This window comes from Sphingobacterium sp. G1-14 (genome assembly GCF_002196555.1).
GTDB lineage: Bacteria > Bacteroidota > Bacteroidia > Sphingobacteriales > Sphingobacteriaceae > Sphingobacterium > Sphingobacterium siyangense.
The window spans coordinates 3,688,246-4,610,991 of sequence record NZ_CP021381.1 but is presented as its reverse complement, the minus strand read 5'-3'; the positions used below and the strand labels follow the sequence as shown (position 1 = coordinate 4,610,991).

Sequence of the window (922,746 nt, the reverse complement as noted above, 5' to 3'; positions counted from 1 at the left end):
AAAGATAAATTTGATTTTCCATATCATTACCATGAGGAGTACGAATTAAATATGATTTTGAATGCTTCCGGTGCTCAGCGAGTTGTCGGAGACAGGATTGAAGAAATTGGAGATTATGAGCTCGTTTTGACAGGCCCTAATTTGCCACATGGCTGGTTCAATAATAATTGTAGATCAAAGAATATTGTTGAAGTGACAGTGCAATGGAATAAAGATCTATTTAGCGATCAATTTTTAAATAAAAATCAACTGAATTTTATTAAAAGAATGTTGCAAGTAAGCAGCTTTGGTATAAAATTCTCGAAAAGCACTATTAAGTCAATCGCACCCGAAATATTGAATTTGCATAAAACGGTGGGGTTTGATTCAGTGATAAAATTAATGCTAATTTTGCGGGATTTATCGGTAAGCAAAGACACTGAACTACTGGTTGAGGGAGATATGCTTTTGGACAAATCACTGAATTTTCGAAGCCGTCGTTTAGATGTAGCATTTGATTATATGAATAAAAACTTCAGCAAATTGATCTCCCTTAATGACGTCGCCGAACTGGTCAATATGTCCGAAGTTTCTTTCTCCCGGTTTATAAAGAAACGTACAGGAAAAACATTTATTGACAATCTCAATGAAATAAGACTTGGCCACGCTACCAGAATGTTAATAGAGACGAGCAATACAGTCGCTGAGATTTGTTACCTATGTGGTTTTAATAATATTTCCAACTTTAACCGGGCATTCAAACGTAAAAAAAATTGTACCCCATCTGCCTATAGACTCAACTTCAGTGGCAGCCGTGTTTTCATTTAAGAGTTAAAATAATATATATAGTATTTTGTGGTTTTGATTGTAAGATGGGGTATATTTTAATTTGAGTATAACATTTGGTTAAAATAGTATTGATCTTTAAGTGGGGTATTGGAATATATTTGTCTAATACTTGAGGCTAACCAATTAAGAAAGGGATATACAGTACGTATGCTTAATAGAAGTTACCCATAGTAAGCAATTTATAAATCTAAATGTTATATATTATGAGAAGAAGTTTATTGACGACTTATACTCTTTTTTGCAGTGCGCTATTTGCCGTTCAATTAAGTGTTGCTCAGAGTCGATTAGTTTCCGGAACCGTTCGGGACAATCAGGGTCAGCCTTTAGCTGGAGTAACAGTAAAATATGGAAATCAGGCAGTCACCACAAATGAAAAAGGGAATTATCAGATTTCTGTGCCAGGCGGAACAGGAGTTTTGACCTTCACTTCGCTCGGACTCAAGACCGAAAACGTCCAATTAAATAATCAAACAGTTGTAAATGCAGTTTTGGCAACCGCCACAGTCGATCTCGAGGATGTGGTTGTTATCGGTTACGGCGGAGTTAAAAAGAGTGATCTTACAGGCGCTGTGGCCACACTCAAAGGTGGGGACCTAAACAAGACTCCGGCTTCATCAGTGGATCAATTATTGCAAGGAAAGATCCCTGGAGTCCAAGTGGCAATTTCAAGCGGTAAGCCTGGAGCTGGCGCTACAGTACGTATCCGTGGTAATAGCTCTCTCAATGGATCCAATGCGCCACTTGTTGTTGTTGATGGATTTCCCTGGGGTGATGCAGGAGATCTAAAACAGATAAATCCTGAAGATATTGAGTCCATCGAAGTACTTAAGGACGCCTCATCAGCAGCAATATATGGTTCGCGTGGGGCCAATGGAGTTATTATGGTTACCACCAAAAAGGCAAGAGCCGGTAAACCAAGAATATCTTTAAACACTTTAAATTCTATTTCGACACTAGCTGTCAAACCTGATCTTTGGCGTGATGGCATCGAAGAAGCTGTTTATGCAAATGAGGCGGCATTAAATGGGGGGACTCCTTTAAGTCAATTACCTTATCTAGGCGAAGTTAGGAGTGGGGTTTACTTTCCGTCTATAGCTGAATTGCGCGGGTTGGACCCCAATAAACCACAGTGGACCACCAATACCGACTGGGCAGATTTAGTCTATCGAAACCCTTTTTCCCAAAACTATACGCTTGGTGTAGATGGAGGTTCAGATAATACAAAATACTCCATGTCCGGTAATTATTATAAGGAAGAGGGACTCGCGATAAAAAATGCGTATGACAAATATACCGGCAGATTGAATTTAGACCAAAAATTAACTGAGGCTATCTCCGCTGGTACAAATGTGATATTGACACATACGAACAATCAAGGGCAAAATTTGAGTGCCGGCCGTACGCGTATATTCCCTGTTTATGACAAAAATGGAAACTATTTTCGTACATCGGCTACGGATTTTGGTAATCCGATAGCGATTGCTAATGAAGTGCTCAACAAGTCAAAGACTATAGACGTCTTGGCTACAGTATTTGCTAATATAAAATTTACTGATTGGCTTCAGTTTAGGACACAGTTAAGTACTAAGTTTGGTAATTCTGTTGGTGATATCTACGAGCCAGCCACTGTGACATTTCGAGGTTATGAAAATACAGGTTATGGCTCTATTAGCAACTATAACAATAATGAGCTAGTCAATGAAAACTATCTCACCATCAACAAGACATTTAACGATATACATCGCTTTAATATTGTAGGAGGTTTCTCTTTACAGACATCAACAACCAGAACGAGTAATTTGATAGGGATGAATTTTGTCAACGATAACCTTCAAAATGAAAATCTCAACAGTGCAAAGACAAAGACACTCAGTAATGGACTCTCTTCATCTACATTGAATTCTTGGTTTGGACGGGTAAATTATGCTTTAGCAGATAAGTATCTTTTTACCCTGACCGGTCGCGCAGATGGCTCTACTAAATTTGGGGACAATAATAAGTGGGCCTTTTTCCCGTCAGCAGCATTCGCCTGGAAAATAAGTGAAGAAGAATTCATTAAACACCTGGGCGCATTTTCCGAGCTGAAATTTAGAGCAAGTTATGGATTGACAGGTAATCAGGGGATATCTCCTTATCAGACCATGGACCGCTATGGCTCTGAGCGCTATTTTGTAGGATCACAAAATGGTTTTATGACGGGCTTTGGTCCGGGCTTGGCCGGAGCCAATAATGAGCAGGGGCTTACTGTCGTTGGTGGCTTAGGGAACAAAAGCCTAAAGTGGGAGACGACAACATCTTTCGATATTGGTTTGGATATCGGGTTTATGAACCAGCGCTTTACCCTGACGGCAGATTATTACGACAAGCAGACGAAAGATTTACTCCGTACGCGTACAATTTCACCATCCTCAGGCTTTGATCAACAATGGGTAAACGATGGTGAAATAAGTAACCGTGGTTTCGAATTGGGACTCAATGCTAAAGTAATTCAAACCGACGGTTTACAGTGGTCTGTTGGTGGCAATTTCGCTCTCAACCGTAACAAAGTGGTTAGAATGGGCGAGAGTGACCGTGTTGTCACAGGATCATTGATTGAAATGGTACGTCAGAATGTCAACCATTTTATCGTTGGCCAACCAATGTATACGTTCTATGGTTATCGTGCAAATGGAATAATTCAAACATTGGAGGAAGGGATAGGTGCCGGACTTACTGGGCGGGAGGCATTACCAGGTGAGATTAAATACGTCGATATCAGCGGCCCTAAGGGCGAGTCTGATGGGACCATAGATCCTACATATGACCGTACAGTAATTGGCGACCCTACACCTAAATTCATTTATAGCTTTAATACCAGTGCTTCGTACAAGCGTTTTGACCTAAGTGCCCAGTTTTACGGCGTATATGGGAATGATGTTTTCGATCTTCAAAAGATGACACCGAGCAGGCAAGTGCAGCGCTGGACGCCCGATAACCCAAGTCAGTTATATCCTAGAGCCAATAATACGCGAGGCTATAAAGCTTCGGATTTTTTCGTTGAAGACGGTTCCTTTCTTAGACTGCAAAATGTTACCATTGGCTATAATTTTAAGCCGGGCCTGATTGCTGGCATCAGCACATTAAGGTTGTTTGCCGCCGGCAATAACTTACTGACTTTTACCAAATTTAACAAGGGTTTTGATCCCGAGATGGGATTGGATGGAATCAACTGGGGTAATTACCCACGACCTCGAACTTATTCCCTTGGATTATCCGTTGGATTTTAAATTAAACAGCCATGAAAATCAATAAACTTTTTATACCTATTTGTCTTTTAGGACTAATCAGCAGTACTTTTATATCCTGTTCTAAACTAACAGAAGAGCCTTATGGAATAGTTAATTCAAAGTCTTTTTACAAGACGGGGCAAGATGCGCTTTCAGGCTTGATCTATGCTTACGCCATTTTGCCTGAAGTCGGATATTATTCTAGGGGTTATTACATTATTACTGAATTGCCGACTGAGAATCTGACAGCGAAAGCAGATGCAGGGCAGTCAAATTTTGAACTGGATCAATTACGGACTACCTCGACAAATTCAGATCTTGATAATCTATGGACATATCTTTATCGTGGTATTTCACGTGCTAACGCCGTAATAGCCAATGTTCCTAACGTTCCTAATATGGCGGAAGCTGACCGCAATCAAATTATCGGCGAGGCTTATTTTTTGCGTGCACTTCACAATTTTAATCTAGTGCGTCTATTCGGTGAAGTTCCGCTTCGTTTAGAACCCCTTGTTGAGGCCGAGCAGATCCCTGTAGCCAAGTCAAGTATCCAGCAGGTTTACGATGTTATCATTGCTGATCTAAAGCAAGGGGAACAATTGATGTCAATTTCTAAAAATTTTGAGGGAAGGGCAAATCGGTGTGCTGCCCAGTCATTACTCGCAAAGGTATACCTCCATATGGCGTCTTCAAAAGCTTCAACTTCGCCAGGCTACGAATTTGTAACTGATGCGACAAAGCTCTATCTTGAAGCGAATACATATGCCGCAAAAGTGATCAACGATCAGCAAATTTTTAATTTTACAAGTGTGTTACCTGATATCTGGAATACTGAAATTTATAAAAAAGCTGCCGTTTCCGAACACATATTTGACGCTGCTGTAGATCGCTCAGGTGAGCGCGAGGGGAATTATTCCAAATTACCGAACATGTTTTTGCCTGATCCCGGTTTTGCAATGCGTATTCCATACAATCCAAGCGATCCTGAGACTACAATAATCAATATTGGTAAAGGGTGGAACCATTTTCAGATGGAGGCCGCGCACTACAACAGCTACAACTCAAGTGATAAGAGGAAAACAGACCTTATTGTTTCAGAAGTTGTCAATCCCGATGGCAAAACCATTAAACTTGGTATTGCGGATTTCTCGCGACCTTTTACCCGAAAGTACATTGATCCACTTCGGGATGCAGATAAAATGAGTACCAATTCGCCGGTGATACGTTATTCGGATATTCTTCTGGTTTATGCAGAGTCTGCTGGTCCTACAGCTGAGGGATATGCTGCGGTGAATAAAATCCGTAGCCGGGCAGGCCTAGGCCCGCTTACAGCAAATCTATCGGTCGCTGCATTTCGTGAGGCAGTAGTTGAAGAACGTGCACTAGAGCTTGCATTTGAAGGGAATAGGCTGTTTGATTTACGACGCAATCATCTGATGGAAAAAGTTTTGGTAGAAAAGTATGGTAAATCCATCACTTCAGGAGCATACTTTTTTCCAATTCCACAGCGTGAAATTGATACAAACCCATTATTGAAACCATAACTATTTTATTATGAATCTGAAAACATATAAAGCTGGTTTTGCAGCATATTTGATATTGGTTTTTACAGTCTTTGGTTGTAAAAAGGATCCCTATAAGGGAGTCGAGAGCAATGAGAAATCCATTGAAAACTTTTCCATGGGGACAGGCTTTACGCAGATAGGAGCAGCAGTTGTAGACAGGGCCGCTGGGACAGTGAAAGTAAAAGTATTGGTGGAGGACAATACTGACTTTTCCAAAGTGAAACCTGTGATCCAACAATCTTATCGCGCTACTGTTTCGCCTGCCTCTGGTTCTGAAGTCAATTTTCTTGCCGGCAACTATAAGTATAATTATACCGTGACAGCAGAGACAGGTGAATCTCGAGAATGGGAGGTCATCGTCGAGCCTTTTACCGAAACGATCCTCGGTACCTACGATATTACCGGACTTGTACTTTATGGTGGTACAGGGCCTGAATATGGTGGTGGCGCGGTTTTATCCTTAACGAGTAAACCATGGATATGGCCTGTATCTGATGGTCCTCAAGTGGAATTGGATAATAGCATAACCTTTAAACTGACAGGAGTAACACCGACAGGTAAAACTACGGGTACATTTGTAAATGATGCCGGCGCTGACCGAAAATATGCCAATTTCATTTATACACCAGACCCCAAAACAGATGTCAATAAATTTTATCGTAAAATACCGAAGGGTGAAGGGAAATGGGAGCGGGACTACACAACCGATATCTTGACGCTAATTGCCGCAGATGGAAGCAGCGTAAATTGTAGTTTTCTTGGTCCTGGTACCGAGGATCTTGGCAATAAACAGGCTAAAACAATTGTTAACAATGCTTTTGCTTTTTCATTGAACGGTAATGACGACTGGTCTGCAATCTATACAGACTATGATAAGTTTGTGAAAAAGCCCAGAAGATATTGGGTGGAAGTGAAAAAGCGTAATTGATCCAAATCATGAAGAAGTTATTTATGTATGCCGTGTCCATCTTAATAGGTGGAACGGCATGTACCAAGGCTGATCCGGCCACAGATCAAAAGCCCGGAGAAAAACCCTCACAAATCGAACTCCGATTATTTGACAAGCAGGCGACGGCAGAAACTAAAGCGCTCTACTCCCAATTATGGAAGATAAAAGACAAAGGCTTTATGTTTGGCCATCATGATGATCTGATCTACGGCAGAGAATGGAAGGAAGTTGCCGGTAGATCTGACGTTTACGAAATTGTAGGCGACTACCCCGCAGTTTTTAGTGTTGATTTTGCTGAATTGATGGATGACCGCCGTACCAGAGCGACTTTAAACGAGGCCCGTAAAAAGGCTATCCTTGAAGCGCGTTCCCGTGGTGAAGTTATTACCGCTATGTGCCACCTAAACAATCCCTTGACGGGCGGGGATTCATGGGACAATTCATCAAAAACAGTTGTTAAAGAAATTTTGACCGATGGAAGTGCAACAAATTTAAAATTTAAAAGTTGGTTGGATAATCTCGCCACGTTTGCACTTTCATTGAAGGATGGCAATGGCAAATTGATTCCTGTTATCTTTAGACCTTTTCATGAACATACCCAAAGCTGGTCCTGGTGGGGAAGTTCTTGTACGACTAGTGAAGAGTTTATAGCGCTTTGGAAGTTTACGTTATCTTATTTGACAGTAGCGAAAGGGGTACATAATTTTATTTTTGCGATATCGCCACAACGGGACAATAACGGACGGAAAGAAGATCTGCTATTCCGCTGGCCGGGGGATGAATTAGTCGATTTTATCGGTATGGACTGTTATCATGGTACAAATACCCAAGCGTTTCTTTCCAATTTAAACGCGTTGCAAGAGCTTTCTTTAGAAAAGAAAAAGCCTGCTGGTGTTACCGAAACAGGAATTGAAGGGATCAGAAATGGTAATGTACCCTATGTCAGTTATTGGACCGAGCAGATCCTCACTCCACTCGTTGGTAAAAAAATCAGTATGGTCGTTATGTGGCGAAATGAATACGATCCATTAAAGCAAGGGATACATTTCTATGGACCATGGAAAGGGCATCCCTCAGCCGATGATTTCAAAACGCTATTTAGGAGCAGTATAAGTTTATTTTCAAAGGACCTCCCCAATATGTATGTATTGGCCGATGGTGTAACCGTCAATTAATCAGGTATGCGCTTTTTAATTGGAATAATCTTTTTTTTCATATTTCCAGTAACTACATTTTCCCAGATTATTTCTGTCGATTTTAAGGAGTCAGCAGCACTTCAAGGAAGACGGATGGATTTCGTTATAAAACTTAAATCGACCTGGACAAACCCTTATTTGCAGGAAGACATTAAGCTTGACATGGAGATATATACAGCATCAGGTGAGGTACTGCTTCAGCCGTGCTTTTATGTAAAGGGGCAATCTGGGGATATTTCAGAATGGAATGCCCGGTTCTCACCCAGACAGCATGGCGATTATCATTTTAAGTTCGTATTGAGCAAAAATGGAAAAATAGTCGCCACATCTAGGAAATTCGATGCGCGGGTGCGGGAAACGGCAGAAAAAGGATTTCTAAGTGTTAAAAATAACTGGTCCTTACAATTTGATAACGGTACATCCTTTCGTGGGATAGCCGAAAACATCTGTTGGGAATCAAGGCGTAAAGACGATTCAAAATATTATGCAGCACTGCACCAAAATGCTTCCGTTTATAATTATGACCGTATGCTTGCCGAATTTGCTGAAAATGGCGGCAATTTCTTTAGGACCTGGATCTGTCCCTGGAATTTGCCCATAGATTTTCAGGACGGATTCAACAATGATCGCTACCAGTCAGATCCAGCTCATTTTAACCCCAGCGCAGTACGCCGGCTCGATCATCTCGTCGATCTTGCCGATTCACTCGATTTATATGTTATGCTTACTTTGGGAATGGGTAATTTCAGATCCGATAATATCGGAGGGGTAAAGACGACGGACGAGTTTTTTGCAGCCGAAGAGGCTAAAACGCTTTATAAAAATCGTTTGCGCTACATTGTGTCACGCTGGGGGTATTCACCGCATATTGCTATGTGGGAGTTTCTGAATGAAGTAGATAATATACAGTTTAATGGTCGGGAAAAGCCGATTTCTTCTAAAGCTATTGTAGAATGGCATACTGAAATGGCTACCTATTTAAAAAAGATAGATCCATATAAACACATTGTTACTACCAGCATATCCCATAGAGATATCCCGGGGCTCAATGATATCGAGGCAATAGATATCAATCAAAAACACATTTACAAACATACTGATCTGATACCCTCAGAAATCAATGCATACTCCACAAAACATAAAAAGCCTTATGTCATTGGCGAGTTTGGCTATGAATGGGATTGGCAGCAAAATTTTGATGATTTTGCATATGAGATGGAATTAGATTTCAAACGGGGTCTCTGGTATGGGCTTTTCTCATCAACACCGATCCTACCGATGAGCTGGTGGTGGGAATACTTTCAGAATAGGGATATGCTACCTTATTATCGTGGGGTACGGCAATTGAGCGACCGTATGTTGCTGAATGGAAAAGGAGAATTCAAGCCATTGGCATTAAAAGCCGGTAGGCTTGAAGCCTATGGCGTAAAATGTGGCGAGGAACTCTATATCTATCTTTACAATCCCACGAATGAGGTTTTTAGTAGTAGCGTAGAGATTTTGGACATCATCGGAAACAAAAAGGAGATCCAATCATTTGACCCGCTTACATTAAAATATCAGGCAGAAGAGCTGAAAGATCATCAGGATGGAAAAATATTATTGAAAGATCTTTTTGTGGGATCTAAAAAAGAGAAGCTTTATATTATTAAGTAATGACAGTAACAAATCACCTATTATGGAAAAAAATATATTCAAGTCACTAGCGCTACTATGTAGTTCATTAATCGTGATCACCGGGATCGGCTGTAAAACATTGACTAGCCAATCGCTGGCGGCAAATACGCAGGTCAATGATTCTGTTTCGTGGTCGGCTAAAAAAGAAAAGCAAAAGATAATGGATTACCTATCCCGGATTAAGGGAAAGCGTGTTATTGGTGGTATACACAATCGCGAACCCAATAGTGAGCCTGCCCGCTGGACCAATGCCATAAACAAACTAGTAGGTAGATATCCGAAGCTGTGGAGCGGTGATTTTTTATTTCAGCAGGAAAATATTGATCACAGGAGCACTATGATTGATGAGGCTATCAGCCAATTCCATCAGGGTGCAATTGTTAATATCATGTGGCACGCCTGCAACCCTGTCAATGGACAACCTTGTAGCTGGGATGACGGACGTGGCGTTTTAAGTCATTTGACAGACAGCCAGTGGGAAAACCTTTTTATAGAAGGGACCTTAGAGCATGGTAAATTAGTCTCGATGATGGAAGAAATTGCAGTTTATCTAAAGCGATTGAAAGACAACAAGGTCATCGCTCTGTTCAGGCCCTTTCATGAGATGAATCAGGGGAAATTTTGGTGGGGGGGACGCCCGGGAGAAAAAGGCACCGCTAGACTCTACCGGTATGTACATGACTTTATGGTTAAGAAAAAAGAGCTCGATAATCTAATTTGGGTTTGGAATGTTCAAGATTTTCAAAGCCTGGATACTGACGTCGAGCTGTATAATCCCGGAAGATCCTATTGGGATATTGTTTCGCTTGATGTATACGATGATCACACGGGGTTTAGTAATGAAAAGTATGATGCGATCGTTCGTGTAGCAGCAGGAAGGCCAATGGCGATCGGAGAGTGCCAGGTATTACCGTCACTTGAGGTACTTAAAGACCAGCCCAATTGGGTGTTTTTTATGGGCTGGTCAGAATTGGTCTTTGAAAAGAACAGTGAGGCTAAGATCAAAGCATTATACGGTTCCGATCAGGTAATTATGCTGGGTGAGTAGAATAATTACACCCTTGTACAACTATTTGTTAATAAAGTATTAGCCAGCAATATCGTTAGCTCACTATCTTAGAATAACCAAAATAAACAATTATGAGATCTTTATGTAAATTATGGTGTATCTGCTTGATCATATTGTCATACAGCTGCCAAAAAAAAGCTTTTGATCAGGCTGCAGAATCTCTGCCCAAGCAGAAAAAGATGGCTTTGAACAATGGTGTTGCTCCGGCTTCAATCACTGATGCCGTGACTATTTCGGGCAATAAATTTTATGTTGCCTCAAAGCAGATTTTTTTCAATGGTATCAACACAGCCTGGCAAAAGCAAAGCGATTATACTTTAGATTTTTTAGGTAGAAATTTTGATTACACCTGGTGGAGCAATGAGTTTCAGCGTTATAAGGATAATAAAATTAACCTTGCTAGAATCTGGGTGCATGGGTCGGGGAGCCATAGTCCGTCTTTAAACGGTGACGGTCTTGTCACAGGTGCCAGTAGTCAGTTCTGGACAGATATGGACCAACTCGTTCAGATCGCTAAATCAAAGGGAGTGTATCTGCTGGTTACATTTTGGTCATTTGATATGGTAAAGAATACCAGCAGCAAGTACAATCAATTTAGGCAGATCATCAATGACGTCAACAAAACCCAGTGGTATACCGAATATTTTCTTGTCCCCTTTCTGCAGCGTTATGAAAATGAACCCACCATTATGGGCTATGATATCTGCAATGAGCCAGAGCATATGTGGCGTGATGCAAACTGTGGCAATTTAAATAAGAACAATGTCGTGCGTTTCATTGCATGGTGTGCGGCCAAGACAAACCAATTTTCTACCAAGCCGGTGACGGTAGGTTCAATGTGGATTATTTTTAACAGCGATAGGTACACATCATGGGATACCTATGGGGGCAATAATTATAGCAATGCAAAATTGCAGGCGCAGTACAACAATTCCAACGCCTATTTAGATTTTTATTCACCCCATTGGTACCAGTGGCAATCCTCCGGGGCGCCATTTACCACGACCATCGGCTATTGGTTAGATAATGGTGATAAACCTGTCTTGATCGGAGAAACACCGGGGTATGATGTCAACAGCTCATCCTATAATAATTCCGGCAATTGGAATATTACTCTGGCCAATTATTACAAACAAAGCTATTGGAACGGGTACGCAGGCGTATGTGCATGGAAAAATCCATGGGAAAATGATAACTACGGTAATTTCAATGCCATTAAAGTGGCTACAAATGATTTTTATGTCAATTATCCGAGTCTAGTTTATCCCTAACAGTGTTGTATTCTAGTGATTGGTAATTGGTGTTAGAGGAGCAGTTTACTGCTTTTTTTACTAGTTTGGCCAATTTGGAGATAAAATAGTATACGCCGTAAGTGATGTTTACGTGTTGTTTTGATGATTTTTAGTTCGAATTGAATTACCTACTGCTAAAATAGTATTAGTCGAGGTAAGCTTTACCAAGTAAATTTGCTGTAGAGATGTTAAAAGATAACCAATTGTAATATTCAGACTAGGCTCACAAATTATGATTATTCGACGACCAAATCCAAAATTATTATATGCCTTATTATTTGCGATCCTATCTGTTTTTCAATTGAAGGCGCAAGAACACAAATTAAACCAGTGGGTGACCCACGATCAGCCTCTTTCGCAGCTTTCCGCAGGGCCGCCGGCAGTATTCGAGCCGACATCACGGGGGCGTCAACTACCTATCGTTATTGACGAAAGACAGGCATTCCAGACTATTGATGGATTTGGGTTTGCGCTGACGGGTGGTAGTGCCCAACTGATACATCAGATGGTACCCGATAAAAGGTCTAAGCTTCTACACGAACTTTTCAGTGCCGGAGATGGAATCGCCATTAGTGCTATCCGTTTAAGTATTGGTGCATCCGATCTAAATAGCTTTGTTTATACCTATAATGATCTCAGTGGTGGCCAGGCAGATCCGGATCTTTTGAATTTCAGCCTGGGGCATGATTACGAACATGTCATTGTACTCAAAGAAATTTTGGCCATCAACCCCAAAATTCAGATTATGGCTTCACCCTGGACTGCTCCTGTGTGGATGAAAGTGGGACAGCTGTTTCAAGGCGGTTCATTAAGGACGGACTGTTATCCTGTATATGCCCGTTATCTTTTACGTTATGTACAGGAAATGGAAAAAAATGGGATCCCTATTCATATGATCACCGTGCAAAATGAACCACTCAATTCGAGGAATACTCCCAGTATGCCATTTTCTGTATCGCAGATGCGCAATTTTCTAAGAGACCACTTACTGCCCGTCTTTAACAAATTGAAGCCGGATACAAAAATTATTCTTTTTGATCATAATTGTGATCGGCCAGATTATCCATTGACCCTGTTGAATGACCCTGCTATTGGTCCATATGTAGATGGATCCGGTTTCCACCACTATGGAGGTGACATTGGTACGATGTCATTGGTGCATCAAGCTAGACCTGACAAAAATATCTATTTTACAGAACAGATGGTCATTCAATCTAGCCAAAGTAAAATCAGCAACCTTGCCTACCAGACCGAACGCCTTGTTATCGGAACCATGCGCAATTGGAGCCGGAATATGATATTGTGGAATTTGGCCGCAGATCCCAATAATGATCCCCATACAGATAATGGTGGATGTGCCATATGTCAGGGCGCACTTACCATTGATGGAGATCAGGTATCAAGAAATGTGGCCTATTACGTTGTTGCACATATTTCAAAATTCGTTCCGCCGGGATCGGTACGTGTTTCCTCCAATGCTCCTTATGATCAAGGTATTGACATTACCACGGACGAGGAAAACGCGGATATCAAACGCGTTACTACAGTACAGAATAGTGGAGTATTGCCCAATGTTGCGTTTCTTACTCCCAAAAAAGAGATTGTCCTGATTGTTGCAAACAGTTCATTCTATGATCGGGAGGTAAAAGTTCAGTATAAGGGTAAATTCAGCATGATCAAGTTAGCTGCTGGAGCAGTAGGCACCTATTGCTGGAAATCAGAATAAAAAATTATGAAACCACCATGAATATTCAAACCACACAGTGGGAAGAATAGATCTGGCGGCCTCATTACCATTGAAAACAAATGATATACAGATGAAAAAACTAATTTTATTGGGCACAGCGTTGTTAGGTCTCTATTTGCCTGTTAAAGCACAGCAGGACGGATCCTCATTTAGCACAGCCGGATGGTGGCAGGCATCGACAGGCAAATTTTCACCTGCGATTGATTCCAGTGGACGGGTTACCTTCCGTGTGAAGGCTCCCCAAGCCAGCAAAGTGCAGGTCGAGATTGGCGACTGGGACATTATGAGATTGGCGATGGAACAGGATACAAGCGGTGTTTGGACGGCATCTACGAGCTCCCTATTGCCAGGTATTTATCAGTATGTATTTGTGGTAGATGGAAAACGTTCTATAGATTTAGCCAATCCTAAAGTCAAATACGGCACAGAAGTGTATGGCAGTGTATTGGAAATTATAGCACGTCAGCCTGCCGTTGATCAGTTAAGAGCCGTCAACCACGGAGAACTCCGCATCTTAACCTATACCGCTAGCAAATTAAATAAGCAGCGCAACCTTTATGTCTATGTGCCACCCCAAGCTGTCCAGTCAACTAAACCGCTGCCAGTTTTATATCTCAGGCACGGTGGGGGAGATGATGAGGGGAGTTGGTTTCGTGATGGGCGTGTTGCGTATATCATGGATAATTTGATTGCCGAAAAAAAAATAAAACCCATGTTGGTGGTTATGACCAATGGTCTAACGGATGGATCATGGGCCGGGGGTAGTTCAGTTGAAGGGATGGATCTTCTTGAAGATGAGTTGCTAAACGACGTGAAGCCGCTTGTCGAGCAACGATTTAATGTGGGTAAGGATAAGTCATCTCGGGCCATAGCTGGTTTATCTATGGGAGGAGGGCAGGCTTTCGTGATCGGTATGCGAAATAAAGATACTTTCCAATATATAGGTCAATTTAGCTCGGGACTTTTGAGTGATCCAGCATTTGATTTTGATCGCTATATCCCCAATATGTCAGCTTTAAAATCTTCTTCCAATAGTCAAGCTGTCTATATCTGGTCCAGCTGTGGTACCAAAGATCCTCGGTACAACGGACATTTAGCTTTTCTCCAGAAGTTGAAAAGCTATGGGGTTGATTATGTCTATGACCAGGCAGATGCTGGCCATGAATGGTCATTCTGGAGGGGACAATTGGAAAAATTTGTCCAACAGATCTTTAAAGAGCACAAGAAATAGAAAATATACAAGAGAAACAAAACTATACTTATAGAAGATGAATTTAATATTTGAAAATCGTAGACAAGCTATCGAACAAGCACATCAGGAACTAATTTCTCGAAAAAATACGCCATTATTGCCAGGAAATGGGATATACGAGCGGTATACCTATCCAGTTCTGACTGCTGATCATACACCACTTCATTGGCGTTATGATTTTGATGAGGAGAGAAATCCCTTTCTGATGGAGCGTTTCGGCATCAATGGGACATTCAATGCTGGGGCAATCAAGTGGCAGGACAAATATATTATGGTTGTGCGTGTAGAGGGTAATGATCGCAAGTCATTTTTTGCTATTGCTGAAAGTGAAAATGGCATAGATGGTTTCCATTTTTGGGATTATCCGATAGATATTCCCGAGACCGAAATTCCAGATACCAATATCTATGATATGCGTCTCACGCTACACGCGGACGGATGGATCTATGGTATTTTCTGTACCGAACGCAAAGATCCCGCAGCTCCTGCTGGTGATCTATCTTCGGCAGTTGCAGCTGCCGGCATTGTACGTACTCGCGACTTGGTCACATGGGAACGCTTGCCAGATTTACAATCCAGCAGTCAGCAGCGCAATGTGGTCCTCCACCCCGAGTTTGTCGATGGTAAGTATGCACTTTACACACGTCCACAGGATAGTTTTATTGATGCAGGCAAAGGTGGTGGAATAGGTTGGGGGCTGGTAGACAGTATGGAAAATGCGGTTGTTTCCGAAGAGAAAATTATAAATCACCGACACTATCATACCATTAAAGAGCTTAAGAATGGGCAAGGGCCAGCGCCCCTTAAAACCGAGCGTGGCTGGCTACACCTGGCACATGGCGTACGGATGTGTGCTGCAGGCCTTAGGTATGTACTCTATCTTTTTGTAACAGATCTGGCACATCCCGACCAAATAATTGCTGAACCCGCGGGACATTTTATGGCACCCAAGGGTATAGAAAGAGTAGGAGATGTCTCCAACGTACTCTTTTCAAATGGCTGGATCGCAGACCCCGATGGTACCGTTTATATCTATTATGCTTCGAGCGATACACGGATGCATGTCGCCTTATCATCGATAGACAGATTGCTTGATTATTGTTTTAATACAGCCCAGGATGGATTTCGGTCAGCAGCATCAGTCAAGGTCGTACATACGATCGCTTCAAAAAATCTGAATAGTTAGATTTGTATCCAGAATACCTACTTATGAGAATTGAAAATGAAAAAATCTCGTTGAGAGAGAAAATCGGATATGGCCTGGGAGATGCAGCGTCGTCCATGTTCTGGAAGCTGTTTGGTATGTACCTGATGTTTTTTTATACCGATATTTTTGGTATGGAGGCGAAAGCTGTTGGTACCATGTTTTTGATCACCAGAGTTTGGGACTCGTTGTTCGATCCCATTATAGGTGCACTTGCAGACCGTACACGGAGCCGTTGGGGCAAGTTCAGACCATTCATCCTTTATGTTGCCATACCCTTTGGTTTGATCGGTGCAGCAACATTTTATACGCCTGATTTTTCGCATACCGGAAAAATTATCTATGCCTACCTGACTTATTCCTTGATGATGATGGTGTATTCGGCGATCAACGTACCATATGCATCATTATTGGGTGTAATGAGTCCCTTTCCCAAAGTGCGTAATGTACTGGCTACCTTTCGGATGACATTCGCCTATATCGGGAGTTTTGTTACCCTGCTTTTATTCAACCCATTAATAGATTTTTTCAGTAAGGCGGGAGCAGATCTTACGTCACTTCAGCATGGTTGGTTTATGGCTGCACTAGTTATTGCTGCATTTTCAACGATACTTTTTTTGCTATGTTTTTATTGGACAAAGGAAAGGGTTGTAGAGGTGACGGCGCATCACTCGACATTAAAGCAAGATATCGGAGACTTGCTAAAAAATGGTCCTTGGTGGATACTGCTGGGAGCCGGGGTGGCGGCTCTTGTTTTTAATTCCATTCGGGATGGAGCAACGCTATACTACTTCAAGTATTATGTTGAGGAGCATCAAATCGACCGAATCATGATTTTTGAGGTACCATTTGTATTAAGTGGACTTTATTTGGCCCTTGGGCAAGCTGCTAATATATTAGGTGTTGTATTAGCAGCTCCTGTCAGTAATCGTATCGGAAAAAAAAGCACCTATATGATTGCCATGCTTATTGCTACGGTGGGAAGTATTGCCTTTTACTGGTTGGGCAAAGAAGATCTAATTCTTATATTTTCTCTTCAGGTACTCATCAGTATTTGCGCCGGGAGCGTATTTCCCTTGCTTTGGTCGATGTATGCCGACTGTGCAGATTATTCCGAACTACGCACAGGCAATAGGGCAACAGGTTTGATCTTTAGTTCTTCATCGATGAGTCAGAAGCTCGGCTGGGCATTTGGGACGGCTCTGACAGGTTGGCTATTGGCCTATTATGGTTTTCAGGCCAATCAGCAGCAGAGTGACGAAGCACTTCATGGTATTCGGATGTTCTTGAGTTTTTTCCCTGCAATCGGTACTGTATTATCCGTGTTGTTCATAAGTTTTTACCCTTTGAGCGAAAAACGGATGGATCTGATCCTTAATGATCTAAAGAATAAAAGAGAGGCTGATCTTGAAAAAAAATAGATGAATCAATACATTTAGCTTGAATTAAATGAATCGTTTTAGAGAAATACTTGAAAACAACATACTTCCATTTTGGAGTGAAAAAATGGTCGATCTGGAATTTGGCGGTTTTTACGGAAAGATGGATGGGCATAATCATTTGGTGCCCTATGCTAGCAAAGGAGCTGTTATGCACGCGAGGATCCTCTGGACGTTCTCAGCTGCCTATCGCCAATTTAACGATATATCCTATTTACGAATGGCTGAACGGGCTTACCACTACCTACGCGATAATTTTATCGATAAAGAATATGGGGGAGTTTATTGGGAGCTTGATTATCAGGGCAAGCCCCTCAATACAAAAAAACAGACCTATGCACAGGGCTTTGCACTGTATGGTTTCTCGGAGTTTTACAGAGCTACGGGAATATCCGAAGCTTTGGAGTTATCAATAGATCTTTTTAAGTTGATTGAGCATACTTTTGATGATGAGTCTGGCGGATATTTGGAAGCATTTTCGCGCGACTGGTCACCGATAGCCGATATGCGGCTGAGTGAAAAAGACGAGAATCAGGTCAAGACCATGAATACTCATTTACATATTCTTGAGCCCTATACCAATCTGCTACAGGTGTGGCCAGATGATCAATTAATTTCAGCCCAAAAGGATCTGGTCGATCTTTTCGTTAGCAAAATCTATGATTCGCGTACAGGGCATCTCAATCTTTTTTTTGATCGGGAGTGGAACTCAACAACTGATACCATATCATATGGTCATGATATTGAAGCAGCATGGCTTTTTTGGGAAGCTACTACCGTATTGAATATTCCCGCACTCTCCCAATCCATCAAAGATATTGTGACCAGCATTGGCCTCGCCGCCGTGGAGGGGATCCTTCCTGACGGAAGTATGGCTTACGAATTTAGAGATGGTCATTTAGATGACGAAAGACATTGGTGGGTACAGGCCGAGGCAGTAGTTGGTTATAGCTATCTGTCCAAAATTGTACCTGATTCCAAGTTTTTAGATTTAGCAGAAAATGTCTGGAAATTTATTCAGACAAAACTTATTGATGTTCAATTTGGAGAATGGTACTGGAGTGTATTGCCCGATGGACAAATGAATCGTAACGATGATAAGGCGGGTTTCTGGAAATGTCCTTATCATAACGGCCGGATGTGTTTAGAAATGCTTCGGTTTAATGACCACGTCTGCTAATAATTGATAACCTAAGACTAAACATTTTGTTGAAATTTTCTAACTCTATGTGTAGGTGTTTTAACATTTTGACTCATAGTTCTTTATGGGTATAAAGAAAGGGGGTGCTTTCTATTAAGTGTCCCCTTAAGTGGAGCTGGAGAGATTCGAACAGGTTAGGGGCACTATACCAAAAAGGACCATATTGATGAGACAATATATAAATCATTTTTGCTCTGATTGCGACTTCTATCTTTTCGAGTTCAGCGGTTACCAGCTTACGCAGTCCTCTATCAAAACAATACATGTTAAATGTGGATACGCGAAACGGTCTTGCGGCACATCCCAAGTTCCCTTGAGATCTCCCGCAAAGATTTGCCGTGTTCCAAAAGTGTTTTTATCGTATTGTACATAGCCACTTTATACATAACGCTGAGATTTTATTATACTCTCAACAAGTAAAACCTTAATTGTTTAAGGTGGTGGCATTTTAATGCGAATTGCTGGGGGTATCTATATGCGAATTAACAATTGAGACCTCGGACTGTCTTTTTTGTCTTGCCATTTCGACGATTGCTATTGCCCGAAGCTTTCTCTTCGTTCAAGTGGTTTTCCAGTTCTCCATCCATCATTGATTCCAACAGATGCTTCATTAACGGCGCTAGGACGCCATCATTGGGAGACAAACTTTTACCTTCGTAAAGACCTTGCATGGCTTCTGCCTTGAAGCGTTCAAAGTCGAATGGGTCTTTTTCTTTCATGACCGTGTCGTTTGAATAATTGAATATACATAATCTTATTGAATTATTCCTCTGACACAGTTCATGTTACAGTCTCCATTTCTATAATTAATACACTTTGTGGTACGATGCTGTTACCTCTTTTGTTTTTTCATTTCTTCTATCTCTCGCTTTAGCTGGTCTCGATCTTCTTTCTTGTAAAATTCTAACTCCGTTGCAGAATAATCGTACTTGAATAATCTCGCTTTTATTCTGGTATTATTGACAAAAATACCAAAGTCTATGTTTGCTATAGTGAGAAAACCAGCACTATTTCCATCAATTTCGATACTTCCAAATTTTGTGAGTTTTGCCAGTCTTGTACTGAATGATCCATCTGTGTCTGAAGATACTTTTTTGAGCGTATTTCCTTCCGAGTCTAAAAATCGTATCTCTGCATTGGGTACCTTCCTTTTTTTCTTAGCTTCAGTGATAATGCCTGAAATCGTCACAGAATCTTCCGAATCGTTCTCGTCTAAATAGCTTGAAGATTCGTACCCGCCCAATACTTTATTGTTTATTGTTTTAGGTCTGATGACAGAACATGATGAGAAACAAAAGATCAAAAAAAAGACTAAAATTTTAATAGCCCAGATCAACTTATAACACCTATCTATGTTTTCTATTTGCTTTTTCAACTTCTTTCCTCAACTTTTTCTGGTCCTTTTTTGAACCTATTTCATTAATATACATGGGCTGCCTTGGTAATTTTATGTCTAAGGCGTAGGTTTTAAAATTTGGCGCAATGTAAACATGTTCGATAGTCATCCCCGTTCCAAATGTATCTACAATAATTTTTCCATGGAGCAATCCCTCGGATGGGATCGTTAGCGAAAATTCTCCATTTTTATCGGTGATGGTTGTACCAATTGTATCACTCTCTGAACTAAGAAAGAAAACTCTAGCAGAAGGAACATTTTCATTATTATGGCACATGCTCACTTTGCCTTTTATTAAAGGCGATATCTCATCATCTGTATAACCTTTACCTCGTTGGCTATAGCTGCTGCAGTTGTTTTGGTCTATATCAACCCAGTCGTTATAATTCTTCTTTGTGGAACAGCTAAAGAGTGTTAGCAAAAGAAGAAGTTTAAAACCACAAAGGTTTAACTTTATGCGTAATGCCATTATAAATTTGGACCTTTTTTATATTTCAAATAATAAACAAAAATTCTTTATATGAATAGATTCCGTTGTAAACAAGATGAAATTTTTAGCACCATCAAAAGCTTTTTTTTAACTTGCTTGTACCTACCTCTAAAATCTAACTCATTTCAATATTAATAATTTTTCTGAGTTGATTCTCATTTATATCTATTTATTATTTTGATTCTTGATTTCTTTAATCTCTTTTTTCGAAAGGGGTACTGTGCTTTTCATAACTCCATTTATAATAAACAGTTTCACAGCTATTTCTATTTGTGAATAAAATCGACCCATATCAACTTTTGCGATTTCAAGTTCACCTAATGAATTTCCATCGGATCCATTTACATTAATATTCCCGACAGTAGGTTCAGCTTTTATGGTAAACTTAAATCTTCCCTGACTATCAGCTGTTTTTATAGCAATTAATTTATTATTTGTATCCCGAACTTCAATTTCTGCATTTGGTACTATTTTATTACTTCCTCCCATGCGTACCTCTCCCTGAAGTGATATTATTCCTTCCAGATCTTTATCATCTTTTAAATATTTTATATTATAGCCCCCACTGTTTTTTCCTTTAAAATAATTGGCATCTCGTTTCCTAATCGATATACAGGAAAACAATGTTACGGATAAAAATAAAAACAAGAATTTAATAGCCAAGTTTTGTACCTTTTCTGGATGTACCCTCTTTAATAATTCCATATTGTTCTGCTTTAATAGTATTAGTTATCCTATTTTTTGTCTCATCGTCCAATTTGTATCCCATCAATTCACCATAACTTTTAAGACTTGTCGATATATCAGTAATAAAGTTTTTAGTTATTATACCATGCTGTAAGCTGTTTTGATCTACGTTCAAAGATAGTTGTATATAAATAATTGTGAATACGCTAATTTACTGTTTACAGGATCATCTTTTGCCCATGCAACAATAAAAGCGCGTATAGATTCATGCTGGATCGACTATTGACCTGTTGTTAGCTACTAGTGTCCATAATGGATGCCGCCAGAGTTGCCTTGGCTCATCATGGCGACGTACTATTTCAATTTTTTAGCGGCTTTATTTTCTACGAGCGACTTCATTTGTGTTACCGCTACTTTATTCAGTTGCATAAGCCGTTCATTTTGTGGTACTCCTTGTTGAATTAATAACGCGTTTATACTTTCCATGTTGCTTAGCACGACCAACTGTTCTATAATCGCGTAGTCTCGAATATTGCCCTTTTTATCAGGATTAGTATCTCGCCATTGTTTGGCAGTTATTCCAAATAGTGCGATATTAAGTATATCGGCTTCGTTGGCATAAACGGAATTTGACTGTTGTTTGGTGATTTCTGGCGGAATAAGATTTTCTTTGATAGCATCTGTATGGATTTGATAATTCACCTTAGCTAGCGTTCTATTTAAATCCCAATTTAATTTCAAACGATTGTTTTCATCGTCTTTTAAACGTTGAAACTCCTTTATTATATAAAGTTTAAACTCGATTGAAATCCAGGAAGCGAATTCTAGTGCTATGTCCTTATGAGCAAAAGTTCCCCCCGTACCTTCCAGCTTTAGAAATTATACCAATTGCGTTGGTATTTTCTATTCAGCGTTTGGGAGTCATCACAAAACTATTGAGACCAGCTTGTTTTCTAAACCCGTCGAATTCGACGGGTTTAAAATTGGGATTATATATACTTTCCCAAAAACCTAAGAGTTCAATTGTATTGCGATTTCTCATCCAGTTTTTAATTAAATCGTCAGTATGTGCCGAATCTTTGTGTCTTGCAATATCCGTAAGTCATATGTAATCATTTTGATTTTCTTGATATAGGAGAATATCTACTCCTTGTACATTAATTTTTTTATTCTTAGTCATGCTTTTAGATTTGATAAGTTCTTCCCGTCAGCTCGAGAAAACTAGATGGCATATTGGCTATTACAATTTTATTTTACTTTTTATGAAGATAAATATACTAAAAAAAATAGCAATACATAAATAGATATATATAAAGATTTAGAATAAAACCTTAAGCCCTTCTTCCTTTTACTTCGAATCCCCAGGTTTGATTGCTTGAATTGTTCCTATATAAAAAATGTTTTTATCTAAATTTTTGTCCGATACCAGACGGATGATTTTGAATAATGTATCCTATTGGTCTGGGACAACTGGTTTGAAGGAGAGATGAAAGCCAGCAAAAAAAGGTTAGAAGAATTATCTGGTCATTTTAGTTTTGAAATTTTTGATAACGGAACAGAGTCCCTTCATCAACCTGACTTAATTCAGAGCATGAGCAAGCTAATTAAATTCTATAAATAAGTATTGTCATTGGAAATTTATAAAATCTGATTAACGAAGCTTTTTATAGCGGCACCCCTTCGTCGAGAGGTGCGCATTACATGTGAACGTGAATACTATTTGAACCAAAGGTTTTCTATATTTCCTGATTTGTGCCTATTAGTTCGGCATAACGACAATAGCTTGGGAAAAGTCAATGACTTTGTACTTCTTTTTTATTTTTTGGTCGAGTATGACCTTATCATTCGTGAATGAAACAGGAGGGGTTTTAAAATGCCAGGTTCCCAGATAGTTTAATGAGTTTTCTGTGATCTTAAAAGTAAAGCGTTCTAATTCATCTATGTTTATCAGGCCAGCGTTTACTTTATCTTCAAAATCATCCGTTGTATCTATATTCTTAAAAATATATTCTGTATACATTTTACCTCCATACCACTTACTATTGGTCCACCAATAATTTAGAATAGCGTAGTTTCCTGGCTCAATAGTGTATATGAAGGTATTTTCCTTTGATGATTTGAATGTCGGCTTCACTCTAAATGCAAAAACCTCCTTTGTTTCTGTATTGATCAAACGTATGTCCTGCGGAAAACCTCCACTGCTGAATCCTAATCGTTGGATAAAGTTACCATAGATAATTGCTTTCCCCTTCGGTATACCGTCGTCACTTGCGATATCAGTAAGGTGTTTTAGATTTTGAGCATTAATATGTATTGATAAAAAAACTAAGATTACTGTTATTATACGTTTCATTTCTAAAGCAGATATTGGCTGACAAATATTCTTTGCGAACATTATTTAGATTAACTAGCTAGGGATAAAGCTAAAATAAATACCTCATATTTTATGTGTCAATTATGAATTTAACGATTATATAACACATCAATTTCCCAATGAGTTCTTTGCATTTATTTTTGTCTTCCATTTAATTTGATCTAAAAATCGAAGCCCAATTCGGATAGCATTCGTTCGTGATTATTCATAAAATACTTCATCAATTTATATTGTTCGGTATCCTGATATGCAATCAGCTTTATTCCATTTTCAGATACCTGATAGATATCAGCTTCGGGATAGCCCATTAGGATTGGGGAGTGTGTTGCGATAATGAATTGGGATCTCAGTTCTACAAGCTCTCTTATTCGGCTCAACATATTTAGCTGGCTTATGATAGACAGTGCCGATTCTGGCTCATCAAAAATATAGAGTCCATTACCGTTGAGGCGATGATGTAATAATAAGAGAAAGCTTTCACCATGAGATCATTCGTGGAGCGATCCACCATAGGATTGCTGAGCTTCATATTGATCTACTGCGGTGGCTACATTATAAAAACTTTCAGCCCTGAGAAAATAACCATCTCTGTTGCGATATGCGGTTCGTATCACTTGGATATCTTCGAATAAAGCAGAATGGGAATCCATGGTGCTAAAATTAAAATTGCAGCTTCCACCTTCAGGATTAAAGTCTGCATTGATGGCTATCGCTTCTACTAGTGTCGATTTCCCGATACCATTTTCTCCTACGATGAAAGTCACAGGACTCCGAAATTTTAGTTCCACCAGCGCTGATAATGACAGAATATTATACGGATAATGGTCGCGGTCTTCCTGCGGTTTTTTATTTCGGATTTGGCTAATATAAATCATCTTACTAAGCAATTGTGGAGTACCCTCTTGTTTTTTCGCGACTTCAGACTGATTTTTTCTAAGAACATTTTATATTCTTCTATTTTAGGATTAAATTCTATCAAAGATTCGTTATAATATGGCAATAACCAGCTCAACGAAAATAGTTTAGTCGGTCAAAAAGGGTATGAAGACATTCTTTTGTTATGAAAAATTTGCATAGCTCTACCAGGTACATTTAGTAGAGACTATACAAATTTTTTTCCTGTTGAAACTATAAATACGCTAATGTTTCATTTTTCCTTTTCCAGTCTGTTCTAATGCTAGCTTCAGAGCCCGAGCGAGGTTTTCTGCGTTTCCAATTGCCCAGTAGTGCAAAAAGAATACATGGGGTTTTTCATGAACCATATGATTGTGTACTGCAACGACTTCAATACCATTTTCTATTAAAGTTTTTATAACAGGTGCTACTTCATCCTCTAGCATAGCGAAATCTCCAGCTATTGCTGCTTTTTCATTTGTACCCTGAAAAGCTATCCAAGTGTTATAACCAAAAAAAGTTGATATAGGAATGCCATGCTCGGTAATAGGAGCGTCGGGACGTCCTATGGTATATTTATACACTCCACTGGACATTTCTCCTTGGATACCTAGTATTGCATCAATTCTTTTGATATCAATACTGTTGTCCACAGTTCTTCCTGTAAATTGTCCTTTCGCTGGATCTGTGCCCCGAGTTTCCTTTACCTTATCCAAAATAGCTTTGGCTTTCGCAGCCATTTGCTCGACACTTCCACTTCCGCCAATATGCATATACATCACATTGGGGTGATTTCTTACAAAGTGGTTGTGAATAGCAGTTATCGTTAGTCCTTGTTTTATTACCTCAAACTGAACGGGTTTTAGATCATTTTCAGTAATAACAATATCTCCCATAATCATTGCGCCATCATGAGCCGGAGTAAAGGCTATCCAGGTTCCGAGTCCCATTGGCGGTATGATTTTAAAGCCATCCACATTGATGTCTAGATCATTTTGAGGAACAGTAATCTTATATTCTCCATTATTTTCCTTGCCCTTTACCTGTACAATCTTTTCAATGACGGAAATATCAAGCGGCTTCAATTTTATACGATTATTGCTTGAATGGTCTGCCTTGATCATGCTGCCATGGGTAGCTTCTTGTTGAGCATGTAGTTCTGCTGATACTAATAATAGCGCGGAAATGGATAACGGAATAGTTAACAGTTTTGTTAGATTTTTCATAATGAAATATTTATTGGATTCTTCGGGAATATCCCTAAATAAAATACACTGATTTTATTTTATTGTTTTGTTATTACTTTTTTATCTGGTTTCAGCTCTTCATTTGGTTTTAGTACGATCAGATCACCAATCTTTAAATTTCCGAATATTTCCTGTTTTTCCCCAACAGCGAGCCCATTTCTGACATCAATCCATTTTGTAATACCATTGGATATAACGATGACAAATCTTCTTTCAAGTGTTGTAAGTACAGCTGAGTTGGGTACAATAAAAGAGGGCTGTGTTCTGGCAAATTTAAGGTTGACGTTGGCAAAACTTCCGGGTTTAAGCTTAAGATCTGGATTTTGAACTTCAAATTCCCACAGTTCGCTTCGCGTTTCGGAATTAATACTTCCTGATTTTCGTGAAAGGACCGCCGTGAATAGTTTATCCGGAAATGAACTAGTTGTTAATTCTCCTTTATTTTCCATTAGCTGTGCCCCAGAATAAATCTCAGGTACAGGTATTTGAAGTCTTAATATCCTATTATCTTCTATTTCAAATAAAGGAGGTTCATTTAAATTTCCGACAAAAGACCCAATATTGATATTGCGTTTTGTAATAATTCCTGTATAAGGAGCTACGATGGCAAGATAATTTCCTACCTGTCTATAAGATTTAGCGGCAAACTTGGAAGCATTGTAGTTGGCCTCATCAGCCAGCATCTGTGATTTTGCTTTTTCCAGTTCTGATGCAGCTACTACGCCGTCGGACTTAGATGCCTTATTGATGCGGTCGTAATAATCCAAGCTAGATTGATAATTAGAATAAGACATTTTTTCCTTTGCAATCAGCTCCTGAAGACGTGAGTTTATTTCTGGAGCATCCACTAACGCAAGTATTTGGCCCTTTGTCACCTTTGAACCGAGATCAACATTTAGGCTTTTGATATAACCAGGAACTTTTGCTCTTATTTCAACTTTTTCATAAGGTAGAAGATTACCCGGAAGGGATATACTCTTTTGTAGTGTAGATGAATCTAATGTCGTCACCTGAACTGAATCTGGCTTTATCTCTTCTGCAGCAGTGTTTTTTTTATCACTTTTTTTGCCCATACAGGAAATAGTTAGCGATAAGGCTATTAGAGCGAGAAATTTTCTTGAATTTATTAATTTAGTTTTCATGATCTGGATTTCTTAGTTATTTTTCTTCGGGAAATAGTGATACTCCTGCTTGCTCCTTGCTACCTATGAGTAGGTCATGTACCAATGGTACGATGAGCAAACTGCTAATCGTACTAAATACTAATCCACCTATAACAGCAATTGCCAATGGTGCTGTCTGTTTACCTCCTTCACTCAATCCGATGGCCATCGGTACCATTCCCACGATCATTGCGAGACTAGTCATCAATATAGGTCGAAGTCTATTGGAAGCAGCCGTTACTGCTGGCATATCGTATTTAAATTTTTCTCGCCTTATCGTTTCGGCATTTGATACAAGAAGGATCGCGTTGGCAATAGCAACACCCAAGGCCATAATGCATCCCATAAAGGATTGAATATTAATCGTGTTTCCTGTAAAATATAGTATTAATATAGAACCTGCCAACGCTCCGGGTAACACAGTAAGAACAGTAAAAGCAAGTTTAAAGGATTGGAAAAAAGCTGCCAACATGAGTAGGACAACAAAGATCGCCAAAGCCAAGCCTATAGTGAGCTCTTCAATAGTCTGTATGAGCATTTCTGATTGACCACGTGTATAGACTTTTACTCCAGCAGGGAGAGATCCCAATAGTTTGATGTTTTTATTTACATCTTTTACTGCGGTTCCAAGGTCTTTATTATAAATATTTGCTGTTAGTGAAATATAGCGCTGTTGGTTTATTCGATCATATTCTCCTATGGAGTTGATCTTTTTTATACTTGCAATATCCCGTAAGTATACTGTTTTCCCATCCTTATTTGAAATCGGTAGTTCCTCAATTTTTTCTACGGCATTCATGTGCATCTGGGGATACTCTACTTGAACTTGATAAGCATTTCCTGAGCTATTGTCGAGCCAATAGATGGGTTGGATAAATCTACTCGACGAAGTTGCATCAAGTACGGATCGGCCTGCTTTTTCAACCGAGATATCCATCTGGCCCATTTTTATTCTATCATAATTGATTTGAAGAGTTGGATATTCTAAGGGTTGTCCGATCTGCACATCACGTAAATAATCTATTTTATCTAATATGTTTTTTAATTTTTTGGCGATTTCTTGGCTCTGACTTAGATTTTTTCCCTGGATTATTATTTCTATTGGATTATTGGCGCCTAAACTCATTACCTGATCAACAAGATCCGCAGGTTCAAAAGACAATGATAATTCGGGCATGTTTTTCGCTACTCCATGCCTTATACTTTCTTTGAGTTGTTCAAGGGGGAGATTTGATTCCTTTGTTAAATTTACTTTCAAAACAGCTTCTTGAGGACCGCTGGTGTAGAGGTAAATCGGATTAATAGCATAGGTGGGAGGCTGTAGTCCCACAAAAGCAGAAGTGATTGCAATATTTTCCTTCCCAGCGATACTGTCTATCATTGAAAGAACTTTCTTTGTTGCATCCTCTGTTCTTTCGATTCGGGTTCCCGGCCGCATCTTTAATCTGACCTGCATCTGACCTGCATCAACCTTTGGGAAAATTTCCGTCCCAGATCCCAAGTAGCTCAGATAGGCAATAGTAGTCAAACCAATGAGCGACACGGGAACAATAATGGATTTTCTTTTCCGACATTTTAAAACGAAAGCTACGAGACGATCTTTAAGATTTTGAAGCGGGTCTAATGTTAGTTTCTCTTTCTTTTCAGCCATAAACCAATTGCAGAGTATCGGTACCAGTGTTTGCGATAACAGAAATGAAGCAATCATTGCAAAACCAACGGCTAATGACAAAGGTTTAAACATTGACCTTGGCACGCCGGTCATAAAGAAAGAGGGAACAAATACGGCAAGGATGCTTAAAAGAATAAGCAATTTGGGGATCGCCATCTCTTTACATGCTGTCCATACAGCCTTTCGGATGGGCATCTCATTTTCAAGATGATGATGTATGTTTTCAATAGTCACCGTGGATTCATCAACAAGTATACCTACCGCCAATGCCAACCCCCCTAAGGTCATAATATTAATGGTTTGTCCTGTTAAATATAGTCCCGTTAATGCCGCTAGTAAAGCCAAAGGAATATTTACAACCACAATGATCGCACTCCTGATATCTCTTAAAAATAGTAGAACCATCAAGCCGGTCAAGAATGCGCCAAGTATACCTTCAAATAATACACTTTGGAGAGAATTGCTAACATAGCCCGATTGATCAAATTCATAAGATACTTTAATGTCAGGTGGTATGGCCGACTGCATATCTGGTAAAGCATGTTTAATAGCCTGAACGACATCCCAAGTAGAAGCATCAGCTCGTTTAGTGACAGGAATATAAACCGTTCTTTTACCATTAATCAATGCGTAGCCAGTCGTTACATCCGCTCCATTATTAATTGATGCAACGTCCCTGACATATACAGTTGCACCTTCTTTATTCTTGACAGCGATATTTTCGAGTTCTTTGAAATCCGACACAATACTATTAGAAGGTGTAATTATAGTTTGATCAGCCGAACGTATATTACCTGCCGGAAGGATTGAATTATTCTTAGCGATGGCAGTAACGAGTTCATCAGCAGTTAGATTATAACCTCTTAGCCTTTCAGGGTCTGCTTTTATGACAATGGTTTTTTGGTTTCCCCCGAAAGGAGGTGGAGCTGATACACCCGGAAGAGAAGCAAACATAGGACGTACCTTGAATAAAGCGAGGTCTTGGATCTCATTTGAGCTTCTTGTCTCGCTACGGAATACCAATTGACCAATTGGTACCGAGCCAGCATCATAGCGCATGATAAATGGTGGGAGTGTGCCTGGGGGCATGAATGATTTTGAACGATTTACATAAGAAACTACTTCTGCCATTGCAGCTGCCATATCGGTCCCTTCATGAAACTGTAACTTTATTAATCCCAATCCCTGTATAGACTTGCTTTCAACAGTTTTTATTCCGGTGATGTATAGAAAATGATATTCATAATAAGATGTTACAAAGCCTTCCATTTGCTGTGGGGAAAGTCCTCCATAGGTTTGGGCAACATAGATCGTAGGTGCATTTATATTCGGAAAAATATCTATCGGTGATTTCTTAATTGCTAGGATGGAGGATGCAAGTATACCGAGCACCAAAACAAGGATAGTTATGGGTTTCTGGAGCGCAAACTTAATTAATTTTATCATCGTGATTTATTTTTGAATTGCGTTAGTGAAAATTGTGACATCGCCGTCAATTACAGTTAGGAGAAGATATGCTTTCCAGGCATCCAGATATGCTTTTTTATTATCCAGCTCAGCTTTTAGCAAACTATACTGCACCTGGATAAGATCCGATAGATTGATCAGTCCGGCACTATATCTTGCCTGTATGGCAAAAAAAGCATATTGCGCCGCATTTAACTGCTTTGTAGTTTCGGCAGCCACCAGAATACAATTGGAAAGCGTTTCACTAGCTATCTGTTGTTGAATTGATAGCAGGTCTTTACTTTGATCTATTTTCTCTTTAGCAGCTAAAGTTAGCATTTGTTGTTCCTGAAGCTTTTTTCTGGTTTCGCCATATTTCATTATAGGTAGGCTCAATTGAAATCCAATTGCATAATTTATTCTGTTTAACGAAAGTCCTTTTATGTCTCTATTCGTTCCGTTTTCTTGAAACCCTGAGCCTCTACCAAATGCTGTACTCCACAAAGTAACCTTAGGTAGATAGTCTTTGTTAATCGTGTTCTCTTTTAATAAATTTAGAGACAAACTGCTCTCGGCGGTTTTCAACATAGGGTTTTGACTAAAATTTGAACCACCTTGAGTTATTGGAGGCAGCACACTTATGAATGCTGTATCCGTTGGCAAGGGGAGGTCTTTGGAGGAAATAAGATGTGCAAGTAAAAGCTGATAAACTTTTTGTTGTTTTGTTGAATTGAGCACCTCAACTGTCGCTTTCGATAATTCGGATGAGAAAAATGTGCTGTCTGCTCCCGGTCTTATACCATTTTTGGAAAGAACGGCACTCTGTTTTAGATTGATTTTTGTCCTTTGTGTATTAGCAGAATAGATCTTGGTATGTTCGAGTGACAGTATTAAATCCAAATAGGTATTTATGATCTTAGTCCGGTGCTCAAGAGTAGATTCTTTAAATACCGCTTCTTTCACCCTATATTCCGCTGAAGCTTCGCCAATTTTGGCATCTTTTTGACCAAAAGTGAGTATATCCCAATTCAGTAATACACCAGCTGCACTTCCTACTGTGGGGGTAAATGAATTGCTGACCGAAGGTGGACCGCTGATGGGCAGTATCCCATTTGGATAAAAAAGTCCGGTGGTGTTATTTGCAGTCGCTAAACCAACTTGATAATTAGCATCAATATTTGGTAATTTGCTATATTGAACGACATTGATATGCTTTGCCGCTGCTTCAGCTTCATAACGGATACTTTGTAATTGGTGATAATTTTCACCTTGAGAAATAGCGTCTTTCAGGCTGATCCGCTTTTCCTCAGAATGTTGAGCTAATAATTTTGGTGGGCCAAAAAAGAAAAAGACGCCAATACAATAAAACCATTTAACCATTTTATTTAAGTTTGTCCCCTTAGGGTGTTTATAGGGACAAACCTAAAAAGTGATTTTGGAGAAATTTTGTCAATTTGGTTCTATACCAGAAAGAAAGTTAATTTTAATACTGTGCCGTCCATCAGTGTAACTATAATTTATACCAAACTGGTACAGTTTACATATCTGTTCTACCAATGAAAGCCCAAGTCCCATTGTTTTTTGTTTGTAGTTGCCCTTTTTGAAGCGTTGAAACATTTCTGAGGCTGGACGATCCAATGGATGCCCGGTATTTTCTACAGTAAGTACTCCATTGGAAAGCTCTATGGTCAGTTCCATACGGTTGTCATTATGTACGATTGCATTCTTAATAATATTAGAAATAAGAATTTCGACCAAGGTCCGGTTTGCATTTATCATAATATCCTTCTCCCAATATGTTTCCATTACTTTGACCGTATGTTCAAATTCCAGATATTCAGCAAGGATTCTTTGTACAACTACAGCGATATCAATCTTTTCATTTTCAGGGAATTGATTGTTTTCTATTTTGGAAAGCAGTAAAAGTGTCCTATTTAAATCGCTCATTCTTGAAGTTGCCAAAGATATATCGGCGATGAAAGACGCCATTTTTTCTGAGACATCACTCTGGTTAATAAGCAATTCGAGCTTGGCTTGTATAATAGCTAATGGAGTCTGCATTTCATGTGAGGCATTTTCTACAAATTGCTTCTGATTAATGTATGCCAAACGTGCTCTGGTAACTAATTGCGTCAATATTTGATTAAGTTGATCAAATTCCAATGTGCCGGTATCAGGTTTCAGTTCTATATTTTGCTTTTGAGCAATATCATAATGTTCCATTTCCCGCATTGTTGTGAAAAATGGAGCCCAAAGTTTTCCTGAACTTATTTTATTCAAAATGATTATTGCTATGAGCAATAATATAAGAATTAGCGCTTCCGTGGCGAATACCTTTATGATAAGATGAGATATTTCAGTAGCAGAAATAAAGGTCGTTACCGTGTATTCCTTTCCTTTCCAATCATAATTCTTAGAGAACATCTGAAAGGGGGGGGTAACGTCGTTATTTAGGAGAGAGAGAGTGGTGTCGCGGACTATATTCGGGGATTGTATTGGAGATCCTTCTATAATTTCATACTCACCTATAATTTTAGGAGTAATCTTACCATCTGTGGATATAAAAGACTGCCATACATTTTGTTGCTTTAAGTTAAGCAATTTCTCCTGCGCATGGCGCGCGTGATGAGTAAGCATCAGGAAAAATATTAGGGAACATAGGATTAAAATGATCGGTAATACGATAAGCAAAATCCTCGTGTTGCGGATTAAAAGTGGTTTATTCATATAGAAATCTTGTATCCGAGCCCATAGATTGTTTCAACTTTTACAATGCTGTTCGCCTCTTTGAGTTTGCGTTTAATATTCTTGATCTGTGAATAAACAAAGTCGAAAGAGGGCATAAGATCGGTTCGATTACCATAAATGTGCTCGGCGATAGCTTGTCTACTCACGACACGGTTTTTATTGTTCAGCAGATAGGCAATCAGGTCAAATTCATTTTTTGTAAATTGAAGAGGTTGCCCATTGCACTGCGCAGATCGGCCTATGGGGTCAATAATGAGATTTCCGATTTCCATCATTTCAATACCCTCATTGAATTGTCTTCTCATACATGCCTTTATCCTTGCGTTCAGTTCAGAGAGATGAAAGGGTTTTACCAAGTAATCATCAGCTCCGAGATTCAGTCCGATAATTTTGTCTTCCAATGAGTTTCTTGCAGAAATAATAATGACACCGTCTTTTTTCTTCTCTTCGCGCAATAACTTTAATAAAGCTAGACCATTTCCATCAGGAAGATTTATGTCAAGTATAATACAGTCGTAGTTAAAACCAGAAATAAGGTAGCTTGCATCTTTGAAATTTGTTGCCGTTTCGCATCTAAAATCTTCTTGGAGAAGATATTCTGTTATAGATTTCAGAAGTTCGAGTTCATCTTCAATGATAAGTATTTTCATATTGTCGCTTTCTTATACAAAGATAAATCAAGATTCTGTAGAAATTTTGTAGTTTGAGCTTTAATATCGATATTTCGCGGTTCAATTTTCCATTTGAGATCGAGATGTTAACAATATAATTCTATTTTTTTGCTATATTCCGTTTTGAAATGCTAAATAGGATAATCACTATAACTGCTAAGGCCAAAGTCAATATCCCACCATACAGAAACTCACGCTCAGGGTATTTTGTTCCCAGATAACCTGCAATCGGATAGGCAATTGCCCACCATAAATGCGAAAAAGCAAAGTGTGTACCATATACTTTTCCTTGATCTTCAGGCGCAATATTTTCGCCGATCAATGTTTCCGAAGGCATGTCGGCCAATGTCTGTCCTATACCTGCCAAGATCCATAGGAATATCAGGCCATTGAACGGAACAAAATTTGCAAAACTGATCGCAAAACCGATAAGCAGTGCTCCGCCGATCAACGACGAACGTCTTGTTTTAGATTTATCCAGACTACCCAATAGGAAAGCAGATATCGCAGCACCGATCCCGAAGACGGCCATAATCCATCCATAATGTTTGTCATCAAGATCGAGAGATGTCTTGATAAGACCAACCGTGTTTACAAGGACCAAGGCTCCCGCTACCGCAGATATAAATTCGATGCTCAGTGAAAAACGCAATATTCTATTTCCAAACAACAAATGGACACTTTTAAAAATTTCAGCCCATGTGCTCTTCACCTTTTTATTTAAGATATCAACACCCTGTTGCAAGGAAGCTTGGGGAATCGTCACGATAAGTATGATGGCCAGCACAAGCATGACAGCATCTACAAAGAAGATCTGTTTCGCTCCCAGCCAAGCGGAAAAAATGCCCGCTAGTGCTGGACCAAATACACTCAAAAGTTGAAACGTAGCCATGGATAGCCCATTCGCTTCACGATAAAGATCCTTTTGGATAACCTGTGGAATAATTGCTCTGTAGGTTGGAGTGAAGAATGCCGCAAATATATTGAGTACAAAAATCAACACATATATCTGCCATTCGCTGTTTACAAAAGGCAACAGACAAACAACAACTATTCGCCCCAACTGCGTAATCAATAAAATATTCTTCCGTCTAAACCTATCCGATACAATACCAGCAAATGGAGAAAATAAAATATACGCAGTGACTCGCAGTGTCAGAGCAGACGCCAGTATTTTGGCAGAACCATTCGGATTTAAGCTATAGGTTAATAAAGCTATTCCCAGCCAGGTAAAAGCGTCACCAAAAAGACTGGCTATCTGCGCAAAATACAATTTTGCGAATATCCTGTTTCTTAGAGCCGAAAATGGTTTGATCATATTTTGTGTGAAGGTTTCCATATTTTAATCGTTTTTATCAGCATACATTGTGTCTCATTTCAATCCTTTAGTATAGTGAACCAATTTTATCGCTTATAGATCAAGGTGTATGACTTCGATTTGTGTGAATGTCAGCCAATAAAAATGAAATAATAAGTAGTACAATAAAAGCAATCACTGCTACGGCGATCCAGGCCAAACCTGTCATCTTGGGCGTATGTTTTTTCTTGATGCCTCCTCTTTTTTTTGATTGAGGAGGCATTGCAATTTTTCTTTTTTTCTTTTTCCTTACAGATTTCATAACAACTGGATAAGGTCAAGCTTACTATTCTTCCTCTTCGGCATTTCTGATTGCGGAGAGTATAGTATAAGCATTTTTAGTTACTATAGTAATTTGATCTGGGTTAACTGACGAAGATAGGGTTATAGCAGTAAAGCCGCTTTGTTCCACTCCCTTAGCTACCTGAAGTAGCTCAAATGTATAATTACCTTTAGACTGTTCCTGTTGTACGACAATATAATTTTCTCCTTCCAGTTGTACAAGAGCATCCGTCGGTACTGCATCCCGCAGTTCAGCTCCTGTTTCCAAAAATGCTTTTACATACATCCCTGGCAGTAGTCCGGATTGTTTTGTAAAACGACAATGCACGGCAATCATCTTGTTGTCATCGGCAGCCTGACCTACCAGATATACATTTGCCGTTCTGTCATAGGAGGTTTCATTGGAAAGCGAGAATTTCACTGTCTGACCTTTTTTGATCTTTGCCATATCCTTCTCAAAAGCATTGAGTCTGAGGTGAAGGTCACTCGTACCCATAATTTCAAAGAGCACGTCCGTGGGTGCAACATATTTTCCACGATTGATATTGCTCGTTTTGATAAAGCCCGAAATGGGTGCATATACGTTTGCGGTCCGTGTTATGTTGTTTGTTTTTTTCAGTGCCACACTGTTGATACCGACCAACGCCATCTGTTGTTGCAGACCTGATATTTTGGCTTTAATGACCCTTAGATCGGAGCTGACCTGTTGAAAGGTCTTTGCCGAATTTACATCTTCCTGTCTCAGGTCTCGTTGTCTTTTGTATTCCTCCTCCAGAAACTCCAGACGCCCAAGGCTCTCCAGGTATTCCTGCTGCATGCTAATAAACTCTGGGTTTTCCAATGTTGCCAACAGTTGGCCTTTTCTGATTTCCTGACCTTGCAGCAGACCCGCAGTTGTTATGTACCCACCTAGAGGGGCAGATACTGAAGCAATATCGCCAGGTTCAGCATCCACTGTTCCTGTCATTTTAATGATGCCGCTGAGACTGCGTTTTTCTACCTTGCCGGTTTGGATATCTGACAGTTTGTATTGATCGGCTGTAAAAGTGATCGTCCGAGCCTTATTTTCAGTACTGTCTTTTGCACTGGATTCGGCAGTTGTCGCTTCTTTGTTGTCGCTATTTTTTTGTTCACCACAGGAAGAAAGCAATGAAGCAGATAAGAACAGAAGTGGAATATATGTTGTTAACGATGTTTTCATTGTTAAAAGTTTTAATTTATTTATTTCCTAAAACAGCCTCGATCGCTATTATAGTGCGGTTGTATTTATACAGGTTGTCCAGATATTCAGCCTGAATGGTATTTGAAAGAGTCAGGTTTTGAAGATATTGTGTGTACGATATATCTCCACTTTTGAAACTTTTATCCGAATTGGCAATAATAAGCTGGGCTTGGGGCAATGCCTGCTGTTGATAATAAATGAGCGATTTTTTGAACTTGAGGTATTCTTGAACAAGTTCCTTCAATTGTCCGTTCAGATTTGTTTGCGCCAGATCAACTTGTGCCTGTGCACGTTGTTCATTGATGCGTGATGCGTTGATCTTTGCCCTATATCCTCCCGGGAATATTGGAATACCTAAGCCAACCTGAAAGAAATTAAAGCGGTCCATACCTGTATAGGTTCTGTCAATACCATTGATCGTCTGCATGCCTTTGTAGGTCTGACTGCTAAATCCAAGAATAATATCAGGGAGTGCTCTGCTTTTTTCAAGTTCTGTTGTCTTGCGACTTACCTCGATCTCCTGTTTGAGATAGGAAAGCAAAGGGTTATCTTGTGAATTAAGGCTTTGCTGATCCAAAGAGAGATCTTTTGCCAGCAATTCCTTCTCACTGATGACAACATCTACATTGATATTCAGCAAGGTTTGTAGCATTTGTTGCGCAATGGTGATATCCGATGCGTTCTTCTCCAGCTCATTCTGTATTTGCTTGGACTGTACTTCTGACGTGACATTCTCCAGACTGGTCGCTTCCCCCGCACGATACCGTGCATTGCTGGCCTTGCTCAACTTAATATAGATGCTATCTTGTTGCAGCAGCAATTTTTTCTTTTCAAGTGCGTATTGATACTGTGTATAAGCCAGTTTTACTTCGCGCCTGAGGTCATTTTCCGTCAGTGCTTTATAGGCCATGCTGCTCTTTACCTTTTCTTCGGCTACTTTGGACTGTCTGCCATATACGGTGGGGAAGTCCAGTCGCTGGGTGAGGTTGATGAGATTGTCCGTTACCGTTGGATTACTTACAACCCCCTGTGTGTAGGAAACCTCTGTCTTTGGCATGGTTATGCTCCCTTTCTTGAGTTCCTGCTGTAGACCGATATCGTAGTTGGCAATCCTGATCTGATGATTGTTCTTCAGGGCAATATCGATCGCCTGTTGTAGCGATAGCGATTTTAGTCCGTTATTGTCCGCTTGCTGGGCTTTGCTTATTGCTGGGAGTGCCAACAAGGGGACAATAAGCCATGCGATTGCTGTGTTCATCTTATTTTTTTTAGAAGATTTGGAAAAATAGATGTAAAGGACGGGTAATACCAGTATTGTAAGTGCTGTTGCTGTGATCAGACCACCAATGACTACGGTAGCCAGCGGCCGTTGCACTTCTGCTCCCGATGAAGCCGAAATTGCCATCGGTAGAAATCCTAGTGACGCTACTGTTGCGGTCATCAGTACCGGCCTTAGACGCATTTTGGTTCCGATACGTACCCTTTCCTCAATATCGGTTATACCTTCGGCTTCGAGTCTATTGAATTCGGCAATCAGTACGATACCATTCAATACAGCTACACCAAATAAGGCAATAAAACCCACACCGGCCGATATACTGAAAGGCATATCGCGGATCAACAGCGCGAATACTCCGCCGATTGCCGAAAGTGGGATGGCTGTGAAGATCAGTAAGCCCTGTTTGACTGAGTGGAATGTAAAGTAAAGTAAGATCAAAATAAGGAGTAGTGCTACTGGTAATGCTACAGCAAGTCGACCGTTTGCTTCTTCCAGATTCTTAAACTGGCCACCATAGGTTACATAATAACCTGCAGGCAATTTTACCTTGGCAGCGATAACGTCCTGAATATCATTTACGATGCTTTTGACATCACGGTTTCTCACGTTAAAGCCCACCGTTATCCGTCTTTTGGCGTTGTCGCGTTGTATCTGTACGGGCCCGGGTTTATAGCTTATTTCTGCAAGTTCATTGAGCGGAACCTGTTGTCCATCAGGAGTACTCACAAATAGATTCTGTACATCGGTGATATCTACCCGAGAGGCACTATCCAATCTGACCACAAGGTCAAATCTCCGTTCGCCCTCATAGACCAGGCCCGAAATCTTTCCTGCAAATCCTGCCGATACGACGCTGTTGATATCTTCCACGTTCATTCCATACTGACCGATCTTATCCCGGTTGAAGCTGATATTGATCTGCGGTAGTCCTGTTATTTCTTCGATGTAAAGATCTTCGACACCAGCAATGGATTTGATCTTCTTGCCGATATCAGATCCAATGTCGGAGAGGATATCGAGGTCTTCGCCGTATATCTTGATGACGACATCCTGTTTAGCACCGGTGAGGAGCTCATTAAAACGCATTTGGATTGGCTGCTGGAAGCTGAATGTCGCATTAGGAATCACAGCAAGAGATTCCTGCATTTTTTCGATCAATTCCTCACGGTTTTTTGCACTTGACCATTCCTTTTTCGGCTTTAATACCACTATCATGTCGCCAGCTTCGATCGGCATAGGATCTGTAGGGATCTCCCCAGAACCGATTTTGTTGACGACCTGTTTTACCTCTGGGTAATTCTTGAGCAATATATCCTGGGCCTTTTTCGATACGGCGATCATCTGGTTGATTGAGCTTCCAACGGGGACACGGGTTTCGACTGCAAAATCGCCCTCATCCAGCTGCGGGATAAATTCTGCACCCATGCGGTGAAATGTCCAAACAGTAATAGCAAATAGAGCTACGGCAACCACCACCACCAAAAGCTTCTTTTTCATTGCCCCCTCAATGATAGGGCTGTACACTTTTTGTATCGCATTCATCATGCGGTCCGAGAAGTTTTCCTTGTGCGAAGTCTTTTTGCTCAGTACCAAAGCCGACATCATAGGCACATAAGTAAATGATAGCAAGAAAGCACCAAGGATGGCAAAAGAAACCGTCTGCGCCATCGGCGTAAACATTTTACCTTCTACACCGACCAAAGCGAGTAAAGGAAGATAGACTATCAGAATAATAATTTCGCCAAAAGCTGCCGCGGAACGTATTTTTCGCGAAGATTCGTATACTTCCTCATCCATTTGCTCCTGTGTTAGTTTTTCGATTCCGCCATACCTCATCTTGCTCCCAGCGATGCGGTGCATGACCGCTTCGACGATGATGACGGTACCGTCGACAATGATTCCGAAATCAATTGCCCCCAAACTCATGAGATTGCCCGACACACCAAATAGGTTCATCATGCAGATCGCAAAGAGCATGGTCAGTGGAATGACGGAGGCTACTACAAGTCCGCCACGTAGATTTCCCAAAAATAAGATCAGTACAAAAACCACAATCAGGGCTCCCTCGATCAGGTTTGTCGATACGGTTGATATAGCTCCGTCAACAAGCTTTTTGCGATCCAGAAAAGGTTCTATTTCTACACCTTTAGGTAGGCCCTTCTGTATTTCCGCTATTTTTTCCTTTACATTGGAAATCACTTCCGAAGAATTGGCGCCTTTCAGCATCATCACAATTCCGGTCACAGTTTCACCCTGCCCATTACGGGTAGCAGCACCATAGCGGGGACCATTTCCAAAACCCACGTCGGCCACATCTCTGATATATACGGGCGTACCGTTTTCCTTTTTAATAACGATATTTCCAATTTCTTCGGTATTTTTTACCAGACCCTCAGTGCGGATAAAATATGCATTGGGCCCCTTGTCGATATAAGCACCGCCTGTATTCTGGTTATTTTTTTCGAGGGCATTAAATATATCCGAAATGGTTATATTCTGGCTCGCCAGTTTATCCGGATTGACTGCAATCTGATATTGTTTGACAAAACCTCCGAAGCCGCTCACCTCTGCCACACCCGGTGTTCCGAGTAGTTGTCTTTTGATGATCCAGTCCTGAATGGTACGTAGTTCGGTAGCGTCAAATTTATCTTCATATCCTTTTTGTGGATGTACGACATACTGAAATATCTCGCCCAATCCAGTTGTAACAGGCGCCATTTCAGGTGTACCGACACCTGGAGGAATATTTTTTGAAGCAATGCTAAGCCGTTCCTGCACCTGCTGGCGGCCCCAGTAGATGTCCACCTTTTCTTCGAAAACGATTGTGACAATAGATAGTCCGAAGCGGGAGAAAGAACGCATATCCTTTATTCCCGGTATACTGACCATCGTTTGCTCCACCGGAAAGGTGACCAGCTGTTCCACCTCCTGGGCGGCGAGCGTTGGTGATACCGTGATCACCATGACCTGATTGTCCGTAATATCAGGTGTCGCATCAATAGGAAGTCTGGTTATAGAATATGTACCCCAGCATATCAATGCCAGGGTAAATAAACCGATCACCAACTTATTTTTGATAGAAAAATGAATGATCTTATTTAACATATTATCATGTTGTTATTAGTTATTGTTTAAGGAGATACTGGCCTTTCAGTTTTATATTGACCGTAATATCTTCAGTTGTATAATTTTTGAAATACCAGCCTTGAGGTCCCTCATAAGGTGCCAAAAATGAACCTGCAACATTATTTGAGTAAGCGATAGTATAGCTTTCAAAGTAATTGTTGTAGCCTTTCACCTCGCCATGAAAATCAAAATAGAGTTCGCCTTTGTCTGTGCTCCACTCATAGCGCAATGCGCCGTATTTGAGCATATTGACTTTATATTCGAGCCCTTTACCTGCAGGCACCAACACATTCACCTCATCAGCTCGATCCGCAAGTTGTGTTGCAGGTGGCGGATTGTCTGCAGCGCTAGGTCTGGCTACGTCAGGACCAGAACCTACATTGGCCAGTGTGATAACTTTATGAGCTTCCGCCGACGATGCCGATTTTTCCTCGCCTTTAGGTACATAGAGTTTTATAAAACCAGTTGCTTTTCCGATACCTAAAGGATCTATCCCATATTCCGCGGGTAGCACAGCACTTACCAGTAGCACTGTTCCGACGATAAATGCGATGATCACTTGCTTGACGATCGATTTTTTGTCCAATATTTGATGTGTTATTTCTGACATTTTTTTTTGATTTTAGGAGTTTAGATAACCGACTATCTGGTAGCCGAACAAGAGAAAACCTGCTGCCATGAGCAGTGTATTTGTTAATGTAGAGAATTTAAGAAAGCTTGGGTATCGCCGCCAGTTTGTAATGACGAAGAGGACCAGTGCCAAAGCGATGAATTGACCGATTTCAACACCGATATTAAACCCAATGAGGTTGGTCAGCAATCCTTCTCTGCTGAAACTCAGTTCCTGCAGTTTACTGGCTAGGCCAAATCCGTGAAATAGTCCAAATATCAGTACGGCGGCTTTGGTGTTCGGCTGAAAACCCAAGAAACGCTGGAATCCTCCTAAATTATCAAAACCCTTGTATACAATAGAAAGCGCGATTATGGCATCAATCAGGTAAGAGTTGATGGCCATGTTAGCCAGCACACCTAGTAATAGTGTTACACTGTGTCCGATGGTAAAGAAACTGACATAGAGAAGTACTTCCTTTGTTCGATAAAGAAAGAATATGACACCGACAAGGAACAATAGATGGTCATAGCCGGTCAACATATGTTTGGCGCCTATATACAGAAAGGGCACAAAAGCTACTCCCGAGTTTCCGCTTAGAAATGTCTGTGTGTCTTCATCGACACCGTGGGCAAATAGAGTTGCCGATAATATCAACAATAACACTGTTGATAAAACTACTTTTATATAATGCATCTGAATTTAAATCTTATGCCTATGCCTGCACTTGTCTATACCGAAAAGCTGACAAGTACCGACAAAGTGCGTGGTATGTTTAAATAGAAAATAAATTAGTGCTTATGTCCGTGAGCTTTATCAATGCTATCCTGGTTTACCACCTTTGTTGTACTACTATCTTGAGCAGGCGTTGCGGAAGTATGGCCACCCGATGGATCATGCGAATGTCCATGAGCTTTGTCTATACTGTCCTGATTGACGGATTCAGTTGTTGAAGGATTATCAGAAGTTGATTTGCTGTTATTGGCGCAAGAAGTAAAGATAAGGGCAGTACATACTGCAATGTAAAATGAATTTTTCATCGTTTTTTTATTAAAATATGATTGATTTAAGATTGCCTAGGATATAGGCAAGAGTAGAATCTTAGCTTTCAAAAAGGATTTGAAAGTTAAGCAACGATGAAAATAGGAGGGCCTCGGAGAGAGTAACCACAATGTAAGGGAGCCTGATAGGTGATATGCCTATCTGGTGGAAAAGTGTTCTGCTGGAAAGTGATGATAAATTTCCAGCTCATGCTGAATTCGGGTAAAGTTGCCAAAAAAGGCTTTACAGTATCTTTGACAGCATGATCTTTTTTGTCTTCGGAGTTTGTATAAGTAATCTGGTCCCCAGTATGTTGAATAGAAGAGAATAGGTGGCCTATATCGGTTTTTCCATTATTGGATTCAACAGTATTTAGGTGCGTATGTTCTTCAAATTCATCATGGTGATGGTGTGCAAATAGACCGTGCCCAAAAATAATTACTTGGGCCACTAATAAGAATAATGTTGTTAGTCTTTTTTGCATACTCGGAGTAAAAGTACAAATTAATCATAAGAATATCTCTATTAAGTTCTATATTGTTTTGCTGTTTTTCCAAAACTCTTTTTAAAAATCTTGTTTAAATGGCTTTCGTCGGTGAAATTTAGTTCATTGGCAATTTCTGATATTGTTAAATCACTAAATTTTAATCTTGTCTGAACTAGATGAAGCTTATATTGTATAATATAAGCTTTTATTGTGCTCCCGGTTTCTTTTTTAAAATATCTATTAAGGTGATCTGGAGATTTACCAAAATCAGAGGCTATCATTTTAATTTTCAGTAGCTCATTGTCATAGATATGTTGTTGTATATATGTTGTTATTTCGTGAACTTTACTTTTTGGATTGTCTATTTTAGAGAAAAGAGAAATGCTTTCTTGAATTTTTCTGGCGATCAAATGAAGCAATAGATAGATAATGTCTTGGACAATAATATCATCAAAGAATTGTGACCTATTTTTCTCTTTTAACAATTGATGGACAAGAGCTTTAAAAATGGCACTTTCATCTTTGGATATTAGATTTCCTTTTATGGCGTGATGGTTATGAAATATATATTCAAGTTGTTTATAGATTTCTGTTATATGTATCTGGCTTTCGTCAATTCTTATATTCTTAAGGAAAAATCCTTTTGTGAAGTCAATTATACAAACTTTTGTCGGAATTGGGATTTCGAATGTATGGGAGTCTTCCGGCGTCAAAAGGAATACGTCGCTGGAAAATAGTATAGGGATGGAAAAGTATGTTTCCTTTTGTGCCGATGCTAAAGGCATTTTGTTTCAAACACTTTTCGACAGCGTGAACACCGAGTTGCAAGAATACGGACAAATGGAAGAACCTACCATTGTGAAAAGGTTTGATGGTAGTGATATTACTGCCAATACCCTTGAATTTGAAAACCGTGTTTTTGCCTTAATTGAGGAATTGATATACATACTGAATAACTTTTAGATACTCTAACATGAAAGATATAACACAAAACTTCGGAACACTTTACCACCCTTTATCGGCTTTGGTTTTTTACCAAACCAAAGGGAATAATAAATACACCTATGTAGAACATTTTGATATGGACAAGAACGGTAATCCTATCAATGCTCATCCTTTGACAGAAAGAGAAGCTAAAGAATTGGCAAAAGCACTCAATACCAAAAAGGAAAAGAGCAAGGCATTTTTAAAATCTAACGGCATTCTGCCTACCAACGTCCTGCACATTAATCCGAGTGAAAACGGTACGGTGCTTTGGTACACCAAGCCACGAAAAGTAAAAATGTTCTTTACTGAAAGTCTTGAAATACCAAACGGTACGGCGAAAGTACCTGCAATGCTTTGGTATGCAAGCAAGCAGAGCCTTATTGTTTTCGCCCTTGAAAAAGACCACAGACCTACCGAGAATACCGTATTATTTCACGCACCATTTTTCAATATTTACGAGGACGGACACGTATGTATGGGAACTGTAGATATCAATATCAAAAATTCTGCTTCGGTGGAAGAATTTATGCAAGCGTGGGAAAGCTACTTTTTTAACAGCTATTTCAGTCACTTGGTAAACGAACACAACCCCATAAAAGGAAATTGTGTAAGCCTTTGGAAAGACCTCATCGGCACAGACAAAGCCTTTCCTAAAGATGTATTGAAAAAGACAAACAAGACCATAAAAACGATATTGTAATGAGCAAAGAAATTTTAAAAGTCCATTTTACGGACAGCGATTTGATAAATCCTACCAACCCGATAATTGTAAACGTAATCGGTGTAGGTGGTACAGGCTCAAAAGTAATGACTGCCTTGCTTGAAATGAACCACAGCCTAAACGAGTTAGGACACGCAGGGTTGTTTATTCGTCTTTGGGATTATGATGTAATTACCCAAGCCAATTTAGGAAGACAGCGTTTTGCAGAAAGTGAGGTCGGTTTGTACAAATCCGTTGCTATCATTAACCGTATAAATCGCTTCTCAGGTACGAACTGGAAAGCAGTAGCAAGGAAATTTGAAAAAGACAATAACGGCAAATTTCCCGATAACGTCGGAGCAAGTATTTATATTTCCTGTGTAGATAGCGTAAAAGCAAGATTTGAAATTGCGGATATATTAAGTGAATTGGGCAACGGAAGAGCCTATTCCAACCGCCCACGCTATTGGTTAGACTTTGGCAACAGCAAACATACAGGGCAGGTTTTACTATCTACCATAGGAAAAATTCGCCAACCCAATTCAGAGAAATACGAAACGGTGGCAAGCCTGCCAATGGTTACGGATGAATTTGGCGAACTGCTTAAACAGTCCGAAGTGGATGACGATACACCGAGTTGTTCCCTTACCGAAGCCTTGGAAAAGCAGGACTTGTTTATCAATTCCTCATTGGTGCAGATGGGTTGTTCGTTGTTATGGGGCTTGTTCCGTAACGGTTTGACACCATACAGAGTTTTTTTTCACAACCTGAAAGATTTCCGCACCCACCCTATAAAAGTCGCCTGATTGGAAAATCGGGCGGCAAAATGGGATACCTACCCACCATCCATTCCGGCACATTTTACCAAACAGGTTGCGACATTATTTGAGGGATATTCATTATCCCTTTCGTTGTTTTAAGGAACTTCTTTTCTTGCCACATTGGCGACCAAAGAAAAGAAGCAAAAGAACGCCGCAGGTTATATCTGGAGAGCAGTCTAAATTGATTAAATTTGGAACTCCTAAATAATACCAATATATCAATGATAAAAACCGAAATCAGCATAATAGTCAATCGAAAAACAGATATTGATTTAATACAACAAAAAATTATCGAGAATAATTTTAGATTTCCTGTTTATGTCTTGGAATTTGAAGAAGGTTTTCAAATAAAAACTACAAGTGATTATGAGGAATGGGAGTTGGATACTTTAATATTAAACAGTTTTCCAGAGTATGAATTTACCACTGACCTTGAGAAAGGCAGGAAGGAAATAAGGTTACAAATTTCAAGATATCAATCTGAACTATCTACTGATGGCTGGGGAAGAAGAATTGAAAATCCTTTAGATGAGACAAAATATCTGATAAAAAAATCGGTTCAGAAAACCCCGAATTTTAACCCCAAGGTAAAAGTTTTATTTGGAGACAAAGAACAGTTTTATCAAGTAAACATTATAGATGGTATTAATGAAGCAACGAATGAAAAAGGCTTCCTATTACTGAATGAGTTTAAAAATAATGTGAATGATGATACTGATTTTTTCAAAGATCGACTTTATAAATCTAAGATAGAGGCATTTCATTTTGGATGCGATAAGATGCGTAAGTTGGTAGATAATGATTTTGCTTTTTACCTTGAAAATGAAAAGAAAAAAATCAGAGAAATTCAAAAGATACCGCGAAAAATCATCAGGGATTTTATAAAGGCTTGCAACAGTTCCGACGAAAGTAGTATCCTGAAAAATCTTGACGAGAATATCACTTTTGAAGAACGCAAAAACTGGAAAACTATATTTGAAACCGAAGGTCTTTCGAAATTCAGAGAATATTTGAAATCATCCGAACAACAATTGTGTGGCAAGGATTTTAAAATTCGATCATCCTGGAATTTCAACTTACCAAACGTAACTATTGGTGTTAAGTATTTCCCCAAATCATTAAACTCAGAAGATCGACCATTTCAAAAATATGAACAGATCCAATTTGTAATAGAAAATGATAAGATAATTAAGGTTTATTATCAAATTTAAAGAAATAATGTAACCCTATTTTTCAATAAGACGAGTTACCAAACTATCTCTACAGAGAGACCTTCTTGTCTTATCAATGCATTTCAACAATATTTTTTATAAAGCTATTGCAGTTTTTGATATATTATCGTAATATTGCGATATAAATAAAAAAACAAATGGGTGTCACGAAGACTGAAATATTTACAGAAGAGCAAAATCATTTAGCTATTACTTTGAAAGCACTGGCGCATCCTGCAAGAATTGCCATTTTACAATATATCATCAAGCAGAATGCCTGTATCTGTAATGATTTGGTTGAAGAATTGGGATTGGCACAGGCCACCATTTCACAGCATTTGAAAGAATTAAAGAACATTGGCATCATTAAAGGAAATATTGAAGGGACAAGTGTATGCTACTGCATCAATGAGACAGTTTGGCAACAAGTTAAAAATGAACTCAATACTTTCTTTGTGGATGATATAATCATTGAAAAATGCTGTTAAGGCATTTTTTTAAAGCCTTCATATATCGCTACATTGCAATATATCATTTACTAAAATAATATCAACAATATGAAACTATCAGAAATCAAAGAAATCCTTCCGACATTGGAAAATGTTGAATTCCAATTAGAAAATGGAACTTTTGTACCCGAACATTTCCACGTTACCGAAGTGGGGCAAATAACTAAAAATTTTATCGACTGCGGTGGCGTAATTCGTGCCGAAAAAGTGGTAAGCTTTCAACTATGGAATGCCAATGACCTTGAACATCGTTTAAAACCCACCAAACTTTTAAACATCATTAAGCTTTCGGAAAAAAAGTTAGGTATGGAAGATGCCGAAATTGAAGTAGAATACCAAAGCAATACCATTGGAAAATATGATTTAGAGTTCATCGGAAAAACATTTGTCCTGAAAAACAAAACTACAGCTTGTTTGGCAGAAGATGCTTGCGGTATTCCGTCAGAAAAGCAAAATTTAATAGAATTGAACGTAAATCAAACCAATACTTGCACACCAGGTGGCGGATGTTGTTAATCATAAAATAAATATGGAACATTTCAATCGAAAATCCCATTGGGAAAATATTTACGAGAGTAAACCTTTAGAAACAGTGAGTTGGTATCAGCCCAATCCAGAAACTTCATTAAATTTTTTTCATCAATTCAACTTACCGAAGAGTGCAAAAATTATTGATATTGGCGGAGGAGACAGCTTTTTGGTTGACTACCTACTTGATTTAGGTTATGTCGATATTACCGTATTGGATATTTCCAATGCCGCTATCCAACGGGCAAAGGAAAGATTAGGCAGTAAAGCCAACAAGGTACACTGGATTATTTCAGATATTTCAGATTTTGTACCCACTCAGCAATACGACTTTTGGCACGACAGGGCAGCGTTTCATTTCCTGACGGAGAACCACGAAATAGAAAATTATATACAGACTACGACCAAAGCAATTGCCCCGGATGGCATTTTAGTGATGGGAACCTTTTCTGAACAAGGTCCCACAAAATGTAGTGGCATAGATATCAAGCAATATTCGGATAGTAGCTTGTCGAAATTATTTGAAAACTCCTTTGAGAAAATCAATTGTATAACCGTTAATCATACGACACCATTTGATACCGATCAGAATTTCGTGTTCTGTAGTTTCCATAAAAATTAAATCCCCCATTATGTATTCAGTATTATCAAAAACAATCGAACAAGTACAAAAGCAAAACATTAGCGAAGAACGTAAAACTATATTACAGCCACTGATCGATTTTGTACAGCAAAAAACAGCTCATAAGCGGGAAATAAATATCAACTTCATTTGCACCCATAATTCCCGCAGAAGCCATTTGTCTCAGGTTTGGGCACAAGTAGCCAGTGCGTACTTCAATATTGCAAATGTACATTGCTTTTCCGGCGGAACGGAAGAAACAGCACTATTTCCGAAAGTGGCAGAAACATTGGCTAATCAAGGTTTTAGCATCTTCAAAATTGCAGACACACATAATCCTGTATATGCTATAAAGTACAGTGAAAATGCTTTACCAATAATCGGTTTTTCCAAAAAATACGATAGCCCTTTTAATCCGGTTTCAGCGTTCGCAGCTATTATGACCTGTTCGCAGGCAGACGGTGGTTGCCCTTTTATAGCAGGAGCAGAAAAAAGAATTCCCATCACTTTTGAAGACCCTAAAATTTCAGATAATACACCGGAGCAATTAATGGTATATGCAGAAAGGAGTTTACAGATAGCAGGCGAAATGTTTTATGTCTTTTCAAAAATCAGCCGATAACCTATGCAACCAAAACTAAAATTTCTTGACCGTTACCTGACCTTATGGATATTCCTTGCCATGGCATTAGGTGTAGGATTGGGTCATTTCTTTCCCACAATTTCCAATGTTACAAACAGCTTGTCAGTAGGTACTACCAATATTCCCTTAGCAATAGGATTAATACTGATGATGTACCCACCATTGGCAAAAGTGGATTATTCCTTGCTACCTAACGCGTTTAAGGATAAAAAAGTAATCGGCATATCCTTATTGTTGAATTGGGTAATCGGTACAGTATTAATGTTCGGATTAGCTGTTTTGTTTTTACGCAACGAGCCCGATTATATGACAGGCTTAATACTGATAGGCTTAGCAAGGTGTATCGCCATGGTTATTGTATGGAGTGATTTGGCAAAAGCCAACAGAGAATATACAGCTATGTTGGTTGCTTTAAATAGTATCTTTCAGATATTGAGTTACAGTTTTTTGGTTTGGCTGTTCATCAATGTATTACCAGCAAAATTAGGTTTAGCCAATTTCAACGTAAGTGTATCTATGAAAGACGTAAAAGAAAGCGTATTGATATACTTAGGAATTCCGTTTTTGACAGGTTTTTTAAGTCGTTATTTTTTAGTCAAAACCCAAGGAATTGAATGGTATAACAGAACATTCATACCCAAAATATCGCCTATTACTTTGTATGCTTTACTCTTTACTATCGTATTGATGTTTAGCTTGAAAGGCGACAAAATAGTAGAGTTACCAATGGATGTGATAAAAGTAGCCATACCCTTAATCATCTATTTTGTATTGATGTTTTTCGTGAGCTTCTTTATCAATAAATTGTTGAAACTTCCTTACGACAAGAACGCATCAATCGCTTTTACTGCTACAGGTAATAATTTTGAATTGGCAATCGCCGTATCTATAGCGGTTTTCGGTATTCATTCGCCACAGGCATTTGTTGGCGTTATCGGCCCACTGGTTGAGGTCCCTGTTCTTATACTTTTGGTTAGGGCAAGTTTGTGGTTAAAAAAGAGGTATTATAGTTAATTTTATAAAGACAATATTGAAGTTCCAGCAAATTGAAAAATTCTATTTATATAAAAACCAAAATTGAAGCGGCAGCATTATTAAAAGCTGCACCGTTCCGGAAAGAAATTCGCAAGACCGAACCGCACAAACACAACAGCTATTTTGAAATTATTTATTTAAGAGAAGGAAGCGGTTTCCACACCATCGACCATACTTCATTTTCAATTAAGCCACCCACCGTATTTTTTGTTCGTAAAGAACAGGTACATCATTGGGATATGACAGATACACCTGACGGCTTTGTTCTGCTTTTAAAGAAGGGATTTCTCGACCAATCGATGGACAGTGAGCTGAAAAGTCTTTTATCCAAACTCAGCGAATTAAGTTGCATCTATCTGAAAGAAACAGAAAGTGTAGATACTATATTTCAACTGCTCACTACAGAGAAAGACTTTACCGTTACCGAAGGATTATTGAAGGCACTATTTGCTAAAATATTGATTTCAGCAAAACCTTTGACTAATAAAACGAGTAAAACCGATGATGTAATTACAGTTTTCAGGGAATTGCTCAACCAACCAAACGACCTTCGAAACAATGTTGCTCACTATGCAGAAAAGCTCCATACGACACCACAAAATCTCAATGCTATTTGTCGTAAAACACTAGACCAATCAGCTACAGAGGTAATTGCTGAACATATCATCAGTGAGGCAAAGAGGCAATTAATGTATACAGAAAGTCGTGTTTCTGAAATTGCCTATAGTTTAAATTTTAATGACACTTCCCATTTTGTAAAATATTTCAAACGGTACACAGGTCTTACGCCACAAACCTTCCGGAATACCTAAATCATACCGTTTTATTTTCAAATATACCGTATGTGATAGTTTGTATTGTACGAGATTTGTATGGCGTAAAATACAGGTTATGAAATATTTGACATTTTTATTTATACTTTCTTTTTTTTCAGCTTGTAATCAAAAACAAGAAGCTGTTGAAGGACAGTGGATAAAAGGAAACGAGCAGGAGAAACTTGAAACGATAGAAAATCAATTTCGTGGATTTGACATGGCAAAGGTTGAAACCGGATATCGTTATCAGGAATTATATTGGGCAGGACAAGACGAAAACTGGGAGTATGCTGATTATCAATTGGAAAAAATCCAAAAGGCGATAGAAAATGGATTGGAAAGAAGGCCTAAACGGGCACAATCCGCACAGCATTTTCTAACCGTTACACTCCCCCAAATGAAAGAGGCACTAAAAAAAAAAGGATACAGTTGTTTTTAATAAGAACTTCCAAGTACTTACCAATAGCTGAGTTAGCTGTCATGCAATGGAAAAAGTACCTTTTTTTACTGTAAAAACTCCGACAGAAAGACAATCACCCATCAGAAAATAATGCTTGAGGATATCAAACAGATAGATACAAATATTCTATTATGGCTAAATGGAAGCCACAACGAATTTTGGGACGAAGTAATGTGGTTTGCCAGCGGCAAATACACTTGGCTTCTTTTTTATGTTGCACTGATAATTTTGCTTATCTGGAAGTATAAAAAGGATGCCATCCTAATGATTTTATTAATCGTATTGCTCATCACAATGAGTGATCAGTTGGCTTCCGGCATATTTAAACCACTATTTGAAAGGCTGCGTCCAAGTCATAATCCAGCATTGGAAGGTGAGCTACATATAGTAAACAATTATCGTGGCGGCAAGTTCGGTTTTATTTCTTCTCATGCTGCCAATGTCTTTGCTTTGGCATTTTATTTAACCATATTAACTAAACAAAATCTGAAATGGCTCCCAATTATTCTCATCCCATGGGCAATTTTTGTCAGTTTGAGCAGGATTTATTTAGGCGTACACTATCCCGCTGATATTTTAGTTCCAGCTATTTTAAGTATGCTTATTGCAGGGATGGTAGCCCATTTATATAAAATATACAATCCAAAATTCATAAAACTATTTAATCATGATGTTTCAAAAAATAACTAAGACAAACCTATCAAAAACTACCATACTTATTCGACTGATGGTAGGTGCCGTATTTCTTTCGGAAGGAATACAGAAGTTTTTATTTGCAGACACCTTAGGTGCAGGACGTTTTGCAAAAATAGGTCTGCCTAATCCTGAGTTTTTGGGTCCGTTCGTTGGCAGCTTTGAAATTGTTTGTGGATTTTTAATTCTTATTGGACTTCTGACAAGATTGGTGAGCATTCCTCTTATCATTATTATGTTCGTTGCTATTGCAACAACTAAATCAGAAGTTTTAGCAGAAAAAGGATTTTGGGAAATGATGCATGGAAGTCGTACAGACTGGGCGATGCTTTTGGGTAGTATCTTTCTATTGATAAAAGGTGGAGGTCGTTGGTCGATAGATAGCTTGACAAATATTCCTAAATAAATAGGACAATTTCAATCACTTAAATATAACATATCATTTTAGACAATTTATATGAATAAGATACTATTTTCTGCTATTGCGTTAATGTTTGCTACAACAGCAATGGCACAACTTCCTAAAATTCCTGCTACATACAGTAACCTGGGCTATGATACTAATGGAAGATTATATTTTGAAAATAAGGGTGAAAAATACTTTGCTGAAGAATTTAAAAATCCACTAACGATCGAACAACTTCTTGGTAAACCGGAAGCTACTGAAAATGGGGTTCAGATGGATTTTGGGACTTTAAAAGGCACGGTAACCTATGGCTTGATCCCTTACGGAAAAGTTCCGCATCCCCTTCCCGTATATCGAAAAACCGTCAAAATTGAAGACGGTAAAATAGAGCTCAATATAAAAGAGGATTTCAAGTATCCGTATGATTTTGTAGACTGGAAGAAAAATGGGTACCTGAACCTTGGCTACCGAATTGCTGATGAGCAGGGTATGCTTTTGTTTGATGGCATAATTGCTTTAAAAGGTGAAGGACCATTTGAAGTCATACCGGCAATTTATGAAGGACCTTTTGTAAATATGCTTACTGATAACTCTGCTGTAATCTGGTGCAAAACCACACATCCCGTAAAGGCCGAAATTGAAATCAATGGCAAAGTTTATAAAGATGAGCACGAAACAACGCTGCATCGCTGGAATATAGCAGGACTTACCCCAAATACAAAGCACAACTATAAGGTAAAATATGGGATACAATCGCAATCGTATCATCTTAAAACTGCACCATCTAAAGGCAGCAGAGAAGCGTTCGTATTTGGTTATGCAAGCGACAGCCGCCATGCTACAGGTGGAGGTGAACGGAAAATCCTTGGAGCCAACGCCTACATAATGAAAAAAATGGCTGCACTTGCTCACATGAAGGACGTGCGCTTTATGCAATTCACCGGTGATATGATTAACGGCTATTTGAGCAGTAAAGAACAGCAGAGACTGGAATATTCTAACTGGAAAAAATCCATTGAACCATTTTGGCACTACATGCCCTTTTATATAGGTATGGGTAATCATGAAGCATTAGGTCTTATTTTTAAAGATGAAAACGGCAAGCAACAGGCATTTATTGATGCTTTTCCTTATGAGACCCAATCAGCAGAAGCACTTTTTGCAGAGGAATTTGTAAATCCTGAAAATGGTCCAGATAACGAGGATGATAACAAGTATGACCCTGACCCTAAAAATATAGACTTCCCTTCCTATAAGGAAAATGTGTTTTATTATACCTACGGAAACGTGGCGATGATTGTCCTTAATAGCAATTACTGGTATGCACCTTCCATTGCTAATCAAACGGCTTCCAGCGGAGGGTTGCATGGGTATTTAATGGATAACCAACTTCAATGGCTTCGTGAAACGATCTCAAAATTGGAAAGAGACAAGAATATTGACCATATTTTTCTTACACAACATACTCCTGCATTTCCTAATGGAGGACACAGTAAAGATGTGATGTGGTACAGCGGTAACAACGAAAAAAGACCCTACATTGGAGGAAAGCCCGTTGATAAAGGAATTATAGAACGCAGAGATGAATATTTAGATATTTTGATTAATCAAAGTAAGAAAGTGGTGGGGATGCTTACAGGCGATGAACATAACTATAACTGGTTAAAACTGACGGCTGATATGCCAATTTACCCCGAGAATTATCCGCATAAAAAACTTAATGTATCGCGCCCAATCTATCAAATCAATAATGGTGCAGCAGGAGCTCCTTATTATGGTCAGGAAGTATTGCCATGGAGTAAGCATACCCAGTCATTTAGCGTGGAAAATGCACTTTGCCTGTTTTATGTGGAGGGAAAAAAAATAACAATGAAAGTATTCAATCCGGACACTTTAAATCAAATAGATGAAGTCGAATTAAGATAATTAAAATGCAAGAGAATGTAAACGTAAAAGAAATCGCAAAAGTTTTCGGTAAGTTAGGTATTATAGGGTTTGGAGGTCCGGCAGCACATATTGCCATGATGCGTGACGAAGTGGTGGTTAAACGAAAATGGATGAGTGAACAGCATTTTTTGGATCTACTGGGTGCTACCAACCTTATTCCAGGACCTAACAGCACGGAAATGGCTATTCATATTGGCTATGATAAAGACGGTTGGAAAGGATTGTTAACAGCAGGTTTATGCTTTATTCTGCCTGCCGTATTTATCACTGGAATTTTCGCATATTTATATAATCTTTACGGACAGCTACCCGAAGTACAACCTTTTATCTATGGTATCAAACCTGCTATAATAGCCATTATTCTGGCAGCAATTTATCCATTGGCAAAACAATCTGTCAAATCCATAAATTTAGCTCTTATTGGTATTGCTGTTTTGTTCGCAGCGGTGTTTGGAGTTAATGAAATTTATTTAATGTTTGGTGCAGGTTTGTTAGCATTTGGATTGCACACGGTTCAGAACAGGCAAAATGATACTTTGCAAAGTATTGTTCCGTTTACCTTTCTTCAAATTACACAGACAACTTTTTGGACAGCGACAAATGCCAAACTGTTTTGGACATTTCTTAAAATTGGCTCCATACTTTATGGGAGCGGATATGTGCTGTTTGCCTTTTTAGATACAGAATTGGTTGCAACAGGTCTGCTCACAAGACAGCAACTAATGGATGCCATTGCGGTAGGACAGTTCACACCCGGTCCTGTTTTTTCATCGGTAACGTTTATTGGCTTTCAAATCAATGGGCTTTCAGGAGCCATTATCTCAACTATTGCCATTTTCCTGCCATCATTTGTTTTTGTGGCACTGCTTAATCCGTTAATGAAAAAGCTACGAAATTCTAAAGGATTATCTTCCTTTTTAGATGCCGTGAATGTAGCATCGGTAGCCATAATCATAGCGGTGTGTTACGAAATGGGTAAAGAAACTATTACTGATTGGCGGACGATGTTAATTGCAGTTTTGAGCATTGCAATAACTTTTGGATACAAAAAATTAAATAGTGCTGTTATAGTTTTGGGCGGTTCCTTATTAGGATATGTATTATTTCAAATTTGATAAAAATTTAGATTATTATCTTCATAAGGAGAAACTGTACAAATTCGTAACTTTCTCAGATTAACTGTCCATACCGATAACGGTTTCTATTACTCTTTCAAAATCATCAACATCGCTTCCAAGTAGTAGATAACTTGAAAACCCAATCTCTAAAAGAGATTTCCCAACTTTCTCATCATCAATATCGCTATGGGCAACCAGTTTGATTGCAGGGTACTCTTTCCTTAATTCTTGAAGCTGTTTAAGCACATTTTGGTCGTAAAAATCCAAGTCAATAATACAGACTTTGGGGATTTTGTTCAATGAAGACAACTGTGATAACCCGTTTTCTATGCTTTCTGACCTAGATAGGATTTCCATTCCAGATGCAGCGAGATCTTTGCAGATGTTATCGGTTACAGGGCTTTTGTCATTGATAAAAGACAGGGAGATTGTTTCTTGTACAGTACCAGTTTTCATACGTTACCTTTTTTTGAGTTAGATGAAGTTCCTGCACAAAAAGAAAGCGCAGGCAACTACACTTACCGCACATTGAGGTACTGGTATACCCGACAACGAATAAGCGAGCGCCCACGCCTATGGCATGAGCGTTCTTCCTTATCGTCCCGTTGTCTAAAAATTACCAGTTTTCAATGTGGGACTTAAAGCAAAAACACTTTAAGTATTTCTATATTTTACATAGCAAAGATACTAAACTCGTTTCGATATAGAAATATGATTGCTTGAAATCCGTTATTTGTTCTTTTGTCCATTGCAGACATAGTTTTGTTCAAGTATCCGTAAAAGGTCGGTTTGCTTAAAAATGATTTTGCCGCCTATCTGGATGTATGGGAGTATTTGGTCATCACGATATTGCTGTAAAGTCCGTCTGCTGATGTGTAACAGTTTACACACGTCTTCGCCTGAAAGATATATTTCACCGTTCATTACAGGACGGTAGTTTTTCAATATGCTTTCAATACGGGTGCGTAGCTGTGTAATCATTTCCCTGTGGGCAATGATTTCGTCACTATCATTCGTGAATAAATCCATTTTCAGTAGTATTGTCCGGCTGTCTGGCTTCGAGCAAAGTCTGTACATCCGAGCGTTTATAATAATTTTTGCGGTTCAGTTTTGAATACGGTAAAAGTCCTTTGCTTTTGTAGGTCTGTAAAGTCCGTTTGGTAATGTTCATCATCAGGCACACTTCTTGGTTATCAAGCCACTGTTCCTCTTTAAAAATGGGCGTATATTTCTGTGTGGCATTTTCGGTCAGTTCCAAAAGTGCTTTTAGCTCATTTTTCATTCCGTCTAGTGCGGACTTTTGTATTGCTAAGACTTCCATATCCAACTTGTTTTTTATTTCAAAATCTAATTTATAAAGTCTTTTTTCGTATTTTTCTATATTGTACTCATTGGCACTGGAAGGCAGCATTTGGCTGGACAAGAGCAGTTATTTGATGGTTTTAATAAATCAATAATTAGCTATCACAGTTGATTTTTTACCAAATGGTAAATATGCCAAATGATATTATTTTTAACTTGCACATATGGAAGAACTGATTGAATATATTCTGCAATTTGGAAATCTTAACAAGCAGCAAATTGAACTTGTAATAAGCAAGGGACAAATCCTGCAATTAAAAAAAGAGGATTATTTTTCTGAGGCGGGGAAAATTCCAAAGCAGGTTGGGTTTATAGTAGAAGGAGTTATTCGTGGCTGTTATTACAATAATAAAGGTGAAGAAATTACCCGTTGCTTCATCAGCGAAAACAGCCTGGTATGTGATTATGTCAACTTCGAGGCGAATGCTACGTCATCTGAGTACTTGCAAGCTATTACAGATTGTAGTCTTATCGTATTTTCAAAGAAGAATTGGGAAGAACTATCCCATATTATCGTTGGTTGGGAGAATATTAAAAATAAAATGGTGCAGCTGTGCATGTACCAAAAATCAAGGAAAGGCCCGGTAATTTCGCAGGACGCTACAACAAGATACCTTGAATTTTTGGAAAATTATCCTTCATTGACCAACCGTGTTCCATTATCATACATAGCTTCCTATTTAGGGGTTACACAACAATCTCTTAGCAGAATACGGAAAAACATCCGCTGATACACTTTTTACCATTTGGTAAATGATGCCGCTGTCTAATACCTCAATTTTGTATTGAAATTTAAAAATTACAAAAAATGAAAACAGTATTAATTACAGGAGCAAACAAAGGCATCGGTTTTGAAACTGCCAGACAGCTTTTAGAAAAGGGATTTTTCGTATTTATTGGAAGCCGTAATATCGAGAACGGTTTGCAGGCAGTTCAGAAACTGAATGCAGAAGGCTTTTCAAATGTAGAAGCCGTAGAACTAGATGTTACTGACCCTGCATCGGTACGGCTGGCACGGGAAGAAATAGGCAACAAGGTTTCGGTTTTGGATGTACTTATCAATAACGCAGGCATCAACGGAGGAAGTGAGCTGGCTTATTGGCTCTTTCCTAAAATCAATGGCTTGCTAACTGGCAAGGAAAAGAAAAAGGCAACTTTGGTTATGCCTTACTATCAGAACAAAGGCTTCGGTATCGGGTTAGTACAGAATTTTTAAATCAGTTTATTATGTGGTTAGTTTATGCTTTATTATCCGCTTTGTTTGCTGCACTTACCGCCATATTCGGTAAGCTGGGCGTAGCAAACGTCAATTCCAATCTTGCAACCGGGATACGTACGGTGGTCATATTGATAATGATATGGAGCATCGTAATGGCAAGAGGCGAAGCAAAAGGAATTAGCACTTTGTCAAAACAGAATATCACTTTTCTTATTATTTCAGGAATAGCCACAGGTTTGTCGTGGCTATTCTATTTCAAAGCCCTGCAATTAGGAAAAGTATCGCAGGTGGCAGCCGTTGATAAGCTAAGCGTAGCCCTTACAATCATCATCGCCGTCCTGTTTTTAGGCGAGCAGCAAAGATGCTCATTGCGACGGACTATGCCCGTAAGATGTCGCTCGATATGCGTATGGTAAGTGACCATCCCGACAACAAGGCTTCGCATTGTGCGGTAAATATCGCCAAGTATTACAACCAGTTCAACTCACAGAAAGGAACGCAGTTCGTTTTCTCCGATTTGGGAACCTACAAGCCCGGCGAATGGAACGTGTACTCCGAAATAAAACGCAAACTCGTGGAAGACCACGGCATACCTGCGCACGAAGTAAGGTTTATTCAGGAAGCGAAAAATGATAAGCAACGTAAGGAACTTATCAACGGAATGAACGAGGGCAAAATCCGTGTACTGTTCGGTTCTACAAGTATGCTCGGAACTGGCGTAAACGCACAGAAAAGAGCTGTTGCCGTTCATCATTTAGATACACCGTGGCGACCGTCTGACCTTGCCCAAAGGGACGGGCGGGCAATCAGAAAAGGCAATGAGATTGCCAAATTCTTTGCCGATAATAAAGTTGCTGTGATTATCTATGCAGTTGAAAAATCGTTGGACAGTTACAAATTCAACCTGCTGTATAATAAGCAGCTTTTCATCGACCAGTTAAAGACTAACAACCTGACCAAAAGAACGATTGACGAGGGAAGTATGGACGAAAAATCGGGAATGAACTTTTCGGAATATGTGGCAATCCTGTCAGGAAATACAGACCTGTTGGATAAAGCCAAACTGGAAAAACAGATTGCAGGACTGGAAAGCGAAAAGCAGGCGTTCAACCGCTCTAAATCCAGTGCCAAATTTAAGGTACAGGATTATATGGAAATGTTGCAAAGCACTCAATCCCGTTTGAGCCGGATGAGTACCGACTGGGAAAACTTACAGCAACGCCTGCAAAAGCGTTCGGACGGTACAATCGAAAACCCTGTGCTGTTAGATGGCTTGCCGCCCAATGCAAATCCGAAACAAATAGGCGCAAAACTGAACGAGATTGCGAACAAAGCCCGCACGGCAGGCGACTATCGTGAAATAGGCAACCTCTACGGGTTTCAATTATTGGTTAAAACAGAACTTCCAAAGGATAATTCAACACTCGAAAGGGTCAATAGATTTTTTATAACTGGCGAGGGCAATATCAAGTACACCTACAATAACGGTCTGATGGCAAAAGACCCCGAAACCGCCGCAATGAATTTTTTAAGGGCTTTGGAAAAACTGCCGGGCTTTGTGAAGCAGGAGCAGGAGAAAATCGCTGAAATACCAAAAGACCTACCGATACTTCAGGAAGTGGTTAACGGTACTTGGGCTAAGGAAAGTCGATTGAGTGATCTTAAAACGGAACTGGCTGCCGTAGAAAGAAAGATACAGCTATCTATTACGCCGGAAACCAAACAAGATGCTTCGGAGCAGGCAGAAAAGCAGAATGAAGCCCCAAAGGTGCAGGAAAGCATTATACGGACAAAAGGCGTTCATTCACCTCGTGGCGTATTATAATAGTCGTTACTTTTCGTCCTTTTCGTCCATTTTTTTTTATTAGGGCTTCACACAGGCTGTCAAGGAATTTGGTTCGGTTTATCTTACGGGCTTTCAGTTCCATAAACGTATGGTAAAAATCGCCCAATTCAATATTAAAGGCATCTTCAAATGCTTTAGCAATCAATTTTATATCTGTATTCCCATTGTTAAATACACCGTGGGAGTACAGTGCATATATGAGTTCAGTCAGTGCCGTTTTGCTTGCCGTCCATTTCAATGAATTGTCCGAACCCCTTTTCACATTGATGTTATTGAGCCTGTCTTCCAAATAAACTTGTATCAGGTCATTGGCAATAATCTTGGCAACCTTATAATCGTGTGAAGTAGAAAAACGATGGTCTGCTTCAAAATAAAATGTGTCTAACCACAGCCTTATATCGTGCTTGCCACGCACAAAGAATTTTTCGTCAACGAAAGAATTATTGCTGCGGTAATACTTGTAAAAATCAAGGTTGTTTTCAAAGAACCTTTTTAGCTTTTTCAGTTCTTTGGTAAAATATTTCTTGGTACGCTTGTTCCCGTAGGGTCTTCTTGTTTCGATTTTATAGATGGCATTGTAGTAGATGAGCTTTGAAACAATAACAGGTTTCTGATACTTGAAAAAATGGATTTCTTCTTCCATATTCTTAAAGTCATTTTTCAGTACAAAGTCCTTTAAGTCGGCAAGGCTTTGTATGATATGGTGTATAACGGCTTCAATTCTTTTTATGGGGCAGTCGGTTTCAATCTCCAGTTCCTGGATTGCAGTTTCCAATTTAAGATATGTTTCATTGTAAAATTTATCCATTCGCTTCATTTTGATGTAATATATTATTGGTTAATACAGAAAAGCTAACACTGTTCGTATTAGCTTATGATGCAATTACTGCTTAAAAAAATTCAACCTCTACCGTATTGATGATGGAACGATAGATAGATTTTTGTTGCATACTTTAATGAGTTGTAGCATGATGCAGGTCAATTTTTAGGAATTTTCCCGCATCACGAACTGCTTATTTACCGATTTTTCTACGGTTTTTGCAGTTTCCAACCATTTGGTATTTTATTTTAATATGTCAAGGCAAGCCCTACGCCCCAACCCATATCACTATCATAGTGGGTACGTATACCTATATTTTTATTGATAATATACCTAAGTTCTCCCATATATTCAAAGTCCGTATTGACCATAAAGCCGCCTCTTAATCTTTTTGTGATAGGAATATCCTCTCTCATTAATTGTAAACGGACTATTCCATCGTGATATACCTCTGCCTGGAAATTAACCAGCATCGGGAGCGTATAGACAAATCCCAAACTAAACTGTCTTCGGGTATTTTTTTCATTCCTTTGTCCGAACAAATTCTTCTCATGCTCGTCAATCCCCATTTTTCGGTAACGCCAGTCAAAACCTATAAACGGCATAAACCATTGCATTCTGCCCAAATACCTACCTAAATGTGTTTCTACCTCGTAGCCGTGCATATCATTGTAACCTAAACGCCATTCTGTTCCTAATTGGTAGCGTGCATTCATTAGCATAGCTTCTCCATCATTACCATTGGTTGCAAAATCGTTTTGTGCCATAAAATGAGGCATATTACTTTCTCTTTGCAATTCTTTATAGGCTTTTGCCTTATCGGGTAGATAGGGGTTATTGTAGTCTCCAACTTCAAAGACCCTGTTCATTCCCGCCATCATGTGATATAATATATGGCAATGAAAGAACCAATCACCTTCCTCATTTGCTAAAAACTCAATGGTATCTGTTTCCATAGGCATGATATCCAACACATTTTTAAGCGGCGATTTTTCGCCTTTTCCGTTTATCACCCTGAAATCAAATCCGTGAAGATGCATTGGATGCCGCATCATTGAATTATTATAAATGGTAATCCGTAGAATTTCTCCTTTTTTTACAGGTATTTTGTCAGTTTCCGAAAGTATTTTATTATCCATGCTCCATACATAGCGGTTCATGTTGCCAGTAAGTGTGAATTTCAACTCTTTTACAGGCGCATCATTTGGAAGAGAGGTGTTATAAGGTGATTGCAACATAGCATAATTTAATGTTTTGATGTCTCCCAAGGCATTAGCGTTGTAACGGTTAGCGTCGTTATCCATATCCATACCCTCATGCTTACTGTGGTCTGCTTTTTTTGTTGCATCTCCGGTAATTTCGGGATACATCACTACATTCATGTCCATTTGGTTAAGGCTCATCTTCATGCCCATATCGTTCAAATCGCCATTCATTTTCATCATATCGTTCATCATCTTCATCCCCTCGAAATACTTCAATCGTGGGAGTGGAGAAATAAGCTGTTTGACCCCATCACCTATAAAGTAACTCGCAGATTGTGTCCTGTCTTCGGTTGTTGCTAAGAACTCGTAAGCCAAACCATCTTGAGGGATAGTCACTACAATATCGTAAGTTTCAGAAACGGCAATGATTAACCTGTCCACCTCGACAGGCTCAACATCATTCCCATCATTAGCTACTACTGTAATTTTTCCTCCAGCATACCGTAGCCAGAAATATGAAGACGCCCCTCCATTGGAAACACGCAATCTGACTTTGTCGCCTGCTTTTAGCTTTTTACCATCAATTGTTTTCAAATCGGTGCTATGGCTACCATTTATTAGGATTTTATCATAGTAAACGTCACTGACATCCATCGCCAGCATCCGCTTCCACTCGTTTTTTACCTTTACCCCTAATTTTCCCTCCTTAATAGCTTCAACATATGATTGTGTTGCGCCTTTCTTAATGGCCGCCCAATCATTTGCATTGTGTAGCATACGGTTGATATTATCGGGGTTAAGATTTGTCCACTCACTTAATATAATTGGAACGGTCGGCAAATCGTCAATTCCTTTTCTGAATGTCTTATCATCGCTTCTTTTCTTCATGATAAAACTTCCGTACATGCCAATCTGCTCCTGCAATCCTGAGTGGGAATGGTACCAGTGCGTACCATGCTGGATAATCGGAAAACGGTAGGTGTAGGTTGTGCCCGGTGCGATGGGTTTTTGTGTAAGCCAGGGCACACCGTCTTCTTTATTGGGCAGGAACACACCATGCCAGTGAAGTGATGTGCTTTCTTTCAATTGGTTGTGCACCACTATTTCGGCAGTGTCGCCCTCGGTAAAGGTAAGGGTGGGCATGGGGATTTGCCCGTTTACGGCAATTGCCCTTTTTTGCTTACCTGCATAGTTGACAAGCGTATCTTTTACATACAGCTCGTAATGCACCACTCTCTGTGCAAACAGCGTTTGCGTGCAAAGCAGTATCAGCACTGTTTGCAAAATTCTTATAGGTATTTTATTATATCTATTCATGATTTGAAAAATTTTATTTAATGCTGTCTTCCATTGTGCTAAACCACGCTATCAAAACCTGCTTATCCTCCGGTGACAATACTGCATTGCGATGAATTAGTGTGTATGATGACAACGGCATTTCCCCGTCCTTAACCTGCCCGGCCATAGCCCTGAACTTGTTTCGCTGCCTGCGGACAGAATAGTCACCAAATTCGCTAAAGTTGAGTTCCTCTTTCCCCTTTTTTATATGCTCTGCCATGTACCATGCGCCGGGCTGGATACGGCTGTACCACGGATAATGGGTATTGTTGCTATGGCAGTCATAACAGGACTGAACAAGGATAGCCTTTACATTTTGGGGTACGGCGTACACCCTTTCGATATGGGTGGCTGGCACTTCATCCGACTGGTTCCGTAACGGCTGAAAGAACTGTATGCCGATGAGGATAACAGCCAGTCCCAATATGATTTTCTTTTTTAAGGACATATCAGTTCTTTGTGATAGTTTCCGTTACGGAGCCACAGCCCGGCATCTTAGCACCGTAGTACGGGTTTTTGATTTCCTTTGTTTCGCTTAACCAAAATGCCCCTTTTCCATCGTTAAATTTGGGACAGGCTATCTTATATACGGGTTTGCCCAAATCGAACGATTTGGCCAAATCGTAAAAGTCTTCGCCCAACATGACAAGGTGTTCCCTTTGGTGTTGGATGCTGCCCAAGTTGGCGGCTATATGCACGCCATTTTCCTCTATGCTGGCGGAGATGTCCTTATAAGCCTTTAGCTGCTCTGCATTAAAACGGGTCGTATCCAAGCTGTAAAGTGTCTTTACCAAGCCCTGCGCCGCAAATACCGCCTCCTTGTCATCATCTGAAGAAAGAGCGGACACCAACTTCCCGTACTGCCCGAACAGACCCGGTATGGTCGGCTCTGCGCTTGCAGTATGATTGGCATGTGCCGTAGTGTCCGTATGGGCTTCGGCAGAGCTGTTCTTCTTTTCTGAATTGCCGTTACATGCCGATAATATAAATACGGCGATACCAAGAACGGTTGAGATTACATATTTCATCGTTAGTTAATTTTAAAAGTTAATTACTGTTTTTGCTTTTTTAAATAATTGGTGTAGTTATCCCTGCTTTCAAAGTAGGATACTTCACCGTTGTTTCCCGTAACGGCAATCACCGCAAGAGCTTTGTCTACCTGCTTATGGGAATAGGGGTCTGTTGCTACCCGCACGCTGGCATCCTTTGGAATGCGCTCCTTGCACATTTCGCAGCATCCGTAGTAGGTTTTACCGCCAAATTTTACGTCAAACTGCTTTTTGCCCATATAGGCATCGTTGACCATACAGACTTCATCCGATGGAACCAATTCACCTATTTGGGTACTATGCCCGTGGCTTTCCGGAGTTGCCTGCGAATGATGCTGTTCCGCTTCATTCTTATTTGACCCTGCCTGCCCGCAAGCGGTGAATAGCAGGGCTGATAAGGAAATAAAGCCAATTATTATTTTGCTCATGTCGAAACTGTTTTTTGAAATTTTATTATTTACTTTCTTGAAACTCTTTTAGCTTGCGCTTCATCAGTTCAATTTCTTCCGCTTGGGTTTTAAGTATGTTTTTTTGCAGCTCTATCAGTTCCGGGTCGGTCAGGTTTGCCTTTTTGGACATCAAGATGGCTGCTGCGTGATGGGGTATCATACCCTTTGCAAACTGCTTGTCCCCGACATTGATTTGTTCCCTGATACCAAACCATGAAAAGATGCCAACGGCAACCGAGATGATGGCTATCGACCAATTCATCTTTCCGTTGGGGTACATCACTTTCATTATCGCTAATTCGATAAGCAGCATTGCCGAGGTCATCAGCAGGGTCATGTACAGGTTATTGATATTGGGTATCAGGTTCTGCCACCCGTCAATCATGGCGTACATGATAAAATACATCACTGCGAACATGGCGACAGCCATCACCGCAAAGCGTTTGTACATGCCCGAAGCATGTTTTGGATTGTGCGTGCCATGCTCCGAGGCATGACCCGCATGGTGACTGTTTTGCATATTTTCCATAACCCCGAAATTTATTTGCTGTTAATTGTTTTTTCCACCTTACCGCAGGTCAGCATTTTAGAACCGTAGTAAGGGTTTTTGATTTCCTTGTTTTCGCTGAACCAAACAGCACCCTTGCCGTCATTGAACATCGGGCAATGGTCTTGATACAATGTTTGCGATGTACCGAACAAATCAATCAGGTCTTTCAAATCTTCGCCAAGCGAAGCCAAATGTTCCCGCTGGTGGTGGATGTTGCCAACATTTTCCCCGATATGTTCTGCGTGTTCTTTAGCATCGTCCGCTATGTCCATGTATTTTTTGTGCTTATCGGCAGGAACGGCTTTCATGTCCACCTTATTCAGGGTAGCTAACAGCTTTTTCCCTGAACTGGCGGCAGCTTTGTCATCGTCCGAAACAAGGGCGTTCTTTAAGGACAGATAATCGGTAACTATGGGCGCAATAGAAAAGTTTTTTGTTTCTTCTTTTCCTGTTGCTTTTGCTTCCTGACCGCTCGGTGTTTCGCTCACAGCGGGCGCAGCTACCGTTTCATCCTCTTTTGGTTGGGAAGCTGGCTGTTCTTGTGATACCACAGCAGTATCATTGGAAGACTGCTCGTTTTTGTTGGATACCTGATTGCATGATACTGTTACAAATGCCATGATAACAGCAATGATTGATAATGTTAGATTTTTCATTTTTATTTATTTAAATTAGTTTTACATACTGCTCATGTCGTGTCCTGCCATCGGGTCTGCTCCATTCCTAAAAATGTATTCGCTGTTTAAAAGATAAGCACCTGAAACAACTACAATATCTCCATCTACTAATCCTGAAACGATTTCTATTCTGTTATCTATTTCCGTTCCCGTTTTTACCATTCTACTTTTAAATGTCTTTTCTCCTGTTTGTACCCATACGGTTTCACTTTTACCATTTCTTATTACAGCATCTACCGGCATGGTTATGCCTTTAGTCTTCGGCGTTTCAAGAAAAACATATACAGGCATTCCGGGCTTCAACTCTTTATTTGGATTAGGTACTGTAATTCGTATCAAATTAATTCTTGAAGCCGGATTAAGTTCGGGGTTGCTAAAGTCTATTTTGCCAGTAATAACTTTGTTATTCAGGTCAGGAATTTGTACTGTTGCTGTTTTTGTCTGGTTGATAAGTGACATTTGGGAGGAATAAGCCTGTGCTTCTGCCCAAATTGTAGATTGGTCAGCCAAGTCCACTATCGTGCCGCCTTCTGCCACATAACCGCCCTCTAAAACTTGCAAACTTGTGATGTATCCCGAAGCCGTACTGTAAAATGTAGTTGTTGCCGATATTTTGCCAGCACTTTGTAAAGCTCTAACCTGATTATCCGTCATGCCCCACAATAACAATTTGTTCTTTGAACTTTGTATAAGCTGGTCAAAATCTATTGAATTAATATTTCCGAAAGTTTTCTTCTTTTCCAATGCCAGTAAAAATTCCTGCTTTGCATTGTTCAGTTCTTCACTATATATTTCCATTAACGGGGAACCTTTGATTACAAAGTCGCCAACGTTTTTATAATGCAGTTTTTCAACCCGTCCCATAACTCTGGAGCTTACGGATTGCATATTGTACTGATTGAAATTTAATACACCTGTAAGTATTACTCTATCCCCAAAAATACCATCTTTTAAGGTGTCTGTTTTTATGTTGCCCAACTTAATCTGTTCGCTATTCAGTTGAATGGTATTGGGGTCTGCTTGTTTGCTTTTCTCAACCCGAACAAGCTCCATGTGGCATATAGGGCAGTGACCGGGTTTGTCTGATACAACCTGTGGGTGCATGGAACAGGTATAGTAACTACCATCATTATTGCCTGCATGGTCATGTTTATTGTCTTTACAAGACAGCAAAACCGACATGAGGAGGGCAATTGTTATGACTAAATAATATTTCATATTCTAATTATTTTTTGTTCTTACAAAACTTTCACTATCCATAAGGTACTGTGCATTTCCGGCAATCTCATCCGAGGGTAACAGCCCCTGCAATACTTCTATATATCCGTTCGCTTCATTACCTGTTTCAATTTTATTCACGATAAACCCTCTATCTACTTTTTTCAAAATGACTTTCGTTAATCCAAGGGAAATGACGGCTTCTTTAGGTATCCAATTACCGGAAATTCCATCTGTTGCTATTTCAGATTTAACCTGACTTCCAATTGGTAAGTGCATACGGCTATTATCAAAATAGACACGCACTGATAACGTTTTACTTCCGGGTCTGAAAAATGGTTCTATAAACCCAATAGTTCCGGTAAATTTCTTCTCCGGTGCTACTTCCGGTATAATACTTACTGTTTGCCCTGTCTTTACAAGTGGTACATCCTCGGGAAAAATATTTAACAACACCCACGATTTTCCCGGGTTAAATACATTAAAAATAGTTTGTCCTTTTTGAACATACATACCTTCTTTCAGGCTAAGTTCAGAAGATGTTTCGGATATTTCGCCCATCGAATTTGAGGGTAATGTACCACTTCCCATTGACCCGGCTGTGCCGGTTTCGTGAATATGTCCGGCATAGTTGCTGTAAACAGATACGGATAAATCAGGCTTTCCTTTTTGGATGATACTCTTCAATTGGTTTTCGCTCATTCCAAGTAATAGCAATTTTTGTTTAGCTGCATTTATCATCATATTGTTCGTAGCATCATTTTTTAATAGAAACAATAAATTTGCTTGTGCTTCCATCAGTTCTGGGCTATAAATATCCATCACTTTCTGCCCCTTTGCTATTTTTTGGAATTTATAACGTATATAAAGATTTTCAATCCTGCCGGATATTCTGGCGGATATATTTCCAGTTTGTCGGGTATCATAAGCAATATTCCCAAGAGCTTGTACGGTTATGTCTTTTTGCTCTGACTGCATCCTAATAGTAGGAATGTCTGATATGACAAATTCATTAGTTGGTTTAAGCAGTGTATTCAACTCAATACTTTCCGCTCCATTTGTATTTACTGTTTTTTGCTCCAATTCCATTCCGCACTTGGGGCATTTACCGGGCTTGTTGCTGGTAACTTCGGGGTGCATGGGGCAGGTATATGTCGGGCTATTTTTAGCAGTATGACTGTTGTCGGGATGACTGGTCTTCTCTGTATTGTTATTGCAACTATACAATGCAAGAATAATCATCAAAAAACAAATTATATATTTCATTTTCTTTCAATTAAACGGTCTATTGTTATTTGCATCTCAAATGCTTTTGATAAAATATCAAGGTATTCCAGTTGTGTCATGTTCAGTTTTTCCCATGCATCATACAGCATAAATAATTCCTCGGTATTTTGCTCGTAACCGAGCTGCATTGTTTTGAAATTATTTTTCAAAGCCGGTATAATGTCCTCCCTATAAAGACTAAGCTGATTTTTTTTGAGGTCGAACTCGTTTCTCATGCCATATGCCATACCGCTGTATTCATTTATCATCATGTTTTTTTGAGAACTAAGGGCATCTGCTTTCCACTTCAAACTTGCAATATTAGCTTTGCTCATCTTTGAAGCCCAATTGACAAAAGGCAGTTTTATCATTGCCATTGCTGTGTATTGCATGGGCTGTCCGCCAAAGCCATACATATTTTCAAATCGAACACCAAATTCAGGTTTCAGGTTTTGTCGCTCTGTTTCCTGTTTCAGAGTTGTCAACCGTATCTGCTGGTCTAATGATTTCAGGTCACTCCGGTTTTTGTTGAACAGTGCAGTATCAAATACCATATCCGAATAATCGTTGAATGAAAATATTGTATCAATTTCAAAAGGAGCCATAGGGTTTCGCCCCATAAGGGCATTTAACCTGATGCGTTTTTCCTTGATGTCATTTTCATACATAATCTGCATATTACGGGTGCTTCCGAGCGCTGCTTTAGCTTTATAATATGCACCTATTTTACCTACTCCGTTCTTATATCGGATTTCTGCATTCTTAATCATGAAGTTTAGCATCTTTTCGTTTTCGGCAACTACATCCAGCCGTTTCAGTAATACAATCCATTCGGAGTATAAGAGTTTGGCATCCTGTATCAGTTCATTTATGCCTGCTCCTTTATTTTCTTTTTCTACGGATGACATTGCGTTCATATATGCTTCTTCAGCATCCAACTTTTTCTTATTGGGTATCATCTGTTCTATCGACAGCATAGCAGAACCCATTCCTTTCATGTCACCATCTCTTTTCCAAAGGTTCACGTTGTAAGGTGTCATAAACTGTCCAACACCAATTGTTGGCGGCATCCAGCTTCTTGCACCTTTTGCGGCTTCATCCATAGAGCGAATTTCATTGTCGTACATCTTCACAATGGGATGATTGGTTTGTATGCTATCTATAACATTTTGGAGGCTTATCACCTGTGCATTTATATTGGTAAAAAGACATACTATAAATGCTGTAAAAATTACCTTTTTCATTTCTGATTTTTTGATTTTAATGTCCTGCATCTAATACGTCAATCTTTCCGAATTTTTTCAGCTCATATTCTTTTTGCATCAGGAAGATAATTGGTGTAACCAGCAGAATATGGATTGCTGAAGTAAATACGCCTCCAACCATCGGCAATACGATTGGTTTCATCATATCACTGCCAACGCCGGTACTCCATAATATGGGAACCAGCCCGAACAGGGTTACACACACGGTCATTATTTTTGGACGTAAGCGTTTTGCCGCACCGTGTATAACGTATTCTCTAAGGTCTTCGTTTGTAATGGTTTCACGACTGTTTCCTTTTAATAGCACCAATTGTTGCATGGCATCATTGAGGTAGATGACCATAACAATTCCTGTTTCGACAGCAAGACCAAACAGGGCAATAAATCCAACAGCAACAGCTACAGAAAGGTTTACACCCCATAGACTAATCATAAATACTCCTCCAATCAGAGCGAATGGAATACTGATGAGATTGAAGAAAGCCTCTCTCATAGAATGAAAAGCAAAATACATAGACAGAAATATGATAACTAATACAATGGGCATAATCCATTTCAGTGTTTGTTCGCCCCTTATAAGGTTTTCATATTGTCCACTCCACTCTAAAAAATATCCCTGTGGCATTTTAAGCATCATATTATTCAGCTTGGCTTTAGCTTCTTCTACTGTGCTGCCAAGGTCTCTTTCTCTAACGTTGAATAGAACTGTACCTCTTAACATTGCATTTTCAGAGTTAATCATTGGAGCCCCCTCTGATAGCTTAACATCTGCAACACTTCCTAATGGAATAGGGCCAAAATCCATTGTTTGAACGGGCAGGCGTTTAAGTGCTTCAATATTATTTCTGAAATCCTGTCCGTAACGGGCATTTACAGAGAAGCGCTGCCTTCCCTCAATGGTAGTGGTCAATTTCATACCACCCAACGCGCTTTCAACCAAATTGTTTACATCGTCTATGCTTATATTGTATCGGGCAATTTCATCTCGGTTTATAACAATATCAACATATTTACCTCCCGTTATTGGTTCTACATACATATCTTTAATACCTGCCACACCCTCAAGTTCCGTTTTGATTTTTTGCGATAATGAATAGATGCTATCGAGATTTTGACCATAAACTTTTATGCCAACATCGGTACGGATGCCGGTTGACAGCATATTGATGCGGTTTATAATGGGCATTGTCCAACCATTTGTTACTCCGGGCATTTGAAGTTTCGCATTTAGTTCATTAATGATGTCATTCTTCTTTATTCCGTCCCGCCATTCATTTTGTGGTTTTAATAAAATGATAGTTTCAATCATACTGATTGGAGAATTGTCTGTAGCAGTATTCGCCCTGCCAGCTTTACCTAAAACGTGCGCTACTTCCGGTACAGATTTAATAATCTTATCCTGAACCTGCAATATTCGTTTGGCTTCTGAATTAGAAACATCGGGTAATGTAACGGGCATAAATAACAATGAACCCTCATCGAGTGGTGGCATAAATTCCCTGCCAAGATTTAATATCATTGGAATACTTATAATAAGTGCAGCGATGTTGATACCCAATACGGTTTTTCGCCATTTTACACACCATTTTATAACAGGCTCGTACAGCTTTTCCAAGCCCCGGTTTATCGGGTTTGAATGCTCACTTTTAAACTTGCCTTTCATAAAGAAAGAAATCAGCACCGGCGCAAGCGTGAGTATCAATAAAGCATCTACGACCAATATAAACGTTTTGGTATAAGCAAGCGGATGGAAAAGTTTGCCTTCCTGCCCTGTGAGTAGGAATACAGGTAAAAATGAAGTTATAATGATAATTGTTGAAAAGAATACGCCTCTTGAAACCTGCTTGCATGATTTCTCAATGATACTAAGTCGTACTTCCTCTGGAATTTTTTCGTAGCCAACATTTTTATTGGCTTTCTTTTTAAACCATTTTATTTTCATGATGGGTCGGATGTTTTTTGTTTACGCTCATTTTGCCAAACGGAAAGATTTCTGTAAGAGTTCTCTGACATTATAATTCCGTTATCTACAATTACCCCAATTGCCAATGCAATTCCGGTAAGGGACATAATATTGGATGATAACCCAAAAGCGTTCAATATGATAAAACTGATGGCAACGGTAACCGGAATTTGAATAATGATACTTAATGCGCTCCGCCAGTGGAACAGGAAAAGAATTACAATAAAGGCGACTGCAATAATTTCCTCTGCGAGCTTATGTTTGATATTTTCGATAGCTGCTTCGATTAATGTGCTTCTGTCATAAGAAGTTTTTAATGTTACGCCAGCCGGTAAACCTTTTTCAACATCTTTGATTTTTTCTTTAACGGCTTTTATCACTTGGTCTGCATTTTCGCCATAGCGCATTACTACAATTCCTCCAACAACTTCTCCTTCTCCATTTTGGTCAAATATACCCAGCCGCAAATCTCCGCCCATTTGTACGCTTCCGATGTCTTTTACTCTTACCGGAATGCCATTATAGTTGCCTACTGCAATTTTTTCAATATCAGCAGTATTCTTTACATACCCCAAACCTCGTATAATGTAAGCCATATCTGCCATTTCAAATTTGCGACCACCAACGTCATTGTTGTTTGCTTTTACTTTATTCATTACATCCATAAGGGAGATATTGTAATACTGGAGCTTTACGGGGTCAACGACTAACTGATATTGTTTTTCATATCCTCCAAACGAGGCTACTTCTGCAACACCTGGTACCGTTTGCAGTGCCAACTTGATATACCAATCCTGCAATGCACGCTGCTCTCCAAGTTCCATCTGCGGTGCATCCAAATGATACCAGTATATATGACCAACACCTGTCCCATCAGGGCCAAGCGTTGGTGTAACCTCCTGTGGCAATAGTCTTTGAGCATAATTAAGTCTTTCCATAACTCGTGTACGAGCCCAATAAACATCAACATCGTCATCGAAAATGATATACACGAAACTCATTCCGAACATTGATGTGCCTCTTACGTTCTTTACTTTGGGGATTCCCTGTAAGTTGCTTACTAAAGGATAGGTTACTTGGTCTTCGATAGTCTGTGGACTGCGTCCCATCCATTCAGTGAAAACTATTACTTGGTTTTCACTTAGGTCAGGAATTGCATCTATCGGATTTTTCTTAACTGCTGAAATACCCCAAACAAGTAAACCGGCGGCTATAAGCAGCACGATATACCTATTTTTCAAGGACAGTTCTATTATTTTTTGTACCATGATTTATTTTCATTTTAATACTGTTTTTTTACAGAACCGCAGGTCAGCATTTTAGAACCGTAGTAAGGGTTTTTGATTTCCTTGTTTTCGCTGAACCAAACAGCACCCTTGCCGTCATTGAACATCGGGCAATGGTCTTGATACAATGTTTGCGATGTACCGAACAAATCAATCAGGTCTTTCAAATCTTCGCCAAGCGAAGCCAAATGTTCCCGCTGGTGGTGGATGTTGCCAACATTTTCCCCGATATGTTCTGCGTGTTCTTTAGCATCGTCCGCTATGTCCATGTACTTTTTGTGCTTATCGGCAGGAACGGCTTTCATGTCCACTTTATTCAGGGTAGCTAACAGCTTTTTCCCTGAACTGGCGGCAGCTTTGTCATCGTCCGAAACAAGGGCGTTCTTTAAGGACAGATAATCGGTAACTATGGGCGCAATAGAAAAGTTTTTTGTTTCTTCTTTTCCTGTTGCTTTTGCTTCCTGACCGCTCGGTGTTTCGCTCACAACGGGCGCAGCTACCGTATCATCCTCTTTTGGCTGGGAAGCCGGCTGTTCTTGTGATACAACAGCAGTATCATTTGAAGAATGCTCGTTTTTGTTGGATACCTGATTGCATGATACTGTTACAAATGCCATGATAACAACAATGATTGATAATGTTAGATTTTTCATTTTTATTTATTTTTTGATTTTTAAAAAACTTGCGTTAATAGCCACTACAATGGTGCTTACACTCATCAGCACAGCACCCATAGCGGGACTTAAAACAAAATTCGGATAGAGTACGCCTGCCGCAAGCGGTATTGCCACCACGTTGTAGCCAACCGCCCATATCAGGTTCTGTACCATCTTTTTGTAGGTAAGTTTGCCGAAGTCAATCAGTTTGACCACATCCCTCGGGTCGCTGTCTACCAATATGATATCCGCTGTTTCGGCAGCCACGTCCGTACCGGAACCCACGGCAATGCCCACATCTGCCTGTGCCAGTGCAGGTGCATCATTTACACCATCACCAGTCATTGCTACGATTTCGCCTTTTGCCTGAAACTCCTTTACTTTCTCCTGCTTGTTGTGCGGAAGCACATTAGCCAAATACCCGTCCATACCCAATTTTCCGGCTACGGCAGCAGCAATCCTGTCGTTGTCCCCGGTGAGCAGAAAGGACTTGATGCCCATTTTTTTGAGTTCCTCAATCGCCTGTGCCGAACCCTCACGGATGCTGTCTGCCAAAGTAATGATGCCGATTACCCGGTCATCAATGAGGACAAAGTTGACCGTTTCGGCCTCTTGATTGATTTCGTTTGGAATTTCAGGCAGGGAAAGGTGGTTTTCGGTGAAATAATTCGGGCCGCCAGCTACGACATTTTTCCCGTTCACAACACCTTTAACACCTATGCCCTGCATATAGCTGAAGTTTTCAGACTTCCATAAGGCAAGGCTCTTTTCTTTCAATGTAGCCATAATGCCTTTGGCGATATGGTGTTCCGAATTTTGCTGTACTGCGGCAGCATACTGGATAACCTCATCGGCATTATATTCGTCTGTTAACGGTATAACCTTTTCTACGGCATGGGAACCTTTGGTGAGCGTTCCGGTCTTATCAAAAATGACAGTGGAAAGTTTTCGGGTGGTTTCAAATGCTGTGCGGTTGCGGATGAGCAGACCATTGGTCGCCGATAGCGTTGTGGAAATGGCGACCACCAACGGGATAGCCACGCCCAATGCGTGCGGGCAGGCCGTTACCATTACCGTCACCATTCTTTCAAGCGCAAAGGCAATATCTCCACTGCTTGCATACCAATAGGCAAATGTGCCTATGCCAACGGCAATGGCAATAAAGGTGAGCCATTTGGCAACTTTGTCCGCAAGGTTTTGCGTATTGGACTTAGTAGCTTGTGCCTCCTGCACAAGATTGATAACCCTGTTCAGGTAGCTGTCTTTTCCAACGGCTGTTACCTTAACTTTCAGCGCACCATCGCCATTGATAGAGCCTGCGATGACCTTTCCGTCCTTTTCCTTTTTCACGGGAATACTTTCTCCGGTAAGCATGCTCTCGTTGATATACGAAAGCCCCTCCAGTACCAATCCATCGGCTGGAATTTTTTCACCCGGTTTTATGATAGCCGTTTCACCGCTTTGCAGGTCTTCAAGCTTTATTTTTACCACTTCTCCGTTTCGCTCCACCGTGACATCGTTAGGCAGCAAAGCAACCAATGATTGCAAAGCCCGTGAAGCAGCCATTTGGGAACGCATTTCCAGCCAATGCCCTAACAGCATGATGTCGATAAGCGTAGCCAGTTCCCAAAAGAAGTCCATGCCCTGCAAGCCAAATACAACGGCTACGGAATAGACATAGGCTACGGATATAGCGATAGCAACAAGTGTCATCATCCCTATGGCTTTGGCGTTCACCTCGCCAATCATTCCCTTTAGGAACGGCAAGCCTCCATAGCTATAAATCACTGTACCCAATGCCAGCAGCACATATTTATCTCCATTGAAAGCAAGGCTGAAACCCAACCATTGCTGTATCATGTGTGACAGGAGCAGGATAGGGATTGTAATGACGAGGCTTATCCAAAAACGAGCGAGAAAATCGCCTGTATGATGCCCCTCATGTTTGTTAAAGCTATCTCTGGCTTGGTTATGATGAGAATGCCCGGAATGCCCATGTCCTGATTTTTGTACATGAGAAACTGAGCTACCGCCAACGGGAACCAGTGCCATGCCACAAAGCGGGCATTTGCCTGGTTCGTCTTTTAGCACCTGCGGGTGCATGGGACACGTGTATTTTTTCATAATAAGGGGTTTTAAAAGTTATGTTGCACTTAATTTTTTTGCCATCTCATGGGTCATTTCTTCGGCATAAGCACCATAGGCATCCACAAGTACGCCTTTATTTTTACCATCATTGGACGATATGGCATAAATCACGGCATTGTTATCAGGACTGCTGTCGAGGCTTTCAAACCTATGGGTTTCCGTAACCGTAAAATCCTCCGGTTTTAGTTTCAGGCTCCTTGACGCACAGTACAGGCAGTCCGGCAACAGACTAAAGTCCATACTGTATCCACGCTGTCTTAGGTCTTTAAGCGCCTGCACCATGTCATTGTACTGTACCATAGCTTTCAGACCTGTTATTTAATGGTTTCGACCGTACTGCCGCAGGTAAGCATCTGTGAGCCGTAATATGGGTTTTTAACAGCATTCTCTTTACTTAGCCAATTGGCTCCCTTACCTCCATTGTACATAGGGCAGTGCTGGTAATAAACGGGAGTATCCTGTTTAGACACTTTGGCCAGTGTGTAGATGCTTCCCGAAAGTGCCGCAAAAGCACTTCTTTGTTTTGCAACATCTTTTGATTTTGAAATGCTTTCCGCATTGGCGGTCAAGTCCTGCATCACTTTCATCCAAGCCGTATGTTCCTCTGCCGATAGCTTATTCATATCGACTGCTTTAAGGGATGCAGCCAATTCAGCGGCTTTGGCAGATGCGGTCGCCGCATCGGTTTTTATCAAAGCATCTTTCACTGAAAAGTAGTTGTCAAATACAGCCTTTAGCTGTGATTGGTTTTGGGCTGCATCTTTGTTAGCTGCCATTTGACTATGGTCGTGATTGCCATGTCCGGCATTCATGTCCATTCCCGCCTCCTTGTTTTTGGCAACCGTCTTCACTGGTCTATCATACTGGCAGCAACCAGCCAGTTTAGCATATACGTCATCCGGCGCACGGAACTTCTCACTGTCATAACCAGCCAAAGCGATACGTTTCAGGATTTCATCCTGATTTGTTTTGTCGCCGTCATAGGTGAGCGTAGCCATCTTGGTATCTTTGTTCCAGTCCACACTGGCTACCTTTTTTACGTTACCTGCCTTTTCGATGGTGGTTTTGCATATACCACAATTGCCGTAAATCTTTACGGTTTCTGTTTTCGCATTCTTGATTTGTGCGAAGCCGTTTATTGATGATAGTAATACGGCGATTACCATCACTATTTTTGATAATGATTTCATAATAATTACATTTTGAGAAACGGGGGATTGATAAACCCATTTCTGTTTTAAATTTTAAATAAATGATACAAATAGGGGATTTGCAAAAGCCGGAACAGCTTCTGACAGGACATACCTATGGCTATCAGGCCATAGTTTTAGCTTATTTTAGGCGGTAGCCAAATGGAGAAAAAGCCCGAAGAATAGTAGGCTTCTTTGAAACCGAATTTTTGCTTTTTAGCTGCTGCTAAGTGATTTTTTGCCTTTAATTCGATTACGGTTGGGACATTTAGGGAAGTGGTTGAAGCACCGCACCTGCAAGAGCTGTGGGAACAACCGCCCCCGCATTTGTCACTTTTGCATTTTTTACAGGATTTGCTCTTGCAACCTTTTTTATGTTCTGATTTTTTGGATTTCTCCTTTGAGCAGAAAGACTGCTCGGTCTTTGTTGAATTTTTGGAACAGGCATAGCTCTGACTTGGCATCATAAAGAAAACCAAACAGAACAATGTCAAAATGCCTATATGTATTCTATAATTTTTCAACGCAACAAAGTTACAAATTAGATTGGTTTTTTTTATATCGTTTTACGTTTTTTTTGCTATATGGAAAAATAATGCCATATACGCAATAACCTATCGCCTTTTTTCAGAATTGATAAAATGCCCTTTTTCATCAACCCAACCTCATGGAAATTCGGTCGGAAAAAGGGCATTTCAAAAAGTTGCTGGCTTAGGCATCCAAAGGTTCTATTTTGAAGCCTGCCTTTTGCACAGTCGATATTACTTCCTGCTCGGTAATGCCCTCGGACTTCACGGTAAGCACCTTGTCCTTATTGTTGGTGTCCACGTCCCAATGGCAGATGCCCTTGGTATTGTCCAGGTGTGGTTTCACAGATGCTATACAACCGCCGCAATTAATATTTGTCTTAAATTGAAATTCTTTATTTTCCATTTCGTTAAATTTTAAATGTTGTTTATTGGTACAAATTTCGCCACAATTCCGTTTGGCTTTATTGTGTTATTTTGGGTTTGATTTGTGACTTTTACTGATTTCTATTTCAACTAATAAAGCCACTTTTACCCTTTCTAACCTCAATGGTTTAAAAAGATAAAAGTGGCTCTGATAGCTAATTTTTCCCGAAGGATTTTTTTGCTATGCGGTGGCAAGCATTTCTTTACAAGCCTTTGCACATTCACGACAGGCATCAGCACATTGCTTACAATGCTCCATACCCATCGCAACGTGTTTCTCGCACTCGTCCGCACAAGCATTGCAGATGTCAATACATAACCTGCAGAGTTCTTTGCTAAATTTTCCGTCAAGACTTAATACATTTACTGCCGCAGAACAAATGGCAGCACATTCCAGATTGAGCTGAATACATTTCTTTAAATGTTCAACATCTTTTTCGTTCAAACAGGCTACTGTACATTGATTACACATTACCACGCATTGTTGGCAAGCCTCAATACAATTTTGAAATTTTGTCTGTATCATAATACTTAAATTTTTGATTTATGTAAAGTTCGTTATTTCTATTTAGAGCGTATTGTAATATTTCTTGTTTGATTTGTAACTTTTACTGATAATCCGACAGGCTCACTACAGGTTTACTTTTTCCATTTCAACCGCAAGCTGTTACTTACCACGCTCACGCTGCTCAATGCCATTGCCGCACCCGCAATCATCGGGTTGAGCAGGAAGCCGTTAACAGGGTAAAGGATGCCTGCCGCTACCGGAATGCCGATTACGTTGTAGATAAACGCCCAGAACAGGTTTTGCTTGATGGTGGCTACGGTCTGTTTGGACAAGCGTATTGCCTGCGGTATCTTGGTCAGGTCGGACGAAATGATGGTCATCTTGGCTACGTCCATTGCGATGTCGCTGCCTTTGCCCATTGCGATACTTACATCGGCTGTTGCCAATGCGGTGCTGTCGTTGATACCATCGCCCACCATTGCCACTACCTTTCCTTTACTTTGCAGTTCTTTCACAAAGTCGGCTTTATGCTGTGGCAAAACTTCGGCTTTGTAATGCTTGATGCCTGTCTGCTCCGCAATGGCTTTAGCGGTAGCTTCATTATCTCCGGTCAGCATATACAGGTCAATGCCCATTTCCTGCATTTCCCGGATAGCCTGCACCGATGTTTCCTTAATCTTATCGGCGATAGCGATTACAGCAAGAGCCTTTTTGCTGTTTGCAAACCAGATAACGGTTTTAGACTGTTTGCCCCATTCTTCGGCCTGGTCTTGTAATTCTCCGGCAATGGCAATGTTGTTTTCTGCCAATAGCTTTTTGTTGCCTACATAATAGGTTTCGTTATCATGGTCTGCTTTTGCGCCTTTGCCCGTAATGCTGTCGAACATGGATAAAGAGGTGGTCGCTACATCGCCAAGATGCTTCACTAAGGCTTCTGCCAATGGATGCTCGGATTGCTTTTCGATGCTCAAAAGGATTTCTTTTGCAGTGTCCTCATTGTTCAGCCATTTAATGCCCGTTACCTGTGGTCTTCCCTCGGTGATGGTTCCGGTTTTGTCCAAAACGATGGCATTTACTTTTTTGGCCAGTTCCAAACTTTCGGCATCCTTTATCAAAATGCCATTTTCAGCACCTTTACCAACGCCTACCATAATAGCGGTGGGTGTCGCTAAGCCTAAAGCACAGGGGCAGGCAATGACCAATACCGTAACGGCTGCCAACAGACCTTGAACAACCCCGTTTTCGCCTCCCAAAATCAACCATAGCGTAAATGTCAGGATGGCAATACCTATCACTGTGGGAACAAAGATGCCCGCAATCCTATCGACCAGTTTCTGTACGGGTGCTTTGCTTCCCTGTGCATCCTGCACCATTTTGATGATGTGGGCAAGCATGGTTTCTTTGCCCACTTTTACCGCCCTGAACCGGAAGCTGCCTTTTTGGTTAATCGTTCCTGCAAATACTTTTTCTTTTTCTTTTTTCAATACAGGTACAGGCTCACCGCTTAACATGCTTTCGTCCACATACGAATTGCCCGATATGACCATGCCGTCTACCGCAATCTTTTCACCGGGCTTTACGAGTATCACATCGCCTGCGCTTACGTCTTCGATAGCGGTCTGCTTTTCCGTTCCGTCCGCCTGTACCACGATGACCGTTTTTGGCTGCAAGCCCATCAGCTTCTTAATGGCTGAAGAGGTGTTGCCTTTGGCTCTTTCTTCCAGCAGTTTTCCCAAGAGGATGAATGCGATAATAACGGCAGCCGCTTCAAAATATACGTGAGCATGCAGTCCCCGTTGATGCCAAAAGTCGGCAAACAGCATATTGAAAACACTGAACAGGTAGGCAATACCTGTACTCAATGCCACCAGCGTATCCATATTGGCGGAACGGTGCTTTGCCTGCTTCCAAGCGTTTACAAAAAAATCCCTGCCCAACCATATTACAACGGGCGTGGAAAAGAGCCACATTATCGGGTCTGCATAGGGCATATCCATAAAGAACATTCCTATGATTACCACGGGCAGGGAAAGGATAATTGCCCAAATGGTCTTGTTTTTCAAGGTTCGGAATTTGTTTTCGTGGATGGCTTCGAGCGTTTCCTGCTGCTTGGTTTCGTCTTCAATCAATAGGTCGTAACCTACTCCCTGAACCGCTTTTTGCAGGGTGGAGGCATCGGTCATATTGGGCAGATATTCCACGGTAAGATTGCCCGTTGCAAAGTTCACGGAAGCATTAACTACTCCCGGTTGGTATTTCACAATGCTTTCGGCACTGCCCGCACAGGATGCACAGGTCATGCCCAATACCGGAAAAGCACTTTTAACCGTAGGAACTCCGTAACCTAAATCTTTAATTGCCTTAACAGCCTCGCCTACGGTTTCATTGCTATCTACTGTAATCGCTGCCCTTCGGTTGTTCAGCTCTACTTTATGGGTTTCTACGCCTTTTACCTGTGCCAATCCCTTTTCAACGATTAATGCACAGTGTTCGCTTTCTACATCCTCCAATGGAATGTATATATTTTCTCTGTTTGTCGCCATATTTGCCTGCTTTAATTTACAATATCAATCACTTCGAAGGATTTGATTGGATAACTGTCTATATTATTTGATTCTTTCAGCAGATCTGCAGCACCATTTCTTACTAATTTAATGATAATTTTCCCATCAATTTTATCTGTTTCATTTCTCTCAAAAATAGCGTGAATACTATTGCTGATTACTTCAAATAAAGGGATTAATGGCTTAGTTTTAGGAATGTAAAGTTTATTAACTCTATTTCTTAAATTTGTTATGTTTGAAATCGTAGGAATTGAAAGAGATGAATTCATAATGGCTAATTACAAAATATTTGATTACATATCCAAATATAAATAATATTAGATTAGAAGTAAAATAAATAGCTAGATCTACTAGAATTCCTCTTACCATGATTTATAAGAAATATTTAAAAGCTGTAATAATAATTTCTTGTCCCAACCTTTACACTTTTCAAAGTGTTTAACTTGGCAATAGGTCGAAGTACATCAGTTAAATCCTTATTAGTGAGATCTAGTTTTAAATATGAATCCTGTTGATTAAGTTCTACTATGATTTCTTTAATTGATTTTTTTGAATCGAAGAAATTAGAGTTAATCAAATTGTCTACGCCTAATTTGATTAGGTTGGTTCTTTCTAATTTCGCTTGAGCATCTCTTTTTGGTAATGGCTGATCGATGGCTATATCAGGATAAAATAATCGTGGTGATATTCCAAGATCAATAGCAATTGCATTAATTTGATCATGGGTGTACATTTCCGGCCGATTTGGATTCTCAATGTTTCCAATATATCCATCTGTCACATCTAATAACATCGCAAAATATGATTGTGATTTATTGTAACTATTTCGGATCTGTATGCTGTTTTTTACAATTTCAAGCTCATATTGGGATTTCTTGGTCATGGCAAAATATTTTTTGCAATGTCTATAGTTATTACTATATTTGTCTATAGTTGCAACTATAGAAATAAAACTATATATGATTAAGACGTAAATAAGCTGTATTTTCACTTTTCTATTCCGTTGAGGAAGTTAGAAGGTGTTTACTTGTAAGATCTCGTTCGAGCAATGTGGTAATTGATTAGGACACGAGTGGTAAGTAGACACCTCGGTGCAATGATATATATTGTTGGGCCGAGGTCTTACTGATTGTGTCTGGTAGGCAACTACCCCCGATTACCACCGGGAGCTCGAACTTTCAGTAGCCTCGGCCTAATTAATAATTAGACATTGAGGCTCTATTAAATTAGAGCTATGAAACAAAAGAAACAAATCACAAAAAACATCTTCAAATCTCCCGAGTAGCTCGGTTTGATTTCGCCAGCAATGATCTGGTAACATCAGCTATGGAATTCGAGATGCCCAACTATATACCGAGTCATATCCATTCACTAGAATTCTAGCTATCCCAATTAACCAATTTTATTACGGGCGGTTTACGGCCTAAAAAGTAACCGATTCAGTCGAACTGGAATAGGTATGCTCTAAACTCGCCATTAAAAATCTAAAGAATGAGATCTAATTACGCTCACCTAATTCTACTGGATTTGGTAATTTATGAAACTCATAGATCAGGATATGATCCTGTGAAAAATGTTCAAGACTTTTGGGATAAGTATCCTCTAAGTACAATCAAAGACTATATCGTTGTTTTGCATCCCGATACGGTTGATAACGAAAAAACGAAAGATAATCCGCAATTGTCTGAATTTTCCGTCGAACTTCTCCGCGTCCTGATAGCTTATTTAATGATCCATACGACTCAATTGGATCTTGGTAAGGTATCTATTTCTATCGAGCTACACAAAGAATCGATAGATACTTCCAAAGCGATTTCCGATTTCTTTCGGCGCGTATCCTCATCCAATATCAATTCCTGAAATGATGAAAAAATTAAAACTACAATCCAATAGCAGCGCATTGCTGCATATGCAAATACTAAAGATCACGGTACTTGTGATCTTATATTTTCTAGTTTCTATGTTTAGTTTATCAGCTCAGACGCCCCGCAAGGATAGCGGGGCCGATGGGCTACTAATCAAATATCTCAAAATAGGGGATACTATCCCGCAGGCTCTTTGGGATATACAGCTTGATGTCGTAGGGCATCAGACAGGGGCCAAACAATTGACGCTCCGCGACTATAAGGATAAGAAACTGATTATTCTAGATTTCTGGGCTACCTGGTGCTCCTCGTGCATAGCCTCATTCCCTGGTCTCTATAAATTGCAGGACGATATGGACGGCCTAGTCAAAGTACTTTCAGTTACTTACCAAGATCGTGCTGCTGTCGAGAAATTTATTAGCAAAAGTGAGTTTATACAAACCCATGGATTGGCTAATAGGTTTTCCTCCATTGTCAACGACAAGCTGCTGACCAAGTTTTTTGATAAAGACGCAATCCCATTTACAGTCTGTATTGACAACAATGGTGTGGTACGTGCACAAGCAATGCCGAGTGAACTAAATGCGCTTGCTTTGAAGCAGATGATCAAAGACCGAAATGCAGTGCCCGTAGCGGCCAAAGTACTCGCATTTGACCAGCCATTATTGCAGCCTTATTATGATGCTAAGATCATCAATTATTATTACAGCTCCTTACTGCCCTATGGTCAGGGGATATCGCAGGCAAGCAGTTTTACGGTGGACTCCACGCATCAGTATAAGCACCTCGTTGTACCCAATCTCAATGTATTTATGCAATATGGTATCGCATTGCAAAATGCTCAAAATTATATTGCCGGTCTTTCCAAGATTCGCGCTAGACGTATACTCGAAATAAATGCTCCCGATAGTATAATCCACAGATTGGAGCAGGATCGGAATTTCTGGAAATATACCTACGAATCGGTAAGCCCAATGCTATGGAATGATAATACCGTTTACAAAAAAATGGAAAGCGACCTCAATTTCTATCTCGGAATGAAAGCATCTTATCAATTACGTGATGTTGAATGCTTGGTGATGCGCCGTGCTGATGGTAAAAAGCCCCGCCAAAGTAAGGAATTGGCTAAGGTGCCAACAGTCATATTGAACGGTCTCGTGGAGAATGATGGGAGTTCGGACGGCAAGTTTTTGCAAAAGGCACAGCTTGGAAACGATAAGCCAAAGAATGCATTTATTGGCGTAGAAATAAAAAATATCCCCAATCTGTTTAACCTGAGGTCTTTCTCGGTATTGCCCTTTATGGTCGACGAAACGGGGCTTGATGAAAGGATAGACTTATCGCTTCCCGATAATCTCAGCGATATAGACCAATTAAAACAGGCTTTTGCGGTACAGGGTCTAAATTTATCGCTTGAACGACGCAAGATGATCATGTTCGTCTTAACACAGGATGGATTTAAAGACAGCGGTAGTGTTATGAAATTGACGCGCTACGGTTATGTAGCCGAGCATGGAAAGGAGCTGATACGATGAAAAACTGTCTTTTAATTATTTTTATCTGTGTTGTACTATGTTTGAAAACATTTGCACAGGGACAATCAATCCGAGTTCAGGATAGTGATACAAAACTGCCTATTGCTACTGTATCTATTAAAGATTGTGATGGAAAAGTCCTCGGCGCGACCGATGCACAAGGAGAGTTGTTACTGAAAGGAAAGATCAGCTGTCTTGTTTTTAGACGTATTGGCTATCACCCCGATACGTTATCGCTAGAATCTATAACTCGACACAATTGGATAGTATACCTCATACCTCAAGTAAATGAATTGGAAGAGGTACAGGTATCGACAGGTTATCAGGCCCTACCCAAGGAAAGAGCAACCGGAGCTTTTGATGTGATCGGAAAAAAGGAACTGGATAGACAGATAGGTCCTAATATCCTCAATAGATTGGATGGACTGAGTAGTGCCATACTTTTTGATAAACGTGGTGGCAATCAGAGCAATTTTATGGTCAGAGGCCTGAGTACGATTACCGAAACCATCAAAGGTCCATTGATTGTGGTGGATAACTTTCCTTATGAGGGCGATATCAACGATATTAATCCCAATGATGTGGAAAATATTAGCGTATTGAAAGACGCTGCTGCCACGTCTATTTGGGGTGCTAAGGCTGGCAATGGTGTGGTCGTCATTACGCTAAAGAAAGGGAAATTTGATATGCCGGTCCGTCTTTCGGTAACGAGTAATATCTCTGTTATTGATCGGGAGGATCCCTACTACCGGTCGCAGGTGGACAATTCAACCCATATCGAGGTGGAGCGACTTCTCTTTAATCAGGGCTATTACGACAATACGCTCAATAATAAGGTGTATAATCCTGTGGTCAGTCCTGTGGTTGAGCTCTTAAACGATCATCGTAATAAGTTGATCGACGACTCGGCCTTGGAATCCCAATTGAATGCAATTGCTCAGGGAAACTTGCGTGCTGATATAGCGCGGTACCTGCGTCAAAAGGGAATTAATCAACAGTATAATGTGCAGCTGAGTACTGGAAGCGAGAAGCTGGCGTCTATTTGGTCGGCCGGATTTGATAAGGTGCGGAGTAATATTGTCGGCAATGAAAATAGTCGGTTTACACTTCGTACAGAGCAGACCTGGCGACCGATTTCTAAATTGGTACTTACGGGGGGAATGCAGTTCAATGCAAATAAAGTGACCAACAATGGTATTTCATCCTTAGCAATCGGAAGTGCTGGGCTAGCTTATCCTTATTCGCGGCTATTGGATAGCGATGGCAATCCGAGTCGATTGGAGCAGAACTACAGAAGTCGTTTTCTGGATACGCTGGGCGGAGGCAAATTGTTGGATTGGTCGTATTATCCCTTGGCAGATCAGAAACTATTGGATAAGACGGATAATACGAATGTGCTGAAATTTGACCTTGCAGCAGCGTATGAATGGATAAAAGGGTTGCGGTCTGAATTGCGGTATCAGTATTTTACATCGAATGGCCTCCTCGTGGATCGGATGGATCATAACTCATTTTATGTGCGTGACCTCATCAATAAATATAGTCAGTTAAAAGGTAATGTCATTGAGCGTCCTATTCCAATGGGCGATATTTTGGATAGAACTTCAAACAGACAGTATGGTCACAACATGAGGGCACAGATTTCCTACGATAAGCAATCCAGCCTTGGCGATCTGAATGTGTTGATAGGTGGGGAGATAAGGGACAATCGGGGGCTACTGCACACTTATCGGCAGTACGGATACGACAATGAACTCAACATATCCCAACCTGTTGATTATCGCACAATTTTTACTTACTACGCTGGCCTTGGAAGCAATACGATCTGGTATAACTTTAATGATGAACGTAATGTAGACCGTTTTGTCTCCGTTTTCTTCAACGGATCGTATAATCTGCTCAAAAAGTATACAGTTTCAGCAAGCGCACGTCGTGATGCATCAAATCTGTTCGGTGTAAATACCAACAATAGATGGAAACCGCTGTGGTCAATTGGTGGTATGTGGAATGTCGATCGCGAAAGTTTCTATAACTGGGCTTGGATGCCGCACTTAATCTTACGGGCGACCTACGGAAAAAGTGGAAATGTAAACAATTCAGTTCCTGCACAGACGACCATAACCTATAACTCCAGTCCCGGTGTACTGGGGGGATTCACCAATGCCTATGTCAATAATCCGCCCAATCCAGACCTGCGATGGGAGGATGTAAGCCAGTTAAATTTTGGACTCGACTTTGGCCTAAAGCACAATCGAGTGACTGGATCGGTAGCTTACTTCAATAAAAAAGCAACCGATTTGATCGCCATTGTGAATGTTGATCCAACTGTAGGTGTCGATTATTTAAAAAGAAATGCCGCAAGCCTGCGTACACAGGGCTGGGAAGTACAGCTCAATACGCTCAACATCGATGCCCCGTTGCAATGGCGTACCACCTGGTTATTTTCGTCCAATAAAACCCGGATTATGAACTATAGCTATCGGTCAAACGTGAATGCTGATATGGTAAATTCGGGCCAATCGCTTACACCAATAGAGGGTTATGCTGCTTATAATCTAGTCAGTTACCGGTTTATGGGACTCACAGCTGATGCCGGTAATCCTCAGTTTAGTGTAAACGGACAGCCTTATTCCAATTACGCCGATTTAAGGTCCAAAGTTTCTCTTGAAGATCTGGTATTCCATGGATCTGCACTTCCTGAACAGTTTGGGAGTATCAGAAACAGTTTTACTTTCGGTGCTTGGGAAGCCGGTATCAACATCGCTTATCGTTTCAACTATTTTTTTAGAAGAGAATCCGTCAATTATTCCTCCTTATCCTCTAATATCCCGCTACACAGCGATTATTATAAAAGATGGCAAAAAACGGGTGATGAGGCGACGACTAATGTTCCTGCATTCAATTACCCATTGAATTCCAACAGGGATCAGTTTTATATGAACTCCGACATTTTGGTCGAGAAAGGTGATAACATCACTTTGCAGGACATCAGCTTGAGCTATCACTTGAAACCCAAACGGGGCTATTTCAAAAGCATTTCCCTACAGGCTTATGCCCGCAATCTTGGAGTGATCTGGAAGGCAACCAAGCTAGATTTGGACCCAAATGGAATTACCATGCGGATTCCCGCGCAATTTTCCCTAGGTGTAAACGCTCAATTTTAACATGATGAAGACAAACATAATTTCAACCATACTATACTGCTTGTTGATAACATTGGCAGGATGTAACAAATTCTTGGATGAGAAATCCAAAAGTTCATTGGCAGTTCCCAAAACATTGAAAGATCTACAGGCATTAATGGATTATGAGCTTTATACCGTACGCAGCTTTCCGATCGGGATGGATGTCGCCTCTGACTATTATTTTATGAACGATAAAGATGTGAAGAGTTTGGCGGCAGAATTAAGTGATGTTTATCTTTTGAATAACGAACAGACTAAATTGACAGACTGGACCGAAAGCTACAAAAAGATTATGTATGCAAATATCGTTTTGGATAACGTTGATCAGGCAGATTTAGACGGTATGTCAAATTCGGAAAGGGATTTGGTCAAGGGAACGGCGTTGTTTCACAGGGGATGGAATTTATTCTGGCTGGCTCAGGAGTTTTCGCAGGCTTATGAAGCTGGTACTGCAAAGAACGAGCTTGGCATCCCACTTCGTACGACCTCAGATATCAATGTTAACTTTCAACGTACTAATCTGGAAGATACTTTTTTGCAAATCACCAAAGATCTTCGGGATGCGGCTGGTCTGCTCCCCAATCTGCCGCTCAAAAAGACGAGACCATCCAAAGCTGCCGCTTATGCTGTACTGGCCAGGGTGTTCCTCTACATGGGGAATGTAAGTGAAGCCTTAAACTATGCGAATCTTTCCTTAGCGATCCAAAAGGATCTTATTGATTATAGGATGGTGTCGCCAACAGCGGCAATTCCATTTGAATTAATGAATAAGGAAGTTATCTTTCATAGTGGTATGGCGTCATCAGGTGGCATATTTACGGGAACAAAATCTTTTGTCGACACAGTACTGTTTGAACAGTACAACGGAGGTGATTTGAGGAAGACACTGTATTACAAAAAAAATGCAAATGGATTTTACAATTTCAAAGGAAACTATGCGGGTACAATAGGAAGCTATGCATTTTGCGGTCTTGCAGTAGATGAACTTTATTTGATTAAAGCCGAATGTGAAGCAAGGTCAAATCAGTTGATTGATGCTGGTAATACGATGGTTGAATTGTTGAAAGCACGTTATGAAACAAGCAAGCTACCCATTGTACCCGCTGGAAAGGCTGAACTGATCGACTTTATATTGAGCGAACGTAAAAAGGAACTGGCTTTTCGCTTTGGTACGCGATGGTCGGACATAAAACGGCTGAATAAGCACTATAATGCGGGCATTCGAATCGTACGTAACTTTGATGGAAAGGAATATATTTTAGAACCTAACGATAAGCGATTTGCGCTATTGATCCCATACTCGGTTGTCGTTGCTGGAGGGCTTGTCCAGAATCCACGATAGATAGGAAAGGGCGAACCACCGCCCTTTCCTATTTTTTGCAGATCTTAATTTTCCGCGCGATAGAACACATGACTAGTTGGCGTTCCTGAATTGATTTCAGATTTAAGCTCGTTTGTCATTTGTGGTTTACCAGCACCGTCATTTTCAGCTTTGATACCACATAGAACTTCGTCGCTTGGACATAATGTGGCAATATCACCCGAATAGGGCTGGTAATTGTCTGGGTCGGTCAGATCACCACTTGGATTAATGACTTCCCACGATTGCTCAGTAGTGCTTGTCGCTTTTCTACTGATTTCATTGGCGTGTCCAGCATAGACACCCAATCCCAAAACTGCTCCCAAAATTGGAACAACTAATTTTACTTTTTTCATGTCGATAATTTTTAAAGTTTATAAATGCAGGTCGGTAGTTTCTAATCCTTCAATATCCTGTCTCGGAGACTTGCCTTGTCGTAGGTTTATCGATATATCTGAATTGTCGCAATCCCGAAAGAAGATATCGCTCAACTATTGACTACCTTTCCTGCTGGTCGAATCCCCGTCGGGATTCGCTATGCATAGTTTTTATTGCTTTTTTTAGTTTGTATTCCATCAGCCATGCCGGTGCCGCAAGTAAAGTAACCGCCAGATTGAATTGAAAATGTTGTTTCCAGCTCATTTTCTCAAATACTTTTCCGCAGGCACAGGGCACATAACCATAGATTTCGATATAGGCCAAATAGGCATAGATCGAATAGGCTGTCATTAATAAAATAGCCAGCCCCAAGCCCCATATCCTTACCTGTGGAATACACATCAGGAGGACAGTCCCCAGCTCCAACATCGGAAGCAAATAGCTCAAAATGGCCATCGCCCATTGCGGAAGTGGCTGTTTGTGAAGCTGACTCACAAAAGCTGCATGGTTAAATACTTTTCCAAGTCCAGTGAAGAAAAGTAATAGGATCAGCATGACTAATGCGATCAGAATATACCACTCCATATAGGTTTGCCGCTTTGATTGCTTAGCTTTTTTGGAAACTGTACCTGCCACCCCAGTTCCATCATGTTGTATATAGTTTCCGCTTCGTTCCATAGTCTTTTTTGTTAACCGCTTACCAAGTTTTACAATGCTAAATTACAGCGATAAAAGGGCGAGCGTTAAGCAGAAAACAAGCGATCAATTGGCAGAAAACAGAATTGTTTAGGAAGGCGGTTCTTGAGCACCTTGGGCAGATAAGGGTGCATTGCTAGCATTTTCCTGCTGTTGCTTAAAAGATCCCGGAGTAAGTCCTGTCTGGTTTTTGATAAATTTGTTGAGTTCAATAACACTGCTAAATCCACACTCTTCGGCCGTAGTAGCCAATTTCTCATTGCCCACGATAGTGGAAGCAATATGATGCAATAGCAGCTGATTCCGATAATCATGAAATGTGCACTTATACTTTTTTTTATGTTCTTCGTTGATATAATCTCTGGACTTCCTCAGTACTCCAGCTATATCAGATAACCGAACCTGCGCCCCCTGGTGCAAAATCATTATCTGCAGTAAATTCCGCGCCTGCTCAATCAGTTCTTCCTTGCCATCGTCTTGTATCTTAAAACGGCTCAGCTGGATCAGAAAGATCAGCTGCTTTAAGAGCATATGCTCATTGTCGAGGATATTGGGGTTGATCTTGCTGAAAAGCAATTGTAGCTGCTGCTTGGTGACATCGCCCACACGGAAGGTAACACTCTTGTCCGACTGCGGTGACTGATTCTTCTTGGCCTGTACCAGATGATCCAAAAAACCGAAGTGCCGGTTGGCAGGTGGCCGAAAAAGCCCGGCATCCAAAATAAAGCCCACCAAGATGTGACGACCTTTTGGAATGGTTAATCGGTATTCGCCTTTGGCAAGATAAAGATAAGCACCCCGCCCTTTGGCAAATTCAATAGCAAAATCCTGTGTGTAATGGCTTTGCCTTAAGGGGGAGTCACTTAGCAAAGGGTAGGTAAGATGTAGGTCGCCCATTGAGGTATAGATTGGGATGGTTTCTTCATGTTCCATCCAAAATTCATAATAATAGAGATAGCCATAGCGGCCATCAAAAGTCTGCTCGCAGATGCAGTTATGTACCGATTGCCAATGCTGTACCTGGGCATTGCGAATAGGATAAGTCAGACGCTGTATCGGAGAGGTAACAGGCTCATATTCCTGTGGCAGGACAAAGTCATAACTTCTTTCCATAAAGATCAACTTTAGCTAATAATGGTTGGTTTAACTACTTGATTTACTGATTTTAATCTATCGAAAAATGTATTCTAATAAAACGGAGCGAGATTATCAAAAAAAAGTGTGCATAGGTCTGGGGAGATGGCGAACAGGTCTAGAAGTAGGGTGAATTTTAACGGGCTAAAAAATTAGCGGTTCACCCTGATCCACAACCGATGTACCCAAAAATGAAGCTGATGTCTTGCATTTCTGCCAAATTCGCCACCGTGATCACCTCGCTTTCCTGGCCCGAAAGCAAAGTGACCAAACTGGGCAAGTTTGGTGCTGGACGGATACAAAAAAGATGAAATCAATATGGAACAGCTTTTTATAGAATTGCAGCTTTTGGCTAACCAGGCACTTTGTACCTTTTCCAATGCGGAAACAGCAGAGCTCTTGGGCGATGCTGAGGAGGAAAAATGTGATATCTACTACTTCTAAGCACAAATAGTAAACTGATGGGTGATCCGGACACCCTTTTTTGATAACCAATTAGTCGAACAAGTATGAACAATATACCTCAAAATATGGGGCATAACTCCGATTTAATGACAGATACATTAGCCCTGAATAGCCACAGCTGGTACAGATCGCTCAAAGCTGTAGCCCTCTTATACCATTGGCAATTGATTCGGGATGCAGGGGGGCTTATCCGTTCCCTGCGGATACATCAGGAATGGTCCAATCAGCAGCATTATCAGGTAGATGACAATTTATTAGCGCAGCTGATCAAAGCCTGGCCTGGGAACGATCCGGGGCCTCGCATCTGGGCCTGCTTACATATTGGTCCATATGGCCTGATCGCAAGGGCATTGATGCTGCTGGGACATAAGCTGGCCATATTATTGCGTTCCGATGTCTTTGAAGCGCAGGGACAGATTTACAGGAAGCAGTTCCGGCTCTCCTTTGGCCGGGAAGCGACCGAGAACGAATTAATCTTCATTCGTGCTGATCAGGGTAATCCGCTTTTAAAGCTCAGGGAAGCACTTCGGAAAAACTACCACCTGATTTTCTTTATCGATGGGCAGCTTAGTGCTGGTGAGGCTTCAAAGGGATGGGTACCGGTCAGACTGCATAAATCGGATCTGCTTTTACGTGAGGGGATCGCCGCGTTAAGCTTTTGGACTAAGGTACCAATCAGAGCTGCCATCATGACAATGGTAGACGGGCAAATTACCCTTCGGTTTGGAGAGGAAGGACGATATGTGAACAATAGGTCCGACTACCAACCTGCACTGCAGTATATCCTTGATCTTGTGGAGGAACTTGCTGCGGAAGAACTGGTGCAATGGGAATGCTTGCCGGCAGTCTTTGATCATGAGCTGGTGATAAAGCAGAAGCAGATGCCTTTACAAAACCTTTGGCTACCGTTTGTTGTGCAGGGAAAAAGAATGCTCTTTGATCTGGCGACTGGTCGTTCGGTGGTTATTGGAACCAAGGAATTTGAAATAGCCCGTCAAAAATTTAGAAAGATATGGTTGAATGTTTAAACGTGTTTTTTTTGACTGAGGTTGTATAAATCTTCTTTAATTGATAAATTGTCTCTTAAAATAATTTATTTATTAAAATAAGGATTTGTTTTTTTATTACCTAAACCAATTATGATCAAGGACAGTATTCTTAAACCATTATCAGCGCGATTTCACTTTATTTTTTGGGGTGGCTATTTTGCCTGGATTAGCCTAGTCAATATCTATAAATTCGGCTGGGGGCATGTATGTATTATCATACTAATGATTCCCATTATGTTGGGCATTAGCTATACCAATCGAGCTTGGCTGCGACGTGCGCTATTTAGGCGTTTTACCTTGCAACGGGTGGGCATCATGATCGGTTATTTTTTGCTGACAGCCCTAGCAGTTTTTCTGCTGCTATATCAATTTCCGACAGAGCTTAGCCGGAAAGTACTCAAAAACCCCAAATTGTTCAGAGCGGTAGACTTTGGAATCGACGTATTTACTTTCTATGTGACTTTTGTGCTCAAAGGCATTTTAATTCTGGCTATTGAGATCATTTACAATCTCAGTGCAGGTCTTTTCAGGCATTTGGGATGGAAAAGAATACATTCTCTAGAAAGTCTGAAAGCAAGGCTTTTTCGTAACTGGACCGTTCATTTCATGGGCAATCTGACACAGAGCTTTACCCGTCTGGTACGAAAGCGACCTGCAGTTCTGACCCGAATAGAACTGTTCTTTGGTCTGGAAGCCTATGCTATGCGAACGATGAACTTTAGACAGCATATATCGGGAAAATTGGAAGATGAGCTCTTTTATCTGAAGCAGCTGATGCGCCTGTATGGTGAGCATCACATTCATCTGCAGTCGGATATTCAGGACTGGAACCATCCGATTATTCCCATGATGCTATTGAGCCTGTATAAAAATATGGTCAAACACGGCGATTATAGCGACAGCTCTTTTGAAAGTATTATTTATGTGTTTAGTGATATGGAGAGGGTATCAATAAGTTGTACCAATAAGGTTTCATCACAGTCTGCCTGGATCTTTGAAGAAGGAGGCACTGGTTTAGAACAATTGACAAAATTGCTCCGGCTGGAATACGGCGAAGCATTTTCCTTGATAAAACAAATGGCTGACGGTATATTTTACTTGAACTTGGATATAAATTTTTAACATGGATACAATAAAAAAAATATTAAAGCAGGAGGGACGGCTCCAAAAAATCTGTGTGGGGATTGTGGATGATGATCCTGATGTTGTAGATGATCTTAAAAGATACGTAGACTTGACAGATGGTGTCGAATGTGTGTATGCGACGACCAATCCCAAGGAAGCCTTAGTGGCCTTGCGTCGCTTAAAACTGGATATTCTATTTCTTGATATTGAGATGCCCATCGTTGGGGGACTGGATATTTTGGGGCAGCTGGAAAGTCTCAAGCGGGGCAACACGGGTATTGCAAATCTTCAGGTGATTGTTTGCAGTACGAATAGAGAAGTAGGCGACAAAATGTTTCACTACGAGGTAACCGATTATTTTCTCAAGCCCTTCGAACAGGAACGTTTTTATAAAGCTATGGACAGAGCAAAAAAGAGAATTCAGCATTATGGTTTAAATAACTTGAATGATGATAATAGGTGCTTTTTCTATGGAGAACGAGGGGCTCTAAAAAAGAGGCTAAACTATGATGAGATCTGTTATATTGAAGCAAAAAATAATCAGACCAGAATATGGATGAATGATAAAACTTTCGTTGAAGTCAACGAATCGTTCGGTAATATGCTCGCCCTGTTACCCAAGGCGAGTTTTGCACAGGTACACCGAAGTGTTGCGGTTTCTCTCAAGCACGTGCTGGGGGTGACTGCCCATCATGTATTCCTTCCTGATATAGAAATAAACCGCGGCGAAAAGGGAAAATACCAATATTTTGACCAGTGGATTGAGCAAAATTCCATTAGTGGTAAGTTTCAGATACATGGTATCGTCAGAGAGGGAAAAGAGATGACGAACACGAGTCAAAGGATGTAATGTTAATACTGATTTTATGAAGATAATTTTGAATAAAACACGAAAAAATACACATAAAGGGAATGATGCTACGATATTGTTTGCCCTCCATATGCTGTACAGCAAATTGCAAAAAATGCAAATCAAGAATGAAATCCCTGATGAAGGCGCTGCGGTCTGGTGGGATGCGGCTTACGTACAGGAATTTGTCGGTATCAGCGAGAGAACCTTATACCGATACCAGCATAAGGGGATGCTCGGAACGGTACGTAAGGAAAATGGCAAACGCCTGTTTTTGCAGACCAGCGTAGAACGGTTTAAACGTGCCTACTGGAATCTGTAAATCCAGGATGGATTGAGATTATTTTTGGGGTCTTTCGTTTTCGGAGGACCTTTTTATTTTGTCTTTCGGAGCAATACCTGACCAACACCTTCCCATCTTCAACCTTTCGCCTACCTTTGTTCGACCGTTCCTTGGGTTTTCTTCGGGTGGCCATCGGGATCTGTTCGGGTGTGACTCGAAGCGGACCGCATGAAAACTGCTGGAAAGCCCGAGCAGGGCCGGGACTTGCTTGGGTGTTGGTCGGGTGCAAGTGTATAAAGAGGATGGTATATGGGGGCTGTCCTGCCAGCTCCCTGCCTAATTACCGAACTGCTCCTGCCAATGTTCTGTCAGTCTTTTTGTTGCTGTATGTTTTTGTTTTTTAAGTTTTTACGTTTGTGGTGTCAGGCTTAAATACCGGTATGTCTTAGCCACTGACAAGGGTTTAATTTTTAAAAAACAGAAAAATGGGAACAATAGTAAATGGAATAAACGGAGGTATAAGCGGTAAGACCGGCTCCGTGATAGGCTCCAGCTGGAAGAGTATCAACTACCTCAAAGGGCTTTATAAAAAGAGTAATAAACCGGCTAGTCAGGAGCAGCTGATCACGCAGGCAAAGTTCAAATTGCTGATGCGTTTTTTAATGCCCATCAATTCGTACCTGCAGGTCGGATTCGGACAGAAAAAAGCCGATCGGCAGACACCCCTCAATGCTGCGTTTCAGTTTAATCTGCCTTTGGCTATCCAGGGTACTTATCCGGACTTTACACTGGACTATAGTAAAATCCGAATTGCCGACGGAGCTTTTTTTCTGGGGCCGCCCCAAGGTGCGTCTTTCGCCGATGAAGAGATGACGGTCACCTGGGATTCGAACAACAATGACATCTACGGCTCAGCAGACGATGACGGTGTGTACATCATCGGGTATCATCCCGAACAGGATGAGTTTTTGGCACCCTCTATCGTGCCAACCCGCCAGGTAGGTACCACGACTTTTGTAGTGCCTGCACATTTGCTCGGTGGCTCGGCGCATCTGTGGATCTTTATGGCCGACCGCAAGAAAAAGCGCGTATCCAAAAGTAGTTATTTGGGGCTGATACAGCTCATTTAGTTATTCATAGGGAATATCGTCCGCTATGGATGATATTCCCCTCTATTTTTTTCTATTATGAAGAAAAAATCAAATAAGAAACGGTCTGCTGCCCAACTTGACCAGCAGAAACGTTTTGCGCTGGCAATGAGTTTTTTGTCACCGCTGAAATCGATTCTGGCTGATGGATATAAATTTCTAGCCAAACGAAAAAAAAGACTGGTATATCCCTTTAACCTCGCACTTTCACATGTACTTAACATGGCCATTGCTGAAGAGGAAGAGGGGCCTTTTGTGGATCCCGAAAAAGTATGGCTCAGCGACGGTACGTTGCCTGGGGTGTTGGTCTCAGATATAGTCGAGGAAACTGGGCGGATACTGGTCAGTTACGATAGTTTTTCCTCATTTTGTGCCTGGGATGATCATGTCAAACTGATCGCATATCAGGTGAAAGAAGGTGTGGCGATCCGAAGTCAGCGCCTAGCCTTGCGCAGCGAGAAACAGGTCGCCTTGGATATCCCTCCTTCACTGCTCGGAAAAGAGCTCTTGCTTTATATTGTCTGCTGCGAAAGAGATGGTATAAAGTATGCACGGAGCCAGTATCTAGGGACTTATCTGATTAAATAATTTTTTAAAAAAGTAAAATGGAATATGTACAAAAACAAATGGTCTCCGATATCGAAGATATCTATTGGCCTTTAACGGGAAGGCAGCTGCTTGGCATCGTACTGGCCTGTCTTCTTTTATTTTTTATTTTATCGGGATTCTTGCTACAAGCAATCGATCCGACAGCTGGGGTATTGGATCTTGGTACCCTCTCCGTGCTGCTCTTTGGTATACTTGCTGGTCTAGCGGCTATTTATTGCTGCTTTTGGCTTCAGGAAATGCTTTGGCAGCCTTTTAAGTTTTTCCGTCAGGAATTTAGTCTTCACTTTAATCAATTGACATCATGGCAACAATGCATTATTTATTTTTCGGTATTCTTTCTGTCGCTATTCTCGTTCTTAGCCGTTTTGGCAATACTGTTGTAGGCGGCCATATACTGACAGGCAACAATGCTAAGCCCCTAGGCACCGCTTCCGCAGTGGTGCATGGAAATGACAAATCAGTAAAATGCTGCGCCAGCACGGGTGTACGCGAACGCATTGTCGATATTGCGGTACACGAAATTGGTGTGCAGGAAGCCAGAGGCAATAACTATGGCATACGAGTCGAGGAATACCTAGCGTATACTGGTCTTGGAAAGGGCCATGCCTGGTGTGCGGCTTTTGTCTCCTGGTGTTATGGCCAGGAGGGCCTTGCTGTTCCGCGCAACGCCTGGAGTCCGGCACTTTTTCCAGTGGCCCGGCGTTATACAGACCAGCAGATCGGGCAGGGGAGTGTACGCCAGGCAGATCTTTTCGCGATCTATAGCTCCAGCCACCAACGTATCAACCATGTGGGGATTGTGCGAAAAAAGGAGGGCAATTGGATCGTGACTGTGGAAGGGAATGTGGACAATCGTGTGTTGTGCAAGCGGCGTCCTTTGGCTACCATTTATACTTTTTCAAATTGGCTGGACTGAAAGGAGGAATGATGAAAACAAGGCTATACCAGATGATATCTTACGGGGGACTCTTATCCTTGCTGGTCTCCTGTAAGGTCTACGATAGTAAAAAATATCAGAGACAACAAGAAACGGATACGCGCCGGCAGTATACCGAGCAGCTCCAAAGGCTGTATTCCGACCATCAGGATACGCTTTCCCGCCTTTGGTATTTTTGGACGGACAGCGCTTTCCGTTTCTCCCCAGATAGTGGTCTATCTGCCCGGTCGGGAGGTTTAGTATGGCATGAGTCCGCCAAAAGAGTCAGCAAACAGGTATTGGAGCTGACTGAAAAAAGCGAACAGGAAAAACAAAAGCAGGTCAACCATGAAAAAAGTGGCAACCAAATGCTAGCTGCCCAGCTGGTTTGGATCATCGGCTTGGCCTTGCTTCTTTTTCTCCTTTGGAGATGGTATAGATCTCGTCTATTGCCTTAGTTTGCTTTTGGAAGGAGGGCTAGAGAAAGGCTTCGCGAGGTATCGTTGGGATATGAAGGAGACAGGGATTATTAACCCTAGTCTCCTTTTTTATGCGAAGGAGAATTCCTGTTATATTTGCTTGAAAAAGATCAAAATTTCTTAATCTTTTTAAATTTTTATTTAAAAAAGCAAAACCGTTTTAGTTTTGTTATATTTGTTCGTAACCATTAAGGGAGTAATCCACAAATTACTAGGACACAGTACGTGAAAGACCAACTTATGAAATATTCCTGCAATACTGAAGAGAAGTCTGTCTTGATCTCCCTTCGTTCTGGCTGTCAGCGTGCTTTCCGGCAGGTCTACAGTATGTATAGTGGGCGTATTTATCTCAACATCCGTAAGATGGTCAAGTCCGAAGAAGACGCAGTCGAACTATTACAGGAAGTATTTATTAAAGTATGGGATAAGCGGGAGTTGATTGATCCCGAGCAGCCTTTTCGAGCTTATCTATTCCAGATCGCCAAATATACTGTCTATAATTTTATCCGGCGAAATAACCTCGAAAAACAAGTTCAGGCCTATCTTAGTCTTCACAATACTGCCTTGTACAGTCACGTCGAAGAAGAACTCTATGAAAAGCAGTATGAAGAATGGCTGTCACAGACCATTGACCAGCTGCCGCCGCAACGCAAACTGATCTATAAACTTTGTAAAATTGAGGGCAAAACCTACGCCGAAGTAAGCGACTTGTTGAGTATATCGACTTCTACGATTAACGACCATATCGTAAAAGCCACGAAATATATAAAAGAGAAACATGGAATCCTGGATAAATCCACATTGCTCATTATTTCTTTTATACTTCTCCAACAGCATTAACGCATAAAATTTTCATTCCATAGAAAAAAAGTAAAATAAATTTGCAGGCAGAGCAGATGATCTGTACCGCTGAAGTGTATTAGCTGAAAAGAGGGTAACCAATTGTGGAAAAGAAAACACTTCGATATACGTTAAGGCGATATATACAGGGGAAACTTAGCGAAGAAAATTCCCGTGCGTTTTTGTCCTATGTAAAATCAGGCAAGGATAAAATATTACTTCAAGAACTCATCCAGGAGGTTTTGGACGATCCCATCGATCAACATCTGTTGGATGATCCAACCTTATTGGCAGTACTGGATAATACCTGGGACCAATTGCATCTTCAGATCAATAAACCGAAAACAAGATCACTGTGGGATTGGAAACGTATTGGCGCAATCGCAGCGGCTATTATCGGACTATTATTGATTGGTCGCTGGTTTCTTACCATTGAAAATAAAAGCGTAGTTCCGCAAGCTGCACAAAATGGGATATCACCCGGAAAACAATCCGCAACCTTAACGCTGGCCAACGGCAAGCAGATTCATCTACATGAAACACAAAACGGTCGGATTGCGGAAGAATCGGGCATAAGGATCTCTAAAACAACGGATGGCCAATTGATTTACGAAGTCAGCGGTAAGACACAGGGCGAAATCGAGCAAAATACCTTATCGACAACCAAAGGAGAAACCTATCGGATTAAACTCCCTGATGGTACACAAGTATGGCTCAATGCCGCTTCTTCGCTCAGCTATCCGGTTAGTTTCGCCAATCAGAAAGACAGAACTGTCACACTGACCGGTGAAGCTTATTTTGAAGTAGCGAAGGATGCCAAACAGCCCTTTATTGTGCAGGCAGCTGATCAGCAGGTCAAAGTGCTCGGTACTCATTTCAATGTAAATAGTTATGCCGATGAATCGGCGGTACAGACCACTCTTCTTGAAGGTCGTGTGCAGGTCAGTTCCCATAATCAAAAATTACTATTAGCGCCGGGAGAGCAGTCGAGCCTTACAGCTCATGGGGTGCTAAAATCCCACCCGATAGATACAGCTCCGGTTATTGCCTGGACAAACAACGAATTTATGTTCGATGAAGATGATATCGAAAGCGTCATGCGCAAGGTGGCACGCTGGTATAATGTTGAGGTCATCTATCAGGGTAAAAAAACAACCGAGAAATTTGGTGGCGGAATATCGCGTTTTGATGATGTTCAAAAAGTCTTAAGTCTGCTCGAAAAAACGGGCGCCGTTCATTTCAGAATAGACGGAAAAAAAATACATGTACTTCCGTAATGATCCTGTAAATAATTAATTACACAATAACCTAAATAAACAAACCGATGAACAAAAAACGACAAAACGAATAACCACCAAGGTGGGGTATAAAAAAGCAACCAAGATCCTGAAGGGACTCGGTTGCCGTTAGGGACAATTAAAATTTAACTATCCAATCTGCAGTATGTTTCTGTTTTGGACGACTCGAATACACTGCAAATAAACCTTACAAATGTATCAAAATTATATCAGAAAAAAGGAGATAGCGTATCTGCTATTCCGTAAACTATGGCTTATTATGCGATTGACAACCATAATTATCTTGGTTACTTTTATGCAGGTTAGCGCTACCACCTTTGCACAAAAGGTAACATTAGAATACTCCAACATGAGCCTTAAGAAAATATTTAGGGAACTCAAATCCCAAACGGGATACAATTTTCTATACACGGAACGGCAGATGGTAAACGCGAAGCCTGTTGACATCAAAGTTAGGGACCGTCAATTGTCGGATGTATTGGACCAGATCTTTAAAGATCAGCCCTTGTCTTACCAGTTGGATAATAAGACAGTGGTCATTTACGATAAGCCAAAAGCTTCCATAAAGTCCGCACCGATGGAGTTTATGATGACCCCAAATCAAGTCCCTGTAAAAGGACGCGTGACCAATGAACGTGGCGAACCTCTCGCAAATGTCTCTGTGCGGGTCAAAGGAAATGAATCTATAGGTACTACCACCAATGGTGATGGTATGTTTACGCTCACAAACCTTTCGCCCAAAGCAACGCTGATATTCTCCTCTGTTGGTTATGATGCATTGACCGGAGAACTGTCCTCCCTGCGGACCGATGGATCGGGGCAGCTCAATGTAATCATGAAAAATAGCAACAGTCAGCTCGAAGAAGTTATCGTAATCGGTTATGGGACCACGACACGTCAGCGTGTTGTTGGGGCCGTTGACCAGATCAGTGCGAAGACTTTCGAAAACCGACCTGTAGGCAATGTAACGCAAGCCCTTCAGGGAGCCTCGCCCAGCTTGACCATCCAACAGAAAAGCATGGACCCCAATGATAATTCGATGAATATCAATATTCGTGGAATATCTACCATAAACAGTAATGCGCCGCTGGTGGTGATCGATGGAATTATTACAGAAGGCGGAACACTCAATAAGATCAATCCGGATGACATCGAAACGGTGTCGGTATTGAAAGACGCCGGTTCTACGGCTATATACGGTTCGAGGTCTGCAAATGGCGTTATTTTGGTAACCACCAAAAGAGGACGCCAAAATCAGCGGCCTGCGGTGACTGTCGGCACCCAGTGGGGCGTGCAAGAACCTAAAATTTTATTTTCACCTGTTGCAGGATATGAAAACGCGACCCTTCGTAATCTTGCGCTGACTAATTCAGGAATGGATCCTCAGTTTTCACCAGAGGCTATCGCAGACTTATATGCCCATCAGGATATCGAGCGGTGGAACTTGCCGGAAATCATGAAAAACTCTTTCCAGCAAAAATATAATATCAGTGTGGCCGGGGGCGGCGATAAAAGTTCCTATTTGTTTTCAGGCGGCTTCTACAATCAGCCCAGCAACTTTGTCGGACAGGACTTTGGCATTAAGCGGTACAATTTGCGGAGTAATCTCAGTACAGAGATAGGTCGTTTTAAACTGACCTCAATCTTAGCCTATACCCGCAACAACAACATGAGCAATACGGCCGGAAGTGCCATTATCAATGCTTCCAGACTTCCTCCATATTACTACTACCGCATGCAGGCCGATAATGGAAAATACCTTGTCAACAATGCACTGACAGATCAAAATCCTTTGGCTGAACTGAATGAAGGCGGCTATATTAAAAATGATAACGACTATTTCAATATCAACCTGAATCTCGAAGCAAAACTGTTCGAAGGTTTAAAACTGCGTGGTATCTTCGGAGCGGACATCTATGCAGATCACCGTTCTATCCGTAGAATCCAGGTGCCATTATATTCCAGTCCAGATGCCACGCAAGCACAGGTCTACGTCAATTCAGACCGCAATACCGAAGATTTTAACGAAAAAGCTTCCTTATTGAACTTTCAGCTGCTCCTGGATTATGACCGAACTTTTGGCAGTCATCATGTATCAGGTCTGTTTGGAGCATCCAACGAATCCTATACACGCCGACAAAACGAACTGAAAATGAAATTTACTGATCCGGTCCTCGGTACACCTACGACAGGGACAGTCATTGATCCTGTGAGTGCCCGTGTGACACCAAATGGGACACTGCAAAATAGTATCAATTCGATCTTCGGTCGTGCCGGATACGACTTTGCAAGTAAGTATTTTGCCGAATTTAGCTTTCGCTACGATGGCTCTTCTAAGTTTTCGAAAGCTAATCGCTGGGGCTTCTTTCCTTCGGGATCCCTCGGATGGCGGGCATCCGACGAAGTATTTATGAATTGGTATAAACAACATGTCGGTAGCCTAAAAATCAGATCTACTTATGGTGTTCTGGGCAATCAGGCCGTAGACGACTACGCGTATTATTTTACCTATGAATCCTATCAGAACAGTTATGGATTTAACAACAAACCTGTTTCTGCTGCGGGATTTAACTATGCCAGTCTGGATCTACGCTGGGAGAAAACCTATAATTTCAACGTTGGCTTGGACGCCACCTTCTTTCATGATAAATTAACGGCCAGTTTCGATTATTTTAAAAAGCGTACAGTTGATATCTTGATGTCGCCACAAATACCTTCCACATTCGGAACTTCCTTAAAGAATCAGAATTTAGGTGAAATGAACAATGAGGGCTGGGAAATCAACCTCAGCTACCGGGCTACAACAGGAGGTTTCCAACATACGATCAATGCGAATATGGGCGATAGCCACAATAAGATTATTGCGATGCCCGGCGATGACCGTATTTCGACAGTCGATAACATTACTAAATTAACGCGTGTTGGGCTACCCTATAATTCCTATTATGGGTACAAGATGGCCGGATTCTTTCAAAATATAACGGATATTGAAACTTCGGCCTTGCCGAGCGGTATTACGGCAGCAGATCTGCGCCCCGGAGATGTAAAGTATGTCGACCGCAATAACGATGGAATTATCGATGCACGGGACCGCTTTGTGTTGGGCAATGGTTTCCCCCGCTTTACATTTGGTCTAACCTATAACCTGAATTATAAAGATTTTGATTTTAGTATGTTCTGGCAAGGGGTAGGCAAGCGCGATATGATGATCCGGGGAGAATTGATCGAACCATTTCATCAGAATTATTCATATACCATTTATCAGCATCAACTCGATTACTGGACGCCGACCAATATTGATGGACGCTGGCCCCGACTGACTGCAAATGGATCAACAGCATCGACCAACAACTTTGGGAAAGATTCTGATCTCTATCTTTTCAACGGGAAATACGCTCGATTGAAAAATATACAGGTAGGTTATTCGTTACCCAAAGAAGTCGTGTCGAAATTGGGATTGCAGCGTGTTCGCTTTTTCATCAATGCCCAAAACCTGCTGACTTTGAGCAAAAACTCCTGGATAGATCCCGAATCCTCCGAATTTGATTCTAACATGGGTGGTTCGGCCAATAGTGCCCGCAATTATCCGACGTTGAAATACTATGGCGGTGGATTAAATATTCAATTCTAACCTTTTATGTAATGAAACTATATAAGATACTTATTGGAGGCTTGAGTTTAATGGCAATTCTCCAATTAACATCCTGTAATAAGTTGGATACGCTGCCAACAGATCGCTTTACCGATGAAAATTTTTGGGACTATCCAGACAACGCCGAAAAAATGGTCAATATGGCCTATAATCAGCTGTATTCAGCAGATCGTATGTGGAATGATGAAGCCCTGAGTGATAATATTTTTGAGGGGCGCTCAAACACAGACCAGCGCGCAATTCGTAATGGAACCGCCGATCCAACACTGGGCCGCTTTGGGGCAGAGTGGTCCGATCTTTACGGTGGTATTAAGACTTGCCATGTCTATCTAGAGAATGTAGAGCGTGTACCTGGAATGGATGCGGCACTCAAAAAACGCCGTATCGCCGAGGTACGCTTTATCCGTGCATTTCTCTATTTTAGACTTGTTAATTTCTATGGCGCTGTGCCTTTCTTCACGAAAGATATCTCATTGGAAGAGTCTAAGACTCTTCCTCGGACAGAAAAAGCGACTATCATGGCCTTTATCCATCAAGAGTTGGATCAATGTATGGCCGATCTACCGAACAGAGATGCTTTACCGGTAGACGACCGTGGCCGGATTACCAAGGGGGCCGCTTCAGCCTTTCAAGCCCGGGCCTATCTCTATGAAAGCAACTGGAATAAAGTATTGGAATACTGTGAAAATCTGATGAAAAAACAAACGGAATTTGGTACTTACGCTTTATTCCGCAGTTATCCGGAGTTGTTTACTGCAGCCAATGAATATAATTCAGAGGTTATTCTGGATTATGCCTATGTACCTTTATTAAAAACCTGGAATAAGTTATATGATGCAGCACCAATCTCTGCTCAAGCACGTTTAAATGGTTATGCACCATTACAAAGTCTGGTCGATAATTATTTGACACTGGGCGGAAATACCATTGCTACGGATCCGCAATATAACGACAATAATCCCTATGTCAACCGCGATCCACGCATGGCCGCAACCATCGTTTTTCATGGTGGGCAATGGACTGATTTTGACGGTACAACACGTAAGATCTTTATCAAACCCGGCTCTGGTACAACAAATAAGGAACGGCTCGATGAATATCAGGGTGCAAGTGCCAACGCTTCCGCCACAGGGTATTACGTAAAGAAATACTACGATGTAACAGCAACGGTAAAATACGATGCTGGATTGAACATCATCATGTTTCGGTACGCCGATATCTTATTGATGTATGCAGAAGCAAAAGAAGCACTGGGACAACTCAATGTAGCAGTGTGGGATATGACGATCAGACCTATTCGTCAGCGGGCTGGTTTTGAAGCATCAAAAGCGTTAGACTTTCCGACTACCGGAGATCTGAAAACAATTGTCCGAAATGAGCGGCGAAGTGAGCTTGCTCTTGAGGGATTGCGTTACTATGATATCATGCGCTGGAAAGCTGGTAAAACCTATTTGGACGGCCAGGTATTGGGTGCTAAATATGGTGGTAACAATAGTAATATCAAACTGGATATCCGCCGATTTGATGAAAGTAGAGATTATCTCTGGTCGATACCACGAACTCAGATCGATCTAAATAAAAATTTATTGCCTAACAATCTGGGCTACTCAAACTAAATTTAATTCAAAAACTAGCGCAAACGGCGCATTAAAAAATGTACGTTTCGAACCATAAATTAATGATATAGACATGAAATGGTATTTTAAAGTTATAGCAATGGTCGCATTGGCTGCGAGCATCGTTTCCTGTAAAAAAGACGATATGAAATACGCCGACGCAGAGGTGTCGGCTGTTGAGAACCTATATGCCCCTGCAGATGGAAAAGCTGTCAAATTATTAAGTTCCAGCTCCGCAGCGCTGTATTTTGAGTGGGAGTCGGCCTTGGTGGCCGACGGTGGGGCAGCTCAATATGAAGTTGTTTTTGATAAGCTCGACGGCGATTTTAGCAAGCCTCTTTATACAGTTACGTCGGATAATAATGGAAACTCAAACGGCGCCAATATTAGTCACAAAATATTGAATCAGGTAGCAACGAAAGCTGGGATTAACCCTGGTGAGAGCGGCGATGTGATCTGGTCCGTATATGCTATCCGTGGAATGAAACGGGTATTGAGCAAAGCAAAGAAAGTATTGAATATCAAAACACTGGAAGGCTTTGCAGAGATCCCCGATGAATTATTTATCACTGGAGAGGCGACTGAGGGTGGGACGGATGTTGCCGCATCTTTACCTTTTAAATTGGTAGGTAATGGTGAATATGAGATCTTTACAAAATTGGAAGCCGGAAAAAAATACACCTTTACGGATCGCAAGTCTGCTGAGGGACGTGTTTTCTATTCGGAAGATCAAACCAAAATAAAAGAAGGTGAAACCGGAAGTAACAGCATTGCCAAGACAGCAGTATATCGTATTCGAATTGATTTCAATGTGGCAGCAGTTACTTACACAGAGATCAAAAACATGGGCGTTTATTTTTCTCCATCCGGAGCTGTGGTGTTGGATCTACCTTATCAAGGTAAGGGAATTTGGTCCGCAACAGGTATCATCAATTTTAAACAGGAAAGTTGGGGTCGTGACCAACGTTATAAGTTCCAAATGGAAACCGTCAAGGCTGGAAAGGCTGAAACCTTACAGTTGGGAACTCAAAACGGGACGGACAGTCCGCCCAATAGTTCATCAGCTCCTTCTTATTATTTCGTCCGAATATTGCCCAATCTTTCACAATGGGACGATAAATGGAAATTTGCGGATGCAGTAGACGGCCATCCAACAAAAATATCGATGATTTTACAAGGCGACAAAGACTATACGCATACTGTCGTACCAAATTAAAGGAGGAGACCCGATGAATAAAATGATTATACTGTCATCCCTATTGTTTCTACTCTTAGGATGCACCAAGATTGAGGACAGCTACCCCTATGACGACACTGTACAGGAAAGCTGGACAACTATTGCAACGCAGGTTTCCGATAAGATGATTGCCGGATTCTGGAATGAGGCCGGGTATTTTAACAATGCGATCAATCAATCCGATCTGGGATTTCAATATTGGCCCAATGCACATGCGATGGATGTTGTTATCGATGCCTATCTACGAACGAAGGACAGCAGATATAGTGCCTATTTCAGCAAATGGTTTGAAGGTGTGAAGATCAAAAATGGCAATACCTATTATAACGTATTCTATGATGACATGGAATGGAATGCACTGACCATATTACGCTTATATGAAATTACCAAGGATCAAAAATATCTCGACACGGTATTGCTTTTATGGACAGATATTGCTGGCGCATGGGATGAGCAATATGCAGGCGGTGGATTGGCTTGGAAGAAAGATATGCGCTATAGCAAAAATGCTTGCTCGAATGGGCCAGCTAGTATTCTGGCAGCTAGACTATATCGTTTGACAAAAGATGAAAACTACCTGACCTGGGCCAAGAAGATCTACGAATGGCAAAAAGCAACACTGTACAATCCGTCAACGGGCGCTGTTTATGACAATATTAATGGTCAGACAGGTAATGTGGATATGACAACACTGACTTATAATCAGGGGACGTTCCTTGGTACCGCAGTGGAGCTTTTTAAGATTACTAAAGATCAGCTTTATCTGGTTGATGCGCAAAAAATTAGTTATTACACAATCACACGTTGTATCGATGGCGGGAATAATATTTTGCGCGACGAGGGAAGCGGCGACGGCGCATTGTTTAAAGGGATATTTATACGATATTTTGTAGACTATTTAAATCAGGAAGGAATTGATGCAGCCTACCGCAGTAAGTTTGAGAAATTTTTGGTCAATAATGGTAAAATTGCCTGGACCAAGGGAACAAGTCTACCGACGCTGTTCTTTGGTCCGTCCTGGGCGCAACCACCTATTGGCAATAGTGAAATTACTGCCTATGCAAGTGCTGCGATGCTTTTTGAAGGATTAGCAAGCTATGAAAATAAATTAAAATAATGGAATGAACACAAAGAAGCCTTCGTGACCCAAAAGGTTTCGAAGGCTTCTTAAAATACATATGCTGATGAGACAAATCTATAAGATAACGACAACTGTGCTGCTGTCGGGTTTATGCTATTTAACAGGCTATGGGCAATTCAATAAAGGACAGTCTGCCGAACGTGCCCAAAGAACGTTAGCTATTGTTTACGCTAAGTATGGAAATGCCAAAAATCAACTGTTGACCGAGAAATATCCCTTCGACGAAACCTTTAAAGCGGATTATCTTGATAATTCCGAACAGGCGACCGTGCAAAAGAAATATGCTTACCTATGGCCATTCTCCGGAAGCTTTTCCGCTGTAAACACATTGATGGAACTCCCAAAGAACAAAGCGCTTTACCAAAAGATCCTGGACCAACGCGTGCTGCCAGGATTAATGGAATATAGGGATCATTCCAGAGAGCCTGTTGGTTATGCTTCCTATATCAATTCTGCTCCGCCATCAGACCGGTTTTATGATGATAACGTCTGGTTGGGTATTGACTTTGCCGATAGTTATCTGCAGACAAAAAAGGTCGATTATCTTAAGCATGCGAAAGAGATCTGGGCTTTTGTAAAAAGTGGTGCGGATGACAAGCTCGGTGGTGGAATCTATTGGTGTGAACAGAAAAAAGAATCTAAAAATACCTGTTCCAATGCTCCTGCGGCAGTATTTGCACTAAAGCTGTTTGAAGCTACTAAAGAGGGAGACTATCTGAATGAAGCGCGACAACTCTATGCGTGGACAAAGGCAGGTCTGCAAGACCCAACGGATAAACTCTATTGGGATAATATTCAGCTCAATGGAAATATTGGTAAGGCCAAGTATTCCTATAATTCCGGACAGATATTGCAAGCAGCAGCCTTGCTTTATAAGCTTACCAAGGAAAAAAAATATCTGATTGATGCCCAAGAGCTGGCAAAAGCTTGTTTAGCGTATTTTTTTCAGACCACGGACCAAGATACTTTTCCAATGTTAAAGAATAGTAACTTATGGTTCCATGCTGTAATGATGAGGGGATATATCAGTTTATTTGAACAGGACGGAAATAGAACCTATATTGATATTTTTGCGAAAAACCTAGACCGTGCATGGTATAAGATGAGGGATCAGGACGGACTTTTTGATGTCGACTGGACTTTGGAGAAAAAGCAAAAATCCAAGTGGCTGTTAGATCAATGCGCTTTTGTGGAGATGTATGGACGTTTGGCAAAACTAGGATATTAATTCATGTATCAATTTCCTGACGACGATAGGGGCGACGCTACTGATGCTCAGTCGGAATTTTTGAGAAATTTTTAAAACATTCTTGCGCTGACAGTGGTTTTTTTGGATAACTTAGGCAAGTTAGATTATTGTATTTATATAGGCTAGGTATTGGTTCCCTAGCCTATTTTTTTTCTTACTATTTTTGCATTGACTCATTGATGCAGAAAAATCTAGATCCCGCACAGAATTTTAATGTTTTCATGGGCTTCCCGCTGCTGGCTCAGCTGAATCTGGATCAAGTTTTTGGCCCCGATAGACAGCTTGTTTTCCTCCGCCAGCGCTTTGTCGTAAACCTCTCGGAACGCTGCCTCGCCGCGCTCACAATGCTCCAATAAATCTTGCATATTACCGCCCGATAATTTTGATTTGATCACCATCCACAGCCGAAAAAGCTCGCCACTTAATTTTGTCCGGTCAGTCGCGTATTGGCCAGCAAGCTCAACCAATGGACTGAGTTCGGCAATAAACTTTTCAGACTGCCCGATCATCTTTCTGAACACGGCTTCACGGGCACCTTCGCCCTGCTCGTTGGCCAGATCAATAGCCAGCTCGTATCCTTCGATGCGGTCATTGTTGATTTTAATAAGGTCATTTAAAATATTGGGGTCATTCTGATTACTTTTCATATGCTCTTAATAGTTGTTTTTAGGAGGAACAACTTAGATTAATCAATAGTTTAGCTTTATTTCTTTTATGTAATTATCTGGGGCTTACTTCTTGATTTTTAGGATACTTAGATTTGATTAATTGGGCTAAAGACGCATTTAAGGGGAAGGGCAGGTGAGTACAGTTCAGACCTAATTTTCTTAAAAAACAAACCTTATGTCTATTTAAGTAGTTTCTTTCTTAAAAACGATAACAACTTAAAAAAATAATTCCAAAAAAAAACAAGAACGTAATGGATGTAAAAAAGAAAAATACAAGCAAGCTGCAGCGGTATTGGACGATACTTAAAAATACCGTATCGGGATTTATAAATGAAGACTCCATGAAATATAGTGCTTCACTGTCGTACTATACCGTTTTTTCCATCGGCCCCATCCTAGTTTTAGTGATCGCACTGGCCGGCATATTTTATGGGGCCGATGCTATTCAGGGAAAGGTTTTTACCGAACTGAACGGCTTGGTAGGCAATAGTGCCGCCAAACAGATTGAAGAGGTCATTCAAAACCTCCAGTTATCCGGAAAATCCAATATGGCCTTGGTGATCAGTTTGGTGACCTTGATTCTTGGGGCAACCACGGTTTTTGGCGATATGCAAAACTCCATCAATAAGATCTGGCATGTGCGCCCAAAACCAAAAAAAGGTTGGCTGAAGTTAATCCAGGACCGGTTGCTGTCGTCGTCGCTCGTTATTGGTCTGGGTTTTTTATTGGTGGTTACGTTAATTATAAATGGTGTGATCCTGGCCTTGACAGGTCAGCTGCAGCGCTACTTTCCCGATATCACTGTGGTGCTCATGAATCTTATCAATTTTGTCATTTCCTTTGTGGTCATTGTGATCCTCTTTAGCGTGATCTTCAAGACCTTACCCGATGTCAACATTCAATGGAAGACTGTTCGCGCCGGAGCTCTATTTACAGCCATTCTTTTTGTGATTGGCCGTTACTTGATCGGAATCTATTTAGAACGTTCGGCAACGCAGGATACTTATGGAGCAGCAGGTTCTTTTGTGCTTATTTTGCTTTGGGTATACTATACCGCTGCAATCCTTTATTTTGGTGCTATTTTTACCCGAGAGTACGCAACGGAAATGGCTATTCCGATCGAACCTTCTGAGTTTGCGGTACATGTGGAAACGCAGGAAATAGAGCGGAATGTGGATGAAATTCCACCGGCACCACTGGATTCCGAGGAAACCACCATTGATAAAACGGAGTAAGTCGCCGTGAACATTTTTTAACATTTGATAACAATTTTTTTTAAACGATTCCAGCTGCAGGCTGTTCTATTTATAAAAAACGAAAGGAAAATTATTATGAGCGAATTAACATGGAAAGGTCGTTGGAACGAAATTAAAGGTAAGGTAAAACAGCAATATGCGGATCTTACAGATGATGATTTACTATATGCAGAAGGCAAGGAAGATGAGTTGGTAGGTAAACTTCAAAAGAAAACAGGTAAAACACAAGATGAGGTCAATAGTTGGTTGAACGGTTTGTAGAATAGTGTTTTCGTGTTAAAGGCGGATAGCAGAAATGTTATCCGCCTTTTTTTTAGGTCTTTTTTCTATAAATCAGATAACTGATCAGCAGGCAAAGGTTCACGAGAACAGCAAAGCTATTTGAATAGATAATCGGTACTTCGGTTTTCATTATGCCGTACCATACCCATAGGGAAAGTCCTATGATTAATGTTAGTAGCATAACCGGGGAAAGGTCATCCACATTCTTTTCCTTTAGCACTTTGATGAGCTGCGGCAGCATAGAAATAGATGTGAGGATACCTGCAATAATACCCAGAAAGTTTTCATTGATCATAAGGACTTCGGTTTTATGTGATCATTACGTTGACATGACTAGATCAAAATGGATAGCCGATCGCTAGATTAAACATCAGATTATCTTTTCGCCATCTTGAACTCCCAAAGTCGATATCTTTCAATACCCAACGCTCGCCCTTCGGTAAATAGGGGATACGGAACGGGACGGAAAAGTCGGTACGCAGGATCAGAAACGTAAAATCAAACCGTAATCCCATGCCGCCGCCGACGGCTAGTTCCTGCAGGAAATCCTTGCTGAATTTACCGCCTGGTTTGGTCTCATCATCCCGCTGCAGCCATACATTTCCAGCATCGATAAAGGCGGCCCAATGGACAGGACCAGCAATTTTTGCCCGGTATTCGGTATTCAGCTCCAACTTGATATCGCCTGTCTGATCGGCATAGAAAAGTCCATTGCCCAACCTTTCCGGAGCTACTGTGCCGGGTCCGATCGCACGTGCGCCAAAGGCACGGATACTATTTGGTCCGCCCACATAATATTGCTTAAGATAGGGCAGGGAACGCGAATTGCCATACGAGTAGCTCATCCCTATACTCACCCGTGATGCGATCTGTGAATTTTCGCTGAGCTTGAAATAATGCCTGCCATCCACACTGGCTTTGATATACTGCGAGAAGTAGGCGTCAAAGAGTTTAAACGTTTTTCCCTTGTTAAAATCCGCCCCTTTGATCAATCCCAGAATATTGCCCGACAGGTCCAGATTGCCCTTAAAATAAAAGGTATTCTGCAGGTGTCTCTTCATGGTGTTCTGAAAGGTGAAATTATAATTGGGCCCAATTGTGAATTGGGGATCGATTACATGCCGCAGCGCCGGAATGGTATCCATCTGCATCTTGTAGCTTTCCGAAATACCTCTCGGCTGTACATAGGTGATTTCCATCAGCGCCAGATCATGCTGTTTCTCTTCGTTCTCTTGCCAGGTATAACCGTAGCTGAGTGCCATCGAATTGAGCGTATAGGCTTTGCGCCGGTTCAGAAATTCGTACCTTGCCTTGATATACGTATTGGGAATATATTGACGGGAAGGATTAATGGTGCCAAATGGTGTCAGTATCCTCGGGAAGGTTAGGGTGGCCTCGGTACCGTAACGGAAATAGCTGGAGTTCAGATCGGCATTGCCACCCGTCTGCAATTCGTAACCCCCAAATACGTTGATATTGAGCTTCTCGGCTCCTTTAAAAGCGTTACGTAAGGTCCAGTTAACATTCACTTCCGTACCGTTGTAGACGGAAGCCATTTTTCCCAGCAGTTCTACACGGATAGATTTCTTCGGCAGGGGAGTGAGGTAATAGTATACATCGAGCGCATTGGGTACCTCCTTGCTGTCCACAAAGTTATTTTTGACAAATTTCCAGCTGTTGAGATTCACCAAGTGGCTGATGGTCCTGTTGTGGGCGTCGCGGTTATACAGATCGCCCTCTTTGAAAAAGATGTGATTGGCAATTACTGGTTTGCGGAAGGTATGATTTGGGTCAATAAAATAATAACTGCTGTCAAATAGTTCGGCATGCCGCGGTGACTGCTGGTAGCCAGCTCCGGTTTCGGTATAGTTTGGGAAAATATAGATCTTATTGATTTTGGACGCAGTTCTTGCCTGTTCGGGCGTTTCCTTTTTTACGGTCACATAGAGGTTGACTTTATGATCCCCGATGGTGCTGTCTACCTGTACCAGAATATAGTCTGGACTGAAATAATAATAACCCTTATTTTTAAGGATGTTGTCGATGCGGTCGCGTTCATTGAGCACGACATCAAGACTATAGTTTTTGCCCACCTGCAATAGGCTGCGGTCAGAAGTTGCGCGGATATCGCGTCCCAGCTGCGTGCTGCTGTCGACATCAAAAGTGATGGATCTGATCCGGTAGATCAGATTGGGCTTGGCGGTATAGTCTACCGTAGCTTTTTTATTTTCAACGATTGTATCCGAAGTAACTTCCGCATTGAAAAAACCGATATTCTCAAGCCGGTTGCGCAGTAGATTCTCATTGTACTCCCTGTTCACCTCACTCAGCAGTACGGGTTCTTCACCTATTTTTTTAAGAAAACGTTTCAGAAAATTGCTGTTGGCGGTGTCGCCGGCCATATTGTTAAAATACAGCTTGTAGGGCATCCCCAAAACGCGCTTGTTGGGCTTCGGGCGTAGCGATTCGGCAAGGTAGGCCGCCAGCTTTTCTTTGTTTTTCTTTGAAATGGTATCGGATGCGATGTTGACATTTCCCTTCACGTACAGGCTCTCACCTTCGGGCAGGTTTTTGGTCGACGAACAGGCAGCAATGATGCTGCTTATCGTAAATAGGCCAATCAGCCAGTGTAGTTTAATTTGCATGGTAAGCCCTTTCCTCGTCTTCATTTTTAATTGCTGTGGTTTTGATCGTGTCTAAGTGCTTCGGCGCACTATTTTTCCGTGCGCTGTTTGCTGTGCTGTCCACCTGCTGGCGGTGCTGCTGCTCTTTTTCCTGATCCTCTATCCGTTTACGGTATTCGGGACTATGGAGCATCAGGCTGTCGCGGATCACTGTGCGTACACTGTCTCGATAAGCCGAATCCTGCTCCATACGATCGACATCAAAACGTTTTCTAAACTTCTTGCTGCCGGTATTATAATATTCCTTGAGCTTTTTGGAACGCATAAAGATTTCCTTAAATCGGTTGTAGTCCATCGTGATGATAAAGCCGATTCCGGTTTCAACAAATTGCCCCTGTAAAGTGACCTGATATTGGTTTTTGCGGTAGAAGCGGGCAAAGTACCGTCCGTCTTGTGAAAGCTGATAATCCAGTTGTATATCGCCGGCAATATTATTGGCAGTTTCTCCTGGTCGTGAATTTCCTTCTACTTCAAAGTTAGATCCGATATTGACTTTCAGCCGGTCGTTGAGCAGCATTTTGGAGACGCCGATATTCAGGTCGGTGCGCGTCTGGGCCGTTCCAGTGCTGTAATCGTCTTCTGATGTCAGGTTGAAATCAAGTTCAACGCCTGTAATTAAATCGGAGGCAAGGCGATTGAGCTGCGAACTCAAAAACGAACTGACACTATTTCGTACCAGTGCCTCTGTACCTCCGCCACCGGAAAGGCTTTCAAATGGATTGGCCGACATAAAGCGCCCCAACACAATCAGTGAAAAGACTTGTTTGTTCAGGTCGGAAGGATTATCACGTAAGGTGGTCAGTGCATTGTCTACCTTACTGATGACGTCCTGTGATACGATGGCATTATTAGCATTCAGGTCGATATCAAAATTCAACTGTGGCTGAAACAGTTGGTCTGAAATTTTCAGCAGCACGTCGAAAGGTATCTTTTGCTTATACAAGTTTGCGTTCTGCGTACCAAGCTGTGGCGCAACCAGTTCCAGGGTTGGTGCTTTCAAGGTGTACACTGCCGTAATATTGAGCTGCGCGTCCAATGGATCGCCATTCCAGGTAATTGTACTCCCTTTCTGAAATTTGAAGTCTCTGCTCGCAGGTCCAAAACTGAATGAATAGCTCCCTTGCTCCACAGTAAAAGTTCCTGACATGGTTATTTTACCACTGGCATCTACACCTGCATTTAATTCAGCCTCGCCTTGAATGTTTAGGGCATCTTGTGATCCTGCGTCGAGCAGAATCTTAAATTTGGCGTCCTTATCAGTCTGCAGGTTCAGATCGACGTCTATTCCTGTAAGCTTTGTTACAGTCATAGAATCTAATCTGGCAAGCGCATTTGCGGTAGCCGTATCCCGTTTATCCACAAATTCGACCACGCCCTTCCGATCGGCCATACCGGGATCATTGTTTGGCATCACCATCGTGAAATCGGTACTGTCTAGGACCTTGATTGTACCGTCTACAACGGGTTTGTTAAGATTTCCGCCGATCTGCAGATCGGTGCCAAGAAACATTTTTCCGTAAAATAGATCATTGTCTGCCTGCGTGGAATTCAGTACTTCAAAATTGTCCATGACGATGTTGAGGTCAAAGTCAAAATCGGTATAGGTTTGGGTATTGACAGAACCGCTGACCTGGGCAATATTGCCTTTGCTGTCTTCGAGTTCAAATTTGGGGAACGATATTCCATTTTGATCAAAACGGATCTGTTCGTCCTTTGCTTTGAATAGGGCATTGAGCATGGCCACATTGAACTCGGCTTCCCTGAAATCAAGGTCACCCCTAATCTGTGGTTTTGAAGGCGATCCTGCTATTTTTAGCTGGCCCTCCAGGTTACCCTTGGCATCCTTCAGATTTCCCATGCTGAATGCCTGTACCGTCTTCATCGTCAGTGGCGCGATATCCAGTGTGAAGTCGAGCGTTGCGTCGCCTTGCGGCGGATTGATAAAATCACCGCTCAGGACGAGGTTGTTACCATTTTCGGTAATGCTCACATGGGCATTGTAGGTGTTTTCGCGTTCATTATTAACTTTGATATTGACGTTGCCCACGGTATCTTTTCCGAAGTAAAACTTATCTACGGTCATATCTGCAATAAAAACCGGACTGCTTTCCAGTCGGGATAGCGTCGTTTGTCCGTTTATGCCGCCGCCAAGATCCAGACTATCACTCATAACCATCTTGCTCAGGGTCTCGATGCGGAAGTTTTTAAAAGCCACATCAATTGGTGAGTTCAGGATGCTGTCCTGAGAAGCGATGCGCAGTTCCTGTCCCTTGTTGCTGAGGACAAAATTATTAGCCAATAGGCCGTCGCTACCAAATTTTAAGGTGTTGTTGGGCGCCACATCCCACTTATCGTAGTTGAGCATTAAGCCGTCCTGTAGTAAGCTGAATACAAATACACCATCTTTGGCCTGCATATCGGCTCCCAGATGATATTGTTCTTTATCATGCTTATCCTTGATCCACACCCCCAGATTAACCGTATTTTGCGCGACCTTTCCACTAAAAACGGTGTTGGTGAGTTCAATGCTGCTGACTTTAACTTTGTTGATTAAGGCCGAATAGTAAAGGGCACTGTCCAGACTGTTGATATCTAGGGTAACATTGTTGATCTCGGTACCACCATAGACCACGCGTGGTGCATCTAATTTGGCCGATAGGTTTTTCGATGTACTGTTAAAGAGACCATCCAGGGTAATGGCTTTCATTTCCGTCAGCTCAGGAAGAAAGTCCTGGATGAGTTTATTGCGGGTAAGTTGTGCTGAAAATTCGATGACCTGCGGCGAGTAGGGCGGAATCTTAACCGGCTTTTCGGGTTTATAATACACTTGCAGGAGATCTTGGACGGCACTCTGCAGTTCCAGCATTTTGTACTTGCCGACCAAGTGGGCATTTAAAAAATCGGAACGCAATACCAATTGATTACTGCTTGTATCGGCCTTGGCCAAGAGGGAGACAGTATCCAGTGCATAACGATCAGTGTTATATCGGATCAACGAATTGGTAATATGTGCTTCGCCATTCAAAAAGTCTGGATCTGCAGTGCTGAAATTACCGCTGAGCTTACCGCGGTAGCTGATAGCATCTTGCACCAGCTTTAACTTTTGTAGGTTGATGCTGTCGGCCACTAGTTCGAATGCTATTTTGGGATAGGTAGAATTCATATTGGCCGTGGCATCCAGTTTTAGTGTGATATTGGGATCAGGACTTAGAATATAAGCTTTTATGGCGCCTTTATCGGCAGACAGATTCATGTCGATATCATGATAGCGGTAGCCCATGGCGTCCATGCGGTTTACTTTGCCATCAAAACTGGCTATCATTTTTTTGGGATCTGTGCCTTTACCTTTTATTTTTCCTTCAAAAGAAAGAACCCCCAAGGTACTGTCCATCTTCATGATTTGACCGATGTTGAGGTCACGAATGCTGACTGCTGCATCATAGCTGGTATCTCGCTTGGTCATTTGGACCTTTCCGTCTAATTTGGCTGTGCCTTTTTCGGTCACCAATGCAAGTTTTGTATTGAAGGCAGTCATTCCGCCTTTAAATGTGCCACTAAGTCCAATGGTGTTGGGTAGCGCGATACCCTGAGGCAGCATCGACTTGGAAACCAGTTTCTCGATATCGGAACGGCCTGTGGTAAGTTTTTTCAGGTTGAGGTCTACCGATAATTTATTCATGTCGGGAAGTCCTTTTAAATGAAGACTAGCAATCAGTCGGGTATTGGAAAGTGTCCTAAAATCGATATTCGGTATATGCAGATCATCGACACGGCCAGTTACGCGGGTGTCAATATAAAATTTCTTGTCCAACAGCGGCTTCATTACCTGCATGGTGTCCAGGAAGGGCGCGAGAAATAGGATATCGCGCATATCAATATAGCTCTTTGTGATGTTGGCATTGACCGTGATCAGTTCTGGCTTTTTGCCGATGATATCCAGAGAAGGATAACTTAGCTTAACGTAATCGCGGATAAGGGTACGAGGAGTTTCCGCATATAGATTTTTAATTTCCGCACCGGTATTGCTATAGTTAAAATCAGCCTTCAGCTGCTTGATGACAAAACCGGAATGGTCGGCAGCGATAAGCTCTTTCAATGATCCACTGATGGAATCGGCGCTGTAGTAGAGATCAGTCAGCCTGGTTTTGAGAGCCGGCATTTGGATGTTAAAATAGTCGAATCCCTTGATGCGGGGCTGGTTGTCGTCTTTAAATCGGATATTGGTATTATTGATGTTAATGTCTTTTGCCGAAACGATCCAGTTCATCTTTGCAGCGCTGCTGCTGTCGGCTTCAACTTCGCTGGTTTTTGCTGCTGAGACCGAAGATTTTTGGATTTTTCCCAGCAGGACATTATTATCCGAACCGTCGAGATCGAGCTTTTGGATGTCGACAAATTCTTTGTTGAGATCGATCTTATTGATAGCGGCATAGAAGTTTTTCAGGATAAATTGAGATTTAAGTGCACTCGATTCATCTTCATAACGAACCAGCACATTACTGAGCTCGGCTACCTGTATGCCTACATCAGGAAGGAGGGATGTGGTCTGTGCAGTTTTATCGGTGATACCAAAATCTTCAACCGAAGGGCCAGATCCATCAGTTGTTGGTTTCCATTGTTTTACCGTTGCATTTAGCCCGTCGACTTTAATTTTAGGCAAGTCAAAGGCCATGTTTTTGGTCAAGTCAAATTTTTTAATATTGGTATTTATGCTGCCGAGATAGACATCGGCACTGGTGCCGATAACCTCGTCGGCATAGACCACATGTATTTTTGAAAACTTAACCTTATCCAGGTTAAACAGCAGTGCTGAAGTCGTGTCTGCGGTAGGCTCACTTTCCTTTTCAGAAGCAAAGGCCTTAACAATATAATCAAAGTTAAAGGCACTGTCTGGCAAGGTGCGACGTATTTTGGCGGTAATTCCATCGGCTTCCAGGCTTTGGATTTCCACAGTATTCTTCAAAAGTTTCAGCATATTGATATCGACCGCTATGCTTTTGCCGGCAACTAAAGTATCCTTACTTTGATCTTCGAGATAGATATCTTCCAGAACCAATTTTTTAGGAAAGTCAATATTGATATAACCAATTTTGACAGGGGTGCCGATCTTTCCTTCGACATAATGCGTTACTTTTCCAGCAATATAATTCTGTATTTTGGGTAGGCGTAATAGGAAAACGATAAGAATAAAAAGCGTAATTATTCCTCCGATAATCCACAATATTGTTTTTAAAGCAATTCGTGTAAATCTGTTCAATGTGTTGTTGATTTAAGTTTACAGATAGAACAACACAGAACCGCAAATGGTTTGAATATTATGAATTGATATCTCCTTGGGTATATGTTACCTTACTATAACAACCAGGTAAGAATAGCTGGGAAACGGTGCAGATCAATATTTTCCAAACCCTTGTACTTTAGCTTTTGTTCCTGTAATAACTTAAACAAGTAATTTTTAGTTATAAATAAGGACAATTCCGATATGACACAGATGACAGAAGTAATTATACATGCCGCCCGCCTAGGCAATGTCGAAGTATTACAGGAACTTATTCGACAGCAGGTAGATTTAAATAGCCGTGACACCAAAGGCTACACGCCGTTGATTATCGCCTGCTATAATAATCAGCTCGCCGCGGCTAAGCTATTGCTCGAATCTGGCGCCGATGTTGATGCACAGGATAATGGTGGCAATACCGCATTGATGGGGGTTGCCTTCAAAGGCTATAAGGATATCGCTGAGATTCTCATTCAACATGGTGCAAACTTAAACCTACAACATGGCAACGGCGGTACAGCACTGATGTTTGCGGCCATGTTTGGCCGAAATGATGTGTTAAAACTGTTGCTCGACAAGGGCGCAGATCCAACGCTCCTTGATGTTCGCGGGCTTTCTGTATGCGACCTTGCGGCCCAGCAGGGCAATGAAGGCGCGATTGCGATACTGGCAAACTAAAGAAAAGATCCGATCGGATAAATACCATCTTAAATAGCGAAAGCCCGGCGTATTACCGGGCTTTTTTATTGTTACCGCCACTTTTCTAAGCCGGTACCTGTCTTGGTTTTTCACGCTCCCAAAAGCGGTGCTGCGCAATTGCTTTGACAAATTTCTCCGCTAAGTAACTGGCGTCTTTTTCGACAATGACTCCTTCTTCAAGCACAGTTTCCTCTGAAAATTCGTCGGGAAGCTTATCGAAGAAATAAGTAGCTTCCAATACCTGAATTGCATCCGCATCCGCTGCAATTGCTTTACAATGTTTAAACGCTTCATTCAGAAAATGTACCGCGTTTGCCTCCGCTTCCAGTGTTGCCACACTATTTTTTCCACCAGGCACATATACAGCATCATACAGTACAGATGCCCCTGTCAGGAAGCTCTCTTCAACCGGGATTTTCGAATTATCAGAGGCCGTGATCTCGCCCAGTTTCGGGGCAATAACATGCACTACCGCACCAGCGGCTACAATCGCTTCGCTTACCGTTTGCAGAGATACCGCATCAACTCCATCCGCAGCAAGTATGGCTACTTTTCTGCTTTGGATACTATCTTTTACCGTATCTTTCATACTCAATGCAGGTGAAACTTTAACCTTTCCTTCAACTTGGATAGGCTCAAAATTTTCGGGGTCAGCATCGGCTGGAAAACTGCGATTGATCGGCTTTTTGGGTTCCTGCGGCACCTTTAATCCAAGTGCAAACGCTACTTCAGCAGCAAGGCCTTTATCCACTAAAGACAAGATACCAATCATACGTTGCCTTACAGCGACGGTTTTTACCTTCCCCAATTCGAAACTGAACGCATCAATAATATGATTTTTCTCGGGCTCTGACTGGCTGTGAAAAAACAACCTTGCCTGGCTAAAATGATCGCGGAAACTATCGCTACGTGCTCGCACTTTTCTCGCGTCAATACGTTCCTGATAGCTCGTAAAGCCACCATCTGCCTCCTTCACCTGGGCAGGGTCGTTACCACCGAGCGAATTTGGCCCATAGCTAGTTTTTCCGCGGTCAATCCTCTGGCGCATAAATCCGTCTCGCTGGTTATTGTATGATGGGTTAATTGGCCGATTAATTGGTATTTCGTGAAAATTGGGACCACCTAAGCGAATCAATTGTGTATCCGTATATGAAAAGAGACGTCCCTGTAATAAGGGGTCATTGGTGAAATCTATCCCTGGTACGACATTGCCTATGTGAAAAGCGGCCTGTTCCGTTTCCGCAAAAAAGTTGTCGGGATTACGATTGAGCGTCATTTTTCCAATTCGCTGTACGGGGACAACTTCTTCAGGAATAATTTTGGTAGAGTCTAGCAAGTCAAAATCAAATTTAAACTCATCTGCCTCTGGAACGATCTGCACGCCTAACTCCCATTCCGGGAATGCGCCGTTTTCGATAGCATCCCAAAGATCGCGCCGGTGAAAATCAGGATCCTTACCTGAAATATTTTGCGCCTCATCCCAAGCGACGGAATGTACCCCCAGAAGCGGCTTCCAATGAAATTTAACAAAGGTGGCTTCTCCCTTCTTATTAATAAATCGAAATGTGTGTACGCCAAAGCCTTCCATCATCCGGTAGCTGCGTGGAATGGCTCGATCACTCATTAACCACATGATCATATGGGTAGACTCCGGCATCAAGGAAATAAAATCCCAAAAAGTATCATGTGCGGAAGCTGCCTGCGGGATTTCATTGTCCGGTTCAGGTTTGACGGCATGTACCAGATCCGGGAATTTCATAGCATCCTGAATAAAGAATACCGGCATATTGTTGCCTACCAAATCGAAATTTCCTTCTTGTGTGTAGAATTTGACGGCAAAGCCACGAACATCACGGGCCAGATCTGTGGATCCCCTGGAACCAGCGACCGTAGAAAAACGTACAAATACCGGGGTCTCTATTTCTGTATCGTTCAAAAAACCAGCTTTGGTCAGCTCTCCCAGCGGTTTGTACAACTTAAAAATGCCATGTGCGCCCGATCCCCGGGCATGCACCACGCGTTCGGGGATACGTTCGTGGTCAAAATGGGTAATCTTCTCCCGTAGGATAAAATCTTCCAGCAGCGTAGCTCCGCGGTCACCTGCACGTAATGAATTTTGATCGTCGTTGATCTTCACTCCCTGGTCGGTGGTCATCAATTGGCCGGTCGCATCGGCTATATGCTGACCTAATGATTTTGTTTTTTCGTTTTCAGGCTGTTTGCCCTTTTTTATTTCTGTTTCTCTCTTTTTCATGTTACTTGATGTGTTATAATTCTTGTGCCGCCGTATAGTTAATTTTATTTTCAGCCACCTCAGTGAGCATTGCGTCAGCCGTTTGTTCCTCTCCGAGTGTCAGCTCAAGCAATTCGGCCACTTCTTGCAGTCCCAATGTGGCAGCAAGCTGGAGCAGACCACCATAGCTGGCGATTTCATAATGCTCTACTTTTTGAGAAGCCAAAATAATACCCACGTCCCGGGTTGCGGTCCCCACTGGAGTACTTTCGATGACGCCCTCCGCTTCTTTGGTAAGCCCTTCCATTGCATCACATTTTTTAGCCAGTGCTTCTTTGCCCAATAGCTTGAATATCTGTTCCAGCCGCGAAACGTGCTCTTCTGTTTCCTTGAGATGATTTTCGATAGCAGTGGCCAATGCCGGTGATGATGCCGCTTTTATCATTTTTGGCAACGATTTGACAAGATGGTTTTCGGCCCAGTAGAGGTCCATTATTTCATCCAAAAAGAGCTCCTGCAACGCTGGATCAGCTTTAACAGTAGCCTTAACTTTAAATTTTGGCGTAGTTCCAGTTTCTTGTTTCATAATCCAATGTTTAGAAAAGTAAATAAACTTATGTTTACTTCATGAACGGATGCCCGAAATAAATCGTTTGCTTTTTTACAAAAAAGCAACCAATATGCGGAAGCGTTCAAGCTATTGAAACAAAACTGGATACAATAAAAAAAAGCTAGGTGGAAAGGTGCCTAGCTTTAAAAAAACATTCTTCATGACTGGGACAAGCAGTCTTTCCTGCAAAATTTGATCGGTCCACTGATTTAAACAGCAATCCGCTATGGGCTGATACCGTCATCTATCCAATATGCAAAACCATGCTTACCGGTGATGATTTACTATATGCAAAAGGCAAGGTAGATGAATAAGTCATCACTTAAGAAAGACCAATACGCGTAAATTCAATTGAACAGCGGCTTACCATAGCAGCCAGGTAAAAATTGCTAGAAAACCGCCGCGGATAAGTAATTCCTGTGCCAGCTCCTCCCGGTCAAGTTTATACCAGCTATATTTTTCATAATACCTCCTGATGGTTTGTCTATTCTTTTCGTGGATGTTTTTATATGTTGTTTTCATAACCGGTTTGTATTGATTTTCTACAAATCCTGCAATTTTAATGCAGTTTATAGGACGTTAGAGGGATTTGGGTAGTTATTTTGTGCGATAGGTTATAAAATACTGGTGTTTTGGGTATTTTAACAAGTTAATTCGGTAAATACGGCCCGATAAAATAGCTATAAATAGACATCAGGCTTAAATAAATGCTGTAATTTAAGCCTGATGTAATAGTTCCTGATATAATAGTTATATCTGATTATCCTATAATTCACTGTTATTGTCGAGCGTGCCTGGCTCATGTCCTGTGGTTTGCTCATGTCTGGCAGTCACTCTTCGGGTCCGTTGGGTCTGATCCGGCGGAAGACCTTCGGTCTTTTTCCCGCCGCTATAGAACGTGTCTTCACTAAAGTGATAATGATCATAGAATTCCGTCGGGTGATAGCTGCTTTCGTTCACGATAAAACCCACATCGCCGGTGCCTTCAAATACATGACGGATACTAAGTTCTGTTTCGGGATCGAGCTGATCCTGTTGATAAGCAGGCAGGCGGATTAACTGATCTTCGTTGACGGATATCACCACAACTTCGCCATCATCGGCAGGATTGTACAGATAATCGGTTGCGGGTTCTTCCGTTGGGATTTCGTCTACTGTTAGTATCACGCTATGGTCGATCGGTTCGACAGCTGGAGTCGGGTAAGCTTCCTCATTGCTGGCCTGAATCTGTGTGCCATCGTAAAGCGACGCCAGTCCAATGGGGACCAATACTTTCTTATCTTCGTCAATAACAAATTCGGCGTCATGGAGATCGATAATGATGTAACGGACCTGTTGGCTTTCAGGGTCAAAGAGCAGATCATCTACCTTGCCGAGCAGTTGGCCGGCCTCATTCTTTACTTTCCAGCCCCGGATATCAGGTTCGCCATCGACAATTTCGTAGTCGCTTCCACCGAGTTCAATCAGATGATTATATTTTTTTTCTTCTAATGCCATGTCTTCAATTTTATTGGGTGATCAATTTTTTATATGCAACGGAGTCTAAAGCGTATCTGTTTGCGGCGCTGTTTCGTTAATGCTTGTATCTGGAGTGGGGTTATTTAACCTGGCGTCACTGTTGTAACGGTTTATAAAATACAGGACCAATCCCAGCGCGATAAGTGAAAGCAGCAGCCATAGCCACCAGGGCGCTCCGTTTCTCGGTTTTACTTCTAAATGTGCCATATATACTTTTTTTTAAAAAAGAACAACCGCTATGGGGCTTCGTTTGAAAAAATTTCGTTTAAGCAAGATTGCCAGGTAAAAGTCAGCTTGAAAACGGTAGAAAAGTAAGAGTTGCACATCGGCGTAAAGGACGCTATTTTCGCTTGGCACAATTGATTGGATAAGCAGTATTCCATTTGAAATAATTAAGTTTGTGGTATAGCGCTTATAAAAAATGCAGTCTCTTTATTTCTATTGGTTACTTGTCTGTTCCTTCGTGGGTACGGCTGTTTTCGGGCAATCGCTGGATTATCCCTCTTTTCGCAATATTTCCTTGGGAACGAATGCAAATACAGTCCACTCTTTTGCACAGGATAGCTTGGGGATGCTTTGGCTGGGAAGTAACAATGGGTTATTTAATTATGATGGCTATGCGCTGCAGCCGCTCACGGGGACCAAATCTCCTTTTCAGACTTTCGTTTACTGCATTGCACTGATCGATAATAAACATTTCGCATTGGGGACAGGGCAGGGGGTGCTGCTCTATAACTATCAGTTCGACCGATTTGAATCTTTTCCGGCAGGGGGACCTGGAGATGTCAGGTCTTTGCTCCTTGTTGGCGATACCTTGTGGATCGGTTCAATAAGTGGTTTGTATTGCTATAATACCAAGACACGTAAACTTATCGATTATCAGAATTCATTTCCAAAGAACAAATCAAAAACCGCCGTGTATGCACTGGAAAAGGTGGGCGATAGAATCTTAATCGGTACATATAATGGACTTTTTGAATTAAATTCATCAAAAAAAGATATTGTGCCTCTACCGCTCCCAGATTATAGGCCGGGGAGTAATCAATTTGTGAATTCTATATTTTCTATTCCGGAATCAGCAAGTACCTATGTGGGGACAGAATACGGCCTGTATCGCTATAATACGAAGAACCATACGCTTCAGAAAACTCCGGTACTACAAAATCATCCCATCAAAGCGATGGCTTCCAAAGATTCCAACACCTTGCTTGTCGGTACGGATGATGGTCTTTTTACGTATCAGCTGGATCAGCAGTTGGTCAAACGGATCAAACATGATTCCCGCAATAGAAACTCGCTGGCCAATAACATCGTGTGGAGTATCTTTAAGGATCGGTCGGAAAATATCTGGCTGGGTACAGACCTGGGATTTTCCTTATGGTCCAACCGTAAGGTGGAAAAAATACTGCCGATCTATCAATTGACTGCGAGCAGCGACGGCAACCGTTTTTATAAAATTAACAGGGATCGCAATGGCTGGTATTGGCTGGGCGGCGATAATGGTTTGATCCGTGTACGTGGGCTGGACGACAAAAATACGGAAAGCAGCTGGTACCGTATGGATGCCAAGACCTATCGTCTGGCACACAACCGTATCCGGGATATATTTGAGGATCATACGGGATTGGTGTGGATAGCCTCAGACGGCGGCGTCAATGTGTTTGATGCGCATACGAAACAGTTTAAAACCTTTACAATTGTCGATGCCAGTGGAAGACGAAATGCGAAATGGTCGTACGACATCTTGCAAGATGGACAGGATAATCTCTGGGTGGCCTCCTATATGGGGGGAATATTTGTCGTCAACCGAAGCCGTTTATTGGAAGCCAAGGGCCCGGTCATAGCAAGCCGTAATTTCAGTAAAGCTGACGGTCTTCTGGAAGATTTTGCCAATCAGATCGTTGACAATGGTAGGGGGAAGATCTTGGCGCTGTTCTATAATAAGGGGATCAGTAGCATTGATGTGGCCACAGGGAAAATAACGGAGCTTAAAGACAGCGCTGGGCATGCATTGGATCAGGCGACCTTTATGCTGAAGGATGGACAGCATACGGTGTGGGTAGGGGAACATGGCGAATTGAGGCGTATTGCTCCGGATGGGAAAAATACATTGGTTCGTTTTGATCCTGTTGGTAAAGGTGAAGTAACTGCCATGGCCGAGGTCAAAGAAAACATCTGGCTGGCAACGAGTATTGGAGTGTGGCAGGTTAATAAGCAGAGTTTAAAAACTGAACTATTAAGATACGGGCAAAGGATATCCTCGATGTATTACGATACAGAGCGGGAGGAAGTGGTGCTGGGCGGAATTGATGAGCTGGTCCTGTTGCCCGCGCAAAATGAGCAAGCGGATCTGGATGGTTCCAAAAAGATTGTGCTCACCGCAATGTATGTCAATAATGAACGTTTCGGTAATTACGACTATGGTTTACGGTATAAAAACGAGATCACTTTGGCGCATGATCAGAATAACCTTCGGCTTGAATTTTCCGATTTGGATTATGGAAATCATTTAGGCTATCGCCTAGCTTATGCTTTTAAAGGAAAAAATGAAACCTGGATTCCGATGGAACGGGGTGACAACAAAGTGCTCCTGTCCAACTTAAGTTCGGGTAACTACGACCTTCAGTTGGCTAAAGTGGATGTCGCCGGTCATGTTGTGTCGGAGATTTATACCTACCATATTCAGATCCGTTATCCATGGTATGCAAGCTATTGGGCCAAAGCTGCTTACGTCCTCGTTGTTATTTTCCTGCTATTTTGGGTCGTCAATTTTTTCAGGGTTCGCAGTACACTAAAATGGGAAAGGCGCGAACGGAGAAAGGTACTTGAGCTCACAAAGATGAAAATGGACTTCCTGGCAGCTGTGTCGCATGAGCTGAAAACCCCGTTAAGCCTGATTTTGGCCCCTGTCAGCCAAATGATGCGGCAGACAAAGAACAGTGACAAAAAGAAGCAGTTGGATGGTGTTCATCGAAATGCCTTAAAAATAAGCCATCTCATCCAGGAATTGATGACTTTTGATCAGGTCGAGCAGCAACAGACGCCCTTGCAGGGCCTGCTTACCTCTCAGATGGATCTGGTCGCCTATAGCAGACAAATTATAGCTGACTGGCAGCAGGTACCTGAGTACAGTACCGTCCATATTGACTTTGTTACCGATGTAGAGAGCTTTTTTATACAGACCGATGTAGCCAAACTGGGATCGATTCTCAACAACCTCATCGCTAATGCCTGTAAGTATAATCGTCCGGAGGGTAGCGTGGAACTGCAGCTGAAAGTAATTGGTCCGGATGTCAAGCTTATCGTTCGGGATACGGGAATTGGTATAGCACCTGAAGACCTACCTTATGTCTTCAGCAAATTCTATCGTTCTTCCCTGAAAGAAGTGAGTGCTGTACAGGGCACGGGCGTTGGTCTGTACCTGGTCAAAAGTTATTGTGAGCAGTTGGGCTGGAGCGTTGATATAGCGAGCGATCAAAAGGGCACAGCCGTAACGCTTAGTTGGAAACATGACCATGTAAACGATAAGGATGCGACCGATAGCATACCGGTAGGGGGTAAACGAAAGCTACTGATCGTCGAAGATAATGCCGAACTCGCTGATTTTTTACGAAATGCCATGCAGTCGCATTACGATTGCCGCATTGTGAGTGATGGTAGCGAGGGCTTACGCTTGATCGACGGACATAGTTTTGTGCCCGACATTATTCTCACGGATGCCATGATGCCCAATATGGGGGGAATTGAAATGGTGAAAAAACTACGACAAAATATCGTGACGGCAACTATTCCGATCATTTTGCTGACAGCACAAGACGATGAGCTGATCAGACGCGAGTGGGTTGCCGTCGGCATAGATGCTTATATGGCGAAACCTTTTGATCTGGACTTGCTCCAGATACAGCTATTGCAGCTCTTGGATAGGAAAGATAAGATTGTCGCTCAATTGCGTATCGACGAAATCAGTAAACCCACAGAAGCAATAGCTGTACATTCACCGGATGAAAAATTTCTGACCAATGTGACACAGCTGATCGAAGAAAATTTGGACGATTCGGAATTTTCGGTGCAGCGGCTCAGTGAGCTCACGGATGTCGCCGCCAGACAACTCCATCGTAAAATTAAGCAACTAACAGGCTATACACCGGTGGAGTATATACGCAGCATTCGTATCAAGAAAGCAGCGCTGTTATTACAGCAAAAAAAGTTTACCGTTTCCGAGGTGATGTATATGGTCGGATTCTCCAATGCTTCTTATTTCTCAAAATGTTTTCAATCGGAATTTGGGATGTCACCAAAGGTGTATATGGAAGGTTATTTGTAATTGGTTGATTGTTAGTGTTGTTTATTGTTTTGGGTGGTTGGGAATGTCCAATTTGTGTTGTTCTTTGTCCGATATGTGGCTTTAAAAAATAATCACGTTTGATAGGTTTGTAAGAGTAATAACCAAAAAATTATAAATCGATACAATCCATGCGTGTAATTATTTTATGCTGCTTTGCTCTCTTGGGCTATGTCAATTCTTACGCTCAATCGAAGGCTATTAAAAAGGTCCCTACAGTTTTTGTCGACCGTGAAGGTGTCATGCGCTGGTCCGACTCCAAAGCTGAAGCTTCATTTTATGGCGTCAATTATACCGTTCCTTTTGCCCATGCCTTTCGGGCTTTACACGATAAAGGCATCGATCGAAAGCGGGCTATTGATCGGGACGTTTATCACTTCGCCCGTTTGGGATATAACGCTTATCGTATCCATATTTGGGATGTAGAAATCTCCGATAAAAATGGTAACCTGATCAGCAATGAACACCTTGATCTATTGGATTATCTACTTTTTAAACTTCAGGAAAGGGGAATTAGGATCCTGATTACGGGAATGACCAATTTTGGTAATGGTTATCCTGAAAGAAATATAAATACAGATGCATTTACGTATCATTATGATAAGTGTGAGGTTCATGCTAATCCACAGGCGATAGCTGCTCAAGAAAAATACATTACCCAGTTACTTCATCATGTCAACCCGTATACCGGAAATGCTTATCAGACGGACCCTTACATCATAGGCTTTGAAATAAATAATGAACCTTGCCATACAGGTGCCATTCAGACGACGTCGGACTATATCGGTCGAATGGTGAAGGCCATGAAGAAAAGTGGGAACAAAAAACCGATTTTCTACAATGTAAGTCATAATATGGAACATGTTAAGGCTTATTTTGATGCTGATATCCAAGGCACAACTTATCAATGGTATCCTGTGGGACTGGTTGCTGGACGGGAACGTCAAGGGAATTTTCTTCCTTACATTGATCAGTACGATATCCCTTTTTCAAACTTGAAAGGCTTCGCCAACAAAGCGAAAGCAGTTTACGAATATGATCCTGCTGATAATCTTTACAGCTACATGCATCCCGCAATGAGCCGCACATTTCGTTCGGCGGGATTTCAGTGGATCACTCAGTTTGCTTACGATCCGATGGATATTGCAGCCTATAATACCGAATATCAGACACATTATCTCAATTTGGCTTATACACCGGCAAAAGCACTGAGTACCATGATTGCTGCAGAGGTGGCTTATACGATACCGAGAAATAAAAAGTTTGAACATTACCCTCAAGACACCCTATTTGGCGATTTTAGTGTTAGTTATGAGCAGGATCTCTCCGTGATGAATGCGCAGGATAAGTATTTTTACACCAATAATACGACTGTAAGGCCTTTAAATCCAACGAAATTGCAACATGTTGCCGGTCATGGTTCGTCACCTGTGGTGGAATACGGTGGATCTGGTGCTTATTTTTTAGATCGTCTGGAAGATGGTCTATGGCGCTTGGAGGTTATGCCGGATGCAGAAAAAATCGCTGATCCTTTTGCTAAGCCATCGCTCGATCGTGAGGTGGTACATATTCTGTACCGGTCACAGAGGATCGATATTCGGATTCCTGATCTAGGCGACCTGTTTACCGTCCGTTCACTGTTAGGGAAAAATGACACCGATGAAGCTATTTCAGTCGCTAAAACAAGTTTCAGCGTTAAGCCTGGAGTATATCTGTTAAAGCGTAAGAATATCCAGCTGAAAAATAGCTGGCTAGCTTCCTCGCCCTGGAAAAATGGCTATTTGGGCGAATATTACGCGCCAAAAACTGAAGCGCTGAAGCAGCCTTTATTGATACACCAGCAGCCCGAAATATTGGAAAAAGGGCGCTCTACCAAATTGCAGTTCCGTTATGTTTTTGAAAAACAGCCCGATTCCATTATTCTACAAACGGACCAGGTTTCGTTTTGGAAAGATCATAATCCCTACATCAAGTTGATCTCCAAAGATAACTGTACCTATGAAGCGGATGTCCCGGCATCTTTATTCGTGGGCAATGAATTGAAATATACAGCTACTGTGTTTGTGGATGGTGAAAAAATTACCTATCCTGATAATCAGACTGGAGCACCGCTGGATTGGAATTATCGTGTCAATAGGTATTGGACGGTGGGCTTATATGAGCAGCGTGCGCCTATAGGGCTTTTTGAGTCCTTGTCCAAAGTGTCTTCTTTGGAAACTTTCGCTATTCCAGAAACGGCTTACATGAATGCGAAACGGGAGCATCATGATCTCAGTAAAGTTCCTTTTTGGACCTATACTTTTCATGCCAAGGATTCGGGGGTACAGTATTTTTGGGTAAAAGATATCAAATCGGCAATTGCTGAACGGCCTGTGGGTATCGCTGCTGCCACAAAGCTCTGTATACTCTTGAAACATGAAGGCGGGAATCCGCTGCTGAATGCTGGGTTTGTGACAAAAAAAGGGTATACCTATGTGGATAATATAGCTATTGGGGCATCCGGCGAAACAGTGGTTCGTATGGATCTAGCCAACTTAAAGCTCGTGCCTACGGCTTTGCTACCTGCTCCTTATCCTGTATTTCTTGAACGGTTTTTTAAGCCCACGGTTCTGGTTCAATTTGACAAAAGGGATATCGAAAAACTAATCGTTTCAGGCGAAAAGATGGAGGGGGTGGCACTATCTATAGCTGCGATATGGCTCGAATAGCGATACAGCTGCTTAATGCCACCGATTAGTAGGGCATGGATAATAATCCGTCAGGCCGTAAGGATCAAGGTTTGGAGCAGAACGACGACCTGAAAAAAACGGCTGCGTTTTTTAGGGGAATGCTTAAATAAAGCGATAAGGAATACAAAAAATATAATAAAGGGAAAGAAAACAATTATAAACACATCTAAATTTTAAACAATGAAGGGTTTTGCATTTAAAACAAGTTTATTGGGCTTGTCCTTGCTATCCTGTCTTGGGGAAACGCAGCTTTATGCTGCAACGAAAGGGGAAAGCAAGTGGATCAGGTCGATGCAACAACAGGATGTCCGTGGGGTGGTCCGCAACGAGCATGGGCAGGTGATGGCAGGTGTAACAGTATTGGTGGCCGGAACTACGGTGGGCACTTCAACAGCGAGTGATGGCTCGTACCGTATCTCATTGCCCAAGGGTAAATCCCAGCTTCTATTCTCTGTTGTAGGCTACAGTAGCCAAACCTTGACGGTGGTAGGGGGAACATCCGTGGATGTCAGCATGGTGCCTGCGGGAAATGTGCTGGAAGAGCTCGTCATCGTAGGTTATGGTAGTACAACAAAAAAGGATCTAACCGGTGCCGTAAATACGGTCGGAAGCAAGGATTTTAACAGTGGACTTGTCGGCTCTCCCGAACAGCTGATCAATGGAAAAACAGCTGGTGTGCAGGTGATGTCCAACAGCGGTTCTCCTTCTTCCGGGAGTACGATACGTATCCGTGGGGGAGCCTCCTTGAGTGCCAGCAACGATCCATTGATCGTATTGGACGGTGTACCGCTAGAGACTGGTGGTATTAGCGGCAATAGTGGCAATTTTCTCAGTCTGATCAACCCGAATGATATCGAAAGCATGACAGTGCTCAAAGATGCATCATCGACAGCAATATATGGATCCCGAGCGTCAAACGGGGTATTATTGATAACAACAAAGAAGGGTAAAGGAGATGCTTTACGGCTTTCTTTCTCTTCAATCGTGTCCATGCAGCAGGCTATGGGAGTGGCTGATATGATGTCGCGCGATGAATTTGCCTCGCTCATCAATACCAAAGGGAGCACTGCCCAAAAGGCGTTATTGGGCAATGCCTCAACAGATTGGCTGTCTGAGGTTTTTCAGGATGCCATCGGGACGGATAATAACTTAAGTCTACAGGGAAAGATCGGCAAAACCTTGCCTTTTCGTACATCGGTGGGCTATTATAATCAGCAAGGGACTTTGCGGACCGACAAAACGGAGCGCGTGACGGGCGCTTTGGTGTTAAATCCCACTTTTTTTAATAAACACCTGACCGTAAATTTAAATGTTAAAGGTGCCCATAACAACAACGGTTTTGCCAATACCGATGCGATATGGTCTGCTGTAGCATTTAATCCTACGCAACCGATTTATTCTGGGGCAGATGCTTATGGTGGCTATTACGAGAGTTTGGATAATGCCGGTCTTCCGGCAACAGGTGCAAACCTCAATCCACTTGGATTGCTCAAGCAGGAAAAACACCGTAGTACAGTCAATAGAGCCGTGGGTAACCTTGACCTCGATTATAAATTCCATCTGCTACCTGAATTGAAAGCGCACGTAACACTCGGATATGACTATGCCAAAGGAAATGGATCGAATCTTATTCCGGCAAGTGCAGCCAATAATTTTACGATCGGAGGCGCTTTTGACCGTTATGAACAGACGCTTAAAAATAAATTGTTTACAGGCTATCTAAACTATAATAAGTTCTTCCCGGAAATTAAAAGTACAATTGACGTGACAGCAGGTCACGATTATCAATATTGGAGTGCCCGACGGCCACCTATAGTATACTATAACGAAGCTGGTGATATACGCTCGACTGCTATTGCATCTGACGAACGACATACGCTGATTTCCTGGTACGGACGGATCAACTACAATTACGATAACCGTTATTTATTGACCGCTACGGTCCGTAAGGATGGAACTTCCCGATTCAGCCCCGAAAACCGTTGGGGAACATTTCCCTCAGTCGCCTTGGCCTGGCGTCTTTCGCAGGAGTCTTTCATGAAAGGAATCTCTTTCCTGGACGATCTAAAGCTCCGTGCGAGTTACGGCGTTACAGGTCAGCAGGAAGGGATCGGAAATTACGAATATTTGCCGGTATACAATTTGGGAACAGCCTATGCACAGTATCGTTTCGGCGATCAGTACCATTTGGTGTATAGACCATCGGTTTACAATCGGGACTTACGCTGGGAAACGACCAAAGCATTTAACTACGGCCTGGATTTCGCTTTGTGGAAAAACAGGGTGTCTGGTTCAATAGAATATTACACAAGGAAAACGCATGATTTATTGGCCAATGTGCCTGTAGCCGCGGGAACCAATTTTGACCAGAATGCGACTATTAACGTAGGTAATGTCGAAAGCAGTGGGTTCGAATTTCAACTGAATACCGTACCTATACAAAAGGATGATTTGCGCTGGGAAGTCAATTTCAATGCGACTAATCAGCATACTAAAGTGACCAATATAGCTCTGGTGCAGGATGCCAATGCCGTGGGAACTTATGTGGGACCGAATGTCAGTGGTCGTGGTATACAGATTCTGACAACGGGGTATCAGCCTTACATGTTTTATGTCTACAAACAGTTATACAATGAGGCTGGCAAGCCGCTCGAAGGTGTATATGCGGATCTGAATGGTGATGGAGCGATCAACGAAAAAGACTTGTACCGCTATCAATCGCCGGCAGCAAAATGGCTCTTCGGTTTCAATACGCAGTTAACCTACAAAAAATGGACAGCAGCAACGACACTACGTGCAAATTTGGGTAACTACGTATTCAATAATACCAAAATGAATCTTAGTGCTTGGGAGACAGTTCAATATGTCGATGCGTCGATCAATAACTTACATCGGGATTACTTGAGTACCCAATTCCAGACCAGACAATATTATTCGGATTATTATGTCGAAAATGCATCTTTCCTTCGGATGGAAAACCTGTCGGTGAACTATAATTTTGGTCAGGTGGGTAAGATCTCCAATCTACGTGTGGGTGCAGTAGCTCAGAATGTTTTTATTGTGAGCAAATATAGCGGAATGGACCCTGAGGTTCCGAGTGGATTCGACAGCTCGTTCTACCCACGCTCAAGAACTTTCTCCTTGAGTCTCAATATGGATTTTTAATGGCTCCCTCAAAAAAGAAAACTTATATAGCGATGAAAAATATAAAAAGATATTGTTTTGGATTGTTGAGTATAATCGCATTGCTACAATCCTGTACAAAAGACTTAAACCAGTATCCTACTGTAGAAACTACTTCGGAGTCGGTATACACCTCTGTGGATGGTTACCGGGCTGTACTTGCTAAATTGTATGCCTCATTTGCCGTTGCGGGCAATGGACGTGGTGATGCCGATCCGGATATGGCGGGCAGCACGGCCTCTTGGGGTTACCTTCGGGTTTACTTTAACTTGCAGGAGGTACCGACTGATGAAGTGATCTATACATGGGCAGGAGGCGACAATATGACCGATATCCAGTATATGACCTGGGGAGCTTCTGATACCTGGGTGAATGCCATGTATTATCGGATCTACTATACGGTAGCCATCTGTAATGAATTTCTACGGAATGCAACAACAGAGAAGCTGGCGACTTTTAATTCGGCCGAGCAGGCACAAATTTTGGAGTTCGCAGCCGAAGCGCGTTTTCTGCGTGCATTGGCCTATAGTCATGCCATGGACCTTTATGGGAACGTTCCTTTTGTGACTGAAAAGGACCCGGTTGCTGCATTTTTTCCACCACGGATGACAAGAGCTGATCTCTTTGCATTTATTGAAAAAGAATTGACTGAGATCGAGACGATCTTACCGGAAGCACGTCAAAATGAGTATGGCCGGGTAAGCCGTGCTGCCGCCTGGTCCCTATTGGCCAAAAATTATCTTAATGCACAGGTCTATACGGGTACAGCACGAAATGCGGAATGTCTGAATTATGCTAAAAAAGTGATTGATGCTGGATATTCCTTAAATGCGAACTATAAGCAGGTATTTAATGCTGATAATGATAAACGGACCAATGAAATTATTTTCCCGATAGAGGCCGATGTAGCGCATACAACGACATGGGGTGCGACAACGTATCTTGTCAACGGCCCTATTGTTGGAAGCATGAAATCATCGGATTACGGTGTGCTTTCCGGCTGGAATAGTTTTCGTACACTTCGCGAATTTGTGGCACTCTTTCAGGCGGAAGACAAAAGAGGTGATTTCTGGAAAAACGGCCAGTCCCTGGATGTCGAAGACCCCGCTGCCTCGAGCCAGGGATATGGGCTTGTTAAGTTTACAAATTTGAAAGATGATGGTACCTATACGACAGATGAAGGTTTGGTAAGTACTGATTTCCCGATGATCCGCTTGGCCGACGTGTATCTAATGTATGCTGAGGCTGTACTGCGCGGTGGCGGAGGAAGTGTACAGGAAGCGATCAGGTTGGTAAACAGTATCCGTCAGCGGGGGTATGGTAGTTCGGCCGGAGCCATTGACCAGGCGCAGCTGACACTGGATTTTATCCTCGCAGAACGCGGCCGTGAACTGTTTTGGGAGTGTACGCGTCGTACTGACCTGATTCGATTTGGGAAATTTACCGGTAGCGATTACATCTGGCAATGGAAAGGCGGTGACATGAACGGCCGCTCTGTGGATGCGAAATTCAATCTGTATCCGATTCCAACCACTGATATGAGCGCTAACCCGAATTTGATCCAAAATCCTGGCTACTAGCGGTGGCTGGCATTAATAACTAAATCTATGGAGATATACGGCTATTTGAAAGCACATATGCTGCGAAGAGTATCCAGGTATTCCCATATGGACTTTTAAAGATAATGATACCTATGAAACAATTGACACTCTATATCCTGGTGTTGCTTTTCGTTGCCTGTAAAAAGGAGGGTGGAACACCGGCTGTCAGTGGGATAAAACCTGCAGTGTTGTACAGCAGTACAACAGAACTGGTCTTAAAATCTACTGATCGCAAGGCCGTGGCTCTGCAGCTTGTCTGGGATGAGGCGATTTTGGCCAGCGATGAACCAATGGCGCAGTCGGCTTTAAAAAATAAAATAGAAATTGCTGCTGATCCATCTTTTTCTGCTGTCTCCAAAAGTATCGAACAGGTTGCAAGCTCGCTCAGCTATACGCATGAACAATTGAATAACCTTGTCACGGGAATGGGATTTTTGCCTGATGAAAAGAATGTGTTTTATGTCCGTATTGCTTCACGATTGGGAACCAATACAGATTGGCTCTACAGCAATGTGATCGCCCTGACTGTCACCGCTTACCAGCCCGTTGAGGATGCTGCCTATCTCTATCTATCAAATAAAGAGTTTACGCAATTTCCATGGAAACTGTGTTCGAGAAAGGAAGATGGTTTTTACGATGGTTTTGTGCGTCTCGACCAATGGTACAACTTCTATTTAACCAATGCGGAAAGTGCGAGTGCACCGCTCATCTATGGTTCTTATCCCCTGGATGGTAGCCAATATATCTTGTATAGCGGAGCTGATCGCTGGAATTGCTGGACGAGTAAAGGTGGATACTTATACTTGACAGCCGATGTCAATAAATTGGCCTGGAAAGAAACTTCCGTAGAATCCATGACGGTAACGGGCGATTTTAATGGTTGGAGTGCAACAGCAACACCAATGGTATATGACCAGACGGCGAAGGTTTGGAAAGCAACCATCACGACAACGGTAGCTGAACAATGGGGAATTAAGGTATTGATCAATGGCAGCTGGACTTGGTTTTTTGGCGCAGCAGAGGGCGATGGAAACTGTGCTTTGTATACGGCCGATGGAACTGGCTTCGCTTATGATAAGATCGGTACACATACCTTGATTCTTGATCTAAGCGATCCAAAACAATTCAAATATCATGTGGAATAAAATAGATAGGGACGGGTTCTTAAATGAAATAATCGGATGAAAAAAATAAAAATAATGTTGGCCCTAATAGGCTTGTGTTTGGGCTTGTCTGGCTGCAACGACAAAGATAATCTTAAGGTGGATGTACCTAAAACACATTTGGCAAAAGGTGCGGACGTGAGCTGGATTACTGAAATGGAAGCCTCAGGTGTGCAATTTTTTAATGCAGGAGGCAGCGCAGTGGATGGGCTGAAAATCTTGCGTGGACTGGGCATGGATGCGGTACGATTGCGTGTTTGGGTAGATCCTCAGCAAGGCTGGTGCAACAAGAGTGATGTACTGGTCAAAGCTCGTCGTGCGCATCATCTGGGCATGCGTATTATGGTGGATTTTCATTACAGTGACACCTGGGCGGATCCGGGACAGCAGACAAAGCCTGCAGCTTGGAAGAGTTTATCGTTTGATGGTTTAAAGAAGGCTGTTAGTGATCATACAACGGAGGTTCTTCAATTGCTAAAAGATAGCGGTATCTCACCTGAATGGGTGCAGGTCGGTAATGAAACGGGCAATGGGATGCTTTGGGAAGATGGAAAAGCCTCTGTCAGTATGGCTAATTATGCCACATTGAATAATGCCGGCTATGATGCGGTAAAAGCAGTATTTCCGGCAGCAAAAGTGATCGTACACCTGCACAATGGATTTGACAATAACTTGTTTCGTTGGATGTTCGATGGTCTGAAAAACAACGGTGGGAAATGGGATGTGATTGGCATGTCACTTTATCCGACCCCAGAAAACTGGGAAGAGCGCAATGCGGCCTGCATCAGCAACATCAAAGATATGGTTGCCCGATACAATTCAGAAGTGATGATCTGCGAGGTGGGGATGAGCTGGGATGAAGCAGATAGTGCTGAAATATGGTTAAAGGATCTTTTCAACGCGGTCAATAGTGTGCCCGATCAGAAAGTACTGGGTATATTCTATTGGGAGCCTTTGGCGTATGGTGGCTGGAATGGTTATACCCTAGGCGCATTTGACAATAATGGGCGCCCAACAAAAGCATTGAATGCTTTTAAATAAGGTATATTTAAACCGCTGAATGACAATGAAAAAATTGAACTGTAGACTTTAAACACCTGATTTGATGATGAGATTACTGCGTACGACTTACTTTTTGTTTCTTTTATTCCTACTTGTTCCGGGCAATTCGCACGGACAGTCTGCACGCCAATCCTTCTTGTTGGAGAAAAACTGGCGTTTTTTTCAGGGTGAGGTTGTTCATGGGGAATCAGTAACATTGGATGATATGGCCTGGAAAAAGGTCACTGTACCGCATGATTGGGCTATTTTCGGGCCTTTTGATCGATCACATGATCTGCAGGATGTTGCAGTGACACAAAATGGAGAGAAAAAGGCAACAGTAAAAACGGGCCGTACTGGCGGTTTGCCTTATGTGGGGGTGGGTTGGTATCGTACCAAATTTGATATTCCACAATTCGACCCCGTCAATAAACGCGTGGTACTGAAATTTGATGGTGCAATGAGCGAAGCCCGGGTCTATGTCAATGGAAAGGAAGCCTGCTTTTGGCCCTATGGTTACAATGCTTTTCATTGTGATGTGACCGAATTTCTACATCAGGACGGGATGGATAATACGGTTGCTGTGCGGTTGGAAAATAAAGCACAGTCATCACGCTGGTATCCCGGTGCAGGACTTTATCGCAATGTGCATGTAATCGTGACGGAGAAGATCCATGTACCTGTTTGGGGGACGTATATCACGACGCCTTTTGTGTCGGACAGTCTAGCCTCAGTTAAGCTTGAAACCAGTTTGAAGAATGCTGATGGCAAGTTGGTACGAATGGTAACTGCGATTTTGGATGCGGCGGGACAGGTGGTTGCGCAGAAGGAAAACCAACAAAAACTAAATTATGGCAAGCCTTTCGTGCAAAATCTTGAAGTGATAAACCCTGCTCTCTGGAGCCCCGAACATCCAAATCTGTATCGGGCCTCCACGCAAGTATTTGTAGACGGTAAATTGACAGACAGTTTTGAAACCCGTTTTGGGATTCGGGAGGTACGTATTATTGCCGACCGGGGATTTATGTTAAATGGAAAGATCCGAAAGTTTCAGGGGGTATGTAATCATCACGATCTTGGACCATTGGGGGCTGCAATCAATGTTTCGGCTCTTCGTTATCAATTGGAATTACTCAAAGATATGGGCTGCGATGCCATTCGTACGGCACATAATATGCCAGCTCCGGAATTGGTTGCCCTATGTGACGAATTGGGCTTTATGCTGATGATTGAACCTTTTGACGAATGGGATATTGCGAAATGTAAAAATGGATATCATCGATTTTTTGCGGATTGGGCCGAACGGGATATGGTCAACATGATCCATCATTTTAGAAATAACCCTGCTGTCGTGATGTGGAGCATTGGAAATGAAGTGCCCACACAATGCAGTGCTGAAGGCTATAAAGTAGCTTCGTTTTTACAGGATATATGCCATCGTGAGGATCCGTCCCGACCAGTGACCTGCGGTATGGATCAGGTAAGCTGTGTGCTGGAAAATGGTTTTGCTAGTCTGTTGGATGTTCCGGGATTAAACTATCGTGCGCACCGTTACGAAGAGGCGTATGCCAAATTACCCCAAAATCTAGTGTTGGGTTCGGAAACGGCATCAACAGTGAGCTCGAGGGGCGTTTATAAATTTCCGGTGCTAAAAAAAGGTGATATGTTGTATTCCGATCATCAGTCGTCTTCTTACGATATGGAATATTGCTCTTGGTCCAACCTTCCGGATGAGGATTTTGCCCTGGCGGAAGATCATCATTGGACCATGGGGCAATTTGTCTGGACAGGCTTTGATTATCTTGGCGAACCTTCCCCTTATGATACCGATGCCTGGCCCAACCATAGTTCCATGTTCGGTATTATTGATCTGGCGAGCATTCCCAAAGACCGTTATTATCTGTACCGAAGTTTATGGAATAGAAATGAGCATACCCTGCATATACTTCCACATTGGACATGGCCTGAGCGTGTGGGGCAAGAAACCCCTGTCTTCGTGTATACAGATTATCCAAGTGCCGAACTTTTTATCAATGGGAAAAGTCAGGGAATACAGCGCAAGAGTAAGGCTTCTTTACAGGAGCGTTACCGCCTCATGTGGATGAATACGGTATACGAACCCGGAGAAGTCAAAGTCGTAGCTTACGATGAATCTGGAAAATCAGCGGCCGAAAAAATAATCCGTACGGCGGGAAAACCCTTCAGGATTGAAATGGATGCAGTTCATGATTCCATTTCTGCTGATGGCCGTGCATTAGCCTACATCCGTGTCAAAGCAGTGGACAAAGCGGGGAACCTCTGCCCACGGGCCGCAGAACTGATCCAATTTGACGTAGTTGGCGATGGTACATTTAAAGCCTTGGCTAACGGTGATCCAACAAATCTAGAAGCTTTTCACAAACCGCAGATGCATTTATTCAATGGACAGCTTACCTTGATTGTTCAGGCAGGCGAAAAATCGGGAAAGATTCAGATAAAGGCGAAATGCAAAGGTTTAAAAGAGGGGGTATTAAACGTACAGACTGTAAATTCTAAAACGTTTTGACCGTAGCTTTTGTTTAAATGATACCTTAAATAAGTTAGTGCGTTGATTGTATTTTAACAGAAAGGCTAGATCGATATCGATCTAGCCTTTTTTGCGCATTATTTTCGCCTAATCTGTAGCTTGACACCTAGGGCCAGTCCAATGTAATCATCAAATTTAAGATACTTGTTCTGTACGCCGCTAACGAGGTAAAGATCGCTGGTATGAAGATCATAATAGAATTTTATGCCTTCAAAATAAGAACTGTTGGATTTGATTTTATAACTGAAGTCCTGTCCTACAAAGATATTGATGCGTAGCCTGGTCGAAAACCGATAATAGCTATTTGGGTATTTGTCGGGTTCTTTATACCAAAATTGTTTACCCAAGGTCGTATTGAGATAAGCGCCGGTACGCAAGGGATGATAAGTAAACTGTTCACTGAGTTTAATTTCCCAAGGGGTATACGATTGACGCAGCGTTAAGGTAAGTTTAGCCCGGTCTGTATCGTATTTTGGTACATAGCCAAGCAGGAAATCTGTCGACCACTGCTTGTGTCGGCCATAATCCCAGCCTGTTCCGGCAGAAAGCAGTCCTATGGATCCTGCGTATTGAAGCATATAACTTGATGGAACAAGGCTAAAGGCGGCTTTTTTTAGTTCTTTAGTTCTCATGTTTCCCGTTTTGATGCTGTCCGTTGTGATGCTATTCTCCTGGAGGGTGTCCGTTTTGTTGCCAGCCAAGCTTGTTCGTGGGAGATAGTGGTGTTCGGAAGCCTGAGCCATATTGTGAACTGAAAAGAAAAGGGTAACAAGCACGAAAGATCGTATTTTTGATTTAGTAAGAAACAAGTTCATGGGTATAGTGGTCCTTAGTGATTGTAAAAATTAGAAATTGACGTTTACCGATATTGGGAGTACCGTAATAGATGATACCATCCTTAAAAATATCTTCTTTTTGATAGATATGATCGTGGCCATTGGTACAATAAAGGAGATTGGGGAATTGTTTTATACTGTATTGGAAGACCGAAGCTACATTGTTGTTGAACTGATCGGATGTGGGTCTTGCATGCATGACGACAACTGTTTGTTCAAAACGTGTGATATCTTTTTGGCGCTCTTGCTCAATAAATGAAAAGTCGGGAACGGGATTGGAGTAATCTGATTCCAGCGCATTGGTATTTAAACATAAGAATTTTGTTTTACCTGCAATCATATGTGTCCTAAATAAATTTTAGGATTGGATTTCTATGGTACAAGCATAGCTTTTTTCATCATTTCGATATTGACCCCTATTTTTCAATCTGCGAAGATCTTTAGCTGTCCCTTTTTTCCTTTTATAGGCGGCCTGAGAAAGGGATCATCTATCCATTGCCAGATGTTTATTTTCACGAAGATATTCGTTCTGATGAATGCGACCAGATTGGACAGGTTCCAGTCATATTTGGCCTTTTTTTGCAAGTATTTTAACAATGCTAATGAGTGAAGTCCAGATCTAGATCATCACTGCATTTTCAGAAGTCCCTATGAATGTCGATACTTTTAAGCGCTGCTTTAGATGCTTGAAGAAGACTTCGATATGCCAGCGTTGTTTATAGATGTTTGCCACCAAAGAAGCCTTCCACTTCGTATTATTGGTCAAAAAGTGGTGCTCATTGCCAGTGGTGCTGTCCCAAAAGTGGACTAGGCGTAGCGGCTTGCCGTTGTATTTATTGCAGGCAGCACCGGATAGCTCAATGAGCTCATCCTTAAGGATCCCCCTTTCAAGGAGTGCTTCACTCTGATAGGACTTGATAACCTTGTACATCATATTAACTTTACTCCTGGTAACGAAGTAACACCCCCTGCTGTCCAAATCCCCAAGCCAGCTGTAATCCACGTAGCCACGGTCCACTACCACCACGCTTCCCTTGGAAAAACTGTAACTACCGGCACGCTGGCTCTCATGTACTTTTCCATCGGTAATCTGCATAAAAACAGGTAGGCAGCCATCATAATCCAAGACAGTGTGCAGCTTTACGGCACCTTTGGTGCTGCGAAACTTTGCCCAGTCAAATACAGATAGACATAAGGGGATGATGCTTGCATCCATCAGATATACTTTACGCTTTAGCTGACCAAGATCTTTGCGAAAATGGGTGTCCTTTTGCCAAAGCCTATCCAAAACAGAATAGTAAAGATCTTTGAAAAGTTCATGGGTACGGTGTGTGTTGATATAGGATATATTAGACTTACTTGGAGCTCTTACTACACCTAAGTGGTTCAGATTACCAGTGGTACTGCGTAGGCCGTTACTAATATCACGAACCGAATCTGCCGAGGAAAAATGACAGAAAAGCATACTGACTAGATGCGTCCAGCTGTTGATCCCTTTCTGATGTTTGTCACTTTTGTGCTTTGAAACCAAATCTTTGAATAATTCGCGGTCGATAAGAGATAAAATCTGACTAAAAACATTTAAATTTATCATGGCGGTGTGTTATAATTTTGCAATTTAAATATAGCAACTTTGCTATATCCAAACACCGCCACTTTTTAAACGTTTAGGACGCAAGTGATGTAAAATATTACTTTTTTTAACCGTTTATGTCAATGCTGCTATAATATATGATTTTTCAGATTCCCTTTTTCCGCTTATGGTTACGACAACAATCTCTGTTCGGGAGAAATGGAAGCAATCAGCAAAAGCGGCGCTACATTCTTGGCTAAGATGAGTCGATGATGAAGTCGAGACATAAAAAAAATACCGAAGCAATATACACTTCGGTATTTTTCGTGAAAAAGAAAAATTACTATTTCAATCTTAGAGGGTTTTGCTATCGCGCAGCATTTTAATGATATTATGCGCTTCAAGCTGTTTGCTGAGCTGTGTATTGATTAAGCTATGCACATTTTGCGAAAGTTCTTCCGATCCTTCAGCCAAAGCTGTTTGATAAGTTGATTTGAAGGCATCTTCTCCCTGCTCACAGGTTTCGAGCAGGCTTCTTTCGTCATCTCCCGTAATATTCACTTTTATCCCCATCCAGGCGCGGAAAAGCTTGCCGCTCAGCATGGTGCTATCCGTCGCCTCTTTGCCTTCAAGCTCAACATAAGGTGTCAACTCGGCAATAAATTCTTCCGATTGTCCGATAAATTTTTGAAATGTTGGTATAAGTTTATCTAAACCATGACTTGTCGCCAGATCAATAGCTTTTTTATAACCCTCGATGCGGTCGTTGTTGATCTTAATAATGTCATTGATGATCTCCGGATTGTTGATGTTGTTTTCCATAATATTGTTATTTGTTATCATTTTGTTTATTCGAAAAACAGCAGGTACCTGATGATCGTTTGCAGAATCCGAGATTCAGGTATTTAAATCGTGGCCCGTATTTATCCCGTTTTTTATTGTCCGGGAATAAATGGGCCTAAAACTTTCTGCAATTTACCCTTGTTCTTAGAACCGAATACTGTCCTTTAGGCAGCGCAACGAAAACTATGCAACAAAACATTCATGTAGCCATTATCGGGGGTGGACCCAGTGGCCTGTTTATGTACAAGAGATTGGTCGAAAAGAATATAGCCGGTCTCAAAGTATCTATTTTCGAGTCCCGAAAGCAATTGGGGGCAGGGATGCCTTATAGCTACGAAGGTGCTACACCTGAGCATCTAACTAATGTCTCGGATCATGAAATTCCCGCACTGGTCTCCACGATTGAGGATTATGTTCAATCCTTATCGGAAACCACGCTTCGAAGCTATGGAATCGATGTTGACGATTTTAATCGCTACAAGGTGGTGCCACGATTGCTCCTTGGCCGCTACCTTTCGGAGCAGTTTATGCTATTGAAACGGATGGCGGATGAAAAGGGGATAGAAACACAGATTCATCTCGGCAGCCAGGTCAGTGATATCATTGATCTGGAAAGCCAGACGCAGGTTAAAATCATGGTCGGCAGCATCGATACTTATATCGTAGACAAGGTTATCATCTGTACCGGACATAAATGGCCAACCAGGTATGAGGGCAATGTAGAGCATTATTTTGAATCACCCTATCCGCCGTCAAAGCTCGCCTTAAAAACAGACCATGCAGTAGGGTTACGTGGCGCTTCGCTCACGGCAATCGATGCTATCCGCACAATAGCACGTCATAATGGGTCTTTTGAGGCGCTGGAGACAGGTGAGTTAAGATATCAGATCGACCCGGGAAGTGAAAATTTTAAGTTATTGATGCATACACGCAGTGGTCTACTGCCTGCGATCCGATTCCATCAGGAAGAATCTTTCCTAGCAAACAAGCTCTTGATCTCCGAAGAGGAACTCATGCTTAACAGACTTGAAAATGAAGGTTTCGTGTCGTTGGATTTTCTGTTCGATCGTAATTTTAAAGCGCAGTTTAAAGAAAAGGATCCCGACTTTTATGCGATCGTGGAAAAGCTCAGCCTGGAAGACTTTGTAGAAGCAGTACTCAGTTTAAGGGAACAGAAAGATGCCTTCGAGGGATTTCGCCAGGAGCACGAACAAGCGCTGAAATCTATCAAAAGGCGTCAGTCTATCTATTGGAAAGAAGTGCTTTCTGCCTTGAGCTTTACCCTGAATTACCCTGCCAAATATATGTCTGCCGAAGATATGCTGCGTTTAAAAAAAGTACTGATGCCGTTGATTTCCATTGTCATCGCTTTTGTGCCGCAGAGTTCCAGTCGTGAACTCCTCGCACTACACGATGCTGGTCGGCTGGAAGTGGTCAATGTGGGTACGGACAGTCGGGTTGAACCGGCGAGCGACCGCGGCGCTAACTATTTTTATACCGATGAATCTGGGATAGAAGTAAAAACCCATTATAAGACATTTGTGGATTGTGTAGGACAGCGCCCCTTGAACTTTGAAGAATTTCCTTTCAAGAGTTTAGTCGACAATGGCAATGTCAGTCCAGCTTACCTGCGATTTCGTTCAGTGGAACAGGCCAAAGAACAAATGCTGGCAGGCAACGACCATATGTTTGTAGCTCCGGATGGTGCCATTTTTTTGCAGGTGCCCGGGGTAAAGATAGACGACAGCTTCCGGCTGGTAGATCACAACATTAACGCCAGTCAACGTCTTTTCATGATGGCTGTACCTTACATGGGCGGCTATAATCCGGATTATTCGGGCCTAGATTTTTGCGCCGCTACCTCGGCTATTATTGCCAGCAAGATTGCTGAAGGGGGATAAATACGTAAGTTTTTGTTAAAATACGGTAAGATGGTTGGGGCCGGGCGACACGGGATTTAATTTAAGCTCCCTATTGCTATATTTGGCGGCCATCTAGACCATCAGTTGGCATTGTCTTAACTCAATTGTTGAAAAGCATGCCTAAAACTATTTTAAGAAACCTGCAGATAGGTTTTGGAATTTCACTGTTGATCCTGTTAGCGAGTTCAACGGCTTCTTATGTGAGTATCCGTAAGCAGATCCACAATAGTGCGATGGTCGATCACAGTCGCCGTGTCATGAGCCGTGTCAATAAAATTCTACAGGATTTGCAGAATGCAGAAACGGGCCAGCGTGGGTACTTGCTGACGGGGATGGAAAAGTTTCTCGATCCCTACAAAAATGGTCTTCAGTCTTTGCCTCAATCGCTGAGCCGCGCACACGATCTTACGGCTGATAACCCAGCGCAGCAGCAGGTGATTGATACCCTGTCAACACTTGTTCAGTCTCGACTGGATCGATTAGAGAATTTGGTGAACATCAAAAAACGAGGTGGTATGATCTCTGTTGCCCAGCTTGAAGAAGGAAAAACCTATATGGACAGTTGCCGTTTGTTGATCAGCAAAATCATAGATAAAGAAGAATCGCTGCTCAATCGACGTTCAGATGAACTTACACGCTCTTCGGGATACACCTCCATATTTGTTTTATTGGCTGCGGCAGTTTCGTTGCTGATTACGCTGTTTTTTTACTTCCGCCTCAGGGCAGATTTCTTTAAGCGTGAGGAGTTGCAGAATGACCTGAAACGAAAAGATGAGGAGATCCAGCGCCGACTGAGTATTACTCAGCGTATAGCACGCGAGATTGCTGCCGGCAATTATGAAATGCAGATTCAGGATGCCGAACAGGACGATCTGGGCAGCTTGACAGGATCCCTCAACGAAATGGCTAGGTCGCTCAAAACATCTTTTGATGAACTCAGTGATAACAATTGGCATCAGGCCGGACTAACCCAGCTGAGCAACCTCTTGATGGGTAATAAACAGCAGGAAGAGCTCACAGCCGTTACGCTCGGCCATCTGACAAAATATGGCAACTGTGTCAATGGTGCCATTTACCTGATGGAACAGGATGAACTTGTCTTAAGGGGGTCCTATGGACTCGAAAATCCCGACCATAATCGCTTCGCTCCAGGAGAAGGCATGGTCGGTCAGGTCTTTAAAGACGAGAAAGAAAAGTTATTTGAAAACCTCGAAAATAGCAGCTATGTTATCAGTTTTGCCAACGGAAAGGTGCAGGTGAACAACCTTTTTATCTTGCCTATTTTTGAGGATAACCAATGTATCGGTGTGATGGAGCTGGGGGCATTACAGCCTTTTTCTTCCATACAGTTGACATTTTTTAGAGATGCAGTGCAAAAGGTAGGTACTACACTTGCGGCGGCGCAGGCCAGACTGGTGGTGCAGAATCTATTGGAAGAAACCCAGGCACAGACCGAAGAGCTGCAGGCACAGCATACCGAATTGGAATCCCTTAATTCGAGCCTCGAAATGCATACGCATAAATTGCAGGCATCGGAGGAGGAACTCCGTGTGCAGCAGGAAGAACTGGTGCAGTCTAACCGTGAATTGGAGGAACGCTCCAAACTGTTGGAAGATAAAAATGTTGAAATTGCCGAACGAAATCAGGAAATTCAGAAAAAGGCGGCAGAGCTTGAGCAAAGTACACGCTATAAGTCTGAGTTTTTGGCCAATATGTCGCATGAACTACGTACACCGCTCAATTCAATTCTGTTACTTTCCCGTTTGATGGCCGAAAATTCGGATGGTAACCTGAATGAAGAGCAGATGGAATCGGCAGCTGTGATCCAAAGTTCGGGAAAGAGCCTGCTGACCTTGATAGATGAGATTCTGGATCTTTCCAAAATAGAGTCCGGAAAAATGGATCTGGATGTACAGCCTGTATATTTTGCCGATATACTGAATGGACTGACGGCTATGTTCGGACCAATCGCCGCGGATAAGCAGCTCGGATTAGAAATGAGCGCCGCGGAGGGTTTGCCGATTCAGCTCGAAACAGACAAGCAGCGCCTGGATCAGATTTTACGTAATCTATTGTCGAATGCCATCAAATTCACAGCCTCGGGTAAGGTTACCTTGCATATTGACCGCGAACAGTCGCAGAGACACCGTATCGTATTTGAAGTGCGCGATACGGGAATAGGAATACCAAAAGACAAGCAGCATCTGATTTTTGAAGCTTTTCAACAGGCTGATGGTTCGACGCGCCGCAAATTTGGGGGCACTGGACTGGGGCTCTCGATCAGTCGGGAACTGGCACGTCTGCTCGGAGGCGAAATCTTGTTGGATAGTGAAGAAAACAAAGGCAGTGTATTCCGCCTTATCCTTCCGGAGCAGATTTCGGGCAACATGCCATCCGTATTTGCTGCGGATTTGCAGCGACCAACGATCGGAGAAACAGACGTTGAAACGCTGGAGCCCGCTGTAGTGGAACAAGATTCACAAGTGGCAGTGCAGGCCGTGGAAAGGATGCCTGAGATTCCTATTCCAGCCGATATTCCTGATGATCGCGATAGCATCGTCGCAGGCGACCGCTTTATCCTGATTGTTGAAGATGATATTGAGTTCGCAAAGATCCTGCTGAAATATACGCGTCAGCAAAACTACAAAGGTATCGTGGTCGTCCGTGGTGATATCGCGGCGGAGATGGTGGCACGTTATATGCCGTTGGCGGTCCTATTGGATATTCAGCTTCCACTTAAAGATGGATGGCAGGTAATGGCTGAGATCAAGGAAAACCCCAAGACTCGTCATATACCCGTGCATATTATGTCTTCTTTACAGGTTAAAAGAGAAAGCCTGCTTCAGGGCGCCATAGACTTTATCAATAAACCGATGGCATTGGAACAGATGGGTGATATGTTCCGTAAAATAGAGGCTGCCCTCACGCGGCATCCCAAAAAAGTACTGATCGTTGAAGAAAATCCCAAACATGCGGCGGCGCTGTCGCTCTTCCTTGAAAGTTTTGACATTGCCTCGGAGATTAAGAGCAATGTAGAAGATAGCATTGTGGCGCTGAGCTCAGACACTGCCGACTGTGTGATCCTTGATATGGGGGTTCCAGACCGTGTTGGCTACGAGACATTGGAGGCTGTGAAACGAAACCAAGGCCTTGAAAATTTGCCGATTATTGTATTTACCGGTAAGAACCTCTCGCAGGTAGAGGAAATGAAATTAAAACGGTATGCGGATTCTATCATTGTAAAAACGGCTAATTCCTATCAGCGTATTTTGGACGAAGTGGGTTTATTTCTACATCTCGTAGAGGAAAATAATGGTCCTTCTACCAAATCGCCGGGTGGACTTGGCTTTTTGCAGGATGTTCTGCAGGGAAAAAAAGTACTTGTAGCGGATGACGACATTCGAAATATTTTCTCGCTAACCAAAGCGCTCGAAAAATATCAGATGACCGTGGTGCCGGCAACGGACGGAAAAGATGCGCTGAAACAGCTGGAAGATAATCCGGATGTGGCGGTGATCCTGATGGACATGATGATGCCCGAAATGGATGGTTACGAAACGATTGCTTCGATACGAAAAGATCAGCGATACGAAAACATGCCCATTATTGCTGTTACAGCCAAATCAATGATGGGGGATAGGGAAAAATGTATTGCCGCAGGAGCGTCTGATTATATATCCAAACCGGTGGATATCGATCAGCTATTGTCTCTCTTGCGCGTATGGCTGTATGAATAATAACGCAATAAATAAGGAGCATGGATAAAAACAAAACCATATTGATCATCGACGATGATCAGAACAATATATTTGCGTTGAAATTGGCTTTGAAGTCAAGAGGTTTTCAGGCGATAGGCAGTCTGTCTGCAGAAGAAGGACTTGCTCAGTTACGGGATCATGGCGGCATAGGTGTTGTGCTCATGGATATGATGATGCCCGAGATAGACGGCTATGAAGCTACCAAGCTGATCCGTGATTCATGGAATGCAAGTGAATTGCCTATTATCGCCGTGACGGCACAGGCTATGACTGGCGATCGTGAAAAATGTCTGTCTGCAGGAGCAAATGGCTATATCTCGAAACCGATCGACATTGAACTGCTTGTGCAGATGATAAGAGAAATAGCGGGATGACCACAGGGAAAAAAATTGTCAGCCAAGAGCAGGTCATGATCCTGATGGAGGATGTGGAGCGTCTCTATGGTTACGACTTTACCCACTATACGAAAGCATCCTTGTCGCGGCGGATCAACCAGCTTTGCCTGCTGGATAATTTTACGAGTTTCGCCGAACTGCGTTATCGCGTTGTTCACGATCGGGAATATGTGCAGCGATTTGTTGAAAAGATGACCGTGAATGTGACCGAAATGTTTCGTGATCCAAGCTTTTTCGCAAATCTGCGTCATGAAATTCTTCCCAAATTGCGCACTTCGCCGTTTATCCGCATCTGGATAGCGGGCTGCGCAACAGGTGAGGAAGCGTACTCACTGGCAATTCTATTGCAAGAAGAGAATCTTTTGCACAAATCACTGATCTATGGCACCGATATCAACCCCTCGGTGCTCGAGCAGGCAAAGAAGGCCGTCATCCCGATGGCAAATCTAAAATCCTATGTCGAAAATTATCAGCTTTCGGGCGGTAAAGCTGATTTTTCAGCGTACTACAGCGCGAATTATAATTGGGTAAAACTCAATTCCACCTTGCGGGAACGTATTGTTTTTGCATCTCACAATCTGGTGAGTGATGCTTCTTTTAATGCTTTTCAGCTGATTCTATGCCGCAATGTGCTGATCTATTTTGACACAGAGCTGCAGGCCAGGGTATTGTCCCTTTTTGATGAAAGCCTCGAAACATTCGGCTACCTTGCCTTAGGCAGTCAGGAGACACTGCGCTTTTCTGCGCTGGCACCCCACTATAATCAGGTGGGTAATGAAAAGATATGGCGAAAGGTCAAGTAGAACTGGAGGGGATTTTTACGTGAACTTATTTTAAAAAATAACTTAATTAAAAAAATAGATTATCTTGGTAGGATTGGAGGAAAAATGACTAAAATTCTTTTAGTTGATGACCATCGACTTGTGCGAAATGGGATACGCTTGATCATTGATACCCACGACAAGCTTTCGGTGGTAGGAGAAGTAGACAGTGCAGAGGATGCATTAATCTATCTTGAACAAAATGCATTGCCGGATCTGGTTTTAACGGACCTGAATATGCAGGGCATGGATGGTGTAAGTTTCATCCGAATGGCCAAAAAAATATATCCTGATCTTAGGTTTGCTGTGCTTTCCATGATTGAAGATCCGGTTGATGTAGCCGAAGCTTTTCGGAGTGGTGCAGACGGGTATCTATCTAAAGGGGGGGATTATGATGAAATCTTATTCGGATTGTTACGTTTATCTCATGGGCATAAATATCTGATGACCAATTTCGGTCTACGGTTTATGGAAAATTTTGATGTTGAGAATAGTGCGAATGTTGATGTTACTTCACGGCTGTCGCAGTATGAAATCACAGAAAGGGAATTTGCCGTACTGGAACTCATTGCGCAGGGTTTCACCGCTGTGGAAATTGCGGATAAGATCTTTTTGAGCAAACGGACTGTCGAAGGGCACCGTCAGAACCTGATGGACAAAACCAAAAGCAAAAATACGGCCGATCTGATCCGTTTTGCATTTCAGCAAAAACTGCTGAGCTAAATAGCACTGTGAAAAAATAGCCTTTGTTTTGAATCGGGCTTCCATGTAAATGAAAGCCCGATTTTTTTGCGTCTTATGATCGCTTGTGTTTCTAGCATGGAGGCTGGCGAAGATATAGGCCATGTTTTAGTAGGCTGTTGTCTGGATTCTTTTCTACTTCAGCTTTTTCAATTTTACTGTTTTTGTTGATAGGGGTATTACATAGCGATTCAATGGATCTTGGTTTATTCCTTCCACCTCATAATGGCTTTCGGGATTTACATTGAGCAGAATATTTGTGCTGTTATGTTTTGCTTCATTATTGAAGATCAGGGTGACGCTGCGGTCTTTTTGATCGTAATGTAATTCGGCAATTTCTCCGGCATCTGTGGTCAACCAAAGATTTTCTTTTGCCAGGAAGACACGTCCTTTGGAAGCTGTAGTCAGGGCAACCTTGACCTGTTGTTTTTCGGTTTTTAGATTTCCGCTGAAAGCCAGCCAGCCAAATTCGGGATGTTCAACAATATAGGTTCCCGAATTGACGGCATAACCATAAAAGCCGGTTCCATAATCGCCCGAGATGCCGTCATTGGCCAGTGTGGATGGGTAGGAGTGGAATGCTCCCGGGCCAAAGCCGTCGGCTGTGACATTGGCCAATGCACCCATCATACCTGCATGTCCGATACGGAGCAGGTAGAAATCGTCTGGATGGTCGCGGTAGGCCGTAAGGACGGGAATGGCATTGAGGGCCGAACCATAATGATGCAGCTGCCGCTCGATACGGGAGAGCTTGCCGCCATAGACAAAATCCCAATAACGGCGTGCACTGCCATTGTAACCCCAGTGCGGCACGGTAGGCATGTAAGCAATGATGGCATTGAGCGTCACTTGAGCTTTTTCGTCGAAGCCGAAAAAGCGCGACCAGAGGTATACCTCTTCCTGACCTGTAGAATCCCATGGCATCTCACTCCCGAATGGATAATTGAGGGTTTTCCAATGCTCTGCTCGCTTGCGCATGGCGGCTTCAAGCTTGTCGGCCATCGTTGTTAATCCTTCCTTGCGGAGATCATTGAGGACGATAAGGAAGATACTGCCTTCCATTTGACCGAATTGCGCGTAGTAAGGTGCTTTTTCGACCATGGCGATACTGGTCTGGTAAGCCCGTTCGAGGTACTTGTCCCAGGTTTCCTCAGTGACCAGATTGTTGTAGTTGCGGGCGAGCCTGTACATCACCCAGTGTGCTGCCGCAACATGTGGATAATTGTAGGACCGTCCTATGTCATCGGCTTCCTTTTTGGGCCAGGCAGACCAGGTTTTCCAGTTGATATCCGAACGGTAGGTACCGGCGGGCATTGAATCTGGTTCATAATAAAAAAGGCTTTTGACAACACCATATTTCTTGTCGCCTTCTTTATGCTGGATATGACCGTATAAGGTCTCATTGACAAAACGTTTCAATTTGGCTATTTCCTGTTGATCAGGCTGCAGTACTTGTTTCATCAGGGCGGCAAGCCAGCTTGCTGCTCCGGCTTCATCGCTGAGGCCTGCAAACCAGGCGCTCCTATTTTGGGTGATGGGCTGCTGTTCTTCATAGTCATAGGATATGACAGACGGTGAACGGCCAAAGAGATCCTTGTCATTTTCATACCACTGCTTGGTGGTGAGGAAATGGCCCAGATCCTGTACAACTTCTTTTTCGGATTTGATTACTTTATAGTGGATCGTCTGCGTAATGCCATCCCTGTAGTTGATGGTAAGCCGTGCACGTCCCCAACGGTTGCCCTTCACTTCGTATTCGGTCCATTGCTGAGCTGTGCTTCCTTTTTTTGTCAGGGTCAATGCACCTTTGGGATAGACACTGACACTTTTGACCGCTTTGTTGTGCTTAACAAAAAGTTTGGCGGGATTGTCCATGGGGACAACATATCCGGGAAGTCCAATAGCAACAGGCCTATTGTTTTTCAATAACTCCGATTCAATTTGCCGGATACTTGGCGCGAGGACAAATTTTAAGGCAAAGGTCTTTGAATCATGTGGTTTCAAGAGGGTAGAAGTCGGTGTATTCCATTGTTCTACGCCTTTCCAGTCGGTCTCGGCATAGGCCTTACTGTGGATCATCCATTCATGAAATCCCTCAAAGGTAATACTTCGGGGGGTAGGGTCTGAATTGAGCGGATTGTAGGCTTCAAAACCAGCATTTTTGTAAGGTAATACCAGTAGACTCGGCCCATTGCCATGTAGGCGGTTGACCTGTAGATAACCTGCATCTTGGCCGATATAGGGATCGAAAAAAACATTCTGTGCATGGGCCTGATCGAGGTTTTTCCAATCCATGTTGTTGTTGAAGGGAAGTGGGATACCCAGCGCGCCGATTTCGATGGGATAATCGTTGGGATTTGAAACCTCAAAACTCAGGATCAGATCGCCTCCGTCATCTCGCCAGCTGCGTACAACCTTCAACGGAATATTGTTGAGCGTAGGGCTGATGTCTGCGCTTGCAAGATCGTTTTTTGCCGGATTTATTGGGATGACATGCTTACGGTCTGCCGCCGATGAGTAGGAAGTCCAGGGGGTATCACCCTGACGGCGCAAACTGATATTGATATCACCGATATGAAAAAACTTATTGCGGTCTCTTTTGCTCAGGAGCTCAACAGGCGTATAGTCAAAATCTTTTTCGCCGCCGTTGGGGCGAAAAGAAGATAGCGTCTGCGATGCATTGAGGATAGCTACATGGAGGTTTTTGAGGGTAAAGCTTTTGGCGCCCTCTTCTACACCTAAAGTGGCTTGCTGTGCTTTGACTGCTTTCCATACGGGGTGTTCGTCCTGTTGGCTATATACGCTGCTTGGCAACTGTGTGCATACGAGCGCAAATAGGATCCAATAGCTTTTTTTAAGATTCATTTTTGACATGTTATTGCTCATTTAATACGCCGAAGATCATTGTTCTTACAAAGATGAAGGATTGTACCCTCGATTTATGGGTAGATTTTAACCTTCAATAGCCCATTTTTAACCTATTAGCCCTCAAAATTTGTAATGCGATGATCGAAGTTATAAATTTAATGTTAAATAGACATTTATCGTAGATTTTATTTGTTGTAAAGTTAGTTGAATGGCGATATCGTTTTTTATGTACCAGTAAACTTTGTGTTATCATGAAACATCATTTTTCTTTCGCTATTTTGGTTGCACTGGTTATGTCGCTTACAGGGCTGGTGGCACAGCCGTTGAAACCCTACCAACAGCCTAATGTATTGAATCCACTGTTGCCTGGGTATTTTGCGGACCCGAGCATCAAGAAAATTGCAGATACGTATTATATCTATGCGACCACCGATGGTAATGGTTGGGGAGCAGGGCCATCACAGGTATGGACATCCAGGGATTTTAAGAACTGGACCATTCAACCCATGAACTGGCCCAATACACACTGGTACTGGGCTCCTGATATGACGCAGGGATACGACGGAAGATATTACCTCTATTATAGTCAGCCTGTAGAAATTTTTGGGGCAGTGGCCGACAGCCCCACAGGCCCCTGGGAACCTTTGGTAGCCGGTGGCAAATCGATGATCCCGAACTATATGGTTCCAGGTGTAATTACTCTGGACGGGCAAACCTTTCGGGATGATGATGGTCGCATCTATCTATTTTGGGGAACCTGGGGAATCTACCCCGATCATGGATGTGGGGTGGGGATACTCAACAGGGATATGAAAACGTTCGAAAAAACAGCATTGATTCCTAATACTGTGGCAAAGGACTTTTTTGAGGCGCCCTATATGTTTAAGCGTAAGGGCATCTATTACCTGATGTACTCCTCGGGGCATTGTGAAGATGGTACTTATCGTGTGCAATATGTTAAAAGTAAAATCGGTCCCATGGGACCTTTTGAATATCCATCGGCCAATCCGATATTGATTACAAACGAGGATGGTAGTATTCATGGTCCGGGACATCATAGTATTCTTGAACAGGATAATCGTTATTTCATCGTCTATCACAGGCATAATAACCCACATGCTGGGGGCGGCTTCCACCGTCAGGTTGCCATGGACGAGCTATTCTTTAGGCCTGACGGCGATATTGAGCCGGTGCGGCCCACACATGCTGGTGTGACAGATTTGCTTCCAACAGTTACAGGGCCAGTCGATTTGGCTTTTGGGAAAACGGTGCAGGCCTCTTCTTACTACAATGCAGATTTTAGGCCTGCATTCTTAGTCGACAACAACAATGGAACACTATGGCGGGCCAAAAATAATCAAGGACCGGCCTGGGTAGCTATTGACCTGGGTAAGATATCGGATATACAGACCATATCCATTCAGTTTGAATACCCGACTTATGCCTATCAATACCGACTCGAAACTTCTGTGGATGGTCTTGCCTGGAAAAGCTTTGTAGATCGCTCGAATAATGACCGTTGGGCAAGTCCTATTGTTGAACATGGCAAAGCTATGGCAAGATATGTTAGATTACATGTATTGAACACGCAAGTGAATGGACTTCCTCGTGGCGTTTGGAACATGAAAGTGTATGCACAAAAGCTTGCGCAACAGACGCTGTGGTCTGCAGCACAAACGATGCCCGTCAAGGAAATAACATTGGGTAATTTAATCCATATCGATGCGGCCAATTACCAGGAGGGGCAACAAGTAAAAGGTATTCAGAATAAAGGGCTACTCGGGGGGATGTTCAGTACAGAACATGCCTTGGCCGTTAAAAATTATCAGGGTAAAAAGGCATTTTTCTTTGATGGAGCTACCGCATTGCGCTCGACCTTCGCTGTGCCACAGTCATTGGCTGCAAATAGTTCCTATAGTATTGCGCTATGGGTTAATAATCCGGACATCGCCCGGTTTGAACAGTTGGTTGCCTGGTCGTCGGGGCAGCAGGATCTCAGTAAAGCGATTTTTGGTTATGGTACTGATCCCGGACGTGGGGCCATCACGCATGGCTCCTGGCCTGATTTGGGGTATGCATCGGTTCCAGGCGCAAATGTATGGCATCATATTGTATTTTCTTTTGACGGCTATCAGGAGTCTATTTATGTGGACGGAAAGCTGCAACGCAGGGAAAATAGGATGCTGTTTGTCAGGCCCGGGGATGTTTTTGTCCTGGGAGCTTCGGATGTGCTGGATCAGCATTTTTCGGGCTATGTATCCAGTTTGCAGGTATATAATACGAGCTTGGATGAGGAGGAAGTGGCCAGTTTGGCCAATGAAGTCCCGAAATCGGATTTCTTTGCGCTGCAAACTGACGATTTAAATCTCGGAAAGCTCAACACCTTGCGGAACCAAGGAACAGCAAAGGATACCTTAGTAACGCTTGACGATGCGGAGGTGGTGGTAGCGGGAAATAGATTGGCATTGAAAGGTAAGGCTTTTGAAAGTGCGGCGCTAACGGACATTCTTCGTCAGCAGCAGTATACGCTGGATTTTGACTGGTACGACGGCGCTGCCTGGCAGCATGCTGTGTTTGTGTATGATAAAGGAAAAAAGCGCTTTTATCGCAATGGGAAGGCTGAAAAGCGGGTGTTTTCTGACAAACTGCTGCGGGTAAATAAGACTAGCATTGAACTGGCTTATCCATTTCATTTCTTTCGCGCCTATTCTGGCACCTTAACATCGGATGAGGTAAGCGCGAAGTTCAGTCAGTGGAAGGCGGGCTTGGCCAATGGGCTGGATGGGTATGTTCCGCAGGTGCTTTCTCCGCCGCACCTGATCAATGCGGATCAGGTATTTGTACAGGTCGAAAAGCAAGCGGGAATGTGGTATCTCTTCCGTTCTGAGGGCGAAAGTTCAGGCTGGAAGCAACAGTCTTACCATCTCTTTAAATCATTCGAACCTGGAAAATCCATCGAAGTTCTGGCAAAGGATGCCTTTGGCCATGTCAGTAAGCCGGTAGTGGAAGGGGTTTCGGCGAAAAGGCCGCAATTGGTACAGCCAGCACACGATGAAAGCTATTCCGCCAAGGATCAGAAAATTCCTTTCTGGGATGGTTATCAATACAGTGAAAGAACCGACAGTACACAGACAGCGCTTTCCTACTTGAATGGAACCTGGAAAATCCAGTCCAAAAATACAAAATGGGGTGATGCAGACCTTCTGGCCCCCTTTGTTTATAAAGAGCTGGAGGGAGATTTCACGCTAGAGGTTAAGATAAGCGATGTGGCAGGCTTGGCCCGCAAAGCACGTACATCAAGTGAAGCCGGTATCATGATTCAACGCGTGGATAGTAAGGATGCCTACATCACCAATTGTATTTTGACGGGATGGAACCTGGGCAATCTTTCGCGGAGCATCGGCCCACAGATTTTTCAGGAAGAGAATACAGGAACCGGCCTAAATTTTTCGCCCTACCTTCAGGTTCAGAAGATCGGTAATTATTTCTTTTTGCGTTGCTCGGGAGATGGCATGGACTGGAAGGATCTTCCCGGAACACCGTTTCTACGCCCCGATCTGAACGGCAAAAGACTGCGCGTCGGACTTTATCAGATTGCCGGTAACAACCAGTTAGGTTATGGTGAATTTGAAAGACTTCGTATCTGGAAGTAAAAATGATATGTCCATAAAAAACGGTATTGAACATTGTTCAATACCGTTTTTTATCGAAAGTTTACTGAAGAAGGATCACTTGGAGTCATTTAGCGCTAAAGAGCTGATCAATGAGTCAGCATCTTTTTTTTCGATCTGTTTACTGTATGATGCGGTCAGCACTTTATAGCGGATATCCAACACTTTCTCCTGTAAATCATAATCTGTCGTCACTTCCAATACCTTGGTATATTGTCTTTTTTCGGCATCATATCCGAAAGAAAAAAGATCGAGTTCTTTTTTGATACTGCAGCCTTTAAAATAGATGTTTTTCCAGCGATGCCCTATATTGCCGCTCGGATTATACCAGATGATGCAGGAATCAAGGTTCCTTCTGCCCCAGCTAGCTGGAATGGGATGCAGCCCCAGCTTTTTGCGTTGCTCGTTGTAATTGACTCCATATTTTTCGGTAATACATGTTTTGCTGAAATACGACCGCATAGATGGGTAAATGGGCAAGAGTATCACAACGAATGATAATACAATAAATAGGTTCCGAAAAAGGGTTTTGTTCATAAATGGTCTTTTGATGTTGCTAGGCTCGTATATTTTGCACCCGCATTGTATCTGTATACAATGGGTTCCTGTTTTCATTTTAAATATATTAAAAAAATATGGAGTGATCGACCTGTTGTGCGGATTTTCAAAAAAATATAGGGCCTTCTTTTTGTTTTCCAAAAAAGTAAATAGGTGGGGCAAAAACATTCTGAAAAGGTTATTGTTGTAAAAATTAAGGCATAACCTCAGGTAATGAAAATACTTCTTCTAACGATCAGATCTTTTCTCTTTTTGTCCATATTGCTGTTGACAGCCTGTTCGACCTTGATCAACAATGTTCAGGTACATACGTTGACAACAAACTACTGTGCGCCAAATGTGGCCTATACATCAATTCCAATACAGGAAATCGCTGCCTCGGATAGTATCCAGATAAGGAAAATTTTTTCTTACCATGATTTTGTGCTGATCAAATACCTCAATCTGGCAGAACCCATTATCCAGTATTTGGGGACTGCGAATAATGTTACGCTGAAATTGGCTGCAAGGCAAAAGATGACCGAAAGGTACATGCTGTTTGAGACAGAACTGAATGCCATTGCAGCGGAGTTGGACTGTAACGGTGAGCGTATCGATAAGCTCGCAGGATATATAGACGAACTGAATGCGAAAACGCAGACCCGTTTGACGGTGGCTTCTATACTTCTGGGAGCGGTGACAGCGGTTACTGCAACAACGGTCAAAAATGATGGCCTCAACAATGGGTTGAGCATCGCTGGCGGGGTCGGTACCGCCGTATTGGGATTTATGACACTGAACCCAAAAGGCAAAAAGGTCAAGATGCAGCTGCAACGTAATATGCTTGAAAGTATTTGGTATCAAAATAATAAGGCGCAGATCTACCCAAGCTCAGTTTGGGGAATTTTATCCGAGAAAAAATTTAGCAACGCTGAAAACTCGTCACTGATAGAAACAATGCGGCAGCGCTGGCTGCAATATGGTTTGGACGATGAACCGGATAGTCCCCTGCAGCAGCTTTATTTTAAGAATGGTGGAACTTTTGCAGCCGAGGAACTACATGATCTAGCCAATATGCACAATGAATTGCAGGCGACCATACGTTCTATTCAGCAGGATATGCGAAGTTTAATACTGGCCATTCATACACTGGAATGAGGGTAAGGGTTCAATTGGTTAATATTGTACTATTTTCGGCCGTTAAGCAAATTCTTTTTATCTAGGAATACGATTATTCCGTTATTCGTTTATACGGGAATCTCTTCCTCAATAGTGACAGATTGTGATTTTTTAATATTTTTGATGCCTTTCCTATGGAGCCATTCGGTAAAATGATCCGGGTCGTCCGGTATAAAATGGATCACCTTACCATTTTTGAGGAGTAAGGAAAATATACCGCAATTAGCGATGAATTTGATGATTTCATCGGAATGGTGTTTCAATAGCGAAAAATATTCCATTAAGTTTGGTTTTTCTTTAAAAAATAGGTCGGATAAACTATCCAAAATATGCGTTAAATGGCCAATTCAATCGATTGCATAAGTCAATTCAAAGATGTGAAATATTTTTAATATTTCTTCAAAAGATTATAAATTAATGTTGCTTTTTTTTGTTAAACTGTTTTCGCTTGGCTACTTAATCACCGCATTTCTATAGATCTCTCAAAATGATATCTCCAGTAGGTTTCCTGTTTTGATCTCAAGATAGGTTCTGGATCGATATCCAAAAGTAATGGCAATGGTCTTCGATAACAGCTTTTAAACATTTTTACCCTTCTTTTAAATATTCGTTGCAAAGCGATTTTGTTGAAAGCAATAGCTTTGCTTTGTAACCAATTGGCGAAAAGCCAGTTCATTTTAAATAAATGATCCAGTAAATGCAATAGTGAATTTTTAAGGGATGCCACCTGTTAAAGCGAGCTTATTATGTGACCAGATAGCACATAGCGGTGAGCAGATACAGTTAGCATATAAGTAATAAATAACCAAATTGTATAAATAAATAACCAAGTACTCGCCTCAAGGGGCAAAAAGACATTTATCTCAAATAAAGATTATGAACAGAAATTATGTGTCTTCTTTCTTTTGTTTTCCCAAAGAAAGGAATAGGAAAGTGAAATGGTTGTTAATGGCTTCCATTTTAATGGGCATTGGACGACTGTCTGCTCAGGAAAAAGTGATTCATGGAAAGATCATCAGTGATCAAGGAAAACCAATTATTGGGGCATCGATCAAAGTGAAGGATAAAACCCTCAGTACTTCAACAAACGAGAAAGGCGAATTTGTACTCAAACTCAATCCGGGAGAAGTCCTTATTGTATCCAATGTGGGTTATAATCAGGCAGAATATGTAATCGGTAATTCTTCGGAAATCAGTATTCCACTTGTTGCCGCAGAAATTGCCGTGGATGAAGTTGTGGTGGTAGGCTATGGTAAACAGAAGAAGGTCGATCTGACCTCTTCCATCGCTGTTGTGGATACCAAAGATCTGGTGAAAGTACCTGGTGGTACAATTGCTACGCTTCAGAGCGCCGTGCCTGGAGTGCAGGTAACCAATGGCGCTATCCGTATCCGTGGCGTTGGATCCATTAACGGAACCGATCCGCTCTATGTCGTGGATGGGATGATCGGCGGAGCTATGCCGGATGAAAATAATATTGCCAGCATTCAGGTTTTGAAAGATGCCGCATCAAGTGCCATCTATGGTTCCCGTGGGGCCAATGGCGTTATTTTGGTCACCACAAAACGGGGTAAAGCCGGAGAGGTGAAGCTCGATTATAATGCCTTCGCCGGCATCAAAAATATTTCCCATAATATACCTCTGCTGAACGGACAGCAACTGGCCGAATTGATTAATGAGGAAATGTACAATAAGGATCCTTCGCGCAAAGATTATCTGGCCGCGCTGTCTAAACCCTCCGACATCGGGCACGGGTATAATATGATGGACGAATTGCTGCAGACGGGCAATTATCAACGGCATAATCTCTCGGTTTCCGGCGGATCTCAAAACGCCAATTTTCGGCTTAGCGGTATCTATGCGACAGACAAATCCATTATTATTCAAGATAAAAATAAGTATTATGGCGCCCAATTTATCTCTGATTTTACCAAAGGAAAACTCAAGATAGGCGAAACCCTTTCCTTAGGTTACACCCGCCGCAACTGGAGCGACAAAAATATCATCGATGCGCAAAAGTGGTCCTCGACATTACCGCTCTACGATGCCAACAGCAGCACTGGTTTTGCCGGAGCTGGCAATGGAACGGATGTTCAGAGTGCATTGGCAAATGCATACCTCAATAAAAACGTCAATGACAACTTTTCGGTAAACGGCAATGCCTGGGCTACTTATGAGATTATAAAAGGCCTGGTTTACAAATTTAATATGGGGATCGACCTTAGCCGGGTGCGGAATGAGGGGTATATAGGTAACTACTCTGTCGGACAATATCAGAACCATAATCCGGATGAACTCAATATTTCCAGCAGTCAGAATAACCGCTGGTTATTTGAAAACACGCTGACTTATGAAAATAACTTTGGTAAGCATGCGATTTCGGCTTTGGCGGGAATCACTTCAGAAGAATCCCGGTATAATGCTGTCAATGCTGGGGCCCGTGGTTTGCCGAGTCCGGATGTTTTGATCCTTAATTCGGCATCCCTGGCGAGTTCCCGTCTTGTGGGGTCAGGTGTGGGACAGTCTGCCATGTATTCCATGCTGGGACGTGTCAACTATAATTATGATAACCGCTACTTGTTGACATTTAATATGCGACGGGATGGATCGGCCAACTTTAGCAATCAATACCGCTATGGAAACTTTCCTTCGGTATCAGCGGGATGGCGGATCAGTCAGGAATCTTTCATGAAAGCATTTCCTGCGATCAGCGAATTGAAGCTCCGAGCTAGTTACGGGCTTTTGGGTAATTCGGATATTGCACAATATCAGTATCAACGGACAGTTAGTTTCGACCATGTCTGGTATTACCTGAACAATGTGATGGTCACGGGGGCCCTGCCACAGACTCCCTCGAATCCGAATGTAAAATGGGAAAGTCAGTATTCAACTGATCTTGGTCTCGATCTGGAGCTTTTTGATCATAAATTGGCTTTGACAGTTGATTACTATAATAAAAAGACCGAGGACATGCTGATCAATGTACCCATTTCGTTTACCGCAGGCTATGGTAACAACTTTCCCGTGCTGAATGCCGGTAGCATACGGAATCGGGGCTGGGATATCCTGGCTTCCTACAAAGATCAGGTCGGTAATTTTGGCTATCGTATCGGCGCCAATATTTCTTTTGTGAAAAACCGCGTGCTGAGTCTGGGCAACAATAATGAAATTTTATGGGGAAGTATCTCTCCTGGGGGTGAAAACGTCACAAGAACAGCAGTTGGTCGTTCGGTAGGGGAATTTTGGGGCTACACCACCAACGGTTTATATACCAGTCAGGCACAATTGGATGCCGATAAAGCTTTTGCACCCCACGCAGCATTGGGCGATGTACGCTTCAATGACCGAAATGGCGACAAGGTCTTAAATGATCAGGATAAGGATTTTTTGGGAAGCCCAATACCTGATTTTAGTTACGGCTTCAATGCTGATGTAAACTACAACAGTTCGATTGGCACATTTGATCTGTCGATGATGTGGCAGGGAAGTAAAGGAAACGACATCTACAACAATAGCCGCTACTGGGGCGAGGGAATGTACCATTACTACAATAATTTTGCATCGACTCTGGATCGTTATCGTGCGGAGGAGCTTGTCTTCAAAAATCCGGTATCTGGTGAAACTACGGTCTATCCAAAAAATACAGATACTACTATTCCACGCGCTGTACTCGGCGATCCCAATCAAAATTTAAGGGCATCCAACAGGTTTGTGGAGGATGGCTCTTACCTCCGGCTTAAAGTACTCAACATTGGTTACAGTTTTTCAAGTCCTAGACTTGAACGTTGGAAGATCGACCGACTGCGGTTTTACGTAGGCGCAAAAAACCTACTGACCTTTACCAAGTATTCAGGTTATGATCCTGAAGTGGGGTCGGGCGATACGCGCTCCAATTTAAGCCGTGGAATTGACGGACAGACGCCATGGGGACTAAGCTTCCCGAATTCCAGGGAGTATTTTATGGGTATTCAATTCACATTTTAATTTTCATTTCGATACCATGAACAGACACTATATAAAACTTGCTGTTGCTGCTTTGTTGATACAGTTTTCGGGCTGTAAGCCAAATCTGGATCTCTCCAATCCGCAGGAATTGTCGACAGACACTTATTATAAAACAGCAGATCAATTGGAAAATTCGGTCATACCTGCCTATCAGGCACTGATCGGCCGTACGCAAGGCGGATATGCCCGCAGTTTGTACTTCGAGCTCTTAGCGCCCGGGGACGATTATAACCATACTTTTAAATGGGAACCCATGTATCAGGATACATACAATACACCTGCGAGTGATGGAATGGCCGCACTCACCTGGAAAGATTTTTGGAATGGGGTCTTTGCGGCAAATTTAGCCATCGATCGTATTCAAAAATTTGAGGGCGAAATAGACCAAAATAGAAAGAATCGGTTACTGGGAGAAGCGTATTTTTTGCGAGGTTTGAATTATCTGCACCTCGGCATGCTGTTTGGAGAAACTATTCCGCTGATTAATAAACCTGTTGAAACAAATGAAGATTATTATCCGGGCAATTCGCAAGCGGGTGCAGTATATGCGTTGATCGTGGATGATTTTAAAAAGGCTGCTGAGCTGTTGCCCACACGGGCGGCACTGTATGCCGATAGTAAAATGATCGGTCGGGCAACAAAGGGGGCCGCGCAGGCCTACCTGGCAAAAACATACCTGTATAAACCTATCCTGGCGAAGGGACAGGCTGCGGATTTTGCCAATGCCGAGATCCAATTGAAAAGCGTTATTGATAGTAAAGAGTATCAATTGATGTCTTCCTATAGGGACAATTTTTTGGAGGCGAAAGAAAATAATCAAGAATCTGTGTTCGAGGTACAACTCTACAATGGGCCGGGCTGGCTAGGGGACGATATATCAAGTTCGTGGCGATGGCAGGAAATAGGCATGTTTGATGGTACCGGTGGGGCCTGGTGGAACCTGGCTCCGAATAAAATGGCGCATGATGAATTTGAAGAGGGGGACCCTAGAAAGTTTATGACGCTGTGGTGCGAAAACGGTGCAAAGTTTACACAACTGGACGGTAAGGTGAGCACCTATACAGACTGGATGAAAAACCTGGCAACCAATAAAGATCTCTATGGTACGAGAAAATATTGCCCCGATGTTCAGATTGCGGATTTCGACAATGGCAACAATGACCGGATTTTCCGATATAGCGATGTCCTGCTTCTTTATGCGGAGTGCCTTAACGAACGTGGCGATATTGCTGGAGCAAAGCAGTACATCAATCTTGTGCGTAAACGTGCCAATAATATCGTCCCCGATGAGCAACCACACCTGTGGTATCAAAAATCCAACGGGACAATTCCCGACGTAGATGGACTGATTGCACAGGGTCTGGTAAAAAACGGTGTCGCGTTGAATACGATAAAAAATATTATCGTGCATGAACGATTTGTCGAATTTTTGGGAGAATATCAGCGGTATTTTGACCTGTTGCGCTGGGGCATGGCTGACCCTGCCTGGCTCGAGCCTTTAAAGAAAGCGGGCTGGTCGCCGAAAGCCATGTATTATCCCTTTCCGCAGGCCGAACTGGACAATAACAAAAATTTGAAAGGGAATGACATGAACAATTGATTTGGGAAAATAGATGTTTTTATTTATTCATAGTTAGTGTTAGGTGGGGTGTCCTTTTTAGGGCACCTTTTTTGATTCAACAGAACAAAAAGAACGCTGTGTCGATATTGTACTAATATTGATCGATAATGGAGTTTCTTTCCTAGGGCTATACAGTTACTTTTGATAGTAGAGAAAATAACAAATTATAAACCGAATGATTTTGTCCAGTACTTTGGGCCAAAGCATTCCGATCGAAGTTCAGATTACAATGGATAGAAGAACAGCAATTAAATGTCTCGGTGCAACTATTCCCACCCTTTTCTTGAGTAAATTTAGCCTTGCCCAAGCTCAATTGGGGAAAGCTCCTTTTCATCCCGACTGGCGTTCACTGGAAAACTACCAGGTACCAGAGTGGTTCAGGGATGCCAAATTCGGTATCTGGGCACACTGGGGACCGCAGTGTCAGCCTGAGCGGGGCGATTGGTATGCGCGGGGCATGTATCAGGAGGGATCGGATCAGTATAATTATCACGTCGAAAAATATGGACATCCTTCGGTGTTTGGTTTTAAGGATGTTATTCATCAGTGGAAGGCCGAAAATTGGAATCCTGAAGAATTGATGGAACTGTATCGAAACGCCGGAGCGCAGTATTTTATGGCTTTGGCCAACCACCATGATAATCTGGATCTTTACCGCAGCAGCCACCATAAATGGAATAGTGTAAATGTTGGCCCTAAAAAAGATATTGTGAAGGGCTGGGAAAGTGCTGCAAAAAAAAGAGGACTAAAATTTGGTGTCAGCGTACATGCGGCACATGCCTGGACCTGGTACGAAACGGCACAACGGAGTGATAAAGTCGGTAAGTTTGCCGGTATACCCTATGATGGGAAACTGACGAAAAAGGATGGCGCAGGAAAATGGTGGGCAGCATACGATCCACAGGAACTTTATGCACAGGATCATGCGCTCAGTTTGGATAGTAAGGATGATAACACCGTTCATCGGCAATGGCATTGGGATGTAAATTCGGGGGTAAGTGTGCCAACAAAGGCCTATTGCGAAAACTTTAAGGCCCGGACCCTGGAATTGATCAACAATTACAAACCCGATATCGTTTATTTTGACGATACAGTGTTGCCGCTTTATCCAATAAGCAATGTTGGCCTAGAGATCGCAGCCGATTTTTATAATAAAAGCATGCAGGCAAATAAAGGCAAGGTTGATGTGGTCATCAATGGCAAAATACTGAATGAACAACAACGGAAATGCCTGGTATGGGATATCGAGCGTGGACAGAGCAATACCATTGAACCGCAGCCCTGGCAGACCTGTACCTGTATCGGTTCTTGGCATTATGATCGCCGGATTTATGAAAATAATCACTATAAATCGGCTAAAACCGTAATTCATATGCTGATTGATGTCGTCAGTAAAAACGGCAACTTATTGTTAAGTGTACCATTGCGCGGTGACGGTTCCATCGATGACCGTGCAAAGGATGTCGTAACTGGAATAGGAGGCTGGATGGCAGTTCACAGTGAAGCAATCATAGGGACAAGACCATGGCATATTTTTGGTGAGGGGCCTGCGCAGGAGGAAGCCCCTTCACTGAGTGTGCAAGGCTTTAATGAAGGGAAGGGAAAAGCTTTTACCGGCGATGATGTGCGCTTCACGACAAAAGGAAATAAGTTATATGCGTTTATTTTGGGCACATCGGCTGAAAAGCAGCTCCGAATAAAGTCATTGGGTCGTTTAGCACCCAATTCGAGAAAGGTCAATTCAGTCCGGGTACTTGGATATGCCGATCATATCGCTTATACGCAGCTTGATGCCGCGCTGCAGGTGACTTTACCGGATGATTTTATCCAGAATAACATTGCTACGGTTTTGGAAATCGCTTAGATCAATTCTATCGTCGCAGTGTTGTTGCCAGTTAAATCAAGAATTTAAGTCACCTGTAGTTGGCAATTTAAAGCAATGGAAGTTTATTTTTTTTGAAGAATTTTAAGCATGCTTACCGCATAATTTTTGCCAAGCTGTCGGTATCCGGCGGGACTGAAGTGCAGTCCATCGCCGATACCCTGGCAACCAGCAGAGGAAACGATATGGGCAGTCGGGATAGTAGCTGGCAATGTCTGGATGATACTGTTCATGCTTGCGCATTTGCCCCCGGCTTCTGCCGATAGGAGTTCACCAGCAAGAAGGGGAACATCTTCGGCGTTCAGGTGCAAATCGTGCAAGAGGTTTTCATAGACTTTTTTTACTTTATTGGGCCATTCGCGATCGCCGGTATTGGATTCCCCCTGGTGAAGTAAAATACCTTTGATAATACCTCTCTGCTGTGCCGTCTTGGCCAGGGCGACAAGCCTCTTATAAGGATTATTGTCATAAGCTGCAAGCATGGATTTCATCCATTCGGGTGCCTTTGCGACATAGCCTGCCGTGCTATCTTGATCAAATAATTGAATATGGCAACCGCCTACCGAAACGTTGATGACTCCGATTTCGATATTTTTGGAAAGCTTTTCTACAAGCGTTCTGCCAAAATAATCTGCAGGTGTAAGGCCTGTGTGGCAACGCGTAAGTGGTGCCCGGGCAGGATACCACTTGCCGTATTGCCGTCCCAATTCGGGACAATCTACTGCCGCCAGCACATGGAAACGGCTGTTGGTGATGATGTCCTGCGGTTCGAATTGTCCATGTCCCTCCATATTGGATTGTCCTAAACAGAGGTAGATATGGAAGTTCTTGTCTTGGGCAAAAGCTATTGTTCCGGTAAAACTACAGACCAAGAAGATCAGTAGCAGCATTTTAAATTGTGTTTGTCGCATCGTGAAGCTTTTTATGTTTTAAAATTAACCTATTTCGCGGTAAGTATCGCTTACCGCGAAAAGATAGCGTTTAGTTCATCGCTATAAATTTGAACTTAAATAATTGGCAGGAGGTACCATAGTAATCCCAAAGCTGAAGATTGGAATTGCCGTCCATGGTACAGTTGGGTACATCCCAACCGCGTGTAGCATCTACCTTTGCGGTAATTTTGTAATAGCCATTGGCTACAGCGGTTACCTTCCAGGCCTGCGCATCGTTGCTATAGTTCTGCCAGAGCCGGATGGCAGTTCCGAGGGCATTGCTATTGCTCGCCAGATCAATGCACCGATTGCTCGCGCTTGCTTTTGAAACAAAGCGCCAGTACCCGTTACCGGCATCTATAGCAACCCAGCGCTGTGCATTTGCGCCATTTCTGGTCCACGGTCTGAGCACTGCACCGTTGGCATCCTCACCTGATTTTAAATCAAGTACCTTGTTGGCGTCGGTCTGGAATTCGATTTCGTAAATGCCATTATTGACCAGGCTAGTGACTGTACAGTTAGACATGGGGTAATTGGAGGCAGCATACTGCTGAAACCATTGTTTAGCAGGAGCAGCACAGGCTTCCCAATCATTGTTAAAAGCTGTCCCCGCGTTGGGGTCCCCTTTGTGAAGCAGGTCGTCGGGGGCGAGGAGGTTCCAGCTTACATTGCCGGACTGATCCACAATGTATTTTAAATTGGCTCCAAAACCGTTTCCGCCAGCGGTACCCGTTGATCCCGTACCAAAGGTCCCATATCCCTGTGGAGCCCAGTCAGTCTCTGTAATGGCGATGGGTGCAATGTCAGCAATAGGTTTAACATTGGTATTCCAGGCATTTTGAAAAGCTTGATAGGTATTGACACCACCCCAATACCCAGGGTAGATATGTACTGCATAGCCAATGTTGCCACCCGTAATAGGATTATTGACATAGCCTTGATAATGGGACTGCCAGCCAGTTCCTGGTATCCAGCATACATTGTTGGCACCGTTATTACGGATGATATTGACCAAGGGCTGAAAGAAATTTTTCAACGCAGCAAAATGCTCGTTGCCGGTCGTCCCCCAGTTGCCATTTGTTCCCAGAATCTCAACGGGTTCGTTAGCCAATTCAAACATCACATTGTCAGCATTCTTTAGTGATGGGTGCTGCGATAGGAAAGTCCATACGGTCTTAAGATAAGTATGATAGGCATCATTGACTGCGATACGGTGTGGACATACGCCAGGAGGACGCAAGATCACATACATGCCCCGGTTACGGGCATGGTTGATTAAAGGAATAATGACCTGATCAGTATAGGTAACCAAGCGATTATAGTTAAATCTTGAGATGTCGTCTTCAGGAATAGGAGCGCCCGGATCATTGGTCCAATACGGATCGATGTGCAGACGGATATAATTGAGATACCAACCGTCGGCCGCGCTGCTGAGTTTGTCAATGACTGCTTTATTGTAATTGAGCGCACCCTGAACATTGTAATTATCCCAGGTGCAGTAACCGGAGTTGGCACCATACTGGCAGCCATTGAACCAAGGGCTGGGTGTAATGGCCACTCCATGCAGGACAATATTGTTGTCACAGGGATCTTTGAGGTACTTCCCGCCTACATGTAAGGTTGGTGTCGTTCGTGGCCAACCTGTAACGGCTTGGGCGGAAACATTGGATTTAAGACTTCTTTCGGATTCGCTGGTCAAGGTTTTTTCTTCCAGCCGCGAGCAGCTGGAAAGAAAAACTAAGAAAATGACCAGAAGTAACCACATTTTGTTTGTTCTCATAATTTAAATATAAAAGGGTGATTAATGATCTTATTTTTTAGCTAACAATGCCTCAGCAACCGCCTGATAGGCTGGCTTTCGAACGAATCCTTCGGTCCATAAACCGATGGGTTCCCCACGTCTCCAGAATGAATTCTCTTGGTCCGGACTGTCCAGTGGGCTCCATATGGTAATACCATATTGCTTATCCTTGGGAATGATCTCAAGATATTTTTGAACGACAAATTTGTACATGTCGGCCTGCTGCTGATACATTTCAGTCGTTGCATTGCTAGTCTTTATGCCATTTCCCAAACCAATATCGAGCTCAGACACTTTGATCAGCTTGCCGGTGGCGGCCAATAGGTTAAACATACTGACGATATTGTCTTTGCTTGTGTTGATGTCGATGTGCATCTGGGTACCGATTCCATCCACTTTGGCCCCTTTGCTTTCGACGTAGCTGACATAGGCGATCAGCCCTTTACATTTGTTGTCACTGCCTTCCAAGCCATAGTCATTGATGAATAGGAGATCATTGGCATTACCATATTTGCGGGCAAACTGGAAGGCTTTTACGGCATAATCTTTACCCAAGTAATCCTGCCAGTAGAATTCATCATCCGCCAGATCGGTTTTGCCCACTCCCGTCTTTAGGGCATATTGGTCGGGCCAGTCGGACATCGGTTCGTTGACTACGTCCCAAGCCTTGATGTAGCCTTTGGTTTTCTCAAGCATGCCGGCAATAAATGTCTCCAGTGCTTTCGCGAGAATGGCTTCTTTCTCGGCAGGGGTTTTCTCGATCGTGCTGCCCCCAGGGCTCCCATAACCTTCGCCATTGGCGGACTGCGCTCGGGAGGAATTGTTTCCCCAGCCAAACCAGCCATCAATATTGCTTTCAAAATCACTGTTGGCAATGAGGCTTGCCGAACTGCCTGTTTTTGTCAGCACAACCTTGTCGATGAAGATGGTACCATCGTATTGACCAAAATTGATGATAAAACGGTTACGCGCGGCAGTTGCGGTCACTTTGAGTTCGTATTCTTTGTAGCTTGTTGTTAATGCCAATGAACCCATATTGTCGCCCGTATAATTGGAGGTGCTCTGCAGATCGATACCAATGTTGCCCGCTTTGCTGCCCCGGGCTACAATCTTCAATACATATTCTTTCCCTATTTCCGTGGGGTTAATGTCTGTGGCTGTCTGTGCTTCCCAGGCATTGACAACAGTGGGATTGCTCATTTTTAATGCATGTCCCGCTAGAGCTGGTCCTCCAGAACCTGGTATTACCACAGGAGCGATTAACTTATTCAGGTAGGCGGCATTCTGTCCCGAATGCCAGCACAGCGTGTGGCCATACAGTGCCATGTTGTTTTCCTGCGCAGCTGTGATCAGCTGTTCTACACGAGATAGATTCAGGCTTCCGTCGGCTTGCACAATGGAACCATGCTTCATTTCATAGCCCATCACCATTTCTTCGAAATTGCGGTTAGCCAAGCGGTAGAGTACTCCTTTGTTAAAATAATCGTTCATATTGAGCGCAACACCCAGCTTAAGTCCGGGGTTGCCTTGCTTATCCAGATAACTTTTTAATGGATTGTAAGCATTGATATCTTCCTGCGTCAGTACTTTCTCCGGTTTATCGACGGCGTAATCCAGTGGCTGATATTTGGAACAGGAACTCCAGGCGGTGCCGAGCGAAAGTAGGATGACGATAGTTTTATTGATTTTTTTCATCGTTGTTCGTTATAGAATTGATACTACTTTTTGATGGGTGTAAATGTTTCCATTTTTACAGATCTGTCCCGCATCACGAGGGTATCCTTGCTGGTGACACTCATTTGTGTCATATCGATCGTGTAGGAAAGATAAAGTGCATCTCTGTCTGCATTGCCCCAGCTGTTTTTTTCGCCCCGTTTGACAAACTTACCGGTTCCTGTAGCGGAGATGCCAGCACTTGCCGAGCTAATGCTACAATTGTTGTCGTCGTCAAAAGTTAAGTTCAGATTGACATTGATATTGACATCATCAGCTCCTTTAAAAGAAAGAGGCAAGATCGATTTCTTTAGCGCTGCTGTCGTGACGCTTTTGACTTCGTCTTTTTCTACATAAGCCTGATGTCTGACGATATTTTTTGTCAAGCTGTTATTGGCACCTTTGCCGACAATTTGGTCGGTACCCCGACGCAGGTAATTGCCGTGCCAGGGATTGATATATTTGAGTGCATAAAAGGTAAAATCTTTTGGTGCGACATCCCAATCGGATACAATAGCCCTATTGGCAGCCTGTAGCGAAGTTTTACCGGAGAGGATGGAATCGGCGTTAACCACTTTTGTCATCCTTAGAGGAAGTACGTAATAGGTTTCCAAGGATTTTGGGTCGGCAAAAAATGCGTCAGTCAGCTGTACTTCAACACCACCTGTGAGACTACCATTTGGGATATTGATCTGATTGCTAGCAAGCTGATAGTAATTGTTGGGTAATGCGGTAACTGTCTGCCCGTTTGGATAGCTAAGGCCATTCGTAAGGCTGTTGTCGACAACAAAATCGATACGGATGTCTTTTCCATTGTTGTATACTCCTCCAGTGGTTGCCATGACTTTCACCTTATGCTGGTTGTCGAGACTGTTGTCAAAAATGTCTTCGCCTAGGGTTACCGTTCTGACTGGTGTCTGATAGGCGAAGTATACCGATTGAAATTCGAAATCTGGGAACTCCCAGTCGTTATTTTTGCAAGACGCCAGGCTTACCAAAGCCATGGCGTAAAGAAGATTGATCTTTTTCATTATGCGTGTATTAATGTTAATTCCATCCCGTATTCTGTACAAGATTGCTGTATTTGAGTACTTCACTGTACGGGATCGGACCGTAGTACATAAAGTTTTCATAAAGTCTATTCTCTACCGGAATCTCGGTATAGCTGTTGTTGCTTATACTGATTCCTTTTGCAGCAACGTTGATATCCAACTTCCAGCGACGCAGGTCCCAAAACCGAAACCCTTCAAAACAAAGTTCTAGTCTCCGCTCATTGCGGATCAGCTGCCGCATTTGCTCTTTGTTGTTTTTTACCTGTTCTAGGTAAGGATCGCCATTGTTGGCTCCTACACCCGCCCGTCTGCGAATAGCCTTGATGATGTCGTAGGCCGAGAAGGTAAAAGTACCCATGCCAGTAGGCCCCCAGGCCTCATTTGCGGCTTCGGCATAGGCCAGATACATTTCTGTCATCCGTATACGTGTATTGAAATGCATTTGTTGTGTAGAAGATGAAGGGTTGAGGTTTACATCTTGGCGCAGCAGCTTTTTCAGGTAATAGCCCGTCCGAGTAGATGTCTCGACCTTATTTAACCCATCGTTTGTTGGACTATTGGCAGCGGTATTGATAGCCGTGTTGCTTACGCCTGCCGTGGCACCATTGACAATAATGTAAGTCTTCAATCGGGGATCCCGCTTGTCGTACGGATTGGTTTTATTGTAAGCCGAATTGGCATCGTCAATGGGATAGCCATTTTCCATGGGAAAGGCATCGACCAGATTCTGTGTAGGATTGAGACGTCCTCTGCCAAACAATGTTGGCGGAAAATGGTCCTGTTCCATGCTGTTGCTATTTCCTTTGTCGGTGCGCCAAAGTATTTCGGCCGGATTGGATCCGGAGGTTAAGCCATCGACCACATCTTTATTGTACCAGGTGAATCCTTTCGGATCGATACCACTTGGTCCGCCTTTGGCCTGGATGACCTGCCCCGCATAGGTGGCGGCTTGCTCCCAGGTTGTTTTGCTGCCCTCGCTGTATGCCGGACTTGCCGCCATTAACGCTGCTCGGGCACGAATTGCCTGCGCGATGCGCTTGGTCATGCGGAGTTTGAAATAGGCTCCAAATACACGGTTGTAGTCGTCTTTATTGATTGTGCCTGCGTATTTGACCGGAACTTGACTGTCTGCACTGATGTCTTCATAATCCATAGGCAACAGGTCTTCTGCATTTTTGATGTCATCGTAAAGTTGCTGCATGCAGGCTTCGAACGGTGCACGACTGTGGTTAAAATCCGAATTGACATCTTCGGGAGTCAGCAGGATAGGCACACCAAGTATCTCACCGGTACTCGACTTTCCGGCATGGGATTGCAACAGGTGAAACATAAATAGTGCCCGGAGACCATAAGCTTCACCTTTCATGCGATCGTTAAACATCGTACTGACCTTGGGATCCAAGGCCCATTCTACTTTATCACTTAGGGATAAAAAATTGTTGAGGTACTGTATGGCTGCATAGCTATTGCGCCATTGGTCGAAAGGATTGTTGATGCTTGTCCATTGTCCGGTTGCTGTTTTAAGGTAAGTATTGCTTTTATCGTTGCTCACAGCATTGTCTGTGGCGACATCATCAAAGCTATAGCTATTAGCCGGAACCCGGTTGTATCCATTTAAAAGTAGCCCTTGTGCGTAAAGGGGGCGACTATTGGCTGTTTCAATTTCAAGATTATTTTCAAGAGCCGGCTCAAACATATCTTCACAGGAAGAAAATAGTAAGCTGCTTAGGATGGCTATGGTTAGTATTCTTTTCATCATTCTCGTCTTAGATAGTAAAGATTAAAATAGTGCCTTCAGTCCGATGTTGAAAAAACGCATTTGTGGTGCTTGTCCAATATTCAATTGCATCGTTTCCTTTTCTTTGGCAATGGTCAGTAGGTTGGATCCCGTGGCATAAATCCCCAGTTCGTGTATAAACTTAGCATTGAATAGACGCTTTGGGAAATCGTAAGACAGCTGCACTTTGGATAGGTTGATGCGATCGGTCTTGTAAAGCCAAAAGTCTGAGCTTCGAAAGTTGTTGTCACTGTTAAAGGTGGTAAGGCGCGGATAAGTTGCGGTCTCCTTGGTCGACTCTGTCCAGCGGTCACGTACGACCACTGAATATTTATCTTCCGCATCTACCCAAAAGTAAGAACTGTTTTTCATCGCTTTGGCTCCGAACTGTCCCGTTGCCGCGGCAAATAATGTGAAATTATTCCATTTGACTGTCAGGTTGCAACCTAATGTCAGTGGGGTACCGGCCCATCCGCCTTTGCCTAAGTATACTTCGTCGCGGGTATCGATGGTACCATCACCATTCTGATCTTTATACTTGATATCCCCAGGCTTGACTTCTCCAAATGTTGAAAAGGCAGCTTGGTCAATTTCACTTTGACTGTTATAAAAACCATCATGCTGTAAGCCCCAGATGGCGTCTAGTGGTTTTCCGGCTCTGTTTTGGTAAGCAAATTCATAGAGTTCGTCCCTTTTTACCGCCTTGGTCGTATAGTACATCCCGTTGAAACCCAGTGATACGAAGGTTTTGTTGATCTGTTTGTTCAGGTTGATGCCAAAGTCGACACCCCGGCGTTCGTCGTCGTTAAAATTGACATAGGGAAGGTCTGAATAAACCGGCCAGTAAGTCATAAAATACATTGGGTACTGTGTTGCCGCCTGTACCAACCCGCCGCTCATCCGATTAACAAAGTAGGACGTATTAAAGGTGATCAGGTTGTTGTAGAGCCCACCTTCGAGGTTGATATTAAATTCCTTGCGTTTCGGGAATTTCATGTTGGGGTTGTCACCCCTGCGTCTGTCAAAGGTATGGACGAGGTCACCGTCGCGCCAGCTATACCATGCTGCGTCGTTATAGGTATAATAGCCCTGATAGAGGTAATAGTCGCTAATATCCAGATCCGTGTTTAATATACCGGCCGACGCGGATAATCTTAACTCATTGACGACTTTGCTGTCGACCAAAAAATTTTCTTTAGATAGACGCCAGGCGAGCGCTAAAGTAGGAGATAGGGCTCTTCTATTCCCTTGTGGTAATTTGGCGGAATGACTGTAAGCACTGCTAAAGTCAACATAATATTTGCTTGAATAATTGTAGCCCAACTGCAGCCCTAGGTTGGCATTGCTGGTTTTGTGGTAGCTGCCAGAGGCAGCGATCTGGAACGCATTGGCCAATAGGATTGCCGATACATGGTGGTCATTACCGTAGGTACGGTTAAAGTTTAGGGACCCATTGAGACCGATGGTCTGCCGATAGGTACTGCCACTGATATTTTGGATGCCTGAAATACGGTCGTCACCATATTTTGTGAGGCTACTGATAAGGTCTTTTCCATCATAGTTGTTCCACGATGCCTGATAAACAGCATAATTGTTGTTATAGGATTGGTTATAATTTGACTGATAATCCACAGCCAGGTTGGTTTTGAAAACCAATCCTTCCAGGATATTTTTCAAGTCAAAATTCAAACCCGTATTAAATTGAAACTGCCGATTTAGATAGCGGTTTGTGCCGCCGGCATAAACGTTTGCAAAGGCATTGGTTTGATCCAGCTGACTTCCCCCAAGGAGATATTTGCCATCGATGAGAAAATTGCTGTTGTTGACATACACCATCGAGTTGACGTCACCTTCTTCGATCATATCAATAGGAATGAGTGGAGAGAAGCGATGTGGCCGCACGGTTGCTGCTGCACCCCAGTAGTCCGCATTTACCCCTTTGGAAATATAAAAACTGGCTGCCGCATCGACGTTCAGGGAGATCAGATCATTGACTTTCACATCGATGTTACCGCGCATATTGAATCTATTGGCGCCACCATTTCTTTTCGCCTGTCCAAAATTGAGGAGGGACCCTTCAGACCAAAATCCAAAGTTGGTATAATATTGTGCACGTTGATTTCCGCCTGAGATTTCGGCGGTGGCATCGTAGCGATTATAGTGATCTTTGATATAGTCCGATGAATAGTAATCCACGTTGGGATAACGATATGGATTTGTTCCGGCTGCATGTTGGTAGATTGTTTCGGTACTATAGAGTGGTGATAATCCATCATTTTGTCGAGCTTCGTTATACAATGTCATATATTCTGCGGAGCCAAGATATTGTGGATAGCTCATAGCCGCATTGATACCGCTATTGGCTCTAATTTTTATCTGTTGACCTCCGGATTTTCCGCGTTTTGTCGTGATGCTAATAACGCCTTTGGCTGCTCGGCTACCATAAAGAGCGATGGCATTGGCGCCTTTCAATACACTGACCTGATCGATTTCTGTTGGCATAACGTTATTGGCATCACGCGGAAATCCGTCCACTAATACCAAATAACCACCCATACCCCAAATATTACCGTTGTATCCCGGAATAAAGGCATCTAGATTTTCCAGACTGTAGGTGTTGTAACTCTTGTCGAGCAATTGTGGAACATTGATGGATTGTACATTGCCCATGAGGTCCTTCTTCTGAACTTTTCGGAAAGCGACCTGTACAAGTGTCGTACTATCGGTGCCAATACTGTCCGGACCAACAAATGTCGAGCGCTCCGGAAAAATATTTTTATGTTGTCTAATGGTTGGATTAAGTGATTCTTTCGCCATTCCTTCAGCGGTAGCTATCCAACTTAATCCAAGACATAGTGCTATTCTTAATTTTTTGTACTTCATTTTTTGAATGATTAAATGAAAAACTTGTTACCAGCCTGGGTTCTGATAGAACTCGGGATACATGTTGACATCTCTGACCTTTAGGGGCAACCAGTAATGCTTGCTTGTAAACTTCCGTTCCAAAAGCACATTTTCTTTCATGTTTACGACGCGGTTTTGGGATGGATCTACGGTGTTGAAGGTTCCTGCCCGATCAAAAACAACCGATTTTTTTAAGGTGTAAGGTGATTCGGTCAACAGCAACCAGCGTCGCAGATCATTAAAACGATGACCTTCAAAAGCGAGCTCCACAGCTCGTTCCCGCCGTAATTCAGGCAACAATGCGTTCGCCGAACCTAGAAATTTGGCATCTACATGACCCACGCCAGCCCGATCTCGAACGATATTGATCGCATCAACTGCTGTTTTACCGTAATTGTCGGCTTTGCCTGTAGCTGAGTTGGAAGCCATCATGGCGGATTCGGCGTACATCAGATAGACATCAGATAAACGCATATAGGGCACGTAAATATGAAGATTGGATCCATAATTATAGGCTTGATCATATTTGTTGGCTGTTATAGGGACAAATTTACGTAACACGTAGCCTGTCTGGCTGCCAGACTGGATATCTCGATAGCTTCCATTACTGTAAAGGTTAGCGTATCGATTTTTTTCGTCCTGTGTATTTCCCTGGACGACTTTTGTTCCATCGAAAATGATGTCCTTATAAAAGCGTGGGTCGCGATCTTTCCAAGGGTATTCGGCATTGTAACCTGATTCTGCGTCAGACTGGGTAATGTCTTTGATCGGTAAACCGTTTTTCATGCCATAGTAGTCGACATAATTGGCTGTTGGAATAAACTTCAATGCATCTCCGTCGGAGACGACCAGCGGAATGTACTGTTTACTGGTACCATAATTCGATACCCATGCGTCAATGTAGGGCCCTCTAAATATAGCTTCTGTACTGCCGGGCATGGCCCAATTTTGGCCTGTTGTGTAAAAATTCAAGTGAATATTGGCCATAGGAACAAGGGCGTAATTTGTCTGTCCGCTTTCGACAAGTGAAAGTAGTTCACCAAAGGCCTGAGCTGCTTTTTTACAATAGTCAGTATGATAGGTTTTATTCCCGGTAGACTGAAAATTCATCAAAGGGCTTCCCGCCCAAAGATAATTTTTGCCAAGATAAGCAAGGGCCATGATTTTGTTGATGCGCAATTGATTTTTACCCAGGGTACGTTTTCCGGCAGTGGTATTGTCCCAGTCGATCGGCAATAGATTGGCCGCTTCTCTAAAATCGGCCGCAGCAAGATCCGCACAGGCATGGTAGCTCAATCTTGGCAACCGCAGCTTTTCGTCACTTGGAAGTACATAATTGATGTACGGCATCCCGCCAAAATATTCCATCAATCGGTGGTGAAACCAACCTCGGAAAAATAACAATTGCCCCTTGATCAGGTTCTTTTCTTCGGAGGTGGCTTCGGTTAATTTGTCGATATTCTCTAGTCCGAGACTGACTTTTCGCAGGCCAAACCAGGCCGCGCTCCATAAATCGCGGAAGGCACGGTTGGCAAATACATCCCCATTGATGGTGGTAAAATCACCCTGATCCATCCAGCCGGAGCCCCAGCCGTCGGATTCTCTTTGCCAACCCCAAAAATTACCATTGTCGATTTTGTGAACGAAATGATAATTGCCAGCCGTTGAGGTCATTTCATCTTCACCCCAGTTCCACGAGTTGGTCCAGTAGTTGTTGCTGAAGTTGACAACACAGCTGTATAACTCTTCTGTATAACCTTGAAAGTTAATAAAGTTTTTAAATGCTTCTTTGGAGGACACATTGGACTGTTCTTCTTTATCCAGGTATTTTTTACACGAGAGTAGGGATGTTGAAGACCAGATCACAGTAGATATAAAGATTACCTTGAAATACTTTTTCATAGTGGTAGGATTAAAATGTAATGTTTGCACCTAGATTAAACCGCTTTACCGTAGGGTAGGCGCCCTGTGATGCCCAGCCCGTACCGGCATAATTGGATTCACGGTCGTCTGGCATTTTGGACCAGAAAACTAAGTTGTTGCCATTTAGAAAAATGCGAAGGTTTTGAAGCCCAAGTCGTTTGATTACGCTGGATTCCCGATTAAAATTGTAGGCAATTTCGGCTGTTTTCAATCGAATGTAGGAACCATCAAACATATACCGGCTACCGGGTGTATAAGTACTCGACTGTGATAACCAGCGTGGTAGTGGTACGTCTGCATTGACATTGTCCTTTGACCAATAGGAACCTTCGTCATAAGCGAGGTTAAGTTGGCCCGAGAAGCTGTTGAAAACAACTTGCCGGGTGACATTATTTACGGCATACCACTGGGTCATGACACTGAAATTCTTCCAATCAAATCCAATGGTGTAATTATAAGTGTTCTGTGGTACCGAAGGAAAGGCGTAGGGAATATTATCCTTAGCATCGATAATACCATCCCCGTTATAATCCAGTATATGATAATTGCCGGGTAGTTTCGCTAGGTCATTGCTTTCGTGCGCGGTACTCGAATAAAGTTCGTCCCAAGTATTGTAATATCCGGAGCTAACATAAGAATAGGTTTGACTAACTTGTTTGTTATCCGGTTTCTGATATTCGGGCAGCAACTCGGGGGCATCGGCATTGATGACTTTATCCTTGGCATGGGTAAAATTGATATCAGCCCATATTCTCCAGTCGGTATTGAGCTGTCTGTTAAATTTCAGTTCTACTTCAAACCCTTTATTCTGTACCTTACCTAGGTTGGCTGTAGGTGCCTCCATCCCAAAGTAGGAAGGAATGGCTCGGTTGGCGCCGCTAATCAGAACATCTGTCCGCCGGTCTCTAAAAAAGTCGACTTTACCGGTTATCTGGCTATTGAACAGACCGAAGTCGAGGCCGATATTGAATTTGTTAACTTTTTCCCAGCGGATATTTGGATTGCCAAGCGCACTTTCCTTATACCAGATATAAGGACTGGTATTGCCGTCGGAGTAGGAGTAGCGGCCTTCAACCCCCATGCCAGCGGTGCCCCCATATGCCCATTGGGTTAGGTACAGAAATTGACGGCCGCCACTATCGTCGCCGATGTCACCATAGGACGCACGTAACTTGAGCATATTGAGAAACGAGATAGGCCTCATAAACTCTTCTTCAGTAACTAGCCAGCCTATCCCACCGGAATTGAAAAAGGCAAATCTATTGTCAGGACCGAATTTTTCTGATCCCGTATAGGCTCCATTGTACTCGAGCATATATTTATTTTTGTAGTTGTAGGTGGTGCGGAATACCCAGTCTTCGCGATAGGAGGGAATCATACTCCCTGTTCCGGTCTGATTGCGGTTGAATAACCCCATGGCAGTGATGTTGTGATTCTTAGCGATGGTCGTTGCGTAGTTTAACTGCAATTGATAAAATAATCTTCGATAGGTAGACCAGTCTCTAACCTGTCCGGCACCGGTTGTCCAGTTTATGCCCTCGACGAAGTCAAATCTATTTGTACCATCGAAAGCGATCTGATAGGTTGGCAATCCCGTATTGGGATCGATCCATTTACTTTGTGTACTGTTGTTGGCATCATTGATACCGCGGCCGCCCTCGACAAACGTGTTGTCCAGTGAGATTGTCCCACGAACGTTAAGCCCCTTCGTTAAAAACTTAAGATCTTGTTCGAGCGTAAAATCTGTTGTAATACGACTGGTGGTGATGTATTCGGTTCCGCTGAGTGCCAGCACACGGGCAGAGTTTATCCCGGCTTGTGTGTTTAAGGCATAGTAACCCCAGGTACCGTCTGAATAGCGTGGATAAATAACATCTGGAGCTACCGTATAGGCAGCGATCCAATAGGAATAATCGTTGCCGCCGCCCCATGGACTTTTTTTGACACCGCGAGACCCTGCCAGGTTGGTTGAAAATTTAGTTGTGGGAGTAAGCTGGAAGTCTAAATTGGACCGTACATTTAGACGGTTAAAACCGTAGCCAGCTTTATAACCGCGAGCATTTTCGAACTGGCGGAACATATCGCCTTCGTAAAGAAAGTCCGCATTGGCAAAATATTTGACAAAGGGTGTGCCACCAGCAATATTGACGCTGCTATTTTGTGAAAAAGCGTGGCTTTTAAATAATTCCTTTGCCCAGTCGGTATTCACGTAACGTTCGCGTTCCGTCTGGTCAGCGGGAAAACGGTATTTATTGATGACGTCTTGTGGAAGATAGTTGGCCCAACTGGAAGGAGAAATCCCTAACTCATATTCGATAACCTTGTTGCGTAGCATCAAAGCATCGTACGAATCCATTTTTCCCGGAAGTTGGGAAACCGTTTTTACAATGTTGTTGACGGTACCGCGTATCAGCATTTGCCCTTCTTTACCCCGCTTGGTGGTGATTAAAATAACGCCATTGGCCCCTCTAACACCATAGACAGCAGTTGCCGAGGCATCTTTGAGGACGGAAACAGTTTCGATGGAACTGATATCAACGGCAGATAGTGGCCTCTCTACGCCGTCCACCATGACTAAAGGATCGGTATTGTTCCAGGTGCTACGCCCCCGAATCACAATACGGGGATCTTCCTCGCCGGGCATACCTGTACTTGCAGTAGTAATCACTCCGGGGACGTTACCGGTCAATGCGGCGCCTACACTAGAAACACCACCTGCGCGCTCAAGGATTTTACCCGAAGTTTGCGCAATGGCGCCAACGACAGTTTCTTTTTTCTGACGACCATAACCGACGACAATGGTTTCCTCGATTTCGATAGACTTATCGCTTAGTTGTACTTCTACCGTGTTCTTATTGTGGATATCCACTTCGATTTGGCTATATCCTAGCTTGGAGATAGTCAACAAATTATTATCTGCAGGGACTTGGATCGTGAAAGCTCCATTGTCATCGGTAGCCGTGGCTAGCGAGGTGCCTTTTACCCTGATGGACGCACCGCTCACTTTTTTATGGTTACTATCGACGACAATGCCCCTTATCTGCCTTTTGGCCTGAGCATAGAGTGTTGTCTGTCCAACATAAAGCAGGAACAGCAGTAAAGTGAATGGCTTAGCTATACCCCATAGCTTTTTCCAATGCCTTACTCGTGTGATTGTACATGTAATCATCATCGCATTTGTGGATTGATAAATAGGTTTAAGAATTCTTGGTTAAATTTTCTCTAATTGGCTAGATACGTTTGTATCGGTGTTCCCTTAGTTCATTTTGATAAAAAATCTAAGGGACAGTCATGGATCATCAGGTACTGTCATATGCTGTATAATAATTGGTTAAATTTTTTATAACTATATAGCAACCGGTTGCATTGTTTGCATATAGTTTTCCCTATATTGGAAATGCCTTTCAAAGCAGTTTATAATTGTATACCAAAGCTAGCCATTGGAAAATTTGGTGGATAGCAAGAATGTTTAAATGAAGGATAAGAATGTCAAAAAATACCGCTTACATGGGTCAAATGATTGTAGAGACTAGTTTAGTAGGGATTAATTTGATAATTTAGTTGACAGTTCAATACAGATTTTTTTGTATTGAAGATTACATACCTAAATATATGATACGAACTTTAGTGGTATTCACCTGGATGATGCTGACGTTTTTTTCTTATGGACAAAGCCAGCCTGTAACTTTTCAACGCTATTCTTCAAAGGATGGACTTTCTTCCAATACAATCTATAGTATCTACCGCGATAGTTATGGTTTTCTTTGGCTAGGAACAGAAGATGGGCTTAATCGCTTCGACGGACGTCATTACAATGTCTACCGCTATGATGCCAACAAAGAGAATAGTTTAATGGCAAACCATATTTCGGCTTTATGTGAAGACATGAAGGGAAGAATATGGATCGGTACAAATGGAGGGGGATTAAGTTATTATGATCGGGAAGCTGACCGGATCAGGTCGTACAATCTTACCCCTGATGGTAAATGGCTCAGTACCGCTATTAATGCGATCGATAAGGATGCAAGTGGAAATATCTGGATCGCTTCCTATGGTGCTTTGTATATTTTGGACGTCAATGATCTACAAAAGAGAATGGATCCAACTTATCGACGTATTGTAGAAGCTTTTGCCGGTAAAGTAACGGGCAGTGTTTTTCGTGACCGTAAGAACAACATGTGGGTGTCATCAGAGAATGGCATATTCCGCATATCAGCAGACCTAAAGACCATAAAACGTTTTGAAGTTCTTTCGGAAAAGGAAGGATATGGAAATGGAATTGAAATTAGTTCCATTGTTGAAGATGATCAGGGCCGTATCTGGGTCGGATCTATGCTTGGCCTTAAATATTTGAATCCGGGCGATTCGCAGTTCAATAAATTCAGCGCAGGAGAAGGGAAAGGAGCTTTAAGCAGCCCCCGCATTTACACCTTATGTTACAATCAAAAGCAAGACTTATGGATCGGAACGGACAAGGGTCTTGATGTGCTTAATACCAGGGATTTAACAATTCGGACCTTTAAGCCGGATCCAAGTAATGTTCATAGTCTTTCTCATAAATCGATACGATCTATTTTTGTCGATAATAGCGGAATTTACTGGATAGGTACCTTTCAGGGAGGGCTAAATAAATTCGATACCAATTTAAGCCAATTTAGATTAAAAAGTTTAGATTTTCTGGAGGGTATGACCGGTGACCCAGCTATAGTAACTTCTTTCGCGGCTTATCAAAATAAGATTTTTTTGGGCGTTGATGGTGGTGGTATCTGGAGATATGACCGATCGACAGATAGACTGTCGTCTGTTGAACTTTCGGCCAACTTACCTAAAGATCTAACGGTGTTGACTTTGGAAAGAAAACTCGATCAGCTTTGGATCGGTACCTATCAGCAAGGGGTTATCTGTTATGATCTGCTTAATGGAAACCTAAAAAGATATACTGTTGGTAACAGGGAAGATAATTTGAATAATAACGATATTTTTTGTTTAAAAGTTGACTTTCGGGGAAATACCTGGGTTGGGACAAATGGCGGCGGCGTGAACATCATTCAAAAAGGAAGCGCTATCGTTAAAAAATATAAGCGGGAAGAGCACTCAAACGATGGGATAGAGCTACCTGGAAATTTTATACGTGCGCTAGCGGAGGATCAGGAACATAATATGTGGATAGGAACTTACGGCTCGGGCCTGGTGATGTATGATCCTTTAAAACAACAGACTACACTGTATGATAAAGTAAAAAATCAGCTCCCAAGCAACTATATATTAGCCGTCCATACGGATAAAAATGGAAATTTATGGGTTGGAACAAATGGCAATGGAGTAGGCTTGCTGCGAAAAGGGAAAACACTTTTTGAGACACTTTCTGAGAAAGATGGATTAGTGAATGGTGCTATTCAGAGTATTATCGAGGACGATAAGGGGAGGATCTGGTTTTCAACAAACAAAGGATTGAGTTGTTATTCTCCGTCGCAAAATAAGTTCAAAAACTATTCTAATGCTGTGGGATTGCAAGAAGGTGCTTTTATGCTCGGTGCCGCGTTAAAAACGGACGATGGAGAAATTTACTTTGGTGGTCAGAAAGGTTTTAACCATTTTTATCCGGCCCATTTAAAAACAAATGGTAATCCTGCCAAGGTAGCACTCACGGATCTAAAAATTGACAATGTGATCGTTCAGCCAACGGAAAAAGGGCCAATTCAGCAGTCTCTATTGACTGCCGATCGTATCAATCTGAAATACAAGCAAAATTTTTCAATTTCTTTTGCCGCGCTAAATCTAACTGTTCCTGAGGATAACCAATATGAGTACCGACTCGTTGGTTTTGACAAAAATTGGATTCGAAATGGAAAGGATAATAGTGCTTATTATACAAATTTGGATCCCGGAGATTATGTCTTTGAGGTGCGCGCAAGCAACAACGACGGTATTTGGAACAAGGAAATCAAATCGATTGCCATACATGTTGCTCCACCGTTCTGGCGCACCATTTATGCTTATCTATTTTATGTGTTGGCAGTATTGGGCAGTCTGCTGTTGATCAGACACCGAGGGATTCAAAAGTTAAAACAAAAATTTGCGATTGAACAAGAGCGTATCCAGGCGAGGCAGCTCATTGAACAACAAAAGAGAGATGCCGAGACAAAGCATCAAATAGATGCAATGAAAATCCGATTCTTAACAAATTTAAGTCATGAATTCCGTACCCCGATCTCTTTGATTACGGGACCCGTAGACGCTTTGATTGCCAAGAATAAAGACAGTAAACTGGGCGATCAACTAAATTTGGTAAGCCGCAACGCGCGGCGGCTTCTAAATCTGGTCAACCAATTACTGGATTTTCGTAAAATGGAATACCATGAATTGAAAGTGCAGGATGAAGATGGTGACTTGGTATCTTTTGTACAGGAAGTTTACCGTTCATTTCAGGATATGGCGCTGCAAAAGGGTATAGATTATTCTTTTTTTCCATGCCAGGAAAAATTGTATTGTCGTTTTGACCGAAATAAGGTTGAGCGCATTCTATTTAATTTAATCTATAACGCTTTTAAATTTACCAAAAAGGGTGGGGATATCGCTGTAAGTATATCATCTATAAGCCTTGTCGACAAGAAACTGCAAGTTTCCTTTGAAGTGCGCGATACTGGTATCGGAATTCCCGAGCAATTGCAACAATCGATATTTGAGAGTTTTTTTCAGCATGATACTGAGGGCAAGGTGGCAAGTCAGGGTTCGGGTATTGGACTGTCAATTGCCCAGTCATTTGTTCAGATGTACCATGGTGAGATTTCGGTTAGCAGTCAACCCGACAGCGGAAGTACCTTTAAATTTGATCTATGGCTGGATCAAGCTGAGTCGGTATACGAGGAAGGGGCTGAACCGGAAGTAATCACGGAGACACAACCTGTGGAGCTTAGACAGTGCCCGCTTGTGTTGATTATTGAAGATGATGAAGATTTTAGGTACTACCTTAGCGAGTCTTTAAAGGAGTATTATCAGATTATCGAGGCTACTAACGGAAAGGATGGCTGGCAAAAAGCACTTTTTCATCACCCTGACCTTGTGGTGAGCGATGTTCAGATGCCGTATATGAATGGTATGGAATTTTCACAGAAGCTGGCGCAGGATAAACGGACAAAACATATTCCTGTTGTATTGCTGACGGCTTCACAGGTCGATAATGGTCTTGTTTGCGGACTTGAGTCGGGTGCGGTGGGTTACCTGACCAAACCTTTTGATATGGATGTATTGGTCGCGAAGGTTAACAGTTTGCTCCAGCTGAACCAAGCATTCAAGGAAGTCTATAGTAAACAAGTGTCTATTGTAGCTCCTGAAATGACGATCAGCTCCGAAAAAGATAAATTTTTACAAAAAGTACTCAATTATGTACACGATAATATCGATAATCCGCAGTTATCGGTCGAAGCGCTAAGTGCCCACACCTCCATGAGCCGTGCCTCCCTTTATAATAAGCTGCTGGAACTGACGGGCATGTCTCCCGTAGATTTTATACGCTCGGTAAAACTGGAAAAAGCTGCAGGCCTGCTGGAAAAAAGCGATAAGTCCATTTCTGAAATTGCTTATGAGACGGGATTTGCTAATCCAAACTATTTTACAAAAGTGTTTAAAGCAAAATATCAAATGACGCCAAGTGAATATATCCAATCGCAAAAAAGTGCGTCCGTGCAATAAGCACAAAATTGTTGTTTAAAAAGGTCGTTTTAGATCAGTTTTTTGGAAGGGTAATCTGTTTTAAACATTTTTACCCTTCTTTTTTTTATTTGTTGCAATCCTATCTTGTTGAAAGCTATAGTTTTGTCTTATAACCAATCGCTGGAGATCTAGCGAATACAAAACTAATCAACTAAAAAAAATGAAATTTTTTATCGACACGGCAAGTCTCAGTGAGATTCGTATGGCTCAAAATTTAGGTGTGCTGGATGGTGTAACGACCAATCCTTCGCTGATGGCCAAAGAGGGGATTACAGGAACTGCTCCTGTACATGCGCACTATAAAGCTATCTGTGCTATTGTAGACGGCGATGTAAGTGCTGAAGTGATTTCAACTGATTTTAACGCGATGATTGAGGAAGGTTTGCTCTTGGCGGCCTTAGACAATAAGATTGTTGTTAAAGTTCCGATGACTGAAGACGGCATTAAAGCAATTAAATATTTTAGTGCAAAACAAATTAAAACCAATTGCACGCTGGTCTTTTCTGCCGGGCAGGCACTTTTGGCCGCCAAAGTCGGGGCAACCTATGTATCGCCCTTTGTCGGTAGGCTCGATGATATCTCTGTCGATGGGCTGGCCTTGATCCGCGAAATTCGGACGATCTACGATAATTATGCTTTCCCTACCCAGATTCTTGCGGCTTCGGTACGTCATAGTGCGCATATCCTTGGCTGCGCCAAGATCGGTGCGGATGTGATGACTGGACCTTTACAGGCGATATTTTCCCTCTTAAAACATCCGTTGACGGACAGTGGCCTTGCTCAATTTTTAGCTGATCATAAACGCGTTGCCGCACAAAGTAACAATTGAGATGGTCATGACAAGACATAGTATCCATAATTTAGAAGCGATTGTTAAGCAAGTCCGAAGGGATATACTCCGTATGGTGCATGGTTGCCAGTCGGGGCATCCGGGAGGATCGTTGGGCTGCACCGAATTGTTGGTCTGCTTATACTTTGAATTGATGCAGCGAAACGATCAGTTTGATTTGAATGGCCTCGGGGAAGACCTGTTTTTCCTTTCCAATGGTCATATCTCTCCGGTATTTTATAGTGTGTTGGCGCGAGCAGGTTATTTTCCAATCGATGAACTTGCCACCTTCAGAAAACTCAATTCAAGACTGCAGGGACATCCGACTACGCATGAAGGACTGCCAGGTATCCGTGTCGCTTCGGGATCCTTGGGGCAAGGTCTTTCTGTCGCTATTGGTGCTGCTCAAGCCAAAAAATTAAATCAAGATAACCGCATGGTTTATGTGCTTATGGGCGATGGCGAATTGCAGGAAGGGCAGGTATGGGAAGCGGCCATGTATGCAGCTCACAACGAAATGGACAATTTGATTGCTATTGTAGATTACAATGGTGCGCAGATTGATGGGGCTACCAATGATGTCCTTTCGCTGGGCGACCTACCCCGCAAATGGATGGCATTTGGCTGGAAGGTTATAGAGGTTATGCGCGGTAATGACATTGGTTCTGTGATTTCAGGACTTCGAAAGGCGCAAGCTTCGACCGGAACTAAAATGCCTGTAATGGTGTTGCTACATACCGAAATGGGAAATGGAGTTGATTTTATGATGGGCTCACATAAATGGCATGGCATAGCGCCCAGTGATGAACAACTAGCTGTGGCCTTAAACCAGAATGCAGAAACATTGGGTGATTATATCGCCTAATCGTAGGACGATTTTGAAATAGATTAACATGAAAAAATATACATATACAGAATCAAAAGACACACGTTCTGGATTTGGTGCCGGTTTGCTGGAAGCAGGAAAGGATGATGAAAATGTGGTTGCACTCTGTGCAGACCTGATCGGTTCGCTCAAAATGAACGATTTCATCAAGGCCTTTCCGGAACGTTTTTTTCAGATCGGCATTGCCGAAGCAAATATGATGGGTATTGCAGCTGGACTTACCATCGGTGGGAAAATACCTTTTACAGGTACATTTGCTAATTTTTCCACAGGACGGGTATACGATCAGATTCGTCAATCTATTGCCTATTCGGATAAAAATGTGAAAATAGCGGCTTCGCATGCCGGCCTTACGTTGGGTGAAGATGGGGCGACCCATCAGATATTGGAAGATATTGGATTGATGAAAATGCTTCCAGGGATGACGGTTATCAATCCTTGCGATTATAATCAGACGAAGGCTGCAACGCTAGCTGCTGCCAAACACAAGGGGCCAGTCTACCTGCGGTTTGGACGACCCGTGGTGCCGGTTTTCACCCCAGAAGATCAGGAATTTGTGATCGGCGAAGCCGTGATGCTCAATCCGGGTACAACTGTGACTATTTTGGCAACTGGACATCTCGTCTGGGAAGCCATATGTGCCGGCGAAGAATTGGAAACATTAGGTATTGATGCCGAAATCATTAATATCCATACCATCAAACCTCTAGATGAGAAAGCCGTACTGACTTCTGTCGCTAAAACGGGCTGTGTTGTTACAGCCGAAGAGCATAATCGTATCGGTGGACTAGGAGATAGTGTAGCGCAACTGTTGGCAAAACAATTGCCTACTCCGCAGGAATATGTGGCTGTAAACGACAGCTTCGGTGAATCGGGACCGCCAAGTGCGCTGATGGATAAATATGGCTTAAACGCCGATGCTATTGTAGCTGCGGTATTAAGAGTACTCAAAAGGAAAGTGGTGATTTAGTTGAAATTGGGCTGTTGTCCCGTCATGGGTGATAGCCTCGCTATCTATTTGCTATTAAACCAATTATAATATGAAAAAGATGATCTGCACCATGTTGTGCGTTTTTTCCGCCAGCCTAGTGGCCCAGGCGCAGCAGACTGCCCCACAGGGATTTGATGTTGAACGAAAATTGACATCAACTGGGAAAATAGATTCCCTTGTTTATCCTTCAAAAACTGTAGGAGTTAAGAGGAAAGCGCTGATATATACCCCGCCGGGATACAGTGCAGCAAAAAAATACCCCGTATTATATCTCTTGCACGGAATTGGCGGTGATGAACGGGAATGGTTCAGACATGGAAGTCCTCAGGTTATTTTCGATAACCTGTATGCAGAAGGAAAAATGGAACCTATGTTGGTGATTATGCCCAATGGCCGCGCCATGGAAGATGACCGTGCTGGTGGAAATGTGATGGCACCGGATCGGGTAGCTGCGTTTTCAACTTTTGAAAAAGATCTGCTCGATGACCTGATTCCATTTGTTGAAAAGCAGTTTCCCGTTATCAAGGATCGCGAGCACCGCGCGATTTTTGGATTGTCTATGGGCGGTGGACAGGCCCTGAATTTTGGACTTGGCCATATCGATACTTTTGCCTGGGTGGGGGGCTTTTCCTCCGCGCCCAATACCAAGATGCCACAGGAATTACTGCCTGTTCCGAAAGAAGCTAAAGATAAATTAAAACTGCTGTGGATCTCCTGTGGTGACCAGGATGGTTTGCTCAATATCAGTAGGCGCACACATGAGTACCTTTCGGAACATGGGGTGCCTCATATTTACTATCTGGAGTCGGGCGGGCATGATTTCAATGTATGGAGGAATGATCTCTATAATGTTTCGCAATTGCTATTTAAGGATAAGAAATAAGGGCCTTACTAATTTGATAATAGCAATAAACAATTCGACGGTTTGCCTTGGCCGTTCTTAAAATGAGTTTGTTAGTCCTGATGATTAATTCCGAAACTGCAAAAAATACTATCAAGAAAAATGATTGAAAAATTTATTTGGAAGTACATAAGCCTATTCATTGCGATCTTGTCACTGCATACTACATTGTTGTTTGCCCAAAAGCGATCGGCATTGACCCTATGGTATGATCGGCCTGCAGACGAAAAGGTATGGGAACAAGCTTTACCGCTTGGAAATGGTCGGTTGGGCGCGATGGTTTATGGAATTCCATCTTGTGAGCGTATGCAGCTTAATGAGGAAACAATTTGGGCGGGAGGTCCTTATCGCAACGATAATAAGAAAGGCGGCGCGGCATTAAAAACTATTCAGAATTATATATTCGATGGGAAACCAGCTGAAGCCGATAAGCTTGCAAATGAAACCTTCTTCACTAAGACACATGGCATGCCCTATCAAACGGCAGGAAATATTCTGCTGCGATTCCCTGGGCATGAACGGTACCGGCACTATTATCGCGAACTGGATATTGAACGGGCAGTTGCGTTGTCGCGTTATACAGTAGATGGGGTAACATTTACTAGAGAAGTTTTTACTTCGTTTGCTGATGATGCCATTGTTATGAAAATAAAGTCGAGCAAGAAGGGGAAACTCAATTTCACATTAACTTATGAGAATGAGTCGAAGCATACTATTTACAAAACCGGTGATAAGCTTATTTTAGAAGGACGAGGATCCGATCACGAGGGTATTAAAGGGCAGGTTGTTTATCAGATTCATACGGGAGTAAAGCATACCGATGGACAGCTTGTTGTGAAAGAGGAATCGATTGATATAAAAGATGCAAGTTCCGTTTGTCTTTATATTTCAATTGCGAGTAATTTTCAAAATTATAAACAACTGGGAGCTGATCCCTATAAGCTGGCTGCAGAAAGATTGCAAAAGGCAATGGACAAAGACTATCAGCAGGCTTCACACCAACATACCCTTGCTTACAGCAGACAGTTTAATCGATTCCAGCTGCATTTGGGGGATGCCAATAGCGAACAACAGTTGCCGCTGTCCGCGCGTATTGCAGACTTTGCCCGTACACAGGATCCGGCCTTAGTGACCTTGTTGGCTCAATTTGGGCGCTATTTGCTCATCTGCTCATCACAAGCGGGTGGCCAGCCTGCTAATCTACAAGGAATCTGGAACCGATCCATGCAACCAGCATGGGACAGTAAATATACAATCAATATAAATACCGAAATGAACTATTGGCCTGCAGAGGTCACCAACCTTTCCAGTACGCTTCAGCCGTTATTTTCCATGATCAAAGAACTCAGTGAACGTGGTGAAGAAACCGCGAAGACATTGTACCATGCCCGTGGCTGGGTGGCCCATCACAATACCGATATCTGGCGCGTGACGAGTCCGATTGATTTTGCGGCTGCCGGAATGTGGCCAAGTGGGGGGCTGTGGTTGTCCCAACATCTTTGGGAGCATTATCTTTTTACGGGAGATAAAGAGTTTTTGAGGCAACTTTACCCGGTTATGAAGGGAGCTTGCGACTTTCTTTTGTCTGCGCTTGTCGTGCATCGTGGTTATCCAGCTGAAAAATGGCTCGTCCTGAGTCCCTCAATTTCGCCCGAGCAAGGGCCACTTGCGGCAGGCGTGACCATGGATAATCAACTATGCTACGACATGCTTACCCGTACCGCTTTGGCGGCAGAAGCGCTCGATGTTGATGCAATGTATAGGGATACATTGCTGGCAACGGCACGGCGGATTCCACCAATGCATATCGGTCGATTTAATCAGTTACAAGAATGGCTGGAAGATGTGGATGATCCTCAAAATCAACACCGGCATGTATCCCATTTATACGGATTGTTTCCAGGTAGTCAAATTTCACCGTTCCGCACGCCTAAATTGTTTGAGGCTGCACGTAATTCATTGATATATCGAGGTGATTTTGCGACGGGATGGTCAATTGGATGGAAAATAAATTTATGGGCCCGTTTATTGGATGGAAACCATGCCTACGAAATTATAAAGAAAATGCTGAGCATTTCCGATGAAAACCATCCCGATGGACGTACCTATCCAAATCTTTTTACGGCACATCCTCCATTTCAGATTGACGGTAATTTTGGCTTAACAGCGGGTATTGCGGAGATGCTGGTCCAAAGCCACGATGGCGCTGTGCATCTGCTGCCAGCGATTCCCGATCAATGGAAAGAGGGTTGGGTAAAGGGTATCAAGGCGCGCGGTGGATTTGAAATTGAAATGCAATGGAAAAAAGGGAAGATAAAGGAGGTAATGGTCTTTTCACCTTTAGGCGGTAATTTGCGGCTACGGACAGCTTCGCCATTGAAAGGATCTGAACTTCAAATCGCAAAAGGCGATCAGACTAATACCCTTTTAGCTCCTGTAATAACACCAGTAAGTATTCAATCTGCAGATTCACAGCTGAAAGGAATTGAATTACCAAGCTATTATGAATACGATGTACAAACCTTGCCTGGAAAACATTATACTTTTAAGGCTTACTAAATTAATGCGACTAATGAATCCTGTCAATATGTTAAGAATGAAAATCGGCGCTTTTGTCTTCTCCTTAATGATCCCGTTTTTGGGAGCATTGGCGCAGCAAGCCCATAATCCAATCATCTTTGCTGACGTGCCCGATATGTCCATGATACGCGTCGGTGATACCTATTATATGAGCAGTACGACCATGCACATGAACCCCGGTATCCCGATTATGAAGTCCAAAGACCTGGTCAATTGGACGTTGATTAATTATGCGTACGATCGTCTTGGCGATCAGGATGAACTCAATCTGTCAAACCATAAAAATGCGTATGGGCACGGCTCCTGGGCAAGCAGTTTGCGCTTTCATGATGGGCGGTACTATGTCAGTACATTTTCGGCCAATACAGGAAAAACGCATGTCTACCACACAGCAGATATTGAACATGGCCCCTGGGTTTCGAAAGAATTTCAGCCGATGATGCACGATCATAGCTTATTCTTTGACGGGGGGGAAATATATATGATCTGGGGTGGGGGACGTATCTATATTGCTGAATTATTGCCTGATTTTTCAGGTGTTAAAGCAGGAACACAACGCGTATTGATAGACGATGCCTCTTTACCCGCCAAGCCTAAAGAAGGCAAAGCCGGTTTACCTGCTGAAGGATCCCAAATGTTTAAGATCAATGGTATGTATTATCTTTTTAATATTTCATGGCCAGCGGGAGGAATGCGCACGGTGATTGTACATCGGGCGAGCCAATTGGAAGGTCCGTATGAGGGGAAAGTGGTTTTGCAGGATCAGGGTGTGGCACAGGGAGGTCTGATTGATATGCCGAACGGAAAATGGTATGCTTATCTTTTTCAGGATTATGGTGCTGTAGGCCGAATTCCGTTTTTGGTTCCTGTCAAATGGGAAGATGGATGGCCAGTGCTTGGTATTGACGGAAAAGTCCCGGCCACATTGGATCTTCCCGCAAATAAAAGCTTAAGCCCCGGAATTGTTGACTCGGATGATTTTGACCGGAAAGCCGGACAAGCCGCCCTTCCCCTGGCATGGCAATGGAACCATAACCCAGTTGTTGATCTTTGGTCAGTGACCGAACGCAGTGGCTTTTTAAGACTGCGAACCGGCGACCTTACTGATGACTTTCTTTCAGCTAAGAATACATTGACGCAACGCACCATCGGCCCGAGCTGCAGCGCCGCTATTGCTGTAGAGGTTTCTAACATGAAAGATGGTGATTTTGCAGGAATATCGCTATTGCAAAAAAACTATGGTTTAGTAGGCGTCCGGATGGAAGGAAATACAAAATCGTTGGTAATGATTAATGCGATGACGGGGGCGCCACAAGAACTGGCGAAGATCAATCTCAAACAGCAGCGTATATTTCTTAAAGCAAACTGCGATTTTTCAAACAAAAAAGATACGGCCCAATTTTTTTATAGTACCGATGGACACCATTGGAAGATGATAGGTAACGTGCTAAAAATGAGTTACACCATCCCTCATTTTATGGGGTATCGGTTCGGACTTTTTAACTATGCGAGTAAAGAGGCTGGTGGCTACGTAGATTTTGATTACTTCCATTTAACCATAAATTAAGATGATATGAGAAAACAATTTTTTACGTTATTTCTGTTTGGATTCCAATTCCTGTTTTTGCCTTCAATAAATACGTTAAAAGCACAAAATCCGATCGTACAGACATCCTATACGGCGGATCCGGCACCATTAGTGTATAATAACCGTCTTTATCTTTATACCACGCAGGATGAAGAAGAATCCACCTGGTTTAATATGAACAATTGGCGGGTGTATTCAACCAATGACATGGTGAACTGGACCGACCATGGTGCGATTCTCTCTTATACAGATTTTGAATGGGCAAAAGGGGATGCTTGGGCGGCGCAATGTGTTGAAAAGAATGGTAAATTTTATCTGTATGTGCCTGTTATTTCTAAACTCAACAATCGTGGTGCGATCGGTGTTGCAGTTGCTGATAGTCCGTTGGGACCTTTTCATGATCCCTTGGGAAAACCATTACTACAGAGTGAATGGGGCGATATCGATCCGACTGTGTTTATTGATGACGATGGTGAGGCACATATGTACTGGGGGAATCCTCAGCTGAAATATGTCAGGCTGAATGAAGATATGATCTCTTATGCGGGTGATATCGTTGAGGTTCCGATGACAGCAGCATCATTTGGAAAAAGAGCGGGAGATCCGAAACGACCTACAACCTACGAGGAAGGTCCCTGGTTGTACAAAAGAAACAGCTTGTATTATCTTTTTTGGCCGGGAGGCCCTTTACCTGAATTTATTGGGTATTCGACCAGCAAAAAAGCCGAAGGACCCTGGAAGTATGGTGGTGTAGTTATGTCAGCCGAAGGAAAAGCATTTACAAACCATCCTGGTGTTGTCGATTTTAAAGGGAAGACTTATTTCTTTTATCACAATGGAGCTTTACCCGGTGGGGGAGGTTTCACGCGCTCTGTTGCTGTTCAGGAATTAAACTTTAATCCAGACGGCAGTATCCCGCCGATGAAAATGACTGCAGGAATTACTCAGGGGCTAGCAAACGTAAACCCTTACGAACTTCATCAGGCCGAAATGATTGCTTGGTCCGAGCATGTTAAATCCTATCAGCGTGAAAAAGTAGGTGTTTTTATAAAGGCAAGGAAAGATGGAGCTTATACCTGTGTGAAAAATGTTGACTTTGGTGAGAAAGGTGCCCGCACTTTTTTTGCACGGGTGGGAACAACACATAACGGTGGAGTCAGCATGGAGGTTCGTTCGGGAGCGATCGACGGGGCTTTATTAGCTACCATACAAGTTCCTATGACAGGGGGCGATGACCGGTGGACTACAGTGGAGACCGTACTAGCCGATAAAGTGAAAGGAATACACGATTTATACTTTGTTTTTAAAGGCAAGGCTCCGTCGAATATTCTGTTTTTCGATTGTTGGAAATTTGGAAGGTAATGTGGTAGAATATGTTTTTTAGAATAGAAAATTTCTTTTGGTTTTCATCTTTTTTTAGTCGTCTAACGCTGGTTACTGTTTGGCTTCTCGGACTACTACCATGTGCTGCCAGTGTACGGTTGCCAGCAGTCCTGGGGGACCAGATGGTTCTACAGCGGGATATCGATCTCAATATTTGGGGATGGGCAGCGAAAGGCGAAAAGATTACTCTTCGTTTTAGAGGTGCATACTATTATACAGAAGCAGGGAGGGATGGTAAGTGGTCTGTGCATATCCCGCCACAGCATTACGGTGGTCCTTATCTCATGGAGATCAATGACATTGTTATTCGGGATGTGTTAATTGGCGATGTCTGGCTCTGTTCGGGCCAGTCCAACATGGAGACACCGATTAAGCGGCTTGTCGAACGTTTTCCTGAAATAAATGAATCGAATAATCATATGATCCGTTATTTCAAGGTGCCGACACAAAATAGTATAGTGGGTAGACAGGAAGATATACCTTCTGGTGAACGATGGCATTCGGGAATCGCCTCTGATGTTATGAATTGGACGGCATTGGCCTATTTTTATGCTATGGAGTCCTATCGGCATAATGGTATTCCTGTCGGAATGATCGTATCTAGTCTCGGCGGATCAGGAATAGAGCGCTGGATTGATCAGAAATATCTGAAAAAGTTTCCTGAATTGTTGCTAGATCAACATGCTGTCGATAGCCTTCGGTTGGCCGAAAGAGATCTGGGAGCAGATTATTGGACGGAAGAAGAATATAACGATTCGGATTGGCCAACGGTGCTGGTGCCTGAATACTGGAAAAAAGCGCAGCGAACTACTAAAGGGGTACGTTATTACCGTAAGAATTTCACTGTTCCGGAAGCTAAAGAAGGGCGGCATGCCAAGTTGTATTTGGGGACTCTGATCGATAGCGATTCGGTGTATGTCAATGGTCATTTTGTAGGTTCTACTGCCTACCGTTACCCGCCACGGATTTACGATATTCCTGCAGGGATACTTCATGCAGGAAGAAATAATTTAACCGTGCGCCTGCGATCGGATGGAGGGGATGGCGGATTTACACCCGATAAATCCTATAAGATTAGATTGGACGATGTATGTATTGATCTTGCAGGCGAATGGCGTTGGCAAATTGCGATCGACCAGGAAGAAGTTGAAAAGTATAAAAGTCGCCTGCGGCATTTGGGGCAGGTTGGTTCAGGCCTGTATAACGGAATGATCTATCCATTGCGCGGCTATGGAATAAAAGGTGTTCTCTGGTATCAAGGGGAAGCAAATGCGGGTGATCCATCCTATTATCAAAGCTATCTTACTAGTTTGATCAGTAATTGGCGCGCGCAATTTGGTCAGCCTCAGCTTCCTTTTTTGATGGTGCAGCTGCCCAACTTTATGGCCAAAGATACGGTACCGGCGGAGTCTAACTGGGCAAGGATCAGGGAGGCTCAATTTGAGGTTAGCAAAGAGGTTCCTTTAACAGCGCTCGCCGTGACTTATGATCTTGGTGAGTGGAACGATATACATCCGCTAAATAAGAAGGATATGGCAAAGCGATTATTTCTATGCGCGCTTAAGATGTTGTATGGCGAACAAGTAGTCGCTTCCGGCCCACGGTTTAAACATATGCGGACCGATGGAAATCAAGTTGTCGTTTCATTCAACGAAATTGGAAAGGGACTGGCTATCGGTCATGGTAAAAAATTGCAACATTTTGCGATTGCAGGTTCAGACCGAAAATTTGTATGGGCGAATGCAATTATACGTGGGAATGAGGTTGTATTGAGTCATCCAAAGATCAGCAATCCACAGGCAGTCCGCTATGCATGGAGCAATAATCCCGAAGATGCAAATCTAGTCAACAAGGAAGGAATGCTAGCTGTGCCATTTCGTACCGATAATTGGTAGCATGAGTAGTTCGAAGCAAAAAAATCAATTGAATAGTATAAAATATAATTCAGCAATTTAAGTAATTAATATAATCAATTTATGAAGGGACTAAATATTGTCTTAAAAAAACGGACAATGGTATTGTTATTATCCGTTACGGGAATTTTATCAACAACACGGGCGTTGGGGCAGCAGCAAAATATGGTGAAGGATCTCAGTAAGGGGTTTGTGCACCAGTCTATAGGTAATCCATACCTACCACTTTGGGAGCATCTCCCTGATGGTGAACCCCGTGTTTTTGAAGATCCTGACCAGCCAGGAAAATATCGCGCATATATCATTGGTTCCCATGATTTACGTTTTACGAGTTATTGTGGGCCTGACATTCGGATGTGGTCAGCGCCGATTGAAAACTTAACGAGCTGGCGAGACGAGGGTGCTATTTTTAGCTATCCGATTGATGGAAAATGGGATGTAATGTATGCCCCAGATCTTGTAGAGGTCAAACGTAAAGATGGAAAAAAAGAATACTACTTGTTTCCGCACAGCAGAGGCGATAAACGTGAAGCAATGGTAGTCAAAGGCGATCGACCGAATGGCCCCTTTAAACCTATAAACCTCACGGAAGACGGTAAGCGTACTTTGCCTGGAAGTATCTTAGGGTTTGATCCGGCCATTTACATTGAATATGTGACGGATCCCAAAGATCCTGATTATGAAATTGGATTCCGGGCATACGGTTTTTGGGGTTTTCAACGCTCGATGGCGGCACAGTTAGATCAGAAAACGATGTATTCGCTACGACCGGGTACCGAAATTATTAATTATCTATTGCCAGCAAGTGCACGATATGGTGAATTGCGTGATCCAAAAGGTACCGCCTATCCTAATATTTTTGAGGGCGAGGATTTAGGAACTTTTAATTTTTTTGAAGCTTCATCAATTCGTAAAGTCGGCAACAAATATGTTTCGGTATACAGTGGGTATTCAGGTCCTGAATATGGGGTAGGGAGCTCAAATTCAACCTTGCGGTACGCGGTGGCAGATTCGCCATTGGGGCCTTGGAAGAGTGGTGGTGTTTTGGTCGATTCGCGTGCTCCAGTATTAAATAAAGACGGATCGGCTATCGAAACCAGCAATGCGGGGCATAATACCCATGGCAGTATCGAACTGATCAATGGACAATGGTACGTATTTTACCATAGACCGCCACGCGGATTTGGCTTTGCACGTCAAGCGGTAGTCGAACCTATCAGAGTTTCGTGGGATGAAAAAAGCGTAAAAGATGGTGGGATGGTTGCTATCCGAGCTTTTGACCCATTTCAAGAAAGTTTAACCATCAAAGATAAGCAGGGAAAAGAATATAAAGGTGCAGAGGTGACATCGGAAGGATTCCATTTCTATGGATTAGACCCCTATCGGTATTACTCGGCTGGATATGCCTGTTATCTTTCAGATATCAGTTTACAACAGGATTCATGGGACGTATGGGATAACCATATGCCTGTGACAAATATGAAAAATGGAACTATCGCAGGTTTTAAATATTTTGGTTTTGGTGGCCTGAAACAGGATAAATTTGGATTAAAGGCGTTTGAGGGAACAAAAAAAGGAAATCGTACGACCTTCGATCTGTTTATTACACCAAAAACACAAGCTTCATTTAAGGTAAATGTGTGGCTGGATGGCCCTTGGGATAATGAAACCTGGAAAGGAAAGCGTATTGCTCAAATAACAGTTCCCGCAAATACGGCGACAACAGTAAAGCAATTTACGGTCGATGTTTCTAACTATGTTGATCACTTGGATGGCAAACATGCCTTGTTTCTGGTCGCTGAGGGTGAAGAGGGCAAGCCACTTTTTGATTTTATAGGATTGGGATTTAGTTCGAAAGACAAAAAAATTGAACGTCCGGTACCGCCTTCGGTTACGATTACAGTGAATGGAAAAAAACTAATGTTGCCTTCGATTCCTGTGCGATCTACCGATGAGAACGGCATCGTTGGTTACAACCATTATGAAGTTACTTTTCCAATGGAAACCAACGACAAGAAGATTCCTGTGGTGAAGGCTATGGCAAATAACCCTGAAGTTGAAATCAAAGTTAAACAAGGCAGCTCGGTGACTGGTTACGCACAGGTCGATTGTGTTTACAAAGGACAAACCAAAAGCTATCTTGTAAAGTATGTAAAGAATTGAACCGTTAGCCGGTAAGCGGTTTTACAAACATGTGGAAAAAGGCTGTCCAATGAAAATGGACAGCCTTTTTTAAACATTTTTATTGGAATATAAAACATTTGTATTGGTTCCCGGTAGAAAGCTACTTGTAGTTTTACCCTTGTAATTCAACTAATCGAATAACCAATTATATGGATCAAAGTATAACAGAGGTAAAGCCTATTAAAGGTTTTTACAAACTTTCAATGAAACAACGGGTGGGGTTTGGCGCTGGTGATCTTGCACAGAATCTTATTTACCAGACTGTTTCGATGTACCTCCTGATTTTTTATACCAATGTTTATGGAATTTCTGCTGCTTCGGCAGGAGTCATGTTTCTCATTGTCCGAATTGTGGATGTGCTGTGGGATCCCATTGTAGGTGCATTTGTCGATAAGAGAAATCCCCGGATGGGAAAGTACAGATCCTATTTGGTGCTGGGAGGAATTCCATTGACAGGGTTTGCAATCCTGTGTTTTTGGAATGGCTTTTCGGGTTCTTTGGCCTACGCTTATATTACATATGTTGGCCTTTCAATGCTTTATACTTTAGTGAATGTTCCCTATGGTGCTTTAAATGCTTCCTTGACGAGGGATACGGACGAGGTGACAAAACTAACATCGACGCGCATGTTTATGGCGAACGTGGGCGGGCTGGCTGTTGGATATGGTGTACCGCTGGTTGTACAGTATCTCGCTCCGGATGGAAAGATAAACTCAAAAGATTCGGCCGAAGCCTGGTTTACAACGATGCTGATCTATGCTTTAGTCGGATTGGCGCTTCTGATTTTTTGTTTCTCACAAACAAAAGAACGGGTTATTATGGATGAAAAGGATACTGATAATGTACGCGTATCTGATCTATGGCGAGAATTTAAGCACAATAGGCCTTTGCGTATTTTGGCCTTTTTTTTCATTACAGCATTTGCGATGATGGCCATCGGTAATTCGGCAGGATCCTACTACATGATCTATAATGTACATGCTCCGGATATGCTGCCTTATTTTATGGCTCTGGGCTCCCTGCCTGCTTTTATTTTTATGCCATTGGTGCCGGCTATCAAACGTACAATAGGAAAGAAGCAAATGTTCTATGTTTTTCTGAGTGTCGCTATCCTTGGAATGCTCATGTTGTACATAATTTCATCCAACGAGACACTCAAGAATAATATTGGACTGGTATTGGCTGCTCAGTTTATCAAGTCAACGGGTGTAATCGTCGCTACGGGGTATATGTGGGCTCTTGTGCCTGAGGTCATATCTTATGGTGAATATAAAACCGGTAAGCGTATTTCGGGTATTGTCAATGCATTGACAGGTATTTTTTATAAGGCTGGAATGGCATTGGGAGGTGTCGTCCCTGGATTGGTACTGACTTATGTTGAATTTGATAAAGATAATGCCGTAAGACAATCTGCATTGGCTGAAAAGGGAATTCTATGGTTGGTGGCTGTTATTCCTGCCGTTCTTTTGGTGCTCGCGATGTATGTTATCTCCAAATACGAACTGGATGATATAACGATCGACAAAATCAACCAAGATATAGAATCAAGACATACTTATTAATCAAAAATAAACCATGAAGATGTTAAAAACTATTGTTGTGGCAGTAGCAGCCTTACTATTTGGTCCTGCTGCTTCAGCCACTTTGCAGAACCTGAAGCGGGCTCCTGATTCATTGACCTTGAAAGATGCATTTGAGGGTAAATTTTTTATAGGAACAGCATTAAACCTTGATCAGATATGGGAGCGCGATCAGGCAGCGGTCGCGGTGGTCAAAACGCAGTTCAACTCCATAGTTGCCGAAAATTGTATGAAAAGTATGTTTTTGCAACCAAGGGAAGGTGAGTTCGATTTTAAAGATGCGGACCGCTTTGTCGCATTTGGAGAAAAAAATAAAATGCAAATTATCGGTCATACGCTGATTTGGCATTCGCAGACACCAGCTTGGTTTTTTGTCGATAAAAATGGGAAAGAGGTCACCCGAGAGGTACTTATCGAACGCATGCAGAAGCATATACAAACCGTTGTTTCCCGTTATAAAGGAAGGGTATTTGGTTGGGATGTGGTGAATGAGGCCATATTGGATAATGGAGAATGGCGTAAAAGCAAATTCTACCAGATCATCGGGCCGCAATTCATTGAATTGGCCTTCAAATTTGCGCATGAGGCAGATCCAAATGCAGAATTATATTATAACGATTATTCAACTGCTATCCCCGAAAAAAGAAAGGGTATTATGCGCATGGTGCAACAGGTAAAGGCTGCCGGTGGGCAGGTCACTGGAATTGGTATGCAGGAACATAATGCATTGGACAATCCATCGGTCGATGAAGTCGAAAAAACCATACTCGGATTTGCGGGGCTTGGTGCGAAGGTAATGGTGACGGAAATGGATATTTCGGTCCTACCGCATGTACGTCCCAATATGGGAGCGGAAATAGGGGAGCGTCATGCCTACAGTAAAGCGATGAATCCGTACGAAAAAGGACTTCCTGCAGCGAAAATGAATGAGTTGGGAGCGAGATATGTAGCGTTTTTTAATTTATATCTCAAACATCGGGATAAAATATCACGTGTGACATTGTGGGGTGTTGGCGATGGAGACTCATGGAAGAATGGCTGGCCTATTCCGGGACGTACAGACTATCCGTTGTTATTTGACCGGAATTATCAGCCCAAACCTTTTGTAAAGGATATTATTGCGTTGACTCAAAAAAAAAAGAAATAAGAAAAATGAACAAAAGTAAGTATTTATATCCCGGAGATTACATGGCTGATCCTTCAGCACATGTTTTTGAAAACAAAATTTATATTTATCCCTCTCACGATAGGGAAAGCGGCATCCCCGAAAATGATAACGGCGACCATTTTGATATGCAGGATTACCATGTATTTTCCCTAGAAGATATCAATGCGGAGGTTGTTGATCATGGAAAGGTATTGGATGTAAAAAACATTCCCTGGGCCGGTCGTCAGCTTTGGGATTCCGATGTAGCCGAGAAAGATGGGAAGTACTATATGTATTTCTCCATGAAAGACAAAAACGATATTTTTAGACTGGGTGTCGCTATGGCAGACCAACCCTATGGACCATTTGTGCCGCAGGATAATCCAATTAAGGGAAGCTACAGTATTGATCCATGTGCTTTTAAAGATACAGATGGTTCCTATTATTTATATTTTGGTGGTATATGGGGTGGACAGCTCCAATTTTATCGGAATAATAAGATTGTTTCGCCCAATGAATTGCCAAAATCTGATGAAACTGCATTGTCGCCTAAGGTTGTCAAGATGTCTGCTGGTATGCTGGAGTTTTCGGAACAGCCGCGGGATCTAGTTATTTTAGATAAAGAGGGCAAACCATTAAAGCATGGGGATACGGAAAAGCGATTTTTTGAAGCTTCCTGGATGCATAAATATCAAGGAAAGTATTATTTTTCCTATTCTACAGGCGACAGCCATCTGATTTGTTATGCCATCGGAGACAATCCTTATGGACCATTTACTTATCAAGGGGTGATCTTATCGCCTGTTGTTGGTTGGACCACACACCACAGCATCGTGGAATTCAAGGGCAAGTGGTACCTATTTTATCACGACTCGGTTCCATCTGGAGGAAAGACCTGGCTCAGAAGCATGAAAGTTATTGAGTTGACGTATGATGAGAATGGTCATATTAAGCCAATCGATGGATTGTCTTCTTAAAAGATGTATTTGTTTTTTCACGGATGAGGTATACCATGTATTTCCATTTCTTATTGTTGATATTGCTTTGTAGTATCCCCACTACTTTATGGTCGGAGGATGGCAGTCAATTGTGGCTGCGGTTTTCAAAACAGGAGAAACCTGTAGGCACCATCCAGGTTATAAAAAGAAAATCAACCGATGTAACATTGGCATTGGCAAAACAGGAACTGGAATGTTACTGGGAGGGAGGGGATGTCATCTTAAAATTAGATCCTAGCCGAAAGGATTTAAAAGATGGCTATCAGATAAGCCAACACGAAAATCAGGTTTATGTGATTGCCGGCCAATCTGTGGGTATATTATATGCTGTTTATCATTTATTACGTCTTCAGGAAACGGGAGCAGGGATACCCCGCTCGGGATTGGTTGAAATACCTGCCTATGATATCAGGGTATTAAACCACTGGGATAATCTCGACGGGACAATAGAACGCGGCTATGCCGGGCATTCATTATGGAACTGGGAGGAGTTGCCGAATAAACTTTCACCCCGATATGAACAATATGGACGAGCCAATGCTTCAATAGGAATTAATGCGACGGTATTGAATAACGTGAATGCTTCGTCGGATCTGTTGAAGACGGATTATCTGATAAAGGTTAAAGCATTGGCGGATGTCTTTCGTAAATATGGTATTAAAGTATATGTGTCAATCAATTTTTCCTCACCCCAAAACATAGGCGGTTTAAGCAATTCAGATCCCTTAAATCAGGAGGTTGAGCGCTGGTGGAAATCCAAAGTCAAAGAAATTTATGCATTAATTCCGGATTTCGGTGGATTTTTGGTCAAAGCAAATTCTGAAGGACAACCAGGACCGCAAGATTATGGAAGAACCCATGCGGATGGGGCAAATATGCTTGCTGATGCGCTAAGTCCTTATGGTGGTATAGTGTTTTGGCGGGCTTTTGTCTATCATCCGACCAAAGATGACCGTGCCAAACAGGCTTATCAAGAGTTTGTTCCCCTTGATGGCCAGTTTCGGGACAATGTTATTCTTCAAGTAAAAAATGGGCCTATAGATTTTCAGCCCCGAGAGCCATTCAATCCACTGTTGGGTGCGATGCCAAATACAGCAAAGATGCTCGAATTTCAATTGACACAGGAATATCTAGGCTTTTCTAATCATTTGGTCTATTTGGCTCCTTTGTTTAAGGAAGTATTGGATAGTGATACCTATGCCAATGGGAAAGGGCAAACGGTGTCAAAATTGACCGGCAGTGGGGGGCATTTGGGACGTAAAACTGCAATCGCTGCTGTCGCCAATATTGGTTTGGATACCAATTGGACGGGGCATCATTTTGCCCAAGCCAACTGGTATGCCTTTGGTCGTTTGGCTTGGAACAATAACCTGTCGTCGGTTCAGATAGCGGATGAGTGGATAAGAATGACTTTTACGGGAGTTCAGGAGTTTGTAGAACCTATAAAGAAGCTGATGCTTGAATCACGGGAAGCAGCAGTCGATTATATGATGCCTTTAGGCCTGCATCACCTTTTTGCTTTTGAGCATCATTACGGCCCAGAACCTTGGGGAGATATTCCGGGGGGACGTCCAGACTGGATGCCATGGTATTACCATAATGCGGATAGCGTGGGATTGGGCTTTGACCGAACGGTTAATGGAAGTCGTGCTGTAACACAATATAATCCACCATTGGACAAGATTTATGGGAATATATCCACTTGTCCTGAAAATCTTTTATTGTGGTTTCATCATGTTTCCTGGAATTATCGAATGAATAGCGGCAATACGCTGTGGACCGAATTATGTTTCCGTTATGACCATGGTGTCCAAAAAGTGAGGGAGTTTCAGAAAGTTTGGGATCGTATGGAAAGGTATATTGATCGATCACGTTTTTCGGATATTCAAGCTAAACTGAGAATCCAAGCTAGAGATGCAGTTTGGTGGAAAGATGCTTGTCTGCAGTACTTTCAGTGTTTTTCGCGTCAGCCGATTCCTTACGAGTTGGAGCGACCAATACATAATTTGGAGGAGTTAAAGAAAATTAAGCTGCCGATGGGTCATCATAATTAGCAAAAAAAGCAATGTCTTCAAGATCTTATTCATAATGGGTTGCTTTATCTGCTTATTCGACGTTTATAAATCGTAGGTGTTTCGCCCGTTATTTTTTTAAAGAGTCTGTTGAAATAAGATATATTTTCAAAGCCCAATTTAAAGCACAGCTGTTGGATATTGTCTTCATCGATTAACATCATCAACTGTGCTTTTTCTATTTTTTTTTGATTGATGTAATGTACCGGTGTGGCATTCATGTGTTTTTTGAAAAGTCGGATCAGATGATCTTTGGAGATAAAAATCAGATTGGCAAGTTGTTCGATTGAAATCGTATGATTGATATTTTCGTCTATGTAATCGAGTACACGCAGAAGTCGTTTTTCTACTTGCGGTATTTTGTTGGTCGCTTCTGCTAGAAATCGGCTCATCAACAAATGAATGATCGCTTGGTTTTCGGAGGCTCTGGCGAAAGGCGAAGCCGTCTGAAGTGCCATATTTTTCATTAATTCTGATGAATTATCGTAGCCCTTTGGATCGTAAATTTTTAACTCACGACCTGGATTCGAGGCATAGAGATGCTGGATGACAGTCTCCAATAGCTGATCAGATTTGATCTCCTTTGGAAAAGTGTAACGATCAAAAATACTTGACCTTATTTCGGGATTTTCATAGATATGGATGTAATAGAGCGAGAGTTTAGCTGAACAGGCATAGCTATGATGGATATAGGCTGGTGTAAGATAGAGATGGCCAGGTCGAAGTTTAATGATTTCATCCTTTAAAATAATAGATGCCTCACCTTCACATACATAATGTATTCTTGCAAAGGGACTCTTAATATTTTGAAAGTTCCAATCTGCCAGATGTTCCGCATAGCCAATATTCAATAGTGTAAAATCGAGTTTATTCTTTTCGTTATTTATCATTATGCGAAGCAGAAAAATAGTTAGATACCATAAATCTCAGATACAATAATACTCGTTTTCTCTAAAAAAAATAGCACTTTTTACCTAAAGTTGTCGATAATGTGTTTTTTTTCGCAATCAACGCATCTCTAAGAGATCGTTGTATGTTTTTGTAGAATTATTCCGAGCGTTTTGTTTTTTGTGAAGGCTATGGTTTCATAACAGCTTTACTAGTAGCTGAACTTATCTGAGCAATATTTTTTTAGCATCAAGCAATTTGTCTGATCGTTAATAACCTTCCTTTATTTGGTATTTTTGAAAGAGAGGTTTTGTGATATATATGGGGATGGATCGATATCGTGTTAGTTTTTATCGCTAATGTAGTTCTTTTCTCCATTCTATATAATTATTTTTGACTATACGATAATAGTAAAGATTCCAAAACAGGAAATCTCATCAATTCCGATATGAGCTTTGGTACAATTCATAATCAACGCAATTGTTATTTAAATCTTGATGCCATTTATAAATGAAAGCAATAAAAATAGTGAAAGAGGGACGTGTGGAAATCATGGATATTCCGCAACCGACTGTTAAGGATGGACATGTCCTCGTAAAGGTAGACTATGTTGGATTCTGCGGTTCGGATCTGAATACCTTTCGGGGGTTGAATCCATTGGTCAATTTGCCGGTCATACCAGGGCATGAAATTGGGGCAACGGTCGTGGAATTGGGGACTAATGTGACAACTGATCTTAAGGTTGGTACAAAAGTTACAGTAAATCCGTATTCCAACTGTGGTGTTTGTACCGCATGTAAAAATAATAGGCCCAACGCTTGCCGTTACAACGAGACTATGGGTGTACAGCGTGATGGCGCCATGACCGAATATCTTGTCTTACCTGTTGAAAAGATCATCGCTAGGGGACAACTTTCATCCAAAGAATTGGCTCTTGTGGAACCTATGAGTGTGGGCTTCCACGCCGTTGACCGAGCATCGGTAACAGACAGCGATATTGTATTGGTATTTGGATGTGGTATGATCGGAGTGGGGGCGATCATTCGGTCAGCATTACGGGGAGCTACAGTCATTGCTGTCGATGTGAGTACTGAAAAGCTCGAACTAGCGAAAAAACTAGGTGCAAAGTATACGATTAATAGCGCTACGGAAGATCTGCATGCGAAGTTGGATGTGTTGACTCAGTCCATGGGAGCTGATGTTGTTATCGAAGCCGTTGGCCGAAAGGAAACATACCTGGCGGCCATTGTTGCCGCTGCATATACAGGCAGAGTGCTGTATATAGGGTATGCAAAGGAAGCGATTCCTTTTGATACACAATTTTTTGTCAAAAAGGAACTTGATATCAGAGGGTCGCGCAATGCCACGGCAAAGGATTTTGCTGCGGTAATGAATTACTTGAAAATGAAAACCTGCCCGATCGAAGAACTGATAACGGCTATTTATCGGGTGGAAGATGCACAATTAGCCTTGGAATCATGGTTGAATGATCCCGGACGTGTTTTTAGGCTACTGATCGCGTTTTGACCGAAGCGGCTTTGGCTTTGTGAAAGATCGAATTGAGAGAAGGGAAACTATAAAATATCTTGCTGTTAAATGAAGGATAATGAAACAATATTAAAGCAATATATGTACATTTAGGTGTTCGTAGTACAATTTAAATACCTAAAGGAAAAAAATAAACTTCAATGGCAATGCGTAGGAAATTTTTAGCGTGTTTCTTCATCATACTGTTTTCAAAGGTGTTATTTGGTAATCCGCAAGATTCTGTTCAGCAGGGATTTGTCGCCAAGACGGAACGATTTTTTAAAGAATCGGCTAAAAGGAGTATCCGGGATTTGGAAATGGACCGTGCTGCAATCCGCCAAAATCGGGTATTGGAGGATATTAAGTTATTGGCGAGCCAATCGCGTTCCTTTCTGCACAAAGGTTTCGATTCGTTGAGCGTTGACCAGGGGCTGAAGGAGCTGATCGTCTTACACGATATCGCAAAAGATGGTGTTTTTGAAAACAAGGGGTCTGCCCAATCATCGCGCAATCTTGCAGTGACCTTCAACATTTTGAACGCACTTTCCATAGAGGTAAGGAGTTTAAAACGCGATATGGACCGTTATCAGGATAGGCTCACAAATTATCAGTTGGATCTCGACTCGTTGAGCAATGACCCCGCACTTTTTGTCATCTTTAAGGATTATGAGCTTTAAAAAAGCCTATCAGGCTGGATCACTGGATGATGCCAAAGTTTTGCTTAAGGATGCTGTAGGCAAAGCAAAAGAAGCTTCTGCTTACAGTATAATTCCAGATTGCAATTGTGCGAATGCCAAAAATTACGCACTTAATGCGGTAATCTTTGGAAATAAGGCGTTAAAAACAGCTGATTTGGACAATCTAAAAAAGTGGGCCAAGAAAGCGATGGATATGTCACTGGATGTGATGACAGCCATACCCAATTGCAAATAATTTTGAGCATATTCAATAAACTTTAGGCAGGCTTTGGAAATTTAGGAAATCTTTGCTGAGAGTGCAGCATCGCCGAAATGGATTTAAAAATAGCTAAGTTTATTTGGCGAATAAACAAAAATAAAATACTTAAAACTATTTTACTGAGCTATTGTTCATTAAACCAAAGGTATATAAGGTATACGTCTATTAGAGGATAGTTTTTTGTAAAGGCTAGGTCAATATTGATCTAGCCTTTTTTTTGAATGAGTTAAGAAAGAATCGAGGTAAGTGTAGTTTTTTTTAAGGTAAATTTTTTAATTAGCATGTGATTGTTTAGCTTTGGTATTCCATTAGTCATTATTGTTAATTTATTACCTAAAAATTGTGCAAAGCCAAACTATTATTACTCTACTTATTGTTGGAATAGTCATCAGTAAAACGCTGATAGGCGTACTGATCTACTTTTTAATCCGAAAAAATCGGTTGTTAAAGGTCGAGCAGCTCAAATTGACGACCGCAAACAGTATCCTCAGTGAACAGGCAATTCGTATTCACCATTATAATGAGGAATTAAAAATTGCCGAGAGTTTCAAGACTAAAGTTTTATCGATTGCCTCACATGATCTCAGAGCACCATTTGCATCGGTCGAAATTTTGTTGGCGATTGATGATATTTCTCTAGTTGATAAGGAGGAGCTTAAACTCATCTTTTTAAATCTAAAAGGACAGGTGGCCAGATCGCGTACGATGTTGGAAGAGGTCTTACTATGGACAGAGTCACAACTCCGGGATAAACTTGAAAATACCGAGAACTGTAATATTCGCGATCAAATTGATGCGGTATTGGGGATCTATACGCTAGAAATCCAACGTTTCAATATACAGATCATAAATTCGGTGAATCCGGATTTTTGCGCGGATACACATAAAGGAATTCTCGCTTTTGTGCTAAGAAATGTGATTAGCAACGCCATTAAATATGGACGAGTCGGCGGTAGCATTGTGTTGCAACTGATAGATGATCCGAGCGATCGGTGGGAACTTATCGTCAGCAACGAAGGGGAAGAACTTACGTCGGAAGTCCTCCATAATCTAAATTTTGTCAATAGCTGGGACCGTAAAAAATCTGAGAGCAAAAATGGTGCAGGGTTGGGTATCTCCCTCTGTAAGGATTTGATCAAACGGATTGATGGAAAAATGCAGTTCGAGAATCAGCATGGTACAGGCGTTTCTGTTCGGATCTCGTTTCCGCGGAAGGCTTATCAGGCTGTCTCTTGATAACAATCTATCTACTGTAAAAGCCCGATATAGATCGGGCTTTTTTGATGAAAATTTAAATGACAAACTTAGTTTTTCATGAAAGATCGGTTGGTATGAAAGATCCGTAAACCAATTATTTTGCGGTTTTTCCAGACGAAAAACACATCAAAGGTGTTGAACAAATTTTACTTTTTGATAGCCTCTAGCATAAAAAGTCCTTCAGTTTCGAAAGGGAGTTCAAGAATACGATTTTGTGCATCCATATCGACTTCAATAGAATCAAATCCAACTGCTTCCAATAGTTCGACGTCTTTGGCAGGACGTGGATGTGCACTGATGTCCAATGCCGATTTGATGTCATTGATCTGATCGATGGCGCCCGATGGGCATTCATCGTGCCTGTCGGTACTAAAGACCGTTTTCCCAAAATCGGCATCCAGGTTGATCAGTTTTCCACCCGGTTTAAGTACACGTTCCATCTCGCGGTAGCATTTTTCAAGATCGGGGATGGTCCATGTCATCAACCTGGTGAAGACGAAGTCAAAGGTGTTGGCTTCAAATTGTAGTACTTGTGCATCCATGACCCGATAGTCTACGCGAAGTTCTAGTTCTTCGCTGACGAGTTTTGCATATTCAATCATCTGCGGGGAGAGGTCAACGGCAGTAACTTCAAAACCGGCAAGGGTCATAATGTTGGCAAAATATCCGGTAGCAGTACCAACTTCAAGTACTTTATTGCCCGTAGTCTGGCTACGGACCGACTTGAAAAACGCAAGCCAGCGTTCGGTCTCCGGCCGGGACCAAGCTTCATCCCTTTCCTTGCGCCAGGAGCTACTACGGTCATTCCAATATGCTGTTATTCTTTTAATCATCGTAATAATGTTAACGGGTACAAATTTATCCATTTTATCAGCAACAATTGCTGGAATTTATGTCATATCTCCGATCAGCTTATTTTGGATTTTTATTCTGCTTGCCTCAGCTGCGAACATTAATATCACCCAGCCAATGCACCAACGTAGTAATAAATAATAAGCAATACCTGTTGAATATTACACGATGACGTGGGTGATTTTGCTCAGGAAAACAAATTTTTGCTGTTTTTTGATTGTTTCAGTTCATCAATAGTCCGGTTGTATCGATCATAAATGACTTTTTCAGGTTCAAAATTTGGATTAGGTTTCCAATATTCTTCGATCTGAACCGTATTTTCCCTTAAGGTGGTCTTTGAGCTCAGTAGTGTTCCTTTTCCATGGACTTCGTTTATGTCAACAGGGGTGATGGAGGAAAAATGTTTTTCTAGCATTTTCGGGATTTCGCGAAAATTGATGCAATTTTCGTAAATAACGACCTTTTTACTTGTTTTTATCAAGGGTAAGAGAACTTTCGCTATCCATCCTGGCTTTTCTGAAGCGATTTGCAATGCCGGTTGTGTCAGATAAAAGCTGAACTGCGCCAGGTCGTCGCTGTGGTAGTTGGTGTATATAATGGTCTCGATAATTTCCCAGGAGATAAATTGGGTTGTTTTTAGCAAGGGGATTTGATAGGATAGGCCTTTATGATCGAATGTTACACATTCCTGTTGGGCGATCTGTTGTGTTATGGTTTTCTTGGATACTCGAAATCCAACGGTCATACCGTACAGGATAATACCTGGGAATAGTATGAAAAGTCCAGAAACGACATAAGCTCCCACAACTTTGCTGTTATGAACCATCATCAATATGGTCAAAGCTATTCCGATGCAGATAAACAGCCCAAGTAATAATTTAATGACTAAAAGAGGATTAAACTTCATTTGCTCAAAGCGCGTGATTTTTAGCTAAATGTACTAAAACTTCCTGATGTTTTAGAAAACATTTGGGCGTTTTGAAAAGAGGCAGTTCGTTGCTGGTAAGTCAATAATTAGTATATTTGCTGCACTAGCGATACATGAAAGCGAAACAATTGATATGGATTCTACTGCCGCTGATGCTCCTGCAGAGCTTCTCGTCGGTATGGCTATGGACTGTTTTTGAATTTAACAGAGATTATATCGCTAAGAATGAGTGTATCAATCGATTCAACGAAAAGGCACTTTCCTGTAGAGGACAATGTATTTTGATGAAGAAAATGCGTGAACATGAGGAGAAGGAACAAAAGAACCTGGAATCTCGTATAATCGACGTTGTATTTATCAATAATCAGCAATGTTTTAACCTTGATATCGCTTTTTTTGAAGAAGCAGCTGCGGAGACCTTACTTCCAGCATATCAGGCAAACTATAGTTATAGACCAATCTTTACTATTTTTCATCCACCTTTGGTTTAAGTCATTTTGCTTTTCGTACGGGCTGTCGGCATGTTGACTGATGGCAGGTACTGTCTATTTTCAAAAGATTTAAATCAATACATATGAATTTATATTCCCGTGTCGGGACTGTCGGGGGCGTAATCTTACTGCTACTCGCGTTTTCAGTTGCTTTTTCAACTTCATCCTGTACTGCCGATCATTCAAAAAAGAACGGAAAGAATGCTACGGATTTTATCCTGCCTAAGGAGTCCGATCTGGTCCGTATAGCGGATACTGTTTGGGATGTTACCAATTATACCGTATATGCGGATGCCAAACTCAACAATAAATATCATACCATTTATCTGCGTTTAAGAGATACCTCGGGAATTCCGATCAATGACAAATCCCTTGATTTCTATCCAGAAATGAGTATGGGACGTATGAAGCATGGAGGCCCCTTTGAGCATCCCGTCGCGCTCGGCGAAGGCTGGTATCGAGGCCCAATGGTTTTTATTATGGCAGATATCCCGCAGATGGGAAAGGGCTGGCAATTACATACGATACGTAGTCACAATCGCCTAAAAGATACACTTGCCATCAAGATTCCGGTTACCGCAGCAGTAACCATGCGAACAATGAGCTCAGGAACCAGAGACGATAGCCGCGTATTTATTTCCTGCCTATTGCCTGATAGCGTAAAGCAGGGGAAGCATCCGATCCGATTTTTAATGAATAAAATGGATGGTCATCATTTTCCGGTATTAGATCATTATGTCATTAAACTAAAGACCAATAGGCCTACTACGGAAACGGGGTCTTCGGAAAATTTTGCTGCTGAAAGTACAGGTAATGGTTACTATGAAGGCACTGTTAATTTTTCTATGCCTGGTCGCTGGGAAGTCATTGTCGAACTATGGAAAGCAGGCAAAAAATCAAATCAGGATGATATAAAATATCTAGTGCAGGTCACTTAATACAAACAGAATTTATTTTACCAATATACTTAAACAATAAAAGTGAAAAAGAAAATCAACGTAATTCTAGGCTGTTTCGGTTTTGTAGCTATACTGGCGTGTAGCGGAAATGAGGGTACAAAAGCCAAGAAAGAAGATCGTGCCGAGCAACCTTCCATAGCTGAGCCTGCGGCCATGCTCGATTATAAAACAGCGGGATCCAAAGGTGTAGGAACCATTACCTCCTTTGAACACAAACCCTTTGATGCGCAGCTTGCAAATAGGGGTGTAGAACTATTTGTGTCGAAATGTGCAATGTGCCATAGTTTTGACCGCACATTAGTAGGACCATCATTGGATGCTGTCATCAAACGTCGTACCCCGGAGTGGATTATGAACATGATGCTAGATCCGGCAACCATGCTGGAGAAAGATGCCGACGCAAAAGTACTTAGCAAGGAATATGGTTCGCCAATGATTAGTTTGGGCTTGAAGCCAGAAGAGGCACGTGCCATTTTAGAATATTTGCGCGAACGTAATAGCACAACAAAATAGATCGGATCAATGAAGTTTCAGCGCAGTAGATGGTGGTTTTGTATGTTAATGGCTTGGGCAATATGTGTGCAGGCAACCAATCTATTGTGGGCATTTATCGAATTTGAGTGCAATCGCACGTATATCGAGCAAAATCTCTGCGTCAATCGTTTTGAACCGGCAGTGAGCTGCAAAGGTTTCTGTTTCCTCAGCGAAAAGACGGTTGAACAAAAGGATGTGAACAATGTGCTCGCCAAAATGAAGGGGGTGGAAATATTGGTCTTTGTGCAGTATGTGAAGGAAATCTTGCTGTGCTCTCCAATAGTACCTGCTGTGAAGACTGTCTATCCGAAAGACTTTGTCTCTGATACCTTCGGAGGTATACTACCTAAAATTTTTAGACCGCCAATCATTTGATTATTCCACAAATATTTTTTTACAGAATAATCACAAAGAAATGGTAATACGAAAAGAGAAACTAGATTTTCTAAAATTAGAAGATATTGATTCCACTTCGAAGGGAATCGTTATTATGCCTATAGCAGCTTTTTTACAAGCTAAAGCAAATCAAAATACGCTCCATCTAAGATCTTTTTATACCCTTTTGTTTATCAAGAGTGGTGAACTGTCTATGGTAGCGGATCAGAGCGTACAGATTATAGCTGCCCATGATATAATCAGCATAAATTCAAATTGTGTGTGTAGTTTTCAGGCAGGTTCGTCTGTAGAAGGATACAGTGTCTTATTTACAGAATCTTTTTTCATGGAAAGGCAGAATACTGCTGTAAGAAAATCCTTTCATTTTTTAAGGAGTAGATGTAAGCACGCTTTTGTGCTCTCAAAAGAAGATATGATCAGTTGTCTACATATAGTAAGTTTGATGGAAACTGCTTATAATTCAGTTAAATTAAGTGCTCACGGTGTATTGAGCCGCTATTTAATTATGTTGCTCCAGATTTTGGGACGGCAAATCGTGGTCGATCATGTAGTTGTAAAGCAGGAGGATGATGACGATAAAATCCGAAGTTTCGAATCTTTGGTTGATAGTCATTATGCGCAGCAGCGTTATCCGTCATTTTATGCAGCGCAATTGAATATATCGATCAACTATCTTAATCGGATTTGTCGAAAAAAAAGATCGACGAGCTGCGGTACTATTATCCGTGGACGCATACTATTGGAGGCCGAGCGATTGCTTTATCATACTTTTAAAACGGTAAAAGAAATTGCCTTTGAACTTGGTTTTGAAAATGTACCATATTTCAGTACATTTTTTAAAGCAAATAAAGGAATGAGTCCTGAGGAGTTTAGGAAAAATTGTTAATGTAAATTTCACTAAAAGCCTTTTTCATGTAGTTGAAAAAGGCTTTATGTTTATTTTTTCTTTTCTGATTTTTTCTTACCATCAACAGGTAAATCCAATATAGCCATTAATAATAGATAATAACCTTTTTCCAATCCTATTTTTTGTGCTTTTTGGTGTATAGTGTCCATATCTTTAGTCAATTATTGTTTAAATTCTATTTTGCTATTTGGGTAAACAGAATCAAATGCTGTACCCAAAAGCTTCCCTTGGCCAGTTAACCGTATTTTTTAGGGTGTAAATAACGTAGCGCATTCACTTTGTGACAAAAAAATACGGACTGCTCAAGTATTTAATGCAGTGAACGTATCGGACGTATCCGCAGCGAGATGTAAAAAGTACATGAACGTCATTGCTGTAAAACATTTTCAACGTCAGTATTGTCATACTTCCAATTAATAATTAAAACAGGTATTTATGAAAAAGATAATTCCATTTGCGCTCATGTCGAGTTTATTGATGCTCGTGTCGAGCTGTGCAGCAATAGAGGGTATATTTAAAGCTGGTGTGTGGTCGGGCATCCTATTGGTTGTTGTCGTAGTCGCTATTGTCATTTGGTTGGTGAGCAAGCTGTTTGGCGGATCAAAATAATGAAATGAATAGGATTTTCGTTGATTAGGGACTTATTGTTTTTCGACGAGATATTTCCAGTAACGTTTGGGAACATGTCTTAAATGAAGCTTCAGGTTTTTGCGTGATTCAATAGAGGTACTCTTAAAATAAGTCTTCCAGAGACGCTGATAATCCTTTTCTTGAGGATCGAGATCCACTTCTAGCTGATATGGATCTTGAACCTCGTTATCATTATTATTTGATACCTCTAAGATATTTTTGCCATCATAATGGAAGCCATAATTTCGCCGTATATCATAAATCAACCAGCACTGGTCGGCGAATCGGTTTTTAAAGAAGTCTACAACCAGGGGGATCACATTGAAATCGGGTTCAACGATGGCTGTGTAGAGATTATCGTTGGACTTGACAAATCGGATAAAAGCCTTCATGCGGTGTCGTTCGCGACTGATCTTTTTGATCGTCTGATGGATACGGAGTATAGGTGGGTATCCATAATTGCGTATATCCAATTTTCCCCTTCGAAAAAGTTCGATAATCAGTCGAAATCCATTGAGCCATTCCGATTGATTATCGGACAAAAAGTTATGATAAAAAATTTTTGTTTCTTTTGCTCCAAGTATCTTTTCCATTGCCACTAAAATGCGCATGGCTTTTTTTACATCAGTATGAACCTGTCGCTTCTCCGAAAAAATATTTATTTCCACAGACTTTTCTGTTGTGGGAATGCTATCAAATTCTTTCCGTTCAAAGGCTTCAAATACACAACAAAGATATCCGGAATAACTTCCGTCAAAAATATAGTCCATTAGAAAAGTGTTAGCTGTGTATTGGAAGCCGTGACCAGTGTACGCGGGTTACTTTCAAGAATAGACTTTCTGATTTTTTCGGGATAATGGAAGCCTCCTGCTATGCATGTATCTTGGCAAACCATAAAATATTTGGCGCGATTATAGGCAATTCCTATTTTTCGAAGTTGATATTCCTTTAATTTTCCATATTTGCGCGACTGTACAATTTTGTTTGCGGATTGCCTGCCAATACCGGGGATTCGGATAATCCACTCATACGTAGCGCTGTTGATGTCGATGGGAAAGAATTGTGGGTTGCGTAGCGCCCAAGCAAGCTTAGGGTCTATTTCTAGATCGAGATGTTGATGCGTGCTGTTGAGTATTTCATGAAGCGAAAAACCATAAAACCGAAGTAGCCAATCCGTCTGATAAAGTCTGTTTTCACGTACAAGAGGTGGTGATGTCCCAATTTGGGGAAGGTTGGAATCGGTCGCGTTGATGGGAATATAACCCGAATAATAAACCCGTTTGAGATCGTAATCTTTATAGAATGTATTGGCGGCCTGCATAATCTGTAGGTCGCTCTCTGGAGTTGCTCCAATAACCAGCTGTGTACTTTGGCCTGCTGGTACAAACAAGGGTGTTTTCTTCTCTTTTTTTCGATCCTGCCGAAGGTTGAGGATTTCATTTTTAATAATCGCTAGAGGCTCGCGAACGGATTGATGATCCTTTTCGGGAGCAACTAGCTTGAGTCCCTCCTCAGTGGGAATTTCGAGGTTCACACTCATCCGGTCAACATATAGACCTGCTTCTTTTAATAACGATTCACTCGCACCCGGAATGGCCTTGAGATGGATATAACCATTAAACCGTTCTTCCGTCCGAAGTTTCTTGACGACCAACATTAAGCGTTCCATGGTATAGTCGGCAGATTTGAAAATACCCGAACTTAAAAAAAGACCCTCAATATAATTACGACGGTAGAAGTTCATGGTCAATTCGACAATTTCCTTTACCGAAAATGCTGCCCGTTGTACGTCATTGCTTCGTCGGCTCACACAAAATGAACAGTCGTAGATGCAATAATTGGTCATTAAAATTTTTAGTAGGGAGACGCAGCGACCATCTTCGGTGTAGGTATGACAAATGCCACTAGTCGATGAATCACCTATACCACCACTATTTTTTCGTTTACTTCCGCTTGAGCTGCAACTTACGTCATACTTAGCGGCATCAGCTAATATTTGCAATTTATCATCAAAACCAAACATGATTTATTTTCTACTATTTTGATGTAAAATTACTAATATTATTAGTATTAAGGATGCGTAAAATTACTTGATTTGCCTTTTTTTATTCGTACTTTTCCCCTTTCACTGCCGAAGATAGCCTGAATTTGCTGAAAAAATAAACGATTTTCTACAGGATACTGTTCCTTAATAAACGACATATTATGGCAGAGAATAATTTAAATAACAAAGAAGCTTTAGATAAGCTTAAAGCAATTGTAGATCAAATCGATGTGGGAACAGTGTGTTCATTCCCAGCTGAATCGGAGTATCCACATGGGGTTCCAATGAGTAGACAAGAAGTAGACGAAGATGGAGATATTTGGTTTATTTGTTCTGCTGAAAGCGATACCTTTAAGAATATCGCACAGAACCCAAAAGCTTCCTTATTTTATGCGGACCCAAAACACTACACCTTTCTAAGTATAAATGGTAAAGCGAGTCTTTCGCGAGATCAGGAAAGGATAGATCGTTACTGGAACAAAATGATGGAAGGATGGTTTGAGAAAGGTAAGGAGGATCCCAATATCCGATTGTTGCGTGTTACGCCTAAAGATGCTCATTATTGGGATTCAGACTCCAATATGATTGTCAACCTGTTTAAAATGCTAAAAGTTAGACTAACAGGTGAAACGGAAGATATAGGTAAAGAAGGAGATCTGAATATTTAAGTTCTTTAGCTAAAGAATTTACAGCAAATACAAGCTCCTCATTTTTAACGCTGAGGAGCTGTTTATCGTAATAAACTGCTTACAGTCTTCACGCGTTTCCTTTAATTACACGCAGAAGCACTGCAATTATAGCGATAACCAAAAGAATATGAATTAGCCCTCCGCCAACGAATCCACCAAAAAAACTGATTGCCCATATCAGGACCAAAATAACAGCGATAGTATATAATAGATTTCCCATAGTAATGATTATATGTGTTTATTGAATAACAATATTTATCCAGCGATGGTTTACTATTTTTTCTCTTTTTTCCACTTTCGGATTCTCCCGACTGCATTTTGATAAGGCGAAGCGGTGTTAAATTGAATCATTCTGCCTAAGGTCCATTTTTCATACCAATTTATACCATAAAGCTGCATGTTTGTTTTTTGCTCAAGGAGTTCCATAATTCTTAAAACAGTTTGATCTAGTTTTGCGCACAAAGTCGTAAAATCTAGGTCGGCATAATCCTGATAAAATTTTTGAGCCAGTTTGCCTAGCTCATTCCATTTAAAACCAGTCTCCGGAAAATCAACCTCTTTGTCATCTTCACTTTTCTTATTCCATTTGAGAACCAGCTCACCCCAGCCAATTAAATAGGAAATTAGGTTATTTATACTCATTATGGTTCCTTTAGCATGCCCCTGGAGTATAAGAAGATTAGTTTGATCGATTGGAATATCGGAAAGTTCACAGACAAGTTTGCTGTAATTTGTACGTATAGCTTGAAGGAGTTCGTCTTTTGTGGTTGGTATAGCCATGGCATAAATGTGAATCATGCATAAGATACAGATAATTATGTAAAATTGATGAGCTCGGGATGGAGTTGTAGAGCAGAACGCGTTCAGAAGCTCGCAATAGACAATGTTTGACAATGCCCTTTGTTTTAGTCTGATAGCTTTTTTGAATATATTACTGGAATTGAAAAAACTGAGTCTTTAAAAGTGTAAAAAATATGGTTTAATTAGTTTTTTTTGATAAAATTTATTGTTTTATTGTGATCATGTTGTGTTTTATTCTGTTTATAGCGAATATTGTTGTACGCATTTAAGTGGTGTTTTTTACAGAAAAAATACTGTATCAAATGTGCGGCCGATGAAATAATAAACTGAAAAATTGATACAAACATGAAAAAGATTTTATTGTTAGTGACCGTGGTTATGTTCGCCGTTTCGGGCGCATTCGCTCAGATCCATAAACCTGTAAAATGGACTGTAGCCAGCAAAAAATTGAACAGCAAGGAAGCTATGGTTTACGTGAAGGCTACCATTCAAGATGGTTGGCACATTTACTCTCAAAATGTAAAAGATGGAGGACCAATTCCAACATCTTTCAATTTCAGTAAAACCGCTGATTATGCGTTGGTAGGTAAGACAGCTGAACCAAAACCAAAGATTAAACACGAAGAGGTTTTCAAAATGGATGTGGGATACTTCACAAATGAAGTGATCTTTCAGCAAAAGGTTTCGCTTAACAAAGGAACTGCAACAGTAAAAGGTACAGTGGAATGGCAAGCTTGTGACGCATCACAATGTCTTCCTCCAGATGAATATGCTTTTGCTGTAACGATCAAATAATGTCATAAATAACAGCAATTAACCATCTAAAGCGATTTTGCGCTTAGGATAATTGATAGAAAAAGGAAAAATTAAGGATAAAGGCTAGGTGTGATTATCTGGCCTTTTTGTTTAAAGGGCCTTTTGGTATAAAAAATAGACCCTTTGGTATAATATGTTAAATCTATTTTTTACGAAATTTTAGTTTTGTTTAAATGGATTACACAAACTTACTTCAGCAGGCAGATCTTTTTTTAGTGCAGAGTTACCGCGAGAACCACAATCCACAACTGTGTTTTCACACGATTGATAGGGTTCGTGATATTGTAAATGCGGTAGTTATTCTGAGTGAAAAGTATAGCTTGACGGCCGAAGATAAATTCGTCGTAAATTGTGCCGCTTATTTTCAGGATATAGGTTATCTATTTGAAGGGGTAAAAGGAACCCGTCAGAAGAGCGCATCTGCAGCAAGGTGTTTTTTACAGGAATATTTGGTTGCAGAGTCCGTAATCAAAAAAGTTGAAATGTGCATTTTTGCAACAAGGCCCTCGAAAAAGCCAGAAAATCTGCTGGAGGAAATAGTTGTGGATGCAGTTTCTTTTCATTTAGGAAGTAAAAGTTTTGTTGACCTTAACCAAAGGATGTATCTGGAGGTAAATTATAGAAAGAATCAGGTGATCGATGAACGTATCTGGTGTGCACTGACCCTTGTCTTCTTGCGAACCCACACGTACTTTACGAAGGAAGCGCGAATATTGAAGGACAGTATAGAGAAAAATAATATAGCCTATTTTGTGAAGTTGCAAATTACAGGAAAACAGTTATTGGTCTAATGTAATGGTGTGTTTTATGGTAAAAATGATAAAGATAGATCGATTAAAGTTGAAGCATTGTACACTAGTTTGTTTTTTGATCATGGAATTGTTCGGTTTCAAGACCGCATGTTACGGACAAATGGGTTTTGGACTTCGGCTTGGTGGTAATATTTCGCGTGCAAGTGGGAATGCATTTGGCGCCAATAGAATGGGATATCAATTGGGGGGAGATTTGATATTTGAGCTTAATAGCAAAATGGATATTCAAGTTGAACCTAGTTATAATTTAACCAGAATACGTGTTAATGACAACACAGCTTCCCTTTCCGGAGGTTTGTCCAAAGGGACCCGTTCGCTGAAATATCTCAACACTCCGGTGTACCTTAAAGTTAATTTTACAAGAAAATTTTCCATCCTGGGCGGTCTAGATTTTAATATGTTGCTCAATGACGACGCTTATAAACTCAATGATGGAAAACCAGCGTTCAACAGGCGTACACGGATTGGTTACGCATTAGGGATAGACCTTGGTGCGCTGTATTTTAGATACCGACAGTTCAAAAAGAATAATAAAATCGTAGATAACTGGGATGCACATATTGACCAGTATCAACTGGGATTTAAAGTGCGTTTGTTTTAAGCTAATAGTTCCACTGGTAGGTAACCTTTACAGACTTTCCTGTGCTGTAAGCTGAGCCGCTCTGATTTTGCTACATCAGGCGGCTTTAATTTTATTAATGATTTATATTGTTGTGGAGATATGCATTGCTGGATATCAAGGATATTTGCAGGACAAGCTCTACACACCAATCGATGTACTTGTAACGGGGGATGGAAAATGGTGCTCATAAGGGGCTGAAGGATTTTCCCCGTTTATCAAACTAGACTGCAAATACTGGGATGCTGATCGTGAACGTACGTTACGACAAGGGGATGCTGATCATGTTAAACGAGGTTTATACTTCAGCATTCGCAAGTTTTAAGGAAGTTCACCTGTTAATTGTTTTAGCGTATATCTTTATAATGCAACAATATTGCATTTGTTTTGTTTTGTTTTTACATTTGTTTAAACGAAATTACTATGAGCAGCATTTCCAAAAAAGTTAAATTACCTGTCACCGTTCTAAGTGGATTTTTAGGTGCGGGAAAAACCACACTATTGAATCATATTCTACACAATAAGGAAGGCAAGAAAGTTGCTGTTATTGTTAATGATATGAGTGAAGTGAACATTGATGCACAAGCTGTTGAACGTGAAAATGTGCTTTCGCGAACAGAAGAAAAGTTAGTGGAGATGAGCAACGGATGTATTTGTTGTACCTTAAGGGAGGATTTGATGGTGGAGGTGGAGCGACTAGCGAAAGAAAATCGCTTTGATTATCTTCTTATCGAGAGTACTGGTATTTCGGAGCCTATTCCAGTAGCGCAGACATTCAGTTATAGTAGTGCTGACAATGGGATTGATCTGTCTACGTTCAGTTACATTGATACTATGGTAACTGTGGTGGACTGTTTCAATTTTGCTAAAGATTTTGGAAGCGCCGATACCTTATTAGATCGGAAACTGACGGATGACGACTATGACAATAGGGCAATTGTAAATCTGTTGACTGATCAGATCGAATTTGCCAATGTTATCCTTTTGAATAAGGCCGATCTGGTATCTGAGGAAACTTTGGGCACTCTCGAGTCTGCTATTGGGCGGCTCAATCCCGGAGCCAAGTTAATCCGTACACAATTTGGACGTGTTGATCCAAAGGAAATTATGGGTACGAGCTCGTTTGACTTTGATGAAGCTTCCTCTTCGGCTGGATGGATCAGAGAACTTGAAAATGAACATAGCCCCGAAACAGAGGAGTATGGTATTTCATCTTTTGTCTTTCGATCGCAACGGCCCTTCCATCCACAACGGCTGCACCGTTACCTCAACGAGCGTTACCCGCACAATATCATACGAGCCAAAGGTCTACTGTGGTTGGCCTCCCGCCCGCATTTGGCCATCAGTTTTAGTCAGGCAGGTGGTAGCGTAAGGTTGGAAAGTGCAGGCTCATGGTGGAGTAGCATGCCCGAAGAGCAGCGCTATCAGTATCCCGGTTATGCCGAAATCAGCGCTGAACTTCTTAAACGTTGGCATCCGGAGTGGGAAGATCGAAAAAATGAATTGGTATTTATAGGTCAGGATCTGGATAAAGAAAAATATCTGGCGGAGCTGGAAGAATGCCTGTTGACCGAAGAAGAAGGCGATGACTGGCGTTTTACCTGGTGGAAAGACGAATTTCCTAAAAATATTTAAAACTATTTGCGATCTGCATCGGTTAAAAAAGTAAGTAATGTAGGTTAGATATTGTATTTTTCGAAGGTCAGGGGGTGATTTCCTGGCCTTTTTTATGCTGATTTGTCAGATGTTATTAAGTTACGGTTCTGAACCTTCATCAATCCCCCATAAAAAAAATAGGGATCTCTTCCTAAAACGCTTGATCATGATGGTTGAAAATCATCCTTCTGATTCCAAAAATTTCAAAGTATTATAGCAATTTTGAAATTGTATAGTAAAAGGACAGCATAGTTGTGGGACAATTATCGTCACCATGCACGATAAAATTAACTATGAGCAGAATGTAATTTCTAAAATAATACCTTTAAGGTTTTAACTTGTATTAATGTCGATACTAAAAAAGTATTATAAGAAAGTGGAGGCTTATTTTAATGCTATTGAATACATGTACACGCTGGTAATATCTTTAGGCCTTGATTGGCGAAAGGAATCGATCTGAAAAATGTAATTAACACGCTCTCAAAAAAATAGTATTGATATAACCTAAATATAGACACTCTTTGACCGATCTATTCGGTGAAATATAAGTAACGAGATTGTCAGAATAATCATTAGTTATTTAGAATAGTTTTAAATAGATGACTTTGAATGTATATTTGGAATGCAGAAAAGGTATACCTTTTAACTGCATACTGATTTTATATTGAACGATTATTGTTAGCTAGATGAATAAAGTAGAACTGTTTGAAAATGAGCGCGCAAGTGGCTATGACCAATTTGTTGAGAGCTGGATTCCCAATTACCATTATTTTTTAGATCAGTTGCCAAAGCTCCTCCGAGAAACTGAAAATAAGGATTTATTGGTGGTCGGATGTGGCACAGGAAATGAAATAGAACGTTTTGTTGACACAGCAGAATCTTGGACAATAACCGGGGTAGATCCGTCGCCTGAGTTGATTAGTCAGGCCCTGGAAAAATTTGAAGCGGATGAGAATGTTCATCTTGTCGAAGGTGTGGTAAGTGATTTGGACGAAGAGAAACAATATGGTGCTGCGACGCTTTTGCTTGTATTACACTTTTTAGAAGACAATGGCGAAAAATTGGTTCTGCTCCAAGATATTTCCAAGAGAATGATGTCGCAAGCACCCTTGTTATTATTAGATATTACGGGCAATAAGGAGCAGATTCAACAAAACTTGCAGTTGTTGAGGCTTCTTCTGCCCAAGGGGATAGATGAAATACAGGTCGCTCAAAGATTGCGAAGAATCGAGCATGAATTGTTGCATGTCTCGGAAGAACGATTAGCCGAGCTCTGTGAGGAAGCTGGATTTGAACCTCCTGTTCGATTCTTTCAATCATCGATTTATATGGGGTGGATAACCCGAAAAAAAGATATTATTTCCTTTTCTTAGCAAAGGGATTGAAGGAAAGCCCTGCATTAATATAAAACGAAGGATCAGGACTTGCTTCCCATACATAATCGCGCTGGGTTTTGTTTTTTTCAAATACGCGTGCACGAGGTATGGTTTTTAGTCCTGATTTAAGGGTAGCAATAAAAGATCGGCCCAGGTTATGTTCATAAGTCAGACCCGAATTGATCTCCATCTGACTGAAGGTATATACTTTTTCAGCGCCCTGAAAGTTATAGAGGTAGAAGATCGTACTATTTAAATCGGAACCTATTGAAACGCGGCCATTCCGCAAGACCTCTTTTCGAAGGTAGGCTCCTTTAGGTAAGATGACATCAAGTATCATCCCATTGGCAAATTGTTGCTTGTAGGCAAAGGTTGGGAAAACCGGAATAATTGCTGCCGGATCTATAAAGCCGATGAGGCCCACCGCCATTTGAATCTCCCGCGTAGCTTTTAGTACCACAGTAGCAGATAATATCCCATTAATGCGTTCTATTGCTTTTTCACTCCCATTGGCAGCAACCGTTGCGGTATAAAATGCTACTTTGCCCCATAAACGTGAATAACGGGTAAGATTAAGTGATTCGTAATGATAATGATATTGATGGGTTGACTGTATGGTGGATTGTGCGATGGGGTCTAGACGATTGGAGTTGATAGAAGTGAATTGATAGCCAATATTGGTACCCAAGTTCCAGGTTCTGCTCTTTAAAAAATTAATGTTGATACTACCTCCGGCTTGGTACATCGATTCTACTTTTGTTTTAGGTAAATCCTGACCTTGGAGTTTTGATGAATAACGGTATCCTGTATTGGATTCATAGGTCAAATTGAGAACCCGTGTTATGGGGAATTTGTCGGTAACAACAGCCCTCACTTTTTGCTGTACGCTATCTTTAGTCTGTGCGATTGAAGTGGATATACGAAACAATAGTACAAACACTAAAAGTATTTTTTGCATAAATGTATGATTAAAATCATTGTAAGGATAGCCGAAATTTGTAGGTGGAATTTTTTTTTAGACCAACAGGTGTTGTTTTTATACAAAAGTCCAATTTAGGGGAACAGTGAAAAGGAACGTTAAAAATCATCTCCCAGTTTTGGTATAAAAAAAACAGGTCTTCGTATAAGAGATCGGATTCTTGCCAAGAAAAGCTTTATTTTTGTTATTTAGGTTAAAATCATTCTAATGCATGCAAGACTTCAATAATAGCATTGTTTTAAGGTATTTTACAGAAAATAAATTCAGGCCACTGCGACACGTGGTTTTTCTGATCGGCTTACTGTTGCTCTTTGCAAATGCAAATTCGAGTTCTCATTTTCAAGGGAGTTACCGGTTTTATTTTTCTATTATCCTATGGTTTGTATTCGTCTGCATGTTTTACGCCAATATGTATGTACTGATCCCAAAGTTTTTCTTTAAGGCCAAATATGAGTTATATGTCTTAGCACTGATATTGCTGGTAACAGCCAGTTTGCTGGTAGTCATGTACATTGCAAATTACATCTATTCCATTCATATTCCCGCTATAAAAAAACCGGAGTCGGACTCTATGGGGCTAATCGCCGCATTATTTATCTGTATTCCGATTATTCTAACCACCACGACATTTAAGCTTTTTAAACGTTGGTTGGAAGACAATAAGCGTATTTCTGAACTGAAAAACCTGGCTTTGACCACAGAGCTTGTTTCCTTAAAAAATCAGATTCAGCCACATTTTTTATTCAACATGCTGAACAACGTTAAAGCTTTAATTCGAAAAGATCCGAATATGGCTACCGAGGTCATCATGAAGTTATCAGATTTTCTAAGATATCAGCTGTATGAAAATAACGATGATAAGACACTTCTGAAGTCCGAAATCAATTTTATAAGCAATTTCCTGAAATTGGAGGAAATACGCCGCGATAACCTAAAAACATGTATATCTTGCCCAATAGAATTGGAAAAAAAGGGTGTATTTCTACCGCCGCATCTATTTACGGCCTTTGTTGAAAACGCGATTAAACATAGTCTCAGCGCCGGTGATGCTGATACTTTCATCACAATCCATTTTTCTGAGACGGATCAGCAGCTTTGTTTTGAATGTGAAAATTCGAAAGATCCCGACAACTCATTTGTCCGAAGCAAATATAGCGGACTGGGATTGGCTAATGCCAAAAGACGACTGGATCTGCTGTATAGAAATGATTATGAACTTTCGGTGTCAACAACTGAGACATTATATAGCGTTAAACTTACTATTCCCTTATGAATTGCATTATTGTAGACGATGAACCCCTGGCTAGGGAGGAAATGAAAAATTTAATCGAAGAAATTTCGTCTATTCAGATAGTCGGTACATTTTCCAATGCGATATCGGCATTGGAATGTATTAAGACAAACCCGGTGGACTTGCTTTTTTTGGATATCGAGATGCCGACGGTCAATGGACTCGATTTTGCACAGTCTCTTCCAAATGACAAGCTGGTTATCCTGACGACTGCCTATGCGCAATATGCACTGAAAAGTTACGAATTGGATGCAATAGATTATCTGCTGAAACCGATTAATAAAGACCGCTTAGCCAAAGCGATCGATAAAGCAATGGCCTATAAAAAATTACTAGCGTTAAAAGAAAACCAAAGTACGGTTGAGAAGGCCAGTGAGGATGCACTTTTTATTAAATCGGATAGGAAATACTATAAAATTGCATTTACTGATATTCGCTTTATAGAAGCACTCAAAGATTATGTGGTTATCTATACCCGGAATAATAAACTGATTACTGCAATGAATTTGAAGACAATTCACCAGAAACTTCCGGTGAGCCTGTTTGCGCGTACCAGCAAATCCTATCTGATTAATTTATCGTTTATTGATTCTTTTGATAACCATACTGTTTACATCGATAAGTTTGAAATCCCGATTGGTGAGATTTATCGAGAATCTTTCTTTAAACAATATACCGGAGGGCTACTTTGATCGAATAGTTATCCTAGGCAACCACAAAGCGATCCAGAAAATCAACTTGGATACCATAACTACGTAGGAAATTTGTCAGATAGTCGACACAACACTCTTCTGTTTCGAACCGGAAAATAGCATCCTCATCATCAAGATCAACCGTGGCATCTTGTACTTGTGGAAGATGAGTTTTGACCAATTGCATCAAAAAATTTTTCTTGTCTTTGGTCTTCACAGAACTTTTAAAAATCAACACTTGCCTAACTTTCATCGCTACTAATTTATTTGCGTTCAAAATCATTTGATTCCCCAATCACCTGAGGTATCCTTACAAATTTATGTTCCTGGTGACACCGGGAAATCGATATTATACGAAAGCATTTAATTTTTATACAAAACAAGATTGAGCAGGCAGTGTACGCATGATGTACATCAAAAATAAATACCAGCGGCTATCAATTCTAAATTTCTACAGAAAGGGGAGGCATCTTTGTCAGGTGTTACAGTTAAGTAGCTTTTTAGTTTTTGAAATATGATTACAAATTTAGTTATCCTATTTTTAAGCACGATAGTCGCTTTTTGGATCAGCGCTATCTGTGGAGGAGGGGCAAGTCTTATCCTTATACCTCTCTTGAATTTTATGTTACCTTCATCGGTCATTCCTTTCTCGTTGACTATCGGTACATTTACAAGTTCAGTCTCAAGAATAGTCGTTTTTAAACGGCATATCAACTGGAAAATCTTTTTATGGTTTGTGCCGTTTTCCATTCCAGCTGTACTATTGGGGGGATATCTGATTAAATATATCGAACCCTCTTATTTGCAGTTGATTGTCGCGTTTTTCCTTATTGGAAATATCCCCCAATTATTTGGATCAAAAAATGCGGATTTGCCATCGGAAAATAAGTATTCGAAATCTTTTTTGGCAATTATTGGTTTTCTTTCCGGCTTTATTTCGGGAATAACAGGTGCGATTGGGTTGCTGTTTAATCGGTTCTATCTGAGAATGGGCCTTTCCAAAGAAGAGATTATAGCCACCCGTGCCGCAAATGAAGTGTTTTTACATCTCGTAAAGCTTATTATTTATATTATTTTAGGTCTGTATTCTAAGGCAGCCTTGGGACTGGGTTTGGCTATTGCCATAGCAACAATAGTCTCTTCAGTGACAGTCAAATTTATATTGCCCTATGTCAGTGATAAGCTCTTTAAAAAAATAGGTTATGGCGCTATGGTGGTTTCGGGAGCAGTATTGTTGGTCGGTAGTTCGCGTAAGATTGTCGATCAGGATAGTTTGCTGATTAGCTTGGCTCATTCGCCAAATAAAACCGAGCTTACTTTGAGCTGGAGAGAAACAAATCTTGTCTTGGAATATAGTAAAGCTCATGGTCTGGAATTCGAACGATCTATTCACTGGACTGGTCTGCCGCTTCAGCTCCGGCAAAAATACTTTACCCTCAGCAAAAACCATAGGAGTATCCATATCGAAAAGGTTATGCAGTTTAGAAAAGGAGCCAGCTATGAATTTTACGCCCATAAAGAAGGTGTATTGACACGATTAGATTAGTGTTTTTTACGAGCAACATGTTTATTTTTAACGCTAATCCTCCATTATAATTAATACTAATTCTTGGTTAAAATATATAATCCACCTATTTAGTAGTTTATTGAAAAATATTCCTATATTTGAGCCGTAGAAATATTTAGTAGGAAGGATATGGCATTGGAATATTTAGCACAACAGGCACACGAACAACATTTAGATCAGGCTTTTTCGCGTAAAGAACAAATGATGATGCGTGCGTTATGTAGGCTTAAAATGTCTGATCGTGTTTTATATATCGGTGCTCATCCGGACGACGAGAACAATAAATTGTTGACCTTTTTGGCTCAGCATCAGTTGGTCGATACGGCCTATCTTTCCGTGACGCGTGGTGAGGGTGGACAGAATTTTATAGGCACAGAAAAGGGACTGGATCTAGGTGTACTTCGGGTGCAGGAATCACTTGCAGCCCGTGCAATTGAGGGAACAAAACAGTTTTTTACACGTGCTAAGGATTTTGGATTTGCAAAATCTGTCGATGAAACGCTGGCACGATGGGATGAAAACGGTGTACTTGCCGATATGGTTTGGACCATCCGTTATTTTCGCCCTACTGTAATTGTAACACGTTTTTCACCGGGTGTCCCGGACTCACATGGACATCATCAGGCTTCAGCAATTCTAGCGGCAAAGGCTTTTGATCTGGCCGCTGATCCATCAGCTTATATAGAACAGCTCTCCGAATTGGAGCCTTGGAAGGCTCGGCAGCTGTTGTGGAATGTGTATCAGGACAGTGGTGTGAAGGATATCGGTGGAGAAGTAAGGCCTTTGCCAGCATATTTTTCGCTGGATATTCCAGTGAGACACGGCTCTTTGGACTTTCATTATGGTGAGATTGCTGCAGAAAGCCGTAATAGGCATCGTTCTCAGGCCATGGGAAGTCTTGTTCGGCATCAGCCTAGCACCGAATATTTTGAATTATTAAAAGGTACACCGATCAGTTCGGAGAGACAGCCCGCTATTTTTACGCAATATACTGCTCAAGATTCTTATTCACTCGTATTTAATCGCTTGGTGGACGACCTCATTGCAAAATGTGAGTCAGATACAGCAGAACTTGTCTTGGAGCTTGGAACGATTTTATTTTGGATGAGGATTGTTCCCGATGGTCATGTTATCCATGAAAAGCGAGCTGAGGTAGAGCGTCTTCTGCTCGACTTTGCTGGTGTTTCTTTGGAAGTACAGGCTATTGAGGAACTGTGGGTACCAGGGACCGAGGTTAACATGGTCCTGAATGCGCATATCCCATCGGAATCCAATCTACAGCTGACCACGGTGAAAGTTCCATTTATTCGTAACGGAGAGCAAAAAGACTTTACTTTGTCACCTTCGAAGACGATCCATTTAAATGGTCAGCTTCTGGATACGATTTTACCTACTTTTCCAACTTGGCTTAGTGCTGAGGGCGATGCACATAACTATGCGCCGGCGTCGCCTGCTGATGTTGTATTGACACAATTTGGGACTGAATTGTCTGTTCATTTGGAACTGCAGTTTGCTGGCTTACCGATTGCGGTTAAGCTACCTGTAAAACATGCTGCTGGTCCTGTTGCAGTTGCCCCTCCGGTGACAGCAACTTTTGAGTCGGATATCGTGGTGCTCTCTAATGCAACCAAACGTTCAATTGCTTTAGAGCTGCAATCTAATACCCCCGAAGCCTTAGCCATAAAGGTTAAGCTTACGCTACCGGATGGGCTCGATGTATTTCCGAAAGAAATTGAACTCAATATAGCGGGTAATGCAACCGAGAAGCTTAGCTTTGAGTTGAGTTCGCCTGCGCAGCAAGAATATATTCAAGAGATCGGCTTTGAGATTGAGACGGCTACAGGGCGGTATCCGTTCACATCCAGAAGTATTGTTTATCCACATGTTAATCAAGTAACTTACTTTCCCAAGGGCATATTGCGGGTGCTAAATTTACCCGTGAATATTACGGCCCAGAAAGTTGCTTATATTTCGGGGATGAACGATGAACTTGCAGGGAGCTTACGCCAGCTTGTTGGTCATTTGGAGATTATTCCATTTGAGTCAATTGGGGAAATGGATCTCTCAGGCTTTGATGCAGTGGTTTTGGGAATACGAATATACAATAGCCATCCCCTAATTACGGGATTTCATCAGCTTTTTCGTGACTATGTTGAGCAGGGCGGTGTATTGATAGGGCAGTATAATACGCCGTATGATTTGCATTTGACGGAGGTTGGAGCTTATCCTTTAGTGGTTTCCCCGGAAAGAATTACAGATACGGAAAGCCATATATCATTTTTGAACCCTTCCCATCGCATATTGAAATACCCTAATGTAATCGGACAGTATGATTTTCAAAATTGGGTGCAGGACCGGGCACTTTTTTTACCTCAAAAATGGGCTTCGGATTTTGAACCGATACTGCGTGGGCAAAATGGAGATAATCGTACGGAAGATGGGTTATTGCTACTGCACAAAAAAGGAAAAGGTTATTATATCTATAACAGCCTGTCGCTGTTTAGACAACTGCCAGCAGGAGTAGCAGGGGCATATCGGCTTTTTGCGAATATGTTATCCCTAGCTTCGCGTTAGACCAGAATCTTGTCGGGTAAAAAAAATCCCCAGTGCGTATTGACTGCACTGGGGATGGTATAACTGCTATTTTATGTCGATTTTTTCTAATCCTTTTTATGGAAAAAAGACGCTTTGGGAATATCGATCACTTTTGAATCATTGACATTGTACTGAAGTTTTAAAGTGAAACCTCCTCCAGCTTCAAGGAAATCTACAGCAATTGGGTGGTAGCCTGTTTCTAGCGCAATCTGTCCGCTTTTCATAATCGGTGCATGCTGCCCGTCATTATCAACGACAAGCTGATCATGGATCCGCAGGACACCACCATCATCACAAGTAAAATAGAAATTATAGATTCCTTTTTCTTTGACGTAGAGGTATCCTCTTATTTTTGCACCAAAAGAAGGCATTTTGATGGTATCGCTTAGCGCTACATTGTTAATCACTTCCTGACGCACTTCGGGACCCGAAATGGCAGAAGTATTGGTAAAAGTTCCATTGAAAAATGTTGCCGTAAGACCCGGAACCACCGTGCTTTCATCAACTTTTATACCCTTTTTCCAAGTATCATTTTTAAAATCAACCTGATAGAGCTCACTTTTTGCACCCGAAGGCGAGATTGTCGCAAAACGAATAGGGCCTTCTTTTTTAACGACAAGAGAGCCGTTCAGCACTGCGCTTTGCTTTGTTGGAAGACTACCATCGGTGGTATAATGTATTGGATTTTGGGGAAGTTCATTCGAGACTTTTAGTGTAGATTGTCCGTCGACAATTACCTGTGTTTCGGCGAAACCGTTGAGGTCTGGCATACGATACCGTAAACCCATTTTGTTCCAGAGTCCAAAGTGTGCAATCACTCGATTTCTATAGCTATCATACAGGGATTTGTTGGTCCATACGCGTTCCGATAAAGCACTTAAACGTGGGAGGATCATAAACTCTAACCGCGCGGTTGAGGGGATCATTTCTGTCCAGATATTGGCTTGTGCACCTTGGATCAAATGTGCTTTTTGGCTGGATATATCCGAAGGTACCACGCTCATATTGTACACGGCATCTAGGCTGCTGCTATTTGGAAGGTAATCAAAATAAAGCGGATTTGTAGGTGTCATAACGACCCTGTGACCACGGTTAACAGCTTCCATAGGTGCATTTTTTACCCAACCACGCCAGTACATGACCATCATGCTGGTATCGGAACTGCCGTCCAATATTTCATCCCAGCCGATACTCTGTTTATTTTTTGAACGGATAAAATTGTTCACTCTTTTGACGAAATAACCTTGCAGATCATGTAAGTTAGGTATTTGCTTTTCTTTCATAAAAGCCTGCGCAGCTGCTGATTTTGACCAGGAGTCTTTTTCTACCTCGTCGGCACCAATGTGAATATAATGTGATGGGAATAGCTCAATGATTTCGCTTAGTACATTCTCAACAAAAGTATAACTGCTTTCTTTCCAGGGGCTGATCGGTACAGAAAATTGTTTTCCCCAGCCCGCGGACTGACTGTCCAATAGGAGTTCGGGATAGGCCTTTGTAGCTACCATCATATGCCCTGGCATATCTATTTCCGGAATGATTTCTATTTGTCGGCTGCCCGCATAAGCTACAATGTCCCTGATATCCTGTTGTGTATAATAACCGCCATATTCTTCCTTTCCGTTTGTTGTGCGGATCAATTCCTTAGGCAGATTAAAGTCGGGATTTTCCTTGGCTTTCACAAAGCAGGCAGAATCCTGATTGTTATACGTCCGCCAAGCCCCTTGTTCGGTTAGTTTGGGGTATTTTTTGATTTCTATGCGCCAACCTTGATCGTCTGTCAGGTGCAGGTGAAATTTGTTAAACTTGTAGGTTGCAAGTAGATCGATAAATTTATAAATATAATCTTTTGGAAAAAAATGACGGGCTACATCGAGTTCGACACCTCGCCATTGGAAAGCTGGCTCGTCTTTGACCGTTACATAGGGGAGAGCAAGCTTAGCTGTTGTTCCTGAGAGTAAATATAATTGCTGGATTGTTTGTAATCCATAAAATGCACCCTTTTCAGATGCGGCGATGATCTGGATACCTTTTTGATCTATGATCAATTCATACCCCTCATTTGAGAGGCCTTGATTTTTAATCAATTGCAACGTAGCGCTGGCTTTCTTTACGTTTTTTTTGTTCAGTTTCCCGAATAGGGAATGGTCGATCCATCCCGATAATGATTTAGAAGATAGGGCTGGATCAATATAGTAACCCAATTCTTGACCCTTTAGCTGAAAATGGCCTGGCTTAGCCTCCAATTGCTGCGGAAATGGAATGAGTTGAGGAAGTGCATTTTTTTGTTGCGCAAAATTTAGTGTCGGCAGGTACAGGGCACAGGATAGGAGTAAGGTTGAGAAGATTTTATTCATGAACGTGTTTTTTGTGATTCACAAGTGTTATTAGATTTTGTTGCAATATACCAATATTTCAGGTATTGGTAGGTAATTTTAGTTGATCAATATTCCGTGAGATTATGCACGATATTCCTCTTGGTACTATTATAAATGTTTGTTTGACATTTATATATTTATTCTTATCTTTAACTTGAAAATAACCTTTATTTGAATGGGCCTATGTTGTGTTTATATCCTGAATATTTTCATTGTATAGTTGTTGTGGTGCTCAACAATTTTGCAAAAAGTTGCAAATGGATTGGGGCGAATGATAGTCGGCAAAGGATCCCATTCAAGAGAACAGGTTGGTGTTGTTAACTTATTTGGTGGTGGCGGAGCTATGAAAAATTTTCTCATTATTATTGTTTTTCTTTGGCAGTTGGCCTATGTTTATGGACAGCCCAACAATGCCCATTTTTTTTCCCTTCAAGATGGCTTAAGCAATCAGCAGGTACTGGATATCGTGCATGACGATGAAGGATTTATGTGGGTAGCCACAGAGCTGGGGCTGAACCGTTATGCGGGAAAGTCTTTTAAATCATATTATGCCGCCGATAAGCAGGACGGTCAATCGATCAATAGCAATGAAATTAATACGTTGCTGTATGCAGACAGGAAAGTGTATATCGGAACAAGGTCCAATGGGCTGAATGTGCTTGACCTAGGCACAAATAGATTCAGTTATTATACACATGATGCAGCTAATCCAAAATCCATAGCCACGAATGATATTACGGATATGATTGAAGGCAAGGATGGGAAATTGTGGTTAGCGACCTACCATCAAGGGGTGCAGCATTTTGATCCGGTAACGGGAGAATTTAGTCATTTCAATAAAAAGAATTTTCCGGGTCTTCCCGAAAATAGCATTTGGTCTCTGGCCGAAGATCAAAAAAGAATGCTTTACATCGGGCATGTTAACGAAGGTTTAACAATAATGGATCCCATTAGCCATTCTTTGAAAAGACTAACTAATCACAATACCTCCGGACAATTACCAGATAATGAAATTAAAGTTTTGTTTTGTGATCAAGCCGGCAATATGTGGATAGGGACCCGAAAGGGGCTGGCTGTGTATCATCCAGCTTCCGGTAAACTACAGCAGATTTCTTTGGCAGGATTGGCAAAAAATGGAAATGAACCTTTTGTATATGCGATTAAGGAAATTGGCCATACATTGTGGATAGGCGCCGAATCGTCGCAACTCTTTTTATTGCAGCCGAGCTATGGTTATGATAAGCGTATTGAAGCCGTACAGCATGTAGAGCGTTTTGATCTGGGGAAAGGCAATAATACGATGGTTCAGCATATTACTCCCGATCGGTTTGGAAACGTTTGGCTAGCGTTATATGGTGGTGGCTTGGGAGTTGTGAGTCATATAGCCCCCTTCTTTAGTTTCTTTCCATCAGACAATATGCTGCCGGATCGACTGGCAACAGTGAGCAATGTATTGGTGGGGGAAAATCGGACAATACGTTTGGCGACTGAAGGTTCAGGTCTGGTCGAAATGAATGCGGAAGGGCGTTTATTGAGACAGATTACCAAAAAGAATGGTGGGGCAGACGATTTCCTGCTAACAGCTTTTAAGGACCAGCATCAACATGTTTGGCTCGGATTACGTAAAGGTGGAATTGCCGTTCAATATGCTGGATCGTCCGTTTGGAAAACCATTGATTTAGGTGAGCCTGTGACGGAGGTACGCGCGATTTATGAGGACCATTTGGGACAGATCTGGTTTGCAGCACATCAAGGGGTATTTATATATGATGAAGGAAAGGGGCATGTCCAGAAGCTTTTGATCAACAAACCAATGCTTGGCGATTATGCGCCCCGAACGTTGATGGAAGATGGCCAACACAACATGTGGGTCGGAACTTATGGGCAAGGACTCTATGTTTACGATCCTCAGCATAAACTGCTTCGAAAAATGGACAAGGGTAATGGCTTGCAAAATAACACGATTAATCATTTGTTGCGGGATAGAAATAACAATATCTGGGTGGCTACAAATCAAGGACTGGCTGTACAGGAAGCGGGTAAGAAGATTGGTGATCTGTCTCTATTGATGCCTCCGGGAGGGAATGCATGGCTTTTTGTCAATGGACTCGCAGAAGATCAGACCGGAAATATTTGGTGTTCGACCAAATCGGGGATGTTACGCTATGTCCCGAAAGAAAGACGTTTTCTACAATATGACCAGTCTTTCGGTTTGCCTTTGGGAGGTTTTATCAATGCAAGTGTAGGAAAAGACAGTGAAGGTCGACTGTATTTTGGGATGCAGGAAGGAATGTGTTATTTCAACCCAGCCACAATCCCGTCCAATTTACCAACCTCGCCCCTAAGTATTAGCCGATTTATTGTTTTTCGATCCGGAGAGTCCGGTACGCAGGTCGATAAATATCCCTCGCCGACAAAGGCGATTGAACTCAATTATGATGAAAATAGCTTTCGTATCGAACTTGCTGTCATGGACTTTGCTCTAGACGGTTTGGTCGAGTTTGGCTATAAATTGCAAGGGCTTAATAATGACTGGATCTTTCTGGGAAACGAGACCAATCTCGATTTTCGTAATATACCCTACGGTGAACATGAGCTACTGATTCGTACCCGGATGAAAAATGGGCAATGGTCGCAGGACTACCAGCATCTATTGATCAACATTGCGCCACCTTTTTATCTCAGTTTATCCGCCAAGATCGTGTATCTGCTCCTTGTGCTGCTAATTGGATATATTATCATTTCTTTCTATTTCAAAAAAATGAAAGCTGAATCCGAACTAAAACTGAAAGAGCGGCAACATGTGCAGGACGAACAGTTACATGCAGAGCGCCTAAATTTCTATACGCATATAACACACGAGCTACGGACACCTTTGACGTTGATTCTAGGCCCCCTTGACGACCTGTCCCAAGAGCAGCAGCTTACTGAAAAACATCGCGAACTGGTTCAGACGGTACAGAAAAGCGCTAATAGACTCTTCACATTGGTCAACCAGTTGTTGGAATTTAGGAAGGTAGAATCGCAGTTTAAACCCTTTGTACCTGAAGCTGGGTCTTTGGGAGAAATGCTCGTAGATCTTGCCCATAAATACAAAACATTGAATCACAAACCTGGTCTTCGGGTGTTGTCTGAACTCCCTGTGAAGGATTCACGTACGCTATTTGATGCCGAAATCGTACAATTGATCGTCGATAATTTATTGTCGAATGCCTATAAATATACCGAGTCAGGTTATATTAAACTAAGCTTGCATTACGAAGAATCGGATTTGGACCATTGGGCGGTGTTGTCCGTAGAAGATACAGGAGTAGGTATTGACAAAGAAGATATCGGTAGGATTTTTGAAAAGTATTATCAGGTTGCGGGTACAGGTACTCAGGGTACGGGTATTGGTCTGGCCTTGGTGAAAGAACTTGTGGCGATCCATCATGGAAAGATTGATGTGAATAGTACATTTGGTCTTGGTACCACCTTTACAGTAAAATTGAAAACCGATCGATTACCTGTTGAGAATGGCGAGCTGCCTGTTTCTTCGCAACGTCCGCTAGTGCTATTGGTTGAGGATGATCTGGAACTTCGTGAATATCTGGGAAGTACCTTGCAAAGACAGTATGATGTAGTGCTCGCCGAAAATGGAACTGTAGGCTATCAAATGGCGATGGCTAGAGTGCCCGATTTGGTGATCAGTGATATTATGATGCCCGATATGGATGGTTTTCAGCTTGTACAGCAATTGAAACAGGAACGTAGCACAAGTCATATCCCACTGTTGCTATTGACAGCAAAAAACACCGATGCAGACCGACAACGGGGCTATGATCTGGGGATAGACTCCTACCTGATCAAACCAGTTACAGCAGCTTTACTTTTCAAACGTATTGACAATCTATTGAGCCGACAGAAACAGATCAATGAACTGATTTTGGAAAGTTTAAATACAAAATCATCTTTTTCAACTACCAATATAGAACTAGAACAAAAGCCTACGGAGGAACTCTGGCGTGAAAATGAATTTGTTCAGGATTTTATGCAGATTGTCGAACAGCATATGCAGGATGAGGTATTGGATGCTGCTGCCCTCGCTGATCGCATGAATATGAGTCAGTCTACCCTTTATCGGAAATTGAAAGGCATCACAGGGAAAAATATCAATCAACTGGTACGTAAGATACGTATCCATAAGGCGGCAGATCTACTTCGGACCGGGAAGTATAACGTGACTGAAGTGTCATTTATGGTCGGAATCAATAGTGCGATTTATTTTCGACAATGTTTTAAAGAGGAGTTTGGCCAGCTACCTTCCGAATATCAACGATCCGACAATAAAGCTCGCGTAGTGTATTAAAACAATCCACATCAGATAAGTATGCCCCTACTATTTAAACATAGCTAGGGGCATAGTTTTTTCGTAGATCAGTTTGAGAAAAAAAACATAAAATATGCCTTAAATATATTTAAAAAGCTGTTTTTGACTAAAAAATATATGTTTTTTGACGGATTTGTGTACGATAGAATGCTGCAAAATCGGCTAAGTTTGAGGTATTAATCCAATTATAAATCTAGGTAGGGGTGGCAACGATGCAAAAGAAATAACCAAAGTAGACCGTAGTTTACCATCATATTGTCTTGTCCGGCTAGATTGTATTATTTACTGTTTAATTCGTATTGAAATTTATGAAAAACTTAAAGATTGCTTCTTTTTACACCATGTTGAGCGTGATGCCAACATTGCTGTATGCGCAGGAGAAGGTTACGGGACAAGTTTTCAACAAAGCAAACGAGCCTATCGTTGGTGCGAGTGTACTCCTCCTGGAAGGAGGTAAGGGAACCTCAACAGACAAATCGGGGAAATTTGAGCTGAATGCTAACAAAGGAACGCTCGTCGTGTCATTTGTTGGGTATAAGACTCGTCGAGTTCCATTGGATGGAACAACAAATTTAAAAATCCAGCTCGAGGCCGATGAAAATGTATTGGAGGATGTCGTCGTTGTTGGTTATGGTAAACAGTCCAAACGTAATATTACAGGGGCGGTAAGCAATATTAAATCAGAGGATATTGTACGGTCATCATCGACGACGACTGCTGGGGCTTTGGCAGGAAAGGTGCAGGGGATCTCAGTGCGTGCCAAAGACGCGCGTCCCGGTCGTGGTGCAGCGATCGAAATCCGGAATATGGGCTCGCCTTTATATGTAATTGATGGTGTTGCTTATGGAGGTCAGGAAGGTACTGATTGGGTTGGTACACAGAATGGCTCCGGCGCAGATATCTTTAATTCACTGAATCTAGAAGATATTGAGAGTATCTCTATTTTGAAAGATGCCGCCGCAGCAGTATATGGATTCCGTGCTTCCAGAGGTGTTGTATTGATTACCACCAAAAAAGGCGCAAAAGGAGAAAGTGCAAAAATCAATATTAATGGCTACCAAGGCTGGCAAAATTTGACACGTTTTCCGACCATGGCAAACGCTAAACAATACACACGTGGATTGGTTGAGGCCGCACAGAATGAAAACCGCGACCCGAGGACGGTATATACGCCCGAGGAGTTGGCGAAATGGCAGGCAGGGACAGAGCCCGGCTACCAAGGCTATGATTATTATGACATGGTGATCCGTAAGAATATTCCACAGCGATACATCAATGCCAATGTTACCGGTGGAAATGAAAAATCCAATTACTTCCTGTCATTGGGCCACCTCAATCAGGATGCAATGATCAAGGATTTCAATTATAAGCGAACCAATTTCCAGGCCAATATGGAAGCTGAGGTACTCAAAGGACTTACTGTCGGGACGCAGATTTCAGGAAGACATGAGGGCACACAGGATGTTGGCTTACCAGGTGGGGATGGATACTTCTCGTCTATTTTGGCTATTATGAAAAATAGGCCGACTGTAGGTCCCTACGCAAATGACAATCCGGAATATATCAATCATACCAATGATTTTCCCTATAACCCGGCTCTCTTTAGTCGCGATATTGCCGGCTATAAAGACAATAAATACCTTGCTGGAAATGTGAATCTCTTTGCGGCCTATAAGACAAATTTTGGTTTGTCGGCAAAAGGAACTGTTTCTTACAACTATACCAACAATAAATTTGAAGGCTTCCAATATACCTATGATGTATATCGGTACGAAAATAATGCCTATAAGCGTACTGGTGGAAGTGATGCTGGCTGGCGTTACGATACCACGAGGGAGATTGTTTCCCGCTTTGCACAGTTCCAGATCGATTATAACAAGCAGATCGGCGATCATACTTTCGCGGGAATGTTAGGCTATGAGCGTTCAGATTGGGACCGGACGTATAAGGCATTGGGCGCAAATCCTTCAAACAATTATATTCCGTTGTTAAGACTGTCGGAGCTCAATAGTTTGGCCGATGAATGGGCTTACGAGGCTCGGGCTGGATATATTAGCCGTATCAACTACAACTACAAGGGCAAGTATCTTCTGGAGGTACTGGGCCGTTATGATGGTTCCTTTAAATATTATGAAGGTAAACGCTGGGGATTGTTTCCAGGAGCATCGGTAGGTTGGCGTATTTCGGATGAAGGGTTCTTTAAATCCTTAAAATCTGTGGTGAGTGACCTTAAAATCCGTGGTTCGATCGGACAAACAGGACTTGAAGAGGGCGTGGGAATGCACGATTACCTTGCCGGGTATAATTGGGCGGCTGGAAGTGCTGTCTTAGACGGAGCTTATGTGCCCGGGGTACAGCCTAGAGGTTTACCAGTTCGCAACCTCTCCTGGGTTAAAAACACCAATTATAACATGGGTATCGATGCGACACTGCTGAAAAATAAGCTGACATTGACGGCCGATATCTTTAAAATTATCCGTACTGGATATCCTGGCAAACGGTACGATGTCCTATTACCAGCCGAAATCGGTTATGATCTTCCCAATGAAAACCTCGGTAAGAACGGCTATTATGGAGCCGAAGGTATCATTACCTATACCGATAAGGTCGGTGAGCTTAACTATGTTGTCAGTGGGAATATGACTTTTTCACGTTATCGTGACCTAGAAACCTATAAGCCTCGTTTCAGTAATTCGTGGAATGAATACCGTAACTCGATTGAAGACCGCTGGGGCGGAGTATGGTGGGGATACCAAGTAGTTGGACGATTTCAGTCGGAAGAAGAGATCCGTAACCATCCGATCAATAATGATGGTCAGAACAATAGGACGCAACTTCCTGGTGATCTGATTTATAAAGATGTAAACGGCGATGGGGTTATCAATGATATGGATCAGCGTCCGATCGGTTATCCGACGGGTTGGGCACCGATGATGAGCTTCGGTGGTCGGATAGGACTTGACTGGAAAGGCATCAACTTAAATATTGATCTGGCCGGTGGTGCGGTGCAATCCTGGTTTCAGGATTATGAATTACGTAATGCCTTCCATGGTGGGGGTAATTCTCCAGCTTATCTACTTGAAGATAGATGGCATCGCAAAGACCCTTATGATCCAAACAGCGAATGGATTCCGGGACGCTACCCTGCGATTCGTAACGGCAACTCGGGTCCCAATAGTCGAAATAGTGATTTTTGGTTGACCAATGTACGTTACCTGCGTGTCCGCAACCTGGAGGTTGGATACAATCTGCCAAAAGCATGGATTCAAAAGATAAAGGCCGAAAAAATACGGTTCTATATCAATGCCTCAAACTTGATTTCGTTTGACAATGTCAAAGACTACCAGATTGATCCCGAGATCGAAGCGAGAGCAGCAGTAGTATATCCACAGCAAAGGGTATTTATGGTTGGATTTAATATGACTTTTTAACATGAAACGATTTAAACTTACATATATAGGAGTTGCTTTATTGACCTTGTCCTCGTTGAGCAGCTGCAATCACGACGATTGGTTTGACCGGGATTCAAAATCATTGATTACCGATGCACAGCTTTGGAATGACCCAAAACTGTTGACTTCACTCGTCGCCAATTATTACGATAGAATGCCAACGCTGCATGGTGTTTTCAATACAGGAGGAATGACCGAATTGGATGATGCTATGTGGTCGGGACATCGCGATCAAAACTGGCGTAATGATTATCAGTTTGGTGACGATTACGGTCGCTATTGGGATTATGGATTGATTCGGGATCTGAATCTTTCCCTCGAAAATATCGATCAGTTCAGTACACAATTGTCTGATGCACAACGCAAGCAGTATAAAGCCGAAATACGCTTCATCCGCGCTTTCGTTTATTTTGAGCTCGTCAAACGCATGGGTGGGGTTCCGATCGTTACAACCCAGCTCATCTATGACTTTAGCGGTGATCCAACACCATTGCAGGTGGCACGTGCAAAGGAGTATGAAGTCTACGATTTTATTTACAAAGAATTGGAAGAGATCAAGGAAGATCTTGCCGTCTATAATGCCAGTAAGACCAGAGCTAACAAGTATACAGCATTAGCTTTGGAAAGTCGGGCAATGCTTTATGCGGCGTCCATCGCGAAATATAATAATCTAATGGCCTCACCGATAACGACTGCCGGAGGAGAAGTGGGGATTCCAGCCAATATGGCGACGGGGTATTATACCAAGTCACTGGCTGCTTCCAAGGAAATTATGAATGGCCCCTATGCGCTTTATAATGAGAATGCCGATAAAGGTGCCAATTTTTATGATATGCTCAATAAGAAAACTGGTGCTGAAGTCATCTTTGCCAAGGATTTTGTCACGAGTTTAAAAGTTCACCGCTTTGCTTATGACAATATCGTCAGAAGTCTGACCGAAGACAATGAGTCGTCATCGACGATTTCTCCTTCATTGAGTCTTGTAGAAAGTTTTGATTATCTAGACGGTAGCAAAGGTACACTACATGATAAAAACGGCGCAGGAAATTACGTAGCCTACCAAAATATTAACGATATTTTTGCGAATAAAGATGCTCGTTTGTTTGGGACTGTGATTTATCCGGGAACTTCCTTTCGGGGACGTGCTGTGAGTATTCAAGCTGGAGTGGCAACTTGGGGGACGAATGGAGCTTACCAGTTTACAGCAGCGCCACAACTGGGACAGAATTATGCGAGTGGTGGTTTGTGGACCGGCTTTGATGGACCGCTTTATGACGCACAGGACGTCAGCAACACCGGCTTCTATATCCGTAAATTTGTCAGCGATGCGCCGGCAGCCAGTACACGCGGTACATCAGCTGCTAACTGGTGGCCGTGGTTTCGTCTTGGTGAAATTTATCTCAACGCGTCAGAAGCTGCATTTGAGCTGGGACAGACTGTGGACGCAAGAACTTACGTCAATAAATTACGCGAAAGAGCAGGATTTCCGGCCAATAGCGTTAGTAACCTAACAATGGATATTATCCGGAACGAACGTCGTGTGGAACTTGCTTTCGAAGATCATCGTTACTATGATCTTAAAAGATGGCGTATTGCACATTTGGTGTGGGACGGATCGGAAAATGATCCCAACGCTGTTGTATATGGACTATATGCTTATCGTGTCGTGCGCCCAGGGCATGCCGATGACGGTAAGTATATCTATGAACGGGTAAGACCTGCGCGTTTCAGAAAGGCACGCTTTTTCCGTATGGCCAATTATTATGCGTCCATTAGTCAGGATGTCATTAATAAAAACCCTAAAATAGTTAGAAATCCATTCCATTAATCTAGTTGTACCATGAAAATAAAATTTTTAAGCTTATTGGTAGCTTTTGCAAGCTTACTCGTTGTAGGTTGTAAATATGATAATTTTGAAGCCCCAAAATCAACGCTTTCGGGACGCGTTGTTTATGAAGGAAAGGCGATTGGCGTTCGGAATAATGGGCCTCAATTGGAATTATGGCAGGATGGGTATCCGCTTCGCTCAGCAATACCCGTATATTTTGATCAGGACGGCTCTTTTTCTGTTAGTCTTTTTGATGGCGAATACAAATTGGTGCGGAAAGGAGATTCACCATGGCTACAACAGGCAACCGATACGGTTTTGGTGCAAGTGAAGGGCAATACGACAATTGATGTGCCTGTAACACCCTATTTCACGGTGACAAACGAGTCTTTTCAAAAAAATAATAACAGTATTACTGCTAACTTTACGGTTAATAGAATAGTAGGTACGGCAAATTTGGAGTTTGTGCGACTTTACCTCGGTAAATCTGTTTTAACAGATCAGGTACAACGCGAGCTACGTGTGGATGCCAATTTGGCTAATGTTGCTTTTGGTCAACCGACAAGTATCGTCGGTGAATTGCCGGACAACCTGAAAAACCTCGATTATGTGTTTGCCCGAATAGGGGTGAAAGCTACGGTATCTGGAGAGTACTACTATACGGCAGTTCAAAAAATAGCTTTAAAATAGGTGCTGATGGCAAGTAAAATTGCCGGATTACGAAGCCACGGGATCATATTCCGTGGCTTTTAAAGATGCAAAAAAAATGGTCTAATGCTTATTTATTCTACTAAACCTTCATGAAAAAAAACAAAATTTCAATCTTAGTTACCTTATTTTTAATACATGCTACATGCGGCGTTTTTGCTCAGGCTTATCGCAGCGGACCTACGGACAAAGATTTTGCAGGTTATTTATTTGCCTATTTCAAAGGTAATGCTGTCGCAGATGAAGCGGTTTGTTTTGCGATTAGCACAGATGGCTATACCTACAGAGCCTTAAATGAAAACCAGCCTATCCTGGATTCGAAGGTGATCAGCAAGACTGGTGGTGTACGTGATCCCCATATTCTCCGTGGCGAAGATGGGAAAACATTTTATATGGTGCTCACCGACATGACCTCCTCCAAAGGCTGGGATTCTAATCGGGGTTTGATCCTGCTAAAATCCGAAGACCTTGTGCATTGGTCTCATCAGGCAATCGATATCCAGCAGCGTTTCAAAGGTCAGGAAGCGTTGAAAAGAGTATGGGCACCACAGACTATATATGACCCTTCGGTCGGTAAATACATGGTGTACTGGTCCATGCAGCACGGAAATGGTCCGGATATCATCTACTATGCCTATGCTAATAAGGAGTTTACAGATTTTGAAAGCGAACCTAAAGTGCTGTTTCTTCCAAAAAATGGTAAATCCTGTATCGATGGCGATATTATTGCAAAGAATGGCTTGTTCTACCTTTTTTACAAAACTGAAGGACATGGAAATGGCATTAAGCTGGCGATAACCGATTCACTGACTTCGGGGAAATGGATTGAACAGCCGGGTTATAAACAGCAAACCAATGATGCTGTGGAAGGATCCAGTGTCTTTAAACTCAATCAGTCGGATAAATATATCCTTATGTATGATGTCTATGGTAAAGGGAAATACCAATTCTGCACCTCCGAAGACCTTGATCGTTTTAAAGTAATCGACCATCAAATTGACATGGATTTCCATCCACGTCATGGGACCATTATTCCTATTTCAAGACAAGAACTTTTGGACTTGACCTCCAAATGGGGGAAACCCAAAGATATAGAATTCGCATTCAGAAAGAATCCCGTTTTGGATGGCTTTTACGCCGATCCGGATGTACTCTATTCCAATAAAACAAAAAAATACTATATCTATCCAACGAGTGATGGTTTTGATGGCTGGGGGGGCTATTATTTCAAGACCTTTTCGTCTTCCGATCTCAATCAGTGGAAAGATGAAGGGGTGATTTTGGACCTGAAAAAAGATGTTGCCTGGGGACCTCGCAATGCATGGGCACCTACAATCACGGAAAAGAAAGTCAAGAACGATTATAAGTACTATTATTATTTTACAGCAGCGCAAAAGATCGGTGTTGCGGTGGCTGATTTACCTACCGGGCCTTTTAAGGACGCGGGAAAACCGCTGATCGATTTTAAGCCTGAGGGTGTCAATGGCGGGCAGGAGATTGATCCGGCGGTGTTTAACGATCCGAAATCGGGAAAAAGCTATCTGTATTGGGGAAATGGCTATCTGGCTGTTGCTGAACTCAACAAAGATATGGTTTCCATCAAAAAAAATACAGTAAAGGTACTCACTCCGGATAAGACATTCCGCGAAGGTGCCTATGTTGTCTACCGTAAAGGACGCTATTATTTCTTTTGGTCAGAAGATGATACCCGGAGTGAAAATTATCGGGTACGCTATGGAACTGCAACTTCCCCAGATGGACCGATCACAGTTCCGGCTAATAATTTAGTCTTACAAAAAGATCCTGCGAAAGGGATCTATGGCACTGGGCATAATTCGATTTTGCAGATTCCCGGTAAAGACGAATGGTATATTGTTTACCATCGATTCAATTATCCCAAAGGTATTGATATGGGCGACGCAGCAGGATTTAACCGGGAGGTATGCATGGATCGTTTGTATTTTGATGATCAGGGCAATGTGTTGCCTGTTGTTCCAACGCTTTAATCACTTGAACCTAATGCAAAAAAGTAAAATGAATAATCTCATAAAAAAACTATCCGTCTTAGCTGTTTCTATTGGTATGGGCATCAGTGGCCTATACGCACAGGCTGGATTTGGTGAAGCCGAAGCGATCAATTCAGACTGGCGTTTCCATTTGGGTGATATCGAGGGGCAGGCCAGCGCAGAAACGAAGCGTGGAGCTTGGCAGCAGGTCCGTTTGCCCCATGATTGGGGCGTAAAATACCCCCTCAGTCCAAGTTTAGCCAGCGCGACAGGCTATTTACCGGGTGGTATTGGCTGGTATCAAAAACAGCTCCTGATACCTATGGCAGATCAGGGCAAAAAAATATTTATCTATTTTGAGGGGGTATACAACCGAAGCGAGGTGTTTGTCAATGGCAAATCTGTTGGAAAACGCCCCAACGGCTATATATCCTTTTCTTATGATATCACGTCATATATTGAGTTTGGAAAAGAAAATACCATCGCTGTTAAGGTCGACCACAGTAAAAGTGCCGATTCAAGATGGTACACGGGATCGGGCATTTATCGTGACGTTTGGCTTGTAAAGGCCAATCCCTTGCATATCGATCAATGGGGAGTATATGCCTATCCCGAGCTAAAGCAAGGGAAAGGAATGTTAAATACCGAAGTGACCGTTGTCAATAGTACGTCCAACGGCAGTGCGGTTACCGTTGTGCAGGAGTTGATTGACGCCGCAGGGAAAGTTGTCGCTAATAAATCGGAGAAAGTGAAGGTTGATGCTGCTGCTAAAGCGACGATACAGCAGCAATTGACGGTTGCAAACCCTAAATTGTGGAGCTTGGATCAACCCAATCAATATACCTTGCGGACAAGCGTATTGCAAAATGGAAAGCAAATTGATCAGTCGGCAATCAAAACGGGCTTCCGAACTTTTACATTTGATCCAAACAAGGGCTTTGCTTTAAACGGCGAATGGATGAAAGTCAAAGGCGTGTGCCTACATCACGATGCCGGTGTGCTGGGTGCTGAAATGTATACCGAGGTATGGCGTCGGCGGCTGCAGACATTAAAATCTTTGGGTGTCAATGCCATTCGAACCAGCCATAATCCGCAAGCATCCTCGCTTTACACCTTATGTGACGAGCTGGGGCTGTTGGTTATGGATGAGGCATTTGATGAATGGGAATTTCCAAAACGGAAATGGCTGCAGGGCTGGAATGTCGGAATGCCCGGTTTTGAGGGATCGTATGACTTTTTTGAAAGCTGGGGAGAGCAGGATCTTGCAGATATGGTCAAACGGGATCGTAATCACCTCTCGATTTTCGCCTGGAGTATAGGGAATGAAGTAGATTATCCAAATGACCCTTATTCACATCCTGTCCTTAACGGCGAGAAGAAGGAGGGTGGTTTTACACAGGCTTCGTATGGTGGATACAAAAAGGATGCACCAGATGCGATGCGTCTTGGGGATATTGCCAAAAGACTGGTTGCTACAGTAAAAAGATACGATAAGAGCAGAGCCGTTACTGCAGGCCTCGCAGGTGTGGCTATGTCTAATGAAACAGCCTATCCTGGAGCACTTGATATTGCAGGGTACAATTATACCGAAAGTCGTTATCAACTGGATCATCAGCGTTATCCAGCACGCGTAATTTTCGGAAGTGAAAATCGACATGATCTTCCGGCATGGCTTGCGGTGCGTGACAATAACCATATATTTGGCCAGTTCTTGTGGACAGGTATTGACTACCTCGGAGAGTCGGGGCGTTGGCCTTCACGTGGATTTTATTCGGGACTGCTGGATTTCGCAGGTTTTATTAAACCGAGGGGTTATTATCGTCAATCGCTGTGGTCCGATAAACCAATGGCTTATTTGGGAACCTATCCATTGAAGGGCGGAGCAACGACTACCGATGTTTGGTCTGCGTTGGAATCCGAGCAAGGACAACGGAAAAATGAAGCGCCCTCCGTGGATGCCTGGCCAATTTGGAACTATCAGGAGGGACAGCAAATCAGGGTGGTCTGTTACACCAATAGCCCTCAGGCGCGATTGGAGCTCAATGGTAAGGTTGTTGGCGAAGAGAAAAATTACGATGAGAAGACAGGTATCATCTTTTGGGATATTCCCTATGCAGCTGGTAAACTAGAGGTTGTTGGTCTGGACACGAATAAAAAAGAAGTAGTTCGGCACACTATCGAATCCAGTGAACGTCCGGCGGCGATTCAGGCGACGGTGATAGGAGGGAAAGCGATTGAGAGCGGTGGCATTTTACAGGTTGCCTTGCAAGTGGTGGATAACAAGGGACTTCCTGTGGTCCTTTCGGAAGACGAAATCACCTGTGATATTGCTGGACATGCGCGATTACTGGGTATGGAAGCGGGAAACAATGCAGATATGGGCGACTATACCGATAATAAACAGCGCGTTTATCATGGAAAAATGATCGTGTATGTTCAGGCTTTGGGCAAATCGGGCGATACAATTAATATACGATTTACCTCGCCTTGGTTGACTATGGCAAACGTAACCTATAGCATAAAATAATTAACTCACTTGTCTTTATTGAACTTCTGAACTAAAAAAAGCACCGGAAAACTCCGGTGCTTTTTTTATGCCAAAATCTTATAGGATGTCCATTCCACTATTGGAAAAATTACGGTTTTATATATATTGCTGACAAAAAATATAAACGGCCAAAGCCAGTTTGTACTTTGCTGCTACCAATATAAAAATCAACAAGGTTATTTCCTTTCAAGGAAATAACTTTGTTGATTTTAGCTAATTGTCTATTATACTTTGCTCAATAGAGCAAACAAAGCTTTAGCAGTTTCTTCCGAAGATCCAGGGTTTTGCCCGGTAATGAGATGACCATCTTGGACTACATAACTATGCCAATCTTCCCCTTTGCTGTACTGACCACCCAATTTTACGAGTTCATCTTCCACTAAAAAGGGAACAACACCCGTTAGTTGAACCGCTTCTTCCTCGCTATTTGAAAATCCGGTAACTTTTTTGCCTTTGACCAGTGGCTGACCATTACTATCCTTGACATAGCGAAATACAGCTGGGGCATGGCATACGGCAGCGACAGGTTTGTTGTGGGCCCAAAATGATTCGATCAATGCAATGGATGTCTTGTCGTTGGTTAAATCCCACAAAGGTCCATGGCCCCCAGGATAGAAAACAGCATCATAATCCTGCTCATTGATATGATCCAAAGGAATGCTATTTGCCAATTTTGTTTGAAGCTCCTTATCGGCATCAAAACGTTTGGTTGCTTCGGTTTGAAAATCCGGGAGTGCACTTTTAGGGTCTATCGGTGGCTGACCACCTTTAGGCGATGCAATTGTCACATCGATTCCTGAATCTTGCAGAACGTAGTAAGGTGCAGCAAATTCTTCTATCCAAAAACCTGTTTTTTCTCCTGTATCTCCCAATTGGTCATGTGATGTCAATATAACCAATACTTTTAATTTGTCTTTTTTCATATTAAATAACCAAGTCTGTTAAAAAATTATATGTTTAAAACTGTAGTACAAAGTAGGGGATAAATTGCCAGAGCCCTATGTGATATACATCACAATTTAGCGAATGGTTTTGCTTTTGTGATATAGATCACATTATTTGGCTTGGTATAGCCTGCTCAGTGTTTCGCGGGAAACACCCAGATATGCTGCAATCAAATGTTTGGGAACGAGATTATAGAGTTCGGGATATTGCTGCATGAGTTCCTCGTAGCGGCTTCGAGCATCGTTGTTCAGCAGGGACATTATTCTTTTTTGTAGCCCAATATATCCTTTATTGGAACGCCATCTAAAAAAGGTTTCAACTTCGTGAATTTCCTTACATACTTTTTCACGGTCCTCGTTCGATAAGCAAAGAGTGTCTGCATCGCTGACACAATCTAAATTGACCGTAGCTGGGCCTTGATTATGCAATGCATTATAATCGGAAGCCCACCACGTTTTTGTGGCGAACTGTAAGATATGCATCTTTTGTTCATCATTGGTGAAATAGGTCTTTAGACAGCCATTTAGCACAAAATACTCTTGTTCCACAAGATCCCCTTGACGGATAATCATTTGTTTCTTTTTAAAGGAGATCGGTTTAAAAAAAGAAAAGAAGTAGTCGAATTGTTCGTCGTTTAACTGGACGGTTTTGTCGATATGTTGTCTCAGAATTTCACGTTCGGTCATAGCTAACAGTTACTTGATCGATTTAAAATTAAACAAAATCTCACAATGATAGCGAAGGGCTGCATCAAGTTCTCCTCAGATTCAAAATTAAGAAAGGAATAACACTACTTTTATAGGGGGTTAACAAGGGATTAGTAGGGGATATACCCCTGCTAACCCCCTGTTATACCCCTGCAATATATTAAGATAATATCAATTAGATTTTAACTTGTGCCCAAACAAAAAAGGACCTTGAAATACTTTAGCCGCGCTGCTAAATTTCCCTGTTTAACCGGTTTAGTGATTTAGAAAAAATGATTTTTTTTTGATTTTATTTTGTTTATACAAAGTTATTTTCTATTTTAGTGTTGCCCATTCAAGGGCACTTTTCATAAAATAGGTTAATAATATGGCTAAAACACCCGGAGTACCCCATGCTTTCGGGTGTTTTTTTTGTTTTTTACCCTTGCGTTATTTCCTTGGATATGTTCAACTAAATTTAAATGCTTAAGAACCTATATCTTGCCTGATTGACTCATTAGGTATATATTTCAGTTTTAATATTCTAGAATAATCGCTAGTAATCTCATGATTATGAAAATTTATTTCGCTGTATAACGATTCTGCTACAGTGTTGCTAATTATAATGACTTTGAGTAAGTTTAGGGAAAGAGCCACAGTAAATAAATTATGTCCATCGTTGACAAACAGACTTTAGCAGATTTAAATGTTACCAATAGCAGGTATAAGGATATGATTGATTTTTTCGATTGTACAGTTACCGTAGGTGGGCGGGACATGTTGTATAGTTATTTTCTTAAACCTCTTTCCTCTAAATTGGAAATAGAAAGCAGACAGCATTTAATTCTTTTTATGCAAAAAGTTGAGATTTCGGATCTATTGGATAAGTATATGATGCAGGATCTTGAGCAATATTTGTCTCTGCCACAGGAACCCTATTCACCTTCTCGGACTACTTATTACCTGGAAATGGTGTCAACGAATTTTTTGTCTTTGGATTTTAAAAAACGCGAGATACTTGTAAAGCGATCTATTCACGAAATAGCAAAGATTACGGATGGTCTTGCTATTTTATTAGAATATGTAAAATCAGAAGGTCATACTTTAGCTATTCTCAAAGAGTATAGTAAACACATAGATTATGTTTTGGAAGATATCGATCGGGATGAATTTATACAGTTGCTGAATAACAAATTTTCTAAAGAGCTGATGATCAAATACGATTATCTTTTTAGAAATATAAAACGAAATGCAATACGTGAGATTTTCGATGTTTTGTATCATTTGGATGCCTTGTTCAGTGTAGCAAAAAGTATCAAAGGAAAGAATCTTGTATTTCCTCAGATTGAGGAAAAGACAGGGGGAGAGGATATGATCACCATACGTGGAGCTTATAATTTATTTATCGAAGATGCCATTAAAAATGATGTCGAAATCAATAAAGAAAATAACCTTTGGTATTTGACTGGAGCAAATATGACAGGAAAATCTACCTTGTTGAAGACAATTGGAAGCTGTGTTTATCTGGCACATCTTGGTTTTCCGGTTCCAGCAGATGCGATGAAAACAGTGCTTTTTGATGGAATATCGGCGACCATAAATTTAGGTGATAATATAAATGCAGGTGCAAGTCACTTTTTTAACGAAGTATTACGGGTTAAACATTTGGCGGAGTTACTGGCATCCGGTAAGCAAATGTTTATTCTCATGGATGAGCTATTCAAGGGGACAAACCATAGTGATGCTAGTGAAGCAACCCAGGAATTAGTTAACTGTTTGAAAGGATATAAGAACAGTGTATTCTTATTGTCCTCACATATTACAGAAATTTGCCCCATACTGTATAAAGATGGTATTGCGATGAAATATTTAGAGGTTCAGTTGGATGAACAGGAGGGGATTGTCTTTACGTACCGACTTTTGGATGGTGTTGCCGAAGAAAAGTTAGGCATGTGGTTATTGCGTAAAGAACGGGTATTTGAGATTTTAAGGAAATTTGATTTGGGAAGACAAAAAGAATGAGATTGATTATATTGTTCCAGTTTTATAGTCTTTGGCAAACTTTTGGTCGAACATAACCAATTGTCTGTATCTTATCGGATTCCGTAGACTTGACAAAGTAATCTAAACCATTTTTTATGATATCCCGTATTCAATTTAGTGTTGTTCTATTTTTTATCTATTTTAATTGCTATTCGCAATCTAAATACGTCAATCCGTTTATCGGTGCGGTTACCAGTGGTGAAAAAGCCGAAACCGGTGGGCATGGTTTCGGTAAAACTTTTCCAGGGGCAGCAACTCCATTTGGCTTAACACAGGTTAGCCCCAACACGATCACTGGTGGAGATAATGGTTCTGGATACAACTACGAGCATACCTCCATCGAAGGATTTGCCTTTACACAAATGAGTGGTATAGGCTGGTACGGTGATCTAGGTAATTTTTTAGTCATGCCGACCACAGGAGAGCTGAAAACTTCGGCAGGCAGTGCCGAACATCCGGAAAAAGGCTACCGCTCTCGTTTTTCCAAAAAAGATGAGAAAGCAGGTGCCGGTTACTATGGAGTGGTGCTTTCAGATTATCATATAAAAGCTGAAATGACCGCTACACCGCATAGCGGTATGCTTCGGTTTACCTTTCCCAAACATAAAAAGTCGCGGATTCAGATCGACTTAGCGCGGCGAGTAGGTGGTACATCTACGGAACAATATGTGAAAGTGGTGGACAACCATACCATCCAAGGATGGATGAAGTGCACGCCCGAAGGTGGAGGTTGGGGAAATGGTGATGGGAAGGCAAATTATACGGTCTATTTTTATGCCCAATTTAGTAAGCCTTTTACCGATACAGGAGTATGGAGTTGTGCCCTTCCAGAGGGGCAAAAACGGAAATTGGAAGATGTCACAAGTGCCAGTTATCAAGAGATGGTTTCCAAATCTGTCGTCACAAAAAATATCGGCATTATGGAAGGTAAACATTTGGGGTTTTATACCGAATTCCCTACACAAGCAAATGAGCAGGTCTTAATGAAAGCTGGAATTTCATTTGTCAGTATGGAGGGAGCCAAAAATAACCTTGAAACAGAAATCAAAGATTGGAACTTTAACAATGTATTGGAGCAAATGCAGAAACGATGGGATGATGCATTAGGGAAAATCGAGGTTCACGGCGGGACAGAAGACGAGAAAACTGTTTTTTACACAGCTTTGTATCATTCGATGATCGATCCGCGAGATTTCTCGGATGTAGATGGAAAATACGTTGGCGGTGACGGACATATTCACCAAACGAAAGATTTTACCAAGCGAACAGTATTTAGCGGCTGGGATGTTTTTCGAAGTCAGTTTCCTTTGCAAACGATTATTAATCCGACTATCGTAAATGATATGATCAATTCTTTGGTGACATTGGCCGAAGAAAGTAAACAGGATTATTTAGAACGTTGGGAATTTTTGAATGCGTATAGTGGCTGTATGATCGGAAACCCTGCCGTATCAGTTATTACGGACGCCTATATGAAAGGGATATCCAACTTTGATGTAGAAAAAGCTTATAAATATGCGCGACAGACTGTTGAAAAATTTGGAAATGGAGAAAAGGGAACTACAGGAGAAATTTCAACGACATTGGAATACGCTTATACAGAATGGTGCCTGTCTCAATTAGCAAAACGATTAAATAAAACGGCTGATGTGGATTTATATGCTCATCGTGCGCAAAGTTATAGAAACCTATTTGATCCCACAGTCGGCTGGTTTCGACCGAAAGAACAGGATGGTACATGGAGTAAATGGCCAGAAACGGGCCGCTTAACCCAAAATTATGGCTGTGTTGAGAGCAACCCTTATCAGCAGGGATGGTTTGTCCCTCATGATGTGGATGGACTTGCAGGCCTTTTGGGTGGTAAGCAAAAAACCATCGCGGGTCTCAATAGTTTTTTTGAACTCGCTCCGCAAGATATGATGTGGAATAATTATTATAACCATGCCAATGAACCGGTACACCATGCACCCTTTTTGTTTAATCGTTTAGGAGCGCCATGGCTCACGCAAAAATGGACGCGTGAAATTTGTTCACGTGCCTATCATAATTCAGTTTATGGTCTGATAGGTAATGAAGATGTGGGGCAAATGTCAGCATGGTATGTATTGGCGGCATCTGGATTACACCCTATTTGTCCGGGTGACACACGCTATGAGATTACAAGTCCTGTGTTTGATACGATCACCTTTAAACTTGATCCCAAATATTATCCTCGGACACAGTTTGTAATCAAAACAGAAAATAACTCGCCTGAAAATCGCTACATCCAAAAGGCTGAACTTAATGGCATCTCTTATAATAACTGTTTTATAGATCACAATGAAATTATGCGAGGCGGAACCTTGGTGCTATTTATGGGTAAAGAACAGAATAAAGAATGGGGGGCTCAGTAAAATTGTTGAAAGCAAATAAAATCAAAGTTTTAAGCAAGTATCTGAAAGTCGCATCAGTAAATGTTTTGGCAAAATAAAAAGATGAATTACTTTAAAAAACAACTCTATATCCTGTGTCTATTGGGCTTGTTGGGCCAGGCAAAGCAGAGCTATAGTCAGCAGCTGCCGCTATTTAGCAAAGAAAGCAACAGCCTGTCTGGAGACTGGCTAATAGGAACTCCCCAGGCGAAAGCAGGACTTTTCAAGACGAAAGAAGGTCATTTGGTCTTTTCCAATGGTTTGGTCAGCCGTACATTTACGACTTTTCCAAATGTAGCCAGTATTGGTTTGGATGAATTGACTGGAAATACAGCATTTCTACGGTCGATTCGACCTGAAGCCAGCGTAACAATCGATGGGTTTACCTTTGATGTCGGCGGATTGGAAGGACAGAAAGTACATAATTATTTACTGAAAGAATGTATCCCGAGTTTAAAGGCAAACCCCATGGCTTTTAAATTCCATGACTATAAAATTGAAGATACAAAACCCCGTTTTGGTTGGAAAAAGAGACCAAACTGGATGCCTAAAGATATGCCTTGGCCTGTCCCGGGCAAAGAGCTGACATTTACCTATACATTGGATCAGCAGGTGATCGATGCGCTTGCAGCAAAGAATAAAAGTGACCAAAACAGGGCATTGCTGTTGGAAGATAAATTTCAGCATCTAGATTCCGGATGGAAGTTGATGGTTTCAAAATCACATGAGCGTAATTCCTTTGTCAATGAAGGAAAAGTGGGCGAAATTATGGCACTTGAAAATGCTGCTGTGTTCGCTGAAAGAACAGTTCCTCAAGAGGTAAAGGTACTCGTAGCCAAGATGAATAAAGGTACTGATCAATCCAACGATTGGGGATTGGGTTTTGGACTAAGCCTAACGAATAGTAATCCCAGACTTTATTGGAGAGCAAGCGAAGGCAAGGTTGTTTTTTTTGATGGCAAACGCGATAACGGAACTTTCGAAGTTGGTAAAGTAGATCAGCTATGGTTTAGATATGAAATAGCCGATAAAGAATTATTGGCACAAGCCTCTTTGGACGGACAGCAATGGCGTACTGTTGGTCATCTTCCACTAAAGTCGGGTGACAAGATACAACTGGTTCGTGTCGGAAAAATGGATCCAAACGGCGGGAATAAGGATGGTAAGGCTTCGACATAGGAAGGGCGCTCCAAAATAGAAGGTTTTTGGGCATACGGTGATTTTCCATCCCAATTTGCAGGCGATCTATCCAGTAAACTTGCTTATATGAAAAACATTACGGTACAGGTTCATTATGATCTTTATGATGACATGCCGATCTTTAGTAAGTGGATTACCGTGCAGAATCAGTCGGACCGGGAAATTGTGGTTAATAGCTTTAAGAGTGAGCAATTGGCTGTATTTGAGCCCGAAAGTTCGGTAGATCATAGAAGCCGTTGGTTATACCCTAATATCACGGTGGAAACAGATTATACATTTGGCGGTATGAGCGATGAAATCGTTTATTCCTCGAGTCTGGAGTGGAAAAAAGACCCGCTATATACGACACAGGTCCACTACGACCGGGAGACACCCTGTCTGTTGGAAGTTGCACCTAAAATGGGACCTGAACAACAGGTTGCTGCCGGTGGAGAATTTGCAAGCTATCGGGTTTGGGAGCTGTTGAACGATAGCTGGGAACGCGAACGTAAGAGCCTTGGATATCGAAAAATGCTGCGCTCCATGGCGCCATGGGCAACTGAAAATCCAATATTGATGCATGTACGGAGTTCGGACAACGAGTCGGTAAAAAAGGCAATTGATCAAGCATCGGAAGTTGGTTTTGAAATGGTGATTATGACCTTTTGGTCTGGATTCAATGCCGAAGATGATTCTCCCGAAAATCTCAAGCGTATGAAGGAGCTTGCTGACTATGCGCATAGCAAAGGAATTGAACTTGGAGGCTATTCGCTCCTGGCTAGTCGGCATATTGATGCTAAAAATGACGTTGTGCTACCTGAAGGCATGCATCCTCGCTTTGGAAGTTCACCCTGTATTGAGAGTGAATGGGGCCAGGCTTACTTCAAAAAGCTGTATAACCTGTATGAAAGTTCGGGATTGGGCGTATTTGAGCACGATGGATCTTATCCTGGAGATTGGTGCTATTCCACCGATCACCCCGGGCATCATAATGAAAAAGACTCACAATGGAATCAGTTTAAACGGATCACTGATTTTTACAAATGGTGCCGTGAAAAGGGAATCTACCTGAATATTCCGGATATGTATTTCTTGAATGGCGGAAACAAAGTCGGGATGGGCTACCGTGAGGCGAACTGGTCGCTTCCGAGGGCACAACAGGAGATTGTGGAAAGACAGAATATTTTTGATGGTACCTGGGCAAAGGCGCCGTCTATGGGCTGGATGTTTGTTCCTTTGGTAGAATATCAAGGTGGAGGCAAAGAGGCAACGATCGAGCCTTTGAAGGATCACCTACCGCATTACGAGCAACGCTTGGCCAATCTATTTGGCGCAGGTGTACAGGCCTGTTATCGTGGGCCACAGCTTTATGACTCCCCAGAAACAAAAAATGTAGTGGCCAAATGGGTGAATTTTTACAAGAAACACCGCGAAGTTTTGGACAGTGATATTATCCATGTAAGACGTCCTGACGGGATGGATTATGATGCTATTCTGCACGTGAATCCGGCGGGGAAAGAAAAAGGATTACTAATGATCTATAATCCATTGGACGAAGCGATAAAACGAAAAATTAAGGTCAACTTATACTATACCGGACTGACAGGAAATGCACAAGTGGTTGAGCAAGATCAGAACAGCAGCATAATACCATTAAATGCAGCCTCAGAAGCGATCTTTGAGGTCAATATACCGGCAAAAAGTCAAACTTGGTTCGTCATTAAGTAAGCCGCTCGGCAAACATTTCGGATCAAGACTTCAATTTTTTAAAGAGTCTTCTCATCACAATGATGAGAAGACTCTTTTTTGGACTTGACTTACATGTTATTTTGTGTGCGACTTTATCTGATTGACAAGAGTTCACCACATGTGTCTTTTCCGATCAGGTTTGTCGTCGTTTACGCAATGGGATAAGCCATGCTATACGTTATTCAATATGGAGCAATTTTTTGTGCTGTTGCGAAGAATGGCGCTTCCATTGAAGAGCCTTTTAAGAATAAGTCAGATAGGATCGCAAAAGAAGAAAACTCGTTTATTGTCAGTTTTGGACTTAATTAAAAAGGTTCTTTTTACTTAACGTCTTTTTTCTCCGGCCATTTTACAAACACGCCCGTTTCAAGTGTAAGTTCACCAGTTGCAGCATTATAACTATCCTTGGATAGGATAGGGATTTCACCGGCTACTTTACTTTGTTCGGGATTATGTGTACGGTTATGGTAAGTCGGCACTTTTTCAAGCTTGACCAATTTACCATTGATGCGTAGATTTTTTTGAACAACGGTTACTTTAGGCAATTTATCGTATCGGATGACATTCAACCCTTCGAGGTCCCGCTGTCTTTGGGCGAAATCAATAAAATACTTGTATTGCTCCAAGAACGATGTGATGTGTTTTTTCATCTGGATCTTTTTACCCGGGAAGGCTAGGGACCCTACATTGACCACTCTTTTAGTGCTTAAATCTTCGACATACATCGTGACCCAGGCCAGGAATGTTCATAATCGCCCCAGCTGAAATAGGTTTCTTTATCTTCTTCTTTACCAGTCTTAACACTGATACCGCCACCGGCAGATTGAATACCACAATATAAAGGCATATTGTTTAGGGATATATTAAAGGGTGAAATGTAAAATGAATAGTGGTCTGGGATTTCATCTTGTACAATAATATCAATGGAAATAGAATGGAAATCATTGACGGCTGAGTCCAATACATAATAGGAATTGGTATGCTGTTTTCATATTTTTTTTTAAGCTCCTCTTTGGTTTGGGAAAAGGCTGTGCCACTGAATAAGGTAAGTGGTACGAGCACCGCCAAAATATTTTTTATCAATTTCATAAACAGTTTTAATTGTGTCCACCAATATACTTTTTTTTCTTTTAGCAGTAAAGGGCTGATTAACCGGTCGATTCAAATAGTACAACAGACGAATCGTAAATCATTTTTGGCGAATTGTAAACGGGGGGGAGAATCTCTGACCGAGCACTTTATATTTGGTTCCAAGAAATGCCAAGAACATAGATTGGAGTTTTTTTTGAAGTAGGGAGTGAACAGATCTTAATTCGCTAATTCATTGTGCTGTAGGTTTATGTGTGCCATTTTAATTTTAATTGTCATAGTAGATAGTGCCTTATACTTAAGGTGAATGTTTTTCATAGGTAGTAAGCCGTAAAGGACTCCCCGTTCTTGCGGCTTTTTTGTGTCTATTGCCCAGTTATAAGAATCGCTGGCTAGCGTAGTCCTATAGTCAGTTTGCTAGGAGATCTTATATTTCTTGGCTGTTTTAGGCTAGGATAAAAAAAAAGTCAAAATTTCTTTAGGACGTTTTGTCTTTCCCGTTGTCATCATTGTATAAATGGAGATTTTGGCCGTTAAAAATCCATTTACAATGCAACTACTATGAAATTTTAGCCTATTAATCATTTTTAGCATGGCACTGACTAATAAAATATTCCAACAAAGTGAGATTGAAAGTTTTGAATTCAATCACAAAGTTTTAAAAAACTGTTCATTTATCGATTGTACGATAAAAGGGAAAAGCTTCATGAACTCCATGTTTCGTGATTGTAAGTTCATTCGCTGTACCTTTATAGACTGTAACTTTCAGTCTGTTGTTTTTCAGGAATCTGGGCTTTGGATGGAAAGTACATTCGAAGCGAACGATTTTTCGAAAGCCATTATTGGAAATTTAAAAATTGAAAAGTCCTCCTTTCTTTACAATACATTTGACAAAACAACTTTCGATGGGACAAATTTGGTTCATGTGGTTTTTAAAGGAAAGATCAGTTCTTCATGGTTTTATGGAATTCCTTTTACAGAAGATTTATACTCTACCAATCTTTTTATTCTCAAAAAAGCCAAACCATTAAAAACTCCCTTGATAAATTTCGGTCATGCGGAATTGAAGGACGTTATATTTTCTCGAAGGCTAGATCTCTCCAGTACGGTTTTTCCAAACCAGGAACATCTTAAAATCATCAATAATCCAAGACGTTTTTTTGATAGTTTCCTCAAAAGGTCAAAAGAAGTATTCACGGATAATGAATCGTTAGTTTTCTGTCGGGACTTGGTAGATAATGTCTTGTATAAACCCGAAAATAGGGGTATGCCGATCATATTGGTTGATTTAAATCAATTTTATCCCTCATTGAATGAAAATAGAGATCGTCTTATTGTTGATCTCCTGAAAGCGGGATAATCATATCATTCTATATATAATTGTTAATGCAAAGCCGTTTGGAGTTCCCAGCTCTAGCGGCTTTTTCCCTGTATCCCTGCCGTTGCCATTGTTTGCTCTTGCCAGTGCCTTTGTTCACTCTTGTCCCTCGTAAACGCCTACCTGAGACCTAATGTTTATCTGGTTCACGAGGTAAACACTAGGCGATTCATAGGAATTTGATTGGTTAATTGCAAAAGCAGGGCCGAAGCAGTCCAGTCAAAAGGCAGTGCAAGGGCCATAACTAATGGCGGCGGTTAAAATGCAAGCTGCTGTATCATAGTTTTCTTATATTTTTGTATATATAAGAAAATTAGGTATATTTAATTAATTGTTTAAGATGAAGGAATGAAAGATACGAAGTTATTAAAAGGCACTTTACAAACGATTATTCTAAAGCTATTGTCTAGAACGAAAAGAATGTATGGCTATGAAATGACTCAACAAGTAAAACTCTTAACCGAAGGAGAGTTTATTCTGACTGAGGGAGCGCTCTACCCTGCATTACATAAGCTAGAAGCGGAAGGACTCCTGGATACAGCAATAGAAGTAGTCGATGGAAGAGCAAGAAAATATTACTCCCTGACAGTGAAGGGAAAAAAAGCTCAGGTAAGTAAAATGAAAGATGCGTTGACCTTTGTGGAGAAGTTACAGGTTATCTTGAACACTAAACCAATTGTATCATGACAGAAAAGAAATTGACCAAAGCGGAATTAGGTATTCTGATGGATTTTATTCGTTCTAAAGGATATCGTTATGTTGATGTTCAACTTGAAATTCTGGATCACTTTGCTTGTAAGGTAGAGGAACTCATGTCTTCAGATGCCGGTATATATTTCAATCGAGCCATTGATCTCGCTTATGCCAGTTTTGGAGCGGCAGGTTTTGGAAACATTGCCGCTAGCTATGAATTGAATCTGCAACGTAAACAGATCAATAAATTTCCTGCTGATTTTTTACAATTCGTCAAGCATTGGCATAGTGCAATTTATATCGTCTACTTCACATTGTTCTATTATTTTGTGCCGCTCGATGCAGATGCTTTTTGGACCGGATTAAAATTAGGGATGATCGGTACACTCGTTTTTTATATTCCAGTATACTTATTGCGGCATCGGCCTAGAGGGAGCAAATACTGCGTTTATCGCAATTATCTTGGTTTAACGATACCGATTATGGTTTTGATCATCGGGTTGGTTTCTTCTGAATGGATCGTTAATTATATTCCTTTAGCTTTGTATCGTGTTGTTATTCTTATTTTTATGTATGTTGGATTAGGAATTTTGTATATATTTGAAAAGAATCTAAAGGCCATTGTCCGACGGGTAGATGAGATCGAAGTGCTGCACCAGAGCTGACGATTAATTTTTTAAATTATGAAATATCTTTTCCTGTTGTTACTAAGCATTTGTTTTTTGTCCAGCTGTGACAAAGAAGATATTGACTTTGACTCCACGGAGGTCGGTGGTGGAACAATGGCTAAAAGGTATCAATTTGAAGGGCGTTCCGTCGGGTTTTCGGTTAGCCAGATTTACGTGGATGGTACCACAAATAAAAACTTCTATTTGGGGACAGTTTGGGGATTAAAAGATACCACACCGCAACTAAAACTAACTTCCCTTCGTAACTATTATAAACCTTTCAAAAGCACAATTTCTTCTACACAACCCACTTTATCTCCCATTCATATTATTCCTGGATTTGATGCTGTGCGAGCTTTCGCGAAGAAAAGCAAGGGGGAACCGGCTGTTTTGAAGCAATCATCGGTAGGGGCATTTTTCGATTATAGGGCAATACGTTACCATCTCAATAATAGCCCTGACGTAGATAGTGTACTCAAATTGGTCCGTCACCATGATTCCACCACGATAAAAAGAGCTAATAGCCTGTTGTTGCGTCGAGAACATATTACATTTAGTCTCCAGGCGGATCTGAAAGACTATGAACAGGCTTTTAATAGGGATGCACTTGGGAAGTTAAAAAATACAGGTTATAATCCCTACTATGTTTCCTCAGTCAACTATGGTACACACTCAATCATGATGGGAGAAAGTGATTTTCCACGAGGTGATCTTAAAAATGTATTGGAAAAATTGCTGTACAATCAATTTCTGACGAAAACCGACGAAACGGTATTAAAAGGGTCCGACGTATTGGTTTATCTGCGCGGTGGACGTCAAACAAGTTTTATTAGACGCGCGACAGGTCTGGATGAAATTAAAAAACTTGTCATTGATTATAAAAATGAACTTGAACTGCAACAGAATAGCTTTGATTATCCCATTAGCTATAGTCTAGGAGGCCTTAATTCCCATGGGCACCTGAAATTCTGGTACTCTTATGATTTTCTCGTCCGTGAGGAAAAAGAGTAATTTTTATTTAAACAAATAGATAATTAAAGGATATTTTTTACATTTGGCCAATTGTCGCAAACGGCATTATAGTGTTGTTTTTTGTCTATCTATTTTAAATGTGGCATAACCATTAGCCTTTTTGCTTCAATACCATTATTAGCTATAAACAATTATTAAAGAAGAACTATGGAAGAAACAATTAAGACATCGATCTACGTTCACGCATTTTTTGGTGGGATAGGATTGATTACCGGCCTGATAAGTGTGGCTGTAAAAAAGGGGGGAGCAGGGCACAAGAAAATGGGGATTATATTTTCCTATGCGATGGTGATTAGTTCTTTAATTTCACTCGTTATTGCGAGGATGCCGGGCCACGAAAACACATTTTTATTTTTGATCGGTATCTTTACCATCTATCTCATTCTAGCTGGTAATCGCGCATTGACTTTACGCAGTAAAATTAAACAACAGGCCGATTGGAAAGACAAACTGATTTCCGCCACGATGCTACTTGTATCGGTCGGTATGTTATGTCTTGGTTTAATTGGATTGGTACAACAGGTGGCAAATTCTGTTTTATATGTCTTTTTTGGTGGTTTTGGTGCATTTATGAGTATTCGGGATTTTCAGCTGTTTAAAAGTTTCAAAGAAAAGAAAAATGCCTGGCTGGTCAGTCACTTGGGCCGTATGGTAGGCGCATTGATTGCGTCGGTGACTGCATTTTTAGTTGCTGGGATTCAGCTTGGCTCAACGCTGGTTTGGATTATGCCAACTATCATTGGCACCGTGTATATCATCTATTCCAATCGAGCATTGAACAAAAGTAAAGTACTTCGTACGGATTTGCATTAATCTAGCGAGTTCAAATCAAGCATTAAAAAGGCCTAAGTAAAAAACTTAGGCCTTTTTAATGCTTGATTTTATGCAGATGAATCGTTGTCAGGAGGCATTTTTTATGACTTTTTTTTACGTTGATTTTTGATCCAATTCAATGCAATAGCACTTGGTTCACGCGATGCCGAAAGGCTTGTATTGTGATCTAATAAAGGAAATAAGCAATATTCGAAGGGCTTTCCCTGTGCTTTCAGTGCATTGATATGTTCAATCGATAAGCCTACAGGTATTTGGATATCTTTGGATCCAAAAAGCCAGAGTCCTGGAGTTGTTATCGTTTTAAGTGATGTCATCGGATCGGTATTTGTAAACTGATAGCGATCTGGATCATTCGCTACATGTTGTCGGGCATCGGCTTCCGTATGTTTATCCCAAAAATCTTTTTTTCCATTTGTAAAGAACTGGAAGCGGAGCTGCTCACGGGCAGGGATAACTGCTCCACTGTACAATATAAAAAAGTCGACCAAAGGATTTTGGTTAGTCGCTAAGGGAATGATCCATCCCGCTTGGCTGAATCCCAGTAGCCCTACAGGAATGTTCGTTTTCCCTAGTTGTTGATGGAATACTTTTACTGCCGCTTGTGCATCTTTAGCGAGCAGGTGGAGGTTGGCAGAATCGATATTATTGGTACCGACCTCAGGGCCAGCATAGGTCCCCTCAGATTTTCCTACTCCGCGCTTGTCATAAGTAAATACGGCAATACCGTTTTGGGCTAAATATGAGGCAAAATCCATCATTCTTTTCTCTTGTCCAGAACCATGTATGAGGACAATGGCAGCATGGGCACGCTGAGGCTGAAGTATGGTTCCTGCCAGGTTAATACCCTCACTCTTAAATACAATATCTTTTGTAGACCAGTCTAAAGATTGCGCTTTTGTATGCTGTGCAAAAAGAACGCAATAAATGGCGATGAGAAAAGTTAGCGTACTAAATGTAATCCGCTGTAAGGGAGAATAGTTCGTCAAGGAATAGTCTAATGGATAAGTTTTAGGCATAATTAATTCGGTGTTAAATTTACTTTTGTCTAAAGTAATGGGTTTAATTCTAAAAAGTGTGCGTTTTTCGGTAGACTGTGGATTTGAATCGGTAAATCGTACTATTTTCGTTGTAAATGGCGGACTAAAATTCTCTCGAATCCTCTGCTTGGCATTTCGCAGATACACTATGTCCATTCCTGAAAAAAGTTTACAAAAGGTCTAATACAGCTCTTACTTTACGGTTGGTCTTATACGGCTCTTGCTTCACAGTTGGTTTTATATGGGGGGGCTATATTTTGTGGGTAGAAACTAGCGATCAAATTTACTTTTGATCCGTTTTATAATCGTTATTTCTACGGAACTTATTCGGTCTTTATTTGCTTTCATCCGAATGAAGTCCGAATGAGGTCCCTATAAAGTCCGTATTAGCTCCCTGAAAATTAAGAAAGTTTGTGGGAAATAAAATAGCGATGGAATAAGATTCGTTAACAGTGTTTTAAGTTTTTCTTTCGTGTTGTATAACGTAATATATCCTTTATCAAAAGTTAACATCTGAAAATTATTTTTGAGTTGAATGAAGCGATTGTTCCTTTGGTAGTTTTCCTTAAGGAAAACTCAGCAAGTAAGAAAAACTCAGCAAGGACAACCATAAATCTTATGAAAGAATAATATGCAAATTTTCTGCAACATGATTCCTCTCTTAGGGGAAACCGATCTTAGTACTGGACTTCTTATTGTTTTTGCCCTTTGTTTATTTGCCGTTGTGGCCTTTGAATTTGTCAATGGCTTTCATGATACCGCGAATGCTGTTGCAACGGTAATTTATACCAAAGCACTTAAACCAATTGTAGCCATTCCTTGGTCTGGCTTTTGGAATTTTCTAGGTGTTTTTGCAGGTGGGATCGCAGTGGCTATGGGAATACTTAAATTGGTGCCTCTCGATACCTTAATGGCACTACCGGTTTCGGTAGGCGCTTGTTTGGTCCTTTCTGTATTATTGGCGGCTATTATCTGGAATTTGGGGACTTGGTATTTTGGTATTCCATGTTCGAGTTCACATACTTTGATTGGTGCCCTTATCGGGGCTGGTATAGGCTTCACCTGGTATTATGGTGGCAGTGGTGTCAATTGGCATAAGGCCGAGGAAATTGGTCTTTCTTTGATTCTCTCACCTTTGATTGGTTTTGGTTTAGCAGTGTTATTGATGCTCTTTTTAAAGCATGTCGTCCGTTATAAAGCACTTTTTCACATCCCACAGGGAGAAGATGACAGACCTCCCTTGTTAGTACGCGGTATTCTTATACTGACCTGTACATTGGTCAGTTTTTTTCACGGTAGCAACGATGGACAAAAAGGTGTAGGACTGTTTATGTTGATCTTAATTGCATTTCTGCCTGCTCGTTTTGCAATCAACCATTCCGTACCAGATGCGGCTGTCATTAAAACGCTCGATCAAACGGAAATCGTGTTACAGACAATTGCTTCCAGTAATGTCGCTCAGGGAACGATGTTTGTGCAAGTCAATCAGGAGATTGAGCAAGTCAAGTTGCATTTGATGGATAAAAGTGTAACGGATAAAGCCGGTACTTTTAAATTCAGAAAAGAGGTTGAAGGTTTAGTTAAATCCATTGCTACATTAGAGAGCAGTAAACAGATCGATATCAATCCTGAAAATCGATTGGAGCTTAATCGTAAGTTGGGCGAATTGAAACATCTTACGGACTTTGCACCGATCTGGGTGATCTTAACTATTTCAATCGCCTTAGGTCTTGGGACAATGATCGGTTGGAAACGTATTGTAGTAACGATTGGTGAAAAAATAGGAAATGAACATTTAAGTTATGCTCAAGGAGCCTCAAGCGAGATTGTTGCTGCTTCGACAATTGGTATCAGTACCGTATTGGGTTTGCCGGTTAGTACAACGCATGTGCTTTCAAGTGGTATTGCCGGTTCAATGGTCGCTTCTGGAGGAAAGAGCAATCTGAATAAAGGGACACTCAAAAGTATCGGTCTTGCCTGGGTACTTACTTTACCCGTGTCAATTGGCTTGGCATTATTACTATTTGTATTCTTCCATCTTTTTATTTAGTTGATTGTTATCTGAATGTTTTTGTCATCCATTGCATTTGTACACATGGCTATTGACAGGTAAATATTAAAAACTTAAAAAATGAAACAAATTCTTGTTGCCTCCGATTTTTCAATCAATGCAAGTCATGCTTTGCGTTACGCCTTGTCTTTGGCTTTTCGTTTGAATATGGAAGTTGCTGTTGTACATGCCATACACCCGACAGAAGGGATCAACAACAGTACTTATAACGCGATCTTTATAGAAGATTATTACGCTAGAAAACGTGCTGCTTTGCAAGAATGGACTGATCAGGTGGTCCAGGAAAATAAATACAATGACCTCAAAGTGCGAACCGTTGTTGAAGTAGGTTATCTGCGTAATGTAGTCACAAAGTATGTTGAATATACGGATGTTTCTTTTTTGGTGATGGGAATTACCGGGGCGACAGGCATTAAAGAAATTGTCGGTAGTAATGCGAGTATGGCTGTGACAAAATTGCGTATTCCGACCTTGATTGTACCTCCTGAAAGTAATCTGTCGGTTATTCCAGTCATTACATTGGCAACGGATTATAAAACAACAAAATTGTCTGTTCGTGATGTCAAAGCGCTCAATCGTATTTTAAAACTTTCAGACCCCAAGAAGTTGGAAATTCTACACGTCTCAGAAAGGGATTTGGACGAAAAGCTGGTGCGTAATGGGGAGAAAAAAATGCGTCAGTTGCTTCCTAACGTAGATATCAACTTTAATTATGTGGATGAGGATGATACACGGCCATCACATGCGATCATTGACTTTGTTGAAAACAATCAGACCGATATTCTGTGTTTGGTCAAACGCAACCATAATATGATTTACCGTTTATTTGCAAGTAGTACGGTGAATGAAGTTTTGAACCGATCAGTTAAAGCGATTTTGGTTTTGCATGAATAATCTGAATGGAAACTTTTTTTACGCTATATATCAAGCCGTTTTGGATTTTCCAAGCGGCTTTTTTCTTGACTTTACCAATGCTGCAGAACGCGTTAGCGCGGAAAATTCGAGTTGTCTGATCCATTGTTTAAGTCCCAATTTTCGGAATTGCTAAATTGAACAAACGGTTGCGTTTTGATCAGAGTTGCCAATGCTGATAATTCTCGTTATTATCGTAAGGTTATAGTCTGTTCGTAAGCAGATTGACTATCGTTTGTTCGTTTATAAAATAAGAAAATTGTGAAAAAATATCTATTTCTTGCAGGTATTCAGGTAATGTCAGCGTTAGGGCTATCGGCTCAAACGACAAGTTCAAATGTACCATTACAGCTATTGGGTACCCGGAGTTGGATCCGTGTAGACATGAAGGATAATCAACCGAACATATCCGGAGCGAAAGTCTTTTGGGCAAAAACGAATAAGAAACCGAAGACAGCCAATGCGATATTGGCAGAAGGTGTCAAACGTTATTATATTCAGCAGGTAGAGCCTGAAACGACCTATTATATCTGGGTAGAATCTGCTACAGGAAAATCCATGGCAAATGGAAAAGTGTATACGAGCAAGAGATGGCAGCTGGATAATACTGAACTCGATGAAGAGCGAAAGAATCCAAGTTCAAGAGCAGTTCCTGTTGGTATGGAAGTTTATTGGCAGGATGAATTTAACGATCAATTACTTAATCGGAATAAATGGACGACCAACTATTTTTCATCCTTGAATTATCTGAATGCAAAATCCAAGGATGAAATGTTGCATGATCGTTTGCCACAACCCGCTTATACTTTAAATGGATCAGCGATCAATCTGTATGTCAATGATACTATTCCCAAACGGATTTTTACAGCGGGTGGCAACCAGAAGATTTCATCCATCCAAACCTACGATTGGAAGTCCAATGAAAATTTATTGGACAACAGCAAAGGTGGGTACTTTGAAGTTAAGGTAAGACGTAACCGACAGGGGAATCCCAAGGGAACAAATACAGCTTTTTGGTTTGATTCACCTGGACCAGATATTCGTTATTATCTTCAAGAAGGATCCGAAGTCGACGGAATTAAAGGCATTCGCCCCAAGGGACAGCTTTTTGAAATCGACGTTTTCGAATATATTACGGCTCAGTTTGTGATACATGGACATGTTGATCAAAAAGGGGCATTTCAACGTAACCTTGCTACACATATTGCAGAGGGGTATGAACATGTCGGACAATGGGTAACACATGGGGTATTGTGGACACCCACAAGTATTAAACATTATATCAATGGAGATCTGATCAAAGAATATACGAATAAAAATCAGATTTATTCACCCAACCACTTTTTGAACGTATTTCTTGGAGCCTATGGATCTGAAGGCGGAGTCAATATGGAGGTCGATTATATTCGGGCGTATAACTGGCCTTTAAAAGATGGTAATGAATTGCCTAATCCAGATTTTGAGGGTAAGTCTGGCCTTGCGCCTTGGGAAGGAGCAGCGGTCATCGAAGAAGGGCGCGGCGAAAAGGGGAGTAAAGCGGTGGTACTTGCGCCGGGTCAAAAAATAGAGCAATATGTTTATTTGGATCCCCAACAAGACTTCAAACTTGTCTATTGGAGTAAAGGAGACAAAGTGCAGGTGGAAGTCGATGATGTCACTGTCGTAACAGGAAAGTTGTCGAATTTAAAGACGTTAATACCTGATTTAGGAAAAAAAGGTGGAAAGCAGGAGCTTGATTTTGTTACTGGCAAGGAGATTAATCCGAATAAAAAAATTGTTCGGATCGGATTTACCAATGTAGGAACGGGAAATGCATTTTTGGATAATATCACGTTGAAAAAAAAATAGTTATAATGCAGTTTTCTTAATAAATATTGGCTCCATGTATATCACGTAGGAGCCATTTTTATGTTTTTTTATGCGGTAAATGTTTCTTTTGATATGCTGAAGGTGACATATTTGTCTGTTTTTTGAAGAAATGAGAGAAAGTAGCGGAGTCCTCAAAACCCAATTCAATCAGGGTAGTCTTGATTGGATTGGGTCCCAAACTCAGCAGGTGCATAGCTTCCTTTAATAAACGATTATGAATCAGTTTGAGGGGGCTAGTCTCCATGTATTGCTGTGTTTGCATCCAAAGACTTTTTGCAGTTATATTCAGTAAATTTGCGTAATAAGCGACATGGTGTTCTTGTTTATAATGAAGTTCTATTAATTCAAGAAAGCGATTCAGGATGGCTGGATAAGCGTATGGTGCTAAATTATCGATGTGGTTGATTAAGGAGTGGTTAATCTCTAGTAAGCTAGTTGCCAAACGTGATAAAATGAGTGATAATGGTGGCTGATAGTGATAGAGTTCATTACGGATCTTATCGAATTCATAACGGAGCGTTTCAAATTTATATGGCGTGACCTGAAGTATCGGATAATCTTTAAGGAGTTTTATGTTGATTGAAAGCGCATGACATAATTTTTCAAAATTTTGCCAGGGAATTCTAAAATGATAAACAGCGGTTTCTTTGAAAAAATAGAAAGAACTTGACTGACCGGGGAACATTAGATGAATTTGATAACCCATTATATTATGTTGCCCCTGATCAATCTCACGGCGACCTCCGCTCGAATGTATTAAGATAAGGGTCACCACTTCTTTGCTTTTGAGCATATGGTAGGTGTGTACCCTGATATTCCGCATTCGATATAAAAAACCGAGATGCTCTACCTCGTCGTCGCATGTTGTTATGTTTGCAGCATTAAACATAGTTATTTTGGTCTGAGGATGTATTAAGTGCACGATTTGTTTTATTGAGTTTTTACGATTCTTATTTAACGATTATAGGGATATTCCTGTACCCAATGAAACTTGCGCTGTATTAATTCGAACGCTTGCACGTCTTGTTTAATAAGTTTAATGTGCGCTGTATGGTCATCAAAGGTTTTTGTCAGAAGAATATTTCCGTCAGGGTTGATCTGATAATCAAATTGATAATTGTTTAGGGTAATTTTCTTCCCGGGGGCATCAATAACAACGCTCTCCCTTTGTGGGGTATAGTCTGTGTTACGTATTAAGACCTTGTTGTTATCAATTTCGAAAACAATAAGTCGCCAATCTTCGGGGATTGATTTACCTTGTGTTCCCGCTTGTTCAATACGGTAGATTCCATAGAGTGGTGACTTCGTTAGGTACTCAGCTATCATTTTTTTTGTACTTAATATGCCCATGCCCTGTTGCACCATAAAGAGCAGTAACACCACCAATTTGGCGATAAACAAGCTTTTTCTTTTCCAGCTTTTGTTGAATAGGTGTTGTTGGATAGGGAGTAACTGTACAGGTTTTCCTGAAATAAAAATTGCGAACAATGCTTTTAAGTAGGGAAGCAGTAGAAATATGGAAAGTAGCAGGAGTGCTGTAGAGACCATTTTAACGGGGACGTCATAAAAATAGTTGACGGCCATAATATTGATACTGGTCGCAACCGTAATTAGTGCACCAGCAACCACCGTTTTTCTGAAAAGCAATAAGCCCGATAATATTTCTACTGAACCAATAAGTATATTGTAGCCTTGAGAGTAACCGATATAGGTCCATGCGAGGCCCATGGGGGAATACTCGCCCAATGGCTGCAGAAGTTGTGTTAACCTCGGCGGTTGCATTTGCATATAGAAGACTTTGTACAGTCCATAGTTAATAAGCATAAAAGCAACATAATAGCGAATTGCTGTGGTTAACCAATAGAAAAGGATTGTGTAGCTGGCTCTTCTTCGATCCAATATGGACCATAAAGCCGCCCCAACTAATGCCAGCAGGAATAGGATCAATAAGGATATCCAGGCATAGGAGGTATCTCCACTTCCGTTGATGAAGATGCTGTGGTCGTAAGAATAGCCCAATATATTTTCTGCAAACCAGGGAGTCAACCTTTGCATGAAATGAGTAAGAGGGATGCTGATATATCCATATAACGGATAAGTACCGTTATTAAAAACAAGAATAAAGGACAAAATGAAAATAAAGGAAAATCGAAAACCTAATTTTCTAAAGGCAGGCCACCGTTCTGGGGCGTTTTCGTTAAGAATATGCATAATTAAAGTTTACTGTATTTAAGTTAATATTTTTTGGTAAAATAGATCGTATGTTTATTGAAATAAATAATCGATTAAATAGTAAATAATCATTACGATGTATTTGAACAGAAGTTTTTATCTTGCTCTTAAAAAATAAGAATCATGGACAAGATCAAAGAATATTTTGAATCGCTCGTTGTCATGAATGATACGGACTGGGAAGTATTTTCCGCTAAGCTTGTTAAGATGGAGTTTCCAAAAAAATCACTGATTTTGGAAATCGGAAAAACTGAACAGTATTTATCTTTTATTGAAAAAGGAATTGTACGTTTCAATATCCCAAAACTGGACTATGATTTTACTTTTGGATTTGCTTTCGAAAACTCTTTTGTAAGTGGGTACGATTCCTTCTTGACGCAGCAGCCTTCATCGTATCATCTCGAGGCAATAACAGATTGTATTTTATGGCGGATATCGTTTGAGGATCTCCATGCGGTATATCAAACAACAACGGTTGGGAACCTAATTGGTCGGAAAGCGGTTGAGGACATTTTTCTAAAAAAAATGAAACGGGAACTGACGCTACTTGAAGATTCGGCAAAAACCAGGTATATCAATTTGGTGCGTGAGCAACCCGAACTGATTCGCAACATTCCCTTAAAATATCTGGCTTCTTATATTGGTATTAGACCGCAATCGTTAAGCCGGATCAGGAAAGAAATTTATTAACAAATGTTCATTGATAACAAAAGGAAGGGCACCTATTTTTGTTATAAAAAAGATGAAACCATTTTTTGTTTTAATTGTCGTTTGCATTATTTCCAATCTCATCCTATTGCTGTTGAAGGGGGAGATGGATATTCTTTTAGCGGGTAAAGTTGGATTGGCGGTGATGCTGTTGTTCACTGCATTGGGACACCTACTTTATACCAAAGGAATGATGTTGATGCTGCCCGACTTTGTTCCATGTAAAAAAGAAATGATCTATGGAACCGGTTTAATGGAATTCATGGCTGCAATTGGGCTATTTGTCCCGCAGGTGAGCCGCATAACGGGAATCCTTTTAATTGTCTTCTTTCTACTGGTATTACCTACAAATATTCGGGCAAACTTAAGGCGTATCAATTACGAGACGGCTACTTTTGATGGCGCCGGTCCAAACTATTTGTGGTTTCGTATTCCGTTTCAAATCTTGCTAATCGCCTGGACCTATTATTTTGTGGTTCGTTAAAGTAGTTTTCTTAACCAAAGCATAGCAATAAATTAACATAGTGTTGTTTAGTTTTATTTAACATTTTTTTATTTTTGCTAAACTTTTAGATTGAATAAAATGAAAGAAACCATCAAGATGGTCGTATTTGATATGGCAGGTACGACAGTGAACGAAAATAATATTGTTTATAAGACGCTTAGAAATGCAATAAATACGGTAGGGGGATACGAACTGACATTAACAGAGGTATTGGCCTATGCTGCAGGTAAGGAGAAGCTACAGGCAATCAAGACTGTACTCAAAAATAGTTTGGATGTTGATGATGATGAATTGGCTCAACGGATGTTTACTTTGTTTTTGAAAGACTTGGAACACGCTTATGAAGTCGAGGAAATTTACCCTAATGCGAATGCGGAAGAACTATTTGCAATCTTGAAAGAGCGGGATATCTTGTGTGTGCTCAATACGGGCTATGATCGTAAGACAGCCGAGTCACTTTTGGAGAAGCTTAATTGGAAAGTTGGCAAAGATGTAGATGCGTTAATTACTGCTTCTGATGTACCTCGAAACAGACCTTATCCAGATATGATTGATATGGCCATGCAAAAATTTGAAATTACCGATTCGAGTGTGGTGATGAAAATTGGAGATTCCATCATCGATATACAGGAGGGGCAACAAGCGGGTTGTGCTTTGAGTATTGGTATAACAACAGGTGCACATGATGCGGCTCAACTCAGATCGGCAAATCCAGATTATGTGATTGATGATCTACTGGAGATTGTTGAAATACTTGAAAAGAAGAATATATCCAATACAGTCGTCTAGTCTTTGACGCAGTTTAATAAAAAAGCGGGTATTTCCTACAAGAAATACCCGCTTTTGATTGTGATATGATCCACATGTTATTGCATTTGTATGCCTTCCATTGAATTCTGGTTTTTGTTTTTCTTAAACATATTCATATCCATTTTTCCAAAACGGTAGGAAAGATTCAATTTGATCAACTGTGGATTAGAAAGTCGATAATAGGTTTGAGAGAACCCTTCACCCGATGAAACAATGGTATTGCCACGTGTTCTGAAGATATCGTTGATGGCCAATGTTGCTGAGGCAGCCTGATTTTTCAAGAAGCTTTTCTTGATGGCAAAGTCGATACCATAGAATGGTTTGATATAGCCTTGTGAAGAGCTTTGCGCCTGGTTCATTGGTGGACCGAATGTTTGACCCTGTGTCACTGGCATATTTGTTTTGCCTTGATATTCAAACGCTAGCTGTAGATTCCAGTTTTTCTGTAGGTTGAATGTATTGTTCAATTTTCCAAATACTGTCCACATACCTTCCGAAGGCGTTTTCTCATCCACCTCAATTTTGGAATTATAGAAGTTAAGGTCTGCAGTCAGATCCCACCATTTTTTGAGATTATTGGTATAAGTAAATTCTGCCCCATAATTCTTGCTGGAATTGGCATTGATATAGGTATTAATGAAATCCATTTTGTTCGTTACCGGATTGAGTTCCTGTGTCAGGTAACGTGTAATTAGATTGTTTGTGCGTTTATAGTATACTGTTGCCAAAAATGTACCTTTTCCATGTGTACGGCTGTAGGAAAGTTCGCCGGATGTTGTGAATTCAGGAACAAGGTCAGGGTTACCGCGTGTAATATTCAAGCTATCCGTGTAATCAACAAATGGGATGAGTTGAAAGAAGTTCGGACGGTTGACACGACGGGTTACGCTCATCTGTATTTGGTCTTTTTCGGTTAGCTTTTTGCTCAAGAACAAAGAAGGAAATAAGCTCAGGGGATACTTGTTGTGGAACTTTTCGTTTGTATTCAAAAGTTCACCGTCGTACGTTGAACTTTCTGCGCGCAGCCCAATTTTATAGGATACCCAGTCCTTGAGGTTTCCTCCAAGTGAGGCATAGGCTGCGTAGACGCTGTTTTTATTGTTATAGTTAGCTGATGCTGCGGTTATATTCTCAAAATCATCTTCGCCTACTGCTTTTAAGGAATTATTGTTGAGATTTTTGAGTTTATTGATCTGTGCACGCACACCAGTTTCGAGTTTCATGCCATTTTTGAATGGTTTGACATAATCTGCCTGCACAGTCATGAACTTATTATCACCGGAACCGATGTTTTTTTGAATCTGAGTTCCGCTGATTTCGCTGCTTGCATTGCGGTAATTGGTGGTGTATAAACCATTGGATGTGTTGCTGCCGCCGAAATAATTGAAATCCACAGACAATTCCTCGCCTTCAGTTTTGAATTTTTGAACAAGACCTGCCTGCAACCCCCGTGGTTTAAAGCTTCTTTCAGACTCGGAAATCCGATCGCTGCGTGATTCGCTATTGCCAGAGGTGGTTAAGATCGACGAGTTCTCATTCGGCTTAAATTTACCCTGAACCAATACGCCGGCTACAGATAGCGTTGTTTTGGGACTTAAGTCGTAATCTACGCCGAGCCGGCCAAAAGTAATCATACCTTTTGTTTTGCCTTCAATATCTTGATCTACTGTTGATTCTATGCCATTAATTGTACTTGTACGGTGGCTGTCGCCCTCGGTGTTGGTCCGCATGCGCATATTCATTCCCGTCAGTGAGATATTGAATTTATTTTGACGCAGATTTAAACTACCCATAAAGTTGGTTCCACCAAAGCGGTCTCCACCTAAGGTGACCATACCATTGTATCCAGCTTTCTTATTTTTCTTCAGGATAATGTTGAGGATACCGGCCATACTTCCGGAAGCGTCGTATTTGGCAGATGGATTTGTGATAATTTCGATTTTATCGATCACATCGGCAGGAATCTGGTCGGGGGTGAGCGTTGTAGGTTTTCCATCGACAAAAATTGTAGGGGCTGCATTTCTCAGTTTTACGTTTCCGTCGATATCTACTTGTACAGAAGGCATATTGCGGAGTACATCGATCGCAGTACCGCCAGCTGCAACGATATTCTTCTCTACATTGAAGACTTTTTTGTCGATGTCCATTTCGAGTAGTGCCTTGCGGCCAGTCACGGTAACTTCATCGAGTTTACGGTTGTCATCGTCCAATTTGATCGCACCTAGATCTTTGTTTGTTGTTTTGCTATCGCTATAGTCTACAGCAAGATCTATAGGTGCATAGCCTACAGAACTAATTTTTAGTTTCCATTTTTCTTTTGGTGAAATGGCTGCGAAATTGAACTTTCCATTTTCTGAAGAGCTGGTGCTTTTTACCAGGATTTCCCTTTCTTTCCCTGTAGCTTGATCCTTGATAACCTTCAATAAATTCACGGAAGCTTGTGAGATAGGTTTCCCGTTGTTGTCCACAATTTGGCCCGAGAGCTGACCTTCGGACATGGCGAAAGCAGGACGACCACCTGCAGGGGCTTGAGCGTGTACGGAAGCAACCGCAGTTGCCATTAGCGCTATTGCTATAAATCTTTTCATTTTTTCTTTGCTATTCTACCGGCTACGCGGATTAGGCTGTTCGATAGTACACAAATTTGAAAAGGATTTTTTAGCTATGCAATCATCTGTAGACCGAAGCGGCCAATGTGTAGACGAACGGATAATTGCATCGATTCAATTTGTGGCGGTAGCATTAGATAAATTGTTCAATATTTTTGATATATTTTTTACCGATAGGAAGGGCGGTTTCAGGTAGGGTGAGTTTGCTTTGGGCGACCTGCTCAATACGATTTTTATTGACAATAAAAGAATTATGTATGCGTAGGAAGTCTATTGTAGGTAATATTTTTTCCATTCCACGGAGGTTGCTGCGCGTAAGAAGGGGCGATTCACGGTCCACCAGGTATATTTTTACATAGTCCTTCAAGCCTTCGATGTAGCTGATTTCATGGAGAAAAATTTTCGTCTTTTTATATTCTACATTAACGATAATATGATCCTGTTCGGGGAGCTGTTTTGCACGGAGCAGCATACCCTCTTCCACTTTTCGGACTGCAGCTGCGAGTCGTTCTTTTGAGATCGGCTTAAGCAGATAATCAATAGCATTTAGCTCGAAACCTTCAACAGCATATTGGTGATAGGCCGTGGTGAAGATAACCAAGGGTCGGGGAGCGAGCTCGCGAATAAACTGCGTGCCCAATTGATCGGGCATTTCAATATCCAGAAAAATCAGATCTATAGCGTGATTTTTTAAATATTCTTCCGCTTCGGCCGTCGCATTAAATTTATGGACGACTTCGATTTGCTCAAAATTCAATAAGTCGTCTTCTAAAATATTGAGTGCGAAGGGTTCATCATCTATGAGTATACATTTAATCTTCATCGGTCATCAGTTTGAGGGTGACTTCGAAATCTCCAACATCGGTTTTTCTGATGCTGAGGTCATGTCGATTGGGATACAATAATTGTAATCGTCTGCGTACATTGGTCAGTCCTATACCTTCGTTTGGACGCGGTTCTGTATGTTGTAAGATTCTATTGCGGGATATAAAAATAATGCCACCCTGAGTTTCCTGAAATTGAAACTGTATCTGTGGTGCAGTTTTGCTATCCACACCATACTTGAATGCATTCTCGACAAAATGTATGAAGAGTAATGGGGGGATCATTCTATTTTTGACCTTGTCTTCGATATCTAGTGTTATATTTCCTTGGATAGGAAGACGAAGGGTCTGTAAGGCGATAAAATTGCGCATATGGTCGATCTCTTTAAAAAGTTCGACTTTGGGGCCGTTTACTTCGTAGAGTATATAGCGTAGCATTTCGGATAACTTAACAATAGTGTCTTCGGAATCTGGTGATTGTTTACGAATGAGCCAACGGATATTGTTCAGTGTATTGAATAGGAAATGCGGGCTGATCTGAAGTTTTAACATCGTTAGTTCTGCCGTTGTTTTTTCAAGCGCAATCTGTTTGTTGAGTTCCTTTTGTCGCGCTTGTTCATCGTAGAGGAAGATCATTGAAGACGTGATCATACAAAGGGAATAAATAATGCCCGGGCCAATGACCAAGCGTACGAAAAGAATATTTTCCTTCGTCAGATGAGCAAGCTCTCCAGCTGGATTAAAATAGACTATGCAGTAGTTCAGCGCGACGTAGGTGGAAAACCCAAGTGCGATTAATAGTACAAAGATCTTTCTACGACCAAAAAAATAGGTGGGCGCAACAACGTAGCAATGCAAGTAAAAATGAGTAGCTAGAAATACAATATTTACTAAATGCGATAATGCCGAATAGGCTTTGAAATCAGCGATCTTATCCGGCTGGTAGAGATACGTTATAAAGGGTAACAGCAGTAATATGGTCCAGATGACAATATGTAAATAGAATTTTCTGAAGAATCTGCCAATCATGTTATGTCTAATTAATCCCTTTACTTTTGGATAAGACCAAACTTAGATAAATTGCTTTTTATATGCAATATAAATACGTTTCTATGCAAAAAGAATTATGCATCGAAGCCTGCTTTCCTAAGGTTATCATGACCTGTTGCTAATCGATTTGGTGTTAGAAACATGACCTGCTGTTAAATGATATAGTGTTAAAAAGAGGTTTGCGAAAGAAGACGAAAGCGGGAAATACGCTGGACTGTTGGAAATAGTTTTGTATTTTGCAGGTATAAACTTTGTAACGTGACATTCAATCCAAACCGATATCAGAATATGCCCTACAGACGCTGTGGGAAGAGTGGTATTCTCTTGCCAGCCATATCATTGGGGCTTTGGCAAAATTTTGGCGAAACCGATATTCAAGCTGTATTCCGGAAAACCTTGCTGACCGCTTTTGATCGTGGAATCACCCATTTTGACCTTGCCAATAATTATGGTCCTCCTCCGGGAAGTGCCGAAGAGAACTTTGGACAGCTATTGCGTACCGATTTTGTGGGCTATCGTGATGAACTTTTAATTTCCACTAAAGCGGGTTATACCATGTGGCCGGGGCCGTATGGTGATTGGGGAAGCCGTAAATATTTGATGGCCAGTTTACATCAGAGCTTAAAACGGATGAGTCTCGATTATGTGGATATATTTTACCATCATCGACCTGATCCGAATACACCGTTGGAAGAGACAATGGCAGCATTGCGAGATATTGTTCATCAAGGAAAGGCCTGCTATGTAGGCTTGTCCAATTATCCTCCTGATCTTGCTCAGAAAGCAGCTGCGTTATTGCGTGCTATGGGGACACCATGCCTTATTCATCAGCCTAAGTATTCGATGCTGGTGCGGACACCTGAGGAGGGACTTTTGGATGTGCTGCAGGCAGAAGGAATCGGAGCGATCGCTTTTTCTCCTTTGGCACAGGGACTGCTGACCAACAAATATCTCGGCGGCATTCCGGCGGATTCACGTGCTTCGAAAGAACATTTTTTGAAAAGTGAAATGATCACTCCAGAATTAATGGAGAAGATCGACCGGTTGAATAATCTTGCGGTACAAAGAGGGCAAACATTGGCACAAATGGCAATTGCATGGTTGTTGAAAGATGAACGCGTAAGCTCGGTTTTAGTAGGGGCGAGAAATAGTGAGCAGCTGGTTGATTCCCTCAAGGCCCTGGACAGGTTGGATTTTACGACGGATGAATTGACGCTTATAGATACTATTCTGAAGCATAATTAATCACCTAATTGATCATATCATGTTTGCCTTTGAAGCACAATTGGAAATTATTGGTATCAATCCTTTTGTTTTTGTTCCTACGGATATTCTTGAAAACCTATTTAAGGATGCAGGAATAAACAAGGGATATATTCCTGTGAAAGGAAAAGTGAATGAAAAGGATTATGTTCAGACGTTGCTGCGGTTTAAGGAGGAGTGGAGACTGTACATTAACACGGCTATATTGTCGAATTCGCCGAAACGAATCGGTGAGACCTTAGCCGTAACAATCGCTTTTGATCCGGAAGACCGCACTATTTTGCCTCACCCCGAACTCGAAGCAGCATTTGCACTAAATAAGGAAGCTCTGCAGGTATTCGATGGATTGTCTCCATCAAAGCAAAAGGAAATTATCCGCTATATTTCTTCCTTAAAAACTGCGGATAGTCGAAGAAAAAACATCGAAAGGGCAATCGGTTTTCTTTTGGGTAAAAACCGATTTGTGGGACGTGAAAAGCCCTAAGAAATCAGACCAGTACTTCGATGTATGTACTGTAATGCTGGCCAGATATCGGGATTATTGGTCAGAGTCTTAGCAATAATTTGAATATACTTATGGATAATTCTAAAATTGTATGGGGTATCATCGGCTGTGGTGATGTCACAGAAAAAAAAAGCGGACCAGCGTTTAATCGCATAAATAATAGTCAGCTAATGGCTGTAATGCGAAGAGATGCGACGAAAGCTGCTGATTATGCTAGTCGACATCAAGTACCCTTGTGGTATTCAGACGCGGACGATTTGCTCGATAATATCGATCTCAATGCGATTTATGTAGCAACGCCACCGTCATCTCATCTCGCGTATGCAGTATCTGCCCTGCGTAGAGGGAAATCTGTTTATGTTGAAAAGCCCGTTACGTTAAATGCGATAGAAGCAGAAAAATTATTGCAGGAAGTAAAAGAAAGAGACGGGAAGTTGGTAGTTGCACATTATAGGCGGCAATTGCCTTTGTTTCTGAAGGTTAAGGAGCTTGTTGGAAATGGTGAAATTGGTGAGTTAAGGACGGTACAATTGCGTTTATGGCAGAGTAGAATGCCCGACCTAGTGACAAAAGGTGGCGGAGATTGGCGTACTGATCCTGCTGTTTCGGGAGGAGGTTATTTCTTTGATTTAGCCCCACATCAATTGGATTTGATGCTCTATTTTTTTGGAATGCCGGTTTCATACGATGGTTTTAGCTTGATTCAGGATAAAGAAAGTGCTGTAGCTGATCAGACCACAGGAACCATTTTGTTTGAAAATCAGCTTGTCTTCAATGGAAGTTGGTGTTTTAATGTTGCCAAAGAAAACCAGGTAGATAAGGTTGAAATTGTAGGAAGCCTTGGGCATATTACTTTTTCTATTTTTGGAAATTCAGTTGTTGTCAAAACAAGAGATGGAGAGAAGGAATTTATATTTGATCATCCTGAAAATATTCAATTGCCGATGATTTCGCGTACGGTAGATTATTTCCGCGGTATCGGGCCAAATCCATCTCCGATTGAGGAAGCCTTGGTTCTGATGAAGATTATCGATAACTTTTCGACAATAAGACCATAGTGTTTTCGTCGTTCTTACCATAAGCAGCATGATACCATGTACGATCTGTTGGGTCTACCAGCAGTGTTTTATTTTGCGCATTGCCTTGCAATGCTGTGAGTGACAGTACACCCATAAGGAGTACTGTCAACTGATTGAATTTGTTCATCGCTGAATGTTAAATTTTTGCTAAAGCAAGATTGATAAATGATAGTTCTTCGGCGGTAAGCGTGATATCGATGGCTTGAGCATTTGCTATGGCCTGTTCTGCATTTCGGGCACCTGCCAAAACCACAGTGATCGCAGGCTGTAGACTGGTCCAGCGTAATACCAATTGAGAAAGTGTTACACCTTTGTTAGTGGCAATTGGACTGATGGTATCCAAGAAAGTCTTTACCTTGGCCAGATCAAATTGTTGGAAATAACCATTGCGGTGGTCGTTTTCTTTTAATTTACCTGTATTAAAATATTTACCGGTTAATAAACCTCGTTCCATAGGGCTATATACAATGATACCTAGATCATTTTCCTTTGCATAAGGAACAAGGTCCTGTTCGATACCTCGGTTTAGCATACTGTAACCAACTTGATTACTCGCAATGTTGAGGTTCTTCCGTGCTTCTGAAACTTGATCGACACTATAATTGCTGACGCCGGCGGCACGGATCTTACCTTGTTGTAAAAGAAGATCCAAGGCTTCCATCGTTTCCGAAATCGGGGTCGTGCTATCTGGCCAGTGAATCTGAAGTAGATCGATGTAGTCCGTACGTAAGCGTTTTAGGCTATTCTCTACTTCATGAATTACACTGGTCTTTGACGAATATTTATAAACTGGAATAGTTTTACCAGCTTCTTCTGCATCAAAGAAAAATTCACCTTTTCCTTGGTTACTGCCGTCCCATACCAAACCAAATTTGGTCAATAGCTGTATTTTGGTCCGATCATAACCCTGTATTGCCGCACCGATCATTTCTTCACTTAAACCAAATCCATAAAAAGGGGCTGTATCCAATGTAGTGACACCATTGTCGATCGATGCTTTTACAGAATCAATAGAATCTTTCTTTTCATTTCCGCCCCACATGTTGCCGCCAATGGCGAAAGCTCCATAAGTAATTGCTGATAATTCTAAATCTGTTTTTCCTAATTTTCTGTATTCCATTTTTTTTATTTTTTTATGTTTCCTATTAAAATTATTTATTACGCTAATGCGCCTTTTTTATCAAATAAATCTGTTCGAAATGGCGCTTATTATTATTTGAATGATTGATAGCACAAAGTTATAACCCTGATTTTTATTATTAAAATAATTTAAATTAGGTTATTCTATCATTTTTGTGATATATTATTGGATGTTTTTTTAAGGAAAGGACCGCGGGATTCCTGTTAAGTTTTTCTTGTGCAATCCTGCTCAAACTAGTAAATTTATATAAGGCAGTTGGTCTTGTGAGCAATCACATTTTTATTGGGATAGCTGTTCGGTAAAAGAATAACAATGCAAAAAGTAGAACAATTTAAACCTGATGTGATTATTATTGGATCGGGTTTAGCAGGACTTACGACAGCAATGGAAGTCACCAATGCTGGTAAGAAAGTGCTTCTTGTAGATCAGGAAACGGAAGAAAATCTAGGGGGACAGGCCTATTGGTCCTTCGGGGGACTTTTTCTTATCAATTCGCCACAACAACGTCTAATGGGTATCAAAGATTCTTATGAACTTGCCCGACAGGATTGGACGGGGACAGCCGGGTTTGACCGTGAGGAGGATTATTGGCCACGACAATGGGCTGAGGCCTACTTGAAATTTGCAACAGAAGAAAAGTCTGCCTACATCGCTAAGCTTGGTATAAAGCTGATGTTTATGGTCGGTTGGGCGGAGCGCGGTGATGGTTCGGCCTCGGGGCATGGTAATTCGGTTCCTAGATTTCATGTCAGTTGGGGGACCGGAACCGGAGTTGTGAAACCTTTTGTGGATAAGGCCTATGCTGCGCAGGAAAAAGGTCTTCTGCAGTTTCGTTTTCGACATCGCGTAACAAAATTGCTAACACAAGATGGTGCGGTCATTGGAATTGGAGGTGATATATTGGCAGACGATCACCAGGCAAGGGGTGTTGCAACCAACAGAACTATTCTTGCGGCGTTTGAATATTATGCAGATCAAGTCGTTATAGCTTCGGGAGGAATCGGCGCAAATCATCAATTGGTACGTGAAAATTGGCCTGAACGATTAGGGAAAGCGCCGGCACAAATGATTTCAGGTGTTCCCGCCTATGTCGATGGAAAAATGATTGGAATTGCGGAAGAGGTTGGGGCTCATATGATAAACCGCGATCGCATGTGGCATTATACGGAAGGGATTGAAAATTGGAATCCAATATGGCCTAACCACGGCATCCGTATCCTGCCTGGGCCCTCTTCACTGTGGTTTGATGCCCGCGGTAATAGACTTCCTGCTCCTTATTTGCCTGGATTTGATACCTTAGGTACACTCAAACACCTGCAAGAGACAGGCTTTTCTTATTCCTGGTTTATTCTGACGCAGAAGATAATCAAAAAAGAGTTTGCTCTTTCGGGTTCAGAACAGAATCCAGATATTACCAACAAGGATTATAGGTTATTTTTGAAACGCATTTTTGGGAAAAATGCGCCCGGGCCCGTTGAGGCTTTTAAGGAAAAAGGATCTGATTTTATTGTTTCGGACAATCTAAAGGATCTGGTAGCCGGTATGAATCGTTTGACAGGGGAGGATCTATTGGACTATGAAGCAATTAAATCGCAAATTGAAGCGCGTGACCGGGAAGTAGATAATAAGTTTTCAAAGGACACGCAAGTGAATTATATCCGGAATACACGGAATTACCGTGGTGATAAATTAGGTCGAGTGGCAGCCCTTCATAAAATCCTGACACAGGAAAATGGACCGCTCATTGCGGTACGTCTCCATGTACTGACCCGGAAAACCTTAGGTGGTCTTAAAACGAATCTCCAAGCACAAGTACTAACAAAGGATGACGAGGTGATAAAGGGCTTGTATGCTGTCGGTGAGGTGGCTGGATTTGGTGGTGGCGGGATGCACGGCTATCGGGCACTGGAAGGTACGTTTTTAGGAGGATGTATTTTCTCCGGCATGAAAGCCGGACAACATATTGCGAGTCTACCAAAGGCACCATCTGTCTAAGAAATCTGATGAAAATTAATTCTTTTCTTAATGTTAAAATAGAGGTTCCGTAGGCAATCAATGCGATGTTTGCCTATGGAATAAGGAACTATTAGGCTTTTTTTCTGATAGAGCGCATCGTTTGGAGAAGAACAGAAACGAGTACAAGAGCGAGTCCAACATAGAAGGAAGCATTGACTTGTTTGCCTTCGTTGAAGAATAAAAAAGCAATGATAATCGAATAGATGGGCTCGAGATTGAAACTCAAATTGACCGTAAATGCAGATAACTTCTTGAGTGATTCAGCAAAAAGAACATAAAGGCCAACTGTACAAAATAAAGCCAGCAAGATTAAATAGACCCCATCAGAAAAGCTCGGTATAAAACGTTCGGTAGGAAATAGATAATAGAAAATGGGCAGTCCAAATCCCAATACAATGGTGCCACTAAGCATCTGATAAAAATTGAGCAATTTACTATCATATTGTTTGACTAATTGCTCGTTGTAAATGGTATATAGAGCCGCAAAAATAGTTGAAATTACACCCAAAATAATCCCAAGTTGATAAGAGCTATCAAAATGAAAGATTAAACTGATTCCGATCAATGTCAGCATACTTAACATGAGCTGCACTGCGCTAAATCTTTTCTTGTTGATGATTGGCTCTAATACAGCGGTAAAGAAACTGGTCAGACAATAGCAAACAACGCCAATGGAAATGTTGGAAAACTTGATGCTACCATAAAAAAATATCCAGTGGATAGTGATTAGTACGCCGACTTTCGCAATTTTAAACGCATCTTTAGTGGATTTTAAACGCTCAATTTTGAATAATTTGAGAACGATGAATAAGATGATTGTTGAAAGTAAGACCCGAAACCAGACTAGTGGTATTTGATTGAGCGTAATGAGCTTGCCGAAAACACCGGTGAAGCCTGCGAGCAGTACTGCGGTATGAAGTACTAAATATGATTTTTTCATAAGAGAAATGTCTTTCCCATAAAGGGAAATTTAAAAGCTAAATAAATAGTTAATCCTTATATCATCCGAATTTGCTCCTGATCGGAAGCCATTATTCGTTTGACATTGCGCTATATTATTTTGCTGGAGGAGAAAGACAAGTTCTTCGGTCCATGGTTTTATGCTTGTTTTTAACAAATATAGAAATTATCTACGGTATTCAAAGTCCTTTATTTCAGCCATTTTGTTTGGATTAATATTCTTCATCCTAAAGACTAAATGTTATATTAGTAATCTCACTAGGGGGGATCCCAAGATAATCGTCTTCCTAGTAATGAATACACAATATCAATATAAACCAAACTAAACAATGAAGAGAAAAGAATTTATCCGAAATACGAGCCTATTGGCTGCATCAGCACTTTTTGCACAGACGAAAGTATTCGGTTTTCAAGCTGATACGGTTCGTGTAGGGCTGATCGGTACAAACGGAATGGGTTGGTCCAATCTGAACGCCATCTTGAAGGTATCAGGAGTGCAGTGTACGGCATTATGTGATGTCGATGAAAATGTTTTGGGGAATCGAGCTGAGGAATTAAAGAAACGCAATATCAATGTGAAGACTTACATCGATTATAAAGACCTCCTAAAAGCAAATGACGTTGATGTTGTTATTGTCGCTACCCCCGATCATTGGCATTGTATGCAAATGGTTGATGCTGTTGCGGCCGGAAAAGATGTGTATGTCGAAAAACCGATTGGAAACTCCATTCGGGAATGTGAAATTATGGTTGCAGCTGCTAAAAAGCATAAGCGCGTTGTACAGGTTGGGCAGTGGCAACGAAGCCAACAACATTTCAGAGATGCGATGGATTTTGTTCATAGCGGAAAATTGGGGAAAATACGTCTTGTTAAGGCTTGGGCTTACCAAGGTTGGATGAAGAGCATCCCGGTTCAGGCAGACGCTCCTGTTCCTGCGGGAGTACATTATGATAAATGGTTGGGGCCAGCACCAAAACGTGCATTTAATCCCAATCGTTTTCACTTCAATTTTAGATGGTATTGGGATTATGCGGGTGGCTTGATGACCGATTGGGGGGTACATATGTTGGATTATGCGCTAATTGGAATGAAAGTATCAGATCCTGTTTCTGTTATGGCTGCTGGAGGTAAATTTGCTTATCCTGACGATGCCGCTGAAACACCCGATAGTTTAACAACGGTATACGAGTTTGATGGATTTAATGTTCAATGGGAGCAGGCAACAGGTATAGATTTGGGTCCTTACCAGAAGACTCACGGAGTTGCTTTCATTGGCAATAATGGTACCTTGGTGGTCAATCGTGAGGGTTGGGAGGTTATCCCGGAGAAAGGGCGAATGGATGCTGTCTCTTTTCAACGTTCACAAGATAATGGGTTGGACAAGCATATGGTTAATTTTGTTGAAGCAGTTAGAAAGAAATCCGTGGAGGGTTTACATGCTCCGATAGAAGCCGGGGCACATATTGCGATATTCTCACAAATGGGAAATATTGCTTATCGGGCCAAAAAGAAATTGTTTTGGGACAAACAAAAGCGCAGTTTCAATGATAAGGATGCAGATCAGTACCTGGCGAAAGTTTATCATAATGGTTATAACCTGCCCAAAGTCTAAGATGTTAAAAATAGGTATTAAAAAGATATTGTTTTGTCTAGCACTGGCGGGGTTGGTTGTGAACCAGGTTTCAGCGCAACAGATGGAACACATGTGGAATGGTGAAGGGGGAAATAAACCGATTGCCGAAAATAGAGGGAAACTGTTCCGTGAAGGCAAATATGCGATGTTTATCCATTGGGGAATCTATTCGCAGCTGGCAAATACCTGGAAGGGAAAAACGTTTTATGGCATAGGGGAGTGGCTCATGAACAAGAGCATGGCCAATATCCCTGTTGCGGACTATATGGCTGCTGCGGGTTCTTTCCATCCAGATCATTTTGATGCTAAAGCTATTGTGCAGCTTGCAAAAGATGCTGGAATGCGTTACATCGTGATTACAAGTAAACATCATGATGGATTTTCAATGTTTCATTCTAAGGTGAATTCTTTTAATATTGTTGAGGCGACTGACTTTAAGCGCGATCCAATGATTGAGCTCGCAAAAGCATGTAAGGAAGGTGGGATCGGTTTTGGCTTCTATTATTCGCAAAATCAGGATTGGACTTATCCTGGCGGAAATGGAGGCCCCAAGGTGAATGCAGCTGGTCAACCGAAAACATTTGATGATTATTTTTGGGAAAAATGTTATCCTGAGGTAAATCAGATTACAACTGAGTATGGACCGATAGAATTGGTCTGGTTCGATACTCCAGGTGGGATGGATAAGAAATACGCACAAAAACTTGTCGAATTGGTTCATAAAAATCAACCCGGAGCATTTGTGTCGGGGCGAGTGGGGCACGGGCTTGGTGATTATTCTACTTTAGGAGATATGGAAGTGCCGCGGCAGAATGTTCCGGATCTTTGGGAAGCAGTAGATGTAACCAACGATTCTTGGGGTTATGCTTGGTACGACAATAATTGGAAGAGTGCTCGTGAGATCTTGTCACGTACATTGTCGACTATTGGTCGAGGTGGGACCTATATGTTAAATGTTGGACCTAAACCCGACGGGACTATTCCAGAGCCAGCGAGCTTAGCTTTGCGCGGTGCGGGTGCCTGGATCCGAAAATATCCAGAGACCGTTTATGGCGCACAGGCGTCACCTTGGGGGCATGCCTTACCCTGGGGAGATGCTACTGTACAGGGAGGTAAAATTTCATTGTTGGTCTATCATTGGCCGGCCAATGGAAAGTTATTTGTTCCGGGCCTAACAAAAGGGATAAAGTCGATTAACCTTTTAACTTCCAACGGCAAAAAGTCCTTGAATTACACGTTCGATGGAAAATGGCTAAAAATCAATACGCCAGGTGTAGCTCCCGATTCATTGGTTTCTGTCATTGAGGTAGTTATGCGGGAAATGCCCGTTATTGATAAAATGTTTGGAGTTGATCCGGCCATGGAGACAATTGTGCCTGTTGATTTTGCTGAAGTTGAAGGATGTAATAAAACTGGAAAATCCTGGATGGAAAAATTCGGTGAATGGAAGCATGTGGTTCAAGTAGGGCAGTGGACTGATGAAAGTAAATTAACGTATGCTATAGACATTATTAAGCCAGGCTATTATCAAATTGATCTAAATTATACGGGGCAGGGGAGAGTGGTGTGGAAGATCGAAAACTCGGATGGGGAGATCGTGCAGAATCAGCAAGCGGCCTCTTCTGTGTATAATTGGTACCCTTGGGGATGGATGAAATTTAAGGCTCCGGGGCGCTACAAAATTACTGTTTCTTTAGTGGATGGGGATGCTGATAAACTCAGTCTTACTGCACTTCGATTTAAATCTGTAGAATAGAGCTCAAAAGTCTATTCTACAGATTCTTCAATAATCACCTTTCTGTGCTCTCGGCCCCAGTTAATCATTTCTTGGATGATATTACCAAATGTCCGGCAATAGGCAGTCGGTAGGTATTCAATCAGCACAGGGCTGTCCGGATAGACTTTTCTGTTAACAAGCTTGTTGAGTTCCATATCTTTCAATTCTTTGGACAGCATACGTGTCGTGATACCAGGGATACTTCGTTCAATTTCTCGAAACCGTTTATTACCGTTGCATAGTGAATTGATAATAGGAATACGCCATTTTCCGCGTATAAAATACAGGGTGTCTTGTAATGCTCTTAGTTCTTCTACTTGATTTCTTTCCATGGTAATTTTGGTATACTCTATTATACTGGTATCAAATGTATATCAAATACCTGATATATTTGTCAAAAAAAAGAACAATGGAAAATTTAGAAAACAAAGTCGTCTTAGTTACAGGAGGGAATAGTGGAATTGGTTTCGCAACAGCAAAGGAGTTTAGTGAAAATGGAGCACAAGTTATTATTACAGGAAGAAGAAAGCAAGCTATTGATCAAGCTGCTGAGCGGATAGGAGCAACAGCCTACGTGGCGGATCAGGCTATACTGCAAGATATTGAAAAACTTGCTCAGGAAATAAAAGATCGGTTTGGATATATTGATGTCCTATTTATAAACGCCGGTATTACAGGTGAAGGAGGTTTTATTGATGAAGCATCAGAAGCAAATTTTGATGCAGTAATGGATATCAATTTAAAAGGCTCATATTTTACATTGAGCAGATTTATCCCATTACTTCGCGATGGTGCGTCTGTCGTTATTCTTTCTTCTAATGTAGCGACCTTAAATATGCCAGCGAGTTCGATTTATCAAGCGAGTAAAGCGGCCGTTAATTCCTTCGCCAAAACAGCGGCAATGGAGCTTGCAAACCGTAAAATTCGTGTAAACACGGTGAGTCCTGGTCCGACTAGGACAGATGTGCTTAACAAGAATTATGACCAGCAGACTGTCGAAAATATTTGGAATAAGTTGGCTACTGAATCTCCACTCAAAAAGATAGGTACAGCCGAAGACGTCGCTAAAATGGTTGTTTATCTGAGTGGTGATCATGCATCTTACATTACTGGTGCTGATTTTGTTTTAGACGGTGGAATGGGTATCAATCATTCTTAACCACCTGCATAGCGCACTAAGAGGACTTTAGGTGAAGAACTTATCCTTCGTAGATATTCAATTATTATCATACGAAGGATAATCAATAGTTCAGATTCTTTGTCTGATCTCGCTTATTTATATTGGGGCGGATTGCATGCTAATTTTACAGCATTAAATAGTTTCAGCTATTCTTGCAGCAGCGTCTGTATTTTTTCAATAGAATCCTCATTCTCCAAAAACTCAATATAAGGTAACAATGGTTCAATATCCTTTTTGTCCATTGTTTCTATGTCTTCAAATAAAGCATTTACAAAATCAGTGCAAAAAGATTTGCCAAAGCTGTAAGTGTTTATTCTCGCCAGATCCTCACAATTGATTTCGGTGGCATTCAGATTAAATACAAGCTCAGGAATTTCGTAGTCGCCTTCCGCTGGATAGCCGATGTACCTAAACATGCTTTCTTTCCACACGCGAAATAGGATTTGATGCGAGACATGTTTCCCAAAGTATTCGAACACTTTGGAAAGTATATCGTAAGCGGTTTCTTTCTCAAAAACACCAGTAATGCTTTTGTCGATCAATTCGGCATAGGAAATGAAAATTGAGCTATCAAAATGAACATCAAAATTAGCGGTCAGCATGGCCACAATATGTTCTCTGGGTTGGGTTCTTAAAAGTTGTCTTGCTGTTAATGAGGTTAAGTTATGCTTTTGTTCTCGACCGTGGCTGTCGGGGAGGAGTACGGTGTGTTCTTTGTCGAGGAGCGAGATAACGAATTTCCAATCTTCCGGCCTTTTGAGAATCCTACAATTTTGAGCGAGATAACCGCTCCTTTTTGGGTCAGGTTTCTTGTCACCGACAATAACTTCTCCAGGTTGAATAATATGTTCTGGAGGAACTTTAAACCTGCGTATATGCACAAAGAGTTCTTCTCCGGAAGGTAACGCAAGAGTACCAAATCCTTTGTTATTGTCGAACCATTTGACTGCGCCGATAAACATGGCTGGGGTTGAGTTTTGTTTCAATAGTATAAAGGTAATGAATAAATGCCTTTATTAGGTATTGAAAATGAAATATTTGCAATTATTTGTGCTATATCACTTATTTTTCTCGTATTTATCTACTTATTTGGTTGGGGAAAAGATTTTCGGAAGGCCAAAGGCGACATATTTGTCTTCGCTTTGAATAACTTGTTAAATGATTGGGGATGGCCAAAGCCTAAGTCGTAAGCAACTTCGCTTACAGATAGGTTTGTGATGGATAATTTTTCTTTTGCTTTGTCAATTATTTTATCATGGATGAAATGCTGGGTATTTTCACCAGTCTGCAAACGGAGCATATCGCTTAAATAGCTAGCTGAAATGTGTAGGCGATCAGCAAGATACTGTACCGTTGGGATGCCTTGTTTGGTAGAAATATTGTTAGCGAAATATGCTTCCAATATTTCCTCAAGTTTGGCTATTAAGTTTGTATTAATCGCTTTTCGTGTGATAAACTGTCTTTTATAAAATCGGTTGGCATAATTTAAAAGTAATTCAATGTGGGAAATAATCACATCTTGACTAAAGTCATCGATTCGGCTAGTTAATTCTTCATCGATGTGTCGGAAGATGGAAATAATTCGGTCTTTTTCTTTTTCGGATAAATGTAGGGCTTCATTTGTGGTATAAGAAAAAAAACCGTACTGTTTTATTTTTTTTGCTAGCGGATATCCCCAAAAGAAATCGGGATGTATCAAAAGGGTATATTGTGAGCATACTTCGCCTTCATTTGCGCCATGGTTTCCTATAATTTGATTTGGAGCGGCAAACAGAAGTCCACCTTCGTCAAAGTCATAGTAACCTTGTCCATAGATGAGTTTTCCTTTAATGCTCGGTTTGTAGGATATTTTGTAGAAATTCAATACATGCGGTTGAGGAATATTGTTGAGCATAATCTGATGAGTGCTGCCATTCACCATGCTAACCAAGGGGTGGACCGGTGTTGGAAGGCCAAAAGCACGGTGAATATCCGATAGGGATTCCATCTTTGGAAGAGCTTTTTGTTCTTTTTTCATTTTTGAATTTACATAATTCTCGTTTACAATAGTCGATAATGTAAACGAGAATGAATTATTGACATAGGGATTACTTGGAAGCGCCTTGAGCTTGGGCTGAAACAGTATCCCATTCTTTCCATGTGGCAATCCTTTCGGCATACACACTACTTACCCAAGATAGGTTCCCATTTCCTAGATTAAACCGCAAGGGAGGATTTTCTGTGTCAACAATACTGAAGATTGCAGCTGGGGTCGCATTCGGATCACCTTTCTCCATTTTTCCTAAATCAGTAAAAAATTGGGCTTTAAAATCCTGGTAGGGATCTAATGTTTCAGCAAATTGTAGAGATTCCTGACTTCCAAATTCGGTGGCATAGGCTCCGGGTTCTATGATGGTTACTCTGATGCCAAACGCTTTGACCTCAAGTGCTAAGCTTTCGTGTATTGCTTCAAATGCCCATTTTGAGGAACAATAGTATCCGATTACAGGCAGTGTAACGTGGCCTAGGCTACTTGATGTACCTAAGATGTGGCCATATCCTTGCTGACGTAATAATGGTAAAACAGCTTGAATGACAGCGACCGGTCCAAGGATATTTGTTTCGTATTGTTTTCGAATATCGTTCATGCTAGCTTCCTCAATAGTTCCAACCAGAGAGTAACCTGCATTGTTAAGGACAATGTCTAACTGGCCAAAGTGATCATATGCCTGTTGTACAACAGTTTTTACTTTTTTGGTATCGGTAACGTCCAATTCCAGTGTCAATACGTTGTCTCCATATTTCTCATTGAGATAGGCGATGGAAGAGAGTCGTCGTGCGGTAGCAATTACTTTGTCGCCTCGCTGGAGCGCTGCCTCTGTCCAGATTTTCCCGAATCCGCGCGAACTGCCCGTGATAAACCATATTTTACTTTGCGTATTTTGTGTCATATTTCTTTGTATTTGTAATACAAACTTCCATAAAGAGCGTCTAATAAAAATCGCCAAATTGAGGGAATATGTAGCCGAAAGGAGTTTTGTGAAATTTATTTAAACGAATAATTTTATGGAATTATTTTTTGTCTCTTAGTCGTAATTTTGAATTAACTTAGTATGTTAAAATCTGTTTTATAAGATAGATTTTCATTAAACGTAAAGTTCCGTATGCAGCGTGTAATTGCTAAATCCATTCTTAACAAAACAAAACAGAGAGATCCTTGGTTTCTTGATGACTATACTGTAAATCCCTATAGCGGATGCTCTTTTAACTGTCTATATTGTTATATCAGGGGTAGTAAATATGGGGTAAATATGGCTGAAAAGCTAAGTGTCAAACAGAACGCGATTGATTTGTTGGATCGTGCTTTAGCGCTCCGTGCCCGTAAAAAACAATATGGAATAATTGTACTGTCGTCTGCAACGGATCCTTATCTGCAATTTGAACAGACGGAGTTACTGACGCGGCAATTGTTGGAAATTATATTACATTATCGTTTCCCAGTGCATATTATCACCAAATCGGATCTCGTCAGTAGAGATTTTGATTTGGTGAAGCAGATTGATGCTGAAGCAATACTTCCATTTGATCTGCAAGGTAAATTAACACTTCGTGCTTTTATTACCTTTTCATTTTCGACAATCGATACCGAAATTGCCAGAATATTTGAACCGGGTGCACCATCGCCTGAGCTTCGTTTGAGTACATTGAGTCAGGCGCGAATGATGGGATTGTGTAGTGGCGTAAGTTTAATGCCTTTGTTACCATTTATTTCAGATACAGGAGCTCATCTTGATCAGATGTTTTCGACTTTTCGATCCGTTGATGCAAATTATATTTTTCCAGCAACCTTGGCGTTATATGGTTCTGACCCTGGTGATAATCGGACTTTGGTTATGCGCGCGGTTGAAAAACACTATCCACAGTTCGTGGAAAAATACCAACGATTGTTTGGTCCGGACGGTAAGCTTCCCAACTATTATCGACAGGCATTTGCGGAAAAGGTAAAGGGATTATGTGTACAATATGGGCTGCGAGACCGGCTGCCGGCTGGCGATTCCTTATAATTTCTTGAGTATTTCAGTCAATTGATCAACACCAAAGTTGGATTTAAGAACCTTTGTTTCGAAATACCGTAGTTGTAGAAATAGAAGCAAGAATTTTCTATTAGAGTTAGAGGCCTGATATTTATGGAATCTATTGGGTGGATAGCTAGGGATACCGACTATACTTTTCTTGTTCTAGCTCTTAACAAATACAGATATTTTCGGTATTCCGGCAGTCTGAATTTTAACCTTTAATTGTATGTTTTGGTCCTAGCTGAAACCGATGGAAAACGAATTTTTTGTATAAATGACTTTTATGACGAAGTTTTAAATTAAAACTAAGGAAATAATTAGCCTAATTGTTCGTGTGTTCTATGGATTAAATATAGGTGTGTCTTGTTTTGTTTTTATGTTGTTTTGTTTCAAATATGTTACATTTTATTTCGTATTGTATTTTTTAAAATATTATTTGTCTGTTTTTGTGTAATTGTTTGGTTTTAAGCTATTTAATTAGTTTAATGAAATTAATTGGCGCTTTGTTTTGCTAAAAAATTAAAAAAGACATTCTGTTTCGTGTTAAAATTATATTATATTAATACTTATTTAACCAATTGTCGTTTAATTGTTTAGTAATGCTTTATTAATAATTTACAAATATTAAATAACCTTTCTTTGTAACCGAAGAAAAACAAAACCAAATTCATGAAAACGAAACACGTATTACTTCCTGTAATGATTGGGATGTCTTTCGGCGCGTGGGCCAAGAGCAAACCTGTCTTTCTGACATCTATTCCAGATGTTGAAATTTCTGCCAAATTTCAGGGGCCTATCCGAGGCATTGTAAAAACAGCAACCGGTGAACCTATCTTAGGTGCATCAATTTTTAATTTAACTACTGGTAAAACTACACAGACTGACCAGCATGGCGATTTTGTCATTGAAGGGAAAATCGGTCATACACTGCGCTTGTCGATGATCGGTTTTGAAACACAGCAAGTAAAAGTAGAGGCAACAACTTTAACGATTCAGCTGGTTTCTACAGATCAATCGCTTGATGAAGTAATTGTTGTCGGGTATGGTAAGCAAAAAAAGGTAAACTTAACGGGTGCTGTTACACAGATTGATGCGAAGATACTTGAAAACCGTCCAGTTGCCAATGCTACTCAGGCTTTGCAGGGAGCAATACCAAATTTGAATATTACATTTACCAATGGTAGGCCAGGAGGGGAAGGGAATGTTAATATCCGGGGCTTTGCTTCGATAAACTCAGCTAATGCACAACCTCTTATTCTCATTGATGGTGTCCCAGGTAATATCAATACTATCAATCCGCGTGATATTGAATCGATATCCGTTTTAAAAGATGCTTCTGCTGCAGCGATTTATGGAGCTCGAGGGGCATTCGGTGTTATGCTAGTAACAACCAAAAAAGGAAAGGCCGGAAAAATGAACATTAATTATAGTAATAATTTTGGTTGGTCTGGACTGACTGTGCGGACAGATTTTATGACGAGCGGATATGATGCCGCGAAACTAAATGATGAAGCTTTTATTCGTGCCACTGGTAATAGTTATACGGGATATACAGAAGATGACTATGCTGAACTATTGAAACGAAAAACAGATCCGAGCCTGCCTTCCGTAGTGATTCAGAATAGAAATGGAAAAGATCAATATGTATATTATGGCAATACAGATTGGTGGAATGAGATGTATCGAAAAACACAGGCATCGATGGAACATTCGTTGAATTTCTCTGGTGGTAGTGAAAAAATTGATTATTATGTGTCGGGGCGTCTTTATGAAAAAGGTGGGCTAATGAAAATTAACCAAGATAAATTCGATGCATATAATGTTCGATCGCGCATAAATGCGCAGGTCACCCCTTGGTTGAAAGTAAGTGCAAATACCCAGCTCAATTATCAGAATTATACCTATCCGGGATGGGCGACAAATCCAGATAATAACAATAATTTTATTTCGACAACGGTACATGCTTTACCATCTTATGTGCCAATGAATCCAGATGGTACAGCAACATATAGGACCGAGTTGAACAATTATAATATTGGTGATGGTATTTACGCAGATTTGTTGCATGGAAAGTCAAAAGGAGGCGAGGATAAATATGAGTTTATCAATATGTTTGAGACGGTATTTCAGTTGGCGCCAAACTTGACCTTAACGGGTAATTACACCTTTACCTATAACCCTATACACAATTGGAATAGGAGAACTGTAGCGCCTTGGTCTGTTTTCCCGGGAGTGATCAATTACCTAGGGAATGATACGTTTACCGAAACGATTATCAATCGACCTAAACACTCACTCAACCTTTTTGCAAATTATAACAAGCAGTTAGGGGACCATCAGTTGGCGGCTACGGTGGGTTTTAACCAGGAGACTACCGGATACAAACGAATTGGTGGAACACATAATAACCTATTGTCAGAGGATCTGAATGACTTTGCTCTTGGGACTGGTCAGATGCAACTACTCGGAAATGCAAATACATGGGCACTACGAGGATACTTTGGAAGGTTGAATTACAACTATAAAGGGAAATATCTTTTGGAAGTTAATGGTCGCTATGATGGAACTTCTAAATTTCCGTCCAATCAGCGGTATGGATTTTTCCCGTCTTTTTCGGGTGGATGGCGGATCTCTGAGGAGTCTTTTATGGCAAATCTGAAACCTGTTTTGAATGAAGCTAAATTTAGAGTTTCTTATGGGGCATTGGGTAATGCGCAAGAGGCTGCTGAGTATGGTTATATCCAATTGTTGAATGCAGGGTTGTCCAATTACATAACCAATGGTACAAAAACACAATACCTGAGTGCTCCGACACCAATTTCAGCTGATTTAACCTGGGAGAGGACGAATACGTTAAATTTTGGAACAGATCTTGAATTTTTTAGAAATCGATTGAGTGTTTCTGCTGACTATTTTATTCGAAATACGTTGGATATGTTGATCCCAGGTAAGACATTGCCAGCGGTTTTTGGTTCCGGTTCACCTCGGACCAATGCAGGCGACTTACAGAATAAGGGCTGGGAGCTTTCTGTGGCCTGGCGGGATCAACTGGAGCTGGATGGAAAACCTTTTGGCTATAATGTTGGATTGGGACTATCGGATTCCAAAGCGAAGATTACGCGTTTTGACAATAAGGAAATGTTGCTGAGTAACTATTACGTTGGCCAGACTTTGGGCGAAATTTGGGGTTATAGGACCGATGGATTTTTTCAGTCTCAGGCGGAAATTGACAATTGGAAAGTTAATCAGGATTATGTGGACAAACAACGGTTGGCTGCACCGGGAGACTGGTCTAAGCTTCATCCTGGAGATTTGAAATTTGTTGACATTGGTGGAAAGGATGGAGTTCCAGATGGAAAGGTTGATGCTGGAGACAATACATTGATGAACCCTGGGGATCAAGTTATCATCGGGAATAACAGACCCCGTTATACATTTGGTTTTAATTTGGGGGCAAATTGGCAAGGATTCGATATCTCGGCTTTCTTTCAGGGGATAGGTCGACAACATTGGTGGCCTGGAGCAAATGCAGATAAGTTTTGGGGGCCATACTCAAGACCCTATTATTCTTTTGTACCGAAGGATTTTGAACAAGATATTTGGACGCCTGAAAATGCAAATGCCTATTATCCACTGCTACGAGGTTATATTGCCTTAAATGATCGTGGATCTTTGAACGTCAAATCGGATCGTTACTTACAGGATTTAGCTTATATAAGACTAAAAAATCTAACCGTAGGATATACGGTTCCTCAGGCCTGGCTGAAGCGCGTGAAATTGGCCAATGCACGGGTTTACGTGTCAGGTGAAAATATTTGGACGGCGACTAAGCTCCGTTCCAAATATATCGATCCCGAACAGTCGGCTCAAGAGGTCAACGGAAGATCATATCCAATCTCTAAAACATTTTCATTTGGTCTAGATTTAACATTTTAATAGTATGAAAAAGATAGTATATATATATGCATTGTTGAGCTGCGGCATGATGGCTTGTAGCAAAGATTATTTGGAGCGTTTGCCTGAGTCGTCGGTTACTCCTGAGGCTTCCTTTAAAACTGAAAAGGATTTGGCACTATTTACAAAGTCATTTTACGATGCCGCACTGCCTTCGGCCGAAGGTATTTATAACGAATCGGTCGATAATATCGTTAAGACAACATTGGATGATGAATTGACCGGAAAAAGACAGGTTCCGATAAGTGGCGGTGGATGGACTTGGGCAAATCTTCGTAATATCAATTACTTTTTGGCAAATTGCTTTAATACAGTTTCAGAAACAACTGCTGCGCCTTATGCTGCCGAAGCGCGTTTTTTTAGGGCATATTTTTATTTCGATAAACTGAAACGTTTTGGAGATGTGCCTTGGTATGACAAGGTCATTGACCAAAATGACGAAGAACAACTTAAGAAGGCAAGGGATCCTAGAACTTTGGTTGTATCAAATATTCTCGCTGATCTGGACTATGCGATTGCTAATCTATCAGCTACCAAAAGTGATGAAAAAGTGACTAAATGGACTGCATTGGCCTTAAAATCCCGAGTCGCACTTTTTGAAGGAACATTTCGTAAATATCACACAGAATTTAATCTAACTGATGCAAACGGTTTGTTAGAGAAGGCAGCCGATGCAGCCAGTAAGCTTATGGAGGGAGCGCAATACAGTGTATACAATGCCGCGGGAACAGACTCTTATGGTGCGTTGTTTTATAGTGTTAATAGTTTGCCGCAAGAGGTTATTTTAGCGCGGAAATTCTCGGATGCTTTGCAAATTTGGCACAATGTAAATTATTATACGATCACGGCTTCCTATGGGAAACCTGGATTGGATAAAAATTTGGTGGATTCTTATCTGATGAAAGATGGAACGAGGTTTACCGATAAATCGAATTACCAAACAATGATGTTTAAAGAAGAGGTTCTAAATCGTGATCCACGCCTAAGCCAGACGATACGTACACCAGGCTATAAGCGTATAGGAGGTGCTGCTGTTGTTGCACCGAACTTTGGGAATTCGGTAACGGGATATCAATTGATCAAATTTGTAGGTGATGTAAAGTATGATAATTACAATCGTTCTGAAAATGATATGCCTATTTTTAGGTATGCCGAGGTTTTATTGAATTATGCTGAAGCGAAAGCAGAGTTAGGTACATTGAGCCAGGCTGATTTGGACAAATCAATTAAGTTGTTACGCGATCGTGTAGGTATGCCAAATCTAAATCTGCAAGCGGCTAAATCAAACCCAGATGCATTTTTAGCTAACGATTATCCGAATGTAGTTGGTGATATGAAGGGGGTACTATTGGAAATAAGAAGAGAACGACGTGTGGAATTGGTTATGGAGTCTTTCCGTTGGGATGATATCTTAAGATGGAAAAGCGGGCAGTTGGTCACAAGGCAATTTAAAGGGATGTATTTTCCAGGTACAGGTAAGTTTGATCTAGATAATGATGGTAAAGATGACGTTTGGATTTATGAAGGTGACAAGCCTAGTGCTTCAGGCATTCAGTTATTGAAATTAGGGTCGGAAATCTTATTGGAAAATGGAAATAAAGGAAATGTGATTATTAACGCACATATCAAAAAAGTTTTCGATGAAAAGAAAGACTATTTATATCCAATACCTGTTCAAGAACGACAGTTAAATCCTAACCTCATCCAAAATCCAAACTGGGGAGAATAATACCCCTTAGAAAATACGATCAGTGGTCGAGCCCTTCGCCTGCTGATCGTATTTTTTTAATATAACGACGTTTTTTTTAACTATCTGTATTTTAGTTGTATATGGTGGGGGAAAGACGTTTAATTTATTTTTCGTACCTTTGTACTGTCAAAAGACAGAATGGCGTGAGTTTATTCCGCTATGGCTTTGTGCCTTTGGCACAGCCTAGGTTGTTCGTTATACTTGTTGAAGTATATTTTGGAGATGCTTTTTGAATGGAGCATTTCGTCTTTAAAAGATTAGTTTCTTTTTCATCATTGCTCTTACCGAACCGAGAGTAAAGTATGTTAGTTAATAAGTTGATTGAACTGTAAGAGTAAGATTTCGATCAAACGAACTCAACTGTAGGGATATTTTTATTTGTAAGAAAATAGCGTAGGCGTATGGCCTTAGTGGATCACTCATGCCCTTATGGTTTATTTATGTTTAAAAAAATTAAAAAATGGATAAAACTAGTAAGGTAAAAGTAAAAGTTGAAGACTTGGTACTTGTTTTCGGAAAACAGAAGAAGCAAGCTTTGAAATTACTAAATGAGGGTTTCTCCAAAAAAGAAATCTTGGCAAAGACAGATTGCACGATCGGAATCAACAAAGCTAATTTTGAAATCTTCGAGGGTGAATTCTTTGTTATAATGGGACTATCAGGGAGTGGGAAATCTACGCTGCTCCGTTGTCTTAATCGATTGAACGAACCTACATCGGGAAAGGTATTTGTCAATGGAGAGGATATTACAGGGAAAAATAATAAAGATCTTCTTGAAGTCCGTAGGACAGAAATGAGTATGGTCTTTCAAAAGTTTGGTCTGTTGCCACATCACACCGTATTAAGCAATGCCGCTTTTGGTTTAGAACTAAGAGGGGAAGAACGGGAAAAACGGGAATCTAAAGCTCAGAAAGCGCTGGATGTAGTAGGACTGAGTGGATTTGAGCAACAGTTACCGTCTCAGTTATCTGGTGGTATGCAACAGCGGGTTGGACTGGCTCGGGCACTTGCCAATGATCCCGAAGTATTGCTGATGGATGAGGCATTTTCAGCACTAGATCCCCTGATTAAAACCGAAATGCAAGATCAGCTATTGGAGTTGCAGGATAATTTACAAAAGACGATCGTTTTTATTACCCATGATCTCGATGAAGCAATCAAATTGGGCGATCGTATTGCTATTATGAAGGATGGTGTCATCGAACAGATCGGTACCGCGGAAGATATCTTGACAAATCCAGCAAGTGACTATGTTAAAGCCTTCGTTGAAAAAGTGGATCGCAAGTCTATCATTTCGGCAGGTTCCCTGATGTTTGAGAAACCTACTGTTGTACGTTTCAAAAAAGATGGCCCTGAGGGGGCTCTACGGAAAATGCGGTCGACAGGAATTGAAATTCTCCCTGTAGTTGATGCTCATGAGACTTTTCTTGGTTTTGTTCACATGAATGAAGTCATTCAATCTGCAAAGCGTAGGGAACCTACCGTAGAATCCATTATACATACTACCGTTCCAACAGTATCAAAAGAGGTGACCGTTGAAGAAATGTTGCCCCTGATATCGGAGATCCGGTCGCCAATCGCTGTGGTGAATGAACATAATCGTTTGTTGGGGATCGTAACACAGACATCGTTGATTATCGAAGCGACAAAGTATAATGAAGAAGAAATTATTGAATTAAAAGAGAAAGCAAATAATCAGTAGAAATGAATAAAGTAATCGATATAGGACAATACATCGCTGTAGCTGTAAATTGGCTGACAGATCATTTAGAACCATTTTTTAACTTGATAAAAAATACGGGGAATGCATCCATTATTGGACTGGAATGGGTGCTAACAACGATACCTTTTTTTATTATCATCGCATTATTTACAGGTTTAGCCTGGTGGAAATCTGGGAAAGGGGTTGCATTGACAACGTTGGTGGGATTAACATTGATCTATCTGATGGGATTTTGGATTGCAACGATGGAGACTTTGGCCCTGGTGTTGGTCGCTACACTAACAGCATTGGTTATATCAGTTCCTTTGGGTGTGTGGGCCGCGAAGAATAAACTAGCAGCGAAAATCATTCGGCCCTTACTTGATTTAATGCAGACGATGCCTGCCTTTGTTTACTTGATTCCAGCGGTGTTATTTTTTAGTATCGGTAAAGTCCCGGGAGCTTTTGCTACCATTATTTTCGCTATGCCACCTGCCGTCCGTTTGACGACTTTAGGGATTGATGCGGTTCCAAAAGATATCGTTGAAGCTGCACGTTCATTTGGCGCGACCAATAGTCAGATCTTATTTAAAGTAGAACTGCCCTTGGCTACAAAAACAATCTTAGCAGGGATCAATCAGACCATATTACTGTCTTTATCTATGGTTGTTATTGCCGGAATGATTGCTGCTGGTGGCTTGGGAGAAAAAGTGCTTGAGGGTATTAATAACTTGGATATTGGTCTTGGTTTTGAAAGTGGTTTGTCCGTTGTGATTCTCGCTATTATTTTGGATCGAATCACGCAGGGCTTTGTAAAAAAGAAAGCATAGTATGAGGAAAATAAAAAGTATGGTATTGTGTCTGATGGTGTTGTTGCTTGCGTCATGCAGCACAGGTCGGAATAAAAATATTATTCATATCGGTATGGTCGATGGCTGGGCCGAAGGGGTCGCAATGACAGAGGTCGCAAAAGTTATTATGGAAGAAAAGGGATATCATGTTGTTGTCCAGCGGGCTACGCCAGATATGATCTTAGCCTCCATGAACAATGGCGATACAGATCTATATATGGATGTCTGGCTGCCATTGACCCATGGAAGTAAAGTGGCTAAATTCCCCAATATTGAAGAGCTTGGAACGAGTTATAACCATGCGCGAAATGGACTTGTTGTACCGGATTACGTAACAATTGATGGAATTGAAGAGTTGAAAAAACATGAAAAAGAGTTTGATAAACGGATCATTGGAATAGAAAAAGGGGCTGGAATAACACGTGCCGTGGATCAGGTGATCAAAGATTATAGCCTCGATTATAAGCATGTGAACTCATCTACCGTAGCTATGATCACGGAATTGCAAAATGCAATCAAAGCAAAACGTTGGATTGTGGTAGCTGGCTGGCAGCCGCATTGGATGTTTGCTAAAATGAAATTGAAGTTTTTGGATGACCCCAAAAAGACATTGGGGGATGCCGAGCAAATTAAAATTTTTGCACGGGGAAACTTTAACATTGAGCAGCCTGAGCTAGCCCGATTTTTCTCCAAAGTCTACTTCGATGAATCAACAATGGCTGATTTGTTGTCAAAAATGCAGGGAAGCCAGGACAAAGCATTTACGGCAAAAGAATGGGTCAAGAAACATAACGATCTCGTAAAGGGCTGGTTATTGTAAACTGAGGTGATTAAATAGTTGTGCCACCCCAGTACGCTACCCGGCATAGCATAAGGAGGGCATTGTCATTACGACAATGCCCTTAAAAATTTACGGGCCAGTTGAATTTGTTGTTGTTGTATGCTGGATAAAGGATATCTGCTATCATCAATCCATGTGTCGAGCCCCTTTGGAAATTCCCAGGCGAAATCTAAGACTTTCGCTTTTTCTGCGGCTAAAATAATGTCATGTTTCGTTGCATTTGGATTGGCAATCTTGATGTTATTATAAATGCTATCCTGGATGAGTGGAAAGTTGCCTGCCATATCCTGATTTCTATTTGTATCCATAGTGAATTATTTTTTAAATAATTAAGAATGATTCTAGATAATTTTATACTTTAGTCAAAGATAGCAGGCATTCTATTGTTATGGGGTCTGCATAAAGGAGTAAAATGTCCGTCGAAGGGAATATTTCTGTTAAGGTATATTGCCTAATGTGCGTAAGACTATTTGAATCCTAAAAGGAATTAAAAATGGCACTAAGATTATATGATATTGATTCACCCAATTTATTATTGGAGCGGACTTACCCAAGTACCTACTTTTCTGTCGACACTGGAATTTATGAATCTGTAACACATTTAGATACTACATTTGGAAAAGGCTTTTATAAGGAGGTTTTCTTCGATGGTATTCATATTGGTTACGGTCATGCACAGTTATTTAAACGGATGCGGTTTCGTTTTGAAAGTGATTTTGAAACAGTTGAAATGCACTTTGCCTTAAAAGGCAATAGTCAGGCGAGTGGCGAAATGATGCCCTTAGGTGTAAATTTTGAGACATACCAGCATAATATTATTTACGGAAATTCAATGTGTGGTCAAATGGAGTGGGGGAATCAGGAGTTTCAGTTATGTGAAATAAACTTATCGCCCGAATTTTTTAAAAGATTCCTGCCCGAAGATTCTAAATTCTTTGCAGATTTTCGGAATGCTATTGACCGTGGTAAATCGGGATTGCTGACCAATATGCATAGACGGATTACCCACGATATGCATGAAATTATCGACGATGTAATCAATTGTCAACGAAAGGGAATTTTTAAGAAAATTTTCCTGGAAGCAAAGATTATGGAGCTCTTGCTTCTTCAATTGGAACAGTTTCAGGAAGAGGATTTTGTAGCAGTTTCGTTAAAAAAAGCCGATATCGATAAGATATATGCCGTTCGTGAGTTTCTACTAAAAAATATGGATACCAATAGTACACTAGTCAATCTCGCGCATCTGGTGGGTACCAATGAATTCACATTGAAAAAAGGTTTTAAGGAGCTATTTGGTACGACTGTTTATGGTTTTTGGCATGACGCAAAAATGGAACATGCCAAGAAACTGATCTTAGATGAAGATCGAACAATCGGTGAAGTTTCTGATTTGGTCGGTTACAAAAATCAACGCCATTTTTCGGACGCCTTTAAACGTAAATTTGGAATCCCACCGAGTAAGCTAAAAAATACCTTGTAATGTGGAATAGTTTTTTTTACACTTTACGGACCTTTTATTCCTTCTTACGGAAGTTTTAATAGCGCATGAATCGGGTTTGATAAAAGTCGAATAATTACCTTTGTTTAGAAAGATTCTTAATAATGGTCTTTTGATCAAATATGTACGTAATTAGAAAATCATGGGAAAAACTGAAATGAAAGTAATACAGCTCGCCCTGACTGTAAGTAGAAAAGAATACCTGACGCCACATTATATCCGTGTTTATTTGACTGGTGATGGTGTAGATCAAATCGCTAATACGACCGTCGGAGTCAATAACAAGATCTTGATTCCGCCAAAGTATGTAGATCGCATTTATTTTCCAGAATTTGATTATGAACGAGGGCAGTGGAAGCCGATGGATGAGGCGATTAGGCCAACAGTTCGAACTTATACACATCGCGGTATCAACCTTGATAGAAATGAAGTATGGATTGATTTCGTTGCCCATGGTGATGAGGGGCCAGCTTCAGCTTGGGCTATGGCTGCAAAACCTGGCGACGTGCTTGGGATTCTGATGAAAGCAGGTAAGACGTCTCTATATGAAGTTGCAGCTAACTATCTCCTTGTTGGGGATGCAACTGCAATTCCTGTTCTGGGGGCAATCTTAGAAGACTTGCCACCTTCGGCAAAGGGAATCTGTATGATTGAAGTACATGGTAGCGAAGATATACAGCAATTGAAGACTAAGGCTGCTATTGATTTTATTTGGTTACATAATGATACGCCACAGGAAGGTAGCCTTTTGGCGGATTTGGTGAAGATCAGATCCTTGCCTGTAGCGGATAAATTTGCTTATGTAGCTGCTGAATTTTCGATAGTTAAGGAGATTCGCAATTATTTGCGTAAGGATCTCGGTTGGGGAAGAGAGGAGCTTTATGCTTATTCGTATTGGAAAGCTGGAGTTGCTGAAGATAAATCTGCTACAGATCGCCGTAGTGAGAGTGAAGAAATCCAGGCCTAACGTTTACGATAGGTTATGGAGAAACAGAAACAACTGATCTTAAACGGTAAGTTAAGTAGGGTGATGTGGCAGATGTCGTGGCCTGCCGTGATTGCAATGGTCCTGTATGGTCTGAACAATTTTCTGGATGGTATTTTTGTTGGTCATCTGATTAACAATACAGCGTTGGCAGCTGTCGGTGTAACCTATCCTTTAGCCCAATTTGCACAAGGTTTTGGTACCCTGATCGGAACAGGTATGGGGGCAGCAATTAGTATTTGGATAGGTGGGGATCAACAGGAGAAATTACATAGGTCATTTGGTACGGTGCATTTTTTGACTATTATTTTCTCTCTTATAATTACCCTCCCTTGCTATGCATTTGCCGACAAATTGGTCTACATGATGGGTGGTAGAGGTGATATATTGGCTCTTGGGGTGGATTACTTTCGAACAACCATATTGGGTAGTTTTTTCTGGATTTATGGTTTGGCCCTCAACATGATTATTCGTGCAGAGGGTCGTATGAAAACTGCGGCCTGGATGATTGCAATAGGATTGCTTGTTGATGTCTTACTTAAACCGGTTTTTATAGAACACTTTGGTTGGGGTGTATCAGGGGCAGCTTGGGCAACCAATATATCGATGATCATCTACACATTTTTAGGTGTATGGTATTACGCCGGGGGAAAGGCTTCGTTCAAAACAAAGTTTTGGTCTTTATCTTGGGATTTATCGATTTTAAAAGAAACGCTTTCATTAGGAATGCCCGGCTTTGTCATGATGGTCATGATTGTAATCCAGAATATTGTTGTCTTCAACGCATTGGCCAATTACGGAAATAATATGGATATTACGTTTTTTACGGCGATCAATCGGCTTTATATTTTATTAAATACCCCACTATGGGGGCTTATGCGGGCTTTGCAGCCTGTAACGGGGATGAATTATGGTGCTGGGCAGTATACGAGAAGTATCAATTCGTACCGTTTATTTGCCATTACTGGGCTGCTGATTCTGCTTCCGTTCTGGTTGCTGGTGATGCTTCATCCCGTTGCTGTGATATCGATACTGATACCAGAAGCGATTTTTTCAATACAGCAGCTAATGGATTTCAGAATTTACATGAGTGTTTTATTGGTTCTTCCATTTATTTTTATGGCGATGGTGTGGTTTCCTTCCATTGATCATGCCAAGCCTGCGACTTTTATCAGTGTATTGCGGCAGGTTGTATTTTATATTCCTATCTTAATTATTGCACCAAAATATTTTGGTGTACACAGCATTTACGTAGCGAGCGCGGCGATAGATTGGATTATTTTCATTATAGTCATCTATGCGGTTCGACGAAGCACGCGGAAGCTCAATATGCAAGTTGATGTATAAGACGTTGCAGCGCGAACGATGTTAATGTTAAGTTAAGCAATCTTTAAGATTGCATTGTTAATATACTACTCATCTTCTAGTAATATAGGTTTCATTTTTTTGGGCAAAATTCAAAATAATGAAACCTATTAAACTACCTCAATTTAGGAAAACAGCTCAGGTGACCTTAGCTATTGCATTGCTGAATGCGGCACATGTCGATAGCGTATGGGCAAACTTTGCGAATGAAACTACCAAGCTCGAAATTGCCGATCAAGCTATTATTAAAGGGATTGTTAAGGATCAGGACGGCAAACCTATTGACGGCGGCACGATCATCAATGAAACCAGCAAACAGAGTACGCGTACAGAGTTTAATGGTAAATTCAATCTGAAAGGTCAGGTTGGCGACCAAATCCGTGTTTCTTCTTTAGGATATAAAACAGCTACAATAACTGCTACAGATGGGGATCTTGTGGTGGTTTTGGAAAAGGATGATTCAAAGTTGGATGAGGTTGTTGTCACGGCAATTGGTATCAAGCAACAAAAGAAGCAAATTGGTTACGCTACTCAAGAAGTTAAATTAGACGTACTTAAAGAGTCTAAAACAATGAATATTGGTACAGCGCTAACGGGACAAGTATCTGGTCTGATCGTTAATAATCCAACGGGGATTTTTCAGGCACCATCTTTTCAATTGCGTGGTAAGACCCCACTTATTGTCGTAGATGGCATTCCTGTAGAATCTGATTTTTACGACATGTCCAGTCAAAACATAGAGAATATCAATGTACTAAAAGGAACAGCCGCTTCATCTTTATATGGATCACGCGGTAAAAATGGCGCGATCTTAATTACAACCAAAAGTGCAAAAAGCGATAGGCTGGAGTTTTCGGTTGGAACCAGTAATATGTTTTCTGCTGGATTTACAGTTTTTCCTGAATCGCAGAAGGAGTTCGGAAGTGGATCCAACGGTAAATATGAGTTTTGGGATGGTGCTGATGGGGGGATTTCAGATGGAGATATGACATGGGGACCCAAATTGAACTCCGGAATAAAGGTTGCTCAATGGAACAGTCCGATTCGTGATAAGCAAACTGGTGAAGTGATTCCTTGGTGGGGTGATGTGAGTGGAACCAAGTATAATGATAAGTCACGTTACGAAAGAGTGCCGATTGATTGGGTCGCACATAACAATTTAGAGGATTTCCTTGGAACTGGACTGATTACCGAGAATAATGCGACATTATCGTATCGTTCGGAAAAGGTAAGCATATTTGGAACAGGAAAATATGCCTATCAAAAAGGTCAGGTGCCCAATACAAAGCTTTCTACAGGTGGATTAAATTTGAATACCTCTTACCGTTTTACTCCTGAGGTACAATTAGATCTTAACTTATCCTATAACAAAGTGAAATCTCCAAATTATCCAAGGTATGGATATGGACCTAAAAATCATATGTATACGATTCTGTTGTGGATGGGAAATGATGTAAATGGACAGGAATTAAAGGATCACCTCTATATTCCGGGACAGGAAGGCTATCGTCAAGCAAACTATAACTATGCTTGGTACAACAACCCTTATTTTGCAGCTAATGAGCTGAACCAAGTATACGATCAGGATATTTTGGCCGGGCAGACTGCTTTAACTTGGCGTATTTCACCTGAATTTACCATCAAAGGTCGCGCTGCAGCAAGGCAAAAAAATCTATTCCAGGACATGCAGAGTCCTAAGTCTTACATGAATTATGGCGATTCACGGAATGGGGATTATAAAAACTGGGATAGCAAACAGCTCAATTTTGATGCGGACGTCTTAGCAACCTATATTAAGCAGTTGTCTGATAATTTCGGTGTAACCGTTAATGCGGGTTCTTCTACTTTCAAAAGAGATTATCGTGAGCTTTATCAAACTACAGATGGTTTAGTTGTACCATTTGTCTACAACTTAGGCAATACCCAAGGCCCAGTTAAGGCAACAAATACAACAACTGAAAAAATAATCCGAAGTGCTTATGCGTCGGTAAACTTAAACGTGTTTAAGTCCACCTATCTGAATTTTTCGGGAAGAAATGACTGGTCATCAACATTATCAAAAGCAAATCAGTCATTCTTTTATCCATCGGTTTCACTAAGTAGTGTTATCTCCGATTATTTTAAACTGCCAGCACAAATTGACTTTGTTAAATTGTACAGTTCCTGGGCATCGGTATCTTCTGATCTGGATCCTTATAGCATTGCTGCGACTTATAAAAAAGATGTTACCTATGGTTCGACGCCATCAGTAACCTACCCTGCAGGTATTATTAATCCTGATATCCTCCCACAGCAGTCCATTTCTTTAGAAATTGGTGCTTCTATGGCTTTCTTTAAAAATAGGCTTTCGGCTGATGTAACGTACTATAATGTTGTTGATAAAAATCAGATCATCGATTTGAGTATTTCCCAAGCATCCGCTTTTACTTCGCGTAAAGTAAATGGAAATAAATACCGTACAAAAGGATTGGAGATTTCTTTGACAGGGAATATAATTAAAAATGAACAATTTTCGTGGACGTCTACTGTTAACTGGTCTCGTGCAATTCAGCGTTTGGAAGAAATTTACAATAACCAAGCGAAATACGGTAATCTTAAAAAAGGCGATCGTGCAGACAGCTATTATGGTACTGTCTGGGAAAAATCGGCTGATGGTAAGGTTATCTTGAATCCGAATACGGGTATGCCGACCAAAAATCCATTTCCACAGTATTTAGGTTACTTTCAACCGGACTGGCAATTTGGTTTTGCAAACCAGTTTAAATTTAAGGGATTTCAGGTAAATCTTGATTTCGACGGATCTATTGGCGGCGTGATGAATTCGACAACCATAGAAAAAATGTGGTGGGGTGGAAAGCATCCTTCTTCGGTCTTATATCGTCAGGAACAATATGATGCAGGGAAACCAGTTTTTGTGCCAGATGGGGTGATCGTAACAGGAGGTGAGCTTACCCGCGACGTGAACGGTAATATTACTTCAGATACCCGAACGTATACAAATAATACAAAAGCTGTTGATTGGCAGGCTTGGAGTCAAAATTATCCTTATCAGGCCAGAGTTACAGAGTCTGAAAGTAAACTGTTTGCCAATGTATTTGATCGATCATTTGTAAAACTACGTAGACTATCGGTAGGTTATGATGTCAATAAGGTGTTTAAATTAAAACAGCTTACGGCCTTAAATGCATCACTATTTGGCTATAATTTGGCTATGTGGAAGAAAGTACCTTATATCGATCCTGATTTTGGTGTTGGAAACGATGGAAACTTACAAGACCCTTCCACGCGATATATTGGTTTTTCTCTAGATTTTAAGTTTTAATAACGTAGTACGATGAAATTATTTAATAAACATATATTTCTTGGATTCTTTTCTCTTTCAATCATGACTTCTTGTCAGAAATTGACGGAAGTAAATGTTAATCCAAATGAAGCGACAACAACCCACCCGCAAGCTTTATTGACGAAGGTAGAATGGGATGCTTTTCGGACCTGGCACGGTACCTCACCACTATATGCCTTGAAAATGATTGTGCAAACAGATGGTGAAAATGCGAATCAAATTTATAATTGGCAAAGGGGAAGCTTTGAGCAATATGGTAATCTTCGCAATATTACCAAGATGACCGAAGAAGCTGAACGTATTGGCGCTGACAGTTATTTGGCATTAGCAAAATTTTTCCGTGCGTATTATTTTTATAATCTTACCTTAACGTTTGGTGATGTCCCTTATTCAGAAGCAGCAAAGGGTGAAAATTCAGCAATTTTTGCGCCGAAATACGATACACAGAAAGACGTTTTGGTGGGTGTATTGAAGGAGCTCGAGGAAGCAAGTATTATTCTGAAGAAGAACAATAACACCATAAATGGGGATATTATTTATGGTGGAAATAGTGGCAATTGGAACAAGTTAGTCAATTCATTTCGCCTAAAAGTACTATTGACGCTTTCGAAGAAAACGACTGATCTTCCATTTAATGCAGCAACAGAATTTTCAAAAATATTTACCAATGAGTCCAGAATCACTGATGTTAGTGGTGCTGAAGATGGGCAACTCGTCTTTTTGAATCAAGAGGGTAATCGTTATCCGGAGTTTAACTCTAGCGGTTATGGATCGGGAATGTATATGGATTCAACATTTATCCAACGATTGCAGGACCTGAAAGATCCGCGATTATTTGCCGTCGCTACACAAACAAGACTGGGTAAAGAAGCGGGTAAAGCGATTAATGACTTTACGGCTTATGAAGGCGGTGATCCGATTGTTCCTTATGCACAGGTGAATGCAAAAGCTGTATTAGGTAAATTATCGAAAGTCCACGAACGATTTTATCAAGATCCCACAGCTGAGCCATTGGTCTTATTGGGCTGTTCGGAGATGCAGTTTATTTTGGCTGAAGCCATTTTGAAAGGTTGGATAACGGGCGATCTCAATGCAACGTATACCAAAGGAGTACAGGCATCGTTCAAATTTTATGAAAAGTATGCGAAAAATTTAGGAACTTATACAAATGAAGCACAAGCGGCCAAATATCTTGAACAAAATTCGGTAAGTCTTGACGGAGCTAGCTCCAATGAGCAAAAGCTCGAACGTATCTTGATGCAGAAATACCTGCGCTCATTTCATCAGGGGGGATACTCGGCTTATTTTGATCATTTGCGCACGGGGTATCCGAGTTTCCGTAAATCTGCGAATGTGAAAACAGCCTATCGCTGGATGTATCCTCAAGATGAGTACAATAATAATACGGCGAATGTATCTGATGCGATCAAATCACAATTTGGAGGAAATGATAATATTAATTTACAGACTTGGTGGTTAAAATAATGGATTCAAGGAGGGTATTTTTAAAAAAAGCAGCCATGCTGGCTGGGAGTACAGTCGCTATAAACTGGCTGCCTGAATCAATACAAAAAGCCTTGGCGATTGAAGCTCCAAAAGGATCAACTTTTTTGGATGCCGAACATGTTGTCTTTTTGATGCAGGAAAACAGATCGTTTGACCATTGTTTTGGAACTTTGAAGGGCGTACGTGGCTTTAACGATCCCCGCGCGATGAAATTGCCGAATGGTCTACCTGTATGGATACAAGGAAATAAGGAAGGTGCATATTTTGCACCTTTCCATTTAGATATCGTCAATAGTAAATCGACTTGGATGGGGTCGCTTCCGCATGGCTGGCGTGATATGGTTGCTGCTCGTCATGACGGGAAAATGGATAATTGGTTGGAAGCAAAGAGCTCTGGTAATTCAGAATATAAGGCCATGCCTTTAACAATGGGTTATTATAACCGTGCGGATATTCCTTTTTATTATGCTTTTGCAGATGCATTTACGGTTTGCGACCAGCATTTTTGTTCTTCACTGACGGGAACGAGCGCTAATCGATCGTATTTTTGGACTGGTACAGTGCGCGAAGAACCCCGTAATCCCGAATCTGTTGCGCATGTAGACAATGGTCAGATCAACTACAAGGATGTCAAATGGAAAACCTATCCTGAACGACTGCAAAAAGCAGGGGTCTCGTGGAAAGTTTATCAAAATGAACTAAGTTTACCAGTAGGCTTTAAAGGAGAAGAGGAAGATTGGTTGGCCAATTTTACCGATAACAACCTGGAGTTTCACCAGCAGTATGGTGTAAGATATCATTTGGCACATTATCAGTGGATGAAAGAACGGGTAAAAGAGCTGCATAAATTTTTGGAAACAAATCCAAAAGAAGAATTGCTGCACAAAGCCAAAGCGGAATTGGAAGATTTGAAAAGAGATGTCATTCATTATACCCCTGAGAATTTTGAAAAGCTATCCCAGTTCGAAAAAGATATCCATCACAATGCATTTGTGACTAATCTAGCTGATCCCAACTTTCACAAACTTGATAAATTAAGTTATAAAGAAGGTGGAAAGCGGCAGGAAGTTGAGGTGCCAGCCGGAGATGTTTTTTATCAGTTTAGAAAAGATGTTGAAGATTGCCAATTACCTACAGTGTCGTGGTTAGTGGCACCTTGTCGTTTTTCGGATCATCCGGGCTCACCTTGGTATGGGGCATGGTACGTATCCGAAGTCCTCGATATATTGACCAAAGACCCTGAGGTTTGGAAAAAGACAATTTTCATCTTAACTTATGACGAAAATGATGGATATTTTGACCATATCGCTCCTTTTGTTCCGCCATTGAGCACGAACAAAGATCAGGGTGCCGTGTCAGAAATCGACACTTCGGATGAATATGTTACGCTAGAACAGGAGCGAAAAAGGAAAAATAGTAATAATGTAAGTTTTGAAAGTCCTATTGGTTTGGGCTATCGCGTACCAATGGTGATAGCTTCACCCTGGTCTAAGGGTGGTTGGGTCAATTCCGAAGTTTTTGACCACACCTCCTGTCTTCAATTTTTAGAACATTTTTTGGAGAAGAAAACGGGTAAGGTGATACGGGAAGAAAACATCAGTCAATGGCGAAGAATGGTCTGTGGCGACTTAACAACTTCTTTTCGTCCTGTAGATAACATTTCCAAAACAAGGCTTAATCCGGTAGACAGAGACGGGTATGTTGAACGTATATTCTCCGCCAGGAATAAAAAACTCCCAACAGATTTTGTGAAAATCGACAGCCAAAAACTGGAGGAAATCAAATCGACAGGTCAGTATCATGCAGCTATGCAGATGCAAGAGCAGGGATGGAAGGATGCTTGTGCTTTACCTTATGAATTGCAGCTAAAAGTACAACATACACCAACGATGCTTTCCATCAGCTCAACCTTGGAAAGAAGGCTCAATACAGCTAAAGCGGGAGCGGGCATGCCTTATTATGTTATTTCCTATGTGGCGTATGATGGCCATGCGGCGGGTAAAGTTTGGAATTTTACGGTACGGGAAGGGGATCAATTAGCGTATGAATGGGAACTCGATAAAATTGTAGGAGAGTACATATCATTTGCATTGCATGGCCCTAATGGTTTCTATCGTGCGATTGAAGGCGCAAAGTCACATATTCCAGCTATTGATGTGTATACGAAAGTAGTTGCTGGAAAGCCTATTCTTTGTGTACAATCAGAGTCGCCAAATTGGGATTTACATCTTAAAGACTGTTCCTATGATCTTTTCCATGCGAAGGCAATGCGCAAGGATGATCCTGCTTTGGTTGAAATCGATTGCAGCAAGAGTGAAGGTTGGTATGATATCGAAATAACGTGTTCAGAAGATCATGCGGTCAAATTCTGCTATGCTGGACATATAGAGACTGGTAAATCAAGTAAGACGGATCCGTTGATGGGTAAAGTAAAATTATAGCTGAACCAATTAAATACTAGGACGAAAGCGCTGTTTCACGATCGATGAACACAGCGCTTTCGCTTTTGCAAAATAGAGCAAGGATCTTTTTGTGTGGATTCGGGCAAAAATGGGATTTGTGTCTCTTGTGTCAAAACGTTATTTTTATGGTTTGGATCGTAGTTCATTACAGAGAGCTACACATCATGACGAATATGGAGGAGCAAAAAATTATTTTGGTTGAAGATGAACAGGATGTTGCTGATTTGATCGTACAAGGCTTAGGCGAGGATGGCTATAGGGTCATTCATCTGGGGCGCTCGGAAGGTCTGGAACAGCTTTTGGCGAAGCAAGATGTCTCTCTTGTGCTATTGGACATTCTTTTGCCGGGAACCAATGGCCTGGATATTTGTAAGCAGATCAGACAGTGGGGGTATACCGATTTACCTGTTATGATGCTGACTGCACTTGGTACTCCAGAAAATGTGGTGCTCGGACTCGATAATGGTGCCGATGACTATCTTTCCAAGCCCTTTAAGCTAATTGAATTGAAGGCTCGGATACGTTCATTGATCCGCAGGCAACAGTCTATCGTACAGGCAACACAACGTGAGTTACAGCCGTCGAAAGACACATTTAGTTATGGTTTTCTGAGTATCGATGATTATAAAAAAATAGCCTACTGTGAGGGGCAGGAACTCAATCTGACAAGTACAGAGTATCGTTTACTCTTGTTGTTTATTCAGAGCCCCAAAAAGGTATTTGAGAGAACGGAGCTTTTGGACAAAATATGGGGGATAAATTTCGATATTGGATCAAATGTCGTCGATGTTTATGTGAATTATTTGAGAAAAAAGATTGAAAAAATAACGAGCAAAAAAGCGATCCATACGGTTATTGGTATGGGATATGTTCTAAAAATAGAAGACTGAATATTTAAAAATGCACAATTATAATCGAAAGCTTATTTATCTCATTGCAATTCTGGTCATTTATGTGAGTTGTTTTGTTGGCTTTATTTTTTATTCCGTTACAAATTTTGCTTTTACAGATTTTTATAAACGGCTGGATCTGCGGCGAAATATTGCTGCTGAAAAATTTCTGAATAGTAAATCCGCCTCCCAGGCTGATCAGTGGAGCCTTGATTTTATAGAAAATCTCAATAATCAGCATGAATTTTTGGTAGAATTTGATAGCAATGGTGCTATTTTAAGAAGCCAGGGATTTCATCAAGAACTTTGGGATAAAATTAATAAAAAAGGAAGCTCAAATTTCAAGTCGGGTAATCAATTCTATTCAACTAAATATTTTTCGCAAAATGGTCGAAAGTATATTGTGGGCGCTTCTGCTGAAAATTACTTTTATACACACCATTTGGCCTACCTTCGTAATCTGCTTATTGTAAGTCTGATTTTGGGGATTCTCTTTATTTTCGTTGTTTCGGTTTTTATGAAACGTTCGTTCTTAAAGCCAATATTAACCATGATGAAAGAGGTGCAAGAGATTGGTTCGGAAAATCTTTATAAGCGATTGGATGAGGATAAATATAAAGGTGAGCTTCATGGTCTGGCACTTACATTTAACCGGATGTTGACGCGCTTGGAAACTTCTTTCGAAACACAAAAGAACTTTATCAGCAATGCATCACATGAGCTAAATACGCCATTGACATCCATCATAGGACAGGCAGATCTTGCTTTATCCAAAGAACGAACAACAGCGGAGTACCAGCGAACATTATTTAAGATTATTGAGTCGGCAGAGCATTTGGAAAAGAAAACAAAAGCACTTTTACTGTTGGCGCGTACAGGTTTTGTTAATAATGCGACTGCATTTAGCCCCGTTCGTATTGATCAGATCGTGATGGACGCCGAGCTGACTGTTAAGGCCATCAATGATAAATTTAAGATTATAACAGATTTCAGTCTGTTACCAGATGATAGTATGCGACTTAAGGTGAATGGAAATGCAATTTTGCTACAGCTTGCGCTATCCAATATTATCAGCAACGCGTGTAAGTATTCATCCGATAGAACCGCTTATATTGCTTTAGGGGCATTGGACAATAAAGTCTTTATTCTAATAAAAGACAAAGGTATTGGAATACCTTCCAGTGACTTGGATCATATCTACGATCCTTATTTTAGAGCGTCCAATACGAGTGGCATTGACGGTTATGGTATTGGACTTCCTTTGGCCAGAAATATTATTAAGTTGCATGGTGGGACATTGAAGGTCAATTCTGTTGTGAGTGAAGGCACCACTGTAGAAATTGAACTACCCACTTACCTTCGATTCTAATGTAGTTTTAATTTTGATCGTATTTCTAATCTCATTTTAATACTGCTGCTCGCTTTCTAATGGAAAGCTAATTTTAGATTCATTCCGTTGCCATATGTGCGTTTTAACTTTGCTAAAAAAAAGCATGGCTAAAACAACGCGTATATTAATACCTAGTGATTTTACAGTTGATTCACTCCATTTTGTGCGTCAAAGTATTGAAGAGTCAATGGCTGATTCTATCGATATTATCCTTGTGTATGGCAATAAAAGCAGCACTTCTGCGAGTGAATTACTCGGAATTGGATTGGAAGATCAACTGGAGACACTTCAATCTGAATCTTTTTTAAAAGCCTGTAGCGGAATCTATCAGCGCTATAAAAACCGTAAGCTCAGTATTTTTGCAGATATTTTGGGTACCGATAACAGTCATTATTTGCAGCATTACCTCAAAGGACAGTCTGTGAATGAGGTCATAATACCACGCGATTATACCTATAAAAAGAAAACACGCAATTTTTTTAATGTCGCTAATGCACTCCGTAAAGTCGAGAGTCAAATTCGTGCTACGATTTCATTTAAGGAGCAATCAACTATTAGAAACAGAGAGATCGGACTAATTGAATGATCGATCGGAGTTTTTACCATTGTTTTTAGCTGAAATTCATCATTTATAACTTATCTTCTATCTATTTCTTATGGGGCATATACAAGGCGGACCATCACCTTTGCAACGGTTGGCTAGCTTATTACATACTGAACGGAAAACGATCAATTATATATTTATTTATGCCATCGTCATCGGTATTTTTAGTTTGACTATTCCAATAGGGATAACAGCTATCTTTAATTTTTTAAGCAATGGAGCGATGTATAGCTCTACCTATATCTTAATTGCTTTTGTGTTATTTGGCGTGATTGTGGGCGGGGTATTATTGATCGGACAATTGACCTTAGTCGAGTATTTAGAGCAGAAAATCTTTCTAAAATCGGCGGTTGAATTTTCTTATCGCCTGCCGAGAATTAAACCTAAAGAGTTACTTGGAAAAAATCTTGTGGAGTTGGTCAACCGATTTTTTGATGTTATCATTATCCAAAAGGGAATTATCAAACTTTTGATCGATATCATCGCTGCAGTGGTGACAATTTTCTTTAGCGTGGTCTTATTATCATTTTATCATCCTGCATTTCTGGCCTTTGGCCTTATTGTCATTTTTTCTGTTATTACGATACTTGTTTTATACTATAAAAGAGGGTTGAAAACAAGTATTGAAGAGTCTGAATACAAATATGAGACGGTAGCCTATTTGGAAGCTGTTGCCGGACAAATTGACCATTATCGTGCTGATGAGACGAAAATGAACGAAGTGACAAAAACAACAGATTATATTGTCAGTAAGTATTTAGGGGCGAGGAACGATCATTTTAAGGTTTTAAAGCGTTTTTTTATTGGTTCTGTCCTACTTCGCACCCTGTTGTTTGGAGCGATGCTCTTGCTTGGATCTTATTTTGTTGTTGAGCGGCAAATGACTTTTGGTCAATTTGTTGCTGCTGAAGTTGTCATCGTTCAAATTGGTTATGCCATTGAAAAACTGATGACAAATTTGAATACTATTTTTGATATGCTTACTGGAGTTGTCAAATTGGCGGCTGTAACGGATCTTGCGTTGGAGGAGGACGCTGCGGTTTATGTTGATTAATAAGGATCGTTCGAGTCAGAAAACGCTCTCATGGAGAGATCTTTCCCATGATGCGGTTGATAAGTTATTGAAAGAGCGGGGATCCCTAGTCTTGGGGCGAATTCTTGTGTTTTCTGGGATTGTTTTTGTACTAGCACTTTTTCTCCCATGGAGGCAGACAATTCCTGGAGTAGGAACGGTTACTGCTTTACGTCCACAAGATAGACCACAGACTATCCAAAATCAGATTGGTGGCCGCATTGAATATTGGGCCGTTACTGAGGGGCAGGAAGTGAAGAAAGGTGATACGATTTTAGTGCTTTCGGAGACTTCTCAATCTTATTTTGATCCCATGTTACCATTGCGGTTAGAAGAGCAATTGAATGCCAAACAAAGCGGAGAAAATGCTGCTAATCAAAAAATGAAAGCCACTGAAGCACAGATTGAAGCATTGAAAAATGGGCTTGATTTTCAGCTTGCGTCAGCTAAAAATAAGGTGATCCAAGCTCAAAATCTGGTAAAAATAGATAGTGCAGAATTGGTCGCTGTCATGAGTTTTTTTGAGACCAGTGAAAAGCGGCTCAAACGGTACGAAGAGGGCTATCGTGACGGCTTATTTTCGTTAACAGATATCGAAACAAGGCGTTTAAATCTGCAAAATGATCGAGCTAAAGTAGTAAGTGCAGATAACAAGTTGTCGAATTCAAGACAATCATTAACAAATGCCAGTATCGAATTAAACAACATCCGCGCAAAGTATAATGAATCATTGGCGAAAGCGCAGTCCGATTTAAGTTCGGCTTTTTCCTCCAAAGCCTCAGTACAAGGGGATATCGCCAAACTGAGAAATGAGATATCCAATATTGATGTACGACGGGGGTTATATGTCGTGAGGGCTCCACAAGATGGTTTTATTGTAAAAACCTTTAAGGCAGGAATTGGTGAAAATATGAAGGAGGGTGAGTCCGTTGCGACATTACAGCCTAAAAAACCACAGCTTGCCGTAGAACTTTATGTAAACGCAATGGATGTCCCACTGATTGAGCCGGAAAGTGATGTAAGGCTACAATTTGATGGCTGGCCATCGATCCAATTTTCCGGATGGCCGTCTGTCGCGGTCGGTACCTTTGCTGGAAAAGTTTCAGTCATCGATAAAGTGAGTAGTACGAATGGCCGATTTAGGATTTTGATACGTGCAACAGTTCCTGTTCCGGAAGGAGATGAACCCTGGCCTGTTCAGTTAAATCAGGGCTCAGGTGCTTATGGAAGGGTTATTTTAAATAAAGTCCCATTATGGTATGAGATATGGCGACAGTTGAATGGCTTTCCGCCGAGTTTGGAAAGAGAACCAAAAGAAAGTGAGAAAAAGTAATTGTTATATGAATAAATTGAATTTTATTTTTATCGTGTTGTGCTTTTTTTTCTCTCCTCATCTTTCGGCTCAGGAAAAGGAGTATGGAGCAAGGAATACTTTTACCGTGGATGACATGGAAGAGCTTTTAATGGCCAATCATCCAATCGTTAAACAAGTGAATCTGCTGAGTGAAACTGCAAAAGCCCAGGTAACACAGGCTTTAGGGAAGTTTGATCCGACGTTAAATTCCAGTTTTAAAAATAAGCATTTTGGCAATACGGATTATTATAATCAGTGGAATAGTGAGCTAAAAATTCCTCTTTGGTTAGCTGGCGCAGATCTGAAAATTGCTTATGATCGAAATGTTGGTGATTATACAAACCCGCAATCCCGAACAAATAATGCAGGGCTTTCCGCAATCGGTTTAAGTATTCCATTGGGGCAAGGTTTAATCGTCGATAGCAGAAGAAATACGCTGCAGCAGGCAAAGGCTATGATCAGCTACCTCGAAGGCGAAAAGATAAAACAAATAAATGCCATTTGGTTTCAGGCACTTTCAGATTATTGGAATTGGTATTTTGCCTATCAGCAGTATCAGCTTTTATTGGAGGGTGTAAAATTGGCTGATCAACGGTTTAAAGCAATCAGTGAGCAGACGACGCTGGGAGATAAACCTGTAATTGATTCCATCGAAGCTTCGGTCGTTGTAAAAGAACGGCGGATAGAACTTTCAAAGTATGAAGTTGAACTTAAAAACGCGAAAATTGTATTGTCCAATCATCTGTGGAATGATCAACAATTTCCAGTAGAACTTCCCGATCATGCCATACCGCATAAGCTCGAAGATCCTGTTATTTTGCCAGATAATAGTGTGATCGAGGCGCTACTTGATTCGGCAAAAATTGCTCATCCCGAAATGATAAAGTTGGCGAGTAAAAATCAACAACTTCTATTTGAGGAACGTTATCGAAAAGAAATGCTTAAACCTAAATTCAATGTGTCAGGCACGCTCATTTCTAGCCGTCACGGTTTTAATGACTTTGTACCGCCGCAGTATGATTTTAATTGGCAGAATTATAAAGTAGGTTTTGAATTTGCATTTCCACTTTTTATTCGCGCCGAACGTGGGAAGCTCAAAGAGGTCCGGATTAAGCAAGATCAGCTACGATTTGAACAAGCTGTGACCGAGAGAAATATTTACAATGAAGTCGTTAAAAAATATAATGATTTAAATGCTTACAGTAAACAGATTGAACTTCAATCGATCAATATAAGTAATCAGGAACTGCTTCTTAGGGGGGAATTAAATAAGTTTGAACTGGGTGAATCAACCTTGTTTGTTGTTAATAGTAGGGAAAACAAGCTGATCGAAATGCGGATCAAGCAAGAGAAGCTGGTTACGGACTACAGAAAGGCACTAGCGGAATTATATTACAAAGCCGGAACTAAATTTTAATCCCATTTTAATCTGCATCTTTTTTTAATCTCATTTTAATATCGGTCTTAAAATTCTAATAGAAAGTTAATTCCAGATTCATTCGGTTGCCATGATGACCTATTAATTTTGTATAAAAATAATTGGATATGGCAAAGGCAATGCGTGTATTGATTCCAAGTGATTTTACGATTGATTCACTTTTTTTTGTGATTCATAGTATAGAGCAATCGAAAGCCGAAGAACTTGATATCATTCTTGTCTATGGTAATAAGAGCAGTACATCGATCAGCGAACTATTGGGAATCACATTGGATGACCAACTCAGTAATCTTCAATCGGAGGACTTTTTGAAGGCCTGCCAGATGATCTGTCATCGTTATGAAAATCGTAAGCTAAATATCTATACAGATATCATCGGCTCTGACAATCTCAATTATTTACAACATTATTTGCGCGGAGCTCGGATTGATGAAGTCAAAGTTCCCACAGATTATGAATTTGAAAGAAGAACACGGCATTTTTTCGACGTCGGACAGGCTTTGCTTCACTTGAGTAAAAGTAAACAGAAGAATGTCTCGATTGTCGCAAGACCTGGGACAAACAGAACAGGAGGAAATGTCTTGGCGGATTTATTTTTTAACAAGAAATGGGATGTTAACTATTAAGAGAAAAATATTAGCAAGGTTCAACTTCGTCTTGTTGTCCTTTTTGCTTTTAGGAGCTAGTTCAATGGTTATGTTTTATGAAAACCCCGAGCGGCTTTTAGAAGGAGAGTGGGAAGAGCAAGGTTGGTACTTTGAGAAAGTGGAGAAGTCTCCAACGTTCAAAAAACAGGCGGTTATCCATGAGGGAATAAAAGATGCTGCAATCGCTCACCTTCCACCCTTGCAGGATGGATTATGGCATTTTGAAAAAATGGGTGACAAAAATTTTATTGCCCATCATGAGGACAAACAATACAATTGGTTTTTGAAGGGACGAGGCCATATCCTTGAGCTTCGGAAAAATGATGAGCTTATAGAGAGCTTTGTCATACAAAAATTGAATAAAAACCAATTGATACTGCATCTTAACTTGGATATGCAGACGAAAGGAATCGCACGAATTGTGCTGAAAAAAGGAGGAAAGGAAAAATATGCTGAGAAAATATAGCAATCATAGAACGATTCAAGATAATATCAAATTAGGGGGAATAACTGCATTCTCTGCGGGAATGGTCAATGTCGCATCTGTCATTGTCTTTTTCTCGTTTACATCCAATGTAACAGGTTATTATGCGGTTTTTGCGCAAGAGATTGCGAAAGGAAATTGGTATCAAGGTGCAGTAGTGCTATTTTGGATTTTACTTTTTCTAGTCGGGAGTATGCTTTCGAATCTTATCATCATTCATGGTAAAGGACGTTTTAGCTCCTATCTGACACATTCCATTCCTTTGGCATTGGAAATACTGAGTATATTATTTGTCGGGATATATCTTGATGTATTTTATGAAGATTCTTTGAAAGAAACAGAGATACTTGTCGGTGCATTGCTGTTTGCAATGGGATTGCAAAATGGTTTAACAGCGAGCATATCGAATTCTGTTGTGAAAACGACACACTTGACAGGGCTAACGACAGATTTAGCAATATTGATTTCGATGTTCACTAAGGAGTCGAACCGAAGCAATAAGACATTGGTCGACAAATTCCATTTACTGCTGAGTATCGTGGGAGCCTATGTCATGGGAGGGCTTGTGAGCGGTATTTCATTCACCTATTTATCGAATAAGACATTTTACGTGGTTTGTTTTGTTCTTTTAATCATTGGTTTGTACGACCATTACAAATTGTATCTATTGAAAAAGCAATTTGTGAATCGTCATCGTCAGCCAGTGGCAGCTTAGTTGACCGAGAAAGTTCTTGGTTAACTAAGCTAAAGGGCAAATATTTTTTAATCGCATTTCAAAAAATGCGATTTTTTTTGTCTGAAAAATGCTTATCTTCAACCTCGGTTATCACGCTCTACCAATGCGCATGAAAGACTACTTAATCAATTTAAAACCACGTCATGATCAAATTCTTTTCCATCCGGCCTTTTTGGGCACTCTCTCTAATTTCTCTGTCAGTATCACCGCTCTGTGTAAAACAGGTTTGTGCGCAAGAATTGCACAGCCAAAGATCAGTACATGATCAACATAAAAACCAACAGAATCTTTTACGGGCGATCCAATTGATTGATCGGTCAATGGAAGTCTATTTTTCTGGTGAAGATTTCAAAATGCATCGTTTTTATAATCCATTTACGCAGGTTCGATCCGAAGAAAAAGCGAGTGTATGGATGTACTCTGCTTCCATAGAAGCTGTAAATGCTGTGTTGAGCGGCTTGAAAAAGCAACAAAAGGCAGGTAATACCGAGCTTTACGGAAAGTATTATTCCCGCTATGTGGATTTATTGGCTAAGCTTCATGCAAATGCAGCTTATTATTTAGGGACATTTACGCTAACATCTTTTACACAACATAAAGAATGGACGGTGTATGCTGTCGATCGCGTCCGAGAAAAAGGAAAAGCAAATGTAACGGGAGTACTGAATGTCTATGATGATCAGATGTGGCTAGTACGGGAATTATTGGAAGCTTATCATTTGACTGGGCAAGAACGCTATTTGCAAGAAGCTGAATACCTTACTGCTTATGTTCTTGATGGTTGGGACTGTACTTTGGATGAGAAAGGGAAAGAGCATGGTGGAATCCCATGGGGCCCAGGATATGTAACTAAGCATGCCTGTAGTAATGCACCGATTATTAGTCCGCTTGTTGCATTGTATGAAATCTATAAAAAGAAAGGAGATCAAATCGTTGCGCATTCCATTGATCCGAAAGATAAACTAACTCGTATTTCTAAAAAAGAGAAGAAGAGCGATTTTTATCTCCGTTATGCTAAAAGGATTTATGACTGGCAAAAGGCATATCTTCTTAATGAAAAAGGTGTTTATGCGGATATGATGGGTGATTGTTTTCCAGATTGTTCGATAGCTTATGAAACGGTCAACGGTGTACAATATCGAAAAAATACCGAGCTCAGAAAAGCGGTCGGCACGGCATTTTCCTATAACAGTGGAACGATGATTTCTGGAGCCGCCGACTTATATCGTGTTACGAAAGCAAAAAGATATTTAGAAGATGGCAAGAAACTGGCCGATGCGACTTTTACTTATTTTGGAAAGTTAGGGCAGCAGATTCCTGAGCACTATACCTATGCGACAGATGGTTTTAATAATTGGTTTAACGGCGTGTTGTTAAGAGGATATACCGCTATATTTCCCAATTATAGCAAGGCTGGACTGTATGCAAAATCTTTTCAGGATAACTTGGATTACGGCTATACCCACTTCTTGAAAGATGGATTTCTGCCGAATGACTTGCTCGGAGGCTGGGCAAATGATAAAAGTAAGAATGATTTGGAAGGAATGTTTATGTTCACTTATGCAGCACAGTATGCAACACTTGCCCAAGTTGAATCAACAAAATAGGTGCACGCTTGGACGGACACCTATTTTTATTCAGATATGATTATTTGCTGGGTTAAGATTTAGATAAAGCAGTTTGAGCGTCCTGAAATTCGGTAGGACTTTGGCCAAACTGCTTTTGGAAATTACGTGAGAAATGAGTAGCGGAACTGTAGCCCAATAAATTAGAAATTTCGTAAACTTTATATTGTTTTTGAATAAGCAGTTCTGCTGCTTTTCTGAGCCGAGTTAAATTAATCAGTTCATTGGGTGATAGGCTGGATACCACATTGATTTTGCGATAGAGTGTAGGTCTGCTCATGCAGAGAATATCGGCCATTCTATCGACATTAAACTGGGGATCATCGAGATGTTGCATAATGATTTCTTCAATCTTCAGCAAGAACTCTTGTTCACTTTGATTTTGCCCGATCTGTTGGATTTGTGACATCGGATTTTTAATAAAAAACTCCTTGACCTTAACTCTATTCTTTAATAAACTGGCTATTTGTGCTCTTAAAAAAGCGGGCGAAAAAGGTTTTTCAATGTAAGCGTCGGCACCAAATTCTAAACCCTGAATTTTTGATTCAATACTATTTTTTGCTGTCAAAAGTATAACTGGAATATGTGCATAAGCGATATCTTCCTTAATTTTTTGACAGAGCTCAAAACCATCCATTTCTGGCATCATTACATCACTTACGATCAGATCGAAATATTCAGAGGCTAATAAATCTAGGGCTTCTCTTCCATTAGAACTCGTTGTTATCTGATAATCTTCATTGAGATCATCCGCAATAAATTCAAGCAGTTCGGTATGATCATCTACTAATAATAAATTGGATTTGGCATTCATAATTATGGGTTTGTATTGTGATTCAAAGGTAACGTCAAGCTAAATACGTTCAATTGGAGGTCGTTTGTACTATATAACAAGGTACCTTGGTGTTTTAAGGTTAGGGATCTTGTCAATGCCAAGCCTAGACCACTTCCGGGAACATTCTTATTTTGCTTTAAACGATTGAATGGTTCAAAAATTCTTTCCCTTTCTTCTGAAGGAATTAAAGCTCCGTCGTTTTTCACGGTCAATATAAAGATATTTTTCTGTTTATCCATATTCAAATTCACTTCAATATAGGATGAAGAATATTTAAGGGCATTATTCAATAAGTTGTAACAAATCTTGTCGAATGCGTCGATATCGACCTGACCTATAATATCCGGCATAATGTGTGACACAATCTGCTTTCCCTGTGCCTGGAGTGTGACCGTAAAATTGTTGATGATTTCCTGAACCGTTTGGCTTATGTTTTCTGACTCAAAGTGTAATTTGAATCCTTCCGTTTCAACCTGTCTAAAATCCAGTAATTGGTTACTAAGCGCAATCAACTTCTCCGTATTGTTCTGCATGGTCAATAATAGCTTGTCTGTTACAGGATTGTGATCTACCTTATCCATAAGCTTCTCTAAGGGGGCTTTGATCAATGTCAACGGTGTGCGTATTTCATGGGCAACATCGGTGTAAAAATTGATTTTTGAACGGTAGAGTTCTTGCTCACGTAGATTTTGTACGGTTAGAAGGTGTTGTCGATTGCGTTGCTTGATCTTTTCATTGAAATGATGAATCACAAATACAATGAGCCCCATAAGGATTAGTGCGTAGCAAACAAAAGCTGGTATACTTGCCCAAATAGGAGGAAGAATCGTGATTTTAAGACTAGCAAAGGTGGGTATTGTGTTACCATTTGGATCCTCCGCTTTTACGGTAAAAACGTAATTACCGGGAGCTAACTTGGTGAAATAAGCGCGTTGATTGCTTGTAATGTCTATCCAATTGTCGTCAAGACCATCCATTTTATAACTATAGTGAATAGAATGGGGGGCTTGGTAGTGTAATGCCGCAAAATCAAGACTGAAGGATGATTCGTCGTGTTTTAGTTTGATATTTTTTGTGAATAAGATTGATTTGGATAAAATACTTGCATCGGTATATTGATTGATCGCTCTATTGTTGATGTAAAAATTAGTGATATAAATCGGTATTTGATTCTTATAGTTAATTTGGTTTAGTTTTTCCGGATTGAAACGTATAAGGCCATTGATGGTACCGAAATAGAAGTTCCCATTGTCGTCATCAAAAGATGAATTGTAATTGAACTGAATCGTCGGTAGGCCTGACTCCAAGTTGAAGATCCGTTTTCTGCCATTGGGCAGATGATAGCGTACCAGCCCTTTAGAGGTACTTACCCAGAGATTCTGTTGTTTGTCTTCTAAAAATGCGAGCGTTACGTTACTGGGCATTCCTTCTTCCAGGCCAATGTTTTCAAAACTGTCCTGATTTAATTTCTTCTTAGCCATTCCACCTTCAGTGGCGATCCAAATTTGATTTTTTGAATCCTCAAATAGACTATTGACCCTATTGTTAGGCAAAGAATTGGGGTCATTCTGATGATGTGTATAATGTTTGAAATAACGTGTGGTCGGATTATAGCAAAATAGCCCATCGCGCCATGTACCTACCCAGATATTTCCCTCTTTATCTTCCAAAATAGTCGTGTAAAACATGTATTCGGGGACATTATCAATGAGGTGAAAAGACTTTTTTTCAAAGTTAAACCGGTATAAGCCACGAGTTGATGCAGCTATAATGTCTCCTTTTCGAGTTTTATAGAGATAAAATAGAAAATTGCTTTGTAGATCAGAAGGGGTTGCATTGTTATTGCGATCGATGTGATAAATGACTTTTTGAAGCTTTGGCGAAAATATGTCCAGGCCATTGACGAAGGTGCCGATCAGTAGTTTATCACCAATAGGAAGAACGCCATGGATATTATTGTTTGCCAGATTCCCCTGCTTATCGGAAAAGTTTTGGATATTACCCGACTTAGGGTCCAGTTTAGATAGTCCTCCATTTTCGGTGCCTATCCATATATTCTGATCGATATCTTTTTTGATAATGCGTACAACAGAGCCTTTTAGGCCCCCGGGGCGATCTTGTGGGAGGAATTTTTCGATGATACTATTGTTCTTATGATAATAGTTGATCCCACCAAAATAGGTTCCCAGCCAAATACCCTCATCCTTATCCTGTAGGATGTTATAAATGGCATTGTCAGATATACCCCAAGGGTTTTCTTGTTCTTTCTGAATGTTGATGTAACGTCGGCTAGCAATTTGATAAATGAAGAGGCCAGATTCTGTTGCAAACCAATATTCATGATCATTTGGCTGTATAATATCTCTGACATAGAGAAATTGATGCAGTTGATCTGGTCCAAGGATAGACTTAAGGGATTTATCTTGAAAGCGATAGCAATAAACACCAGTTTTTGAAGTACCAATCAATAAGTCTCCGTCGCGGTTTTCCATTATTTTCTCAATACTAAACCAATCCTTAGCACCATATTTTGCTTGAAAGTCAAGCATGAGTACGGGTTTTCCGGAAGGACCTATTTGGAAGATTTTGCCTTCAGGAGTTCCAAAAAATACCGCTCCATTTTTTGTGCAGCTGATGGACGTAATGTAGAGATCTGATTTTGTAAATTGTTGAATTGCATGACTAACTAAATCATGGCAATAGAGCATTCCATTTGATATAAACCAGATCCTTTTGCGTTGATCGGTAATAATAACAGGGACGTCCGCATTTTCAAATTGTTTACTCAGCAGTCTAAATTGTTCATCGACGGGGTTGTAACAATAGATTCCCTGATCTGTACCAATCCAAATTCTCTTTCGAAAATCTTCTTTCAATGAAATGATATTATTGCCCCCCAGACTATTTTTTCCAGATTTTGATGCATCAAAATGTTTGAAATTATTACCATCAAAACGATTTAACCCATCTTTTGTACCGAACCAAAGAAAGCCCTGACTATCTTGCATACTACAAATGACAGCATTGTTAGACAATCCTTCATTGATTTGATAATGATTGAAATAATAAGGCTGTGCATGGAGCAACGCGGGGAGCAACAGAAAAAATAGAAGACGTAAAGGCTTTAGGTTGATCATGATCATTTGGTTATTGATACAAAATAGTGCTAAAATGAAACAATTTAATCTTAAAATTTCTGAAAAAATTAAGACTTTAGCTTATATATTGTAAGCGTTAAAATTATAAAAAATCTAGAAAAGGACGTATGTTCTATCTAAACAAAGATTATAAACCATTTAAAATATTACGAATGAGAGGAAAATTGACCTTGCTTGGTCTTTCTGCAATGCTGGCATTTTGTGTGTCTTGTCAGCAATCGACTGGTTCCAAAACTTCAAAAGCAGATTCTTTATCGGCCTACATGGATACCGCACAGTTCAGCGGAACTATTGATCAAAAACAGGCTTATCTATATGAACTGAGCAATAAAAATGGCGTACAAGCTTATTTTACCAATTTTGGTGCACGTTTAGTGGGATTATGGGTGCCTGACAATAAGGGGGAGTTATGCGATGTTGTTTTGGGTTTTTCTAAAGCGGCTGATTATAATAATCCCAAAGAACCATTTTTTGGTACTATTGTAGGGCCTTTTGGTAATCGGATTGCTAAGGGAAAATTTAAGTTGGATGATAAAACCTATACATTGGCGGTAAATAACGGTCCTAATACACTGCATGGAGGTTTTAAAGGTGTGCATTTTGCCAATTGGACATTAAAATCGTCAGATAAATCGTCTCTTACTTTTGCTTACACCTTACCTGATGGACACGAGGGTTTTCCAGGAAACATCCAGATGGAAGTGACTTATACGCTTAACGATAATAATGAATTGATGATTGCCTATCGTGCTACTTCCGATAAAAAGACGGTGATCAATTTGACCAACCATGCTTACTTTAATTTAAATGGTGAGGGAAGCGGTACAATTCTGGATCATCAGCTTCAATTGTTTGCGAATGAATACACACCAGTGGATAGTACACTAATACCAACAGGGCAATTAGCACCGGTAAAGGGAACAGCTTTTGATTTTACAACCTTGAAACCAATAGGAAAAGATATTAATGCCAATGATCAGCAACTGAGCTTTGGAAAGGGCTATGATCACAACTTTGTCTTAAGCAAGGAGAAAGATGGCGATTGGTACAAAGCAGCCCATGTGATTGGAGATAAATCGGGTATTGTTATGGATATTCTGACTGCAGAACCTGGAATACAATTTTATAGCGGTAATTTTATGAATGAACAAGTGCAATTGAAGAACGGGAAAAAAGACTCCTTTCGTACCGCCTTTTGCCTCGAACCGCAGCATTTTCCGGATGCCCCAAATCAGCTCAATTTTCCAACAACCGTCCTAAACCCCGGGCAAGTTTATCAAACGAAATCCCTGTATCGTTTTTCGGTAAAATAATACATATTTAATAATGATTGGTTTGAAAGTACACCACTGAAAAGAGGTGTACTTTCTCTTTTTAATAGACCTTAAAACGTTTTAGGTCTATTTTATTTCTTTGATACAAATAGGCAGTTTTTTGAGAAAAAACGAAAGTCTGTACGATTGAATATATCTTAATTTTGGACAAATCAATTATACAAACTAATCAATCTAGGTATGTTTAAGGGTCTTAAATGTCTGCCAATATCTGCTACATTGCTCTGCTGTGCGAGCAGTTTTATCCCCTTAGCAAAGGGAGCTAATTTAATTCCAGTTTCTCCAGGGGGGATCGAGTTGCAAAAAGCAATAAAAGGGGTTGTTAAGGATAAGGATGGCAATCCTATTGTAGGAGCGACGGTCGCATTGAAATCCAAACCCAATATTGCAGTCTCAACAGATGCCAAAGGTAATTTTAACTTGACAGGTGTCAATGCCGGTGAACTTTTGACCATAAGATCTGTAGGCTACCTTTCCAAAGAAGTGATGGCAATCGCTGACTTGGCAATCACTTTGGAAGATGAAAATTCGCGCATTGATGAAGTGGTCGTTGTAGGTTACGGTACGCAGAAGAAAGAATCCGTTACCGGTGCAATCACCGCAATTTCTTCTCAGGATATCTCCAGATCTGTTGCTACAACAACGTCTGGAGCCTTAGTAGGGAAGATCGCCGGTGTTAACAGCAGGATGTCGGATGGGCGTCCTGGAGCTCCAACAGGAATTAGTATCCGCAATATGGGGACACCCTTATATGTGATCGACGGTGTTCAAAAGGATGAAGGGCAGTTCAATAATTTAGATTTCAATGATATTGAATCGGTTTCGGTATTAAAGGATGCGTCTGCTGCTATTTATGGTGTGCGTGCTGCCAACGGCGTTGTTGTGGTGACGACAAAGAAGGGGAAGCGTGGCGATAATAATACCTTTAATATCAATTCATATTATGGCTGGCAGAGTATGTTTCGTTTTCCCAAGCCAGCCGATGCCAGTACTTATATCAAAAGCTATATTCAGTCTGATGCTATTCTCGGAACTGAACATCCACAATATACGTTGGCAGATCTCGAAAAATGGCAACAAGGTACCGAGAAGGGATATCGTCCTTTTGATTGGTATGATTATATTCTCAAAACTAGCCCACAAACTTATATCTCGGGTAATGTCAGTGGTGGGTCCGAAAAAATTAATTATTACCTGAGTGTAGGGCATCTGGACCAGCAGTCCATCATTCGTAATTACGGCGGCTTCAATCGTACCAATGTGCAGATGAATATTGACGCGAACGTATCAAAACGATTAAAGATTGGTGCTAATTTGAATGGGCGGATCGAACAGCGCAAACAACCGGGCGTACCTGGTGCTGACGATACTTGGCAGGCTTTATTTGCGATATATCGCAACCTGCCTACTGCACGGCCTTTTGCCAACGACAATCCTTTATATCCAACGCAGACATCGCCCAATGCGGAAACTAACTTTGCGATGCTGAATTATGATCTGTCCGGTACTTATCAGGAAAAATGGCGGGTGATGCAGTTAAATTTTAATGCGGAATATAAGATCACAAATGATTTGATCGCTAAGGGAACAGTAGGCTATTATTTGGCCAATAAATGGATGGATAATCAGGAGTTTACCTATAAACTATATGGCTACGATGAGAAGACAGATACGTACCCGGTAACTTTTAGCATGGACAACCCTTGGCGGGAGAGATCTATTTCGCAGGTTGAAGAAATCTCAACCCAATTTACCTTAAATTATAACAAGCGATTCGGCAAACATGGAATCAATGCTGTGCTTGCTGCGGAGTCCATAAAAAGGGATAATCCAGATGTTTATGTACACGATCGTCCAGCCTCTAATGCCTTGAGTTTGATCTATTTTCAGACGATGGACACCTACAATGATACTGGAGTGAATACCCAGGCGAGAGCCGGTTTTGCAGGGCGGGTCAATTATGATTATGACCAGAAGTATCTTTTGGAGCTTTCTTCGCGCTATGACGGTTCATGGAAATTCGCGCCAGGAAGCCGATGGGGATTTTTCCCTTCGGTATCTGCAGGCTGGCGTGTTTCATCTGAAAAGTTCTGGTCTGAAGGTATGAGAAAGGTATTTGACGATGTGAAGTTAAGGGGATCTTACGGTGTATTGGGCGATGATAATTTGGATGCCTGGGAATATTTTGCTTTTGGTTATCTAAGTGGATATAATTATTTCCGAAAACCAGTCCGTGATGGCTATCAAAATATCGTCGGTTCGACAATTGACGGGAAGTATGTTATCGGTTCTCAAGCACGTGGCCTTCCCGTTAAAACGCTTTCTTGGATTCAGGCCCATATGCTAAATGTTGGTTTGGACTTTAGTACACTAAAAGGTAAATTAACAGGTTCGGTAGATGTCTTCCGTCGAAAAAGAACAGGACTGCCTGCCAAGCGAGAAGATGTATTGATACCGAATGAAGTAGGCTTTAGTTTACCTTATGAAAATCTGAATTCGGATATTCATCAAGGTATCGATGGATCATTAATGTGGCGGAGTAGCGTCAATGGATTTAACTATTTCGTAGGCGGTAATTTCACTTTCGCACGGCAAACTGACGGCGAACAATATAAACCACGTTTTGGAAACTCTTTGGATCAATATCGAAAATCGATCTATGACCGTTATGCCTTTCTCAATTGGGGATTACATTCCATTGGACAATTCCAGTCGTGGGAAGAAATTGCCAATTATGATATAGACAATGACCGTAAAGGTAACTCATCATTACGGCCGGGTGATATTAAGTATGAAGATATTAATGGCGATAAAGTGATCAATGAGCTGGATGAACGGCCAATCGGATATCGACAAGGCGGTCTTCCTTATTTCAATTACGGAATTAACCTTGGCGGCCAATTTAAGGGATTTGATTTGGCAATGGATTTCACCGGAGCAGCTTTTGCTTCTTTTAATCCCAGTTATGAAGCTGTTTTCCCTTTCCATGATGGTGGCAACAATCCGCAATACTATATGGAAAACCAGTGGATGCTGAGCGATATTACGGATCCAAATAGTGCCTTGATCCCAGGAAAGTACCCTACATTAATTAAAGGAAATAGAGATCATAGTAATTATTGGCATAGCGACTTCTGGCTTACCAATGTCAACTATTTGAAATTAAGAAACCTGCAGATCGGATATACTTTACCGGAGAAATGGATGAAACCTCGAGGAATTCAGAAATTGAGGATATATACCATGATGCAGAATCTGTTTAGCATAGATAATTTGGGTGATATGAAGATCGATCCAGAAATCACAAGTGATTCGGGCGTTCAGTACCCAACAAACAAAGTTATAAACGTTGGTGTTACCTTAACTTTTTAATAAGATGATAAATAAGAACGTTATTTTATTGGGTGTATGTCTCGTATGTACATTTTCAAGCTGCAATAAATTTTTGGAACGGGAATCACAGGCTATTTTTACCGACGATCAGATATTTTCGGATCAGAATATGATAAAATCTGTTCTAGCGAATTATTATGGGCGGATTAGCTGGGGACAGCAATTTGGAGACAATGGATCTTTTGCGATGTTAGATGAGGCAGGATTTTCAAGCGGTGGCCCCAATACGATGCAGGAATTTCCGAATGACTTTTGGCGTATGTACGATTATGAACTGATTCGCAATCTGAATCAATTTATCGTAGGTGTTCGTCAATCATCATTGGACGAAAATAATAAAAAGAGCATCGAAGGCGAGGCCAGATTTATTCGTGCTTGGACCTACTTTAATATGATCAAGCGTTTGGGCGGAGTTCCTTTGGTGGGTGATAAGATCTATGATTATACTGGCGGCATGGATCCAGCAGAGTTGCAGACACCGCGATCAACAGAAGCAGAGAGTTATAATTACGTGATTAACGAATGTACCGAAGCCGCTAAAATGCTCGGTACAGAGAAAACCATAAATTCAGCTAGAGCTAATAAATGGACAGCTTTGGCACTTAAGGCGCGGGCCAGTCTATACGCCGCCTCAATAGCGAAGTATAACTATAAAACGCCAGACGTCAAAACAGCAGGTAACGAGGTGGGAATCCCTGCGGCGGACGCCAATAAATATTACGAGATTGCTTACGAATCAGCATTGGATATTATCAATAATAGCCCTTATGCCCTCTATAATGGAAATGCCGATAAAGGAAAGAACTTCTATCTTGCTGTAAGTTCAAAATCAAGTAGCAATGAAGTTATTTGGGCCAAGGATTATGCGTATCCAGGTGAAACACATTTTTTCACCAACAATAACATTGCCTCATCCGTCCGTGGAGATATTGATGCCAATTTTGTTACGCCTGTTTTAAATTTGGTGGAAGCATTTGAATATACAGATGATCGAAATGGAGCATTGAAAACGAAGACTGCTACGGGAGATTACATTTACTATAACAATCCCGAAGAGATATTCGCCCATAAGGACGCGCGTCTGTATGGTACTGTGATTTACTCTGGTGCTGATTTTGCTGGTACCAAAATCACTTACCAAGCAGGCGTTAGATATAAAGAAGGAGGTGTTTGGAAGACGATGACCGCAATACCCGGTACTTCAGATTCCAAATTCGGAGGAATTATTACAAGCAAAGATGGACCTACGACTTCCAACGATATGTATGTCAACAAAACTGGATTTAATATCCGGAAATTTATCGACGAAAATAAAGATGCCTCTACTCGTGGGCGTGGGTCGGATATTTGGTTTGTGCGCTTCCGTTATGCTGAATTTTTGTTGATCGCTGCAGAGGCGGGGCTTGAACTTGGTAAACCGCAAGCCGAGTTGACGGGATATGTCAATAAGATTAGGGAGCGTGCGGGGATACAGGCATTGACAACCATTTCCCTGAATGATATTATTCAGGAGCGCCGGGTTGAATTTGCCTTCGAAGATCATCGTTATTGGGATCTGAAGCGTTTGCGGATTGCCCATGAAATCTGGAACGGAAGCGCTGATAATTACAATGCGGTACACTATGCCCTATTTCCATACAAAATATATGCTCCGGGGGATCCGAACGATGGTAAATGGGTTTTTGAGAAACAGAAATCGAGTCATACGCTCTATCCACGAAATTTTAAATATCAGAACTATTATAATTTCATCGATCAAGATTGGATTAATAACAATCCGAAGTTAGTTCGAAATCCTTATCAATAGCATTATCCTTATGAAAACTTTTTTTTGTAAATTAATAGTCAGTTTGTGTTTGATCGTAGGTGTATTTGCTTGTGGCAAAGATAACTATGATGCCCCTAAAAGTACACTGAACGGTCGTGTAACCTACAATTCAGAACCTCTAGGAGTAAGAGGATCAAACCAGTCCGTTTCACTTCAGCTATGGCAAGATGGTTTTCCGCTTCGATCTGCTATTAATGTGTATGTGACGCAGGACGGTTCATTTGCGGCAAAACTCTTCGACGGGCAGTACAAATTGGTGGCAACCAGCGGAAATGGCCCCTGGCTGAATAGTGCGGATACAGTGCTGGTTGATGTGAGGGGCAATACAAGCATCGAGTACCCGGTTAAACCTTATTATACCATGAGTAATATTACCTATAATGTTCAAGGGAATATGCTGAAAGCTTCTTTTGACGTCAAGACAATAGATGCTTCAAGAACGATTGATTTTGCCACCTTGTTGGTCAATGATACAAAATTCGTGGATTTGGGTCAATATACTTATAAGATGGAAAAAACTGGAATTAGTTCGGGGCATGTCGATCTGGAGCTGGATATCAAAGATATTTTGACCAAGAATGCTGCAGTGTATGCGCGCGTGGGCTTGAAGATAAGCGGTATCACCGAGGCGCTATACGATAGTTCACCTAAGAAATTGAAATAACAATGATCAAAAAATTTAGCTTTTTAAGCCTATTAATGGGCATCGGTCTTGTTACGACTGCACAAACGGGAATAGCAACAGCTGTAGACCAATTACCATTAACCGGAAAGAATACGCAATATCTGAATAATAGGGCTCCTTTAAGACAGAATGCCTTGCTAAAATTACCCGTGGGCAGTATCGTCCCGGAAGGTTGGCTCGGGAAGTATCTGGAGCTGCAGAAAGATGGTCTTACAGGCCATCTGGGAGAAATTAGCGCTTGGCTATCGAAGAAAAATAACGCTTGGTTAAGTACGGATGGGAAAGGAGATTATGGCTGGGAAGAAGTTCCTTATTGGTTAAAAGGCTACGCTAATTTGGGCTACATCTTAAAAGATCCTAAGATAATAGGAGAGTCAAAAATTTGGTTAGAGGCTGCGCTAAAAAGCCAGCGTCCTGATGGATACTTTGGACCATTGATCCTACGTAATAACAAACCGGATCTTTGGGGAAATATGTTGATGCTATGGTGTTTGCAGTCCTATTATGAATATAGCGGTGACCAGCGTGTTTTAACGTTGATGACCAATTATTTTAAATGGCAGGCCAATTTGCCGGATAGTTTTTTTCTCAAGGATTATTGGGAAAACAGTCGTGGTGGTGACAATTTGCTATCCGTATATTGGCTCTATAACAGAACACAAGGTAATGAATGGTTGATGGATTTAGCGGATAAAATCCATCGGAATACAGCCAATTGGCGGCAGAAAGATGATTTGCCCAATTGGCATAATGTCAACGTAGCGCAGTGTTTTAGAGAGCCAGCAACCTATTATCTGAAAAGCCAGTCGACTGCAGATCTTAACGCAACCTACGATAATTTTCATTTTGTCAGACAAGTATTTGGTCAGGTTCCGGGCGGCATGTTCGGTGCCGATGAAAATGCACGTCCGGGATATACCGATCCCCGTCAGGGTGTGGAAACCTGTGGAATGGTGGAGCAGATGGCTTCCAATGAAATCCTTCTCGGGATAACAGGCGATCCTTTTTGGGCGGATCATGCGGAGGAAGTTGCTTTTAATACCTACCCAGCAGCTGTGACAGCCGATTTTAAAGCATTACGCTATATCACGAGCCCTAATATGACTATCAGCGATAGCCATAATCATGCTCCCGGGATTGATAATAATGGGCCATTTTTAATGATGAACCCTTTCAGTTCACGTTGTTGTCAACATAACCACAGTCAGGGCTGGCCATATTACGCGGAGCATCTGTATATGGCAACAAATGATAATGGTGTTGCGGCAGTACTTTATGCCGCATCAAAAGCTGAAATCAAAGTCGGAAACAATCAAGCCATTCAGATTAGACAAGAATCCAATTACCCATTTGAAGAATCGCTGCGATTTGAAATAGGAACACAGGCTAAAACGGTTGATTTTCCCTTTTATCTCCGTATACCTGCCTGGGCGAAACAAGCCAAAGTAACGGTTAATGGTAAAAGTCAGGCTCTAGAAGCTGGAGCAAAATATATTCGGATTGAACGGAAATGGAAAGACGGCGACAAGGTCGAACTCTCCTTGCCGATGACCATAGATCTGAAAACATGGACTGCCAATAAAAATTCAGTTAGTATCCAGCGTGGACCACTGACCTATGCACTCAAAATCAAAGAGAATTATGTGAAAAAGGATAGTAAGGCTTCGGCAATTGGGGATTCTAAATGGCAGGAGACTGCAGATCCATCAAAATGGCCATCCTATGAAATCCTTCCTGCAAGTGACTGGAATTATGGACTTGTACAAAATCAGCTACAAGCTGTTGACCAACTAAAAGTGATCAAACGACCATGGCCTAAAGATGCATTTCCTTTTGAGGCAGAAGCAGTACCTATTTCGATTCTTGTGAAAGCGAAACGTATTGATGGCTGGAAAATTGATGAAAATGGACTAACGGGCGTATTGCCCCTGAGTCCGGTGGAAAGCAAGGGCGAGGTGCAGGAAGTTGAATTGATTCCCATGGGAGCAGCACGTTTGCGCATTGCTGCTTTTCCAACTGTGAAATAATGTAAATACGATATATAAATTAATGACTTAACGATTTTTTATGATGAAGAAAACCTTACTTTTTGCCAGTTTGATGATGGCAGCACAATTGAACTTTGCTCAGGATTGGAAACCCGCAGGGTCACATATATTAACCCCTTGGGGCGAGAAAGTAACGGCACAAAAGCCACATCCTGAATATCCTAGACCGCAATTAACCAGAACCAATAACTGGCAGAATTTAAATGGACTATGGAAATATGCTGTCACTCCAGTAGGTACTAAAGAGATTCCTCGTCAATGGGACGGCAATATCCTTGTTCCTTTTGCTATTGAATCGGCATTGTCCGGTGTTGGTAAAGAGGTCGGAAAAGATAAAGCGTTATGGTATAATAATACCATAACATTGGACAAGTCTGTCAACAAAAATAAGGTCCTGTTGCATTTCGGTGCCGTAGATTGGCAATGTGATGTGTATGTAAATAACCAATTGGTCGGAAGACATGAAGGTGGTTTTGATCCATTTTCGATGGACGTGACAAGCTTTCTAAAGAAAGGCGCAAAACAGGAAATAGCCATTCGGGTATGGGATCCGACTGATGATGGTCCACAACCCAGGGGTAAACAGGTGAATAAGCCGAATGGTATATGGTATACACCAGTGACGGGAATTTGGCAGACCGTTTGGTTAGAAAGTGTCCCCCAAACTTACATCGTGAGTACCAAACAGACTCCGCGTTTGGATGATGGAGTCTTGGCCTTTCAGGCTTCCGTAGAAGGAAGTCAAGCCGGTGACGAAATAAAGGTGCGTGCATTGGATGGCGGAAAGGTTATTAAAGAACAAACAGGACAACCGAATACATCGTTCGATCTTTCGGTACCTAATCTGGAGCCATGGTCCCCAAGTAACCCTAAGCTCTATGATCTAGAAATTCAGCTGATTCGAAAAGGAAAAGTCGTAGATCAGGCGAAAAGCTATTTTGCCATGCGGAAAATAGCCATGCAGAAAGACGAAAATGGCGTTCAACGTTTAATGCTAAACAATAAGTTTACTTTCCAATATGGTCCATTGGATCAAGGCTGGTGGCCAGATGGTCTACATACAGCACCTACGGATGAAGCGCTGAAGTTTGATGTTGTCAAAACAAAGGAAATGGGATTCAATATGATCCGTAAACATATCAAAGTTGAACCGGCGCGCTGGTACCGTTACTGCGATAGTATAGGTATGCTTGTCTGGCAAGATATGCCTAGCGGCGATCTTGGGGGAAATCATTGGGATATGCAACCGGGAAAGATTTCGGGAGGAAATAGGGATAAAGTACGTTCGCAGGAATCTGAAGGGTATTACAGAAAAGAGTGGAAAACCATTATGGAAGTGTTGCACAACTATCCAAGCATCGTCATTTGGGTACCTTTTAATGAGGCTTGGGGGCAATTCAAAACGAAGGAAATAACGGAATGGACAATGGCCAATGACCCTTCAAGACTCGTAAATAGTGCCAGCGGTGGTAACTTTATGGAAACTGGACATATCTTGGATATCCACAATTATCCCGATGCAGCCATGCCTGATCCAAATTTATTCGGCGCTAAACAAGTGCTTGCTTTGGGTGAATTTGGTGGTCTGGGATTACCGATCGATGGGCACTCCTGGCAACAAAAAGACAACTGGGGATACCAAAGTTTTAAAAATAAAACGGAATTATTGGAGCGCTATAAACGTCTGATCCATGACTTGACACGTCTAATTCCTATGGGATTGTCTGCCGCTGTTTATACACAAACAACAGATGTGGAAGTAGAAACAAATGGTTTGATGACCTATGATCGTAAAGTTGTCAAAATGCCTGAAGCAGAATTAAAAGCTGCACATCAGGCGCTTTATAATGCACCTACCAAATAATTGATAGCGATATGGCCGCAACACGGGGTGCGGCCTAAATTTATCGCTGAAAGTATACCTGTCAACCTAAACCTGTTTTATACAAAATCAATGAAATTAAAATTACTAATTGCAACGGCTATTGTATGTCAATCGGTATCGTCGTTTGCACAAAAACAAATCCTTAAGAATGATCTTCGCGCGCCTGCCTATCCTTTAGTAACAATTGACCCCAATACAAGTGCCTGGTCGTATAGCAACGAATTGAATGCGGATGTTGTACGCCATTGGACCGGAAAATCCTTCCCCTTATTGGGCGTCCTTAAAGTGGATGGGAAACCCTATCGCTTCTTAGGTAAAGAAGAAGCTGAGCTCTTGCCTTTGGCACGGATGGGTGAACATGCGGCTTGGACCGGAAGTTATGTTGTCAATGAACCCGCCCCAGACTGGATGAAACCTTCATTTGATGCACGGCAATGGAAGACGGGGGCAGCGCCATTTGGTACCAAGGATAAAGAACCCAATGTGGAGACTGATTGGCAGGAACCTAAAATTTGGATTAGAAGAGAAGTTGACCTGAGTGAGGATCTTACAGGCAAATCCGTATATATCGAATTTACACATGACGATGACGCTATTTTGTACGTCAACGGTATTGAGGTTGCTAATACAGGCAATTCGACAGGTAAAAATAGTCGGGTCAAGCTGCCCGATCATGTCGTAAAAACATTGAAGAAAGGAAAAAATATACTCGCGGGTTATTGCTATAATAGGGTAGCTAATGGATATTTTGATTTTGGACTCTTTACAGAAAAAGAAGGTAGTATTCAATTCGACAATGAAGCGAAGCAGATCGCTTCCAATGTGCAGGCAACACAAACACATTATTCGTTTAACTGCGGGCCGGTCGATTTAAATATTACATTTACTGCACCGATGTTTCTGGATAAATTGGACTTAATGGCTAGACCCGTAAATTATCTTTCCTATACGGTCCATGCGAAGGACGGCAAGAAACACCAGGTACAACTTTATTTGGAGGCAGCACCAAATTGGGCACTGAATTCTCCACTTCAAGATGCTGCAAGCAGTTCCTTTGTTTCAGGAAATCTCCAGTTTGTAAAGACAGGAAGCAAAAGCCAGCAGGTTCTAGGAAGGAAAGGTGACGACCTACGGATAGATTGGGGGTATTTCTATATGGCTGGTGCAAAATCAAAGACAAAGTCCGCGGTCGGAAGTAGCCATCAATTACGGTCTAATTTTCTGAAGAGTGAAAATAGCTCTTCTTCAAATGGAGGACAACAATTGGCGCTGATGCAAACTTTTGATGTCTCATCAAGCTACCAGGATAAGATCTTGTTGGGGTATGATGACCTGTACTCCATCCAATATTTTGGACAAAATTTACGACCTTATTGGAATACCAATGGAAATAGTTCCATTGAGAAACAATTTGAACTGGCCGACAAAGAGTATACTGCTCTCAAAAAGGCTGCTGATAAATTTGATGCCGAATTATGGGCTACAGCTTTGCGCAACGGAGGTGAGGACTATGCTGCATTATGTGCCTTGGCCTATAGGCAGGCAATCGCCGCTCATAAACTTGTAAAAGCACCCAATGGCGATCTGCTTTTACTGTCTAAAGAAAATGACAGCAATGGGTCAATAGGAACTGTTGATGTAACCTATCCTTCGGCTCCGATTTTCCTTTACTATAATCCGGAACTGGCAAAAGCACTAATGAACGCCATTTTTTATTATAGTGAAAGCAATAAGTGGACAAAACCTTTTGCTGCACATGATGTTGGGACCTATCCTTTGGCGAATGGCCAAACTTACGGTGGAGATATGCCTGTCGAAGAATCGGGAAATATGTTGATATTAACTTATGCTTTAGCGAAGGTCGAAGGAAATGCCGCTTATGCCAAAAAACATTGGAAAGTGTTGTCTACCTGGGTAGATTATTTAGTAGATAAAGGTCTTGACCCCGAAAATCAATTGTGCACAGATGATTTCGCGGGCCATTTTGCGCATAATGCCAATTTATCAATTAAAGCTATTTTAGGTATTGCATCTTACGGTTATCTAGCCCAAATGCTTGGTGAAGAGGCTACGGCGAAAAAGTATCTGACCGAAGCAAAGGCAATGGCTATGAAATGGAAAGAGATGGCTGAAGATGGGGATCACTATAAGTTGACTTTTGATAAAACCGGAACCTGGAGCCAAAAGTATAATATGGTCTGGGATAAATTGCTTAAGATGGATATTTTTGACCCCTCTATTCGTGAAACTGAAATTAAATACTATCTCGGCAAACAAAATAAATACGGACTTCCCCTGGACAATCGTCAGCCTTATACCAAAACCGATTGGATTATTTGGACGGCGACCATGGCAAATGACAAGCCTACCTTTGAGGCATTTTTAAAGCCAGTCTACCATTTTATGAACGAAACAACAGACCGTGTTCCCATGTCGGATTGGACGTATACAGACCGTCCTAAGAGAGCTGGATTTAAAGCAAGATCCGTTGTTGGGGGCTATTTTATCAAAATGTTGGAAGAGAAATTGGGAAAAGCAAAATAGCTTTTCCTGTGATGAAGAAAATAATATAAAAAAATAATAAGATGTTGAATGCAATGTTGTTCAGATATTGGATCGGCGGAGTTGTCGTACTGAACTTGTTGAGCTCCTGCGGAAGCTCTCCAGGTTCAGTTAAGCAGTCTGGTCAAATAACAAATGCTACGGCTCAGCATAAGACCTACAGCAATCCGGTTTTTGAGCCTATACTTGCTGATCCTACAGTCGTTAGAGATCCTCAGAGCAAAATGTTCTACGCATACGGGACAGCCGACAATTGGGGCGATGGAAAGGGACAGCGTTTGGTGTCTATTCTACAATCGGCTGATCTTGCTCATTGGACCTGGATTGGAACGGCCTTCAGCTCAAAACCGAGCTGGAAAGCCGAGGGGGGAATCTGGGCACCAGATGTGGTGCGGTTAAATGGTAAGTATATCTTATATTATGCTTATTCAACATGGGGAGACCCCAACCCCGGTATCGGTGTAGCCCTAGCCGATAGACCGGAAGGCCCCTTTATCGATCAAGGTAAACTTTTTGATAGCAAGGAGATCGATGTACCTAATTCAATAGACCCTTATTTTTTTACAGAAAATGGGCAGAATTATCTGTTCTGGGGTAGTTTTAGTGATGCGAATACGCAGGGAACATATGGTGTTGAACTCGATGAAAATGGGACTGCGGTACCCGATTTAACTAAAAAATTTAAAGTTGCTGCTGGGGATTTTGAAGCTGTGGTGATCCATAAACGGAAAGGATATTACTACTTTATCGGATCCAAAGGCTCCTGTTGTGAAGGAGAAAAAAGCAGTTATCATGTTCTTGTGGGTCGCTCTCGCAAGCTGAAGGGACCTTATACCGATCAAGAGGGGCGTAATCTTACACAGCGGGGGAGTGGAACGTTGTTGTTAAAGGGAAATGATCAATTTGTGGGGACAGGTCATACTTCGCGCATTATTACAGACGATAAGGGAAAAGATTGGATACTCTATCATGGCATGGACCCAAAGCAGCCTCGTGTTGCGACGGGGGGAAATCGTCGGATGCTATTTTTGGATCAGATTATCTGGGATAAGGACTGGCCCAAAATTGAAGGGGCAACCAGCAGTGTTGCAGCGCAACGGGCCCCAACGTTTAATTTTAAATAGAATTTTCAATAGCTAGCAGCAGAGGCCTACCTTTGTGGGCCTGGATTTTCGCTGTCCATAAAAAATATGATACATCAAACGAAGAAACATTTTGAACTTCTTGACGCCATGCGTGGGGTGGCCGCAATTGCAGTCGTACTGTTTCACTTTATGGAAATTGCACAACCGGATTATCGCAATAATTTTATTCCACATAGCTATTTAGCCGTTGATTTCTTCTTTTGTTTATCGGGTTTTGTAATTGCCTATGCCTACGATCAGAAGCTGGTTACAATTGGTCTAAAACGATTCTTTCTTTTGCGTTTGCTAAGATTGCACCCATTGGTTATAATCGGTACATTAATTGGTTTATTTGCATTTATTTACGACCCATTCAGTAATTTGGCCAGCTCATTTTCCGTCTTACAGAAGATAGGGATGTTCATTAGTGGGATAACGTTGATTCCATACCCAGCTGTACCAGAGCGATATTTTAATCTTTTTCATTTAAACCCACCTACATGGTCGCTATTTTGGGAATATATCGCCAATATAGCCTATGCTTTGATACTGGTACGGATTCCAAAAAAGGTTCTTTGGGGAATAGTGCTCCTCGGTGCGGCAGCGCTATGTGCCGAATCATTTCGTTCCGGCTATTTAGCTGTAGGTTTTGGGGCAGATAATTTTTGGGCTGGGGGAATCCGTTTATGGTTTTCATTTTCAATGGGACTACTTATTTTTAGGTCGAACTGGACTATTTCGAACAAGCTTCCTTTTTTCAGTGTTCTTGGTCTGCTTGCTGTCGTATTTTTCATTCCGTTTTCTGATGTTTATGGTAAGTACATCGATCCTATTGTCGTTATCTTTTATTTTCCTTTATTGCTCATGCTGGGGATAGGAGGACTACCTGTTTTTGGAGGGGTCAGGAAGTTATGCAAGTTCTTAGGTGATATTTCCTATCCGCTCTATATCATTCATTATCCATTTATCTGGATTTTTATGAGCTATGTGGAGCTCCATCGCCCATCGAATAAGCAAATGGCTGTGATTATTATAATTGGAATGCTGTCGTTGATTTTTTTAGCTTTATTGGTCTTTAAATATTTAGATGAGCCTATTCGGAAATATTACAGCCGGAACTAAACTAAATGGCGATGAAGCCAGGTACTGATGAACTGGAATACCTCCATTTTGCAGTCTTCATTTAAAATTTCATGCCGCATGCCTGGATATAATTTAATGGTTATGTCGGTCTGCCCCTGTGCAATTAACTGCGCTACGCTCTTTTCAACGCCCATTCCAAAATCTCCAATTGGATCATCCTGTCCGCTGATAAATACAATTGGAAGATTTTTTGGGATATTCTTGGTAGCTTCGATATCTGTCGCTTGCAAGGAAAGATCTAACACGGTATGAAATCCATTGTTGGTAAACAATCCCCCACAAAGTGGATCTTCCAAAAATGAAATACGGTTTGTCTTGCTTACGCTTAACCAATTGCTGTTATTTTGGTTGGGCTCGTTCTTAAATCGAGCATTATTACGCCTGTCAAAAATACGGTTGATCAATTTACTTCTTCTTTTTGGGGCAATACTATTGAGAAGAGTGAGTAAAAGGCGAAAAGCTGTGGAACCTTTTTGACGTTGGCCTGTCCCCACGATAATGGCCCCCTTATATTGCTGGCCAATTTTTTGTAAAACGCAGCGTGTGACAAAGGATCCCATGGAATGCCCTAAAATAAATTGAGGCGGTTGCGGATATGTTTTTCTCAAGAAATTACTCATTGTAATGGCGTCATCAATGAGTTGTTCTTTAGCCCCATGCTGTTTAAAATACCCCAATTGATCGGCATCTAGCGCTGTCTTTCCATGACCCAATTGATCGTAGGTTAAAACCGCAAAATTCTGTGTAGTCAGATAATTGGCCAATTCTTCATACCGACCACTATGTTCCTGCATGCCATGTACCAGGAGTATTGTTGCTACTATCTGATTGTCGTCGGGTACATACAAACGATAGAAAATTTTATGTTCATTTTCAGTCGTCGCGCTGATTGTATAAAAATTGGATGCTACCTTGCTCATTATACCTCTTTATTTTAAGTAAACTAAGATAATTTTAGTGCATTTGCAAGTTTAACAATCTTCTTTCCGATTTTGTTCGGATGAGACCGAAAGGCTTTAAGGGCAGTTGATCAATGAAAATTAGCACGATTAATTTTTGTGGTTTGGGAATATTTTTTAGATTTGCATTAATTTAGAATTAATTTAAATAAACTAGTTATTCTATTTTAAACATGGGCTTCTCTGTATGCAGAAATTGTTGTACAAAATCGAATTCGGAAAGCTCCCTTGTTCTTAAAATATACGCATTTACACTTATATTCTGATGAAACCAGCACGATGTATTTCGACCCAAGTTATCGTATGACTGTAGCTCAATTTGCCGAATAATTGAGTGGGAATGAATAGGCCATGTTACTTCATCAACTTCAAAAGACAAATAAAAGGATGAAAAAGACACTTTTAGCAGCTTTATTATTCGCTGCAACTTATGCACAGGCGCAAACAAATTCGTTAATGAACGGCGAGTTTTGGAAAGGTAAACCTACCTTGACAATTGTTAAAGAAGAAATCAGCAAAGGAAATAGCCCTTCTCAGCCTAATGCGGCATCCTTTGATCCAGTCACAATGGCGATATTAAATGGCGCTCCGACGGATGTTGTCAAGTTTATGATCGAACAAGAAGGGAATAGTGTAACGAAGAAGACGCATCACAGCCGTAGTTATTTACACTGGGCAGCGTCAAGTGGAAATGCGGAGCTTGTCGAGTTTTTAATTGCAAAAGGATCGGATGTCAATTACCAAGATAGCCATGGTTACCCAATTATTGCTTATGCAGCTTCGACAGGAAATACAAATACTGCCGTTTATGATGCTTTGTTTAAAGCGGGTGTGAATCCCAAGCAAAAATATGAAGGTGGTGCTACATTAATGATGCTTGCAGCGTCTGCAGACAAGGACCTTGCATTGACGGATTATTTCATTAAAAAAGGATTATCTATTCAAGATAAAGACGAGTCGGGCCGTACAGTGACGGATTATGCGGCTAAACTTGGAAATACCGAGCTCATGGAGAAATTCATCGCCCGTGGCGTAAAACCAACCAATAATGCGTTATTTTTTGCGACTCAGGGTTCCAGACAAGCATCGAATGGTTTGTCGGTTTATACCTATTTGGTTGAAAAGTTCAAATTGGATCCCAAGGCTGTAAATAAAGAAGGAGCGACAGTGCTGCATGCTTTAGTTCGCAGACCAGATATGGCCGTGATCAATTATTTTTTGGATAAAGGTGTAGATGTCGCAAAAGCGGACAACGAAGGAAATACAGCGCTTATGGTGGCTGCTAGTGGTAAGGATGCTAAATTGGTCGAGCTGCTACTTGCTAAAGCGAAGAACGTAAATGCAGTAAATGAAAAAGGCGAATCTGCATTGACCAAGGCTGTAGCGAATGGGGCCCCCGAAATCGTGGCATTGTTGATTAAAGATGGAGCCGATATCAAGCTATTGGATAAGGAAGGTAATAACTTGGCCTTTTACTGGTTTAATTCCTACAGAGAATTGCCTCAGGGCGGCAGACCCGGTGGACAGGGAAATGCTTCACAAGGGGATGAGTTTAAAGAAAAATTAACGATCCTTAAGACGAATGGATTGGACGTTGTTGCTCCGCAAAAAAATGGTAGCACATTGTATCATTTGGCAGTAGCGAAAGAGAATGTGAAGCTTATCCAGAAAGCCAGCGAACTTGGAGCAGATATTAATGCACAGGATAAAGAGGGAACGACGGCACTACATAAGGCAGCTCTCATAGCGAAAGACGATTCCTTGCTAAAAACATTGGTTTCCCTTGGTGCAAAAAAGGAATTGAAAACAGAATTCGATGAAACGGCTTATGATTTGGCGAAAGAAAACGATTTCTTGTCTAAATCCAATGTGCCGCTTGACTTTTTGAAATAAAATTAGATACAACTGAAGATGAATAACATAGTTAAAACCACGATAGCCACCCTTTTATTTTCGATGGCAGCCCTAAGCTCTTTTGCACAGGCAGCTAAATATAAGTGTATGATCCAAATGAATGCCTATGAAGGTGAGAAAGCCTACGTGGTGATTTCACTGATTAATCCTAGTGGAGCTTACGAAAAAACACTCGCCGTATTGGGATCTGATAAACAATGGTATAATACAATCAAGGAATGGTACAAGTTCCAAAATAAAACCAAAGAAAAGCTAAATGCGGTGACGGGCGCGTCAGTTGGTGGCGGTGACCGTGCCATGCGGACATTGGATATTGATGAAACGAAGTTTAACAAAGGGTATAAACTCCGTTTTGAATCTGCTGTAGAGGAACAAAAATACCATACTGCTGATGTTGAAATTCCTTTGACAAAGGAGGCTATCACTGAAAAAGCTAATGGCAAGGGATATATCAAACTTGTTAAGTTAAATAAAGTACAATAAGAAAAGGGGTAAAAATGCTGGTATCTATTTGGAGGTATGCACATTTAGCCTTAGCTATTGTTTCTTCTATCTTTTTACTTTTATTATCGATAACTGGCGTAATATTGGCCATTGACGCCGTTAACGAAAAAATTCCGCCTTATCGGGTTGAACATATTGAAACGTTAAACCTTGCGCAGTCAGTAACAGCTTTGCGCAAGGTTTATCCTGAAATCATAGCGATCTCGGTAGATCACAATCAATTCGTGAGCATTGATGCCATAGACGCAGATGGCAACACCGTGAAAGGTTATATCGATCCGAATACGGGGCGTCTGCTGGGTCCCCAATTGAATAAGTCCCAATTTGTTCAATGGATTACAGCTTTACACCGCTCACTCTTTCTTAAAGTGACCGGTCGGGTGATTATTGGTGTGGTTTCATTTCTGTTGTTTCTTATTACTATTTCAGGAATTATTCTGATTGTCAGGCGTCAACAGGGAGTTCGACATTTCTTTGCTAAAATCAACCGGGACTTTTTCGCACAGTATTTCCATGTTGTTTCAGGACGTCTATTTTTGATACCAATTTTGATATTGGCCCTAACAGGTACCTATTTATTTCTGGTGCGTATTGAAATCTTAAAAAAGCCGAACCAAACAATTGAATATCCCAATAAGATGAAGGAAGATATTCAATTGGAGGTGGCAAAATTTTCAATATTCCAAAATACAAAACTTGTCGATTTGAAGACGTTGGAGTTTCCGTTTATGGAAGACGATCCTGAGGAGTTTTTTATATTGAAGCTTCGCGATCGGGAATTGACCATAAATCAGTTGAATGGAAGCTTGCATAAAGAAGTAAAGTATCCCTTTACAGCATTGGCCGAACAGTTTTCTTTGGACCTCCATACGGGCAAGACCAATATCATATGGGCCATTATATTGGGGCTCGCATCTTTGAATATTGTGTTCTTTATTTACACGGGCTTTGCAATCACATTCAAGCGCAGGCGTACTAAAATCAAGAATAAATATAAACCTGAAGAAGCAGAGATTGTTATTCTTTTCGGAACGGAAAATGGAAGCACGCTGTTTTTCGCCAATCAGATCCATAAACAACTCTTAGCGGATGGGCAAAAATCGTTGCTGCTCGGAATGAATCAATATCAATGCTTTCCAAAGGCAAAACACTTGCTTGTGTTTACCTCAACATACGGGCTAGGAACTGCACCATCCAATGCACTTCAATTTGAACATAAGCTCAACAGCCATCCGCAAGAACAAGACGTACAATTTTCAGTTCTGGGCTTTGGTTCAAAAGCCTATCCCGACTTTTGTGCCTATGCGCGCGAAATTGATCATTTATTAGAAAAACAAGCCTGGGCTTCTCGACTAACAGATTTACACACAGTTAATGATAAGAATGTTGATGAGCTTATTTCATGGATACATCAGTGGTCTGCTCAGACCAATATTGCATTAGCTTCTGCACCGGCTATTTATAGTGCTAAAGTCGTCGGATTGACGAGATTTAAGGTGATAGCGAAGTCTACTGTTTCAGCTAGTAACACGACCTTTACTTTAGTCCTGAAACCTTCAGGTAAAATTAAAATGCAATCGGGGGATTTACTGGCAATCTATCCCGCGCAAGATCAACGTGAACGTTTTTATTCGATAGGTTACAAAGACGGTATGGTTCGGCTTGTGGTGAAATTGTTTCCTGATGGATTTGGCTCGAGCTTCCTTTATCGATTGGAACCGAATCAACCCCTGCAGGCACGTGTCATGGTTAATCCAAGTTTTCATTTTCCGAAAGCGGCAAATGCCGTTGCTTTAATTGCGAATGGTACAGGGGTAGCACCTTTTCTAGGCATGATTTCAGCGAATGAAAGTATGACACCTTTGCGTCTGTATGCTGGTTTTCGCCATCGAAATGAAATGACGGCACACTATATAGATTTTGCTGATGAGCAGATAAAGCTGGGACATCTGAAACAGCTTGAACTGGCTTTTTCACGCGAGGAAAATGCACAATATGTCATGGATTTGATTCGTCGGGATGCGCTATATTTTGTCGAATTGCTTGATAAAGGAGGTTGTATATTGCTTTGTGGAGCATTGCGTATGCAGCATGATGTTGAACATACTTTAAATGAGCTACTTTTGGAACATGTCGGCAAAACTATTGCAGTCTATAAAGAAAATGGACAGATCTTAACCGATTGTTATTAGTAAATTGGTGGTACAATAGTATATCCCATCGGTAAAACTGCTTTTGGTACACATCGACTTTTTAATCCCTTTTTCAGATCAATCTCATGAAGAACAATAAACACTGTGGCCTGCTTTTAATTCTCTGCTTTGTATCCATTACTTCAGGGATTGCGCAGGTATTGGTAAAGCGACAGGTTACCCTTATGGGCTCTGTTTTCGAAATTAGCTTGGTAGATCGGGATAGCTCGATTACAAATCAGCATATCGATGAAGTCATCTCCGAAATAGATCGAATAGAAAATCTGATTTCAGAATGGCGTCCGCAAACCCAAATAGCAGCGGTAAACCGCAATGCAGGGATTAAGCCAGTTAAGGTGGATAGAGAAGTGTTTGAACTAACACAACGTGCAATCCAATATGCTCAAAATTCAGGTGGTGCTTTTGATATCAGTATTGTTGCCTTAGATAAAGTTTGGCTATTTGATGGCAGCATGACCACAATGCCCTCGGAAGAAGTGATTAAGAGGTCTGTAGAGAAAGTTGGTTATCAACACATTCGCCTCGATAGTGCGGCTTCGACAATTTTTCTGGAGTTACCGGGTATGAAGATCGGTTTCGGCTCTATTGGGAAAGGCTATGCGGCAGATAGGGGCAGGGAAATAATGAAAGCAAAAGGGATTGAAGCAGGTATAGTGAATGCTTCTGGTGATCTGTCGGCTTGGGGAAGCCCACCCCAGGACGATGCATGGAAAGTGGGCGTAAACAATCCGTTCAAAGCCCATCGAATGGTCAAAGTTCTTCGTTTGAATGAAATGGCCGTAGCAACTTCGGGCAGCTATGAGAAATATGCGGAGATTAATGGAAAACGTTATTCACATATTATAAATCCGGTGACAGGTTACCCAGCTACGGGATTAACTTCAGTGACGATTTATGGACCCTCAGCGGAAGTCGCAAATGCACTCAGTACGTCAATAATGGTACTGGGCGAGAAAGAAGGAAAAAAATTGATTCAGCGTTTTCCAGCATACCATTATATTTTTATTACCGATAAAGGTAAGGTCATTCAGCAGCGCCGGAAATCTTAAACCATGGAACGACTTTTTTATGTTGCATAAAGTGTATAGAAAGCATAGCCTATTAGCTGATTATCTAGTATATTTATGCGAACAAAGCGTATACGAAAGACGACGAAAAAAGAATGTGTGATGTTGTTCATCCGTTGGAAGTCAGCAAGAAAGTAGATCCTTGAAAATAATTTAAAGTAAAAGTTCGACTAGTTCGTCTATGCTGCTATGGACATTGCATACCAAAATCATATGGCAGAAAAAAATTCCAGATCATTTACGGATATCGTTAAGACTTATGGAAGTCAACTGCTACGTTTTGTTAAGGGGAAAGTAAAGAAAACGGAGGATGCAGAAGATATCTTACAGGAAGTCTGGTATCAATTTAGCCGTTTGACCAATATGGACGAACTGGAGAATGCGGGAGCATGGCTCTATGCTGTCACACGGAATAAGATTACCGATAGTTATCGGAAAAAGAAAAATGAATCACTTGATGATATGATAGCAGGTGATGATGATAGTGAAAGTACTTTCCCTATTCGTCAGTTCCTTTTGGCCGACGACTCCAATAATCCCGAGCTAAAATTATTTAAGGATATTTTTTGGGATGAGCTGATGAAAGCATTGGAGGAATTGCCGGAGAAGCAGCGTCGGGTTTTTGTGCTGAATGAGCTGGAAGAGAAAACACTTCAAGAAATTGCCGTTATGGAAAATGAGAACCTCAAGACGATTATCAGTCGAAAAGGGTATGCCGTGAAGCACCTGCGGGTACGGTTGCGAAGTTTGTATGAAGAATTAAAATTTTAAAAGGATTAAGCTATGAATGGAAGAATGAATAGACAGCGGAAGGGTAAATTCGCTTTTATGTTTGTCGCTATTACCATTGGTGTTTTTTTGTTGGTAGCCTTACTACAATATTTATGGAATACATTAATGGTTGATATTTTCAATTTAAAAACAATTACCTATTTGCAGGCATTGGGACTCTTTGTTTTGTCAAGAATTCTGTTCGGCAGGGGTTTTGGTAAACCTGGAGGGGGGAGATTTCGAAAAGGTTTTCCGCGTCAGATGGAAAAAGGAGAAGATCTTTCCGATGAGGAAAGGGAGCGTTTGAGGGCAGAATGGAAGCGTCGTTTTGGAGGACGATGTGGATTCTAAAAAAAGAATAAAAATTTTAAAGTAAAAACTGTTGTTAGGCGTCTTCTTCTATAAAGGCGCCTTTTTTTATGCCGGTATCCTGATTCTAAGGGAATAGCAGAACGCGATGTTCTGTCAGAATGGATGTTGGACAGCATAATAATTAGTTACAAAATACGAATGGTCAAGGAGAATGTCGTTTTCAATCAGATGAAAATGGAGGAAGCCAGCAACCATTTTACAAAAAAGATGTATTCAAATGAAAAATAAACTTCGATTTATATTGCCTCGCCTGATTGTGCTTACGGCAATAGCTGGATTAGCAACCTTGATTATTGGGACGATCTTTAAACTCTTATTGTTTGGGACAGTTCTCTTCGGAATAGGAAGCTTCGCGGCAGCAAGAATGCGTAGGAGAGATAGACAAGCATTCAAAATGGATAGGACTCCGGTATATCCGAATGTTCACCGTCATTACAACACTGCGGTCGCTATCGTACCATTACAAGGACAAAAACGTGCTAGGAAAGCAACGATAGTTCCCGTTTATTAAGGTTAAAAAACTGCAAAGACGAAGCAATTCGTCATGTATTAGTTCAACGTATTATTCAATATTAAAAATTAAAGACATGTTTAAAAGAGATCATTATACCAGAGGATATTCAAATCATAACAAATTTTGCGGACAACATTTTAAAGACCGTTTTGAAAAATTTCAACAACATTTTTTTGAAGATGAAACCGCACACAGTGGTGGCGGACAGCAATCTGTTCCTGTAAATATTGTAGAGAATCAAGAATTCTATGAAGTACAGCTTTTTGCTGCTGGCCGTAAGAAGGAACAATTCCAAGTCAGTATAAATGACGGAATACTAAAAATTTCATGTACAGAGAATGCACAGGACAATGCCATAGATTATATTTATAAAGAGTACGATGGAATGGCATTTGAACGTGAATTCCAATTGAATGAACAAGTGCTTACAGATAATGTGCATGCGAGCTTCGAGGATGGGGTATTGACTGTCATTCTTCCAAAAGATCTTGAAAAAGTAATACGACCACAAGAAGTTGCTATTGATTAGTAAAAGCCAGTTTTTGATTTGGGCGCACATCAAAGTAAAGGTTGCTTATGTGCGTAAACTTAAATCAGCATAAGGGCTAATTTTGAAAAAGGACAGCATCGAATTTTGCTGTCCTTTTTTTATGGTTTACCTCCGGCCTCCACCCAAAGCAGCATATATATTTACTAAATGGAAAAAAACTAATACCAAATTATACCTAATAACAATTTTTAATCAGTTTTTAGACAGTAATTAGTCACTATTTATTCAGTCTACACTGAGTAATCACTGAGCAAGCACTGAACAAGCACTGAACAAGTACTGTTGAAAGGTATAATTTGATTACCATCATATCTTCGTTTGATTGACAGGTATAAAGGTTAGGGATTATGATTTTATGCAGATATTGATCAGCTTATGTCTATTAAGATGGAGACAATATTCCTAGTTGGTTTGTGCATCTGCTAAATTGGCTTCTGCCTGTGTAGGTGAGGCTTGCTGTTATTGTAGCTTGTATAGCGCTGTGTCAAGTTTATTTAGATGTTATGACAGCTATTCAGTTCTTTTAAGTTTTTTATGTAGTTGTTCTCTGCCAAATCGCCAAAAGAAGTAAAACAAGCCAATAACAACGATTATAGCCATAAAAGGCACAAATATGGCGAGTATAGTTAAGATCGTAGAACCGATGGTTTCCATTGTCGAAATCATAAAATTACCAAAACCGGCCGTTCCGATCGAAGAGGCAGCTCGGGTGCCTGCCAGGGCCGTGCTAATGGTTGCTGCAGTACCGCCACCGGCGATTATGGCCATAGCCCAGCGGAAAAAAGGAGAAATATCTGTAAACTGTATAGCGAAAAGTAAAGTACCGGCTATGGTTGCTAAGGGGATGGATAGGCTGTCCAATATGTTGTCTATAAAAGGGATGTAATACCCCGCTATTTCCAAAATCATGGCTATACTTGTTGCTGCTAAAACAAGCGGTGAACCCGCCCAGGCTAATTCATTGCCAACTTGGAACAATTCCAGCCGACAGCCAAGACTCAATAAAAATAAGGGCATGAAAATCCGGAAGCCAGTGGCTGCCGCCAAACTCACTCCTATAAAAGCACTCACCAAAAATGTAGAAAGTTCACTCATGGCCAATATTTTTTGATACAACCTAATTGTAGAATAATAAAAGAATGGCTTTTGTTTTAGCAATGCTAAAAATCCGCGTTTTCTGGAGTCTCGCTAAAAGATGATTTTCAAGTTTTTATATATCTGATAATGGTGTATATAGATTTTGATTATAGTGTATCAAATCATTCGATGTACAAGTGGTAGTGCATTTATGTAATTTTATGAAAGTGGAAGTCAAACAATTTGATCACTTAAGGTATTATATAAATAAACTTTCTTTTCATATGGACAACAACGAAAAAGACATTAGCAAATGCCCATTTCACAATGGTACTATGCGCAACGCCGTTGCGGGAGGGGGAACTCAGAATCAGGATTGGTGGCCAAATAGACTTCGTGTAGATCTGTTGAGACAACATGCGAGCAAGTCAAATCCGATGGACGAAGGCTTTGATTATGCAGAAGCATTTAAGCAGTTGGATTTAGAAGCTGTAAAAAAAGATTTGCATGCATTGATGACCGATTCACAGGATTGGTGGCCGGCAGATTTTGGTCATTATGGACCATTATTCATCCGGATGGCTTGGCATAGTGCCGGTACCTATCGGGTAAGCGATGGTCGAGGCGGAGCTGGGTCTGGTCAGCAACGTTTTGCACCCTTGAATAGCTGGCCTGATAATGTGAGCTTAGATAAAGCGCGTCGCCTGTTGTGGCCTATCAAACAAAAATATGGTAAAAATATCTCCTGGGCAGATTTATTGATCTTAACCGGTAACGTCGCTTTGGAGTCTATGGGCTTCAAAACTTTTGGTTATTCCGGTGGGCGTGTGGATGCTTTTGAACCAGAATTGGATGTATATTGGGGCTCTGAAACAACATGGTTAGGCGGTGATATTCGTTATGCACATGGTTCAGAAGGCGTAGTTGAAGCACATGGTGTTTTGTCTGCCGATGATAATGCAGATGGTAAGCAACACTCACGTAATCTTGAAAAACCGTTGGCAGCGGTACAGATGGGGTTAATTTATGTTAATCCAGAAGGACCGGATGGAAACCCTGATCCTATAGCGGCTGCAAAAGATATACGAGATACTTTTGGTCGGATGGCTATGGATGATGAGGAAACTGTCGCTTTGATTGCAGGTGGGCATACTTTTGGAAAAACTCACGGAGCTGGACCTGCCGACAATGTCGGAAAAGAGCCTGAAGCTGCCGGTATAGAACAACAAGGATTAGGTTGGAAAAGTACTTACGGCAGTGGAGTAGGTGCTGATGCAATTACTAGTGGACTGGAGGTCATTTGGACACAAAAACCAACGGAATGGACCAACCTCTTTTTTAAGAATCTGTTTGAGCATGAATGGGAATTGACAAAAAGCCCAGCAGGGGCACACCAATGGGTCGCCAAAGGCGCCGATTCGAATGTTCCAGATCCTTTTGATCCAAATAAAAAGCGCAGACCAACGATGCTGACGACAGATTTATCGTTGCGTTTTGATCCAATCTATGAAAAGATCTCGCGTAAATTTTACGAAGATCAAGATGCGTTTGCTGATGCATTTTCTCGTGCCTGGTTTAAGTTAACCCACCGTGATTTGGGGCCAAGAGAGCGTTATTTAGGTGCCGAAGTTCCTGCTGAGGAATTATTGTGGCAAGATCCTATACCGGCTGTCGATCATGTTTTGGTCGATGCGGATGACATTAGTACATTGAAATCCGCCCTATTGAAGGCGGGACTAAGCTCTGCCGAGCTCGTAACGACGGCTTGGGCGTCAGCTTCTACATTCCGTGGGTCGGATATGAGAGGTGGTGCAAATGGTGCTCGAATTCGTCTGGCTCCGCAGCGGTATTGGCAAGTTAATAATCCAGCACAATTGCAAAAAGTTCTTACTGCGCTGGAGCAGATTCAGCAGGATTTTAATGGAAAACAACAGGGCGGAAAGAAGATCTCATTGGCAGACTTAATTGTCTTGGGCGGTGTTGCCGCGATAGAGCAGGCAGCTCGTGCTGCTGGGCATGATATCAAAGTACCGTTCCGTCCTGGGCGTATGGATGCGACACAGGAACAGACTGATGTAGAATCAATGGGTTATCTTGAGCCGATTGCGGATGGATTCAGAAACTATCGCAAAGGGGCTTATACCGTGTCTACGGAATCGTTATTGATTGATAGGGCGCAGTTGCTGACCTTATCGGTTCCTGAATTGACTGTCCTTATTGGCGGGATGCGTGTTCTTCAAGCCAATTTTGATGGTTCTCAACTAGGCGTAATGACTAACCGACCTGGCCAACTGACCAATGACTTTTTTGTTAATCTATTGGATATGGGAACAGCTTGGAAAGCAATCTCTCCGGATCGGGAAGTTTTTGAAGGATCAGATCGTAAAACTGGTATTAAAAAATGGGAAGCAGGAAGAGCAGACCTTGTTTTTGGTTCAAATGCTGAACTAAGAGCCGTTGCCGAAATATATGGTAGTGCCGATGCAAACGAAAAATTTGTACAAGATTTTGTGAAGGCGTGGAATAAAGTGATGGAGCTGGATCGCTTCGATTTGCATCGCTAATGAATAAAAATTAAGCCGTTCAAGAAGCCAGTCTCCTATCGAGGCTGGCTTTTTATGATTTTGCTATTGGAGAAAATATTTTGTATTTAGCTGCGACAAAAAATACCCAATTTTTGCCTCTAATATCATTTTAATCTCACTTTAACCAAATTTTAATTTAATATATATAGAATTATGGAATTTTCTTTGGGTGTTTCCTATTTTGTGAAATAAAATTCAAGATTTGTGCTACTTTTTCTTCTTTGATCGGTAGTAACTTTGTATTGGTTTCAAAGGAATCTTTGATACTTTGTTACGTTAAAGCTATGTGGAAGCACTTTATTTTTCTGTTTGCAGCACTGTTATTATCATTTAAAATTTTAAATGCAAACAGTCTTGTACTGAAAAGTGATAGTTTTAAATCCTCGTATTTATCTTCAAAAAGTCCTTCAGAACACGCGGGAGATTCACGTATAACCCATTTTCCAAAAGATCATAGCCACTTTTGTTCACTCTACCCATCGCTTCAATCCATTGTTGCGGAAATGGACGTAGAAGTAGCACAAGATTGGTTAATGGATCGTTGGTTGGTTACTGTTGATTTGCTTTGGCATGAACTACTGCCATCCCCATTGCAGAAAGACTATCGGTATGAACATACCTTAGATCTTGAGCCTATACCCATAGCTCGATTTTTGCTGTTTGAGCAAATCAAAATTCCATGCTAAGGCGTAAGCTTTTCTTCACATCAGACAGGCAAAGAAATCTGCCATTTCTTTTCTAAATTTATTTATTTCTTAAAATATACCAATGCACGAGCTAAGTATAGTAAAGGATATTTTTGATACGTTGACCTCGCATTATGAGGCTAGGGTAGATGATATTCAAAAAATTCAAGTTACAGCAGGATTGTTATCCAACGTTCAGCCTGTATTGATCCAAAATGCATTTGATGCTTTTATTGCTGAAAATACGCAATACCAGGATATGGAAATGGAGGTCGTTGTAAACGATATCATTGCATACTGTGAACATTGTCAGAAAAATTTCCCTGTTCATTTTCATCGATTTGTCTGTGACTGCGGACAACCCTCCAGCACAATTGTTCAGGGAAATGAACTCTATATTTCAAAAGTAATTTTTAAACAAGACTAAAAAATCGTTTATCATGTCAGACAATACTCCAAATCCTAAAAGTTTAGGTAACCGTGTAGGTTCGGTTCAATGTGAAAATACAACACTACATTTATTAAAAGCAAATGATTTTGTCGCAAAAGCCATCCGCGATAGACTGAAAGATGTCTGTGTGATCAATGTATGCTCTTCTCCGGGGTCAGGTAAAACAACCTTGATGCAAGAGACGGGAAAACGTTTGTCGAAGGATTTGAATATTGCTGTTTTAGTGGGCGATCCAGAAACTGAACGCGATGCGGTACGTATGCGCGATGTGGGCATCAATGCCTTGCAGATTGTCACTGGAGGAATGTGTCATATTGAGGCACAAATGATCTTACAAGCCCTGGATCATATTGATATTGAAGGAATAGATCTGTTGTTTATTGAGAACGTCGGGAACTTATTGTGTCCATCAGCATTTGATTTGGGTGAAGATTACCGCGTAACCTTATTGGCGACAACAGAAGGGGATGATAAACCAAAAAAATACCCACGTATGTTTTTAACAAGCGAATTGATGTTGGTTTCCAAAGCGGATTTATTACCATATGTACCTTTCTCCGTGGATGCGGTAACGAAAGACGCGCGCGAGGTAAATCCCAATCTGGAAGTTATTACAATCAGTACATTAAATGGTGACGGCCTTGATACCTGGTGTGATTGGTTAAAAGAAAGAGTTCAGGCAAAAAAAGATCAATATAAAGCGCTTGAAGTAAAATAATGAACAACAGATAAAATGAATAGGATAATAATGATCCATGTTTTATTGTTATCCTGTTCAATGTTGACGCAATAGTGCTGTTTTTTGAGGAAATAAATAGCACTGAAAACAAAGCCAAATAGTGCTGTTAACGTGTGATGAAGATAAGTTTACAAAAATGAATAAGCTGCCTATACCAATAGATAAAATTGTCGCAAACAAGGCGTTTGCCCTTAGCGAGGTCGATCAAGTGCATCTTGAGTGGTATGAAGTTCATAAAAGACGCCTGACGCGCAATACAATAAACGGAAAAGCAATCCTTATGCAATTGGACCAGGGTGCGGAATGGCACCATGGTGATGGTTTATTTCATCAGGAAACGCTGCAAGCGATCCTGGTTGTCAAGCCTTCGTTGACGATAAGATTTAATCCAACGGATTTGGTTCAGCTTGCAGATTTCGGTTATTTCATCGGAAATAGACATCTGCCGATATTCAACGTAACAGATGCCGAATCGCTTCGTCTTCCTTACGATGGACGGCTTTATGAACAGGTTCTAGCAAAATATGGAACGTCGATTCAGTTGGAGGAAGCCTTGTTGTTATCCGAAGATTTGATTCGTTTGCAGGCTAAAAATAAGAAGAATCCAGATTTAAAGAGAATAGACGGGCATATCAGTTTGGGTGAACAAGTTCGAAAAGATAATTAAATGAAAGTGAATCGAATTATAGTTGTATTGCTTTTGGTATGCTCTGGTATATTGAGTGCCTGCCAAAATCGGCAATCCGGCACGCTCAACAGTCAAGTGAAAGCAGTCGATAGCAGAGGAAAGGAAGTTGTGTTGGCGCATGTGGCAAAGCGTGTAGTTGTACTATTCCCTTCGCTTGTTGATGAAGTGTATATGTTGGGCGCTGAAAATAGCCTTGTAGGTATTCCTGAACAGGTTTATCAGCTCCAAGATACCTATAGCTTTTTATCCAAATTGGATCAAAGAATTGCAAAAAAAGAACTGGCAACGCCTACCTTCGCAGGCCAGGCAAATAATGTAGAAAGCATAGTGGGCTTGAACCCTGATCTTGTTTTGACGTTCAATACTGATCAGGATAATATTTCTCAATTAGAAGATCTTGGAATTCCCGTGTTTACTTTTTCTTCGCAGGATGAAAAAAGTATTTTTAATGAACTGATAGGGATGGGAGCCTTACTCGGAAAGAAAGCGAGAGCTGAAGAAATTGTTCAATTTGTTTCGGCGGAGATCAAAAAAATGACTGCTCCCAAGGATCAAATACAGAAGAAGGTTTATTATGCCTGGTCTAAAGGTAGAGTACTTTCGACATCCGGTCGTGGTAGTTTGATTGATATGGCGATCCGGCTTTCGGGTGCAGCTAATGCCTGCCCGTTAGAAATGGAAGCCCCAAATGTCGGTGCAGAAACGATTTATAAATGGAATCCGGACCTCATTATTCTTTGGAATTCTAAACTGGCAGACGTATATAATCTGAAGGAACTCGCGGCATTACCTGCAGTGAAAAATAAACAGGTATTTGTGATGTCACCGTCGTTCCCATACGATCCACATACCGTCAAATTTATGCTTTTTGCCAAACAAATTAGACATTGGTGTTTTTCGGATTATACGAAACAGCAGCTTGATCAGGATATGACCATAGCTTTTGAAAAACTATACGGTAAAGCAGGACTACTTCAATGATACATCAATTAAAAAAGCTGTTTCTGCTAGTTGTTTTACCGTTGTTGGTTTTATTGCTTTCCTTACTTGTAGGATCAAGTCAGAACATTGGTTTTGTCGAGCTCTGCCAACGCATCGGATTGAAAGTGGGGATTTATATCGGAGACCATAATACGGTATTAAAAGATAACATGGATACGATATTGTGGCAGGTACGTTTACCACGGATTCTGTTGACCTTTATGGTCGGAGCAGCATTAGCTTCTTCCGGCGGAATTTTACAGGCCATTTTTAGGAATCCAATCGTTGATCCCTTTACATTGGGTATTTCTTCGGGATCTGCTTTTGGGGCCGCATTGGCCATGTTGTTCCCTCTATTGTCCGTCAATCTATCGGCATTTCTGTTTGGTGTATGTGCGGTAGGTTTGACCTATTTTGTTTCAAATGCCGGCTTGAAAACCTCGATTATTGGGATGGTGTTGGCTGGAATGGTTATTTCCGGTGTATTTACAGCAATGTTAACCCTGTTACAATACATTAGTGATCCCTATAAATTACAAGCTATTGTGCAATGGACAATGGGGAACCTACATACAGCATCATGGTCGAAAGTACAGCAAGCGTTCCTGCCGATCACAATAGGATTGGGGATCCTGATCCTTTTGCGCTGGAAGCTGAATCTTCTCGCCCTTGGAGATCAAGAAGCAATTGCTGTTGGCGTTAACCCGAAAATATTGAAATTGGTCTTCATTGCTGTGGCAACACTAATTACGGCATCAGCTGTAGCAGCTGTCGGGGTGATTAGTCTGTTCGGATTAATTGTACCGCATATCAGCCGCATGATCTTTGGACCCAATAACAATATTATTGTGTGGGCAAATATCAGTATTGGAGGTACTTTCCTATTACTTATCGATGATTTTTCTAGGGCTGTTATGCCATTTGAAATTCCGATCGGTGTTTTTACAATGATTATTGGCGCTCCCTTGTTTATTTATCTGATGCGCCGTAACGAAATCAACTGGAATTCATGAATAATTCGATTCATATCAAAAAACTTTCTTTTGCCTATGGTAAGGATGTCATTTTAAATGATGTAAACATGTCATTTCCGGAAGGAAAGCTTTCTGTTATTCTTGGTCGAAATGGAAGTGGTAAATCGACTCTGTTTAATATTATTGCCGGGCTGGAAAAAAAATATAATGGATCAGTTCTTATTGGTGAAACAGAACGTCGCGATTGGAAGGTTGGTCGGGCCAATTCATTGAAATTGGGTTTTCTGAATCAGTTCCATCAGACCACATTTCCTTTTAGCGTTGTTGATGTTATTCTGACGGGACGAGCCTCATTTTCTCGTTTTTCACCAAATAAGGAAGATTTCGAGGCAGTTGAACAGATCTTGGATAGATTTAACCTCACACATTTAAAGGACAAACCCTATACCTCTTTATCTGGAGGAGAGCGACAATTGGTATTACTTTGTCGCGTGTTGGTACAACAGCCTGATTTATTATTGCTTGATGAACCCACCAATCATTTGGATCTGAAGTATCAGATTGCGGTTCTGCAGACAGCCAAGGAGCTGGTCAAAGAGGGGACAACCGTGTTATGTGTGATGCACGACCCCAACATGGCGTATCTTTTTGGTGATCAGTTTTATCTGATGAAGGACAATAGGCTCGTGGATCTGCACGGTCTGGAGCGGGAGCAAGTACGGGAATTATTGGAACAGACCTATCAACTTCCTTTGATCAGTTTGGAAAATCAAAAGAAATGGATGTTTGTTCCGATGCTGGGTGCGGATAGGGCATTTGACACCATTGCGGGTTCAGCGCATAACGCCGAAGCCAAAATTGAAATGAATACGCCATGACGAGGCTGTCTAAATAGGTGCCTTTATGAAAAATCATGGTTTGTACCTGAGATGCTCAGTTTACTGTGCAAATATTTTAAAAATAGCTATAACGATATGAATACCATCAAAGACAGCGGCAATATATTGGTTAATAATCAACTGATGAGCAAGCGATGTTTTCCCACACAACCCCATTTGAAAAATATCAGCATATCTCGTGTTGAAAAGGAAGATATTGATGTCGTATTACCTTATGTCATTGAATTTAGAAAACAGTTGTTCCCGATGTTGGATGCACATAAGCTTCCCAAAGATCTACGGGCATTTTCAGCCGTGTATCTTGAGGCTGAGGCTGGTGCGTTCTTGCAGGCAAAAGATCAGCAGGGTAAACTGATTGGCGTCGTTGGTATGCTGGCTTATGATTACCGTTTCCCGCACTTGGATATTGATAGAAGGAAAACGGTGGAAGTTGCTCGACTTTTTGTTGACCCGAGTTACCGTAGGTCAGGTTTGGGAACGGCCTTATTCAAGGGTTTGGTCGCTGTAGCTAAGGAGAAAAGTATTGAAAGGCTTTATTTACATACCCACCCATTCCTGACTGGAGCCTATGAGTTTTGGGGAAAACAGGGATTTCAATTGAAAGACTTTTGTAATGAATCGAATTTTCCAACGATACACATGGAATTATTCGTTGATCGTATTGCTTAACCCTAAAAGTGGATAAGCCAAAAAATATATAATTTATTCGAATGAACAACGTAATGAAAGCGCTAGCTTTCGCTTTATTGACAAGTGCTTCCGTACCGGGAGCGGTGTATGCACAACAAGGTGTGGCACTATTTGGTAAGATCCAGGATGAAAACGGTAATCCAATCTCAGGGGTCACATTAACCCTGGCAGATCGACAACAACAGACAAGTTCTAATGCTCAGGGCGAATTTAGTTTTACCGGAATAACTTCTTTTCCTGTACAGCTACGTGCAGCTGCAATTGGGTATAAGCCTGTATTGCTGGATTTGAACGCGGCCAACTGGAATGCAAAAAAAGGAGTTCGATTGCTTATGGTAGCCGGTGATAATACATTGGATGAAGTATTGGTTACGGGTAGACGTAACAATTCATATCTGACAAATAATATGGAGCTGGGGGGTAAATTTGCAGGAAAATTAAAGGATCTACCGCAATCTGTCGCTGTACTCAGTAAGGAATTTATCGAAGATAAACAGGCCTTTACTACTGGAGCGCTGGTACAGGACCTGGCTGGTGTGACAGAAGCATCTTCCTATGATGATGTTGTTATCCGTGGTTTCAAAAGCGGTTACGAAACGGGTGTTCGACTTGTCAATGGTTTACGCTCGGGGTATGGTTATGGTAACAGTTATTATAATTCACCACTAACGATCAATCTTGAAAATATCGAGGTTTTGAAAGGGCCTGGGGCATCTTTGTTTGGGGATATTGTGCCGGGTGGTACAATTAATATGACGACAAAGAAGCCTTTGGAAGATTTTAAGGGGCATGTGAATTTTGCCGGCGGTAGTTTTGAAACGATGCGAACTACTGTAGATCTCGGTGGACCATTGGATAGTGCCAAGCGTATTTTATATCGTTTTAACGCGGGTTATGAAGATACGAAGACTTTTCGTGACGTAAATCGTCAGAAACGAATGATGATTGCTCCTTCCTTTACCTTCAAACCAGCTGAAGGCACGGTGGTTGATATTGACATGGTCTATAATCAGTTCAACGGTTATCTTGATCGGGGAATGGGTATTAAGGAAAATAACTTTTATGCTTTGCCCAGGTCATTTACGTTGAGCCAGCCTTCCGATTTTTATAATTCCAAGACTTTTTCATTAAGCGCTCGTTTGTCTCAGCGTCTGGCAGAACATGTTAGTTTGAATCTGAGTTACATGAAATCCATCTATCAGGAGGATGTCAATGAACACCGGACAATGAATACATTTGCTGATGCACCACATAATACCATTATGAATATGCGCTTTTTTGATCGCCATGGGCGTGATTATACCGATAATGTTGTCGGTTACGTCAAGTGGGATCTTTTGGGCGATAGAGTTGATCATCATTTGGTTGCTGGGATTGATTTTGCCCAATATCGGGGCGACAAAGAAAACCAATTGCGGGAGGCTAGGCAGCAAACTATAGATGGTAAAGTTGTTCCTTTGACTTTTGATTTGAACAATCCCACTTATACGACTCATGATCTGACGAATTATGTATGGCGTACGGGAGTCGCTTATCCTTTTTTGAGCCCTTATAAAACAACGGGTAAATATATTCAGGATCAAATCAGCATTGACGACCGACTTAAACTTATTGTAGGTCTACGTCATGAACACTATTCTTCTGAGACACTTGATGGACAAAATCGGTTTCATGCGACACAAAATGCCTTATTACCTCGTTTTGGTGTAACCTATGGAATTAATAAGCAGATTAACTATTTTGCAAGTTATTCACAGGGGTTTGTGCCTGTAGGCGCCAATTTTATTCAAAACTATAAAGATTATGGTGCCGATAAACCCTTTGATGCCGAGCGGAGTTTCCAGGTGGAAACAGGGGTGAAGACGGGTTTCTTTAAGGAACAATTGCAGGTTGATCTATCCTTATTCCGAATTGAACGACGGAATATGCTCATTGCCACAGGGGCTATCAATGATTCAGGGCTGCCGGAATATAGACAATCCGGCAAAGCGCTATCGCAGGGTGTTGAACTCGATGTGCGTGGGCAGTTGACACGGGAGTTCCAGGTTATGGCCAATTATACCTATAATGATACGGAGGTGAAATCATCCTCGGTTCCTTCTGAAATAGGACAGTCCCTGCCGGGAGCACCCAAAAATATGGCGAGTGCCTGGTTAAAATATGTGTTTTCAAATAGTACCTTAAAAGGCTTAGGTTTTGGTGCTGGTGTTTACTATGTAGACCGTAAGCGGATGGACAATAGTATCGGAAAGGATAGCGATGGAAATGCACTCTGGGGACAATGGCCATCTTATACAACTGTTAATGCAGCGGCCTATTACCACATTGGTGCTATGAAAATGGCCGTAAACCTGAACAATGTATTCGATAAATATTACTTTTTAGGTGGTTTTGACTACACGAGAGCCTTTGCTGGTGCACCGAGAAATATCATGGTATCAGTTGGTTACTCTTTTTAAATTCGAAAGATTGATCTAAAATCTCCAAAGCGGGCTTTTTCAACAAATTTGGACTATTTAATTCAAGATTTGTGCTAGTCAAGTAGCCCGCTTTGGTTGTAAATTTGAACAACAAATAATAGAATTGTGAACACAAGAATGAGGTATAGTTTAGTCTTTTTAGTTTTCCTTTTGAGCACCCTGCTCATGAAAGGAATAGCTATACCGACGCATTCTACTGTCCAAAGTTTACCCGTCTTCCGGATAAGCCTGGCGGCTTTCCATACTCATGTAGAACAAGGTTCAGGAAATTCCGAGCGGGAAAATTTGGTCGCTGCGGTTAAAGATCATGATGTCTATGATATCACCGAACAGATGGACCTCAAAGATGAATGGAGCAAGCTGCTCTATTGGGGAGTGCTTTCAATTTGTCTTTTTGTATTCTGCTATCCTGTACGTCTCAAAATTCAGAATAACAGAAGGCCTTATATGGATCGATTGATCCTTCCGCCAAAATATATTCTTTTCCAAAGTTTAAAGATCCCGTTTCTGGGGTAAAAATTTCCATTTCTTACAACGGTTGAGAAAAGACAGACCTTACGCTGCGTAGGGGTGTAATCTGTCCTATTCATCACGATTTTGAACGATTTTTTTAAGTCGTATGGCCTTGTCGTGACCTGTACTCACCGTGACTTGTTTTAATTCGAATAACAACAATTTAAATAATATTTATATGCATTTATTACCTAGAGAGACAGAGAAGCTATTGCTTCATCTTGCCGGCGAACTAGCGAAAAAACGTAAAGCTAGAGGACTTAAATTAAACTATCCGGAGTCTATTGCATTGATCAGTAGTGAACTTTTGGAAGCTGCTCGTGACGGACGTACTGTTGCGGATTTAATGCAGTATGGTGCAACGTTGTTGACACGTGAAGATGTCATGGAAGGTGTCCCTGAAATGATTCATGATGTACAGATTGAAGCTACATTTCCAGATGGTACAAAACTGGTTACTGTTCATAACCCGATTCGCTAATTGTTAAAAATATAATCTATGATCCCAGGAGAATTTTTTATTGCAGATGGCTATGTTATCTGCAATGAAGGTAGAGAAATTACAACGATCACTGTGACAAATACAGGTGATAGACCAATTCAGGTAGGTTCACATTTTCATTTCTTTGAGGTGAACAAAATGATGGAGTTTGATCGTGAAAAAGCATTTGGCAAACGGTTGAATATTATCGCCAGTACAGCAATTCGTTTTGAACCAGGTGAATCAAAAGACGTCGAATTGGTCCCTTATGCAGGTGCAAGAAGGATCTATGGCCACAATGATTTGGCAAATGGAGATACCGAAACCGAAGTTGCGAAAGCAAATGCAATGAAAAAAGTAAAAGAACAAGGCTTTAAAAACAAAGTATCATGAGTTTAAAAGTTAGCAAATTAAATTATAGCGCCATCTTTGGCCCTACAAGTGGAGATAAAATCCGTTTAGGAGATACAGATATCATTATTGAAGTCGAAAAAGACTATGCTTACTACGGCGATGAAGCCAAATTTGGCGGTGGTAAGACTGTCCGTGACGGGATGTGCCAATCTTCAGTTCATACACGTGATGAAGGTACATTGGATATGGTGATCACTGATGCTATCGTCATTGACCACTGGGGTATCGTGAAAGGTGATATTGGTATTAAGGATGGTAAAATTGTTGGTGTTGGTCGTGCTGGAAATCCGGATACAATGGACAATATTACACCAAATATGATTATCGGTGCTTCTACTGAGGTACATGGTGGATCGGGATATATCTTAACTCCAGGTGGTATTGATACCCATATTCACTATATCAGCCCAACACAAGTTGAAACGGCCTTGTATAGTGGTGTTACAACAATGATTGGTGGTGGTACAGGTCCAGCGGATGGAACAAATGCAACTACAGTAACACCGGGTAAATGGAATTTACGCCGCATGTTGCAAGCTGTTGAAGACCTTCCAATGAACTTCGGTTTCTTTGGTAAAGGAAACGTAGGTACGGAACAACCTATTGTGGAGCAAATTGAAGCAGGCGCGCTAGGCGTTAAAATCCACGAAGATTGGGGTGCTACACCAGCAACAATCGACAGAGCTTTGACTGTTGCAGATCAATACGATGTGCAAGTTGCAATCCATACAGATACCTTGAATGAAGCGGGTTTCCTAGAAGATACGATCCAAGCTATCAATGGACGTGTCATCCATACATTCCATACAGAGGGTGCTGGTGGTGGTCACGCTCCAGATATCATCAAATCGGCGATGTATCCAAATGTTTTGCCAGCATCGACAAATCCAACACGTCCATTCACAAAAAATACGATTGACGAGCACTTGGATATGCTGATGGTTTGTCACCACTTGAGTAAAGAAATTCCGGAAGACGTCGCTTTTGCTGACTCTCGTATCCGTCCAGAAACGATTGCTGCTGAGGATGTACTGCAAGATCGTGGTGTATTCAGTATCATGAGCTCGGATTCGCAGGCAATGGGACGTGTAGGTGAAGTCATCACACGGACTTGGCAGACTGCAGACAAGATGAAGAAACAAGTAGGTCCATTACCTGAAGACGAAGGCAAGGACAACGATAATTTCCGTGCACGCCGTTATGTAGCGAAATACACGATCAATCCAGCAATTGCTCATGGTATTTCCAAATATGTTGGTTCAATCGAGCCCGGTAAAATTGCCGATATGGTGATCTGGCGTCCTGCTTTATTTGGCGCAAAACCAGAAATGATTATTAAGGGCGGGATGATTATCGCTTCAAAAATGGGTGATGCGAATGCTTCTATTCCTACGCCACAGCCAATTATTTTAAGAACAATGTTCGGTGGTTTAGGTAAAGCTGTTCACCAAACTTGTTTTGACTTTGTCTCTAAAATTTCATTGGAAAAAGGAATTAAAGAAGAGTATAAATTGGAAAGAACCTTACTTGCTGTAGAAAATTGTCGGAATATCTCCAAAAAAGATATGATCCACAATGACGCTACACCTGAAATTATCGTCAATCCAGAGAATTATGAGGTAAGTCTTGACGGTGAGATCTTGCGATCAAAACCGGTTGATACAGTTTCGTTGGGACAACGATACTTCTTGTTTTAACCCTATACTACTTTTTTATGGCGTGATCCGATATCACGCCATAAACTATGAAAAACAATATGTTGATGAAATCATCATGGGCTTATCAAAAGCGCATAAAGAGAGGGAATAACGACTGCTCATGATGCTTCATTACTGCTAAAATACGATTTACGCTAATGAAAAATTTGAAGACATTTTTAGGCTGTTGTATAGCAATAGCATGCTTTACGATACAATCGGCCTATGCGCAAAAGGGGGGTATCATGGTTTATGGGTCACTGAATTACCACGAAACAACAGCGGGGCATCAATTTAGTGCCGCTCCGGTGGGTGCTGCCTATTTTTTCACCGACAACATGAATGCGGGGCTAAACTATGGATTCAATTCTGCTAAGGATAAAGCACTGGATTTTACAGATCATTCGCATGAAATAGGACCTTTCTATAGTAATACTTGGCCTCTGAGTGAGCATTTCATGTTAATTGGCCAGGTTGATGTGCATTATTTGTGGGGCGATCAACATGTCGCTACCGGAGGTACAATGGTCGATGGTAAATACAATGGCTATCTATTCAGAGTGTACCCGCTTGTGGGTATCGCCTTGGGAAAAGGTTGGGCATTAAAAGCTAAAGTGGCAGAATTGTCTTATAAAAAGAGAAATAGTAAAGATGCTGCTATTCCCAATGATCACGAAGTCATTACGGGAATCAATGGATCTACAGTAGGTTTAGGCTTATCTAAAAATCTATTTATTAAAAATTAAAAAATGATAATCACGGAAATCACAAGGAATATTCAGGGGGAGCAGATCAATAAGCGTCTTGATTCGCTCGCTATTGAATGGTATGAGTCGACCAAACGTATTCAACGTTTACGTACAGCGGAGGGAATGGATATAGCCGTCAAATTGTTGGGTAATACCTCCAGTTTGCAGGATGGCGATATCTTGTACGAAGATGAAGAGAAAATGGTTGTGGTAACGATCAAACCTTGTGAAGTCATCCGTGTCATAGCAATTGATTTCCTTCGAACCGCTTTTGTAAGCAGTGAAATTGGAAACAAACATTTGCCTCTATTTGTGGAGGCAAATGAATTGCTTATGCCTTATGAAAGGTCCATGTACGAGTGGTTAGCGAAACAGGGGTTTGACCCGCAACGTTGCGAGCGCCAACTTTTACGTCAGCTCAACGCAAATGTCGACCCAAAACATCATCAGAAGATGAAGTTTTCGACGAAGAATATACCGCTCTTAATCAGCGATAAAGCCTTCATGAATTCGCAAGGGCCAGCAGCTATGAAATGAGATTGAAGATCCTTTCTGTCCAATAACCGAGCGTAGCGAGCGCATTGATGCCTTAATGGAGAAAATAGGGATCAAAGGAAAAACTTGGTCAGCTTGAATGCCCAATGATAGCGAAGATTACGCAAGGGGCTGATTGGTCCTTGAAGATATATACTTACAATAAAAAATAATGTCAATGAAAAATACATTTCTAGGCAAGTTACTTCATCTAGCAGATCCTACATTGCCAATTGGTGGGTTTACCCATTCCAATGGACTGGAGACCTATGTGCAACAAGGCTTGGTCTGTGATAAGGCTACGGCGGACAATTATGTGCGTCATAACCTCTGGTATAATCTGAAGTACAATGATGCTGCTTTGATGAAATTGGCCTATGAAGCAACTTCTTCGCAGGACATGGATGCATTGATCGCCCTAGATCAAGAATGTACAGCATTAAAAAGTCCAAGAGAAATTCGCGATGCCAGTAAAAAACTGGGCGTCCGTATTTATAAAATATTCAGTCGGTATCAACAGCAGGATTTTATGTTGTCCTGGGGTGAATTAATCCAAAAGAAGGAAGTAGATAGTCATTACTGTTTGATGTATGGCATGTTGGCGTCACTTTTAGCAATTCCTTTGGAAGAAGCGTTGCACGGCTTTTATTATAATGCCGCTATTACAATGGTGACCAATGCTGTTAAACTGGTGCCATTAGGGCAGTTGGATGGCCAAGATATACTTTTTGGTTTACATGATGATATACTTGATCTCTGCAAAGAGACCTTAACAGTTGAACGGAATTTAGTGGGCTTATGCAACATTGGATTTGACATCCGTTGCATGCAACACGAACGATTATATTCTAGAGTTTATATTTCTTAAAAAACAATTACAATGGAAAATAGAAAATATGTTAAAATAGGAGTTGGTGGACCAGTAGGGTCTGGTAAAACAGCATTATTGGAAAGATTGAGCAGACGTTTGATGAATGAAATTGATCTTGCAGTAATTACAAATGATATCTATACGAAGGAAGATGCGGAGTACATGGCCAAAAATAGTTTGCTGCCCCGTGAACGAATTATCGGTGTAGAAACCGGTGGTTGCCCGCATACGGCCATACGGGAGGATGCGAGTATGAATCTAGAAGCTGTAGATGAACTAGCAAGCCGCTTCCCGGATTTAGAGTTGATTTTGATTGAAAGTGGTGGTGATAACCTAACTTCTACCTATAGCCCGGATCTGGCCGATATTACCATTTTCGTAATTGATGTTGCCGAAGGTGAAAAAATGCCTCGTAAAGGTGGTCCAGCAATTACAAGATCTGATCTTTTATTGATCAATAAGAAAGATTTGGCACCCTATGTAGGCGCAAGCTTAGAAGTAATGGAGCATGATGCACGTAAAATGCGTAAAGGTTCTCCATTCTTATTTTCAAATCTAAAAACCGGAGATGGTTTGGAAGAGATTGTAGGCTGGATTAAAAAATACGCACTCCTTCAAGATGTTGAGGAACCTAATTTACTACGTTAGTTATGATCTGTTCTTTAGATATTAAAATAGCACATCGCGAAGGAAAATCCTTTTTAAAAGATGCATATGCGACACAACCGTTTCGTATCGTTCCAGTTGGACAATATCAAAAAGACAATGCAGCGTATCTGATGATTATGAGTTCATCGCCTGGTTTGTTGGATGGAGATGACCATCGTATTCAAGTTGATATTGCTCCGGGCGCTAAGCTGCAGTTACAAACGCAAGCTTACCAGCGTTTGTTTCATATGAAAGGCCATTCGTCCCAAACTATGGAAGTGAATATCGGTGAAAATGCTGTTTTTTCTTATGTGCCCCATCCTGTAGTACCACAACATTCGTCTCATTTTTTGAGCCATAACATTGTACATCTTGCTTCTAATTGTCACTTATTGCTTAGTGAAATCGTGACTTGTGGTCGGAAAATGTCCGGAGAAGAGTTTATGTACAATCACTTTCAAAATCTGACAGAATGTTATGTCAATGGTAGGCTTGTAGTGAAAGATAATGTATTGCTGCAGCCAGATCGTATGCCTATACAAGGCTTGGGTATTTTGGAAGGCTATACGCATCAGGGAACTTTGATCTACCTTAATAGTGCCGGCTTGAATCCAAGTGACTGGATCGAGACTTTCCATGAACAATATGGGGAAACCAAAGACGTTGCGTTTGGTATTAGTGAATTGCAGCACGACGGTTTTATGGTTCGCGTTTTAGGTTACGGTGCCGAACAGCTTTATCTTCTTTTTAAAGAAATGCAAAGCGCATTATGGGACAACATATTTTTGAATAACAACTAATTATATTCCAATGAAAAATAACATCCTAGCTTTTGTAAAAGCTTTTTTTAAAGGATTTGGGCAAATTATGTTACAGGGTAACATTTGGACGGGTATTTTATTTATAGGCGCCATTATTTATGATTCGGCACTAATGGGCTTTGCGGGAATCCTCGCCAATATCGTCGGGGTATTGACTGCCAAGTTGATGAAATTTGATGAGGGTCATATCAATGATGGACTCTTCGGATTTAATGCTACGCTTTATGGTATTGCTTTGGTTTTCTATTTTCAGACAAACGTCTGGGTATGGGGAGCTTTAATCGTCGGATCTGCGTTGACCACCATCTTGATGGGTTTTGCATTAAAGAAGAATCTGCCGGTATTTACATTTCCTTTTATCTTAATTACCTGGATCGCATTGTATGTGTTGAGTATTCCAGAATTGGCTTTAAGGACGGTACCCGAGCATTTTGTTGATATTCAAGAAATGGATGATTTCTTAATTGAAGGCCATGCCTTTGGTCAGGTTATTTTTCAGGGTAGTTTAATTGCTGGATTGATCTTTTTCATTGGGGTTTTCCTGAGCAATCCCATGGGAGCACTTTACGGTTTCGCTGCTGTTATCATCAGTGTTTATATTTCGCACCATGGCCATGAATCTGCAGATATGACCAATAATGGCATTTTTAGCTTCAATGCGGTTTTGGTTGGAATCGCTCTGAGCGGCCCACGTGTTCGTGATGGCGTATATGTACTGATCGGAACAATTATCGCCACATATTTTGATCACTTTTTGATTCATAACGGCTGGACAACATTGACTTTCCCATTTGTTTTTGCGATGTGGGCGATGCAACCGGTCAAACTTATCGATAAATGGTTGGTGAATAAATTTTCATCAGCAGAAGGGACTTCCTAGTCCTTTTTGTGAACTAAAATTTTATGTATGTTTAAATTTCGTTTAATAAAACTATTCCCAATAATGCTCTTATTGGGAATTCATGTAAATACTGCCTACGGGCAAGTCAGTCCACCGGGGTTAGGAAAAGCAAGGACCGCATCTTGGTCTGTTCTGGGCCTACGCCGGAAACTGGATAGTGCGGGAAGCAAAGAGGCACTAACCTACATCGGTCTGGGAACCAAAAGTACGCCCGACGATTCAAATCCATTTCATAAGCAGGCCATTTGGGTGCTAAATCATGAAGTCTATCATAAGTTTGCCAAGAATCAACAATATAGCTATGCATTGAGCTATCGTCGCCAAAACGTTTATGATGAGGCGGCACCCTACCATAATGAAGGTGTCGAGCAAGAATTTAGGTTATATGGGCGATATGCGTATACATTTATCCTGAATGATCGTTTGAAATGGAAAAATACCTTAAGGCAAGAGTTTCGAAAGTTCTTTACAGCTGATTTTCAGAAAACAGAAGAGAATTTTCAATTTAGGACTCGCTTGAAATCGCAGCTAAATTTTAAAATTTCGGCTAAAAATAAGCAAGAATTGGCTTTGAGCGCAGAAGGGCTTTTTGCAATCAGTAAGCTTTACGAACCTGCTAGTACATGGTCTAGCTTTGCTTATAAAGAGACCCGTCTGGGTTTCTATTACATGACAGATATTCCAAAAACACCTTTGCGATTGGATTTGGGGTATATGAACGACTTAATTAAAGGCTATGACAAAGTAGATTTTGGCGTTCATTATTTGGCCGTAGATTTAATCTGGAATTTACCTTACAGTAAAAAACATTAGCCCGCCATAAACTTATGTTTTCGATAGTCACTGGGTGAATACCCAGTGATTTTTTTAAATAGCCGAGTAAAATACGAGGGCGATTGAAATTTCAATTCAAAGGCTATACCGGCAATATCTCTCGTAGCATCCTGCAGCAGAATCTGGCTATGTAAGATACTTATTTCGCTAATCCATTGTTTCGGTGGTTTATTCGTCGCTTCTTTAACACATTTATTGAGGTAGTTTTCTGAAATATGTAATAAATTGGCATAGAATAATACGTTTTTATGATCGATATGGAATTTTTGTACATATTCGCGAAAACGGAAAGCAATATCTAGCTGTCGGCTCATTGGAGCCTTTGTTTCAATATCCGATTTTATCACCTTTAATAAGATACACTGCATCATTGAAATGCAGACTTCCATCACACGGCCCTCAGTAAAAAGTTCTTCTTCCAATAATACCAACATTTGTTGGATCCAATGTGCTACATGGGCTTTTAGTGTGGTAAAAGGATGGGAATTGAAAAATTTGATATCGTTTATACCAAGTTCAATATCAGTCACAATTTCATTTTCATAGACTACAAAAAAACCTTCTACATCATCAGAGATTGCCAGTGTGGCCGTGATATTGCCTTGTTTGATGTTAATGACTTGATTTTCAGTTAATGTGTAAGATGCGCTTTCGAGATGTTGGGTCAGGGATCCCTTCGTTACAAAAATGAGAAAATTAAACGTTGTACGATAGGGGATGACAGGCATCAGGATACTGCGTAGGTAATTCTCAATTCGATAGACTTGAATTTTATTTTCATTGAATAAATTGTGCTCAGAAACATCAGGTAGAAATAACTTTTTGTACTCGTAATTGTTGATGATCTTAATCGAATTTTTCATAGTCTTAAAACAACGTACTTACTAATGAAATCAACTAAAAAAGAATAGTTGTGTGTATGACAAATATACTTAAAAGTTTGCGAAAAACAGGTTAAAATCCAATGCTTTCATTTAAGTAATTACTGTGTTAATGGAGTGTAAAAGCCTATTTACTACATATTCTCCTGATTTCCTTTTAGAAACTCGGAGGTGAAATGTTGTTGCTGTTTTTCGTGGCTGAATTTCTCCTTATTATAGGAAGCTGAATGACCTTTGGGTATCGATAAGGTGGACCATTTATCATCCAAACATATTTTTCCGATATAGAGAATCTGCCCGATGTGGTAAGGATAATGTGCGAGTTGCCGCAAGATCGCTTCCATGACGGTATGTCCTTGATTACGGATATAGATGATTTTAACGAGATCTTCTTCTCCGAGCGATTCTATTGCTTGAAATAGACAAGCCCATCCAGCATTCCAATAAGTAATAAGCTCGTCGCGATCTGTCCAGCTGTTCTCAAATTCCTGATCCCGGTTCCTATTTTCTTTTTCACCATCTGTGCTGAGAAAATCCGTCCAACGGGAAAGCATATTTCCACCTAAATGTTTTACAATTAATGCAATGCTATTGCTTGAATCATTTGGATGCCAAAAGAGCTGTTCAGTGCTTAGTTGTGTAAATGTTTTATCACCCAATGATTTATAATATTGAAATTGCTTTATACAAGTCGCTAAGAAATTATCCATTACGCCGAAAGTTTATCATTTATATGCATATTAATATACAAAAATGTCGTGAAACCGAGACCTAAAATAGTTTTTTTTGAGCAGAAATCTGGTGGTGTTATCGATCTCACTAATTTCCTGATACTGCTTTTTGAAGTGATTAATGTGCAAATTTATAAGGAGAAGGAGAAGGAGAAGGAGAAGGAGAAGGAGAAGGAGAAGGAGAAGGAGAAGGAGAAGGAGAAGGAGAAGGAGAAGTGTGAGCAAAAAGGTCGATAAAAGCAAAGGTGATACTGGGGTATGTATCACCTTTAAGCTAACTAAACATTAAACATAAACAAACAGTCTTTATTAAAGACCACACTAAAAATTATAGTACTACTCTGCCGCTAGTTGATTTGTCAACTTGGACATTTTTTGGTTGATTTTTTAACGCAATTCTGGCAGATGTAGAAACCTTTCCCTGTAAGTTTTCTTTCACGCTGAGCGTTACATTTGCAGACGAATTCGCTTGTATTTGGGCATTTGTTGTTGAGAAACGGCTCATATCAACCGATGCCGATGAGTTGGTGTTCAAATTTAAATTTGAAGCACTTCCCGAAATGTCTTGGCTGGACGAACTACTTGCAGATACCTGCAAATTTTTACTGCTCACATTCGTTGTTAAACTACTCGAAGAACTTGTTGAAAGGCTTATATCATCCGCAATTAATCTTTTAAGGGATATGCTTGCTGAAGAAGATACGTCAACAGAAATTTTATCGGCCTTAATTGTTTCATCGGTATGAATTGAACTGCTAGAAGATGCCGAAAAACGTGTTGGTATCTTACTTGAGTAAACAGTTACGCGATTGTTTCTCGCATTTCTGACAGAACTGTTTCTTTTATACTGTACATAGAGTGTACCGTTTTTTACAGTCGTTTCGATAAGGGATAAATGCTCGGGATTATCTGCTTCAACAACAACCTCGTTGCGATTAGAGTGAATATAATCTACACGTAATGAAGTTGCCGATGAAATGCCATCTGGAGCAGTGATTTTGCGTGTTTCGCGTTCTTGTGCCTGAGCTACATATAAAAATGAAATAAAGGCAATGGTTAAGATTCTTTTCATTATTTTTCTGTTATTAGTTTAAATTTATTGTTACTGAAAGTTTCATTTTAATTCCCCTTTTTATCGTTTCTTATGTGCTTATGCACTTATGTACACGCTCTATCGTTAACTGCCACCTATAGTATAATAGTAATGCCAAAACTTTAAATCCGTTTAAAATACTGATTAACACTAGTTTTGTTCCTGAGTGCTATTTTCGTTAATGCTCATTTTTGAACATCAACTGTTCGGTATCGGACAATAGTTTGTTTACCATACCCTTCGTTTGTAGGCTGCTAACCAGAATTGATACTCTAATTGGGAAGCTGTTATAAATACTTGTCGCATCTTCTCCCGTTTTGTTGCAGTAGTTTCTGCAGCAATTTTGTCAACGTAGTTTTTCGCCTTGATAACGCCCTGTGCAAAATCCTCACCGCTATAGGTTTCTATCCATTTGGAATAGGGATTTCCCTGTGTATTTGCTGTCGATACAATGTGATCTCCGACCTCCTTATAAATCCAAAAACAGGGGAGTGTTGCCGCCATAGCGACCTCAATGCTCTCGAAAGCGGCTACGCTTTTAAGAAAATGGACATAATGATGGCAGGTTGGTTCGATTTTGTTGCTCTTGTCGGCAGGACTTAAACCAAATTCCCGAAAGTAATTTTCGTGTAATGCCCGTTCAACAAGAAGCGCATTGCGACCAAATTCGAAATAGTCCAATGCTTGTTGGTTATCCGCACTTTTTGCACCTATAAAGGCGAGCACACGGCCAAATTCTTCTAAATAGAAAGCATCCTGCTGCATGTAAAATTGAAATTTATCCAGGGGAAGACTACCATCACTAAGCTGAACAATAAATGGCATAGTAAGTATATCAGAATAAATAGCTGTTATGGATTCCCAGGCATGATCAGTCCAGTTCATATTGAATAAGTTTAATCGGATTATGGAAGTGATTTAATGGCCCATTTCCTTTGCCAATGACGAGATCTTTGCTACCAGCTATTGCTGCGTGTATATAGGCCAATGCGAATTCAACCGCGCTATCGAGACCAACGCCTTGTGCCAAATGGCTCGCAATTGCTGAAGAAAGCGAACAACCGGAACCATGTGTATTTTTGCTGTTAATTTTTTGAGATTTGAATTCAATTGGTGGACTCTTGTGCTGGAACAACAGGGATGTTAATTCTTGACTTTGGAGATGCCCGCCTTTAATCAAAACGGATTGACAACCTTTCGCCAATAGGCTATTTCCCGCTTTTTTCATCTTCTCGACATTGTCAATAACTTCGTTTACTAAAACACTTACCTCGTCTAAATTTGGTGTAATCAGCGTTGCTAAAGGAAAAAGAAGTTCTATGCAGGCCTGAATTGTATCATCGTGAATGAGCTTGTGCCCGCTGGTCGAGACCATGACTGGATCAAATACGATAGGCCCTTTATATTCTTTTAAATAGCTGCTAATAAGCTCCACAAGTTCAATATTGTGTACCATTCCTATTTTGATTGCATCGGGATAGATATCGTCAAAAATAGCATCCAATTGGTCCTGGACGGCTGCTGTAGGAATTTCATAAATACGTCTTACACCTTGTGTGTTCTGAACGGGTAAGGCAGTTAAAACATTCATGGCATAACAACCTAATGCAGATATGGTTTTGGTATCTGCCTGTATACCTGCACCACCGCTACCATCGAACCCCGCAATGCTGAGTACGGTAGGGACGCGGTATTTTTTATCTTTTGTCATTTTAATAGTTCTTTTAGTTGTGCACTGGCAGCTCTGGGATCTTGACTTTGGCATATGGCCGAAACGACTGCAATGGAGTCTGCACCGGCATTCCAGGTCTCTTCTGCTGTTTGTAAATTCATCCTTCCGATAGCGATCAATGGTTTTTCCGTCCTACTCCGAAGTTGTTTTAAACCCGCAATTCCCCATTCAGTAACCGTATCTACTTTTGTTTTCGTAGAAAAAATGGGGCTTACACCAAGGTGGTCGACGGTGTACATTTGTTCACTTTCCAGTTGTTGCATGTCTTCTATGGACCAGCCTATGGTTAATTTATCACCATATTTTTCGCGAATAGCGAGCGGCTGCAAATCATTTTGACCCACATGTACTCCCCATGCCTCGATTTGGGCAGCGATTGCTACGGCATCATTGATCACGAGCGGAATACCATAATGATCGGTCAGTTTTTTCAAACGGATGGCTTTATCCAAAAATGTGGCCGGATCGTCAGCCTTTTCGCGCAATTGTATAAGATCGACTCCGCCAATAATGGCTTCTTCGGCAACATTGAGCCAATTTTGAGGATAACAGTCCCGCTCAGAAATTACCAAATATAAAGGGTAGGGAAAAAGCGGATTAATGCGCATAGCGTTTGATCTTGAGCTTTGATTTGAGACGTTCTGCATTGAGCTGATAGAGTTCATCATAGAGATTCAATTGCAGGGTGCCCGGTCCAGCTGCTGTTTGGGCAGCGAGTTCTCCCGCTAAGCTCAGAATGGATACACCGGCAACAGCTGCTTCAAAATATTGGTCTGTAACACCTAGAAATGCACCAATAAGCGCAGTAGCACTACAGCCAAGCCCAGTTACCTGTGTCATTAAAGGGTTGCCATTAAAAACTTCAACCCGATATTGCTGTGAAAGGATATAGTCTACTTCTCCAGAAATACAGATAATGGAGCCGGTTTGTTCTTGTAATAATTGGCCAAATCGGAGCGCATCTTTACTCGCTGTCGTGCTGTCGACTCCCTTTGTGTTCGGTTGGTTGAAATTGTACAGCGTCATGATTTCTGATGCATTTCCACGAATAACCGTGGGTTTGAGATCCAGTAGATTGGATAATAAATCATTGCGGAATGCTGATATCCCAGCACCAACAGGATCAAGTACCCATGGCCGTCCAATGGTATTGGCATGTTCGGTAGCAACCAGCATAGCTTCGGCAGTATCTTCACTCAAGGTGCCGATATTAATGACAAGAGCTTGTGCAATATCGACAACCTCGCGTACTTCTAATGGGCTGTGTACCATCACAGGGGACGCTCCTAGGGCTAAAAGTGCGTTGGCAGTATTGTTCATCACGACTAGGTTTGTGATGTTGTGTACAAGGGGTTTTTCGACCCTCAGCTGCTCTAATAAATTGATAATTGAATCTTCCATTTTTTTACATATGCTAAGATATACTGTGTGGCCTTGGAGGGAAGAAGAGCGATAGCCTGTGCAGTAAAGGAGTATGCTGTACAGTGGATTTTTGCTTTTCCCTACGCCGGTATAAACCGAATCAGGTTCAAAGGGACTATCTCAATTCTATACAGAATACCCCCAAAGCCAGACCAAACTTAAACAAAAAAGAGGACTTTTCATATCCGTCATTTTTCGATCATTAGCTTGTTGAATTAATCGGCCGGATTTTGATCGGCACTAATTTCAATGTATTCAACAGGGGTATAGGTAACCCGGGCAAAATTTTTGGTCAAAAGTTCGGTTTCCAAAATCTTTCCACCCTGAAACTTTAAAAATTTCTCGCGCCAAATCTCATTTTTCCGAAAGAACTGATTGTCTATTTTAAGAAATTGATGTTCTTTTTCAACGACATGGTACGCAAAATCCAGTTCTTGATCAATTCTTAATTCGCCCTCTAAACATTTGTCTGTGAACCAGAGATTTATTTGAAAGGTGTAAGGCGTGTTGTTGGTGAATTGATAGTCGCGGTAATTATAAAAGACGGTAGCTCCACTACCGAATGGCAAAACACGGCCATCGTCCGGAAATGGATCAAAAGAGTGGTGATAACGTTCATTGACGGTGAGTGGACTATGGATAACAAGCCAATGGATGAGGTTGGATATTTGACAGATTCCACCGCCAATACCCGCTCTTGCTTCACCAAAGGATAACTCCATGCCGGGCAGATATCCTTTTTTTACAGTGGGTAGTCCAACGAGTTTACAAAATGAAAAGGTTTCCTTCGGTCTGATCAGAATGCTATTAATCTGTGCTGCTGCAATTTTCAGGTTGGTAACTTTGTTAATCTGCAATTGCATATTATTTTCGCCTAGTTTTTTTAATAAGACAGACTGATGCTTTTTAATACGAAAGGGAAGTTTTTCAGTTGATTTAGCTGTGCTGTATTTCTTATTATCAAATAGCCAAACGGCTTTGCGCTGCACTCTTCTCGCCCATACTGCAATAAAATAGAGTATGGGATGAAGTTGACTGATCAGTTTTCTTTTTCTCAATTTGACGTTTATGTATCGCTATCAAAATTAGTGCAGAAATGTGTTTTTTGCCGAATTTCGTCGAATATTTTTTTGTCAAAATCAAGAATCTTATTGTCTGAGCTTAGTGCAGTTTTTCAGTTCGTTTAGTTGGTTTTCTTTGCCTGTATGTATTTCGCTGTTAACTTTCCCTCCTTGTTATAGATCAAGCTTTCGTAGGCACAGTTTCCGAGATCTTTTACAATAGATTTTTGTTGTAATACACCCTCATAATAAAACTCATCAATCGTTTCGTTGGCTCGGTACGATCGCTTGATTTCGGCTGTCAGTCGATCGCTTTGATCGAAGGTTTGGCGCAGCGAGTAGTCACTTGTTTCCGGACTATCATATTGATAGCGGACGCGACTTTCTCTTTGATCATTTCTGCCCGAAATCTCTTCAGTAATTCGATTCTGTTGATCATAACTGTAAATGGTCCAGTCTCTCCGTTGATAGACAAAATGAATGGATTCACTTTTTATAACCTGGAGTTTACTGTTCAAGTGATAAATCATCGCCGATTCAAATGTAGGATCGTAGGAAACAATGGTATTTGGGAGATACCGGTAAATTGTACTGCTGCTCCACTTACTATTTCGAAGGTACTGTATGGAGTCGATAAGTCCGAATTGATTATAGCATCTTTTGTTGTAATAATTATTTCCCCCGGAAAGATTGTTCGATGTGATCTCTTTGCCTTCTTCATATACAGTCGTCATAATTGCACCGGATTGCACCGCATTTTCGTCCGAAAACTGCTGCATTACATAAGTGCCGTCACATTTATTCTTACGCTGACTGTAATAAAGAGGAAGAGCGGAATTTGCGATAATAGCCGCTGCATATTGCCCGGATGGAATAAATTGAACTTGTGCGATTGAGTCAAAGAAATGTGAGGCATTATATTGTGCAGAAGCTTTCTTTGACGCAATTGGTGTGCTGGTGTTTAATATCGGTTTGGCTGCTGCCAGATAGGTATTACTATCGTATATGATCTTGGGTTTGGCTAATCCATCAAACAAGATCATGGCATGACGTTGCTTCAATGACAATACGTCGATGGTCCACTGGTGATTTTTAACGATGAATGTGAGTTTTTTTGCATCGGTTTTTGTGACCAGTAACTTTGTTGTGCTATAAGGTACTAATTTGAAAATCTCAGCAGCATTTTTTTCGTGTAGACGCATGATAAAATCAGTTGATTTATCGGACTCATTGGTTAGAAAAAGAACTGCATGCGTTGGGCTAGCTATTGTTAGCGATTTTACTGTTTGCGATGCTGCGCTGGGACTATATAACAGCAATATCAACAACTGAATGATAATCGGATAAAAGTGCAGTTTCGCGTTATAATTCATTTGGGTCGATATTGCTGTTGTTGACTTTGCTATTTAATTTAATACTTCTTTCAAAAATAATAAGGTGTGCTCCCAGGCACGTTTAGCCATTACGGGGTTATATTCGGCTGACTCGGGATTCGTAAACGTATGTCCCGAATTTGCGTAGGTAATTATTTGCCAGTCTGCTTTTCCTTCATTTAATTCCTTGACCAACCCATCGTAATCTTCTTTTGATACGCTTTTATCGGCTGCTGGGTGCTCAACGAGTACTTTTGTTTTGATCGAACCATTGGGTCTGTCGGCAGCTTTGGATAGGCCTCCGTGGATACTGATCACTGCATTGACGGGGAAGCCGGCTCTCGCTGCTTCTAAGGCTCCTGAACCTCCAAAACAATAGCCGATGACAGCAATTTTCGTCGGATCCGCGCCCTCTTTTTTCAGTTGTTCCAATGCGAGCATTATGCGATGCTGATAAGCTTTATAGTCTGTCTTATAGTGGCCGGCAATTTTCGAAGCTGCGGTGTTGTCCGAGGGAATATTTCCTTCACCGTAGATGTCGGCAATGAACGCGATGTAACCTTCTTTTTCAAGAAGCAATGCAGCTTGTTTCGCTTCGTTGTCAATTCCCTTCCATGCCGGAAGAATTAAGACAGCAGGGCCTTTTTTTGCCCTATTGGAGGTTACCATGCCGTTGAGTTTTTGTTCACCATCCTGGTAAGAAACCTGTTTTAATTGTTGGGCCTGCGTAGTCATGGTGACTATAGTAAGCACCAATAGTGTCATAACTGTTTTCATCTGTTAATAATTTGTTCCACTTATTATTTTGTGTGATCAGAAATGAACCTAATTTGGAGTCCATCTCAACTAAATATAATTTTCAATGTACATTTTTTTCACTGTCGCCAACCTGAAGCTATGACTTGATGGATTCAATGATACCAATAACATCGAGCTGTCCGAGACCTTGATCCTGTGCTTTTCCGTAGGTTTCGAGTAAGGTCTTGAGGAGGGGATAGTCAGCACCGGCCTGTTGAGCCAGTCGAATATCTTTCAGCATAAGGTCTAGCGCAAATGCAGGACTGTAGTTTTCTTCCACCAATAATGGTGTTTTCACTTTTGTTGCCCCACTGCCGCTGGCACTATCGTTGATGATTTCGAGCATATCGCTTCGTTGAATTCCCAGTTTATCTGAAAATAAGATCGTCTCCGCGAGACCTTGGTAAATCGTCGAAAGGAAATAGTTGATCGCAAGTTTAGCGGCAATTCCCTGACCATTTTCGCCGAGATGTTTGATCGATTTTCCCATCTGCTCGAGGTATGGTCGGGCGCGATGAAGGTCTTCGGGATCACCACCGACCATAATAATAAGTGTACCCTCAGTCGCTGGCTTGGTACTGCCGGCAACGGGAGCATCGATAAAAGCAGCGCCTTTTTCTTTTAGCTTAGTGGCTATTGAAATACAGCGTTCACGAGATATTGTACTCATATCGACAAATAATTTGCCCTTGATCTCCCTTTGGAGGATTTTTTCATATACTTCGTTGACTGCTTCATCATTTGTGAGCATGGAGAATATAATATCGCTATGATCGACTAATTCACCTATATCTTCGCTGATAATTGATTGCTCTTCAAAGCCTGCTGCTTTAGCCTTGTTTCTATTGTAAACAGAAAGGGGGAATCCTGCTTTTTCTAGATTTTTAGCCATGGGGTATCCCATGTTTCCTAATCCTATAAAACCTAATTTTTCTATCTTCATCTAAAAATTACATTAATTGCTCTTGAAATTTACGTATAACTAAAGATACAAATGTTTTGCTCATTCCACTAATACCCTAATTTCGTTACGAAGCAGAACTATTTTATCTTCCTGTTCCAGTTTTTTTAAAATTCGGGAGACAACGACTCGGGATGTATTTAAATCGGAAGCGATATCCTGATGCGTAAGGGTGAGGATTCGGTCGTCATTCAGCTTCACTTTGGCTTTTAAATAGTTGATGATGCGTTCTTCCATATTGGAAAAAGCTAGACTATCAACAGCTTGTAACATTTCGTCCATACGGCTTGAATAGCTTGATATGATGAAATTTCGCCAGGAAGGGTATTTTCCCATCCAAAGGTTGACAAGCTCATTTGGAATCATGGCTACAGTCGTTGTTTTTTCTGCGAGCGCACGAATTTCACTTTTTTTATTCCCGAGACAACAGGCTATTGACATTGTACAGGTTTGACCTTTTTCCAGATAGTAGAGCAACAATTCGCCTTTATCTTCATCCTCCCGGACAATTTTTATTGCCCCATCCAAGAGGAGAGGCATCGCCTTGATATATTGATTGGTATCAATGATGAGATCACCTTCACGGAACGTTTTTATATGCGCGTTTTCCGCTATTTCAGCGATTAATTCCGGTTCAAGAATGCCTGTATAAGCTTGTTCTATGGATAACATATTTTTTAAATTAGTTAAAGTTAATTATTTATAGGCTTATTTCAGCTGTTGTGGGAAGAAAAGGACACAGGTAGAAACGACGGATTGAAAGAAACAATTTTTAGCACCGCATGGGGATAAGCTATAAAATCTTGTATGCAATTCATAAAAATCGTAAAATTGATAAATTTTGATTTATTCAAAACAGACAAAATATTATTCTGATTATTTTTGATGTTTTTTCATGAATAGGATGGATATATTGTATTTATTTTATGTATGCTGTATTTTTATTGCCTCTTTTTGCTGAAATTTGCTGTTTTTCTGTGGAAGATTAAAATTTATTCTTTCTGTATAGAGATACTGCATGATATTGGTATTGTTAAAATTAGTTAAAAAGACAATCAATTCCTAATTTTGCGGCACAAAAACAAAACAATCACATCTAACATGAAAAAGTCTTTACTTTTTTTTGCCCTTGTTTTTGCTAGTTATAGTGCCGTTCAAGGTCAAACAGCAAATACTGGTTCAGTTTCAGGAGTTGTCAAAGAAGCTACTGGACAAACGGTTAAAGGAGCAACCATTAAAATTACCCACATCCCAAGTGGACAAGTAGTAAGTGGCTCAGCCGATGCCCAAGGAAAATTTCAAATTTCAAATCTTCAAGAAGGAGGCCCCTACAAAGTAGAGGTAACTTACATTGGCGAAACGCCTGTTGTTTTCGAAAACATCATGCTGAAATCGGGGGAATCGTTGAATATCAATCCAATTTTTACGGCTGGATCTTCAACAAATTTGGATGAGGTTGTTGTTGTCGGTCATGGGGTTATCGATATTGCGGCAGGAAGAAAGACACCTATTGCCGTTTCGACGATCCGTAAGCAGGATTTAGAGGAAAGGGTAGGAGCACAGGATATTACTTCAGCATTAGCTAATACCCCTTCGGTTTATATCACTGGTCAGGCAAAAGGTTTTGGTGAGTCTTCTATGACAACACGTGGTTTTGATCAGTCCAATACAGCATTTTTGTTGAACGGTCAGCCTATCAATGGTATGGACAATGGAAGTGTGTATTGGTCAAATTGGTCGGGACTTACAGATATTGCCTCTTTAGTGCAGATTCAACGTGGTTTGGGATCATCTAAATTAGCGATTTCATCTGTCGGCGGAACCGTAAATTACGTGACACAATCCACTGCAATGAAAGAGGGTGGTTTTGTTCGTACCACTGTTGGTAACGATATGTTTATGAAGGCAACGGTAGGTTACAATACCGGTCTTATGAAAAACGGCTTTGCTGTTTCGGCTATGTTTACGCAGTGGTCAGGTAACGGTTATATGGACCATACAGAAGGTGCTGGACAAAGTTATTTCTTGTCTGTTGGATATAAAGCGAATGAAAAGCACAACCTGAACTTTATGGTAACGGGTGCACCACAATGGCACAACCAAGGCTATACCTCAAAATTGTCTAACTATCTCGCTAATGGCAGACGTTATAACGACAATTATAAGGATGCAAACGGCGTGATGATGAATGCACAAAAGAACTTTTATCATAAGCCAGTAGCCAACTTGAACTGGGACTGGACGATTGATGATAAATCATCTTTGTCAACTGTCGTTTACGCATCGTTAGCTGCTGGGGGTGGCCAATCGCTAAGAAGTGATAAATATAATACAGGCAAATATTTAGCTGCTGATGTGAACAATCACCAATGGTTTGGTATAGTTTCTAACTATAATCGTAAACTTTCAGAATCCTTGAATTTCAATGTCGGTTTTGATGTAAGGGACTATAAAGGTACACACTATCGTAAATTGACAGATCCACTTGGAAATACAAATGGTGTCGTATTAGGTGGTAATGTTAATTTCCCTAATAAGCCATTGGTTACCAATACATACTCAACGAACCCTTGGAAAGCTTTCTCAAGTAAACCTGATTCGCGTGAAGATCGTTTAGCTTGGGATTACAATCAATATATCCGTTACGGAGGTCTGTTCGGTCAATTGGAATATGCGAAAAATGGCTTTACAGCGTTTTTCCAAGGATCGGTTTCCGAACAACAAAACAAACGTTCTGATTATTTTCAATACACACCAGGTAATGAGGATTCTAAAGACGTGAACAATTTTGGCTACAATACGAAGGGTGGTGTAAGTTATACATTGGGACATCATAGTGTTTTTGGTAATGCGGGGTACTATTCCCGTCAGCCTTATCAAAACAATATTTTCATGAATTTTGCAAATGATATTAATGAAAATGCTGAAAATGAAAAAATCCTTGGTTTAGAGGCAGGTTATAAGTTTGCTTCTCGATTCTTGGATGTGAATGTGAATGTTTACCGCACAACTTGGGAAAACCGTGTTACGGGTAGTTCGAGTTTAGCGACGGCAGATGATGTGAAAAAATACAATCCAACAAATGATCCTGGTATTTTGGTCGAAGGTGCCTATTTATATACAACAAATTACGGTGTAAAACAGGTTCATAGCGGGGTAGAAGTTGATTTTGAGGCCCGCCCAATCGAAAAATTAAGCCTAACAGGGTTTTTATCGATAGGTGACTGGAAATACGATGGTGCAGTAAACTCTGTTATACGTAACGATAACCGCGTCGAATTGGGACGTTCTCAGGTTAATTTAACCGGTGAACATGTTGGTAACGCAGCGCAAACTTCTTATGGATTTGGTGCTAAATATAAAGTGTTTAAGGGTTTGTCTGTTGACGCAAACTACAGATATTATGAGCGTTTGTATGCATCGAATTATCGTAGAGAAGTAATAGATGGCCAAACTTATGGACGCTATATGAAATTACCTTCTTTTAATCTTTTGGATGCCGGTCTTTCTTACAATGTCAAAGTAAGTGACAAGAACAGCATGAGTTTCCGTGTTAACATGAACAATGTGTTGAATAAGTTCTATATTTCGGAAGCTACTTCGAGTAACTTGGTGACAGATGTGAACAATACTTGGAATGGTATTGATACTTCCAATTTTGTTTTGATCGGACAGGGTAGAACTTGGAATGCATCTGTGAAATTTACATTCTAATAAGATTTACGTCGAATACAAAAGGCCCACAATTATTTTGAGGGCCTTTTTTTGTTTTTTAATAAAAACTTAATAATTTTAGGTGATCTAATTGTCAACCTGATGTTGCATAAATTAATTTGTCTGGAAAATTTACAGATCGGTACTGTCCATTTTTCTGCTTTTGTTGTTAATTTGGATGGTGGAAATACAGGCTTTGCTTTATTTATTAACCAAGAAAATGACCCAATCTTTATTTTTCGAAAAGAAAAGAAAAATGAGGTATCTTTCCATGTAAATGAAGAGCAATTCTTTTGGATTGTAAAAAACAGCCAGTTTACACCAGGAGAACGTCAAGACTTTTTTGCTGAATTTGTTGAGTTCCTGCGTTTGATGGAAGAGAAGGTTTCCAATTATGTTTTCAAAAAGGAAAAATTAATCAAATTTACAAATTCGAGGGATATTGTCCGCTATAAATATTTATACCTGACAGGTGAAATTAGTTGATAAGAACACCCGATTATAGTACCCGATCTCCCGTTAGATTTCTTTTGTAATGAAATTTAGCTTAGTTTTGGGTATGAAGCATATGTTTTCAAATCTAGCTGTTATTCTACAAAACAATACTTTTGTGGAATCAGATTTTACACTGCCAGTACCCGTACTTCTTGCTAAGTTTTCTTTTTTACCTATTTCATCATTTTTTCCGGAAGCGAGTTCATCTTTTTCCGCTGATTGGCTAGATACCGTCCAACAGAGCGCGATTAGATCTACATTGGAAGGATTTAATGTCGGAATCAGTGGCGATGGCAATCCTGTCGCTTTACTTGAGCAGGCGATTGCTTTGACTAATCATGCACTTGCCTATAGTTATTTGGGGCTTTATTATTTTAAAATAGCGGCATATGACCAAGCTATTGCAACGTTTACAAGCGCAATCGAACAGTATAAAGAGGAACCGTTTTTTTATGCGAGCCGTTGTTTAGTTTATCGACTCATTGATGAAGACGAAGGTGCTTTCTATGATTATCAGATTGCCAAGAGACTGGATTTTAATTACCATAGTGTATTGGAATGGGCGGAGAATCAAGCTGAACTCACTTACTTTGAGGCCGATAATTTGGTTATTCAAGAGCTGGAATCGAAGCCAAAGCAGCTGAGTACTGACGAAATAAATTCATTGGGACTTGAATATGTTCATTGCTATAGCTATCTAAAAGCAATCGGTCTTTATTCTGCTGCTATTGCGGAATCCGATAACAAGGATAGCAACCTGTTTGTTTTTAGAGGAAGTTTGTACCTGAAATTGACCTGTTTTGAATTGGCATTGTCTGATTTCAATCAGGCTATTGCTCTTGATGAGAATCGTTCTGCCGCCTATATATTTCGCGCTAAAGTGTTTGAATCCTATCGTAATTACCAAAGTGCGCTGGAAGACTATGCCAAAGCGGAGGAAATAGATCGTGATTCATCGATCGTATACGAAGAAAGGGCATCTTTGTTTGAGCGGTTGGGGAATTTTGAGGAAGCATTATTGGATTTTGACCGCCTTGTTACGCTCAATCCGGAAGATTTTTATGTGTATTCATTACGAGCCGATTTGAATGAAAAGTTGGAGGATTTACCAGGCGCACTGGCAGATTACTCGAAAGCGATCGATTTGAATCCATATTATTCTGATTTGTATTCATATCGCGCAGCAATTCGTGAAAAATTGGGAGATCCTATCGGGGCAAAAGCCGACTTGGATAAATTCAATGAATTGGAAGATGAATAAAAAAAGTCCACCAAAAAGTGGACTTTTTTTATCTACTGCTTTAACTAGAGCACCCTTTATTTAATGATCCTTTTTATCTTATTGGAACGGGTAATAAGTTTGTGCAATTTATCATAATCTTCTGTGGCAATAGAATCGTGCAGGGATTGAAGCTGCTTGATATGTTCTTCGAGTACTTCGAGTACATTTTCGCGATTTTGCTTGAAAATAGGTGTCCACATATCGGGCGAACTTTTGGCAAGACGTACTGTAGATTCAAATCCCGATCCTGCCAGCTCAAAGATACGTCCCTGAGATTTCTCTTTTTCCAATACCGTTAAGGCGAGGGCGAAAGAGGTTAGGTGAGAGATGTGTGATACATAAGCAGTGTGTACATCATGTTCGTCCGCATTCATAAAACAGCTGCGCATCTCCAATTGGTCGGTGATGGCATCGGCGATCTCGAAAGCATCCTCATCAGTTTTAAATGCTTCGACATAGACCATCATCTTGCCTTTGAATAAGCCCGGTATTGCAGCCTCAGGCCCCGAATACTCGGTGCCGGCCATGGGATGGGCTGCAACGTAACGCCCCCGGTTAGGGTGATCCTTGATTTTGTTGAGAATATTTGTTTTTGTCGATCCCATGTCAATGACGACCTGATCTGTAACCAAATCCAAGATTTGAGGAACAACATGTAAAATAGCATCGACAGGAATTGTGAGCACCAATACTTTACAGCTCTTAATCGCATCTTCTAAGCTTGCTGTTTCGTCAATGAAGCCGATGTGCATCGCTTTATCTAAGTTCTTTTGACTCTTATCTACACCGATAATTTTGTCGCAGAATTTTGTTTCTTTTAGGTGAATGGCAACTGAGCCGCCGATCAAGCCTACGCCTACAATGGCAATGTTCATATGTAAACAATTATATTAAGCGTATTTTTGTTCAAATGTTATACACCGAACGCTTTATACCCTGGTTGTTTGTCGATCAATTATTCTATCGATAATTTCAAAGCAGTTAAGCTGCCCCGATATCGAATGTCTTAGAAATTATCTTTAATGCGCTGGATTGATTCTTTGAGTACCTCTACTGTGGCACAGAGACTGATGCGTATATATTGATCGCCTTTGTCTCCGAAAATTCCACCCGGTGTAATAAATACCCGTGACTTGTCCAAAACAGCATCGCTTAGCGCATAACCATCCTTGTATTTTTCAGGGATGCGTGCCCATACAAACAGACCTACTTGGTCCTTTTGATAAGAACAGTCCAGCAAATCCATAATTTCATACACCTGTTGACGTCTTTCAGCATAAATTTTGTTTAGATCAGCATACCAGGAGGCATCAAGTTGTAAGGCTTTTGCCGCAGCCAGCTGAACAGGTAAAAACATACCTGAATCCATGTTGCTTTTGAAACGGAGTACTTGGTTTATACGTTCTTCGGCACCCACGAGCACACCAATTCGCCATCCCGCCATATTGGAAGACTTGCTCAGCGAATTCAACTCAATGGCTACATCTTTCGCGCCAGGGATACTCATAATGCTTCTTGGCGTATCTGTCAAAATAAAGCTATACGGATTATCGTGGCAAATCAGGATATTATGCTCTTTGGCAAATTGAATCAGCTCTTGATAAAATGCATCGGGTGCCGAGGCACCTGTTGGCATATGAGGATAGTTTATCCACATCAGTTTAACCTTTGACAAGTCTTGTTTTCTGAGCTCATTTAGATCAATAAGCCAATTTTTCTCTTGTGTAAGATTATAGGTAATTGCTTCAGCACCACTCAATCTCACTGCAGCAGCATAAGCTGGATAGCCAGGATTGGGTATAAGTGCTTGGTCTCCTTCCTGAAGATAGGTCATACAGATGTGTACAATACCCTCTTTTGACCCTATTAAGGGTAATATTTCTGTATTGGGATTAAAAGTCGCGTTATAATAACGTTGATACCAATCTGCAACGGCTTGTCGTAGGGCGGGAGCGCCTTTATAATTTTGATAGCCATGCACATTTGGAAGTTGGGCATTCGTATTTAATGTCTCGATCACCTCCGGGTGTGGGGGCAAGTCTGGACTTCCAATTCCTAGGTTGATTACACGCGCACCCTGTTTGTTTAACTCATCTATTTCTCTTAATTTTTTGGAGAAATAATATTCTTCAGTATGCTGCAATCTTTTGGCAACGTCTATTTGCATTTTATTTTAATAAATTTGGTATTTGAATAAGGCTAAATTAGGGAATTATCTATTAAAAGGAGATTTTTTTATCGATTTTTCAAGCTGAACAAGCTGAATGCTTTAGTCTTGAGATGCAACAATTTTATAGTCCCTTACCAGGATATGCGCTTTTCTTGATTAATTTGTTATTTTTGTTCAATTTCCTCGTCAAAAATCTGAAAGTTAGAGGAGAGACCGACGAATGACTTTTCGTATAAAGGTAATTTGTCTTAGTTCAAAATAAATGAAAACATATTTTAGGCTCTTATCGTTTGCTAAACCCATTGAGAAATTTGCAATCCCATATGTAATTTTCACGTTGATCACGGTTATTTTTAGCACATTGAATTTAGCGTTGCTAGCTCCATTACTCCATACACTTTTTAACGTTGGTAAAGAGACCGCCGAGGTCGTAAAACCAGAAGCTTATACAGACATTCTCGCGTGGTTTAATTACTACGCCAGTGTTGCTAATAGCCAGTTTGGAGCCTATGGTGCATTGAAATACGTCTGTATTGTTATTGTGATCTCCGTATTTATCAGTAATCTATTTCGTTATTTCTGTCAGCGTATTATGGAGAATTTTCGCATTCATACCCTGCTTAAATTGCGCAGAGCAGTGTTTGATAATGTGATGGATCTGCATGTTGGCTATTTTACGGGGCAACGAAAAGGAGATATTGTTTCTAAAGTCGCGTCAGATGTGCAGGTAGTTCAGTATTCTGTTACAGGGACATTACAGGTGGTTTTTAAGGAGCCTCTGCAATTGATCGCTTATATCGTGATGCTTTTTAATATCTCTGCAAAATTGACTTTTTTCTCCCTCTTGGTTATTCCAGTCTCTGCATTTTTTATCGCAAGAATCGTTAAGAATCTTAAAAGTCAGGCGCATGCAGCACAGGAGTCGTATGGAAATATGATTTCCTATTTGGACGAAGCATTATCGGGGATTAAAATTATCAAAGCCTTCAATGCGGTCTCCTTTATTAAGAACAGATTTCATAATGAGAACGAACGTTATGCAAATATCGGCCGTGATATGGCTAAAAGACAACAGTTAAGCTCGCCTGTTTCTGAGCTACTAGGTGTCATTATGGTCGCAATTATTCTTTTATATGGCGGTCATTTGGTGCTTTCAGGTGACAAGGGGTTAACTGCACCGGAATTTATCGCCTATATCGCTATTTTTTCACAGGTGATGCGTCCGGCAAAAGCGTTGACAGATTCTTTTAGCGGTATTCATAATGGTCTTGCTGCGGGCGAACGCGTATTGGAACTCATCGATGAACGGACGGAAGTGAAAGATCGCGCCGACGCGAAGCTTGTGAAAAGCTTTGAGAAGAATATCGTATTTAACCAGGTCAATTTTTCGTATAGCAAAGATAAAGAGATTCTCCAGAACATCGATTTGACTATAGAAAAAGGGAAGGTCGTTGCATTGGTAGGGCCATCAGGTGGAGGGAAATCAACTTTGGTTGATTTGATCCCGAGATTTATGGACGTCACTGGAGGGCAAATTTTGTTTGATGGTACTGATTTACGGGATTTAAACCAGGATTCTTTACGGGACATGATCGGTGTCGTCAATCAGGAGTCTATTTTGTTTAATGATACGATTTTCAATAATATAGCATTTGCTAATCTTTCTGCCAGCCAGGAAGAGGTTGAAGCCGCTGCACGGATTGCCAATGCGCATGAATTTATTTTGAAAACTGAACATGGTTATCAGACCAACATTGGTGATCGGGGCGGTAAATTATCGGGTGGCCAACGCCAGCGGATCTGTATCGCACGGGCTGTCTTAAAAAATCCACCGATCATGCTTCTTGATGAGGCGACTTCTGCGCTAGATACCGAATCTGAAAAATTGGTACAGGACTCCTTATATAAATTAATGGACAATAGAACAACAGTTGTCATTGCCCACCGCTTAAGTACCATTCAGAATGCGGATATAATTGTAGTTATTGAAGCCGGAAAGATTGTAGAAGTAGGTAGCCATAGTGAGCTGATACAACGTGAAGGATTATACCGCAAATTAATCGAAATGCAACAATTTACAGATTAGCTTTCTTTTCTAAGAGGTTTGTCAAATTAGTTGTTATCACATTTTTTATTATAACTTTTGTTGCCTTTTCGGTACATTTGATTTAAGATAGGAGATACATTTAATGAACGCAATAGATAAATTGAATTTCTTGATTAACGACAAAAACTTAGCTGTCGAGTTGAGAGATATAGCGGAGAAAGTTTTGCGAGAGGAGCGTATCACTTTTGAGGAAGGAGTGCTTTTATATGAAAAAGGTGAGCTAGGCTATCTTGGTGTGCTTGCTAACTATATTCGTGAGAAACGCCATGGAGATCATACTTTTTTCAATCGTAATTTTCACATTGAGCCGACTAATGTTTGTGTCTATGACTGTAAGTTCTGTTCGTATTCCCGCTTAATAAAAGAACGGGCAGAAGGTTGGGAGATGGAAGTTGATGGCATGATGGATATTGTCAAAAAATATGACAATGAGGCTGTTACTGAGGTTCATATCACTGGAGGGGTTGTTCCTAAACAAAACCTCGAATTTTATGCCGATTTCTTTCGCAAATGTAAGGCGCATCGCCCCGAGTTGCATATTAAAGGACTTACACCTGTAGAGTATTACTATATTTTTAAGAAGGCAAAATTAAGCCATTATGATGGCCTGAAGTATTTGCAATCTTGCGGCTTGGATTCTATGCCAGGTGGGGGAGCAGAAATTTTTCATCCAGAGGTCAGAGAACAGATTGCACATGATAAATGTACCGCCGAACAATGGTTGGATATTCATGAGCAAGCGCATAAGCTGGGAATGCATACCAATGCAACGATGCTGTACGGTCATATTGAGCAGTTTTGGCATCGTGTAGATCACATGGAGCGCTTGAGACAGCTGCAGGATAAGACTGGCGGTTTTCAGACCTTTATTCCTTTGAAATTTAGAAATAAGGAGAACCAAATGTCCCATATTCCTGAGGTATCCGTTATCGAAGACCTAAGGAATTATGCGATCGCTCGAATTTACATGGATAATTTTGATCATATTAAAGCGTATTGGGCAATGATATCGAGAGATACGGCCCAGTTGTCCTTGGCTTTTGGGGTGGATGATATCGATGGAACACTGGATGATACGACAAAAATATACAGCATGGCGGGAGCAGAAGAGCAAAAACCGGGGATGACCACACAAGAGGTTGTCGAGCTGATAAAAAATGTTGGACGCCATCCGATAGAAAGAGATACCCTCTACAATGTGGTGACCGATTATAATGATTTTGTTTTTGATCAAGGTGATCAAAAGAAAAGCTATTATGCATTACCTGTTGTCAATTCATAATCATATCACACGTTGAAAAAGACATTTTATTTTATACGACACGGACAGACTGATCTAAATTTAAAAGGTATTGTGCAGGGACGGGGTGTTAATTCTCCCCTTAACAAGATGGGCATAGCTCAAGCTCAGGCTTTCTTTGATCACTATAAGACAGTGCCTTTTGATAAGATATATACCTCCACTTTATTGCGTACGCATCAAACTGTACAAGGATTTCTTGATTTGGATTTACCTTGGGAACAGCTTGTTGGTTTGGATGAAATAAGCTGGGGAGTTTATGAAGGAAAAGAACAAACACCAGAGTTGCTAACTGGTTTTGAAAAATTGGTCGCAGCATGGCGCAATGGAGAATTGGATGTCAGTATTGAAAACGGAGAGTCTCCTCATGAATTGATGGCTCGTCAACAAGTCGCCTTGGATCATATGCTTGCTCAGGCAGATGAAAAAAACATATTAGTCTGTATGCACGGTCGTGCTTTACGGATTATGCTTTGTCTAATGACTGGTGTTGATGCCCGTTATATGGATGATTTCCCGCATACAAATACTGCTTTATATAAATTGCTGTATGATAATGGTCAATTTGAGATTGTGGACCATTACAATACTGCACACTTAGAAGCATTGATAAATGAATAAAATTAGAGTTTCTGCCGTATCGTATACCAATACTTATCCATTTTTGAATGGAATACGTAAATCGAAAGTGATGGAGCAAATCGACTTGAGCGTTGATTATCCAAGTGCCTGTGCACAGAAAGTAATCGATGATCAAGCTGATATCGGTATTATACCGACAGCTGCCTTATTAAGTCTTCCCGAGTATTATATTAATACCGATTTTTGTATCGGCACAGAAGGTGCTGTTGATTCTGTCTTTATTTTTGCCAATAAGCCTATTGAAGAGGTAAAAACTTTACGTTTGGATAAGCAATCGCGCACGTCAAATGGTTTAGCACGTGTATTGATTAAAAATTATTGGAAAAAGGATGTAGAATTGGTCACTGATGAATCTATAGAGCCAGATGCCTATGTTTTAATTGGGGATCGTACGTTCGGTAAGAAGAATGCAGTACCCTATGTTTATGATTTGGGGGAAGAGTGGTTTAACTTCACCGGATTACCTTTCGCTTTTGCTTTATGGGTAAGTAACAAAAAACTTCCCGACTCTTTTGTGGAACAATTTAATGAAGCTTTAGCATATGGTGTTGAACATGCAACCGATGTGATAGCCGGTCTTCCAGAATTTGAGGGCTTTGATTATACCAAATATCTGACGCAGCATCTTAATTTCCATTTGACAGATAAGAAACGCGAAGCTGTGCAGTTGTATCTCCAGTATTTAAAAGAACTGGATTAACCTGGGGCGCTTGACCTGAACAGGAACCATGACATACCCTGAAAAATTTTAAATCAGAATCGGCAGGTAAGCCTTACACGGCATTGTGAAGGCTTACCTGCCGATTGATTCCCCGGGTGCACTACACCCCTGATAAATTCCCTTTATTTATTGCTTTTGTTTATAACGACTTCGGTAAGGCGTATAACTCCGATTACACCATGTTTGGAATTAAAAGGGTGACAGCACCCTTTTTACAGGGTATTAACAAGGGGTTAATAGGGGTACACCCCTGTTAACCCCCTGTTATACCCCTGCTAACCCCCTGTAATACCCCTGTTAGAGTCAAACATGGTATTAACCAAAAATTAATCAGGTTCCTATAAAAAAAACCACTCATTGAGTGTTTTTTTTATCGGCTTATTTTAACGACAATGCAGGTCCCCTTATGCATTGGAATCACAGTTTGATGATGGATCCGACCTTCGCCACCGAAATAGGTGAGGAGGATCTCTTGACGCGCTAATAACTAGGTACGTCCAATTTTTACTTTACGCCCTTTGATTTTTTGCCCACTAGCCTTATTGATAATAACGGAAGCAAGCTTTCTTTTAACGGCAACATAAGCTACCTTATCTTTCACTTCTATTATACCGATGTCGTCTTTTTCAACACCTTCCAAATGCAGGAGAAAACCTACGATGTCAATTTTATTGACTTTATCTTTTCGTCCAGCACTGATATAAAGTGTGGCGAAAGGTGAATTTTCCGGAAGATCATAGTATTCGGGAAATTCCTCTTCAGGTATTTCCTCCGCTATATAGGGATAGGCTTCTTCAGGCTTTAAGATGACATAGACATCACCCTTTGCCTGCATACGCGCAGTACGTCCATTGCGATGAATAAAGCCATCTTCTTTATGCGGTAGCTGGTAATGAATAATGGCATCAACTTCGGGGATATCCAGCCCTCTTGCAGCCAAATCGGTCGTGATCAAAACATTGTTGGAATGATTACGGAATTTGAGAAGCGCCAGCTCACGATCTTGCTGTTCAAGTCCGCCATGAAAGGTGTCGTGAATAATATTGCGATTGTCCAGCAATTCGCTGATGTGATCTACTGCATCGCGATGATTACAGAAAATAATCATTTTTTTCGTCCCGATCTTGCAGATGAGTTTTAGCAATGCCTCCAATTTCTTTTGAACAGGAGCAACGACCTTTTTTATTGTAATGCGGGGTATGTTTTGGGAGTTATTCAGAAAATCAACAAGAATAGGCTCCTTTATCTGTGTAAATGGCGGGATTACATCCATCATCGTTGCAGAAGTCAATATCCGTGATCTGATGGCCGGTATATGTCGAATAATGAAATCCATTTGATGCTGAAATCCCAGTTCCAACGATTTATCAAATTCATCTAACACAAGGGTATGGACACTGGTCGGATCAAAATTTCCTTCTTCGATATGTTGTTTTATACGTCCTGGAGTTCCGATAATAATTGCGGGAGCATCCTTGAATTCATTTTTTTCGATACGGGTACTATGACCGCCATAGGCACAGGTGACTTTGTGACCTGTGGCCACCTTGCGTAGCACTTGCTCTATCTGTAAGGCAAGTTCGCGGGTCGGCACTAAAATCAGTACTTGAACCTCCTGAACGATGTTCTTCAATTGCGCTAAAATGAGCAATGAAAAGGCCAAGGTTTTGCCAGATCCTGTGGGTGAAAGTAAGATGAAATCATGGTCTTTTTGATACGATTCCACTACTTTTTCTTGCATCTCATTTAAGGATGAAATGCCTAATTTATTTAAAATAGCTTGTAGCTGCATTTGACAAAAATACAAAATACCGCTATCTTGAAAGGAACAAACTAGAATGAAAATTTTTTAGGCATTTTATACCTAAAAAAACAAGGTAATCGGTCTATAAAAGATGATTACCTTGCGCTGATTTGTATCGATATACTGGAAAATGCGGTATAGTTACCGTGTTATTAATTCTTAATAAGTATTGTTTTATAAAATATCAATACCTTCTTGTCTTAGCGTTTCTTTTTTGTCCTCTTCCCAGATACTGACTTGGACTTCTCCAATATGTTGTTTCTTGAGCATAAACATACAGACACGTGATTGTCCGATCCCACCGCCCATAGATTCCGGTAATTGATCATTAAGAAGCATGCTATGGAAAGTCAGTTTGGATTTTTCAGTACAATTTCTGATTTCCATTTGATGTGCCAAGGCTGTTTTATCGACACGGATTCCCATGGAAGAAAGTTCAAACGCTGAATTTAAGATCGGGTTCCATACGAGAATATCGCCGTTCAATCCTTTGTGGCCTGCCTCATTGGCAGTACTCCAGTCGTCGTAGTCGGCTGCGCGTCCATCGTGTGCAACACCATTGCTCAGTGCCCCTCCGATACCATATAAAAACACAGCTCCATATTCTTTTGTGATTGTATTTTCACGTTCCTTTGCACTTAGATTAGGATATTTTTGCAGTAGTTCTTCAGCCGAAATGAATGTAATGGTTTCTGGAAGAATCGCTTTTACCTGTGGATACTTGCTTTCAACCTGTTGTTCTGTAAATCGTAATGCATCGTAAATTTTTAATACGGTTTCTTTCAGTAAGGCCAAATTACGTTGATCTTTATCGATTACTTTTTCCCAGTCCCATTGGTCTACATAGATCGAGTGAATAGGGGTGTAATCTTCATCAGGACGCAGTGCTTTCATGTCTGTCACGATGCCTTCCCCAGGTAACATTTCAAGCTCTTTTAAACGGACTCTTTTCCATTTTGCCAATGAATGTACCACGACAGCTCTTTTTTCATTCAATGATTTAATCGGAAACGATACCGGACGCTCAATTCCATTTAAGTCATCGTTTAATCCTGTGCCGTCTAAAACCACCAATGGTGATGAGATCGGAATTAAATTTAATGCTTTCTTTAGTTGTTGGACAAATGTATCTTTAACGAAGCTGATAGCAACTTCGGTATTTAAAAGTTTTCTTCCCTCCATATGAGTCAAATGAAATACCATGCATGGATTGATACGCATGGTTTTATTTTTTATTCAGTTATTTCATACAAAAGTATGAAAATATCACTGGTTAATCTGTTTGGTTGTGATTTTTAATATTTATCCATTAAAAAGTTGAAAAAATAAAAAAATTCTAACAAAATGAAGGTAGGTCAATATTTAATTATAAAACTAATAATTTGTTGGTGCAACTAAAAGTGTTTGGTTACTTACCAAAAGAGCCCTGAAATATTTCAGGGCTCTTTTGTTTATGGTGGATCGATTGATTGATTAAACGGAGAAGCTTTCGCCACACGCACAGGTCCGGCTCGCATTCGGGTTGTGGAATTCAAAACCCTTTCCGTTCAAACCATCGGAATAATCCAATTCTGTACCTGCTAGATATAAAAATGATTTTATATCCAAACAGACTTTCACGCCTTTATCTTCGAAAAATTGATCACCTTTTTTTTCTTCGTTATCGAAGTTCAGCTTATAACTCAAGCCCGAACAACCGCCACTTTCCACAGCAACACGCACAAAGTAATTGCTGTCATATTGCTCATCCTTCATGATTTCCTCGATACGAGTTTTTGCTTTGTCAGTAACTGTAATCATAGTAATATCCTTTGTATGACACAAAGATACATACAATCTTGTTATATTTCGTCTCCTATAAAGTTTTTAGAATGTCATAAATTAATCGATCAGGCCAGCTTTGAAAAGTTGCCAGATAGGGGATTGATCGCGGATTTTTTGAACCGCTGCTGTGATCAATTGGGCACATTGTATAATATCCTCTTGAGTCGTAAATATGCTTAAGCTAAAGCGAATAGCCGATAATGCATCTTCTTTGGAGATACCCATAGCCATTAAAACATGGGAAGGTTCCCTGGATCCGGTCACACAGGCCGAGCCCGAGGAAAGGGCTAATGTGGGACAGGTAGTCATTATTTCGCTGGCCAGGATATGTTTAAAACTAATGTAACTGGTGTTTGGTAGGCGGGGTGCATTTTTTCCATGAATGATGATTTCAGGAATCTCACTTAAAATTTCTTCCAATAGATTGCGGTTTCGTTCGACCGAATTATAAACTGCTGGTTTGATCAGAGACATGGCTTTTCCAAAGCCGACGATAGCTGGCACGTTGTATGTTCCGCCTCTAAATCCGCTTTCCTGACCACCCCCCATAATTAATGGGCTAATCTGAATCGGTTTTGATTTTCGACGAATGTATAATGCGCCGATTCCCTTTGGGCCATGAAGTTTATGTGCACTCAGACATAAGAGGTCGATAGGGATTTTTTGTAGATCAATGTCGATTTTTCCAACAGCCTGGGTTGCATCACAGAAGAACAAGATATCTTTCTCTGTACAAATCGTAGCAATTTGTGCCAGCGATGCACATACCCCTGTCTCGTTATTTGCGGCCATGATGCAAACGAGTATGGTCTGTGCAGTCATCGCATTTTTCAAATCGTCTATATTGATCATTCCTTGCGCATCGACAGGGAGATAGGTGATCTGAGCTCCTTTTTTCGTCAATTGTTCACAGCAACTTAGGACAGCCTTGTGTTCTGTTGAAACGGTGATAATGTGATTACCCTTGGATTGGTATTTGTCAAATATGCCACAGATTACGGTATTAATACTTTCTGTTGCACCTGAATTGAAAAATAGTTCTTTCGGTGAGCAATTCAGCACTTCAGCTATTTGTCCTCTAGCAAGTTGGATGGCAGCATTGGCTTCGCGTCCCATTTGGTGATAGACACTCGATGCGTTCGCATAATTTTGGATGAAATAGGGAGTCATGGTATTCCATACTTCATCCAAAATTCGAGTTGTAGCGTTGTTGTCCAAATAAATGATATCCTTCATCAGGATAAAGATAAGGATAATGAAGGTTATGCTGAAGCCTTCACATCAACTTCCTTTTTTTTGACATTCGGATCATATCGTAAGCCTGGTGTTAACCAATACATCAGTATGATACGGGAATAGCGGTAGTTGAATGGCGACATTAAAACAACGCTCATGATCGCAACTGTTGCATAGAGTATAAAAGAAGAATCATTGCCTGTCAGGATATAGGTTGCCATACAGGCCGTAACCATTTCGGCGATGGAGAACGCATAGGTAACATACATGGCACCATAAAAATAACCTGGCTCACGTTCGTAACGAAGTCCACAGTATTCGCAATGGCTATTCATTTTTTGAACTTTCAGACCGTATGCAGGCCCTTGGTACACATGGCCGATTCTACATCTTGGACATTTTGCTTGCCATGCGGCTTTAAATTCAGATAATTCGTATTTAACCTCTTCCATAGTTATAGTTGTTTTCTGAACTCTTCTGGTGTGAGCCCAGCGGATTTTTTGAAAAATTTAGTAAAGTATGAGTTGTCCTTAAATTGCAGCTCATCTGCAATTTCGGTAATATTTAAATTTCTATTGACCAGGAGCCGCTTCGCTTCAAGGACAATGCGGTTCCGGATGATCTCTCCTGCAGATTGCCCAATATAGGATTTACAGATCGCGTTGAGATGATTGGGGGTTATGAATAACTGATCCGCATAAATACTGGGCAGCTTGGTTAATTTAAACTGCTGCTCAACCAATTGCTGAAAGCTATTAAATATTTTATGATTGTAGGGGTTGCCTCTTTCGAGATGCTCCTTCTCTGTAGCAATCGAAATATATAATATAAACTGCAGTAAAAGTGTACGGATATAGTCTTCCGGTAATCGTTCAGCTTTTGCAGATAGGATTTGATCGAGAATAGCAGTCGCCTGGGGTCGATATTGTTCAGCTAACACAAATATCAGATGTTCAATTTTACCCTGTAAAAAGCTAAAGCGCTCCAGGTAATCGGTACGTAAAAGAAAAGATTGAAAGTAATCAACCGAAAAATTGACAACATAACCTGCTTCATCACCTGTAAAATTCCAGGTATGTACCTGACCCGGAACCATAAAATAGATCTGATAAGGCGCTATCTTATAATGATTAAAATCAATGATGTGCTCTCCGGACCCCTTGGTGAAAAGGACGAAATGAAAAAAATTATGCTTATGTGGGAACACCATATCCTGATGTTTGATGATATATTCTTTCAGATCATCAATATGAATCGTTGTGTTATTGTTGAGATCAATACTACAACTATCAATGATAGGTATGGTGTTTTTTCTATTCATATTACAAAATTAGGGTAAATATTCTTTTATAAGTGGTGTTTATTTGCTGTTTTGTGGTATTTTTCAATGATTTTGATCTTTTGATAGGTAGTGGACGATGTTGGAACAATCCTTGCGTCTAAATTTTTAAAATATATTAATAAATGGAAAGTAATTTGAATAGCCTAGAAACGAGATTTGGGCGTTTGACAGACATTGTGATTGAGTCTATTCCGGGGATTATAGGGGGGATTATCCTATTGATTCTCGGTAAATATGTGATTGGTTTTGTGGACCGATTATTACATAAACGTTTTGAAAAGAAAAATGTGGATCCTTCGATCCGGGCTTTTATCTCTAGCATCGTCAAGATTGTCATGTGGGTGATGTTGCTTCTTACTGTAGCCAGCCAGATTGGGATTCAGACAACCTCGTTTATTGCAGCGTTGTCTGCTTTTGGATTGGCTGTTGGTATGGCGCTTCAGGGCAGCTTGAGCAATTTTGCTGGCGGAGTGCTCATATTGATGTTTAGGCCTTTTGAAGTAGGAGATTCCATATCGAGTGCAAATGGTACTGCAGGCACGGTAGAAAGGATTGATATCTTGTATTCCACTTTAATAGGGGATGATGGGGTACGTGTTTTTAGCCCTAATGGACCCTTAGCTAATTCGGTTATCAAAAATTATACGAAAATTGTGCAACGGATGTTTGAATATACCATCAGTATCTCTTATGATAAAAACGTGAAAGAAGCGAAAGATATCATATTAAGGGTTCTCCGTTCGAATGAGAATGTGTTGACAAGTCCGGAGCCAACTGTTTTCATCAAAGAATTGGGGGACAGTGCCATGGTTTTGACCGTTCGTGCCTGGACGAAAAGAGAGCACTATGTCGCTGCTCGAAACTCGATGCAGGAAAAGATTATGTTGGAGCTGGAAAGGAACGATATTAGTTTATCTTCCAATCCGACGCAGATTAGCATTGTTTCAAATTCAAGTGACCAAGGAACTGCAAAAGCTTAGTCCTGGTCCGTTTCCAATGCATGTATAAGGACAAAGTACCTGTAGGCAATGATAGCCTGCTGGTACTTTTTTAATTTTAACGGATCCATCTTACCGTATTTTGGTAAGATGGCTTTATTTAAGCTATTTAAAAGCTGAAAAAATCTTCGTTTCATTGATATACTTCTTTATTGATAATTTGTGGCATTTTTTCGCCTTTGATTGCTGTCAGTAAGTTGCTGGCGGCCATCAATGCCATATTATCCCTTGTTTCTACGGTGGCAGAGCCGATGTGCGGCAGGATACAAACATTTTCCATCGTTAAGAGTGGGTTTTTTGGATCCATCGGCTCCGGGTCTGTTACGTCAAGCCCGGCTCCCCATAATTGGCCAGTCTGCAGGGCTTCTGTTAGATCCAATTCATTGACCAATCCGCCCCTAGCCGTATTCACTAATATAGCGGAGTTTTTCATGCGCGTGAACGTATTTTTGTCAAACCTGTTTTTAGTCTCCGCAGTCAAAGCTGCATGGATTGAAAGTACATCGCTCCGCGTGAGCAGATCGTCGAAATTAACATATCGTGCGCCAAGAATTTGTTCAGCTTCCTCATTACGGCTCCGATTGTAATAGATAATTTCCATGTTATACGCTGCTTTGGCTTTTCTGGCGAATTCAAAGCCAATTCGTCCCAGTCCATAGATGCCCAGTGTTTTGTTATTGAGCTCGATGCCTAGGTTTGCCGTGGGATCAAAACCTTTCCATTCGCCCTGCAAAATTCTTTTGTGGTTGAAAAATGCTTTCCGCGATACCGATAGCATCAAGAGGAAAGCAACGTCTGCTGTTGCTCCCGAAAGGATGCCCGGTGTATTGCTTACGGGGATTCCATGCTGTGTAGCGGCTGAGATATCCACATTGTCATAGCCGACGCTCATGAGAGATAGGGCTTTTAGGTTGGGGCAGTTTTGGAAAAAATTAGCATCAAACTTTTGCATCCCACCGTTAAGGACGTAGTCGGCCTGTTGGCTAGCTTTGATAAGCTCCGTTTCGGATAGGGGGGTGCTTGAATCGTGTATAGAAATGTCGTGCCCTGCAGATTTTAATAGATCTATGCCTTTTTGTGGAATTTTTTTAGTGATAAATATCTTCATGTAAATAGATGCTGTTTAGTTTGTTGTTGGTTGATTCCTCTGAATCCATTTGTTTTGTCCTATCTTCAAAATTAATGATCACTCATCGCTATTACAACAAAAAAAGCCATATTGTTGTTTCAATATGGCTCATTATTCCTTGTTTTTTGAACTTTACTTTTTACGGAGTAGGTAATCCAAGATAGCTTTACCCGTGTCATCGGTAGAGATGGCTGAATTGGACAAGATGACTACGCCACTTTTTTTGTCGGGCGATAAGGCTAGATAGGAGCTGCTTCCAGCAGTTCCGCCATTGTGCCAATAAACCGTTAGGTCGTCAATCAAATTCATATGCCATGCGAGTCCGAGGTCTGTGTCTGGGGGGAGAAAAAATGTAAATAACCGGGTATTTGCCATCGCATTTTCCAATGGAGTCTGCGGCATCTTAAATTGCGCATTCGCAAATTTAAGCAGATCCTCCAGAGTCGATTTTAATCCACCAGCGGGACCGAAAGCGTCAAACGACCAAGGAATTACTTCTTGGCCTTCTTTGTTGTATACTTTAAAAGTATCTTTTCTCTTAGGGTCTAATACTTGAAAGGTATTACTCATTTCAAGTGGTTTACAGATGATATCTTTTACAAGCTGATCATAACTTTTTTTATAGATACTGCATATAATGTCTCCTAATACGGCGTAACCAAGGTTGCTGTACTCATATTCTTCACCTTGATTTTTTTTATTTTTAAAGCTTGCGAGGTAATTATAAAGTGCTTTTTTGTCGTATGTTTTGTAGGGGTCGTTTTCGTTAAATCCTTTGACTTTGTCAAGATTGTCAGGAAGCCTAGGTAAGCCAGAGGTATGATTGGCCAGCATTTGAAACGTTATTTTCGAAAGTTCTCCATTTTTCTTGAGTGTATCAGGGAGAAATAGCGCGATAGGCTGATCTAACGTTATCGTTCCTTCTTCGACAAGATTTGACAAAAGTATAGCCGTAAAAACTTTGCTCAGTGAACCGATCTCATAAATAGACGTTTTTGTAGGCGGAGTTTGGTTGCCTTTGGCCGTCTCGCCATAGAAATAGGTTTTGGTTTGTCCATTTTTTAGAATGCCAATGGCAAGTGATTGCGTATTTTGTTGTTTCAAATAGGCATTTGCAACCGAATCGACAAAAAGGTCGTCGTTATCGACAGATTTCTGTGTAGCAGGTACCACAATAGTTTTTTCCACTTGAGGTTTTGTTGCTAAAGGACTGAACTTTAATGTGTTGAATTTTAGGGTAGTATCCGTCGCAAAAAGAACCTCATACGATCTGCTGTCGAAGTCCATCTGATAAGTTGCAAGCCCTTTTTCAAATTCTTGTATCGTTGAGCTTTTTACTCTTCCTAAGGGATAGAGCTCCTGCAGTACTTGGGTGAATTTGGCTAGGCTAATTTGCTGTTTGAAAGAATCACTGGCCAAATTATAGGCGGAGTCTGTCATCTGGGAATTGATAAAAAATTCCAGCCTATTGTAAACTCCTCTGTTGATCTGTTCCGCAGGATTCGTTTGGGCAAAGGAGTAAGAAGAGATGCCCAGCAATACTATTGTAATTAAATGTTTCATAACTATTGATGGGCACAAATCTACGGAATGTTTAAATTCCAATCAATTGTTTTAATCGTGCATAGCCTGATTTACTGATATTGAGCTTTTCGCCCGATGTCAGTGCAGCAATATAAGAGTCTTTTTCATAAGGTTCCAATTTAGCCAACTGATCCACTTTGATGATAAAAGAACGGTGGATGCGGACAAATTGATTTGGATCCAAAGATTTTTCAAAAAAGGACATGGTTTTGTTCTTGAGGTACATGCCATCTTTGGTATGAATCTTAACATAGTCATCGTAGGATTCAAGATATTTGACGGTATCAATTGGAATAATTTTGATCTGGGTGCCTGTTTTTACAACAATACGGTCAATTTTTGTTTCGTCTTGCGCTGTAAGGACTTCGTAGTTTGGCTGTACCTTTTTCTCCGGAGCTGAGAAGTTAGCCCTAAATTTTTCCAAGGCTTTTTTGAAGCGCGTAGGTGATACCGGTTTTAACAGGTAATCCAATGCGTTCTTCTCAAAAGCTTTTAAGGCGTACTCATCAAAAGCCGTCGTAAAGATGACAGCTGGTGGATTGTCTATCAGTTCCAGCATTTCAAAACCCGTTAATTTGGGCATTTGTACGTCCAGAAAAATTAAATCAGGTTCATGGGTATGAATAGCCTTAACGCCTTCAAAACCATCGCCACATTCGGCAACGACCGATACATCGGCCTCATTTTTTAAGTAACCGGCAATAATGGAGCGTGCCAAGGGTTCATCATCGATAATAACGACTTTAATCATATTGAGGTATTTTTAGGGTACTGATAAATATATTGTCCAGAATCTGAGTTTCAAGGAGATCATTTCTTCCATAGAGGAGGTACAATCGGCGTTGAATGCTCGAAAGCCCAAATCCAGTGCCTTTTTTCGGTTTTGATTGCTCTTCAGTATCGAATGGATTGGTGATTTGGATCATTAATTGACCTTCATTCGACTGGCATTTTATTTTAATTTCTACTTGATCCGTTACATTATATAATCCGTGTTTAATTGCATTTTCTACCAGTGGCTGAATAATCATGGCTGGTAATTTATTGTTGAAAATTTCTTCTGAGGAAGAGATGGATGTATTTAGTCGATGACCGAAGCGTACTTTTTCAATATCAAGATAAAGTTGAAGGTGATCAAGCTCTTCTTCAAGTGTGATAATTTGATTATTTTCTTTCCTTAATGTTCCTCTTAAAAAGTCCGATAACTGGAATGTCATGTTTCGGGCTTCATCCGGATTGGCGCCAATAAGTGCTATAATGGAGTTAAGGCTATTGAATAGGAAATGCGGCTGTAACTGTTGTCTTAAATTATACAGTTCGGCTTCCCGAAGTAAATTTTCGGATTCCTGTTTCCGCTTGATATTGTTGATGTTGTCTTCCTGAATATTCCAAACGATATTGATAATGGCAACAGAAGTCAAAATAAGGAAGTTAACGATACCCCGATAGGGTAAGGTTAAATCCAGCAATGGGGTAAAGGTCGATTCGATAAAGTAACTCATCAAAAATCGGCTTAATGCGATGCTTATTGCGCCCATGATTAATCCGATGATGAGTACCTTCCAAATCTCCCGGGGTTGCGGGGTGTAGAAATTGAGTGCTGATGACATGCCATAACAGCAAAACATCATCACCACACTGTTTATAAATGAATCTTTGAATGCGAGTTGTTGGTCAAAACCAGAACGAAGCATCAATAAATATTGTAACGCGAGATATCCGATAAATACGGATATACATATAATGCCAATTAAACGACTTTTAACACTGAGGAACAGTTTGTTTTTCATCTATTAAGCATTTTTTATGGTTAAATTGCCTAAAATACAGGTCCCTGTAATGTATATTTTCTTATCCGTATCAGGATTATAAATTGTTTGAAAGCGGCGGTCATCAACAGATCCTAAGACCGATGCCACGTTGCTAAATACCGTCCAATGTGGAGGAATGATAATACGTGCGCTACCAAACAATTGGAATGTATCGATCACAATGGGTTGTTGAATATCCGCTTTTGTTAAATCCAGTTCTACACTCCCAAATACATTGGTCAAGTTGCCACCTCTAAAATTTTTGGAATAGATTACCTTCTTTTGACCTGCAAAAATACTGTTCAAGTTGAGGTTATCTTCAAATGACTGTTGAAAAGGATCTTTGTCGCCAAAAGCCTGCTGATTAGGCGAGGCTTGTTGGCTTGATCCATATTGTTCGTTGAAAGGTTTTGATTCCTGATCAGCGGTACTACCGTCTATAGGTACTTCTGTGGGTACATGGACTCGCTTATCCCAGTCGTAAGAGCCTTGCGGCGGATTAGGGTAAGTTGGGGGAACCATCGGAGGTTTCCTTTTGCTCATGATAAAGTAAATACCGAGCGAAATGATGATGATCGGGACGGTTACGGAACCAAAATCTGTGCGCATCATTCTTGAGATCAGGCTTGCTCCACCTATGATCAACAAGATAATTGCCGATTTTTTCTGAAATTGGGAATTTATACCGATGACCAATCCAATGATGATTAATATCGTTTGCCAGCCAAATAACCAATCCGGAAACCAGCTTCCTAAATTGAGGTTATTCAATAATAAGAATATACCTACGATGATCACAATCGCTCCTACAATATTGCGGCTATTATTGCTGTTTGGTATGATGGGTTCTTTTTCCATAATGTTTTTACTATTTATGACTCAAAGATAGAGGCACAAATATATTCTACATATTTGCTTTAGGTAATACAACTTATATTTTCGGTAAATGTAATGATTTCGTCGGTAAAAAATCTTGTTGTTTATTTTTTATCTCGGCTATAAATAGAAGTGAACTGCCATTTTTACGCGTAATTGTCTTTTTTTTTAATATTATTTGGTGTATTAAAATGAATTATTATATATTTATCAAAGATTAAGATTACTTTAAACTTAAATAACAACCAATGGGAGATTTTGAAAACAAAGAACGTGAAGAAGTTTTTTCAAAAAAGGTGAGAGCAGGTAAGCGTACTTATTTTTTTGATGTAAAAGCAACTCGATCGAACGATTACTACATTACTATCACAGAAAGCAAGAAGCGCTTTGAGGATGGCCAGTTTATTAAGCATAAGATTTTCTTATATAAAGAAGATTTTGAGAAATTCGCTGATGGTTTGACGGATGTGGTTAATTACATCAAGTCTAATCAGGAAGTAATCGAGAAACGTTATGAGCCTAACTTTGACGATGCATACGCTGAGGAAGCGGATGTTCGGTCAAAAGATGATTTTTCGTTCTAGTATCCGTACAACGAAATCTTAATGAAAAAAAGAAATAAAAGCCACTGTTGTGGCTTTTTTTATTGTTTTATATCCGATGCTGCACTTGACGACCAAGGTGATGGTTATAACGGTATATTTCGCAGGAAATCATTTAGCACCGCATTGAATTTTTCGGGTTCCTCGAGATTCGGCAGGTGCCCGGATTCTTCAAACTCCATATAGCGGACGTCGGGTATATTTTCGATCAGGATATTTGTTTGCTCTTCGCTCATCAACTTGTCGTGTTTACCTTTTATGATCAGTGTTGGAATAATAATTGTCTTCAACGAATGGGTTGTATCTGTTCGCGAAGCAAGAGCGAGTTGTGTCGCGCAAATGCTGGCGACTTCATTTCTGCGAATACAGCTTTTGATGAGTTCAACAGCTTCGGGGTTTTCACGGATTGTTTTATCGTGAAACACGTTTGCGATAAAGCCAATGGCAAATGGTCTTCTGCCATATTTTAATAAAGCCTGAATGGAATCAAAACGCTTTTGTTTGCCTTTGTTGTCGTCGGAAAGGGAATTCGTGTCGCAGAGGATAAGTCCTTTGAGCTGTTGTCCGATCAGTTCATACGTCCTGAGGGCGATGTAGCCACCCATAGAGATTCCACAAAGGATGACATGATTGAGGTCGAGTTTACGAATAAACTCCACAAGATCTTTGGCAAAAACATCGACGGAGAAAAAGCCATGTCCATTGGTACTTAGGCCATGTCCTCGAACATCAATGGCGATGCCTGTATAATCTTCGTCGAGTTGCAGGAGTTGTTGTTTCCAGGTGTTTTTGTTGAAGGGAAAACCATGGATGAAAATGACTGTTTTCGGAGAGGGGTATAATTTGCTTGGGCGAATATAGTAGGAGATGCTGATATCTCCGATGCGAATTTTACTGAGTTTTAATTCTCTTTTGCTCATGAATGCTAACATTTGTCCGTGTCTGAAAAAAAAAGTTGATATTTTAAATATAATATTATCAACGAGATAAAAGAAATGTTGTTGTATAAAGTTTAAAAAAGAGAAAAAATGTTTGTTAAATCGATAAATATAACGATATTTGCATCACCAAAACGGAAAAGGATAACGGATTTGTTTTGGTTGCCTAGCGCTCCTAGCTCAATTGGATAGAGCATCTGACTACGAATCAGAAGGTTAGGGGTTCGACTCCCTTGGTGCGCACAAATACAGTTTTTGTATTGTTAAAAGAGGCATTCCTAGCTCAATTGGATAGAGCGTCTGACTACGGATCAGAAGGTTAGGGGTTCGACTCCCTTGGAGTGCACAGATAAAAGCCAGTCAATTTGATTGGCTTTTTGTTTTTAGAAGAATTGTTGCAAGGCAGTCGATGGAAGGAGGGAACTTCTTTTTGAAAAAAAATTTGTAAAAAAACGAATTCTGACTATATTTGCGTCACCAAAACACATGGGACAGAGTTCTAAACGTAATGGTTTATTGCGCTCCTAGCTCAATTGGATAGAGCATCTGACTACGGATCAGAAGGTTAGGGGTTCGACTCCCTTGGAGCGCACAACTGAAAAGCCTAGTCATCATCTGTGATTAGGCTTTTATTTTTTAACTCGTTTTAATTTCTTAAATAAAACTATGCTAAACCTTGTAATATTTGGCCCTCCGGGTGCAGGTAAGGGAACCCAATCTGCAAAGCTTATTGAAAAATATCAATTGGTTCATGTTTCAACTGGTGATATTTTTAGAGCACATATTAAAGGTCAAACGCCACTTGGTCAACAAGTGAGCCAGATTATTGCTGAGGGAAATTTAGTGCCAGATTCGATTACGATAGCAATGCTGGAAGAGGAAGTAAAGAAAAATCCGGATGCAAAAGGATTTATTTTTGATGGATTTCCTCGTACTGTTGCGCAAGCTGAGGCGTTGGATACTTTTTTAGAAGGTATCAATACGTCAATCTCAGTAGTAATCGCACTGGATGTGAATGAGGATGAATTGAAAGCACGCATCGCTAAACGTAAGGAAATTTCTGGTCGTGCGGATGATGATGCTGATAAATTGGTGAAGCGTATTGATGAATATTTCACAAAGACGATTCATGTGTTGCCGTATTATGAGGCACAAGGTAAACTTTCTAAAGTGAATGGTATCGGTGATATCGATTCTATTTTTAAAAGTTTAACAGATATCATCGATAATTATTAATTAAGATAAGTACTTTTTAGACTGTAATAAATTGTAATGGCGCAAGGTTCGAATTTTGTTGATTATGTGAAAGTGTGTTGTCGTTCTGGACATGGTGGGGCAGGTTCGGCTCATTTGCACCGTGACAAGCACACAGCTACCGGTGGACCCGATGGTGGTGACGGCGGTCGTGGAGGGCATATTATACTGAAAGGAACGACTAATCTCTGGACGTTACTCCATTTAAAATATCGTAAGCATATTATTGCGTCAAACGGTGAGTCTGGCGGCAGTTCTTTGCGTACTGGGGCAACTGGACGTGATGAGATCTTGGAAGTGCCATTGGGTACGATTGCGAAGGATGCAGAGACGGGAGAGGTATTGTTCGATATCACAGAAGACGGTGAAACCAGAATATTGGTTCCGGGAGGAAAAGGTGGTTTGGGCAACTGGCATTTTAAGTCGCCAACGCAGCAGACACCGCGGTTTTCGCAACCTGGACTTCCAGGTAAAGAGCAGTGGATGATTCTCGAATTGAAGGTTCTTGCTGATGTTGGACTGGTTGGATTCCCGAATGCTGGTAAATCAACGTTGTTGTCAGTCGTCTCGGCTGCGAAACCAGAAATCGCAAATTATCCCTTTACAACACTGGTACCTAATTTGGGTATGGTGAGCTACCGGGATAACCGTTCCTTTGTTATGGCCGATATTCCGGGTATTATCGAAGGTGCTTCAGAAGGAAAGGGATTAGGGTACCGTTTCTTGCGGCATATTGAACGAAATTCAGTTTTGCTGTTTATGGTGCCTGCCGATACCGATCGGACGATCCGTGAGGAGTACGCAATCTTATTGAATGAACTGACTGCGTATAATCCAGAATTGGCAGATAAACCCAAATTGCTGGCTATTACCAAGTCTGATATGCTCGATGAGGAACTGGAGAAGGAAATGGAGCAGGAGCTACCGGAAGATGTACCCTATATTTTCATTTCTTCGGTGACAGGTAAAAATATATTGCCATTGAAAGATATGATCTGGAAAGCAATCAACTCCTAAAGGTTGAATATATAAATAGAAAAGGCGCTCCACACCGTGAAGCGCCTTTTCTGTTTCTATTAAATGCTATATGTTGCTAAAAAAAGAACATTTTATAAGTTTTTTTGTTAATTTCATACTATTATTTTATCCCGGATGGAAGGCTGGTTTTTAGCCCCATTACCAAATTAAATCTAAATGAAAACAGAAGACGAAAAGTATTGCGTAGAATGCGGCAAGTTGATCAATATCAAGGCCGAGGTTTGCCCCTATTGTGGTGTAAGACAACCTATATTTTATGCCAACCAACCCTTTCAGCAACAAAATAACACGTTTCAGGATGATAGATGGTTGCCGGCATTGTTATTTTGCTTTTTTCTAGGCCCTTTTGGAGCGCATCGGTTCTATTTGGGGCAAATTGGTACTGCCGTTATTCAGCTGCTTACCTTAGGCGGTTGTGGTATCTGGTATTTAATTGATTTGATTATGATTCTTGTCGGAAAATATAAGGATGCAGATGGCAACTATATTAAGAGTCCTATAAACAATAATTAATGATTTATATCCTACTGAAATACCTTAAATATCATTGGATCTATTCGTTGGTATTGGGGTATTTCGGGGTTGCTATAGGCTTATATCTTTTCTCGGATATCCATATTCTTGTTCCTTGCCTTTGGAAGGCTGCAAGTGGCTATGATTGTCCGGGATGTGGTCTTACTACCGCTTTGATTGCTTTGTTGCGCTTGGAGTTTCGAGAAGCCTGGCTAGAGAATCCATTGATTTATATGCTTGTTCCGCTATTGACAGGTCTGATTTTGAGAGACTTTGCAACGTTTTGGAGGAAGGAATTAGTTGAAGAATAAAAAAACAAAAAATGTTTTCACTTTTAAGTGATATGTCGTAACTTTGTCTCCCGTGAAAATTAAAGTAGAGTCTTTATTGGTAGGTGCCTTAGGAAACGGTTTGTCAATCGTGATGATGCATTGTTAATTGATATTTAGCCCATTTGAGGGCTTTTTTTATATCCAATCAAGAACGCTTTAAAATTCATAAAAGTAAGGATACACATTTTATAATATTACATCGATAATGACCAACTACAGCAAATTGCCTGCAATTTTAGTTTTAGAAGATGGTACAGTTTATCACGGTAAAGCCGCTGGTAAAATTGGTACGACTACTGGGGAAATCTGTTTCAACACAGGAACAACTGGTTATCAAGAGATTTTCACAGATCCATCTTATTTTGGACAAATCATGGTAACCACCAATGCTCATATTGGTAACTATGGTATTGATGAGGATGATACCGAATCAAATCAAATTCAGATTGCGGGACTAGTTTGTAAGAACTACAACATCAACTATAGCCGTAAAATGGCTGATGAATCTATCCAAAGCTACTTTGAAGAGGGTAATTTAGTTGGTATTTCTGATGTGGATACCCGTTCATTGGTGCGACATATCCGTGATAAAGGTGCGATGAATGCGATTATTTCTTCAGAAACATTGGATGTTGAGGAATTAAAGCGTCAATTGGCTGAAGTTCCTTCAATGGATGGACTTGAGCTGTCTTCAAAAGTAACAACAGCTGAGCCTTATTTCTTCGGTAATGAAAATGCTTCGTTACGTGTAGCGGTTTTGGACTTGGGTATCAAGAAAAATATCTTGCGCAATTTTGAGGCTCGTGATGTATATACAAAGGTTTTTCCTGCGAAAACAACATTTGAGGAAATGGAGAAATGGAATCCGGATGGTTATTTCATTTCCAATGGTCCTGGCGATCCAGCACCGATGGATTATGCAATCGATACGGTAAAAGCTATTTTGAATGCAAATAAACCGATGTTTGGTATTTGTTTAGGTCACCAGATCTTAGCATTGGCAAATGGTATCCGCACAAGCAAATTGCATAACGGACACCGTGGTATCAATCACCCGGTGAAGAATATTATCGCTAATCGTTGTGAAATCACTTCGCAGAACCACGGTTTTGGGGTTGTGGCTGAAGATATCCAAAATTCTGAAAACGTCGAAATTACACACGTTAATTTGAACGATCAGTCTATTGAAGGTATCCGTATCAAAGGACAGAAAGCATTTTCGGTGCAATATCACCCAGAATCATCACCGGGTCCACATGACTCGCGCTATTTGTTTGATGATTTTGTAGCGATGATCAAAAACTAAATTGTACAATATTATATAAAAAACCCTTCAGATCTTGAAGGGTTTTTTATTGTATTTATTTGAACAGTTATGCCGATGGGGCATATTTAATTCATAATAAATAGGGGAATAAATACATTTTTTATTATATTTGATTGTGAAAAATGTCTGTAGACAAGAGTGTGTCTTATCTACACTAAGTAATGAAAATAAATTATAGTCTAATAAAGAGATGAGTTTAATTATCGATGTTCATGCGCGTCAAATTTTGGATTCGCGCGGTAACCCTACAATTGAGGTAGATGTTACTACACAAAATGGTTTTGTTGGTCGTGCAGCTGTTCCTTCAGGTGCTTCAACTGGTATTCACGAAGCAGTAGAATTGCGTGATGGTGACAAATCAAAATATCTAGGAAAAGGTGTTTTGAAAGCTGTAGAGAATGTAAACACTAAAATTGCAAAAGCACTAGAAGGTGTAGATGTTTTCGAGCAAAATGCCATCGATAAAATCATGATTGATTTAGACGGTAGCGAAAATAAAGGAAACCTGGGCGCAAATGCTATTTTAGGAGTTTCTTTAGCTGTAGCGAAAGCTGCTGCACAAGAGTCGCGTCAACCATTATACCGTTATATCGGTGGTGTAAATGCGAACACGTTGCCTATCCCTATGATGAATATCATCAATGGTGGTTCACACTCTGATGCACCTATCGCATTTCAGGAATTTATGATCATGCCTGTGGGTGCGCCTTCATTCTCTGAAGCTTTGCGTTGGGGTACTGAGGTTTTCCATACCTTGAAAAAAATCTTACATGACAGAGGTCTTTCAACTGCAGTAGGTGATGAAGGTGGTTTTGCGCCAACTTTTGAAGGTACTGAGGATGCTATCGAAACAGTTTTGAAAGCGATTGAAATCGCTGGTTACAAACCAGGTCAAGATGTTTGTTTAGCGTTGGATTGTGCTTCTTCTGAGTTCTACAAAGACGGTAAATACGATTATACGAAGTTTGAGGGTGATAAAGGTGCTGTACGTTCTAGTGAAGAACAAGCAAGCTATTTGGCTGAATTAACAGCTAAATACCCTATTATTTCTATCGAAGATGGTATGGCTGAAGATGATTGGGCTGGATGGAAAACATTGACTGACAAAATCGGTGACCATGTTCAATTAGTAGGTGATGATCTTTTTGTTACAAATACAAAACGTCTTCAACAAGGAATTGATACACATACAGCAAATTCAATTTTAGTGAAAGTAAATCAAATCGGTTCATTGACTGAAACAATCAATGCGGTTACTTTAGCTCAAAATTCTGGTTATACTTCTGTGATGTCACACCGTTCGGGCGAAACTGAAGATGCGACTATCGCTGACTTAGCTGTAGCATTGAACTGTGGACAGATCAAAACTGGTTCTGCTTCACGTTCTGACCGTATGGCTAAATACAATCAATTGTTGCGTATCGAAGAAGAATTGGGTGGTAATGCCCGTTTCATCGGTAAAAACTTTAAATACGCTAAAAAATAAGCTAAAGTTTGATTTTTAATAAAAAAAGCCGAAGTATCTTCTACTTCGGCTTTTTTTTGGGGCAAAATATATTTTTCTATTGGTGCATCATGGACCCGATCTGATAACTTGTCTTAAAATAAGGTATTTCCTGTGTTTTTGTTGGGATAGGTTAGATCCAAGTCGAATGTTGTATTCAGTTTTTTGATAAAATGTGTCGCCAGTAACGGTGATTCCACCTCAATATTCTGGTGGATAAAGAAATACAATTTTTGCAACCCGTTTTCCCGCCATAGTTTCAGAACATCAATCCATTGATCCAGTCGATCATAGTCTGTTGCATGATTTGCACCTACATATCGAACAAAAGCAATCGGGGTGGTCAGGCGCATATGAAGCATATCTCTCCGGCCTGCAGTATCGACCAGTACATTGGTCACATTGGTTTCCTCCAACAGTGCATAGAGTTCTTTTGTTACTTCGGGTTTGGAAAACCAATCTTTATTTCGGACTTCCAACGCTAGCGGGACTTCTTTTGGCCAGTCATGAAGAAATAGTTTTAAACGGGCCATGTCCTTTGGATTATAATTGTCGTGCATCTGAAGAAAAGCCATTCCCAGTTTTTCATCGAAATGAACAATGGAGTCCGTAAATAATTTTACTTTATCACCGGTATTCAGTAGTCTGCTGAAATGGCTGATGGACTGTGGTATTTTTGGGAAGAACTTGAAGTTAGCAGGTGTTTTCTTTTTCCAGGTCTCTACCTGGTCTATGCCAGGTGAATTGTAGAATGTAGCATTGAGTTCAATGCTGTTAAACTGTGTGGAGTAATAAGCAAGTTCGTCTTTTGTACCTCTGGGATAAAAGCCTTTTAAATCTTGTTTATTCCATTTTGCACAGCCTACATATACCTCAAAAGGCTTGTCTATTTTGAAGTGCTGTAATAAGGTTAAGGTTTCTGGTGTAGTAGGAGGAAGGGTAAAATCGATTTCCTCGGGATGTTCTACTTGGCCGAATTTCATATCAGTTTTTTCTTAATTTATAATCAAATAATAGATGAGCCAACAATGCCAACAGCGTATAACATGTGCCTACGAAAATAACACCGGGCCATTGGAAGTGTTGCCATGCTTGTGCAGCAAAAAAAGTGCCTGTTGATCCGCCAATAAAATAGCTGACCATATATACGGTATTTAGTCGGTTGTTGGCACCGAGGTTTAGCGCATAGAAATCGCTTTGATTTAGGATATGCATCGACTGTAGGCCAAGATCGATGAGAATAACACCAAGGATCAGGCCCCAATAGTAATTGCCGAAGAGGGCGAATAATAACCAGCTGAGTAACATCAATAGGATCGCGTACAAGATGATTTTTGCTTTGCCTATATAAATAGTTAGTTTATTGACAAAAGCAGCGGCAAGCGCCCCACATGCACCGACGAGGCCAAAGGCTCCAGCAGTTGCCGGGCCATCAAAGAAAGGTGGGGCTTCAAGATGGAAAACAAGCGTTGTAAAAAATGCAGAAAAAGCCCCAAATCCCATGGCTCCACGAAAAGCCGCCAACTGTAATACAGGTTGTTTCCTGGCAAAGTTCCAGACTGATCGCATCAATTCCTTATAAGAACCTTTAAAATTAGGCAGCACCTCTGGTAGCTTGAATGCGATGGTGATGGCTGTAATGACCATAATTGCTGACGCTATCCAATACATTTCGCGCCAGCCAAAGTAGGAGCCGACAAAGCCGCTTACAACCCTAGAGAGTAATATACCGATCAGCAGACCCGACATAACCATTCCTATCGCTGAAGCCTGCTTTTCTTTGCTCGCAAGTTCGGCAGCCATGGGCACAAAAACCTGTGGAATAACAGAAGTGAAACCTATCAGAAAGCTGAATAGCAAGATAGATAGGATAGAAGTGGACATGGCCATACCTACCAAAGAAAAAATAATGAAAAAGAAATCGATCAAGATCATTTTTTTTCTTTTAAACATATCCCCTAAAGGAACGATCAGTAACAGGCCAAAGGCATATCCGATCTGCGTTAACATGGCCGAATTACTGACCGTAGCCTCGTCAATATGTAGGTCTTTGGCAATCAAGCCCAATAATGGTTGATTGTAATAATTATTGGCGACAACTAAGCCTGTAGCGATGGTCATCAACCACAAGGTTGCTTTGGATATTTCGTTTTTTGAATCTATTGTTTGCGACATGAGCAATTAATGTAATTCATCCCAGAGATCCTGAAATTGCTGTTTCAATGTTGCAACTTCCTGTTCCAATTGTGCAATTCGATCGAGTAAGATCTGGTCGTTCGAGGAGCTGCTCACCGGGCCACTATTTTCATAGGCCTCCAGATTGATTTCTCCTAATAAATGGATGTAGCGGACTTCTTTATGTCCCATTTGTTTAGGTAAGGACCTAAGATAGCCTTCTTGTGCCAATTTTTCCAATTGTTCATTGATTTCGCCCAACGATTCAAATTCATAAAGTCTTCCGGAGTTTGAATTAATTTCGCCTGCGGTCAGCGGTCCTCTGAGTAGCAATAAACAGACAATGGTTAATTCAGAGGGAACCAGTGGAAATTGTATGGCAAAATTGTGTTTGTACTTTGTTACACGAGATCCACCGCCAACAACTGTCGAGATTAAGCCCTTTTTCTTTAATATATCCAATGTCGCAATAATATCTTCTTCTGTATATTGTACAACCGGTTTGCGGGAAGTCTTTTGGTTACAAGCAGCTTGTAAGCTGTTGATTGTCATTGGGTAATATTCTGGAGTTACTTTTGATTTTTCGATTAGTGAGCCTAGTACACGTTGTTCCATGGCAGACAATTGGGGCAAATTAGTTGTTTCCATTTATTTTGAAGAATATAAATTTATGATCGAATACAAGTATGCTGTTATGGCAACATAACATTGGCTTGCTGTTTTGTTTCTTCTCAAAGATGCCCTTTTTCTCATATAACTCCAAAAGATCTTTTTCTTATCTTCGCATGAGTAATAGAAGATTTTAAGGTGCTTAAGATAGCTTTTCGTCAAGAATTTGTCCATCCCGTCAAAGAGGGGCATCGATTTCCGATGCTGAAGTACGAGTTGATTCCTTTACAGTTAAAACATGAAGGTCTGGCAGAGGAGTCAAGTTTTTTCAGTCCTGAACTCGCGAGTTTTGAGACATGCTGTTTGGTCCATGATCCAGTGTATGTAAAGCAGTTGTTTGAGCTTACTTTGGATTCCAAGATGGTCCGTAGAATAGGTTTTCCATTAAGTCAAAGCCTTGTGGATCGGGAGCGATATATCCTTGATGGGACGATCCGAAGTGCTAAATATGCACTTGAGTATGGTGCTGCTTTTTCCATTGCAGGGGGGACACATCATGCCGGTTATGATTTTGGTGAAGGCTTCTGTCTGATGAATGATCAAGCGACTGCCGCCGGCTACTTGTTGAAGTATAAATATGCTAGCCGTATCCTCATCATTGACCTGGATGTGCACCAAGGAAATGGTACCGCCCATATTTTTGAGGGGCATAATCAGGTGTTTACCTTTTCAATGCATGGTGAGAAAAACTATCCCTTTGTCAAACAGCGTTCCCATTTGGATATTGGCTTAGCAGATCATATTACGGATATGGAATATCTCACTTTATTGGAAGAAAGTTTGGTTGATGTATTTCGGGAATTTGAGCCTGATTTCGTTTTCTACCAGGCTGGGGTCGATATTTTGGAAACAGATAAGCTGGGTAAATTGAACTTAAGTAGCAGTACCTGTCATCGAAGAGATGAATTGGTCTTTCAAATGTGCCATAAACACAATATCCCTGTTCAAGTAAGTATGGGCGGAGGTTATTCTCCTGAAATTAAAGATATTGTCAATGCACATTGTCAGACTTTTAGAATAGCAATAGATATATATAATTTATAAGATAAGAAATATGTTTTTTCACCAAGATGCAACTTTTGAAGCGTTATCTATTCATCGTGTAGGCAATAAAGCGCAAGATGAATTTTATATTTTGTCGGATGCCCCGGTATCTCTTGAAGGAGATGAAGTGTTACCTGGACTCCTGATGCAGTATTTTATGAGTCCTTTTGCAAAGGTGAATGAGGTATATCGCTTATATCATCCCAATGGAGAGTTGGAGCTGAATGAGATTTTCTATTTTGCAAGACAGTATTTTAAGGAGCAGCTTCCATTTCATGATTTTTCCCAACAAATTTCAAAACACCTTTATGAGGTATCCAACCATCCTAAAATTAAGGCTGGAGAGGTCTATGTAGTTGCCTTAAAAAATGTGCAGATCGAAGGGGAAGAACATGATGCGATTGGTATTTTCAAATCTGAGAATAAAGAGACTTATCTGAAAGTATATCCGGAGCAAGGTGCTTTTATGTTGGAATATGAGCAGGAGGCGATCAATATCAATAAACTGGACAAGGGCTGTATTATTGTCAATGTAGAAGAAGAAGAGGGTTATAAGGTGCTGGTTCTCGATCAGACAAACCGTCAACAGGAGGCTGTGTATTGGAAAGATGAGTTTCTGCAGCTTCGCGTGCGTAACGATAATTTCAATCAAACGGGGAATTACCTGAAAGTGTATAAGAACTTTGTTCAGGAAAAATTAGACGAGACGTTTGAATTGGAGAAAGCGGACAAGATTGATCTGATGAACAAATCCATGAATTACTTTAAGGAAAAGGAAACTTTTGTCCAGGAAGAGTTTGAGGAGGAAGTATTGGGCAACCCGCAGGCGATTGCTTTATTTCAGGACTTTAAAGCTGGTTTTGAAGATGAATTTGACTCTCCATTTCAGGCAAGTTTTGAAATAGCAGATAAAGCGGTGAAAAAAATGGAATCTTCTTATAAGTCTGTTTTAAAGCTGGATAAGAATTTTCATATCTATGTTCATGGTAAACGTGAATATCTTGAGAAGGGTTACGATGAGGATAAAGGCATGAATTATTACAAGTTCTATTTTGAAAACGAAAGTTAATCGTTTTATATCTTATTTGAATGGAAAAGCGCGATAAAATAGCTGTTTTCACGCTGCTGTTACTTCTGATTGGAATTTTTATTTTCTCCCTGATTGAGAAACATAGCCAATGGATTGAGGCCTTTTATGCACGCGGCTTTTACCGCTCCTATAGCCATGTGCCAAGATTTATTTTTGGTTATGTTCCTTTTAGTTTAGGTGATCTATTTTATATTATAGTAGTTGGATTGCTACTTTATTCAATTGCTAAATTGATCGGAAATTTATGGAAAGGAAGATGGAAGAATTCCTTTCGTCCTGTTCTACTTATCATAAACTTGTTATTGGGTCTCTATTTTTTCTTTTACCTATCTTGGGGCCTGAATTATTATCGTGAACCAATCAGTACCAATGCCAATTTGCAAGTTGATAGCTTAAAGTTAGCCGATTATCTCGTGGTTTTGAATGGGTTTCTGGACAGTACAAATAATTTACGGGAACATGTGGATCCATCCCAATGGGAAGAGCATAAAGAAACTATTCAAACGGATTTGAGTATATGGGTACAACAGGATACGGCTTTTGCTGATTTCTTGTCAAGGGGTCAAATTAGGGCAAAATCACCAATAAATAGCAGGATAGTCTCTTTTTTTGGTGTCTCGGGCTATTTTAATCCATTTACTCATGAAGCACAGGTTAATAAAGCAATGCCAGTCACCTTTTTACCTTTTACAACAGTGCATGAACTTGCACATCAACAGGGAATTGGTTTTGAAGACGAGGCGAATTTTATAGCTTTTGTTCGCTTACAGCAACATCCACAGTCCTTTTACCGATACTCGGCTTATCTACAGACCACGCTTTATATGTTACGTGAACTGCAGAGTATGTATCCTGATTTAGGAAAAGATTACAAGGGAAGATTAAGCGCGAAAGTATTGAAAGACGTGGAAAAAGAACGGTATTTTTGGAGTCAATACACGGGTTGGGTCGACGATGTGATGGGATTGTTTTATAATCAATACCTGAAACATAACAATCAACAGGAAGGAATAGCACGGTACGACCGTATGACGCGGTTGGTATTGTCCTATGAGCTTAAAAGAAGAGGATGTAGATAATAATGAACCCATAAAAAAGGCGTATTATTCTCTAATACGCCTTTTTTATGGGTTAAGGATTTCGTTATTGTGTTGAAATTAGTTCAAATGTACCCTCAGTGCCGGCACTGCCAGAATAAATTTGTCCTTGAGGCAACCCTCTCAATCCGGTGGGAGCAGTTTTAATCCGATCATAGATGTTTCTCAAGTCTGTGTTTGCATTGACAGCCCGCCCACCTGCAGCTACGTCTCCATAGATATAGTTCGCCGCTTTTTTGTTTGTTGTTTGCGGTTTGAGACTGCCATCTGTTAAAGTGACTTTAATTTTTCCTCCGTTCCCATTGGGAAAAGTTTTGGTGCCATTAAAAGCGTCATCTCCTTTTGCAATGATATAAAGGGAACCTAATTTTTGAAAATTAGCATTGATGTCAAAGTTTGCACCGTTATTCTTTCCATCGGTTCCATAGATGGTTGCCTTATTTCCAATTTCAGCATAACCAATCGTTAGCTTGACATTTTTCTTGCCATAGAACGAAAGGGTAGCATTGTCTTTCATGATTAAAGTATCGATGTGCATGACGACAGTTGAGTCTCTATTATCGATATTTTTTTTTGCCTTTTTGCCAATTTCCAGTTTAGAAATATGTTGTGTTTCTTGTGCTTTCCCAGTGAAGGTCATTGCAAAGCAAAGAAAAAAGCCTAGAATAAATTTAAATTTCATAAAACTTTTAATTAATTGTAACTAACTAGTAGTTTGACAAATAAAAGGTAAAAGAGTTTAAATTTTAGCGAGATATTTTACAATTAATTTGGCAGTTTTCTCTGATGCGCCAGGAGAACCTAGTTTCTCAGCCAAAATATCGTAGTTTTCCATCACACTTGCGCGATGAGCTTTATTATTGATAAGTTCGCCTACTTCATAGGAAATATCATATGCCGTGCAGTCGTCTTGAATCAATTCCCTCACAGATAAAAAATTATTAATTAGATTCACTAGAGAGATAAATTTAACCTTGATGACTAATTTGGCTATCCATACAGATATTTGGTTAGCCTTATAAACGACAACCTGAGGTATCTTCAGAATACCTGTTTCAAGAGTAGCCGTTCCACTTGTAACGACTGCGGCTTCTGCGTTATGGAGAATATCGTAGGTTTGATCGAAGATCACGGGAATATCAATGCCTTTAAAAAACTGCTTGTAGTAGGCTTCATCAAAATTAGGAGCACCGGCGATGACAAATTGATGAACAGGAAAGAAAAACGGAAGTTCGGCCATGATAGGAAGAAGCTTGGAAATTTCCATTTCCCGGCTTCCCGGTAAAAGGGCGATCAGTGGTTTTTCTGAAAGTCCATTTTGTGCTCTAAATTGGGGATTGAAATTATAGGTTGAAATCGCATCCAAAAGCGGGTTTCCAACGTAATCAACGGGCATGCGCCACTTCTTATAAAAATCTACCTCAAAAGGCAAAATACAAAACATATGGTCGACAATCCGTTTGATTTTCTTTACGCGACCTTGATTCCAGGCCCACACTTTAGGGGAAATATAGTAGCATGTTTTGATTCCATGTTTTTTTGCAAAATCAGCAATTTTCAAATTGAAGCCCGGGAAATCTATTAGAATGACGGTGTCCGGTTTTTCTTTTAAGAGATCATTTTTAACAAGTTTGAGATTCCTAGATATCTTTGGCAGATTTTTTAAAACTTCTATAAAGCCCATAAAAGCCATTTCTGAGGTATGTATCAATGCTTTTTTTTCGGCCTCTGCTTGCATTAGATTTCCCCCGACTATTTGGAAAGTCGCATTGGGGTCTTCCATTTTTAATGCTTTAATAAGATTGGCACCATGTAAGTCCCCTGAAGTTTCACCTGCAATAAGATAGTATTTCATATGTCAACGATTTATTCTTTAATGATCATTTGGAATATCTTTTATCGTTAAAACTGCGTTTCGTCTTAACGATGAGTATTTCATTGAAATGATCGTTTTTGAACTGTTAAAGATAAGATTATTCTAGGTATATGATGACTTTGAACATATTATTCCATATCTTTAATTAAAGATGTTCAACTTTTGAAGAAAATATCCTAAGTATAAAAGCTAAATAGTATTTTTGTCTTATGCAACGATTGTGGTCTTTAATAAGAAATAAGTATTTGTTAGCCGCTTTGGCTTTTCTCGTGTGGATGTTATTTTTTGATCGAAATGACTTTGCCACGCAGTATAGTTATCAAAAGCAGAAAGCAAATTTGGAAAGTGAACGCTCCTTCTATCTGAAGGAGAATGCCGCCATCATTAAGACAATTAACGATATTCGATCAAATCCGCAAGAAGTGCAACGTATTGCTCGTGAGAAGTATAAGATGAAAAAAGACAATGAGGATATTTATGTGATTACTAAAGTAGCAGCTAAAGAGAATCATTAAGATCTACAGTATCGTATAAAATGAAAAACAACGGCCATCATGATTACATGACGGCCGTTGTTATAAAGTATATAGATATGGGTATTTTAATTTGCGGCTTGCGCTACTAAACCAATGTATAATGGTTTCTTTTCATCATTAGCTTTGCCTATGAGTATCAATGAATAATAATAGCCTTCAACCAATTTAATGTCGCTGCGTGTTGCGATTGTTTTCCCCGCTTTATCACGAGCTGTTACAGTGAATGTGCCACTTTTTTGAGCGATAAAGCCCTGATGGGCACTTGCCGAATTCTGTGTTTCTTGTGCTCTATTTGTCCATTCTGATGGGGAAGTCTGATCGCCTATTTTAAGGCTAACTAAATCCGTACCTTCAGCAAGATTAAAGAAGCGTAAACCAGACTCTGTATTTTTGATGTCTTTATTGATTCGATCTGTAGTGATCACCTGTACGGGTTTGGATTTCGTTCCAAATAAAAAGGATGTATATATGGTGCTGTCTTTGATTGTTACAGTTGTATCCGTTAATTTAGTGTTATATTCAGCGGAAACTGTAATTTTACGTGCGCCTGTAAATAAGCCAATTTGAGCATAACTCTTGAATCCCAGTGGATAATTGGGGTTTTGAAGCGAACCTCCGTCTGCGAAATATATAACTGCATTCGCATCAGTGTACCCATTGACCATGGTAAGCAATGCAGCAGGAATTGGCTGGTCATCGTTATCTTTTAGACAGCTTGTTAGAAAGAAGGCCGCTAAAGCAATAGCAATAAAATTAAATAATCTATAGTTTTTCATAACCGTGTAATATTAAAATCTGTTTTTGTGACTCACATTGCGCTTGTGTTGTCTATTATACGGAGATGACTGACACTTTGCTACAGCGATTTGTAAAAATAATAAAAATCTATAATCAGATCTCGTTTTTTATTCCAATAGCCTTTGCAAGCCAGTTTTTAAAGATGGTGGTTAATCGGATCGGCGGCAGATGAATATGGTTCCTAGGCAAAATTTAATCAGTTTGAGGGAAAGGATTTGCTTATGTTGCGATATGCAATCCGATTTTGATTCGAGTTTGGTTTAGGGCGAGGATTTGGATTGTTAAACTAGTAATCCTAATTTTGAAGTATGAACAATAGAATCAAAAGAATTGCGAAGGGAATGTTTGAGCAGTTTAGGCATCGTAAAATTACGGAATCTGAATTTGTACAGGCGGAAGCAAAAGCGAGGAATCTAGGGGGCTATATGGACGACTTCAACGTATTAATTGCAATGTGTAAGGACACAGTTACGGGGAAGTATAAAATGGATAAATGGAATTTATCGATTATTATTGGAACGATACTTTATGTGGTTTCGCCGATTGATGCGATTCCTGATTTTATTCTTGTGGGCGGGTGGATAGATGATGTGGCCATTGTTGGTTATGCGATTCGCAAACTTAGCGCTGAGATGGAACAGTATAAGCGTTCAAAGTTTCCTGTAGAAGCGAGATAAATAAAAAAAGCTACTTTTCTAAAGTAGCTTTTTTTATTTATTATTGAAGTTCAACTAGTGCTTAAAGTGTCTAACACCTGTTGTTACCATGGAGATTCCTTTTTCATTGGCCATATCAATTGACAATTGATCTTTGATTGAACCACCAGGTTGCAACACCGCCGCGATACCAGCTTCTGAAGCAATTTCCACACAGTCAGGGAAAGGGAAGAAGGCATCCGATGCCATTGCACAGCCTTTAAGGTCAAAACCGAAAGAAATGGCCTTCTCAATAGCTTGTTTCAATGCATCTACACGTGAAGTTTGCCCTACACCTGAAGCTAACAAAGTGCCATTTTTAGCAAATACGATTGTATTTGACTTGGTGTGTTTTACAATTTTGTTCGCAAAATAAAGATCCTCCAGTTGTTCTGCAGTTGGCTGTACTTGTGTTACTGTAACCATTTGTTCAGGTCCTTCAATCGTATTGTCTTTATCTTGAAGAATGACGCCGTTCAATAGAGTTTTGAACTGTTGTTCTGGCAATGTAACCTCTTTACGAACCAAAATAATTCTGTTTTTCTTTGCGGTAAGTATAGCGATCGCTTCTTCAGAATAAGAAGGTGCAATCAACACCTCGAAGAATAATTTATTGATCTCTTCAGCTGTTGCAGCATCAACTTGACCATTCGTTATTAAGACTCCACCGAAAGCTGAAACAGGATCACATGCTAAAGCATCTAACCAAGCTTGTTTGATTGTTGAACGGGAGGCAACTCCACAAGCATTGGTGTGTTTTAAGATCGCGAATGTAGGTTCTGTGAACTCATCAATCAAAGCAACGGCAGCATCAACGTCAACCAAATTGTTGTAAGATAGCTCTTTACCGTTTAATTTATCAAACATCTTATCTAAATCACCGAAGAAAGTGCCTTTTTGGTGCGGGTTTTCACCATAGCGCAACACCTGCGCTTTTTGCTCAGATTGTTTAAAAACCTGAAGCGGATTTTCTTGATTGAAATAGTTGAAGATTGCTGTATCGTAATGAGAGGATGTATTGAATGCACGTTTAGCAAATTCTTTACGTTGTTCCAATGACGTATTACCTTCTTGGTTTGCTAGTATTTCTTCCAATTCTTTGTAATCATTTTTGGAAGAGATAATAACGACATCGTTAAAGTTTTTAGCGGCAGCGCGTATCAATGAAATTCCACCGATATCTATTTTCTCGATAATATCTTGCTCGGATGCACCGGAAGCAACAGTTTCTTCAAAAGGGTACAAATCCACAATAACCAAATCGATCTCAGGTATTTCATACTGAGCAAGCTGTTGTTGATCCGACTCAAGCGGGCGGCGTGCCAAAATACCGCCAAATACTTTTGGATGCAATGTTTTTACACGGCCTCCTAAAATAGAAGGGTAGCTGGTGAGGTCTTCAACTGGAACAACATCTATACCTAAATCTTTGATAAATGTTTCTGTTCCACCAGTGGAATAGAAGGTAACACCGTATTTGTTTAATAATTCAACTAAAGGAGCAAGGCCGTCTTTATAATAGACTGAAACCAATGCATTTTTAATCTTTACAGGATGGTTCATTATGATGGATTTGTTTCGTGGCGCAAAGATAGGTATTTAAAATCTTGATATCAATAAATCAAGTACTTTAAATAGAAAGGAGAATCTGTTTACGAGATTCTCCTTTCTACATTGTTTTAATTTTATACCAAATTGAGCTTTAATTTTAGCTCTTCAGAAATTTGGTTGGTGATATCCCAGATTGGTTCTGGTTCATCGGTATTGTTAAATATGACCTGATCGCACGTATCCTGATAGGGAAGTAGGTACTCGTTGTAGGATGGTAGTACATGGTTTATCCATTTGTACATGACATCATCTTCAAAGTAGCCCCGTTCAACCAGATCGCGGTGTAGACGTCTTCTTAATGCGATATCCTGATCAGCGCTTAAAAATATCTTATGATTGATTAAATTATTAATTTCCGTATAATAGAAAATGAATAGGCCCTCAATAATTAAAATGGGTGCCGGTTTAATCTCTAGTATTTTGGGTGTTAATGAAGGGTTGTTAAATGTATACTCTTCTTTATATATTGTCTCACCGTTAAAGAGTGCCTTGATATCTTTATAAAAAGCATCTCTGTCGATTGATGTCGGAATATCGAAGTTATAGAGCCTATTTTCCTCCTGGGTTTTAGTATTGGCAGGGATGTAATAATCATCTTGGGAAATTAAGGTTACCTCATTAGGCTTAAAATGTTTTAAAAAACTATTTAAAAAAAAAGTCTTTCCAGAGCCACTACTTCCGGCAATTCCTATGACATACGGTTTGTTATTCATTCTTACTATGCTATAAAAGCTATTTTATTCTGTTAATTTTCTAGAGGTAATCCATACGCAATTTCGACCTGGAAGCGTTTGTCAAGTGCGCCTATGCTTGCGGCGGCAGACTTTGACAACACGACAATTGCATTTTGGTTTTCGGCATTATCATTAAATTTACCGACCACTTTAGCGTAAGTAACACTTTTGGTCATTGGGTTGGTAATTTTTAGAATAGTACCTACTGGAGCGCTCTTATGAAGAGCAAGGTTGCTTGTACCCTGGGATGAAAGTCCATCAATCCACACACCGATACCACGTTCGGACTTTTCGCGTATTCCGTAGCGGTTTGTTGAAATTTGATTTTCTTCTTTATCGTCATTGTCTGTAGAATCAGGTGTTACAATTTCGATTCCTTTAGGTTCAACTAATTTTGGCCGTTCAGGAGGTAGGGGCTGGTTGGGGATCATAAGCTTCATTCCACCGCCAATAACGTTATTTTTTAAATTGTTCGCTTTTTTGATATCTTCAACAGAAATACTGAATCTTTTAGATATGGCATAAAGTGTCTCTTTCTCTCCAACGATATATTCCGTAAAACCTTCTTGCTGTTGCGGATTACGCGGGTTTTGCACTGCCGTATTTCCACGGTCGTTGCTTACTGTTGATTTCGCTTTTCGACCTGTCGGAATCTTAACAATTTGCCCCAGGCTTAATGTTCCATTACCATTTATTTGGGTCAATTGACCCACCGTTGTTTGATACTTTTTACTTAACTGGTAATAATTGTCTCCTTTTTCAATTTTGAACAACACGTATTCTTCACCATTGATTGCTTCAGTCCCTACTGAATCAGGGATAAAATCAGTACGTAAAGAAGTTGAATTCTTTGCTTCAACTTGTTGAATAGCTAATATCGCGATGGATAGAATAGCTATCTTTTTATATGTTTTTAATTCGAATAAAACTTTCATATATTTTGCAATTATACTAAATACGAAACAAACTCCCGTTTATTATCTGTCAAAAGGAATATTTGTTCGTGAATAAGAAAATAAATGTTGAAGAGCTTTAGTTCCAGCTCGGAAACTGCAATAATAGACTCTGTCAATTTTTCTTTTGTGGATTGCACTAGCCTGATTTGATAACGATTGTTTCTGTCTTTTTCATAGAAAGCCCAAATAAAGTAGTCATTCACCGTATTTATCCAGATTTCACCATCAATTGGGAAGTCCTTCAAAAAAAGGGGAATTTCACCATTGTAGATAATAGGATAGACGAGCTCGCTGGCATAAGGTTTAAAGGGAATTTCATTTTTGCTTTCAATCGACATCGATTGGAGGTTCAAAAATAATTGGAAGCCTTCTGCTATTACTTTTGGTCTAATAAGTACACCTTGATCAACCATACCGATGAATATGTAGTTGAACCAGGTTTCTTGTAGCTGTGGGTTGTAGCAATCGATTACCTGTATGCCTGCGTCGATAGGTGAATTATTGGCAATCTTCTTAAGTATTAATTTTTTGCATTGAATTCCAGCTAGGACCCACTCTTTGGCTATTGCCTTGAAGTCTTGTAATACGTAAGTTCCTTCAAAAGTGACTACATTAAAATAGGGTAGGGTATCGTCTGGGTTTCTGGTCTCCACAGCGATCAATTTATTCTCCGCATCGATTTCTATCCGCCAAATGGGGTATGTAAAAATGAAATTGAATGCTTTTGAAATTGTGTGATTTGCCATGTAATTTTCAATCCAAGGCGACAAACTTAGATAAAGTTACCTTTATATACAAGTATAATCACGCGTAAACTAATTTTATCGTGTTTTATGTTTGTTTTCTGCTATTTTTTCTCAAAAAAAAGTCCAGACATCGCTGGACTTTTTTGAGAAAAATATAGTTTAAAATTTTGAACCAATTGTTAGTACAACATTAGTCCGTTGATTTTTTATGTCTGCTACAGGACTAGCATTATTCCAGTAGTTCTCATTAATCAAATATGGGCTTTCTTTGTAGTTGACTGCATTATACGCGCCAGTCAAATCAACATACATACCACGGCCAAGTTTAGCGCCAATACCTAAAGATGCTGTATAATTCGTATAGTCTGCATTTTTATAGGGATTACCACTGTAGTTGAAACCAGCTCTTCCGCTGAATACATTGTCAAACATCACTTCACCACCAATTCGGGCATTAAAAGCACCTTGGTAAGTATCTTTGATGTTTTGGTTCATGTTCTTTTCTAACGTTTTACTGTAGTTTCCTACATCTTTAAAACGCATAGCTGCATAATCTACCCATTCGACATCAGCGGTTATTAGCCCTCTTGAAAATAATTGGCTCGCCCCAAGAGACAATTTATAGGGGGTATTCATATTATATTCCAAGTAACTGTGTCCTGCGTCATCACTGGTTCTATACTCTTTAAATGATTTGTCTTCATTTGGTCTGAAGTAACGGAACTCAGAATTACTATACGATTCATCCCGGATGCTCATAAATGTAGGTGACTTAGCGGTGAATCCCATGCTAAACGTTGGCGTAAATTTATAGATTACCCCAAGTTTAAAGTCGACACCGGTACCATCAGTGGCTTGCGCATAATCATCATATAATTCATAATCTTTATCCAACATGGCATACTTTTGGGCATTGGTTGGTTTTAAAAATTCTGAATCTTTGTTGATGGCTTTTAATTGGTCGGGGGTCATTGTTTGACCATATTCTGTAAACCAGCTGGAATTGTCGTAGCTAAATGCGGTGAAACCTAAAGAGGCTCCTAAATACAATTTGTTACTATAATTGGCTCCAAATGACAATACAGATTCGGATTTACTACCTTTTTCTAGAATGGAATTTACTTGATTAAAGCCATTTTTTCCATCAAAAGTTCCGCCGACAGTAATCGGGATATAAGCGCCTGCATTTTTGGGGTCTACGTCGAATAATAAAGAGTTGTTATAGACTTCCTGGCCCCAACCTTGTGTTCCTCCGACGTCCGAAAGACGGTCTGAATAAGCATCTGATATCGAACTTGTATTATTTACTCCTCGATACTCTAGCAGGTTGTTATAGACATAATTGCGGTTATAAGCAATACCAACATTAAAATTCAACCAGCCTCTATCCAGGTTACCTCCATTGCGGTAAGTTGGGAGGTGAAAAACGATTCCAGCATTATCTAAGTTGAAATTATTCTTGCTGCTGTTTGAGTTTTGACCAAAATAGTCGGTTTTGTTTTTATTGTTAAGGTACCTACCAGTTACTGATACATCAGACTGATTGAAGTAACCCAAACCTGCAGGGTTACTCGTAATTGAACTTATATCTCCACCTAAAGCAGTTGAAGCATTTCCCATGGCTTTAAAACGAGCTGTTCCGCCATTGTCCCCTTGGGAGAATAAAAGTACATCTTTCGTATATTGCGCTTGAGTAGTCCCTGCTGCACCTAAAACGAATGCAGTTCCAAAAAGTAATTTTTTGATTGTCATATGCTAAAATATCGTCAATAATAATCAGTAGCACACAAGATGCTGTATGCTACTGTTTAAATGCTTTTAACTATCGAGTACGTCCTCCACTTGATCTTGAGCTACCGCCTCCGGAGAAGCCTCCTCCCGAAGATCTAGAACTACCACCTCCAGAAAAACCACCACTAGAGCGTGATGATGAACCACTATCATAGCTTCTTGTTGGCGGAGTATACGATGGTCTTGACGTTGAGCTTGGGTTGCTGGAACGTGTTTCCATCGAACGGCTCATTGGACGAGATACCTCACCTGAACTGTTTCGTGATCTGGAATCATTATTATAATATCCGCTAGAGGTGCTCCGTGTGTTGTTTGGATAGGAACCATTGACTCTATCTGAGGTTCTTGAACGCATACCGTCTGAGTAAGCTCTATTCGACACACCATCCGATGTTCTTGTTCTTCCTCCAGTTCTATCGTATGAAGAGCTCCGTGACGATACTGTGCCATCAGAATTTCTTGATCTGCTAGCAACGGATGTAATCCTTCCTCTAGAATCACGTGCTACGCCGGTACGGTCATATCCTCCAGAATTTCGAGCAACGCTGTTGCGGTCATATCCACCTGAAGTTCGGGTTCTTGATGATGAACTGCGCGTGTTATAGTTGTCTCTGTATACAGATCTACTTGATGCATAGCGTGGTCTTGAGTTACCCCAGTAACCACCGCCCCAGTAACCGTTTCCGTACCAACCAGATCCCCAGTAGCCGCCGCCATACCAGCCACCCCAAGGTCTGTAACCGCCATACCAAGGAGATCCCCAGCCCCAGCTAGATCCCCAACCCCATCCGAGGCCGATAGACCAAGATGAACCCCATCCAGAGTTCCATCCCCATCCCATTCCGAACGATGGGCCGTATCCGTACCAACCGCCGAAACCATAACCATACCATGGATCAAAAAATGGGTCGAAATACGTCATGCCCGGACTAGCGTAATAGAAACGGTTGATACGATTGGCATATTCAAGATCTTCATAGGAATCATTGTTGTAATCCTGATCAGAATATTCGTCATCATAGTAACCGCCTTGCGCTTGCCCGTTTGGTTGGGCCTGATCTGCATCTGTGTAATAGTAATCTGGGCTTTGATAAACCTTTTGTCTAGCTTGCCCATTATTGCCATAGACATCGTCGCCATAGATTTGCCTACTTGTACCGCAGGAACCAAGCATGAACGCTCCTGTTATGGCAAGTGCTCCGATAAATAATCTATTTTTTTTCATAATATCCTAAATCCTTATTTTCGATTATACAGCCTTATTTACTATCTTAGACGCAAATTTCTCAAGGGGGTTTAATCGAAGTAATCAAAAATACAAATATTTTTTATTGAACGCTTTTCGTATTAGAATTACAGACGAGATTTAACGTAATAATGTTACAATAATTTATCAATTTCATATGAGTAAAGGAATAACAAGTCGTGCTGAAGATTATTCACAATGGTATAACGAGCTTGTGATTAAAGCTGATCTAGCTGAAAATTCAGCTGTACGAGGCTGTATGGTGATTAAACCCTACGGATACGCTATCTGGGAAAGGATGCAAGCGATCTTAGATAAAAGATTTAAAGAAACAGGTCATAGCAACGCTTATTTCCCTTTATTCATTCCCAAATCGTTTTTTTCTAAAGAGGCGGCGCATGTGGAAGGCTTTGCTACCGAATGTGCGGTAGTAACTCATTATCGATTAAAAAACGATGGTACAGGTAAGATCGTCGTGGATGAAGACGCGAAATTGGAGGAAGAGTTGATCGTGCGCCCGACTTCCGAAACGATTATTTGGAACACCTATCGTGGATGGATTGAATCTTATCGTGATCTTCCAATTTTGGTCAATCAATGGGCGAACGTTGTACGATGGGAAATGCGTACACGTCTTTTCTTGCGTACTGCCGAGTTTTTATGGCAGGAGGGCCATACAGCCCATGCAACAAGAGAAGAGGCTATTGAAGAAACAGAACGTATGCTTGATGTGTATGCTGAATTTGCTGAAAAGATACTGGCTGTGCCTGTTGTACGTGGTAGAAAAACAGAAAACGAGCGTTTTGCGGGTGCCTTGGATACGTATTGTATTGAAGCATTGATGCAGGATGGAAAAGCATTACAAGCAGGAACTTCTCATTTTCTTGGCCAAAACTTTGCAAAGGCGTTTGACGTGAAATTTACTTCTAAAGAAGGTAAATTGGAACATGTTTGGGCGACTTCCTGGGGGGTTTCTACACGTCTGATGGGCGCATTGATTATGGCTCACTCAGATGATCAAGGATTGGTATTGCCGCCAAAATTGGCACCAATTCAAGTTGTCATCGTTCCGATTTTTAAGACTGAAGAAGAAAAAGCGCAAATCGATGCATTTGTGAATCAGTTGACCAATGAATTGCGTGTGAACGATATATCGGTAAAATACGACGATCGGGACACACAACGTCCAGGTTTTAAATTTGCAGAATGGGAGTTAAAGGGTGTTCCTGTACGTGTAGCTGTTGGAGCGAGAGATATGCAAAATGGTACAGTAGAATTGGCGCGTCGTGATACTCAAACGAAAGAAACGGTTGCTCAGGAAGGCTTGGCTGGTACCATTGTACAATTGCTGGATACAATACAAGAAAATATATATCAAAAAGCGTTAAATTTCAGGACATCTCATTTTACTGAAGTGAATTCTTATGATGAGTTTAAAGAAGTACTGGAAGGTAAGGGTGGTTTTATCTCTTGTCATTGGGATGGAACAACAGAAACGGAAAAACGTGTAAAAGAAGAAACTAAGGCAACAATTCGTTGTATTCCTTTGGATGCGAAGGAAGAGGAAGGTATCTGTATCTTTACAGGGAAACCTTCAAGTCGACGTGTACTGTTTGCAAAAGCTTATTAATAAATAGTGTTGTCGTAATATGAGGATACTCATTTTGGGATGTGGTTGGCTCGCAGAATCTTTTGCGATGCATATGAAGCATCAAGGCCATGAGGTTTGGGCTAGTACAACAACATCTGAGAAATACCATCGGCTTAAAGCCGATGGTATTTTTTCGTTTATTTTAGACTTTGATTATGAAAATTTTCCAGCACAGGTAGATTTACCTACTCAATTTGACTTCGTATTAAACAGTATACCTGCAAGTCAGAAAAATAGTGTAGCGATCCTTGAAAACAGATTTTCGAATATCAAATCATTTTATGCGCATATGACATGGAAGAAACAAGTCTTCCTGAGCTCTATTGGAATTTATCCGGACAAAGATGGCGTATTTGATGAATCCTATGCAGATATAACCGAACTTTCATCAAAACTCTTGCTTGCTGAAGCAAGTATGTTGGGATTGGATGATACTATAATTTATCGATTAGGAGGTTTGTTTGGTAAAAATCGTGTTTTTGCCAAATATTTTTCCGAACGTATCTGTACGACGGGGGAACAGCCCGCCAATTTTGTTCATATCGATGATGTGATCAGACTGTTAGAGGCAGCATCTTGCAATGCGCTTAAGCATACTGTATACAATGTTGTTGCTCCCTTACATCCTAAGAAAAAGGATGTTATTCTAGCTTCGGCAAAAAAATATGGCTATGCTTTGCCACTTGCGTTCGAAGCCGGGGATGTGACGCAAAAAATAGTTAGCGGAAGATTACTTCTAGAGGAACTGGATTATCAATTTGTCCTGCCTGATCCTTTGCAATTTTAATTCATTTTTCTTTTTAAAATAAAAATGAATTTATGATTGTCAGCGTGAAAAAATTAAATAATTTCATTATTTTAACATCAATTCTACTGAGGGAAATTTAAGTAGAAAGTCATATTTGTTGAAATTTATTGATATCGATGGATTTTTTCAAGATATCGACATATTCCTTTAAACAAACCGATAATAGATTTAGTATTTTAACAGCTTATTATAAATAGAGCCATGACAAATGTAGAAAGACATCAATATATCTTAAAACAATTAAAGGAGGTCGGCGTAGTTCAGGTAATTGATCTATGTGAGGAATTGGGCGTTTCCTCTGTAACCATTCGGAAAGATTTGACCTTGTTGGAAGATAGTGGATTGTTGTTTAGAACGCATGGCGGGGCAACACAATATAATCCTTATACGACTGACCGTACAGTATTTGAAAAAGAGAAGCTTCGTTCGGACGATAAAAGCCGGATCGGAAAAAAAGCGGCTGAAATGATTGAGGAAAATGATTCAATCATTATCGCTTCAGGAACGACCATGCAGTCGCTGGCAAAACAGATCATTCCTAAAGGAAATATCACTGTAGTAACTTCGGCATTGAATGTTGCGATGGAATTGATCAAATATCCTTCGGTTGAAATCATGCAGATGGGCGGAACGCTTCGCAAGACTTCAACATCCGTAACTGGAAAGTATGCAGAAAATTTATTGCAGGATTTTTACTGCAGTAAATTATTTTTGGGTGTGGACGGTATTGACTTAGAATATGGTGTATCAACCTCAAGTGCGCAGGAGGCACAATTAAATCGCATTATGATCGATACGGCTCAAAAGGTTGTTGTACTAGCAGATTCGTCTAAATTCGGACGACGAAGCTTCGGGCGGATTTGTGGTTTTGATAAAATTGATATATTAATTACCGATGACAAAGTAAATACAAGCTTTGTGGAATCGTTAGAAAAAGCGGGGGTAAATGTTATTGTTGTTTAACACGGCTTAACTAAAAATCAAAGCGGAGCTGCTTATCTTTATCATAAAAAATGTCCCCAAAAGAGTGTTTAACTATTTGGGGACATTTTCTTTATGGATAGTTTTTTTTAGCTCAACGCCGGCTCTTGCTGGCTTAAACAGTGGAAACTTCCCAGCCCCCAAATAATGTCGACGGAATTTATTCCTATGACTTTACGTGTAGGGAAACAGCCTTGGATGATATCCAGTGCTCTTTGGTCATTTTTATCGTTGAAGATCGGTACTACAACAACATCGTTTGCAATGTAGAAATTAGCATAAGAAGCAGGTAATCTTGTTTCGTCATAGATGACCGGTGCTGGCATTGGGAGCTCAATGATATGCAGAGGCTCTCCATTTAAGAGTCTAAATGAACGAAGTGTTGCTAGATTTTCTTGAAGTATCTCATAGTTCTCGTCTGTTGGATCTTCCTCTACAACCGTTAAAACGGTGTTTTCGTTGATGAAACGTGTAATATCATCAATGTGCCCATCTGTATCGTCTCCAACGATACCGTCTCCAAGCCATAAAACCTGTTCCTGACCGTAAAATTCTTTCAAATAGGTTTCTATTTGTTCTTTTGTCAGGTGTGGATTTCGGTTTTTATTCAATAGACAAGCGGTTGTTGTCATGATTGTTCCTGCGCCATTAAACTCAACTGAACCGCCCTCCATGACGATATCAGGGGTATACAAAGGAAGGTTAAATTCTTTGGCAATACGCGTAGGAACGACGTCATCCAGGTCGAAAGGAGGGTATTTTCCACCCCAGGCATTATAGCCCCAGTCGACAACTGCTTTTTGATTTGTAGCCTGGTTAATAATAAAAGCGGGACCGTGGTCTCTACACCAAGCATCGTTAGTCGGATTAAAATAGAATTCGATATTGCTAAAATCTGTTGTTACTTCTTTAAGCGCGGTAATAGCAAAATTTTGCATTTCCTCGTTAGCGACGTTAATCCTTACTTTTTGCCCTGCTGCTACGACTTTAATAAATTCGCAATAGGGTTTGTATATTGTTTCGATCTTCCCAGGCCAGGATTCCTCTTTATGTGGCCAGCTCAACCATAAGGCTTCTTGTTTTGCCCATTCTGCGGGAAATGAGAAGCCCTGTTGTTTTGGGGAATTGTCAAAATATTCCTGTGTGAATGTCTTTTTTTGTTCCATACTTATTTTAATGGGATTAAAAAAAGCCATTTCAGTTCGTTTCAGCACAGTTGTGTGCGTTCGAAACCGAAATGGCTAGAATATCCGATATTAGTCTTCGTCAATAAAACGTTTGGTGATCGGTGCGTATGTTTCGATTCTTCGGTCTCTCAAAAATGGCCAATGTTTTCTGAAATAGTCTGATTCATTTAAGTCCAATTCGACGACTTCAATTTCTTCTTTGTCATGTGAGGCAAGATAAAGCAATTTACCCTGTCCATTTGTTACGAAGCTTCCACCCCAGAATTTCATTGCGCCATTTTGCTCAAATCCTACGCGATTAACGGATACAACAGGAACACCATTTGCAACGGCATGGGAGCGTTGTATTGTTTGCCACGCATTATATTGATCTTTGTTGGTTTCTTCATCTTGGTCTGTTGCCCATCCAATAGCTGTAGGGTAGAATAAGATTTCTGCACCCATTAATGCGGTAATTCGAGATGCTTCAGGGTACCATTGATCCCAGCAAATTAAAATGCCTATTCTTCCAAATTTTGTTTTGAATACTTTGTAGCCTAAATCTCCTGGGGTAAAATAGAATTTTTCATAAAATGCAGGATCATCTGGGATATGCATTTTGCGGTATTTTCCTAAATAGGAACCATCTGCATCCAATACAGCGGTTGTATTATGGTACAGTCCCTCTGCTCTTTTTTCAAATAATGAAGCGATAATTACGACGCCTGCTTCTTTAGCAACAGCCGATAGGGCGTCCGTCGATGGGCCGGGAATGGATTCAGCCAGTGCGAAATTGTCGTAATCTTCCACATCGCAGAAATATAAAGAGGTAAATAGTTCTTGCAGACACACAATTTGCGCACCTTTTGCAGCGGCTTCTTTTACTTTAGCGATAGCTTTTTCGAGATTCTCTTGTTTGCTTGCGGTACAGCTCATCTGTACAACTCCAACTTTTACTTTGCTCATTCTTTAATGCTTATTTTAATACAGCACAAAGATACTATTCTTAATTTGGATTTGGTCTGTGGGAAAAACAAAAAGAGCTCTTAGAGCTCTTTTCGTAATCTTGCCACAGGAATATTCAATGCTTCCCGATATTTTGCCACCGTTCGCCGCGCAATATTGTATCCTTTTTCTTTTAGGATCTCAGTTAGTTTCTCGTCAGCCAAGGGTTTCCGTTTATTTTCTTTTGAGATGCATTCCTCCAATATTTTCTTAACCTCTTTATTGGATACTTCTTCACCAGAATCAGTCTGGATCGCTTCAGAGAAAAATGATTTTAAGAGAAATGTTCCGAATTCTGTTTGCACGTATTTTGAATTTGCTACCCGCGACACCGTAGATATATCCATATCGATTTTGTCGGCGATGTCTTTCAATATCATTGGTTTTAACTTACGATCATCACCAGTGAGGAAATAATCATATTGGTATTCCATGATTGCATTCATTGTTTTTAGTAAGGTTTGTTGACGCTGTTTTATTGCATCAATAAACCATTTGGCTGAGTCAAGTTTTTGTTTGACGAATTGCACAGCCTCTTTCATTTTTTTATCCTTTTGATCCGATTTCTCGTAATGTTCAAACATGTGTTGGTAATCACGACTTATGCGGAGCTCAGGCGCATTTCGGCCATTTAAAGTCAAATGCAGTGTTCCATCATTATTGCTGATATGGAAATCCGGGATAATATGAAGCTGTTTGCCCGCGACTGCACCAGAATCTCCTGGTTTAGGATTAAGTTTTAGGATCTCGTTGACGACGTTTTTTAAATCCTCTGATGAAACTCCTAAAGATTTTTCTAATTTATCATAATGCTTTTTGGTGAATTCTTCAAGGTAATTCGCTACGACTTTAATAGCGAGTTTGATTGTGGGATTTTGTGTGTCTTTTTTTTGTAATTGGATCAATAGGCACTCTTGCAGATCTCGTGCTCCAATTCCCGCAGGCTCAAAATCTTGAATTACTTTTAGCATGTCTAGAACTTCCTGCTCATCAGTCATTACATTTTGACCAAAAGCTAGGTCGTCGACAAGATTGATTATTGGACGGCGTAAATAGCCGTCGTCATCTAGACTGCCAATGATTTGTTGGCCAATTAAAAAGTGCTTGTCATCTAAAGCTAAAAGGTCTAATTGTTGTTGTAACTGCTCATAAAAGGAGTGCTGAATAGCAACGGGCATTTCTTTCCGGTCGTCATCGTCGTCTCCGTAGTCATAGCCATTGCCGTAATCTTTGAAATCGTCTTCCTGGATGTAATCTTCTAAACTAAAGTCTTCTGAGTCAAATCCATCTTCATTGTCAAAATTATCGTCTGGATCTTTATCGGGATACTCTTCTATAGGATCGGTCATATTAGTCAAGCTACCATCTTCTAACGCAGGGTTTTCTTCTAATTCTTCCTTGATTCTCGCATCTAATGAAACAGTCGGAACCTGCAACAATTTTATAAATTGTATTTGTTGCGGGGACAATTTCTGTAATAGCTTTTGTTGTAATGTTTGTTTTAACATGCTAATAGTTGACTTTTTTACATCTAAATTTAAACAAATATCATTATTATTTTAAAATAAAATCGATAATAAATAAAAAATGGGTATAATATTTGTGGAACGCGGGAGAATTTATGAACAAATTTGAGACTGGGCTTGTTTTCTCCATACCGGGCTGTTCTTATTTAGTCGTCGTTGTAATTTCCAAAATCCATCCTTTCGAATTATGTCGTATTTTACAGTTCTTTGGCGGGTGTTTTTTATTGTTAAAAAATGTAAATAGTTGATTACAGCGATTTATTTAGTTGTATATTTAGCCCCTGAAAATAGATAAAAAGGCATATTGGACGGGCGTAAAACCTTTTGCTGGTCGGATGTGTTGAATATAAGATAAATTTCCATTTATGTTTAAACGTATTAAGAATAGGATTCTTCGTTATCTCCTTATAGCAATATATTTTATCATTATATTGGTGTGTGCTATACAATTGAATTTTCTGTGGCTCTTTGGTTATTCTCCGACAAAAAAGGATATTGTTATGCCCAGTGTGAATATCTCCACGGAATTATACACGGCAGATAGTGTTTTAATTGGTCGTTATTTCGACGAGGATAGAAATCCAATTCCATTTGATAGCATTCCGAAGTCTGTTACTAATGCGTTGATAGCAACTGAGGATGTGCGTTTTTATAGTCATAATGGTGTTGATTTTTTTGGTCTAGGGTCAGGTATTATCTCTACATTAAAAGGGGATAAGCGTGGTGCAAGTACAATTACGCAACAGTTAGCTAAAAATCTTTATCGTACACGTTATAATAAGGCCGGTGGATTGTTGACGCGTCTTCCCGTCGCGGGCTTGGTGATCACGAAGTTTAAGGAGTGGATGACGGCTTATAAATTGGAGCAACGTTATTCCAAAAATCAGATATTGGAGATGTATTTAAATACGGTATCCTTCAGTAATAATGCCTATGGGATTGAAACTGCTGCAAAGCGCTATTTTTCAAAAGGAGCGAATCAATTGAATCAGACCGAAGCTGCTGTTTTGATTGGCATGTTAAAAGGTACGACTTTATATAATCCTATTCGTAATCCCGAAAATGCTTTTGTGCGAAAAAACACCGTTTTAAGTCAAATGTATAAAGGTGGTTTTCTGAAAAAAGAAGAGTATGATAATCTGGTTAAGGAGAAGATTGTTTTGAATACAAATAGTCAAGATCTTAATGCGGGTGGAGATTCTTACTTACGTGCTGCAGTAGCTAAGTGGTTGGAAAAATGGTCTGAGGATAACAATTATGATATCTATACAGACGGTTTGAAAATTTACACGACGATAAATTCTAAACTTCAAAAGCATGCTGAAGAGGCTGTGGCGAAACAAATGATTGAATTACAGCAACGTCTAAATAACACCTGGGAGGGACAGGAGCCTTGGCGTGATTTATCAGGTAAAGTTATCCCCAACTTCCTGGATAATTTGGCAAAGAAAACTCCTTATTATGCTTTTTTGAGTAAGAAATATGCAAATACCCCTGATAGCATCAATTACTTTCTGAATAAAAAGAAGAAGATCGAAGTTTATAATTGGAAGGATGGCAGTAAGATCGAAAAGGATATGTCTACAATGGATTCTTTGAAATATTATGCCATGATGTTAAATGCAGGCATGATGTCTATGGATCCGTATTCGGGTGAAATTAAAGCATGGGTGGGTGGGATCAACCATCAATATTTTAAGTATGATCACGTGATGCAGGCGAAGCGACAAGCGGGGTCTACATTTAAACCTTTTGTATACTTGGCTGCCTTGGAGTCAGGGATGTCTCCATGTGATAAGATTACCGACAAGCCTGTTACGATCAAGATTGATAAAGGGGATTCCGTGGAGATATGGGAACCTAAAAATGCAGACTGGAATTTTTCCTATCGTGAAATGTCGTTGCGTCATGCAATGGCACGTTCCATCAATTCGGTTACGGTTCAGTTAACTGACATGGTTACGCCTGCTAAAGTTGTTGATGCGGCACATCGTTGTGGTATCACAAGTAAATTAAATCCGGTTGCCTCTGTGGGGTTAGGGCCTAATGATGTTTCTGTTTTTGAAATGGTGAATGGGTACTCGACGATGATGAATCACGGTGAGCGTGTCACTCCTTTATTAGTGTCTAAGATCGAAGATCATGATGGTAATGTTATTGCTACTTTTCAGGCGGAGCGCAAACAAGTGGTGGATAAGCAAGATGCCTGGTTGATGACGTATATGTTGCGTGGTGGTATGGAAGAACCTGGGGGTACATCTCAGGGATTGTGGGAATGGGATTTATTTGATAAGGAAAATGAAATCGGCGGAAAGACAGGTACTTCTTCGGAATATGTGGATGGCTGGTATATGGGGGTGACCAAAGACTTGGTTACAGGTGTTTGGGTTGGTTGTGACGAGCGGAGTATTCACTTTAAAAATTCTCATTCGGGAGAAGGTTCTCGTACAGCATTACCGATATTTGGGGTATATATGGAGTCTGTTTATAAAGATAAACAGTTGGGGTATACGCAAGGTAAGTTTCCTAGTCCTACAGTTGAAATTACGAAATCTTACAAGTGCGAAACTCCGCGTTATAGTGATCCAGAGCCAGATCAGAGTGATTCCACACAGGTAGAAGAGCCCGCTGATGAAGGATTTATCGGACCTGAGGAAGAGGGAGCGGAGCATCCTGTTGAGCGTAATCATGAAGGTGCTGATAGTGGAACGAGTAGCGAAGGGTCATCCTCGTTGGAGGAGGTTGGTAGTCAAAACTGATACTACTTATTAAAGAGGATTCTATCTAAAAAATAAAGATGGCCCCCTAGTTTAACTAAGGTGGCTTTTTTTATGCTAGGCTGCGTGGTTGGAATCTCTCTTGGCGAACGCTTGGTGTTGCTGTGGAAAAAGATTATTCCAGTTAGGGTTGTATTTACGAATGAGCCGTTCGACTTGCATGGTTGTAAAATGTTGTAGTTCGCTTATTCTCTTATTGGCGGTCTCTGAATTCGTGAAAGATTCTGTGTAGATTATTCGATTTAAACTGGGGCCTTGGTTGAAAATAAAACTATTGGATTGCTGTAATTCCATTACTGTACTAAAGATGTTGGAACTGAGGCCGATTTTGAAGTGTTTACGATTGTTGTCAGTTGATATATATACAATAAAATTGTTCATAATGCTAAATTATTTGGACGTTTAAAATATATTTACTAATTTTATTGGCACAATATTACTAATAAAATTAGTTTTTGCAAAATATTTTTTTGAAAAAATAATATGTCAAATATTTCGTCCAATCTGAAGTTCCTTCGAAAAGGAAAAAAAATCACACAGCAACAATTTGCTGATCTTATGGAAATTAAGCGTGCGTCTGTGGGCGCGTACGAGGAAGATCGAGCAGAGCCCAAATATGAGTTATTAAAGAAGATTGCCGAATTCTATGGTTTGACTATGGATGAATTGGCAAACGATGTTATTGATGATAAATGGAAGCCGGTTCCCAAAAGCAATGCCTCAAATTTAAGGGTGCTTAGTGTGACTGTAGATGCGGATGATCGTGAAAATATCGAACTTGTTCCGGTTAAGGCTAGTGCCGGGTATTTAAATGGGTATGGTGATCCGGAATATGTTGCTGAGTTGCCTAAGTTTTCGCTGCCTATGTTTGGTCAAGGGACATTTCGTGCTTTTGAAATAAAGGGAGACTCGATGTTACCTTTGCCATCGGGGTCCATTATTGTAGCGGAGTATGTGGAGAACTGGCATGATATCAAGCCGGGGAGTACCTATGTTATATTGTCTAAGGAAGATGGCGTGGTTTATAAGCGTATCGCTTTTAAATTTAAAGAAGATAAGGGTTTGAAGCTCGTTTCAGACAATAAAACATATGAACCTTATTGGGTGGAGACTGCGGACATTCTTGAAGTATGGAAAGCGAAGGCTTTTATCAGTACACAATTGCCTGAGCCTACGCCAGAGCCAACAATGGAAACGCTGACGAGTATGATGGCGCAAATGCAGAAAACAATTAATGCGGTGGTAGATGGTTCAAAATAGTAGAGAATTGTCTGCGTTTTTTTACGATATAGTTGCACTGTGAAGATAATTTCTATGACCGAGGAGCGATCGATAGCTTGTTTTTATAGGGAATGTAGGGGTGTCGAATATAAAAACAATCTATCTAATTTTGTTTTTTATTTTATAAAATGCTATATTTGCATATCTGAAAGGAAGGGGGCTCGTATTGCCCCCTTTTTTTAATTCAATTAATTTAGCATTTCTAGAAACAGAACAATGCAGCATATAGAAAAGAGAGTTATTGAACTCATCGCGGAAAAAATTGCAGATCGCGAGGATTTGTTTATCGTCAGCGTGAAGATGCGCCCAAATAAAATTCTTGAGATTCTTTTGGACGGAGATAATGGTGTGAATATTGATGATTGCGCACAGGTGAGCCGTCATGTTGGTTTCCACTTGGAAGAGGAAAATGTAATTGATGACGCTTACCGTTTAGAGGTTTCATCTCCAGGTATTGATGCTAATTTTGTTAATATCCGACAGTACCAAAAGAATATTGGTCGTACAGTTCAGGTAAAGTTGAACGATAATACAAAAGTTGAAGGTACATTATTGACCGTAGACGAGATGAAGATCAATGTTCTTCAGAAGATAAAAGAAAAAGGTAAAAAAGCACAAGAGGTAGAAAAAGAACTTCCTTTTGATCAAATAAAAGCAACAAAAGTGGTAATTTCATTTTAATAATAATGAGTAACAGCAACATCAATCTGATAGACTCTTTTCAAGAGTTTAAGGAGTTTAAGAATATCGATAGACCTACTGTTATTACAGTATTGGAAGAGGTTTTTCGTAGTATGATCCGTCGTCGTTTTGGTACGGATGAAAATGTGGATGTTATCGTGAATCCAGATAACGGAGATTTGGAGATTTGGAGGACGCGTGTCGTTGTTGAAGATGAGTTTTCAGAGGATGATGATCTTGAAATCGAATTGGCGGAAGCTAGAAAGCATGATGAAGATTTGGAAGTAGGCGATGATTTTATTGAACAGATCACATTGGAAAGCTTTGGCCGTCGTGCAATTTTAGCTGCACGTCAGACGCTTGTATCTAAGGTTTTGGAATTGGAAAAAGACGAAGTCTTTAAGAAATATAAAGATAGAGAAGGAGAGTTGGTCATTGGTGAGGTTTATCAGATTTGGAAAAAAGAAATCTTGGTATTGGATGAGGATGGTAATGAATTAATTCTTCCTAAATCAGAACAAATTCCAGCTGACTATTTCAAAAAGGGAGATGGCATTCGCGCAGTTGTGCATAAAGTGGATATGATGAATAATAATCCAAAGATTATCATTTCACGTACCGCACCTGCGTTCTTACAACGTTTATTTGAACTTGAGGTTCCTGAAATTTTTGATGGTTTGATTACGATTAAGAAAATCGTTCGTGAACCAGGAGAAAGAGCGAAGGTTGCCGTTGAGTCTTATGATGATCGTATTGATCCTGTAGGAGCTTGTGTTGGTATGAAGGGATCCCGTATTCATGGTATCGTTCGTGAATTGCGTAACGAGAATATTGACGTGATTAATTTTACAACAAATCATTCATTGTATATCGCTCGCGCTTTGAGTCCAGCAAGGATTAGCTCAATCAAAATCGATGAAGAAAATAAGACTGCGGCTGTATATTTAAAATCGGATCAGGTTTCTTTAGCAATTGGTCGTGGAGGACACAATATCAAGTTGGCTGGTAAATTGACTGGTTATGAAATTGATGTTTATCGCGAAAATGACGAGTTTGATGAAGATGTTGATATCGAAGAATTCAGCGATGAGATTGAAAGCTGGGTTATTGATGAATTGAAACGTGTTGGTTTGGATTCTGCAAAGTCGGTGTTGTCTCTTAGCGAGGAAGAGCTGGTTAGACGTACCGATTTGGAAGAAGATACTGTTCGTGAGATTGTACGTATTTTACAAGCTGAATTTGAATAAAATTCAGCTCATTAATTTTTTTCTATCTAACATTCGGAATAAATTGTTTATGGATGGAAAAAAACATATTTTTGTAATTATATTAAAATAGTTTATATTATAGATGACTGAAGGAAAAGGAACAAACTTGCTTAAAGCAGCAAAGGAACTCAACATCGGGATACATACCGCCGTGGAATGTTTAGTGAAAAAAGGATATGATGTAGAAGCAAAGCCTAACACTAAATTGAGCGGAGAGATGTATGGTGTGCTGTTAAAAGAGTTTCAGGGAGACAAATCACTGAAAGATGAAGCTAAACAAATTGTGATTGGCAAAATTCGTCGTGAGGAGTCGCCGTCCACTTCTCCTAAGGAATCATCTAAGAATGAGGATTTCGAAGATCATGATGAATCCAAGGAAATCCTGGTCAAAAATACGGTAGAAATCCCTTCTGTTAAGGAACCTACTCCGGCAAAAGTAGAGGAGCCCGTTCATCAAGGTGGTATGAAGGTGGTTGGTAAGATTGATCTGGACGCATTGAATAGAGGCGGAAATAAGGTCAAGAAGGAAGAACCTGTTAAGGAGGAACCAAAAACCGTTAAAGAAACACCTGTAGAGGTTAAAGCTGAAGCTAAGGTGGAAGAAAAGAAAGAAGCCGAAGTCAAAGCGCCTATTGTTGAAGCGAAAAAAGAAGAACCAAAGGTTATTGAAAAGAAGCCGGAAGTTGTTGTACCAAAAGCTGAAATAGAAAAACCCGAAGTAAATAAAACTGAAGTAAAAGCAACTCCGGTTGTAGAGACAAAAACTGAACCTGTGAAGGTAGAAGACAAGAAAAAAGAAGAAACAGCGCCGAAAGCTGTACCAGTAACTCCAATAGTGGAGCCTGTGAAAAAACAAGGAGATGAAATTATTTCTGCTCGTGCAGAGAGATTGACAGGTCCTAAAGTCATTGGTAAGATTGAATTACCATCTGCTAGACCTTCCCACAAACCAGTGGCTTCATCTTCAAATGCTGGAAATAATAATGAGAAACGTAAGCGTAAGCGTACGAATCCAAATGGTCCAGTAAACCCAAATGCGGGGCAAGGTCAAGGTCATAATAACCAACACCGTGGGCCGCGTGATGGCAACAATCCCAACAACCGGGACCAACAGGGTAACCGAGGAGGGAATCATGGTCCTAACAACAACCCGAACAATCGTCAAGGGCAAAACAACAACCAACATCCGGGTAGACCAGGACAAGGAGGTAACAACCAACACCCAGGTAGACCAGGACAAGGTACGAGACCGCAACACGGTAATCGTTTTGACAATAGAGGTAAGGGAAGACCTGTTGAGAATAAGGAAGAACCTACTGAAAAGGAAATCCAAGATCAAATTAAGGCAACACTTGCTCGTTTGAGTGGTGCAGGTAAATCTGGTAAATTTGCGCAACGTGCCAAATTGAGACGTCAGAAACGTGACGATGTTGCTCAACATGCAGAAGAAGCTGCAATGGAGCAAGAAATGATGGCGAAAGTATTGCGTGTTACAGAATTCGTAACAGCAAACGAATTAGCTAATTTGATGGATGTTCAGGTAACCCAAATTATTGCAACTTGTATGAGTTTGGGTATGTTCGTGTCAATTAACCAACGTTTAGATGCGGAAACTTTAACAATTGTAGCGGATGAATTTGGTTATCAGGTAGAGTTTATCAAACCTGAGGATGAGGAGACTGCTGAACTTGAGGAACCGGATAACGAAGCGAATTTGGTTTCAAGAGCCCCTATTGTAACGGTCATGGGACACGTTGACCATGGTAAAACATCTTTATTGGATTATATCCGTAAGGCGAACGTTACTTCTGGTGAGGCTGGTGGTATCACCCAACATATCGGTGCATACGCGGTGAAATTGGAGGATGACCGTAAAATTACATTCTTGGATACTCCTGGTCACGAAGCTTTTACGGCTATGCGTGCCCGCGGTGCTAAAGTGACGGATATTGTTATTATCGTTATTGCAGCGGACGACGCTGTCATGCCGCAAACAAAAGAAGCAATCAACCACGCGCAAGCAGCGGGAGTACCAATCGTATTTGCATTTACTAAAGTAGATAAACCGGGAGCAAATCCTGATAGAATCCGTGAGCAGCTTTCTGCGATGAATATCTTAGTTGAAGACTGGGGCGGTAAGTTCCAAGCGCAAGAGATTTCAGCAAAAACGGGAGAAAATGTTGACCTATTATTAGAAAAAGTTCTATTGGAAGCTGAGATGTTAGATCTAAAAGCTGATCCGAAAAAACGCGCTGTTGGTTCAGTAATTGAAGCAGCTTTGGATAAAGGTCGTGGTATCGTGACAACGGTATTGATACAAAGTGGTACATTACGTGTTGGAGACCCTATTTTAGCGGGATCGCATTCAGGTAAAGTGAAGGCTTTGACTAATGAAAGAGGTGAACGTGTTAAAGAGGCGGGACCGTCTGTTCCAGTACAAATCTTGGGTATGGCAGGCGCGCCAACAGCAGGGGATAAGCTTTATGTTCTTGAAAGCGAGTCTGAAGCTAGAACTGTAGCCAACAAACGTCTTCAGTTACAACGCGAGCAAGGTATGCGTGCAACTAAACATATTACCTTGGATGAAATCGGTCGTCGTTTGGCCATCGGTAACTTTAAAGAACTTAATATTATCGTTAAAGGTGATGTGGACGGTTCTATTGAAGCATTATCAGATTCATTATTGAAATTGTCTACTGACGAGATCCAAGTTAATATCATTCATAAATCAGTGGGTGCGATCTCTGAATCAGATGTATTGTTAGCTTCTGCTTCCGATGCGATCATCATAGGTTTCCAAGTACGTCCGACACAAAACGCACGTAAGTTGGCAGAGAACGAGCAAATTGATGTACGTTTATATTCGATCATCTATGATGCGATTGATGAAATCAAGTCTGCGATGGAGGGTATGTTGGCTCCGAAATTTGAAGAGAAAATTGTTGCTGAGGTTGAAATCAGAGAAACTTTCAAAATTTCTAAAGTTGGTACGATTGCCGGATGTATGGTTAAAGAAGGTAAGATCAATAGAAATAATGATATCCGCATAATCAGAGATGGTGTCGTAATTCATACTGGTAAACTGGCATCTTTGAAACGTTTCAAAGATGATGTGAAAGAAGTTTCAATGGGTTATGAATGTGGTTTAAATATTGACCGTTTCAATGATATTCAAGTAGGAGACATTGTCGAAGCTTACGAACAAGTTGAAGTGAAACGTAAATTGTAATCACTTAGTGATACACTAATAAAACAGAAAGCGGCATTGGTTTTAATCAATGCCGCTTTCTGTTTTAACGTTCGTATAGTTCTATTGGTACCTGATCAGGATCAAAGAAGAATGTAAAGCGTTTATTTGTTAACTCGTCTATTCTGATCCCTTCGTGTGATACACCTGCTTTTTCGAGCTTATTTAATTCTAGGTCGAGATTATCGACTTCGAATGCAAGATGTCTTAAACCGGCGGCTTCTGGAAAGCTGAGCCGATTAGGCGGTGATGGAAACGAAAAAAGTTCTATAATATAATGATCATGGAGTTTGAGATCCAGTTTGTAGGAATCACGTTCCACACGATAGTATTCTCTAGCAATCTCTAGGCCCAGTATGTCAGTATAGAATTTCTTTGAACGCTCATAATCACTACAGATAATAGCGATATGATGTATCTTGTTGAGGTTTAATTTCATTTTTAAATCTTATCTCATTGTGTTTGTTATACAAGGTTGTTCCTTAAGGATATGGATCATATACAGACTATTTTACAATGTTTCATCTTATTTTGCTCTTTCATATTGTTTAGGCCAGGGGATGTCAGCATCTAATTCTTTGGCAAAATGTAATGGAAGATGTGGATCATCAAGAAATCCCCGTGCGATTAAGATTAAATCAGCTTGCTTTTGTGCGATGATCTCAGACGCTTGAATAGCCGTTTTGATTAAACCTACTGTGGCAACGTTATTCTTGGTATGTTCCTTAATCGCGATGGCGAAAGGGAGCTGATATGCTGGTCCGACATCTATTTTTTGATAGGAGACCAAGCCTCCACTCGACACATCAATTAAATCTACCCCCAATGTATACAGTAGTTGCGATAAGGCTATAGACTGCTGTAGATCCCAGCCTGCTTCGGCCCAATCTGTTGCTGAAATACGTACCCATAAACTTTGGCTTGTTATTTCTCGTTTTACTCTTTTCACAATTTCAATAAGAAAACGTATCCTATTTTCAAAGATCCCGCCGAAAGAGTCTGTCCGTAAGTTGCTCAGTGGTGAAAGAAATTGATGGATCAGATATCCATGTGCAGCGTGGAGTTCAATAATTTCATAGCCTGCCTGTATGGCTCTTTTCGTTGCTGTTCCGAATTGTTCAATCAGATTTTCAATGGCGTCTAGATCAAGCTCCTGTGGTTCATAATCTCCAGCATGGAAAGGGATCGGAGATGGGGCGACTGTTTGCCAACCCTGTGGATCCGTTGGTGAAAATTGATTCCGCCCGACCCAAGGTTTATTACTGCTTGCTTTGCGGCCTGCATGAGCAAGTTGTATGCCCGGTATGGAATTATTTTCTTTAATGAACTCGGTTATTTCTTTTAGTTTTTCGATATGCTGGTCCTCCCATAAACCAAGGTCTCCATCACTGATTCGACCGTCAGGGCTAACTGCTGTTGCTTCCTGTATTACTGCTGCAGCTCCGCCGATTGCAAACTGGCCCAAATGAACCAAATGCCAGTTATTTGCAAAACCATCTTTTGCGGAGTATTGGCACATTGGAGATACGACCAAACGATTTTTCAATTGGAGGTTTCCAATATTTACTGATGAAAATAATTGACTCATAATTGCGTGTTTATAGAAGGCAGGAGCAAGGAAAGCTCCCGCCTTGATCAATTCTTTGTTTTGTAAAGAGAGCCCCTCAGAAGCCTTTATTTAAATCTTTGCGAACCGTGGTTCAACTGTTAAGGATTTGTAGACCATAAAGATGCTGATTTTAGCATTGCTCTTCTTGGTAGTTTTAAATTGGCAACTACTAACTCTGCGAAATCTTCAGGCTGGAGAACTTTTTCTGGATCGCCATCGGTAAGTCCAAGTTCTTTGGACATATCGGAAGCGATCGTGCTTGGCATTAACGTACATACACGAATATTGTTTTTCCGTACTTCCCGCATTAAAGAATCGGCGAAGCCGATGACGCCAAACTTTGACGCACTATAAGCGGAAGTGGTGGCCGCGCCATTTAATCCGGCAGTCGAAGATACCATAATGATATCGCCTTGATTTTTTTCAATCAGTTGTGGAAGGATAGCTTTTGTAACAAAGTATGTACCCAAGAGATTGGTATGAATGATCGATGTCCAATCGGCAACGTCCATGTCGAGCACAGAGGAAAATGATGCCACTCCCGCATTGTTAATTAAGATATCAAAGCTGCCGAAAGTGTTTTTCAGTTGCTCGATCTCCTGTTGTACAGCACTATAATTTGATACGTCAAAAACGGCATAAGTGACCTCAGTGCCTAGCTCGGCAAGTTCCGCAGCCGTATCCTTCAAAGCAGCTTCATTTCTCCCAGTAATCGCGATATGAACACCTTCTTTCGCTAATGCATAGGCAATTGCTTTTCCTAATCCCCGCGCGCCACCTGTAATTAAGGCTCTTTTTCCTGTTATATTTTCCATAACATAAAAATAGGTATGATCTTTTTTATTCGTGTCAGATGAACCTCAAAAAGGCAACTTATTTTGCCTTTTTGAGGATATTTTCGATAATAGGGTAAGTATTGTTCCGTATGTCTTCAAATTGGTCCACATGACGCCATTCCGCTTTTGTAATATCTTCTGCGGTTTGTGGAATCAATTTAGGGACTTTGTTGACTCCCATTTCATACCAGTTTGTTGCTTTTAGGACGAATTCTCCATTTCGCAAAAAATAAGTATGGTATGATGTGGTAATTTTTTTTCCTAAGTAGTTGATTTTAATGCCACATTCCTCTTCAACTTCGCGTACAGCTGCTTCCCGCATTTTTTCATTGTCTTCGACTTTACCTTTAGGGAGGTCCCATTTTCCTAATCGGTAGATAAAAAGATAATCTCCATCACCGTTTTTCACCAATCCACCGGCTGCTTTGATGAGCTTAATTTTATTTTTTAAGTTTTGAAATACAGTTTCAAAATCCTTGTTGATGTAGAGATATGTTTTTGGAACTTTATCAATTTCAGATTGTTTGAAAAGTTTTTGGAGGTCAATCTCTTGAAAACTAATTGTTTGTGGGTTTTTGGTTTTCGATGGAACAAAATCTGCTAAAATTAGCACGGTTTCGTTCATATAAATTTTATAAATTTGCGCCATGAATAATTTAAATGAGGTTGAACAAAAAGTTGCTGAATCCTTATTGCAAATTAAAGCAATAAAATTGCAACCTAAAAGTCCTTTTACATGGGCGTCGGGTTGGAAGTCTCCAATTTACTGTGATAACCGTATCACTTTATCTCATCCTGCGATTCGTACATACATTCGTCAAAAGCTTTCTAAGCTTATTCAAGAAGAGTTTGGATCAGTGGATATGATTTCTGGAGTTGCTACGGCAGGTATTCCACAAGGCGTTTTGGTAGCACAGGATTTGGGACTACCATTTTCTTATGTTAGAAGCTCAGCTAAGGACCATGGTCGTCAGAATTTAATTGAAGGTGAAGTAGTTAGCGGTCAACGTGTAGTTGTAATAGAAGATCTAATTTCGACAGGTAAGAGTAGTTTAGTGGCTGTAAAGGCATTACGTGAGGCTGGCTGCAATGTTGTTGGGTTGGTGTCTATTTTTACTTATGGATTGCAACAAGCTACTGATAATTTTGCCGATGCAAAATGTCCTTATTTCAGTTTATGTAATTATGATGCTTTGATTCAGGTCGCTGCTGAAAATAGTTATGTATTGGAAGAGGATATTGAGATCTTGAAAAAGTGGCGATTGAACCCTGCAACTTGGGGAGATAATTTTCAATAAAAAAGATTAATTTATCGTTATGACTACTATTCAGAACACAACAGAAATCAACAAAAATGTCAGCGCGGTGTATGCATTTTTGGCGGATCTCAACAATCATGAACAGTTGATGCCGGAAAATATCTACAATTGGTCTTCGACTACGGACGAAGCTCGATTTACAATTCAGAATATGGCAAAATTGGCTCTTAAGGTAGAAGAGCGTAGTGAGAATCAATTTATTAAGTTGGTTCCGTCGGAGAAGGCGCCTTTTGAAGTTGCTCTTCGTTGGGAATTGCAAGTTGTTGCTGATACGGTGACAAAGGCAACCTTTATTATAGATGCTGATCTCAACATGATGATGAAGATGATCGCTTCTGGACCACTTCAAAAATTAGTTGATTTTCAGGTCAACAAATTAAAAGAAAAGTTGGGATAGGTTGTTCATAACGGATATAAAAAAAAGCTCGATTATTACTAATCGAGCTTTTTTTATGCTAGTCTTTCATTGACTTTTTTCCAATTCACAACATTCCACCAATTTTTAATATAATCAGCTCTTTTGTTTTGGTAGTGCAGGTAATAAGCATGCTCCCATACATCAAGGCCTAAAACGGGGATACCTTTTACCTCTGCAACATCCATTAAAGGGTTGTCTTGATTTGGAGTAGAGGTAATTTTTAAGTTACCTGAGTCATCCAAAATCAACCAGGCCCATCCCGAACCGAATCGTGAGGTTGCTGCTGCGGCAAATTGTTCTTTGAATTTGTCTAAAGAACCAAATGTCTTATTGATCATGGTCAATAATTTTTCAGAGGGCTGGCTCGGCTTATCGGACAGACTTTCCCAAAAAAAGTTATGGTTCCAAGCTCCACCAGCGTTATTCCTTGCTTTAGGAGAGTACTTAGATATGTTTGCTAGAAGTTGCTCCTCTGAGGCTTCTTTGATATTTTCAGCAAGAATGGCTTCGTTAACGGCGTTAATATAGGCCATATGGTGCCTTGTATAATGGATTTCCATTGTCAACGCATCAATATTAGGCTCCAAAGCGGCATAACTGAAAGGTAATTTTACTTGGGAAAACTTTAAGGTAGCGGCATTTAATTCAGTAGCTTTCGCGGAAGCAATATCTTGTAATATTGATCCAGATACAGCGATGCCTAGTGTAGCCTTTGCTGCATTTTGAAGGAAGTTTCTGCGTGTTTGCATATAATCTTATTGTGATTAGTTTTGATATAAATATAACGTGAAATTTTACAAATATTGTGCAAGAATTGTCTGTTAATTGTAATACAACAAAATTGTTATAAATTCATCTTTTAGGGTGGCATATATTGTTTTGAATTTTGGTTTACGATATTTATGTAACATATAATTTGCATGCTTTTAAGAACGCTTCAAGGTAGTCTTAGGGCAGGTATCCAGAGAATTATAATTGTTTATAAAGGCAAATTTAGCTAAGTTTGATTTATGTATACATTAAGGATTTCAAAAATTATCCCCCAACCTAATAATAACATTACTTTTCAGCTTGAGTCTATAGCAGGAGACTATCCTTCCTATAAAGCTGGGCAGTTTATTACACTTTCTTTTGTGTTTGGTGATCGTGAGGTACGTCGTTCTTATTCTTTTAATAGTTCGCCTGATAATAATGAGCCCTTAAGTATCACTGTTAAGCGTGTCGAAAATGGGGAAATATCCCGACTGCTCCACCATACTATTGTGGAGGGGGATATCGTGAATGCAATGGAACCTCAGGGTTTATTTGTATATGAACCTGAAGCAGAAAAGGTTCGGACCTTATTTTTGTTTGCTGCAGGAATTGGCATTACACCCTTGTATGCTATTCTGAAAACAGCGCTTCTTGCTGAAAGTAAGTCCAAAATAGTTTTAATTTACAGTAATAGTACGCTGGAGTTAACACCGTTCCGATCGGAATTGGAGCACTGGGCAGATCGATTCCCTGACCGCTTAACTATTGTGTGGATTTACTCCAATAGTAAATACTTGATGAAAGCCAGGTTAAATAGAGACTATATACATGCTATTGTTAACGATCATTTGTTTGGAAATAAGGAAGATGCTTTGTTTTATACTTGCGGTCCTGTGATTTATATGGACTTATGTCGTTTTACACTTTTGGGGATGGGGTTTGATTCCAATCAGATAAAACGAGAGACATTTCTATTGCCCGAAAATGAAGAGGATGATGATGATGATGAGACTGAAAAGGAAGTCGATACAACAACCTATGCCATCGAACTATCTTTTCAAGGTAAAACTTATCATCTAGAGGTTCCCTACAATAAATCTATTTTAGATATAGGGCTGGAACATAAAATTAAGTTGCCGTATTCTTGTAAATCCGGTATGTGTAGTACGTGTATTTCGCAGTGTACAAGGGGGAAAGTAAGAATGGACTATAATGAGGTGTTAACAGACCGCGAAGTTGAACAAGGAAGAATACTGTTGTGCACGGGGCATCCGGTAGAAATGAATACAGCTATTGAAGTGCTATAATTGAGCATTCGTATTTAATCCAAAAATATGCTGTGCAGTTATGGGGTGCCAGAAATATTTAAAATTGCATATACAAGTAAATTTATCTAAGTTTGGATATAGCCGTTTTATATCTAACTATTATGGGGAAATTACTCTGGAGCCCAACAGAAGAGCAAAAATCTCAATCTGAGATCAATAAGTTTAAACAATATGTCGAGAAGGAGCATGGCGTATTCTTTCCATCCTATCAGGAGCTTTGGGCATGGTCTACGACGGAACTGGCTAGTTTTTGGAAGAGTATAGCCGCCTATTTTAATATAAAGTTTCATTCAGGCTTTACAACTATTGTTGATTCGCCAACAGATCCTACAAGCTTTATCGGAACAAAATGGTTTGCTGGGGCTACCTTGAATTATGCTGAACACGTATTTCGAAACACAACGAAAAAGCGTCCGGCATTAATCTTTCAATCTGAACAGCAAGTTAAAAGAGAGGTGTCATGGACTGAGTTGGAATCCATGGTTCTCAAACTTCAGGTCTATTTGAAAGAACTAGGGGTACAAAGTGGAGATCGCGTTGCTGGTGTATTGATTAATGGCATTGAAGCTGTTGCGTTATTTTTAGCTGCTAATTCCATCGGTGCTATTTGGTCCTGTTGTTCGCCCGATTTTGGGGAGGCGAGTATTCAGGATCGTTTTGAGCAGATTGAACCCAAAGTGCTCTTCGCAAATTCCAGTTATTACTATAATGGCCGTCTTTTTGAAAAAGCGGAGAGTATTAAACAACTTTCTCTGCGGCTACCATCTTTACTGGCTTGTGTTTTGATTGATGACAATATTTGGGAAGAGATTCTGAAAAAGGATCTTACACAGGCTGAGCTCCAATTTACGGCAATGCCTTTTGACGCACCAATATGGATTTTGTATTCTTCCGGAACTACCGGGAAGCCCAAAGCCATTACACATGGAGTTGGTGGTATGCTATTAGAACATATGAAAGCACTTGGACTGCATCAAAATGTGCAAGACGGGGATCGATTCATGTGGTATTCCACTACTGGATGGATGATGTGGAATTACGCACTTTCGGCCCTTTTAATGGGAAATACATTGTGTATATATGATGGGGCTACGAATTATCCCGATAAATTAAGTTTATGGAAGTTTGCACAGGAAAGCAAGGTTGACCATTTTGGTGTTGGCGCTGCTTATCTCATCTCCTGTCAGGATCAAGATTTAAGATCCTTGGCTTATCAGCCGAAAACAATAGGATCGACAGGTTCACCACTTCCACCAGATGTATTTGAATGGCTAAATCTACAGTTTCCAAAGAGTCAAATTGTCTCGCTAAGTGGTGGTACAGACGTTTGCAGTGCCTTTCTTTCGGGGTGTACATTGCTTGATGTTTATGCAGGGGAGATCCAATGTCGCACTCTAGGCTCTAAGATAGAAGCATTTGATGAGCATGGTCATCATCTTTATGGAGAGGTGGGAGAACTTGTTATTTTAGCTCCCATGCCCTGTATGCCCATCTATTTTTGGAATGATTTGGCGAATAAAAAATACTTTGATAGTTATTTTGATAAATATAGCGGTGTTTGGAGTCATGGTGATTGGATTAAGATCACTGCACATGATGGAATAATTATGTACGGTCGTTCAGATGCAACGCTAAACCGCGGTGGCGTACGTATCGGTACTGCAGAGATCTATAATGTTTTAAATAGAACCAAAGGGGTCTTGGATAGTTTGGTTATCTGTGTAGATCATGAAAATGGATCATCTGATATGTTGCTTTTTGTTCAATTGGACAATGGTTTATTGAATGATGCGTTAAAAGGGGAGATTAAACGGGAGCTTCGGCAACAATATAGTCCGCGACATGTGCCTGACGATATTTTTCAGGTATCGGCTATTCCTTACACGTTAAGCGGTAAAAAACTGGAGCTGCCTATTAAGAAGATTTTTTCGGGAATGACTGTAGAAAAAGCGGTGTCAGTAGATATTATGCGGAACAGAGAATCTTTGTTAGACTTTGAAGCGATCAGTAAAATCTGGAGAAGATCTTAAGTATAGTATGATATAAAAATACCTAATTAGAAAACCCCTCGGATGATGAAGTTTATCGTTTGAGGGGTTTTCTAATTTAATTTTACTCCACTCAGACCTGTATAACACCGACATTATACCGTTCTAGAATAGGTTTTTCGTTGGCAGCTTCAATTCCCATGCTGATGACTTTTCGTGTTTCTTCAGGCGCTATAATTCCATCAACCCATAATCTTGCAGCAGCGTAATACGGACTCAGTTGCTCGTTGTACCGATCTTCTATTGATTTAAGGAGACTGTTTTTTTCTTCTTCATTAATTTCTTGACCCTTGGCTTTTAAAGCTGATTCTTGGATTTGAAACAGTGTCTTGCCTGCAGCGGCACCGCTCATGACAGCCATTTGGGCAGTAGGCCAAGCGTAGATTAGTCGTGGGTCATACGCTTTTCCACACATCGCATAGTTTCCTGCGCCATAACTATTTCCAACAATAAAAGTGAATTTTGGAACTACGGAATTGGCCATTGCATTTACCATTTTTGCTCCGTCTTTGATAATCCCCCCTTGCTCTGATCGGCTTCCTACCATAAATCCAGTGACGTCCTGAAAAAACACAAGCGGAATGTTCTGCTGGTTGCAATTCATGATGAAGCGCGCTGCCTTATCTGCTGAATCACTATAGATAACCCCGCCCATCTGCATTTCCATTGCGTTACCGGGTTTCTTGGCTTTGATAATTTCACGTTGATTGGCAACAATCCCGACAGCCCAACCGTCTACACGTGCGAGGGCGCAGACAATGGTTTTTCCATAATCGGGTTTGTATTCCTCTAAAGTATCTGCGTCTACAATTGCATTCAAGATATCCTGCATGCGATAAGGTTTTGTTCTGTCTTCGGGAAGAATCTCTACTATTTTACTCGGATCTGTTTTTGGAGGAAGGCTTTGCTTTCTGTTGAAATTAGCTTTTGGATTTCCACCGATTTTATCGATAACATTTTTTATGGCCTCTAAACAACTTTGGTCGTCGGGAAATTTATTGTCTGTCACGCCGGATATCTCCGAATGGGTAGAAGCTCCGCCGAGTGTTTCAGCGTCTACGGTTTCACCTATCGCAGATTTGACCAGGTATGGGCCTGCTAAAAATACAGAGCCTGTTCCTTCGACGATAAAGGCGTAGTCGGACATGATAGGGAGATAAGCGCCACCTGCCACGCAACTTCCCATGATTGCTGCAATTTGAGGTATTCCCATGGAAGACATTCGGGCATTGTTACGGAATATGCGGCCAAAGTGTTCTTTATCGGGAAATATTTCATCCTGCATCGGTAAAAACACACCTGCAGAATCTACCAAATAAATAATTGGAAGATTGTTTTCCATGGCAATTTCCTGTGCGCGTAGATTTTTCTTGGCAGAAATAGGAAACCAGGCTCCTGCTTTTACGGTTGCATCGTTAGAGACGATGACACATAGTTTGGATTTTACATAGCCCAGTACCGCTGCACAGCCCGCATTTATGCATCCACCATGTTCTTTATACATTCCCTCGCCGGCAAACATGCCTATTTCCAGATATTCTCGGTCTGGGTCCAGTAGATATTCTATTCGTTCCCAGGCTGACATTTTACCCTTTTCTTTCAGTTTTTTTATTTTATCGATGCCACCACCTAGTTTTAAATTTTCTCTTTTTTGGCGAAGTAATGCGAGTAGCTCCTTCATAATTTATAATCTTGGTTTTAAAAAGCTGTTGAATTAAGAATTTCTTATTTTTAGATAAATTTAAAATAAAATTTTAAAATATTTGCAATTTTATTCCTAAATATTTTGATATATTTGAATTGAATTACCGATTGTAAATTTAATATTCATGCTTATGTTTATTGAAAATAAACAACAAATGGATATGATCAGACAAAGTGCACGAGATTTTGCACAGTATCATATCAAACCTTATGTGATGGAATGGGACGAAGCCCAAATATTTCCAATAGAAGTTTTTAAAAAGTTAGGCGAACACGGTTTCATGGGTGTGATCGTTCCTGAAGAATATGGTGGATCGGGACTCGGATACCAGGAGTATATTACCGTTTTGGATGAGATTTCCAAGGTGTGTGGCTCAATTGGACTTTCCGTAGCGGCGCATAATTCGTTATGTACAAATCATATATTAAGCTTTGCCAGTGAAGAACAGAAGAAACGTTATCTTCCAAAGTTGGCGACAGCTGAATGGATCGGTGCCTGGGGACTTACAGAGACCGGTTCTGGTTCGGACGCTGGTGGAATGACGACATTTGCTGAGCGAGATGGTGATCACTACGTGTTGAATGGTTCTAAGAATTTTATTACGCATGCCATCAGTTCTAGTGTTGCTGTCGTTATTGCGCGGACGGGGGCTAAGGGAGATAAAAAAGGGATGTCTGCTTTTATTGTTGAGAAAGGTACACCTGGATTTACCGCAGGAAAGAAAGAAAATAAATTGGGGATGCGTGCCTCAGAAACTGCCTGTCTGTTTTTTGATAATTGTCGGATTCATCGGGATCAACTCATCGGTGAAGAAGGGCAGGGCTTTGTGCAGGCCTTAAAATTATTGGATGGCGGACGTATTTCTATTGCGGCACTTTCTTTGGGTATTGCACGCGGAGCTTACGAGTGCGCGTTGAAATATGCGCACGAGCGTGAGCAGTTTGGGAAAAAGATTTACGAATTTCAGGCGGTTTCTTTTGCGCTAGCAGATATGGCGACACAGGTGGAAGCCAGTGAACTGTTGACGAGGCAGGCAGGCTATTTAAAGGATCATGGAGATCGTGTTTCTAAAATTGGTGCGATGGCTAAACTTTATGCGTCGGAGGCTGCCGTTAGTGTTTCGAATGAATCTGTACAAATCTTTGGTGGTTATGGATTTACAAAGGACTATCCTGCCGAGAAGTTTTTTAGAGATGCCAAGTTATGTACAATAGGTGAAGGGACTTCAAGCATTCAGAAAATGGTGATCGCTAGAGAGATTGAGAAAGATATTTTATAGCATATTATGAGGGATCAAGTTGTGTTGGTTGATTGCCCAAGAGACGCTGTTCAAGGGCTTCATAACTTTATTGAGACGGATAAGAAAATTAAACATATCAATACGTTGATCGAAAGTGGGCTGTTTGATGTTATTGATTTTGGATCTTTCGTTTCGCCGAAAGCAGTTCCGCAGTTGGCGGATACAAAAATAGTACTGGAAGGAATCAGAACGAATGAAAAAGTGAAGTTATTGGCGATTGTCGCCAATCTTCGGGGCGCGCAGGAGGCAGCTCTAGAGGAAAAAATCCACTTTTTAGGGTATCCATTTTCAATATCGGAAACATTTCAACTTCGAAATACCAATATGGGCTTGGCGGCTTCTTATCAGCAGGTAAAAGAAATGAAAGCTTTGGCCGACTCGCAGCATAAATCTCTGGTTGTTTATATTAGCATGGCTTTTGGAAACCCATACAGTGACCCTTGGTCCCCGCTTTTGGTAGAACAGTGGATTGGAAAATTATGCGATCTTGGCATTCGGGAATTTTCTTTGGCAGACACAACTTCAGAAGCCGATGCAAATCAGATCTCAGAATTATTTAGTTTTGTTAAAACTCGTTTTCCAACACTGGAAGTAGGCGCACATTTTCATGCAAGGCGAGAGGAGAGTCTTGCAAAGATTGAAGCAGCTTATCTGGCGGGTTGCCGTAAATTTGAAGGCGCATTGCTCGGTTATGGCGGTTGTCCATTTGCAAAAGATGATTTGGTCGGTAATATACCTTCAGAGCTGTTGTTGCATTATTTTGGACGAGGAACTGATGCTGAAATAATCGGATTGGAGCATAGCTTCAGACAAATGATTTTGTAGATGGAAAAACTGAATTTTATTAAAGTGCACGTTGAGGGGCATGTGTTCAACTTGACCTTAGCCCGTTCGGATAAAAGAAATGCTTTTAGTCCGACAATGGTGAGCGAAATAGCCTATGCATTGAATCTGGCGAATAGCAATCCTGATGTTCGTTTAGTACAAATAGAGGCTGAAGGTCCGGTGTTCTGTGCTGGTATGGATCTTAAAGCTTTTGAGGACCCTACATTAGATATTGGAAATTCGGCAATTCCCAAGGTTGAAAAGTCACTGGCAGAAATATTTGCCTGTTTAGATAAGCCTTCAATCTGTGTTGTTAGGGGAGATGTTATTGCAGGTGGTTTTTTGATAGCATTATCCTGTACGTATTTATTTGCTCTCCCACATGTACGTTTTTCTTTGCCTGAAGTGAAAATTGGGCTCTTTCCATTTCAGGTGTTGGCGTTGCTTACAGAATATATGCCTGAAAGAAAAGCCATGGATCTCTGTATCAGTGGTCGGTCTTTTTCTGCGGAGGAGGCTTTGAAAAGGGAAATCGTTTATGGCATCCTGGATGCTGAAGAAACAGTATTGATTGAATTGAAAAGGACGATCCTGGAAAATGCTCCCTTGGCCATATCACGGGGTTTTGTAGCACTGCGAAAATTAAAAGAGCAAGATTATGATGATAAGTATAACTTTCTATTGGAGAGCTTGGCGGATTTGCGTAAAACCAATGATTTCAAAGAAGGAATGGATGCAATGCGAAATAAGAGAAAAGCCAACTGGCAAAATAGCTAATTAAAATGATCGAAAACTAGGTCTGCTTGTCAGCGGCGAGAATTCCCAGGGAATGGAGCTAAGAACGATCAGGAGAGCTAGTCCAAACCAGATTAATAATATTTTAAAACGTCGATCGTTTGTATCGGCGTTTTTGCTTTTAAGGGCACCTATTGTTAAGCAGATTGCGGCAATAATCATCATGCTACTGTGCTCCATGCCAAAGAAGCGAATTTGCCTGAGGTGAACTGCTTCGTCAAAATGTTGCAGAAAGTACTGTGTGATGGGGCTCAGTACATAGAGACTAAAACCTAAAAATAGCTGAATATAAAAAGAAATAACCGTAATTTTTACAAGAAATTGATCGGTAGGGGAGAATGGAAGTTCCTTTTTTCTTTTGTAAAAAAAGTTCACGAGACTAATCGTTACTACAATCAATACCTCCCATCTCCATAAAGAATGCATCGCTAGAATGAAAGGATAAATGTAATTCATCATACAGACAAAGATGGTAATAAAATAGATTTAAAGCTATTTTAAGCAATATCATCACATAAAATAAACGAAGGTTTTTCATCAGTTGACTAATCTGTTGTTCAAAGTATGTCATATTTATGTGTATTTCTTGTTTATATAAGTTTTTTATCGTTTTGATTATTAGTTTGTTTTGTATTTTGTTTAACTCTTGGTTAATACTACTATTGCGTGTAATTTGGTATTCATCGGTAAGGTGGAGAATAACGATTAACTAGCCCAAACACACAGTTCAAATGATTGCAAGAACAAAGGTATTTCCTATTGAGTAATCAATACTACTCTTGTATGTTTTGGTTTTGGCTGTTTTTAGCCTCTCTGAGGTGCTGTTTGTTTTTCTCAAGGGGTTTGTGTGGTTTTAATTTATTTAGGCTTAGAATGGGGTTATTTTAGTTTTGGCGGATAGTTGTAATTTGTTCAGTTTTTTAACACGGATAACGCATCTCGTTAAAGTTGCCTTTTGTTTATTATGAATTTCATAATGTATTTAAATAACTATTTGTTTGTCATTGCATTATGTTTATTACATAAATTGAGTGTTTATGTTGTCCTATGCCCGATTGGCGCTATTAAAATAAAGTAATGCCTGAGCGTAAGCAAAGCCCTGCCTGTATTTTTTTTAAAATATTTTTGGAATTATATAAAATTCGTTTCTATATTAGTGTATTAATTAAATAATACAGTAGTATGATTACTATCCAAAATCTAAATTTCAGCTATAGTAAATCAAGGCCACTCTTTCTTCATATGGATCTTGAATTGAAGCAGGGGCATATCTATGGCTTGTTGGGGAAGAATGGTGCTGGTAAATCAACTTTGCTTAAGAATATTGCCGGTTTGGTATATCCTGTTTCGGGGCGAGTTGATGTGCTGGGGCATAACCCTAATCGAAGGGAACCTTCCTTGTTAAGAGAGATTAGTTTTATTCCGGAAGAGTTTTATCTCCCTGCCGTAAAATCAGAACAGTTTCTGAAGGCTAATGCAGGGTTCTACCCCAACTTCGATCAGGTATATTTCGATCAGCTTATTCGTGAGTTCGATATTCCTATTGAGCAAAAATTAGCAAACATGAGTTATGGACAGAAAAAGAAATATATTATTTCTTTCGGTTTAGCGTCTAACACGAAAGTGATCATCATGGATGAGCCAACGAATGGTTTGGATATTCCTTCTAAGGTTCAGTTTCGAAAGATCATGGCTTCTGCCATTACTGACGATCGATGTGTGATTATCTCCACACATCAGGTGCGTGATCTGGATAATCTTATTGATGCTGTTATTTTGCTTGATGATCATAAGGTTGCACTCAATGCTCCGATGCATGTGATTACTGATCGTTTATGCTTTAAAAAAGTAAGAGAATTGCCTTTGGATACACTCTATTCCGAAGAAGGAGTAGGCGGTTTTAATGTTATTCTCCCAAACTCGGCGGTAGAAGATTCGAAACTGGATTTGGAGTTGTTATTTAATGCTGTGTTACAGTGCAAGGAAAAAATTACGGACCTTATTAAACTTGATGAATATGTCAAATCTATTTAATGCTACGCGTTTTTTTGGACTGATTCGAAGACAATGGATTGGTTTTGGGCGAATTTATCTGATGTCAATAGGGATTATTGCCGGGGTAATTTTTGGTTTTTATGCGGTTAATTTGGGGTCAAATTATGATGACATCAAAAAGAATACTGTTTATTCGTTGCTAAATTTCAGAGCACCGTTGTTTTGTATCTTGGGACTCTTTTTTGTAACGGTTATCTCAAGTAGTTATTTTGCCGATTTAGGGAAGAAGACCCGGGCGATTTTTGAGCTGATGATTCCGGCGTCACAATTGGAAAAGTTTCTGGTCAGCTTATTCTATACGGTTGTCGTGAGTATTGGTTCATACTTATTGGTCTTTTATTTGATCGATCTGGCATTTGTTTCTTATTTGAGGAGCGTTGGTTCTGTGGTTGTAAATGAAGTGCAGCCATCAGGGGGGACGGTCAGTGTGGATCTATGGCAGTACTTTTTCAAGATTCAATACCCTGAACCGGCTTATTATTTTTGTTTTGTACCAATTCTTCTAAATGCAATTTTTTTACTTGGTGGGATCGTCTACCAAAACTATCAATATGTAAAGACGGCTATTTTTCTTGTGCTTTACTGTGTTGTTTGGATGTGTCTTTTTGTTTACTTAATGAAGACTCAGACCCAGGATACCGTAGGTACAATGGATAATAACTATTGGTCTGATTCAAATCATATTTTTGCATTGATCGGCGCTGTAGGAGTGTTGCTTACCATAATGATTTGGGCGGTTGCTTTTTTAAGGTTAAAAGAAAAGGAGATTTAGTATGGAGTTCAATGCAAATAAAGCCATTTACCTTCAGATTGCTGAGTATGTATGTGATCATATTTTGCTAGCGACCTGGAAAGTGGATGAAAAACTCCCCTCAGTAAGGGAATTGGCAGTTCAGATGGAGGTTAACCCCAATACTGTTATGCGGACCTACGATATGTTGCAGCAGAAAGAAATTATAGCCAATAAGCGCGGGATCGGTTTTTTTCTGACACAAGAATCGGTGAAGAATGTGAAGTTATATAGAAAGGCAATTTTTCTAGAAGAAGATCTTCCCTTGTTTTTTCGTAATATTTATTTATTGGAAATCGGTCTGGATGAGTTAGAGCAACGTTATAGACGGTTTGTAAGTCAGAATTTTAATCAAAATGAGTCATGAAATTAAGTACAAAAATAATAATGGGATTAGCAATAGGCTTATTCGCGGTTCCGATGCTTGTCGCGTCCTACCTTGTTCGTATAAATCGAGTGGATGCGAAAAAATATAATGCTGATGTTGAGCAGGAGGTATCTAAGCCAGGTGCAAAGGATGTTTATTACCGGTCGTTTCCCTTGGCAGCTTTCGATAAGCTTTATATTGTAGGTACCAATGCAAGCGGTGTAGGGTTGTATTGGGTGAAAAGCGATAAGTTTATGGTTAAAGTTAATAAAAGTCAAGCCGACTTTGTGAAAGCGAATGTTGATCAATCTGGCAATCTTACCTTAGATCTTTTATCAGGAGGAGAGGGGTTTTATAAGTCAATCTATATTTTTTCACCTGATTTTAAGGTTTTAAAATTAAAAAATGCGGGTATTAACGAGTTGTCCGCTAAGTTGAACGAGTTGACTGTTGTAGGTGATAGCGTTGAGGTATTTTCCCTTGCAGAAAAATCCGTTATAAATACGTTGAACCTGAACCTGACAAATTCCACTATTGATGATCTTGGCGGGACGGACAGTAAGGGGAATTCTCTTGTTGGTCGTTTATTTGTTAACACGACGAATAGTGTTTTGGGACTTCCGCGTACGAATTATCAAAGTGCAGATATTGTGGCAAACAATTCAGAAGTTTATTTCAATAGGAAAGGACCTGAAGCCAAAGTTGGTCTTCTGAATATCAAAACTGAAGGAAAATCATCTGTCCGTTTAGATAGTTTGCAATGGGGAACATTGAACGGGAATCTATCCAATGATACTAAAATAGATTTGCCTGTCCATGCATTGCGATCATTGCTTAAGTAAGGTTTAATTGGTGGATGTTGCGGTCGATCGTTAATAGTGGAGATCGATATTTTCTGAAAAGGTCAAAATTCCATAGTGGGATTTTGACCTTTTCTTTAAAGGGATGATGTAGATTTTCGGTGTTCGATACTGCAGTCCAAAAAAAACGTCTCGAATTCGAAATAATTCTTTTTGTTTTTTTTCTTTAACATCTGCAAGAGGAGTTCTACCGATTTTTCTGCCATCAGCTGTGTTGGTTGGGTAATTGTTGTTAGAGATGGATTGAGACTGTTGGCAAAAGGGGTGTTGCTAAAGCCAATTAAGTTCATGTCATCAGGAATTTTCACCTTCAATTTATTTAATATGTGCAAAACTTTTAACGACAAGGTGTCTGTCGTTGAGAGGAGTGCATTTGGAGCGGAGGGCTTATTTAATAACGTGTTTATTTTGCTTTCCAGTTCGTCATCGATATTGTCCTTGGGGCTGGAATAGGATATTTCTATAATATTTTCTTCTTTGAAGGGTACGCCGGCGTTGAAGAGTGCATCTTTATATCCTTTTATGCGGCTTACATTTCCGCCAATATCTTTACATAGTAAAAGAATGATATTTTCTCTTCTGTTTTTGATCATTTCTTCTGTTGCCTGGTAGATGACCTTGTTGTTTTGGATTCCGATTTTGAATGTATCGAGCTGATGGTTTATTCGGTCGAAAATAATGACGGGACAAACCTGCTCCATCATATAAAACAAAAGCGATAAGCTTGAATCATTTTTCACAGGGGAAATGATCACTCCTTCGATATTGCTTTGTATGCAAAGTTCCAGCGCTTCTTTTTCTTTTTTCTCGTCGTTAAAAGTCTGCAATAGGATCAGTTTATAATTCGTCTGCGATAGAATGTGCGAGATCTCTTCGTAGAAATCAAAGAAAAAAGAGCTTGAGATAAATGGAACAATGATTGCTAAGGTGTTTGAGCGCCCTGTTTTTAAGCTTTTTGCGGAGAAATTTGGTATATAATTGATTTTCTGCGTAAAATCTAAGATTAGCTTTTTTGTTTCTGCACTTATTTCATGGCTATCGTTTAGTGCTTTGGAAATGGTTCCTGGAGATAGGTTTAACTGTTGGCCAATCTCTTTTAACGTAAATCTCTTCATGTGCTCGATCCTCTTTCATTGATTACAAATGTTCTAGCGTCAATACGATGGTAAGATAGCGCTAGAATTATTCTTGAATTATCGGTTACTATTTTTAATGTATTGAGCCCGTAAATTCTTGAAATTATAAAGATAAGATAAAAAACATGTTTTCAAATGGAGATCAAGAAAAGCGTTGTTAATGAGAATTGATGAGATGTTGTTGGTATTCGGGCGAAAGGTGTCGAAAAGTTTGTTAAAAGAGGAGGCTGTTATTTGGTGCCACCGAAAAGTTTACTGATGATCCAAAGGACAAGGGCGACTATAACAACTACGATGAGGATGCCTGTCCAAACACCAGCCTTAAATATCCCTTCTATTACGGAGCAGCTTGTAATAAGGAAAAAAGAGGATGACATTATTATGTATGTTAATTGCCTTTTCATCATTAAAATTTTTGTCTGTATAAATAGAGACAACTGATAATGAAAATAGTTTTGTGAGAACAGTCCAATATTAGATTATCGGTAAACTATAGGCTGAATGGGGTTGCGCATTGGTTTTGTTGTAGCTTTTCGGTTTTACCGGTAATTTTTGCGGGACAAAAAGGAGTTCCCGTGAGTGTTAAATAAGAAAAGCTAATCTTGCGATTAGCTTTTCTTTAGTGATCCCGCTGGGATTGGCTCAGCCCCTCATTTCCCAAGCACACCCCTGAGCCTCCATTGGATCGAACCCGGCCGACCCTTCTTTCGAATCCTAATATCTTTAAAACAAGAAAAGCTAATCTTGCGATTAGCTTTTCTTTAGTGATCCCGCTGGGATTCGAACCCAGGACCCATACATTAAAAGTGTATTGCTCTACCAGCTGAGCTACGGAATCCTTTCTGTTTTTGAAAGTGATGCAAAGGTAGAATTTCTTTTGATATATGCCAAATTATTGCGTGCAAATTTTGATAAAAAGGCCTTAACTGCTTAATAAATAAACGGATTATTTTTTATCGCGCTTTTTTTGCATGGATTATTCGGTCTGCTCCATTGATATCTTTTATGAGTCTGACCTGTTCAAATCCTTTTTTGACCATAAGTTCTTTCATTTCTGCACCGAGATATTGATTGATTTCAAAATATAGATCTCCATTTGGGGCTAAATGTTTCAGTGCAAAGGATGAAATAACATCATAAAAAATCAACGGAGCGCTTTCTTCAATGAATAATGCGAGCTCAGGTTCGTAAGCCAATACGTTTTGATTCATATGCTGCTTTTCTCCCGGGGTTATATAGGGCGGATTGGATACAATGATATTGTATTGTTGGTCGGAGAAAATGTATTCCCATTCAAATATATCCGCATTGATAAATTGAACCTGAGTTTTTAAATTATTAGCATTTTCCTGTGCTGTATTTATCGCCTCTTTTGAGATGTCTATCGTGGTTACCAGGGCATTATTGAGATGCTTTGATAAGGTGATAGGGATGCAGCCAGAGCCAGTTCCGATATCTATAATTTTTAGGTTTTGAGAAGATTTATGGTTTTTGATGATCAGATCGACAAGTTCTTCAGTTTCCTGGCGTGGAATGAGGACCGATTCATTGACCTGGAAAACTTCACCATAAAAATCTGCCCTATTGAGTATGTACTGTATAGGTCTGTGCTTTTCTAGATCCTGAAGGATGCTAAGTACTTCAGCCTTATTCGCCTCGTTGACAATATCTGTTTTTCTCAAATGATAATTGGTTCTATTTAACCCAAACTTTTCGGCAACAACCATTAAGAATATTGCTTTTATTTCATCCTCATCATATAACTCCTGAAGCTCGTGTTGAAATAATAATTCGAAATCTTGAAGTATTTTCATGTGTCAAAGGTACGATTTTCATAGATTTGTATCTATGGATATGCACAGGCAATATATGCATCGTTGTTTGGAACTGGCCCAAATGGGTGCGGGTTCAGTGAGTCCCAATCCAATGGTTGGGGCTGTCATTGTTTTGGACGGTAAAATTATCGGTGAAGGGTATACTTCTCCGTATGGTGGACCACATGCTGAGGTCAATGCTGTACAACAGGTTATGCAAAAGTATGGGGAAAAGGCAAAGCGGCTTATCGCGGAAAGTACTTTTTATGTCAGCCTTGAACCTTGCGCGCATTATGGAAAGACGCCACCCTGTGCTAATATGATTGCGGAGCTGAAACCTTTGAAAGTTTTTATAGCCTGTTTGGATCCTTTCGCAAAGGTCAATGGCAAAGGAGTAGAAATACTACGGGAAGCTGGTATTGAGGTTGAAATTGGTTTACTGGAAAAAGAGGCCGTATGGCTCAATCGTAGGTTTTTTACACGTATCGGTCAATTTCGTCCCTATGTTATTTTAAAATGGGCACAAACCAAGGATGGTTTTATAGGACAAGAGGGTAAGCAGGTTTGGATAAGTAATGCCGCAAGCCAACAGTTGGTTCACCGTTGGAGAGCGGAGGAAGATGCTATTTTGGTTGGTACAAATACTGCAGTCGTAGATAATCCCAGTCTGACCGTAAGAGAATGGCAGGGTAAAAACCCATTGCGTATTCTTTTAGATAGAGATCTTGCTATCCCGCTAGATGCTAATATTCTCAATGATCAAGCTGATACAATTGTGTTCAATGCTAAAAAGACAGAATGGACAGCAAATGTGAAGTATATTGAGCTCGAAAATTATGGGTTGTATTTACCGCAGAATATTCTTTATCAACTTTATTTAATGGATGTTCAGTCAATAATCATAGAAGGAGGGCGTGCTACTCTGCAAATGTTTATAGATGCGGATCTCTGGGATGAGGCAAGGGTATTTGAGTCTGAAACAAGATTATTGAATGGGATTGAGGCTCCTCAATTTAAAGGACAATTGCTAGAAAGCAAATTGGTTTCCAATGATCTTTTAAAGATCTATAAGAAACAGTAATTATTAAATTGTATATTTAAGGAATTATAAGCAATAGCCGGTTGATTTAATTCTAAAATTACAATTATGTTAGTTACAGAAAACTTAATGCAGTTTATCTGGAAACTTCGGCTATTCCGTGCAAATGGGTTGAATTCTACTGATGGAGAACCCTTGGTCGTTGTTCATGTGGGGCAATATAATACAGATTCCGGCCCCGATTTTCTCATGTCACATATTAGGTGTAAAGATAATGATTGGTTTGGTCATGTCGAGATGCATATCCAATCTTCGGATTGGGATCGACATTGTCATCAAGAAGATGTCGTTTATAATAACGTTATCTTACATGTGGTGTGGAAAAATGATAAAGTTATCTACCGAAATGATGGGACATCTATACCGACATTGGTGCTTTCGGAATATGTGGAACAGCATCTCTTGGAGCGGTATTCAGTGATGATGAATACTAAAAGTTCGATACCTTGTGAATTTCAGCTTAGTTCTGTCGATCTTTTTAAAAAATCCATATGGCTGAGTAGTTTAGCTATTGAACGCCTAGAAATGAAGTTTCAACAAATGTCGGTGATCTTAAAACAATGTAATACGGATTGGGAAAAAACTTTATGGGTATGGATCTGCAGATGTATGGGATTAAAAGTTAATGCAGATACATTTCAGGAGCTTGGGGAAAAATTACCTTGGAACATTTTACAAAAATATCGTTCCAACCTATTTAAAATAGAGGCTCTTTTCTTTGGGATCAGCAGGCTGTTTATTCAAGGACAAGAAAGCGAGTATATGAAGCGGCTAGCTGGTGAATTTGAGTATCAAAAACGTATTCATGGTATAGAGGCTATTTATGGGGTTTGGAAAAGGATGAGAATGAGACCTTATAATTTTCCTGAACGGCGAATCACGCAATTAGCTCTTTTGTTTAGTAAGAACGAGTTGGGCGTTGCTAAGATTTTGGCTGTGGATGATTTGGAGGCTGCTCGAAAATTATTTAAGATAGAGTCGCCGGGTGATTATTTTGGGGGATATTTTTCTTTCGGTACAAAAACGAAGGTAAAAACATCGGTTCGGCTGGGTAAAGAAACTATTGACACGCTTGTTATTAACGTGATTATCGTATTTCTTTTTTCATACGGTAAATATTTTAGTATTCAGTCATATATTGATAAAGCGCTAGATCTTTTGGAGCAGCTTCCTGCAGAAAAAAATGTTGTTGTGAGACAATTTACTCAATATGATTGGCCTGTTCAAAGCGCATTGCAAAGTCAAGGGATTTTGCAATTAAAGAGATTTTACTGTGATAGGAAGCGCTGCCTTCATTGCAGTATAGGATCAGAAATTTTAAAAAGAAATTAATTCTTTAAAATCTCTGCAATCTCCTTATGGCCTTTTTCATATGCCATATCCATTGGAGCTAATCCTGAAATATTGATGACTCTGGTGTCGGCTCCATTTTCGAGTAAGGCAACAATAAAGTCGATATTACCAAATTGAGCCGCGAAATGAAGTGGAGTTTCACCAGTAGCTTGAATGGCATTGACATTTGCATTAGCATCGATAAGCAACTTGCCGATCTCTTCATTGTTGTTTGCCGCAGCAATATGTAGCGCAGTGGTGAGTTGTTCATTTTTGGTTACGACATTGGGATTGACTTTTTTGGATAGTAAAAGACGGACAATGTCTGCTTTGTTGAAATATGTTGCTAAGGTCAATGGCGTAAAACCCTGTGATGACCATTCGTTGACAATAGATGGAGCTTGCAAAATAATAGCCTCCAGGTATGAGGTTAACCCGGCCGCACAGGCCTCATGGATAGTCATGGATTTGGTGTGTTGTAAAAGTGTCCGAATGATCTGGGGTTTGTTATAATAGCAAGCCAATAGGAGGGGAGAAATTCCATGACTCGTTGTTTCTTGTAAAAGTTCGGGATTTCCAATCAATAATAAGTCGATATCATGGCTTCTGCCTTCTTCAATATATTGTTCTAAAACGGAAAGGTTCATGTCTTAACAAATTGTCTAACGTTGTCACTAAAATAGACTTTATTGATGAGAATAAATGTTTGATTTGCGAAAATATTTGTATTTAATTTTGCTTGGGATTGAACTGAAATTTAGAAGAAGGGTGTTTTTACGGGGTGAATTGGATCTTAAAATCCGGGAAAAAGTTATTTTTGGGGTATTTTATATACACAAATGTGTAGTAATGCGCATAATGTTTTTGTAAATTAAAAAGTAGATGTACTTTTGTTAAGCCCCTCCCAAGGGCATGTTTTTCATAGGTAGATGTAGGGTCGGGTGTTTCTCACTACGACCCTTTTTTTATAGCTTTGTTTTTATTATTTTAAAAGAGATGTCTAAGAGAAAAATTGTTATTGCCATTACTGGAGCTAGCGGCTCAATCTATGCTAAAGTTTTACTTAAAAAACTATTGGTATTAAAAACACAGATCGCAGAAGTTGGGATTGTAATGTCGAACAATGCGAAGGATGTATGGCGTGCGGAGTTAGGCGATGAGAGTTATCAGGATGTACCGTTCAAATTTTATGATAAGGGTGATTTCTTTGCTCCTTTTGCGTCAGGGTCGGCTCGCTATGATACGATGATTGTCTGTCCGTGTTCAATGGGGACATTATCAAGGATCGCCCACGGAATTTCTTCTGATCTGACAACTCGCGCGGCAGATGTAATGCTAAAAGAACGACGAAGATTGATTTTGGTTACCCGTGAGACACCGCTAAGTATTATACATATTCAAAACATGAAATTGGTGACAGAGGCCGGAGGTATCATTTGCCCTGCATCACCTTCATTCTATAGTTTGCCAAAGAATTTGGAGGATGTTGCAGAAACTGTGGTTGATCGGATTTTGAGTCTTGCAGGGTTTGAATTTAAACATTATCAGTGGGGAGAAAATGCCTAGTTATTCCTCGTTGAAATCTATTTTTAATGTTCTTTAATAAATTTGTATTTTGTAACTTTGTTTCTCGAAATGAAGCAATCACAGGCATCACGCGAAAAAGTTATTTGCAGCTATATAATTTATAGTGATAAAGCCACCGTTTGTCTGTTAACACTGCGCACGCTATATGCTTCGATAAATAAGTTGTATCCTTTTAATTTCAATCACATTCATATATGAAAAGCTTATTGATTACTTCTGTTAAAGTAATTTTACCTGGTAATGAATTTCATCAGCAGCAAGTTGATGTATTTATCGAAAAGGGAAAGATTGCGCAGATTGGGAAATCTGTCAAAGTAGCTGATAAAAACATAGAGACCATCGATGGCGCAGGAAAAATTTTAGCGCCAGGTTTTTTTGACTTACATGCCAATTTTGGAGAACCTGGATTAGAAACCAAGGAAGACATTGTAAGTGGAACCGCAGCAGCAGCAGCGGGAGGATTTACTGGAGTTGCTGTAATGCCAAATACCGAACCGGCGATTCAAAGCCGTTCTGAAGTTGCACTTATTGTCAATACAGCGAAAGGGAATCTTGTTGATGTACATCCAATTGGAGCTATCAGTAAAAAGCGAGAAGGAAAGGAACTAGCCGAGCTATTTGATATGAAGCAAACGGGTGCTGTCGCTTTCAGTGATGGAAATAGGAGTGTACAGCAGGCAGGATTAATGAGCAGAGCGTTGTTATATGCGAAGGGATTCGATGGGTTGATTTTTTCACATGCTGAAGATGAATCTATGGCAGGTGGAAACAAAATGAATGAAGGTGCGATGAGTACTTATTTGGGGATGAAGGGTATTCCCAATCTTGCCGAATCGTTAATGGTTTCTCGTGATCTGTATTTGGCGGAATATACCGGAGCTCCAATTCATTTTGCATCCATTAGCACACCGGAAGCCGTTGACCTGATAAAAAAAGCTAAAGCAAAAGGTCTTCCAGTGACATGTGATGTTGCTGCACATCAATTGGTCTTTACTGACGAAGATATTGTCGGTTTTGATAGTAATTATAAGGTGAGTCCGCCGTTACGCACAAAGGCAGATCTTAAGGTATTACTCAAAGGAATTAAGGACGGTACTATTGACGCTGTTGTTTCGCAACATACACCGCATGAAATAGAATTTAAGAATGTAGAATTTCATATTGCAAAAAATGGAATTATTGGACTACAGACCGTATTGCCACTCATGGTTCGTGCTGGATTAAACGAAGAACAAATTGTCAATAGTCTTTCAGTTAGACCCCGACAGATTCTAGGACTTGACGTTCCTCTTATTGAAGAAGGGGCAGTAGCCAATCTTGTCGTATTTGACTCAGCGAAGACTTGGAGCTTCGATGAGAAAACCAATAAATCCAAATCAAAAAATTCTCCATTGTTCGGACAGATCTTAAAAGGCGCTGTCGAATTGGTCATCAATAATAGTCAAATCATTAAAAACGATTAAAAACCATGGAAGCAAATGTTAAAGCAGCCGTTGAGGCAGGTATATTAAATTATGGCAAGGTTGATGGAATCTCGACAGCCCCGGAGTTTCTTGAAAAGATCATTGGCGTATTCAATACGGAGGCCAGTTATCTAGAGAAATTAGAACTGTTGGATCAGTCTTTTGATGACTATCCGTTGTTTGACGAACTTCGTGAAGTATATGTCGATCTTTTATTGATGAACTTTTTCTCCAATGACGTATTAAAATTGGAAGATGATTATTTGGATTCTGAAGAATGGGAAGCGATCGAAGATGAAACAATAGATCGTGGAACAGAATTGTTGAATATTTTTCTTTATTTAGGGGAATGTAAGGATGATGAGATTGAACCTGAATTGGATGATTTCCTAAAAGAATTTTTACTGGTTGACGAAGATGAATTCCAAGACGAGCATGAAATTTATGAAGATATCATTGCTAATCAGATTGTAGTAGATAGCCCGTATGCCGAAATTGCAAAAGTAGGAAAGGGAATAAATCCGAGAAGCGAAGTTTATGAACTTTTCTATCCTATTATGAGTTTCTTTAGCGAGTTGAAACCATCTGAAAAACAATTTGAAGAGTATGCTGACGCTTCTTCCAATAAGGCTTTTGATATCGCCCTTTACCAAATAATTAGTACTTACTATAACAAATAATTTTATGGCAGAATCATTCAACCAAAGTAATGTAGGATTTGATGCGGTAATCGACAAAAAGAAAAGTATTATCTATGGTGTTATTTTAGGAATAATTTCTTTTATTCTAGGATTAGTTGTTTTGTTTGTTGTCAAAGACTTAAATTCCTTTTGGGGGGTAATGTCGATGTCATTTATTGTTAATACGGGGATTTTTGTTGTTATCTCTGCGCTGTTCGCCTTCTCTCTTAGGAAAGCAAATGGTGGATACTGGAACTTTTCTATAGCATTGAAATCGATCTTTATGATGCTTGCTATTTCTACGATTATTTCCACTATTGGTACGCAACTCTATGTTAATTTCATTAATCCAACTTTACAAGAAAAGGTGGTGACGCATACAATTAATGTTACCATTGAGTATATGGAGAAAAACAACGTGCCAGATGAAGTTATAGATTCAAAAATCGCAGAACTTGAAAAGCAAGTTGATGCTATAGGAAAGATAACCTTAGGGCAGGTGTTCAAAGGATTGGCAATCACATTGATGTTTCAATTTGTTTTTGCATTACTATTATCAGCCTTGACAAAACGAGAAAAATTGGTGATTAAGCAAGAGACCAATTAGTGTTTAATAAAATAAAATTGACCCTATAAGGTATTACTGAAAAAGTAATACCTTTGTTGGTATTATAATACTACATTTTTAGCATGATTAACATTCACATGGATATTTCTGTTGTTGTTCCTTTATTTAATGAAGAAGAATCCTTACCCGAATTGACAGCTTGGATCGACCGTGTTATGGCGGCCAATCATTTTTCCTATGAAATTATTTTAGTTGATGATGGGAGTAAAGATAATTCTTGGAAAGTTATTGAAGAGTTGAAGTTAAAGAACACGAATATTTCTGCGATAAAGTTCCGACGCAACTATGGAAAATCTGCGGCTTTAAATGTAGGCTTTGCTGCTGCACAGGGCGATGTTGTTATTACAATGGATGCTGATCTACAGGATAGTCCAGATGAGATTCCTGAACTGTATGATCGGATCGTGAACAAGGGAGCGGATTTAGTATCGGGTTGGAAGCAAAAGCGCTATGATCCATTGACCAAAACAATCCCAACCAAATTGTTTAATGGGGTAACAAGATCTATGTCTGGAATTCATAACCTGCATGATTTTAACTGTGGTCTTAAAGCTTATAAAAAAGATGTTGTTAAAAACATTGAGGTTTATGGCGAGATGCATCGTTATATACCCGTTATTGCGAAATGGGCTGGATTTACCAATATACAGGAACAGGTTGTACAGCATTACCCACGTAAATACGGTACAACTAAATTTGGGCCGGGCCGTTTTGTGAAAGGCTTCTTGGATTTATTATCCATATTTTTTGTCGGCAAATTTGCGAAAAGACCGATGCACTTTTTTGGTGTTATGGGGGTGATTAGTTTTCTTGCAGGTTTATTTATCTCCATTTATCTGATTTGCCACAAACTCATGAGTATAGCTAGCGGTACACCATTTAGAGATATAACAGATCAACCATTATTTTTCTTTGCGCTGACAGCGATTATTTTGGGAACACAATTATTTCTGACAGGTTTCTTGGCAGAATTAGTCTCTAGAAGCAGCTCCGATCGGAATGATTATCAAATTGAGAAAGTCATCTAAATAATTATGCGAATTGTGATTTTAGGATCCGCCTATCCATTGAGGGGAGGGGGGATAGCGTCTTTTAATGAACGATTGGCATTCCATTTTCAGGAGTTAGGTCATGAAGTGGATATCTATTCCTTTAGTCTACAGTATCCCAATTTTCTTTTCCCTGGGAAGTCCCAATATTCAGATGAGCCTGCACCAACCGGTCTTCATATTAAAACAATAGTGAATTCTATTAATCCACTTAATTGGATAAAGGTTGGTAGGGAGCTTAGGAAGGCGAACTACGATTTGCTTATCGTGCGATTTTGGATGCCATTTTTTGGGCCTTGTTTGGGAACAATCCAGCGACAGGTTCGAAAAAATAAACATACTAAAATTGTATGTATCGCTGATAATATAATCCCTCATGAACAGCGCATAGGGGATAAGATGTTGATCCGCTACTTTTTGAAATCTGTTGATGCTTGTCTCAGTATGAGTAAAAGTGTGCTGGCAGATCTGAAAATGTTAAGCCCCAAAATGCCAGCGGTATATACGCCGCATCCCCTCTACGATAACTATGGTGCGCATCAAAGTAAAAAGGAAGCACGTCGATTACTTAAGATTGCCGAAGAGGATAAAGTCGTATTGTTTTTTGGTTTTATTCGTCAATACAAGGGCTTAGATATCTTGCTGGAAGCATTAGCTAATTCCAAGGTTCGCGATCTCGGTGTTAAATTATTGCTTGCCGGAGAATTTTATGGTGATCCTGCTCCCTATCTGGAGCTTATAAAAAAGTATAAACTCGAAGAGTTTATTTTTATGCATACCGATTTTATTCCAAATCAGGAGGTGGGACGTTATTTTTCAGCTGCGGATTGCGTTGTATTGCCTTATCGTAGCGCTACGCAGAGTGGAATCACCCAAGTTGCTTATCATTTTGATCTTCCCATGATTGTGAGTAATGTTGGGGGATTGCCGGAATTGGTTCAAGATGGCTACGTTGGTTATGTTGTGGAACCTGATGCCTGTCAAATAGCCGACGGTATTTTTTCATTTTACCATTACAACAAAGAAGAGCAATTTAGAACGAATATTATCGATGAAAAAAGGAAATACAGCTGGGATACTTTTGGCAATGAACTTCTTAGGTTGGCGCGTTGATGAGTAGCAGTGATTTTATTTGTATATAAAATCAAATTTATCTAAGTTTGGAAGACTGAGGTAGAAATTTAAAAGGAAGGAGAGATTTTGTTGCCGTTTACACAAAGCAGTTTAACTAAGTTAGAAGAGTTTTTTAAGGAGCAAGGGTATAAAGTTAGATACGAGAAAGGTTCATTCCGCACAGGCGCTTGTATGTTGCAGACGACAAAAGTTGTAGTAGTCAATAAGTTTTCGAATCTTGAAATAAAAATCCAGTCATTGTGGAACATATTATTGGATATTGAAATTGATTCGGAAGCCATTTCTGAAAAACTTCTTCCGATTTATGAAGAAATATTGAAATCAAAAATTGTAGCTTGAGAATAACATTTTTAGGAACCGGAACATCACAAGGGGTGCCTGTAATAGCATGCCAATGTCAGGTCTGTCAATCTGAAGACAGACGTGATAAGAGGTTACGTTCTTCTATTCTTATTGAATACAATCAACATACATTGGTTGTGGATACTGGCCCAGACTTTAGGTATCAGATGTTGCGCGAGAAAGTTATGCATTTGGATGCGGTGTTAATGACACACTCACATAAAGACCATATTGCTGGTTTAGATGACGTAAGGGCATTTAATTATCAGCAGCATAGCTCAATTTCTATTTACGGTACAGCAGCTCTCCATGAAGCGCTCAGACGAGAATTTTATTATGCGTTTACAGAAGTTAAATATCCCGGAGCTCCGCGGTTGGATTTGGAAGAGATAAAGGCCGGTGTACCCTTGTCTTTATTTGGAAAAGAAATTATGCCTATTGAGGTTCTCCATTATAAAATGCCAGTCTTGGGTTTTAGGATCGGAGATTTCGCCTACATTACTGATGCGAAATTTATCAGCGCAGAATCACGGAAATTATTGGAAGGAGTAAAGATTCTTGTGGTAAATGCTTTGCAAAAGGAATCTCATATTTCACATTTAACATTGGATGAGGCGATTGAATTTGCCTATGATATTCATGCCGATAAAACCTATTTTACACATATAGGGCATCGAATGGGACTGCATGAAGCTGTTTCCAGAGAATTGCCCGAAAACATGTTTTTAGCCTACGATAGATTACAGCTTGAAATTAGCTAATCCATTTAAAATAAAACTATAGTTCTTTTTTCGTTGTTATACCTATAAAAAATAGATTTAGGTATTAAATTATAAAGAAATGGGAAATTTACTGTATATCATCGCCGTTATCTTAGTTATCATTTGGGCGATAAGTTTTTTTGGAGGTTATGCGGCTGGCAATAACATTATCCACATCCTTTTGGTCATTGCTATTATTGTGGTTTTATTGCGCGTTATTCGTGGCAATGCTTAATCCATTAAATCAAATTCAGATAGAACTGGGCAATTTGTAAGTCTTGAGGGTAGGTGATTTTTATATTTCTGGAGTCACCTTCAATGATAGCGATACGCTTGCCCATTTTCTCTACCACCGACGCATCATCTGTAAAAAGGGGATCTTCGGCTTGCTGATAGGACTTTAGAAGCAATTCTCCATGAAAAACCTGTGGAGTTTGTACTAACCAGGTATGATTTCTATCAACAGCAGAGTTGGATGTGGTGTCTCCCATCCGAACTGATTCAATGCTCTTTTGTGCTAAGACAATTGCCTGATGATCATACGCCCCCTGGAAGGCTTTTTTAATAAGAGCTTCAGTGATGATAGGCCGAGCTCCGTCGTGCACCGCAATATAGTCTTTTGGACCGATATCAAAATTTTGCTGAATGTAATCTATTCCGTTCGTTACACTTTCGAAGCGGGTTTGTCCGCCAAAAGCGATATGTATAGGGCGATCAAACTGATGCTTCAAACACAGTTCGGTCCAAAAACTTTCCATTGGCTCGCTGATGACCAAAATAACTTCCGAAATGGTTTCTGATTGGCAAAATCGATTAATTGTATGCATAACAATCGGCAGTCCATTTAAGTCAAGAAACTGCTTTGGAAGATCGCTATTCATTCTGTTTCCGGTTCCGGCAGCAACGATAATTACAAAGTTCATGTTGTTATTGAAAGGTTATTATTTAAAAAAACGTGGATAGTTTAAGGCTATCCACGTTTTTTTATTTTATCTTTTAAGCCACATCGTTAAACGATTAACATAGCGTCGCCATAGCTGTAGAATCTATACTTTTCTTTTACAGCAACTTCATAGGCATTCATCACATTTTCGTAGCCTGCAAACGCAGCAATCATTACTAAAAGTGTGGATTCTGGTGTATGGAAGTTTGTAATCATTGAGTTTGCAATACTGAAATCGTAAGGAGGATAGATGAACTTACTCGTCCAGTCAGACGCCGCTTTTAAGTGGTGATCTGCAGAAACAGAAGATTCTATTGCACGCATAGAAGTCGTTCCTACAGCACACACGCGACGTTTGTTGTCGATTGCTCTATTGACAACGCGTGCAGCTTCATCAGTGATGATGAACTGTTCCGAATCCATTTTATGTTTGGTTAAATCTTCGACTTCAACGGTACGGAAAGTTCCAAGACCAACGTGAAGAGTAACCTCTGCAAAATCAACACCTTTTAGTTCCAGACGTTTCATTAACTCTCTTGAGAAGTGAAGTCCAGCTGTAGGAGCAGCAACAGCACCTTCATTTTTTGCGTAGATCGTTTGGTAACGGAATTTATCTTCCGGCGTGGCTTTACGTTTGATGTATTTAGGAAGCGGAGTTTCACCTAAGATTTCAATATTACGACGGAACTCTTCATCGGTACCATCAAATAAAAATCTAATTGTACGGCCACGAGAAGTTGTATTGTCAACTACTTCGGCAACCAATAAGTCATCATCACCGAAATATAATTTGTTGCCTACACGGATTTTACGCGCAGGATCTACCAACACATCCCAAAGACGAAGTTCATTGTTCAATTCACGCAACAAGAAAACTTCAATCGTAGCTCCAGTTTTTTCTTTATTACCGTAAAGGCGGGCTGGAAAAACTTTAGTATTGTTTAAGATCATGACATCTTTGTCATCGAAATAATCCAATACATCTTTGAAAATTTTGTGTTCAATTTTACCAGTATCTCTATGTAGGACCATCAAGCGTGATTCGTCACGATTTTCAGAAGGTTCAGAAGCAAGTAATGATTCTGGTAAGTTGAATTTAAATTGAGATAACTTCATCTTTAATGATATATATTTTAATGTCTGCCTTTCAGTGCATTACAGTGCACCAAATACTAGGTTGCAAAAAGCATACAAAGTTATAACTTTTTCGGGTATAGAAAGGGCTTATTTCTAATTTATGTATATATTTTTAACGATTTTGACATTAAATCAAAACTATATTGTATTTTAGAATACAATTATGCTATTTTTTAGATTGATATTGGAGAGTTGTCAGTTTGCTTTTTCGGCATTAAAAGACAATCGTACTCGCACCTTACTATCGCTGTTGGGTGTGACCATCGGTATTTTTACGATTATTGGTGTATTTTCTGCGGTAGATACCCTACGGAATAATATAGAGGAATCAGTAAAGAAGATCGGTAGCAAAACACTTTATATTGAGAAATGGCCCTGGGATGGAGGTCCAAATTTCCCTTGGTGGAAATACTTGAATAGACCTGAACCTACATACAATAATTACCTGGATTTGAAGAGTCGGATGACGACAGCCGAGTATATGGCGTATATGATCAATATTGGTAATACGACTATAAAATATAAGAATAATTCGGCCCAAGGCTCATCGGTCAATGCAGCGACCTATGAGAACCTGTACATTCAAAATTTGAATATTGTGGATGGTCGTTACTTTGCTGAAAGCGAGTCGAGGGGTGGAGCTCTTGTAACTGTGTTGGGAGCAAATATTGCGGAAGGGCTTTTTCCTAATGAGGAACCTGTTGGCAAATATATTAATATGTTAGGCCGAAAAATTCAGGTTATCGGTGTATTAAAGAAAGAAGGAAATGGTGTATTGATCAATACCTCCCCCGATGATACCGCCTTTATTCCATTTGAGCTTGCGAGAAATTTGGTCAACTATGATAATTTCTCACCGAGCATAGCGATGGTTATTAAATCGAACTATACGCTTGGCGAGGCGGAGAGCGAAGCGAAGACACTCATGCGTTCGATTCGTCGTATATCGCCACAACGGGAGGAAAACTTTTCCATTAACCAGACAACAATGATTACAGGTGCGCTGGATCAGCTTTTTGGGATAATTAATCTTGCGGGTTTTTCAATCGGTATTTTTTCGATTTTGGTTGGTGGCTTCGGTATTGCCAATATCATGTTTGTCAGTGTCAAAGAGCGTACACATATCATCGGAATCCAGAAAGCGCTGGGGGCTAAAAATTTCTTTATTCTTTCACAATTTTTAGTTGAGTCTATCGTACTATGTTTGTTGGGGGGAGGGATAGGCCTCGTTGTTGTTTATTTTTTGGCGTTTCTAGTGCAAGCTGCAACTGGCGTTGCTATTGTCGTAAGTTTAAAAATGGTTATGCTTACCGTTTCGCTTTCGACGTTTATTGGTCTCATATCAGGTATTGTTCCGGCCCTAATGGCTTCTCGATTGGATCCGGTAGAAGCGATCCGGAGTAAATAGAAAGCGATATGTTTAAAAAAGCTCAATTTTCGATATTGCAAGGATTTTGGCTTTTAATTTTTGCCTATAGCTGTATGCTGATGGCTGAAATCACACTTCGCTATCGTGGGTTCTCACTCGATGCGAATTTCCTGATGATTAAACAAACGGAAATTGAAGAACTTTGGTGGTATCGCTACGTATTTTATGTCCATGTCTGCACAGCTATCTTTGCCTTGCCTGCCGGCTTTACGCAGTTTAATACTTATCTATTGAATAAATATCCGCGAGTCCATCGAAGTATCGGGTATTTGTATGTATTCGCCATTTTGGTTTTTGCTGCTCCTTCAGGTTTGCTTATTGGATCCGTGGCAAATGGCGGGTTAACCTCTATTATTGCATTTGAATTATTGGGGCTTGGATGGTTTTATTTCACCTGGCGGGCAGTTCGTTTGGCGAGTCAGCGAAAATTTGATAAACACCGTGATTTTATGATCCGTAGTTTTGCCTTAACCTGTTCTGCACTTACCCTACGTTTTTGGAAGCTTGCTTTAGTATACCTGTTTCAGCCTAATCCGATGGATCTCTATCAAATTATTGCCTGGTTGGGGTGGGTCCCTAATTTGTTGTTGGCGGAATTTATTATTTATCAAAAAAATCATAAATTATGAGGAAGAACCTTTGTTTAATGTTAATGCTTGGAGCAATCCTTGGTTGTAAGGACGGGAAAAGCAAAAAGAATGAAGCCACCGAAACAAAAGATACTGTTGTGGCCGAAGCTGAGGCACATCAGGAACTTTATGGCAATTGGGTGGGCGAATTTGTTGTGGATGAAAGTACTCTTGAGGAAGGAGAAGGGCTGCCCACAACAGATTATTCTCCGAAGATAAATTTGACCATAAAAAAAATTACGGATAAGGGTAATATCTTCGGACAGAATGTTGTCAAAGGAAATCTGCGCTCTTTTGTGGGGAAATTGGAGGAAAATGGTGCCGATATTCGGTTATTATTGGATGAACCCGGCGACAAAAAGTCCGACGGGCGATTTGAAATTAAGCTTAATCACGATACCTTAATAGGCAATTGGACCGCATATGACCAAGGGGTAAAGATTAAAAAGCGAAGCTTTAAATTGTTGAAAAAGCAGTTCGCCTATAATCCAAATCTGATGCTAAAAAATCAGGATGGAGAAGACGGAACTTTGGTCGACTGGATTAACGAAAAAAGAAAGGAGGAAACTGATGTGGATGGAGATTCAACTTATACTTACATTATTCAATACTATCGATCGGCATCCCCTGCGGTCTTTACTGTAAATGCATCTAAACAAAAGTTGACGGAGAAAGACCTTAAAAACCTCAAGAAATTAGATCTGGAGATTATTCGGAATACGATTTTTGCCCGACATGGCTATGCGTTTACCAAACCTAGCATTCGCCAGTTTTTTGAACCTGTAGATTGGTATGTGCCTATTTCAAAAGATGTGTCTGCAGACTTAAGCCCCTTAGAAAAAGATAATATAGCTTTGCTGACTAGATTTGAAAAATATGCAACGGATAATTATGACACCTTCGGAAGGTAATGCAGTCAACATTAGTCATGAATATTCGAAAGATCAGTATCACACAAAAGGCTTTACATCGTAAAGCCTTTTGTGTGATATCAAGAGTTTATGTTTTATTATTTCTTCCGAATAGAGATCGCATTTTTATGCGCTTGCAGGCCTTCGAGTTCAGCGAGTATTTCAACTACCGACCCGATTTGTTGAAGTCCAGTTTCGCTTATATGCTGAAAAGTAACTTTTTTCACAAAAGAATCTACTGATACGCCGGAGTAGGAGCGTGCATAGCCTGATGTAGGCAGCGTGTGATTTGTACCTGAGGCATAATCTCCTGCGCTTTCAGGGGTTAAGTGACCTAAGAAAACCGAACCAGCGTTACTGATATAGCGTGTTAAGGACTCCCATTGGTCCGTCTCCAAAATAAGGTGTTCTGGCGCATAGTCATTTGAAAACTGTATGGCCTCCTGAAGATTCTCGACAGTTATTGCATAGGAATTTTCAATCGCTTTTGCAGCAAGTTCCTTGCGAGGCAAAACCGCTAATTGGGCTACTAATGCTGTGTTGACGGCATCAACTATAGTCGCGGAAGTTGCAACCAGCACAGCTTGACTGTCGGCTCCGTGTTCGGCCTGTGCCAAAAGATCTGCGGCGACAAATGCTGGATTAGCCGACTCGTCAGCGATGACCAGTACTTCGGATGGCCCCGCAGGCATGTCAATGCTAACATTTGCAAGGCCCTGTATGATGGATTTTGCTTTTGTGACAAACTGATTTCCTGGGCCAAATATCTTATCGACTTTTGGTATAGTCTCTGTTCCAAACCCCATAGCAGCAACAGCTTGAGCGCCTCCAACGAGGTATATTCTATTTATCTTAAGTAATTTTAAACAAAAAGCAACAAAGCCATTTATTTTTCCATTGGATTGTGGAGGAGAACAAACGACAATCTCTTTACATCCAGCTATTCTCGCAGGAATACCGAGCATTAAAAGTGTGCTAGGTAAAACTGCTGATCCCCCTGGGATATAAAGGCCAACTTTTTCAATGGGACGAACCTCGCGCCAGCATTTTACGCCGGGCATCGTTTCAACAGTGCGCTCCCTTTTTAATTGTGTACTATGGAATTTATGTATATTTTGAAACGCGATTTCCAATGCTCTTTGTTGATCGCGGTCAATGGTAGATGCCAGTGCGTCGATATCTTCCTCGTCTAAATATAATCTGTCAAGTTCAACTTTATCAAATTTGGCCGCATATTCGCGTAATACGATATCACCTTGGTGGCGTACTTGTTGAATAATTTCCTGGACAACCTCTTGTATTGCATTGTTTGGATCCGTATTCCTAGCGACCAGTTGCTGGATTTCGGTTTTTCCTAACGTTTTGTAATCATATTTTTTTAACATGGTTGTATAAGTGCATCAAGTTTAAAGAATGATTTTTTCAATGGGCATCACAACGATACCTTGGGCACCTTCAGCTTTTAACTTATTGATCTTATCCCAAAAGTCATCTTCAGTGATAACGGTGTGTACGGCTACCCAACCTTCTTCTGCCAGTGGAACAACCGTAGGGCTCTTAACACCATGCAATAAAGAAGTGATGGCTGGCAAATTTTTCTTTTCGACATTCAATACCACATATTTAGTTTCTTTTGCTAAAAGAACAGATTCGATACGTTGTACTAATTCGGTCAAAACTTCATTGCCTTCTAATCCCTTTCTTCCAACCAAAATGGCTTCTGAATTTTTGACATCAGCAAAAGGTTTCAAACCGTTGCTTTTTAGTGTTCCTCCGGTAGATACGATATCGCAGATCGCGTCACTAAGACCCAAGCCCGGTGAAATCTCAACTGAGCCGGATATCAAACGGATGTCTGCATTAATCTTATAATCGTCTAGAAAATTCTTTAGGATATTTGGATAAGAGGTTGCGATTGCTTTGCCGTTAAGGTCTTTAATATCTTGGATGGTGCTATCTTTGGGAATAGCCAGTTTCAATGTACATTTTCCAAAACCAAGCCGTTTGATGTATTCTACTTTGGATTCGGTCTCATCGATGATGTTTTCACCGACGATGCCCAGGTCGGCTATGCCTTGTTCCACATATCCCGGAATATCATCATCTCTCAGAAATAATATTTCCAGTGGGAAATTCCCAACAGTTGTGATTAAAGAACTTTTGTAGTTCTCGAAGTCTAAACCACAATTTTTCAGTAATTGAACAGATTTTTCGTTTAACCTACCCGATTTTTGGATAGCAATTTTAAGATTTTTCAACGCTTTATAAATGTTAGCAGTAAATTATTAATAATAAGAAATCAAACAAGAGGGAAGGTATTCTACGTAAGAACACATTAAATTAACATATCGCCACAATGGCGATGATGCAAATGAAAATGATGTACGTAAGTATAAACCATGTTTGTATTAATAACTGCAAGCAAATGTATAGTAAATTAATGGGAAATGCAAGACTATCATTTTAAAATTCTTATCCCAATGGACTTGTTGTTGAAATGAATTCAATTTTCTTGAAAAAAATGTGAAAACAATGCTGTTGATTGGGGGAATATACCATAATTTAGACAAAAGGTAATGCTGATTTCCTATCCTTATAGTAGGCTGTTTGAATTACTTTAAATAGCAAGTTGTGAAATCTTGTTCAATCGAAACGCTTTTTATAGGCTGACAACTCACATAAATTTTCTTATTTTTAGGAATTGGGGGTGACATACTAAGTTAGTAGCGAATAAGAGTTGCAGTAGTAGGGAGTATAAGTTGTTGTTTAATAAATAGGAGGAATGTGTTTAGTGGTACATGTTTCAAAGGGATTATAAATTAGATAGATTATTTGTTTGATGAAAAGATTAGCTTTTATTTTTATTTGTTGGATTAACTGTCTATGTGGTCCTGTCCTTGGACAGGAAAAGCCAGCGTCTACGTTAGATATCCGTATATTGGAGTCCATAGCCGAGACTCGGACAGCGCCACAAACACAAACATTTAAAGTGCTTTCTGATATCAATAACTATGTTCAGATAGCCGTTCCTGTAGGTTTACTGGTTGCAGGTGCGGTCAACGATGATAAGGCAATGCGTCAGAATGCCTTGTATGTTGCTAGTAGTACAGCTGTAACAGCGCTCGTGAATGTTGGGTTAAAACATATTTTTAAGCGAAGCAGGCCATTTAAAAAATATCCTAATTTCATATCGGTTCGTACGGCCGGTGGGTATTCCTTTCCGTCTGGTCATACCTCATCTGCTTTTGCTACTGCTTCTGCTTTGTCTCGGGCTTACTCAAAGTGGTACGTCGTCGCACCATCGCTTTTATGGGCGAGTAGCGTGGGGTATTCAAGGATGTATCTGGGCGTACATTTTCCCTCCGATGTGTTAGCAGGTGCTGTACTGGGAACAGGAGCAGCCTTTGCTTTAGATGGATTAAAGAAATAATATAGAAATAGAAAAAATGATGCAACAGGTTATTAAAATATTGGTTGTTGGATGTGGAAATATGGGCGCATCTCATGCGAAGGCATATCACGATTTAGATGGCTTTCAAATTGTGGGGCTAGTAGCTCGTGGGGAGAGCAAAAGTAAACTGAATGAACAATTGGGAGGCAACTATAAATTGTTTGAATCTTATGAGGATGCACTTCAGGAAACGAGGCCGGATGCCGTTTGTATAGCGACCTATCCGGATACACACAAAGCGTATGCTATAAAAGCCTTTCAGGCTGGTGCTCATGTTTTTATTGAAAAGCCTTTAGCTGAAGATGTGATTTCCGCGCAGGAGGTCGTCGATGCAGCAGTGAAATATGATAAAAAATTGGTTGTTGGATATATTTTGAGATATCATCCCTCATGGGTCAAATTTATTGAAATAGCTAAAACGATGGGAAAACCACTTGTTATGCGTATGAATCTCAATCAACAGAGCCATGGGTATATGTGGGATGTGCATAAAAATCTAATGGCTAGTTTAAGTCCCATTGTTGACTGTGGAGTTCATTATATTGATGTCATGTGTCAAATGGTGGGTGCGAAACCATTGTATGTATCTGCAATCGGAGCGCGGTTAACCGATGAGATTCCTGCTTGGAACTACAACTACGGACAATTGCAGCTGCATTTTGAAGATGGGTCCGTAGGATGGTATGAAGCTGGATGGGGACCAATGGTTAGTCAGAACGCTTTTTTTGTAAAGGATGTTTTTGGACCTAAGGGGGCAGTTTCCATTGTCGCAAATAAAGCAAGCGATGAAGGTAAATCGGATTCGGTAGCATCCCATACACAAACAGAAAGCCTTCGCGTACATTATGCCGATTTAAATGCGGCAAATGAATTTACGAAGGTCGATGAGTGGGTCAATTTATCTGATGAGCCCGACCATCAGGAATTATGTAACCGGGAGCAGTTATTCTTTCAGCAGGCGATTGTAGATAATTTGGACCTTTCAGATTCGATGGAAGATGCTGTTAATAGTCTACGAATTGCTTTGGCATGTGACGAAGCGGTGAAAACTAGGCAGATGATTAAATTGTAGTATATTTTGCTTAGTGGTCTTTTTTTTGCTTTTTATGGAAATATGAAGCGAAAAAAGTAAATAAATAAAAAAATAGCGTAAAAGATAGGCTTTTTGGTCTGTCTTTTGTTATTTAGCTACATATTTATCATTCTTATGAATAATTTACTCAACGTTGCACTATTATTTGGATTATCAATTTCGACAACCTATGCACAAGATAAGCAATGGCAGATGGAGTTGGTGTTTAAAGGTGAAGTTTCCCCTGAAAAATTTGAAAATGAAGTTCCGGAATTTGCAAAAGAGTTTTATGAGCCATTTTTGAAAGGAAAAATGGCTTATCGGAATGTGGAGATTTTGGCTGATGCCGATTATTCTTCCACTGTAGTGAATCAAAAAGCACATGCTATTTTAAATCGAAAATTAGCAAAAACATATTCGTATTCGGTTGGAGATGATGTTGTTACTGCCGAAGCATACAGTCCATCCTATAAGATTGTCAGTACGAAGTTAGGGGAGTCGGAAGGGCCTTATGTGCAGCTGCAAGATATGGGCGAGATCGAATCGATAGCGGGAATTACCTGTAAGAAAGCAAAGTTATTTATAAAAAACCATGCCGATTCCGCGGTAGCAACGGTATGGTATTCGGAAGCAGTGCCCACTTATTATCTAACAGCATTTTCATTTATCAATGATTTGCCTGGAGGTGTGCTCAAATTGTCTTTGGGTGAAAACAATGACCTTGGTTTTGAAACAACAAAAGTGATCAATGTATCGTCTGTGACAGATTTTGCACTCCCTAAAAACGCAAAGGTGATTGATATCTCAGGGGGAGGGAATATGAGTGAAGGGGAAGATGTGAGTTTGTTTGAAGATACTTTTCCATTGGAAAAATCACTTAAATGGACGATGGTCAAGGATAAAGATACCAATGATGAATATTATGGTATAAAAAGCATAGCGGGAGAAGACGTGTTGCCTTGCTCTCTTTTCTCATTAGCCTATTTTAATGAGCAGACTGCTATTGTTTCAGATAAAGATAATTATTTCTGGTTGTTGGATAAGAAAGGAGGAAAGGTGAATAAAGAAGGGTTTGACTGGCTTACGCCTGCAAATCAAAAACTGGCCATTTTTCAAAAAGATGGTAATTTTGGATTGATCACACAGGAAGGGAAAGTTCTGCTTGACAAAAAGGAAAATATCAGTAAATTTTTAGACAATTATTTGATGTTCTCTGAAAATGGAAAAGTTGGATTGTTGGATGAAAATGGGAAGATTTTATTAAAGGCGAACTTATTATTTTTAGATGCTGATAATGCTGGAAATGTTCTGGTCCGGGAGAAGGAGGGTGAAGAAACGAAAACGTTAGACCTGGAAGCTTTTTTAAAGACCTATGTGAAGTGATTTTAAAGTACATGCATTAATATAGATTTATTATTTATAAAAAAGGCCTTCGATACTATCGAAGGCCTTTTTTATGTGTCTATTTAATCGTGCATTTGCACGATTAAGGAATGTTCAAGAACTTATGTGTTTGTAGTGAAATATCCCATTTAGGGTTTTCTTTTACGTAGTCAATAATAGAAGGTGTCATCTCTTTAGATTTCGACCATTCAGGTTGAAGGTATAATCTACAGTTTTGTCCTACAAGTTGTGCGTATTCTTCTCCCCATGCGAAATCGCTTTTATTGAAAACGATAACTTTAAGTTCACCAGCAGCTTCTAACACATCTTTGCGTGGAGCTTTGAATTTTTTTGGAGATAAACATATCCAGTCCCATTCGCCACTCAAAGGATATGCACCTGAGGTTTCAATAAACGTTTTAATGCCCGCTTCATGAAGTCCTTTTGTTAGGTAATCCAAATTATAAATAAGTGGTTCGCCACCCGTAATGACAACTGTTTTTGCCGGATATTTCTTTGCATTTTCGATAATCGAATCTGCGGTTGTAAGGGGGTGGATAGATGCATCCCAACTTTCCTTTACATCGCACCAGTGGCAGCCCACATCGCAACCACCCAATCGTATGAAATAAGCAGCAGTCCCGGTGTGGTAGCCTTCTCCCTGAATAGTGTAAAATTCTTCCATTAAGGGCAATAGTGTTCCGTCTTCTGGTACTTGATTTGACATAGTTAAAATTTCAGTCTGCAAAGGTAGCAAATATTAATGAGATGCTCAATTTGTCCTGTGGCTTTTAAGTAGCTGTCCTGTCATTTTTTTTATATATAGTTGCAGGTAATAATCTGTTTTATCCATTTATTTTTAGGTTGATGTTTAAGCAAAGCACATTGTTTACCGACACTATGGTATCAGGTTTATACAATGTTTTCTATTAACAGCGAAACAATACTCTTTTTACAGGGGGGTAACAGGGGGTTAATAGGGATTTACCCCTGCTAACCCCCTGTTATACCCCTGTTAACCCCCTGCTATACCCCTGTTAGTATATAACCTGATTTTCATTCATTGTTGGGATATACATTGGGACAATAGAGAGGAGCTGTTGATCAATAAGATCAGATTATCAATTCGTTTTAAACTGCAATGATGAGGATGTAAAGCTGATGAAATCGGTGTGTTTGAACAGAGGACAGGAGCGGGGCTAGTAATTATACCTGTATAATGCGTTGAATAGCGCTAAACTCCTGTTATTTTATCAGAATTTTTACTAAATTTGTGTCAGAATTTATTTATTGAAGACGTAAGTGTAATAACATAATTGTACATGTTGTTTTATGTTTTCTATTTTTTAACAATTTAAAGATCATAGTTGTAAATGATTAAAATTACACTACCGGATGGTTCCGTAAGAGAGTATCAACAAGGGATCACTGCTGCAGAGATTGCGTTATCAATCTCGGAGGGGCTTGCAAGAAACGTCCTTGCTGCCGAAGTTAATGGTGAAGTGTGGGATTCTACCCGTGCTATTGAAAATGACGCTACTGTCAAGTTATTGACCTGGAATGATACCAAAGGTAAATCCACTTTTTGGCATTCTTCAGCCCACTTATTGGCTGAGGCTTTGGAGGTATTGTATCCTGGGATTAAATTTGGTATTGGTCCCGCGATTGAAACCGGATTTTACTACGATGTTGATTTTGGTGATCGTGAATTTTCGTCTGATGACTTTAAAGCGATCGAAGACAAGATGCTGGAGCTGGCTAAACGGAAAGAAACATTTGAACGTAAAGCTGTTTCGAAATCGGATGCATTGGCTTACTTTACTGAAAAAGGAGATGAGTATAAGCTAGATTTAATCAAAGACTTGGAAGATGGAAAGATTACTTTCTATACTCAAGGGGAATTTACAGATTTATGTCGTGGGCCTCATATTCCAAATACTGGGTTTATCAAAGCGATTAAATTGACTAATGTTGCCGGTGCTTACTGGAGAGGTGATGAGTCTCGCAAACAGTTGACACGTATTTATGGTGTTACGTTCCCTAAAGCATCGGAGCTTACAGAATATTTGAAATTTATAGAAGAGGCGAAAAAACGCGATCACCGTAAACTGGGGAAAGAGTTGGAACTTTTTGCTTTTTCTGAAAAAGTTGGTGCAGGTTTGCCTCTTTGGTTGCCTAAAGGTGCTGCATTACGTCAAAAGCTGATAGACTTCTTACAGAAAGCACAGTTAAACTCAGGGTATGAGCCTGTTGTTACTCCGCATATCGGACATAAGCAGTTATATGTGACTTCTGGACACTATGAGAAATATGGCGCGGATTCATTTCAGCCGATAAAGACTCCGATCGAAGGAGAAGAGTTTTTGTTAAAACCAATGAACTGTCCGCATCACTGTGAAATTTATAAAGTAAAACCACGTTCGTATAAGGACTTACCGGTTCGATTTGCAGAGTTTGGTACTGTATATCGTTACGAACAGTCTGGTGAGCTTCACGGATTGACAAGGGTGCGTGGATTTACTCAGGATGATGCCCATTTATTTTGTCGTCCCGATCAGGTTAAAGATGAATTCAAAAAGGTAATCGATTTAGTACTTTATGTTTTTGGAGCCTTAGGCTTTAATGATTATACAGCACAAGTGTCGTTACGTGATCCTGAGAATCGTACGAAGTATATTGGTACTGACGAAAACTGGGCTTTGGCTGAATCTGCAATTATTGAAGCTGCAGAGGAAAAAGGCTTGCCGACAGTCGTAGAATATGGTGAAGCGGCTTTCTATGGTCCAAAATTGGATTTTATGGTGAAGGATGCTTTAGGTCGTAAATGGCAGTTGGGTACTATACAGGTGGATTACAATTTGCCTGAGCGCTTTGAGTTGGAATATACAGGAAGTGATAACATGAAACATCGCCCTGTGATGATTCACCGTGCGCCCTTCGGATCTTTAGAACGTTTTGTGGCTGTATTGATCGAACATTGTGCTGGACAATTCCCATTATGGCTTGCTCCTGAGCAATTTATCGTCTTGCCAGTGTCAGAAAAATATGAAGAATATGCTCAAAATGTTTTGAATTCGCTAAATAATTCCGATATTCGCGGACTGATAGACTTACGTGACGAGAAAGTGGGCAGAAAAATCAGAGACGCCGAAGTGAAAAAGCTTCCTTATATGTTGATTGTAGGGGAAAAAGAGGTGGAAAATGGCACAGTTTCTGTACGTAAACATGGCTCAGTGGAATTAGGAACTATGACTGCTGAGGCATTTAGAGATATATTAATTAAGGAAATAACCGTTTAATTTTTAAACATTTGGCATTAAAAAGACCCGGTGGTCCAAGACCACCAATGAGAAAGAAAGAACCAGATCACCGCATTAATGAGTTAATCAAAGTACCTGAGGTACGTTTGGTAGGAGATAATGTGGAGCAAGGAGTTTTCCCTACGCGCAAAGCGTTAGAGTTGGCTGATGAGTTGGAACTTGATTTAGTGGAGATTTCGCCAAATGCTGTACCGCCGGTTTGTAAGATTATCGACTACAGTAAGTTTGTTTACGAACAGAAGAAGAAACAAAAGGAAATCAAAGCTAATGCAAAACAGACTGTTATTAAAGAAATCCGTTTCGGACCTAACTCTGGTGAGCATGATTTTGAGTTCAAATTGAAGCATGCGATTAAGTTTCTTGAAAGTGGAGAGAAAGTTCGTGCTTATGTACACTTCAAAGGTCGTGCTATTGTACACAAGGATCAAGGTGAAATCTTGTTGTTACGCTTTGCTCAGGCTTTAGAGGATTACGGTAAAGTAGAGCTTTTACCGAAATTAGAAGGTAAACGCATGTTTTTAACAGTAGCTCCAAAGGCTCCTAAAAAATAATAAGAATTCTAACAGATTGATATAAAATTTATAAGTATTATGCCAAAAGTTAAAACCAATTCCAGCGCAAAGAAACGTTTCAAATTGACTGGAACAGGTAAAATTGCAAGAAAAAACGCTTTCAAAAGCCACATCTTGACAAAAAAGAGCACAAAACGTAAACGTAACTTAACACAAACAAGTTATGTATCTGATGGCGATATGGGCAACGTAAAACGTATGCTTGCTATCGGTAAATAAGTTTTATTCGATTTTATTAATAATAATTTTTTAACCGGGTATAAGGTTGTAAGTTCATTGAAATACATGACACCTTCTACCAAACTAATTTTAAAAATATGCCACGTTCGGTTAACGCAGTAGCTTCTAGAAGAAGACGCAAAAAAATCCTAGGCCTTGCAAAAGGTTACTTTGGATCACGTAGCAAAGTTTATACTATTGCTAAAAATACAGTAGAAAAAGGTTTACAATACGCTTACCGCGATCGTAAAACCAAAAAACGCGAGTTTAGAGCTTTATGGATTCAACGTATCAACGCTGGAGCTCGTCAACACGGAATTTCTTATTCCCAATTGATCGGTAAATTAAACGCTAAAAACATTGGTTTGAACCGTAAGGTTTTAGCTGACTTAGCTTTAAATAACCCAGAAGCTTTCAAAGCAGTTGTAGACGCAGTAAAATAGAGTTTTTAATCCGCTGTCAATTTGTTAGAGATATTAAAGGAGCCTAAAAGGCTCCTTTTTTTGTTATGACGGTTACTGTATCTTTTTTGGGACGTTATGTGCCAGGTAAACCCAATTCAATGCTATGTTTCATTTTAGTTCTTACTCCCCAATTATACTCTTGATGCAAGTGACGCTGTATATTACAACTTATAGCTCTTTTAGATTTGAAATTAGGTTTGATTTTTGTTGATCTGTAGAAAACATAACATTATGAAACTAAGAACAATTACATTTGGATTTTCACTTCTTTTGATCGGAAGTTTGGTGATGGCGGCCAAAGAGCCAGTTTCGAAGGCTCTAACGAACGATGTGGTTAATCAGCAGGGAAAAGTTATCTCAATTGAAGGGGTGAACAATAATCGTACGATAGAGGCCAAAGGGGGGGAGATTGTACAAATAGAAGGTGCTGACAATAAAGTTGTAATCCGTGGCAATGTAAGTAAATTGATTATTGAGGGGAAGGGGAATACTGTAACAGGGAATGACATTACAACGGTGACGATAGAGGGGGCAGACAATATGGTTAATATTGGTTCAGTAGAGACTGTTCAAATTGAAGGAGTCAAAAACCATGTCCATTATAAGTCTACGAAGAACAAGTCTGGTCAGGTAAAAGTGTCTACTGAAGGCGCGGATAATATGGTGATGAAAATGAAATAATGTAAATCAGATTTCCATAAAAAAGGGTTGTGTATATTATTTACAGAACCCTTTTTTATGAAAATGGTAGCTACGGTTTGTCTTGATCGTCCTCGGGATGACTGCGAGCAACTGTATCCCCCTGGGATTGAAATTCCGCTCCAGCTTCGTTTTCTCCTTGTTTCATCGTTGAATAAGGCTTTAGAAAGTCTTGATCAAAAGGATGCTCTGTCGCAGCCTTGGGAATAATCTGATCGTTCTGATATGGGCGAACACAGGTACCCTTTACACGTTCCGATTTATAGACATAAGTTCCCCAAATACAGAAAAAGATAATAGTTCTTATCGTATCTTCATATTTGGTAAATATGTCATCGGTTTTATTCAAGTATTGTTTGAACATAAAATAGCCTGCAATTGCATCTAGTGTACAAAATATGGCCATAAATAGTGCAACCATAAAGAAGGTCTGAGCGAAAATATCCCTTCTCTTAATTAGAAGGATACAGCTATAAATCAATCCAGACAGTATCAATATATTACCGATTATTTCCAATAATAGTAAAGTTCTGTATAGAACGGGGGAAACACCTTCCAGTTGATCTACCGCTTGCCAAGTATTTAAACTAAAGAAAGACTGTTGGAAGATAAATATACCGGATAAGGTCAATATATTTATAAATAGTACAATAAGCAGTATGATCATCCATCCGCCGATCTGATCGTGATAAATCTCGTCATAAGGTTTGATGATAAAAGCTTTGGTCTTATTATACTTTTTAACAATATACCAGATGACAGCTGGCACCAGAAGAACGAATAGGATCAGGACAAACCAATTAAAGTCTTCCGCCGATGCCGGCGTACTCAGATCAGTTATCCCATCTGTTACATATCCGTCATTGTCAAGATAGAAGCCATTATAAAAGATATGATCACGATCTGCAAAATCTGCATAATACTGTTTCAGGTCTTTTTGTTCGACAAAGGGTTCGTGGAAACTTAACGTGTATGCAACCTTAATACTATCCTGTTCTACTTCCAGTGTTTTGCCGAAAACATACGCAGTGCGGTCGAAATAACTATTGTCTCTATAATTACCGAATTCTTTTTTCCCTTTGTTGACAATATACATTTCGTAGGTTAGATCTGTTGGAAAAGAAAGGCTTAGGGGAGCAATACGATCCTCCATAATCTCTGGAAGCTTGTCATTTATATTTGTTCCCAACAAAGGAATATATTTTTTAGTAGATCCGCTTTCTGTCTTTCCAATGTTTTTTATTTTATACTTTTCGATGATCTCCACAATATTGTTCTCCACATCATCTTTGTATTGTATATGACTAATTTTATTGATCTTCGGATAGATCTTGGCATAATACTCCAAGTATTGCTTCTGTATGTCATTTTTTGCACTACTTTGAATATAAGTACGCATATCGTCCGCTTCATTTCCAACATAAGTTGTGTGGACATCAAGGGTAGCCTCAAATTTGCCTTCCATCGTCAAGGTTTCCTTGACTTTAATATTGCCGACAATATGCTGCGGTACGTCTGTAAGCTTTCCACTACCCATAGTCGAGAGTACTTTTCCATAAGCTGGGAAATACCTGTTTTTGATATCTCCACCCTGATTAGTTATGGTTGGGTCAATATATTGGGACCGTCCACTAATATTAACTTCAATAACCATATGGTTGAAAGCATAAGGCGAGGGAAGTTCTTCCTGCAGGCCTCTATTCTTATAGGTATTGGCTAATACGAGTCCTGCATCAATATTCTTGTTTTTGAGCATTGTGGCCAGCAGCATTGATTTATCTTTACAATCGCCGTAGCGCTGGGAAAATACTTTTTCTGGAACATTTGCCCGGTGCGAATATTCTCCCATCTCAATACCCATATAGCGTATCTCATTTTGTACAAAGTCGCAGGCCTTTTTCAGGTACGCATAGGGTTGCCCGTTGGACTCTTTCCAAAGTTGATTGACGAAGGCTTGAAGTGTACTTGTCGTTGCTATTTGTGGAATAGGATTAATTTTACGGTTCCATTGATCAACTTCCTGCCAGGTATTGAATTCCGAGCATTGGATATATTTTAAAGGGCTGTACCACGACGGACTATAATCCTCGTACTGAACCGTTTTGTCCGCCGTCAGCTCCCAGAAAAAATTTGTTGTATTTCCTGTTGACTGTTGCTGTGCCTCAGGTGCGCCATTGAAACTTTTAAACTGAAGTTTGCGACCATTGGGTACAATATAGTTGAGATGAACCAGACCTGTAGGTTCATATCCCTGTAAGTAATAGCTGTCGAAAAATTTCTGTTCAAATACCGGATTTACACCTATTATTGAATAAGCAAATACAATCTTGTCGTCTTTGCGTAAATCTTCCAAAACATAATGGGCCATTTGACTTCCGTTGTAAATGGATCTCGAAAGCTCTGTTTCGGAGGCAAGGAGCTTAAATTTTGCCTGCGGTAATAGGTTGATATCTTTGCCGTTCCGAATAACCTTTAACTCATGTAGTTGAAGGTTTTGAAAATGCGGATCAAAGGTTACCTGGACTTGTCCCAGATTTTCGATTCCAGTCTGATCAAATAGAACTTTTATGTCCTTATAATATTTTGTTTGGGTAGCTAAGTTTATTTGATGTTCGATTAACTCATAGTAATATCCATCACTAATATCATCCAAATTTGGCTTTATGGGCTTTTATTTTTACTGAGAATTTAGAAAAGGTCATTATATTGTTGTTATACAAAATGTATTGACTTTTCGTGTGAGACGAATGTGGGCTAGGTAAACAGATCGTTATACCGTAAAAAAGGAATTGTCCACACGATTTTATTCTCAGGAGTCTGAACAGTACTTAAGGCCGCTATTTGGAGCCTGGATAAAACAAAAGGATAGACGAAGGAGGATTAAGTCGATACGATTTAAATTCTTGACTATGGGTATTAGTAAACAATGCATTGGGATAGATATCTCAAAAGGGACCTTCACAGCATGTCTGTGTCAACGTTCAGATGATGGAGGATTAGCGTTCTCCAAGGCAATTGATTTTAGTAACGACAGCAAAGGATTCAACCAGTTCCTTCGATGGACGAAAGGAGTCATTGCCAGAGATGCAGCACTTGTTTTTTTGATGGAAGCTACCGGTGTGTATTATGAGAACCTTGCCCACCATCTGCACAAGATTAAGAAAAGGGTTCATGTTGTTCTTCCCAATATGTCGAAACACTATTTTTCAAGCCTCAATATCAAGACCAAAACAGATGCTGTTGATTCCAGAATCTTGAGTCAGTTCGGTGTCGAAAGGATTCATAAAGCATGGACCCCGCCTCCAGCCATATTATTGCAGCTGAGAAATTTGACCAGATACTATGTCCAGCTACAAGAGCAGAAAACTGGATTGGGTAACATCAAACATAGCAAAGACTGTTCGCATGATATCCAAACCTTTATCCTGAAAAGCAATAAAAAACTTATTACTGAGATAGATAAGGAAATTGTCAGATGCCTCAGGGAAATCAACAGGCTGGTAAAGTCGGACGTGGGTCTCCATAAAAAAATTGAGAAGCTTGCAACGATAAAAGGTATCGGAATGATCACCATAGTTACCATTCTTGCTGAAACAATGGGGTTTGAAGAGTTTGGTAGCGCCAAACAACTTGTCAGCTATGCCGGCTATGATGTGGTTCAACGGGAATCTGGAACATCGGTCAAAGGAAAAACCAGGATATCAAAGAAAGGGAATAGATATATCAGAAATGCGCTGTATTTCCCGGCTATGGTAGCCTGCAGATATAATTCTGTGTTAAAGGATGCTTATACGAGAATTATCCTGAAAAAGCCGTCAAAAATGGTCGGACAGGTTGCTGTACAGAGAAAATTATTAATCTTAATGTATACACTTTGGAAAAATGACACCGTGTTTATAGAAAATTATAAAGTAAGTAGTCCCGATCCGAAAACCGAGACTACACTAGATAGTTCAGAACCTGAACTTCTTTAGATTACAAAAATACTTTTTTGTCTAAATATTTGGAATTTAAAACAGTACCTTTTTTGTAGTAGGGCGGAGCCAATTTGGTGATGCTGTTTTTTGGATAGTTGTTTGGCTAAAAGACCAGGAAAATGCAGCTAGTACGAGTACAAAGGCAAATAGAAGATGGCTAAATCTTTTCATTAATTCATTAATTTAGCCTAAGATAAGTAAAAATTGGACGTAATGGTAACCGAATTTAAAGAGTATTGGAAATCTGGATTTAGTTGAGTTTAGGGTCTTTAGAAATAAAAAGGGTTGTCCAAATATTGCAGTGCCCCCAAAAAGTTAGACACTTTCTGGGGGCATTTTTTATGAATAAGAAAAAGAAGCACAGCTTTGAATTTAAGCTGAGCTGTGTTAAACAGATGGATGAGCATTATCGCTCTGCAAAATCTCTTGGCAGAGAATTAGGAATCGCCTATTCGTTACTTGATACCTGGTATAGGATATATAAGTATCATGGATCTGCAGGACTTCTTCCCAGAAAAGGGAAAAGGATCTTTAGCCCGTCTTTTAAGTTGTCAGTCCTTAACGCAATCCGTGAAGAAAGTTTATCTTTGAAAGAGGCTCGCGTGCGCTTCGACCTTTCCTCGGATGACCACATTATCAACTGGCAGAAAAGACTGGATGAGTTTGGTCCGGCAGGATTGGAGCCGCGGGCTAAAGGAAGACAACCTATGACTAAGAAATCAAACCAACAGATCAAGCGAAAGGTCAGGAAAACGAATAAACCACTCACGCGTGAAGAGGAACTTTTGCAGGAGAAAGAGTATTTACGGGCGGAAAATGCTTTGCTAAAAAAGCTCCAAGCCTTAGCTCAAGAAGAAAACAAGCGCAAGCCATAATGGAGCTAAGGCATCAATTCGACCTGGATACCATGTTGAGCTGTGTTAAAATGGCAAGGAGTACTTTTTATTATTACTCCGGGAAATCAGGACAACCGGACAGGTATGAACGGGTAAGGAACCTGATCAGCAGGATATACCATGACCATAAGGGGCGCTTTGGCTATCGCCGTATCGTACTGATGCTCAGACGACATGGAGAGGGTATCAACCATAAGACCGTGCTTAGGCTGATGGGAGAAATGAAGCTGAAGAGCCTGATCAGGGTGAAAAAATACCGGTCCTACCGGGGTGACCTGGGCAAGATAGCTCCCAATATCCTTAACAGGGAATTCAAGGCTGACAGCCCAGCCCAAAAATGGGCTACTGATGTTACAGAGTTCAAAGTCAGGGGAAGAAAGCTCTACCTTACCCCGATCATTGATCTGTTCAATCAGGAAATTATCAGTTATGAGCTTACTGACAGACCGGTGTTCAAGGCGGTAATGGACATGTTGAAAAAATCACTTCCTTTTGCAAAAGTATCCTCACAGTTGATTTTACATTCAGATCAGGGATGGCAATATCAAATGCAGAAGTATCAACAGTGGCTCAAAGAAAACGGAATCACTCAAAGCATGTCCAGAAAAGGAAATTGCCTTGATAATGCTGTAATTGAAAATTTCTTTGGAACTTTAAAATCAGAGCTGTTCTATCTAAAACAATATGAATCAACAGAGAAGTTAAAAAGCGAAATAGAAGATTATATATCCTATTACAATAATCAACGGATAAAACTAAATTTAAATGGAATGAGCCCGACAGAATATCGAGCTCATTATTACAAATCTAATTAACTAAATTTGTCCAATCTTTTGGGGGCAGTCCAATATATGGACAACCCTTTTAGTTGCTGATTCGGTAATCTTATAATTTACTTTCTCTTTTTTTCTTTTTCTTGACAACTTTAGGCATCTGAGCTTGCTTTAACTCGTATTGTCTTTCAATGTATTGTATTATTTCGGAGGCGATATCCTTTTTGGTCGCTTTCTCAATACCTTCCAAACCAGGAGATGAATTAACCTCGAGTACTAAAGGGCCACGATCAGAAGGGATCATATCAACGCCACATACCGTAAGCCCTAACTGTGCTGCAGCGGCGATCGCTGTGTCTTTCTCAGCCTTACTTAAACGGATAATTTGTGCGGTACCGCCACGATGGATGTTTGATCTAAATTCACCTTCCTTTGCCGTACGTTTCATTGCACCTACAACTTTGCCGTCCACCACGAATGCGCGAATATCAGAGCCTTTAGATTCTTTGATGAACTCTTGAATCAGAATGTTATTGCCAAGGCCGTAGAATGCTTCGATAACGGATGAAGCGGCTTTCTTTGTCTCTGCAAGGACTACCCCAATACCCTGGGTTCCTTCTAACAATTTGATAACTAATGGAGCTCCACCAACCATGCTGATAAGGTCGTCTACGTCAGAGGCCGTACGTGCAAATCCCGTAATTGGGAGTCCGATTCCTGCACCGGATAAAATCTGCAGGCACCTCAATTTGTCCCGAGATCGCGTAATTGCCTGGCTGGGATTAGCGGAAATAACATCCATCACCTCAAATTGTCTAACAATAGCTGATCCGTAAAATGTTACCGATGCTCCTATCCGCGGAATAATGGCATCGATATCACTCAGATCCTGTCCTTTGTAATGAATACTGGGTTTACCTTGTTGAATACCTACATAACATTTACTGTGGTCGATGACAACGCATTCGTGTCCTCTTTGTTGTGCGGCTTCTACGAGACGACGAGTTGAGTATAAACTCTTTACTGTCGATAATACGGCAATTTTCACGATTTGTATATTGAGTATATTTTGTGCTAAGATAACAAAATAGCTTGGCTATTTGTTTTTATTTTGCCAAGGCCTTCACGGAGAGATTTTCCTTGGAAACATCAACCAAAAACCTTTTATATAAAAAATTTTTCCCCAAAAGCATAGGGTAGGTCATTTGGGATCGATTTCTAAAGGATATCTTAATGCCAAACACTTGGTCGTACAATGTTGCTGTGGTACGGATATAAAATCGCTTCTCTTCTTGACCAAAAGAGCTTTTAACCAATTTTGTTTTATAGAGCTTTAATTTTAAAGTTTTTGTCTCTTCGGTTTCAAAATTAATGATAAGTTCGCAGATAATCCAGTCCTGACCATCTTCCTTAACTACCTTGTACGAGTTGCAGTGTAGTACCGATGAAGCAGCGCCGGTATCGACTTTTGCTTCTATACCATATATTCCCAATTCAGGTAAATCAAGGGTCTCTTTCCAGCCCACAAGAAGTTTTTCTTTCATGTATACCAAATTGAAAAAATAGCCCTGTCCCATGTATAAGCAGGGGACAGGGATGAAAATCTTTTATTCGTAGATAAATTCTCCGTAAGGAGAGGTTATAGTAACTTTTTTAGCCGTAGATTCTTCCACGCGACCTATGATTTGAGCCGGAATGCCGAATGATTCTGAAATAGCAATGATATCCGATGCAATCGATTCAGGTACATATAATTCCATACGATGTCCCATATTGAATACTTTGTACATTTCTTTCCAGTCTGTATTGGATTCTTTCTGTATTAATTCAAAAAGAGGTGGGATCGGAAAAAGATTATCTTTGATGACGTGCACATTATCCACAAAGTGTAAGACCTTTGTTTGCGCTCCACCAGAGCAATGCACCATCCCGTCAATTTGAGAACGATACTTGTCTAGTATTTGTTTGATAACAGGCGCATAAGTACGTGTCGCTGAAAGAACAAGCTTACCCGCAGTTATTTTTTCTCCGGTTTCAACTTCGATTTCATTTGTAAGATCTTGGCTTCCCGCGAAAACTAGTTCGTAAGGAACAGCTGGATCATACGCTTCAGGGTATTTTTCAGCTACTTTTTTGTTAAATACATCATGACGTGCAGAAGTTAGTCCATTGGAACCCATTCCGCCATTGTACGACTGTTCATACGTTGCTTTTCCATTCGATGCTAAGCCAACAATGACGTTACCGCCTTTGATGCGATGATTTGAAATAACATCTTCACGTTTCATCCGACAGGTTACTGTACTATCAACAATGATGGTACGAACAAGGTCGCCAACGTCGGCAGTTTCACCTCCTGTAGAATAGATGCCAATTCCCAACTCCCGAAGTTCCGCCAGAATCTCTTCTGTACCATTGATGATTTCAGCAATCACTTCACCAGGAATAAGATTCTTATTTCTGCCAATCGTTGAGGATAAGAGAATGTTATCGATGGCGCCTACACAAAGCAAGTCATCAATATTCATGATAATTGCGTCTTGTGCGATACCTTTCCAAACTGAAATATCACCAGTTTCTTTCCAATAGACATACGCCAATGAAGATTTGGTGCCAGCACCATCAGCATGCATAATATTACACCAGTCTGGGTCTCCACCCAAAATATCTGGAATTATTTTGCAAAATGCTTTGGGAAACAGACCCTTATCTATATTTTTTATCGCATTGTGCACATCCTCTTTCCCTGCGGATACGCCTCGTTGATTGTATTTTAAATCTGACATCTTAGGGCAAAAATAAGCAATAGGACTGAATTAACGAATCTAATTCGTGTAATTTAATCACTTATTATTACGCACCATTGTTTAATTAGATTTTCGAGATTACTTTTCGCATTGGCTGGACTTGTGCTAGGTAAGCATCTGTAAATAATGTCCGCTCTTTTGTTGAAATGCTTTAAGTATAAACTGTGCGCTTTTTGCCCGTTAAAAATAATTTGTGTGATTTTAGGGTGGGCTTCTAGCAGCTCAACAAGCTGATTCGGAACTTCATTTTGTATGGCTAGATCCATACTGCCGGGACGAGAGGCTTCTGCGCAAACGTCCCAAAGACCGATGTTGTTTTTGAATAATAGATCTATCTTCTCCGTATAATTTGTTTGTTCCGGCGCATTAAACAAAGAGGTGATTACTTTCCAGAATCGATTTTGTGGGTGCGCATAATATTCATTTTTTGCCAAAGACTTGTCTCCAGGCAAAGAGCCAAGGATGAGTATTTCTGTCGTGGAGTTTACTAAAGGTAGAAAGGATCTTTTGCGCATAATCAAAAATAGTAATTTTAAATTTTCATTTGAAATATGAAAAATATTATAGTATATTTATGATATTAAAATGATATCAAATATATATTAACAAATTATGGAAAAACTAATTAAACCAATGTCTGGCTATTTAGCCTTATTGATAGCTGTTGTCTCCTTTGTGGCAGCTATATTCTCCTTCGCGAATGTCGAAGCAAGTTCCCTGTATGTTGTGCTGGGGGTGATATTGATGATTGCTACTTTTTTTATTTTAAAGGGATTGATGATTATTAATCCAAATCATTCACGTGTGCTGAATTTCTTCGGAAAATATGTAGGTACTGTTAAGGAAAATGGATTATTTTTTGTCAATCCGTTGTATTCAACGATTAAAGTAAGTCTTCGGTCGGATAACTTACAGGGACAGACACTGAAAGTAAATGACAAGATGGGAAATCCAATCGAGATTGGAGCGGTTATCGTATGGCAGGTAGGTGATACGTATAAAGCTGCTTACGATGTAAGTAATTATACATCTTATGTACGCACGCAGAGTGAAGCAGCAGTAAGACATTTGGCCGGAAGCTTTCCTTATGATAACCTGGAAGATGAAGGCGCGGAGATCACTTTGCGCGAAGGTGGGGATACCGTAAATCATATTCTTGAACAAGAATTGTCAGATCGTTTGGCTCCAGCCGGGGTTATTATTAAAGAGGCCAGAATCAGTCATTTGGCTTATGCTTCCGAAATTGCAGGTGCTATGCTTCAAAGACAACAGGCGGCAGCAATTGTGGCAGCAAGGGCAAAGATCGTAGACGGTGCTGTTGGGATGGTGGAAATGGCCTTGCATAAATTGTCTGAGAAAGATATTGTAGAGTTGGACAACGAGAAAAAAGCAGCAATGGTCAGCAATTTAATGGTGGTGCTCTGTGGAGAGAAGGCGGCGACACCAATTGTAAATACAGGTACTTTGTACCAATAAACGAAATGAAATGGCGGATAAGAAAAACTTTATGCTACGCTTAGACGACCAGATGTACAAAGCATTGGAAAAATGGGCTGCAGATGAGTTTAGGAGTGTTAATGGGCAGATCGAATATCTTTTACATAAAGCGCTGCAGGAAAATAAAAGATTGGGTGCTGAAAAAAAGACTACCGATAAGAAATAGCATAGAGTAAGGAACGAAAACTGTACCTTTGGCTTCGCAATCGACAAAGCCAAGGGTACTTTTTATTTTAATGTTTTAGCGAAAAAAAGATGAATGTTAATCCAGCGTACAAGTTATTGGTCGTAAGTACAAGTACGATCTATGGTAGTGAGTTTTTAGCTTATATTAAGCAAGATTTTGTAGAATTTATTCAGTCAGACGAATTGCTATTTGTCCCTTTTGCGAGACCATCAGGAATTTCGTTTGATGGTTATACGGCTAAGGTGCAGGACGCACTGAGAGATAGCGGTATAACGGTTCGGGGGCTGCATGAGTTTCATAACATGAAGAAGGCTATTCAGGATGCTAAGGCTATTTTTATTGGTGGAGGAAATACATTTCTACTCTTAAAAACCTTGTATGAGCTGGATTTGGTACAGCAATTGCGTGTACAAGTAGCAAAGGGGATTCCATATGTCGGTACATCTGCGGGGTCCAATTTGACCGGACTAACAATAGGAACTACAAATGATATGCCTATTGTTTATCCGCCTAGCTTTGACGCACTTGGTTTCTTACCTTTTAATATTAATCCACATTATTTGGATCCGGATCCAAATTCTACACATAAAGGAGAGACAAGGGAAACGCGAATCCAGGAATTTCATCAGCTTAATCCTCAGCCAGTCATAGGCTTGCGTGAAGGGAGCTGGTTGCATGTAGATGAAGGAAATATAGAACTGAAAGGTAATTTAACAGCCCGGCTATTTAAAGCTGGTTTTGAGCCCGAGGAGCTAGCGCCTGGATTAATTAATTTTTAAGATATTGTAAAGTTCATGGGCATATCAAGTCAAATGTACTCTTCAATCTAGTAGTAGACGATTTTACGAAAGACTAGCAGCAATTCCCATTGGAAAAAATAGTTTTTCAGATTGTTGAAAATCATACAAAATAAGCTACTTTTGCGCTAAATCCATTAAAATATTCTTCCAATGGAACAAAATTCAGCATTACACCCAGCCGATATCGCGGAAGAAATATCGCGTTTAAGTAAGGGAGAACAACATCAACAGTTTATGGACTATCCTTTGGAGGATAGATTGGAGATCTTTTCTTTTTTTGAAATGGATGTTCAATATACGTTGATCAAATCCATGACGGAACATGAACTGTCCGAATTGCTGAATAATTTGAAGCCGGATACGCGTAATGAATTACTGTCTGAATTGCCTGATGATCTGATCAAGTATCTGATCAATCTATTGAATGAGCGCGAGAAGCAGATGGCTTTGGAGCTGATCGGATATAAAGAGGATAGTATTGCCCGGCTTATGACGCCAATGTATGTGCAAGTTCGTCCTTATTATACTGTGGATGATGTTTTTCGGCATATCAAGGTGTTTGGAAGGAAGGCCGAAACGCTTAATTTTATTTATGTAGTTGATGAGAAAAATGTGTTGATCGATGACTTGAAAATTGGTCAATTACTGCTATCGGATTCTTCTACCAAGATTTCCGACTTAATAGATTACAATTTTGCCGCGATTAAGGCTTCCACACCCATGGAAGAGGCATTCGAGATTTTTCAAAAATATGACCGAAGTGCTTTGCCTATTATTACAGAAGCAGGGGTATTGGTCGGAATTGTGACATTTGATGACGTGTTGGATCGAATTGAAGATCGGGATACAGAAGATATTCAGCGATTTGGGGGGATGGAAGAATTGGATCTGGCTTATACTAAAACTCCTTTGTTGCAATTGATTCAAAAAAGAGCCGGCTGGCTGATCATCTTGTTTTTTAGCGAAATGCTTACAGCTTCGGCAATGGGATTTTTTGAAGGGGAATTGGAAAAGGCGGTTGTACTTGCTTTATTTGTTCCTTTAATTATATCCAGTGGGGGTAATTCCGGGTCGCAGGCGGCATCTTTAATTATTCGTGCCATGGCGCTCGGAGAGTTAAAGCTGAAAGATTGGTGGTACGTGATGAAGCGCGAAATTTCTTCTGGTTTAATCTTAGGTGGAATATTGGGTTCGATCGGATTCCTACGGATATTGGCTTGGCATTTTCTTGGTCTGTATGACTATGGTCCTTATTGGATTTCAATTGGTTTTACGGTTGCTGTTTCCTTATTGTTTATTGTTTTATGGGGGACTTTGTCAGGATCGTTTATTCCATTTATTCTACGTCGGTTTGGATTGGATCCGGCGACGGCATCAGCACCATTTGTAGCTACGTTGGTGGATGTTTCAGGATTGATTATCTATTTTACTGTTGCAGCATTCTTTTTGCATGGAAAACTACTATAGTTCGGATGATAAGATTTTAAAAAAAGCCTAAAGCATACTTATGATTTAGGCTTTTTTTTATCAAAAAATTTTTCTCGTGTCTTTATTAAAGTCATCTATCCATTCATTGTGGTCTGCACTCTTATTCTTGACATGTTTTTTTGCCCTATCTTGTTTTTATTTGAAGTAGTTCATAATGGGATGCAAGGAGATAGACTGAGAAGCTGAAAGCGCATTGTCTTGTTTATAAAGTGAGTCTGCTTATAAATTGAGTCTGCGGTATAATTTTTCCTTTAAACCGCCTTTTTGCGCAATATAAATTCCTTTTTTTCCGGAAAATAAAAAAGCGACTATACACGCTATTGCTATAAATAAAATAGGCTGAATCCCAAATAATTCATAACCCATTACAATACAGGCGAGCGGGGTGTTTGTAGCGCCTGAAAATACAGCTACAAAGCCCATGGCAGCCAGCAGGCTGATGGGAAGTGGAATAACGGTGCTTAATGCACTCCCCAAGGTTGCCCCGATAAAAAACAGCGGGGTGACTTCTCCGCCTTTAAATCCGGCAGAAAGGGTGAAAGTCGTTAAAAGCAATTTGATGATAAAGTCATAATAATTCGACTGATCGACAAATGCGTTCTGAATCATGGGGATACCAAGTCCAATATAGTTACTGCTATGGAATAAAGTAATGATAAGTACTAAAATAATACCGCCGATCACTGGTCTAAGCAGAGGATATTTAATTCGTTTGAATTGAAGGCTAAAGAAATCGCTGGCAAATGTAAAAAGCCATGCTGTAATACCGAATAGAATGCCTGCGGCGAGGCTAAATCCAATATTGGTCAAGGACAGCATTGGAATAACATCATGAATTGGATAATGGGTGTGTGGAATATTCCATAATTGACAGCTGAAGTTCGCAAAATAGGCGGTAAATAAACAGGGCAGAATACCGAAATATCTTTTTTTGCCAATCAGTAGTACTTCCAGTCCGAATATCGTTCCGGCGAGCGGGGTGCCAAACACAGCGGCAAAGCCTGCAGTGATGCCGATCGAAATTAAGATGCGACGTTCAGTTTTATCGAAGTCAAACCAGCGATTAAGCTGATCGGAAACTGCTCCACCTATCTGTACAGCAGTTCCTTCACGACCTGCAGAACCCCCAAACAGATGTGTAAGTAAAGTTCCGAATAGGACAAGAGGCGCCATGATAAGCGGAATGCGGCGTTGGGGATGAAGGTATTCTTCAATCAGCAGGTTATTTCCTTTGCTTGCTGGATTTCCCCAATACTTATAGGACAATGCTATGGCAAATCCCGCTAGGGGAAGTCCATAAATTATCCAAGGATGAGCTTCTCGGTACTGCGTTACCCAATTGAGGGAAAAGAGAAAAAACGCACAAATAGAGCCTACGATGAAACCTATCGCACTACAGGAGATAAGCCATTTAAGAAAAAAATGAAGATTGCTTTGATTTGAATGTGTTATAGCCATAAGTCTACACTTTATATAAAATTGTTGTTTTATACTAAAATAGTAGACGTCATCAGCTTATTAAGGCGGTTCAGGGCAGACATCATTGCCATATATAGTTCAAATCTACAAAAAACGAATGATAATAGCAACCCAGCCTGCGATCATAAGTAATCCGCCGAGCGGGGTAATTGGGCCAAGAAACTTTAGATTCTTTTTCCAGTATTCAGCAAACGATAGAAAATATATACTTACCGAGAATAAAAGAGTTCCTAGTGTGATCAGATAAAATGCGACTCGTTCAGACTGAAGCTCAAAGTGGAAATTGAATCCCAGAATCAATAGGGTTAGCGCAGCATACATTTGATATCGAACGCCGACCTCAAAGGATTCCAGTTTTTCAGCTGATAGGAATTTTTTGAATGCATGGGCTCCAAATGCACCTAGGATAATAGCGAGTCCGCCAAATAGGGCGGCTGTGATGATGACAACGTTTTGCATGCCTAAATTTACTAAATTGCGGGTTTAATCATATCAATATGAAGGATTCCATAATCAGGGTAGGGCTCGGAAATTTGTTTAAACCCTAATTTTTCATAAAAGGATTTTAAATGAAATTGCGCACCTATCTGTATCTCACCTTCACCAAATTCTTTATAGAGCGATTCGATAGAATGAATCATTAATTGTTTGCTCAGACCGGTTCCGCGCGCTTCCTCGGCGACGATAACCCTACCAATCGAAGCTTGTGGGTAGGAAAGGCCCGGAGGAACCAATCTCGTGTATGCTATAATACGATCATCTTGTTCTGTCCACAGATGTAGACAGGCAAAATCTTTATCGTCCAATTCAGGATATAAACACTCCTGCTCCAAAACAAACACTTCCATTCGAAGCTTTAAAATACGATATAATTCTGTCGTGTTGAGTTCGTCAAAACTCTTTAGATTCCACTGAAAAGCCATAATTGAAATAAAAATAGAGTCAAATTATGTAATCGATATGGCTGGAAAGACATATCCAATTTAATTTGACTCTATTGATTTAAGCATTTTATGCAAGAAGACTTTTAACAACTTCAGAGATGGTTTTTCCATCTGCTTGTCCAGCAAGCTTTTGATTTGTGGCTCCCATTACTTTACCCATATCTTTAATGGAGGAAGCTCCTGTTTCGGCGATAATTGCTTTGACAATCGTTTCGACTTCTTCTCTGCTTAGTTGTTTTGGCAAATAAGCCTCAATTACTTTTTCTTCCTCAACTTCAATTTCATGAAGATCTTCACGGTTCTGAGTCTTGTAAATTTCAGCAGATTCGCGACGTTGTTTTACAAGTTTTTGTAAAACTTTAATCTCCGCCTCCTGATTAAGGTCTTCGGCATGACCTTTTTCTGTCTTTGCTAAGAGGATAGCTGCCTTAATTGCACGTAAGCCACGTAATTTTGCCGTGTCTTTTGCGATCATTGCGGCCTTAATGTCTTGATTTATTTGTATTTCTAATGACATGATATTTAAATTATTTTCGATTGACAATTGTGCCTGTCGCTTGCGCTGTAGGCATTATTAATAGATCGTTTATATTAACATGTGCAGGTCTGGTAATGACGAAAAGGATCGTTTCGGCAATATCTTTCCCTGTCAGGGCCTGCACACCATTATAGACATTTTTAGCTCTTTCCCGATCTCCATGGAAACGAACTTCCGAAAACTCCGTCTCCACCATCCCGGGGTCGATAGATGTTACTTTAATGCCCTGAGTTAACAAATCAATGCGCATAGCTTTAGTTAAAGCATCAACAGCATGTTTGGTAGCACAGTACACATTTCCATTCGGATAAACCTCTTTCCCTGCAATAGATCCTAAATTAACAATATGGGCGCCGTTTTCAGTATCCATAAGTGGTATCACAGATTTACTCACATACAGTAAACCTTTAATATTGGTATCAATCATTCTGTCCCAATCTCCGATATCACCATTTTGAATAGGATCCAATCCTTGGCTCAAACCAGCATTGTTGATGAGAACATTTATTTTCTTCCATGCTGGAGGCAGGCCCTCAATTTGATTCGCAACTTGTTCAGCATCGCGAACATCAAGCTCAAAAATATGGATCTGAATAGTAGGGTAGGCCGCTAACAATGCATCTTTTAATGCCTCTAAACGGTTTAACCTGCGCGCGCAAAGTAAAAGATTGTAACCTTCTTTCGCTAAAACTTCGGCACAAGCCTGACCAATTCCTGAACTTGCTCCTGTAATAAAAACTGTTTTAGTCATATAAAGTAACTCGTTGATATTAAAAATTAATCCGATTTCACTCAAAACCAGATCTTAGCTGGTACTATTTTGTAGCAATATAGATGGTACAGATACCAAATGTTTGCGGTCTAACAATCGTTTCTTTAAAACCTGCTTTTTTGTTGATGGCAACGAACTTTTGGCCGTCCGGAAATTGAGCAACTGATTCTGGTAGGTATTCATATGCACTGGAATCTTTTGAAAAGAATTTTCCAATGGTTGGTGTAATAAACTTGAAATAAAAATTATAAAGCTGTTTAATGGGAAATTTCTTTGGATTCGAAAATTCTAAAATAACAGCTTTCCCACCAGGTTTTAATACGCGGTATATGTCTGATAGGCCTTTCTCCAAGTTTTCAAAATTACGGACACCAAATGCTACGGTAACAGCGTCGAAAGTATTATCTTCAAATTGAAGCCTCTCTGAGTCTCCTAACGCTACCTCAAATTGATTCGCTAAACCCTTACTTGCAATTTTTTTCTTAGCAACTTCAAGCATTCCTTGGGAAATATCGACACCAATAATCTTTTTCGGATTCAAGATTTTAATTGATTCCAATGCAAAATCACCAGTTCCCGTCGCTACATCCAACATCAGTTGCGGTTTTATGGACTTCAAGGCATTGATGGCTTTTTTGCGCCATATAATGTCAATACCCAAAGACATGAAATGGTTTAAAAAATCATAGGAATGAGAGATGTTGTCAAACATGTCTGCTACCTGTTTCTTCTTCCCATCGTTGGTATCTTTATAGGGTTTTAATGTTGAGGAGTCGTGCGTCATAGTTACAAAGATACAATATATGAATATTTTTTACTGCTAAAAAAGGGATTTGTTTTCATCTTAAAGTCAGTTTGTTTTGATGATAGTCGAGAGGATTGATTTGCTTTTTACCATTTTGCTTATTCACAATGGCTTAAGTTATTAACATTTTTTAATGTGTTGATTTTAAGTGGTAATTTTTTATTTTCAACATCTTTTCAACAGTAAGTGTTGAAAACTCACTGTGTAAATCTGTGTCCTTCAAAGCTTTTTGAGGTTTCGGGTGTGATCGTTGAATTTCTCTGTGTGTAACTCCGCATGGTGGTGAATTTTATTTTTTATACATTTGTTATCCTATCTAAAATTTATAAGGATAGCAAAGCTATATTTCTGATATAATATCATGATGAACGACAGTAATTTTGAAGCGAATAACACGGATAATAACAAACGGGGTAATTATGGCGAACGTCGTACCAAATTAAATAATTTGGTGAGTGGTTTGGGTAAACTTCCGCCGCAGGCAGTGGATCTTGAGGAGGCTGTTTTGGGAGCTTTGATGCTTGAAAAGAATGCGCTGAGTGAAATTATTGATATTTTAAAACCGGAATCGTTCTATAAGGAATCACACCAAAAAATCTTTGAAGCGATTTTTGGCCTTTTTCAAAAGACTTCTCCAATTGATATATTAACCGTTACCTCGGAACTTAGACGGATGGGGGCTCTTGAAATGGTCGGCGGTGCCTATTATATTACGCAATTGACAGATCGCGTGGTTTCGGCAGCTAATATTGAGTATCATGCACGTATTATTTCGCAGAAATATATTCAGCGTGAGCTTATTAAAGTTTCTACTGAAATTATTAATAGCTCATACGATGAAACGTCAGATATCTTCGATCTTTTGGATCATGCCGAAAAAAGCTTGTTTGATATCGCGCAGAATAACTTGCGGAGAGATTCAAGGAAGATGGACGATATTATGCGTGAGGCGATTTCTAATCTTGAGATGCTGCGTGACCGCACGGATGGTTTGACAGGTGTGCCTTCGGGTTTGACTGCCTTGGATCGTATGACTTCAGGTTGGCAGCCTTCCGATCTTGTTATTATTGCAGCACGTCCAGCGATGGGAAAGACGGCATTCGTACTTTCCGTTGCACGTAATGCCGCTGTGGAACACGGTAAAGCAGTCGCCGTATTCTCGCTGGAGATGTCATCCGTTCAGCTTGTCAATCGTCTAATTGCTGGTGAAACAGAAATTGAGCAAGAGAAATTAAAAAAAGGAAATCTTGCTGATCATGAATGGCAACAATTACATTCGAGAATTGGTCGTTTAACCGATGCGCCTATTATTATTGATGATACGCCGGCGTTGAACGTGTTCGAATTTAGAGCTAAATGTAGGCGCTTAAAGGCACAATACGATATCCAGATGGTGATCGTCGATTACTTGCAGTTAATGCATGGAAAAGCAGACGGTAAAGGAGGGGGGAACCGTGAACAAGAGATTGGTAGTATTTCCCGTGCTTTGAAATCTGTTGCCAAAGAGTTAAATATTCCTGTGCTCGCATTGTCGCAGTTGAGTCGTGCAGTAGAGTCAAGGCCAGGAAATAGTAAGCGCCCTATGTTGTCCGATTTACGGGAGTCTGGTTCTATTGAGCAGGATGCGGATATGGTTCTTTTCTTATATAGGCCCGAATATTATGGTTTGACAGAAGATGAAGAGGGACGTCCTACTGCCGGTGTCGGTGAAGTTATTATTGCAAAACACCGTAATGGTGAGACCGGAATTGTTCCACTTCGCTTTGTGGGTAAATTTGTGAAGTTTGTGGATTTAGAAGATGAGTTTTCGGGTATGGGTGGTGGAGATGGATTCGGTGATGCACCGGCTACATTTTCTGCTTCTGCATTGAATCCGTCGCCAAACTTTGCTGATGATTTTAGTGCTGGGGGCTTCAGTGGGGGGATTACTATGCCATCCCGAATGAACGACATGCCTGATGATGCGCCATTTTAGTGATTAATTTTACATAAGTATTCCTAAATAATAGAAAAAACCGAATGATTTAAATTCGGTTTTTTCGTTTACAGCGACTTCGTAATTTATCTTGCTTATGTGGGCTTGTGCCTGCTATTTTTTTTGCCTTTAAAACTTGTATGTCACGCCAGCACCAACAATTTGCCTAATTTGTAGGGCAGAATTTCTCTTTCCAACTTCAACATTATCTTTAATAATCGGAATAGCCGTATTGTCATCGTAGATCATCTGTACACCTGCGTTTACTGTAATAAACTTATTTACCTTCATAAAAAGATTGGCCGTATAGTCGATATCTACATTTTGAGGTTTATCTAAATAGTTTGAATAGAGTTTTAGTATATTTTCAAATGAAATGTTCTCCATTAAATTTACTTTATAATAAGCATCAAATGATGCACCGAATTCAGTGCGGGACTTGCTGTTCGGATTTAGTCCATATCGTGTAGAAAGGAGTGTATCACTTACGAATACAAAGCGCACAGCCGCAGGTGAAAGATTAAATCTGAGGTTGTCCGATCGTTTGTAAGCAAAACCCGGACCGAAGCTCAGGTATGCCGGAGCTAAAAACCTGGATATCCTTTTTTGGGGTGAAGCTGTGTAATCATAACCATCGGCAAATTGTGTGTTAAAGTTTAGAAAAAAGGTATAAAGCCAATACTGAGACGCCTGATGTCCCAACAAGCTATTTAAAACTAATCGGTCATCATTTTTGCGCCAGTCCGACTCTTTTTGAAAGGTTAGCCCATAAGCCGCTAGGACCTTGTTGTCCCATGACCATTTGCCTTTTTTGTAATTGAAGTCGTAATTAAGAGTTAGGTTGCCGGAGAATGAATTTACACCACCTGCAGCCCAATTAGAAAATGAACTTTGGTTGATCAGAAAGGTGTTTTCTCCTTTGATAATCCAGGTTTTCGTACTGTCTACCGCGGTTGTCTGAGCGTAGGTTTCATGTGCTAATAAGCCAAAAGCAATAAGAATAATTGATTTTATTATTTTCATGTGTATACTTAATTTGTTTGCATTTCCATATTATTGTAATCCAGATGAGCACGTACAGTTTCACATCTTTTTAGACAACTAACGCAGCAGCTTTATTTCTGCGTATTGGAGTTGTTGAAATATATTTCGTTCCTATTGTTATATACAACAATCTGATCTGATCGATGCGCTTAAAACGAGGTCATTATCCATTTTCAGCGTGATGTTTTAAGCGTGTACGAGAAAATAAATGTTTTATAACTAAACGAATAAATGAGGTTAATGTTTTTTTGTCCTTTTGATTGTGTTTATTTTAAATAAAATCAGAACTTTGCTCAATTGTATGTATGCGCTATTTATTAGCGTAGCAGCTCTTGGATAAAAGTTTATGAGCAGCTTTTGACAATACCCGGGAACAAGAACAAAGCCATTATTTTGGATCGAGAAAGCCGGCTTCTATTGTGCTATTCATAACAAAAACTAATAAAATGTTTAGATGAAGATAACGCTACTTTGTATAGGTAAGACAGATGACAAGTACCTGATAGAGGGTATTGACAAGTATATTAAACGGTTAAAGTTTTATGTGAACTTTAATATCATGGTGATACCAGACATCAAAAATGTCAAGAATTTTTCTGCTGAGCAGCAGAAAGATAAGGAGGCTCTTTTGATTCTAAAACAATTACAGCCTCAAGATTTCGTCGTTCTGCTGGATGAACATGGAAAAGAGTTTCGCTCCCTGGAGTTTTCTGCTTATCTGGAAAAAATGATGGTGCAAAGTGTTCAGCAAATGGTATTTATTATTGGTGGTCCCTATGGATTTGACCAAAAAATTTATGATCGAGCAAATTCAAAAATTTCGTTGTCCAAGATGACATTTTCGCATCAAATGATTCGTTTGTTTTTTACAGAGCAGCTTTATCGTGCATTTTCTATCATGAAGGGAGAGCCTTATCATCACGAATAATATGGAAAAAAGTCCGTAACTTCATCATGAATAAAAACAAGCTTATGAATTTGCCCAACAAACGAGATTATCACTATAAAAGTGACGAAGGAGAAAAAAATAGCCAATTGAATAAATACATTATGATTGCTTGTATTATAATCGTAATCGCATTGGCCTATTTTTTCGCATAGCTTAATGCCCTTCCATACGGATATTAAGTAAAAGAAATAAATCTCTTACTTAATATCCGTATGGAGGATATCAGCAGATGATTTTAATAAATTTTAATTGAATTGTTTAAGCAAGAACGCTTAATTTTTGGGAGAAGGTTGGCAGGTTTTGCGCGTTCTTTTTGGGGCGGTGTTGTTTACGAATCCCCAGTTGGTCATATAGAATGACAAGGGATTAATTTCTAATAGTTTTTTCATTTTTTCTTTTTTTACCATATAATAATTTATTGATTCGTTAATAGATTATCAATAATCGAGCCAAACTAGAGCGGTTGTCATGTTCGAAAAGAAATATAGCAAATAAGGTCGATAAAAAATAATTGAAAGTGTGTTTTTAGGGCTAGGTCAACATAAAACGCAGCCCATTTGAGAGGGGCTGCGTCGAATCGAAGTATTTATTTCTTATCAATTTTATATAATTTTCCGATATCTGTGATAGCGTACAGCGCGCCATCTTTTCCCTGCGTGATATCTCTAAATCGTTGTCCTTCACTGCCTAGTAGACGTTCTTCTCCAACCACTTTGTTATCCTTTAGTATAATTCTGGCAATGTGCATGCTGCTCAAACCGCAAATAAAAAGATTATTCTTCCATTCTGGAATATTCTGTCCGGTATAGAATGTAATTCCACTAGGCGAGAGGACTGGGTCCCAATAATAGACGGGTTGTTCCAGACCGTCTTTTTGTTGTATGCCATCGCCAACCTTATCTCCTTTATATTCTATACCATACGTAATCGTTGGCCATCCATAATTCCTGCCTGCTTCAATTCTGTTCAACTCGTCGCCGCCCCGTGGACCAAATTCAGTTTCCCAAAGATCGCCAGTTTCAGGATGTAAGGCAAGTCCCTGTGGATTACGATGTCCATAACTGTAAATTTCCGGACGTGCATTTGCCTTGCCTATAAATGGATTCCCAGGGGCAGGCTGTCCGTCAGTGGTAATACGTAGGATCTTGCCCAATGCTGCATTCTGATCTTGTGCCAATGGTCTCGTGACCAAATCAGATCTTTCACCCGTGCTCAAAATAATATTGCCTTCTTTATCAAAGATAATACGGCCACCATAATGCAAGTTCCCTTTATGAGCAGGAGTAGCTTGGTAGATAACTTTAGCACCTTCTATCGATTTCTCGTCTGCGGACAGTTTTCCTTTCGCAACAGCCGTCAAAGTTCCGGCAGCGGTATTATCAGAGAAAACCCAATATATCATACGGTTTGACTCGAATTTTGGATCAAGACGTAATCCCAAAAGTCCACCTTGTCCACTGCTATTGACTTGAGGTAAACCTTTAATTGGTTCACTTAATTTACCGTCTACAGTTGCAATGCGAAAATCACCTTCTTTTTCTGAGATTAATAATCGGCCATCTGGTAGCGCAGTGATACCCCAAGGAGATTTTAATCCCTCGGCAATTACTTTACCTTCGAACGGTGTGCTCGTCTTTGCACCTTTAATTCTGGTTTGTCCAGCAAATGCAGGTTTATAATTCGTGTTTGCATTTTGTGTTTCTACGGGAGGATAACTTGTTGTATCAGTTGCAGAATTTGCACTGCTATCCGAACTTGAATTTGAATTCGCATGGTTTGAATTACATGCAGTTAATCCTAAAGATACTGTTAAGAGGCTTATTGTCAGTTTGGTTTTCATTATCTGTGACTTGTTTTTGGTCTGATTATCTGCTTGAAGATATTAAAAATTAATGAAATATTATTTTTCAGAATGTAATAATATAAATATATAACTCATGCTAATAAGAAAGGGGAATGCTAGTCCGCTAATTTGTTTTTAAGTATTAAAGGAGTTATTTTCCCGCCAGGCAGTTTTTTACAATTCGGTGGAGTTCAATATCGTTGTTTATATAATAATCACTTATATCTAGAATGGTGTTTGTATTTAAATTGTAAATACACACGGGAACGTAGTTGGGCTGTGCAGAGGTCTCGAAAGTCTTAAAATAATCTGCACTTTCCTGTATGTTTGAAAACTCTTTGGATTCGCAATGCTGTGTATCCTGATTATAAGCAATGGTTATAAAGTTCTTTTTCATTTTACTCGCCTTTTATCAGAATAACGAAAATTGGGAAGTAAAAGTTTTAAAAATTATTGCCTTTTATTTTCTAAACACTGATATGGCTTGCGGCTATCGGCTGTCCAAAAAATATTTTTGCTTTGTATTCAAAGTCCCTTGGATCGTCTGTTGTATAAAAGGCCAGTTGGCCATTTTGAGAACAAATTGTTTCAATTTCCCGGTGTCTATCAAGATATTCTTTTAAGCTATTGGCAACAATAGGTCCCTGGGAGATGATCTTTATATTACTTGGTGTATATTTTTGGATTACGGGTAGCAATAAAGGATAATGGGTGCAGGCAAGTACAATGGTATCGATTTGATCGGATTGCTGTAAAAGTTCCCGTAAATCTTTTTCTACAAAGTAATGTGCACCTTCTGTATTGATTTCATTGTTTTCTACTAAAGGAACCCAAAAAGGGCAGTCGTGCTGAAAAACCTCAATTTCTGGATTGAATTTGTGTATTTCTATTTTATAGGATTCAGATTTTACCGTTCCTGTAGTGGCTAAAATACCGATCTTGTTAGTTTTCGTAAAATTGTGTACGATTTCTGTAGTGGGTCTGATGACGCCAAGGACTTTCTTTCCAGGGGGAAGATCATGTTGTTGAATAGTCCTTAATGCTTTTGCAGAAGCCGTATTACATGCCAGAATAACGAGATTACAGCCCAGGTCAAATAATTTAAAAACACATTGTTTGGTGTAATTATAAACGGTCTCAAAGGATCTTGTACCGTAGGGAACACGGGCGTTATCGCCTAAATAGATATAATCGTATTGAGGTAAAAGTTGTTGAATTTCCTTGAATACGGAGAGTCCTCCATAACCGGAATCAAAAATACCAATAGGACCGGGGGTTGTTAAATTATCCATAACACAATGTTATAAGTTCTTTCACTTATAACATTGTGTCATAAGTTTCAGATTTATTGAAGCAAAGATGGTTTCTCTTTGTATATTTTCCAAATTAATTCGCCAAATAATGTATTTGTCCAAGCAAACCAATGTCTTGTGAATTTTTTAGGATCGTTTTTATGAAAAGACTCATGCATAAATCCAGTTCCACCATGTGTATTGACCAGTGTTTTAATACAATTACGAATCTCCTCATCATTTGTTGAGGTCTGCGCCCGCATAATAATGGACATCGGCCAGATCATATCTCTTCCTATGTGAGGTCCACCAATGCCTTCTGCTGCTGTTCCCTTAAAAAAGAATGGATTTTTATCAGACAAAACAAAGTTACGCGTACGTTGATAAACTTCGTTATTTAGATCTACAGCTCCTAAATAAGGTAGGGCCAACAAACTAGGGATATTTGCATCATCCATCATAAGATGGCTCGAAAAACCGTCTACTTCAAATGCGTAAATCCGGCCCAATGTCGGATGGTCGATGATACCATATTTATTGACTGCTGCTTCGACCTCATTGGCAAGCGCTTCCATTTTTGCAGCGAGCTCGTGTTCATTTTTAACCTTTTTCAAGATCTCGGCAGACTGTCTAAGGCTAACAATCGCAAATAAATTGGATGGAATAAGAAATGAGAAAATTGTAGAATCGTCTGACGGTCGAAAACTAGAGCAAATCAAGCCAACTGGATTTACAGGATATCCGTAGCCATCTACCTGTAATGTGTCGGATCCTCTGGATGTTGTTCGCTCAAATTTATATGGGCCTAGACTATCTTTACGTTGTTGCTCAACGAAAGTCTGATATATTTTATGTTGTGCTTCTAACCATTCTTCATTAAATGGACTGCTGTCATTTGTTTCTTTCCAATAATGATAAGCTAATCGAATTGGATAACACAATGAATCGATTTCCCATTTTCGTTCATGAATTCCAGGTTTCATGTTTGTGTGATCACTGAACCATTCGCCTTTCTTTGTTGGATCGTTATAAAATGCATTGGCATAAGGATCAATATTGATGCATTTGCTCTGTTTTTGAATTAAGCCAACAATAAGATCCTGCAGTTTTTTGTCTTTTTTCATAAAAGGGAGGTACGGCCATACCTGCGCACTGCTGTCACGCAACCACATCGCGTCAATATCCCCTGTAATCACATAGGTATAATTTCTTCCGTTTTGGACATAGGGAAATACGGTAGTATCTAGGGTATTAGGAAAGCAGTTGTTAAATAACCAAGCCAGTTCCTTATTTTTAACATTTTTCTGAAATTCTACAATTGCATCTTCGATTACCTTGCTCGAGAAAAGTCTTTTCTCTTTACCTGTCCGAACAGTGGGAAAAGAATGTTCCTGAGCGAATGAAAATTTGCTTGTAAGTGCACCTGCGGTTAACAGGGTTGCGTTTTGGATAAATGTTCTGCGTTTCATGCTTATTAGGGCTATTTTTTATGATTTAAGGTTATTTACTGAAATGCAAGATATAAATATTTTTGAATAAAAGGAATAGCAAATACGATTTAGCATGATAAAATTGACTGAACATATGAATAAAGTCAATTTTATTCGGTTAATTTGCGTTTAGGAATGCATTTTGCTAGAAAAAATAATCTTTGAAATAATTTTATGAGGCTTAATATAACAAAAAATAATAATTTACTCCGAATTGTGCTGGCAGGCGTGGGAGTAGGTATTTCCTGCGGAGGTTTTGCCCAGATTAAGAGTCAGCCCTATTCGTATCATTTTTATCAAAAAATGAACGATGCGGTTTATTCTACGGAGACGAGAATGCATACTTCTGCTAAACCATTCGTCATAAAAGACTCTTTATTGTTAGCTAAGTTTGATTCAATCCAATCTAATAAACCCGTTTCTTCGTCTAATTGGTTCATGCGCAAGATCTTTAACGAACATCTTGTGCAGGTTGAAAAAGACGATTACACATTCTATGCTGATTTTCTACCGGATCTTTATATTGGAAAGGACATGCAGGGCGACAAGCGCCGTACATGGATGAATGGTAGAGGATTTCAAGTGGGATTGAACGTAGGAAATAAATTTACATTTAATACTTCCGCATTTGAAAGTCAAGCTGTCTTTCCTAAATATTTAGATGACTATATTGTTGCACATAAAGTTATTCCGGGTCAAGGAAATACAAAATTTCAGTCTAAGAATAAAATGGACTGGATGTATGCGACAGCTAGTATGACTTATGACGCCCATAAGTATATCCAGGCAACTTTGGCTTACGACAAAAACTTTATCGGGGATGGCTATCGATCGATGCTTTTATCGGATTTTTCTTCAAACTATGCCCATTTGAAATTGACCGGGACCATAGGAAATGTTCAATATACTTCGATTTGGGCCTATATGAATGATCCGACGCATCCTAGACAGGATTTGACGGGTACAACTCCGATGGAAGGGCAGAATAATACACGTTTAGGAGACGGAAAAAAATGGGGGGCTTTTCAATATTTGGATTGGAATGTGACAAATAAGCTATCGATAGGCTTTTTTCAGTCTGTCGTTTGGGCTGCTCAAGATGAGGCTGGTAAAAGAGGTTTTGATTTTAGCTATATTAGTCCAATTATCTTTATTCGACCTGTTGAAAGTAATAACTCAACGTCGCCTGACAAAATGTTTTTGGGATTGACCTCCAAATATAAATTACCTTATAGATTGACTGCATATGGACAGTTTTTACTGGGTGAATTTACTGCTAAAGAGTTCTTCGCTGGTAACGGATATGCGCACAACAAATGGGGAGCACAACTTGGCGTAAGGGGATATGATATGTTTGGTGTGAAGAATTTAAATTTTCTTGCCGAGTATAATACAGCAAGACCATATACTTACGCACACTTTAAATCGTATTCAAACTATAGTAACAATGCCGAACCATTGGCTCATCCGAAAGGGGCAAACTTTAGAGAGCTTGTTGGTCTTGTGAATTATGCATGGGATAGATGGGACTTTTCGTTACAGGGCATGTTTACCCAGAATGGGCTGGATCTCCCGGATGGAAGTAATATGGGAGGAGATATTTTTCAATCCTATCGAACGATACCAAATTTATATGGAAACCACATTGCGCAAGGAATAAAGAACAATATCTATTATGCGGATGCTAAGGCTGCCTATGTGCTTAACCCCAAGTATAACCTTCGCTTAGAACTTGGTTATACCCAACGTTACGCAAAAGCACAATATGAAACACCGGTAGTCAATAAGTCTGGTGTTGTGTCATTTGGACTTCGCTCAAGTTTCCGGGCAATTTATAACGATTTATAGAAATTTTTATAAACTGATCTATCTAGAAATAAGACAAACTATATTGATTGGCCATAAACGCTACAAAAACCAATATAGTTTGTTTTTAAAACGAGGTCTCAGGACAAATTGAGAAGATAGGAAAAACAACTTTGATACAACCAGAATAAAATATCCGATAGTTGGCGATCCGTTCTTATAATTTATTACGGCTTAAAAACGATCTATTTAAACAAAAATGGTAAGGGTTAGCTCAGTTAACCAATGGACCAGCACAAAAATGATTATATTTCAATGAAAAAAATCCTCATACTGAATGGCCCAAATTTGAATTTGTTGGGTGTAAGGGAGAAATCGATTTATGGTAGCCAGGACTTCCTTAGCTACTTTGAAGAACTTAAACAACAGTTTGAAAAGGTACAATTGCACTATTTTCAAAGCAATTCAGAAGGAGAGTTAATCGATAAGGTCCACGAAGTTGGTTTTGAATTTGATGGAATTGTGTTGAATGCTGGAGCGTATACGCATACATCTGTTGCTATTGGAGATGCAATTGCGGCTGTTACAACACCTGTTATTGAAGTTCACATAAGCAATGTCCATCAAAGAGAGGAGTTTCGCCATCATTCGTTCCTGGCAAAGAATTGTAAAGGGGTGATCTGTGGTTTTGGCCTGGATAGCTACAGATTGGGTATCGAGGCGTTTATTAAATAATATCTTCTTTTGCAAGGAAGAGAAAAAATAGCTATAAAATAAAAAAGCGGGAATTCCCGCTTTTTTATTTTATAGCTAACAGACTTGTTCTAACCAATAAGACTTCTGATTTCGACTTCGTCTGCTTTTATCTGAGCTTTCATTTCTTCAAGCGAGTCAAACCGTTCATCATGTCGGATAAAATGAAGGAACTTGACACGTAGTGTCTTGCCGTAAATATCCTGATCGAAATCGAATAGGCTGATTTCAATAGCACGATTCATCCCATCAACAGTGGGCCTGGTCCCTATATAGCCCATACCTTTCGCAATTGAAACCGGACTTTCCTCTTTATACTCCCCTGTAGTGATGTTTTGGATATGATTATAGATATATACCTCAACAGCATAAATACCATAGGCCGGTATGAGTTTATGAGGTTCGTGAACCTGCAGGTTTGCTGTTGGAAATCCGATTGTACGCCCAATTTGGTCGCCTCTAATAACAGTTCCCGTTAATTCGAAAGGATAGCCTAAATAGAGGTTAGCCGTTCTTATATCGCCCTTTATAAGCGCTTCACGTACTCGTGTGGAGGATACTGCAATATCGTTGATATCCTGTTCTGGAATTTCGTCAACACTGTAGTCAAATATAGATGCAAACTGCTCTAAATCGCCCATAGTACCCTTTCGATCTTTTCCAAAATGGTGATCATAGCCTATCACAATCTTTTTTGTACCCAATTTGCCTACAAGAACATTACTAATATATTCTTCCGGAGTCTGATTTGAAAAATCACGGGAAAAAGGAATGATAATTAAGTGGTCAATTCCCACTTTACTCAATTGACTGACCTTTTCTTCGATATCGTTGATTAGGCGTAAACTATCATCATCTGGATTGATAATCAATCGTGGATGTGGGAAAAAAGTAAGCAAAATTGTCTCACCATTAATTTTATGAGCTGCTTCCTTTAAGTGAGCCAATATTTTTTGATGGCCAATATGAACACCATCGAAAGTACCGATGGTTACAACTGCATTTTCAACTGGTGAGAAATCATCTAAACTTCTGTAGATTTTCATTTATAGGAGTTTTTGCAAAAATAAGATAAAGAATCAATAAAATGGGAGGGTAAAGTTATTTAATGATTTCTTTATGACGTTTTATTTCAGCGATAAGTTGTTCTAGATTCCAGGCATTTTCTACCGAATAATCTCCACTTTTGGTGCGTCTTAAAGAACTCAGATGTGATCCACTCTGTAAGATTTTTCCAAAGTCATAGGCCAATGATCTAATGTAGGTTCCTTTTGAACAGGATATGCGAAAATACACGTTGGGAAGCTCGATCTTTTCAATGAGAAAGCTATTGATGCGTACCTGGCGGGATTTTATTTCAACCTCTTCGCCACGACGGGCCTTTTCATAGACGCGTTCACCATTAATTTTTATGGCTGAATGGGCTGGAGGAAACTGCTGAATTTCGCCTTCAAAGGATTTTGCTGCTTCGAAGATCATTTCCTCTGTGATGTGATCGATTGGAAATGTTTCGTCAATCTCTGTTTCCAGATCGTAAGAAGGCGTTGTCGCTCCTAATGTGATCGAACCTGTATATTCTTTGTCTTCAGCTTGGTAGCTGTCTATTTTTTTTGTTAGTTTGCCAGTGCAGACAATGAGCAGGCCGGTCGCAAGTGGATCTAGAGTTCCTGCATGACCGACTTTTAATTTTAATGGCTTGATTGAGTTTCTAACTTTACCAACAACATCAAAACTTGTCCATGTTAAAGGTTTATCGATCAACAACATTTCTCCTTCAGCAAAGTTGAACTTTGCTGAATTTTCACTAACCTCTATATTTTCCATCCGAAGATTTTAGATAATTTGTAAACTATGGCCCGAAAGTAGGAGGGCAAGAATAATAACACCAACGATGATTCGGTACCAACCAAATGCTTTAAAACCATATTTGGTCAAAAAGCCAATAAAAGACTTAATGGCTACAATTGCAACAACGAAACCAATTAGATTTCCAATAATAAGCAAATTAAGTTCTTCTCCTGTGAAGGTGTTACCTTCTTTAAAAAACTTTAAAAGCTTTACTGCAGAAGCACCAAACATCATAGGCAAAGCAAGGAAAAAGGAAAATTCCGCAGCAGCTTTACGGGTTAGTTTCTCAGCCATACCGCCAATAATTGTACTTGCAGATCTTGAGGTACCCGGGATTAATGCAAGACATTGGTATACCCCGATCATAAAAGCTTGTTTGTAGGAAACCTTGTCCGAATCTTCAACAGTTGGTTTGTTGAACCACTTGTCAACGAAAAGTAGCACTACGCCGCCGACTACCAACATCACTGCGACCATTAAAGGACTCTCTAATAATGCATCAATATAATCGTTGAATAGCAAGCCCAACACAGAGGCCGGAATCGCCGCAATAACCAATTTGTAATAAAATGAAAGCGTTTTAAAAAAACGTTTGTAGTATAATACCAGAACGGATAATATGGTGCCTAACTGGATCACAATTGTAAACAATTTGACAAATGCCGATGGTTGAATACCCATTAAGGCAGTAGCAATGATCATATGACCTGTCGAAGATACAGGCAAAAACTCCGTTAATCCTTCAATGATAGCAAGGATGATAGCTTCAATAATAGACATCTGTTTGAAATAAGATTATGCTTTAGTTGGATTTGTTTTTGGGGCGGTATAGAATTGCCGCAAATCCTATCGCAAACCCGAGAACAACAACAATAGGGGCCAAGGTAATCTTGGTAAAACTATAGATATCAGTTTCACCAGACATCAATGTAAAGCCTATGATTACAATAGCTAAACTCGCTATGAACAGTTGGTAATTTACTTTGGAGAATACAAATGAACCTTTGTTGACTGATTCAGTAGATTTCTTTATTTGAGCCATTTTTATCTGTATAAATCGTTAGATTGTGCCTTTAAATATTTTGTTACTGCGAAATAGGTGCTAAGTCCCGAAATGAGAATTCCAATCAAGATTACTCCTAAAAAGATCACCGCAAATTCGAACCAGTTGCGTAAAAAGACCAGTTCTGGTATTTGCTGTTGTGCAAATTTCAGCGTTAAAATGAGGAGTAAAATCGCGATCAAAGATCCCAGTAAACCATGAATGATGCCATACGTTATAAATGGTTTACGAATAAAGTTTTTAGTAGCCCCAATCAATTGCATACTTTTGATTAAGAAACGTTGTGAATAGATCGCAAGACGTATCGTATTGTTGATTAAAGCTACGGCGATAATCAATAAGATAACCGCAAAAGCAAGAACAATCATTCCGATGATGCGTACGTTTTTGTTGACCATGTCAATTAATGACTCTTGGTATACAACTTCTTTAATTTTATTGTTTTTGGAGATCTTTTCAATAAAAGTTTTAATGCTATCTGTATTGGCATAATTCTCTTTCATGTAAACATCCAAAGAAGGTAGAAGTGGGTTATGTCCCAAATATTGTACGAAATCCTCACCAAGATCTTCTTTCAAGTTTTTTGCAGCCAATTCCTTACTAATATATTCGGTGCGAAGCACGTAGGGATCTTTTTCCAGGTCTTTTTGTAGAGAAAGGACATCACCTTCACTTGTGCCATCATTTACGATGACATTTAAGACGATATTTTCCTTAACGTATTTCGAAAGATTTTTAGCGTGCACCAAGAGTAATCCCAACATACCTGTTACCAACAACACGAGAGCGATACTGATAACCGTAGATACATATACAGATTTTGTTTTTCTTTTTTGTGTGCTTAATTCGTATTCTGACATAATAAGCAAAAATTTATTTGCGAAAGTAACTATTTGAGTGGAAGATTTCGAATTAATCTTGTAATTACTTTGATAAAAATCAATTCGAAGGCTGTTTTCTTCCTATGTTTAATTAACTTTTCAATACTATAATTTATTGTTCAAACTACAAAACTTTTATCACATTTCAGTATTAAAATCGTAATTTCGCAAGTCATAAAAATTCCTTACGAATAAAAATGGAGTATAATCACAAATCATTAGAGAAAAAGTGGCAAAAGTTTTGGGCGGATCATCAAACGTATAAAACGTCCGATACGCATCAAAAGCCAAAATACTATGTATTGGATATGTTTCCTTATCCTTCCGGAGCGGGGCTGCACGTTGGTCACCCGCTGGGATATATTGCTTCGGACATCTTTTCAAGATATAAACGTTTGAAAGGTTTCAATGTATTGCATCCGATGGGATATGATTCTTTTGGACTTCCTGCAGAGCAATATGCCATTCAAACTGGTCAGCATCCTGCAGTGACGACTGAGGTAAATATCAATCGGTACCGTGAGCAAATGGATAACATTGGGTTCTCTTATGATTGGAGTAGAGAAGTACGTACTTCTGATCCGTCATATTATAAATGGACACAATGGATTTTTATGAGATTGTTTGATTCTTGGTATAATAAGGAATCAGATAAAGCTGAACCGATCGAAACGTTAATCGCGAGGTTTGTTGCAAGTGGTTCAACTGGCATTTCAGCAGTTTCGGATGAAGATGTCTTGGAATTCAGCGCTGACGAATGGAAATCTTTGGATGAAGAAAAACAGCAGCGGGAATTGTTGAAATATCGGATTGCTTATTTGCGTGAAAGTACAGTAAACTGGTGTGCTGCTTTAGGTACGGTATTAGCGAATGACGAGGTAATCAACGGTGTCTCTGAGCGCGGTGGTTATCCTGTGGAGCAAAAGAAGATGATGCAGTGGTCTATGCGTATTACTGCTTATGCGGATCGTTTATTGAAAGGTTTGGATACCATTGATTGGCCAGAACCTTTGGTTGAAATGCAACGTAACTGGATCGGAAAATCGGTAGGTGCCTCGGTGAAATTTCCCGTACCACAATTAAATACAGCAATTGAAGTGTTTACGACGCGTGTAGATACTATATATGGTGTTTCATTTGTCGTTTTGGCTCCAGAACATGAATTGGTTGCAGCATTGACTACCCCTGAGCAGCAAACAGAAGTAGACGCCTATATCGAGAAAACTTCGAAAAAATCTGAATTGGATCGTATGGCTGATACAAAAACAGTCTCTGGTGCTTTTACTGGTTCTTACGCTAAACATCCAATTTCTGGACAGGATGTACAGATTTGGATCGCGGATTATGTACTTGCTGGTTATGGCACAGGTGCTGTAATGGCTGTTCCTAGTGGCGATCAACGTGACTATGTGTTTGCTAAACATTTCACTCTTCCTATTATTCCTATTTCGGATACTCAAAATATTGAAGAAGTAGCTGATCCAAATAAAGACGGAAAATACATCAATTCCGATTTTATCAATGGTATGACTTACCAAGAGGCGGTTCCTGCTTTGATTGCTAAATTGGAAGAATTAAAATTAGGTAAAGCGAAAATAAACTTCCGCATGCGTGATGCTATTTTTGGGCGTCAGCGTTATTGGGGAGAACCCGTGCCTGTCTACTTTAAAAATGGATTACCTTATTTAATTAAAGAAGAAGAATTACCGCTCTTATTGCCCGAAGTTGATAAATATTTACCAACGGAATCGGGTGAACCTCCATTGGGAAGGGCCAAAGATTGGAAATATGAAGATCAATATGAGTATGAATTGAGTACGATGCCGGGATGGGCAGGCTCCTCATGGTATTGGTTTAGATATATGGATCCAAAAAATGAAGGTAATTTTGCATCCAAAGAGGCTGTGGATTATTGGAAAGCCGTAGATTTATATATCGGTGGTTCTGAGCATGCTACTGGACACTTGTTGTATTCGCGTTTTTGGAACAAGTTCTTGAAAGATTTGGGTTACCAAAATGAGGAAGAGCCATTCCGCAAATTGATTAATCAAGGCATGATTCAAGGGCGCTCTAATTTTGTGTATCGTGTACTTGATGACGAAGGGAGAGGTACAAATCAATTTGTGTCTTATGGATTAAAAAATGAATACAAAACTATTCCTTTACATGTAGACGTGAATATTGTTCATAATGATGTGCTGGATTTGGAAAAATTCAAAAACTTCAGGCCGGATTTTGCAAATGCTGAATTTGTATTGGAAAATGGGAAGTATATCTGCGGTAGTGAGGTGGAGAAAATGTCTAAATCCAAATTCAATGTGGTCAATCCTGATGATATTATCGAATCCTATGGAGCAGATACATTGCGTCTATACGAAATGTTTTTAGGGCCTTTGGAGCAGGCTAAGCCTTGGAATACAAATGGTATTGAAGGGGTTTATAAGTTCTTACGTAAAGTATGGCGACTGTTCCACGATGCTGAGGGTAATTTTAGTGTTTCCAATGAAGATCCATCCAAAGCAGAGTTTAAAGCCTTACATAAAATTATCAAAAAGGTGGAAGATGATATTGAACGTTTCTCATTCAATACTTCTGTTTCAGCATTTATGATCTGTGTCAATGAATTGACTGAGTTGAAATGCAATAAAAGACAGATATTGGAACAGCTCGTCATTGTTCTTCAGCCTTATGCACCACATATTACGGAAGAGTTGTGGGCGCTGTTGGGTAACGACGCCGGTACACTTTCTTACGCTTCATATCCTGTGTTCAAGGCAGAATATTTGGTTGAATCTGAATTTGCTTATCCGGTATCTTTCAATGGTAAGATGAAATTCAATTTATCATTACCGCTTGATTTAGATCAAAAAGCAGTAGAAGATACGATTAGAGCACATACTGATGTACAACGGCATTTAGATGGGAAGGCAATCAAAAAGATTATTTTTGTCAAAGGAAAAATAATCAATATCGTGATTTAACCCACTCAATACAGTATAAAAAGCCGTTTTATCGATAGGATAAAACGGCTTTTTTATGCCAATACATCTTGAAAAGCTATTGTTTTATCGAAGATAGCTTTCGCATAGGGACAATTTGGGATAATTTTGGCGTCATTCTTTCTGGCATAGTCAACAGCCTCCAGTACCAATTTTTTTCCCACACTCATTCCCTGATACTCATCGTAGACTTCTGTATGATCAATGGAAAACTCATGATCGTTTTGCCAGGTATACTCTAAAATTCCGGCTTCATTATTTTCAACTTCTGCAATAAAATTGCCTCTTTCGTCCCTTTCGATGTTTCTTATTTCCATAGTTTTTTTTAAAAATAACGTCCAAATGATCTTTTTGTTTTATGGAATTTTTCAATTTTGTGATCGAAATAAATCTTGTTTAAAAAGATCGAAAGATCGATGGGCTTCAGATAACTGACTGTTATCAGGGGCCATTGTACGCGACTAGGTTTAGACAAAAAATTATGAACTGGATATTCGTGTTTAAAGTCGAAGAAACGAATCGGTTCCAGGTTAAGATCACTTTGTACAGGATCGCTCAATATCCCTTTTTTAAAGAATTTTTTGTACCTTTGCAATTATCTCCTTAGAACACATCGCATTTTTATCTTTTCAACGAAGCTCTAAAGGTCCGTAACCTCCTCGGGAACATTTATTTTAATCCATATTGAATGAGCAAAAGCCAAATTACATTTAACAAAAAAGAACGAGAAAAAAAGAAACTACTCAAAAAACAACAAAAAATTGAGAAAAAAGAATTCAACAAAACAAACAACGACAAGGGGAAATCTTTGGAAGAATTGTTTGCTTATGTTGATGAACATGGGAATATTTCAGATAGACCTGCGATAAAATTGAAAGAAGGGGAGAGTCCAAGCATGGCCTCAAATCATCATGACGAGTATTCCTTCGGAAAAGTTGTCCATTACAATAACGACTCCAACTATGGGTTTATTAGAGACAACGAAACTCAGCAATCTATTTATTTCAATGACCGTCTTGCTGGACAGAAATTGAACCTGAATCAGAAAGTGAAGTTTAAATTTAAAAGTGCTAAACAAGGTGCTCAAGTCACTGAAGTCTTGATCGAGTATTAGCTGAAAAAGTACTCTTAAACGAGTATTGATGATTATAAGGCCTTTTGTTTGATGTCAGGGTATTTGGAGTCAAACAAAGGTTTTTTACATTTATTCGAATGCCTGCTTTCCCGCTAATGGTATTCTTTATAAAGAGAGGCTTCCTGCAGTTTCAGCGTTTAAATCGCTTTCATTAATCGCTCTTGAGAGCGAAAAGAGTTTTTCCCTACCGGTATAATTTCACGATTACCTTTACAGAAAAAGTTCAATTTTTAGAATTCCCCTTTATTGTGAATATGTCGTTGATCTAATTTTGATGTGATCTGTCTACTTTTTACGTGATTTGTATACTTTTTATGCTGTCCTTCTGAGGTTACCCTTGTCGTTTTGTGATATTTTGCCTTAAATGCTGTTGATTCTACGTTGTCTTCTAAGAATTTATAAGGTAAATTTCTGCTTATTGTTTCTCTCTTGGATAAGTTGATGATTTTTTTCGATATAGAAGGATTGATGGAAACAGAAATAAAATAACCCTCCGGTAAAGTAAGCTGCGACGTCAGCAATATCTCCGGTATTATAAGTGGTACATTGAGGCATGATCCATTCAAAAAGTAAGGAGGTGAAGAATGAAATTATCCAGATTTGGTAAAGCGGATAACCATGGGCTCTGCCATTGTTGAATACATAACTACCCACGATAGATGAGCAATGGATAATGATCGGTACAAAAACGAAATCAGTCAGCCAGTCGTTCAGGAAGGGGATAGGGAAATGATTAGCCCGAGTAAATCGAATAAAGAACCAACAAAACCAGTAGAAGATAAATAAGTCGTCAAACAGCTCCCTACTTAATGAGCGAAGGAGATGGCGATTAACATTGCTATAGCACCACATGCCATTAAAGTTAAAAACATAAAGAAAGCAGTCTGTTTACCGAATTTCTTCCAAGAACTGTCGTTTGGATGAGCTGGAATTAAAGTTTGTTTTAATTCGATGTATTGCCTTTTTAGCCAATTTCCCGTTGATTTTTCCATGTATATGATCTTATTTTTAGTTCATGATGCGAAATTAGAACAATTGTTCTAATTTTACATCATGAATACGAAAGAAAAAATTATTGTGGGTGCGTTGAAGCTTTACAATCGTGATGGTATACGTACGGTAACAACGCGTCAAATTGCTCAGGAGCTGAATATAAGTGCCGGTAATCTTCATTATCATTTTAAACATACCGAGGATATTATTTTTCAACTTTTCCAATTATTGCAAAACGAGTATGAAAATATGATTTTGAAACCTGAAGATGATGCAAGCACATTTCGTCAGGTGCTGGATAGTTTTATTGATGGCTCTTATGCGCTAATATCGAAATACAGGTTTATTTTTGAGAATTTTGTCGAAATTTGCAACTGGATCCCCAGTATTGCAGAGGCTTACAGAAATTTGGTGGCACAGCGTGAAGAGCAACTTGTCTCTCTATTTTTGTATTACGCTGAGTTAGGCATGTTTCGTTCTGATATACCCTTGGTAAATTTACAGGGGTTCGTGCGCCAACTTTTTATCATTTCAGATTTTTGGAGCTCAAGCTATGCTGTTTTGGGGGCACACCGAGATGGAAATCCACTGGAAGATTATAGACAGACGATTCACACGGCCTTTTATCCATATCTTATTTAAAGGAACGGGGCAAATTGGATCGATCCTTGAATTATTGTTCTTTCCTTAATGTGAAAATGGTAACCTCGGGTCGAGCGTTGAATCTGATGGGGATGCTGTGGCCCAGTCCGCGGTTGATATACAATGTTCTGTCTCCGCTTATTTTCTTGATTCCTTGATCGTAGTTTTTATTTTTTACGGGAATAATTGGGGAGCCCCAAAAAGGAATTCTTACTTGGCCAGCATGCGTGTGTCCTGCCAGTATCCAGCCATTGTATCCATTCCAGCCGTCGAGGTCTGCGGCATCCGGATTGTGACATAAAACTAAACTGGCTTGAGATTGATTATAGTCTTTCATGGCCTTTATAAGGTCAAAGTTCGTTCCCCAAAAGTCATCTATACCGAATATTCTTAATCCTTGGGTTATTACGCTTTCATTTCTCAATACTTTTATTGAATATCCATTGAGTAGGCTAACGATTGAATCTGCCGCTGCACTGTCCTGAAAATTCTTTCCATAGTCATGATTTCCTAGAATTGCCAATGTTTGAAGTTTGCCTTTTGGGGCATCTTGCATGACTTCATCGAGTTCTTCTAAGGGAATTTTATTATGGACAAGACGTACAAAGTCGCCGGTGTATACCATGATATCGGGCTTTAATGCCGCGATTTCCTGAAAGGTTCTTTTTATAAAATCTTTATCCACGTAGTTGCCAATATGGATGTCCGAGATTTGGATCAATGACTTTCCTTGCAATGCTTGTGGTAAATGTTTTACAGTTAGATTGATCTGCTCATATTTTACCCAATGTGGCTCGATTTTCCAGCTGTAAAAACCGAGTAATGCACCCATTACGAATAAGTAAATCGCTATATACTTTAATTTTCGCTTATTTTTCATGGTGCTAAATTAACTTTTCCAGTCAGATTTGCTAATCTTCATGTTAAGGCTTTTCCAGGTTTCGTTGCCAATTGTTACTTCCGAAATCATATTTTCGTTAATCCGAAAACCTACGGATTCATAACATCGGATTGCATTGTGATTCCAGTCATAAACATTTAAATCGGCTGTTTCATAATTGCCTTCAATAAAAAGCCGTCTGAGGAGTGTGTTCACAGTGCTCTTGCCATAACCTTTATTTCGTTCGGAACTTTTTGCAATTAGGATGCGGCAAAGTCTTGGAATGTCCCGTTCGAAGCTTAATTCGCAGTGGCCGATAATTTCTTTGGTTGCTGTGTCGATTATTTTAAAGGCGTTTCGCTTTGGGTCTTGAATGTATTTTTCAAGTTGGTAATCGGTAAGCGGAAACGAAAAATACGGTCCTGCGAACTGTAATAGTTCCTCTGCTGATCGAATCCATGACTTAAAAAGCGAAAAATCTGATTTTTCGAATTGAAGTAGTGTTATCATGATTATTGTCTAGTTGCCGTTCTGAAGGTAAATCAATTTAGAAAATTCTCGAGCCCGATCCTAAAGAAATTACTGAATTTTACGAAATTCGTGCGAAATATATTAAAAGAGTATTATGCCGCAACTTATTTTAGATACAATTATAGAAGCTCCTTTATCGGTTGTTTTTGACTTGGCACGTAGTATTGATCTGCATATGTATTCGACAAAGAAAACTGGGGAGAAGGCAATTGATGGGGTGACGACAGGATTAATCGAGGTAGGTCAGCATGTGCGTTGGCGTGCAAGGCATCTTGGCGTAAAGCAAACATTAACTGTACAGATAACAGCGATGGAAAAACCTCATTTTTTCGAAGATCGAATGACTCAAGGAGTGTTTCATTCGATGGATCACCAGCATATTTTCAAGGAACTGGAACATGGTAAAGTATTAATGCGCGATGTGTTCAATTTTAAGGCTCCTCTCGGGGTTCTGGGAAGGCTTGCAGAATGGCTATTTTTAACCCGATACATGTTGCGCTTTCTGGAAGAAAGAAACCAGGTGATCAAAGAAGTTGCTGAGTCGGGTAAATATCGGCTGTATCTTCCAGTCTAGTTTTCTTTGGGAATAAGCGATAGGTTGTAGGTGTCGACTGTTGGTTTTCGCGAGAAGCATAGGACTGAATTTTTTAACTGGATCACATTTAGCAGTTCAATGAGCGATGATATGGGGATGCTCCGCTTTTTCGCTGAATTATCTGAAAACTCGTATGTGTTTAATGGTTTCTAGCGACAACAACTATCGTTGGATTTTCCTTCCGAAGTTGCTCCTGTAAGAAATCAAAAGCTCCTTTCTGATTCATGGTGACCTGATAGATTTTGTTGAATTCATTATAGAAATAGATGCGATAGCTGTTGGGCCCCCGGTAGTTTCTTATGATTTTTGTTTCAATGCGATGGATTTGACTAATTGGGATCTGTTTGTTTCCAATGAATGGGAAAAATAAAATTTCATTTTCACAAAAAAGATATGGGGAGATAGCTGAAAAGATGCGGACCAGCCTTCTGCTATATTGTTGGTAGATATCAAGATCATCGTCGTTCAGTTGTTGTAGTGCATGGATGAATTTTTGGTTTTTAATGTAAGCTATCCAACTCAACAGGCCGAACGCAAAGCCTAGGTAAGCGAAAAGAAAGGATAGGGTAGGGAGTGATTTGTAAAAAAACGATAGCCTGTCTTCACTGTCCGACCATTTCTGAAAAAAAGACACCAGAAAAAATCCGTAACAAAAAACGAACATCGCGAGGAATATACCAATGATTACATTGCGGGTTTTCCTGATTTTTACAAGTTCTGCTTTTAAAAATGATCTCGATAAAGAGGGGGTGTTACTCATGGTTTGTTGGGAAAACTTAAATATAATAAAAGCGTTTGTTTTGTTCTGTGCGAATTTGATTTTAATGGATTTGGGTAGTTTTAGTTGTAATGTTTTACTTAAGGCTATTCTGTTTATTTAGCTGTATTAAATCTTCTTATTGATTTATTTTGTTGTTTTTTGACGCTATTGGCTATACCGAAAGGGGTGTCTAACTCATCACATTCCAGTGCTGGTCCGATGCTGTGAAGGTTGTTTTAAGTTCGTTTTTGCTTCTTTTTTTCTTGAGTGACCGTAAGGTGCTTTACTCGGAGAAGATGTCTTAAATCTATTAAAAGAGGGCTAGAATTAAGTCGGGTGATTTGGATGGTTGGTCTCGGTCGCCGCAGATCGATTCAGGCGGGAGTTGTGTGTCTATGTAGCGGACAAGTTTTTTATATCATCCTATAGTTTTGAAGAAAGGTTGTTATTACTCGTTCTAAGTAATTTTATTCAAATTGTAAGTAAACGGGTGATTGTGTAGAGATGTTGTCTTAGATCGAATTAAAATGGTGTTAAATCCGGTGTTTGCTTACTCTTAATGAAGTGGTCTTTGCAAATGGACTTGCTTGGGGGGCGAAACGTTTCGCATGATCTTGGTAGAAGCGCTAGAGAAATTATAGTTAAGTACAAGTGCGCGCTCTGCTGCATGGATGCTCCTTTGGATAGGTGGCCATCGTTAATGGCGGGAACTGTGACCTCGAACTGTACAATACACATGAAGAATTTAAAGATTGTGGTCTCCTGTATTTTTTTGTATCCGGCACTGGAGGGAATGCCCGCTTTAGCGCTATCCATGAATAACAGAAAGGGTGTGGATAAAATTTTATCCACACCCTTTCTGTTATAAAAATCAAGCTTTTTAAACCGTTTTATATGTGTTTTATTTATTTATATAAAATATGTAATATGTTGTTGTTTAGATGTTAATTTGTATTTTTTTTTGGTTTTATATTAAAAGCTGCAAAATTGTATGAAAATGGTGTGATAGTCAGAAAATAATTCATGTTTTTTGGGTTTAACCCAAAAGAAATACGTCAAAAAAGGAGCATTGTTGCCTTGGTATAGGCTGACAAAAAGCCTATTTCCTTGTTTCATGGAGCGGATTAAATAAAAAGTGAGGGTTACTTTCAGGGAGTTATATCGAGTTTGGTGGCGACCTGATAACAAGTTTAGAAATGGTCTTGGGGTATCCTATTTCGCGTAATTTCAATGATTTGAATAATTGGATGCCGGGACGCTTAAATGCGATACATTCTAATGTTTTGTAATTTTTATATTGCTTTTAATCAGTTATGTTATGTGGATTATGTGAACGTGTAGTTTTATATGAAAAAAAGCGAATTTTACGTCTTCCGAATTATTTTCAAAACGGTACTCAATAGAAAAAATGAAGGAAAAAGCTGAAGATTTAGCCTGTTAATCCAAGGAATTACCCGTGGTTTTATTCGGGTCGATATGGCTTTTCGTTAACAGGATTTTCCCTTTAATCAGGTCATCATTGAATTGGCCGACCGTTGTTTTTTGAAGCATTTCCGAGAGGTTGTTGCGTATGCTTTTGAACTCGTGATGCAAGGGACAGGGATATTGTTCGGAGCAGAATTCAAGCCCCATGCCGCAGCCGACAAATAGACTTTCACCGTCGATCGCTTTGACGACTTCGGATAGTGGAGTGGACATGTCTTCCCTATCGAGGTAAAATCCACCACCAGGTCCCTTCATGGATCGAATGATACCTGCACGGCTTAGATTCTGTAGTATCTTGCCTAGAAAAGCTTCCGGAGAATGGATGCTCTCTGCTATTTCTTTTATGCTCACGCGTTTATTTTCTTGGGAGCTTTGTGCGATAAAAAAAACTGCCCGTAGTCCATATTCACATGTTTTAGAAAAAATACCCATAATCTTTTTGCTTTTTGCAAATGTACAAAATCAAAAATAGCCATCCGCCAATGATTAAAAATTAGGGATGACTATTTGATGAAGTGGGGTAGTGCAATTAATTTAGTTGCAAAGATGCTGGACCAAATTCTTCGAAATGAATGTTCTCAGCGTTGACACCCTGATTCGTTAAATATTGGAAGTGCTTTTTGATAAATCCTGATGGGCCACAGAGGTAATAGTTTGCCTCCTGTGGAAGATGCGAAGCATCTATTTTAGCGAGATCAACCCAACCCACAAGTACGTCGGCATCCGCATCTTGAGCTTCGTCATAGAAAGAAAAACTAGTTATGTTTTGATGTTGATTTTCCAATGTTATTAATCTTTCTTTAAACGCATGTAAATCAGGGTTACGGCAACCGTGGATCCAAGTGATTGGTTTGTCTTCTTTCTTGTCAGCTAAATGCTCTAACATGGCAATTAATGGGGTCTGACCAACTCCACCACTAATAAATACATGTGGTTTTTCACTTTCGATAAGTTGAAAGGAACCTGTAGGTGCTGTGAGTTCCAGTTGTTTTCCAACTTCAAAGTATTGATGTATATAATTACTCACCATACCCTCAGGTTTTCCTTCCGTAGCTTCTCTTTTTACCGAAATCCGAAGGTACTCTCCATTGCTCGCATCGGAAAGACTATATTGTCTTGGTTGATACAGGTGTAATTCGGGAAGAAATACACGTACACTTACATACTGGCCTGCCTCATGTTTTGGAAGTTTTCCTTGATCTGTTGGCTTGAGATAAATAGACTGAATCTCGGCGGTCTCAGATACCACTTTTACAATGGTGAATGGCTTCCAACCCGTCCATCCGCCCTCGTTCTGGATCATTTGATCATACATATCCTTTTCGACTCCGATCATCAGATCTGCTAATTGAAAATAGGCAACTTTCCAGGCTTCAATCAGTTCTTCTGTTGCTGCATCCCCCAATACTTCTTGAATGGAGGCCAATAGATGCTTGCCAACAATCTGATAATGCTCCGGACGAATATTGAGACTACTGTGTTTTTGTCCAATATGTTTCACTGCAGAAAGGAGGACTGCGGGATTCTCGATATGCTCCGCATAGGCTAACACAGCTGTAGCCAACGCCGTTTGTTGTCGCGCATTTTGTTGGTTTCCCATATTGAAGATATGTTTAAGCTCAGGATTGTGGGCAAACATACGTTTATAAAAATAACTAGTCAGCGCTACACCATGTTCTTTTAAAATCGGTACAGTGCCTTTGATTAACTCTTTTTGTGCTTCAGTAATCATAATAAAATATTTAAATACCTTTTTATCTTTTATTTGATCGGAATAAAAAACAAAAAAATCCACCTCGCTACGAGGAATTTTGTAAACCTTGATAGGGTTCATTTGCAAGTGACTATCGGGTACAAAAATAGAAATTTATAATAAAAGACAAAAATATCTTTTATTATTTTTTACCTGTTGTTTGGTCATCACCTGATCGATTGAAAAAGTATTATTATGATCAGCTCTGGCTATTCACAAGTTTTTAACCCTGGCTATTCCCATGTTTTGAGGTTTTTAGGGTAAAATGTCCATTCAGGGGTTTTTATAATATCCTGGTCTATATCGTACCAAGGACTAAGCGTGCTGTTGTTCCAATTGTTTAAAATTTGTATTTCTTGGGCTGGCATGTAACTTTGCGCGAGCAGCACGATTGTTTTTCCAGTATTGTCCTTGGCTAGATCAACTACAATGATTGCGTGGCCAATGGGTGATCCTTTCTGGATAAAAGTATCTCCAATCTTAACTTCCTGAGTCGTTTTTGCGCTGGGCAGCTCATCGTGTAGCGAAGCCGTATTGGCATAGGCAAACACATATTCCAGGTATTTCCAATAGGTTGGGTAGGAGTAGTCTCCTTTTGCATAGTTTGTATATGCGCGGGGCTTGCTATCGGAAAGGAAGTTGAATTTGATATCCTTATACCGCTTTTGTTGGTATAAGTAATCTGCCCTGAGTCGCATTACAGCATCGGCGCATTGGTGTAAATCGCGCTTTCCTATGTCTAGCTTCACAACACTATTGTAGATGTTATTTCTAGGTTTAATTTTTCCGTTATAATAATGTACCTCCTGGTCGATGGGGTATAATGGAAGATTTTCGAGAAAATTTCCAAATTCTTCGACCCGGTAGGTAGGCCTTTTAAAGCCTTCTGGTAACAAAATGCGCGATTTGATCGTCATCCCATCGGGGTTGATAAACTGGTTCCTGTCAGGTGCTATTGACTCAGTAGTCGCAGGATTCAAAGTTTTGTTATTAGGTGCAGCAACATTTGGCTGCCCAAATCCACTGAAAACCTGACACGAGAGGAGTGGAATGAGTACATATATTGATCTCATATAAAAGTTTCTGAGCTAGTGTATTGCGTTTCATCGAATATACTTAAATTTAGATATAATTCGAAGTGTGAATCATTTGAAAAAATTAAGAAATTTTTAAGCTATTCATCTACTTTTTGGATCATTTTCTGATGTAGCTTAGCCGAAGTTAATAAGAATACGATTATGTCAGGAAAACAGATTTTTCAGACGTCAAGCAAAAAGCGCTGGTACGCTTTTTCATGGATGAGCAGAGCATTGGTGATAGGTTTGATCATTGGTGTTATCTGTGTGGTTTATACATTGGGAAAGATTCAGATTCCTCCTTTTCCAACAATTAATACCAACACAGCATTGACTGAAAAGTCCACCGCCAGATTAAAAAAATCCAAACAATTTAAGGAGTTTACCATTGTAAAATCCGAATTGGAGAAGATTAAACGTGACCGGGAGCTGAAGCATTTGAAACATATTGGTACCAAAGATAGAATCAATATGGGGTTTTATGTTAGTTCTTGGTCTAATGAAGTTCGTGAGCAGTCTTTATCGGATCTACGCCGCAATATTGGTCATTTGGATATGGTTGCTATGGAATCCTTTTTTACTGTGCCTAATCAAGATACAGTAGTGGATAAAGCAGATACTGCTGCGCTTAAGGTCATTCATCAATATAAGCGCAAAGCTATCGCACAGATTTCCAATTTCAGTGGTAACGATTTTGACGGGCAGACTGTAAAGGCTATTTTACTTAATCCGGATAAACAACAGCGTTTTATAGACGATATCCTTCTTAAAGTGAAGCGCAATGGCTTTGCTGGCATAAATATTGACTTTGAGAATTTACAGTTGGATGACCACAAGGCGCTGAATGATTTTATGGGCCACATCTATACGGTATTTCATACAGAAGGCCTACTTGTCACGCAGGATATTTCACCTGAAAATGATGATTACGATCCCATTGCCTTACAAAAGTACAACGATTACATCATACTTATGGCTTATGATCAGCATTCCATTGAAAGTAATGCCGGCGCCATTTCACATCAGGCATGGGTCGAAAAAAATCTTGATGAACTTTGCAATAAGATCGATGCAGACAAGGTGATCCTGGCTTTGGCCTGTTATGGATATGATTGGCCAAAAGGCAGTGTCGGCAAGACATTGACATATGATAATGCTGTTATTTTGGCGCATAATTACAATGCTAAGATTACTTTTGATCCCGAATCTGCAAATCTCAACTTTAGCTATAAAGATGGGACAGGGATGCATCATGATGTCTATTTTACAGACGCTGCAACCTATTTTAATCTTATCCGCAAAGCAGATGACTGGGGGCTAGCTGGTATTGCACTTTGGCGTTTAGGAAGTGAAGACTCCCGTTTATGGTCATTTATTTCAAGATCATTGGACCGAGAAAATCTGAAAAAAGAACCTTTTGACTTTGGAAAGATAAGCCAGATCAATGTCGGGGGTATTCAATATATTGGGGATGGGGAAATTTTGGACTTGGTCAATAGTCCTGCTCCGGGGGAAGTGAAATTCACTTACGACCCATCAACGCTTATGGTTGAGAATCAGGAGTATGTAAAGACGCCAAGTAATTATGTAATCAAACGCTTTGGAGAACGAGATAATACTGTGGTCCTGACCTTTGACGACGGTCCCGATCCTACGTATACACCACAAGTATTAGATATATTAAAAAAGGAACATGTTCCCGGAGCTTTCTTTCTTGTTGGTGTTATGGCTGAGAAAAATATGGATCTGGTTCGGAGAGAATATCAAGAAGGACATGAACTCGGTAACCATACCTTTTTTCATCCTGATATGTCTACAATAGGCCCAAATCGCGTTAAGTTTGAACTGAATGCCACCCGAAAGATCATCGAATGCATAACCGGTCATAGTACAATTCTTTTCCGGGCTCCTTTTAATGCTGATGCCGAGCCACAGACTGTTGCCGAAATTCTGCCTGTTGCTCAGAGCCGGAAAGAGAACTACATCAATATCGGCGAGTATATTGATCCCAACGACTGGTTACCTGGTCGTACGGCAGATGAAATCTATAATGAAGTCATAAAACAACGCGATAATGGAAACATTATTCTATTACATGATGCCGGAGGCAATCGAGAAGCGACTATAGCCGCCTTGCCGCGTATTATTCATTATTTTAAATCTCATGGTTATAAATTTGCGACGATCGGAGATTTAATGGGGAAAAAACGTGATGAACTGATGCCACCTGTAGAAAATGCCTCCGATTCGGGATTTAGTGGATCTTCCAACCGCTTGTTCTTAGGGACATTGTTCTATGGTAACATCTTCCTTAACTTGGTTTTTTCCATTGCAATTGTATTGGCAATTTTTAGAACAGCAATGATTGCTTATCTGGCAATCCGACAAAAACAAAAAAGTAAAAAAGAGCGATCTCAATTGGTTGTGGAACCTCGGGAAAAGGTGAGTGTGATCATTCCTGCCTATAATGAGGAAATAACAGTGTTGGCAACGATAAAAAGCCTGTTGAATTTGGATTACCCCAATTATGAATTGATTTTTGTTGATGATGGATCAAAAGACAAGACTTTTGAGATTGTCAGTAAGGTGTATGGCGATCATCCTAAAGTAAGGTTATTTACAAAACCAAATGGGGGCAAGGCTTCTGCGCTTAACTATGGTATCCAACAATCCGAAGCACGGTTTGTGCTTTGTATCGATGCCGATACACAATTGAAAACAGATGCGTTAAAACAGTTGATGAAATATTTCAATAAACCTCAGATCGCCGCTGTTGCGGGTAGTGTTAAAGTGGGAAATGTGCATAATATATTGACACATTGGCAATCGATCGAATATATCACCTCACAGAATATGGATCGGAGAGCGTTCGATTTGCTCAATATGATATCGGTCGTACCAGGAGCAATTGGGGCCTTTCGTAGATCTGTTATTTTGGAAGTGGGCGGATTTACTACGGATACATTAGCGGAAGATTGTGATTTAACCATGCGTATATTAAGAGCGGGTTATACCGTGCGAAATTCATCTGAAGCAATTGCTTATACGGAAGCACCAGATACGGTCAAAATGCTCTTCAAGCAACGTTTCCGTTGGAGTTTTGGTGTGTTGCAGAGTTTTTGGAAAAATAAACAGACCTTGTTGAATCCCAAATATGGCTATTTTGGTATGGTCGGAATGCCTAATATTCTGATTTTTCAGATTATACTTCCTTTATTTGCTCCTTTGGCCGATATTTTTATGTTATTCTCTCTAGTGAGTGGTCTTTTCTCCTTAAGCGAGGTAAATGGTATCAGCTGGACGGGAATTGCAGGATTATTTTCACTGCATAACGGTTTTGGTCAAGTGATGTTTTATTACTTCCTTTTTGTATTCGTGGATATGTTCTTTGCAGGTATTGCCTTTAAAATGGAAGGCGAGAAGCTTAGCAATTTAATTTATTTGTTTCCGCAGCGTTTTTTCTGGCGTCAACTGATGTACTTCGTTTTATTCAAATCTGTCAGAAAAGCGATTAAAGGTGAATTAAATACTTGGGGTACCTTGAAACGTACGGGCGGAGTGAAAGAGGTAACAACAAGTGAATAAGAAGCCGGTAACAACAAGTGAATAAAAAGCAGACACGTGCATGAGCTAAACGATAGCGATCTGATGTAGTTCCTTCGTCGGATCGTACACTAGGATCACTATCGCCAGCCTGCCAAAAAATTATACCGAGATTTTTAATTGACCTTGAGAATAGGTACTTTCAATAAAAATAGCGACCAAATGAAGATACTTTCCGCTCAGCAGATAAACAGGATTGATAGTGAAACCCTAAAGGATCAAAAAATCAGTAGTCTAGACCTGATGGAACGAGCTGCAACAGTTGTTTTTGAGGAAATTAAAAAGCTTCATCCCCGATTGGAGCACAGTACCTTTTTCATCTTCTGCGGTAAAGGAAACAACGGCGGCGATGGCTTGGTGCTGGCTCGTCTGTTGGATCAACAACAGGCCCAAGTCAAGGTTTATTTAATGGATGTAGCGGATTACTCCGCTGATAATCTTGCCAATCAAAAGCGTTTACCCAATCATATGATTCAAAAAATTGCAGCGGAAAACCAGATTGATATCCCTTCCGATGCAATCGTACTGGATTGCTTGTTTGGTTATGGATTAAAGCGTGTATTAACAGCTGATTGGAACGGTATAATTTCCAGTATAAATGGATGTGGTGCAAGGATCTATTCCGTCGATATGCCTTCTGGACTACTGGCAGATAAAAAGACTGCTGCAGATGTTCCAATTGTAAAGGCAGATTTGGTTTATACCTTTCAGTTTCCCAAGATGGCCTTGCTGCTGCCCGAAAACCAATGGTATGTAAAAGACTTCAAGGTATTGGATATCGATCTTAGCCAACGAGCAATTGAAGCGGCAGAAACCAATCTTTTTTATGTCGACCAGCCGCTTGTCAGGTCCTTTTATCGACAACGAAGGAAATTTGATCATAAGGGAACATTTGGTCATACCCTTATTATTGGCGGAAGTAAAGGTAAAATGGGGGCCGTTCAGCTTGCGTTAAAAGCGGCTCTTCGAGCGGGCTGCGGTTTAGCTTCCGCTTATGTACCTGACGGTGGTAATACCATCTTACAGACCGCTGTGCCCGAAGCGATGGTGTTGACTGATCCTGAACAAGATTTTATTAGCCAATTCCCGGTAATCGATGGCCATCAGTCTGTGGGTATCGGAATCGGCATGGGAACAGCGCCGCATACAATTGATGCGCTAAAGGTATTTATAACCCGTGTTAATGATACTCCTTTGGTATTAGATGCTGATGCTTTAAATATTCTTTCCCGCGAACCGAATCTTTGGGCTTTTGTTCCAGCGCATAGTATATTGACTCCCCATCCCAAAGAACTTAGCCGGATATTGGGTGCTTGGCAAGATGATTTTGAAAAGATTGAGAAAGTGAAAGTTTTTGCACGTAAACATCAGTTTTACGTATTAATAAAAGGGGCTAATAGTGCTATGGTTATGCCCGATGGGATGGTGTACTTCAATAGTACGGGCAATGTTGGGATGGCAACAGGAGGCAGTGGTGATATACTGACAGGGATAATCACCTCCTTGCTTGGACAGGGCTATTCTTCTAAAGAGGCTTTAATTATGGGGGTATATATGCATGGGCGCGCGGCAGATATTGCAGTGAAGACGATCGGCACCTATTCCTTATTACCTTCAGATACCATCAATCATCTTTCCGACGCGTTTATGTCTTTAGAAAAAGGATTATGATAGATTGGTACATTGAACAAGTTTTTGCCGCCCGGACCTGGAAACTTCGAAAAGAGGTTTTCGCTCCGGAAGGTAAGTTGGCCGAGGTGATGTTGGAGGGCGATTTTGAAGCGACGCATTTTGCGGCCTACGATGGAAACGAAGTGGTAGGCGTGCTGAGCCTGATTAGTTCAGGTGATACTTATACAATCCATTTCCTCGCTGTTGCTCCACATGTAAGGCTGAAAGGTGTAGGCACAGCATTATTGAAGCATGCGCGACTATTTATCCATACGTTTGCTGGTCAATATCTTCTTGCAAATGTGACCGGCGATCAGCAACATTTTTGGACAAGTAATGGATTTGCTCTTCTGAAACAACATGAAGCCACCGTCACCTATTCATTATCTTTAACAAATGATTCTGTAAGTTAACAGTAAGTGGGAAGATAGATCGTTTTCTTATAAATGTGCCCCATGTTATCCCTTGTGACCTGTGTTATCCCTACAGATTTTCAGTATAGTTGATCCGATCCGCTTCGGTAATGTTACGTATCACCCGGCAAGGATTGCCTGCAGCTACGACATCCGCTGGTATATCTTTTGTGACGACCGATCCAGAACCAATGACCGAATTTTTTCCGATTCGCACGCCGGGGTTGACGACAACATGTCCACCGATCCATACATTATCTTCGATAACGATCGGCAACGCAAATTCCCAACCTTGATTTCTTGCTTCAAAATGGAGGGGATGACCAGCTGTAAAGAGACTTACATTGGGCCCAAATAATACATTGTCGCCTATGGTAACCGGTGCGCCGTCTAAAATCGTACAATTATAGTTGCTGTAAAAGTTCTCACCAATAGCAATATTATAACCATAATCGCAACGAAAAGGAGGTTCGAGAAAGAATCGGGTTCCCGTCGCTTTAAACAGTTTTTGAATAATCTGTTTTCTGAATTTCAGTTGTTTCGGCTCTGAATCGTTAAATCGCTTCAGTTCTTCTTTTGCGTATTGTCTTTCCTTAAATAATTGCCCCTCCGAATCAATATAGGGAAGTCCGGCAATCATTTTTTCCTTTGCTGATTTCATTCAATGCCCGTTTTTCTGTAACAAACTTAGATAAATTGATTTTTAAAAGCAATAGCAATCTACGTGTTGTGAATCTAGGATATTGAGCGCTCTTATTTCGCATAATCAAGGTTCTGTTTTCTACTAAGCATAATCAATGGATACCCTGTTTTCCAACAAATTATACTGTTTCCAACAAATGGACAGCTTTTCAGCGCCAGGTTTTATAGCAACGTACTGATCTGCACAAAGTGTCGTCCAACCTTCCTCCGATTTAATTCATACAGTTGTGACAAACAATTTTCGTTCGAAACGCATTTAGATAGTGGAGCACACGATGCTATTGCCTTTGTCCGGGCTATATTCAAAATATTATTCCAATGAAGATTGCTTATATAAGTACCTACTTGCCCAAAGAATGTGGAATTGCCACTTTTACATCAGATTTATTGCATGCTGTAGCACTGCATAATCAGGAACTGACGCAACATGTTTTTGCGGTCGCGGATCGGGACTATGTTTATCCCAGTGAGGTCGTGTTTAAAATAGATCAACATCGTCAATTGTCCTATATTGAAGCCGCAAATTATATTAATGAAAACGGGTACGATTGCGTCATACTCGAACACGAATATGGCATTTTTGGAGGGAATAGCGGCATATATATCTTATCATTGATTAATGCATTACACATTCCGCTACTTGTTAATTTTCACACCATTCTCGAAAAACCCAATGTTGATGAAAAGGCCATTCTTATTGAAATTGTAAAACGGGCTTCCATTGTAATCGTCATGAGCAATTATGCAATTACATTACTCAAATCGATTTATCGGGTCAATACCTCCAAAGTTAGGCTGATACACCACGGTGTGCCGGAGTTTACTTTAGATCATGAGCTTGCCAAGCTTAAAAAAGGACTTTCCGGGAAGAAAGTCTTATTGACCTTCGGTTTTTTGGGGCGAAACAAAGGAATTGAAATGGTGATTGAATCCCTCCCTGAGGTCGTCAAAGATGAACCGGATCTGTTGTACCTCGTTGTTGGTAAAACGCATCCCAATGTATTGGCACATTCCGGCGAGGAATATCGGGAATACCTGGGCAGTCTTGTGGAAACCTATCAGTTGCAGGAACATGTGAAATTTGTTAATTCCTTTGTTAGTCAAGCCGATCTTGTGGAGTATCTATGTGCCTGCGATGTTTATGTTACACCTTATGTCAATGAGGCACAGATTACAAGTGGAACATTGTCTTACGCCATCGGTGCCGGAGCTGCGGTGGTGTCCACTCCTTATTGGCACGCCAAAGAATTGCTCGCTGATGGAAGGGGAGTGCTCGTCGAATTTAAAAATTCAGCCAAGATGGCCGAGGTGCTCAAAAATCTGTTTTCAAATTTGGACTATCGCACAACACTAAGAGACAATGCCCGTATATTTGGTAAAGAGATGACCTGGAAAAATATAGGCCTTCGGTACACACGAATTTTAGATAAGATTATTCCTACCTATGATAGCCTCAAAGAAAATGTTGGATTTAGTATAGAGGAAATGCCCAAATTCAGTTGGAAGCATATCGACAGACTGACCAATCAGGTCGGTATCTTACAGCATGCAACTTATTCGCTACCGAACTACAAAGAGGGCTATTGTCTGGACGATAATGCAAGAGCACTTTTAGTTACTTTATTGGCGCAGCAAGATTTTGCTGACAAAAGGCTCGATCGTCGCATCTCGACCTACTTGAGTTATATCTATTATCATCAGCGCGAAGATGGGCTTTTTCACAATTTTATGAATTTCCAACATAGTTTCCTCGATGAGGTCGGTTCGGAGGACTCCTTTGGACGGACCATGTGGGCATTGGGCGTACTTCTTCGGGAGACAAAATTGACAAGCTATTATCAATTGGGGCATGAACTGTTTTTTAGGGCCGTTCCAAATTTTGGCCAGTTGCGTTCCAACCGGGCGATAGCTTATACTGTACTGGGGATTGCGGAATATTTGCATCATCAATCCAATGACGAGGTGATGATAGAGTTGATGCGGGCCCTTATCGGCAAGCTGGTACGGGAATACGAGGCAAGCTCAGATGAAAACTGGCAATGGTTTGAAGCGGTATTGAGTTATGATAACGCAATTTTGCCCTATGCGTTATTGACGGCCTATCCTTTTTTGAACGATGAAACAATAAAACAGTTGGGATTATCGACTTTAAAGTTTCTCGAAAGTATGACTGTCCAGAATGGCGCGCTTTCATTGGTCGGAAACCAGGAGTGGGCCAAGCAAGGGAAGCATATCAGCAAGTTTGGTCAGCAGCCACTTGATGTCACGGCAATGGTATTTATGTATCGTGAAGCTTTTCGATTGACCAATAAAAAGGTCTATTTTACCCGTATGATTGCTTCTTTCCGCTGGTTTTTAGGAGAGAATGATCTTCGGCTCGGTTTGTATGATGAGGAAACCAAAGGTTGCTGTGATGGCCTCGAATCCTATGGCATCAATAGAAACCAAGGGGCGGAGAGTACCCTTTGTTTCTATTTGGCTTATATCGTAGTTTACCGTGCTTTTATTGATAACGATCAGGATTCAAGATAGCGAGCAATAAATCTTCGAGCTTGATGGTCGCATAGGTTGATGCATAATCGGACATCGCATAAGGTAAAATGAGGTGTTCGTTGTGTACTATCGCTCCGCAGGAATAAATGACGTTTGGTACATAGCCTTCTCGCTCTTCGTCATTGGGCGTCATCAATGGGCTATGTAGGCGTCCAATTTCCACATGCGGGTTGTCCAAGTCCAAAAGAGCTGCGCCTAGGACATATTCACGCATTGGTCCAACGGCATGGGTTAAAATCAGCCAGCCGTATTGCGTTTCTATCGGCGAACCGCAATTACCGATCTGAACAAATTCATACGGATATTCTGGCTGTTGAATCCGGATTGCCGTTTCCTGCCATATATTGATATTATTGGAGTAGGCGATGTAGTTGTTCTCACCATCAATGCGGCAGAGCATCGCATAACGTCCATTTATTTTACGTGGAAATAGTGCAGCCCCCTTGTTGGCAATTTCACCATAAATAGGTTTCACTTTAAAATGGTAAAAATCTTTTGTGGTGAGTAATTTCGGGAGGATGCTGAATCCATCGTAAGCGGTGTATGTTGCATAGTACGTGCTCTCACCTCTTTCGTTTTTGAACTGAACGAAACGCGCATCTTCAATTCCTCTTTTTTCGGTATCGGCAATCGGAAATATCACGCGTTCTGAAATGGAAGTGTCCAAGGAGAAAGTCATTTCATAATGCGAGGAAGCGAGCCAGAGCGCCTGTTGTAGAAATGTCACATTTTCCAGGTTTTCGTCGCTATCGCGCCGTACTTCATCGATGTACCGTTTGAGTTCCTCGTAGGTAAATGTCTCCGTTAGCTTAGCTTCCAGTTTGGACTTAACTTCCGTTGGCTCGGCATGCAACTCATTCATTTTCTTTAAGAATGACTCCTTGTGATAACGGTGATTTTTGACTTGCATAGGTTTATCCAATAAACTGCCGACATAATCGATATGTATATTGTTGTCAACATCCAATGTCCCTGATCGAAAAACGATCGAAGAGACATGGCCTTCTCCGGTTGCCCTGAAACTCAAAATAATGCGTTTTTCACCCCTGAATAATTCTGTCTGGTCCGGATGTTCTATAATGGAGGGATTAAACAATGCCGCCGATTCAATCGAATATTCCATCGTGAAATAGGAGCCGATCAGTAGCTTGTCAATTTGGCTCAGTTTCTCTTTTGGAAATGGAATCTTTTCCAATAAGTGGCTTATGCGGTCAAAATTACGTTCAAAGATATGGACTATACTACGATGTCTTTTTGTATAGCTTCGGAGTACCTGGCCAAAGACTTCTTTTCGCTCTGATTCATTCAAGGATAAGATACGTTTGAGAACTTTAATGGTACGATCATCCCCCAGTGAGAAAAAACGTGCTAAAACTCTCTTTTTATCTGGTTTAAAGTAAATATCCTTCCGTTCAACTTGTACTGGTCTATGCATAATGATATGTTGATGTTTATACCCTGTATTAGAACGAACAGTGATTGGCTTTTGTTTTTATTCTAAGCCAATAATCACCGGATATCTAATAAAAATGGAGTAACTTTGACCAAGGAAAAAATTTAGATATGATTGAAAATAGTTTAGAACCAAAAGCAATTTGGAAAAATTTCTCTGCATTGAATGCGGTCCCGAGAGCTTCTAAAAAAGAAGAGCGCGTGATTGCCTTTATGGTAGACTTTGGTAAATCCTTGGGTTTAGAAACAAGCGTTGATGAGATTGGCAACGTGCTCATCAAAAAATCTGCTACTCCGGGAATGGAGGACCGTAAAACGATTGTATTGCAGTCGCATTTGGATATGGTGCACCAAAAAAATAACGATACTGTTTTTGACTTCGATAATGAAGGCATTAAGATGTACGTTGATGGTGATTGGGTAAAAGCTGAGGGTACCACTTTGGGGGCAGATAACGGTCTTGGCGTTGCGACAATCATGTCGATTTTGGAATCATCCATTATTGAACACCCTGCCATTGAAGCTTTGTTTACGATTGATGAAGAGACAGGCATGACGGGAGCTTTAGGTTTAAAAGGCGATGTGCTTTCTGGTGAAATCCTGTTGAATCTGGATACAGAGAATGATACTGAAATCGATATTGGTTGTGCTGGCGGGATTGATGTGACGGCAACACAGTCCTATGTTGCAGAGCCTTGTCCTTTTGATACGTTATCTTTTGAAATTACAGTAAAAGGACTACATGGGGGGCATTCTGGTATGGACATTCATAAAGGTTTTGCCAATGCCAATAAAGTAATGAACCGTTTGCTATTTGGCACGAATGCACATTATGGATTGCGTATTGCTTCTTTATTGGGCGGAAGTCTACGCAATGCAATTCCGAGAGAAAGTGTTGCAAAGGTGGTTATCAGTAAGGATAAAGCAACTGACTTTGTTCAGAATTTGACACAATTGGCTCAGGATATTAAATTGGAATTTGCAACGACAGAACCGGCTATGGAAATTGTGGTGAAGCAAACTGATGCTGCTTATGCAACTGTAGTTCCAGTAAACGTGCAGGAAAACCTGATCAACAGCGTTTATGCGGCCTTAAATGGTGTTTATCGTGTGAGCGCCGATTTTGAAGACTTGGTAGAAACCTCCAATAATATTGCTAAAGTAGAAGTAGGTGGGGAAAAGGTTTCCATCAAATGTCTAACCAGATCTTCTGTTGAAACGTCTAAATTTGATTTAGCTCAATCTTTACAAGCTGCATTTGAACTGGGTGGTTTTACCGTCGGTTTTTCGGGCAATTATCCAGGATGGGCACCTAATCCGAATTCTGAGATTTTAGAAGTGCTCAAATCAATTTATACGAGACAACATGGTGAAGCTCCAGAAGTGGTGGCTTGCCATGCCGGGCTTGAGTGCGGTATCTTGGGGACAAACTATCCCGAAATGGATATGATTTCTTTTGGACCAACAATCTTAGGGGCACATTCGCCTGCAGAGCGTGTCTCCATTTCTTCGGTACAGAAGTTTTGGAGTTTTGTGCTCGAAATTCTCAAAGAGATCCCTAAAAAATAAATTTTCAACAAGGGCCTATTGCTGATTTTTTTTGACGATAGGTCATGAAAGCAAAAAGAGATAGGTCACGGAAACAGAAAGGTATGGTGTAAGCCATACCTTTTTTATTTTCATTAATTTTTCATTTTCCTTGCAAAAAATGAAAAATAACCTTACTTTCAGGATGAAAAAATGATTTAATAGACCAAATTTTATACAAGCTCTCAAATTGAGGGAAAACCTAATAGTGATATAATGACTATAATCCTCATTGTAATCAGCATTTGTTTGCTTATCCTTTGCATAACTTATTTTAAGATCAATGCCTTTCTCGCTTTTTTAGTTGTTTCCTTATTCAGTGGACTTTGTTTGGGTATTCCACCGGCACAGTTGGTGGGTACAGTTGAAAAAGGTGTTGCAGGCGTTATGGGAAGCCTGACTTTAATTATTGTATTGGGCGCAATGTTGGGGAAAATTGTAGCAGAAAGTGGGGCCGCCGAGATTATTGCTGAGCAAATGGTCCGCCTGATGGGAGAACGATATCTTCAGTGGGGGCTTATGTTGACGGGGTTTATCGTTGGAATACCGTTATTTTATGGAATCGGATTTGTCTTATTAGTTCCCTTGATATTTTCGATTTCCTACCGCTATAAGTTGCCGGCAGTATATATCGGATTACCGATGCTGGCAGCCCTGTCTGTAACACATGGCTTTATTCCGCCGCATCCTTCCCCAGTTGCATTAGTTGCCCTGTTTCACGCTGATATGGGACTGACACTTATCTATGGTCTGTTGATCGCCATACCTGCTATTATTTTGGGTGGGCCAATTTTTGGAAGAAGCCTCAAAAATATACGGGCAAGTCAGGAATCAATTTTTAGCGAGAAAGATCGTTCGGAGTCAGCGCAGTATCCGCGCCCGACAGTGGGGGTAAGTCTGGCTGTTGCCTTGCTGCCGGTATTGCTCATTGTCTTATTTACATTGCTTCCTTATTGCTATCATACAACCAATATAGCGCTGCAGCAGGGAGTTAAGTTTATCGGCAACCCTACCGTTGTTATGGTTATTGCGGTCGGTGTAGCAACCTATTTATTAGGATTGAAATTGGGACGATCGATGGCCAATGTGATGACAATCTATGAGTCTGCGGTGAAAGATATTGCCATGATTCTATTGATTATTGCTGGATCGGGAATCTTTAAACAAGTTATGGAGGACAGTGGAGTTAGTCTGTTATTGGCCAATACCCTGCAGCAGCTCCCCATTTCACCTTTACTGTTGGCTTGGTTAATTACAGCTGTTATCAGAGGTTGTGTCGGCTCGGCCACAGTAGCCGCCTTGACAGCCGCTGGTGTTCTGCTACCTATTGTTACAGGGGGAAAAGCGGACCCTAACCTTATGGTATTGGCGATAGGAGCCGGAAGTCTGATGTTCTCCCATGTCAATGATGCCGGATTTTGGCTATTTAAAGAGTACTTTGGCCTAAGCGTAAAGGATACGTTATTTTCCTGGTCGATCATGGAGGCGATTGTTTCCATTGTTGGGCTCCTTGCTGTTTTACTATTGCAATTAATTTTATATTAGCTATTATTTTAAACTTTAAAATCGTTAAAGATGTACAACGCAGACGAACAATTCGAAAAATTAGGTTTGACATTACCTCCAGCACCGGCACCTAAAGGTGTCTATAAACCATACGTCATTGACGGCAAGTATCTGTATCTTTCTGGTCATGGTCCCGTACAAGATGATGCTGCATTAATTATCGGTCGCATTGGAAGTGATATCAGTCCTGAAGAAGGCAAACTTGCAGCGAGACAAGTAGGCCTAACCATGTTGTCGACCATTAAAACCAATTTGGGCTCATTGAACAAAATCAAGCGTGTGATCAAGGTATTGGGTATGGTCAACTGTACCTCGGATTTTCTTTATCATCCAGGTGTAATTAACGGCTGTAGTGAACTATTCGCTGCGGTTTGGGGAGAAGAGAATGGTATTGGAACACGTAGTGCAGTTGGATTTGGATCTTTGCCCGATAATATTCCCGTAGAAATCGAAGCATTATTTGAATTATACTAATCGGAATTGTATGGAAACTTGGTGCCATATACATGATGTTGATCAGGTCGATTCGCCAGCCTTGCTGGTCTATCCTGATCGCATTGTCAAGAACATAGACCGCGCTTTACATATTGTGCATGGGCGGGCTGATCGATTGCGGCCGCATATCAAAACGAACAAGTGTCGGGAAGTATGCCAACTGATGATGGATAAGGGGATTACAAAGTTTAAGTGTGCAACCATTGCAGAAGCTGAACTATTGGGTGTTATCGGTGCAAAAGATGTTTTGCTGGCATACCAGCCCGTAGGGCCAAAGATAGATCGTTTTTTGAATCTTGTAACCGCCTTTCCGGAGACACATTTTGCCTGTCTTGTGGATCATGTCGATGCAGCACAGGAGATTTCAAAGTGGAGCTTGTCGAAAGGCTTACGCAGCGCTGTTTATCTGGATGTTAATATTGGCATGGGCCGAACAGGATTACCTTTAGAAGGGATTGAGCGTCTCGTTATGGATATCCATCTTTTGGAAGGTATTCAGTTGGTAGGTGTGCATGGTTATGACGGTCATATTCATGATAAGGATTATAAACTTCGCGAAAAGCAATCCCAACATTCATATGGTATACTCGAAACTGCCTACCTTATGGCGCAGGTGTCCACTTCTAAACCTTTGACTAAAGTTATTGGCGGTTCACCAAGTTTCCCTTTTCATGCCGAACGCAGCGATGTAGAATGCAGTCCCGGAACGTTTGTGTTTTGGGATTTCGGCTATGCCGAAAATTACGCAGAACAGGATTTTATGCTTGCGGCGGTACTTTTGACGCGAGTCGTTTCTATCGTTGATCACAAGCACCTTTGTTTGGACCTGGGGTATAAATCAGTTGCATGTGAATCGCCGCAGCCTCGCGTCAAGTTTTTCGATCCCCGTATTGGCGAAATAAAAATGCAGAGTGAAGAACATTTGGTTGTTGAAGTTTCCAATACTGCACAATTTAATATTGGCGATGCGCTGTATGCTGTGCCACGACATATCTGTCCGACAGTAGCTTGTTATGGCGAACTTCAAGTTGTCAATGAACGGCAGGCAGATCAAATTTGGACTGTTTATGCGCGAAATAAAAAAATAAATTATTGATATGTACGAATTTGAAATGCCATTTTTGGTCGATGCACATTTGGATTTGAGTATGAATGCCATGGAATGGAATCGGGATCTTCGATTGCCGATTACTGAACTGAACCGTAGGGAAAAGGGGATGGATGACAAACCCGATCGGGCTAAGGCAACAGTCACTTTTGACGAATTGCGTCGTGGTCATATTGGTTTGGTTGTTGCTACACAAATCGCTCGATTCGTAAAACCCGATAGCCTATTACCAGGCTGGTACTCACCGGAACAGGCATGGGCGCAAACACAGGGTCAGCTTGCATGGTATAAAGCAATGGAAGCCGATGGCCAAATGAAAATGATCTGTACGAAAACTGATCTGGACCAGCATTTGGCGCTCTGGTCAGAGGGGGGCGATCATGCCGATAAGCCAATCGGGTACCTGCTGAGTCTGGAAGGTGCCGATTCCATTGTGGATATCAGCTATCTCGAAACAGCTTATAAATATGGTTTAAGAGCGATTGGACCAGCACATTACGGGCCAGGTAGATATGCCAACGGAACAGATTCATCCGGCAAGCTTAATGAGCAGGGAATAAGGTTGTTGCAGGAAATGGAGCGATTGGGGATGATATTGGACGCGACACACCTAAATGATGATGCTTTTTGGGATGCTGTACAACGTTATCAGGGTGCGATTTGGGCCAGTCACAATAATTGCCGCAAGTTTGTGGACCATAATAGGCAGTTCAGTGATGAAATGATTAAGACACTTGTGGAGAAAAAAGCAGTGATCGGTGTAGCGCTTGATGCTTGGATGATGGTACCGAATTGGGTCCGCGGTGTATCCGACCCTAAAACAAGCAATTGCTCCATGGATATCATGGCTAACAATATTGATCATATTTGTCAATTGGCAGGAACTGTCGATCATGTTGGGGTGGGGAGCGATTTAGACGGAGCATTTGGACGTGAGCAGTGTCCTTATGATCTGGAAACTATTGCTGATATCCAAAAAGTATTTGGTATCCTGTCAAAAAGAGGGTATGATAACACGGATCTTGAAAAGATTGCCAGCAAGAACTGGCTTAATTTTATGCGAAATGCATTGCCAGAATCTTAAGAAAAGATAATCGAATCTTAAGAAAAGAAATGGAGACATCCTTGAGCACAAATAGGTCAATAACCTACCCAGATGATAGCATGTCTTGAAGAGCAAATAGTTAACAATAGCGAAGCCGATTAAACGAATCAAAACAAACACCTCCAACACCAATTAATAGATGAAACCAGTATTACGCGTGCAATTGTCCCTGATGATGTTTTTAGAGTATTTTATCAAAGGGGCTTGGTTTGTAACTTTGGGAACATACCTCATTAAATCGCTCAATGCCTCGGGTATGGAGGTCGCAAATATTTTTGCGACACAATCCCTTGGTGCTGTATTTGCTCCTTTTTTTGTGGGTTTTGTCGCCGACAGGTATTTTAATGCCGAGCGGGTACTTTCAGCATTACATCTCCTTGGAGCTGCACTACTTTACGGGATGTCGCAAGCACCGGATGCGACACATTTTTATCCCTATGTATTTGTCTATTTTATGGCTTACATGTCTTCGCTATCCTTATCCAATGGAATCGCATTCCGGCATATTGAAGACGCGAAGAAGTATTTTCCGGGGGTACGCGTGTGGGGAACGATCGGTTGGATCTGTTCGGGACTCGTGATCAGTTATTTGTTCCGTTGGGATGCTCCCGAATCGATACAGGCAGGTGCCCTGCATAATACCTTTATTATGGGCGCGGTTTGTTCGTTATTATTGGCGGTCTTCAGTCTAGCATTGCCAAAAACACCACCACAGGTGAAGCTTAGAGATGAAAAGTTTGATTTTGGAAAGGCAATCGGTTTGGATGCATTGAAGCTTTTAAAACAGCGGAGTTTTCTGATTTTTTTTGTAACAGCAATTGTCATCTGTATTCCCATTTCGTTCTATTATCAAAATGCGAACCCATTTTTGGTCAACGCCGGAATACCCAATCCCACAGCAAAAATGGCATTGGGGCAATTTTCCGAAGCCATCTGCTTGTTGTTGATTCCATTTTTCTTTAGACGCTTGGGGTATAAAAAGATGATTTTACTGGGCATTGCGGCCTGGGCACTCCGTTATTTGTTTTTTGCTTACGGCGACGGACAGGAACGGTCATTCTTATTGCTGTTCGGAATTTTATTGCATGGCATCTGCTATGATTTTATGTTCGTAGTGGGTCAGATCTATACCGATCGAATTGCTGGTGAAAAATACAAAGCTTCTGCACAGGGTCTTATTACCATCGCGATGTATGGTGTAGGTATGCTGATCGGATTTTGGGTTGCCGGTGCTGTTTCAGATTACCTAAAAACAGCTTATGCTGCTCAATTTTGGGAATATCTTTGGTTTATTCCAGCAGGTATTTCTGGTTTTTGTCTTGTGCTATTTGCCCTGTTTTTTAAAGAGGAGAAAGCGGTGCCGGATATGAAAGCTAGCTAAAGATGCGCTACGTCCAATTAAAGGCAGAACGTTCATAAAAAACGATAACATGGAGCATCTTTGATGGGAAGGTGCTCCATGTCTTGAAAATGTTGATTAGATCATATTGAACCATTCCTGGTATTTTTCACCGATAAAGGGGAGTGGTTTCCGCTCTCCGGAAAATGCGGATATTAATCCTAATATAAGAGCAATAAGTAGGAGCAATCCAACAATACTAATGGCAATTCCGCCAATACCTGGAACAAAACGTAACAGTCCCAACGCCATTCCTGTTACTGAAATTCCTATACTTTGTCGGATATGGAATTGCGCTAAAGCAGTCTTTTCCTTGTTGTTCATAATGATGGCAGCAACAAGGCCGATGATGGTTAAGTAAGAAATAATAGCAATTGTTTTTCCGTCACTTGACGTAGCCTTCTGAATAGGGGTTCTCTCCATGATCCTTTAATGTAAAATGTTTGACTTAAATATTTAAGTCAAATTTAGGAGAGATATCCCTTCCATCCTTTAGCTGAATTCAGGGATATTTTAATTATCCTTCGACACTTTCCAGTAATTGCTTTTCATGGAGTTCAAAATATTCACCTCTTTTCTCCATCAATTCAGCATGTGTACCCTGTTCCACAATTTCTCCTTGATCCATCACCAATATATGGTCTGCATTCTTGATTGTCGAGATGCGATGGGCAATAAAAATACAGGTCTTGCCTTTCATGATGCGGCTTAGCGAACGGAGAATTGTTTCTTCTGTTTTTGTATCCACGGCTGAAAGACAGTCATCAAAAATCAATACTTTGGGTTCCTTAATTAAAGCGCGTGCGATGGAAACCCGTTGTTTTTGTCCACCGGAGAGGGTGATACCACGTTCCCCAACGGCGGTTTCAAATCCATCTTCAAAAGCTATAATGTTGTCGTATACAGCGGCATCTTTGGCGGCCTGTTCCACTTGTTCCTGTGTAAAGTGATCTAAACCAAAGCCTATATTATTTGCAATGGTATCTGAAAATAGGAAAACATCTTGTGGGACAAATCCAACTTGTTGGCGTAAGCTTTTGAAGTCAAGGTTTTTAATTTCAAGACTATCATAATGAATACTTCCGTTGTCGATATCATACATCCGAAGGAGTAAGTTGGCCAGTGTAGATTTTCCGGATCCTGTTTTTCCGATAATAGCAAGTGTTTTGCCGATCGGAATTTGGAACGATATATTTTTAATCGCCTGAATACCCGTTTCCGGATAGGTAAAGGAGATCCCATCAACCCTGATTTCACCCGCTAGTTCTTGGGTAGCTGTTCCGTTAACAATTGGAGATTCAGTATGGAGAAATTCGTTGATGCGTTTTTGTGAGGCTGCAGCACGTTGTACCAATGAGGTAACCCAAGCCAAAGACATGGCCGGGAAAGTCAACTGGTTGACATAGATGATAAACTCAGCAATATTTCCGGCAGTGACTGTTCCTTTGGCAACTTCAATTCCACCAATATAAATGGTGATTACCGTACTGAGCCCAATCAGCAATAGAATAAGCGGAAAGAAAACAGCCTGTACTTTGACGAGATCAAGAGCCGTATTACGGTAAATGGTACTTTCCTTCTCAAATTCCTGCATTTTATTTTGTTCTCTGGTATAGGTCTTGATGACGCGGATACCAGCAAAAGTTTCCTGCACAAAAGAAGAAAGGTTCGCCAGTTGTTTCTGAATTTTTAAGCTACGCTTGTTAATAATCTTATTGACAAATAAAATAATAACCGATAGAACCGGTATTGGCGCCAATGCATAGGTCGCCAACCGTCCATTGACACTATACATCGCATAGATGACCATGATCGATAAAACTACGGTATTGATCGCATACATGATGGCGGGTCCGAGGTAGTTACGTACCTGATTGACATCTTCGGTGGCTCGGCTCATGAGATCTCCGGTATTGTTCTTCCGAAAGAAACCGAAGTTTAAATCTTGGTAATGATTATAGATCTCATTTTTGAGGTCGTATTCAATATAACGCGACGTTAAAATGATCGTCTGACGCATAAAGAATAAAAATATGCCCCGCAACAGCGAAAGTAGGAGAACGACGAAACCAAAAAACAGGAGACTGGTGCCAAAAACCTGGTAGATGAGTTCCTGTCTGTCGAAACCATCAAATAGACGGTATAGATAGATGTTTTCCTGTACCAAATCAAATGCTTCGCGGATTACCTTCGCAGGCAATACCCCGAAATAGTTGGAGATGATAACAAAAATAACCCCTGGAATCAGTTTCCAGCGGTATTTATAAAAGTACTTATTTAAGTAGGCGAGATCCTTCATATTACGAATACAAAAGTAGGACTAATTCATCAAAATGCTTTACGATTTGAGTGAATTTACTGTCATTCGGAAATCAAATGTTAAGTCTTGGATAAAAAAAGTTGTTATGCACAACGAATAATTTTCCTACTTTTGCATCAAGTACCTTAAAAAATTAAAACAAATTAGAGTAGTACATTTTATGTCAACATCTCAAAATTCTATTTTTGAATTGATGAGCCAGTCTGGCCATCAAAACTTATTTTTCTGTAATGATGAATTAGTGGGCTTGAAAGCTATCGTTGCGATCCATGATACAACCTTAGGGCCTGCGATAGGAGGGGTTCGTATGTTACCATACGAAAGTACAGAAGAAGCTATTGAGGATGCTTTACGTTTATCCAAGGCCATTACGTATAAATCAGCCATCACTGGATTGAATTTAGGCGGTGGTAGTGCTGTTATTATTGGGAATAGCCGTTTGGACAAATCTGAGGTTTTATTGCGCCGTTTGGGCCAGTTTATTGAAGGATTGAATGGTAATTTCATTGCTTCTTTGGATGTAGGTACCACACAACGCGATTTAGAACATATTTATACCGAAACTGACCATGTTGCAGGTTTACCAAAAGCAATTCATGGCAGTGGCGTTGGTGATCCTTCGATCTTCGCTGCTCAAGGTGTTTATTTCGGTATAAAAGCATGCTTAAAGGAATTATACGGATCGGAAAATGTTGCTGGTAAAAAAGTAATTGTACATGGAGTAGGTGGTGTTGGTGAGCGTTTAATTGCGATGTTGCGTGAAGAGAATGCGCGTGTATATGTAAGCGATATTACGGAAGAAAAAATGCTAAAAGTAGCGGCTAAGTACAAAGCTGAACCAATACCTTACGGTGAAGTATTCGATCACGAATTTGATGTATATTCTCCCTGTGCATTAGGTGGTACCGTAAATCCAGAATCCGCACAGAAAATGCAATGCAAAATTATTGCTGGTTCTGCCAATAATCAATTGAAAGATGAACTTGTTACAAGTTCTATCCTTCATGAAAGAGGTATATTATACGCTCCTGACTATTTGATCAACGCTGGTGCATTAATCGGCTGTTATTCAGAAATTCAAAATTATGGCGTAGATCACACTGAATTTGTGATCAAAAATATTTATAATGCGACTAGAGACGTGTTAAAAAAATCAAAAGAAGAGAATATCTCTACTTTTGAAGCGGCCAATCGCATCGCGGAGAAGCGTATCCAAGATATTAAAAAAATCAAGAGATAGTCTTCATCCCAAAATCGTTCTTATTTATTATTTTATAAAAAATCGTTCTTTAAAATTACTATGTTAAACAGGAGACACCTGAGGGTAAAAGTAGTGCAAACGCTTTATGCGTACAGTCTTTCGGAAGATAAAGACATCAAAACATTTGAGAAAGCACTATTAAAAAATGTGGATGAAGTTTATGAGATGTATATGTGGACACTGAATCTTTTAGATGAAGTATCTGATTATGTCTTAATAGATGCAGAGGGTAGGGCCAATAAGTTTTTACCAACTGAAAAAGACTTGTCTTTAACGACCAAGTTAAGTACAAACACTTTTATTGAGTCATTGAGACAAAATCCACAATATGGAGAAGGTGTCAAAAAGTATAAGATTTCCTGGAGCTTTGATCCGGAGATCGTACGTACTGTATTTTTGCAGTTAAAGGATTCTGAAGCTTATTTGGAGTACTTGCAACAAGAAGATCGTTCGATCGGTACGGAAAAAGATATCATCAAGCATATCTTTAAAAAGATCATCTTGAAATCGCCGGTTATAGAGCAGGTTTTTGAAGAAAAATTCATCAACTGGCCGGTAGATAAAGAAGTATTGCAAGCGTTGATTGCGAAGACTTTTAAGAATTTTAGTTCTGAAGATCCACGTAAAAATAAACTTGCAGAGATTACGCAAAACTGGAATGATGATAGCGACTATGTCATTGCATTGTTGGGTAAAACTATTCGCAATACAAATGAGTATCAAAAGCTTATCTCTGAGAAAACGAAGAATTGGGAATCAGATCGTATTGCCTTAATGGATACATTATTGATGCGTATGGCCATATGTGAATTGGTTAATTTTCCATCTATTCCAGTGAAAGTGACAATAAATGAGTATATTGAAATTTCTAAGGTATTCAGTACATTGAAAAGTAATACATTTATCAATGGTATCTTGGATAAAATACTGAACGATCTGAATCAACAAGGAAGAATCCAGAAGGCAGGTCGTGGTTTAAGAGATTAAAACCAAACGCATAAATAATTTATACGAATGAAAAACTTTGGCAAATATTCGGTTTTAGCTTTGTCGGCAGTACTTTTATTTTCTTGTGGAAATGAACAAAAAGGAAAAGAAGAGGGAACCAAGACAGCGACTGAAACAGCAGCTGCGGATAGCCTTTCTAAGGCAGCAGCACAATTGGGAAAAGTAGAATTTGAAGAGTCTGCATTTGATTTCGGTCAGGTGAAGGAAGGCGCACAGGTAAAACATACCTTTGTGTTGAAAAATTCGGGTGATGCACCTGTTATTATTTCGAAAGTGACTGCTTCATGTGGTTGTACACAACCTGAGTTTTCGAAAAGCCCTATTTTGCCAGGTGGAAAATCTGAGATCCATGTAACTTTCAATAGTGAAGGACAGGTTGGTAAACAGCAGAAGATCATTACGATTCAATCGAATGCTTCCAATGGCTTAACAACGGTGCAGCTCAAAGGCGAAGTATTAGCAAAATAACACATTATTAAACGATATAATAACAAATGAATACAGTATTATTACAAGCAGCAGGTGGCGCCGGTTATGGTCAACTGATAATGATGGTTGGTCTAGTTGTGGTATTTTATTTCTTCATGATCAGACCACAGATGAAAAAGCAAAAAGACCATAAGAAATATATTGAGCAATTAGGTGTAAATTCAAAGGTGGTAACTACAGCTGGTATTCATGGCCGTATTGTAGAAGTATCAGACACTACTTTCTTAGTCGATGTAGGTTCGGGCGTAAAAATCCGTTTTGATAAATCAGCAGTTGCTTTAGATGCTTCTAAAGCTGCTAACAACACGGAGAAGAGCGCTTCTTAAGCCTTTTCCTAAAAGAAATAAAAGCCAGTTTTCTACGAAAACTGGCTTTTTTTATTATGTTTCCGGTAAAACGGTTACGCTAGGGAACGAGTCCCGAATATAAAAAAGGTGCACTGATATCCCTGATTTTTGATAACATAAAATAATATTTTGGTGGCAATTTAATTATTTCGTCTTGCGAGATTTAGTCTAAAATGTATCCCTATTCGAATTAGTATAGTGAATATTTTGTATATTTAGACATCGGAGGTTATTATGACATCATTAGAATTGAAAGAAGAACGCAGAAAATTAAATCAAGCAGCGAAACAGGCTTCTGAAATTGCGAATAAGGAGAACCGGGCTTTAGATTTATCGATACAGATCATTGAGGGCGGATATGTTGTTGAAAAACGTGTAGACGGAAGTCGTCAGATTATTAAAAAAATAGATCGGATAAAGAGTAAAGTTAAATTAAAAAAAGGTATTGTTTTATGCCTAGGGCCAAAAGATTGAGGGTATTTGCCGGTCCAAATGGTTCGGGTAAATCAACTTTATATAAGCAAATCAGTAGCCAGTTTAATACTGGCTATTTTGTTAATTCAGACGAAATTGAACAGGATATTAGCAAAGCTGGGTTTATAAATCTTAATAGGTTTGGATTAAAACTTACTCAGGAAGACTTGGATCGATTTCTAGGCAGGGATCAATCTATAAGCCTATTACGGAAGGCCAAAGAATCTGGACATCCTATATCTATTGCTATTCGTGAAAATATGATCGTAGATAAGTCTAGAGATACTCATAGTTATGAAGCGTCACTTATTACCTCTTTTATACGGTATCATTTGCTCGAAAATGGTATCAGCTATTCATTTGAGACTGTTATGAGTCATCCGTCCAAATTGGATGAAATTGATGAAGCAAGTGAAAGAAAGTATAGGACGTATTTTTATTTTGTTTGCTTAGATGACCCATTGATTAATATTTCTCGTGTTGAAATTAGAAAAGAGAAGGGTGGTCATGGTGTGCCAAAAGATAAAATCGTCGAAAGATACTATCGTACACTGACCAATTTATTGCCAGCGATAAGAACTTGTGAAAAAGCTTATCTATTTGACAACTCAGGTGAAACAATGGTTCTGATAGCAGAAGTATTTCGTGGAGAGGTTACTATTTTATTACCGGAAAATAAACTTCCAAATTGGTTTATTCAATACGTTGTCAATAAAATTGACGAATAAGCTTTTTCCTAAAAGAAATGAATGCCAGTTTTCGTAGAAAACTGGCTTTTTTATGTGATGCCTTTTAATTTCATCGTTTAGCTAACTGCGACGGAGCAGTGCTCGATACGATAACAATGCTTTAGATTACTCCACAATAAATGGAATTCGAAAAACCGCCATCTAAGGTATCCCATATTCCGACATAGACATGGAAATCAGTGGTTTTTCGCTTTAGCCGGTCAAATTGAAGGGAACAAGAACCTTCGCTTACGCTTGCGATAGAAGTTCTTAAATGGGATTCATTAAACGGGTCCAATAATACCAGGTTGATTTTATATACGCTATCACTATATTGATCATCTGCTTCCCAGCTCAGGTCGATTACATCATTGTTGATGCTGACTTGGCAGTTGGATAATGGGGTTAGCGAACCAGAAAATAGAAGCAGTCGTTCTGGATTAACAAAAGGGTTATTCTCTGCGTCTATTTCGATGGCCTCCTTAAAAATATGTCGTTGTGCCAATTGGAATGCACCTACGCGACTTCCTTTTTCAGCTAAAAACTGGTAACCAAATTCGAGAAGCCGCTTATTATGGCCGGCAAACTTGCCGGCTACTTGCTGTTTTTTTCTGTTTAAGAGCTCCGCCGCACTTGGTGGGGAGCTGCGTTTTCTTTTTGGGCCGCGCACTACATTTTGATCCTTCAACATGTAGGCACTCACCGATCCAAATTTACCAATAATAGGTCCATTTGGACCGTTTTGTAAAATTGCCATAGCTATTCCTCTTTTAGTTTATAATTCTTGTATTGAGCTTATTATCAATTTACTACTATTTTCTCAATTACTTTAGTAGTAACACTATTTTTACAGGGGATTAACAGGGGGTTAGTAGGGGATTGACCCCTGTTAACCCCCTGTAATACCCCTGTAAAACCCCTGTAAACATAAAACGTAACAGTTGTCAAATACAGTCGTTTTTGCGATGTTATTCTCAACGGTTTTTCATTTGTTTTTAGGGTTTAATCTACTGCTGACATCGGGCTGTCGATTGAGGGAGTAACTTTATGAAAAAAAACGATATGAAAAATCTTAGACCATTTGATGGGCAGCATTGTGAAACAACGGCAACAGGTACATTACTTGCCCATATAGGCATTGAACTTTCCGAGCCGATGCTTTTTGGACTGGCGGAAGGGCTCAGTTTTATCTATTGGAAAATGAAAACCATGGATTTTCCATTTTTGGGCGGACGAATAAAACCAGATCTCCTGACGCAGCATATCTGCAAAAATCTCGGTCTAAACCTCAGCGTTCATGAAACTTCTTCAAAAGTAAAAGCTTGGCAGGCTGTACAACAGCTCTTGGATAGGGGGCAACCGGTAGGCTTAAAACTCGATGCCTATCATCTGGAGTATTTTGCAAAACCCTTTCATTTCGCGGGTCATTATGTAGCTATTTATGGCTATGACCATGATAATGCCTATCTGGTGGATACGCGGCAGCAGGGTGGAAGCGTGCTTACATCCCTTGCGAGTTTGGTGCTAGCTAGGGCTGAGAAGGGGCCTATGGCGTCTAAAAATCTGTATTACACGATAGCAGGTAGTGGTGGGGATTTGGACTTGAAAGAAGTGCTGATTGCTGCAATGGTCAATAATGCAAAGGAATATCTTGCACCACCCATCAGCAACATTTCATATAAAGGAATTTTGAAAACTGCTGAGGAATTGACCAAATGGTATAAGACGAGTCATGCGATTGAAAGTGAGTTTAAAATGGCTGCAAATTTGATGGAAAACGCAGGTACTGGTGGCGCTTTGTTTCGAAATCTATACCGCGACTTTATAAAGGAAAGTTATGATCTGCTCCAAATAGAGCAGATCGCTGAGGTTCATCATGAGTTTGCGCAGATTGCATTATTGTGGACATCCTTGTCGGAATTGTTTAATCAAATTGCGGAGACAGTCAGTTTCGATGACCTGCAACAGGCGTCAGAAATTCTCAAAACCCTTGCCACAAAAGAGAAAAATGCAATGAAGCTGTTGGTTTCATTAGAACACGGTGTTAGCTGATGCGGTTTCCTGTAAAAACAGGGTTTGTCTGTTTCTATGTTAGCTTAATTTTGAGATAAAGAGAGATTTGGCACTATACTGTTCTGTATCTTTTTGGTTTACTCCATATCAAGAATGTCTCCAGGTTTGCAGTCCAGTACTTTGCAGATGGCTTCTAAGGTTTCAAACCGGACGCCTTTAGCCTTACCTGTTTTTAAGATGGAAAGATTCACAAGGCTTAAACCGACTTTCTCCGATAATTCTGTCAAAGACATTTTACGCTTAGCTAAGACAACATCTAAATTAATTATAATAGGCATGTTTAATTAAATAAAGGATTCATTCTCCCTACTTAAGACGACACCGGATTTAAAAGCTGCGCCAAAAGCTAATAATACTAATCCAATGATTGTCTCCGTATCGAAAAGATGTGTTCCATTGTGTAACATATAGTCCGAACTATTTAAACTTAATTTTGTAATACAATTAAGGAAAAATTCCTGTGTAATCCATCTCATAACAGGCAAAAGCATCAGACAGAATGAGCTGAAAACGATTAATGAAGCATTTTTATCCGTAAAAAATGTATTATTACTAAACGATTTAAAAAGTTTCTGGACAACGAGAATTAATAAACCAATTAGAATCCAGTAACATAACTGTGCGGTTTGATAAAGAATAGATGAGAAGGAAAGTAATTCTTTCAGGGATTGAAATCTCAACTGAACGAAGCCCTTCGCTTGGTAAGGACTGATAATCAATGTGTCCTTGAACCAGTGATCCAATGTTTGAGAAACATCCTTTTGTTGATTTGCTGGGCCATCTGCGGCTTTGGGTATTATATTAACATTATAAACCCCATAAGCTTTGAGACCGCTACCTGCGGCAGGTATGCCGGATGAAAATAGATTTGATGCCAAGAATAGGACATAGAATACCATTACTACGCGAGAAAGATAGTAGAGATATCGCGCTGTGTTATTAGTGGATAGTTTCATAATTGATTTTTTTTGATTAACACAAATTTAATTAAATTTAAAATAAAACATATATTATTTAATGTTTTATTTTAAATTTTTATTGAATTATACTATTTATTCAAGCTATGGTTGTATTGGTTGCCCTTTCGATTACAGTAATTTAGTCTGGATTTGATCAAGCTATCTTTCGGTTTTGACCAAATTTTAAGTACATCTTATTTGGATAGATGCATGCAATTGGTGTTTTTTACTTTGGATGATCGTGTCTGCCTTTACGAACAGATCAAGTGCTCTCCTTATGAAAGATGTTCATGGATTTTTTGGGGTGGTAAGTGAGTTGTCGTTTGGCAGACAATTTTTTATTAGCTGATTTATACGCCTAGTGGACTAAGTTTTTATTTGCCTATGGGCTGATTTTTACGCAAATTGATTAAGTTTGTATCATGGCGAATGCAGTTCGAATAAATAAGACCCAACGGCGTAAGATTAATGTCTTCGTGCGTTGTGTTGGAATTTCGTTGTTAGCTTGGTTATTGTTTTCGATCTCCAATCAATATACTGTTTCCGTCAAGGCGGCGATTGAATATGTCAATCTTCCCGAGAAACGCGCATTTCACCCCCAGCAATCCGATACGGTAAAAGTGAAGCTGGAGATGACAGGATGGCAATTCCTGTTTTCCAAAGCTGCATTGGAAACCCCAAAGGTTCAGGTGGACCTAAGCTCGTTAAAAACCAAAGACTGGATTGTTTTTTCCAACCAATTGGGCTTTATCAACCGACAGTTTCCACATGAACAACGCGTGGTGTCAGTTAGCCCAGATACCTTGTTTTTTGATTTTTCCAAACAGACCCAGCGTAAGGTGCCTGTAAAACCCCTTGCAAATATCGGATTTAAACGTGGCTACGGTTTTATCGCTGATACCAAAGTTACACCAGCTTATGTGACAATCACCGGACCTTACGAGGATGTTTCGGCTATCGAGTATTGGGAAACGGATACCGTTAGGGGGAAAGAAGTCGAAACCGACGTTCGGACCGTGGCCAACCTGGCACGTAACCAAAAAGCGAATATCAATGTTTATCCGACTTCGGTCGAGGTGCTCATGCCTGTAGGTGAATTGACAGAGAAAATAATCGAGTTGCCCGTAAAAGTGGAGAATGGCCAACGTTATAGCTCGGTCAGGCTTAGTCCGAGCAAAGTTGTCGTCACGGTGTTGATGTCCGTCAAAGATTATAATACCTATACATCGCGAGATTTTGAAGCGGTGGTGGATTTGTCCGATTGGGAGAAAAACGAGGTGCAATATCTGCCTATTTTGTTGACCAAGGTACCGGACTATTGTAAGGTAATTAGCGTTGTGCCTCAAAACGTGGACTTTTTTGTACGTAAATAACAATATTTTCATGAAGATTGGAATAACAGGTGGAATTGGATCCGGTAAAACATTTATCTGTCAGCTTTTTAAAGCCATGGCTGTACCTGTTTATAATGCTGATGATGAGGCGAAGGAATTGATGAATTCCGATTTGCGAATCAAAGCTCGCTTGATTGCGGAGTTCGGCGAAGAGACCTATAAGGATGGGAAACTGAATCGGGCTTTTTTGGCTGAACAAATATTCTCCGACAAGGCGAAGCTCGAACTTGTGAACAGCATTGTACACCCCATCGTTATTCAGGCGGCAAAGGACTGGGCTGAACAGCAAAAGTCCCGTTATTCACTCAAAGAGGCTGCTTTGCTTTTTGAAAGTGGGTCCTACAAGGATCTTGATTATACCATACTGGTTACTGCGCCTTTACCCATACGCGTTAAACGTGTCATGGAACGTGATGCTGTTACTGAGGAACAGGTCATGGAGCGAATTAATAAGCAACTATCTGACGAAGAAAAATTAAAATTGGCAGACTTCGTCATCATTAATGATGGAACCACTCCGCTATTACCGCAGGTGTGGACTTTGCATCAAAAGTTTCTAAAATAATATGATGTCTACACTATTGGCTGACTTCTTAGTCAGAAAGCCAGAAGGCTATTACTGCCGTTATGGTGATTTTTTTATTGATGCCAGCAATCCCGTTATGCACAATGTCGTATCTCATGCCCATGGCGATCATGCCAGTTCAGGACACGACTATGTGTATGCCACACATGCGACTTCAGTTTTTATGACTTATCGGTATAAACAAAATCGCAAAGATTCTTATCAGGTCAAATTGTTTAATAGTCCCTTTAAAATAGGTGCAGTCGAAATCACATTTTTACCAGCAGGTCATATACTGGGTTCAGCACAGATTCTAATGGAATATCGGGGGGTACGTTACTTGTACACCGGCGATTACAAGTTACAAGCTGATGATACCTGTGAGCCGATCAAAGTGCAGCAGGCTGATGTCCTCATTACGGAAAGTACCTTTGCAAATCCGGATATCAGCCATCCCGATCCGGCGGAGGAGATAAAAAAACTTGATGGACATGCCAGTAATATCTTATTAGGTACTTATGTGTTGGGCAAGGCGCAGCGAATTACTGATTTGATCAACAGGTACTGCCCGGATCGAAAAGTGCTTGTGCATAGTGGAATATTGCCTTACCATCGCCTTTATGATCAACACGGGCTGAAGAAATTAGACTACGAGCCCTACAACAGAAAAGAAATGAAACAGGGCGAACAGAACAAAGTTTACTTGGTACCGCCGATGACCTTCAATAGTTATTTTAGGGCGACCAAAGTATTACGTGCATTTGCCTCAGGCTGGAAACGTTTACAGGTACAGAATGATATCGAGCTGTATATTTCTGATCATGTGGACTGGAATGACATTCTTCAGTACATTAAGATGGTAAATCCCAAAGAAGTTTGGACACTACACGGTGACGGAAGCATTTTAAAACGTTATTTTAACGAAAAATTGATCGTGCGTGATGTGCTTTCTGCATAAGTAAGTTGTGTCGATAACTCCGCTGGTAAACACGGCGGAGTTCACTATTTCATATTGACAATTTTGTCAACGATATAAACCGTGTTTCCGCGCCAGGGAAGCACACCATGATATTCTTTGTAGCGCAGATCGAAGTATTTTCCACTATTGAGCTCCAGTTGACGGAATATCGAATCATCTTCAATAGAAAATTCAAATTGATTGCTGGCGATACCACCCGTTTTGATACTTCCAAATCCCTCCTGGATGAGCTTGCCTTCGTAGGTCTTGAAAATATTGCCCTTTTTTACAGCATAATTAAGATAGCCAGATTTTACACCTTCACCGAATACATAGTAATACTTCCAGTAAACATAGGAGCCAGCCCCCACAAGGAGGAAAAGGATCAGCAGCAGTAAGAACTTCTTAAATCCGGATTTTTTCGGTTTTTGTTCGGGTAAATTTTCCATCATGTGTGCTAATTAAAACCATTTAATGCAGTGACTAGGACTATGCGCCGGAACGATGATTTTTCTGTCCAACGGATAGTTTCACCTAAAGATAAATAATTAACAGCATAATGACGAATGCATTATACTTAGATTGACGCTTGGCTAGCCTAGTGATTGTCGTTTTGTGCTGTGTTGCTAATTCTATTAGTTATTTTTCGGTTTTCTTAGTCTATAATGCTAATTTTTGTAAATTTGGATCATGGATCCCGAACAGGTACATCGCAAGATTATTCATTTGGATATGGATGCATTTTATGCCTCTGTAGATCAGCGTGATTTTCCCGAATATCGGGGAAAAGCGATTGCAGTGGGTGGTTCCCCGGATGGGAGGGGAGTCGTTACAACGGCCAGCTACGAAGCGCGAAAGTTTGGCGTCAAATCTGCTATGAGCTCCCGAAAGGCTCTCCAGTTGTGCCCCCATATTATCTTTACCTATCCTCGCTTCGATGTTTATCGTCAGGTTTCATACCAAATTCGGGAGATTTTTCTCCGTTATACGGATTTAATCGAACCGCTTTCCCTGGATGAAGCTTTTTTGGATGTGACCATAGACAAACAGGGTATTGGTTCGGCTATTGATATCGCCAAAGCCATTAAAGAGGCTATTAAAGAAGAGTTGAATCTGACCGTCTCTGCTGGTGTTTCCGTCAATAAATTTGTTGCAAAGATTGCTTCGGATATGGACAAGCCCAACGGCTTAACATTTATAGGTCCTTCGAAAATTGTCAAGTTCATGGAGTCATTGCCCGTGGATAAGTTTTTTGGCGTAGGAAAAGTAACCGCGAAAAAAATGCATGAACTGGGGCTTTTTACTGGGCTTGATTTAAAAAAACAACGCGAGGAGGATTTGGTGCGCTGGTTTGGAAAGACTGGGCACTTTTTTTACCGTATCGTACGCGGGATCGACGACCGTCCTGTTGTCCCCAATCGCAGCAGTAAATCGGTCGGGATTGAGGATACTTTTGGCGAGGATGTAGAAGCATTTGAAGAATTAAATACCATTTTGCAACGGCTCTGCAAACAGTTGTGGACACGCATCGGGAAAAAGGAAATCTCTGGAAGAACCTTAACCATAAAAATTAAATATGCCGATTTTGTTCAGTTGACACGCAGTATAACCTTAGAAAATAGTTTTGATTCGGAAGACAAAATTTACGCCACTGCCCATAGTTTGTTGAGTAAGGTTGAGCTGGTGAACAAAGTAAGGTTGTTGGGTGTTTCGATATCAAATTTTGTGGAAGAAGCTGATTTTCCAAAGGAAGGTATACAGCTAACACTTTTCGAGCATCGTCCTTAGCAAGGAATCATCCGGCTTAATCAAGTCTTTGCTAAGCCATATGGTACGCGCAATCTGAATTAAGCTTGTTACAGGCAAAATCGTCGTTATTTGTCACAATTCTTTATCTTAGCCAAAATAATTAATAAACATATCCAAAAATTAATGAATACGGTTTCAAGAGTACTCTTAGGTGCGTCTATCGTTTTTTTAGTGCATGAGGTTGGTTTTGCACAAAAGAAATTGGATTTTGCACAGTCCTGGGGGCAAAAGCCATCGTTGACAGTTCGCACGAATCAGTATCCTGGCTGGGCAGACGGGACAGCTTATCTGGAAAATGATGTAAATGATGGTCGTTTATATCAGGTTAACATTAAATCAGGTCACAGAAGCATTTATACAGTTCCTCCTAAAGAAGGGACGGTTGTCTATGTCGAAAACAATGATATCTTCCTGAAAAGTACAGATGGTGTAGCCAAGAAGTTGACCAACTCTCCTGATGTTGCTGAACAGAATCCGACCTTATCGCCGGATGGTAAATATGTTGCCTTTACCCGCAAAAGCAATTTGTATAGCGTGGACGTGACTTCGGGAAAGGAAATGCAATATACAAATGATGGTACCGACGTTATTTATAATGGTTGGTCATCTTGGGTATATTACGAGGAAATTCTTGGGCGTCCAACAAAATACAAAGCTTTTTGGTGGTCTCCGGACAGCCGTAAAATCGCCTTCATGCGTTTCGATGATACCAAGGTTCCTATGTTTCCGATTTATTCGTCCAAAGGCCAGCATGGTTACCTGGAGGAGACAAGATACCCCAAAGCTGGAGACCCAAATCCGGAAGTGAAGGTGGGTATCGTTCATCTCGATGGGGGGAACGTTACCTGGGCTGATTTCAACGAAAAAGATGATCAGTATTTTGGGCAGCCTTACTGGGCCTTTGATAGCAAAAATTTGATGGTGCAGTGGATGAACAGGGATCAGAACAATTTGAAGTTTTATCAAGTGGATCCGAATTCTGGTTCTAAAAAAGAAATCTACGACGAGCGTCAGGCTTCATGGATCAATTTGGATCACGATGAGCGTATCACCTATCTTGCGGACAACAAATATTATATCTTAAAATCGGATAAGACGGGCTGGGCGCATTACTACCTCTATAAATTGGACGGAACATTGGTCAATCCAATTACTTCCGGCGAATGGCAGGTAACCGAATTAAAACGGATTGATGAAAAAAATAAGGTGATTTATTTTACCGCACGTAAAGAAAATTCGGCACGTTTTGATTTATACCGCGTGGATTATTCGGGTAAAAATTTAAAACGTCTGACTTTCGGAGAATACTCACACGATGTCAATGTATCGCCTGATGGTAAGTATTTTATTACCAAATACTCCAATGTGAGTACACCCGATCGGTTTGCTTTGTTGGATAACCAAGGTAAAGTCGTCCGTCAGTTAGCAGATAGTAAAGCGGCTGATTTTGCTTCGTATACGTATGGTAAAACCGAATACTTACATCTTAAATCAGATGATGGTTTGTTCGATCTTCCATTGACAATTACTTATCCGACAAATTTCGATAAATCAAAAGTTTACCCTGTTGTTTTCAGTATCTATGGTGGTCCTGATGCTGGAACGGTAAAAGATACCTGGAAAGGAACGAATAATCAATATTGGGCTAATGAAGGAATTATTCAAGTCTCTGCAGATCACCGGGCATCTGGTCATTTTGGTAAACAAGGTGTTGCTTATATGCACCGCAATCTTGGTCACTGGGAGATTATTGATTATTCAACGATTGTTAAATGGTTAAAATCGCAACCTTGGGTAGCTAAAAACAAAGTGCTTATCACCGGGCATAGCTACGGAGGGTATATGACTTGTTTAGCGATGACGAAGGCCGCAGATGTATTTGATTTTGGTATTGCCGGTGCTCCAGTAACCTCATGGGATCTGTACGATAGCCATTATACTGAAAGATGGATGGATACGCCTCAAGACAATCCTGAAGGCTATAAAGCTGGTTCTGTGTTAACCTATGCAAATAACTATAAAGGCGTTTTGCGTATTATGCATGGCGATATGGATGATAATGTTCATTTACAGAATACAATCCAACTTGTTGATAAATTGACAGATCGAAGTGTTCCTTTTGAGTTGATGATCTATCCGGGAAGCCGTCATGGATTTGACCGTTCGAAAAGTAAATATGATTCTAATGAGCGTGCGCGTTTCTACTATCAATACTTATTGGAGAAGCCGCTTCCCAAAGAATTTAAATAGGCATAGTTCGATATACCCTATAGAATCCCCTGTCCATTCGGATAGGGGATTTTTTTTTTATGTTAAATATTATAAAAAAAATGATTTTTATGGGAGTGTAAATTGTTGAAAATTAAAAAATATGGCATCTTTGTAGAAGTTTATTCAAAGAAAAAATGATTCAATTCCTAAAGGAAAGTACTTTTGCTGTTAATGAGGTTTTTAATAAGTCATGGGAGTTGCTGAAAAGACATTATTTTTCAGTGGCGGGGCTTTGTTTTTTACTGTTCGTGACCTCCGGACTCTCTAATTATCTCGCGACCACCATCAGTGATTTCAATGTGGTGTTGAGTGGTTTTATGGCATTTTTTTTCATGGTGATGTATTTCGGATTGAATATGACTTTATTTAAGTATATCTTAAGTCTGATTGATGGAAATCATGATAAGAAATTGATCCAGTGCATCCCTAGTTCTAAGGAGCTCGTCTATTTTTTTGGCGCAATGTTAAGTATAATGGTGCTCTCCATAGCACTCCTGATGATTTTAGGAGCCATTTCTTTACCATTCCTTTATCTATTTGAAAATGGTGACAATCGGATGGAGTTGATGAGCAACTTTACGATGTTTGTTGTTTTTGTCGCTGCAATATTGACTTTCATCTTGATTATTAGAGTGGCATTTTATCCATTTTTCATTATTGATAAACACGCGGGCACATTGAGGTCATTACGCTTCAGTTTTGCACTGACAAAGGGCAATGTATTCAAACTATTATTGATTTTGGCTGTATTTGCTTTTTTTCAGTTATTGCAGATGTATTTTAATTATTTAGAATATTACATAATTTTTATTATTTTGAACCTCGTGAGTTCTTTCTTGGTGGTACCTTTGGCTAGTATTGTTGTTTCGGTCGCTTACCGATCCATGATGGCGGATTACCATGGGGGAGAGGATCCAAAGATTTTAAATAATATATTTTAATTAATAGCAAAGGTTTTGAGTAAAAAAGGAATTGCCATTTTAGGGGCAACGGGAAGTATAGGTACACAAGCCTTGGATGTGATTAGAGCCTTTCCTACTAAATTTGAAGCAATCGTTCTGACCTGTGGTAGCAATGCCACATTGTTGGTTAAACAGGCCTTGGAGTTTAAGCCCAAAGCGGTTGTTGTAACAGATTCCCTTCAGTACAGTTATGTGCAGGATGCTTTAAAAGGACATGATATCGCTGTTCTTTTGGGAGAAGCAGGACTGGTTGAAGTGGTGCAGTACGAAGAAGTAGATGTTGTTTTGAATGCGATCGTTGGATCTGCGGGATTAAAACCTACTGTTAAAGCAATTCAATCGAAAAAAGATATTGCGCTGGCCAATAAGGAGACGCTGGTTGTCGCCGGTGAGCTGATTATGGCTTTAGTGAAAGAATATGGTGTACGCATGCTTCCTGTAGATTCAGAGCATTCGGCGATTTTCCAGTGTTTGGCTGGAGAGGAGCATAATCCAATCGAGAAAATATATATCACAGCTTCCGGAGGACCCTTTCGCGGTAAAAAGAGAGCAGATCTTCTCGCAGTGACTAAGGCTGAAGCCTTGAAGCATCCCAATTGGTCGATGGGTGCCAAAATTACGATTGACTCAGCATCCTTGATGAATAAAGGGCTGGAAGTGATTGAAGCAAAATGGCTCTTCAATCTGTCAATAGATCAGGTCGATGTGATTGTACATCCCCAATCTATTGTACATTCGCTGGTTCAGTTTCAGGACGGTTCCATGAAGGCCCAAATGGGGGTTCCTGATATGAAATTGCCGATCCAGTATGCACTGACCTATCCGGCACGTTTTGAAAACAGTTTTGAGCGATTTAATTTCATGGACTATCCAACGCTCAGTTTTGAAAAAGCAGACATGGAAACTTTTCGGAATTTGGCACTTGCCTATGAGAGCCTTCGTGCCGGCGGAAATAGAAGCTGTGTATTAAATGCAGCCAATGAAGTTGTTGTGGATGCTTTCCTGAAAGATCAAGTTGGTTTTTTGGAGATGAGTGATATTATTGAACAAACATTAGATAAAGTAGAATTCATTACGACACCGACGCTGGATGATTATCTGGAGACGGATCGTGTCGCAAGATTAATAACGAAGGAAATAATCAAAGATTAAATTTTAAAAAGCATACATGGGTGTTTTAATTATGGTCGGACAAGTGATTTTAGGCTTGTCAATTTTAATTGTTCTACATGAGTTAGGACATTTCTTAGCAGCACGTGCATTTGGTATCAAGGTGGAAAAATTTTATCTGTTCTTTGATGCCTGGGGAGTGAAATTATTTAAATTCAATTATAAAGGATGTGAATATGGTATTGGCTGGTTGCCTTTAGGTGGTTATGTCAAGATTGCGGGTATGATCGATGAATCGATGGATACTGAGCAATTAAAGGGTGAGCCACAACCTTGGGAATTTAGATCAAAACCAGCTTGGCAACGTTTAATCGTTATGCTTGGGGGGATTATTGTCAATATTGTGGTCGGCGTTGTTGTTTTTTGGATGCTGACTTTTAAAATGGGCAATACAGATATCAAAATGGATCAGCTGGTAAACGGAATTGTTCCGGGATCCATTGGTGAATCCATTGGTTTGAAAGCTGGCGATAAAGTGATTTCAATAGACGGGCACCGTATCGAAAATTACTCGGAGTTGATCAGTTCTAAAGTATTGATGGGCGGAGTGGCACTTACAGTTGAGCGCAATGGTGCAACAACAGAAGTAAAAGTTCCAGCCGATTTATTGAACACGCTTTCAGATAAGAAAGGGGAAAAGTTCATCGAGCCACGTGTTAAAACAACAAGTGTTGCTGAAGTATCACCTGGATCGGCAGCAAGTAAAATGGGTTTTGTGAAAGGCGACAGCATTATTGCGGTGAATGAGGTACAGGTTCCTTTCTTCGACGAGTTTAAAGCACAAATAAAAGCGAATATCAATAAAGCTGTAGCGATTAAAGTTTTACGCAAAGGAACTGAAGTTTCATTGCAAGGGAATGTTCCTGCGGATGCCATGCTGGGAATAGGCATTAATCGTGATTATTCCATCAAATCTTTTACAACGCAATATAGCTTGATGGAGGCATTTCCAATCGGCGCTAAAAAAGCATTTACCGTGATTACGGACAACGCCAAAGGATTTGGCAAGATTTTCAAAGGGGAGGTACGTGCCGATAAAGCATTATCTGGTCCTATTGGAATTGCGACCCTGTTCGGCACAGAAGTGGACTGGATCCGTTTTTGGTCCTTAGTAGGGATGTTGTCTATGGCATTGGCATTTATGAACCTATTGCCTATTCCAGCTTTGGATGGCGGTCACGTATTGTTCTTGTTGGTTGAAATGATACAAGGTAAGCCATTGAGCGAAAAATTCCTGGAGAAAGCACAAATGGTCGGTTTCTTTATTTTATTGGCTTTAATGGTCTTTATATTCGGAAACGATATTTTTAAGCTATTTAAATAAATTCAATTGGTCAAACAGCCAATATGCTGATGGCCTACATCCCATAAAAAAAGGCTTAAAGCCAATCATGGTCGGAAGAAATTCCGACCATTTTTTATGGTAAGGAGGTATTGAATAAAATAGCCTGCAGTTCGGTTTATACCATTCATCTACGCTATTGGGTTTCATTTGCTTTCATTGTACCTGTTCCAAAATACGAGACGAAGGTTTTTCTAACAATAAATTGTTTATTTATATTGCATTTAAAAAACAATTTTTCTAAGTTTGACCATGGATGGAAGAAATAGAGCAGATGTAAAGCCAGGCATGTTGGTGAATATAATCTTAAAAAAGGACCAACGTACAGGAAATTTAACAGAAGGCATTGTGAAAGACTTGCTGACATCATCCTCATATCATTCGAGGGGAATTAAAGTCAGGTTGACGGATGGCCAAGTAGGAAGAGTGGCTGAAATTATTGAAGATGATTTTTAAGGTATAGGCTACCGATCTTTATTTCTCTTTACTTAATCTTTTCTAACGGTATTGACACGGAGAGATTTACTACCTATGATGTTCTTATTGTATAAATCAAACTAAAAGCTTGTTGGATTGTTAATAGTGAACATTTTGAAATAAAATTTGTATAATAACATAATTATTGCTAACTTTTTTCTGTATTTTTTATTTTATTACATATTTATATAATATTGTTTTTATAATTATTAAAATGATAGCTTTTTCAAATGGATACCAAGAATAAATGTACGGTTGTCTACGCAGATGATGCGCTGATTCATCATGTGTTGATGCGAGCTATGGCTCAATCTCATTTATTGGATTTGGTTTATTGTGCTTCCAATGGTAGGGATTTAATCGACTACCTCGATGAAAATGAGCACGAACTTCCTGAAATATGTATATTAGATCTGCATATGCCTGTATTAAACGGGATAGAAACGGCAAAAATCATACGGGAGAGGTTTCCCTCTATTCGAATATTTGGGCTGACATCAAGTAGTGATGAAAATGAACGGATGGAATTGCGGGACGCTGGGGCAGAAGAGATCTTTTCGAAAGAACAGATGCCACTATTAATGAAACAACTTGCTCCTAGCATATAGCTATAAATAAAGAAGAGGTCTAACAGATGTTAGGCCTCTTCTTTATTTTCTAAGGCAGCCTTGAATTTAAGAAGTCTAATCCAGGATGGACATTTGCTTAGATCTTTTTTCCATAATCCAACATGGATAAAACTTGTGCTCAAGAAACGTTGTACGTCGAAGACCTGCATATCTTGCTGTATTTCTAACGATTCAGGCAAGTCTTTGGATTGAAAATATTGTTGTAATTCTTCTGGAGTCATACCACAAAAATAGCGTTTTAAATCCTTATCTCCAACCTCCTCCGAGTGCCCGGTACAGATCCACAAATGCATCTAAATGCTGTTGCCTTAACTCGACCAGATCGAGGTCACTGTTTAGGGCATTGCTTTGCGCTGTAATCACCTCTAAATATGTGGCGTAGCCACTTTTAAAGAGTAAACCCGCGTTTTTGACGGCAAGATGTGCATTATCGACTCTTTCTTTGGCCAAAGACAATTGCTCCCGTTGCTTGTCGACCGTGACCACTGCATTAGAGACTTCGGCTACGGCTTCCACGACCTTTTGTTGCAATTGGATTTCGGCTTTATCACGTTCCAATTTAGCTACCTCATACTGTGTTTTCAAGGTTTTGTTTTTGAAAATAGGTGTAGTCAAATTCCCGGTTATTCCACCGAGCAATGCCCCTGGTATATTGAACCAATTTTTGGGGAGCATACTATTTACCCCCAATACGCCGCCCACGGTCAATGAAGGGTAACGCATGGCCTGTTGGATATTGGCATTCGCATTGGCTGCCATCAATTGAAATTCAGATGATCGGATATCTGGTCTATTACGCACAATTTCGATCGGGGAACCGAGTGAAATGTCTTTGCTTTCAGCGAAGAGATGCTCGTAAGAAGTGCCTCTTTTGATGCTATCGGGTAATTTTCCAGTAAGTGTCTGAAGCGCATTTTCCTGGATGACAATTTCCTTTTCGATTTCGGGAACGAGGGATGCCGCCAATAGGCGCTGTGATTGTGTTTGTTGGATCGCCAAGGCGGTGATCTCACCCGCTTCATATTGGAGCTTGATCATACGCAGCGTACTATCGTTCAATTGGACGTTACGTTTGGCAACCTCGATCTTGGCATCGAGCATCAAGAGATTGAAGTAACCTTTTGCGACAGCAGTTATGATAGAGGTTTGTATCGCATTTTTTGCCTCCTGTGTATCCAGATACTCGGCTAACAGCTGCTCCTGTTTGCTACCTATTTTCTTCCAGATATCTATTTCCCAGCTAAAATTAATATCGGAACCAAACATAGATTGATACACGAACATATTTTGCGGTGCTGTTTCACCTTTGTGATCATAATATTTGGTCAGGGGACCACTACCAAAGTCTTTCGATCGCCAGGTACGGTTTCCATTGGCAATTGTCGCATTTACACTCGGCAGATAATTGGCTTTGTTCTGCGCCAAAACTCGGGTTGAAATCTGCAGGTTGAGCAATGCTGTCTTCATTTCAAAATTATTCGCTAAGGCAGAATCAATCAATAGTTTCAATGTGGGATCGTGAAAGAAGGATTTCCAATGGATCAGTCCCATACTGGAGGTGTCTCCGAAATAATCCAGCGTATCGCCACGAAAGTTTTCGGGAAGTTTGAGTTTGGGCTGCACATAATCTTTGCCGATCTTACAGGCATTCATCAGGCCTAAGAGGCCAATGATGATCGATATTCCCGAAAGGTATTTTTTTATGTTTTTCATTATTCTTCCTCTTCTTTAGCTAGTTTATCATGTAGTTTTTCATCCAGGCTTTTGAATACGACAAAGAGTACAGGGATGATAAAGATGCCGAATGCTACACCAAAGAGCATGCCGCCGGCGGCGCTGAAACTGATCGAATGGTTACCGATCGCCGATGGACCAACCGTCCACATCAAGGGTACCAGGCCAGCAACAAATGCCAAACTCGTCATCAAGATTGGCCGTAACCTAAGTTTTGAACCGTTAATGGCAGCTTCGACGATACTTTTACCATTTTTGCGTTCCTGAACGGCAAATTCGACGATCAGAATAGCATTTTTGGCCAAAAGACCAATAAGCATGATGAGTCCTACTTGCACATAAATGTTGTTTTGAAGTCCCACAAGGTTGATCACGGAAAATACGCCGATCAGTCCCACAGGTATAGACAGTAATACTGCCCAAGGAAGAATGTAGCTTTCATATTGAGCGGAAAGCAGGAAGTAGACGAATAGGATACTAAGCGCAAAAATCAATATCGTCTGTGAGCCGGATTGACTTTCTTCATAGCTCATGCCCGTCCATTCAAAACCGTAATTACCCGGAAGTTTGTTGTCGGCCAACTTTTGGATAGCCTGCATCGCATCATCTGTACTATAGCCTTCCGCGGGTGTAATATTTACTGCAATTGCATTGTATAGATTGTAACGCGTGATGGTTTCTGGACCCACAGTCTTTTCTAAGGTCAATATGGTGTTAATAGGCACCATTTCGCCTTTACTGTTTCGCACAAAAATTGAATTGAAGGATTCGGGATCTTTGCGGAAGTCGAAATCTGATTGGACATAAACACGGTATTGGCGACCAAACCGATTAAAATCGCTCGCCTGTACACGCGCAAAATAAGATCGGATTGTGGACATGAGATCTTTGATCTCAACTCCCAGGGATTTTGCCTTTACGGCATCGATATTTACTTCATACTGAGGGAAGTTTGATTTAAAACTTGTGTAGGCACTTCGTATTTCCGGTAAGGTATTGAGCTGGTTGATAAAGGTATCTGCAATGGTGTTAAAATCCCGAATGTCACCACCCATTCGATCTTGAAGAACCATTTCAATTCCGGCAAAGTCGCCAAAACCCTGTACGGTAGGGCGGGGGAATACTGTAAACGTTGCTTCATTGATCTGGGATAGATCATGCCTGATGGTATCCATAAATGCATTGATATTTTTGATGTGCTTGCGTTTGGCATGTGGTTTTAAGGTGATGTAACCAGCGGCAAATGCCGGGCTTGAGCTTCCGTCCAGGGCATTAAAACCAGAAACTGTTGTCATTCCATTGATGTCCTGTCTTTTCTTTAAAATACTATCGGCACGATGAAGAACCTCAGTTGTTCGGCTCAATGAAGCGCCGGGAGGGAGGGCAATGTTGTATGTGATAAATCCATCATCCTCTGTCGGAATAAAACTTTTGGGTGTATTAATCATAAACACAATGCCAAGTGCTGTAATTAAAATTAAGCCTGCCCAGGCTATTTTCTTATTCTTGATCAGTATTTCTACAATCGAGACATAACGGGCGGTCAGTCGATCAAAAGAGGTGTTGAATGCTTTAAAGAAGCGATCTTTAAATTGATTGATTTTGCCGTTTTTTTGATTGGTATGCTGTTGCGGGGCTTTCAGGAGTAGCGCACATAGGGCTGGACTTAATGTCAATGCATTGAGTGCTGAAATCAGAATCGCTGTTGCCAGGGTGTAAGCAAACTGGCGATAAAAGATACCTGCTGGCCCTTCCATAAATCCTACAGGCAAAAATACAGCAGCCATGACCATGGTTATGGACAGGATGGCTCCCGTAATTTCGGACATCGTCGATAATGTAGCGGCTCTGGGTTTCATTCCTGTGCTGTGCATTTTTTCGTGGATGGCCTCAACGACGACAATGGCGTCATCCACTACGATTCCAATAGCTAACACCAGGGCAAACATCGTGAGGACATTGAGCGAAAATCCAAAAAGCTGCAGAAAAAAGAAGGTTCCCACCAATGAAACCGGGATTGCAATTGCAGGGATCAAGGTGGATCTAAAATCTTGCAGGAAGATAAAGACAATAATAAATACCAGGATAAAGGCTTCAAAAAGGGTGTGCTCAACTTGGTTGATCGATTCATCGATCTGGTCACGTACAGAGTAGGTTACCTCATAGTGTATGCCTTTTGGAAATGTTTTTGATTGTTCCTCGAGAACCTTTCTGACGGCAATATCAATATCATGGGCGTTGGAACCACTGGTTTGTGTTAAGTTGAGTGTAAGACCGGGATGTCCATTTACTTTATTGTCGCTGCTTAGATTTGTAGCACCGAATTCGACGCGTGCCACATCTTTTAAATAGAGCACTGAACCGTCGGTGTTGGTTTTGATCACAATACTCTGGAATTCCTCCGGTGTGGTGAAACGCCCTTTATGACGGATCACTGTTTCGAAAGCTTCATCTGAGGTTTCTCCAAATTTACCGGGGGCAATCTCAAAGTTTTGATCTTTTATAGCGTTGGTAACATCTTGTGGGACGAGGTTATAAAGGGCTAGTTTTTCGGGATTCAACCAAAGTCGCATCGCATAATCCCGTGCTCCCAAACGGGAAACCTGGGCTACACCATCAACACGCAGCAAAGGCCGCATCAGGTTAATCTGTGCATAAGCCTGGAGAAAAGTTTCGTCGTAGGCACTATCCTGATGATCAGAGTAGAGATTGATGGTCATAATGACACCCGTTTGCCGTGGCATGACCGTGATTCCGGCCTCATTTACTTCTGCGGGAATGGAACTGATTGCTTTGGAAATCCGTGTCTGTACGTTGACTGAGGCAATATCAGGATTGGTACCTGTCTTAAAATAGACCGACACACTTCCCGATCCTGAATTGGAGGCAGATGACTTGATATAGGTCATATCCTCTACACCATTGATGGCTTCTTCGATAGGTAGTAAAACGCTTTTTGCTACAGTCTCAGCATTAGCTCCCGGATAACTTAGTGAAACAAGCACACTTGGTGGTGCAATTTCTGGAAAACGCGAGACAGGCAGAAGTTTTAGCCCAACTAAGCCCAAGATTACCAGGATAATGGAAACCACCGTGGCTAATACAGGCCTATTTATAAATGTTTTTAGCATATATATGGAATTTTAAACACGCTACATGAAGTGTACAGTATGCCCGACACCTTGTAGCATGTAAAAATGATAGATAATTATTTCTGTAAAATCGGGGTTACTGGTGAACCGTCGGTCAATTTGTCAAATCCACTGGTAATAACGCGATCGTTTTCCTGTAGTCCTGAGTAGACGATATAATTGTTTTTACTTTTGCCTGTCAGTTGGATATTTCGTTTTTGTGCTTTGTTGTTTTGGTCCAGTATATACACGAAGGTTTTATCCTGCAATTCATTGACTGCAATCTGAGGGATTTGAAGAACGTCTTTTTTAACCTCTGCAATTTTAAGTGTACCACTACTTCCGGACCGAAGTATATTGTCGTGATTTTGAAATGTCGCACGCAAGGAGATCGCACCTGTAGTACGGTTGATCTGACCATTGACGGCATCCACTATACCTTTTTTTGCATATTCTTCGCCATCCGCAAGGACGAGCGTAACTTCGGGAAATACAAGCTTCTGATTCTGGTTGTATTTTTTCCCTTCTAAGCTATCTTTTTTTGCCTGTGCTTTGGAAAAATAAAGAAAGTCAGATTCATTCATGGAGAAATAAACATAGACTTCCTGGATATCTGAAAGATAGGTGAGGGGTTCTTTATCACCTTTTGAGACCAGATTCCCGATACGTTTTGGGATCCGACCAATGTAACCGCCTACCGGAGCGGTGATAACCGTAAAATCCTTACTGATCTGAGCGGAACGTACAGCTGCGATGGCCTGATCCAGTGTCGCCTTGGCTACCTGATAATCTGATTTGGCCGAAGCCAACCTGACATCGGAGATAACGTCGTTTTGAACCAGCGGCTTCAATCGGTCGACTTCGAGCTGTGCATTTTTAAGTTTGGCTCTGGCGACCTGCTCTGTAGCAACCATGTTATTGAGATTTTCCTGATAAGTAGAGGGGTCTACTTTGAACAGTTTCTGGCCTTTTTGAACAAAAGAACCTTCATCGATATAAATTTCCTGAAGCAGTCCTTCGACCTGTGGGCGGACCTCAACGTTAACTTTACCTTCTATGGTGCCCAAATAATCCTTGATGGTGGTAGCATCTGATTTAGTGACGGTATAGACGGGCAAGGCCACGTTTTTTTCTTTGGTTTTATTTTCTTTTGAAGAACTTGAAGAACAACTTACCTGTGTGGCTAAGGCTGAACAAATCAATAGGGATACTTTAAAAATAGATAATGTTTTTTTCTTCACAATGCTTGATTAATTTTTACGATATATGTGTTGGGTAATATGAATATTACAATATAAACGCCAAATAGTTTAATTATTGTGAAGATTAACATTTGTTAACATCTCAGATTCTAGTTAATAACTGTTCAATTATTAATCAATAATAATGTTTAATAGTTTTAAGAATTTGATAGTTATGGTTTTATGGAGAGGGGTACATCATATTTTCCCCCAAAGGAAAATATGATGTTGCTAGTATTGTAGCTTAGAATTTAAGGTGCTTCACGGTCAATCCGTTATTGATAAGCTGTTTTAAAGCATCAATACCTATACCGATATGTTCTTCCACATATTTCGCTGTAACGGTTACATCACTGACCGAAGTTTTTACTCCTTCTGGCACCATCGGTTGATCTGAAACTAGCAGTAAAGCACCTGTTGGAATCTTGTTGGCAAATCCGACGCTGAATATCGTTGCGGTTTCCATATCAACGCACATGGCACGGATTGATTTTAAATATTTTTTGAAAGCTTTGTCATGTTCCCAAACCCGTCTATTGGTGGTGTATACCGTTCCAGTCCAGTAATCGCGTTGGTGATCCCGAATTGTAGTGGATATGGCCTTTTGCATGGCGAAGGCAGGTAATGAAGGTACTTCGGGTGGAAAGTAGTCATTCGATGTTCCCTCGCCGCGGATAGCGGCAATTGGAAGAATCAATTCACCTACAGGAATTTTTTTCTTGATACCCCCGGTCTTACCCAAAAATAGAACGGCTTTTGGTGCAATTGCTGATAATAGATCCATAATGGTTGCGGCCATTGGACTTCCCATTCCGAAATTGATAATGGTGATGCCTCCGGCAGTGACGGATTGCATCGGTTTGTCTTCCCCGTAAATAGGAGCATTATCATGCATTTCAGAAAACAGGTGGATATATTTTGAAAAGTTCGTTAAAAGGATATACTCCCCAAACTCTTCCAAAGGCCTTCCCGTATAACGGGGAAGCCAGTTGTTCACGATTTCTTCTTTGGTTTTTAAACCTGGTGTGATCGGACTATTTACGGTATTCTTTGCACTTCTCTTTGTTGTCATAGTCATTAAATTTAATTTCTTGAATCTCTTATCTTCCTGTCAACATTCCGTTATGGCTATGTTATTATTGTAATATAAGATTTTTAATTCTTTTCTAAAAAAAAAATCCCGTTCAGCGAACGGGATTTTTTTAAGCGACTTTAAGCTTTTTTAAATCGGACTTTTCGAATTTTTTCTTCGCATAGTCCAAGGTAATTTCTAATGCTTTCTGTCCCGTTTGTTCTTTTGTTGACGGAATCTCAAACATGGCATCCAGCATAATGGCTTCGCATATGCTGCGGAGGCCACGGGCTCCAAGTTTAAATTCGTCAGCTTTATCAACAATAAACGTATATACGTCAGGATCAAATTTTAGTTCGATACCTTCGTATTCAAACAACTTCTTATATTGTTTTACCAATGCATTTTTTGGTTCAGTCAAAATGCTCAGTAAAGTTTCCTTATCCAATGGATTTAAGTAAGTCAATACAGGAAGACGGCCAATTAACTCTGGAATTAAGCCAAAGTTCTTTAAGTCTTGAGGAGTAATATACTTGTATAGATTATTCAAGTCAATTTCCTCTTCGTCTTCGTTCATTTTATAACCTACTGTTTGCGTGCGCAGACGGTTTGCAATTTTCTTTTGAATACCGTCGAATGCACCACCACAGATAAATAGAATATTACTTGTATTGACTGCGATCATTTTTTGATCCGGGTGTTTACGGCCGCCTTGAGGTGGAACGTTTACAACTGTACCTTCGAGAATCTTCAATAAAGCTTGCTGCACACCTTCACCCGATACATCTCTCGTAATGGAAGGATTATCGCTTTTACGTGCGATTTTATCAATCTCATCGATATAGATGATACCGCGCTCTGCAGAGGCTACATCATAATCTGCTGCTTGCAATAAACGTGTTAATATACTTTCTACGTCTTCCCCTACATACCCTGCTTCTGTCAATACAGTTGCATCCACAATACAGAAGGGGACGTTGAGTATTTTGGCAACAGTTTTTGCCAGCAAGGTTTTACCTGTACCTGTTTCACCAACGATAATCAAATTGGATTTTTCGATTTCAATCTCGTCTTTATCCACTTTCTGATTTAAACGTTTATAGTGATTATAAACTGCTACTGAAATTACTTTTTTAGCATCATCCTGACCGATTACATATTGATCCAGGTGAGTTTTAATCTCCAAAGGACGGATCAACTTTAAAGCAGTCTGTAAAGTTTTACTTTTTCGTTGTTTTAATTCTTCTGCCAAGATTTCGCCTGCCTGCTGGATACATCTGTCACAGATGTGTGCTCCGTTGCCTGCAATAAGCATCTGGGCTTCATTTTTGCTTATGCCACAAAACGAACAGTGAATGTCTCTATCGTTATTCTTTGCCATTGTTATTTAATAATCTCCTTCTTAGGAAGTAAAATCTCGTCAATCATACCGAATTCTTTGGCTTCATTGGCTCTCATCCAGTAATCGCGATCTGAAGATTTTTCTACCCATTCGTAAGTTTGTCCAGAATGATCTGAAATAATGGTGTATAATTCTTCTTTCAATTTCATCATCTCACGTAAGTTGATTTCCATATCGGCAGCAACTCCTTGTGCACCACCGGAAGGTTGGTGAATCATGACGCGTGAGTGACGTAAGGCTGCACGTTTGCCTTTTGCACCAGCAACCAAAAGAACAGCTCCCATAGACGCAGCAATACCTGTACAGATCGTCGCTACATCTGGCGTGATATATTGCATAGTATCATAAATTCCTAGTCCAGCGTATACGCTTCCACCTGGTGAATTGATGTAGATTTGGATATCACGTTGTGCATCGGTAGATTGTAGGAACAAGAGCTGTGCCTGAATAATGTTGGCTACCTGATCATCAATACCGCTGCCTAAAAATATGATACGGTCCATCATCAAACGCGAAAACACATCCATTTGGGCAACGTTCAATTGACGTTCTTCAACGATGTAAGGTGTAAGGTTTGTCGGAATGCTTGTCTCTGTACGAGCAATGAAGCTATCAACATGTTGGCTTCCAATACGGTGATGCTTTACTGCATATTTTCTGAATTCGTTTTTATCTATATTCATCTTTTTATTTTTTCTATTCTGTAGGACTAATATAAAACTATATTTTAAAAATCAAATAAATTGAAAAGATGTTTTACATCTACTTTACATTTTTTCGGTGATCCCCTTTCAAGACTTGGGGGACACTGTATCTCCGGATTAATTCTTTATCTATTTCATGCATAGCTCCTTAGTCAATTTCGTTGTAGTTGGGGAGGTCTTCCAAAAATTCGTAAGACGCGTTGATAAAATCAATTTTACAATAGTAATGATTCATGCCATTGCTCACTAATAGGTATGGTATACGATGAACCGTATTATAATTTGCAATTTGCTCAAATACCTGTTGGGTGATTTTTATATGTGGCGCTTTAAACTCGGCTAACACGACCTTATGCCCGCTACTGTTGTAAATCAATAAATCACTTCGTTTCTGAAGGTTATTTAATTTCAATCCGCCTTCAATATGCATCAGTGATTTGGGGTAATTTTTCATGAGCGACAAATAATTGATCCAATGTTGTCTAACCCATTCCTCCGGTGTTAATACCAAGTCCTTTTTTCTGAGCTCATCAAAGATGTAAATCGAATTGTTCTTCTTGGATATTTTAGCTTTAAATGGCGGTAAGTTCAGTGGAGTCGGTGAAAACATACACAAATATACTAAAATATTAGCAAAAGAAATAAATTCGTCAAGTCCGAAGGATGGTGTTTTTTTGACTAGTCTGATTTTTTAGGCCGGGGGAAACCCGAGGTCTGTATTTATGATGCGATTACTTAACGAGATGGTGAAAGTTATGTTGCTAAATGTTCATGGCATTAAATCAATAGTTTAATGTAATCGCGATACATGAGTCAATTATAAAAGCGTAATTTTACGGAGTTACTCGGTTGAATTGCCATTAAAATCGTAATTTTGCTTCGCATAAAAAGCCCATGGTCGAACTCGAAAGACATTTTGATATGTGGTGACATGGGGGTATTTTAGCCTTCGCAGATGGCTTGGATACCGAAAACAAATCTGGGCAGCTGATCTATTGCGGACGAATAAATAGACTATATATATGAACATAAATCCGATCTTATCCGATATTAAGAACAGGTCTTTTAAACCAGTGTATTTATTGCAAGGGGAGGAGAGTTATTTCATTGATACCATTGCCGACGCTTTGGAAGCAACCGTATTGAATGATGCGCAGAAAGGCTTTGATCAATCCATTTTTTACGGAAAAGATATCGATATCTCTACGATTGTCAATGCAGCAAAGAGGTATCCTATGCTAAGTGACTATCAGGTGATTATTATCAAGGAGGCACAGGAGCTAAAATGGAAATCGGATACGGAAGAACTGTTAACTAAATACCTGGAACATCTTACACCGACAACCATTCTTGTGTTTTGTTTTAAACATGGGAAATTTGACAAACGCAAAAAGATCTATAAGGTCTTTGAAAAAAAAGGACTAGTTGTTGATGCTGCCAAACTATACGACGATAAGGTGGGCCCTTGGATCGGAGCTTATGTGAAAGATGCCGGCTGGCGCATTCATCCGCAAGCGACGATGATGATTGCGGACTATCTCGGTAATGATCTGTCCAAAGTGTCCAATGAACTTGACAAGCTGATGCTTAATGTTCCAAAGAGTCAAGAGATCAGCATGGAAGATGTTGAACGAAATATTGGTATCTCCAAAGATTATAATGTTTTTGAATTAAATACAGCATTGGCTAAACGTAATGCCCTAAAAGCTTATCAGATCGTTGATTATTTTGTGGCCAACCCCAAAAATAATCCGCTGGTAATGGTCATTGGACAAATTGCCACCTACTTCACGAAGATTCTCAAATACCATTATCTGATCGATAAATCGGTCGCAGCAAAAGAATTGGGGGTACATCCTTTCTTTCTGAAAGAATACGAGCTTGCTGCAAGAAATTACAACCGACGGAAAACTTTCGATGTGCTCAATGTGTTGAAGGAGACTGATTTAAAATCTAAAGGTGTCAATGTGCCGAGCAATTTCAATAGTGAAGAGATTTTAAAAGAAATGATCTATCGGATACTTAACTAATCCCATCCAACAGCAAGAACACCAGAAATGGTGTTTTTTTTACACAAATTTAATAATTAAACACTTGTTTAAATTAAACGTTTGTTTAACTTTGTCGCGCATTTAGCGAGAACGTATTTTATAATCGCTATGAATATGCGATTGTATCTTTAAAAGATCGAGGTTTAAAATGGAATTTAACGAGAAACAGATTGATATTTTGCTTGCAGCAGAGCGTCTTTTTGCAACAAAAGGATTTGATGGGACTTCCGTTCGTGATATCGCCAATGAGGCGAATGTGAATGTTGCGATGATCAACTATTATTTTGGATCAAAGGACAAGCTACTGGATACGTTTTTTGAATGGCGTGTTCCTGATTTTATGATCAATGTGGATGAGTTGGCGCTTGTCGATAATGCGTTGGATAAAATTGACGCTATGGTGGATAAATCGTTTAAGTCCATGAACTCGCATCGTAAACTGTATCATATCATCACCATTGAAAGTTCGTTAAAACAACGCATGCTGATCTCGGAGGCTTTTCGCAAACTCAAGCTGCACAATCTTGAAGTGATATCGTCTGTTATCAATGCGGGGGTAGAACAGGGTGTATTCAAAGCGGGTTATGATCCCATCTTGATCCACTCCATGATGATGGGCGTATTTATGAATTTTCAGATGAATCATTGTTTTTTACAGGATCAGTTGCATATCGATAACGATGAGGACTATGCAAATTATATAGAAACAACTTTAACAGAATTTATACAGAAAACAATTAAAGCTTTATTGACATATGAAAAATAAGTTGGCCAATTTGAGTGCTTTATTGCTTTTAAGTCCTATGGGTCTGTTGGCGCAAGACAACAAACACATGACTTTGGAAGAGATAATTCACTTGGCCGCAAATCAAAGCGTGGAAGCAAAGTCTACCGATACGAAGATATTGGGGAGACAGCTCGAAGTCGAAACTGCCAAATCGAAACAGCTTCCTGATGCAAAATTGAGTGGACAATACATGGCTATGACTACTCCAAATGTGAATTTAAAGTTGGCTTTAGGTGAGGGGGGCTCTGCTCCGGATATTGCTGCAAACCAATTGTGGTTGGGACAGGCTTCGGTGAGTATGCCAATCTATACAGGTGGACGTATTAAAGGTGGAATTAATATTGCAAAAGATGTATTAAAAGCCGAGGAATACAACGCTGTAGCAAGTAAAGAACAACTGGCTATACGTGCAGTGAATCTTTATTTAAGTCTTTATAAAGCTCAGCAAACCAACTTGTTGATTGCTGAAAATATCAAGCAGTCTGAGCAGCGTGTTTCGGATTTTAAAGCGATGCTTGACAATGGTTTGATCGCGCGTAACGACCTGTTAAAAGCAGAACTGCAGCTTTCAAATTATCAGGTTTCGCTTCAGGAAGCACAGAAAAATATCAAGGTGCTGAATTATCAATTGGCTAATTTTTTGAAAATTGATGCGGATACGCAGTTGGATCAGATCAATCTGGCTGAGGTGAACGGTGTTGATTTGGGTTTAAAAGCATCTTATGACGCTGCGAAAACCTCGCGTTCTGATGTGAAATCTTTGGAGTCACAACGGTTGGTTGCAGAGGACCAGTTGAAGGTAACAAAAGCATCTACATTGCCACAGGTTTCTGCAACGGCAGGTTACAATGCTTTTGGTTTGCAAAAAGTGGTTACCGTAACAAATGCGGCCATGGTCGGTGTAGGTGTATCCTACGACATCGGTTCACTTTATAAAAACAAAAGAGAAGTGAATGTTGCGAAAAATCATATCAGGGAAATTGATGAGCACATTGAATTATTAAACGATAAGGTGAAAGTGCAGGTTCAACAGGCCAATGAAAACTATATGCTGGCACAAAAGCAGGATGTGGTTTACCATCAGGCTGTGGATCAGGCAGTTGAAAATTATCGTATTACAAAAGATAAGTACGATAATGGTATCGCGGATACGGACGATTTGTTAACGGCCGACGTACAGCAGCTTCAAAGCAAGATCAATCTTGCGATCAGCAAAGCAAATACCATTGAAAAATATTACGACCTGCTGTTAGCAAATGGGTCTTTAAACATTAAATAGCAATTAATCTAGACATGGAAAATACAGTAGAAAACGCACCTGAAAAGAAAGGTACAAATAAAAAATTCACAATTATTTTGGCTGCATTGGTCATCTTCGGAGGAGCCTACGGTGCTTATAAATATATGCATGGTCAGGCGCATGAAACGACAGACGATGCGCAGGTAGAGAAAAACATGAGTCCGATCATTCCACGTGTTGGTGGGTTTATCTCGAAAGTGTACGTAAAAGATAATGATTTGGTAAAAAAAGGGGATACGTTGTTCACCATTGAGAGCCAAGATTATCAGGTTCGTGTGGATGAAGCGCTAGCAGCCTTGGCAGCAGCTCAAAGTAGCTTTGATGTTTCAAAGGCAGATGTATCTGCATCTTCGGCGAATGTAGCCATCTCGGATGCAACGATCCAATCTAATTTGGGCAGCATCGATGCAGCACGTATTCGTGCTAAGCAAGCGAATAATGATTATATCCGCTACCAAAACTTATACAACAATCAGTCAATTACGAAACAACAGTATGAGCAGGCATTAACAGCGAAATTGGAAGCTGACAAGCAGGTTGAAATTTTGCAACAACAACGTAACGCCAGTGCTTCACAACGTAATGCAGTCGTGAGTAAGACTACAGTAGCTTCAAAGCAAACTTCTGTTGCTGAGGCAAATATAAAAAGAGCGAATGCGCAACTTGAAGCGGCTAAATTGAACCTTTCTTATACTGCAGTACTTGCTTCTGTGGATGGCCAGGTATCGAATATCAAGGTACAACCAGGGCAGATGGTCAATCCAGGTCAATCTTTGTTCTACATTGTAGATAATATTGAAACTTGGGTCGTTGCTAACTTTAAGGAGACGCAATTGGAAAAAATAAAACCTGGACAAAAAGTCGGTATTAAAGTGGATGCTTATCCTGCTATTGAGTTTGAAGGCGAGGTAAACTCTTTCTCTCCAGCCACTGGTTCACGTTTCTCTTTATTGCCTCCAGATAATGCAACGGGTAACTTTGTAAAGACTGTTCAGCGTTTACCCGTAAAGATCAAATTGACAAAAGACAATAAAGCAGAAAATGTGGCTTTGCTCAGACCGGGCATGAATGCTGACGTAGATGTGCATGTTAAATAACTATGGAAAATTTAAATCAACAAGATAGTCTGGTTGAATATGGTTTTCGTCGCGTTGTAATCACGATTACAGCGGTGCTTTGTGCGCTGTTGGAAATTGTGGATACAACGATTGTCAATGTGGCCCTGAACGATATGAAAGGTTCATTGGGGGCGACGCTGACGGATGTCGCATGGGTTATCACAGCTTACGCAATTGCCAATGTAATTGTGATTCCGATGACCAGCTGGTTGTCCCAACAGTTTGGGCGTAGAAATTACTTTGCGGCTTCTATTATCATATTCACAGTATCTTCATTTTTGTGCGGTAATGCAACCAATATGTGGGAGCTTGTTGCATTTCGCTTTATACAAGGGATGGGTGGGGGAGCCTTACTGGTTACAGCCCAGACTATTATCACGGAAAGTTATCCCAAAGAAAAACGTAGTATGGCCCAAGCTATCTACGGGATGGGCGTCATTGTTGGTCCTACATTAGGGCCGCCGTTGGGTGGGTACATCATCGATAACTTCTCTTGGCCTTATATCTTTTATATCAATGTGCCGCTTGGCATTATTGCGACCTTGTTGACCTTATCTTTTGTACGCAGTCCTAAATACAGTCAAAAGCAGTCTGCTAGGGAAGTGGATTGGTTCGGTATGATATTTTTGATCATGTTTATTGGTTCACTTCAGTTTGTATTGGAACATGGACAACAGGATGACTGGTTTGACGATCCTTTGATTTTAGGCTTATCGATTTTGTCTGTCTTTGGATTACTGTTTTTTATATGGCGGGAATTGGTGTACGATAAACCGATTGTTAACCTGCGTGTATTGAAGGATAAGAATTTACAGGTGGGTGTGGTGATGAGCTTTATTCTTGGTTTTGGCTTGTTCGGATCGACCTTTATTATTCCCATCTATACGCAGTCGATATTGGGATGGACGGCAACAGATGCGGGTTTGCTCTTGTTACCGAGTTCGATTATGACCGGTATCATGATGCCTTTTATCGGTAAGATGATCCAAAATGGTGTTCCTCAGAAGTATATGGTTGCTTTAGGGCTATGTATCTTTTTTGGCTTTTGTTTTTGGATGTATAGCCTCATGACAAACGATACAGGTTCGGAGCATATGTTTTGGCCATTGATTCTCCGCGGAGTTGGCCTAGGATTGTTGTTTGTGCCTGTTATGACACTGTCTTTATCAACATTACATGGTAAGTCAATCGGTGAAGGAGCTGCTTTTACAGGGATGATGCGTCAATTGGGTGGTTCATTTGGAATTGCTTTGATTACGACATTTATCGCCCGTGATAGCCAAAAACATCGTGTTGATCTGGTAGCTAATTTGGATCCAAGTAAGTTTGATGTGCAACAACGGGTGCAGCAATTGCAGATGAGTTTTCAGGCGAAAGGTTTTTCACCTAATGAGGCTTTGGCCAAAGCGCATCAGATATTGGACATGAGTGTGATGAAACAAGCAACAGTGCTATCTTACATGGATGTGTTCCTGTACCTCGGGGTTGTCTTTCTGATTTGTGTCCCTTTTGTATTGATGATCAAACAAGGGAAAACACAGATCGATATGTCCAGTGTACATTAATATTGGATTCGTCTGCTGCGCTGTTATTATAGTGCACCATCAGTGAAGAATAATTTATCGTTCAATCAGAAGTCCTCAAAAGTGTTTAACTTTTTGAGGACTTTTTTTGTGCACGTTCTTTTGTGGTAGAAAATCACGTTGAGTTGGCGTTTCTTTTTGAGTTGGCGTTTGTTATTGTAGGGGCGTTAGAAAGCATACATTTTTGTCCATTGAAAAACCTGATTTAAAATTGATTGTTTAATAATAAAGAGTTTGGAAGAATTGATCTTTTGGCATCAGAAAAGTCGGTTCTTGTTGAATTGCGATTAAGGTAGATTTTTTGTCTTCAAAATAGCGGCTGCATGTATACAGAAAAACTTAATTTTTTGGCGTTTATCATTCCCTTATTTTTAATCTTGATGGTGTTGGAATATTGGTATAGCCTCAAAAAACAGAAACGTTTTTATTCTTTTGATGAATCGATCTCAAATCTCAATGTTGGTATCGTCGAGCGTATGTGTGATATGTTTTCTGTTAGTTTATTTTACTTTTTTTTCGTTTGGGTGTATCAAAACTTTGCGATATTTCACATTGAAGCGAATGTTTGGACCTGGGTTATACTTTTTCTATTTACAGATTTTCTTTGGTATTGGTATCATCGCTATAGCCATGAAATAAACTTGTTGTGGGCAGCTCATGTTGTACATCACCAAAGTGAAGATTATAACTTTACCGTAGCAGCCCGGATCACCATATTTCAAGCCGTTTTCCGTTCGTTATTTTGGGCTTTTATTCCCCTTTTGGGATTCCCTCCCTTTATGATGACCACTATTTTGTTGATCCATGGCGTATATCCATTTTTCTCCCATACGCAGACGGTAGGAAATTTGGGGATTTTGGAGCGTGTATTTGTAACGCCATCTCACCACCGGGTGCATCATAGCAGCAATGAAATCTATTTGGATAAAAATTATGGAGATATCCTGATTATTTGGGACAAGCTATTCGGAACATTTATCCCGGAACAAAAAGAAGAACCTTGTGTCTATGGACTCACAAAGCCCATTCATCGCTACACTTTTCTATGGCAGCATTTTCATTATTTATTTGAAATTGGTCTATCATTTAAGCGGGCCGAAGGATTTAAAAACAAAATGCGGACTATATTTGGTAGGCCTGACGATATACAGCCTGAAATTCGAGAAGAACTGGAAGAGCGCATATTTGCAGGAGCTAGGCCACAAGTTCATGCACAGGTATTAAGCCGCTATATCTTTTTTCAGTCCATGCTGACGATGCTCCTGCTTTTCTTTTTTTTGCTTTATGGTAATTATCAGCAACTCATACAACTCCTTATTGGCGGAGGATTTATTCTCTGTAGCGTCATTTGTATTGGGGGACTTCTAGAACATGAAGACTGGGTTTTTCCACTTGAGATGCTTCGGCTATTCTTATTACTACTGTATATCAGTCTAACTTTTTATTCAGCATTGGGGCTTGTTTTGGTAGGATGTTTCGCTTTGATTCAATTGATTTTTTATAAAACGTTAGCAGGTCACTATAAAAAAGTTTTGCGTCTTGAAAGATGTTGAAAAGTGCTTTCTGGAGAGCCATTCCCTCTAAATGATAGATGCGGTCAAATCTATGAAGTGTTACTGTCAATTATTGGTCTGCTGCTGTAACTAAGTCCGCAAATGATTGACAATAGGATCTGGCCATAATATCCCAGCTATATTGTTTTAGGGTATTTTGTTTAAATTGTAGGCTCAGGCTTTTATAATGGACTGGATTTGCTAAAATGGCTTGAAGTTGTTCGATCCATGCATTTTGGTTTTTGCTTGCCAGGAGCAGGCCATTGCAATTATGTGTTACGGCGCTTGTAATTCCTTCTAATTCGGCGGCCACAACAATGGTGCCTGCTGTAGAAGCCTCCAAACAGACGAGCCCAAAGCCTTCCATATCTCCGGGCACTTCAATATTGGGCATCAAGAAGGCCTGTGCGTTGGTCAAGAGGCTTTGCAGTTGTTCGAATGGGACTTTTCCAAGATGTTCAATTTTTTCGGGGTACGCTTTCAGTAATTTTCTGATCTCCCCCTGATCGGTCGGAAATCCGAGGAATAAGGTGATTAAATGATTTATCTTTTTGGGTATAAGCTGCAATAGGCGTTCTTTCCATGTAGGTTCGTGATCGAATGGACCTACCATCAGTAATTTGAAATCACCCTGGATAGCGGGAATGACATGTTTCATCAACCACGAGAAGCCCTTCCGTTTAACAGGGCGTCCCAAAGTGATAAAATAGGGCTTGCTTTGGCAGGCTGATTCATTGTTTGCAGTGGAGTGGTGTATCGGATCTACACCGTTGGGTATAACAATAATTTTGGATGGATCGATACCACGTAACTGGGCGGCGTCGGCGGTAGCTTGGCTAACCGCAATAAGCTGATCAAATGTATTAAACCGCGGTATGATCTTACGTTGAAAATAGCGAAAGGGAAATACAATATCCAGTCCGTGAAGCGTGGCAACTCGTTTTAAATGGGAATATCCTTTGTGAAAAGAGGCTAAAGACGCAATTAAACCATCATTAAAGTGAATAAGCTTGATGCCGGGGTTATCGTTAATTTTGGCTAGAATTCGGCGATTCAGCTGGAAGAAGAAAGCTAAAAGAGGTTCCCGGTTGTCATAGACTAAGGTGTGTACCTTCAAGTAAAGAGCCGCAGTATTGATCAGTTCAAAGCTTTGTTTTTCCATACCGCCAACACTTGGGGGATATTTGTGGCTGACAAATAGTATTTCTATTTCAGATGGATACATGTACTGGTTTCCTTTTGATGCATAGATAAAATATAAAACCCAACGCTACCCAGGTGAGCTGTCGGCCGCGACGTAATAATGAAGCACTGAGCCAAATACTACCCCCAGTAATACCGATCATATGGAGTAGGAGCTTATTGGCGATTTCTTCAATACCCAGTTGCCCTGGAATAAAAGCACCGATGCTTTTCAGCACAATGACACTCATATCTACTATTAAACCATGTATTGGTTGTACTGCAACACCCAAAAATTTTAGAATATAATAGAATTCAAGGCTGCCAATAATCCAATGTAGTGCAAAAAGTAAGTAAGAATACCAAAAAACCTTATTTTGATGCCGATAAAAGTCTTTTACGTTCCAAAGTAGTGACTGAAAATGCGCTATTGCTTTTCCAAAAAGTGTTGCTGTTGAAGCCTTGGTTTGCGAGGGACTTTTTGCAACCATTAACCAATAAAATATCAGGATCATCAAAAGGAACAAAAATAGACAGATAATATATATTACCGGGCCTGCGTAGCGTATAATTTCATTTTTTAAGGGAGAAAATACCAACCAAAGCATCGCAATCAAAAAGAGTGTCAATTGAGACAGTACGGCGGTAATACGGGATATTGCAACTGAATTCAATCCTTCTTTTAAGGGAATGTCATAACGGGTTATCAATTGTGCCTTTAATAAATCACCACCTATAATGCTTGTAGGGTTGAATAGTCCAACGGTTTCCCCGATTTGACGGATGGCAAAGAGTTCGATCAGATTGACCTTCTTTTTTGTGGAGCCCAAGCATATCCACCAAGCTAATGTGCCAACAAAATAGGCCGCGAAAGTCGTAAACAAAATAATTATAAAGCGATAACCAACTGAGGAGAGCTCTTTTTTCAAGGCATTTAAGTCGCTTTTCGCTAAAAAGACAGTGATGGACGCCAGAATCAAAAATAGAAAAATACCTTTGATGAGTTGGCTTGGGTTTGTTAGTTTGCCCATGCCAAATCGACTTCCTGTGTTTTGTCAATCAATAGTTCAATGTCATTAAAATAGCACCCAGATAGTCTATTCCAATCCAGTTGTCCGACATAGGATAGACCTTCATTGATGAGATTCTTTTTTAGGCTCACGTCAGAGAGAATTTTTTTGAGGTAGTAAACATATCCAGCTGCATTTTCAGGTTGACACTTAAATCCATTTTTCCCGTGCTGAATCAAGGAAGCCGAACCCCCACCATCGGCGATAACACAAGGAAGTCCGGATGCCAATGCTTCGACAACGACATTTCCGTACGTTTCTGAGACCGACGGGAAAACAAAGGCATCTGCCGAAGCATATAGAATTGCAAGCTCATCATGGCTTTTCTTTCCTAAGAAAATGGCATTAGGCATCTCTTGCATTGCAATTATTTTGGCTGTTCCTTCACCGACAACAATGAAATTATAGTCAAGATTCTGAGCTTGTATCTGTTGATAGATTTCAATAAGCGTTTTAATATTTTTTTCCCAGACGATACGACTGACAAAGAGGATTGTTGGTTTGTTATTCTTGGTGATAGTCTGCAGCTGAGATAGATTCTTTTTATTGGGATTAAACAAGGCTGTGTCTATTCCTCTTTGCCACAGTTTTAATCCTTCTTGTTGTAAGCCAATCTGCTGTAATTCGTTTAGAATAGAGTTGGTGGGTACATAGACAATATCACATTTGTTATAAAAGTTATTCATTGCTTTTTTCATCCATTGTTCAGTTGGCTTGACCAAGGGGAGTATGTTTTTGAAATAATAGGCAATGTATGAAATGAAGTGTGTATGATAGATCGTAAGGACAGGAATACCTTTCCGTTTGGCATAATTTAATGCAAAAAAACCTAAAAGCGAAGGCGTTGCAATATGGATCATGTCGGGAGCAAATTTATCTAAGGCGAGCTCAAGTTTCTTTTTAATAAGCTGTGGAATAGCGAGACAATAGTCGTCGTTGACCGGTATTTTGAATGTGGGTACCTTGTAAGAATGAAAATTGCGAAATTGCGTAGGGCCGCCACCATAAATAAAAAAATAGTTGAATTTCTGCTGGTCTATACGGTTTATTAGCTGAAACATTGTCCGTGATGCACCGTCGAAATCCTCGACGAGTATCTCTGTAAAGAAGGCTACCTTTCTCATGTTATTCTTATTAGGGGTTGTATAAAAATAGCTGAAAGCTGTAACTCCTATGCTATGCAGGTATTAACCTTTTGTCATTATAGTGTTTATAAATTATTAGTTTTTAATAATTTGTGCATAATTATTAAAAATAGAATTAATTGAATATGATAATAGAGCTAATGTTGGCGCAGTAGCTTTGGAGTGAACGAAATATTCAATCCATGCTATTAGATCTATTGTTCGAAAAAAAAATTAGACCTAAGGGTTTTCGAAAGATTGTCATCTTATTTATTTGTGCGTCTGCCGGTGTTATGTTGGGTTTTAAGTTGAAGCCAAAACAACAGCCAAAGCTCAGTAATGCTGTGTATGCAGCTATGCCGGAAGCGACTTACGGAAAGCTAAATTTGTTAACGTACAATATAGCTGGCCTTCCTGAATTGATTTCCAGTGCTGTAACCGAGCGGTCCTCCAGTATTACGTCGATCGGTAATCGGATCAATGGGTTTGATATTGTCAATGTGCAGGAAGATTTTAACTACAACAAGTTCCTCTACAGCGAAAATAAGCATAGCTACCGAACGGCAAATATGGGTGGGGTACCTTTTGGGGACGGGCTGAGTACACTTTCAAAATATCCGATTGTTGAGTTTGAGCGGGTAGGCTGGACTGATTGCAATGGTGCAGATTGTCTGACGCCTAAAGGCTTTTCTTATGCTCGAATTCAATTGGCCAAAGAGGTATTTATAGATGTTTATAATGTACATGCGACTGCTCAGGATGATCCGAATGCAACGATTGCCCGGCAGAAGAATATAAATCAGCTAAAAGCCTATATTAAAAAGTATTCGGCTGACAGACCACTTTTGATTATGGGTGACTTTAATGCACATTATGCTTACGAGCTGGATAACATCGGTTCTTTTCAGAAGGACTTAGGTTTGGTAGATGCATGGGTAAGTTTACGCAACAAAGGTAATATTCCTGGGCATCAAGTGAATTTTGAAGCGAAAACAGCATTGGAGTTGACAGAGGATTGTGAAGGTATTGATAAAATTTACTATCGCAATAACCATCATTTGCTATTTGAGGCAAAGAATTATCAGGTTCAAAAAAAGCTTTTTCAAAACGAAAAGGGCCAGGATTTATCCGACCATTGTGCGGTGTCCTTACAATTAGGTTGGCGTGTTGTCAAACCTTCGGTTCAGTAAAGTAAAACTTTCTCAATTCTTTCATATCAATCGCGATTAGCACTGAACCCCTCAGTGCTTTTTTATTGCGCATCAAAAAAGCCCCATAAAATGAATTATGGAGCCTTTATTAAATTGGGATAAATTATCTTATTTATACATTTCTTCACGTTGTGCTTTCACCACATCGCTATTAATGTATTCATCGTAAGTCATCAATTTGTCGATGATACCTTTCGGCGTCAATTCGATGATTCTATTTGCAACAGTTTCAGTCAATTCGTGGTCACGGGATGTGAACAACATTGATCCTTTAAAATCAGACATTCCATTGTTCAATGCAGTGATAGATTCCAAATCCAAGTGGTTGGTTGGTTCATCAAAGATTAGGAAGTTGGCACCTTGAAGCATCATGCGAGAAAACATACAACGCATTTTTTCTCCCCCTGAAAGTACAGATACTTTCTTCATAACTTCTTCTCCAGAGAACAACATTTTCCCTAAAAATCCGCGTATAAATTGTTCGTCTGCCTCTGGGTTAGTTGTATAGTCTCTCAACCAATCGACCAAATTATCACTTTTTCCTTCGAAGAATGCGGCATTTTCAATCGGCATATCGGCAGGAGTGATGGTAACGCCCCATTTGAATTCGCCACTGAAATCGGTGTCTCTACCAGTTATAATATCATAAAATGCTGTGGTAACCAATGAATTTGGACCTAGAACAGCGATTTTATCGCCTTTATTAATCATAAAGGTAATATCCTTGAAGAATACCTCACCATTGACCGTTTTGCTTAATCCTTCGACTTGCAGCGTTTGATCTCCTGGTTCACGATTCATGGTATTGAACATGATGGCAGGATATTTACGGTTGGACGGTTTAATCTCGTCAATATTAATTTTATCCAATGCTTTCTTACGAGAAGTAGCTTGTTTGGATTTGGAAGCGTTGGCAGAGAAGCGACGGATAAATTCCTGAAGTTCTTTCACTTTATCTTCCATTTTCTTGTTTTGATCAGAACGTTGCTTTAACGCTAATTGAGAAGATTCGTACCAAAACGAGTAGTTACCCGTATAGATTGTCATCTTACCAAAATCAATATCCACCGTGTGCGTACATACAGCATCCAAGAAGTGACGGTCGTGGGATACAACTAAAACGATTGCTTCATAACTTGCTAAAAAATCTTCTAACCATGCAATGGTATTAATATCCAAATCATTGGTAGGCTCATCGAGAATCAAAATATCTGGTTTGCCAAATAATGCTTGAGCCAAGAGTACACGGACTTTTTGGTTACCGTCAATTTCAGAAACTAATTTATAATGTAGTTCTTCTTTAATGCCCAAACTGCTCAATAAAGTTGCGGCATTAGATTCGGCATTCCATCCATCCATTTCAGCAAAAAGACTTTCCAGTTCGCCAGCACGTTCGCCGTCGGCATCAGAGAAATCCTCTTTCATGTAAATGGCATCTTTCTCTTTCATGATTTTGTAAAGCTCTTGGTTACCCATCATGACAGTTTCAAGAACAGTAAATTCATCGAAAGCATAGTGATCCTGACTTAAAACAGACATGCGTTCGCCTGGCGTGAATGCCACTGAACCTGTCGAAGGATCGACTTCCCCTGAGATAATTTTTAAGAAAGTAGATTTACCTGCTCCATTAGCGCCAATAATACCGTAACAGTTTCCAGGTGTGAATTTTAGATTGACATCTTCGAATAGTACACGTTTACCAAAACGAAGGGAGAGATTTGACACATTAATCATGCTGCAAAGATACGTTTTAATATTGTATTTTTAACTATTTGCGGTGATCAGTTTCAGGAGAAATTGAGGAGAGTAATGTTGGGGAAATCAACTGTTTTTAGCTTCTTTGGCAAACCTGTATGCGCTGAAATTTCAATGGATGGAGAGGATCTTTGAAATGAAGCGTGAAATCCAGCAATGTGTGCAAATAATGAATTAATAAATTATAAATATTGTGTTGGTGATTTAAATTGGCTTCTTTTTTGTGGACAAGAGCTGAAATGAAATCAATTATGAAAAGAAATAGAATAACGGGTGTCGTTATACTTGCAGTTGCTTTTTTATTTAATATCCAAGGAGCCTCGGCTCAATTTGGAGGGCTATTGGATAAGGCAAGCAAAGCCGTTGCTTCCAAGGGAAGCAAGGTACTTGGGCTGGATAAACTTTTAAAAGAGCCCGAAGCGATTAGTACAAGTTTTGAAGATGTAAATAGGAAGGGGGAGCAAATGCCCGATTTTCAAAATACGGCTGTTTATAAACCTTTAGAAAATTTGCAAAAGAATGGCAATGATGGTTACTTATTGGAGGCTGGACATTTTGAAATGACCAATAAGAGCTATTGCTTGAAAGCGGGTACTTATGCGCCTTCGAAAGGTGATGGATATATGTATGCACCTACATTGGGCAAGAAGAGAGACGTGGTCATTGCAATTTTGAAAAGCGCTGAAAAGCATCCTGAAGTTGCACAATCAGATATACAGATGCTATTGTGGACGATCATTGCGAAGACAAAATTTATTGATTATTCGGGTCCGGTGAAAGAAACAGCCTTAAAATTGCTTACAGCTGAACAAATTTTGCATTTGGAAGGTGGTGCACTCGGCGTTTTGCCATTTGACGTTGTCCAAAAGGCAAAAGACCAGATGCCACCGGCAGTACAGACAATCTTTGAAGCAGAAAATAATATTCGCCAGCTCGTTTCCTCAGGAAACTATTCGTACGCTGATTTTGAACAATATGCGATCTTAGCTGGTATGGCTGAGCCTCGTACGGACGTGCCAAGTGGTATTTGGACGCTTCATCCTGATGGTTATTATGTTCGTTATTATCCAAGTGGTTATGCGGTTACTAAAGTTCAGGTGTATGTCCCTCAAGAATTGATTACAAAGTTGAATGGTAAGAAGCTTGTATACGATGCAACAGATGATATTGCCTGTCCGGCAAATACGGGGGCGCAACGATTAGCACAAACGAATGAACCGATTCGTGATTAATATGTTGAGTCATTGAAAGTTTGATGGGAAGTGAAGGGGATGTGGAAGGAAATTTAATGAATAAGGGAGATCTACTGATCTCCCTTATTCATTAAATTTCCTCTTTTGCCTCCTGTATAATATATAAACAATGACAATGATAGCGATGATTGCTAAAATAATGTAATGGGAACCTGAATGTTGGGTTTTATCCTCTGTCGTCTGCGCATATGTAAAATTTGCTACGAAAAGAAGCACCATGAAAATCCACTTCTTGCACATAATAAACGGTTTATTAACTATAGTAGCAAGCTAAGTATTTTTTGCAACAAAGTCAAATTAATTCGGTAAAAAATAAGTTAGATTTTTATGAAATTTTAAGGTATAATGTCTGTTTCTCACATTTGATTCGTTAGGTTCGAAAAATAAAAGGATAGGAGAGGAGCTTTACCACTGATAAAACACAGCTAATTCAGCTTTTTTACATTGGATATAGCTCCGGATATTGTTTAGGGAATTCGGTAAATGGTCCTAAAAATCGTATCTTGTGAACCTTTGTAAGCGTTTTTAGATATTCAAATCATGTCAAAACTTATCAATTTAACTGTCTTTAAAGAATTCTTAAAATCCAGCTTTGCTGGCGGAATTATACTTTTTTCCTGTGTTATTCTGGCATTGATCGTAGCAAATACATCATTGTATGCCAGTGTAATGGAATTTCTGAACCGGGAAGTAGGCTTTGAGAGCGGTCATATTCATTTAAAATATTCCTGGTTGTTGTGGCTCAACGATGGCTTGATGGCGATTTTCTTTTTACTGGTGGGGCTCGAGATAAAACGTGAAATTGTAGAAGGTGAACTCTCATCGCCAAGTAAAGCAATTCTGCCCATTTTGGCTGCGGTTGGTGGGGCGCTTTTGCCTGCCATCATTTATTTTGCATTAAATCAGGGCACCGATACTGCAAACGGCTGGGGAATCCCTATGGCAACGGATATTGCATTTGCTTTAGCAGTTATCACGCTTCTGGGAAATAAGGTACCTGCCAGTCTTAAGATCTTTTTGGCTGCGTTAGCGATTGTTGACGACCTACTTGCCATATTGGTTATTGCGATCTTTTATAGCAATGGAATTCATGCGACCTATTTATTTATTGCTTTAGGTATATTTCTGTTTTTGATCGTGTTAAATAAATTGGGCGTTAAAGCAATATGGGCTTACCTGATTCCGGGACTATTTATTTGGTACTTTGTTCACCACTCGGGTATTCATGCAACAATAGCTGGCGTGCTGGTGGCCATGACGCTGCCGACAACACCGGATGCGGAAGAATCTCCCTTGGAGAAACTTGAGCATCTATTGACCAAACCTGTCAATTTCATTATCATTCCTTTGTTTGCATTTGCGAATACGCTTATTCCAATCCATGGGGAAATGATTGGTGGTTTGACTTCAAAATTGGGGATCGGTATTATCCTTGGCCTAATCGCTGGTAAATCAATTGGGATATTTTTGATCTGTTTTATTGCTAAAAAATTGAAGATTGCGCAATTACCGGAAGGGGCTGGCTGGAAACAGATTTTTGGTGTAGGTTTGTTGGGGGGAATCGGTTTCACGATGTCGATCTTCATCTCGATACTATCTTTTGATGATAGCATGCTGATTGAAGAAGCAAAGTTCGCGGTTCTGATCGCTTCTTTATGCGCTGGCTTGCTAGGCTATGTCGTTTTGAGCGCAGTGTCAGCCGCAAAGAAAACAGAGGTTATTGATTAGATTTTGAATAGATAGCAGTCGTATGCTTGGCTTACAGGAATGTGTAGGACAATTGTTTTTGGTCAAATTCATTTCTGATTCTCTCATGGATTAATCCGATCTGGACATCTATTTGAAAGCGGATAACGAGCTATAGGTATTAATTTTAGACTTTTATGAATTAGATTTAGTAATTTAGGGCACAACAATAAAAACAATACGTTGAGATTTGATGAATTTGGCTTTGTTCCAGCTTTGGAAGAAGGTTTAGAAAGTATGATGTTTGAGGAGGCTACGCCGATCCAAGAACAGACCATCCCGATTATTAAAGAGGGAAAAGATATGATTGCCTGTGCACAGACAGGTACAGGTAAAACAGCAGCTTATATGTTGCCGATCCTCGATGCAATAGCACGGAATTCAAGGGAATCTATCCTCGCTATTATCCTTGTTCCGACCCGGGAACTTGCTATGCAAATTGACCAGCAGATTATGGGCATGTCTTATTATACGGGTGCAACATCCATAGCCATTTATGGTGGTGGTGATGGTATGGGGTATGAACAGCAAAAACGGGCCATACGAGAGGGGGTAAATATTATTGTTGCTACGCCGGGAAGGTTGATAAGCCATCTTACCTCCATGAAGATTGATCTCTCTCATTTAAAGCACTTTGTTTTGGATGAAGCCGATAGTATGCTGGATATGGGATTTCAAGACGATATTTTACGTATTGTAAGTTATCTACCGAAGAAAAAGCAGATGCTTTTGTTTTCGGCGACGATGCCGATGAAGATCAGGTCTTTTGCCCGAAAAATTCTGCAAGAGCCTGTGGAAGTCAATATTGCCATTTCTAAACCTTCGGAAGGGATAGATCAACGTGTATATCTTGCCTATGATCAACAGAAAATGGAGCTTCTGAAGAATATACTGAAGGATCCCAACTATGTATCTGTTATTATTTTTGCATCCCAAAAAACTACAGTCAAACTTCTCGCTCAGGAATTACAGAAGCAGGGGATTGATGCGGAGGGTTTCCATTCGGATCTCGAGCAGTCGAAACGGGAAGATATCATGGCCAGATTCCGGTCTCGTCAGGTACGGGTACTGGTAGGGACAGATGTGATATCTCGCGGTATCGATGTGGTGGGGATCAGTTTGGTCGTTAATTACGATGTTCCACCGGATCCGGAAGACTACGTACACCGTATTGGACGTACTGCGCGGGCAGCAACTACAGGAACAGCCATTACCTTTGTCAATGAGAAAGACCAAAACCGTTTCGCTCAGATTGAGAATTTAATAGGTTATCCGATTGAACAACTTCCATTGCCAGAGGGGTTTGAAGCGGGACCTACTTACAATCCTGCCAAAAAGAATCCACAGCATAAGAAGAAGCGTTTCAATAGGAATAAAAATAAAAACTATCAGAAAGCTAAAAGAGCCTGATCTTAAAATACAAAGCCCCCATATGAGAAAAATATGGGGGCTTTGTATTTGAGTATATACTGTATTCAACTTTTATTCAACAGTCCATACGGCCAATTCATATCCGTCAGGATCCTGGAACTGAAATCTTTTTCCTCCGGGAAAGCTAAAAATATCTTTTAATATAGTCCCGCCAGCACGGATAACCTGATCACGCGTAGCCTGCAGATCGTCGGCATAGATTACGACGAGAATACTGCCATTTCTGGGGTCACCAAGTGTAAAACCACCATCAACATATTTTCCGCCAAAAGCCGTATATGCTGGCCCGTAATCCGTAAACTCCCAACCGAAACTCGTTGAGTAGAATGCTTTGGCACGTTCAAGGTCGCTTGATACAAACTCAAGGTATTGGATCTGCTGGTTGACAAATTTGTTTTCTGTACTGCTATTGCTCATAACGGAACTATCTATTTAATGTATATATAATAAATTGCTTGACCGGTTGTGCCGGTTTTGGAATTAAAACCCGAACCGTTTCATAAATATAAGGCTTTGTTGAAAATGACACACATTTTTCTTTTCAACATGTTTTTTTCGGGACTACCTGTTTATCGGGGCTACCTGCTTGGCACAAGGAGGAAACAATATTCATTTCCCAATCTTCGTTAGACTGGGAAATGAATGGAGGTTGTTAAGCGCTCTTTTTACTACTGATCCAATACTGCAATAACACAGATGAAACAACCAAAAACAGTCCAACATAGAAGGATAGGTTTAATTCTCTTGCTTCATTAAGAAGTAAAAATGCAATCAAAATAGCATATACTGGCTCAAGATTTAAGCTTAAGTTCAATGTAAATGCTGATATCTTCTTTAAGATTTCTGTAAATGCGAGATAGACTCCCACAGTGCAACATAAAGATAAGATGATCAGATAGAAAATATCCAGGGCATTGGGAATGAAAGTGCTGATTGGATAGTGCTGAATGTAAAAAGGAAGTAGACATGCCAGCCCTATTGTTCCACCGATCATTTGATAAAAGTTAATGCATATTGCATTGTACTTTTTGGTCAATTTTTCATTGTGAACCGCATAGAGTGAGGCAAAAGCCGGAGAAATTATCCCTAAGACTATGCCAAGCTGGTGTGAGGTATCGAAGTGAAATATCAGTGCTATCCCACACAACGTAAGTCCACTCAACAGAAGTTCAGACAATCTGAATTTCGTTTTATTGATCATCGGTGCAAAAATAGCGGTGAAAAAACTTGCCATACAGTAGCAGATCACGCCGATGGAAATGTTTGAATATTTGATGCTAGCATAGAATAATAGCCAGGATGCTGTCAATAGTAGCCCATTTTTTGCAATATGCAGTTTCTCTTTGAAAGTAAAATCTGTAGGTATTTTATACCATTTTAGAATAAAAAATAGGATAACGGCAGCTAAAAATACACGGTACCATGTGAGTATCCCCTCGTTGAGTGAAATCACTTTTCCAAATACACCAGATAGTCCCAGGCACAGCACAGCAAGGTGCAGCATGAAATATGAATGTTTCATAAGAAATTGTCTTCCAGTTCCGTCCATTAAGGACGAAAGGTGTTAAATCATAAAATTGATCGTAAATAAGAAGCACAGCAAATCGGTCCATTTCTGGTATTGGGCTTCAGTAATATAGAGAAAAAATATTACGCTATTGGAGGGGGAAGACAACTCGTTCTATTCATCATATTTGTATTTACCCGAAGATAGGAAATTTTGGGCGCAGCTGCAAAAAAGGAATGAAAAAGCCCCTAGAAAGTCTTTGGTTCTAGGGGCATATATTTAGTCAGTTGCCTTTATTTTGTGATTCTATGGCGTATTTGGCGGTAAAGTATCTGTTCCGCCACCCAGTGCACGATAAAGATCTATAGCTGCGTTGAGCTTTTCCCGTTTTACTGTAATACGTTCCAAATCATTTTGGAGCGCATTGTTTTGGGCAGTTATCACTTCCAAATAGTTTGCCATCCCACTTTTATAAAGTAAGGCTGCATCAGCGGTGGCTTTGGCGAGGGCATTTGATTTGGCATGGATAAGTTGCAGGCGCTGTTCCGTATGTTTGATTTTTGCCAAGGCATCCGAAACTTCTGAAACTGCAACCATAACCGACTGTTTAAACTGCAATGCTATCTTTTCGCGTTCGATGACTGATATCTCATAGTTTGTTTTTAAAGCACCTTTCTGGAAAATTGGCTGTGCAATATTCCCCGCTATTGTTTTCACAATCGAACCCGGTAGATCAAACCATTTGTTAAATTGAATGGAGTTTGTACCAATGGATGGTGTCAAGCTTATGGAAGGGTACATCGCCGCTTTGGCGAGTCCCATTCTGCTTGTGGCAGCCACAACCGCGTATTCAGCTGCTCTGACATCTGGTCTGCGGCTCAAGAGTTCTGCCGGCACCCCTGTAGCAAGTCCGTCTCCAACAATCGTATCATCTAAACTTGCTGTACGTTGAATGCCCTGGGGGAAACCGCCGCAAAGAATGCTCAGTGCATTTTCTTCTACAGCCATGTTTTGATGGGCTAGGGGAATCAACAATTCAGCAGTTTTCTTCTGAGCTTCGGCTTGCTCCACGGCAAGCGAACTGACCAGTGATGAGTTGTATTGCAAACGTATCATATTCAGTGTGCTGTCGCTCAATTGAACATTTCTTTGTGCAATCTTAAGCTGCTCATCCAAAGCAATCAGATTATAATAGGACTGGATGACCTGTACAATAACCCGGGTTTTCAGAGCCGATAAATTTTCCTTTTGGCCAAAAAAATTGGCCATAGATTCCTCTTTTTGCATTTTTACCTTTCCCCAGATATCGGCTTCCCAAGATAATCTGAGCGTGGCACTATAATCGTCCATATAAGGTGTCCCGATAAATTGGTCACTGAGCGAGCCATTCAATGAGTTGCTCGATAACCAGGTTCTATTCGCTCCAATGCTTAAATCAGCTGTTGGCAATAACCCTTTCTTAGACTGCTTGTAAGCGAGTTCCAATTGTTGCATGTTGAGGAGTGCAACATTGACGTCTGTATTGTTGGATAATGCCTTCTCAATGAGTGAAGTCAACAAGGGATCCTGTACAAAGTTACGCCAGGATAGCTGTAGCGTATCAGACGTCAAGACAACCTCGCTGTTTTTGAAATTTTCGGGCATTGCTATCTCCTGACGTGTATATTTTTTCCCCACGCTGCATGCGGACAACAACAGGGTAGTGCTTGCGAAAATTGTTGTATAGTGATGAAATTTTTTCATTTTAATCGTTTGTATTGTGTACTGTATTGTCCGTAAGCTTTTTACCCGAAACTTTTTCTTGCAAATATTGGAACACAAGGTACAGTAATGGTATAATAATTACCCCAAGGATAACACCGCTTAACATACCCATTGCTGCTCCGGTACTGATGGAATGGTTACCTGTAGCCGTTCCGCCGGTCGCAAACATCAAGGGGACCATACCCGCAATGAAAGCCAATGAAGTCATCAAGATTGGGCGTAGACGAGCTCTTGCACCTTCTAAAGCCGAATCAATGAGTGAGGAGCCTGCTCTTCTCCGCTGTAAAGCAAATTCAACAATCAAAATGGCATTTTTTGCCAAAAGACCGATGAGCATGATCAAGCCGACCTGGACGTAGATATTGTTGTCCAACCCAATGGCACGTGTTCCTAGGAAAGAGCCGATCATACCTGTTGGGATTGATAACAGGACGGCAAGGGGCAATAAATAACTTTCATACTGTGCTGATAGTAAGAAGTATACAAATAGCAAGCTTAATGCTAGGATAAGTACGGTCTGATTGCCCGAAGACTTCTCTTCCAAGCTAAGTCCCGTCCATTCGTAGCTATAGTCTCCTGGTAACTTAGTCAATACATTTTTCTCCAATGTTTCCATGATCGCACCATTACTGATACCAGGCGTACTAACCACGTTTATCGTGAGTGAATTGTATAAATTATAACGTGTTACCGACTCAGGACCATAAACTTTACGAAGTGTAACCAAAGTGTTCACCGGAACCATTTGGCCAAGATTATTCTTGACAAATATTTCGTTGAAGGCTTCTTTATCGGTTCTATAGATGCCATCCGCTTTAACTGCTATCCGATAGAATTTACCGAAACGATTGAAATTCAATGATTGGTCACCCGCAAAGTAAGTTTGAACGGACGAAAGCATTTCACTGACATCTACGCCAAGTTGGGCAGCTTTGTCTTCATCTACTTCTAACTCCATCTGTGGATAATCTGCTCTGAACATGGTATAAGCAAACTGCACCCCTGGTTGTTTCATAATCTGCGCAATAACGGAGTCGGACATTGCTTTGAGCTCTACCGGCGATTTACCAGCTCTGTCCTGCAAAACGAGTTCCGCGCCATTCATCATACCATAACCATCAACAGGAGGGGAACGAAAGGCCATTGCGTTACCTTCTTTGACACTGGATAATTTTTGCGAGATCACTTGGTGAATCTGATCGATATCGTTCATCTCACCACGTTTCTTTTTATCTTTCAGGCGTATAAATCCTGTTGCATAGGCTGCGCTGGAGTTGTTACCGATCATATTGAATCCAGTAATACTTGTATGGCTTTCAATAGAAGGGATATCGGCAAGTAGTTTTTCGATTTTTTCTACTGCTTTTGTGGTTCGATCAAGTCCTGTTCCTGGGGGCATTTCCAAACTGTATACAACAAAGTTATCATCCTCCATTGGTACAAAACTTTTGGAAGTGCTTGTCATGAGGTATCCAGCAACGCCAATTGTAGCCAGGATCAAAAGTGCCGAAATCCATTTTTTCTTTGCCAGGAATTTTAATGAACCAACGTATCGGTTGGTCATGTTTTCGAAGCCAGCGTTAAACGCTTTGAAAAAACGTTGAGAAAATCCTGTTTTTGGGGTCTGCCCATCGTGATTTTCGGCGTGCGTATTTTTAAGCAATAATGCGCAGAGTGCTGGTGTTAAAGTCAAGGCATTGATCGCAGAGATCACAATGGCGATAACAAGGGTATAGGCAAACTGTTTATAAAACATGCCCGATGAACCTGTCATAAATCCAATGGGAATAAAAACTGCACACATAACCAAGGTAATGGAGATTACAGCCCCTGTGATTTCACTCATGGCACTATGGGTAGCCTGCTTGCCGGTTAAGTTGGAAGTCTCCATTTTTCCATGTACTGCTTCGACAACGACAATTGCATCATCGACAACGATACCAATGGCGAGTACTAAGGCAAATAACGTCAATATATTGATGGTAAAGCCAAACACCAGCAGGAAGAAAAAAGTACCTACGATAGCTACTGGAACTGCGATTGCTGGAATAATAGTCGACCGTATATCCTGCAGGAACAAAAATACAACGAGGAAAACCAAAATGAAGGCTTCAATCAATGTCGAACGTACTTGTGCCGTACTTTCATCCAAGCGTTCTTTGGTACTGATCAATTTAAAAATCTTGATCCCAGGAGGGAAAGAGCGTTGCGCTATTTCAATCTGTTTGTCGATTCCGATTTCAATTTCATTGGCGTTGGAGCCTGATGTCTGGAATATACCAATGGTAACGGTATTGAGGCCGTTATTTTGCGAATTACCACTATAACTGATCGAGCCAAACTCGATACGTGCCACATCCTTTAAGCGTACAATCTGAACGTTATTGTTTTTGACGATAATGTTTTCATACTGTTCAGGAAGGTTCTTTTTCCCTTTATAGCGTATGACATATTCTAGTGGTGCTTTTGATTCTTCCCCTAATTTTCCAGGTGCAGATTCCAAACTTTGTTTGGAAATTGCAGCAATGACTTCTTGTGGCACAAGTCCATAACTCGCCATTTTTTGCGGATTCAACCATACACGCATCGAATAGTCTTTGGAACCGAATACCATAGCCTGACCAACGCCAGGTACACGCTTGATCTGTGGTATCAAGTTGATGTTCACATAATTCTGTAAAAATAGTTCATCATATTTTTTATTATCTTCTGTATAGATATTAAATATCATGATCATACTATTTTGTTGCTTGGAGGTCGTTAATCCCATTCGGACAACTTCCTGTGGCAGGATAGGAGTAGCCTGTTGTACTCTGTTTTGCACATTTACGGCTGCCTGATCTGGATTTACACCTGCTTTAAAGACAATGCGTACAGAGAATGTACCGTCATTACTTGCAGTAGATGTAATGTACTCCATGTCCTCCACACCATTGATTTGCTCTTCAAGGGGTGTAACAACTGACCTCAATACTGTTTCGCTATTTCCTCCGGGATAGCTTCCGGTAACTTGAACCGTGGGCGGGGCGATATCCGGGAATCGCGTTTGAGGCAACCTAAAAAGACCGATGACCCCCAGTATGACAAATATGATAGATATAACAGTTGCCAAAACTGGCCTGTCAATAAATTTCTTTAACATTTTAGTTTAAATTTTATAAAGCTTTTAGTACCGTTTTTTTTTCAAAAGTGAATACTGAATGTATAGCCTTGTTGCCATTCTTTGAGCAGTTCAGCTTTTGCTATACCTGCTATCCTTGTTACATGGTGGATTTTTTAGTCGGTTGAACTTGCATTCCATCATTAAGCATATCAATTCTATTCATAACGATTTTTTCACCAGCTGTGAGTCCCGATTTAAGTAAGTAGGCGTTAGCTGTATTTCCTGCAATTTCAATCTGTTTCATGGAAATTTTATTTTTCTCACCAATAACATAAACGAAATAGCGGTCTTGAATATCCTTGACAGCGGCCATAGGTACCAACAATACGTTTTCATGCGCTTTTTTCAAGATTACTTTTGCTGAGCCACCCGAACGGAGAATTTTTTCGGGATTGATGAAACTTGCTTTAAGTGCCATGCTTCCTGTTGTTCTGTCGATGTTACCACTGGCTAACTCTACTTTCCCCGAATGGTTGTATGCTGTTCCATCAGCCAGTAATAGCGTTGCTTGTTGATTGGATGTTTTGTTATTATGATCTTTGATAAAGGCTATAAAATCGGCCTCACTCAATGAAAAATATACATTTACGGTATTGATTTCAGATAGCGTTGTTAAAGGTGTCGCATCTGCTGCGGTAATTAAATTTCCGATCCGATTAGGAATACGGCCGATATAACCACTCACTGGCGCATTTATCAACGTAAATTTGGCATTTATTTGAGATGAACCGAGTGCAGCTTGTGCTTGCGCTACCTGCGCTTTAGCTGCGGCATAATTGGCCTCTGCAGTTTTTAACTGTAATTCGGTATACACTTTACCCTCAACAAGTGGTTTGATTTTTTCAATCTCCAATTTCGCGTTTTGTTCTGCCGATAAAGCAGCTTGGTAAGCTGCCTTGCTGTTGTTTACTTGTTCGTTGTAGACATCAGCTTTTATTTTGAAAAGGGGTTGACCCTGGGATACATAGTCTCCTTCTTTGACATAAATCTGCTCGAGATACCCCGTTACCTGCGCTTTGACATCGACGTTGACGGTCCCCTCTAATGTACCAGGATATTTTTTTTCGGTCTCCGCGTGGGTAGGAGATAATTCGATAAAGTCAACAGTAACTGCCTGCTCTTGCGGTTGTTCTTGGTTGCCTCCACAGGACGATAATAATGCTGCTGCTGTAATAAGTGTAAGGAAAGGTTTTAAAGTCATCGTTCTTTGTGCCATTTTATCATTTTATAATGAAACAAAGAAAAGAATTCTTTTAAGCCATAAGGCAAAGAAATCTACCGAGACGTTACAATTGCTTACTGAAACGTATCAGTGATGATCTGAATTTTACGATATTAAATGATCCGATCCAATTGTGTTGGAGATATTGGTCTTACCGATTGACATCCCCTTCTTCATCGCGAAAAACTTACTTTACCTTTCTGACGAAAAAAGGAGTAAGCGGATCAGTTTTAATATTAATAGTCTAACCAATTTTTTAGCAGTTGAGCCTTTTCTCTGCTCACAAGGATTTCCACTTGATCGTTATTTTTAATTTCTATTTTTAGTTTTCCGTTGAAGTGGTTATGTAATCTTTTGATCGCATCTATATGCACAATGAATTGCCTGTTGGCGCGAAAAAATACTTTTGGATTTAATTGCTGTTCGAGTTCTTCCATTGTTTGAGGGACAATTTCGACAGTGCCACATTTGAGTTGCGCATGGGTAAGTTTAAATTCGGAGTAGAAGTATAATATCTCTTCAACAAGAACGGTTTTATAGCCGTCTTTGAATGGAATTAGAAAGCGTGAGCGAAAATCTTTCGGATAGATAAAATCCAATAAACCTTGAAGCGGTTGTTGGTTGATCTGGAGATCTTTTTGATAGTCAAGTTTTTGGATGGCGTTTTCCAGCTCTGTTTTTTCTACAGGCTTAAGCAAATAATCTATGCTATTGAATTTAAAGGCCCTCACAGCGTATTCGTCAAATGCTGTTGTAAATATGATTGGGCAATCTATTTTTATAGTCTCTAATATTTCAAAGCTTAAACCATCGGATAGACGAATATCCATCATCACGAGGTCGGGAAGTTCATTGCCATTGAACCAGTTGATGCTATCAGCGATATTATCCAGCACATCTAAAATAACGATGGATGGCTTTATTTCCTTCAAAAGTCGTTTTAAACGATCGGCATTGAGTTTTTCGTCCTCGATGATTAATACTTTGGTTATATTCATTATGCTTGCGCTAAAAGTGGGAGGATAACGTTAAATGTTTTGCCATCATTCTTTATTTGCAGTTTTAAGTTGGATAGCAAATCGTATCTCTTAATGATGTTTGAAATCCCGATTCCCGATGATTCGGATACATTCTCAATAGGGATTAATATATTTTCAACAACAAGTTGATTCTGGGAGTTGGTGTATACCTTTATTTTCAGCGGTTTTTTCTTATTTGTCTGATTATGCTTTAATGCATTTTCTACCAATAATTGTAAGGTAAGGGGAGGTAATTGGCAATTGCGTTTGGCGGGATTGACGTTTATTTCGAAGTTTACGCCATCGCCAAATCGGTTTTTGATGAGAAATATGTATGAATTTAGAAAGTTGAGTTCTTCGTCGAGTGAGATAATGTCCTTTTTGGAATTGACAAGAAGGTAGCGATATATTTTGGAGAAGTTTTCTGCATATTCATAGCCTAATTGTTGGTCTTCGAGGATGATTTCTGAGAGCACGCTCAGGTTATTAAAGACAAAATGGGGGTCGATCTGTAATTTTAACGATTGAAGTTCTGTTTCAAGAATGACCTGATCGAGCTTTGCCGCACGCATGGACTCATTTTTCCAGTTAGTGATCAAATGACTACCAATATTGATCCCCATTATCATGAGCGCAATCAATACACTGATTGTAATGTTTTGAATCATCCCCCTTTTTTCCTCCAAAGATGGGGCTATAGTAACATTTTGAGGTCCAAAATAATATTTTGAAATCAGGTACTCCAGCAGTAAATTGATAAAGAGTACTGCAAAAAGGTTGATGACGGTTTCAAGTAGAAGTCGCTCTGTCGGACTATCTTTCCAAGTTAAGAACTTATTAAGCTTGTCATGGACAATGATACTAAATTCGGAAATGATAAAGCTGTAAATGATCGTAAATGTCCATTCACCGAGTATTTCGAACATATTCCGTTTAAAATAGCCATCCCAGCAACTCGAGAAAGGATCAATAATATAGGCGACGAGATAAATAAGCAGAAAGGACAGAAAGGTAAATATCAGCCTTTTTTTATTTGTACTAATTAGAGTCTTATCGTTTTTATAGATCGCTATATCCTGCATTCTTTTAACTTATATGTATCGGTGAAATCTATGCAAATTTCGTAATTCCTTTTAGTATTGGACGACAAATTTCTGCTGAAGCGTATAAAGCCCCGACTGAAATATCAATTTGATGTACTCAGACGTATATTGACGAAGGCCGATAGATTATCTTGCCTTGGCATATCAGAATATAATTTTTTATGAAATTCGGATGTTCTGTTTTTTTTAATGGATTGTAAATCTTGTTGTTATTGTTTTTTTTGTGATCTGTTGATATAACAGTGTAAAAGAATGACTCTGGTTAAGGGGCTCGTTTTTAGCTATAAACAGAAAGGCTTGACATCGTTTCGTCAAGCCTTTCTGTTTTACTGAAGTAACTATTTTTTCGATGTGTTATCGTGTAAATTATTTTGGCTCTTGATGCGTTGTTGGTGTATGGATAATATCGAAATAGATTGTTTTGTCATTCGCGTTTGGATAAACTCTATACGTGAATTCTTTCTTCGTTAATACAGTAATATCAACCACACGAGTAAACAATGTTTCACCAGCAGCATTTTTAGCAACAATTGTTCTCGTTTTACCATCTGCAGATACGGTCCAGTCGCCGTGCATTTTGGGAGAATTGTCAAGATTGAACATTGTAAATGTACCGTCAGATTTGAAATAAGCAAATCCTACAAAATTTGACACATTCGCATCTGTTAACACTACACTTTCTCCTTTATTATTCTTTGCGTTTGTTGTTTCCCAGGGTGTACTGGCCAATATTTCGCTTGGTGTAAGCTGTGGTTCAACAACAGTTTCGTCATCTTTACTGCAGCTCATCGCTACTAATGTGCTTAAGGCGATACATACCGCTAATGCAATTTTTTTTAAATCTCTCATTTTATAAAATTTATATGATGTCACAAAAATAATCGCATTGTTTCAGCTGCGTTTGTCTCTTTTATTCCAAGGTTTGAAGGATTTATAAATTGAATGAGATCGCGTTGTAGAAGAAGGTTAAACAAAAGAAAAAGCTTGCTTTTAATTTGCTTTGAAGTATGCTTTACATGGAAACAAATTAAAGGTGATGGTAGAATGCCCTTCGGATAAAAATAAAACAGGGGACCCTAAAGCCCCCCATCTACCAGATATGTATAATAAAATTAGAAAATTGCTTTTTTTATAGCATTAGTTGTTGCTCCATCCACCACCTAATGAACGATACAGGTCAACAACTGCAGAAAGCTCCGCTTTTTTTACCTGAGCAAGTTCGAGCTCACTTTGCAAGATATTGCTTTGTGCTGTAATTACTTCCAAGTAAGTGGCCATTCCTGTTTCAAATAAAAGATTGGCGTGCTTCGTTGCTTCCTTTAGACGCGTCGTTCTATCCGAAGTAATCTTTTGTTTTTCTTTCAATTTTTGAATTGAAATTAAAGCATCGGAAACTTCTCCAGCTGCTGAGATTACTTTTTGCTTGAAGATCAGTACGTTCTTTTCTTGTTCGACACGTGCCAGTTCATATTGAGTTTTCAATTCCTTCCGCTGTAAAATTGGCTGCGTAATACTTCCTGTAATTGCCCCAAATAATGAAGCCGGTAAGTTGAACCAATTGCTTGCCTTGAATGCATTTACTCCTGCTTCGGCGCTAATAACCAAGGAAGGATACATGCGTGCCTTTGCGTATTGTTGATAAGCTTGTGAAGCTGTAATAGCCAGTTCAGCTTGTTTTACATCCGGACGATGACTTAACAAATCGGCTGGGACGCCAGTTGCTAATTCTTCGGGGAATTGAATATTCGACAATTTCTCCCCTATTTTAATTTCCTGCGGGAGTTTTCCGCTAAGAATCTGAATGGCATTTTCCTGAATACGGATCTGTTGTTCAAAGTCTGGGATCAAGGCAGCTGCAGACAATCGCTGCGCATCGACCTGTTCCAACGCAAGCAGCGTAATGTCACCAACTTCATATTGTTGCTGGACAATGCGTAAAGTTGTATCGCTCAATTGCAAGTTTTGTTTGGCGATATCACGCAATTGATAAAGCATCAGTAGTTGATAATAACCTTGTGCAACTTGTGCAATTAATTGGGTTTGAATTACTTTTTTCGCTTCTTCTGTCTGTAGATAGGAAGCTAAAGCAGCGATATTTTGGTTTTTGATTTTACCCCATATGTCGGCCTCCCAGGATAAACCTAAGGATGCCGTATAATCTTCCACATGGTGTTGGCCTAAAAACTGCCCCAGGCTCAATCCATTCATACTATTATTGGATGGGTTGGTACTATTTCCGCGGATCTGTAGTTGGGCCGTGGGAAGATAGTTTGCTTTTGCTTGTTTCAGGCTCAGTTGAGACGCTTCTATATTTTTTAGTGCCAGTTGCATATCTAAGTTATGTTGTATAGCACTATCGATCAAGGTTTGTAAGACTTGATCCTTAAAAAAATCACGCCATGGAATAGAACCTATGCTAGTTTCCTGCGGAGCTTTAGCCTGGTCGCGGTACTGTTCGGGTAAGTTGGGGGCAAGGTGTTGATTGCTGACCAACTTATCTGTTTTGCAAGACCATGCGACAAAGGATAAGATGAAAACCGTCAGTAATTTTGATTTACTATTCATATATTTAAATGCTGTCATGATATACTAATTGTTTGTATGCACGGGTATTTCCAACGAAACGGCATTGTTTTCATGTTGTTTTTGCTTTGGAGAACCTCCTATTTTCTCTTGGATAAATTGGAAGAAAATAAAGAGAATAGGGATAATAAAGAGTCCTAAAACTACTCCAGTGAACATCCCTCCCGCAGCGGCAATACTGATTGAGTGATTTCCTTGCGCTGATGGACCTACCGCTGTCATCATTGGAATCATACCAACGATAAAAGCTAAAGAAGTCATAATAATAGGTCTCAAACGTAATCTCGCTGCTTTAAGTGCGGCACTAGGAATTGATAGTCCCTGTTTACGCCCTTGGATGGCAAATTCTACGATCAGAATGGCATTTTTGGCCAATAATCCAATCAACATAACGAGTGCAACTTGTACATAGATGTTGTTGGCAATATCAGTGAAGCTAATTGCTGCGAAGACCCCAAATATACCTGTAGGAATGGAGAGAATAACCGCCAATGGAATGATATAGCTTTCATATTGTGCCGCAAGCAGAAAATAAACGAATATCAGACAGAGAATAAAAATCAATGTGGATTGGCCTCCGGAGACAATTTCTTCTTTAGTCATACCTGAGAACTCATAAGTAAATCCGGTCGGCAATTGTTGTTTTGCAACTTCTTCAACCGCACGGATAGCATCTCCAGAACTATATCCTGGTTTTGGTATCGCATTTATTCCAATCGAATTAAATAAGTTGTAACGAGATGCAGTTTCCGGACCATATACACGTTCTAATTTGACTAATGTATTGATGGGAACCATGTCTCCCAATCTGTTTTTTACAAAAATACCGTCCATTGAAGTTGGTTCACTTCTATCCTTGGCATCAGCTTGAACCATCACACGATAATACTTTCCAAAACGATTAAAATCTGAGGCTTGGGCACTACCAAAATAGGCTTGCATAGTCTGTAAAATGCTTTTTGTGCTTACGCCAAGTTGTTCTGCTTTGATATCATCTACCTGGAGTTCATATTGTGGATAATCCGCTTTAAAGGTTGTGAAAGCCATCATAATTTCTGGACGTTTCATCAATTCGCCAATAAACTTTTGGCCTATGCCACTGAATTTTCCGAGTTGTCCACCGGTCCGGTCCTGCAGTACCATATCCAGACCATCCACGTTACTGAATCCTGGGACAGTAGGGAAGGTAAAGACAAAGAAATTTGCGCCTTTGATATTTGCCAATCGCTGATTGACATCGGCCATAATAGCATTGATGTCTTTTATCTTACCACGTTCTTCATGTGGTTTAAGGAGGATAAATGCAACACCTGCTGATGGACTTGTGGATTGTGTCAAAATATTGAAACCAGCAAGTACATTTAAAGTTTTGGTAAAATCAGCATGTTGAAGTTGCTTCTCTGCTTCGGCTAATGCTCCAGAGGTACGATCCAAAGAAGCACCTGCTGGCATAGATAAGGATACAGCAATGAATCCTTGATCCTCTGATGGGATGAATCCAGTAGGTGTTTTACGGATCATAAATACAGTCAAAAGTAGGGTAATTCCCAATCCTGCAAATGCAACCCACTTATAACGGATCAAGAAGCGTAAACTACCTAAATAATTCTTCGTCAACCGATCAAATCCGACATTGAATCCAGCGAAGAAACGCTCTTTGAAATTAAGTTTCTTGGCATCAGCATGACCATGATGCGTTGGTTTTAAGAAGAGCGCACATAACGCAGGGCTTAGTGTCAAGGCATTGATTGCTGAAATAACGATTGCAATCGCCAAGGTGAAAGCAAATTGTCTATAAAATACCCCGGTTGAACCTTCCATAAAGCCGATGGGAAGGAATACGGCAGACATCACCAATGTAATCGAGATGATGGCGCCTGTGATCTCACTCATGGCAGATGTCGTAGCAAGCTTAGGCGGGAGATTTTCATGCTCCATCTTGGCATGAACAGCCTCCACAACCACAATCGCGTCATCGACGACAATCCCAATGGCTAGTACCAGAGCAAACAAAGTCAGTAGGTTGATTGAAAAGCCGAAGAGCTGCATGAAGAAAAATGTTCCCACGATGGCTACCGGTACCGCAATCGCTGGTATCAATGTCGATCTAAAATCTTGAAGGAATAGAAAGACAACTAAAAATACCAGTATAAATGCTTCAACTAGTGTATGTTTTACTTGGTCAATGGATTGATCAAGTGCATCTTTTGTGTTGTATAAAACGAGATATTTGACACCTTTTGGAAAGCTTAAAGAGGCTTTCTCCATGAATTTTTGAATGGCAATCTGAATTTCATTTGCATTCGAACCTGCAAGCTGCATGACCCCAATATTCAATCCTGCTTTACCGTTGATGCGCGTATGACTCGCATAGGTATAAGATCCCAGTTCGACACGAGCGACGTCTTTGAGTTTTAATACAGAACCGTCTGTATTGGAGCGGATAATAATATTTTCGTAATCACTTGGCTGGTTGAGTTTACCTTTATATTTGATTACAAATTCAAAAGCTTCACGGCTGCTCTCTCCGAATTTACCCGGAGCAGCTTCGACGTTTTTATCTTGGATGGCGGCCATTACTTCCTCAGGCGTTAATTTATAGGTCGCCATTTGATTTGGATTGAGCCATACACGCATGGAGTAGTCTTTACTACCACCAAATGCCAATGCTTGTCCCACGCCGGGTATCCGCTTCAGTTCAGGAATGATATTGATCTGGGCGTAATTGGTAATAAAGGTCTGATCGTATTTACTCTGATCTTCCGTATAAAGATCCAATACCATGATCAAGCTGTTTTGCTGTTTTGCGGTGGTGATCCCGGCTTGTACAACCTCAGCTGGCAATTGGCTGGTTGCCTGAGCCACACGATTTTGGACGTTTACAGCAGCTTGGTCAGGGTCTGTACCAAGTTTAAAATATACCGTAATCATTAACGAACCGTCGTTACTGGCGGTAGAGCTCATGTAGCTCATATTTTCAACACCGTTGATTGACTCTTCGAGTGAGGGGGCTACGGCACGAAGGACGGTTTCGGCATTTGCCCCAGGATATAATGCCGTTACTTGCACTGCGGGCGGTGCAATATCGGGAAACTGCTGCAATGGCAGTTTGAGGATACCAATCACCCCCAATATGACAAGTAATATGGAGATAACGGTAGCAAGTACAGGTCTTTCTATAAATTTCTTAAGCATGTGATTTTCTAATATTATAATGAATTGATGCTATCTCTTGATAAGGCTTGTGGTGTAATTTTCTGACCATCCTGAAGCAAGTCAATGCCTTTGTAGACAATTCGATCTCCCGCATTCAGTCCTTTACTTACCAGGTAGTTTGCACCACTTTTTCCAATGACAGTAATAGGCTGTTGAACAACTTTATTTTCTTTACCAACGGTATAAACGAAGATTTTATCCTGCATTTCAAGGGTAGCAAGCTGCGGTACCAATAATGCTTGTTCATACTTCTTCTGTAGTCTTACACGCCCCGTATTTCCATTGCGTAAAACTCCCTCCGGATTGTTGAACGTTGCACGAAGTGTAATCGCACCGGTATTTTTATCAAACTGCCCGTCCACCATATCTATTTTTCCTTTCTGATCATAAATTGTCTGATCCGAAAGAACTAGGCTGATCGGAGGGAGGTTGTGAAGCTTTTGTTGTAAGTTGCTCCCTTCTGTATTGTTTTTGAATGCGATAAAGTCATTTTCTCCCAGTGAGAAATAAACATGAAGATCTCTTACATTTGACAATGCGGTAAGTGGTTGTGCGTCTGTAGGACCAACCAAACTCCCTTGCTTGCGCTGTAATCTACCGATGTATCCTTCGGCTGAAGCCCGTATTAGCGTATATCCGACATTGATTTTTGCAGTTTCAACGGCCGATAGCGCCAATTGTACGTTTGCTTTAGCGGCATTACGTTCGCTAATAGCTGTTTTTAGCTGGAAGTCTGTCAGTACTTTGGTATTCACCAGCTTTGTTTTCTTTTCGACTTCTAACTCCGCATTTTCCAGACTAGCTTTTGCTGCCAGTAAATTTGCCTTCGCTTGGTTTAATTGTTCCTGATAGGGGCGGTCGTTTATCTTGAAAAGTGCTTGACCTTTAGTTACTTTGGCTCCTTCATCGACATAGATGTTTTCCAAAATTCCCTCTACCTGAGGTCTGATCTCAATATTGGCGGAAGCTTCAATAGTCGCTGGATATTCCTGGTAAACGGTCTCGTTACCGTTCTCGATGGTAACGACCGGAAGGTTAACTGGTGGTGGATCAATGGGTTTACTTGTTCCGGTTGAGCAACTGTATAGAAAGATTGCACTCAACACATATGCTGTCTTTACGATATTAATTCGTTTAACACTGTTAAGTGCTGGAACGTAAATCTTTTTAAGACTTGGTGATAAATTTGTTTTCATGTGATATTAAAAATTGAAGTTTTGGTGTATTTAACGGTGTTAGATTTTTTAACGTTGTATTTTTTGCTGTAAAAAAATTTAGTCAGTCAGGGAGCGTGTGATGCCGTAAATAGCATCCTTTAATACTTCTTGATTGGTATTTTCGCCATTACCTTGGTTTACCAGATTGATCGAAATCAATCCATGTATAATAGACCAGTAGGTGAAATACTTTCTACAGATCAATTCTTCGGATGGATTTTTCTCTTTCATGATTTCACGGATGACATCACTTATCAATTTCCCATGGGATTCTGCACATTTATACGTTTTTTCAAATCCACAACAGGCAGTTCCCACACCGAACATTAACTGATATAATTCCCGTTCTTCGAAGGCGAAATCCCAATAGCTAAACCACATTGCTTCCAATTGCTTCTCCAGATCGGTTTCAGTTGATTTGGCTTGCTTTACTTTTTTGGCAAGCAGGAGATAGCCTTGGTTGGCAAGTTCCATCAAAATGGCATCTTTATTGGCGAAATACTCGTATATCATGGGGGCAGTATATTCAATGATATCTGCAATTTTGCGCATACTCAGGGCTTGCCATCCTTCTTCTTTGACGATTTGGAGCGCAGCATCTAGAATATTGGTTCTATTTTCATCTTTGAGCCGTTGTATGCGTTCTTTACTACCCATGCTAATGTGTAAATAATTTAACAGTGTTAGGCAAAAGTGATACTTTTAATTTTATTTATTGACATCTAAAAGTCATTAAATAAAAAGGCCTTATTTTTTCGGTTTGGAAGAAGCGTTTTCAGGGCTTGCAGCAAGGGTTACAATCTGTTTTATGCGATTCTTTTCTTTCTCAGTTAGGGGAAGTGCCTGTTCGATGATAGGGAGAATTTCCGTACTTTTTTCCGATTGTAATAACAGGTCGATGAAACCAAGATAGGTGCGGATAAGGTCTGTTTTAATGCCGAAGAAAATGCGTGGATCTACAATATATAATTCCTGTACTAATGCTAACAATAGGTTTTTTCTTTTTTTATCCTCTTCCGAGTTGTTGTAGGCGGGTAGTAGGCCCTTTCTTTCAAGATCTGTTAATTTTACAGCGACAGCGTGCTCAAGTACATATTTTTTTTGCTTTCTATCGAGTAAATCACGTAATTCAGCAAGTAAATTTCGATAAATAACTTGTTTGGCTTTCCCCGAGAAAAGATTATCTTCTGTAGATAGGAGGATATCTTGTTGTTCGAAATGATCAAAGAAAGTAGATTCCACATAGACAGAGTGGTGGAAATTGATCGCGTTATTATTGAAACTGCTAAGTACTTTGGCAATTTCCTTTTTATCACTATTAAGAAAATAATAATAATATCGATCACCAATTTGCTGGTTCCAGCGAATGTAATTGATGGTGAAATGATAAGAAGTATCACGATCCGGGCTATAGCCTGTCCACGAAAGCTGGTCTGTCTCCTGGATTAAATGATCATAAACCAACAGCTTTCCATTGACGCGTATGGCGTAATCCCTTTCCTTATTCAAGTAAAGAAACCAACCGAATTCTTGTGCGAGGAAATTGTTAAAGTCATCGCTTTCAAAAACAGTAGCATTAAGTCCAAAAACGCCTTCAAAAGTAACTTGTGTTCCTGTATTTTTATGTCCTACCGGCGAGCTTTCACTGATATCGTATTGCTCTTTACTTTCGCGATCGATTTGAATTCGGTAGTTTGAGAAATATTCATCCTTCTGAAAAACAGTATTCCAAATTGCACGCGTTGCAAAAAGCGAGAAAGAAAATCGGCCCTTTCCCTTTTTTCCTCTTGTATAGGAGCTGCGTTTGAGGCTGTTCTTTTTTATAGAATCCAAAAAGTTTCCAAATGAGGAAGAAAGTGTCTCTAGGGGTATGCCTTCACCATTGTCCTGTATGCTTATACGATTAATGTAGCCTAATTCATTACTGTCTATGGAGAGTTCGATCTGTGTGGCTTTTGCATCAAATCCATTCCAGATATATTCAGCAATGGCATGTTTAGGGTCTTTGGGAAGTCCTGCAGATTCGATACTTTGGTTGGTTATTTTTGTGCTCCTCTTCATCGTAAAGGCGGTTTAGCTTAAAACTTGTAAAAAAGATGGAAATAATTTGGTCGATTAATTCCATTTCAATGTACACTATTTTTTAGATCTCTTGATCAAAAATGTGAAAAAATAAGCAAGTCCAAATAGATAATAAGATCGAAAAGAAGATAAATAAAATTGAAACTACTTCGAATCTCAGATTCAATTGAGCGTTTGCCGCCAATATATTCATAAAAAGGAATTGGAAAGCCTAATCTGTCATTTCCATCGGATGGACTATCGCATTTAGCGAAGAGAATGGTGGCCGCAACTGTTATTACACTAAAAATTACCCAGGTTTTCTTTGGGAAATTTGAAACTATCTTCATGGTTATTGGGCTTTAAGCAGCTTAAAATTACACAATATCATGTGGAGATGTATACTTTTCATTCGTATCCATATGGCCATTGACGGCTAAAGTTGATGTGTTGATATAGAAGTTGCTTTTTTGGTAGAAAATATACCTAAATTTAGTCTATGCTTATAGAAACTTTAAAAAACCTTTTCCGACGGGACTTAAACAGGCTGCGTGATGAAATTTCTTTGTACAAACAGGAAGGAAATATATGGCTTATTGAACGTGATATTTCCAATTCAGCTGGCAACTTATGTTTACACCTGATCGGAAATCTTCAAACATATATTGGTACTGAAATAGGCAAGACTGGGTATATCAGAGATCGAGCGGCTGAGTTTTCGTTAAAAGACATTCCTCGAACACGATTATTAGATCAGATAGATGATACGATTGATGTGGTTACACGTTCTCTGGATCTGTTGTCGGAGGAGAACCTTCTTGAGATATATCCCATACTCGTGTTTGAGGAAAAAACAACAACGCAGTATTTGCTTGTTCATCTGACCACCCATCTAACTTATCACCTTGGCCAAATAAACTATCACCGGCGACTGCTGGATCAACCTGAGGTATAGTTAATGTATTGGTAAACCTATTCTTGTTCTACAACATAGGAAACAAATTTATAGTATGGACATAAGAAAAGCGGTATTATCTGATGCTCCGGATCTCGCAACCTTGACCGAACAGCTGGGGTATCCAGCCGATATTGAAGGAACGAAAACTATTTTGGAGGATCTGTTGCGGAAGCAGGAGTATGCTGTATTTGTGGGGATTATTGACAATAAAACAGTTGGCTGGATTCAACTTCATCAGGTCATCAGTATGGAGACTGGTGTTTATATAGAAATCATTGGCTTGGTTGTCGATGAAGAATATCGAGGTCGGGGGCTAGGCCGATTATTATTGCATGCGGCATCCGATTGGTCTAGGTCCCTCGATTGCTACCGTTTGCGTGTAAGATGCAATATCATTCGGACCGAGAGCCATACGTTTTATCAAAATAGTGGTTTTATACTAAAAAAGGAGCAGAAAGTTTTTGATTCTTTGCTTTAAAAGGTGAACTTTAGCCCAATTAGATATCGAGACCATCAAACATTCTACCTGTATCGACTGTTGATTTCTCGAAGACCCGACTTAGATAAAATGAGAAGAATCTTTACATTAATTGCCTGTTGCTGTGTTTTTAATTCGCATGCACAACGTATGGACAGTATTACCACGGTGATCGCACCTGAATATGACCGAGTGGGTTTACTGCATCGATTTTGGCTTGGAGATAGTTACCGTAAATTATATAATACTCCTGTTAAGATGCGTGTGATGGATCTCGCTACAGAGCGGGGCGGGCTTCAGATTGTTAAGTTGGGTGGTGGCATGCAGACACAGTCACTTCGACTGGTAGATTCTATGGGTAGGGAGTGGGTTCTTAGGTCTATTCAGAAATACCCTGAACGTAGCCTACCGGAAAGCCTTCGAAAGACATTTGCAAAAGATATAGTACAAGATCAGATTTCGATACATCATCCATTTGGTGCATTGACCGTTCCGCCATTTAATAAAGCCTTAGGTATTCCTTCAGCTTCGCCAGAACTGGTTTTTGTAGGAGATGACCCTAGGTTCGGCGAGTATCGTGAGGTATTTAAAAATAGGGCCTACATGTTTGAGGCGCGCACCCCTTTTGAGGATCAAAAAACAGATAATAGCGCAAAAGTAATGCGTAAAGTGTTGGAAGACAACGATACGCAAATTGATCAGAAGCTCACACTACGTGCGCGGATGCTCGATTTTACGCTGGGGGACTGGGATCGTCATCAGGATAATTGGCGTTGGGATCCCGAAAAGGAAAAAGGTAAAAAGATCTATACTCCCGTCCCAAGGGATCGGGATAAGGTATATTATAAAACTTCGGGGGTATTTCCCACATTACTTTCCTATCAATGGCTGAAGGCTCATTTGCAACCCTTTAGTCCACATATTCGAAATGTGCCCCATTGGAATTTTAATGCGAGTACTTTTGATCATTTTTTTCTCACTCATCTTACAGAGGATGAATGGATTGACGAAATACAGTTTGTTCAGAAAACACTGACGGATTCGTTGATTCATCAAGCGATGTTAACGATGCCTGATACAATTGTGAAAATGAGTGCGAATGAATTGGAAACAAATATTCGTTCAAGAAGGGACGAGCTGATGGAAAGCGGACTGACCTACTATCGATTTCTTGCGCGTGTCGTTGAACTACCATTGTCCGCCAAATCTGAATTTGTGGATGTCGATTACAATAAGGATGGCTCGGTCACTGTCAATATCCACAACAAGAAAAAAGATGGTACCGAAGGGCGAAAACTGCTAAAACGCACCTTTGTACCTGATCAGACCAAAGAAGTTCGTATATATGGCATATCGGGCACTGACGAATATAAGTTACATGGATCGGGCAAATCGCCCATAAAGATCCGGCTAATTGGGGGGGATGGACAGAATCTATATCGTACAACTGATAAATTTGCCAATGGTAGCAAAGTTTATATCTATGATGGTAAAAATCAGGTGCCGGGTGCTATGCAGGTTGATGATGCTATTCATCTGAAGTTGAGCAAAGACAGCGCTGTCCATAAGTTTGACTATGAAAATTTTATCTATGATCGTAAAGGGGTCGTTTTTAACCTAGATTATGGGGTTGATCGTGGACTTATTTTTGGACTGGGGTATATGATCGAGAATCAGGGGTTCAGAAAGAAGCCTTATGCCTATCGGCATCAGTTTCTTGGCAGTTATTTGACCGGTCGCGAATCATTTATGTTTGATTACAAAGGGAATTATAAAGATCTCATTGCAGGGCATGATCTTTATATTCATCTTTCGTCCCTTGGTCCCAAAAACCTGAGTAATTTCTTTGGATATGGAAACAATACTATTTTCGATAAATCGGATTCAAAGCGCATTTCGTATTACCGAAATCGATTTGATCTTGTGAGCGGTGACATTTTTCTGGAAAAGTACCTAGAACCTAAATTCAAGGTGTTCTATGGATCTTCTTCCGAATATTATACGAGTAAAGAATCGAATAATGTTGGACGTTATTTTGAGGAATTCCATCAAAAATATCCATCGGAACCTATCTATGGGAGTAATTTCTTCACTGGGCTTACTGGCGGGATAGATTATGATACACGTGATAATATGGCCAATCCTAAATCTGGAGTACACGTACATACCAGGCTGGGCTGGAATACTGAAATTGGAGGGGAGGGCCGCAACTATACAAAATTGCAGCATTCCATGAGTTTTTATAAAACGGTTGCAGACAACTATATTACTTTCGCAAATCGTGTGGGATTTGATGCGGTATGGGGAGATCCCTATTTTTATCAGCATGCGCAAATTGGAGGGGAAATGAGCTTAAGAGGGTATAATTCCCGACGGTTCACTGGGAAAACAGCGCTATATAATAATTTTGACATGCGATTAAAATTATTTAGCTACTCTTCTTATATCGTCCCTGGAACAGTCGGAGCGATTGGTTTTTATGATGTCGGAAGGGTATGGATGAGTCATGAAAATTCCAATGATTGGCATATGGGGTACGGCGGTGGAATTTATTTTATGCCTGGAGACCTGCTCACTATTCAGGGGGTAATTGGTTTTAGTAAAGAAGCAACATTGCCTTATCTTCGCGTTGGACTTTCTTTTTAAAGACCTAAAATGAAGCTTTTTTAAGTATGAAATGAAATGAAATCGGAGATCAAAAAAAAATTAGATAAAAATTTTGCGGAACGTAGGCTAAGAAATAGCAGCATCGATTTATCTGTGCTAAAACACTATAAGAGTTACGCAAAAACTTTTGCCGACATTCATAATGGTATAGCCGTATTGAGTGACCTGACAGCGAACTGGAGTTATACTTATATCGGAACAATTGCAGAGCGACTTTATCTTCCTGCAGGTGAAAAGAAAATGGAAATAAACGGTATTTGGGAGGATTTTCTTCTCGAACGTGTTTACCCCGACGATTTGGCCATCAAGCATGCTTTGGAGCTTCAATTTCTTGACTTGGTCAAAAAAATGGATCTGGCGGAGCGATTCAATTATCAAGCAAACAGTGTCCTGCGAGTCGAGGGGCGAGAGGGGCAAATCATGCAGCTGTCCCATCAAATTTTTTACTTGGACACCCCGGGACCGGAATTTCCACAGTTGGCTTTATGCTGTTATACCCTATTACCAGAAACTGAAACATCAGTCAATCTCCGAAATTATATTCTCAATCAGGTAACGGGCGTGGTCCATCACCTGGATGGTTATGGCGCAAAAACTTCGATTAGCACACGCGAGAAAGAAATTTTAAGCTGTATCAAGGAGGGAATGATTAGCAAGCGAATTGCCGAAAAACTAGGTCTGAGTATAAATACAGTTAATCGGCATCGGCAAAATATACTCCAAAAGCTTCGTGTACGAAATTCATATGAAGCAGTGAGTGTGTTTAACAAAATGCAGCGGGATCATACTGACTAGATTTAAGACAACGCCCACCTGAGGCAACCTTATAGATGGGCGTCGGTATTTTTAGTTTGAATTATTCTCTTTCAGCCATTTGCTTCGACGTTGGTCTGCAAGGTGTTTGATCGTAAAATAATCAAATTTGGCCTGAAAGCCATTGCCGTCTGGTGAAGCTGCCATTAGACCGACCATAACAGGGTGATTATCCTGTAGCCAGGCATTTCTCATCATGATATACTCCTTGTCATCAAAGGAATAGAAAAATTCGACAGCATCTAATCGACGTATCGCCTTGATCCAGATGTAGGGGATTTCCTTATCGATCGGAACAATGCTCCAATCACTTGTTTTATGTGTAACGACCGTACTTAAATTGTATTTTCCGTCAACAAATTCGATTCCTGCTTTTATATAGTTTTCATGATCAATGCGCAGCATAATACCTGCTTGATCGAACCGGGTTTGATAGTTCGCCGAGATCTTCGCCTTGACTTCAAACTCTCCCCCGCGTAGCGTATAGAAAAAGGGCGCGTCATCTACTGTAAATCCATAATGAGAGATACGCCAATAATCGCTTTTAGGCGTAACGAACATCGAAAGCGAATTGTCTTTGATGTTCCATTCTGTTGGTTCGTTAAACCAAAGCATCTTATCCAATTTTTGTGCGCTGGCCTGTATCGTAAGCAATGGAAATAATGAAGCTGCTAAAAATGTCTTTATAGTTTTCATGTTTTTGTTTTTGTGATGATATTCATTTTCAGCAAAGATATTTAAGCATAGCACAGGTTTTCAATACTGATAAATAACCATGATTTCAATAATTCATCCTATTGTAATTTATTTGCAATTTAATTGCATTTAACGTTTTTGCTACATAGTTGCAATAGTGAAAAATACTATCTTCGCTGAGTAGACTTTTAATCCATTGTAGTACCGAATTGGTATAGCTAACAGCATCGATTTCAATTTTAAACAATATAAGCAACAGTAGTATGGAATTTTGGGAACGTAATTTTATAGAGAAGCAAGAAATGTGGGGGGATGAAGCCGCAAAGTCTACAACGTTTGCAGTAGGCTTTTTTTTGGAACACAACATCAAAAATATACTGATTCCTGGGTTCGGCTACGGTCGCAACGGTCGCCCTTTTTTGGAAAATGGAATAAAAATTACAGGCATTGAGATCTCGAAAACGGCAATAGAGCTCGCCCGGAAATCCTTTGGGGCAGATACGGTTATCCATCATGGTTCAGTTAATGAAATGCCTTTTGATCAGGATATATATGAGGGTATATTTTGTTACGGGCTTATTCATCTATTGGATGCTGAAGAACGTAATGCGTTAATCCAGCATTGTTTTGACCAATTGGCTGAAGGAGGTTATATGATTTTTACGTCCGTATCAAAGCAAGCAAGCATCTACGGAAAGGGGGAGGCCATAGGCACTGATCGATTTGCAATGTTTGGTGGAGTACATATGTTCTTTTACGATGTTGATTCCATTCATGCCGAATTCGACCCCTATGGATTAATGGAAATTAGGGAAGTGGAGGAAAATTTTCCATTCTACTTCATCATTTGTCAGAAAAGGATTAATATTTAATAATGTATATATGAAAGATGATAGAAGCTATGAGGTAATTATTGTTGGGGGAAGTTATGCGGGGCTTTCTGCAGCGATGGCATTGGGACGTTCCTTGCGGAATGTGTTGATTATCGATAGTGGGCTACCTTGTAATCGACAGACGCCGCACTCCCATAATTTCATCACGCATGATGGTGAAAAGCCGCTCAGTATAGCGAAAAAAGCAAGGGAAGAAGTTCTGAACTACCCGAGTGTCAAGTTCCAGAAAGGGCTTGCTGTGAGCGGCACGAAGACAGCTACAGGGTATGAAATAACCACCGAAAATGGGGACGTTTTTCAGGCTAAAAAGCTCATTTTTGCGACTGGTGTGGAAGATATTATGCCTAGTATACAAGGATTTTCAGCCTGTTGGGGAATTTCGGTTATCCATTGCCCATATTGTCACGGTTATGAGTTTCGAAAAGGAAAAACTGCTATTATGGCCAATGGTGAAAGAGCTCTTCACCTTGCAGGTTTGGTTCACAATCTCTCGTCCGACTTAACGCTATTGACTTCGGGTAAGGCTAGTTTTGATGTTAAGCAGAAAGCAAAACTGAAGTTACACGGTATTTCGATTATTGAAGAAGAAATAGGTAAAATCCAGCACAAGAATGGATGGGTTCAGCAGGTACAATTAAAAGACGGTCGTGAACTTGCCTTTGATGCTGTTTATGCTGCCATTCCTTTCAGGCAACATTCGGCTATTCCTGCCGCACTAGGTTGTGAAATAACGGAACAGGGACATATCAAAATAGATAATTTTCAAAAAACTTCACTTGCAGGAGTTTTTGCCTGTGGAGATAATTCTAGTATGATGCGTTCGGTGGCGAATGCTGTTGCGACAGGAAACCTAGCTGGAGCAATGGTTAATAAAGAACTTGTCGACGAGGTTTTTTAGTGGCCGCATTGATCGGTTTTCCGGCTGTGATCGCAATTTGTTAATTCATCAGGAAGTATATCACAAAAACTTCCTGATGCGTAAATGCTGTCTTTAAGCGTGTCACTAGTTCGATGCTTGTCTTAAAAGAAATTCAAATGGACCGTTCTTAAATTTTTTTGTCCAAATTTTGCTAAAATAATAGCTGCCGATAAAATAGGTCGATGATAGGAAGAGAATCATCCCTGGTGATAAGGTTGCTTGTTGGTCGATTACTTGATGAAACACCCCTTTGCTAGCCAAAAAAGAAAATAATAGGATGCCCAATGTTAAATGGGATATATAATGCGTTAATGTCATCTGGCCAGTTTTCGCGAGACAGTTGACAAATGTATTGGGAGTAATAAAGCGGCTAATGTACATGAAGCTGCTAATAAGTAGCAGGCTAAAACCTATTGTACTGATTAAAAATGGAAGTACCGGAGGAAGATAATCCGCGTTTAGAAAAGAGTAGGCTGCCATGCCAATGAGGTTTTGAGGAATACATTGTGCAACTTGTACTACCAGGTATAATACCAATCCTATGAAAAACAGTTTTTTTTGAACAATGGCGCTGGTCCAGTTCAGTTTACCCAGGTACATACCGATCATGAAATAAGACATCCACGGAAAAATAGAATTCCAGCCATTATATAAAGAGTTTCTGATAAAACCCTTTAGGCTCCAATTGTCGATATAAGTTAGTGTATCAAAATTCCATCCAGTTTCATAAGGAATTAAAATGAGCAAAAGATGAAAAATGATCGTGAAGAAAACTGCTCCATATATGTAGTATTGTTTATCAACGAATAGCAAGAAGGAGGCGATAAACATGTAAAATCCATAAAAGTGAAGGATATCTGCAGGCCACCAAATAGATAATAATAATCCGAGAACAAATAGAAAACCTGCTTTTTTCTGCACAATAGTCTTTAGTTTAACTTGTTCTTGCGGAGAAGCGTAAATAGATTTTTCTGTTCGCAAAGTAAGTCCCATGCCTGATAGGACAACAAATATTGTACTCGAATTACCGCTAAAGAGCGTGAGAAACTGACCTAGCCAACTGGTATGTTGTGGATCTCCAAGAACGAGATTAAAATTGACGATATACATCCCAAAGATTGCGTAAGCTCTCAGGATATCAAATCCTAAAAATCTGATTTTTTCTGCCATGATAGTTGATTTTCAAAATGTACTGCAAATTTTGAAAGATGTACTGGTTTGGCATTTGACTTAAATCAAATAATTAGATTTTTGTGCGGACCCTGCTTAATGTTTCCAGGGAAATTCCCAGATAAGAAGCAATATAGGTAAGCGGTATATGGCGTATGAAATCTGGTTGCTCCTTAAGGAGTAGCTTATACTTTTCCATGGCGCTGAGGGTGTGAAATTCAAAAAGACGCTTTTCTAACCACATTGTATAGTATTCTGTCATTAAAAGATCGAGTTGAATGAGTTGAGGATGATTTATTTTGAGATACTGAAAGGCGTTTTTATCCATACACGAGACAGTAACGTCTGTAATTGCCTGAATAAACTCCCTGCTAGGCTGATTCGAAACATAACTGCTAAAGGCGACTGCGAGATCATGTTTAAAAAGTAGCTCAGTCGTTACTTCTTTTTTCTCATTCATATAGTATTTCCTCGTAATACCTTCCTCTATCCAAAAGCTAGACTTGCAGACCTCACCTTGATATAAAAGAAATTCGCCCTTTTTGTATTTTTTGGTTTTGGAAATGGCCTGTAATGCTGAGTTTGTTTCCGCATCAAAACCGTCAATTAAAGCATTGATTTTTTTTAGATGCTCATTCATTATAGCTGATTTGAGTGATCGAAAGTTGCTGACGTTACATTTGTTGAATCCGTTCGGTCCGACCCGCCGTTTCTCTTCCCCATTCTGCGATCGACTCGAGTAGTGGAACAAGTGTTTTTCCGAATTCTGTCAGTTCGTAATCTACTTTCAATGGAGCTTTGTCGGTATGTACAGTACGTTTTACTAAACCATCAGCCTCAAGTTCCTTTAATTGTAAGCTTAATGTACGCTCTGTAATTAGGGCGCATTCTTTTCTCAGCTCATTATAGCGTTTTTTTTCAATTAAATGAATCAAAATTACTGCCTTCCACTTGCCGCCTATGTATTTCATAGTCAGGCTGGTACTGCATGGGTATTGTTTGTTGTCTATCAAATACATCTGTTACTATCAAGTTTGACCGTTATTGCAAATATATAACACTATATTTAAGTTTGCAACTATAAAAAATATAGTTAATTTAATCTTGTATGTTATGGCTTTTTTAGAAATTGCAAAGCAACGTTACACAACGAAAAAGTATAATTCAGAAGCGCTAATTCCGGAGGAGAAAATCGCTGAATTAAAGGAAATAATCCGATTGAGTCCATCTTCCATCAATAGCCAGCCATGGAAGTTTTTCTTTGTTTCTTCTGCGGACATGAAACAAAAACTCGCTGCCGCATCCTATTGGAACGCACAGAAGATAAATGAGGCAAGTCATCTGGTTGTGTTTAGTACACTTACCGATGTAGATCGCTTTGAAGAGCAAATCGCAAACACGCTTCCAGAGGGATCGATTAATTACTATAAGCAATTTTTGCAGTCGAAAGGGGAGGTCCATGTTCAATCCTGGATGAAGCAACAAGTGTATCTTTCTTTGGGATTTTTCCTTGCAGCCTGTGCTGCAAATCATATTGACGCAACCCCAATGGAAGGAATTGAAAATTCCGTCTACGATGAAATACTGGAACTCGATGGCTATCAGACGCTGTTTGCAGTTGCTATTGGCTATCGACATGTGGAGGATGCAAATCAGCCTGCCATTACCGCAAAATCACGCTTGACAATTGCAGATATAGTTGAAGAACTCTAGGTAAAAAAAGATGAAACCACTATCGGTTTCATCTTTTTTACATTAGTTTAAACTTATCTTTTTGCCCTGTTCGGGGAAAATATAATTTACTTTAAGTGGATTATTCTTGAGCAATTCGTTTTTAATGATTTCAGGGTTGTCACCAGTTGGTTTTCGGTGTGTGACCACTATGCTTAGCCCTTCCAAGTTTTTCAGTCCCGTTTTTTCTTTAAGCTTTAGCAGTTCTTCTAGCAATAAATTGGGGGTTAGGTGACCAAAGAGTAAATTTTCCGGTTGATTATTTGGAAAGGAGACTTCAATCAATATACTGTTTAATTGTTTGTTTTTGATCAGTGGGGCAATGGTATTCCAGAGCTTATCGAGCTGATCGGATTTTTCCACCCGATCGGCACCGGTATCACCAAGGTAAAGGAGATAGTGGTTGTCGTAGTGGACGAGGGCAGCACTACTTTTATATGGATTTACATGGCTCAGCTCGTATGCCGTCAATGATAATGCCGTATTTGGTACTTGCGTTTCCAGCCCCTCTTGTAAATTGTTGTAATGATACTTTCCTAGTATGGGTTTTTGGCCCTGATCCCCAAAATTGATCCAGGTATCCGTGATAAAGTAGTGATTTTGTAGAATTTGAAGGACGGGATCAATAGCGAAAATGTTCTTTTTGCTATCGGCAGGAGAATTAATAATAAGACCCGATAAATGATCGAGATGTCCATGGGAAATGAAATATCCCTTTATTTGGTTATGTAAAATTTTTTCGACCGAACCATTTAGACTTTTCAATGCAATGGCTTTTCTGATGCCTGTATTTATGGTTCCGGCATCGAGGCAAAGGAAGGCCGTGTCTTTTGGAGTTCCTACTAAATAAGCAGAAAGATTGTCTTCTTGTTCGCCACCATATATTCCCAGCGGGACAAGGTCAAAATGCTGTGCCTGACAGGTCATGGTCACAAGAAATGTAAAAATGGAAAGCGCTAGTTTTTTCATGATTATTAAACTAAAAACCCATCCTTTGTTATAGGATGGGTTCAAATTTACACTATTTTTTGTTTATTGGTTGAATCGGTAACGTACACCCAGCTGAATTCTCCAGCGTGAAGTTTCATCCACACTGTTCGAGAAAGTGTTGGTTAAAGGAATCTGATTTGTTGCATCTAAATACGGGAATGAGAATGTTGGTTGTCCCTGAGCATTCAATCCTTTGTAATTTAAGATACCGTTTGCTTTGTTGGCAAATTGGGCAACTCCCCAGCTTTTGTTGATCATATTACCGAAATTAAATACATCAAAAGTAATCTGCAATTGATGTTTCTTTCCGCTGGTATTTAAAAACACATCTTGCGCGATACGAATATCCAGTGTTCCGATCATTTTTCCTACCAATGCGTTACGTTTCGCGTATTGGCCTCTGTGTGCATTCAGGTAATTGTCCTGATTAATGTAGCCGTTCAATTGAGACCATAGTTGATCAGCTGTCCGAGTGTCTTGCGCATTGTCGCCAACAAGAGCAATTTCAGCTTTACTATTCGGGATATAGATCAAGTCATTGCCCGACAAACCATCATTATTCAGGTCACCGCCATAGGTATAGGAATAACGAGGCCCATCCTGTAGTTGATAAAATAAGGAGAATGTCGTTCCTAAATGATCCAGGTATTCTTTACGGTAAGAGAAGTTGGCAATAAATCTATTTTTAACCAGATAAGTTGAATAAGAAAGATCGGCACTATTTGGATTGCCCGAAACATAACGATCACGCCACATTGACTGCGCAATAGATCCTCCATCGTTCACAGATCTTGAATCTGTATAGGTATAACCGATATTTGCAAAGAAACCGCCTTTGAATTCTTTCGATAATGTTCCTGTAAGGGTGTAGCTATAGCCTTTTGATGTATTGGACATCACAATAGCGTCGGAAATGTTAGGATTTTCAGGAGTCGGTTGTGCGGCGCCATAGATACGTGGTGTTGTATAGCGCATACGGTTATCGGCACCAGCTAAAGCTTTTCCGTCCGTCGTATTTAGATTGACGTTACGGAAATAAACCGAATTGATATCTTTCGAATACATGGCTTCAAAAGTACCAATAACACCGCCCGGTAATTTTTGGTCAACGGCAAGGTTCGTTCTCCAAAGCTGCATAAATTTGAAGTTATTATCCGTTACCGCCAAGTTATAACTGGAGTTGTTGGCTGCAGTTTGGTGGTTCACGTTGCGATAAGCATCCACATCAGGTGTAAACGGTCTATTTGTTGGATTATTGATGGATTCAGAACCAAACATGACACCATTATTGCCGGCCTGATTAGAAATCCATACTAATGGCGGACGACCTGTAAAAATTCCCGATCCACCACGTACCTGCGTTTGATTTGTTCCATTGACATTCCAATTAAATCCAATTCGCGGCGACCAAAGAATTGCACTCTTTGGATATTTTGATACATCGATCTTTTCACCTTGATCAAAATTTAACTTGGTTACATTATCATTTTTCAGATCATTGGGAGATGATATGTTCGTCAAATCGGCTCTCAATCCAGCAGTCAATTTAAAATGCTCATTTACAGCATAGGCATCCTGTGCATATAGGCCAAACATACGTGCTGAAATCTCTGCATAAGGAAATGATCCATCAGGTAAAACAGAATACTGGATTTGGTATTTGGTTGCGTTAGAAACATTATTTTTTGCAGAGTTGTAGAAATCATCTAAACTGGCAAATGTATAGGCTCCATAATAGTTCGGGGCAAATCCATTGGTGGTTTTGTAGTTTTCAAAATTGGCTCCCAATGTAATCTCATGTTTTCCGGCATAAATATTAAAGTTGTTTGTAGCTTGAAATACCTTCGTCTTTAAACTATTAAATGCTGTAAATGGTTCGTAACCAAATGCTGTCATGCTACTACCGTCGGGGTTCATGATGTCTACCAAAGGAAATGGCTGACCACCTTTGGATTCCCTAAAATCGTTCATGACATTGTAACCTACGGTCAATGAATTTGAATATTTGCTACTGATACGTGTGCGTAATTCTAAATTCACATTGTCCATGTTGTTGTTTATACCGTAGCCTGCTGAGCTGAAAGGTAGGCCAAGGTTGGACGGTTGCCGATTATTTTTTGGCGCACCACTATTGGATGGTAGGATGTCGCGATAGGAACGAAAGTAGAAATATTTGGCGCTTAAAGTATTTTTTTGATCGATATTGTAATCTAATTTAACGGAAAATTTGTCACTGCGTGTATCTAAAGGATAATCTTGATAAGATCCAGGATTATAGCCGATCGATTTTAGGTAGTTGGCTAGATCATCAAGTTTCTCCGCAGATACGGTTGAAACATTCGGCCCCGTATTTCCTCCACGTGAAGCTATAAAATTTGTTCCTGGGTCTGTTCTTCGCTCAAGCTCACCGCTTGCAAAAAAGAATAGCTTGTTTTTGATAATTGGCCCCCCTAGGGTAAAACCATAGCCTTTCAAGCTGAAGTTGTTGACAGGTGCTCTTAACCCGGCCGAATTGTATTTGTTGACTAAATTTTGATTTCTGAAATAATAATTTAATGAACCTTGTACTTCGTTTGTACCACTTCTTGTTACAGCATTAATTGCAGCGCCGGTAAAACCATTTTGTCTGACGTCATAAGGAGCGATGTTTACTGAAATCTCCTCAAAGGCGTCCATATTGATGGGTTGCGAGTTTGTTTGACTTCCGATAGTTCCCTGTAATCCAAAAGCATTATTGAATAGCGCTCCGTCGATCGTAAAGTTATTTGCAAGGTTGCTTCTCCCTGCAAACGAAGGATTACCGTATTGCATCGAAAATTGAGGCGTCAGTTTGACAAAATCTGTAAAGCTTCGATTGAGTGTAGGTAGATTTTGAATCGCTGTTCGGGAAATGTTTTGTGCTGCACCTGTTCGGCCGGAGTTGAAGACTTTTCCCTGTCTCGTTCCTACAACGACAGCTTCATCCAGCACTTGCGATGCGGACTGCATCTGAATATCTAATGTTGAGCTTTGTCCCAAAGCTAGTTTCTCGATCTGTTTGATATTGGGTGAATGACCCAGATAAGTTACGGTGATTTGATAAGGGCCACCAATTCTCATATTGGGGAGATTGTAGCGACCGTCACTTCGCGATGAAGTAACGTACTTTGTCCCAGAAGGTAAATGTATGGCTTCAATTGTCGCCCCATTGATTGGCGAATTTCCCTCTCTGACGGTTCCATTCAGAGCAGAGGTGGTTTCATTTTGCGCATAGGTAAGTGATGTACCAATTGTGCTTAGCAAAATGCTGGTAATCAAATGTTTTCTCATTTGTTTTGTAGCTGTTTAAATGACTAGGTGATTTTTAAACCGCGATAAAGGTAGGAGAGTATTATTGATTTTGTGTTAAGTAAATATTATTTAAATATTTCCGCAATCGCTGCTATATGAGGCCTTCATTTGGTAATTATATAGGTTATCGTTTAATGGTTGATGATAGGTTATTTCACTGGTTGATGGCTATTTTTTAATTTTAATTGTGCCATTGCGATAGAGGTTTAAGGCGGCCGTCAGAATACTTTCGATTGTGTCTATCGGAAGATCTTCCTGTGGATCAATAGGCAATGTTTTCATCCGAAGACGCTGACCTGCTTCCAGTTGTACCTGGTCCAAATGTTTACCTTCAACCATCAGTAGGTACGGAAATGTAGTCCGTTTGTTGGTCCAAAGGTAACAGAATGCTTTTTTTCTATAGCAAAAGCAAGGCATACCGTACTTTATGGTCTCACTCACATCCGTATCCTGTTGAAGGATAATATGTCTTAATGCTAAAAGACAGCTTTTATTTGGTTCTTTCTGGTTCAGATAGAAATGTTGGATCTCCTGCATATGAATGATGTGTTGCAAATAAAGATACAAGACTTATCCTTTTTTATATGATTTAGTTACAATTTTCTTTTGTTGTTTAGTATATTCTGACCTATTTTGTGTGATCGAATTATCGATTTGCTTATGACCATAAATTTTAGAAATATAGAGTATTTGAAGAGTGGAAATAAAGTGCAAAAAAAAGCCTATCGGTTACTGAGGGATTATCAGATTATTAACCGTCTTGAGGGCTACAGTCCGATTGTAGTTGGTACGATACCGATTCAGGTAGATATTGATGGGAGCGATATAGACATTATTCTGTGTGTAGATGATTTTGATGCTCTTGAAGAAAAGCTGTCTCTTAATTTTTCGCAGCATGCACATTTTCGGTTACAGCGGGCTACCGGTCATGTAATCGTGTGCAGCTTCTCGATTGAGGAACAGCTTTTTGAAATTTATGCGACGGATAAAGCAACTGAAATTCAGAATGGATATTTACATATGCTTAAAGAGCATGAAATCATTCAATTGAGGGGGGAAGAATTCGCTGAGCAGGTCAGACAGCTCAAAAGGAGCGGGGTAAAAACTGAGCCGGCATTTTGTCAGCTATTGGGAATTGAAGGCGATGCATATACAGAACTTCTAAAGTATAATCCAGCAGATAATTCGATAAACTATGAATGATTTTAATCTAAAATAGTATGAATCCCCTAATTGAACAATTTAAAAAATATGGCTATCTCAATGAAGCGCTTGAGAAAGCGGTAGAAAATAGAACTCGTTATTTTTTTAAGAAAAAGGGTGAGCATTTTTTGAGGGAAGGGCAGCATTTATCAAGCTATTTTGTTTTGCGTACAGGACTGATTCGTGCTTATTTCTTAAAAAATGGACGTGAAATGAACAGTTGGTTTGGTGAAGAAAACCAGATTTTTGGATCGATTTTGCCCGTTTATACTGAAAAGCCCTCTTTTGAAAATATTCAGTTTTTGGAAGACTCCGAGATCTATGCAATTTCTGTGGACGATTTGAATGAATTGTATAGGATTTATCCTGAACTAAATCTTATAGGCCGAAAGATTGCTGAGGAGGTTTGTATTATTCTTGAAGAACGGATTATGTCCCTGCATACCGAATCTGCAGTAGAACGATATCAATCTCTCATCCGCCTACAGCCAAATTTGTTAAATAGAATTAATCTTGGCCATATTGCATCATATTTAGGAATTACACAGGAAACGCTTAGCCGGATACGGCGATAAGTACACGATTTTGATATAAGTCAAAAAATGCCCCTTATATAGCGATTATCTTTGCTTTAGAAATTTAAACTATTGAAAATGAATTGGATTGCATTGATTATTGCTGGCATTTTTGAAATTGGCTGGCCGCTCGGATTAAAAATGGCTCAACAGCCAGATTCAAATAAATTTGGTTGGATTCTATTAGCTATTGTCTCCATGAGCATTAGTGGCGGATTATTATTTTATGCTCAAAAAGCTATTCCTATAGGTACAGCATATGCCGTATGGACAGGTTTAGGGGCAGTGGGCACATTAATGGTCGGAATCTTTTTTTTCGGAGATTCGGCCAATGTATTTAGACTCCTGTCTGCAACATTGATCGTCGCAGGAATTATTGGCTTAAAGATTTTTTAAAAATACTGGAAATGTTATTTATCGCAGTCTACATAAAAAAATAGAATGTGCGCTCAATTTTCTTCAATTGGATTGTTAAAAATATATAAAATCTATTTTTTTTAGTCTAAACTCATTAGAAGAGAGTAGGTTGGGATGATTTTTGCTGCGCAATTAAATTATGAGGCAAGAACTAGCTGAAAAAATAGAATTGTATAGTAAAAGGTACGGCCTATTTATGCGACCGGAGTATATTAGCTTTGCTCGGGATACAACAAGGCTGTTGCTTCGCAACGAATGTCTCCGTGAAGGTGATATAAAAGCTTATCAAGACTATATTGCCTCACATTATCCCGAAGATCTTCCCTGGGAAATGAAACAATTTCAGGAAGCGACCAAAGCATTGGAGCGCATGAGTAAGGAGACGGCTATTGCATGGGTGAATGCGCATCGAATCAATATTTTTGAATCCGACATTTTTATCGATGATGAAGATTCAATTCTGCGCCCCATTCAATCAAAAGATGAAGACATGTTTCGCTATAATTTTAACGCCTTGGAAGAACTTATCTACAATCACCAAAGACCGGACGACTTATTTCGGCGGAATAGAGATTGTTTTTGGATAGATACAAGAATTGACTGGCGGTAGTTTACTGCTAATTGAAGTGTGGTTTCCCAAGAGCTATCTCGTTCTCCGACGAATACCTCTTGGGAAACTTTTTTATTATTTGGATTCTGCGACAAAAATTTCATTTTCTTGTCCAATGACCACGGTAGGAAACTTTTTGTGAAGTCAATCGCAATATCTCCTTTTCCCTTTTCGCCGTCTCCGTTGGAATCCCAATCTAATGTTACGTAGTATTTTATGGGCTCAGCGTCACTGACTTTAGGCTGGATGAGCTTAAGGTGATTTTTAGGTAAATCGAGTTTGAGATCAAAAGGTATTTGGTTCGCCGTAAAACTCTTTTCCAGAATCATTGTAGCTGGTACATCTGCTATCTGGGCCGAAACTGCATACAGACGAATCTTGCCCGTTGGATTTTTAACTGCAATAGCATTTGTTGATTGAATTTTTACGGAAAGACCAGTTGTATCCGTATTCATTTTTTTCGTATTTAATGTTGTTGAACAACTGCTTGCAGCGAGTGCGACAGCAATTACTGATATTGTAAGTTTTAACATCATATTTTTTTTGTTTGTTTTGTTTTAACTGTTAATGAAACACCAAAATTGGATAATTTACAATTTGAAGGATATCCCGACATTTGCAATCCCAAGGTAACCGAATCCAAATTCGCCATAGACACCTAGTTTATTGCCATAACGAATGGCTATCGGTGTAAATTGATAGGATAGCGCACCGAAGCTTTCTCTATCTTCTTTTTGCCTATTGTTAAATTTTGCATAGCCCAAACCTCCTTTTCCATATAGTTTAAGTTTAGTTTTATTCAAATAGCTATATTGCATATTCAAAAGTCCCCCAAAAACATTCCATTTTGAATCCCCAAGATCATCTTTGTAAGAAACCGTATTTTTACCATAAAATCCGTCGATGCCTATAGACAGTCTTTTGTTTAAATTACGTGAATACCCGGCAGTAAATGTGCCAGTTCCGCTGGAATGTTCTACTTCTCTTCCGAGTAAACCCATAAATATTCCCTCACCGAGCATTGTACCGATCTCTTGGACTGGAATAAGTCCATAACCCACCCGAATTTCTGATTTTTTTTGCATGTTTTCTTGCCCATATCCTTCCAACGAAATCAAGGAGACTAGGACGATGAATATAATTTTCTTCATTAATATAGTTAAGTCAGGATTTTATGTGACTTACTATAGGTAACGTTTTTGAAATTTAATTCGCTACAATTTATTTTATATAGTATTTTATTTCTTATTTAATTAATATTTTGATTTTAAATTCTTTTTAACTTACTAAAGGCTTGTGAAGTTTTTTTATTATAAGGTCTTTATTTTTAGATTTCTAAATGAAACACCTCTGGACCAATCCTGTAGTGCTAATTTCCCACTAATATGTTTACCAAACTCTGGATAATCTTTGAAATTACTATGTTTTACCAAATCTTTCCATTTAGCGGAATTAAAATCCATTTCAGCAGTGATTTTACCATTCAGGTAGAACGTTACCTTTCCGTCTTTCTGAATAATACTGGATTCATTCCAATCATCCTGTGCTTTAATATTGACAAAGTTCTGCTGCGGTAGAAATGTATAAAGACAGCCGGAACGCTTTAGCGGCTTATCAAAATCAGGATGGGAATCTGCTAACAATTGATATTCTGGTCCTGAATGGTAGGTCGCATTGATATCCGGTCTTTCCTGTACATTGACAAAAACGCCACTATTTCCCTCTTTTTCGAGCTTCCATTCAAACTTAAACTCATAATTTTTATACTCTTTGTCCGATACTAAGTCATATTTTTGGCTTTCACTGTTTGGATTGCAGTAAATAGCTCCATTTTTAACGACCCAGGCTGTAGGAGCATTTTTGCTATTATTGTAGGTATGCCAATTGTTAAGCGTGGTACCATCAAATAGAAGTTGCCAGCCGCTACTTTGCTCTTCTTCTGTTAATGTATTGGGACTGCTTTTTTCATTTTGACAGGAGAGTAAAATACAGCCCATAAAGACTGATAAGATGATTTTTTTGAAAAGGTTTAAGTTTATCATTGTTTTTATTTGTATAAGTGTCTCTTTAATAAGTTTTCCCATTTAATATGTATCCCCTAAAATAATTTTTAATATGAACTTTTGGCGATAATTTCATGTTCCTTTGCAAATTTGTTACATAGTACTTCTGCTAATACTCATTCGGAGGTTCAGCTATTCTCCTATTCATTTATGAATTTTTAAAACATTCTTTTCCGTCATTTTATAGAATAGACTGGTTCAAACCGTCTATGTTTTTTGGTCACCTTTCAAGTATAAATGACAAGTTACACATTATAATGATTTGATCACATTTTCAGCATAGTCACTCTCATTTTGATAAAGTAACCTTATCAAAATGATAGGATTCTCCAATGCTATTTTGTGACTTATTTTTTTATAACGCCTGAATGATAGTGTGTTATGTTGTTTTATGGCATAGTGGAATATTGTTTGGCTTATTGGGACAAATGAATGTAAATATGAAAACAGGACGGAAAAGAAAAGTATGTGGCAAGAGTCCTCCGAGAGGGACGATCGGTAAAGCTGCTGGTATGTAATTGAGTTTAACAAAATGAAATCGCGATTCACTAATAAAATTTAACAATGGTAATAACAATCATACTCGTCATAACTGGAATTTTGTTCTTCTGGTTATTCTATAAAATGGTCGATTTTTTCGGCAAAATATGAAAGAAATAATATGAAAGAGAAGCAAGAAAATAAAGGCAGAAGTTCCGCACATAATTTATCGGGAGACCGTATAGCGAAGATCATAGTAGTGGTGTTGATTATTGCAATGATTTTTCAACTCTATATCGGTTAGATTTTGAAGTATAGTTTTACGCACAACATGAAAAAATTAAATCAATACGGTGCAGGTTTGTATATGGCGCTCCATTATAAGGAAATCCGATCAGAGATTAATTTCTTATTGCGGAAGCACAATTTTGCAGGAGCCCTACAGGCCGTTATTAATCACCTTCGGAGCTTAATTATATTGCAAAGTACGGACAAAATTTGCCAGCATATTCATTTCCTCGGAATGATTTATGGACGAGGAAATCATTATGTCAAATACATTCTGGAAAATCTCTTTGTAAGATCTTTAGGAGGTATTCGGCGCATCAGTTCGGTCAATGCATGGGCGGTAATCGAAGCTCAGCTACCAATACCATTTTTAGAGGTCCTTAAAGGACAACAAATTCATAATCTATTAATATCAAAGTAAATGACAGCTTTATTTATTGTAGCACTACTGGTTTTTGCATATATCTGTTATGTACTTCTAAAGCCAGAAAAATTTTAATAACAAGATTACTCATTCTCTATCGTCGGCGATGAAATCCCGCTTTCAGTCAGTTCTTTTCGTGTTACATAGCGAAAAGAAGAGCTTGAGGTTAGATGACGATCGGTCATGATACACTTTTTATACAAATCAACTAAAGAAATGAATACAGAGATTCTTGGAATCATAGTGATGTTCATCGTAACATTACTACTCGGACTTCCCCTTGGGAAATATATAGCTAAGGTATATGGCAATGAAAAAACCTGGTTAGATCCATTGTTTCAACCATTGGAACGATTTTTTTATCGGGTGACAGGAATTAATCCTAGCCTCCAGATGACTTGGAAACAGCACCTCGTTGCTCTTTTGACAATTAATCTACTGTGGTTCCTGTTGAGCATGGCTATCCTGATGAATATGGGACATTTGCCTTTAAATCCAGATGGGAATCCTGGAATGACTGCTGATTTGGCCTTTAATACCAGTATATCTTTTTTGGTCAACTGTAATCTCCAGCACTATTCCGGTGAATCAGGAGTGAGCTATCTAGGACAAATTTGGCTCATGTTTCTTCAATTCGTGACCGCAGGCGTGGGAATGGCTGCTGCAGTGGTTATTTTCAAAGCTTTCAGGGATAAGAGAACAACACAATTGGGCAATTTTTACGATTTCTTTGTGAAGTCTTGCACCCGGATTTTACTGCCTATCTCTGTCTTGGTTGCTGCCATCTTCGTATTCCAAGGCATGCCGATGACTTTCGAAGGTAAGGACAGCATGATTACTGTCGCTGGAGATACCGTACAGGTAAGCCGAGGACCGGTAGCTGCCTTTGTCCCAATTAAACATCTTGGTACAAATGGAGGTGGTTTTTTCGGTGCGAACAGTGCGCATCCATTTGAAAATCCCAATTATTTGACCAATATGGTGGAAATGATTGCCCAGTTTATTATCCCGATGGCGATGATATTTGCATTCGGCTTTTTTATTCGCAAGCGTAAATTTTCATGGATGATGTTTGGTGTGATGACCATTGGGTTTATCATCCTGACAATACCAAATATAAAAATGGAGATGGCTGGAAATCCAGCGATCGCACAGATGGGTATTGACACGTCTATGGGCGCCATGGAGGGAAAGGAAATACGTATTGGAGCAGCGGCATCGGGGTTTTGGAGTATTGTTACAACGATGATTTCGACGGGTTCTGTCAATTCTATGCATGATAGTTACATGCCCTTATCTGGTATGAACGAACTTATAGCGATGATGGTGAATGCTTTTTATGGCGGTGTAGGCGCGGGGATACTCAATTTCTTCATTTTTATTATACTCGCCGTTTTCATTAGTGGCTTGATGGTGGGGCGCACACCAGAGTTTATGGGTAAGAAAGTTGAAGCGCGGGAAATGAAAATCGCTATGATTGTTGCTCTTGCCCATCCTTTTCTAATCCTTGTCGGTACAGCACTTGCTACAGCGTTTCCAGCCCAAGGTGCTTCTACATTGAATAACCCTGGATTTCACGGTTTTAGTGAAATATTATACGAATATACTTCATCCGCAGCTAACAATGGTAGTGGGTTTGAAGGTCTTGGAGATAATACAATTTGGTGGAACATTTCGACAGGTATCGTATTGTTACTCGGCCGCTTTATACCGATTATAGGCCCAATTGCTATTGCGGGATTATTGGCTGAGAAAAAATTTATACCTGAGGGTGAGGGAACGCTAAAAACAGATACAAGTACATTCGGTTTAATGGTATTCGCTGTGATCGCGATTATTGCAGCACTCTCCTTCTTCCCTGCGTTGGCATTGGGTCCAATTGCGGAATATTTTTCCATGTAGTACTTAAAATTAAAGAATTCTAAAAATGAGCAATCAACAAACATTGTTTCAGAAAGAACTTGTACAACAAGCTTTAAAGCAATCTTTCGTGAAGCTAAATCCTAAAATAATGTTCCGTAATCCAGTAATGTTTACCGTGGAAATCGGGACGCTGATTATGGCCGTCGTTTGTCTTTGGATAATGACTGGGGAAAAATCACAAGGTACACTTGGTTATAATTTTACGGTATTTCTTATTTTATTTTTAACCTTATTGTTTGGAAATTTTGCTGAGGCAATTGCCGAAGCCCGCGGTAAGGCGCAAGCAGATAGTCTTCGGAAAACTCGGGAGGAAACTCCAGCAACCCTGCGTGATGGTCGGGTAGTTTCGTCCGCTCAACTGAAAAAAAATGATGTTTTTGTTTGCCAGGCGGGAGATGTAATTCCATTGGATGGGGAGATTATTGAGGGATTGGCAACCATAGATGAGAGTGCAATTACCGGAGAATCAGCACCGGTGATCCGCGAGGCTGGAGGTGATAAAAGTTCAGTTACCGGTGGTACCAAGGTTTTGTCCGATCGAATTGTCGTGCAGGTAACGACAGAACCGGGTGAAAGCTTTTTGGATAAGATGATCGCATTGGTAGAAGGGGCAAGCCGCCAAAAAACACCTAATGAGATTGCATTAACAATCCTTCTGGCAGGTTTTACACTTGTATTTATTATCGTAACGGTGACCTTAAAACCATTTGCGGATTATGCCAATGTTGGTATCACCATTGCTTCGTTTATTTCACTTTTTGTCTGTCTGATTCCAACAACAATAGGAGGTCTTTTATCGGCAATTGGTATTGCGGGAATGGATCGTGCACTTCGTGCAAATGTCATAACAAAAAGTGGCAAGGCAGTTGAAACGGCAGGAGATATTGATGTCTTGTTGCTTGATAAAACTGGAACTATTACGATCGGAAATCGTAAGGCGACAAATTTTTACCCCGCAGATGGCGTCCTGAAGGAAGCTCTGGTACGTGCAGCCACATTGAGCTCCATGGCGGATGAAACACCGGAAGGGAAATCAATTGTTGAATTGGCTGGTGTCAACCCATCGAGCTATAAGATCGAAAACCCTGTATTCATTAAGTTTACCGCTGAGACCCGTAGCTCAGGAATAGACTTTGCACAGACACGTATTCGTAAAGGTGCAACAGATGCTATTCGGAATATCATTGTAAAGGCTGGAAATCTGTTTCCTCAGGAAATAGATGAACGCGTAAAGCTTATCTCTCAAAATGGGGGAACCCCATTGGTCGTTGCAGAGAATGAACAGGTTCTCGGTGTCATAGAATTGCAGGATGTGATAAAACCCGGAATTCATGAACGCTTTGAAAGGTTGCGAAAAATGGGTATCAAGACTGTTATGGTGACGGGAGACAATCCGTTGACGGCCAAATATATTGCGGAAAAAGCTGGAGTGGATGATTTCATAGCCGAAGCGAAACCTGAAGACAAGATGAACTATATCAAAAAAGAACAGCTTGATGGACGATTGGTCGCCATGATGGGGGATGGTACAAACGATGCTCCGGCACTTGCACAAGCCGATGTTGGTGTAGCGATGAACAGCGGTACACAAGCTGCAAAAGAGGCTGGAAATATGGTCGATCTCGACAATGATCCAACCAAACTGATTGAGGTTGTGGAGATAGGCAAACAATTGTTGATGACCAGAGGTACGCTAACGACGTTTAGTATTGCAAACGATGTCGCCAAATATTTTGCTATCATTCCGGCCTTGTTTATTGCAGCAATACCCGCACTTCAAGGTTTAAACATTATGCAGCTCAGTAGTCCACAAAGTGCCATACTATCAGCTGTCATCTTTAACGCAATTATTATCCCATTACTGATTCCTTTGGCATTGAAAGGAGTCGCATACAAACCTATAGGTGCAAGCGCACTGTTACGGAGAAATCTGCTCGTTTTTGGACTTGGTGGAGTACTCGTTCCATTTATTGGTATCAAGGTCATAGACCTACTGGTTTCCCTATTTATCTAATACATTTTTAATAATAAAAGCAAAGATGAAAACACATATATATCCGGCAATAAAGATTACAATTGTTTTATTGCTCCTGCTCTCAGTGGTATATCCAGCCCTCGTATGGGCAATAGCTCAAATAGCACCCAATCATGGAAAAGGGGAAATGCTTGAGTACAATGGGCAAAAGTATTACAGAAATATTGGACAGGCCTTTACGCGGGATGATTACTTCTCGTCGCGTCCTTCAGCTGTTGGTTATAATGCTGCTGGATCGGGTGGAAGTAACAAAGGACCCTCTAATGGGGAATATCTTTCGGAAGTTAGGGCCCGTATCGATACTTTCTTAGTTCACAATCCTACTGTAAAACGCGAACAGGTACCGGTAGACATTGTTACAGCCAGTGGTAGTGGTTTGGATCCAGATATCTCCATCGAGGCCGCAAAAATACAAATTGATCGTGTTGCGAAAGCGAGAGGTATATCGGTAAATAGCCTACAGTCTCTTGTTGATGCCCACGTTCAGACGCCTTTATGGAATATGTTTGGACCTCGCAAAATCAATGTCCTTGAACTAAATATTGCTTTGGACAAGATGGTTGAAAAATAAAATTGACCTAAAGGGTTATCGATATACATTTTATAAGAACAATTTACATGAAAAAACTAGCGATGTTGGCCTGTTTACTCGCAGGGGCAACACAATTATTTGCACAGCAAGATACGACTCAAAATACCCGATTGTCTATCAGTGGTTACCTTGAAGCATATTACCTTCGGGACTTTAACAATCCACTTGGAAATACACGTCCAGGCTTTGTATATAGTCACAATAGGACGAATGAAGTAAACATAAACTTGGCACTTTTAAAAGCTGCATACGAAACAACAAATACCCGTGCAAATCTTGCTTTAGGTGTTGGTACATATATGAATGCCAACTACGGTGCGGAACCCGGAGTCTTAAAAAATATTTACGAAGCGAACGCCGGTATACGTATCTCGAAAAAACATAATTTATGGATCGATGCTGGCATATTTTCTTCCCATTTGGGCTTTGAAAGTGCTATAGGAAAGGATAATTGGACTGTAACAAGGAGTATTTTTGCGGATAATTCACCTTATTTTGAAACAGGAGCAAAAATATCCTATACATCCGCATCGGGAAAACTATTTTTAAGTGGGCTGATTTTAAACGGATGGCAGCGGATTCAACGTGTAGATGGTAGCAGTTTACCAGCATTTGGGCATCAATTGGTCTATAAACCGACAGATAAATGGACCATCAATAGTGGTTCTTTTATAGGCAGTGATAAAGCGGATAGCGTCAGACAGATGCGCTATTTTCATAACCTATATGCAATTTATCAAATGAACGAAAAGCTGGGAATCACATTCGGATTTGATATTGGAGCTGAACAAAAAGCAAAAGGTAGTTCGAAGTACAATGTATGGTACACCCCAGTGTTAATTGCACGATACGCGACGACCGAAAAATTTAGCTTAACAGCAAGAGGAGAATATTACAACGATAAGCATGGTGTGATCGTTTCTACGACTACAGAGCAAGGTTTTCAAACGTTTGGCTATTCTTTAAATGCAGATTATGCAATTCTTCCCAATGTTCTTTGGCGTACGGAACTACGTAATCTCACGAATAAAGATGCTATTTTCCTTGATCGGACAAATAAGTTGGTGAAAAATAGTGTAACGGCTGTAACAGCACTTACCGTTAGTTTTTAAAAACAATCGTTCCTGCCGTGTGTTGGATCGGCAGGAACCTTCTGAAATGAAAGGCAATAAAAATGGAAGAGAGGAAAAGCGCTGAACACTTTTTGGACCTTATTCGGAAATCGAGAAGAGGTCGCTTCAAACTTTATATCGGTATGAGTGCAGGCGTAGGAAAAACATACCGTATGTTACAGGATGCACATACCCTTTTACAGGGAGGAATCGATGTGCGTATTGGCTATATTGAGACACATAATCGGAAGGAAACACATCAATTGCTCGACGGTCTACCCCTTATCGCCCGACGCCATCTTTTTTACAAAGGCAAACAGTTGGAGGAACTGGACCTTTATGCTGTCTTGAATTCACATCCCGAGGTTGTTATTATCGATGAGTTGGCACATACAAATATTGAAGGCAGTAAAAATACCAAAAGGTGGCAGGATGTTATGGAGATTCTTGAAGCGGGGATTAATGTGATCAGCGCTGTTAATATCCAGCATATTGAGAGTTTAAACGAAGAGGTCAAAGCGATTACAGGTGTTGAAGTACAAGAACGTGTTCCCGATAGTGTTATTGATTCCGCAGATGAAGTCGTTAATATTGACCTTACTGCAGAAGAGCTTATCATTCGCCTAAAAGAGGGCAAGATCTATGACGCGTCAAAAATTCAGGCAGCGCTTCAAAACTTCTTTAAAAGCGAACATATCTTACAATTGCGTGAAATGGCTTTGAAGGAAGTTGCCTCCCAGGTTCAACGCAAAGTAGAGATTGAAGTTCAACCCCAACGATGGGTGCGAAAGGAGCGTTTCCTGGCTTGTATAAGTTCTAATGAAATAAAAGCAAAAAACGTCATCCGAAAAACAGCACGTTTAGCAGGATATTATAATAGCAGTTGGTTTTTGCTCTATGTACAGTTGCCAAAAGAGCGCGGAGATCGGATAGCCTTAAACAAACAACGACACCTGATCAATAACTTTAAACTGGCGACAGAACTTGGTGGAGAAATTATCAAAGTAGAAAGTCACAGTGTGGCAAAAGAGATCATCGCTTTGTGCGAGCTCCGCAAGATCACCACAGTTTGCATTGGAAAACCACGATTATCTCTTTTAAGGATGTTACTTGCTAAGGATACATTTAGCAAACTGCTGGCACAACTGTCGACCGAAGACATCGACCTGATTATATTGTCTTAATGATAAAGACAAATTGTGAATAAGATGAAAATAAAAACGAAACTTACCTTTGGTGTAGGATCACTTTTCCTCATGATCTTTCTACTTGCCGCACTAAGTGGTTGGTATGTAAACCGGTTAAAAAAGGATACCGCAAATATACTGACAGCGAACTACAATACGCTGCTGTACGCCAAGAATATGTTATTGGCATTGGAGGAAATTCCTGTTGAAAAAGCTGCTTTTAATAATTTCCAGATTAATCTTGACAAACAACGGAAAAATGTTACCGAAGTCGGAGAGCAGCAAACAACAAACGCAATTGCCAAACATTTTTTAAAACTGCGAGATAAGCCCTTAGATGTTACTATTGTCTCGTCTATCAGAAAGGATATTGCCTTGTTAATGGAACAAAATATGACGGCAATTTCTCGGAAGAGTATTATTGCGGATCGCACCGCCGAACATGCAATTTTGGTCATTTCATTTGCCGGGGCGCTCTGTTTTATCATTGCTTTTATATTGCTGGTCAATTTGCCGTCCAATATAGCTGACCCCATTGCAAAATTGACAGCGAGTATTCGACAGATTGCAGGACAGAACTACAAAGAGCGTATTCAGGTGCAGAGCGGAGGTGAGTTTGCCGAACTCGTCGCTTCATTTAATTCCATGGCAGAGAAACTTGAAGAATACGCTGAAAGTAAACTTGAAAAAATTTTAAAGGAAAAAAGACGAATTGAGTCTCTTGTTGATCATATGCATGATCCGGTGATAGGCTTCGACGAAGAGCGACGTGTCATTTTTGTCAACGAGGAAGCACTTCGCATCACAAATCTACATAAAGATCAACTTCTCGGAAGATCTGCTTTAGCGGTTTCAGATGAAAATGATCTTGCTAAGGATATTTTTAAAGATCTTTTTCTTCCTGTAGAAAAACGTGAAAAAAATGCTGTTAAAATTTATGCAGATGATAGAGAAAGCTATTTTGAAAAAGATGTTATCGATATCAATGTTTTGCCTACGGGTGAACTTGAGCCAAAGTTTATCGGGCAGGTGGTTATCCTAAAGAATATTACGCCATTTAAGGAACTTGATCTTGCAAAAACAAACTTCATCGGTACTGTTTCGCACGAGTTCAAAACACCTATTGCGGCGATTCAGATGGGGGTTCAATTGTTGGAAAACGAGCAAATAGGTCATCTGAATACCGAGCAGCTCACGTTGTTAAATGGAATAAAAGATGATTCTAACCGCTTGCTTCAAATAACCGGTGAACTGTTAAATATGACGCAGGTTGAAAGTGGTTCTATTCAAATTAACTTACATACGACAGAAATACAGCCTATTATTGAATATGCTATCATGGCAAATCAATTTGCTGCGAATCAAAAAAATATCCACTTTGTTATCGAGGTAGGACCTAATGTGAAAGCTATATTTGCTGACAATGAGAAAACGGCCTGGGTTCTTACAAATTTTCTTTCCAATGCAATACGTTACTCCCATGAGGATTCGCTTATTCGTATCGCAGTGGAAAACAGCGAACTTAAAACAAAATTTATCGTTACCGACAGTGGGCAAGGGATCGAGCCGAAATATCTGGATAAAATATTTGCGCGTTACTTCCGTGTGCCAGGGTCAAAAAAGGGTGGAACAGGACTTGGTTTAAGTATTAGTAAGGAGTTTATAGAAGCGCAAGGTGGCGAAATTGGTGTTGAAAGTGATTATGGCGCAGGAAGTTCTTTCTATTTTTCATTGCGTACTGCGATTTCCGATAATTAATACCATATTAAACGATTCGTATCTGTTCATACAGCACATTATGACAACATAATAAGGACGGATGAGAGGAGAACAATTTTTGAGATTATAAGTGGCGCCGGCAAGCCACTTATAATCTCAAAAATGGATTAATGGTTGACTAAAGCCATAGCACCTTCACTGTATCGTGCTCCGATATTGGGGTATTTAAGAAGTATTTCATCTATTTTTTTTAAATCATCATTCGATAATTGTACATCAAGGGCACCAACATTTTCCTCCAGGTATTTTCTTTTTTTAGTTCCTGGAATAGGAATGATGTCATTTCCCTGTGCCAGTACCCAGGCTAAAGCGAGTTGTATTGGACTACAGTTTTTATCTTTTGCCACTAGGGAGAAGTTGGCGACTAAATGTGCATTGTTCAATGCATGTTCACCTTGATTTCGAGGTAAGGTTCTTCTAAAGTCGTCCGAAGCAAGATCTTCTAAATTTAAAGAATTGGAAAATAATCCACGCGCTAGAGGCGCATAAGGAATTAAACTTATCCCCAATTTCCTTACGGTATGTAAGATTTCTTGTTCTACATCACGTGTAAGGAGCGAATATTCGCTCTGTAAAGCAGCTATAGGGTGTACGGTATTTGCTTTAATGATTGATGCGGGAGATGCTTCGCTTAAACCCAAATACCTCACTTTTCCTTCTTTAACCAATTCTGCCATAGCGCCTACGGTCTCTTCGATAGGAATATTGGGGTCTACGCGGTGCGCATAATAAAGATCTATGGTATCGATTCCAAGGCGTTTTAAACTTTTTTCTACCGCTAATTTTATCCATTCGGGCGAGCCATCGAAATAGGTGTTTGCCGTACCACTTGGACCTGCTATTTCATCTTTAAAGCGAAATCCAAATTTTGTTGCAATAAAAACTTTGTCACGGTTGGGAACAAGCACTTTTGAAATAAGTTCCTCATTGGCACCGTTGCCGTACATATCCGCGGTATCCCAAAAATTAATGCCGAGGTCCAATGCTCTTTCCAATGTTGCAATGCTCTCTTTTTCGTCCGTAGGTCCGTAAGCAAAGCTCATTCCCATACAACCTAATCCAATCGCAGAGAGTTTTTCATTTGTTGTTCCAAGATTTCTATATTTCATAATGATTACATTTTGTTCAATACAAAAGTACATATGGAACAAACGAAGCGAGTTAAGACAATCAAACAGATTGTTATACAATTCAAACAGTATTGCTTCGGACTTGGTTTGGAGACATCCCGGTTTGCTTTTTGAAGAAATTGGTAAAATAGGATGGATATTCAAATCCTAGGCTGTAGGCAATATCCGATACATTCCAATTGGTATGCAGCAACAAAGCTTTGGCTTCTTGGACCACACGGTTTGCAATATGTGTACTGGTGGTTTTGCCTGTGGCTTCTTTTACCGACCTATTGAGGTGATTGATATGAACCGAAAGCGCATGCGCATAATCTGCTGGGCTTTTCAATTGCAGGCTAAGTTGAAAGGTATTGATTGGAAATTGTCTTTCTAACAGCTCAAGAAATAGTCCCGATACCCTGGTCGATGCATTGGTATATGATCCAAAACTCGCTGCGGGACTCGATTTCATCGTTTCATGAATTAGAAGATGTAGATAACTTCGCAACATATCATCTTTATGGATATAGCTCGAGTTCATTTCAACCATCATCTTTTGGAAGATTGTAGAAATTTCTGCTAATTGTGTTTCATCCGGAAAATAAATCGGATTGCTACCTATCTTGAACAGGGGAGAGTCTTTTAGACTTTCTATCCGTTCACTATGCTGTATAAATTCTTCTGTAAATACACAATACCATCCGGATTGTTCTGAGGATTCGGGTTCCCAAGCATATGGAACAACCGGATTCGCAAATAACATGGCAGGTCTATCGATTTGTATCCACTTATCTGCGTAATATAGTTTTCCACGCCCTATGATAAGGGAGGTTTTATAAAAATCGCGGCGATTGTACGGAGAGACGACAGTACAGGATTCCCTGCTGAAAACATTGAAATGCCCAATTCCCGTATTATTTAGCGGCAAATCCAGATGAGTTAAACCTGGTTGCCTTTTGTAAAAATCTGTCACACTTTCGGCTGATTTCATATTACTAAATTAAAAAAAGAGAAACAATCCTACGTCATAAACGGATCAGTTTCTCGAAAATGAATTCGAATATTTAGTTAGCCAATGGCATTTTATTTGAACTGTTTGTGATTTTGTTACTATTTTTGAGGGTATCCAATAATTGATTTTTTATCACAAGGATATCCTTTACATATTGCGACCATGATTAAAATTTATCATAATAAAAATTGTAGTAAGAGTTGTAATGCATTGGAGCTGCTACAGCATCAAGCTGTGGATATAGAAGTACAGGAGTACTTAAACGATGTTCCGACGAGAGGCCAATTGATTGAATTATTGGGTCAACTTGCTTTAAAACCTTTGGAACTTATCAGAAAAGGAGAACCGGTCTTTCAGGAAAAATTCCAAAATCTTCACTTGACAGATGAGCAATGGATCGATGTGATGCTGGAGTATCCGATCTTGATTGAGCGCCCTATCGTTGTAAAGGACGGTGTAGCAGTAATTGGTCGACCTATCGAAAAAGTTTTAGCACTCATTGGTGCTAAGTGATGATGCTGGCTTGATTGTTGTGTTTTCCGTTGTATGAAACATTTTTTGAATATAGCTGCAGCCGTGTTGGATGTACTTAAATTTTTTTTCTAATCACTAATTTTGGCTTTTTTTTGAACGGTTAAAGATATCTCCTATGATATTATTTTAATCGACATGATTTAGTGGGTTATTTTTTTAAAGAGGCTATTTATGCTTACACCGACTTTATCAGGGTCTTGTTGGTGTATCCCATGGCTGTATCCTGGTAAAAGAATCAGTTCACAATTGTTATTTTGTTTGATTAGATTTGCATAGTGTTTGATTCGAAGCTGGTCATAGGCATCAAACCAAAATCTATCATTTATTCCCAATTTACTGTTCATTTCTTTTTCATATCGCTCGATAGGTCGATTGTAGGCGATGAATACGGTAACAGGGATATTTTTTAGAAGCGGTAAATCGGCATATTCTTTAAAAAAATGTTTTTCGCTGACTGCCAGCTCTCTTTTCATTTCCAATTTTACACCCTCACCAAGGTTTTTGTCGTTTATCATATCTGAAAGCATTTTTACCCAGAGTTGTTGGTAACCTATCTGGCTATTTGATGTTTCAGTAGCAATTGCGTCTTCTGTTTCTGTTAACATAAAATCGGTAGGATCGATGAGGACTAAGCCGGCAATTTCATCCGGATATTTAGCTGTAAACAGCCTAACAAAAGCTCCGCCCAGCGAATGCCCGACGAGTAAATAGGGCGGTTTAATTTCTAAAGCGGATAGGATTAAATGTAATTTGTCCACGACATCTTGGTCAGATTTTAAGGATGGATCAGGATCCGAATTTCCTAAGCCATTTCTGTCATAACTGAAATACGGTATATTATTCATTAATTTGGGAAAAAGGACGGAAAAATTGTTCCCGCTCATGCCGATGCCACTTTCAAAAATGACGATTGGCTCGTTGGCTTTTCTTTTTTCCAACCCCTTTACCCAATAGGATGTTCGTATACCTTTAATATTAGCCGTTTCCTGCGCATACGTTTGTATGCCCCCAATGGAAACGAAGAATAGCATGATCGTCCAGGTTTTCATATTTATTTTAAAGTTCAAATGAAAGGATGAATTTTCGCGTTTACCGTTTATTTATTAGTCCTGCAATATGTTCTTTAAGGTCATTGGTTGATTGTAGTCCAATGTCCGAAAATTGGTAATCATTTAGCATAAATTGGTGGAAGGTATCTTGTTCCAACAATATGGTTCTACCTTTTGAAAGGTTGTAAATTTTAGTGTTAATTACGCTAATATCATGGTTTTCTTGCGTAAATGCTATAAAATCAATACGATAATCATCCCGTATTAAAGTGCCCTGACCAAAATAGTCGGGGTGGTTTCTTGAGACATTTCCAGCGTAAATTTTATTCGTTTGAGCTAAAGTCATCATAGACTCCTGCGGGGTTAATTTAACGACAATATTGCAGAAAGAATAATATTCCTTGTCATGAGGAGATTTGGTTACGCTAAATGTATAAATGATATAATTATCTGCTCCGAGCGATAATGAATCTACGATCACTTTGGTTCCTAAAGCCTGATAGGGTTTGACGTGGAAGTTGAAATTTTGTAGCGGTAAAATGTTGGCCTGCGGCGGTACCTTAGTATTATCTTTTTCGAGAAAATAGTTTGAATCTTTTACTTGTCCAATACTATTTTGAGAAAAGCAAATCAAGAAGACGATCCATATTCCTATAATTCTATGCATTGTTTTTATTTTATTGGTTATCTGATCCTGTCTAAAATAAATACATAATCATGTATCATGATAGTGCTATTCGGTCAATATAGGGTTTACCTCGGTTAGTCAATATTATTTGTCGGTAAGCCCACATGCTTTTGGTGTATATGGCGTGGGCTTCTTTAGGACCCTATTTTAATGTGTTGTAGTTAACGATAAGATATTCTTTATTTGTACAATATGCCTGGTATTGTGATGAATAATAAAGCGAAATATATCTCCTAAACGGAGCTGTATCCAGTTGCTGAAAGATAGCCTAATGCGAATTTTAGTTAAATCTTTTGACCTTGCCTTATCGAGTAGATGAAGTAGTCTATTTTGCTGTTCTAAAAAAACTGGAATCGGTTCGGCGCTCTGCATAAGATTTCTGGGATCCATTTTTCGAAAAGTTTTGATCTTTTTTTCCTTATCATTTGGTAAAATAGAATTAGCAAAATAGTTTCCTAAAAAACCGCTTTTGAAATCAACATTGTGGCCAAGATTGCTTTCGGATATTTTTTTTGTGATTTCAGGTAAATAGAAACTTCCGTACAGATTCAGGTGCTGTATGCATTCGAGGATATTCCAGGACCCTTCATGAGGTCTTTTACGTAATGTCTCCTGAGAAAGGGCTTCTAGGGAATTGACAAATGACATATGTTCTTGTACTTGCTTTTCCAGTTGATCAAGTAGTTCTAATGATTTACATTTCATCTTTTTTTTGATAAAATACTCGAAAATAAATTGGAAAAAAATTGATTTAACTCAAGATTTACTGATTCTTGATAAAGTTTCGGGACTCATTCTAAGATAATTGGCGATATGCTTATTAGGAATTAGTTGAAATAATCTAGGATTTCGTTTAATGAGTCTTTCATACCTGTTTTTTGGGGAGTCCAGCAATAGATCTCGTTCTCTTTCAAGCTGCTGTAACACCAACTGTTCCAAGATAGTTATATATAAATTTGTGTTTTCTGAAGTGGAATAGATAAAATTCATAAAATCTTCCTTCTCGGCGATTAGCATATCTGTTTTCTTTATTGCCTGAATTGCATAATCCGAGTAGCTACCATGAATAAAAGAATCCATAGCTACAATGAGATCTCCATCATATCCAAAGCGAATAATCTGTTCATGATCTTCCTGAAAAATAGAGATTTTGATGCTGCCTTTTTTTATGAAATAAATCTTTGAATCAATCGAACCATTCATTTTAATGTATTCGTTCCTCCTAAAAGAAATTTCTTTTTTAAAGATGCGAGGTGATATGAGATCTAACAGCTTATGCATACACGTTGGATTTAATTGAATCATTAAAGGTCTTCGAAATTAGCGATTGTATTGCTGTTTTCAAATATTGATTATTGAGCTACAAATATCGCCAAGTTTTGACCTAATATGGGTTCCAGATTTACCGGTTGAATAATTATGTGCAGATTTACGGTATTAAATGAAAACATGGAATATGTTTTCACGATTTTACAGATTTAAATACTTAATTAAATAATTTTAGTTTGAAAAGAGTCCTTGTTATCCTGTTCATTTTGCTGGTTTCATTTTTAATAGCGGCGTTTTTTATCAAAGTCAATAAGAGGGAAACCTTGCTCTATAAGATACAGCAGTGGGTTACCTACGATACAGCAGATTGGGAAAATTATGAAAACAATAAACAGCTACTTGCCGCTGGGGCTACCGAAGTAACGACGACTGAAGTGGCAGCTGTAGAAGATGATCTATACCCGATTGATACAAATCGCATATCGCCAGAATTTAGGGCTTTAGAAATCGAAAAAATTAGAAAGACAGATTTTGGACGATTAGTAATAGCGAAGTTACCACCGGATCATGAGGATGCACAAATCGCATTAATTCATCTCACAGATCGTAAATTGACCGATGTGATAATCAATCAGAAGATTAATATTAAAGTTGGAACTTGTTTTGAAAACCCAAAAACAGCAGGTAATTATCGTTGCGTGAGTTGTATGATTTTACTTTACAATCGAGAGAAGAAAAGTTGGGTGGAGGCTCCAAACGGTGAAAATTTCTTGAAAAATGCCTATGATTTTTACCAGGCGTCTGAAGGAGATATTTGGCAAGCACGCGACTTGTCCATGAGAATCCCCTATGATTATGCGCTTGTAGCAAAATATAGTAAGTAAGATTTCTTTTAAGTAGTTAATATCAATACCGTTATGTTTAAATTTTTAAGAGAATTATTGAATGCGGCAAAGGAAGGTGTGCATGAAGCCAAAGATGAACTGACTTTGAAAGCCGAAGAGAAAAAAAGGGAGGATAGTTTAGCAATTGATAACAATATACTTCTGGATATTCCTTATGAAGAACAGTTTGGTAATGCATTAGGAGCCGCATTTAGAGTCATTGTTTTTGGGGACTGGTTTACGGTATTCGGAAGTACAGGAGATGATGGAAATTATCCGATTCACTTATATCAATTTGGAAATTATCCCAAAATTGATCAATATAGAAGTGATTTTATCAAATTATTAAAAAGAGATTTTGGTATAACAGATACAGACAGCTGTCTTGAAATGTTGAGCTCATATTTTACCTTACTTGGAATAGAAAAGACAGGGACCGCATTGGAAGAAAAAAACGGCAAAATCGATACAGCCGTTTGGGATATCTCCAAAGTAGGGGTGAATGCCTTTGTTGTTGCTGTCGCAAGTCATATTACGACATCCGCAACGGACGTTGGATATCTATCAAAACCTGTGGCATTAGATGTTCTCAAAAAGTTGTCAGTATATGCGAAAAAGCATTTTAGTGATTGGTTGCTATTTTCCGATCATTTTATGGAAGGAGAAGATCAAGTTGGGTTAAACAGTAAAATTGGGAAATCTTACTTGAAAAGGTATATTGGGTATCTTAAAGAAAAGAAAGGAAGTCCTTGGAATAATGTCGCATGGTGGAATGGTAATCATTCCGTCTGAGTGTTGTCTCATGTGGCCTTCACATCCACTACATTTTACGGCTTTGGATTTGCGCTATCAATTGGAACAATAAATCGCTCAGAAAGAAATCCGCGACCATAGCTATCTCGAAAGATTAGATGCTATCGAGAAAGATGAAGGGGGAATTCCTACGTTCTATGTAATTTGTGTCAGTTAATTTCCTTTTTTATTGGAATAAATGAATTTTAAAGGCATTGTTTTGGTTATCAGTTGTGTGTTGATCGTTGTCGTGTTGACACAAGTCTATAAGAAAAATGTAACTAAAAATTATATATACGGTGTTAAAAAAAGCTATGAGATGAATGATCATTTTGAAACAGATAAATTAAGAAAACTGTCGTCACGACCCTTTCTATTTGGTATAGAAGATAATCTGTTAAGTGACGAAGATTATTTTTTTGATGAAAATTATTTCTACGCTGTCGGTCGAAGAGGCGGGGCAGGTAGATCCTTTAGGTTAGTGGATATCATTGAACTTCGTAGGACATCGACTCAAATTAATAATCACTATATCTGGCAAGTTGTCGTTCAATTGGATAGTAAGGGACAGTCCATTTTCAGTTTTACGCATAACTATTCCCTCTGGAATAGAAATTTCTATGTTTTTTATCAAAAAATACGGGAACTAAATCCACATGCAATTAAATCAAAATGGAGTTTGTGGACGATGTAACTTATGAATTAGGAAATTAGGTGTGCCTTCGCTTATCCCCATCAGATGATTATTCACCGATGATTTTCTTTGTTTCACCGAAATAGATTAAGAGAAGTCCCTATTGCCATCTATATTTAAGACGTTTGAACAATTCGTGTTCGAGATCTAATTAGATTACTTTGGTTCGACATTTAATTTTTATGATTGAGATTTTATAAAGACTTTCAGATGATGAGTACGTTAATTAATGCTGGTTCTCTTGTGTTTGTGTTTTGTTTCGTAATTGCGATTGGGAGGTCTCAGTCTCAGATTCCACAAGCGAAGATGCGTTTGGCTAATATGTCATCCTATTCATTATTAATGGAAAGTGCGGGGAAAAATTTGAAGGACAAGCGCTACCAAGCTGCTCTGAACGATTTTAAAGCTGCTTTTATACAGAAAGATTCGATAGGAAAATATGATTACGCCAACGCGATGGTGGCAGCGGCGAATGTAGACAGTGTGGACTTGGCAATAGCGTGGTTTGAGGAAGGAATTAAGCTGGGACTTGGAATAACTGATGATGAGTACCGGTATTTTTCATCGGCCGAGGAATTTCAAAATTTAAAAAAACAAATTGCCTATCAAAATCAATTGGATCGGCTATCAACACAGGTAGCGCAGTTGAAAAAGCGACAAGCTGAGGCTAAACGTGAGTGGTTAAAAAAGATTCAACATAATAGTTCAAGGGGGGCAGGTGAGGTGGTCAAATCAGGCTTTGTTTTATATTGGAATCAAATGGGCGATAGTCTTGTACCATATTTGGTCTATCTACCTGCGGAGCTTAAAGATAAAAACAACGTAAGAGCTATCGTCTACTTACATGGTGGTGTCTCAAGTGTCACTGAGTTCCAGTTCGAGGACCCAAGTGTAGCGGATGAGCCGATTTTTAAATTGGCAGATCATTTGGGATTTGTTGTAATTTATCCATTTGGAAAAAAATCGTACGGTTGGGTACGACAACGTTCTGCCTTTCAACAGGTGTTAGCAATTACCGAAGAAGTCAAACTAAACTATTTACTGAATAGCAAAGAAATTTACCTTGGTGGAATGTCTAATGGTGGTACAGCCGTTTATTGGTTTGCCGCTCAAAGTAATACACCATTTAGTGCCTTCTTCACATTATCTGCCGATTGTGAACTCGTTATTGAGCCGATCGATTGGGAACGGCTACACAGCGATAGACCAATATATTCTTTTCACACGGCTGACGATACCATCTATCCAATAGCGAAGATCAGTGCTGTCTACGCTAGCCGAAAATCACCGGCTTGGCATCTTCGGACACTGAAGGCTGGTGGCCATGGGTTCATTTATGACCCCGTGAAAGGCCATGAATTATTCATGCAGTGTATTACTGAAATGCTGGAGGAAGTTCATAAAACGAGATAACCGATAAAGTGGTAGGGGTATAAAGAATCCAGTATCAACGTTTGATTTGTATAGAAAAAGTTGGCGTAACTAAAACCGTATTTTAATAGCTTTTGTTATCCTAAGTAAAACGTTATGGGTAAATTACAATTATTGATCATGAATGTGTTGGTAGTTTTTCTGTATGGAGCTTGTCAATTACCTCAGCGCCCGCCACAGTCCAGTACAAATGAATCTAAGCACAAGGCACAGGATTTACCTTCTAACGTAACCTTTTTTGGTGGTGGCAGATCTAAGGAAATGAGTATGGTATCAGGGAAAACGGATACTATTTTCATTTCAGTCCATCAGGCGGATTCGGTTCTTATCAAAATAAAAACTCCCACGGATACAGCCAATGTACGAATTAGTCAGCTTTTTATGCCCGATGGTTCGGCTGATGGCCCCTTTGGCCAAGAGCTTGCCTATAGATTTAAAGATGTTGGCCAATATCATATTACGGTGAATGAGAATAAAATGATAGGGAATCATTACTCAGGGCCTTATGTAGTACAAATTGTGCCAATAGTTCAATCTTTCTAGGCTACTCAACATCACCTGTGTACTTGATCGTATTATTCACGTAAAGCGCTGATTTTTTAGCATCATATTTATAGTTATCCTTTTGGTAAATGTCGTTTTCGACTTTATCCAGGATAATGGTTTTTTTACTGTCATCAGGTAAAAATAATTCTAGCTTTGATTTATCCTCGCTAAGGACAACAAAGGCACTAATGACAGCTTTTCCTTCTTCTTTCTCCGTTGGATTTAGGCGTAAGCCAACATTGAATACCTGGATACATCCTTGTTTGATCTCACTCCAAGTTTGTCCTGCCGCGACTAAACAACCGTGCTCATCCTTGCTGCCGCCGATCGATGGAGTTGCTTCTTCCTTACCTTGGACAGCTGTTTCTTTGGATTCGCTGTTCTTGGGGGCATTGTTACAAGATGTAAAAGTAACAAGGCTCATGACTATAAATGCTAGTTTTCTCATTTGAATCGGTTTTTATATATTTCATGATATTCACACAATAAATATACCACAGTCGTCTGTTTATTCTTTAATCGACCTTTTACGGTAGGCTTTCATCCTTTCCTTAGCTATAGGTGCAGCTCCGCGGTATCGCAGAAAAATGTGTGCAGCGTAAGTCAATATTGTCATAGGACAAGTCGAATTTCTGTATAGTTTATTAATATTGTGGTGCCGCGCAATGTGATCTTTTGTATCAGAACATTGGACGGAATGATTTTAAACCAATGTAGATAGACAAAAGTATTCTTATCATTTAAAACATCCTATGAAACATAAAGATCGTCCTGTCAAAAATTTGGTTTCGGTTATTTTAGTTGAAAAACAACTAGCCGATGTTTGGAAATACTGGAATGATGCTGATGCAATTATGCAATGGAATATTCCATTTGACGATTGGCACTGTCCTGCTGTTCATATTGATTTTAGAGAGGGCGGGATGTTTAATTTTAGAATGGAACAAAAAAATAGCCGCGAGGGATTTGATTATGTAGGAGTATACGATGAGATTATTTGGATGGAGTATATTGAAAGTACCAGTGGAGGGAGAACGTGTGTTGTTGAATTTCAAGCGATTGATAACAATACGATTATCCGGGAAACTTTCGAACCTGATACGTTTACACCTTTGGACCTACAACAGTCTTTTACCGATGGGGTCTTGCTAAGTTTTAAAAAATTTATAGAAAACAAATCGTTGTAGAAGCGTGTTGCTACTGACAGAAATATAGACTTTATAGAATAAATTATGCGTGAAATAGAATCGAAAAGCGGTTATGCACCTGCTAATGGAATAAAACTTTACTACGAAATATTCGGCACAGGAAGGCCTTTAGTATTGATTCATGGCGGAGGTTCCTCTGGATTCTCTGATTTTGAAGAGACAATAAAAAGATTGCATGATCAGTACCAGTTGATTGTGATAGACCTGCAAAATCATGGAAGATCCGAACACAGAACCACCCCCGAAACCTTCGAGCAGGATGCGAAAGATATTTCGGCTGTTCTTGACTTCTTTTCTATCGCAAAAGCATCATTTTTTGGCTTTAGTAATGGAGCGACAACAGTTTTGAAATTTGCGACGATGTATCCGGACAAGGTGGAAAAGCTGATTGCAGCATCGGGAAATACCAAAAGAGAGGGACTTTTAGATGGTTTTTTTGAAAGTATGGAAGCTTCAACAATTAACGATATACCACCTTTTCTCAAAGAGAACTTTATGAAGCTGAATCCAGATCCGGAGAAATTTCGAAATATGTATGAAAAAGATAGCCAGCGCATGATAAACTTTAAAGACTTCGAAACGGAATCCTTAAGGCTTTTGACCTGCCCGGTATTTTTGATAGGGGGAGACCAAGATGTTGTAAAAACGACACATCTAGCTGCCATGCAACAGCAGATTCCTCATGCCCGACTGCTTATTTTACCGGCTAATCATGGGAACTATATGATGGCTGATTTTAATGGCGATGTAAATGACCAATTGATCGATTTTACACTAGGACAAATACAGCATTTTTTGGCACCCAATTGAAACCTGTTCAATCGAATAAGTTCGCGCCAAAGGTTTATCGATAATTACGCATATTACGTTCCATCTTACGTATGCGCTGTTCGTTTTTTCCGTCAACACGAGATGCAACCGCCCAAATGGCTGCGGGTATCCAACCCAGTATGGTCATCTGTAGGATCAAACAGAGAATGCCACTTAGAATCTTACCGCGTAAGAAAAACGATAACCAAGGAAGTAAGACTGCTATTAATATCATAAATAATAGGGTTATAAACATTAAAATACAAAAGTACGGTATTCACCATTAAAAATCGCGAATAATATCAATTAAAGCAAATTAAGTTATTTTTTTGTTTGGTTGTAATATGTTGATAATTAATGTGTAGTAGTTTTGTGTTGGTAGAATAGGTAAATGTTAAGAAAACTTAAAATATGCCTTCCGACAGATGAATTTTAAAATTTTAAGGAGGTGTGGCACCAATGTTGATGTTCCCCTGTCGAATATTTTAGATGCAGATTACATAGAATAAATGACGGAAAACATGGGAAACAACAATAGTATTATTGAAAATTTAGACAGCAAATATCGTGGATATCTAGAGGATGAGGGGAAATGGCTCAATGATGGATTTAAGAATATTTTCATCGATGGGGAACCAAGTAAAGCAAATCTGAAAACATCGGTTTATCTTATGTTACCCCAAGAGATCAGAGAATATGTCGATCAGTTGTTGCCCAACGATTGATTATAAATTATACCCGCAAATCGTTTAAAGTAAAAGTTTACTAGAATCAGTTTTTTCTGATTTTAGTAAACTTTACTTGTTTAAACAGGGGAGAGCAGACCACATCTCCATTAAATACCATATTCTTTCACGGTTTGGCAAATTTGCTCTTTTTGTTTTCGGCTTAATACGTTCAACATGGTAAGGATTTCTTTACCTTGAAAAGTCTCAAGCTCAAGTCTAGGACCCAACCAATTGCTTTCAATAATACGGATATTAACGATTTGAATGTAGGGCACGAATACCAGCGCATCCAAATCTGCTAAAGCCCACATACTCCCGGTCTTCTTTTTAATCCGTTTAAAATACAATCCTTTTTTATCTGTTCGGGCTCGGATGATCTTCCTGCTGCTCTTTAGAAGAAGGCAGCCGCCGATAATAAAAGATAAGTGGAGCAACAGCATAAATAATGAGACTAAAAAGCGAAATACATCTTTAAAGTCAAGTACCATAGCACTGAAATTCTCTTTAAATGAATCATTCGGATGATAAGCGATGAAACATGTAGATATCCCCATTAAAATCAAGATACTACCGATGATAATGGATCGCCAATTAGGTAGGTAATAATTAATAAAGGTTTCACTGTCTGTGGCTGCTAATTTTCTCCTTTTCATATCTAAATATAGGGACCTTATAAATTGACCGTACAGAAGACTTACAATTCGTTCAAAAGCATTTATAATTCGACAACTGTTGTTATAAAGGCATGAAGTCTGTTTTTGAAATTATTATGAACTTGTTTATTGGTCGCATCGAAATCCATGTTACGGAAGATTGGACCACTGTACATCTGCTTTCTGGATGAGGTCGACACGAAAGAGTTGCGATACATTTGCACTATAAATCAAACTATTTAATGAAATGAATTATAACATTAGAAAGGCAAGTCTTGAGGATCTTGATCAAGCAGCAGCGTTATTCAATCTTTATCGGATTTTCTACAGACAGGAATCGGATTTGGAAAAAGCCAAAGAATTTTTGAGGGAGCGATTTTTGTACGGAGAGTCAGAAATCTTTTTGGCAATTCAGGGCGAACAAGCTGTTGGTTTTGTTCAGCTTTATAAATTGTTTCATTATACTAAATTGCAGCGACAGTGGTTGTTGAGTGATCTATTTGTGCATCCTGATCACCGGAGTAAAGGTCTTTCGGTTCGGCTTATAGATCGTAGTAAAGTCTGGTGTGAAGAGACTGGAGCTTGTGGTCTGATGCTTGAGACCGAGAAAACAAATGTTATCGGTAATAGTCTTTATCCGAGGTGTGGATTTGAATACGACGGCATGCATAACTATTATCATTGGTGGCGATAACCTTAACTGGATCGTCAGGGCACTTCTGCGCCTGGCGATCCAGTTGGCAACTGAGATTAATTAGACGGCAAATTGTGTCAAATGATGATCCAGGTGTTTATAAAACATGTTGTTCCACTCCCAGCTTTTCAGCTTGCCGAAAGAATGGGACTCCTTCCCATCAAAATAATTTTCGCCCAATTCCAGCGTTTTTCTAATGTAATCGATTAACCTACGTTGCTCGATCTCGAAATCACGTCTGGATGTTACCAGAAACTCTGTAGCAGTAGGGTTATTTCTCTTATAAGGTTTTTCATTGACCACCAGATTCTTTACAAACCATTTTAGTAGTAGTTTCTTTAATCCAGTAGGCTTAGTATGCTTGTCTTCATAGATTAATTCATAGGTCACGTTGCAGTGGGCTAACATTTGATCGACAGTCATTTTACCCCATTGGGCACTGCTGTCTGGATTAAGATTTTGAATCCGTGCTATCACTTCATCACTCACTGTTTTGTCAAAAATATTTTTCATAATTTAAATGCTAATTGGTTTTCAGGTTGCTGGAACTTTGGTTGGGGATGATAACGTACGAAATAATAATCTATATTAATTGAAGTATAATATCACATTTAAAGGCTCATCTTTTACAGTTACTTTCTTTTCGGTGGGCCCATTTTTATTGCTGTACCTCAAGGTATAAGACTGATTTTTTTTCACGATAAATGTTAAATAATCATTCGCATCCTGCAGTTTAGTTGCGGTCGAACCACCGCCAATTTGATCATTTCCTTGAAAGATATCTACATTGCATTTTGTTCTGCCTTCCGGTTGACATTGATCGTTACTGAGATACATGGTTACGTTTAGACGGGTGTAAGATTTGTCGTTCAATTGTTGGCTATATTGCTGATTGAATAGATCAATATAGCGCTGGGAAACATTATCTGCATATACTTCTGTTTCGCTCCATGCTGGGAATGAGGTAGCTGCCGGTTTGTAGGAAGCCGCATAAATGGAATGTTCCTTGCTATTCGGATCGGCTTTTCCTGCGTCGGCCAAAAACCAGCTGTAATTTAGGTCTTTGTCCGGATAATATTCAGTAAAATACCATTTACCATTAATCCATACCTCGACCCAACTGTGGTTACCACGATTGTCATGCCAGTTTGGTGTACCTGCAATCCGGGCCGGTATACCTACTGATCGCAATGCATCGATCAGTAAAATGGATAATCCGGTACAAGATGCCATCCCTTGGCTTATCGATTCAGATGGATTTTGATCAGCTTTTTTTCGTTGGGTATTGTAATCGACTTTTACTTCATCTCTGATATTCTTATTTATGGCTACAACGGCATCTTTTATCGTTTTGCTATTTGTTACATATTTTGAGAAACGATCGTAGAAATCACCACGCCAGTCGTCTAGATCTTCAGAAAATACACGATAGGGCAATACCTCATTTAGAAAAATAGAATCTGGAATTTCCTTTGCCCAGGAAAATGTTGATTTTGCCTGGTAAGCCTTTTCAATATTATGGATAAGATGATCACTCTTAATCGTCGTTAAGTCATTTTTAGGCATATAAGCTATGAGAAAAGCCGCGCCTTCACGCATTTCTTTGGGCAGTTTCTCTAGTACTTTCTCCAATTCATTACGATTCATGCCGGCAGCTTTTAGTGCGTTTTTGACCGGTTTTTGATACTGACTTGGTAAAGAGGAAAGCTTGAAATCTTGTGCAGATGCTTTGAAAAAAATGGCTGTAGATAAACAGCAGAAAACTAAAGAAAATACCTTTTTGAACATAATAATATACGCTTGCTTGTTCTTTATCTATTTAAATTAATACGATTTGTATATTTCAAACATCGATAAATTGATTTTTATATGCAAAAATACGTTTTATAGTCTGGCTCGTAACTTAGAAGCCCAATTTGCATAATTTCTTCTTTGACAGCCTGTGAGCCTCTGTTCTAGCCCGATAGCTGCCTGCATTGGGACAGAGCCGTATCACAGTCCCTGTGAATCCGAGATGAATCCGACATTCTCTTGGAGTGACAGCCCTTTATTAAGGTGGACTCAACGTGGACCCAACGCGAACGAAGTACGACGATGTACTTTTGGATTGCGCTGCACTTCTAAAAAGTCAAAAGGTATTAATCCCGCACAATTTCATTTGCAAATGAATACAAATTTATTTTAGTTTGAAGATCTTTACGTCGAAGTAAAGATCATAACCCAAAAAATAATTTGAATGACAATTCCGATGAAGCCGTTTCATTTTCTATATTATAGTGTATGCTGTCTGATCCTTTTATCTGGTATGCTGTATTCCTGTCAATCGCAAAATCCGGATCGGGTGATACTTGAAAAATTGGATAGGACCTTTAATGCATCCAAATTTTATGGCCCCAAAATAAAAAGGAGTGAAGAGTTGCTGCATGCGGACGTTAAAAGTATGGATAAGAAAGAGTTGAAAGAAGTCTTTGAAACCGCCATATTTAAAAAGGATACGCTTGCTATTTTTAATTCAGAAGGGAGTCTGCCAACGTTATTTTATATCGAGTCTACCGCAGCTTGGGGAACACGGAAATTAAAGCCAGTTAAAGATTTCGGTTATCGTTATACAACTGTTTCATACAATGAAGAAAAGGATACCATAGCGATATTAAACGGAATTTCTTTTCCAGCCTTGACTGTGGCAGAGGATAAAAATGGTGAATTTGCTTATCTATATGCAATGAAGACTTCAAAAAATAAAGATGATTTTCAAAATATTTACAACTATCTACAGAAGACGTTTACAAAATTGAAGCTTCAAGATGATGCGGGAAGTGGTATAAAAGGTTGGGAAAATAAAGACTTTTACTATTTTTTACATAAAAAAAATAGAAGGGAAGAACAGATTTTTTCGTTTGGAGAAGATGAAGACGACAAGCCGACGACTACAGACATCACCGATATCCGTTTGGAAATTTATTCTAAAATTTACATCCAAAATATGCAAAAAGAGCAGGTTTACTTACCGGATTATATTCCCATTATCAAATGACAGATGTAGATAATTGGTAACCGTCAAACTTGTTACAAACCTGCATAAGCGAATTTGTTTATATTTACTTCCTTGTAAAAAAATCAATCAAATCGTTTTATTTTTATGTCAGATACTCAAATACCGACTTCCGCTTATGCAGATACCAAACCACACTATGCTGTACTTGATGGGTTACGTGGGGTCGCAGCTATTACCGTGGTTTGCTTTCATATTTTTGAAGCCTTTGCAACAAGCCATTTAGATCAGCGAATTAATCATGGTTATTTGGCGGTCGACTTTTTCTTTATGCTTTCAGGGTTTGTTGTGGGCTATGCTTATGATGATCGCTGGAAGACGATGACAACAAAAGAATTTATTAAACGAAGAATAATACGTTTACATCCGATGGTTGTTATGGGAGCGATCATTGGAGCGGTTATGTTCTATTTTCAGGGTTGTTCTGTTTGGGATGTGACCAAAGTGACATTTTCTTCGCTGGCAATCGCAACCCTATTGAATGCTTTGTTAATTCCTGCGATTCCTGGACATGAGGTGAGAGGGCTTGGGGAGATGTTTCCATTAAATGGACCAAGCTGGTCGTTGTTTTTTGAATACATCGGTAATATCCTGTATGCATTGGTCATTCGAAGATTTTCGACCAAAGCATTAGCCGGACTCGTTATTTTATTCGGAATAGGTTTGGCTGCATTTGCGATATTGGGACCCTTGGGAGATATATGTGCTGGTTTTTCACTCACAGGAACAGAATTTACGGCAGGTTCACTTCGTCTTTTATTTTCTTTTACAGCGGGCCTGTTTCTATCGAGGATATTTAAATCTTTACAGATCAAGGGGGCATTTTGGATTTGTAGTTTGATCTTAGTACCTCTTTTGGCTATGCCGCGCATTGGCGGGGCTGAGCATTTATGGATGAATGGTCTGTACGACACGTTATGTTGTGTTGTTGTTTTCCCTTTGCTTGTTGTTTTAGGAGCATCTGGCAAGGGAGAAAGCGGTATTACAAGTTGGCTTTGCAAGTTTTTAGGCGATATATCCTATCCTTTGTATATGGTACATTATCCCTTTATTTATCTATACTATGCTTGGGTCAAGAATGAAAATCTGAGTTTTGAAGAATCTCTGCCAGGAGCAGCAGCTGTTGTGATCGGAAGTATTGTGCTTGCATACGGCTGTTTGAAGTTATACGATATACCCGTACGGCGATATCTGTCAAAACGATTTCTAAGATCAAAAGGGAAATAGCCACCGGCAAACTAATCCTATATTCATTATAAAATAAAAAAACACCAATTTATGGTGTTTTTTTATGCATATTACGTAGGACAGTGACCTGTACATAAAGAAAATATCTTGTCATGTTAAATAACGCTTGAATGTCAGTCTTTTTCAAAAAAAACGTTGTTATATTTCGACGAATAAAATACCAAATAAAAGCCTAAAGGACTTCGGTACACCGTTGGATCTGACGCAAGAATATGATGAGTGGGAGAGTCCATACACAGCTTTAAGCGTGCGGATTCATAAGGACTTACTGTTTCGATCTTGCCCTCGTAAACTTTGGATATTTTACCTGCGCTTACGACGTTGAAATAAATCGAATCGTTATCCTTTATGATAAAATTATGGCTATCATATTGCCAGTCAGTTTGTTTTCCTGGGAATAGGTCGCGTTTTATATGATAAGTCCCATAATAATCTTCTTTTTTTAAGATTTTTGGGCTAGCGATCCATTGAAAAAGTTGAGACAAAGAAAAAAGTAGAATTGCGCCACCGCTGAGAGATAAAATTGCGTAACGAAAGAAGCGTCTTTCTGTGAAAATTCCGCATAACATTAAAATTACCAGCAGTGGTAGAAAAATAAATATAATGAAAAAATTGGCCCCAAATCCCATTTTATAAGTTGTTGTGGCTTCGAAGAAAACCAAATGGATTTTCTTTTACTCCTCTTATAGAAACCTACTTTCTAAATTGAAAGTTTTAACTAAAGTAGCCCCATAGCTACCAAATCCAACACAGTATACCTTCTATTGTCCAATTTATTCTTGACACATGCTTCAAGAATTTTTTTGACACCATTTGAATAGGAATCATGTCCGAGGACCTTGGTCTCAATTTTAATTTCATCATTTTTATCTTTGATCACAATCTGATGGTAGGCATGTTTCTCTAAGTAGGCAACGGGAATATTTATTTTATAAGCTTGCGTTTTCGCATCGCGAATAGAGACAACACGCTCATGAGCGACCTGTAAAGAGTTGGCGATATGATAAGCTGTACCTGGTTCAGTATTCTTGGAGGCCTGATGAGACTCCATAATAGATATTTCATAGTCTTTGAAATTATGACCAAATTGTCGGAGCATATGGAGCGTTTTTAGCAAAAGTATGGAGGTATTCGGGCAAATGACAAGTGGAAAAGCAGTATCGAGCTTTTCGGTCTCTAGGCCCGTCGAAAGTTCAATTAATACCGAACCCGTACGTGCGCAAAAATCAAGACAATCTTGTAACTCCCGGCCCGATCCGGCATGTATAACAATAGATGGAGACGTCGTTGTAATGGATGGTTGCCAAGGTGAAATTTCTACACAGGGAATGGAATAATCGGCTTCCAATATTGCGTTTGCCAGTTTTCCTGATCCTACTACAAAGGCTTTTTTTGTATTCATATTGCTTGTTTTATCACACCATCCGCTATCCTTTTAACTGTGAATCGATAAAAAGATACCGGATGAATTTGTAAAGAAGTAAAGGCTGTGCTTGAGTGAGGTAAGTTACAAAAATAGACTGTAAAATTTAGTCTTTGCTATTATGGAATTATTCTTTTTTCACGCATTTCGTCAAAGAGTTGATAAAACATTTGTTCAGTATCGATAAATTCATGGAAGCCGAGTCGTCTCGCCTTTGTGCCGTCGGCAAAAAAATCATAATCCCAAGAAAAGACAAAGTCGCCAAAAGTCCAAGCTGAAACCTGCGCATAGTTATAGCTTAATGCATGCTTTTCTTTTAATTTTTGCCATACAGGTTCCTTATCTGCCATCATCGTTTCGAGTGATAGCGGGATCGGGTCAGCACTTTGCATATCAAAATAGGCTGCTAATTTGGGCCATAGTTCCTTCCAGCGGAAGAGATCGCCATTGTTAATGTTGAAGGCTTGATTGGCCGCTTGTGGATTGGTCGAGGCCCATACCGTTGCTTTGGCTAATAGTGTTGAATCGGTCATTTCCATCAATGTCTGAAAAGCGCCAATTTTTCCTGGAAACCGAAGCGGAATACCGAGTTCTTTTGAGATAGATGCATATACAGCAATGAGTAACGCTAAATTCATCGGATTATTGGGAGCCGTTCCACCAACAACGGACGGACGGATCGCCGACCAAGTCCATTTCTTACCTTTTTGCAGTTGTTCGAGGTATTGCTGTTGACTGGTATTGAATTCAGGCGGCATATGTCCGGCATCTGATTCTTTGGCCGGTGTCTTGAAAGGGCCCAAATGAGCACCGTATACTTTATACCCCTGCATTAAGCTGATGTGTTGAAGATTACTCGCTATTGGTTCCACCACAGTCAAAACATTGCTTAGCATTCTCATATTGGGCTCTACCAGCTCAGCCCAGGTCGGTCTATCCTGATATGCAACATAGTAAATATGAGTCACTGAATCCAAGTTACCTAGTTTTTTGATACAATCGGCTATATCTAATAAATCTACAGCGATGAAACGAACCTTATTCCGATCGGCATTTGTTCGTCTTGATAAACCTATAATTTCCCATTCTTCCGTCTTTTCAAGGTAGTCTATGAGATTGTTGCCTATGACGCCATTGGCGCCCACTACTAAAGCGGTGTTTTTTCTAGTCTTCATCTTTGTCTATTATTTATAAAGCCAAAGTTAGTTGGAAGCCTAGTGGGGTTTAATGTAAAAATCCAACATAATTATGTATATTTCTGAAATGAAACGTTATCGTCAGTTTGAACCGGTGCTTATTTCAGGATTTAAGATGCTCGAATGGAACCATCCTGAACACAATCACAATCATTACGAGTTTATCTTTATTCGGGAGGGTGTCGGACGACATATCGTTAATGGACATTCATTTCCCTACGGGGCAGGAACGATCTTTCTACTTGGGCCAGATGATCAGCATTATTTTGAAATCGAACAACTCACACATTTTGTTTATCTTAAATTTACCGACGCCTACCTTGGTCGTGACACTTCGGGTGCTACGCCCGCAATACAACAGCTGGAATATATCATAAAAAGTAGAGAAACCCATCAGATGGGGTTTCAATTAGCGGGGGAAGATAAGATGGTGATAGAACAGATCTTTGATATACTCCTTTTATTTAAGAAAGATCAAATCGGAAATCAGGAACTTATTTGGTTGCAATTATTCAGCATTGCACATGTTCTGCAGCGAAATATGCCTGAATTGCGTAGTAGTAGTACCAAAAGTCGCGATCTGCAGGCTATGTTTTGCTATATTCATAAAAATATTTACGATCCCAACTGTCTGCGGATACAAATGATGGCGAAGCACTTTAATATTGCCAACGATTATCTTGGTATTTACTTTAAACGTCAGGCAGGGATTACCTTACGGGACTATATTCAAAACTACCGCAGTACATTGATACGTCAACGAATAGCAACAGGAAGAGTTACCTTAAAGGAAATTGCTGTTGAATTTGGGCTGACCGATGTAAGTCACCTGACGAAGATTATACATAAAACGTAGTCCATTTCCATCGAAAAGCATTGAAATCAAATTTAATCTATAATATTTATCCCGTAGAAGATAAAAATGCAATAAAAATATGGAGAAACGGTATGAACCTTTTACCACCTAACCCTACAGAAATGAATAAAATTGAACCTGTGGAGCGAATTCTATTGCTGGATTAGGAAAATGGCGCCAATAACGCCTAGCGAAAAAATTTGGCTGGGGGAGTTGATTTTTCGACATTTTTTGTAGATTTGTCGAGTAATGACAGGTCAACAGGAAAATATTAAAGAGGAAATTATCTTATCATCCATGAAAGTGTTTGAAACATATGGATTTGCAAGGGTTTCTATGCAGGATATTTCAAAAGCTTGTGGAAAGGGGCGGAGCACCTTATATTACTATTTTACCAGTAAAATGGATGTCTTTGATGCAATTGCTGAGTATCTATGTCAGCAAGTGTTTGAGGTCGCGAGTAAAACTTATAACAGGGACGCTTCACTGGAAGATAATTTAGTCGGTTTTTTACAAGCAAAACTACGTCAGATTAATTTAATTACGAAACGTTTTCATCTCGCATTCGAAGATATGAAATCCGATCCAGCCTTGATGGTTTCGAAAACACGTTATATGCTGGACGACGAGATTAAGTTGATTCGTGAAATGATTGAATTAGCCGTTAGGAAAGAAGAAATTCAGGCCTTAGAGGAAAAGGATATCCTGTTTTTATCCGAAATGTTAGTGACAACATCACGTTGTTTTGAGCAGGAAGTTTTACTTTTTGATCGTTTTCCAGATTTTGAAGCTAGGCTTTCCTGGTTGACAAGTATATGTGTTAAGGGGTTGCGCTAACAATTAGGCAGTGTAGCGCGAAGTAATTATTTTGAACAGTAAGGATGTAGATTTATTGTTCTTTTTTTTGAAGCTTGTTTCGACAAAAATACAAAATATGTCTATTTTGATTGGTCGATTCTTTTTATACAGACAATAAACAGGATTACAACTATGGTGTTAAATGCGAAAGTAGGAAAGTCGGTAAATAGCTTTGCATCAGAAAGATGCGTTTTGGTCATGGTGGAGACAGAGGAAACAATCCGCCCTGAAATGATGGGATTGTTGGATCCAGATATTGATTGTTATTTATTAATACACAACGATGTGGAGCGCTTGGATAGCCTAGCTCTTGCGCTGGAAAATGAAAATAAAAAGGTTCGACTAGCCCGAGATTTTGAGGAACTGAAACAGATGCGTTTTTTGAACCACCCATTACAACAAATTGCCGTTAAAATTTTGAAATAATCTAAATATGTATAAAGTTGTTTATTCTTTATCTCGTAAGCTGAAGTGGAAAGCCAGCGAGATTTATCATTTTCTCTATCAAAGTTTCCCGGAGATAAAAAATATTGATTTATTGTTGGATGACCAGCAATTTTTGCTTGTCCTTCGGATTAGCACCCGATTGGAATTTTCTATTCTGAATATATGCCAGAAGCAGGGCTTGGCAATGCAATTTGTACAGGTCGAGGATACTGATTAGGTTTTCCGATTTACAAAGCTAGCCTATTAGAGATGTTCAGGCATGATACGATGAGCCGTAAAGAAATATCAATTTGAGCTTTATAGCAAAATCATTCTGAAAGTTACTTTTTACTTTTGATATCGTTCCTTCAAAACATTTTTCACATCCATTGGTTAATTTTATCGTGCGGATGGAATCTGTGTTGCATCATAGGAATTTTATGCATTTATTTAAAACAGAAAACAACAATTTTATCAAGTATGAGTACATTTTCAATTAGAGCTTTTGGAACAAGCGCACCAACGGCTGATCTAAAACAGATGGATATTGAACGCCGTGAAGTGACGGATAAAGATGTCGAGATTGATATCTTATTTTGTGGGGTTTGTCATTCGGATTTACATACAGCGCGAAATGAATGGGGCGGAACCGTTTATCCGAATGTACCCGGTCATGAAATTGTGGGTCGAATTACTAAAGTTGGATCCGCTGTAACCAAGTTTAAAGTTGGTGATTTGGCCGGCGTAGGCTGTATGGTAGATAGTTGTCGCGAATGTGAAAGTTGTAAGGAAGGATTGGAACAGTATTGTGAAAATGGAAATATCCAAACATACAACGGACACGATAAGCACCTTAATAAACAGACATTTGGTGGTTATTCTGAACGTGTTGTAGTAGATCAGGATTTTGTGCTCCACATTCCTGAAAATTTGGATCTCGCAGCGACAGCACCTTTATTATGTGCTGGAATTACCACTTATTCACCTTTGAGGCATTGGAATGTGGGACCAGGAAAAAAAGTTGGTATAGTTGGTATAGGTGGCTTGGGACACATGGGAGTCAAAATCGCGAAAGCAATGGGAGCGCAGGTCGTTGTTATTACAACGTCTGCTTCTAAAGTTGATGACGCCAAACGTTTGGGTGCTGACGAAGTGATCTTGTCAACTGATGTAGAACAAATGAAGGAACATGCAGGAACATTACATTTTATTTTGGACTGTGTTTCGGCACAACATGATATCAATGCCTATTTAAGTTTATTGAAACGAGATGGTTCTTTGACTCTCGTTGGTGCTCCGGAGCATCCACTTCCTGTGGCTCCTTTTAGTCTGATTCCAACACGTAAGAGTTTTTCAGGTTCTATGATCGGAGGGATAGCCGAAACACAGGAGATGCTTGATTTTTGTGGTAAACACAATATTATATCCGATATAGAGCTGATTAAAATGCAGGATATCAATCATGCCTATGATAGACTATTGAAAAGCGATGTTAAATACAGGTTTGTTATTGACATGGCGAGTTTGAAAAACTAGCACAAGAAAATTATTCAATGCTGAACCATCAAGGGGAATTTCGAGTACCTTTGATGGTTCAGTTTGTTTATATAGGTATTTTCACCTAATTATTGAGCTAACCTTTTACCCTTTAAAATTGTTAATATGGGGTAGTGAATTCAACTATTGGTCGTTTTTATGGAAAAAGATAAAATTATTGTATTTTGGTTTCGTCGGGATCTACGTCTGGATGATAATGCTGGGCTTACTCGCGCCTTAGCTTCGGGCTATCCTGTATTACCTATATTCATATTTGACGAGGATATTCTAATGCAATTGGAGGATAGGAGGGATCGACGTCTTCATTACATCCATCAGGCTTTAACCCGTATCAATACCCTACTCAGAGAAAGTGGCGCAACTTTGAATACGTTCTATGGTAAACCTATCGCTATCTACAGGGAGTTGATTGAAAAATTCGATGTGCAGGGAATCTATTGTAATCGGGATTATGAACCGAAAGCAATTCGTCGGGACAAAGAGATTTTCGAGCTTTGTACAGCTAGGGGAATTCCTTTCAAAGCTGTGAAAGATCAGGTTATTTTCGATAAAGGAGATATTTTAAAGAATGATGGAACACCCTATACGGTTTATACGCCGTATGCAAAAAAATGGCGGGAGAAATTACGTCCTGAGGACCATCTTTCCTATACCTACACGACGGGATTTTTCTTTCAGCAGAACCATCAGCAGATTATTTCTTTGGCGAATTTAGGGTTTCTGGAGACTGACCTTATTTTTGAAGAACCAGAGCTGAATGCGACGATTATTGACCATTATGATACCACCCGCGATTATCCGGCATTAATGGGCACAACCAAATTGGGGATCGCACTTCGTTTTGGAACAATCAGTGTTCGTCAATGTGTTACTTTTGCTTTAAAACACAATGCGACCTGGTTGTCTGAATTGATCTGGCGTGAATTTTTTATGCAGATACTCTATCACTATCCACATGTTGTTACGGAGTCCTTTAGAAAGCAATACGATGCCATACAATGGCGAAACGACGAAGTTGAATTCCAGCAATGGTGCAACGGAGAGACCGGATATCCTATGGTCGATGCGGGTATGCGCCAATTGAATAGTTCGGGTTATATGCACAATCGCGTACGAATGGTCGTAGCCAGTTTTCTTTGTAAGCATCTTTTGATTGACTGGAGATGGGGGGAGGCCTACTTTGCACAAAAACTAAATGATTATGAGCTGTCAGCCAACAATGGTAACTGGCAATGGGCCGCAGGCAGTGGTTGTGACGCAGCCCCGTATTTTAGGGTTTTTAATCCGACGCTCCAGGCTGAGAAGTTCGATAAAAATCAGGAATATATAAAACAATGGGTTCCTGAATTAAACACTTTAGACTATTGTAAGCCTATTGTTGACCATCAGTTTGCCCGTGATCGTGCGATAAAGACCTACGCAAAGGCGTTGAAATAATGGTATTGAATGTCTGCTCCTTACGAGCGGTTTTAAGGACCAACAAGTAGGAGCGGACATTCAATGTATCTAATTTTATTGATCTAAAAACTCGGCAACAAATGCGTCAAATGCCTGTGGATTTTCGGCTTGAACCCAGTGACCGGCATTGGGAATTGTTTTAAACACGGCATTAGGAAATTGTTCCCTGATCTTAATTTTATCTTCAGGTAATATATATCTTGATTTCTCTCCAGGTAGAAATAATGTGGGACCGTTGAATATTCCCGATTTTACCCCGACAGTGATGAACTCCGTATATTTATTTTTTAAAACATCCAGATTAAAGCGCCAATCTAATTTCCGATCTTCTCTGATATATACATTTTTCAATAAAAATTGGATAACTCCCGGATCACTCAAATAGTGTTCAATCTTTACTTGTACATCTTTCCTGTTATCCAGTGTTGTGATATCCACAGCAGATAGCGCATCGAAGATATCCTCGTGATGTGGCGGATAAGCTTTTGGGGCTATATCAGCGATGATCAGTTTTTCAATTTTTCCGGGATGATCAATAGCAAATTGCATCGCTACTTTTCCGCCCAAAGAATGGCCCAATAGGAGGACTTTATCTGCTCCAATGGATGTTATATAGGCCAGCAGATCTTCTACCATAACTTCCACCGACATATCTTCACTATGGAAACTTCGTCCGTGATTACGAAGATCGAGTAAATGTACCTGTCTTTTCTCTCCGAAACTACGACCAAAGGATCCCCAGTTGTCTGCCATACCAAAAAGCCCATGCAGAACAATTAATGGAGTGCCACCGTTATCTGCGCCATATATTTTGCTGTGTTGTAATTCTTTCAATGCCATGCTATCTATTATTGCAATTATCACCTCTCTGTGATCTGTATATGCAGCGAAGTTAGCTTTTGTTGGTGATTTTTTGATCGAAATTATGTAAAACATTTACATCACTTCCTAGTTGATCCCATCTTGTCGCTCTTATCAAAATGGTAGTATTTGGTGATTTATTGGTAGTTCATCGCCGCCATGTCCACCTTAATTTTGTGTAAACTTAATTCATAAAATAGATGAGCAATAGCGCGTTAATAGTCATTGATCTTCAAAATGAGTATTTTGAAGATGGCGGAATGGAACTTGTCGATCCGTTGAAAGCAGGTAAGAATGCAAGAAGAGTGATCGACCAATTTAGGCGAAGAAAATTGCCAGTGGTTCATATCCAACATATTTCTTCAGATCCCAAAGCAATGCCATTCTTTATTGATGGTACAAGAGCTGCCGAAATTCATGAAAGCGTAAGTCCAATGCCAAATGAGCTTGTCATACGTAAACATTTTCCCAACAGCTTTAGAGAGACAGAATTATTGGATTACCTTCGCAAAAATAAGATCGAGGAACTTGTTGTCGTAGGCATGATGACCCATATGTGTATTGATGCCACGGTACGTGCTGCTTTCGATTTGGGCTTTCCATGTACGGTAATTGATGATGCCTGTGCGACGCGCGATCTTGAGATCAATGGCTTAGTAGTTGGTGCACTGGAGGTTCAGCATGCCTTTCTCGCAGCATTGGCATTCTTTTATGCGGAGGTTCAGGACACCGAGACGTACTTGGAACGCCATTGATTTCAATGAAAGTTGGGCCATGTGGTTGCCGATCTGCACGGCTCGATTTTCATAACGTCAATTTGTATATGTAATTCAGCATCTATTTTTTGAATTCCTGAATAAATGCACCAATGGTTTTTCCAGTTTGAGTTTTGAAAAACCGCATTAAATGATTGGGTTCTGAAAAGTTAAGGTCAAAAGCAATTTGATTAACGGAATGGTCAGAATGGATAAGAAGGTCCTGAATCTCGAATAGTAAACGCTGCCGAAGTAGGTGTGTCGCTGTGGTATTAAACTGTGCTTTAACGGCCTGATTTAACGTAATCCTACTTATTCCCATGAGTGTCGCATATTCGTTTACCCGTTGTTTTTCCCGAATGAACTGTTCCATAAGTTCTTTAAATTGATAGGCGAAGTTATTTTCCGCTTTTTGGTTCGGCAGCTTATTCAAGCGGGCATATTTTCGGTTTAAAGTCTGCAATAGGTAATAAAGTAAAGATCGAATAATATGGGCACTATCTGCTTGGGTTTCGATAAGTTCAAGTTTAATTTCGGCAAGAAGACCACAGAATTTTGACATATGTGTGTCATCTGCTATAATTTGGGGAACATAACTAAGCTGGTAGAAATATAATAGTTTATATGTGAATAGTTTATCTGAAAAGAAATCATTCAAAAAGTCTTCCTGAAAAATCAATGTTGTAAATTCAAGGTGTTCTGGATCCAGTTCCCAGGTATGTTTTTGAAAAGCCGAAATAAAGATGATTGAATTGTCGGACAAGGAGAGGATCTCTTGCCCCAATATTAATCTACCTTTGGCTTTTTTGAAAAATAGAATTTCAAAAAAATCTTTATGGTAAGTATCTTGATGTGTATAATCCGTTTCTTTTTCATTGAGGACATTCAACAAAAACTCAACACCGCATTCACCCTTATGGAATTTTATTGTTCTCAATCTAGATTACTTTAATGAACCAAAAATACTAAACTTTATACGTTACACCAGCCTAAATACAAATATTATCGTACCGTTTTAGTCTCATGTTCATTGCCGCAACTAAGCAGGGAATAAGGATTGGAGGCGAAGTGTTTGAATGGTAAAAAGGTTTTCTGTTATTGGGTATTTTTCAAAAAAGTAATCAAAACAGTAATCAGAACAGTTCATGGAGAATAGATGAGTTGGGGGGGATGTTATGAGAGAAGCTGAATTTTGAAAATGGAAATAAAATTTTTGGTAAAAGTGATTTTCATCACTTTTTTGTTGGGAAGAATACGCTACATTTACTGCCGTAGCCATTTATCCAGTAAGATTAGTCTTTGGTATCGACAAAAATTATTTAGCCATAAAAATATATTATTTGGGGGTTTTCTCGTTATGAGAGGCCCCTTAATTTTTATAACAACCTCTAGTTCTGAGATGAAGGGACTATGTACGCCACCGCAAGCTTGAAGTCTTGTTTTAAAGAAAATAGGTCTTTTCGACCGCTTTCAATAACTTGTTCGAAAAGACCTATAGGTGTCTTCTTATTCCTGCTTAGTAAATTGCATTCTGTGCCGTTAATATAACAGGAGCGCCATCGGTAATGAGAATTGTATGTTCATGTTGCGCCATGAATCCACCTTTGTCCCCAACCATTGTCCAGCCGTCGTTGAGTTCGGTCGCGTATGTGGAGGTCGTTGAAATAAAGGTTTCAATAGCAACAACGGTATTTTTTCGAAATCTTCGTTGGTCGAAGCGATTTTTATAGTTAAGCAATTCATCGGGTTCCTCATGCAGACTTTTTCCTACACCATGTCCGCCAAGGTTCTTGATGACTTTATAGCCTCTTTTTTTCGCTTCAGTTTCTATTAGATGCCCAATATCGGCTATTTTCACACCACCACGAATATTATTGATTGCTTTTTGAAGAATTTCTTTTGATGCTTTTACCAATTTTTCGTGTTGAAATATGTCCTTTCCTATAACAAAAGAACAACCATTATCAGCCCAATACCCATCCAGTTCGGCAGATACATCGATATTGATCAAATCACCTTCTTGTAGTAGCCTTTCCGCGGTAGGTATTCCGTGGCAAAACTCGTTGTTTATACTGATACAGGTGTAGCCCGGGAAACCATAGGTAAGAGCAGGAGCAGAATTCGCACCCATGCTTTTTAATATTTCGGCTCCATATTCGTCAAGCTCTTTCGTGGACATACCCACTTGAGCATGTGCTATCATAGCTTTTAAGGTGATGGCAACGGCATCGCTCGCTTTTTGTATGCCTGTTAGTTCTGTTTCATTCGTTATAGACATCGCTGATGTTTTTATTGTGGAGCAGGTGAGCTCTGTTTTTTATTTTGTTATTTATAACTACCGGGAACAAATGATTGAAGGTCATTTTGTTTTAATCGGATATAAACCAGTACAAAGGTCTTAATAAAATTGAATAAAATAGGCATTTGCTTGCGATTACAAGTAAATATACTGTGTTTGGGCGTTAAAAGTCTAATAACAAATGCCGAAAAGCAATGTGTTTTTGCCCTAGTTTTTATTGTTTTAGTCCTTTGTTTTGATGTTTAGACATTTATTTTTTTATGTATCTTTACATAACTTTATGATGTTGCTATTGATCATTTAAATTAGAATAAAATGGCTTTATTAGATACCCTAGCATGGCGTTATGCCACAAAAAAATACGACCCTACAAAAAAGGTCGCTCAGGAAGATTTGGATAAGATTTTGGAGGCAGCACGTATGGCTCCGAGCTCGTCTGGACTTCAACAGTTCCGTGTGATTGTGATTACGAATCAGGAATTAAAAGAAAAAATTGTACCTGTGGCTTGGGGGCAACAAATTGTTGCTGATAGCTCACATTTATTGGTCTTCGCAGGATGGGATAGCTATACGGACGAACGTATTGATAATACCTTCGACAAGATGAATGCGTTGAGAGGTTTACCTTTAGACACCACTGACGAGTATAAAAATAGATTAAAAGCACAGTTATCGAGCCTATCCGTTGAGCAACAAGCAGCCCATGCGGCTAAACAAGCCTATATTGCTTTTGGTCTGGCAATTGCTCAGGCTGCAGAATTAGGCGTTGATGCGACTCCAATGGAGGGTTTTTCAAATGCCGAATTGGATGAACTTCTTGGTTTAGATAAACTGGGATTGAAGAGTGCAGTCATGCTTCCTTTAGGCTATCGGATGGAAGAACAAGATTGGTTGCTGAAGCTGAAAAAATTTAGACTTCCGAAAGAGGAATTTTTGATTGAACTCGCATAAATTGCAGAACAGTATAAAAAAAGCGTTTCAACACTTGGTTGAAACGCTTTTTTTATAATTGCCTCCAACTTACCCAGGGACCGCCTTTATAGACTACATAAGTTTACTGTTTGCCCCTTTTTTAGTTTGACATATTGTATGGTGTTATCTTTCTGTAAGGTCTTTTTCGTACTGACATACATGAGCGTCTTGGGTTCAAAAATTCGAAAGGTACCATCTTCGGTCGCAGTTATTTTCAGCATAACGATTTTATCTCCTTTTTTTTCAGCGCTCACGATAAATCCGCCCATCGTTCTTAAATTTTTGAAAGATGCTGTTGCCCATTCAGCAGGTAAGGCTGGGAAAATTTCTACATAGTTATTCTTGCTCTGAATGAGCAATTCGTGTATTCCTTGTGCAAACGCAAAGTTACCTTCCAACGTAAATGGTCGATACGTAAAGTCTGAATATTGCCCACCTTTCTGGTCGCCATTCAGATGAAAGGAATTGGTGGAACAAAAGTTCTGCGCAAATTTTTGAAGATTGCTAACGGCTTCCTTTCCTTGTTTAGCTCGCGCGTGTAAACAAGCCATCCATGCAAAGGAATAACCTACCCACGCACGGGTACCCAGTTTTTCAATATGATCTAGGGAACTTTCGATGAGCTCTTTTTCCTGCGGATTATTGATGTCTAATAAATCCAATGGATAAATTGCCATATAGGGAGACATATGCCGATGGGAATGTTTCATTGGAAGATTTACAGCAACTTGTAGTCCGGTTTTATCCGTCGCATAATGAGGTAGTTGGGCCTTACATTTTAACCAAGCTTGCGCTTCTTGCGGTTTTCCCATTGCTGTGCTCACCTCAGTAGCAGCCTGGAATAGAAAATGCGCTAAGCTAAGGTCGAAATTGGTCCAATTGTCAAACCACGCTGATACACTATTGTCGTTGTATTCGGGACTGCTACTCAAAGGCAGATAACGGAGTCCATTTTTTAATGTGGTTATATTCTTAAGGTAAGTCGCAGACTCAATGATATAGGGATAGGCTTGTTCTCTTAGAAAGGTTTTATCCATACTATATTTCCATTGCCAATAAAAATGTTGGGCCGCCCATGCACCAATCGTAGGAGAAAGAGAATACTGAATCCATCCACCCATAGGGTCTCCATTTAAAGTAAGGACACCGGGTACATTCAGCCCATCGACACCGAAATATTGCTTTGTAAAGTCGCGATTTTTTTTGCGGATCTTCCAGAGCCAATCTGTATAGCTTTTGGCTTCGGCTAATCTATTCCGCGAATAGGCTGGCCAATAGCTCAATTGGGTGTTAAGGTCATTGTGAAAGTCTCCTTTCCAAGGGGGGAGGCCACCATTATCTGCCGTCCATACGGCCTGAAGCGTAATTGCTGGAGCGCCTTCTCTTGCGATAGCACCGAGCTTGTACATATCAAGATAATATTGCTTTTCAAGATTTTTTTCAGGAATAGTTATACTTGATTTGGACCAATAGTTTGACCACCAATGCAAATGGCTTACTTGTTCTTCGGTGTATTTTTTGAGGGAAAGTTCAGAAGGGTTTGCCCTTTGATCGTTGACGATTGTCCAATATCCAATCAGTTTTTTAGCTGATATTTTTTCCCATCTCAATACAACTTCAAAAAAATGATTGTCATAAGTTTTTTGGTGCAGCACTTCGTAATTGCTGGTTCTGGTTATATTTCCTTGCTTATATCCTAATCTTCCTAAATCTTGACCTTCTACAACGCTTTTGTTTTCATCTTTGTTTGCGCTATTTTCATATTGATGGGGAATTAATTGAGGAACAAGTTCACTCACATTGTTTCCTGTAATTTCAAAATAGCCAAAGGGTTTATAGGCGTGTATGAAGGTTCTTAATATCCGACCATCTTTGAATTTAAGAATATTGGTGGCCTGTTCCAAGTCAAGTACGTTCGAAACGACAGGGCCAAATTTCGCTAAGTCAAAGAACAGCGACGCTGCTGGAAGCTTGGTGGGATAGGGGGATCTATCGTAAGGAGCGTCTCCCCACTCTTGTACAATGCCATAGCTGTTGTTTTTTATTTGTTGTTGGACCCAATTGAAATTGTGGTTTTCTATTGCAAAGGCCTTTCTTTCATCCCATAGATCTGCGCGATCAAGTGAAAATCGAATCGTATTATCTTTTTTCCAAATCAGTGCACCCAATTGACCATTTCCCAACGGAATGGCTTCATCCCACCGCGAAGCTAACTGATCGAAATGGAGGTTGTTGTCCGGTGTCGGTTGACCGAAAGAGAACACTGTAAACGAACAGAAGAGTATTAAATAAAGATATTTCATAATTGAAAGGGTTAGCTTGTAAATTTAAAACTCTGGAAGGGGAGATACTGACACTATTGTTACTTTTTTGCATACTATTTTATCTATGCGATGCCCTTGAGCCTGTTGAAATCATTTTAATAGCAGATTTAGCGGTGGTTGTATGCAGTGCAGAAAACTAAAAAAGTTAATTCGTATCGAAATTGTTATACTTTTTGATTCGAATAAATATGTCGCAAAAGTGTTGTTTTATTGTCTGCTGTTTAACCAAGGAAAGTACGTTATGCTGTCTTAAATCAACCTTTTGAGCAGGTGGGTCTATAGTGTCCAGAAAATCTCGCAAGGGCAAGGGGTAATATTGTTTATGTTTCTGTTAATCTAGTTTTAGTATAATCCAGTGTTGTTCTCTAATTTTATCCTACTCGAAACGAGCACATTTATGGAATAGTTTCGGCTCCACTTAACGAAGAAAATAATCATTATTCATTTCGTTTAGTGCATAAACCTAAAATAATACAGAATAGATATATCCCCAGGCTATGAAAAAAAAGATTTTGGTGCTAATATTATTCGCGCTTGTGCTTATTGGTACAAGCATTTTGACTTTTGGAAAAAAAGAGCCAGTTGATTTTAGCGCTGATGTTAAACCGATATTGAATAAACATTGTATCACGTGCCATGGTGGGGTTAAAAAAAATGGTGGTTTAAGTTTTCTTTTTGAAAATGAGGCATTCGCCAAAGCCGAGTCAGGCAAATCAGCAATTATTCGTGGCGATGGCGAACACAGTGAACTGGTAAAGAGACTGATTTCCGATGATCCTGAATTGCGTATGCCTTACAATGCCCCTAAACTGAATGACGATGAAATTGATATACTCAAAAGATGGATCGATGAAGGAGCTAAGTGGGGAGAGCATTGGGCCTATACAACACCTAAGGAAACGGAGGTCCCTAAACCTTTTTCGTTGCTCAGTATATTTGGTGTAAAGCCCAAAGGGGTGAACAATACGATAGATTTTTTTGTTTTGGATAAGATGAAGGAGAAGAAATTGTCCTTTGCAGATGAAGCCGATAAAGCATTGTTGCTCCGAAGAGTGTATTTGGATCTAATTGGTATCCCACCCTCGTTGGCGGAGATTCAAGCCTTTGAAGCAGACCAGCGTGATGATGCTTATACCCGGCGGGTAGACAGTCTGTTGGCTTCTCAGAAATATGGCGAAAAGTGGGCGAGTTGGTGGTTGGATATGGCACGATATGCCGATACGAAGGGCTACGAAAAGGATGGCTCGCGCACGATATGGACTTATCGGGACTGGGTCATCAAGGCCTTAAACAAGGACATGCCTTATGATGAATTTACGATTGAACAGCTTGCCGGGGATTTGCTGCCGGAGCCAACCAAGGATCAGCTTATCGCAACCGCCTTCCATCGCAATACCATGAATAATGATGAGGGTGGGACCGATAGTGAGGAATTTCGGATGGCTGCGGTTTTGGATCGTTTAAATACAACTTATCAAGTATGGTTGAGTACGACCTTCGAATGCGTGCAATGTCATAGTCATACTTATGATCCGTTTAAATTTGAAGAATATTATAAATCGTTAGCTTTTTTTAACAACACCAGAGATGAAGATACCCAAGGTGATCATCCTAAACTGCGTTTTTATACTACACAGGATGAAAAGCGAATTGACAGTATAAAGAGGTGGTTGTCGACGACAGGAAATGCAAGCTTGGTAAAATCAACAGATCTATTCCTTCACACCCTTGAGCCCAAAGTCCATGCGCATTACAGCGACCAAATAGTAGATGGTGCGCTTTATGATACGAAATGGTTGGGGGTGCGAACTGGAGGATCGGCTCGATTAAGGGCAATAAACCTGAATAATAAACAGCAATTCTTCATGAATTTCTGGACAGGTGCGGTAGGTGGAAAATTGGAAATTCACTTGGATAAACTTAGCGGACCAATACTTGCCGTTATTGATTTGCCGAGTACGAATGGAAGACAGGTTATTCAGTCTCCCATAAGTGCGACTCGTGGTGTACATGACTTATATCTGGTTTTCAAGAATCCATCTGTCGCTCATGGACAGCCGATCTGCATGATTGAATGGTTTGCATTTCGCGAGAACTTTCCACATGAAAAGTCACTGGATAATATGAATTTTCAAAAAACTTTTCTCCAGTTGGTCAATATGCAACCTGAGGGGGTACCAATCATGATTGAAAATCCCAAAGACATGCATCGTAAGACCAATGTATTTATACGCGGTAACCGCCTGTCGCTAGGTGCTGAAGTGCAGCCCACGGTTCCGGCATCACTGAATAGTTTCCCTAAGGGGGCTCAACGTAATCGCTTGGGTTTTGCGCAGTGGATTGTCAGCAAGGAAAACCCATTGACAGCGCGAACTTTAGTTAATCGCGTATGGGCTCAACTATTTGGTCGGGGGCTTGTTGAACCATTGGGAGATATGGGCACACAGAGTATTCCACCGATTCACCGAGAATTACTAGATTATCTTGCCCTGGATCTGATGAATACCAAAAAGTGGAGTATAAAAAAATTGATCCGCGAGATGGTATTATCCGGAACTTATAAGCAGTCCTCTAGCTTGAACAATTCCAATTTTGAAAAGGATCCACAGAATTATTATTTGGCAAGGGGACCTCGCTTTAGATTATCTGCCGAACAGATTCGTGATCAGGCTTTAGCCGTAAGTGGATTGCTCAGCAATAAAATGTACGGACCAAGTGTAATGCCATACCAACCGGATGGGGTATGGATGACTGTATATAGCGGTGAGTCCTGGGTGAAAAGTGCTGGAGAAGATCAATACCGAAGAGGCATCTATACGTTTTTAAAGCGTACGAGTCCCTATCCTTCCTTTGTTTCTTTCGATGCTTCTAGTCGGGAGGTTTGTTTGGTCGACCGTATCCGTACCAATACACCGCTACAAGCGCTCGCTACATTAAACGATCCTGTTTACCTCGAAGCGGCTAAACATTTGGGGGCTATTATGGAAAAGGAGGGAAATGGAAACCTTAGAAATGGTATCCGTGTCGGTTATAAACGTGCAATGTTGAAGGATGCCGATGAAAAGAAACTCAAAGAGCTGGAACATCTTTATCAAAAAGCGTTGATTGATTTCAGCAAAAAGCCTGATTCGGCAGCCAAGTTTTTGAATGAAGATTTAGCAAAAAGCAATGTAAAGGTCCTGCCTTCAAAAGCTGCCTACATGCTTGTTGCCAATGCCGTGTTGAATCTGGACGAATTTTTAACGAAATCATAAATATGGACTGAAACTTCTGAATAAGGGCTTTCGTATGAAAACGAAGTCTTTTGTTAAGAAGGTTAAGGACTATGAAATAATAAGAATATAAACCGAAATGAGCTAAAGCTGCAGACTAAAAATTTAGCGACACAGCCCGTTCATATGTAATGATAGTCAGATGAAAGATCTAAATAAGCTAATAAAAGAAGCGCAACAATTTGAATTGCAGGCTGTCACAAGAAGACATTTCCTAAAGGATTGTGTGGCAGGTATCGGAGGTATTGCTTTGGGTAGTTTGCTGACGAGTTGTAATGGATGGGGACAGTCAAAATCAGCAGAAAAGTTGGATCTGAATGCTCTCAATCCGCTGGTACCCAAACCTCCTCATTTCCCAGGTAAGGCTAAAAGTGTAATTTATCTGCATATGGCCGGTGCTCCGTCGCAATTGGAGTTATTTGATTACAAGCCTGCATTGCAGAAATTACATAATCAACCTTGCCCGGAGTCCTTACTCGCAGGAAAGAAATTTGCCTTTATTCGTGGGGTTCCAAAAATGTTGGGGCCACAGGCTACTTTTAAACAGTATGGAGCAAGTGGAGCTTGGGTATCAGATCATTTGCCTCACTTTAGTAAAGTTGTTGATGAAGTGAGTTTTCTGAAGGCCGTGCATACCGATCAGTTCAATCACGGTCCAGCGCAATTGTTTATGCATACGGGAAGTGCCCGTCTCGGCCGGCCAAGCATTGGTTCATGGGTAACTTATGGCCTGGGATCTGAAAATAGCAATTTACCCGGATTTGTTGTGTTAACATCGGGAGGTAAAACACCGGATGCAGGAAAAAGTGTCTGGGGAAGTGGATTTTTACCATCGGTATACCAGGGCGTTCAATGTCGTTCAAAAGGTGATCCCGTATTATATATTGCCGATCCTGAAGGGATGGGAAGGGATATGAAGCGTGATTTGATTGATGCCATAAATAACGTCAACAAAACAGAATACGATACCTTTAGAGACCCAGAAACCTTGTCGCGGATTGCACAATATGAGATGGCTTATAAAATGCAGGTTGCAGTTCCTGAAGTGATGGACATCAATAATGAACCTGCTTATATTCACGAATTGTACGGAACTGAGCCGGGTAAAGAATCGTTTGCCAATAATTGCCTCTTGGCTCGGAAACTCGTAGAAAAGGGGGTACGATTCGTTCAGTTATTTGATTGGGGTTGGGACAGTCACGGTACAAATCCCGCAGATTCGATTGATCTTGGCTTTAAAAATAAATGCCGGGAGATAGATCGACCAATGACCGCATTGATTATGGATCTAAAACAACGTGGTTTGCTGGAAGAAACACTAGTCGTGTGGGGAGGGGAATTTGGACGTACACCGATGCAAGAAAATAGGGACAACAGCGATATGCCATTCCTGGGACGCGATCATCATACAGACGCCTATACCATCTGGATGGCAGGCGGGGGAGTTCGTAATGGCATAAGTTACGGTCAAACCGATGATATCGGGTTCGCGGGGGTAGAGGGGCGCAGTTCTGTACACGATGTCCATGCGACTATGCTCCACCTTTTGGGTTTTGATCATGAGAAATTTACATACGATTTTCAAGGAAGGCCATTCCGATTGACAGATGTGGAGGGTGAACTTATTCAAGCTATAATTTAAAAATATGAAACAATTTCTAGTATTAATTTTATTTATGAGCAGTTTTCTATCCATGACTGCCCAGCAGTTACACATTAAATATTATTGCACCAATTGGGGAAATAGCGATTCCTGGGATGCGTTCTGTCTCCGGGTGAAAAATGCTGGTTACGATGGTGTTGAATCCTGGTTGCCTGGTAGTCCAAATGAGCGCAAGGAGATGATTGATGCATTACATAAATATGGATTGAATTTAGGATTGCTTTCAGGCGGATCAGGCGAAACTTACGAGGAATATAAACAAAGTTTTAAGCGTAATTTGGATGAAGCAGCACAGCTGAAACCCGATTATATCAATTGCCATACAGGTAAAGATTATTACTCGTTTGAGCAGAATAAAACATTGATTGAGCTTGCTGATGCAGCTAAAAATAAGTACCATATCCCCGTTTATCATGAGACTCATCGCGGAAGATTTAGTTTTGCAGCTCATGTGACAAAGGAATATTTAGATAAGATTCCGACCTTACAACTTGCATTGGATATCTCGCATTGGTGCAATGTGCACGAATCAATGCTTTCTGATCAGCCCGAGGCTGTAACAAAAGCACTTTCCAGAACGGAGCACATTCATGCACGAATTGGGCATCCTGAAGGACCACAAGTCAATGACCCCGCGGCTCCTGAATGGAAGAGTATCGTTGCACAACATTTGACCTGGTGGGATAAAGTTGTTGCTAAGCACAAGGAAAATGGGGTGAAGTTATTGACCATAACGACCGAGTTTGGTCCAGCGGGTTATTTACCCACATTACCATTTACACAACAACCGGTGGCCGATCAATGGTCAATCAATGTTTATATGTTGCATTTACTCAAAGACAGATATAAAGAATGATAGTTTTCTTTGATGAATTATTGGGCTTTTTGGGACGATTTCACCCGCTTTTGGTCCATTTACCGATCGGCATATTATTGTTGGCTTTTGTTATGGCAATTAGGACTCAGTTTAAAGGCGGTGATATGTATTTGCCTGCTATTAAGCTCTCCTTATTCCTAGGGACTATCGCTGCTATAGTAGCTGCTTTATCGGGTTATCTGCTTTCACGAAATGGAGGTTATGAGGAGGATGTCCTGAGCTATCACAAGTGGCTGGGAATTGCCGTGGCTATCAGTAGTTTATGGCTTTGGTTTCTTTATCGTAAAGAATCTTCTGGTGCATTTCGCTTTTGGCTTTTTTTCATCCTGGTGCTCTTAATTGGGGTGACCGGACACTACGGTGGAACACTGACACATGGAAAGGGTTACTTTGTGGAAGCTATGCCAGTAGTACTTAAAAAGCTGTTTAAAACGGAGGAAGCTAAAGAGGAGGTTCTTATCGTTCAAAATGCGCAGGAAGCAGAAGCCTATAAGGGAATTATTCAACCTATTCTAAAACAGCGTTGTCAAAGCTGCCACGGGCAAAGAAAGCAGGAAGGGGGGCTGGCATTGGATACAAAAGAGAATTTGTTAAAAGGAGGAGAGAACGGTACAGTACTAAATGCAAATGATTCGAAAAAGAGTGAATTATATGCCCGATTGGTGTTGCCCGAGGGACATAAGAAACGTATGCCCCCTAAAGGCCGTACACCGATAACTGCTGATCAGATAAAATTGATTGCCTGGTGGATTGATCAAGGAGCCAATTTTGATAAAAAAGTGCATGAAATACCACAAACGGAGGAAATAGCTCATTTGTTGAAAAAATTGGAAACAGGAGAAAAAGAGGAGTCTGCTGTATTGTATGCTGATCTACCAGCAGCACCTTCTTTGCCAAAAGATAAAGTTGATGCTTGGCAGGCTAAGGGGATTAAGATCATCCAAGTTGCAAGAGATAATAACTTCGTGTTGGTTAATGCGATTAATTATCCTCAATTTAATGACAAGGACCTACAGGAGTTGTTGGCCATTAAGGATAATATTGTACAGCTGAAATTAGGAAATACGGCTGTTACAGATCTTGCTTTTTCAACACTTTCGGCAATGCCAATTCTTTCCCGTCTACATCTGGAAAATACAAAAATTTCCGATGCTGGATTGAGCCAGCTGAAAGGCCTGTCAAAATTAACGTACTTGAATCTGACAGGCACAAAAGTTACATCAAAAGGTCTATCAAAACTGAACGAGCTTCCGAGTTTAAAGAACCTCTATCTCTATAAGACGCTAAATCAGGAAGTCGCTGCAATAAAGCAGTTGAATGCTAAGATTAAGGCAGATACTGGTAATTATAGTTTGCCTTTTATTGAAACCGATACAATCAGGTTTTGAGCTGTTATTGGACCTGGCGGCTACACGATGAAAATCCGCGATCCAAATGGAATGCTCTTGTACAATTAACAACTTGGCGACATAGACAAGTAATTTAAGGAAAATAAACAGGATATTTTGGCGGATAGGAAACGAGTATACAAAGGAGAATGCGGAAAACGCTTTAGCGTAATATAAAATAGGAATGCTAAGGTGACGATTTCAAATAAAACCTTCATGACTTCGTAGACACCAACAGCAATGAAAGCAAACTGAAGGTTCTTTCTGGCCAATAAGATTAGACACTTTCAGAAAAAAGAGCAGCAGGAAATTTCCTGCTGTTCTTTTTACATCGCGATAAGCTGTTTTTATTTCGTGCCAGCATGTTCTAGTAATTCGATAGCATCGTAAAGCACGCCTGCTTCACCTCTAAAAGTTCCTGAACCTTCTGGTTTATTATCTTTTGTGTACCATTCATAAAAACCTTTATTTTTGATAACACGGGCAAGCATCGGCTGTATTTGCTCATAAGCTTCCTGTTGAAAACCATTTTTAACGAGCTGCTGAATCATACGCCCACCGAACCAGGTCCAGTCCCCACCATTTTGATAACCATACGGATACATGCCCTTGTTTTTAAATGAACCTGCAGGATAAGTTGGGTACACGGTGAGTCCAATTGTTGCCGCACCAGCGTCTTTTACATTTTTAATCATTTTATCCAATGAAACTTTTATTTGCTCTTTGCTGAGTAAATTTGCCTCAATAGCGATAGCTGTTCCTCCATGATAATAGATTTGATTTTCATCAAAATCAGCTGCAAATGGAGAGCCTTTGATATAAATATGGGGAATAAACTTTTGGTTCTTTTCATCCCAAAGGTGTTTCATGGTGTTACTTGCTATGGAAGCTCTGATTTTTCCCCATTTTTCTTTTTTCTCAGGAAGTAGATCCATGTAGTTGTCAAGGGCGATCAAAAACATCGCATTGTCGTAGATGTCCAAAGCAATATGCGAATTTTCATCTAGATGTACACCCCAGTCATGCTCGGGTTGAACGTCGCCCCAATCAACCGTGGTTGCACCCCAAAGTAAACCATAAGTATCATTATAACGTTTGTCCAATAAAAATTGCAAAGCATGTTCCATGCGATCCTTTACAGTTGTATCACCAATTTTTTCATTGAGAAAAGCTTTGTCTTTAGTAGCAACGATATATTTGTGTACCGCTTGAATTAAAGAAGATTCCTGGTCTGTTTCAACGGTGTTTTTATGTGCAGCATAATCAGGAGCCAAGGAGCTGGTGATTGTGTAATAGTCCGATACGCCATTTTTTAAGCTGGACTTTTTAACAAAACCGTCGGCAATATTACCATCAGAACCTTGTAGTTTAAAGAACAAAGCCAATTGATCTTTGATCTGTTCATGGGGATGTACTTTTGTTGCTAAGGTGATAAATGTGTTGTAATCTCTAATCCATACCTCACTGTATCCATCCCCCGCATTGAATCCGCTTTTGATGATGTTCGTAGCCATATCTTTGACAATATGGAAACTGCTATCTTTTTGGATGCTGTCTTGTAAATTGTTCGTAGAAACTTTACTGCCCGCGTTTTGGCAGGACAGTAATAGGAGCGATGAAGATAATGCAAAAAATATAGTTCTCATTGTGCTGTTTGTTTATAATAAATGGTTTGATTAACATTTGGATTCTTTGACAAAAGATTGGATAACCTTGGCCTTACCGTTTCCTAAATTACGCAATGTATAGGACCCAGCAGCAGCAGGAACGGCAAAAGTCTCGGCATAATGGAAGACCCTTTTCATGCCATTTGCTGTCGTCAGCTCAATTGCCTCGCCCTCGACAAGCATCATGATATGACACTGTCCCTGCGTTTCAATCGAAACATTCTGATCGAATTCGTATCTAAAAACATCGTAGAAATGATCTTCATGCGTTGGCAAATGTATTCTTGTTGTTTGCGCATCAAGGACTTTTTCACTGGGCTGAGATAGCAGTGTGTTTTTTACGACATCACCTTTCCGGCTAAAATTGAGGTTAGCGAATGCTCTATCGATATTTAATGGACGTGGTTTCCCATCTAAATCGGGACGCACCCAGTCGTACATTTTAAAGGTATAATTATAAGGTGTTGCACTGATTTCGAGTACGAGATTGTTCACGCCGGAAGAATGTACGGTACCATGTGGAATCAAATATAACTGGTGTTTCTTGGATTCGAATTTTTGAACGTATTGCTCGATATCCATAGCTATTCCGCTATGGAAGCTCTCTTCTAAAGCTGAGCGAAATTTGTCTGCATCAATTGTTTGCTGAAAGCCCAGATACACTTGCGCGTCTTCTTTTCTATCAACGATATAATATGATTCGTCCTGTGTGAAGTTTTCTCCAAATTCTGCTTTTGCATAAGCTGGACTGGGGTGACATTGGATGGATAGGTTGCCGCCATCAAAGGTGTCCAGGAAATTGAAGCGTATTGGGAATTCAACATCGAAACGTTGCTGTGCATGACCGAGTACATTGGCACTTTCTTGAAACATCAATTGATCGAATGAAATTTCGAGAGTATGTCCATCTGCTTCGAGCAAAATACCATTTTCTGGGACAATCATTTCGAAGGACCACGCATAGTTTTTGACATCCTGATCGATGCCTGTAAGGTGCTCTTTCATCCATTGTCCACCCCATACTCCGGGTTCAAAAGTTGGTCGTACGCGGAAGTAATTTTTGGACATGGCTTGCAAAGTATTGTGTAGATCTTTCCCTGTAATCCATGGTAAGTTGTGTGATGATTGTTGATCGGCAAGAATTTCGACACGGGACAAGATGGATCTTTTATGTCGGTTCAATATTTCCCAGTCGACAAAATAATAACGCTTATAGGTTTCCTTTTGATTGGTTTGTGTTGAACAGCCTAAATTTAAAGCTTCGCCCGCCCGCATGCGTTGAATAAGCACATTTTTGGGCAGATCAATAAACATCAGTTGACTAGACGTATCGACTAATGATGCGCCAGGACCATAGAAGATGGTATATTCACCTTGTTTTGAATTGGAGTTCGCTAGTATTGTTTGAAAATCCGTTAGCTTTTTAGTATCAAAGTATTCAATGAGCTGAATCCTGGCCTTTTTTCCGAACAATGGGTCATTGCCGCCTAGGTAGGGGGAGACAATATCCTGGATGGCTGATTCCGATTTTAAGGCAGAATCCATCGCAATAAATCGTGTGGCTATGCCCTGTTTTTCAAATTCTTGCTCCAGGTTGGGGATGATTGTGTCCCAGTTAACACCTACAAAACCATCAATGCTATGTATATTATGTGTAATGAGATGTGCAACAAGATCTTGGTAAGAATTTGATAAGGATCCTTGAACTGGAAACGTCGGTGCGATTTCGTACTGAAAAGGTTTTGTTTGAGTATTAGAATACATATTGATGTAATTTTTTATTGCAAATGAATGATGTTGAAGTAAATAGCTTTTTGCTTACTTGTTTGTTGATTTTTTGTTGTGTTTTTCAATCCAGAATTTTTCGATCTCCTCCAAAGGTTTGCCCTTCGTTTCTGGAAGAAATCCAAGTACAACAAGGAATGCGATGGCACAGAAAAATGCAAACAACCAGAACGTATAGCGGGCGCCCCAGGAAGCGAGAAGAATAGGCGTTAGTTGCCCCACGATCGCATCGGAAATCCACATCACCATAATACTGATACCCATGGCACGAGCCCGGATGGCATTAGGGAAAATTTCGGCTGCGACGACAAATTTTAGTGGGCCAATGGAAAAAGCAAAGAAAAATAAGAATGAAAGTATCGCGATAATCAATGCGATATTATTGACTTGACCTTGATTAAAAAGATAACCAGTAACCAGCAAACTCACGGTAGCACCCACAGTTCCCAAAAGATATAAGGGACGTCTGCCCCAATTATCAACCTTCCAGATTGCGAAGAAAGTAAATAGCACATTGGCGGCTCCAAAGAATAACTGGGCATGATAGGAATTGTTTAATGAAATACCTGATTCAAGCAATATGCTCGGACCATAATAAACAATTGCGTTGATTCCACTGAGCTGTGAAAATAAAGGGAGGAATAAGCCCAATAGAAAGGCCTTGCGATAAATAGGAGAGAACAGATCACGTAGATTTCCTTTCGAGGAAACATGGCTGACCTCTTGCATATCCGATAGTCCTAATGTGGCACTGATCGCTGCAACTTCAGTGTCTCGTCCATTTTTAGAAAGCCAACGCGGACTTTCAGGAATAAAGTAAACTCCAATGCATAACAATAAAGCCGGTATTGCGCCAACTAAAAACATAGTTCGCCACAGTTCATTTTGCTGGGCGGAGGTATATTCAAGAATCAGGTAATTGCTGATATAGGCAAATAAGATACCGAATGTAATAGCGAGCTGGTAACAGGTGACTGATCTTCCTCTAAATTTGCTTGGCGATATTTCCGCGAGATATAAGGGCACAACAATTGAGGCTATCCCAACACCCAGGCCCCCAATGCTTCTACTCGCAATCAATATGCTGTAAGAAGGACTGAATCCACAGCCAATTGCTGAGAATAAAAAAAGCAGGGCCGCAGTAACAAAGGCTGGTTTTCGGCCGTATTTATCTGTTAATGGTCCTGTGAAAAATACACCAACAATACAGCCTAGCAAAGCTGAACTGACAAAAACGCCCTCTTGAGCAGGAGATAGCCCGAAAAATTGCTTCACCAACGGCAAAGCACCGGCAATTACAGCCATATCGAAACCGAAAAGGAGTCCTCCAAGTGAAACGATACATAAAATGATGATAAATCTCTTTGACATCTGCGGTTTATATTAGTATGTATATACATACAAACATATGTCTATTTTTTTAATTATGCAAAAAATCTTATTTTAGCACAAGCAATCCAAATGATGAATTTAAAAATAGATCATAAAAGTCCTGTTCCGCTGCATATACAAGCTGAGAATTTGTTACGCGAATTAATTAAGCAGCCTGAATATATAGAGGGGAAATTATTACCCAATGAAATTGAATTAGCAAAAAGATTGGCAATTTCCCGTTCTACTTTGCGTTTAGCGATCAATAAACTGGTATATGAGGAGCTGCTAATTAGAAAGAAGGGGATAGGAACGAAGGTGGCTAGTTCTAAATTCAGTTCAAAATCCAAAAATTGGTTGAGTTTCTCACAAGAGATGAAAAATCGTGGGATTGAGGTGAAGAATTTTGAACTTCACGTCAGCTGGGTTGTTCCGGATAAAGCTGTTTCGAAGTTTTTTAATGTAGATGAGGATCAGAAGCTGTTAAAACTAGAACGTCTGAGAGGAAAGAAAGATGACCCATTTGTTTATTTTATCTCTTATTTCCATCCACGTATAGGTTTAAACGGCGATGAAGATTTTAAGCGGCCTCTATATGAAATCTTAGAAGCCGATTATCATGTCGTTGCAGATCTTTCTCAGGAAGAACTGGATGCAATGGCTGCAAATAAATTTATAGCGGATAAATTGGAGATTAATATCGGTGATCCTATTTTGTCCCGCAAGCGGTTTGTATTTGACCAATCTGGAAAGCCAATTGAATATAATTTAGGGTTCTACCGTGCGGAAAGTTTTACCTATACTGTTGAAAGCAGAAGAGATTATTAAGTGATTCACACATCCTTTTTGAATGGATAATAGGATGTGTGAATAGCTCATTTATTTATTCTTTTCTTTTAATGATTCTTTTCTACGGTAGTTTCTGCCCAGTTTTCTAAGAGCGCTATTGCTTTACTGAGCACTCCTGCTGAACCTTTGAATTTTCCTGATCCGCTAGGGACGTTATTTTGACCATACCATTCGTAAAATCCTTTGTTTTTCACAACCCGATCGATCATCGGTTGAAGTTCTGCATAGGCTTCTTGATAAAAACCGTTTGAAACGAGTTGCTGGATCATCCGTCCGCCGAACCAAGTCCAATCACCACCATTTTGGTATTGGTAAGGCTGAGCCATTCCTCCGATGAAAAATCCAACCGGATAGGTCGGGTATAAGGTCAATCCAATACTCGGCATGCCAGATAACCGCACGTTTTCCAGCATTTGCGTATTAACTGTTTTTATTTCTGAAAGGGAAAGTAACCCGGCTTCTATCGCGATGGCGGTGCCCCCATGATAATGAATCGTATTTTCATCAAATCCTTTTGGGATAGGAGATGTCTTAGGGTAGATATGAGGGATGAATTTTTGTTTTTTTTTATCCCATAAATGACGTCTACTGTTTGTTTCGAGACTCTTTTTTAATCCCTTCCATTCTGTCACCTTCGGAGAGTTGGGCTGAATATCAATCAATGTCTGCAATGCAATAATAAACATCGCATTATCATAAATATCGATCGCCTCATTGGAGAGCTCATTCCAGTCACAACCAAAGCTATCGTTGGGTTGTACATCTCCCCAATCTGCGGTCATCGCACCCCAAAGCAATTGATACTTGTGGTTGAACCGTTCTCTTTTCAAATAATCCAACATGAGTTGGATTCGATCTTTGACGGAAATTCCACCAATATTCTCCTCCAGGATACTGTAATCCTTTGTGTTCCGGATATATTTACCGAGCAGTTGGATGAGTGACGTTTCCTGGTCTGTTTCTACTGTATTTTTAAATCCAACATGGCCGGGCGCATTTTCTGAATAATAAGGTGTGTCATCGTGCCAGGTAAAATCCTTCTTAAGGACATAGCCGTCTACCATTTCACCATTGGGCTGTTGCATCTGAAAGAATACTAAAATGGCCCCCCTAATGTCCGCTTGGGACCGCTCTTCCAAGGCGGTTTCAATAAATGTATTGAGATCCCTGGCCCAAATCTGTGAGTAGCCACTTCCAGCATTGAAACCTTCTTTGATGACCTCGCGGGCAAGACTGTCGACATATTTTAAGTTTTGATCCGCTAGAATGCTTTTTGCCAACTTAAGTTGAGTTATACCGTCGGGTTTTGTTTGTTGTGCTGATAGTTGGGTTCCCAGTAACAGAAGTATTAGACTAAAAAATGGGGTGTTTTTTTTCATTGTGGTTTTATTGTAATTAATTAGGCTTGACAAGTGTATCTGTCAATAATTTGTATCTATTTCAGGGTTAATTTTCATCTACTTCAGGGTTTTGATCGAAGATCAGCCGTCTGATGTGTATTTTTTTTGAATTTATTTACTGGTTATATTTTAGTATGTATGTACAATCAAAGTTATGGAAAAATGTCAGTATTTAAGCTTTGATAACGCTTTATTTGATTAGTATTTAAAATTTTACAAATTTAGGTGTTGTGGGCCCTCTTTTTTCGTAGTTAAATTGAGTAAGAAAATGGAGTTCATGTTTATACATACTCTATTTTTTTGTAAGTTTGCTGTAGAACCTAATTGAGAACAATGGTAAAGCGTATCATTTATTATTTTTGTAGTTTATTTGTTAGTACGGCAGCTGTTTTTGCACAGCAGAAAACAGATTTGACCGTTTTTGTAAAACCTAATATCGGATCCGTCCATAGCCGGTATTTCTTTTATACACCAGCAGCAGTGCCTTTTGGAATGGCTAAGCTCGCTCCGAGCACAAATGGAAGCTATGGGAACAAGTCAGGCTGGGAAGCTGTGGGGTACGATGATAGGCATGGGTCAATAGAAGGATTCGCTAATTTTCACGAATTCCAGGTAGGTGGAGTGGTATTTGCACCATCCGTTGGAAAATTGAAGACAACCCCTGGTCACCTTGATCGTCCACAAAGCGGCTATCGTTCTGCTTTCGATAAGAAAGATGAGTTTGCTACTTCTGGCTATTACCGCGTCAAGTTAAAAGATTATAATATACTTGCGGAGCTCACTGCGACCAAGCGCGTCGGTTTTCATCGGTATACTTTTCCAAAAACTGAAGAAGCCAACCTTATTTTCGATATTGGCCATGTTATGGGGGAAAGTGGTCCGGTCGTTGATGCTGAAGTGAATTATGACAAACAGCACGTCTGGGGATATGTGGTTACCAACCCTGTATACGTACAAAAATATCAGCAGGGTGCTCAAGTTAAGATGTTTTTCTTCGCGGAGATAAACAAACAGCCTAAATCTTTTGGGACATTTAGAGATTCCACGACTTTCGATCAACATAGTCGTATAAAGGGAAAAGGGGCTGGCTTGTTCCTGAAATTTGATACCCAGGTAGGGGAATCTATCGAAGTCAAGACCGGTTTGTCTTATACATCTGTGGAAAATGCGCAGCTGAATTTGCTTAAAGAAGCAAAAGATATGTCGTTTGATGCGGCAAAGAAAAATGCCTTGCAAACCTGGAATAGTGAACTGGGAAGAATTTTGGTGGAAGGGGGCAAAGTGGACGACCGCATTAAATTTTATACTGGATTGTATCATGCTTTACTTGGTCGTGGGCTTGCAAGCGACGTCAATGGTGCATATCCCAAAAATGATGGCTCGGTAGGGCAGATTACCTTAAATAAACAAGGGCAACCTATTCATCATCATTATAATACCGATGCGATCTGGGGTGCATTTTGGAATTTGACACAGTTGTGGTCCATTGCTTATCCGGACTATTACAACGACTGGATTCAGAGTCAATTGTTGGTTTATCGCGATGCAGGTTGGTTAGGAGACGGTATTGCCAACAGTAAATACGTTTCCGGTGTGGGAACTAATTTCACAGGTTTGGCAATTGCATCGGCGTATAATGTGGGTATTCGTGACTATGATCTGAATCTTGCCTATGCTGCGGTGCGTAAAAATGAATTGGAAGCGAAGGACCGCCTGCCTGGGGCAGGAAAATTAGATGTAGGAGTTTTCGTTCGCAAGGGCTATTCACCCTATATAAAAGATGATAATGGTAGTCCCGAATTAATGACCAATGGATCTCCTTTTGGTGCTTCGCATACCTTGGAATATGCTTTTTCTGCTGCTGCCGCCGCACAATTTGCAAAATCATTGGGGCATCAAAAAGACTACATTAAATTTCAGGAATTATCCGATGGATGGCGCAATCTGTACGATACCACGACGAAGTTTATGCGACCAAAGGATAGTACTGGACGATTTATTTCAAACTTTAACCCGTATGAACCATGGCGTGGATTTCAGGAGGGAAATGCTTGGCAGTATACCTTCTATGTTCCGCATGTCCCACAGGAATTGGTTAAACTGGTTGGAAAGGACCTGTTTAATCAACGGTTGGATAGTATTTTTACGGTGTCGCAGAAGAATGTGTTTGGAGGCGGTACACAAATTGACGCTTTCGCAGGGATTGAAAGTCTTTATAATCATGGTAATCAACCGAACCTGCATATCTCCTGGCTGTTCTATTTTTCTGGTAGACCTGATTTAAGTCAGAAATGGGTACGGGCAATTTGCAATGAGTTTTATGGTAATGATGCAATACATGGCTATGGCTACGGACAAGACGAAGACCAAGGACAGCTTGGAGCATGGTATGTCTTGTCGAGTATCGGTCTATTCGATGTGCGAAGTCTCACCACCGAGAAGCCCGCGCTTCAGATTGGCTCGCCACTTTTCGATCGGGTAACGATACAATTACCGGAGAAATTAAGAAAAAATAAATTTATCATTCAGGTGAAGAAGGAGCAACCCAATAGTTATATTGTTGATCAGGTTCGGTTGAATAACCGCCTGTGGAAAGGTTGGCAGCTTCCTTTTGAACGCCTGGTAGAAGGTGGGATTTTAGATGTCAAGTTGAAAGGCAACTAAATTTAAGCAATAAAAAAATAGCCCCATTCGGGGCTATTTTCAAGGTAGGTTGGTTTGTTGATTGCCTACGCGATTTCAGCAATAAAATTGCCCTCTTGATCCAAATCGGCTTTGTGAGCTGCGATTTGTTGAAGATTAATATGTCCTATGACATATTTGAAATCTGGTGCGTAATATCGTTCTGTGATTTCACTGAAATTTAACTTTTCAATCAGCGTATCATCGGTGTATCTCAAATAAACCTTAATTAAATAATCTTGGCTATAATTTAATGTGCTGGATTCTAAATGTTTTTTATATTCATAACGGTATCCATAGCGCAGGGCAGCGATATCCGATAGTACAGCAGAACCCGTAGGGTGGCCACCGGCTCCTTTACCATAGAAAAATTGTTCGTCTGCAAAGGCCGCTTTTACCAATACACCATTGTTCTCATTTTCTACATTATAGAGCATGCTGTCTTTGCCTACTAGGCGTGGTAATACATAAAGTACAACTTTGTTGCCGTCGATTTCTTTTGCTGTTGGTATCAATTTGATCTTGAGGTTCTTTTCTTTAGCAAAACGAATATCTTGCTGTCCCAATTTGTCAATACCAATATTAAAGACATCGTCTGGTTTGACATAGATCCCGTACGCATGGGAAGCAACAATACATACTTTAAATTTTGGGTCAAATCCACCTACATCAAGGGTAGGATCTGTCTCTGCAAAACCAAGTTCTTGCGCTTTCTTTAAAGCATCTGTATATTGCTGGTTTTCATTGAAAACTTTAGATAAAATATAGTTGGAAGATCCATTAAAAATACCGCTGACAGAATGAAGTAATTCATTGTCATAGTACTCTTCTAAATTCCGTATAATGGGAATACTTCCGCAAACGGCACCTTCGTACAATAAACTGGTGCCGTATTCATGTTGAATATCAACCAGCTCTTCCAAATGGCTGGCAATCATTTTTTTATTGGCAGATACCACATTTTTTCCCGATTTCAAGGCACGAACAGTTAGTTGATAGGCTGCTTCGGCATCATCTATTAGTTCGACAACAGTATTAATTTCTGGGTCACCTAAAATTGTTTCGGCATCGGTAGAAAATAGATCTGCTGGTAGCGAGCGCTTTTTATCTCCGTTTTTAATGACAAATTTTTTGATTTCCAGATTAAGATTTTTGGTTTTGATGATATCGTAAAGACCTTGGCCTACTACACCAAACCCAAACATCCCTATTGTTAATTTATTACTCATATCTCTTCTTAAATTCTCTTATATATTATTTATTCTCTTATACTAATTCGTTGATGTATTCTTTTTGTTTCCGCAGAAAGCTGCTGATGATTTTCGTGAGTTTTTTTGTTTCGATCAAAAACCCATCGTGGCCATAAGTAGATTCGATCTCCTGATAGTGGGCATTCGGAATATGTTGAGCGATGAATTGTTGCTCTTGTGGAGGAAACAACAAATCTGTATTGACGCTCAGCACTAAAGTTGGACAGTCGATGCTCGCTAAAGCGGATTCGATAGATCGTCTCCCACGACCTAAATTATGGCTGTCCATTGCTTTGGTTAGGAAGTAATAGCTGTACGCATTATAGCGTTTTACCAATTTTTCACCCTGATAGTTTTGATAGGAGGATGCTTTATAATGATCGAGTTTTTCGTTATCATCCTCCTTTTGTGTGTTGGCATACGTTGTATAGTTGCGGTAAGACAACAGTGCCATAGCGCGTGCAACTTTTAAACCCTTAGCTCCGCCATCGGGATGATTCGCATAAAAGGTTCGATCAGTAGTAATGGCAAGACGTTGACTTTCATTGAATGCAATACCCCATGGTGAATGGACGGCATTTGTTCCAACGACGATTAGATGGTTGATGGCTATACTGCGTGATACGGCCCATTCCAATGCTTGTTGACCGCCCAATGAGCCCCCAATAAGGAGCTCTATTTGTTTGATATCCAGGTGGTCTGCAAGAAATTGATGTGCTTTGATCAAATCTCTTACTGTAAATTCAGGAAAAGATAGGTAGTAAGGCTGTCCAGTAGCTGGGTTTACAGATAGCGGATTACTGCTATTATATGCTGATCCTATGACATTGGCGCAGATAATATAATAATCGTTTGAATCAAATAATTCACCTGTTCCAAAAAGACCTGACCACCAATCCAGTACATCTGCATTGGCCGTTAGTGCATGGCAAACCCAGATCACATTACTGCGATCAGCGTTGGGTTTGCCAAATGTTTCATAACTGATTTGTAAATCAGTAAGCTCTCTTCCATTTTCAAATACAAAAGGCTCCGGGTGCAGATAAATATGCTTACTCATTTTACGTTTAAGTTTAAGCCGAAAAAATCTGATTATTTAATTTTATCAAAAGCTTGTTGTAAATCAGCTTTGATGTCATCAATATGTTCTATTCCTACAGAAAGACGTAATAAACCTTTGAATACTCCAGCATTGGCTTGATCTTCATCACTCAATTGTTGGTGAGTAGTCGCTGCTGGATGGATAATCAATGACTTCGTATCGCCAACATTGGCCAGGTGACTGATCAATTCTAAGCTGTCGATAAAGCTATTGGCCTTTTGTGCTGCGTCACCTTTGAGTTGGAAAGAAAGCACTGCACCATAGCCATTTTTAAGGTATTTTTGTGCGTTAGCGAAGCTCGGAGAGCTTTTTAAGCCCGGATAGTTTACTTTTTCTACCTGTGGATGCGCCTCAAGCCATTTAGCTATCTCTAAAGTGTTGTCTACATGGCGTTGCACCCGCAAAGACAGGGTTTCAAGTCCTTGTAGTAATAAGAATGAATTGAAAGGGGAGAGTGCTGGTCCGAAATCCCGAAGCCCTTCCACACGTGCCCGAATGGCAAATTGAATATTTCCAAACGGTCCGCCTTCACCGAAAACTTCGGAAAAAACTAAGCCATGATAGCCTTCAGATGGTTCGGAAAATTGAGGGTATTTTCCATTGCCCCAATTGTAGTTTCCGCCGTCGACGATGACACCACCTATGCTTGTACCATGTCCACCGATCCATTTAGTAGCCGATTCAACCACCACATTCGCACCATACTCCAAAGGTTTAAATAAATATCCCCCAGCTCCAAAAGTATTATCGACGATTAACGGTAAGTCATATTTTTTTGCTACTGCAGCAATTTTCTCAAAGTCTGGAATATTGAAACTTGGGTTTCCAATTGTTTCAACATAGATGGCCTTTGTTTTATCATCAATGAGGGCTTCAATTTTATCTGCCTCGGCGTCCGTTGCAAATCGAGCTTCGATGCCCAGACGTTTAAAAGAAACTTTAAACTGGTTGAATGTACCGCCGTATAAGTTGGATCCGGCAACAAAATTGTCACCACTTTCCAAGATATTATTTAATGCAATAAACTGTGCCGCCTGGCCAGATGCGACAGCAACAGCCGCGACTCCACCTTCCAGTGCCGCAATACGTTGTTCGAAAACATCCGTGGTAGGATTCATAATCCGTGTATAAATATTGCCGAACTGCTTTAATGCAAATAAGTTTGCGCCGTGTTCGGCATTTTCAAATACAAAAGATGTTGTTTGATATATAGGAACTGCTCTAGATCCCGTAGTAGGGTCAGCGACTTGGCCAGCGTGAACCTGAAGAGTTTCGAATTTTAAATTTTTGTTTGAAGACATAATATATCAGATTTTAAGGGTTCAAAAAGAAATTGCTAAGTAAAAAGAGAAGCATACACACCTCCTTGAAGGGTCTGTTAAATCTTTATCCAAGAAAAAGGAAATGATTCTTAACAAGCGTGGAAGTGCATATGCATACGCATTCGCATCAATACAGTTGTATGATGGCTTACACTTTCGCTTATCGTGCGGCTCACTTGTGTTGAACCTGAATTTTTAATGGACTTCAGTAGTTTAATAATCATTGTCTTATGTTATTTATATGCTCCAAAACGATATTGTTTTGGACAGGAATTGGCACCTTTTCAAACAAATTGAAGGTTGCCAGTGGGTCATTGAGCCAGTCTCTCGCCACTTCTTTATAAATCAAGACCTACTGATTAAGGGAGGTGTTGATTAGAAATCTTCTTTCGAAGACGATACAAATATAAACTCTTTTTTTATTAAAGCAAAAGAAAAGCTGTTTTTTAGTTAAAGGAATTTTGAATAACATACGGATCGGATCGCATATTGTTCGATGAAACTTGATAAGTAACTGCCAATCGGGTATTATGATTTCTTTAAGTTGATCCGTTCTGCAATTTGATTTAAATCTGTTAAAAGAGGTTTAAGTGCATCAATTCTACTATGGATATCATACGTCAGGTGGCGATTCGTCTTTTTGCTTAACGATAGCGAAAGACCCACCAAATGGGAGTTGACCTGATAAGAGAGTGCCTGAAAATGGTGTATATGTGACCAATCCATCCATTTGTGTTCGGGTTCTTTTTTCATTTGATTGATAGCGTCTGAAAACAGGGCCATGGCAGTCTGCGCTTTTTTGCGAGCCAGCCGTATATCAAACGAACTTTGTCTCTCGTCCGACAGACGGTTATTGATGATCTGGAAATAATGTTCGTTGTAAAGAGATACCTCTTTTGCCAGCTGAACCATGCCTGTGCTCTGGCGTACAGGGATCAAGAAATAACCTGCTATAGCCAAGAATGCTCCAATAAGTGTAAAAAGCATTCGGCTGCCTAAAATGAGATTGATATTGCCTTCAAACAAATTGAGTGCAATCACAATTCCCAAGGTAATAAAGATGACACTGACCATATAATTAGATCGATTGAATAAAAAGAATCCGAAAAGACCTAATGCAGCTATGGTAAGAAGAGCCGGGAGAAAATGAATAGCAATTAAGCAGAATATGCCAACGATTATACCCGAGAATGTGCCTACAATACGCTCTATATTACGCTTTTTTGTCATTGAAAATGCTGGTCTGGCAACAATAGCGATCGTCAGTAAGATCCAATAGGTATATTTAAAATCTAAAAATAAAATACCGATCAATGCGCCTGTTCCAAAAAGAAGAGCCATCCGAACGGCAAATCGAAAAAGCGGGTTATTCAGATGGAGTTTACTTTTTAGATCAGCAAGATTGCGCAAAGGTCGATTGATAAATTGTTGGTACTCACTGCTGTCAATCTTATCCTGGATTTCCTGATTTTGATAAAAAGCCACCTGAATTCGGTTGAGCACTTCAATAATTGCTTCGATGTTGCTTATGATCGAATATAATATACTTTTTGCTTGACCGGCCTGCTCTTCTTGAATTTCTTTTAAATCCTGTAAGAGGGCATTAATTTTAAAGTTATTGTGATATAATTGATGTGCATACCGAAACCTCTTGTTAGGTTGTGAAAAGCTATCAATTTCTAAAGCTAATAATTTGATTGTTTGACGGATTAAAGGGAGGCTGCCCGTGTCTGCAAGGTTTTTGCGAATCGCATCATAGTCGTGATCAAGTGCAATAATTAACTCATGGAGGTCAATTAACCCATAAACTTGACTGAGCCAATAATTGCTTTTATGCCACTGTTGGCTTATGATTTTTTTTTCTCGAAAAAGAAGGGACCTGATTTGTTCCTGCTGTTCGCTGATCTGGCCATGAATTTTGCCTACGCGACTGTACGTTATATTCAAAGGAATATCGGGATCGTAAGACTGGGATCGTATCAATAGAAATTGGGATAATCCATGAAAACCATTGGCCATCGCATGTTTTAGCGAGCGATAAGGTTGTATATAGGCCTGTAAAAGGCTAAAAAAGTAATATATAATGGATCCTGTTGTAATCTGTAAACTAACTGCAAGGGGGTGTTGCGGGGCCATTCCGATCACAAAACTCATGAGAATCAATGTCATGTTTCCAATTGCAGCATAACGAGCTCCAAAAATACCGTATAACGTACATATAAAACCGGCCGCCGCTAGCAATATAACCAAGGGCCAATGATACGGAAATACAATCGCTGTAAACAATGATGCAACGAAAAAGGTGGGAATACATACGAGAGCAGAAGAAAGTTTATCCTTTCTGTTTCCAGGAGGATCTGTGAGTGTTGTTAATAACGATCCGACACCGATTCCAATTGCCGTGCTCGCTTGCGCTCCCAATAAGTAGATCGCTAAACTTGGCAAGATGCTGATGGAAACATTACGTAATGCGTCTCCAGAATGCTCGCCATGCATAAATCGTATCATAAGGATATAAATACGGTAGAATCTTTTCTTCAATGATACAGTGCTCATTAATCAGTTTACTAATTTTCTGTGTAAAAATACAAATATTATGCTTAATATTTTTTGTATACAATTTATTTGTTTTGATTTTTGTTTATTTTTTGAATTTTTATTTTGATTCGATGTGCTTTTCTTGCGCTGTGCTTTTTGGAGATTCAAGATTAGCTGGGATGATTGTATCGGCTTTAGCATCGATCAGTGAGGGATATGGTTTACCGATGTTATTTGGTTGTCTACCGAGTGAATCGGACGATCTATCTATTTCTACTAGTCAACGTGTAATGAATACACGAGGTTTGTTGTCATTATTATGAAGTTGACTATCTAATCGATAGCCTAAAGAAATTACATTATGAAACCACAAAAAATTAAATTGCTCTTATTTTCTCTTATTTTATTCCTGTTTTCTATTGCCGGACCCGTTTCAGCACAGTCTGACGGCGGAAGATTACGTACAGTCGTTGTTGGACAAGACAACCAGCCTATTGTGGCTGCAAATATTTCACTATTTCGGAAGCCCAATGATATCTTGTTAAAAGGAACTTTATCCAACGAAAATGGAGAAATTGTGTTATCTGCGATTCCCGAGGGCAAGTATAGCCTACAGGTGTCCACGGTAGGGTATGCTATTTATCGTTCTGCTGAAATGGTTGTAAGTACGGGAGATCTCAAGGTGCTGGATACGATTCGTTTACAAATGGAAAGTAAAGTGTTGAGTGAGGCACAGGTGATCGGTAAGAAGCCATTGATTGAAAGTCATCTCGATAAAGTTGTCCTCAATGTCGAAAACAGTATTTTGGCAACAGGGAATAACGCATTGGAGCTCCTGCAAAAGGTTCCAGGAGTAACTTTAGACAACAAAAAGATCAATCTACGTGGAAAAAGTAATGTGATTATCATGATTGATGGTAAGCCTACTTATCTTTCTGCTGATGAAATATCGCGATTATTGGAAAATACGGCTTCCAATGCAATAGCGTCGATCGAAGTACTGACCAATCCACCCGCAAAATATGATGCCGCAGGGAATGCAGGAATCATTAATATTAAGACAAAGAAGAATACGCAATTTGGAAGTAATGTTAGTTTAAACCTCAATTTAGGGCAAGGTAAATATACAAAGGCGGATGGTGGCTTTCTAATAAACCATCGTAACAATTGGGTAAACTTATTTTCTTCTTATAACTACGCAAATGCCTTAGGATTTAATGATTTAGATATCGATAGGGCTGTAGATACCAAAACCGGGACGACTTTTTTTAATTCGGATTCTTATTCGAAATTCCGTTATCGAGGCCATAATTTCAAATTTGCGGCAGATTTTAACCTGGGGAAAGAGGAGGTTATTGGATTTGTGGTTAACGGTAACGTAAGTAATGGCCATTCAACACGCGAGGGAAGCAATCTGATCGCCTCTCAAAAAGGAAAGCTTGATTCGATTGTATTAGGAAGCAATTTGTCAGATTTTAAATACCATTACCTCACTTATAATCTTAACTATAAAAAGACATTTGATACCTTAGGGACTGAATTGACCATTAATGGGGATTATTCATATTCGAAAAATAATGACAATAGCACTGTTGGAAACCGTTTTTTGGACGCAAATTGGGCGGAATTTAAATCACCGAATATTTTCCGGAATGATATGCTTTCTAAGACAAAAATATTAGTTTTTAAAACCGATTTTGCGCATCCTTTTAATAAAACGACGAAACTTGAGGCGGGCCTAAAATATAGCCGCGTAAAAACAGATAATAATTTGTTGTATGAAGATCAGGATCAGCAAGGCGAGTTTGTGCCAAATAATGGTCAAAGTAATCAGTTTTTGTATAATGAAAATATAGCTGCAGCTTATTTCAGCCTAAATAAATCGTTCGGAAAGTTTTCGGTACAAACTGGACTGCGTGTTGAAAATACGAGCTCCCTGGGAAATTCAGTTACGCTAGGGCAACAAACAAAACGGACCTATACCGATTTTTTCCCATCAATATTTGTACAGCAACAGATTAATGATAATCACAAGCTTGGTGCGAGTTATAGCAGGCGTATTGACCGCCCTGATTATGGGTCATTGAATCCCTTTGTGTATTATTTGGATCAATACACGTATCAGTATGGCAACCCTTATTTAAATCCACAATATACTAATTCGTATGAAGTAAATTATACTTTTAAAGATCGCTATTTATTGAGTTTGGGCTACAAGAGGACCAACGATGCCATCACCCAGGTCATAGAAAGCAATTCGGAGACCAAAGCTATTGCACAGACAGACCGAAACCTGGCTTATTTTGATTATTACAACATGAATGTCAATATACCAGTTAAGCTTTTTAAATGGTGGAGTATTTCTAACAATGCCAGCGCTTTTTATAATAAGTTTAGTTTTGATGAGCACTCCGGAGCGCAACGCCAATTGGAAAAGTTATCTTTCCAGGTAAGTTCCAATCATGATATTCGAATTGGGGAAACAACAAATCTGGAGCTGACAGCCAATTATTTTTCGCCAGCAGTTTATGGGGTATTTAGTTTTCAGTCTTACTATGGTATCGATCTAGGGGCTGGAAAAACATTTCTCGACAAAAAATTGAATGTGAAGTTGGCTGTAAATGATGTGTTGAATACAAGAGGTCAGCGCAGATTGTCGAGTTATCAGGAAAATGGATACTATCGTATACGAAATGGATATGATAGTCGGGTTATCCGATTGTCAGTTTCTTATCGTTTTGGTAATATGAATATTAAGTCAGTCAATAAGAAGGCTGGTAATAATGATGAAGATAATCGATTAAAAAAATAGGAGCTACTGTTGTATGGGGAGAGAAGGAGCGAGAGATAGCGAAGGTTTCCCTAAAACAAAAAGAGCCTGCGATATCGCAGGCTCTTTTTGTTTTAGGGAAGTTATCTTAACTTAAAAATAAGATCTCTCTCAATTTTGGAAGAGGCCATTTTTTGTCATCAACAATTTTCTCCAATTTGTTGACATGATAACGGATCACATCGAAATATGGTTTAACCGATTCATCGTAAGCGATTGATCTTTCACGTACGTCATCAATTTGGTTTGCTTTTTTACGTTCCTGACGCATTGCTTCAGCTTGCTCCAGAATGGTATTTACGTGTGTTGAAATACGTTCTACAAAGTTCAATTGAGAGCTGAACGCCGCCTGCGCTAGACCAAGGTCTTTCAATCCTTTGACATTTTCAATCAATTCGTTTTGATAAATGAAACATGCAGGAGCAATTTGGTTGTTAACCATCTCTTCGATGACACGCGCCTCAATTTGTAATTTTTTATAGAAGTTTTCAAGCAAGATTTCGTGGCGAGCTTCTGATTCACGTTTAGTATAAATACCTAGTGATTCAAACAGGGCTAAAGATTCTTCTTTTACATAAACATCTAATGCTTTAGGCGTAGATTTGATGTTAGAAAGACCACGTGCCTCAGCTTCTTTTTCCCACTCTTCGCTATATCCATTGCCTTCGAAACGGATTGCTTTTGAATCTTTGATGTATTTGCGGACAACATTTAAGATCGCAAGATCCTTTTTAATGCCTTTTTTGATTTGTTTATCTACTTCCGTTTTGAACTCGATCAATTGTGCTGCAACGATTGCATTCAACACAGTCATCGGTAAAGCAGAGTTTGCAGAAGAACCAACAGCACGGAATTCAAACTTGTTACCAGTAAAAGCAAATGGTGAGGTACGGTTCCGGTCTGTATTGTCCAATTTTAACTCAGGAACTTTAGGGATACCATGCCATAAGTTTGCCTCTGCTTTTACTTTTTTAGCAACACGAGCAGATTCAACTTCTTCCAAAAGCTCATCCAATTGAGAGCCTAAGAAAATTGAAATAATTGCTGGTGGAGCCTCATTTGCACCTAGGCGGTGATCGTTGCTTGCACTAGCGATAGAAGCGCGCATCAAATCAGCATATTCATAAACAGCTTTAATGGTGTTGACAAAGAAAGTCAAGAACATCAAATTGTTTTTAGGCGTTTTTCCAGGAGATAATAAATTTACACCGGTATTTGTGATTAAAGACCAGTTGTTGTGTTTACCAGATCCGTTGACACCGGAGTATGGTTTTTCATGCAACAATACTTTGAAGTTGTGTCTTAAAGCAACTTGTTCCATGACATTCATCAACAATTGGTTGTGATCGATAGCCAAGTTGATTTCTTCGTACATTGGAGCACATTCAAATTGAGAAGGTGCAACTTCGTTGTGACGAGTCTTTAAAGGAATACCTAATTTTAAAGCTTCATTTTCCAAATCCACCATGTAAGCTAATACACGCTCTGGAATCGCACCAAAATAGTGGTCTTCCAATTGTTGGCCTTTTGCCGACATATGGCCAAATAACGTACGGCCAGTTAACTGAAGATCTGGGCGAGCATTATATAAGGAAAGGTCAACCAAGAAATACTCTTGTTCGATACCAAGAGAAGCGTTTACTTTAGTGACCGATTTATCAAAATATTGAGCAACATCTGTTGCAGCTTTATCTACTGCGTTGATCGCTTTCAATAAAGGAGCTTTATAGTCTAATGATTCACCAGTATAGGAAACAAAAACTGTTGGAATACATAATGTTTTACCAGCGCCTGTTTCGTAAATGAAGGCAGGAGAAGATGGATCCCAAGCTGTATAACCTCTAGCTTCGAAGGTGTTACGGATACCACCATTTGGGAAAGAAGATGCATCGGGCTCTTGTTGAACTAATGCGTCAGCTGTAAATTTTTCAATTGCTTCACCGTTTTCGTCTGGCTCAAAAAAAGCATCATGTTTTTCAGCAGTCGAACCTGTTAGCGGTTGAAACCAGTGTGTGTAGTGAGAAACGCCGTGGTTAAGTGCCCAAGTTTTCATGGCCTGTGAAATGTGTTCCGCCAAATCTCTTGAAATAATCTGTCCCTCTTCAATGGATGCAACTAACTCCTTGTATGAATTTTTAGGAAGGTAGTCTTTCATTTTGTTTACGGAAAAAACATTCTTTCCGTAGATGTCAGTTGCTTTTTTAGTTTCAACTTTTTCAAATGAAGCAATTTGGCGTGAGCCTGCTGCTTCTACTGCTTTGAATCTTAGGTTCGACATTTGTATTTTGTAGTTAAATTACAGTTTTGTTGATTTTGTTTTTCAAAAATATTGTGTTTTTATTGAAAACTGAAATTTTTTTGATGTTTTTTGTGAAATAATTCAAAAATTATGGTTTTTAGCTAATAAAAAAGGTGTGATTTATATAAATCACACCTTTTTTATTGTTTTGTGTTATAATTCAAATCCCCAGTCTATTCCTTTTTCGGTGGCAGGTACTCCTTTCTTCATCCAGGCAGGGGCGGGGGCACCTTTTAGGAAATGATCGAAGAATTGCTGCTCGCGAATTTGTATATCCTTGCGGTTTTGTCGGAGTATGAGGTTATGCTCATCACCATTATAATTCAGCATCCATACGGGTTTGTTTAATCGGCGCAATGCAGTAAACATTTCAATGCCTTGATACCATGGCACGGCCCCGTCATTGTCATTGGCCATAATGACAACAGGAGTTTTAACTTTATCTAAATGGAATAAAGGTGAATTTTCGATGTACAGTTCCGGAGCTTCCCATAGCGTTTTTCCGATGCGGCTCTGTGTATGTTCGTATTGGAATTGACGCGACATACCGGTCTGCCAGCGTATTCCGCCATAGGCAGATGTCATGTTGACAACAGGAGCACCAGTCCAAGCTGCAGCATACATATTGGTCCGTGTAATGAGGTGAGCAACTTGATAGCCGCCCCAACTTTGACCCTGTATTCCCATCTTCGTACTATCAACCCATGCATTCTGAGCGAGGTATTTCATCCCCGAATTGATGTATTCTTCAGCTGATTGACCAGGGTGACCTGTTTTGTAGCTTATATTTGGTGCAAATACAAGGTATTCGTTACTTACAAAATAGGGGATGTTCAAACGTGATGGCGTAGGAGCAGGAGGTTGATATGTATATAATCCATCGGAAAGCTTTTCATAGAAATAAGCTATAATGGGATATTTTTTTGCAGGATCAAAATTTTCTGGTTTATAAAGAATTCCCTCAGCCTGATTTCCTTCAGGCGTTGTCCAATGAACAAGTTCTGCTGTACCCCAATTGTAATTAGCCTGTTGGGGGTTAATATTGGATAGCTGTAATTCGTCTTTGAACTTGATGGTATTGGTATAGATATTCGGTGAATTCATATAATCCTCTTTACTGTACAGGATCGTTTGTTGATCTGCAGAAGAGCTGATATTCTTGAACGCTTTTGCCTCTACCAAAAGACTTTTAGGATCGCTATGCTGTCCCTTGAACTGGTAGAAACCAGACTCTTTGGTTTTATTGTCAAAAGACGTTAGAAAACCACCCTTTTTATAGTCAAGTGTAGTGGCTTGTTCGCGATCCTCTTCTCTTTTTAAAGGCAAGTAGCGGAAAGTTGTCTGTGATGCAGCTCCATAGCCGTTCGTCAAGATGGATTTGCTGGAACCGTCCAAGTTAAAATACCAGATATCATATCTCGAATTGACGTAAATCCCTTTAAAGTCTGGGCTCCATGCTGCCATGCCGTATCCTTGTGCTGAGGTAGGCATATCATTTTCTTCGTCCGCAAAGGACGCAGGTATACCGTCGTTTAGAACTGTCTTTTTCTTTGAACTAACCTGATAGGAATTCCAGGTTCCTTTATCTTGGTCGAAATATACGATGTATTTTGCGTCAGGACTTAAGATTGCATTTCCCGAAAAGTCTGAAAGGATTAACTCTTTATTTCCTGTTTTTGTCGAAACCAGATAGATGTCATCTCTTGTTCTACCTTCCCATTGGCTTGCGATGCGCTTGCCAAAATCAGTACGCGCTAAGATATACTCTTCATTTCCGTCCGGTGTAAGTGCGGTGGAGTTGAATGTTTGATCCGTCAGGGGGATAATGTTACGGTTGTATTTGGGGTAAGTGACCGCTAAGAAGTTTCTTGCAAGGTCTTTCTTTAAATTTACCAACTGCATGGGTTGTAAATAATCGTCTTGCCAGTTCCAAACGTCTACTTTAGCATGCTCAAAATCAACCAAAGTGGTGTCTTTAACACGCGGTATTGGTGCTATGCCGAAAAATAACTTCTCTCCATTTTTGCTGAAACGGATATCCCCATCCCCGCTAACAGCCCAGTTTTTAGGTATACCATTGCTGGTTTTTGTTGCAAGATATTGGGCTGTATCTATACCATTTGAATAGTAATATAAATTATAATTTTTCAGCAATGCCTTTTCATTGGAGAGATCCCCTAGATAAGCGAGCTGATTGCCTGATTCATCAAATTTGAAATTTTTATAATTGCCTTTTCCATTTGATATTTTTTTAAGCTTTTTAGTTGCTATTTCGTAGAGGTAGACTCCAGATTCTTTTGACAGGCTATCTTTCGAATCCGTTTTTTTTGAAAAAACAATTTTTGATCCGTTTTTATTCCATTCGTATTGATCTACGGATGAAAATTGTACCGAATCACCGGAATTTAAATCATATAAAGCAAGCGTTGCAACCGTTTTTTTCTTTTTATCGCTGCTTTTCTTTGCTGATGTGGCATCATTAACCGCTTTTGTTTCAGATTTCTCATTTATTTCCTTGTCGAAAAGAAAAGAGACGAAATTGTTGTTTTGATCGGCAATTTTGTAGGATTTTACCTGCGCAAATTTGACAAGGGATGAAGTTGTTAAATTGTAGATCGCCAATGAATCTTTTGGGAGTTCTTCGGCTTTCTTCTTTTTGATTTTGGCTTCTCGGGTTACGGCAAATGGCGCTTTGACCAAACTTAGCAGATGGTTTTCGGTATCTGTCAGTTTTCCATTATATCCACGGGGAATTTGAATGAGTTCTTTGTTTTCTTTGGTTTTTAGAAAAAGCTTATTATCGCCTTCTTGTGGAACGACCTGGAACAGGACAAATTTTCCCGATTTACTGATATAGGGCGATGATACGCTTTGCCAACTATCATATACCGTATGATCCAATGGTTTCTTTTGTGCATGGGCAGCGAATGCTGCCAGAAAACAAAATGGAATACAGATACTTTTCTTATTCATATTTTAAACCTTTTTGTCGCAATTTATTCATAAAAAATAAATAAACATCGATTTTTTGGTATATTCATTGTTACGTAAACATAAAAAACTGGTTATGAAATCATCATCCGCTGTTATTATTTCGATTATAATGGGCGCTGTGCTCTTGCTTGGCACCTGGATATTGGGTACAGCTTATCGTTATAAGTTTAAATCGACGCAGACAATCACTGTTAATGGTAATGCCAAAAAAGATTTCGAATCTGATCTAGTCAAATGGAGTGCTACTTTTAGCCGAAAGAATTATGAATTGAGTGCTGCTTCAGCACAACTGGCCACAGATCGTGATTTGGTGCGGGATTTTTTAGTGCAACAAGGGGTTAAAGCCGACGAAATCCGTTTCGAGGCCGTTAATATTGCCAAAGATTTCGAATATCATACAGATGGAAAGGGGAATGGTTATAATACTTTTTCCGGTTATACATTATCGCAGGCCGTAAGTGTCGAATCCAAAGACTTAAATAAAGTGGACAATGCGTCACGAGAAATATCGACATTAATTTCCAAAGGGATAGAACTTAGCTCCAGCACCCCCAATTATTATTACTCCAAGCTAGAGGATCTGAAATTAGAACTTATTTCACAGGCTTCAAAAAATGCACATCAACGTGCAGAAAATATTGCAAAGGAATCGAATGCCGGATTAGGTAATCTGGTAAAGGCCGATCTCGGAATTTTTCAGATAACAGGACAAAACGACAACGAAGAGTACTCTTCTGGCGGTGCATTTAATACAACCTCAAGAAAAAAAACAGCTAATATCACGGTTAAAGCAAGTTTTTTGAGTAACTAATGAAAAATTATTCGACTGAATTTCAGTTCTATATTGGTTTTCATTGAAAATTTGTTCAAAAAGTTTTCTCCTTTTCAATAAAAAACCTACTTTTGCATCATCCCAAACGGATATGCCCGGATGGCGGAATTGGTAGACGCGCTGGTCTCAAACACCAGTGGGAAACCGTGCCGGTTCGACTCCGGCTCCGGGTACTAAAAGCCTCTTTACTTACTGTAAAGAGGCTTTTTTTGTTCGTCTATGCTGCATCTGACCTGAAGATCGCCTCAAGTTCCGGATTATGGCTAATCAAGGTAGGTACTAAAACAGATACATCCTAATATCAACTTATATCTAATAACAATTTTCAATCAATCTTTAGACAGTGATCAGTCAGTGCTTATTCAATTTGTACTGAATAATCACTGAACAATCACTGAACGAGAACTGAGCAAGCACTGAATAAGCACTGTCTTAAGATCTAATTTGGTCACTACTTGATTCTAAGTTGCTGCAGCTATTGCTTGTTCTTTGGTGTTTCTTCGCTTATTGTAGCTACTTTCATTAGACCTTCCTCGGTATTCGTTTGCCGTTTCTTTGGTGTTTCTTTGGTATTTCTTTGTTTATTCTTTGGTATTTTAACGATAAAACAGCAATAAAACAGCAATAAAATAGCACAGAAACGGTAACGAAGGTGTAATCTTGACCCAGACTTGTACATAAGAAAGATAAATTGACTACCGTAGAATTGGTAATAAGATGGGCTTTTATTTTTACTGAGAATTTAGAAAAGGTCATTATATTGTTGTTATACAAAATGTATTGACTTTTCGTGTGAGACGAATGTGGGCTAGGTAAACAGATCGTTATACCGTAAAAAAGGAATTGTCCACACGATTTTATTCTCAGGAGTCTGAACAGTACTTAAGGCCGCTATTTGGAGCCTGGATAAAACAAAAGGATAGACGAAGGAGGATTAAGTCGATACGATTTAAATTCTTGACTATGGGTATTAGTAAACAATGCATTGGGATAGATATCTCAAAAGGGACCTTCACAGCATGTCTGTGTCAACGTTCAGATGATGGAGGATTAGCGTTCTCCAAGGCAATTGATTTTAGTAACGACAGCAAAGGATTCAACCAGTTCCTTCGATGGACGAAAGGAGTCATTGCCAGAGATGCAGCACTTGTTTTTTTGATGGAAGCTACCGGTGTGTATTATGAGAACCTTGCCCACCATCTGCACAAGATTAAGAAAAGGGTTCATGTTGTTCTTCCCAATATGTCGAAACACTATTTTTCAAGCCTCAATATCAAGACCAAAACAGATGCTGTTGATTCCAGAATCTTGAGTCAGTTCGGTGTCGAAAGGATTCATAAAGCATGGACCCCGCCTCCAGCCATATTATTGCAGCTGAGAAATTTGACCAGATACTATGTCCAGCTACAAGAGCAGAAAACTGGATTGGGTAACATCAAACATAGCAAAGACTGTTCGCATGATATCCAAACCTTTATCCTGAAAAGCAATAAAAAACTTATTACTGAGATAGATAAGGAAATTGTCAGATGCCTCAGGGAAATCAACAGGCTGGTAAAGTCGGACGTGGGTCTCCATAAAAAAATTGAGAAGCTTGCAACGATAAAAGGTATCGGAATGATCACCATAGTTACCATTCTTGCTGAAACAATGGGGTTTGAAGAGTTTGGTAGCGCCAAACAACTTGTCAGCTATGCCGGCTATGATGTGGTTCAACGGGAATCTGGAACATCGGTCAAAGGAAAAACCAGGATATCAAAGAAAGGGAATAGATATATCAGAAATGCGCTGTATTTCCCGGCTATGGTAGCCTGCAGATATAATTCTGTGTTAAAGGATGCTTATACGAGAATTATCCTGAAAAAGCCGTCAAAAATGGTCGGACAGGTTGCTGTACAGAGAAAATTATTAATCTTAATGTATACACTTTGGAAAAATGACACCGTGTTTATAGAAAATTATAAAGTAAGTAGTCCCGATCCGAAAACCGAGACTACACTAGATAGTTCAGAACCTGAACTTCTTTAGATTACAAAAATACTTTTTTGTCTAAATATTTGGAATTTAAAACAGTACCTTTTTTTTATAAACGTTCTTTAATCTGAATATTCTTGTTTAAATTGGAAATACCAAATATAAACTTGGATGAAAACAGTTTTTTTATCGCTGGCACTGCTGTGTTTTTTCATTACTCATGGGCAAGTAGGGTTTGTCTTAAACGGGAAAAAGAATGTTAAAATTCCTTTTCTTTTCGTACATAACCTGGTGATTATACCTGTACAGGTAAATGGATATATGATGAACTTCCTGTTGGATACGGGGGTTAAAGAAACCATGATATTTGGCGAAACATTAAAGTCAATTGATAGCGCTGTTTTTGTTAATAAATTTCAGGGATTGGGCAGGGAAGAGGGGTTGGATGGCTATTTATCCATACATAATCAGGTGAATATTGCTGGGGTATATGAAGATTTAGACCAACCGATCTATATTCTTCAAAATGCGCATATTGATATCTCTACCCGGATAGGAGTAGAAGTTAATGGAATTATGGGAAGTCGCTTTTTTGAAAACCAAATGATAGAAATGGATTTTCAAAAACATCGTATTACCTTATATGCCAAGGCTAACCGGCCCAAGGGACTTGACAAGATGCAGCGTTTGCCGCTGGATATTTTAAATAGTCGTCCCTATACTGCGGTTGCTTTTAAACAGGGGAGTGTTTCTATTGATGGTCGCGTATTGATTGATATGGGAAATAGCGATGCCTTAATGCTAATTCCTTCAAAGTTAAATAATTTTGATATTAAGCCTCCATTTATTGATGACTACATTGGGCAGGGGTTTAACGGTGAGATTTATGGAAAAAGAAATCGAATCCGATCGCTCGAACTTGGGCCGTTTACAATGAACTATCCCCTGGTAGCCTATCCTGAATTGAGTTCGTTACAGCATGCAACATTTGTGAGCGAAAGAATAGGTTCCATTGGAAACGAGTTGTTACGCCGATTTAAGGTCGTATTCGATTATCCCAACAAGTCGATATATCTTCATAAGAATAAAGATTTTGATCGCTTTTATTATTTGAATATGAGTGGTTTGGAGATTATACATGATGGTATTAAATACGAAAAAGAAGAAATACCTGTCGTTCTGCAAAAAGATGGCGGTACAGAGGTAAGAATGGGTAACAGCGTACAGTATCGCTTTGTACTTCGAAATATGTACAAAATTGCGACTGTTCGTGATGGTTCGCCTGCGGCAATCGCAGGACTAATACCCGGAGATAAGGTTGTACGGATCAATGGTAGAGCTGCATCGTCATTTTCCCTGGAGTCAATTCACAATCTTTTTAAATCAGAAGAGGGAAAGGAAATGCATTTTCGAGTGACCAGAGGCGAGAAGACACTCGACTTTAAATTTGTGTTAAAGGATCCGCTTCCATTTAACTCGGATTAAATTTTTGCTAATTTTGCTATTTTAAACTGAACTTACTTATATTTGCACTTGATAATAATATTTTAATAATTTAAACACGAAAAGATATGTTGGTCGCTAGAATAATAACACAGCAAGCTTTTAAGGCAAATGGATTTGTCGAAAGCAATCTTCGTGCTTTTCGTTTTATTTAAGATATTTTTCGAAATAGGAGTGCATCGTGTCTCTTCAATCCGCTGGAGTGAATAACAGGTCGCTTTACTTCTTTTGAAAAACTAATTTATACAGATGAAAAAGCCGAAGTTCATTCGGGCTTTTTAATTTTCCGGATTTTCGTTTCTATTTAGATAGTCAAAGCTCTTCAGGGCTGCAGCGTTTTTGAAAAACAGGTGCGTTCGACTCTATAGGAGTAATTGACTGTGCATTAAGAAAAAATGCTTAATAGAATCGTAATCCCCAAAAGAATATTCCCGAAATTTTTTCAACAATGCTGCCGATTTCCAAGAGGAAATTGATGGCTAATTATTTATATTTTTTATAAAAATGGGAAGTAAATTAGCGGGAAAAGATCTAGTAAAAATAGGTTTTCCACAAAATAATATAGTTAATACAGCTTTAGGGCTGATCACAAGGTATCGAAAGAAGGAAAATAAAGAAACCATTCTTCTTGAACTTACTGAGTTGATAGAAGCTCCGGAGCGATTTATGGGGCATAAAATATGGGGAAAGGTCTCTGAAGGACTTATTAAACCTGTTGAAGTACGCATGCAGGAGCTTCATTCACATTGTGCTCCATTTAGCATATTTGGTGAAAATGAAATTGATGAGCAGGCAAAAAGACAGTTGTATGATGCACTGAGATTGCCTATTTCAAGGCAAGGTGCGCTGATGCCGGATGCACATACAGGGTACGGACTTCCCATCGGCGGAGTACTAGCCACAGAAAATGCAGTTATACCCTATGGTGTAGGTGTAGATATCGGCTGTCGGATGAGCCTGTCGATATTCGACTTACCAGGCAGTTATTTCAAAGGAAGGGAATTCCAACTGAAAAATATATTGAAGGAAAACACCAAATTTGGTTTAAATGACACACATCGTGATAAGCATGATCACGTTATTTTCAGTAGAACTGAATTTCAGGAAATCCCACTATTAAAATCCCTGTTGGGTAAAGCTTACAGACAATTTGGGACTTCCGGTAGTGGAAATCACTTTGTCGAATTGGGCATTGTTGAGCTTCAAACCGTGCGGGAGGAATGGGGAATAAATCCTGGACAGTATGTGGGGATTTTATCCCATAGTGGCTCTCGAGGTTTGGGGGCGAATATCGCTAAGCATTACACAAGTCTTGCGGCGCAACAATGTCTATTACCGCGTCATGTCCAACATTTGGCCTGGTTGGATTTAGCAAGCCAAGAAGGACAAGAATACTGGATGGCCATGAATTTGGCTGGGGAGTATGCCCAGGCCTGTCATGCAGACATCCACCGACGTTTGGCTAAAGCACTTGGCGGTAATCCCGTGGTAACGATCGAAAATCATCATAATTTCGCATGGAAGGAATTCGTGAATGGGGAGGAATGCATTGTTCATCGGAAGGGAGCAACACCTGCAGGCAAGGGCGTGCTGGGGGTGATTCCCGGCTCGATGACAGCACCAGGGTTCATTGTGGAGGGAACGGGAAACCCCTTAAGTTTACAGTCTGCATCTCATGGAGCGGGGCGTGTCATGTCGAGATCTGCCTGCAAAAATAATTTGACAAAAAGCGCTATGCTGAAAGATCTGGAAGCACATGGTGTGGAATTGATTGGCGGCGCATTGGATGAATCACCACGTGCGTATAAAGATATTCATCGGGTGATGAAATTACAACAGGAGTTGGTAACTGTTCTCGGAACGTTCAGTCCGAAGATTGTACGTATGGACAAATAAGGTTATGAATGAAAGGTATTTACAAATTTCTTCGGGACGAGGTCCTAAAGAATGCAATATGGCCGTTAGGTTGGTAGTCGACAGAATCTCTTCTGAATGTAGTAGAGTAGGAGTTGAGGTCACGGAAATAGAAACAGAAGAAGTGGATGGACTTCCTTGTTCGTTGATTGTCAGATTGAGAGGAAAAGATATGGATCAATTGATTGATCATTGGATTGGTACAATCTGCTGGGTGTGTAAAAGCCCTTTTCGTCCTTTACACAAACGGAAGAATTGGTTTGTCGAAGTTAAAACGTATCATCCGGGTGAAAAGGGAAAGGTGTTGGATGTGAAGGATGTATCTTTCCAAACGATGCGAAGTAGCGGTGCAGGTGGACAGCATGTCAATAAAGTAAGTTCTGGCGTTAGAGCGACGCATGCTCCGACAGGGATAAGTGTTCAGGTGATGGATACGAGATCGCAATTGCAGAATAAAGAGATCGCAATGCTGCGCTTGGCAGCACATCTGCGGAATTTGGAAAGCGTTGAGTTAAATACGGCCAAAGAACAAAAATGGAAAAACCAAATCGAGGTGACGCGGGGACAGGCGAAACGGGTGTTTGTTGGACGTAATTTTGTCGAAAAATAGTATTTTTTGAGCACTGGATCCCAATTGGCAATCCATGAAGTCAATTGGGTTTTGATAGGGGCCTTGAACCATAAGTTCAAGGCCCCTTGAATTTGGGGATATGCTGGTTTTGTTTTTTAGCCGTATTTTCTTCTGTGATTTACCTTGAATGTAGAAAATAATTTGTTTTATTGCATTGATAATTCCTATCTTTAAGAGGAAGGGTCTAAAAATGAGTTCTTCAGACTAAGTAAACTTAAGTAGTCGCTGTAGCCTGCATCTAGAGAAGGCTATAGGGCTTGGAATTTCAAATTCGATATTATGATAAAATCCCCCGGCTTCCTTTTTAAGGAAGCGATCAAGAATGAAAAACCATTACAAATTGTTGGAGCGATTAATGCTAATCATGCGCTTTTGGCTGAACAGGCTGGTTTTAAAGCTATTTATCTTTCTGGAGGTGGTGTTGCGGCAGGTTCACTTGGAATTCCAGATCTTGGGATTACAACACTTCAGGATGTTTTGATTGATGTGGATCGTATTACAAATGTGTGTAAACTTCCTTTGCTGGTGGATATTGATACTGGCTTCGGTCCTTCGGCATTCAATGTGGCACGTACAATAAAATCTTTAATTAAAGTGGGCGCGGCGGCAGTTCACATGGAGGATCAGGTGGGTGCTAAACGTTGTGGTCATCGGCCTGGGAAAGAGCTCGTCTCTCGATCTGAAATGGTTGACCGCCTAAAGGCGGCGGTGGATGCACGAACGGACGAGCATTTTGCCATTGGTGCACGTACGGATGCACTTGCTTCTGAAGGCCTTGAACTTGCTTTGGAAAGAGCGGTGGCTTATAAAGAAGCTGGGGCGGACTTTATTTTTGCTGAAGCAGTACATCATTTGGAGCAATACGTTCAATTTAGTGCGGCAACTGGCCTTCCCATTTTGGCGAATATCACTGAATTTGGACAAACACCGTTGTTTAGCCTGAATGAACTACGTCAAGCCGATGTTTCTATTGTTCTTTATCCACTCTCTGCTTTCCGCGCAGCTAATAAAGCGGCTACAAATGTTTATCGTCACATTCGGGAAGACGGTGGGCAGGTTAATGTGGTCAACGACATGCAGACGAGAGCAGAGTTATACAGAAGTATCGATTATTATGCCTATGAAAATCGATTGGATCAATTGTTTAATAAATAATTATATTCAGATGGAAGAGACAAACAGCACAGGTTTTAAGCCTAAAAAAAGTGTAGCACTCTCTGGGGTAGCAGCTGGTAATACGGCTTTGAGCACTGTCGGAAAAAGTGGTAATGATCTGCATTATAGGGGTTATGATATTTTGGATCTAGCGCATCAGGCAAGTTTTGAAGAGGTCGCTTATTTACTTATTTATGGAAGTCTGCCAACACAGGCCCAGCTCGTTACTTATCAAGGTCAGCTGACCAGTCAACGTGGTCTGCCTATTACTGTGCAACAGGTTCTCAAGCAGTTGCCATCGACGGCACATGCCATGGATGTTTTACGGACTTATGTTTCTTTTTTCGGCAGTGTTTCGCCCGAGAAAGACAGTCATCCCATTGCTGGTGCTCGTGACATTGCAACTCGCCTGATGGCTTCGATGGCCTCAGCACTGCTATACTGGTATCATTTTAGTCAGCATGGACGTGAGGTGCAGGTAGAGACATCAGATACAACGTTGGGCGGGCATTTTTTGCATCTGCTACACGGAAAATCTCCATCGTCTTCTTGGGTAAGAGCGATGCAGATTTCACTCAATTTATATGCCGAACATGAGTTTAATGCATCTACATTTACAGCTCGGGTTATTGCCGGTACAGGATCAGATATGTATTCCTGCATCGCTGGCGCAATAGGTGCGCTGCGTGGACCTAAGCATGGCGGAGCCAATGAGGTTGCTTTCGAAATTCAGAGTCGTTATGCAAATGCTGATGAGGCGGAAGCGGATATCCGGAAGCGATTGGCAAACAAAGAAGTCATTATTGGTTTTGGCCATCCTGTATACACAATCTCGGATCCAAGAAATCAAGTGATAAAACAAGTCGCAAAAGAGCTGTCGGAAGAAGCGGGCGACATGACGCTCTACCTGATCGCTGAGCGGTTGGAAAAAGTCATGTGGGAAGAAAAGAAAATGTTTCCGAACCTGGACTGGTATTCTGCGGTGTCCTATCATATTATGGGCATTCCAACGGAGATGTTTACGCCATTATTTGTTCTCTCGCGTATTACTGGCTGGTCAGCGCATGTTTTCGAACAACGTCAGGATGGAAAAATTATCCGGCCGAGTGCAAACTATGTTGGTCCCGATGACAGACCGTTTGTACCTCTTTCCGAACGGTAAATTCGGGTCGGGAAAAGGCGTTAAAAGGTGCTTTTTGAACAGGGGGCTCTGAGGAAGAATTTAGCGCAGGAAAAAACGAATTATATTAATAAATAGAACGAGAGTCTTATACGAAATACACGAATGAGTTCAGCAATATCAAATGAAAGACCACAACCGGATCAGGTTTTAGTGGACATTGTGGACTATGTCCTAAATTATAAAATTGAGGAAAAAGTCGCTTGGAATACGGCCTTTTACTGTTTTCTTGACACCATTGGCTGCGGCTTGGAAGCATTGACCTATCCTGCCTGCACCAAATTGTTGGGGCCAGTTGTGGCCGGGACCATTGTGCCGAACGGTGCTCGGGTGCCGGGTACAGATTTTCAATTGGATCCCGTTCAGGCAGCATTCAATATCGGCACGATTGTTCGATGGTTGGATTTTAATGATACCTGGCTGGCAGCGGAATGGGGACATCCATCCGATAATCTAGGGGGAATTTTAGCAGTGGCAGATTGGTTGAGCCGAACGAATATTGCGAACGGGCAAAAACCGCTGAAAGCTAGGACGGTTCTTGAGGCAATGATTATGGCCCATGAGATACAAGGTGTCTTAGCACTTGAAAACTCGTTTAATAAAGTGGGGCTAGACCATGTTATTTTGGTGAAGGTAGCTTCAACAGCGGTCGTAGGTAGGCTCATTGGCCTCACAAGAGAAGAGCTGCTCAACGCGGTTTCTTTGGCTTTTGTTGATGGACAAGCCTTACGGACTTATCGGCATGCGCCAAATACTGGTAGCCGAAAATCATGGGCAGCCGGCGATGCAACTTCGCGTGCTGTCCGATTGGCCTTGATCGCAAAAACTGGAGAAATGGGCTATCCATCTGTTTTGACAGCACCAATATGGGGATTTTATGATGTGTCTTTTAAGGGGAATCCATTTAAGTTTCAGCGGGGATATGGATCTTATGTGATGGAAAATATTCTCTTCAAAATTTCATTTCCCGCAGAATTCCATGCACAGACAGCTGCCGAAGCGGCAATGCAGCTCAATCAACAACTGAAAGAATTTGGAAAAAGCAGTTCAGATATCGCCCGTGTAACCATTCGTACACATGAAGCTGCTATCCGGATTATTGATAAAAAGGGGCCTTTGCATAATCCTGCCGACCGCGATCATTGTATCCAATATATGGTTGCTGTGCCTCTAATCTTTGGACGTTTGACGGCTGATGACTATGAAAATCATATCGCTTCGGATCCAAGAATTGATATACTGCGCGATAAGATCTCCTGCGTGGAAGATGCTCAATTCACCGCTGATTATCACGACCCACAGAAACGTGCCATATCAAATGCTTTGACAATTGAACTGGTTGACGGTACAATATTGCCTGAATTGGTCGTTGAATATCCGATAGGCCATCCAAGAAGGAGGGCAGAGGGAATTCCTAAATTAATCGAAAAATACAAAACAAATCTTGCTCGGGTATTTTCTGAAAAACAGCAAAAGGAAATACTTACAGCTACTTTGGACTACGATACTTTTCTCGAACAGGATGTCTCGCAGCTGATGGATCTGTTTGTACGCTAATGATATAGAGAGGACGGGGTGATCAAACTATTTGTTTTGTCACCCCTGCTTTCGTTTCTATTACAGCGTTAAACTACACCGAATATTCTTTTTAAGGTCGCAACCTTTTGTTTTGTTGTTTTTATGATTACCTGTACTTTAGTGCACTTAAACAGCTTATGCACGCTTCTTTAGACGAAAGAACATAGATTGGCTAATCTATCGCCAATTTGAGTCAAAACCGCTATAAAATCTGAAATTCTTTTTTGCCAGTTCTCTTAAAGATTCTGGTATATCCCATTGCTCACCTTTGGCCTGAAAGTCTTCGCATTCAGCAATGAAAGTAGGAAGCGTTGTACGGTCGATATGTCCAAATACTCCACCTGTATAGGATGCATACCCTACACCTAAAATAGAACCAATATCGCCATCGATGGGTTGGTTGAGTACGCCTTCTGCGAGACATCGATAGCTATCCAATGCCATGACATGCAACAAACGTTTCCGGATAATTGAAGGTGTTACATTTTCCTTTGCAGATGCAATTACAGGGTTTTTCCAAATGGTTTTCTTTTTGGTTTCAACGTCATAATCGTAAAATCCAGCGCTCGATTTTTTTCCTTTTCGTTCCTGATCGACCATTCCTTTGAGGTAGGTATATGCACGTTTTTGGCTGGCATGCAGACCGGGTAATTGATCATAAACGTGTAGCATCAATTCCAATGATATCTCATCCAATACTGCCAATGGGCCCACGGCAAATCCTGCAGCCATCGCTTCCTCTTCGACCAGTGTCGGTGAGATGCCTTCCAGTACCATTGTAATACCTTCGAGTAAATAATTGAAGAAAATACGTGAGGTGAAAAAACCCGGACCATCCTGCACGACTATTGGAATTTTATTGAGGCGTAAAGCTGTGATAAGTGCTTTCTCTAAGGTTTTTTGCTCGGTTTGTTTACCGCAGATGATTTCGACAAGGGGCATGCGGTCAACAGGCGAAAAGAAATGCATTCCTATAAATTTTTTAGGATCATTGGTTGCTTTAGCAAGCTCAGTAATAGGCAATGAAGTGGTATTTGTAGCGAAAAAGCCATTTTCGTTTAAATAGGGTAGGCTTTCTTTTGTAACCTCAGCCTTTAGGTGGAAATCTTCAAATACAGCTTCTATAATGCAGTCAGATCCATTAAGGTCATCGACTTGGTCAGTTGGTTTTATGCGTGCAAGCAATTGCTCCCGTTGTGATGGGCTCATGGCTCCTAAAGCCAATGATTTTTCACAAACCTGGCTAGAATAGGCTTTGCCCCGTTCGGCTTGGGGAAGTGTAACGTCTTTTAAAGCAACTTCTATTCCTGCCCGGGCGGCCTCATAAGCAATCCCCGAGCCCATCATCCCAGCACCCAGTACACCTATTTTATTTAACTTATAGTTGTCGAGATGTTTTATTCTATTGGGTGATTTTGCCAATTGGACAGCATAGTGAAGTGTACGGACCATGCTGAGTGGTTCGGGGCGATTTAAGACTTCCAGATATAAAATTGCTTCTCTCTCACTAGCTTCAACCGCTGTGGATGACGGGTTTTTTCTTAGTAATTCAATAACTGCGTTTGTGCCAGGGTACAAACCGCGTGCTTTTTTTTGGATAGCAAGAATTGCTTCAGGATTCAGTTCGTCAGTTTGTTCCGTGTGATGGCCAGCATTGGTGTTGGGTAGATTAAGTATCCAGTTTATTGCTAATGATAGGCTGTCGCTTGGCTTCTGCGTCAATTCATTGATTAACCCAAGTTTATGCGCTTCTTCACTGCTCAGAAGTTTGTTTTGTGTCAGCAGATTTAGGGCATTTTCAGTACCTATCAATGCTGGTAAATAGATCGTTGTACCAAAAGCTGTAAACAAACCATACTTACTCTCCGGAAAGCCAAACTGAAGTTTTTCGGAGGCGATACGACAATTAGACCATAGCATCGTCGCTAGGGCCATAGCTGTACAATTGTCTGAAATAATAGATACAATGGGTTTTTTAAACGTTTCCCAATGCAATACTTTTGATGTAAGCTTGTATAAGTCCGAAGGTCTTGAGCGGCTTGAAGAAAACTGCTCAAATAATTGCGTATATTCGATTTCTTTGTCTTGAATCGGGCAGCTATATACGACACCTATGGTATCTTCCCGTTCGAGAATGAACGTAACCAAATCAACAAATTGCGTGAGATAGTCTATAATGTCCAACTGCTCGGGAGCTGCTGTCGATAGCGGATGGATTGTAATGATGTGATGATTATCCTGTTCTACACGAAAGAGCGTGTGGGTCATATAAGATTTATTTTCATCCATTGTACTTGGTGATAATTTTTAAAAAGCGTTCTATTGTTTGGACTTTCCTGATTGATAAGTCACATGATCTATTGTCATTTTCGCGATAATTTCAAGCATGATTTCTGAGGTTCCCCCGATAATGGTGCCGACACGGACATCGCGATATAAACGTGCGATTTTATAATCTTCTGTAAACCCATAACCACCAAATAATTGGAGACATTGGTTTACGACATTGACGGCGAGCTCACTTGCTTGTAGCTTCGCTATGGAACATTCTTGGACTGCGTATTCGTTTTGGTCCTGGAGGTCACAACAATGGTAGACAAAGGCTTTCGTGGTAGCGATATCTGCTGCCATTTGTGCGATTCGGTGCCGTATTGTTTGAAATTCCTGGATTTTTTTTCCAAAGGCTTCACGTTGTGCGATATAATCAAGTGTATACTGAAATGCGGATTCTGCGGTAGCGAGACTATGAATAGCTGCGGTAAGCCTTTCCAATTGAAGTCCATCCATTAAATAGCGAAATCCTTCTCCCTCCATGCCGATGAGATGAGAAATAGGGACTCGTACGTTATTAAACCCTAGCTCGGCGGTATCAGAGGCGTGCCAGCCTAGTTTATTGATTTTGCTTGACGAGACCCCAGTTGCATTTCTGTCAATAAGTAATAAGCTTATACCCTTTGTTCCCTGATCAGAAGCAGTTTTGACTGCTGTAATGAAGAAATCACCGTAATAACCGTTGGTAATAAATGTTTTAGATCCATTGACAATATAAAAATCGCCATCCCGGACAGCTGTTGTTTTGATCTGCTTTACGTCAGAACCAGCCCCGGGTTCAGTAATAGCAACAGCACTGACCATATCACCGGCAATAACTGGTTTAAGATAGCGTATTTTCAGATCTTCTGATCCATATTTCAATAGGTATGGAGCCGACATAAACTGAATGACAAGTGCGGAAATGGTAAATCCTCCAGAAAAACAATACGATAATTCTTCGCAGAGTATCAAGGAATAATAAAAATCAAGCTCTAGTCCACCATACACTTCTGGATAATTGAGTCCCATCAATCCCATATCACCCATTTTCTTCCATACATTTCGGTCGATCTCGCCGCGTTTTTCCCAATCATCGACGTAAGGTGTAATTTCTTTTCGAATAAATGCGCGAAGTGTATCGCGAAAAATCTGATGTTCAGCTGTAAACTTGATTGTCTGCATAATCGTTTATCTTGCTTTTGGTTATCTTATGTAAGGCGGTCTTTTGAATGACCATCTAGTAGGATGTTATCTAAACGAATTTAACGAAAAGCCTTGGCTTTTTGCAAATTTTTATTCTTTATTTTTCGTTCAATTGGTTAAGTAGGGAAGTTTTTGTATTATTTTTTTTCTATTTATTCTGTTTTGATAAAAAAAATAAAACCGACTTGTTGTGGGTTATCTGTTATATTTTTTATCTTTAAGATTAGGAAGGGTTGTTGGGGATATGCTAGCGATAAGCCTTCAAAATTTTAGCAGAACAATTATAAACTTTTTATATCATGTCAAAGAGTGTATTTATCGTTGCAGCGAAACGCACGCCAATTGGAAGTTTTGGTGGTGCCTTGTCATCTATTTCGGCGCCAAGTCTTGCGGCCCAGGTTGTTGGGGCTGTAGTTGATGAGGCGGGTATTTCCCGCGATATAGTGGATGAGATTATTATTGGTGCTGTTTTGCAAGCTGATTTGGGACAAGCGCCTGCCCGGCAGGTAGCCCGGTTAGCAGGTTTGTCGGATCATACCGCTGCAACGACCCTTAATAAAGTATGTGCTAGTGGAATGAAAGCAATAGCTGTTGCTGCGCAAAGCATTCTATTGGGAGATGCTGATATAGTGATTGCTGGTGGGATGGAGAGCATGAGTAGGGTGCCATATTATACGAATAGTATGCGTTGGGGAGCCAAATTTGGAGCTCAGAGTCTGGTTGATGGTTTACAACGTGATGGTTTGAGCGATGCTTATTCGAATGATGCAATGGGAATGTTTGCAGAGTTGTGTGCCGAGAAATATCATATTGGCCGTGAAGAACAGGATGCTTATGCGATAAGTTCCTATAAAAGAAGCCTGGACGCTTGGCAAAAAAATAAGTTTTTAAACGAGGTTCAACCTATAACGATACAAAGTCGTAAAGGAGATGTCGTCGTTTCGCGCGACGAAGAGTTTTCGCAGGTCAATTTTGATAAGATACCCGAGCTTAAGCCTGCCTTTAAAAAAGAGGGGACTGTAACTGCCGCAAATGCATCGACAATAAGTGATGGGGCTGCTGCGGTGCTGCTCATATCTGGCGAGAAATTGGAAGAACTTGGACTTGTCCCCTTAGCAGAGATTATTGCTTATGCTGATGCTGAACAGGCTCCGGAATGGTTTACGACTACACCAAGTGTAGCCACGGAAAAGGTGTTAAAAAAAGCGGGATTGACACTAGAAGACATTGATTATTTTGAATATAATGAAGCTTTTTCCGTGGTGGCTTTGGTGAATGCACAAATTTTGGGTTTACCCATGAACAAAGTAAATGTTTATGGAGGAGCGGTATCTTTGGGGCACCCATTGGGATGTTCGGGCGCTAGAATTGTTGTAACACTAAGCAGCATCTTAAGACAGGAGGGGGGATCAGTAGGGCTGGCAGCGATATGCAATGGTGGCGGTGGTGCCTCTGCAATGATTATTAAAAAGATTTGATGCTTCTTCCAGATAAGATTGCTTTAATTTTATCTGGAAGAAGCTCACGCTTATTGAATTCGGGTGTTTTTAACCACATAGCTTCCTGGAAACTTATTTTATTTGCTATACAAGGTCGTACTTCTACTCCTCATATAGACGGCTTGCCTCGACTCCATGGAGCGCCAGTTCTGATTCGATTTCCGTTGGGTTGAGTCGAATGCCTTCTATGGTTAACAGATTATAAATAGAATCCAAGTCGATCTTCCATTCGTGGATGCCATTCAGTTTTTCAACAGCTTGTTTGATTTTGTCTACAAGACTGGGATGTTGTGCATTAGTTTCGAAAATGAGCTTTTCCATAGTGTTTCATATTAGGCCTGATTAAAAATCAGGCGGGTTTAACCAAAATAGCGTAGACAATCATTTGATCGGCTAATTACAATAGTCTCAATATAAGGATAATAATCTTAAATTAATGCTTTGAAATGACTAAATTGTAATGAAACTGTTAATTTTTGTAATAAATATATGGAAATTTTATAGTCGTTAGATTGCCTTTAAAACACCGGATTTCATTTTATTGTAATCGAACAAGTCTATATGTGGATTTCGGATTTTCTAATACGACGTTTTCATTGGTATAGAAATTTTAAGTAAGTTTGAAATGAACATGACGACTGAGACCTCGAATATAATCATCCTGTTATTGCTGGCAATTGTTGCTTTAATATCGGGTTTGTACCTCTTGTTAAGACAAAAATATAGGAAACTTGAGGTAGAAAATAAACGACAAAAGGAGCTTTTTAATCGTATGGACAATCAGAAGATTGACGATTTCCATCGGGCCCAATTAAATCCCCACTTGCTTAAAAATTCATTGAACGGAATACTTTCACATGCCTATCAGACCTATTATACCATGGACAAGTTGGCCATGGTATTGGACTACGTTTTGTATGAAAGTGAAGATGAACTCGTTTCACCTAAAGCAGAGATTGATTTTGCGCGTAATCTCATTGAGATTAATAGGGTAAAACTGAGTCCCTTATTTGATATACGCGTTAAGTTTGATATTGATGAACTAAATAGTTCCTTGTTGAATACACCTTCATTGGTTCCTTTGATTTCTGTGGATTTAATTGAAAACGCATTTAAACATGCAGATTTCCATGGCCCTGATTCTTTTATTTCTATCATGCTGACCTTTAAGAATGGTTTGCTGGAGCTCATTGTAAGCAATCGAATTTCAAAACGTTCGCCCCTACAAAAGGCCAAAAGTGGAATAGGCAGCAAAACGTTGGAAGAACGGCTCATGTTGTACTATCCAGGTAGACATCACCTGCGCAGGTTTGTAGAGAATGATGTATATAGTGCCCACCTTCAAATCAGATTGTATGCGGATTGAAAGAAGTTTGAAATGTGTTCTTCTGGATGATGAAATACCAAGCTTGAGGTTCTTGAAAATGCTCTGTGAGCAAATTCCAGGGGTAGAGGTGGTGAAAACCTTTAATGAACCAGCAGCATTGTTGAGAGAATACCGTTCATTAAGTTTTGATTTTTGTATTCTGGATATTGAAATGCCGGAATTTAATGGATTTGATGTAGCCAGAGAACTCAAGGATTTTCCGATTGTGTTTTCTATCGCATATAAACAATATGCGAGCGATGCTTTTGATATTAATGCTGTAGATTACATGCGTAAACCAATATCTCTGCAACGTCTTCAGCAGGCCATTATGAAAGTAGAACAAATAATCAATAATAAAGCTGAAATTGTCTCGTTTGCACAGTTTAATACGAATAAAGGAAAAACGGTATTGTATTTCGATCAGATTAACTATGTTCAAATAGCTGAAGTAGACAGCCGTGATAAAACAGTTTATTTGGCTGATGGTTCGTTCATTTTGTTGAAAAATATAAGCTTCGATAAGTTGATGGAGATTTTGCCTGAGCATGACTTTATACGCATCAATAAAAAAGAGATCATTGCAACCAAGATCGTTAAATTTTTCTCCGCTGATCAAATAACAAGCAACTTGTTTGACGAACAAGATATGCCTCTTTTGTTTAATTTGGGGGAATCGTACAAGAAAATGTTTTTCGAGAAATTCAGTTGATTACATTTTTTTTTTGTTTCATTACATATTTCCTTCCACCTAGCAGCTGAAAAGCACTAAAACTCTTACAGAATTATATTTTTGTTGAGACTGTATTTTATCCCTCCTTGTTTAGAGAATATTGGTTGGGACTTAGTATGCTATTGTCATTATATTTATTTTAATTGCTATTGAAGATGAGGAAATATAGGAATACAATTTTCTATGTAGTTTTAGTTGGTACATTACTTGGGGTGATGTATTGGATGATTCATTTGGGGGCACAGCTAGAGGCTCCAGAGCTACTGCGTGGGGAGAAAACAAGTCAAGGTGCCTGGAAGGATTTTACATCAACTTTATTCCATAGTCTGCAGCATCCGCTAGCGATATTATTGGCTCAAATCGTGACGATCATTATCGCGGCACGTATTATGGGCTGGATTTGCATTAAGATTAAGCAGCCTGTGGTAATCGGAGAGATGCTCGCAGGTATCATATTGGGACCATCATTGCTGGGGCTCTATTTTCCTGAATTTTCGCATACACTTTTTCCTGTAGAATCGCTCAGTAATTTGCAGTTTTTGAGTCAAATTGGGCTAATCTTATTTATGTTTATCATTGGAATGGAGCTGGATCTGAATGTGCTGCGAAATAAAGCGCATGATGCTGTTGTCATTTCTCATGCAAGCATTGTGATCCCATTTACGTTGGGAATTTCATTGGCTTATTTTTTATACCTATTCCATCCACCTACAAATGTAGAGTTTCTATCCTATAGCTTGTTTATTGGTATTTCCATGAGTATCACAGCATTTCCTGTCCTTGCCAGAATTATACAAGAAAGAGGATTGCAAAAAAGTAAGCTAGGTGCAATGGCGATTACCTGCGCGGCTGCAGACGACATTACGGCTTGGTGTATACTCGCTGTCGTAATTGCAATCGTCAAAGCCGGTGATTTCGCCAGTGCGTTGTATACAATAGGGCTTGCTGTTGCTTATGTGCTCATTATGATTAAGATCGTGCGCCCATTTTTGATGCGCGTAGGAGAGGTGAAAGGTAGTAAGGAAGCTTTGAGTAAACCTGTTGTTGCTATTTTCTTTATTGTGCTGTTATTGTCTGCTTATGCAACCGAAGTAATCGATATCCATGCACTTTTTGGTGCATTTATGGCGGGAGCAATCATGCCCGAAGGAAGTCGATTCCGAACAGCATTCATCGAAAAAATCGAAGATGTCTCTACTTTGTTATTGTTGCCTTTATTTTTTGTCTATACTGGACTGCGTACGCAGATCGGTCTACTTAATGATCCTCAGTTATGGATGATTACCATTGGTATTATTTTGGTCGCGGTTATTGGGAAATTTGCAGGTAGTACGTTGGCGGCGCGTTTTGTCGGTCAAAGCTGGAAAGATAGTTTGAGTATCGGCGCGTTAATGAATACGCGGGGTTTGATGGAACTTATCGTCCTCAATATTGGATACGATCTTGGCGTTTTAAGTGCTGAATTATTTTCGATGATGGTCGTTATGGCCTTAGTGACCACCTTTATGACAGGGCCATCCTTAGATCTTATCAATTTTCTCTATCGACCAAAGAAGAGTTTATTGCAGGAAGATATCCAGGATAAATCGAAATTTAAGATTCTATTGTCTTTTGCGAAAAGTAATACTGGGATTTCGCTACTGTATCTAGCGGATGCTTTAACGTTGAAATCGAAAAAGAATGCTGAGGTTACTGCATTACATATTGAACCTTCAAACGAATTACATCATTATGAGGTGGAAACCCAGGAACTGGATAGTTTTCGTGAAATCAAGCAGGTCGCTCAGCAACTCGAACAGCCTATTCAGACAGTATTTAAAATTTCTAGTGATATCGATAGTGAGATTGTTCAAACTTCCAATGAACGCGATCAGGATTTATTACTTTTGGGTGTCAGCGAATCCATCTATGAGGGGAGTTTATTGGGGCGATTTTTAGATTTTACTACGCGGATTGTAAATCCTGAAAAGTTATTCCATACGGTTACAAATGCCGAGTCTCCCTTTACGACATTTGATAGAAATCAGCAGATCAACGCCAAAGTGAATGCAATGGTAGGCATTTTAATTGATAAAGACTTTGTGAAGGCGAAGCGAGTGATCGTTCCTGTTGTTTTGAAAAATGATGAATTTCTATGTGAAATCATACAGCGCCTTATTCAGCATTCGGATGCTCAGATCATCGTATGGGATCTGAATCAAGTGCTGAAAACCAATGAAAGCTTCAAGGAGAAATTGAGGCAATTGGAACAACTTGTTCCCAACCATCTCACAATAACGGAAAAAGAGTTAAACAGTGATACCTGGCGGGACCATGACTTAATGTTGATCAGCCTGCCCAGCTGGAACAAAATTGTCAATAAAAAAGTACATTGGCTTCCTTTTACGCCATCCACACTGTTGATGGCGGATCGCAAACCATAAATAAAACGTAAAAAGCCCCTAGGGGCTTTTACTTAAGGTGTTATCAAGATCTATTTATTGATCTTTTCTATCTTGATTTTTAGTCCGATCAATTTTTCGATATCAGCCAAATACGGTCTTTCTTCTACATCGCAAAAAGAGATGGCTTTTCCTTCCTGACCAGCTCTTCCTGTTCTACCAATGCGATGAACATAGGTTTCCGGTACATTTGGGAGATCATAATTAATCACAAGCGGTAGTTGTTCGATATCGATTCCTCTTGCTGCAATATCGGTAGCGATCAAAATTTTAAGATGACTGTCCTTAAATTCACCTAAAGCTTTTTGTCTTGCATTTTGCGATTTATTTCCGTGAATGGCCGCTGCTCTTAAGCCATTTTTCGCAAGCAACTTGACGATTTTATCCGCTCCGTGTTTTGTTCGGGAGAATACAATGGTGCGCTCATGCTTCAGCTTTTTTAATATGCTCGTCAATAATTTGATCTTCTCCTTCTTTTCAACAAAAAATACAGATTGATTTACTTTCTCGGCTGTTGAGCTTACCGGGGTGACGTCAACTTCAATAGGCTTGTGTAATATGCCATGCGCGAATTTACGGATATTAGGAGGCATTGTCGCCGAGAAAAACAATGTTTGTCGCTTTGAAGGAACCTTGGCGAGGATCTTCTTGATGTCATGAATAAAGCCCATGTCCAGCATGTTGTCCGCCTCGTCTAATATCAAGATCTCGATTTTATCTAGAGAAACTATCTTTTGATTCATTAAATCCAGTAAGCGGCCTGGGGTAGCAACAAGAATATCAATACCTTTTTTAATTTCTTTAACTTGCTTTTCTTGGCTTACTCCACCAAAAATAGTGCAATAGTTTAGTTTTAGATATTTTCGGTATAAGTTGATATTGTCTCCAATTTGAATGGCTAGTTCACGTGTTGGTGTAAGAATCAAAGCTCTAATGGGAACGAGTTTACCTGATGTCTTAGTTTCTTCAAGACGTTGTAAAAGCGGAAGTGCAAAAGCGGCCGTTTTACCGGTTCCCGTTTGTGCACAGCCAATAAGATCGTTTCCTTGCAATACAATTGGAATGGCTTTTTGTTGAATTGCAGTAGGGTGTGTATAGCCTGTTTCTGTTATTGCTTTTAAAAGCGGAGCGATTAAACTGAGTTGTTTAAATTCCATAAATAGTATGTTCGAATTTGTCTTAAATAAAACCTTTGAGAATCCTTTTTATGCTTTTTATTTGAAAACTAAAAGTCTTCAACGGAAAAGTAAAAGATTGCTAAAAAATTGTAAAGGAAGAATAGGAAAAAGAAATGGGATAAGTCATTAAGAATTACCCCATTAACAAGAAAGTGTATTTTTTGGATTACGCCAATTTTACATTTGTAGCGCTGATCCCCTTTGGAGTTCTTTCTACATCATAAGTAACAACGTCGCCTTCAGATACTTGGTTTTTAAGCGCAGAAACGTGTACGAAAACATCTGCACTACCATCCTCTGGTGTAATAAAACCAAAACCTTTAGTTTCATTGAAAAATTTAATTTTACCTGTATTCATTATTTTTAATTAAGTGCGGCAAGGTAGGCATAATAAATGATTAATCTTTTATTTTTTTTAATGAATTATAAAATGGGTTGTGTAACTGAGCGTTTTTTTGAACGAGATGTTGATTGAAACAGCGTTAGAAGGAGGAATTTATCGAACAAAAATGTATAATAAAACACGATCTCGCCAACCAATGTAACATGGTCAACTCATGATGCTGTTGTTAATGGTATTATTAATTATTTAGATAAATATTTTTTCTAAATGTTTGTTCTTAGTGAAATTAGTAGTAACTTCAACCGCCCCTCCCAAGGGCATGTTTTTCATAGGTAGATGTATGGTCGAGTGATTCTAACTCGACCATTTTTTGATAGGGGTACGCTAGGTTTGTCTATATATATTTTACAATGCTTTTTGCGAGCACCTAGATTCATTTTTGTATTTTCATCGAAGCAATTTGTTTTTAATAATAAAGAAAGCATTCTTATTTAGGGCATTCATCTAAGCATATGTATTCTGTTCGTTTTGACAATTTAGATGATATCCAGTAAAAACAAAACTTAAACCAATATCCAATGAATAGAAAAGATTTTATCAAAACGTCCACTGTTTTAGCTGCATCGTCATTTTTCTTAAATGCTAAAGGTTCAAACTTTTTAGATCGATCCATCCGGGTTGGATTAATTGGTGTAAATGGTATGGGCTGTTCTGATTTGAATGCATTGTTAAAGAATGATGGCTTGGTGTGTACTGCTCTTTGTGATGTGGATGAAAATATTCTTAAAAAGAGAGCAGAAGAACTTCAAAAAAGAAATATACAGGTCGAAACGTTTGTAGATTATAAGAAGATGCTCAATAGCTCGATTGTGGATGCGGTCATTATTGCAACTCCGGATCATTGGCATTGCCTGCAACTGGTAGATGCCGTAAATGCTGGAAAGCATGTATATGTCGAAAAGCCCATCGGTAACTCCATTGTTGAATGTCAATTAATGGTTCAGGCAGCAAAAAAGAATAAGGCTATTGTACAAGTCGGGCAATGGCAAAGAAGTCAGCAACATTTTAAGGACGCCATTGATTTTGTTCATTCCGGTAAATTGGGCAAAATAAGATTGGTAAAAGCTTGGTCTTATCAAGGGTGGAAAAGTGCTATTCCCATAGTGCCCGATGAACCGGTTCCTGCAGGTGTACATTATACGGAATGGCTAGGTCCGGCACAAAAAAGACCATTTAAAGACCGTTGCAAAATAATGTTGATATTTTCTGATCGGTTATTTTTGCTTTTTTTTGCAGTTTTTTCCGATTTGGATTCGGAAATCTAGTTGCGTTTTCTTGAAAAATCCTCTTTTTGAGGCCTTTTCAACTGCTTAATTTGTGTTTTTTATTGCATTGGACACAAGTATCCCAGGTGATCTGTAAAGATTGTACGCCATGGCTTCCATTAGATTTTGTGTATGCATTTTGGCGATCCCCTTATACCTTGCACAGCTTGAGTTGAACCATCGCCGGATGCTCCCGAAGGTCCGTTCAACTTTGAACCTGATCTTGCCGATCAGTTTGTTTCTTAACTTCTCTCTTTCGGTTAACGCTGTTCCTTTCTTTGCCTTATGCAAGATCCTGCTTTTTAGCTTTCCTGATTTGATCAATTCCTCATTTTTAGAGGAACGATATCCCTTGTCAGCATAGATATGGATGCCCTTTGGAAGGTCAGCCGAAGATATTACCTGTTGAAGATTGGCAATTTCATTTACATTTGCTGGAGTGGTTACCACGCCCAGAACCAGGCCTTCTGTATCGGTGACATAATGCTTTTTATAGCCATAACGTGTTTTCCCAGCCTTCTTTATCCAACGAGCTTCATGGTCAACACCCGGGCTCTCTTGTTGGATCAATAACTGTTCACTATTCTCTTTATCCAGCTCAGAATCTTCGCGAGGATGTTCACTACGGTCACTTTCGATCTCGTAAATAACTTTGCCTTTTGGTTTTAGCGGAGAATCAACAATACTGGCATCAACGATAGCTCCACGTTTTACCAATATTTTATGTTTATTCAACTGCTTGTTCAGCTCCTTGAATAGATTCTCATAAACACCCTTTTCTGTCAGCGAGCTGCGAAAACGGCTAATAACACTGTGATCGGGAACCGAATCGTCCAAACTGATGCCAACAAAGCGACTAAAGGAGATACTGTCGTTTATACGGTCTTCTACTTCGTAGTCACTCAGACCATACCAGGTCTGTAGAAGTGTCATTTTGAAGAGGACAAGACCAGAATAACTAGGGCGTCCCATTTTGCTTTCCCCTTTGTGGTAATGCTTGTTGATAATATTTGAAATCGGATGCCAATTTACCAATGTATTGATCTGATCGAAGAATTCCTGCTTGATTTTCCGTCTTTGAACCATGTAATCAACAAAGCTAACTTTTTCTGTCTTTTCCATACCTTAAATATAACGAAAATCAACAAGAAACAAATTAAAAACTTGAATATCAATAAAATAAAAACCAAACACTTTTGCAACGGTCTTATTTAATTCGAATCGATTCCATTTTAATTTTCGATGGTTTTGGGACTATGCAGGAGGTTTGATGACAGATTGGGGTGTGCATATGTTAGATTATGCTTTACTTGGGATGAAGGTTTCTGATCCAAAATCTATTATGGCCTCAGGAGGTAAGTTTGCGTTCCCGGACGATGCAGGCCAAACACCTGATACGATGACTGCTGTGTACGAGTTTGATGGCTTCAATATTCAATGGGAACATGCCAAAGGAATTGATCTCGGACCTTATAACCGCAATCACGGTGTAGCATTTATTGGTAACAATGGTACGCTGGTCTTGAACAGGTCGGGCTGGGAGGTCATTCCAGAAAAAGGAAGGATGGAAGCGGTCTCTATCCAACCTTCTTTAGATAACGGACTGGACAAACATATGGAAAATTTTGTAGCATCCATTCGCCAACGTAATCCACAAGTACTTCATGCACCAATTGAAGTGGGGGCACACATTGCCATCTTTTCTCAGCTCGGAAATATAGCATTCAGAACTGGACAAAAACTCTATTGGGATAAAGATAAACAGCATTTTACCGATCAGAAAGCAAATAAATACTTAGCTTCGGTTTATCATAACGGCTATAAATACCCAAAAGTATAATGCCTTAAAATTGGTTGTTGATTAATTATTATAATCAACAACCAATGGATTATTCCTTACTGATTATTCACTCCTTTATTTCTTAAAGAACAAATTCATTTGCAAGATCGATCTCCTCGCGATTGATGGAGTGCCCCGCGTTTTGATATACCATGAGCTTTACATTGGCATTCATTTGTGCTAATATGGATACTGTAGCTTCAACGCGTTCAAGAGGAACATGGAAATCAGGATTGCTAGTGCCAATAAAAATAGGCGTTTGTGCGAAGTCACCGGTGTAATTATCCCTGTTAATTTCTTCGCCTATTACTCCGCCAATAATTGCTATAGCGCCACCATAGCGCTGCCCATGCCGTGCAAGATATTCTAGTGTTAAACAGGCACCCTGAGAAAAACCAAAAAAATAGATATTTTCGGCGAGGATCCCATTGTCTAAAGCTAGTTTAACTGTATGATCGATCAGATCAATTGCGGAACTCAACCAGGGCTCGTTCTCATGTACGGGAGCAATAAAAGAATAGGGGTACCAAGTGTGATTTTCTGCCTGCGGTGCAAGTAGTGCAAAATTATCGACATGAAGATAGGATGACATGCCAAGGATGTCTTCTGCACTCCCCCCACGACCATGGATCATGACAATGGCTTTTTCTGCCTGTTCTAAATTTTTACCAGCTGTTTTAATATTTATTGAATGACTCATTTTATGCTTTCATGTAGGGTAGTTTATACCGTTTTTTTAAACCAAACGTCTTGATATAGTTCTGGATGACGATGAAACTGCGCATTTACATAAGGACATAATGGAACAATTTTCATGTTGTTTTCGCGCGCATGAGATACCAATTTCTCGAGTAGTATTTTTGCAAATCCTCTTCCCTCATAGGCTTCGTCCACCTCTGTATGGTAAACAACGAGATTACCGTCAATGATAGCGATACTCATCAAACCTGCTTTGCGTTCATCGGAGAATAATTGAAGCTCTCCACGTTGATTTTTGTCTAATACAATTTCAGTTCTTTCCATAATTTCCTCGTTTGTATAATGATGTTTATATAATTTAATTAATCGATTTTTGGCAATGTCTGTTCAATCTGCGAACGGTAGTTTTCATATTGCTTCGGCAATTTGAGTGCCGATCCTAAGCTGGATAGTGGTTCGTCTACCGTAAATCCGGGATTGTCTGTCGCGATTTCAAATAAGACACCACCAGGTTCACGAAAATAGAGTGAGAAAAAGTAATCTCGATCTATTTTTGGTGTGATATCTAGCCCTGCTGAAAGTACCTTTTCACGATACTCCATCAAAACATTGTCGTCCTTTACCCGAAATGCGACATGATGGTTTGTACCGGCTGCATTTTTGCCGTATGGTAGATTTTTATCCGCTATTATGTCAACGCTATTAGCCGTATCAATGCTATCCGTTGTTAACCTATAACGATTATCATGCTGTTGTTGGAGCGAATAACCCAAAATATCGGTCAATACTTTTAGCGTCGGATCTGCTTCTTTTAAAGAAAGCGTGATATTATGGAAGCCTTTTAGTGCATGTTCGCTATTGATGTCAGTCGTTGTCCATGCCTTTCTATTATCTTTCGTTTCAATAAACTGAAGCTGCAATCCATCAGGATCATTAAATGAAATTAGCTTCTCTCCAAAAATTTCACTTTCCTGTAAACTAATCTGATGTTCCCCTAAGCGATTTTTCCAAAAATCCAAACTCCCTTGAGGTACGGCATAGCCAATATGAGTCGCCATTCCTGCTCCTGCGGTACCTTTTCCGATACCTTCCCATGGGAAAAAAGTGAGGATCGTTCCGGGGTCCCCCTGTTCATTGCCGAAGTAGAAGTGGTAGGTGCCAGGGTCGTCGAAATTAACTGTTTTTTTGACAAGGCGTACACCCAGTACTTTCGTGTAAAAATCGAGATTTCGCTTTGCGTTGTCTGCTATCGCAGTAATGTGGTGTAACCCTAATATTTTATTTTCCATATCTGATAATTTTATTTTCTTAACTAATGTAAAGTTACGCCGACCAACAGGGAATTTTATTGAACTAGATTAATAAAAGCTATAATTGACATTTTTGTTTTTTAGGGAATAGTGATTTTCGAAAATATATAAAAAAACACCTGAAGTTGGGGACTTCAGGTGTTTAACCTAACCAATTATTAACCTAAATTTATGAAATGTATATTTCTGAATATTATACTACAACATCAAATCCAATTATCATGCCACTATTTAATAGTGTAAATGAACTCAGATAAAAGCGTTATATATTGTATAATTTAGGTAAATTGGATTGTACTAATATGAGGTGGGAATTGAAGACTTCAATTAAAAATAGATTTAAAGATGAAAAATAGAACAATGGTTAAGGTCATCACTTTCTCTGTTTTATTGCTAACGCTGGGTTGTCAGCAGCCGCAGACAAATGAATCAAAGGAGGCTGCACAAAAACAACTTGACGAAAACAAAGAGAATAAAAGAATCGTTTTAGATTTTTATCAGCAAATGTTTGGTGATAAGGATGTCTCTGCAGTTGATAAGTACATTTCCCCTCAGTATATCCAACATAATCCCTCTGTTGCGGATGGAGCGGCAGCATTTAAGCTCGCTGCAGCGAAATGGTTTGAAGGACAACCTAAAACAAGGATTGATGTGCAACACATTGCTTCGGATGGAGATTTGGTCTTCATACACCTAAAGAATAAGAATCCAGATGGTAGTCTTAAATCGACTATTGATATATTCAGGCTGGAAAAAGGTAAAATTGTGGAGCATTGGGATGCACAGCAAGATGTGCCTAAAAATGCAGCAAACGCACATCCTATGTTTTAGGGATAGCAATAAATCGCATTTCCTTTTTCCTCTGCGTTTTAGTCCCTCTTAATTGTTCGGGAATCTATCAGGTATGGTAAATTATGTCTAAATTTAGGCCTAACTCATTTTTTTCGCAAACCATTAATGTTAATCATGAAAAGAGTCTTCGGCCTAAGTTATTTTTATCTGTTGTTTTCTGCATGTAGTGTGCATTATCGTCCGAAAGATCATCCGTATGTATATGTTCAAAAGAAAGATCGAGAGGTTAAGGAATGGAAGCTAGTATGGGAAGAGCACTTTAATTCCCCTAAGCTAGATAGTAGTAAATGGTCCCGGATTCCAGCGGGAGGAGCTGATTGGAACCGGCATATGAGTATGGATGATGCCTGTTTTGGATGGGAAAATGGTGAGTTAATTCTTAAAGGAATAAAAAATACAGACAAAAATAAAGATTCAAGACTATTTTTGACAGGTGGGATATGGAGTAAGGGAAAGTTTGCTTTTCAGTACGGACGTATAGAAATCCGAGCTAAACTTGGAAGTGCAAAAGGTGCATGGCCTGCCATGTGGATGCTAGCAGAGCTGGACAAGTATGGAAAGTATCCGAGAAATGGTGAAATTGATATTATGGAACATCTTAATTTTGATCATATCATTTACCAGACAACACATTCATACTATACCTTAGATCTGGGGCAAAAGGAGAATCCCAAACATTTTGGTACCGCTTCGATCAAATCAGAAGAGTACAATACATACGGTATAAGCTGGTATCCCGATCGTATTGTATTTCAGGTGAATGGAGTTGATACCTTTACTTATCCAAGGGTTAATGGAGCAGACCCTTCTCAGTGGCCTTATGATCAGCCCTTTTATCTATTGATTGATCAACAGTTGGGCGGGAGCTGGGTTGGTGAGGTAAATCAAGACCAGCTGCCTGTTGAGATGCGTATTGACTGGGTTAAAGTTTACCAATAGTGCTCCACCAATTCTCGGAAGGGTAAAAGATGAAAAAGATCGCAGACTATTGAACCGCAGTTTTCTGATAACAGTTAAATATCCTAATTTTAGAGGTGACCTATGATTAGGTGATAAAAACTTAATATACGCGACATAGGAAAAATGTTTACTTTTGGCCAAATTATGGAAGATAATACGATATTCAAGATTAGCAATAAGATTAAGGAAATTCGAAAAGAAAAAGGAATTACCATACAGGAAGTTGCTGATAGAGCGGGGGTAAGCAAGGGACTTATTTCGCAGATTGAAAATAACAGAACAATACCCTCCCTACTGGTATTGATTAATATCATCAATGCACTGAATATTGATCTTAATGAGTTTTTTAAAGATTTTAATTCTGAATTGGATTCAGGCCCCGTGGTCGTTCGGAAAAAAGATACTTATAGTCCGTTTGAAAAAGAGTCGGCTATAGGTTTCCATTATAAAAGGATTTTTACATCTGCGATGGATAGTTCGACCATGGACATTGTTCTTTTGGAGTTGCTTCCGGATGCGCAGCGACCAATGGTTGAGACCGAAGCTTATGAATATAAATATATCATTAGCGGGCAGGTTGAGTACATCTTCAATGATCAAAAAATTAGCTTAGAAGAGGGCGATTCGATCTTTTTTAATGGCCGATTGTCACATACACCGCGTAATGTTGGAAGTGAAAAGGCCGTCATGCTAATTGTATACTTTTTTGAAAATAAGAAATAGAGGATAACATGTTAATTGTCAGGGCATCATTGAATCTTTCAGTGATGCTTTTTTTATTTTATACTTTTCGTATCGCAAAGGGATGCTTATATTTGTTTATAAATACTTAACAAAAGTTTAGTCTTGTGTTAATTTCCAAAATTTACTTTTGATTGCGGACAATGAGGTCTGTTAACAAGTTTAAATGATGGAGTTAAACCAACGAATAAAAAGACGCATAAATAGACTGGATGAGAAATCTGTGGCTATTGTTCTGGCTGTTACAGCATTTTTATGTTATACGAGTATGTATTCATTTAGAAAGTCATTTACGGCATCTGCTTTTGCAAATGATACTATTTTTGGTGTCGATTATAAAGTCTGTATGGTGGTCATTCAAATGCTGGGGTATTTGTTGTCCAAGTTTTATGGCATTAAATTTATCTCTGAAAGTAAACAGCGTAGTAGAGGGCGGTATTTGATCGGTTTGATTTGTATTTCATGGATAGGTCTTTTGGCATTTGCAGTTTGTCCGAGACCTTGGAATGTTGTCTTTCTTTTTATCAATGGTTTTCCATTGGGAATGGTTTGGGGTTTGGTATTTAGTTATTTAGAAGGAAGGCGGTTTACAGAGATTATGGGGGCAGTGATGTCTGTGAGCTTGATTTTCGCGTCAGGACTGATAAAAACGGTTGGGCGGTGGTTGATGTCTTCTTTTCATGTTAACGAGTTTTGGATGCCATTTTTGACGGGTTTACTGTTTTTTCTGCCCTTTGTTTTGTGTGTATGGGTATTGGAAAATGCTCCAGGGCCAACAGAAGAAGACAAGAAGCTCCGGACGGAGCGCATTGCGATGGATAGTAAAATGCGAAAACACTTTTTTAAAACCTTTATGCCGGGTATCGTTTTGACTATTATCGTTTATACGATGCTTACTATTTTACGTGATGTACGCGATAATTTTGAGGTTGAAATCTGGCAGATGTTACATGTGAAGGGGGCGGGCATTTTTGCAAAAGTTGATGGGACTATCTCCTTGATTGTACTGCTGCTGGTAAGTTGTCTAATCATGGTTAAAAATAATCTTAAAGCATTTAAGTTGATCCACTATATGATCATTATAGGTTTTCTGACTGCAGGTATTTCTACCTATTTGTTTACAAAACAATGGATTGACGGTTTAAGTTGGATGTTGCTCGTCGGTTTGGGCTTGTATATGGCATACATCCCTTACAATGCGATATTTTTTGAGCGAATGATCGCAACATATCGTATGAAAAGTAACATCGGCTTTGTTATGTATATGGCTGACTCAATCGGTTATTTGGGTAGTTTTCTGATATTGGTAAACAAAGAATTTATGCCAAATTCTGTCACTTGGGGGAATTACTTTATTCAATTGGTCTTTTTAGCCTCTATTATCGGAGCTATTTTGGGTATCTTCTCTCTACTCTATTTTATTCGAAAAAAAGAACAGATGAAAGGAAGTGATGATGAGTTGTTGGCTCCTTGGCATACCACAAAAGGAGAAGTGCAAATTAGTTAACTATACTTTTTTATGATATTCTATTTATAAAGATGAAAACAAATACATATGATTTAATTATTGTTGGGGGTGGGATTTTAGGGACCTTTCATGCCTATCATGCGTTACAAATGGGATTACGCGTGCTCCAACTCGAAAAAGATAATTTCCCCGTGGGATCTACTGTTCGTAATTTCGGACAGGTAGTGCCATCGGGGATGGCAGGCGAATGGTTTGATTATGGTGTGCGAGGACTTGAAATATATCAGTCTATTCAGAAAGAGATGGATATATCCGTTAGAAATAACGGCAGCATCTATATTGCTTCGGATAGTGATGAAGTTCAGGTGCTTCACGAGCTATCTAAGCACTATCAGGGAAAAGGATATGATCATGAACTTTGGTCAAAGGAGCAAGTTCTATTGCAATATCCCGTAATGAATGCTGATTATGTTAAAGAGGCTATCTTTTTTCCGCAGGAACTCAGTGTAGAGCCCGAGTCAATGATTAGACAGCTGCATATTTATATGCAAAATAAGTTTGTGGACTATACGTTGAAATACGATACGACAATTGTGGCCTGCGAGGATAAAAATAATGCTGTTGTTGTCACGAGCAGTACGCTAGAAAACTTTGAAGGGAAGAAATTGCTTATCTGTAATGGATACGAGTTTAAAATTTTATATCGTTCCTTGTTTGATAATAGCGGGCTTGAAATTAGCAAGCTGCAAATGATGCGTACAAAGCCTTTGGCTCATATTTATCTTCCTGGGAATATCTTAACTGGGTTGACCATTCGTCGATACGAGAGTTTTGAAGAATATTGCCCTTCGTTTCAAACAATTCCAATGCCTGATTACTACCAGGAGCTGCGCAATTATGGAATTCATATCCTATTTAAACAGGCCACGGATGGTAGTATTATTATCGGTGATTCGCATGAATATGCAACGGGAAACAGACTGGATGAACTGGGCTTCTCAGTAAGCTCCTATATCAATGAATTGATGATTGCGGAAGCCAACCGTATCATGCCAATGGACCGTACCTGGATTTCATCTTCTTGGGCAGGTTATTATTCGCAGCACAAAGATCATATTCTTGAAATCGACGTTAGCCCAAGAATACATGTTAGAACCGGTATTGGAGGGAAAGGAATGACAGCAAGTGCTGGCTATGCCGAACAGAGTATTGAAAAACTTTTTTAATTTAGACATATTGAAGAGCCCCGCTATCACATCTAGCGGGGCTCTTTCGTTTTTAAGCTATTTATTTGATCAGTTTGTACAGACTTCCTAAAATGTACAGTTGTCTTTCTTAATAAGGTCAAGCTTTATAAAATTCAATTAGTAAATAACTAAATTATGAAAAGGACGTCTGGTAAATCTTTTTATTGCATCAACTAATTTACCAGTTGTTTGTTCTTTATAAAACATTATCTGATCAATATTTCCTTATTGTTTAGGCGTTAAACAATGTTTTTATTAACTTCACGGTCACAATAAACCAGATCTAAATATTAGAAGTGAATGGCAAATAATGTTTTTCCTGAAAATGAGTTAAGAAGGATAGAAAAATTAAAGTCCTATGAGTTAATGGGACTCGGGAAAGACCCTGAGCTGGATGTTTTTGCGCAGGCAGCCTGTCTGATTACAGATTGCCCTGCAGCTTTAATTGCCATGATGGAAGAAGAAACACAACGTATTCAAAGTTGTGTTGGGATGGAGCTAGATACCGTTGAAAGGAAGAATACGGTCTGTCAATACACCATAATGAGTAAGGAGGTCCTTGTTATTGAAGATACTTTTGAAGATCCACGCTCGTCTTCCAATCCATTGATTCGCGAAGGAAATATCCGTTTTTATGCCGGAGTTCCTCTTTTGGATGATGATGGCGATGCTCTTGGAACAATCTGTGTCATTGATTTCCATCCGAAAAAGCTTTCGGATAAACAAAAAGACTCGTTGGAGGAGCTAGGGAAGGCGGTGACCAAAATATTATTGGGAAAAAAACGAAAAGTACAGGCTGGTTATTTCTCCGAAATTTTTCACTTGACGAACAATATTATTTGTGTATTGGATGAGACGCGCAAGGTAAAAGAAGTTAACCCTGCATTTAGTAAAGTCTTGGGATTGTCCAGATCGAATAGTTTAGGCAAATCTATTTTTACATTATTGGGAGACACTGAAAGGGAATTAGTGTCGGACTTAGGTCGAGTTGAGGAAACAAAATACGGCGTTCAATCTACGAGTAGGACTAAAACAGAAAATGGTCAAGTTGTCGAAATTGAATGGCATTTCAAATATGATCCGATAAATCATGATATTCTGGCCTTTGGCAGAAACGTAACAAAAGAGCGCGAAGAAAAACTCAAGTTGGAGAATTCCGAACGTAGATTTCGTAGTTTTTTTGAAAATGCGATTGGCCTCATGAGTATGCATGATTTGGACGGTAATATTCTATCCGTCAATGAAAAGGGAAGAGAGATATTGCGGTATGCCAAAGAAGAGGTAAAGGGACTTAACCTCAAGAAATTGGTTCCGTCTCATCATGTGGGTCTGGTTGAAGAATATCTCAAACGTATTGCGAGCAACAAAGAGGATTCTGGAATGATGGTTCTCCAAACAAAAGATGGTGAAGATATTTCTTGGCTATACCACAATATGTTGGAGACGGATGAGAATGGACGGTCTTATGTTGTCAGTACGGCCCTGAATATGACGGATCGATTGCGACTTGAAAATGATCTTTTGCATACCAAACAAATCCTGGAGCAGACCAATACTGTCGCTCAGGTTGGCGGATGGGAGGTCAACTTAGTTGAAAACAAGGTTTATTGGTCCGACTCCACAAAGCTAATTCATGGTGTGGCTCCTGATTTTACACCTGATTTTGAACATGCAATCGGATTTTATGAACCTGAAAGCCAGGTTGTTTTGCGTGAAATTTTTGAAGATGCCATTACATCAAGAACACCTTATGATACCGAATTACGTCTATTAAAGCAAAATGGCGAATCAATTTGGGTACGCGTAAAAGGTATTCCCGAATTTGAAAACGATGTGTGTAAGCGTGTTTTTGGAATTATTCAGGATATCGATCAAAGTAAATCGCTATTCTTGGAGCTGGAACGCAAAGAATCGATGTTACGTGCGTTTGTGGATTATGTTCCTGCTTCGGTTGCTATGTTTGACCGAGACTTTAACTATATTTCGGTCAGTAATCAATGGTTAGAAGATTTTCACGAAGGGGTAAGCTTGCCGCCAAGTAGTAACTTTTTCAATCTGTTTCCAAATATCCCAGAAAATAGAAAAAAAATCTACCTTGATGCGCTGGAGGGAATACCTTATAAGAATACGGATGAGGTCATACAGGCTGGCGGACTTGCCGAAGCGCAACATTTCAATTGGGAGGTAAGACCTTGGCATCTTGCTGATGGAAGTATAGGTGGGATCATTATTTTTACACAAAATATCACGGATTCGGTAAAAATAAATGATGAATTAAAGTTAGCGAAGGAACTGGCCGATCTGGCGAGTAGAGCAAAGTCCGAATTCCTCGCCAATATGAGTCACGAAATTCGAACGCCTTTAAACGGTGTGATCGGATTCTCCGATTTGTTGTTAAAAACACCATTAAATGATACACAGGTCCAATACCTCGGCTATATCAATGAATCAGGAAATAGCTTACTCAATATTATTAATGACATTTTAGACTTTTCAAAAATTGAATCGGGTAAACTCGAACTATTTGTTGATAAGTATAACGTATATGATGTAGCCAATCAGGTTATTAATGTTGTTCTCTATCAAGCACAACGAAAAGAAGTCGAACTGCTTTTGAACATTGAGCAGGGACTGCCGGCTTTTGTTTGGATTGATGAGGCACGTATTAAGCAAGTGCTGGTGAATTTATTAGGTAATGCAGTTAAGTTTACGGAAAAAGGCGAAATCGAATTTAAGATCAGTAAACTTCGCAATGATGAGAATAAATTAACCTTACGTTTTGCGGTTAGAGATACGGGGATAGGAATTCCGCCAGAGAAGCAACAACGCATCTTTGATGCCTTTACGCAAGAAGATAGCTCGGTAAGTAAACGATATGGGGGCACGGGACTCGGTTTGACCATCTCCAACAACCTCTTGAAATACATGGGAAGTAAATTGAATCTGGAAAGCGAACTGGGTGTCGGGTCGACGTTCTATTTTGATATCGAGGTCCGATGTGAAGAAATGGAGGATGAAGATACAGCTTTACCTTTAAATCGTGTCCTCGTTGTCGATGACAACGCTAATAATCGGATCATCCTGCAACATATGTTGGCCTATAAAAACGTCGAATCTGTCCTCGCAGAAAACGGCATGGAAGCCTTACAGTTGTTGATGAAAGGGGAACGTTTCGATGTTATTTTAATGGACTACCATATGCCGATCTTATCGGGCCTCGAAACAATAGAAAAAATCAAAGAACTCTTTAGAAAACAGGAAGAAGGTATCCCCTTGATTGTGTTGCACACTTCGTCAGAAGAGCATGAGGTGATTTCAGCATTTAGACAAGAAGAGCGGTCATTCTGTCTACTTAAGCCGATTAAATCCGAGGAACTGTATTCGACTTTAAGAAGGGCGATACAACAGAATAGGGAGGATGCAGTACAATTAAAGGCGAATGCAAACTTATCGTTATCATCGGATCCGTACGGTCAAGACGTTCAGGTGCTGTTGGCAGACGACAATGCCGTTAATATGGCCCTTAATTTACGCATGATGGCAAGTATAATGCCAGGGGCACTCTTAACCGAAGTTTCTGACGGAGCACAAGCCATTCATGCTTGCAAAGAAAAACAATTTGATTTTATTTTGATGGATGTTCAGATGCCCGAGGTCGATGGGATCGAAGCAACCAAACAGATCCGGCAAATGGCAGGTTATGCTGAAACACCTATTATCGGTGTTACCGCCGGTAATATTTCAGGCGAAAAAGAACGCTGTCTCGAAGCGGGGATGTCTGACTTTCTAGCTAAACCTATTCGGCAACAGGATTTATTCAAAGCCTTGGAAAAAGCGATGTTATCGGTGAAACCTAGTGCTGCCGAAGCTTCAGATCTGGAGGATTTGGATGAGCATTTGGATATGCAGCGCCTCGAAGAACAGGCCGGTGATGATCCTGCATTTTTAACCTTTTTTCTGGATTTGGTCGTTCGGGAAATCACGGGGTCCAGAAATCAGTTAAAGGAGGCAATTGATACAAACGATATTGTACGCATCAAAGAACTCCTTCATAAGTTACGGGGAACTTCATCGACAGCCGGACTGATCAAGTTGGCCCAAATGACCAAAGACTTGGAGACCAGCCCAACGATTGAAACTGAGCTCGCGACCGCTTTTGTGGCAATCGAACAAGAAATGGATATAGGATTGGAATTAATTACAAAAATCTTAAATAAATAATGATATGTTGATTTTAATAGCGGAAGACGACGAATTGATACTGCGTACTGTTGAACACAAATTAGTGAAAGAAGGACACGAAGTGGTGCTGACCAGAAATGGCCGTGAAGCCATCGAGAAGATTAATGAGCTAGATTTGGATTTAGTTGTAACGGATATTATGATGCCTTTTGCTTCTGGTATTGAAATTCTTTCGGCAATAAAGCGTATTGGAAAGAAAATCCCTGTCATCGTATTATCAAGTATGGGGCAAGAGGAGGTCGTGGTTGATGCATTTGATTTAGGCGCATCTGATTTTATGGTTAAGCCATTTAGTCCAAACGAACTGATTCTTAGAATAAAACGCCTAATAAATAAATAAAATTATGCATCACCATATCGAGCTACATGAGCTTATTCTGGCGATTGTTATCGTATTGATTTTAGTACTATTGTTGATTATCACGGTACTGGGATACAGCTTTTATAGCTATAGAATCCTTCATAATAGGCAATCGTGGCGACAGATCATCGAGTACAAAATTATGGAGACTATTGTCGGTGGCGATGAGAATAGCGATCGAGATTTGGAGTTTGCGGAGTATTTGAAAGAACCGTCTTTTCGAGCTCTTTTTTTAGATGTATTAGTTGACTCTGATAGAAAATTTTCTGGTGGAGCTAAACAATCGATCAATAGGTTGTTTCATGATTTTAAATTGGAGGATGAGGCTTGGCGGAAGCTTCGGCATAGAAAAGCTTATTTGGTTGCCGGTGGGGTTCAGGAGCTTGCTGCAATGAATGTCGAATCAGCAATCCCAGAGATAACAGCCAAGCTTAATGATTCCCGTACCGCAGTATATCAAGAAGCACAATATGCAATTGTAACTTTCAAAGGGTATGAGGGGCTTGGTTTTTTGGATCATTTCGATCGTCCCTTATCAGACTGGCAACAATTACGTTTATTGTTTTCTATTCATGAAATACCGGAACTTTCAGAGTTACACGTTGATACCTGGCTTAAGAGTTCAAATGATTCTGTTGTCATATTTACGTTGCGCTTGATCCGAAAATTTAGATTGATGACTTTTTATACGGAAGTTTTTAACCTATTGGATCATCCATCTACGAAGGTTCGTATACAAGCCATACGAACATTGCAGGCCATTGAGAATAGTGGGACAATTCAGCAATTTATACAGAATTTTGATCTGCAACCAATCGAAGTTCAGATAGAAATCCTTAAAGCGATGAAAATTGCCAAAAGTAGAGAAAGTGAGCATTTTCTGAAGGATCAACTTTGGAATCATAGTCAAGTGTCAATTAAAATTTCTGCCGCAGAAGTACTCGTTGTGCTAGGAGAAGAACAGTATCTGCGTGAAATTTCACAACGTGAAGATACATACGACGAACTTACACAAATTATTAAACACGCATTGCAAGAGAAAAAATGTTAGAGTTTTCCCATATCGTATACGAAATTATAGTTTGGTTATTTTTGCTTTATTCGGCAGCAGTATTCATTATCTATACTTGGATAGGGCTATACGCTTATGGAGCGGTGTTTCGTTACAAACATAATAATACGTTTACGGACTATAGTATTATTGCTACCAACCCCAACGCGCCTACATTCAGTCTGATTGCTCCAGCTTACAATGAGGGGATGACCATCGTTGAAAATGTACGTTCTTTATTGTCGCTATATTATCATAATCTGGAAATTATCATCGTCAATGATGGTAGTAAAGACGACTCAATTTTGAAATTGATCGCCTCTTATGAACTTGAACCCACGTCTTTTTTTGTTCAGGGAAATATTGAGACCAAGGATATAAGAGGGATCTATAAGAGCAAAAATCCGGCGTTTAAGAAGCTGATTGTTGTTGACAAGGAAAATGGCGGTAAGGCTGATGCGCTCAACGTCGGTGTTAATATTTCTTCTGGAGATTATATCGTCTGTATTGATGTAGACTGTATTTTGGAACAGGATGCTATTTTAAAATTAGCAAAGCCATTTTTGGAACAGACCGACAAACGCGTTATAGCCTGTGGCGGAGTTATACGTTTGGCCAATAACTGTAATGTCGTGAATGGTTCTGTCGTGGACGTTAATCTTCCAAAATCATGGTTGGGGCGTACGCAGGCTTTAGAGTACATCCGTGCTTTTATTTTAGGTCGAATGGCTTGGTCAAGGGCTTCGGGTTTAATTCTTATTTCCGGGGCATTTGGCGCTTTTGACCGGGAGATCGTATTGGCTTGTGGGGGGTATGACCGAAATACGGTGGGAGAAGACATGGAGCTTGTTGTTCGTATGCGCCGCTATATGGAGGAGCAAAAGCAAGCCTACGAGGTGGTTAACATTCCTGATCCATTGTGCTGGACCGAAGTACCCGAGTCAAAAGAAGTATTACGTAAACAGCGTAATCGTTGGATGCGGGGTACTATGGAAACCTTATGGAAACATCGAAAACTCATGTTCAATCCGAAATATGGCCGTTTTGGTATGGTCAGTATGCCTTATTGGTTTTTCTTTGAGTTCCTGGGGCCCATTGTCGAATTTACGGGCTATATTGTTTTTATAATCTTTTTTATTCTGGGAATCATCAACTGGCCATTTTTCTTTGCACTATTTGCATTGGTGATTGCTTCCGGAATTTTGTATTCGATCTATGCGATCTTGGTTGATCTTGTTAGTCATCAGGTTTATTCTAAGAAACGAGATCTTTCCACCCTAATAACTACGGCGATACTAGAACCTTTATACTTTCACCCCATTGTTGTTAAAGCCGGGGTACAGGGGGTTGTTGATTACTTTCGAAAGCAGCATGGCTGGGGAGAAATGACACGACAAGGCTTTCAACAAAAAGATGCGAATGAGTCGGTTTGGAAATACCTCGGTCAGCGATTAAATCTTTCGTTACAGAGCTTAGGACCTGTTATGTTGGTTGTTTTTGCCTTGTATATGTTGTCCGTTGGTGTAGAATGGTGGTGGTACGGTCGTCGATTTGTTCAGCTTTCGGAGTCACATGCCGGGAAATACCTGTTTTTGGATAACGTCTTGTTCATCTTTCAAGCCTTGGCCTGTTTGGGAATCGGCTATTTATTGCTTCAGTTCATAAGCAGTTTTTGGGCGAGACTTCTTATGGTCATATCGTTCTCGTTTATTGTCGTTATGCAATTCATCTTGTTTCTGTATTTTGGCGAATCCAGAAATTTGCTTGGAGCTGATATGTTCTATTACAGTTCGGAAGAGATGAAGCAAATTTTGGAGGCTAGCGGTATGTTGAGTTTTACCAATATTGCTTTACTTTTATTATTGATCGTAATTTCTTGGGTTCCCCTTTGGATTGCCAATAAACAGACATTCAAAAAGCCCTATGCTAGTATTGCACTGTTATTTTTGGGGATTATATCGTTTTTCATCTCCTCGGCTTCGTTTTTGGGGGGTAGCGCTGAAAAAGATGAATTCGTAGCCAATGCAAGTCGGAGTAAATGGCGTTATTTTTTTGATTCTAATTTATCCAATTACGTGGATGATCACCCCGGGATGTTCGCTATGTTCAATAAAGACGATGATGATGCAAAAGTGTTGGATACTAAATTTCCTTTTTTGAAAAAAGAGGATACGAAAGATTTCCTGGGGACATACATGCAAAAAACGGCGAAAGTACCTAATTTGGTCATTCTTGTTATCGAAGGTTTAGGACATGCCTATAGTGCTGAAAATGGCTATATTGGCAACTTTACACCTTTTATAGGTACATTGAAGCAACAGTCTTTGTATTGGGATAATAATATGAGTTCCTCGGGTCGGACATTTTCCGTTTTACCGACCATAACAGGTTCGTTGCCTTTTGCGACACATGGATTCCTGGAACAAGACACCTTGCCAGACAACTTCAATTTATTTAATATTCTGAAGAGTAATGGATTCAATACTGGATTTTTCTATGGTGGTCATTCTAATTTCGATTTCATGAAAAAGTTCATGGATTATAATAAAATAGATATGCTCATGGACCAAGCGGCATTCGGACCTCCTTATAAAAAATTGCCCGAAAAGGGAGGGGAGAGCTGGGGATATGAAGATCAGGCTGTCTTTAGCAAACTTCTTGAAGTACAGAAAGTACAGGAACACCCTTATTTCCATGTGCTTTTGACGCTATCAACCCACAATCCGTTTTTGATTAATAATGCGGCTCATTATGAGCAATTGTTTGATCAACGTATAGCAACATTGAACCTTACACCGGAACAAAAAAAGTGGGCTTTGGAGAACCGTACCCAACTTGTTTCGGTACTGAATTTGGATGATGCGATGGAGCAGTTCTTTAAAGAATATAAAAAGAGACTAGATTTTGCGAATACTATTTTTGTCATAACTGGAGACCACGCGATGCCTGAGATACCATTGCAAAGCAAAATCGATCGTTTTCATGTTCCCTTGTTGATTTATTCACCACTTTTAAAAGGGCCAAAGACTTTTCATAATTTTGTTAGCCATTTTGATGTCGCGCCTACTATATTGGCCTACTATCGTGAAAATTTTGGGCTTAAAACTCCTAGCCAAGTTACATGGATCGGTGAAGGGCTCGATAAGGGGGCTTCGACACAGGGAGATGGTATAGCCATGATGCAGAGTAAAAATCAATTGATTGATTTTGTGAAAGGCAGTTACCATCTTTCCGATGGACAACTGTATAAACTGGATGGTGTGCTCAATGAAGATGCCGCTGCTGATAATGCGAAAGAAGAATTGTCCAAGCGCTTTGAATTATTTAAGCGCAAGAACAAACTTTTTTATACGCAAAAGCGACTTCTTCCGGATAGTGTTTATACAAATTACTTTAATCGAACAGAGAAGAACTAGAATTTTCGAATATAACCAAGGATGATGTCCAATTGATTTCCTCGCTCTTTCGGCCTGAATTCTTGGTTATAATAGGTGCCCGAAATTGAAAATAAGTTACTTTGCTTAACGGAGAAATTATACTCGGCACCTACTTTGAATGTTTTTAATTTATAGGAAGCGTTGTCCAATAGATTATTTCGGTTTTCCTCGGGGCTCAGACCCGTTCCGGCACTAAATCCGAAGTAATCATTTGCTCCTTTTGTATAATAGCGGACTGTTCCGGTATAGGATTGGGAAATATTCTTTTCGCCCGGTGTAAGGTAAGTCCTCAGATTGAACCAAAAGTTTTGGTAATATTTTCCGACTGAAGCCGTGTACATCCAGATGTTGTCACTAAAATAAAGCTGACGATATCCGATTTCCCCCTCAAAGCTGTTCGGAAGATTGGCATAGAGAGACACACCAGTTCTATATTTCGCAAAAATCCCCACATTATTGGAATATCCAGCACCGACATATAAGTAAAATATCTTTGAAATACGTGGGTAAGCCTCCATCTCAAATTGGACGCCATTTTCTGCAAATTTATTCGCATAGTTCGTTCTGAAAATAACTGATCCTATTGGTGTTGCCCGTTTATAACTTAATCCAACAATGTGCCAATTATGATCAAACTGTTTGTCAAAATAGACGAAATTATACGTCAGACCGATTGCATTTTTAGCCGTATATTCTTCAATATTTTTTGCCAGCGCTCTTGCTTCCGTATTTTTGGGATTAATTGCCAATAAATTATTAATTGCCTTTTCGGCTGCCTCATAATGATCATTGCCATAACTTATTTTACCTTTTAAAAGAAGTAAATCCTGAGACCGCGGATGTATGCTAAGCCCTTTGTCTATAATTGCAATCGCTCTGTCGGTCTGATCATTCCAATATTCCAATGAGGCGTAGGCTAAAAAGAAATCTTCATCACTTGTATTCTTTTTATCCAGTTCTGTAAAAATGGTTCGTGCCGAATCAATTTTATCCGACCAGGTATAAAGACGTCCGAGAAAAATGCTAATATCCGTGTAATCTGGTGCTTGAAGTAGGGCCTGTTTAGATAATTGAATGGCTTGCGGATAATCTTTTGAATCAAAAGCTACTTTTCGCGCTTTTACAAATAGATCATCAGCGGTGAGTTTCGTCTCTTGCGCGACAGAAAATAAGGGTAATAAAGAGAGGGAGAGTAATGGATAAATTACTTTTTTCATTCCAGATCGTAAATTTGACATTTAAGCTTGCTAATATATAAACTAAAATTAGGAAATTTTGTTTGTCGCTAGTTGTTTTAAAATAAATTTTTGAACTCTTTTAAAGCATTCTAACGATCATTTCGGAATGCATTCCGAAATGATCGTTAGAATGAAAGTTTTGAAAAACGCCAATGGAATGTGTCAACAACCGTTAACTGGTTGCTATCTACGGGTAATCCGGTTACTATTTTAAGTACCTGCATCGCCATCATGCTGCCGATAATACCGGGCAAGGGGCCCAGCACCCCATTTTTATCGCAATTTGGAACCTGCTCCGGATCGGGGGGCGTTGGAAAGATATCTAATAGGTTTTTACTACCCTGATAGTTAAAGACAGCCAGCTGCCCTTCAAAACCATAGATGCTACCGTATACCAAAGGTTTATCGAGTTGTAGGCACGTATGATTAAGCAGGTAGCGTGTCGTAAAGTTATCACAGCAATCGACAATGATATGATAGGGAGCGAGCATTGCTAGCGCGTTGTCAGCATCTATTTTTACCTGAAAGGGTTCAAAATCAATTGTGCTATTGTGCTGTCGTATATAGGCTGCGGCACTTTCTGTTTTTGCTTGGTTTATATTATCTTCGGAATGAATGATCTGTCTATTTAGATTGTGGATTTCAACCTGGTCAAAATCAATCAGGCCAAGTTTGCCTATACCGGCCGCGGCTAAATATTGAACGACAGGACTCCCGAGTCCGCCTGCACCAACGACCAATACCTTGGCATCCATAATCTTCCGTTGTCCGGCAACGCCAATCTCTTCGATAAAAATCTGTCTGCTATAGCGATCAAAAATGTTATCTTTTTTCATGTATTTAACGTACAATACCCGCGTAATTGCTTTCCCAGTCTTTCATCACTGGAGAATAGCCCATTTTTCGGATTTGATTTTTTATTGTTTCCATATCTCTTTCATCACTTACTTCAAATTGTTCCAAAGCTTGGGGATCGACAACATAGCCTCCCGGATTGGTTTTTGAAGCGGCACTCATCGTGGTTACGCCAATAGGTATGATATGATCTCTGAAGGTTTCGTTCTCTCGGGTAGAAATGGAGATTTCCAAATTTTCATTCCACAGACGATATGCGCAGATCAACTGCAGCAGATCACGATCTGCCAAATGAAAATTTGGCTCAACAGAACCCGCGGCTGGTCGTAAGCGCGGAAAGGAAATGGAATAGCGTGTCTGCCAATATTGTTTTTGCAAGTAGGAAATGTGTGCCGCGGTGAAAAAGCTGTCCACCCGCCAGTCCTCTAGCCCAAGTAATACCCCCAGTCCGATTTTATGGATTCCGGCCCGGCCTATACGGTCAGGCGTATCCAAACGATAGTCAAAATTGGACTTCTTTCCTTTCGGATGATATTGTTTGTAAACTTCCCGATGGTAGGTTTCCTGATAGACCAAAATTGCATAAACCCCTGCGGCCTGTAGTAGTCGGTACTCGGATTCTTCCAGCGGCTGTACCTCAATGGATATCTGTGAAAAATGAGGTTTTAAAAGCCGAATAGCGTTTAGGAAATAATTGATCTCGACCGTTTTGTTGGCTTCTCCGCTAACGAGTAAAATGTGGTTGATTCCCATGGTTTTGAGTGCCATTGCCTCCAGTAATAGTTCTGTGTTGTTAAGTGTTTTGCGTTTAATTTTATTGTCCATGCTAAAACCGCAATATGTACAGATATTTTGGCACTCATTACTCAGGTAAAGAGGGGCATAGAGCTGTATGGTTTTACCGAAGCGACGTTGCGTGATTTGTTGTGTTTTTTGTGCCATTTGTTCTAGATACGGCGCTGCAGCCGGTGAGATGAGTGCCCTAAAGTCAGCGAGTGTTAAATGGTCTTTTTCTAACGCATGTTGTACATCCTGATTGGTAGCGTCATAAATCTGCGTGTGGACGTCATTCCAGGAGTATTCATCGAGAATCGTTTTGAAATCTGTCATAAGAGAATCATCAATCAAATAAAAATGAAGTTAAGGGACTCGAACCGATTGCTTTTGATCCGATCTTTCCTAAACCGGCCTCATAAGCCTTTCGTCCCGCAATAACAGCCTCTTTGAATGCTTCGGCCATACGTATCGGATTATTGGAGACCGCAATTGCCGTATTGACCAAGACTGCATCGGCTCCGATTTCCATGGCTTTGGCGGCATCGGATGGAGCTCCGATCCCAGCATCTACAACCACAGGGACATTACTCTCCTCAATAATAATTTCGAGAAAGTCTAGTGTGCGAAGCCCTTTATTACTACCAATAGGAGCACCTAAAGGCATAACAACTGCAGTACCTGCATTTTCCAATCTTTTACAAAGTACTGGATCTGCGTGAATATAGGGCATGACAACGAAACCCAGTTTGGCCAGCGATTCAGTTGCACGCAGGGTTTCAATAGGATCGGGCAGTAAATAACGAGGGTCGGGATGAATTTCCAGCTTTACCCAGTTGGTTTCCAGTGCCTCCCGTGCAAGTTGGGCTGCGAGCACAGCTTCTTCAGCAGTTCGTGCTCCCGAAGTATTGGGAAGCAAATCGATTGCCGCCAGGTCGAGTGCACTGATGAGACTGTCGTCTGAGCTGGTCTGGTCGATTCGTTTGAGGGCAACGGTGACCAATTGGGAGGCAGAAGCCACAATGGCATCGCTCATTTCTGTGAGATTACCGAATTTGCCCGTACCCAGAAATAATCTGGATTCAAATACGCGATCGGCTATATGTAGGTTGTTCATAATAAAATTTTATTGATGGATGAAACAATGTTTGGAGTCTTGGTTACGATTCCGGAGAGTGCTACACCGTAAACTCCAATTTCTAATAGCTGTTGGATATCTTCAAGTTGGCTTATACCGCCAATTGCGAATATTGGAATAGGGGGCAAGTCTTCTAGGTGGACTTGTCGGATGATGTTTTCATATCCTGCAATCCCCAATAGGGGACTTAGTTTTTGTTTTGTTGTGGTATAGTTGAATGGTCCGAGTCCGATATAGTCACAATGTTCACTTATTCTTTGTTTTACATCCGCAAAGCTATTGGCAGTACCGCCGATTATTTTTCCTGCCCCCAATATGTCCCGGGCAGCTGTGACGCTGCAGTCATCCAGTCCCAAGTGCACTCCATCAGCATCTACAGCCGCTGCAAGCAAAGGATGGTCATTGATAATACAGCTGGCACCAAATTCGGAACAGGTTTGCTTGATCTGTTCTGCAAGCAGGTAGCGGCTCTTTTCATCGGCGTCCTTCCATCTGATCTGTATCCATTTGGCCCCCGCATCCAGCGCTTTCAGTATGTTATTTTTTTGTTCAGTTAATGTTTGTCCCTGCGATATATATTGGAGTTTTTCCATAGTTTTTGTTTGCATGCTATAAAATTTTGAACGGGATCAGGGTGCTTCCATAAAGTACCATATAAGGCAATTCCATCTGCACCTTGCTGCATCGGGATAAGACAGTTGCCTTGGTTTATCCCTCCAAGACCGATGAGACCAACAGTAAAGTTGGAGCGTGACGGGAGCTGATCCAACCTTGCATTATACACTCCATACCCCACTTTTGAGATGCTTGGAAATAATGGACTTAGAAAAGCATAGGCCCAACATTCATCAAGGTTATTGAATTGATCGATATCATGCACAGATGTCGAACAGATTGCTGTAGACAGCATTTGATTTGTAGATCTATCCTTTCTATTCTTTTCGGTCATATGAATACGTGCGATTCCGAGCTCAGCCGATAGGTGAGGGTGGGAATGTAGGACCAATCTGTCCAGGTACGTTGAATCTATAGATTCAACGTACCTGGACATTTGTAGGTCCGTAAAATGATACTTGCGCAAATGCAGGATATCAAGTCCTTCTTTAAACAAAGCATTTATAATCCCTATTTCAGAAGGGATCGTTTCTGCTGCTGTCAAAGCGATGATCATAAATAGATCTCTTTTCCTTGTGCGATGAATTCCTGCGATTTTTCCAGCATTCCTTGTGCGGCACTATCTCTGATTTCCTGCGTAATTTTCATCGAGCAAAATTTGGGCCCGCACATGGAGCAGAAGTGAGCCACTTTGGCCGCATCCGCAGGCAACGTTTCGTCATGATACTCCCGTGCGGTATCTGGATCCAGGGAAAGGTTGAATTGATCTTCCCACCTAAATTCAAATCTCGCTTTACTCAAGGCATTATCACGGTATTGTGCACCCGGATGTCCTTTGGCCAAATCGGCCGCATGGGCAGCTAGTTTATAGGTGATTACACCGTCTTTAACGTCTTTTTTATTTGGTAGGCCCAGATGTTCTTTGGGCGTCACATAGCAAAGCATCGCACATCCATACCAACCGATCATCGCAGCTCCAATGGCCGACGTGATATGGTCATAACCTGGAGCGATATCAGTTGTTAAGGGACCCAAGGTATAAAATGGAGCTTCGTCACAACAAGCCAATTGCTTGTCCATATTCTCTTTGATCAATTGCATAGGAACATGCCCTGGACCTTCGATCATCACCTGAACATCATGTTTCCAGGCGACCTTGGTGAGTTCGCTCAGTGTTTCGAGCTCAGCAAATTGAGCCGCATCGTTGGCGTCCGCAATGGCTCCTGGACGGAGACCATCGCCAAGTGAAAAAGCAACATCATATCGCTTCATAATCTCACAGATCTCCTCAAAATGGGTATAGAGAAAGTTCTCTTTGTGGTGGAAAAGACACCATTTGGCCATGATAGACCCACCTCTGGAGACAATGCCCGTTACTCGAGAAGCGGTGAGATGGATATAACGAAGCAGTACGCCGGCGTGTATGGTAAAGTACGAAACACCCTGTTCGGCCTGTTCAATCAAGGTATCTTTGAATATTTCCCAGGTAAGGTCCTCGGCCACCCCCTTCACTTTTTCGAGCGCCTGATAGATCGGTACCGTACCGATTGGAACGGGCGAGTTACGGATAATCCATTCGCGGGTTTCGTGAATATTTTTGCCAGTGGATAGGTCCATGATGGTATCGGCTCCCCAACGACAGGCCCATACCGCTTTTTCAACTTCTTCCTCTATACTTGAACTTACGGCGCTATTGCCAATATTGGCATTAATTTTAACAAGAAAGTTGCGCCCGATAATCATGGGTTCACTTTCAGGATGATTTATATTATTGGGGATGATCGCTCTTCCGGCAGCGATTTCCTCACGGACAAATTCTGGTGTAATAGCTTTATTATGTGTTCTAGCGCCAAAGTTTTGCCCTTTATGCTGATGATCCATTCCGGGGGTACTGGCCGTGAGCTGCTCGATACGTTGGTTTTCACGGATAGCAACGTACTCCATTTCTGGGGTAATGATGCCTTGCTTTGCATAATGTAATTGGGTGACATTCCTGCCGGCAGAGGCTACTTTCGGTTTATGGCTATACGCAAATCGGAGTTCATCTAACGTTGGATCAGAAAGGCGTTTTTGTCCATATTCAGAGCTTATGCCAGCTAGCTGTATGACATCCTGACGATCCAAGATCCACTGATCGCGAAGGCGAGGGAGGCCTTTTCGGATATCGATATGGACGGTATCATCCGTATAAGGTCCAGAAGTATCATAAATTGTTACCGGCGGATTAATTTCTACTTCTCCATTCGTTAATTTGGTTGGACTCAAGGTGATTTGACGCATGGCGACTTGAATAGGAAATAGTTTTCCGGATACAAAAATTTTCTTTGCATTTGGAAAGGGTGATTGCGTAATTGTTTCAGCTGTCATTTTTTTCTGTATTGGGTGAATTACTCGGTTGATTTTTTGGAAATGGCTATCCGCCCTGAGATGCGGTAATTAAGATAATCTGATCGTAAGGTTTAAGTGTTGTCGTAGCCCAGTCCTTTTTGGGGATGACTTTGTTGTTGATGGCTACAGCCACACCCTGAGTTTTGCCAGATAATTCCAAAAGCAACAAGCCTTCAAGTGAAGTAAGTGTGGGATCGAAAAATCGAATCTGATGGTTTATTGTAAGTTCCATTCCTTAATTTTTTTGGTAAAACTTTAGGAATGGCTACACAAAGGCACAGCAATGCACCTTGTAGACAGCTCACTTTTCCCTACGCCAGTATGATCCGGATCAGGTTCTAAGGGTAAAATCTCAGCCTGCACGAGCAGACACCCCTAAAGTTGCGACTAAGATAAGGTTATTTTTATGAAAGTTGCAAGAAATTTATTTTACAGACTTAGGCATATTGTGCAGGAAAGTACAGGTCAGTATGTGGGAAATATTTGATATATTAGTTTTTTGAATCAGCTAAAACAATTTAACAACCACCAAGAATAGTATCTTTTAATGCGTAGGATTTTATTGACAACACTGTTGTGTATCGCTAGCAACACTTATGCCCAACCTAAACACAACTGCAGCGCCGTGCAGTTGACATGCGAACATTTGGTCAATCCGTTGGGTATTGATGCAATTCACCCGAGACTTAGCTGGCGACTTGAGGACCAACGTAAAGGTGCGGTACAACAAGCTTATCAGATCCTTTTAGGGCAAGATTCGCTGGCATTACTGAAAGAGACAAAAGATAGCTGGGATAGTGGCAAACAGTTCAGCTCGGCTATGTTAGTGCCCTATAACGGCGCACAGTTAAAGCCACAGACTAAGTACTACTGGAAGGTTAAAATATGGGATAAGGATGGTGTATCAACACGTTCTGAAATAGCATCTTTCGAAACAGGAATGATGGGAATGGACCTTTGGAAAGGAAAATGGATCAGCGACAATAAGGATATTCATGCACGGGAAACGCCTTATTTTAGAAGAGAATTTAAGGCAAATAAGCAGATAAAATCTGCCCGCGCGTATATTGCCACAGCGGGATTATATGAACTTTCCATTAATGGCCAGCGCGTTGGCGACCACCGTCTGGATCCAATGTATACTCGGTTTGACCGACGCACATTGTATGTCGTGACGGACGTAACCCAGCAGCTTCAAAAAGGAGAGAACGCCATTGGCGTTGTTTTGGGGAATGGCTGGTATAATCATCAACCACTGGCCGTTTGGAACTTTGATAAAGCACCATGGCGGGCCCGGCCAACATTCTGTTTAGAACTGAAAATCGTTTATACAGATGGAACGACGGAAACCATTGTTTCGGATAAGCAGTGGAAGACTGCTTCGGGGCCAATCACCTATAATAATATTTACACTGGTGAGCATTACGATGCAAGACTGGAAATACCTAACTGGGATAAACCAAAATACGATGATTCGGCCTGGCCGGCTGTTCAGTATAGAAATGCGCCATCAGCGCATATCGTTTCCCAACAGATGGTACCGATTCGGCTCGTAAAGTCCTATAAGCCAAAATCAGTGACAAAGATAGACCAACGTACCTATGTGTTCGATATGGGCCAGAATATGGCCGGGATTACAAAAATTAGAGTGAAAGGAGCTGCGGGTACTATGCTGCGTATCAAGCATGGTGAGCGATTGCAGGCCGATGGGCATCTTGATCAGTCCAATATTGATGTTTATTATCGGGGCGATAAGGAAAAGGAGCCTTTTCAGACCGATATATTGACCTTAAGTGGCCGCGAGGATGAGTTTATGGCCAAGTTCGGTTACAAAGGGTTTCGTTATGTCGAGGTTAGCAGCAGTGCCGCAATTGCATTGGATAGTTCGGCTGTGACCGCCTATTTTATGCATAGTGATGTGTCTGCTATTGGACAGCTCAAGACATCATCAGCGTTGGTCAATAAACTATGGACAGCGACCAACAATGCCTACTTGTCCAATTTGATGGGCTATCCTACAGACTGTCCGCAACGGGAAAAGAACGGCTGGACAGGGGATGGGCACCTTGCGATTGAAACAGCTCTATACAATTTTGACGGGATAACAGTTTATGAAAAATGGATGGCGGATCATCGTGATGAACAACAGGAGAATGGTGTCTTACCCGATATTATTCCAACTGGCGGATGGGGCTACGGTACCGCAAATGGTTTGGATTGGACAAGCACCATTGCCATCATTCCATGGCAGATCTATCAGTTTTATGGAGATCCACGTGCATTAGAAGAATGCTACCTAAATATCAAACGCTATGTCGATTATGTAGACGGAATCAGCCCGTCTGGATTGACAACGTTTGGGCGTGGAGACTGGGTGCCGGTGAAGTCACAGTCCAATCTGGAGTTGACCTCATCTGTTTATTTTTATGTGGATGCGACCATCTTGGCTGCTGCGGCCAAATTGTTTGGATACACAGCAGATCAACAAAAATATGAACTGCTAAGCGAAAAAATTAAGACGGCCATCAACGCTAAATTTTTAGATGCTTCCAAGGGTGTTTATAGCAATGGAACACAGACCGAACTGAGTGTACCACTCTATTGGGGGGTTGTACCCAATGAAATGAAAGCCCGTGTTGCAGCCAATCTGAATAAGAAAGTGGAAGAGACCAACTTTCATTTGGATGTAGGCGTATTGGGTGCTAAAGCATTATTGAATGCGTTAAAAGATAACGGTTATGCAACGACAGCCTATAAGGTCGCGGTACAAGATACCTACCCGTCTTGGGGATGGTGGATTGTAAATGGAGCGACAACATTGTTGGAGAACTGGGATTTAAAAGCAACACGGGATATTTCAGACAACCACATGATGTTTGGCGAAATCGGTGGTTGGTTTTTTAAATCTATCGGCGGGATTCTGCCAGATCCTGAACAACCTGGATTTAAACATGTACTCTTAAAACCTATCTTCCCCCAGGAACTGAAAGAATCTTCTATTTCTTACGATTCACCCTACGGTAAAATTGTTTCTGAATGGAAGTTAAAGGATAAAATGATCGTATATAATATCCAAATACCTGCTAATGCGACGGCAACATTTTATCCACCGGATAATGTTAGAGGCAGCGATATCGTCCAATTGGAGGCTGGTAAACACAGGCTGGTGCTGGAACTCAAGTAAGCATAGGCCCCGACTTGTTGTTTCGTTGTCTTGACTGTTGGTTTTATTCTTTTATGTTATAATCTATTGGAGGGCTTTTGCGAGTTTACCAAGCTGTTTTAACTTTAAGGCGAGTTCATTGCTCCAGGGTAAGCCAATACAGAGACGCATGCAATGGTGAAATTGATCCTGCAAGGTGAAGATCCTTCCCGGTGAAATGCTAATCTGTAGTTTAAGCGCATAGTTGTATAGTTTGCCTGTATCGATGTGTTTTGGAAATTCAACCCATAGGGCGAGTCCGCCCTGTGGGCGGCTTATTTTAGTACCTTCCGGAAAATGGTCCGCGATGATAGCGGCATACTGCCGGTAGTTTTCTGTTAATGATCTACGGAGTTTACGTAGGTGATTTTCATACTTTCCTGTTAATAGAAAATTTCCCACTGCCTCGTTGATGATCGCTGTAGATGATAGGGAATGGATCAGTTTTAGTTTGATAATCTGTTCCTTGTATTTTCCAGGAGCCACCCATCCGACACGGAAGCCCGGAGCCAATGTCTTTGAAACTGACCCGCACCAGAGTACATTGCCATCTAGGTCAAAAGATTTGCAACATTTGGGGCGTTGGGTGCCAAAATGGAGGTCGCCGTAAGTGTCATCTTCGATCAGCGGGATATGATGTTTTGCTAGCAGTGATACAATTTCCCGCTTGTTCTCATCCGGCATACAATAGCCCAAAGGGGTGTTAAAATTGGGAACCAGTAAGCAGAGTTTGATTTCGGGCAATAGCTTTTTGAGGGCTTCAATGTTTATTCCCGTAATGGGGTCCGTGGCTATTTCCAGCACCTTAAGTCCCAGGCTAACGGCAAGTTGGAGGATACCCGGATAGCAGGGGCTTTCAAGAGCCAGTGTATCTCCAGGTTTGGTTAAGGCCATCAGACATAAAACCAACGCATTCATACAGCCGTTGGTGGTAACGACCTCATCTTCGTTTAGATTTCCACCCCAGGCCAATGAACGTACAGCTACCATACGACGTAATTTTATATTGCCCTGCAAGGGCTCATATGCTGTGCCACCATCGCTGAGCTCCTGTGTAGCGAGAACGATTTCTTTTTTCAATTTTGCGGTAGGCAGGAGACTTCCCGAAGGAACACCGATGGAAAATAAGGTTAAATCCCGGCGCCCCATGGTTGAATACACCTTATTCATTAATTGATCTGGTTCTCGGTTATTGGCGATTGGAATAGGTTGACTGGCTGCGGCCAAAGGAAGCTGCAAATAGTTTGGAGGACTAACGAAGTAGCCGGACTGAGGTTTGGACCGTATAAGTGAACGTCCTTCAAGCTCTAAAAATATCCTTTTTGCGGTATTTATACTGATACCGTGTTCAGCACTTAGATTTCTCACTGAAGGTAGTTTCTCGCCAGCTTTTAAGACACCTGAATTAATCTTATTCGCAATATTGTCTGCTATTTCATTATACAAATAATCTTTTTTCATAAAATAAGGATTAATATCTGTCTTCAAAGGTAACTGTGTCCATTGAATTATCAAAAACTGTGACTGTGCTTAGTTCTTGTAATGGACGAACTTTGTGTAAAAGGTTGAAACATGGCAGAATTAAGTATAAGTAAATTACAAGAAAATACCGCAAGCGGTTGGTTAAACGGTTTTATTGGGGTGGTATTATTTAGTGGTTCGTTGCCGGCAACACGAATGGCGGTTTTAGCATTTGACCCCGTATTTGTGACGCTAGCCAGAGCTTCGATTGCAGGTATATTGGCACTGGTAACATTGATCGTTTTTAAGGAAAAACGCCCAGAAAGAAAACAATTGGGTTCGCTATGCATCGTTGCAATAGGATGTGTCGTTGGATTTCCCTTACTGAGTGCTTTAGCCCTGCAGCACATCACGTCTGCGCACTCTATCGTTTTTATCGGTATTTTGCCCGTATCGACAGCCGTATTTGGTATTATACGCGGTGGCGAGCGTCCGAAGCCAATCTTTTGGCTGTTCTCTGCTTTAGGGAGCCTACTGGTGATCGGCTATGCGCTGGCACAAGGACTAACAGCCTCACCTTTAGGTGACGTTTTAATGATTTTATCGGTCATTCTCTGTGGTTTGGGCTATGCTGAAGGCGCTAAATTGACCAAGACACTGGGTGGTTGGCAGGTCATTTCCTGGGCCCTGGTTTTGTCGCTGCCGCTGATGTTGCCACTTACTTTTATCTATCTTCCATCCACTTTTGATGCTGTACCTATGGGCGCCTGGGCTAGTTTAGCCTATGTTTCTTTGTTCAGTATGTTTATTGGCTTTGTTTTTTGGTATAAAGGACTTGCCCAAGGTGGCACGGCGACTATCGGACAGTTACAGTTATTACAGCCATTCTTTGGTTTGGCTTTAGCCGCCTGGCTTCTTCATGAACAAGTCAGTGTTGGCATGCTTGCTGTAACAGTTGGTGTTATCCTCTGTGTCGTAGCGACGAAGAAATTTGCCCAATAAATGCATTAGAAAAATAGAACTGGTTTATAGGTTCTCTCGGAAAACCATAAATTTATTAACTTTAACTTTTAGGGCATCGTTCGAGGTGTATTTGATCGAATGATGTCTATTATCTTGTATTGACAAAGACAATAGCGTATGATTTTACCGTTTGAACCTTATAATCCGATATGGAAAGCGAATTTCGACAGCATTCAAAATGAACTTCTTGCATTGTTGAAACCTATAAGGTCGAGGGTAGATCACATAGGCAGTACGGCCGTTGAGGGATTGTCTGCCAAACCAATCATTGATATATTGATCGGTCTTGAGGAAGAAAATGACCTTGATCGCATTCCGTTCCTGTTGCAGGGTAAATGCTATGTATATTATGAAAAATATAATGAGGATATGCCTTACAGACGTTTTTTTGTCGCCCTGATTGATCGGCCTGAAGTATTGGGGTTGCCAGAGCACATTGCACCCGACGATGAAATTCCAGTACGATTGCATGATCATTCGCTACGGATAGCGCATATTCACAGCATACCGTTGCAATCAGAACACTGGTTGCGCCATATCGCGTTTCGCGATTATCTGCGTGTACATGAAGAAGTAAGAGATCAGTATCAGGCGATCAAAGAAAAGTTGGTACTCCAGCAATGGAAAGATGGGAACGACTATAATGACGCCAAAGATGAATTTTTGAAAGAGCACGAAGCAAAAGCTGTGGAATGGTACAAAAAAGTTTACGGAACAATAAAATAGTAGAACAATGGAACGTTGCACAATAGCGTGGAGGCAAGGGATTACATTGTTAAGAAATTAGTGCAATAAGAGATAGATTTAGGTATGAGTACATTTTTGTCAGAATTTGAGGATATTATCCATGATTTTACCCAGCAAATTATGGAATTAAACGAGGACGATTTTAATATGAAATTGGGACCAAATAAGTGGAGTAAAAAAGAAATTCTAGGTCATTTAGTCGATAGCGCTTTTGTAAATTACGGACGGTTTATAAGAGCTCAATTTGAAGAAAATCCAAAAATATACTATGATCAGGTAGCCTACTGTTCATCTGCTGACTATCAACATGCTGAGACCGTTAAATTATGCAATCTATGGCGATCGGTAAACGAGCAATTGTTGTTTTTGTTTCAGCATATAATTGCGAATAAACTGACACAAAGGACTTGTAATGACCATAGCCTCGAATTTTTAATGCATGACTATGTGATGCATTTGAAGCATCACAGAAATCAGATTTTGCCTGAATGATGAAATTTAATCCCTGATGAGTGGTGTCCTTACTTCTCAAGGACCTTTTTGATAATATCAATTAAGAATTAAAGTATTTCTTTTATAATTAATAACTGCAAAACAATTGTCAGTGTAAACTTGTTGTCTAATAGGTGGTTCTATAGTTTTTACGCTAAGACTACCCAAAATAGATCGATGTACTGGCATATCCCACGAAAATACGAAGAGACTCTCTGCTACACTTCAAAAGGACACTAATTTTTAAAATATATGAAATCGAAGTCATTTTTAACCGCAATTGTCTCAAGCTTCTTATTGTTGGCTTGTAGTACCTCCACAAGGATAACAGATGTCTATAAAAATAGAGATCTGACTCCAAAACAATACCAAACAATATTCATTATTGCGATGACAAACCATGCTAAAGCACAGGAAGTCATTGAATCCAATTTGGCTGAAGCGGCTTCCATGCATGGCTACAAGGCTATTAAAAGTACTGATGTTTTTAAACGCACGTTCACCAAAGATGAAAGTCAAAATAGAGATTTAGTGATGAAAGCAGTACACAGTCTGAATGCGGATGCTATTTTTACTGTTACCCTGATCGACAAAACCAGCGAAACCCGATATGTACCGGGAAGTGGACCTTATATGCCTTATCCGAGGTTTGGATGGTATGGTAATTTTTGGAGCTATTACTCCCATTGGTACCCGATTGCATACGATCCTGGATATTATACCACGGATAAAATGTACTATCTGGAAAGCAATCTATATGACGTTAGTTCCGAACAACTGGTTTGGAGTGTGCAGTCTGAAACAATCAACCCTTCCAGCTTAGCTGATTTTTCTAAAAGTTATACGAAAGCCCTTATTAAGGCTCTAGAAAAGGATATGTCCACTAAATAACCATCGATAAAAGTATATTTAAAAGCTAGCTTTAAATTAAATCGTTGTATTGGTATATAATTATTCTTTATGATAATAATATAGCCTCGTTAAATGTTTTTTATAGTATATTTGTAAACTAATTTGTGGTAGTGTTGTTATATTGACAAGCAATAAAGTTAGTTCAAATAAGATGAGGTAATGAGGTACAAAATATATAGAGAACAACAATTGGCCTGCGATTTGGATACCGCTTGGTCTTTTTTTTCTTCACCCATGAATCTTTCAGAAATTACACCAAAAGATATGGGGTTTGTTGTCGTCTCAGACTTTCGTCGGCAAGAAATTTCTGAGGGAATGATCATTGATTATTTGGTATCTCCGATCCTTCGGTTTCCGCTGAAGTGGAAGACCAAAATAACGCAAGTGGAAAAGAATAAAAGTTTTACTGATTTTCAACTAGAGGGACCTTATGCCTATTGGAATCATTTTCATGAGTTTATTCCGAATGAAAAAGGAGTGCTCATGAAAGACAGGGTAGATTATGAATTGCCTTTGGGAATTCTAGGCACAATTGTGCATGGAGTTTTTGTTAAAAAAAAGTTGGAGCAAATCTTCGATTACCGTTATCAGGTTTTAGAAAAATTATTTAATCAAACTAAGAATTAGTGATAACGAGTCTATTGCAGTTCACGTGACCGGCGGAAGGAGGTCAAATGAGCTTTTAAACATATTTTATGCTGTATACAATGAAGAAAATCTATCAAATAACCAATGGAGTTGCTTTGGTCATTACGGTGATTATTAATTACCTATCCAATACGGGAATTTTTAATGGGGAGACCATGGCAACGGTTTCTGCTAAATATCAAAATCTATTTACACCCGCGGGATATGCCTTTACCATATGGGGCCTCATTTATTTGGGCTTGTTTGGATTTGTAATTTATTTTGGTCCTTTTGTCAGACAGACAAACGAAAAGGAAAAAGTAGTTTTAAAAGTCGGATGGTGGTTCTTGATTTCTTGTCTAGCAAATAGTCTATGGGTCATTACCTGGTTGTATGACTATACCTTTTTGACTATTTTATTAATGATCTTACTTTTTGTGTCGCTATTAAAGATAATTCACCATACACAATCTATTGTGTTTCATGCTGCACGCAGCAAGCGTATATTTCTTAAGTTCCCTTTTCAACTTTATGCAGGATGGATTTCAGTGGCTTTGATTGCCGACATTGCAGCCTATCTCACGAAGATAGGCTGGGACGGTTTTGGATTATCAGCTACAACATGGGTTATTATCATGTTTGCAATTGCATTAATCATTCACTTATTGATGATATGGCAACGTCATATGCCCTTATTTGGACTTGTAGCTGTATGGGCTTTAATAGCAATTTCAGTTGCTAATAAATTAGTTAATAGCACTGTATATATAGCGGCTATAATAGCGGCTCTTATTGTTTTGCTAAATGTAATTGTATACTATATCCAATATCGTAAGCGACTGCCTGTCTAGTGCTTACTGGTAAATTATAGTGGTTTAGCAATCAAAGTTTAAGCTTTCCATAGTATTGTAGCCAGCTGCTATTTTATTGCTGATTCAGCAATCAATAGCTTTTGAAATTCTTTTCCGATAAATGGATTGATGACATGCTGAAATCCTTTTTGCAGCGTAAAGACAGTGATAGTCGCATCAGACTCCGGTGAATAGATGACATCTGTTCCCCACCAACCGCCATGATAGTAAGCGTTGAACCCCATGTCAAAATGATAAATTCCTAAACAGTATTTAGATTTATCTGGTGGTAAGACGTAGGTATGCATCGCTTCAAGAAGTTGTTTATCCTGAATGATTTTTCCGTCAAATACATATTGGAAAAATAGGGCTGCCTCTTTGGCTGTCGCTGCTATCCCACCGCCTCCGTACAGATCCCATGAAGGATCAATGGCATACGAGTCCCAGTTGTACTTGCTTGCGTACTGATGGGCGAGAGGCAGGGTGTTTTCAGGATATTGTTCTACGTTTATAAACCATGTCTTTGTTAGGTTTAATTCTTTGTATCTAAGTAAGTTTCGGATGGCTGCATAGAATGGCTGCTGTGTTTTTTGCTCAATAATTTCGGTAAGAAGTAAATAATTAATATCAGCGTAACTAAATTTTTCACCGACAGGCTGAGGGTTTCCGATATCGATGGATCTTTTGATCTGCTCGTCTTTTTTCCACTTATATTTAGGATGTTGATTGACGAATTCAAAATAAGCTTCATCTACATAATCTTGAATTCCCGAAGTGTGTGAGAGCAAATTCTTTATCGTAATTACCGCTAGATTATAACCATCGCTTTCAAATAAATGACGTGTTTTTTTTGATAATAAATTTGCAATTGGTTGATCAATAGAAAGTTCACCTTTTTCTACCAATCTTAGGATTGCTGCAGCGACATAGGGTTTCGTGTTGCTTGCAATCAAAACAGGCTGTTGGTCTTCTAGCGCTTGGTTCGTGCTGGTGTCTGCTACACCTTTTGCATAGCTCCAGGAAATATTATGTTTCGGTGCTTCTACATGAACAATAATCCCCACAGCATCCTTATTTTTATCATAAATAGAATCTACTTTTTGTTTAAAAACGGTCTGTAATTGAGCAAATCCGATCAACGGAGTAAATAAGGTATTTAATAACACTATTTTTTTCATATGTTCTTTTCTAAACATTGTGCCTCAGACTCAAAAACTCTCTGAGCATTTGCTAAGTATATTTCTTTGCTACTTCACTAGCAATCGCCTCTGCACCTGCAAATGCATCGACTTCGCAGTAGGGGTAACGGATTTCGTTGCCTGTTGCGCTTGTGAAAATAAGAATTAAAATAATAATCTTGATGGTTAAATATGTGAAATAGCACATCGAGCTTATTTAATAAACTGAGTCTGTATTTATTGATGTTCTATTTTTGAAGCGAAATGCCTTCGATTTGACAATAGGAGTTTGATTTTTACACATTATTTATTTTAATATCTTTGCGGTGTCAAATTATTAATTATTAATGAAAAGAAATTATTTTACACTCTTTATGATGGTGGCTTTTGCCTCGATGTCTTTTGCACAAACGAATACAGCAGTTGAAGCCAAAGTTGAGGATCACCAGTTTGCCTACAATATCCTGACCAATATGTCTTACGAAATGGGGATCGGAAATAAAACAACATTGCGCTTTTCAGGACCTTTATCAGGAAGTTTATTATACAGTAAAACATCGATAACGATTAACGATTATCATCATGAAGATTCTGAGTGGGGATATGCATTTCGTCCAGCGGTCGATATGCAAGTGCGGCATTATTATAATTTAAATAAAAGGCTTCAGAAAGGAAAAAAAATAGCACACAATTCCGGCAATTATATTGCTGGGGTGCTTGGAGCCGCTGGTCCGTCCATATTGAAAAGTGATAATATGTATGTTGCTGATTTCACCCTAACTTTAGGCGCAATGTGGGGTATACAGCGCACTTATGGCGAGCGTTTTATGATGAATGTAGGTATCGGGCCAGGTGTGAGTTTTTATGACAGCCAAAGCGAATTTACACCTATGGGCGGTATAACGGTTGGATTTAGATTGGGAAAATAGATAAATAATTCCCATTTCTTTCCCAAATTGATGGATAGGTTTAGATTATTATAACATTTTAAATCTTAAATCATATGGTCAATTGGAATTTAGTAACCGGCAAGGGTGAAAAACTTTCTTCCCAGGATGTCAGAAGGAGTATTTTAACTTTTATCATAAAAAATCATCCTGGGAATCAGGTTGAGTTTATCGAAAAAAAACGCAGTTCATATCGAATAGATATTAGGGGTGGAGATGCTCTTATTTTCGATTTCAATGGACAATTTGTGAGAACAGATCGTGACTAGCCTGCTTCGATGATCTGAAATAGACTTCATATTTTAAAAAAGGGGCGGGAGCTCAGCTTTATGCTCCCCCCTTCAACGGTAATTATCTTTAGTGGTTTGATTTAATTCCTTCCACCTGCAATTTTATTCGGTGGCTATTATTTATTCTTTGAAACGTTAGCTTTCTTTTCTATCATTACCCCGGTTTATTTCTTGTCTTATGCAAAGCCTATTCAATGTGTAAAATGTTAGATTTACGGTGTAAAAGAAGCTTATTGGAAGGACATGAGAAAAGTAATTGCAGCATTCAATATGACCCTTGACGGGTTTTGTGATCATACAGCAGGCATTCCCGACGAGGAAATACATCTTCATTATACGCATCTGTTAAATAGCGCTGATGTCATTTTATATGGTAGGATTACCTATCAGCTTATGGAATATTGGCGGCCTTTTGTGAAAAATCCCTCAGGTGAACAATCAATGGATGACTTTGCATTGGCTATCGATAAAATTCCAAAAGTTGTTTTTTCAAACAGCCTGAAAAATATAGACTGGGCGAGTGCAAAATTGGCCGAAGGGATGCTTAAAGATGAAATATTGAAATTGAAACAGCAACCCGGTAGAGATATTTTGGTTGGGAGTCGAAGCTTAATTGTCCAGCTGATGAATCTCAATTTGATCGACGAACTTCAATTGTGCATTTATCCCGTTGTGGTAGGACAGGGGCTTTCACTATTCGAACATATAAGCGATAGAATAGTTTTTAAACTATTAAAAACAAGGTGTTTCTCTAGTGGTTCAGTCCTCCTGTACTATCAGTACAGTCCAACATCTACTTCCTCATAAATTATTCCCTCGGGAAATATCGGCAACACAGCGGGAAATTCAGATACCTACAGCTCCTCCCATGAAATTTACATTTGTAATGTAATTTAAAAAGAATTCATTATGAAACATAAACATTCAATTTTGTGGGCTATGGCAGCAATCCCTTTGCTAATTATCGCTTGCAATAAAAATGATGCTATGCCATCAACGTCGGCGACAACTATTACGATAGAAAATGTATTGGATTCAAAACTATTGGTCGAGTCCGGTAGCTTTAAAAACACTGGTGCTTCGCCAGTGGTTATGCCTGGCGAAGCAATTTCCATTAAGTTTTCTGCAGCCAAAGGACAAGCGCTGAGCTTTGCAACGATGTATGGTTGGTCGAATGACTTGTTTTTTGCTCCCGAAAATCCTGGCATAAAGCTGTATCAGGACAATGGAACTCCGGTTGAGGGCGATGTTTCGGCACAGATTAAATTATGGGATAATGGTACTCGTATCAATCAGATGCCAGGTGCAGCTGTAATTCACCCGGGAACAACAGAAACTGCTCCAAGAGCTATTACGGAAGTAAACGGAACCGATGCACAGGGCAATACTTATGCTCCAGCTTCTACTTTAATGAAAGCAACACTTCATTATGAAGGTAATTCCAATTTTACACTTATAATCACTAATGTCTCGGGCGGTACGACCAATCCGACCCCCTTCAGTCCCGGAGTTTGGGCAATTTCATATAGCGTGGGAGGGAACCTGTTAAATCCTAATCCATTATTTGAAGTAGGAAAACCAAGTGTAAATGGCTTGACAAATATTGCGGAGATGGGAGACAATAGCGTGTTGGGTAATTACATTAATACACAAACAGGTATTTTTACACCATTATCTCCAGTTTTGGTGGTGCTATATAAAGGCATCGAAAACCCAATATATAAAATCGGTGAAAATGACCGTGGTAAAGGACTGAAAGATTTAGCGCAAAAAGGTGATGCATCGGGCCTGGCGGCTTATCTTAAAACACTCTCCGGTGTAAAAGCGGTGTATATCCTTCCGGCGGCTAGCTCAACAGTATTACTTCCTAAAATCGGAGCGCAGGCAGGAAGTAGCGTTTCACAGCAGTTAAGTATAGCGAGTGGAGATCGAATTGCCATTGCAAGCATGTACGGCCTTTCCAACGATTGGTTCTTTGCAACAAAAGATAATGGAATTGATGCAACAGTAAAAGGAGATGTATCCTATTCAATCGGATTGTTTGACAATGGGACAGCGATTAATCAGTTTCCCGGAGCTGGCAATGAGCAGGCAGGATTAGGTGGCACTCCTGTGACCGAACGTAAACCAATTGGAGAAGTGCCTAATCCAAATGGGTTCACCACACTGCCATCAATTTCTAGCATTATTAAAGTAACAATCAACTAATTTTTGAGGCCGGTTATACGAACGAAAATCTCGTGGCTATTATTGTCCTTATTAGAGACAGGACGATCAGCAACCTATTACATGCAGTGGCTAAAGTATCGATTGAGTTTCCACGGGCAAAAAGTATCGATTCAATATTTATTAAGTAATAAACGTGTTATAAAATGAAAAATCCTATAAAAACAAAATTAGCTGCGTTTGTTGCGCTGCTGTTGTTCACGACCTGCATCGCAAGCATAGCCAATGCGCAGGCGCGGTCCAGCATGCGGAGAGCTGACAGCAGGATAGATAAAATGGATATGAAGCAAATCCCTTATCGAATTCCGCAAAATCCGGAAGACATCAGTCCGTTATTGTGTGGAGAAAAAATACCGATGGCAGTATTGGTAGACGTTTCAGGTAAAAGGTTTGATCTCAATAGAGCGATTTCCCAAAAGCCGACCATTTTGGTTTTCTACCGCGGTGGCTGGTGTCCTTATTGTACCAGACAACTTTCGGGCTTACAAGAGGCCTTTCCCGGCTTGGAAGAAATGGGGTATCAGTTGATTGCCATAAGTACAGACGAATCCGAGGGATTAATGAAAGCTGTAGCGAAAGAAAAATTAAGTTATACACTTTTATCGGACGCAGATCTTTCACTGTCGAAACAAATGGGGATTGCGTATAAAGCTCCGAAAGACTACTGGGAGATGCTACCGAAAACAACTGGAGGCAAAGACACCGACTTGCTGCTTCCGGTTCCATCAGTATTTATACTTGATCAAAAGGGAACAATTCATTTTGAATTTATCAATCCCGATTTTAAACAAAGATTATCCTCCAATCTGCTGCTTGCTGCTGCAAGCAGCATTAAAGAAGATCTGTAAATTTCTAGCTTGTGGGCGTTAGGCTCTTACAAGAAAATGATTAAATTTAAGCGTATTGAAATGTCGTAAGTAAATGACAACATGATTAGGGAGTATAGCGATAACGCAACAGCAGCACTGTTTGTGATGCACAGTGACAACAACCAGTTTTCAGGCAGGGGACTTCGTAATGCGAATTCCCTGCCAATCAATACATTTATTTATAATAAGGGCGGCGAACAAAAAGTGACGAGCGATGAGATCAGCTATACGATGCCATCAAGGTGTATACTTCCTTTGGTTTCCAATCAACATTTTGTATTTGAACAGCCCGATGTGCTGACTGCCTGGCAGTTTAATAGGGAGTTCTATTGTATCGTTGACCACGATGCTGAGGTCGGTTGTGTTGGTTTTCTGTTCTATGGTATTCGACATCCAATGTTCATTGTATTAAATGAAACTGCTGTGGAAGAAATGTCTCATCTGGAGAATGTGTTTTCAAATGAGATGATGGTAAAAGATAATTTCCAGGGTGAAATGCTGCGCACCCTTCTTAAGAGAGTGATTATCAATACCACAAGGATAGCAAAGCTCCAAAGTGAAAGTTATCAGCTATTCCCCGACGAAAGAATGGATATTGTGAGAAAATTTGCGTTGCTACTGGAATGTAACTTTAAAGAGGAACATGAATTCAGGTTCTATGCCGCTGCACTCAACAAATCACCAAAAACGCTAAGCAATGTATTTGCGCTGTTGAAACAGTCGGCGCCATCCGTTCTAATCCGCAACAGAATAATTCTTGAGGCTAAAAGGTATCTCCATTATACCGAGAAGTCAGCGAAAGAGATAGCTTACGAACTTGGTTTTGAAAGTCCTGCTCATTTTAGCCGGTTTTTCAAAATGTACTCCGGAACAAATATTTCTGCGTTTAAGAACCTTTGATCATTATTGCGTTTAAATACAGACGGTCATGTTGACCATGAATAAGAGGTGCTATAAATAATATAAAAAAACGGCAAATACTGCCCTATAATTTTCTTTGTTTTCAACAATTTGTGTGCTAACTTATGACCTATAAAATCTTCAAAAATAGGAATCGATTCATTGGTCAAAAGCTTCATATGTTTAAACTTTCTATAGCCCGTATCAGGATTGAATCAAAGTAATACGACGGTTTTGTTTTAGTTAATTAGAATATAAAAAATAACTAGCATTGTCCGGGCTAAATGAGTATCTTTCAAAAAATAGATAATGAAAACCAAAATCCTAATTTTAACCCTATTTATTGCCAATTTCGGTCGTGCACAAACCTCATTAATGGATAGTTTAATTCAAAATAACTATTCGACCTTTAAAAAAAACAATAAGAACGCTTTTGACGGCAAAGGATGGACTACTTTGCTAGATGAAATCAGAAAAAACAACTCCGTATTATTGGGCGAGCAGCATTTCACCAGCGAAATTCCTTATTTCACAAACGCGGTTGTCAATAATATTAAGTTCGACAACTATATTCTGGAAATTGATCCCTATACAGTCAATACAATATCAAAGAAAATTAAATCCTTAACTCCTCCTGAACTGGACAAATTTCGCAATGAGTCGGGTTCTGCCTTATCTTTTTTACAAGGTGAGGCTGAGTTTGACTTATTTAAAAACATAGTAGATCAGAATGTCAAAACCTATGGCGCTGAACAAATTAGTTTATTTTCAGATCGTTTGCTTTTTTCGGAATTAAGTATGCAATCCAGAAGTGCTAAAGCAAAAGAAATTTATACACAGATGATTGCTAATTCTGCTGCTTTTGACACAAAAAATAACACCAGATTCTATTTGTTCTCTGATGATTGCTTAGAAAAAATAAATGCATTGACCGCTCTCAATTTATCCGCCATTGAGAAAGAACAGCTTGAAGCGCTAAAATTAAGCAGAGATCTATATTTAAATCGAATTCATCGTTTAAGGATTCAATATATCAAACATCTGGTTTTTGAGAAGCTTCCCGAATGGAAAGACAAGAAGAATCTTTTCAAATATGGCGCTAATCACATGCCTAAAGGAGAGAGTTTAATGGAAGTATTCGATGTTGGTAACCTGGTTGCCAATATTGAAGAGGCAAATTACCGGAAGTCATTACATATTATGCTCATCGGAAAGGGGGAGGGTGAAACATTGGCTGATTTGGATCAATATAAATCGTTTTTAACCGTTGTAAAAGATGACAATTGGTATGCTTATAATTTGAGACCTTTGCAACAAGCAATCTCTAAACAGAAGCTTAAGGTAGAGGATTTGGAGCTGGAAAGAATTATAAAAGGTTACGACTATTTGGTTTTCATCCCCAATATTACCAAAACACCCAAAAGCGGTAAACAGGATCATTAAATCCTTTTCAAAAGCCGGCTTTTTATAATACAGCCGGCTTATTTGTTTGATTCATATAGATCCTTCCAATTTTTGTCTATAAAATTGACATGCTTATTAAGTATACATTTTCTAACCGATATTGAATGCCCACTTTCGTTTATTCAGGCCGAAAAGGATGAATATATTACTATCGAGAAAAGAGATCTTATTTAGGTTAATTGTTATACTCTTGATCTGTCACAGGTTTAAGCCATACTGTTTCTCCCTTTTCCCTGCCTGTAATGGCAATCTGTACAAAAGCAGAATCAGCGCTCGCGCCATGCCAATGAGGAACATCTATTGGGCATTTTACAACTTCTCCTTTACGGAGGATTATTTTTTCCTTACCTTCTTCCTGATAGAAGCCGACACCATCCAATGCCAGAATAATCTGTCCCGCCGGATGAGAATGCCACTTGGTCCTGACACCAGGCTCAAAGGTCACACTTCCAACAGCATTCTGATTGATCCGATCTGCGGTTACTAGATTATTTAACCACACTGTTCCTGTGAAATTGTCATTTGTAATCCTTTCACCTTTTGAAAAAATAGGATCATGCGTTCTGTGCTGTTCAGTTTTTTGTGGTTTGATCTGTTGAGTACATGAAATTGCCAAGATTCCCGTCAGAAATAGTATCGTTGTATTGTTTAAATTCATGATTTTAAATTTTTAAATAAAGTTTATCCCCAAGTAACCCATTTTAGGCTCGTTTATTTTTTTGTTATAGTCGCTTTAATGACCGCAAATTTTATAGTAGCAGTTAGATTACTTTCTATTCGCTAATACTTCATCGAATATTTTTTGTGCAACTATAGCCTCTTTTTTGCCCACAGTAGATTTAATAATAATTATAAACTGCTGTAATTGTTCTTTCGATAAACCTACATTTAAACAAATTGCCAAATGCGATTTCATCATCGGTTCCACGCCGCCTATGCTGGCTAGTACAGAGATTGTTACCAGTTCTCTTTCAGCGTAGGTAAGAATATCCCGTTCAAAAATATCAGCAAATAGATGTTCCTTTAAAAATAGTTCAATAGTTGGAGCAAAAGCAGCATAACCAGTTTTTGGATCTTTTTCGGTTACTCCTGTAAGCTGTTCCAAAATCGCTTTGCCACGATCATATTTTGGCTGGTCATTTTGAATAGGTGATGCTTCAGGGCCTGTTGGATCATTGATGCCCTTTGTCTTGCGCTCCTCAAGTACGGCCATCAGGGTTTGCAATCCACGTATACTACGAGGAAAGCCGGCATAAGCATAGAGCTGTATGATGCTTTCCTTAATCTGATTACTTGTCAGTCCGGCATCGAGTCCTTTGTTGAGTGCATCTTTTAATGTTGACAGGTCACCTTTGGCCGCGGTGGCCGCAATGGTAATAAGACAACGTTTTTTGTTATTTAATGGCGGATTTTCGCGATTCTGACTTGCGTATAACACGGAATAAAAGCAAAATAAAGTGAATAATAACGCAATAATATACTTTTGTTTCTTCATGATCATTCTCTATTAGTGATTCTTTCTATTTCATCTCTTTTTGGAGTAGAAAGACTAGCGATGGCATTCTTTACGAAGATATCACTGGTTGAATCGTTATTAGTTCCCAGGAGTAAGTAGTTTGGTGAACGACAGTGATCCTAGTTTCCAAGTGCCATTTTGTTTTACGTAGACTTCCGTAACCATAAAGGGATTGGTTACCTCGTTACCACCAACGATAGCAAGTAGGTCGATTCTATTGAGTAGGATAGCTGTATTGTCAATGATATTGACTGATACTTCATGGATATCAGCCTTTTTATACCAGATTCCGCCACTTTTTATGACATTAAGTTCCCTTTGTTTTCCCCAGGATCCCCCCATGTGGACAAACATTGAATTTTCATGAAAAAGGCTGTCCAATGTACCGACATTTTTGTTGGCCATCCATTGCCATTTATCTTTTGAAAGTTTGATGATTTCCTGATCATCAGGCGATTGTGCAAATGAGATCTGAATTCCGGAGAGGGCCAAACAGAGGCCGAGTAATAATTTTTTCATAATCATAATAAAATATAGTGTATTTTTTATTGAAGGTTCTGGTGATAAAACTCAACCAATTTATTTACAGCTTTTGTGACGTATTCCTTTTTCCAGTAAGTTTCAATGTGTGTAGCTCCTTCTAGTAAAAAGAGCGCTTTGTTTTTTGCGTTTTTAGCCTTTGAAAAAGCCTCATCGGTCATATACTTGGTATCTGCCTTGCTTCCAGCGATCATCAACAAGGGCTGATCAATTAGTTCGATACCATCGGTCGCATCCCATGTCATCAGATCAATCAAGCTGCTGGTTGTATATAAAAACGTTGAATTCCGATGGGCGTGCGTCCGATAATAATATTCAAATCCTTGCCGATAGAGATCTGTTGGAGTTTTGGCGATCTCTTCGTCGGTTATACTAGCTACGCCAGAATACTTGATTTCTCCGCCTGCTGCCTCCTGTGCCCGGGCATCTGATGCCTGTTTCAATCGTTGCTCGATTGTATTTTGCTGGGAATTTTGAAAACCGTTGCGTCTCACTTCACCAGAGTTGAACATGCTCAGTGTAGCAACAGCTTTTAGCCGTTTATCAGACTGTGCTGCTTTGAGGGTATAACCACCGCCGCCGCAGATCCCGAGTGCACCGACACGATCCGGGTCGACACCAGCGTAACCAGCGATATAGTCTGCCATGCCATGGATATCCTCTGTTCTGAACTGGGGTTTGTCGGTATGGCGGGGTTCGCCACCGCTGGCTCCCTGATAGGCGGCGTCTGCGGCTATTGTAATGTAACCCGCTTCTGCAAGTCGCTGTGCATAAAGACCGGCAGTTTGTTCTTTGACCCCGCCATTGGGATGTGCGACTATAATGGCAGGATATCTTTTTGAAGGGTCATAATTCGTCGGAGTATATACATTAGCAGCGATAGCTATTCCGTTTAATTTATAGCTCACAGGATGTATATTTACTTTTCCCTTTACATTTTCCTTTATAGCATCACCATACACAAGGCCAAATGGATTTTTTGATTTGTCCTGTGCTTCTGTAATGAGCCCCGTTGCCATAAACATGGCTACGATGATATACTTGATTTGTTTCATTGATTGTAATTTTATGCTTTCCACTTCTTATTATTTTGTGAATCCAAGTTTTTCAAGCCATTGGGCAAGTTGAATGGTAAGCTGTTTTTCTTTTTCACCTGATATCACAAAGAGGATTCCGTCCCGTTCTTTCCCTGCTTTTGTTGTAAACCCTTCCAATATTTTGCTTTTGGAACAAAGTTGTTTGATCGTGTCAAAGCTGCTCCCAACGCCATATCCGGCATTTGTATTAAAAGGGACAATCGTCTTTCCTGCTAGATCATACTGTTTTAGAAAACTCTTTATGGGGGGAGGGAGCTGCATCCCCCAAGTTGGAAACCCCACAAAGATGAAGTCGTATTTTCCTATGTTGTCTATTTTCGTTTTTAGTGGCGGCAGATAACCCGTTTTATTTTCTTCGGCAACCTGGTCGACGGTGGTTTGATAGTGAGCGGGATAAGGATTTTCGAGTTCAAGACCAACTAGATCACCGCCTACCTGCCGATGGATAATCTCTGCGACAGCTTTGGTATTTTTCGTCCGCGATAGGTAAACGACCAAAACTTCCTGATTATTTAGCGAATCACAGGGAGCTATCGGGAAACCTTTGTTTTCAAATGTGGCTTCATTTGCTCCCGAACAGGAAGTTACCGCAAACAACAGGCAAAGTAGTAGGCAATATAAATATCTAGTTTTCATTTGCATCGTTTTTGATTTATACAAAGTTCCCTAAATCAACTTTCTTTTTAGGTAGACGGATTACGGATAGTACTACCATTATTACTTATCCAGTCCTTTTTGTTTTAACCATTTGTATAGTTCATCCGCAACTTGCAAATTGTTGAGATCCGAAAAAGGAAAATGAGTATTTCCCGTGATTCCAACTTCAGGAAGATGGATTACCGTCGCATTTCCGCCATGTTTATTAATTGCCGCGGCCCATAGTCTGGCCATTTCCAGCCCCGAACGCCAGTGGTCTTTGTTCCATACATTGGTCGGCTCTTTGGCAATATTATCCCCATAGTAAATGACAATTGGGATTTGGGTCAGCTTTTTAAAATCAGAGAGGGGGATTGTAACCCCTTTGAGTTCACCAAACAACCCCGCGGATTTTATGGGAGGCGGAAGTTCGCCCTCTGGAAATACAAATCCACTGTATGGTTCGTATGCGACGACCGCTTTGACTTTATCATTTTTGATCGCGGTCAGCCAACCTGGGCCTCCGCCCTGGGAGTGGGTGACCAAGATTCCGGCGTTAATCTTATCAAATAGACTGGATACCGCTGCGGTAATAACGGTTGCATCGAATGCACCCGTATTGGGTGTCATCTGTCTATAGAACTGTTCTAATGCTATACTATCCTTTGGAAACTGAACATTCGGGAAATAGTTGGGGTAATTGCCTATACGAAATTGTGTAAACCAGAACTGCTCATTTGCCATAGGCTTGATCGTTGCTTCTACCATGCTTTTTCCGGCTTCCCCACGTCTGGGTTGGTCGATGAGGTACACTGAGAATTTCCGGCGGAGGAAAATGTTCTGAAAACCTTCTCTACCATCTGCTGTTGTTTCCCATGTTTTTTTTGATTGGCCTGCACCATGCAGAAATACCAAAGGATACTTGTGGGCTTTTACCGGTTTTTGATAGAAAACGTAGGCATGATCACCATGGAAAGTTTGTCCTTGAGGATTCAGGGCATCATTTACGTTCAAGTGCCCAGCTTCGGTCTTGATAGTACCACCAACTGCAAAGCTACCTTGATCATCAATGAGTAAAGGCTTTTGCTTTTTCTGGGCATGTACGGTCATCGATAAAATGAATAGGGCAGCAGAGGCTGTAATATTTCGTATTATTCTGTTCAATCGCATAGCTTATTTTTTATTTACCGACTCTGTTCTGTAAAGCAGCAGGATATCGTTCGCCTTGGATGGTAATTGCTGAAGCAGCCTGGTTGATCTCCCGTATTTCCTTTGTATCTAGCTGAACAGCAATGGCGTCAATATTTTCCTTCAGGCGATGTAGTTTTGTCGTTCCCGGGATTGGGGCAATCCATGGTTTCTGAGCAAGCAGCCATGCTAATGCAATTTGCGCTGGAGTGGCATCTTTTGCACTTGCTATCGTTTTTAGGAGATCTACAAGAACCTGATTCGCTTTGCGATTTTCTTCCGAGAAACGTGGTACGATGTTACGGAAATCCGTCGGGTCAAATTTTGTCGTTTCGTTGATTGCGCCGGTTAAGAAGCCTTTTCCCAAGGGGCTAAAGGGCACAAAACCGATCCCAAGCTCCTCCAGTGTAGGGATGATCTCATTTTCAGGTTCACGGTAAAAGAGCGAGTATTCGCTCTGCAATGCCGCTAGGGGCTGCTCTGTATGTGCTCGACGGATCGTTTCAGTTCCCGCTTCAGAGAGTCCCCAATGTTTTACTTTACCTTCAGCAATCAGATCGCGGATGGTTCCGGCCACCTCTTCAATAGGGATATTGGGGTCGGTGCGGTGTTGATAGAACAGGTCGATTCGGTCCGTACGCAGACGTTGGAGGGAAGCTTCAGCAACTTTTCTGATTCTGGCAGGACTGCTGTCCAAACCTTTTTTTGAATCGCCATCTTCGAAACCAAACTTAGTCGCGATCACCACATGGTCTCTGAATGGCTCCAATGCTTGTCCAAGTAGGGTTTCATTGGTAAAAGGGCCATAACATTCAGCGGTATCGAAAAAGGTGATTCCAGATTCAAAAGCAGCGCGGATTAATTGAATTGCCTCTTTTTCGTCCGTAGCCGGACCATAGCCAAAACTCAAACCCATGCAGCCTAATCCAAGTGCGGACACTTCAAGTCCACTATTTCCCAGTTTTCTTTTTTCCATTTTAGTATCAATTTAATGTTTTAGATATCAAGTTTTCTTTCACTCAGCGATCTGACCACCTTAGGGTCCCGGTGATCAAAAAATAGACTTTCTCCAGTGTCCAGGGATCTTATGGCATCCATTTCCTTCTCTGTCAGTTCGAAATCGAATAGCTGGAAATTTTCGCCTATTCTTTCTTTACGAACAGATTTGGGGATAGCAATGATGTCCCGTTGCACAAGCCATCGGAGGATGACCTGTGCAACAGTTTTATTGTAATTTTCTCCTATTGACTTAAGGACTCTATTATGGAAAATATCGTTTTTCCCCTCTGCAAAAGGACCCCAGGATTGGGTCTGGATATTATTTTCGTTCAGGAAAGCTTGATTTTGAATTTGCTGTTGAAAAGGATGTGTTTCGATCTGGTTGACAGCCGGAGTGAAACCACTATTGACAATGAGATCCATCACCCTGTCCGGCTGGAAATTAGCAGTCCCGATAGCCCTTATTTTACCGGCTTCATAAAGTTCCTGCATCGCTTTCCACGATCCAAAGATATCGCCATAAGGTTGGTGGATCAGATACAGATCGAGATAGTCCAATTGCAGTCTTTCCAACGAGCGGTGAAAAGCGGTCTTGGTTTTCTCATATCCCGTATCCTGAACCCACAGTTTGGTCGTGATAAATAATTCTTCACGTTGGATAGCGCAATTTTTTATCGCTTTTCCTACTGCTTCTTCATTCAAATAAGAGGCCGCGGTATCAATTAGCCGGTATCCAGTTTCGACGGCATCAATAACAGCACGTTCGCATTCTAAGGCATCTTTTATCTGGAAAACACCGAAACCAAGGATAGGCATTTCAATTCCGTTATTTAGTTTTACTTTATACATCATGAAAATCGTTTATGTAGTATACAATCCAATGATAACAAAGTTCGGTTTTGCAGGCTAAGGTTTTGGTAGATGGATTACGGATAGTTCTACCAATATTACGGATTCAATACATTATTGGATTTCAGTTTTGTAAATTTGTTTCATAGCATTCAGGCAAATGGAAGAGATCATCAATTTTAAGAGTATTAGCGAATACAATAATTTCAATAACAATGAAACATTGCATCCTTTGGTCAGTGTTGTCGATTTGAGCAAAGCTGATCCTCGTAAACTGTCAAAGCTCAGGTATGAGTTCTATACCGTGTTTTTTAAAGAAATAAAATGCGGAGATCTCCGGTATGGACTTAAGAATTATGATTATGAAGAGGGAACATTGATATTTTTGGCTCCGGGGCAGGTCATTGGGGAGAATGGCACGGAATTCTACCAGCCTCAGGGGACAGCATTGGTATTTCATCCAGAGCTGCTTTATGGTACTTCGTTGGCAAAGGAGATTGCCAACTATACGTTCTTTTCCTATTCAGCTAGCGAGGCGCTTCATCTTTCCGAGCAGGAGAGGAGGGTCATTATGGATTGCCTCAACAAAATAAAGCATGAATTGGTTCATAGTATCGACAAGCATACCAAAAAGCTCATTGTCTCCAACATCGAGCTTTTCCTAGATTATTGTCAACGGTTTTATGACAGACAATTTATAACGCGCGAAAATGTTAATAAGGGTATTATAGAAAAATTCGAAGAGATTTTGAATGCTTATTTTCAGTCAGATGAACCACAACAATACGGTCTGCCAACTGTGGCCTACTTTGCTGAACAATTATTTCTTTCTGCCAACTATTTTGGTGACCTCGTTAAGAAAGAAACAGGGAAGACTGCGCAGGAATATATTCAGAATAAGTTAATCGAGATTGCCAAGGAAAAAATATTCGATTCGAATAAGACTATTAACGAAATTGCATTTGAACTTGGTTTTAAATATCCGCAGCATTTTAGTCGCTTATTTAAAAACCGTGTCGGTTATAGCCCAAATGAGTACCGGAATGTCAATCTGAATTAGTTTTAAAATGAGAAGCCTTGATATTCTGCTCATTTAAAAATTACAAGAATAGCAGAGGCTATGGTATATCCTTCGTCTTGACCATCAAAAGTGAGGAGGAGCCAGTGTCTGTTCAATTAGAAGCTATTTCTTGCAACAGGTTATCATATTTAGGGCGCCATCCCAATTCTTTTCTGGCTCGGTCAGAATTGACAAGGATATTTGAACCTAATCCAAAATGTGCCATTATTGGTCCCCAGAGAGCAATGGCATCCATTATTGAAATTTGTTCAATAGTGTCCTGTTTATAGCCTAAACCATAGACCCTGAAGCGTAAGGATAGCAATAAATGAGCTTTTCAGAAATGTTAATTGAGCTTCAGCGTAAAGAACTTACTTTGCTTATTTACTACTTTTGTGAAAAAAATAGCATATTATTCGATGGAACACGCTGATAAATTAAAAACGATAAGTTACTGGGGTATCTTCCTTTCTTGCTTTTCAGACTTTAGCGAAAAATGTATTCATGCTGCGCCTGAACATGTATTAGTGTATGTATATTCAGGTGAACAGATTATTGAAGATCGAAACAAGAAAATTAAGATAAAAGCTGGAGAATGTGCGTTTATTCGGCGTAACCATCGTTTGTTGATGTATAAAAATAGCAAGGGGAATGATCTGTATAAGGGGATTTCATTAACATTCAACCGAAGTGTTCTAAGGGAGTTTTACAGCCGGCTGAATAAATCTAAGCTTCCTAAACAAGAAGCATTTTCAGATAAAAATGTATTTAAGATAGAACCAAAGCCAGATATTGCGAGTTTGTTTAATTCGCTTACTCCATATTTTGAGGAAAATGTAAAACCGACGGAAGAAGTGACACATTTGAAACTGCTCGAAGGTATTTATGCTCTACTCAATAACGCTGATGTTTTCTTCCCGATATTATTTGATTTCGCTGATCCTTGGAAGATAGATATGTTGGAATTTTTGAATGATCACTATATGGATGATCTGACAATGGAGCAAATTGCGGCCTATACCGGTCGAAGCCTGGCAACATTTAAACGTGACTTTGCAAAAATTAGTACGCTAAGTCCTCAAAAATGGTTGATAAAAAAGCGGTTGGAATCGGCGTATGTCAAATTAAAAGAAGAAGGTAAAAAGGTGCAGAATGTATACGTTGAAGTAGGCTTTAAAAACCCGTCCCATTTTTCAACTGCATTTAAAAAACAATATGGTATAACACCTTCTGAAATCTAGTTTGATGAATTAATCTATTCCATTTAGGGATCGACAATAGGGATGAAGAAATATTTTATTATTTCCTAACAGGCCAAAAGATTGAAAAGCAATCGAACAATTGCCAAAAACAACATACTCCGAAGAGCAAGCAGTGTAAGACTTGAACAAATAAAATTCTTCAGAAAAAAGTAATAGTGCGAAGAATTACTGAAATAGATCATCTTTTTTCTTAGAACAACAACGTCCAATCTTTATCGGATTGGGCGTTATTGTTCTATTTGGGTACCTACTGTATCTTGATCTTAGTAGATATTCTGATACCGTTGACCATTCAGATTCGAACAGCCATAATTACTAAACACTAATATATTTTTTGAGTACTTCAAGAAGGTCTGCCCGGCGTATCGGTTTGGGAAGAAAGTCATTCATTCCGGATTCAAGGCATTTTTCTTTTTCCCCCAACACATTTCCAGCTGTAACGCCTATGATAGGTATATGTTGATATGCTGGCAACATTCTAATATGTTGTGTTGCCTCAATACCACTCATGATGGGCATTTGTACATCCATAATAATAAGGGAAAACTGCTTTTTCTTGCATTCTTCCAAAGCCTGTAAACCATTAGCTGCTTCTGTCAGAAGTATATTGGGAGCAAGAGACTTCATTATCCTATTGTTCAGGACCATATTCACTGGGTTATCGTCAACCAAAAGCACGTCTAATTCTCGCACAAATGCATGCGAAGCTTTCTCAGCCTGATCCTGAATAATTTCTATTACTGAACTTCGGTCTACCTTTTTAAGGGTTTTGTATAGATCATGTGATTTTATAGGCTTCAATAGCAAATGTGTATTTTCTATTTTCCTAAGCGATGTAAGTATATCCAGTTCTTCCGAAGAAGACGAAAGTACTATAAATGGAGCAACCTCTTTTCGCTGATTTAACAAGCCTTTTATTTTTTCTATTGTTTCCAATCCGGACATGATAGGCATATGATAATCCATCAGAATGACATCGAACCGCTCACCTTTCAACATGATATCCAAGGCTTCCATTCCATTAGAAGCTAACGTAGATTTGATATTTTTATAGGTAAGCATGTGTTCAAGAATAATCCTGTTGCTTTCATTATCGTCCACCACTAAGGCCGTTTTAATTGTCGTTTCATCCTCTTCTTTCCATTCAGACATTTCGTAAGGAACCTCAAGATCGAAGAAAAATACAGAACCGCTGTCCACTTCGCTGGTCAGCGACAAATGACTTCCCATATATCCCAAGATATTGTTCGAGATGGTTAGTCCCAATCCTGTGCCGCCAAATCGTTTACTGATTGAACTGTTTTCCTGGGTAAAGGCATCAAAAATATATTTCTGTTTCTCTATAGGAATGCCGATTCCTGTATCTCTTACTGAGAAGCGCAAGGCAATCGTATGATCATCCATGCGCAATTTCTCTACTTTTAGTTCGATCTCGCCCTTTTCTGTGAATTTTACAGCATTTCCTAACAGATTGATCAAGATTTGTTTTAATCTGACTTCATCAATGAAAAGCATTTTTGGGAGGCCCGGCTCAACGTTGAGAAGAAGTTCTATGTTTTTTTTCTGGGATTGATAAAGAATAACATTGATGACTTGGCTTAACATATCATACACATCACTTTTTTCAATCAAAAGCTCCATTTTTCCGGATTCTATTTTAGAAAAATCCAGTATATCATTGATGATGCTAAGTAGGTTTTCCCCGGATTCATTGATGTAATGCAGATATTGTGTCTGTGTTTCATTCAGCGGTGTCCGGAGGAGGAGGTCTGAAAAACCAATAACTCCGTTCAAAGGAGTACGAATCTCATGACTCATATTGGCCAGAAATTCAGATTTTGCCCTGCTGGCTATATCTGCAGTTTCCTTCGCATTTTTTAGCTCCTCGTTTATTTTTACTGCATTTGTAATATTCTGTATGGAAATAATTATACCTCCAATCTCATCTTTTGTAAGATACCAAGGTCCGACTTTAAGATCGTAATGCTGAATTTCTTCTTTTCCTTCCACCTTTAGTGCAAAATCCCCGTCGATATACGTTTCTCCCAAAAGCGCATTCTTGTAAATCTTTTTTCTTTCTTCGGGAATACTAGGCGATGTTGTAAACAGATTATTGCCGATAAGGTCGACATTATTCATACTAAATTCATCTCGCCATCTGCTGCTTACAGCAACGTAGTTAAGGGTTTTGTCAAACATCGCCAAAGGAATAGGAACATCTGTCGCACAGGACTGCATCATAGCTTCCTTCTGAGCAACTTCCAGAAACATTTTTTTGAAGGCATCAATGTTCTGAATAATTCCAAAAACCCTGTAGCAAATTTCATTTTGAAATTCAGGAATACCTTTTACTCTTACCCAGATTGTAACGCCGTCATTACGCAGAAGTTGTAGCTCCTCATCAAAAGGGATTCCTTGTTGTACGGCTCTGTTAAATAGATATTCTATTCTCTCTCTGTTTTTTCCTTCGTAAAATCCAAGGGCATTTTCAAAGGTTGGTTGGAAATTAATGTTAGTTTTATGAATTTCTCGTACACTTTGAGACCAGGTGAGCTTTCCGCTCTTTATATTGACTTCCCAGCCTCCCACTTGGGCAACCGCGCTTGTTTCCTCGAGCATTTCCTTCGTATAAAACAGATCTTTTTCCAACTTATCGCGGCGCATAATGTCCGATTTTAGTTGAATATAAACGAAAATGGTGACGCCAATGGCCGCAACCGCTGAAAAGATAATGAATAAAACGGTCCGTTTGGTGGAGTTATTCAGATCTTCATTTTTTAGGGCAAGCTGAACTTCCTCGTGTTTTACAAATTCCTGAACGAGCATTCGGCATTTATCCATGGCCATCTTGTTTTGAACAAGTTCCTCTGGAGTCATTACTATTCCCTTAGTACGATTATCAATCAACAAGACATATTCTTTCATCAACCTGTCTGAGGTATGCAGCAGTTCATGAAGGATATTAATCTGGCGTTTATCGTTAAGATTAAATTTATCTTTGTTAGCAACAAGCAGCGGATATTCATTCCTGCTTTTATTGAAAGGTTCAAGAAAATTTTCACGGCCGGTAAGCTGATATCCCCGATTGCCTGTTTCGGCATTTAACAGCGTGTTTACAATATCTTTTATTAAACTGATAGACTCCTTCGTTTTTAAGAGGCTTTTCCTGCTCTCCATCTGGTTATGTATGCTAATATAAGATGCTATAGAACCCGCAATCAGTAGTATCAAAGAAAGCATTACACCTATCTGGAGATTTCTTATAATTTTTTTTGGCATTGGTCGGTAGTTTACTGTTAAGATACTAAAAAAGTAGAATTGTATCTCTAATCAGTCAGTAATATTTGATGGCTTTCATCATGTTTCTACGAGATAGCTGATATTGGAGATTTCACCTATTGAGATCATGCGATTCCACTTTAGCTAGCCTGAAACAACAGCTTTTCTGCCGATAGCGTTTATTATTTTTTGTATTTTGTTATTGCATAACCGTCAAATCTTATTAATTCTAATTCTTCCTTTCCTTTCGGTATGTTGTAATAAAAGTTATAAAATTGAACAACTTTACCGCTAGGGAAACCTTTGGTAAATTTTGAAGTTATTGCCGATTGTTTGATTATTTCTGAATTCTTTTTCACAAGAGTTGCCATTGTTCCGTTTCCATAAATTTTGACGTCGCAACTATCCTTTGGTAGCAATGTAAAAGTATTTGATAGAAGAGCTTCTCTTTCTTTTAATATCCATTCTTTTTTCATCCCTCGTAATTGTGCCACCTCAAATTCTGCGTTTTGGATAATTTCCAAAACGTTATTGCTATTTTTATCATTTAAATCTTTCGTCAGGTTGGTAAGAGCACTATACAGGTTGTCAAGTAGTTCTGTTGAATTCTTTAATTGAACTGATTTATTTAAGGAAGATAGTTCGACAGGAATTTTGGCATTAAACTTTATCGTTTTCAAGAAGTAACCACTTTTAATGTTTTCTTGAGTAATATCATCATCTGATAATTCATAATTTACTAAAATATTTTCTTTGGGAAAATCTGATTCATTGGAAATGATTGATATTCCTTGGGCTGACCTGACTAATAGAATTTTTAAAATCGGATTTCCTTGCTTTTTATAATTGGATAAGTCAATTAGTATTTTTAACTCTTGTTCGCCATTTTTGTTGATCGCAATGTCAATAAAGTTTGGAATTGTGTTTCCAAAGAATTCAAGCCCTTTGACTACAGGATAATCATTTATTGAGATTTCAGTAGGATAATAAAACGTCGGTTGGATACCATAGTTGCTCTTGTCCGCATTATATTTTAGTTTATCCAAAATTTCTGTCTTACTTTCTTGTCCTTTACAAGAGGCTAAAGTCAGTAAAACAATAATTGATAACATATATTTTTTCATAAGTCAATTTTGTTGGAGCGTGTTGGTTTAATATTTCGGCCAACGCTATTCAACAGCTTTCCGATATACTAGCCGTATTGCTTAAGAAGTATTGGTAATTGTCAAATGTAAAAATATCAATTTTTGCAGTGTAAACCGTTTACAATTCGCTGACTATCGTTTAAAATTCGTTAAAAAGGATGTTATTCAATTTCATATGTTGTTCTGTGATAACATACTTATCGATACAATACACATAAATAATAGCTTACGAACCCAGGAAATTCCCATTGTATTTCTATATAACTAAGTAGCTAATTTACATAACTAATTTGTATCTTAATGCAACAGTTCTCTGTGAAAAAATCAATAAATACTATTTTTTTGATGATACTAATTATTAGACTGTCTTGCTTCTCATGCATGATTTACGGACAGAAATATTTTGATTTAGACCTTTCAGGACGATATGAGTCTTATATAGGACGATATATTATGCGATAAAATGAGGTATACTTAAGTTTTATTATAAGTTCTTAGGCCATTGTCAATTTAAAGGGGCATAAAAGCCCCAGTGAATTGCAGCATAAAATACCAGATGCCTCTAGACGGTTTTAAATACCCAGCTGAAAGAACTGGAAGACCATGAACTTATCAGCAAGAAAATTTATCCTGTTGTACCACCAAAAGTAGAATATTCACTCACAGATTTTGGAATGACGCTGATCCCAGTAATTTCCGCACTTGGATATTGGGGAGACCAGAATGAAGATAGACTGAGAAGAGTAATTTTAAAAAGAATTTCAGAATGATAAAAAGGGTGAGGATAGTCGCCTTTTTCAGAATAGGTGGGTATGCAAAATTTACCACTGTTCAGCGAATCGTAATTTTCTGCTCACGGATTTTAAATAGAGGGCCATGGGTATTGTCGAATACCTTATTTTTATTTTGGAATAATAGAGAGCTGCAACGGAATAAACTAAAAAAGTTATTGCTATGCTTAGTGCTTACATCTGAACAAAGGGTTATGAAATCAATTGGCAAATTTCTTCAATGGTCTGTGGCTGCTGCCTTCATCTTTGTCATCGTTTTCTGGGGCAACAGTTACCGTTATTTTGTTTACGCGCTGGTATGCTCTTCTCTGCTTTATTTCCCTTTGCAAAAAATAATCCTTAGCAAATTAGGTAAAGGAGATGGTCGGGATGAAGTCCGCTATAATGTGAATGGAAAGCGCATAACAATGCGAAGTGGCAATCGCATAGCGTTTGTTGTTCTGTTGGCAGCAGTGTATGTTTTAATAATTTCCGTTTTTTCTGTAAGTCCATCTTTGGAGCGTAAAGAGTTTGCGCGGACGCATCCGAGCTGGATTGCAACAGCGCCCGCTATCATAAACTTCGAATCTAAAATACATAGAGGCAAGACAAAATACGCCTATTTAAATGTCGAATACCGATATACTGCCAATGGACAGCTATACTTGCGGAAATTAGATAAGGCGGAAAAGCAGTATGCATTTTTACCTATTGTGAGCCAGCGACGTTTTGAGCAGATGCGAACCGAACTGCTGGATAGAGCAAATGGAATAATAACTAATAAGGAATACATATTGTTTTACAATCCACAAAATACTGAACAGCAGAAGTTTTGCCTTGCAGACGATTCTTTTTATCTGCAGGGATCTTGGCTGTACGATATATTGTTTGTCTATTTATTACTATTCTTATTCATTGTAATCATCGCGTTTTTGTTTAGAAAAGACTACAATAATAGGATGAAAAAATCTAATTCGACCATTCATTATTACCGTCGTACAGATTATTATGAAAACAGGTAAAGTTTGCGTACTACAGGATTAATTTAGAATGTCTAAACTGGTTTCTGCTTGGAGATTTCTACTTAAAAAGCAGCTGTTTGTAAAAATTGTCTTATATTTCATTTCAATTTTTACCGTCGGCCACTTTGATTATGGAAATTAGATCCCTGGAAAAAATAGATCCTGAAATTTTGTTTTATGCATTTCAGAGAGCTTTTGCCGAATATGAAATGCAATTGGATAAAAGTCAGCTCTTGGCTATGCTCAAGAGGCGCGGTTTTAGGCCTGATCTTTCCTTTGGGGTTTTTGACGGTGATGCTATCGTATCTTTCACCTTTAACGGGATCGGTGATTTCGATGAGGTTTTAACGGCTTATGATACGGGGACAGGTACTCTTAAAAATTATCAGGGACAAGGACTTGCCACATCGGTATTTAATTATTCGATTCCCTATCTGAAGAAGGCTGGAGTCCATAATTATCTGCTGGAAGTACTGCAGCATAATAAAAGTGCCGTATCGGTTTATAAAAAGATCGGCTTTACTGTGGTCCGAAAGTTCTTTTATTTTAAGCAAAAGATTGAGGCAATTACTTTATTGGCCAAAAGTTCAACCTTTAATATAAAACCAATAGATATTTTTGAATATACTGAAATTGAAACTTTTTGGGATTTTAAACCATCCTGGCAAAATAGCATTGAATCAATTCGTAGGTCTTTCGACAATTTTATTTGCACAGGCGTTTTTTCAGAGGATAAGCTGATTGGATATTGCGTATTTGAGCCAGGATCAGGAGATATTACACAACTGGCGGTAAATAAAGAACACAGAAGAAAAGGTGCTGGTACCCTATTGCTTCAGCATATAATAGAGACTATGCAAACTGACGCTATAAAAATTATCAATACAGACATTAGCTGTGAATCTATGACAGCTTTTCTGAAATCCGTGAATATTGAACCAGTTGGAAAGCAATATGAAATGATCAAAAGGCTGTGACAAATTTCCGATTCCTTTTTTCTTTTCTCACGATCCCATTTTCTTTTTTGTTTAAAAAAGATTAGTAAAAAGCAAAAGTAAGCAAAACGATTAAAACCTTTGCTATACAATGTTTTATAAAATAGTAGTCGTAGTTTGGAACTCTGTGTCTGATAAGTTTTGGGCTTAAAATGACAAGGTTAGGTTACTAATTCGTTACCGATTGATAAAGGTAATGATATATATTAACTTGTTATATTTCAGTCTTTTGCACCTCTTTTTACATTTCCTTGTAACTCAATGAAAGTTAATTTTAAACATTAAACATTTGAGTTATGGAGCAGACAAAAAAATCGATGTTCAAACTGCTTTTCTATTTGAAAAAGAACGAACTGAAAAAGAATGGTAACGCACCAATTATGGCACGTATTACCATTGACGGAACACCGAAAACTTTGGGGACAAAGTTAGAAATAAACCCTAATAATTGGAATTTAAAACACGGAAGAGTTGAGGGTAAAAGTGCCGTTGCATTGAATATTAACCAGAAACTGGATAACATACGTGGTCGTATCGACAAGATATACGAAGACATGCAGAAACATGAAGGTTTTGCCACCGCACAGAAAGTAAAGCTTTCTTTTCTTGGTGTCGGTGTGATGGATGATGCAATACTAAAAGTATTCAACGATCAAAACGAAGATTTTAAAAGATTGGTCGAAAAAGAAGAACGTTCACAAAGCACTTACAACAAGTATATCACGGTTTACAACCATCTTACCAATTTTATTAAAGAACGTTATCATCGTGATGATATGGCATTCCGGGAATTGACTGCCGAGTTTATCAGGGAATTTGATTTTTATCTCCGATACGATTTACAGTCTTCTCACAATACAGTTTGGGTTTACACGATGCCGGTGTTAAGTCTCGCTGAATTGGCTATCAAAAAAGGCTTGATACGTGATAATCCCTTTCAGGATTATGAGATAAATATGCAGGAAACCGACAGAGGTTACATTTTGAAAGAAGATGTTGAGAAGCTGATGAAATGCGTACCGTCACACCCAAGATATGAGCTTGTAAAAGATCTCTTTATCTTTAGTTGTTTCACCGGACTTGCTTATGCAGACATTAAGAAATTAACTCGGAATAATATCCAATCATTCTTTGATGGTCATCAATGGATCATCAGCAGGAGAAAGAAATCGGATATTGCGTCCAATGTTAGGTTGATGGAAATCCCAAAACGTATCATTGAAAAATATCAAGGTACGACGAGGAACGAAATTATCTTCCCGGTTCCTACAAATGTAACCTGTAACAATCACGTCAGTAAATTGATTGAAACAGCGGAGATCATTACAGAACAGAAAGTAACCTTTCATACGGCAAGACACACTTTTGGTACGATGTTCTTAACCGAAGGCGTACCGCTTGAAAGCCTTAGTAAAATGATGGGACACAAAAACATTTCCACCACACAGATTTATGCTAAAATAACCAGCCAGAAAATCAGTAAGGATATGGATTTGGTGGCTCCGAAATTTCAAGAAATGGAAGAAGCATTTTTAGCAATCGTCTGATTAGATTATTACACTTCCTTTTAACAGAGCAGAACTTTATAGGTTCTGCTTTTTTTATGCCCGTACTTTTTTACAGCCAAAGCACATTTATCTCCCTGCGTTTTGTTTCCCTCTCTCATAAAAGAGCTTTTTAAGGCTGTTTTCTAAATAGAAAATTGAAAAACTAACTCCTTATCCATTCCCTTTCAGTTTCATTTTTCAAATCTCTCTTATAGGCTTTAATAGCCTGGTCAATTACAACAAAAATTTAGGACAGAATATTTCCATAATCAACCGGTAAAAAGGCAGCCAAAGTACGGCGGTCACCCCAAGCTCAATCCCAGCCAAAAGACTACGGCATAAACGGTTTCCTCCCTAAAGGTACCCTCCAATTATTCCGTTTCCTTTTGGCTTTTCCTCTTGACCGCCTTGATAGTCTGCTTTCTTTTTTCCGGTTTTTCTTTTGGAAAAAATTATGCGAAGCGAAGCGGAGCAAACCACAACAGGAAGCAGGAAACGAGAAAAGCGAACGTAACAAAATGTAAAACTTTTAAAACAGGAACGATTATGAACATCATCGGAAGACTGACAAGGGATGCGGAAGTACGCACAACGTCACAGGACAAACAAGTAGTAAACTTTTCAGTAGCGACCAACGAAAGCTACAAGAACAAACAGGGCGAACGCATTGAGCAAACAACCTACTTCGACTGTGCCTATTGGCTGTCTGCAAAGGTAGCATCACTACTGACCAAAGGCACTTTGGTAGAACTCACAGGCAGGGTAAGCACAAGAGCGTGGACAGGCAAAGACGGAGAGCCGAAAGCAGGTCTGAATTTCCATACCTCAAACATCAAGTTTCACGGAGGTATCAAAAGAACCGAAACCGCACAGGCTACTGCACAATCTGAAAACAACGGATTTACAGCACAGGGAACAGAGGACGACCTCCCATTTTAATCAAGAACATTCAATCATTTTTTAACATCAAAATTTTATCAAAATGGCACATAATATCAAATTCAACGAGCAAACAGGAAAGCACAGTTTCTTTTCAGTACAGCAAAAAGCGTGGCACGGTTTAGGGCAAATCGTGGAGCAATACCCAACGAGTGAGGAAGCTATCCGACACGCAGGGTTAGATTACGAAGTCATAAAATCCCCACTGTTTACCAAAGGTTCGGGTATTATCGAAACAGCCAACGGCATCGAGATAGGCAGTAGCGAATTGGAAGTACCTAACTATTTCGCCAACATACGCACTGATAACAATGCAGTTTTGGGCGTAGTCGGTAAGGATTACCACATTGTACAGAACCGTGAAGCCTTTAATTTCTTTGATGCCATTGTAGGTGGTGGCGAGGGTATTCTCTACGAAACCGCAGGAGCATTGGGTAACGGAGAACGCATTTTTATCACAGCCAAACTACCCGATTATATCCGAGTGGGCAATGGCGATGATGTTACGGAAAAGTACATTTTCCTAACCACTTCGCACGATGGTAGCGGAAGTATTACCGCAGCGTTTACACCTATCCGTATCGTGAGCCAAAACACCTTAAACGCTTCGTTACGCAATATGACCAATGTAGTCCGTATCAAACATACTTCGGGAGCAAAACAGCGTATTGAGAACGCTCACAAGATTATGGGACTTGCCAATACGTTGAGTAACCAATTAGAGAACATTTTCAACAATTGGACAAAGGTAAAAGTATCAGACCGAGAAGTAAGAAAGCTAATCCAATTGGCACTTTGCCCGAACAAGGAAACTTTAGAGCTAATCAACAAAGGTGCGGAAGATGAAATTTCCACCGTGTTCAAAAACGTGGTTGATAATGCTTTTACCTATGCGATGATAAGCGACACACAGCAAATGGACACGACCAAAGGTACATTGTTCGGGGCATATAATGCCGTAACAGGCTACTATCAGAACGTAAGAAATTACAAAGATGATGAAGCCAAGTTGCAGAGCATTGTATTAGGTGGAACGGCTCAACAGAAAACGCAGAAAGCATTTGAATTGTGTACCGCCTTTGCAACAGACGGTGCGGAAATCCTAAACCTTAATTAAATAACAACAGGCTACCGCCTTAATCGGTGGTAGCCTACTATAAACAACAGTTATGACAATAGAGATATATGAAGCAACGCTAAAGCACGACACAGGTACAACAATGCTAAGAGTAATATCACTAAGCGGAAAGCAGGGAGCAATACAGCAGATAACAACCGTAGAGGGTTGTCCCGAATGTGCCATTGTGGATATAGTAGAAATTTTTAACGATACAAGACAGCAGGATATGAAAGCAAAAACCATAGAGGAAGCAAAAGAATTGGCTAAAGGCAAGAGCCTTAAAAAAAAGCACAAGGACGAAACAGTACATATTATCTACTGCAATCGTACAGAGTATTTCTACATAGACACGGACGGTTTAATACGCCTTTGGGAGCAGTCATTCGGCTACTATGTGAATGGCGTTTATACCGCTGAAAAATCACATTCATAACCTTAAACAATAAACGATTATGACAAATTGGTGCAGTAATACGGTTGTTTTCGAGGGCAAACCCGAAGCAATCGAACAGATACAACAGCTATTCAAATCAATGGTTGAAAAGGAACAGAAAGAAGAATGCGGACAGTTACCCGAATTTGTTTCGGAGCATAACGGTGGTTATTTCTTTGAAATCTATCAAAACGATGATGTAACAGGCGTATTCCAATATGAAACAAAATGGTCGCCCAATATTGTAGAAGTACAAAAGATAGCAGAACACTATAACGTGAATTTCACACAGGACTATCTGGAATTGGGTAACTGTGTATGTGGCAGGGCAACATCTGCTGACAAGCTACTCACAGATGTTTTTTTGGAGTACGAAGATTTTGAACAGTTCGAGTTTGACGAAGAAACTGACACCTACCATTTTGAGGGCGAAGATTACGACAGCGAGTACGAAATTTTAGAAACCTTATTGGAACGTAAAATCGAAAATCAATTTACCAACACTAACATTCAGAACGATGAAATTATCAGATAAACCAACAGCATACGTACTGCTCAAAGCAGGAACCAACAGCGAATGGGACAATTGCAATTTTGCCATTGTCCACATTACCGAAGATTGGAAAAAGGAGCAGCAAAAAAGGCTTGAAATGGTTAAGCCGTTTGAAGAAGATTACTTTTTACAATCACTGAACTATTACGATACGGCAGTAGATTTTTATACCGCTGACGAAGACGATAACCCCGATTTATACAAATGGCTTGAAAATAAGCCTATGGCATACGTGGATATTGACAAAGAAGAACTCCAAACATTATCCGTACCCGAAAATCGCTTGGACTGTTACAGGCTTGTACTATATAAGACAGGAACAGCAATGTATAAAGCCTACGGAAAGCACACGAGCGAAGAATTTTGGTCAGAGGAATTTCCATTATCACAATTAATTACAGAGGTCGGTATATAACCGATTTGAACGGTTGTGAAATTGAAATAACCGACTTAAAAGAAGCTATCAAAATAGCCAAAAGAAATACAGGGTACAGCCACGAGGACAAAAGTTTCTCGGAGTTTGACAAACGACAAAAAGCCTATTGGGTGGACATACACGAGAAACTCACAGCAATCAAAAAACGAATAGTTAACAATTAAAATTTCAGAACGATGAATACCAATTTTTTCAATCAGATACAAGCTTTGGACTTTACAGGGGTACTGCAACTCAACATTTCCAAAGGAGCAGAAAACAACCTTATCGTATCGGTATTGCTCAACAACGAACAATGTGGAGATAGTGCCAAAAATCTAATTCCCCCCTTAACGTTTAACGCCACTCCGCAGGAATTTGACGAGGGATTTTTTGAGCAGATAAAAGCACCTGTTAAAACCGTTTCGGGCGTAATGGTGGATATGGAAAAATTCTTAAAACAAATGGAGGAAGTCAAAAAGCAATCGGCAATGGAAAAAGAAAAGACCGAGAAAGCCAAAAAGGAAAAAGAAGCCAAAGACAAAAAATTTAAAGACGGAATGGCAAAGGCTGACGAACTCGAAAAAGAGGGCAAATTCCGTGAAGCGTGGATGAAAGTTCCCGAGATAACCGAATTTCCCGAAAAAGCGGACGAGATACGCAAACGCAAAACATCATTGTCAGACAAATTCGCCACACCGAGCCTTTTTGGAACAATTGAGGAAACAGCACCCGAACTGCCACAAGCAGAAGAAGTTATATCCGACTATCCCATTGATGAAACGGACGAAGAAGAAACAGAGTATTAACCATTAAAAACGAGCATTATGTTATTAGCAACGCAATTGGAAAGAGTTTTTATACTCAAAGATAAAGGACAGGACATCAGACTGACCGACCCCGAACCACGTTGGAGCGTGGAAGCGGTAATGAATTTTTACGCCAATATGTACCCCATACTGACTACCGCAAAAGCATCTGCACCGCAGATAAAGGACGATGCAGTCGAGTACAGATTTGAGAGCGTAATGGGAACGAAAGGGTAAACCAAAATTTTAAAGCGATGAACTATGCACAGACATATCCTATCGGGAACGATTACAATACCCGAACAGCAACGACAAAGACAATTGCACCGCCAGTTAAACGAGTTCGCCAATTGGATGCAAAAGCCAAAGGATGCAAACGAAGTACGGAAAGACAAACGCAAATCAGTACCAACAGCGATGTTGCCAATGGTTTTCTAAAATGTTCGTTTCTGCCTAAACTGAAAGAAACGAAAACCGTACAGGCTTGCAGTAAATCAGACAAAACGGAAAGGGATTTTTTTCAGTCCCTTTCCAAATTGGCAGAACATTACAATATTGAACCTGCACAGACCAAACAATTTGACTATCCCTATAATATGGCATTGGCTATGACTGATGTAGAGGAAAAGTTAAAGAGCAAGGTTTTGGATTGGGAAGAAATCCGTTTGGTACAGGACAGTAAGAAAACCTATTTCGTAAGTGAAGAACGCTACAATACAGGAGCAACACTTTTTTACATTCCTGTTTCGCCATTGTACCGCCTTTTGCACGATAAAAAGAGAAAATCCAACGCACATTTATTATTGTCTGTTTGTGCTTATCTGTATCATATAGCCGACATTCCGTATTACAGGCAGGAAGCAAGCTATCTCTATTGGATGTACGAAATGATGAACGATTGGGTTGAACAGGACGATTATACCGAAGAAACCGAAGTTTATTTATCAGAAATCAAACAAGCCGAATTTATCGGTGATTTTATTGAACAACGGATTTATAACCGTATCAATCTGACCGTATTTGAACAGCGTATTGAAAAGTTCAAAGTAAGAAATGTTTTTGACAAGGAATGTTTAACCGTAGCAAAAGAAGCCTTTTCCCTGTATAAAACCTATCCGAATGAAAATGTACTCCGCAATGCCAAACTCAATGGAGAAGCATCTGGAGACGATATGGAAAATGTTATCGGAATGGAAAAGTACATTTCATTTTACGCAGACCATAAAGGTTGGCTGAATGAAACCTTGATAGAATCCGTAAACACCGATATACAGGAATACGGACAAATGGAAGAACCCATTATACTAAAACAGTTTGACGGCAGGGATATAACCGCCAACAATCTTTGTTTTGAAAAGAGGTTATTTCAATTATTACACAACCTAAGCGATATTTTACACCAATGTTAAACACAAGAATATGGAAACGATTAACGATATAACACAGGACTTCGGGACATTATACCACCCCAAATCGGCTTTGGTATTCTACGAAACCAAAGAACGGACAACCGATGTGTATGTAGAGCATTTTGATATGGATAAAAACGGAAATCCAATCAATGCCCACCCATTGACCGTGAGAGAAGCAAATATATTGGCAAAGTCACTTCGCACCGAAAAAGACAAGGACAAAGCCTTTTTAAAACCAAACGGAATTTTACCGACAAACATTTTGCACCTTAATCCGAGTGCAGAAAAAGCCACGGTAATCTGGTACACCAAAGCACAGCAAAGAAAGTTGTTTTTTGTGGACGGTCTGAAAATTCCCAATGGTAAAGCCTTTGTACCGCCAATGCTTTGGAAAGCAAGCAAAAACAGTCTTGCCGTTTATTCCCTTTCGAGTGACAGAAGACCGAACGATAAGACTAAACTGCATTACGCTCCGTTTTTCAATATTTACGAAGATGGTAAAGTTTGTATGGGTACAGTAAGCGTTGATATTAAAAAATCGGCTTCGGTGGAAGAATTTATACAGGCTTGGGAACACTACTTTTTCAATAGTTATTTCAGCCACTTATTGGGCAAACACAATCCCATAAAAGGCGATTGCGTAAAAGTTTGGAAAGACCTTATCAATACAGATAAACCCTTTCCGAAAGAAGTATTGAAACCGTATAACAAAACCCTTAAAAATCTATTGTAATGGAAACAGTAAAAACAGCCGTTCATTTTACGGACAACTATTTGATAAGCCCTACTAACCCGATTGAAGTCAATTTGATTGGTGCAGGTGGCACAGGTTCAAAGGTGCTGACCGCCTTAATGGAAATGAACCACAGTTTAACAGAATTGGGACACGCAGGATTGCATGTTCGTTTGTGGGATGATGATATTATCACGGAAGCCAATTTAGGCAGACAGCGATTTGCACCGAGTGAAACAGGCTTGTACAAATCGGTAGCACTCATAAACCGTGTTAATCGGTTTATGGGAACAAATTGGAAAGCAGAAACCCAAAAGTTTGAACGCAATTCTTTAGGAGGACTGCCCGAAAATGCGAAAGCTACGATTTATATTACTTGTGTGGATAATGTAAAGACAAGGTTTGATATTGCAGAAATGCTCAAAGCAATGAGTAAACAACGCAGAGCCAACCGTGATGAACCAAAATATTGGTTGGATTTTGGAAACAGCCAACATACAGGGCAAGTGTTACTATCTACCATCGGAAGTATCAAACAACCCGACTCTGAAAAGTATGAAACGGTGGCAAGCCTGCCAATGGTTACAGATGAATTTGGAGAACTGCTAAACCAGTCCGAACAAACGGACGATACGCCAAGTTGCAGTTTGGCAGAAGCTTTAGAAAAACAGGATTTGTATATCAATGCAACATTGGCTCAAATGGGTTGTTCGCTGTTGTGGAATATGTTTCGCTACGGAATGACCGAAAACAGGGGATTTTTCATTAATCTGAAAAATTTCCACACCCAACCCCTGAAAGTCGCCTGACCCCAAAAGGTCGGGCGGCGAAAAGACGCATCCTTCCTTTGGTCGGAACCGCCTTTTCGCATTTAAAAAGGTGCAACCACTTTACTAAAATGCACCGCTATGCAGTTCCCTTTCTCTACATTTTACCAAACAGGTTGCGACATTCTTTTCATGGGATATTCATTATCCCATTTGTTGTTTTTGGAAATGACTTCTTTTCTTTTCACATCTGCGACCAAAGAAAAGAAGCAAAAGAACGTCGCTTGATTAGAAATAATACTTTGAAAGCAATTTATCATACAATACCATTTTTTTTATAAATTAGCCAAAGGCTTGAAGTATTGTTTGTTGCTCAACGAGATTGTAAAACTTATTTTCAATTTAATTGATTCTATACATACCATTATAGCTTTGTTTATTTATTTCTAACCAAGAAAAGCAAATGTATTTATCCTATATAAAAGTTGAGAATTACAAAGGAATCGAAGCAATTGAAACAGAATTTGACCCCAAATTAAATATAATTATTGGTGAAAATGGGTGTGGAAAATCAGCAATCATTGACGCTATACGTCTGTTATATAATATTGGAGAGCCTATCAGAGAGATTTCTGTTTCATCTGATGACTTTCATCAAAAAACAGTAGAGAACGGAGGAATCAAAACTATTCAAAAGTCTTCACTCATTACTATAACATATGTTTTCAAAGGGCTATCTACAGCGCAAAAAGGAGCTTTTTATGAATATATGGTAATCGATCCTAATAAAATCGAAGAAGATTATGCTAAAATATCGATTTCTTACGAAGAGAAAGATGGGAAATATCCGAACTTCTCATATAATACAGGAAATATTGATGGGCAAAAAGCCGATTATAAAACATTTGAACTTTTTCAACATTACTATTTAGGGGCATTGAGAGATAGTACTAAAGATCTACTGAGCACTCGGAATAATATTCTTGGAAAAGTTATAAGACGATTTGTAAAGAGAGAAAAGTCTGAGTCTGAAATTGAACAAATTATTAAAGATGCTAATTCTCAATTGTTGAGCCGTGATGAGGTAAAAAATACCAGAGACGGGGTGAATACAAATCTCGAAAGTATTTTTAAGAAAGTTATTGATAATAAAATTGGGGTTAGAATTGAAGAAGCAAAAACAGAATATATTGTTAATGCTATTAAACCCTATCTTCCACATGATAGATCAACCCTAACGGATGAAGGATTTCATTTATGGCAAAATAGTTTAGGGTTAAACAATCTGATATACATAGCAGTAGTTCTTGGTGATATAAAAGAGCAAATTAAAGATAATGGTCTTCCTCATTTCGCCTTATTAATTGAAGAGCCTGAATCTCATCTGCATCCCCAATTGCAACTAAGCCTTTATAACTTTCTCAACAATGCAAATGCTACCGAAAATAGTCAGCTATTTATAACTACTCATTCACCGACTTTAACTTCAAAAGTCCCCCTAAAGAATCTTATCCTTTTGGATTGTGGCAAAGCGACAAAACTTGATAAACAATTTCAAAATAGAGAGTCTGAAAAATTAATCGAAGATACCACCAAAAATAAGGAATTGTTAGATCCTGATTTGGAAAATAGAATGAAGAAGCTTCAGAGATATATAGACGTGACCAAATCTCAACTTTTATTTGCAAAATCAATTTTGTTCATTGAAGGTATTTCAGAAGAACTATTGATTTCAGCGTTTACTCTTTTGGAGGACTATAAATTGGAGGATTACAGAACCGAAATTGTTAACGTAAAAGGAACATCTTTCTATCCATTCCTCTATCTTTTTAATCATTCAAATCTATTAGAGAGAATTAACAAACCTATTTCCATCATCACAGATGATGATAGATTTACAGATTCGAAAAAAACTGAATATAGTTTTGATAGTTTGATAAATGATACCACTATTCTCGATCTGTTAGATGATTCTATTCAAAAAGGTAATGCAGTATCGAGAATAAAAAACTTGAATTCTGTAAAGAATAATGCAGATAACATTCAAATCTTTGAGTCATTCAAAACATTAGAATACGAAATTGCATTGCATAACATAAATGATGATAGGAGAAATTTTAAAAGCAACTTTTTAGTACAATATTTAGACCTTGTAGAAAGTGCTAAAATCATTAAAATTGTTGCTTATATGGCGACATTTGCTACAGATTTAATGACAGATGAGCAAAGAAGGAAAGTTGCAATTCTCCTATGGAAAACTTTTCCCGCTAAAGCTGAATTTGCACAGGACTTCTCAATTCATTTGCTGGATAATTTGGAAGATGCAAAAGCATCATTTATGGTTCCAAAGTATATATTAAATGCATTAACTCATTTAAAAAACGGATTATAATGTATTTTGAAAATGAGGAAAGATTAGCTTATCTACAAGCTAGGGGGAAAGTTATTCTAAGTGCCTGCCCAGGTAGTGGAAAAACAACCACTATTGCGAAGAAGATTTTAAATTTAGAAACTTCAAAAGAAATCGGAGGTCATTCTGGTGTAGCTTGTTTATCGTTCACTAATTCTGCTAAAGACGAAATTAATGAAGCATATAGAAAGCTAAGCGGTAAATCACTTCAGTTTCCTAACCACGTATCAACCATTGATAGTTTTATAAATAAATTTATTACACTTCCTTTTTATAATTTGCTTAATCGTGATTTCAATAGACCAAAGATACTTGATCATACAAATATCTTAGATGACATGTGGAAAACGACCTACGTAAAAAATGGAAAGACACTAGATGGTTTGTTACGACCTTTGAATAACGCAGAATATAAAGCAAAAAATAATCGCAGTATTTTTCATTTATATCCTCCGAGCGAAATAAGAATTGAGCCTGATGGTACATTTTCAATAAATGGCAATCAACCATCTCTGGATAAAGTAGATAGAGAGAATTTTAATAAGTATTGTCAGCTAATAAAAAATAGACAATTTACAAAAGGTCTTATATCAACTGGAGACTCTGCATATATTGCACTACATTTATTAAGAAATAACCCCAAAATTTGCCAATGGCTTAGTCTAAGATTCCCTTTTGTTATAATTGATGAGGCTCAGGACAATTCTTTAATACAGCACGCCATATTTGAGGAATTGGTGAACCAAGGCCTGAAAAACATTGAATTAATTGGAGACCCTTATCAAAGCCTGTATGAATGGAGAGACGCAAAACCTGATGAATTCTTAAGAAAATATGAAAGCGATCAAACTTGGCAATCTTATGACTTGACCGACAATAGACGTTCGCCTCAAAGTATCATTGATGTTTTTTCTAAAGTTAGACGTTCAGACGACTTAGCAATTAATAGTGTTGACTGTGAGGAGCAAAATAACTCTGTTATAGTGTACAAATATTCAAGCAATAATCACCAATTAATAATTAAACATTATGACGATTATTGTTCAACAAAGAAACACCTTAATAGCTGTATTGTAGTTAGGGGAAATTCGTTAAAAGATTCGTTGCTGGGAAAAAAACTAGAACAAAGACCTTGGGGTACAGAACTACCTAAAGATATCATTTATGCTAAAAATCTCTACATCAGCGGTGATATTAAAAATGCAATAAAAGAAATACGAGCAATAAGTATTCAGCTCATTTATACTGATACATCTGATTATCATATACTAAAGGAAATTGAAAAAGAAAAGAGTGTTGATGCTCATTTTAATTCTTTAATGATTACCATCTTAAATGAATTACCTGATTTTAGCAAAACTGTACAAGACTGGACAACAGAAACTCAGCTTTTTCTAAAAAACAGATTGAAACTTAATTATGACGTTGACTTTAATTTACGAAATAGAAAATCAAAATACTTCGAAAAAACTACATTATTGGAAACCGTAAGCCAGCATTTCAAGAAGTCTTTTTCTGCTTTTAATATTCCCATTACAACAATACACCAAGTCAAAGGTCAAACCTTGGATTCAATTCTTGTTTTCTTCAATGAAAGAAAGCATAAGGATAACATCTTATTTGAAAACATATCAAACAGCGGAAATATTTTTCCTGATGAAACGAGGAGATTAATATATGTAGCCCTATCCAGACCAAAATATCTATTAGCAATGGCATTTCCGGATAGTATAAAAGATATTGATCTCAAAAAGAAATTTGGTGAAGCCATAAAGATAGTAACACAAGAAGAATTGATATAACTGCTGACGTTTCGAAAAGATTGTGAAAGGGATAGTCAAAGAATATATTTACAAAAAAAGTATGCACCAAAATGGTGCTTAAAAATTAGTAAAAGCAAATGCTAACCTATAACGAACTTATAGAACTAAGAGACCAATTAGTAAATAGCGAAATTCAGTTGGAACTTGCAAAAGCACAGTATTGGAATGGGTCCAAAGAGGAACAGCGCTCCTGGCATACAAAAGACTGGAAAGAAAGGAGGTCAGAATTTATTAAAGATAAATGCGAAATTTGCAGTAGTACTGATACATTAACTATACAACATAATTCTCATCCAAGAAAATATTCCGATTATTTAAGAGAACTAATAAGAGGATATACTAAAGACTACATAGATAGCAATCAAGAAGTTAGTAAGTCTGATTTTACAGATTATGTGCTAAAAAAATATAATTATGAACCCGTTCCACTTTGTTCAAATTGCAATAACAAAAATCCAAGCGTAAGGGTAAGGAAAACTCCAAAATATCGCTGTGCAGATTGTAAGCATGAATTTGATGAAGCAATTTTCAGAACGGCAAATGAACTCATTTCTATATTTTACGAAAATGAAGATGCTTACGAGGTTCAAGATAAATGTTTTGTTTCAAAGGATAAATGGGCAAATAAGAACAATCTATCTAATATCCGATATTGGTTACAAAGAGAACGTGCTAAAAATAAGGATGCAGAGCAGATTGAGAAAGAAGCTTTTTTACTTCATGTAAATGACTGTATCAAATATCTTTCCTTTGAAGATGCAATAACTGCGTGCAGAAAATGCGCTTATAATCTTGATATCAAAAAGATGGAACTATGTCCTCAATGTAAGCAGAATTATAAAGGACTTCAGTATCCAACCTGTATCGATTGTTTGCCCGAAGAAAAGCGAAAAGCTGCACTAAAAAGTATACAATTCGGAAAAGAATGGCATGAAATGCATAAAGGGTTGGGGATTGACTAAATATAATAATTAATTTTCTACAACTTTTTCAATCGCTTTTTTAAAATCAGCAACATCACTGCCAACCAATAAACAACTCGAAAAACCAATATTTAAAAGAGCCTTGCCAACTTTCTCATCATCAATATCACTATGGGCAATCAATTTAATACGTGGATATTTTTCTCTTAATTCCTGAAGCTGTACCAGCACATCATTATCGTAAAAATCTAAGTCTATGATACAGACTTCTGGAAGTGCTTTTAAAGCGGATAATTGAGTTATTCCATCTTCGACATGCTCCAAGCGGAAGAGTATTTCAAATCCTGAACCAGAGAGGTCATTGCAAATACTATCTAAGATGAGGCTTTTATCATTGATAAATGCCAGAGATTGTTTGGGTCTGTTTATTGTATCCATAATGCCATTTTTTCTTTTTCATGAACCCTACACAAAAAAAGAAAGCGTAGGCAATCACACTTACCGGCATTAAGGCACTGGTACGCCATCCCCCAAATAAGCGGACGCCCACGCCTATGACGTGAGCGTTCTTACTTATCTGTTCCGGGGATTTAAAAATTACCAGTTTCTAATGCGGAACCTAAAGCAAAAACACTTTAAGTATTTTCTATCTTCTACAAAGATACAAAACTCATTTCGATATAGAAATATGCCCTAAACTAAATTTGATCATAGATTATTTGATTTTTTGGCTACAATAGTTTTGCTCCAATACACTCAATAAATCTGTTTCTTTATAAATGATTTTGCCTCCTATTTGAATATACGGCAGAATATTGTCATCACGATATTGTTGCAAAGTACGTTTACTGATGTGTAACAGCTTGCATACATCTTCGCCCGACAGGTATATTTCTCCGTTCATTACGGGGCGGTAGTTTTTTAATATTTCTTCAATACGGCTTCGCAATCGCATTATCATCTCCTGTTGTTCGATGATTTCTTCGGTTTCATTCGTCAGTAAATCCATTGTCATTGGTATTATACGAATGTTTGCCTTTTAGCAAAGCCTGCACATCCGAAAGTTTATAATAATTTTTGCGGTTGAGCTTGGAGTAAGGCAATAAGCCTTTATCCTTATAGGTCTGCAAAGTCCGTTTGGTAATGTTCATCATCAGGCACACTTCCTGGTTATCGAGCCATTTCTCTTCTTTGAAAATCGGGGTATATTTCCGAGTAGCGTTTTCGGTCAGTTCCAAAAGTGCTTTCAGCTCTTTTTTCATTCCATCCAGTAGGGATTTTTGTATTGCGATAACTTCCATATTCTGCTCAATTTTTCTGTGGAAGTCTAATTTATAATGGCTTATTACATAACTGGGAAATGTTGTAGTCATTGGCGTTGAGAGGCAGTGTTTGGCTGTTTTCTTTTGCCGTAAACAAAAAATCGGATAGCCTTTTGGGTTATCCGATTCGTTAATAAGTTTATAGGGAAATTTCTATCAACGTTTGGTAGGCTGTTCAATTTTAACTTCCTGTTGTTTTTTCTCCCTTTCTTTTTTCATCTGTGTATAAGACCAAAGAATAACAACGCCAAGAATAATTAAAGCATAGGCAATCCATTTACCAACACGTTCTATAAAACGGATAAATACAGATGCTTCAAAACTCGAAAAGCCCTCTGCACCCATCGCATTACGTCTGTAAAATTTCCTCCGGCTTATCCAGTAGATAAGACCTATACCGATAACAAGCGGAATAATTCCCATTACCAATTGAGAAGTAACTGCATCCATATTGTCAAAATTATATCAAATAAATTTAAACAAAACATCCTTGGTTGAAAATCAAAAGCAAAAAACCGACCTATAAAGTCGGTTTTGTCGTTGTCAAAGTTGTTGTTCTTAATCACTACTATTGAACTGAAAACTTATCTGCTTTTCGTTTCCGAAGCTGTCCGAAATCCAAACCTCAAAGGACTGTGACACGGCAGATGTTGAAGTGTAATACAAGCGAAACCGCTCTGTCGGTAAGGGGTATAAATCGTTCGGCAGGTATGGCGGTTCATCGTAGTATTGCAACGTTCCCTGTCCGTCAAACTGAAAGTAACGGAGAAAATACTGCGTGTTGCTGTAATTCCCTTTACGTTGTATGGTAATGCGTATTTCTACAGTCTGCCCGTTGGCTACATCTTTGGGAACTGGCATCACGTTTACTTCAAAAGGAAAATCGTTCTGTATTTCGAGTTCATCGTCTTTGCTACAAGATACCAGAGAAACCGAAGCTGTTAGGATTGCCAGCATTACATATATAGGCAGTAATGCTATTCTGAATTTATTAAATATTGCTATCATTGTTTTAAGTTTTTAAAAATTAAACCTTAGTCCCACACCTGCAGATGGTCGGAATTGCTCTAAGTCCGTACCCCAAAGGACTTTTGTACGCCCTTGCAGGACGAGTACAAAACGGTCAGATAGATATGTTTCAAGAGTGAGCCGTCCACCAGCTCCGTAGATGAAGTTATCCTCGCTCAAAATCTTTGCTCCGTCATACAACATCGCTTCGCCACGATTGATGCTTTCGTAACCGACTACACCTGTTATTCCGAAGTTCAGCGTAATGTTTTTACGAGCATCTCCCAAAAGGAAGAAACTGTAACCGCCTTCGGCAGTATAAGTTTCCTGCGGTATGCGGAGGTCTTTATAGTCGTGGTATTGGTGCGTGTATTCCAATGCCCAAAGCTGATAGTTACCGTTTTTACCGTTTATGGTCATTCCAATATTGAGGTAATAATCGTTACCGATTTTATCATCGGATAATACACCAACATTTACTTCCAATCCTTTTTGTTTAGGCAACATTCGTTGCGCTTGGCTGGTTGTGATGCCTATCAGTATAAGCATCACAGTATAGATATACTTTTTCATATTATTGCTTTAAAGGTTTATTAAAATTTCAGATGCATATCGTTGATCAATCGGGCTTTTATCAAATCCGAATTTTCTACCTGAAGTGTTTGATGACGACCACCGTTCTTCTCGAAAATCTCAACCAACAGTACCTTATCATCGGCAATAGTGAATTGGTCTAACAGGAAAACATTTTGTTCGGTGGTTTGTCCCGAAATTTCTGTAAGTGGTTTATAGGTACGAAGCGGTATCATCGGGCGTTCCTGTACTACGGTTCGTTTGGCAACCTTTTTATCAACTACCTTGAAATTCACAAAGTCGATATTGAACGGTACATTGCTGCGATTTCTCAATTCCGTATGGAAATAGTATTTACCATTGTGTATGTAAATTCCTTTCAGAATAAACTGAATGCCGAAACTCTTAGCCCCAATATGCTTTACAATGCGTTTGTCCTTTTTGTAAATAGTTTCCAAAAGCAAGCCCGCCAATGAGGGAGAATTGTTGCCCAATTCTTCAAAAAGCACATCGTTACCGTTGGCTTTGTCCACTGCTTTTTGCATTGTCAAAAGGTCATAGCTCAATGCTTCGGGATACCCGCTGTAATACACATTGAAACTGTAAAAACGTCCGTCATTCGTGATAACGGAAAAATTGGTTTCCGCTTCAAAATCCCTTACCGATGCTTTTACACGCAATACATTTTCGGCATCTTCCGCTTTTCCTGCAATTAGGTATTCACTTCCCAAATCCACGTAACGAATGGCAGTCGGGAAAATCAGGTGCGAAGTTTTATCGTAGGTCAATTCCATACGGTACGGTTCTATCTTGCCCAGGGCAAGCGGTGTTCTAATGCTGTCCTGTGCATAAGATTGTACGGCAAAGCCAAGTATGAGGGCAATTGCCCAAAAAGTTTTAAAATGATTTTTCATTGTTTTATTATTTGAATTCAACATTATTTTTTAGATACCAAGAAGACCTGATGTCCTGCTTTCAGTGTTACCTTTGGCGTTCTTACTTTTTTGGCGAAATAGCCCGAAATACCCTGTACTACGCCACGGCTAAGGTCTGCGGCAACTTGCTGTCCGGCATTTTGAGTAAGCATCAAGCTTGTTCCTGATTGTTGGCTCATATTGCCTGCCATTTCTGTAAGGGCATTCATTTCAGGCGAATACGGAACATACAATCCTTGCTGTCCGTCCAAATCGTAAATGGTAATATCCACAGGGATGATGTTGCCCTCCAGTTCTATCGAAGTAATCTTTAGCTGTAATCGCCCTCCCTGAAATTTGGCATTAGCTGTTACAATCGTTCCTTTGGGAATGGTTCGTTGTGGTGTTTGGGCTGGCTCCAATAAACGAAGACGTACACCTGTTTCGCCAACTATTGTTTGTGTTTCGTGTACGCTTGCTTTTATACTGTTTTTCGGTTGTACCACCTGCTCAATGGAACCTGCGGTATAAAAGCCACGATTTTTGGTCTGGCTCCAATCGGCTAAAAATGCACTATCGCTGGGTTCACGGTATAAGGCAGAAACAGTGTTTTTCCTCATAGACGTAAATGCTACAAAATGCTCTTTTTGATTAGTAGTAGCAGTTCCTGAAGCATTGCTGTTATTGACAGGTAGAGCTTCTGAAGTACTCGTACTACCTTGGGGAAGATACTTTGCTGCCATCTGATAGGATTTTTCCATCAGTGCAAGCTGGTCATCTATAGTTGCAGCTTTGGGTACATCTTTTTCAGCCAATTGCTCTTTCAGTTCGTCCAATTGCCTGCGGAGTTCTATTGTTTCCAAATTATCGTCCTGATAAAACGAACCCAATGTACTTTGTGCATTGCGGTAACTGTTTAAGATAGAATTTCCATATCTGCCGGAATTTCTTTCAGAACCATAACGATAGCTTTCCTCTTCTTCAGGTATTTCTTCTTCCATACTCTGGGAGCTGTCTGTATTCCAGTAATCTGAAAGCGTTGTCAGGGCATTTCGTTTTTCTTTATCCTTTTGTTCCAGCATTTCCTGTTCGTATGCCTTTTGCTTGTCCGACTGTAATCCTGCTTCAGTAGCCTGCGGAACTGCATCGTTCAGTCCAAGACTTTCGATTTCGTTCTTATCTTCCGATGGTTTAAATATGAGATACATACAGCCTACAAAGACAATTCCCATCAAGCCGAATATGAGTGGCTTTTTCAGTTTATCGGCTTTGCTCTGCGTACTGTCTTGCAGCACATCAGCGGTTTCTTTCGGATTACCCTCGGTTACCCGAACCACCGTCTTTTTATTTTCATTTTCTTTCATAAATCTTATTTTTAAAAATGGTTGATAATGTGTCCTGTAAGCTTGCAGGGCTTTCTCCTTTTCTGAGTACAGGGTTTTCCATATGCCTGATTTTCATATCGTTTTCAGACTTTCCCGTGTCGTACCAAACTTTGGCAATCACGCCTGCGGTAAGCATCAGATAACCCAAGAAAAAGTATAGGGTATATTTGTGCTGTTTGCGTACAGGCAGTTCACGCCAGCGATCATCCAATTGGTCAAAGTGCCTGTCCATCTTTGCTCTTAATTTTTTCATATTGTAATGATTATCGGTTATCGCATTCGGAACCGTCTGTTTTGGTTAGACAACTGTTCTCTGGGCTTTTCGGAAACTTGTGCAATCGCTTCTTTTCTTGTCGGAACCGAATTTGTAGTGAGATCCGTTAATTTCGATTGCTTCAATAATTGCCCATACTGGTCTATTCTGTCAATATTCATTTTCTGAACATCGAAAAGACCGTCTTTGTACTTTATCCACATATTGCATTCAACCTTTGGCTTATCATCGCCATTCCATTCCAGGTAGGTTTTCAGCATCAGAATGTTTGGCAACATCGGTTTGTCTGTTCCATTATTACAAGCCTCCAAAAATCTGCTGATGCTATCTTTGATTTTGTCGGCATAGGCCGCTTCTGTTTGGAAATAGCCGTCATACCCTTTGTTCGTGAGGGTTTGTGCGAATGTGTCTAAGTCAAGTAACTGTTTCATAACTTCTATTTTTAGCGTTCAATTACTTCAATGTCCCTGTTTTCCGTTACGGCAAACTTTTCGATATTAAAACCTTGTGGGTTATTATCGGAACGGACAGAGTTCACGAGATAGCAGGACGTGATCAGGTTCCGTCTGGTTACATTGCTCGAACGGATGATGAATTGTTTGGCATAGGTTCGCACGGCATACGGATAGGTATCGAAGTTGCAGACAACGCTATCCACCTCAATACGCTGCTGTACGTTTCCTGAAATGATACGGTTATAGTATCCTTTTTCCGAAAGGTCTTTGTAATAATCAAAGGCACTTTTGTCGGCAAGGTTGAACGCCCGTTTCATATTGCTTTCAATGGCATTCTTATCGGGAGCCAATGTGAAGAACAGTTCGTGAAAACGTCTTACGTGTTCCCTCGCTTCAACAGGTCGGTTAATACTTGCATCCTGCGATAAGGCAAGCATTAGCGATTTTCCGTTGTCCAATACATAAACCTTTTGGCGTTGTTCCTCCGCAAAACGGTAGGACTGCCATACGGCATATCCTACCACACTAATGCAGAGAACGGCAAATACGATGGCATAAAGCCTGATCTGTCTGAAGCTGTTTTCAATATTTCTTAGTGTTTTAAATTCCATTTTTTAGATGATTAATTATTTTACATTATTTCATTAGCTGACCACCTATATTACCTGCGGCAGAACCTGCTCCGGCACTTGCTACATTTCCGGCTTTCATTGCTGTCTGATTTACATTTCGTGTAAAGTTTCCTGCACCTCCGGCCTGGATAATCCAACCTGTTACGGTAGGTATCGTAAAGTATCCGATAATGCCGATGATCATAAATATGATGTACACGGTATTACTGGTGTCGGGGATATAACTCGGATCGGCGAGCATCTCAATATCCCGCTCCAATATGAGTGATTGTATCCTTGCAAGCATGGAACTGAACAGATCTGAAACCGGTAGCCAGAGATACACACTGACGTACCTAGTGAGCCACTGTGTGAGCGTACTCTGAAAGCCATCCCATACGGAAATCGCAAAGGCGATTGGTCCGAGTATGGAAAGGACGATCAGAAAAAACGTTCGGATGGTATCTATGACTAATGCGGCTGCCTGAAAGAGTATTTCCAACAGATTGCGAAACCAATCTTTAAGGGCTTTCTCTAGCTGATAAGCGGTTCTGTCCATATACATTCCTGCCATTGTTCCAATGTCGGAAGGCGACCAGCCCAATTCATCCAGTTTTTTATCAAACTCTTCGTCCGATACCATAAAAGCTGTTTCTGGATTTCTGACCATTGCTTCATATTCCAATTGGTCTTTCTGCTGTTGCAATTGGTTCAGGTCGAGTACCTGGTTTTCGAGTATGGCGTGGGTTCCCGTTACCACTGGACTTAGTACCGCATTGATGGTTCCCAATACAATTGTCGGGAAGAACATAATACATAGTCCTAAAGCAAACGGTCGTAGCAATGGGAACATATCTATAGGTTCGGCACGGCTCAGAGCCTGCCAAACCTTTAACGCCACATAGAATAATGCACCCAATCCCGCAAGACCTTTTGCCACTGCTGCCATATCGCCTGCAAGCGGCATCATATCATCGTAGAGCGACCGCAGGACTTCGTGAAGATTATTCCATTCCATAGCTTACCAGTATTTTTGGTTGGAAGTTCCGTAGAGATCAAGTACTCTTTTGGCATCATCTTTCTTTTTCGCTCTCAAATAGCTTACGGAAATGTTCTTGTTGGTGTAATAGCGTACAAGGCTGTGGTATTCCTTGACTTCTTTGTACACACGGTCGATAATGTCCATACGCTCTTTATCGTTCAGCGATAGGCTTGATGAGGTTATGATCTGCTTTAGTTCCTTCAGTAGCTCGGTACTTTCGCCCAGTAATGCCGAATAACCATTGCCAATTGCAGTCAACTCCTGAGCTGTGAAATTGGGATCGTTCATCATCTTGCCGAAATTCTGTACATACATTTCGGATACATCACCTACCAGCAAAACCGTTTGTTGCACTTTACGGGCGTCCTTTACTAAGTTGTTGATGGCTTTCAGTTTGTCGTAATACTCTTTGCCTTGCTTATAGACTTTTTCAACCTCCTTAAAATTCTTAACCACATTACTTACTGTGGAGGATGTTTGTACAATCTCATTGGCGGAGTTGAGAATACCGGATGCAAGATTTGCAGGATCGGTTACTACAAACTGTGCTTTTGCGGAGGGTGTAACGGCAAGCATAATTGCCGTACACACCAGTAACATTACTTTTTTCATTGTTTCTAAATTTTTAAATGATTAATAATTATTGATTTACTTGTTCACGCCTTTGCATAGCGATATGCTTGATGGCGAGTTCGACGTTGCCGTCGAGTTCCGATGCGAGCTGCATCACTTCCATTTTTTCGGTTTCTTCCGTGGTATATGCCAAATACTCTTCAAGACTAACTTCGGTGGCATAGACTGCCGAGTGCGTACCACCTAATCCAATCCACACTTCTTTATAAAGCCGTGACGGATCGTTGTTCATATTGATGGAGAGTACCTGTCCTTTTTCTTTATCGGTAAGCCCGAGCATTGCCTGTATATCATCAAACTTGTTCATATACTTGCGTTGGTCTAAAAGGATTTTACAATCACTGTTGTTAATGATACTTTCCTTAACAATGGGCGACTGGATGATATCATCCACCTCCTGCGTTACCACGATGGCTTCACCGAAAAACTTCCTAACTGTTTTAAACAAATACTTTATATATTCTGCCATACCTTCCTTCGCAATCGCTTTCCACGCTTCTTCAATCAGGATAAGCTTTCGGATACCTTTCAGCCTCCTCATCTTGTTGATAAAGACCTCCATAATGATAATCGTGACGATGGGAAAAAGAATTTTGTGATCCTTGATGGCATCAATTTCAAACACAATAAAGCGTTTGGAAAGCAAGTCTAATTGCTTGTCCGAGTTCAACAGATAATCATACTCTCCACCTTTGTAGTAAGGTTCTAACACATTGAGAAAATTAGCAATGTCAAAGTCTTTTTCACGAACCTGTTTTTCTTCGAGTACCTTGCGGTAATCACCTTGGACATATTCATAAAAACCGTTGAATGATGGGAAAATCCCTTCCGTTTTGATACGCTCAATGTATCCACTCACGGCATTGGAAAGGGCGACCTCTTCAGAACGTGTTGGCGGCTCATCATCACGTTTCCAAAGGGTCAATATCAAAGTCTTGACACTTTCACGTTTCTCGATGTCGAAAACGCCATCATCGGTATAGAAAGGATTAAAGGCAATGGGATTGTCTTCTGTGTACGTGAAATAAACCCCATCTTCGCCTTTGGTTTTTCCTTTAATCAGTTCGCATAATCCCTGATAGGAATTACCTGTATCCACGAGCAATACGTGAGCACCTTGCTCATAGTACTGCCGAACCATGTGATTTGTAAAAAAAGATTTACCACTTCCTGACGGACCAAGTATAAATTTGTTCCGATTTGTGATGATACCACGCTTCATTGGTAAATCCGATATATCCAAGTGGATAGGCTTTCCAGTAAGCCTGTCAGCCATCTTAATCCCGAATGGCGAAGGTGAATTATGATAATTCGTTTCTTCGGTAAAGAAGCATAAGGCAGGTTCAATGAACGTGTAAAAACTTTCCTCACTCGGAAAATCGCCTGCATTGCCCGGCATTCCTGCCCAGTACAAAGTAGCTACATCCGTAGTGTTGTGGCGGGGTTTACATTCCATCAATGCCAATGCACCACCACAATCGTTCTTCAACTGTTTCAGTTCCGCTGGATCTTCTGACCAGGCTATGATGTTGAAGTGTGCCCGTATAGATGAAAGACCGAAAGAATGGGCTTCGTTCAGATACCTTTCTATCCACTCCTTGTTGATCTGGTTGGCACGGCTGTACCGAGCCAGCGAGTGCATATTCCTTGCAGACTTCTCAAACTTTTGAAGATTAGCATCGCTGTTGTCTAAAAACAAGTATTGGTTGTAGATATGATTACAGCTTAACAGCAATCCTACGGGTGCAGCAAACGATAAACGACAGTCGCTTCGGTCGGTCGATAACTTTTCAAAACGTGTATCTGCCGATACCGTTCCCGGCAGATCGTCCGTATCGGACAAAGTATGCAATGATAATCTTTTGTTTCCGATACGTACTTCTTCAGACCCCAAACCGATGTCCTGCATCGGAGTTTCGGCTTCCCTCGAAAGGGTAAGGTATTGTTCCAGCAATCCTTGTTTTTCGTCCGTCCCTATGATGTCGTCTTCGGTCAGGCGTTGCAGGCTTATGAAACCGCTATCGTTTACGATACGCTCAAACTGGGCGACTGCCTCCATAAAGCGGTGTATCGTTTCCTTGTTCCTGATTTCCTTGAGTATCAGCGAACCTTTGCAAAGCGAACTGAAGTTGCTTTGCATACGCATTCTTTCCTTGGTAGTTTTGGTCAGGAACAGGTAGCAATAATGGTTCAGGAACGGTCGCTCATTAAAATGGCGCTGGTAGGATTTAGCCAAAAAGCTCTGGTCTTCCTTTGCCAAATCGGGAGCGTAGTTTTCCTTGATGTACCAATCCTGTTTGTGAACGATTGTAAAATCCGGTAAAGTTTTGATAGCCTTATGCCACGCTGCGTGAATGGCTTCATATTCCGCAGAAGCTACCGTAAACAGTTCCGGCAAACGAACGGCAAAGCAAGCAGTTATGTCTGCATCTTTGGAAAGAATGCAGTTGTTTTCTACTGCCAGCAGAGGGAATTTGCTTTCCAATGTAGTGGTCTTAGATACATTTCTCATACAGCACTCTTTTTAGGTGTGAATTTTAAATAGCGCCTTACGGGCTTGCGACAGATGATGTAATGGGGATGCCTTTTTATTGCGCCGATTTTCATCAATCCGTGTTCACCATACTTTTGATTGAGTGAAAAGGTCTGCCATACAATTAGCGAAGCACCACCAATTCCTAAAGACAGACAGATGTAAGAATTAACCCCAGCCATGTAAAGTATCATGACCAGGATCAATGTCCCAAGTAATCCGCCGGCGAAGATGAATAGGTACTGCGCTTTCAGTCCCTTAAATTCTACTGTTCTTCCAATGCCTTTGTTGATGTTGTAATTACTCATAGGGCAAAGGATTAAAGGAAAAATGAACGAAGAATGGTAGCAGCTACAATAAGGAAGATACAGGCACCGAACCACGATGCCGCCGTTTTACTGGTATCGGGATCTCCGCTACTGAACTTGTTGTACACTTTAACACCTCCGATGAGTCCTACTACGGCACCAATAGCATAGATAAGCTGTGTGGCGGGATCGAAATAAGAGGTGACCATTTGGGTAGCTTCTGTGATACCTGCTGTACCATTTCCCTGGGCGAATGCACCGATTCCTGAGAGCATCAATGTAGCTGCCAGCAAAACTTTTTTTCTTTGTTTTTTCATGATTAAACACATTAATTTGTTATTGTATTCCCACTTCTCGCGGGCTTTCTGAACAAAGGTGTTTCAGAAATCAAGGCGTTATAATAAAGTGACAGTCAAAGGAATGATTTGGCAGTGAGTGACGTTATAGTTGATAATGGAGCATGAAAAAATGCCAAACATTTCGATACAGAATAGCTGATAAAATTTCTCCCTTATGATTTTATAAGTTTTCCATTATCCTAAAAAGACACTGGGTATTTATTTATCCCCTTAACAAAGTCCCAAGAGACCCACCGCTTAAAAAAAAGATTTATTAAAATTATCATTTAAGTATTTGCTTAAATAAGAAAACTATTTGTATTTTTGCTGCGTTATTAAATCCTAAACAAGGAAATTATGGAAAACAATCAATCGTGTATCCGTGTGTTTGCCGACAAGGTTCAAATAGACAATTGTAGAGTAATACTTCAAACCAACGACAAGGCATTCAGTCAACTGAGTGGACTTTTAGCATTGGCAGGAAACGAAGTAAGGTTAAAAATCTTATTTCTCTTAGAAGAAGAAAACGAACTTTGTCCTTGCGACCTTTCAGACATTCTCGGAATGAGCATCCCTGCCGTTTCGCAACACCTCAGAAAACTAAAAGACGGAAACATCATTGAAGGTAGAAGAGAAGGACAAACCATTTTCTACTCTTTGAAACAGGAGCAACTTACTTTACTTCGTCCATTTTTTAAACACATCATAAACAATTCAAAAAAGGAAACAGTATGAACAAGAAAAACAACAGACTTGTCGGAGCGGGAGTGCTTTCGGCAGTAGCAGCATCACTTTGCTGCATTACACCAGTATTGGCTCTTATTTCAGGAGCTTCAGGAGTGGCATCTATCTTTTCATGGATGGAACCAGCAAGACCTTATCTAATCGGTATCACCGTTTTGGTATTGGGCTTTGCTTGGTATCAGAAACTCAAACCACGAACAGCCGAAGAAATCCAATGTGATTGCGAAGAAGACGAAAAAAAACCCTTTATGCAGACCAAAACATTCTTGGGAATTGTAACCGTGTTTGCAGCCTTGATGCTCGCTTTTCCAAACTATGCACACATTTTCTATCCTTCAAACGACAACAAGGAAGTTGTAATCGTCAATGCTTCTGACATCCAAACGGTAACTTTTGATGTAAAAGGAATGACTTGCAATGGTTGTGCTTCACAAGTAGAAAATGATGTGAACAAATTGCCAGGCATTGTTAAGGTAGATGCGATTTATGAAGAAGCGACTGCCAAAGTAGAATTTGACCAAACCAAAGTGAGTCTTGCTCAAATTGAAGAAGCCATCAACGGTACAGGTTACAAAGTGGTTGGCAAGAAATAGTATTTTTTTGCCCCTCGTATTTAAGAACTTAATTAAATAATTATACTATGAAAAAGAATTTAATTCTATTGAGTGCTTTGTTCCTAATTGGAATTGCTCAGCTTAATGCTCAATGTTGCAAACCGAATGACAGTAAAGCACAAACAGCAAATACAAACCAGCAAGAAGGTAAAACCCTGAAATTGAAAATAACGGGAATGACTTGTGCAGGTTGCTCCAACCACATTTCAAATGCCCTCAAAGAAGTGGACGGCATTATTGAACACAAAGTGGAATATCCAGGCGATTTGGCAACTATCCAGTACGACCCAAGCAAAAAAAATCCTGAAGCTATCAAAAAAGTAATTGAAAAAACAGGTTATAAAGCCGAAATCATTAAAGAAAATTCTAAATAATATGAAAACTGTAAAATTAATTTTAGGCATTGTTACTATCGGGATGATAGTAGCTAGTTGTAATAAAGAAGTACAGGAACCGGAAGTAAAACCAACAAATTCTTCAACTCCCGGTACTAATTCTTCCACCCCAACAGGTACTTCGACCATTTCTTACACAGATTTGAGTGCGGAACAAAGCACCATTGCAATTGGGGCAACCACAAAAGTAACAGCTACAGCAACAGGAGATGGTCTTTCTTATATCTGGAGTGCATCAGATGGCGATATTATAGGAAGTAAAGCATGTTTGCAGTAAAACCCCAAATAGAAAACTTATGAAAAATCAACGAAAATATATTGACGGTCAATTAAACGACATTCTTTTTTCTGAATTTAAGATAAAGAATAGCGATTTTATTTTACGAATATTTCAAGAATTGATGCTAGGCAGTTCTATATCTAAAAACAGATTTTATAAACTAATAAAAGTGTCCAAAGATAAAGCGGACGCTATTTTGAATAAACTGGGCGAAACCGATGTACAAGGAAATATTATTGCATTTTCTGGTCTATCTACAGTTCCTACCAAACATCGCTTTATTGTAAATGGTAAGATGTTATACACATGGTGTGTAGTAGATGCCATTCTGTTTGCTGAATGGTTAGATGTGGAAGTCAATGTTCATTCGTCCGACCCAATTGATAGTTCTCTCATAGAATTACAAATAAACGGAGGTCAGCTATTATGGACAACTCCTTATCCTTTATTTATTTCTTGGGTAGAATCTGTTGACACCTGCAATATTAAAGGGTCGCTATGTAATCACGTTTCATTTTTTGCAAGCGAAAGAACAGCAAAACAATGGTTAAAAAATAATCCTGATGGAAAAATATTGACGCTTGAGGATTTCTTTGAGCCTAAAAACATAGGAATGAAATGTTGTTAAGTATAGTCCTAAATAAATTAAAAAAATAAGATGAAAGAAGAAAAAATAAAATTGGAAATTGCAGGTATGACCTGCGACCATTGTGCCACAGGAATAAAAAAAATGCTTTCACAAAATGAGGGTGTTAAAGAAGCCAATGTGAGCTACCCAAAAGCTACTTGTGAATGTTCTTTTGACCCTACCAAAACAAGTAAAGAAGAAATCATCAATACCATTAACGGCACAAAAAACTATCGTGTAAAAAGTGAAATTTCTGAAAATGGAAATAGTAGGAATAATCAATTTGATTTAATCATTATCGGTGGTGGTTCGGCTGCATTTTCGGCAGCTATCAAAGCCGAAAGTTTAGGTTTATCGACCTTAATGGTAAACGGTGGTTTGGACTTTGGCGGTACTTGTGTCAACGTGGGTTGTGTGCCTTCTAAAAATCTTATTCGTGCAGGCGAGTCGGCTTATCACGCTACACATTCCAACTTTGAAGGCATCAAGCCAAAAGGAGTTGATATTGATTTCGCTCAAATCATCAAAGACAAGAAAAAATTAGTAGCCACACTTCAAGAGAAAAAATATATGGATGTGGTAAGCGATTTTGAAAACCTGACTATGCTAAAAGGTTGGGCAAAATTCAAAGACAACAAAACCATTTTGGTTGATGGCAAGGAATACAAAGCCTTCAAATTTTTAATTGCTGCGGGAGCTACGACCAACATTCCGACTATTGAAGGATTGGACAAAATTGACTACTTGACCAACGTTTCCCTTTTCGACTTGGAAGAAAAACCCGAAAGCTTGACCATTATGGGAGCAGGTTACATAGGTTTGGAAATTGCAATGGCGTACAATCGTTTAGGCGTTAAAGTCCGAATCATTGAATTTACCGACCGTGTTCTACGGACACAAACCCCAGACATCAGTGAAGCATTGGAAACCCAAATGCGAAAAGAAGGCATTGAAATCTTACCTAATTTCAGAGCCGTGAAATTCGAGAAACAAGCGAATGAAACCATCATTCACTGTAAATGTCCTGACGGTTCATTTACGCAAATTATAGAAAAAGGTAAGGTAGTAATTGCCACAGGCACAAAAGCCAATACAAGCCAATTAGGGTTAGATAACATTGGTTTGGAACTCACCAAAAGCGGACATATCGCTGTAAATGAAAAAATGGAAACCAATCTACCTAACATTTACGCAGCAGGTGACGTAACCAACACCCCTGCATTTGTTTATACAGCCGCTTTTGAAGGTAAAATTGCCGTTGAAAATGCGTTCTCAGGAACAGATAATAAAGCCGATTATTCTTCTTTACCTTGGGTGGTGTTTACTGACCCACAAATTGCAGGGGCAGGTTTAGATGAAGCACAGGCAGAATCAAAAGGCATTCCGTTTGAAGTGTCAAAATTGGAATTGAAAGACGTACCGAGAGCCATAGCAGCCAACGACACAAGGGGTTTCATCAAACTCATTCGTAACTCGGAAACTGACAAACTTATAGGTGCAAGAGTAGTCGCACCCGAAGGTGGAGAACTCATACAACAATTAAGTATGGCAATCAAATACGGAATAATGGTGAAAGACTTAGCAGACAGTTTCTACCCTTATTTGACTTTGGGAGAAGGTATAAAATTAGCAGCCATAACATTTGGAAAGGACGTCTCAAAGTTGAGTTGTTGTGCGAGTTGATGAATAGGTTTGTGCTTTTAGCCCCTAATTTCCACCGTTTTCCAAAATTGATAGTGAGAGGAATTACTTGGCAGTGAGTGCCATTTTAATTGGTAGCTATTAGTAAGAAGCACATCGAACAAAATGATGTTCGACGTGCTTCTTACTAATCCTCTTTTAAAGAGGTTACATTTTTCGCCCTTTGCTTCCTTGCTCTTTTTTTGAAAAGGAAACAGACTTGTTTTGGAGTTTTTTCTTGATCGTTTTTTCTTTCAGCACCATCAGATTTTCTGTTATTATTTGTGGTAGGAATGTTTCCTTCCAGGGAATTGTCTTTGCTTCAAAATGAGATTTTAGACCTATACGCTTTAAATCTTCTTTGATATTCCAACCTCCGTTTCGGTTCCAACCAATTGGATCAAGATCTCTTTGAAAAGGAAATTGAACGGCGATAAGGTCTTTTGGAAATACCAGAATACTATCATAATCTAACTCTTGAAATTCGCGTGTTTTAGGGTTGTAGGGAATGATGTAAGCATTCGCTTCCTCGGAGAAATAATGATCTATTTCATCAAAGACAATTCCTTTTGACAAGAAATCATCTTTGGGGCGAAGCATATCCATGCGTATATCAACATAAAATGTATGACCTTGAATGTCGATTGTAGGAAGCATTCCCTTTTGGATTCTATCATTGAATGCCGTTTGATCGACCATTAAGTCGAAGTCTGTTTTGTTTTTCAGTTCTTCGAGACTTAGCTTATACTTTTCTGCCATTCCTGCTGGATCAAGCACAACTAGTTCGGATATCTTTATCAAAGTTTCTTCTCCGTTACTTATAAGGTTCGGAATGTTCTTCTCCTGTAAACTATAGTTAAAAGCGTAGCCATCTACTACATCTCTCATTTCGTAAATTGAAATGGTATTGACTGGATTCTCTTTTTCCCTTAATTCGACCTTATTTATATCGACCAAGAAATCTGTTCCCTCGATATTTATACTAGGCAATTCTCTTTCCATACTTCGTTATTTTAAAAAACAAAGGGAAGCCTATACAAACTCCCCAATATCAAAATCCTCTAAATCATTTTTCCGCAAAATGGAAGAACTGGTTTCCGTTTCAGATGAGAGCGAACTATCCAATAGCTCAGCTATTTTTTGAGAAGCACCCTCTATGGAATTTTCCAGTAGGCTGAATAATTCAGTTCCTTGTATTTTCTGAACTATGGCTATCGCTGTTTCCTTTTGGGCTGGTTCCAATTCTTCTTTTTGGAGCAACACCCCCACGGAGCTTAGTTCTTCAAAGGTAACCCCTTGGGCAAAACCGTCATCACCACCGGATATTCCGTACCTGTTCCATTCTTCTTCCTCTTCTTCCAAATCAGGTATCTTTCTGAAAACTTCGTCCAGCTCTTCCTGCGGAATTTGAATACCTACGTTTTCATTTTCGTCGTATTCAATGTCTAAATTAGCAGGGTTTATCTCCGGTTCCTGAATTTGGCGTTCAGTGGCAGTGTTTGGCACTGAAAGGCGTTCTACGGGTTTTGGTTGGCCCATAATATCGGGCAGGTTCGGATTGATTTTTTCCTGTTTTGGTTTTTGTTCCGACCTTTTTTTAATGACAATCTTGTCCTGTAAAAGCAGGGCGATGACTATCAGCAGGCATATCACAATAATTATTTCCATAACCTCTAATTTTTAAAACAGTCCTTTGTATTTTTCTTTGAACTCCTTTGTAATGGCATCCTCATACACGTTAAAATGATGTTCGAGGATTTTATTGAGATAGGCAAACAAGGGTATCTTATCGTTGCCAATGATTTGAACTATTCGTGTTAGTCGTTCGTGATATTCAGGACTTAGGTATATGCTTTTACTGCCTCTTTTCTGCTCAATATCCATTTGCAGAAATGCCTGTTCATAGCTGTTTTGCGCTTGATCTCTCATTACTTCGGGAATACCATTGTCTGTAACAACATTCCTTTTTTTATTATTTTTCTTCATTATAAAATGGGTTTAAAACGTTCATTGAAATAATCGGTAATATCATCCCCAAATTCTCTGAAGTGATGTTCAAGAATATTATCGATGTACGAGTAGAGTGTTGTTTTTTCTTCCCTCGTTAATTGCACAATGCGGAGCAATCTCTCGTGGTATTCAGGACGTATGTAAACTACCTTACCGTTACGCCCCGATGGAAACCGATTGACCAAAAATGTTTCCTCGTAGTCCGCTTTCTTTGATGAACTGTTACGGGCTTTTTCCCTGGGCTTTGTTTCCTTTGGTACATCCTGCTTTTTGTTATTGCTCGGTGGAGCAACAGGCTCATCGCCGCTTATGACGTTCATAAGGTATTCCTCATCAACATTGGGCTTTTCAAAATCGTTGTTTTTGTTATCTGAAGCCATACTTTACTATTTTTATAGATGAGTGATTTTTAAAAATTCCTCGACAAACAAATCCATTTTAGTTGCTTTCATTAACTGTGGTTCGGCAGGCAGCAAACTTGACCGGAATACATAACTACCTGTATCGTCTGTTTCCTTTCGGAAACGCTTGCTATCCATTATCCTTGTTTCCATTATGGGCAGGTTGAGTTCCTTGATGACACTTTGATACGCATCATACAAACCTGTTTTTTCCCTGCCGTCCACCTGGTTCCAAAACAGCCACATCTCTTGTTCGGGATTGCCCTCGTCCGTTTGGGGAAGTCCGAGAAAGGCTTTGGTAAAGCCCAATGTACTTTCCACTACCAAACGGTCGGCAGTAATGGGCGAAAAGATGAAGTCCATTTTTTTTAAAGTGGTCAAAACGCCTTTAGTATTGGCTGTTCCCGGCAGGTCGAAGAAGATCACATCTGGCACAACCGCCGACTGGCTTCTGTATTCCGATGCTTTCTCCAGAGCCGTTTCAGCTTTACATTTAATAATCGGGTACGCTTTTTTGTTGATTGCTTGAAACTGCTTCATTGCCGCTTTTTTATGGTAGTCGTTCTGCATTATGGTTCTCTTATCCCGTTCACGCATATTGGTCAGGCTGTGTTGCGGAAAGTCGCAGTCCATCACCAGCACATTAAAACCTAAACGGTAGTGAAGCACACTTGCCAGTAAAGTGGTCATTGTAGATTTTCCCACACCGCCTTTTTGGGTGGAGAAGCTGATTTTTAAAGTTTTCTTTGTTGTTTCCATTATTTAAAAATTTATTGTTACACACTTTATTTGTTTGCAGGATTGAATATTGGTTTATCTGATTATTACCTCATTCCTATATTCCTGCATTCCCTTTTGGGTACTTTCCTGCACAGGTATCTGCTTTCATTTTTGCCTTGTAAGGCACATTCTTTAGCAAGTGGCAAAACTTGCAACAGGTAAATTGCTTTACCGCTTTTATGCTTTTACACTTTTATTGTTTTATGCTTTTAAAACCCTATGCTTTTATTCCAAACCGCTTGTTTGCAAACCTGATTTTCTTCTTTGTTTAGATACATTTTTTACTACCTGCACTAAAATTATACGGCAAATAAAGCGATTGATTTGCCCGCTGATTGCGGTGTGGCAGTGTTTGGCGTTCAAAGGCAGTGTTTGGCACTGCTATACAGTACAATGCTTTCGTAAACAGGGCTTTACTTTGTACAATGATTTTTATTAATGGATTTATGCAAAATTCTTTTGACAAATCGGAGGGCAACGGGAACGGCATCGAGCCGTTTTTCCCTGTTACATTTAATCCGTCCCGCAGGGCGGATTTTTGTGTTCGACAGAACACGGCAAGTTGTGTTTTGAGCATCTCGGAATGATTTCCGATGCTCAAAACAACTTGCCCTTTGCAGGGGGCAGAAAACACCTTCCGAAGTCAGGGTTTTGTATGGATTTTAAAATGGATTAGTGATGAACGATAATAACAAAAAGCAATTGAAAAAGACCGGACGCCGCCCCAAAGAAGACCCGGCGACCATCCGCTATACGATTTCCTTTAACGAGCAGGAACACGCCCGCTTTCTTGCCCTTTTTGATAAATCAGGTATGCAGGTAAAGGCGCATTTCATAACGTCCTGCATCTTTGACAAGACCATAAAAACCATTCAGATTGACAAGGGAACGGTTGATTTTTATATGCGGCTGACCTCTTTTCACAGCCAGTTCCGTTCCATCGGCGTGAACTATAACCAAATTGTAAAGCTGCTGTACAAGAATTTTTCCGAGAAAAAAGCCGCAGCGTTCCTGTACAAACTGGAAAAACAAACGGCTGAAATGGCGATGCTATGCCAAAAAATCATTCAGCTTACCGAAAAATTTGAGGAAGAATACCTAAAAAAATAATGTAATAGTGATAGCAAAAATTGGAAGAAGCGCAAATTTATACGGGGCATTGGCATACAATCAGCTTAAAGTAGAGAATGAAAACGGGCAGATTTTGTTTGCCAATAAGATGATTGAAACCGCAAGTGGTCATTATTCCGTGGCACAATTAGCCCAGTCTTTTGCGCCTTACCTGATAGCCAACCGCAATACCGAGAAACATACATTGCATATTTCGCTCAATCCTGACCCGAATGATAAGGTAAGTGATGACAAGTTTAGGGAAATGGCAGAACAGTATATGCGGGAAATGGGTTACGGCGAACAGCCTTTTGTCGTGTTCAAACATACCGATATTGACCGCAGCCATATACACATTGTATCGGTTTGCGTGGACGAGCAGGGTAAAAAGATTTCGGATAAATTCGAGAAAATGCGGTCTATGAATGTATGCCGTGAACTGGAAAGACAACACGGATTGATACCTGCAACCGACAAGGAGCGCAACCAAACGGATAAGGTTTTCCGTCCGGTAGATTATCGGGCAGGCGATGTAAAGAGCCAAATTGCTTCGGTCGTTCGCCACCTGCCGAATTATTACCAGTACCAAACTTTGGGCGAATACAATGCCCTGCTTTCCCTGTTCAATATTACCACCGAGAAAATCGAGGGCGAATTGCAGGGAAAGATACAGCAGGGCTTATTGTATATCCCGCTAAATGAAAAAGGCGAAAGAGCCGGGCATCCGTTCAAGGCTTCGCTTTTCGGAAAGAGCGCAGGGCTTCCGGCTTTGGAATTGCATTTTGCGAAATGCAAAACGGCTTTGAAAGATAGCCCTACCAAACAGACCCTAAAATCTGCCGTTACCATTGCCCTGAAAACCACGAGCGATGAACAGGCATTTAAAAAGCAGTTAGCGGAACAGGGTATTAACGTAGTCGTGCGCCGGAATGATACAGGGCGCATTTATGGTATCACATTTATTGACCACAATTCCAAAGCGGTTTGGAACGGTTCACGTTTGGCAACAGAACTTTCTGCCAACACCTTTAATGATTATTGGAACAATAACATCAAACCCGATATTAAAGAACCTGCCGTTTTACAACCTAAATTATCCACATCAAATGATGCGGATCTTCCTGCGGAAGAACCACACCATTTGTTCGACTTCTTAACTACCGACAAACACGAAGACGGTTTGATTGAAGCACTGGGCGGCTTACTGCCCGAAGCCCAGGGCGAAGATTACGAAGAACAGGAGTTTGCCAATAAGATGAAGAAGAAGCGCAAACGCCAAAGAGGTCAGAAGTAACTCAAACTCGTCATTCTGCAAACGTTTAACAGCATCAGCTTTTTACTATCTTTGCAAACTCTACCACAAATAGAACCATAAATGGAAGATATTAATCTTTGGTTAGACCAACCCAAAAAGGGTTAATCAGCAGTTAAAAATAAGGAGGTTTTGCTATGCGAAATCTTTTGGAGAGCAGCTTTGATTTTTTCAAGGCATATAACCTCTTTGCTCATCCATCAATATTTTCAACGACTATTTTTAACTTGATAAAGAACAAAAATGAATACAATTTTGTGGATAATACAGGCGCTTCTCGCTGTATTTTTTATTATGCCGGGTTTAGGGAAAATTACAGGCAGCAAAGAAAAGCACGTCGCAGACGGGCATTTAAAATCAAACAACTCTATCGTTCCAATCCGAATATTAGGAGTTCTTGAATGGTTAGGCTGTATCGGCATTATAATCCCGTGGCTTATTGGCATTGCACCGATACTAACACCTATGGCAGCAGCGGGCTTTTGTTTAATTATGATAGCAGGTATGGTTGTTCATACTAAAAAACAAGAATACAAAATGCTCCCGATGTTGATTGTTGTTTTTCTACTTTCAGCAGTTGTGGTATATTTTAGGTTCGCAGCGTTAGTATAGTAATTGAAAAAACATCCGAATAGAAAAGGTAGCGATTTGCTACCTTTTTCATTTTACACTAATCAGCCAAATACTGCCACAGAACGCCACTGGCTGCCACATTATTAGAGCCACTGCATAGAGCCTTTAAATTCACGCCCGAACATTAAAACTTAAAATAATGCAGGGAGAAGACGATTTAAGAGGGCTTGCCAAAATAATGGCTTTTATGCGGGCAGTCAGTATTCTTTTGGTGCTGATGCACCTTTATTGGTTCTGCTACGGTTTCTTTTTAGAACGTGGTTGGACATTGGAAGTAATCAATAAGATATTAGGCAATTTCGACCGGACGGCGGGCTTGTTTTCACACACCCTTTATACCAAAGCATTCGCTTTGGTTTTACTGGCTTTAAGCTGTTTAGGAACAAAGGGCGTAAAGAACGAAAAGATAACCTGGTCTAAAATTTACGTGGCGTTGGGCGTTGGCTTTGTGCTGTTCTTCCTGAACACACCATTGCTAAAGTTATCTCCGGCAATAGGCACATTCCTGTATATCCTTACTATCTCGTTAGGTTATATCGCTTTGCTGATGGCGGGCGTATGGATGAGCCGCTTGCTCCGTACCAACTTAATGGACGATGTTTTCAATAACGAGAACGAGAGCTTTCAGCAGGAAACCAAGCTGATGGAAAACGAGTATTCCGTCAACCTGCCCACCAAATTTTACTACAAAGGCAAATGGAACAACGGTTGGATAAACATTGTAAATCCTTTCAGGGCATCAATCGTGTTGGGTACTCCTGGTTCCGGTAAATCTTATGCCATTGTGAACAACTACATCAAGCAGCAGATAGAAAAAGGCTTTAGTATGTACATCTACGATTTCAAGTTTGACGACCTTTCGACTATCGCCTACAATCATTTACTGAAGCACAGGGATAAGTACAAAGTTCAGCCGAAATTTTACGTGATAAATTTCGACGACCCACGTAAGAGCCACCGTTGCAACCCACTCAATCCCGATTTTATGACGGACATATCAGATGCTTACGAAGCGGCATATACCATAATGCTGAACCTCAACAGGTCGTGGATACAGAAGCAAGGCGATTTCTTTGTGGAAAGCCCAATTATCCTTTTGGCTGCTATTATTTGGTATCTGAAAATTTACGAGGATGGAAAGTATTGCACGTTCCCACACGCTATCGAATTGCTGAATAAAAAGTATTCGGACGTATTTACGATTTTAACCTCATACCCCGATTTGGAAAATTATTTATCGCCCTTTATGGATGCGTGGCAGGGCGGCGCACAAGACCAGTTACAAGGTCAGATAGCATCGGCAAAAATTCCATTGTCAAGAATGATTAGCCCGCAGCTTTACTGGGTTATGACAGGCGATGATTTTACGCTTGACATCAACAACCCGAAAGAGCCGAAAATTTTGTGTGTGGGTAATAATCCCGACCGTCAAAATATTTATTCCGCAGCTTTGGGTTTGTACAATTCGAGGATTGTAAAACTGATTAATAAAAAGGGACAGTTAAAGAGTTCCGTTATCATAGATGAGTTGCCCACGATTTATTTCAGGGGACTGGATAACCTTATCGCAACGGCGAGAAGTAATAAAGTAGCGGTATGTTTGGGCTTTCAGGACTTTTCGCAATTAACAAGGGATTACGGCGACAAAGAGAGTAAGGTAATACAGAACACCGTCGGCAATATATTCAGTGGTCAGGTGGTTGGAGAAACAGCAAAGAGCCTATCAGAACGCTTTGGTAAAGTGTTGCAGAAACGCCAAAGTATGACCATTAACCGCAACGATAAATCTACCTCTATCTCCACACAGTTAGACAGCCTTATTCCGGCTTCTAAAATTTCAACGCTTACACAGGGTATGTTTGTCGGTTCTGTATCGGATAACTTTGATGAACGTATCGAGCAAAAGATATTTCACGCCGAAATCGTAGTAGATAATGAAAAGGTAGCCGCCGAAACAAAAGCCTATCAAAAGATACCGCAAATCTTATCTTTTGTAAATGAGCAGGGCGAGGACAAAATGAAGCAGGAAATTGAAAGCAATTACAAACAGATAAAATCAGACATCCTGAATATTGTTGTAAGTGAAATGGAGCGTATCAAGAATGACCCCGATTTACAGCATTTAGTGCAGCAGGGATAATTGGAAATGCTAAAAACAGCTTTAAACTCAATCTTCAATTTAGTCCTATGCCAATATATTTAGTATTTTTGTATAGAGAAAGGAATTGTAAAAAACACCATTAGAGTAGAAGGTTAATAATTTGTTCTACGCCGGGCAGATTCATCTCTCCAAAAATTCTACAAAATTGAACATCTAAATTGCGGCATGAACATATTAATCATAGAAGACGAAAAAGAGCTATCCCAAAATATAGCGACCTATCTTAAAAGCGAAAATTATGTCTGTGAGATTGCCTCGAATTATCATGAAGCAATCTCCAAAATAGACATTTATGATTATGACTGCATTCTCCTTGATTTGATGTTGCCTGACGGTGATGGTCTGAAACTATTGGAGATATTACGAAAAGAAAATAAACAGGCAGGGGTTATCATTATTTCTGCAAAGGATTCTATTGATGATAAGATAACAGGTTTAAAACTTGGAGCCGATGATTACTTGCCGAAGCCTTTCCATTTATCCGAATTGGGGGCAAGAGTATATTCAATCATAAGAAGAAAACATTTCGGAAGTTCAAATAGTGTCGATATAAATGAACTGCATATAGATTTGCTTGCAAAAACTGCCAGCGTACATAATCAACCCATACTATTGACCAAAAAGGAATTTGACCTTTTACTTTTTCTGGTTGGTAATAAAAACAGGGTCATATCCAAAGCTGCTTTGGCAGAGCATCTTTCCGGCGATATGGCTGATATGATGGACAATTATGATTTTGTCTATTCGCACATAAAAAATTTAAAAAAGAAACTTGCTGAAGCTGGCTGCGATGATTACATAAAAACCAGCTATGGTATGGGATATAAATGGGAAGCATGAACCGATTATTAAACAAAACACTATTATACTATTCTTTCTTTGCAACCATTATCCTGTTGTTGAGCGCACCGTTTATATACTGGACAATGGAAAGCCTGTATAAAGATGATGTGGACGAGGCTATTTTGCTGCGCAGGGATGAATTTGAAATAAACAATCGGAAAACGCTCCATATTAGTGATATTCCGGTATGGAATAAGTTCAACCGTGATATCCGCATTTTACCCGATACCGTAATTCAAAGCCCTAAAGACAGTATTATCCAACAGATATTTTATGATGAATTAGTTCCCGAATGGGAGCCTTATCGTGTCTTATATAAAGACGTTTCCATTGAAGGGAAACCGTTTGTTTTAATGATACGGTTAAATCTTGTTGAATCGGAAGATTTGATAAGAACGATTGTAAGGATATATCTCGGAATCCTTTTTGCCTTGCTTTTGGTTATCTTTTTCATTACGTTATTTGTTTCTAACAGGCTTTGGAAGCCCTTTTATGCGACCCTACGCCAAATTGAGCAGTTCAATATAGAGTTAAATAAGCTACCCCAATTTCCTGATACAAAAATCAAGGAATTTAATCAACTTAATAACAGGCTTACAACGCTGATACAGCAAAGTGTTCAATCTTATATCACTCAAAAAAAATTTACACAAAATGCCTCCCATGAACTGCAAACGCCTTTAGCCGTATTGCAATCTAAACTTGATTTATTGCTTCAGGACAATTCATTGCAAAAAGGACAGTTACAAATCTTGCATTCGTTGTACGAATCAGTTTCCCGGCTTACACGGATTAATAAAAATCTTTTGCTGCTGGCAAAAATTGAGAACAACCAATTTGCGGAGTTTTCTTCGTTTACGGTTAACGATATTGTGAGTGAAGTAATTCCCTATTTTACCGAGCAGGCAGATAGCAAAAAGCTAACAATAGAAACAACGTTTAAAAATATAATCAGCCTGAAAGCAAATAAAATATTAACGGAGCTATTAATCAATAATCTTTTCCTGAACGCTATCCGGCATAATATAGAAAAAGGAAAAATTACCCTCACATTGGACACAGGTCGTTTTATTATTGCTAACACCGGAATAGACCAGGCTTTGGATGCTGAAACGATATTTGAACGTTTCAAAAAAAATTCAACAGATACCCGCAGTAGCGGACTTGGACTGTCCATTGTAAAAGAAATATGCGACCTTAATAACTGGACTATCAGTTATACTTTTAAGGATTCTACCCATATTTTCACTGTCCGTTTTTAAATCCAGAAATTCTACAAAATGTGTAGGATAATTTTGTACTAAAAGTTTTACCACTAAAACAATATTAGAAATGAGAACTTTTAATACACCCAAAATCCTTTATATAGCATTATTGTCAATCGGCATGTCTTCGGCATGTAAAAATCATAAGTCAGGCAAAGAGGATAATAAACCCAAAAACGATGTTTTAACCATACAGGGGCATTCACTTTCACTCCAATCAACAATCAAACTGAATACCGTTAAGGGAGGGTTTGACCTGATGGCGTTGGATAATAAGGGACAGAGGTTATTTTTGTCAGCCCAAGACAATCATTCAGTTGAAATATTGGATATAAAGAATAATAAGCCGATAAGAAGCCTACCCGGTTTTGATGAACCAAAATGGATTGTTTATCGCCCCGAATCAAACAGGTTATATGTCGCAACAGGCAACGATGGGAAAGTTACAGTGTTGGATGCCACAACATACAGTACAGTTAAAACCTTTTCATTTGAGGAAAAATGCAACAACCTACACTTTGATACAACTACACAGCGGCTTTATGTAGGCGTTGGGAAAACTTTCGGTGCTATCGGTGTAATTGACTGCAAAAACGATAAGGTTATCGGGGAAATTCGGTTAGCCGATTTTCCGAAGCAATTTGAGTTGGATAGTAATAAAATTTATGTCAATATTCCTTCAAAAAACATAATAGAAGTAATAGACCTGTCTGCAAATAAAGTGATTGCGAGATGGCGAGTAACCGAATCAACCGAAAATGTTCCGATGGCTTTGGATAAAATTAACCATCACCTTTTTATTGCTTGTGAACCGGGGAAATTTATCGTTTATAGCACTAAAACCGGAAAATCAATTGCCAGTCTTGACATTAGCAAAAATGCAGACGGAATTTATTTAGACCCGAAACATGCGCTCATTTATATTTCTTGTGCTGACGGATATATAGACGTAATTGAGCAAAAAGATAACGATACTTATATTGCTCTTGACAAAATTGAAACTGCTAAAGGGGCTGGAACTTCGTTGTTTTCACAAGAACTACAACAACTATATCTTGCAGTTCCCCAGTCAGAGAAAAATGTTGCTGAACTAAGAATATACAGCACCTCTAAATAAGCTGGATATTAACGCACGGCTGGTTAAATTCTTTACGCATTTCCTGTTTTTTATGTCCTTTTCCTAAATCCAGAAATTCTCCAAAATCGCAAAGATACCTTTGCCTTATAAATTAAATCAGCATTAGAAAAGCCATTTTTTGCATGGCAGAAATGGTCGCTACAATGGTAATGTGGCATTTAATAATGCGAAAACTGGAATGTACACACATTCAACATATTTATAAGAAAAGGTATTATGATTAAAAAGTTAGCGGTTCTTTCTGTGATAGTTTCGGTGCTATCGGTAGGAAAGACATTTGGACAGAAACAACTATCTGATTTTGTCAATCAGGCGTTCCAAAGTTCCCCCCTTGTAAAGACGAATGCAATTCAATCAGAAGCAAACAAACTGGATGCCCAAAGGATAGCTGCTTCACTAACAAAGCCAGTTATCGGTACTGAATTGAATTATTTGCTTGCCCCAATTTACTCCAATGACCCCGGCAATTCAGGTTTTAAATTAAATCCGCAAAAGACCATTCAGGATTATTACGGTTCCGATTTTTCGGCAACTAACGGCGGACTTTACAGAGGCGTTTTAACGCTGAATCAACCTCTTTTCAACAAACAGAGGGTAAACGCAGTTAATGAGCAGACCGCAGTATTAAATGAAATCTTAAACAACAATTCTGCGCTTAGCAAGCATGATTTAGAAAAACTTATTACAGACCAATATGTGCTTTGCCTGCAAGATGTAAACCAACAAGAAGCGGTTGCGCATATCAAAAAGATTATCGAGCAACAAATTAGTCTTACACAAAAATTATCTGCAAATGGATTGGGAAAGCAAGGCGATTATAAAGTTCTCGAAATAGAATTGAAGCAGCAGGAAACGGCTTTACAAACGTTGAAGAACAGCTATAAAGTTCATTTATTGGAACTATATAGTATCTGCGGTATTCCCGACACCGCCATTATAGAACTGAAGCCAGTCAATATAAGCATGACAACGCCCCGCAACGGGAATGAATCCGGTTTTACCAAACAGTACCAGCTTGACAGTTTAAGCCTCGCCACTTCCAAAAAGCTATTTGATACAAAATATAGACCCAATGTAAGTTTATACTCATCCGCAGGATTAAACGCTGTATATGCGCCTGATATTTACAAACGGTTTGGCTGGCAGGTGGGCATCCAATTTACCCAAACATTTTTTGACGGGCATCAAAGAAAACTGAATACCGAAAGAACAAGACTGCTTCAGCAAACCGCAAATATAGACAGGGAATTTTTCAACACGAAGAATGAAACCCGCAAAAAAGCACTCTTAGAACTCATTCGCTCTATTGATGAACAGTTGCAATCCATACAGCAACAAATCACGGATTACGATTCCCTGCTGAACTACTATCAGAAGCAAATTGCAAGCGGGCAAAGTTCAGTGATAGACTATATCACTGTGCTGCGTGGCAGTGCTTCCTTACAGATAAACCGGGTGGCTTTACAGACTAACAGACTGATAGCCGTCAACAACTATAACTATTGGAATTGGTAAGTAAAATTTAAAATAAATTAATGATAATGCGATTTTCAGTTATACCCTTATTAGCCATAACCTGCTGTTTTATGGCTTGTAAAAACAAACAAAACGAGCCTGATACTATCCAGCCGAAATCAACGGTCAGTGTTATATCTGCCCATACAGGAATGATGGCACACACCGAACAACTATCAGCAACCGCACACTATTTGCGCCGCAATACAGTTACAGCCCCCGTTGCTGGCTATGTCCATTTTGTGAAAATTAATTTTAACGACCATGTTGCCAAAGGGCAACTTCTTTATACCATTGAAACAAAAGAGCGTAGGGCATTGGGCAGTTTTGAAAGCCAAGATATGAACGATAAAAATTATGGGCTTATCAATGTGTATGCGCCGATGAACGGCATTATCACTGCCATACCACAATCACAGAATGGTGTATTTGTTTCCGAGGGCAGTGCATTATGTGATATTTCGGATAATCACAGCCTTTACTTTCAGGTAAATATTCCTTACGAGTATGCTAAATACGTAAAAGAAAATAAGTCCTGCATTATTACACTACCTGACAATACGTCTATTAATGCACAAATGGAAATGCCCATTATGCAATCTCTTACAGGATTGCAAACCATTCCATATATGGCAAAACCTCAAACTGATATTTATATTCCTGAAGGCATTATTGCGACAGTAAAACTTGTAACCTATCAAAATAGCGCAGCCATAATGTTGCCTAAGAAAGCCGTATTGAGCGATGAGCTAATGCAGGAGTTTTGGGTGATGAAATTAATAAACGATTCGACTGCCGTAAAAGTTCCTGTAACCATTGGAGCGCAGAATGACACCATGATTGAGATTAAACGTCCGGCGTTCAACAGCAGCGACAAAATACTCAATTCAGGTAATTATGGTTTAAGTGATACAGCACTCGTAAAAGTGCTTTAAAATATAGCCCAATCATATAAATGTACACTTGGTCTTATGAATCAAAAAAATTATTATAAAAAATACAGAAAGCCATTTTTGTTTATTGGCTTATTATTAGTAACGCTTGGGATTTTTACTTACAATAAAATGCAGACCGCATTATTCCCGGAAGTAATGTTTCCTAAAGTGAAGCTCATTGCAGACGTAGGTTCTACTCCCATAGACCGGATGATGGTAACAGTTACCAAACCTATTGAGAGTGCTGTTAAAAGAGTAAAAGGCGTAACAGTAGTAAAAAGTGTTACCAGCAGGGGCAGTTCCGATGTTCAGATATATTTCAATTGGGGTGTAGATGTGGATAACGCCAAGTTGCAGATAGAAAGCCGCCTAAATGAGATTAAAAATCTTCTGCCCACAGGAACGAATATCGCCGTTGAAGGGTACAATCAATCTTTATTCCCGGTTTACGGCTTTACGCTTGAAAGTGAAAATGAAGAAGTAGGGCTTATCGGATTGCGTGACCTTGCCATGAATACCGTTCGCCCTTTGTTCTCTCAAATTGAGGGTATTTCAACAGTTATTTTGCGGGGTGGTAAAGCCAAAGAATTTGAAATTGTACCGGATGTTATCAAAATGTCTTCATACGGCGTTAAGCCGGATGACCTTATCCAGCTTTTTAAGCAAAACAACTACGTCCTTTCCAATGGTAAAATTTCGGATTTCAGAAGACTATACCTGACCTTAACAGACAATCGTATCAATGATGCCGAAGAATTAGCAAATGTGGTTGTTAAGAACACACCGCAACGCCTTGTAAGGTTACGGGACTTTGCAAAAATAGAATTGCAGCAACAAACGGAGTTTAATATTATCAATGCTAACGGTCATCAAGGTGTTATTGTGGATTTGGTTAAGCAGCCCGGTGTTAATCTTGTCCAATTTGCCGATGCTGCGGATGCAAAAGCCGCAGAGATAACAAAGCTGCTTCCCAAAGGGATAAAATTACGACCGTACTATAATCAGTCTGCGTTTGTAAATGAAAGTATTAACAGCGTAGTGCATACCATATTGGAAGGGCTGCTACTGGCTATCATCGTGGTAATTATCTTCCTGCGCTCATGGCGGGCAAGTACGGTAGTCATTCTTACGCTACCCGTAATATTGGGGTTTACTTTGATTGCTTTGGGCATTTCCGGCATCACCATCAATGTCATGTCGCTGGGGGGCATAGCTGCCGCAGTAGGATTATTTATTGACGATATTATCGTAATTATAGAACAGATTTATCGTGGGCATGAAGACCACCCCGAAAAAGACAAATTTGAGATAGTAAGGGATGCGATAAAAGATTTGTTCCCTGCAATGGTTGGTTCATCCCTAAGTACCATTGTTATTTTTCTGCCTTTTGTACTAATGGGAGGCTTGGCAGGCGCATTCTTTAAGGAGTTGGCAAAAACAATGGAGTTAACATTGGTCTGTTCGTTTTTTGCTACTTGGATAGTAACGCCCGTGCTGCACCTTATTATCGGATATAGACCTCATAAACATTCACATGCGCATAGCGAAGAAGAAAGCCTGAACAAATACAAATGGCTGACAAATTTATATAGGTTGCCCTGGTTGGCAGTTGTATTCATTTGTGTTCTCATCATAGGCGGTTGGTTTGCTTCCGGTAAACTGCAAACAGGTTTCTTACCTGAATTGGACGAGGGAACAATTGTGATGGATTATTATTCACCAAGTGGAACAGCCATTGAGGAAACAGACAAGTTGTGTCAGGACATGGAAAAAATCATCCTGAAAAACCCCGATGTGGAAAGCTACTCCCGAAGAACGGGTTTAAGGCTCGATTTCAGGAACGTTGCACCCAATTATGGAGATTACCTGATTCAGTTGAAAAAAAACAGAAAGTATAAAACATCGGAAATAATTAATGAACTGCGGCGTGATATTCAATCTTCGGTTCCAGCGATGACTATTGAGTTTGGGCAACGCATACAAGATTTGTTAGGAAACTTAATGAGTACCCCAAGCCCGATAGAAGTCAAAATATTCGGTGATGACCAAAGGCAGCTTGAATTTATAGGACGGAAAGCGGATAGTATTATGCGCCACACCAAAGGCTTGGTAGATGTTTCTAACGGAATGATTTCTGCGGGACCTTCCGTTATCATCTATCCCGATGATGCAAAGCTGGCACAATACGGCGTTTCCCTTTCCGATTTTCAGAACCAATTAAGAATGTATACCGAGGGCATTGTGTTAGGTGATAACGCAAACGTTACGGAACCCTCGCCCGTACAGGCTTCCATGTTAGGCAATTTACAGGTAGGACAAATTCAGGATGGCGAACAGATGCGCAAAATACGCTTGCGTGTTACCAATTATCAGGATAATGATATGGATAAAATAAAAAAGCAGATGGTATTTTTGCCCGATGGGGCATTAAAGCCGCTTTCGTTCTTTTGTACCGTAAAATCTGAAAAGGGAGAAATTGATTATAAGCGTGAAGACCTTAAATCCTGTGTGGTGCTTACTTCAAGGCTTTCAGAAAGGGATTTGGGAAGTGCTGTCAATGAGTTAAAGGGAAGTTTTGCCAAACTCCTGAACCTGCCTCCAGGATATTATGTAAACTTTGGCGGTGCTTATGCAGAACAACAACAATCTTTCAAAGAATTGCTGACTATCCTTGCCGCAGCATGTTTATTAGTATTTACTGTGCTGTTGTTTTTGTTCAGAGAATGGGTACTTTCTTTTCTGATACTTGGCATTTCAATATTAGGTATTCCGGGATGTTTGTTCGCTTTGTACGTTACCCACATTCCACTGAATGTAAGTAGCTATACAGGCATTATTATGATTGTGGGCATCATTGCTGAAAATGCCATATTCACGGTCAATCAGTTTAGGTACAACATGCACATATCCGGTGGCGATGTGAACAAATCTGTAAACTATGCTTTAGCACTTAGAATACGACCTAAGTTAATGACAGCTATCGGAGCCATTTTAGCACTTATGCCATTGGCTCTTGGTATTGGCATGGGAGCGCAGATGCAGCAGGCTTTGGCAATCGCTGTTATCGGGGGCTTTGTTACGGGCATTCCGTTACTGCTTTTCGTATTCCCGACTTTTATACGAATCATCTATTCAAGAAAAAAGAACAAACAGGAATTATGATTACTAAATCTTTAAAAAGATACCTGTTCTTGTTGTTTACCTGTATTTGCGGAACAGCAGCCTTAGCACAAAATGCTGACAGCACATTAGCGAATGCCAACAGCACGTTTAAAGTAAAATCATTGAGGTACACCTTTAAACAGCTTATCATTCCTGTAAGCCTTGTGGGGATTGGCTTTGCTGTAAATGGAGCCGGTCGTGAATCCATTAAGAACGAAATAGTAGAAGAACGGAATGAGCATATCCCACATTTCAGAACAAGGCTTGATGATTATTTACAGTTTTCACCTCTTTTACTGACCTACGGCTTTGAGGCATTTGGCATGAAGCCCAAAACTGAACCGGTAAACCGCTCCGTCATTTTACTAAAGAGCGAATTGTTGATGATGGCTGCGGTTACGGCATTAAAAACCACCTCACATACTTTGCGTCCTGACGGAAGTGCGCATACTTCGTTCCCTTCCGGTCATACCGCAGAGGCATTTGCGGGCGCAGTAATGTTATCTGAAGAATATGGTTATCGCTATAAATGGGTTCCCTATGTATCTTATGGATTAGCATCTACCGTTGGTGCGCTTCGTGTAATAAACAATAAGCATTATATAAGTGATGTAATAGTTGCCGCTGGGATTGGCATATTATGTACAAAAATTTCTTACTGGACACATCGCTATAAATGGAACAAACACAATTCACATAATTACCACGTAGAATTAAATTAAACCTCACTATGTTAATCAAAGCATTCATGAACAGTCGCAAAAAGTGGATTTTGTCAATTAGTGCAATGTTGCTATCATTATTTAGCAATGCACAGCAAGTCAGTAAGCAGCCTGATAAACCCAAACTCGTTATTGGTATTGTAGTTGACCAAATGCGTTACGATTACCTGTTTCGCTACAATGATAAATTCAATACAAACGGCTTTGCTAAATTCCTAAAGAACGGCTTTCTGTTTAGGAACGCCGAATATCCTTACATCCCCACTTTCACAGCACCAGGACATGCGGCAATATATACGGGCGCAACGCCTGCAAATAATGGAATAGTAGCCAATGATTGGTTTGAAAGAGCCGTAAACGAAAGTGTATATGTAACAGAAGACAACACGGTGCAGGGCGTTGGAGGGACTGGCAAGGAAAATCAAATGTCGCCACGAAGATTGCTAAGCACCACTGTTACGGACGAGTTGAGGCTTTCTACTAACAAAAAATCTAAAGTAATTGGAATTGCCTTAAAAGACAGGGGGAGCATTCTACCCGCAGGGCATATTCCCAATGCTGCTTATTGGTATGACAGTCAAACCGGAAATTGGGTTACAAGCAATTATTACATGAACGATTTACCTAAATGGGTAAAGGATTTCAATGGGCAAAAATTAGCTGATAATTACCTGTCAAAACCGTGGACTACCTTATACGACATTGGTACCTATACTAACGGTTTGCCAAATGGAGCATTTTACCGGAATGCCTATAAAGGAGAAACGGAAAGCCGCTTTCCGCATGATTTGCCAGCACTAAAAGAAACCAACGGATATGAGCTACTAAAGAAAACGCCGTTTGGCAATACAATGACCCTCGACTTTGCCATAGCAGCAATTAAAGCCGAGAACTTAGGCAAAGGTCAGAATACGGATTTTCTTGCGGTCAGCTTTTCTTCCACCGATTATGTAGGTCATCAATTCGGCATTCAGTCTATCGAGGTACAGGACACTTATGCGAGATTGGATAAGGAAATAGAACGCCTGCTTGCTTTTATTGAACAATACATCGGTACAGAAAATGTGCTGCTGTTTCTCACAGCCGACCACGGTGCGGTCGAAACTCCTGCATATATGCAATCTATGAACGTTCCTGCCGGAATATTTAAGAGCAAGGGTATTAAGAAAGAGTTGAACAAACAGCTTTCGGACTTATTCGGAGAGGGAAAATGGATTTTAGATTATGAAAACCTCCAGTTGTATTTAAACAATACACTAATTGAAGAAAAGAGGGTTAATAAGGAGGTAGTAACAAATGCCTGTATTGCGCTCTTGCAAAAAATGGATGGGGTGTATAAAGTGTACGCAAGCAATGAACTACCATTAATTACCGACAACTACTATGTTACTGCTCTTAAAAAGGGAGTTCACCCACTACGTTCAGGAGATGTAATAATTCAATTGCTTCCCGGCTGGTTTGATGCTGATTATGCCGGAGCCGGAGGAACCACACATGGCACAGGCTATTCCTACGATACCCACGTTCCGTTAATATGGTACGGGTGGAAAGTAAAAGCAGGGTCTTCTGGACAAAAGGTTCCCATTACAGATATAGCACCTACCATTTCAGATATTTTAAATATCAGTTATCCAAACGGAACCGATGGCAATGTTTTGTCGGATATTTTATTAAACAAATAACATTGCTCAAAATGGACATTCAGAAGCTATCCAGGATTGACAGACACATGGTCGAATGGGTAAACCAGTACCGGATAAAACCACTGGATAATCTTTTCATCTTCATTACCGATACTGCATACGTTACGGCGGTTGTGATTGCGCTATTGGTATTGAGTATTGCACTGTATATAAGTAGAAAATCTTTAAAAATGAAGGCTGTACAATTGGTAACGGCTTTAGCAGCGAATACCATTGTTGTAACCTTATTAAAATTCACCATTAACAGGGAGCGACCTTATGTACATGACCCTCTTATCATGAAACTTACATCGGGTGGTAGCCCGTCTTTCCCGTCCGGTCATACTGCCGATGCTTTTGTTATTGCAATGTCCTTCACTCTTTTATTTAGTGAAAAAATCTTTCTGAATATTCTGATATGGTTATGGGTACTTGCCGTAGCCTATTCACGGGTAGTATTAGGAGTACACTATGTAAGTGATATAATCGGTTCTGCTATAATCGGCAGCCTTATAGCAATAATCGTAAATAAGTTCTTTAACCATAAATACAATTATAACATGATAACATTATGATAGAATTTTTGAAATATTTGGATATAAAATTGCTTCTCGAAATCAACAAGCACAATACCCCTGTCTTGGATAGCGTAATGTGGTTTGCAAGCGGGAAGTTGAGTTGGCTGCCTTTCTATGCTTTGTTACTTATACTTATCATTTATAAGTACAAAAAACAAAGCTGGTGGATAATCTTATTAATCCTGCCACTTATTACGGCAAGCGACCAATTGGCGGCATCGGTTATAAGACCATTGGTAATGCGCTTTAGACCGAGCCATGAACCTGGTTTAGAAAACCTGCTTCACTACGTCAATAATTATAGGGGTGGCAATTACGGGTTTGTTTCTGCGCATACGCTCAATGTTTTTTCATTAGCAACTTATTTAACCATCGTGGTTAAAGACAAAATAAAATGGTTGCCCTATGTATTGTTTTCTTGGGCTGTATTTGTCGCTTACAGCAGGATTTATTTAGGAGTTCATTACCCTACTGATGTTTTAGTGCCGCTCGTGCTTGGGCTAATATTGGGTTGTCTTTTCGCTTGGGTTTACAATCGGTTTAAAAATAAAATTTTCAAAAATACCTTATAGATATGTGGTGGATATATGCTTTACTTTCAGCCCTGTTTGCTTCTTTAACAGCCATATTTGCCAAAGTTGGTATTAAAGGCGTAAACTCCGATTTGGCAACAGCCATACGAACTATTGTTATTCTAATGGTAGCCTGGGGAATTGTGTTTGCCCGAAAAGAAGCCAAAGGAATAACCGATTTGTCCAAACAAAATATTTTGTTCTTAGTCATATCCGGTGTTGCAACAGGCTTGTCGTGGATATTTTATTTTAAAGCATTACAGTTGGGCAAAGTATCGCAGGTAGCACCTATTGACAAATTAAGCGTGGCACTAACCATTATATTGTCTGTACTCTTTTTAGGTGAAGCCCTGACCCTTAAAACGGCAGTTGGAGCAGTGCTAATCGTAGCAGGAACAATAGTGTTGATTTTCCCTTAGCTACACCAAATATTTAACACAAAAAGCTATAAAATTATGCAAGAACAATCTGGAAATTTTCAAAATCAAAATGGTTCTGCGGATATAGAAACGGCAACAATTAGTACGGGTCTTAATGATGCAGAAGTTAAGGCTGCTTTAGACGAGTTTGGATATAACGAAATAGCAGAAGAAGCGATACATCCATTTTTAGGCGTTTTAAAACGTCTTTGGAGCCCTATTCCGTGGATACTTGAAGCCGCCCTGATATTAGAAGTTGTTATGGATAAAATACTTCAGGCTTCTGTGATTGCAGTATTGTTACTTTTCAGTGCTATTGTCGGCGAAACACAGGAGCGCAGAGCGCAGAAAGTAGTCGGCTTTTTGAAACAACATTTACAAGTTACCGTGCGTGTGCTTCGTAATGGAATTTGGCAATTTCTTACTGCGAGAGAACTTGTTCCAAAAGATTATATTCACCTTAAAACAGGTGATATTATACCAGCAGATTGCACCATTGAAAGAGGAAATATTGAAATTGACCAATCTGCCGTAACCGGAGAATCCGAATTGGTAGCTCGTTCGGAAAAAGAAATCATTTATTCCGGTTCCATAGTCCGGACAGGTGAAGCTATTGCCATTGTTACTGCAACAGGGTCACGCAGCTTCTTTGGTAAAACTGCGGAATTGGTAAAAACCGCATCCGCTCCCGGACACCTTCAAAAACTCTTGTTTACAGTAGTCCGTTATCTTGCGATAATTGATGTTATACTGGCTGCTTTACTCTTGGTTGCTGCTCTTGTCAATGGTTATGCTATACTGCCTCTTTTACCGTTCCTTGTAGTATTGGTTATCGCAACCGTACCTGTATCTATGCCCGCAAGTTTTACTGTTGCCAATGCAGTAGAAGCCCGTGTGTTAGCAAAGGAAGGGGTTTTGGTTACGGGTTTAACTGCCATTCAGGAAGCCGCAACAATGCAGGTTCTTTGCATAGATAAAACCGGAACGCTGACACAGAATAAACCTTTAATTTCCTCTATCATATCTTTTTCAGGAAACAGTGAAGAAGAATTACTTGCTTACGCTGCGACCACTACGGATAATTCTTCACAGAATCCCATTGACATAGCCATATTACAGGAAGTAGAAAAACGCTCCCTGCCCCCGTTTATACGTGAGCAATATATACCCTTTAATCCGGTAAAAAAGTGTTCAGAAGCCTATATACGCCAAAATGGTAAAATGGAGAGGGTAATATTGGGTTCTCCCTTTGTCATGGAACAGTATGCGGGTGCTGTGCCTCAATTTAAAGATAAGGTTGCGGAAATGGCAGCCAATGGTGGAAGGGTTTTAGCCATTGCAGCAGGCGTTGAAGATAATGTATCGGTGCGTGGATTGATAACTCTTGCTGACCTTCCAAGAGAAGATGCGCCCGAATTAGTGCGAGCCATTAAGAATTTGGGCATTCGCCTTTTAATGATTACAGGTGATACACCTGCAACAGCAAAGATTATCGCCCAAAAATTAAATATAGGGGAACGGATTGCCGATTTGTCTGATGCGCTAAAGGCTCCGCTCGACTATGAGGGAATAGCCAACGTCTATCCCGAAGAAAAATATCAAATCATACAGGCACTTCAAAAGCTGGATTTAACGGTAGGTATGACGGGGGACGGCATCAACGATGCTCCCGCACTCAAACAAGCAGAAGTAGGTATTGCTGTCAGTTCCGCCACTGATGTAGCCAAAGCCTCCGCAAAAGTAGTTTTGACTGACCCCGGTCTTCAGGACATAGTTAAGATAGTTCATGGCGGGCGGCGGGTGTACCGCAGGATGATGACATGGACAATTACTAAGATTACGAGAACGGTAGAACTTGCGGTTCTCCTAACATTCGGATATATCGCAACCGGGGATTTTGTTGTTCCGTTAAGCCTAATTGTACTCATCGTCGTATTTAATGACCTTGTTACTATTACACTTGGAACAGACCGGGCATTGGTTTCGCCAAAACTGGAACAATGGGACGTTAAATCAATTTCCAAACTTTCCGGCATCCTTGCTGCGGGCTGGCTTGTTATAGCATTTGCCCTCCTTTGGGTTGCCCTCAAAATATTGAAACTTCCGTTTCCACAAATTCAGACGTTAATGTTCTTATACCTGATTTTTTCTGCACAGGCAACAATTTACATGCCCCGTGTACGAGAGCATTTTTGGTCTTTCCTGCCAAGCCGTTTAGTAATAGCTGTAACGCTGGGCAATATTGTGGTGTCAATTGTCCTTGCACTTTTCGGCGTTTTAATGACCCCTGTTTCATTGGTTTTAATATTGGGCATACTTGCCGTTGTTGTCGCTGCAAGTTTTTTATTGGATGTCTTAAAAATTAGTTTTTATAAGCGAACATACCGCTGACTTATAAATATATAAAAACCGATATGGTGCTTAAACCAACCTATAAGCAAACTGAATAAGCATACATTTCAAATATGCAGGCAGATGATGCCTGATTATTCTTTTACCTCGTTAAACACAGGGTATAAATGAGAGCCGGGATAATGCCTACATATTTTTTTCTATTAGCAATCCAAACATTAATATCCTAAAATAACCGCATGGAGAAATTTTATAATGAAACGTTATATAAACTGGAAACGGCAATCAACGAATTGGAGATAGAAGCCGATTGCCCGCTACAACGGATAGAAGCGGTTATAGACCTAATTGTTAATTGTTTATCCGAAGTGAAAGAGTATGTTTTAAAAAGAGGGTTTAAAAATTTGAATGAGGAAATTCGCTTTTTCAAATTTCTGAAGCCCACTATTGTTTCAAAGCTGATTTACTACAACGCCGTTTATAAAATCGAAACAAAAAAGCCTTACGGAGAAAAACAAATAAAAAAGTTCCTGAACAAAGAACTGAAAAAGCTAAAAAGGTTCTTTGACAATAACCTTGATTTTTACAAATATTACCGCAGCAATAATTCTTTCGTTGATGAGAAGTTTTTTGTACGTGGAAAGCATGATATAAGGTTATGGTTGGACACTTTTTATTTTGAGGCAGACCATCGTTTTTCTACTTCGCACGATTATAAAGTAGCCAAGATAATTGCCAATGATTTGATACAGGTGTATATCGAAGACCAGCTAAACAGCAATCATAAAAAAATATCAGACAATTCTACACTTAATTGGACAGCAAGCAAAACGGCATTGACCGAGTTGATATATGCCCTCTATGCACAAGGGGTATTCAACAACGGAAATGCCGATATAAAATTGATTGCCAAAACATTTGAAACTGCCTTTAATATTGAATTAGGCGATTTTTACCACACGTTTATGGAATTAAAAGCCAGAAAGATGAACCGAACAAAATTCCTTGACAGCTTGTGTGAAGCCCTGATAAAGAAAATGGACGAACAGGACGAAAAGTAAACAAGCATTACAATACGCCACGAGGCAAATGAATACCTTTTGTCCGTATAATGCTTTCCTGAACCTTTGGGGCTTCGTTCTGCTTTTCTGCCTGCTCCGGAACATCTTGTTTGGTTTCCGGTGTAATGGATAGCTGTATCTTTCTTTCTACGGCAGCCAGTTCCGTTTTAAGCTCACTCAATCGGCTTTCCTTAGACCAAGTACCGTTAACCACTTCCTGAAGTATAGGCAGGTCTTTTTGTATTTCAGCAATTTTCTCCTGTTCCTGCTTCACAAAGCCCGGCAATTTTTCCAAAGCCCTTAGAAAATTCATTGCAGCAGTTTCGGGGTCTTTTGCCATTAAGCCGTTATTGTAGGTGTATTTGATATTTCCTTCGCCCTGCACTAAAAATCGGTTTACCCGAATATCCGCACCTTCTTTTTCTGACATTTCTGTTTTTACCAACAACGTAAAGCCATACAAGCTGCCTATCTCTTCATACTGACCTGCGGTGCGGGCTTTGTCCGCAATCTCGTTCAGCTTCGCACCGATTTGTTTCGGATTTGCATTAGGCGGCAAACCATCCAACAACACAGGATTTTCTATTGTACCGTCCGAACGCTTTTGCAGGCGTTGCTGTAAGTTTTCCCAGTCGGTACTCATCCGGTTCAAACGGGATTGAGTGCTTTGCAACATTTCTGTATAATCCTGCACCTTAAATTTGGCACTGGATTTAGAACGGTTGAACGCCTGCTTTTCGCTTTCCAGTCCGGCAATCTGTTTTTCCAGTTTGGCTTTATCCAACAGGTCTGTATTTCCCGACAGTATTGCCACGTATTCCGAAAAGTTCATTCCCGATTTTTCGTCCATACTTCCCTCGTCAATCGTTCTTTTGGTCAGGTTGTTGGTCTTTAACTGGTCGATGAAAAGCTGCTTATTGTACAGCAGGTTGAATTTGTAGCTATCCAACGATTTTTCAACGGCATAGATAATCACAGCCACTTTATTATCGGCAAAGAATTTGGCAATCTCGTTGCCTTTACGGATTGCCCGCCCGTCCCTTTGGGCAAGGTCAGACGGTCGCCACGGCGTATCTAAATGATGAACGGCAACGGCTCTTTTCTGTGCGTTTACGCCAGTTCCGAGCATACTTGTAGAACCGAACAGTACACGGATTTTACCCTCATTCATCCCGTTGATAAGTTCCCTGCGTTGCTTATCATTTTTCGCTTCCTGAATAAACCGGACTTCGTGTGCAGGTATGCCGTGGTCTTCCACGAGCTTGCGTTTGATTTCGGAGTACACATTCCATTCGCCCGGCTTGTAGGTTCCCAAATCAGAGAAAACGAACTGTGTTCCTTTCTGTGCGTTGAACTGGTTGTAATACTTGGCAATGTTTGCGGCACAATGCGAAGCCTTGTTGTCGGGATGGTCGTCGTAGATACCACTTACCATACGCATATCGAGCGACATCTTACGGGCGTAGTCCGTAGCAATGAGCATCTTTGCTTTTTCTTCCCTTTGCGATAAAGGTTCTCTACCGAGCAAAGTTGCATCGCCCGTTTTGGCAAACTGCATCAGGCTTTGTATAAAGGCTTCTTGGTCGGGTGTTGGCGGTATATTGTACAATACCTCGTTCTTGTTGGGGCGGTCTATACCAATATCCTTTGCCGTTCTGTAATCCGTGATTTCAGAATAGAACTGCGCCAGTTCCGGCACTTTGATAAAGTAGCGGAAACGTTCTTTAGCGACAATATTGTTAGCTACCGAAAATTCATAATCGGTCGTTTTCCTTGCATAGATAGCTGCCCACGCATCAAAAGAATGAATGCCCTGTTTTTCCAGTGCACGGGGGCGCAGGTATTTAAACAGCAGGTACAGCTCCGTTAATGAATTGCTGATAGTTGTACCCGAAAGAAAGGTTGCCCCCATATCCGCATTGGTACGCTCCTGAATGGTGCGGATTGCAAAAAGCAGGTTCAGTGCCTTTTGGCTGCCGTCCACGTTCCCCAGTCCGGCAACCCGTGTATGACGGGTGTTGAACATCAGGTTTTTGAACTGGTGGCTTTCGTCCACAAACAAATGGTCTATGCCCATCATCTTAAAGTCCACAATATCATCTTTGCGGTTTTCAATATCGTGTTGCAGCGTTTTCAGCTTTACTTCAAGATTTTCTTTCCGTTTGATTACCCCTGCGAGCATTCCCCTTGTCACTTCTTTGCCCTGCGATTTCAGTGCATCGAGGTTACGTTCAACGCTGTCTAATTCTATTTCGAGAATTTCCTTTTGTATTTCGGGCGACTGCGGTATCATTCCGAACTGGTCGTGCGTAAGTATCACACAATCCCAATCATTATTTTTAATATCCCCGAAAATCCGCAGGCGTTTCTTTGGCGTAAAATCGTCAATACCTGGATAAAGGATTTTAGCGTGTGGATAGGCTTTGCGGTAGTCTTCAGCAATGGCAGGTATGTTCGCTTTCAGCCCTATAATCATCGGCTTATGGGCTAATCCCAAACGCTTCATTTCCTGTGCTGCGGTACACATTATCAGTGTTTTTCCTGCGCCTACTTCGTGGTCGCAGATAGCACCGTTGTTCAGCTTTATCATCCAAACGGTGTCCTTTTGGCTTGAATACAGGTCTTCAATGCCTGCTCCCTTACGGTCTAATCCCGGAAATTCCTGATGACTTCCGTCATAGTTCGGGCGAACGAAACAGTTAAACGTATCGTTGTACTGGTCGGTCAGCCTGTTTTTAAACTCATCATTTTGTGCGTGTAGCCAGTCGGTAAAGGCGGTACGGATTTCATCAATCTTGGTATTCGCCATTTGTATGGCTTCCATATCCCGTACTTTAACTTCTTGGTCGCCAACCATTACTTTTTTGGTAATATCAGGTGTGGTATTGACAAGGGCGTGTTTGAGCAGGGCAATACCGTCAAACGTGCGGCTTTCCGCTTTGACGGCATATTTTTCCCAAATGTGCATATTGCCCTGATGACACTTCACGGAAAAGTCGTCGGAGCTTTCGGAATAATGAACCAGTACATCCGCATCGAACAGGTGCGAAGCGAAACGGGCATAAATTCCGGTAGGCATCCATCGTTCGCCGAGGTTAAAATCCAATTCCTCAAATTCGATACGTTTTGGTCGGGCTTCCTCTAAAGCGGTAAGGCTTTCTTTGGCTTCGGTATCATCGGGATTGTTTTCAAGATAAGCTCTTACTTCATCGGCTTTCTCAACTACGTTGCCTGCAATCCACCGTTCGGCTATTTCGTATTCCTGTTGTAGCGGATTGTAGAACAACCGCCCGTGCAGGGCTTCTTTCAGGGTATCGGCAGGCAGGCTGCTGATTTCGGACATAAAGTCCAAATCCACGTTTCCGTACTTGTTTAGCGAGGCGGTTAAAGCCTCTTCGGGATTATCGGTTGCTAATGTGGTGGTAGAAAAGCTAACGGGACGACTGAAAATATCCGCTTTGTGGATTACGCCGCCAATGATACGCTCCAGATAAGGAATTTCTTTGCCTGCGCTGTCCGTCTTTATCAGCTTGGCATTGTCGGCAGCATTTAGATTGCCATATTTTTTGACAAAGCCATCGTACAGGAGGTTCAGGGCTTCCCGTTCTTCCTTGTGTTCGGTCTGCTTTTCAGCTTCTTTTTGGTACAGGTTGATATAACTGTCCCTTACGGCTATGTAGGCTTCGGCTCTTGCTTTCTGTGAGGTCGGCAATTGCAATGGATGAAAGATTGCTTTTTTGTCTTCCTTTTCCACCTCTTGCAGATAACCTACCCAACCATTATCCACCACAAGACAATCGTTACGGTGGAATGATTGCAGTTCACCTCTATACGGGGCAGGTTCAGGAATAGCATTAATATTGATAGCGGTAATGGCTGTCTTATCAGACTGGCCATTACCGTTTATTTGTGAAAACAGGTCGCCGATAGCTTCCTGTTTTTTGCCGTTAACCTGATTGGTTCCATTAGCAGCACCATTGGATTTTAGCGGCGTATAAGGTTGCTGCCTTGCACTGCTGAACAGGTCGGGCTGACGACCTATTGTGCCTCTTCTTTTTTTATTGCTTTGCCTTTTGGTTTGGGTAGTTCTTTTAGGCGGAGCAAGAACCATTACAGGTTCGCCCACACTTTCAAACAGGTCAAAAATGCTTAGTTGCTTTAATTCCTGCGGGCTTTCCTGATGGACTACCGGAGTTGTTACAAATTGCGGCTTTTGCTGAATGATTACAGGGTCGATAACCGGAGGTGTAACCTTTGGTTCAATCGGAATTTGTATCACAGGCTCATCGTTCCGTTCGCCTTTGTATAAGTTCAAATTTAGGTGCTTTCCAAAATCTTCGGAAAGCATTTGCTTCAAATCTTTGGCAATGCCCTCAACACCGTCTTTATGCGTGTAGATTAAGGCGGGTTGCCCGTATGGGTCGGTATCTAATTTTTGGTCGGTATGGATAATTCTTGTATTGTCCTGAAAGAGCGCATTGCCCGGCGTATTGTATTCGGATGGCTTGCTTTGGCAAAACAGATCTTCCCTGTCGGTCAGATTTTCTTTTGCCGTATTCTTTTGCAGGATAATCAGGTCGCTTCCGACTTCCGTACCTGCATATTCCGTAAACAGGTTGTTGGGTAATCTTACAACCGAAACCAAATTATTATTCTGCATTAACGCCCTGCGTATGGGTTCATTTTTAGGACTGTTCAGAATGCCCTGCGAAGTGATATAAGCCAATAATCCGCCCTCACGCAGCATATCTGCACCTTTCAGGAAAAAGTAATTATGTATGCTTCGAGCAGCCTGTACTTTGGCATCGCTGCTGCTTCGGGAAAAGGACAAATCAAATACAGAGGTATCGCCAAAAGGTATATTACTGGTAATTACATCATAGCTGTTTTGTTCCCTTTCGGGGATTTCCTCAAAACCGTTTATACGGATATTGCTTTCGGGGTAAAGATGCTTTAAAATCTTTCCTGTAAGCAAGTCCTTTTCATAAGCGGTAACACTGGTTTTTGGGTTTTCTGAAAAGGATTGAATGAATGAACCGATACCTGCGGAGGGTTCGAGGAATTTGTCAATGTGCAGACCATTATCCCGCAAGGCGGATGAAATGGCATCTATAACCTTTGGCGGTGTATAAAAAGCCGTAAGTACGGAACTTTTCATACTGTCCACATACCTGCGGTATTGCTTATCGTCTTCGGAATTTTCTTTGAGCAGTTGGTGGAGTTCCTGCGTGAGTGGAAAAAGGTCGTGTTCTGTTTTTCTCCAATGATTGATGTCTATTTCGTTTTCTACGGGGTTCAGAACGAATTTAAGACCGCCAAATCCGCTGTATCGCATCATTAGCAGTCTTTCGCCTACGGTGGCTTGCCGTTTCTCCTTTTCCAATTTAAAAACAATTCGCAGGGCATCAATATTCTGTTGGAGATGGAACCGCTTACTGAAGCCCATTTTCCTCAATCCATATTGAGATGGTTCCGGTCAGTTCGGTATAGAGTAAATCAAACTCATACCCGTAGGCGAAATCATCGGTTAATTCATATCCTGCGAAAACAGGCTCACAAACGGGAAACATTTTAAGGGCGAACGGTCGCAGTTCCTCGTCTGCCATTATAGTATCAAATTCATTGCATACCACTTTGAAAACCGTGTCGAACTTGGAGAAGTGCAAGCCCTCAAAAAGTATGTAGTTGGCTATTTCGTTGCATTGCTCAACGGCGTTTCCCGAACGGAAAGCCTCCTCATAAGCATTGGCAGCCCACGAAGACCGTTGGTCAATAAATTTTTGGTCGTGCGCCTTTTCGGGAAAGCTGCTGTTTAATAATTCTTGCAGTCGTAATCTGAAATACGACAGGTCTTTTTGCTGTACATCCATACTTTATTTTGTTTAGAATTTTACTTAAATCCTAAAATTATAAGCAGGAGCAAATGCCTCTGATAATGTTGTAGGGTTTGGCTTTGAAAGGCAGGATTTGGCTATTTACAATAGAAATTTGAAATGATAATTTGTACAGAATTGGTGCTTGGATATATGTTTTTTCACAAACTATTTTTGTGGTTTAAATATTTATCGTAATATTGCGATACACAATTACAGATAAAATGGGCGTAACAAAAACTGAAATATTTACAGAACAGCAAAACAGTTTAGCAACCTCTTTAAAGGCACTGGCTCATCCTGCCCGTATAGCTATCCTGCAATATATTGTTAGGCAAAATGCTTGCATTTGTAATGACTTGGTGGAAGAATTAGGATTGGCACAGGCTACCATTTCACAACATTTGAAAGAACTGAAAAACATTGGCATTATCAAAGGAAGCATCGAGGGAACCAGTGTATGTTACTGCATTGATGAAAATGTTTGGCAGAAACTAAAAAATGAACTCAATATGTTCTTTGTAGATAATGTAGGAGTTGATAAATGCTGTTAAGCATTTTTTTAAACGTATTAATCGCAATAAAGCAATATAACAATTAAATAAAAAACAATGAAACTATCAAAAATCAAAGAAATCTTACCAGCATTAGATAATGTTGAATTTCAAGTAGAGAACGGAACATTTGTACCGGAACATTTCCACGTTACAGAGGTAGGCGTTATTACAAAACACTTCATTGATTGTGGTGGAACTATCAGAAACGAAAAAGTTATCAATTTCCAATTATGGAATGCCAACGATTTTGAACACAGATTAAAGCCAACCAAATTATTAAATATCATCAAACTATCTGAAGAAAAACTGGGTATCGAAGATGCCGAGATAGAGGTAGAATACCAAAGCGAAACAGTTGGTAAATACGATTTGGATTTCAACGGAAACCATTTTGTACTAAAAAACAAACAGACTGCTTGCCTGGCAAGTGATGCCTGCGGCATTCCTGCGGAAAAACAAAAAGTAAACTTGGCAGAATTAAAAGATGCTTGCTGTACGTCTAATTCGGGATGTTGTTAAACTAAACTATCATATAAAAATCAATAAAATGAAAATTGCATTATTCAGCGACATTCACGCCAATCTACCTGCATTAGAAGCATTCTTTGAAGATGTAGAAAAAAGAAATCCCGATAGTATTTATTGCTTAGGCGATTTGGTAGGTTATAATATTTGGGCAAACGAAGTAGTAAACGAAATCCGTAAAAGAAAAATACCAACCATTGCAGGGAATTATGATTTTGGCATTGGACGTATGAGCAACGATTGCGGATGTGCATACAAAACCGAACCCGAAAAGGACAACGGCAGCATATCTATTTCCTTTACAAATTCTATTATGAAAGATGAAGAAAGAGCCTATTTGCGTACACTTCCGGCACATATCAAAGTAGAATTTCAGTTGAACGAGGATAAGCTCAATTTACTATTGGTACACGGAAGTCCAAGAAAAATAAATGAATATTTATTTGAGGATAGGGAAGAAAAAAGTATGCTTAGGATAATGGAACAAGCAGACGCAGACATTATGTGTTTTGGGCATACACACAAGCCATACCACCGTATTTTAAATTCCGGTATTAACGGACAAAATCATTTCAGACACGCCATAAATATAGGTTCGGTAGGTAAACCAAAAGACAGCGATGTAAGAGGTGGTTATGTAATGCTTACAATCAATGAAGATAGTTCTGTATTGGATAAAGACAGTATCAGTGTAGAATTTATACGCTTTGATTATGATATTGAAAAAGCAGCAAAAGCAGTTGAAGAAAGCCCATTGCCAAACGAATACGCAGAAAATTTAAGGAGAGGTTATTAATCTAAAAAATCAGAAAAATGGAATTTCCAAACGATGTAAAATATTCAAAAGAACATACGTGGATAAGCGTACAAGAAAACATAGGTACAATAGGAATAACAGAATTTGCACAAAGTGAATTGGGCGAAATCGTATATGCAGACTTACCCAATGTTGGATATAGTTTTCAGCAGGACGAAGTATTTGGCTCTGTTGAAGCGGTTAAAACGGTCAGTGATTTATTTATGCCTGTATCGGGTAAAATCATTGAAACCAATAAGCAACTATTACAAGAACCAACATTAATCAATTCAGCACCTTTTGAAAAGGGTTGGTTGATAAAAATAGAAATCAAAGACATTACCGAATTAGAAAACTTATTGACATCAAACCAATATAAAGAACTTACAAATTAGCCAAGCAATGCAACCAAAACTAAAATTCTTAGACAGATACTTAACCTTATGGATATTCCTTGCAATGGCAGTGGGTATAGGTTTAGGGCATTTCTTTCCAGGCATTTCAAGAATTACAAATACTTTATCCGTTGGCACTACAAATATTCCATTGGCAATAGGTTTAATACTGATGATGTACCCGCCATTGGCAAAGGTTGATTATTCATTATTACCCCAAGCGTTTAAGGATAAAAAAGTAATCGGTATATCCTTATTGCTCAATTGGGTTATCGGTACATTGCTGATGTTCGGATTAGCCGTTTTGTTTTTACGAAATGAACCCGATTATATGACAGGCTTGATATTGATAGGATTGGCAAGATGTATCGCAATGGTAATCGTATGGAGCGATTTAGCTAAGGCAAACAGAGAATATACAGCGATGTTAGTTGCCTTAAACAGCATCTTTCAGGTACTTTCTTATAGCTTCTTAGTTTGGCTGTTCATCAATGTATTACCAAGCAAATTAGGATTGGCAAATTTCAATGTAAGCGTATCAATGAAAGATGTTACAGAAAGCGTATTGATATACTTAGGTATTCCTTTCTTAGCAGGTTTTATAAGCCGTTACGCATTGGTAAAATCAAAAGGTATAGAATGGTATAACAGGAAATTTGTACCGAGAATATCGCCCATTACATTATATGCTTTACTGTTTACAATCGTATTAATGTTCAGTTTAAAAGGCGATAAAATATTAGAGTTGCCAATGGATGTGGTAAAAGTAGCCATACCGTTAGTAATCTATTTTGTACTGATGTTTTTCGTCAGCTTCTTTTTCAATAAATCCCTAAAAGTTCCTTACGACAAAAACGCATCAATCGCATTTACAGCCACAGGAAACAATTTTGAATTGGCAATAGCCGTAGCAATAGCGGTTTTCGGTATTCATTCCCCACAGGCATTTGTAGGCGTTATTGGACCATTGGTAGAAGTTCCAGTACTGATATTATTAGTAAGAGCAAGTTTATGGCTAAAGAAGAAATACTACTAAACAAGCCCTCCAAAAATTCGGAGGACTTGTTTTATCGCTTATTTAGGATTTGAAGCATCCTGCCGACTTCAATATCCATTCGTGAAAAGGCAAACCATTTTTTGCCCAGGTCTTTGAGTGATGCTCCTATGTGGTAGAGTTCTGTATGGTCAATAATCAAAAAACGGTCGTGGGCATCGGAAAACACTTCAATGTCTATCGGAGGATATTGGCTATTGTAGCGTTGTAAATCTAACCGTAACTGATTGCTGATGCTTTTGGTAAGGATTGTAGCGGTTACATTAGTCTTACGCTTACCCAACAAAGTAAGCACCGTATCATCCACATAATTATCAAGCAGGATAATAGAGCTTTCGGCACTTCGGATAATATCGGAAACAAAGGCGTAGGCATCAAATACCTGCCCGTTGTAGAAAATGCCTTTTTCGCTGTGCAGCTTGTCGCTTTCCAAAGCCTTAAAAATCTCTTCAAATTTTTGGTCTGCTTCCAGTTGCTTTAATTCGATATTATCCAAACGATGAAACAAAGAAGCATTGCTAATGAGCATACGCCGCATTTCTACAAAGGCTTCCATTATTTCCACACTCATTTTAACGGCTATATCAGACCGAAGTATGGCAGATGCCATTGCAACGCCTTGTTCGGTAAAAACATAGGGCAAATAACGCCTGCCGCCGTAGTTTAAACTTGAGGTTCCAATTTGGAACCTCAAGTTTTCAACTTCCTCTTCGGTCAGTTGAAAGCAGAATGATACAGGAAATCGCTCAATATTCCTTTTAACGGCTTTGTTCAGGTTCTTTGTTTCTACCTGATATAGAACAGCGAGGTCGCTATCCAACATTACCTGTTTGCTCCGGATAGTATAAATCAGGTTTCTGATTTCTTTGGGTACGATTGACGGTTTATTTTCCATTGCGTTTACTGCTTTTGTTTTTCTCAAACTCAAAGGCGCTTTCAGCGTTTTCTTTCAGAATGATGTAAGCATCGAATTTCTTTCCGGCTTTGCTTGTCATTCCTTTGATAAGAGAGGTTTTGCCTTTATTTACAAGGCTTGTTACATTTTCGATACTAATTTGTACACCGCAGACGGTGCGGAATTGCACCCAGTTACAAGCCTCATCAGGGCATTTCACAATCTTGTCACGGATAATGAGTTGCTGATTTTTGCATTTAGGGCAGGTCAGTTTGGGTTGGTTGGTGCTTGCAATTGATGTTTGCAGCAGTTCATCAGTAATGGATTTGGCATAGGTTTCCATTTCCTTTTGGAATGTTCCGGCATCCGCTTCGTTATTCTCGATTTTCTGCAATGCCAATTCCCATTCGGCGGTCATTGCCACGTCTGCAATTTTCCGGTCTTTGACAAGCCCGTACACCTGCAATCCTTTTTCCGTAGGGATTAAGGAACGTTTATCCCGTTGGATATAATTACGGGTAAACAAGGTTTCGATAATGGCGGCTCTTGTTGCAGGCGTACCGATACCGATATTTTTGAGGGCTTTACGTTCTTCCTCATTCTCGATTTCTTTCCCTGCGGTTTCCATAGCGGACAAAAGCCCGGCTTCGGTATAAAGCACTGGAGGTTTGGTCTGCTTTTCCAAAACGGTGGCTTCCTTTATTTTGAGTTCCTCACCTTTATTCAGTTCGGGTAGTTCCTGCACTGGCTCTTCGCCGTCATCGGTAAAACTTCCCTTAATGGAACGCCAACCTGCTTCCTGAATTTTACAGCCTTTTGCCGTAAAGTCGTAATGCAATACCTGTAATGATACATCGGTTATTTCTTTGACACAGGCTTGTGATATGGCTTCGAGCAATCGAAACGCAATCATATTGTAAATCTTGTTTTCGTCTGCATTAAGTACGGACGGTACTTTGTCCGTAATCAACAAACCGTGATGGTCCGTTACACGGAGGTCATTCACGATACGTTTGTTGAACCGTCCCCATTTAATTTTGGCAAGGGCTTGTTTGCAATCTTCACGGTTCTGCAAAGCCCGCACAAGATTGGGAATTTCTGCCCACATATCTTCAGGGATATATTTGCTTCCGGTACGTGGGTACGTGATAAACTTCTTTTCGTACAGGCTTTGGGCAATATTGAGCGTTGCTTCAGCAGATAATTTCAGCCTTTTGTTGGCTTCTTTTTGTAAGCCTGTCAGGTCAAAAAGCAAGGGCGGTTGTTCTGTAACGCTTTTGGTTTCTACCGAGGTAACGGTTGCCGTTGCGCCACGCTGAATAGCTTTAAGGGTATCATCGGCAAGCTGCTTTTCGTCCCATTTGGTTGCGGAAATACTTTTGAAATCAACCTGCGCTTTATTGTGCGTTAATTGTATCTGCCAGTATTTCTTTACCGTGAAATTCTTATTGTCGAGGTAACGTTTGCATATCAAAGCCAGTGTAGGCGTTTGCACTCTTCCGAGCGAATAAATTCCACTGCCTGCGGCAATGCTCAATGCCTGCGTAGCATTGATGCCCACAAGCCAATCGGCACGGCTTCTGCCTTGTGCTGCCTGATACAGCCCATCAAATGCTGCCCCATCTTTCAGGTTGTCGAAGCCCTGTTTTATTGCCTTTTCGGTAAGCGAACTTATCCAAAGGCGTTCAAAGGGCTTGTTGCATTTCAGGTATTCATAAATGTACCTGAAAATGAGTTCGCCCTCACGACCTGCATCGGTAGCAACGATGATGCTGTTGCTTTGCTTAAAAAGTTGCTCAATGACTTTCAGTTGCTTTAATGCGCCAGTATCGGCGATGTATCCTTTATCTTTTTTGACCTTGCGGACGGTCAATAAAAACGGGTTGGGCAATATCGGCAGGGATGCTTTATCAAATCCCGAAATGCCATAATCTTCGGGCATTCCCAGTCCTATTAAATGACCGAATGCCCACGTAACAAAATAGCCGTTACCTGTCAGGTAGCCGTCCTTTTTATCGGATGCGCCCAACAAGCCGGCTATCTCTCTTGCTACGCTTGGTTTTTCTGCAATAATTGTTTTCATATCACATTACATTTTTCTGCCTTTGGATTTTGCAGGCTTATTGTCCTGTTGTTCCTGCTGCTTTTCATTTTTCGGTCTTTGCTGCCCAGACTTCAAAGGTTCTTGGACGTTCTTGGTCGCTTCGTTGGTTTTGCCCTCCGAATTGACGGCAGTCTGCGTTTTATGGCTTTCGGCAGGTTCTACTCTTGCTTTATACTGACCGGGAAACTCAAAATTGGTCTTTCCGGTATCTTTGTCGAAAGTGATATAGCCCTTATACGGTTGGTCTTTTTTATCTTTCAGTTCAACATATATGGTTTGTCCGGCTTTGAACTTGTTGTACTGCTCATCATCCAGTTCTTTGCCCCTGAAAGTTCTTGGAGCTTCCTGGGGTTGGCTTTGCTGGGTGTTCTGTTGGTTCGTTTGCGCTTGCTGATTGTTGTTGCTCCTGTCAAACAGGAACTCAACATATCGTTTGTCCGCATTGAATTGTACGGTTGCCGAAAACTCCGTTCCTTTCGAGGAAATCATACCCTCTAAATAGAGTGGTTTGCCCTCCATCAGCGTTTGCTTTTGTTCCTCATTCAGCTTTACACCCTTAATTTCATCGGGGATTTTTATAAACTCCGTGCGTAGCGCAATCACATCATTGGTCAGCCTATCAATGCTGATAATGGACGGCATCAGGTCGCCTGTTTTGGAATTTACGAGATTGACCACACGCCCCATATTGCCCGTTTCGAGCAGGTTTTTCTTGTCTTCATCGGTAAACTTGTGACCGAAAAACTCAAAGTGCAGGTTAGGTTCTTTTTTGATACCGTGTATTGCTACGATAACATTGCCGTCTTCGCCTTGCTGCAAAGACAGGCGGGCATCTGTGCGGAGGATAGAGCCACCGAGGTTAATACCTATCGGTAAAAGTTCATTGGTTTTGTAACCTCGTAACAAAGGGTCAAGCAAGTTTCTTTTTTCAAGATACTCTTTGCTTAATCCGAGGTTTTTCATTGTGTCCCAATCAATCTGCTCCGGCTTGTAGCGGTATTCGCTTGTTTCCGTTGTTGTTTGTGCTGTTGCCATATTATTTTGATTTTCTTGTTTTTTATCGGGTTGGGGTTCTGCTTTCACTTCGTGTTCTTTCAGCACTTTTTCGCCCTCCGGTGTGGGCTTATCTACGTGCTTTTGGAGTTCCTGTGCTTTTTCAGCAGCAACCGGGGTAGGCACTTTGAAGAAAGTAAAGTTTGTAGGGTTCTTTAACTGGCTGAAAAAATTGGAAAAGAAGTTGGAAAAGAAATCGCCGCTTTTGTCCACACGCATAAACTGGTTTTGGTTTTTCTTGGTGGGTTCCACGGTTTCCATTTTCCCGTTTTCGTCAATACTCTTTACCGCCTGGATTTTCATTTTCTCTTTATCCAGTACGAGTAATATGTCCGAAAGCTGTTCGGGCATTTCCTGTTTATTTGTTGTTTCTTCGCTCATATTCTGAAAATTTTAAAATTTTACGGTCGAATGTAAAGGAAGCCTTCACTGATTTGCGTTATGTGGCACTCAAAGGCAGTGTTTGTCACTTATTGGCATCCAGTTTGGGCAAGGGCGGGTTAAAACTTTCCCTGATGAACTGATGCACATCGGACAGTTTGTAATACAGTTTTCCGCTAATGGTATAATATGGGAGCTTGCCTATGGAGCGATACCGTTGCAGGGAACGGTTACTTATTTTCAGCATTTGCAATAAGTCCTGATTATCCAGTAGTTCCTCGCCGTCTATGCTGTTGCGCTTCTTTTGTAAATCGTCTATGTGGTTGCCGAGAATGTCAAGCCTGTCCATTATGCGTTCCATCCACGCCACAAATTCCATTTTGTCGATATTCATACGTGTACGCTTTTAATTATTACCTGATTTCAGCTTTCTGCCTTTTTCGATATAGCTTTTGCCTTTCGCCATAAGCTGCTCTACATATTCATCGGTGGTCTGCACAGCGTTAGCGTTGAGCATTTCCTTGATAGCACCAATCGTATAGTAATACTGCCCGTACATTTTTGAAAAGGCTATCTGCCCATTGGTGCGCATACGCCACAATGTTTTTTCGCTGATGTGGAGATACTGGCAGACTTCGTGATTGTTGAGCCACAAACTATCGTAGCTTGTATCTTCCAGTTTGAGGATATATTCGCTAATGGCTTTCAACCGTTCGTTGAGGTGCTTCCACACTTCTTCGTCAACTGTTATAATATTCATAGCACTGTTGTTTAATATTCACAGGACAAAATTCAGAAGTGTGGCAGTGTTTGTCTGCCAATGCGTACCCATTGGTTTGGCACTTTTTTGATTTTTTTTGCAATGAGAAAAACCCTTGTTTAATAAGGGTTTTAGCGGGGTTGGGATATTTTGCGGGTAGTCTTTTGCCAACATTTGCCAATTGGCAGATATGGGCAAACAAAAAGCAGTAAACAAAATGTACTGCTTTAAAACACCTATGCTGATACAGCTAAAGGTCTTTATCCATATATTCTTCGAGGGAAATTTTGAGTTGGTCTAAAAATACCGTCCGGGAGCCTGCCCTTGTTTTCATTCGGTGGAAAGAATGATGTATATCGTTCAAGGGCGTTCGGAATAAGATTTGAAAAATCAATGCTAATTTTCTGATACCTATTTTACCGTGTGCAATAGATTTGGAAGCATACAGGGCGTAAATCAATTCAATAAGTGCATTTTGCGAGTTAGTCCACGAAATGTCTTTGCTCGCATCCCCGTTCATTAAAATGGTATCGGGATTTTTTTCAGGGTTTATTTTGGTAAGCAAAAAAGTATAAAGTAATTCATTGGCTATAATATGGGCAACTTTGTTATCGTAATAGGTTGAAAAACTAAGGTCAATTTCAAACACGGCACTCTTTAAACCATCGTGGTAATTGACTTTTCCGAGCTTGAAATAACTGTGGTCACGGTCTGTTCTGCCTGCACGGTAGTACCTGTAAAAATCCTCGTTGGATATACTTTCCTTATATTCGGATTTGAGGATTTTCAGTTGATTTTCAAAATAACTTTGGTGTATTCTCCCGGTACTTACTGGGCAGGTAGTTTCAATGCGGAATACTTTATTGTAATAAATAAGTTTTCCTAAAATCTGCGGTTTGATGTTCTTGAAAAAATTGATTTCCTGCTGTTCGTCCTTAAATCCGGTTTGTAAGACTTTCATCTTTATGGTAAACAGCATTTCCTTTAGGAATAAGGTCATTTGATAAGCCTCATCCGCAGTTTGCATCATTTGAGAAGACAGCTTGTCTTCCTGATGCTGAATTTCCGATAATATTTTGTTCAACACGATTTCCATAGCTTAGAACGTTTAGAGATTAGCACTATTTGTTTCGGAATTACATCTTCGTTGATTTGCCAAAACTTGGAAATATTAATGAAACCAATATCACAGGTTGCCCCCATATTGGGGAAGATTTATTTTCAACTGGGATTTTTTACGAATATTTCAAAACGGAAAAAGGGTTAAGTATGCTACGACTTAACCCTTTTTTTATTAAATTTGCAGTAATGATTTACAAGGTAATCAGATGAAAGCGAGTGCAGTAAGCACCATTACTAAATCGTTACCGATAGCATTTTCGGTTCTTGTAAACTACTCTTTATTAGCCACTTTGGGCTATATTAATCTTTTTCTCTAAAAAAAGGAAATTAATAGGGATGCAAAACTACTTGTTGATTTAAATATCAGGTAACGATGCAGATGATTTTTTTATTGTCTTTTCTAAAAAATTAACGTTGATGAGTGAGGATTTGAAATAGGAAACTATTTACCAAGTCTAATTATTTCATTTTCAATATCATGGTAAAGCAGGATTTTCCATTGTTCTTCTTGTGCTCTTTGCTTCCAAATGATCCGTTTTTCCATTGCTTTTTTGCCATCATAATCAGTTTTAAATGCTATTTGATAGTTTAGATATCCCATTTGAGGAAGATTGTCTGCACCATAAAAAGCGGTTTCTCCATCTTCCTTAATCCAGAAAACCTGATGATAAGGGGTATGTCCGCCAGTCACTTCGAAATCAATTTCTGAAGTAATACTTCCTTTATCAGAATCCATCCAGACAATATTGGCATTCTCAACAATGAACTTCAAAACATCCAAATCAAAAGAAGGACTCCCTTCTTTTGAGAGCGCAAAATCATATTCACGCTTTTGCAGATAGACTTCGGCATTTGGAAAATTAAGCGTCCAATCATTTTTCTCTCTATTCACAAGTCCGTCAATGTGATCTTTGTGCAAATGAGAAAGCATAACTAGCTTGACATCTTTTGGTTGGAAACCTGCTTTTATCATGTTGCTATGAATTTTTGGGATACCGTTTCCCATCCAGCCTAATCCTGCATCTAGTAGCACTAGATTGCCAGCTGTTTCAATAAGAAAAGGCTGCACCGCCATCTTTAAATTTTTATCGTTTTCCGTATCTTCTAGATAGGTGAAATTTTTGTTCTTATCTACACTGAAATCACCGTCTTTTAAAGGATATATTTTCATTTGTTGTTATTTAATCTCACTTATGCTATTGACCGATAAAGCGTATTAAACAAAACTAAACATCCCAAAAGCAAAATCCTCATTCTATTGAATTAATTACGGTTCCCGTAGAGATATCAACGAAATTTCAAGACGGAATACCCAATTCTTGATTTTTCAACATTTACCCTTAATACATGTTTAAGAATGGTCTAAAAAGCTATTGGATTTGAAAGTTTATTGAATTTTCCAAATCATCCTTTTCTAACTCAAGAAAGTAACTAGAGAGAATTGCAGCGATTGAATAGCAGATTATTGGTTACATAACTCCAACGGTATTAAATAAATAGATTGTGGCGCCAATGCCAAGAATTGTGGTAGAAACCAAAATTAGTTGTAACCATTTTGTGCCCATTTTACTATGTTTGTTAAGCCCGTAGATGACTAAAATAGATAAGTAGGGTGGGTAAAGAGAAGACAAGACTTACCGCAGGTAGCATGAGTGTAACCACCACTACTTGATCTGACTTTGGCTACGCCTAAAAATTGTCAGATATCATTATCGTCCAAATAATTTTGATAAAAATCCTTTTTTAATTGGCTTCTCAATTCCCCAAATTAATTCCGTTTCGTGTCGTTTTGCTTTGTCAATGTTCGGCCCGAATTTGCCCCACGCAAATCCGCTCTGAATTTGTTTGTTTCTCAAGTCTGCAATTACAAAATTGTCAGGAAGTGATAGTGCAAAGTTTTTCAAAGTTGTGTCTTTAGATTGTCTTGCATTTTCAAGTTCAATAAATCCATCTCCTTTGCTCCAAATATCCATAACCACTTTTTCGTGAATAATATCAAGGTTTGACTTATTCCCATTTTTTCCAAAATCGTCGATGTGTTCTATAAACTGAGTTAAGTTGTCCGAGTGTTTTACGATTACAGCTGGGGCGTGGCACACATAAAACACGCTTCCCCAACTTCCACTGTTGTCAACATCTAAAATCCAAAAATTTCCGAGTCCGTCTCCCGCAAGTTGAACTGAATTAGGAAAAAACTCTTCAAATCCAAATTGACCTACTCCGTCAAATGTGACTTCTTCAAATCCGAAAAATTCAAAACCGCTTGCAAATTTTAGTAATTCTCTTATCTCTGGCGGAATTTGTCCTGTCGGCAGTCGTCTGACTAATTCGTCAATCTGCTGGTTGGTCAAACCTTCTTTTAGTTCTACTTTATATTCGTCACCATCTTCTGAAATATATTGTTCTGTCAAAATGGACGTCAGTCTTTCTATTGGTGTCATAAATTCAATTTTGTTGTCTTGGTGTGTTTTGTTATGCTTGCAGCTAACTTTTTGCTAATACCTTGTTGGTGGTAGTTTTTTATTTAATCCACTTTTCTATTATTTCAATGAATGGGTTTTGCTGGTCAACAAATGGATAATGCGAGCAATTGTCAATTGTCTTGAAATTCTGTTTTCCAACTATTTTCTTCATATCACTTAATTGCTTTTCTGAAAAGATTTTGTCTTGCAAACCATAAATTGCAAATAATTTTACATTCTCTTTTTCTAGTTTTTTTAAAATAGGTTTGGTGTCAATATTATTTTTGTTTTCATTTTTATAGAACAAAATAGGGGCGTCGTCATTTCGGATATTGCTTTTTCCATATTCACTATTTTCATAATTTTCCCGCAATTGGTTTGCTTCATTTGTCGGAAATGGCATTTTGAAATAGTTGTTCATACTTGCAATTTCATAACATTGCTTTCTGTATTCAGCCGAATTTTTAGCTAATCTTTCAATTTCAGAAATTTTGGAAAGCATTAAAGTGTCATTCTTTTTTTTGTAGATTTTTCGTGTCGTTTCCAAAATATGGTTATACGTTTCTTGTTGGGAAAAAAGTGCACCTGCAAGAATTAATGAACTTACTTTTTCAGGATTTTGTTCTGTAAAAAGTGTTCCAACCAAACCACCAAAACTATGAGCAATGATATTTGCTCTTTTGATGTTATATTTTTCGTAAATGCTATTTAAATCACTAATTGCTTCTTGAAAAGTAAATGTTGCAGTTGTGTCGATTGAACGACCTTCACCACGTCTGTCATAAACGATAACATAAAAACCTTTTCCGGCTAAATTTTCTGCAGTTGTTCCCTCGAAGAGTGTCGAGTTTCCTCTTGGTCCGCCGTGAATGAAAATTATTGTCGGATTTTCACTCTTTCCGTATGTTTTTGAGTAAATCTTTTCCGTTTGAGCTTTTCCAATTATTGATGTTAGCGTACAAAAAAGTAGTAAAAAAATTTTTTTCATTTTAAGGTGCTATGTTCAGTTATGAATTCAGATAAAATTATCGGCAATGGGGCAACGACTTGGCGAAGTAGTGTAGCCGTATCGAAGATACGAAAGAGGAGCTGTTTTGCCAAGACGCTTATTGTAAGTTTATCTTCGTAAGTCAATCATCACCGCATAGATCCACATCGGCTCTGTTTGACCTGCTCGTTCAAAAGCGTTCTTTTTATAAAAGTCGATTGCCTTTCAGGCGGCAGTAAGTGTTATGAAGAAATGTTACTGTGTTAAAGAAAACTGCTGTAGAGTGTTATATTTAACGTTTTACCCTTAGCTACCTGGTAAGAACCAAACCCCCAGCCATAGTTACCATATGTCTTGTGGTGAACAATAAAATCAAAAATTTGGTTAGCTGGTACTTTTAGGCTTACGCATCCATTTTTATCCGTCAGCCCTTTCAGCGTCGAGCTTTTTACTATATCCGCGATATTATCAGAGGTGACATGGATCTTATTGACAGGAAATGCCACGACTCCCTGATCTTGGATAGGGGTGCGGGTTTCGTACGATAGTAACTGAATTATCAGGGTGCCCGAAAAATCAGTTACCTTTGTTGTCTTTTTACGTTCTATACCCGCTGTAATCTGTACATATTCATCGACGCTGTAATCGTTGTTATTTAATTTTATAGAATCTGTCCTTAGTTGATAATTATTAGGTAACAAATCCGTAAAATTGATTTCGCCAACACTGCTCGTAATAGCTGAATCTATCGGTGAATTAGGATCTTGCTTGCTCCCAGGGTTATAAATGTAAACTTTGAGACCAGACAATCCCTTACCAGTATCGTCTGTCAATTTGTAGTTTAGTTTTCCCGTAATTTCCCCTTCCGCCAGTTTGACAACGACCTCCTTCTGACAGGAGACTGTTGCAATCAACAGTGTGAGCACAATAAAAAAATAGCCTTTCATATCATTAAAGTTTTTTATCAGCTAATTATTGATAAAAACCTGCAAAATAGTTCATCGTCATACCTTTTTGAATGGATGTTGTGCCCCAGTTAAGGTTTGACAAGGTTGTTATATTATAGAGTAAGACGACATAATCTTTGCCAGATGCGATCTTTAATGTAGCAATTCCATTTTCGCCAGTCACACCTTTAAATTCTGCGTTAGCTAAGTTTTTTGAAATATATTGCTCATATTCGTAGTTATTAACAGGAATGATGAGAACACCTATATTTTTTGCGGGTTGATTCGTGTTATAGGAAGTTACTTTAACGACTAATGTTCCTGAAAAGTCTGTCACTTTGGTCTCTTTGTTCTTTGTCATACCAGTGGTGACCTGAACATAATCTCTAACAGTATAATTTACATTGTTTACTTTTGCCGAATCAGCGACTATTAGATAACTTTTCGGATTTAGATCACCAAAATCAACTTGGCCGTTTCCGTCGGTGCGACGCTCATCGATTAATATACTGTTGCTTGCATAATAGCTGTCCAAGTGATCAAACAAGGATATCTTTACATTAGATAGGCCTTTACCGTTTGCGTCAGTTAATTTGTAAGTAAGTTTTCCACTATTGGAGAGAGACATCTCTACCTCGGTTGTTTTCTTACAAGATACAAATGCTATCGCTATAAGCATTAAATAGGCTAATTTTAATTTCATAAATATTAGTTAATTGTTTAAGGTTGCAAATATATCACTTTGGTTACTATGTTGTGCTTTTTAAACGAAATAGTGTAAAATAGTTTTGCCGACAATAGTCGGTAAATTTCCAACTATCTTTAGCCAAAATTTTAATAGAATTTTAGTAGATGAAGTATAAGATATCAGAAAAAAGAGCAGCTTTTCTAAGCAAAGCATTTTTTGAATACAGTTTTAAAGAAAATGTGCTTGATAGGGAGCTGTTGGAGGAAATCAACGAACCTATCGAACTTGATTTTATTGCAAAAAATCACAATTACGACGATGGGAATGATCTGCTACTTGCTATTGTAACCCATCCTTACTGTGATATTTCGACTGTTAAGATGATCTTGCATAGAGCTGATGTTGAAGGTTATTTAACGGATGCTGAGAGGTCAGGTGATTTCGAACTGATCAAGGCTATTATTACCCATTTAGATAATGGATTCTACAAGCATGAAAAATTCTATTATGATCCCGTTAGTGACCCTGGTGCTTTATCTTTTGATGTAGAAGAGTTAAAAAAATACATTAAGGAGGATGCTGTTCTGTTTAATAAACCCAGGGGAAAAAAACTCGAAACATCATTTGCAGATAATTTTCACCGCAGGGATCTGAAGTTCTATAATGGCACAATAAAAACTGTAAAATCATCTCAAGCTCTAAAGCTGATAACTGACAGATGTAATTTTATTTTTAAGGTACCTGAAGGAGATTTTAGGATAGTAAAGGACAATACGATAAAGAGTTTTATAGATTGTTATACTTTTCCTTCGGTTATAAAAGACCGTTTTGGAGCAAATGAAAAGAAACTAAGAAAGGTCATTATGCAGCCGGATCTTGTCATTGAGAATGATGATATTCTAGTGGTTCTTTTTCTATTTAATAGCCAAGCATTACAGCTGGAAAATGCGGCCACCAATGTTTCTACAATGATGCGCAATGAGTTTTTCTATATTCCGGCTTTTATTGAAATAGTTGCTGTTGAAGAAAATTTTGATAAGATAGCCCGCATCAAACATAGTGATACTTGGTTTGCTGTCAGTAAAGGCATGCAGGTCAAAATAAATGATGTCGGAAATTTAAAATTCCTGAGGCTCATCTTAGTGGAAAAAGGCGGCGTTTTATTTTCATTCTCAGTTGTTTCAGATCAGCAGCAAAATCTGAATAACGAAGTGATTAAAAATTTGATCAGCAATTGTTCATTGGAGTAATCGCTATGAATTGAAATATTACAGTGACTTTAGTGACTTAGCTGGATATTTCGATGCCATTGACCCTCCAGATTCGAAAACTGATGACCAATCAATTCGCTTCGGAATCGCATGGTCTCAATGCTTGAAATCTCCAGCTAAACTACGGACTATAATAAATATCAATATTCTGCAACATTCCGCCACAGTACAATATTAAAGTCAGTCAACAGCTGACAAATTGTACCCTCGCTGTCCTTTCCGATGTAAGTCGCATAAAAACCATCTCCATACCCCGTGGAGAAAAAGATGGCATTGTGATTTTGAAAGCTGTAATTTAAATAATCCTCGAATTTTTCGGAGAATATAATGTCCCAATTTTTACCGAGCAGCGTATTCAGACTATTCTTAGCTGCCTGATCAACGAAAAGACCTAGTCCTGCGTCTACTCCATATCCATATATTTCTTTGGATTTGAGGGGGATAGAAGTCTCTCCAGGTAATAACGCAAACTCCCATTCTTGGATGGGCTTATCTGAGAATTTTACGCGTGCAAATGCGACCCTTCGATCCTTATTGGCATTAATATTGGCCATTGCCAATTCGACTGGAAACTCTCCAACAGGAAAATTTTCACTAAAAGCTGCCGCATCCCTTAAGGTAACGGGATCAGTTGCGATAATCTGGCCTGATGATACCTTTAGATTTCCTAAAGCTATCTTATCAAAAGTTATTTCCGTACCGAATTGCGCTACTTTTGTGGCCTTCGTGAAACTTCCCTCAAATATCTGTGGGAATGTGAGCGATGTATCCTTAATGGTTATTTTCGGTATGGTATCCGTCAGGTCAAATTTGGCTGTTTGTACAATGACATCGTTAGTATTACGTGGAACTTTGTTTCTTGAAATGTATAAAAATAGCACAACGGCCATCAGACATATTGTTATTGTTATTTTGTGCATGGGAAATAATTTTCTTTATTTAGTTCATATCTCTATAGGATGAGAAACATCCTGAAAAAACTTTCTGAGCATTTCATATGTGCTGCAATCAGCGACAACCTGATTGGAGCTATCTATTGCCATTGCTTCACAACTTAAACAGATATTCAGTGCTGATACAATTTCGCCCGAACTATTATAGAGTACGATAGCATCCCTGTAAATGGGGGCACACATCCAGTTGGGCACGTCAGTTGTTTTCGTAAGTAAAATATTCTTTAGTAGACCGACTACCTCATTATCATACTGAAAAGTATTGATTCTTTGACTCGAAAAATGAAACTGCCCTGTATCATCAATTAAATATTGTGTTACACCTAATAGCTTGTCCAATTCGCTCAGTCGAATTTCTTCGATTTCGGTCAGATTGTTTCGTTTCTCCTTTCTCACTTTTAACCCATTACGTTCTGGTTTTAGCATTTGGATCACCGCATTGTATTCCTCTCCGCGCTGGAGGGAATAGGTCTCAACCTGGTCAAATGCAAAACTCTGTATATAATGAGAAGATGTGATTGAATTCGTGATCCTTTTCATCTTTGAAAGTGAACGGTTATTTCTCTAAATCCTAACGATAAAAGTATAAAAAATAGATTGTAGTAGCTAATAAGAATCTTAATACGCTTCTTCAAATAGAACTTTTAAAAAATCGCTAAGAAATTTTCTGTCTTACTTTTGGTGCTATCCCAGATCATAACTCTTAGCGTTTTTTTAACTTATTTTCTCATTTAAAAAGAGATCGAGCTTATCAGTCATTTGCAATCAAATTTGCAGCGTCACTTTTTAGATTGGTGGATAAATTTAGCTCGAACCATCTAAGAGCTCAAAAGTAATCCCTCCAGCATGATGCTTTCTTAATTGGTCGATTAATGGAATACAAGACGCATCATAAGCAATATGAGTTAGGTTTTTGTAAGTTAATAGCTCAATTAGAAGGTTTGGAATATCAATAATATGAGCATTTTTAAGAACCAGTGTTTTTAGGTTTTTTATCCTTAGGTTGGTCAAACCAATTAAATCAAAATGATCCAAATACAACAAACTTATATTTTCAAGGTCATTTATCCATAACGGGATATCATATGGACTGTTTTCTTTTACCCTTCTACTGCTATAATCACCTGTTAGAAATAGTTTTTCAAGCTGGTCAAGGTGTTTAACATGTTCATTTGGCAAGGTATTTCTGTCAAACCGAGTTGTTGTGTATAAAGCAAAGGAAACATTACAAATTCCTAATAAGATCGTTTCCCCCTGAAAAAATAGTACTGATCCATTTTTTTCATCACCCCAATTGACATGGAGCATACCACTTCCTCTAATGATACTTCTTCCTTCATTGTTGTCTTTTTCCATGATGACTAAATGTGGGACCCTACAACTACCAGGTCACAGTTTAACTTTTCCTGCAATTCAACTATAAATTCAGGTTTCAATTCAGGCCAGTTCCAAAATGTAAATCCAAGATTGCTGAATCCCGACTGTGGTTCGAAAACATATTGATGGATGTCACTTTCAGTGCCGCATATCGGAGACACAACAAGTTATCGGTAAAACCCTGGTACCAGGGATCCAGATCCCATTCATTGTCTACAATATTTCCAGTACAATTGGGGCATACTATACGATCGATACCATTTTGTCCGGTATTAAATATAGTACGCTCAGTTGTTATTTCCAGACCATTTACATCAAGTTGGTGTGGAAGGAAATGAGGCTCAAATACAATGTATTGAGCACCGTCAGAAAATGCATATCCAAGGTTGCCCAGTGTGCATTCCGATAATTCAGCTTTGACGATATCTTTCGAAACTAACCACTTTAAAATATCATCTACAGCAATTTCAGCGAAAGCGTACCTGGACACTCTTGGCACAAGCGAAATAGTATAATCACTCATAGTCTAAAAATAAAGAATAATGGGAATATTGTTCCAACGGTTTTATACAAATTTTTACGAAATAACTGGATCTGTTCCAGTACTCGAAAAGCGTAGTAGGGATTAAGCAATGGATTTTGATTAATTCAAATTGAATTGGCGTCAGGAAATACTTTTCAGCAGACTTGGTGCAAATCCAAACTGCTTCTTAAAGGCGAATGAAAAATGGGAAAGGTTTTCAAAGCCTACCTCATAGCAAACTTCCAGAGGCTTTTTTTTCTTTGCTGTTAGTTGATAATAGGCAAGCTCCAAACGTTTATAAGTTAACCATCGTTGTGGGGTCATGGTAAATGCTTTTTTGAAATCCCGTTTAAATGTTGTGAGGCTTCTGCCAGTGAGGTAACCAAACTTTTCCAGCGGAAGATTGAACATAAAATTCTTCTCCATATAATCGACTAGGTTGATCTTTCCGGGTTCTTCAAAATTAGCAAGTAATTGATCGATCCTTTTATCCAGGGTTCTGAGAATGCTGATGGCTTCGGTAATTTTAATCGCAGCAATATCCTCAGGGATATCTTTCATGTCAAAATAAGGGATAAGCGAAGCTAGACAGCTTTCTAGGAGAGGATGATTATTGAAACAAAAAATCTTCGGTGAATTTTGTGCTTGGGGATCTATGGTCTTACCAGCATAAAAATTTTTTAATGTTTCTAATGATAAATGCATGACTACCGTCTTGTGAGGTTCGCCATCTTTAGGGTAATTAATTATTGTAGCCAATTGGTTTCTGGGAATTAAAAAGATATCCCCTTTTCCAAATAGATAGGTGGCATCAGCCTGTACAATCTTGGTTTCTCCGGAAAGAAACCAGACCAACATATGTTGGTCAAACATAATGTCCGATTTAAAAAATTGGTCTTCGTAGCTGGAAAGCTTTATATCTTCGGTGATGTATCGGGCTTGGTATTCCATGATTTTTGCTTTTTTATGAAAGAAATCAATGAGGTAAATATAAGAAATAACATAATTTACTTTGTTTAAAAGTTCATTGCTGAAAATAGAGAGGCAGAAGGGCCATCTTGCCTCTCTTTTATGCTTGAAAGTAATAAATGGATTTATGGATTGAAACGGATACCTGTCATCTCTTCGGTGAGTTTCCAAAGTCTTTTGGCGTTAGTTTCATCCAGTGAATAGGGATGTACCCCTTTTTGGACGGTAATATCTGATGAGACTACTGCGATATCTCCGTCTTCACAATAAACGCCGCCAATATGATCAAGCATAGGGCTTGTTGCACACCATACCGTTGTGGCAGCTCCTTGTGGGATCGTTTTTAGCGATGCAGCTACTTCGGGTAACATATTACCGTCTGCATCCACAAACCCCATTTTGTGGAATAGCTCCAATGGGACTTCTCTGCCCAATTCTGTGTCGCCGATAGAACCGGGATGAACCGCATAACTTCTGATATGAACAGATTGTCCTCGAGCGTCCAATTCCATTGAAAAAAGATTGACTGCGGTCTTGGATTGTCCATAGCCCTGTAATGTTTCATATTCTCTGTGCAGGAAATTAGGATCATCAAAATTAAAAGGTGCGAAATAGTGGCCATGAGAGGAAACATTAACCACTCGCGCTCCGTTGGCTTTTTTAAGGGAAAGCCATAATCTGGAGCTGAGCTGAAACAAGGCTAAATAGTTGGTAGCGAGTTGTGATTCTATACCCCGTTCATCTCTACGCAAAGGGACCCACATAATACCTGCATTGTTAATGAGTAAATGTAAAGGTCTTCCTGAAGCGACAAAATTTTCTGCGAAAACATCAATAGAGGCGGGAGACATTAGATCCATTGCTGCAATTTCAATATTGGATATTCCTTCCAGATTTTTCTTTGCTTTGTCGATATCACGTGCAGCGACAATTACGGTAGCTCCGGCTGCGGCGAGTATTCTTGTGGTTTCCAGTCCAATCCCTGTGTTGCCGCCTGTTACGATAGCTGTTTTGCCGGTAAGATCGATGTTTTGAATCACATCATTAGCCGTTGATTTTACATTGAAGCCCGAACCTATAGGTTGTTGTTGAGCTCCCTGATAATTATTCTTTTCCATTTTGGATACATTTAATTGTTATTACTGAGACAAAATTAGGACGGATCAATGTGTTCTGTTTTGTTCAAAAGGCCTAATTAACTTTGTTCAAAAGGGCAGGGGATCTTGATCAGGATATAAGCAGAAAAAAGGCAGGATCTTCAAAATTCTGCCTTCTATTTCGATGTTTTGGGCAAGTGTTACATTACTCCCAAGCCATGAATCCTCATAAGCAAAATACATCAGTTTTAATGATTAGAAAGTTGAGGATCCATAATCGTATATACATTACTGATTGTAGCAAGCCACATTTCAACGACTTCAGGAGTGGCCCGGTCAGCTTTATCAAAAAAGAGATGCTCTTTGATCTGAAAACCGCAGTACGTATAGATACCTTTATCAGATGTCAGTAATAATGCTTTATCCATACCGATAGCGGTATATTCTTCGTGGGATTTTCCGTGGGTATTGAGAATTATAGCCTGTTTTCCGGCTAATAATCCTTTTTGTATTCCCTGATCATAACGATAGGCAAACCCGTAGCTGAATACCCTGTCGATATACCCTTTCATAATGGCCGGCATGCCGGTCCACCAAATCGGATAGATAAAGGTGACCACATCTGCCCAGGAAATATACTCCTGTTCTTGTCTGATAAGTTCATTAACGTAGCCTTTTCGTTGTCCGTCCATATCTTCCAATGATAATACAGGGTCAAATCCCAGTTGATACAGGTCTCTGGTAATTACTTTATGCTTCTGTTGTTGCAGAACGTTTTCAATAGATTGTTTAAACTGAGCATTCAGACTTTCCTGATTGGGATGGGCGTAAATAATAAGATGTTTCATACCGTTACTTTTAATTGATTGAACAGTACAAAAGTAAAATAGGGAACACCTCAAAAATTGTAAGAAAACGAAACGGGTTATTCATCAGCCCGGCAAATATCCTGCTGGAATTTTAGGTAATTCTTAGGCGAAAGATTAATGAAATGTTTAAAGTCGTGAATAAGCTGGCTTTGATCATAATAACCACATTGATCGATGATTTCAAACCAGTTGACTTTTTCTTTAGAAAAATCTGTCTGCTGAATCAATTCAATGGCTTTAACAAAACGATGGTATCGATTCACTTCCTTTGCACTGAAGCCAAAGTGCCTTTTATGGATCAATTGGATGTTTCTTTCACTTTGTCTAGCTTCTTCAGCAATGGATTTGATGGAGTTCATCGTATCCGATCTGAAATTAGCCAATAGCGTAGAGGTGGCATTCTGCTGATTAAGATAGGGTTTGCAGAAATTAAGAATATGGTCTACCTTTTCTTCTGTGGCGGAAATACTATCTAATTGAAACCATAAACGGGTAAAACAATTTTCTTCCATAGCTTCATCTGGGTGAACAGGCAAATGATCAGATAGAAATGCTTTGCCAAAAAAACGATAAAATGCATCAGCCATGAAATTAGCAACTAGGATAATGGAATCGGGGGGAAGGCTGTATTCAAATGCTGATTTAATAGGTCCCAAAACGATACATTTGTCAACTTCAATTTTTGTTTTTTGCTTGGAAACCAAAAATGCCTGAACTCCGAAATTAAAAACCATAATGGTTTGAAAAGAAGGGAGAAGGGTTTTGGTTATGGTATGTTCAGACTTATTTTCAGCATAATAGAAATGAGAGAACACTGTTTCAAACTCTTTAGGAGCAGAAATTCTGAAACTACGATATGTTTCTTCCTTTGGTTTCATTTATAACTACCAATATAAGAAAAATCTATGTTTTTGATCCTCATAGTTTGGATTATTTAAAAGCTCTTTATTCCTTTATAACCCGCCCAGTATTTTTCCTACCACAGGGAGACAAAGCCGGAAACTCCACTTTTGACTATCTGAACAGTGCATTCTTATTTGTCCTTCACAGCGGCTTAATAATGATAAAAATCGACAAAAAATTGAGACAGAAAGGCTACTAAAATTTTTGCTTTTAATGTATTTTTCTATAATTGTAAAACTTTAAACGATATCTAAAAATATTTGAGAAAACATCAGATAACCAATGAAGATTTTAAAGCAAGCTGTTCCATTTTGTTACTTTCGCACATCAAAGTTTTTGTCTGCCACGTGGAAGGTCAATTAATCAAAAATACGTTAATTATGAAAAGGATGCACTTTATTTTAGTCATGCTAATATCCACAGCGGTTATTTTTCATGCGAAGGCTCAAACAAATAATAACAACAACAACAACAACAACAACAATTACGATTTTTTTGATACTGTTGTAAACAACCACAATCAAATCTTTCCGGCTTCAGGTATCCCTTCGGCGATCGAAATGGTGCTAAAGTATTGCAAAGTGGTGGATTTTAATTTTTATGACTTGCAAATTAAATGGCAAAATAAAACGGATGGTTCTTTTCGCGACTTTGATAAAAAGGAATTATACGGAATTACTTTTTCCCAGAAATTTAATTTGCCACGGGATGAAAGTTTTCCGGTGGACAGTCTTTTTCAAGCGATAGAGAATGAATTGAAATCTGGGAAAAAGGTAATTATCGCACTTCAGGTGGAAACAGGTTGGTCCATTTTTGTCGTCTATAAACAAACTCCGGATGGCGAATTTGTTTCTTACAGCAAGTACGGCAGCCATACAACGATATTTCGAAATACAAAAGAAATTGTGAAAAAGTCTAACGGTACAGAAATCATGACGTACAGCATTGCACCTCATTTGTAGTGAAGTATTATCTTATCTTACAATCAAAAGTAATTTAAATTATGAAAAAAGTTCTCTTAAGTTTAGTTGTGTTAATGTCCACATCTTTTGTTTTTCATTCGAACGCTCAAACACATAAAGACGATAATTTTGAGTTTTTTGATACTGTCATAAATAACCACAATCAACTCTTTCAAATGTCTTGCATTCCATCTGCTATCGAAATGATCTTAAAGTATTACAAAGTGGTGGATTTTGATTTTTACGGCTTACAAATTAAATGGCAAAACAAAGCAGATGGTTCTTTCCGGGATTTTGACAATAAAGAATTATACGGTATTACTTTTACTCAAAAATTTGTTTTACCCCGAGATTCTAGCTTTCCTGTGGACAGCCTTTTTCAAACGATAGAAAATGAATTGAAGTCTGGGAAAAAGGTTATTATCTCCCTTCCGGCAGATGGTGGCTGGCATATGTTTGTTATATGCAAACAAACTCCGGATGGAGACTTTGTATCATATAGCAAACTTGGAAGTCATACATTAATACTTAGAAATACAAAGGAGATTGTGAAAAAGTCTAATGGTACGGAAATCATGACCTATCGCACTCCTCCTGGTATGTAGCCTTTGCGAGAAAGCCCTTTTAAGAATAGTTCCCTATCATTTTGCCAAACTGTTATTTGGTCCCAATAAGTCTGGAAAAATCTACAGGATTCTGATCAGTCAAAATCAAATTTAAAGTTTATATCTAATAAACTATTTAGTTCATCCGCAAGTTGGATTTGCACTAGTTCCCTTAATTTTGGTCCCAACAAGCATTAAAATCAAGGTTAGTATTGACATCTCCTTATAGCGGATTGACAGAAAAGAATCTGCACATTTTGAAGACTATCCTTAACAGATAACTTCCTTTCCAATTGTCCTCTTTTTTATCGTATTGAAGTAGCTAGGTTTCTGGAGAGATTTTCTCTCCTTTATCGGTTGAATGTTCACCAAGCGTAATCGTGATCTCTGAAGGAAGTGCGGGAATAATTTTGGCATAGGCTTTTTCGCCACCAAGGAATTCGATTATTGCTGACATCGCCTTGTAACCAATTCCCGGCTGAATAAGAACTCAGCTATGCCGCCATAATGAATCTCGGTGCCATGAAAAATAATACCATTCAGCAATAAAATTGTTTAAATCTGTAAAATACGCTACCCAGTGGATTTCGTTATTTTTTTTGCGTTTTTTGTAGGTTGAATACCGTCCCGGCTGGGTCAGTAATCCAATGCATATTTTCCGGTAATTCTTCAATTTCATCACAGGTTTCCACCCCGTTGGATAGTAAATATGCTGTCGCCATTTCTACGTCAGGAACCATAAGCTGTAACCAAGTTTCAGAATGTGTGTAATTGTCCACACAGTCAAGCCATATAATATTATTGCCGAATTTTACTTCACATGTCCTCGACACAGTTGGGTTGTTAATCGGCTTTTCCTCCACGTTAAACTTTAAAACATCCCTATAAAAAACGACTGTCTTTTCATATTTGCTTTTGGGAATTTTTAGGGCAATATTAATTCCTGCCTCAAATTTTGTGTTCATATTTTGTGACTTTAGGTACTATACAAAGTAATCAAAATGCTAAATCAATACTCTTATCTTATGGCAAGATTTGCACATTTTATACTGAACATTATCATTTTATTCTTTTTTAGTCGAAATGGCTTTTTATCTTTCCTTTTTTATAAATTTAAAAGATAATAAAAGGCTGTTGCTTAGGTTCTTGAAAGATTGAAGGATTTCTAATCCGCGGCTATCGCCAATACGCGACCCGTTGGCTGTAATTTTAAACCAAAGCTCAACCAAAATAAATAATATCTTCACAATTTAAATCTAAAAAACTATGGGACATTATTATAATTACGTCAATGTGCTTTCTTTAACAGAAAGAGAGTTTAGTGATAAATCAACCAAAGAAGTTGATTTAAAGAATCTAGAAAATTTACTAAATCGAATTCTGATGAAATAGAATAGTATTGCCAAAAGCGGGGAGGACTTGGGGGCAGAAACTTTTCGGCTCTAAAAGAACTTATGTCGTAGCTTGACATGTTGGTGCTGCGAAAGGGCCGTCTTCACCAAGCTGCCGAACCGTTACAAGCAACCGTGAAAATGACGTCAAACAAATAACAGGACTGAAATGAAACTTTCACATAAATTAGAAAATATACTGACAAAGATCACTGAAAAGAACACGAAACTTGGAGACTTACGAATTGTTGCCAAGGATATTAAAAAAGACCACGAATTGGCAATGGAACTTTGGTCATCCAAGCTTTTTTTTGCTCGTCAATTGGCAATCTTGATTATGGACAAGAAACTTTTAACCGAAGAAGTGATTGATCAATTAATTGCGGACATTAAGCAACATAACGAAAACGAGAAACTTCAAATGATTGATTGGCTCATGGCGAACCAACTAACAAAAGACAAAAAGACAATTGCTTTAATAGAAAGTTGGGCAGATAACCAGTCCTCGCTAAAAAGACGAATTTATTGGTATTTTCAAGGCCGTTTGCGCTGGACTGGACAACCACAACCCAACAGCGAAGAATTACTTACTAAAATTGAAAGTAAAATTGAAAAAGAAGAGCCGGAAGTGCAATGGGCAATGAATTTCACAACAGGTTGGATTGGAGTTTATGAAAAAAAATATCGAAATCGTTGTATAGCACTTGGCGAAAAAACTGGACTTTATAAAGGGAAAATGGTTTCAAAAGGTTGTACACCTGAATATTTACCAGAATTTATTGTCATTGAAAGCGATAAACGAAAGCTATAAAAGCATTATTTTTCGAATATCCACAACTGACTGACCAAAAGCCTGTGATAATAGGCCTATTAGTAGAATACATATAAATGATAGCTTACAAATCGAGAAAATCCCCATTGTATTAATATATAGCTCAGTATCTAAATTACACATCTATTTTTTATAAAAAATGATTATCTAACTCTTTGTGAATTATGATCTAGTTTAAAAAAAGGGAATTCACTGTTTAACAATGTTAGACTGTAAAACTGAATTTCTTATAAGCATAAAAAGTTGATTAATGTCCAGGTTAGGGGATAAAACCGATTGGACATAATTTGTACATCGCTTTGCTTCCCCAAGAAAAGTTTGATGTACAATGAGTAAAACGACCGTGTCGGGATAAAAATAATTTACAAACGAAAAGAAAAGTGCTGTGTCTTTAAATACGAGGCGATAATCTATCAACAGCAATTCTGGCCTTTCATTGATGTAAGAATTGCTGCTGATAGAATCAATAGAAGTTGCTTCAAGTACAATATTTGCGGGACTTTGTATATGCTCAGAAAAAAGTATACGGTAGGCGGACAGTAGCTTTCTCAAATTCGTAATAATACCAATATTGATTTTTTCCATATCTAACGATATTATTGTTATTTACAAGCTTTCTACTTATCGCTACCGATATATTGACACCTTTAAAATTGAGGTATACGTTGATTTAGGGATAGCATGTCAGATTGTGCTGAAAAGCATTTTCTCCCTTTTCGGCTTCTTTATCACTTACAGTTTTTCGAAGTGATTGGCTCGAGAACCTATTTTTGTTTTTGGTATAGCATATTTCGATTCCTTCCGAGATACAATAATCCTTTCCTGAAAAATCGACCAATTTATATTCTTCACCTATAAAATACTTGTGAATGGGCAGCGACTGAAGCATATCCGTGATGTCTTTATCCGATTCAAAAGGAATAATTTCATCAACAAATTGACAACCCTCCAATTTGATAAACCGTTCAACCATTGTTTGTGCTGCATCTTGGGATTCAGCATTCTGTATGTTTGAATCGGTTTTAAGTCCTACAACCAAATAATCACATTTGCTCTTAGCTTCCTGTAGTGCAACAATATGGCCCACATGTAACATGTCGAATACGCCGAAAATAATACCTACGTTCATATATTCATTATTAGTTTATGCATTTATACGTTTTAAGGCGTAGTTAACTCCCTCATTTATGTTCACGACAGAACCCGGACTGACTCTTTCTTTCGATGCAATTATTCGGCGTAAAGAAGAACTCGAAAACCTGTTTTCCCGTCTATTGAAATACAATTCTATTCCTTTTTCTTCGCAATATTGCCTTCCTGTAAATGCTTTATCCATATATTCATCGCCTAAAATCCGCACATGTATTTTGAACGAACGTAGTACATCTTCCAGATCCTGTTCTGTTGCATATGGAATAATCATATCTACATGTTTACATGCCTTTAATTGCATATAGCGTTCAAATACAGATTGTGTTGGTTTGTTTTTCTCTGGACGATCAAGTGTTGGATCGGTTTGTAGGCCGCAGATCAGAAAGTCGCAATGTTCTTTGGCATCTTCGAGCATTTTAATGTGACCTGCATGGAGCAGATCAAAAGCAGAAAACGTAATTCCTATTTTTTTCATTTTATATTATTTTATAAACTGCAATTATTGAAGAGGTATAGGTAGAACGTAGCTCAAAAAGATTCGTTTTAATTTTAAATTATTTTTTTTCTGCAGTATTTTCAGATTTCTTAGACCTTTTTCCATCTCTCTTTTTTGAAATTCGTATGAACTAAAATTGCTGGCCGACGTTCTGATCTAAAATGAAATTCAGCGAGCCATGCAGATGAATAGAAATGTATCTATAAATACACCAAAGACTACTTACAGAATTCAGTTTCACAAAGAATTTAACTTTTCCGACTTCAAAAGAATCATTCCTTACTTAAGAGACCTGGGCATCGATACAATTTATGCTGCACCTATTTTTCAGTCAACACCAGGGAGTATGCATGGTTATGACGGCACAAATTTGAATAAAATAAATAGTGAACTTGGTACGCTGGACGAGCTGAGATCCATTAAAAAAGAGTTAAGTGAATATCATATCAAATGGTTACAGGATATTGTTCCTAACCATATGGCGTTTCATCCCTCGAATGAATGGCTAATGAATCTGCTCGAATTTGGACAGACATCAAAATTTAGCCATTTTTTTGATACCTGCTATAGTTCCAATTTATTCGAGAAAGGAAAGTTAATGGTGCCTATCTTGTCTAAGACTTTAGACGAAGCGATTTCAAACCATGAAATTGCTGTCGTTTTCTCAGACGATAGTCTTCGGCTTTCTTATCAGGAAAACCTTTATCCACTTTCCCCTGAATCCTATTTTTTCGTCCTTAATGATTATTTAAAAGAGAGCCAATCGGATTTTAGTGGACTTCTGGTTCAAATAAATACGGTTCAAGCTAATGGAGATGTCGAGGAATGGAGACAGCTGCGTGTCCATATTTTTAAGAACCTTTCTAATGAGAAATTAAAGCATGTCCTTGATCAATTTAATAATAATCTGGAAAGTATTCACAAACTGGTAGCTAGTCAGATTTATGAGCTTTGTCCTTGGTGGTTTACAAATCAACGTATAAATTTTAGACGTTTTTTTACGGTCAATGAATTGATTTGTTTAAATGTACAAGACAAACATGTATTTGAGCAGTCTCATAAGCTGATAAAAAAACTTGTCGATGAAGAACTGTTTGATGGATTAAGGATTGATCATATTGATGGACTTTATAAACCTACTGACTATTTATTTAATTTGAGGAAATTAATCGGTCCACAAACTTATATCGTTGCTGAAAAAATACTTGAACAGAGGGAGAAACTTCCACTCGAATGGCCTATACAGGGAACAACAGGCTACGATTTTTTGTCGGTTTCCAATAATGTTTGCTCCTGTAAATCGGGAAAGAAAATATTGGATAAGTATTATAGAAAAGTCATTGGAGAAAATCTATCCATTAAAAAACAACAGTATATAAAAAAGAGCATAATTCTCGATGAATACATGCAGGGCGAGCTTAATAACCTGGCCCGGTCATTGGCATCACTTTTAGCCGTTAAAAGTCCGAATAAGCTAGGGCCTTTAAAAGATATTCTAACCTCTTTTCTAGGATTTTTCCCTGTTTATCGATTATATGACGAAAGCTTTCCACTGGTGGCAAACAATTTTGATCTGCTGTCTTCTCTTTTTAAAAAGTTGACCCGAAAGCCCGAGCTCGATCAAAAGCTGGTTAATCAATTTCGAGAACTGTTTGAGCAAGCACAGGCAGATTCAAAATCGCTGAGCCATACTGTTGTGGCTGATTTTTTTCTCCGATGTATGCAGTTGGCGGGCCCAGTAATGGCTAAGGGTGTGGAAGATACGTTAATGTATACATACAACCGTTTTATAGGACACAATGAAGTCGGCGATCATCCGGATAACTGGGGGCTAAGTAAAAAGAAATTCCACAGATTAATGCAGGAAAGGCAAAAATTTTGGCCACTGTCCATCAATGCAAGTTCTACACACGATACCAAACGTGGTGAGGATTCGCGAAGTCGCTTATTAGTCCTCACTGCTATGGCTCAGAAATGGGTTAAACAGGTTCAGATCTGGCAAGATGTGGTTTGGAATGAATATCGAAAAGACCTCCCACATCCGAATGATGAATATTTTATTTATCAGTCGCTGGTAGCCTCTTATCCAATGGAAAAACAGCATGGAGAAGCATATGACGTATTTGAAAAACGTTTTTTGGACTACATGGTTAAATATCTACGCGAAGGGAAAGAGCGCTCGAGCTGGGAAAATCCAAATTTAACCTATGAAGACGCTGTTCGGGAATTTGCCTCTTTTTTGCTTGATAAAGATCGTCCATTTTTTACGAGCTTTTATCAATTTATTGAAGCGGTAGCTGATTTCGGGATTTTAAACTCGCTTACACAGCAAATCTTGAAATTTACTTGTCCCGGTGTACCTGATATTTACCAGGGGTCGGAACTCTGGAACCATAGTTTTGTTGATCCCGACAATCGACGACCGATAGATTATCAATTAAGTGAAAATCTGCTGAAGGCTATTGAAAATATGCCCAACGACAGTCGAATTAGACAATTATGGCAAAATAGATACGATGGGACAATTAAGCTATGGTTAGTTAGGGAATTGGTAAAACTCAGAAAGCATGATGCTGCACTTGCATCAGATAGCAGTTATATTCCATTAAAAGTAAGCGGTCGTTATCGTAAACATATTTTGGCATTCGCGCGTAGATCTGGCGATGATTGGATGATCGTAGTACTTCCGCTACACTTGGCTGCTATCGGTAAAATCTCCAAATTCGTACCTGGCTCATTTGACTGGGCAGATACGAGCGTTCATCTTTCCGTAAATCATTCCGTGACCTGGCATCACATGCTATTTGACATAGTGGGCGAAGGCACAGAAATTTCAGTGAATGCCATTTTTAGGGATCTTCCAATGGCTATTTTAAAATACAAAAGTGCCCCACCTAAGCGTAGTGCGGGTGTTTTGATGCATATCAGCTCATTGCCATCATCCTATGGAATTGGTGATTTGGGATCCGGAGCTCGTCGTTTTGTTAAACAGCTGCATTATAGCGGCCAAAGCTGGTGGCAGGTACTTCCTTTAGGGCCGACAGATGTTGAGCAAAACCATTCTCCTTACAGCACCCTAAGTAGTAGAGCAGGTAATCCGTTATTCATCGATTTAAACGAATTACTAGAATTTGGCTTATTGGAAAGAGGGGAACTAAAGACTTTAAAAAGAAATAGTTCTAAAACAATAGACTTTGCTGCTATAGTGTTCACAAAATACAAACTTTTGGAGAAGGCATTTAATAGTCTTTCTGTTCAACATGCGCTTGATTTCTCCGAATTTGTAGACCGTGAATCTTCGTGGCTTAAGGATTATGCGCTTTTCAAAGTTCTAAAAAACAGACATGGGAATCGTCCTTGGTACGATTGGCCAACACAATACAAACATCGCGACAGCGCCGCACTTAACGATTTTGCAATTGAATTCGCAGATGAATTGCGAAAGGAAAAATGGTTTCAATACCTATTTTTCAGACAATGGGATGCCATAAGAAAGTACGCATACGATTATGGCATAAGATTTATTGGTGATATCCCATTTTATGTTGCCTATGATTCTGCCGATGTTTGGGCCAATCCGCACTATTTTTCCATAGGAGCAAATGGTATTATTAAAAATGTTGCTGGGGTTCCGCCTGATTACTTTAATGCAGCGGGGCAATTATGGGGAATGCCGACTTATCATTGGGGATCGCTCAAAAAAGATGGCTACAAATGGTGGATTGAGCGACTGTCACACAATTGCGCGCTGTTTGATAGGTTACGGCTTGATCATTTTAGGGCATTTTCTTCCTATTGGGAAGTTCCCTTTGAAGAAACTTCCGCCAAGAATGGACGTTGGTCAACAGGTCCTGGTTCGGATTTTTTTGATCAAGTAAAAGTTCATTTAGATGACATGCCTTTTATCGCTGAAGATCTTGGAGATATCGATGCGAAGGTATATGATCTGCGCGATCAATACAACTTTCCGGGCATGGCGGTTTTACAGTTCGCTTTTGATAACGATATGGCACATTCACCCCATATTCCACATCATTATTGCAGAAATTCTGTTGCCTATCCTGGAACACACGATAATAATACGACACTTTCTTGGTATGGTGAAGATCTTAAATCATCGAGTAAAATAAATATCAATACCTATTTTGGACAAATTGTTGACAGTGGAAATGTAAATGAGGTCCTCATACGATCACTTTACGCTTCTGTCGCAGATACAGTCATTGTTGAGATGCAAGATATCCTCAATCTTGATGGATCGTGTCGTATGAACCGACCTGCCAGTACGACCGGAAATTGGCTGTGGCGCATGCAGAAAAGGGCTTTTTCTCCAAAACTTCAGGCGAGATTAAATGATTATACAAAATTATACAACCGTTAAACATAAAGATGGAAACAAAAATCAATACTGGAAGCCCTTATCCTTTAGGCGCAACTTACGATGGAGAAGGGGTTAACTTTGCCCTTTTCTCCGAAAATGCCGAAGCTGTCGAACTTTATCTCTATGATAGTTCGAACCAACAAGAAATCGAGAAATTTAAAATAACGGAGAAGACGCATCAAGTTTGGCATATTTATGTTTCGGGAATTAAACCAGGACAACTATACGGTTATCGTGTGCATGGTCCTTACGATCCGGCCCAGGGGCATCGTTTTAACCCGCATAAATTACTGATTGATCCCTATGCAAAAGCAATTTCGGGTGTCGTACAATGGAATGATGCTTTATTTGCGTACAATATAGGAGAGGACGATTTGAGTTTGGATACAACTGATAGCGCTCCTTTCGTCCCGAAATCCGTAGTTATAGACGGTCATTTTGATTGGGGGGACGACCATCCTCCGCGTATACCGATGCACCAAAGTGTGATTTATGAAACACATGTAAAAGGTTTTACAGCAACTCATCCGGAGATTCCCGAAGAAATAAGAGGAACATACGCTGCCTTGGCGCATCCTGTCACCATAAATTACTTAAAGGAATTGGGGATCACTGCAATAGAATTATTGCCTATACACCATTTTATTACAGACCGTCACCTACAGGATAAAGGACTAACTAACTATTGGGGATATAACAGTGTTGGTTTTTTTGCCCCTGATGTACGCTACTCTGCTTCAGGTACCCATGGAGAACAGGTCGTGGAATTCAAGGAAATGGTAAAGGCACTTCATGGGGCAGGGATAGAAGTTATCCTTGATGTCGTTTACAATCATACTGGAGAAGGAAATGAAATGGGGCCAACACTCTCTTTTAGAGGAATTGACAATGCTTCATATTATCGTTTGGCTGAAGATCCACGTTATTATATGGATTTTACTGGAACAGGCAATACATTGAATACCCGCCAGCCTAACGTACTACGGTTGATCATGGATAGTTTACGCTATTGGGTGCAGGAAATGCACGTTGATGGATTCCGTTTTGATCTGGCATCAGCATTAGCGCGGGAGCTCCATGACGTAGATAAATTGAGCTCTTTCTTTGACGTTATCCATCAGGATCCCGTGATCTCACAGGTTAAACTAATTGCCGAACCATGGGATATTGGAGAAGGAGGGTATCAGGTCGGCGAGTTCCCCGCCGGTTGGGCCGAATGGAATGGAATGTATCGTGACTGTATCCGCGATTATTGGATCGGAGCGGACAGTATGATCGCTGAATTTGCTAATCGCCTGACTGGATCGTCCGATTTATACCGGGGAGACAATCGTACACCTTCCGCCAGTATAAATTTCATTACTGCTCATGACGGATTTACGCTCCACGATCTGGTATCGTACAACGAAAAGCACAATGAAGCTAATGGTGAGGATAATAAAGATGGAGAAAGCCACAACCGCTCCTGGAACTGTGGGGCAGAAGGACCTACAGATGATTCTACGGTAAATAACCTAAGAGAAAAACAAAAAAGAAACATGCTCGTCACATTATTTCTTTCCCAGGGAGTACCTATGCTTGTCGCTGGCGATGAACATGGGCGAACACAGCAGGGCAATAATAACGCCTATTGTCAGGACAATGAGATTTCATGGCTCAACTGGGACAATGTGGACGTATCTTTATTGGACTTCACTAAAAAATTGATCCATTTTAGGCGAGAACATCCGGTATTCTGTCGTCGCAAATGGTTTCAAGGATTGCCTATCCGCGGTACAGGTGTTGAAGATATCGTATGGTTTCTTCCAGATGCATCTGAGATGGATGATCATCACTGGCAGGAAGACTATGCGCGCTCACTCGCTGTGTTTTTAAACGGTGCGGGAATTAGATCAGTAGATACCGATGGAAAGAAAATCGTGGATGCTAATTTTTACCTGTTATTTAATGCGTATTGGGAAGATGTAACCTACACGCTCCCCGGTGAAAATTATGGGGCTGGTTGGTTTAAGATCTTAGATACGAATAATGATACGATAGAAAGCTTTGGAAACTATTCAGCAGGAGATGCTATTTTAGTGCCCTCACGTTCTATACTTTTATTTCAGTCACAATAAAGTGGGGATATATATGAGCAAGACAGGAATTCAACAATTGGGTATTCGTCGCAACGGTGACCTTTGGCAGATTCGCGTATGGGCTCCAATGGCAAAGAATGTGCTTTGCCGATTTTATCAAAAAGATATGGAGATCGCGCTTAAGCCCCAACAATATGGTTATTGGTACGCGGAGACTGATTTGTTAACAGCTGGAGATTTATACTGGATCAGTGTCGATGGCAACGAATTGCCGGATCCGATTTCGCTCTCCCAGCCAGAAGGTGTACATGGTCCCTCAAAAGTCGTTGATCTTACTTTTTCTTGGACCGATAATGACTATCGGCCTCCAGCATTGTCTGATTTTATTATTTACGAGCTTCATGTAGGAACATTTACCTCATCCCATGATTTTGATGGTGTTATCAAAAAGATTCCCTATCTGAAAGATTTGGGGATCACTGCTATTGAAATTATGCCTGTTGCACAGTTTCCTGGTGAAAGAAATTGGGGCTACGATGGTGTTTTTCCTTTTGCAGTGCAGCATTCCTATGGTGGCGCTTCGGAATTTCAAAGGCTTGTGAATTCCTGTCATGAGGCCAATATTGCGGTAATTTTGGATGTTGTCTATAATCACCTCGGGCCAGAGGGAAACTATTTCTCGAATTATGGCCCATATTTTACCGACAAATACCATACGCCCTGGGGTAATGCGCTGAATTATGACGATAGCTATTGTCATGGACAGCGGGATTTGGTACTGAACAATGTACGCATGTGGTTTGAAGACTTTCATATCGATGCGCTGCGTTTGGATGCGGTACATGCAATCAAGGATTTTAACGCTGTTCATATCCTTCAGCAAATTCGTAAGGAAACGGATGAAATTATTGCTAAATCCGAAAAAAGCCATTTTCTTTTTATTGAATGCGATCTCAACGATAGACGATTTTTAGACCCATTAGCGAAAAATGGTTTCGGGATGGACGCACAATGGCTAGATGAATTTCACCACTCTTTAAGAGTAAGCGTGGGCGAACCCAAAAAAGGGTACTATGAGGAATTTAGTGGATTGGCCGATCTCGCAAAAGCTTATGAAAAAGCATATGTATTCGATGGTAACTATTCTCCCCATCGGGAAAAATTCTTTGGAACGGACACTCTCGGTATCAAAGGGGATCATTTTATAGTTTTCTGCCAGAATCATGATCAAGTCGGCAATAGGATGATGGGCGATCGCGCGGCTTCACTCTATCCTGTAGAAACAACGCGACTTATGGCCTTTGCCGTGTTCATATCCCCGTATCTTCCTTTACTATTCATGGGAGAAGAATGGGGTACAGAAAGAGCTTTTCCCTATTTTACCAGTCATAGTGACCCCAAACTTGTAGAGCAGGTGAGACAGGGAAGAAAAAAAGAGTTTGAAGATTTTTTTGAAGATTCAGAATTTCTCGATCCGCAGGACGAGACGATATTTAGGAATACCGTTTTGAATTGGGACGAACAGGATAGCGAGGTCCATCAGAAACATTTATCTTATTATAGATCCCTGATAGCATTCCGTAAAACCAATCCTGTGCTGAAAAATATACAGCGCGATGAAATGACGGCCAAATGCCTCCCGGAGCAAAAAGTACTTATCTTAGCGATGAAGAAAAGCGATAGTTCTTTATTTGCAATGATGAATTTTTCTGCCACTGTACAACAGGTAACGCTGCCTGAAGATCTGCAATGGAAAATTATATTTAATACGAATGAAATGGATGCCGCGGTTTTGTCAGATACTGATTATGCTCAAATCACTGTCGCATCGCTAAAGCCTTGGTCAGGTCAGGTCTATATTTCTATCTAGATGTATGGTATATAAAAATTTTTATATACCATACATCAGATTTTTATCTCTCGTTAAGCAGCCCCTCGGATGACACGTAACAGAACGACAATAATGGCGATAACTAATAAAACGTGAATTATATTACCTGTAGCATAACCTCCAAAGAAACTAAACGCCCAAATAATGACTAAAATAACAGCAATGATATATAATAAATTTCCCATAATATATTTGTTTTTGCAGTAGAACAGCCTTCGATGGATTATGGTTTGAATGGATAAAATTTAAACGTTAGTTGTTCGTTATCAATCGTCAGTTGTTAGTTATTAATAAGGTGTACAGTTGTCAGCGGCCGACTACCAAACTGGTTTGCAAATAACACTTTAGAATCAACGTATTTATAACATTTCCCATATATAAATACCCTATTGTCTTTTTTTATTATTTGCTTATTTTTTTATCTGTATTTAAAATTAAGGGCAAAAATCCATTAAAATTTGCTTAATAGGCTTTGTAAATAAGGACAACGTATTTTTACCGCTAACGATGCAATTTATTTTACGGGCAAATTGGCCCTCAAAATTAGCACTCTTCTTGTTATCCTTTTCTTGTAAAATCATTTTAAACAATCAGTTGAATAAAGAAAGAGGATAAGTTATGAACAACCACAATTTAAATGTACTCATCAACGAAAAAAGAAGTTTACTTCATCATTTTGCTGCTAAATTTACTGCTGATCCGGATGAAAAGGAAGACCTGATCCAAGAAACTTGGATACGCGCATTGAAGTCCATAGACAATTTTGTTCAGCATCCGAAGCTAATGAGCTGGTTATATGTAATTATGAAACATACTTACATCAATAAGTATAGAAAAGCAAAGCGTACCACCGAAATTCAAGATCAATATGTGGTCTTGGAAAGTACAAATACAATAGAACTCAACAAAGGGATCAATAAGTTTATGGCCGAAGATATCGAACGGGCGATGAACAGCTTAACGGCGGAAAACTATGAAATTTTTCGTTTGTTTTTAGATGGTTATAAATACCATGAAATTGCATCCTATTTTGATATGCCAGAAGGTACAATAAAAACTCGAATCCATATGGTAAGAAAAAAGCTGCAAAAACAGCTTAAGGTCTACCGGTTAAATTGACAATCCCTACAAATAAAACAAGAGCTAACGTTTCAGTTTAGTTTGATATTTGCGAAAGGCTGACCTTTTAAGGTCAGCCTTTCTTTCGTATACTTTCAAAACAATAGTCCTTTGCGGAAATCGTATGTTCATCAACTGAACATGATTGCACTCCGACGAAGGTTCATCCTGGCTGCAGCTTTTCAACTATTTTCCAATTGTCCTCTTTTTTATCATAGCGAAGTAGCCAGGTTTCCTGGGGGACTTTCTCTTCCTTCCCGGTTGAATGTTCACCCACCGTAATCGTGATCTCTAAAGGAAGAGCATGCATAATTTCGGCATAGGCTTTTTCGCCGCCAAGGAATTCGATAATTGCTGGCATCGCATTATAACCAATTTCCGGGCTGAATAAGAACTCAGCTATGCCGCCATAATGAATCTCAGTACCATGAAAAATAATACCATTCATAATCTTACAAATTGAAAGTTAAAGTTATAGTGATCTTATCTCAGGTCATAAATTTTGGAATTTTGATCTGCGATAATTCTAACAGTCGTATGCCATTTTTGTTTTTTTAGCAATCCAATAATTTATTTTACAAAAGCAATCTATTTGTTTTTGAGACGTGTTATATCAGTAATTAAAAGCAGGAGCTTGAGGGTGAAATAGAAAAATTTTCAGGCAAAAAGGATTCAAAAAAATAATATATTCATCATGAACGTAAAAAGAATATTTGGAACTATTCTCACAGTATTGGGTATTGTAGGACTAATCTATACCGGCTATGAACTGATCATGAAAAGTAATGCCTATACGAATTTGGCAGTAGTCGGCATTTTGGCGCTTATTTTCTTCTCATCAGGAATAAGTCTTGTGAAGAACACTAAAGACGAGTCTTAAAGGCGGTTCATTTTGGCAAGTCTAATTTTCGGCGTTTGCTAAACATTAATGAAGGTCGGATTATCAAGTCCGACCTTCATACATGAATTTTACTTAATATAGTTGAGAATATATATAACAACTATATACCTCGCATTGTTTTCGTAAAAAGCCTTTAGCTGTTGGCCAAGGTTTTTGCTGTATTTCAACTATTCTTGGACAGCCTTGTCGTTTACGAAACCGCCTGCTATCCCTGTTAATGCTTCGTCGGTATCCTTCTCATTGTCTAAGGTATTTTGGAGCAGTGAAGCTACATCGTCGTGTCCCATCGTTTCTGCAAATGTGCGAAGAGTACCGTAAGTAGCGATCTCGTAGTGTTCTACTTTCTGTGCAGCAAGGATGAGGCCTGCATCTCTGGTAAAAGTATCCTTTTCTGTGTCAGAAATGATCGAATCGGCTTCATCAAGCAGACCCTGCATAGCGTCACATTTTTTAGCAACAGCTTTTTCTCCCAATTGCTCAAATACCTGTTCAAGAGTTTCTATATGTTTCTGAGTTTCCTTGGTATGCTTTTCAAAAGCAGCGGCGAGTTTTTCGCTAGTTGCAGCTTTCTGCATTTTGGGTAAAGCTTTCACTAAGTGTTTCTCGGCCCAATAAATGTCTTTTAGTTCATCGACAAAAAACTCGTGGAATTCACTGTCTTTCATTTTTCCGGTATTACCAGAAGGTTTTTTTGTGGCATTTTTTGCCGGTACAGATTTCGTAGTTGCCATAATAAAAATTTTAAGTGTTATTGCATAGATAACCCAGCCCAAACCACTTTAGTTCAATAAAAGATATTTAACTGTTACCATATAAAAGCGAAAGCGATATTCTCTTCTTAGGTTTGGTATAATCCTGTTAGCGTAACCTTTCGCACACCAATATTGTTCAGATTAGTATTTATCAGGCCATAAAAAGCAATTTGCTAAATGAGAGAAAACCATTTCGTATTGAGTTTTGTGCTATATCAAAATCGAATTAACTGGTAGCGTAATATGCATTTTATTATTTACCAATATATTAATTTTTAAAATACCGATCATGGCCGATAATAAATCAAAAAAGGGAAAAACAGCTAGAAACAGATCATCTAAAGATACAGTTACGGGATTAACTAAATATCGGCAAAAGCGTACCGAAGAGAAAACCCCGGAACCCTTTGGCGGGAAACCAAGTGGAACAGAATTACGCTTTGTGGTTCAGAAACACGATGCTTCACATCTGCATTATGATTTTCGTCTTGAAATGGATGGTGTTTTAAAAAGCTGGGCGGTACCTAAGGGGCCTTCAGTTGATCCAGGTGTAAAACGTCTTGCTATGATGGTTGAAGACCACCCCTATGATTATCGGAATTTTGAAGGAATCATCCCAAAAGGGCAATACGGCGGCGGTACAGTTATTGTCTGGGACGAAGGAACCTATGAACCTGCTGAGGGCGATTTTAAGGACGTTCCGAAACAAGAAAAAGAACTTTTACATCAGCTGTATTCTGGTAAGCTAAAATTCAAACTCAATGGCAAAAAACTCAAAGGCGAATTTGCTCTTGTTAAAGCCCACGGCAGGGGAGATAACGGCTGGCTGCTGATGAAACTGGATGATAAATATGCTAGTGAAGAAGACATTACGATGAAAGATAAGTCGGTGCTATCTGGCAAATCCATTGCGCAGATGGAGCAATCTCCAGATCATGTATATGGAGAACGTATCATTAAAAAAGACAGTACCGTTAAAGATAAACGCTCCGTAAAAGCCAAAGCATCTGAGCTTATCAATGATCAGCTTGATGCAGTTCCTAAAAATAAATCTCCGAAGAAAACAGATCTTCAAGATTTATTAAAAAATACACCAAAGCAAAAATTCTATTCCCACATTGAGCCCATGTTTGCCACATTGGTCGATAAGCCTTTTGATGATGAAGACTGGATCTATGAAGTAAAATGGGATGGGTATCGGGCGGTAGCTTTTATGAACAAAGGGGAAGTGGAATTGAATTCCCGCAACGATAAAAGCTATAATGAAAAATTCTATCCCATTTATGAGAATTTAAAGGAGCTTGGATTAAATGCTATATTGGACGGGGAAGTAGTGGTGCTTGGTGAAAACGGAAAGGCCAATTTCGGGTCTTTACAAAATTGGCGCAGTGAAGCAGATGGCGATCTAGTTTATTACGTATTTGATATCCTTTGGTGCAATGGGCAAGATTTAAAAGATCTTACGCTGCTTGAACGTAAAACTATATTAAAGGAAATCTTACCAGAACAGAAAAGCATTCTAGTCAGTGAACATTTTGAAACTTCGGGAACCCAGTTCCTCGAAGAAGCCAGGAAACTGGGCCTTGAAGGAATTATGGCCAAACGAAAAGATAGTATATACCATGTTCATAACCGTTCAAAGGACTGGCTAAAGATCAAGGCGAATAAAAGGCAGGAGGTCGTGATAGGCGGATACACGCTGAATGATAACTCCAGTAAGTTATTCAGTAGTATTCTTGTAGGTGTCTATGAAGGAAAAAAATTAGTCTATACAGGTAAAGTCGGTACAGGTTTCAATGAAAAATTACAGAAGCAGATGATGCAGCGTTTTAAACCGCTGATCATTTCTAAAACGCCTTTCAGTGAAGAACCAGATTTAAACAAACCATCACGCTTTAGACCCAATCCACCACACGCCTCGGTGACCTGGCTTAAACCCGAGCTCGTCTGTGAGGTTAGTTTTACGGAATTGACAAGTGATGGCGTAATGCGGCATCCTTCTTTTGATGGAATACGCGAGGACAAAAGTCCTAAGAAAGTTATTTTGGAGGAGGAATCTCCTATAGCAGAATTCGTTAGTGACATGGAAGATAAAATGATTACTCCACGAAGTAAAGGTGAGCGTAAGACCCTATTGAATCCGAAAGATAATACGCAGGTCAAAAAGATCAATGGGCATGAGTTAAAATTCACGAACCTAGATAAGATCTTTTGGCCAAAAGAGGGAATAACAAAAAGAGATCTTATCAATTATTATTATCAGGCAGCTCCATTTATATTGCCTTATCTAAAAGATCGTCCCCAAAGCATGAACAGATTTCCCGATGGTATTGAAGGTGAAGGTTTCTATTTCAAGAACGTAACGGATACTGCTCCGGACTGGGCGGAGACATATCTTTACCATAGCGAGACTGATAACAAGGATAAGCATTATTTGGTCGGAAAAGATGAAGCGACACTGCTTTACATGGTCAATCTTGGCTGCATTGAGATGAACCCCTGGAGTAGTACGGTCAAAAAGCCCGAAAATCCATCATTCTGTATTATCGATTTAGACCCGGATAAAAATTCCTTTAATCAGGTCGTTGAGGCAGCACAGGTAACGAAGAGCATCCTAGATGATATGGGCGTTCCAAGTTATTGTAAGACCAGCGGTTCTACTGGCCTTCACATCTATATTCCGCTCGGGGGGAAATACACCTATGATCAGTCCAAGGAATTTGCCAGGGTGATTGTCACATTAGTTCATAATGAGTTGCCCAAGTTCACCAGTTTAGAACGGTCCATTAAGGATCGGAAAGGAAAAATGTATCTGGATTTTTTACAGAATAGACCCCATGCAACCATTGCTGCAGCCTACGCTGTCCGTCCTAAACCCGGTGCAACGGTATCTATGCCGCTTCATTGGGATGAAGTTAAGAAGGGGCTGAAAATAAGTGATTTTCATCTCTTGAATGCCATAGAAAGGATGAATAGTGAAGGTGATATTTTTAAGCCTGTCCTTGGTAAAGGTATTGATCTCAAAAAAGTAATTGAAAAATATACGAAATAAACGCATCAAAACCTCCATGGATAATCCGGAATTAAAAACCAGTAATAAAAAATCAATATACAGTGCACTCGCGGCGAATGTATTAATTGCATTAACTAAATTCATTGCAGGAGCATTTACAAATAGTTCCTCCATGATTTCAGAGGGTATTCACTCAACGGTAGATACAGCAAATCAATTGCTCATACTTTATGGCTTGAAAAGAAGTAAGAGGTCACCCGACCAGTCTCATCCTTTTGGTTATGGCAAAGAACTATACTTTTGGTCTTTTGTTGTTTCCATTCTGATTTTTGGGCTTGGTGGTACATTATCTATTTACCAGGGTGTAGCTCATATCATGGAACCCGAATTAATGAGCGATCCTTTTTGGAATTATATTGTACTCATACTCTCCTTAATTTTTGAAGGAACTTCTTTTTTTATTGCTTTAAAAGAATTCAATAAAACCCGCAATGGTATGGGGTGGTGGGATGCAATTATTAAGAGTAAAGATCCTTCCAGTTTCCTTGTGGTCTTTGAAGATGGTGCAGCTGTGGCAGGGCTAATAATCGTTATGGTACTCATGGGACTAAGTCATTACTTGCAGATTCCTGAATTAGATGGCCTAGCTTCAGTAATCGTAGGCTTGTTGTTGGTTTTTGTATCCTTTATATTGGCTAGAGAAAGCAGAAGCTTATTAATGGGAGAGGGAATTGCTTCAGAAACAAGATTGAAAATTGCCCAGCTTGCTGAAAAGGATTCGGCTGTTATAAAAACTAAAAACATACTATCCACTTATCAATCGCCAGAGTACGTTGTATTGATGCTTATTATTGATTTTGAAGATCATCTTGAAACAGAGGAAATCACCGAGGCGATACGCCGGATTCGTGAGGATATAAAAAATGAATTTAAGTTTGTACACTTTGTGATTATTCAACCAGAATAATCAAATACAAGCCCATTTAACACGCAATCAATACATCATCTTCAGGCCAATAGCGTCAGAATTGTCGGTAATCCTGGCAAATGTAAATACCTGCCAAACCTTTCAGACTTTGGTTTTGTTCACCTGATGGATCAAACCAGAAGAGCATTAGATATGAAAAAAGAAAAGAATTTAAAAACTGCTGAGATAGATCAGCATTTAGTGGATAATTCCGAGCAGATTATGACCACCAATGATGGTGTGCCTATTTCCGACAACAACAATACATTAAAGGCGGGTGAGCGGGGGCCATCATTACAACAGGATCATATTTATTTTGATAAGCTGATGCATTTTGACCGCGAACGTATACCAGAACGTGTCGTTCACGCGCGTGGATCAGGAGCTCATGGAATTTTCGAAGCGACCGCTGACCTATCTCAATATACAAGCGCAGCATTTTTAAAAAAAGGAACGGTAACGCCTCTTTTTACTAGATTTTCCACAGTAGCAGGTTTCAAAGGCTCTACCGACCTTGCTAGAGATGTACGAGGTTTCTCTGTTAAATTCTATACCGAAGAAGGTAACTACGATCTTGTGGGAAACAATATCCCAGTTTTTTTTATTCAGGATGCGATGAATTTTCCAGATCTCATCCATGCCGTAAAACCAGAGCCGAACAACGAAATGCCTCAGGCGGCATCTGCACATGACACCTTTTGGGATTTTGTATCACTGATGCCCGAATCTGCACACATGATCATGTGGACGATGTCAGATCGTGCAATACCCCGAAGTTTAAGGATGATGGAAGGTTTTGGTGTCCATACATTTAAATTTGTGAATGCCCAAGGAAAAGGCACATTCGTTAAATTTCATTGGAAACCCAGATTAGGAGTACATTCAGTCGCTTGGAACGAAGCCCAAAAGATCTCAGGATTTGATGCTGATTTTCATCGAAGAGATCTCTATGAAGCTATTGAAAGGGGCGATTTTCCGCAGTGGGATCTCGGCGTTCAATTGATTCCTGAAGCGGATGAATTTAAATATTCGTTTGACATTCTGGATGCGACAAAGATTATCCCAGAGGAACTGGTGCCTGTTCAGATTGTCGGAACGATGACACTAAATCGAAATCCAGAGAATTTTTTTGCAGAGACCGAACAAGCCGCTTTCGATCCCGGAAGGTTAGTGCCAGGTATAGATGTTTCGGATGATCCGCTTTTGCAAGGGCGAATATTTTCGTATATGGATACCCAAAATTATCGATTAGGTGGTCCGAATTTCCATGAGCTTCCTATCAATCGTCCCGTAACCGGCAAACATAATAACCAAAAAGATGGTTTTGCGCGGTCTGAGATTCCTACAGGTGCCGTGAGTTATTTCCCTAATAGTAAAGCTGCAGGCTGTCCTTATCATGCAATGCTCAATGATGGAGTAGGATTTGAATCCCATAAGCAACCTTTTGATGGCTCGAAAATTAGGGCCCGCTCAGATTCCTTCGCAGACCACTTTACACAAGCAAGACTATTTTTTAATTCACAGAGCCCAGAAGAACAGGATCACATGGTCAATGCCCTGAGTTTTGAGCTTTCGAAAGTAAATGATGTCAATATACGAAAGCGAGAACTGGCTATTTTGAACCAGATAGACCAAGGATTAGCAAAAAATGTTGGTTCAAACCTCGGGCTTACACCGCCAAAAGAACTTGATCCTTTAACCCTCAAATTTGCACGTCAGAACCATCCCGAATATCCGCTTAAACCAGTCAAACCCGAAGTTGAAAAGTCTGCTGCTTTGAGTATGAAAGTAAAAGACGGCGAGGGTACGATCAAGAGTAGAAAGGTTGCTTTTCTTGTTGATCATGGAGCTAGCAAATCCTCCATAGATAAAATGAAAACAGCACTCGAAAGGGAAGGGGCGCAAGCAGTGCTAATCGCATCTCATGTAGGAAAGATCCGGTTCAAGGAAGGGACAGAAGAAGATATCCAACATTCCTATCTTACGGAGGCATCAGTTTGTTACGATGCATTCTACACAGCAGCAGGCGAATCGGTCAAAACTCTTGCGGAAAATGCCGATTACCTTCATTTTATCAATGAAGGTTACCGACACTGTAAGGCCTTGGCATTTGCACAAGGTGCTGAAGAGTTAGCTGAAAGATCATTTATTAAAAAAGATAAAGGCGTTATTTTCGAAAGCAAGGACAATTTAACAGAAGATTTTATAGCGGTAATGAAAGGCCACCGTGTTTGGGAGAGAGAAAAATCCAGAAAGGTACCTTCTTGATTTCTTGATATACAACAAATAGTCCTTCGGTAGAACGACTATTTGTTGTAGTCGAATAGAAGGAGGACCGGAAATCAGAAATTGCTTATAATTATTTACAAGAAGTAGCATGAAAAAAGAAGCAAGTAAAAAGATTCGACCGCTGCAAAAGCAAAAGCGACCGGGATTGGAAATAAATATGGTACCAATTCCTGACACGTCTCCAATACAGTATCCTGCAGAAGGAAAATTAAAAAATAAGGTCGCATTGATTACGGGCGGAGATAGCGGTATCGGCAAAGCTGTCGCTCTGTTATTTGCGAAGGAGGGTGCTGATATTGTTATAGCCTATCTTAGTGAAACAAAAGATGCAAAACAAACCAAAAAAGAGGTTGAATCCTTCTCTCGAAAATGTGCGCTGATTAAAGGTGATTTGCGAAAAGAAAATCACTGTAAAAAAGTCATTGAAATTGCAATAAAAGCGCATAAGAAAATTGATATTATAGTTAATAATGCGGGGCTTCACTGGGAAACAGAATCAATTGAGAAAATTTCCACTGAGCAGTTAATCAATACTTTTCAGAATAATTTCTTTTCCTATTTCTGGGTTACGAAGTATGCCATACCTTATCTTAAGAAGGGAGCAAGCATAATTAATACATCCTCGGTCACTGCCTATCGAGGCAGTCCAAAGTTGATCGATTATTCTGCAACAAAAGGTGCAATAATTTCGTTCACACGGAGTTTGTCAGCAAATCTTATAGCTAAAGGAATTCGGGTCAATGCTGTTGCTCCAGGTCCGGTATGGACACCATTGATAGCATCATCTTTTGATCCTAAAAAGAACTCCGAATTTGGAAGCGACTCTCCAATGAACAGGGCAGGAATGCCTAATGAAATTGCGCCAAGCTTTCTATTTCTAGCCAGCGAAGATTCACATTTTATGAGCGGTCAAGTTTTACATCCCAATGGAGGAGAAGTCGTAAATGGTTAGTAAACGTATAACTCATAATCAGCCCAGGAAGTCGTCTACCGGGCGATCTTTGAAAACCGAGAGGTAACACGCTTCGGCTAATTGCGCATTTTCGTCAAACTAATTGCTTCTTAACAATCAATAATTTATATATATTGTTTTTGCTGAGTAAGGAACTATTGCAACCGGAGGAATGTTTTAGGATTGAATGTGCGGAGGCCACATTAAGATTTTTGGTTTTAAAAGGTTATGATTGATATACAAAAAATATTTGCTGAGGGGGTGGAAATCTCCTTTCTTGTTGAAATAGGAGCGAGAACAGTAATAATGTTTCTTCTAATATTGATAATTCTAAGGCTCTCGGGTAGAAGGGGAGTTCGACAGTTAACTCTTTTTGAGGTTGCGATTATTATCAGTTTGGGCTCAGCTGCGGGAGATCCAATGTTTCAAGAAGACATACCGATTTTTCATGCGATTGTTGTTTTTATAGGTGTAATTTTCGTCTATAGGTTGATCACCTGGCTCGCCTCCCGATCAGAGAAGATTGCCCATTTATTGGAAGGCAAAGTTTTACCTGTAGTAAAAGATGGTGTATTTGATATAAAACATGAAAATGATAATAACTTTTCACATATGGAATTTTTTTCCGAACTGAGAAATTTAAATATCGAACATTTGGGACAGGTTAAGGAAGGGATTCTAGAAGTCGATGGAACCTTAAGCGTTTTATTTTATGCGGATAATGATGTGAGATATGGGCTACCATTATTCCCATCATCTTACAAAATGGTTGATGTATCCAGTTCCGAAGGGCCATTTGCATGCATGTATTGCGGTCATGTTTTATTTAGTTTTGAGAATGATTCCCAGTCATGTCCAAGATGCAATAAAACACAATGGAGCATAGCCTTGAATTCACGAAGAGTTTAGAATAAATAATACCATGTATTATTTGAACAGATTATAGGATGGTGCAGTAAGACCGTTTATATTCGAAGGATTAAGGGTTGATCAGATGAAAATACCATTTGGGAAGAAGTTTGTGACATATAGACTCTTCAATCTGAATCGCCGAATCTACACTGTACTTTTGAAAATATATCCTGTTGATATAGTGAAAACTATTTACGATATGGAATGTATGATGTCAGGCCTCTAAATGCCGGCAAAGAAGGCCCGTATGCTAAACTAGGGGAAACCAATTTAGCCGGTCTTTTGATAGCTGCCCAGCGGCAATAAGATTGAAACCACCGGGCAAGCTTAGGTTTATCGCAACAAAGGAGCTACTGTTGGGAACGGGGGGCCATCGCGCCGAGCAGCCGCAGGTCGTCCGATGCAGGCAGTTCAAATACCTGCAGGTGAAAGTGCTTAATGGCAGCTAGTAGATGGTCAAATATATCGGCCATCGTATCTTCGAAATAGGCCCATTGTGTCCCCTTGGTAAACATGTAGAGTTCCAGCGGAATACCGTATTCACTAGGGGCTAGCTGACGGACCAATAAAGTAAGTTCCTGATGGATATTGGGGTTATGTTTGGCATAGGCGAGTATATAGGCCCTGAACAGGCCGATATTGGTCATCCTGCGACCATTGACGGGCGAGGAGCTGTCTGTATGCCAGGTTTTATTGTACTCGGCAATCTCGCGCTCTCTTTTTTCGATATAGGGAGCCAGCAGCCGGATTGTTTTTAATGCCGTGATTTCCTCCGCACTGAGGTAGCGCACCGAAGACATTTTAATGTTCAATGCCCGTTTTATCCGACGGCCACCAGTCTCCTGCATTCCACGATAATTTTTAAATGAATCGCTCAGTAGGGTATAGGTCGGAATGGTGACAATGGTCTTGTCCCAGTTCTGTATCTTCACATTGTTGAGGTTGATCTGCAGGACGTCGCCGTCCACACCGTATTTGGGCATTTCTATCCAGTCTCCTACGCGTACCGAGTCATTCGCCGACACCTGAATACTGGCCACAAAGCCCAGGATAGTGTCTTTAAATACGAGCATGAGGATGGCGGACGCCGCCCCAAGTGAGACTAGAAAGGACCAAGGTGAATTGCCGGTCAGCAGGGAAACGACCAGTGTACCGATCACAAAAATTAAAAAGATCTGTACCACCTGCAGGTAGCTGTCGATGGGTTTGTCCTTAAACGCATTTGAACCACGAAAAATATCGCGGCAGGTTTTTAACAAGCTATTGGCCAGATGGTAGATGGTGAACAATAACACGATATCCAGAAACTTGACAATAGCGGCTGTAAGCACCGGAAAACCAACGAAGATCACCGGCAGCAGCTGCCGTGTAAGCAGCACGAGCAGGGTACGGCTCACGCGTACATGCACCTTGTTTTCCAACAGATAATCATCCCATTTGGTCGAGGTCCGCCGGGCAATCCGGTTTAATGCGGAATAAAATACTTTGCGCATGATATAATCGAGCGCATAGAGCAGCACCGCAAAAGCAAAAAGTAACCCGGCGGCCGTAACAATATGTGCCTGCTGCTCCGGTAAACCCAATTTTGCAAAGAGATTAAAAATGTACTGATAAATTGAACTTGATGATTGTTCACTGAAGTTAAGTATGTTTAAATTTTTCATATGAACAAACAAATTTACGAAGAAATATAAACACGGATTTTGGCGTGGAAAATACCCCTTTAACCCTGTTTTTACGCGTAAAGTTTGCTTATTGATTAATTTTTACGTATATTGGTAAATTAATAGATAACCCGACGGCGAAAATTTTCTGTTTCGCGTCTTTAAAACCCCCAACGATTTGAATGAGATTAGTGTGATAGGTGGTGGGAGTTGGGCCACGGCCCTGGTTAAAATTTTGACAGAAAATAGCATTTATACCAACTGGTACATGCGGCGTTCCGAGCAGGTGCGCGCGATAAACCAGGATGCTATTAACCCTGACTACCTATCGTTTTTAAAACTTGACAATACAAAAATTTATGCGTCCGATCAGCTGGACGAGATCGTGGCTCGATCGAAAGTAATTCTTTTCGTCGTGCCCAGTGCGCATCTGGACAGTGTTTGCGCCGCAATCCCCAAAGAGGACCTTGCTGAAAAATTTGTCATCACCGCCATCAAAGGGACCGTCGGCCCTGACAATCTGCTCCCAAGTGCTTATCTCGCCCGGTATTTTGAACTGAAAGATTTTCAGCAGGCGATCATTGCAGGGCCTTGTCATGCCGAAGAAATCGCGCGGAACAAGAAAACCTATATGACGCTGTGCGGTCCGAATGAAATCTTTATCAGTAAGATTTCCAACGGGTTTGCTTCAAGCTATATGCAGGTGAATTATAGTCCCGACACCCTGGGTGTGGAGTACGCAGCCATTTACAAAAATGTGGTCGGTATTGTCTGTGGCATGGCCGAAGGACTGCATTATGGTGATAATTTTATGGCGGTGCTGGTTGCCAATGCCATTGACGAACTGGGACTGCTACTGCGTGCCGTCGGTGCACCCCATGTCCGGCTGGGCAGCTCTACCTATTTGGGAGACTTATTGGTGACGGGTTACTCCGCACATAGCCGCAACCGGACTTTTGGTAAATACCTTGGCCTGGGGTATTCGGTTTTCGAAGCCCGTCAGCTCATGGGCATGGTCGCCGAAGGATATGTTGCAACCAAGGGGCTGATGGCGACGGTCACGAGCCTTGGACTCAATTTACCCTTGTTACAGACAGCCTACCGTGTGCTATACAACCATATGGCTGCAATTGATGAATTTAAACTTTTAGAAAGGAATATAAGATAATATGCTATTAGCAACAGATTTAGACGGAACTTTTTTAGGCGGAAAGATGGAAGACCGCCTCAGATTATATAGACTGATCAAGGCCAGCCCGAATATGCAGCTGGTTTTTGTAACCGGAAGAGGACTGGAGTCGGTATTGCCGCTACTGAGCGATCCGCTCATTCCGGTGCCGGACTTTATTATTGCGGATGTGGGCGCCACAGTCGTTAACGGCCATAGCCTGGAAGCAATTGAACCGCTGCAAAGTGAGATTGAGGAAAAATGGCCGCAGACTTATGCAATCCGGGCAGCGCTGGAGGAAATACCGCAGTTGAATTATCAACATGTGCCGCAGCAGCGCCGCAGTTCATTTTATTATGAAGGAGGGGTTGACCATAGTCTGGTGCAGCAGGTGGCTGACAGGTATGACTGTGATATTATTACTTCGGCCGATAAATACCTGGACTTGCTCCCCAGAGGTGTCAATAAGGGGACAACATTAAAGAAGCTGGTTGAATTTTTGGCTGTCGATCCGGATGATGTGATGGTGGCCGGTGATACCCTTAATGACCTGGCCTTATTTCAGATCGGTTTTCGGGGTGTTGCGGTTGGAAAGTCCGAACCGGGTTTGCTGCAGGCCATTGATCAATTGGATACAGCGTACAGCGCAGAAGCTGCCGGGGCGGGCGGTATACTGGAATATATGGGCAAATACCGCCCGTTTCAGCAGTTGATTCGTGGAGAACAAAAATTAGTGCCTCAAAAAAGAAAGTCCAAAAAATCCGATCAGCTGGTGATGGTCTACCATCGGCTGCCTTTTGAAAAGGAATCGGTCAATGGTAAGACGGTGCGGGTAGCACCCAAAAGTCCAAATGGCATTATTCCCTCGCTGCTGGGCTTATTTGAAAAGGGACGCTCCGGTCTTTGGATCGGGGAGGAAGTCATCCAGCAGGACGGAAAGCCGGTCCCAAATCAGTTGGTGGACGAAAGCCGATACCCTAATCTGGTCGCTTCGACCATATCACTGTCTAAAGAGGATATCGATAAGTTCTATCGTGTATTCTCCAAAGAGGCGTTCTGGCCGACGATCTTTTCCTTTGTGGACCGGGCAAAATTCAACCACGAGGACTGGGAACATTACCTGATGATAAACAAGCGCTTTGCCGAGCGGATTGCCCGCGAGGCCGACGAGGAGGCGCTGGTCTGGATCCATGAGTATAATCTGTGGATGGTACCTTCTTTTTTAAAGACCATGCGCCCCGATCTGAAAATTGGCTTTTTTCACCATACGGCTTTTCCGGCAGCAGATATTTTCAATATTATTCCCTGGCGCAAAGAGATTATCGGCAGCCTGTTGCTCTGTGATTTTATCAGTTTTCATATTCCGCGTTATGTCGAGAATTTTGTGGATGTGATCCGTAGCCATACACCATTTAAAGTGGTCAAAAAAGTTGATGTCGCCAATCAGTTCCTGACCTATAGCTGTGCGCTCGGCGTCGATCAGATGACCAAGATCATTGAGGTGGATGGCCGGCAGATTAGGCTTGGCGCACAGCCGGTGGGGGTCAACAGGGATCATATCGAACAGATTTTGACAGATGATAAGGTTAAGACCGAGATCAATGCCCTCAAAGAAAACAAAGCCGGATCGGGAATAACGCGTATCATATCCATCGAGCGCCTGGATTACGTCAAAGGCCCCTTGGAAAAAATCCAGGCTTTTGGTGAATTTCTGGCCGAATACCCAGAATTTAGGGGTAAGATTGAACTGGTCAATGTCTGTACGCCGCCATCACAGGGGATGACGATCTATGACGAAATTCGGGATCAGGTGAATCAGGCCGTGGGTGAGATCAACGGTAAATATGCAACGATGAACTGGACCCCGATCCAATATTTTTACAGGGCTTTACCTTTTGAGGAAGTGGTCAAATACTATGCGCTGAGCGATATTGCCTGGATCACGCCTCTACGGGACGGACTGAATCTAGTCGCAAAGGAATACATTGCGACCCATGGGTTATTGGAGACTCCCGGGATTCTTGTGCTCTCAGAATTTGCAGGTGCCTCGGTCGAATTGCCTTATGCCATATTGACCAATCCCTACGACCGTAAGAGCATGAAAGATGCACTGTTGAAAGCCTTGGTCATGGAACCCGGAGAGGCTCAGGTCAGGGCGCGCCGGCTGTACGAGCATATTGAGCATTATGATATCCATTACTGGGGGCGGGATTTTGTGAAAGAGCTCGAAAAATCGGGTAAAGCAATTGTTCATGAAAAGAAGTAACTGCTAGTCTTAGGTGTCAAACGTGCTTTTTTAGCCATCTTAGAAAAAAAGAATTAGAAATCCGTGTTAATCTGGTTTCTTGAATAGAAGACAAAATAACGTTGAAAACGAAGCTGCTGGATGTATCCTTTAGGAAATCCCTCTATTTTACAAACAATATTGTTTTAAAGAGGGTTTTTCTTGAGGGAATAATTCAATAAAAAATAACGCGCAAAGTCTCGAAGAAAAAATAAAATATGATAAATAATGGTAATAATAATGAATTTCAAAATGCTTTCAGTGCAAGCTTCAGTTATTATTTTGACAATTTTGGAAATGAGGAGCAATTTTTTGATTCTGCCAAAAGATGGATTGATGATAAATATTTCTTGATTGTGTTTGGATGTTCAAATAAGGATCATCGTGGACAACATATCTTATTATTTTTCAGCAGCCAGTATTTTCCGGTCCAAGAAATAAGAGGATATTTTAAAGAAGGGGCTTATTTTGCATTCCGTTCAGATCTATTTACAGGATATAGTCTGCGAAATAAATTGAAAGAATTTGGGTTTCTAGAATACTCCATTCAGGAATCGATGATCTTATCGAATAACGATTACAGACTTATAAAAAATATCTTTGAACTGATAGACCTCGAGACTAAGATGCCCATGAGTGAAACGCAGTCTAAAATACTTATTTCTTATCTTGATTTGCTTTTACAACATATGCAAAGGTTTTATCAACAGTTAATGGAAGATAAGCTGAATGAGTTTAGAGCGTTACAAAAAGATTTCATGAGCGAGCTGCACACTCTTTTTGATAGCAAAAGAAAATGCTTGTCCCTACTTCCTAGTTTAACATTATTGTCCAGGAAACTAAATTGTACAACACGATTTCTCAATGATGTTTCTTTAAAAACTTCTAAAAATACAGCACAGTATCATATTGATAATTTTATTGTTAAAATAGCAAAGGAATTACTTGCTGAAACTGATTTATCAGTAGCTGAAATCGCTAAAAAAATGCAATTTGATCAACCTCAGTCATTAACCAGACTGTTTAAAAAGAAAACAAGAATTAGTCCACTCGACTATCGTATATCAATTATATGACAAATTTATTCCCAGAGGAATCAGCATTAGCCTAGCCAAATCAGTTCATTGGTCAAGCCAATGAACTATATTGAGCAAAAATTGAGCATTCTGTTTTGCGGCCGGATGGTTCATTCCTCTTTTTTCACTTTTGATGCCATGGAGTTGTGCCGAAAAAGGAGCACCATCTCCGAATACCACAATTCTCCCTTTCCCGAACTGCAGGTAAGCACCGTTTGCAAACCCTTTGCCCGACAATCGGGGAATATTGTCTGGAATAGGCCTTTTTATCTGATTCGCATCATTGGGTAGGTAGATGTCATATTCTTCATTTAATAAAGAAATAATACGTGCCGTCGTTGGTACGATAAAGCCAGTTCCACCCCAGCACATAATACTGTCTATTTCTTTACCTGATCCAGTGGTTATAGAATTTGATAACAGTGTTTCTCTGTCCTTTGAAAAGATCTCGGGACGTCCATTCTTAGGTAAGGCAAAACCGTTCACGATATGAATACCAAATGCTGCACCGAGCGTTTGTACAGATCCGCCACAAGGCATGTGGTCGGTGACTAGAAATAGGCTTCCACCATCAAATACCCATTGGCGGAGAGTTTCTATCTCCTGATCGGTAAAGACTGAATAGGTGGGTAATTTCCAGTTTTCCGGATTATATAAGGCATTTATGCTGATATAGATTTTTACTTCTTTTAATTGATCGTAAGAGATTTTTTCTTTAGCACTTCGGAGGCGATATCCATCAGCCAGAAGGAGATCTGAAAAAGGAGCGTAGGCTCCTCTCAAAGTAACCGGATTGTTGTGTGCCTCGTCAAATAGGAGTAGAGGTCCATCACCGATCCGGTGGTGCGGATCGGTGATGGGATAATGAAACTGTTCATCCGCCACCTGTTGGGCGCTAAGCTGAGCTGTACCCAGCAGCAGGAATAAGCAGGCAATAAATCTGTTCATAATATTTTTTTATTAGGATTATTGATCAGTTTTTAGCCAAAGATCATTTTCGAAACACTGCATCTGCTCTACCTTTCCATTGGCAACAGAAAATGTCAATGGAAAGGTGCCATCATCATTGAGGAAGAAAAATTCCGATCGTGGGGTAAATGAAATTGTTTTGTTATCCCACAATTGAGTAAGCGTTAGGCCTGTTGAGGAGGGATCTATTTGAATTTTAAAGTTGTTGTCATTTACCTTGAGGTAAGTTCCGGCAAGTTGTTTCAGTTGAGATGCGGTTAAACTCGCGATTTTAGTGGGGTCAAATGGCACACGCTCACATAAAATCCTACCCAGTATCTTGGTTTGGCTAAAATCGCCGGAATCATCCTTTAAAAATTCTATGGCATAGCCTTCGTTTTTGGATTCAAAATGCGTATCATCTTTACGGACCAGCTGATATCTTTTTTTCTGATCCCACAGCTGTGTCGCATACAGGTTGTTATCTTGCTCCTCGAAAGCAATGAAAGCTACTTTATTGGGTAGCTGGTAGTAGCCTTGAAATGATTTTAGCGGAACCAACTGTTGTTGCTGGGGGCTATCTTTAGAGGCGGACTGGGCAAATGTATCAATCGAAGCAAAAAGACAACATGCTCCCACCAGAAGACCATATGTTGCTTTGGAAAATTGGCGGATCGCTCTCGAGTATCCGCTTGGTTTGGTGTATTGTATCATAATTTCTTTTGTTGATATGATACAAGAGTAGGTCTTTTTGATAGGCTAACCGTCCGAATGGATGCAATCGAACAAACTTCATTGTGCCGAGTTAGTTTGATTGTTTACTATTGACTTTCATATATTCTGTCGGCGTAATGCCTGTTGCTTTTTTGAAGCTGGCATAAAAGGTTGTTCTTGAATTGAAACCTGCCCTTATTGCGATTCCAAACATATCAAGTAGCTTGGCCTCTTCGGATAATAAAAGTTGTTTCGCTTCCTCCGTGCGAAGCTCGTTGATAAACTGGTAAAAATTTTTCTGCAGTCCATTGTTTATGATGTAGGACAGATCGTGCGGATTGATTCCGATATGCTCCGCGAGGGATGATAGTGTTAAACCCGGGTCGAGATATAGCTTTTCAGCTGTAGTTTTCTGTAATAGTTTTTCTTTTAATGTGTCTACCTGTTGTGCTGTAAGCCGATCCTCGGCTTTAACCTTTTTATGCTGCGCTTCGTTGATGAGGTTTTTTGTAGACTCAATTGTGTAAATTGACCGTTGTGTTAGCGTTGCGTACCCAAGTGCCACTGTGCCCATAAAATATAAAATTGGGGCGACAGCACTAAAAACTAAATGAACCATAGCGAGTAGACGGACAACAATCATCAATAACAGCGCAATCAATAGGTACTTTAACCAGGCCATGTTTATCTTTTCCGTATAGGAAGATAGCTGGCGAATGTTTTTCTGGTGTATTTTAAAGAGGTTATAACAGGCAATCCAATAAAAGATACATTGTGCAAAAAAGAAATATTTGATAGTAAAGATGATCCATTGCGGTAATTGAGGCGGATGGATGTGTCTATTAGAAAGTCCGGGTATTAAATAAATGATGGAGAAGAAAACGAAAGCGAGGAATGGAAAAAAATGTAGTCCCCAATACCGAATTTTTGCTGTTGGTTTGACCATGTAGTGAACGGCCAGGTAGAAGCAGGGGAGTGTAGCCCATCGCGGGAGTTCCAGCGTATGGATCAATCCATTGCTCTCGATATGAAAACCTTCAAGAAAAAGCTGGGTAAATAAGCATGCCATCAAATAATACCAAGTCCCAAGCCACCGGTCTGCGTGGGAACAACTGTGGTTGACACCCATAACGATTAAGGTGCCGAGCAACAGAAATGCACCCGCTGAAAAAGCATGAAAGGTATAGAGTATATTGATCATGGGCCGTAGCAAGTTATCATTGTAACGTGAATTTAAACATAATTGATCAAATGGTGCTACATCATCCATATAAGTACCCCGATCCAGCCATTTACGGATAGCGGGGCGACGAGTAAGCTTTTTTTTACAAATTAGCAATGATCTTTACTGGTCTTGTCCGTGTCCATCCAAACGGATAAATCTGTTAGGGTTCCATGCGATACAATATCAAACTGCTGTCGAATGAGATTACTGATATAGGTTGCTTTTTCGTTTTTCGGTTTATGCTTCGATCGCTTAAGCGGAGATAGTGATTTTATCAATGACAGCACAGTTCTCGATTATAGCTTATTGTTTCCATTTCACTTTTCCCTTATCGTCCAACATTTCGATAGAAGGGTTACCCAGACTGTCCACCTTTAAAATAATTCTCGGTATCTCATTGTTATCTTTCATCACCAAAGAAGCGTTCCCATTCTCTGTTAGTAGGTTTATCCGGTTAATATTATGCCCCGGCTTACCGGATAGATCTTTATCATTAATCAATAGACCAGCCCTGAAATAATTGTCGTGTTTATTATCCTGTGCCAGGATACCAATGGCATCGGCATTCTGATAATCAAATGCAAGTGCATTCAGGTTAGTCTCTTCATTATCGGTAATTGCCAAACCGCCTCTTTCGTCTCCATTTTTATCATAGAAAATCAGGCCCGCGGGAGCGTAAGCCCTTTTATATGTTTTCCCTTTGATAATAGGTTGCGGAATGTTATCTGTGTTTGCAATAACGACACGATTATTTCCAGATCTGTCCTTGATATCTATTCTTTCCGCGCTTAAACTGTGCTTGTTGTTCAGAAAAAAGTAGACCACACAAGCCATCAGTACGATATTGGAAAGAATAAGTGCGGTTAGAAATATTTTTAGTGTTTTGGAAATTGTTTGCATAATTTAATTTCAATTGTTAATTATTACGGTCTCCTATTCCAAACTTCAATTAATAGTACGATGCGTTCTATTTCAAAGAGTTTAATAGTATCCTTTATTATTGTTTGATAATAAGCAAAAATAAAGTGTGATTTCGACAACGCACTCTACATAGGTTGAGCGTAATGATTTTTTTATTTGTTTAGCCCTTTACGTATTCGGCTCAACTGTGTTGGGGTAATGCTCAGGTGCGAAGCAATATATTGTAGTGGAATTCTGCTGTCAATTCCCGGATGTGCCGCCAGCAATTTGAGATATCTTGTGGTTGCACTTTCGGTCAGTAAAGAAATTTCTCTTTCTTCATTAATGACGATCCATTTTTTCTCCAAATAGGCAATGTAAAGGTTTTTTAGTTCATCATTTTGATTGATAGCTGCTCTTGTTTGATGATAAGGCATACATAGCACAGTAGTGTTTTCAATAGCTTGCAGTTTAAAATCGTTGGGCGTTTTTATGATTGCCGAAAATCTTGTGCTCGCAAAATCCCTCTCCAAATAAATCCATTTATTCCAGATAGCTCCTTTTTCATCAATAAAATAAGAGTTTAAGGCTCCTTTACAGACAAAGAAAATGTCATTGGCGACACGCCCTTCCCTAAGTAAAACTTCATTTTTCTTAAACTGCTGAACGTAGGCCGTTTCAGCCAATAAATCAAATGCCTTATCCGAAATGGGATATACGCTTGTAACAGCTGTTTTAAAGTCAGCAAGATATTTTTCTGTTTCTGTCATTTGCTTTAGCGGGGCTATATTCGAATAAATATAACGTATATTTTAAATAGCTAAAATTGATTTTTCTTCTTCTTTGGATATTTCGATATCAATGACCACTAGATATATATGATAGATTTTATCTTGGTATTATTGTGCCTGAATTTGTAGCGGCAATAATAGTCGTCTGTATTTATTGTTCTGTTTCGTTTTTGAAACCGAAGCGTTATCCCAGTAGTTGCGGTGAGAATAATCTCTACCGATTCCGTATCGAGATCCCTGGCCGACCTCAACGAATAAAATTTCCAGATAAGTCCAAATCTGAGAATAAGTTATAAGT

At 40.1% G+C, this 922,746-nt stretch carries 799 protein-coding genes, 5 tRNA genes, 5 pseudogenes and 4 riboswitches (1 of these 813 only partly in view); of the genes and pseudogenes, 459 read left to right on the top strand and 350 right to left on the bottom strand.

Annotated elements, in window-relative coordinates:
* From CBM24_RS19905 to CBM24_RS19845, 13 genes are all read left to right on the top strand, one after another.
* A protein-coding gene (locus tag CBM24_RS19905; RefSeq protein ID WP_070566744.1) for an AraC family transcriptional regulator crosses the window boundary here: on the top strand, window positions 1-807 show its 3' portion. It extends 72 nt beyond the left edge of the window; the window shows 807 of its 879 coding nt (coding positions 73-879); its start codon lies beyond the left edge, outside the window; it ends in the stop codon at window positions 805-807.
* Window positions 808-1,031: 224 nt separating this feature from the next.
* Window positions 1,032-4,094, top strand: coding sequence for a SusC/RagA family TonB-linked outer membrane protein (locus CBM24_RS19900; protein ID WP_157698540.1), 3,063 nt, complete (start codon window positions 1,032-1,034; stop codon window positions 4,092-4,094).
* 11 nt (window positions 4,095-4,105) lie between these two features.
* Complete coding sequence (locus CBM24_RS19895; RefSeq protein WP_070566742.1) at window positions 4,106-5,638, top strand: RagB/SusD family nutrient uptake outer membrane protein; 1,533 nt, start codon at window positions 4,106-4,108, stop codon at window positions 5,636-5,638.
* Between the two features lie 10 nt (window positions 5,639-5,648).
* Window positions 5,649-6,587 carry a hypothetical protein gene (locus CBM24_RS19890; RefSeq protein ID WP_198385964.1) on the top strand — a complete coding sequence of 313 codons (939 nt, stop codon included), beginning with the start codon at window positions 5,649-5,651 and terminating at the stop codon, window positions 6,585-6,587.
* Window positions 6,588-6,595: 8 nt separating this feature from the next.
* Window positions 6,596-7,783 carry a glycoside hydrolase family 26 protein gene (locus CBM24_RS19885; RefSeq protein ID WP_088162439.1) on the top strand — a complete coding sequence of 396 codons (1,188 nt, stop codon included), beginning with the start codon at window positions 6,596-6,598 and terminating at the stop codon, window positions 7,781-7,783.
* Window positions 7,784-7,789: 6 nt separating this feature from the next.
* A complete protein-coding gene (locus CBM24_RS19880) occupies window positions 7,790-9,460 on the top strand; it encodes a cellulase family glycosylhydrolase (RefSeq protein ID WP_070566737.1) in 1,671 nt (556 codons plus the stop codon).
* Between the two features lie 22 nt (window positions 9,461-9,482).
* Entirely contained in the window at window positions 9,483-10,529 is a 1,047-nt protein-coding gene (locus CBM24_RS19875) for a glycosyl hydrolase (protein WP_083295979.1), read from the top strand.
* Between the two features lie 200 nt (window positions 10,530-10,729).
* Window positions 10,730-11,821, top strand: a complete 1,092-nt coding sequence (locus CBM24_RS19870) for a hypothetical protein (protein WP_198385963.1) — start codon at window positions 10,730-10,732, stop codon at window positions 11,819-11,821.
* Between the two features lie 253 nt (window positions 11,822-12,074).
* Entirely contained in the window at window positions 12,075-13,568 is a 1,494-nt protein-coding gene (locus CBM24_RS19865; RefSeq protein WP_088162438.1) for a glycoside hydrolase family 30 protein, read from the top strand.
* Window positions 13,569-13,659: 91 nt separating this feature from the next.
* Window positions 13,660-14,820 (top strand): alpha/beta hydrolase, encoded by a 1,161-nt coding sequence (locus CBM24_RS19860; protein ID WP_070566731.1) that lies wholly within the window; start codon window positions 13,660-13,662, stop codon window positions 14,818-14,820.
* A gap of 37 nt (window positions 14,821-14,857) precedes the next feature.
* Window positions 14,858-16,027, top strand: a complete 1,170-nt coding sequence (locus tag CBM24_RS19855) for a glycosidase (RefSeq protein WP_088162437.1) — start codon at window positions 14,858-14,860, stop codon at window positions 16,025-16,027.
* Window positions 16,028-16,050: 23 nt separating this feature from the next.
* Entirely contained in the window at window positions 16,051-17,466 is a 1,416-nt protein-coding gene (locus CBM24_RS19850; RefSeq protein ID WP_070566727.1) for an MFS transporter, read from the top strand.
* Window positions 17,467-17,494: 28 nt separating this feature from the next.
* Window positions 17,495-18,664 carry an AGE family epimerase/isomerase gene (locus CBM24_RS19845; protein WP_088162436.1) on the top strand — a complete coding sequence of 390 codons (1,170 nt, stop codon included), beginning with the start codon at window positions 17,495-17,497 and terminating at the stop codon, window positions 18,662-18,664.
* Window positions 18,665-18,737: 73 nt separating this feature from the next.
* Here the strand turns inward: CBM24_RS19845 and CBM24_RS19840 are convergent, their stop codons facing one another.
* The 24 genes and pseudogenes from CBM24_RS19840 to CBM24_RS19725 all read right to left on the bottom strand — a co-directional run bounded on the left by CBM24_RS19840 (window position 18,738) and on the right by CBM24_RS19725 (window position 43,662).
* Window positions 18,738-18,950 carry an Abi family protein gene (locus CBM24_RS19840; RefSeq protein ID WP_088162435.1) on the bottom strand — a complete coding sequence of 71 codons (213 nt, stop codon included), beginning with the start codon at window positions 18,948-18,950 and terminating at the stop codon, window positions 18,738-18,740.
* Window position 18,951: 1 nt separating this feature from the next.
* Window positions 18,952-19,056, bottom strand: coding sequence for a helix-turn-helix domain-containing protein (locus CBM24_RS28120; protein WP_368072492.1), 105 nt, complete (start codon window positions 19,054-19,056; stop codon window positions 18,952-18,954).
* A gap of 111 nt (window positions 19,057-19,167) precedes the next feature.
* A complete protein-coding gene (locus CBM24_RS19835) occupies window positions 19,168-19,404 on the bottom strand; it encodes a hypothetical protein (protein ID WP_088162434.1) in 237 nt (78 codons plus the stop codon).
* Window positions 19,405-19,517: 113 nt separating this feature from the next.
* On the bottom strand, window positions 19,518-19,928 hold the full coding sequence (locus tag CBM24_RS19830; protein WP_139145005.1) for a carboxypeptidase regulatory-like domain-containing protein: 411 nt from the start codon (window positions 19,926-19,928) through the stop codon (window positions 19,518-19,520).
* Window positions 19,929-20,031: 103 nt separating this feature from the next.
* Window positions 20,032-20,550, bottom strand: coding sequence for a carboxypeptidase-like regulatory domain-containing protein (locus CBM24_RS19825; RefSeq protein ID WP_088162433.1), 519 nt, complete (start codon window positions 20,548-20,550; stop codon window positions 20,032-20,034).
* Between the two features lie 186 nt (window positions 20,551-20,736).
* On the bottom strand, window positions 20,737-21,276 hold the full coding sequence (locus CBM24_RS19820) for a hypothetical protein (protein WP_157698539.1): 540 nt from the start codon (window positions 21,274-21,276) through the stop codon (window positions 20,737-20,739).
* Window positions 21,277-21,612: 336 nt separating this feature from the next.
* The gene (locus tag CBM24_RS27805; protein ID WP_232475582.1) at window positions 21,613-21,999 is read right to left on the bottom strand and encodes a hypothetical protein; all 387 of its coding nucleotides are present in this window, start codon (window positions 21,997-21,999) and stop codon (window positions 21,613-21,615) included.
* Window positions 22,000-23,017: 1,018 nt separating this feature from the next.
* Entirely contained in the window at window positions 23,018-23,611 is a 594-nt protein-coding gene (locus CBM24_RS19805; RefSeq protein WP_088163687.1) for a hypothetical protein, read from the bottom strand.
* 182 nt (window positions 23,612-23,793) lie between these two features.
* A pseudogene (locus CBM24_RS27800) lies at window positions 23,794-24,093 on the bottom strand (AAA family ATPase); the annotation flags it as partial.
* A 27-nt stretch (window positions 24,094-24,120) separates the two neighbouring features.
* Window positions 24,121-24,507 carry an AAA family ATPase gene (locus tag CBM24_RS27795; protein WP_232475581.1) on the bottom strand — a complete coding sequence of 129 codons (387 nt, stop codon included), beginning with the start codon at window positions 24,505-24,507 and terminating at the stop codon, window positions 24,121-24,123.
* Between the two features lie 264 nt (window positions 24,508-24,771).
* The gene (locus CBM24_RS19795; protein ID WP_088162430.1) at window positions 24,772-25,752 is read right to left on the bottom strand and encodes a DUF1259 domain-containing protein; all 981 of its coding nucleotides are present in this window, start codon (window positions 25,750-25,752) and stop codon (window positions 24,772-24,774) included.
* 59 nt (window positions 25,753-25,811) lie between these two features.
* Window positions 25,812-26,846 (bottom strand): efflux RND transporter periplasmic adaptor subunit, encoded by a 1,035-nt coding sequence (locus CBM24_RS19790; RefSeq protein ID WP_157698537.1) that lies wholly within the window; start codon window positions 26,844-26,846, stop codon window positions 25,812-25,814.
* Between the two features lie 85 nt (window positions 26,847-26,931).
* Window positions 26,932-30,054: an efflux RND transporter permease subunit gene (locus CBM24_RS19785; protein WP_088162428.1), complete on the bottom strand. Its 3,123-nt coding sequence runs from the start codon at window positions 30,052-30,054 to the stop codon at window positions 26,932-26,934.
* A gap of 6 nt (window positions 30,055-30,060) precedes the next feature.
* Complete coding sequence (locus tag CBM24_RS19780; protein ID WP_088162427.1) at window positions 30,061-31,434, bottom strand: TolC family protein; 1,374 nt, start codon at window positions 31,432-31,434, stop codon at window positions 30,061-30,063.
* Between the two features lie 69 nt (window positions 31,435-31,503).
* Entirely contained in the window at window positions 31,504-32,691 is a 1,188-nt protein-coding gene (locus tag CBM24_RS19775) for a sensor histidine kinase (protein WP_172462480.1), read from the bottom strand.
* 86 nt (window positions 32,692-32,777) lie between these two features.
* Window positions 32,778-33,452, bottom strand: coding sequence for a response regulator transcription factor (locus CBM24_RS19770; protein ID WP_088162425.1), 675 nt, complete (start codon window positions 33,450-33,452; stop codon window positions 32,778-32,780).
* A gap of 121 nt (window positions 33,453-33,573) precedes the next feature.
* Window positions 33,574-34,812, bottom strand: coding sequence for an MFS transporter (locus CBM24_RS19765; protein ID WP_088162424.1), 1,239 nt, complete (start codon window positions 34,810-34,812; stop codon window positions 33,574-33,576).
* Window positions 34,813-35,116: 304 nt separating this feature from the next.
* The gene (locus CBM24_RS19755; protein ID WP_088162422.1) at window positions 35,117-36,313 is read right to left on the bottom strand and encodes an efflux RND transporter periplasmic adaptor subunit; all 1,197 of its coding nucleotides are present in this window, start codon (window positions 36,311-36,313) and stop codon (window positions 35,117-35,119) included.
* Between the two features lie 16 nt (window positions 36,314-36,329).
* Complete coding sequence (locus tag CBM24_RS19750; protein WP_088162421.1) at window positions 36,330-40,718, bottom strand: CusA/CzcA family heavy metal efflux RND transporter; 4,389 nt, start codon at window positions 40,716-40,718, stop codon at window positions 36,330-36,332.
* Between the two features lie 19 nt (window positions 40,719-40,737).
* Entirely contained in the window at window positions 40,738-41,349 is a 612-nt protein-coding gene (locus tag CBM24_RS19745) for a hypothetical protein (protein ID WP_088162420.1), read from the bottom strand.
* Window positions 41,350-41,361: 12 nt separating this feature from the next.
* Complete coding sequence (locus CBM24_RS19740; RefSeq protein WP_088162419.1) at window positions 41,362-42,045, bottom strand: HupE/UreJ family protein; 684 nt, start codon at window positions 42,043-42,045, stop codon at window positions 41,362-41,364.
* Between the two features lie 95 nt (window positions 42,046-42,140).
* Entirely contained in the window at window positions 42,141-42,389 is a 249-nt protein-coding gene (locus tag CBM24_RS19735; protein WP_088162418.1) for a hypothetical protein, read from the bottom strand.
* Window positions 42,390-42,475: 86 nt separating this feature from the next.
* On the bottom strand, window positions 42,476-42,874 hold the full coding sequence (locus CBM24_RS19730; RefSeq protein ID WP_088162417.1) for a hypothetical protein: 399 nt from the start codon (window positions 42,872-42,874) through the stop codon (window positions 42,476-42,478).
* 41 nt (window positions 42,875-42,915) lie between these two features.
* Complete coding sequence (locus CBM24_RS19725) at window positions 42,916-43,662, bottom strand: helix-turn-helix transcriptional regulator (RefSeq protein WP_088162416.1); 747 nt, start codon at window positions 43,660-43,662, stop codon at window positions 42,916-42,918.
* Window positions 43,663-43,850: 188 nt separating this feature from the next.
* Between CBM24_RS19725 and CBM24_RS19720 the strand changes: the two genes are divergently transcribed.
* From CBM24_RS19720 to chrA, 14 genes are all read left to right on the top strand, one after another.
* Window positions 43,851-44,564, top strand: a complete 714-nt coding sequence (locus tag CBM24_RS19720; RefSeq protein ID WP_088162415.1) for a PRTRC system protein B — start codon at window positions 43,851-43,853, stop codon at window positions 44,562-44,564.
* Entirely contained in the window at window positions 44,564-45,370 is an 807-nt protein-coding gene (locus CBM24_RS19715; protein ID WP_088162414.1) for a PRTRC system ThiF family protein, read from the top strand. Before CBM24_RS19720 ends, CBM24_RS19715 begins: the two co-directional genes overlap by 1 nt.
* 236 nt (window positions 45,371-45,606) lie before the next feature.
* The gene (locus tag CBM24_RS19710) at window positions 45,607-46,596 is read left to right on the top strand and encodes a hypothetical protein (protein ID WP_088162413.1); all 990 of its coding nucleotides are present in this window, start codon (window positions 45,607-45,609) and stop codon (window positions 46,594-46,596) included.
* A 158-nt stretch (window positions 46,597-46,754) separates the two neighbouring features.
* A complete protein-coding gene (locus CBM24_RS19705) occupies window positions 46,755-47,084 on the top strand; it encodes an ArsR/SmtB family transcription factor (RefSeq protein WP_088162412.1) in 330 nt (109 codons plus the stop codon).
* Between the two features lie 69 nt (window positions 47,085-47,153).
* A complete protein-coding gene (locus CBM24_RS19700) occupies window positions 47,154-47,621 on the top strand; it encodes a DUF6428 family protein (RefSeq protein ID WP_088162411.1) in 468 nt (155 codons plus the stop codon).
* A gap of 13 nt (window positions 47,622-47,634) precedes the next feature.
* Entirely contained in the window at window positions 47,635-48,255 is a 621-nt protein-coding gene (locus tag CBM24_RS19695) for a class I SAM-dependent methyltransferase (protein ID WP_088163685.1), read from the top strand.
* 10 nt (window positions 48,256-48,265) lie between these two features.
* Window positions 48,266-48,877 (top strand): low molecular weight phosphatase family protein, encoded by a 612-nt coding sequence (locus CBM24_RS19690; RefSeq protein WP_088162410.1) that lies wholly within the window; start codon window positions 48,266-48,268, stop codon window positions 48,875-48,877.
* A gap of 3 nt (window positions 48,878-48,880) precedes the next feature.
* A complete protein-coding gene (gene arsB / locus CBM24_RS19685) occupies window positions 48,881-49,912 on the top strand; it encodes an ACR3 family arsenite efflux transporter (protein WP_088162409.1) in 1,032 nt (343 codons plus the stop codon).
* Window positions 49,913-49,944: 32 nt separating this feature from the next.
* Window positions 49,945-50,745: a helix-turn-helix domain-containing protein gene (locus tag CBM24_RS19680; RefSeq protein ID WP_088162408.1), complete on the top strand. Its 801-nt coding sequence runs from the start codon at window positions 49,945-49,947 to the stop codon at window positions 50,743-50,745.
* 79 nt (window positions 50,746-50,824) lie between these two features.
* Window positions 50,825-51,187, top strand: a complete 363-nt coding sequence (locus CBM24_RS19675; protein WP_198385962.1) for a hypothetical protein — start codon at window positions 50,825-50,827, stop codon at window positions 51,185-51,187.
* 111 nt (window positions 51,188-51,298) lie between these two features.
* Window positions 51,299-51,898, top strand: a complete 600-nt coding sequence (locus CBM24_RS19670) for a phosphatase PAP2 family protein (RefSeq protein ID WP_088162407.1) — start codon at window positions 51,299-51,301, stop codon at window positions 51,896-51,898.
* The gene (locus tag CBM24_RS19665; RefSeq protein WP_232475580.1) at window positions 51,876-52,307 is read left to right on the top strand and encodes a DoxX family protein; all 432 of its coding nucleotides are present in this window, start codon (window positions 51,876-51,878) and stop codon (window positions 52,305-52,307) included. Before CBM24_RS19670 ends, CBM24_RS19665 begins: the two co-directional genes overlap by 23 nt.
* 51 nt (window positions 52,308-52,358) lie before the next feature.
* Window positions 52,359-54,233: a metallophosphoesterase family protein gene (locus CBM24_RS19660; RefSeq protein WP_112375939.1), complete on the top strand. Its 1,875-nt coding sequence runs from the start codon at window positions 52,359-52,361 to the stop codon at window positions 54,231-54,233.
* Window positions 54,234-54,238: 5 nt separating this feature from the next.
* Window positions 54,239-55,369: a chromate efflux transporter gene (gene chrA / locus CBM24_RS19655; protein ID WP_088162404.1), complete on the top strand. Its 1,131-nt coding sequence runs from the start codon at window positions 54,239-54,241 to the stop codon at window positions 55,367-55,369.
* A 60-nt stretch (window positions 55,370-55,429) separates the two neighbouring features.
* On the opposite strand, the gene CBM24_RS19650 is transcribed toward chrA, so the two are convergent.
* From CBM24_RS19650 to CBM24_RS19640, 3 genes are all read right to left on the bottom strand, one after another.
* On the bottom strand, window positions 55,430-55,828 hold the full coding sequence (locus CBM24_RS19650) for a response regulator transcription factor (protein ID WP_049038343.1): 399 nt from the start codon (window positions 55,826-55,828) through the stop codon (window positions 55,430-55,432).
* Between the two features lie 273 nt (window positions 55,829-56,101).
* Entirely contained in the window at window positions 56,102-56,401 is a 300-nt protein-coding gene (locus CBM24_RS19645) for a helix-turn-helix domain-containing protein (protein WP_088162403.1), read from the bottom strand.
* Window positions 56,382-56,693, bottom strand: coding sequence for a helix-turn-helix domain-containing protein (locus tag CBM24_RS19640; protein ID WP_026706479.1), 312 nt, complete (start codon window positions 56,691-56,693; stop codon window positions 56,382-56,384). Before CBM24_RS19640 ends, CBM24_RS19645 begins: the two co-directional genes overlap by 20 nt.
* Window positions 56,694-56,898: 205 nt before the next feature.
* On the opposite strand from CBM24_RS19640, the gene CBM24_RS19635 reads away from it, so the two are divergent.
* From CBM24_RS19635 to CBM24_RS19620, 4 genes and pseudogenes are all read left to right on the top strand, one after another.
* Window positions 56,899-57,465, top strand: a complete 567-nt coding sequence (locus CBM24_RS19635; protein ID WP_088162402.1) for a Crp/Fnr family transcriptional regulator — start codon at window positions 56,899-56,901, stop codon at window positions 57,463-57,465.
* 77 nt (window positions 57,466-57,542) lie between these two features.
* Window positions 57,543-57,950: an SDR family NAD(P)-dependent oxidoreductase gene (locus tag CBM24_RS19630; protein WP_198385961.1), complete on the top strand. Its 408-nt coding sequence runs from the start codon at window positions 57,543-57,545 to the stop codon at window positions 57,948-57,950.
* An 11-nt stretch (window positions 57,951-57,961) separates the two neighbouring features.
* On the top strand, window positions 57,962-58,369 hold the full coding sequence (locus CBM24_RS19625; RefSeq protein ID WP_088162401.1) for an EamA family transporter: 408 nt from the start codon (window positions 57,962-57,964) through the stop codon (window positions 58,367-58,369).
* A pseudogene (locus tag CBM24_RS19620) lies at window positions 58,306-59,778 on the top strand (helicase-related protein); the annotation flags it as partial. The gene CBM24_RS19625 and the pseudogene CBM24_RS19620, both read left to right, overlap by 64 nt.
* 6 nt (window positions 59,779-59,784) lie before the next feature.
* Here CBM24_RS19620 and CBM24_RS19615 read toward each other — a convergent pair.
* From CBM24_RS19615 to CBM24_RS19510, 21 genes and pseudogenes are all read right to left on the bottom strand, one after another.
* Window positions 59,785-60,607 (bottom strand): annotated as a pseudogene (locus tag CBM24_RS19615) (RteC domain-containing protein).
* A 260-nt stretch (window positions 60,608-60,867) separates the two neighbouring features.
* Window positions 60,868-63,141, bottom strand: a complete 2,274-nt coding sequence (locus tag CBM24_RS19610; RefSeq protein WP_088162400.1) for a multicopper oxidase family protein — start codon at window positions 63,139-63,141, stop codon at window positions 60,868-60,870.
* A gap of 13 nt (window positions 63,142-63,154) precedes the next feature.
* Window positions 63,155-63,610 (bottom strand): heme-binding domain-containing protein, encoded by a 456-nt coding sequence (locus CBM24_RS19605; protein ID WP_088162399.1) that lies wholly within the window; start codon window positions 63,608-63,610, stop codon window positions 63,155-63,157.
* A gap of 1 nt (window position 63,611) precedes the next feature.
* Entirely contained in the window at window positions 63,612-64,190 is a 579-nt protein-coding gene (locus CBM24_RS19600; protein WP_088162398.1) for a DUF3347 domain-containing protein, read from the bottom strand.
* 23 nt (window positions 64,191-64,213) lie between these two features.
* Window positions 64,214-64,639, bottom strand: a complete 426-nt coding sequence (locus CBM24_RS19595; protein WP_088162397.1) for a hypothetical protein — start codon at window positions 64,637-64,639, stop codon at window positions 64,214-64,216.
* A 25-nt stretch (window positions 64,640-64,664) separates the two neighbouring features.
* Complete coding sequence (locus tag CBM24_RS19590; RefSeq protein ID WP_088162396.1) at window positions 64,665-65,189, bottom strand: DUF305 domain-containing protein; 525 nt, start codon at window positions 65,187-65,189, stop codon at window positions 64,665-64,667.
* Between the two features lie 11 nt (window positions 65,190-65,200).
* Window positions 65,201-65,866, bottom strand: a complete 666-nt coding sequence (locus tag CBM24_RS19585; RefSeq protein WP_088162395.1) for a DUF3347 domain-containing protein — start codon at window positions 65,864-65,866, stop codon at window positions 65,201-65,203.
* 21 nt (window positions 65,867-65,887) lie between these two features.
* A complete protein-coding gene (locus tag CBM24_RS19580) occupies window positions 65,888-67,105 on the bottom strand; it encodes an efflux RND transporter periplasmic adaptor subunit (RefSeq protein ID WP_088162394.1) in 1,218 nt (405 codons plus the stop codon).
* A 3-nt stretch (window positions 67,106-67,108) separates the two neighbouring features.
* Window positions 67,109-68,371: an efflux RND transporter periplasmic adaptor subunit gene (locus CBM24_RS19575; RefSeq protein WP_198385959.1), complete on the bottom strand. Its 1,263-nt coding sequence runs from the start codon at window positions 68,369-68,371 to the stop codon at window positions 67,109-67,111.
* Entirely contained in the window at window positions 68,368-69,615 is a 1,248-nt protein-coding gene (locus CBM24_RS19570; protein WP_198385958.1) for a TolC family protein, read from the bottom strand. The genes CBM24_RS19575 and CBM24_RS19570 overlap by 4 nt, the downstream gene beginning before the upstream one ends.
* A gap of 16 nt (window positions 69,616-69,631) precedes the next feature.
* Entirely contained in the window at window positions 69,632-71,578 is a 1,947-nt protein-coding gene (locus CBM24_RS27940) for an efflux RND transporter permease subunit (protein ID WP_088162392.1), read from the bottom strand.
* Window positions 71,575-72,867 carry an efflux RND transporter permease subunit gene (locus tag CBM24_RS27935; protein WP_088162391.1) on the bottom strand — a complete coding sequence of 431 codons (1,293 nt, stop codon included), beginning with the start codon at window positions 72,865-72,867 and terminating at the stop codon, window positions 71,575-71,577. Before CBM24_RS27935 ends, CBM24_RS27940 begins: the two co-directional genes overlap by 4 nt.
* Window positions 72,868-72,881: 14 nt before the next feature.
* Complete coding sequence (locus tag CBM24_RS19555) at window positions 72,882-73,538, bottom strand: DUF3347 domain-containing protein (RefSeq protein WP_088162390.1); 657 nt, start codon at window positions 73,536-73,538, stop codon at window positions 72,882-72,884.
* A 6-nt stretch (window positions 73,539-73,544) separates the two neighbouring features.
* Window positions 73,545-75,665 carry a heavy metal translocating P-type ATPase gene (locus CBM24_RS19550; RefSeq protein WP_070566705.1) on the bottom strand — a complete coding sequence of 707 codons (2,121 nt, stop codon included), beginning with the start codon at window positions 75,663-75,665 and terminating at the stop codon, window positions 73,545-73,547.
* Between the two features lie 18 nt (window positions 75,666-75,683).
* Window positions 75,684-75,989 (bottom strand): hypothetical protein, encoded by a 306-nt coding sequence (locus CBM24_RS19545; protein WP_002981094.1) that lies wholly within the window; start codon window positions 75,987-75,989, stop codon window positions 75,684-75,686.
* 14 nt (window positions 75,990-76,003) lie between these two features.
* Window positions 76,004-76,879 (bottom strand): DUF3347 domain-containing protein, encoded by an 876-nt coding sequence (locus CBM24_RS19540; protein ID WP_034735069.1) that lies wholly within the window; start codon window positions 76,877-76,879, stop codon window positions 76,004-76,006.
* 711 nt (window positions 76,880-77,590) lie between these two features.
* Window positions 77,591-77,812 carry a heavy-metal-associated domain-containing protein gene (locus CBM24_RS19530; RefSeq protein WP_088162389.1) on the bottom strand — a complete coding sequence of 74 codons (222 nt, stop codon included), beginning with the start codon at window positions 77,810-77,812 and terminating at the stop codon, window positions 77,591-77,593.
* A 201-nt stretch (window positions 77,813-78,013) separates the two neighbouring features.
* The gene (locus CBM24_RS19525) at window positions 78,014-78,358 is read right to left on the bottom strand and encodes a four-helix bundle copper-binding protein (RefSeq protein ID WP_088162388.1); all 345 of its coding nucleotides are present in this window, start codon (window positions 78,356-78,358) and stop codon (window positions 78,014-78,016) included.
* A 113-nt stretch (window positions 78,359-78,471) separates the two neighbouring features.
* Window positions 78,472-80,883, bottom strand: coding sequence for a heavy metal translocating P-type ATPase (locus CBM24_RS19520; RefSeq protein ID WP_088162387.1), 2,412 nt, complete (start codon window positions 80,881-80,883; stop codon window positions 78,472-78,474).
* A gap of 11 nt (window positions 80,884-80,894) precedes the next feature.
* Window positions 80,895-81,173 (bottom strand): hypothetical protein, encoded by a 279-nt coding sequence (locus CBM24_RS19515; protein WP_088162386.1) that lies wholly within the window; start codon window positions 81,171-81,173, stop codon window positions 80,895-80,897.
* A 116-nt stretch (window positions 81,174-81,289) separates the two neighbouring features.
* On the bottom strand, window positions 81,290-81,787 hold the full coding sequence (locus CBM24_RS19510; protein WP_088162385.1) for a helix-turn-helix transcriptional regulator: 498 nt from the start codon (window positions 81,785-81,787) through the stop codon (window positions 81,290-81,292).
* 608 nt (window positions 81,788-82,395) lie between these two features.
* Here CBM24_RS19510 and CBM24_RS19505 point away from each other — a divergent pair.
* From CBM24_RS19505 to CBM24_RS19490, 4 genes are read left to right on the top strand one after another with little or no spacing between them, the layout of a single operon-like run.
* Window positions 82,396-82,764 (top strand): hypothetical protein, encoded by a 369-nt coding sequence (locus tag CBM24_RS19505; RefSeq protein ID WP_157698535.1) that lies wholly within the window; start codon window positions 82,396-82,398, stop codon window positions 82,762-82,764.
* A 1-nt stretch (window position 82,765) separates the two neighbouring features.
* Window positions 82,766-84,304 (top strand): TlpA family protein disulfide reductase, encoded by a 1,539-nt coding sequence (locus CBM24_RS19500; RefSeq protein ID WP_070568244.1) that lies wholly within the window; start codon window positions 82,766-82,768, stop codon window positions 84,302-84,304.
* A complete protein-coding gene (locus CBM24_RS19495) occupies window positions 84,301-87,468 on the top strand; it encodes a SusC/RagA family TonB-linked outer membrane protein (RefSeq protein WP_088162383.1) in 3,168 nt (1,055 codons plus the stop codon). The genes CBM24_RS19500 and CBM24_RS19495 overlap by 4 nt, the downstream gene beginning before the upstream one ends.
* Before the next feature lies 1 nt (window position 87,469).
* Complete coding sequence (locus CBM24_RS19490) at window positions 87,470-88,831, top strand: RagB/SusD family nutrient uptake outer membrane protein (protein WP_070568238.1); 1,362 nt, start codon at window positions 87,470-87,472, stop codon at window positions 88,829-88,831.
* Between the two features lie 44 nt (window positions 88,832-88,875).
* Here CBM24_RS19490 and CBM24_RS19485 read toward each other — a convergent pair whose 3' ends face one another.
* The 3 genes from CBM24_RS19485 to CBM24_RS19475 form a co-directional block, all read right to left on the bottom strand.
* Window positions 88,876-89,205 carry a hypothetical protein gene (locus CBM24_RS19485; RefSeq protein ID WP_070568235.1) on the bottom strand — a complete coding sequence of 110 codons (330 nt, stop codon included), beginning with the start codon at window positions 89,203-89,205 and terminating at the stop codon, window positions 88,876-88,878.
* A 142-nt stretch (window positions 89,206-89,347) separates the two neighbouring features.
* Window positions 89,348-89,905, bottom strand: a complete 558-nt coding sequence (locus CBM24_RS19480; protein WP_070568231.1) for a MauE/DoxX family redox-associated membrane protein — start codon at window positions 89,903-89,905, stop codon at window positions 89,348-89,350.
* A gap of 108 nt (window positions 89,906-90,013) precedes the next feature.
* Window positions 90,014-91,036, bottom strand: a complete 1,023-nt coding sequence (locus CBM24_RS19475; protein ID WP_088162382.1) for a helix-turn-helix domain-containing protein — start codon at window positions 91,034-91,036, stop codon at window positions 90,014-90,016.
* A gap of 339 nt (window positions 91,037-91,375) precedes the next feature.
* Here CBM24_RS19475 and CBM24_RS27930 point away from each other — a divergent pair, with 339 nt between their 5' ends.
* The 17 genes from CBM24_RS27930 to CBM24_RS19395 all read left to right on the top strand — a co-directional run bounded on the left by CBM24_RS27930 (window position 91,376) and on the right by CBM24_RS19395 (window position 108,993).
* Window positions 91,376-91,501: a hypothetical protein gene (locus CBM24_RS27930; protein WP_262507962.1), complete on the top strand. Its 126-nt coding sequence runs from the start codon at window positions 91,376-91,378 to the stop codon at window positions 91,499-91,501.
* 65 nt (window positions 91,502-91,566) lie between these two features.
* Window positions 91,567-92,550, top strand: coding sequence for a hypothetical protein (locus tag CBM24_RS19470; protein WP_088162381.1), 984 nt, complete (start codon window positions 91,567-91,569; stop codon window positions 92,548-92,550).
* A 111-nt stretch (window positions 92,551-92,661) separates the two neighbouring features.
* Complete coding sequence (locus tag CBM24_RS19465; protein ID WP_088162380.1) at window positions 92,662-93,693, top strand: hypothetical protein; 1,032 nt, start codon at window positions 92,662-92,664, stop codon at window positions 93,691-93,693.
* 1 nt (window position 93,694) lies between these two features.
* Window positions 93,695-94,546 (top strand): LytR/AlgR family response regulator transcription factor, encoded by an 852-nt coding sequence (locus tag CBM24_RS19460; RefSeq protein WP_088162379.1) that lies wholly within the window; start codon window positions 93,695-93,697, stop codon window positions 94,544-94,546.
* 16 nt (window positions 94,547-94,562) lie between these two features.
* On the top strand, window positions 94,563-94,868 hold the full coding sequence (locus tag CBM24_RS19455; protein WP_157698533.1) for a hypothetical protein: 306 nt from the start codon (window positions 94,563-94,565) through the stop codon (window positions 94,866-94,868).
* A gap of 446 nt (window positions 94,869-95,314) precedes the next feature.
* A complete protein-coding gene (locus CBM24_RS19450; protein WP_088162377.1) occupies window positions 95,315-95,959 on the top strand; it encodes a DUF6266 family protein in 645 nt (214 codons plus the stop codon).
* Between the two features lie 57 nt (window positions 95,960-96,016).
* On the top strand, window positions 96,017-96,565 hold the full coding sequence (locus CBM24_RS19445) for a DUF6266 family protein (protein ID WP_070568210.1): 549 nt from the start codon (window positions 96,017-96,019) through the stop codon (window positions 96,563-96,565).
* A 17-nt stretch (window positions 96,566-96,582) separates the two neighbouring features.
* The gene (locus tag CBM24_RS27395; protein ID WP_157698532.1) at window positions 96,583-96,969 is read left to right on the top strand and encodes a hypothetical protein; all 387 of its coding nucleotides are present in this window, start codon (window positions 96,583-96,585) and stop codon (window positions 96,967-96,969) included.
* Complete coding sequence (locus CBM24_RS19435; RefSeq protein WP_232475578.1) at window positions 96,888-97,502, top strand: CHAP domain-containing protein; 615 nt, start codon at window positions 96,888-96,890, stop codon at window positions 97,500-97,502. The genes CBM24_RS27395 and CBM24_RS19435 overlap by 82 nt, the downstream gene beginning before the upstream one ends.
* 32 nt (window positions 97,503-97,534) lie before the next feature.
* Entirely contained in the window at window positions 97,535-97,960 is a 426-nt protein-coding gene (locus CBM24_RS19430) for a hypothetical protein (protein ID WP_157698529.1), read from the top strand.
* Window positions 97,961-98,206: 246 nt separating this feature from the next.
* A complete protein-coding gene (locus CBM24_RS19425; protein WP_232475577.1) occupies window positions 98,207-98,821 on the top strand; it encodes an RNA polymerase sigma factor in 615 nt (204 codons plus the stop codon).
* 104 nt (window positions 98,822-98,925) lie between these two features.
* Window positions 98,926-100,098 (top strand): FecR family protein, encoded by a 1,173-nt coding sequence (locus CBM24_RS19420; RefSeq protein WP_088162373.1) that lies wholly within the window; start codon window positions 98,926-98,928, stop codon window positions 100,096-100,098.
* A 214-nt stretch (window positions 100,099-100,312) separates the two neighbouring features.
* Window positions 100,313-103,750 (top strand): TonB-dependent receptor, encoded by a 3,438-nt coding sequence (locus CBM24_RS19415; protein ID WP_232475576.1) that lies wholly within the window; start codon window positions 100,313-100,315, stop codon window positions 103,748-103,750.
* A gap of 11 nt (window positions 103,751-103,761) precedes the next feature.
* On the top strand, window positions 103,762-105,387 hold the full coding sequence (locus CBM24_RS19410; RefSeq protein WP_088162372.1) for a RagB/SusD family nutrient uptake outer membrane protein: 1,626 nt from the start codon (window positions 103,762-103,764) through the stop codon (window positions 105,385-105,387).
* Between the two features lie 73 nt (window positions 105,388-105,460).
* Window positions 105,461-106,603: a SusE domain-containing protein gene (locus CBM24_RS19405; protein ID WP_075993610.1), complete on the top strand. Its 1,143-nt coding sequence runs from the start codon at window positions 105,461-105,463 to the stop codon at window positions 106,601-106,603.
* A 13-nt stretch (window positions 106,604-106,616) separates the two neighbouring features.
* Entirely contained in the window at window positions 106,617-107,741 is a 1,125-nt protein-coding gene (locus CBM24_RS19400; RefSeq protein WP_088162371.1) for a glycoside hydrolase family 76 protein, read from the top strand.
* Window positions 107,742-107,808: 67 nt separating this feature from the next.
* Window positions 107,809-108,993: a glycoside hydrolase family 76 protein gene (locus CBM24_RS19395; RefSeq protein WP_088163677.1), complete on the top strand. Its 1,185-nt coding sequence runs from the start codon at window positions 107,809-107,811 to the stop codon at window positions 108,991-108,993.
* 212 nt (window positions 108,994-109,205) lie between these two features.
* Here the strand turns inward: CBM24_RS19395 and CBM24_RS19390 are convergent, their stop codons facing one another.
* Window positions 109,206-109,661, bottom strand: a complete 456-nt coding sequence (locus CBM24_RS19390; RefSeq protein WP_088162370.1) for a PA2169 family four-helix-bundle protein — start codon at window positions 109,659-109,661, stop codon at window positions 109,206-109,208.
* Window positions 109,662-109,933: 272 nt separating this feature from the next.
* Here CBM24_RS19390 and CBM24_RS19385 point away from each other — a divergent pair, with 272 nt between their 5' ends.
* Complete coding sequence (locus CBM24_RS19385) at window positions 109,934-110,917, top strand: YihY/virulence factor BrkB family protein (RefSeq protein WP_088162369.1); 984 nt, start codon at window positions 109,934-109,936, stop codon at window positions 110,915-110,917.
* A gap of 96 nt (window positions 110,918-111,013) precedes the next feature.
* Entirely contained in the window at window positions 111,014-111,199 is a 186-nt protein-coding gene (locus tag CBM24_RS19380; protein WP_046675215.1) for a CsbD family protein, read from the top strand.
* A 52-nt stretch (window positions 111,200-111,251) separates the two neighbouring features.
* Here CBM24_RS19380 and CBM24_RS19375 read toward each other — a convergent pair whose 3' ends face one another.
* From CBM24_RS19375 to CBM24_RS19365, 3 genes are read right to left on the bottom strand one after another with little or no spacing between them, the layout of a single operon-like run.
* Window positions 111,252-111,515 (bottom strand): SemiSWEET transporter, encoded by a 264-nt coding sequence (locus tag CBM24_RS19375; protein WP_198385957.1) that lies wholly within the window; start codon window positions 111,513-111,515, stop codon window positions 111,252-111,254.
* A gap of 43 nt (window positions 111,516-111,558) precedes the next feature.
* Complete coding sequence (locus tag CBM24_RS19370; RefSeq protein ID WP_088162368.1) at window positions 111,559-113,889, bottom strand: BamA/TamA family outer membrane protein; 2,331 nt, start codon at window positions 113,887-113,889, stop codon at window positions 111,559-111,561.
* Entirely contained in the window at window positions 113,855-119,161 is a 5,307-nt protein-coding gene (locus CBM24_RS19365) for a translocation/assembly module TamB domain-containing protein (RefSeq protein ID WP_088162367.1), read from the bottom strand. Before CBM24_RS19365 ends, CBM24_RS19370 begins: the two co-directional genes overlap by 35 nt.
* Window positions 119,162-119,386: 225 nt before the next feature.
* On the opposite strand from CBM24_RS19365, the gene CBM24_RS19360 reads away from it, so the two are divergent.
* The gene (locus tag CBM24_RS19360; protein ID WP_088162366.1) at window positions 119,387-119,860 is read left to right on the top strand and encodes an ankyrin repeat domain-containing protein; all 474 of its coding nucleotides are present in this window, start codon (window positions 119,387-119,389) and stop codon (window positions 119,858-119,860) included.
* An 85-nt stretch (window positions 119,861-119,945) separates the two neighbouring features.
* Here CBM24_RS19360 and CBM24_RS19355 read toward each other — a convergent pair whose 3' ends face one another.
* From CBM24_RS19355 to CBM24_RS19340, 5 genes are all read right to left on the bottom strand, one after another.
* Entirely contained in the window at window positions 119,946-122,135 is a 2,190-nt protein-coding gene (locus CBM24_RS19355; protein ID WP_088162365.1) for a catalase, read from the bottom strand.
* 13 nt (window positions 122,136-122,148) lie between these two features.
* On the bottom strand, window positions 122,149-122,700 hold the full coding sequence (locus tag CBM24_RS19350; protein ID WP_088162364.1) for a ferritin-like domain-containing protein: 552 nt from the start codon (window positions 122,698-122,700) through the stop codon (window positions 122,149-122,151).
* A gap of 387 nt (window positions 122,701-123,087) precedes the next feature.
* Window positions 123,088-123,246: a hypothetical protein gene (locus tag CBM24_RS27390; RefSeq protein ID WP_157698528.1), complete on the bottom strand. Its 159-nt coding sequence runs from the start codon at window positions 123,244-123,246 to the stop codon at window positions 123,088-123,090.
* 243 nt (window positions 123,247-123,489) lie between these two features.
* The gene (locus CBM24_RS19345; RefSeq protein WP_088162363.1) at window positions 123,490-124,221 is read right to left on the bottom strand and encodes a PRC-barrel domain-containing protein; all 732 of its coding nucleotides are present in this window, start codon (window positions 124,219-124,221) and stop codon (window positions 123,490-123,492) included.
* Between the two features lie 45 nt (window positions 124,222-124,266).
* Window positions 124,267-124,449, bottom strand: a complete 183-nt coding sequence (locus CBM24_RS19340; RefSeq protein WP_088162362.1) for a hypothetical protein — start codon at window positions 124,447-124,449, stop codon at window positions 124,267-124,269.
* A 214-nt stretch (window positions 124,450-124,663) separates the two neighbouring features.
* On the opposite strand from CBM24_RS19340, the gene CBM24_RS19335 reads away from it, so the two are divergent.
* The 7 genes from CBM24_RS19335 (at window position 124,664) to CBM24_RS19305 (ending at window position 140,846) form a co-directional block, all read left to right on the top strand.
* On the top strand, window positions 124,664-128,566 hold the full coding sequence (locus CBM24_RS19335) for an ATP-binding protein (RefSeq protein WP_088162361.1): 3,903 nt from the start codon (window positions 124,664-124,666) through the stop codon (window positions 128,564-128,566).
* A gap of 149 nt (window positions 128,567-128,715) precedes the next feature.
* The gene (locus tag CBM24_RS19330) at window positions 128,716-131,292 is read left to right on the top strand and encodes a hypothetical protein (RefSeq protein WP_198385956.1); all 2,577 of its coding nucleotides are present in this window, start codon (window positions 128,716-128,718) and stop codon (window positions 131,290-131,292) included.
* A gap of 201 nt (window positions 131,293-131,493) precedes the next feature.
* Window positions 131,494-134,478, top strand: a complete 2,985-nt coding sequence (locus CBM24_RS19325; protein WP_198385955.1) for a SusC/RagA family TonB-linked outer membrane protein — start codon at window positions 131,494-131,496, stop codon at window positions 134,476-134,478.
* Between the two features lie 32 nt (window positions 134,479-134,510).
* Window positions 134,511-136,076, top strand: a complete 1,566-nt coding sequence (locus CBM24_RS19320; RefSeq protein WP_088163671.1) for a RagB/SusD family nutrient uptake outer membrane protein — start codon at window positions 134,511-134,513, stop codon at window positions 136,074-136,076.
* 113 nt (window positions 136,077-136,189) lie between these two features.
* On the top strand, window positions 136,190-137,242 hold the full coding sequence (locus tag CBM24_RS19315; protein WP_198385954.1) for a DUF5111 domain-containing protein: 1,053 nt from the start codon (window positions 136,190-136,192) through the stop codon (window positions 137,240-137,242).
* A 36-nt stretch (window positions 137,243-137,278) separates the two neighbouring features.
* Window positions 137,279-138,301 (top strand): arabinogalactan endo-beta-1,4-galactanase, encoded by a 1,023-nt coding sequence (locus CBM24_RS19310; RefSeq protein ID WP_088162359.1) that lies wholly within the window; start codon window positions 137,279-137,281, stop codon window positions 138,299-138,301.
* A 64-nt stretch (window positions 138,302-138,365) separates the two neighbouring features.
* A complete protein-coding gene (locus CBM24_RS19305) occupies window positions 138,366-140,846 on the top strand; it encodes a DUF4982 domain-containing protein (RefSeq protein ID WP_088162358.1) in 2,481 nt (826 codons plus the stop codon).
* Window positions 140,847-140,944: 98 nt separating this feature from the next.
* Here CBM24_RS19305 and CBM24_RS19300 read toward each other — a convergent pair whose 3' ends face one another.
* The 4 genes from CBM24_RS19300 to CBM24_RS19285 form a co-directional block, all read right to left on the bottom strand.
* Window positions 140,945-141,499: a hypothetical protein gene (locus CBM24_RS19300; protein WP_157698527.1), complete on the bottom strand. Its 555-nt coding sequence runs from the start codon at window positions 141,497-141,499 to the stop codon at window positions 140,945-140,947.
* Between the two features lie 163 nt (window positions 141,500-141,662).
* On the bottom strand, window positions 141,663-142,043 hold the full coding sequence (locus tag CBM24_RS19295) for a hypothetical protein (RefSeq protein ID WP_088162356.1): 381 nt from the start codon (window positions 142,041-142,043) through the stop codon (window positions 141,663-141,665).
* Window positions 142,044-142,322: 279 nt separating this feature from the next.
* Complete coding sequence (locus CBM24_RS19290; protein WP_198385953.1) at window positions 142,323-143,297, bottom strand: IS4 family transposase; 975 nt, start codon at window positions 143,295-143,297, stop codon at window positions 142,323-142,325.
* Between the two features lie 333 nt (window positions 143,298-143,630).
* Entirely contained in the window at window positions 143,631-144,098 is a 468-nt protein-coding gene (locus CBM24_RS19285; protein ID WP_075994905.1) for a PA2169 family four-helix-bundle protein, read from the bottom strand.
* 206 nt (window positions 144,099-144,304) lie between these two features.
* Between CBM24_RS19285 and CBM24_RS19280 the strand changes: the two genes are divergently transcribed.
* From CBM24_RS19280 to CBM24_RS19260, 5 genes are all read left to right on the top strand, one after another.
* Complete coding sequence (locus CBM24_RS19280; RefSeq protein WP_088162355.1) at window positions 144,305-146,020, top strand: FAD/NAD(P)-binding protein; 1,716 nt, start codon at window positions 144,305-144,307, stop codon at window positions 146,018-146,020.
* Window positions 146,021-146,157: 137 nt separating this feature from the next.
* Window positions 146,158-149,778: a response regulator gene (locus CBM24_RS19275; protein ID WP_088162354.1), complete on the top strand. Its 3,621-nt coding sequence runs from the start codon at window positions 146,158-146,160 to the stop codon at window positions 149,776-149,778.
* Between the two features lie 20 nt (window positions 149,779-149,798).
* Window positions 149,799-150,173: a response regulator gene (locus CBM24_RS19270; RefSeq protein WP_088162353.1), complete on the top strand. Its 375-nt coding sequence runs from the start codon at window positions 149,799-149,801 to the stop codon at window positions 150,171-150,173.
* Window positions 150,170-150,997 (top strand): CheR family methyltransferase, encoded by an 828-nt coding sequence (locus tag CBM24_RS19265; protein WP_088162352.1) that lies wholly within the window; start codon window positions 150,170-150,172, stop codon window positions 150,995-150,997. The genes CBM24_RS19270 and CBM24_RS19265 overlap by 4 nt, the downstream gene beginning before the upstream one ends.
* Window positions 150,998-151,081: 84 nt before the next feature.
* Window positions 151,082-151,738, top strand: a complete 657-nt coding sequence (locus CBM24_RS19260) for a response regulator transcription factor (protein WP_075993578.1) — start codon at window positions 151,082-151,084, stop codon at window positions 151,736-151,738.
* 153 nt (window positions 151,739-151,891) lie between these two features.
* On the opposite strand, the gene CBM24_RS19255 is transcribed toward CBM24_RS19260, so the two are convergent.
* Window positions 151,892-154,621, bottom strand: a complete 2,730-nt coding sequence (locus CBM24_RS19255) for a DUF5695 domain-containing protein (RefSeq protein ID WP_198385952.1) — start codon at window positions 154,619-154,621, stop codon at window positions 151,892-151,894.
* Window positions 154,622-154,875: 254 nt separating this feature from the next.
* On the opposite strand from CBM24_RS19255, the gene CBM24_RS19250 reads away from it, so the two are divergent.
* Window positions 154,876-158,277 carry a family 43 glycosylhydrolase gene (locus CBM24_RS19250; protein WP_088162351.1) on the top strand — a complete coding sequence of 1,134 codons (3,402 nt, stop codon included), beginning with the start codon at window positions 154,876-154,878 and terminating at the stop codon, window positions 158,275-158,277.
* Between the two features lie 75 nt (window positions 158,278-158,352).
* Here the strand turns inward: CBM24_RS19250 and CBM24_RS19245 are convergent, their stop codons facing one another.
* Entirely contained in the window at window positions 158,353-158,832 is a 480-nt protein-coding gene (locus CBM24_RS19245) for a hypothetical protein (protein WP_145327915.1), read from the bottom strand.
* Window positions 158,833-159,066: 234 nt separating this feature from the next.
* Between CBM24_RS19245 and CBM24_RS19240 the strand changes: the two genes are divergently transcribed.
* Window positions 159,067-159,990: a hypothetical protein gene (locus tag CBM24_RS19240; protein ID WP_088162349.1), complete on the top strand. Its 924-nt coding sequence runs from the start codon at window positions 159,067-159,069 to the stop codon at window positions 159,988-159,990.
* Between the two features lie 89 nt (window positions 159,991-160,079).
* Here CBM24_RS19240 and CBM24_RS19235 read toward each other — a convergent pair whose 3' ends face one another.
* Window positions 160,080-160,292: a hypothetical protein gene (locus CBM24_RS19235; protein ID WP_075993573.1), complete on the bottom strand. Its 213-nt coding sequence runs from the start codon at window positions 160,290-160,292 to the stop codon at window positions 160,080-160,082.
* A 595-nt stretch (window positions 160,293-160,887) separates the two neighbouring features.
* On the opposite strand from CBM24_RS19235, the gene CBM24_RS19225 reads away from it, so the two are divergent.
* The 3 genes from CBM24_RS19225 (at window position 160,888) to CBM24_RS19215 (ending at window position 167,501) form a co-directional block, all read left to right on the top strand.
* Window positions 160,888-163,995: a SusC/RagA family TonB-linked outer membrane protein gene (locus CBM24_RS19225; RefSeq protein ID WP_075993571.1), complete on the top strand. Its 3,108-nt coding sequence runs from the start codon at window positions 160,888-160,890 to the stop codon at window positions 163,993-163,995.
* Between the two features lie 16 nt (window positions 163,996-164,011).
* Window positions 164,012-165,616 carry a RagB/SusD family nutrient uptake outer membrane protein gene (locus CBM24_RS19220; RefSeq protein WP_088162348.1) on the top strand — a complete coding sequence of 535 codons (1,605 nt, stop codon included), beginning with the start codon at window positions 164,012-164,014 and terminating at the stop codon, window positions 165,614-165,616.
* 196 nt (window positions 165,617-165,812) lie between these two features.
* Window positions 165,813-167,501: an alpha-L-fucosidase gene (locus CBM24_RS19215; protein ID WP_232475575.1), complete on the top strand. Its 1,689-nt coding sequence runs from the start codon at window positions 165,813-165,815 to the stop codon at window positions 167,499-167,501.
* An 83-nt stretch (window positions 167,502-167,584) separates the two neighbouring features.
* Here the strand turns inward: CBM24_RS19215 and CBM24_RS19210 are convergent, their stop codons facing one another.
* The 8 genes from CBM24_RS19210 to CBM24_RS19175 form a co-directional block, all read right to left on the bottom strand.
* Entirely contained in the window at window positions 167,585-168,430 is an 846-nt protein-coding gene (locus tag CBM24_RS19210) for a sialate O-acetylesterase (protein ID WP_088162347.1), read from the bottom strand.
* Between the two features lie 70 nt (window positions 168,431-168,500).
* Window positions 168,501-170,231, bottom strand: a complete 1,731-nt coding sequence (locus tag CBM24_RS19205; RefSeq protein ID WP_088162346.1) for an RICIN domain-containing protein — start codon at window positions 170,229-170,231, stop codon at window positions 168,501-168,503.
* 30 nt (window positions 170,232-170,261) lie between these two features.
* Window positions 170,262-171,947: an endo-1,4-beta-xylanase gene (locus CBM24_RS19200; RefSeq protein WP_075993566.1), complete on the bottom strand. Its 1,686-nt coding sequence runs from the start codon at window positions 171,945-171,947 to the stop codon at window positions 170,262-170,264.
* A gap of 23 nt (window positions 171,948-171,970) precedes the next feature.
* Window positions 171,971-172,996: a DUF5627 domain-containing protein gene (locus tag CBM24_RS19195; protein WP_088162345.1), complete on the bottom strand. Its 1,026-nt coding sequence runs from the start codon at window positions 172,994-172,996 to the stop codon at window positions 171,971-171,973.
* A 16-nt stretch (window positions 172,997-173,012) separates the two neighbouring features.
* Window positions 173,013-174,776 (bottom strand): RagB/SusD family nutrient uptake outer membrane protein, encoded by a 1,764-nt coding sequence (locus CBM24_RS19190; protein WP_232475574.1) that lies wholly within the window; start codon window positions 174,774-174,776, stop codon window positions 173,013-173,015.
* A 21-nt stretch (window positions 174,777-174,797) separates the two neighbouring features.
* Window positions 174,798-177,677 carry a SusC/RagA family TonB-linked outer membrane protein gene (locus tag CBM24_RS19185; protein ID WP_088162344.1) on the bottom strand — a complete coding sequence of 960 codons (2,880 nt, stop codon included), beginning with the start codon at window positions 177,675-177,677 and terminating at the stop codon, window positions 174,798-174,800.
* Window positions 177,678-177,704: 27 nt separating this feature from the next.
* The gene (locus CBM24_RS19180; RefSeq protein WP_075993563.1) at window positions 177,705-179,600 is read right to left on the bottom strand and encodes a RagB/SusD family nutrient uptake outer membrane protein; all 1,896 of its coding nucleotides are present in this window, start codon (window positions 179,598-179,600) and stop codon (window positions 177,705-177,707) included.
* Window positions 179,601-179,610: 10 nt separating this feature from the next.
* Window positions 179,611-182,793 carry a SusC/RagA family TonB-linked outer membrane protein gene (locus CBM24_RS19175; RefSeq protein WP_232475573.1) on the bottom strand — a complete coding sequence of 1,061 codons (3,183 nt, stop codon included), beginning with the start codon at window positions 182,791-182,793 and terminating at the stop codon, window positions 179,611-179,613.
* Between the two features lie 440 nt (window positions 182,794-183,233).
* On the opposite strand from CBM24_RS19175, the gene CBM24_RS19170 reads away from it, so the two are divergent.
* The 14 genes from CBM24_RS19170 to CBM24_RS19105 all read left to right on the top strand — a co-directional run bounded on the left by CBM24_RS19170 (window position 183,234) and on the right by CBM24_RS19105 (window position 206,368).
* Window positions 183,234-187,313: a hybrid sensor histidine kinase/response regulator transcription factor gene (locus tag CBM24_RS19170; RefSeq protein ID WP_088162342.1), complete on the top strand. Its 4,080-nt coding sequence runs from the start codon at window positions 183,234-183,236 to the stop codon at window positions 187,311-187,313.
* A gap of 181 nt (window positions 187,314-187,494) precedes the next feature.
* The gene (gene fsa / locus CBM24_RS19165; protein ID WP_088162341.1) at window positions 187,495-188,163 is read left to right on the top strand and encodes a fructose-6-phosphate aldolase; all 669 of its coding nucleotides are present in this window, start codon (window positions 187,495-187,497) and stop codon (window positions 188,161-188,163) included.
* A 7-nt stretch (window positions 188,164-188,170) separates the two neighbouring features.
* The gene (locus CBM24_RS19160; protein ID WP_198385951.1) at window positions 188,171-189,028 is read left to right on the top strand and encodes a transketolase; all 858 of its coding nucleotides are present in this window, start codon (window positions 188,171-188,173) and stop codon (window positions 189,026-189,028) included.
* Window positions 189,029-189,056: 28 nt separating this feature from the next.
* On the top strand, window positions 189,057-190,019 hold the full coding sequence (locus CBM24_RS19155) for a transketolase family protein (protein WP_075993559.1): 963 nt from the start codon (window positions 189,057-189,059) through the stop codon (window positions 190,017-190,019).
* A 70-nt stretch (window positions 190,020-190,089) separates the two neighbouring features.
* On the top strand, window positions 190,090-190,923 hold the full coding sequence (locus CBM24_RS19150) for an alpha/beta hydrolase (RefSeq protein ID WP_088162340.1): 834 nt from the start codon (window positions 190,090-190,092) through the stop codon (window positions 190,921-190,923).
* Window positions 190,924-191,043: 120 nt separating this feature from the next.
* Window positions 191,044-193,500, top strand: a complete 2,457-nt coding sequence (locus CBM24_RS19145) for a glycosyl hydrolase family 95 catalytic domain-containing protein (protein WP_088162339.1) — start codon at window positions 191,044-191,046, stop codon at window positions 193,498-193,500.
* A 28-nt stretch (window positions 193,501-193,528) separates the two neighbouring features.
* Window positions 193,529-195,088 (top strand): glycoside hydrolase 43 family protein, encoded by a 1,560-nt coding sequence (locus tag CBM24_RS19140; RefSeq protein ID WP_232475572.1) that lies wholly within the window; start codon window positions 193,529-193,531, stop codon window positions 195,086-195,088.
* 6 nt (window positions 195,089-195,094) lie between these two features.
* Window positions 195,095-196,471, top strand: a complete 1,377-nt coding sequence (locus CBM24_RS19135; protein WP_088162338.1) for a glycoside hydrolase family 43 protein — start codon at window positions 195,095-195,097, stop codon at window positions 196,469-196,471.
* An 11-nt stretch (window positions 196,472-196,482) separates the two neighbouring features.
* Window positions 196,483-198,387, top strand: a complete 1,905-nt coding sequence (locus CBM24_RS19130; RefSeq protein ID WP_198385950.1) for a sialate O-acetylesterase — start codon at window positions 196,483-196,485, stop codon at window positions 198,385-198,387.
* A gap of 81 nt (window positions 198,388-198,468) precedes the next feature.
* Entirely contained in the window at window positions 198,469-200,568 is a 2,100-nt protein-coding gene (locus tag CBM24_RS19125) for a hypothetical protein (RefSeq protein ID WP_088162337.1), read from the top strand.
* Window positions 200,569-200,738: 170 nt separating this feature from the next.
* Window positions 200,739-202,151, top strand: a complete 1,413-nt coding sequence (locus CBM24_RS19120) for an MFS transporter (RefSeq protein ID WP_088162336.1) — start codon at window positions 200,739-200,741, stop codon at window positions 202,149-202,151.
* 19 nt (window positions 202,152-202,170) lie between these two features.
* Complete coding sequence (locus tag CBM24_RS19115) at window positions 202,171-203,316, top strand: endo-1,4-beta-xylanase (RefSeq protein ID WP_198385949.1); 1,146 nt, start codon at window positions 202,171-202,173, stop codon at window positions 203,314-203,316.
* 5 nt (window positions 203,317-203,321) lie between these two features.
* Window positions 203,322-204,293, top strand: a complete 972-nt coding sequence (locus CBM24_RS19110) for a glycoside hydrolase family 43 protein (protein ID WP_075993552.1) — start codon at window positions 203,322-203,324, stop codon at window positions 204,291-204,293.
* A 23-nt stretch (window positions 204,294-204,316) separates the two neighbouring features.
* Window positions 204,317-206,368: an alpha-glucuronidase gene (locus CBM24_RS19105; protein WP_198385948.1), complete on the top strand. Its 2,052-nt coding sequence runs from the start codon at window positions 204,317-204,319 to the stop codon at window positions 206,366-206,368.
* 44 nt (window positions 206,369-206,412) lie between these two features.
* On the opposite strand, the gene CBM24_RS19100 is transcribed toward CBM24_RS19105, so the two are convergent.
* Window positions 206,413-207,276: a helix-turn-helix domain-containing protein gene (locus CBM24_RS19100; protein WP_088162333.1), complete on the bottom strand. Its 864-nt coding sequence runs from the start codon at window positions 207,274-207,276 to the stop codon at window positions 206,413-206,415.
* A 508-nt stretch (window positions 207,277-207,784) separates the two neighbouring features.
* Between CBM24_RS19100 and CBM24_RS19095 the strand changes: the two genes are divergently transcribed.
* From CBM24_RS19095 to CBM24_RS19080, 4 genes are all read left to right on the top strand, one after another.
* The gene (locus CBM24_RS19095) at window positions 207,785-208,801 is read left to right on the top strand and encodes a zinc-binding alcohol dehydrogenase family protein (protein ID WP_088162332.1); all 1,017 of its coding nucleotides are present in this window, start codon (window positions 207,785-207,787) and stop codon (window positions 208,799-208,801) included.
* A gap of 167 nt (window positions 208,802-208,968) precedes the next feature.
* Complete coding sequence (locus tag CBM24_RS19090; protein WP_157698526.1) at window positions 208,969-209,478, top strand: hypothetical protein; 510 nt, start codon at window positions 208,969-208,971, stop codon at window positions 209,476-209,478.
* Entirely contained in the window at window positions 209,468-209,734 is a 267-nt protein-coding gene (locus tag CBM24_RS19085; RefSeq protein ID WP_232475571.1) for a hypothetical protein, read from the top strand. The genes CBM24_RS19090 and CBM24_RS19085 overlap by 11 nt, the downstream gene beginning before the upstream one ends.
* 366 nt (window positions 209,735-210,100) lie before the next feature.
* Window positions 210,101-210,994, top strand: coding sequence for a sensor histidine kinase (locus tag CBM24_RS19080; protein ID WP_088162330.1), 894 nt, complete (start codon window positions 210,101-210,103; stop codon window positions 210,992-210,994).
* Window positions 210,995-211,161: 167 nt separating this feature from the next.
* Here CBM24_RS19080 and CBM24_RS19075 read toward each other — a convergent pair whose 3' ends face one another.
* Both CBM24_RS19075 and CBM24_RS19070 read right to left on the bottom strand, forming a co-directional pair.
* Window positions 211,162-211,848 (bottom strand): class I SAM-dependent methyltransferase, encoded by a 687-nt coding sequence (locus CBM24_RS19075; RefSeq protein WP_075993544.1) that lies wholly within the window; start codon window positions 211,846-211,848, stop codon window positions 211,162-211,164.
* Window positions 211,849-212,054: 206 nt separating this feature from the next.
* Complete coding sequence (locus CBM24_RS19070; protein ID WP_088162329.1) at window positions 212,055-212,774, bottom strand: hypothetical protein; 720 nt, start codon at window positions 212,772-212,774, stop codon at window positions 212,055-212,057.
* A 134-nt stretch (window positions 212,775-212,908) separates the two neighbouring features.
* Here CBM24_RS19070 and CBM24_RS19065 point away from each other — a divergent pair, with 134 nt between their 5' ends.
* From CBM24_RS19065 to CBM24_RS27600, 6 genes are all read left to right on the top strand, one after another.
* On the top strand, window positions 212,909-213,286 hold the full coding sequence (locus CBM24_RS19065) for a hypothetical protein (protein WP_075993542.1): 378 nt from the start codon (window positions 212,909-212,911) through the stop codon (window positions 213,284-213,286).
* Window positions 213,287-213,369: 83 nt separating this feature from the next.
* Window positions 213,370-214,224, top strand: coding sequence for a FixH family protein (locus tag CBM24_RS19060; RefSeq protein ID WP_088162328.1), 855 nt, complete (start codon window positions 213,370-213,372; stop codon window positions 214,222-214,224).
* Window positions 214,225-214,266: 42 nt separating this feature from the next.
* Window positions 214,267-214,758, top strand: a complete 492-nt coding sequence (locus tag CBM24_RS19055) for a c-type cytochrome (protein WP_088162327.1) — start codon at window positions 214,267-214,269, stop codon at window positions 214,756-214,758.
* A 9-nt stretch (window positions 214,759-214,767) separates the two neighbouring features.
* Window positions 214,768-215,154 carry a hypothetical protein gene (locus CBM24_RS19050; RefSeq protein ID WP_157698525.1) on the top strand — a complete coding sequence of 129 codons (387 nt, stop codon included), beginning with the start codon at window positions 214,768-214,770 and terminating at the stop codon, window positions 215,152-215,154.
* 40 nt (window positions 215,155-215,194) lie between these two features.
* Complete coding sequence (locus tag CBM24_RS19045) at window positions 215,195-216,061, top strand: helix-turn-helix domain-containing protein (protein WP_088162325.1); 867 nt, start codon at window positions 215,195-215,197, stop codon at window positions 216,059-216,061.
* Between the two features lie 456 nt (window positions 216,062-216,517).
* Complete coding sequence (locus CBM24_RS27600) at window positions 216,518-216,691, top strand: hypothetical protein (protein WP_198385947.1); 174 nt, start codon at window positions 216,518-216,520, stop codon at window positions 216,689-216,691.
* A 32-nt stretch (window positions 216,692-216,723) separates the two neighbouring features.
* Here CBM24_RS27600 and CBM24_RS19040 read toward each other — a convergent pair whose 3' ends face one another.
* Both CBM24_RS19040 and CBM24_RS19035 read right to left on the bottom strand, forming a co-directional pair.
* Entirely contained in the window at window positions 216,724-217,482 is a 759-nt protein-coding gene (locus CBM24_RS19040) for a TIGR03915 family putative DNA repair protein (RefSeq protein WP_088162324.1), read from the bottom strand.
* Window positions 217,482-218,735, bottom strand: coding sequence for a putative DNA modification/repair radical SAM protein (locus CBM24_RS19035; protein ID WP_075993537.1), 1,254 nt, complete (start codon window positions 218,733-218,735; stop codon window positions 217,482-217,484). Before CBM24_RS19035 ends, CBM24_RS19040 begins: the two co-directional genes overlap by 1 nt.
* 182 nt (window positions 218,736-218,917) lie before the next feature.
* Between CBM24_RS19035 and CBM24_RS19030 the strand changes: the two genes are divergently transcribed.
* On the top strand, window positions 218,918-219,424 hold the full coding sequence (locus tag CBM24_RS19030; RefSeq protein ID WP_088162323.1) for a pyridoxamine 5'-phosphate oxidase family protein: 507 nt from the start codon (window positions 218,918-218,920) through the stop codon (window positions 219,422-219,424).
* Window positions 219,425-219,512: 88 nt separating this feature from the next.
* On the opposite strand, the gene CBM24_RS27385 is transcribed toward CBM24_RS19030, so the two are convergent.
* Both CBM24_RS27385 and CBM24_RS19025 read right to left on the bottom strand, forming a co-directional pair.
* Window positions 219,513-219,665 carry a lmo0937 family membrane protein gene (locus CBM24_RS27385; RefSeq protein WP_112376008.1) on the bottom strand — a complete coding sequence of 51 codons (153 nt, stop codon included), beginning with the start codon at window positions 219,663-219,665 and terminating at the stop codon, window positions 219,513-219,515.
* Window positions 219,666-219,718: 53 nt separating this feature from the next.
* Window positions 219,719-220,243 (bottom strand): ClbS/DfsB family four-helix bundle protein, encoded by a 525-nt coding sequence (locus CBM24_RS19025; protein ID WP_286848033.1) that lies wholly within the window; start codon window positions 220,241-220,243, stop codon window positions 219,719-219,721.
* Between the two features lie 348 nt (window positions 220,244-220,591).
* Here CBM24_RS19025 and CBM24_RS19020 point away from each other — a divergent pair, with 348 nt between their 5' ends.
* The 5 genes from CBM24_RS19020 to CBM24_RS19000 all read left to right on the top strand — a co-directional run bounded on the left by CBM24_RS19020 (window position 220,592) and on the right by CBM24_RS19000 (window position 225,522).
* Window positions 220,592-221,041: a protein-disulfide reductase DsbD N-terminal domain-containing protein gene (locus tag CBM24_RS19020; RefSeq protein WP_088162322.1), complete on the top strand. Its 450-nt coding sequence runs from the start codon at window positions 220,592-220,594 to the stop codon at window positions 221,039-221,041.
* A gap of 194 nt (window positions 221,042-221,235) precedes the next feature.
* Window positions 221,236-221,853 carry a hypothetical protein gene (locus CBM24_RS19015; RefSeq protein WP_088162321.1) on the top strand — a complete coding sequence of 206 codons (618 nt, stop codon included), beginning with the start codon at window positions 221,236-221,238 and terminating at the stop codon, window positions 221,851-221,853.
* A gap of 25 nt (window positions 221,854-221,878) precedes the next feature.
* Complete coding sequence (locus CBM24_RS19010) at window positions 221,879-222,475, top strand: outer membrane beta-barrel protein (RefSeq protein ID WP_157698524.1); 597 nt, start codon at window positions 221,879-221,881, stop codon at window positions 222,473-222,475.
* A 441-nt stretch (window positions 222,476-222,916) separates the two neighbouring features.
* Complete coding sequence (locus CBM24_RS19005) at window positions 222,917-224,128, top strand: GTP-binding protein (RefSeq protein WP_070568083.1); 1,212 nt, start codon at window positions 222,917-222,919, stop codon at window positions 224,126-224,128.
* A 707-nt stretch (window positions 224,129-224,835) separates the two neighbouring features.
* A complete protein-coding gene (locus CBM24_RS19000; protein WP_088162319.1) occupies window positions 224,836-225,522 on the top strand; it encodes a class I SAM-dependent methyltransferase in 687 nt (228 codons plus the stop codon).
* Here CBM24_RS19000 and CBM24_RS18995 read toward each other — a convergent pair.
* Window positions 225,506-226,483: a hypothetical protein gene (locus tag CBM24_RS18995; protein ID WP_088162318.1), complete on the bottom strand. Its 978-nt coding sequence runs from the start codon at window positions 226,481-226,483 to the stop codon at window positions 225,506-225,508. The genes CBM24_RS19000 and CBM24_RS18995 overlap by 17 nt on opposite strands.
* Before the next feature lie 232 nt (window positions 226,484-226,715).
* Between CBM24_RS18995 and CBM24_RS18990 the strand changes: the two genes are divergently transcribed.
* Window positions 226,716-227,777: a sensor histidine kinase gene (locus tag CBM24_RS18990; protein ID WP_088162317.1), complete on the top strand. Its 1,062-nt coding sequence runs from the start codon at window positions 226,716-226,718 to the stop codon at window positions 227,775-227,777.
* The gene (locus tag CBM24_RS18985; RefSeq protein WP_088162316.1) at window positions 227,774-228,487 is read left to right on the top strand and encodes a LytR/AlgR family response regulator transcription factor; all 714 of its coding nucleotides are present in this window, start codon (window positions 227,774-227,776) and stop codon (window positions 228,485-228,487) included. Before CBM24_RS18990 ends, CBM24_RS18985 begins: the two co-directional genes overlap by 4 nt.
* A 13-nt stretch (window positions 228,488-228,500) precedes the next feature.
* On the opposite strand, the gene CBM24_RS18980 is transcribed toward CBM24_RS18985, so the two are convergent.
* The gene (locus tag CBM24_RS18980) at window positions 228,501-228,740 is read right to left on the bottom strand and encodes a hypothetical protein (protein WP_139145043.1); all 240 of its coding nucleotides are present in this window, start codon (window positions 228,738-228,740) and stop codon (window positions 228,501-228,503) included.
* Window positions 228,741-229,001: 261 nt separating this feature from the next.
* On the opposite strand from CBM24_RS18980, the gene CBM24_RS18975 reads away from it, so the two are divergent.
* Window positions 229,002-230,033, top strand: coding sequence for a sulfite exporter TauE/SafE family protein (locus tag CBM24_RS18975; protein WP_088162315.1), 1,032 nt, complete (start codon window positions 229,002-229,004; stop codon window positions 230,031-230,033).
* Window positions 230,034-230,183: 150 nt separating this feature from the next.
* Window positions 230,184-232,628: a PIG-L family deacetylase gene (locus tag CBM24_RS18970; RefSeq protein WP_088162314.1), complete on the top strand. Its 2,445-nt coding sequence runs from the start codon at window positions 230,184-230,186 to the stop codon at window positions 232,626-232,628.
* Window positions 232,629-232,714: 86 nt separating this feature from the next.
* Here the strand turns inward: CBM24_RS18970 and CBM24_RS18965 are convergent, their stop codons facing one another.
* Window positions 232,715-235,006, bottom strand: coding sequence for a family 20 glycosylhydrolase (locus CBM24_RS18965; RefSeq protein WP_088162313.1), 2,292 nt, complete (start codon window positions 235,004-235,006; stop codon window positions 232,715-232,717).
* Between the two features lie 262 nt (window positions 235,007-235,268).
* Between CBM24_RS18965 and CBM24_RS18960 the strand changes: the two genes are divergently transcribed.
* The 6 genes from CBM24_RS18960 to CBM24_RS18935 all read left to right on the top strand — a co-directional run bounded on the left by CBM24_RS18960 (window position 235,269) and on the right by CBM24_RS18935 (window position 249,917).
* Window positions 235,269-239,375, top strand: coding sequence for a two-component regulator propeller domain-containing protein (locus tag CBM24_RS18960; RefSeq protein WP_157698523.1), 4,107 nt, complete (start codon window positions 235,269-235,271; stop codon window positions 239,373-239,375).
* A 329-nt stretch (window positions 239,376-239,704) separates the two neighbouring features.
* A complete protein-coding gene (locus tag CBM24_RS18955; protein WP_088162311.1) occupies window positions 239,705-242,827 on the top strand; it encodes a SusC/RagA family TonB-linked outer membrane protein in 3,123 nt (1,040 codons plus the stop codon).
* 1 nt (window position 242,828) lies between these two features.
* On the top strand, window positions 242,829-244,676 hold the full coding sequence (locus CBM24_RS18950; RefSeq protein ID WP_088162310.1) for a RagB/SusD family nutrient uptake outer membrane protein: 1,848 nt from the start codon (window positions 242,829-242,831) through the stop codon (window positions 244,674-244,676).
* A gap of 12 nt (window positions 244,677-244,688) precedes the next feature.
* A complete protein-coding gene (locus tag CBM24_RS18945; RefSeq protein WP_075993521.1) occupies window positions 244,689-245,366 on the top strand; it encodes a DUF3823 domain-containing protein in 678 nt (225 codons plus the stop codon).
* A 110-nt stretch (window positions 245,367-245,476) separates the two neighbouring features.
* Entirely contained in the window at window positions 245,477-247,390 is a 1,914-nt protein-coding gene (locus tag CBM24_RS18940; protein ID WP_088162309.1) for a family 43 glycosylhydrolase, read from the top strand.
* Window positions 247,391-247,418: 28 nt separating this feature from the next.
* Window positions 247,419-249,917, top strand: coding sequence for a sugar-binding domain-containing protein (locus CBM24_RS18935; RefSeq protein ID WP_198385946.1), 2,499 nt, complete (start codon window positions 247,419-247,421; stop codon window positions 249,915-249,917).
* 245 nt (window positions 249,918-250,162) lie between these two features.
* Here the strand turns inward: CBM24_RS18935 and CBM24_RS18930 are convergent, their stop codons facing one another.
* A complete protein-coding gene (locus tag CBM24_RS18930; protein WP_088162308.1) occupies window positions 250,163-250,861 on the bottom strand; it encodes a type 1 glutamine amidotransferase domain-containing protein in 699 nt (232 codons plus the stop codon).
* A gap of 132 nt (window positions 250,862-250,993) precedes the next feature.
* Complete coding sequence (locus CBM24_RS18925) at window positions 250,994-251,569, bottom strand: Crp/Fnr family transcriptional regulator (protein ID WP_088162307.1); 576 nt, start codon at window positions 251,567-251,569, stop codon at window positions 250,994-250,996.
* Window positions 251,570-252,238: 669 nt separating this feature from the next.
* Between CBM24_RS18925 and CBM24_RS18920 the strand changes: the two genes are divergently transcribed.
* From CBM24_RS18920 to CBM24_RS27380, 5 genes are all read left to right on the top strand, one after another.
* Complete coding sequence (locus tag CBM24_RS18920) at window positions 252,239-253,591, top strand: MutS-related protein (protein ID WP_075993517.1); 1,353 nt, start codon at window positions 252,239-252,241, stop codon at window positions 253,589-253,591.
* Between the two features lie 116 nt (window positions 253,592-253,707).
* Window positions 253,708-256,005, top strand: a complete 2,298-nt coding sequence (locus CBM24_RS18915) for a GH92 family glycosyl hydrolase (RefSeq protein ID WP_088162306.1) — start codon at window positions 253,708-253,710, stop codon at window positions 256,003-256,005.
* An 81-nt stretch (window positions 256,006-256,086) separates the two neighbouring features.
* Window positions 256,087-257,202 carry a hypothetical protein gene (locus CBM24_RS18910; RefSeq protein ID WP_157698522.1) on the top strand — a complete coding sequence of 372 codons (1,116 nt, stop codon included), beginning with the start codon at window positions 256,087-256,089 and terminating at the stop codon, window positions 257,200-257,202.
* Window positions 257,203-257,289: 87 nt separating this feature from the next.
* Window positions 257,290-258,930 (top strand): alpha-galactosidase, encoded by a 1,641-nt coding sequence (locus CBM24_RS18905; protein ID WP_088162304.1) that lies wholly within the window; start codon window positions 257,290-257,292, stop codon window positions 258,928-258,930.
* 189 nt (window positions 258,931-259,119) lie between these two features.
* A complete protein-coding gene (locus tag CBM24_RS27380; RefSeq protein WP_157698521.1) occupies window positions 259,120-259,260 on the top strand; it encodes a hypothetical protein in 141 nt (46 codons plus the stop codon).
* Window positions 259,261-259,271: 11 nt separating this feature from the next.
* Here CBM24_RS27380 and CBM24_RS27785 read toward each other — a convergent pair whose 3' ends face one another.
* Window positions 259,272-259,601, bottom strand: coding sequence for a hypothetical protein (locus tag CBM24_RS27785; protein WP_232475570.1), 330 nt, complete (start codon window positions 259,599-259,601; stop codon window positions 259,272-259,274).
* A gap of 56 nt (window positions 259,602-259,657) precedes the next feature.
* Complete coding sequence (locus CBM24_RS27780) at window positions 259,658-259,798, bottom strand: hypothetical protein (protein ID WP_232475569.1); 141 nt, start codon at window positions 259,796-259,798, stop codon at window positions 259,658-259,660.
* A gap of 834 nt (window positions 259,799-260,632) precedes the next feature.
* Here CBM24_RS27780 and CBM24_RS18895 point away from each other — a divergent pair.
* The 5 genes from CBM24_RS18895 (at window position 260,633) to CBM24_RS18875 (ending at window position 264,624) form a co-directional block, all read left to right on the top strand.
* Window positions 260,633-261,400, top strand: a complete 768-nt coding sequence (locus CBM24_RS18895; protein ID WP_075993511.1) for a pentapeptide repeat-containing protein — start codon at window positions 260,633-260,635, stop codon at window positions 261,398-261,400.
* 366 nt (window positions 261,401-261,766) lie between these two features.
* Window positions 261,767-262,105 (top strand): PadR family transcriptional regulator, encoded by a 339-nt coding sequence (locus CBM24_RS18890; protein ID WP_088162303.1) that lies wholly within the window; start codon window positions 261,767-261,769, stop codon window positions 262,103-262,105.
* Window positions 262,102-262,776, top strand: a complete 675-nt coding sequence (locus tag CBM24_RS18885; RefSeq protein WP_088162302.1) for a hypothetical protein — start codon at window positions 262,102-262,104, stop codon at window positions 262,774-262,776. Before CBM24_RS18890 ends, CBM24_RS18885 begins: the two co-directional genes overlap by 4 nt.
* A gap of 18 nt (window positions 262,777-262,794) precedes the next feature.
* Window positions 262,795-263,790 (top strand): hypothetical protein, encoded by a 996-nt coding sequence (locus CBM24_RS18880; RefSeq protein WP_088162301.1) that lies wholly within the window; start codon window positions 262,795-262,797, stop codon window positions 263,788-263,790.
* A gap of 168 nt (window positions 263,791-263,958) precedes the next feature.
* The gene (locus CBM24_RS18875; protein ID WP_088162300.1) at window positions 263,959-264,624 is read left to right on the top strand and encodes a hypothetical protein; all 666 of its coding nucleotides are present in this window, start codon (window positions 263,959-263,961) and stop codon (window positions 264,622-264,624) included.
* Window positions 264,625-264,725: 101 nt separating this feature from the next.
* Here the strand turns inward: CBM24_RS18875 and CBM24_RS18870 are convergent, their stop codons facing one another.
* Complete coding sequence (locus CBM24_RS18870; protein WP_198385945.1) at window positions 264,726-265,838, bottom strand: alpha/beta hydrolase family protein; 1,113 nt, start codon at window positions 265,836-265,838, stop codon at window positions 264,726-264,728.
* Window positions 265,839-266,331: 493 nt separating this feature from the next.
* Here CBM24_RS18870 and CBM24_RS18865 point away from each other — a divergent pair, with 493 nt between their 5' ends.
* From CBM24_RS18865 to CBM24_RS18855, 3 genes are all read left to right on the top strand, one after another.
* Window positions 266,332-267,732 (top strand): inorganic phosphate transporter, encoded by a 1,401-nt coding sequence (locus CBM24_RS18865; protein WP_088162299.1) that lies wholly within the window; start codon window positions 266,332-266,334, stop codon window positions 267,730-267,732.
* Between the two features lie 81 nt (window positions 267,733-267,813).
* Window positions 267,814-268,647 (top strand): universal stress protein, encoded by an 834-nt coding sequence (locus CBM24_RS18860; RefSeq protein ID WP_088162298.1) that lies wholly within the window; start codon window positions 267,814-267,816, stop codon window positions 268,645-268,647.
* Window positions 268,648-268,926: 279 nt separating this feature from the next.
* Window positions 268,927-270,513: a glycoside hydrolase family 16 protein gene (locus CBM24_RS18855; RefSeq protein WP_198385943.1), complete on the top strand. Its 1,587-nt coding sequence runs from the start codon at window positions 268,927-268,929 to the stop codon at window positions 270,511-270,513.
* 58 nt (window positions 270,514-270,571) lie between these two features.
* Here CBM24_RS18855 and CBM24_RS18850 read toward each other — a convergent pair whose 3' ends face one another.
* Entirely contained in the window at window positions 270,572-271,423 is an 852-nt protein-coding gene (locus CBM24_RS18850) for a helix-turn-helix domain-containing protein (RefSeq protein ID WP_088162296.1), read from the bottom strand.
* A gap of 65 nt (window positions 271,424-271,488) precedes the next feature.
* Window positions 271,489-272,589 (bottom strand): hypothetical protein, encoded by a 1,101-nt coding sequence (locus tag CBM24_RS18845; protein WP_157626144.1) that lies wholly within the window; start codon window positions 272,587-272,589, stop codon window positions 271,489-271,491.
* Between the two features lie 300 nt (window positions 272,590-272,889).
* On the opposite strand from CBM24_RS18845, the gene CBM24_RS18840 reads away from it, so the two are divergent.
* From CBM24_RS18840 to CBM24_RS18830, 3 genes are all read left to right on the top strand, one after another.
* Window positions 272,890-273,456, top strand: a complete 567-nt coding sequence (locus CBM24_RS18840; protein ID WP_075993501.1) for a Crp/Fnr family transcriptional regulator — start codon at window positions 272,890-272,892, stop codon at window positions 273,454-273,456.
* Between the two features lie 52 nt (window positions 273,457-273,508).
* Window positions 273,509-273,958: a hypothetical protein gene (locus tag CBM24_RS18835; protein WP_075993500.1), complete on the top strand. Its 450-nt coding sequence runs from the start codon at window positions 273,509-273,511 to the stop codon at window positions 273,956-273,958.
* A gap of 99 nt (window positions 273,959-274,057) precedes the next feature.
* Window positions 274,058-274,768: an HAD family hydrolase gene (locus CBM24_RS18830; RefSeq protein WP_088162295.1), complete on the top strand. Its 711-nt coding sequence runs from the start codon at window positions 274,058-274,060 to the stop codon at window positions 274,766-274,768.
* A 77-nt stretch (window positions 274,769-274,845) separates the two neighbouring features.
* On the opposite strand, the gene CBM24_RS18825 is transcribed toward CBM24_RS18830, so the two are convergent.
* The 3 genes from CBM24_RS18825 to CBM24_RS18815 all read right to left on the bottom strand — a co-directional run bounded on the left by CBM24_RS18825 (window position 274,846) and on the right by CBM24_RS18815 (window position 279,251).
* Entirely contained in the window at window positions 274,846-277,377 is a 2,532-nt protein-coding gene (locus CBM24_RS18825; protein ID WP_088162294.1) for an outer membrane beta-barrel family protein, read from the bottom strand.
* 154 nt (window positions 277,378-277,531) lie between these two features.
* The gene (locus tag CBM24_RS18820; RefSeq protein WP_075993497.1) at window positions 277,532-278,221 is read right to left on the bottom strand and encodes a LytR/AlgR family response regulator transcription factor; all 690 of its coding nucleotides are present in this window, start codon (window positions 278,219-278,221) and stop codon (window positions 277,532-277,534) included.
* Complete coding sequence (locus tag CBM24_RS18815; RefSeq protein ID WP_088162293.1) at window positions 278,211-279,251, bottom strand: sensor histidine kinase; 1,041 nt, start codon at window positions 279,249-279,251, stop codon at window positions 278,211-278,213. Before CBM24_RS18815 ends, CBM24_RS18820 begins: the two co-directional genes overlap by 11 nt.
* Before the next feature lie 279 nt (window positions 279,252-279,530).
* Here CBM24_RS18815 and mgrA point away from each other — a divergent pair, with 279 nt between their 5' ends.
* From mgrA to CBM24_RS18800, 3 genes are all read left to right on the top strand, one after another.
* Window positions 279,531-280,517, top strand: coding sequence for an L-glyceraldehyde 3-phosphate reductase (gene mgrA, locus CBM24_RS18810; protein ID WP_157698520.1), 987 nt, complete (start codon window positions 279,531-279,533; stop codon window positions 280,515-280,517).
* A gap of 19 nt (window positions 280,518-280,536) precedes the next feature.
* Window positions 280,537-281,019, top strand: coding sequence for a YdeI/OmpD-associated family protein (locus tag CBM24_RS18805; RefSeq protein ID WP_075993494.1), 483 nt, complete (start codon window positions 280,537-280,539; stop codon window positions 281,017-281,019).
* Window positions 281,020-281,111: 92 nt separating this feature from the next.
* Window positions 281,112-282,098, top strand: coding sequence for a Gfo/Idh/MocA family protein (locus CBM24_RS18800; RefSeq protein ID WP_088162291.1), 987 nt, complete (start codon window positions 281,112-281,114; stop codon window positions 282,096-282,098).
* Here CBM24_RS18800 and CBM24_RS18795 read toward each other — a convergent pair.
* Together CBM24_RS18795 and CBM24_RS18790 are read right to left on the bottom strand one after the other, a co-directional pair.
* The gene (locus CBM24_RS18795; RefSeq protein WP_088162290.1) at window positions 282,067-282,246 is read right to left on the bottom strand and encodes a hypothetical protein; all 180 of its coding nucleotides are present in this window, start codon (window positions 282,244-282,246) and stop codon (window positions 282,067-282,069) included. The genes CBM24_RS18800 and CBM24_RS18795 overlap by 32 nt on opposite strands.
* A gap of 9 nt (window positions 282,247-282,255) precedes the next feature.
* Complete coding sequence (locus tag CBM24_RS18790; RefSeq protein WP_075993493.1) at window positions 282,256-283,239, bottom strand: aldo/keto reductase; 984 nt, start codon at window positions 283,237-283,239, stop codon at window positions 282,256-282,258.
* Window positions 283,240-283,572: 333 nt separating this feature from the next.
* Here CBM24_RS18790 and CBM24_RS18785 point away from each other — a divergent pair, with 333 nt between their 5' ends.
* Window positions 283,573-285,255, top strand: a complete 1,683-nt coding sequence (locus tag CBM24_RS18785) for an FAD-binding dehydrogenase (protein ID WP_088162289.1) — start codon at window positions 283,573-283,575, stop codon at window positions 285,253-285,255.
* A gap of 91 nt (window positions 285,256-285,346) precedes the next feature.
* Here CBM24_RS18785 and CBM24_RS18780 read toward each other — a convergent pair whose 3' ends face one another.
* A complete protein-coding gene (locus tag CBM24_RS18780; protein WP_075993491.1) occupies window positions 285,347-286,216 on the bottom strand; it encodes a DMT family transporter in 870 nt (289 codons plus the stop codon).
* Window positions 286,217-286,565: 349 nt separating this feature from the next.
* Here CBM24_RS18780 and CBM24_RS18775 point away from each other — a divergent pair, with 349 nt between their 5' ends.
* Together CBM24_RS18775 and CBM24_RS18770 are read left to right on the top strand one after the other, a co-directional pair.
* Window positions 286,566-287,849 (top strand): Gfo/Idh/MocA family protein, encoded by a 1,284-nt coding sequence (locus CBM24_RS18775; RefSeq protein ID WP_075993490.1) that lies wholly within the window; start codon window positions 286,566-286,568, stop codon window positions 287,847-287,849.
* 1 nt (window position 287,850) lies between these two features.
* The gene (locus tag CBM24_RS18770) at window positions 287,851-289,626 is read left to right on the top strand and encodes an alpha-L-fucosidase (protein ID WP_198385942.1); all 1,776 of its coding nucleotides are present in this window, start codon (window positions 287,851-287,853) and stop codon (window positions 289,624-289,626) included.
* A gap of 11 nt (window positions 289,627-289,637) precedes the next feature.
* Here CBM24_RS18770 and CBM24_RS18765 read toward each other — a convergent pair whose 3' ends face one another.
* The gene (locus tag CBM24_RS18765; protein ID WP_088162288.1) at window positions 289,638-289,979 is read right to left on the bottom strand and encodes a winged helix-turn-helix transcriptional regulator; all 342 of its coding nucleotides are present in this window, start codon (window positions 289,977-289,979) and stop codon (window positions 289,638-289,640) included.
* 77 nt (window positions 289,980-290,056) lie between these two features.
* Between CBM24_RS18765 and CBM24_RS18760 the strand changes: the two genes are divergently transcribed.
* Complete coding sequence (locus tag CBM24_RS18760; protein ID WP_088163653.1) at window positions 290,057-290,806, top strand: SDR family oxidoreductase; 750 nt, start codon at window positions 290,057-290,059, stop codon at window positions 290,804-290,806.
* Between the two features lie 167 nt (window positions 290,807-290,973).
* Here CBM24_RS18760 and CBM24_RS18755 read toward each other — a convergent pair whose 3' ends face one another.
* The 3 genes from CBM24_RS18755 to CBM24_RS18745 all read right to left on the bottom strand — a co-directional run bounded on the left by CBM24_RS18755 (window position 290,974) and on the right by CBM24_RS18745 (window position 293,757).
* Entirely contained in the window at window positions 290,974-291,813 is an 840-nt protein-coding gene (locus CBM24_RS18755) for a cold-shock protein (protein ID WP_145327869.1), read from the bottom strand.
* A gap of 95 nt (window positions 291,814-291,908) precedes the next feature.
* Entirely contained in the window at window positions 291,909-292,844 is a 936-nt protein-coding gene (locus CBM24_RS18750) for a helix-turn-helix domain-containing protein (RefSeq protein WP_075993485.1), read from the bottom strand.
* A 70-nt stretch (window positions 292,845-292,914) separates the two neighbouring features.
* Window positions 292,915-293,757 (bottom strand): SDR family NAD(P)-dependent oxidoreductase, encoded by an 843-nt coding sequence (locus CBM24_RS18745; RefSeq protein ID WP_075993484.1) that lies wholly within the window; start codon window positions 293,755-293,757, stop codon window positions 292,915-292,917.
* 213 nt (window positions 293,758-293,970) lie between these two features.
* Between CBM24_RS18745 and CBM24_RS18740 the strand changes: the two genes are divergently transcribed.
* The 6 genes from CBM24_RS18740 (at window position 293,971) to CBM24_RS18715 (ending at window position 303,959) form a co-directional block, all read left to right on the top strand.
* Window positions 293,971-294,870, top strand: a complete 900-nt coding sequence (locus CBM24_RS18740; RefSeq protein WP_088162287.1) for a radical SAM protein — start codon at window positions 293,971-293,973, stop codon at window positions 294,868-294,870.
* Window positions 294,871-295,551: 681 nt separating this feature from the next.
* Window positions 295,552-298,818, top strand: coding sequence for a SusC/RagA family TonB-linked outer membrane protein (locus CBM24_RS18735; protein WP_088162286.1), 3,267 nt, complete (start codon window positions 295,552-295,554; stop codon window positions 298,816-298,818).
* Window positions 298,819-298,822: 4 nt separating this feature from the next.
* A complete protein-coding gene (locus CBM24_RS18730) occupies window positions 298,823-300,565 on the top strand; it encodes a RagB/SusD family nutrient uptake outer membrane protein (protein WP_088162285.1) in 1,743 nt (580 codons plus the stop codon).
* A gap of 481 nt (window positions 300,566-301,046) precedes the next feature.
* The gene (locus CBM24_RS18725; RefSeq protein WP_075993480.1) at window positions 301,047-302,288 is read left to right on the top strand and encodes a glycine betaine/L-proline ABC transporter ATP-binding protein; all 1,242 of its coding nucleotides are present in this window, start codon (window positions 301,047-301,049) and stop codon (window positions 302,286-302,288) included.
* A gap of 2 nt (window positions 302,289-302,290) precedes the next feature.
* Complete coding sequence (locus CBM24_RS18720; RefSeq protein ID WP_075993479.1) at window positions 302,291-303,118, top strand: ABC transporter permease; 828 nt, start codon at window positions 302,291-302,293, stop codon at window positions 303,116-303,118.
* Between the two features lies 1 nt (window position 303,119).
* Complete coding sequence (locus tag CBM24_RS18715; RefSeq protein WP_088162284.1) at window positions 303,120-303,959, top strand: glycine betaine ABC transporter substrate-binding protein; 840 nt, start codon at window positions 303,120-303,122, stop codon at window positions 303,957-303,959.
* Window positions 303,960-304,027: 68 nt separating this feature from the next.
* Here CBM24_RS18715 and CBM24_RS18710 read toward each other — a convergent pair whose 3' ends face one another.
* Complete coding sequence (locus CBM24_RS18710) at window positions 304,028-304,288, bottom strand: hypothetical protein (RefSeq protein ID WP_088162283.1); 261 nt, start codon at window positions 304,286-304,288, stop codon at window positions 304,028-304,030.
* Between the two features lie 185 nt (window positions 304,289-304,473).
* Between CBM24_RS18710 and CBM24_RS18705 the strand changes: the two genes are divergently transcribed.
* The 16 genes from CBM24_RS18705 to CBM24_RS18630 all read left to right on the top strand — a co-directional run bounded on the left by CBM24_RS18705 (window position 304,474) and on the right by CBM24_RS18630 (window position 325,361).
* The gene (locus CBM24_RS18705; protein WP_088162282.1) at window positions 304,474-305,460 is read left to right on the top strand and encodes a helix-turn-helix transcriptional regulator; all 987 of its coding nucleotides are present in this window, start codon (window positions 304,474-304,476) and stop codon (window positions 305,458-305,460) included.
* A gap of 160 nt (window positions 305,461-305,620) precedes the next feature.
* A complete protein-coding gene (locus CBM24_RS18700; RefSeq protein WP_088162281.1) occupies window positions 305,621-306,445 on the top strand; it encodes a siderophore-interacting protein in 825 nt (274 codons plus the stop codon).
* A gap of 15 nt (window positions 306,446-306,460) precedes the next feature.
* Window positions 306,461-307,810 (top strand): MATE family efflux transporter, encoded by a 1,350-nt coding sequence (locus tag CBM24_RS18695; protein WP_088162280.1) that lies wholly within the window; start codon window positions 306,461-306,463, stop codon window positions 307,808-307,810.
* Window positions 307,811-307,928: 118 nt separating this feature from the next.
* Window positions 307,929-311,150 carry a SusC/RagA family TonB-linked outer membrane protein gene (locus CBM24_RS18690; RefSeq protein WP_088162279.1) on the top strand — a complete coding sequence of 1,074 codons (3,222 nt, stop codon included), beginning with the start codon at window positions 307,929-307,931 and terminating at the stop codon, window positions 311,148-311,150.
* A gap of 12 nt (window positions 311,151-311,162) precedes the next feature.
* A complete protein-coding gene (locus CBM24_RS18685; RefSeq protein WP_088162278.1) occupies window positions 311,163-312,656 on the top strand; it encodes a SusD/RagB family nutrient-binding outer membrane lipoprotein in 1,494 nt (497 codons plus the stop codon).
* Window positions 312,656-315,118, top strand: a complete 2,463-nt coding sequence (locus CBM24_RS18680; protein WP_198385940.1) for a phosphocholine-specific phospholipase C — start codon at window positions 312,656-312,658, stop codon at window positions 315,116-315,118. The genes CBM24_RS18685 and CBM24_RS18680 overlap by 1 nt, the downstream gene beginning before the upstream one ends.
* 146 nt (window positions 315,119-315,264) lie before the next feature.
* On the top strand, window positions 315,265-316,029 hold the full coding sequence (locus tag CBM24_RS18675; RefSeq protein ID WP_227550161.1) for a response regulator transcription factor: 765 nt from the start codon (window positions 315,265-315,267) through the stop codon (window positions 316,027-316,029).
* A 10-nt stretch (window positions 316,030-316,039) separates the two neighbouring features.
* The gene (locus CBM24_RS18670) at window positions 316,040-317,398 is read left to right on the top strand and encodes an ATP-binding protein (RefSeq protein WP_088162277.1); all 1,359 of its coding nucleotides are present in this window, start codon (window positions 316,040-316,042) and stop codon (window positions 317,396-317,398) included.
* A gap of 124 nt (window positions 317,399-317,522) precedes the next feature.
* A complete protein-coding gene (locus tag CBM24_RS18665; protein ID WP_088162276.1) occupies window positions 317,523-318,005 on the top strand; it encodes a hypothetical protein in 483 nt (160 codons plus the stop codon).
* Between the two features lie 70 nt (window positions 318,006-318,075).
* On the top strand, window positions 318,076-319,077 hold the full coding sequence (locus tag CBM24_RS18660; protein ID WP_075993472.1) for an ABC transporter transmembrane domain-containing protein: 1,002 nt from the start codon (window positions 318,076-318,078) through the stop codon (window positions 319,075-319,077).
* Window positions 319,067-320,428, top strand: coding sequence for an HlyD family secretion protein (locus CBM24_RS18655; RefSeq protein WP_075993471.1), 1,362 nt, complete (start codon window positions 319,067-319,069; stop codon window positions 320,426-320,428). The genes CBM24_RS18660 and CBM24_RS18655 overlap by 11 nt, the downstream gene beginning before the upstream one ends.
* A gap of 7 nt (window positions 320,429-320,435) precedes the next feature.
* A complete protein-coding gene (locus CBM24_RS18650) occupies window positions 320,436-321,866 on the top strand; it encodes a TolC family protein (RefSeq protein ID WP_088162275.1) in 1,431 nt (476 codons plus the stop codon).
* Between the two features lie 128 nt (window positions 321,867-321,994).
* The gene (locus tag CBM24_RS18645) at window positions 321,995-322,513 is read left to right on the top strand and encodes a hypothetical protein (RefSeq protein ID WP_088162274.1); all 519 of its coding nucleotides are present in this window, start codon (window positions 321,995-321,997) and stop codon (window positions 322,511-322,513) included.
* Window positions 322,500-323,000 carry a hypothetical protein gene (locus CBM24_RS18640; protein ID WP_075993468.1) on the top strand — a complete coding sequence of 167 codons (501 nt, stop codon included), beginning with the start codon at window positions 322,500-322,502 and terminating at the stop codon, window positions 322,998-323,000. Before CBM24_RS18645 ends, CBM24_RS18640 begins: the two co-directional genes overlap by 14 nt.
* On the top strand, window positions 322,984-323,733 hold the full coding sequence (locus CBM24_RS18635) for a YoaK family protein (protein WP_088162273.1): 750 nt from the start codon (window positions 322,984-322,986) through the stop codon (window positions 323,731-323,733). The genes CBM24_RS18640 and CBM24_RS18635 overlap by 17 nt, the downstream gene beginning before the upstream one ends.
* 164 nt (window positions 323,734-323,897) lie before the next feature.
* A complete protein-coding gene (locus CBM24_RS18630) occupies window positions 323,898-325,361 on the top strand; it encodes a glycoside hydrolase family 76 protein (RefSeq protein ID WP_088162272.1) in 1,464 nt (487 codons plus the stop codon).
* 52 nt (window positions 325,362-325,413) lie between these two features.
* On the opposite strand, the gene CBM24_RS18625 is transcribed toward CBM24_RS18630, so the two are convergent.
* Together CBM24_RS18625 and CBM24_RS18620 are read right to left on the bottom strand one after the other, a co-directional pair.
* A complete protein-coding gene (locus CBM24_RS18625) occupies window positions 325,414-326,193 on the bottom strand; it encodes a response regulator (protein ID WP_075993465.1) in 780 nt (259 codons plus the stop codon).
* Between the two features lie 2 nt (window positions 326,194-326,195).
* Window positions 326,196-329,351 (bottom strand): sensor histidine kinase, encoded by a 3,156-nt coding sequence (locus CBM24_RS18620; RefSeq protein WP_158638847.1) that lies wholly within the window; start codon window positions 329,349-329,351, stop codon window positions 326,196-326,198.
* Between the two features lie 173 nt (window positions 329,352-329,524).
* On the opposite strand from CBM24_RS18620, the gene CBM24_RS18615 reads away from it, so the two are divergent.
* The 9 genes from CBM24_RS18615 to CBM24_RS18575 all read left to right on the top strand — a co-directional run bounded on the left by CBM24_RS18615 (window position 329,525) and on the right by CBM24_RS18575 (window position 345,353).
* The gene (locus CBM24_RS18615) at window positions 329,525-330,685 is read left to right on the top strand and encodes an aldose epimerase family protein (protein WP_075994891.1); all 1,161 of its coding nucleotides are present in this window, start codon (window positions 329,525-329,527) and stop codon (window positions 330,683-330,685) included.
* 201 nt (window positions 330,686-330,886) lie between these two features.
* Complete coding sequence (locus tag CBM24_RS18610) at window positions 330,887-334,078, top strand: SusC/RagA family TonB-linked outer membrane protein (RefSeq protein ID WP_083663683.1); 3,192 nt, start codon at window positions 330,887-330,889, stop codon at window positions 334,076-334,078.
* 4 nt (window positions 334,079-334,082) lie between these two features.
* Window positions 334,083-335,906 carry a RagB/SusD family nutrient uptake outer membrane protein gene (locus CBM24_RS18605; RefSeq protein ID WP_088162270.1) on the top strand — a complete coding sequence of 608 codons (1,824 nt, stop codon included), beginning with the start codon at window positions 334,083-334,085 and terminating at the stop codon, window positions 335,904-335,906.
* A gap of 10 nt (window positions 335,907-335,916) precedes the next feature.
* A complete protein-coding gene (locus CBM24_RS18600) occupies window positions 335,917-336,591 on the top strand; it encodes a DUF3823 domain-containing protein (protein WP_088162269.1) in 675 nt (224 codons plus the stop codon).
* A 2-nt stretch (window positions 336,592-336,593) separates the two neighbouring features.
* Window positions 336,594-338,639, top strand: a complete 2,046-nt coding sequence (locus CBM24_RS18595; RefSeq protein ID WP_088162268.1) for a beta-L-arabinofuranosidase domain-containing protein — start codon at window positions 336,594-336,596, stop codon at window positions 338,637-338,639.
* Window positions 338,640-338,679: 40 nt separating this feature from the next.
* On the top strand, window positions 338,680-340,524 hold the full coding sequence (locus tag CBM24_RS18590) for a glycoside hydrolase family 2 protein (protein ID WP_232475567.1): 1,845 nt from the start codon (window positions 338,680-338,682) through the stop codon (window positions 340,522-340,524).
* Window positions 340,525-340,614: 90 nt separating this feature from the next.
* Window positions 340,615-343,089 carry a glutaminase family protein gene (locus CBM24_RS18585; RefSeq protein WP_088162266.1) on the top strand — a complete coding sequence of 825 codons (2,475 nt, stop codon included), beginning with the start codon at window positions 340,615-340,617 and terminating at the stop codon, window positions 343,087-343,089.
* A gap of 41 nt (window positions 343,090-343,130) precedes the next feature.
* Window positions 343,131-344,231, top strand: coding sequence for a family 43 glycosylhydrolase (locus tag CBM24_RS18580; protein WP_232475566.1), 1,101 nt, complete (start codon window positions 343,131-343,133; stop codon window positions 344,229-344,231).
* 66 nt (window positions 344,232-344,297) lie between these two features.
* A complete protein-coding gene (locus CBM24_RS18575; protein WP_088162265.1) occupies window positions 344,298-345,353 on the top strand; it encodes an acyltransferase family protein in 1,056 nt (351 codons plus the stop codon).
* Here CBM24_RS18575 and CBM24_RS18570 read toward each other — a convergent pair.
* Window positions 345,350-346,294, bottom strand: a complete 945-nt coding sequence (locus CBM24_RS18570) for an alpha/beta fold hydrolase (protein ID WP_075993458.1) — start codon at window positions 346,292-346,294, stop codon at window positions 345,350-345,352. The genes CBM24_RS18575 and CBM24_RS18570 overlap by 4 nt on opposite strands.
* Window positions 346,295-346,720: 426 nt before the next feature.
* Here CBM24_RS18570 and CBM24_RS18565 point away from each other — a divergent pair, with 426 nt between their 5' ends.
* The 8 genes from CBM24_RS18565 to CBM24_RS18530 all read left to right on the top strand — a co-directional run bounded on the left by CBM24_RS18565 (window position 346,721) and on the right by CBM24_RS18530 (window position 354,217).
* Complete coding sequence (locus tag CBM24_RS18565; protein ID WP_088163647.1) at window positions 346,721-348,226, top strand: ankyrin repeat domain-containing protein; 1,506 nt, start codon at window positions 346,721-346,723, stop codon at window positions 348,224-348,226.
* Window positions 348,227-348,244: 18 nt separating this feature from the next.
* Complete coding sequence (locus CBM24_RS18560) at window positions 348,245-348,730, top strand: DUF2271 domain-containing protein (RefSeq protein WP_075993457.1); 486 nt, start codon at window positions 348,245-348,247, stop codon at window positions 348,728-348,730.
* 14 nt (window positions 348,731-348,744) lie between these two features.
* Window positions 348,745-350,943 (top strand): PepSY domain-containing protein, encoded by a 2,199-nt coding sequence (locus CBM24_RS18555; protein WP_088162264.1) that lies wholly within the window; start codon window positions 348,745-348,747, stop codon window positions 350,941-350,943.
* An 86-nt stretch (window positions 350,944-351,029) separates the two neighbouring features.
* Window positions 351,030-352,013, top strand: coding sequence for an FAD:protein FMN transferase (locus CBM24_RS18550; protein ID WP_075993455.1), 984 nt, complete (start codon window positions 351,030-351,032; stop codon window positions 352,011-352,013).
* 231 nt (window positions 352,014-352,244) lie between these two features.
* The gene (locus CBM24_RS18545; RefSeq protein ID WP_198385939.1) at window positions 352,245-352,802 is read left to right on the top strand and encodes an RNA polymerase sigma factor; all 558 of its coding nucleotides are present in this window, start codon (window positions 352,245-352,247) and stop codon (window positions 352,800-352,802) included.
* Between the two features lie 12 nt (window positions 352,803-352,814).
* A complete protein-coding gene (locus CBM24_RS18540) occupies window positions 352,815-353,153 on the top strand; it encodes a hypothetical protein (RefSeq protein ID WP_198385938.1) in 339 nt (112 codons plus the stop codon).
* A 238-nt stretch (window positions 353,154-353,391) separates the two neighbouring features.
* The gene (locus tag CBM24_RS18535; protein WP_075993452.1) at window positions 353,392-353,685 is read left to right on the top strand and encodes a hypothetical protein; all 294 of its coding nucleotides are present in this window, start codon (window positions 353,392-353,394) and stop codon (window positions 353,683-353,685) included.
* A 76-nt stretch (window positions 353,686-353,761) separates the two neighbouring features.
* Window positions 353,762-354,217, top strand: coding sequence for an Hsp20/alpha crystallin family protein (locus CBM24_RS18530; protein WP_088162263.1), 456 nt, complete (start codon window positions 353,762-353,764; stop codon window positions 354,215-354,217).
* Between the two features lie 531 nt (window positions 354,218-354,748).
* Here the strand turns inward: CBM24_RS18530 and CBM24_RS18525 are convergent.
* Entirely contained in the window at window positions 354,749-355,333 is a 585-nt protein-coding gene (locus tag CBM24_RS18525; RefSeq protein ID WP_088162262.1) for a DUF4126 domain-containing protein, read from the bottom strand.
* A 266-nt stretch (window positions 355,334-355,599) separates the two neighbouring features.
* On the opposite strand from CBM24_RS18525, the gene katG reads away from it, so the two are divergent.
* The 21 genes and pseudogenes from katG to CBM24_RS18420 all read left to right on the top strand — a co-directional run bounded on the left by katG (window position 355,600) and on the right by CBM24_RS18420 (window position 374,930).
* Window positions 355,600-357,879: a catalase/peroxidase HPI gene (katG, locus tag CBM24_RS18520; RefSeq protein ID WP_088163641.1), complete on the top strand. Its 2,280-nt coding sequence runs from the start codon at window positions 355,600-355,602 to the stop codon at window positions 357,877-357,879.
* A 305-nt stretch (window positions 357,880-358,184) separates the two neighbouring features.
* Window positions 358,185-358,586 (top strand): hypothetical protein, encoded by a 402-nt coding sequence (locus tag CBM24_RS18515; RefSeq protein ID WP_088162261.1) that lies wholly within the window; start codon window positions 358,185-358,187, stop codon window positions 358,584-358,586.
* An 82-nt stretch (window positions 358,587-358,668) separates the two neighbouring features.
* Entirely contained in the window at window positions 358,669-359,013 is a 345-nt protein-coding gene (locus CBM24_RS18510; RefSeq protein WP_088162260.1) for a hydrogenase maturation nickel metallochaperone HypA, read from the top strand.
* Between the two features lie 13 nt (window positions 359,014-359,026).
* Window positions 359,027-359,755: a hydrogenase nickel incorporation protein HypB gene (gene hypB / locus CBM24_RS18505; protein ID WP_075993447.1), complete on the top strand. Its 729-nt coding sequence runs from the start codon at window positions 359,027-359,029 to the stop codon at window positions 359,753-359,755.
* Window positions 359,756-359,912: 157 nt separating this feature from the next.
* Window positions 359,913-360,443 carry an urease accessory protein UreE gene (locus CBM24_RS18500; protein ID WP_088162259.1) on the top strand — a complete coding sequence of 177 codons (531 nt, stop codon included), beginning with the start codon at window positions 359,913-359,915 and terminating at the stop codon, window positions 360,441-360,443.
* On the top strand, window positions 360,444-361,445 hold the full coding sequence (locus CBM24_RS18495) for an ABC transporter substrate-binding protein (protein ID WP_088162258.1): 1,002 nt from the start codon (window positions 360,444-360,446) through the stop codon (window positions 361,443-361,445).
* Window positions 361,442-362,458 carry a FecCD family ABC transporter permease gene (locus CBM24_RS18490; RefSeq protein WP_088162257.1) on the top strand — a complete coding sequence of 339 codons (1,017 nt, stop codon included), beginning with the start codon at window positions 361,442-361,444 and terminating at the stop codon, window positions 362,456-362,458. The genes CBM24_RS18495 and CBM24_RS18490 overlap by 4 nt, the downstream gene beginning before the upstream one ends.
* Complete coding sequence (locus CBM24_RS18485) at window positions 362,455-363,297, top strand: ABC transporter ATP-binding protein (RefSeq protein ID WP_088162256.1); 843 nt, start codon at window positions 362,455-362,457, stop codon at window positions 363,295-363,297. The genes CBM24_RS18490 and CBM24_RS18485 overlap by 4 nt, the downstream gene beginning before the upstream one ends.
* A gap of 96 nt (window positions 363,298-363,393) precedes the next feature.
* A complete protein-coding gene (locus CBM24_RS18480) occupies window positions 363,394-363,987 on the top strand; it encodes a GNAT family N-acetyltransferase (RefSeq protein ID WP_232475565.1) in 594 nt (197 codons plus the stop codon).
* 41 nt (window positions 363,988-364,028) lie between these two features.
* On the top strand, window positions 364,029-366,467 hold the full coding sequence (locus tag CBM24_RS18475) for a TonB-dependent receptor (protein WP_198385937.1): 2,439 nt from the start codon (window positions 364,029-364,031) through the stop codon (window positions 366,465-366,467).
* A gap of 186 nt (window positions 366,468-366,653) precedes the next feature.
* Window positions 366,654-367,004, top strand: coding sequence for a hypothetical protein (locus CBM24_RS18470; protein ID WP_075993441.1), 351 nt, complete (start codon window positions 366,654-366,656; stop codon window positions 367,002-367,004).
* Between the two features lie 175 nt (window positions 367,005-367,179).
* A complete protein-coding gene (gene ureA / locus CBM24_RS27775) occupies window positions 367,180-367,482 on the top strand; it encodes an urease subunit gamma (protein WP_075993440.1) in 303 nt (100 codons plus the stop codon).
* Window positions 367,483-367,500: 18 nt separating this feature from the next.
* Window positions 367,501-367,806, top strand: a pseudogene (gene ureB, locus CBM24_RS27770) (urease subunit beta); the annotation flags it as partial.
* A 65-nt stretch (window positions 367,807-367,871) separates the two neighbouring features.
* Window positions 367,872-369,593: an urease subunit alpha gene (gene ureC / locus CBM24_RS18455; protein WP_070567879.1), complete on the top strand. Its 1,722-nt coding sequence runs from the start codon at window positions 367,872-367,874 to the stop codon at window positions 369,591-369,593.
* A 158-nt stretch (window positions 369,594-369,751) separates the two neighbouring features.
* On the top strand, window positions 369,752-370,339 hold the full coding sequence (locus tag CBM24_RS18450) for a hypothetical protein (RefSeq protein WP_088162253.1): 588 nt from the start codon (window positions 369,752-369,754) through the stop codon (window positions 370,337-370,339).
* Between the two features lie 3 nt (window positions 370,340-370,342).
* Entirely contained in the window at window positions 370,343-370,879 is a 537-nt protein-coding gene (locus CBM24_RS18445; protein ID WP_088162252.1) for an urease accessory protein UreE, read from the top strand.
* Between the two features lie 175 nt (window positions 370,880-371,054).
* The gene (locus tag CBM24_RS18440) at window positions 371,055-371,744 is read left to right on the top strand and encodes an urease accessory protein UreF (protein ID WP_075994884.1); all 690 of its coding nucleotides are present in this window, start codon (window positions 371,055-371,057) and stop codon (window positions 371,742-371,744) included.
* 12 nt (window positions 371,745-371,756) lie between these two features.
* Window positions 371,757-372,395 (top strand): urease accessory protein UreG, encoded by a 639-nt coding sequence (gene ureG, locus CBM24_RS18435; RefSeq protein WP_075993436.1) that lies wholly within the window; start codon window positions 371,757-371,759, stop codon window positions 372,393-372,395.
* 2 nt (window positions 372,396-372,397) lie between these two features.
* Window positions 372,398-373,195 carry an urease accessory protein UreD gene (locus CBM24_RS18430; RefSeq protein WP_075993435.1) on the top strand — a complete coding sequence of 266 codons (798 nt, stop codon included), beginning with the start codon at window positions 372,398-372,400 and terminating at the stop codon, window positions 373,193-373,195.
* 10 nt (window positions 373,196-373,205) lie between these two features.
* Window positions 373,206-374,096, top strand: a complete 891-nt coding sequence (locus CBM24_RS18425; RefSeq protein ID WP_075993434.1) for an urea transporter — start codon at window positions 373,206-373,208, stop codon at window positions 374,094-374,096.
* Between the two features lie 27 nt (window positions 374,097-374,123).
* A complete protein-coding gene (locus CBM24_RS18420; protein WP_088162251.1) occupies window positions 374,124-374,930 on the top strand; it encodes a DUF2490 domain-containing protein in 807 nt (268 codons plus the stop codon).
* Here the strand turns inward: CBM24_RS18420 and CBM24_RS18415 are convergent.
* Both CBM24_RS18415 and CBM24_RS18410 read right to left on the bottom strand, forming a co-directional pair.
* Window positions 374,927-375,814 (bottom strand): helix-turn-helix domain-containing protein, encoded by an 888-nt coding sequence (locus CBM24_RS18415; protein ID WP_075993432.1) that lies wholly within the window; start codon window positions 375,812-375,814, stop codon window positions 374,927-374,929. The genes CBM24_RS18420 and CBM24_RS18415 overlap by 4 nt on opposite strands.
* A gap of 152 nt (window positions 375,815-375,966) precedes the next feature.
* Complete coding sequence (locus tag CBM24_RS18410) at window positions 375,967-376,542, bottom strand: DUF1572 family protein (RefSeq protein WP_075993431.1); 576 nt, start codon at window positions 376,540-376,542, stop codon at window positions 375,967-375,969.
* Between the two features lie 48 nt (window positions 376,543-376,590).
* Between CBM24_RS18410 and CBM24_RS27590 the strand changes: the two genes are divergently transcribed.
* On the top strand, window positions 376,591-376,800 hold the full coding sequence (locus CBM24_RS27590) for a hypothetical protein (RefSeq protein ID WP_088162250.1): 210 nt from the start codon (window positions 376,591-376,593) through the stop codon (window positions 376,798-376,800).
* Window positions 376,801-376,891: 91 nt separating this feature from the next.
* Here CBM24_RS27590 and CBM24_RS18400 read toward each other — a convergent pair whose 3' ends face one another.
* The 10 genes from CBM24_RS18400 to CBM24_RS18355 form a co-directional block, all read right to left on the bottom strand.
* Window positions 376,892-377,635: a GIN domain-containing protein gene (locus CBM24_RS18400; RefSeq protein WP_075993430.1), complete on the bottom strand. Its 744-nt coding sequence runs from the start codon at window positions 377,633-377,635 to the stop codon at window positions 376,892-376,894.
* 249 nt (window positions 377,636-377,884) lie between these two features.
* Window positions 377,885-378,541: a thiaminase II gene (tenA, locus tag CBM24_RS18395; RefSeq protein WP_075993429.1), complete on the bottom strand. Its 657-nt coding sequence runs from the start codon at window positions 378,539-378,541 to the stop codon at window positions 377,885-377,887.
* Entirely contained in the window at window positions 378,528-379,367 is an 840-nt protein-coding gene (gene thiD, locus CBM24_RS18390; RefSeq protein WP_088162249.1) for a bifunctional hydroxymethylpyrimidine kinase/phosphomethylpyrimidine kinase, read from the bottom strand. The genes tenA and thiD overlap by 14 nt, the downstream gene beginning before the upstream one ends.
* Window positions 379,364-379,996, bottom strand: coding sequence for a thiamine phosphate synthase (gene thiE, locus CBM24_RS18385; RefSeq protein ID WP_075993427.1), 633 nt, complete (start codon window positions 379,994-379,996; stop codon window positions 379,364-379,366). The genes thiD and thiE overlap by 4 nt, the downstream gene beginning before the upstream one ends.
* On the bottom strand, window positions 379,986-380,789 hold the full coding sequence (gene thiM / locus CBM24_RS18380; protein ID WP_075993426.1) for a hydroxyethylthiazole kinase: 804 nt from the start codon (window positions 380,787-380,789) through the stop codon (window positions 379,986-379,988). The genes thiE and thiM overlap by 11 nt, the downstream gene beginning before the upstream one ends.
* Window positions 380,790-380,870: 81 nt before the next feature.
* Window positions 380,871-380,963: riboswitch (TPP riboswitch) on the bottom strand.
* A 62-nt stretch (window positions 380,964-381,025) separates the two neighbouring features.
* Window positions 381,026-381,868 carry a VanW family protein gene (locus tag CBM24_RS18375; RefSeq protein WP_232475564.1) on the bottom strand — a complete coding sequence of 281 codons (843 nt, stop codon included), beginning with the start codon at window positions 381,866-381,868 and terminating at the stop codon, window positions 381,026-381,028.
* A gap of 125 nt (window positions 381,869-381,993) precedes the next feature.
* Complete coding sequence (locus CBM24_RS18370; protein ID WP_088162247.1) at window positions 381,994-383,244, bottom strand: hypothetical protein; 1,251 nt, start codon at window positions 383,242-383,244, stop codon at window positions 381,994-381,996.
* A gap of 33 nt (window positions 383,245-383,277) precedes the next feature.
* Window positions 383,278-384,021 (bottom strand): dienelactone hydrolase family protein, encoded by a 744-nt coding sequence (locus tag CBM24_RS18365; protein WP_088162246.1) that lies wholly within the window; start codon window positions 384,019-384,021, stop codon window positions 383,278-383,280.
* A gap of 118 nt (window positions 384,022-384,139) precedes the next feature.
* Window positions 384,140-384,985 (bottom strand): NAD(P)-dependent oxidoreductase, encoded by an 846-nt coding sequence (locus tag CBM24_RS18360; protein ID WP_088162245.1) that lies wholly within the window; start codon window positions 384,983-384,985, stop codon window positions 384,140-384,142.
* A gap of 60 nt (window positions 384,986-385,045) precedes the next feature.
* The gene (locus CBM24_RS18355; protein ID WP_075993423.1) at window positions 385,046-385,675 is read right to left on the bottom strand and encodes a Crp/Fnr family transcriptional regulator; all 630 of its coding nucleotides are present in this window, start codon (window positions 385,673-385,675) and stop codon (window positions 385,046-385,048) included.
* 429 nt (window positions 385,676-386,104) lie between these two features.
* On the opposite strand from CBM24_RS18355, the gene CBM24_RS18350 reads away from it, so the two are divergent.
* The 3 genes from CBM24_RS18350 to CBM24_RS18340 all read left to right on the top strand — a co-directional run bounded on the left by CBM24_RS18350 (window position 386,105) and on the right by CBM24_RS18340 (window position 390,473).
* Window positions 386,105-388,717 (top strand): TonB-dependent receptor, encoded by a 2,613-nt coding sequence (locus tag CBM24_RS18350; RefSeq protein WP_088162244.1) that lies wholly within the window; start codon window positions 386,105-386,107, stop codon window positions 388,715-388,717.
* Between the two features lie 102 nt (window positions 388,718-388,819).
* Window positions 388,820-389,203 carry a hypothetical protein gene (locus CBM24_RS18345; protein WP_088162243.1) on the top strand — a complete coding sequence of 128 codons (384 nt, stop codon included), beginning with the start codon at window positions 388,820-388,822 and terminating at the stop codon, window positions 389,201-389,203.
* Window positions 389,204-389,252: 49 nt separating this feature from the next.
* The gene (locus tag CBM24_RS18340) at window positions 389,253-390,473 is read left to right on the top strand and encodes a tetratricopeptide repeat protein (protein WP_088162242.1); all 1,221 of its coding nucleotides are present in this window, start codon (window positions 389,253-389,255) and stop codon (window positions 390,471-390,473) included.
* Between the two features lie 56 nt (window positions 390,474-390,529).
* Here the strand turns inward: CBM24_RS18340 and CBM24_RS18335 are convergent, their stop codons facing one another.
* Complete coding sequence (locus CBM24_RS18335) at window positions 390,530-391,369, bottom strand: prephenate dehydrogenase (RefSeq protein ID WP_088162241.1); 840 nt, start codon at window positions 391,367-391,369, stop codon at window positions 390,530-390,532.
* Between the two features lie 131 nt (window positions 391,370-391,500).
* Window positions 391,501-392,661 (bottom strand): pyridoxal phosphate-dependent aminotransferase, encoded by a 1,161-nt coding sequence (locus CBM24_RS18330; RefSeq protein ID WP_075993418.1) that lies wholly within the window; start codon window positions 392,659-392,661, stop codon window positions 391,501-391,503.
* A 265-nt stretch (window positions 392,662-392,926) separates the two neighbouring features.
* On the opposite strand from CBM24_RS18330, the gene CBM24_RS18325 reads away from it, so the two are divergent.
* The 4 genes from CBM24_RS18325 (at window position 392,927) to CBM24_RS18310 (ending at window position 397,413) form a co-directional block, all read left to right on the top strand.
* Window positions 392,927-394,750, top strand: a complete 1,824-nt coding sequence (locus CBM24_RS18325) for an ABC transporter ATP-binding protein (RefSeq protein WP_088162240.1) — start codon at window positions 392,927-392,929, stop codon at window positions 394,748-394,750.
* Between the two features lie 103 nt (window positions 394,751-394,853).
* Window positions 394,854-396,053 (top strand): aminofutalosine synthase MqnE, encoded by a 1,200-nt coding sequence (mqnE, locus tag CBM24_RS18320; RefSeq protein WP_088162239.1) that lies wholly within the window; start codon window positions 394,854-394,856, stop codon window positions 396,051-396,053.
* A gap of 12 nt (window positions 396,054-396,065) precedes the next feature.
* Window positions 396,066-396,692 carry a histidine phosphatase family protein gene (locus CBM24_RS18315; protein WP_088162238.1) on the top strand — a complete coding sequence of 209 codons (627 nt, stop codon included), beginning with the start codon at window positions 396,066-396,068 and terminating at the stop codon, window positions 396,690-396,692.
* Window positions 396,685-397,413, top strand: a complete 729-nt coding sequence (locus tag CBM24_RS18310) for a menaquinone biosynthetic enzyme MqnA/MqnD family protein (RefSeq protein WP_088162237.1) — start codon at window positions 396,685-396,687, stop codon at window positions 397,411-397,413. Before CBM24_RS18315 ends, CBM24_RS18310 begins: the two co-directional genes overlap by 8 nt.
* Window positions 397,414-397,921: 508 nt before the next feature.
* Here the strand turns inward: CBM24_RS18310 and CBM24_RS18305 are convergent.
* The 6 genes from CBM24_RS18305 to CBM24_RS18280 form a co-directional block, all read right to left on the bottom strand.
* Entirely contained in the window at window positions 397,922-399,175 is a 1,254-nt protein-coding gene (locus tag CBM24_RS18305; RefSeq protein WP_232475563.1) for a DEAD/DEAH box helicase, read from the bottom strand.
* 237 nt (window positions 399,176-399,412) lie between these two features.
* Complete coding sequence (gene asnA / locus CBM24_RS18300; RefSeq protein WP_232475562.1) at window positions 399,413-400,459, bottom strand: aspartate--ammonia ligase; 1,047 nt, start codon at window positions 400,457-400,459, stop codon at window positions 399,413-399,415.
* Between the two features lie 252 nt (window positions 400,460-400,711).
* Window positions 400,712-401,038: a HesB/IscA family protein gene (locus CBM24_RS18295; RefSeq protein ID WP_046675441.1), complete on the bottom strand. Its 327-nt coding sequence runs from the start codon at window positions 401,036-401,038 to the stop codon at window positions 400,712-400,714.
* A gap of 81 nt (window positions 401,039-401,119) precedes the next feature.
* Window positions 401,120-402,298: a cysteine desulfurase family protein gene (locus CBM24_RS18290; RefSeq protein WP_232475561.1), complete on the bottom strand. Its 1,179-nt coding sequence runs from the start codon at window positions 402,296-402,298 to the stop codon at window positions 401,120-401,122.
* 26 nt (window positions 402,299-402,324) lie between these two features.
* Complete coding sequence (locus CBM24_RS18285; RefSeq protein ID WP_046675442.1) at window positions 402,325-402,750, bottom strand: DUF983 domain-containing protein; 426 nt, start codon at window positions 402,748-402,750, stop codon at window positions 402,325-402,327.
* Window positions 402,751-402,752: 2 nt separating this feature from the next.
* On the bottom strand, window positions 402,753-403,619 hold the full coding sequence (locus CBM24_RS18280) for a helix-turn-helix domain-containing protein (protein WP_088162235.1): 867 nt from the start codon (window positions 403,617-403,619) through the stop codon (window positions 402,753-402,755).
* Window positions 403,620-403,762: 143 nt separating this feature from the next.
* On the opposite strand from CBM24_RS18280, the gene CBM24_RS18275 reads away from it, so the two are divergent.
* A complete protein-coding gene (locus CBM24_RS18275) occupies window positions 403,763-404,620 on the top strand; it encodes a mechanosensitive ion channel family protein (protein ID WP_088162234.1) in 858 nt (285 codons plus the stop codon).
* Here CBM24_RS18275 and CBM24_RS27585 read toward each other — a convergent pair.
* The 6 genes from CBM24_RS27585 to CBM24_RS18250 form a co-directional block, all read right to left on the bottom strand.
* Window positions 404,617-404,775: a hypothetical protein gene (locus CBM24_RS27585; protein WP_167450500.1), complete on the bottom strand. Its 159-nt coding sequence runs from the start codon at window positions 404,773-404,775 to the stop codon at window positions 404,617-404,619. The genes CBM24_RS18275 and CBM24_RS27585 overlap by 4 nt on opposite strands.
* Window positions 404,772-405,746, bottom strand: a complete 975-nt coding sequence (locus CBM24_RS18270; RefSeq protein WP_088162233.1) for a 2-hydroxyacid dehydrogenase — start codon at window positions 405,744-405,746, stop codon at window positions 404,772-404,774. The genes CBM24_RS27585 and CBM24_RS18270 overlap by 4 nt, the downstream gene beginning before the upstream one ends.
* A 153-nt stretch (window positions 405,747-405,899) precedes the next feature.
* Complete coding sequence (locus CBM24_RS18265) at window positions 405,900-407,330, bottom strand: serine hydrolase domain-containing protein (RefSeq protein ID WP_088162232.1); 1,431 nt, start codon at window positions 407,328-407,330, stop codon at window positions 405,900-405,902.
* Window positions 407,331-407,361: 31 nt separating this feature from the next.
* Complete coding sequence (locus tag CBM24_RS18260; protein ID WP_075993408.1) at window positions 407,362-408,102, bottom strand: LytR/AlgR family response regulator transcription factor; 741 nt, start codon at window positions 408,100-408,102, stop codon at window positions 407,362-407,364.
* A complete protein-coding gene (locus tag CBM24_RS18255; protein ID WP_088162231.1) occupies window positions 408,095-409,141 on the bottom strand; it encodes a sensor histidine kinase in 1,047 nt (348 codons plus the stop codon). Before CBM24_RS18255 ends, CBM24_RS18260 begins: the two co-directional genes overlap by 8 nt.
* Before the next feature lie 3 nt (window positions 409,142-409,144).
* A complete protein-coding gene (locus tag CBM24_RS18250) occupies window positions 409,145-410,020 on the bottom strand; it encodes a LiaF transmembrane domain-containing protein (RefSeq protein ID WP_232475560.1) in 876 nt (291 codons plus the stop codon).
* Window positions 410,021-410,286: 266 nt separating this feature from the next.
* Here CBM24_RS18250 and CBM24_RS18245 point away from each other — a divergent pair, with 266 nt between their 5' ends.
* Entirely contained in the window at window positions 410,287-410,622 is a 336-nt protein-coding gene (locus tag CBM24_RS18245; protein WP_075993406.1) for a DUF3276 family protein, read from the top strand.
* A 104-nt stretch (window positions 410,623-410,726) separates the two neighbouring features.
* On the opposite strand, the gene CBM24_RS18240 is transcribed toward CBM24_RS18245, so the two are convergent.
* Window positions 410,727-411,560 carry an alpha/beta fold hydrolase gene (locus tag CBM24_RS18240; protein ID WP_088163631.1) on the bottom strand — a complete coding sequence of 278 codons (834 nt, stop codon included), beginning with the start codon at window positions 411,558-411,560 and terminating at the stop codon, window positions 410,727-410,729.
* Window positions 411,561-411,747: 187 nt separating this feature from the next.
* Between CBM24_RS18240 and CBM24_RS18235 the strand changes: the two genes are divergently transcribed.
* From CBM24_RS18235 to eno, 9 genes are all read left to right on the top strand, one after another.
* Window positions 411,748-411,821, top strand: a tRNA-Arg gene (locus tag CBM24_RS18235).
* Window positions 411,822-411,850: 29 nt separating this feature from the next.
* Window positions 411,851-411,924, top strand: a tRNA-Arg gene (locus CBM24_RS18230).
* Window positions 411,925-412,096: 172 nt separating this feature from the next.
* Window positions 412,097-412,170: transfer RNA gene (locus CBM24_RS18225), tRNA-Arg, on the top strand.
* Window positions 412,171-412,244: 74 nt separating this feature from the next.
* Entirely contained in the window at window positions 412,245-412,814 is a 570-nt protein-coding gene (locus CBM24_RS18220) for an adenylate kinase (RefSeq protein WP_088162230.1), read from the top strand.
* Between the two features lie 36 nt (window positions 412,815-412,850).
* Window positions 412,851-413,849 (top strand): GTPase ObgE, encoded by a 999-nt coding sequence (obgE, locus tag CBM24_RS18215; RefSeq protein ID WP_046675449.1) that lies wholly within the window; start codon window positions 412,851-412,853, stop codon window positions 413,847-413,849.
* Between the two features lie 177 nt (window positions 413,850-414,026).
* Window positions 414,027-414,383, top strand: a complete 357-nt coding sequence (locus tag CBM24_RS18210) for an NINE protein (RefSeq protein ID WP_088162229.1) — start codon at window positions 414,027-414,029, stop codon at window positions 414,381-414,383.
* Window positions 414,383-414,694 (top strand): DUF2752 domain-containing protein, encoded by a 312-nt coding sequence (locus tag CBM24_RS18205; protein ID WP_088162228.1) that lies wholly within the window; start codon window positions 414,383-414,385, stop codon window positions 414,692-414,694. Before CBM24_RS18210 ends, CBM24_RS18205 begins: the two co-directional genes overlap by 1 nt.
* Window positions 414,695-414,920: 226 nt before the next feature.
* Entirely contained in the window at window positions 414,921-416,021 is a 1,101-nt protein-coding gene (gene carA, locus CBM24_RS18200; protein WP_075993402.1) for a glutamine-hydrolyzing carbamoyl-phosphate synthase small subunit, read from the top strand.
* Window positions 416,022-416,232: 211 nt separating this feature from the next.
* Window positions 416,233-417,528, top strand: a complete 1,296-nt coding sequence (gene eno, locus CBM24_RS18195) for a phosphopyruvate hydratase (protein ID WP_046675452.1) — start codon at window positions 416,233-416,235, stop codon at window positions 417,526-417,528.
* 113 nt (window positions 417,529-417,641) lie between these two features.
* Here eno and CBM24_RS18190 read toward each other — a convergent pair whose 3' ends face one another.
* The 3 genes from CBM24_RS18190 to CBM24_RS18180 are packed head-to-tail and all read right to left on the bottom strand — an operon-like array spanning window position 417,642 to window position 420,369.
* Complete coding sequence (locus tag CBM24_RS18190) at window positions 417,642-418,529, bottom strand: DUF72 domain-containing protein (RefSeq protein WP_088162227.1); 888 nt, start codon at window positions 418,527-418,529, stop codon at window positions 417,642-417,644.
* Between the two features lies 1 nt (window position 418,530).
* On the bottom strand, window positions 418,531-419,721 hold the full coding sequence (locus tag CBM24_RS18185) for an MFS transporter (protein ID WP_088162226.1): 1,191 nt from the start codon (window positions 419,719-419,721) through the stop codon (window positions 418,531-418,533).
* Window positions 419,722-419,727: 6 nt separating this feature from the next.
* Window positions 419,728-420,369, bottom strand: coding sequence for a YceH family protein (locus CBM24_RS18180; RefSeq protein ID WP_088162225.1), 642 nt, complete (start codon window positions 420,367-420,369; stop codon window positions 419,728-419,730).
* A gap of 159 nt (window positions 420,370-420,528) precedes the next feature.
* On the opposite strand from CBM24_RS18180, the gene CBM24_RS18175 reads away from it, so the two are divergent.
* From CBM24_RS18175 to CBM24_RS18165, 3 genes are read left to right on the top strand one after another with little or no spacing between them, the layout of a single operon-like run.
* Complete coding sequence (locus CBM24_RS18175; RefSeq protein WP_232475559.1) at window positions 420,529-421,434, top strand: histone deacetylase; 906 nt, start codon at window positions 420,529-420,531, stop codon at window positions 421,432-421,434.
* 10 nt (window positions 421,435-421,444) lie between these two features.
* A complete protein-coding gene (locus CBM24_RS18170) occupies window positions 421,445-422,503 on the top strand; it encodes a nucleoid-associated protein (protein ID WP_088162223.1) in 1,059 nt (352 codons plus the stop codon).
* A gap of 20 nt (window positions 422,504-422,523) precedes the next feature.
* Window positions 422,524-423,603 (top strand): DUF3810 domain-containing protein, encoded by a 1,080-nt coding sequence (locus CBM24_RS18165; RefSeq protein WP_088162222.1) that lies wholly within the window; start codon window positions 422,524-422,526, stop codon window positions 423,601-423,603.
* A gap of 64 nt (window positions 423,604-423,667) precedes the next feature.
* Here the strand turns inward: CBM24_RS18165 and CBM24_RS18160 are convergent, their stop codons facing one another.
* Entirely contained in the window at window positions 423,668-424,303 is a 636-nt protein-coding gene (locus CBM24_RS18160) for a hypothetical protein (protein WP_075993396.1), read from the bottom strand.
* A gap of 57 nt (window positions 424,304-424,360) precedes the next feature.
* The gene (lpxB, locus tag CBM24_RS18155) at window positions 424,361-425,476 is read right to left on the bottom strand and encodes a lipid-A-disaccharide synthase (RefSeq protein ID WP_088162221.1); all 1,116 of its coding nucleotides are present in this window, start codon (window positions 425,474-425,476) and stop codon (window positions 424,361-424,363) included.
* 230 nt (window positions 425,477-425,706) lie between these two features.
* Between lpxB and CBM24_RS18150 the strand changes: the two genes are divergently transcribed.
* The gene (locus tag CBM24_RS18150; RefSeq protein WP_075993394.1) at window positions 425,707-426,012 is read left to right on the top strand and encodes an FtsB family cell division protein; all 306 of its coding nucleotides are present in this window, start codon (window positions 425,707-425,709) and stop codon (window positions 426,010-426,012) included.
* A gap of 86 nt (window positions 426,013-426,098) precedes the next feature.
* Here CBM24_RS18150 and CBM24_RS18145 read toward each other — a convergent pair whose 3' ends face one another.
* Window positions 426,099-426,809 carry a DUF4397 domain-containing protein gene (locus tag CBM24_RS18145; RefSeq protein ID WP_088162220.1) on the bottom strand — a complete coding sequence of 237 codons (711 nt, stop codon included), beginning with the start codon at window positions 426,807-426,809 and terminating at the stop codon, window positions 426,099-426,101.
* A gap of 330 nt (window positions 426,810-427,139) precedes the next feature.
* Between CBM24_RS18145 and CBM24_RS18140 the strand changes: the two genes are divergently transcribed.
* The gene (locus tag CBM24_RS18140) at window positions 427,140-427,508 is read left to right on the top strand and encodes a YkvA family protein (RefSeq protein ID WP_075993392.1); all 369 of its coding nucleotides are present in this window, start codon (window positions 427,140-427,142) and stop codon (window positions 427,506-427,508) included.
* A 54-nt stretch (window positions 427,509-427,562) separates the two neighbouring features.
* Here CBM24_RS18140 and purH read toward each other — a convergent pair whose 3' ends face one another.
* From purH to CBM24_RS18110, 6 genes are all read right to left on the bottom strand, one after another.
* Window positions 427,563-429,089, bottom strand: coding sequence for a bifunctional phosphoribosylaminoimidazolecarboxamide formyltransferase/IMP cyclohydrolase (gene purH, locus CBM24_RS18135; protein WP_075993391.1), 1,527 nt, complete (start codon window positions 429,087-429,089; stop codon window positions 427,563-427,565).
* Window positions 429,090-429,211: 122 nt separating this feature from the next.
* Entirely contained in the window at window positions 429,212-429,850 is a 639-nt protein-coding gene (locus CBM24_RS18130) for a uridine kinase (protein WP_075993390.1), read from the bottom strand.
* A 32-nt stretch (window positions 429,851-429,882) separates the two neighbouring features.
* Window positions 429,883-430,806, bottom strand: a complete 924-nt coding sequence (locus CBM24_RS18125; RefSeq protein ID WP_088162219.1) for a LysM peptidoglycan-binding domain-containing protein — start codon at window positions 430,804-430,806, stop codon at window positions 429,883-429,885.
* An 11-nt stretch (window positions 430,807-430,817) separates the two neighbouring features.
* Window positions 430,818-431,573 (bottom strand): hypothetical protein, encoded by a 756-nt coding sequence (locus tag CBM24_RS18120; protein WP_075993388.1) that lies wholly within the window; start codon window positions 431,571-431,573, stop codon window positions 430,818-430,820.
* A 159-nt stretch (window positions 431,574-431,732) separates the two neighbouring features.
* Window positions 431,733-433,325: a hypothetical protein gene (locus CBM24_RS18115; RefSeq protein ID WP_088162218.1), complete on the bottom strand. Its 1,593-nt coding sequence runs from the start codon at window positions 433,323-433,325 to the stop codon at window positions 431,733-431,735.
* 70 nt (window positions 433,326-433,395) lie between these two features.
* Window positions 433,396-434,589 (bottom strand): hypothetical protein, encoded by a 1,194-nt coding sequence (locus CBM24_RS18110; protein ID WP_088162217.1) that lies wholly within the window; start codon window positions 434,587-434,589, stop codon window positions 433,396-433,398.
* 178 nt (window positions 434,590-434,767) lie between these two features.
* Between CBM24_RS18110 and proS the strand changes: the two genes are divergently transcribed.
* The 3 genes from proS to agaR all read left to right on the top strand — a co-directional run bounded on the left by proS (window position 434,768) and on the right by agaR (window position 438,032).
* Window positions 434,768-436,240: a proline--tRNA ligase gene (gene proS, locus CBM24_RS18105; protein ID WP_075993385.1), complete on the top strand. Its 1,473-nt coding sequence runs from the start codon at window positions 434,768-434,770 to the stop codon at window positions 436,238-436,240.
* 19 nt (window positions 436,241-436,259) lie between these two features.
* On the top strand, window positions 436,260-437,048 hold the full coding sequence (locus CBM24_RS18100) for a GDP-L-fucose synthase (protein WP_088162216.1): 789 nt from the start codon (window positions 436,260-436,262) through the stop codon (window positions 437,046-437,048).
* Window positions 437,049-437,270: 222 nt separating this feature from the next.
* Window positions 437,271-438,032 (top strand): transcriptional repressor AgaR, encoded by a 762-nt coding sequence (gene agaR / locus CBM24_RS18095; protein WP_075993383.1) that lies wholly within the window; start codon window positions 437,271-437,273, stop codon window positions 438,030-438,032.
* Between the two features lie 107 nt (window positions 438,033-438,139).
* Here agaR and CBM24_RS18090 read toward each other — a convergent pair whose 3' ends face one another.
* The 3 genes from CBM24_RS18090 to rpoN all read right to left on the bottom strand — a co-directional run bounded on the left by CBM24_RS18090 (window position 438,140) and on the right by rpoN (window position 441,729).
* Window positions 438,140-439,216 (bottom strand): agmatine/peptidylarginine deiminase, encoded by a 1,077-nt coding sequence (locus tag CBM24_RS18090; protein ID WP_088162215.1) that lies wholly within the window; start codon window positions 439,214-439,216, stop codon window positions 438,140-438,142.
* A 90-nt stretch (window positions 439,217-439,306) separates the two neighbouring features.
* Window positions 439,307-440,182, bottom strand: coding sequence for a carbon-nitrogen hydrolase (locus tag CBM24_RS18085; protein WP_075993381.1), 876 nt, complete (start codon window positions 440,180-440,182; stop codon window positions 439,307-439,309).
* 80 nt (window positions 440,183-440,262) lie between these two features.
* Window positions 440,263-441,729 carry an RNA polymerase factor sigma-54 gene (rpoN, locus tag CBM24_RS18080; protein WP_075993380.1) on the bottom strand — a complete coding sequence of 489 codons (1,467 nt, stop codon included), beginning with the start codon at window positions 441,727-441,729 and terminating at the stop codon, window positions 440,263-440,265.
* 383 nt (window positions 441,730-442,112) lie between these two features.
* Between rpoN and CBM24_RS18075 the strand changes: the two genes are divergently transcribed.
* On the top strand, window positions 442,113-444,506 hold the full coding sequence (locus CBM24_RS18075; protein WP_083663678.1) for a penicillin-binding protein 1A: 2,394 nt from the start codon (window positions 442,113-442,115) through the stop codon (window positions 444,504-444,506).
* A 75-nt stretch (window positions 444,507-444,581) separates the two neighbouring features.
* Here CBM24_RS18075 and CBM24_RS18070 read toward each other — a convergent pair whose 3' ends face one another.
* Window positions 444,582-444,905 (bottom strand): hypothetical protein, encoded by a 324-nt coding sequence (locus tag CBM24_RS18070; protein WP_075993378.1) that lies wholly within the window; start codon window positions 444,903-444,905, stop codon window positions 444,582-444,584.
* 102 nt (window positions 444,906-445,007) lie between these two features.
* On the opposite strand from CBM24_RS18070, the gene CBM24_RS18065 reads away from it, so the two are divergent.
* The 4 genes from CBM24_RS18065 (at window position 445,008) to infB (ending at window position 450,983) form a co-directional block, all read left to right on the top strand.
* Complete coding sequence (locus CBM24_RS18065; protein ID WP_075993377.1) at window positions 445,008-445,784, top strand: XRE family transcriptional regulator; 777 nt, start codon at window positions 445,008-445,010, stop codon at window positions 445,782-445,784.
* A 237-nt stretch (window positions 445,785-446,021) separates the two neighbouring features.
* Entirely contained in the window at window positions 446,022-446,486 is a 465-nt protein-coding gene (gene rimP, locus CBM24_RS18060) for a ribosome assembly cofactor RimP (RefSeq protein WP_075993376.1), read from the top strand.
* Window positions 446,487-446,491: 5 nt separating this feature from the next.
* Complete coding sequence (gene nusA / locus CBM24_RS18055; protein WP_070567754.1) at window positions 446,492-447,733, top strand: transcription termination factor NusA; 1,242 nt, start codon at window positions 446,492-446,494, stop codon at window positions 447,731-447,733.
* Window positions 447,734-447,836: 103 nt separating this feature from the next.
* Window positions 447,837-450,983 carry a translation initiation factor IF-2 gene (infB, locus tag CBM24_RS18050; RefSeq protein WP_075993375.1) on the top strand — a complete coding sequence of 1,049 codons (3,147 nt, stop codon included), beginning with the start codon at window positions 447,837-447,839 and terminating at the stop codon, window positions 450,981-450,983.
* Between the two features lie 64 nt (window positions 450,984-451,047).
* Here infB and CBM24_RS18045 read toward each other — a convergent pair whose 3' ends face one another.
* The 4 genes from CBM24_RS18045 to CBM24_RS18030 all read right to left on the bottom strand — a co-directional run bounded on the left by CBM24_RS18045 (window position 451,048) and on the right by CBM24_RS18030 (window position 454,071).
* Entirely contained in the window at window positions 451,048-451,440 is a 393-nt protein-coding gene (locus tag CBM24_RS18045; protein ID WP_088162214.1) for a VOC family protein, read from the bottom strand.
* An 87-nt stretch (window positions 451,441-451,527) separates the two neighbouring features.
* The gene (locus tag CBM24_RS18040) at window positions 451,528-452,589 is read right to left on the bottom strand and encodes an NADH:flavin oxidoreductase/NADH oxidase (RefSeq protein WP_088163629.1); all 1,062 of its coding nucleotides are present in this window, start codon (window positions 452,587-452,589) and stop codon (window positions 451,528-451,530) included.
* A 119-nt stretch (window positions 452,590-452,708) separates the two neighbouring features.
* On the bottom strand, window positions 452,709-453,425 hold the full coding sequence (locus CBM24_RS18035; protein ID WP_075993373.1) for a 3-ketoacyl-ACP reductase: 717 nt from the start codon (window positions 453,423-453,425) through the stop codon (window positions 452,709-452,711).
* Between the two features lie 58 nt (window positions 453,426-453,483).
* The gene (locus tag CBM24_RS18030) at window positions 453,484-454,071 is read right to left on the bottom strand and encodes an NUDIX domain-containing protein (RefSeq protein ID WP_232475558.1); all 588 of its coding nucleotides are present in this window, start codon (window positions 454,069-454,071) and stop codon (window positions 453,484-453,486) included.
* Window positions 454,072-454,093: 22 nt separating this feature from the next.
* Here CBM24_RS18030 and pyrE point away from each other — a divergent pair, with 22 nt between their 5' ends.
* Window positions 454,094-454,744, top strand: coding sequence for an orotate phosphoribosyltransferase (gene pyrE, locus CBM24_RS18025; protein ID WP_070567741.1), 651 nt, complete (start codon window positions 454,094-454,096; stop codon window positions 454,742-454,744).
* Between the two features lie 19 nt (window positions 454,745-454,763).
* Window positions 454,764-455,162, top strand: a complete 399-nt coding sequence (locus CBM24_RS18020; protein WP_075993371.1) for an SRPBCC family protein — start codon at window positions 454,764-454,766, stop codon at window positions 455,160-455,162.
* A gap of 53 nt (window positions 455,163-455,215) precedes the next feature.
* On the opposite strand, the gene CBM24_RS18015 is transcribed toward CBM24_RS18020, so the two are convergent.
* A complete protein-coding gene (locus CBM24_RS18015; RefSeq protein ID WP_075993370.1) occupies window positions 455,216-455,932 on the bottom strand; it encodes a superoxide dismutase in 717 nt (238 codons plus the stop codon).
* A 261-nt stretch (window positions 455,933-456,193) separates the two neighbouring features.
* On the opposite strand from CBM24_RS18015, the gene CBM24_RS18010 reads away from it, so the two are divergent.
* The gene (locus CBM24_RS18010) at window positions 456,194-457,243 is read left to right on the top strand and encodes a ferredoxin--NADP reductase (protein WP_088162213.1); all 1,050 of its coding nucleotides are present in this window, start codon (window positions 456,194-456,196) and stop codon (window positions 457,241-457,243) included.
* A gap of 122 nt (window positions 457,244-457,365) precedes the next feature.
* Window positions 457,366-459,294: an acetoacetate--CoA ligase gene (locus CBM24_RS18005; RefSeq protein ID WP_088162212.1), complete on the top strand. Its 1,929-nt coding sequence runs from the start codon at window positions 457,366-457,368 to the stop codon at window positions 459,292-459,294.
* Between the two features lie 91 nt (window positions 459,295-459,385).
* On the opposite strand, the gene CBM24_RS18000 is transcribed toward CBM24_RS18005, so the two are convergent.
* Window positions 459,386-460,993, bottom strand: a complete 1,608-nt coding sequence (locus CBM24_RS18000) for an acyl-CoA carboxylase subunit beta (RefSeq protein ID WP_088162211.1) — start codon at window positions 460,991-460,993, stop codon at window positions 459,386-459,388.
* Between the two features lie 154 nt (window positions 460,994-461,147).
* Between CBM24_RS18000 and CBM24_RS17995 the strand changes: the two genes are divergently transcribed.
* From CBM24_RS17995 to CBM24_RS17985, 3 genes are read left to right on the top strand one after another with little or no spacing between them, the layout of a single operon-like run.
* Window positions 461,148-462,296, top strand: coding sequence for an acyl-CoA dehydrogenase family protein (locus CBM24_RS17995; RefSeq protein ID WP_070567729.1), 1,149 nt, complete (start codon window positions 461,148-461,150; stop codon window positions 462,294-462,296).
* A gap of 6 nt (window positions 462,297-462,302) precedes the next feature.
* Window positions 462,303-463,142, top strand: a complete 840-nt coding sequence (locus CBM24_RS17990) for a hydroxymethylglutaryl-CoA lyase (RefSeq protein ID WP_088162210.1) — start codon at window positions 462,303-462,305, stop codon at window positions 463,140-463,142.
* The gene (locus CBM24_RS17985; protein WP_088162209.1) at window positions 463,143-463,919 is read left to right on the top strand and encodes an enoyl-CoA hydratase/isomerase family protein; all 777 of its coding nucleotides are present in this window, start codon (window positions 463,143-463,145) and stop codon (window positions 463,917-463,919) included. It begins immediately after the preceding gene.
* Here the strand turns inward: CBM24_RS17985 and CBM24_RS17980 are convergent, their stop codons facing one another.
* The gene (locus CBM24_RS17980) at window positions 463,920-464,396 is read right to left on the bottom strand and encodes a hypothetical protein (protein ID WP_088162208.1); all 477 of its coding nucleotides are present in this window, start codon (window positions 464,394-464,396) and stop codon (window positions 463,920-463,922) included. It lies immediately after the preceding gene.
* Between the two features lie 723 nt (window positions 464,397-465,119).
* Between CBM24_RS17980 and CBM24_RS17975 the strand changes: the two genes are divergently transcribed.
* Genes CBM24_RS17975 through CBM24_RS17960 form a run of 4 tightly spaced genes read left to right on the top strand, consistent with a single transcriptional unit; the run spans window position 465,120 to window position 467,991 of the window.
* Window positions 465,120-465,971 carry an ATP-binding cassette domain-containing protein gene (locus CBM24_RS17975; protein ID WP_088162207.1) on the top strand — a complete coding sequence of 284 codons (852 nt, stop codon included), beginning with the start codon at window positions 465,120-465,122 and terminating at the stop codon, window positions 465,969-465,971.
* Window positions 465,955-466,764: a hypothetical protein gene (locus CBM24_RS17970; protein WP_145328624.1), complete on the top strand. Its 810-nt coding sequence runs from the start codon at window positions 465,955-465,957 to the stop codon at window positions 466,762-466,764. Before CBM24_RS17975 ends, CBM24_RS17970 begins: the two co-directional genes overlap by 17 nt.
* Window position 466,765: 1 nt before the next feature.
* Window positions 466,766-467,149: a GntR family transcriptional regulator gene (locus CBM24_RS17965; protein WP_070567719.1), complete on the top strand. Its 384-nt coding sequence runs from the start codon at window positions 466,766-466,768 to the stop codon at window positions 467,147-467,149.
* Entirely contained in the window at window positions 467,146-467,991 is an 846-nt protein-coding gene (locus CBM24_RS17960) for a hypothetical protein (protein ID WP_088162205.1), read from the top strand. The genes CBM24_RS17965 and CBM24_RS17960 overlap by 4 nt, the downstream gene beginning before the upstream one ends.
* 95 nt (window positions 467,992-468,086) lie before the next feature.
* On the opposite strand, the gene CBM24_RS17955 is transcribed toward CBM24_RS17960, so the two are convergent.
* The 3 genes from CBM24_RS17955 to prmC form a co-directional block, all read right to left on the bottom strand.
* A complete protein-coding gene (locus CBM24_RS17955; RefSeq protein WP_088162204.1) occupies window positions 468,087-469,124 on the bottom strand; it encodes a LacI family DNA-binding transcriptional regulator in 1,038 nt (345 codons plus the stop codon).
* A gap of 786 nt (window positions 469,125-469,910) precedes the next feature.
* Window positions 469,911-469,983 (bottom strand) — tRNA-Lys (locus CBM24_RS17950).
* A 115-nt stretch (window positions 469,984-470,098) separates the two neighbouring features.
* Complete coding sequence (gene prmC, locus CBM24_RS17945; protein WP_088162203.1) at window positions 470,099-470,959, bottom strand: peptide chain release factor N(5)-glutamine methyltransferase; 861 nt, start codon at window positions 470,957-470,959, stop codon at window positions 470,099-470,101.
* A gap of 34 nt (window positions 470,960-470,993) precedes the next feature.
* Between prmC and ribD the strand changes: the two genes are divergently transcribed.
* Both ribD and CBM24_RS17935 read left to right on the top strand, forming a co-directional pair.
* Window positions 470,994-472,040: a bifunctional diaminohydroxyphosphoribosylaminopyrimidine deaminase/5-amino-6-(5-phosphoribosylamino)uracil reductase RibD gene (gene ribD / locus CBM24_RS17940; protein ID WP_088162202.1), complete on the top strand. Its 1,047-nt coding sequence runs from the start codon at window positions 470,994-470,996 to the stop codon at window positions 472,038-472,040.
* A gap of 66 nt (window positions 472,041-472,106) precedes the next feature.
* Entirely contained in the window at window positions 472,107-473,390 is a 1,284-nt protein-coding gene (locus tag CBM24_RS17935) for a DUF2851 family protein (RefSeq protein ID WP_088162201.1), read from the top strand.
* Here CBM24_RS17935 and CBM24_RS17930 read toward each other — a convergent pair.
* Complete coding sequence (locus CBM24_RS17930) at window positions 473,387-474,037, bottom strand: ankyrin repeat domain-containing protein (protein WP_088162200.1); 651 nt, start codon at window positions 474,035-474,037, stop codon at window positions 473,387-473,389. The two genes, CBM24_RS17935 and CBM24_RS17930, sit on opposite strands and share 4 nt — an antisense overlap.
* A gap of 349 nt (window positions 474,038-474,386) precedes the next feature.
* On the opposite strand from CBM24_RS17930, the gene CBM24_RS17925 reads away from it, so the two are divergent.
* From CBM24_RS17925 to CBM24_RS27370, 8 genes are all read left to right on the top strand, one after another.
* Window positions 474,387-474,956 (top strand): UbiX family flavin prenyltransferase, encoded by a 570-nt coding sequence (locus CBM24_RS17925; RefSeq protein WP_088162199.1) that lies wholly within the window; start codon window positions 474,387-474,389, stop codon window positions 474,954-474,956.
* Between the two features lie 215 nt (window positions 474,957-475,171).
* Entirely contained in the window at window positions 475,172-476,440 is a 1,269-nt protein-coding gene (locus CBM24_RS17920; protein ID WP_088162198.1) for a dihydroorotase, read from the top strand.
* A gap of 5 nt (window positions 476,441-476,445) precedes the next feature.
* Complete coding sequence (locus CBM24_RS17915) at window positions 476,446-477,120, top strand: hypothetical protein (protein ID WP_075993355.1); 675 nt, start codon at window positions 476,446-476,448, stop codon at window positions 477,118-477,120.
* 4 nt (window positions 477,121-477,124) lie between these two features.
* Window positions 477,125-477,727: a DUF4199 domain-containing protein gene (locus CBM24_RS17910; protein WP_075993354.1), complete on the top strand. Its 603-nt coding sequence runs from the start codon at window positions 477,125-477,127 to the stop codon at window positions 477,725-477,727.
* Between the two features lie 98 nt (window positions 477,728-477,825).
* Window positions 477,826-478,776, top strand: coding sequence for a glycosyltransferase family 2 protein (locus CBM24_RS17905; RefSeq protein WP_075993353.1), 951 nt, complete (start codon window positions 477,826-477,828; stop codon window positions 478,774-478,776).
* A gap of 6 nt (window positions 478,777-478,782) precedes the next feature.
* Window positions 478,783-479,910, top strand: a complete 1,128-nt coding sequence (locus CBM24_RS17900; RefSeq protein WP_088162197.1) for a glycosyltransferase — start codon at window positions 478,783-478,785, stop codon at window positions 479,908-479,910.
* 356 nt (window positions 479,911-480,266) lie between these two features.
* Entirely contained in the window at window positions 480,267-481,034 is a 768-nt protein-coding gene (locus tag CBM24_RS17890) for an MBL fold metallo-hydrolase (protein WP_088162196.1), read from the top strand.
* A gap of 79 nt (window positions 481,035-481,113) precedes the next feature.
* Complete coding sequence (locus CBM24_RS27370; protein ID WP_104382583.1) at window positions 481,114-481,269, top strand: lmo0937 family membrane protein; 156 nt, start codon at window positions 481,114-481,116, stop codon at window positions 481,267-481,269.
* 4 nt (window positions 481,270-481,273) lie between these two features.
* Here CBM24_RS27370 and CBM24_RS17885 read toward each other — a convergent pair whose 3' ends face one another.
* Both CBM24_RS17885 and queA read right to left on the bottom strand, forming a co-directional pair.
* The gene (locus CBM24_RS17885) at window positions 481,274-481,957 is read right to left on the bottom strand and encodes a 2-C-methyl-D-erythritol 4-phosphate cytidylyltransferase (protein ID WP_088162195.1); all 684 of its coding nucleotides are present in this window, start codon (window positions 481,955-481,957) and stop codon (window positions 481,274-481,276) included.
* Window positions 481,958-482,043: 86 nt separating this feature from the next.
* Window positions 482,044-483,093 (bottom strand): tRNA preQ1(34) S-adenosylmethionine ribosyltransferase-isomerase QueA, encoded by a 1,050-nt coding sequence (queA, locus tag CBM24_RS17880; protein WP_075993349.1) that lies wholly within the window; start codon window positions 483,091-483,093, stop codon window positions 482,044-482,046.
* 184 nt (window positions 483,094-483,277) lie between these two features.
* On the opposite strand from queA, the gene CBM24_RS17875 reads away from it, so the two are divergent.
* From CBM24_RS17875 to CBM24_RS17865, 3 genes are read left to right on the top strand one after another with little or no spacing between them, the layout of a single operon-like run.
* Window positions 483,278-484,522: an ABC transporter permease gene (locus tag CBM24_RS17875; protein ID WP_172840710.1), complete on the top strand. Its 1,245-nt coding sequence runs from the start codon at window positions 483,278-483,280 to the stop codon at window positions 484,520-484,522.
* 8 nt (window positions 484,523-484,530) lie between these two features.
* The gene (locus CBM24_RS17870; RefSeq protein ID WP_075993347.1) at window positions 484,531-485,172 is read left to right on the top strand and encodes a DUF2306 domain-containing protein; all 642 of its coding nucleotides are present in this window, start codon (window positions 484,531-484,533) and stop codon (window positions 485,170-485,172) included.
* On the top strand, window positions 485,169-486,083 hold the full coding sequence (locus CBM24_RS17865) for a YARHG domain-containing protein (RefSeq protein WP_075993346.1): 915 nt from the start codon (window positions 485,169-485,171) through the stop codon (window positions 486,081-486,083). Before CBM24_RS17870 ends, CBM24_RS17865 begins: the two co-directional genes overlap by 4 nt.
* A gap of 98 nt (window positions 486,084-486,181) precedes the next feature.
* On the opposite strand, the gene hisD is transcribed toward CBM24_RS17865, so the two are convergent.
* Both hisD and hisG read right to left on the bottom strand, forming a co-directional pair.
* On the bottom strand, window positions 486,182-487,468 hold the full coding sequence (hisD, locus tag CBM24_RS17860; RefSeq protein WP_075993345.1) for a histidinol dehydrogenase: 1,287 nt from the start codon (window positions 487,466-487,468) through the stop codon (window positions 486,182-486,184).
* A 21-nt stretch (window positions 487,469-487,489) separates the two neighbouring features.
* Entirely contained in the window at window positions 487,490-488,341 is an 852-nt protein-coding gene (gene hisG / locus CBM24_RS17855; RefSeq protein WP_075993344.1) for an ATP phosphoribosyltransferase, read from the bottom strand.
* A 581-nt stretch (window positions 488,342-488,922) separates the two neighbouring features.
* On the opposite strand from hisG, the gene CBM24_RS17850 reads away from it, so the two are divergent.
* The 3 genes from CBM24_RS17850 to CBM24_RS17840 all read left to right on the top strand — a co-directional run bounded on the left by CBM24_RS17850 (window position 488,923) and on the right by CBM24_RS17840 (window position 491,989).
* Window positions 488,923-489,513, top strand: a complete 591-nt coding sequence (locus CBM24_RS17850) for a phosphatase PAP2 family protein (protein WP_088162194.1) — start codon at window positions 488,923-488,925, stop codon at window positions 489,511-489,513.
* 16 nt (window positions 489,514-489,529) lie between these two features.
* Window positions 489,530-490,606, top strand: coding sequence for a Gfo/Idh/MocA family protein (locus tag CBM24_RS17845; protein ID WP_232475557.1), 1,077 nt, complete (start codon window positions 489,530-489,532; stop codon window positions 490,604-490,606).
* Window positions 490,607-490,741: 135 nt separating this feature from the next.
* On the top strand, window positions 490,742-491,989 hold the full coding sequence (locus tag CBM24_RS17840; RefSeq protein ID WP_088162193.1) for a hypothetical protein: 1,248 nt from the start codon (window positions 490,742-490,744) through the stop codon (window positions 491,987-491,989).
* A 103-nt stretch (window positions 491,990-492,092) separates the two neighbouring features.
* Here CBM24_RS17840 and CBM24_RS17835 read toward each other — a convergent pair whose 3' ends face one another.
* Window positions 492,093-492,716 (bottom strand): 7-carboxy-7-deazaguanine synthase QueE, encoded by a 624-nt coding sequence (locus tag CBM24_RS17835; protein WP_075993340.1) that lies wholly within the window; start codon window positions 492,714-492,716, stop codon window positions 492,093-492,095.
* Window positions 492,717-493,362: 646 nt separating this feature from the next.
* On the opposite strand from CBM24_RS17835, the gene thrS reads away from it, so the two are divergent.
* From thrS to CBM24_RS17810, 5 genes are all read left to right on the top strand, one after another.
* Window positions 493,363-495,288: a threonine--tRNA ligase gene (gene thrS / locus CBM24_RS17830; RefSeq protein WP_088162192.1), complete on the top strand. Its 1,926-nt coding sequence runs from the start codon at window positions 493,363-493,365 to the stop codon at window positions 495,286-495,288.
* An 11-nt stretch (window positions 495,289-495,299) separates the two neighbouring features.
* Window positions 495,300-495,860, top strand: a complete 561-nt coding sequence (infC, locus tag CBM24_RS17825; RefSeq protein WP_075993338.1) for a translation initiation factor IF-3 — start codon at window positions 495,300-495,302, stop codon at window positions 495,858-495,860.
* Window positions 495,861-495,899: 39 nt separating this feature from the next.
* Window positions 495,900-496,100: a 50S ribosomal protein L35 gene (gene rpmI / locus CBM24_RS17820; protein ID WP_002993964.1), complete on the top strand. Its 201-nt coding sequence runs from the start codon at window positions 495,900-495,902 to the stop codon at window positions 496,098-496,100.
* A 98-nt stretch (window positions 496,101-496,198) separates the two neighbouring features.
* The gene (gene rplT, locus CBM24_RS17815) at window positions 496,199-496,543 is read left to right on the top strand and encodes a 50S ribosomal protein L20 (RefSeq protein ID WP_046674462.1); all 345 of its coding nucleotides are present in this window, start codon (window positions 496,199-496,201) and stop codon (window positions 496,541-496,543) included.
* A gap of 252 nt (window positions 496,544-496,795) precedes the next feature.
* Window positions 496,796-497,245, top strand: a complete 450-nt coding sequence (locus tag CBM24_RS17810; RefSeq protein WP_088162191.1) for a DUF3060 domain-containing protein — start codon at window positions 496,796-496,798, stop codon at window positions 497,243-497,245.
* A gap of 70 nt (window positions 497,246-497,315) precedes the next feature.
* On the opposite strand, the gene CBM24_RS17805 is transcribed toward CBM24_RS17810, so the two are convergent.
* On the bottom strand, window positions 497,316-499,916 hold the full coding sequence (locus CBM24_RS17805; protein WP_088162190.1) for a DUF3857 domain-containing protein: 2,601 nt from the start codon (window positions 499,914-499,916) through the stop codon (window positions 497,316-497,318).
* 256 nt (window positions 499,917-500,172) lie between these two features.
* On the opposite strand from CBM24_RS17805, the gene CBM24_RS17800 reads away from it, so the two are divergent.
* On the top strand, window positions 500,173-501,237 hold the full coding sequence (locus tag CBM24_RS17800) for an IS110 family transposase (RefSeq protein WP_088160153.1): 1,065 nt from the start codon (window positions 500,173-500,175) through the stop codon (window positions 501,235-501,237).
* A 344-nt stretch (window positions 501,238-501,581) separates the two neighbouring features.
* Window positions 501,582-502,951, top strand: a protein-coding gene (locus tag CBM24_RS28115) for an IS3 family transposase (protein ID WP_410528349.1) whose coding sequence is annotated in 2 segments (ribosomal slippage) — window positions 501,582-502,077 and window positions 502,077-502,951 — 1,371 coding nt in all. Because the reading frame shifts where the segments join, the coding sequence is not laid out codon by codon here.
* Between the two features lie 70 nt (window positions 502,952-503,021).
* Here the strand turns inward: CBM24_RS28115 and rimK are convergent.
* The 4 genes from rimK to CBM24_RS17770 form a co-directional block, all read right to left on the bottom strand.
* Window positions 503,022-503,957 carry a 30S ribosomal protein S6--L-glutamate ligase gene (gene rimK, locus CBM24_RS17785; RefSeq protein WP_088162187.1) on the bottom strand — a complete coding sequence of 312 codons (936 nt, stop codon included), beginning with the start codon at window positions 503,955-503,957 and terminating at the stop codon, window positions 503,022-503,024.
* A gap of 58 nt (window positions 503,958-504,015) precedes the next feature.
* Complete coding sequence (locus CBM24_RS17780; RefSeq protein ID WP_088163625.1) at window positions 504,016-504,453, bottom strand: ATP-dependent zinc protease; 438 nt, start codon at window positions 504,451-504,453, stop codon at window positions 504,016-504,018.
* Between the two features lie 63 nt (window positions 504,454-504,516).
* The gene (locus CBM24_RS17775) at window positions 504,517-505,695 is read right to left on the bottom strand and encodes an AIR synthase related protein (protein ID WP_088162186.1); all 1,179 of its coding nucleotides are present in this window, start codon (window positions 505,693-505,695) and stop codon (window positions 504,517-504,519) included.
* 53 nt (window positions 505,696-505,748) lie between these two features.
* On the bottom strand, window positions 505,749-506,231 hold the full coding sequence (locus tag CBM24_RS17770) for a DNA-deoxyinosine glycosylase (RefSeq protein ID WP_088162185.1): 483 nt from the start codon (window positions 506,229-506,231) through the stop codon (window positions 505,749-505,751).
* A gap of 97 nt (window positions 506,232-506,328) precedes the next feature.
* Here CBM24_RS17770 and CBM24_RS17765 point away from each other — a divergent pair, with 97 nt between their 5' ends.
* The 4 genes from CBM24_RS17765 (at window position 506,329) to mgtE (ending at window position 509,667) form a co-directional block, all read left to right on the top strand.
* Entirely contained in the window at window positions 506,329-507,192 is an 864-nt protein-coding gene (locus CBM24_RS17765; protein WP_088162184.1) for an SPFH domain-containing protein, read from the top strand.
* Between the two features lie 10 nt (window positions 507,193-507,202).
* Window positions 507,203-507,379 (top strand): ribbon-helix-helix domain-containing protein, encoded by a 177-nt coding sequence (locus CBM24_RS17760; protein WP_088162183.1) that lies wholly within the window; start codon window positions 507,203-507,205, stop codon window positions 507,377-507,379.
* A gap of 89 nt (window positions 507,380-507,468) precedes the next feature.
* Window positions 507,469-508,179, top strand: coding sequence for a dipeptidase PepE (gene pepE / locus CBM24_RS17755; RefSeq protein ID WP_088162182.1), 711 nt, complete (start codon window positions 507,469-507,471; stop codon window positions 508,177-508,179).
* A 171-nt stretch (window positions 508,180-508,350) separates the two neighbouring features.
* On the top strand, window positions 508,351-509,667 hold the full coding sequence (gene mgtE, locus CBM24_RS17750; protein WP_088162181.1) for a magnesium transporter: 1,317 nt from the start codon (window positions 508,351-508,353) through the stop codon (window positions 509,665-509,667).
* A gap of 240 nt (window positions 509,668-509,907) precedes the next feature.
* On the opposite strand, the gene CBM24_RS17745 is transcribed toward mgtE, so the two are convergent.
* The 6 genes from CBM24_RS17745 to ubiE form a co-directional block, all read right to left on the bottom strand.
* Entirely contained in the window at window positions 509,908-511,146 is a 1,239-nt protein-coding gene (locus CBM24_RS17745) for a voltage-gated chloride channel family protein (protein WP_088162180.1), read from the bottom strand.
* 36 nt (window positions 511,147-511,182) lie between these two features.
* Window positions 511,183-511,245, bottom strand: a riboswitch (Fluoride riboswitch).
* A gap of 6 nt (window positions 511,246-511,251) precedes the next feature.
* Window positions 511,252-511,626, bottom strand: a complete 375-nt coding sequence (locus CBM24_RS17740) for a DUF423 domain-containing protein (protein WP_088162179.1) — start codon at window positions 511,624-511,626, stop codon at window positions 511,252-511,254.
* A gap of 11 nt (window positions 511,627-511,637) precedes the next feature.
* On the bottom strand, window positions 511,638-512,090 hold the full coding sequence (locus CBM24_RS17735) for a GNAT family N-acetyltransferase (protein ID WP_088162178.1): 453 nt from the start codon (window positions 512,088-512,090) through the stop codon (window positions 511,638-511,640).
* Between the two features lie 88 nt (window positions 512,091-512,178).
* Complete coding sequence (locus CBM24_RS17730; protein ID WP_088162177.1) at window positions 512,179-512,628, bottom strand: GatB/YqeY domain-containing protein; 450 nt, start codon at window positions 512,626-512,628, stop codon at window positions 512,179-512,181.
* Window positions 512,629-512,638: 10 nt separating this feature from the next.
* Window positions 512,639-513,400, bottom strand: a complete 762-nt coding sequence (locus CBM24_RS17725) for an SDR family NAD(P)-dependent oxidoreductase (protein WP_088162176.1) — start codon at window positions 513,398-513,400, stop codon at window positions 512,639-512,641.
* 64 nt (window positions 513,401-513,464) lie between these two features.
* The gene (ubiE, locus tag CBM24_RS17720) at window positions 513,465-514,205 is read right to left on the bottom strand and encodes a bifunctional demethylmenaquinone methyltransferase/2-methoxy-6-polyprenyl-1,4-benzoquinol methylase UbiE (protein WP_088162175.1); all 741 of its coding nucleotides are present in this window, start codon (window positions 514,203-514,205) and stop codon (window positions 513,465-513,467) included.
* A gap of 385 nt (window positions 514,206-514,590) precedes the next feature.
* Here ubiE and dnaB point away from each other — a divergent pair, with 385 nt between their 5' ends.
* Window positions 514,591-516,201, top strand: coding sequence for a replicative DNA helicase (gene dnaB, locus CBM24_RS17715; protein ID WP_370445164.1), 1,611 nt, complete (start codon window positions 514,591-514,593; stop codon window positions 516,199-516,201).
* 129 nt (window positions 516,202-516,330) lie between these two features.
* Here the strand turns inward: dnaB and CBM24_RS17710 are convergent, their stop codons facing one another.
* On the bottom strand, window positions 516,331-517,224 hold the full coding sequence (locus CBM24_RS17710; protein ID WP_088162174.1) for a DUF3078 domain-containing protein: 894 nt from the start codon (window positions 517,222-517,224) through the stop codon (window positions 516,331-516,333).
* Between the two features lie 475 nt (window positions 517,225-517,699).
* Here CBM24_RS17710 and rlmH point away from each other — a divergent pair, with 475 nt between their 5' ends.
* The gene (gene rlmH / locus CBM24_RS17705) at window positions 517,700-518,173 is read left to right on the top strand and encodes a 23S rRNA (pseudouridine(1915)-N(3))-methyltransferase RlmH (protein ID WP_088162173.1); all 474 of its coding nucleotides are present in this window, start codon (window positions 517,700-517,702) and stop codon (window positions 518,171-518,173) included.
* Between the two features lie 607 nt (window positions 518,174-518,780).
* Here rlmH and CBM24_RS17700 read toward each other — a convergent pair.
* The 4 genes from CBM24_RS17700 to CBM24_RS17685 form a co-directional block, all read right to left on the bottom strand.
* Window positions 518,781-520,034, bottom strand: coding sequence for a PQQ-dependent sugar dehydrogenase (locus CBM24_RS17700; RefSeq protein ID WP_088162172.1), 1,254 nt, complete (start codon window positions 520,032-520,034; stop codon window positions 518,781-518,783).
* A gap of 154 nt (window positions 520,035-520,188) precedes the next feature.
* A complete protein-coding gene (locus CBM24_RS17695) occupies window positions 520,189-520,434 on the bottom strand; it encodes a hypothetical protein (RefSeq protein ID WP_088162171.1) in 246 nt (81 codons plus the stop codon).
* A 70-nt stretch (window positions 520,435-520,504) separates the two neighbouring features.
* Complete coding sequence (murI, locus tag CBM24_RS17690; protein ID WP_088162170.1) at window positions 520,505-521,329, bottom strand: glutamate racemase; 825 nt, start codon at window positions 521,327-521,329, stop codon at window positions 520,505-520,507.
* Window positions 521,330-521,382: 53 nt separating this feature from the next.
* Window positions 521,383-522,798: a glycoside hydrolase family 125 protein gene (locus CBM24_RS17685; protein WP_088162169.1), complete on the bottom strand. Its 1,416-nt coding sequence runs from the start codon at window positions 522,796-522,798 to the stop codon at window positions 521,383-521,385.
* Between the two features lie 195 nt (window positions 522,799-522,993).
* Between CBM24_RS17685 and CBM24_RS17680 the strand changes: the two genes are divergently transcribed.
* Entirely contained in the window at window positions 522,994-524,667 is a 1,674-nt protein-coding gene (locus CBM24_RS17680; RefSeq protein WP_232475556.1) for a gliding motility protein RemB, read from the top strand.
* Between the two features lie 273 nt (window positions 524,668-524,940).
* Entirely contained in the window at window positions 524,941-525,360 is a 420-nt protein-coding gene (gene aroQ, locus CBM24_RS17675) for a type II 3-dehydroquinate dehydratase (RefSeq protein ID WP_088163621.1), read from the top strand.
* A gap of 89 nt (window positions 525,361-525,449) precedes the next feature.
* Here aroQ and CBM24_RS17670 read toward each other — a convergent pair whose 3' ends face one another.
* Genes CBM24_RS17670 through CBM24_RS17650 form a run of 5 tightly spaced genes read right to left on the bottom strand, consistent with a single transcriptional unit; the run spans window position 525,450 to window position 529,149 of the window.
* Window positions 525,450-526,424 carry a bifunctional riboflavin kinase/FAD synthetase gene (locus CBM24_RS17670; RefSeq protein ID WP_046674485.1) on the bottom strand — a complete coding sequence of 325 codons (975 nt, stop codon included), beginning with the start codon at window positions 526,422-526,424 and terminating at the stop codon, window positions 525,450-525,452.
* A gap of 55 nt (window positions 526,425-526,479) precedes the next feature.
* Window positions 526,480-527,202: a tRNA pseudouridine(55) synthase TruB gene (gene truB / locus CBM24_RS17665; protein WP_088162168.1), complete on the bottom strand. Its 723-nt coding sequence runs from the start codon at window positions 527,200-527,202 to the stop codon at window positions 526,480-526,482.
* 9 nt (window positions 527,203-527,211) lie between these two features.
* A complete protein-coding gene (locus CBM24_RS17660; RefSeq protein ID WP_088162167.1) occupies window positions 527,212-528,006 on the bottom strand; it encodes an undecaprenyl-diphosphate phosphatase in 795 nt (264 codons plus the stop codon).
* 22 nt (window positions 528,007-528,028) lie between these two features.
* Window positions 528,029-528,268, bottom strand: coding sequence for a DUF3098 domain-containing protein (locus tag CBM24_RS17655; RefSeq protein ID WP_075993313.1), 240 nt, complete (start codon window positions 528,266-528,268; stop codon window positions 528,029-528,031).
* A 2-nt stretch (window positions 528,269-528,270) separates the two neighbouring features.
* Window positions 528,271-529,149 carry a cell division protein FtsX gene (locus tag CBM24_RS17650; protein ID WP_046674489.1) on the bottom strand — a complete coding sequence of 293 codons (879 nt, stop codon included), beginning with the start codon at window positions 529,147-529,149 and terminating at the stop codon, window positions 528,271-528,273.
* Window positions 529,150-529,367: 218 nt separating this feature from the next.
* Here CBM24_RS17650 and leuS point away from each other — a divergent pair, with 218 nt between their 5' ends.
* Window positions 529,368-532,151 (top strand): leucine--tRNA ligase, encoded by a 2,784-nt coding sequence (gene leuS / locus CBM24_RS17645; protein WP_088162166.1) that lies wholly within the window; start codon window positions 529,368-529,370, stop codon window positions 532,149-532,151.
* A gap of 53 nt (window positions 532,152-532,204) precedes the next feature.
* On the opposite strand, the gene CBM24_RS17640 is transcribed toward leuS, so the two are convergent.
* The gene (locus CBM24_RS17640) at window positions 532,205-532,486 is read right to left on the bottom strand and encodes a GNAT family N-acetyltransferase (RefSeq protein ID WP_070565582.1); all 282 of its coding nucleotides are present in this window, start codon (window positions 532,484-532,486) and stop codon (window positions 532,205-532,207) included.
* A gap of 371 nt (window positions 532,487-532,857) precedes the next feature.
* On the opposite strand from CBM24_RS17640, the gene CBM24_RS17635 reads away from it, so the two are divergent.
* Window positions 532,858-533,283: a cold-shock protein gene (locus CBM24_RS17635; RefSeq protein WP_075993311.1), complete on the top strand. Its 426-nt coding sequence runs from the start codon at window positions 532,858-532,860 to the stop codon at window positions 533,281-533,283.
* Window positions 533,284-534,110: 827 nt separating this feature from the next.
* Here the strand turns inward: CBM24_RS17635 and CBM24_RS17625 are convergent.
* The gene (locus tag CBM24_RS17625) at window positions 534,111-534,296 is read right to left on the bottom strand and encodes a hypothetical protein (RefSeq protein WP_088162164.1); all 186 of its coding nucleotides are present in this window, start codon (window positions 534,294-534,296) and stop codon (window positions 534,111-534,113) included.
* Window positions 534,297-534,357: 61 nt separating this feature from the next.
* On the opposite strand from CBM24_RS17625, the gene CBM24_RS17620 reads away from it, so the two are divergent.
* Window positions 534,358-534,939 (top strand): TetR/AcrR family transcriptional regulator, encoded by a 582-nt coding sequence (locus CBM24_RS17620; RefSeq protein WP_088162163.1) that lies wholly within the window; start codon window positions 534,358-534,360, stop codon window positions 534,937-534,939.
* A 31-nt stretch (window positions 534,940-534,970) separates the two neighbouring features.
* Here the strand turns inward: CBM24_RS17620 and CBM24_RS17615 are convergent, their stop codons facing one another.
* Window positions 534,971-535,771, bottom strand: a complete 801-nt coding sequence (locus CBM24_RS17615) for a metallophosphoesterase (protein ID WP_198385936.1) — start codon at window positions 535,769-535,771, stop codon at window positions 534,971-534,973.
* Between the two features lie 57 nt (window positions 535,772-535,828).
* Window positions 535,829-536,329 (bottom strand): GNAT family N-acetyltransferase, encoded by a 501-nt coding sequence (locus tag CBM24_RS17610; RefSeq protein ID WP_088162161.1) that lies wholly within the window; start codon window positions 536,327-536,329, stop codon window positions 535,829-535,831.
* 115 nt (window positions 536,330-536,444) lie between these two features.
* Between CBM24_RS17610 and CBM24_RS17605 the strand changes: the two genes are divergently transcribed.
* A complete protein-coding gene (locus CBM24_RS17605) occupies window positions 536,445-536,924 on the top strand; it encodes an SRPBCC family protein (RefSeq protein WP_088162160.1) in 480 nt (159 codons plus the stop codon).
* Between the two features lie 160 nt (window positions 536,925-537,084).
* Here CBM24_RS17605 and CBM24_RS17600 read toward each other — a convergent pair whose 3' ends face one another.
* The 4 genes from CBM24_RS17600 to CBM24_RS17580 all read right to left on the bottom strand — a co-directional run bounded on the left by CBM24_RS17600 (window position 537,085) and on the right by CBM24_RS17580 (window position 542,016).
* The gene (locus CBM24_RS17600; RefSeq protein WP_088162159.1) at window positions 537,085-537,705 is read right to left on the bottom strand and encodes a hypothetical protein; all 621 of its coding nucleotides are present in this window, start codon (window positions 537,703-537,705) and stop codon (window positions 537,085-537,087) included.
* A 1,437-nt stretch (window positions 537,706-539,142) separates the two neighbouring features.
* Complete coding sequence (locus tag CBM24_RS17590) at window positions 539,143-539,622, bottom strand: RrF2 family transcriptional regulator (protein WP_088162157.1); 480 nt, start codon at window positions 539,620-539,622, stop codon at window positions 539,143-539,145.
* A 97-nt stretch (window positions 539,623-539,719) separates the two neighbouring features.
* Entirely contained in the window at window positions 539,720-540,922 is a 1,203-nt protein-coding gene (hmpA, locus tag CBM24_RS17585) for an NO-inducible flavohemoprotein (RefSeq protein WP_232475555.1), read from the bottom strand.
* A gap of 254 nt (window positions 540,923-541,176) precedes the next feature.
* On the bottom strand, window positions 541,177-542,016 hold the full coding sequence (locus CBM24_RS17580; protein WP_088162156.1) for a DUF4846 domain-containing protein: 840 nt from the start codon (window positions 542,014-542,016) through the stop codon (window positions 541,177-541,179).
* A 165-nt stretch (window positions 542,017-542,181) separates the two neighbouring features.
* Between CBM24_RS17580 and CBM24_RS17575 the strand changes: the two genes are divergently transcribed.
* The 3 genes from CBM24_RS17575 (at window position 542,182) to CBM24_RS17565 (ending at window position 547,706) form a co-directional block, all read left to right on the top strand.
* Complete coding sequence (locus tag CBM24_RS17575) at window positions 542,182-545,604, top strand: glycosyltransferase (protein WP_088162155.1); 3,423 nt, start codon at window positions 542,182-542,184, stop codon at window positions 545,602-545,604.
* Between the two features lie 180 nt (window positions 545,605-545,784).
* Window positions 545,785-547,293, top strand: a complete 1,509-nt coding sequence (locus CBM24_RS17570) for an NAD(P)H-hydrate dehydratase (RefSeq protein WP_088162154.1) — start codon at window positions 545,785-545,787, stop codon at window positions 547,291-547,293.
* Window positions 547,290-547,706, top strand: coding sequence for a GNAT family N-acetyltransferase (locus tag CBM24_RS17565; protein ID WP_088162153.1), 417 nt, complete (start codon window positions 547,290-547,292; stop codon window positions 547,704-547,706). Before CBM24_RS17570 ends, CBM24_RS17565 begins: the two co-directional genes overlap by 4 nt.
* A 70-nt stretch (window positions 547,707-547,776) precedes the next feature.
* Here CBM24_RS17565 and CBM24_RS17560 read toward each other — a convergent pair whose 3' ends face one another.
* Window positions 547,777-548,367 (bottom strand): sugar O-acetyltransferase, encoded by a 591-nt coding sequence (locus tag CBM24_RS17560; protein WP_088162152.1) that lies wholly within the window; start codon window positions 548,365-548,367, stop codon window positions 547,777-547,779.
* 359 nt (window positions 548,368-548,726) lie between these two features.
* On the opposite strand from CBM24_RS17560, the gene CBM24_RS17555 reads away from it, so the two are divergent.
* Complete coding sequence (locus tag CBM24_RS17555; RefSeq protein ID WP_088162151.1) at window positions 548,727-550,940, top strand: glycosyltransferase family 4 protein; 2,214 nt, start codon at window positions 548,727-548,729, stop codon at window positions 550,938-550,940.
* On the opposite strand, the gene CBM24_RS17550 is transcribed toward CBM24_RS17555, so the two are convergent.
* A complete protein-coding gene (locus CBM24_RS17550; RefSeq protein WP_088162150.1) occupies window positions 550,912-552,396 on the bottom strand; it encodes a glycoside hydrolase family 130 protein in 1,485 nt (494 codons plus the stop codon). The genes CBM24_RS17555 and CBM24_RS17550 overlap by 29 nt on opposite strands.
* 128 nt (window positions 552,397-552,524) lie before the next feature.
* Between CBM24_RS17550 and CBM24_RS17545 the strand changes: the two genes are divergently transcribed.
* The 6 genes from CBM24_RS17545 to CBM24_RS17520 all read left to right on the top strand — a co-directional run bounded on the left by CBM24_RS17545 (window position 552,525) and on the right by CBM24_RS17520 (window position 559,655).
* Window positions 552,525-553,982, top strand: a complete 1,458-nt coding sequence (locus tag CBM24_RS17545; protein ID WP_088162149.1) for an aminoacyl-histidine dipeptidase — start codon at window positions 552,525-552,527, stop codon at window positions 553,980-553,982.
* A 234-nt stretch (window positions 553,983-554,216) separates the two neighbouring features.
* Window positions 554,217-555,545: a gluconate:H+ symporter gene (locus CBM24_RS17540; RefSeq protein WP_088162148.1), complete on the top strand. Its 1,329-nt coding sequence runs from the start codon at window positions 554,217-554,219 to the stop codon at window positions 555,543-555,545.
* A gap of 30 nt (window positions 555,546-555,575) precedes the next feature.
* Window positions 555,576-556,040: a RidA family protein gene (locus CBM24_RS17535; protein ID WP_075993294.1), complete on the top strand. Its 465-nt coding sequence runs from the start codon at window positions 555,576-555,578 to the stop codon at window positions 556,038-556,040.
* A 10-nt stretch (window positions 556,041-556,050) separates the two neighbouring features.
* Window positions 556,051-557,157: a D-TA family PLP-dependent enzyme gene (locus CBM24_RS17530; protein WP_088162147.1), complete on the top strand. Its 1,107-nt coding sequence runs from the start codon at window positions 556,051-556,053 to the stop codon at window positions 557,155-557,157.
* Window position 557,158: 1 nt separating this feature from the next.
* Window positions 557,159-558,253: a dipeptidase gene (locus CBM24_RS17525; RefSeq protein WP_232475554.1), complete on the top strand. Its 1,095-nt coding sequence runs from the start codon at window positions 557,159-557,161 to the stop codon at window positions 558,251-558,253.
* 160 nt (window positions 558,254-558,413) lie between these two features.
* Window positions 558,414-559,655, top strand: a complete 1,242-nt coding sequence (locus CBM24_RS17520) for an MFS transporter (RefSeq protein WP_088162146.1) — start codon at window positions 558,414-558,416, stop codon at window positions 559,653-559,655.
* A gap of 96 nt (window positions 559,656-559,751) precedes the next feature.
* On the opposite strand, the gene CBM24_RS17515 is transcribed toward CBM24_RS17520, so the two are convergent.
* Window positions 559,752-560,096 carry a hypothetical protein gene (locus CBM24_RS17515; protein ID WP_088162145.1) on the bottom strand — a complete coding sequence of 115 codons (345 nt, stop codon included), beginning with the start codon at window positions 560,094-560,096 and terminating at the stop codon, window positions 559,752-559,754.
* Between the two features lie 94 nt (window positions 560,097-560,190).
* A complete protein-coding gene (locus tag CBM24_RS17510; protein ID WP_088162144.1) occupies window positions 560,191-561,972 on the bottom strand; it encodes an ABC transporter ATP-binding protein in 1,782 nt (593 codons plus the stop codon).
* Between the two features lie 181 nt (window positions 561,973-562,153).
* On the opposite strand from CBM24_RS17510, the gene CBM24_RS17505 reads away from it, so the two are divergent.
* From CBM24_RS17505 to CBM24_RS17480, 6 genes are all read left to right on the top strand, one after another.
* The gene (locus CBM24_RS17505) at window positions 562,154-563,233 is read left to right on the top strand and encodes a Glu/Leu/Phe/Val family dehydrogenase (protein ID WP_088162143.1); all 1,080 of its coding nucleotides are present in this window, start codon (window positions 562,154-562,156) and stop codon (window positions 563,231-563,233) included.
* Between the two features lie 60 nt (window positions 563,234-563,293).
* Entirely contained in the window at window positions 563,294-564,241 is a 948-nt protein-coding gene (nusB, locus tag CBM24_RS17500) for a transcription antitermination factor NusB (protein ID WP_070565546.1), read from the top strand.
* 27 nt (window positions 564,242-564,268) lie between these two features.
* On the top strand, window positions 564,269-564,730 hold the full coding sequence (locus CBM24_RS17495) for a DUF1573 domain-containing protein (protein ID WP_088162142.1): 462 nt from the start codon (window positions 564,269-564,271) through the stop codon (window positions 564,728-564,730).
* 26 nt (window positions 564,731-564,756) lie between these two features.
* Window positions 564,757-565,077: a preprotein translocase subunit YajC gene (gene yajC, locus CBM24_RS17490; RefSeq protein WP_088162141.1), complete on the top strand. Its 321-nt coding sequence runs from the start codon at window positions 564,757-564,759 to the stop codon at window positions 565,075-565,077.
* Between the two features lie 255 nt (window positions 565,078-565,332).
* Window positions 565,333-565,572 carry a hypothetical protein gene (locus tag CBM24_RS17485; RefSeq protein ID WP_088162140.1) on the top strand — a complete coding sequence of 80 codons (240 nt, stop codon included), beginning with the start codon at window positions 565,333-565,335 and terminating at the stop codon, window positions 565,570-565,572.
* Window positions 565,551-566,300: a hypothetical protein gene (locus CBM24_RS17480; protein WP_088162139.1), complete on the top strand. Its 750-nt coding sequence runs from the start codon at window positions 565,551-565,553 to the stop codon at window positions 566,298-566,300. The genes CBM24_RS17485 and CBM24_RS17480 overlap by 22 nt, the downstream gene beginning before the upstream one ends.
* Window positions 566,301-566,421: 121 nt before the next feature.
* On the opposite strand, the gene CBM24_RS17475 is transcribed toward CBM24_RS17480, so the two are convergent.
* Entirely contained in the window at window positions 566,422-567,057 is a 636-nt protein-coding gene (locus tag CBM24_RS17475) for a hypothetical protein (protein WP_088162138.1), read from the bottom strand.
* 305 nt (window positions 567,058-567,362) lie between these two features.
* Between CBM24_RS17475 and CBM24_RS17470 the strand changes: the two genes are divergently transcribed.
* On the top strand, window positions 567,363-568,352 hold the full coding sequence (locus tag CBM24_RS17470) for a BtrH N-terminal domain-containing protein (RefSeq protein ID WP_088162137.1): 990 nt from the start codon (window positions 567,363-567,365) through the stop codon (window positions 568,350-568,352).
* 98 nt (window positions 568,353-568,450) lie between these two features.
* Here CBM24_RS17470 and CBM24_RS17465 read toward each other — a convergent pair whose 3' ends face one another.
* The gene (locus CBM24_RS17465; RefSeq protein ID WP_088162136.1) at window positions 568,451-568,651 is read right to left on the bottom strand and encodes a helix-turn-helix domain-containing protein; all 201 of its coding nucleotides are present in this window, start codon (window positions 568,649-568,651) and stop codon (window positions 568,451-568,453) included.
* A 6-nt stretch (window positions 568,652-568,657) separates the two neighbouring features.
* Complete coding sequence (locus tag CBM24_RS17460) at window positions 568,658-569,329, bottom strand: hypothetical protein (protein WP_088162135.1); 672 nt, start codon at window positions 569,327-569,329, stop codon at window positions 568,658-568,660.
* Window positions 569,330-569,754: 425 nt separating this feature from the next.
* On the opposite strand from CBM24_RS17460, the gene CBM24_RS17455 reads away from it, so the two are divergent.
* Genes CBM24_RS17455 through CBM24_RS17445 form a run of 3 tightly spaced genes read left to right on the top strand, consistent with a single transcriptional unit; the run spans window position 569,755 to window position 572,249 of the window.
* Window positions 569,755-570,705 (top strand): YbbR-like domain-containing protein, encoded by a 951-nt coding sequence (locus CBM24_RS17455; RefSeq protein WP_088162134.1) that lies wholly within the window; start codon window positions 569,755-569,757, stop codon window positions 570,703-570,705.
* Window positions 570,706-570,715: 10 nt separating this feature from the next.
* Window positions 570,716-571,291 carry a dephospho-CoA kinase gene (gene coaE / locus CBM24_RS17450; RefSeq protein WP_198385935.1) on the top strand — a complete coding sequence of 192 codons (576 nt, stop codon included), beginning with the start codon at window positions 570,716-570,718 and terminating at the stop codon, window positions 571,289-571,291.
* 1 nt (window position 571,292) lies between these two features.
* A complete protein-coding gene (locus tag CBM24_RS17445; RefSeq protein WP_312352506.1) occupies window positions 571,293-572,249 on the top strand; it encodes an exonuclease in 957 nt (318 codons plus the stop codon).
* Between the two features lie 44 nt (window positions 572,250-572,293).
* Here the strand turns inward: CBM24_RS17445 and CBM24_RS17440 are convergent, their stop codons facing one another.
* Window positions 572,294-572,701 (bottom strand): hypothetical protein, encoded by a 408-nt coding sequence (locus tag CBM24_RS17440; RefSeq protein WP_075993279.1) that lies wholly within the window; start codon window positions 572,699-572,701, stop codon window positions 572,294-572,296.
* Between the two features lie 238 nt (window positions 572,702-572,939).
* Here CBM24_RS17440 and dinB point away from each other — a divergent pair, with 238 nt between their 5' ends.
* The 7 genes from dinB (at window position 572,940) to CBM24_RS17400 (ending at window position 580,888) form a co-directional block, all read left to right on the top strand.
* Complete coding sequence (dinB, locus tag CBM24_RS17435) at window positions 572,940-574,037, top strand: DNA polymerase IV (protein ID WP_088162133.1); 1,098 nt, start codon at window positions 572,940-572,942, stop codon at window positions 574,035-574,037.
* A 144-nt stretch (window positions 574,038-574,181) separates the two neighbouring features.
* Window positions 574,182-576,308 (top strand): S9 family peptidase, encoded by a 2,127-nt coding sequence (locus tag CBM24_RS17430; protein ID WP_088162132.1) that lies wholly within the window; start codon window positions 574,182-574,184, stop codon window positions 576,306-576,308.
* 155 nt (window positions 576,309-576,463) lie between these two features.
* The gene (locus CBM24_RS17425; RefSeq protein WP_088162131.1) at window positions 576,464-577,270 is read left to right on the top strand and encodes a beta-carotene 15,15'-monooxygenase; all 807 of its coding nucleotides are present in this window, start codon (window positions 576,464-576,466) and stop codon (window positions 577,268-577,270) included.
* Between the two features lie 15 nt (window positions 577,271-577,285).
* Window positions 577,286-578,443 (top strand): 1-deoxy-D-xylulose-5-phosphate reductoisomerase, encoded by a 1,158-nt coding sequence (locus CBM24_RS17420; protein ID WP_088162130.1) that lies wholly within the window; start codon window positions 577,286-577,288, stop codon window positions 578,441-578,443.
* Window positions 578,444-578,459: 16 nt separating this feature from the next.
* The gene (rseP, locus tag CBM24_RS17415; RefSeq protein ID WP_088162129.1) at window positions 578,460-579,785 is read left to right on the top strand and encodes an RIP metalloprotease RseP; all 1,326 of its coding nucleotides are present in this window, start codon (window positions 578,460-578,462) and stop codon (window positions 579,783-579,785) included.
* Between the two features lie 270 nt (window positions 579,786-580,055).
* The gene (locus CBM24_RS17405; protein ID WP_046674525.1) at window positions 580,056-580,259 is read left to right on the top strand and encodes a YwbE family protein; all 204 of its coding nucleotides are present in this window, start codon (window positions 580,056-580,058) and stop codon (window positions 580,257-580,259) included.
* Window positions 580,260-580,510: 251 nt separating this feature from the next.
* Window positions 580,511-580,888 (top strand): response regulator, encoded by a 378-nt coding sequence (locus CBM24_RS17400; protein WP_088162127.1) that lies wholly within the window; start codon window positions 580,511-580,513, stop codon window positions 580,886-580,888.
* Between the two features lie 29 nt (window positions 580,889-580,917).
* On the opposite strand, the gene CBM24_RS17395 is transcribed toward CBM24_RS17400, so the two are convergent.
* From CBM24_RS17395 to CBM24_RS17360, 8 genes are all read right to left on the bottom strand, one after another.
* On the bottom strand, window positions 580,918-581,130 hold the full coding sequence (locus CBM24_RS17395; RefSeq protein WP_088162126.1) for a DUF6965 family protein: 213 nt from the start codon (window positions 581,128-581,130) through the stop codon (window positions 580,918-580,920).
* 25 nt (window positions 581,131-581,155) lie between these two features.
* On the bottom strand, window positions 581,156-582,622 hold the full coding sequence (locus CBM24_RS17390; protein WP_088162125.1) for an efflux transporter outer membrane subunit: 1,467 nt from the start codon (window positions 582,620-582,622) through the stop codon (window positions 581,156-581,158).
* Window positions 582,622-585,774 carry an efflux RND transporter permease subunit gene (locus CBM24_RS17385; protein WP_088162124.1) on the bottom strand — a complete coding sequence of 1,051 codons (3,153 nt, stop codon included), beginning with the start codon at window positions 585,772-585,774 and terminating at the stop codon, window positions 582,622-582,624. Before CBM24_RS17385 ends, CBM24_RS17390 begins: the two co-directional genes overlap by 1 nt.
* Window positions 585,775-585,851: 77 nt before the next feature.
* Entirely contained in the window at window positions 585,852-587,015 is a 1,164-nt protein-coding gene (locus tag CBM24_RS17380; protein WP_232475553.1) for an efflux RND transporter periplasmic adaptor subunit, read from the bottom strand.
* Window positions 587,016-587,259: 244 nt separating this feature from the next.
* Entirely contained in the window at window positions 587,260-588,093 is an 834-nt protein-coding gene (locus CBM24_RS17375) for an AMP nucleosidase (RefSeq protein ID WP_198385934.1), read from the bottom strand.
* A gap of 124 nt (window positions 588,094-588,217) precedes the next feature.
* Window positions 588,218-589,468, bottom strand: coding sequence for an ATP-dependent Clp protease ATP-binding subunit ClpX (clpX, locus tag CBM24_RS17370; RefSeq protein WP_070565518.1), 1,251 nt, complete (start codon window positions 589,466-589,468; stop codon window positions 588,218-588,220).
* Between the two features lie 2 nt (window positions 589,469-589,470).
* Entirely contained in the window at window positions 589,471-590,172 is a 702-nt protein-coding gene (gene clpP / locus CBM24_RS17365; protein ID WP_046674530.1) for an ATP-dependent Clp endopeptidase proteolytic subunit ClpP, read from the bottom strand.
* Between the two features lie 169 nt (window positions 590,173-590,341).
* The gene (locus tag CBM24_RS17360; RefSeq protein WP_088162121.1) at window positions 590,342-590,803 is read right to left on the bottom strand and encodes a type I restriction enzyme HsdR N-terminal domain-containing protein; all 462 of its coding nucleotides are present in this window, start codon (window positions 590,801-590,803) and stop codon (window positions 590,342-590,344) included.
* Window positions 590,804-591,215: 412 nt separating this feature from the next.
* On the opposite strand from CBM24_RS17360, the gene holA reads away from it, so the two are divergent.
* The 6 genes from holA to CBM24_RS17330 all read left to right on the top strand — a co-directional run bounded on the left by holA (window position 591,216) and on the right by CBM24_RS17330 (window position 598,585).
* Window positions 591,216-592,223, top strand: coding sequence for a DNA polymerase III subunit delta (gene holA, locus CBM24_RS17355; RefSeq protein WP_088162120.1), 1,008 nt, complete (start codon window positions 591,216-591,218; stop codon window positions 592,221-592,223).
* A 169-nt stretch (window positions 592,224-592,392) separates the two neighbouring features.
* Window positions 592,393-593,010 carry a TetR/AcrR family transcriptional regulator gene (locus CBM24_RS17350; RefSeq protein ID WP_075993267.1) on the top strand — a complete coding sequence of 206 codons (618 nt, stop codon included), beginning with the start codon at window positions 592,393-592,395 and terminating at the stop codon, window positions 593,008-593,010.
* Entirely contained in the window at window positions 593,000-594,310 is a 1,311-nt protein-coding gene (locus CBM24_RS17345; protein ID WP_088162119.1) for a TolC family protein, read from the top strand. Before CBM24_RS17350 ends, CBM24_RS17345 begins: the two co-directional genes overlap by 11 nt.
* A gap of 14 nt (window positions 594,311-594,324) precedes the next feature.
* The gene (locus CBM24_RS17340; RefSeq protein ID WP_088162118.1) at window positions 594,325-595,428 is read left to right on the top strand and encodes an HlyD family secretion protein; all 1,104 of its coding nucleotides are present in this window, start codon (window positions 594,325-594,327) and stop codon (window positions 595,426-595,428) included.
* A gap of 2 nt (window positions 595,429-595,430) precedes the next feature.
* On the top strand, window positions 595,431-597,014 hold the full coding sequence (locus CBM24_RS17335; RefSeq protein ID WP_088162117.1) for an MDR family MFS transporter: 1,584 nt from the start codon (window positions 595,431-595,433) through the stop codon (window positions 597,012-597,014).
* A gap of 341 nt (window positions 597,015-597,355) precedes the next feature.
* Entirely contained in the window at window positions 597,356-598,585 is a 1,230-nt protein-coding gene (locus CBM24_RS17330; RefSeq protein ID WP_198385933.1) for a sterol desaturase family protein, read from the top strand.
* Between the two features lie 70 nt (window positions 598,586-598,655).
* Here the strand turns inward: CBM24_RS17330 and CBM24_RS17325 are convergent, their stop codons facing one another.
* From CBM24_RS17325 to CBM24_RS17315, 3 genes are read right to left on the bottom strand one after another with little or no spacing between them, the layout of a single operon-like run.
* A complete protein-coding gene (locus CBM24_RS17325; protein WP_198385932.1) occupies window positions 598,656-599,747 on the bottom strand; it encodes a glycosyltransferase family 4 protein in 1,092 nt (363 codons plus the stop codon).
* 49 nt (window positions 599,748-599,796) lie between these two features.
* On the bottom strand, window positions 599,797-600,798 hold the full coding sequence (locus tag CBM24_RS17320) for a lysylphosphatidylglycerol synthase transmembrane domain-containing protein (RefSeq protein ID WP_088162115.1): 1,002 nt from the start codon (window positions 600,796-600,798) through the stop codon (window positions 599,797-599,799).
* On the bottom strand, window positions 600,786-601,961 hold the full coding sequence (locus CBM24_RS17315) for a glycosyltransferase family 4 protein (RefSeq protein ID WP_088162114.1): 1,176 nt from the start codon (window positions 601,959-601,961) through the stop codon (window positions 600,786-600,788). Before CBM24_RS17315 ends, CBM24_RS17320 begins: the two co-directional genes overlap by 13 nt.
* Before the next feature lie 203 nt (window positions 601,962-602,164).
* On the opposite strand from CBM24_RS17315, the gene CBM24_RS17310 reads away from it, so the two are divergent.
* Window positions 602,165-603,151: an endonuclease/exonuclease/phosphatase family protein gene (locus tag CBM24_RS17310; RefSeq protein ID WP_088162113.1), complete on the top strand. Its 987-nt coding sequence runs from the start codon at window positions 602,165-602,167 to the stop codon at window positions 603,149-603,151.
* Between the two features lie 129 nt (window positions 603,152-603,280).
* Here the strand turns inward: CBM24_RS17310 and CBM24_RS17305 are convergent, their stop codons facing one another.
* A complete protein-coding gene (locus CBM24_RS17305; RefSeq protein ID WP_088162112.1) occupies window positions 603,281-604,906 on the bottom strand; it encodes an ABC-F family ATP-binding cassette domain-containing protein in 1,626 nt (541 codons plus the stop codon).
* Window positions 604,907-605,178: 272 nt separating this feature from the next.
* Here CBM24_RS17305 and CBM24_RS17300 point away from each other — a divergent pair, with 272 nt between their 5' ends.
* From CBM24_RS17300 to CBM24_RS17290, 3 genes are all read left to right on the top strand, one after another.
* The gene (locus CBM24_RS17300; protein WP_157698517.1) at window positions 605,179-606,159 is read left to right on the top strand and encodes a hypothetical protein; all 981 of its coding nucleotides are present in this window, start codon (window positions 605,179-605,181) and stop codon (window positions 606,157-606,159) included.
* 561 nt (window positions 606,160-606,720) lie between these two features.
* The gene (nhaA, locus tag CBM24_RS17295) at window positions 606,721-607,908 is read left to right on the top strand and encodes a Na+/H+ antiporter NhaA (RefSeq protein ID WP_088162110.1); all 1,188 of its coding nucleotides are present in this window, start codon (window positions 606,721-606,723) and stop codon (window positions 607,906-607,908) included.
* 201 nt (window positions 607,909-608,109) lie between these two features.
* Window positions 608,110-609,336 carry a DEAD/DEAH box helicase gene (locus tag CBM24_RS17290; RefSeq protein WP_046674542.1) on the top strand — a complete coding sequence of 409 codons (1,227 nt, stop codon included), beginning with the start codon at window positions 608,110-608,112 and terminating at the stop codon, window positions 609,334-609,336.
* 72 nt (window positions 609,337-609,408) lie between these two features.
* Here CBM24_RS17290 and CBM24_RS17285 read toward each other — a convergent pair whose 3' ends face one another.
* The 13 genes from CBM24_RS17285 to CBM24_RS17225 form a co-directional block, all read right to left on the bottom strand.
* Window positions 609,409-609,774 carry a VOC family protein gene (locus CBM24_RS17285; protein ID WP_046674543.1) on the bottom strand — a complete coding sequence of 122 codons (366 nt, stop codon included), beginning with the start codon at window positions 609,772-609,774 and terminating at the stop codon, window positions 609,409-609,411.
* A gap of 235 nt (window positions 609,775-610,009) precedes the next feature.
* A complete protein-coding gene (locus CBM24_RS17280) occupies window positions 610,010-610,879 on the bottom strand; it encodes a DMT family transporter (protein WP_088163609.1) in 870 nt (289 codons plus the stop codon).
* Window positions 610,880-611,170: 291 nt separating this feature from the next.
* On the bottom strand, window positions 611,171-612,607 hold the full coding sequence (locus CBM24_RS17275) for an efflux transporter outer membrane subunit (protein WP_088162109.1): 1,437 nt from the start codon (window positions 612,605-612,607) through the stop codon (window positions 611,171-611,173).
* Between the two features lies 1 nt (window position 612,608).
* On the bottom strand, window positions 612,609-615,770 hold the full coding sequence (locus tag CBM24_RS17270) for an efflux RND transporter permease subunit (RefSeq protein ID WP_088162108.1): 3,162 nt from the start codon (window positions 615,768-615,770) through the stop codon (window positions 612,609-612,611).
* Window positions 615,771-615,888: 118 nt separating this feature from the next.
* Entirely contained in the window at window positions 615,889-617,007 is a 1,119-nt protein-coding gene (locus tag CBM24_RS17265; RefSeq protein WP_088162107.1) for an efflux RND transporter periplasmic adaptor subunit, read from the bottom strand.
* A 242-nt stretch (window positions 617,008-617,249) separates the two neighbouring features.
* Window positions 617,250-618,011 (bottom strand): LytR/AlgR family response regulator transcription factor, encoded by a 762-nt coding sequence (locus tag CBM24_RS17260; protein WP_075993255.1) that lies wholly within the window; start codon window positions 618,009-618,011, stop codon window positions 617,250-617,252.
* Window positions 618,011-619,114: a sensor histidine kinase gene (locus tag CBM24_RS17255; protein ID WP_088162106.1), complete on the bottom strand. Its 1,104-nt coding sequence runs from the start codon at window positions 619,112-619,114 to the stop codon at window positions 618,011-618,013. Before CBM24_RS17255 ends, CBM24_RS17260 begins: the two co-directional genes overlap by 1 nt.
* 387 nt (window positions 619,115-619,501) lie before the next feature.
* Complete coding sequence (locus tag CBM24_RS17250; RefSeq protein WP_075993253.1) at window positions 619,502-619,984, bottom strand: DUF4822 domain-containing protein; 483 nt, start codon at window positions 619,982-619,984, stop codon at window positions 619,502-619,504.
* Window positions 619,985-620,272: 288 nt separating this feature from the next.
* On the bottom strand, window positions 620,273-621,700 hold the full coding sequence (locus CBM24_RS17245; protein ID WP_088162105.1) for an efflux transporter outer membrane subunit: 1,428 nt from the start codon (window positions 621,698-621,700) through the stop codon (window positions 620,273-620,275).
* A 24-nt stretch (window positions 621,701-621,724) separates the two neighbouring features.
* A complete protein-coding gene (locus tag CBM24_RS17240; protein WP_088162104.1) occupies window positions 621,725-624,913 on the bottom strand; it encodes an efflux RND transporter permease subunit in 3,189 nt (1,062 codons plus the stop codon).
* 14 nt (window positions 624,914-624,927) lie between these two features.
* Window positions 624,928-626,130, bottom strand: coding sequence for an efflux RND transporter periplasmic adaptor subunit (locus CBM24_RS17235; RefSeq protein WP_088162103.1), 1,203 nt, complete (start codon window positions 626,128-626,130; stop codon window positions 624,928-624,930).
* Between the two features lie 78 nt (window positions 626,131-626,208).
* Window positions 626,209-626,808, bottom strand: a complete 600-nt coding sequence (locus tag CBM24_RS17230; RefSeq protein ID WP_088162102.1) for a TetR/AcrR family transcriptional regulator — start codon at window positions 626,806-626,808, stop codon at window positions 626,209-626,211.
* A 90-nt stretch (window positions 626,809-626,898) separates the two neighbouring features.
* Complete coding sequence (locus tag CBM24_RS17225) at window positions 626,899-628,212, bottom strand: ATP-binding protein (RefSeq protein ID WP_088162101.1); 1,314 nt, start codon at window positions 628,210-628,212, stop codon at window positions 626,899-626,901.
* Between the two features lie 499 nt (window positions 628,213-628,711).
* Between CBM24_RS17225 and CBM24_RS17215 the strand changes: the two genes are divergently transcribed.
* The 4 genes from CBM24_RS17215 (at window position 628,712) to CBM24_RS17200 (ending at window position 633,110) form a co-directional block, all read left to right on the top strand.
* Window positions 628,712-629,167 carry a DUF1572 family protein gene (locus tag CBM24_RS17215; RefSeq protein WP_088162099.1) on the top strand — a complete coding sequence of 152 codons (456 nt, stop codon included), beginning with the start codon at window positions 628,712-628,714 and terminating at the stop codon, window positions 629,165-629,167.
* 55 nt (window positions 629,168-629,222) lie between these two features.
* A complete protein-coding gene (locus tag CBM24_RS17210; protein ID WP_088162098.1) occupies window positions 629,223-629,648 on the top strand; it encodes a GNAT family N-acetyltransferase in 426 nt (141 codons plus the stop codon).
* A 90-nt stretch (window positions 629,649-629,738) separates the two neighbouring features.
* Window positions 629,739-632,294, top strand: coding sequence for a BamA/TamA family outer membrane protein (locus CBM24_RS17205; protein ID WP_088162097.1), 2,556 nt, complete (start codon window positions 629,739-629,741; stop codon window positions 632,292-632,294).
* A gap of 36 nt (window positions 632,295-632,330) precedes the next feature.
* Window positions 632,331-633,110, top strand: coding sequence for a helix-turn-helix domain-containing protein (locus CBM24_RS17200; protein ID WP_088162096.1), 780 nt, complete (start codon window positions 632,331-632,333; stop codon window positions 633,108-633,110).
* Between the two features lie 51 nt (window positions 633,111-633,161).
* Here the strand turns inward: CBM24_RS17200 and CBM24_RS17195 are convergent, their stop codons facing one another.
* Window positions 633,162-633,824, bottom strand: a complete 663-nt coding sequence (locus tag CBM24_RS17195; protein WP_075993244.1) for a DUF1349 domain-containing protein — start codon at window positions 633,822-633,824, stop codon at window positions 633,162-633,164.
* A gap of 263 nt (window positions 633,825-634,087) precedes the next feature.
* Between CBM24_RS17195 and CBM24_RS17190 the strand changes: the two genes are divergently transcribed.
* On the top strand, window positions 634,088-634,696 hold the full coding sequence (locus CBM24_RS17190; protein WP_088162095.1) for a class I SAM-dependent methyltransferase: 609 nt from the start codon (window positions 634,088-634,090) through the stop codon (window positions 634,694-634,696).
* A gap of 10 nt (window positions 634,697-634,706) precedes the next feature.
* Window positions 634,707-635,615: an NAD(P)/FAD-dependent oxidoreductase gene (locus tag CBM24_RS17185; protein ID WP_088162094.1), complete on the top strand. Its 909-nt coding sequence runs from the start codon at window positions 634,707-634,709 to the stop codon at window positions 635,613-635,615.
* Window positions 635,616-635,720: 105 nt separating this feature from the next.
* Here CBM24_RS17185 and CBM24_RS17180 read toward each other — a convergent pair whose 3' ends face one another.
* The 3 genes from CBM24_RS17180 to CBM24_RS17170 form a co-directional block, all read right to left on the bottom strand.
* Window positions 635,721-636,806 carry a DUF418 domain-containing protein gene (locus CBM24_RS17180; protein WP_088162093.1) on the bottom strand — a complete coding sequence of 362 codons (1,086 nt, stop codon included), beginning with the start codon at window positions 636,804-636,806 and terminating at the stop codon, window positions 635,721-635,723.
* A gap of 73 nt (window positions 636,807-636,879) precedes the next feature.
* Window positions 636,880-637,446 (bottom strand): Crp/Fnr family transcriptional regulator, encoded by a 567-nt coding sequence (locus tag CBM24_RS17175; protein ID WP_088162092.1) that lies wholly within the window; start codon window positions 637,444-637,446, stop codon window positions 636,880-636,882.
* 34 nt (window positions 637,447-637,480) lie between these two features.
* Window positions 637,481-637,777 (bottom strand): winged helix-turn-helix transcriptional regulator, encoded by a 297-nt coding sequence (locus tag CBM24_RS17170; protein ID WP_198385931.1) that lies wholly within the window; start codon window positions 637,775-637,777, stop codon window positions 637,481-637,483.
* A 142-nt stretch (window positions 637,778-637,919) separates the two neighbouring features.
* Between CBM24_RS17170 and CBM24_RS17165 the strand changes: the two genes are divergently transcribed.
* A complete protein-coding gene (locus CBM24_RS17165; RefSeq protein ID WP_088162090.1) occupies window positions 637,920-638,519 on the top strand; it encodes a nitroreductase family protein in 600 nt (199 codons plus the stop codon).
* A 42-nt stretch (window positions 638,520-638,561) separates the two neighbouring features.
* Here CBM24_RS17165 and CBM24_RS17160 read toward each other — a convergent pair whose 3' ends face one another.
* From CBM24_RS17160 to CBM24_RS17150, 3 genes are all read right to left on the bottom strand, one after another.
* Entirely contained in the window at window positions 638,562-639,506 is a 945-nt protein-coding gene (locus CBM24_RS17160; RefSeq protein WP_088162089.1) for an MBL fold metallo-hydrolase, read from the bottom strand.
* Between the two features lie 63 nt (window positions 639,507-639,569).
* On the bottom strand, window positions 639,570-642,836 hold the full coding sequence (locus CBM24_RS17155) for a carboxypeptidase regulatory-like domain-containing protein (RefSeq protein ID WP_088162088.1): 3,267 nt from the start codon (window positions 642,834-642,836) through the stop codon (window positions 639,570-639,572).
* A 189-nt stretch (window positions 642,837-643,025) separates the two neighbouring features.
* Entirely contained in the window at window positions 643,026-643,394 is a 369-nt protein-coding gene (locus tag CBM24_RS17150) for a DUF1801 domain-containing protein (protein WP_088162087.1), read from the bottom strand.
* Window positions 643,395-643,517: 123 nt separating this feature from the next.
* Here CBM24_RS17150 and CBM24_RS17145 point away from each other — a divergent pair, with 123 nt between their 5' ends.
* The 4 genes from CBM24_RS17145 to CBM24_RS27365 all read left to right on the top strand — a co-directional run bounded on the left by CBM24_RS17145 (window position 643,518) and on the right by CBM24_RS27365 (window position 645,662).
* A complete protein-coding gene (locus CBM24_RS17145) occupies window positions 643,518-644,060 on the top strand; it encodes a DUF4269 domain-containing protein (protein ID WP_088162086.1) in 543 nt (180 codons plus the stop codon).
* Between the two features lie 17 nt (window positions 644,061-644,077).
* Window positions 644,078-644,635 carry a Crp/Fnr family transcriptional regulator gene (locus CBM24_RS17140; protein ID WP_088162085.1) on the top strand — a complete coding sequence of 186 codons (558 nt, stop codon included), beginning with the start codon at window positions 644,078-644,080 and terminating at the stop codon, window positions 644,633-644,635.
* Window positions 644,636-644,713: 78 nt separating this feature from the next.
* Window positions 644,714-645,031 carry a DMT family transporter gene (locus tag CBM24_RS17135; RefSeq protein WP_088162084.1) on the top strand — a complete coding sequence of 106 codons (318 nt, stop codon included), beginning with the start codon at window positions 644,714-644,716 and terminating at the stop codon, window positions 645,029-645,031.
* A gap of 160 nt (window positions 645,032-645,191) precedes the next feature.
* Window positions 645,192-645,662: a hypothetical protein gene (locus CBM24_RS27365; RefSeq protein ID WP_075993232.1), complete on the top strand. Its 471-nt coding sequence runs from the start codon at window positions 645,192-645,194 to the stop codon at window positions 645,660-645,662.
* On the opposite strand, the gene CBM24_RS17130 is transcribed toward CBM24_RS27365, so the two are convergent.
* The 3 genes from CBM24_RS17130 to CBM24_RS17120 all read right to left on the bottom strand — a co-directional run bounded on the left by CBM24_RS17130 (window position 645,587) and on the right by CBM24_RS17120 (window position 647,704).
* Window positions 645,587-646,198 carry a hypothetical protein gene (locus CBM24_RS17130; RefSeq protein ID WP_088162083.1) on the bottom strand — a complete coding sequence of 204 codons (612 nt, stop codon included), beginning with the start codon at window positions 646,196-646,198 and terminating at the stop codon, window positions 645,587-645,589. The two genes, CBM24_RS27365 and CBM24_RS17130, sit on opposite strands and share 76 nt — an antisense overlap.
* Window positions 646,199-646,252: 54 nt before the next feature.
* Complete coding sequence (locus CBM24_RS17125) at window positions 646,253-646,813, bottom strand: hypothetical protein (RefSeq protein WP_088162082.1); 561 nt, start codon at window positions 646,811-646,813, stop codon at window positions 646,253-646,255.
* A 159-nt stretch (window positions 646,814-646,972) separates the two neighbouring features.
* Window positions 646,973-647,704 carry a DUF1080 domain-containing protein gene (locus CBM24_RS17120; RefSeq protein ID WP_088163607.1) on the bottom strand — a complete coding sequence of 244 codons (732 nt, stop codon included), beginning with the start codon at window positions 647,702-647,704 and terminating at the stop codon, window positions 646,973-646,975.
* Between the two features lie 682 nt (window positions 647,705-648,386).
* On the opposite strand from CBM24_RS17120, the gene CBM24_RS27925 reads away from it, so the two are divergent.
* From CBM24_RS27925 to CBM24_RS17080, 9 genes are all read left to right on the top strand, one after another.
* Window positions 648,387-648,509 (top strand): hypothetical protein, encoded by a 123-nt coding sequence (locus tag CBM24_RS27925; RefSeq protein ID WP_257786997.1) that lies wholly within the window; start codon window positions 648,387-648,389, stop codon window positions 648,507-648,509.
* 27 nt (window positions 648,510-648,536) lie between these two features.
* Window positions 648,537-648,914 carry a hypothetical protein gene (locus tag CBM24_RS17115; RefSeq protein ID WP_088162081.1) on the top strand — a complete coding sequence of 126 codons (378 nt, stop codon included), beginning with the start codon at window positions 648,537-648,539 and terminating at the stop codon, window positions 648,912-648,914.
* The gene (locus CBM24_RS28110) at window positions 648,915-648,992 is read left to right on the top strand and encodes a potassium-transporting ATPase subunit F (RefSeq protein WP_075994865.1); all 78 of its coding nucleotides are present in this window, start codon (window positions 648,915-648,917) and stop codon (window positions 648,990-648,992) included. It abuts the gene before it with no gap.
* Between the two features lie 141 nt (window positions 648,993-649,133).
* Complete coding sequence (kdpA, locus tag CBM24_RS17105; protein WP_088162080.1) at window positions 649,134-650,819, top strand: potassium-transporting ATPase subunit KdpA; 1,686 nt, start codon at window positions 649,134-649,136, stop codon at window positions 650,817-650,819.
* Between the two features lie 25 nt (window positions 650,820-650,844).
* Window positions 650,845-652,854, top strand: coding sequence for a potassium-transporting ATPase subunit KdpB (gene kdpB, locus CBM24_RS17100; RefSeq protein ID WP_088162079.1), 2,010 nt, complete (start codon window positions 650,845-650,847; stop codon window positions 652,852-652,854).
* Window positions 652,855-652,879: 25 nt separating this feature from the next.
* The gene (locus tag CBM24_RS17095) at window positions 652,880-653,446 is read left to right on the top strand and encodes a K(+)-transporting ATPase subunit C (RefSeq protein WP_088162078.1); all 567 of its coding nucleotides are present in this window, start codon (window positions 652,880-652,882) and stop codon (window positions 653,444-653,446) included.
* 47 nt (window positions 653,447-653,493) lie between these two features.
* Window positions 653,494-654,579, top strand: coding sequence for a porin (locus tag CBM24_RS17090; RefSeq protein ID WP_088162077.1), 1,086 nt, complete (start codon window positions 653,494-653,496; stop codon window positions 654,577-654,579).
* A 62-nt stretch (window positions 654,580-654,641) separates the two neighbouring features.
* Entirely contained in the window at window positions 654,642-655,763 is a 1,122-nt protein-coding gene (locus CBM24_RS17085) for a histidine kinase (protein ID WP_075993224.1), read from the top strand.
* Window positions 655,764-655,787: 24 nt separating this feature from the next.
* On the top strand, window positions 655,788-657,524 hold the full coding sequence (locus tag CBM24_RS17080; RefSeq protein ID WP_075993223.1) for an ATP-binding protein: 1,737 nt from the start codon (window positions 655,788-655,790) through the stop codon (window positions 657,522-657,524).
* Window positions 657,525-657,652: 128 nt separating this feature from the next.
* Here CBM24_RS17080 and CBM24_RS17075 read toward each other — a convergent pair whose 3' ends face one another.
* Window positions 657,653-658,654 carry an aldo/keto reductase gene (locus CBM24_RS17075; protein WP_088162076.1) on the bottom strand — a complete coding sequence of 334 codons (1,002 nt, stop codon included), beginning with the start codon at window positions 658,652-658,654 and terminating at the stop codon, window positions 657,653-657,655.
* A gap of 82 nt (window positions 658,655-658,736) precedes the next feature.
* Complete coding sequence (locus tag CBM24_RS17070; RefSeq protein ID WP_088162075.1) at window positions 658,737-659,645, bottom strand: helix-turn-helix domain-containing protein; 909 nt, start codon at window positions 659,643-659,645, stop codon at window positions 658,737-658,739.
* A gap of 183 nt (window positions 659,646-659,828) precedes the next feature.
* On the opposite strand from CBM24_RS17070, the gene arsC reads away from it, so the two are divergent.
* Window positions 659,829-660,179, top strand: a complete 351-nt coding sequence (gene arsC / locus CBM24_RS17065; RefSeq protein WP_088162074.1) for an arsenate reductase (glutaredoxin) — start codon at window positions 659,829-659,831, stop codon at window positions 660,177-660,179.
* 161 nt (window positions 660,180-660,340) lie between these two features.
* On the opposite strand, the gene CBM24_RS17060 is transcribed toward arsC, so the two are convergent.
* From CBM24_RS17060 to CBM24_RS17045, 4 genes are all read right to left on the bottom strand, one after another.
* The gene (locus CBM24_RS17060) at window positions 660,341-661,249 is read right to left on the bottom strand and encodes an alpha/beta fold hydrolase (protein WP_157698516.1); all 909 of its coding nucleotides are present in this window, start codon (window positions 661,247-661,249) and stop codon (window positions 660,341-660,343) included.
* 40 nt (window positions 661,250-661,289) lie between these two features.
* Window positions 661,290-661,916 (bottom strand): hypothetical protein, encoded by a 627-nt coding sequence (locus CBM24_RS17055; RefSeq protein ID WP_088162073.1) that lies wholly within the window; start codon window positions 661,914-661,916, stop codon window positions 661,290-661,292.
* A gap of 168 nt (window positions 661,917-662,084) precedes the next feature.
* Window positions 662,085-662,642: a DinB family protein gene (locus CBM24_RS17050; RefSeq protein ID WP_088162072.1), complete on the bottom strand. Its 558-nt coding sequence runs from the start codon at window positions 662,640-662,642 to the stop codon at window positions 662,085-662,087.
* 51 nt (window positions 662,643-662,693) lie between these two features.
* Window positions 662,694-663,218: a Crp/Fnr family transcriptional regulator gene (locus CBM24_RS17045; RefSeq protein ID WP_088162071.1), complete on the bottom strand. Its 525-nt coding sequence runs from the start codon at window positions 663,216-663,218 to the stop codon at window positions 662,694-662,696.
* Between the two features lie 224 nt (window positions 663,219-663,442).
* On the opposite strand from CBM24_RS17045, the gene CBM24_RS17040 reads away from it, so the two are divergent.
* The 5 genes from CBM24_RS17040 to CBM24_RS17020 all read left to right on the top strand — a co-directional run bounded on the left by CBM24_RS17040 (window position 663,443) and on the right by CBM24_RS17020 (window position 667,550).
* The gene (locus tag CBM24_RS17040; RefSeq protein ID WP_088162070.1) at window positions 663,443-664,090 is read left to right on the top strand and encodes a hypothetical protein; all 648 of its coding nucleotides are present in this window, start codon (window positions 663,443-663,445) and stop codon (window positions 664,088-664,090) included.
* A gap of 33 nt (window positions 664,091-664,123) precedes the next feature.
* Window positions 664,124-664,882 (top strand): DUF1266 domain-containing protein, encoded by a 759-nt coding sequence (locus CBM24_RS17035; protein WP_088162069.1) that lies wholly within the window; start codon window positions 664,124-664,126, stop codon window positions 664,880-664,882.
* A gap of 199 nt (window positions 664,883-665,081) precedes the next feature.
* On the top strand, window positions 665,082-665,576 hold the full coding sequence (locus CBM24_RS17030) for a hypothetical protein (protein ID WP_088162068.1): 495 nt from the start codon (window positions 665,082-665,084) through the stop codon (window positions 665,574-665,576).
* 210 nt (window positions 665,577-665,786) lie between these two features.
* Window positions 665,787-666,989 carry a hypothetical protein gene (locus CBM24_RS17025; protein WP_145327081.1) on the top strand — a complete coding sequence of 401 codons (1,203 nt, stop codon included), beginning with the start codon at window positions 665,787-665,789 and terminating at the stop codon, window positions 666,987-666,989.
* A 114-nt stretch (window positions 666,990-667,103) separates the two neighbouring features.
* Entirely contained in the window at window positions 667,104-667,550 is a 447-nt protein-coding gene (locus tag CBM24_RS17020) for a hypothetical protein (protein WP_088162066.1), read from the top strand.
* 1 nt (window position 667,551) lies between these two features.
* Here the strand turns inward: CBM24_RS17020 and CBM24_RS17015 are convergent, their stop codons facing one another.
* Window positions 667,552-668,001 carry a hypothetical protein gene (locus CBM24_RS17015; RefSeq protein WP_157698514.1) on the bottom strand — a complete coding sequence of 150 codons (450 nt, stop codon included), beginning with the start codon at window positions 667,999-668,001 and terminating at the stop codon, window positions 667,552-667,554.
* Window positions 668,002-668,305: 304 nt separating this feature from the next.
* On the opposite strand from CBM24_RS17015, the gene CBM24_RS17010 reads away from it, so the two are divergent.
* Entirely contained in the window at window positions 668,306-668,740 is a 435-nt protein-coding gene (locus CBM24_RS17010; protein ID WP_088162064.1) for an SRPBCC domain-containing protein, read from the top strand.
* 45 nt (window positions 668,741-668,785) lie between these two features.
* Window positions 668,786-669,571, top strand: a complete 786-nt coding sequence (locus CBM24_RS17005; protein ID WP_088162063.1) for an alpha/beta fold hydrolase — start codon at window positions 668,786-668,788, stop codon at window positions 669,569-669,571.
* A gap of 34 nt (window positions 669,572-669,605) precedes the next feature.
* Here CBM24_RS17005 and CBM24_RS17000 read toward each other — a convergent pair whose 3' ends face one another.
* Window positions 669,606-669,806, bottom strand: coding sequence for a YqaE/Pmp3 family membrane protein (locus tag CBM24_RS17000; protein ID WP_075994862.1), 201 nt, complete (start codon window positions 669,804-669,806; stop codon window positions 669,606-669,608).
* Window positions 669,807-670,092: 286 nt separating this feature from the next.
* Between CBM24_RS17000 and CBM24_RS16995 the strand changes: the two genes are divergently transcribed.
* Window positions 670,093-670,296 carry a hypothetical protein gene (locus CBM24_RS16995; RefSeq protein ID WP_145327083.1) on the top strand — a complete coding sequence of 68 codons (204 nt, stop codon included), beginning with the start codon at window positions 670,093-670,095 and terminating at the stop codon, window positions 670,294-670,296.
* A 110-nt stretch (window positions 670,297-670,406) separates the two neighbouring features.
* Here CBM24_RS16995 and CBM24_RS16990 read toward each other — a convergent pair whose 3' ends face one another.
* Window positions 670,407-670,952: a hypothetical protein gene (locus tag CBM24_RS16990; protein ID WP_088162062.1), complete on the bottom strand. Its 546-nt coding sequence runs from the start codon at window positions 670,950-670,952 to the stop codon at window positions 670,407-670,409.
* 247 nt (window positions 670,953-671,199) lie between these two features.
* On the opposite strand from CBM24_RS16990, the gene CBM24_RS16985 reads away from it, so the two are divergent.
* The gene (locus CBM24_RS16985; RefSeq protein WP_088162061.1) at window positions 671,200-671,646 is read left to right on the top strand and encodes a GNAT family N-acetyltransferase; all 447 of its coding nucleotides are present in this window, start codon (window positions 671,200-671,202) and stop codon (window positions 671,644-671,646) included.
* 60 nt (window positions 671,647-671,706) lie between these two features.
* On the opposite strand, the gene CBM24_RS16980 is transcribed toward CBM24_RS16985, so the two are convergent.
* Together CBM24_RS16980 and CBM24_RS16975 are read right to left on the bottom strand one after the other, a co-directional pair.
* Window positions 671,707-672,159 carry a DUF1569 domain-containing protein gene (locus CBM24_RS16980; protein ID WP_088162060.1) on the bottom strand — a complete coding sequence of 151 codons (453 nt, stop codon included), beginning with the start codon at window positions 672,157-672,159 and terminating at the stop codon, window positions 671,707-671,709.
* A gap of 75 nt (window positions 672,160-672,234) precedes the next feature.
* Window positions 672,235-673,293, bottom strand: a complete 1,059-nt coding sequence (locus CBM24_RS16975; protein ID WP_157698512.1) for a transglutaminase-like domain-containing protein — start codon at window positions 673,291-673,293, stop codon at window positions 672,235-672,237.
* Window positions 673,294-673,882: 589 nt separating this feature from the next.
* Here CBM24_RS16975 and CBM24_RS16970 point away from each other — a divergent pair.
* Both CBM24_RS16970 and CBM24_RS16965 read left to right on the top strand, forming a co-directional pair.
* Window positions 673,883-674,680, top strand: a complete 798-nt coding sequence (locus CBM24_RS16970; protein ID WP_157698509.1) for a hypothetical protein — start codon at window positions 673,883-673,885, stop codon at window positions 674,678-674,680.
* Window positions 674,681-674,785: 105 nt separating this feature from the next.
* On the top strand, window positions 674,786-675,925 hold the full coding sequence (locus CBM24_RS16965; RefSeq protein ID WP_088162057.1) for an acyltransferase family protein: 1,140 nt from the start codon (window positions 674,786-674,788) through the stop codon (window positions 675,923-675,925).
* A 739-nt stretch (window positions 675,926-676,664) separates the two neighbouring features.
* On the opposite strand, the gene CBM24_RS16955 is transcribed toward CBM24_RS16965, so the two are convergent.
* Entirely contained in the window at window positions 676,665-677,348 is a 684-nt protein-coding gene (locus CBM24_RS16955) for a dihydrodipicolinate reductase C-terminal domain-containing protein (RefSeq protein WP_088162055.1), read from the bottom strand.
* A gap of 140 nt (window positions 677,349-677,488) precedes the next feature.
* Window positions 677,489-678,544: an SDR family oxidoreductase gene (locus CBM24_RS16950; RefSeq protein WP_088162054.1), complete on the bottom strand. Its 1,056-nt coding sequence runs from the start codon at window positions 678,542-678,544 to the stop codon at window positions 677,489-677,491.
* Between the two features lie 73 nt (window positions 678,545-678,617).
* Between CBM24_RS16950 and CBM24_RS16945 the strand changes: the two genes are divergently transcribed.
* From CBM24_RS16945 to CBM24_RS16920, 6 genes are all read left to right on the top strand, one after another.
* Window positions 678,618-679,421, top strand: coding sequence for an AraC family transcriptional regulator (locus CBM24_RS16945; RefSeq protein WP_088162053.1), 804 nt, complete (start codon window positions 678,618-678,620; stop codon window positions 679,419-679,421).
* 249 nt (window positions 679,422-679,670) lie between these two features.
* Window positions 679,671-680,258: a TetR/AcrR family transcriptional regulator gene (locus CBM24_RS16940; protein ID WP_070565398.1), complete on the top strand. Its 588-nt coding sequence runs from the start codon at window positions 679,671-679,673 to the stop codon at window positions 680,256-680,258.
* 153 nt (window positions 680,259-680,411) lie between these two features.
* Window positions 680,412-680,705: a hypothetical protein gene (locus CBM24_RS16935; RefSeq protein ID WP_088162052.1), complete on the top strand. Its 294-nt coding sequence runs from the start codon at window positions 680,412-680,414 to the stop codon at window positions 680,703-680,705.
* A 7-nt stretch (window positions 680,706-680,712) separates the two neighbouring features.
* A complete protein-coding gene (locus CBM24_RS16930) occupies window positions 680,713-680,943 on the top strand; it encodes a hypothetical protein (RefSeq protein WP_046674596.1) in 231 nt (76 codons plus the stop codon).
* 242 nt (window positions 680,944-681,185) lie between these two features.
* The gene (locus CBM24_RS16925) at window positions 681,186-682,241 is read left to right on the top strand and encodes an NAD(P)-dependent alcohol dehydrogenase (protein WP_088162051.1); all 1,056 of its coding nucleotides are present in this window, start codon (window positions 681,186-681,188) and stop codon (window positions 682,239-682,241) included.
* 159 nt (window positions 682,242-682,400) lie between these two features.
* The gene (locus CBM24_RS16920) at window positions 682,401-683,699 is read left to right on the top strand and encodes a cryptochrome/photolyase family protein (RefSeq protein WP_088162050.1); all 1,299 of its coding nucleotides are present in this window, start codon (window positions 682,401-682,403) and stop codon (window positions 683,697-683,699) included.
* Window positions 683,700-683,774: 75 nt separating this feature from the next.
* Here the strand turns inward: CBM24_RS16920 and CBM24_RS16915 are convergent, their stop codons facing one another.
* On the bottom strand, window positions 683,775-684,560 hold the full coding sequence (locus CBM24_RS16915; RefSeq protein WP_088162049.1) for an alpha/beta fold hydrolase: 786 nt from the start codon (window positions 684,558-684,560) through the stop codon (window positions 683,775-683,777).
* 221 nt (window positions 684,561-684,781) lie between these two features.
* On the opposite strand from CBM24_RS16915, the gene CBM24_RS16910 reads away from it, so the two are divergent.
* The gene (locus CBM24_RS16910) at window positions 684,782-685,336 is read left to right on the top strand and encodes a cysteine hydrolase family protein (protein ID WP_088162048.1); all 555 of its coding nucleotides are present in this window, start codon (window positions 684,782-684,784) and stop codon (window positions 685,334-685,336) included.
* A gap of 82 nt (window positions 685,337-685,418) precedes the next feature.
* Here the strand turns inward: CBM24_RS16910 and CBM24_RS16905 are convergent, their stop codons facing one another.
* Together CBM24_RS16905 and map are read right to left on the bottom strand one after the other, a co-directional pair.
* Entirely contained in the window at window positions 685,419-686,273 is an 855-nt protein-coding gene (locus CBM24_RS16905) for a helix-turn-helix domain-containing protein (RefSeq protein ID WP_198385930.1), read from the bottom strand.
* A 579-nt stretch (window positions 686,274-686,852) separates the two neighbouring features.
* Window positions 686,853-687,614, bottom strand: a complete 762-nt coding sequence (gene map / locus CBM24_RS16900) for a type I methionyl aminopeptidase (RefSeq protein ID WP_088162047.1) — start codon at window positions 687,612-687,614, stop codon at window positions 686,853-686,855.
* A 336-nt stretch (window positions 687,615-687,950) separates the two neighbouring features.
* Here map and CBM24_RS16895 point away from each other — a divergent pair, with 336 nt between their 5' ends.
* Window positions 687,951-688,586 (top strand): NAD(P)H-dependent oxidoreductase, encoded by a 636-nt coding sequence (locus tag CBM24_RS16895; RefSeq protein ID WP_088162046.1) that lies wholly within the window; start codon window positions 687,951-687,953, stop codon window positions 688,584-688,586.
* 86 nt (window positions 688,587-688,672) lie between these two features.
* Here the strand turns inward: CBM24_RS16895 and CBM24_RS16890 are convergent, their stop codons facing one another.
* Entirely contained in the window at window positions 688,673-690,910 is a 2,238-nt protein-coding gene (locus tag CBM24_RS16890; protein WP_088162045.1) for a glycosyl hydrolase family 95 catalytic domain-containing protein, read from the bottom strand.
* A 518-nt stretch (window positions 690,911-691,428) separates the two neighbouring features.
* Between CBM24_RS16890 and CBM24_RS16885 the strand changes: the two genes are divergently transcribed.
* The 4 genes from CBM24_RS16885 to CBM24_RS16870 all read left to right on the top strand — a co-directional run bounded on the left by CBM24_RS16885 (window position 691,429) and on the right by CBM24_RS16870 (window position 698,131).
* Window positions 691,429-694,185 (top strand): DUF1553 domain-containing protein, encoded by a 2,757-nt coding sequence (locus CBM24_RS16885; protein WP_088162044.1) that lies wholly within the window; start codon window positions 691,429-691,431, stop codon window positions 694,183-694,185.
* A gap of 160 nt (window positions 694,186-694,345) precedes the next feature.
* Window positions 694,346-695,845, top strand: coding sequence for a DUF1501 domain-containing protein (locus tag CBM24_RS16880; RefSeq protein ID WP_088162043.1), 1,500 nt, complete (start codon window positions 694,346-694,348; stop codon window positions 695,843-695,845).
* Window positions 695,846-695,849: 4 nt separating this feature from the next.
* A complete protein-coding gene (locus CBM24_RS16875; RefSeq protein ID WP_088162042.1) occupies window positions 695,850-696,722 on the top strand; it encodes a sugar phosphate isomerase/epimerase family protein in 873 nt (290 codons plus the stop codon).
* Window positions 696,719-698,131, top strand: coding sequence for a c-type cytochrome domain-containing protein (locus tag CBM24_RS16870; protein ID WP_232475552.1), 1,413 nt, complete (start codon window positions 696,719-696,721; stop codon window positions 698,129-698,131). The genes CBM24_RS16875 and CBM24_RS16870 overlap by 4 nt, the downstream gene beginning before the upstream one ends.
* A 347-nt stretch (window positions 698,132-698,478) precedes the next feature.
* Here CBM24_RS16870 and CBM24_RS16865 read toward each other — a convergent pair whose 3' ends face one another.
* Genes CBM24_RS16865 through CBM24_RS16855 form a run of 3 tightly spaced genes read right to left on the bottom strand, consistent with a single transcriptional unit; the run spans window position 698,479 to window position 702,954 of the window.
* A complete protein-coding gene (locus tag CBM24_RS16865; protein ID WP_088162041.1) occupies window positions 698,479-699,777 on the bottom strand; it encodes an amylo-alpha-1,6-glucosidase in 1,299 nt (432 codons plus the stop codon).
* Between the two features lie 30 nt (window positions 699,778-699,807).
* Window positions 699,808-701,562 carry a class I mannose-6-phosphate isomerase gene (locus CBM24_RS16860; RefSeq protein ID WP_088162040.1) on the bottom strand — a complete coding sequence of 585 codons (1,755 nt, stop codon included), beginning with the start codon at window positions 701,560-701,562 and terminating at the stop codon, window positions 699,808-699,810.
* 54 nt (window positions 701,563-701,616) lie between these two features.
* A complete protein-coding gene (locus CBM24_RS16855) occupies window positions 701,617-702,954 on the bottom strand; it encodes a sugar porter family MFS transporter (RefSeq protein WP_088162039.1) in 1,338 nt (445 codons plus the stop codon).
* A 90-nt stretch (window positions 702,955-703,044) separates the two neighbouring features.
* Here CBM24_RS16855 and CBM24_RS16850 point away from each other — a divergent pair, with 90 nt between their 5' ends.
* On the top strand, window positions 703,045-703,782 hold the full coding sequence (locus CBM24_RS16850) for a GntR family transcriptional regulator (RefSeq protein ID WP_232475551.1): 738 nt from the start codon (window positions 703,045-703,047) through the stop codon (window positions 703,780-703,782).
* A 68-nt stretch (window positions 703,783-703,850) separates the two neighbouring features.
* Here the strand turns inward: CBM24_RS16850 and CBM24_RS16845 are convergent, their stop codons facing one another.
* Window positions 703,851-705,182, bottom strand: coding sequence for a hypothetical protein (locus tag CBM24_RS16845; protein ID WP_198385929.1), 1,332 nt, complete (start codon window positions 705,180-705,182; stop codon window positions 703,851-703,853).
* Between the two features lie 354 nt (window positions 705,183-705,536).
* On the opposite strand from CBM24_RS16845, the gene CBM24_RS16840 reads away from it, so the two are divergent.
* Entirely contained in the window at window positions 705,537-707,867 is a 2,331-nt protein-coding gene (locus tag CBM24_RS16840) for a GH92 family glycosyl hydrolase (protein ID WP_088162038.1), read from the top strand.
* Window positions 707,868-707,932: 65 nt separating this feature from the next.
* Here CBM24_RS16840 and CBM24_RS16835 read toward each other — a convergent pair whose 3' ends face one another.
* The 4 genes from CBM24_RS16835 to CBM24_RS16820 all read right to left on the bottom strand — a co-directional run bounded on the left by CBM24_RS16835 (window position 707,933) and on the right by CBM24_RS16820 (window position 714,115).
* A complete protein-coding gene (locus tag CBM24_RS16835) occupies window positions 707,933-709,114 on the bottom strand; it encodes a homoserine dehydrogenase (protein ID WP_088162037.1) in 1,182 nt (393 codons plus the stop codon).
* A 37-nt stretch (window positions 709,115-709,151) separates the two neighbouring features.
* Window positions 709,152-710,195 carry a homoserine O-acetyltransferase family protein gene (metX, locus tag CBM24_RS16830; RefSeq protein ID WP_088162036.1) on the bottom strand — a complete coding sequence of 348 codons (1,044 nt, stop codon included), beginning with the start codon at window positions 710,193-710,195 and terminating at the stop codon, window positions 709,152-709,154.
* A 32-nt stretch (window positions 710,196-710,227) separates the two neighbouring features.
* Window positions 710,228-711,538 (bottom strand): O-acetylhomoserine aminocarboxypropyltransferase/cysteine synthase family protein, encoded by a 1,311-nt coding sequence (locus CBM24_RS16825; protein ID WP_088162035.1) that lies wholly within the window; start codon window positions 711,536-711,538, stop codon window positions 710,228-710,230.
* Window positions 711,539-711,793: 255 nt separating this feature from the next.
* Window positions 711,794-711,906, bottom strand: a riboswitch (SAM riboswitch).
* A 181-nt stretch (window positions 711,907-712,087) separates the two neighbouring features.
* Window positions 712,088-714,115 carry an FUSC family protein gene (locus CBM24_RS16820; protein WP_088162034.1) on the bottom strand — a complete coding sequence of 676 codons (2,028 nt, stop codon included), beginning with the start codon at window positions 714,113-714,115 and terminating at the stop codon, window positions 712,088-712,090.
* Window positions 714,116-714,458: 343 nt separating this feature from the next.
* Between CBM24_RS16820 and CBM24_RS16815 the strand changes: the two genes are divergently transcribed.
* Window positions 714,459-716,909 (top strand): TonB-dependent receptor, encoded by a 2,451-nt coding sequence (locus tag CBM24_RS16815; RefSeq protein ID WP_088162033.1) that lies wholly within the window; start codon window positions 714,459-714,461, stop codon window positions 716,907-716,909.
* Between the two features lie 106 nt (window positions 716,910-717,015).
* Here the strand turns inward: CBM24_RS16815 and CBM24_RS16810 are convergent, their stop codons facing one another.
* Both CBM24_RS16810 and CBM24_RS16805 read right to left on the bottom strand, forming a co-directional pair.
* The gene (locus tag CBM24_RS16810) at window positions 717,016-719,205 is read right to left on the bottom strand and encodes a glutamine synthetase III (protein WP_088162032.1); all 2,190 of its coding nucleotides are present in this window, start codon (window positions 719,203-719,205) and stop codon (window positions 717,016-717,018) included.
* A gap of 174 nt (window positions 719,206-719,379) precedes the next feature.
* On the bottom strand, window positions 719,380-722,199 hold the full coding sequence (locus CBM24_RS16805; protein WP_088162031.1) for a prolyl oligopeptidase family serine peptidase: 2,820 nt from the start codon (window positions 722,197-722,199) through the stop codon (window positions 719,380-719,382).
* 94 nt (window positions 722,200-722,293) lie between these two features.
* Here CBM24_RS16805 and CBM24_RS16800 point away from each other — a divergent pair, with 94 nt between their 5' ends.
* From CBM24_RS16800 to CBM24_RS16760, 9 genes are all read left to right on the top strand, one after another.
* Entirely contained in the window at window positions 722,294-723,031 is a 738-nt protein-coding gene (locus tag CBM24_RS16800; protein ID WP_088162030.1) for an SIMPL domain-containing protein, read from the top strand.
* Window positions 723,032-723,145: 114 nt separating this feature from the next.
* Window positions 723,146-723,225 (top strand) — tRNA-Leu (locus CBM24_RS16795).
* 790 nt (window positions 723,226-724,015) lie between these two features.
* The gene (locus CBM24_RS16790; RefSeq protein ID WP_088160153.1) at window positions 724,016-725,080 is read left to right on the top strand and encodes an IS110 family transposase; all 1,065 of its coding nucleotides are present in this window, start codon (window positions 724,016-724,018) and stop codon (window positions 725,078-725,080) included.
* Window positions 725,081-725,197: 117 nt separating this feature from the next.
* Entirely contained in the window at window positions 725,198-726,511 is a 1,314-nt protein-coding gene (locus CBM24_RS16785; protein ID WP_088162029.1) for a PDZ domain-containing protein, read from the top strand.
* Window positions 726,512-727,033: 522 nt separating this feature from the next.
* Window positions 727,034-728,425, top strand: a complete 1,392-nt coding sequence (locus tag CBM24_RS16780; RefSeq protein ID WP_088162028.1) for an RtcB family protein — start codon at window positions 727,034-727,036, stop codon at window positions 728,423-728,425.
* Window positions 728,426-728,429: 4 nt separating this feature from the next.
* A complete protein-coding gene (gene prfH / locus CBM24_RS16775) occupies window positions 728,430-729,053 on the top strand; it encodes a peptide chain release factor H (RefSeq protein WP_088162027.1) in 624 nt (207 codons plus the stop codon).
* A 300-nt stretch (window positions 729,054-729,353) separates the two neighbouring features.
* The gene (gene prpB, locus CBM24_RS16770; RefSeq protein WP_088162026.1) at window positions 729,354-730,229 is read left to right on the top strand and encodes a methylisocitrate lyase; all 876 of its coding nucleotides are present in this window, start codon (window positions 729,354-729,356) and stop codon (window positions 730,227-730,229) included.
* Between the two features lie 10 nt (window positions 730,230-730,239).
* The gene (gene prpC, locus CBM24_RS16765) at window positions 730,240-731,391 is read left to right on the top strand and encodes a 2-methylcitrate synthase (RefSeq protein ID WP_088163599.1); all 1,152 of its coding nucleotides are present in this window, start codon (window positions 730,240-730,242) and stop codon (window positions 731,389-731,391) included.
* 123 nt (window positions 731,392-731,514) lie between these two features.
* On the top strand, window positions 731,515-732,966 hold the full coding sequence (locus CBM24_RS16760; RefSeq protein WP_075993173.1) for a bifunctional 2-methylcitrate dehydratase/aconitate hydratase: 1,452 nt from the start codon (window positions 731,515-731,517) through the stop codon (window positions 732,964-732,966).
* 198 nt (window positions 732,967-733,164) lie between these two features.
* On the opposite strand, the gene CBM24_RS16755 is transcribed toward CBM24_RS16760, so the two are convergent.
* Window positions 733,165-735,276, bottom strand: a complete 2,112-nt coding sequence (locus CBM24_RS16755; RefSeq protein ID WP_088162025.1) for a 3-hydroxyacyl-CoA dehydrogenase NAD-binding domain-containing protein — start codon at window positions 735,274-735,276, stop codon at window positions 733,165-733,167.
* A 30-nt stretch (window positions 735,277-735,306) separates the two neighbouring features.
* Entirely contained in the window at window positions 735,307-736,482 is a 1,176-nt protein-coding gene (locus CBM24_RS16750) for an acyl-CoA dehydrogenase family protein (protein ID WP_075993171.1), read from the bottom strand.
* A 320-nt stretch (window positions 736,483-736,802) separates the two neighbouring features.
* Between CBM24_RS16750 and CBM24_RS16745 the strand changes: the two genes are divergently transcribed.
* On the top strand, window positions 736,803-737,981 hold the full coding sequence (locus CBM24_RS16745) for a thiolase family protein (protein WP_088162024.1): 1,179 nt from the start codon (window positions 736,803-736,805) through the stop codon (window positions 737,979-737,981).
* A 123-nt stretch (window positions 737,982-738,104) separates the two neighbouring features.
* Here CBM24_RS16745 and CBM24_RS16740 read toward each other — a convergent pair whose 3' ends face one another.
* Complete coding sequence (locus CBM24_RS16740) at window positions 738,105-738,323, bottom strand: hypothetical protein (RefSeq protein WP_046672939.1); 219 nt, start codon at window positions 738,321-738,323, stop codon at window positions 738,105-738,107.
* Window positions 738,324-738,627: 304 nt separating this feature from the next.
* Between CBM24_RS16740 and CBM24_RS16735 the strand changes: the two genes are divergently transcribed.
* From CBM24_RS16735 to CBM24_RS16725, 3 genes are all read left to right on the top strand, one after another.
* Window positions 738,628-739,368, top strand: a complete 741-nt coding sequence (locus CBM24_RS16735) for a histidine kinase (protein ID WP_088162023.1) — start codon at window positions 738,628-738,630, stop codon at window positions 739,366-739,368.
* Entirely contained in the window at window positions 739,358-740,080 is a 723-nt protein-coding gene (locus CBM24_RS16730; RefSeq protein WP_157698507.1) for a LytR/AlgR family response regulator transcription factor, read from the top strand. Before CBM24_RS16735 ends, CBM24_RS16730 begins: the two co-directional genes overlap by 11 nt.
* A 176-nt stretch (window positions 740,081-740,256) precedes the next feature.
* Window positions 740,257-742,524, top strand: a complete 2,268-nt coding sequence (locus tag CBM24_RS16725) for a cation:proton antiporter (protein WP_088162021.1) — start codon at window positions 740,257-740,259, stop codon at window positions 742,522-742,524.
* A 50-nt stretch (window positions 742,525-742,574) separates the two neighbouring features.
* Here CBM24_RS16725 and CBM24_RS16720 read toward each other — a convergent pair whose 3' ends face one another.
* Together CBM24_RS16720 and CBM24_RS16715 are read right to left on the bottom strand one after the other, a co-directional pair.
* Window positions 742,575-743,699: a DEAD/DEAH box helicase gene (locus CBM24_RS16720; protein WP_088162020.1), complete on the bottom strand. Its 1,125-nt coding sequence runs from the start codon at window positions 743,697-743,699 to the stop codon at window positions 742,575-742,577.
* A 187-nt stretch (window positions 743,700-743,886) separates the two neighbouring features.
* Entirely contained in the window at window positions 743,887-744,078 is a 192-nt protein-coding gene (locus CBM24_RS16715; RefSeq protein ID WP_046672944.1) for a cold-shock protein, read from the bottom strand.
* A gap of 563 nt (window positions 744,079-744,641) precedes the next feature.
* Here CBM24_RS16715 and CBM24_RS16710 point away from each other — a divergent pair.
* Window positions 744,642-745,388 carry a Gfo/Idh/MocA family protein gene (locus CBM24_RS16710; protein WP_088162019.1) on the top strand — a complete coding sequence of 249 codons (747 nt, stop codon included), beginning with the start codon at window positions 744,642-744,644 and terminating at the stop codon, window positions 745,386-745,388.
* 45 nt (window positions 745,389-745,433) lie between these two features.
* Here the strand turns inward: CBM24_RS16710 and CBM24_RS16705 are convergent, their stop codons facing one another.
* Entirely contained in the window at window positions 745,434-746,456 is a 1,023-nt protein-coding gene (locus tag CBM24_RS16705; protein ID WP_157698597.1) for an IS5 family transposase, read from the bottom strand.
* A gap of 154 nt (window positions 746,457-746,610) precedes the next feature.
* Between CBM24_RS16705 and CBM24_RS16700 the strand changes: the two are divergent.
* A pseudogene (locus CBM24_RS16700) lies at window positions 746,611-747,228 on the top strand (gfo/Idh/MocA family oxidoreductase); the annotation flags it as partial.
* An 82-nt stretch (window positions 747,229-747,310) separates the two neighbouring features.
* Here CBM24_RS16700 and CBM24_RS16695 read toward each other — a convergent pair.
* Genes CBM24_RS16695 through CBM24_RS16685 form a run of 3 tightly spaced genes read right to left on the bottom strand, consistent with a single transcriptional unit; the run spans window position 747,311 to window position 749,216 of the window.
* Entirely contained in the window at window positions 747,311-747,928 is a 618-nt protein-coding gene (locus CBM24_RS16695; RefSeq protein WP_088162017.1) for an alpha/beta hydrolase, read from the bottom strand.
* A 23-nt stretch (window positions 747,929-747,951) separates the two neighbouring features.
* Entirely contained in the window at window positions 747,952-748,290 is a 339-nt protein-coding gene (locus CBM24_RS16690) for a GNAT family N-acetyltransferase (RefSeq protein WP_349681407.1), read from the bottom strand.
* A complete protein-coding gene (locus CBM24_RS16685; RefSeq protein WP_088162016.1) occupies window positions 748,290-749,216 on the bottom strand; it encodes a ring-cleaving dioxygenase in 927 nt (308 codons plus the stop codon). The genes CBM24_RS16690 and CBM24_RS16685 overlap by 1 nt, the downstream gene beginning before the upstream one ends.
* A 366-nt stretch (window positions 749,217-749,582) precedes the next feature.
* Here CBM24_RS16685 and CBM24_RS16680 point away from each other — a divergent pair, with 366 nt between their 5' ends.
* From CBM24_RS16680 to CBM24_RS16640, 9 genes are all read left to right on the top strand, one after another.
* Window positions 749,583-750,068, top strand: coding sequence for an ester cyclase (locus tag CBM24_RS16680; RefSeq protein WP_088162015.1), 486 nt, complete (start codon window positions 749,583-749,585; stop codon window positions 750,066-750,068).
* Window positions 750,069-750,203: 135 nt separating this feature from the next.
* On the top strand, window positions 750,204-751,028 hold the full coding sequence (locus CBM24_RS16675) for a glycoside hydrolase family 16 protein (protein WP_088162014.1): 825 nt from the start codon (window positions 750,204-750,206) through the stop codon (window positions 751,026-751,028).
* A 165-nt stretch (window positions 751,029-751,193) separates the two neighbouring features.
* Window positions 751,194-751,772 carry a helix-turn-helix domain-containing protein gene (locus tag CBM24_RS16670; RefSeq protein WP_075994857.1) on the top strand — a complete coding sequence of 193 codons (579 nt, stop codon included), beginning with the start codon at window positions 751,194-751,196 and terminating at the stop codon, window positions 751,770-751,772.
* A 184-nt stretch (window positions 751,773-751,956) separates the two neighbouring features.
* Window positions 751,957-753,297, top strand: a complete 1,341-nt coding sequence (locus tag CBM24_RS16665) for a DUF5690 family protein (protein ID WP_088162013.1) — start codon at window positions 751,957-751,959, stop codon at window positions 753,295-753,297.
* Between the two features lie 32 nt (window positions 753,298-753,329).
* On the top strand, window positions 753,330-754,484 hold the full coding sequence (locus CBM24_RS16660; protein WP_088162012.1) for a TIGR03364 family FAD-dependent oxidoreductase: 1,155 nt from the start codon (window positions 753,330-753,332) through the stop codon (window positions 754,482-754,484).
* 321 nt (window positions 754,485-754,805) lie between these two features.
* Window positions 754,806-758,726: a response regulator gene (locus CBM24_RS16655; protein ID WP_088162011.1), complete on the top strand. Its 3,921-nt coding sequence runs from the start codon at window positions 754,806-754,808 to the stop codon at window positions 758,724-758,726.
* Window positions 758,727-758,730: 4 nt separating this feature from the next.
* Window positions 758,731-759,087 (top strand): response regulator transcription factor, encoded by a 357-nt coding sequence (locus CBM24_RS16650; protein WP_088162010.1) that lies wholly within the window; start codon window positions 758,731-758,733, stop codon window positions 759,085-759,087.
* A gap of 4 nt (window positions 759,088-759,091) precedes the next feature.
* Window positions 759,092-760,159, top strand: coding sequence for a hypothetical protein (locus CBM24_RS16645; RefSeq protein ID WP_088162009.1), 1,068 nt, complete (start codon window positions 759,092-759,094; stop codon window positions 760,157-760,159).
* Window positions 760,153-763,575 (top strand): sulfatase-like hydrolase/transferase, encoded by a 3,423-nt coding sequence (locus CBM24_RS16640; protein ID WP_088162008.1) that lies wholly within the window; start codon window positions 760,153-760,155, stop codon window positions 763,573-763,575. The genes CBM24_RS16645 and CBM24_RS16640 overlap by 7 nt, the downstream gene beginning before the upstream one ends.
* Here CBM24_RS16640 and CBM24_RS16635 read toward each other — a convergent pair.
* The 8 genes from CBM24_RS16635 to thiS all read right to left on the bottom strand — a co-directional run bounded on the left by CBM24_RS16635 (window position 763,572) and on the right by thiS (window position 770,836).
* Complete coding sequence (locus tag CBM24_RS16635; RefSeq protein ID WP_088162007.1) at window positions 763,572-764,813, bottom strand: YaiO family outer membrane beta-barrel protein; 1,242 nt, start codon at window positions 764,811-764,813, stop codon at window positions 763,572-763,574. The two genes, CBM24_RS16640 and CBM24_RS16635, sit on opposite strands and share 4 nt — an antisense overlap.
* A gap of 146 nt (window positions 764,814-764,959) precedes the next feature.
* On the bottom strand, window positions 764,960-765,670 hold the full coding sequence (locus tag CBM24_RS16630; RefSeq protein ID WP_088162006.1) for a HesA/MoeB/ThiF family protein: 711 nt from the start codon (window positions 765,668-765,670) through the stop codon (window positions 764,960-764,962).
* Window positions 765,671-765,674: 4 nt separating this feature from the next.
* Window positions 765,675-766,799, bottom strand: a complete 1,125-nt coding sequence (gene thiH / locus CBM24_RS16625) for a 2-iminoacetate synthase ThiH (protein ID WP_088162005.1) — start codon at window positions 766,797-766,799, stop codon at window positions 765,675-765,677.
* A gap of 10 nt (window positions 766,800-766,809) precedes the next feature.
* On the bottom strand, window positions 766,810-767,580 hold the full coding sequence (locus tag CBM24_RS16620) for a thiazole synthase (RefSeq protein WP_088162004.1): 771 nt from the start codon (window positions 767,578-767,580) through the stop codon (window positions 766,810-766,812).
* The gene (locus CBM24_RS16615; protein ID WP_232475550.1) at window positions 767,577-768,209 is read right to left on the bottom strand and encodes a thiamine phosphate synthase; all 633 of its coding nucleotides are present in this window, start codon (window positions 768,207-768,209) and stop codon (window positions 767,577-767,579) included. Before CBM24_RS16615 ends, CBM24_RS16620 begins: the two co-directional genes overlap by 4 nt.
* Complete coding sequence (locus CBM24_RS16610; RefSeq protein WP_088162002.1) at window positions 768,155-768,772, bottom strand: thiamine phosphate synthase; 618 nt, start codon at window positions 768,770-768,772, stop codon at window positions 768,155-768,157. The genes CBM24_RS16615 and CBM24_RS16610 overlap by 55 nt, the downstream gene beginning before the upstream one ends.
* The gene (gene thiC, locus CBM24_RS16605; RefSeq protein WP_088162001.1) at window positions 768,769-770,583 is read right to left on the bottom strand and encodes a phosphomethylpyrimidine synthase ThiC; all 1,815 of its coding nucleotides are present in this window, start codon (window positions 770,581-770,583) and stop codon (window positions 768,769-768,771) included. Before thiC ends, CBM24_RS16610 begins: the two co-directional genes overlap by 4 nt.
* Window positions 770,584-770,629: 46 nt before the next feature.
* Window positions 770,630-770,836, bottom strand: coding sequence for a sulfur carrier protein ThiS (thiS, locus tag CBM24_RS16600; protein ID WP_088162000.1), 207 nt, complete (start codon window positions 770,834-770,836; stop codon window positions 770,630-770,632).
* A gap of 59 nt (window positions 770,837-770,895) precedes the next feature.
* Window positions 770,896-770,991, bottom strand: a riboswitch (TPP riboswitch).
* Between the two features lie 160 nt (window positions 770,992-771,151).
* Between thiS and CBM24_RS16595 the strand changes: the two genes are divergently transcribed.
* Window positions 771,152-773,788, top strand: coding sequence for an alpha-L-rhamnosidase (locus tag CBM24_RS16595; protein WP_088161999.1), 2,637 nt, complete (start codon window positions 771,152-771,154; stop codon window positions 773,786-773,788).
* 63 nt (window positions 773,789-773,851) lie between these two features.
* Here CBM24_RS16595 and CBM24_RS16590 read toward each other — a convergent pair whose 3' ends face one another.
* Entirely contained in the window at window positions 773,852-775,267 is a 1,416-nt protein-coding gene (locus CBM24_RS16590; protein WP_088161998.1) for a PLP-dependent aminotransferase family protein, read from the bottom strand.
* A gap of 111 nt (window positions 775,268-775,378) precedes the next feature.
* On the opposite strand from CBM24_RS16590, the gene CBM24_RS16585 reads away from it, so the two are divergent.
* The 6 genes from CBM24_RS16585 to CBM24_RS16560 all read left to right on the top strand — a co-directional run bounded on the left by CBM24_RS16585 (window position 775,379) and on the right by CBM24_RS16560 (window position 779,919).
* Entirely contained in the window at window positions 775,379-776,269 is an 891-nt protein-coding gene (locus CBM24_RS16585; protein ID WP_088161997.1) for a DMT family transporter, read from the top strand.
* A gap of 138 nt (window positions 776,270-776,407) precedes the next feature.
* Window positions 776,408-777,016, top strand: a complete 609-nt coding sequence (locus tag CBM24_RS16580) for a GrpB family protein (protein WP_088161996.1) — start codon at window positions 776,408-776,410, stop codon at window positions 777,014-777,016.
* 84 nt (window positions 777,017-777,100) lie between these two features.
* The gene (locus CBM24_RS16575; protein WP_088161995.1) at window positions 777,101-777,529 is read left to right on the top strand and encodes a DinB family protein; all 429 of its coding nucleotides are present in this window, start codon (window positions 777,101-777,103) and stop codon (window positions 777,527-777,529) included.
* 252 nt (window positions 777,530-777,781) lie between these two features.
* Complete coding sequence (locus CBM24_RS16570; RefSeq protein ID WP_088161994.1) at window positions 777,782-778,420, top strand: hypothetical protein; 639 nt, start codon at window positions 777,782-777,784, stop codon at window positions 778,418-778,420.
* Between the two features lie 180 nt (window positions 778,421-778,600).
* Entirely contained in the window at window positions 778,601-779,068 is a 468-nt protein-coding gene (locus CBM24_RS16565; RefSeq protein WP_088161993.1) for an SRPBCC family protein, read from the top strand.
* A gap of 80 nt (window positions 779,069-779,148) precedes the next feature.
* Entirely contained in the window at window positions 779,149-779,919 is a 771-nt protein-coding gene (locus tag CBM24_RS16560) for a hypothetical protein (protein WP_088161992.1), read from the top strand.
* 68 nt (window positions 779,920-779,987) lie between these two features.
* On the opposite strand, the gene CBM24_RS16555 is transcribed toward CBM24_RS16560, so the two are convergent.
* Complete coding sequence (locus CBM24_RS16555; RefSeq protein ID WP_157698505.1) at window positions 779,988-781,097, bottom strand: serine hydrolase domain-containing protein; 1,110 nt, start codon at window positions 781,095-781,097, stop codon at window positions 779,988-779,990.
* 347 nt (window positions 781,098-781,444) lie between these two features.
* Here CBM24_RS16555 and CBM24_RS16550 point away from each other — a divergent pair, with 347 nt between their 5' ends.
* The 7 genes from CBM24_RS16550 (at window position 781,445) to CBM24_RS16520 (ending at window position 787,772) form a co-directional block, all read left to right on the top strand.
* Complete coding sequence (locus CBM24_RS16550; RefSeq protein ID WP_088161990.1) at window positions 781,445-782,026, top strand: hypothetical protein; 582 nt, start codon at window positions 781,445-781,447, stop codon at window positions 782,024-782,026.
* Between the two features lie 74 nt (window positions 782,027-782,100).
* Window positions 782,101-782,313: a PepSY-like domain-containing protein gene (locus CBM24_RS28105; protein WP_075993143.1), complete on the top strand. Its 213-nt coding sequence runs from the start codon at window positions 782,101-782,103 to the stop codon at window positions 782,311-782,313.
* Window positions 782,314-782,577: 264 nt separating this feature from the next.
* On the top strand, window positions 782,578-783,141 hold the full coding sequence (locus CBM24_RS16540; RefSeq protein ID WP_088161989.1) for a dihydrofolate reductase family protein: 564 nt from the start codon (window positions 782,578-782,580) through the stop codon (window positions 783,139-783,141).
* Between the two features lie 102 nt (window positions 783,142-783,243).
* Window positions 783,244-784,542, top strand: coding sequence for a spondin domain-containing protein (locus CBM24_RS16535; RefSeq protein WP_088161988.1), 1,299 nt, complete (start codon window positions 783,244-783,246; stop codon window positions 784,540-784,542).
* A 164-nt stretch (window positions 784,543-784,706) separates the two neighbouring features.
* Window positions 784,707-785,408, top strand: coding sequence for a peroxiredoxin-like family protein (locus tag CBM24_RS16530; protein ID WP_088161987.1), 702 nt, complete (start codon window positions 784,707-784,709; stop codon window positions 785,406-785,408).
* An 81-nt stretch (window positions 785,409-785,489) separates the two neighbouring features.
* Window positions 785,490-786,329, top strand: coding sequence for a helix-turn-helix domain-containing protein (locus tag CBM24_RS16525; protein WP_088161986.1), 840 nt, complete (start codon window positions 785,490-785,492; stop codon window positions 786,327-786,329).
* Between the two features lie 309 nt (window positions 786,330-786,638).
* Window positions 786,639-787,772 carry a hypothetical protein gene (locus tag CBM24_RS16520; RefSeq protein ID WP_088161985.1) on the top strand — a complete coding sequence of 378 codons (1,134 nt, stop codon included), beginning with the start codon at window positions 786,639-786,641 and terminating at the stop codon, window positions 787,770-787,772.
* Window positions 787,773-787,968: 196 nt separating this feature from the next.
* Here CBM24_RS16520 and CBM24_RS16515 read toward each other — a convergent pair whose 3' ends face one another.
* From CBM24_RS16515 to CBM24_RS16480, 8 genes are all read right to left on the bottom strand, one after another.
* Window positions 787,969-788,451 carry a cupin domain-containing protein gene (locus tag CBM24_RS16515; protein WP_088161984.1) on the bottom strand — a complete coding sequence of 161 codons (483 nt, stop codon included), beginning with the start codon at window positions 788,449-788,451 and terminating at the stop codon, window positions 787,969-787,971.
* A gap of 108 nt (window positions 788,452-788,559) precedes the next feature.
* Complete coding sequence (locus CBM24_RS16510) at window positions 788,560-789,288, bottom strand: carboxymuconolactone decarboxylase family protein (RefSeq protein WP_088163597.1); 729 nt, start codon at window positions 789,286-789,288, stop codon at window positions 788,560-788,562.
* Between the two features lie 99 nt (window positions 789,289-789,387).
* Window positions 789,388-789,828, bottom strand: coding sequence for a nuclear transport factor 2 family protein (locus tag CBM24_RS16505; protein WP_088163595.1), 441 nt, complete (start codon window positions 789,826-789,828; stop codon window positions 789,388-789,390).
* Window positions 789,829-789,854: 26 nt separating this feature from the next.
* Complete coding sequence (locus tag CBM24_RS16500) at window positions 789,855-790,904, bottom strand: alpha/beta hydrolase (protein ID WP_088161983.1); 1,050 nt, start codon at window positions 790,902-790,904, stop codon at window positions 789,855-789,857.
* 30 nt (window positions 790,905-790,934) lie between these two features.
* The gene (locus tag CBM24_RS16495; RefSeq protein WP_088163593.1) at window positions 790,935-791,582 is read right to left on the bottom strand and encodes a flavodoxin; all 648 of its coding nucleotides are present in this window, start codon (window positions 791,580-791,582) and stop codon (window positions 790,935-790,937) included.
* An 81-nt stretch (window positions 791,583-791,663) separates the two neighbouring features.
* Complete coding sequence (locus CBM24_RS16490; RefSeq protein ID WP_088161982.1) at window positions 791,664-792,752, bottom strand: alpha/beta hydrolase; 1,089 nt, start codon at window positions 792,750-792,752, stop codon at window positions 791,664-791,666.
* Between the two features lie 10 nt (window positions 792,753-792,762).
* A complete protein-coding gene (locus tag CBM24_RS16485) occupies window positions 792,763-793,746 on the bottom strand; it encodes an aldo/keto reductase (protein ID WP_088161981.1) in 984 nt (327 codons plus the stop codon).
* Window positions 793,747-793,766: 20 nt separating this feature from the next.
* A complete protein-coding gene (locus CBM24_RS16480) occupies window positions 793,767-794,621 on the bottom strand; it encodes an aldo/keto reductase (RefSeq protein WP_232475549.1) in 855 nt (284 codons plus the stop codon).
* A gap of 157 nt (window positions 794,622-794,778) precedes the next feature.
* On the opposite strand from CBM24_RS16480, the gene CBM24_RS16475 reads away from it, so the two are divergent.
* Window positions 794,779-795,678 carry a helix-turn-helix domain-containing protein gene (locus tag CBM24_RS16475; RefSeq protein ID WP_088161980.1) on the top strand — a complete coding sequence of 300 codons (900 nt, stop codon included), beginning with the start codon at window positions 794,779-794,781 and terminating at the stop codon, window positions 795,676-795,678.
* A gap of 395 nt (window positions 795,679-796,073) precedes the next feature.
* Window positions 796,074-796,919 carry a helix-turn-helix domain-containing protein gene (locus CBM24_RS16470; protein ID WP_232475548.1) on the top strand — a complete coding sequence of 282 codons (846 nt, stop codon included), beginning with the start codon at window positions 796,074-796,076 and terminating at the stop codon, window positions 796,917-796,919.
* 336 nt (window positions 796,920-797,255) lie between these two features.
* Here the strand turns inward: CBM24_RS16470 and CBM24_RS16465 are convergent, their stop codons facing one another.
* Window positions 797,256-800,219 carry a response regulator gene (locus CBM24_RS16465; protein WP_088161978.1) on the bottom strand — a complete coding sequence of 988 codons (2,964 nt, stop codon included), beginning with the start codon at window positions 800,217-800,219 and terminating at the stop codon, window positions 797,256-797,258.
* Between the two features lie 182 nt (window positions 800,220-800,401).
* On the bottom strand, window positions 800,402-801,343 hold the full coding sequence (locus CBM24_RS16460; protein ID WP_088161977.1) for a hypothetical protein: 942 nt from the start codon (window positions 801,341-801,343) through the stop codon (window positions 800,402-800,404).
* Between the two features lie 605 nt (window positions 801,344-801,948).
* Between CBM24_RS16460 and CBM24_RS27765 the strand changes: the two genes are divergently transcribed.
* The 17 genes from CBM24_RS27765 (at window position 801,949) to CBM24_RS16365 (ending at window position 818,074) form a co-directional block, all read left to right on the top strand.
* A complete protein-coding gene (locus CBM24_RS27765; RefSeq protein ID WP_317042057.1) occupies window positions 801,949-802,134 on the top strand; it encodes a winged helix-turn-helix transcriptional regulator in 186 nt (61 codons plus the stop codon).
* A 215-nt stretch (window positions 802,135-802,349) separates the two neighbouring features.
* Window positions 802,350-803,156, top strand: coding sequence for a hypothetical protein (locus CBM24_RS16450; RefSeq protein WP_075993134.1), 807 nt, complete (start codon window positions 802,350-802,352; stop codon window positions 803,154-803,156).
* A 131-nt stretch (window positions 803,157-803,287) separates the two neighbouring features.
* Window positions 803,288-804,133, top strand: coding sequence for a GNAT family N-acetyltransferase (locus CBM24_RS16445; RefSeq protein ID WP_088161976.1), 846 nt, complete (start codon window positions 803,288-803,290; stop codon window positions 804,131-804,133).
* A gap of 314 nt (window positions 804,134-804,447) precedes the next feature.
* Window positions 804,448-805,698, top strand: a complete 1,251-nt coding sequence (locus CBM24_RS16440; RefSeq protein WP_088161975.1) for a site-specific integrase — start codon at window positions 804,448-804,450, stop codon at window positions 805,696-805,698.
* A gap of 546 nt (window positions 805,699-806,244) precedes the next feature.
* The gene (locus tag CBM24_RS16435) at window positions 806,245-806,637 is read left to right on the top strand and encodes a single-stranded DNA-binding protein (RefSeq protein ID WP_034871542.1); all 393 of its coding nucleotides are present in this window, start codon (window positions 806,245-806,247) and stop codon (window positions 806,635-806,637) included.
* A 43-nt stretch (window positions 806,638-806,680) separates the two neighbouring features.
* Window positions 806,681-807,754, top strand: coding sequence for a DUF932 domain-containing protein (locus CBM24_RS16430; protein WP_088161974.1), 1,074 nt, complete (start codon window positions 806,681-806,683; stop codon window positions 807,752-807,754).
* Between the two features lie 103 nt (window positions 807,755-807,857).
* Window positions 807,858-808,190, top strand: a complete 333-nt coding sequence (locus CBM24_RS27760; protein ID WP_228445516.1) for a hypothetical protein — start codon at window positions 807,858-807,860, stop codon at window positions 808,188-808,190.
* A 19-nt stretch (window positions 808,191-808,209) separates the two neighbouring features.
* Window positions 808,210-808,725 (top strand): hypothetical protein, encoded by a 516-nt coding sequence (locus CBM24_RS16420; RefSeq protein ID WP_034871436.1) that lies wholly within the window; start codon window positions 808,210-808,212, stop codon window positions 808,723-808,725.
* Window positions 808,709-809,158: a hypothetical protein gene (locus CBM24_RS16415; RefSeq protein ID WP_088161973.1), complete on the top strand. Its 450-nt coding sequence runs from the start codon at window positions 808,709-808,711 to the stop codon at window positions 809,156-809,158. The genes CBM24_RS16420 and CBM24_RS16415 overlap by 17 nt, the downstream gene beginning before the upstream one ends.
* Before the next feature lie 197 nt (window positions 809,159-809,355).
* Complete coding sequence (locus tag CBM24_RS16405) at window positions 809,356-809,967, top strand: PRTRC system protein E (RefSeq protein WP_059344610.1); 612 nt, start codon at window positions 809,356-809,358, stop codon at window positions 809,965-809,967.
* Window positions 809,968-809,985: 18 nt separating this feature from the next.
* Window positions 809,986-810,204, top strand: coding sequence for a PRTRC system protein C (locus tag CBM24_RS16400; RefSeq protein WP_019976352.1), 219 nt, complete (start codon window positions 809,986-809,988; stop codon window positions 810,202-810,204).
* A 17-nt stretch (window positions 810,205-810,221) separates the two neighbouring features.
* Window positions 810,222-811,376, top strand: coding sequence for a hypothetical protein (locus CBM24_RS16395; RefSeq protein ID WP_088161972.1), 1,155 nt, complete (start codon window positions 810,222-810,224; stop codon window positions 811,374-811,376).
* A 10-nt stretch (window positions 811,377-811,386) separates the two neighbouring features.
* Complete coding sequence (locus CBM24_RS16390; protein ID WP_034871431.1) at window positions 811,387-812,112, top strand: PRTRC system protein B; 726 nt, start codon at window positions 811,387-811,389, stop codon at window positions 812,110-812,112.
* Window positions 812,112-812,921 carry a PRTRC system ThiF family protein gene (locus tag CBM24_RS16385; RefSeq protein WP_034871430.1) on the top strand — a complete coding sequence of 270 codons (810 nt, stop codon included), beginning with the start codon at window positions 812,112-812,114 and terminating at the stop codon, window positions 812,919-812,921. The genes CBM24_RS16390 and CBM24_RS16385 overlap by 1 nt, the downstream gene beginning before the upstream one ends.
* A 421-nt stretch (window positions 812,922-813,342) precedes the next feature.
* Window positions 813,343-815,271 carry an ATP-dependent nuclease gene (locus CBM24_RS16375; RefSeq protein WP_034871426.1) on the top strand — a complete coding sequence of 643 codons (1,929 nt, stop codon included), beginning with the start codon at window positions 813,343-813,345 and terminating at the stop codon, window positions 815,269-815,271.
* Window positions 815,271-817,091 (top strand): UvrD-helicase domain-containing protein, encoded by a 1,821-nt coding sequence (locus CBM24_RS16370; protein WP_070562257.1) that lies wholly within the window; start codon window positions 815,271-815,273, stop codon window positions 817,089-817,091. The genes CBM24_RS16375 and CBM24_RS16370 overlap by 1 nt, the downstream gene beginning before the upstream one ends.
* A gap of 98 nt (window positions 817,092-817,189) precedes the next feature.
* Window positions 817,190-818,074, top strand: coding sequence for a hypothetical protein (locus CBM24_RS16365; RefSeq protein WP_034871425.1), 885 nt, complete (start codon window positions 817,190-817,192; stop codon window positions 818,072-818,074).
* Between the two features lie 9 nt (window positions 818,075-818,083).
* Here CBM24_RS16365 and CBM24_RS16360 read toward each other — a convergent pair whose 3' ends face one another.
* From CBM24_RS16360 to CBM24_RS16285, 16 genes are all read right to left on the bottom strand, one after another.
* Window positions 818,084-818,473 carry a response regulator transcription factor gene (locus tag CBM24_RS16360; protein WP_034871424.1) on the bottom strand — a complete coding sequence of 130 codons (390 nt, stop codon included), beginning with the start codon at window positions 818,471-818,473 and terminating at the stop codon, window positions 818,084-818,086.
* A 277-nt stretch (window positions 818,474-818,750) separates the two neighbouring features.
* On the bottom strand, window positions 818,751-819,044 hold the full coding sequence (locus CBM24_RS16355) for a helix-turn-helix domain-containing protein (protein WP_034871423.1): 294 nt from the start codon (window positions 819,042-819,044) through the stop codon (window positions 818,751-818,753).
* The gene (locus tag CBM24_RS16350) at window positions 819,025-819,336 is read right to left on the bottom strand and encodes a helix-turn-helix domain-containing protein (RefSeq protein WP_034871538.1); all 312 of its coding nucleotides are present in this window, start codon (window positions 819,334-819,336) and stop codon (window positions 819,025-819,027) included. Before CBM24_RS16350 ends, CBM24_RS16355 begins: the two co-directional genes overlap by 20 nt.
* Before the next feature lie 177 nt (window positions 819,337-819,513).
* Window positions 819,514-819,807: a hypothetical protein gene (locus CBM24_RS16345; protein ID WP_019977033.1), complete on the bottom strand. Its 294-nt coding sequence runs from the start codon at window positions 819,805-819,807 to the stop codon at window positions 819,514-819,516.
* A 108-nt stretch (window positions 819,808-819,915) separates the two neighbouring features.
* On the bottom strand, window positions 819,916-820,365 hold the full coding sequence (locus CBM24_RS16340) for a DUF3872 domain-containing protein (protein WP_088161970.1): 450 nt from the start codon (window positions 820,363-820,365) through the stop codon (window positions 819,916-819,918).
* 12 nt (window positions 820,366-820,377) lie between these two features.
* On the bottom strand, window positions 820,378-820,938 hold the full coding sequence (locus CBM24_RS16335) for a conjugal transfer protein TraO (RefSeq protein ID WP_088161969.1): 561 nt from the start codon (window positions 820,936-820,938) through the stop codon (window positions 820,378-820,380).
* A 20-nt stretch (window positions 820,939-820,958) separates the two neighbouring features.
* Window positions 820,959-821,852 (bottom strand): conjugative transposon protein TraN, encoded by an 894-nt coding sequence (traN, locus tag CBM24_RS16330; protein WP_034871537.1) that lies wholly within the window; start codon window positions 821,850-821,852, stop codon window positions 820,959-820,961.
* Between the two features lie 23 nt (window positions 821,853-821,875).
* Window positions 821,876-823,216, bottom strand: a complete 1,341-nt coding sequence (traM, locus tag CBM24_RS16325) for a conjugative transposon protein TraM (RefSeq protein ID WP_070562255.1) — start codon at window positions 823,214-823,216, stop codon at window positions 821,876-821,878.
* Entirely contained in the window at window positions 823,203-823,490 is a 288-nt protein-coding gene (locus CBM24_RS16320; RefSeq protein ID WP_034871420.1) for a hypothetical protein, read from the bottom strand. The genes traM and CBM24_RS16320 overlap by 14 nt, the downstream gene beginning before the upstream one ends.
* Before the next feature lie 17 nt (window positions 823,491-823,507).
* Window positions 823,508-823,942: a hypothetical protein gene (locus CBM24_RS16315; RefSeq protein WP_034871419.1), complete on the bottom strand. Its 435-nt coding sequence runs from the start codon at window positions 823,940-823,942 to the stop codon at window positions 823,508-823,510.
* Window positions 823,943-823,953: 11 nt separating this feature from the next.
* Window positions 823,954-824,577, bottom strand: coding sequence for a conjugative transposon protein TraK (traK, locus tag CBM24_RS16310; RefSeq protein ID WP_026357722.1), 624 nt, complete (start codon window positions 824,575-824,577; stop codon window positions 823,954-823,956).
* A 25-nt stretch (window positions 824,578-824,602) separates the two neighbouring features.
* Entirely contained in the window at window positions 824,603-825,595 is a 993-nt protein-coding gene (gene traJ / locus CBM24_RS16305) for a conjugative transposon protein TraJ (RefSeq protein WP_026357721.1), read from the bottom strand.
* A 3-nt stretch (window positions 825,596-825,598) separates the two neighbouring features.
* Complete coding sequence (locus CBM24_RS16300) at window positions 825,599-826,231, bottom strand: DUF4141 domain-containing protein (protein ID WP_019977024.1); 633 nt, start codon at window positions 826,229-826,231, stop codon at window positions 825,599-825,601.
* Window positions 826,232-826,259: 28 nt separating this feature from the next.
* Entirely contained in the window at window positions 826,260-828,764 is a 2,505-nt protein-coding gene (locus CBM24_RS16295; RefSeq protein ID WP_088161968.1) for a TraG family conjugative transposon ATPase, read from the bottom strand.
* A complete protein-coding gene (locus CBM24_RS16290; protein WP_034871416.1) occupies window positions 828,761-829,093 on the bottom strand; it encodes a DUF4133 domain-containing protein in 333 nt (110 codons plus the stop codon). Before CBM24_RS16290 ends, CBM24_RS16295 begins: the two co-directional genes overlap by 4 nt.
* 11 nt (window positions 829,094-829,104) lie before the next feature.
* Window positions 829,105-829,410, bottom strand: a complete 306-nt coding sequence (locus tag CBM24_RS16285; protein WP_034871415.1) for a DUF4134 domain-containing protein — start codon at window positions 829,408-829,410, stop codon at window positions 829,105-829,107.
* A 378-nt stretch (window positions 829,411-829,788) separates the two neighbouring features.
* On the opposite strand from CBM24_RS16285, the gene CBM24_RS16280 reads away from it, so the two are divergent.
* The 6 genes from CBM24_RS16280 to merA are packed head-to-tail and all read left to right on the top strand — an operon-like array spanning window position 829,789 to window position 833,775.
* Window positions 829,789-830,166, top strand: a complete 378-nt coding sequence (locus tag CBM24_RS16280; protein ID WP_088161967.1) for an ArsR/SmtB family transcription factor — start codon at window positions 829,789-829,791, stop codon at window positions 830,164-830,166.
* Complete coding sequence (merTP, locus tag CBM24_RS16275) at window positions 830,163-830,768, top strand: mercuric transport protein MerTP (protein ID WP_088161966.1); 606 nt, start codon at window positions 830,163-830,165, stop codon at window positions 830,766-830,768. Before CBM24_RS16280 ends, merTP begins: the two co-directional genes overlap by 4 nt.
* 47 nt (window positions 830,769-830,815) lie before the next feature.
* A complete protein-coding gene (locus CBM24_RS16270) occupies window positions 830,816-831,163 on the top strand; it encodes a heavy-metal-associated domain-containing protein (RefSeq protein ID WP_088161965.1) in 348 nt (115 codons plus the stop codon).
* A 1-nt stretch (window position 831,164) separates the two neighbouring features.
* On the top strand, window positions 831,165-831,461 hold the full coding sequence (locus CBM24_RS16265) for a hypothetical protein (protein ID WP_002978236.1): 297 nt from the start codon (window positions 831,165-831,167) through the stop codon (window positions 831,459-831,461).
* Between the two features lie 19 nt (window positions 831,462-831,480).
* Window positions 831,481-832,092 carry an organomercurial lyase gene (gene merB / locus CBM24_RS16260; protein ID WP_088161964.1) on the top strand — a complete coding sequence of 204 codons (612 nt, stop codon included), beginning with the start codon at window positions 831,481-831,483 and terminating at the stop codon, window positions 832,090-832,092.
* Between the two features lie 30 nt (window positions 832,093-832,122).
* Window positions 832,123-833,775, top strand: coding sequence for a mercury(II) reductase (gene merA, locus CBM24_RS16255; protein WP_088161963.1), 1,653 nt, complete (start codon window positions 832,123-832,125; stop codon window positions 833,773-833,775).
* 165 nt (window positions 833,776-833,940) lie between these two features.
* Here the strand turns inward: merA and CBM24_RS16250 are convergent, their stop codons facing one another.
* The 6 genes from CBM24_RS16250 to CBM24_RS16225 all read right to left on the bottom strand — a co-directional run bounded on the left by CBM24_RS16250 (window position 833,941) and on the right by CBM24_RS16225 (window position 837,540).
* Complete coding sequence (locus CBM24_RS16250; protein ID WP_034871413.1) at window positions 833,941-834,774, bottom strand: hypothetical protein; 834 nt, start codon at window positions 834,772-834,774, stop codon at window positions 833,941-833,943.
* Between the two features lie 30 nt (window positions 834,775-834,804).
* A complete protein-coding gene (locus CBM24_RS16245; protein ID WP_059344616.1) occupies window positions 834,805-835,440 on the bottom strand; it encodes a hypothetical protein in 636 nt (211 codons plus the stop codon).
* Window positions 835,441-835,452: 12 nt separating this feature from the next.
* Window positions 835,453-835,758 carry a DUF3408 domain-containing protein gene (locus CBM24_RS16240; RefSeq protein ID WP_059344617.1) on the bottom strand — a complete coding sequence of 102 codons (306 nt, stop codon included), beginning with the start codon at window positions 835,756-835,758 and terminating at the stop codon, window positions 835,453-835,455.
* Complete coding sequence (locus CBM24_RS16235) at window positions 835,758-836,162, bottom strand: DUF3408 domain-containing protein (RefSeq protein ID WP_059344618.1); 405 nt, start codon at window positions 836,160-836,162, stop codon at window positions 835,758-835,760. The genes CBM24_RS16240 and CBM24_RS16235 overlap by 1 nt, the downstream gene beginning before the upstream one ends.
* A gap of 12 nt (window positions 836,163-836,174) precedes the next feature.
* A complete protein-coding gene (locus tag CBM24_RS16230) occupies window positions 836,175-836,942 on the bottom strand; it encodes a ParA family protein (protein ID WP_019974889.1) in 768 nt (255 codons plus the stop codon).
* 289 nt (window positions 836,943-837,231) lie between these two features.
* Window positions 837,232-837,540, bottom strand: a complete 309-nt coding sequence (locus CBM24_RS16225) for a hypothetical protein (RefSeq protein ID WP_131829027.1) — start codon at window positions 837,538-837,540, stop codon at window positions 837,232-837,234.
* Window positions 837,541-837,641: 101 nt separating this feature from the next.
* Between CBM24_RS16225 and mobA the strand changes: the two genes are divergently transcribed.
* From mobA to CBM24_RS16140, 17 genes are all read left to right on the top strand, one after another.
* On the top strand, window positions 837,642-838,073 hold the full coding sequence (gene mobA / locus CBM24_RS16220; protein WP_088161961.1) for a conjugal transfer protein MobA: 432 nt from the start codon (window positions 837,642-837,644) through the stop codon (window positions 838,071-838,073).
* A 7-nt stretch (window positions 838,074-838,080) separates the two neighbouring features.
* Entirely contained in the window at window positions 838,081-839,367 is a 1,287-nt protein-coding gene (gene mobB / locus CBM24_RS16215; RefSeq protein ID WP_088161960.1) for a conjugal transfer protein MobB, read from the top strand.
* Between the two features lie 261 nt (window positions 839,368-839,628).
* On the top strand, window positions 839,629-839,997 hold the full coding sequence (locus tag CBM24_RS16210; protein WP_088161959.1) for a DoxX family protein: 369 nt from the start codon (window positions 839,629-839,631) through the stop codon (window positions 839,995-839,997).
* 157 nt (window positions 839,998-840,154) lie between these two features.
* On the top strand, window positions 840,155-842,158 hold the full coding sequence (gene mobC / locus CBM24_RS16205; protein ID WP_198386151.1) for a conjugal transfer protein MobC: 2,004 nt from the start codon (window positions 840,155-840,157) through the stop codon (window positions 842,156-842,158).
* Window positions 842,159-842,344: 186 nt separating this feature from the next.
* Window positions 842,345-843,019, top strand: a complete 675-nt coding sequence (locus CBM24_RS16200; protein WP_088161957.1) for a response regulator transcription factor — start codon at window positions 842,345-842,347, stop codon at window positions 843,017-843,019.
* Window positions 843,016-844,284 carry a sensor histidine kinase gene (locus tag CBM24_RS16195; RefSeq protein WP_165905844.1) on the top strand — a complete coding sequence of 423 codons (1,269 nt, stop codon included), beginning with the start codon at window positions 843,016-843,018 and terminating at the stop codon, window positions 844,282-844,284. Before CBM24_RS16200 ends, CBM24_RS16195 begins: the two co-directional genes overlap by 4 nt.
* A gap of 70 nt (window positions 844,285-844,354) precedes the next feature.
* Window positions 844,355-845,404 carry a YncE family protein gene (locus CBM24_RS16190; RefSeq protein ID WP_088161955.1) on the top strand — a complete coding sequence of 350 codons (1,050 nt, stop codon included), beginning with the start codon at window positions 844,355-844,357 and terminating at the stop codon, window positions 845,402-845,404.
* Between the two features lie 237 nt (window positions 845,405-845,641).
* Window positions 845,642-846,940 carry a TolC family protein gene (locus CBM24_RS16185; protein ID WP_088161954.1) on the top strand — a complete coding sequence of 433 codons (1,299 nt, stop codon included), beginning with the start codon at window positions 845,642-845,644 and terminating at the stop codon, window positions 846,938-846,940.
* Window positions 846,941-847,011: 71 nt separating this feature from the next.
* Window positions 847,012-847,875 (top strand): efflux RND transporter periplasmic adaptor subunit, encoded by an 864-nt coding sequence (locus CBM24_RS16180; RefSeq protein WP_185291061.1) that lies wholly within the window; start codon window positions 847,012-847,014, stop codon window positions 847,873-847,875.
* 36 nt (window positions 847,876-847,911) lie between these two features.
* Complete coding sequence (locus tag CBM24_RS16175) at window positions 847,912-851,037, top strand: efflux RND transporter permease subunit (protein WP_088161952.1); 3,126 nt, start codon at window positions 847,912-847,914, stop codon at window positions 851,035-851,037.
* Window positions 851,034-851,759 carry a phosphatase PAP2 family protein gene (locus CBM24_RS16170; RefSeq protein WP_088161951.1) on the top strand — a complete coding sequence of 242 codons (726 nt, stop codon included), beginning with the start codon at window positions 851,034-851,036 and terminating at the stop codon, window positions 851,757-851,759. Before CBM24_RS16175 ends, CBM24_RS16170 begins: the two co-directional genes overlap by 4 nt.
* Window positions 851,760-851,767: 8 nt before the next feature.
* Window positions 851,768-853,441: an alkaline phosphatase PafA gene (gene pafA, locus CBM24_RS16165; protein ID WP_088161950.1), complete on the top strand. Its 1,674-nt coding sequence runs from the start codon at window positions 851,768-851,770 to the stop codon at window positions 853,439-853,441.
* A gap of 11 nt (window positions 853,442-853,452) precedes the next feature.
* A complete protein-coding gene (locus CBM24_RS16160; protein ID WP_157698499.1) occupies window positions 853,453-854,016 on the top strand; it encodes a phosphatase PAP2 family protein in 564 nt (187 codons plus the stop codon).
* Window positions 854,013-854,591 (top strand): phosphatase PAP2 family protein, encoded by a 579-nt coding sequence (locus CBM24_RS16155; protein WP_198385925.1) that lies wholly within the window; start codon window positions 854,013-854,015, stop codon window positions 854,589-854,591. Before CBM24_RS16160 ends, CBM24_RS16155 begins: the two co-directional genes overlap by 4 nt.
* A gap of 2 nt (window positions 854,592-854,593) precedes the next feature.
* The gene (locus CBM24_RS16150) at window positions 854,594-855,010 is read left to right on the top strand and encodes an EamA family transporter (protein WP_088161948.1); all 417 of its coding nucleotides are present in this window, start codon (window positions 854,594-854,596) and stop codon (window positions 855,008-855,010) included.
* 36 nt (window positions 855,011-855,046) lie between these two features.
* The gene (locus tag CBM24_RS16145) at window positions 855,047-857,401 is read left to right on the top strand and encodes an HAD-IC family P-type ATPase (protein ID WP_088161947.1); all 2,355 of its coding nucleotides are present in this window, start codon (window positions 855,047-855,049) and stop codon (window positions 857,399-857,401) included.
* Between the two features lie 200 nt (window positions 857,402-857,601).
* Window positions 857,602-858,423, top strand: coding sequence for an RteC domain-containing protein (locus CBM24_RS16140; protein WP_088161946.1), 822 nt, complete (start codon window positions 857,602-857,604; stop codon window positions 858,421-858,423).
* A gap of 7 nt (window positions 858,424-858,430) precedes the next feature.
* On the opposite strand, the gene CBM24_RS16135 is transcribed toward CBM24_RS16140, so the two are convergent.
* Both CBM24_RS16135 and CBM24_RS16130 read right to left on the bottom strand, forming a co-directional pair.
* A complete protein-coding gene (locus CBM24_RS16135) occupies window positions 858,431-863,869 on the bottom strand; it encodes an N-6 DNA methylase (protein ID WP_088161945.1) in 5,439 nt (1,812 codons plus the stop codon).
* Window positions 863,856-864,293, bottom strand: a complete 438-nt coding sequence (locus CBM24_RS16130; RefSeq protein WP_088161944.1) for a DUF1896 domain-containing protein — start codon at window positions 864,291-864,293, stop codon at window positions 863,856-863,858. Before CBM24_RS16130 ends, CBM24_RS16135 begins: the two co-directional genes overlap by 14 nt.
* A gap of 227 nt (window positions 864,294-864,520) precedes the next feature.
* On the opposite strand from CBM24_RS16130, the gene CBM24_RS16125 reads away from it, so the two are divergent.
* From CBM24_RS16125 to arsB (CBM24_RS16105), 5 genes are read left to right on the top strand one after another with little or no spacing between them, the layout of a single operon-like run.
* A complete protein-coding gene (locus tag CBM24_RS16125; RefSeq protein ID WP_088161943.1) occupies window positions 864,521-864,850 on the top strand; it encodes an ArsR/SmtB family transcription factor in 330 nt (109 codons plus the stop codon).
* A gap of 57 nt (window positions 864,851-864,907) precedes the next feature.
* The gene (locus CBM24_RS16120) at window positions 864,908-865,372 is read left to right on the top strand and encodes a DUF6428 family protein (RefSeq protein ID WP_088161942.1); all 465 of its coding nucleotides are present in this window, start codon (window positions 864,908-864,910) and stop codon (window positions 865,370-865,372) included.
* A 28-nt stretch (window positions 865,373-865,400) separates the two neighbouring features.
* Window positions 865,401-866,174: a metallophosphoesterase family protein gene (locus CBM24_RS16115; RefSeq protein ID WP_088163586.1), complete on the top strand. Its 774-nt coding sequence runs from the start codon at window positions 865,401-865,403 to the stop codon at window positions 866,172-866,174.
* A 17-nt stretch (window positions 866,175-866,191) separates the two neighbouring features.
* Entirely contained in the window at window positions 866,192-866,569 is a 378-nt protein-coding gene (gene gcvH / locus CBM24_RS16110) for a glycine cleavage system protein GcvH (protein WP_088161941.1), read from the top strand.
* Window positions 866,570-866,576: 7 nt separating this feature from the next.
* Window positions 866,577-867,605, top strand: a complete 1,029-nt coding sequence (gene arsB, locus CBM24_RS16105) for an ACR3 family arsenite efflux transporter (protein ID WP_088161940.1) — start codon at window positions 866,577-866,579, stop codon at window positions 867,603-867,605.
* A 31-nt stretch (window positions 867,606-867,636) separates the two neighbouring features.
* Here the strand turns inward: arsB (CBM24_RS16105) and CBM24_RS16100 are convergent, their stop codons facing one another.
* The 11 genes from CBM24_RS16100 to CBM24_RS16045 form a co-directional block, all read right to left on the bottom strand.
* A complete protein-coding gene (locus CBM24_RS16100) occupies window positions 867,637-868,518 on the bottom strand; it encodes an ORF6N domain-containing protein (RefSeq protein WP_088161939.1) in 882 nt (293 codons plus the stop codon).
* The gene (locus CBM24_RS16095) at window positions 868,508-870,601 is read right to left on the bottom strand and encodes a type IA DNA topoisomerase (RefSeq protein ID WP_088161938.1); all 2,094 of its coding nucleotides are present in this window, start codon (window positions 870,599-870,601) and stop codon (window positions 868,508-868,510) included. Before CBM24_RS16095 ends, CBM24_RS16100 begins: the two co-directional genes overlap by 11 nt.
* 6 nt (window positions 870,602-870,607) lie before the next feature.
* The gene (locus tag CBM24_RS16090) at window positions 870,608-872,056 is read right to left on the bottom strand and encodes a DUF3945 domain-containing protein (RefSeq protein ID WP_088161937.1); all 1,449 of its coding nucleotides are present in this window, start codon (window positions 872,054-872,056) and stop codon (window positions 870,608-870,610) included.
* An 85-nt stretch (window positions 872,057-872,141) separates the two neighbouring features.
* Window positions 872,142-872,450: a helix-turn-helix domain-containing protein gene (locus CBM24_RS16085; RefSeq protein WP_002978404.1), complete on the bottom strand. Its 309-nt coding sequence runs from the start codon at window positions 872,448-872,450 to the stop codon at window positions 872,142-872,144.
* A 12-nt stretch (window positions 872,451-872,462) separates the two neighbouring features.
* Complete coding sequence (locus CBM24_RS16080; RefSeq protein WP_024566644.1) at window positions 872,463-872,816, bottom strand: helix-turn-helix domain-containing protein; 354 nt, start codon at window positions 872,814-872,816, stop codon at window positions 872,463-872,465.
* A 250-nt stretch (window positions 872,817-873,066) separates the two neighbouring features.
* Window positions 873,067-873,912: an RteC domain-containing protein gene (locus tag CBM24_RS16075; RefSeq protein WP_088161936.1), complete on the bottom strand. Its 846-nt coding sequence runs from the start codon at window positions 873,910-873,912 to the stop codon at window positions 873,067-873,069.
* Between the two features lie 468 nt (window positions 873,913-874,380).
* Window positions 874,381-875,109 (bottom strand): MBL fold metallo-hydrolase, encoded by a 729-nt coding sequence (locus CBM24_RS16065; RefSeq protein WP_075993132.1) that lies wholly within the window; start codon window positions 875,107-875,109, stop codon window positions 874,381-874,383.
* A 538-nt stretch (window positions 875,110-875,647) separates the two neighbouring features.
* Complete coding sequence (locus CBM24_RS16060; RefSeq protein WP_075993131.1) at window positions 875,648-876,379, bottom strand: SMI1/KNR4 family protein; 732 nt, start codon at window positions 876,377-876,379, stop codon at window positions 875,648-875,650.
* 79 nt (window positions 876,380-876,458) lie between these two features.
* Window positions 876,459-877,388 (bottom strand): alpha/beta hydrolase, encoded by a 930-nt coding sequence (locus CBM24_RS16055; protein WP_088161934.1) that lies wholly within the window; start codon window positions 877,386-877,388, stop codon window positions 876,459-876,461.
* A gap of 263 nt (window positions 877,389-877,651) precedes the next feature.
* Window positions 877,652-878,335 carry a hypothetical protein gene (locus CBM24_RS16050; RefSeq protein ID WP_075993129.1) on the bottom strand — a complete coding sequence of 228 codons (684 nt, stop codon included), beginning with the start codon at window positions 878,333-878,335 and terminating at the stop codon, window positions 877,652-877,654.
* A 25-nt stretch (window positions 878,336-878,360) separates the two neighbouring features.
* A complete protein-coding gene (locus tag CBM24_RS16045) occupies window positions 878,361-879,038 on the bottom strand; it encodes a hypothetical protein (RefSeq protein WP_088161933.1) in 678 nt (225 codons plus the stop codon).
* 149 nt (window positions 879,039-879,187) lie between these two features.
* On the opposite strand from CBM24_RS16045, the gene CBM24_RS16040 reads away from it, so the two are divergent.
* Entirely contained in the window at window positions 879,188-880,273 is a 1,086-nt protein-coding gene (locus CBM24_RS16040) for a DUF4274 domain-containing protein (RefSeq protein WP_075993127.1), read from the top strand.
* A 161-nt stretch (window positions 880,274-880,434) separates the two neighbouring features.
* Here the strand turns inward: CBM24_RS16040 and CBM24_RS16035 are convergent, their stop codons facing one another.
* The 8 genes from CBM24_RS16035 to CBM24_RS16000 all read right to left on the bottom strand — a co-directional run bounded on the left by CBM24_RS16035 (window position 880,435) and on the right by CBM24_RS16000 (window position 886,960).
* Window positions 880,435-881,214 carry a DUF4241 domain-containing protein gene (locus CBM24_RS16035; protein ID WP_083663668.1) on the bottom strand — a complete coding sequence of 260 codons (780 nt, stop codon included), beginning with the start codon at window positions 881,212-881,214 and terminating at the stop codon, window positions 880,435-880,437.
* Between the two features lie 24 nt (window positions 881,215-881,238).
* Complete coding sequence (locus tag CBM24_RS16030; protein ID WP_075993125.1) at window positions 881,239-881,787, bottom strand: hypothetical protein; 549 nt, start codon at window positions 881,785-881,787, stop codon at window positions 881,239-881,241.
* A 264-nt stretch (window positions 881,788-882,051) separates the two neighbouring features.
* Window positions 882,052-882,603 (bottom strand): hypothetical protein, encoded by a 552-nt coding sequence (locus tag CBM24_RS16025; protein WP_088161932.1) that lies wholly within the window; start codon window positions 882,601-882,603, stop codon window positions 882,052-882,054.
* A gap of 76 nt (window positions 882,604-882,679) precedes the next feature.
* Window positions 882,680-883,147 (bottom strand): hypothetical protein, encoded by a 468-nt coding sequence (locus CBM24_RS16020; protein WP_075993123.1) that lies wholly within the window; start codon window positions 883,145-883,147, stop codon window positions 882,680-882,682.
* 141 nt (window positions 883,148-883,288) lie between these two features.
* Window positions 883,289-884,098, bottom strand: coding sequence for a helix-turn-helix domain-containing protein (locus CBM24_RS16015; RefSeq protein WP_075993122.1), 810 nt, complete (start codon window positions 884,096-884,098; stop codon window positions 883,289-883,291).
* A 143-nt stretch (window positions 884,099-884,241) separates the two neighbouring features.
* Complete coding sequence (locus CBM24_RS16010) at window positions 884,242-885,234, bottom strand: SDR family NAD(P)-dependent oxidoreductase (protein WP_075993121.1); 993 nt, start codon at window positions 885,232-885,234, stop codon at window positions 884,242-884,244.
* A gap of 227 nt (window positions 885,235-885,461) precedes the next feature.
* Window positions 885,462-886,061 carry an NAD(P)H-dependent oxidoreductase gene (locus tag CBM24_RS16005; protein WP_075993120.1) on the bottom strand — a complete coding sequence of 200 codons (600 nt, stop codon included), beginning with the start codon at window positions 886,059-886,061 and terminating at the stop codon, window positions 885,462-885,464.
* Window positions 886,062-886,138: 77 nt separating this feature from the next.
* Window positions 886,139-886,960, bottom strand: coding sequence for a helix-turn-helix domain-containing protein (locus tag CBM24_RS16000; protein WP_088161931.1), 822 nt, complete (start codon window positions 886,958-886,960; stop codon window positions 886,139-886,141).
* A gap of 405 nt (window positions 886,961-887,365) precedes the next feature.
* Between CBM24_RS16000 and CBM24_RS15995 the strand changes: the two genes are divergently transcribed.
* Window positions 887,366-887,947 carry a hypothetical protein gene (locus CBM24_RS15995; protein WP_157698496.1) on the top strand — a complete coding sequence of 194 codons (582 nt, stop codon included), beginning with the start codon at window positions 887,366-887,368 and terminating at the stop codon, window positions 887,945-887,947.
* A gap of 41 nt (window positions 887,948-887,988) precedes the next feature.
* On the top strand, window positions 887,989-888,552 hold the full coding sequence (locus CBM24_RS15990) for a hypothetical protein (RefSeq protein ID WP_145330731.1): 564 nt from the start codon (window positions 887,989-887,991) through the stop codon (window positions 888,550-888,552).
* Between the two features lie 322 nt (window positions 888,553-888,874).
* On the opposite strand, the gene CBM24_RS27920 is transcribed toward CBM24_RS15990, so the two are convergent.
* Window positions 888,875-889,009 carry a hypothetical protein gene (locus CBM24_RS27920; RefSeq protein ID WP_257786995.1) on the bottom strand — a complete coding sequence of 45 codons (135 nt, stop codon included), beginning with the start codon at window positions 889,007-889,009 and terminating at the stop codon, window positions 888,875-888,877.
* A 133-nt stretch (window positions 889,010-889,142) separates the two neighbouring features.
* Window positions 889,143-889,517, bottom strand: coding sequence for a VOC family protein (locus CBM24_RS15985; protein ID WP_075993116.1), 375 nt, complete (start codon window positions 889,515-889,517; stop codon window positions 889,143-889,145).
* Between the two features lie 595 nt (window positions 889,518-890,112).
* Between CBM24_RS15985 and CBM24_RS15980 the strand changes: the two genes are divergently transcribed.
* Window positions 890,113-890,754, top strand: coding sequence for a DNA alkylation repair protein (locus CBM24_RS15980; protein ID WP_075993115.1), 642 nt, complete (start codon window positions 890,113-890,115; stop codon window positions 890,752-890,754).
* A gap of 691 nt (window positions 890,755-891,445) precedes the next feature.
* Here CBM24_RS15980 and CBM24_RS15970 read toward each other — a convergent pair.
* Window positions 891,446-891,904 (bottom strand): adenylyltransferase/cytidyltransferase family protein, encoded by a 459-nt coding sequence (locus CBM24_RS15970; protein ID WP_075993113.1) that lies wholly within the window; start codon window positions 891,902-891,904, stop codon window positions 891,446-891,448.
* Window positions 891,905-891,919: 15 nt separating this feature from the next.
* Window positions 891,920-892,402, bottom strand: coding sequence for an adenylyltransferase/cytidyltransferase family protein (locus CBM24_RS15965; RefSeq protein WP_083663667.1), 483 nt, complete (start codon window positions 892,400-892,402; stop codon window positions 891,920-891,922).
* A gap of 205 nt (window positions 892,403-892,607) precedes the next feature.
* Here CBM24_RS15965 and treY point away from each other — a divergent pair, with 205 nt between their 5' ends.
* Genes treY through treZ form a run of 3 tightly spaced genes read left to right on the top strand, consistent with a single transcriptional unit; the run spans window position 892,608 to window position 900,752 of the window.
* A complete protein-coding gene (gene treY / locus CBM24_RS15960; RefSeq protein WP_198385924.1) occupies window positions 892,608-896,804 on the top strand; it encodes a malto-oligosyltrehalose synthase in 4,197 nt (1,398 codons plus the stop codon).
* 8 nt (window positions 896,805-896,812) lie between these two features.
* Window positions 896,813-898,921 (top strand): glycogen debranching protein GlgX, encoded by a 2,109-nt coding sequence (gene glgX / locus CBM24_RS15955; protein ID WP_088161927.1) that lies wholly within the window; start codon window positions 896,813-896,815, stop codon window positions 898,919-898,921.
* A 13-nt stretch (window positions 898,922-898,934) separates the two neighbouring features.
* Entirely contained in the window at window positions 898,935-900,752 is a 1,818-nt protein-coding gene (gene treZ / locus CBM24_RS15950; protein WP_088161926.1) for a malto-oligosyltrehalose trehalohydrolase, read from the top strand.
* A gap of 53 nt (window positions 900,753-900,805) precedes the next feature.
* Here the strand turns inward: treZ and CBM24_RS27355 are convergent, their stop codons facing one another.
* Window positions 900,806-900,958: a lmo0937 family membrane protein gene (locus tag CBM24_RS27355; RefSeq protein WP_120333750.1), complete on the bottom strand. Its 153-nt coding sequence runs from the start codon at window positions 900,956-900,958 to the stop codon at window positions 900,806-900,808.
* A 433-nt stretch (window positions 900,959-901,391) separates the two neighbouring features.
* Between CBM24_RS27355 and CBM24_RS15945 the strand changes: the two genes are divergently transcribed.
* Complete coding sequence (locus CBM24_RS15945) at window positions 901,392-901,892, top strand: RNA polymerase sigma factor (protein ID WP_075993110.1); 501 nt, start codon at window positions 901,392-901,394, stop codon at window positions 901,890-901,892.
* 163 nt (window positions 901,893-902,055) lie between these two features.
* Here CBM24_RS15945 and CBM24_RS15940 read toward each other — a convergent pair whose 3' ends face one another.
* Window positions 902,056-902,340 carry a hypothetical protein gene (locus CBM24_RS15940; protein ID WP_075993109.1) on the bottom strand — a complete coding sequence of 95 codons (285 nt, stop codon included), beginning with the start codon at window positions 902,338-902,340 and terminating at the stop codon, window positions 902,056-902,058.
* 246 nt (window positions 902,341-902,586) lie between these two features.
* Here CBM24_RS15940 and CBM24_RS15935 point away from each other — a divergent pair, with 246 nt between their 5' ends.
* Window positions 902,587-902,772 (top strand): hypothetical protein, encoded by a 186-nt coding sequence (locus CBM24_RS15935; protein WP_075993108.1) that lies wholly within the window; start codon window positions 902,587-902,589, stop codon window positions 902,770-902,772.
* A 188-nt stretch (window positions 902,773-902,960) separates the two neighbouring features.
* On the opposite strand, the gene CBM24_RS15930 is transcribed toward CBM24_RS15935, so the two are convergent.
* Window positions 902,961-903,524, bottom strand: a complete 564-nt coding sequence (locus tag CBM24_RS15930; protein WP_075993107.1) for a ferritin-like domain-containing protein — start codon at window positions 903,522-903,524, stop codon at window positions 902,961-902,963.
* Window positions 903,525-903,834: 310 nt separating this feature from the next.
* On the opposite strand from CBM24_RS15930, the gene ligD reads away from it, so the two are divergent.
* From ligD to CBM24_RS15905, 5 genes are all read left to right on the top strand, one after another.
* Window positions 903,835-906,597, top strand: coding sequence for a DNA ligase D (ligD, locus tag CBM24_RS15925; protein ID WP_088161925.1), 2,763 nt, complete (start codon window positions 903,835-903,837; stop codon window positions 906,595-906,597).
* A 16-nt stretch (window positions 906,598-906,613) separates the two neighbouring features.
* Window positions 906,614-907,525, top strand: a complete 912-nt coding sequence (locus CBM24_RS15920; RefSeq protein ID WP_088163585.1) for a cation diffusion facilitator family transporter — start codon at window positions 906,614-906,616, stop codon at window positions 907,523-907,525.
* A 153-nt stretch (window positions 907,526-907,678) separates the two neighbouring features.
* Complete coding sequence (locus CBM24_RS15915) at window positions 907,679-909,793, top strand: catalase (protein ID WP_075994852.1); 2,115 nt, start codon at window positions 907,679-907,681, stop codon at window positions 909,791-909,793.
* A gap of 109 nt (window positions 909,794-909,902) precedes the next feature.
* Complete coding sequence (locus CBM24_RS15910; protein ID WP_088161924.1) at window positions 909,903-910,766, top strand: SDR family oxidoreductase; 864 nt, start codon at window positions 909,903-909,905, stop codon at window positions 910,764-910,766.
* Between the two features lie 228 nt (window positions 910,767-910,994).
* Window positions 910,995-911,675 carry a DUF421 domain-containing protein gene (locus CBM24_RS15905; protein WP_088161923.1) on the top strand — a complete coding sequence of 227 codons (681 nt, stop codon included), beginning with the start codon at window positions 910,995-910,997 and terminating at the stop codon, window positions 911,673-911,675.
* Window positions 911,676-912,028: 353 nt separating this feature from the next.
* Here the strand turns inward: CBM24_RS15905 and CBM24_RS15900 are convergent, their stop codons facing one another.
* The gene (locus CBM24_RS15900) at window positions 912,029-913,342 is read right to left on the bottom strand and encodes a mechanosensitive ion channel family protein (RefSeq protein WP_088161922.1); all 1,314 of its coding nucleotides are present in this window, start codon (window positions 913,340-913,342) and stop codon (window positions 912,029-912,031) included.
* A 178-nt stretch (window positions 913,343-913,520) separates the two neighbouring features.
* Here CBM24_RS15900 and CBM24_RS15895 point away from each other — a divergent pair, with 178 nt between their 5' ends.
* The 3 genes from CBM24_RS15895 (at window position 913,521) to CBM24_RS15885 (ending at window position 917,870) form a co-directional block, all read left to right on the top strand.
* Window positions 913,521-914,510: an NAD(P)H-dependent glycerol-3-phosphate dehydrogenase gene (locus CBM24_RS15895; protein ID WP_088161921.1), complete on the top strand. Its 990-nt coding sequence runs from the start codon at window positions 913,521-913,523 to the stop codon at window positions 914,508-914,510.
* Between the two features lies 1 nt (window position 914,511).
* Window positions 914,512-916,776 carry a glucosylglycerol-phosphate synthase gene (ggpS, locus tag CBM24_RS15890; RefSeq protein ID WP_088161920.1) on the top strand — a complete coding sequence of 755 codons (2,265 nt, stop codon included), beginning with the start codon at window positions 914,512-914,514 and terminating at the stop codon, window positions 916,774-916,776.
* A 236-nt stretch (window positions 916,777-917,012) separates the two neighbouring features.
* The gene (locus CBM24_RS15885) at window positions 917,013-917,870 is read left to right on the top strand and encodes a helix-turn-helix domain-containing protein (RefSeq protein ID WP_088161919.1); all 858 of its coding nucleotides are present in this window, start codon (window positions 917,013-917,015) and stop codon (window positions 917,868-917,870) included.
* Window positions 917,871-917,915: 45 nt separating this feature from the next.
* Here CBM24_RS15885 and CBM24_RS15880 read toward each other — a convergent pair whose 3' ends face one another.
* The 5 genes from CBM24_RS15880 to CBM24_RS15860 all read right to left on the bottom strand — a co-directional run bounded on the left by CBM24_RS15880 (window position 917,916) and on the right by CBM24_RS15860 (window position 922,427).
* The gene (locus CBM24_RS15880; protein ID WP_088161918.1) at window positions 917,916-918,818 is read right to left on the bottom strand and encodes a hypothetical protein; all 903 of its coding nucleotides are present in this window, start codon (window positions 918,816-918,818) and stop codon (window positions 917,916-917,918) included.
* 18 nt (window positions 918,819-918,836) lie between these two features.
* Complete coding sequence (locus tag CBM24_RS15875; RefSeq protein WP_075993099.1) at window positions 918,837-919,532, bottom strand: hypothetical protein; 696 nt, start codon at window positions 919,530-919,532, stop codon at window positions 918,837-918,839.
* Between the two features lie 91 nt (window positions 919,533-919,623).
* Window positions 919,624-920,871 (bottom strand): helix-turn-helix domain-containing protein, encoded by a 1,248-nt coding sequence (locus CBM24_RS15870; protein WP_157698494.1) that lies wholly within the window; start codon window positions 920,869-920,871, stop codon window positions 919,624-919,626.
* Between the two features lie 189 nt (window positions 920,872-921,060).
* Complete coding sequence (locus CBM24_RS15865; RefSeq protein WP_070565714.1) at window positions 921,061-921,657, bottom strand: hypothetical protein; 597 nt, start codon at window positions 921,655-921,657, stop codon at window positions 921,061-921,063.
* Window positions 921,658-921,830: 173 nt separating this feature from the next.
* Entirely contained in the window at window positions 921,831-922,427 is a 597-nt protein-coding gene (locus tag CBM24_RS15860) for a Crp/Fnr family transcriptional regulator (RefSeq protein WP_088161916.1), read from the bottom strand.
* Window positions 922,428-922,746 lie beyond the last annotated feature (319 nt).

What these genes read in the sequence shown, in the direction of transcription:
- CBM24_RS19465 (WP_088162380.1), top strand. Translation starts at nt 92,662, where the DNA reads ATGATCAAGGACAGTATTCTTAAACCATTATCAGCGCGATTTCACTTT.
- CBM24_RS16160 (WP_157698499.1), top strand. Translation starts at nt 853,453, where the DNA reads ATGGACATTCAGAAGCTATCCAGGATTGACAGACACATGGTCGAATGG.
- CBM24_RS19375 (WP_198385957.1), bottom strand. Translation starts at nt 111,515, where the DNA reads ATGATCAATGAAAACTTTCTGGGTATTATTGCAGGTATCCTCACATCT.
- CBM24_RS16715 (WP_046672944.1), bottom strand. Translation starts at nt 744,078, where the DNA reads ATGAATACAGGTAAAATTAAATTTTTCAATGAAACTAAAGGTTTTGGT.
- CBM24_RS17240 (WP_088162104.1), bottom strand. Translation starts at nt 624,913, where the DNA reads ATGCTTAAGAAATTTATAGAAAGACCTGTACTTGCTACCGTTATCTCC.
- CBM24_RS19700 (WP_088162411.1), top strand. Translation starts at nt 47,154, where the DNA reads ATGAAACTATCAGAAATCAAAGAAATCCTTCCGACATTGGAAAATGTT.
- treZ (WP_088161926.1), top strand. Translation starts at nt 898,935, where the DNA reads ATGAGCAAGACAGGAATTCAACAATTGGGTATTCGTCGCAACGGTGAC.
- CBM24_RS16930 (WP_046674596.1), top strand. Translation starts at nt 680,713, where the DNA reads ATGTATAAAGTTGTTTATTCTTTATCTCGTAAGCTGAAGTGGAAAGCC.
- CBM24_RS17225 (WP_088162101.1), bottom strand. Translation starts at nt 628,212, where the DNA reads ATGAAGAGGAGCACAAAAATAACCAACCAAAGTATCGAATCTGCAGGA.
- CBM24_RS18760 (WP_088163653.1), top strand. Translation starts at nt 290,057, where the DNA reads ATGGAAAATTTAGAAAACAAAGTCGTCTTAGTTACAGGAGGGAATAGT.
- CBM24_RS18150 (WP_075993394.1), top strand. Translation starts at nt 425,707, where the DNA reads ATGCAACGATTGTGGTCTTTAATAAGAAATAAGTATTTGTTAGCCGCT.
- CBM24_RS18365 (WP_088162246.1), bottom strand. Translation starts at nt 384,021, where the DNA reads ATGAAAACAGTTATGACACTATTGGTGCTTACTATAGTCACCATGACT.
- CBM24_RS16075 (WP_088161936.1), bottom strand. Translation starts at nt 873,912, where the DNA reads ATGGAAATCGTGTTGAACAAAATATTATCGGAAATTCAGCATCAGGAA.
- CBM24_RS17020 (WP_088162066.1), top strand. Translation starts at nt 667,104, where the DNA reads ATGGGTAAATTACAATTATTGATCATGAATGTGTTGGTAGTTTTTCTG.
- CBM24_RS16025 (WP_088161932.1), bottom strand. Translation starts at nt 882,603, where the DNA reads ATGGAAAAAGACAACAATGAAGGAAGAAGTATCATTAGAGGAAGTGGT.
- CBM24_RS16820 (WP_088162034.1), bottom strand. Translation starts at nt 714,115, where the DNA reads ATGAGCACTGTATCATTGAAGAAAAGATTCTACCGTATTTATATCCTT.
- CBM24_RS16805 (WP_088162031.1), bottom strand. Translation starts at nt 722,199, where the DNA reads ATGAATAAGAAAAGTATCTGTATTCCATTTTGTTTTCTGGCAGCATTC.
- CBM24_RS19130 (WP_198385950.1), top strand. Translation starts at nt 196,483, where the DNA reads ATGTTTTTTAGAATAGAAAATTTCTTTTGGTTTTCATCTTTTTTTAGT.
- CBM24_RS17955 (WP_088162204.1), bottom strand. Translation starts at nt 469,124, where the DNA reads ATGAAGAGATTTACGTTAAAAGAGATTGGCCAACAGTTAAACCTATCT.
- CBM24_RS16785 (WP_088162029.1), top strand. Translation starts at nt 725,198, where the DNA reads ATGAAAACAGTTTTTTTATCGCTGGCACTGCTGTGTTTTTTCATTACT.
- CBM24_RS16525 (WP_088161986.1), top strand. Translation starts at nt 785,490, where the DNA reads ATGATTAGGGAGTATAGCGATAACGCAACAGCAGCACTGTTTGTGATG.
- CBM24_RS19435 (WP_232475578.1), top strand. Translation starts at nt 96,888, where the DNA reads ATGGCAACAATGCATTATTTATTTTTCGGTATTCTTTCTGTCGCTATT.
- CBM24_RS19540 (WP_034735069.1), bottom strand. Translation starts at nt 76,879, where the DNA reads ATGAAATCATTATCAAAAATAGTGATGGTAATCGCCGTATTACTATCA.
- CBM24_RS18620 (WP_158638847.1), bottom strand. Translation starts at nt 329,351, where the DNA reads ATGATCAACCTAAAGCCTTTACGTCTTCTATTTTTTCTGTTGCTCCCC.
- CBM24_RS17985 (WP_088162209.1), top strand. Translation starts at nt 463,143, where the DNA reads ATGGAAAAACTGAATTTTATTAAAGTGCACGTTGAGGGGCATGTGTTC.
- CBM24_RS16210 (WP_088161959.1), top strand. Translation starts at nt 839,629, where the DNA reads ATGAATACAATTTTGTGGATAATACAGGCGCTTCTCGCTGTATTTTTT.
- CBM24_RS16640 (WP_088162008.1), top strand. Translation starts at nt 760,153, where the DNA reads ATGTTAGAGTTTTCCCATATCGTATACGAAATTATAGTTTGGTTATTT.
- CBM24_RS18935 (WP_198385946.1), top strand. Translation starts at nt 247,419, where the DNA reads ATGAATAATCTCATAAAAAAACTATCCGTCTTAGCTGTTTCTATTGGT.
- CBM24_RS18265 (WP_088162232.1), bottom strand. Translation starts at nt 407,330, where the DNA reads ATGAAACATTTAATTACAATAGTATTGCTGGGCATCTCTTCTTACTCC.
- CBM24_RS27355 (WP_120333750.1), bottom strand. Translation starts at nt 900,958, where the DNA reads ATGGGAAATTTATTATATATCATTGCTGTTATTTTAGTCATTATTTGG.
- CBM24_RS17780 (WP_088163625.1), bottom strand. Translation starts at nt 504,453, where the DNA reads ATGAAAGAAAAACTTCTTGTGGGCTGGAAAGAGACCCTTGATTTACCT.
- CBM24_RS18070 (WP_075993378.1), bottom strand. Translation starts at nt 444,905, where the DNA reads ATGAACAATTTTATTGTATATATATCAACTGACAACAATCGTAAACAC.
- CBM24_RS17095 (WP_088162078.1), top strand. Translation starts at nt 652,880, where the DNA reads ATGAAAACACATATATATCCGGCAATAAAGATTACAATTGTTTTATTG.
- CBM24_RS19040 (WP_088162324.1), bottom strand. Translation starts at nt 217,482, where the DNA reads ATGGACTATATTTTTGACGGAAGTTATTCCGGATATCTTTGTTGTGTA.
- CBM24_RS19005 (WP_070568083.1), top strand. Translation starts at nt 222,917, where the DNA reads ATGAGCAGCATTTCCAAAAAAGTTAAATTACCTGTCACCGTTCTAAGT.
- CBM24_RS18895 (WP_075993511.1), top strand. Translation starts at nt 260,633, where the DNA reads ATGGCACTGACTAATAAAATATTCCAACAAAGTGAGATTGAAAGTTTT.
- CBM24_RS16060 (WP_075993131.1), bottom strand. Translation starts at nt 876,379, where the DNA reads ATGACACCAATAGAAAGACTGACGTCCATTTTGACAGAACAATATATT.
- CBM24_RS17090 (WP_088162077.1), top strand. Translation starts at nt 653,494, where the DNA reads ATGAAAAAACTAGCGATGTTGGCCTGTTTACTCGCAGGGGCAACACAA.
- CBM24_RS19605 (WP_088162399.1), bottom strand. Translation starts at nt 63,610, where the DNA reads ATGTCCTTAAAAAAGAAAATCATATTGGGACTGGCTGTTATCCTCATC.
- CBM24_RS18955 (WP_088162311.1), top strand. Translation starts at nt 239,705, where the DNA reads ATGAAAAACTTAAAGATTGCTTCTTTTTACACCATGTTGAGCGTGATG.
- CBM24_RS16190 (WP_088161955.1), top strand. Translation starts at nt 844,355, where the DNA reads ATGAGAACTTTTAATACACCCAAAATCCTTTATATAGCATTATTGTCA.
- CBM24_RS19025 (WP_286848033.1), bottom strand. Translation starts at nt 220,243, where the DNA reads ATGATTCACATTTATGCCATGGCTATACCAACCACAAAAGACGAACTC.
- CBM24_RS17085 (WP_075993224.1), top strand. Translation starts at nt 654,642, where the DNA reads ATGGAAGAGAGGAAAAGCGCTGAACACTTTTTGGACCTTATTCGGAAA.
- CBM24_RS18430 (WP_075993435.1), top strand. Translation starts at nt 372,398, where the DNA reads ATGATCTGTTCTTTAGATATTAAAATAGCACATCGCGAAGGAAAATCC.
- CBM24_RS19755 (WP_088162422.1), bottom strand. Translation starts at nt 36,313, where the DNA reads ATGAAAACATCGTTAACAACATATATTCCACTTCTGTTCTTATCTGCT.
- CBM24_RS18040 (WP_088163629.1), bottom strand. Translation starts at nt 452,589, where the DNA reads ATGAGTCAATTATTTTCATCAGTAAATATTGGAAACCTCCAATTGAAA.
- CBM24_RS19205 (WP_088162346.1), bottom strand. Translation starts at nt 170,231, where the DNA reads ATGAGAACAAACAAAATGTGGTTACTTCTGGTCATTTTCTTAGTTTTT.
- CBM24_RS18925 (WP_088162307.1), bottom strand. Translation starts at nt 251,569, where the DNA reads ATGACCGAACGTGAAATTCTGAGACAACATATCGACAAAACCGTCCAG.
- CBM24_RS18445 (WP_088162252.1), top strand. Translation starts at nt 370,343, where the DNA reads ATGATAATCACGGAAATCACAAGGAATATTCAGGGGGAGCAGATCAAT.
- CBM24_RS19105 (WP_198385948.1), top strand. Translation starts at nt 204,317, where the DNA reads ATGAGGTATACCATGTATTTCCATTTCTTATTGTTGATATTGCTTTGT.
- kdpA (WP_088162080.1), top strand. Translation starts at nt 649,134, where the DNA reads ATGAATACAGAGATTCTTGGAATCATAGTGATGTTCATCGTAACATTA.
- CBM24_RS19530 (WP_088162389.1), bottom strand. Translation starts at nt 77,812, where the DNA reads ATGGAAAATAAAGAATTTCAATTTAAGACAAATATTAATTGCGGCGGT.
- CBM24_RS16500 (WP_088161983.1), bottom strand. Translation starts at nt 790,904, where the DNA reads ATGAAACAAATCAAGTATATCATCGTAGCCATGTTTATGGCAACGGGG.
- nusA (WP_070567754.1), top strand. Translation starts at nt 446,492, where the DNA reads ATGAGTAACAGCAACATCAATCTGATAGACTCTTTTCAAGAGTTTAAG.
- CBM24_RS18865 (WP_088162299.1), top strand. Translation starts at nt 266,332, where the DNA reads ATGATTCCTCTCTTAGGGGAAACCGATCTTAGTACTGGACTTCTTATT.
- CBM24_RS18250 (WP_232475560.1), bottom strand. Translation starts at nt 410,020, where the DNA reads ATGGAAAAAGAACCCATCATACCAAACAGCAATAATAGCCGCAATATT.
- CBM24_RS19140 (WP_232475572.1), top strand. Translation starts at nt 193,529, where the DNA reads ATGTTAAGAATGAAAATCGGCGCTTTTGTCTTCTCCTTAATGATCCCG.
- CBM24_RS16385 (WP_034871430.1), top strand. Translation starts at nt 812,112, where the DNA reads ATGGAAACAGTAAAAACAGCCGTTCATTTTACGGACAACTATTTGATA.
- CBM24_RS16780 (WP_088162028.1), top strand. Translation starts at nt 727,034, where the DNA reads ATGGGAAGTAAATTAGCGGGAAAAGATCTAGTAAAAATAGGTTTTCCA.
- CBM24_RS17925 (WP_088162199.1), top strand. Translation starts at nt 474,387, where the DNA reads ATGTCTAAGAGAAAAATTGTTATTGCCATTACTGGAGCTAGCGGCTCA.
- CBM24_RS19850 (WP_070566727.1), top strand. Translation starts at nt 16,051, where the DNA reads ATGAGAATTGAAAATGAAAAAATCTCGTTGAGAGAGAAAATCGGATAT.
- CBM24_RS19730 (WP_088162417.1), bottom strand. Translation starts at nt 42,874, where the DNA reads ATGCAAAAAAGACTAACAACATTATTCTTATTAGTGGCCCAAGTAATT.
- CBM24_RS16140 (WP_088161946.1), top strand. Translation starts at nt 857,602, where the DNA reads ATGGAGAAATTTTATAATGAAACGTTATATAAACTGGAAACGGCAATC.
- CBM24_RS19575 (WP_198385959.1), bottom strand. Translation starts at nt 68,371, where the DNA reads ATGAAATATATAATTTGTTTTTTGATGATTATTCTTGCATTGTATAGT.
- CBM24_RS16240 (WP_059344617.1), bottom strand. Translation starts at nt 835,758, where the DNA reads ATGAAGAAAAATAATAAAAAAAGGAATGTTGTTACAGACAATGGTATT.
- CBM24_RS17530 (WP_088162147.1), top strand. Translation starts at nt 556,051, where the DNA reads ATGGAAACTTGGTGCCATATACATGATGTTGATCAGGTCGATTCGCCA.
- CBM24_RS16145 (WP_088161947.1), top strand. Translation starts at nt 855,047, where the DNA reads ATGCAAGAACAATCTGGAAATTTTCAAAATCAAAATGGTTCTGCGGAT.
- CBM24_RS16655 (WP_088162011.1), top strand. Translation starts at nt 754,806, where the DNA reads ATGGCAAATAATGTTTTTCCTGAAAATGAGTTAAGAAGGATAGAAAAA.
- CBM24_RS18015 (WP_075993370.1), bottom strand. Translation starts at nt 455,932, where the DNA reads ATGCAAACACGCAGAAACTTCCTTCAAAATGCAGCAAAGGCTACACTA.
- CBM24_RS18555 (WP_088162264.1), top strand. Translation starts at nt 348,745, where the DNA reads ATGCTGGTATCTATTTGGAGGTATGCACATTTAGCCTTAGCTATTGTT.
- CBM24_RS19015 (WP_088162321.1), top strand. Translation starts at nt 221,236, where the DNA reads ATGGATTACACAAACTTACTTCAGCAGGCAGATCTTTTTTTAGTGCAG.
- CBM24_RS17840 (WP_088162193.1), top strand. Translation starts at nt 490,742, where the DNA reads ATGAATAATTTACTCAACGTTGCACTATTATTTGGATTATCAATTTCG.
- CBM24_RS18570 (WP_075993458.1), bottom strand. Translation starts at nt 346,294, where the DNA reads ATGAGCAAGGTAGCATCCAATTTTTATACAATCAGCGCGACGACTGAA.
- CBM24_RS17440 (WP_075993279.1), bottom strand. Translation starts at nt 572,701, where the DNA reads ATGATGGAAAATTTACCCGAACAAAAACCGAAAAAATCCGGATTTAAG.
- CBM24_RS19765 (WP_088162424.1), bottom strand. Translation starts at nt 34,812, where the DNA reads ATGGAAACCTTCACACAAAATATGATCAAACCATTTTCGGCTCTAAGA.
- CBM24_RS17470 (WP_088162137.1), top strand. Translation starts at nt 567,363, where the DNA reads ATGAAAAATCTTAGACCATTTGATGGGCAGCATTGTGAAACAACGGCA.
- CBM24_RS18425 (WP_075993434.1), top strand. Translation starts at nt 373,206, where the DNA reads ATGAAAAATAACATCCTAGCTTTTGTAAAAGCTTTTTTTAAAGGATTT.
- CBM24_RS19820 (WP_157698539.1), bottom strand. Translation starts at nt 21,276, where the DNA reads ATGGAATTATTAAAGAGGGTACATCCAGAAAAGGTACAAAACTTGGCT.
- CBM24_RS18420 (WP_088162251.1), top strand. Translation starts at nt 374,124, where the DNA reads ATGTTTAAATTTCGTTTAATAAAACTATTCCCAATAATGCTCTTATTG.
- CBM24_RS19185 (WP_088162344.1), bottom strand. Translation starts at nt 177,677, where the DNA reads ATGAAGTACAAAAAATTAAGAATAGCACTATGTCTTGGATTAAGTTGG.
- CBM24_RS16080 (WP_024566644.1), bottom strand. Translation starts at nt 872,816, where the DNA reads ATGAATATTATAACAGTTGACGAAGAAGTGTGGAAGCACCTCAACGAA.
- CBM24_RS15875 (WP_075993099.1), bottom strand. Translation starts at nt 919,532, where the DNA reads ATGATACAATACACCAAACCAAGCGGATACTCGAGAGCGATCCGCCAA.
- CBM24_RS18720 (WP_075993479.1), top strand. Translation starts at nt 302,291, where the DNA reads ATGAATAAAGTAATCGATATAGGACAATACATCGCTGTAGCTGTAAAT.
- CBM24_RS16000 (WP_088161931.1), bottom strand. Translation starts at nt 886,960, where the DNA reads ATGAAACCAAAGGAAGAAACATATCGTAGTTTCAGAATTTCTGCTCCT.
- CBM24_RS16535 (WP_088161988.1), top strand. Translation starts at nt 783,244, where the DNA reads ATGAAACATAAACATTCAATTTTGTGGGCTATGGCAGCAATCCCTTTG.
- CBM24_RS17515 (WP_088162145.1), bottom strand. Translation starts at nt 560,096, where the DNA reads ATGGAGAGAACCCCTATTCAGAAGGCTACGTCAAGTGACGGAAAAACA.
- CBM24_RS17205 (WP_088162097.1), top strand. Translation starts at nt 629,739, where the DNA reads ATGAGAAGAATCTTTACATTAATTGCCTGTTGCTGTGTTTTTAATTCG.
- CBM24_RS17005 (WP_088162063.1), top strand. Translation starts at nt 668,786, where the DNA reads ATGCGTGAAATAGAATCGAAAAGCGGTTATGCACCTGCTAATGGAATA.
- CBM24_RS18950 (WP_088162310.1), top strand. Translation starts at nt 242,829, where the DNA reads ATGAAACGATTTAAACTTACATATATAGGAGTTGCTTTATTGACCTTG.
- CBM24_RS18820 (WP_075993497.1), bottom strand. Translation starts at nt 278,221, where the DNA reads ATGAAGATTAAATGTATACTCATAGATGATGAACCCTTCGCACTCAAT.
- CBM24_RS19400 (WP_088162371.1), top strand. Translation starts at nt 106,617, where the DNA reads ATGAATAAAATGATTATACTGTCATCCCTATTGTTTCTACTCTTAGGA.
- CBM24_RS17610 (WP_088162161.1), bottom strand. Translation starts at nt 536,329, where the DNA reads ATGATAACACTACTTCAATTCGAAAAATCAGATTTTTCGCTTTTTAAG.
- CBM24_RS18075 (WP_083663678.1), top strand. Translation starts at nt 442,113, where the DNA reads ATGTTTAAACGTATTAAGAATAGGATTCTTCGTTATCTCCTTATAGCA.
- CBM24_RS27920 (WP_257786995.1), bottom strand. Translation starts at nt 889,009, where the DNA reads ATGTCAGCAATAATCGAATTCCTTGGTGGCGAAAAAGCCTATGCCAAA.
- CBM24_RS19325 (WP_198385955.1), top strand. Translation starts at nt 131,494, where the DNA reads ATGAAGGGTTTTGCATTTAAAACAAGTTTATTGGGCTTGTCCTTGCTA.
- CBM24_RS18915 (WP_088162306.1), top strand. Translation starts at nt 253,708, where the DNA reads ATGATATCCCGTATTCAATTTAGTGTTGTTCTATTTTTTATCTATTTT.
- CBM24_RS16565 (WP_088161993.1), top strand. Translation starts at nt 778,601, where the DNA reads ATGAGGTACAAAATATATAGAGAACAACAATTGGCCTGCGATTTGGAT.
- CBM24_RS19865 (WP_088162438.1), top strand. Translation starts at nt 12,075, where the DNA reads ATGATTATTCGACGACCAAATCCAAAATTATTATATGCCTTATTATTT.
- prpB (WP_088162026.1), top strand. Translation starts at nt 729,354, where the DNA reads ATGATAAAATCCCCCGGCTTCCTTTTTAAGGAAGCGATCAAGAATGAA.
- CBM24_RS19390 (WP_088162370.1), bottom strand. Translation starts at nt 109,661, where the DNA reads ATGAAAAGTAATCAGAATGACCCCAATATTTTAAATGACCTTATTAAA.
- CBM24_RS17275 (WP_088162109.1), bottom strand. Translation starts at nt 612,607, where the DNA reads ATGAAAAAATTTCATCACTATACAACAATTTTCGCAAGCACTACCCTG.
- map (WP_088162047.1), bottom strand. Translation starts at nt 687,614, where the DNA reads ATGTCTATAACGAATGAAACAGAACTAACAGGCATACAAAAAGCGAGC.
- CBM24_RS16090 (WP_088161937.1), bottom strand. Translation starts at nt 872,056, where the DNA reads ATGAGCGAAGAAACAACAAATAAACAGGAAATGCCCGAACAGCTTTCG.
- CBM24_RS19520 (WP_088162387.1), bottom strand. Translation starts at nt 80,883, where the DNA reads ATGGCGACAAACAGAGAAAATATATACATTCCATTGGAGGATGTAGAA.
- CBM24_RS16200 (WP_088161957.1), top strand. Translation starts at nt 842,345, where the DNA reads ATGAACATATTAATCATAGAAGACGAAAAAGAGCTATCCCAAAATATA.
- CBM24_RS18005 (WP_088162212.1), top strand. Translation starts at nt 457,366, where the DNA reads ATGGGGAAATTACTCTGGAGCCCAACAGAAGAGCAAAAATCTCAATCT.
- CBM24_RS19430 (WP_157698529.1), top strand. Translation starts at nt 97,535, where the DNA reads ATGATATCTTACGGGGGACTCTTATCCTTGCTGGTCTCCTGTAAGGTC.
- CBM24_RS27395 (WP_157698532.1), top strand. Translation starts at nt 96,583, where the DNA reads ATGGAATATGTACAAAAACAAATGGTCTCCGATATCGAAGATATCTAT.
- CBM24_RS18875 (WP_088162300.1), top strand. Translation starts at nt 263,959, where the DNA reads ATGGAAGAAACAATTAAGACATCGATCTACGTTCACGCATTTTTTGGT.
- CBM24_RS19155 (WP_075993559.1), top strand. Translation starts at nt 189,057, where the DNA reads ATGAAAAAATATACATATACAGAATCAAAAGACACACGTTCTGGATTT.
- CBM24_RS19335 (WP_088162361.1), top strand. Translation starts at nt 124,664, where the DNA reads ATGCAGTCTCTTTATTTCTATTGGTTACTTGTCTGTTCCTTCGTGGGT.
- CBM24_RS18765 (WP_088162288.1), bottom strand. Translation starts at nt 289,979, where the DNA reads ATGGAAAGAAATCAAGTAGAAGAACTAAGAGCATTACAAGACACCCTG.
- CBM24_RS16005 (WP_075993120.1), bottom strand. Translation starts at nt 886,061, where the DNA reads ATGAAACATCTTATTATTTACGCCCATCCCAATCAGGAAAGTCTGAAT.
- traM (WP_070562255.1), bottom strand. Translation starts at nt 823,216, where the DNA reads ATGAAAGAAAATGAAAATAAAAAGACGGTGGTTCGGGTAACCGAGGGT.
- eno (WP_046675452.1), top strand. Translation starts at nt 416,233, where the DNA reads ATGAGTTTAATTATCGATGTTCATGCGCGTCAAATTTTGGATTCGCGC.
- CBM24_RS19630 (WP_198385961.1), top strand. Translation starts at nt 57,543, where the DNA reads ATGAAAACAGTATTAATTACAGGAGCAAACAAAGGCATCGGTTTTGAA.
- CBM24_RS16645 (WP_088162009.1), top strand. Translation starts at nt 759,092, where the DNA reads ATGCATCACCATATCGAGCTACATGAGCTTATTCTGGCGATTGTTATC.
- CBM24_RS18790 (WP_075993493.1), bottom strand. Translation starts at nt 283,239, where the DNA reads ATGGAATACAGAAAATTAGGAAAAACAGATTTAGAATTATCAGCAATT.
- CBM24_RS18030 (WP_232475558.1), bottom strand. Translation starts at nt 454,071, where the DNA reads ATGAACGAAACCGTGCTAATTTTAGCAGATTTTGTTCCATCGAAAACC.
- CBM24_RS18260 (WP_075993408.1), bottom strand. Translation starts at nt 408,102, where the DNA reads ATGATTAAAGTCGTTATTATCGATGATGAACCCTTGGCACGCTCCATT.
- CBM24_RS16665 (WP_088162013.1), top strand. Translation starts at nt 751,957, where the DNA reads ATGATGGAGTTAAACCAACGAATAAAAAGACGCATAAATAGACTGGAT.
- CBM24_RS16170 (WP_088161951.1), top strand. Translation starts at nt 851,034, where the DNA reads ATGATTACTAAATCTTTAAAAAGATACCTGTTCTTGTTGTTTACCTGT.
- CBM24_RS17030 (WP_088162068.1), top strand. Translation starts at nt 665,082, where the DNA reads ATGAATTTTAAAGGCATTGTTTTGGTTATCAGTTGTGTGTTGATCGTT.
- CBM24_RS16100 (WP_088161939.1), bottom strand. Translation starts at nt 868,518, where the DNA reads ATGGAAAATAAACCGTCAATCGTACCCAAAGAAATCAGAAACCTGATT.
- CBM24_RS18475 (WP_198385937.1), top strand. Translation starts at nt 364,029, where the DNA reads ATGAACAACGTAATGAAAGCGCTAGCTTTCGCTTTATTGACAAGTGCT.
- CBM24_RS17320 (WP_088162115.1), bottom strand. Translation starts at nt 600,798, where the DNA reads ATGGGCAAACTAACAAACCCAAGCCAACTCATCAAAGGTATTTTTCTA.
- CBM24_RS16375 (WP_034871426.1), top strand. Translation starts at nt 813,343, where the DNA reads ATGTATTTATCCTATATAAAAGTTGAGAATTACAAAGGAATCGAAGCA.
- CBM24_RS28110 (WP_075994865.1), top strand. Translation starts at nt 648,915, where the DNA reads ATGACAGCTTTATTTATTGTAGCACTACTGGTTTTTGCATATATCTGT.
- CBM24_RS19170 (WP_088162342.1), top strand. Translation starts at nt 183,234, where the DNA reads ATGATACGAACTTTAGTGGTATTCACCTGGATGATGCTGACGTTTTTT.
- CBM24_RS18910 (WP_157698522.1), top strand. Translation starts at nt 256,087, where the DNA reads ATGAATTACTTTAAAAAACAACTCTATATCCTGTGTCTATTGGGCTTG.
- CBM24_RS16050 (WP_075993129.1), bottom strand. Translation starts at nt 878,335, where the DNA reads ATGAAAGGCTATTTTTTTATTGTGCTCACACTGTTGATTGCAACAGTC.
- CBM24_RS18995 (WP_088162318.1), bottom strand. Translation starts at nt 226,483, where the DNA reads ATGCAAAAAATACTTTTAGTGTTTGTACTATTGTTTCGTATATCCACT.
- CBM24_RS16230 (WP_019974889.1), bottom strand. Translation starts at nt 836,942, where the DNA reads ATGGAAACAACAAAGAAAACTTTAAAAATCAGCTTCTCCACCCAAAAA.
- CBM24_RS18355 (WP_075993423.1), bottom strand. Translation starts at nt 385,675, where the DNA reads ATGTTATCCATAGAACAAGCTTATACAGGCATTCTTGAACCGGAATTA.
- CBM24_RS17055 (WP_088162073.1), bottom strand. Translation starts at nt 661,916, where the DNA reads ATGCATAGAATTATAGGAATATGGATCGTCTTCTTGATTTGCTTTTCT.
- obgE (WP_046675449.1), top strand. Translation starts at nt 412,851, where the DNA reads ATGGCGCAAGGTTCGAATTTTGTTGATTATGTGAAAGTGTGTTGTCGT.
- CBM24_RS17760 (WP_088162183.1), top strand. Translation starts at nt 507,203, where the DNA reads ATGGCGGATAAGAAAAACTTTATGCTACGCTTAGACGACCAGATGTAC.
- hmpA (WP_232475555.1), bottom strand. Translation starts at nt 540,922, where the DNA reads ATGATTACTGAAGCACAAAAAGAGTTAATCAAAGGCACTGTACCGATT.
- CBM24_RS18940 (WP_088162309.1), top strand. Translation starts at nt 245,477, where the DNA reads ATGAAAAAAAACAAAATTTCAATCTTAGTTACCTTATTTTTAATACAT.
- CBM24_RS27785 (WP_232475570.1), bottom strand. Translation starts at nt 259,601, where the DNA reads ATGAAAAAACACATCACATCGTTCTTGGAGCAATACAAGTATTTTATT.
- arsC (WP_088162074.1), top strand. Translation starts at nt 659,829, where the DNA reads ATGATTAAAATTTATCATAATAAAAATTGTAGTAAGAGTTGTAATGCA.
- CBM24_RS17535 (WP_075993294.1), top strand. Translation starts at nt 555,576, where the DNA reads ATGTACAACGCAGACGAACAATTCGAAAAATTAGGTTTGACATTACCT.
- CBM24_RS16095 (WP_088161938.1), bottom strand. Translation starts at nt 870,601, where the DNA reads ATGAAAACAATTATTGCAGAAAAACCAAGCGTAGCAAGAGAGATAGCC.
- CBM24_RS18800 (WP_088162291.1), top strand. Translation starts at nt 281,112, where the DNA reads ATGGATAATTCTAAAATTGTATGGGGTATCATCGGCTGTGGTGATGTC.
- CBM24_RS16390 (WP_034871431.1), top strand. Translation starts at nt 811,387, where the DNA reads ATGGAAACGATTAACGATATAACACAGGACTTCGGGACATTATACCAC.
- CBM24_RS18525 (WP_088162262.1), bottom strand. Translation starts at nt 355,333, where the DNA reads ATGAGTGAACTTTCTACATTTTTGGTGAGTGCTTTTATAGGAGTGAGT.
- CBM24_RS17270 (WP_088162108.1), bottom strand. Translation starts at nt 615,770, where the DNA reads ATGTTAAAGAAATTTATTGACAGGCCAGTTTTGGCAACTGTTATATCT.
- CBM24_RS17570 (WP_088162154.1), top strand. Translation starts at nt 545,785, where the DNA reads ATGAAGATACTTTCCGCTCAGCAGATAAACAGGATTGATAGTGAAACC.
- CBM24_RS19880 (WP_070566737.1), top strand. Translation starts at nt 7,790, where the DNA reads ATGCGCTTTTTAATTGGAATAATCTTTTTTTTCATATTTCCAGTAACT.
- CBM24_RS18680 (WP_198385940.1), top strand. Translation starts at nt 312,656, where the DNA reads ATGGATTCAAGGAGGGTATTTTTAAAAAAAGCAGCCATGCTGGCTGGG.
- CBM24_RS18270 (WP_088162233.1), bottom strand. Translation starts at nt 405,746, where the DNA reads ATGAAGATATTTATCACTAAAAAAATTCCACAAAAAGGCATAGATCTA.
- CBM24_RS17260 (WP_075993255.1), bottom strand. Translation starts at nt 618,011, where the DNA reads ATGAATATAACCAAAGTATTAATCATCGAGGACGAAAAACTCAATGCC.
- CBM24_RS19370 (WP_088162368.1), bottom strand. Translation starts at nt 113,889, where the DNA reads ATGAAGACGAGGAAAGGGCTTACCATGCAAATTAAACTACACTGGCTG.
- CBM24_RS17045 (WP_088162071.1), bottom strand. Translation starts at nt 663,218, where the DNA reads ATGCATAAGCTGTTAGATCTCATATCACCTCGCATCTTTAAAAAAGAA.
- CBM24_RS17655 (WP_075993313.1), bottom strand. Translation starts at nt 528,268, where the DNA reads ATGGCTCAAATAAAGAAATCTACTGAATCAGTCAACAAAGGTTCATTT.
- CBM24_RS16590 (WP_088161998.1), bottom strand. Translation starts at nt 775,267, where the DNA reads ATGAAAAAAGATTATTTGTATAATGAAATAGCAGACAATATTGCGAAT.
- CBM24_RS17900 (WP_088162197.1), top strand. Translation starts at nt 478,783, where the DNA reads ATGCGAATTGTGATTTTAGGATCCGCCTATCCATTGAGGGGAGGGGGG.
- CBM24_RS17885 (WP_088162195.1), bottom strand. Translation starts at nt 481,957, where the DNA reads ATGAACTTTGTAATTATCGTTGCTGCCGGAACCGGAAACAGAATGAAT.
- CBM24_RS16595 (WP_088161999.1), top strand. Translation starts at nt 771,152, where the DNA reads ATGCGTAGGATTTTATTGACAACACTGTTGTGTATCGCTAGCAACACT.
- CBM24_RS16495 (WP_088163593.1), bottom strand. Translation starts at nt 791,582, where the DNA reads ATGAAAACTAGATATTTATATTGCCTACTACTTTGCCTGTTGTTTGCG.
- CBM24_RS18835 (WP_075993500.1), top strand. Translation starts at nt 273,509, where the DNA reads ATGAAACCATTTTTTGTTTTAATTGTCGTTTGCATTATTTCCAATCTC.
- CBM24_RS17165 (WP_088162090.1), top strand. Translation starts at nt 637,920, where the DNA reads ATGGCTTTTTTAGAAATTGCAAAGCAACGTTACACAACGAAAAAGTAT.
- CBM24_RS17210 (WP_088162098.1), top strand. Translation starts at nt 629,223, where the DNA reads ATGGACATAAGAAAAGCGGTATTATCTGATGCTCCGGATCTCGCAACC.
- CBM24_RS16465 (WP_088161978.1), bottom strand. Translation starts at nt 800,219, where the DNA reads ATGCCAAAAAAAATTATAAGAAATCTCCAGATAGGTGTAATGCTTTCT.
- CBM24_RS19180 (WP_075993563.1), bottom strand. Translation starts at nt 179,600, where the DNA reads ATGAAAAAGTATTTCAAGGTAATCTTTATATCTACTGTGATCTGGTCT.
- kdpB (WP_088162079.1), top strand. Translation starts at nt 650,845, where the DNA reads ATGAGCAATCAACAAACATTGTTTCAGAAAGAACTTGTACAACAAGCT.
- CBM24_RS18655 (WP_075993471.1), top strand. Translation starts at nt 319,067, where the DNA reads ATGTTGATTAATAAGGATCGTTCGAGTCAGAAAACGCTCTCATGGAGA.
- CBM24_RS16995 (WP_145327083.1), top strand. Translation starts at nt 670,093, where the DNA reads ATGGGAAACAACAATAGTATTATTGAAAATTTAGACAGCAAATATCGT.
- CBM24_RS16440 (WP_088161975.1), top strand. Translation starts at nt 804,448, where the DNA reads ATGGAGCAGACAAAAAAATCGATGTTCAAACTGCTTTTCTATTTGAAA.
- CBM24_RS18595 (WP_088162268.1), top strand. Translation starts at nt 336,594, where the DNA reads ATGATCAAAAAATTTAGCTTTTTAAGCCTATTAATGGGCATCGGTCTT.
- CBM24_RS19115 (WP_198385949.1), top strand. Translation starts at nt 202,171, where the DNA reads ATGTTAAAAACTATTGTTGTGGCAGTAGCAGCCTTACTATTTGGTCCT.
- CBM24_RS17965 (WP_070567719.1), top strand. Translation starts at nt 466,766, where the DNA reads ATGGAGTTCAATGCAAATAAAGCCATTTACCTTCAGATTGCTGAGTAT.
- CBM24_RS16710 (WP_088162019.1), top strand. Translation starts at nt 744,642, where the DNA reads ATGAATAGAAAAGATTTTATCAAAACGTCCACTGTTTTAGCTGCATCG.
- CBM24_RS18560 (WP_075993457.1), top strand. Translation starts at nt 348,245, where the DNA reads ATGAATAACATAGTTAAAACCACGATAGCCACCCTTTTATTTTCGATG.
- prfH (WP_088162027.1), top strand. Translation starts at nt 728,430, where the DNA reads ATGAATGAAAGGTATTTACAAATTTCTTCGGGACGAGGTCCTAAAGAA.
- CBM24_RS18905 (WP_088162304.1), top strand. Translation starts at nt 257,290, where the DNA reads ATGAAAAACATTACGGTACAGGTTCATTATGATCTTTATGATGACATG.
- CBM24_RS18500 (WP_088162259.1), top strand. Translation starts at nt 359,913, where the DNA reads ATGAATAAGCTGCCTATACCAATAGATAAAATTGTCGCAAACAAGGCG.
- CBM24_RS17905 (WP_075993353.1), top strand. Translation starts at nt 477,826, where the DNA reads ATGGATATTTCTGTTGTTGTTCCTTTATTTAATGAAGAAGAATCCTTA.
- CBM24_RS18245 (WP_075993406.1), top strand. Translation starts at nt 410,287, where the DNA reads ATGGGAGATTTTGAAAACAAAGAACGTGAAGAAGTTTTTTCAAAAAAG.
- CBM24_RS18045 (WP_088162214.1), bottom strand. Translation starts at nt 451,440, where the DNA reads ATGAAATTAAACCTCAACAAGATACATCATATCGCTATTATCTGTAGT.
- CBM24_RS17170 (WP_198385931.1), bottom strand. Translation starts at nt 637,777, where the DNA reads ATGAAATACATAGGCGGCAAGTGGAAGGCAGTAATTTTGATTCATTTA.
- CBM24_RS17455 (WP_088162134.1), top strand. Translation starts at nt 569,755, where the DNA reads ATGGCGAATGCAGTTCGAATAAATAAGACCCAACGGCGTAAGATTAAT.
- CBM24_RS16430 (WP_088161974.1), top strand. Translation starts at nt 806,681, where the DNA reads ATGGCACATAATATCAAATTCAACGAGCAAACAGGAAAGCACAGTTTC.
- CBM24_RS16405 (WP_059344610.1), top strand. Translation starts at nt 809,356, where the DNA reads ATGAATACCAATTTTTTCAATCAGATACAAGCTTTGGACTTTACAGGG.
- CBM24_RS27925 (WP_257786997.1), top strand. Translation starts at nt 648,387, where the DNA reads ATGAAAGAGAAGCAAGAAAATAAAGGCAGAAGTTCCGCACATAATTTA.
- CBM24_RS16810 (WP_088162032.1), bottom strand. Translation starts at nt 719,205, where the DNA reads ATGTCGAACCTAAGATTCAAAGCAGTAGAAGCAGCAGGCTCACGCCAA.
- thrS (WP_088162192.1), top strand. Translation starts at nt 493,363, where the DNA reads ATGATTAAAATTACACTACCGGATGGTTCCGTAAGAGAGTATCAACAA.
- CBM24_RS19090 (WP_157698526.1), top strand. Translation starts at nt 208,969, where the DNA reads ATGCGTAGGAAATTTTTAGCGTGTTTCTTCATCATACTGTTTTCAAAG.
- CBM24_RS19670 (WP_088162407.1), top strand. Translation starts at nt 51,299, where the DNA reads ATGCTTGAGGATATCAAACAGATAGATACAAATATTCTATTATGGCTA.
- pepE (WP_088162182.1), top strand. Translation starts at nt 507,469, where the DNA reads ATGAATGTTAATCCAGCGTACAAGTTATTGGTCGTAAGTACAAGTACG.
- CBM24_RS17250 (WP_075993253.1), bottom strand. Translation starts at nt 619,984, where the DNA reads ATGAGAGATTTAAAAAAAATTGCATTAGCGGTATGTATCGCCTTAAGC.
- CBM24_RS19350 (WP_088162364.1), bottom strand. Translation starts at nt 122,700, where the DNA reads ATGAAACAAGAAACTGGAACTACGCCAAAATTTAAAGTTAAGGCTACT.
- CBM24_RS15860 (WP_088161916.1), bottom strand. Translation starts at nt 922,427, where the DNA reads ATGACAGAAACAGAAAAATATCTTGCTGACTTTAAAACAGCTGTTACA.
- CBM24_RS19450 (WP_088162377.1), top strand. Translation starts at nt 95,315, where the DNA reads ATGGGAACAATAGTAAATGGAATAAACGGAGGTATAAGCGGTAAGACC.
- CBM24_RS27385 (WP_112376008.1), bottom strand. Translation starts at nt 219,665, where the DNA reads ATGGGAAATCTATTATATACTATCGCTGTTATTTTGGTCCTGATATGG.
- CBM24_RS17995 (WP_070567729.1), top strand. Translation starts at nt 461,148, where the DNA reads ATGTTTATTGAAAATAAACAACAAATGGATATGATCAGACAAAGTGCA.
- CBM24_RS16610 (WP_088162002.1), bottom strand. Translation starts at nt 768,772, where the DNA reads ATGATCATCGCTTTGACAGCAGCAGAAACGATCCCTTCTGAAATAGGG.
- CBM24_RS19675 (WP_198385962.1), top strand. Translation starts at nt 50,825, where the DNA reads ATGAAATATTTGACATTTTTATTTATACTTTCTTTTTTTTCAGCTTGT.
- CBM24_RS17130 (WP_088162083.1), bottom strand. Translation starts at nt 646,198, where the DNA reads ATGATGTTAAAACTTACAATATCAGTAATTGCTGTCGCACTCGCTGCA.
- CBM24_RS19600 (WP_088162398.1), bottom strand. Translation starts at nt 64,190, where the DNA reads ATGAAATATGTAATCTCAACCGTTCTTGGTATCGCCGTATTTATATTA.
- CBM24_RS18545 (WP_198385939.1), top strand. Translation starts at nt 352,245, where the DNA reads ATGGCAGAAAAAAATTCCAGATCATTTACGGATATCGTTAAGACTTAT.
- CBM24_RS18240 (WP_088163631.1), bottom strand. Translation starts at nt 411,560, where the DNA reads ATGAGCAAAAGAGAATTAAAACTCAGTAAAATTCGCATCGGAGATATC.
- proS (WP_075993385.1), top strand. Translation starts at nt 434,768, where the DNA reads ATGAGTAAAGGAATAACAAGTCGTGCTGAAGATTATTCACAATGGTAT.
- gcvH (WP_088161941.1), top strand. Translation starts at nt 866,192, where the DNA reads ATGGAATTTCCAAACGATGTAAAATATTCAAAAGAACATACGTGGATA.
- CBM24_RS19360 (WP_088162366.1), top strand. Translation starts at nt 119,387, where the DNA reads ATGACACAGATGACAGAAGTAATTATACATGCCGCCCGCCTAGGCAAT.
- arsB (WP_088161940.1), top strand. Translation starts at nt 866,577, where the DNA reads ATGCAACCAAAACTAAAATTCTTAGACAGATACTTAACCTTATGGATA.
- CBM24_RS19495 (WP_088162383.1), top strand. Translation starts at nt 84,301, where the DNA reads ATGAAAAACTGTCTTTTAATTATTTTTATCTGTGTTGTACTATGTTTG.
- asnA (WP_232475562.1), bottom strand. Translation starts at nt 400,459, where the DNA reads ATGCGTATCAATCCATGCATGGTATTTCATTTGACTCATATGGAGGGA.
- CBM24_RS17070 (WP_088162075.1), bottom strand. Translation starts at nt 659,645, where the DNA reads ATGAAATCAGCCGAAAGTGTGACAGATTTTTACAAAAGGCAACCAGGT.
- CBM24_RS18400 (WP_075993430.1), bottom strand. Translation starts at nt 377,635, where the DNA reads ATGAAAAGAATCTTAACCATTGCCTTTATTTCATTTTTATATGTAGCT.
- CBM24_RS15910 (WP_088161924.1), top strand. Translation starts at nt 909,903, where the DNA reads ATGAAAAAAGAAGCAAGTAAAAAGATTCGACCGCTGCAAAAGCAAAAG.
- CBM24_RS27380 (WP_157698521.1), top strand. Translation starts at nt 259,120, where the DNA reads ATGCTATACGTTATTCAATATGGAGCAATTTTTTGTGCTGTTGCGAAG.
- clpX (WP_070565518.1), bottom strand. Translation starts at nt 589,468, where the DNA reads ATGGCAAAGAATAACGATAGAGACATTCACTGTTCGTTTTGTGGCATA.
- murI (WP_088162170.1), bottom strand. Translation starts at nt 521,329, where the DNA reads ATGGATAATTTAACAACCCCCGGTCCTATTGGTATTTTTGATTCCGGT.
- CBM24_RS18220 (WP_088162230.1), top strand. Translation starts at nt 412,245, where the DNA reads ATGCTAAACCTTGTAATATTTGGCCCTCCGGGTGCAGGTAAGGGAACC.
- CBM24_RS19735 (WP_088162418.1), bottom strand. Translation starts at nt 42,389, where the DNA reads ATGAAAAATTCATTTTACATTGCAGTATGTACTGCCCTTATCTTTACT.
- CBM24_RS19300 (WP_157698527.1), bottom strand. Translation starts at nt 141,499, where the DNA reads ATGAGAACTAAAGAACTAAAAAAAGCCGCCTTTAGCCTTGTTCCATCA.
- CBM24_RS17960 (WP_088162205.1), top strand. Translation starts at nt 467,146, where the DNA reads ATGAAATTAAGTACAAAAATAATAATGGGATTAGCAATAGGCTTATTC.
- CBM24_RS18510 (WP_088162260.1), top strand. Translation starts at nt 358,669, where the DNA reads ATGCACGAGCTAAGTATAGTAAAGGATATTTTTGATACGTTGACCTCG.
- CBM24_RS19555 (WP_088162390.1), bottom strand. Translation starts at nt 73,538, where the DNA reads ATGAAAAATCTAACATTATCAATCATTGTTGTTATCATGGCATTTGTA.
- CBM24_RS19485 (WP_070568235.1), bottom strand. Translation starts at nt 89,205, where the DNA reads ATGAAAAAAGTAAAATTAGTTGTTCCAATTTTGGGAGCAGTTTTGGGA.
- CBM24_RS18930 (WP_088162308.1), bottom strand. Translation starts at nt 250,861, where the DNA reads ATGAAAAAAGACAAATTAAAAGTATTGGTTATATTGACATCACATGAC.
- CBM24_RS15965 (WP_083663667.1), bottom strand. Translation starts at nt 892,402, where the DNA reads ATGAAAAAAATAGGAATTACGTTTTCTGCTTTTGATCTGCTCCATGCA.
- merB (WP_088161964.1), top strand. Translation starts at nt 831,481, where the DNA reads ATGAAAAATCAACGAAAATATATTGACGGTCAATTAAACGACATTCTT.
- CBM24_RS16890 (WP_088162045.1), bottom strand. Translation starts at nt 690,910, where the DNA reads ATGAAATATCTTTATTTAATACTCTTCTGTTCGTTTACAGTGTTCTCT.
- CBM24_RS16320 (WP_034871420.1), bottom strand. Translation starts at nt 823,490, where the DNA reads ATGAAAAAATTAAGAGCAAAGATGGACAGGCACTTTGACCAATTGGAT.
- CBM24_RS16850 (WP_232475551.1), top strand. Translation starts at nt 703,045, where the DNA reads ATGATGAATTTAAAAATAGATCATAAAAGTCCTGTTCCGCTGCATATA.
- CBM24_RS18550 (WP_075993455.1), top strand. Translation starts at nt 351,030, where the DNA reads ATGAAGAACAATAAACACTGTGGCCTGCTTTTAATTCTCTGCTTTGTA.
- CBM24_RS17180 (WP_088162093.1), bottom strand. Translation starts at nt 636,806, where the DNA reads ATGGCAGAAAAAATCAGATTTTTAGGATTTGATATCCTGAGAGCTTAC.
- CBM24_RS16150 (WP_088161948.1), top strand. Translation starts at nt 854,594, where the DNA reads ATGTGGTGGATATATGCTTTACTTTCAGCCCTGTTTGCTTCTTTAACA.
- CBM24_RS19525 (WP_088162388.1), bottom strand. Translation starts at nt 78,358, where the DNA reads ATGATACAGACAAAATTTCAAAATTGTATTGAGGCTTGCCAACAATGC.
- CBM24_RS19695 (WP_088163685.1), top strand. Translation starts at nt 47,635, where the DNA reads ATGGAACATTTCAATCGAAAATCCCATTGGGAAAATATTTACGAGAGT.
- CBM24_RS19715 (WP_088162414.1), top strand. Translation starts at nt 44,564, where the DNA reads ATGAGCAAAGAAATTTTAAAAGTCCATTTTACGGACAGCGATTTGATA.
- CBM24_RS18970 (WP_088162314.1), top strand. Translation starts at nt 230,184, where the DNA reads ATGGCATTGGAATATTTAGCACAACAGGCACACGAACAACATTTAGAT.
- CBM24_RS17375 (WP_198385934.1), bottom strand. Translation starts at nt 588,093, where the DNA reads ATGACTATGACAACAAAGAGAAGTGCAAAGAATACCGTAAATAGTCCG.
- CBM24_RS17190 (WP_088162095.1), top strand. Translation starts at nt 634,088, where the DNA reads ATGGAATTTTGGGAACGTAATTTTATAGAGAAGCAAGAAATGTGGGGG.
- CBM24_RS18610 (WP_083663683.1), top strand. Translation starts at nt 330,887, where the DNA reads ATGTTTAAGGGTCTTAAATGTCTGCCAATATCTGCTACATTGCTCTGC.
- mqnE (WP_088162239.1), top strand. Translation starts at nt 394,854, where the DNA reads ATGAACGCAATAGATAAATTGAATTTCTTGATTAACGACAAAAACTTA.
- CBM24_RS18205 (WP_088162228.1), top strand. Translation starts at nt 414,383, where the DNA reads ATGATTTATATCCTACTGAAATACCTTAAATATCATTGGATCTATTCG.
- CBM24_RS19805 (WP_088163687.1), bottom strand. Translation starts at nt 23,611, where the DNA reads ATGAAACGTATAATAACAGTAATCTTAGTTTTTTTATCAATACATATT.
- CBM24_RS18850 (WP_088162296.1), bottom strand. Translation starts at nt 271,423, where the DNA reads ATGTTTAATGCTGCAAACATAACAACATGCGACGACGAGGTAGAGCAT.
- agaR (WP_075993383.1), top strand. Translation starts at nt 437,271, where the DNA reads ATGACAAATGTAGAAAGACATCAATATATCTTAAAACAATTAAAGGAG.
- CBM24_RS18085 (WP_075993381.1), bottom strand. Translation starts at nt 440,182, where the DNA reads ATGAGCAAAGTAAAAGTTGGAGTTGTACAGATGAGCTGTACCGCAAGC.
- CBM24_RS17075 (WP_088162076.1), bottom strand. Translation starts at nt 658,654, where the DNA reads ATGAAATATAGAAATCTTGGAACAACAAATGAAAAACTCTCTGCGATT.
- pyrE (WP_070567741.1), top strand. Translation starts at nt 454,094, where the DNA reads ATGAATAATTTAAATGAGGTTGAACAAAAAGTTGCTGAATCCTTATTG.
- CBM24_RS16125 (WP_088161943.1), top strand. Translation starts at nt 864,521, where the DNA reads ATGGGCGTAACAAAAACTGAAATATTTACAGAACAGCAAAACAGTTTA.
- CBM24_RS18360 (WP_088162245.1), bottom strand. Translation starts at nt 384,985, where the DNA reads ATGAAGATAGAAAAATTAGGTTTTATAGGATTAGGAAACATGGGATAC.
- traK (WP_026357722.1), bottom strand. Translation starts at nt 824,577, where the DNA reads ATGGAATTTAAAACACTAAGAAATATTGAAAACAGCTTCAGACAGATC.
- CBM24_RS17465 (WP_088162136.1), bottom strand. Translation starts at nt 568,651, where the DNA reads ATGCCTATTATAATTAATTTAGATGTTGTCTTAGCTAAGCGTAAAATG.
- CBM24_RS16955 (WP_088162055.1), bottom strand. Translation starts at nt 677,348, where the DNA reads ATGAATACAAAAAAAGCCTTTGTAGTAGGATCAGGAAAACTGGCAAAC.
- CBM24_RS16880 (WP_088162043.1), top strand. Translation starts at nt 694,346, where the DNA reads ATGAAAGATCTAAATAAGCTAATAAAAGAAGCGCAACAATTTGAATTG.
- CBM24_RS18495 (WP_088162258.1), top strand. Translation starts at nt 360,444, where the DNA reads ATGAAAGTGAATCGAATTATAGTTGTATTGCTTTTGGTATGCTCTGGT.
- CBM24_RS16920 (WP_088162050.1), top strand. Translation starts at nt 682,401, where the DNA reads ATGGAAAAAGATAAAATTATTGTATTTTGGTTTCGTCGGGATCTACGT.
- CBM24_RS18675 (WP_227550161.1), top strand. Translation starts at nt 315,265, where the DNA reads ATGGTTTGGATCGTAGTTCATTACAGAGAGCTACACATCATGACGAAT.
- CBM24_RS18990 (WP_088162317.1), top strand. Translation starts at nt 226,716, where the DNA reads ATGCAAGACTTCAATAATAGCATTGTTTTAAGGTATTTTACAGAAAAT.
- CBM24_RS17050 (WP_088162072.1), bottom strand. Translation starts at nt 662,642, where the DNA reads ATGAAATGTAAATCATTAGAACTACTTGATCAACTGGAAAAGCAAGTA.
- CBM24_RS18635 (WP_088162273.1), top strand. Translation starts at nt 322,984, where the DNA reads ATGCTGAGAAAATATAGCAATCATAGAACGATTCAAGATAATATCAAA.
- CBM24_RS19060 (WP_088162328.1), top strand. Translation starts at nt 213,370, where the DNA reads ATGAATTTATATTCCCGTGTCGGGACTGTCGGGGGCGTAATCTTACTG.
- CBM24_RS19840 (WP_088162435.1), bottom strand. Translation starts at nt 18,950, where the DNA reads ATGTATTGTTTTGATAGAGGACTGCGTAAGCTGGTAACCGCTGAACTC.
- mgtE (WP_088162181.1), top strand. Translation starts at nt 508,351, where the DNA reads ATGGAACAAAATTCAGCATTACACCCAGCCGATATCGCGGAAGAAATA.
- CBM24_RS15865 (WP_070565714.1), bottom strand. Translation starts at nt 921,657, where the DNA reads ATGCAAACAATTTCCAAAACACTAAAAATATTTCTAACCGCACTTATT.
- CBM24_RS17135 (WP_088162084.1), top strand. Translation starts at nt 644,714, where the DNA reads ATGAATTGGATTGCATTGATTATTGCTGGCATTTTTGAAATTGGCTGG.
- CBM24_RS18440 (WP_075994884.1), top strand. Translation starts at nt 371,055, where the DNA reads ATGAAAAATACATTTCTAGGCAAGTTACTTCATCTAGCAGATCCTACA.
- CBM24_RS19415 (WP_232475576.1), top strand. Translation starts at nt 100,313, where the DNA reads ATGTATCAAAATTATATCAGAAAAAAGGAGATAGCGTATCTGCTATTC.
- merTP (WP_088161966.1), top strand. Translation starts at nt 830,163, where the DNA reads ATGAACAAGAAAAACAACAGACTTGTCGGAGCGGGAGTGCTTTCGGCA.
- CBM24_RS19510 (WP_088162385.1), bottom strand. Translation starts at nt 81,787, where the DNA reads ATGACCAAGAAATCCCAATATGAGCTTGAAATTGTAAAAAACAGCATA.
- CBM24_RS18450 (WP_088162253.1), top strand. Translation starts at nt 369,752, where the DNA reads ATGAAAAATTTGAAGACATTTTTAGGCTGTTGTATAGCAATAGCATGC.
- CBM24_RS18130 (WP_075993390.1), bottom strand. Translation starts at nt 429,850, where the DNA reads ATGAATAACAAACCGTATGTCATAGGAATTGCCGGAAGTAGTGGCTCT.
- CBM24_RS16870 (WP_232475552.1), top strand. Translation starts at nt 696,719, where the DNA reads ATGATAGTTTTCTTTGATGAATTATTGGGCTTTTTGGGACGATTTCAC.
- CBM24_RS16580 (WP_088161996.1), top strand. Translation starts at nt 776,408, where the DNA reads ATGATTTTACCGTTTGAACCTTATAATCCGATATGGAAAGCGAATTTC.
- CBM24_RS17740 (WP_088162179.1), bottom strand. Translation starts at nt 511,626, where the DNA reads ATGCAAAACGTTGTCATCATCACAGCCGCCCTATTTGGCGGACTCGCT.
- CBM24_RS19625 (WP_088162401.1), top strand. Translation starts at nt 57,962, where the DNA reads ATGTGGTTAGTTTATGCTTTATTATCCGCTTTGTTTGCTGCACTTACC.
- CBM24_RS18860 (WP_088162298.1), top strand. Translation starts at nt 267,814, where the DNA reads ATGAAACAAATTCTTGTTGCCTCCGATTTTTCAATCAATGCAAGTCAT.
- CBM24_RS16345 (WP_019977033.1), bottom strand. Translation starts at nt 819,807, where the DNA reads ATGGATGCAGTTACTTCTCAATTGGTAATGGGAATTATTCCGCTTGTT.
- CBM24_RS19785 (WP_088162428.1), bottom strand. Translation starts at nt 30,054, where the DNA reads ATGATAAAATTAATTAAGTTTGCGCTCCAGAAACCCATAACTATCCTT.
- ureC (WP_070567879.1), top strand. Translation starts at nt 367,872, where the DNA reads ATGAGTTTAAAAGTTAGCAAATTAAATTATAGCGCCATCTTTGGCCCT.
- CBM24_RS17475 (WP_088162138.1), bottom strand. Translation starts at nt 567,057, where the DNA reads ATGGCAATTTTACAAAACGGTCCAAATGGACCTATTATTGGTAAATTT.
- CBM24_RS19295 (WP_088162356.1), bottom strand. Translation starts at nt 142,043, where the DNA reads ATGATTGCAGGTAAAACAAAATTCTTATGTTTAAATACCAATGCGCTG.
- CBM24_RS17510 (WP_088162144.1), bottom strand. Translation starts at nt 561,972, where the DNA reads ATGAAGGATCTCGCCTACTTAAATAAGTACTTTTATAAATACCGCTGG.
- CBM24_RS16555 (WP_157698505.1), bottom strand. Translation starts at nt 781,097, where the DNA reads ATGAAAAAAATAGTGTTATTAAATACCTTATTTACTCCGTTGATCGGA.
- CBM24_RS19595 (WP_088162397.1), bottom strand. Translation starts at nt 64,639, where the DNA reads ATGAGCAAAATAATAATTGGCTTTATTTCCTTATCAGCCCTGCTATTC.
- CBM24_RS18305 (WP_232475563.1), bottom strand. Translation starts at nt 399,175, where the DNA reads ATGCAAGAAAAAGTAGTGGAATCGTATCAAAAAGACCATGATTTCATC.
- CBM24_RS17605 (WP_088162160.1), top strand. Translation starts at nt 536,445, where the DNA reads ATGCCGCAACTTATTTTAGATACAATTATAGAAGCTCCTTTATCGGTT.
- CBM24_RS27370 (WP_104382583.1), top strand. Translation starts at nt 481,114, where the DNA reads ATGGGAAATTTACTGTATATCATCGCCGTTATCTTAGTTATCATTTGG.
- CBM24_RS18770 (WP_198385942.1), top strand. Translation starts at nt 287,851, where the DNA reads ATGTTAAAAATAGGTATTAAAAAGATATTGTTTTGTCTAGCACTGGCG.
- CBM24_RS17390 (WP_088162125.1), bottom strand. Translation starts at nt 582,622, where the DNA reads ATGAAAAACATAAAAAAATACCTTTCGGGAATATCGATCATCATTGGC.
- CBM24_RS17800 (WP_088160153.1), top strand. Translation starts at nt 500,173, where the DNA reads ATGGGTATTAGTAAACAATGCATTGGGATAGATATCTCAAAAGGGACC.
- rpmI (WP_002993964.1), top strand. Translation starts at nt 495,900, where the DNA reads ATGCCAAAAGTTAAAACCAATTCCAGCGCAAAGAAACGTTTCAAATTG.
- CBM24_RS16540 (WP_088161989.1), top strand. Translation starts at nt 782,578, where the DNA reads ATGAGAAAAGTAATTGCAGCATTCAATATGACCCTTGACGGGTTTTGT.
- treY (WP_198385924.1), top strand. Translation starts at nt 892,608, where the DNA reads ATGAATAGAAATGTATCTATAAATACACCAAAGACTACTTACAGAATT.
- CBM24_RS19635 (WP_088162402.1), top strand. Translation starts at nt 56,899, where the DNA reads ATGGAAGAACTGATTGAATATATTCTGCAATTTGGAAATCTTAACAAG.
- glgX (WP_088161927.1), top strand. Translation starts at nt 896,813, where the DNA reads ATGGAAACAAAAATCAATACTGGAAGCCCTTATCCTTTAGGCGCAACT.
- prpC (WP_088163599.1), top strand. Translation starts at nt 730,240, where the DNA reads ATGGAAGAGACAAACAGCACAGGTTTTAAGCCTAAAAAAAGTGTAGCA.
- CBM24_RS17010 (WP_088162064.1), top strand. Translation starts at nt 668,306, where the DNA reads ATGAAACATAAAGATCGTCCTGTCAAAAATTTGGTTTCGGTTATTTTA.
- ggpS (WP_088161920.1), top strand. Translation starts at nt 914,512, where the DNA reads ATGCTATTAGCAACAGATTTAGACGGAACTTTTTTAGGCGGAAAGATG.
- CBM24_RS16270 (WP_088161965.1), top strand. Translation starts at nt 830,816, where the DNA reads ATGAAAAAGAATTTAATTCTATTGAGTGCTTTGTTCCTAATTGGAATT.
- CBM24_RS18780 (WP_075993491.1), bottom strand. Translation starts at nt 286,216, where the DNA reads ATGAAAAAATCATATTTAGTACTTCATACCGCAGTACTGCTCGCAGGC.
- CBM24_RS16750 (WP_075993171.1), bottom strand. Translation starts at nt 736,482, where the DNA reads ATGCAGACAATCAAGTTTACAGCTGAACATCAGATTTTTCGCGATACA.
- CBM24_RS17245 (WP_088162105.1), bottom strand. Translation starts at nt 621,700, where the DNA reads ATGAATAGTAAATCAAAATTACTGACGGTTTTCATCTTATCCTTTGTC.
- CBM24_RS17145 (WP_088162086.1), top strand. Translation starts at nt 643,518, where the DNA reads ATGACCATAAATTTTAGAAATATAGAGTATTTGAAGAGTGGAAATAAA.
- CBM24_RS19500 (WP_070568244.1), top strand. Translation starts at nt 82,766, where the DNA reads ATGATGAAAAAATTAAAACTACAATCCAATAGCAGCGCATTGCTGCAT.
- CBM24_RS19215 (WP_232475575.1), top strand. Translation starts at nt 165,813, where the DNA reads ATGATTTTGTCCAGTACTTTGGGCCAAAGCATTCCGATCGAAGTTCAG.
- traJ (WP_026357721.1), bottom strand. Translation starts at nt 825,595, where the DNA reads ATGGAATGGAATAATCTTCACGAAGTCCTGCGGTCGCTCTACGATGAT.
- CBM24_RS19070 (WP_088162329.1), bottom strand. Translation starts at nt 212,774, where the DNA reads ATGAAGTTTAATCCTCTTTTAGTCATTAAATTATTACTTGGGCTGTTT.
- CBM24_RS18650 (WP_088162275.1), top strand. Translation starts at nt 320,436, where the DNA reads ATGAATAAATTGAATTTTATTTTTATCGTGTTGTGCTTTTTTTTCTCT.
- CBM24_RS15995 (WP_157698496.1), top strand. Translation starts at nt 887,366, where the DNA reads ATGAAAAGGATGCACTTTATTTTAGTCATGCTAATATCCACAGCGGTT.
- CBM24_RS18645 (WP_088162274.1), top strand. Translation starts at nt 321,995, where the DNA reads ATGGCAAAGGCAATGCGTGTATTGATTCCAAGTGATTTTACGATTGAT.
- CBM24_RS27930 (WP_262507962.1), top strand. Translation starts at nt 91,376, where the DNA reads ATGGAACAGCTTTTTATAGAATTGCAGCTTTTGGCTAACCAGGCACTT.
- lpxB (WP_088162221.1), bottom strand. Translation starts at nt 425,476, where the DNA reads ATGAAATACTATCTTATTGCAGGTGAAACTTCAGGGGACTTACATGGT.
- CBM24_RS15880 (WP_088161918.1), bottom strand. Translation starts at nt 918,818, where the DNA reads ATGAACAGATTTATTGCCTGCTTATTCCTGCTGCTGGGTACAGCTCAG.
- CBM24_RS16475 (WP_088161980.1), top strand. Translation starts at nt 794,779, where the DNA reads ATGGAAGAGATCATCAATTTTAAGAGTATTAGCGAATACAATAATTTC.
- rseP (WP_088162129.1), top strand. Translation starts at nt 578,460, where the DNA reads ATGGGTGTTTTAATTATGGTCGGACAAGTGATTTTAGGCTTGTCAATT.
- CBM24_RS19825 (WP_088162433.1), bottom strand. Translation starts at nt 20,550, where the DNA reads ATGGCATTACGCATAAAGTTAAACCTTTGTGGTTTTAAACTTCTTCTT.
- CBM24_RS17360 (WP_088162121.1), bottom strand. Translation starts at nt 590,803, where the DNA reads ATGTTTTCACCGACTCCACTGAACTTACCGCCATTTAAAGCTAAAATA.
- CBM24_RS16755 (WP_088162025.1), bottom strand. Translation starts at nt 735,276, where the DNA reads ATGGATGAAAATAAATCTTATATGACCCACACGCTCTTTCGTGTAGAA.
- CBM24_RS19320 (WP_088163671.1), top strand. Translation starts at nt 134,511, where the DNA reads ATGAAAAATATAAAAAGATATTGTTTTGGATTGTTGAGTATAATCGCA.
- CBM24_RS16505 (WP_088163595.1), bottom strand. Translation starts at nt 789,828, where the DNA reads ATGAAAAAATTATTACTCGGCCTCTGTTTGGCCCTCTCCGGAATTCAG.
- CBM24_RS19660 (WP_112375939.1), top strand. Translation starts at nt 52,359, where the DNA reads ATGAATAAGATACTATTTTCTGCTATTGCGTTAATGTTTGCTACAACA.
- CBM24_RS16510 (WP_088163597.1), bottom strand. Translation starts at nt 789,288, where the DNA reads ATGAAGAAACAAAAGTATATTATTGCGTTATTATTCACTTTATTTTGC.
- CBM24_RS16010 (WP_075993121.1), bottom strand. Translation starts at nt 885,234, where the DNA reads ATGGAAAAGAATAATTATCAGGGAGCTCAACAACAACCTATAGGTTCG.
- CBM24_RS19690 (WP_088162410.1), top strand. Translation starts at nt 48,266, where the DNA reads ATGTATTCAGTATTATCAAAAACAATCGAACAAGTACAAAAGCAAAAC.
- CBM24_RS16695 (WP_088162017.1), bottom strand. Translation starts at nt 747,928, where the DNA reads ATGAGTCATTCAATAAATATTAAAACAGCTGGTAAAAATTTAGAACAG.
- traN (WP_034871537.1), bottom strand. Translation starts at nt 821,852, where the DNA reads ATGAAAAATCATTTTAAAACTTTTTGGGCAATTGCCCTCATACTTGGC.
- CBM24_RS19550 (WP_070566705.1), bottom strand. Translation starts at nt 75,665, where the DNA reads ATGAAAAAATACACGTGTCCCATGCACCCGCAGGTGCTAAAAGACGAA.
- CBM24_RS19210 (WP_088162347.1), bottom strand. Translation starts at nt 168,430, where the DNA reads ATGCGACAAACACAATTTAAAATGCTGCTACTGATCTTCTTGGTCTGT.
- CBM24_RS16940 (WP_070565398.1), top strand. Translation starts at nt 679,671, where the DNA reads ATGACAGGTCAACAGGAAAATATTAAAGAGGAAATTATCTTATCATCC.
- CBM24_RS18335 (WP_088162241.1), bottom strand. Translation starts at nt 391,369, where the DNA reads ATGAACATTGCCATTGTAGGCGTAGGCTTGATCGGCGGCTCAGTTGCC.
- CBM24_RS16860 (WP_088162040.1), bottom strand. Translation starts at nt 701,562, where the DNA reads ATGTATTCTAATACTCAAACAAAACCTTTTCAGTACGAAATCGCACCG.
- CBM24_RS16660 (WP_088162012.1), top strand. Translation starts at nt 753,330, where the DNA reads ATGAAAACAAATACATATGATTTAATTATTGTTGGGGGTGGGATTTTA.
- CBM24_RS17680 (WP_232475556.1), top strand. Translation starts at nt 522,994, where the DNA reads ATGAGGCTTAATATAACAAAAAATAATAATTTACTCCGAATTGTGCTG.
- CBM24_RS16885 (WP_088162044.1), top strand. Translation starts at nt 691,429, where the DNA reads ATGAAAAAAAAGATTTTGGTGCTAATATTATTCGCGCTTGTGCTTATT.
- CBM24_RS28105 (WP_075993143.1), top strand. Translation starts at nt 782,101, where the DNA reads ATGGTCAATTGGAATTTAGTAACCGGCAAGGGTGAAAAACTTTCTTCC.
- CBM24_RS16800 (WP_088162030.1), top strand. Translation starts at nt 722,294, where the DNA reads ATGAAATCATCATCCGCTGTTATTATTTCGATTATAATGGGCGCTGTG.
- infB (WP_075993375.1), top strand. Translation starts at nt 447,837, where the DNA reads ATGACTGAAGGAAAAGGAACAAACTTGCTTAAAGCAGCAAAGGAACTC.
- CBM24_RS18565 (WP_088163647.1), top strand. Translation starts at nt 346,721, where the DNA reads ATGAAAAAGACACTTTTAGCAGCTTTATTATTCGCTGCAACTTATGCA.
- dnaB (WP_370445164.1), top strand. Translation starts at nt 514,591, where the DNA reads ATGAACGACAGTAATTTTGAAGCGAATAACACGGATAATAACAAACGG.
- CBM24_RS18470 (WP_075993441.1), top strand. Translation starts at nt 366,654, where the DNA reads ATGAAAGGAATAGCTATACCGACGCATTCTACTGTCCAAAGTTTACCC.
- CBM24_RS17845 (WP_232475557.1), top strand. Translation starts at nt 489,530, where the DNA reads ATGATGCAACAGGTTATTAAAATATTGGTTGTTGGATGTGGAAATATG.
- CBM24_RS16550 (WP_088161990.1), top strand. Translation starts at nt 781,445, where the DNA reads ATGAAAAGAAATTATTTTACACTCTTTATGATGGTGGCTTTTGCCTCG.
- CBM24_RS16300 (WP_019977024.1), bottom strand. Translation starts at nt 826,231, where the DNA reads ATGAAAAAAGTAATGTTACTGGTGTGTACGGCAATTATGCTTGCCGTT.
- CBM24_RS27795 (WP_232475581.1), bottom strand. Translation starts at nt 24,507, where the DNA reads ATGATTTATATTAGCCAAATCCGAAATAAAAAACCGCAGGAAGACCGC.
- CBM24_RS18185 (WP_088162226.1), bottom strand. Translation starts at nt 419,721, where the DNA reads ATGTCGCAAACAATAGATTCAAAAAACGAAATATCCAAAGCAACCTTG.
- CBM24_RS19245 (WP_145327915.1), bottom strand. Translation starts at nt 158,832, where the DNA reads ATGAACAAAACCCTTTTTCGGAACCTATTTATTGTATTATCATTCGTT.
- CBM24_RS17695 (WP_088162171.1), bottom strand. Translation starts at nt 520,434, where the DNA reads ATGAAAAAGAACTTTATAACCATTGCTTATAATCAGGATACACAGCAT.
- CBM24_RS17230 (WP_088162102.1), bottom strand. Translation starts at nt 626,808, where the DNA reads ATGGGTAGTAAAGAACGCATACAACGGCTCAAAGATGAAAATAGAACC.
- CBM24_RS18515 (WP_088162261.1), top strand. Translation starts at nt 358,185, where the DNA reads ATGTGGAAGCACTTTATTTTTCTGTTTGCAGCACTGTTATTATCATTT.
- nusB (WP_070565546.1), top strand. Translation starts at nt 563,294, where the DNA reads ATGTTAAACAGGAGACACCTGAGGGTAAAAGTAGTGCAAACGCTTTAT.
- nhaA (WP_088162110.1), top strand. Translation starts at nt 606,721, where the DNA reads ATGTCAAAACTTATCAATTTAACTGTCTTTAAAGAATTCTTAAAATCC.
- CBM24_RS17640 (WP_070565582.1), bottom strand. Translation starts at nt 532,486, where the DNA reads ATGGAAATAAGAAACATCGAAAGGGACGAAAGAGGCAATTTTATTGCA.
- CBM24_RS16135 (WP_088161945.1), bottom strand. Translation starts at nt 863,869, where the DNA reads ATGGGCTTCAGTAAGCGGTTCCATCTCCAACAGAATATTGATGCCCTG.
- CBM24_RS18170 (WP_088162223.1), top strand. Translation starts at nt 421,445, where the DNA reads ATGTTTTTTCACCAAGATGCAACTTTTGAAGCGTTATCTATTCATCGT.
- CBM24_RS18145 (WP_088162220.1), bottom strand. Translation starts at nt 426,809, where the DNA reads ATGAAAAACTATAGATTATTTAATTTTATTGCTATTGCTTTAGCGGCC.
- CBM24_RS16575 (WP_088161995.1), top strand. Translation starts at nt 777,101, where the DNA reads ATGAGTACATTTTTGTCAGAATTTGAGGATATTATCCATGATTTTACC.
- CBM24_RS19225 (WP_075993571.1), top strand. Translation starts at nt 160,888, where the DNA reads ATGAACAGAAATTATGTGTCTTCTTTCTTTTGTTTTCCCAAAGAAAGG.
- CBM24_RS19235 (WP_075993573.1), bottom strand. Translation starts at nt 160,292, where the DNA reads ATGGAATATTTTTCGCTATTGAAACACCATTCCGATGAAATCATCAAA.
- CBM24_RS16875 (WP_088162042.1), top strand. Translation starts at nt 695,850, where the DNA reads ATGAAACAATTTCTAGTATTAATTTTATTTATGAGCAGTTTTCTATCC.
- CBM24_RS18785 (WP_088162289.1), top strand. Translation starts at nt 283,573, where the DNA reads ATGCAAAAAGTAGAACAATTTAAACCTGATGTGATTATTATTGGATCG.
- CBM24_RS17540 (WP_088162148.1), top strand. Translation starts at nt 554,217, where the DNA reads ATGACTATAATCCTCATTGTAATCAGCATTTGTTTGCTTATCCTTTGC.
- CBM24_RS18100 (WP_088162216.1), top strand. Translation starts at nt 436,260, where the DNA reads ATGAGGATACTCATTTTGGGATGTGGTTGGCTCGCAGAATCTTTTGCG.
- CBM24_RS19045 (WP_088162325.1), top strand. Translation starts at nt 215,195, where the DNA reads ATGGTAATACGAAAAGAGAAACTAGATTTTCTAAAATTAGAAGATATT.
- CBM24_RS16265 (WP_002978236.1), top strand. Translation starts at nt 831,165, where the DNA reads ATGAAAACTGTAAAATTAATTTTAGGCATTGTTACTATCGGGATGATA.
- CBM24_RS17810 (WP_088162191.1), top strand. Translation starts at nt 496,796, where the DNA reads ATGAAACTAAGAACAATTACATTTGGATTTTCACTTCTTTTGATCGGA.
- CBM24_RS19900 (WP_157698540.1), top strand. Translation starts at nt 1,032, where the DNA reads ATGAGAAGAAGTTTATTGACGACTTATACTCTTTTTTGCAGTGCGCTA.
- CBM24_RS18190 (WP_088162227.1), bottom strand. Translation starts at nt 418,529, where the DNA reads ATGAAATTCGGCCAAGTAGAACATCCCGAGGAAATCGATTTTACCCTT.
- CBM24_RS17935 (WP_088162201.1), top strand. Translation starts at nt 472,107, where the DNA reads ATGTTAGTTACAGAAAACTTAATGCAGTTTATCTGGAAACTTCGGCTA.
- clpP (WP_046674530.1), bottom strand. Translation starts at nt 590,172, where the DNA reads ATGAATATAGATAAAAACGAATTCAGAAAATATGCAGTAAAGCATCAC.
- CBM24_RS16745 (WP_088162024.1), top strand. Translation starts at nt 736,803, where the DNA reads ATGTCAAAGAGTGTATTTATCGTTGCAGCGAAACGCACGCCAATTGGA.
- CBM24_RS19135 (WP_088162338.1), top strand. Translation starts at nt 195,095, where the DNA reads ATGAGAAAACAATTTTTTACGTTATTTCTGTTTGGATTCCAATTCCTG.
- CBM24_RS16315 (WP_034871419.1), bottom strand. Translation starts at nt 823,942, where the DNA reads ATGAAACAGTTACTTGACTTAGACACATTCGCACAAACCCTCACGAAC.
- CBM24_RS27390 (WP_157698528.1), bottom strand. Translation starts at nt 123,246, where the DNA reads ATGAAAACAACATATAAAAACATCCACGAAAAGAATAGACAAACCATC.
- CBM24_RS16730 (WP_157698507.1), top strand. Translation starts at nt 739,358, where the DNA reads ATGCGGATTGAAAGAAGTTTGAAATGTGTTCTTCTGGATGATGAAATA.
- CBM24_RS16480 (WP_232475549.1), bottom strand. Translation starts at nt 794,621, where the DNA reads ATGATGTATAAAGTAAAACTAAATAACGGAATTGAAATGCCTATCCTT.
- CBM24_RS19050 (WP_157698525.1), top strand. Translation starts at nt 214,768, where the DNA reads ATGAAGTTTCAGCGCAGTAGATGGTGGTTTTGTATGTTAATGGCTTGG.
- CBM24_RS16615 (WP_232475550.1), bottom strand. Translation starts at nt 768,209, where the DNA reads ATGCAAACAAAAACTATGGAAAAACTCCAATATATATCGCAGGGACAA.
- CBM24_RS18115 (WP_088162218.1), bottom strand. Translation starts at nt 433,325, where the DNA reads ATGACAATCAAAAAATTACTTTTTGGAACTGCATTCGTTTTAGGTGCA.
- CBM24_RS17600 (WP_088162159.1), bottom strand. Translation starts at nt 537,705, where the DNA reads ATGAGTAACACCCCCTCTTTATCGAGATCATTTTTAAAAGCAGAACTT.
- CBM24_RS19275 (WP_088162354.1), top strand. Translation starts at nt 146,158, where the DNA reads ATGCCTAAAACTATTTTAAGAAACCTGCAGATAGGTTTTGGAATTTCA.
- CBM24_RS19345 (WP_088162363.1), bottom strand. Translation starts at nt 124,221, where the DNA reads ATGGCATTAGAAGAAAAAAAATATAATCATCTGATTGAACTCGGTGGA.
- CBM24_RS19860 (WP_070566731.1), top strand. Translation starts at nt 13,660, where the DNA reads ATGAAAAAACTAATTTTATTGGGCACAGCGTTGTTAGGTCTCTATTTG.
- CBM24_RS16120 (WP_088161942.1), top strand. Translation starts at nt 864,908, where the DNA reads ATGAAACTATCAAAAATCAAAGAAATCTTACCAGCATTAGATAATGTT.
- CBM24_RS17685 (WP_088162169.1), bottom strand. Translation starts at nt 522,798, where the DNA reads ATGAAACGCAGAACATTTATCCAAAACGCAACCCTGTTAACCGCAGGT.
- CBM24_RS18310 (WP_088162237.1), top strand. Translation starts at nt 396,685, where the DNA reads ATGAATAAAATTAGAGTTTCTGCCGTATCGTATACCAATACTTATCCA.
- CBM24_RS16720 (WP_088162020.1), bottom strand. Translation starts at nt 743,699, where the DNA reads ATGGAATTTAAACAACTCAGTTTAATCGCTCCGCTTTTAAAAGCAATA.
- CBM24_RS17310 (WP_088162113.1), top strand. Translation starts at nt 602,165, where the DNA reads ATGCTATTAGATCTATTGTTCGAAAAAAAAATTAGACCTAAGGGTTTT.
- CBM24_RS19410 (WP_088162372.1), top strand. Translation starts at nt 103,762, where the DNA reads ATGAAACTATATAAGATACTTATTGGAGGCTTGAGTTTAATGGCAATT.
- CBM24_RS17865 (WP_075993346.1), top strand. Translation starts at nt 485,169, where the DNA reads ATGAGGAAGAACCTTTGTTTAATGTTAATGCTTGGAGCAATCCTTGGT.
- CBM24_RS19455 (WP_157698533.1), top strand. Translation starts at nt 94,563, where the DNA reads ATGAAGATAATTTTGAATAAAACACGAAAAAATACACATAAAGGGAAT.
- CBM24_RS19890 (WP_198385964.1), top strand. Translation starts at nt 5,649, where the DNA reads ATGAATCTGAAAACATATAAAGCTGGTTTTGCAGCATATTTGATATTG.
- CBM24_RS17580 (WP_088162156.1), bottom strand. Translation starts at nt 542,016, where the DNA reads ATGAGATCAATATATGTACTCATTCCACTCCTCTCGTGTCAGGTTTTC.
- CBM24_RS18615 (WP_075994891.1), top strand. Translation starts at nt 329,525, where the DNA reads ATGAGAGGAAAATTGACCTTGCTTGGTCTTTCTGCAATGCTGGCATTT.
- CBM24_RS16245 (WP_059344616.1), bottom strand. Translation starts at nt 835,440, where the DNA reads ATGGAAATAATTATTGTGATATGCCTGCTGATAGTCATCGCCCTGCTT.
- CBM24_RS19260 (WP_075993578.1), top strand. Translation starts at nt 151,082, where the DNA reads ATGACTAAAATTCTTTTAGTTGATGACCATCGACTTGTGCGAAATGGG.
- CBM24_RS18280 (WP_088162235.1), bottom strand. Translation starts at nt 403,619, where the DNA reads ATGAATAGAAAAAACACCATACCTATCATTGATAGTTGTAGTATTGAT.
- CBM24_RS19110 (WP_075993552.1), top strand. Translation starts at nt 203,322, where the DNA reads ATGAACAAAAGTAAGTATTTATATCCCGGAGATTACATGGCTGATCCT.
- CBM24_RS19835 (WP_088162434.1), bottom strand. Translation starts at nt 19,404, where the DNA reads ATGAAAGAAAAAGACCCATTCGACTTTGAACGCTTCAAGGCAGAAGCC.
- leuS (WP_088162166.1), top strand. Translation starts at nt 529,368, where the DNA reads ATGGAGTATAATCACAAATCATTAGAGAAAAAGTGGCAAAAGTTTTGG.
- CBM24_RS16295 (WP_088161968.1), bottom strand. Translation starts at nt 828,764, where the DNA reads ATGAGAAATGTATCTAAGACCACTACATTGGAAAGCAAATTCCCTCTG.
- CBM24_RS18125 (WP_088162219.1), bottom strand. Translation starts at nt 430,806, where the DNA reads ATGAAAGTTTTATTCGAATTAAAAACATATAAAAAGATAGCTATTCTA.
- CBM24_RS17215 (WP_088162099.1), top strand. Translation starts at nt 628,712, where the DNA reads ATGCTTATAGAAACTTTAAAAAACCTTTTCCGACGGGACTTAAACAGG.
- CBM24_RS16185 (WP_088161954.1), top strand. Translation starts at nt 845,642, where the DNA reads ATGATTAAAAAGTTAGCGGTTCTTTCTGTGATAGTTTCGGTGCTATCG.
- CBM24_RS19145 (WP_088162339.1), top strand. Translation starts at nt 191,044, where the DNA reads ATGATTGAAAAATTTATTTGGAAGTACATAAGCCTATTCATTGCGATC.
- CBM24_RS19160 (WP_198385951.1), top strand. Translation starts at nt 188,171, where the DNA reads ATGACAAGACATAGTATCCATAATTTAGAAGCGATTGTTAAGCAAGTC.
- CBM24_RS17745 (WP_088162180.1), bottom strand. Translation starts at nt 511,146, where the DNA reads ATGGCTATAACACATTCAAATCAAAGCAATCTTCATTTTTTTCTTAAA.
- CBM24_RS18890 (WP_088162303.1), top strand. Translation starts at nt 261,767, where the DNA reads ATGAAAGATACGAAGTTATTAAAAGGCACTTTACAAACGATTATTCTA.
- CBM24_RS16065 (WP_075993132.1), bottom strand. Translation starts at nt 875,109, where the DNA reads ATGAAAATATATCCTTTAAAAGACGGTGATTTCAGTGTAGATAAGAAC.
- CBM24_RS18795 (WP_088162290.1), bottom strand. Translation starts at nt 282,246, where the DNA reads ATGAACAAATTCAATCAGTTGACAGTACTCCTTATGGGTGTACTGTCA.
- CBM24_RS18415 (WP_075993432.1), bottom strand. Translation starts at nt 375,814, where the DNA reads ATGAAAAATTCGATTAAGATCATCAACAATTACGAGTACAAAAAGTTA.
- CBM24_RS17265 (WP_088162107.1), bottom strand. Translation starts at nt 617,007, where the DNA reads ATGGCACAAAGAACGATGACTTTAAAACCTTTCCTTACACTTATTACA.
- CBM24_RS19075 (WP_075993544.1), bottom strand. Translation starts at nt 211,848, where the DNA reads ATGATTAAAAGAATAACAGCATATTGGAATGACCGTAGTAGCTCCTGG.
- CBM24_RS19290 (WP_198385953.1), bottom strand. Translation starts at nt 143,297, where the DNA reads ATGATAAATTTAAATGTTTTTAGTCAGATTTTATCTCTTATCGACCGC.
- CBM24_RS17525 (WP_232475554.1), top strand. Translation starts at nt 557,159, where the DNA reads ATGTACGAATTTGAAATGCCATTTTTGGTCGATGCACATTTGGATTTG.
- CBM24_RS16845 (WP_198385929.1), bottom strand. Translation starts at nt 705,182, where the DNA reads ATGAAAAAAAACACCCCATTTTTTAGTCTAATACTTCTGTTACTGGGA.
- CBM24_RS15900 (WP_088161922.1), bottom strand. Translation starts at nt 913,342, where the DNA reads ATGAAAAATTTAAACATACTTAACTTCAGTGAACAATCATCAAGTTCA.
- CBM24_RS16515 (WP_088161984.1), bottom strand. Translation starts at nt 788,451, where the DNA reads ATGAATTTAAACAATACAACGATACTATTTCTGACGGGAATCTTGGCA.
- CBM24_RS18275 (WP_088162234.1), top strand. Translation starts at nt 403,763, where the DNA reads ATGGAAAGTAATTTGAATAGCCTAGAAACGAGATTTGGGCGTTTGACA.
- CBM24_RS19315 (WP_198385954.1), top strand. Translation starts at nt 136,190, where the DNA reads ATGAAACAATTGACACTCTATATCCTGGTGTTGCTTTTCGTTGCCTGT.
- CBM24_RS19645 (WP_088162403.1), bottom strand. Translation starts at nt 56,401, where the DNA reads ATGGATTTATTCACGAATGATAGTGACGAAATCATTGCCCACAGGGAA.
- CBM24_RS17255 (WP_088162106.1), bottom strand. Translation starts at nt 619,114, where the DNA reads ATGCAGGATATAGCGATCTATAAAAACGATAAGACTCTAATTAGTACA.
- CBM24_RS15885 (WP_088161919.1), top strand. Translation starts at nt 917,013, where the DNA reads ATGATAAATAATGGTAATAATAATGAATTTCAAAATGCTTTCAGTGCA.
- CBM24_RS27600 (WP_198385947.1), top strand. Translation starts at nt 216,518, where the DNA reads ATGAAAAAGATAATTCCATTTGCGCTCATGTCGAGTTTATTGATGCTC.
- CBM24_RS16280 (WP_088161967.1), top strand. Translation starts at nt 829,789, where the DNA reads ATGGAAAACAATCAATCGTGTATCCGTGTGTTTGCCGACAAGGTTCAA.
- CBM24_RS18730 (WP_088162285.1), top strand. Translation starts at nt 298,823, where the DNA reads ATGAAAAAGATAGTATATATATATGCATTGTTGAGCTGCGGCATGATG.
- CBM24_RS17345 (WP_088162119.1), top strand. Translation starts at nt 593,000, where the DNA reads ATGAAAAATAAGTTGGCCAATTTGAGTGCTTTATTGCTTTTAAGTCCT.
- CBM24_RS19740 (WP_088162419.1), bottom strand. Translation starts at nt 42,045, where the DNA reads ATGCATTATATAAAAGTAGTTTTATCAACAGTGTTATTGTTGATATTA.
- dinB (WP_088162133.1), top strand. Translation starts at nt 572,940, where the DNA reads ATGGATCCCGAACAGGTACATCGCAAGATTATTCATTTGGATATGGAT.
- CBM24_RS16560 (WP_088161992.1), top strand. Translation starts at nt 779,149, where the DNA reads ATGAAGAAAATCTATCAAATAACCAATGGAGTTGCTTTGGTCATTACG.
- CBM24_RS15905 (WP_088161923.1), top strand. Translation starts at nt 910,995, where the DNA reads ATGATTGATATACAAAAAATATTTGCTGAGGGGGTGGAAATCTCCTTT.
- CBM24_RS19445 (WP_070568210.1), top strand. Translation starts at nt 96,017, where the DNA reads ATGAAGAAAAAATCAAATAAGAAACGGTCTGCTGCCCAACTTGACCAG.
- CBM24_RS17710 (WP_088162174.1), bottom strand. Translation starts at nt 517,224, where the DNA reads ATGAAAATAATAAAATCAATTATTCTTATTGCTTTTGGCTTATTAGCA.
- CBM24_RS19775 (WP_172462480.1), bottom strand. Translation starts at nt 32,691, where the DNA reads ATGCTTACTCATCACGCGCGCCATGCGCAGGAGAAATTGCTTAACTTA.
- CBM24_RS17035 (WP_088162069.1), top strand. Translation starts at nt 664,124, where the DNA reads ATGTTTAAATTTTTAAGAGAATTATTGAATGCGGCAAAGGAAGGTGTG.
- CBM24_RS18010 (WP_088162213.1), top strand. Translation starts at nt 456,194, where the DNA reads ATGTATACATTAAGGATTTCAAAAATTATCCCCCAACCTAATAATAAC.
- CBM24_RS19330 (WP_198385956.1), top strand. Translation starts at nt 128,716, where the DNA reads ATGCGTGTAATTATTTTATGCTGCTTTGCTCTCTTGGGCTATGTCAAT.
- CBM24_RS17185 (WP_088162094.1), top strand. Translation starts at nt 634,707, where the DNA reads ATGAAAGATGATAGAAGCTATGAGGTAATTATTGTTGGGGGAAGTTAT.
- katG (WP_088163641.1), top strand. Translation starts at nt 355,600, where the DNA reads ATGGACAACAACGAAAAAGACATTAGCAAATGCCCATTTCACAATGGT.
- CBM24_RS19125 (WP_088162337.1), top strand. Translation starts at nt 198,469, where the DNA reads ATGAAGGGACTAAATATTGTCTTAAAAAAACGGACAATGGTATTGTTA.
- CBM24_RS16415 (WP_088161973.1), top strand. Translation starts at nt 808,709, where the DNA reads ATGAAATTATCAGATAAACCAACAGCATACGTACTGCTCAAAGCAGGA.
- CBM24_RS17445 (WP_312352506.1), top strand. Translation starts at nt 571,293, where the DNA reads ATGATGTCTACACTATTGGCTGACTTCTTAGTCAGAAAGCCAGAAGGC.
- CBM24_RS18740 (WP_088162287.1), top strand. Translation starts at nt 293,971, where the DNA reads ATGCAGCGTGTAATTGCTAAATCCATTCTTAACAAAACAAAACAGAGA.
- CBM24_RS18870 (WP_198385945.1), bottom strand. Translation starts at nt 265,838, where the DNA reads ATGGACATAGTGTATCTGCGAAATGCCAAGCAGAGGATTCGAGAGAAT.
- CBM24_RS19200 (WP_075993566.1), bottom strand. Translation starts at nt 171,947, where the DNA reads ATGAAAAAAATCAATAAAACTATCGTCATCCTACTTTCGCTCGGCACC.
- CBM24_RS16290 (WP_034871416.1), bottom strand. Translation starts at nt 829,093, where the DNA reads ATGAGTAATTACAACATCAACAAAGGCATTGGAAGAACAGTAGAATTT.
- CBM24_RS17730 (WP_088162177.1), bottom strand. Translation starts at nt 512,628, where the DNA reads ATGTCATTAGAAATACAAATAAATCAAGACATTAAGGCCGCAATGATC.
- CBM24_RS17325 (WP_198385932.1), bottom strand. Translation starts at nt 599,747, where the DNA reads ATGGAAAAACAAAGCTTTGAACTGATCAATACTGCGGCTCTTTACTTG.
- ligD (WP_088161925.1), top strand. Translation starts at nt 903,835, where the DNA reads ATGGCCGATAATAAATCAAAAAAGGGAAAAACAGCTAGAAACAGATCA.
- CBM24_RS18750 (WP_075993485.1), bottom strand. Translation starts at nt 292,844, where the DNA reads ATGAAAAAAGAACAAAAAGCTCTTCCAAAGATGGAATCCCTATCGGAT.
- CBM24_RS17770 (WP_088162185.1), bottom strand. Translation starts at nt 506,231, where the DNA reads ATGCGCAAAAGATCCTTTCTACCTTTAGTAAACTCCACGACAGAAATA.
- CBM24_RS17505 (WP_088162143.1), top strand. Translation starts at nt 562,154, where the DNA reads ATGTCAACATCTCAAAATTCTATTTTTGAATTGATGAGCCAGTCTGGC.
- CBM24_RS17195 (WP_075993244.1), bottom strand. Translation starts at nt 633,824, where the DNA reads ATGAAAACTATAAAGACATTTTTAGCAGCTTCATTATTTCCATTGCTT.
- CBM24_RS18965 (WP_088162313.1), bottom strand. Translation starts at nt 235,006, where the DNA reads ATGAATAAAATCTTCTCAACCTTACTCCTATCCTGTGCCCTGTACCTG.
- CBM24_RS17425 (WP_088162131.1), top strand. Translation starts at nt 576,464, where the DNA reads ATGATTCAATTCCTAAAGGAAAGTACTTTTGCTGTTAATGAGGTTTTT.
- CBM24_RS17330 (WP_198385933.1), top strand. Translation starts at nt 597,356, where the DNA reads ATGTATACAGAAAAACTTAATTTTTTGGCGTTTATCATTCCCTTATTT.
- CBM24_RS18630 (WP_088162272.1), top strand. Translation starts at nt 323,898, where the DNA reads ATGATCAAATTCTTTTCCATCCGGCCTTTTTGGGCACTCTCTCTAATT.
- CBM24_RS15985 (WP_075993116.1), bottom strand. Translation starts at nt 889,517, where the DNA reads ATGAACACAAAATTTGAGGCAGGAATTAATATTGCCCTAAAAATTCCC.
- CBM24_RS15915 (WP_075994852.1), top strand. Translation starts at nt 907,679, where the DNA reads ATGAAAAAAGAAAAGAATTTAAAAACTGCTGAGATAGATCAGCATTTA.
- CBM24_RS16835 (WP_088162037.1), bottom strand. Translation starts at nt 709,114, where the DNA reads ATGAGTAATAAATTAACAATAGGGATGTTTGGGTTTGGTGTAGTAGGC.
- CBM24_RS16335 (WP_088161969.1), bottom strand. Translation starts at nt 820,938, where the DNA reads ATGAAAAAGTATATCTATACTGTGATGCTTATACTGATAGGCATCACA.
- CBM24_RS19380 (WP_046675215.1), top strand. Translation starts at nt 111,014, where the DNA reads ATGAGCGAATTAACATGGAAAGGTCGTTGGAACGAAATTAAAGGTAAG.
- CBM24_RS15980 (WP_075993115.1), top strand. Translation starts at nt 890,113, where the DNA reads ATGAAACTTTCACATAAATTAGAAAATATACTGACAAAGATCACTGAA.
- CBM24_RS16445 (WP_088161976.1), top strand. Translation starts at nt 803,288, where the DNA reads ATGGAAATTAGATCCCTGGAAAAAATAGATCCTGAAATTTTGTTTTAT.
- thiS (WP_088162000.1), bottom strand. Translation starts at nt 770,836, where the DNA reads ATGGAACTTACAATAAACCATCAGATTCGATTTTTCGATCCCACACTT.
- CBM24_RS16985 (WP_088162061.1), top strand. Translation starts at nt 671,200, where the DNA reads ATGAATTATAACATTAGAAAGGCAAGTCTTGAGGATCTTGATCAAGCA.
- CBM24_RS16015 (WP_075993122.1), bottom strand. Translation starts at nt 884,098, where the DNA reads ATGGAATACCAAGCCCGATACATCACCGAAGATATAAAGCTTTCCAGC.
- CBM24_RS16950 (WP_088162054.1), bottom strand. Translation starts at nt 678,544, where the DNA reads ATGAAGACTAGAAAAAACACCGCTTTAGTAGTGGGCGCCAATGGCGTC.
- truB (WP_088162168.1), bottom strand. Translation starts at nt 527,202, where the DNA reads ATGGAAAATATAGAGGTTAGTGAAAATTCAGCAAAGTTCAACTTTGCT.
- CBM24_RS19175 (WP_232475573.1), bottom strand. Translation starts at nt 182,793, where the DNA reads ATGATGATTACATGTACAATCACACGAGTAAGGCATTGGAAAAAGCTA.
- CBM24_RS18665 (WP_088162276.1), top strand. Translation starts at nt 317,523, where the DNA reads ATGGCTAAAACAACGCGTATATTAATACCTAGTGATTTTACAGTTGAT.
- thiD (WP_088162249.1), bottom strand. Translation starts at nt 379,367, where the DNA reads ATGACAAAAGATAAAAAATACCGCGTCCCTACCGTACTCAGCATTGCG.
- CBM24_RS16285 (WP_034871415.1), bottom strand. Translation starts at nt 829,410, where the DNA reads ATGAAAAAACAAAGAAAAAAAGTTTTGCTGGCAGCTACATTGATGCTC.
- CBM24_RS18410 (WP_075993431.1), bottom strand. Translation starts at nt 376,542, where the DNA reads ATGGATAATTTCTTAGCGACTTGTATAAAGCAATTTCAATATTATAAA.
- CBM24_RS16370 (WP_070562257.1), top strand. Translation starts at nt 815,271, where the DNA reads ATGTATTTTGAAAATGAGGAAAGATTAGCTTATCTACAAGCTAGGGGG.
- CBM24_RS16945 (WP_088162053.1), top strand. Translation starts at nt 678,618, where the DNA reads ATGTATATTTCTGAAATGAAACGTTATCGTCAGTTTGAACCGGTGCTT.
- CBM24_RS16355 (WP_034871423.1), bottom strand. Translation starts at nt 819,044, where the DNA reads ATGGATTTACTGACGAATGAAACCGAAGAAATCATCGAACAACAGGAG.
- CBM24_RS17385 (WP_088162124.1), bottom strand. Translation starts at nt 585,774, where the DNA reads ATGCTAAAAACATTTATAAATAGGCCTGTATTAGCCACGGTGGTTTCC.
- rlmH (WP_088162173.1), top strand. Translation starts at nt 517,700, where the DNA reads ATGAAGATAACGCTACTTTGTATAGGTAAGACAGATGACAAGTACCTG.
- CBM24_RS19270 (WP_088162353.1), top strand. Translation starts at nt 149,799, where the DNA reads ATGGATAAAAACAAAACCATATTGATCATCGACGATGATCAGAACAAT.
- CBM24_RS16055 (WP_088161934.1), bottom strand. Translation starts at nt 877,388, where the DNA reads ATGAAAAAAATTTTTTTACTACTTTTTTGTACGCTAACATCAATAATT.
- CBM24_RS16235 (WP_059344618.1), bottom strand. Translation starts at nt 836,162, where the DNA reads ATGGCTTCAGATAACAAAAACAACGATTTTGAAAAGCCCAATGTTGAT.
- metX (WP_088162036.1), bottom strand. Translation starts at nt 710,195, where the DNA reads ATGAGTAAGCATATTTATCTGCACCCGGAGCCTTTTGTATTTGAAAAT.
- CBM24_RS16435 (WP_034871542.1), top strand. Translation starts at nt 806,245, where the DNA reads ATGAACATCATCGGAAGACTGACAAGGGATGCGGAAGTACGCACAACG.
- CBM24_RS19640 (WP_026706479.1), bottom strand. Translation starts at nt 56,693, where the DNA reads ATGGAAGTCTTAGCAATACAAAAGTCCGCACTAGACGGAATGAAAAAT.
- pafA (WP_088161950.1), top strand. Translation starts at nt 851,768, where the DNA reads ATGTTAATCAAAGCATTCATGAACAGTCGCAAAAAGTGGATTTTGTCA.
- CBM24_RS18340 (WP_088162242.1), top strand. Translation starts at nt 389,253, where the DNA reads ATGAAATTTAGCTTAGTTTTGGGTATGAAGCATATGTTTTCAAATCTA.
- CBM24_RS17975 (WP_088162207.1), top strand. Translation starts at nt 465,120, where the DNA reads ATGATTACTATCCAAAATCTAAATTTCAGCTATAGTAAATCAAGGCCA.
- CBM24_RS19065 (WP_075993542.1), top strand. Translation starts at nt 212,909, where the DNA reads ATGAAAGCGAAACAATTGATATGGATTCTACTGCCGCTGATGCTCCTG.
- ribD (WP_088162202.1), top strand. Translation starts at nt 470,994, where the DNA reads ATGGATATGCACAGGCAATATATGCATCGTTGTTTGGAACTGGCCCAA.
- CBM24_RS16895 (WP_088162046.1), top strand. Translation starts at nt 687,951, where the DNA reads ATGGCTTTATTAGATACCCTAGCATGGCGTTATGCCACAAAAAAATAC.
- CBM24_RS17555 (WP_088162151.1), top strand. Translation starts at nt 548,727, where the DNA reads ATGAAGATTGCTTATATAAGTACCTACTTGCCCAAAGAATGTGGAATT.
- CBM24_RS17350 (WP_075993267.1), top strand. Translation starts at nt 592,393, where the DNA reads ATGGAATTTAACGAGAAACAGATTGATATTTTGCTTGCAGCAGAGCGT.
- queA (WP_075993349.1), bottom strand. Translation starts at nt 483,093, where the DNA reads ATGAAGTTATCTCAATTTAAATTCAACTTACCAGAATCATTACTTGCT.
- CBM24_RS28120 (WP_368072492.1), bottom strand. Translation starts at nt 19,056, where the DNA reads ATGTACAATACGATAAAAACACTTTTGGAACACGGCAAATCTTTGCGG.
- CBM24_RS17000 (WP_075994862.1), bottom strand. Translation starts at nt 669,806, where the DNA reads ATGATATTAATAGCAGTCTTACTTCCTTGGTTATCGTTTTTCTTACGC.
- CBM24_RS18710 (WP_088162283.1), bottom strand. Translation starts at nt 304,288, where the DNA reads ATGGATACAAATAGAAATCAGGATATGGCAGGCAACTTTCCACTCATC.
- CBM24_RS16970 (WP_157698509.1), top strand. Translation starts at nt 673,883, where the DNA reads ATGACAATTCCGATGAAGCCGTTTCATTTTCTATATTATAGTGTATGC.
- CBM24_RS18705 (WP_088162282.1), top strand. Translation starts at nt 304,474, where the DNA reads ATGGCACTAAGATTATATGATATTGATTCACCCAATTTATTATTGGAG.
- rpoN (WP_075993380.1), bottom strand. Translation starts at nt 441,729, where the DNA reads ATGTTAAAACAAACATTACAACAAAAGCTATTACAGAAATTGTCCCCG.
- CBM24_RS17160 (WP_088162089.1), bottom strand. Translation starts at nt 639,506, where the DNA reads ATGAAAAAACTAGCGCTTTCCATTTTTACATTTCTTGTGACCATGACC.
- CBM24_RS16020 (WP_075993123.1), bottom strand. Translation starts at nt 883,147, where the DNA reads ATGAGTGATTATACTATTTCGCTTGTGCCAAGAGTGTCCAGGTACGCT.
- merA (WP_088161963.1), top strand. Translation starts at nt 832,123, where the DNA reads ATGAAAGAAGAAAAAATAAAATTGGAAATTGCAGGTATGACCTGCGAC.
- CBM24_RS18805 (WP_075993494.1), top strand. Translation starts at nt 280,537, where the DNA reads ATGTTTGCCTTTGAAGCACAATTGGAAATTATTGGTATCAATCCTTTT.
- CBM24_RS19515 (WP_088162386.1), bottom strand. Translation starts at nt 81,173, where the DNA reads ATGAATTCATCTCTTTCAATTCCTACGATTTCAAACATAACAAATTTA.
- CBM24_RS18180 (WP_088162225.1), bottom strand. Translation starts at nt 420,369, where the DNA reads ATGGAAACAACTAATTTGCCCCAATTGTCTGCCATGGAACAACGTGTA.
- CBM24_RS18120 (WP_075993388.1), bottom strand. Translation starts at nt 431,573, where the DNA reads ATGGCAAATCACACAATTTCAAAAGCATTCAATTTCATTTTTACATAC.
- CBM24_RS19790 (WP_157698537.1), bottom strand. Translation starts at nt 26,846, where the DNA reads ATGGGCAAAAAAAGTGATAAAAAAAACACTGCTGCAGAAGAGATAAAG.
- CBM24_RS17395 (WP_088162126.1), bottom strand. Translation starts at nt 581,130, where the DNA reads ATGACTCCAGAAGAATTACAACAATATTTTCAATCCAAAGACTTGCCT.
- CBM24_RS18350 (WP_088162244.1), top strand. Translation starts at nt 386,105, where the DNA reads ATGAAAAAGTCTTTACTTTTTTTTGCCCTTGTTTTTGCTAGTTATAGT.
- CBM24_RS18345 (WP_088162243.1), top strand. Translation starts at nt 388,820, where the DNA reads ATGTTGCATAAATTAATTTGTCTGGAAAATTTACAGATCGGTACTGTC.
- CBM24_RS17485 (WP_088162140.1), top strand. Translation starts at nt 565,333, where the DNA reads ATGACATCATTAGAATTGAAAGAAGAACGCAGAAAATTAAATCAAGCA.
- CBM24_RS16365 (WP_034871425.1), top strand. Translation starts at nt 817,190, where the DNA reads ATGCTAACCTATAACGAACTTATAGAACTAAGAGACCAATTAGTAAAT.
- CBM24_RS18540 (WP_198385938.1), top strand. Translation starts at nt 352,815, where the DNA reads ATGAATGGAAGAATGAATAGACAGCGGAAGGGTAAATTCGCTTTTATG.
- CBM24_RS17875 (WP_172840710.1), top strand. Translation starts at nt 483,278, where the DNA reads ATGCTATTTTTTAGATTGATATTGGAGAGTTGTCAGTTTGCTTTTTCG.
- CBM24_RS16045 (WP_088161933.1), bottom strand. Translation starts at nt 879,038, where the DNA reads ATGAAATTAAAATTAGCCTATTTAATGCTTATAGCGATAGCATTTGTA.
- CBM24_RS15940 (WP_075993109.1), bottom strand. Translation starts at nt 902,340, where the DNA reads ATGAATGGTATTATTTTTCATGGTACTGAGATTCATTATGGCGGCATA.
- CBM24_RS19580 (WP_088162394.1), bottom strand. Translation starts at nt 67,105, where the DNA reads ATGAAATATTATTTAGTCATAACAATTGCCCTCCTCATGTCGGTTTTG.
- CBM24_RS16855 (WP_088162039.1), bottom strand. Translation starts at nt 702,954, where the DNA reads ATGTCAAAGAGATTTATCATCATTTTATGTATCGTTTCACTTGGAGGA.
- CBM24_RS19570 (WP_198385958.1), bottom strand. Translation starts at nt 69,615, where the DNA reads ATGAAAAAGGTAATTTTTACAGCATTTATAGTATGTCTTTTTACCAAT.
- CBM24_RS19395 (WP_088163677.1), top strand. Translation starts at nt 107,809, where the DNA reads ATGAGACAAATCTATAAGATAACGACAACTGTGCTGCTGTCGGGTTTA.
- CBM24_RS19280 (WP_088162355.1), top strand. Translation starts at nt 144,305, where the DNA reads ATGCAACAAAACATTCATGTAGCCATTATCGGGGGTGGACCCAGTGGC.
- CBM24_RS16990 (WP_088162062.1), bottom strand. Translation starts at nt 670,952, where the DNA reads ATGAAAAGGAGAAAATTAGCAGCCACAGACAGTGAAACCTTTATTAAT.
- CBM24_RS17460 (WP_088162135.1), bottom strand. Translation starts at nt 569,329, where the DNA reads ATGAAACTATCCACTAATAACACAGCGCGATATCTCTACTATCTTTCT.
- CBM24_RS17060 (WP_157698516.1), bottom strand. Translation starts at nt 661,249, where the DNA reads ATGAAAACCTGGACGATCATGCTATTCTTCGTTTCCATTGGGGGCATA.
- CBM24_RS17915 (WP_075993355.1), top strand. Translation starts at nt 476,446, where the DNA reads ATGGAAGCAAATGTTAAAGCAGCCGTTGAGGCAGGTATATTAAATTAT.
- CBM24_RS19030 (WP_088162323.1), top strand. Translation starts at nt 218,918, where the DNA reads ATGGCAGAGAATAATTTAAATAACAAAGAAGCTTTAGATAAGCTTAAA.
- CBM24_RS17315 (WP_088162114.1), bottom strand. Translation starts at nt 601,961, where the DNA reads ATGAGAAAGGTAGCCTTCTTTACAGAGATACTCGTCGAGGATTTCGAC.
- CBM24_RS16620 (WP_088162004.1), bottom strand. Translation starts at nt 767,580, where the DNA reads ATGAACAACCTACATATAGCCGATCGCGTATTTGAATCCAGATTATTT.
- CBM24_RS18585 (WP_088162266.1), top strand. Translation starts at nt 340,615, where the DNA reads ATGAAATTAAAATTACTAATTGCAACGGCTATTGTATGTCAATCGGTA.
- CBM24_RS19585 (WP_088162395.1), bottom strand. Translation starts at nt 65,866, where the DNA reads ATGAAAAATCTAACATTATCAATCATTGCTGTTATCATGGCATTTGTA.
- CBM24_RS17025 (WP_145327081.1), top strand. Translation starts at nt 665,787, where the DNA reads ATGATGAGTACGTTAATTAATGCTGGTTCTCTTGTGTTTGTGTTTTGT.
- CBM24_RS18110 (WP_088162217.1), bottom strand. Translation starts at nt 434,589, where the DNA reads ATGAAAAAAAATAGATTATTTATCGGAGCACTTGCCATAACAGGAGCG.
- CBM24_RS19285 (WP_075994905.1), bottom strand. Translation starts at nt 144,098, where the DNA reads ATGGAAAACAACATCAACAATCCGGAGATCATCAATGACATTATTAAG.
- CBM24_RS16975 (WP_157698512.1), bottom strand. Translation starts at nt 673,293, where the DNA reads ATGAATCGTAATGAATTGGAGAAAGTACTAGAGAAACTGCCCAAAGAA.
- CBM24_RS16935 (WP_088162052.1), top strand. Translation starts at nt 680,412, where the DNA reads ATGGTGTTAAATGCGAAAGTAGGAAAGTCGGTAAATAGCTTTGCATCA.
- CBM24_RS19845 (WP_088162436.1), top strand. Translation starts at nt 17,495, where the DNA reads ATGAATCGTTTTAGAGAAATACTTGAAAACAACATACTTCCATTTTGG.
- CBM24_RS16460 (WP_088161977.1), bottom strand. Translation starts at nt 801,343, where the DNA reads ATGAAAAAATATATGTTATCAATTATTGTTTTACTGACTTTAGCCTCT.
- CBM24_RS19870 (WP_198385963.1), top strand. Translation starts at nt 10,730, where the DNA reads ATGGCTTTGAACAATGGTGTTGCTCCGGCTTCAATCACTGATGCCGTG.
- CBM24_RS19780 (WP_088162427.1), bottom strand. Translation starts at nt 31,434, where the DNA reads ATGGTTAAATGGTTTTATTGTATTGGCGTCTTTTTCTTTTTTGGCCCA.
- CBM24_RS19100 (WP_088162333.1), bottom strand. Translation starts at nt 207,276, where the DNA reads ATGATAAATAACGAAAAGAATAAACTCGATTTTACACTATTGAATATT.
- CBM24_RS16840 (WP_088162038.1), top strand. Translation starts at nt 705,537, where the DNA reads ATGGTAAAGCGTATCATTTATTATTTTTGTAGTTTATTTGTTAGTACG.
- CBM24_RS18530 (WP_088162263.1), top strand. Translation starts at nt 353,762, where the DNA reads ATGTTTAAAAGAGATCATTATACCAGAGGATATTCAAATCATAACAAA.
- CBM24_RS19885 (WP_088162439.1), top strand. Translation starts at nt 6,596, where the DNA reads ATGAAGAAGTTATTTATGTATGCCGTGTCCATCTTAATAGGTGGAACG.
- rimP (WP_075993376.1), top strand. Translation starts at nt 446,022, where the DNA reads ATGCAGCATATAGAAAAGAGAGTTATTGAACTCATCGCGGAAAAAATT.
- CBM24_RS16925 (WP_088162051.1), top strand. Translation starts at nt 681,186, where the DNA reads ATGAGTACATTTTCAATTAGAGCTTTTGGAACAAGCGCACCAACGGCT.
- CBM24_RS19385 (WP_088162369.1), top strand. Translation starts at nt 109,934, where the DNA reads ATGGATGTAAAAAAGAAAAATACAAGCAAGCTGCAGCGGTATTGGACG.
- CBM24_RS16760 (WP_075993173.1), top strand. Translation starts at nt 731,515, where the DNA reads ATGAGTTCAGCAATATCAAATGAAAGACCACAACCGGATCAGGTTTTA.
- CBM24_RS18975 (WP_088162315.1), top strand. Translation starts at nt 229,002, where the DNA reads ATGATTACAAATTTAGTTATCCTATTTTTAAGCACGATAGTCGCTTTT.
- CBM24_RS16030 (WP_075993125.1), bottom strand. Translation starts at nt 881,787, where the DNA reads ATGAAAAGGATCACGAATTCAATCACATCTTCTCATTATATACAGAGT.
- thiH (WP_088162005.1), bottom strand. Translation starts at nt 766,799, where the DNA reads ATGACAGATTTCAAAACGATTCTCGATGAATACTCCTGGAATGACGTC.
- CBM24_RS18285 (WP_046675442.1), bottom strand. Translation starts at nt 402,750, where the DNA reads ATGGAAGAGGTTAAATACGAATTATCTGAATTTAAAGCCGCATGGCAA.
- CBM24_RS17520 (WP_088162146.1), top strand. Translation starts at nt 558,414, where the DNA reads ATGAAACCAGTATTACGCGTGCAATTGTCCCTGATGATGTTTTTAGAG.
- thiE (WP_075993427.1), bottom strand. Translation starts at nt 379,996, where the DNA reads ATGCGCATTAATCCGCTTTTTCCCTACCCTTTATATTTGGTAATTTCT.
- CBM24_RS18600 (WP_088162269.1), top strand. Translation starts at nt 335,917, where the DNA reads ATGAAAACTTTTTTTTGTAAATTAATAGTCAGTTTGTGTTTGATCGTA.
- CBM24_RS17625 (WP_088162164.1), bottom strand. Translation starts at nt 534,296, where the DNA reads ATGGAAAAATCAACGGGAAATTGGCTAAAAAGGCAATACATCGAATTA.
- CBM24_RS18140 (WP_075993392.1), top strand. Translation starts at nt 427,140, where the DNA reads ATGAACAATAGAATCAAAAGAATTGCGAAGGGAATGTTTGAGCAGTTT.
- CBM24_RS18535 (WP_075993452.1), top strand. Translation starts at nt 353,392, where the DNA reads ATGAAAAATAAACTTCGATTTATATTGCCTCGCCTGATTGTGCTTACG.
- CBM24_RS17725 (WP_088162176.1), bottom strand. Translation starts at nt 513,400, where the DNA reads ATGACTAAAACAGTTTTTATTACAGGAGCAAGTTCAGGAATTGGTCAG.
- coaE (WP_198385935.1), top strand. Translation starts at nt 570,716, where the DNA reads ATGAAGATTGGAATAACAGGTGGAATTGGATCCGGTAAAACATTTATC.
- CBM24_RS18700 (WP_088162281.1), top strand. Translation starts at nt 305,621, where the DNA reads ATGGGAAAAACTGAAATGAAAGTAATACAGCTCGCCCTGACTGTAAGT.
- CBM24_RS19020 (WP_088162322.1), top strand. Translation starts at nt 220,592, where the DNA reads ATGAAAAAGATTTTATTGTTAGTGACCGTGGTTATGTTCGCCGTTTCG.
- CBM24_RS15930 (WP_075993107.1), bottom strand. Translation starts at nt 903,524, where the DNA reads ATGGCAACTACGAAATCTGTACCGGCAAAAAATGCCACAAAAAAACCT.
- CBM24_RS17285 (WP_046674543.1), bottom strand. Translation starts at nt 609,774, where the DNA reads ATGAGCAATAGCAGTACAGAAAACAAATTTGTCAACCAGCAGATCCAA.
- CBM24_RS16570 (WP_088161994.1), top strand. Translation starts at nt 777,782, where the DNA reads ATGAAATCGAAGTCATTTTTAACCGCAATTGTCTCAAGCTTCTTATTG.
- CBM24_RS27760 (WP_228445516.1), top strand. Translation starts at nt 807,858, where the DNA reads ATGCTAAGAGTAATATCACTAAGCGGAAAGCAGGGAGCAATACAGCAG.
- CBM24_RS18035 (WP_075993373.1), bottom strand. Translation starts at nt 453,425, where the DNA reads ATGGAAAATATAACAGGAAAAAGAGCCTTAATTACAGGTGGCGCGCGG.
- CBM24_RS17495 (WP_088162142.1), top strand. Translation starts at nt 564,269, where the DNA reads ATGAAAAACTTTGGCAAATATTCGGTTTTAGCTTTGTCGGCAGTACTT.
- CBM24_RS18640 (WP_075993468.1), top strand. Translation starts at nt 322,500, where the DNA reads ATGTTAACTATTAAGAGAAAAATATTAGCAAGGTTCAACTTCGTCTTG.
- CBM24_RS15945 (WP_075993110.1), top strand. Translation starts at nt 901,392, where the DNA reads ATGAACAACCACAATTTAAATGTACTCATCAACGAAAAAAGAAGTTTA.
- CBM24_RS19000 (WP_088162319.1), top strand. Translation starts at nt 224,836, where the DNA reads ATGAATAAAGTAGAACTGTTTGAAAATGAGCGCGCAAGTGGCTATGAC.
- CBM24_RS19220 (WP_088162348.1), top strand. Translation starts at nt 164,012, where the DNA reads ATGAACAGACACTATATAAAACTTGCTGTTGCTGCTTTGTTGATACAG.
- purH (WP_075993391.1), bottom strand. Translation starts at nt 429,089, where the DNA reads ATGAACCATCCTGTAAAGATTAAAAATGCATTGGTTTCAGTCTATTAT.
- CBM24_RS19855 (WP_088162437.1), top strand. Translation starts at nt 14,858, where the DNA reads ATGAATTTAATATTTGAAAATCGTAGACAAGCTATCGAACAAGCACAT.
- fsa (WP_088162341.1), top strand. Translation starts at nt 187,495, where the DNA reads ATGAAATTTTTTATCGACACGGCAAGTCTCAGTGAGATTCGTATGGCT.
- CBM24_RS27365 (WP_075993232.1), top strand. Translation starts at nt 645,192, where the DNA reads ATGAGGCAAGAACTAGCTGAAAAAATAGAATTGTATAGTAAAAGGTAC.
- CBM24_RS16450 (WP_075993134.1), top strand. Translation starts at nt 802,350, where the DNA reads ATGAAATCAATTGGCAAATTTCTTCAATGGTCTGTGGCTGCTGCCTTC.
- CBM24_RS16180 (WP_185291061.1), top strand. Translation starts at nt 847,012, where the DNA reads ATGGCTTGTAAAAACAAACAAAACGAGCCTGATACTATCCAGCCGAAA.
- CBM24_RS16340 (WP_088161970.1), bottom strand. Translation starts at nt 820,365, where the DNA reads ATGATAGCAATATTTAATAAATTCAGAATAGCATTACTGCCTATATAT.
- CBM24_RS18885 (WP_088162302.1), top strand. Translation starts at nt 262,102, where the DNA reads ATGACAGAAAAGAAATTGACCAAAGCGGAATTAGGTATTCTGATGGAT.
- CBM24_RS18745 (WP_075993484.1), bottom strand. Translation starts at nt 293,757, where the DNA reads ATGACACAAAATACGCAAAGTAAAATATGGTTTATCACGGGCAGTTCG.
- CBM24_RS17700 (WP_088162172.1), bottom strand. Translation starts at nt 520,034, where the DNA reads ATGAAAACCAAACTGACAATAAGCCTCTTAACAGTATCTTTAGGATTA.
- CBM24_RS17340 (WP_088162118.1), top strand. Translation starts at nt 594,325, where the DNA reads ATGGAAAATACAGTAGAAAACGCACCTGAAAAGAAAGGTACAAATAAA.
- CBM24_RS17970 (WP_145328624.1), top strand. Translation starts at nt 465,955, where the DNA reads ATGTCAAATCTATTTAATGCTACGCGTTTTTTTGGACTGATTCGAAGA.
- CBM24_RS17920 (WP_088162198.1), top strand. Translation starts at nt 475,172, where the DNA reads ATGAAAAGCTTATTGATTACTTCTGTTAAAGTAATTTTACCTGGTAAT.
- CBM24_RS18295 (WP_046675441.1), bottom strand. Translation starts at nt 401,038, where the DNA reads ATGATTACAGTTACTGACAAAGCAAAAACTCGTATCGAGGAAATCATG.
- CBM24_RS18845 (WP_157626144.1), bottom strand. Translation starts at nt 272,589, where the DNA reads ATGCAAAGGTTGACTCCCTGGTTTGCAGAAAATATATTGGGCTATTCT.
- CBM24_RS17175 (WP_088162092.1), bottom strand. Translation starts at nt 637,446, where the DNA reads ATGAATGAGCATCTAAAAAAAATCAATGCTTTAATTGACGGTTTTGAT.
- CBM24_RS19650 (WP_049038343.1), bottom strand. Translation starts at nt 55,828, where the DNA reads ATGAAAACTGGTACTGTACAAGAAACAATCTCCCTGTCTTTTATCAAT.
- CBM24_RS19405 (WP_075993610.1), top strand. Translation starts at nt 105,461, where the DNA reads ATGAAATGGTATTTTAAAGTTATAGCAATGGTCGCATTGGCTGCGAGC.
- CBM24_RS16250 (WP_034871413.1), bottom strand. Translation starts at nt 834,774, where the DNA reads ATGGAAAGAGAATTGCCTAGTATAAATATCGAGGGAACAGATTTCTTG.
- CBM24_RS17615 (WP_198385936.1), bottom strand. Translation starts at nt 535,771, where the DNA reads ATGGGTGCATTACTCGGTTTTTACAGCTGGAAAATCGAGCCACATTGG.
- CBM24_RS16225 (WP_131829027.1), bottom strand. Translation starts at nt 837,540, where the DNA reads ATGCTCAAAACACAACTTGCCGTGTTCTGTCGAACACAAAAATCCGCC.
- CBM24_RS17155 (WP_088162088.1), bottom strand. Translation starts at nt 642,836, where the DNA reads ATGAGAAAACATTTGATTACCAGCATTTTGCTAAGCACAATTGGTACA.
- CBM24_RS19355 (WP_088162365.1), bottom strand. Translation starts at nt 122,135, where the DNA reads ATGAAAAAGAGAGAAACAGAAATAAAAAAGGGCAAACAGCCTGAAAAC.
- CBM24_RS18985 (WP_088162316.1), top strand. Translation starts at nt 227,774, where the DNA reads ATGAATTGCATTATTGTAGACGATGAACCCCTGGCTAGGGAGGAAATG.
- CBM24_RS19795 (WP_088162430.1), bottom strand. Translation starts at nt 25,752, where the DNA reads ATGAAAAATCTAACAAAACTGTTAACTATTCCGTTATCCATTTCCGCG.
- CBM24_RS19480 (WP_070568231.1), bottom strand. Translation starts at nt 89,905, where the DNA reads ATGGAACGAAGCGGAAACTATATACAACATGATGGAACTGGGGTGGCA.
- aroQ (WP_088163621.1), top strand. Translation starts at nt 524,941, where the DNA reads ATGAAAAAAATCCTCATACTGAATGGCCCAAATTTGAATTTGTTGGGT.
- CBM24_RS17670 (WP_046674485.1), bottom strand. Translation starts at nt 526,424, where the DNA reads ATGAAAATCTACAGAAGTTTAGATGATTTCTCACCAGTTGAAAATGCA.
- CBM24_RS18590 (WP_232475567.1), top strand. Translation starts at nt 338,680, where the DNA reads ATGATGAAGAAAACCTTACTTTTTGCCAGTTTGATGATGGCAGCACAA.
- CBM24_RS17590 (WP_088162157.1), bottom strand. Translation starts at nt 539,622, where the DNA reads ATGGGTATTTTTTCTAAAACATGTGAATATGGACTACGGGCAGTTTTT.
- CBM24_RS16490 (WP_088161982.1), bottom strand. Translation starts at nt 792,752, where the DNA reads ATGCGATTGAACAGAATAATACGAAATATTACAGCCTCTGCTGCCCTA.
- CBM24_RS16965 (WP_088162057.1), top strand. Translation starts at nt 674,786, where the DNA reads ATGTCAGATACTCAAATACCGACTTCCGCTTATGCAGATACCAAACCA.
- CBM24_RS17200 (WP_088162096.1), top strand. Translation starts at nt 632,331, where the DNA reads ATGAAATCGGAGATCAAAAAAAAATTAGATAAAAATTTTGCGGAACGT.
- CBM24_RS18830 (WP_088162295.1), top strand. Translation starts at nt 274,058, where the DNA reads ATGAAAGAAACCATCAAGATGGTCGTATTTGATATGGCAGGTACGACA.
- CBM24_RS17735 (WP_088162178.1), bottom strand. Translation starts at nt 512,090, where the DNA reads ATGGCTTTTCAGTGGAATCTAAAGAGTTTTGACGAACTCAACACGACA.
- CBM24_RS17565 (WP_088162153.1), top strand. Translation starts at nt 547,290, where the DNA reads ATGATAGATTGGTACATTGAACAAGTTTTTGCCGCCCGGACCTGGAAA.
- arsB (WP_088162409.1), top strand. Translation starts at nt 48,881, where the DNA reads ATGCAACCAAAACTAAAATTTCTTGACCGTTACCTGACCTTATGGATA.
- CBM24_RS27780 (WP_232475569.1), bottom strand. Translation starts at nt 259,798, where the DNA reads ATGCCTTTATATTGTGGTATTCAATCTGCCGGTGGCGGTATCAGTGTT.
- CBM24_RS19470 (WP_088162381.1), top strand. Translation starts at nt 91,567, where the DNA reads ATGAACAATATACCTCAAAATATGGGGCATAACTCCGATTTAATGACA.
- CBM24_RS18690 (WP_088162279.1), top strand. Translation starts at nt 307,929, where the DNA reads ATGAAACCTATTAAACTACCTCAATTTAGGAAAACAGCTCAGGTGACC.
- holA (WP_088162120.1), top strand. Translation starts at nt 591,216, where the DNA reads ATGAACATAAATCCGATCTTATCCGATATTAAGAACAGGTCTTTTAAA.
- ureA (WP_075993440.1), top strand. Translation starts at nt 367,180, where the DNA reads ATGCATTTATTACCTAGAGAGACAGAGAAGCTATTGCTTCATCTTGCC.
- CBM24_RS19460 (WP_088162379.1), top strand. Translation starts at nt 93,695, where the DNA reads ATGGATACAATAAAAAAAATATTAAAGCAGGAGGGACGGCTCCAAAAA.
- CBM24_RS16735 (WP_088162023.1), top strand. Translation starts at nt 738,628, where the DNA reads ATGAACATGACGACTGAGACCTCGAATATAATCATCCTGTTATTGCTG.
- CBM24_RS16360 (WP_034871424.1), bottom strand. Translation starts at nt 818,473, where the DNA reads ATGGATACAATAAACAGACCCAAACAATCTCTGGCATTTATCAATGAT.
- CBM24_RS19255 (WP_198385952.1), bottom strand. Translation starts at nt 154,621, where the DNA reads ATGAATCTTAAAAAAAGCTATTGGATCCTATTTGCGCTCGTATGCACA.
- CBM24_RS18825 (WP_088162294.1), bottom strand. Translation starts at nt 277,377, where the DNA reads ATGAAAAGATTTATAGCAATAGCGCTAATGGCAACTGCGGTTGCTTCC.
- hisD (WP_075993345.1), bottom strand. Translation starts at nt 487,468, where the DNA reads ATGTTAAAAAAATATGATTACAAAACGTTAGGAAAAACCGAAATCCAG.
- CBM24_RS17550 (WP_088162150.1), bottom strand. Translation starts at nt 552,396, where the DNA reads ATGCATAGACCAGTACAAGTTGAACGGAAGGATATTTACTTTAAACCA.
- CBM24_RS18370 (WP_088162247.1), bottom strand. Translation starts at nt 383,244, where the DNA reads ATGAATTATAACGCGAAACTGCACTTTTATCCGATTATCATTCAGTTG.
- CBM24_RS16520 (WP_088161985.1), top strand. Translation starts at nt 786,639, where the DNA reads ATGAAAACCAAAATCCTAATTTTAACCCTATTTATTGCCAATTTCGGT.
- CBM24_RS16395 (WP_088161972.1), top strand. Translation starts at nt 810,222, where the DNA reads ATGAACTATGCACAGACATATCCTATCGGGAACGATTACAATACCCGA.
- tenA (WP_075993429.1), bottom strand. Translation starts at nt 378,541, where the DNA reads ATGAACTGGACTGATCATGCCTGGGAATCCATAACAGCTATTTATTCT.
- CBM24_RS19120 (WP_088162336.1), top strand. Translation starts at nt 200,739, where the DNA reads ATGGATCAAAGTATAACAGAGGTAAAGCCTATTAAAGGTTTTTACAAA.
- CBM24_RS16530 (WP_088161987.1), top strand. Translation starts at nt 784,707, where the DNA reads ATGAAAAATCCTATAAAAACAAAATTAGCTGCGTTTGTTGCGCTGCTG.
- CBM24_RS15990 (WP_145330731.1), top strand. Translation starts at nt 887,989, where the DNA reads ATGAAAAAAGTTCTCTTAAGTTTAGTTGTGTTAATGTCCACATCTTTT.
- CBM24_RS17120 (WP_088163607.1), bottom strand. Translation starts at nt 647,704, where the DNA reads ATGATAAACTTAAACCTTTTCAAAAAAATCATCTTATCAGTCTTTATG.
- CBM24_RS19310 (WP_088162359.1), top strand. Translation starts at nt 137,279, where the DNA reads ATGAAAAAAATAAAAATAATGTTGGCCCTAATAGGCTTGTGTTTGGGC.
- CBM24_RS19250 (WP_088162351.1), top strand. Translation starts at nt 154,876, where the DNA reads ATGAAACATCATTTTTCTTTCGCTATTTTGGTTGCACTGGTTATGTCG.
- CBM24_RS16400 (WP_019976352.1), top strand. Translation starts at nt 809,986, where the DNA reads ATGTTATTAGCAACGCAATTGGAAAGAGTTTTTATACTCAAAGATAAA.
- CBM24_RS18945 (WP_075993521.1), top strand. Translation starts at nt 244,689, where the DNA reads ATGAAAATAAAATTTTTAAGCTTATTGGTAGCTTTTGCAAGCTTACTC.
- CBM24_RS19590 (WP_088162396.1), bottom strand. Translation starts at nt 65,189, where the DNA reads ATGGAAAATATGCAAAACAGTCACCATGCGGGTCATGCCTCGGAGCAT.
- CBM24_RS18775 (WP_075993490.1), top strand. Translation starts at nt 286,566, where the DNA reads ATGAAGAGAAAAGAATTTATCCGAAATACGAGCCTATTGGCTGCATCA.
- CBM24_RS19305 (WP_088162358.1), top strand. Translation starts at nt 138,366, where the DNA reads ATGATGAGATTACTGCGTACGACTTACTTTTTGTTTCTTTTATTCCTA.
- CBM24_RS17125 (WP_088162082.1), bottom strand. Translation starts at nt 646,813, where the DNA reads ATGAAGAAAATTATATTCATCGTCCTAGTCTCCTTGATTTCGTTGGAA.
- ubiE (WP_088162175.1), bottom strand. Translation starts at nt 514,205, where the DNA reads ATGACGCACGACTCCTCAACATTAAAACCCTATAAAGATACCAACGAT.
- CBM24_RS19150 (WP_088162340.1), top strand. Translation starts at nt 190,090, where the DNA reads ATGAAAAAGATGATCTGCACCATGTTGTGCGTTTTTTCCGCCAGCCTA.
- CBM24_RS17430 (WP_088162132.1), top strand. Translation starts at nt 574,182, where the DNA reads ATGAATACGGTTTCAAGAGTACTCTTAGGTGCGTCTATCGTTTTTTTA.
- CBM24_RS17660 (WP_088162167.1), bottom strand. Translation starts at nt 528,006, where the DNA reads ATGTCTATTATTGAAGCTATCATCCTTGCTATCATTGAAGGATTAACG.
- CBM24_RS19750 (WP_088162421.1), bottom strand. Translation starts at nt 40,718, where the DNA reads ATGTTAAATAAGATCATTCATTTTTCTATCAAAAATAAGTTGGTGATC.
- CBM24_RS17150 (WP_088162087.1), bottom strand. Translation starts at nt 643,394, where the DNA reads ATGCAGGAGATCCAACATTTCTATCTGAACCAGAAAGAACCAAATAAA.
- CBM24_RS15970 (WP_075993113.1), bottom strand. Translation starts at nt 891,904, where the DNA reads ATGAACGTAGGTATTATTTTCGGCGTATTCGACATGTTACATGTGGGC.
- CBM24_RS18485 (WP_088162256.1), top strand. Translation starts at nt 362,455, where the DNA reads ATGAATAATTCGATTCATATCAAAAAACTTTCTTTTGCCTATGGTAAG.
- hypB (WP_075993447.1), top strand. Translation starts at nt 359,027, where the DNA reads ATGTCAGACAATACTCCAAATCCTAAAAGTTTAGGTAACCGTGTAGGT.
- CBM24_RS17850 (WP_088162194.1), top strand. Translation starts at nt 488,923, where the DNA reads ATGAAAAGATTAGCTTTTATTTTTATTTGTTGGATTAACTGTCTATGT.
- CBM24_RS19725 (WP_088162416.1), bottom strand. Translation starts at nt 43,662, where the DNA reads ATGCCTTTAGCATCGGCACAAAAGGAAACATACTTTTCCATCCCTATA.
- CBM24_RS16420 (WP_034871436.1), top strand. Translation starts at nt 808,210, where the DNA reads ATGACAAATTGGTGCAGTAATACGGTTGTTTTCGAGGGCAAACCCGAA.
- CBM24_RS16130 (WP_088161944.1), bottom strand. Translation starts at nt 864,293, where the DNA reads ATGGATGTACAGCAAAAAGACCTGTCGTATTTCAGATTACGACTGCAA.
- CBM24_RS18000 (WP_088162211.1), bottom strand. Translation starts at nt 460,993, where the DNA reads ATGAAGGAGCTACTCGCATTACTTCGCCAAAAAAGAGAAAATTTAAAA.
- CBM24_RS17775 (WP_088162186.1), bottom strand. Translation starts at nt 505,695, where the DNA reads ATGTCAGATTTAAAATACAATCAACGAGGCGTATCCGCAGGGAAAGAG.
- CBM24_RS16650 (WP_088162010.1), top strand. Translation starts at nt 758,731, where the DNA reads ATGTTGATTTTAATAGCGGAAGACGACGAATTGATACTGCGTACTGTT.
- CBM24_RS18660 (WP_075993472.1), top strand. Translation starts at nt 318,076, where the DNA reads ATGGGGCATATACAAGGCGGACCATCACCTTTGCAACGGTTGGCTAGC.
- CBM24_RS17980 (WP_088162208.1), bottom strand. Translation starts at nt 464,396, where the DNA reads ATGATGAATTACATTTATCCTTTCATTCTAGCGATGCATTCTTTATGG.
- CBM24_RS16915 (WP_088162049.1), bottom strand. Translation starts at nt 684,560, where the DNA reads ATGGCATTGAAAGAATTACAACACAGCAAAATATATGGCGCAGATAAC.
- CBM24_RS19720 (WP_088162415.1), top strand. Translation starts at nt 43,851, where the DNA reads ATGAAAGATATAACACAAAACTTCGGAACACTTTACCACCCTTTATCG.
- CBM24_RS19610 (WP_088162400.1), bottom strand. Translation starts at nt 63,141, where the DNA reads ATGAATAGATATAATAAAATACCTATAAGAATTTTGCAAACAGTGCTG.
- CBM24_RS17405 (WP_046674525.1), top strand. Translation starts at nt 580,056, where the DNA reads ATGGATGGAAGAAATAGAGCAGATGTAAAGCCAGGCATGTTGGTGAAT.
- CBM24_RS16350 (WP_034871538.1), bottom strand. Translation starts at nt 819,336, where the DNA reads ATGGAAGTTATCGCAATACAAAAATCCCTACTGGATGGAATGAAAAAA.
- CBM24_RS18580 (WP_232475566.1), top strand. Translation starts at nt 343,131, where the DNA reads ATGTTGAATGCAATGTTGTTCAGATATTGGATCGGCGGAGTTGTCGTA.
- CBM24_RS18725 (WP_075993480.1), top strand. Translation starts at nt 301,047, where the DNA reads ATGGATAAAACTAGTAAGGTAAAAGTAAAAGTTGAAGACTTGGTACTT.
- CBM24_RS19195 (WP_088162345.1), bottom strand. Translation starts at nt 172,996, where the DNA reads ATGAAAAAGATCAATCTTCTTTACGCCATGGCTTTGGTAAGCCTGGCG.
- CBM24_RS16155 (WP_198385925.1), top strand. Translation starts at nt 854,013, where the DNA reads ATGATAGAATTTTTGAAATATTTGGATATAAAATTGCTTCTCGAAATC.
- CBM24_RS18625 (WP_075993465.1), bottom strand. Translation starts at nt 326,193, where the DNA reads ATGAATGCCAAATCCAATTTATTATTAGTAGATGATCATACCGAACTG.
- thiM (WP_075993426.1), bottom strand. Translation starts at nt 380,789, where the DNA reads ATGGAAGATTCAATTATCAATTTATTAGAGCAGCTGAGGGTCGAAAAA.
- CBM24_RS16670 (WP_075994857.1), top strand. Translation starts at nt 751,194, where the DNA reads ATGGAAGATAATACGATATTCAAGATTAGCAATAAGATTAAGGAAATT.
- CBM24_RS19475 (WP_088162382.1), bottom strand. Translation starts at nt 91,036, where the DNA reads ATGGAAAGAAGTTATGACTTTGTCCTGCCACAGGAATATGAGCCTGTT.
- ureG (WP_075993436.1), top strand. Translation starts at nt 371,757, where the DNA reads ATGGAAAATAGAAAATATGTTAAAATAGGAGTTGGTGGACCAGTAGGG.
- CBM24_RS18090 (WP_088162215.1), bottom strand. Translation starts at nt 439,216, where the DNA reads ATGGAACAAAAAAAGACATTCACACAGGAATATTTTGACAATTCCCCA.
- CBM24_RS15935 (WP_075993108.1), top strand. Translation starts at nt 902,587, where the DNA reads ATGAACGTAAAAAGAATATTTGGAACTATTCTCACAGTATTGGGTATT.
- yajC (WP_088162141.1), top strand. Translation starts at nt 564,757, where the DNA reads ATGAATACAGTATTATTACAAGCAGCAGGTGGCGCCGGTTATGGTCAA.
- CBM24_RS18695 (WP_088162280.1), top strand. Translation starts at nt 306,461, where the DNA reads ATGGAGAAACAGAAACAACTGATCTTAAACGGTAAGTTAAGTAGGGTG.
- CBM24_RS19705 (WP_088162412.1), top strand. Translation starts at nt 46,755, where the DNA reads ATGGGTGTCACGAAGACTGAAATATTTACAGAAGAGCAAAATCATTTA.
- CBM24_RS16910 (WP_088162048.1), top strand. Translation starts at nt 684,782, where the DNA reads ATGAGCAATAGCGCGTTAATAGTCATTGATCTTCAAAATGAGTATTTT.
- CBM24_RS17300 (WP_157698517.1), top strand. Translation starts at nt 605,179, where the DNA reads ATGAAAAGAAATAGAATAACGGGTGTCGTTATACTTGCAGTTGCTTTT.
- CBM24_RS19240 (WP_088162349.1), top strand. Translation starts at nt 159,067, where the DNA reads ATGAAAATACTTCTTCTAACGATCAGATCTTTTCTCTTTTTGTCCATA.
- CBM24_RS19895 (WP_070566742.1), top strand. Translation starts at nt 4,106, where the DNA reads ATGAAAATCAATAAACTTTTTATACCTATTTGTCTTTTAGGACTAATC.
- carA (WP_075993402.1), top strand. Translation starts at nt 414,921, where the DNA reads ATGACCAACTACAGCAAATTGCCTGCAATTTTAGTTTTAGAAGATGGT.
- CBM24_RS16085 (WP_002978404.1), bottom strand. Translation starts at nt 872,450, where the DNA reads ATGAATATCGACAAAATGGAATTTGTGGCGTGGATGGAACGCATAATG.
- CBM24_RS18290 (WP_232475561.1), bottom strand. Translation starts at nt 402,298, where the DNA reads ATGAAGGATATCATTTATTTGGACAACAACGCTACAACTCGAATTTTG.
- CBM24_RS16035 (WP_083663668.1), bottom strand. Translation starts at nt 881,214, where the DNA reads ATGCACAAAATAACAATAACAATATGTCTGATGGCCGTTGTGCTATTT.
- CBM24_RS19710 (WP_088162413.1), top strand. Translation starts at nt 45,607, where the DNA reads ATGATAAAAACCGAAATCAGCATAATAGTCAATCGAAAAACAGATATT.
- CBM24_RS19545 (WP_002981094.1), bottom strand. Translation starts at nt 75,989, where the DNA reads ATGGTACAGTACAATGACATGGTGCAGGCGCTTAAAGACCTAAGACAG.
- CBM24_RS27935 (WP_088162391.1), bottom strand. Translation starts at nt 72,867, where the DNA reads ATGGTACAAAAAATAATAGAACTGTCCTTGAAAAATAGGTATATCGTG.
- mobA (WP_088161961.1), top strand. Translation starts at nt 837,642, where the DNA reads ATGAACGATAATAACAAAAAGCAATTGAAAAAGACCGGACGCCGCCCC.
- CBM24_RS16630 (WP_088162006.1), bottom strand. Translation starts at nt 765,670, where the DNA reads ATGAAAAAAGATAACATTTTTGATCGCTATAGCAGACAGATTTTTATC.
- CBM24_RS17335 (WP_088162117.1), top strand. Translation starts at nt 595,431, where the DNA reads ATGGAAAATTTAAATCAACAAGATAGTCTGGTTGAATATGGTTTTCGT.
- CBM24_RS18840 (WP_075993501.1), top strand. Translation starts at nt 272,890, where the DNA reads ATGGACAAGATCAAAGAATATTTTGAATCGCTCGTTGTCATGAATGAT.
- CBM24_RS18065 (WP_075993377.1), top strand. Translation starts at nt 445,008, where the DNA reads ATGTCAAATATTTCGTCCAATCTGAAGTTCCTTCGAAAAGGAAAAAAA.
- CBM24_RS19875 (WP_083295979.1), top strand. Translation starts at nt 9,483, where the DNA reads ATGGAAAAAAATATATTCAAGTCACTAGCGCTACTATGTAGTTCATTA.
- CBM24_RS16585 (WP_088161997.1), top strand. Translation starts at nt 775,379, where the DNA reads ATGGCAGAATTAAGTATAAGTAAATTACAAGAAAATACCGCAAGCGGT.
- CBM24_RS16865 (WP_088162041.1), bottom strand. Translation starts at nt 699,777, where the DNA reads ATGAGAACTATATTTTTTGCATTATCTTCATCGCTCCTATTACTGTCC.
- CBM24_RS19265 (WP_088162352.1), top strand. Translation starts at nt 150,170, where the DNA reads ATGACCACAGGGAAAAAAATTGTCAGCCAAGAGCAGGTCATGATCCTG.
- CBM24_RS16040 (WP_075993127.1), top strand. Translation starts at nt 879,188, where the DNA reads ATGAAGTATAAGATATCAGAAAAAAGAGCAGCTTTTCTAAGCAAAGCA.
- CBM24_RS18605 (WP_088162270.1), top strand. Translation starts at nt 334,083, where the DNA reads ATGATAAATAAGAACGTTATTTTATTGGGTGTATGTCTCGTATGTACA.
- CBM24_RS19665 (WP_232475580.1), top strand. Translation starts at nt 51,876, where the DNA reads ATGATGTTTCAAAAAATAACTAAGACAAACCTATCAAAAACTACCATA.
- CBM24_RS16635 (WP_088162007.1), bottom strand. Translation starts at nt 764,813, where the DNA reads ATGAAAAAAGTAATTTATCCATTACTCTCCCTCTCTTTATTACCCTTA.
- CBM24_RS18815 (WP_088162293.1), bottom strand. Translation starts at nt 279,251, where the DNA reads ATGATTGGCAGATTCTTCAGAAAATTCTATTTACATATTGTCATCTGG.
- CBM24_RS17990 (WP_088162210.1), top strand. Translation starts at nt 462,303, where the DNA reads ATGAGGGATCAAGTTGTGTTGGTTGATTGCCCAAGAGACGCTGTTCAA.
- rplT (WP_046674462.1), top strand. Translation starts at nt 496,199, where the DNA reads ATGCCACGTTCGGTTAACGCAGTAGCTTCTAGAAGAAGACGCAAAAAA.
- CBM24_RS19490 (WP_070568238.1), top strand. Translation starts at nt 87,470, where the DNA reads ATGATGAAGACAAACATAATTTCAACCATACTATACTGCTTGTTGATA.
- CBM24_RS18490 (WP_088162257.1), top strand. Translation starts at nt 361,442, where the DNA reads ATGATACATCAATTAAAAAAGCTGTTTCTGCTAGTTGTTTTACCGTTG.
- CBM24_RS17560 (WP_088162152.1), bottom strand. Translation starts at nt 548,367, where the DNA reads ATGAAATCAGCAAAGGAAAAAATGATTGCCGGACTTCCCTATATTGAT.
- CBM24_RS17635 (WP_075993311.1), top strand. Translation starts at nt 532,858, where the DNA reads ATGAGCAAAAGCCAAATTACATTTAACAAAAAAGAACGAGAAAAAAAG.
- CBM24_RS17575 (WP_088162155.1), top strand. Translation starts at nt 542,182, where the DNA reads ATGTCAGGAAAACAGATTTTTCAGACGTCAAGCAAAAAGCGCTGGTAC.
- CBM24_RS18715 (WP_088162284.1), top strand. Translation starts at nt 303,120, where the DNA reads ATGAGGAAAATAAAAAGTATGGTATTGTGTCTGATGGTGTTGTTGCTT.
- CBM24_RS18165 (WP_088162222.1), top strand. Translation starts at nt 422,524, where the DNA reads ATGGAAAAGCGCGATAAAATAGCTGTTTTCACGCTGCTGTTACTTCTG.
- CBM24_RS19035 (WP_075993537.1), bottom strand. Translation starts at nt 218,735, where the DNA reads ATGTTTGGTTTTGATGATAAATTGCAAATATTAGCTGATGCCGCTAAG.
- CBM24_RS17545 (WP_088162149.1), top strand. Translation starts at nt 552,525, where the DNA reads ATGATTGAAAATAGTTTAGAACCAAAAGCAATTTGGAAAAATTTCTCT.
- CBM24_RS17650 (WP_046674489.1), bottom strand. Translation starts at nt 529,149, where the DNA reads ATGTCAGAATACGAATTAAGCACACAAAAAAGAAAAACAAAATCTGTA.
- chrA (WP_088162404.1), top strand. Translation starts at nt 54,239, where the DNA reads ATGCAAGAGAATGTAAACGTAAAAGAAATCGCAAAAGTTTTCGGTAAG.
- CBM24_RS19010 (WP_157698524.1), top strand. Translation starts at nt 221,879, where the DNA reads ATGATAAAGATAGATCGATTAAAGTTGAAGCATTGTACACTAGTTTGT.
- CBM24_RS16685 (WP_088162016.1), bottom strand. Translation starts at nt 749,216, where the DNA reads ATGGAAAATAAAATATTAGGGTTACACCACATTACTGCGATAGCAGAC.
- CBM24_RS18330 (WP_075993418.1), bottom strand. Translation starts at nt 392,661, where the DNA reads ATGCAAATAGACGTTGCCAAAAGATTGCAGCATACTGAAGAATATTAT.
- CBM24_RS18255 (WP_088162231.1), bottom strand. Translation starts at nt 409,141, where the DNA reads ATGAAAAACAAACTGTTCCTCAGTGTTAAAAGTCGTTTAATTGGCATT.
- CBM24_RS17015 (WP_157698514.1), bottom strand. Translation starts at nt 668,001, where the DNA reads ATGAGAAAACTAGCATTTATAGTCATGAGCCTTGTTACTTTTACATCT.
- CBM24_RS17765 (WP_088162184.1), top strand. Translation starts at nt 506,329, where the DNA reads ATGGAAAAACTAATTAAACCAATGTCTGGCTATTTAGCCTTATTGATA.
- CBM24_RS27940 (WP_088162392.1), bottom strand. Translation starts at nt 71,578, where the DNA reads ATGAAAATAAAATGGTTTAAAAAGAAAGCCAATAAAAATGTTGGCTAC.
- CBM24_RS19190 (WP_232475574.1), bottom strand. Translation starts at nt 174,776, where the DNA reads ATGATGAAAAGAATACTAACCATAGCCATCCTAAGCAGCTTACTATTT.
- CBM24_RS17930 (WP_088162200.1), bottom strand. Translation starts at nt 474,037, where the DNA reads ATGAACCTTTCCGTTTTAGAACAATATATTGAAGAAGGCAGAAGCCAT.
- CBM24_RS18210 (WP_088162229.1), top strand. Translation starts at nt 414,027, where the DNA reads ATGAAAACAGAAGACGAAAAGTATTGCGTAGAATGCGGCAAGTTGATC.
- CBM24_RS18160 (WP_075993396.1), bottom strand. Translation starts at nt 424,303, where the DNA reads ATGAAATTTAAATTTATTCTAGGCTTTTTTCTTTGCTTTGCAATGACC.
- thiC (WP_088162001.1), bottom strand. Translation starts at nt 770,583, where the DNA reads ATGACAGCTGAAACAATTACGCAATCACCCTTTCCAAATGCAAAGAAA.
- CBM24_RS17235 (WP_088162103.1), bottom strand. Translation starts at nt 626,130, where the DNA reads ATGAAAACAAATTTATCACCAAGTCTTAAAAAGATTTACGTTCCAGCA.
- CBM24_RS19085 (WP_232475571.1), top strand. Translation starts at nt 209,468, where the DNA reads ATGAGCTTTAAAAAAGCCTATCAGGCTGGATCACTGGATGATGCCAAA.
- CBM24_RS19340 (WP_088162362.1), bottom strand. Translation starts at nt 124,449, where the DNA reads ATGGCACATTTAGAAGTAAAACCGAGAAACGGAGCGCCCTGGTGGCTA.
- CBM24_RS15920 (WP_088163585.1), top strand. Translation starts at nt 906,614, where the DNA reads ATGGATAATCCGGAATTAAAAACCAGTAATAAAAAATCAATATACAGT.
- CBM24_RS16815 (WP_088162033.1), top strand. Translation starts at nt 714,459, where the DNA reads ATGAAACCACAAAAAATTAAATTGCTCTTATTTTCTCTTATTTTATTC.
- CBM24_RS16790 (WP_088160153.1), top strand. Translation starts at nt 724,016, where the DNA reads ATGGGTATTAGTAAACAATGCATTGGGATAGATATCTCAAAAGGGACC.
- CBM24_RS18020 (WP_075993371.1), top strand. Translation starts at nt 454,764, where the DNA reads ATGACTACTATTCAGAACACAACAGAAATCAACAAAAATGTCAGCGCG.
- CBM24_RS19745 (WP_088162420.1), bottom strand. Translation starts at nt 41,349, where the DNA reads ATGTCAGAAATAACACATCAAATATTGGACAAAAAATCGATCGTCAAG.
- CBM24_RS16980 (WP_088162060.1), bottom strand. Translation starts at nt 672,159, where the DNA reads ATGAAAAATATTTTTGACAAAACAGTGAGTGATGAAGTGATAGCACGG.
- CBM24_RS18980 (WP_139145043.1), bottom strand. Translation starts at nt 228,740, where the DNA reads ATGAAAGTTAGGCAAGTGTTGATTTTTAAAAGTTCTGTGAAGACCAAA.
- CBM24_RS17835 (WP_075993340.1), bottom strand. Translation starts at nt 492,716, where the DNA reads ATGTCAAATCAAGTACCAGAAGACGGAACACTATTGCCCTTAATGGAA.
- CBM24_RS16725 (WP_088162021.1), top strand. Translation starts at nt 740,257, where the DNA reads ATGAGGAAATATAGGAATACAATTTTCTATGTAGTTTTAGTTGGTACA.
- CBM24_RS18480 (WP_232475565.1), top strand. Translation starts at nt 363,394, where the DNA reads ATGAATACCATCAAAGACAGCGGCAATATATTGGTTAATAATCAACTG.
- CBM24_RS17080 (WP_075993223.1), top strand. Translation starts at nt 655,788, where the DNA reads ATGAAAATAAAAACGAAACTTACCTTTGGTGTAGGATCACTTTTCCTC.
- CBM24_RS16680 (WP_088162015.1), top strand. Translation starts at nt 749,583, where the DNA reads ATGAAAAATAGAACAATGGTTAAGGTCATCACTTTCTCTGTTTTATTG.
- CBM24_RS18670 (WP_088162277.1), top strand. Translation starts at nt 316,040, where the DNA reads ATGCACAATTATAATCGAAAGCTTATTTATCTCATTGCAATTCTGGTC.
- CBM24_RS18685 (WP_088162278.1), top strand. Translation starts at nt 311,163, where the DNA reads ATGAAATTATTTAATAAACATATATTTCTTGGATTCTTTTCTCTTTCA.
- CBM24_RS17400 (WP_088162127.1), top strand. Translation starts at nt 580,511, where the DNA reads ATGGATACCAAGAATAAATGTACGGTTGTCTACGCAGATGATGCGCTG.
- prmC (WP_088162203.1), bottom strand. Translation starts at nt 470,959, where the DNA reads ATGAAAATACTTCAAGATTTCGAATTATTATTTCAACACGAGCTTCAG.
- CBM24_RS17115 (WP_088162081.1), top strand. Translation starts at nt 648,537, where the DNA reads ATGAAAAAATTAAATCAATACGGTGCAGGTTTGTATATGGCGCTCCAT.
- CBM24_RS18735 (WP_088162286.1), top strand. Translation starts at nt 295,552, where the DNA reads ATGAAAACGAAACACGTATTACTTCCTGTAATGATTGGGATGTCTTTC.
- CBM24_RS18920 (WP_075993517.1), top strand. Translation starts at nt 252,239, where the DNA reads ATGTCCATCGTTGACAAACAGACTTTAGCAGATTTAAATGTTACCAAT.
- CBM24_RS16195 (WP_165905844.1), top strand. Translation starts at nt 843,016, where the DNA reads ATGAACCGATTATTAAACAAAACACTATTATACTATTCTTTCTTTGCA.
- CBM24_RS27585 (WP_167450500.1), bottom strand. Translation starts at nt 404,775, where the DNA reads ATGAAACGAAGATTTTTTCAGCTTTTAAATAGCTTAAATAAAGCCATC.
- CBM24_RS16485 (WP_088161981.1), bottom strand. Translation starts at nt 793,746, where the DNA reads ATGGAAAAAAGAAAACTGGGAAATAGTGGACTTGAAGTGTCCGCACTT.
- CBM24_RS17480 (WP_088162139.1), top strand. Translation starts at nt 565,551, where the DNA reads ATGCCTAGGGCCAAAAGATTGAGGGTATTTGCCGGTCCAAATGGTTCG.
- CBM24_RS17620 (WP_088162163.1), top strand. Translation starts at nt 534,358, where the DNA reads ATGAATACGAAAGAAAAAATTATTGTGGGTGCGTTGAAGCTTTACAAT.
- CBM24_RS17870 (WP_075993347.1), top strand. Translation starts at nt 484,531, where the DNA reads ATGTTTAAAAAAGCTCAATTTTCGATATTGCAAGGATTTTGGCTTTTA.
- CBM24_RS16740 (WP_046672939.1), bottom strand. Translation starts at nt 738,323, where the DNA reads ATGGAAAAGCTCATTTTCGAAACTAATGCACAACATCCCAGTCTTGTA.
- CBM24_RS17140 (WP_088162085.1), top strand. Translation starts at nt 644,078, where the DNA reads ATGAATCCCCTAATTGAACAATTTAAAAAATATGGCTATCTCAATGAA.
- CBM24_RS17910 (WP_075993354.1), top strand. Translation starts at nt 477,125, where the DNA reads ATGGCAGAATCATTCAACCAAAGTAATGTAGGATTTGATGCGGTAATC.
- CBM24_RS16675 (WP_088162014.1), top strand. Translation starts at nt 750,204, where the DNA reads ATGAAAAGAGTCTTCGGCCTAAGTTATTTTTATCTGTTGTTTTCTGCA.
- CBM24_RS16825 (WP_088162035.1), bottom strand. Translation starts at nt 711,538, where the DNA reads ATGTCTTCAAACAAAAATTTAAAATTCGAAACTCTTCAGGTTCACGCT.
- CBM24_RS19095 (WP_088162332.1), top strand. Translation starts at nt 207,785, where the DNA reads ATGAAAGCAATAAAAATAGTGAAAGAGGGACGTGTGGAAATCATGGAT.
- CBM24_RS17305 (WP_088162112.1), bottom strand. Translation starts at nt 604,906, where the DNA reads ATGATTAATGTGTCAAATCTCTCCCTTCGTTTTGGTAAACGTGTACTA.
- CBM24_RS19505 (WP_157698535.1), top strand. Translation starts at nt 82,396, where the DNA reads ATGAGATCTAATTACGCTCACCTAATTCTACTGGATTTGGTAATTTAT.
- CBM24_RS16115 (WP_088163586.1), top strand. Translation starts at nt 865,401, where the DNA reads ATGAAAATTGCATTATTCAGCGACATTCACGCCAATCTACCTGCATTA.
- CBM24_RS18325 (WP_088162240.1), top strand. Translation starts at nt 392,927, where the DNA reads ATGAAAACATATTTTAGGCTCTTATCGTTTGCTAAACCCATTGAGAAA.
- CBM24_RS18880 (WP_088162301.1), top strand. Translation starts at nt 262,795, where the DNA reads ATGAAATATCTTTTCCTGTTGTTACTAAGCATTTGTTTTTTGTCCAGC.
- CBM24_RS17280 (WP_088163609.1), bottom strand. Translation starts at nt 610,879, where the DNA reads ATGAAACATTCATATTTCATGCTGCACCTTGCTGTGCTGTGCCTGGGA.
- CBM24_RS16175 (WP_088161952.1), top strand. Translation starts at nt 847,912, where the DNA reads ATGAATCAAAAAAATTATTATAAAAAATACAGAAAGCCATTTTTGTTT.
- CBM24_RS19770 (WP_088162425.1), bottom strand. Translation starts at nt 33,452, where the DNA reads ATGAAAATACTTATCATTGAAGATGAACTCGAACTTCTGAAATCTATA.
- CBM24_RS18575 (WP_088162265.1), top strand. Translation starts at nt 344,298, where the DNA reads ATGATACATCAAACGAAGAAACATTTTGAACTTCTTGACGCCATGCGT.